Below are 915,878 nucleotides of genomic sequence, written 5' to 3'. Positions count from 1 at the left end.
TCGACGGCGTCCCGGAGTTCCTGCTCCGGCCCCCGCTGAACACGATGCGGCTCACGCTGCACCCGCAGGGCCTCGCCCCGCGCATCCGCAATCTGCGGGAGTGGCGCGGGCATTTGCTGGACCAGATGCGCCGCCAGATCGCTCTGAGCCGCTCCGGGTCGCTGCGCGAGCTGTACGAGGAGGTGGCGGCGTACCCGATGCCGGAACCCGAGGGCGACGGCCCGGAGAGCAGCGAGCCCGTCCCGTACTTCGCGCTGCCGATGCGCATCGAGCACGAGGGCCGGACGCTGTCGTTCATCTCGTCCACGTCCACCTTCAACACGCCGATGGACGTGACCGTCGCCGAGCTGGCCATCGAGACGTTCCTGCCGGCCGACCCGGCGACGGTCAAGTACCTTCACACGCTGCTGCCCTGACGTGCCATCAGGATGGTGTGCCGGAACAGGGGGTCCCGGACCGGAGTGCGCCGGCCCGGGACCCGTGCTCTCACTCTCCCGCCCGCCCGTTCCCCCGTCGATTACGCGAAAGGTAATGAAGGAAGCGTCCGTGACCGGTGAGACCGACACGGGAACATGACACACTGCACGCGAACTTCGACGCGTAGGGGAGGCGTGGCGTGAGTGAGCGGCGGCCTGCGCCGACCGTGGGTCAGGTGGTCCTCGGCAGACGGCTTCAGGAACTGCGGGAAGCTGCGGGCCTCAAACGCGAGGAGGCCGCGCAGGTACTGCGGGTGGCTCCCGCGACCGTGCGGCGGATGGAGATGGCCGAGGTCGCCCTGAAGATCCCGTACGTCCAGGTGCTCCTGGAGACGTACGGCGTCCCCACGGACCAGACCTCGGCCTTCGTGCAGCTCGCCGAGGAGGCGAACAAGCCGGGCTGGTGGCAGCGTTTCCACGACGTGCTGCCCGAGTGGTTCAGCCTGTACGTGAGCCTGGAGGGCGCGGCCCGGATCATCCGCTCCTACGAGCCGCACTTCGTGCCCGGTCTGCTCCAGACCGAGAGCTACGCGCGGGCCGTCATGGAGGCCGGGACGATCGGGCAGACGGGTCCGGACGCGGTGGAGCGGCATGTGTCGCTGCGCATCGAGCGGCAGCGGCTACTGGAGCGCCCGAACCCGCCCCACCTGTGGGCGATCATGGACGAGACGGTGCTGCGCCGCCCGGTGAGCATCCGCGGCGAGGTGATGCGCGAACAGCTGGACAAGCTCCTGGAGTTCGCCGAGCGCGACCGGGTCACGCTCCAGATCTGCGAGTTCGAGGACGGCCCGCACCCGGGCACGTACGCGCCCTTCTCGCTGTTCCGCTTCGCCGAGCCGGAGCTGCCCGACATGGTCTTCACCGAGTACCTGACCGGTGCGCTGTATCTGGACTCCCGCCAGGAGGTCGCCACGCACCTGGAGGTCCTGGACCACATGTCGGCGCGTGCCGCGTCGGCCGAGCGTACGAAGAAGCTGCTGCGGGAGCGCCGCGAGGACTTCTGAGCAGGCAACACGACAGCACCACGACCTCACAGGGGAGCAGACAGCGCATGACCGGATCCGACGTGCCCAGAATCGACACGAGCCGCCCGCATCCGGCGCGGGTCTACGACTGGTGGCTGGGCGGCAAGGACAACTACCCGGTGGACGAGGCACTGGCCCGCAAGATCCTCGAAGTGGACGGCACCGTGCTGCGCGGGGCGCGCGCCAACCGCCGTTTCATGACGAGGGCCGTGCGCACCGCGGCCGAGGCCGGGATACGCCAGTTCCTGGACATCGGCACGGGCATCCCCACCGAACCCAACCTGCACCAGGTCGCCCAGGGCGTCGCCCCCGACGCGCACGTGGTGTACGCGGACAACGACCCGATCGTGCTCCGGCACGCGGAGGCGCTGCTGGGCGGCACCCCCGAGGGCAGCACCGCCTACGTCCACTGCGACATCCGCGACGTCGACACCCTGCTGGCCCGGGCGGCCGAGTCACTGGATTTCGCCGAGCCGCTCGCGCTGTCGCTGGTGGCGCTGACGCACTACCTCGACGACGATCCCGCCGGGGACGACGTGCACGGTCTGGTGGCGAAGTACGTCGACGCGCTCGCCCCGGGGAGCTACCTGATCCTGTCGCAGGTGACCGCCGACCTCAGCCCGGCGGACGTCGAGAAGGCGGCCGCCCACTTCCACCGCAGCGGCCTGGCCTTCCACCCCCGTCCGCTGGAGGGGTTCCGGCGCTTCTTCGACGGCCTTGAGCTGCTGGGCCCCGGTGTGATCCCGGCCTCCGGGTGGCGGCCCGAACCGGAGGACGTGGCGGTCCAGGCGGAGGGCATCGTGCCGGTGTACGCGGGGGTCGCCCGCAAGGCCTGACCCGTACGGGTGCCGTGAACGGGTGCGCTCCCCCGCCCCGCCCTAGGTTCGGAGGAACCGCGGGCCGGCAAAGAGGGAGCGCACGCCGGGGCGGTTCCTCCGGCCCCCGGCGAGACGGCCCCCGACGCGCCGCGCACACGGCGGACCACCGACGACTGTGGAGGCCGAGATGCCCTCGGATGCGGTGCTGTACCAGGCGGCGGCGCTCTGTCTGACGTACCCCGACGACGACTTCCGCGCCCGGCTGCCGCTGCTGCGCGAAGCGGCCCCGCAGCTGCGGGAGTTCGCCGACCACGCGGCGGTGACGCCCGCGCCGGACCTGGCGGCGCACTACGTGCGGGTCTTCGACGTCGAGAACCGGCACAGCCTGTATCTGAGCCGATGGCAGGACGGGATGTCACCGGCCCGGTTCAAGGGGGTCTACCGGGCCGCCGGGCTGGAGTTCGCCGGTGAGGAGCTGCCGGACTTTCTGCCCTCGGTACTGGAGCTCACGGCCCGCACCGGGGACACGGGTCTGCTCACCGAACACCGTGACGGTCTGCGGCGGCTGGGATCCCGGCTCGGCGACCTGGGCACACCGTACGCGTCCGTCCTGGACGCGGTGTGCGCCACGCTGCCGGCCGGGGTGCGCCCCTGACGGCGAAGGCCCGGCGTGCTCTCAGGCCGCCCCGCCCTTGTGGTCCCGCTCGTCGTCCACGATCTCCGCGTCGACCACGCCCTCCTCCTCCTGCTGGGGTGAGGCCTGTTCGCTCTCCGGCGGCGACTGCTGGGCCTGGGCGTACATCGCCTGGCCCATCTTCTGGCTGACGGAGGCGAGCTTCTCGACGCCGTCGCGCAGGGTGCTCGTCTCGGCGTTCTCCGCCAGGAGCCGCTTGAGGTCCGTCACCGCCGACTCGACCTCCGCGGTCGTGTCGGCCGGGACCTTGTCGCTGTTCTCGCGGACGAAATTCTCGGTCTGGTAGACGAGTTGCTCGGCCTGGTTGCGGGTCTCGGCGGCCTCGCGGCGGCCCCGGTCCTCCTCGGCGTACTGCTCGGCCTCGCGCATCATGCGGTCGATGTCGTCCTTCGGGAGCGCCGAGCCGCCCGTCACCGTCATCTTCTGCTCGCGCCCGGTCGCGAGGTCCTTCGCCGAGACGTGCATGATCCCGTTCGCGTCGATGTCGAAGGCGACCTCGATCTGCGGCACGCCCCGGGGCGCGGGCGGCAGGCCCGTGAGGTCGAAGACGCCGAGCTTCTTGTTGTACGCGGCGATCTCCCGTTCGCCCTGGTAGACCTGGATGCCGACGGAGGGCTGGTTGTCGGTGGCGGTCGTGAAGATCTCCGAACGGCGCGTGGGAATCGTGGTGTTGCGCTCGATGAGCTTCGTCATGATGCCGCCCTTGGTCTCGATGCCCAGGGACAGCGGGGTGACGTCGAGGAGCAGCACGTCCTTCACGTCGCCGCGGATGACGCCGGCCTGGAGCGCCGCGCCGACCGCCACGACCTCGTCCGGGTTGACCCCCTTGTGCGGGTCCTTGCCGGTGAGGTCCTTGACGAGATCGGTGACCGCGGGCATCCGCGTCGAGCCGCCGACGAGGATGACGTGGTCGATCGCGGCGAGCTTGATGCCGGCGTCCTTGACCGCCTGGTGGAAGGGGGTCTTGCAGCGGTCGAGCAGGTCGGCGGTGAGTTCCTGGAACTGCGCACGGGTCAGCTTCTCGTCGAGATGCAGGGGCCCCTCGGCGGAGGCGGTGATGTAGGGCAGGTTGATCGTGGTCTCCGAGGACGACGACAGCTCGATCTTCGCCTTCTCGGCTCCCTCGCGCAGCCGCTGCAGCGCCATCTTGTCCTTGCCGAGGTCGATGCCGTACTGCCCCTGGAACGTCTTCACGAGGTGCTCGACGACCCGCTGGTCCCAGTCGTCGCCGCCCAGACGCGTGTCGCCGTTGGTCGCCTTGACCTCGATGACCCCGTCGCCGATCTCCAGCAGGGACACGTCGAAGGTGCCGCCGCCGAGGTCGAAGACCAGGACGGTCTGCTCCTCGCCCCGGTCCAGGCCGTACGCCAGCGCCGCCGCCGTGGGTTCGTTGATGATCCTCAGGACGTTCAGCCCCGCGATCTCGCCGGCCTCCTTGGTGGCCTGCCGCTGGGAGTCGTCGAAGTAGGCGGGGACGGTGATCACCGCGTCGGTGACGTCCTCGCCGAGGTAGGACTCGGCGTCCCGCTTCAGTTTCTGCAGGACCCGCGCGGACAGTTCCTGCGCCCGGTAGCGGGTGCCGTCGATGGCGCCCTGGTCCGGGAAGCGCCAGCTCCCGTCGCCCATGTACCGCTTCACGGAGCGCGCGGTGCGCTCGACGTTCGTCACGGCCTGCCGCTTGGCGACCTCGCCCACCAGCACCTCGCCGTTCTTGGCGAAGGCCACGACCGACGGTGTGGTCCTGGCCCCCTCCGCGTTGGCGACGACGGTGGCCTCGCCGCCCTCCAGCACAGCCACCACCGAGTTCGTGGTCCCCAGATCTATCCCGACCGCACGTCCCATCACTGTCCCCTTCCGCAAGGTGGTTCCGCCAGGGAGCCTTCCCGCACTCCAGCACAAAACTTGAGTGCGTTCTTGTCAATCGTGCGAGTGGCCCCGCTCAGGAGGACGAGTACCCCAGCGGGCGCTCCTCGTGTGGTTTGCCCCGCAGCGCTACGGCTCGCCGCGGCCGGTCGGTGATCAGGACGTCGACGCGCGGGTCGTCGAGGAAAGCCCGCATCCGGGTGTCGTCGTTGACCGTCCACACCATGGTGAACAGATCATGCCGGGCCGCCTCGCGCAGCACGGTGGCCCGGGCCAGCAACTGGTGCACGGCTACTCCGCTCGCGCCGCAGGCGCGCACCCGGCGCATCGGCAGGAGCTCGCTGAGCCGGACACCGGCCAGCCGGGCCCGGGTGATCTCCTTGCGGTCGCGCCCCAGGGACAGCGCCGTGCGCACCCGGGGGAAGGCCCGGGCGACGGCCGCGACGGAGCGGTCCTCCAAGGTGGTGGCGACGAAGCCGTCCGTCCCGAGCAGGGCGACGGCCCGGTCGATCAGCTCCCGCTCGTAACCGGTCTCCTTCAGGTCCAGATGGCCGATCAGCCGCCCCGAGATCAGCGACATGACCTCGTCGACGACCGGCACGGGATATCCGGCCCGGTCACTGAGCTCGGCGTGGGTGATCTCCGCCAGGGGCGGGCCGGTGTGGCCCACCCGGGCGTCGTGGTAGACGACGAGGACGCCGTCCGCCGTACGCCGGATGTCGAACTCGGCGTACTCCGCCCCGGACCGGATCGCGTCCTCGTACGCCGCGAGGGTCGCGGCACCGGCACGCTCGGATCCGCCTCGGTGGGCGGAGACGGCGGGGCGTCGGTCCATACGGGGGTCAGCTTCCGGTCGGTGGGCGCTGGGCGGGGATCGGGGCGGGCGGGGTCAGCAGGGGGCCGGAGCGTCTGCCGGTCCGGATGATCCGGACGTATCCGATCACGGCGAGCACGAGGAAGGGAACCCAGGCCAGGAGGTAGGCCGGGAGGTATCGCGGGTCGAAGATGGAGCGGTGGTCGTTCACGGTCGTGGCGTTGACGCCGAAGAACGCCAGCAGCAATGTCGGCGGCAGGGCGATCAGGGTGGCGATCGCGACCAGCACGGACACCGTGCGGTCCCTGCGGTCGTCGCGCTCGGAGAGTTCGGCGTCCAGGGCCGCCGAGCGGGCGCTGATCACCGAGGTCAGCCGCTCCACCATGCGGGCCGAGTTGTCCAGGCTGTCCCGGATGCCGAGCGCGTCGCGCAGGGAGGACTGGAAGGCCTCCATGACCGTCTCCGGGATGAGCAGGCTGTCGACGTACGCCTCCACTCCGAAGGCCAGGTCTAGCTGGAGTTCGTTGACCCCGGTGGACAACTGCGAGATCAGCGACCGGATCTCGTACGGCGAGCTCGCGGACGCCTGTTCGTTCGCCCGCATCGTCTCGAAGGCGGCCAGCCGGGTGCGCTGCAGGACGGCCAGCGCGGAGATCATGCCGACGGCCACCAGGATCAGGCCGTTCTCCACGTGCTCGGCCCACCCGGCGTGCACGGAGACCCCGCGGCCGTGCGCCGAGAGTGTGCTGCCGTGGTTGCGCAGATTGGGCGGTTCCGTCGTCGCCATCCGGCCGCGGTAGAGGATCTCGTTCAGCATGAGGGAGCGCTGCGCGGCCTCGGAGTTCAGCAGGTCGTCGCGCAACTCGCCGCCGGGAAAGACGAGTTGGTGCACGTTCTGGCCGAAGGCGAGGGGGTCCGACGGGACGGGCCGCAGTCCGAGCGCGGTGAGCAGCGGACGGTCCCCGAGCATGATCTGGTCCCGGTCGAAGCAGGTGGCCGCGAGCCACTCGGCCAGGGCGGCGGCCGGGGTCGGTCCGGCGAACCCGCAGTCCATGGCCAGGGTGATGTCGCCGCGCGGGGTGGCGAGGACGGCGATCTCGACCGACGCCGGTTCCAGACCGTGGAAGCCGTGCGAGAACCGCAGCTCCCCGGGCTCCACCGTGGCGACCGGCAACGGCACCGGCAGCACCGCCTCACTGGATCTGAGGTGCAGGGCGAAGCGGCCGAAGTCGAACCGGTCTACGAGGCTGCCCGGCGAGGGGCGGTCCTCCTCCAGGCTGCCGGTGAGGCTGAACAGCATGAGGACACGGGTGAGTTCACGGGTGCCGGAGTCGAGTGCCGCCGCGCTGCTGGATGTTCCCGCAATCATCGTGTTGCCTCCCACACCGACGACTTCATACCCCGGACCGACGTTGCGCAGCCCCCTTCACAAGGGCTGCGCAACGTGCAGGACAGGTCGCCTCAGGCGAGCTTCGCGTCCAGGGTGATCGGTACGGACTTCAGGGCCTGGCTGACCGGGCAGTTGGCCTTGGCGTCGTCCGCGGCGGCGGCGAAGCCCTCCTCGTCCAGGCCCGGCACGGTGCCCTCGACGGTGAGGTGGATGCCGGTGATGCCCTCGCCCGGCTGGAAGGTGACGTCGGCCGAGGTGAGGAGCTTGGTGGGCGGGGTGCCGGCGCCGTTCAGGGCGTGCGAGAGCGCCATGGAGAAGCAGCTGGAGTGCGCGGCGGCGATCAGCTCCTCGGGGCTGGTCTTGCCGTTGGCGTCCTGGGAACGCGAGGCCCAGGTGACCGGCTGTGCCTCGATGGCACCGGAGGAGTCGAAGTTGACGACACCGCTCCCCTCGAGGAGGTTGCCTTCCCAGACGGTGTGTGCGGAGCGCGTGGTGGCCACGATCAGTCCTTTCCTGTGGTCCCGCTGACAGGGGGTACGGGAACCATCCGATCACACTACGCTCAGCTCACCCGGAAGACCGGCCCACGTGCGGTGAACGGCAGCCTGGCCCCCTGCGGGATCAGATAGGCGTGCTCGCGCCGGACCCGCAGCACGTCGCACCAGCCGTCCGTGATCACCAGTACGGGCGCGCTCGCGGGGAAGTCGTCGGCGCGGTGCAGCAGGTCGATGCCGGGCTGCAGGACGGTGCCGCCGCGGCCGTGCACCCGGACCCGCTCGGCGATCTCGGTGACGGGCAGATAGCCGGCGTCGTGCGGGGCCGCGTCGCAGAACACGACCCGGGCGGCCGGTACGTCCCGTGCCTCGGCGTACGAGGCGATCGCGCCCAGTGCCTTGCCGAGCAGGGTGCGGTTCATCGAGCCGGAGGTGTCCAGGACCACGCCGAAGGTGCAGCGGGCGATCTCCTCGGGCGGGAAGTACCGGCCTGCGCGGGGGATGCCGGGGGTGGCGGCCTGACGGCGCGAGGGACGGGCGTAGGTCCTGACGGGCTGTGGGCTGGGCACGAACTCGTCGAACCAGCGGGCGAGCCGGGCGTCCCAGGGCAGCGGCGGATGGCTGAGCGCGCGGATCTCCTCGACCAGGCCGCCGGGCAGGAACCCGCGCTCCTGCTGCCCGTGCAGGTCGAGGCCCTGGGCGAGGCCCCTGCGGTAGAACTCGTCGAGGTCGACGTAGTCGCGGGGCGAGCCGAGCGGGCCGCCGAGGATGTCGCCGACGCCCTTGCCCCGCAGGGTGGCCAGCCGGCGCTTGCGGCGCAGGTCGCCGGCGATGCGGTCGTAGACCTCCTCGGAGGACAGGCCGGCGAGCTCGGGGTCGTACAGCAGGCCCTCGGGCATGAGGCCGATCTGCATCTCGTTCAGCCAGCCGTTGATGACGTAGTCGCAGGCGACGTTGAAGAGGTAGGGGTCACGGGTGCCGCAGCGGTCGCCGTGGCGCAGGGCGGCGTGCAGCATCTCGTGGGCGAGGACGAACCGCCATTCCTCGTCGTCGAAGCGGCGCAGCGGGTTGATGTAGATCTCGGCGGCCTCGGCGTCGACGGCGGCGATGGCGATGCCGTGGGCGCGGGCGAGTTCGGCGTCGGCGACCACCTTGATGCCGGCCGCGATGCCCCCGAGCAGCGGATAGGAGGAGACGAACCAGCTCAGGGCCTGCTGCCAGGGACGCCGCTGCGGCGCCTCGCCGTCGAGGGAGTCCCGGCGGCCGCCCGCCATGTCCATCGCCGCGGACACCGTCCGGGTCAGTGCGGTGGCGAACGCCAGCTGCCAGTCCGGCGGTTGGGACCAGCCCGTCCATCCCAGCAGCAGCTGGTCGGGCCCGGCGCCGGCGGTACCGCAGTGTTCGTAGACGGCCGGGACGCCGTCGCGCCGCCACCGCGCGGCGAGTTGCTCCTCGTCACCGTCGGGGTAGGAGGCGGGCAGGTGCTCGGGGGTCCTGCCGACGGGGAAGCCGAGCAGGAAGCGGTTGACGACGAGACAGCGGGCGGCGAGGTCGAAGCGGTCGGGCTGGGTGCGTTCGCCCTTCACCGCCGGGACGTGTCCGAAGCCGAGGTGGAGGACGGCGTGGGCGAGCGCCCAGGCCCAGGCGGTGGGCTCGGCCAGCCGGTCGGGGTGGACGTGCAGATCGCCGTCGGAATCGACGACCACGAGCCCGTCCCGGGGCGCGAAGCGGCACTCCTCCTGACGGCAGACGTCGAACTCGACGGCCGCGAGCGCCGGGTTGGCCCGCAGCAGTTTCATCCCCTCGGCGAACGCCTCACCCGCGAGGTCCCGCTTCTTCTTTTCGGGGCTTCGGCTCACCGCCGCGCCTCCACCAGCCGGGGCATGTCGCGGGCCGCCTCGACGAGGAACCACGAGGGCAGGACGGGATTGCCGTCGTCACCCGCGGCGATGACGGTCTGGGCCACCTCCACGGAGATCTCCGCGAGTTGGACGAGCAGCGACTTGGCGCGGTACGCGGTCTGCCGGCCGTTCGCCGACATGTGCTCCTTGCTGACCGGGAGTTCCTTGATCAGACGGCCGCGGAAGGACTCGGCGAGGTAGTAGAGCAGGTCGCGGTCCTCCAGCCGTCCCGGCCAGCGGGTGTCGCCCTTGATGATCGCCTCGATGCCGAACTGCCCCCGCACGATCTTGACGTATCCGCAGAAGGCGGTCGCGTGCGCCGGCGTCAGCGTGCCGTGCGCGAGGACCTTCAGGGTGTCCTCGTCGAGGTCCTGGCCGAAGGAGTGCAGCGCGTCGGAGAGCATGTGCCAGGAGCGGGGCGTGGAGAACGGCTCCTCGGTCTTCGGCGGCTTGGACCACAGGTGGTCGGGCCGGTCGGTGAGGTGGTCGAGGATCCACGGGTGGATGCCGTTCTCACCGGCCCAGATCAGCCAGTCCTTGGCGGACGCCTCCAGGTGGACGTGGGTGAGGCGGTTGACGAGGGCGGAGGCGATGGGCCGGGCCAGCGCGTTGTCGGTGGACCGGTTGCCGGCGCCGATGACGATGGAACCCTTGGGGAGTTCGTAGGCCCCGATACGGCCGTCCAGGATGAGCGAGTAGAACGCCTTCTGCACATCCGGCGTGGCCGCGTTCAGCTCGTCCAGGAACAGGCAGTACGGCTCGTCACGGGCGATCGACTCCGGCGGGCAGAACACGGACCGTCCGTCCCGGATCTGCGGCACCCCGATGAGGTCCTCGGGGGCCAGCTGGGTACCGATCAGGCTCACGCACTCCAGCCCCAACGAGGCGGCGAACTCCCTGACCAGGGACGACTTCCCGATACCCGGCGCACCCCAGACGAAGACGGGCCGCACGGTCGCGAGGCCGAGGAGGAGGTCGGGGATCCGGGAGGGCGTGACGGTGACGGCGGCCTGCAAAGCGGTGGCTCCAGGGAGGGTTCGAGAAGGGGTGACTCGAACAGTGTGGGCGGCGGGCCGAGGAGCCGCAGCTGGTTTTCCGAGCCGCCAGGGCCGCGCAGGACCGCTCAGGGTCGCGGCGCGGTACCGACAAGCGGCTCCGCCACGTCGGCGCAGCCGAACCCCTACGCGGCCTTCTTCTCCCGTGCGGTCAGCGGTACTTGAGGGCCGCCCGCCTCGTCGAGCCATCGCCGGAGCATCTGATGGACCCCCTCCGCCCCGACCAACCCGTCGGGTGGCGCGGACAGGGCGAGCGGCGACAACAGGAACGGCTTCCCCTGGGCCCCGCCGAGCCCGCCGTGCGAGCCGATCTGCTCCTCGAAGGCGAGCACTTCCCCCTCGGCGGGGTCGTACCACGAGTTGACCATGATGTCGGCGGTGTGCGGGAAGGAGTGCGTGCGGCGCACGGCCTCGGCCGCGCCGGGCCCGAAGTCTGCCAACGGCCCTGGATCGTCGTCGAGTCGGTCGAGGGGAATCTCCGTACCGAAAGGCCCCAGCACCACCCCGCCGTGCTTCTCGCTGCGCACAAGAAGGAACCCGATGCCGGGATGGTTGGCGAGGGTGGTCAGCAGGGCCGGGTGCCGTGCGTCGATCTCCTCCTTGCTCATCCGGTGATGCACATCGGGGAAGGAGACCAGCCCGAGGTTGCCCGAGGCCAGCACGATCGGCTCGGAGCCGCGGGCGGGACGGAACTCCTCCCTGCCCTCCTTGTGCGGCCGGCGCAGCGCGGCACGCACGGCGGCGCGGGCCTCGGCCCCGCTGTGGGTGCGCTCGGCCCTGCGCGACACGGGCAGCCCGCAGCCGGCCCGCACCAGGTCACCGAGAGTGAGTCCGTAGCGGGTGCGGAAGGTCTCGCCGGGGCTCTGGCCGTGGTCGGAGAGGACGACGATCCGGTACGGGCGCGGGGCGTGCTCGGCGACGTTCTCGATCAGTGCGAGGGAACGGTCCAGGCTCTCCAGTACCTTCGCGGCGTCACGGCCGGTCGGCCCGGAGTGGTGGGCGACCTCGTCGTAGGCCACCAGGTCGGCGTAGACGGCCGTACGGCCCGCGAGCATGTCGCCCATCACGGCGGTGACCACGACGTCCCGCTCGACGATGGTCGCGAAGGCGCGGACGAGCGGGTACAGGCCCCCGCGGCCCACCCGCGGGCGCTCCTTGCGGGCCCGGGCGCGGGTCGACTGGCCGATCTCCCGGCCGACCTCGGCGAAGAAGGACAGGGCGGTGCGGACGGCGTTGGCGGGGTCGGAGAAGTAGGCGAAGTAGCCCGCCCGGGAGCGGGTCTCACGGCTACGGCGGCGGGCGGCGATGGACAGGACGAGTGCCTGTTCCTCGGCGCCGCCGGAGAAGAGGTTGCCGCGGCTGGCGCCGTCGACGGTGAGCAGTCCGCCGTGTCCCGCCCACTCGACGGCCCGGCGCTGGAGCTCGGCGGCGCTGGTGGGGCGGTTGCAGACCATCACCTCGCCGCGGTCCTTCTCGTACCAGCGGAACGCGGGGACGTCGTGGTTGCTGCCGTGCAGGATGCCGAGCTGGCTGGCGCCGGTCTGGCTGGACCAGTCGGTGCGCCAGGAGGTGAGCCGGTGGGTGGGGCGCGCACGCCGGCCGGGGGCGTCGGCGCGGCCCGTCCAGCGGGCGACGGTGGGCATCAGTCCGCCGGCGACGGCGGCCAGCAGGACGTCGTGGCCGACGCCGTCGAGCTGGATGAAGACGGTGCCCGGGGTGGCCGGGCCCGCGGGGCGGCGTCTGCGGCGGCGGTCGGCGAGGCGGTAGAGGCGGCGCCGGTAGGCGTCGTCGTCGCGCACCGCGAGGGCACCGCCGGTCGCGGATGCGACGGCGGACATCACCGCGGCGACCACGACCGCGGTCTCGGGGGCGGCGTCGCCGCGCTCGGCGGGGTTCAGCCGCAGGGCGAGCAGCAGCAGCGCCCCGTTGAGGAAGAAGACGAGGAGGCCGAGCACCAGGGTCGGCACCAGCAGGAACAGCCGCACGAGCAGCGGCCAGACCACGGCCGACAGCACTCCGAAGGCACCGGCGCCGAAGGCGGCGGTCACGGCGATCCGGGTCGCGCTGTCACCGGTCGGCGACTGGAGCCGGAAGTCCGGCAGGATCCCGGCCAGGACGAGCATCGTGAGCGTCGACACGGCCCACACCGTGACGCTGCGCCCGACCTGACTGGCCACCCGCCGCCAATGCCCTGCAAGCACGCGCCGCACACCTCACGTCCCGGCCCGTCGTCGGTGCGGGCGCTGGGGTCAGCGTGTCACACGGGTCGGACAGCCGGATCCTGGTGCGGGGCCGCGGCGGCGTCCCACGCGTCGGCCGCCGTGCCGATGCCCCTGTGGCGGAGCGGCTCAACGCCCGTCGTATCCCGCCGTCGGCATCGACAGCCTGCGGTGCACCCGGGCCTTCATCTGGGCGTCGTACAGGGGCTCCGCGACGCCGACCGTCTCCACCCGCACCCCTCGCCGGGCACACTCCGCGGCGAACTCCTCGACCGAGGACAGGGCACTCTCCAGGACCCGGCGGCTCGGTGCCACGAAGAGGTCGGTGCCCGCCCGCACCCCGTCCCACAGCACACCGTGGTCGGCCCGCAGCCCCCGCACCAGCAGTTCCCGCTGCACGGTGTACCCCCGCTCGGCGGCCCAGCGCGCGCACATCGCGTGCTGGCTGCGCGAGTCCACCAGGAAGGGGTCGGCGTCCAGTTCCTCCAGCGGCGTCAGACTCGCGATCGCCGTGACACGGACCGGTCCCATGGTGTCCCCCTCACCTCCGGGTTTCGCCGCCGACCCTACTCCAGCCCGTAGGCTTCGGGGAGTCGCGCGAAGGAGGCAAAGAGGTGCCGGTGGAGATCACCTGGTGGGGTCACGCGACCTGCACGGTCGCGGATTCGGATATACGTGTGCTCACCGACCCCCTGTTCGCCCGCCGGCTCGCGCATCTGCGTCGACGCCGCGGGGCGGTGCCACCGCCCGGAGCCTGGCGTGCGGATGTCGCGCTCGTCTCCCATCTGCACGCCGACCATCTGCACGTTCCCTCGCTGGCCCGGCTCGATCCGGGCACGCGCCTGCTCGTGCCCCGGGGCGCACCACGTCAGGTGCCGGGGCTGCGCCGGCTCACTCACCTCCGGCTGGAGGAGGTGGCGCCCGGCGACGAGCGGCGCGTCGGCGACCTGCTGATCCGCGCGGTGGCCGCACGGCACGACGGACGGCGGCTGCCGGTCGGACCGCACCGCTCCCCCGCGCTCGGTTTCGTCGTCGAGGGCTCGGCGCGCACCTACTTCGCCGGGGACACCGGGCTGTTCGACGACATGGCCAAGGAGGTCGGGCCGGTCGACGTGGCACTGCTGCCGGTCGGCGGCTGGGGGCCGCATCTCGGCGAGGGGCATCTCGACGCGGGGCGCGCGGCCCAGGCGCTGGCGCAGCTCGCGCCGCGCAGTGCGGTGCCGGTGCACTACGGGACGTACTGGCCGATCGGGCTGGACGCGGTGCGGCCGCACGAGTTCCACGCGCCGGGTTCGGAGTTCGTGCGGCTGGCGGCCCAGGTCGCGCCCGGGGTGGACGTGCACCGGCTGGAGCACGGGGAGAGCATGCGGCTGGAGGTCGCTCCGTGACCTGGCTGGCAGCCGCGACCACGGGGGCGACACCGGGCGCCGCCGGGCAGGCGATCGGGTATCCGACGTTGTTCCTGCTGGTGTTCCTGGGTGCGTTGGTGCCGGTGATCCCCACGGGGGCGCTGGTGAGTTCGGCCGCCGTCGTGGCCTTCCATCAGACCGCGCCCCTTGCTCTGCTGTTCGTCTTCGTCACGGCGTCGCTCGCCGCGTTCCTCGGGGACATCGCCCTGTACTGGCTGGGGCGGCGCGGAATGAAGTCGAAGAACGGATCGCGGTGGCTGGAGGCGATCCGGTCCCGGGCTCCGGAGGAGCGGCTCTCACAGGCGCAGGGGAAGCTGGCCGACCACGGGGTGGCCGTTCTCGTGCTGTCCCGGCTGGTGCCTGCGGGGCGCATTCCGGTGATGCTGGCCTGCCTCATGGCCGAGTGGCCGTTGCGACGGTTCGTCCGGGGGAACCTGCCGGCCTGTCTGGCCTGGGCCGTGACGTACCAGCTGATCGGGATTCTGGGCGGGTCGTTGTTCCAGGAGCCCTGGGAGGGTGTGGTGGCGGCGGTCGCGCTGACCGTCACGATCAGCGCGGCGCCGACGGTGTGGAAGCGGGTGCGCTCCTGAGGCCGCTCCCGGGGACCTGAGGGCGCTCCAGCAGCCGTGAGCCTCCGATGGGCAGGTCCCACAGGTCCTCGCGCGCCAGACCCGCCTTGTCCCAGGCGTCCCGCACCCTGGTCAGCGGTTCCAGGACCGGTTCCGCGGACAGCACGAACGTCGCCCAGTGCATGGGGGCCATCCTGCGGGCGCCCAGGTCCTGGGCCGCTCGCACCGCCTCCTCCGGGTCGCAGTGGACGTCGCTGAGCCACCAGCGGGGGTCGTAGGCGCCGATGGGGAGCAGGGCCAGGTCGATGCCGGGGTAGCGGTCGCCGATGCGGGAGAACCAGTGGCCGTAGCCGGTGTCGCCCGCGAAGTAGACGCGTTGGCCGTCCCGCGCTGTCAGGACCCAGCCGCCCCACAGGGTGCGACAGGTGTCCGTGAGGGAGCGCTTGGACCAGTGGTGGGCGGGGACGAAGTCGAAGCGGACTCCGCCCAGTTCGGCGGCCTCCCACCAGTCCAGTTCGGTGACCGCGGTGAAGCGGCGGCGATGGAACCAGCGGGCCAGGCCTGCCGGGACGAACACCGGGGTGTCGCGCGGGAGCCGGCGCAGGGTCGGAGCGTCCAGGTGGTCGTAGTGGTTGTGGCTGATGACCACCGCGTCGATGCGCGGCAGGGTGTTCCAGTCGATGCCCACCGGGGTGATCCGGGCCGGGGTGCCGAGGATGCGGCGGGACCAGACCGGGTCGGTGAGGACGGTCAGGCCACCGATCCGCACCACCCAACTGGCGTGTCCCGCCCAGGAGACGGCGACCGTGCGGCTGTCGACGGCGGGGAGCGGGGCGGGTTCGTAGGGCAGCTTCGGGATGTCGGCAAGGCCCTCGGGGCCGGGGCGTACCGCGCCCTCACGGGCGAAGCGGGCCATGGACTTCAGGCCGGGCAGGGGGGCGGTCAGACGGTCGTGGAAGGACCTCGGCCACACTCTGCGCTCCCCCAGCGGGCGGGGTTCGGCGAGGGGAGGGTGCGGCGGCGCGAAGGAGGACCGGGCCGCCGGCCCGCCGGCCACCCTGGTGGTGGTCGACTCGGACTGCTGCGTCATCGAGGAGGCTCCCATCGCTGAGCGTCGTCGCAAAGGTCGTCGAAGACCGACTTCAAGGTGATCAACGCGCGTTGCACGTGTGGCAGTTCCAACGGCGCGGGTGACGTGAGGCATTCCGCGCGTTCCGTGTCCGAGGTCCCGAGCAGCGGGCCGGTGGACAGCCGTACGCGCAGCGCGCCGAGGTCGTCGCCGAAGCGGTGGCCGCCGGGCGCGGGCACACCGAGCCGGGCGGCGAGGAAGTCCTCCAGGTCCTGGGCGTCGCCGATGCCCCGCGCGGTGAGCGCCGGCCGCAGGGGGCCGAGGTCGACGTAGAGGTGACGGCCGGCCTGTGGGGGCCGGCACAGGGCGCCCGCGCCGACGACGACGGCGTGCGCGGCGGCGGCCACGCGTGCGTGGAGGTCCACCACAGCGGCACGGTGGGCGGCGACCGGTTCGGGCTCGGTGAGCGCGTGGGCGGCGGCCGCGGCGACCGGGGCGGCGACGCGGGCGCCCAGGGCGGTCAGTACGTCCAGCACACGCGCGCGTAGGCCGTCGCCGCTGCCGTTCGCCGGGAAGCGGGCGATGGCGGCGGGCCAGCCGGCCGGCAGCAGTCCGCCGGCCAGGTCGGTGACCACGGTGACCCGGTCGGGCGCCATCTCCGCGGGGCTGACCAGAACCGTCTCGTGCGGGGTGTGCACGGTGTCGCGCCAGGTCTCGTCGCTGACCAGGTGCAGGCCCTCACCCGCGGCGGCCTCGACGGCCTCGTGCAGCGCCTCGGGCGGGGCGACGGTGGCGGTGGGGTCGTCGGCGACGGACAACACCAGCAGCCGTGGGTCACCGCCCTCGGCACGCACCCGGCGCACGGTCTCCAGCAGGGCGTAGGGATCGGGGACACCGCCGCACTCGGCGGGTGTCGCCACGTGGAAGACGGGCCTTCCCAGCAGGCGTGCGTACGGCGCCCACCAGGCGGCGCAGGGGCGGGGCACCAGGACGTCACCGCCGAGGGCGGCGGTCAGGGCGACCAGCAGGGCTGGGGCCCCGGGGGCGGCGACCACGTGGTCCGGCCGGGCGGGCAGGCCGCGCCGGGCTCCGTAACCGCAGGCGGCCTCCAGGAGCGGGGTGCCGCCGCCGACCGGTTCGGCACGGGGGCGGGTGGCAGCGTCGGACAGCACCGCGGCGAGGTCCGGCAGTACCGGCAGCGCGTCGTCGGGCGGCGGGGGGCCGTAGCGGACGGGGCCGTGATCCTCCGGGTCGGTCCGCATGGTCACCTCCGTCAGCCGCTCTCAGGTGGCCCGCCGCCCGGTCCGCCGTCTCGTCCTCTCACCCTCGGTGAGGCGACGCCTGGTGAGGCGCTTCGTGCACTCCTCGCGCTCTGAGTACCCACGGTGCCTCCGGCCCATGGGCGCCCGTGCGGGTTGCACCCGTCACACGGTCCCCGGGTTTCGCCTCAGGCGTTGGCCGCGGGGTTCTTGCGGCGCAGCCGGTACACGGCCCCTGCCGCGGCGCCGGCGATGAGCAGACCGCCGGTGACCAGGGCCGGGACGCTGTCGCGGAAGGTGCCGCCCTGGCCGGCCCGGACGGGGCGCTGGATGACCGCGGCACCACAGGTGTCGGTGCTCGGTTCGGCGCGCGGCTCGGTGCACGGGCGGCGTTCGCCGCCGGCGGTGGCCGTGGCGGTGTCGCGGGTGACGGTGAAGGTGGCGCTCCACGCCTTGCCCGGCGCGCGGTCCGCGGTGGGGCAGGTGCCGTCGACGGTCCACGCGGAGTCCGGGCCGACACCGCCGGCACCGTCCTGGAGCGCCTGGTCGGCGGCGACGCGCGCGTTGCCGCTGTAGGCGGGGCCGGAGACGGCGTCGTCGTTGCCGGGCACCAGTCGGAGCCGGACAGTTGCCGTCTCGAAGGCCTGCGAGGTGGCGTCGAGGGTGGCGGGTGGCGTACCGCCGCCGGGGTCGCAGGAGACGGACACGGTGACGCTCGCGCCCGGCGTGACACTGCTCGGGCTGACTTCGGCGGCCGGGTCGGCGAAGGCGCTCGGCGCGGCGAGACCCAGGGTGATTCCGAGGGCGAAGAGGACGACGGTCAGGGCCCGGAGACGGGCGGTGCGGCGCATGAGGTGGACTCCTTCGGCCGACGGCTGAGGGGCCCGTCGTCGGGCGTCGGGGATACGACGACTGGACCGGGGGCGCGACGGTCGCACCCACCGTCATCTCAGCCCCCGGGGCCCCGGTCCGCGCGCGGCCGAAGGCCATTGGCGGGACGGTGAGGGCCGAGTGGGTGACCCCGGGCCGCGAACGGAGACGTGCGGGCACGCATCCCCGGACCGTGAGAGCCGCCCTGTCGGAACCTGACCGTCAGAACCGTCCCGTCACGCGGCGGCGTCGCGCATGATCTGTTCGCGCAGTCGTCCGCAGCAGCGGTTGATCAGCCGGGACACGTGCATCTGCGAGATGCCCAGCTGCTCGGCGATACGGCTCTGGGTCATGTCGCCGAAGAACCGCATGTAGAGGATGGCCCGCTCGCGTTCGGGCAGCGCGGCCAGCCGGGGCTTGACGGACTCGCGGTCGACGACCGTGGCCAGTGCGGGGTCGAGCGAGCCGAGGCAGTCGGCGAGGGAGTAGCCGTTTGGGCTGCCGGGAAGTTCGGCGTCGAGGGACAGGGCGGTGAAACTCTCCAGTGCCTCCAGACCGACCCGGGCGTCCTCGTCGCTCATGTTGGCCTGCGCGGCGATCTCGGCGACGGTGGGCCTGCGGCCCGGGATGGTCTGGGCGAGGTCCCGGGAGGCGAAGCGGACGCGGTTGCGCAGCTCCTGGACCCGGCGCGGTACATGCAGGGTCCACATGTGGTCGCGGAAGTGCCGCTTGATCTCGCCGGTGATGGTGGGCACGGCGTAGCTCTCGAAGGCGCTGCCGAGTGCGGGGTCGTAGCGGTCCACGGCCTTGACCAGGCCGAGGGCGGCGACCTGGCGCAGGTCGTCGAAGCTCTCGCCCCGGTTGCGGAAACGGCCGGCGAGCCGGTCGGCCATGGGCAGCCACGCCTCGACGATCCGTCCGCGCAGGGTGTCGCGCTCGGGTCCCGGAGGGAGCGCGGCGAGTCTGCGGAAGTCCTCGGCGGTGTCGGGGGCGTCGTCGTGCGGGTGGTGCTTCGCGCTCACTGGAGTGGGCATGTGCGTCGCAACTCCCTAGATCGTGCTCTGGGTTGGACGATCGGGGTGGGAGCGCGTCTGCGAGGGGGGGCCGGGCAGGCGCGACCGTTGCGGCTCGGGGCCGCTCCCACGGACGTGCCTCCGGTCCGAAGCACTGGGACTGCGCCTGCCCCGGGCCTTCGGGGGCAAACACCGGTGAAGGTTTCCGGGCGCGCGCAGGGTGCCTCGTAAGGCCGCTGTCTGTGCCGCCCACGTCCGGGAGGCCAGCCCATGAGCACCAAGGTGTCCGATCACATTCTCGAACGGTTGCGGGCCATGGAGGGCGCCCCGTCGTTCCTGCCCTCGCAAGCGCTCCCGGACGTGCAGTACGCGGCGTTCGCCCGCTCCCTCGGTCTGACCGGGATCCGGGTGGAGAAGCCGCCAGGACGTGGAGGCGGCCTGGCGGGCCGGGCCGGCCGCGGACCGGCCCGCGGTCCTGGAGTTCCTCACCGACCCCGCCGTACCGCCGGTCGCGCCGCACGCGACCTGGGAACAGCTGGAGGCCACGTTCTCCTCGATCCTCAAGGGCGACGCGGTCGCGGCGGCCATGGTCGGGCAGGGCTTCACGGCGAAGGTGCAGGAGTTCCTGCCGGGGCGGGAGAAGAAGTAGCCGCTGCCGCCGACGGGAGGACGGCCGGCTGGGGCCGGTCCTCCGCCCGTCGCGGAAGCATCAGCTCCTCGTACCGGCCCAGCGCGAGGACCACGCCGAGCATGAGCAGGGGCATGAGCGCGGCGAGGAGCACCATCGCCAGTCCTTCCCGGAGGAGGTGCGCGGGGGGTCCGGGCCGGGTCTCCCGGCTTCGGTGACACAAACCCCGTGTCGGCCCGCAGTGCACGGGTACGCGGTGCGGACCCCGAAGATCTGGAGGGAGAACATGCAGCGAGGCAGCGACCGGCTGAGCCGCCACCGCGACGACGAGATGAAGCACGAACTCCAGGGTCTGCTCCGTTCCGGGCATCCCACCCGCAGCGAGGAGTGGAACGACCCGGAGCCGACCGCCGACGACGATCCGCAGGTCTGGGGCGGGCCCGTGACACCCGGCCGGCCCGGGGCGTCGCTGGAGGGCGTCCGACTGGAGCTGGCCCGGATCCTGGGCCGCAGCTCCTTCCCCGCCACCCCCGTGGAGCTGGGGCGGGCACTGCGCCGCAAACACGCCCCCGACCCCCTCGTCGAGGCGGTGGAGGCGTTGCCGCGCAATGAGAACTACGCCACCGTCCAGGAACTCGCGCGGGCGCTGACCCATGCGGAGGGCGCGCCGTGACGGCCCAGCTCGTACGGGAGGTGATGACACCCGGTGTGGTGGCCGTCCGGCCGGACGCCTCGCTGGTCGAGGCGGCGCGGCTGATGCGCGCGCAGGACATCGGCGACGTGGTGGTCGCCGACGGTCAGCGGGTGGTGGGGCTGCTCACCGACCGGGACATCACGGTGCGGGCCGTGGCCGACGGCGTCGACCCGTTGACGGTGAGCGCCGAGTCGGTGTGCACGCCGGATCCGGTGACGGTGGCTCCCGGCGACCCGGTGACACAGGCCGCGGCGCTGATGCGCGCGCATGCCGTACGGCGGCTGCCGGTCATCGAGGACGGTCTGCCGGTCGGCATGGTGAGCCTCGGGGACCTCGCACAGGCGCGGGACCCGGGGTCGGCACTGGCCGACATCAACCGCGCCGGTCCGCAGGGCGAGGCCGCCGTATGAGCCCGGCCGGTGGGACGTGCGCACAGCCCGTTCAGCAAGCCGTGACCGGACGTATCTCTTGACGTGTTCGCCCAGGAGGCGGCCGCCTGACGGGACCGGACCTCGCGCGCACGTCCCGGTGACCTGCTGATCACGTGATCAGCAGGTCACCGTTCGCCTTCGTGGGGATCCGAGGCCCGTCACGACGTCGGCGTGGCCGACTCCCCCGGCCTCCGCTCCCGCGCGCCTTCCCGGGTGCGGCCCGCGGCCACCGTACGGCGCGGGTTGCGGCGCAAGTACTCGCCCTCCAGCCGTGCCATGCGCTCGTTGTGGGCGCTGAGCGCGTCGTTCGAGCCATGGAGCAGCGTCTCGTGCCGGGTGCGGTGGATCGTCTCCAGCTCTTTCATGAGCTGCTGGTCGTCCAGCCGGCCGGGGTCGACTCCGGTCGCCCTGGTGTCCCGCTCGTCGTGTTCGTTCATGCGCTTCGGGTACCCGCCCGGGACGCATTACCGCACTGCCCCCGAGCGGTATCCGGGAGGGACATCATGAATCTCGCTTTTCTGCAGCCACTCCACGAACATCCGGGCCCCTGGGCCTCCGTGTACGCCGACGCCCCACGCCCCACCGAGGACTCGTCCCACGAAGGCCGTCTCGCGGCGGTCGCGGTCGCTCGCGAACTGTCCGCGCAAGGGGCCGACGAGGACACCTGTGTGGCCGTGCGGGAGGCGCTGGAGGAGTTGCGGCAGTCGTCCGAACCGCATGGCCGGGCCGTATTCGCGCGGGCGGGTGAGGTCGTTCTGGACCCGCCGCTGACCCGGTCCCCCGACGGCAGCCTGGTCCGCTGGGCCCCGCTGCCGCACACCGCGCCGCTGCTCGAACTGGCCGGTGAGGACCCCGTGTGCGTGGTGGCGTACATCGACCGCAAGGGCGCGGACTTCGAGCTGCGCGGAGCACTGGGCCGCAAGGACGCCGGTACGGTCACCGGCGAGCAGTGGCCCGTCCACCGGACCGGTTCGGCCGACTGGTCGGAGCGGCACGTCCAGCTGCGGGTGGAGAACACTTGGGAGCGCAACGCGGCCGAGATCGCGGACGCGCTCGCGGTCTGCCAGGAGGAAATGGGCGCCGACCTGCTGATCCTCGTCGGCGACGAACGCGAGAAGCGGTCCGTGCGTGAACGGCTGCCGAAGCGGCTGCACGACATGGTCGTCGAGGCCGCGCACGGCGCCGGGAGCCGGCTGCTCGACGAGGACGTGGAACACACCCGCGCCGCGTACGTGCGGACGCGGACGGAGCGGGAGCTGGAACGGTTCCTCGCGGCCCGGACGCCGGGGGACGACGGGCGTCCCGGTGCCGCCGAGGGCGTGCCCGCGCTGGTCGAGGCGGCGCGTGAGCACCGTATCGGCGAGCTCCTGATCCGCCCGGACGGTCCCGACGCGCACCGTGAGGTGTGGGTCGGCGAGGATCCCGACCAGCTGGCGGTGCGCCGTACGGATCTGAAGATCCTCGGCGAGCAGAACTCCTGGTCGGCCCGCGCGGACGACGCGCTGATCAGGTCGGCGGCTGCCACGGGCGCCCCGGCGCTCTCGGTGACGCCGGCGCTCGGGGACGGGGCGCCGGTGGGGGGTCTGGGCGCACTGCTGCGGTGGACGTGACCGCCCGGGGGCGGGCCCGGTGACCTACCGGGCCCGTTCCACGCGCCGCTCGTCCCACACCGGCTCCGTCGTCTCCCGCACCCGCCCGTCGGAGCCGAAGACCAGGTAGCGGTCGAAGGAACGCGCGAACCACCGGTCGTGCGTGACCGAGAGGACTGTGCCATCGAAGGCTTCCAGGCCCTCCTGGAGGGCCTCCGCGGACTCCAGGTCGAGGTTGTCCGTGGGCTCGTCCAGAAGCAGCGCGGTGACGCCCTGCAGCTCCAGCAGGAGGATCTGGAAGCGGGCCTGCTGGCCGCCGGAGAGACGGTCGAAGCTCTGCTCGGCCTGGCCGGTCAGTTCGTAGCGGCGCAGCCGGGACATCGCGGCGCCCCGGTCCTGGGCGTGCTCCTTCCAGAGGATGTCCAGGAGAGTGCGCCCCTCCAGCTCGGGGTGGGCGTGGGTCTGGGCGAAGTGCCCGGGCACCACGCGCGCACCGAGCTTCCACTCCCCGGTGTGCGCCACGTCGCCGCCGGCCAGCAGCCGCAGGAAGTGCGACTTGCCGGAGCCGTTGGAGCCGAGGACGGCGACGCGTTCGCCGTAGAAGACCTCCAGGTCGAAGGGTTTCATCAGGCCGGTCAGCTCAAGTCCCTTGCAGGTGACGGCCCTTACACCGGTGCGGCCGCCCTTGATCCGCATCTTGATGTCCTGATCGCGCGGCGGCTCGGGCGGCGGTCCGGCCTCCTCGAACTTGCGCAGACGGGTCTGCGCGGCCTGGTAGCGGGAGGACAACTCGTGGCTGATGCTGGCCGCCTGACGGAGGTTCAGCACCAGCTTCTTCAGCTGGGCGTGCTTCTCGTCCCAGCGTCGGCGCAACTCCTCGAAACGGGCGAAGCGTTCACGGCGGGCGTCGTGATAGGTCGCGAAGCCGCCGCCGTGCACCCACGCGTCCGCCCCGGCCGGGGAAGGCTCCACCGAGACGATCTTCTCGGCGGAGCGGGACAGCAGTTCCCGGTCGTGGGAGACGAACAGGACCGTCTTGCGGGTCTCCTTGAGCCGCTCCTCCAGCCAGCGCTTACCGGGTACGTCGAGGTAGTTGTCCGGTTCGTCCAGCAGCAGCACCTCGTCCGTGCCGCGCAGCAGCGCCTCCAGCACGAGCCTCTTCTGCTCGCCGCCGGACAGCGTCCGCACCTGCCGGAACTGCGCCTTCTCGTACGACACCCCGAGCGCGGCCGTGGTGCACATGTCCCACAGCGTCTCGGACTCGTATCCGCGCACCTCGGCCCAGTCGGAGAGTGCCTGCGCGTACGTCAGCTGGGCGGCCTCGTCGTCGACGGTCATGATCAGGTGCTCGGCCCGGTCCACGGCGCGCGCGGCGTCCTGGATCCGGGACGGCGCGACCGACACGAGCAGATCCCGTACGGTCGTCTCGTCCCGTACGGACCCCACGAACTGGCGCATCACGCCCAGGCCGCCGCTCACCGTGACCGTTCCGCCGTGCGGTTTCAGCTCTCCGGAGATCAGCCGCAGCAGGGTCGTCTTGCCCGCACCGTTGGGTCCGACGAGGGCCATGACGGCCCCTTCGCCCACCCGGAAGGACACATCACCGAGCAGCGCCCTGCCGTCGGGGAGGTAGTACTCGAGGTGCGCGGCTTCCAGATGTCCCATGAGGCCGCATTGTGCGGGTCACCTGTGGCGATGGGCAAACCCTTATCAGGGACAGGAAGCCGGCCCGTGCGGGTACCCGGTACCTCATGAGCCCAGACGTCGACCGCATCGTCCTGAAACCCGGCCCCCGTTTTCTGCGCGACCGCCTGCCGGCGCTGGACCACCGTCTGTTCGCGTTCGCGGCACGCAGCGACTGGCCGGCCGCCGAACGCGTCCTGCCCCGCCTGAGCCGCAGTGCGAACCACGGTGTCCTGTGGTTCGCCACCGCCGCCGCGCTGGCCGCGAGCCGTACCCCGCGGGCCCGCCGGGCCGCCGCCCGGGGCCTCGCCTCGCTGACCCTGGCCTCCGCGACCATCAACACCCTCGGCAAGCGCTCGGTACGCCGCACACGTCCCGTCCTGGACCCGGTCCCCCGCGTCCGGCAGCTGAAGCGGCAGCCGATCACGACCTCGTTCCCCTCCGGCCACGCCGCGTCGGCGGCGGCCTTCGCGACCGGCGTGGCGCTGGAGTCCCCGGCGTGGGGCGCCGTCGTGGCCCCGGTCGCCTGGTCGGTGGCGCTGTCCCGGGTCTACACGGGCGTGCACTTCCCGAGCGACGTCCTGGCGGGCGCCGCCCTCGGTGCGGGTGCCGCGTTCGCGGTACGGGGCCTGGTGCCGACGCGCGCCCAGGTCGTGCCGCAGGCCCGGCCGTATGCGGAGGTGCCGGCACTGCCGGACGGCGAGGGCCTGATCATGGTGGCGAACACCGCCTCGGGCACCGCGGACCGGGTGCGTGCCCTGCACGACGGGCTGCCGCTGGCCGAGATCGTCGAGTGCGAACCGGCTCTTGTCCGGGCCGAGCTGGAGAAGGCGGCGGCCCGGGCCACGGTGCTCGGGGTGTGCGGCGGCGACGGCACGGTCAACGCGGCGGCCGAGATCGCCCTGCGTCACGACGTGCCGCTGGCCGTGCTGCCCGGCGGCACCCTGAACCACTTCGCCCACGACCTCGGTGTGGAGGGGTCGCGGGATCTGACCCGGGCCGTCCGGCGGGGCGAGGCCGTGCGCGTGGACGCGGGCCGGTTCAGCTGCGGGGACCGTGAGGGCGTCTTCGTCAACGCGTGCAGTCTGGGCGTGTACCCGGAGCTGGTGCGTGAGCGTGAGCGCTGGTCGGGCCGGATCGGCGGCTGGCCGGCCGGGGTCCTCGGGGCGCTGCGCGTCCTGCGGGCCGACCGGCATCCGCTGGAGGCCGGGTTCGGCGGCCGGAGCAGGCCGCTGTGGCTGCTGTTCGTCGGCAACGGCACCTACCACCGGCTGGGCCTCACCCCCGGCCGCCGCACCGATCTCGCGGACGGCCGGCTCGACGTGCGGGTCGTGCACGGCGGCCGCCGGCCCGCCCTGCGCCTGCTCGCCGCCGCACTCGCGGGCCCGCTGACCCGGTCCCCCGTCCACGCCGCGGTCCAGGTGGGACGCCTCCACCTGACGGGGGTCGCGCCGGGCACGCTCCTCGCCTACGACGGTGAGGTGACCGACGTGGAGGGCGAGGTGACGCTGGAGAAGCTGCCCGAGGCGCTCACGGTGTACCGCCCACTGCCCGGGAGCTGATCACCCGTCAGTCCACATCGCAATACGGGGGTCTCACCATCCGACATGCGCGCGTACGGTTCTGCGTACCGACGGACATGTCGAGAAGGGGAGGCCGGCCATGCCGACATCGCAGGGGAAGCCGCAGGAGACCGCCGTCTACACACACGGGCACCACGAGTCCGTGCTCCGTTCGCACACCTGGCGCACCGCCGCCAACTCGGCGGCCTACCTGCTCGGTTCGCTGAAGCCCCACATGAAGATCCTGGACATCGGCTGCGGACCGGGCACCATCACCGCCGACCTCGCCGCGCTGGTCCCGGACGGACACGTCACGGCGGTCGACCGGGCGCCGGGCATCCTGGAGCAGGCGCGGGCCACGGCCGCCGAGCGCGGTCTGACGAACGTCGACTTCGCGGTCGCGGACGTGCACGCCCTGGACTTCCCCGACGACACCTTCTGCGTGGTCCACGCCCATCAGGTCCTCCAGCACGTCGGGGACCCGGTGCAGGCGCTGCGCGAGATGAAGAGGGTCACCAAAAGGGGCGGGTACATCGCCGTACGCGAGTCGGACTACGCGGCCATGACCTGGTATCCGGCGTCCGAGGGGCTGGACGACTGGCTGGATCTGTACCAGCGGGTGGCGCGGGCCAACGGGGGCGAGCCCGACGCCGGGCGCCGGCTGAAGTCCTGGGCGCTGCGGGCGGGCCTCACCGACATCACGGCGAGTTCCGGCACCTGGACCTACTCCACCGCCGCGGAACGTGAGTGGTGGAGCGGGCTGTGGGCGGACCGCACCCTGGAGTCGGCGTACGCCGGGCGGGCCACCGAGGGCGGCCACGCCACCGCGGCGCAGCTGGCGGCCGTGTCGGACGCCTGGCGGGAATGGGGAAAGCGGGAGGACGGCTGGTTCTGTGTGCTGCACGGGGAGATTCTGTGCCGAAAGGACGGCTGATTCTCCCTTTTCGGGATACCCGACCAGCAGGAGGTTCACATTATGGTTGCCATTCTGCTGGTACTGCTTCTGGCACTGGTTCTTTTCGGTGCCGGATTCGCAGTGAAGATTCTCTGGTGGATCGCACTGGCCGTGCTGGTGCTATGGCTCTTGGGGTTCCTGATGCGCGGCACGACAGCGGGCGGAGGCAGGGGCCGCTGGTACAGGTGGTGAGGACTCCCGGGAATCGGTCCTGACACCGTCGACGCCGTCGACACCGTTCCGGCTCATTCCCGGGGAAGCAGCGGTCCCAGCGGCCCGAGGTCCAGATTGAGGTCCTCGGGCCGCAGTCCGTAGCGATCGCGCAGCTCGGCCATGCGGTCGTCGAGCAGCATCAGAGTGAGCCCGATGCGCTCCTCCTGCTCCTCGCTCAGGTCGCCCGAGTCGAAGCGCCGCAGCGCCTGGCGTTCCATGAGCTGGCGCAGCAGCTCCACGACGGTCAGGACGAGCTTGACCAGGTCGCGCTCGACCGTGTCGGGTTCGAGGTCCAGTCGGTTGCGTCGGGCAGTCACAGCAACTCCTCCCACGGCGAGGGCACTTGAGCGTTGACCGAGCTGATCAGCGCGTTCAGGTCGATGCGCACGAGGTCGACGTCCGCGATACGCAGGGTGATGTCCCCCGTGATGACGACCCCGCCGGCCAGCAGCCGGTCGAGCAGGTCGACCAGGGCCACCTCACGGCGTTCTATGACGGTCACGCCTGTTCCTCCCCCGCGAAGGAATACGCCGCCCAGGGACCGGTGAGTTCCACCCGCATTCCCGGGACCTCGTCCTTCGTCCGGTCCACCATTTCCACGAATTCCTCGGAATCACCGCGCGGCACGAGATAGGCGGCGTTCAGTACGTTCCGCCCGGACGCCCCGGAAAGCGTGGGGTTCTGCGGACCGTGCAGTCGTGTGTCCTCGGCGTACGCGGACAGCGTTTCGTGCAGCCCGGTCGCGAATGCCTCCGCCTGCTGCCACAGATCCTCGTGCGAGCGCACCTGCGAGCGCCGACGGCGCAGATAGTCCCGGCCCGATGCCGCCTTGGCCGGTTTCTCCTCGGGCTCCTCAGCTGCCGGAGCCGGCGTCTCGGCGTACACCTTGACGCCCCACTCCACCCGGTCCTGGAGCCGGTCGAGGGTGCGCAGGAACCCGTCCTCGCGTTCTTCGAGCATCACGCGGACCCCGCTGTCGTCGCGGAAGACGGTGCCGAGGCGCAACGGCAGCGGGGTGGTGACGACGGTGAGCGCGTCGATCACGCTCTGGTGCGCGCGTACCGTCGTGGTCAGCCAGTCCAGGTCCTCCAGATGGCTGCGGAGCGGCTCCTCGGCGAAGTCCTGCTCCGGCACATGGCTGACCACGGCGACCAGACCGCGGTGGTGCAGCAGCCGGGGCGGGTCCCCGGCCAGCTGGGCCTGCAGCGGGGTGCCGAAGGGACGGCAGACGGCGTAGACGTACCGCAGTCCGGTCATGACGCCTCCTCCTCGCCCCGGGCAGGCTCCAGCTGTTCGAGACGCGCCAGCCGCTCGCGCAACTCGGTGTTCTCCCGGGTGAGTTCGTCACGGCGGGCCCGGGTGGACAACGCCGGGTCGTCCTCCCACCAGTCGATCCCCATCTCCTTGGCCTTGTCGACCGAGGCGACGATCAGCCGCAGTTTGATGGTGAGCAGCTCGATGTCGAGCAGGTTGATGCGGATGTCACCCGCGATCACGATGCCCTTGTCCAGCACGCGCTCCAGGATGTCGGCCAGGTTGGCGCCGCTTCCCTGACCGTAGGGATCCGGGAGCCGGCTGGGCATGCTCATCGTCGGCTCCCGCCCTCGGCGTACTCGTAGTCCTCTTCTTCCTCGGGCACCTCTTCGTCGGCCGCCTCTTCGTCCTCGGCGACCGCCTCGGGCTCCTCCTCGCCCTCGGGCTCCTCCTCGTCGTACTCCTCGTACTCGTCCTCGGGCTCGCCCTCTTCCTCCGGCTCGTCCTCGGTCTCGTCCTCGGCGTACGGGCCTTCCTGTTCCTCTTCTTCCTCTGTCTCCTCGGCGCCCTCTGCGTTCTCTTCCTCTTCCTCCGCCACCGCGTCCTCGTGGCTCTTGACGACCTCGCCGTCGCGGATCTCGCCGCGCCAGCCGTCCTCCGCCTCGCCCTTGAGTGTGATGAAGCGGGCGAAGTGCTTGAGGTCGAGGCGGGCCCGGCGGCCCTGGGCGCGCCAGATGTTGCCGGTCTTCTCGAACAGGCCCTTGGGGTAGTACTCGATCACCAGCAGGACCCGGGTGAGGTTGTCGGCGAGGCGGTGGAAGGAGACGACACCCTTGGTGGTGCCCTTGGCGCCCTCCGACGTCCAGTGGATCCGGTCGTCGGGGATCTGGTCGGTGGTGGTGGCCTTCCAGCTGCGGTTGGACCAGAAGATCTTCATCTGCCAGTCGGTGTGGGTGTCGTCGGCGCGGTTCGCGCTCTTGACGCCCTTCGCGAAGGTGGAGAAGTCCTGGTACTGCGTCCACTGGTTGTAGGCCGTGCGCAGATCCACGCCGACATCGATGAACTCGATGATCACCGTGGGCTTCTGGCCCGCGCCGCCCTTGCGCTTGCCCTTGCCGCCGCCGAGGTTCTTGAAGGCGCCGACCACCTTGTCCTTGGCGTGCGAGACGCCGAGTTCGACCGCGCTGCGCACGGGACCCTTGCCCTCGGCGAGCTTGCGGCCGCCGTCCAGGGCGAGTTTGCCGAAGCCGGGGCTGTTGCCCTCGGCGATGTCGTTCAGCTTGCCGGTGGTCTCGCCCAGCTTGTGGCCGACACCCACCAGCATCCGCTGGACCTGCGCGGAGAGGTAGTCCTGCACCTCGCCCTTGAGCCGGTCGGCGGCCTCGCTGTGGACCACGTCCGTGACCGGGTTCTTCTTCGCCTTGTCGGTGACGTTCTTCGCTGCTCCGAGGGTCTCGGTCATCACTCACCGCCTCCCTTCGGCAGTCGGGTCCGGGCACCGCGGGCGCCGCCCCCGGCCGCGGTCGACTTCCTGGCGGCCGACTTCTTGGCCGCGGTCTTCGCCGCCGTCTTCTTGGCCGGGGCCCGCTTGGCGGGGGGCTTGTTCTCGGCCGTCTTCTTCGCCGGCGCCTTCTTGGCGGCCTTCTTCACCCCGCCCGCGGCCCTGTCCTCGGGCCTGCGGCGGCGCGGCTGGGGTTCCTCGTCGTCCTCGTCGTCAACTTCGCCTTCGTCGGCCTCGGCGGCCTCGTCCCTCTCGTCGGCCTCCGCCTCCGAGTCGTCGTACGCCCGGCTCTCCTCGTCCTCGGTCTCCTCGTCCTCGTCCTCGAAGCCGAGGTCCGGCGTCACACCGGACAGCTGGTCGCGGACCTGGGCGGTACGGCCGTGCAGACGGTCGGCTACGGCGTTGATCTGCCGCTCCACCATCGCACCGGAGGCCGCCTTGCCCACACCGCGCAAGTCCTGGCGCAGCGTGTCCCCGATCTCCTTGAACTGCGGGTTCTTCAGCAGTTGCTGGGTCACCAGGTCCGCGAGCGCCCGAGGGGTCAGGTTCATCTTCTTGCCGGCGACCACGGTGCCGACGGCGAATGCCAGTTTCAGTTTCTTCGTACGTCCGAGGACGTACCCGGCCCCTATCGCGAGGCCCAATCCCACTCGGTTCATCGTGTCGTCCCGTCGCCAGTCCCCGCGCCACCGCGCAGGCCGATCTCCAACCGGTCGAGCAGTTCGTCCTCCTGTCGGTCGAACTCCTCCTCGTCGATCTCGCCCGCCTCCAACCTCTCCTCCAATTGCGCAAGTTCGGCCCGGACGGCCGCCGGGTCGTAGTAGAGGCGCTCCGCCTCACTCAGTACCTGTCGGATCACCCAGGCGCTGCCGCGTACCGGTGCGAACGGCAGCAGCAGCACCTCTCCTATGAGTCCCACCGCGTCCTCACTCCTCGGCCCCCATGTCGGAGCGGATCCCGGCACCCGCCGGCTCCGGGCCCGGCTCCACGAAGCTGTACGGCGGCAGCGGGCCGTTGATCCGCAGTTCGAGGTGCGCGTGGCTCTTACGGAGCTGCTCCGCGGTGGCCAGGAAGTCCTCCGCCGAGTCGCGGGGCACCAGGAAGGACACGTTGGCGAGCCAGCCGCTGGACTCGGGGCCCACGCTCACGGCGTCGGCGCCGGGTTCCAGGGTGTTGCGCACATCGGTGGCGTCCTCGGCCTCGCGGGCCTTGACCGCGGCCACGACCATCTCGCCGAGCCTGAGCCGCTGCTCGTACGTGCCGCCGCCGCCCTGCCGGTTGGCCTCGGTGACGGACCGGATCTCCGGGTTGTCGGACATCACCCGGTGCAGCACGGCCTCTTCGTCGTGTGTGGCCTTGATGTTGTACTCGACCCTGCCGTCCAGGGCCCGGAGCCGCTCCTTGTAGTGCTCGGCGCGTTCCTCCAGGACCCCGGTGACGGCACTGTCGTCCGTGGCGACGCTGCCGAAGCGCATGGGCAGCACCACACCGCCGGCGCCCGTCTCGGCCAGGACGTTCTGGTGGGCGAGCAGGTCCCGCCGCTTGGGCCGCAGCCCCTCGGGGGCGTCACTGACGACGGCCGCCAGATCGTCCGCCCTGAGCACGCGCACCGGGAGCGACGGCTCGCCGACACCCGCCATGCCGTCCGGCAGCGAGGGGTGGGAGGCGGCGGTGATGCCGTAGACGTAGGTGCTCACTCCTGCTCCTCCTTCCTGCGCGTGGCCGTGGCCTTGCGGGCCCGCGGCCTGGACTGCCGCTCGGAGCTCTCGGACTCCTCACGCGACTGCTTGAAGGCGTCGGAGATCGTCTCCGCGGCGCCCGACAGCGCTCCCTTGGACTTGCCGCGCGCGCCGGACTCGGTCATCTCGCCGACGAGGTCGGGCAGACCGGGGTCACGGTGCGGGCCGGCCTCCAGGTCGAGCCGGTTGCAGGCCTCGGCGAAGCGCAGATAGGTGTCGACGCTCGCGACGACGACACGGATGTCAATCTTCAGGATCTCGATGCCGACCAGGGAGACCCGTACGAACGCGTCGATCACGAGACCCCGGTCGAGGACTAGCTCCAGAACGTCGTAGAGGCCACTGCTGCCGCCTCCGCCACCGCTCTGCTGGGCCGGGACAACGGTCATGTCGACCGCACCTCCTTGTCTGTGCGCTGATGACTTGTCTGTGATGGACCGGTGGGCGGGCGTGAACGGCACAGCCGGTCAGCGACGGTGTGCGTCGGCCCGCCCGCGTTCGTAGCGACGGACGCGCCGATAGCCGGTGAGCTGACCCTCGTGGTCGAGTTCGACCTGGTAGCTGGCCATCAGGCTCATCGTGTCGGGCACCCGCGAGAGTTCGAGGACCTCCACCTCCAACGACCAGCCCTCTTCGGTCTGTTCGAAGGAGGAGACGTTCTCGGCGGTCATGCCGGTGAGCTCCGTGAGCTGGGCGCGCGCTTCGCGCAGCACCTCCATCGGCTTGGGCCGCCGCTCGTCCGCCACGTTCTCTTCCGTGTCCTTTTCTTTCCCTCTGGGGGAATCCTGTGAAGTCTGTGGTTCAGGTGAGTTCTTTGTGTTCGACATGGCACCTCCCCCTGCGGGTGGCCGCTCGTCCGTCGGCCAAACCTTCAGTAGGACATCAACGCGTTCAGCCTGCGCCGGGCCGGGCCCAGCGCCCGGCCCTTGGACAGCACTCCGGCCCAGGGACGGGTACGGGCCTGTTCGACGGCGTCGACCACGGTCCAGCGGCGGGCGTCCAGGTCCGGATCGTCCAGCTGGGACCAGGCCACCGGGGTGGCCACCGGGGCGCCGGGTTTCGCACGCACGGCGAACGGGGCGACGGCGGTCTGCGCATAGCCGTTGCGCTGCACGTCGAGGTAGAGACGGTCGCCGCGGTCCTTCTTGCGGGCGGCGGTGGTGAGCAGGTCGGGGTGGCCTGCGACCAGGGTGTCGGCGGCGTCCTTGGCGAACGCGCGGACCTCGTCGAAGTCGTGCCGGCCGTCGAGGGGCACGATCACATGCAACCCGCGGGAGCCGGTGGTCATCAGCGCCGAGGGCAGCTTCAGCTCGTCGAGCAGTTCCCCGAGCAGCCGCGCCGCCTCCCGGACCGCCTCGAAGTCGTCGTCCCCCGCCGGGTCCAGGTCGAAGACCATCCGGTCCGGGTGGTTCTCGCTCCCCGCCCGGGACAGCCAGCGGTGCAGGGTGAGGGTGGCCTTGTCGTCACAGACGGTGTGGCGGACCGTGCCGCCCTCCTTCGGCACCTCGACCCTGCTGATCCACTCCGGGTAGCCCTCCGGGGTGTTCTTCTGCATGAACCGGGGGCCGGCGAGGCCGTCCGGATGCCGCTCCAGCATCAGCGGACGGCCCCGCAACTGCGGCACCATGAACGGCGCGACGGACCGGTAGTAGTCGACGAGATCGCCCTTGGTGTACTCCTTCGCGCCGTCGGCGCCGGGGAAGAGCACCTTGTCCGGCCGGTGCACCTCCACGGTGCGCCGCCCCGCCCGTACGGTGCGCACGTCCCCGTTGCTCACGGGGTGACCGACTGTTCCACCAGAAGCCGGCCGGCGGTGGCGATCGACTCGGCGTCGATGCCCGCGGCGTGCAGCTGCTCGTCGGGCGAGGCCGAGCCCGGCATCGTACGGACGGCCAGGCGCACCAGCCGGGGTACGGGCCGGCCATCGCAGAACGCGTCGAGGACGGCGTCGCCGAGGCCGCCCTCCTCGTGGTGGTCCTCCACGGTCATGAGGCAGCCGGTGTCCTCGGCGGCCTGCCGGAGGGTGTCGCGGTCCACGGGCTTGACCGAGTACAGGTCGATGACCCGCACCTGGATGCCCTCACGGTCGAGGGCGTCGGCGGCCTTCAGGGCCTCGTGCACGGTGACGCCCGCCGCGACGACGGTCATCCGGTCGCGTGCGGAGGATCGCAGCACCTTGCTGCCGCCGATCGGGAACTCCTCCTCGGGCCCGTAGATCACCGGGCTCTCGCCTCGGTTGGTGCGCAGATAGCGGACGCCGTCCAGGTCCGCCATGGCGGCGACCAGGTGGGCGGTCTGGTTGGCGTCGCACGGGTACAGCACGGTCGAGCCGTACACCGCCCGCATCATCGCCAGGTCCTCCAGACCCATCTGGCTGGGCCCGTCCTGCCCGATGGCGACGCCCGCGTGCGAGCCGACCAGGTTGATGCCGGCCCCGCTGATGGAGGCCATGCGCACGAAGTCGTGGGCGCGGGTGAGGAAGGCCGCGAAGGTGGTGGCGTACGGCACCCAGCCGCGCGCGGCGAGTCCGACGGCGGCCGCGACCATCTGCTGCTCGGCGATGTAGCACTCGAAGTAGCGGTCGGGGTGCTCCTTGGCGAAGAACTCGGTGCGCGTGGAGTCGCCGACCTCGCCGTCGAGGGCGACGACGTCACCGCGTCCGGTGCCGAGGGCGGCGAGCGCCTGACCGTACGCGTCGCGGGTGGCGACGCCCTCCTCCTCGGATCCCTTGTCCCACCTGGGCAGTTCGAGGTGCCCGGTGCGTACGGCGTGCAGCATGCGGGCCGCCTGCGGCTCGTGCACCTGGACGCGGAGGTCCCGGACGCCGCCGAGCTCCTCGATCGCGTCGTCGGCGTTCTTCAGCGGCTTGCCGTGCAGTCCCTCGCGGTCCTCGATGTCGGCGACGCCCTTGCCCTTGAGGGTGCGGGCGATGATCACGGTGGGCTGGCCCTTGGTGGACTCCGCCTCCCCGTACGCGCGCTCGATCGCGTCCACGTCGTGTCCGTCGACCTCGACGGTGTGCCAGCCGAAGGCCTGGAAACGGCGGGCGTAGGCGTCGAGGTCATGGCCGTGCCGGGTGGCGCCGCGCTGGCCGAGCCGGTTCACGTCGACGATCGCGGTGAGGTTGTCCAGGTGCTCGTGGCCGGCGTGTTCGGCGGCCTCCCAGACGGAGCCCTCGGCCAGCTCGCTGTCACCGGTGAGGACCCACACCCGGTAGCCGGTACGGTCCAGCCGCTTCCCGGACAGCGCGATCCCGACGCCGACCGGCAGTCCCTGGCCGAGCGATCCGGTCGCCGTCTCGACCCACGGCAGCCTCCGCGGGGTCGGGTGCCCTTCGAGACGGCTGCCGATCTTGCGGAACGTCAACAGTTCCTCGTCGTCGATGGCACCGGCCGCCTTGTAGGCGGCGTACAGCAGCGGCGAGGCATGGCCCTTGGACAGCACGAAGCGGTCGTTGCCGGGGTGTTCGGGGCGGTCGAAGTCGTAACGGAAGTGGTTCGCGAGCAGTACGGCCATCAGGTCCGCCGCGGACATCGAGGAGGTCGGGTGCCCGGACCCGGCAGCTGCGGAGGCGCGCACGCTGTCCACGCGCAACTGCTGGGCCAGTTCGACGAGTTCACCGGTGTTCATGAGTCTCCTTCCGCGGAATCCGCGTCAGTGTGCTTGGCGGCGCCGAGGGATTTCCGCGGCTCACCGCCGGGGTGGTTCTTGGCGGGGCGGGGGCTGGGCCGGTTCCGGACGGGTTCGGGGGCGGGTCGGCTTTCCCCGGACTCGGGGGCGGGTCGGCTTTTCGCCGGTTCACCACCGCGCTGACTCTTCGCCGGCTCACCACCAGGCCCGCTTTTCGCGGGCTGCTTCCCCTGGGCCGCCTCGCGCGCCTTGGCTTCCGCGATCACGGCCTCGCCGGCACTCGCCCCGGCGACCGTCAGCTCCGGCGGATCGGCCTGCTCGGCTGTGGGGTTCTCCGCCTCGGACCGCCCGTCCGCAGACTTCCCACCTTCAGGCCGCCGACCCGCAGGGTTCCCCGCCTCAGGCCGCTCACGGGACAGTTCCTTGGCCGTCCGGTACCCGGCGAAGCCGGAACCGACGATCACGATGCGGGGTCGACTCACGGTTCGCCTCCGGGGCTGTTGCGTACCTCGGGAGCCTTCCGCGTCCCCCTGGCCAGGGCGCCCAAACGCCGGTTTCCGCACGGGTCGTCGGGTACCCGGACCTGGCCCACTGCCCAGCAAGCCGCCGGAGGTGCCCCCCATGCCCGAATACGGCTATTTCCTGTCGTGCGAGGAGTTCGGTCCCGCGGAGCTGGTCGAACAGGCCCGGATGGCCGAACAGGCCGGCTTCCGCTCGCTGTGGATCTCCGACCACTACCACCCGTGGAACGACGCGCAGGGCCAGAGCCCCTTCGTGTGGTCGGTGATCGGCGCGCTGTCGGAGGCGGTCTCCCTGCCCATCGAGACGGCCGTGACCTGCCCGACCGTACGGATGCACCCGGCGGTGGTGGCGCAGGCCGCGGCCACCTCGGCCGTGATGACGAACGGCCGCTTCCGGCTGGGCGTCGGCTCCGGCGAGGCCCTCAACGAGCATGTCCTCGGCCATGTCTGGCCGCCCGCGCACATCCGGCTGGAGATGCTGGAGGAGTCGATCCAGGTGATGCGCCGCCTCTTCACGGGTGAGGAGGTCAACCATCACGGCACGCACTACACGGTGGAGAACGCCCGCCTCTACACGGTTCCCGACGAGCCCGTCCCCATCGACATATCCGGCTTCGGGCCGGCGGCGACGGCACTGGCGTCCCGGGTCGGCGACGGCTACATCACGATGATGCCGGAGGAGTCGATGGTCGAGCAGTTCCGCAAGGGCGGCGGGGCCGGGAAGCCGGTGAGCGGCGGGACGAAGGTCTGCTACGGCACGGACCGCGAGGAATGCGTCCGTACGGTCCGCAAGCTGTGGTTCAACCAGTTCCTGCCCGGTGAGATGGCTCAGATCCTGCCCTCGCCCCGTCACTTCGAGCAGTTGGAGCCGCTGGTCACCGAGGAGATGGTGACCGAGAAGTCGGTGTGCGGGGACGACGTCGACGAGCACGTCCGCGCGCTGAGCGCCTTCGCCGACGCGGGCTTCGACCGTGTCTACGTCAACCAGATCGGCCCGGACCAGCGCGGGTTCTTCGACTTCTACCGGACGAAGGTGCTGCCCCAGCTCCAGCAGGGGTGAACGGTGAGACTCGGGGGGAGCACCGGGTGGCTCGACCACCGGTGCTCCCCCCGTCATGAGGTGGGCTGTTTCAGCCCCGTCGGCGCAGCCGGGCGGTCACCGCGGCGCCGAGCCCACCGGCTGCGGCCGCCGCGAGCACGCGATTGCGGTTCCGGGACATCCAGTCCTGCGGGCTGGACGACACGGCTTCCCCGTCGAACCGTCCGTGCGCCCCGAAGTCCCGCCCGTGCGGTCCGTCCACGGGAGCCCACAGGTTCCCGGGGCCGACGAGGGCCTCGCCGCCGGCCTGCCGGACATCGCCGGCGGCTGCCGCGAGACCTTCGCGTCCCCGGGCCGGCAGGGCGACGCGGGCACCCTTCTCGGCGAAGGCCCGGGCCGTGGCCCGCCCCACGCCGCCGGTGGCTCCGGTCACCACCACGACCTTGCCGTCCCTCACCTCTGGTTCCTTCCCTGCGTCGGGCACCTCGTCTCACGCCCGGTGGTGCGGCTGCTCGGGGTCGTTCCCGGCCTGCGTGGGTGCCGTGCCGGGGACCGGTGGGGCGACCGGCGGCATGGGCGGGTACGGCGCGTTCTCCGGTGCCGTGCCGTCAGCGCCGCGGCCTGCCGCGGCGTCGGCCTCCCGGCCGGCCGTCGGCCGATGCGCGGAGGGCCTGGCCGCGCCGCGCAGCACATAGGCCACGACGCCCAGGATCGCGCCGGTGATCAGCGCGGCGGCCCAGTCGGGCAGCCCGAGGGCGAGTGCGAGGCCCACGGCGAGTGCCAGGGCCGCGCCCGCGTACAGGGCGACGGCGCCGGACGCGGCGTACAGCACGGCCTTACGGCGCTGCTTGCGCGTCTGCTCGCGCAGCTCCTCCCGCACGGTCTCTCGCGCCACCTGCGCCAGCTCGTCGACCAGATGCTTGTCCAGATGCTCCAGGTGATCCAAGCGCTCCATGCCCGCCGGGTACCCGCGCGCCTGTGCGCATAACGCCGTCCGGAACCGCTCGTGCCGTGCGCCCGCGCGCACCCGTGGCCGGGTCGGGAGGATCGCGTGAAACGATCTGCCCGGCCCGGCCGCCCGAACTAGGCTCGTCGGCATGGAGATTCTGGGAACCACGCTGCGCGTCTGCGTCGACGACCTGGAGAGCGCGGTCGTCTTCTACGAACGACTGACGGGCACGAAAGCCCTCCGTTTCGAGCGGGCCGGCGTCCAGGTGGCCGCGGTGGGCTGCTTCCTGCTGATGAGCGGGCCCGAGTCGGAGCTTGAGGTGCTGCGCAAGGTCGCGGCGACCATCGCCGTGAAGGACGTCGACGAGGCCCGTCAGGTGCTCGACGAGCTGGGCGCCCGCATCATCGTGGGCCCGGTCCCCACGCCGGCGGGCCGCAATCTGCTCGTGATGCATCCGGACGGGGTGGTGTACGAGTACGTCGACCGCAACGTCGCATAGCGAGGTCGGAGGGGCCGTTCAGCACGCCGATATTCCGCGTGCGGGGCATCCTCCCCGACGTACAGTCGGCCGTCCATGGAGACCGGCGAGGGAGCGACAGTGAGTGAGCAGCACACCTACCGGGTGATCGTCCGCGGTACCTGGGACGGGCTCACCGAGGAGGCCCGGGTCCGGCTGCTCGCCGAGGCGCCGGAGCACGGCATGACGAGCATGCGGTTCGCCGAGGAGGGCTCGCTGTCGTACGAACCGGCGCCGCTGAAGCACTTCTCCATGCGCTACGTGGTGGTCTCGGACGCGGCGGACGGCGAGGAGATGGCGGGCGTGATCGCGGAGGACCGCGCCGAGAGCGCGCTGCGGGACCGCGGGTACGGTTTCCGCGATCTGAGGTCGACGGTCACCGACCTCGACACCATGAAGATCAACCGGAAGTCCGCATCTCGGCGGTGATCGCCCACCGCTCGTGATCCCGCCACTCCCCGTCGACGTAGATCATCTTCGGGGAGAACCCCTCCAGCCGGAAGCCGCAGCTGCGGGCCAGGGCGATGGAGGCGGTGTTCCGGGGCTGGGCGTTGATCTCCAGGCGGTGCAGCCGCATCGGGCCGAAGGCGTGGCCGACCACGAGGTCCAGTCCCTCACGCATCAGCCCGCGACCGGCGGCGTGCGCGAAGGCGCCGTAGCCGAGGGCCCCGCACTGGAAGCCGCCCTCGACGATGTTGTTGATGTTGATGAACCCGGCGATGGCCCCGTCGCCCCGCTCGCCGTCCTTCTCGCAGACCAGGAACCCGGCCTTGGTCCGGTCCTCGATCAGCCGGCCCGCGTAGGCGCTGTAGGCGAGGGCGCTGTCCGGCGGGAACAGCCAGGGCCGGTGCAGGTCCTTGCTCTCACGGGCCAGTGCGGCGAACTCGGCGCCGTCCTCGTAGGTGAAGTGGCGTATGCCCACGCGGGGGCCTTCGGCGAGCAGGCGGGAAGCGGTGTGCGACATCCCGCCACCCTACGGTCGGCTAACCGCGCCGTTTCATGAAATACGCCCCGCACAGGGCGCCGATCAGGCCGGTGGCGAGCAGCGCCGTCCACAGGGGCATGGTCACGTCGGGGATCAGCAGCTTGATCTTCGTCTCCCGGGTGTTCTCGAAGATGAAGATCAGGGCGAGGACGGCGAGCAGCAGGACGATCACCCTGGCCGGTGTCACCGCCCCGCCCCTGTCCTTGCCGGTACCGCTCTCGGAGGTCTTCGGGCTCATGCGACCAGGGTGAGCCCGAAGACCCGGTCACGCACGGTGAGGGCTGCCCTCCGGGTGACTCACCGTGCCGCCACGGGCAGCTCCAGCACGCCGGTCCGCCCGGGCGCGCTCACCACGGTCACCGGCTTGATCCCCCGGTTCCCGAAGTACGCGTCGTCGCTCGCCGCGATCACGAACTGGAGCCGGTGTCCCTTCTCGTACCGGTGGACGACCCCCGGGAGGGTCACCGTGAACGGCTTCGTCACGTCGGGCACCCGGACCGGGGCCACGAGCCGGTGGGCGAGCGTCCTGGTGCCGTCGGGCGCGAGGTCGTAGATCTTGGCGAACAGGACCAGCTTGTCGGCCGCGTCGCCGGAGTCCTGGGTGCGCTCGGCCTCGGGGGAGCTGACCTTGAGGGTGACCTTGGGGGCACCGACGACGTCGAGGGTCCGGGTCAGCGGCGCGCTGGTCCAGTCGGCGTAGGTGCCGTCGGTGTCGTACGGCGCCGGGTCCGGGAGTCCGATCATGCCGTACAGCGAACTCTCCGAATGGCTCGTGGAGACAAGGCGGTTGCTGTAGGACCGGCTCCCGAGCGTGACCTTCTTGCTGTTGTCGACGAGCTTGCCGTCGCCGGAGAGATAGAGCCGCCGACTGAGGGAGGGCAGGCGGTCGGCGGTGGCGTAGGTGTTGTTCGGGTCGGTGATCCAGTCGCGGTAGTAGGCGAAGGCCGGCCCGGTGTCGGCCTTCTTCTGCCGGTGCAGATAGCGGTCGAACCAGGCGAGGATCCGCCGGCCGACATAGCTGGTCTCCAAGTTGCCCTGTGCGAAGTTGAGTTCACCGGCCGCCGGATCGGTGACACCGCCGCTGTGGCCCCAGGACTGCCAGATCATCTTGGCGGTCGTGCCCTGCGCCCTGAGCGTCCTGTACGTCGCCGTCGCCTCGTTGAGGTTGAAGAGGCTGTCGGCCTGCCCCTGGACCAGCAGGGTGGGTGCCTTGACGTGGCTCAGGTACGACACCGGCGAGACGCTGTGGGAGTAGTCGAGGAGCTCGGCCGTTCGGTCGGCCGGGTAGGTCCCGGAGTTGAGGGTGTGGATGGTGTCGCAGGCTCTGGTGACGAAGTGCGGACAGCCGAGGGAGTTGATCCGGGACGGGTCGAGGTTCGCCGGGGTCAGCGGCAGTCTCTCGCCGATGAGGTAGAAGCCGTTGGTCCACTGCCACTTGAAGGCGCCGGGGACGCTTGCGCGGCGCGTGGTGTTGTTCGGGTCCAGGGAGTACGCGAGGTCGTTCCAGGTGATCATCGGCACCAGCGCGTCCACCCGGTGGTCCACGGCGGCGGTCGCCAGCTGGACGGCGCCGCCGTAGGAGCCGCCGATCATGCCGACGCGCGGGTCTCCGGGGCCGTCGAGGGTGACGAAGTCGGCCCTGGTCCCGTCGTCGGCGGCGCGCTTGCCGGCCAGGAAGTCGATGAGCGCCGAGGCGGCCGTGCCGTCGATGCGGGGGTCGTCGAGGGAGATCAGACAGCCCGACCCGCCGAAGCCGAGCCCGGAGTAGGCGAGCGAGACATAGCCGCGCTGGGCGAAGGCCCTGGCGGTGGCGGCGGTGGAACCGTCGGACTTGCTGCCGCCGAAGCCGTTGGTGGTGAGCACGGCGGGCGCCCGGCCCACGCCGGAGGGGCGGTACAGGTCGGCGTCGACCGTGCAGGAGCGGCCGTCGGCCTGGACGGTGAACTTCAGTGCGGTGACGGTGTATTGGTCGGCCGCGGAGGCGGGAGCGGTGAGTGTGGCGCCGAGCAGAAGGGCGAGCGGGACACAGGATCCGAGCACACGACGGAACACGAGACCTCCACGCTGAGGACAACCCGGCCTACCGACCGGTAAGTAAGTTCCGGTCGGTAGTCATGGTGTGACACGTGTCAGACAGGGTCAATCGCCGTGACGGGTGTTTTCGGCGGAAGTTCAGCGTGCCGTGCTCACCGCAGGGCCGGTTCGTCGAGTGTCAACGTGCCCGCGTCGGCGTCGAGTTCGGCCGCCACCCCGAAGGGCACGGTCAACGCCCCCTCGCAGTGCCCGAACCCGAACTCCTCGACGACGGGCACGCCGAGACCACCGAGTCGGTCGAGCAGCAGCGCACGCACCCGCTCGTACGGTCCGCACCTCTCCCACGATCCCAGGAGCACCCCGCGCACCCCGTCGAGCCAGCCGGCGCGCAGCAGTTGGGTCAGACAGCGGTCGAGGCGGTACGTCTCCTCGCCGACGTCCTCCAGGCAGAGCAGCCCGCCGCGCGCACCGGCCCTGGCGTGCGCGGAGCCCAGTTCGCAGGCGAGCAGGCTCAGACAGCCGCCGAGGGTGACACCGCGCGCCCGGCCGGGGACCAGGGCGGTGCCGCCGGAGGCGATCGTGCGGACCGTCTCCGGTGCGAACAGCGTGGCTTTCAGGTGCTCCTGGGCCCGTGCGTTCTTGATGAAGTCGATGCCCGCGGCCATCGGCCCGTACAGCGTGACCAGGCCCAGCCTGGCGGCGAACGCCTCGTGCAGCGCGGTGACGTCGCTGAACCCGACGAGCACCTTCGGCCCGGCCGCGCGCATCGCCTCCCAGTCCAGCAGTTCGACCATGCGTGCCGCGCCGTAGCCGCCGCGGGCGCACAGCACCGCGTCCACGGACGGGTCGCACCAGGCGTTCTGGAAATCGGCGGCCCGGTCGGCGTCTGTGCCCGCGAGATAGGCGAACTCGCTGTGCCGGTCCAGGACATGGGGTCCCGCGACAGGGTGCAGGTCCCAGCCGCTGAGCACGTCGAGTCCGGCCTGGAGGCGCTCCTCGGGCACCGGCCCGCTGGTCGCGACCACGGCCACGCGGGCGCCGGGTGCGAGTCTGGACGGCCGTACGAGTTCTGTCACCTGGTGAGCTCCAAGGTCGGGACGCCGGGCGGGTTCAGGCCGAACACCTGGGCGTACAGGGAGAGTTCGGACTCCAGTGCCCGGATCATGGTCTCGGACCGCCGGAACCCGTGCCCCTCCCCCTCGAACGCGAGGTACGCGTGCGGCACGCGCCGCCCGGAGATCCGGGAGAGGAACCGCTCGCACTGGGCGGGCGGGCAGATCACGTCGTCGAGGCCCTGGAGCAGCAGGAAGGGCACGGTGACCCGGTCGGCGTGCTCGACGGGTGAGCGTTCGGCGTATCGTCCGGGGACCTCGGCGAGCGGTCCGACCAGGCTCTCCAGGTACTGCGACTCGAAGTCGTGGGTCTCTCCGGTGCCCCAGCCCGCCAGGTCGAGGATCGGGTAGAGGATCGTGCCGCAGGCGTAGACGTCGGTCACGGTGAGCGAGGCGGCCGCGGTCCAGCCGCCGGCGCTGCCGCCGCGCACGGCGAGCCGGTCGAGGTCGGCGGTGCCCTCGTCGGCGAGGGCGAGCGCGACGGCCGCGCAGTCCTCGACGTCGACCACGCCCCACTGCTCGCGCAGCCGGTTGCGGTACTCCCTGCCGTAGCCGGTCGAGCCGCCGTAGTTGACCTCGGCGACGCCGATGCCGCGCGAGGTGAAGTAGGCGATCGAGAGGTCGAGCACGAGGGGGGCGTGTCCGGTGGGACCGCCGTGCGCCCAGACGACGTAGGGCGGCAGCTCGCCGCCGGGCGCCACGTATCCGGGGTGGTGCGGCGGGTAGACGTGGGCGTGGATGTCCCGGCCGTCCGGTCCGGTGAAGGTGCGGATCAGCGGCTCAGGGTAGTGGATGGGATCGACCGGGTCGTCGTGCTCGGCACCGATGACCCGGGCCCGGCCGGTGCGGGTGTCCAGCTCCACCACCTCGTAGGCGGTGCGCGGGCTGGCGCCGACGCCGACGACCCGCTCGCCGTGCACCGTGAGGGTGGGCGCGAACTCGGTCCAGGGGCCCGCCGCGTCGACGAGTTCGCCGGTCTCGGGGTCGAGTATGCCGAGCGTGGTCGAGCCGCTGCCGTGCACGACGGCGATCAGGCCGCTGTCCAGCGGGGCGAACCAGCGGTGGCCGAGCTTCCAGAGGGCGCCGCCGAACTCCTCATCGCGCGGGCAGAGTTGCTCGCCGTCGCGGTAGAGGTTCCACCAGCCGGTGCGGTCGCTGGCGTACAGGAGACGGCCGTCGGGCGACCAGTCGGCCTGGGCGATGGACTCCTCGGGTCCGCCGGCCACCGTGCGGAGATCGTGGAACGTGCCGTGCGGAGTGATGTCCGCGACGACCAGTTCGGTGCCGTCCCACGGCATGCGCGGGTGGTCCCAGGCGAGCCAGGCGGCGTGTGAGCCGTCGGGGGAGAGCCGGGGTCCGGTGACGAACCGGTGCCGGTCGGCGGTGAGTTCGCGCACCGCGTCCGAGTCCTGCGCGGCCGAGCCGTCCAAGGGCACGGCGGCGTGCACCCGGCGCACGTCAGTGGGTCCGTCGCCGGTGAACTCCTCCAGGACGCACCACACTTCTCCGAGGTCGAGCATCAACTGCGGTTCCGCCCAGCGCAGTCCGCCACCCACCGAGGACACGGGGGTGAGGGGACGCGGCTCGGTGCCGGGCTCGTACCGGTACAGCCGCTGGTCGGCGAAGTGCACGAACACGACCAGGGGTTCACCGGCCACCACCGCACCGGCCCAGGGGTGACCGCCGTACTCGATGACCCGGCTGCGTACGTTCCACGGCGCGGGCAGCACGGGCTCCTCCCGGCCGTCGGCGCGTCTGCGCACCAGGGTGCGGCGGCCGCCCTCGGCGGGCCGGGGTTCTGTCCACCACACCTCGTCCCCGACGAAGCCCACCCATTCGGGGCGGCCGTCGTGCGCTGCCGCCAGCGCCGCGTCGACGGGCGAGGGCCAGGAACCGTATGGCGACGTCTGCACGTTGTCCCCCTTCGTGTTCAGGCTGTCCGCAGGAACCGGTCGAGCACCCGGACGCCGAAGTGCAGCGCCTCCACCGGGGCACGCTCGTCGACCCCGTGGAACAGGGCCTGGTAGTCGAAGCCCACGGGGAGCTTCAGGGGCGAGAACCCGTACCCGGTGATGCCGAGACGGGAGAACTGCTTGGCGTCCGTGCCACCGGACATGCAGTACGGCACGACGTGCCCCTCGGGCGCGAACTCCTCAACGGCGGCACGCATGGTGGCGTACGTCGGTGAGTCGACCGGCGCCTGGAGGGCGACCTCGCGATGGCTGAACTCCCAGTCCACGTCAGGCCCGGTGAGCTTGTCGAGGGTCGCGCGGAACTCGTCCTCGCAGCCGGGCAGACAGCGGCCGTCCACGTACGCCACCGCCTCCCCCGGGATGACGTTGACCTTGTAACCGGCTTCCAGCATGGTCGGGTTGGTGCTGTTGCGCACGGTCGCCTCGACCAGCTTCGCCGCCGGGCCCAGCTTGTCCAGCAGACCGTCCACGTCGTGCAGGTCGGCCTCGATGCCGTAGAGGGCGGCGAGTTCGGTGAGAGCCGCGCGGACGGTCGGGGTGAGCCGCAGCGGCCATTGGTGCTCGCCGATGCGGGTCACGGCGGCGGCGAGCCGCGTGACGGCGTTCTCCTTGTTGACCTTGGAGCCGTGTCCGGCGCGGCCGCGTGCGGTGAGCCTCAGCCAGGCCGTGCCCCGCTCCCCCGCTGCGATGGGGTAGATCTGCCGGCCCGTGCCGTCGTGGAAAGTGAACGCCCCCGACTCGCTGATCCCCTCCGTGCAGCCCTCGAAGAGCTCGGGATGCCGGTCGGCGAGGAACCCCGAGCCGTCCACGGCGCTGGCCTCCTCGTCGGCGGTGAACGCGACGACGAGGTCCCGCCGGGGCCGTACCCCCTGCCGGGCCCAGCCGCGCACGACGGCCAGGATCATCGCGTCCATGTTCTTCATGTCGACCGCGCCGCGCCCCCAGACGACCCCGTCGCGGATCTCCCCGGAGAAGGGGTGCACGTTCCAGTCGGCGGCCTCGGCGGGCACGACGTCCAGGTGACCGTGGACGAGCAGCGCGTCCGCCGACGGGTCGGTGCCCTCGATCCGGGCGACGACGTTCGTACGGCCCTTGGTGCGCTCCAGCATCAGGGGTTCCAGGCCCGCTCCGGCCAGCTGCTCGGCCGCGTACTCGGCGGCGGGGCGTTCCTGGCAGTCGCCGCTGCCCCGGTTGGTGGTGTCGAAGCGGATGAGGTCGGAGGTGAACCGGACGGCCTCGTCCAGTGCCTGCGGGTCAGCCATACTGCTCCTCCACGGCGGCCGAGACGATCGTGGTGACCGCCTTGAAGGTACGGATTGCCTCGTACATGGTCTCGTTGGTGTAGGCCACCCGGCGTGTCCCGATCCGCTCCACGCCCGGCACGACGGTCGCCGCCATGGCGAGGTGCTCGGCGTCGAACTCGACGGCGATCGTGAACGGCCCTGTCTGCACCGGCTCCTGACGGACCGCCAGCTGTGCCGCTTCCTTGGCGGCCGCCCGGATGTCGGCGGCCGTGCGGGCCGGCGTACGACACACGGCGGCGTAGCGCGAGACGTGGTCCTTGACGGCGACCTTCAGCGCCTCGGGGGCGTATCCGAGGGCGTCCTCGCAGGCGATGTCGTCTCCGGTGACGAGGACGACGGGGACGCCGTACTCGGCCACCACCTGCGCGTTGAGGTGTCCCTCGCTCGCGGGTACGTCGTTCAGCCACACCCCGGTGATGGAGTTGGCGAGGTAGGTGTGGGCCAGGACGCCCTCCATGCCTGCGCCCGCGTGGTAGCCGAGGAACGCGATGCCGTCGACGTCGCCGTGCTGGACGCCCTCGACCATGGACAGCGGCTTGTGCCGCCCGGTGAGCATCTGCGCGCGCTCGTCGAGCCGCTCCAGGAGCAGGTTGCGCATGGTCCAGTGGGCCTCGTTGACGAGGACCTCGTCGGCCCCGCCGTCGAAGAAGCCCAGCACGGCGGCGTTCACGTCCGAGGTGAACATCGACCGGCACCGCTCCCACTGCGGTGTCCCCGGCAGCACGTCGGCCGGCCAGGTCACGCCGGTGGCGCCCTCCATGTCGGCGCTGATGAGGATCTTCATGGTCGGTCACGTTACGCGTCACAGAGGTTTACGTCGCCCGCGCCTGGTGAGGCGAGCCGCATGCCGCTCACCCCCGCCGCACAGCCCACTCCCAGAAGACGCGTATCCTCCCTCGCGGGTTCCACAGGAGACGGACAGGGAGAAGCGTGAGCGACACCGCACCGCCCGTAGAGTCGGCGCGACGGACGACGGCGATTGCCGTACCGGTGCCCCCGCACGGGCGCCCGAAGCAACGCGACGCGTTCTTCGACAACGCCAAGTACCTGGCGATCGTGCTGGTCGCGATGGGCCACGCCTGGGAACCCCTGCGCTCCGACAGCCGTGCCGTCACCGCGCTGTACACGGTCGTCTACGCCTTCCACATGCCGGCGTTCATCATCGTCTCGGGCTACTTCTCACGCTCGTTCGACGCGAGCCCGGCGAAGATCAAGCGCCTGATCACCGGTGTCGTCGTCCCTTACGTCGTCTTCGAGACGGCGTACACCTTCTTCACCCGGTGGTCCGACGGTGTCCCGGACCGCGCGATCAGCCTGCTGGACCCGCTGTATCTGACGTGGTTCCTGGCCGCGCTGTTCATCTGGCGGCTGACCACGCCGATCTGGCGGAGCGTGCGGTGGCCGCTGCCGATCGCCCTCACGATCGCCGCACTCACCACCCTCAGCCCGTCCATCGGCAACGACCTCGACCTCCAGCGCACCCTGCAGTTCCTGCCGTACTTCGTGCTCGGCCTGTGCCTGCGCCCCGAGCACTTCTCGCTGGTTCGGCAGTGGCGGGTGCGGCTGGCGGCGGTGCCGGTGTTCGCGGCCTCCGTGGTGTTCTCGTACTGGGCGGTGCCGCGCATGGACTACGCGTGGTTCTTCCACCGCAGCGCCGCCGAGGACTTCGGTGTGCCCTCCTGGTACGGGCCGCTCATGACACTGGCCCTGTTCGGCTGCTCGCTGGTGCTGGTCGTCTGCTTCCTCTCCTGGGTGCCGGGACGCCGGATGTGGTTCACGACGCTGGGTGCGGGCACGCTCTACGGCTATCTGCTGCACGGTTTCGTCGTCCAGGCCGGCAACCACTGGGACTGGGCCGGGCATGCGTGGGCGCGCACCCCGTTCGGTGCGATCACCGTCACTCTCGTCGCCGGTGTCGTCGTGACCGCACTGTGCACCGCGCCCGTCCGGCGCATCTTCCGGTGTGTGATGGAGCCGAGGATGGAGTGGGCGTTCCGCAGGACGTCGCCCGCCACCGGCGGGGTGCCCGCACAGGTGCGCCGATAGGGCCTGCCTCCGGGTGAGGGGGCCCGACCGGCGGGGCACACGGGCCGGAGCCGACCGGCACCCTGCGGCCACCTGACCCGGTGGGCCAGGTGGCCGCGACGGACGAGGGGGGCCTGCTCCGTACCGGCACCGGCCGTCGCAGGCCCCCCGGCCCTACCCGGCGGTCAGGCGGAGCGGCCCACCACCCACCACTTCGACGGCAGTTCGATCCGGGTGCCGTCGGCCCGGTACTCGGTGGTCACGAGCGGCAGTTCACCGCTCGCCACGATCGTCAGCCCGGCCGCTCCGAGGTAGACGGGCACCGCGTCGTCGGCCACCTCGCCGGGGGCGATGCCGTGCCGGAAGATGGGTGCCAGCTTTTCGGGCGGCCCGTCCGGGCTCTGCGCGAGGCCCATCAGGATCGGCTTGGCCGCCTCGGAGAGCTCGACGAGGAAGGCCCGGCCGCGCTCTCCGACGAGGGCGGCGACCCCGTCGACCAGCTGCTGCCGGTCCTCGGGCGCGACCTGGTGCAGTACGCCCCGCATATAGACGTTGGTGTCGCCGAGTTCGGCGTGCAGGTTCTCCGGCTCACCCTTGTCGGAGGCGTCCAGCAGGCGGTACGTCACCTCCTCGTCGGGGTCGGCGTCACGCGCGTGGTCGAGGGCCGCGGCGGACAGGTCGACGCCGATCACCTGGGTGAAGTGGGCGGCGAGGAACCGGGCCTGGGTGCCGTTCCCACAGCCCAGGTCCACCAGTGGCAGCCCGGGATCGACCAGGAGCGGCTCGAAGTGGGCGAGGTGGACCCCAGAGGTCAACACGGGCTCCGCATCCCAGAACACGGCCCCCTGCCGCCCCGGAGCCTCCCGCCAGAACCCCTCCCAGGACTCCCGGTAACGACTCGTCACGCTCATGCCCAACTCCCCAGGATACGAACACAACCCGCCAAAGTTGGCAGGCCAGTACGGTGTATCGCGCCGGGGTCACGCGGACAAGCGCATGGCGCATTCCTTCACGCCCAGTTCGAGAATCACCCGCCCCGGCGTGGGCCCCGATCAGCGGCGGGGCAGGGTCAGTTCGAACCAGACGGTCTTCCCTGCCTTCGTGCGGCTCGCACCCCACTCACGTGCCAGGGTGCTCACCACACGCAGTCCCCGCCCCTGCTCGTCGCCGGGTCCCGCGCTGAGCAGGTTGGGCAGGTCGTGGTCGTCGTCATCCACCTCGCACAGCAGGGTGTCGCCCCGCACCAGCCGCAGCTCCACGGGCCGACTGTGCGAGTGCCGCACCGCGTTGGTCACCAGCTCGCTCACCAGGAGTTCCGCGGTCTCGGCCGGTTTCGTCAGCCCCCAGTCGTGCAGTTGCTCCCGCACCACCGCGCGGGCCCGTCCCACCTCGGCCGGATCGAGCGAAATCCGCCACTCGGCCACGTCGTCCGGCTCGACGCCGTTGAGCCGCGCCATCAGAAGGGCCACGTCGTCCTTGCGGCCGCCCCGGGGGTTGAGCGCCCGGATGATCGCGTCGCAGGCGTCGTCCATCGACGCGGCAGGGTGCGCGGCGGACTCGGTGAGGGTCGCGAGCCCCACCCCGATGTCCTCGCCCCGCACCTCCACCAGCCCGTCGGTGCACATCAACAGCCGGTCACCGGGCTCCACACGCACGCGTACCGCCTCGAAGGGCACTCCTCCGACGCCGATCGGCGCACCGGTGGGCAGCTCGAGCAGCTCGCTGCGCCCGTCCCCGGCCCGCACGATCACCGGCGGGATGTGGCCCGCGTTGGCCAGGTGGAGTTCGCTCGCGATCGGGTCGTAGACGGCATAGAGACAGGTCGCGAGGTAGGTGTCGCCGAGCCGCTGGGCGAGGTCGTCGAGGTTGCGCAGCAGCTGCGCCGGCGGCAGGTCGAGCGCGGCCATGGTCTGCACGGCCGTACGCAACTGCCCCATCATGGCGGCCGAGTTGAGCCCGTGCCCCATGACGTCGCCGACCACCAGGGCGGTACGCGCACCGGGCAGCTTGACCGCGTCGAACCAGTCGCCGCCGACGCGCCCCAGGAGCGTGCCCGGCAGATAGCGGGTGGCGATGTCGCAGCCCGCCACGCGCGGCGGGATCTGCGGCAGCATGCTGTCCTGGAGGGTCTCGGCGACGGACTCCTGGAAGGTGTACATGCGCGCGTTGTCGAGCACGAGGCCCGCGCGGGCGGCGAGTTCGGCGCCGGTGACCCGGTCCATGTCGTTGAACTCGACGCGCTCGGGGTGGCGCAGCAGGATCATGAAGCCGAGGACCACGTTGCGGGCCTTGAGCGGTACGACCAGCATGGAGCGGCCGGTGATCAGCGGCCGGATGTCCCGCTTCTCGAACTGCGAGGCGATCGCGTGCCCCATCTGCTCGCTGATACGCGGCACGAGGACGGGGTCGCCGGTGGTCATGCACTGGAAGAACGGCGTGTGCGCGGGGAACGGCATGGCCTCGCCGACCGGCACGACGTCGTCCCAGCGCCCGGGTTCGTCGGTGTGCTCGAGGGCGACCCGGTGCCACATGGTGGTGGTGTCCGGCACACCGTCGGGGAACCCCTCGCCCGCGACGACCTGTTCGCGCAGATAGGTGCCGGCGACGTCGGTGAAGCGGGGCACGACGGCCCTGCTGACCTCGACAATGGTCCGGGACAGGTCGAGGGAGGTGCCGATCTTTCCGCTGACCTCGTTGAGGAACTCCAGCCGCTCGCGTACGGCGACGTACTCGAGGTCCTCGCCCTCGTCCAGGTCGTCCTTGGGTACGGGCACTCCCTCGGCGACCGCCATGGCCGCCCGCTCGCGACGGGCCTTGCGCTCGGCACGCCGGGGCACGCCCCAGTCGGGGGTGACGGGCACCCGGTCGTTCTGGCTGAACTCCAGGACGGGATAGCCCAGTTCGAGGACCTGCGCGACAATGCGGGCGCTTTCGCCGACGCTCATGCTGGGCAGGATCTCGGGGAGCCGGCGGGCGAGCTCGTCGGCTCCGGGGAAGTCGGTGTGCAGGGCGAAGGCGGGCCCGATGCGCTCGACGCCCGCGGCGCCCTCGTCCAGGTCGAGGTCGAGGTCCTGGTGGAGCCCGTCCGCGTCGGCGGCGAGGACCAGCAGGCGTTCGGGGCCGGGGCCCACCAGCGGGTAGGCCCACCACAGGACGTCGACGCGGTTGTCCCCGGGGACGGTGAGGCGGGCGCGGCCCGCGGCCGGGTAGGAGAGTCCGCCGTCCAGGGACGACTCCAGGTCGGGTCCGAGGCCGTCGTAGGACGCGTAGCCGCCGTAGGACGCGGTGTCCTCGACGTCGGGCAGTGCTCCGGAGACGGGCAGCAGGTCGACGGCCGTGTGGCCGATGGCCTCGTCCCTGTCGACGCCGAACAGCCGGCGCGCGCCCCGGCTCCAGTGGGACACCAGGCCGTCGCGGTCCACCACGACCACCGCCAGCGGGACGCGGCCGGTCGCGGCGGGTCCGTCCGCTGCGCCGTTCCCAGCTGTGCGGCTGGGAGGTGTGCCCCTCTCGGTGCCATGGTCCATGGCCCAGGCCCTCTCTCCGCAAGATCTGTGCCGCCTGTTCCACCGTACGGCGCCGGTCGGTCACGGTGTGCCGCAATGGGGGAATTGGCCCGGACCGGCTCGCCCCGGCGCGCGCCCCGTCCCACCCCGACGTGCGGATGCGCCGGTCAGGGGCGCGAACCGGGGCCTGACGGGCTTTCAGTCCTCGTGCCCGAGCTGCAGATCCCGCTCGCTGCGGGCGCCCGCGGCCAGCTGGAGCACGGTGGCGACGGGCGGGTAGCCGGCGGCGATGACGGTGTACTCGCCCGAGGACAGGTCGACGAAGCGGAAGGTGCCGTCGAGGCCGGTGGTGAGGGTGTCCACGACGTTGCCGGCCGTGTCCAGGAGCGTCACGCGCGCGTCCTCGACGGGACGGTCCCCGCCGGCCCGCACGGTGCCGCGCAGCACCGCGCCGCCCGCGAGTTCGACGTCCTGGCGGGTCTCCCGGGAGGCCTGGACGGTCACGGGGAGCGCGACGGGGCGGAAGCCGGACGCGCTCGCGGCGAGGGTGTACTCCCCGGCGACCAGCTCGGTGACGGCGAAGGCGCCCTCGGCTGCGCTGCGGGTGGTGGCCACGACGTCGCCGTGCGCATCCGTGAGGGTGACGGTGGCTCCCGGCACGGGCGTGTCGTCGGCGGTCCGCACCCTGCCCGCGAGCCGTCCGGCGCCGCCGAGGACGACGTCCAGCTCGACGGGGTGCTCGCCGATCGTCACGGAGACGGCCTGCGGTTGGTGTCCGCCGGCGGCCGCGATCAGCACGTACGACCCGGAGCCGGGCGTCGACAGCGCGTACCGCCCGTCCTGGCCGCTGGCGCTGCGGCCGACCTGCGCTCCGGCCACGTCGATGAGGGTGAGCGCGGCCCGGGGCACGGCGGTTCCGTCGAAGTGCCGCACTGTGCCGCGGACGGGCGTCGTGGCCGCGTACGACGACCGGGACTGCGGGATCGGGGTGTTCACCGGCGCGGTCTCCGTCTCGGGCGCGTTGTGGGACACCAGCGGTTTCTCCTTGAGGAAGAAGGCGACGAGCAGGCCGAGGACGAGTACCGGGACGAGGTAGAGGAAGATCCTCGGCATGGCGTCGGCATAGGCCCGGATGTAGCCGTCGCGCAGCGCCGGGGGCAGGCCGTGGACGAGCTGCGGGGTGATGGCCTCGGGGTCGGGCAGTCCGGCGCCGGCGGGCAGTCGGTCGGTGAGCGCATGGGCGAGCCGGTCGGCGAACAGGGTGCCGAAGATCGCCGCCCCCACGCTGCCGCCGATCTGCCGGAAGTAGTTGTTGGCGCTGGTGGCGGTGCCGAGGTCGGCGGGTTGCACGGAGTTCTGCACGGCGAGGATCAGGACCGGCATCACCATGCCGATCCCGGCGCCGAGGACGGCCATCCAGATGCTGTAGTGCAGCCGGGGCGTGTCGGCCTCCAGGTGGGACAGCAGCCACATGCCGACGACGGCGAGGGCGCTGCCGAGGACCGGCCAGATCTTGTAGCGGCCGGTGTGGCTGATGAGCTGCCCTGCGATGACGGAGGCGCCGACGATCCCGGCCATCATGGGCAGCATCAGCAGCCCGGACTGAGTGGCGCTCGCGCCGTCGACCATCTGGAGGAAGGTCGGCAGATAGCTGGCCGCCCCGAAGAGGGCGACGCCGATCACCAGGCCCACCAGGGCGGTGACGTCGAAGACGGAGTCCCTGAACAGCCGGAGCGGGATGAGGGGTTCGGCGGCGAAGTGCTCGGCGACCAGGAAGAACCCTGCGGATACGGCCGCCCCGGCGCCCAGGCCGAGGACGACCGTTGAGTCCCAGGCGTACTCGGTGCCGCCCCAACTGGTCAGCAGGACCAGGCAGGTGGAGGCCGCGGCGAGCAGCAGCGCGCCGAGGACGTCGAACCGGGGCTTCGCCGTGGGCCTGGGGAGTTTCAGTACGGCGGTGACGACCGCGAGGGTCAGCAGACCGAAGGGCACGTTGACGTAGAAGCACCAGCGCCAGGAGAGGTGGTCGGTGAAGTAGCCGCCGAGCAGCGGGCCGGCGACGGAGGCGAGCCCGAAGGCGGCGCCGATCAGGCCCATGTAGCGACCGCGCTGCCGGGGCGGCACGATGTCGGCGATGATCGCCTGCACGCCGATCATGAGGCCGCCCGCGCCGACGCCCTGGACCGCGCGGAAGGCGATCAGCTGGTCCATGGTCCGGGCCCGTCCGGCCAGCGCGGAGCCGATGACGAAGACGACGATCGCGAACTGGAAGACGCCCTTGCGGCCGAGCAGGTCGCCGAGTTTGCCGTAGACCGGCAGGCCGATCGTGGCGGTGAGGAGGTAGGCGGTGATCGCCCAGGACATCCTGTCCAGGCCGTGGAGTTCACCGACGATCCTGGGGAGCGCGGTGGCGACGATCATCTGCTCCAGCGCGGCGAGAAGCAGCGCGAGCATGAGCCCGAGGAAGATCAACCGCACCCGGCGTGGGCCGAGTTCGACGGCGGGTGCGGGGGCCTGTGGGGGCGCTTCGACCCGTTCCTCGTGTACCGGAGTCGTCACGCCCACATCCCGCTCCCCTCGTCGCACTTGCCACGCATTTCCCGCATAAGGCGACAACTACGAGCAAGCGCGACGAGTTACGGCACACCGGCGGGTCGTACGGAGATCCACTCGATCCGGTGATCTGGATCAACATCCGCCGGGCGGCGGGGACTTACTTCTCGACCTCGGTGGCGAGCCGGTCGAGAAGGGTGTCGTAGATCCGGCCGAGGCCCTTGGGTGCGAAGGTCCGCTCGAAGAAGCCGCCGACACCTCCGGCGCCGTCCCAGGTGGTGGTCACGACGACCCGGGCCTTGCCCTCGCCTGCCGGGGTGACCCGCCAGGTGGTGACCATGGTCGAGTTGCGGTCCTTCTCGACGAGTTCGCCGTCGGTGGGCTCGGTGACCTCCAGCAGGCAGTCGCGCACACGCTTGCTGGTGGCCTGGAGCTTCCAGTGGACGAGGGTGCCCTCGCCGTCGCCGCCCTCGCGCACCTCGTACTCGCTGAACTGCTCGGGCATCACCTTCGAGCGCGTGCCGCTGTAGTCGGCGACGGCGTCGAACACCTTCTCCGCGTCCGCCTCGACGATCCGCTCCGTAGTGGCCTCGACCTGCGCCATCGACTTCCTCCAGGACTTCGGGTTCTCGGGGTCGGGGCAAGCCAACCACCCCCGCCCACGGGCTCCCAAATCGGGGTTGCACAAGAATTCGAACAAGTGTTTCACTCGGAGGGCAGTGCTACCGAGGAGGCCTCATGCGCTGGGAGAACCTCACCGGCTCCGCCGAACACGGACGGGCCGACGCCGCCCTGTTCGGCGCCGACGCGGTGGTCAGCCGTACCTTCGACACACCCGAGTTCGCCGGGATCACGTTCCACGAGATCCGGGCCCGTTCGATCATCAACCGGGTGCCGGGCGCCTCCCGCATGCCCTTCGAGTGGACGGTCAACCCCTACCGGGGCTGCACGCACGCGTGCGTGTACTGCTTCGCCCGCAAGACCCACAGCTATCTCGACCTGGACACGGGGCTCGGTTTCGACTCGCAGATCGTGGTCAAGGTGAACGCGCCCGAGCTGCTGCGCCGCCAGTTGGGCTCGCGCCGCTGGACCGGTGAGCACATAGCGATGGGCACCAACGTCGACTGCTACCAGCGCGCGGAGGGCCGCTACCGGCTGATGCCGGGCATCCTCGCCGCCCTGCGCGACCACGCCAACCCCTTCTCGATCCTGACGAAGGGCACGCTGATCCTGCGCGACCTGGACCTGCTGAAGCAGGCGGCCGAGGTGACCGACGTCGGCATCTCCGTGTCGGTCGGCTTCACCGACCCCGAGCTGTGGCGCACCGTCGAGCCGGGCACACCCGCTCCGGAGCGACGCCTGGAAGCGGTCAGGACACTGGCCGAGCACGGCATCGGGTGCGGGGTCCTGATGGCGCCGGTGATCCCGTTCCTGAGCGACAACCCGGCACAGCTGCGGGCCACCGTGCGCTCGATCGCCGCCGCGGGGGCCACCTCCGTCACCCCGCTGGTGCTGCATCTGCGGCCGGGAGCCCGGGAGTGGTTCATGGCCTGGCTGAACCGGGAACACCCGCACCTGGTGCGCCGCTACGAGCGGCTCTACGCGGACGGCTCCTACGCCCCGAAGTGGTACCAGCGCCGGATCACCCGTCAGGTCCACGAGCTGGCCCAGGAGTACGGCATCGGCCCCGCGGGCGCGGGGATGCCGCGGCGGATCCGGGAGCCGGAGCCCGAGGCCGAGCCGATGTCCGAACCGACCCAACTCACGTTGATCTGAGAGCGTTCGAGCGCATCGGACGGCCCAATCGGGTCAAGTATTGTCAGAACAGGTTCTTCCGGACGTGCTTCCCGGGACGATGCGGCGTGGACCGTGACCCTCGCGGCCCGAATCCCTCCGTCCTGGGAGGACTTCATGAGAAAACGCGCAGCCGTCCTGTGCGGTGCCGCGGTCGTCATGGCCGGGGGCTTCACCGCCGTCCCCGCCGGCGCCGGCACCGCACAGGCCACCCACTCCGCCCCGACCGCGCGGCTCGCCTGGAAGAAGTGCGGCACCGCCGACTACCCGACCCTTCAGTGCGCGTCCCTCAAAGTGCCGCTCGACCACGCGGACCCGCGCGGGAAACAGATCACCCTCGCGCTGTCCCGCGTCCCGCACACCGCGAAGAAGTACCAGGGCCCGCTGCTGGTCAACCCCGGCGGCCCCGGCGGCAGCGGTCTGACCTTCGCCGGGTTCATCGCCTCCGGCCTGCCCAAGGCGGTCGCGGCCCGGTACGACGTCATCGGCTTCGACCCGCGCGGTGTGGGCAGGAGCAAGCCCGCCCTCGACTGCAAGCCGGGCCACTTCAACCCGGTGCGCCCCGACTCCGTACCGAGCACCCCCGCCATCGAGAAGGCCAACCTGGAGCGCGCCAAGTCCTTCGCCGCCGCCTGCGGCCGCAAGTACGCGAGCGTGCTCCCGTACATCGACACCATCAGCGCCGTGCGGGACATGGACTCGATCCGCCGGGCACTCGGCGCCGAGCAGATCAACTACTTCGGCTACTCGTACGGCACCTATCTGGGCGCCGTCTACGCCAAGCTCTTCCCCCACCAGGTGCGCCGCCTGGTCCTGGACTCGATCGTCGACCCGACCGGGGTCTGGTACGACGACAACCTCGCCCAGGACTACGCCTTCAACGACCGGCACCGCGCGCTCATGGCATGGATCGCCAAGTACAACGCGACGTACAAGCTCGGCACCGATCCGGAGAAGATCGAGGCCAAGTGGTACGCGATGCGGGCAGCCCTCGCCAAGAAGCCCGCGGGCGGCAAGGTCGGCGCCTCGGAACTGGAGGACACCTTCATCCCCGGCGGCTACTACAACGGCTACTGGCCCTATCTCGCCGAGGCGTTCGCGGCGTACGTGAACGGCAAGGACGCCGACCCGCTCGTCGAGGCCTACGAGAACTTCGGCGCCGTCGACGCGTCCGGGGACAACGGCTACAGCGTCTACACGTCCGTGCAGTGCCGTGACGCCTCCTGGCCACGTGACTGGAAGCAATGGCAGCGGGACAACTGGGCGGTGTACGAGAAGGCCCCGCTCATGGCCTGGAGCAACGCCTGGTACAACGCGCCGTGCGCGTTCTGGCCCACGGAAACGCTCGACCCGGTGAACATCGCCAACGGCAAGCTGCCGCCGACGCTGCTCTTCCAGGCGACGAACGACGCGGCCACCCCGTACGAGGGCGGCGTCACCGTGCACCGCCTGCTGGCCGGCTCCAGTCTGGTCGTCGAGCAGGGCGGCGGGAACCACGGCATCACGCTGAGCGGGAACACGTGTCTGGACAAGTACCTGGCCGGGTATCTGACCGACGGCACCGTCCCGCGCGGCCACGGTGAGGCCGACGCGGTGTGCAGGGCGATGCCCGATCCCAAGCCGCTGAGTTCCAAGGCCGCGTCCACGTCCTCGCGCGGCTCGGCTCTGCACGGGCTGCTCGGCTTCCGCAGCTGAGTGCCTGAGGCTCCGTCGGGGACGGGCGTTGTCAGTGCCGTGGTCCACCATGGACGCATGACCGAGCTGACCAGGATTCCCACCCCCGCCGGGGTCGCCCCCGCGGCCCAGTACTCCCACGTGGTGCTGGGCCGCGGCCGTTTCGTCGCGGTCTCGGGCCAGGTTGCCCTCGACGAGGGCGGCGGGCTCGTCGGCGAGGGCGACGCCGCCGCCCAGGCCCGCCAGGTCTTCGAGAACCTCCGCCGCTGCCTGGCCGCCGCCGGGGCGGACTTCGACGACGTCGTCAAGCTCACCTTCTTCGTCACGGACATGGCCCACATGCCGGCGATCCGGGCGGCCCGCGCCGAGCACATACCCGACGACCGGTTGCCCGCGGCCTCCGCCGTCCAGGTCGCCGGGCTGGTGCGGCCGGAGTTCCTGATGGAGATCGAGGCGTTCGCGGTGGTCGGCGGGTAATTCGGAGGCCGGTGAGGGCGGACGCCGCCTAGGGTGCCGTCATGGACGCCCCTCTCCTCATCCGCGAGATGGCCCTCGCCGACTGCGACCGGGTCTCGGAGATCCGGATCCGGGGCTGGCAGAGCGCATACCGCGGCCTCATGCCGCAGCCGTTCCTCGACGGGCTCAGCGTGCCGGCGGACGCCGAGCGGCGCCGCGCCCGCTTCGGACAGGGCGGCGGACGCATCATGGATCTGGTCGCCGAACGGCACGGCGAGATCCTCGGCTGGGCCTGCCACGGCCCCTACCGCGACGGTGAACTGCGCACCGAAGAAGCCGAGTTGTACGCGATCTACGTAGCCCCGCAGCGGATCGGGAGCGGCATCGGACACGCCCTGCTCCAGGAGTCCGTGCGCCGCACCTCGGCCGCCGGTCACCCCCGCATGCTCCTGTGGGTCCTCAAGGACAACACACACGCCCGGCGCTTCTACGAACGTCAGGGCTTCGCGGCCGACGGCGCGGAGGAGCCCTTCGAGGTGGACGGCGTTCCGGTGCCGGAGGTGCGGTACACGAAGGCGCTGACTCCCTGACCCCTCACGTCCCCGGCCTGTTACCGCTGCCGTGGGATCCGCGCCAGCGCCCGCACCGCCTCCTCCGCGAGCGAGGGATGGGCGAGGGCCTCGTTCAGCACGGGCCGGGCCCGGTCGTCCGCCAGGGCGCCGAGTCCCTCCACACAGGCGAGTGCCACGCGGCGGTACGGATCGTGCGGGCTGAGCCGGCGCTCCAGCGTGGTGATCAGGGCGGGCACCGACTCGGGGGCGTGCAGTTCGGCCAGCAGCCGGACCGGGTGCAGGGCGTAGGCGACACGGAGTTCGTTGGTGGCCAGGGTGGCCGCCGCGCGGGCCGTGCGCGGGTCTCCCAGACGGGCGAGGGCGTAGGCGGCGGTGGCACAGCGCGGCGGCTCGCGGTGGTTGAGCAGCAGGACGAGTGACTCGAAGGCCCGGCGGTCCCCCGCGAGCCCGAGCCGGAACGCGGCCAACTCCCTGGCCCACAGCGGCTGTCCGGGCTCGGTGAGCACTTGGGCCAGCTCATCGGGGTCCTCGGTCGCCTCAAGACGCTCGTAGGCGGCCGATGCTCCCGACTCCTGCCGTAAGCGCTCCGTGAGCGATCGCAACTCTTCGTCCATGAACCCGAGGTTAGGCGGCTCGTCGGGGGCGCGGGACGTACATCACAAATCCGGGGGCTGGCGCGCTCGTTACTCACCGGTTAAGCTCAGACGAGCGAGTTACCCACTCGTGGAACTCCTTGCGGTGGCCTGGTGACGCAGCCACCGCGAGAGCAGTCGGTTCGGTGCCTCAGGTACCGCAGTTCTCAGTGCGACCCGGCTTGGGACAGGGCCGGTCGGCTTCCACCGTTCTCCGGGCGTGTGCACGCCCGCGACGACGGCCCGGGCGTGTGCGCCAGCAGCCCGGCACCACCCGCATTCCGCAGTTCCTCACGCACCCGGTGCGCCTGTCGGCGTACCGGGTCGCGCTCCCAGTCGTCACCCTCATTCCTGGAGTTCCGCGATGGCCACTCCCCTGTCCGACCCCTCTTCGTCCCCGCTCCAGACGATCGCCGTCGTCGGCCTCGGCACCATGGGCACCGGCATCGCCGAGGTCCTCGCCAAGGCCGGCCGCCAGGTCGTCGGCATCGACGTCGGCGAGGCGCAGACCGCCAAGGCCGTCGAGGCCCTGGAGACCGCGACCGCCCGTGCCGTGGAGCGCGGCCGGCTCACCGAGCAGGAGCGCGCGGACGTCGTGGCCCGCTTCCGCACCTCCACCGACCTGCGGGCCGCGGCCGACGCCGACCTCGTCATCGAGGTGGTTCCGGAGTCGTACGAGATAAAGCACCGGATCTTCCGTGAGCTCGACGGGATCGTGCGCCCGGAGACGATCCTCGCGACCGGCACCAACGCCCTGTCCGTGACCCGGCTGGCCGCCGACTCGGCCCGCCCGGAGCGCGTGCTCGGTCTGCACTTCTTCAACCCGGCGCCCGCGATGAAGCTGGTCGAGGTGGTCTCCTCGGTGCTCACCGCGCCGACGGCCGTCACCGCGGTCACCAACCTCGCCCTCGACCTCGGCAAGGAGCCCGTCGCGGTCGGCGACCGGCCCGGTTTCGTCGCCGACGGGCTGCTGTTCGGCTACCTCAACCAGGCGGCCGCGATGTACGAGGCGAAGTACGCCTCCCGCGAGGACATCGACGCTGCGATGCGGCTCGGCTGCGGCCTGCCCATGGGCCCCCTCGCCCTGCTCGACCTGATCGGCGTCGACACCGCCCGCACCGTCCTCGAAGCCATGTACTCCGAGTCCCACGACCGGTTGCACGCCCCCGCCCCGATCCTCAAGCAGCTCAGCGAGGCGGGCCTGACCGGCCGTAAGTCGGGACGCGGCTTCTACACCTACGACGCCCCGGGCAGCGCGACGGCGGTGCGGGACGCGCTGACGCCCCTGGAGAGCTCAGCGCAGACCCCGGGCCGCGAGGTCCGCTCCGTCGGGGTCGCGGGGTCCGGGACCATGGCGTCCGGCATCGCCGAGGTCTTCGCGAAGGCCGGGTACGAGGTCGTCCTCGCCGCCCGCAGCGAGGAGAAGGCGCAGACGGCGAAGGCCCGTATCGGCAAGTCCCTTTCGCGCTCTGTCGACAAGGGCCGGATGACCGCCGAGGCGGCCGCGCAGACCCTGGACCGCATCACCGCGGCGGGCTCGTACGAGTCCTTCGCGGACGTCGACCTTGCGGTGGAGGCCGTCGCCGAGGACCTGGAGATCAAGCAGCAGCTCTTCCAGGCGCTGGACAAGGTCTGCAAGCCGGGCGCGGTCCTGGCGACCACGACCTCCTCGCTGCCCGTCGTCGCCTGCGCCCGCGCCACCTCGCGCCCGCAGGACGTGATCGGCATGCACTTCTTCAACCCGGCGCCGGCGATGAAGCTGGTCGAGGTCGTCCGTACGGTCCTGACGGCCGACGACGTCCACTCGACGGTCCGTGAGGTCTGTGTCCGGATCAGGAAGCACGCGGTCGACTGCGGGGACCGGGCGGGCTTCATCGTGAACGCCCTGCTGTTCCCGTACCTCAACAACGCGATCAAGATGGTCCAGGAGCACTACGCGACCCTCGACGACATCGACGCGGCGATGAAGCTGGGCGGCGGCTATCCGATGGGCCCCTTCGAGCTCCTGGACGTCGTCGGCCTCGACGTCTCGCTCGCGATCGAGAAGGTCCTGCACCGCGAGTTCCGCGACCCGGGCCTCGCACCGGCGCCGCTCCTGGAGCACCTGGTGGCCGCGGGCTGCCTCGGCCGCAAGACCGGCCGTGGCTTCCGCGAATATGCCCGGCGCTGAGCGTCCCGGCGACCGGTTCACGGACGGTGAGGACTGGGGCGGACTGCTCGACCCGGGCAGTCCGCCCCCGCTCACAGGAGCCGGCATATGCCCGCCGGTCCCGGGCGGGGGAACCCCCGGACACGCGCACCAGCCTGCGCACATGCAGTACGTTCGGGTCATGCCCCAGCCCGCCAGGTCCTCCCGTACACCAGCCACGCCCGACGCGCCGGAAAACGCGGCAGGCACTCGCGCGGCCGCGCAGCGGCTCAAGATGCGCCGAGAACTGGCGGCCGCCGCGATGGAGCTGTTCTCCACCAAGGGGTACGAGGCGACCACCGTCGACGAGATCGCGGCCGCGGCCGGGGTCGCCCGTCGCACCTTCTTCCGCCACTTCCGCTCCAAGGAAGAGGCGATCTTCCCCGATCACGACGACACCCTGATCCGGGCCGAGGCAGTGCTCAACGCGGCCCCCGCGCACGAGCATCCGCTCGACACGGTGTGCCGCGGCATCAAGGAAGTCATGAAGATGTACGCGGGCCGGCCGGAGATCTCCGTCGCCCGCTACAAGCTGACGCGCGAGGTGCCGACGCTGCGGGAGGCCGAGATCGCGTCGGTGGCCCGCTACGAGCGGCTCTTCACGCGGTATCTGCTGGGGCACTTCGACGAGCACGCGCACGACGACGACGCGAACGACGACCCCCTGCTGGCGGAGGTCGCCGCATCGGCCGTGGTCACCGCCCACAACCATGTGCTGCGGCGGTGGCTCCGGGCCGGGGGGCAGGGCGACGTGGAGACGCAGTTGGACCACGCCTTCGCGATCGTGCGCAAGACCTTCGGGACGGGGATCGGGGCGGGCCGGGACGCCTCGCCGCGTCCGGCGCCGGCCTCGGTGGCCTCTCAGGGGGAGGTCCTGGTGACCGTCGCCCGGACGGACGCGCCGCTCGACGAAGTGATGCGGGCCATCGAGCAGGCACTCAAGGAGCGGTGACGGTTCTCAGCGTCCTGCAGGGGCAACCTGACTGCCTGCTCCGGGTCCGCCTCCCCCGGTCACCCACCCCCTGATCAGCCGCCCCGGCTCCTGGGGCGGTTCGGCAACCCCGGCCGTACGGCAGGAGCGGGTCCGGTATGCGACCGCGCTGCTCGCCGGCCCGCGGGAGACGCTGATCGCGTGGGCGGAGTGCGGGTTCCAGCCGGTGAGGACGGCGGAACCCACTGCTTGCTGTGCCGGCTGACGAACATCGAGGAACTGAGCGGGCGCGGGAGCGCGGGAGCCGCGGACCGGGATGGCCCTGCACCAGGCATGCCCGGCCGATGTCCTCCAGGCGGAACAGGCGATGGATCAGGCGATGGATCAGGCAACCGATAGCGCCCGATTGATGCCTACTCGCCGGTAGCTTTGATCGATCATCGCTCATTTGTTACGTAAAGATTTCATCTGAGAGCAATCTCTGGCACTCAGTGCCTTGCATGGTGGCACGCGGTGTCTTACGTTGAAGGAGTCCGGGCGGCCGGCGTGCAGAGACCTTTCGCACGCCGGCTGTCCCAGCAACTCATCGAGCTGCTCGCCCGGACGCCTGCGTCACAGGCAACCTTCCGCGCCACAAAGCGCTGCCGAGCAAGAACACCGCCGAACCGACGGCACCGACGTGACCCTCAGCGTCCCTCCCTCAGGACGCTTCCCCAGTTCTCGACTTCGCTCGAACCGGGGAGACCCCAACCGCCGGAGGCAACACCGTGACCGTGAAGGACATCCTGGACGCGATCCAGTCGCCGGACTCGACTCCGGCCGACTTCGCCGCGCTGCCGCTCCCCGAGTCGTACCGCGCGATCACCGTGCACAAGGACGAGACGGAGATGTTCGAGGGCCTGGAGACCCGCGACAAGGACCCGCGCAAGTCGATCCACCTCGACGAGGTCGCCCTGCCCGAGCTGGGCCCGGGCGAGGCCCTGGTCGCCGTCATGGCGTCGAGCGTCAACTACAACTCCGTGTGGACCTCGATCTTCGAACCCATGTCGACCTTCGGGTTCCTGGAGCGCTACGGCAAGCTCTCCGAGCTGACCAAGCGCCACGACCTGCCGTACCACATCATCGGCTCCGACCTCGCGGGCGTCGTGCTGCGCACCGGCCCGGGCGTCAACGCCTGGAGGCCCGGTGACGAGGTCGTCGCGCACTGTCTGAGCGTGGAGCTGGAGTCCTCGGACGGCCACAACGACACGATGCTCGACCCCGAGCAGCGGATCTGGGGCTTCGAGACCAACTTCGGCGGCCTCGCCGAGGTCGCGCTCGTCAAGTCCAACCAGCTGATGCCGAAGCCGGATCACCTGAGCTGGGAGGAGGCCGCCGCCCCGGGCCTCGTGAACTCCACCGCGTACCGGCAGCTGGTCTCCCGCAACGGTGCCGGTATGAAGCAGGGCGACAACGTCCTGATCTGGGGCGCGAGCGGCGGGCTGGGCTCGTACGCCACCCAGTTCGCGCTGGCCGGCGGCGCCAACCCGATCTGCGTCGTGTCCTCGCCCCAGAAGGCGGACATCTGCCGCACGATGGGCGCCGACGCGATCATCGACCGCAACGCCGAGGGCTACCAGTTCTGGAAGAACGAGCACGAGCAGGACCCGCGGGAGTGGAAGCGCTTCGGCAAGCGCATCCGCGAGCTCACCGGCGGCGAGGACGTGGACATCGTCTTCGAGCACCCCGGCCGCGAGACCTTCGGCGCCTCGGTCTACGTCACGCGCAAGGGCGGCACGATCGTCACCTGCGCCTCCACCTCGGGCTTCAACCACGAGTACGACAACCGCTACCTGTGGATGTCCCTGAAGCGGATCATCGGCTCGCACTTCGCCAACTACCGCGAGGCCTGGGAGGCCAACCGGCTGGTCGCGAAGGGCAAGATCCACCCGACTCTGTCCAAGGTGTACTCCCTGGAGGAGACCGGACAGGCCGCCTACGACGTGCACCGCAACCTCCACCAGGGCAAGGTCGGCGTGCTGTGCCTGGCCCCCGAGGAGGGCCTGGGTGTGCGCGACGAGGAGATGCGCGCCAAGCACATCGACGGCATCAACCGCTTCCGCAACATCTGAGACACCCGGGGTCATAGATGACTGAGCGTCAGCCCGCCGAAGGCAAGCGGGAGAAGGACCGGCCGTGGCTCATGCGCACGTATGCCGGCCACTCCACGGCCGAGGCGTCCAACGAGTTGTACCGGCGTAACCTCGCCAAGGGCCAGACCGGTCTGTCGGTGGCGTTCGACCTGCCGACGCAGACCGGCTACGACTCCGACCACATCCTCGCCCGCGGCGAGGTGGGCCGGGTCGGCGTACCGATCGCGCACCTCGGTGACATGCGCCGGCTGTTCCAGGACATCCCCCTGGACCAGATGAACACCTCGATGACGATCAACGCCACCGCCATGTGGCTGCTGGCGCTCTACCAGGTCGTCGCCGAGGAGCAGGGCGTCGACATCACCCGGCTCCAGGGCACGACCCAGAACGACATCGTCAAGGAGTACCTGTCGCGGGGCACGCATGTGTTCCCGCCGGTGCCCTCCCTCCGGCTGACGACCGACATGATCGCGTACACGGTCTCCCACATCCCGAAGTGGAACCCGATCAACATCTGCAGCTACCACCTGCAGGAGGCGGGTGCCACGCCGGTCCAGGAGATCGCGTACGCGATGTCGACGGCGATCGCGGTCCTGGACGCCGTCCGGGACTCCGGGCAGGTGCCGGCCGAGAAGTTCGGGGACGTCGTCGCCCGCATCTCCTTCTTCGTGAACGCGGGCGTCCGCTTCGTCGAGGAGATGTGCAAGATGCGCGCGTTCGGGCGGATCTGGGACCGGATCACGCGCGAGCGCTACGGCATCGAGAACCCCAAGCAGCGCCGCTTCCGGTACGGCGTCCAGGTCAACTCCCTCGGACTGACCGAGGCGCAGCCGGAGAACAACGTCCAGCGGATCGTGCTGGAGATGCTGGCGGTGACGCTCTCGAAGGACGCACGCGCGCGTGCCGTGCAGCTGCCGGCCTGGAACGAGGCCCTCGGTCTCCCCCGGCCCTGGGACCAGCAGTGGTCGCTGCGCATCCAGCAGGTCCTCGCCCATGAGAGCGACCTGCTGGAGTACGAGGACATCTTCGAGGGCTCGCACGTCATCGAGGCGAAGGTGGGCAAACTCGTCGAGGAGTCCTTCGCGGAGATCGAGCGGATCCAGGAGATGGGCGGCGCGATGGCCGCTGTCGAGTCGGGCTACCTCAAGTCGCAGCTCGTCTCCTCGCACGCCGAGCGCCGGGCCCGGATCGAGTCCGGGCAGGAGAAGATCATCGGCGTCAACATCTTCGAGACGACCGAGCCGAACCCGCTGACGGCCGACCTGGACACCGCGATCCAGACGGTCGACCCGGCCGTCGAGGCCCAGGTGATCGCGGGACTCCAGCACTGGCGGGACACGCGGTACCAGCCGCCCTTCAACCACCCGCGCCCCTGCAAGGCGCTGGAGAAGCTGAAGGAGGCCGCCAAGGGCACCGGCAACCTCATGGAGGCCACCCTGGAGTGCGCCCGCGCGGGAGTCACGACCGGTGAGTGGTCCGGGGCGCTGCGGGAGGTGTTCGGCGAGTTCCGGGCGCCCACAGGTGTCTCCTCCGCGCCGGTCGCGGTCCGCGCCGAAGCGGGCTCGGCCATGGCCGACGTACGCCGAAAGGTCGAGGTGACCGCCAGGGACCTGGGCGTCGGAAAGCTGCGCTTCCTGGTCGGCAAGCCCGGCCTGGACGGGCACTCCAACGGGGCCGAGCAGATCGCCGTCCGCGCACGGGACGCCGGCTTCGAGGTGGTCTACCAGGGCATCCGGCTCACCCCTGAGCAGATCGTGGACGCGGCCCTCGCCGAGGACGTGCACGCGGTCGGTCTGTCCATCCTGTCCGGCTCGCACGCGCAGCTGGTGCCGGACGTCCTGGAGAGGCTGCATGTGGCAGGCGCCACAGATGTACCTGTCATCGCCGGTGGGATCATCCCCAGTGGAGACGCCGAGCAATTGCGGGCAGCCGGAGTGGCCGCTGTCTTCACCCCGAAGGACTTCGACATCACCGGCATCATCGGCCGCATCGTCGACGAGATCCGGAAAGCGAACAAGCTCGACCCCCTGGAGGTCCCCGCATGACCGTCAACCGTCTGCGTCCCCGCCGCTCGTGTCTCGCGGTCCCGGGAAGCAACCCCCGCTTCCTTGAGAAGGCGCAGGGCCTCCCGGCGGACCAGGTCTTCCTCGACCTGGAGGACGCGTGCGCCCCGCTCGCCAAGCCCGAGGCGAGGCACACCATCGTCAAGTTCCTCAACGAGGGTGACTGGACGGGCAAGACGAGGGTCGTGCGCGTCAACGACTGGACGACCGAGTGGACGTACCGCGACGTCGTCACGGTCGTCGAGGGCGCGGGCCAGAACCTCGACTGCATCATGCTGCCGAAGGTGCAGACGGCCCAGCAGGTCGTCGCCCTGGACCTGCTGCTGACGCAGATCGAGAAGACGATGGGCTTCGAGGTCGGCAAGATCGGCATCGAGGCGCAGATCGAGAACGCCCAGGGCCTCAACAACGTCAACGAGATCGCGACGGCCTCCCAGCGCGTCGAGACGATCATCTTCGGCCCGGCCGACTTCATGGCGTCGATCAACATGAAGTCGCTGGTCGTGGGCGAGCAGCCGCCCGGCTACCCGGCGGACGCCTACCACTACATCCTGATGAAGATCCTTATGGCCGCCCGCGCCAACAACCTCCAGGCGATCGACGGCCCCTACCTGCAGATCCGCAACGTGGACGGCTACCGCGAGGTCGCCCAGCGCGCCGCGGCCCTCGGCTTCGACGGCAAGTGGGTGCTGCACCCGGGCCAGGTCGAGGCGTCCAACGAGATCTTCTCGCCCTCGCAGGAGGACTACGACCACGCCGAGCTGATCCTCGACGCGTACGAGTACTTCACGTCCGAGGCGGGCGGCAAGAAGGGCTCCGCGATGATCGGCGACGAGATGATCGACGAGGCCAGCCGCAAGATGGCGCTGGTCATCTCCGGCAAGGGACGGGCGGCCGGCATGCAGCGCACGTCGAAGTTCGAGATTCCGGAGGCCTGAGGCCATGCAGTTCGGACGCACCTACGAGGAGTTCGAGGTCGGGGCTGTCTACAAGCACTGGCCCGGGAAGACAGTCACGGAGTACGACGACCACCTCTTCTGTCTCCTCACCATGAACCACCACCCGCTCCACATGGACGTCAACTACGCCGAGAAGACGACGGACTTCGGCAAGAACGTCGTGGTCGGGAACTACATCTACTCCCTGCTGCTCGGCATGTCCGTGCCGGACGTCTCCGGCAAGGCGATCGCCAACCTGGAGATCGAGTCGCTCAAGCACGTGGCGCCGACCTTCCACGGCGACACGCTCTACGGCGAGACGACCGTGCTCGACAAGTGGCCGTCCAAGTCGAAGAACGACCGCGGGATCGTGTACGTGGAGACCAAGGGCTACAAGCAGGACGGCACGCTGGTCTGCGTGTTCCGCCGCAAGGTGCTGGTGCCGACCGAGACGTACATCAAGGAGCGCGGCGGCGAGCAGCCCGGCCGGCCCCAGCTCAAGGAGCAGGAGAAGTAGCCATGGCGCGACTCGCCCAGACCGCCGGTCTGACCGACATCCAGCAGGAAATCCTCTCCACGGTCCGCGACTTCGTGGACAAGGAGATCATCCCGGTCGCCACCGAGCTGGAGCACCGCGACGAGTACCCGCAGCAGATCGTCGACGGTCTCAGGGAGTTGGGCCTTTTCGGGCTGATGATCCCCGAGGAGTACGGCGGCCTGGGCGAGTCGCTCCTGACGTACGCGCTGTGCGTCGAGGAGATCGCCCGCGGCTGGATGTCCGTCTCCGGCATCATCAACACCCACTTCATCGTGGCGTACATGCTCAAGCAGCACGGCACGCAGGAGCAGAAGGACCACTTCCTGCCGCGCATGGCGGCCGGCGACATCCGGGGCGCGTTCTCGATGTCGGAGCCGGCGCTCGGATCAGACGTGTCCGCCATCGCCTCCAAGGCGGTCAGGGACGGCGAGGAATACGTCCTCAACGGCCAGAAGATGTGGCTGACGAACGGCGGAACGTCAAGTCTGGTGGCCGTTCTCGTCCGAAGTGATGAAGGACACCCTGAAGGCACCGCGCCCCACAAGTCGATGACGACCTTCCTGATCGAGAAGGAACCCGGTTTCGGAGAGGTCCGCCCCGGCCTCACCATCCCCGGGAAGATCGACAAGATGGGCTACAAGGGCGTCGACACAACCGAGATGATCATGGATGGCCTGCGACTTCCGGCCGATCGCGTGCTGGGCGGGGCCACCGGCCGAGGTTTTTACCAAATGATGGACGGGGTCGAGGTGGGCCGCGTCAATGTGGCGGCACGCGGTTGCGGCGTCGCTCAGCGTGCCTTCGAACTGGGCGTCTCGTACGCCCAGCAGCGCCACACCTTCGGCAAGCCGATCGCCCAGCACCAGGCGATTCAGTTCAAGCTGGCCGAGATGGCTACCAAGGTCGAGGCCGCGCATGCGATGATGGTCAATGCGGCACGCAAAAAGGACTCCGGGGAGCGAAACGACCTTGAGGCAGGGATGGCGAAGTACCTCGCCTCCGAGTACTGCAAAGAGGTCGTGGAGGACGCCTTCCGGATCCACGGCGGCTACGGCTTCTCCAAGGAGTACGAGATCGAGCGCCTCTACCGTGAGGCCCCGATGCTGCTGATCGGTGAAGGTACCGCCGAGATCCAGAAAATGATCATCGGTCGCAGGCTTCTCGAAGAGTATCGGTTCCAGGGCTAGATGTCCGAATACGGGGTGTTTTCTTGGAGAAGAAGATCACACCCCGTCAACGCGCTTCGAACCCCGACTCGGCTTCCTGGCTTGCCCAGTTGTGGCCCTCGCCCGGTACGATTCCGGAAAGCCGCCGTCCCCCGTCTAGTGCGCGGCATCATCCGCTACGAAGGTCATCCATGCCCCACAGCCAAACCTCTGCACCTCGCGACAGCCTGGCAGGCGTACGCCTCGCGCGCGGAGCATCGCCGTGGCTCCTTCCGACCGTCGCCACCGCAGCCGTCAGCCTGCTGCGCGCACGCCGCTCCGGCGTCGCGAAGGCCGTCGCCGTGCCCACCACCGCACTGGCGGCGGGCATGCTGTGGTTCTTCCGTGACCCCGAGCGCGAGATCGCCCCGGGCCGGGTCATCTCGCCCGCCGACGGCGTGGTGCAGAGCATCATGCCGTGGAAGGACGGTCGCACCCGCGTCGCGATCTTCATGAGCCCGCTCAACGTCCACGTCAACCGCGCGCCTCTCTCCGGCACGGTGACATCGGTCGAGCACATCCCCGGCGGGTTCGTTCCGGCGTTCAACAAGGAGAGCGAGAACAACGAGCGCGTCGTCTGGCACTTCGACACCGAACTCGGTGACATCGAGATGATCCAGATCGCCGGCGCGGTGGCCCGCCGAATCGTCCCCTACATCCCGCAGGGCACGAAGGTCGAGCAGGGCGACCGCATCGGTCTGATCCGCTTCGGCTCGCGCGTCGACATCTACCTGCCGGAAGGCGTGGAGGTCGCGGTCGAGGTCGGCGAGAAGACGATGGCTGGGGTGACTCGCATTGACCGTGACTGATCCTGAGACCCAGGCGGGCTGGGTGCCCGAGGCCGACGAGGTGGACGACGAGGAGGAGATGCCTCTTTCTCTCCGCCTCTCAATAGCGGACACCCTCACCCTCGGCAACGCCACGTGCGGCTTCATGGCGGTGTACTTCACCACCACCGGCATCCTGATCCCGCACCTCACCGACAGCCAGGAATCCGGCATGGCCCGCAACAGCGCGGCCACGGCGGTCATCCTGATGCTGTGCGCGGCGGTCTTCGACCTCTTCGACGGCCTGGTGGCGCGCAAGCTGCGCTCCTCGCCGATGGGCGCGGAGCTGGACAACCTCTCCGACCTGATCAGCTTCGGCCTCGCGCCGGCGTACTTCGTGCTCGTCTACGGCATGGTCGCGGACGACGCGTCGCAGAAGGTCGCCGCTGTCGGGGCGGTGGTGGTGCTTCTCGCGGTGGTGCTGAGACTCGCGCGGTTCTCCTGCGTGACGGTGAAGGACGGCACCTTCCAGGGCATGCCCTCACCGTTCGGCGCACTGACGGTGGTCTCGATCGTGCTCCTGGAGCTCCCCTTCGTGGCGACGCTCCTGGCGATCGTGGGTACGGCCTGGCTGATGGTGAGCCGGGTCGAGTACCCGAAGCCGCGGGGCCGCCTCGCGGTCGCGATGCTCTCCTGGATCGTCCTGGGGATGGGCCTCCTCGCAGCCTGGGCGTTCGGCGCCCCGGGCGGGCAGCTCCTCCTCCAGACGGGTTGCGCCCTCCAGCTGGTGATGGGCGCGGTCATCCCCCTGTTCGCCACGGCCCGCCGAGTGAACAACTTCCGCGGCAACAGGCGTGAGGCCCGCGCGGCCCAGCTCCCGTAAGGCTCCGCCGTATCGCCCGAGAAGGGCCCGAACCGTCATCGGTTCGGGCCCTTCTGGGTGTCTTCCGGAGTCCGCGCCTTGTCAGGCCGTCCCCGAGACCCCCTCAGACCAGGAAGTCCCGGCCGATCTGCTCCGCCACGTCCTCCAGGATCGGCCCGGCCTCGGCGATGCACCGCTGGATGTCCGGCTCCGCGTCGGTGAGCGGGTACACGCGGCGGATGCCCGCCCGGCCGAGGGCCTCCGGGGGCAGCGCTAGGCGACCGCACACCGCGATGACCTCCTTGCCCTTCGCACGGGCGGCCGCGGCGACGCCCGCCGGGGCCTTGCCGTGCAGGGTCTGCTCGTCCAGCGAGCCCTCGCCGGTGATCACCAGTTCCGCCCGCTCCAGCGCGGGCGCGAACCCGAGGACGTCGAGCATGACCTCGATACCGGGCCGGAACCGGGCGCCGACGAGGAGAGCGCCGTAGCCGATGCCGCCGGCCGCGCCCGCACCCGGCGAGGCCGCGTACGCGGCGGCCTTCGCGCCGACGGACTTCTCCAGCACCTTCGCGTAGTGGGCCAGCGCCGAGTCGAGGGCCTCCACGTCGTCCGGGGCGGCGCCCTTCTGCGGGCCGTACACCGCCGGAGCACCCTTGGGCCCGGTCAGCGGGTTGTCGACATCGCTGGCCAGGACGAAGTCGATGTCGGCAAGCCGCGGGTCAAGGCCCGACAGGTCGGCCGAGGCGATGTCGGCGAGGCCTCCGCCTCCGGGTGCCACGGGCTCGCCGTCGGCGTCCAGGAAGCGGGCGCCGAGCGCGGAGAGCATTCCGGCGCCGCCGTCGGTGGTGGCGCTGCCGCCGACCCCGAACACGATCGTGCGGGCGCTGGCGTCCAGCGCGGCGCGCAGGAGCTCTCCGGAGCCGTACGTGGACGCCGTGAGCGGGGCGAAGACACCCGCGGGGAGCCGCTGGAGGCCGCTGGCCTCGGCCATCTCCACGACGGCCGTGTCCCCGCGCACCGCGAACGCGGCGGTGATCTCCTGCCCGAGGGGACCGGCGACCGGCACCTCCCGGCGCTCGAATCCGGCCGCGACCGCCGCGGCGACGGTGCCGTCACCGCCGTCGGCCACGGGCAGCGACTCGACCTCCACGCCCGGCACGACCCTGCGCAGCCCGGCCGTCACCCGCTCCGCGACCTGCACGGCCGTGAGCGAGCCCTTGAACTTGTCCGCGGCGATGAGCACGCGCTGTGTCACGTTTTCCCCTTGCTCTCGGGCCTCGCGCACGTCAAGGCCAGGTCGCGCCGCTGCGACCCTAACCGCAGACGCCCCCCGGCGTCATGCCCCGCCCGGACCCTGAGAAGGCCCTGCGAACCCGCTGTGCGGACTCCCGGAATGGGACAGACCGGAGCTGTGCCCCCTGTGGGCACCGAGCCAGAGCTCGCAGACCGCATCCTCGGGGGCCGGCTGGGCCGGATCGCGTGCTCGGCAAGCGGAGCGACCCGTGGACGCGGGACCGGATCGACCGTCATCTGCGGCAGGCCGCCGCCCTGCCCCTGACCGACTGCCTGCGCCCGCCGGGACCTGGGTGAGCGGGGCGTCCGTGCCGGCTGGTTACCCTTCGGAGGTGACCACCTCCCAGGACTTCGCCACGTACGTCGCCGGACTCCCCCGTATCCTCGCCGGTGCCGCCGCTCTCTTCCGTGACGCCGCCGGCCGGGTGCTGCTCGTCGAGCCCAACTACCGTGAGGGCTGGGCACTTCCGGGCGGCACGATCGAGTCCGACCAGGGCGAGACCCCGCGCCAGGGAGCGCGCCGCGAGACCGTCGAGGAGATCGGCCTGGACCGTGAACTCGGACGGCTCCTTTCGGTGGACTGGGTGCCCGGGACGGCGGCCCGCCCCCCGCTGGTCGCCTACCTGTACGACGGCGGTGTGCTCGCCGAGGACGACTTCAAGTCGATCCGCCTCCAGGAGGAGGAGCTGCTGTCGTGGCGGCTGGTGCCGCGCGAGGAGCTCACGGACCGTATGCCGGGCGCGCTCGGCCGCCGGGTGCTGGCCGCCCTGGACGTCCTCGCGGACGACACGGGCACGGTGGAGCTGGAGGACGGGCACCGGGTGGGCTGACGCGAGGCGTCCTGTGAGGGACGTGGCGTGGAGGCGTGTTCAAGCCTCCTGATCGGCTGGGCTCGCGTCCACCTCGAACTCGAACGGGCTGCGTCGCGCGACGAGTTCAGCGTCGAGCACCACACCGATCTCGGCTCCGACACGTGCCCTCCGGACCCGGCGTCATCGTTTGGGCCCCGCATCGCCCCTTGTATGGCGAATTGGCGGTGCATGCCCTCCACCGCGGCGGTGGAGGGCACAGCCCAATCCGTTGTCCGGCCCGCAGGCCGGACAGCACTTCGACAGCGCGTCCCTCGATGACCGACCGCTCTCCCGACCGCCCCTCGGCCGTACCTGCCCTCAGGGCCACTCGGCGGGCCGCGTTCACATCCAGCCCATTTCGCCGTACCCAAGTACGTCACGCCCCACGCCGGTTGCTCACCGCGTCCCTGGATGTGCCGACGTCATGGAGCAGCACGTCCCCGCAGTGGCCCGGCTTCACATCCTCACCGGTCGCGCGTCGATCACGCCGGGCAGGACCGCGCGCTGGTCTCCTTGCCCGGCGCAACCACCCGCCGCCGTCACTCCCTGAACTCGAGCCCGGACGCTGTGTATTTCAAAAAAGGTCCGGCCACCACTGCACGTTCAGAGTGCCCCATGCCACTCACGTGTGGAGGCAACAGGCGGACGGCCTGATCCGGGAGCGGCCGACGGTGGTTCACGCGGTCAGCGTCGCCTGACAGCCGACTGAAGCCGAGCGCGAAGCCCGCAGGCACTCCGCCGGAACTCACGTGCCCGCGAGTCGGGTGAGGAGGCTGGGAGCCCGATTTTCCGTTGGCTCCCGGCGGACGGCCGCCCTACCCTCGGCACCATGACCAAGCCCCTCGTCGCACTCCTCAGCGGCGCCGGTGTCTCCACCGATTCCGGAATCCGCGACTATCGCGGCCCCAACGGGCTGTGGCGGCAGGACCCAGAAGCCCAGAAGCTCGTGACGTACGAGTACTACATGGGCGATCCGGAGATCCGTCGTCGCTCGTGGCAGATGCGGCGGGCGAACCGGACCCTGTCGGCCGAGCCCAACGCCGCCCACGTGGCGGTGGCCGAACTGGAGAAGTCCGGTGTGCCGGTGCGGGTGATCACACAGAACGTGGACGGGCTGCATCAGCTCGCCGGGATGCCCGCCCGCAAGGTCCTCGAACTGCACGGCACCGCACGGCAGGTGGTGTGCACCAAGTGCCATGCACGTGGCCCCATGGAGGACGCGCTCGCCCGGGTCGAGGCCGGCGAGGTGGATCCGCCGTGCCTGGAGTGCGGCGGCATCCTGAAGTCGGCGACCGTCATGTTCGGCGAGCGTCTCGACCCCGTGGTGCTCGGTGAGGCCGTCGCCATCACCAAGGCCTGCCAGGTCTTCATCGCCGTCGGCAGCAGTCTTCAGGTGCAGCCCGCGGCCGGGCTCGCCGGGGTCGCCGCCGACCACGGCGCCCGGCTCGTCATCGTCAACGCCGAGCCGACACCGTACGACGACCGGGCCGAGGAGGTCATCCGGGAGCCGATCGGCACGGCGCTGCCCGAACTGTTGCGCAGGGTGAGCGCCGGGAGCGGCTGCTAGAACAGCGCCGCTCCCCGCTCGAAGTCCAGCAACCGCTGCTTGCGTTCCAGCCCGCCGCCGTATCCCGTGAGGCTGCCGTTCGCGCCGACCACGCGGTGGCAGGGGACGATGATGCCGATCGGGTTCCTGCCGTTGGCGAGGCCGACCGCGCGGGAGGCCTTGGGGTTGCCGAGGGCGTCGGCGAGTTCGCCGTAGGTGCGGGTCTCGCCGTGCGGGATCCCGCGGAGCTGTTCCCAGACCTCGCGCTGGAACGGCGTCCCGTGCAGGCGCAGTTCCAGGGTGAACTCCCTCAACTCCCCCTGGAAGTACGCCTTGAGTTGGTCCTCGGTCTCCTTGGACCATCCGTCGTCCAACGTGCCGAAGGTCTCCTCAAGTGGACGGTGGCGTTGGTCGGTCATGTAGAGGCCGCACAGGACGCCGTCGTCGGCGACGAGGGTCAGGGGGCCGTAGGGGCTGTCGATCACGGTGTGCTGCCTGGTCATGGCGTGTCCTCAACGTGCTTATGCGGGAATGAAGTTGATCGGGTGGCTGTCGGTGGCCCACAGGTACTGGACCGCGTACGCCCGCCAGGGCCGCCAGGCCGCTGCCCGGGCCGTCAGTGCGGCAGGGGTCGAGGGCAGGCCCAACTCCTGGGCGGCACGGCGGATTCCGAGGTCTGTCGGGAGGAAGGCGTCCGGGTCGCCGAGGGAGCGCATGGCGATGACGTCGACCGTCCACGGGCCGAAGCCGGGGAGGCCGAGGAGGCGGGCACGGGTTTGCGACCAGTCGCTTTCCACGCCCAACTGGAGTGAGCCGTCGGCCAGTTGGCTCACCAGGGTGGTGAACGTGGCGCGACGGGTGCGGGGCATCGCGAGCGAGTCGGGGTCGACCGCGGCCAGTGCCTCGGAGGTCGGGAAGAGGTGGGTGAGGCCGCCCTCGGGGTCGTCCACCGGTTCGCCGTGAGCGGTGACCAGACGGCCCGCGTGGGTGCGGGCCGCCGCCGTGGAGACCTGCTGGCCCAGAACGGCACGTACCGCGAACTCCGCCTCGTCGACCGTGCGCGGGACGCGTCGGCCGGGCGCCTTGTCCACCAGGGGTGCCAGGAGCGGGTCCGTGCGCAGCTGGTCGTCGATCGCGACCGGGTCGGCGTCCAGGTCGAGCATGCGGCGGCAGCGGCTGATGGCGACGGTCAGGTCGCGCAGGTCACTGAGTGTCAGTCGGCAGGCGATGTGGTCCGGTCGGGGCGTGAGGGCGACGATGCCGTGTCCGTACGGCAGTCGCAGCGTGCGCCGGTACGCCCCGTCCCGCCATTCCTCCACGCCCGGGACGGCGGTCGCCGCGAGGTGGCCGAAGAGGTTGTCGGGATTGAGGGGCGCGCGGAACGGCAGGCGCAGACTCAGCACACCCCGCGTGTCTCCCGGCGCGCTCCTCGGCGCCCGGGCGCGCAGGTCGCTCGGCGCGAGCGCGAAGACCTCGCGCACGGTGTCGTTGAAGGTGCGGATCGCCGAGAACCCGGACGCGAAGGCGATGTCCGCCATCGGCAGCGCGGTCGTCTCGATGAGGATCCTCGCCGTCTGGGCGCGCTGGGCCCGGGCGAGGGCGAGCGGGCCCGCGCCGAGCTCGGCGAGCAGCTGGCGCTCGATCTGCCGGGTGCTGTAGCCGAGCCGCGCGGCGAGGCCGGGCACGCCCTCGCGGTCGACCACGCCGTCGGCGATCAGGCGCATCGCGCGGGCCACGAGGTCGGCGCGCTGGTTCCACTCCGGCGAGCCGGGGCTGGTGTCGGGCCGACACCGCTTGCAGGCCCGGAATCCCGCCTGCTGGCAGGCCGCCGCGCTCGGGTGGAAGGTCATGTTCTCGGGCTTGGGCGGTACGACCGGGCAGCTGGGCCGGCAGTAGATGCGGGTCGTCAGAACGGCGGTGAAGAACCATCCGTCGAACCGCGCGTCCTTCGATCGCACCGCGCGCACGCAGCGTTCGGTTTCGGTGTACATCCCCGTCTGCATACGTCCAGCATCGGCCACCGGCCGGGGCCGGGCTGGCGGGAATCCGACATCAGCCTCGCGTGTGCCGGACCCAGGCGGACTGCTTCAGCAGCGCGGACTCCTTCAGCAGCCGCGGCCCGTTCAGGCCGACGAGGACGGTCGAGCCCTCGTGTCCCGCGACACCGAGCGGCAGCGGGAGGTGGCCGAGGAGGTCCCACAGGACGAGTCCGGTGAGCTCGTCCCGTACGACAACCGCGTCGGCCGTCTCCAGCGCCAGGTCGGGGCCAGCGGGCTCCATCGCCATGCCGGAGTGGGCAGCGGCGAGGGCGGGCGCAGTGGCCGGTCGGTGGTCTACGCGCTGCACTGCCGGCTCAGCGACGCGGCGGAGTGGAGCGCCCGGAGCGAACCTCCTCCGAGCGCCCCTGCGCCTACTCCCCCGCCGTCGGCCGCCGCGAGGCGGCAGTCGCCCGGCTCACGTCCGTCAGCGGGCGCAGCCGGTAGGTGTACGAGTAGTCCCTGTCGGCGAGCAGCTTGTACTCGTCGTGGGTGTGCGCGCCCCAGCTGTTGTCGCCGCCGACGCCCATCTGCCGGTGGTTCACCCGCAGCACGACCGCGTCGCGCGGGGTGAGCTGGTAGTCGTGACGCACCCCGTTGGACAGGTCCTCCGGGGTGAAGTGCGAGGCGTTGACCTCCAGGAGGGGCTCACCCGAGACAAGCAGTCCGACTCCGTGACGGTCGGTCAGGGCGGCCCAGCGGACGTCCGTCTTGTTGCCGTTCTCCTGTGGGCGGATGTAGGAGGTCCACTGCTCGGCGACGGTCCCGGACCAGAGCCCCACGTCCGTACCGTCGTTGCGGTCCCAGTGGTTCTCCTCGGGCCCGCGGCCGTAGTAGTGCAGCCGGTCCAGGCGACGCGGCAGGAAGAGCATCGTGCCGACCTCCGGGATGTACGGCAGTGAACTCGCCCCGGGGTGAAGGGTGTTGTCGACCCTGACCTCTGCGTTGCCGAAGACCGTATAGGTGGTCGTGTACGTCGACACGGTCGTCGTGGGCAGGGTGCCGGCGACCTTGATCTCGACGGCCCTGTCCCCCAGTGCCCGCACGCTCACTCCGGTGACCTCGCGGTTCGCGCCGGCGTCGCGCCAGGTCTGGTTGCGCGTGTGCTGCCCGTTTCCGTGGTCGTTGTCGGTGGGCGCCCGCCAGAAGTTCGGCACGGGCCCGCCGCTGATCAGCCGGGTGCCACGGGCCACGTACGACGTGATGGTCCCGCTGCCCTTGTCGACGGTGACGGAGAATCCCTTGCCGGTGACCAGGACGTGGTCCGGGGTGTCCTCGTACGTCAGCTCCGGGACGTTCTTCAACGGCACCGGTGTCACGGCCGGGCTGCCCGCGTCGAGGGTGAGTTGCTGTGCTGCCACCTCGAAGCCGGCCTTCGCCCAGGGCGTGGACTCCTTGGTGGTGAAGGAGAGCCGCAGGAAGTACTCCGTGCCCGGCGCGGGGGTGCTCGGCAGTTTGTACGGGACGGTGATGTCCTTGCTGGACAGCGGCGCCAGATTCAGCTGGTCCCGCGTCAGCTTTCCGCGCTGCACCACCCTGCCATCGGCGACTAGTGTCCAACTCCCTTCGAATTCGCGGAGGTTGGTGAACAGGTACTCGTTGGTCAGGGTCACCGCCCCGCTCTGTCCCCGGGCCGCGTTGACCGCCTGGTAGATCCGTTTGACCTCCGCGGCCTTGCCGGTGTGCCCGCGGTCGGCGGTGACGATGCCGTCCGCGACGAAGGCGCCGTCGTTGGGGTTGTCGCCCCAGTCGCCGCCGAACGCGAAGAAGGTCTTCTCGGCGGATCGCTTCTCGGCGAGGCCCACGGTCGCCGCGTCGAACCAGAACCGCACTCCCGGGTCACCGGGTTGCCTGCCGTCCGAGGCGAGTTCGGCGGCGCTCAGGGCACGGCCGTACACCCGCGCCTTCCTGATCGTGCCGCTGAACTCCCTTGTGGGGTTGTCGACATCGGTGGCCAGGGCGAGCGGAGCCGTGTTGCTGCTGGGCTTCTGGGTGGTGGTCCGAGTGGCCCTGACCTGGCCGTCCACGTGAAGGGTGAGCGTGCCCGCGTCCGCGTCGAAGACACCGGCGACGTGGTGTTCCCGGCCCGTCCAGTCGTCCGGCAGCGTCCAGGTGGCGGTGACCCACTGACCGCCGCCGTAGATGAAGAACTCCAGTGTCCTACCGGACTGTTTGAGGGCGTACTGGGTGTCGCCCTTGGCGATGAGGGGCTGGTGACCACCCGTCACCTTCGGGGTGACCCAGGCCTCCAGCGTCAGCGAGCCGTGGAGGTCGAGGCCGGGGTCGCGGGCGAAGACCGTACCGCCGTCGACCCCCTTGTCATGGTCGAACCTGGCGCTCGCCGGGAGGACTTCGCCGGTCAGCGCGCCGGGACCGGTCTCGGTCAGCAACTGGCGCAGCGGGACCCGCTCGGTGAGGGACTGGTCCACGAAGTCCCAGATCCAGCCGCCCTGGAGGACGGGATGGCGACGGACAATGTCCCAGTACTTCTTGAAGTTGCCGTTGGAGTTCCCCATCGCGTGGCAGTACTCGATCATCACGTACGGCCGGGTGTCCGCGGTGTCCTTGGCTCGCTGCTCGACGCGTGCGGGGCTCTCGTACATCTCGGAGCGGATGTCGCTGATGGCTGGCCGGTCGTCGCCCTCGTACTGGACGACGCGGGTGGTGTCGTACGACTTGATCCAGTCGCGCATGTTCACGAAGGTGCTGCCGCCGCCCGCCTCGTTGCCCAGCGACCAGATGACCACCGAGGCGTGGTTCTTGTCGCGGTGGACCATGTTCTGGGCGCGGGCCACGCAGGCCGCGCTCCAGTCGGGGTGATTGCCGGGGTACTCGTCGCGGATGCCGTGGGTCTCCAGGTTGGTCTCGTCGACCAGGTAGAGGCCGTACTCGTCGGCGAGTTCGTACCACAGCGGGTTGTTCGGGTAGTGCGAGGTGCGGACGGAGTTGATGTTCAGCCGCTTGATGATCGTGATGTCCTTCACGAGGTCCGCGCGGGTGAGTGCGGTGCCGCGGTCCGGGTGCATCTCGTGGCGGTTGGTGCCGCGGAAGGAGACGGGCTTGCCGTTGATGCGCATCAGCCCGTCCGTCAGGGCGAACTCGCGCAGGCCGACGCGGTGCGAGAGCGTCTCGATCACCTTGCCCGCCGGGTCACGCAGCCGCAGGACGGCGGTGTACAGGTTCGGGTGCTCGGCCGACCACAGCTTGGGCGCGGGTACGGTCTTCGCGGCCTGTACGGTCGTCTCGGCTCCGGCGTCGAGGGCCACGGCCTGCTGGAGCGGGCGCGACCAGACCGCGTGGCCGCCGACGTCGTACAGCTGGGTCTCGACCGTGTAGCGGCCCTGGTTGCCGCCGCCGTAGTCGCGCACGCTCGCGGTGACCGAGAGTTCGGCGGTCGTGTGGTTGTCGCCGAGCGGGGTGTCCAGCTTGAAGTCGCGCAGGTGGACGGCCGGGGTGGAGTAGAGGTAGACCGAGCGGAAAATGCCGCTCAGCCGGATCATGTCCTGGTCCTCCAGCCAGTCGCCGTCGGAATAGCGGTAGACCTCCACGGCTATCTGGTTGGTGCCCGCCCTGAGGTGCGGGGTGATGTCGTACTCGGCGGGGGTGTAGGAGTCCTCGTGGTAGCCGACGAGTTCGCCGTTGATCCACACGTAGTGGGCGGACTTCACTCCCTCGAAGTGCAGGAAGGTCCGCCGTCCCGACCAGTCCTTCGGGACGGTGAAGGTGCGTCTGTACTGGCCGACGGGGTTGTAGCGGGTCGGGGCGGTGGGCGGCTGAGCCTCCTCGCCGAGGCCGTTGGGGCCCCACCACGGGTAGGTGATGTTGAGGTAGATCGGCATGTCATAGCCATGCACCTGCCAAACCGAGGGAACGGGAACGGTGTCCCAGTCCCTGTCGTCCACGTCGGTGCCGTGGAAGTCGGCGTTCCGGTCGTCGGGACGGTCGGCGTAGGCGAACTTCCATGTGCCGTCGAGGCTGAGGCGGTACGGCGAACGGGTGCGGTCGGCGGTGAGCGCCTGGCCGGTGTTCGCGTACGGCATGAGGGTGGTGTGCGCGGGCTCGGTGCCCACCCGGAAGAGGCCGATGGAGCCGTTCCACTCCGGGGAGCCGTCCGCCGCATGGCCACGGCCGGCCAGCGGACCGGAGGAGAGGGCGAGCGCGCCGAGGACGGCCGCGCCTCCCTCCAGCAGACGCCGGCGGCTGAGGGGAGCGGACGGATACGGATGGGACATGAGCGAAACCTTCCTCGGGACGACAGTGCGGTGTACGTACTGAGGGAGCGTCAACTCCTGTGCACTATTGGTGACTTTGAGGCACAGGATGCAACTCAACCTAGGTCCCGAAGACTCCCCAGGCAATGACCCTGTCGGACTTTGAGTGGTCCTGGGGACATGGCGACACCACGGCACCCCCGCGTGCGATCACGCGGGGGTGCCGTGGTGTCGTGCTGCTGTGATGCGGTGCTGCAGTGCTGTCTCGGTGGCGTCGTGTCAGCCGGTGGCCGGCAGGGACGGCAGCGACGGCAGGGTGGGCAGCGAGGGAAGGCCGCCGCCGAGAAGGCCGGTGACGGCGCCGAGCACGGAGCCCAGGAGGCCGGTGACCGCGCTCAGCACCCCGCCCAGGTCCAGCGAGGTCAGCGACTTGACGAGGTTGTCGATCGTCGACTGGAGCGAGGCCACGAGGTCGGAGACCGGGTCGGCCGCCGCCGCGGACCGGTTCGTGCCGCTCAGCTGCCGCAGCTGTTCCTGGACCTGGGCGTTCGCCGCCTCCACGGCCTTCGCGTGGGCGGCCGCCTCGCTCGCGTCGAGGTGGGTGCCGTCCAGGGCGGTGATGCCGGCCACGGCGTCCAGGAGGGGCTGGAGGACACTGCCGCGCCCGGCCCGGTCCAGTGCGTCGAGGCGGTCCACGGCGGTGTCCGTGCCGTCGGTGCCGTACCAGGTGGCGAGCTGCGCCACTCCGTGGTCGGACGCGCCGCGGCCCGCGTCGGCGACGGCGGCCGCGGTGCCGACCGGGCCGAGGATCAGCGCGGCACAGACCAGGGGCGGCAGGAGCAGGCCGCGGGAGACGAGGGGGCGCATGAACGTTCCTTTCGGAGGACTACCTTGGTCCCACCGTGGGAAGCGGCCCGGCCTCCCGCAACCGGTCACGGGACGCCGGGCCGCCCCGGCACGCCGCCCGCACCACCGCGACCAGGCTCTTTGCCACAGACACCTGTGTCTCAAGGTGCTGGGAGCACATTCGTCCGTAAGGGTGGGCCGCCTGTGACGGCGGGTCAGCGAAGATGCTGTGCGAACGCCCGGTACGTCCTGTCGTCGAAGAGCACGAACCGGACCTCCTCGACGACGGTCCGTGTCTCCTGCACGGTCGCCACCGCGATCCGGGCGGCGTCGTCGATCGGCCAGCCGTAGATACCGGCGGAGACGGCGGGGAAGGCGACGGTCCGGGCGCCGAGTTCGTCGGCCACGCGCAGGGACTCGCGGTAGCAGGAGGCCAGCAGGGCCGAGCGGTCCTCCTCGCCGCTGTGGCGGGGGCCGACGGTGTGGATCACCCACCGGGCGTCCAACTCGCCCGCGGTGGTGGCGACCGCTCTGCCCGTGGCCAGGCCCTTGCCGATGGGGGTCCCCCCGCTCGAGCGAAGCCGAGAGTGGGGGAGGGAGGCGCGCAGCTTGCGGCAGTCCGCCAGGATCGCCGGGCCGCCGCGGCGGTGGATGGCGCCGTCGACTCCTCCCCCGCCGAGGAGGGAGGAGTTCGCGGCGTTGACGATCGCGTCGGCACTCTCCTGAGTGATGTCGCCCTGGACGAGACGGATGGTGGTCATGCCCGCCACTCTCCCAGCCCGCCCCGCCGGGAGCAGCCCGATTACCGGTCCGCGGACAGCGTCCGCGCCCTGTGGCCCGGGCCGTCCGGCACCGGAGACGCGTCGGGCGGCGGCGGCGGAGTTCCTCTCAGCCCTCTCGCAGCTTTCGCCACACCGCTCGCGCCGCGTTGTGTCCCGACATGCCGTGCACACCCGGTCCCGGCGGGGTCGCCGAGGAGCAGATGAAGACGGCCGGGTGGGGGGTGCCGTACGGGAACAGGGACAGCTTGGGGCGCAGCATTGTCTGGAGTCCGCTGACCGCGCCGGAGGCGATGTCGCCGCCGATGTAGTTGGCGTTGCGGGCGGCCAGTTCGGGCGGGCCGGCGGTGGCGCGGGCCAGGACGCGGTCACGGAATCCCGGGGCGAAGCGCTCCAGTTGGCGTTCGAGGGCGTCGGTGAGGTCGCCGGTCCAGCCGCTGGGGACATGGCCGTAGGCCCAGAACACGTGCTTTCCGGCGGGGGCCCGGCCGGGGTCGGCGACACTGGGCTGCACGGTGATCATGAACGGCCGGTCGGGAGCGCGGCCCTCCCGGGACGCGGCACGCAGGGCGGCGGAGATCTCCGCGGTGTCGGCGCCGATCTGCACGGTGCCCGCGCTGCGCGCCTCCTTCGCGGTCCACGGCACGGGGCCGTCGAGGGCGTAGTCGACCTTGAAGACGCCCGGGCCGTAACGGTAGCCGTCGTAGTAGCTGCCGAAGCCGGCGATACGGGCGAGGGCGGTGGGCGAGGTGTCGAAGACGTAGGCGCGGGCGGGCGGCAGGTCGTCCAGGCGCTTGACCTCGTAGTCGGTGTGGACGGTGCCGCCGAGGTCCTTGAGGTACGCGGTGAGCGCGTCGGAGATGGACTGGGAACCGCCGCGGGCCACCGGCCAGCCGCGGGCGTGCGCCGCGAGGGCGAAGACCAGGCCGATGGCACCGGTGGCGAGGCCGTTGAGCGGGGCCATGACATGCGCGACGAGACCGGCGAACAGGGTCTTCGCGCGCTCGTCATGGAAGCGGCGCGTCAGCCAGGTCGACGGGGGCAGCCCGACGAGACCGAAACGGGCGAGGGTGACCGGGTCGCGGGGCAGCGCGGTCAGGGGCAGCGACATGAAGTCGCGGGCCAGGGTGTCCCACTTGGGCAGGAACGGCTCGACGAGCCTGCGGTACGTGCCCGCGTCGCGCGGTCCGAACGAGGCTGCCGTCTCGGCGACCGACCTCGACAGGACGGCGGCGGTGCCGTCGGTGAAGGGGTGCGCCATGGGCAGCTCGGCGTGCAGCCACTCCAGGCCGTAGCGCTCCAGGGGCAGGGCGCGGAACGCCGGGGAGTTGATGCCTAGGGGGTGGGCCGCGGAACACGGGTCGTGCAGGAAACCGGGGAGGGTCAGCTCCTCGGTACGGGCTCCTCCGCCCACGGTGTCACGCGCTTCGAAGACCGCCACGGAGAAGCCCCGGCGGGCCAGCTCCACGGCAGCCGTCAGGCCGTTCGGCCCCGCACCCACTACGACCACATCGAGCATCGACGGCACCTTCGGACCCCTTCGTCAGCCGATGGCCAGAGGATCAGGATATGCCGGGGCACCGACAGTCCCGGGGTTCGGGGGTAAGTCGGGACAGACGGGCACCGAGGTCCGGGACCGGAGGGCGTCGGAGCCCGGGGGCAGGCGGCGGATGCCGGGAGGTCGGACGGCCGGGCTCCGGAGGCACGGGCGGCCTTCCCTCCGCCGGGTCCCCATCGCTCCGGCTCCGTCAGGCCTCGCCCGCCAGCAGGCCCCGTATCCTGCGGGCCGTCGCCGCGTCCCGGGCGGCCGTGAACGGCAGGGTGTTGCCTCCCGTGATGCGGAACGGCTCACCGGCGCGGGTCAGATGTGCGCCGCCCGCCTCCTCGACCAGCAGCAGGCCCGCCGCGTGGTCCCAGGCCGCCTCCCAGGAGAACGCGACCGCGTCCAACTCGCCGCGGGCGACGGCGAGATACTCCAGGCCGGCCGAGCCGCACGGACGCGGCGCGACACCGTCCGTCCACAGGCTGAGCAGGTCTCGCTTCTCGTCGTCCGTGGTGTAGTCCGGGTGGGAGGTGGCCACCTGGAGGTCCCGCTCCGGGTCGGGGGCGCCCGCGTGCAGCCGCTCGCCGTCGAGGAACGCGCCCCGGCCCCGCACCGCCGTGGCCAGCTGGTCACGGGCGGGCGCGTAGGTCCAGGAGGCGAGCAGAACGCCCTTCGCCGCGAGCGCGACCAGTGTGCAGAAGCCGGGGTCGCCGTGGACGAACTGCCGGGTGCCGTCGACGGGGTCGACGATCCAGACCGGGGTGTCGCCCTGTATCGCCTCGTACGACGCCGGGTCGGCGTGGACGGCCTCCTCGCCGACCACCACGGAGCCGGGAAGGAGGGCGCCGAGCGCCTCGGTGAGATACCGCTCGGCCAGCCGGTCGGCGTCCGTGACCAGGTCGTGGGGTCCGCTCTTCTGATCCACCTCGTGGGCGGCGAGCCGGCGGAAGCGCGGCATGATCTCGGCCGCGGCGGCCTTGCGCACCGCCTCTTCCACGTCGTCCGTGTGCCGGTCGAGAAACTCGTCGATGGTTTCCATATGTCCGATCATGACTCCATGAGAGCACGCGGGACTGACAATCCCTCCCGGCCCGGTGGACAGCGGGTGGAACCGGCGTGAACACCGGGGTCGGCCCTGGCTGAATGCTCGGGCTGAAGGCTCGGGCCGCGAGGAAGCGGACCCGTCCGGCCGCCGTCGGGGCTCACCGTCCCACCGCGTACCCCTGCATTCCCCGGGGATTCGCCGCCGCCGACACCACTCCCGTCTCCGCGTCCCGTGCCACGGCGCACAGCCGTCCCTCCGACCAGGGCTCGCCCACCGTCACGTCGTGCCCCCGCCGCCGTAGCTCAGCCACCACCTCCGGGTCCGTCCGCGCCTCCACCGTGACGCTTCCGGGCCGCATGCCGCGCGGGTAGAAGGAGCCGGGGAAGCTGTCGTTGTGCCAGTTCGGGGCGTCGATCGCGCCCTGGAGGTCGAGGCCGCCGCGGACCGGGGGGCGCAGGGCGAGGGCGAGGAAGAAGTGGAGCTGCCACTGGTCCTGCTGATCCCCGCCGGGGGTGCCGAAGGCCAGGACCGGGACCCCGGCGCGCAGGGCGATCGAAGGGGTGAGGGTGGTGCGGGGACGGCGGCCGGGGGTGAGGGAGTTCGGCAGGCCGTCCTCCAGCCAGGCCATCTGGAGCCGGGTGCCGAGCGGAAAGCCCAGTTCGGGAACGACGGGGTTGGACTGCAGCCAGCCTCCGCTGGGCGTGGCGGCGACCATGTTGCCCCAGCGGTCGACGACATCCAGGTGGCAGGTGTCGCCCCGGGTGGTGCCGTCGGGGCCGATCTCGGGCTCACCCGGCACGGGGGACGTGGGGTTCTTGGCGACCGTCGGCTCGCCGACGCCCATCGGGCTGAACCCCGGCTCGTCGGTGACCACCACGCGCGCGTGCGCGCTCAGCCGTGGGACACGCCCGCCGGGGCTGCCCGGCCGCAGCTCGTGGGAAGCCCTGTCGCCGACGAGTTCACGCCGTCCCGCGTTGTACTCCTTCGACAACAGCTCACCGAGCGGCACGTCGGCCGCGTCCCCGTACCAGGCCTCCCGGTCGGCCATGGCCAGCTTGCAGTTCTCGACCAGCAGATGGACGTAGTCGGCGGACCCGTACCGCGGCAGCTCGGGCGGCAGCAGCGCGAGCTGCTGGAGGAGCACCGGACCCTGGCTCCAGGGCCCGGCCTTGCACAGGGTCCAGCCGTTCCAGTCGTACGTCGCCGGAGCCTCGTAGGTCGCGGACCACCCGGCGAGGTCGGCGGCCGTCAGTGTGCCGGTGTGCCGCGAACCGCTGGTGTCCATGGTGGGCCGCCGGGCCTGCCGTACTAGCGCCTCGGCGATGAATCCGCTGCGCCACACCTCGCGCGCCGCCTCGATCTGCGCGACCCGGTCGCCCGCTGCGGCCACCTCGTCGATCAGCCGCTTCCAGGTGGCGGCGAGCGCGGGGTTACGGAACAGCGAACCGGGCCGGGGCGCCTGTCCGTGGGGCAGATAGACCTCCGACGACGAGGTCCACTCGGTCTCGAACAGCTCCCGCACGCTCTCGACGGTCGCGCCGACGTTCTCCACGGGCGCGTGCCCGTCCTCGGCGTAACCGATGGCATACCCGAGGACGTCGGCGAGGGGCTTGGTGCCGTGGTCGCGCAGGAGCAGCATCCAGGCGTCGAAGGCGCCCGGGACGGCGGCGGCGAGGGGGCCGGTGCCCGGCACGAGATCCAGGCCGAGCCCCCGGTAGTGCGCGACGGTGGCCCCGGCGGGCGCGACACCCTGACCGCACAGCACCCGCACCTCCCCGCCGGCCGGCGCGAGCAGGATCGGCACCTCACCGGCGGGGCCGTTGAGGTGCGGCTCGACGACGTGCAGGACGAAGGCACCGGCCACCGCGGCGTCGTAGGCGTTGCCGCCGTCCTCCAGCACCGCCATCGCCGACTGCGAGGCCAGCCAGTGGGTGGAGGACACCATGCCGAAGGTGCCCTGGAGGGTGGGGCGGGTGGTGAACGGCATCTCTCACCTCGCTGCTCGCGCGCCTCGGCCGGTCCGAAGCGGGTCGCGTGCACGGATCCTTTCATTGCCCACCAGGTGGGCCAACGAAGATTTTGCGATCACACGAGAACTCCATGAATCGCCTCCCACCTGCACGAAGTCCCTTTTGCCCGACCATGCGGACCATCGGTAACCCCGAGTTCACCGGCCTCCTCTTCCCGTCCGTTCTACGCGCGTGGTGCCATGCGGATGCCCGCCCTCCCCTGCGGGCACCAACTCGACCAGGAGTCACGCATGTTGTGGAAGGTCCTCACCCGTACCGGGGTCGCTCTCGCCGCCGGTGCCGCCGTACTCGCCGCCTCCGTCCCCGCCAGCGCCGCGAGTTACACCGCCTTCGCCTTCTCGCAGAGCGCCGGCCAGCCCACGATCTACGACTTCATCAACTCGGCCACCACGTCGCTCGACATGACCATGTACGAACTCGAGGACACGACGGCCGTCAACGACCTCATAGCCCTGAAGAACAAGGGCGTCACCGTCCGGGTCGTGCTGGACCGTGCGCACCAGAGCGCCAACGGCTCGGCGTACACGGCGTTGACGAACGCGGGCGTGGGCGTGGTGTGGTCGCCGTCGAGCTTCGTCTACACGCACCAGAAGACGATCACCGTGGACGCCACCAAGTCGCTTGTCCTCACCGGCAATCTCACCTCCCAGTACTACGCGACCGGCCGTGACTACGGGGTGTTCACCGACGACACCCGCGATGTCGCCGCGATCGAGAAGGTGTTCAACGCGGACTACGCCGGCACCGCGATCACGCCGGGCGACGGCGACCACCTGCTCTGGTCCCCCACGGACTCCCGCAGCCGTCTGCTGTCCGTGATCAACGCCGCCACCAAGACGCTCGACGTCGAGGAACTCGAGTTCAGCGACAGCACGGTGGTGGACGCCATCGCGGCACGCGCGCAAGCGGGCGTCAAGGTACGGGTGGTCCTGGAGACCCCGGGCGACTACGCCACCGAGGTCTCCGAGATCAAGTCAGCCGGCGGCACGGTCGTCGGGTACTCCGACCCCAACGGCTTCTACATCCACGGCAAGGCCATGGTCGCCGACTACGGCCTCGCCACCCAGGAGGTGGAGGCGGGCTCCATGAACATCAGCAGCAACTCGCTCTCCAACAACCGGGAGTTGGGCATCATCCTGACCGGCACCGGGGTCGCGCAGTCGGTGGCCACCACCGTCGAGACCACGTTCAACAGCGACTACGCGGGCGGCACTGCCGCATAGTCCCCGCCGGGCGGACGGCCGGCTTCAGCGCTTCGGCCGTCCGCCCACCGTGAGCAGATGTCCGCTCGCCCCCAGCAGCGTCGGCTCCGACTCGATGTGCCGACATGCCGCCAGGACTGACTCCCGGCGCTCCGGGTCGTCCAGCCAGTCCTCGACTCCACCCATGAGCCAGGCGACGCCCTCGACGCCGTACTGGCCGTCGACGGTAAGCCGTGCGTCGGTGAACTCCGCTGTCACCTGGTTCGGTCGGGCGAAATGGGCGAGGGTGAAGAAGCCCTCCTCGTGGTGCGGGTGCCGGCCGTCCGCGAGAACCTCGTCGGTGCGTTCGCGGTGCTCCTCGGTGAAGTAGAGCTCCTTGCACAGCAGGTCGTGCAGTTCCGCGTACCGGTTGATGGTGGCCGCGACGACCAGTCCACCCGGCCGCACCACCCGGCGAGCCTCGGCCAACGCCCGCACGCGGTCGTCCCGTTCGAGCAGGTGGTACAGGGGCCCCAGCATCAGCACCACGTCGTACGCGGAGTCGTCGGCGGGCAGCGAGCGGGCGTCCCCGGACCGTGCGCGCACACCCGGCAGCCGGGCCGCCTGGTGCACGTGGAGCGGTACGGGATCGACGAGTTCGACGTCGTACCCGTCCTGCGCGAGCCACTCCGCGTGCACTCCGCTGCCGCCACCGACGTCCAGCACTCGCGCGGGCGCGGCGGGCAGCAACCGCCGCAGCACGTCCTGGGTGCGCCAGTACTCCAGCCGTCCGGCGGATGCGCCGCCCGGTCTGAGGCGGGCGTCCTCCTCGCCCCGGGCGTAGTAGGCGAGGATCTCTTCGTGGACCTGCGGCGTCGTCTCGGTCATCACCCCAGAGTGCTGATCCCCGACGGCTGCGGGCAACGGGATTTCAGCCGCCGCGTGCCGTCACCAGCCCCGACTCGTAGGCGAACACGACCAGTTGGGCGCGGTCCCGGGCGCCCAGCTTGGTCATCGCCCGGCTGATGTGGGTCTTGGCCGTGAGGGGGCTGATCACCATGTGCCGGGCGATCTCCTCGTTGCTCAGACCTCGGGCGGCCAGCCCCGTCACCTCGCGTTCGCGGCGGGTGAGGCATTCCAGGCCGGGAGCGGTGGAGCGGTCCGGTGGGCGGGAGACGAACTCGCCGATCAGGGTGCGGGTGATCGCCGGTGACAGCAGCGCCTCGCCCCGGGCCACCACCTCGATGGCCTGGAGGAGATCGGCCGGTTCGGTGTCCTTCAGCAGGAAGCCGCTCGCGCCCGCCCGCAGTGCCTCGAAGACGTACTCGTCCAGGCCGTAGTTGGTGAGGATCACCACTCGGACCGCCGCCAGGTCCGGATCGGCGGCGATCCGCCGGGTCGCCTCGATGCCCGTCATCACCGGCATCTGTACGTCGATCAGGGTGATGTCGGGCATCTGCGCGCGCACCAGTTCCACGCCCTGCTCGCCGTCCGCCGCCTCCCCGACCACCTCGATGCCGTCCTCGGCTTCGAGCAGGGCCCGGAACCCGGCCCGCATCAACGCCTGGTCGTCCACGAGGGCCACCCTGATCACGTCGGCACCGCCACGCGCACGGAGGAGCAGTTCTCCACCTCGCTCACCCCGACGTCCACGCACACCCGGAACCCACCCTCCGTCGCGTTCATCCCGTCGCCCCCTCGCTCACACCGAGTCCCCCGCCCGCAACGGCAGTTCCGCCCGCACCGAGAACCCGCCCTCCGCGCGCGGCCCGGCCGCCAGCGTCCCGCCCAGCGCCGTGACGCGTTCGCGCATGCCGGTCAGGCCGTGGCCGGGTTCGGGCGGGCGGTCCGGGTCGGCGGTCCCGTCGTCCTCGACGTGGATCGTCAAGTCGTCGTCGCTGTAGGCGAGTTCGACCCGCACCTTCGCCGGACCCGCGTGCCGGGCCGCGTTGGTCAGGGACTCCTGGACGATCCGGTACGTGGCCCGGTCGAGGGTGGCGGGCAGGGGCCGCTCCTCGCCGGCCACGGTCAGGTCGACGGCGAGCCCCGCCGCCCGCGCCCGCTCCACGAGCAGCGCGGGAGTGCCGGTCGGCTCGTCGGTGCGCAGGATCTCCAGCGTGGAACGGAGTTCACGCATCGCCTCGCCGCTCGCCTCCTGGATGGCGAGCAGGGCGGGCGGCACCTCCTCGCCCCGCTTGCGGGCCAGATGGACGGCCACGCCTGCCTGGAGCTTGACGATGGAGATGCTGTGGGTGAGGGAGTCGTGCAACTCCCGCGCTATGCGCAGGCGTTCCTCCCCCGCGCGGCGCAGGGCCGCCTCCTCCCGGGTCCGCTCGGCCTCCAGGGCACGCTGTTCGGTCTGGCGGAGATACGCCTGCCAGTTGCGGTCGGCGAGGCCTCCCACCACCATGCAGAGGAACCAGCCCGCGAGCAACCCGGCCTTTCCGAGGGCCTCCTGGGTCGTGGACCCGGTGGCGATGCAGGCCGTCAGGTACACCCCGCTCGCCACGGCCGCCCAGCCCCGGCGCCCCAGTTGCGCCGCGGTGAGCACGGCGGCCAGGACGGGCAGGGCAGCGAGCGCCCCGGGATGGGCATGCAACAAATACGCCGTGCCACTCGCCGTGGCCGCTGCCAGCACCACCCGCGGGGCGGCACGGCAGAACGCGAGAACGGCCGAACTCACCGCCACCAGCGCGTAGTCGACGGTGGCGGTGTCCGCGTCGAAGGCCGCCGCGGTCAGGGCGAGGGCGCCGACCACGACCGCGAGGGCCGTGTCGGCGAGCCGCCTGCGTATGGCCGGGTCGGCCGGGTACCCGCTCATGCCCACACGCTAGACCGCCGCACCGACACCCGCGTCAGCCCTGTGGACAACTCCCGCGCTACTCCCGACGCAGTAGTGCCCGTCCCGCACCGCCCTCACCGACGCAGCGCAGACTCCCTTCGGCCGTACGACGACCCGGGGCACCCTCGCGGCGCACGCTGCTGTCCATGCCCACATCCTTCCGCTACACCCGGCCCCTGCCGCCCAAGGCGGCCACCGGCCGTGCCGCAGAGGTCTACGAGCAGATGTCCCGCGACTTCGGCATCGACGGACCCGTCACCTTCGTGGTCCTCTCCTCCGCACCCGAACTCCTCGCCCCCGCCTGGGCGTTGTTGCGCGAGTCGTTGATCGCGGGGCCCGGCAGCCGCACCGGCAAGGAGCTCGCGGCACTCGGCGTCTCGCTCGCCAACCGGTGCCCGTTCTGTGTGGACGCGCACACCATGCTGCTGCACGCCACCGGCGACCACGCCCTCGCCGAACGCGTCGCCCGGGGCGAGCGGCCCGAGAACGAGGAACACGCGCGTGTACTGGACTGGGGCAGGCACACACGCGTGCCGGGTGGCCTGGGCGCCGGGCCCTACCCGTTCCCGCGTGAGCACGCCCCCGGCTACCTGGGCACGGCGTTCACCTTCCACTTCATCAACCGGATCGCGTCCGCCCTGCTCACCGAGAACCTGCTGCCCGGCAACGCCCAGCGGTTCCGGGCGGTCCGCAGTCTCGCGGGCCGCACACTCTCCCGGACCGTGCGCCGGCCCGCCCTGCCCGGTGCGGCCCTGTCCCTGCTCGACCTGCCCGACGCCGGCGAGGCTCCCGCGTGGGCGGACGGCACACCCGTCGGACTCGCGTACGCGGCACTCCTGCGGGCGGCCATGGCGGGCGCGGGCCTGCTGGACACCGAGGACCAGGATCTCGTGGAGGAGACACTGCTGGACTGGGACGGATCGCATCCGCCGCTGGATCCGAGCGGGTTCCCGGACCGGGAGGAGCGCCCCGGAGCCCGTCTGGCGCTGCTGGCGGCCCTCGCGCCGTACCGGATCACGGACGCCGACGTGGCGGCGTGGCGACGGCCGGAGCACACCGACGACCGTCTGGTTCAGCTCGTGGCCTATGGGGCGTTCCTCGCCGTGGACCGGATCGAATCGGCCCTGTACCGCCCCATCGCCCGGACATAAGTGGACACATGACGCATCGACGGCAATCGATGGCAGAGGACAGTGACGGCGCGGATACGGAGCGAGTTCACGCTTTCGCCCCACAGGGAGTCGTGTGAAACTGGCGTCTCGTCCGCGGTGCGGACCTGTCCGCACCGACCGTCCCCACGAAAAGTGCGCCGTGCGAACTCTTTCCCTGCCGCTCGCCCTCACCGCACGCATCTCGCCCGTCCTCGTGCTCGCCGGAGCGGGCTGGGCGCTCACGTCGGGCCCGGCCGCGACACCCGCCGTCCAGAAGGACCCGACGCCGCAGTCCGCCGCCGAGTCCCCCTCGGGCACGTCCACGGCGGCCGCCGTCAAGCAGTACGCCGCCGCCCCCGCGCCCTGCGCCAGCATGAGCGCGGCCACCATCAAGTCGCTCGTGCCCGGCGCCAAGACGGCCGGCAAGGAGATCCCCTCGACGGACACGGCGCTGCGCAGGACCTGCTCCTGGAACGCGCTCAAGGGATACGACTACCGCTGGCTCGACGTCTCCTTCGAGATCACGGAGTCCGCCGAGGCGGCCGCCAAGTCGTACAAGGAGAACATCTCCGAGAAGAGCGGCGGCGGGAGCGTGCCCGGGGTCGGTGACGCCGGGTACTCGGTGGTGAACCTGGCCACCGAGGACAAGCAGCAGACCCGTGAGGGCGTGGTCATGATCCAGGCGTCCAACGCCCTGGTGACGGTGACGTACAACGGCAGTGACTTCGAGTCGAAGAAGGCGCCCAGCACCGACGAGATCAACAAGGGCGCCATCAAGGCCGCCAAGGAGGCGGTCGCGGCACTGGAGGGCGGCCAGAAGGCCTGAGCCGACAGGCCCGAGCCGATCCCGACCGCCCTCCACACACGCGTGACCTCAACGATCAGGCCTTGATGCCCTCCTGCTCCCTGCCCTTGGGCAGCATCAGCGCGACGTACAGCAGCAGCGACGTGCCCAGGCCCACCGCCCAGCCGTAGTCGGCCAGCGGCTTGAGGAAGGGGATGAGACCGTCGGTCGGGAACGGGCCCGTCTTCTTGCCGTCGGCCCCCACGCCCGAGTACGAACCGCCGACCGCGAGCAGACCGCCGACCACGAACGCGGCGATCGCCCGCCAGTTCCAGCCGTTGGTGTACCAGTAGCGGCCACCGGGTGTGTAGAGGTCCACGAGGTGCAGGACCGTACGCCGGATGATCCAGTAGTCGGCGATGAGGATGCCCGCGACCGTGCCGAGCAGACCGCCGACCACGCCGAGCCAGGTGAAGATGTAGAACTCCGGCGTGGAGATCAGCTTCCACGGGAAGATCAGGACGCCGAGGACACCCGTGATCAGCGCGCCGGTACGGAAGTTGATGAACTTCGGGGCCAGGTTGGACAGGTCGTAGGCCGGTGAGACCACGTTCGCCGCGATGTTCACGGAGATGGTGGCGACCAGCACGATGACCAGGGCGAACAGCAGACCGAAGGCGTTGTCCGCCTTGGCGGCCAGCGCGACCGGGTCCCAGATGGCCTCGCCGTAGATGGCCTCGGAGCCGGAGGTGACCAGCACGGCGAGGACCGCGAACAGCGTCATCGTCGTGGGGAGCCCGAGGGCCTGCCCCCAGGTCTGCGCCTTCTGACTGGCGCCGAAGCGGGTGAAGTCGGGGATGTTCAGCGACAGGGTCGCCCAGAAGCCGATCATGCCCATCAAGGACGGGAAGAAGACCGGCCAGAAGTCGGGGCCCCAGCCGAGCTTCGAGGGCTGGTCGAGCAGCGCGCCGAAGCCGTCCGCCTTGACGGCGATCCAGATCAGCAGGACGAGAGCGCCGGCGATCACGAAGGGCGCGGCCCAGTTCTCGAAGTGCCGCAGGAAGTCCATGCCGCGGTAGATGATCGCGATCTGCAGCGCCCAGAACAGCACGAAGCAGAGCCACAGGGGCCACGGGTTGCCCGCGATCCGGCTCGCGTTCTCCCAGTGACCGCCGGTGAGCTTGGAGCCCAGCGCGAAGATGCCGCTGCCGCCGATCCAGGTCTGGATGCCGAACCAGCCGCAGGCCACGGCCGCCCGGATCAGCGCCGGGATGTTGGCGCCGCGCAGCCCGAAGGAGGCGCGGGCGAGCACCGGGAAGGGGATGCCGTACTTGGGTCCTGCGTGCCCGGTGGCCAGCATCGGCAGCAGCACGATGATGTTGGCCAGGGCGATGGTGAACACGGCCTGCTTCCAGTCCATGCCGAGAGCGACCAGGCCGGAGGCCAGGGTCCAGCTGGGGATGCAGTGCGCCATGGAGATCCACAGGGCCGCGAAGTTGTACGTCGTCCACTTGCGCTCGGAGACGGGTACGGGACGCAGGTCCTCGTTGGCGAAGGGGCTGTCGACGGGGAATGCCTCGGGGGCGAGCTCGACGCGACCGCCGTTGCCGGCGGGCTGTTGTATCGGCGACCCCGTGGGGACTGTTTCGGTCATGGGCAGGCCAATCGATCAGAACGGGACGGGATAGGCCGTGCGGGGGCCTCGGGCGGGGCCGGGACGGGCGGGGAGGCCCTGCCCGGCCCCGCCACCCCTCCCCAGGACGGCGGGAAGGGGTGGACAAGGAGTGGGGGGTCGGTCGAGCGGTTCCGCGAGGGGGGTCAGGCGTTGACGGCGGGAATGACCTTGGAGCCGTACGCGTCGATGGTCGCTTCCTGGGCGTCGTGCATGTCGTAGACGGCGAACTGGTCGACGCCCAGCTCGCGCAGCGCGTTCAGCTTCTCGATGTGCTTCTCGACCGGGCCGATCAGGCAAAACCGGTCGACGATCTCGTCAGGCACGAAGGCGGTGTCCGGGTTGTCGGCGCGCCCGTGGTGCGAGTAGTCGTACCCCTCGCGCGCCTTGATGTAGTCCGTGAGCTCGTCGGGTACGGCGGCGGAGTGCGCGCCGTACTTCGACACCAGGTCGGCCACGTGGTTGCCGACCATCCCGCCGAACCAGCGGCACTGCTCGCGCGCGTGGGCGAGCGCCTCGGGCGAGTCGTCCTCGGTGACGTAGGCGGGGGCGGCCACGCAGATGGTGACCTCCGAGGGATCACGGCCCGCGGCGACGGCCGCGTCCTTGACTGCCTTCACCATGTACTCGGTGAGGTAGAGGTCGGCCAGCTGGAGGATGAACCCGTCGGCCTCCTCACCGGTCATCTTCAGCGCCTTCGGACCGTACGCCGCCATCCACACGGGGAGTTCGGCGTCCTCCTTGATCCACGGGAACCTGATCACCGTGCCGCCGAGGTCGGCCTCCTGGCCCGAGCCGAGCGCCTTGATGACCTTCATGGCCTCGCTGATGCGCGCCAGGGTGTTGGGCGTACGGCCCGCGACCCGCATCGCGGAGTCACCGCGGCCGATGCCGCAGACCGTGCGGTTGCCGAACATGTCGTTGAGGGTGGCGAAGGTGGACGCGGTCACCTCCCAGGTGCGGGTGCCCGGGTTGGTGACCATCGGGCCGACCTTCAGCTTCGAGGTGTTGGACAGGATCTGGCTGTAGATCACGAACGGTTCCTGCCACAGCACGGCGGAGTCGAACGTCCATCCGTAGGTGAAGCCGTTGCGTTCGGCCCGCTTCATCAGGCTGATGACCTTCGAGGCGGGCGGGTCCGTCTGCAGGACGAGTCCGAAGTCCATGAGCGCCGCTCCTAGTTGAGGTACTGACAGGTGGAGCGGGGGGTGTACGTGCCGTGCCCGGCGCGTCCGGTGTACTCCCGCTCGGTGATGACGAGTTCGCCGCGCGAGAGGACCGTCTCGACCCGGCCGGTGAGGCGCCTGCCCTCGTAGGCCGAGTAGTCGACGTTCATGTGGTGGGTCTCGGCGGAGATGATCTGTTCGGCGTGCGGGTCGTAGATCACGACGTCCGCGTCGGCGCCCGGGGCGATCGTCCCCTTCTTCGGGTACATGCCGAACATCCGGGCCGGGGTGGCGCAGGCGATCTCGATCCAGCGCCGGCGCGAGATGTGTCCGTCGACGACGCCCTGGTGGAGCAGGTCCATGCGGTTCTCGACGCCGGGGAGGCCGTTGGGGATCTTCGAGAAGTCGCCGCGGCCGAGTTCCTTCTGGCCCACGAAGCAGAAGGGGCAGTGGTCGGTGGAGACGACCTGGAGGTCGTTGGTCCGCAGGCCCTGCCACAGCTTGGCCTGGTGTTCCCTCGGGCGCAGGGGCGTGCTGCACACGTACTTCGAGCCCTCGAAGTCCGGCTCCGCAAGGTTGTCCGTGGAGAGGAACAGATACTGCGGACAGGTCTCGCCGAAGACGTTGAGCCCCTCGTCGCGCGCCCGCGCCAGCTCGGCCACCGCCTCCATGGCCGAGACGTGCACGACGTACAGCGGGGCGCCCGCGACCTGCGCGAGCTTGATGGCGCGGTGGGTGGCCTCGGCTTCGAGCAGCGCCTTGCGCACCTCGCCGTGGTAGCGGGGATCGGTCTCACCGCGCGCCAGGGCCTGCTCCACCAGCACGTCGATCGCGATGCCGTTCTCGGCGTGCATCATGATCAGGCCGCCGTTCTCGGCGGAGCGCTGCATGGCGCGCAGGATCTGGCCGTCGTCGGAGTAGAAGACCCCGGGGTAGGCCATGAACTGCTTGAAGGAGGTGACTCCTTCCTCGACCAGCAGGTCCATCTCCTTGAGCGTCTCCTGGTTCACATCGGAGACGATCATGTGGAAGCCGTAGTCGATGGCACAGTTGCCCTCGGCCTTGGCGTGCCAGGCGTCCAGGCCCTCGCGCAGGGTGTGGCCGACGCTCTGTACGGCGAAGTCGATGATGGTCGTCGTACCGCCCCAGGCGGCGGCCCTGGTGCCGGTCTCGAAGGTGTCGGAGGCGAAGGTGCCGCCGAACGGCAGCTCCATGTGGGTGTGGGCGTCGACGCCACCGGGGACGACGTACTTCCCGGTGGCGTCGATCGTGCGGTCCGCGGTCCAGTTCTGTGTGCCGGGCACGGCGAGGGCGGCGATGCGGCCGTCCTCGATCAGCACGTCGGCGTACAGCTCGTCGGACGCGGTGATGACGAGGCCACCGCTGATGACGGTACGGCTGCTCATGTTCCCTCTCCTGCCAAGGTGGTTGGTTCGGTCAGGGTGCGGTCAGCGGGGGGTACGCGTCCGGACGGCGGTCGCGGTAGAACTGCCAACGGTCGCGGACTTCCCGCAGCTTGGCCAAGTCCAGGTCGCGGACGACGAGTTCGGTCTCCTTGTCGCTCGCCACCTCGCCGACGAACTGCGCCTCCGGGTCGACGAAGTACGTCGTGCCGTAGAAGTCGTTGTCGCCCAGCTCCTCGACACCGACCCGGTTGATCGCGCCGACGAAGTACTCGTTGGCGACGGCCGCGGCGGGCTGCTCCAGCTGCCACAGGTAGGCGGACAGACCACGCGAGGTGGCCGACGGGTTGAAGACGATCTCGGCGCCCGCGAGGCCCAATGCCCGCCAGCCTTCCGGGAAGTGGCGGTCGTAGCAGATGTACACGCCGATCTTCCCCACCTTGGTGTCGAAGATCGGCCAGCCGAGGTTGCCGGGACGGAAGTAGAACTTCTCCCAGAATCCCGGTACTTGGGGGATGTGGTGCTTGCGGTACTTGCCGAGGTACGAGCCGTCCGCGTCGATCACGGCGGCGGTGTTGTAGAGGACGCCGGGCTGCTCCTCCTCGTACATCGGCAGGATCAGGACGATGCCCAGCTCCTTGGCCAGCGCCTGGAATCGCTTGACGATCGGGCCGTCCGGGATCTGTTCGGCGTACTCGTAGAACGCCTTGTCCTGGACCTGGCAGAAGTACGGCCCGTAGAACAGCTCCTGGAAGCACAGCACCTGAGCACCCTGCGCGGCCGCGTCGCGGGCCGCCTGCTCGTGTACCTGGATCATCGACTCCTTGTCGCCCGTCCACGCGGTCTGGAAGAGGGCGGCACGAATCACTCTGCTCATCGGGACCTCCGGTCACTCGGTGTGCTGGGGCGGGCGCCGGAAGTCGCGCCGTCCGCCCGAAGGGCAGATGCAACGTCCGGCGCCCGCCCCAGAAGACTAGGAAGTCCGAAAACAGGCTTTGAGTTGCAGCGTGTCACGTCTGCGGGCCTTCGGCGTGCCACGGTGTCACCCTGTCGTGAGCCCATGTTTCACCGCCGTTTTCCCAGGTCGTGGCATGTTTCAGCTCTGTTGCGCGTCGTGTGCGAGGAGCGCGATGTGCACCGAGGCGGCCTGTTCGAAGTCGTCGAGGTCGACCCCGAGCCGGCCCTGTATCGCTTCCAGCCGCCGGTACAGCGCGGGGCGGGAGACGTGATGGAGCTGGGCGGTGCGGGACTTGTTCCGACCGGTGGCGAGATAGGTGCGCAGCACCGCCAGCAGATCCTCTCCCGCCCCGCACAGCAGCCCGTCCAGCTCGCGCTCGGCGAAGGACTGCACATGCGGGTCCTCGCGCAGCAGCCGCACCAGGCCACGCAGATGAACGTCCTTGAGGCGTACGACGGGCGGGAGATCGAGTACTCCCGAGGCGACGGCGTCGGCGACGTGCCGGGCCTCGCGCATTCCGGCGGGAACGTCCTCCCACGCCGTACGAGGGTCGGCCGCCGCCACGACCGTCCCCGTCAGCCGGGCCGCGAAGTTCGCCACGAGCACCGCGGCATCCTGGTCCCGGGCCAGGCTCAGCAGCACGGCGGTGGCACCGTCCGCGAGTTCGGCGACGATCCCGGGCAGCCCCAACAGCCGTAGCACCCGGTCGAGTTCGGCGGGATCGGCGTCCCGCACGACGAGCGGCACAAAGGTGCGCCGGTTGACGGGCAGCCCGGCCGCCCGAGCGCGGGGCAGCAGCTGCCTCGCCGGTACGACCCCGCTGACCAGGTCGGTGAGCAGGCTCTGCGCGGACTGCTCCTCCCAGGTGTGGGCGGAGGTGCCGCCGAGCATGCGGTGCAGGACGAGGGCCTCGGCGGCGCGGTCGGCGAGGAGGCGTCCGGTGGCGGTGTCGCCGCGGTAGCCGCACAGCATGATCTGGCCCCAGCGCTCCCCGCGCCCGCCCAGCTCGGCGCGGATCCAGCCGTCGCCCTCGTTGCCGCCGGCCTGGCGGGCGATGCGTTCCCAGTCGCGCAGCACGTCGTCCACCGCGGACCGCTCCCCCGCCGTGGCGAGGACGCGGTGGGCGAGGTTGGTGACGACGACGGGACAGCCGCTGTGATGGGCGATCTGGTCCAGCAACCGCTGCAGCGGGGCGCCCGCGGTGATGAGTCCGGTGAGGGCGGTGCGGACGGCCTCGGACATGCTGACGGCGGCGAACTTCCGCTGCACCAGCCGCGCCTGGACCTCCTCGGTCAGCTCGGCGAAGGGGAAGGGCCGGTGCAGGACGACCATGGGCAGCCCGCACCGCTCGGCGGCCCTGCGCATCACGTCCGGCGGTGCCGGGAAGGCGCGGCCGAGTCCGAGGACCACGGCCGCGGCCTCCGCGCGGTGCAGGGACTGGATGTACTCGGCCTGTTTGCTCTCGTCCCCGGCGAGCAGCACCCCGGTGGTGAGGACCATCTCGCCGCCGCTGAGCATCACACCGACGTCGGCGGCCTCGGCCACGTGCACCCACCGCACAGCCCGGTCGAGCTGGCTCGCACCGGCCACCACCTCGGGCTCCCCGGCGAGGACCCGTTCCAGCATGAGGACCTGGCGGACCGACAGGGTCGGTTCCAGGGGCTCCAGTGGCTCCAAGGTGGTGCTCATGACGGTGTTCCCTTGCTGTGGACCTACTGGATGGTGCTCCTCAGAGCGCGTTCGAGGATCGCGGCGCCCTCTTCGGCCTCCGCGACGGTGAGGGACAGGGGCGGGGCGATCCTGAGGGCGCTGGTGTTGTGTCCGCCGCCCTTGCCGAGCAGCAGGCCCTCGGCGCGGGCCGCCTCCAGTACGGCGGACGCGGCCTGCGGGTCGGCCTCGTCGGTGCCGGGCCTGACCAGCTCGACGCCGATCATGAGCCCACGTCCACGTACCTCCCGTACGCCCGGAAGCTGTGCCGCGACGGCCCGCAGCCGCTCGATGAGGAGTCCGCCGACGCGCCGGGCGTTGCCCTGCAGGTCGTGTTCCAGGAGGTAGGCCAGGTTCGCGAGGCCGGCGGCCATGGTGATCTGGGTGCCGCCGAACGTCGAGATGCTGTTGGCGTCCAGGCAGTTCATGATCTCGGCGCGGGCGACGACCCCGCCGATGGACATGCCGTTGCCGATGCCCTTGGCGAAGGTGAGGATGTCCGGCGGGCCGTTTTGGTCGTGTGCCTGCCAGCCCCAGAAGTGGTCGCCGCTCCGGCCCCAGCCGGTCTGCACCTCGTCGGCGATCCACAGGATGCCGCGCTCTTGCAGCACCTCGCGGAAGGCCGCGTACAGGCCGTCGGGCGGGGAGGTGAAGCCGCCGACGCCCTGGATCGGCTCGGCGATCAGGGCCGCGGGCGGGCGGGTGTGGCCGAGGAGGTCCTTGAGATCGTCGACGCAGGCGGCGATGAAGTCGTCGTCGCTCAGGGACGCGTAGGGGCCGCGGGTCCGCACGCCGCCGTGGACGTACAGCGTCTGGAGCGGGGACAGCGAGGTGGGCGACCAGCCGCGGTTGCCGGTGATGCCGACGGCGCTGAAGGAGCGGCCGTGGTAGCTGTTGCGCATCGCCAGGATCGTGTTGCTGCGGCGGTAGGTCGTGGCCAGCATCAGGGCGGTGTCGTTGGCCTCGGTGCCGGAGGTGGTGAAGAAGACGCGGGCGTCCGGGATGCCGGACAACTGGCTGATTCTCTCGGCCAGTTCGACCATCGGCCGGTTGAGATAGAGCGTGGACGAGTGGACGATCCTCCCGGCCTGTTCGCTCACCGCCTTGGTGACCTCGGGGAGCGCGTGCGCGGTCATCGTCGTGAGGATGCCGCCGAAGAAGTCGAGGTACTTGTTGCCCTCCGCATCCCAGACGTGCCGGCCCTCGCCGTGCGTGATCTCCAGCGGGTTCTCGTAGTAGAGGGCGAGCCAGTCCGGCAGCACGGCCCGGTGGCGGCCCAGCAGGTCCTCGGTCACGGCTGCACCAGCCCTTCGTAGGCGTCGGGGCGACGGTCGCGGTAGAACGCCCACTGCTGTCGCACTTCGTCGACGAGGTCGAAGTCCAGGTCGCGGACGACCAGCTCCTCCTCCTTGTCGCTCGCCGTGTCCCCCACGAACTGGCCGCGCGGGTCCACGAAGTACGACGTCCCGTAGAAGTCGTTGTCGCCGTACTCCTCGACGCCGACCCGGTTGATCGCGGCGACGAAGTACTCGTTGGCGACGGCGGCCGCGGGCTGCTCCAGGCGCCACAGGTGGGAGGAGAGCCCCCGATGCGTGGCGGACGGGTTGTAGACGAGCTGGGCGCCGTTGAGGCCGAGCTGCCGCCAGCCCTCCGGGAAGTGGCGGTCGTAGCAGATGTAGACGCCGATCTTGCCGACTGCCGTGTCGAAGACCGGCCAGCCGAGGTTGCCCGGCTTGAAGTAGTACTTCTCCCAGAAGCCCTTGACCTGCGGAATGTGATGCTTGCGGTACTTGCCGAGGACGCTGCCGTCGGCGTCGATCACGACCGCGGTGTTGTAGTAGAAGCCGGACTGCTCGACCTCGAACACCGGCACGACGATCACCATGCCGGTCTCACGGGCGAGGTCCTGCATACGAAGCGTGGTGGGCCCGTCGGGCACCGGCTCGGCCCAGCGGTAGTGCTCGGGTTCCTGGACCTGACAGAAGTAGGGGGCGTTGAACACTTCCTGGAACCCGATGATCTTCGCGCCCCGGCGGGCCGCCTCGCGGGCGTGTTCCTCGTGTTTCGCCACCATGGACTCGGTGTCGCCGGTCCAGGTGGCCTGGACCAGAGCGGCACGTACGACGTTGGCCATGAGCTGCTCCTTCGGCGGGACGCCAGTGCCTCTACGCCCGTAGACACGGCCGTAGAGGCACGAACGTAAGCCTCCGGGGGAGGCTTGCCAAGACCATCGTCGTTAACCCGCGAAGTCGATCACGTTTCACACTCCACTGGGCGAGGGACGCGGCAGGCCCGCCGGGTTGTGGCGGACCTGTCAGATGGAGAACCCGGCGACGCGCAGGGCGTGGACCAGGTCCCAGTACCGCTCGTCCGAGACGCCCTTGGCGGCCTTGAGGAGCAACGGCACCAAGGTCCCCGGGCTCGGCTCGGCACTGCGGGCGGCCTCCTCGGGGGTGCGGACACGGACGTACGCGTCGAGGAGCGCGAAGGCCTCACGTCGGCGCCCCTCGGAGACCAGCCCGAGCACGGCCGCCCCGATCTCGGCGGCGGGCCGCGCGACGCCCTGCCGGAGCATCTGCTCACCGTCCGCGCTCCGCCCGGCCGCGACCAGCGCGTCCGCGGCGGCCACCAGGCGCTCGGCGGGCAGCGAGGCGGCCTCCCACAGCAGGGTCGCCCAGTCGGCGCCGAGCCCGGCGTGCTGGAGCTCCGCGGCGAGCAGCGGGAAGCGTTCGGCGGGCCAGTGGGCGACCTCGACGAGCAGGGCGTGCGCCTCGCCGGTACGGCCGCCGGAGCGCAGCCGCACCAGCGTCGCGACGATCTCGGCGGTCTCCCGCCGCTCCACCACGTCCAAGGGTTCGGCCCGCTGCTCCGACCGCGCCGCGGGCACGCGGGTGGCCCCGGCGAACCGGGCACCCCGCGGGCTCCGCCCCTTCGCCACGGGCGCGGCGGGCAGCTCGGGCTCCGCATCCGGGGGTACGGCGACGAAAGCCGAGTCCTCCTCCGCCATACCGGCGAAACGGGCACTGCCTCGGCGGCGCTTGCGCTTCTTGAGCGCGAGGGCGGGGACCTCGGTGGGCTGGTCGGCGGCGACCGACGGGGTCTCGCGCTGCTGGGGCATGTCCGGGAACCCGACGCCTCGACTGTCGGCGCCCCCTACGCTTCCGTCGCCGAAGCCGCCGGCACCGCCGCGCCCGTCATCCCAGGAGCCATCACTCTGTGCCGCGTCTCCCTGCGTCCCCCGGAACATCCCGCCGTCCGCGGCCTGTCCACGGGTGACGGCTCCGCCCCGGCCGACCGTCGAGCGGTCCGAATCGGCCATCCGGGACTGGAGTTCGGCGCAGCGGCGGGTCGCGCGCTCGTGGTCGTCGCGGGCCCAGGCGAGGTCGAGGCGGATCGCGTCGGCCTCGTCCCGGGTGGTGGCGGCGGCGAGCAACCGGCCCAGTTCCGCCTGGCGTTCGGCCGCATAGCGCTGTTCGCGGAGCATGACGTCGAAGCGGTCGCCGAGGGCGTCCCGACCGCCGGGCCGGGCGTCGTGGGCGGCCTGGGCGGCGGCATGCAGGGGCCGGGCGCGCTCGGCCTCGACGCGGGCCACGTCGGAGCCGTATCCGGCCGCCAGGTCCTGGAGGAGCGCCTCCACCACGTCCCAGGGCGGGACTTCGCGGCCGACGAGGCAGGCTTGCATACCGTCCGGGTCGCGCTGCCAGAACACCGCACACCAGCCGGCGCCCTGATCCAGACGCGCCAGCACACCCTCCAGGTATGCCACGAACTCCCGCACCTGACCCGGGAGTTGATCCACTGCCATCGCTCAACTCCCGTTAGGCCGGAGCACTCCGGTCCGTAACGAAACACCAGCAGTGTTACGAATGGGCTACAGACAGTTTGCAATGGGGCAGCAGGACCCTCCTGCCACCATGCCGGCCACTGAGCGAACTTCCGTCACACTCCGGCCATCGCACACAGTCCGGCCAGTTCGTCCATGGAGAGCCCGAGGGCCCGGGCGAGTGCGGCCACCGTGAAGAACGCCGGGGTGGGAGCCCGCCCGGTCTCGATCTTCCGGAGGGTCTCCGCGGAGATGCCGGCGCTCGCCGCGACATCGGCCATGCTGCGGCCGCCGCGGGCTTCGCGCAGCAGACGGCCGAGCCGCTCGCCGCGTTGACGCTCTTCGGGGGTGAGAGGAGTGCGTACCATGAGACCATTCTAATACCGGTATAGTAATTGGCATGGTGGAACTGAAGACGGACACATCGATCGACGCCATGTACGAGGCCGGACAGGTCGTCGGGCGCGCCCTGACAGCCGCAAGAAAAGTCGCTGACGTGGGCGTTTCCCTGCTGGAACTGGATGAGGTGGCGCGCGGGGTGCTGCGGGAGGCCGGGGCGACGTCCCCCTTCCTCGGATACCGGCCGTCCTTCGCCCTGACTCCCTTTCCCGCCGTCATCTGCGCCTCGGTCAACGACGCGATCGTGCACGGCATCCCGACCCACTACCGGCTGCGCGACGGCGACCTGGTCTCGATCGACTGCGGGGCCGAACTCGGCGGCTGGGCGGGCGACTCGGCGATCAGCTTCACCGTGGGCACGCCGCGCGCCGCCGACGTACGGCTGATCGAGACCGCCGAGCGGGCGCTGGACGCCGGGATCGCGGCCGCCGTCGTGGGCAACCGCATCGGGGACATCGCACACGCGATCGGCACGGTGTGCCGGGACGCCGGGTACGGCGTCCCGGAGGGCTTCGGCGGACACGGCATCGGCCGCCGCATGCACGAGGACCCGCCGGTGCCGAACGAAGGGCGCCCGGGGCGTGGGCTCCGGCTGCGACACGGCATGGCGCTCGCGATCGAACCGATGCTCATCGGCGGCGGCACCGACGGGTACCACGAGGCGCCGGACGGCTGGACGCTGAAGACGAACGACGGCTCACGGGCGGCACACGCCGAGCACAGCGTGGCGATCACGGATGCCGGACCGCGCATCCTGACGGCACGCTGAGCCGCCCTCGCAGCTGATCGTCGTGGGCGCGGGGCTGTATCGCCCGCGCGCCCCCGGACAACTACGGTGCGGGGTACACCACTTGCGCGGACCCGCCACCCCGGCGCACGGTCTCGGCAGCCGCCAGCCACTTCCCGCCGGGCAACCGCTGCACCCCTGTCGCCGCCCCGATCTCCGGATTCAGCTTGAACGAGTGCCCGATGGCCTCCAACTGGGACCGCACCCCGCTGCTGTACAACGCCGGCTCCAACTCGGTCTGCGCGGCGTTGCGCTGACTCGCCCGGGGCGCGGCGATTGCGTCCACGAGTGGCAGCCCCCGGTCCACGAACTCGGTCAGCACCTGGAGCACGGTGGTGATGATGGTCGCGCCACCGGGCGAACCCAGCGCCACCACCGGCTTGTTGTTCCGGTCCAGCACGATGGTCGGCGAGATCGAGGACCGCGGCCGCTTGCCGGGCCCCGGCAGGTTCGGGTCATGGGCAGCCGGGCTCGCCGGGGCGAAGGAGAAGTCCGTCAGCTCGTTGTTGAGGATGAACCCGCGCCCGGGGACGGTGATCGCGCTGCCCCCGGTCTGCTCGATGGTGAGCGTGTAGGCGACGACGTTCCCCCACTTGTCGGCCACCGTCAGATGCGTGGTGTTCTCGCCCTCGTACGTCGTCGGAGCCGCCGTGCCCCGGTCCGAACAGGCCTTGGGGTCACGTGGATCGCCCGGCGCCACCGGACTGGTGAGCACCGCGTCGTCCTTGATCAGGCACGCGCGCGAGTCGGCGAACTTCTGCGACAGCAGCCCCTTGGTGGGTACGTCCTCGAAGGCCGGGTCGCCGACCCAGCGCCCGCGGTCCGCGAAGGCGATCCGGCTGGCCTCGATGTAGTGGTGCAGGTACTGGACCTCACTGGCCTTCGAAAGGTCGGTGTGCTCAAGGATGTTGAGAGCTTCACCGACGGTGGTGCCACCGGAGGAGGAGGGCGCGATGGAGTAGACGCCGAGTCCTCGGTAGGAGGTCTTGGTGGGCTTCTGGAGCTTGGCCCGGTAGGCGGCGAGGTCCTTCTCGGACAGCTCCCCGGGTCGCGCGTTCCATCCCGAACCCGGGTCCACGGGCGGGTGGTTCACGGTGTCGACGATGTCGTCGCCGAGCTCGCCGTGGTAGATCGTGCCGACGCCCTTACGGCCCAACTCCGCGTAGGTGCGGGCGAGATCGGGGTTCTTGAAGGTGGATCCGACGACCGGCAGCTGCCCGCCGGGAAGGAACAGCTTCGCGGTGTCCGGGAAGTACCGGAACCGTGTCTCGTTGGACGCGGTCTGCGAGCGGAAGGTGTCGTCGACCGTGAAGCCGTTCCGGGCGATGCGCTCGGCGGGCTTCAGGACACTGCCGAGCGATCTGCTGCCCCACTCACCCAGCGCCGTGGCCCAGGTGGCCGGCGTGCCCGGGGTGCCGACGCTCAGACCGCTGCTGACGGCGTCGGCGAAGGCAAGCGGCTTACCGTTCTCGATGAACAGGTTCGAGTCCGCGGTCAGCGGTGCCGTTTCCCGGCCGTCGATCGTGTGGACCGTACGGGACTTGGCGTCGTAGTAGACGAAGTAGCCGCCCCCGCCGACGCCGGAGGAGTACGGCTCGGTGACACCGAGCGCCGCGGCGGTGGCCACGGCCGCGTCGACGGCGTTGCCGCCCTTCTTCAGGACTTCGATGCCGGCGGCGGAGGCGTCCGCGTCGACGCTGGAGACGGCGCCGCCGTAGCCGACGGCGACGGGCACTTTCTCGGGTGCCGAGGTGGTGGCGTGCGGCGGCGCTGCCGCCCCCACCGAGACCACGGCGGCCGACACCGCAAGGACCGACAGTTTCCGCGCGACAGGGCGACGCATCCTTACCTCCAGTCCAAGAACATCCGCGCAGCGTAACCACATCGCCGGGGACACGACAGTGCTCTTCGGGTCAGGTGTCATGCGAATGCCACACATCGAACACCGGTACGTACCAGCGCCGTCGGCCCGCTACCATGCGCGCACATGAATGACGACGTGCGCAACATCGTCCTGGGCATGGTCGCCGCCGGCATCAGTGCCACGCTCGGCTGGCTCGCCCGGACGTATCTGTGGAAGCGCAAGCTCCGCCGCAAGCAGGCCTTCTTCGGACTGCCGGACAACTCCGAGTCGCTGCTGGTCGTGAACCGCGGCGCGAGCGGCCCGGACCTGGCGGTGATGCGCTACGACGTGTTCGCCCTCCTCGAACTCGCCGCCCTCATCAAGGACTGCAACGCGCACGCCCAGGTCCTCCCGCACGACGCGGCACGGCAGGGCTTCGGTGAGCGCACCGAGTTCTGCGTCGGCGGACCGGCCTCCAACCGCCGTATGGCAGCGCACCTTTCCTCCCTGCTGCCCGGTGTCCGGGTGAACGTCGACGCCGAGCCGAGCCCGGACCGCGGGGCCTTCCAGATCGGTACCGAGCGCTATCGCGTGGAGGTCGGCACGTCCGAGTACGCGCTCCTCGCCCGGCTCACCGTCGACCAGAGCAACGGCGCCCGGCCGGTGTTCCTCTTCTGCGGCCAGACCGCGATCACCAACCAGGCCGGGACCCGCTATCTGGCCCGCAACCAGGAGCGGTTGACCCGCAAGTACGGCGACAGCACCTTCGTGCTGCTGCTGCGGGTGGTCAACTCCGGTGCATACGGGCCGGACGTCGTGGAGCTGGTGGCGGATGTGACGCGGGAGGCCAAGACGCCTCTTCCCGCGTCCGCGGCTGCACGGAACTCCCACCGCGCCTCCTGAATTGATTCACACCACAACAATCGTTACTCCCACGTAACTTACCGACGGGTTACCTCCGGTAAAGCGTCGAGGTTACCGTCTGGTCACTTTGCATTGACACGAGTAGGGAGTGACCCGTGGGACACCCTCGCAAGGCCCTGCGTACGACCACCGTGGGAGCCGTCTCCGCGACCTTGATCGCCGGTAGCGCCCTCGGACTCGCCCCCACCGCCCAGGCGGCGGACGCCGTCCGCTTCGTCGACATCGCCGGCGACGGCGGCACAGTGCTCAAGGCGAACGTCGTCACGCCCTCCGGTTCCGACGGCACACAGCGCTACCCGCTGCTGGTCCTGCCGACGAGCTGGGGCCTGCCTCAGGTCCAGTACCTCGCGCAGGCCCAGAAGCTCGCGAACTCCGGTTACATCGTGGTCAGTTACAACGTCCGCGGCTTCTGGCAGTCGGGCGGGGAGATCGACGTGGCGGGACCCGCCGACACCGCCGACGCGTCCAAGGTGATCGACTGGGCACTCGCCAACACCCCGGCGGACGACCGGCACATCGGCATGGCGGGGGTCTCGTACGGCGCCGGCATCAGCCTCCTCGCCGCCGCGCACGACAAGCGCGTCAAAGCCGTCGCCGCCCTCAGCGGCTGGGCCGACCTGATCGCCTCGATCTACTCCGGCCGCACCCAGCACGTCCAGGCCAACGCCCTCCTCGACGGCGCGAGCCTGGTCACAGGCCGCCAGAGCGCCGAACTCCGGCAGATCTTCGACAACTTCTACGCGTCGAACCTGTCGAAGGAACAGGACATGATCAATTGGGGCAAGAAACGTTCGGCCATCACATATGTGGACCAGCTGAACAAGAACGGCGCGGCGGTCATGATGGCCAACGCGTGGGGGGACACGATCTTCGCGCCCAACCAGTACGCGGACTTCTACGAGAAGCTGACCGGCCCGAAGAGACTGGAGCTGCGCCCCGGCGACCACGCCACGGCCGAACTGACCGGACTGTTCGGCCTGCCCAACGACGTGTGGACCGACACCGGGCGCTGGTTCGACCACTACCTCAAGGGCGAGGACAACGGGATCGACCGCGAGGAGCCCGTCCAGCTCAAGTCCCGTTCCACCGGCGGCTATGAGGGCTATCCCGACTGGAAGTCCGTCGGCGCCACCCAGAAGAAGATCGCGCTCCCGGGCACGACCACGATCCACACCAACGTCGACTCGGGCGCGGACGGCGGGATCATCTTCCTGTCCAGCATCCTCGACCAGATCGCCCAGGCTCCCCCGGTCGCCTCGATCCCCCTGCTGCCCCGCCGCTGGGCCGCCGTATGGCAGTCGGAGAAGTACGCGAGCGTGCAACAGGTGCGCGGGACAGCGAAGTTGCACACGACGGTGACTCCCACCAAGGAGAGCGGCACCCTCGTCGCCTATCTGTACGACGTGGGGCCGCTCGGCCTCGGCAAGCTGGTCTCCAACGCGCCGTACACCTTCCACGGGCAGACACCCGGGAAGCCGATCGACGTCGGCCTGGAGCTGTTCTCCACGGCCTACGACGTCCCGGCAGGGCACCGGCTGGCCCTGGTGGTGGACACGGTCGACCCGCTCTACATCGAGCACAACCCGTCCGGCGCCCAGCTGACCTTCTCCTCGCCGGCGGACGACCCGTCGTACGTGTCGATTCCGCTGCGCGAGCAGTGATCTCCGGCCGGCGCCGGGCGGGTATGGCTCTGTGACTGCTGCCCCTACGGTTCAAGGGCCGTGTGGGGACCCCCACCCGGCAGCAGCGTCCCTGGGGGCTCGGTCGCTGTCACCCTGGGGGTGAGCGGACCATCGTAGTCGAGACAGAAAGGCATGGCCGTCGCTCCTCTCAGTGCTTGAGGATCTTGGAGAGGAAGTCCCTGGCGCGTTCGCTGTCCGGGCTGGTGAAGAAGTCGTCGGGGGCGCGGTCCTCGACGATACGTCCGTCGGCCATGAACACCACGCGATGGGCGGCCGAGCGGGCGAAGCCCATCTCGTGGGTGACGACGACCATGGTCATGCCCTCACGGGCCAGTTGGCGCATGACCTCCAGCACCTCGTTGATCATCTCCGGGTCGAGGGCCGAGGTCGGCTCGTCGAACAGCAGGGCCTTGGGCTCCATGGCGAGGGCGCGGGCGATGGCCACGCGCTGCTGCTGACCACCGGACAGCTGGGCGGGGTACTTGTCGGCCTGGTCGGTGAGGCCCACCCGGTCGAGGAGTTCACGCGAACGCCGGTCGGCCTCGTCCTTCCCGCGCCGTCGGACCTTGACCTGCGCCAGTGAGATGTTCTGGAGAACGGTCTTGTGGGCGAACAGGTTGAAGGACTGAAAGACCATGCCGACCTCGGCACGGAGCTTCGCGAGGGCCTTGCCCTCCTCGGGGAGCGGCCGTCCGTCGAGCGTGATGGAACCGGACTTGATGGTCTCCAGGCGGTTGATCGTCCTGCAGAGCGTGGACTTGCCCGACCCCGAGGGGCCGATGACCACGACCACCTCCCCCTTGCCGACAGTGAGGTCGATGTCCTGCAGGACATGCAGCTCCCCGTAGTACTTGTTGACGTCACGCAGTTCGATCAACGGATCGACGACGGCCATGCCCAGCCCTACTCACTCTCAGCTGTGTCGTGGTCGCCGCAACCTATCGAGGCAAGATCGCAGTTGAAGAACGACACGCACTTTTCGGGCATTAGCCGTATTTAAGCCGAAGTGGCGGCCAGGGATTCACTCCTCGGCGACCTCCGCGTACAGCTGGGACAGCTCGGGCACCCCGCTCGCGGCCCACTCGTGGCCGGAGGCCACGACGTCGAACTCACGGCCGGACTCCAGCCGGATCACCGGCTGGCCGTCCGAACGCAGATCCCAGGACGCACCGGGAACGGTCCGCACGATGACCGTGCCGAGATAGAGTCCGGCGTCGTTGCCGAGCCAGAGCAGGATCTCCTCGTCGTCCCGCCAGCCCGGCACCAGCTGGTCGAGCGCCTCCAACGAGGTCGCCGTGTCGTCGAGTCGGACGCCCGAACGGGCCGCGTGGGAACGCAAGAGCTCACACTCGGCGAGGAGTTCGGCGATGCCTTCGGGGTCGCGGGTCCCGGGCTGCTCACTCCAGCCGCCCAGAAAAGGGATCTTCATACGCCCAGCGTGTCACTCACCCGGCCGCATGCACCACAGGCGCGCGGGCCCTCGTTCCCGGGCGACTTCGCGCCGAACTTCACGCAGGGCCGCGTCGCCTGCCATCGATGCCGCCTTGGCTTCAGGATGCGTTTTTCGTCGCTCATGAGCAGGTGGATCCGCTTGTGCACCGATGGGTCCGGGTTGGCGCGGTGGTTTTCGCCCTGCTTGCGGACCTGCGCCGGGACGTGTGGCCGCGGCCGTCCGGGAGTGGCTGGAACTCCTCCCGCCGGAGGGGCTGTTCGGCAAAACGGCGGTCGGCGACGACGCCCGGCCAGGCGTGGCGGACCTCGACGGCTGGGCCGCCCCGCTCTCGGCCGAGGGCCTCGCCACGTCTGCCGGCGCCCTCACCGTGCAAGGTGCGGTGCCGACTTGGCCGGGCCGGCGGACAGGACGTGCGCGTGAGCGGACACCGTCCAGGCCGGTCCCTGTTTCCAGATCTTCGGGGCGCTCCTAGACGTCCAGGTCGACCACGACCGGCGCATGGTCGGACGCGCCCTTGCCCTTGCGCTCCTCCCGGTCGACGTACGCGTCGGAGACGGCCTTCGCGAACGGCTCGTTGCCGTACACCAGGTCGATGCGCATGCCGCGGTTCTTGGGGAAGCAGAGCTGGCGGTAGTCCCAGTACGTGAACGGGTGGTCGTACTTGAGGGGCCGCGGGACCACGTCCGACAGGCCCGCCTCGCGCAGGGCGGTCAGGGCGGCGCGCTCGGCCGGGGTGACGTGGGTGAGGCCCTCGAAGGCGGCCACGTCGTAGACGTCGTCGTCGGTCGGCGCCACGTTGTAGTCGCCCAGGATCGCGAAGGGGCGGCTGCCCGCCGCATCGCCCGCGACAGCGGCCCTGAGCGCCTCGAACCACTGGAGCTTGTACGCGTAGTGCGGGTGGTCGACCTCGCGGCCGTTGGGCACGTACACCGACCAGACGCGGACCGGGCCGCAGGTCGCGGAGATCGCGCGGGGTTCCGGGGCGCCCTCGTAACCGGGGTCGCCGGGCAGGCCCTTGACTACGTCCTCCAGGCCCACCCGGGAGATCACCGCCACGCCGTTCCACCGGCCGGTCGCGTTCACCGCTGCCTCGTAGCCCGCGTCGCGCAGCTGGTCGAACGGGAACTGCTCCTCGGCGAGCTTGGCCTCCTGGACGCACAGCACATCGGTGCCGGTGCTCTCCAGCCAGGCCAGCAGCCTCGGGAGACGAGCGGTGATCGAATTGACGTTCCAGGTCGCGATGCGCATGCCTGACAACCTACCCGGCGGCACTGACACTCACAGTGCCGTGCTCTCCCCCGGCGCGAGACGCAGGTGCTCGGCGCCGCCGAGGGCGCCGATCTGGTTGTCGTAGATCGGGCGGGCGAGGTCGGTGAGGAGGGCGTCGTGGATGTCGTAGGCGCGCTGGGGCTTGACCTCGCGGACGTAGTCGATGACCTCGGAGATCTTGCTCCAGGGGGCCATGACGGGGAGCATCAGCGTCTCGACGGCGTGGTCGGGAACGGTGAGGGCGTCGCCGGGGTGGAAGACCCTGCCGCCGTCGACGAGGAAGCCGACGTTGGTGATGCGCGGGAGATCCGGGTGGATCACCGCGTGCAGTTCGCCGTGGACCTGGATGTCGAAGCCGGCAGCGGTGAAGGTGTCGCCGTGGCCGACGGTGTGCACGCGGCCCGGGAAGGCGGCCGAGATCTTCTCGGCCACCGACTTCAGCGTCCAGATCCCGGCAGCGGGGTTGGCGTCCAGGGCGGCGCGCAGCCGGTCCTCGCTGAAGTGGTCGAGGTGCTCGTGCGTGACGAGGATCGCGTCGGCACCGAGGGCGGCGTCCTCCTCGCTGAAGGCCCCGGGATCGAGGACGAGCGTCTGTCCGTCCTTCTCCAGGCGGACGCAGGCATGCGACTTCTTCGTGAGCTTCATGACACCATCCTGCCTCTGCACCGGGGCGGGCTCAGTCGGTGGGGGTGGTCTCCTCGCGGATGACCTCCTGGGCCACCTTGAACGCGCTGTTGGCCGCCGGGACACCGCAGTACACGGCCGTCTGGAGGAGCACTTCCTTGATCTCGGAGGGAGTGAGCCCGTTGCGCAGGGCGGCCCGGGTGTGGAAGGCGAGCTCGTCCAGGTGTCCGCCCGCGACCAGGGCGGTGAGGGTGACACAGCTGCGCGAGCGGCGGTCGAGACCGGGCCGGTCCCAGACCTCGCCCCAGGCGTAGCGGGTGAGGAGCTCCTGGAAGTCGCCGGAGAAATCGTCGGCCTGTGCCAGCGCGCGGTCGACGTGTGCGTCGCCGAGCACCTCGCGGCGGACCTTGATACCGGCGTCGTACGGGTCGGGCCGCCCGAACCCCTGCGGCGGTTCCACGACGGCCGGGGCGATCTCGGCGATCGCCACCGGCTGCGGCGGCGCGGCCGTCAGGGCGGGCTTGAGCGGGACCGTCGGGATCGCGGTCTGGCCGGTGGCCGAGTCGAAGGCGGGCTGCCAGGCGGTGGAGAAGTGTCTGACCAGGAGGTCGGTGACGGCGGCGGGCTGTTCGACCGGCACCAGATGGGAGGCGCCGGGTACGACCGCGAGCCGGGCGTCCGGGATGCCCGCGACCAGGGTTCGGGCCTCGGCGGGTCCCGTGACCTGGTCGTCCGAGCCGGCGAGGACCAGGGTCGGCACGCCGACGCTCGCGAGGTCGGCCCGTACGTCGAACGCGGCGAGCGCTTCGCAGGCCGCGATGTAGCAGCCGGGGTCGGTGGTGCGCACCATCTGCACGGCCCATTCGGTGATCGCGGGCTGGGCGGCGGCGAACCCCGAGGTGAACCAACGGTCCGGTGACGTACGGGCGATGGGATCGAGCCCGTTCGTCCGTACGATCACCCCGCGCTGCCGGAATTCGTCCGCCGTGCCGAAGCGGGGCGAGGCGGCGATCAGCGCCAGGGAGGCCAGCCGCTCCGGGTGGCGCAGCGCCAGCTCCATGCCGACGGCGCCGCCCAGGGCGCAGCCCGCGTATCCGAAGCGCTGCACGCCGAACTGGTCCAGCGTGGCGAGCAGCCGGTCGGTGAGGTCGCCGACGGAGCCCACCGGGTAGGCGTGCGCGCCGCCGTGCCCCGGCAGATCGAACCGGAAGACCCGCCACTGCCTGACCAGGTCGGGGACCTGGCGATCCCACATGTGCCATGTTGTACCCAGGGAGGGACCCAAGATCAGGACTGGAGCCTCTTCTGGCCCGTCAAAGCGGTATTGCAGGGTGTTCGTCGCACTCTCACTCACGTCCTGCACGCTCTCACATCTCACAGACGCCCCTATAACCCGGGGGTGCGGGAAACCGGTCTGACCAGGTTGAAGACCTCGCGGGCGGCATATCGCTTGAGGCATCGGATGATCTCACGGCGGGTCTTGCCCTCCTGGGTTCGGCGTTCGTAGTACGCCTGGGTGCGCGGGTCGTGTCGCAGCCGGGTGAACACGATGCGGTGCAGGGCGGCGTTCGCCTGGCGGTCGCCGCCGTGGTTGAGCCGGCGCGTGCTCCGCCGGCCCGAGGAGTACTCGACGGGGCTGACTCCGCAAAGGGCGGCAAAGGATGCCTCGGTGTTCAGCCGCTCGGGGTTGTCTCCCATGGTGATCAGGAGCGTGACGGCACTGTCCGGGCCGATGCCCACCGGTACGAGCAGCTGCGGGGCGTGGCGCTCGACGAGCCGCGTCAAGCGCCGGTTCAGCTCATCGATCTGCCCGGTGAGCTGCTCGATGCGCTCGGCGAGCATACTCAGGGTCATATGGGTGGCCTGGGCCACCGCGTCCTCGTCGCCCCCGCCGTCGCACAGGCCAAGGCGCGCGCACGTGCGGAACAACTCGGCATTGCCCAGGCTCGACAACCGCTCCCGCAAGGCGGGGTCAGCTATGACCAGGACGGCCTTGAGCTGGTTGATCGCCTGGGTGCGGGCCTTGACCGCGGAGTCCTTGGCGAGTTTGAACATCCGAGCGCTGTGCACCGGACCGTCGCCGGTTTTGGCCCGGGCCCGGGCGCGACCGCTGAGCACAGCCCGCGCAGCAGCCTGCGCATCGAGCGGGTCCGACTTCCCGAGCAGACGGCGGGCCGAGCGGTCGGGCCGGTTCACTTCGAACACCTCGACGCGCTGAGCCAGCAGGTAGCGGGACAGGCCCGCGCCGAAGGTACCGGTGCCCTCCACACCAGCCCGGCGCACCACCCCCAGCCTGCGGGCCCAGACGAGCAGCCGACGGTAGCCGGTCGCCGTGGCCGGAAAGGACTCAGTGCCCAGGACCTCCCCCAGAGGGGAGACCACCGCGGCAACATGAATCTCGCCGTGCGTGTCCACGCCCAGGACGACCTCGCCCGGAACGGGAGGATCCGTGCTGGAGGAGGTGCTGCTCTGTCGGGTCGTCATGATTGGTTCGCCTCCCGCGTGGTGACGTACTGGGTGGCTGGCACCGGCCTGCTCGGGCGGTCTGAACCGTGATGGCGCCTGAACTTCGGCAAGGCCCCTATTGGGACACGCCCTGTGGCTCGGTGACAGCAGACACCATCCCGCAACGACAGTCGACAAGCCTGTGACTGGACACTTCGGTCATAGATCTCATGAGTCAGACCCCGCCCGGGATAGCACCACGCAACAGTCCCACCAGGACCGGCACAACGACATGATCCGATCACTGCCGGATAGGTTCGTCCGAACCGGTGCTCAACCTGGCCTGGACGGGCTGACAGTGAGTTGACTTCTCGTCCGCCCATGACCGGCATTGACGGCCAGCCGTGTGGCCCGCCTTACCGGGAGTCCGTCGTCGGCCATGGCACGAACGGGCTGGACGAAGCCAACTTCGGGGGCGACGGCGGCGGCACCCTCACCGGCCCGGCCAACGAGTGCAACATCGCTCAGGATTACGTCTACCTCTCCATCCAGGTGACCCAGAACTGCGCTGTCAACGACGGCAGTTGGATCGACGACGCCTCCAAGGTCACGTCCTACGACGTCGCCCCGGCCGACAACGCCACCGGCGAGACCCGCTTCATCGCCCCGCTCGCGGCCGACGCGGAGAGCCCCTCGACGTGGATCGCGGGCGGCCGTCACGTGTGGGTGCAGACTCACGGGTACGCCATCCGCAGCGGCGACGAGTGGGCCAGCGTGACGACCTCGGAGCCGACCACACCGCGACGGCCGTCGCGGCCTCCGGCGGCAAGGTCTACGCGGCCTGGTGCGGCCCCTGCAACAACCAGGGCTCCGCCCGCGGCATCTCCGTCGGCAACGCTGGGGGCACCTCCCGGACGGAGTCTGGGGGAGGCACCGGCTGGCACGACATCACGCTCCCGGTCGACGGGACCGTACCCAACCGCTACCTCTGCGGCTTCGCCGTCGACCCGAAGAACGCCGGCCACGTGGTCATCACGGTCAACGGCTTCCCCGGGCAGTGGACCGAGGGCCCGGGCCCGGGTGCGCGTGTCGGCCATGTCTTCGAGTCCAAGGACGGCGGCACCACCTGGAAGGACATCTCCAGGAACTTCCCTGACGTGCCGGCCGACTCCGCCATCGTCACACCGTAGGGCGGCCTCGCCGTCGGCACCGACCTCGGTGTCGTCTACCGCGCCCGGGCCGAAGCACCTGGCAGCGCGTCGGCGACCTCCCGGCCGTCGCCGTGCTCCAACTGAAGCTGGGCCTTGACGGCCGCACCCTGTACGCGGCCACGCACGGCCGCGGCATCTACTCGATCAAGGTGCGCGACTTCGGCTGACGGTGACGACGAGGAGGGGTGGCCGGGCCGATCGCCGGGTCATCCCTCCTTCGCATACGGCACCACACTCACGTACAGCGTGAACGCAACGCGCGACGCGCCCCCCTCACATCCGGAGGGCGCCACCGGCCCGACCGTCGCGGTCGACCAGCGGGCCAGGACGAACGGCGCGGGGCGGCAGCGGCTTGAGGGCCGCGTGATCGCGGGCGGCCCGAGTCCGATGACCTCGTGGTGCGTTGCGTGGGTGCGGGCGCGTCGCTGCGGCACCCAGGCCATGAAGGCGGCGTCCATCTCCTCGGTGGAGGAGAAGGCCCGTCCGGCGAGCACGTGGTCGCGGACGATCAGGACTTGGCGCTCGACCCGGTCCTTGCCGGTGGGCCGGTAGGCGGCCAAGACGTCGATGTCGATGTCGTAGTGGCCGGCGAAGCCAACTGCCTCCGGATGCAGCGGGACCGCTTCACCTGGCGCGGCGTGCCAGCGGACGACGGTTTTGGTCCGGTCGCAGACACGAAGGCCCAGATCCGGTGCCGTGTGCTGGTGTGCCGGTTGATCCACTGCCACAGGAAGCCGTAGTCGATCTGGGCCTCCTCGCCCGGCTCGATGTCCTCGGGCAGGACGGTGACCTGCGACCTCTTCACTTTGTCGGGCAGCGTGGCGTGCGCCCAGCGGCGGAACGCGGAGATCGGCACCTGAAGCTTGTGCTCGTCGCGCAGCCGCTGGTGGATCGTGGTGGCCGTCACCGTTCCCAGCAGGCTCTCGATGTAGTCACGGTGCTGGTCGATGTCCGTCCAAGTGATCTGCCTCAGTCGGAAGTTGGCCAGTTCCAGGAACCAGCTCTTGAACAGTCCGGCCCAGTCGGCCTCGCTCATCGGCGGGCCGCCCGTGACATCGACCACGACGAACGTTCTCCTCGCCATCCGGGCTGCCCATCGGCCTTCCCACCCACAGGCCGAAGACCGCTCACGCGAACTCCGCGATGACCAGGTCCCTCGATCCCGAACTCCGCCGCGCCCATTGCCAATCAGGAGAATTCAGGATGAAGAATAACGAAGTAACTAAAACACCCTAGATGGGGAAAATCGCGATCGCCGACAATCGTCGGACTGTAGGGCGGTGCCGCTCGACGCGTGACCGGTCGGGGCTTGTGACGTCACAGCACTGCGGGCCCGCACCGACCGCCACCCCGGACGCTAACGGCCGCGAACCGTGCGCCCGGGCTCGATTGAGCACGTCAGGCCCGCTGGATGTTTGGTGCGAGCCCGCGCAGGAGTCCGGTGAGGGAGCCGCCCGAGTGACCGCACGCCGCGTCGCCTTGAGCACGCCGATCAGCTTCTCCCACCCCCGGGCGCCAGGGCCCACATCACGCCACGGGCAATCGGATCACCCTATCCAGTTCCGTGGTACCGTGGCGACAACGAACCGGAAAGAGCTATCCGGATCATGAATCGGATAAACCTATCCAGATCTCTGCCTTCCGGTGCCATGTCTTCCTGAAAGGGACTTTGCCGTGACCAGCATCGCCATCATCGGAGCCGGCCCCCAGCTGGGTCTGGCCATTGCCCGCACCTTCGGCTCCCAGGGCTTCAATGTCGCTCTGATCTCGCGCAACCGCGAGAAGCTCGACGGGCTCGTCGCCACCCTGTCCGGCGAGGAGATCACCGCCGCCGCGTTTCCCGCAGACGTGCTCGACCGTGACGCGCTCACCCAGGCACTCAAGGACGCCGCCGCGAAGTTCGGCAGCATCGACGTCCTGGAGTACTCCCCGGTGGGGACCTTCGGCTCCACGGCTATGACCACCCCGGCCGACACCGATCCGTCCCACGTGCAGCACGAGATCGAGTTCCAGCTGTACGGGGCGATCGCCGCCACCAAGGCGGTGCTGCCCGCGATGCGCGAGGCCGGTGCGGGCACCCTGCTCTACACGACCGGCGCCGGCTCCATCGACCCCGTGCCGCAGGTCGGCAACGTCAACGCCGCCGCCGCGGCCCTGCGTAACTGGGCGGTCAACCTGCACAAGGAACTGGACGGCACCGGCATCCAGGCCGCCCACGTCGGCATCGACGTGTCGATCGGCACGCCGGCCGTCCCCGGTTTCCCGACGGCCCAGCCCGAGGAGATCTCCCCCGTCTACTGGGAGCTGCACACCACCAAGCGCGACCAGGCCGAGCTCGTCTTCAGCCTCTGACACCGGACCGGCTTGCGTCATCCGTCCTTCGTCCAACCTTGATCGCGCCGCGGCGTTCCGGGCCGCGGCGCGGTCAAGGAGAAGAGCTCGGCTGCGACGGATACTGCCGACCGCGCCGTTCGCGGCCTCGGGCGTGATGGGGACCACCGAGTCCAGCGAGCAGTTAATCCCTCACACCCGCGGCCTGCTGATGCCTGCCATCAGCCAATCCCCCCACCGCATTTAGAGGAGTAGACCGGCATGACCACGACCACCGATCCGTCCTACGTCGACCCGGCACTGATCAACCCCCGCGCAGTCCGTCTCGTCAAGGCGTTCAAGGACGCTCTGGCCCGCATGCGGGACGAGGAGGGACTGACCTTCGACGACCTCAATGCGGTCACCGGCCTGCTGCAGAAGGCCCAGGCGGCCACGGGCGCCCCGCTGGCACTGGTCGCCATGCCGCTGTTCAGCGAAGTCTTCCAGGGCGGCCGGGACGGCTACACCCCCTCCGAAGAGGTCAACAGCCCCACGTACATCGCAGGCTCCCCACGCATCGACAATCCCGGCGTCCTGCCGATGCGACCGGACGAACCCGGCACTCCCCTGGTCGTGTCCGGCCGCGTTCTGGACGGCAACCGTCGGCCGGTCGAGGGCGCCAAAGTGGACATCTACCATGCGGCCAACAACGGCGACTACTCCGGGCTGTACGACGACGGAGTGCCCACGTACAACCTGCGCGGCCACCTGTTCACGGACGCCGACGGCCGCTACACCTTCACCACCGTCACCCCGGTCGCCTACGCCGACTCCCACATCAGGAAGGTCGACGGGGTCGTCCAAGCCGTCGCAGCCCTCGGGCGCAGCCTCTACCGTCCGGCCCACATCCACTACGAGGTCCACCACTCCGACCTGATCACTCCCTGGCGGGGTGAGGTCTATTTCAAGGGAGACCCGGTCATCCCCGTCGACTTCGTCGGCGGAACCCTGGCCCCTCCCGCGCTGCAGGCCGACACCGTCCTGCACGAGGACCCCAAGGACACAGCAGCCGCAGGCTTCCAGGGCCCCTACCGTTCGATGGAGTTCGACTTCGTCCTCAAGACCCGCACCAGCCCGGACAGCATCACCCCAAACGGAACGACGGCATGACCGACGAGGACGCGACCGCCTGGGCGCTGGCCCGGCTCAGCACTGCTTTTTACCACCACTACGACCGCCGCGAGTACGACGCGGTGCTTGAATTCTTCGCCCCCGACGCCCTCTACGAGCGGCTCGGACAGAAGATACGTGGCCATGGCGAGATCCTGGACCTGCTCAACGCCCGTCCAGGGCCCGAGGAGCTGACCGCCCGCCACATAATGGGGGCCACGCACTTCCACACCATCGGCGACACCACCGCTCAGGGAACCGTCACCCTGCTCGGGTACGGCGGCCGCCCACCCACCGAATCCGGACCCGCCCCCTACACTGTGGCCACCGGCGGACACATCTTCGAACAGGCCGACCACTACCGCCTCGACGACGGGCGCTGGAAGATCACCCACCGCACACTCCACCAGATCCTCACCCCGATCCCCGACTGACGATCCCCACAGGGGAGCGCCGGGGTTCGGGTGTGATCCGCCGGTTCACCGACCGGAGCAGTCTTCTCCTGGCTCTCTTCGCCGAGGCCGAGTTTCAGGACGCGTGCAGGTCGGGTCCGCCTCCCCTCGGCATAGGGGCACCGGCGAGAGAACGACTCACGGCGTTCGCATGTGCATTCATCGAGTGCGTCGCGACCGTCACCGACCTGGGTGTCGCGTCGCTACGCCAACTGCCTCGCGAGCGCGGGTACATCTCCACAACTGCGAGTGCCCGCCACCGCCATGTGCCAGCGCTCTTGCCCGACATGCCGCACCCGTGCCGCGCCCCGGCACGGGTGCTCCGGTCCTGAAGTCAGCCGCCCTTGCCCGGCACCGGTCTGGTGGTGCCCTGGCCGACGCGGAGCATGGCCCTGTAGAGCGCGTCGTGCCCGGGCGAGCCGGGCAGCGGGCCGCGGGCCGGGGCCTCAAGAGACTGGATGAACAGGGCGACGACGCGCCGCCAGGCGTCCGGGGCGGCGTCGCCGGTGGCGTTGACGACGCCGGCGTTGGCCATGTGGATCAGTACCAGGTCCGAGGGGTCGAAGTCCTCGCGCAGGCGGCCGGTGGCCTTGGCGCGGTCGATGAGCCGCAGCATGGCTTCGTACGCCCCGTTACGGCGTTCCTCCAACACCTTGGCGGTAGGGAAGGTCATGGTCAGGACATCGGCGAAGCCGTTGTCGGCGGCCTGCATCGCGCAGGCGGATTCGATGTAGCCGACGAAACCGTTCCACGGGTCGGGGTCCTCCAGGGCACCGGTGACCACGTCGGCGTAGGCACCCATGCGGTCGGAGAAGACGGCGTCGACCAGTTCCTCCTTCGTGGGGAAGCGGCGGAACATGGTGGCGATCCCCACGCCCGCCTCGCGGGCCACGGAAGCCATGGAGGCGCTCAGGCCGTCCCGCGCGAACACCGTGCGCGCTGCGGCGATGATCCGCTCCCGGTTTCGCTCGGCGTCACTGCGCAGAGGCTGAACGGCGGGACCGTCGGGGTGCTGAGCGCCAGGGGTCATACCAGCCAGTCTAGCAATCGGATTGACCTATCCATTTTTCGTGCTGCGCTTGCCACAGCGAACCGGAGGGCGCTATCCCAATTCAGGAACATACAGGTGACTCCGTGACCAGTATTTCCATCGTCGGTGTCGGCCCCTGGTGGGCCTGGTCATCGCCCGCACCTTCGGCTCGAACGACTTCGGTGTCGCCCTGATACTCGCGAAAGCGCCAGAAGCTCGAAGGTCCTGCCGTCCTCTCGTTGCGCCACGGCGCGACGAGAGGACGGAATCGGTGTTCACGCGAGTGGACCACCGGTGACCGATCGGCGTGATCGACGCCGCCGAGGACCGGCCCACGGCCCGCGCTTCGGCCGGGAGGCGGCGTGAGCTGGTGTGTCAGAGGGTGAGCAGGACCTTGGTGGCGCGCCGCTCGTCCATGGCCTTGTAGCCCTCCGGGGCCTGGTCGAGGGGCAGGGTGAGGTCGAAGACCTTGCCGGGGTCGATCTTGCGGTCCCAGATGAGCTGGATCAGGTCGGGCAGGAACCGGCGCACCGGGGCCGGGCCGCCGAGGGTGTGGATCCCGGCGAAGAACAGCTCGATCCCGGGGATGGACACGTCGTAGTTCACGCCCACGTACCCCAGGTGTCCGCCGCCGCGGGTGGCGCCGACGGCCTGCATGAACGACTCCTGGGTTCCGACGGCCTCGATGACCGAGTGCGCGCCGAGCCCGCCGGTGAGTTCCTTGATCTTCGCTATGCCCTCGTCGCCGCGTTCTTCGACGATGTCGGTGGCCCCGTAGTAGCGGGCCAGCTTCTGCCGCTCGGGGTGCCGGGACATGGCGATGATGCGTTCCGCGCCCAGTTGTTTGGCGGCGAGGACAGCCATGAGGCCGACCGCGCCGTCGCCGACGACCGCGACGGTCTTGCCGGGTCCGGCCTCGGCGGCGACGGCGGCGTACCAGCCGGTGCCGAGCACGTCGGAGGCGGCCAGCAGTGCGGGGATCAACTCGGGATCGGGCTGTCCCGGGGTGGCGACCAGCGTGCCGTCGGCGTGCGGGATGCGCGCCTTCTCGGCCTGGGTGCCGATCCCCCCGTGGACGAACTCGGCGTGCACACACTTGGACTGGAACCCGGCCCGGCAGATCTCGCAGGTGTTGTCCGAGATGACGAACGATCCGACCACGAAGTCCCCGGGGTGGACGGTCGTCACATCCGAGCCGACTTCCTCCACCACTCCCACGTACTCATGGCCCATGAGCGTGTGGTCGGCGGGCTCGATGCCGCGATACGGCCACAGGTCGGAGCCGCAGATACAGGTCGCGGTCAGCTTCACGATCGCGTCAGTGGGTTCGACGATCTTCGGATCCTCGCGCTCCTCGACCCGGACGTCACCGGCTGTGTGCATGACTACTCCACGCATGGGTGAGTCTCCTTTTTCTGTGCGTCGGCGCCTGTGGCGCCGGTGGATTTCAGGGAGGTACGGGATCTCCGCACTCTCTTCGGTATGCGCATTTCGCGCCTGCCCCTGCTGAAAGGGCGTAACCGGCCCCGGGCGGGCGTCACGCCGTAGCGGCCTGGATGCGCGCCATAGGACGGCGACGCTGGATGAGGGCGATGGTGATCGCGGGGATCAGGGTCAGCGCGGCGATGCCGGTGCCGACAGCCGCCGGGCCCGTGGCCCTCAAAGGGGACTCGGTCAGCGCGGACCTCAGAGGGAGCGCCTGACCCGCGAAACTCACCCCCAGGAAGATGAGCACCGGGTTCGCGCCCAGCCCGAACAGCCCCAGCAGGGCGATGAGCGCAACCGTGGGCGCGGCGTGGCCGGACAGCAGGCAGAGCGCCAGCAGCAGGACCGTGGTCACCGCGGGGGCCACGGTCCTCGTCATGTGCGGACGCCTGCCGCCGTCAGCGGCGCGCCGACGATCATCCCGACCGCGAAGACAGTGATCAGCAGCCCGGCCACCACGAACTCGGTCGTGCCCATCAAAAAAGTGCCGAGAGTCAGCACGTAGACGACGAGCGGAAGCCGGGTGGGTGGACGCTCGCCGTCGTCGACGCGTACACCGGCAGGGGCGTGGAGGGTACCTCCTCGCGTGGTCATACATCATCTCCGCAGGGATCGAGAACGTGGTTCGCATCCCACGAAACAGCCTCCACCGCGAGCGCGGGAGGCTGCGTTTGTCGGGGGTACAAGCTCGACCCCCCTCCCCACGGTTGTGGACCGTAGCGTTGAGAGCATGGAACGCCGCCTGGACAACCGCGCCGACATCCGTGACTTTCTCGCCCGCCGCCGCGCCCAGCTCACCCCCGAGCAGGTCGGCCTGCCCACCAGCGGCCGGCGCCGGGTACCCGGGCTGCGCCGCGAGGAGGTCGCCGTCCTCGCCGGGGTGAGCACCGAGTGGTACACGCGGCTGGAGAAAGGCCATATCAGCGGCGTGTCCGACGATGTCCTCGAAGCGGTGGCCCGCACCCTGCAACTCGACGAGGACGAACGCACCTACCTCTTCGACCTGGCCAAAGCCGCCCAGCCCAGCCCCGCCACCCGGCGCCGCCGCAAGCCCGTCGACGTCCCGCCCCGCGTCCAGTGGCTTCTGGACTCAATGACCCTGTCCGCGGCGTTCGTCACCAACGGCCGCCTGGACATCGTGGCCACCAACGCACTCGCCCGCGCCCTGTTCGCGCCGATGTTCGACAGCAGCACCACCGACGAACGCAGTCGCCCCAACTTCGCCCGGTACTACTTCCTCGACGACGCCTCCCACGACTTCGTCCACGACTGGGACGGCGCCGCCAACATCACCGTCGCGCTGCTGCGCGCGGAAGCCGGCCGCTACCCAGGCGACAAGTCCCTGCGCGCGCTCGTCGGTGAACTGTCCACGGTCAGCACCGAATTCCGCGCCCAATGGGCCGCTCACAACGTGCGCATCCACCACGGCGGCGTCAAACGCTTCCACCACCCCGACGCCGGCCTCCTCGAACTCACCTACCAGCCGCTGGACCTGCCCGTGTCCGCCCGCGAAGCGCACTCCCTGACCATCTACACCGCCGAGCCGGGCACCCCCCACGAAGACCGGCTCAAGCTCCTCGCCAGCTGGGCGGCCACCCCTGCTCTGCACCAGGGTGCACCCGCCACCCACGCCGGCCGCCAGGAGAAGGGCGCCGACACCCACGGCCGAGCTGACTGATGAGCAGGCCGAGGCATACGGGACGTTCACCGAGGTGCCCGCGCGCCCTGAGCCGGAGCGAGCGTGCGCCCGAGGCGAGGCGGTCGGTGAGGGTTCGAGGGTCTGGAGACCGTGCGGGTTGCTGAGCGGTACGTCGATCCCCGCCTTGACGGCCATGCGTGCACCGCGACGCCGACGATGCCGAACCTGCCGTTCGTTGCTTTACCGCGTGGTGCTGGGTCTGCGTCTTCGGGTGTACCCGCGCCCGAAGACCGTGGGGAGTTGCGGTCTTCGGGCGCGGACGTCTCCGGTGTGGGTTGCGCGGGTGGTCAGTGTCCGGAAAGGAGTCGTTCTTTCAGGGCCCTGCCGTACCTCGCGTAGCTCTCTTCCATCTGGGACCGGGCGGGCTCCACGGTTTCCACGGCGGCCGTGCCCGTGAACTCCTCGGATTCCGTGAAGCGTGTTCCGCCGTCACGGGGCTTGAGATCGAAGGAGTGCCGCCCCATGAGGACGTCGGGTATGCCGCCCTCCCAGACGAGCCGCCGAGGTGCCTCGTAGTGGGCGACCGTGAATCTGTACTCCCCGTCGCTCTCGGTCCCCAGCGTCACCTGGGCCCGTAGCTGGGTTCCGGGGAGTATTTCGGTGGGAGCATCGATGAAACGCAGCGCGGGGTGCCACTTGGCGTATCCGGCGAAGTCGGTCAGCACCTTCCACACCTCCGCCGGGGGAGAGGCGATGTCGGTGACCGCGGTGATGACGGGACTGTCCTGCATGGTCCTCATGCCTCCCTGCGGTTTTCCAGGACGATCTTGCCTCGGACGTGGCCGCCGGCCAGCAACTGCTGGGCCTGCGCCGCTTCTTCGAGCGGGAATGCCCGCTCGACGTGCACCGTGAGCTTGCCCTCCTCGGCGAGCTCCACCAGCCGGGTCAGGTCGTCGCCGTCGAGGTGGAGGTAGACGTCGATGGCCCCCGCGTACTCGGCGGCGGACCGCGTGATGGAGGCGACCCGCGCACCGAGGGCGGCGATCTCCTGGGTCGTGGACAGGGAGCCACGCCCGGCGGTGTCGAGGATGGCGTCGATCCCGTCCGGGGCGATCTTGCGTACCTGCTCGACGAGTTCGTCGCCGTAGCGCACGGGCGTCGCTCCCAGTGACTCGATGAACGCCTGGCTGGCCTCGGAGCCGGTCCCGAGCACCCGTGCGCCCCGTGCCACGGCGATCTGGACGGCGAGGTGTCCGACGCCTCCCGCCGCCCCGTGGACCAGGACGGCGTCTCCGGCGGTCACCTCAAGGCTGTGCACGATCGCCTGGTAGGCGGTCAGCCCGGCGACCGGCAGTCCGGCGGCCTGGGCCCAGCTCAGGTTCCTCGGCTTGCGCACCAGTTGGCGCGGTTCGGCCGAGATCTTCTCCGCGTAGGTGCCGTAGTGCATGGCCTTGTCACGGACGAAGCCGATCACCTCGTCGCCCGGCCTGAATCCCGTCGTCGCGGGTCCGGCCTGCTCGATGACCCCGGCCAGGTCCCATCCGGGTGTCACCGGGAAGAGGGAGTCCACGAGAGGATCCGCGTATCCGGCCTGGAAGGCCAGGTCCGCCGGATTGAGCGCGGCTGCCTCGATTCTCACCACCACGAGATCGGCGAACATCTTCGGATCCGGAACGTCGACGACTTCAAGGACCTCGGGACCGCCGAAGCTCTGGTACTGAACGGATTTCACAGCTCTGCCTCTCGTGATGTGTGATGCGTGCGGGGTCGGCACGGCACGAGCACCTCGACCGGCCGGGGGCCTGGGAGGCGCACGACCAAGCTGACCAGGGCGTCAGCGGCGGAGCAATGACTGTCTGGGCAACAGGTAATACCTTGGAAGCATGAATCAGTTGGAGACCCGGGAACTCGCCTACTTCGTGACCGTGGCCGAGACCCTGCACTTCGGCCAGGCCGCGGAACGCCTCGGCATCACCCAGCCGCCCCTGTCCCGCGCCATCGCCCAACTGGAGCGCCGCGTGGGAGTCCCCCTGCTGAAACGCACCACACGGCAGGTGACGCTGACAGCCGCGGGCGAGGTCTTCCTGGCCGAGTGCCGCACGATCCTCGCGGCGCTGGACACCGCCGTACGCAAGGCGCGCAAGGCCGCCGTACCGCAACGGGTCACCGTCGCGGTACGCCCCGCCGCGGGCCCGGGTATTCTGCCCGATCTCCTCGCCGTCGGCGCACGGGGCCCGGACGGCGTGCTCACCGAGGTGGTTTTCACCTACGACGAGATCGGCGCTCTTCGGGACGGCACCGCGGACGTCGCCCTGATGTGCCAGTCGGTCGCCACCCCCGGCTCTGGTCTCGAGGTGATGGAGCTCGGCCTTGAGGAGCCGGTCGTCCTGCTCCCGGCGGGCCACCCTCTGGCCGACCGCCCGTTTTTGACCCTCGCAGAGGTGGAAGCACTGCCGGGCTACGAAGCGGAACTGCCCCACGAGGCGCTGGACACCATGGTCGACCGCGTCGCACTCGGCCGGCTCGTGGTCGTCGTCGGCGACAGCGTCCGGGACCGCCTCGGCGGATCCGTACGAGCAGTGCCCGTCTACGGATACCCGCCCACCCAGCTGGTGCTGGCCTGGCTCCCCGACGCGCGCCCGGCCGCGTCCCGTCTCACCGCGACCGCCCACGCCGTGCTGGACCGGCGCACGCGGCTACCGCAGGTCCTGGAAGGCACCGATCTCAGCGGAACCGGAACCCGGCCGTTCGCGGACGGCAGTCAGCAGGATGCACAGCGGGCGGCAGCTGCCCGAGCTCTGGGGGCCCAGGTCATGGCGGCAGAGCGGAGCACCGAGATTCAGCGCGTCGATCCGGCGGCACTCGTCGACTCCGACCGAACCGCCACCTGATCCCCTCGTACATGGTCTGTGCCATGACCCATGAGTCGCCGCCAGCAGCTCGCCGGCGAGCCACGACGCCTCCTCGCGGAGCTCCCACCCTGAAAGGACTTGCACCTGACGTTAGCGAGAGGTTTTAGCGTAGCTGGTGTCGACCCCGCCCACGGTGCGTCCGACGCCGCACTCCTACGTGAAGGACCTCTCCCATGGACATCGCCAACTCTGTCGCCCTCGTCACCGGTGCGGGCCGCGGCCTCGGCCGACACTTCGCCACCCAACTGCTGGAGCGGGGAGCGTCCAAGGTGTACGCCACCGCGCGCAACCCCGAGAGCGTCGATCTGCCCGGAGCGGAGGTGCTCCGGCTCGACATCACCGACCCGGCCTCCGTCGCCGCCGTGGCGGAAGTCGCCTCGGACGTGACGCTGCTGGTCAACAACGCCGGCATCAACACCGTCAACGGCCTGGTCAACGGCGACCTGGAGCAGATCGAACTGGAGATGGACACCGCCTACTACGGCCCGTTGCGCATGATCCGGGCTTTCGCCCCGATCCTGAAGGCGGGTGGCGGCGGGGCCATCGTCAACGTCCTGTCGGTCGCCTCCTGGGTCCCGTCAGAGCACTGGGGCGCCTACCACGCGGCCAAGGCCGCCGCGTGGAGCCTGACCAACAGCGTCCGCCTCGAACTCTCCGCACAGAACACCCTGGTCACCGGCCTGTATCTGGGACCCACCGACACCGACCTGGCCAAGGGACTGCCGTTCGAGAAGAACGATCCGGCCGACGTCGTCAGGGCCGCGCTCGACGGGGTCGAGGCGAAGCAGGCCGAGGTCATCGCCGACCCGATGTCCGCGCAGGCCAAGGCGAACCTGGCCCTCGACCCAGCCACGGTCTACGCACCGGCCGCAGCCACCGCCTGACCACCACCATCACGCGCCACGGGGCGCGACACGTCGTAACCGGGAAGCGCCCCGTCCGTTTCTTCCTTGCTCGTACACCGAAAGAAGGCATGCCATGGACACCCCCGCCCCCACCCACTCGTCCAAGCCCAAGGCGCTGATCGTCGTCCCGTCGGCCGCTGTCCTGCCGCTCACCGAACCGGCGGACCACCCCGGTGTCTCGACCGGGTTCTACCTGGTCGAGCTGGCGCAGATCCTCAAGGAGTTCGGCAACGAGTACGAGTTCACCTTCGCCACCCCCGGCGGGCTCGTCCCGCAGCTGGAGATCAACGGCCTGGCCCTGTCGATGCACGCCGCGGACAAGTTCAGCTCCGCAACGGTCTCGGCCACCGCGGCGCAGGCGTTCCGCTTCGATGTCGACACCTTCCGTGCCAAACGGCCAGGACTCGTCGCCCGCCGGGACAGCGAACTCGCCCTCGCCCGCCGCTACCTGGGCCGCCTGCCGGTCTCCGAGTCGCTGCCGGGCAGTGACAAGGAGGTCGTGGTGCTGCGTGACGACCTGGTCAAGTCGATGCAGGACCTTCCGGAGCACACCTACCAGTCCATCGAGCAGCTCGTGCTCAGACACCGCGACCCCGAGGACGCCTTCGACCTGGGCGCGTTCGACTTCGTGCACATGCCCGGCGGCCACGCCCCCATGGTCGACTTCGTCGACAACCCCTGGCTCGGCGAACTCCTGCACACCGCGCGGGAGAACCAGGTGCTGATCTCGCTGATCTGCCACGCCCCCGTCGCCATGGCCTCGGCCAAGTACCGGGTGAGCCCCGACGGCACCGTCGTCACCGACACCCAGCACGCCTTCAACGGCGTCAGCGTGACCACGGTCGCCAAATCCGCCGAACTCTTCGTCCTCAGCAACGGCTACCTCAAGATCCCCGGCAAGAAGGTACGCATGGGCTACTTCATCGACGAAGCCCTCAGGAACGCCGGCTACGAGGTACGGACGACCACCAACCCGACCGCCATCAAGGTCATCTGGGAGGAAGGCGTCCGCCTGCTCACCAGCAACGGCCCCCAGGCCATCGACGAGCACACCGCCCGCCTGCGCACCCTCCTGCCCCGCCACTGACCCCTCGCCTCCCGGCACCGCCAGGTCGCCATGTGTGCACCTGGTTCACCGTGATCCGGCACGTTGTGGCCGGCCGGGGCCAGACGAAAGGCCCGTGATGACGACATCGGCTACGCTGAAACCTCCCACTGACGTCAGAGGCACCTCTGACATGACATTGGACCGGCAAGGAGGAGCGATGCGGATCGGAGAGGTCGCCGAACAGGCGGGGGTCAGCGTCCGGGCACTGCGGTACTACGAGGAGCAGGGGCTGCTCGGCGCCACCCGTACCGGCGGCGGGCAGCGGCAGTACCCGGAGGGCGCGGTCGCCCGGGTCAGGATGATCCAGCAGCTGTACGCCGCCGGCCTGGCGAGCAGGCTCGTCCGCGAGGTCCTGCCGCGGTGCATGAACGAGGGCCCCTCGCCCATCGGTTTCACCGACAGCCTCATCACCGAACGGGCCCGCATCGACCGCCAGATCGGCGACCTGACGGCAGTGCGCGCCCGCCTCGACGAGATCATCGCGGTGGCGACGGACCCGAGCCACCCGCACCACAGCCACCCCGTACGCGGCGCCGCCGCCAGTACCGCCTGAACCGGCCTGCCCACCCACAAGGTGGTGTGCGGCAGGCCGGTTCAGCGACGGACCTCACCGTGACCTCAGGCCGCTCTGGGCATCATCGAGCGGCGGCTCGGCGTTCGCATGGACAAGAACGAGGCACTGCCCCTTGCTCTGCACTTCGTCAATGCCCAGATCGGATCCGGTTCCGCGGCACCGGTGACATCGCGGCGACCATGCAGATGACACAGTCACCGCAGGTCGCACAGGGTCAGCGCATCGCCGCTACCGCCACCGAGACGACCGGGTGGCCGCTGGTTTCCCGCTTTCAGCGCACCGCGGTGATCGTGATCCCGGCCACCACGCCGTCGCCCCGTAGCGTCAGCGCCGCCGGGCCTTCGTGGCGCACGCAGTCGAGACGGCCGAGCGTGATCTCTTGGCCGTCAGGTCCGTCGATGGTGATCCCCTCGGTGACGGCCATGACGAGCAGGGTCTCGCCCGCGGCGCAGGCCAACTCCGTCACCCGTGCGGCGGCGACGGTGATGATCCGCACCTGTGCCGTCGCACGGCTCCTGCGGGTCATCACATTCAGGTTGCGGACCGCGCCCGCCTCCAGCCGACAGTCCGTCGCCGCGTCGCCGGAGAAGGCGAAGGGGCTCAGCGGCCAGACCGGATGCGCTGTCCCGTCCACCGTCAGCACCATGCCCTCGCCCTCGACGGGGGTGATCACACGGTCGATCCCGGGAAAGGCGGAGAAGGAGCCTCCCGCGTCCACGTCCGCGACACTCACCCGCCAGTCGAAGCCGTCCGTGCTCTCCACCGAGGCCAGGGGCGCCTGCACGGCGCCCGACGCGACCTCCCGGGTCACACCGCCGCCGTTCTTCCACGGCATGCCGCGGTACCGGCTCCAGCGCAGAGCATCTTCGCCCATCCGACACCGCTTCCTTCCCCTGCCATCCGGTCGGCTGCCCACACCGGTGAACCCGGGCCACCGGCCACTCGGTTGTCGGACGGCGGGAGCGCCCAGGCCATGATCATCGACCGAGCGGCCAGCGTACGCGCCGACCACGCGCGCACGGTGGGGCGCTTGACCGGGCAGGCCGAGCCCCGAGACTCGTGAGCCGGAGGATCACCTCATGTTCTGGCGTGCTGTGTGTCGGCGGGGTAGTGGGCGACAAGAAGTGGCCAGGTCAGTTCGGCCATCTCGGTCGGTGTGCGGGGGCTGTCGCGTTGGAGCCAGTCGGTGGCCACGCCGAGGAGTGCGCCGGCGATGAACGCGGCGGGTACGTCGTGAGGGATGTCGGCCGACGAGGCACTGTCCGGCGCGGCGCCGGCGTTCAGGCGCACGGTGACATGGACGCTGGCGGTCATGCGGCTGCGGATGTGGTCGATGACGCGGGCGCTGCCCTGCGGCCCCAGGAGGCTGCGGTAGAGGCCGGCATGCTCGGCGAGGTTCTCGAAGAACGCGACGAGTGACCGGGCGGGTTCCGCGTCCGGGTCCGCCGGTGAGGGGTCGAGGACGGGGAGTGACTCGATCAGGGTGTCGATCGTCGAGGTACAGGCGGCCTCGGCCAGTTCGTGCACGTCCCGGTAGTGGTCGTAAAAGGTCGTGCGGTTCACACCGGCCTGTTCGGCCACGTCCGCGACGCTGATCTGCCCCAGCTCCTGCTCCTCGACGAGCTTGATCAGCGCGCCCTGCAGGGCCGCGTGAGTGCGACGTACGCGCCGGTCGGCTACCGGCGGGTTCTGTCGGGTCGTGGTCATGGCTGACACGATACCTAACCGACGTCTGTTGGTTTTCCTACGACTGTCGGTTAACGTGCTTCATGGAGGTGGTGGCGCTGTCCGGCCGACGTGAACCGTGCAAGGAGCCGCCGGTCGTGCGTGCCAGCACGCCACCCCACCCAAGAACCCGGTCACTCCGCATCAGTCAGGAACAGGAGCCATGCCATGAGGGGACTCACCGGACAGCGCATCGTCATCGCCGGAGGCGGTAACGGGATAGGCGCGGGCACCGCCGAGCGCCTCGCCGCCGAGGGCGCCACGGTCGTGATCGGCGACATCGACGTGGACGCGGCGCAGGCCACCGCCAAGCGCATCAGCGACGTCGGCGGAGCCGCCCTCGCCGTCGAGTTCGACCTCGCCGACGAGCGGTCGGTACGCGCCCTGTTCGACACCACCGTCGACCAGCTCGGCGGAGTCGACGGGCTCTACAACGTCGCCGCCGACGCCTCGGCGGACGTGCTGGGCCGGGACGGCGACCTGCTGGACATGGACCCGGCCGTATGGCGGCGCACCCTCGAGGTGAACCTGATCGGCTTCGCGCTCACCTGCCGCGCGGCCCTTCCCCTGCTGCTGGCAAAGGGCGGTGGAGCGATCGTCAACACCTCCTCGGCGTCCGCGCACGTGGGCGACCACCAACGCGCGGCGTACCAGACCAGCAAGGCCGGGATCAACGCGCTCACCCGCCATGTCGCCTCCCGCTGGGGCAAGGAGGGCATCCGCTGCAACTGCGTGTCGCCCGGGGTGGTGATGACCGAGTCCGCGGAGAAGATGGCCCTGACCCCTCAGGCGCTGGAATTCGCGCGAATGACCATCCCCAGCCCCCGGTTCGGCCGGCCCGGCGACCTGGCCGGAGTGGTGGCGTTCCTGCTCTCCGACGACGCGGAGTGGATCAACGGCCAGGTCTGGTCGATCAACGGCGGCGCACTTCTGCGCGAATGACGATCGTCCCCGACCTGCTGCCCGAGCGCATGGCACGACCAGCTGTCGGCGCGGGGCACGACGCGGACCGGACGCTGGTGGTGGCGGACGGCCTCGCCGCTGCTGCCGAAGCAGCTGCGGCAGGGGGCGTCGATGTGCCGCGGTTACTGCAAGGTGCCTGCCGGGCTGCCGGGCTGCCGCAGCCCGTGGCCACCGGCCGGCTCCTGGTCCTGCCGACAGCGGGCGTCCTCCTCCACCAGGTCCAGAGAATCGGCCACCAGCCCGTGGCAACGACTCCGCGTGACCTTCCCGATCATCTCCACCGTGGGAGCCACGGCGCACCACCCGGCGCGGGCCGAAGAGTCGGCGTCCTTGCGCCGGCTTCGGAACCCTGGCCCGGCGACGCAACCCCGGCTCCGCCCCACACCGCCAACATCACCAACCAACGAGTCAACGCCACCAACTCGAGTCGCAATTTCGGCTCGCGGCGCTCCGTTCCTTCCGGCCGTCCGCACAACTCCACTGACCGGTCCGTCAGTTGCAGACCGTCACAGATCGGCGGTTCTGACGGACCTTCTCACCTCAGTGGCGGGCGATCCTTTGCCGAGCCGACCGCCGTCCCTGTCCATCGCCTCGCGGGGGTCTCACCCGAAAGACTTGCACCTGACACTAGCGTCAGGTTCTAGCGTTGCGGCTGAAGTTACAGAACAGCGCCGGTAGTTGGCCGTCGACGGGTCTGGGTCACTGCCACCTGGCCAATGTGCCCGCGGCTACCCCTCCCTCACCCCACAGAGGAGAATCGTGCCCTTCCATCACATCTGCATGGTGAGCGACCTGGAGCGATCGCTGCCCTTCTACCAGGACCTCCTGGGATTCAAGAACACGCTGTACGACGTCACACAGCCGGGCGAGTGGTTCGACACCTCGACGCTCGACGACATCCTCGGCGTGAAGAGCGCGGCGACCCGGATCGTGCTCGTCTCCGACGACTCCGGCGCGACGCTGGAACTGCAACAGGCGGCCAACCCGTTCACCACCAAGGCTCCGGACGAGTACCTGCGCTACGGCGCGACCGGCATCACGGAGCTGGGGCTCAAAGTGTCCGACATCGATGACCTTTTTAAGCGCGTCGAGGCCGCTGGTATCGAGGTTCAGACCGACTACGTCCGGTCCCCCTTGCCCGGAATCCGATCCTTCCTGTTCTACGACCCCGACGGCGCGCTCATCCAGGCCGTTGAGGACCACACCACATAGGTGAAGCGCTGCCCGACGCTCTCGCCCGTTGAACCGCTCCGGGGCTGGCGAAGGCTGTGATGTGCTCTGGCTCTGACGGAGTCAGCTTGCTGGTTGCAGGCACTCGATGAGCTTCTTCGGCGTCAAGGCTTTGGCGTTGTCGCGTTACGCCCCCAGTTCGTGGCGATCTGTCAGTTCAGCGGGGCCGGAGTGTGACAGTGACCGTGCCTGCCGATGCGTCATCGCTGATCCCGATTGCCCTTGGCCAACTCCGTGAGTGTTCCGACGTCGTTTCCGAGGAGATCCCGGGCCTGCCGGCGCGGCTGACCGAGGTGTTGGACCCGCGGGATCCACGCAAGGGTGCGCCACCGCCCGGCCGGGGAGACCTCGCAGTACATGCTCTGGAGCCGGAATCTCGGCCAGGGCGAACCCGACACCCCCACCACTGTCACCCCGGCGGTGGCCGCGGGCGAGGGCTCTGACTCAAAGTGATCTGGCCTGCTTTCCAGGCCACGCGGTACCTCTGCCTCGTCGAACACGGCGACGGTTCGAGCCCCCTCGGGCGCACGGTTTCGACAGTCCCACCGTAGCCCCCGCACACCCCCACAGCCGCAGAGGCGGATGGCGCCCGGACACCTGGCGCCCGGCTCTTCCGCGGCACCCGATCGATATGGATCACAAGTGACACGCACACCCATACGCCCGAGAGCGGCCATCACCACTCTCGCGCCCCTCCTCGCCGGAGCCCTGACCCTCATGGCGGTCATCGCTCCCACCTCCACCGCTTCCGACACCAACTCCACTGGCGGCAAAGGCAGTTACGGCGACGACACCTACATCGTCAAGCTCGCCGACCCACCCGTCGCCGCGTACGAGGGCGGGCTGCCCCGACTGCAGCGGACTGCGCCCACGGCGGGGAAGCGGCTCGACGCCGACTCCGCCACGGTCGAGAAGTACGTGGCGCACCTGGACGACCGTCGGGAGCGGGTCCTCGACGCCGTGCCCGGTGTCGAGACGCTCTACGACTACTCCTACACGTTCAGCGGATTCGCCGCCGAACTGACCGGCCGGCAGGCCGCGAAGCTGGCCTCGACGCCTGGTGTCGTCTCGGTGACCCGGAACACGGTCGCTCAGCTGACGTCGACGGGGCCCGACGATGGGCAGAGGGCGGACGGCCGGGCGGAAACCTACATCCGGACCGTGGCCGATGGCCAGGACGGGACCGAGGGCAAGGTCACGGCTTTTGCGGCCCAGCAGCCGACCCCTTCCGGCGGGGTGAGCGGCCCCCAGGGCCAAGGTCTTTCAGGGGCGCGGGGCACCGCGCGATCAGCACTCACCGGACCCGCAGAAGTCCGAACACCGCACACCCCGGGCTCCCAGGCGCCCCGGACGGCCCGCCACGCCCAGTTCCCCGACACCCCCCGACTTCTCGGCCTCTCCGGCGCCAAGGGCCTGTGGGCGAAGGCGGGCGGCCCCGAGCACGCCGGAGAAGGCGTGATCGTCGGGATCGTGGACACCGGGTTCGACCCCTCGAACCCGATGTTCGCCGCACTGCCGAATCCGCGCCCCGACGCCGGGGCCATCGCCAGGAAGTGGCACGGCGACTGTGACCCGGGCGACGACCCCACGCACAAGGTGACCTGCAACAACAAGGTGATCGGCGCACAGTGGTTCGGTGCGGGCGTCCCCGCGGACCGCGAAGACGCCCCCTCGCCGTTGGACACCAGCAGCCACGGCACCCACACCGGCAGCACGGCCGCCGGGAACCACGGCGTCGCCGCGTCGGTACCCGGCAGCAACGCCGAGGGCAGGCTCAGTGGTGTCGCCCCGGCTGCCCGCCTCGCCTTCTACAAGGCGTGCTGGCCGGGCTTCGGCTGCCCGACCGTGGACCTCACGGCCGCGATCGACAGGGCCGTGGCGGACGGCGTCGACGTCATCAACTTCTCCATCACCGGCACACTCACCGAGCAGCCCGACATGGAGGCCATGTTCAACGCGGCCAAGGCGGGCGTGTTCGTCGCCGCGGCCGCCAACAACGGCGGCCCGGACTCGGTGCACCACACCGGCCCGTGGGTCACGACGGTCGCCGCGTCGTCGCACGACACCCAGTACACCACCTCCCTGGTCCTCGGCGACGGCCGCCGCTACACCCGCGTCGGCCTGAACCCGGGTGCCGGCTCTGCCCCGCTGGTCGAGGCAGCCGCCGTACGCAAGGACGGCTCGGACGCCGGCCGGGCTGCGCTGTGCGCGCCGGGCACGCTCGATCCGGCCCAGGCGAAGGGCAAGATCATCGTCTGCGACCGAGGCGGCGCCGGCATCTGGGAGGACGACAAGTCGGACGAGGTCCTGGCGGTCGGCGGCAAGGGTCTCGTACTCACCGACACCCCGGCCTACGACGAGTTCCTGCCCCCGTACGTCTTCTCGGTGCCCCTGATCCAACTCGACCTCGACGACGCGAAGGCAGTCCACGCATACGCCTCCCAAGCCGGCGCGACCGCCCGGTTCACGCCCACCCAGAGCAGCCACCGGGCCACCCGGGAGATCGCCTCCTTCTCCTCCAGCGGCCCGGACCACTTCAGCGACGGCGACCTGCTCAAGCCGGACATCGCCTCCTTCGGTCAGACCATCCCGGCGGGCGTGGTGCCCGGCAGCACCAGCTATTACCCCGGCCGGTTCAGCTTCTCCGACGGCACCTCGATGGCGTCCCCGCACATCGCCGGCCTCGCCGCCCTGCTGCGGCAACTGCACTCCGACTGGTCACCGATGGAGATCAAGTCGGCGCTGATGACGACGGCCACGCCCACCGACGAGAACGGCGACCCCATCGGCCGCGAACTGGCCGACTCCGCCTCGCCCCTCGACTACGGCGCGGGCCTGCCCCGAGTCACCCGGGCCACCGACCCCGGCCTGGTCTACGACTCCACCTCCGCCGACTGGACCGCCTACCTCTGCGCGATCGGCCAGAAGCCGACCACCGAGGACGGCACCGATGCCTGCGCCACGGCCACGAAGACCGACCCCAGCGACCTCAACTATCCGTCGATCGCAGTCGGTGACCTGCTGGCCGGTCAGACGGTGACGCGCACGGTCACCAACGTCTCGGCGCGCACCGCCACGTACAGGGCGAATCTCCAGACCCCGCCGGGCTTCCGCGCCGAGGTCACCCCGAAGCGGCTGACGGTCACGCCGGGCGCGTCGGCGTCGTACAAGGTGACCTTCGAGCGTACGAGTGCGGCCCACAACGCCTGGTCCTTCGGCTCCCTGACGTGGAGCGACGCGCACAGCCACCACGAGGTCACCAGCCCGGTCGCCCTGCGCTCCGTAGCGTTGTCCGCCCCGAAAGAGGCCGTGGTCACCGGTGGTGACTCCGCGACGCTGAGGCCCGCAGTCGACTGGAACGGCGAGCTGACCGCGAAGGCGTCCCTCTACACCGGCGAGAAGACCACCGGCACCCTCACCGGCACCGACCAGGCCGACTTCACCATGAGTCAGGGCACCAACGACGCCGTCGTCAAACACCACGTCCACGTCCCCGCAGGCACCCCCTTCACCCGGTTCGCCATCACCTCCGCGGACCACGTCCCCGGCAGCAACCTCGACCTCTACGCCTTCGACACCAACGGCAACCACATCGGCGACTGGGCCGGCCCCGGCTCCGACGAACACGTCGATCTGCCGCCCGTCGACTACGACGTCTACGTCCGCCAGTCAGAACTGCCGACAGGCACCACCAGCCAGCAGTACACCGTGCGGAGCTGGAAGGTCGGCCAGGGCACCCCGGCCGTGACACCCACGGTCACCCCGAGCGAGCAGAATGCCTCGGCGGGCGACCGTCCGGACGTCACGGTGTCGTGGCCGGACGCGAAACGCGGCCAACAGTACGTCGGCGCCGTCGAGTACGGCGACGGGTCGACCACCCTCGGACACACGGCGTTGACAGCCACGCCGTAGCCGCGCCTCGGTAGCCGTTGGTGTGAACCATCGGTGAGCGATCCGCCCGCGCACTCCCCGAGTGCGCGGGCGGATCGCGTCGGCCCGAACCCTGACCCGCTCCGGTGCCCCCGATGGCCCGGCAGGTGCCCCTCGTTCCCGGCTGGCCTCCGCTCTGCCCTACAAGTGGCAGCTCTGGTAAGGAAGTTGCAGCAGGAGAAGGCATGATTGGTGCGACGGAACAGGGCGCGGACGATGGCCGCGGTGACCGCGGATGCAGCGTTGTGCTCCACATAGCCGAACTCGTCACTCCAGAGACGGTCGACGCGGCCGTAGTGCGCGATGGTTTTGGCCAGCACCTTCTCGTCGGCGCGGCCTGAAGCACCTTCCGGGCCGGAGGCTGTTGCTGGACACTCATGAGTTCCGTTGGGGATCCAGCGCGGCGGCTCAGGCGTTGCTGAGATGAGGCAACGACGTATGCGTGCACACCGTCTTCCACGACTGGCTGCCGATACAGGGGTGGTCGCGCGGAGCACCCGGTTCACGATTCTGCTGCATCCTGCCCATGCCCGGATACGGCGGGCCCCCGTATCCCCCGGCACTGGCCGGGCAAGTAGTCGAGGCCGTGCGTAACGCCGTGAGCATGAGGAGCAGCGCCTGCTCGGCCCCACGCGTACCGGCGGCGGGCAGCGAGAGTACCAGGACGGCTCGGTCCAGCGGGTCAGGATGATCCAGTAACTGTACGCCGCCGGCCCGTCGAGCAGGCTCGTCCGGGAGGTCCTGCCGCGATGCATGAACGAGGGCGACGCGCCCTCCGGTTCACCGAGAACCTCATCACCGAACGGGCCCGCCCCGGCCGGCCATGTCCCAGCCGTACGAAAGGGCCTCGCGCTCACTCCATGGTGAGGACCACACGCCCCTGGAACCCACCCCTGATCATGTGCGCGTAAGCCTTCGCGACCTCGTCCAGCGGGTACGTCTCCGCCACGCGCAACGCCAGGTCTCCCGCCGCGGCCAGGTCGGACAGTGTCGAAAGCATCGCTCCGTCCGGGCCGACCTGCGTCAGCAGCACCCGGATGCCCCGCTCGGCCTGGGGCAGGGCGTCGAGCCGTGTGGTCACGAACCTGCCGCCGTCCGCCACCGCCCCGATGACTGCCTGCCCCAGCCTGGCCGTGTCCAGAACGGCATCGACTCCCTCGGGACGAACCGTGCGGACGGCCTCGACGAGAGGCTGCGACGCCGACACGTACACGTCGGCACCCGCCACCTTGCTCGCGAACTCGCCGTCGGGCGAGAGGTCGGTCGCGATGACCACCGCTCCCCGTCGCTTCGCGAGTTGCACCGCGTAACCGCCGACCGCCCCCTCCGCGCCGGTGATGAGCACGCTCTGGCCGGCCTGGATACCGAGCAGTTCGACGGACTGGGCAGCGGTCAGCCCGTTGAGGGGGATGGTGGAGGCGTGGACGGGGTCGACACCCCCCGGCGCCGCCGCGATCGCATGGGCAGGAACCACGATGTACTCGGCCTGCCCCCGGTTCAGCCCCAGGGGCAAGCCGTAACTGAACGCGATGGCAGGCTGCCCGGGCGTCCAGGGGGTACCCGGGCCGACGGCGTCGACAACGCCGGCTACATCCCAGCCGAGGCCATAGGCGACCCCCTCCGGCGGAGCCGGGTAATAGCCCCCGACCCAGGCCGCCGCATCGGCCGGGTTGAGCGCGGCCGCCTGAACCTTGATACGAACCTCACTCAAGCCGGGAACAGGCTTGGCGACCTCGGCGACCTCGACCACGTCCGGGCCGCCGAGCGAACGGTAAACGGCTGCGCGCATGAGTACTCCTGCTGTCGGTCGCACCCGCTCACAGCAGGCACGGAAGATCTTTGATGGCAAGGGGGATGTCCGCAGGGAGCTGCGGAACGCCAACAGCAGCCACGCTAAAACCTGACGCCAACGTCAGATGCAAGTCGGGGTGGGGGTACCGGTCCGAAGCCCAGACGCAGCCGGTCGCCGCGAACCGTGCCCCTCTTGCCTTCGCGTCTCACGAATCTGTCACGGACTGGATCGACGCCATCGATCCTCTACGCTCTGACCTGGCCTTTCGTGGACCCGCATGCTCTCACTGGACCGGTATGGACGGCATTTCCAACCTGTGCCAGGTCGTTCCGAGCGAGGGACCGAGGATGAGGACCGGGGCGTCGTCCGGGCCGTCGAAGCGGTACTGGAGGGCGGGGGTCTGCATCTCAGTCACGTCAAGCACGCTCTCACATCTCACCCAATCCCATGCCCTTGGGTCGCAGCCCCACGCAAGCCGTCCCACACTGTGGCGACTTCGCGAAGATCCTCCACAGCGTGCTTCACATGCCGTCTGTCGCGGGGGCTGAGGCATCGGCGGGCCCGGACGGTGTCAGAGGTCGTTCGGTGTGCCCAGGCCCGTGAGGGCGCCCACGGGGTCCAGGTCCGGGGTGCCTCGGGGCCACCAGTCGTCGTGGCCCGGTTCGGACTCGTAGGCGTACCACAAGCCGTCGCGGCCCAGGCGGAGCTGGACATGGCCGCGGGGGTGGGTGAGGTGGTTGTGCCAGGGGCGGAAGGCGGGGAGGTCGGCGGCGAGCAGGAGGGGCCGGGCACGGTCGAAGCGGCCGGCCGGCGGGTCCCAGGGTTCCTCGAGGACGGCGAGGCCTTCGAGGCCGCCCTGGCGCCAGGCGGCGACCGCGCGGGCCAGGTCGGCCGGGGTGTGGTCGGTGGCGGTGGCGAGGGAGGCGTACAGGGCTCGGGTGCCCGCGGTGAGTCCGGAACCGGGGCGGGCGGCGGCGAGCCGTACCGCGTCCTGCCACAGGGTCAGTTCGCCGACGGGGTCACGGCCGGTGCCGAGCAGGGTGTGGGCGCGGGCGGCGGCGTCGGTGGCCAGCTGGTCCAGGGCGAAGGGGTCGGGGCCGCCCGGGGACGCGGGGTACGCCGGTGGCTGCTCCGGGTGCGGAGGAACCGGCAGGGGCGCCGGGAGCGGTGGGAGCACACGGGACGCGAGGACTTCGGCGGCCCGTACGCCCGGCAGCGGCGCCGGTTCCTTTTCCTGCGCCGCACGTGCCGCGCGGGCGGCGCTGAGACGGGACAGGGCGTCGAGCAGTTCGCGTTCGCCCCGGCCGCGCAGCAGGAGCAGGACGAAGGGGTCGGCGTCGAGCAGCCGCGCGGTCTGGTAGCAGAGGGCGGCGGCGTGCTTGCAGGGGTGGCCGCGGTCGGGGCAACTGCACTGCGGTTCGAGGTCACCCGGACCGGGGAGCAACGGCACTCCGCACTCCGCCAGCGACTGGGGCATCTCCTTGTCGAGCAGTGCGGCGATGTGTCCGGTCCGGTCGGCGGCGAGGTCCAGGAAGCGGTCCCAGTCGGCGTCGCCGAGCGTCCGCAACCGCACCTGTACGCGGTACGGCCGCGGGCGGCTGCCCTGCACATAGGCGAGCACGAGGCCCGGCGTCACGGTGATCGCGTCCACATTTCCCCGCTCGGCATAGCCCCGGCCCCGCGCCAGCCGCTTGGCGTCCAGCGCGCCCTCCTCCAACGCGGTGACCCAGGCGTTGCCCCACCAGGTCGCGGCGAAGCGGGCGTCCTCCGGCGAGTCCGGGGAGTGAGGGGTAAAGGCGGGGAAGGTGCGGCGCAGTTCGTTGTCCCGGTTGGGGGCTGCCATGGAGTGGGGGTGGCGGGAAGGCGGCGGGGCGGGTGAGGTGGGCGGGGCGGACGCGAATGCCGGGGAGAGCCAGTCCTGGTCGACGTCCGCATCGGCGTCTGCGTCTGCGTCTGCGGGCGTCTCCTCGGGCGAGGGCGGGGTGCCGAGGCGGTGGCCTGTATCGGTTCGGCCGGTGGGGCCGGTGTCCAGTGGGTCATCGTCGGGAGCGGGTGTCCTCGAGGTGGAACTCCCTTGGCACGCAACGCCGTTGCCCTCTGAGTCCTCCCCCGGCAGGGCGGTGTCGTCAGGCATCCGGAAGGCGTCGGCCAACAGCGCCCGCACGTCACGCGCCCGGCCGCCGATGGCTGGACGCGTGCTGCGGCTTCGGTCCCCGGACCCGGTCGGGACCGCGGTCGGGGTGGTACGACGCGACCGGCGCGCGAGTTCGGCCTCGGCCTCGGCGGCAGCCTCGTCGGCCCGCCTCCTGCGTGCCGCGCGCAGCGCTTCACGGGCGGCATCCCCAGGGCGCGCGTCGGAGCGCACGGGCTCGTCGTCGTGGGGAGCCGCAGCGGGCGCCACTGCCTCGGCGACCTGATCCGGGTCCTCGCTCGTCGAGCCGACGGAGGCGGCGAATTCGGTGCCGCCTGCGGTCCCGGCCGCCCGATCTGTGGCCCCACCCCCCTCTGCGACGGAGCCGCTCCGGGCGGCGGCAGCTCCCCGCAGGGCCGCGCGGGCCGCGTCACCGGGTCGCGGCCCGGTGAGGGCGGGGGCCGTTGCCGTCACGGCGTGCTCGGGGGCCGCCACGTGCTCCATGTCCTGCCCGTCAGGCGCCCCGGGGCGCTCGGGCGCATCCGCCTGCCCGCCGGCCACATCCGGCGCAGCAGCGTCTTCGCTCGCGCTGTGAGCCGCCTCCTCAGATGCTGAGCCGTCTGCTCCCTCAGCGACGGTGCCTCCCGTCTCCTCGCCCGCCGCGAGGCTCCCGGGCTCCTCCTCCGTAACAGGGCTGCCGGTCCCCTCGGTCGCGAGGCTTCCGGGTTCCTCCGCCACAAGGCGGTCCCCCGCACCCCGCACCCCGGATGTGCCCGCCTCGGGTGCGAGCCCGATCTCCGCCTCACGCTCCGCCTCGGTGGCTGTCGCCCCCTGCCCGGCCCGTTCCCGGGCCGCCCGCAGGGCCCGGCGGGCCTCGTCGGCGGGGCCCGGGCTCATGACGGCCTCCTGAGGGAGACCAGGTCGGACAGGTCGCGGTCGGTGAGTTCCGTGAGGGCGGCCTCGCCGGAGCCGAGGATCGCGTCGGCGAGGGCGCGCTTGGCTTCGAGCATCTCGGCGATGCGGTCCTCCACGGTGCCCTCGGTGATGAGGCGGTGGACCTGGACCGGCTGGGTCTGTCCGATGCGGTAGGCCCGGTCGGTGGCCTGTTCCTCGACGGCCGGGTTCCACCAGCGGTCGAAGTGGACGACATGGCCCGCGCGGGTGAGGTTGAGACCGGTGCCCGCGGCCTTGAGCGACAGCACCAGGACCGGGATCGCGCCGCTCTGGAAGCGGTCCACCATGCGTTCCCGCTCCGGGACCGGCGTCCCGCCGTGCAACAGATCCACCGGCACCGCGCGGGCGGCGAGATGGGCGGTGATCAGGCGGGCCATTCCCACGTACTGCGTGAAGACGATGGCCGATCCGTCCTCCGCGAGGAGGGTGTCCAACAGCTCGTCCAGCAGGGCCATTTTGCCGGAACGGGCGGCCAGTCGATCACCGGCCGCCGAGGGGACGTCCTCCTTCAGATACAGGGCGGGGTGGTCGCAGATCTGCTTCAGCGCGCCCAGCAGCTTCAGCACCAGGCCCCTGCGGGCGATGCCCTGTGCCGTCTCGATCGCCAGCAGCGACTCGCGCACCACCGCCTCGTACAACGAGGCCTGTTCGCGTGTGAGCGGGACCGGATGGTCCGTCTCCGTCTTGGGCGGCAGCTCGGGGACGATGCCGGGGTCGGACTTCTTTCGGCGCAGGAGGAAGGGGCGGACGAGCCTCGCCAGCCTGGTCACCGCCTCCTCGTCCTCGCCGTTCTCCACCGCGCGCGCGTGCCGGGCGCGGAAGGACTTCAGGGGGCCCAGGAGACCGGGGGTCGTCCAGTCGAGCAGCGCCCACAGCTCCGAGAGGTTGTTCTCGACCGGGGTGCCGGTGAGGGCGACGCGGGCGGACGTCGGGATCGTGCGCAGGGCCTTGGCGGTCGCCGAGTACGGGTTCTTGACGTGCTGCGCCTCGTCCGCGACCACCATGCCCCAGGGCTGTTCGGCGAGCCGCGCGGCCGCCGCCCGCATGGTGCCGTACGTGGTGAGGACGAAGCCGCCGTCGAGGTCTTCCAGGCTGCGCTCCGCGCCGTGGAAGCGGCGGACGGGGACGCCCGGTGCGAACCGGTTGATCTCCCGCTGCCAGTTGCCCAGCAGGGAGGCGGGGCAGACCACGAGGGTCGGTTCGGGGCGCTCGCGGTGCAGGTGCAGGGCGATGACGGTGATCGTCTTGCCGAGCCCCATGTCGTCGGCGAGGCAGCCGCCGAGGCCGAGGGAGGTCATGAGGTCCAGCCAGGCCAGGCCGCGGAGTTGGTAGTCGCGGAGGGTGGCCTGCAGGCCCGGGGGCGGTTCGGCGGGGCGCACGCCGGCCGTCAGTCGGTCGCGCAGGGCGGCGAGCGCACCGACGGGCACCGCCTCCACCGTCTCTCCGTCGACCTCCGCACTGCCGGTGAGGGCGACGGAGAGGGCGTCGACCGGGTCGAGCAGGCCCAGTTCACGCTTGCGGGCCTTGCGGACGAGGGCGGGGTCGACCAGCACCCACTGGTCCTTGAGGCGCACGACGGGCCGGTGGGCCTCGGCCAGCGCGTCCATCTCGGCCTCGCTGAGCGGGTCGCCGCCGAGCGCCAACTGCCAACGGAACTGGAGCAGTTCCTCGCTCTCGAAGAAGCCGGTGCCGTCGGTCGCCGAACCCGGGGCCGACCGGACCACCGCCGCCGCCGTCAGGTCCTGCGCGAGGTCCCGCGGCCAGTGCACCGCCACTCCGGCCGCCGCGAGCCGGGGTGCCGCGACGCCGAGCAGGTCGCCCAACTCCTCGTCGGACAGGGCCAGTACGTCGGGCACGTCCTGTTCGGAGAGCCGGTCCAGCGGCGGCCAGACCCGGGCGGCGCGCCGCACCGCGAGAGCCGCGTCCACGCGTGCGCGTGGTCCGAAGACGGCGTCGGCGTCCCCCGCCCACAGGGCCGCCGCGTCGGTCACCAGGGTCGGGTCGGCGAGGCTGTGCACCTGGACGATCGCGGCGCCCGCACTGCGCACGCCGTCGGCTTCGGCGTCGAACAGGTTGTACGCCGACAGATCCAGCCGCAGCGAGATCCGCACGCCCGCGTCCATGCCGGCGGCGACCTCCGCGGCCCAGTCCTGGGCGTGCGGCAGGCGCTGTGGGGCGCGCGCCGCGAAGGGCTTGCCGGACGCGAACGGGGCGGCCGGAGTGCGGGGCAGGGTGTCCGCGACCGCGTCCAGGAAGGAACGCATCAGTGCTTCCGGTTCGGGCAGCCGAAGCGGGCCAGGGCCGGGCAGCGGGACCGCATGGCCCTCGTGGGGCAGGGCGGCGGCGATCGCGCGCAGGTGGGCGATGTCCTGCGGGTCCAGCGGCCCGGCCCGCCAGGCGTCGTGGCCGGTGGCGGTCAGCCCGGGCAGCAGCCGGCCGCGGGCGGTGAGCCGCAGTGCGTGCAGGGCGGCCGCGCCCCAGCAGGCGGTGGCGGGGTGGGCGGTGGGGTCGCGCCGGGCCCGGACCAGGAGCGGCAGGGCCTCAGCGAGCGGGAGCGAGAACGCCGGAGTGGTCCGCCGCCGGATTCCGGCGCCGTGCGGTCGTACGACGGTGAGTTCGGTGTGTTCAGCGCCGTCGGCGGGCAGGGGCGCGCCGTCGGGGTCCCAGAACGCGATCCGGCCCTCACGCGGAAGGGGTGCGGGCAGGTAGACCGCGGCGAGCCGGACGGAGACGCTCTCCCCGTGCCGCTCGCCCCTGTGCTCGGCCACCATGGCCCCGGCGTTCATACGTCCTGTCACCTCCCGCCCGCGTGTCGGATCACTCGTCCTCGACTCTACGGGCGGGCTCTGACAATCGGCTCCGGCGACGGGCGGGGCCCACTCACCGGAGTGCCCGGTCACGGGACGGTGCGCGAGACGAGGTAGACCTTCGGGGCGTTCGGCACGGTCAGGTTGACCATGATGTCCTGGGTGGGGGCCGGGTCCTTCTGCGCGTGGGTCAGTCCCCACCAGGAACGGGGGCCGTCGAACTTCCAGCCGCTGATCTTCTGGTCGCGCTCACTGATGGAGACGTCGTTCTTCTTCAGCTGGGCGCGGCTGACGCCCATGGCAGTGAGGAAGGCGGCCAGGCCGGCGTCGGTCGTCCGGAACTGGACGTAGAGGCGGCTGGTCTTCCAGTTGTTGGTCTCGTAGGAGGCGACCAGGTCCGCGGGGTGCGGGACGGGCACCTGGTAGAGGCGGCGCTGGACCTTGGACGGCCAGTCGGGGGTGAGGCCCGTCGCCGAGTACTTCGCCTCCTTGTCCTTGCCGCTGTTGCGGCTCTGGTTGGCGGAGATCACCAGATAGCCGGCCGGGACGCCGATGAGGAGACCGATGATGAGCAGCGTGATCGCCCTGCGGCGGATCATGTGCCGGCGGTCCTCGGTGGGCCGCTCCGGCTCGTTCGGGGACCGCGTGGCCTGGCGGGGCAGGGATGCGGTCATGCGGTGTCCCGGGACGTTCGGCGGGCCTCCACGTACCGCTCGTAGCGCTCGTGGCGCTCCACCCGGCGCCGGTTGGCGCGCCGGAAGCGGCGGGCGACCAGTCGGGCGAGGTCGGCGGCCCCGACCATGCCGGCCTCGGGGCCCAGCTGAGCGCGGGCGATGCGGGCCTCGGGGCGGTAGCCGCGGCCGGTGAGCTGGCGCTTGAACGCGTCCCGCGCGGGGCCGATCAGCAGGTCGTCGGCCGCGCTGACGCCACCGCCGATGACGAAGCAGGACGGGTCGAGGGCGGCGGCAAGGTTGGCGATGCCGACGCCGAGCCACTGGCCGATGTCCTGGAGCAGCTCGATGCACATCGCGTCGCCCTCGCGGGCCAGCTCGGTGATCATCGGTCCGGTGATCTCGTCGATGTTGCCCTTGACGTGCTCGATGATCCCGTACGCCACCGGGGAGTCGGCGGCGGCCAGCTCCCTGGCCTCCCTGACCAGCGCGTTGCCGGAGCTGTACTGCTCCCAGCAGCCGCGGTTGCCGCACGGGCAGCGGTGGCCGCCGGGGACGACCTGCATGTGGCCGAACTCGCCAGCGACGCCGTACTTGCCTCGCTTGACCTGGCCGTCCTCCAGGATCGCGCCGCCGATGCCGGTGCCGAGCGTGATCATGACGAGGTGGTCCTCGCCGCGGCCCGCGCCGAAGCGCCACTCGGCCCAGGCGGCGGTGTTGGCGTCGTTGTCGACCAGGACCGGCACGGCGAGGCGGTCTGCGATGCGGTCCCGCAGCGGCTCGTTGCGCCAGGACAGGTGCGGGGCGAACAGGATCCTGTTGCGGTCGGCGTCGACCCAGCCGGCCGCGCCGATGCCCACGGCGTGCACGTCGTGGCGGTCGGACAGGTCCAGGACCAGTTCGACGATGGTGTCCTCGACGACCTTGGGGCTCTTGGACTTGTCCGGGGTCTCCGTGCGGACCTTCTCCAGGATGTTTCCGTCGGCGTCGACGACACCCGCCATGACCTTGGTGCCGCCGATGTCGATGCCCACCGTCGGCACGCGGGGTGCGGTCAGGTGTGAGCGGCGTTCCCTCGTGCCGACGGTGCGGAGCGCAGGCGCGCGGCGGGAGCCTATGGGGGCGCTGAAGTTGCCGTAGGTGCTCATCGGCGACGATTCTGCCTCACCCCGTGCGGGGGTGCTGTGCGGGGGATCGAAGGGGAGTGCGCGATTCCTGCCGGGCGCGGGTGCCGGGCGGCTGGTCGCGCCCAGGTGGCGAGGCCGCGGACCGGTACGGCCCCGGATCCCTCAGGGGCGCACCAGGAGCTGGAATTCGAACGAGTAGCGAGTGGGGCGGTAGGTGTGCGTGCCGAACTCCACCGCTCGCCCCGTGTCGTCGAAGGTCACGCGTTGCATGGTGAGCAGGGGGGCACCCGCCTCCTCGGTGAGGCGTTCGGCCTCGGTCTGCGTGGCCGCGCGGGCGCCGATGGACTGGCGGGCGCTGTGGAGCGTGATGCCCGCCGTACGCATCATGCGGTACAGGCCCGTCGCCTCCAGCTGGGCGGTGTCCAGGTCGAGGAGGGCCGGGGGCAGGTAGTTGCACAGGTACGCCATCGGCTCGCCGTGCGACAGTCGCAGCCGCTCCACCCGGTGTACGTCGCTGCCCTCGGCGACACCGAGCGCCGCGGCGATCTCGGCGGTGGCCGTGACGACGGTGTTGACGAGGACCTTGGTCGCGGGGCGCTGGCCGGCCGCCTCCAGGTCGTCGTAGAGGCTGCTGAGTTCCAGCGGGCGCTTGACCTGGCTGTGCACGACCTGGGTGCCGACCCCGCGACGGCGCACGAGCAGGCCCTTGTCGACGAGCGACTGGATGGCCTGGCGGACGGTGGGCCGGGACAGGCCGAGCCGGCCGGCGAGCTCGATCTCGTTGCCCAGCAGACTGCCGGGAGTGAGCGTTCCGTGCTCGATCGCGGCCTCCAGTTGCTGGGACAACTGGAAGTACAACGGCACCGGACTGCTCCGGTCGACACTGAGCTCGAGTGTCACAGTCGGGTCTACTTCTGGTTTCGGCACGGGAGCGAGCGTAGCTCCGTGCGTTGTTGACGGGAAGTCGTGTAGTTCGGTTGTCCGGACATACTGATTGACAGCGCGGGGGCTGCGACCACATTTTGTTCACATGCGCATCGGGGTCATAGGGACGGGCCGCATCGGCACCATTCATGCGAACACGCTCAGCCGCCATCGGGAGGTCGGTTCCTTAATAGTCACGGACGCGAACAGTTCGCGGGCCCAGGAGCTCGCACACCGCCTCGGGGAGACCGCGGCCCCGGGCGTCGACGAGATCTTCAAGTGGGGCGTCGACGCCGTGGTGATCACTACGGCGACCTCGGCCCACGCCGAGCTCATCGGCCGGGCGGCACGCTCGGGACTGCCGGTGTTCTGCGAGAAGCCCATCGCGCTCGACCTGCCCGGCACACTGCAGGCCATCGCCGAGGTGGAGGCCGCGGGGACGGTTCTCCAGATGGGCTTCCAGCGCCGCTTCGACGCCGGCTACAAGGGTGCCCGCAAGGCGGTGCGCTCGGGGCGGCTCGGACGGCTGCACACGGTGCGCGCGCTGACCTCCGACCAGGCGCCGCCGCCGGTCGAGTGGCTGCCGCTGTCCGGCGGGCTGTACCGGGACACCCTGATCCACGACTTCGACATCCTGCGCTGGGTGACCGGGCACGAGATCGTCGACGTGTACGCCGCCGGGTCCGACGCCGGTCCGCCGATGTTCCGCGCGGCCGGCGACGTCGACACCGCGGCGGCCCTGCTCACGCTCGACGACGGGACCCTCGCGACGGCCACGGCGACCCGGCTGAACGGCGCCGGGTACGACGTGCGCATGGAGCTCGCCGGTGAGCTGGACCAGGTCGTGGTGGGGCTGGACGACCGGACGCCCATCGCGTCGACCGAGCCCACCGGGCCGCCCGCGGCGGACAAGCCCTGGACGGGGTTCCTGGAGCGCTTCGGACCGGCGTACGAGGCCGAGCTGGCCGCGTTCATCGAGGTGGTCCGGGGCGAGAGAGCGAACCCCTGCGACGGGCGTGAAGCGTTGCAGGCACTACGGATCGCCGAGGCCTGCGAGGTGTCCCGGCGGGAGCACCGGGCCGTGCGGCTCGCGGAGATCCCGGGCGGTGCGAGCGCGTCCGCGTTCTGAACGCGCCGAGCCGTGACACAGGGTTCGCCGGGCCCTACCACCGCACCGGCAGACTCCGCACCCCCCTGATCAGCATCCCCGGCAGCCACTCCCCCGGCGGTCCGTCGAGTGCGAGACCGGGGGTGCGGTCCAGGAGGGTCCGGACCGCCGTACGGGCCTCCAGGCGGGCCAGGGGGGCGCCCAGGCAGTAGTGGATGCCGTGGCCGAAGGCGAGGTGGCCGCGGGGATCGCGGCGGATGTCGAAGCGGTCCGGGGCGGGGTAGCGGGAGCCGTCACGGTCGGCCGCGCTCAGGCAGATCATCACCGGGTCGCCCCTGTCCACGGCCCGTCCCGCGATCTCCAGGGGCTCGACGGCGTACCGGAACGTCGCGTTCTCCACCGGGCCCTCGTAGCGCAGCGCTTCCTCGACCGCGCCGTCGATCAGGGTCATGTCGGCGCGCAGGGCGGCGAGCTGTTCGGGGTGGGTGAGCAGGGCGTGCACGCCGTTGGTGATGAGGTTGACCGTGGTCTCATGGCCGGCGATCAGCAGGAGGAAGGCCATGCCGCGCAGCTCCGTCGACGAGAGCCGGTCGCCGTCCTCGGCGGTCGTGCGGATGAGGTCGCCGAGCAGGTCGTCGCTCGGTCCCGCGCACCGCTTGTCCTCGATGAGCTCGGTGAGGTACTCGCCGAGGCGCAGGACGGCGTCGTAGGAGCTCTCGGGGCCGGTGGGTGCCACGACCTCCGTGGACAGCTTGCGGAACTCCGTGCGGTCCATCTCGGGCACGCCGAGGAGTTCGCAGATCACGGTGATCGGCAGCGGGTAGGCGAGGGAGTGCACCAGGTCGGCGCGGCCGTGCGACAGCATCGTGTCGAGGAGGTCGTCGGTGATCTCCTGGATCCTGGGCCGCAGCTGTTCCACCCGGCGCATGGTGAAGGCGCGGGTGACGAGGCCGCGCAGCCGGGTGTGCTCCGGCGGGTCGCTGCCGAGCAGATGGCGGCCGATCAGCGCTTCGTCGTCGAACACCATGCCGATCCTGCGGCCGTCCTTGGACAGCCTCGGGTCGGCGAGCGCGGCCCGTGCCTCCTCGTGGCCCACGACGAGCCAGGTCGAGTAGTCGGCGCGGGAGCCGGGCGGTCGCACCCGGTGGACGGGGCCGAGCGCACGCAGCTCGGCGTACACGGGATGCGGGTCGGCGCGGAACGCCTCGCCGTAGCCCCCGAGATCGATCACTTCTTCGGCCATGAAAGCTTCCCCCTTCACACCGTCAACGTGCGCAGGCGTCGGCTAGTGCCCGGGCCTGCCGGAATCCTGGTCGTCCTCCAGGAGTCCCGCGTCGTACGCCAACAGGGCGATCTGCACCCGGTTGTTGAGGTCCAGCTTGGCCAGGACGCGGGAGACGTGGGTCTTGACCGTGGCGACGCTCATGTAGAGGGCGGCGGCGATCTCGGCGTTCGACAGGCCCTGCCCGACCGCGATCGCGACCTCGCGTTCACGGTCGTTGAGAACGGCGACGCGCTCACGCGCGCGTGAGCGCCGGGTGTCGGCGGCGGAGCCGGCCGCGTGTTCCATCAACTGGCGGGTGACGGCCGGCGACAGGACGGGGTCGCCGGCGGCGACGCGGCGGACGGCGGCCAGGATGTCCGCTGGCGGGGTGTCCTTGAGGACGAATCCCGCGGCACCCGCGCGCAGGGCGCGCAGGACCTGTTCGTCCGCGTGGAACGTGGTCAGGACGACGACCTGCGGGGCGTCGGGCCGGCTGCGCAGCCGCTCGGTGGCCGCGAGACCGTCCACCGACGGCATCCGGATGTCCATGAGGACGACGTCGGGACGGCTCCGGTCGACGGCAGCCTCCACCTCGGCACCGTCCGCCGCCTCACCGACGATCTCGATGTCGTCGGCTCCGCCCATCATCAGGGACAGGCCGGCCCGCACGAGGGGGTCGTCGTCGACGAGGAGCAGTCTGATCACAGTCATGGGCCTTACGTAATCACGGCCGGGCAGGGCGCAATCACCCTTGCGGGCCGACGAGTTGCGCCTCGGGCGCCCCGCTGGCGGAAGGCCCGACACATCCACGGCAACCGCATCCCGCTCCCCGACCATGGATCCGACGGCAGTCGCACCCCAGGCCTCAGCCACACGGCAGCCACGCCCGAACCCGGAACGCCCCGTCCGCGTCCACCCCGTGCTCCAGCCGGCCCCCGGCCAGCGTCGCGCGCTCGGTGAGGCCGATCAGGCCCTGCCCCGAGCCGGGGACGTGCGGCACCTCGCCGTCGGGTGCGGGGTTGCGCACGGTCATGACGAGGCCCTCACCCGGGCCGCCGGTGACGGTGACCGTGACCTCCGTGCCAGGAGCGTGCTTGCGGGCGTTGGTGAGGCCCTCCTGGGCGATGCGGTAGGCGGTGCGGCCGACGGAGGCGGGCACGGCTGCGGGGTCGGTGACGCGGGTGTCGAGGGTGACCTTCATGCCGGCCTCGCGGGACTCGGCGACCAGGGTGTCCAGCGCGGCGAGGGTCGGCTGGGGGCGGCCCGTGTCGTCGTGGTCCCCCGCCCGCAGTACGCCGATGATCTCCCGCAGGTCCTGGAGCGCCTCGTGCGCGCTCTCCCGGATGACGCCGGCCGCCCGCGCGACCTCCGCCTGGGGCGCGTCCGGCCGGAACTCCAGGGCGCCCGCGTGCACGCTGAGCAGCGTCAGACGGTGCGCGAGCACGTCGTGCATCTCCCGCGCGATGGCCTCGCGGGCCAGGCGCTGTGCCTGCTCGGCCCGCAGCGCCGCCTCCGTCTCGGCACGCCGTGCGCGGTCGCGCAGACTGAACATGAGCTGCCGTTTGGCCCGCACCAGCAGGCCCCAGCCGATGGTCGCGGTCATCAGCACCACGGCGAGGACGACCGTGACGACATAGGGCAGATCGGCGTCGGGCCGCAGCCGCAGGGAGAGCGGTACCAGGGCGATGTTGACGCCGCCGAGCCAGGCCACGTGGCGGAAGGGGCGGTGCACGGCGAGCGTGAACAGGGCGATCATGCAGGCGCCGCCCGCGGTGTCCGAGAGCAGTCCGAGCGGCACCGTGGCCACGGCGAGGCCCAGCGGCCAGCGGCGGCGCAGCCATACGGCGGCACAGGCGGCCGCGCCCAGCAGCTGGTCGAGGGTGGCGGCGGAGTGCGTCACATGCGGGTTGTCGCCCACCGAGTCCGCGCCGATCAGGCCGATGAGGACGGCCAGCAGGAAGCAGGAGAAGTCGACGATCCAGTCGCGCGCGGTACGCCGGGGCCGCCCTCCGGGCCGGGCGGCCGCGGGGTCGAACTCGTGGATCACGGCGGACGGCAGCAGCCAGCGTCGGCCGGGCAGGGCCGGGGGGTCGGGAACCGCTTCGTCACCGCTCACGGTCGACAAATCTACGCAGTGCGGGCCCGCCGCACCCGTCCACGAGCGGCATCCGCGACCAAAGTCGCGGCACCGCAGACTTTCGGCGTGGGCGACGCCGTGGGTCCGATGCTTTCGCGGAACGGGGCTCGCCCCGCGGCCGATGTCTGTGGGGGGGTCCGCGGGGCGAGGGTCTCGCTATGAAGCAACTGCTGGAACTGTTCGGTTTTCTCGCCCTGGTGCAGGGCGGGGCGGGGCTGCTGCACGAGTTCACCGACTGGCACATCGGTCTCGTCCAGCGGATCGGCTTCCTCGACGGCTACGAGGTCTACGCGAGCGTCGCTCTGATCGTGCTGGCGTTCGCCCTGTTCGCCGCCGCGGAGAGCCGGAGGTCCGGCTGAGAGCGCGGACCGGGCCTCCGGCCGGTTGCACGGTTCCTCCGGTCGCTGCGGACGGGCTCAGCAGCTGTAGTTGACCAGGTTGAACGTGACGTAGTGGTCGGCGGTGTAGTAGTCCTCCTGGCTCTGCTGACCGGTGACGATCCGGCGCGCTCCACGCGTCGATGAACCAGGGGTGATGACCGTGTACTCGTGGTAGTAACTGCTCGACCGGCTCGGCAGGACGCCTTCCCGGTTCTGGAAGACGACGCCGTCCTGTGAGTAGGGGTAGGGGCCGCCCTCCTCGATCAGGTCCAGGGTGTCGTGGGCCTGGGAGGGCAGCTTGGTGTAGCAGACGCTGCCGACCGCGGCGGCCGCCGGGGTGGCGGTGACGGTGCCGCCGACGAGGAGAGCGGACAGAACGGCAGCCGCGGCGACGGTACGAGTGATCCGTGGGGGGAATCTCATGCCTTCATGATGACGCGCGTAGACAGTGGCATGTCAATGACAACTCCGGAGAATTTCCCGTCAAGTCCGATGAGTTTTCAGGAAGTTAACCTGCCGCCCGGAGCCTTCACGCATACCCGGTGTGCCGCCGTCCCGCTCGGGAGAGCGGGGCCATGGCACGGATCAGGACTGGCTGCGGAGGAGTTCGATCCGTTGGGCGAAGCTGTGGAACGAGCTCTGGACGTCCATGACTTCGACGAGGCTGGTTGCCGGCTTGCCGGCCTTGACGTTGCGCAGGCATTGCGAAGCGGCCTTCCCGACCCCGTCGAGCGACTCCTTCCAACTGTCCTGAGCGATCTTGTCCGGCAGTTCGCCGTAGTCCCTCGCCGCCTTCACGTCGTCGAGCACCTGACTGCATTGCGAGGCGGCGGTGGGGTCCGAACCGATCGGATCGCTCACCTGAATCAGGGTTTTCACGTCCTTGGCGATGGCGGTCATGTGTTTCTGGCCGCCCTTGTCGGACCAGCTCGCCAGGGTCTCCTTGTCGTCGGAGCAGCCGGACAGGGTGGTGAGCAGCAGGACCGTCCCGGCCGAGACGAGAACGCCTCGTACGGCGGGACGCGCGCGGATCGACAGGTTCATGGGATGCACCCTTTTCTTCACGTGAGAATGCTCGGACCGCTCGCTGGAGGGGTCGCGATGCTGGAGCAGGCGAAGGGGCCGCGGCCGGTGCGGAGGGCTGCACTCCCGGGTGCCGATCGCCGCCCGCCCTGCGAAACGGCATGCCGCTGCCGCGACCCCCTCATATGCGCTCCCCCTCCGCACCGGCCACCCCCGGCCCCCCGGGCCCCGGTTCGCCATGCTCTCAATGCCACGGCGCTGGACGCATCGGGGAAATCACTGACCCTTCTACGTAGTTGCGGTGGCCCCGACGTCCCGGTCGGGCGCCTTGCGTGCGGGAGCGTGAGGGCCGGGACGTCGGCATGGCCGAGGTCGATGTCCGAGCGCCGCCAGCGATCCCGGGCTCGGGCCGGTGGGATGGACGTCATGACAACGACTTACGGAACTCTGCACGGCAAGGTCGCACTCGTCACGGGCGGCAGCCGGGGTATCGGCGCGGCCACGGCACTGCAACTGGCGCGGGAGGGGGCGGATGTGGCCGTGACGTATGTGAGCGGCAAGGAGGGGGCCGCGGACGTCGTACGGCGCGTCGAGGCCCTGGGACGCCGGGCCGTGGCTCTGCGGGCCGACTCCGCGGACGCCGAGGAGGCGGCGGGGTCGGTGCGGCGCACGACGGAGGCGCTCGGCGGGCTGGACGTGCTGGTGAACAACGCGGGTGTGGGTGTGCTCGGCCCGTTGGACGGCCTGTCCCTCGTGGACATCGACCGGGTGCTGTCCGTCAACGTGCGCGGGGTGTTCCTGACCTCGCAGGCCGCGGCCGCGCACATGGGTCCGGGTGGCCGGATCATCATGATCGGCACCTGTATGACCCAGCGTGTGCCGGGCCCGGGCGGAACCCTGTACGCGACGAGCAAGTCCGCTCTGACCGGGCTGACGAAGGCACTCGCGCGCGAGCTGGGCCCGCGGGGGATCACGGCGAACATCGTCCACCCGGGCCCCACCGACACCGACATGAACCCGGCGGCCGGGCCGTTCGCGGCGGGACAGGCCGCGATGACCGCGCTGGGGCGGTTCGGTACGGCGGAGGAAGTGGCGTCGATGGTGACGTATCTGGCCGGGGCGGACTATGTCACCGGCGCGGAGTTCGCCGTGGACGGCGGACACGCGGCATGAGACGGCGGCTGCCTCCCGCGACAGTCCCACGGCGCGAGTAAGGCACCCCGCACACGGTGGGCCAGCGGCACGAACGTGCAGCAGACACTGCCGCCCGCGGCCGCAACTCGGCGTGAGTGACGCACCCCCGTACCCGGCGGACTCGCAGCGTCAACGTGCAGCAGACGCTGTCACCAGCGGCCGCAACCCGGCGTGAGTGGGTCACCCCCACTCACGCCGGGCTCGCGGCGTCAACGTGCAGCAGACGCTGCCGTCCGCGGCCGTAACTCGGCGGCGGGGCAGGGGTTTTCCCGCCCCGGCGCGAAGGTCCCTGTCTCAGCCGCCCAGTTCCTGGTGCCTCGCCGACAGGGCCGCCGTACCCGCCTCCGTCAGCGACCCGAACAGTCGCAGCCGTGAGATCCCGCCGTCCGGGAAGATGTCCACGCGTGCATGCGTCCCCACCGCCGGCTCGGGCAGGACGAAGCGGTGGTTGGTGTCGGGCTGGAGGCGGGTGCGCGGCAGGATCTCGAGCCAGTCGGCCTCGTCTCCGTCGCGGACCGAGACCGATGCCCAGCCCGCGCTGTTCCCCTTCAGATACGCCGTGTCGATCTCGATCGCCCGGATCCGGGACTGGGCGGCGAGGCGGTAGCGGATCCAGTCGTTGCCACGGTCACGGCGTCGCCGCGTCTCCCAGCCGTCGTCCATCTTGCGGGAGCGCCCGGGCTGGATGGTGTTGGACGCCGGCGAGTAGAACAGGTTCGACGCGTCCTCGGCCTGGCCGCCGTTCTCCAGGGCGACCACGTCGAAGGTGCCGAGGACCGCCAGCCACGCGGGGTCCGGCACGACCTCGCCGTACACGCGCAGGCGGGCGATGCCGCCGTCGGGATGCTGGTTGACCCGCAGGTGCGTGAAACGCTGTTCGAGCGATACGGCGAAGCCGTTCGCCGCGTGACCGCCGACCGGCGTGCGCGGGACGAGCGTCGTCCACTTTACGTCGTCGCCCAGCAGTTCCTCCGGGGACGGTGCGCCGGGGACGGACGTGCCCTCCACCGACACCGCCTGCGGATAGTTGCCGCGGAAGTGCGCCGTGTCGACCACGATGCCCCGGATCACGCCGGGCGCGCCGAGGCGCACCAGCGCCCAGTCGTGGTCCTCGGTCGTCGGCCAGGGGTGCCCGGCCGAGGCCCCACGGCGGCGCCGCGTCTCCCAGCCGTCCATGATCTTGCCTTTGTGCCCGAAGTGCTCGGGATCGAACTCGGCCGGCTCCGGCATCAGCAGGTTCTCGCGCTCGGCGAAGAACTCGTCGTTGGCGGCGATGACGCCGGCGCCGAGCTGCCGGGCGGCGAGGTCGGCGTACTGGGTGAAGGGGAAGTCCGCGGTGCGGTAGTCCGCGTACGGGTCACCGCCGCCGTACGGGTTCGCGTCGCCGGTGAAGCTCACAATCGCCGTCACGTACTTGTACCTTTCAGAGGTGGTCCGGTGCGGGTGAATCAGGGCGTGCGGCTGAGCAGTTGGCCCTGTGGGGGCGTGAACTCGCCGTTCACCACGATGGGTCGGCCCCGCAGCCAGGTCGACTTCACGACGCCGTACAGGGTCTTGCCCGCGTATGCGGTGACCCGGTTGCGGTGCTGGAGGGCCGCGGGGTCCACGGTGAACGTCTCGTCGGGCGCGAGGACGGCGAAGTCGGCGTCGCGGCCGGCCTCGATGGCGCCCTTGCGTGCGTCGAGGCCCACCAGTTCGGCCGTGCGCGCCGACATCCAGCGGACCACGTCCTCCAGCGAGTGACCGCGCTTGCGGGCCTCCGTCCAGACTGCCGCCAGGCTCAGCTGCAGGCCCGAGATGCCGCCCCACGCCGTCGCGAAGTCGTCCGTCTTGAGGTCGGCGGTGGACGGCGAGTGGTCGGTGACCACGCAGTCGATGGTGCCGTCGGCGAGCGCCTGCCACAGCAGGTCCTGGTTGGCGGACTCGCGGATGGGCGGGCAGCACTTGAACTCGCTGGCGCCGTCCGGGACTTCCTCGGCGGTGAGGGTGAGGTAGTGCGGGCAGGTCTCGACGGTGATGCGGACGCCCTCCGCCCTGGCCCGGGCGATCAGCGGGAGCGCGTCGCTCGACGAGAGATGCAGGACGTGCACGCGGGCGTCCAACCGCTTCGCCTGGGCGATGAGTTGGGCGATCGCGGTGTCCTCGGCGTCCCGGGGGCGGGAGGCCAGGAAGTCGGCGTACTTGGGGCCGCCCTGCTGCGGGGCGGCCTCAAGGTGGTGCGGGTCCTCCGCGTGCACGATCAGCAGGCCGTCGAAGGAGGCGATCTCGGCCAGGGACCGGGCGAGCCCGTCCTTGTCGAGATGCGGGAACTCGTCGACCCCGGACGGCGACAGGAACGCCTTGAAGCCGAACACGCCCGACTCGTGCAGCGGGCGCAGGTCCTTGACGTTGTCGGGCAGGGCGCCGCCCCAGAAGCCGACGTCGATGTGGGCCTTGTCGGCGGCGACTTCCTGCTTCGTACGGAGGTTGTCGACCGTCGTCGTGGGCGGGAGGGAGTTGAGCGGCATGTCGACCAGGGTGGTGATGCCGCCGGCCGCCGCCGCGCGCGTGGCGGTCCAGAAGCCCTCCCACTCGGTGCGGCCGGGGTCGTTGACGTGCACGTGGGTGTCGACCAGGCCGGGCAGCAGGACGTCGTCGCCGAGGTCCTCCAGACGGGCCCCTTCGGGTACGGGGGCGTCGTACGGCAGCACCGCCGTGATCCTGCCGCCCGCGACCGCTACCGACGCGGCCCGCGTCCCCTCGGGCGTGACGACGCGCGTCGAGCGCAGCACCAGTTCTGTGCCGGACACCCGGACCCCTCTCTGCCGCCGTTAACTTCCGCGTAACGGAATTCAACTTTCTGTTGAAGGAGTCTTCACTCCCGTTCGAGTGCCGTCAAGGGCACACTTCCCCACAGTGCACCCGACGTCGACTCTCTAGACGTTTCCACAAAGCGGAATTAGAATTCCAGCAAGCAGAACGTAGCTACGCACCAGCGGGGAGTCAACCGACTGCCGGGTAGGCTTCTGCCCTTCCGCCAGCCCCGAAAGGAACGCGCCGTGCCGACGTCCAGCGCCAGCACCACCGACTCCGCCAAGTCCTCCGGTGGCGGGGTCCAGTCCCTCGAGCGCGCCTTCGACCTGCTGGAGCGGATGGCGGACGCGGGCGGAGAGGTCGGACTGAGCGAACTGTCCGCGAGCAGCGGACTGCCGCTGCCCACCATCCACCGCCTGATGCGGACCCTCGTGACCTGCGGATACGTCCGCCAGCAGCCCAACCGTCGCTACGCCCTGGGCCCGCGCCTGATCCGCCTCGGCGAGTCGTCCGCCCGGCTGCTCGGCACCTGGGCCCGCCCCTACCTCGCCCGTCTGGTCGAGGAGACCGGCGAGACGGCCAACATGGCGCTGCTCGACGGCGACGAGATCGTCTACGTCGCCCAGGTGCCGTCGAAGCACTCGATGCGGATGTTCACCGAGGTCGGCCGGCGCGTCCTGCCGCACTCCACGGGCGTCGGCAAGGCCCTGCTCGCCCACACCCCCGACAACGAGGTGCGCGCGCTCCTCGCCCGCACCGGCATGCCGGCCGCGACGGAGAAGACGATCACCACGCCGGACGGCTTCCTCGCGGCCCTGGAGGCGGTGCGCAGCCAGGGGTACGCCGTCGACGACAACGAGCAGGAGATCGGCGTCCGCTGCCTCGCGGTCTCGGTGCCCAACTCCCCCACCCCGGCCGCTATTTCGATCTCCGGCCCGGCGGGACGGGTCACCGAGGCGGCCACCGAGAAGATCGTGCCGGTGCTGCAGCAGGTGGCCGGCGAACTCTCCGAAGCACTGGCCAGCCAGAACCCGGCATGACGGCCCTTCAGCGCTGGCCGGGGCGGTACACCGACCGGCACGGCACGGAGGAGATCGTCTTCGAGTCGGACGGCCGGGAGCTGATCCGTACGACGATCAGGGGTGTCGTCTTCGAGAGCGAGTCCATGGACGATCTCGGTGCCCTGAACGGTGAGCCACCCGAGCAGGCGTTCGCGTTCTTCGACGGCGGGCTGTGCTCCTGCCTCCTGGAATGGCAGGTGCCGATGCCGGTCGAGGTCCAAGGGTCCGGCGTACGGCCGGGCGTGCTGCACTGCGCGCTGCGGCTCGGAGGGCCGGCGGGCCCGGGCCGCGGCCTGGATGCGGAGACTCTGGCCGTCACCCTGCGTCTCGACGGGCGTGAGTACCGCAACGCGGACGGCCAGGGCTGGTTCGAGGAGGCGCTGGTCGACATTCAGCGCAAGCTGCCGCCTGGAGACCGCTTGCGGGCCTGCATCTCGTGCGCGTGGTCCGACTACAACCCGGTTGGCAGCGGTTTCATGGCCGGGCTGGCCTGCTTCCGCGACACCAAGGACCGCTACCGGCAGGTGTCCGGCAAGCACGGCCCGACCGGCATCTTCGCCCTCTGGCAGGACCTCACCGAGTTCGTCCAGGAGACCTGGCTCTGCCCGGAGTTCGAGCACCGGGGCTCGCACAAGGGTTACCGGGGCTCGTTCCCCTAGCGGCGCGGTTCCCCGAACAGCTCCACCGCGTCGCGTACCGCCGTCAGCCCCCGTGACAGCGCGCTGACCGAGCCGATCGCTCCGGCGATCAGCAGCAACGACCGGCGTAGCCGCGGGACTTCGGGTTGCCCGTACACCGTCATGGCGGCGAGCGCGGCGAGTTCGTCCTCGGCGATGCCCCGGTCGGGGAACTCGGCCGGGTGCGCGGCGAGTTCGCGGCGCAGCCGGGACACCGCGGTCCGCAGTTCCGCCACTCTCGGATCGTTGTCACTGCCGGTCACTGGCCTCTGCCCCAAGCTCCGCAACACAGCTCTCCCCCTCGCACGCCGTCGTGCGCTCCAGCGTCGTGAAGCCCCTTCGGTGTTGGTCGGACGCCGAGGGACGCGGGTCAGTAAACGCCACGGAGTGCGCCCGGCGCCACCGTGCGGACCGAATTCCGGCCCGCTGAAACCGGGCGCACTCCGGCGCGTCAGGTATGCAGGACGCATGACGGAGAACGAACAGCAGGTCGCCGGGCTGCTTCTCGCGGCGGGCGGGGGGCGGCGGCTCGGCGGGCGGCCCAAGGCGTTGCTCGAACACCGGGGCCGGCCGCTCGTCGAACACGCGGTCGGTGTCCTGCGTGCGGCCGGCTGTGCCCGCGTGCACGTGGTCCTGGGGGCCGCCGCAGCGGTCGTACGGGAGCGGGCGGAACTCGGCGGTTGCGTGCTCGTGGAGAACCCGGCGTGGGCCGACGGCATGGGGTCGTCCCTGCGGGCCGGGCTCGACTCGCTGGCCGGTACGGGGGCGCGGGCGGCGCTCGTGTCGCTCGTCGACCAGCCCGGGATCGGGGCGGCGGCGGTGCGCCGGGTGCTCGCCGCCCACGAGGACGACTTCTCGCTCGTGTCGGCCGCCTACGACGGCGTACGCGGTCATCCCGTCCTCTTCGGCGCCGCGCACTGGGCCCCGATCGCCGCGAGTGCGACCGGGGACCGGGGGGCACGCGCCTACCTGAGGGATCACCAGGACGCCATCACGCTCGTCGAGTGCGCGGACGTGGCCGAGCCCTACGACATCGACACACCGGCCGATCTGGCGCACCTTGAGTGAGCATCCTGGCACTGAGCGCCACGTTGGCTCGACTCGGAGAATCTCGATATCAACAAACGATTGAACTTCCACGATGAGGAAACTAGTATCCACTGTTCAGAAGCGTCCCGCCCCTGGTGAAGGGCGCCGATCGCGTACCCGGTTCGACTGGCACCCGGTGCCACCGCTGAAGGAAGTGACAGCTCATGTCCGCACCAGCGCCGTCCCCGCTGGCCATCGTCGACGCCGAGCCCCTGCCGCGGCAGGAGGAGGTCCTCACCGAGGCGGCCCTCGCCTTCGTGGCCGAGCTGCACCTCCGGTTCACGCCCCGGCGCGACGAGCTCCTCGCCCGCCGCGGTGAGCGCCGCGCCGAGATCGCCCGCACCTCCACGCTCGACTTCCTCCCGGAGACCGCCGCGATCCGTGCGGACGACTCCTGGAAGGTGGCCCCCTCCCCCGCGGCCCTCGACGACCGCCGGGTCGAGATCACCGGCCCCACCGACCGCAAGATGACCGTCAACGCCCTCAACTCCGGTGCCAAGGTGTGGCTCGCGGACTTCGAGGACGCGTCGGCACCGACGTGGGAGAACGTCGTCCTCGGCCAGGTCAACCTCGCGGACGCCTACACCCGCACCATCGACTTCACCGACGAGAGGTCCGGCAAGTCGTACGCCCTGCGCCCCGACGAAGAGCTCGCCACCGTCGTCATGCGACCGCGCGGCTGGCACCTGAACGAGCGGCACCTCGTCGATGCCGACGGCGCCCAGGTACCGGGCTCCCTCGTCGACTTCGGGCTCTACTTCTTCCACAACGCCCAGCGCCTGATCGACCTCGGCAAGGGCCCGTACTTCTACCTCCCGAAGACCGAGTCGCACCTCGAAGCGCGCCTGTGGAACGACGTGTTCGTCTTCGCGCAGGAGTACAACGGCATCCCGCAGGGCACCGTCCGCGCGACCGTCCTCATCGAGACGATCACGGCCGCGTACGAGATGGAGGAGATCCTCTACGAACTCCGCGACCACGCCTCGGGGTTGAACGCGGGCCGCTGGGACTACCTGTTCTCCATCGTGAAGAACTTCCGTGACGGCGGCGCCAGGTTCGTCCTGCCCGACCGCAACCTGGTCACGATGACGGCCCCGTTCATGCGGGCGTACACCGAACTCCTGGTGCGCACCTGCCACAAGCGCGGCGCGCACGCGATCGGCGGCATGGCGGCCTTCATCCCCTCGCGCCGGGACGCCGAGGTCAACAAGGTGGCCTTCGAGAAGGTGCGCGCCGACAAGGACCGCGAGGCCGGCGACGGTTTCGACGGCTCCTGGGTCGCCCACCCCGACCTGGTCCCGATCGCCATGGAGTCCTTCGACAAGGTCCTCGGCGACAGGCCGAACCAGAAGGACCGGCTGCGCGAGGACGTCCACGTCGAGGCGGCCGACCTGATCGCCGTCGACTCCCTGGAGGCCAGGCCGACGTACAACGGCCTGGTCAACGCCGTTCAGGTGGGCATCCGTTACATCGAGGCGTGGCTGCGCGGGCTCGGCGCGGTCGCCATCTTCAACCTCATGGAGGACGCGGCCACCGCCGAGATCTCCCGCTCGCAGATCTGGCAGTGGATCAACGCGGGCGTCGAGTTCGAGAACGGCGAGCGCGCGACCCCCGAGCTGGCCCGCAAGGTGGCCGCCGAGGAGCTCTCGGACATCCGCCGGGAGATCGGCGAGGAGGCCTTCACGGCCGGCCACTGGCAGCAGGCCCACGACCTGCTGCTCCAGGTCTCCCTCGACGCCGACTATGCGGACTTCCTGACGCTGCCCGCGTACGAGCAGCTCAAGGGCTGACGTCCTCCTGAGAGACCCTGTCCGAGTGGCCCAGGGACCTTCCCGGGGCCACTCGGTCGCGTACGGCCTGCTTGACCGCCGTCGGCTCCGGGAAGCCCTGCTCACGCCGGTCCCAGACGACCTCGTCGTCGACGCGGACGACGAAGACACCGCCCGTGCCCGGCTTCAGGGCCAGTTCCGTCAGTTCGGTCTCGAACGTGGTGAGCAGTTCCTGTGCCAGCCACGCCGCGCGGGGCAGCCAGCGGCACTGGGTGCAGTACTCGATCTCGACACGGCCACTCATCCGAGGTGCACCGACCAATCCTGTTCCGCGGCCGGTTTGCCGTGCAGGTCGGGGACCCGCTTCAGCCACGTGGGCCGGTCCTTCTCCGTCCTCGCCGCGCGGAGGGCTTCCTCGGCGGCGATTTCCTCCCGGGTCGGGAAGTCTGTGGGGAGCCAGGCCTCGGAGGCCCGCACGCGCGCGTGGAGGTACGTCACGTAGGCCTCGCGCGCCTCGTCCGGGGTCGCGAAGTCGGTGAGCCAGGCATCGGGGACGGCGGCCGTGACAGCGCGCAGGACGTCGAGGGTGACCCTGGGCGCGAGGTCGGCGTCGGCGGCGCGCACGTCCGGGCCGTAGTGGCCGAGGGCGTGATGGCGGAAGTCGTAGGACTTCGCCGGGTCCGTGCCCTCCCAGCGGTGGTGGAAGACAAGGGCGGCGCCGTGGTCGATCAGCCACAGGCGCGGGGGCGCGATGCCGAGCGTCGGCCAGATCATCAGGTTCGAGCTGTGGACCGTACGGTCGACGTTGACGGTGAGGGCGTCGAGCCAGACGATCCGGCCGGCCTCCAGGGCGTCGACCGGGAACGTCCTGGCGATCTCCGGGGTGAAGTCACGCGCGCCCGGCAGGTAGTCCATGCCGAGGTTCACCCCCGCGCTCGCCGCGTGCAGCTCACGCACCTCCTGGTGCGGCTCGCTGTCGGCGATCGCCGGGTCGAAGTGCACCAGGACCAGCTCGGGGAAACGCAGCCCCAGCACCCGCGCCAGCTCACCGACGATCACCTCGGCGACCAGCGCCTTGCGGCCCTGGGCGGAGCCGGTGAACTTCACGACGTAGGTGCCCAGGTCGTCGGCCTCGACGACGCCGGGGACGGAACCACCGGAGCGCAGGGGTTCGACGTAGCGGCCGGCAGTGACCTCTCTCAACATCTTCCAGGGCCCCACGGGTCGTTCAGCTTGTGTTCCATGGCCATCTCCAAGGCGGTGCAGCCGGGGAAACCTATCCGATCATCCTGCCTTCATGACGCCTCATCCTCGCATCCGGGCGTCCCTCGTCAGGCGGGGTGTGGAAATCCATCGAGCGGCAGCCGGTCACCCGGATATCGGGATCCGGGTGACCGGCTGCCTCAGGTGAGGGCGGCGACGAGGAGGGCGAAAGCGGCGATGAGGCCGGCGACGCGGACGTAGTGGTAGCGGTTCCAGCGGCTCATCTGCTCCTTCCAGTCGGCGGGCCGGTTCTCAGGGGTCCACGTCTTGTTCCGGTTGTTGATCGGGACGAGCAGCAGGAGCGACATGATCACGTTGAGGATCAGCAGCACCCCCGCGGTGACCACGAGGCCGGTGCCGTGGTGGTGCCATCCGGCTATGGCCCAGACCGCGACGAGAGCCAGCGAAGTGAGGTACCAGACCGGCATCACGGCGCCGAGCATCCGGCCCCCGTGGGCGTGGCCGAGCTGGCCGCTGTCCTCCGGGAGAGCGTTGAGGATCGGGTTCATGACGAAGGCGACGGAGAACTCCACACCCACCATCACGCCGAAGACCACGGTGGTGACGACCTCAAGTGCGTCGAGCATGATGACCCTCTTCATTTCTAGTGTTGCTAGCAGATGAAGCAACGCTAGACCTAATACCGCTTGATTGTCTAGCGGTGCTAGGATCGAATCATGTCGGTACAGGAACGCAAGCAGCGCGAACGGGCGGAGCGCGAGCGCCTCATCGTGGCCACAGCCCGCGAACTCGCCGAGCAGCAGGGCTGGGACGCGGTCACCACCCGCCGACTCGCCGAGCGCATCGAGTACAGCCAGCCCGTCCTCTACAGCCACTTCCGCGGCAAGCGGGAGATCATCGGCGCCGTCGCCCTGGAGGGCGCCGCCGAGCTGGCCGCGGCGGTACGGGCCGCGGCCTCCGCCGCGGACGGCCCACGCGAGCGGGTCGCCGCGCTCGCCCGCGCCTACCTCGACTTCGCCGCGGACAACCCGGCGGTCTACGACGCCTTGTTCCAGCTCGACGGCGGCCTGGCCTTCGCGGACGAGGACACCCCGGCACCCCTCAAGGACGCCTTCGCCGCGCTGTTGGAGAGCCTGGGCGAGGTTGCCGGGGAGGGCGTCCACCCGGGGCTGTTCACCGAGGTGTTCTGGGCGTCCCTGCACGGCCTTACGACCCTGACCCGGGCGAGACGGCTGCTGCCGGAGGACGCCGCCCAGCGGGTGGAGCTGCTGGTGGACCGGCTCGCCGTGCTCTGACACACCGTCCCGGCGACCACCCGGCCGGGTCCCTCGGGCCCCCGCCGCTGCCTGCCCGCAACGCTTACGGTCACTCGCGCCCACACGGCGCAGCCGCGGATCGCCGGACCGTCGAGCGCCGAGCGCCGAGGCCGGGGACGATCACCGACGCGGAGTGCCGACGGCAACGGCGGCCGGGACACGTCAGGATCCGCCTCCCCGCGGGCTACCGCACCCCCGAGCAGACCATGGGTCTCACCACGGGAGCGGGTCGGCGACCCCACCGAGGTGACGCCGCCCGGCACAGCGGTGGTGCTCGCTCACCTCATGCGCCGGCGAGCGGGTTCGGCAGCGGCAGATAGCGGGCGTCCGCCCCGTCCGCGCCGGTCCACCGCAGCAGCAGGTTGGTCTTGCCGGGGAGGGTGGGCGAGGCGAGCAGGGCGGCCGCTTCGGGGAGGTCGTGGCGGGCGAGTTCGCGGCGGGCGGCGGGCCAGGGGTCGAAGCCTGGGTGCCGTTCGGCGAGAGCGGCGGCGATCTCGCACAGGTGGTTCACGACGAGGCAGTACGCCAGCCGCTCCCACCCGGCCGCGCGCGGGACGTCCGCGAGCAGCTTCACGCCCTCGGCGTCCCGGAACAGCGCCTGCACGGGCATCCCGTCGGCATTCACGGCGATCAGCGTGTTCTGCAGGTGTGCTTCGAGTACGACGCCGTGGTCGCCGAAGGCCGCGAGGGCGGGCGGGACCACCGCACGCAGGTATGCCTCCCACCAGCCCGCCGGATCGGCGGTGCCGTCGAGGGGGTTGCCCTCGAATCCCTCCACGAGGGCCGCGGCGAGCAGCGGGGTGGTCCCGGGGCGCACACGGTCGTGCAGGCCGTCGCGGACGAGGACGGCGAGTTCCTCGAAGGCGAAGTCCGCGGTGCGGTAACCGCGGTCGCTCAGCCAGGCGGCGGGGCCGTTGCTCGCGGCGAAGGCATTCACGGCGGCTGCATCCGTACGGCGGAGTTCGAGCAGGTCGTGCCGCCAGAGCCGGCGGATGTCGTTCGTGATGCGGACATCCAGGCTGAACTTCAGGAAGAGGTCGCGTCCGGGGGCGTACACCGTGCGGATCGCCGCCGTCGGCCAGGTCTCGAAGCCGGTCGTGCCGAGCCGGATCAGGCGGCCGTCCGCGAAGGCCTCCGCACAGGCATCGGCGCGGCCCACCAGGTCGAGCTGCCAGGGATGCGCGGGCAGCAGCCGATAGCCGGGCGGGGCCTCTCCGAGCGCGTCGAGGGCGGCGGTGTCACCCTCCTCGACGACGGCGTCCTCGCGCACGCCGAGCAGGACCAGCGGGAAGCGGGCATGGGCCTCGGGGGCGTACGGCAGCCAGGCGGCGACGGGGCCACCGCCGCGGGCCTTGGGAGCCGGGTGGTAGGGATGGCCGGTGACGAGGCACTGTTCGGAGCGCAGATACGGATCCTCGGGCGCCGCGACCTGGTCCCGGACCGTGAGCAGGGCGGCCACCGCGTCCCGGCTGTCGATCATCTCGGCGGGCAGTTCGTGGTGGGACACGCCGGTGTGCCGGGTCAGTTCCTCGGCGACGAGCTTCACGAGTTCGGTGTGGCCGATGCGCCGCCAGCCGCCCGCCGTGTACACCTCGGGCTCGGCGGGCCGGCGTTCACCCAGCACCCGCAGCAGCCTCCCGCCGGGAAGCCGGTACACAGGGCGTTCACCGGGTTCCGGGAGCCGCTCGGCCACCTCGCGCAGCAGGCAGTTGAGCAGGGGGGCTGCCGCGTAGACGTCGGCGCGGTGCACGACGTCTACGTCTACGTCTACGTCGACGTAGGCCGACGGGGGCGGGGGCGGGAGATCCACGCGATCCACTCGTTCTCTACGGTTCATCTGGGGCGATGACGATCAGTATGTCTGCCGTCACCGCCCCACCGTGACACCACTCGTCCCCGAGGAGTCCGACCGTGCACCGTCCCTCAGCCGCCGAGGCCCAGTTCGCCGCAGAGCTGGCCGTCGTGCGCCCCGGCCTCGCTGCGCGGTACGCGGCAGAACTGCCCGGCGCGCGGGCGGCCGTGCTGACCCGGCTGTGGCGTGGGCTCACGCATGAACCGCTGCCCTGGATCGCGGCGCGGCAGACGGGCCGGGACGGGCTGACGCTGCGCCTTTCGGACGGCCGCCGACTGCACGGCCCGCACCCGGACCCGTACGCCACGGCCGCCTACGTCACCGTCGTACGGCTCGACCAGGCCGCGTACGACGATCCGGCGCGGCTGATGACCGGCCTCGGCGTACCGCACGGCGCGGGCCTCGCGGCCGAACTCACGGACAGTGTCCTGTCGTTGGCGCTGTCGAGGGCCGGGCAGGCATCCCGCACGGAGAAGTGGCCGGTGTCCGACTGGGAGTGGGAACAGCGGATCGTCGACGGGCACCCCTACCACCCCAACTGCCGTTCCAGGCCCGGTTTCTCGGTGGCGGAGCAGCTGGCCTACGGGCCCGAGCACCGGCCGCTGGTGCGGCTGGGGTTGGTGCCGGTCCGGGTGGACGAGTGCCTGATGACGGGTGCGTGGCCGTCCGAACTGCGGGACGGGGACCGATTGTTGCTGCCCGCGCATCCGTGGCAGGCGGAGCATGTGCTGAAGCGGGCCGTGACCGAGGGCCTCGACGCGCACCCGCTGATGTCCCTGCGCACCCTCGCCCTCACGGACGGACCACAGCACGTCAAGACAGCGCTGAGCGCCCGACTGACGTCCTCGGTGCGGGACATCTCGGGCTACTCGATCACCATGTCCGCGACCCTCTCCGAGTTCGCGGAGGCACTGTCGGAACACACGGACGGCCTGCTGCACTTCACCCGGACCCTGGGCGCCGCGACCGCCGACTCCCCCGATCTCGCCGCCGTGTTGCGTGAATCCCCGCAGGTGTACGGCGACCGGGTCCTCCCGGTGGCGGCCCTCGCCACCACCCATCTGCCGAACTCCCCAGCCTGGCTCGCCGAGTTCACCCGGCTGGCCCTCACCGCCGGACTGCGTCTGCTGGAGCTCGGGGTCGCCCTGGAAGCACACGGTCAGAATCTCCTCGTCGTCCTGTCCGGGTCGGACGCGCCGGTGCGCCTGGTGTACCGGGACCTCGCCGACATCCGGGTCAGCCCCGCACGGCTGGCCCGGCACGGCGTTCCTGTCCCGGCCCTGTCCGGACGGATCGTCACGGACGACGAAACCACCCTGCGGCGCAAGCTGTTCGGCTCCCTGGTGGCGGGAGCCCTTGCGGCCACGGCGGGTTCGGCGACGGCACTGCGCGGGGCGCTGGAGATCGCCGTACGGGATCTGCCGCGCACCCCTGATCTGGCCGCGCTGCTCGAACAGCCGCTGCCCGCGAAGGCGTTGACGTCGATGCGGCTGTCGCCGGGGACGCCGGGCGACCAGTGGACCGAGCTGCCCAACCCCCTGTTCTGAGCGGCCGTTTTGGAGCCCGGCGCACCTGATCAATAGGATCCGGCGATGATCACAAGTAAACGGCTGGCGGCAGGAGTGTGCGCCCTGCTCACCGCCCTGACGGCCGGAGTCGCCTTCCCGGTCGCGGCGGTCGCCGGTGAACCCACGGGCCAGGCCGCGCCGCAGGTCGATCTCGTCCTCGACGTGAGCGGCTCGATGCGGACGACGGACATCGACGGCGGCACCCGGATGGCGGCGGCGAAGCAGGCCTTCAACGAGGTGCTGGACGCGACGCCCGAGGAGGTCCAGCTCGGCATCCGGACCCTCGGCGCCAACTACCCGGGCGACGACCAGAAGACGGGCTGCAAGGACACCGCCCAGCTCTACCCGGTCAGCACACTGAACCGCACCGAGGCCAAGTCGGCGGTGGCCACCCTCTCCCCCACCGGCTGGACCCCGATCGGACCCGCGCTGCTGAAGGCGGCCGGTGACTTCACGAAGGGCGACGGCTCCAAGCGGATCGTGCTGATCACGGACGGCGAGGACACCTGCGCTCCGCTCGATCCGTGCGAGGTGGCCCGCGAGATCGCCGCGAAGGGCGTCGACATGACCATCGACACCCTCGGCCTGGTCCCCAACACCAAGATGAGCCGGCAGCTCAGCTGCATCGCCGAGGCGACCGGCGGCACCTACACCTCGGTCGAGCACGCCGACGAACTCACCGACAAGGTCAACCAGTTGGTGGACCGGGCGGCCGATCCGGTGGTGACGCCGGTGGCCACCGAGGGCACCGACGCCTGCACCGACGCGCCCGCGCTGAAGTCAGGGCTGTACACCGACCGCGAGGAGTTCGGCCGGCAGCGCTGGTACCGGGTCGACGTGAACCCCGGCCAGGAGCTGCGGGCTTCGGTGAGCGTGGCGGCCGACCGGACGGTGAACCCCTCGTACGGGGTGCTGCTGCGGGCGGTGACCGTGCACGGCCGGGAGATCGTGCGCGGTGAGGCGGCGGGCAACGGCCGCGCCGACATGATCTCCACGGGGCTCAGGTATCCGAAGGCGGAGAGCGACGAGGACGACACGGCGGCCGAGACGGTGTGTCTCCAGGTCACCAACTCCTATTCGGCGGGCGCCGGGGTGAAGACCGCTCCGGGGCTGCCGCTGGAACTGACCGTCGATGTCGTGGACGGGCCGTCGACGGCGAGCGACGTGGCCTCCTTCGGCCTCGGGCGCGGCTGGTGGCTGCTCGGCGCGCTGATTCTCGCCGGGTTCGTCGCCGGTCTGCTGTGGGGCTGGCTGTCGCGCTGGCGGCTCGCGGTCTGGAGGACCAACTGATGCGGATCACACGTATGGTGGGCGCCGCGGCGCTGCTGCTCGGGCTCGCGGTCTCTCCCGCGGTGGCCGACTCGACGCCGACGCCCACGGATTCGGCCTCGACGGACAGTGCCGCGCCCACCCTCGCGGGCACGTCCTTCCGTGATGCGACGGAGATCGAGCAGGGGCAGACGGCCACCGCGAACGGCTCGGCGGGCGACTACCTGTACTGGTCGTTCCCCGCGGACTCGGGCCAGCGTCCCACCGTCAAGGCGACGGTGAAGCTGCCCGAGACCCACGCCACCGAGACCTGGCAGGTCGACGTGTACGACGGACTGCGGCGCCGCCAGTCCTGCCAGTACGGCGCCCAGACCCGGACCGCCACGCCGGACGCGTCCTCGGTGGAGCTGGCCTGCACGCTGCGCACGGTCCGCGCCTGGTCACAGGCCTGGGCCAACGACCCGCTGCCGGGCACGTACTACGTCCGGCTGACGGTCGTCGGCCTCACGACGGCCGACCTCGGTCTTCCGGTCAGCACCGAAGTGCGGGTCGATTCCAAGGACATCGGCGGTTCGGCCGCGGTGGACGGTTCGCTGGCCGAGCCGCTGGTGCCGGGCATCGCCGTGAAGTCCGAGGCGGAGGACGACGGTTCGACGGACTCGAAGTCCGCCGTGCTGTCCGCCATCGAGCCCGAGGACGGGTGGTCCTCCGGCTGGTGGTCCGACCGTTGGGTGTGGACCGCGGTGGGCGGCGCGCTGGCCGCGCTGGCGGGCGTCGGCGGGTACGCGCTGACGCGCGGGTCCGGTCGGCCGACCCGGGTACCGCCGGGGGCCTGAGCTCTCCTGACTCCCTCCCTCGCCCCTCCTGATCTGCAGCAGCACCGAGAAGGCCCGCTCCGGCGGGTCTTCTTCGCGTTCACACCTCGCGCAGTGCCTTGGCGATCGTGCCCTGGCCGCTCACCTCGACCCGCCCGTCCCGCACCGCGTCCGACAGGCTCAACTCCCCCCGGGCGACGGCCCCGCAGGTCCCGGCGTCCAGGACCAGCCGGGCGTCGGGCTCCCCGGGGGCGGGCCCGTCGCCGTACGCGGGACCGTCCTGCGCGCCGACGTGCAGATGGAAGTCCCCCTCCTCCAGGCGGACTTCGACGAGGCCCTCGCCCTCCAGCGAGCGCAGCAGGGGCAACGCGAACCAGTGCGCGCGTACCGCGTCGGTGGGCCGTCGTTCGCCGAGTTCGGGACCGCCCCAGGTACCGAGAGCCTGGAGCACCGGCAGCAACTCGCGTCCGCGCGCGGTGAGTTCGTACACATAGGCCGCGCCGGGCGGGGGCAGCCTGCGCCGCGTGGTGAGGCCGTCGCGCTCCATGTCCTTCAGCCGTGAGGCGAGGACGTCCGTGCTCACGCCGGGCAGGTCGGCGTGCAGGTCCGTGTATCGGCGCGGGCCGGACAGCAGTTCCCGGACGATCAGCAGGGTCCAGCGGTCGCCCACGACGTCGAGAGCACGGGCCGCGGAACAGTACTGGTCGTAGCTTCGGCGAGGTGACATGCGACGCAGTCTAGACAAGTGGTTGGACTTTCCAAGCCGCTACTTGGTAAAACCAAGCAACACAGGAAACCGGAGAGGCGGCAGCGCATGGAGTTCCGGCAGTCGAGCAAGCTCAGCGAGGTCTGTTACGAGATCCGCGGCCCGGTGATCGAGCACGCCGACGCACTGGAGGAGGCGGGCCACAGCGTGCTGCGCCTCAACACCGGCAACCCCGCGCTGTTCGGCTTCGAGGCACCGGAGGAGATCCTCCAGGACATGATCCGGATGCTCCCCCAGGCGCACGGCTACACGGACTCCCGGGGCATCCTCTCCGCCCGCCGGGCGGTCGCCCAGCGCTACCAGAACCTGGGCCTGGAGATCGACGTCGACGACGTCTTCCTCGGCAACGGCATCTCCGAACTGATCTCGATGGCCGTACAGGCGCTGGTCGAGGACGGCGACGAAATCCTCATCCCCGCCCCGGACTTCCCGCTGTGGACGGCGGTGACCACCCTCGCCGGGGGCAAGGCCGTTCACTACCTCTGCGACGAACAGGCCGACTGGTACCCGGACCTGGACGACATGGCGGCGAAGATCACGGACCGCACCAAGGCCGTGGTCATCATCAACCCCAACAATCCCACCGGCGCGGTCTACCCGAAGGAGATCATCGAGGGCATCCTCGACCTGGCCCGCCGGCACGGCCTGATGGTCTTCGCCGACGAGATCTACGACCAGATCCTGTACGACGACGCCGTGCACCACTCGGTCGCGGCGCTCGCCCCCGACCTGGTCGTCCTGACCTTCTGCGGCCTGTCGAAGACGTACCGGGTGGCCGGCTTCCGCTCCGGCTGGCTGGTCGTCACCGGCCCGAAGCAGCACGCGAAGAACTACCTGGAGGGCCTGACCATGCTGGCCTCCATGCGGCTGTGCGCCAACGCGCCCGCGCAGTACGCCATCCAGGCCGCGCTCGGCGGCCGGCAGTCCATCAACGACCTGACCGCCCCGGGCGGCCGGCTGTACGAACAGCGCACCGTGGCCTGGGAGAAGCTCAACGAGATCCCCGGCGTCTCGTGCGTGAAGCCCAAGGGCTCGCTGTATGCGTTCCCGCGTCTCGACCCCAAGGTCCACAAGATCCACGACGACGAGAAGTTCGTCCTGGACCTGCTGCTCCGCGAGAAGATCCAGGTCGTCCAGGGCACCGGCTTCAACTGGCCGGCGCCGGACCACTTCCGCATCCTCACCCTGCCCCACGCGGAGGATCTGGAGGCGGCGATCGGACGGATCGGGCGGTTCCTCAGCGGGTACCGGCAGTAGCCGGTGGGGTTGCCGGGGTTCACGGTCACGGAGAGCGGGGATGCCCTGGGGTACGGCCCCTGATCCCAGGGGTCGGGGGGATCAGGGGATGGGGGAACCCCAGATGTTCTTGCCCAGTCGGCGTGCGCCGCGCACGCCCTCGGCGTTACGCGGCCGTCTCACCCTGCTGATCCCGCTCGTGGTCCTCGCGGGCAGTCCCTGGGTGCAGCGACCTGTGCGGAATCTCTACGAGGAGGAGTTCTACCGGCAGCTGCGGACCGACGAGGAGCCCCTGCGCTGGCTCCTGGAAGCGGCGGCCCTGCCGAGCTGGGCGTTGTCCTCCGAGCGGTACGGCAGCACCTCCGCGCTGGTCGTGAACGACCTTTCCGTCCTGGTACTGCTCGTGGCGCTCGTCCTCCTCGCGCGGCGACTGTCGGCGCGCGGGGCGTCGGGCCTCCTTCGCTGTCTCGTCGCGGGGGTGCTCGCGTCGGCACTGGCCAACCTGTCCTGGTGGGGCATGCACGAGGCCTTCGTCGACGACGTACTGCTGGCACCGGCCGACACCCTGGTGAAGGACCTGCTGCGCAGCGCTCTCCTCTTCGGCCTCGCGGTCGGCGCGCTGCTCGCGCTCCTGACCGCCGGTCTGCCACGAGGAGTCACCCCGGGCTCCGCCGGCGCCGGGGCGGCGCCGCTTCGCCGCTGGAAAGAGGGAGGGCCCGGCATGACAACCGCACCGGTCCACATGCCGGTCGGGAGCGCGCCGGGTGACGTCACCCGGTATCTGTGCGCCGCGGCCTACCTCGACGAGGACTTCGCCGACCGGGTGGTGGAGGACCTCCTCGCCGACGAGGCGGGCGCGGTCGCCGTCTCGCCCGGCGTCGACCTGGTGACGGTGGCGCGCCACTGTCTGACGGCCCAGGAGATGCGGCACCGCCGCGATCTGCGACTGACCGCGGCCGTCGGTCTCGTGGCAGTGTTCGCGCCCCTGTGGCTGGTGTTCGTCACGATGCTCCTGTCGGTCACCCGGCAGTCGGGCGGCCGGCCGAGCCTGGCCACCCGCGGCCGCCACCAACCCGGGGACAGGGCACTGATCGGCACCGGGATCACGGCCGGCGTCGCGGTGCTCCTCGCCTTCGCCTTCGGCGTCGTCGTCTCGTCCCTGCCCACCCCCGGCTTCGTGAGCTGGCTGCTGGGCGCCTACCTGGCCGGGGTGCCGGCCGCGCTCGTGTACATCGGAGCGGTGGCGTTCGCGTACGTCACGGTCGTACGCCACGAACTCGAGGTCGACCGGCTGCTGCGCACCACCATGACCCGCGAGGCGTTCGCCCGGCAGCCCCGCCCGACCGTCCCGCGGCGCAAGTGGATGGCCGGGCGGCTCGCGGCCATCAGGGAGGCGCAGGACGGCAACGTCACGGTGTACAGCGGGTACGCGCCCTTCATCGGCTACTCCGGTGCCGCCTCGCAGTGGCCGCTCGCCGTGCCGATGCTGCCCGCCGACACCCCCGTCGGCGGTAACTCCCGGCCGGCCGTGCCGGAGCCGTTCACCGTCACCGAACTCGTCGACCACGTACGCGCGCGCCTCCGGGCGACCTCGGCGCGCGGTACGGCCGACGGGACGGCGGCGGCCGGAGAGGAGTCGCTGGGGGCCCTCGTCATCGAGGACCGGATCTTCGCGAGCGGCACGAGCATCGGTGACGACGAGCGGTTCATCCGGACCACGAGCCTCGCCCCGGCCGGCCGGGTGTCGGCCGACGAGGTCGAGCGGATCGTGGAGCGACCCACCGGCGCGGTCCGCCACTGTCTGGCGGTGCATGTGCCGCTGTGGGGCGGGGACGTGGTGCCCAGTGTGTTCCTGCACTTCTCGACCACGGGCAGAACACTCCACCTGTACTGCAGCAACCACGTGCTCGGCCCGGTGCGTGCCGACTACCACGTCGTGGACCGGCTGCGCGGCCCGCTGACCGCCGACGCGCGACGCGGGTTGCTGCTGGACGCCGTCTCCCGTACCGGCGGGGCCTTCTTCGCCGCCCCGTTCCGGGCACTGCACCAGGCCCGCTTCGAGACCCGGCACAACAGACGTATGACAGACGAACTGAAGGCCCTGGAGCAGGACCCCGTCTACGACTTCGGCGCCCGGCTGAGCGTCCGGGAGCTGGCGCTGAGCCCGAACTACCACAACTACTTCCAGGTCGTGGACGCCACGCGGATCACGTCCCTGGTGGAGCGCCACACCCTCGCCGCGATCCGCGAGTTCCTCGACACCCGCGGCTACGACACCACCGACTTCCGCGCCCAGCAGCAGACCATCCTCAACCAGGGCCTCATTCAGCAGGGCGGAATGAGCATCATCGGCAACCAGGCGATCGGCGCGGGCGCGACCGCCACGCAGAACGTCCCCCAGCAGTCCGGTACGGCCGCCCTGGGCGGCGTCGGCGGTTCCGGCAAGTAGGAGGTCCGCATCATGGACAGCGACGACAGGCGCCAGGACCCTCCGGTCAACAACGGCCTCATGATCAGCGGCGGTACCCACTACGTGGGCAACCAGGCCGTGGGACACGGCGCCCAGGCGTTCTCCGGCTCGGTCTCCTTCCAGCCGCAGGACGTCGAGCGTACGGCCGAACTCATCGCGCACGTCGAGCAGTTGCTGGAAGAGCACCGCGCGGCGCTCGCCGACCCCGACGCCACTACCAGGGAGCTGCGCCGGCTGCGCGAGGAACTCGACGAGTCGGACCCGCAGCCCACGGTCCTGAGGCGGGCCCTGACCCGCCTCAACGAGTTCGTCCAGCCCGTGACCCCGCTCGTCGTCGCGGTCGGCCAGCTCGCACAGTCGGTGCAGGGGCTGCCGGGGATCTAGGGGCCGGGTCCCGGCAGGCGGCGATCCGGCACGGTGCAGGGGAGGCGGGCGGCCCGATCGACGACGGGCGGGCCGTTTCCTACGGATTCTCACCGCTCGTCGTCTCGGTCCACTGCCGTACGCCAGGGCGTTGGGCACGCCGGGTCGACCGGGGACGGGACACGGGCGGCCGGTGAGCGCGGGTGGGATGTCAGACCCGGGTCGTAGTCTTCGAGTGGGCTGGTCGCAAGCGGGTGGCAGCCCTTCGACCAGGCCGTTCACCGGGGAGGTGCCCTTCGTGACCCGATCGCCCACCGCCGCGCAGCGGCGTGTCATCGACGCCGCCGATCCCGTCACGGGGCGGCTGAGGGGCACCGCGACCCAGCTCGACGCGCTCGTCAGGCGAGGGTTGGCCTTCCGGCATCCGCGGCCGCCGCACGACCACTTCCTCACGCCGGCCGGGCACCGCGTACGGGAGACGGTCGTGGAGCCGCCCGAACCGTCCGAGCCGCCGGCCGCCCCGGCCGCCGGCGTGTTCGCCGCACATGTCGGCGGCACGGAGGAGCCCGTGGTCGCCGGTCCGGCCCGGCTGCGGGAGGTGCACAGCGCCTGGCAGGGGCTGCTGGAGCTGCGCCGGATGACCCACACGGACGGCGCCACCGACCGGCCGTGCGCCTGGGAGCGCGCGCATCTGGTGCAGGCGGCCGCACTCGCGCTGGAGGCGGCCGGGCACCCGCCGGAAGCGGGGGGCTCGCCCGGGTACCGGGTCCGCGCGACCCCGCAGCCGGAGGCCGTCGCCGTGCACGGCCCGGACGCCGAGACGCTCCGGGCCTGCGCGATCACGTTGCAGGGCGCCGGCTGGCAGGTCGGCGAGTACACCCAGCCACGGACCGGAGCCCGGTACCTGCTGGCCTCCCCGCGCCGGGTGTAGCGGACACGTGTCAGGATCGCTCCCACAACTGCCGTGGTACGAGAGGGGATTGACGTGAGCGAGACGTATTCCGTGCCGGTGACCGTCCGCGGGTACGAGACGGACGTGCAGGGCCACCTCAACCAGAGTGTGTACCTCAACTACGCGGAACACGCCCGCTGGTCGCTGCTCGACGCCGCCGGAATCACGCAGGCCCGCCTCATCGCGGGCAGGGTGGGCCCGGTGGCGCTGGAGACCACCATCCGCTACCGGCGGGAGCTGCTCGCCGGCGACGAGGTCGACGTGACCTGCGGCTTCGAGTGGGGCGAGGGCAAGACGTTCCGAATACAGCAGACGATCCGCAGGAAGGACGGCACCGTGGCCGCCGAGATCACCGCGGTCGGCGGCCTGCTGGACCTCGAGAAGCGGCGACTGGTCGCGCACCCGGCCGAGGTCTTCAAGGAACTGGCCGCCGAACCGGCCCTGTTCGGGCTGTAGGCCGGGCGGCCCCGGGCCCACCCCACACGGAGGAGCTTCCGCGGGGGTGGGGTTGCCGGCGGGCGCTCCGGGTGGGGGACAGTATCGCTGGGGGCTCGGTCTCCAGCGAGGATGCGAGCGGCCTCCCGGCTGCGCCTCGCCCCGCGTCTCACGAGTGCGCGAACCGCCCCCACCCGGGGGACCCGGACCCGTCCGGTCAGCTCCCCCCGGCCCGCCGCCGGGGGTCCTCGCCGAACGCCTCCCTGTGGTCCTCGGCCCACGCGCGATACGTCCGCGCCGGACGCCCGAGCACCTCCTCCACGTCCCCCGTGACCACCTCGTTCCCGCCCTCGCCGACGAAACGGATGCTCCGCAGCATGCCCTCCGCGGACTCCTCGCTCCAGCCCGAGGCGACCAGCAGTTCGCGGGTCTGCGGCGGGGTCAGGTCGCGCAGCTCCACACGGCCGCCGAGCACCTCGCCCAGGGTGGCCGCCTGGTCCTGGGGGCTGACGGTGTCCGGACCGGTCAGGGTGTACGTCCGCCCCACGTGCTCCGGGCCCAGCAGCGCGGCCACGGCGATCTCGGCGACGTCCCGCGGGTCGACGACACCTTGCCGGCCCTCCCCCAGCATGTTCGGGACGGGTTCCCCCGCCCGGACCGCCTCCGCCCACCGCAGCGTGTTGGACGCGAAGGCGGACGGGCGCAGGATCACCCACTCCAGGCCGCTTTCCCGGACCGCCTCCTCGCCGTGGCCGTGCGCGATACCGCCAAGGCCCGTCCTGGGGTCCCCCGCCCTGACAGCGGAGAGCTTCACCACGCGCCGTACCCCCGCCGCCCGCGCCGCCTCCACCATCCCCCGGTCGCTGTCGGCGTCGTCCGGTCCGAAGACGCCGACGAGGAAAGCGGCGTCGGCGCCCGCCATGGCCGACGCCACGGAGTCCGGATCGCGATGGTGCCCCCGGACCGCCTCCACGCCGGGCGGCAGGTGGGCCGTCCCCGGGTCCCGCGTGAGCGCGCGCACCTTCTCACCGCGGGCCACGAGCTGTCGTACGACGTCACGTCCGATGGTGCCCGTGGCACCCGTCACCAGAATCATGGCCACCACGGTGGACGCCGCACCCCTGCGGCCGATAGGAAATTCCGGCACGTTTCACGCGCCCGAACCCCCGGCCCCGCGCTTACGGTGGACGCGTGACCAACTCCGTTTACGAGCGGGCCCTGCGCACCCCCGACGAGCTGCGTCCATGGATCGCCGGGATCGGGACCCTGACCGTCGAGACCGATCCGCGGGAGCCGTTCGTGCACCTGCCGGACCCCACGACCAAGGTGATCATCCGCAGCGAGGCGGCCGGCCGGCCCACCCTGCTGGTCTCCGGACCCCGCGTCCGGGCCACCTACCACACGGGCAAGGGCCAGGCGTCCTGCACGGAGGTACGGCTGGTGCCGGGGATCATCCGGCCGCTGCTCGGTGTCCCGGCCGTCGACCTCGTCGGACGGGTGGTGCCGCTGGACGCGCTGCCGGGCCGGACCGCGCGGCAACTGGCCCGCGAGCTGCGGTGGCTGGAGTCCGAAGAGGCGGTGGCCCGGCTCGCGGACGTCCTCCCGGAGCGGCTGCCCACCGCGGCCGACGGGGCACGGGCCGACCTGCTGCGGGCCGCGGTCGCCGCGCTGTCCGTCCGTTCGGGCCGCGTACCCGGTCAGGTCAAGGACGTGGCTCGCGAACTCGCCGTCAGTGAGCGCCAGTTGCGCAACCTGTTCAGCGAGGGTGTCGGTCTCTCACCGAAGCACTACGCCCGCGTCGACCGCGTCCGCGCCGTACTCGCCCATGCCACCGAACTGGCCTCGGCCGAACTGGCGGCCGTCACCGGCTACTACGACCAGTCCCACATGACGTCCGACTTCCGCACCCTGATGGGCGTCCCACCGCGCTCCTACTTCACCGGACGGCTTCCCTCTCCCCGGTCCTGCCAGCCGATCGACAGCCTGTGACGCGCATGCACAGCGATCCGCCAACGGCACCCCACGGCATTCCCAGGTCGGCGCGCGACTCTCGACTCTCCTTCACAGCGACGTACTCGGTGCCGGCGTGCTGAGCCGGTTGCCGGCCGCCGAGGCCGCAAACTCGGCCGGGCTCGCCGCCCCGGCCAAGAAGGACATCGCGATGCGGCTGGTGTCCAGCGCGGAGAACTCCTCCCTGGACTGGGAGGCGCAGTACGCGTACATCGAGGACATCGGGGACGGCCGTGGCTACACGGCGGGCGTCATCGGATTCTGCTCCGGTACGAGCGACATGCTGGCGCTGGTCGAGCTCTGCACGGAACGGGACCCCGACAACCCCCTCGCCCCCTATCGCCTCGCCCTGCGCGCGGTGGACGGCACCGACTCGCACGAGGGACTAGACCCGGGCTTCCCGGCGGCCTGGCGGCAGGCGGCCGGCACCTCCGTGTTCCGCGAGGCGCAGCGGGACGAGCGGGACCGGGTCTACTTCGACCCGGCGGTGGCGCGCGCCAGGAAGGACGGGCTCGGCACGCTCGGCCAGTTCGTCTACTTCGACGCGATGGTCATGCACGGCCCCGGCACCGACGCCCTGAGCTTCGGCGGCATCCGCGGCCGGGCCCGCGAGGACGCGGCTCGCCCCGCGGACGGCGGCGACGAGACCGGGTATCTGCACGCCTTCCTGGACGCGCGGGTGCGGGCGATGCGGCTGGAGGCGGCGCACAGCGAGGTGAGCCGGGTGGAGACGGCCCAGCGGGTGTTCCTGGAGGCGGGCAACCTCGACCTGGATCCGCCCCTCAAGTGGCGGGTGTACGGGGACAGTTACGAGATCGACTGAGCGGGGGCGGTCGCGTCCTTGTCGGGGCCCGCGTCGACCAGGGATCGGATGCGTCCGGCCGCCGGTCACCGTGCCGGACAGGACCGTTCCGGGGCGCGTGCGTCCAACACGCGCCCCGGGCACGGCCGCCGTGGAACCCGCAAACCGGGGTCCATGGCCGCCGACCGGGAGCCGTCCCTCCCGGCCGGAGTTCTGGGGGCGTCAGCCCTGCGCGGCGATCCGGGCCAAGCGCTGGGCCTGTTCCCGTGTGGAGCGGGCGATGGCGTCCTCGTCGACGTGCAGCAGGCGGCCGTTCTCGACGATCTGGCGGCCGTTCACGAACGAGGCCGTGACCGGTGCCGCCGCGCCGAAGACCAGCGCGGTCACCGGGTCGGCGATCGAGGCGTGCGCGAGGGTGTCGAGCTTCCACAGCACCAGGTCGGCGAGCTTGCCGGCCTCCAGTGAGCCGGTCTCGGCGGCCCGCCCCAGCACCTGGGCGCCGCCGTACGTCCCGAGGCGCAGGGCCTGACGGGCGTTGAGGGCCGCCTCGCGGTGCGCTCCCAGACGGTTGATGAGGAGCGCGTTGCGCAGTTCGGTGTGGAGTTCGCCGGACTCGTTGGACGCCGTGCCGTCGACGCCGAGGCCGACCGGGACGCCGGCCGCGAGCATGTCCGGGACCCGGGCGATGCCGGCGGCGAGGCGGGCGTTGGACGAGGGACAGTGGGCGACACCCGTCTTCGTACGGGCGAAGGCCGCGATGTCGGAGTCGTTCATGTGGACGCAGTGCGCCATCCACACGTCCTCGCCGAGCCAGCCGGTGGACTCGAAGTAGTCGGTGGGGCCCATGCCGAACAGTTCCTTGCAGAACTGCTCCTCCTCGACGGTCTCCGAGCCGTGGGTGTGCAGGCGCACCCCGAGACGGCGGGCCAACTCGGCGCCCTCGCGCAGGAGTTCGGTGGAGACGGAGAACGGCGAGCAGGGCGCGACGGCGATCTGGGTCATGGCGTCGAAGGACGGGTCGTGGTGCTCCCTGACGGTGGCCTCGGTGGCGGCGAGGGCGCCTTCGAGGGTCTCGACGGCGAAGTCCGGAGGCAGGCCGCCGTCCTTCTGGCTGCGGTCCATGGAGCCGCGGGCGAGGGTGAAGCGGACACCCGTCTCGCGGGCGGCGCGGATGATCGCGCCGGACAGGTCCCCGGAACCGGCGGGGAAGACGTAGTGGTGGTCCATCGCGGTGGTGACGCCGCCGCGGGCCATCATCGCGAGGGAGCCCTGGGCGGCCGAGTACACCATCTGCTCGTCGATGCGCGCCCAGGTCGGGTACAGCGCGACGAGCCAGTCGAAGAGGTTGTGATCGGTGGCGAGGCCCCTGGTGATCCACTGGTAGTAGTGGTGGTGGGTGTTGACCAGGCCGGGCGTGACGAGGTGGCCGGTGGCGTCGATACGGCGGACGACGTTCTCCAGGCCCTCGGGGGCCCTGCCCGCGCCGAGCGACTCGATGCGGTTGCCGGCGATGACGACGTGCCCGTCCGCGTACTCGGTGTCGTTCGCGTCGACCGTGGCGAGTGAACAGTTCTCGATGACAATGCGCTGGGCGGCTGCCATGGTTCTTCCTTCTTGGTTCCGGGCTTGGTTCCGGGGAGAGGACACAGCAGGGCTCACAGGTTGGTCAGGTCCACCGGGATCCGCGGCTCGACGCCGTCCCGCAGGACGGTCCCCTCGATCAGGCCGTAGGGCCGGTCGGCCGCGAAGTAGACAGCCCCGTCCTCGGTGGCGTTCTTGACGCCGAACGGCTCCAGGTCCACCAGGAAGTGGTGCTTGTTCGGCAGCGAGAAGCGGACCTCGTCGATCTCGGCACGGTTGTCGATGATCCGCGAACCCATTTGGTAGAGGGTCTGCTGGAGCGAGAGCGAGTACGTCTCGGCGAAGGCCTGGAGCAGGTGCGTCTTCACCTGCTCGTAGGACTCCTCCCAGGGGGGCATCGGCTGCTCGTCGTCGGACCAGTTGAAGCGCCAGCGGGCGGAGACGGCGGTGGCCAGGATGCGGTCGTACGCCTCGGGCAGGGTCGTGTACTTGTCCTTGACGTAACCCCAGAACTCGGAGTCGGTCGAGTTCATGACGGTCAGGTCTTTCAGCCCGGAGACGACCTCCCAGGCGGAGCCGTCGTACGTGATCTGGGTCAGGCGGGTCTCCTGGCCCTGGCGGACGAAGGAGTGCTTCTCCTGGCCGGCCGTCCCGATCCGCTCCCAGGCGTACTCCTCGATGCGGATCCGGGCGGTCCTGATCGGCTCCTGGCTCGTCACGAAGTGCCGGGCGAGGTGGATGCCGAACTGCTCGGCGGACTCGATGCCGTGCTCCTTGGCGAACGCGTACACCGTGTTCTTGGTGGTATCGGTCGGCAGGACGTTGGCGTTGGAGCCGGAGTAGTGGACCTCCTCCATGTCGCCGCTCAGCGACACCGAGACGTTGAGGTCCTTGATGTGGTGGGTGGCGCCGTCCCGCGTGATCTTGACGACCCGGTTCTCGGCCTTGCCGTACTGGTTCTGCCCCAGGACCACGGGGCGGGCAGGGCGGGGGTTGACGGTCATTTAGCTAGCTCCCTCGGTAAACGGAGTAGCCGAACGGGTTGAGCAGCAGCGGTACGTGGTAGTGCTCGCCGGGCGTGACGGCGAAGGTGATCGCCACCTCCGGGAAAAACGCACCGCTGTCCCGGTTCGCGGGGGCGTCCTGCTGCGCATCGGCTTGCTTCTTCGCGAAGTACGGTTCGACCTCGAAGTCGAGCCGTACGTGGGTGGTCCCCTCCGGCAGCGCCGGCAGGTCCTTGCACCGCCCGTCCGCGTCGGTCGCGGAGCCGCCGAGGGTCCGCCAGTCCGCGTCGCGCCCGGGGCGGGCGGACAGCTGGACGGCGACTGCCCCGGCGGGGCGGCCGATGCTGGTGTCGAGGATGTGTGTCGACACCGAGGCGGTGGTGCTCGTACTCATGGTCAGGCGTCCTCTTCGACGATGCGGGCGAGCCGGATGCGGTTGATCTTGCCCAGCTCGGTGCGGACGATCTCGCGTTCCCGCTCCGGCGGGTTGCCGATCCGTTCCCTGACCGCGTCGCGCATCTGCTCGCCGGTGCGGCCGGTTGCGCAGATCAGGAAGACATGACCGAAGCGCTCCTGATACGCCAGGTTCAGTTCGAGCATCTGTGCCTTGAGCCCTTCGGAGGCGCCGGCCATGCCGCGCTGCTCGCGGGCCGAGGTCGGGTCGCCCGGCTCGGGGCGGCCGATCGGCGGGTGGCCGGCCATCGCCTCGGCGAGGTCGGCGGCGGTCAGCTCCGCCATGGCGTCGTCACTGGCGGCGTAGAGGTCCTCCGCGGTCACGCAGGGCCGGGCGGCGAGCAGACGCCGAGCCCACGCCGTGGAGGCGCACACCTCCAGGAGGGCCGCATGGGCCGCGTGCTCCTCCAGGACGTTGAACCGGGCCAGGCCGGGGGGCGTGGAAGTCGAAGTCACGGGAGTCAGCTAACGCCTCGACGCGACATCACGTCAACACTTTGTTGAAAATTCTGGGTAACGGAGCCCGTCCCGGATCCCCGCCCGCGATCCCCCGCGATCCCCCGTAACCCCCTGGGACTCCCTACGATTTCTCGCGGTTCAGGTAGTTGTAGACCGTGAAGCGGCTCACCCCGAGCGCGCTCGCCACGGTCTCCACGCCATGTCGTACCGAGAAGGCGCCGCGCGCCTCCAGTATCCGTACGACCTCCTGCTTGGCCTTGCGGTCCAGGTCCGCGAGGGGCCTGCCCTGCTTGCGCTCCATGGCGGCCAGGATGTGATCGAGGGAGTCCGCGAGCTGGGGCAGCCGTACGGCGACGACATCGGCGCCCTCCCAGGCGAGCACGACGTCGTCGGGACCGGCCTCGTCCGGCGGAAGCAGTTCGCCGCCCATGGCGTCCACCAGCGGCTTGACCGCCGTGATGAAAGGCTCGTCGCCGGTCACTCGCCACCTTCCCCGAGCACGTTGAGCTGGAGCGAGATCCGGGTGGCGCCGGACTCCAGCGCCTTGCGCAGGAGGGCGTCCACGGCACCCAGAACCTCGTCGGCGCCGCCTTCCGCGGTGTTGCCGAACGGGCCGACGTCCACCGCGTCCAGTTCGGCCGCCTCGATGACCTCGCGGGCCACGAGCGCGTGCGCCGGGGCCTCGTCGAGGTCGAACGGCTCGGTCGTGAACTCCACTCTCAATCGCACGCGCACAACCTAACGCGCGGTGTCGTTTTCCGCCGAGCCCTCTTGACAACCTGTTCGACCCGACGACAATCTTCCAATAAGCAGAAAACAACTTCCGCATCACGGAATACTCGACACGGAAGGGAGGCGCCGAGACCCCATGCCGACTTTTGGACCGGGCACCGCCACAGAGCAGCGCTTCAACGTCAACCTGTCGATCCTCTTCACGGAACTCCCGCTCCTGGAGCGCCCGGCGGCAGCCGCCGCGGCCGGCTTCACCGCGGTCGAGCTGTGGTGGCCCTGGATCGACACCCCCACCCCCGAGCAGTCGGAGCTCGACGCCCTCAGGAAGGCGATCGAGGACGCGGGCGTCCGGCTCACGGGCCTGAACTTCTACGCCGGCCGGCTGCCGGGGCCGGACCGCGGCGCCCTGTCCGTCCCGGGCGCGGAGTCGGAGAGGTTCCGCGCCAACATCGACGTGGCCGCAGGCTTCGCCCACTCCGTCGGCGCCACGGCGCTCAACGCCCTCTACGGCAACCGCGTCGAGGGGGTGGACCCGGCCGAGCAGGACGCCCTCGCGCTGCAGAACCTGGTCCTCGCGGCCCGCGCGGCCGACCGGATCGGCGCGATCCTCCTGATCGAGGCCCTCAACAGGCCGGAGTCACCGCGGTACCCGCTGGTGTCGGCCCCGGCGGCGGTCGGCATCGTCGACAAGGTGAACCGGGCGACGGGCCTGGACAACGCGCGCTTCCTCATGGACCTCTACCACCTGTCCATGAACGGCGAGGACCTGCCGGCGGTGATCGAGGAGTTCACGCCGAAAACCGGCCACGTCCAGATCGCCGACAACCCCGGCCGCGGAGCCCCCGGCACCGGCTCGCTCCCGTTGGCGGACCTCCTCGGCCAACTGCGCAAGGCGGGCTACGACGGCTGGGTCGGCCTCGAGTACAAGCCGGGCGACCGCCCGAGCGCCGAGGCCTTCGACTGGCTCCCCCGCTGACCCTCCCTTCCGGAAAGGCACCCCCTCATGAGCAGTCTCCCCAAGATCGCCTGGATAGGCCTCGGCATCATGGGCTCACCCATGTCCGAGAATCTGGTCAAGGCGGGCTACGACGTCACCGGCTTCACTCTCGAACAGGACAAGCTGGACCGCCTGGCCGCCGCCGGTGGCCGTACCGCCGGTTCGATCGCCGAGGCGGTGCGCGACGCCGACGTGGTGATCACGATGGTGCCCGCCTCACCGCAGGTCGAGGCCATCGCCTACGGCCCCGGCGGCATCCTGGAGAACGTCCGGTCCGGGGCCCTGGTGATCGACATGTCCTCGATCACCCCGCAGACCTCGGTCGACCTGGCGAAGGCGGCCGCCGCGAAGGGCGTCCGTGTCCTGGACGCGCCCGTGTCGGGCGGTGAGGCGGGTGCCGTCGAGGCCGTGCTGTCCATCATGGTGGGCGGCGAGCAGGCCGACTTCGACGAGGCCGGGCCGCTCTTCGAGGCGCTCGGAAAGACCGTCGTGCTGTGCGGTCCGCACGGCTCGGGCCAGACCGTGAAGGCGGCCAACCAGCTGATCGTCGCCGTGAACATCCAGGCGTGCGCCGAGGCCGTGGTGTTCCTGGAGAAGTCGGGCGTGGACCTCAAGGCCGCCCTCGACGTCCTGGGCGGCGGCCTCGCCGGCTCGACCGTGCTGACGCGCAAGAAGGACAACTTCCTGCGGCGCGACTTCAAGCCGGGCTTCCGTATCGACCTGCACCACAAGGACATGGGCATCGTCACCGACGCCGCCCGCACCGTCGGCGCGGCCCTGCCGGTCGGCGCCGTGGTCGCCCAACTGGTCGCCAGTCTGCGCGCCCAGGGCGACGGGGGCCTGGACCACTCGGCCCTGCTGCGGGCGGTGGAGCGCCTGTCCGGCGCCCAGATCTGATCCCGACTTCCGGTCCTACCCGGGCCTGATCCCGACTTCCGGTCCGCGGCGGTGCTGACATCTGTCCTGTCGCGCCCAGGTGCCGCCGCGGACCGGAACCCCATGGCCGCCGGTCCGGCCGGCTGCTCGCGCCCTGCGCGAGGACCGAGACTCCCTGCCCGCGCCCGACGCGCCCGGCGACCCGGATGAGGGGTGGTCGCCCGGTACCGGGCGCGGGCAGGGGAAACGACCGCGGCGGCGTGCGAGCCAGTGCGGTGGTGAAGGTCCCGGGCCCTCCTTCTTCGACCTGAGGGAAGGAGTGCGCCCCGGTTCCGTCGCAGCCGCCGCGGTCCCTGCCACACCCTTCACACACCGGCGAGCGCCGGATGCGGACACCACCGCATCCGGCGCTTTCCGGTGCCGGGAGGGCGCTTCGCGAGGGGCCACGGGTACGGGCGAGGCACGGCGGCCGGGGCTCTGCGACTGTCACGAGCGGCGAGCCGCCGTACCGAACGAGTCGTAGGCCGTCTACGGAATCCTCAAATCAAGCTCTGAACCTGATTCAGGGGCTTCTGCCGGACCGTTCCCGGGCGCATTCTCATCACACGAGGTTCGCCGGCACGGGGGCGGCGGACATCGCGACGGGGGACGGCTTCGGGGGAGCCGGGCACGGGAAAGGGCGGTCCGACCTTCACGGTGGGACCGCCCTTCAGCTGTGCGCGGGGTCAGACCTTCAGCGGCCTGATCGACGTCGGCGCGTGACCCGGTTCCGTCGCGATCTCCTCGAACTCCACGACGTTTCCTATGTCGTTGGTCGTCGACATGGAGATGTTGGTGACCCGCTCCAGGATGGCCTCGACGACGACCGGGACCCGGAACTCGGCGGCGAGCTTCTTGGCCTGCTCGAAGGCGGTGCCGAGTTCGGCCGGGTCGGTCACCCGGATCGCCTTGCAGCCGAGGCCCTCGACGACCTTGACGTGGTCGACGCCGTAGACGCCCAGTTCCGGGGAGTTGATGTTCTCGAACTCCAGGTTGACCTGGAAGTCGATGTCGAAGGCACGCTGGGCCTGGCGGATCAGGCCCAGGTAGGCGTTGTTCACGAGGACGTGGATGTACGGGATGCGGTGCTGGGCCCCGACGGCCAGCTCCTCGATCATGAACTGGAAGTCGTAGTCGCCGGAGAGGGCCACGACCTGCGCCTCGGGGTCGGCCTTGGCGACGCCCAGCGCGGCCGGGATCGTCCAGCCCAGCGGGCCCGCCTGACCGCAGTTGATCCAGTGGCGGGGCCTGAAGACGTGCAGCATCTGGGCGCCGGCGATCTGGGAGAGGCCGATCGTGGAGACGTACCGGGTCTCCGGGCCGAAGGCCCTGTTCATCTCCTCGTAGACGCGCTGCGGCTTGATCGGGATGTCGTCGAAGTGCGTACGGCGCTGGAGGGTCGCCTTCCTCTCCTGCGCCGAGGCCGCCCACGCCGAGCGGTCGGGGAGCCGGCCCGCCTCCTTCAACTCACCTGCCACCTCGACGAAGAGGGCCAGGGCGGCCTTCGCGTCCGACGCGATGCCGTAGTCCGGTGCGAAGATCCTGCCGATCTGGGTGGGCTCGACGTCGACGTGGACGAACGTCCGGCCCGCCGTGTAGACGTCCAGCTTGCCGGTGTGCCGGTTGGCCCAGCGGTTGCCGATGCCGAGGACGAAGTCGGACTCCAGGAAGGTCGCGTTGCCGTAGCGGTGCGAGGTCTGCAGGCCGACCATGCCGGCGTTCAGCTCGTGGTCGTCGGGCAGGACGCCCCAGCCCATGAGGGTCGGGACGACCGGGATGCCGGTCAACTCGGCGAACTCGACGAGGAGTTCGGCGGCGTCCGCGTTGATGACACCGCCGCCGGCGACGATCAGCGGACGCGCGGAGTCGTTGAGGAGACGGAGCGCCTTCTCGATCTGCGCGCGGGTCGCGGCCGGCTTGTAGACCGGGAGGGGTGCGTACGTCTCCGGGTCGAACTCGATCTCCGTCAGCTGGACGTCGATCGGCAGGTCGATCAGCACCGGGCCCGGGCGGCCCGAGCGCATGAGGTGGAAGGCCTGCTGGAAGACGCCGGGGACCTGGGCCGCCTCCAGGACGGTGACGGCCATCTTGGTCACCGGGCCCGCGATGGAGGCGATGTCGACGGCCTGGAAGTCCTCCTTGTGGATCACGGCGGTCGGGGCCTGGCCCGTGATGCACAGAATCGGGACGGAGTCGCCCGTCGCGGAGTAGAGACCGGTGATCATGTCGGTGCCGGCGGGTCCCGACGTGCCGATGCAGACGCCGATGTTGCCCGGATGGGTGCGGGTGTAACCCTCGGCCATGTGCGAGGCGCCCTCGACATGGCGGGCGAGGGTGTGGTGGACGCCCCCGGAGGCCTTCAGTGCCGCGTAGAAGGGGTTGATCGCCGCGCCGGGGACGCCGAACGCGTCGGTGACACCTTCGCGCTTGAGGATCTCAACTGCCGCGCGGGCAGCGGTCATTCGAGCCATCGAGTACTCCTGGTTCGACTGTCGGATGCGTACTCCCGTCGCGCCCCGCGGCAGATGCTTCCGTAATGCGGAATATGTTTTCTGCTATCTGGAAGTAATGTAGGTGGGTGGGTGAAGACCGTCAAGAGGCGGACAACCGGGCACGCCCTGGAGGACGATGAGGCCATGTCCGAGAGCGTGTCGGTGCGCTGTCCGGTCTGCCGGTGCGAGCACCTCTACGCGGCGCCGTCGTACCCGTGCGAGTGCGGCGCCCCGGTCCATCCGCCGCTGGACCGGGGCGGCACGCCCACGGCCGTCGCCCACCAGGTGTGGGACGAGGCGTGGGTGACGGTGGCGTGCGCGGTCTGCGGCCGCAGGGCGCAGTGGCCGCAGCCGGAGCTGGGCTGTGCCTGCGGGACGGTCCTGCGGATCCCCTTGACCGACGGCACGGCTCCGGACCCGGCGGCGGAACCGGCCGCGTCCGCCGCCGCTCCCCCGCGCCGCGCCTTCCAGCCGATCACGATCCGCACCGCGCGCGACGCGGTCACCGTCGCCGCGCTGTATCTGCGCTGGCTCGGCTACCAGGACATCCGGCGCGCGGACCAACGGCCCCCGTCCGGCATCGGCCTCGCCGCGCGCGGCCTGCTCGCCCAGGTGGACCCGACCGTACGGCCGGCCTCACCGCGGGACGTGGAGTGCCTGTGGCTGACGGCCATGACGGAGTCCGCGCACTGCGTGTACTTCTCCCTGGCCGGCTACACCAGCGAGGCCCGCACCCGCGCCGACTCCCTCGGCGTCCCCCTGTTCGTCCTGGACCTGACGGGCACCCCACAACCGGTGAACGGCCTGGCGGACGACCTGGGCGGGTAGGGCCTCCGGCGGAGTGCGGTCCCTCGCCTCGCCGGGCGGCACCGCCCCTCCTATCCCTCCGCGTACGTCTCCCGCAGCTCGATCTTGCGGACCTTGCCGGAGACCGTCATCGGGAACGCGTCCAGGATGCGCAGGCGGCTCGGGATCTTGTAGTGGGCCAACCTTCCGTCACAGTAGGCGCGCAGTTCCTCCAGGGTCGGCGGGGCGGCCGGGTCCCGCGGGATGACGCAGGCCAGCACCTCCTCGCCGTAGCGCTCATGGGGCACCCCGACGACCTGGACGTCCGCGATCTTCGGGTGGCCGTAGAGGAACTCCTCGATCTCGCGCGGGTAGATGTTCTCGCCGCCCCGGATGATCATGTCCTTGATGCGGCCCACGATCTCGACGTACCCGTCCTCGCGCATCGTCGCCAGGTCGCCGGTGTGCATCCAGCGCCCGGCGTCGACGGCCTCCGCGGTCTTCTCGGGCTCGTTCCAGTAGCCGAGCATCACGCTGTAGCCACGGGTGCACAACTCCCCCGCACTGCCCCGGGGTTGGGTGACCCCGGTCGCCGGGTCGACGACCTTGACCTCGATGTGCGGCAGGACGCGGCCGACCGTGCCGGTGCGGTGTTCCAGGTCGTCGTCCCTGCGGGTCTGGAGGGACACCGGGGACGTCTCGGTCATGCCGTAGCAGATGGAGACCTCCGCCATGTGCATCTCGGCGACCACCCGCTTCATCACCTCCACCGGGCACGGCGAGCCCGCCATGATGCCGGTGCGCAGGGAGGAGAGGTCGTAGGCCGCGAAGTCGGGGAGGTTCAGCTCCGCGATGAACATGGTCGGAACGCCGTAGAGCGAGGTGCAGCGCTCCTGCTGGACCGCGCGCAGGGTGGCGGCGGGGTCGAAGGACGGGGCGGGGATGACCATGCAGGCGCCGTGCGAGGTGGCGGCGAGGTTGCCCATCACCATGCCGAAGCAGTGGTAGAAGGGCACCGGGATGCAGACCCGGTCCTGCTCGGTGTAGGCGATCAACTCACCCACGAAGTAACCGTTGTTGAGGATGTTGTGGTGGGAGAGGGTGGCCCCCTTGGGGAAGCCGGTCGTGCCCGAGGTGTACTGGATGTTGATCGGGTCGTCGCAGGACAGCTCCGGGTACGCCGCGGCACCGCCCCCGCGCTCCAGCAGCGCTTCCCAGCTCGGGTCGCCGAAGTGGACGACCTGCCGCAACTCGTGGCACCTGCCCCGCACTTCGTCGACCATCGCCCGGTAGTCGCTGGTCTTGTGACGCAACGACGAGAAGAGCAGCGTGATCCCGGCCTGCTTGAGGACGTACTCCACCTCGTGCGTGCGGTACGCCGGGTTGATGTTCACCATGATCGCGCCGATACGGGCGGTGGCGTACTGGACCAGCACCCACTCGGGGCAGTTCACCGCCCAGATCCCCACCCGGTCGCCCTTGGCGATCCCGGCGGCCAGCAGGGCCTGCGCCAACTCGTCGACGTCGGCGCCGAACTGGGCGTACGTCCAACGCCGCCCCGAAGGCACGTCGACGAGCGCCTCGCGGTCGGGCCAACTGGCCACCGCCCGGTCCAGATTGGCCCCGATCGTGTCGCCGAGGAGTGCGGTCCCGCCCGTCCCGTGCGTGTACGAGGTCACCGGAAGTCCTCCTCGCGGTACTCGGAGGCCGACCCGGCCGCCGTCGCCTCACGCAGCTCGATCCGCCGGATCTTGCCGGAGACGGTCTTGGGCAGGTCCGCGAACTCCAGCCGCCGGATCCGCTTGTACGGCGCCAGCACCTCACGTGAGTGTTCGAACAGCACCTTGGCCGTGTCGGGGCCCGGCTCCCAGCCCTCCGCCAGGACGACGTACGCCTTGGGCACCGCGAGCCGCAGTTCGTCCGGCGCGGGCACGACGGCCGCCTCGACCACCGCCTCGTGCTCCAGCAGGGCGCTCTCCAGCTCGAACGGGGAGATCTTGTAGTCGGAGGCCTTGAAGACGTCGTCGCTGCGCCCGATGTACGTCAGGTATCCGTCCTCGTCCCGCGCCGCGACGTCCCCGGTGCGGTAGTACCCGCCGGCCATCGCCTCCGTCGTACGGTCCGGGTCGCCGTGGTAGCCGGTCATCAGGCCGACGGGACGGGCGGTCAGGTCGAGCGCGATCTCGCCCTCCCGCGCGCCGGGGGCTCCCGACACCGGGTCCAGCAGTTCGACCCGGTAGCCGGGGCTCGGCCGGCCCATCGAGCCGGTCTTCAGGACCTGCCCCGGGCTGTTGGAGACCTGGACGGCCGTCTCCGTCTGTCCGAAACCGTCCCGGATGGTCACGCCCCAGGCGCGCCGGACCTGTTCGATCACCTCGGGGTTCAGGGGCTCCCCGGCCGCGACCACCTCGCGCGGCGGTGTGCGCAGCTGGGTCAGATCGGCCTGGATGAGCATGCGCCACACGGTCGGCGGGGCGCAGAACGTCGTCACACCCGCGCGGTCCATCTCCGCGGTGAGCCGGGCCGCGTCGAAGCGCGTGTAGTTGTGGATGAAGACGGTCGCCTCCGCGTTCCACGGCGCGAACAGATTCGACCAGGCGTGCTTGGCCCAGCCGGGCGAGGAGATGTTCAGGTGCACGTCGCCGGGCCTGAGGCCGATCCAGTACATGGTGGCGAGGTGCCCGATCGGATACGACGTGTGCGTGTGCTCGACGAGTTTGGGGCGGGCCGTCGTACCGGAGGTGAAGTACAGCATCAGCGGGTCGTCGGCGAGGGTGGGGCCGTCGGGGAGGAACTCCTCGGAGGCGGCGTACGCGTCCTCGTAGGGCTGCCAGCCCTCCGGTACGCCGCCGACCGCGGTGCGTGTGTAGTCGCCGGGCACCTCGTCGAACTTGCCGGCGTCCTCGGCCCGCGTCAGGACGTGCCGCACCCGCCCGCGCTCGACCCGGTCGCGCAGGTCGGCGGGGCCGAGCAGCGGGGTCGCGGGGATGACGACGGCGCGCAGCTTCATGGCGGCGAGCGCCGTCTCCCACAGCTCGGTCTGGTTGCCGAGCATGACGAGGATCCGGTCCTCGGCCTCCACCCCGCGCTCGCGCAGCAGGTTGGCGACCCGGTTGGACCGTTCGGCCATCTGGGCGAAGGATAGCCGGACCTCGCTGCCGTCCTCCTCGACGATGTGCAGGGCGGTGCGGTCGTTGCCCTCGGCGATGGCGTCGAACCAGTCGAGCGCCCAGTTGAAGTGACTCGGACGGGGCCAGGCGAACCCCTCGTACGCCGTGGCGTAGTCCTCGCGGTGCTCCAGCAGAAAGTCCCGTGCCCTGCGGAAGTCCTCCGTGGCCGTCATCTGTCGTCCTCCTTGGTGCCGGACCATTGCCGGGCGGCTCTCTTCCATCGTGTAATCCGTGATGCAGGTCTCACTACCCCCGAACGGGGGTGTGTGCCGCAGCGAAGGGACGAACAGGTGTCAGTGAACGCGGCCGGTGCGGGGGAGATCCGGCGTGCACTGGTGCGGCTGCGGCGCACGACGGGCCTTCCGGTCGCCTTCGGCGGTCTGGTCGAGCCGGGCCGCCCGCGGATACGGATCAGCGAACTGAGCGGCACGGCCACCGCCTCGCTCCTCTCGCTCGCGGTGACCTCGGGCAACGGCCTCGGCGGCAAGGCGGTCGCGCTGGCCCGCCCGTGCGCCGTGGCGGACTACTCCCTGTCCCGGCAGATCAGCCACGAGTACGACGCCCCGGTCGCCGCCGAGGGCCTGCGGTCGGTGCTGGCCGTACCGGTGGTCGTTCGACGGCGGGTACGCGGCGTGCTGTACGGCGCCCTGCGCGACGCCCGGCCGCTGGGCGACCGCATGCTGACGGCGGCGGTGGACGCGGCACGGGACGTGGAGCAGGCGCTGGCCGTCGGCGACGCGGCGCGGGAGGTGCTGGTGGCGGTGCGGGCCGAGCCGCAGCCGGGTGACATCGCCGCCTGGGAGCAGGTCCGGGAGGCGCACACGGCGCTGCGGGCACTGGCCACCCGGATCACCGACCCCGCGCTCAGGACCGAGCTGCTGGACGCGTGCGCGCTGCTGTCCCCCGCGCCGGTGACCTCGAAGGGCGTCGCTCTGACACCGCGTGAGCTGGATGTGCTGGCCTGGGTGGCGGCGGGGGCGACGAACGCGGTGGCCGCGGGCAGGCTGGGTGTGAGTGCCGAGACCGTCAAGGCGTACCTGCGGTCGGCCATGCGGAAACTGGGCGCCGGGACACGGGGTGAGGCGGTGGCCGCCGCGCGTCGGGAGGGACTGCTCCCGTAACATTTGCAGTCATTCCATTCATTCATGAGCGCTTTGAATTTCCCCATGCGGAACCGGTTGTTATCTCACTCACCAACACTTCCCGCCGAATTTCGGAGCACCTTGCCTAATATTGGCCCGGACACGACACAGGGAGGGGAGCGGTGACGGTGCCACGCGACTTCCAGGAGCCCGCGAATTGCCGCCCCGACCTGCTCATCGGCCGGGACGAACTCTTCAACCAGGCGAGCGAGCAGCTGGCCCGGGGCGGCAGCGTGCTGCTGCACGGCCCCGCCGGAATAGGAAAATCGACCGTCCTTCGGGCCCTGGCCACGGAATCCGGCGCCACGGCGCGGACGGTGTTGCGCTGCTCGGCCACCGAGTCGGAATCCCATCTCCCCTTCCTGGCCCTGGCCGACCTCTTCGGCCTGGTCCTGGACGACGTCTCCGACAAGCTGCCCGCCGCCCAGCGCACCGCGCTCGAGTCGGCGCTGACCGGGCGCGGCGAGTCCACCCTCCTGCGCGACGGCCTCGCCCTGCGGCTCGCCGTGCTGTCCGCCCTGCGCGCCCTGGCCGCCGAGGGGCCGGTCCTGATCGTCGCCGACGACATGCAGTGGCTGGACCCCGCGAGTCTGGAGCTGCTCGGTTTCGCCGCCCGGCGACTCGGTGACATCCCCGTGCGGATGCTGTGCGCGGTCCGGACCGACGGCGCCGAGCACGACCGTCATCTACGCGCGTTGCCCCCGAACAGCCTGGCCATCCGCTGCAACCCGCTGACCCGAGACCAGGTCGCCTCGCTGCTCGACCACCGCGGCTACACCGGCCTCCAGCGCTCCACCGTGCGGGACATCCACCGCACCAGCGGCGGCAACCCGTTCTTCGCCCTGGAACTCGGCCGGGCGCTCAGCGAGAACCCGACTCCGCACCGCCCCGGCGAGCCGCTGCCGGTGCCCACCTCGCTGCGGGACCTGGTGCTGAGCCGTCTGGAGATGCTGTCCGCGGACGCCCGGCGCACCCTCCTGGTGGCGAGCGCCGGCGCCCGCCCCACCCCGGCGCTGCTGCACGCGGCCGGCCGCAGGGACGCCGAGGCCGAGATGGCCCAGGCGGCCGCGCTGGGCCTGCTCGCGACGGAGGCCGAGGGTCCCGCCGTACGCTTCTCGCATCCGCTGATCTCGGCCGCGCTGTACGCGGAGGCGCCCGCGCAGGAACGGCGGGACGCGCACCGTGCGCTGTCCACGGCCGCCTCCGACCCGATCGAGCGGGCCCGCCATCTGGCCCTGGCGACCACGGGCACCGACCCGGGGGTGGCCGCACGGCTCGCCGAGGCCGCGGCTCAGGCCCGGGACCGGGGCGCACCCTCGATGGCCGCCTCGCTCGGGCTGCTGTCCGCCCGGCACACCCCGGCCGACAGCGTGCCCGCTCCCGACGAACGCCGGCTGACGGCCGCCGAGGACGCGATCACCGCCGGCGAGCTGGACCTCGCCCGGGACATCGCCCGGGACGTGCTCACCCGGGCGACCGTGCCCGCGGACCGGGTGCGGGCCTGGATCACCGTGATCGACACGGCGGGCCACGCGATGACGGAGGTCGACGCGGTCTTCCCGCAGGCCCTGGCCGACGCCGGCGACGACCCCGGACTGCTCGCCCTGATCCGCTACCAGCTGGCCTGGCGGGCCCTGCTCGTCGAGGGCGACTTCGACGAGGCCCGCGAGGAGGCCGCCCGCTCGGCGGCCCTGGCCGAGCAGGGCGGCGACCGGTACAACGAGCTGATGGCGCTGGCCTTCCAGGCCCAGATCGAGACCCTGATGGGCCACCCGGACGCCCCCGCGACCATCAAGCGCGCCCTGAAGGAGCCCCAGGACCCGCGGGTGGCCTGCCATCACAACGGCGCCGGCTACTCCCGCTTCCGCTGGCTGATCATGAGCGACCAGCTGTCCGAGGCCCGCGCGACGGTCACCGCGCTGCTGCGCGAGGTGCGGCGGCGCGGGTCGGTCGAGAGCGAGGTGCACTTCCTGCGCGGGGTTGCCGAGACCGAGCTGCGTTCCGGGCACTGCGGGCGGGCCCTCGACCTGGCCCGGGAGAGCCTGATGATGGCCCGGGACACCGGGATCGGCGAGGTCGCCTCGGCTGTGCTCGCCTCCATCGCGGAGGCCTCGGGCGGCAGTGTCGAGCGGGCCCTCGAACTGGCCCGGGAGGCGGTCGACCACGCCGAGGGGAACGGCGACCAGATGTACGAGTCCCGGGGCCTGGCCGTCCTCGGGTACGCGCAGCTCGTCGCAGGGGACGCACCGGGCGCGGTCCGTTCGCTGCGCCGGGTGCGCGAGCTGGAACACGGGCTCGGCATCACCGACCCGGCGCGCGGACGCTGGCAGGGCGACCTCGCCGAGGCCCTCGTACGGATCGGGGAGATCGGGGAGGCGCAGGACGTCATCGACGTGACGCGGGTGAACGCGCTCAGGCTCGGCCGGGAGAGCGTGCTCGCCGTACTGGACCGGGCCGAGGCGCTGGTGCGGGCGGCGCGCGGTGAACACGAGGCTGCGCTGGTCCAGTTGACGTCCGTGCAGGATCGTCTCGCCAAGCTGGGTTACGGCCTGGAGGAGGCGCGCGCCGCCTTCGTCCTGGCCCAGTTGCGCACCCGACGGCCCGGTCCGACGTCGTACGACGAGTCGGCCCGCCTGTTCAGGCGCTGCCGGGCACTGCCCTGGCTGCGGCAGGTGGAGGCGGCCGCGCTGGCCCGTCCGGAGGAACAGGTGACCGTCACGGCCGCCGCGTCCGACGGTCTGGACAGTCTCGAAGGGCTCGCCTCGATGGAGCGTCAGGTGGCCGCGCTCGTCATGGAGGGCGCCACCAACCGGGAGATCGCCGCACGGCTGTTCATCAGTGTGAAGACGGTCGAGGCGACCCTCACGAGGGTGTACCGGAAGCTGGGGATCCGATCCCGGGTCGACATCGTCAGACTGGCGGCAGGGCGCCGATCGCCGTGAGAGCCGCCCCGGTCTGCCGCCCCTGGGGGATTCCGAGGGCCGACCGAGGGTTTTCCCTGCCCAACTCCCTTAGGGGCTTCCCTCATTGGGAAGGGGAACTTCCGCGTTCTAGCTTATGAACGTGCCGCTCGCTCGGGCATACGGGGGTCGGTCCCGCGACCCCCGTGTACCACCCCCACACCCGCGCGACCCCCACCGGCAACCCTGAGGAGACTCAACCGATGTTCGGTCTCACCCGTGCGAAGAAGGCGGCCGCCGTCACTGTGGCGACCGCCGCTGCCGCCGCCACCGCGTTGCTCAGCGCCCCCACCGCTGTCGCCGCCCCTCAGCCCATCGTCGGCGGTTCGACGACGACCACGACCTCCTACCCGTTCGTCATGCAGATCACGGACGCCTCGCAGAACCAGTTCTGCGGCGGCACCCTGGTCTCCGCGACCAAGGTCGTCACCGCGGCCCACTGCATGGTCGGCGAGACCACCAGCAGCGTGAGAGTCGTCGGCGGCCGCACCTACCTCAACGGTACGAACGGCACCGTCAGCAAGGTCAGCAAGATCTGGATCAACCCGAGCTACGCGGACGCCACCAACGGCGACGACGTGGCCGTCCTGACCCTGTCGACGTCGATGTCCTACACCCCGGCGTCGTACGTCTCCTCGTCCCAGACCAGCGTGTACGCGGCCGGCACCACCGCCCGCATCCTCGGCTGGGGCACCACCTCGGAGAGCGGCAGCTCCTCCAACCAGCTGCGGACCGCGACCGTCCCGATCGTGTCCAACTCCAGCTGTGCCAGTTCCTACGGTTCCGACTTCGTCGCGACCGACATGGTTTGCGCCGGATACACATCCGGCGGCGTAGACACCTGCCAGGGCGACAGCGGCGGTCCCCTGCTCATCGGGGGCGTCCTGGCAGGGATCACTTCATGGGGAGAGGGTTGCGCGGAGGCGGGTTACCCGGGTGTCTACACCCGGCTGACCACCTTCTCCAGCCTCGTGACCGCACAGGTCAACTCATAGGTCCCCAGTAGGTCTCCTGAGCATTCCTCAGGTGAGAAGCAAGGGGGCGTTGCGGGCCTCCACGAGCGGCCCGCAGCGCCCCCTGTCCATGTCCGCGATCCGTGTTTGAATGACCGCCATGGTGTCCACGGACCGTGTTGTCGCCTTCGCGGCGATGTCGTTGCTGGTGATCGTGATCCCGGGGCCGAGCGTGCTGTTCGTGATCGGACGGGCCCTCGCGCACGGCCGCCGTACCGCGGTGGCGACCGCACTCGGCAATGTCTTCGGCTCGTACCTGCTGGTCGTGGCCGTCGCGGTCGGGATCGGTTCGCTCGTGGAGCGGTCGGAGGCTCTCTACCTGGCGGTGAAGCTGGCGGGCGCCGCCTATCTGGTCGTCCTCGGGGTGCAGGCGTTCCGGCACCGCAAGGAGCTGACGGCGTCCGCGCTCACCGCGCGGCCCGCGGCACCGGCACGCGGTGACCTGCGGACCGTCCTCGACGGCGCCCTGGTCGGCGTCACCAACCCGAAGGGCGTCGTCTTCTTCGCGGCCGTACTCCCCCAGTTCGTGGACCATTCGGCGGGCCACGTACCGGCGCAGATGCTGCTGCTCGGCCTGGTCCCCATCACCATCGGCCTGGTCACGGACACCCTGTGGGGCCTGACCGCCTCGGCCGCCCGCACCTGGTTCGCCCGGTCCGACCGCCGCCTGTCGACCATCGGCGGCGTGGGCGGGTTCACGATGATCGGCCTGGGGCTGACGGTGGCGGTGACGGGCCGCGCGGACTGACGTCCCGTCTCCCTCGGGCGGTCATGTCTCCGCGACGGCCCCGGTTTCCTTCAGGCGGTCATGTCGCTACGACGGTCCCGAACCGGATGTCGTACGGCGTCCCCGGGTGCAGCGTGCCCAGCATCCGCTCCCCCTCCTTCTCGACGTCCGCCCGCTGGGCCCTGGTGAGCCGGCCGAAGGGCTCGACGACCAGCGCGTCCGGCCGCAGCCGCCACACGCCGGCGAGGAAGCCGTCGACGAGGAGCGTGCAGTGGGCCTGGTTGCCCTGCCAGCTGCGGCCCCAGTACTCCGGGGGCACCACGCGGGTGCGGTCGGCGTGGGAGAGCAGCAGGTTGTCGAACTCCGGCAGGAAGCGCGGCGGGGCCGGGGTGTCCTCGGCGGGGCGGGGTGCGTCGGGGAGGTCGAAGAGCTCGACGCCGTTCTCGTCGCGGAAGGTCAGCAGCCGCGGCCGTAGCCGCTCGAAGGCCTCGCGGAGCCTGGTCAGACCGGCCCAGGTCTGCATGTCCTTGACGGAGGCGGGGCCGAAGGCCGCGAGGTAGCGCAGGACCACGGCGTCGGGAGTCGGGGGCTCCTGCGCGGGACGGCCCAGCCAGTGCTCGGCCGTGGTGAGCGCCACCTGGCCGCTCCTGCCCCACAGTCCGCGCGGGGTGACCTGGACGAGCGGCAGCCTGCAGCGGGCGGCGATGGCGAGGGCCTGCGGGTCCGCGTCCGGCCACTCGGCGAGGAGGGCCTCGCGCAGCTGCTTCATGGTGCGCGGCTCGGTCTCGACGAGCGCCTGGGCCAGGGCGGCGAGACGGTCGAGGTCGACGCCCTGAAGTCCCGTGCGAAAATTGCCGAGTTCGCGGTCGCGGGCGGGCTGCACGAACGGCCGCAGGGTGAGGCAGTCGTCGGCGGTGTGGGTGTGGATGGTCGACCGCATGGTGACGATCCGGACGACCTCACGGTCGGCCATCAGCGTCGACAGCTCCTCGGGGGCGAAGGCGTCGAGGCGGGCGGCGAGCGCGTGATACGGCGGCTTGACGTTCTGGGCCTGGAGTCCCAGCAGATGCCCGACGGCGGCCTTCGCGGACAGTTCTGACCGGTTCAGAAGCAGCTGCCGTTCGAGGGTGGCGCGGTTCAGGGCGCGGGTGCCGAGTACGGGGGCCGACACGGTCGTCTTCGTCATGAGGAACACGCTAGGGGTCCTTGCGGACGAGTTCTGTCCGCAACTCCCGGCGGAGCCCGGCCCGGTTCCCCACCACGATGTCATTTGCCCCGTATACCCTGCTCCGTGATCACGCCGACCTCGGCTCGACCCGAGAGCGAGAGGCCTCCACGATGTCCCAGCGACCCGCCCGCCCCGCCAAGGGTTCCAGGAAGTCCGCCTGGCGCCGTGCCCTGACCCCGCCCACGGCGCCCCCGGTGACCGAGGCACCCGCAGCCGACCAGCCCTCCCCCCAGACGCCCGAACCGGCGAGCATCGTCCAGGCGGCTCTCTACCGTGACGGCGTGCGCGTCTCCTCCCCCGCCACGCTCGCGGACACCTTCCGCGAACTGCGCGAACAGCCGGCCGGTATGGCGTGGATCGGCCTGGCCCGTCCCACCGAGAGCGAACTCCTCTCCCTGGCAGCGGAGTTCGACCTGCACCCGCTGTCCGTCGAGGACGCGATGGAGGCCCACCAGCGCCCCAAACTGGAGCGCTACGGCGACACGCTCTTCGTGGTTCTGCGGGCGGCCCGCTACCTGGACGCCCCGGAGGAAGTCGACTTCGGTGAGCTGCACGTGTTCATCGGCCCGGACTTCCTCATCACGGTCCGGCACGGGGCGGCACCGGACCTCTCGGCGGTCCGGCACCGCATGGAGGAGACACCGGAACTGCTCAAGCTGGGCCCCGAGGCCGTCCTCTACGCCATCCTCGACGCGGTGGTCGACGGCTACGTGCCGGTCGTCGAGGGCGTTCAGAACGACATCGACGAGATCGAGACGGAGGTCTTCCGCGGCGACCCGGAGGTCTCGCGCCGCATCTACGAACTCTCCCGCGAAATGGTCGAGTTCCAGCGCGCCACCCGCCCGCTGGTCGGCATGCTGCACGCCCTGATGGCCGGCTTCGCCAAGTACGGCACGGACGAGGAGCTGCAACGCTATCTGCGGGACGTCGCCGACCACGTCACCCACACCAGCGAACGAGTGGACGGCTTCCGCCAGGCCCTCACCGACATCCTCACGGTCAACGCGACCCTGGTGACCCAGCAACAGAACGCGGAAATGCGGGCGTTGGCGGAAGCGGGGTTCGAGCAGAACGAGGAGATCAAGAAGATCTCGTCGTGGGCGGCGATCCTGTTCGCGCCGACGCTGGTGGGGACCATCTACGGCATGAACTTCGACGACATGCCGGAGTTGGGGTGGCGGTTCGGATACCCCTTCGCTATCGGCTTGATGGGAGTCGTTTGCGTCAGTCTGTACCTTATTTTCAAGCGGAAGGACTGGCTCTGAGCAACCAACCTGGGAGGCGCTCTCGCGAGTGGACGCGGGCCGAATCGCAGGCTCCGACGCCGCTTTCCAGGCCGCCGGGGAGAATGAGCCGCGCTCCGATGCAGGCGATCTCCTGCGATCGCGGGCGTTGCCCTGCGGAAGCCTCACCGCTGAGGCGCAGGCCGGGAGCACTGACCAGCACGGAGAGTAGCGAACTTCCCTTGTGGAACGCCGAATCGGGTGGGCACAGCAGATCGCTGTGCCCACCCGTTTCGTGGGTCGTGTGGAGCCTACGACTACGCGGCTAGTGCAGGCCGGCCGGGCAGGGCGTCGATGGCGCCTCGCCCCTTGCCGCCGGCCTCCGGCATGAAGTGGGCGTAGTAGTCCAGGGTGATCGTCGGGCTCGAATGGCCAAGCCAGCGGGCCAGGGTGACGACGGACTCGCCCACTTCGAGGATGACCGAGGCGTATGTGTGCCGGAGCACGTGGAAGCAGTCCTTTCGCGACGCCTTCCACCGCTCGTCCTTCTTGCGCAGGGGGATGACGCCGGCGGCTGCCAAGGCCGGCTTCCACACCTCTACGTTGAAGATGTTCGCGCGAAGGGCGTTGCCGTACGTCGTGGTGACGATGAGCGGGAACTTCTTCGTCTCCCGATCGGGCTCCGGACCGTCCCACGACAGCCCCACCTCGACCGCCGGGTACTCCATGAGGTATCGGGCCAGGGCCGCCGCGACCGACGGAGGCATGTCGGCGACGCGGGTCTTACCGCCCTTCGGCAGGGTGAAGTACAGGCACCCGCCGAGGAGTTGGACCTGTCGGCGGATGCGCAGCACTCCACGGGCGAAGTCGACGTCTTCCGGCGACAACCCGAAGACCTCACCCTGGCGCAGTCCACAGCCCAGCGCGAGCACGACGGCAATACGGTAGCGCGCGTCCCGTACGCGCTGCGCGGTCTCCAGGGGCCAGGCGTCCCTCTGGTCCTCCCGCGCCTTGGGCCACCGCACGGACTTGGCCCGCATCGGGTTGCGTGCCAGGCGCTTGTCGTCGATTGCGGTCTCGAAGATGTTCGAGAGCGAGCCGACGATCTGCCGGGCGTATCGCGGTGACAGTTCACTCTCCAGCGTGGCGATGTAGCCACGCAGCACCGCTGGGCTGATGTCCCGCAGGGCGACGGTGCCCAGTTGAGGCTGAATATGGAGGCGCACGCGCTCGTCGATGGCCGCGAGGGCACATTCAGGTCACATGACCGTCATTCACTTCGTCGTATGCCCGGGGCCCGACCGGACGGGGGCGCCTCCCGGCCCCCTTGCTCGTACGCCGAGCGCAGACGGTTCTTCGCGGGAGGCACCGCGTCGGCGGCGGGTAACACCGGGCGCAGGGCCGGAGCCACGGCACCGATCTCGTTCGCCTGGTCACCCGTGCAGGACCGGCGAGAACCTCCGCCCGTAATCCCGGGTTCACCTCGCCAGTGGCAACGATCATGGATACGGTTAACGTCCTACGATCAGTTCCTCGGGTGCCGATTCCTGTGGGGGGATGTTATGGGGAAGCGTCGCGGCTTTTTTGCGGAGCTGAACTACCAGGCACAGCAAGCGGAGAAGCGTCGGCGCCAACAAGAGGCCGCTGGCCATCGTGCTCATCTTGCGGCGCAGCGCCAAGCAGAGCGAGCCACGAAGGCGTACGAGCGCGCGCAATTGGCGGCGGCGCGATCCTCTGCCGCGGAGAGGAAAGCCGCGGAGCGTGAGACCGCGCGGCTCCACGTGGAGTCCAGGCTCGCTGAGGTCGAGTCGATGAACGCCAGCCTGGCCGGCGATCTCGCCGACATCGACGGTCTGCTCACGTGGACCCTGGACATGGACGACTACGTCGATCTCGAATCCCTGAAGATCTCGGCGGTCGAGCATCCTCCGTTCACGCCCGGTCGCATGGCCGTCCCGACGCCCAGTGTTCCGGAGCCGACCTACGAGCCCGAGCCCGTGTACGAGGAGCCGGTCGCACCCGGCGGCCTTTCCGCCATGCTCGGCGGCAAGAAGCGGCACCAACAGGCTATCGAGGGGGCTCGGACCGCCTTTGCGGACGCGCATCGCCACTGGGAGCGCGCCAAGGACGCCGCTCACAGCAGCTACGTCAAGAAGGCAGCCCAGCGCGAAAAGTCGGAAGCCAAGCGCGTGGCGGAACTGTCGGCCGCTGAGGAGAAGTACAAGCAGGAATGTGAGAAGCGCGAGGCTGACGCGTCAGCTCACAATGCGGAGGTCGCCAAGCTCATCAACGACCTTGCCTTCGATGTCGAGTCCGCCATCCAGGAGTACGTCGGCATCGTCCTGTCCAATTCGGTCTACCCCGAGGTCTTCCCGGTCGAGCACGACCATGTATTCAATCTCGCGTCCCGCGAACTCTCGCTCAAGGTCAGCGTTCCGGAGCCTTCATCCATACCCGCGGTGAGGGCGTACCGGTACGTGAAGGCGAAGGATGAGATCGCTTCGACAAACCTGCCCGTTCGCGAAAAGAAGGAGCGGTACGCGAACGCGGTCTGGCAGGTCGCGGTTCGCAGTCTGCACGAAGTCTTCGAGGCCGACCGCGCCGGGAAAGTGCACTCGATCGCGCTGGCGGTCGGCGTCGACACGATCGACCCCGCCACCGGCCGCCCGGCCACGGTTCCTCTGGTCGTCGTGGCGGCGGACCGCGCGACCTTCAACAGCTTCGATCTGGCCAGAGTGGTCCCCCAGGCCACCTTGCAGCACCTCGGTGCCGCGATGTCGAAGTCGCCATTCGACTTGGTCCCGGCGGACACAAGTCGCGGCGTCCGCGTTCGGGGAGAGTGATCATGCGGTTCAACCCACCCCCAGGGTGGCCCACACCGCCCGAGGGCTGGACGCCCCCGCCAGGATGGAACCCTGACCCGGCCTGGCCGGCCCCACCACCTGGCTGGCAACTCTTCGTGCCCGACGACGGGTCCGAACCGGACGTCGACGCCGACAAGTCCGTGACCGGGCAGACCACCGGGGCCCCTCCCACGGACCCGGCGCAGGGGTCACCGGGAACGCGGCAGAACCCCGCATTAGCCGTCCCACCGACTCCGCCACCGCTCCGAGGAGTCGACCCCGCGCCGCTGCTGGCCCGTATCGCGGACCTCGAAGCGGCGCTCGCCGCCGCACAAGGTGGCGCCGACCTGATCGATCTCAGCGATCAGCGTGCCCTGCAGGATGTCGGCATCTATCGCTACCACCATCCCTTGGAAAACGCGGCGGCCTACAAGGACCGATTGCGCAGTCTCGAAGACAAGATCGGCGAAACCGTCAAGAGCAGTCGCGCGATCCTCGCAGCCGACATGTTCACCTTCGACGGTTCTCTGGCCCGGGGCCGGAAGCTGGTCGGCGATCTATCCAAACTAATGCTGCGGGCTTACAACGCCGAGGCCGACAACTGCGTTCGCTCGCTGCGGTCGGGGAACGTGCGCACTGCGCTGAAGCGGCTGGAGTCGGCGGTCACCGCGATCGAGAGGCTCGGGGCGATCATGGAGATGCGGATCAACCCCGAATATCACGCGCTGCGTGTCACCGAGCTCGAGCTGACCGCGGACTTCCAGATAAAAATGCAGGAAGAGCGCGAACACGCCCGCCAAGAGCGCCAGCTTCTCCGCGAACAGCGCCAGGCTGAGAAGGAGTTGGCAGCCGAGAAGGAACGGCTTGAGAAGGAACGAGCGCACTACGTCAGCGTCCTGGCATCACTCCGCGCCAAGGGCGACGACGCCGCCGTCACGGAACTTTCCAGCCGCCTCGCTGACATCGAGAAGGCCATCGCAGCCAACGACTACCGCATCGCGAACATCCGTGCCGGTTACGTGTACGTCATCTCCAACATCGGTGCGTTCGGTCCGAACATCGTCAAGATCGGCATGACCCGCCGCCTCGATCCGATGGACCGTGTCCGGGAACTCGGCGACGCTTCCGTGCCGTTCCGGTACGACGTCCACGCCCTGTTCTTCTCCGAGGACGCCGTGACTCTGGAGTCGCAACTCCACAAGGCGTTCGCCAGCCGGCGCGTCAACTTCGTCAATCAGCGGCGCGAGTTCTTCTTCGCCACACCGTCCGAAGTCCGGGCACTCCTGGCGGACAAAGTGGGCGGCCTACTCGAGTTCACGGAGGAACCCACGGCCCTTGAGTATTTCCAGAGTCGCAACCGCTGGCCTCAGCAAAGCTGAACGCGGGTCCCGCAGAGCAATCTCCGTCCGCGTGGTTCGTCAACCTCTTGGAAGGGCTCCGCGCGATGTCGTCGAGGAGTTTGCCGACCCGGCCGCAGAGGTCCAGCGCCTTGTCGAGACTCGCACCACCGAGCGCAACGCCGGGGCGCACGCCGGCAGTACCGGGAGGCCACGGTCCCAGCTCAGCCGTCGGCCGCTGTTGGTTACTGGAGAGACCGGCCGCGCTCGCCCGTATGCGCTGTCGGTGTCAGTGCTTCGTGCGACGCTCACGGCATGGACGAGTGGGACCTGGAGAACGCTGATCCGAACCAGCAAGTATGGGCAACGGCACCACACGGTGCCCGCGTTCTATCTCCGCAGGTTCGCCAACTCCCAGAATCAACTGTGGGTCCGCGACCGCAGGTCCCCCATGCCCGGGCTGCGCAAGGAGAGCGACCTTGCGATCCGTGACTTCTACACCTTCCAGAACATCCACGGTGAGCCGGACGGACGCATGGAACAGGTGCTGCAGAAAATCGAGGGCAACGCGGCAAGCGCGCTGCGTCGCGTGACCTCGTCCGTGACCTGGGGACGGCCGATCACTCCCGAGGACAAGACTGACCTCTGTGTCTTCACGGCCTTCCAATACGTCCGCGGGCTCCGCAAGCGCCGCGAGATCGATCCGGCGTATCAAGCCGCGCGGTCCTAGCTCGCGTACGTTGAGCACGAGATAGCCGATCAGCTGCCCTGGCCCGTGATAGGTGGCGTGACCTCCCCGGTCGGCTTCAACCAGGCTGATCGGTGAAGCCGGCTCTGGCAGTTGGTCGGCCGGCGTCCGCGCCGTGTGAGTGATCACGGGCGGGTGGGTGAGCAGAAACAGCCGATCCCCAGTACGCCCCTGCTTCCGCTCGGCCACCCAACCGGCCATGTCGTCCTGCGCCACCTCATACGGCACCTCACCCAGATCGACCCGCTCCATCTACCCTGGCTCCATTGCCTCTCCCGTGTCTTCGAGGCGACGTCACCCCGAGCCGTACCTGCGAACTCCTGGTCTGGTGTCACCGATGAGCAAAATGTGCATCGTTGGAACTCGGCGGGCAGTCAGGTCAGGCGTCGTCACCCATGACCGCGACCAACCACAGCCGCCTGGTGCCGGCTTCAGCGTGGCGTTCCGTACCCGTGGATCCCCGGGATGGCGAGTTTTCCGCCTGTCTGTCCGGCCTGGTCGATGTCGGCGTCGTCCAGGCCGAGTTGGAGCTTGAGGTCAAGCTTCCCGACCGTGTCGTAGAGCCACTCGGGCACCGTGTCGGGGGTGAGGCGCAGGCGGAGGACGGGCGGTACGGGAACGCCTTCGACTCCGGAGAGGGTGCCCGTCAGGCTTTCGACGTACATGGTGATGCCGTCGCCTCGCAGCGTGGACGTCGAGCCGGGCGCCCCGTCGATGTGCTGGATCTGCGGGCCGACGGGCACCGCCATCTTCAGGTCACGGATCGTGACGCTCCCCGCGGAGAACTTGAGCACCCGCTTGGGCCCGGCGGCCGTGTCCACGGTCACCACGCCGCCGAAGACGAGGTCGTGCAGTTCGAGGCGGCTCCCCTTCATGTTCCATGCCTCGGCGGCGAATCGGCCGGCCTCATGTTCCTCGGGGGCCTTGAGATCGCTGATGTCGCAGGTTCGGGAGGTTCCCCCGGTGGCCTCCGGTCGGGGCGACGGCTCGACGGCCCGATGGCTGGGAGCAGGTGACACAGGCGTGGTGGACAGCCGGGGCTCGGGCAGTCCTCCGGACTCTGGCCTCGAAGTTGCCGAGCTTGGTGAAGGGCTCGCGTGGAGTGAGGGGCTCGCGTCGGGTGAGGGGCTTTGCTGCTCGGCGTCGTCGCGGAAGAGAGGGTCGAGGATGTCCGCGAGGCTCGTTGCGGCGGAGGTCGCGCTGGGCGAGGGGGTGGGAGTGGCGGTCGGTACTGGGGCCGAGCCCGCTCCCTTGTCGTCCGCGTGCGACGGCGGCTCAGCAGGCTCCCCGCTCGGGTGGGCGCCGACCGTGCGGGGATCAGCGGACGGGGTGGGGTGTGCGGGAGCGTTCGTCGCAGAGGGTGAGGTGGCGTCGGGACGGGCGCAGTCGACACCGCTGGTTCCAGGCGCGCCTGACCCCTCTTCAGAAACGGAGAGTGCCGCGGTGGCGCTCGTGTCCGCTGACTCGGGCAGGCGTTGACTCCCCAGGATGAGGGCGGTCGGCAGCGCGGTGAGCGCGAGAGCCCTCCCGACCGGCAGACGCAGGCGTGTCAGCGCGGACGTACGCGGGATGGCGTGCCGGCCTCTCGGCGGCCGGGCGAAGCGGGGTTCTGCGGTCTCGCCCTGATTGTCGGGCGACTGGTCACTCACTCCCCTGTCCTCCCGCCCGGACGACTGCGGCTGACGGCTCTTCAGCGCCGTCGGGTATGTCCTCCGGATGCCCGTCCTCGTCCACCGGGCCCCATGCCAGAGCCAGGAGTCCGCCCGCCGCCGCGAGCAGCGTGCCGACGAAGAAGCCGCCGAAGTTGGAGATGGGAAGCGACAGCACGCCGAGGAACACCGCGACGCAGCCCGCGAAGAACCTGATGATCGGCTGGAACCAGAGGAGTCCGCCAAGGACGATCAGAGTCAGGCCGATGACCAGGGATCCGGCCCCCGCGGTGGTGGACATCGCCACGGACAGGGCGCCCAGGGAAAGGTTGAAATACGGGAAGTAGATGATGGGCGCAGCGGCAAGGAGCACCAGCAGACCCGCCCAGAAGGGGCGGGTGCGCCGCCAGGCCCGGAAGTCCCGGCGAGCGCGGGTGAAGCCGCTGTCACTGTGGGGGTGCGCGGGTGCACCGGCACTCGTCATGTGGCAGCTCCCAAGTCGTGAGTGGGTGAGGGTGTCCGCGAGGACGGTGGAACGCTGCCGCCCCCTGGACAGTCGCCGGTCGCTTTCGCGCGCGGGAGGCGAGGGGGCGGGAGCGAGGTCAGAAGCAGTCGTGGCGGCCGGCCGCGATGTTCATGTGCAGGCCCGCCAGTTCGAACGTTCCCGCGGTCGTGGCCCAGACCGTCTGGTGGGCATCGATGATCTCGACCGCGTCCGCCTCCTGGGCGTAGCCGTCGGGATCGACGTGGTCCTTCGGGTTGACCTGACCCTTGGTCATGGACCCGGTGGCGACGCCGATGTCGACGTTGGTGAAGGTGCCCTTCTTGGCCTGGAGGTCGGTCATGTCGATGTACAGGTTCTTGGCCTTGACCGGCGTACCCGACCCGCCGGCCTTGAGCGACATCGTGTAGGTCCCGAGGACGGGGATGTCCACCGGGACGGACTGGCACATGTCGGTGACCGTCGCGTTCTTGATGGACGAGACGGAGACGGGCACGTGCTTGCCGTTCTTGGCGACGTCCACCGTGGCGTAGTTGGCGAATCCGGTGCCGCTCAACTTGCCGGCCGAGACCTGGAAGGCGGAACCGGAGATGCTGAACGAAGCGGCCAGGGCGCCCTGGGCCATGGAAATGGCGACAGCAGCCGTGGCGGCCACGGTCGGCACCGCACCGATGGCGAAACGCTTCCAGTGGGTCTTGCCGATTCGCTGGGACATGGTGTTGGTCTCCGTTGTCGATGCGTACGAGACGCCCGGACCCAGAACTGGCTGGCCCGGGCCCGGGGTGGGGAGAGAACTGCGGCTGGGTGTGGCCGTGGCGGTGCAGGCGGCTTCCGCGGGCGCATGTCGTCCACGCGCACGGAGAAGTGGGCACACCGGAGAAGCGCTCGATAGTGCTACTACCGAGTACCCGATAGTGGCACTATCGATCCCATCGGGGCAACCCCCGGTAACGCGATACTGGTGGGACAGTTGAGCGTGAGGGAGCGCATGAGGATTTCAGAGCTCAGCCGACGGTCCGGGGTGCCGATGGCGACCATCAAGTACTACCGACGGGAAGGGCTGCTTCCCGAGGGACGCGCGCTGAACGCGACGGCGGTCGAGTACGGCGAGGAGCACATCCAGCGGCTCCGTCTGATCCGTTCGCTCATCCAGCTCGGCGGGCTGTCCGTCGCCCGTACCCGTGAGGTGCTCGATGCGGTGGACCGTCCACTGGACGGGTTCGAGACCCTGGGCGTCGTCCACCACGCACTGCCCGTGCCCTCTGCAGAGACGAACGGGAAAAGCGGCGCGGACAACGAGGACAGCCCCGGAGCGGAGAGCACCGCCGACGGGGCTGTACCGGGCGGAGCCGCCATGAGGGTCGAGGCTCTCATCGAGAACATGGGCTGGCGGATCTCCGACGCGTCACCGCACCGCCCCGCACTCGCCGAAAGTCTCGCCGCGCTGAGCCGCCTCGGCACCGACTACACGGTCGACGACCTCGTCCCCTACGCACAACTCGCCACCTCCACCGCCGATTTGGACTTCGCGCAGTTCGAGGGGATCGAGGACCGCATCGCCCTCGCCGAGCGGGCGGTGGTCCTCACCGTGCTGTTCGAGCCGGTCGTCCGGCTGCTACGGCGCCTGGCCCAGGAGGACGCGAACCACCGGCGCCATGACCGCCGTGCATGCGAGCGGGGCGAGCAGCCGGAGGAGTGAGTCCCCAGCAGTGCACCGCCGGCACCCCCGTTCACGGCGGCAGCGAGGGCCGAAGTGCACCGGTGAAGACGCTTCGGCCTCTCGGGAGGGTTCAGCCCGTGGGGACGGGGACCCGCTCGTCGGTGTCCTCCGGCACGTCGGTCTCCTTGATGCCGAACCGGTCGTAGAAGCGGGCGAGCGGGCCCGGAGCCCACCAGGCCGCCCTGCCCAGCAGTCTCATGACGGCCGTTCCCAGCAGGATGCGCACCACCAGCACGTCCACCAGGACCGCGAACACCATGCCGACGCCGAACAGCTTGATGGTCAGCACATCGCTCATCCCGATCGCCGCGAGCGGCACACACATCAGCACCGCCGCGCTCACGACCAGGCGGCCGATGGACCTCAGCCCCATCGCCACGGCTTCCGTGCTGTCGCCCTGCTTGTCGTACTGCTCCCGCATCCGGGACACCAGGAACACCTCGTAGTCCATGGAGAGCCCGAAGATCAGCGCGAACAGCATGATCGGCATGTTGGGCTCGATGTTCCCCGTCGGATCGAAGCCGAGCAGGTTGTGCAGATGGCCGTCCTGGAAGATCCAGACCAGGACACCGAAGGTCGCGGACAGCGACAGCATGTTCATCGCGATCGCCTTCAACGGCAGCAGCACCGAGCCGAACGCGAGGAACAGCAGGATGTACGTCATCACGGCGATGTAGAGCAGCATCCACGGCAGGGTCTCGCCGAGCGCGTCCAGAGTGTCGTCGTAGATCGCCGACTCGCCGCCGATGTAGGCCCGGGCGCCGGGCGGTGCCGGTACCTCCTTGATCCGGTTCACCAGGTCGCGCGCGTGGGTCGAGATGGGGTTGCCGTCATAGGTGACCGACACCCGGGCCGTGGTGCCCTCCACGCCGCTGATCCGGGCGCTCGTGGCGCCCTCCGTTGCGCCGAGCCGCTCGGCGTACGCCTTCAGCGCCGCGCCCTGCCCCTTCGAGGTCCCGTCGGACTTCAGCACGAGCAGCGAGTCGATGGACTTGACCGCGTCGCCGTCGAAGTCGTGCTCCATGGCGTTGAAGACCTGGCGGCCCTCGGAGCTGCTCGGCAGCTGCTGCGCGTTGATGGAACCGAACTCGATCTTGGAGAACGGCAGGGCGAGTGTCAGCAGCAGGCCCACCGCGCCCACCACCACGACCCACCGCCGCCGCATCAGGCCGTGCCCGAACCGGTACCAGGCACCCTCGCCCGCCGCCGTCGGCCGCCCTGCCTTCTTGCGGCGCAGCGGGAAGGCATTGACCTTCGGTCCCATCACGGCGAGCAGCGCCGGCAGCGCGACCAGTGAGAAGAGCACCGCGAGCAGGACCGCTGCCACCCCGCCGTACGACATCGACTTCAGGAACGTCGACGGGAAGAGGGTCAGGCCGGCCAGCGCCGCCGCGACCGTGGTGCCGGAGACCATCACGGTGCGCCCGGCCGTGGCGAGGGTGCGCCCGATCGCCGCTTCGCCGGTGTAGCCGGCCGCCAGTTCCTCGCGGTAGCGGCTCACGATCAGCAGGCCGTAGTCGATGGCGACCGCGAGACCCAGGATCGTGACCAGGCTCATGGAGAACACGGACACGTCGGTGATGTTCGCGATGGTCCGCAGGACGGCCATCGAACCGAGGATGGAGAGCACGCCGACGAGCAGCGGGAGGAAGGCCGCGGTCAGACCGCCGAACACGACCAGCAGGAGCAGGAAGAGCACGGGGGCCGAGATGATTTCCGCGGTTCTCAGGTCTTGTTCGATCTTCTCGCTCGCCTGGTGGCCGGTGGGCACCGTGCCGCCCTGCAGCGTCTGAAGGCCGGGGGCCGGGATCTTGTCCTTGACCGCCTTGTACGCGTCCTCCTTGGCCTTCTCGCTGCTGCCGTGCAGGTTCAGGGCGACGTAGGTGGCGTGCCGGTCGTGGCTGACCTGCGCCGGCATCCTGGTCGTCCAGAAGTCCAGGTAGCCGGTCACCTCCGACTTCGGCAGGGACTTCAGTTGCTTGACGACCGCCTGCTGGAAGGACGGATCGTCGACGGTGCGGTCCTTGTCGCGGTAGACGATCACCGCGTCGGGTGTCCGCTGCGGGAACGCCTTCTCGGCGATGTGGGCCGCGCGCACGCTGTCCGAGCCGGGGTCCTGGAAGCCGAGCGGTGTCAGGGAGCCGAAGACTCCGGCGCCGTAGGCCCCGGACAGGACGGCGAACAGCAGGGTCAGTATCAGCACCGGCTTTCGCCTGCGGTACAGCAGCCGCCCGAACCCCTCAAACATGACTTCTCCTAGATCGTTGGCCGGCGCCGGACAGGACCGTCCCAAGGTCGGCGCCGAACGAACCGTAACAGTGTTTTTATTGCTCGATGCAACCCTGTTGCGTAGCTCTCATTCACAGAGTGGGCGCGTTCCTCTGCTCTGACCTGCTGATATGCGAGAGGAGCTCGTTCGGAGGCGGCGGGTCCTGGCGCGGGGCCGGGCGGACGACAACAAGTCAAAACGGTGCCGATAGGCATTCGTAACGGTGTTGCAATACGATGGCGCCATGGCCAGGCTCAAGACACACGACGAAGCACTCCGGCTCCGGCTCCTGCACCGCGCGGCCGCCACGGTCTTCGACCGCGGCACCGCCGCGCTGAGCCTGCGACAGCTCGCCGCGGACGTGAAGACCTCGACCACGGCGGTCTACTCGCTGTTCGGCAACAAGGCGGGTCTGCTCAGGAGCCTGTACGAGGAGGCCGCGCGGCTCTTCGTCGCACGCCTGGCAGCCATCCGTCCGACGGACGACCCGGCCGGCGACGTGATCCGACTTGGGCTCGTCTATCGCGAATACGCCATCGCCAACCCGCATCTCTACGCGATCCTCTTCGCCGACCGCAGCGTCCAGTGCCCGTCCGAGTCGGAGTCGGAGAGGCCACGTGAGGCCATCGAGACCTACCGGCCCCTCGTCGACGCCGTGCGGCGCGGACAGCAGGCAGGGCAGTTCAGTCCGGAGTCCGACCCGGAGGTCATCGCGCTGTCGGTCTGGGGAACGGCCCATGGCCTGGTGTCCCTGGTGCTGTCGGGAAACGAGCCGCCCGGGCTCGCGGTCGCCGACTGCTACGAGCGGGCCTTGGGGGTATTGGTAGCGGGCTGGCGAGTGAGCGAGGGGAAGGTTCAGGCGTTCGCGGACGTGCCGTGAGCCCGGAGCCGGTACGGCTCCGGGCCTGAACGTACGGATCAGCGCCTTGAGGGCGTGGAGTTGTACGGAGACTGTCGAGTTGTACGGAGACCATGGCCTGCCCGAAATCGACCGCAGCGCCGCGCACTGCACCGGCAAGCCCTGCCCCGCCCGGGTCCGCGCCCGGGTCGAGGCCGCCCGCTGTACGGCCGGGGTGCACACTGCTCCCCCGCCCAGGCGGCCGCCCGACGCGGGCCGGCGAGGTCACACGAGCTTGACCGGCCCGGCGTCGATCGGCAGACGGACCAGGAGGTAGGGCTTGCGGCGCAGGTCCTGGCCCTCGTGGAAGGGCGACAGCCGGTTGAGCTGGTTGGCGATGGCGTACAGGTGCCGGTCCGCGGCGACGGACAGGGTGTCGACCCAGATCAGATCGTGACCCTGGGCGAGGGTCCGGTAGGTGCCGTTCGGGCTCCTGCGCCAGATCGCGTTGTGTTCCAGGTCGCCGCCGTAGAGCCGTCCCTTGTCGTCGCTCTCCAGACCGTCGGCCATCGGTTTGAACCCGAGGTCCTCGACCGTCGCCGCCACCTCGGCGTCCGTGGCGTCCGGATCGGCGAGGGCGTCGATGGACACGCTGTGCAGCCGGCGGCTGGAGAGCGGGCAGTAGTAGAGGCGCGTGCCGTCGGCGCTGAGAGCGATGCCGTCGGAGCCGGTCTCGTAGTACGTGGGTTCGCCGCCCGCGGGGCGGACCATGAAGGGCTCGCCCTCGATGACCGGAAGGAACTGCGTGTCCGGGAGTGCCGAGGGGTGCCCGGTCAGTCGCCGCCGGGAGCGGCCGGTGGCGAGGTCGACCACGATGATGCCGTTGGAGCCGCCCGAGTCGGTGATGAAGGCCGTGCCCTGGGCGCCGCGTCGCAGGTCGAAGCGCACGTCGTTGGGGTAGCTGTTCGCCGGCACCACCTCGGGCGGGAAGAGGATCGTCCGTACGATCCGGTCGGTGTGCAGGTCGACCGCCACGAGCTTGGGACCGCCGTAGGACGACCCGGCGAACCCCGGGCTTCCGGTGTCGAGGATCCACAGCCGGTCGGCCGGGTCGACGACGACGCTCTGCACCGACTGGAAGTGCCCGGCCAGGTCTGAGGGGTCCTGACGGTTCACCTCGGCGTCGGGATAGGCCACCGGCTTCCCGCCGCGCAGTTCGGCGACGGTGAACGGGACGTCGTCGCCCCAGCGGGGAAAGTTGACGAAGATGCGGCCTCGGCGCGAGACGGTGACACCCGTCGGCATAGCGCCCCAGAAGCGGGCAACGACCTCGTAGTGACCGGCTGTTGACCCGGAAGCGGAGGCGTAGGCGTAGGCGGGTCCGGCGAGTTGGGTGGCGGCCAGCGACGCGGTGGTCGCCGTAAGGAACGTACGTCGTTTCATGGCAGCGTCTCCTGTTGGGTCAAGTTCCTGGAAGGCGCGGCGAGTTGCCGCATCACCTCGGCGCGTGGGGGGGGGGATTGGCCGGACGTTGCCGTGGCCGGTGAGGGACGGTGCCTCCAGCAGCCGCTCTCGGGAGTCGGCTTCGCCCGTGGGGTCAGGGCGCGCTGGAGCCCACCTGGACGGCAGATACCTCGTGCGTTCCTGCGACCTGAAGCTGTCTGCCGGGGACATCGCCTGCGGCTGCCGCCAACTCCTGGAAGGGGAACGGGGCCAAACGGCCGGTGGACCTGGTGCTCTCAGGTCTACCGGGCTGTCGGCCGGGTCTTCGCGACCATGCTGCTGTCCCCCGAGGAGACCATCGCGTGAATGGGTACAGTGCTGACGCTCATGAGCGCCGCAAGGCCCCGGCGGCCCTGCTGGCGGGCGAGCGCCGGACCCATGAGGTGCATCAGGGCGGTGAGGGCCGGCATCGGACGCCCGAAGAGCGTGATCTCCGTGATGCGTGCTTGGTCGTCGAGCCGCAGCATCTGCACCTCCTCGAACTGCTGGGACCCCACCCGCGCCCGGTAGACCAGGGCGTATACGTCGCCCTCGCCGGTCTGGGTGTGGTAGCGGACGTCCTTGACCGCCGCGAACGCCACGGTCAGGAAGTCACGCAGCTGGTCAGCTCCCTCGAAGCGGAACTGGTCGGTGAGCGGCGAGCTGAGCACGACGTCCCGGCTCAGACACGCGACCGCGGCGTCGACGTCACCGCGTTCCTCGGCGGAGCGCCAGCGCGCCACGGTGGTGGCGGCGGCGGAGTGCAGCGTCTCGGACATGGGTCTCTCCCGGTATCAACGGCGCGAACGAGTTTGTGGGTGGACGGGGTTTGCGGGTGGTGGGTGTCAGCCGGCGAGCTTGTTCATGCTGCGGATCTGCTTGTCCAGGACCCAGGCGGGAACGAAGCGGAGCATGCGCGCGCGTCCGGCCATGGGACCGGCGGCGTAGCGCAGTTTCGGCTTGGTGTCGGTGGCGGCTGTGACGATCGCCTTGGCGACCACGGCGGGGTCGTCACCGCTCTGGATCGCCTCCGCCATCAGGCGGTCGAAGACGTTCCGCTGGTCGGCGTAGGTCTGCAGGGGGGTGTCGGGCTTGGCGCTGTTGGCCTCGAACCCGGTGTTGGTGTAGGCGGGTTCGACCAGGAGTGAGCGGACGCCGTACTGCCGGACCTCGTGGTCCAGGGACTGGGAGTAGCCCTCGATCGCGTGCTTGGACGCGCCGTAGACGGCCATGTAGGGAGCGGGGATGAAGCCCTGCACGGACGAGAGGTTGATGATGCGGCCGCGTCCCCGGGCACGCATGTGCGGCAGGACCTCCCTCACCATGCGCATGACCCCGAAGACGTTGATGTCGAAGACGCCCTGGGCCTGCGCGAGGGAGGTCTCCTCGGCCGCGCCGATCGAGCCGATGCCCGCGTTGTTGACCAGGACGTCGATCCGCCCGAACCGGTCGATCACCTGCTGGACCACCGCGGTGACCGACTTGTCGCTCACCACGTCGAGGTCGAAGAACGTCACACCCCGGAGAGGGGCGACCCGTGAGGTGTCACGGCCCGTACCGGCCACCTCGAAACCCGCCGCGACCAGCGCGAGCGCGGTCTGCTTGCCGATGCCGGAGGAGGCGCCCGTCACGAGGGCCACCGGTCGATTTGTCGTCATCATGCACTCCCGAACCCTTGAAGGAAACCGATCGGTTTCGCCTTGCCTCACTGTAAACCGTTCGGTTTCCAGTGCGCAAGCTCTCAAGCAGGGAACTGATCCCGGGGCACGTCACAGGCCGGCTTCAGGCCGAGCCGACCGGCGCCCGCCGGCATGGCGGCACGCACCGGATGAGCAGGCAGGAGAGATGTGGGAGCGCCATCCCCGCGCTGCGATGGCGAGTTCGCGCTCAAGGGCCGCTACGGCACCTCTGCCGAGGCGATTGCCAAGCGTGTCTCGGCCCATCCCGAAACGCCTCGGATGTAGATGCAGGGATACGCCGTCACGGCAGCCGCCGACGCACGGGCAATGACCAGATCGGCGAGCGTCCGGGCCGGCAGGACGAGGCTCCGGGAAACGGTGATCGTGCCCTGCCGCTGGGCGCCGATGCCGACAAGACCACAGCCTCCCCCGCGCCCGGCTGCTCATCAATTCCCTTACGATCACCGGGCTTTGCCCCGAATGCCGGGGAGCAAGGGCGTCAAGTCACGCGGGCCGTGGGCGCCATGAGCCCGGCCCCGGCGGGAAAAATGCCGTCAGCCCTCCCCTGATCCGGTGTGCCACCTGGCTCGCAGGGCAGGGCACTCAGCGGGCCTGGGCATGTGCAGGCATCCAGCGACAACGGCAGGGTCGGGTCCGTCGCGGGCCAGGACCCGGGGCGCGCGCCAGCAGGCGCAGGCGGCAGGTGATCCGCGATCGTTCAGCAGCTCCCGCGCCGCGACGCCCGCCATGGTTCGCGGCCGCTCAGCCCGATCGCGCTGCGGCGCTTCCGGATGGATGACGGGTATGAGACCCGCCCGACAGTCGAAAACCAGCAGGTGCCCCGCACCTGCGTTCATCGCGCGCCTGAAGGAATCCGGGCCTGCGCGGTCAGGGCTGATCGCTGATGGCTCGGTAGGCCGCGATGTACAGGGTGTGGCACAGGTCGACCAGTTCATCGACGGTGGCGTTCTGGTGGCCGAGTGTCCAGTCCACGAGGAGTTCGTTGACTCCGCCGACCAGGCTCATCGCGGTCATGGTGAGCCGGCTGGAGGGGGCTTCCGGGGCGGGGAGCGGTCCGACGACCGCGGCAACCATTGCGGCGAATTCGTGCAGGACCTCACGGCGACGCACTTCGAGGCGAGGGCTGGCGCCCACGACCTCGATGAGCACCAGGCGGGCCATGCGGGCGTCGCCGGCCAGTGTGCGGATGAACACCTCAAGGCCGGCGCGCAGTTGGGCGTCGATATCGGGTGCGGCAGCGGCTGCGGCCTGCGCGGTTTCGGCGCTGATCGTAGCGATCAGGTCGTTGTAGACCCCGGCGAGAAGGTCTTCGCGGTCGCGGAACGACTCGTAGAAGTAGCGCTGGGTCAGTCCGGCATGCGAGCACACCTGCTTGACGGAGACCGAGGCGTATCCGGACGTGCCGAACAGGTCGAGGCCCGCCTGGATGAGGCGGATGCGGCGCTCCTGCTGTCGTTGCGCCGCTTCACGTCCGCCGTAGCGCCGCCCGGCGGTCTGTGTGCCGGTCATTTCTCCCCTTCGCAGAGGTGTTGACACCGGTGTGCTCCGAACTGACACTCTAGCTTGTCAGTTCATCTGACACGCCAACGTGTCAGAAGCGTGTGGGGCCGCTTGCCGCTCAGCGGTCCACTCGCGCTCAGGGCAAGGAAGGGGCTCGACCGTGGCAGCACCGCCCAAATACCCGCACACGTCCAGCCGGAGAGACCGCGACAGGCTCCCCCGCACACAACCGCTGACCGGCCGAGTGATCGCGGTCACCGGGGCGGGCCGCGGGATCGGGCGTGCCGTGGCAGCCCGGCTCGCCGCGGCCGGAGCCGCCGTGGCGATCGGCGATCTCGACGCGGGGCTTGCCACGGAGACGGCCGGCGCCATCGGCGCGCGTCCCGGTGGCCGACTGCTCGGGCTGTCTCTCGACGTCACCGACACACCTTCCTTCGATGACTTCCTGCGCACGGTCGAGACCGAGCTGGGGCCGATCGACGTACTGATCAACAACGCCGGGATCATGTGGGTGGGCCCCTTCGAGGAGGAACATGAGGAAGCCGCCCTGCGCCAGTTCGACGTCAACGTCCACGGCGTACTGCGTGGGATGAAACTCGTGATCCCGAGGATGCGGAAACGCGGGCGCGGCCACGTGGTGAACATCGCCTCCGCCGCCAGCAAGGTCGCTCCGGCAGGCGAGGCGACCTACGCGGCGACGAAGCACGCCCTGCACGGGTACAGCACAGCCGTCCGCGCCGAACTGCGCGGCACCGGCGTGCACGTGTCCCTGGTGATGCCCGGCGTCGTGGACACCGAGCTGGCCGTGGGTACCGCGACCGGTCCCACTCGGCGCCTGACGGCGGATCAGGTGGCCGACGCGGTGCTCGACGTCGTGCTGCGCCCGCGGTTCGAGGTCTTCGTTCCACGCCAGATAGCCGCCCTGACCCGGCTGGCCGCGGTGCTGCCGGGCCGTGCCCGCGACGCCCTGCATCACCTCCTTGTCCCCGACCAGCTCGCCGCCCTGTCCGACCGGTCGGTCCGCGCGGCCTACGAGCAGCGCACCCGGACCGCCCGCCTGCCCGAAGGATGAGCCCGTGACCACCACGCCCAAGTCGGCGCCCAGCGCGAAGAAGGCCCAGGCCATGGCTCAGGACGAGGCCCAGGACGCCGCCGCTCCGCGTCCGATCCCCGAATTCGAGGGTGTCCACGACATATGGCCCCGCGGTGACCGGCTGCGCGCCGTGCGCAGTGCGGCGGCCTCCTACCGTGAGCGGTTCATCCAGCAGGGCCGCATCCACGCCGTCCGCAGTTTCGACATCGCCGCCGCCCCGTACCCGACCCGGTTCGGCTTCCACGGCGCCGCACTCGCCGTCAACCCGTTCGTGAGCATCGTCAACCGGATGCTCGTCGTGCAGTTCGACGGCTTCGACGGTGAGCCGAAAACACTGGTGTGGGAGCCGACCGTCGCCGCCGGAACGGCTCAAGCGCCGTTCTACGCCCAGCTCAAGCGGCTGGCGGGGGACTTTCTCACCGAGCACGTCTTCGCCCGCTTCTACCAGGACCCGAACACCGTCCTGCCCTCCTGCGGTCTGCGACCCGAGGACGTGGACTTCGTCAGCTTCGACCACCTGCACGTCCAGGACGTGCGCATGATCATGGGAAGTACCAGCACGATTCCGGGCGAACGGGCGCCCCGCGAAGCCCTGTTCCCGCGCGCCCGGCTGCTGGTGCACCGCAGGGAGCTGGGCACCTTCGAATCGGTGCATCCGATGCAGTGGGCCTGGTACGTCGACGGAGGCATGGACGGGGTACCGGACGAGCGCGTCACCGCATTCGACGGCGATGTCGAACTCGGTGTCGGCGTCAGCCTGTTGTGGACCCCGGGCCATACGGACGGCAACCACTCCCTGGTGCTGAACACTCCCGACGGGGTGTGGGTCTCCTCCGAGAACGGCATCTCGGCCGACAACTGGCAGCCCGAGCTCTCCCGCATCCCCGGGGTGCGCCGTCACGCCGCGTTCTACGGCCATGAGGTGGTCCCCAACGCCAACACTCTGGAGGACTCTCTCGACCAGTACGACTCCATGGTCAAGGAGAAGACCCTCGCCGACCCCAGCCGGCGCGATCCGCGCTGGCTGCAGATCCTGCCCTCCTCGGAGCTGGCCCCCTTCAAGCGGCACTGGCCGGTGCTGCCCAGCTTCTTCCACGGCGGCCTGAACTACGGCGAGTTGACCCCTGCCAGCGGTGGCCGATGACCGGCCCGGCCGCCCGCCGGATCGCCGTGGACGGCGCGGACGGCGTGGAGTTGGCCGCCTATCAATGGGGAGCGTCCACGGCTCCTCCGGTGGTGCTGGTCCACGGCTATCCGGACACCAGCGCCGTGTGGCACCCCGTCGCCGAGCGCCTGGCCGACCGCTTCCACGTCACCGCCTTCGACGTGCGGGGAGCCGGAGCCTCCCACCGGCCCAGGGGTCTGCGCGCCTACCGGATGTCCCGTCTGGAAGCCGACCTGGAGGCGGTCCTCGACGCCGTGAGCCCCGATCGTCCGGTGCACCTGGTCGGACACGACTGGGGATCGATCCATTCCTGGGAGTCGGTCACCGGCACCCGCCTGGCCGGACGGATCGCCTCGTTCACCTCCATCTCCGGACCCTGCCTGGACCACGTCGGCCACCTGATCCGGGCCCGCCTCCGGCCGCGGCATCCGGATCTGCCGAAGATGCTGCGGCAGGCCGCACGGTCCTGGTACATCGCCTACTTCCATTTCCCGCTCCTGCCCGCCCTGACCTGGCGAGCACTGGGACACCGCTGGCGCACCTTCCTCACCGGCTCCCAAGGCGTGCCCAGGGACACCCCCTACCCCGCGCAGACGCTGGCCCGCGACGCCGTATCCGGCACCGCGCTGTACCGCGCCAACATGCTGCCCCGCCTGCTGCGTCCCCGGGACCGGCGAACCACCGTCCCGGTTCAACTCATCATCCCCACCCGCGACTTCTGCGTCACCCCGGTGCTGTCGTACGGAGTGGAGCACTGGACGGGCCGGATACAGCGGCGCCCCATCGACGCCGGGCACTGGGTACAGCTCAGCCACCCCGAGGAGATCGCGTCCCGGATCGCGGAATTCGCCCACCGCATCGAAGACGGCTCCCGCTGCACTCACACTCCGGACCGCACCGCGCACCCGATCTGACAGCCCAACAGACCGGCAGTACTGGACGACTGCCCGACCGCCCCTTCGCACACACCGACCGCTGACGGAGGAACCTGCCATGTTCCGAGCCGCACATGCCCACCCGGAGCGTCCGTCCGAGCCCATCGACCACCACGACCTGGTGCTGCAACCCCGGGACGTCACCTTCGACTGGGGCGCCACCCCGCTGCACTGGCTGCCGGGTGAGCCCTTCGCGACCCACACCTTCGATGTGCTCCACCTCATGCTCCCCGAACTCGAACGCTGGTTCGTGCGCACCTTCGAGCAGGCACTGCCACTGATCACCGATGACCGGCTGCGCGAGGACGTACGCGGTTTCATCGGCCAGGAAGCGATGCACGCCGAGGCGCACCAGGAGGTCCTGGAGCACCTTCTCGCCAAGGGGCTGGACCCGGCTCCGTACACCCTGCAGTCCGAATGGATCTTCCGCAGGGTGCTCGGAGACCGGCCGGAGCTGACACCGGCCGCCACCCACGCGCACCTCCTCCAACGACTCGCCCTCATAGCGGCCTTCGAGCACTTCACCGCGTACATGGGTCACTGGATTCTCAGCAACAGGCGCCTGGACCAGGCCGGCGCGGACCCCGCGATGCTCGATCTGTTCCGCTGGCACGGCGCGGAAGAGGTCGAACACCGCTCGGTCGCGTTCGACCTGCTGGTGCACCTCGATCCCCGCTACCGGCGCCGAATGGTCGGCATGCTCGTCACCGCTCCGGTGCTGACCCGGCTGTGGATCCGCGGAGTCCGCTTCCTGATGAGCACCGACCCCGAACTCGACGACCGGGTCAAGGTCCGCTTCCGCGACTACCTGACCGCGGCCCACAAGGACCTGTTGCCCCCGCCGGGCTCGTTCGCCCGCTCGGTGCTGCGCTACTTCCGCCCCGGCTACCACCCGACGCAAGAGGGCTCGACCCAGCTGGCGGTCGCCTACCTGGCGGCGTCCCCCGCTGCCCGAGCGGCTGCCCAGTGACCCGGCGACCAGCGAGGAATGCCATGGACGTCAGCACACCCCTCACCCGGCCGCCGGACCTGTACGGCAGACCGCGCAGCGACGCCTTCATGCGGAAGCTGGCGGCGTTCAGCGACAACGCGGTCACGCGCCTCGCGCGGCGCAGCAAGCCCCCTAGGCGCCCGCCGGCCACCGAGATGCCCGTGATCCGGGAACTGGTGGTCGCCGCCAAACACCAAGAGGCCGAGGACGTCGTCTCCCTGCGGCTGGCAGCACCCGACGGGGCAATGCTCCCGCCCTGGCAGCCCGGCGCCCACATCGAACTGCACCTGCCCTCCAGCCGCAGGCGGCAGTACTCCCTGTGCGGCGACCCCGCCGACCGGTACCGGTACCGCATCGCGGTGCGCCGCATCGCCAACGGGGCAGGCGGTTCGGCCGAGGTACACGACACTCTCGGGGAGGGTATGAGGGTCGCCATCACCGGGCCCCGGAACGCCTTCCCCTTCGCCGCCGAGGCATCCATCCTGCTCATCGCGGGCGGCATCGGCATCACCCCCATCCTGCCGATGGCCCGAGAAGCCGCCCGCCGCGGGCTGGACTGGCGGCTCGTGCACACCGGCCGCAGCCGCGGCTCGATGCCCTTCGCGGCAGAACTGGCCGAACTCGCGGCCACAGCCCCTGACCGGGTCTCCATCCGTCCTGACGACGAGTCCGGCGCGCCCGAAACAGCCGATCTGTTGAACTTGAGCCCGGCGGCGGGTGCGGTGTACTGCTGCGGGCCCGCGCCCATGATCGACGGCGTTCGGCGCGCGTTCGGTGACAGCCGCGCGTCCGCCCTGCACTTCGAGCGTTTCGCCCCGGCCCCGATCAAGGACGGCCGTCCCTTCGAACTCCAACTGGGCGACACCGGACGGGTTCTGCCAGTGCCGTACGACCGCTCCGCCCTGGATGTTCTCCAGGAGGCCCTGCCGGACCTGCCCTTCTCCTGCCGCCAGGGGTTCTGCGGAACCTGCCGGGTACGGGTGGCCCAGGGCCACGTCGATCACCGTGACCGCCGGCTCACCGCCACCGAACGAGCGGCCGGCGCCATGCTGCCCTGCGTCTCGCGTGCACCGGAAGGAGAGCGGTTGGTGCTGGAGGTGTGAGCGACGACCGAGCGCCCGTCGAGGAAGTCTTGCGTGACGCCCCCGGCCCTCTTGCCAACGCCGCAAGGTCGTGTCCGCAAGGTCGTCGATCACGTTGGGAGACTGCCCGGATCGCACCGCGGCCAGTTCTGGTATCGACTCCTTGGAGGGGCGGTCCGCCAAGACCGCCCCTGACACGCCATCAGCCAACTACACTCCGGGCGATGCCTCTCGGCCAGGCCAGGAAGCGAAACGCTCTCCGTAGCAATGCGGGTTTTAAGGCTTGAGCACCGCCAGTACATCGTCGAGCGAAACGTTGGCGGGGTCACTCATATCGAGACCATCGAACGTCTGCCAGACATAGGACGTCGTCCCGTTCTCCCGCAGCGAATGGAAGTCGGCCAAGTCCGGAGCGTCCCGGAACCTGTTGAACGCCTCTTCGGACTCCCATTCGACGGCAAACAGAACCTGCCGTGGCGCGAGGTCACCGGCCACGTTGTCCCGGAAACGACCAAACGCCACCATTCGGCCACCATATTGCGGAGCCACTTCAGGCAAACGGCGGAAGTACGCGAGGTACTTCTCCAAGTCGGACACGTCAAACATGTTCAGGGCGTAGAACTTCTTCTGCGAATTCGCAGTCATTACAAATACCCTCTCCGGTATCAGGAAACTGGCGTTCGCTGCTCTAGGCGGGCGCGGGGCACCGACAGCAGGCCGCATGCATTGTTGATGATGATGATGACGTCGGTCGCGACTTGCGCCATCTCGGAGACCGACTTTGAAGAACGCGCTTCCAGCGCTCAGGTGAAGAATGAGGTTGCGGGAATCTGAGTACGCCTCCGGCGCCGTTGGGTACACCTTTTTGGCCCCGCGCGGCGCCCAGCCTCGTCGACCAACGCCACACCGAGGCCAGAGTTGCACTGGTCAAACTGGCGCAGACACCACCAGGCAACAGCCCGCCCCAGCCACTATCGAGGACGATCCGCCGACAGACCTGTCGAATAGATCACGAAACCGCACTGGAGTACTGGGCGGTTGCCCTTCGGCGTCGCAACGGCGCAGCCATCCGCACTCCTGGGTAATGGGGTTCGAGACTCACCCGCCTCCGCGACGAGAAGCCGATCGGTCTCCCTCATCGTAAACCGATCGGTTTTCGCGCGCAAGTCCGAGCGAAGGAGAGCCGTTCGGTGCGCCCCGATGTCCGCGCGGCCTGGCTGTTCGTGGTTGGTTTGCGGTTGGACAGTCCGGCGACGCCCGGCCGTGCTGCCGCCTCCCCGCCCTGGCCACCTGTCGCAGGGCGCGCCGAGTCTGAACGACCCCAAGGCCGCACCCGCACCTCAGAACGCGGCCGGTGACGACGATTCCCCCGGAGTCTTGGCCTATCTGATCGCCGCGGGCCTCAGCGTGGCGGTGGGATTCGTAGGTTCCGCCGCCATCACGGCCTACGTTGACGAGGCGATGACACCGTGGCCGGCCTTCATCGTGGGTGGCGCCGTGCCGTTCATGCTGGAGAGGATCACGCTGTCCGTGCCGTTCCTCGTCGGTGTGACGCGGGAAGGCTTCAGGCAATGCAGGCGCAGGCAGCGGCTCAGGGCCAAGAGCAGTCGGCCTCCGACCCCAGCGGCCAGGCGGGCAGGTGAGCGCGTTGCCGACGGCCTCGCTCTTCCGACGAGTCCTTGCCGTGTACACCCGCCAGGGTCAACCGACGAACCGCACCCGCGGTGCCTCCGGCACGTCCACCTCGTACGGGACCGTCCACAGCTCGAAACCTTCTCGACGGCAGGTGAGGACCAGGCGCATCGGCAGGTTGAGCCACTTGTCCCGCCACCGTTCCTCCCGGTCGTTGCCGTCCCACCAGAGGGGTGAGCGCGTGCGCTCCAGCGCGAACGGCCGTCCCCTGCCCACGGCGAGAGCGAACGGGACGACCGTATGCCCGTTCCGGTCCGCGCCGTCGGAGCCGGGCACGAACCGCAGCGGTCCCCACACCTGGGCAGCCACCTGCTCCTCGGTCGGTCCCCCAGCGAGCCGGGGCGTGTAGTCCATGTCGTCGCTCTGCGCGACCTCGACTCGGATCTCGTCGAGATGGCACAGCGGAAGCGGGCCAACGAGCCGGACGCTGAGCGTCGCCCGGTCGCCCTCACCCATCTCGATCCTCACGCTGAACTGCGGCAGCAGGTCGGCGTGCCAACGGTCCCGTTCGATGCGCGCAACCGTGTCCGCGGTGGCGTTCGCACGGCGCGCCGCCAGCCACGCGCCCCCGGTGGCGACCGCGCTGAAGACGGCCGTCGACCCGGCGACAATGGAGGCTCAGGGTGTTCCCATGAGGCGGGAGCGTAGCGGGAGTTGGAGGAACTGTTTGCCGTGACTCCCCATCAGCCTGGCAGAACCACCGTTCAGCCTCCCACCCCGCACGCCACGCGGACTCCGTCAGCGAACTCGGCGAGCTGACCGAGCTGCGTCGTCCCACGGAGGCGGGCAACTCCGACGCCGCCGATGAGCTCGTCCGACTCGCCTCGGAACAGGGCGACTTCGACGAACTCCGACTCCTGGTGGGACGCGTCTCGGCCACCGTCCGGGGTGGGTCAGGTCGGCTGCGCGACGGAGTGCGGCACCGGGGCGGGGACCGGGGTCTCGGGAGCGTGGGGGTAGGCCGCTGTCCGGTGCTGGAAGGAGAGGATCTTCGGGTTCTGGACTACGCCGTCGCGGATCTCGATGGCCTTTCTGACCGTGGTGTCGGCATCCCATGCCGCGGGCCCGCTCATGACCTTGCGCAGATACGGCAGGAGCGCCTCGCTGATTTCCCAGGTGGCCGAGTTCCACAGGTGGGACGGGCTGTGGTCCACCGCGTAGTAGTGGCAGTCCGGTCCGACCGTGGGCATCGGGTCACCGAAGGTGGTCGGACGTGCCCACGCGAAGCCCATGCCCTCGTCGCAGGCGACGTCGATGAAGAACGAGCCCGGCCGGAACAGGGCGAGTTCCTCGTCGGTGACGAACATCAGCGGCGCGTCGGTGTCCTGCAGGACACAGTTGACGATGATGTCGAATCCGGCCAGGTACTCCCCCATCGGTACGGAACCCGCCGGTGTGACGGCCTGCAGGCGCGACGCATCGTCCTCCCTCTCCTCGAAATGCCCCATCACGACCGACGGCATCGGCGAGGCCACAGCCGCCGCGGCGCGTTGGGTGAGCACCGTGACGTCGGAGACGCCCATGGCTCCGAGGCCCGTGACCGCTCCACGCGCCGTGGCGCCGAAGCTGATGACCACAGCGCGCAGACGCCGGCCGTAGCTGCCGGTCAGCCCGCCGAGCTGCAGTGCGTGCAACACCGAGCAGTAGCCCGCGAGCTCATTGTTCTTGTGGAACACATGGACGCTGAAGACGCCCGCGGCCGTCCAGTGGTTCATGGCCTCCCAGGCGATGAGGGTCAGCCGTCGGTCGATGGCGAGCTGGGTCAGCTTCTCGTCCTGCACGCAGTGCGGCCATCCCCACAGCACCTGGCCCTCACGCAGTGCGGCGACGTCCGCGTACATGGGTTTGGGCAGCAGCAGTACGTCACACTCGGCGACGAGCTGCTCACGGGAGCGCAAGCCCGCCACGAGCGGTGCGAGCGTGTCGTCAGCGACGCCGAACCGTTGGCCGTAGCCGTGTTCGAGGAAGATTCTCTCGCGTATGTCCGGGGCGATCCGGTCGAGGTGGGCGGGGTGCAACGGCAGGCGGAACTCGTTCTCCTTGCGGGAGGAGGCGAAGACTCCGAGACTCATCAGGCTCATGCGCTTCATCATCATTTCGTTGGCTTCGTGCTCGACGTGCTCGACGTACTTGCTGTGACTGCCCGATGTCCGGGTCAGGAGCCGCCGGCCCCGTGCCTGCGAACGCGTTCGGCCAGCGGGAGGGGTGTTTCGTCCAGGCCGTCGACCGACCCGCTCGCCATGCGTGCGCACGTCCCGTGGCAGGCGAGGAGTTGCTTGCCGTCACGGTGGGAGACCACCACCGCCTCCGGCACGGGTGCGTTGCCGCGTGCGTCGCGGTAGTCGGTGCCGCAGATGAGGCAGGCCAGTCCGGAGAGCGTCTCCGCGGTCGGTTCGGGACGGCCACGGCGGTGGCCGGAGATCGAGTCCTGTGAATACATGCGTCCCGCATCCTCTTGATCGGTTCGGAGCCGTGCTGAACGGTCCGGCCGTGGGGAACGGTCCGGACGTGCCGAGCGGTCGAGCCGTGCTGGGCGGTCGAGGTCCGTGCGTGTGATGTCCTGACGCATCGGGGCGACCCGGAAGCCGGGAAATCCGCTACCGCGCTGCGCGGGACCGGACAGGGAAGACAGCGTGACGGTGCGGGCCTGGAGGCATGGTGCGCTCATTTCCGGCCGGATCCGAGGTACGTCGGCCTGTGCCCTGCCCGAGGGCGACGCCGAAACGCGAGGTGCGCCCGGTGCCGCAACCGTACTCCCCCTCCGGACCCGTCCACCTGCCGGGAACCTTCCCGGCACCGCGCACGTTGGGCTCAGTGGTTGTAGTTGACGTGTGCGAACGTGAAAGCGCCCGCGGAATCGTGACAGCGGGCGTTTCGTCGTACAGGGGTGTTCTTCGACGGCCGGCGACGAACAGCCCGGAGTGGCGTGATCACCGTCGGCCAGAGCCCCGAGGGCATGCAGGCCGACCCGGTCCGCCCGTTCTGAAAAGGCACCTCCCGAGGCAGACCCGCACCGCGGACCCTGGCCCGGGCTGCTCCCACAGGATTCCCGACGCGTGCGGCATCCTGCGCACCTCCCCTTCCCTCGCGCCGTGGGCGGGTCCCGTACGTCCCGAAGGGAACACTGTGACCACTGACGTCAGCAACCGGAGCCCCGATCCGGCGCACCACGCCGAGACGACCAAGCCCCCGCCCGGCAGCCGGGGCAGCGACTACGCCGCGCTGTGCCGTGAGGTGAGGCAGAGCGGGCTGCTGAGGCGACGACCGGTCTACTACTGCGTCAAGGTCGGCGCGAACCTGCTGCTGCTGGCCGCCGGCTGGACCGCGTTCATGCTGATCGGGCAGTCGTGGTGGCAGCTGCTCACCGCCGCCTTCCTCGCAGCGATGTTCACGCAGACCGGATTCATCGGTCACGACGCCGGACACCACCAGATCGCCGCCTCCAAACGCGTCAACAACGTGCTCGGCCGCGTGCACACCAACCTGCTGATCGGCCTCAGCTACGGCTGGTGGATCGCCAAGCACAACCGGCACCACTCCCACCCCAACCACGTCGGACGGGACCCCGACATCGCCGACGGCGCGATCGCCTTCACCCAGGAACACGCCCGCATCCGCAGCGGGGCGTACGCCTGGCTGGCGCGTCACCAGGCCTGGTTGTTCTTCCCGATGCTGCTCCTGGAAGGGCTCGCCCTGCACGTCGCCGGCGTACGAGCGCTGTTCGACCGCAACGGCGCCGCGACCTCGCGGAAGACCAAGCTGGCCGACGCAGGACTGCTGACGGCGCATCTCGGCGGCTACCTCGCCGCTCTTTTCCTGGTCCTGTCCCCCGTCCAGGCCGTGTGCTTCCTGCTCGTGCACCAGGGGCTGTTCGGGCTCTACATGGGGTGCTCGTTCGCCCCGAACCACAAGGGCATGCCGATGTTCGCCAAGGACGACAAGATCGATTTTCTGCGTCGGCAGGTACTGACCTCACGGAACATCCGCGGCCACCGGTTCGTCGACTTCGCACTCGGTGGGCTCAACTACCAGATCGAACACCACCTGTTCCCCTCCATGCCGCGCCCCAGCCTGCGCCATGCCCAGGAACTCGTGCGCACGTACTGCACCCGGCACGACATCGCCTACCACGAGACCGGGCTCTTCCACTCCTACGCCCAGGTAGTGCGGCACCTCCACATGGTCGGCGGCCCGCTGCGCCCCGAGCTGGAGTACTGATCGCTTCACCGTCCGTGCCGTTCACCGCCTTCACCGGATGCCGCGCGGCACGACCTCGCTCGTACGATCCGCACGCACGAGGTCGCCCCTCTCCGATCCGCCCTGCATCCGCCCTGGGGTCAACGGGTGGATTGGCGGCGGCTCCAGGGCGCGTTCGACATCACGCTCCGCTTCGGAAGCAGCGGCCGGGCCCGCCATCCGGCCACGGCACGCGCGTTCCCGGACGTCTTCGGGTCATGACGGCCGTCCGCCGAACTGCCAGTCGTGCACCTCGATGTCGGCGTACCGGGCCGGGGTGAGGAGGGCGCGTGCCGTGTCCGGGTCCGGTGCCCGGAGCAACGCCGCCGTGCCCAGCCAGATGGCTCCGCTGTCGGACAACAGCGGCCCATAGGCGATCAGTTCGTCCTGGTCGGGCGGCACCGCCAGGTCGGCGGCCGGTCCCGTGCCGAGGCCGAGCACCAGGTACCGGTTGCCGCCGGTCCGGCCGCCGGGAAAGTCCCACATGGTGCGCCCCAGCAGGTTGCGCCACCGTCGCACCAGCACGTCCCGGTACGCGCCGGCCTGGTAGTTGGGCTCGTCGAAGGCGAACGCGCGGACCGCCGCGGGATCGGGCAGGTCGACGATGTGCACGCTTCCGGTGGGTGTCACGCCGTCGTCGGCGAAGGTCGGGCCCCGGGCGATCATCTCCTTCGCGTACTGGTCCATATAGGCCCAGTGTTCTTCCGTCAGTTCATCGCGCAGTGCCGCGGAGCCGGGCCGATCTCGGTGGTAGCAGAGGAACTCCATGCCCGAATGGTCTCTTCGAGGAGGAGTCGCTGTCGAGGTTCGAGGTCGCCGACCGCTACGGCACATCGCGGTCGGCGGTGCCGGTACCCGGGATGTCCGTCAGGGTGATCCGGGCGGTGATGCGTTTGCCGCCCGGCTCCCGTCGGATGTCGAGGTGCTGGGCGACGGCCCTGACGATCTCCAGGCCGTGCCGGCCGACGCGGTCGGGGTCGGGGTCGGTGGCCTGCAGGCTCGGCAGGCCGGGACTGCTGTCCCGGACGGTGATCTCCACCTGGGCGCCGGCGATGCGCAGTTCCATGAGGACTGGTCCGGGGGCGTACTTGAGAGCGTTGGTGACCAACTCGCTGACGACGAGCTGGGTCATGCCCACGGTGTGCTCGGAGACGTCCAGGCCGTGCTTGTCCTGGAGCCGGGTGAGGAAGTCGGCGGCGTGGCGCCGGGCCTGGGCGATGCATCCGTCGCCTCCGGTCAGGACGATGCAGGCACGCGTCGGGTCGGCATCACGCTCGGTACAGTCCCCGTCCTCGGCCTGCGACCCCACCAGCACCACCCGTCTGCTTCCCTTCTTCGCCCGCGAGTGCCCGCCGCAGCGTGCCCCCATGCATGCCGCGCACGATGTTCGGGCGCGGTCGACGTAGGTGCCCAGCCCGGGATGGTGCGGCGAGGGGCGGCGAACCGCCGGTGCGCTGCCGTGTCCGGCTGCCGGCGCCCGGCCCCGCGGGTTCGGCTTCGGCCTGCCTCATGCCGTAGCCCCCTGGGGCGTGGTCAGTGCTGCGGGTCCCGTCCGGTTTCGTCCGGTCGTCGGTGATCGCCGTGCCAGTCCAGCATCAGGACGGTGGCGTCGTCCTTGAGGCTGCCGTGGCAGGCGTCGAGGACCGCGGCGGTCAGGGCCCTGACAGCGTCTCGCGGGTGCAGCGCGCGGGTGTCGTGGATGACTCCTGCCAGGTCGGCGGCCGCGGCACCGCGTTCCTGCATGCCGTCGGTGAGCAGGATCAGCCGGTCTCCGGGGCGCAGTTGCAGCTGCTGCAGCTGGTAGGAGGAGGGTGCTGCCACACCGAAGGGCAGGTTGACCGCGAGCTTGACCTCCTCGACGGTGTCCTCGCGGAGCAGGAGCGGCCAGGGATGGCCGGCGTTGACCAGTTCGCACAGGCCCGTTGCCAGGTCGACGCAGAGCAGCTGACCGGTGGCCAGCCCGCGGCTGTGACCGAGCAGGGCCTGGTGGGCGTCGCGGGCCTGTCTGAGGGCGTCGCAGCCGCTGCGGCGGGACTGGCGCAGCGCGCCGACCAGCAGGGTGGCCAGCAGCGCGGAGTTGGTGTCGTGGCCCATCGCGTCGGTGATGGACAGGTGCAGGGTGTCGCGGTCCACGGTGTAGTCGTAGGTGTCGCCGCCGATGTCGTCGGCCGGGACCAGTCCGGCGGCCAGCGTGAACTGGGATGCCTCGCAGCATGGCGAGGAAGGCAGCAGCTGGTGCTGGATCTCCGCGGCCAGACTGGTCTTGGTGGTGCGCCGGCCCAGGTGGTACAGGTCGGTGAACCGCCCGTCCGTGACGATGATGTAGGCAAGCGCGTGGGCCGCGTCACGTACCTGACGCAGCACGGTGTCGTCGGCGCACTGCAGGGTCACTTCCAGGACACCCAGGCAGTCGCCGCGGTTGGTGACCGGCGTGATGACCCTCCGGCCGCCCTGGCCGTCCGGTTCCACATGCTGGCGCTGGCTGCGCAGGACCTGTTCGTGGACGCTGCCCTGCAGGTCGATCGGCCCGCCGTCGTCAGGGTCGTCGGGGTCAGCGCCGATCGCGGTCAGCCGTACCAGCCGCCGGCCGATGAGGTCGACGAACAGGAAGGACACCCGCTCCGCGCCGAAGCGCTTTTGCAGGTCGCGTGCCACCACGTCCACGGACTCACCGGGCGGGGCCGCTTCCGCAGCGGCCAGCAGCTCGCCCAGTTCCAGATCTCCACCCTCCACGGCAACCTCCTGTCGGCTGCCGCATCTTCTTCCCCGGATCTGCCCGCCCTCACCTGATACAGCCGTCCTCCCTGGTCAGAGGCGGGAGTCCGCGCCCGACACACCTCGTCGGCGCAGGGAATGCGCAGGGAATCGGCATCCTGTGCGGTGCCGTTGGCCCGGGAGACCAGCGGGCTCACCTTGTCCGGATGAAGCACGATTGCTCCGGCCTCGGCGGACGAGTCGTCATGGCTCAGGGGTCGGTGGCCGTGGCGGTGTCAGGGTGGAGGGGGAAGACCTGGTCGAGGCCGACCATGCCCAGGACGCGCACGGTGTCGGCGGGGACGGCGGCGAGGGCGATGTCCGCCCGGGCGGCGAGGGCGTGGTTGCGGGCGGCGAGCAGGGCGGTGATGCCGCTGGAGTCGCAGTACGTCATGCCGGCGAGGTCCAGGACGAGCCGCAGGCCCGGTCGGACCGTGACGGTGGCGAGCGCTGTCCGCAGTTCGCCGGCGCTCGTGTAGTCGAGTTCGCCGGTGATCTCCAGAACAGGACCGCTCGCAGCCTCCCGGACGGCGATCTCCAGCGGACTCATCGCGTGCTCTCCGCTGTCACCAGGTTCATCACGTGCTCTTCCGTATCAGGGGGTTCACCGTGTGCTCTCCGCTGTCAGCGCGCTCACCGCGTGCACTCCCGTTTCAGCGGGCTCATCATGCGTTCATCGGTGTCGGCGCGCGGATCGCGTGCTCTCCGTCGCGGGTCTGCGGGTCGGGACGCCGAGGGCCAGGAGTGCGGTGTCGTCATCGAGGCCGTCGCCGAAGCCGTCCAGCAGGGCGGTCAGGGCGTCGATGACGACCTGCGGGGGTGTACCCGCCTGAGTGGTGGCGAAGGCCAGCAGGGCCTCGTCCCCGTAGCGGCTCCCGCGGGCCTCGCCGGTACGGGCTTCGGTGAGACCGTCCGTGTAGAGCAGAAGCGTGTCGCCGGGGGCCAGGACCGTCGTGGCGGTGACGAAGGTCGCGTCGGGCAGGGCACCGACGAGGAAGCCGCCGGGGGTGGGCAGGTAGCCGGCGGTGCCGTCGGCACGCAGGACGAGGGCGGGCGGGTGGCCGCCCGCGGCGAGGCGGACGGTGATCTGCCCGGTACCGGGGCCCGGTTCGAGGGTGCCGAAGACGGTCGTGCAGTAGCGGGGGTCACCGCTGCCGGTGTACCGCTCGTGAAGCACCGTGTTGAGGGTCGACAGGGCGGCGACGGGGTCGGGGTCGTGCAGAGCTGCGGCGCGCAGGGTGTAGCGGGTCAGGGAGGTGACCGCGGCGGCCTGGGGGCCCTTGCCGCACACGTCTCCGAGGAAGAAGGCGAAGCGGGTGCCGTCGATGGGGAAGACGTCGTAGAAGTCGCCGCCGAGCCGGTCGGGAGAGGCGGTGTGGTAGTGAGCGGCCGCTTCCATCCCGGGTACCGCCGGCAGGGTGGCGGGCAGCAGTGACTGCTGGAGCACGGCGAGGGCTTCCTGGAGCCGGGCCCGGTCCGCCTCGGAACGTCTGCGTGCTTCTTCGGCCGTTTTCCGGCCGCGCAGGAGTTCCTCCTCGTAGGCCCGGCGGTCCCGGGCGTCGAAGACGGTGGTGCGGATCAGCTGGGGTTCGCCGGTGCTGCCGTGCTTGACCACGGAGGAGACGAGGACCGGGATACGGCCGCCGTCGGCCCGTCTGGTCTCCAGGGCGATGCCGCTGATACTGCCCTGCATCCGCAGCAGTGGCGCGAAGTGGGTCTCGTGGTAGAGCCTGCCGCCCACGGTGAGCAGGTCGGTGAACCGCATCCGGCCCACCACCGCCTCGCGCCGCAGGCCGAGCCAGCCCAGCAGCGTCGAGTTGATCCTGGCGATGGTGCCGTCCATCAGCGTGGACAGGTATCCGCACGGTGCGTTGTCGTACAGCTCTTCCGCACTGTCCTCCAGCAGCGCGGCGAATGCCGCATCCGACGATCTGGCGCCCTCAGAGTCCTGGGGGTCGGGTTGCTGTCCGATGCGGCACATCACCTCAGTCGGGCCAGGAAGGCGGTGATCGCCTCGTTGGTGGCTTCGGGCGCCGACAGGTGCGGGCAGTGCCCGGTCGCGTCGAGCGTGACCAGGGCCGAACCGGGGATCGCCTGGTGGACGTAGGCGCCGACCTCTCGGGGGGCGACGGCGTCCTGGGTGCATTCCAGTACCAGCGTCGGCACCTTCACGGTCTTCAGGTCGTCCCTCGAATCCGACAGGAACGTGGTGTGAGCGAAGACGCGCGCCATGTCGGGATCGGTGGCGCAGAAGCTGTTCGTCAGCTCCTCCCCCAGTTCCGGCCGCTCGGCGTTGCCCATGATCACCGGCGCCATCACGGCCGACCAGCCGAGATAGTTGGACTCCAGGGAGGTGAGGAGCTCGTCGATGTCCTGTTCACTGAACCCGCCCCGATAGCCGTCGTCGTCGATGTAGCGCGGCGACGGGGCGATCATGACCAGCGCTCCGATGCGCTCGGGCGCCCGGTCGGCGGCCAGCACCCCGACCATCGCGCTGACCGAGTGCCCGACGAAGACCGCGTCACACAGGTCGAGTTCCTCACAGATGTCCACCACGTCCTGGGAGTACCCGTCGAGGGACGAGTAACGCTTCTCCGAGAACGCGGACAGGTCCGAGCGGCCCGCACCCACGTAGTCGAACAGCACCACCCGGTAGTGGTCGACGAGGGCGGGCAACGTCAGCCGCCACATGTTCTGGTCACATCCGAAGCCGTGGGCCAGTACGACCGTCCGGCCCCCGGGGTTGCCGGTGACCGTGACGTTGTTCCTGCGAGCGACATCCATGGCCCCAGTCTCTCGTGCCGCCGGACCGCTCCGTCACGACCCCGTCCACGCCCCGTGTTCCTCCGCATCCCGCCGACCGCCCGGACACACCACCTCACCTGTCCTCGACCAGGTGATGACCGTTCCTTTCCACGGCTTTGTGCCCGTGCGTGGGTATCCCGGGAAGGCGAACGAACATGACAGTGAACGAATCCCCCCGTGACCCCCGTGGCACGGCACTGCTCGCGGACCCCCTGCGCAACAAGGGCACCGCCTTCACCCCCGAGGAGCGGGCCGCGTACCGCCTCGACGGGCTGCTTCCGCCCGCCGTGGAGACCCTGGACGAACAGGCCGAGCGCGCCTACGAGGCGTTCCTCGGCTACGACAAGCCGTTGAACCGGCACATCTATCTGCGCCAGCTGCAGGACACCAACGAGATCCTCTTCCACCGCCTGGTCACCGGCCATCTGGAGGAGATGCTGCCCGTCGTCTACACGCCGACCGTGGGCGAGGCCTGCCGGCGCTTCAGCGAGATCTACCGCCGCCCGCGCGGGCTGTTCCTGTCGTACGAGGACCGGCACCGCTTCCGGGAGATCCTGCGCAACCGCCCGCATCCGGACGTGGACGTCATCGTCGTCACCGACGGTCAGCGCATCCTGGGACTGGGTGACCAGGGCGTCGGCGGCATGGGCATCCCGATCGGCAAGCTCAGTCTCTACACCGCCATCGGCGGGATCCACCCGGCCCGCACCCTGCCGATCCTGCTGGACGCCGGAACGGACAACGAGGAGTTGCTGGCCGACCCGCACTACCTGGGCCGCCGGGAGCGCCGCGTCACGGGCGCCGCCTACGACGAACTGGTGGAGTCGCTGGTGTCGGCGGTGGAGGCCGAACTGCCCGGCACGCTGCTCCAGTGGGAGGACTTCGCGACCGCGCACGCCCGCCCGATCCTCACCCGCTACCAGGACCGGCTGCTGACCTTCAACGACGACATCCAGGGCACGGCCGCGGTCGCGCTCGGGGCCTTGACCACGGCCACGACGCTCGCGGGCACCCGGCCGGCCGACCACCGGATCGTGGTCCTCGGTGCGGGCTCCGCGGCGGTCGGGGTGGCCGACATGATCCGTACGGCGATGACGGACGAGGGTCTGTCGCAGGACGAGGCACGCTCACGCTTCTGGTTCGTGGACGTCGACGGGCTGCTGGTGTCCTCGCGCGAGGGGCTCAGCGAGGAGCAGCGCGTCTACGCCCGCGACGACGAGCGGGAGTCGTACGGTCTGGCCGAGGTGGTCCGCCGGGTGGAGCCGACCGTGCTGATCGGACTGTCCACCGCGAAGGGCGCCTTCACCGAGGAGATCGTCCGGCAGATGGCGTCCACGTGCGAGCGGCCGGTGATCTTCCCGCTCTCCAATCCGACCTCGCACGCCGAGGCCGACCCCGCCGACCTGGCTCGCTGGACGGACGGCCGGGCGCTGGTCGCCACCGGTTCGCCGTTCCCGCCCCTGAAGATCGACGGCCGTGAGGTGCCGGTGGCCCAGGCGAACAACGTGTACGTCTTCCCGGCCGTCGGCCTCGCGGTGACGGCCTCCCGGGCGAGCCGGGTCACCGACCGGATGATGGTCGCCGCCGCCCGCGCGGTGGGCCGGTGTGCCGTACGGTCCGCGCCGGACGACGGTGTGCCCGCGCCGCTGCTGCCGCCGCTGCGGGACATGCGGGAGGCCGCCCGGGAGATCGCCGTGGCCGCGGCGGTGGCGGCCGTGGAGGACGGTGTCGCGCCGGAGGCGACCGAGGAGGAACTGCGGGCGGCGGTCGCCCGCACCCAGTGGACTCCGCGGTACGAAGACTGACCCGGCCGCCTGACAGCAGTTCGGCCCGCCGAGTGGACTCGGCGGGCCGAACTGCTGTCGATCAGGGGTCAGTTCACCATCGGTACCAGCGGCCTCGGCCGCCACCCGCCGAGGTGGACCGCATGACGAAGCCGAGCAGCCACAGCACCAGGACGGCTATGGCGACCCACCACAGGATCTTGACGGCGAAGCCGGCTCCGAAGAGGAGCAGTGCGAGAAGCAGAACTATCAGCAGGGGAACCATTTCTATCAACCTCCTGCACGCCGAATGCCCTGCGATTCTTCCGTCATTCACCCACAACGCTTTGTTTATGAAGGTAACTTTGGGGAATCGGTGTCAGCGCTGAAAAGCCGGGGATCCTGTGGGCACCCTGCGGGTGGCACTGCGGTAGGTGGCGATGCCCAGGGCGAGCATCCAGTAGCTGAAGACGGCGCCCATCAGGGCGGTCGTGCCCCATCCGTTGGCCGCGTAGAAGTGCTCGGGGGTGTTGCCGAAGAACAGGGACGGCACGAAGAGCAGGTTGGCTCCCGCGAGGACGTAGGCGGAGCGGCCGGTCCAGCGCGGCAGGAGTTTCGTACGGGAGACCGCGTAGCCCACGGCGGTCAGGAAGAACGCGAGGACGAGGCGGCCGATCGTCCCGTAGAGGATGTAGGTGCCGCTGACGGTGATGGTCGGGTCGATCGGGTGGTCGGCGGCGATGACCGCGCCGGCTTCCAGTCCGCTGGAGACCAGGGTGATCGTGACGTAGACCAGACCGGTGGCGAAGGCCGTGGTGCCGACCCACTCGTAGGCGGGGTCGGTGCCTTTGACCAGTTCCCGGAAGACGGTCACGAACACGAGCAGGAACGTCAGGGCGATGATCCCGATCAGCAGCCTGGCCAGGACGTTCGAGTCCGGTGGCGGGCCGGAGTAGACGAAGTACAGGGGTACTTCGACGATGAAGGCGATCGCGGTGGCGATGCCGGCGAGGCCCGTCAGGCGCCTGGCCGTGGTTTCGTTCATGGTTGTCCCCCTGAGGTCGTTGTGGTGGCGTGTCAGTGGTCGGCTCGGGTCACCCGAGGGCGTTCCAGAACGCGCAGTGGTGGCGCGCCGACGTCGTGACGGTCGGGACGACGTGGTCCGGCGCCAGGGACAGCACCGTGCGCCGGGACCAGTGCGGCGACGACGGACCGTTCGGGTCGGCGGTGCGGGCGAAGCGGGTCCAGTAGCCGATCATGGTGGCGGCGAGCCGGTGCTGCGCCGCGGTCAGGACGCGGGGGCGGCCGCCCAGGTCGAACAGGTAGGGCAGTTCGCTCGCGTGCGGTGCGCCGAGCGGGAACGGCGGCGTGCCGGAGGTGAGCGGCGGGGCGTGTTCGTCGGCGAACTCGTAGCGCCAGACGGGTACTTGGGCGGCGATCAGGCCACCGCTCTCCGCTGTCGGGCAGGCGAAGTCCGCGTCGCCGATGACTGCGCCGAACACCGGGCCCCCGTCGGTGCGGTGCACCGGGTACTCGTGGACGATCGCCTTCGCCTGTCCCGGCGCGGGGAAGAAGGCGGCGACGACGTCGGGCCAGGTGCCGGGGGTGACGGGGTTGCCCGCCTGGACGATCCCGGCGGCCCAGCCGTTACCCTCGTCGTGGTTGGCGCCGATGAGCACGGGGACGTGGTGGAAGCGGCCGCCGGTGATCGCCGCGGCGGGGTCGACGGGCAGCAACGGCGTTGCGTACGCCGGTTGTTGGTCGCCTTCCTGGGCCGCGAGCAGCCGGGACACGGGCACGCGCCGCAGACAGGCGAGGGCGTCGCGGGCAGAGCCGCAGCCGACCTTCGCCGCCAGGTCCGCGCCCGCCGTACGCGCCGTGGACAGCGGAACGGAGGACGGGGCGAACGGCCGGTCGGAGCGGCCTGTGCACGGGCCGCTCTCGATGATCGCCCGGTCGAAGAGCCCCGCGGCGGCGGGTGAGGCGAGCTGGGCGCAGACGCTGTAGCCGCCCGCGGACTCACCGGCCAGCGTCACCCTGCGCGCGTCGCCGCCAAAGGCACCGATCTCGGAGCGGACCCAGCGCAGCGCGGCCTGCTGGTCGGCCAGACCGAAGGTGCCGGAGCCGGGCAGTCCGCTGTGCGCGAGGTAACCGAGGGCGCCGAGACGGTAGTTGACGGTGACCACCACGACGTCACCACGGATGGCCATGCGGTGTGCGTCGTACGAGCTGCCCGCTCCGCTGGTGAAGCCGCCGCCGTGCAGCCATACGATCACCGGCCGGGGGTTTCCCGGTCCCGCGCTGTCGGGCGTCGTGACGTTCAGGTGGAGACAGTCCTCGTCGGTGCTGCCGCCGGGTACCTCACCGGCCGGCTGGGGGCAGGCGCTCGCGGGCCGGGTCGCGTCCCGCACCGCGGACCAGGGGGCCGCACGGTGGGGCGGCGCCCAGCGCAGATCGCCGGTCGGGGGCGCCGCGTAGGGGATGCCCTCGAAGGTGCGGTAGCCGTCGTGGGCGGCGCCGCGCACCGGGCCGTCGTGGGTGCGTACCGTCGTGGCGGCGGGCCGGGCGGGCTGGGTCGGTGGTGCCGCGGACCAGGCCGTCGCGAGCATTGCGGTCAGGGCGCAGCCCAGTGTGGTCATGACGCGGTGCATGCTCATCATCTCCCCCTCGGATCAACTGTGTTCAGCTGCCGCCCATACCGCCCTGCGCGGCGATCATGGTCGTCGGCAGGGCGCGTACGGCTTTCTCCAGACCGGGCGCGAGCGTGGCGAGGACCGCCGTGCAGGCGTCGATACGGGTCCGGAACGTCTTGCGGTCCTGCCGTGAGACGACCGAGCGGATACCGCCCGCCGCGGCCAGGGCCAGCAGTGCGGCGTCGGTGGCCGGGATCTCCCGCACCGGGGCGTCGCCGTGCAGCGCCGCCGACACCCGGGCGTGCAGGGCCGCGGGCACGGCGGGGTCCGTCACGGTCAGCCGCCGGGTGCCGAAGCGGGTGCGGGGCTCCTTCACGGCCAGGAGACCCGCGGCGGCGAGCCGGTCCTCCACCTCCGTCAGGGTCCGCTCGCGGTGGCGGCGCACGAGGTGCTTCCAGCTGTGCCCGCCGGCGGCGTCCCGCAGAACGCCGTCCAGGACGGGATCGCCGGTCGGTTCCGTGCCGGACACGGTGACCGTTCCGTCCGCCTCCCCCAGCCGGCCGCGCAACGCGAGGTCGACGAGGGCGGCGGCACGCACCAGCAGCTCGGTGCGGGGACGGTCGTAGGGGCCCGCGGCTGTGTCGTCGTGGGCCAGCAGATACATGAGGCAGGGCAGGTCGTCGGTCACATACCGACGTTATGGCCGCTCACCTCGGCCGCGGATCGGCCGCACGAACGGACCGGCACTGGGAACACAGGAGGACCGCGGCCCGGTCTCCTCCCTGAGGAGGAGACGGTGCCGTCAGGGCTCGCGGGGCTGCACGAGTCCGTGGTCGTAGGCGACGACGACGGCCTGGACGCGGTCGCGCAGACCGAGTTTGCGCAGCACCGCGGTGACGTGGTTCTTGACGGTGGCCTCCGACAGGCGCAGCCGTCCGGCGATCTCCGCGTTCGACAGCGCCTGCCCGATCAGGGTGAGCACCTCCCGCTCACGGGGGGAGAGGTCCCGCAGGGAGGGTGGCGGCGCCGGGTCGGGGGTGGTGCGCAGGAACCGGTCGAGGACGCGGCCGAGCACGGTCGGCGCCAGCAGCGCGTCGCCGCGCGCGGTGAGACGGATCGCGTCGACGAGTTCGCCGGGGCGGATGTCCTTGAGCAGGAAGCCACTGGCCCCGGCCCGCAGGGCGGCGACCACGTGCGCGTCCACGTCCCAGGTGGTCAGCACGAGCACCCGGGCCCGGCTGCCGCACTCCGCGATCTGCCGGGTCGCCTCGATGCCGTCCAGGACGGGCATGCGTACGTCCATCAGCACCACGTCGGGCGCAAGGTCCCGTGTCAGCCGCACCGCCTCCCGGCCATCGGACGCCTCACCGACCACCTCCAGGTCGTCCCGGGCGTCGATGATCATGCGGAATCCGGTGCGGACCAGGACCTGGTCGTCGGCCACCACCACGCGCAGCGTCATGACGCGCGCTCCACCGGCAGCCGGGCCGCCACCTCGAAGCCGCCGCCGGGCAGCGGAGCGGCGCGCAGCGTCCCGCCGACGAGCCGGGCGCGCTCGTTCATCCCCACCAGACCGCGTCCCGCGCCCGCCGCGGCCGAACCGCCTTGTGCCGTACGCCCGTTGTCGGTGACCGTGACCTGCACGCACTCCTCCGCGGCGCTCACCCGCACGCGCACCTCGTCGGCGCCCGTCGCGTGGCGCAGCGTGTTGGTGAGGGCCTCCTGGATGATCCGGTACGCGGCCAGGTCCACCGCGGCCGGCAGCCCGTCGCAGCGGCCCTCGCGGTGCACGTGCACGGTCATCCCGCTCGTGCGCACGGTGTCGGTCAGCTCGTCCAGGCGCGCGAGCGAGGGCCCCGGCTCCCGACGCACACCCGGCTCGACGGACCCGTACTCCTCCGCGTCGGGGCCGAACGCCCGTAGCAGCAGGCGCAGTTCGCCCAGCGCCGAGCGGGCGCCCGTCTCGATGGCCCGCAGTGCCTCACGTGCCTGTTCGGGCCGGTCGGTGAACACGTCCTCGGCGGCGCCCGCCTGAATGACCATCACCGACAGGGTGTGCGCCACGACGTCGTGCACCTCGCGCGAGATCCGCGCGCGTTCCTCCACCACGGCCCGGCTCATCTCCGCCCTGGTCCGTTCCCGATGCGCCCTGCGCCACTGCCCGGCGGTCCACGCGAGGACCACGGCCAGCAGATAGACGGTCATCCCGGCGGGGCCGCCGCCCGCCGCGAAGGCCAGCGGCGCGGGCAGGCACATCGCCGCGAGGGCGCCCGCCGACCACCGGCGCGGCCCGGTCGCCGACAGCACGCACAGGGTGACCTGGGCCGCGAGCAGCGCCCCCGTCAGGGTCACCTCGGGCAGCAGTGCCCACACCCCGAGGCCGGCCGCCGCGTTCGCGGCCAGTACGGCGACCGGGGCGCGTGTCTGCCATCTCAGGGCGCCGGCCTGCCCGAGGACCAGGACCACGGCCACGGGCAGCCGCCGGACGTCCTCGGCACCGGCGACGAGCACCGAGGTGCCGAGGACGCCGAGGACCATGGCGGCGGACCCCCACCACAGCGTCCGGGCCGCCCGGGGCGACAGCTCACCGTGCCCGTCCGCGCCGACCGTCCCGCCCGGCTGTCTGCTGCTGCGCTCCACGCCCCGACCCTATCGGCGCGCGGCGGTGCGCATCGAGGTCAGTCCAGCGCGTCGAGGTACGTCAGCACGGACGCGTCCTCCTCGATGAGCGGGGCGAGAGCCGTGTTGAACGGGGGGCCGTACGGGGCGTTCAGATGGGCCTTGAAGGCGTTCTCGTCCCGGTACACCTCGAAGATCCAGAAGGCGTGCGGGTCGGCCTCCTTGGTGTAGACGTCGAAGGCGAGGTTTCCCTCCTCCGCGCGGACCTCGCGGGCGTAGTCGCGCAGCAGCCGGGCGACTTCGCCGACCGCTCCCTCGCGGGCGGTGAACTCGGCGAACAGGGTCTTCTTCACGGGGTCGTGCCCACTTCCGGGGTCATCTTCCTGGCGCCCGTCATGATGGCCACCGCGTCCTCCATCGAGTGTGTCCCGGGGGTGATGACACCCGCGCAGGCGCCGAGCCGCTGGATGTGGATACGGTCGGCGACCTCGAAGACGTTCGGCATGTTGTGGCTGATGAGGATGATGCCGAGGCCCTGGTCGCGCAGGTCGCGGACGAGCTTGAGGACCTGGCCGGTCTCGCGGACGCCGAGGGCGGCGGTGGGTTCGTCGAGGATGACCACCCGGCCGCCGAAGACCGCGGTGCGGGCGACGGCCACGGACTGGCGCTGGCCTCCGGAGAGCGTCTCCACCGCCTGGTTGATGTTCTGGAGCGTGCCGATGCCGAGCCGCTTGATGTGGTCGGCCGCCTGCCTCTTCATCTCGCCGGTGTCGAGCATGCGCAGCACCGAGCCGAGGATGCCCTTGCGGCGGATCTCGCGGCCGAGGAAGAGGTTGCTGGCGATGTCCAGGGCGGGGGCCACGGCGAGGGTCTGGTAGACGGTCTCGATGCCGGCGTCGCGGGCGTCCTGCGGCCGCTTGAAGTTGACCTCCTTGCCTTCGACGCGGAGGCTGCCCTGGTCCGGCACGAGGGCCCCGGACAGGCACTTGATCAGGGTGGACTTGCCGGCGCCGTTGTCGCCGATGACGGCGAGGACCTCGCCGGGGTGGAGGGTGAGGTCGACGTCGTTCAGGCCGACGACCCGGCCGAAGACCTTGACCAGGCCCTTGGCCTCGAGAACGGGGGCGGTGTCGGTCGTCACGACTTCACACTCCGGATCCACTGGTCGACGGAGACAGCCGCGATCACGAGGACACCGACTGCGAGGACTTGGTAGTTCGGGTCGATGCCGGCCAGCGCGAGGCCGTTCACGAACACCTGGACGATGAGGGCGCCGATCAGCGAGCCGAAGACCACGCCGCGTCCGCCGAACAGGCTGGTGCCGCCGATGACCACGGCGGTGATGGACTGCAGGTTGGCGTTGAGACCGCTGTTGGGGTCGCCGCCGCCGACCCGGCCGACCAGGACCCAGGCGGCCACGGCGATGGTGAACCCGGCCAGCATGTAGGCGCTGAGCAGGACCCGGTTGACGGAGATGCCGGCGAGGCGGGCGGCCTCGATGTCGTCGCCCACGGCGTACAGGTGGCGCCCCCAGGCGGTGTAGCGCAGGGCGTAACCGACCACCGCGTACAGGGCGATCATGAGGAGGACGCCGTACGTCAGGTTCAGCTGGCCGAGGGAGACGGTCTGGCCGCTCCACACCAGGATGTTGCCCGGCTGCAGGGCGATGGTCTGGCCCTTGGCGTAGATGAGGGTGATCGCCGTGAACACGCTGAGGGTGCCGAGGGTGACGATGAAGGGCGGCAGCCTGACCTTGGTCACCAGGAAGCCGTTGACGGCCTGGGCGGCGATCGCGACGACCGTGCCGGCCAGCAGGGCGAGGACGCCGGGCCAGCCGTTGTCGGCGACGAGCTTCGACATCAGCAGGGAGGCGAGCACCATGACGGCGCCGATGGACAGGTCGATGCCGGCGGTGAGGATGATCACCGTCTGGCCGACGGCGAGCGTCCCGATGACGGCCACCTGCTGGGCCACCAGCGAGAGGTTCTGCAAAGCGTAGAAACGGTCGTTCACCAGGGAGAACACGATCGCTGCGAGCACCAGGACGATGGCCGGGCTGAGTGCCGGCTGACGGTGCAGCACCGCGTGGATGCGCTGGCTGAAAGTGGCGGGCCGGTTGAGGAACTCCTCCGCCGGTGCCGGTGTGGCTTGACTGTCCACGTGAGTGGTCACAGGGGGTCCTTCCGCTGTCTTCCCCGGTACGGCTCATGAACTCGTGTGCGAGGGTGCGACGCCGGTGCCCTGACGGCTACCGGCGTCGCACCGGCTCGTGGGCGTCAGCTGCCCCAGCAGGCGGACGCGGCCTGCGAGGGGGACTGCACGCTCAGGCCACCCACGGACTTGTCGGCCACCAGCGCGGTTCCGGTGTCGTAGAACGACTTGCCGTTGGTCACGCTGGGCTTGCTGCCGCCCCGGGCCAGCTTCGCGATCGAGCTGACACCGAGGGCCGCCATCTTGCCCGGGTACTGCACCGCGTCGGTGGCGAACTTGCCGCTGGTGACGTTCTTCAGGCCGGAGCAGCTGCCGTCGATGGCGTAGATCGCGGCGCTCTTCTCCTTGCCGGCCGCCTTCAGCGCGTTGTAGGCGCCCTCACCGGCGGGCTCGTTGATGGCGTACACGACGTTGATGTCCGGGTTGGCCGACAGGCAGGTCTCCATCGCGGTGCGTCCGCCGTCGATGGCGCCCTGGGTGGGCTGGTGACAGGCGACGGTGTACGTGCCGCCCTTGCCGCCGGTGTACTTGCCGCTCTTGGCCTCCTTGCCGTTCTCGGTCTTGCTGCCCGGGTCGATGCCCATGCCCTCGAGGAAGCCGTGGTCGCGGTCGATGTCGACGGAGACGACCTGGTTGTTGAACAGGTCGAGCATGGCGATGACGGCGGGCTTGCCGTTCAGGGCGGCCGCGGCGTACTGGCCGTTCAGCTTGCCCGCCTGCTCGTTGTCGGTGGCGTAGGTGATGTCGGCGGTGCTCGCCGGGTTGAGCGCGGTGTCGAGGGCGATCACGAACAGGCCGGCCTGCTTGGCGCGGGTCAGCGCGGCGTTCACGGCGTCGCCGTTGGTGGTGATCAGGATGCCCTTGTCGCCCCGTGAGATGGCGTTGTCGATGGCGGTGATCTGGGTCTGGGTGTCGCCGTCGGACTGGCCGGCCGCCACCGTCAGGCTCACGTTGTCCTTGGCGGCCTGGGTCTTGGCGTCCTTCTGCATGCTCACGAAGTACGGGTTGGTGAGCGTCTTCAGGATCAGCGAGACACCCACCTTGTCTCCGCTCGAGGAGGAGCCCCCGTCGGAGGAGCCGCAGGCCGCCAGCGTGGCGCCGAGGCACACGGTGACGCCGATCGCTGCCGCACGCGTACGCAGACTGCGGCGGCCCGACGCCTGGCTGCTGGAGAAGTTCATCACTTGATCCCTTTCGGAGCCGTCCCTTGGCCGACGCTGAGACAACGTTGACTGACGGGGATGCTGGACCCATATGGACGGGGACGTCAAGGGGCTGGTAGACATGCGTCGGCAACGAGTGAGTAACGCACAATCGGCTGGAGACAACGATGACTCAAGGCGTGCCTCCGCCACGGTCCCCCCGCAGTCGCCCCACGATGCGCGAGGTCGCGGCGCTGGCCGGCGTGGCGATCAAGACGGTGTCGCGTGTGGTCAACGGCGTCCCCACCGTCGATCCGGCGATCGTCGCCCGGGTGCGTGAGGCCGCCGACCAGCTGGGTTACCGGCCCAACCTGACCGCCAGCAGCCTGCGGCGCGGAGACGGCCGTACCGCCACCATCGGCATGCTCGTCGAGGACGCGGCGAACCCGTTCTCCGCCGCGCTGACCCGCACCGTCGAGAACGTGGCGCGGGAGCGCGGTGTGCTCGTCCTGGTCGGCAGTCTCGACGAGGACCCGGCCCGTGAACGGGAGCTGGCCCGGGCGCTCATCGACCGGAGGGTCGACGGGCTGGTGATCGTCCCGGCGGGGCGCGACCAGAGCTATCTGATCAGCGAGCAGGGTTCGGGTACCTGCATGGTCTTCATCGACCGTGAGGCCGGTCTGCTCGACGCGGACGCCGTGGTCTCCGACAACCGCCAGGGGGCCGTCACCGCCGTCAACCACCTGTTGAAGGCCGGCCACCGTCGTATCGCCTATCTCGGCGACCGGGCGTCCATCTCCACCGCTGCCCTGCGCTTCGACGGTTACCGGCACGCCCTGGAGGTCGCGCAGCTCAAGTGCGACGAGGAGATCGTCCTGCACGCGGCGGCCAGCGAAGCGGCCGCCATGGCCGCGACCGAACGGTTCCTGTCCCTGCCGGATCCGCCGACGGCGCTCTTCACCAGCCAGAACCTGGTGACCATCGGAGCCGTTCGCGCGCTGCGCGCCCTCGGCCTGCAGGACTCCGTCGCCCATGTCGGCTTCGATGACTTCCCGCTGGCCGACCTCCTCAGTCCGGGCGTCTCCGTCATCGCCCAGGACGTCGAGCAACTGGGCAAGCAGGCCGCCGAGATGCTCTTCCACCGGCTGGACGGCGACCAGTCCCCCACCCGGACCGTCACCGTGCCGACCCGGCTGGTCGAGCGCGGCTCCGGCGAGATCCCGGCCGGAGCCCTTCGCGACTGAACCGGCCCGGCGGCGGTGGTCCGTGCGCAGGGGCGGGAGCACGGGGTCGGGCATGTGACACCGCGTCAGTATGTACAAGGGAAAATCCGGTTCATCAGTGCGCAAATGGATCACTGGATCGGTGTAATCGGCACAGATGCCGGTCCGCGCGGGGACCTAGCGTCGGAGGGCACGGGGCCGTACGAGCCAGAAAGGCATCGAGTCACTCATGCCCATTCCGCACACCGACGTCATGCCCGCCCTCGAGTTCGACACCCTGACCGCCGCACCCGGCCCCGGCCACCCGGCCGCCGACCCCCTGCTGCTCCCGGTCGACGAGTTGCCCGCAGCCATGTCACCGCCCGAGGAGGTCTGCCGGCGGGTGCGTGACGAGCTGATGCTCGACGGCAACGCCCGGCTCAACCTCGCCACCTTCGTGACCACGTGGATGGAGCCGCAGGCACGGGAGTTGATGGCGGAGACGGCGGAGAAGAACCTCGCGGACCGCGCGGAGTACCCGCAGATCACGGCGATGGAGGAACGCTGTGTGCGGATGCTCGCCCGGCTCTGGCACGCGCCGCGTCCGGAGCAGGTCCGCGGCTGTTCCACCACCGGTTCCAGCGAGGCCGCGATGCTCGGCGGGCTCGCGCTCAAGCGCCGCTGGCAGGCCCGCCGTCGCGCCCAGGGCAAGGACACCGCGCGCCCGAACCTCGTGATGGGCTCGAACGTCCAGGTGTGCTGGAAGAAGTTCGCCAACTACTTCGAGGTGGAACCGCGTTACGTCCCGATGGAGCCGGGCCGCTACCACCTGACGCCCGACACGCTCACCGCCTACTGCGACGACAACACCATCGGCGTGGTGACCGTCCTCGGCTCGACGTACGACGGCTCCTACGAACCCGTCGCGGACATCTGCCTGGCCCTGGACGGATACCAGGCCGCCACCGGCACCGACATCCCCGTGCACGTCGACGGAGCGTCCGGTGCGATGGTGGCCCCGTTCCTCGACCCGGGTCTGATGTGGGACTTCCAGCTCGAACGCGTCGCCTCCATCAACACCTCGGGACACAAGTACGGGCACGTCTTCCCCGGTCTCGGCTGGGCCCTGTGGCGGGACGCCGGCGCCCTGCCCGACGACCTGGTCTTCGAGGTCGACTACCTGGGCGGCAGCTCGCCCAGTTTCACCCTCAACTTCTCCCGCCCGGGCGCGCACGTCGTAGCGCAGTACTACAGCTTCCTCCGGTACGGCTTCGAAGGGCTGCGCAACCTCGCCGCCCAGAGCCGTACGACGGCGCGTGCGCTGGCCGCCCGGATCCGCTCCATCGCCCCCTACGAGCTGGTCACGGACGGCTCCGAACTCCCCGCCTTCACCTTCCGCGTGGCACCCGGCACCCAGGGCCTCACGGTGTTCGACGTCTCCCAGTCCATGCGTGCCCGCGGCTGGCACCTGCCCGCGTACACCTTCCCGGCGCCCTGCCAGGACGTCTCCGTCCTGCGTGTGGTCGTACGCACCGGGTTCACCGCCGAACTCGCCGGCATGTTCGTCGCCGACCTGACCGAGGTCACCAGGCGGCTGCACACCGACCGGCCGGCGTCCCCGGTCGGCTAGGGCTTGTCATCGCATGCGCGTCGGCCGCCCGGAAGGCAGGCGGGACTGCGACGACAGGCCGGCCCTAAGCGCCCCCGGGTCCCAGCGAGGCACGCACGAGAGCACTCAGCTCCTCGTCGGTGACGTCGTGCGCGTCCTGGGACCACAGCCGCAGGGTTCCCTTTCCGCTGAGGAGCTGCGGGTGCCGGGCGAGGAGGCCCGCGCCCGCCTCCTGGTCCCAGCCGTAGACCGACACGCCGTGGCGCCACACCCCCACGTGCAGCCTGCGGTCACCGGCCCGGTAGGTCGGCATCCCGTAGGACAGCACGACGTCGGCCTCGGGATACGTCTGAAGGATCAGCCGGTGCATCCGGTCGAAGAGCGGGCGGTGCTCGGCGGCGATCGCATCGATGTAGGTCTGCGCTGCGGCGTCCATACGCCTCATTGTGGTGGTCAGCGGCTCATTTTCCCCGCGGAGCCGTCGGTCCCGAAGGGAGCCCACGGACGCGTGGAGTGCACGGGAGACCGGGGTCACAGTCTTGTTGCGGGCAAGGTCACAGCCGTGCCCTCTGCTTCTCCTTCGCGGGTCTGGCCTAGCATCCCAGCATGACGGTCCTGCCTGACGACGGGCTCTCGCTGGCCGCCGAGTTCCCTGACGCGAACCTTGAACAGTGGCACGGCCTGGTGGCCGGTGTCCTGCGCAAGTCGGGTAAGGAAGTCTCCGGCGCGGCAGCGGAGGACGCCCTGTCCACCGCGCTCGAGGACGGGTTGCGTACCCGGCCCCTGTACACCGCGCACGACGCCGCACCCGACCCCGGCTTCCCCGGCTTCGCCCCCTTCGTGCGCGGCGCCCGCGCCGAGGGGAACACCGGCGGCGGCTGGAACGTACGGCAGCGGCACGCGGTCGCCGACAACGCCGCGGTGCTCGCGGACCTGGAGAACGGCGTCTCCTCGCTGTGGCTGGTCGCGGGCGAGAACGGCGTTCCGGTCACGTCGCTCGGCACGGTCCTCGACGGCGTCTACCTCGACCTCGCACCCGTCGTCCTCGACGCGGGCAGCCAGTTCGAGCCCGCCGCACGGGAGTTGCTGCGGCTGTACGCCGAGCGTGGCATCGACAACAAGGCCGCGCGCGGCAACCTCGGCGCGGACCCGCTCGGCCATCAGGCGCGTACGGGCGAGGAGTTGGACTTCGCTCCGGTCGTCCCGCTCGCGCGGCGGTGCACCGAGGATCACCCGGGGCTGCGGGCGCTGACCGTGGACGCGCTGCCGTACCACGAGGCAGGCGGTTCGGCCGCGCAGGAGCTGGGCTCCTCGATCGCCACCGGTGTCGCCTATCTGCGGGGGCTGACCGAGGCCGGGCTGAGCGTCGAACAGGCCTGCGGGCAGCTGGAGTTCCGGTACGCGGCGACGGCCGACCAGTTCCTGACCATCGCCAAGCTGCGGGCGGCGCGACGGTTGTGGGCGCGGGTCGCCGAGGTGTGCGGGGCGCCCGGTGCCGGCGCTCAGGCGCAGCACGCCGTGGTGTCGCCGGTGATGATGACCCGACGCGACCCGTGGGTGAACATGCTGCGCGCGACGATCGCCACCCTGGCCGCCGGGGTCGGCGGCGCCGACGCCGTCACCGTGCTGCCCTTCGACCACGCGCTCGGCCTGCCGGACGCGTTCGCGCGCCGTATCGCCCGCAACACCTCGACGATCCTGGTCGAGGAGTCGCATCTGTCCCGGGTGATCGACCCGGCGGGCGGTTCCTGGTACGTGGAGCGGCTCACCGACGAACTCGCCGAGGCCGCCTGGCGGTTCTTCCGGACGATCGAGCGCGACGGCGGCCAGGCGGCCGTCCTGCGCTCCGGCCGGCTCCGCACCGACCTGGCGACGACGTGGGCCCAGCGCTCCAAGAAGCTCGCCACCCGGCGCGAACCCGTCACCGGCGTCAGCGAGTTCCCGCACCTCGGCGAGAAGCCCGTGGAGCGCGCCCCCGCACCCGAGCCCCGGACCGGCGGTCTGCCCCGCGTCCGGCGCGACGAGGCGTACGAGTCGCTGCGTGCCCGCTCCGACGCCCATCTCGCGGCGACCGGGTCCCGGCCGCGGGTCTTCCTGGCCGCGATCGGCCCCGCCGCCGCACACACCGCGCGCACGATGTTCGCCGCCAACCTCTTCCAGGCGGGCGGTGTCGAGCCGGTCACCGAGGGCACGTTCGAGGAGAGCGGCGCCACCGAGGTCTGCCTGTGCTCCAGTGACGCGGTGTACGAGGAGCAGGCCGAGGACGTCGCGGGGACCCTCAGGTCGGCGGGCGCGCGGCACGTGTTCCTCGCCGGGCGGCCCGGGCAGTACACCGGTGTGGACTCCTATGTCTTCGCGGGCTGCGACGCCGTCGCCGTGCTCACCGCCACCCTCGACCGCATGGGAGTGTCCTGATGACCGCCCCCTATGGCCCTGCCGTCCCCGACTTCGCCGGGATCGAGCTGGGGACCCCGGCCACCGAGGGCAGTGCCGACGACTGGCGTACGGCCGTGAAGACCGCCACCGGCGGGGCCGGGGCCGTCTGGGAGACACCCGAGGGCATCGCCGTCAAGCCGCTCTACACCGGCCGTGACCTGGAGGGCCTGGACTTCCTGGAGACGTACCCGGGTGTGGCGCCGTATCTGCGCGGCCCGTACCCGACGATGTACGTCAACCAGCCCTGGACGATCCGCCAGTACGCGGGCTTCTCCACCGCCGAGGAGTCCAACGCCTTCTACCGGCGCAACCTCGCGGCCGGCCAGAAGGGCCTGTCGGTCGCCTTCGACCTGCCCACGCACCGCGGTTACGACAGCGATCACCCGCGCGTGACCGGTGACGTCGGCATGGCGGGCGTGGCCATCGACTCGATCCTCGACATGCGGCAGCTCTTCGACGGCATCCCCCTGGACAGGATGTCCGTGTCGATGACGATGAACGGCGCCGTGCTGCCGGTGCTGGCGCTGTACATCGTGGCGGCGGAGGAACAGGGCGTGCCGCCCGAGAAGTTGGCCGGGACCATCCAGAACGACATCCTCAAGGAGTTCATGGTCCGCAACACCTACATCTATCCGCCGAAGCCGTCGATGCGGATCATCTCCGACATCTTCGCCTTCACCTCGCAGCGGATGCCCCGCTACAACTCCATCTCCATCTCCGGCTACCACATCCAGGAGGCGGGTGCGACGGCCGACCTGGAGCTGGCGTACACCCTCGCGGACGGTGTGGAGTACATCCGCGCGGGCCGTGAAGTCGGCCTGGATGTCGACGCGTTCGCGCCCCGGCTGTCCTTCTTCTGGGCGATCGGCATGAACTTCTTCATGGAGATCGCCAAGCTGCGCGCGGCCCGTCTGCTGTGGGCCAAGCTGGTCAGGCAGTTCGACCCGCAGAACGCCAAGTCCCTTTCCCTGCGCACCCATTCGCAGACCTCGGGCTGGTCGCTGACCGCGCAGGACGTCTTCAACAACGTCACGCGCACCTGCGTCGAGGCCATGGCGGCGACCCAGGGCCACACCCAGTCGCTGCACACCAACGCCCTCGACGAGGCACTGGCGTTGCCCACCGACTTCTCCGCGCGCATCGCCCGCAACACCCAGCTGCTGATCCAGCAGGAGTCGGGCACCACCCGGGTCATCGACCCGTGGGGCGGCAGCGCCTACGTGGAGAAGCTGACGTACGACCTCGCGCGCAAGGCCTGGCAGCACATCCAGGAGGTGGAGGCGGCGGGCGGCATGGCCAAGGCCATCGACGCCGGCATCCCCAAGCTGCGCATCGAGGAGGCCGCGGCCCGCACCCAGGCCCGCATCGACTCCGGCCGCCAGCCCGTCATCGGCGTCAACAAGTACCGCGTCGAGACCGACCAGGCCATCGACGTCCTCAAGGTCGACAACTCCTCCGTACGCACCCAGCAGATCGAGAAGCTGCGGCGGCTGCGCGCGGAGCGGGACGAGACCGCCTGCCGGGACGCCCTCGACGCGCTGACCCGGGCCGCCGACGGCGAGGGCAACCTGCTGGAACTGGCCGTGCACGCGGCCCGCGCGAAGGCCACGGTCGGCGAGATCTCCGATGCCCTGGAGAAGGTGTACGGCCGGCACGCGAGCCAGATCCGTACGATCTCCGGCGTGTACCGCAACGAAGCAGGGGAGTCGGAGAACGTGGACCGCACCCGCGCGCTGGTGGACGGCTTCGAGGAGGCCGAGGGCCGCCGGCCGCGGATCCTGGTCGCCAAGATGGGCCAGGACGGCCACGACCGAGGCCAGAAGGTGATCGCCACCGCCTTCGCCGACCTCGGCTTCGACGTCGACGTCGGCCCGCTGTTCCAGACCCCGGGCGAGGTGGCCCGGCAGGCCGTCGAGGCGGACGTGCACATCGTGGGCGTCTCGTCCCTGGCCGCGGGGCACCTCACCCTCGTACCGGCGCTGCGTGAGGCGCTCGCCGAGGAGGGCCGCGAGGACATCATGATCGTGGTGGGCGGGGTGATCCCGCCGCAGGACGTGCCGACCCTCCTGGAGATGGGCGCGGCGGCCGTGTTCCCGCCCGGGACGGTGATCCCGGACGCGGCGTACGACCTGGTGGAACGCCTGTCCGCCGACCTCGGGCACGGGCAGTGATCGAACTCGACACCTATGTGAAGGGTGTACTCGACGGCAGGCGGGCGATCGTCGCCCGTGCCATCACGCTCGTCGAGTCCACCCATCCCCGGCACCGGCCGCTCGCACAGGAGTTGCTCACCGAACTGCTCCCGCACAGCGGCCGGGCGCGGCGGATCGGCGTCAGTGGGGTACCGGGCGTGGGCAAGTCGACGTTCATCGACGCGTTCGGCACGATGCTGACCTCGCTCGGGCACCGGGTGGCCGTGCTCGCGGTGGACCCGTCCTCCAGCCGTACCGGCGGCTCGATCCTCGGCGACAAGACCCGCATGGAGCGCCTGGCCGTCGACCCGGCGGCCTTCGTCCGGCCCTCCCCCACGGCGGGCACGCTCGGCGGGGTGGCCAAGGCGACCCGGGAGTCGATCGTGGTGATGGAGGCCGCGGGCTACGACGTCGTGCTCGTCGAGACCGTCGGTGTCGGCCAGTCGGAGACCGCCGTCGCCAACATGGTCGACTCCTTCCTGCTGTTGACCCTGGCCCGTACCGGCGACCAGCTCCAGGGCATCAAGAAGGGCGTCCTGGAGCTGGCCGACGTGATCGCCGTGAACAAGGCGGACGGGCCGCATCAGCGCGACGCGCAGGCCGCCGCACGGGAGTTGGCGGGCGCTCTGCGTCTGATGCACGGCAGGGACGCGGCCTGGACTCCGCCCGTGCTGAGCTGCAGCGCCCGCGAGTCGGCGGGCCTGGACACCGTGTGGGAGCGCCTCGAACAGCACCGCACGCTGCTCGAATCCACGGGCCGTCTCGCCGCCAAACGACGTGACCAGCAGGTGGACTGGACCTGGACGATGGTCCGCGACGACCTGCTCGGCCGCCTCCGCTCCGACCCGGCCGTCCGCGCCCTCGCCCCGGACCTCGAACAGCAGGTCAGGGATGGGGAGTTGACGGCCACGCTGGCCGCCGAGCGAATCCTGAGGGCCTTCGGTCAGGACACCGACCGCGGGTAGCCGCCCCCAGGCCGGACCTTGTCGTGACCGCCGGTTCAACCGATCGGTTGAACGCGGGTTCCACCGTCGGACGGCTCCTCGAACCGTACGGACGACGCGGTGCCGCGCGCACCCGCTGCAGACTGACAGTCGCCCCAGGCGCCGGGCCCTGAACGTCACCCCCCATCAGAGAGGTCCCCGCAGCGTGTCCAGCTTCCCCAGCAGACGACGTGTCCTCACCACCGGTGCCGGCGCGGCGCTCGGTCTCGGTGCGATCGGCGCCACCGCGACCTCCGCCTCGGCCGCCCCCTCCTCCCCCGCCGTACAGCACTCCACCGCACGCGAGGAGACCCGTACCCTCGACGAGCTCTACCGGGCCGCCCTCAAGGAGGGCGGGAAGCTCGTCATCTACGCCGGCGGCGACACCCCGACCCAGCAGGACGGCACGAAGGCGGCCTTCAAGGCCCGCTTCCCGGACATCGACCTGACGCTGATCGTGGACTACAGCAAGTACCACGACGTCCGCGTCGACAACCAGTTCGCGACGGACACCCTCGTCCCGGACGTCGTACAGATGCAGACCCTGCAGGACTTCGTGCGCTGGAACCGGCAGGGCCGGCTGCTGCGCTACAAGCCCGCCGGGTTCTCGAAGCTGCACCCGTCGTTCAGGGACCCGCAGGGCGGCTGGGTCGCGGTCTCCGCGATCGCGTTCAGCTTCCTGTACGGCACGGCCGCCGTGGGCTCGGACGCCCCGCGCAGCCCGCGCGACCTGATCGACCCGAAGTGGAAGGGCCAGATCGCCTCGTCGTACCCGCACGACGACGACGCCGTCCTCTACCTCTACTCGCTGTACGTCCAGAAGTACGGCTGGGAGTGGGTGGCCGCACTCGCCGCGCAGGACGTGCGGTTCGCGCGGGGCAGCAACTCGCCGGGCGAAGCGGTCTTCGGCGGGACGAAGGCGATCGGCATCGGCACCGCGGGCTCGGCGATCCCCTCCTCCACGTCCCCCGCGAAGTTCGTCATCGCCGACGGGCACCCCTTCATGGGCTGGGGCCAGCGCGCGGCCGTCCTCAAGCAGGCGAAGAACCCGACGGCCGCCAAGCTGTACCTCAACTGGCAGTTGTCCGCCGAGGTGCAGAGGAACTCCTTCAACGGCTGGTCGGTGCGCACCGACATCACACCCCCGGCCGGCCTGAAGCCACTGTGGGAGTACCCGAACGCCCACGTGGACGGCTTCCCCGCGTTCATGGAGGACCGCGCCCAGGTGGAGCGTCTGAAGCAGACCTTCGCCCTGTACTTCGGCGAGGTGAAGGGCGACCCCACGCCCGGCGTGCTGGGACTGCACCCCGGCGCCTGACCGCCCGCTCTTCACACCGCTCATACAGGCGGTGGCTAGACTCGGACCCCCTGTCCCGATGGATCTTTCGTTCAGGGGGTCCGGCGTGTACGACCACCACGCCCTGCGGCACGTCCCGCATCTCGTGTTCTTCGTCGTCGTCGCCTCCGCGGTGGTGCGGCTCGTCGAGCTGAACACCCCGCTGTGCTGGGACATCGTGACCGTCAACGCACTGCTGGCCACGACGTACGCGACCGGGCTGGCCCTGGCCGACAGGCTGGGGCCGCTCGTCCGGCACCTCTGGGTGGCGGCCCTGGTCGCGCTGTGGGCGGTGCTCCTCGCGCTCACCCCGCCCCTTCTGACCACCGCCTACGTCTGGTGTGCCGTACCCCTGTCCTGCGTGGCCCTGCGGACGCTCGGCCCCCGGGCGTCCACGGTCACGACGGGCGCCCTCACGCTCGTGCTGGTCGGTCAGCTGACCCGGAGCGCGGGCGGGTTCGACGCGGAGATGGTGCTCATCCCGGCGGCCGCCGTGTGGGGCACGGTCGCGCTGTACCGGGCCCTGCAGCGGGACGCCGTCGAGCGCCAGCGCCTGGTGGACGAGTTGCGCGGCACCCGTGACGTCCTGGCGCGGGAGCAGCGGCGGGCCGGTGTCCTCGGGGAACGCGAGCGCATCGCCCGGGACCTGCACGACACGCTCGCCCAGGAACTGTCCGGCAGCCTGATGCTGCTGCAGGCCGCCGAGCGCGACTGGGAACGACGTCCGGACACGGCCCGCACCCGGGTTCGCGCGGTCGCCGACGGCCTGGACGTGAGCCTCGCCGAGACCCGGCGGATGATCCGGGACCTCACCCCCTCCGTGGTCGCCGAGGAAGGCCTCGAAGGCTCCCTGCGGCTGTTGTGCCTGCGCGCCCAGCAGGACGGCACGGCGGCGCGCGTACGGTTCCGTTCGACGGGAGGGCACCGCCCCGAACTCGACGAACAGGCCGCCACCACGCTCTTCCGGGTCGCGCAGGGCATGCTGGCCAACGTGCGGGAGCACGCGCACGCGACCAGCCTGCTCGTGACGCTCCACCAGGGCACGGACCGCGTCGCCCTCGACCTGTGCGACGACGGCGTCGGCTTCGACCTCGCCCGCGTCGACGGCACGTCCGCCTCGGGCCGCGGCTTCGGGCTGCCGGCCACCCGGGCACGGCTGAGGGAGTACGGCGGTGATCTCGCCGTCGAGCCCGTACCGGGCCGGGGCACCCGGATCCGGGCCACCGTCCCCGCCCGCGCGCGCTCCGGCGCACCGCTGTCGCTGAGCCCGACGGCGGCGCTGCGGTGACGGCGGCCCCGCTGCGCCTGCTCGTCGCCGACGACCACACCGTCGTACGGGCCGGGCTGCGCGCCCTGCTGGAGGGCGAGCCGGACCTCGACGTGATCGCGGAGGCGTCCGATCCCGGCGAGGCCGTGAGCCTCGCGGTGGATCTCGCGCCCGACGTCGTCCTGATGGATCTGCGGTTCGAGGGTACGCGCCGGGGCAGCGAGGTGGCCGACGGCGTCGAGGCGGTCCGCGTGCTGGCCGCCCGGGCTCCGGGGCTGCCCGTGGTGATGCTGACCAGCTATTCAGGGCGCGCCGAGGTGGTGCGGGCGCTGGAGGCCGGGGCGCGCGGTTACGTGCTCAAGGCCGGACCGCCCGAGGACCTCTTCCGGGCCGTGCGCAGCGCAGCGGTGGGCGGGATGGGGCTCGCGCCCGAGGTCGTCGGGGACCTGGTCGGCCAAGTGGTCAGTCCTGCACCGGAGTTGACCCGCAGGGAACGGGAGGTCATCCAGCTGATGGCCGACGGCCACAGCAACCGCGCCATCGCCGATTCCCTGTACCTCAGCGAGGCGACGATCAAGACCCACCTGGTCCGCGTCTACCGCAAGCTCGGCGTCGAGAACAGGGCGGCGGCGGTCTCCGAGGCGGTACGGCGGGGACTGCTGGAACTCACCTAGGCGGTCAGGGCGAGGCGTCCTGGACCTCGGTTCCGGGCTCCCCCACCGCGATGGCCTCGGACGGGGCCGGGGTCTGACGCACCTTGGCGACAGCCACCGCCATCTGCTGCCGTACCTCCTCCGGAACCGCGGCTCCGTGGACGGCACCCACCAGGCCCCGGGCGAGCTGGTGCACCTTGGTGTTGGTGTTCTGGGAGGCGGTGACGAGCACCGTCCAGGCGTCCTCGGCGCTCAGTCCGAAGGAGGCCATCACGATGCCGCGGGCCACGTCGATGGCCGGCCGGGTCCGCATCGCCCGACGCAGCTGGGCCACCTCCAGGCGGAGCTCGTCGTCGACGTCCACGAGCCGGCTCGCGTCGTGGAGGGCGCGTACGGCCTCGGTGTCCGGGGGCGCCGGGTCGTCCGCGTACTCCGGTTCCTCCGCGTTCCGCGTTTCCTCCGCCACGAACAGCTCCCGGGCGCCGGTCAGGTCGAGCAGCCGTCCGACGGCAGGGCTGCACACCCGGACGGCGACGGTCTTGCCCTGGTCGAGGGCCGCCCGGCGCAGACCCAGCAGGACGTTGAGGCCCCCGCAGTCGCAGAATCCGACCTCGCTCAGGTCCAGGTCGACGCCGGTGGCCGAGCGGTCGAGGGCGGCGTGGAGCTCGGGCTGAAGCCACTCGGCGCCCACGTCGAACTCACCACGGCATGTGACGCCCATCCGGTCACCGGCCACCGCGGACTCGACCGTGGCCAGACATGGCGGACGCACGTCCCGCGCGATGAGGGGCTGCGCCGAGTGCGCAGGTTCCGGCATGGCCCTTCTCCCTAGTGTGCTCGGCTGCCTCTGCCACCCAGGCTCCCTTCCCGGCCCACATACGTCAACCAATACACGAAACTATGTTCAGGTTTTTTGATGCGCGAATCTATGGTCGGTAGAGTAGGGGACATGGATGGAGTTCCCGAGGCACACACCGGATGGACGTTCGTCACCAACCACGCACGCGTGCTGGCCGTGATCGCCGACGATCACACCGCCCGGATCCGCGACATCGCCGCACACTGCCGGCTCACCGAACGCGCCGTCCAGAAAATCATTTCCGATCTGGAGCAGGACGGGTATCTCTCGCACATCAAGGAGGGGCGCACCAACACCTACCGGATCGCCCCGGGCAAGATCCTGCGTCATCCGGCCGAGGCGGGTCTGACGGTGGCGTCCCTGCTGTCCCTGCTCGTCCGGGACGAGGCGGACCGTACGGTCTCCTCCGACGACAGGCCAAGCACCCGGGCCTGACCGGACCGCAGCGACCACCCGGCGCCTCGGGCGGCACTGCATACCGGATGTCCCGGGCGAGGCGCGTCGCCTCCAGTGCCCGCCGGACCAAGGTGATCACCGGCCGCCCCCTCACGCCCGCCCGCCCCACCCGCATGCCGGGTGAGCTTTCGGAAACGCCGCGTTCATGACAGCCCGGCCGCTCGGTAACAACCGCTTCCTAGGGTGACCCGCCGTGGGATCCACGTCGTATACAGGCCGCCGGGCAGCTGACGACGGCCCGGCGACCGCCCCCTCCTGCCGACGACGTCACGCGGGGTCCCCGCACGTGCCCCACCACCCGCTCCGAGCCCCACCGGGAGGCGTGACATGAGCACAACCGAGTCACGGTCGGCAACGGCAGACCCGACGACGTCCGCCGACCAGGCGGCCAACGAGACCCTGGAGGACTACACCCTCCGCTTCGCGCCCCGCAGTTACCGCCGCTGGACCCCGATGGTCGTGGCCACCACGGCACTCGGCGGCATCGCCTACATGGCCGACTTCTCCATCGGTGCCGGCATCGGCCTGGCCCACGGCACCGGCAACGCGCTCGTGGCGATCGCCGTCGCCGCCGTCGTCATCTTCGTCACCGGGTTCCCCCTCGCCTACTACGGCGCCCGCTACAACATCGACCTCGACCTGATCACCCGCGGCTCCGGCTTCGGCTACTACGGCTCGGTCCTCACCAGCGTCATCTTCGCCAGCTTCACCTTCATCTTCTTCGCCCTCGAAGGCTCGATCATGGCCCAGGGCCTCAAGCTCGGCCTCGGACTCCCGCTGTGGCTGGGCTACCTGGTCTCCACGCTGATGGTGATCCCGCTGGTCATCTACGGCATGAAGGCGCTGAGCAAGCTCCAGGTGTGGACGACCCCGTTCTGGCTGCTGCTGATGGGTGGCCCGCTGGTCTACCTGGTCTCCACCGACCCGGGCACCGTCGACCGTTTCCTCGCCTACGCGGGCACCGACGGCGACGGCGGCGTCAACACGGCCTCCGTGCTGCTCGGCGCGGGCGTGTGTCTCTCGCTCATCGCGCAGATCGGTGAGCAGATCGACTACCTGCGCTTCATGCCGCCCAAGACCGAGGCGAACAAGCGCAGTTGGTGGACCGCGGTCATCATGGCCGGACCCGGCTGGGTGGTGCTCGGCGCGCTGAAGCAGGTCATCGGCGTCTTCCTCGCCGTGTACATCCTCGCGAAGGTCGGCGCGGACGTCGCCCCCGAACCCATCCAGCAGTTCAAGGGCGCCTTCGACGCGATGATGCCGTCCTGGCTGGTGCTCCCGCTGGCCGTGGCTCTCGTCGTGATCAGCCAGATCAAGATCAACGTGACGAACGCCTACTCCGGCTCGCTCGCCTGGACCAACTCCTTCACCCGCCTCACCAAGCACTACCCCGGCCGCATGGTCTTCGTCCTGGTCAACCTGGGCTTCGCGCTCGCCCTGATGGAAGCCGACATGTTCAGCTTCCTCAACGACATCCTCGGGTTCTACTCGAACTGCGCGATCGCCTGGGTGGTCACCGTCGCCACCGACATCGGCATCAACAAGTACCTGCTCAAACTCTCCCCGCACGCCCCCGAGTTCCGCCGCGGCATGCTCTACGCCGTGAACCCGGTCGGTGTGGTCGCCTTCGTCGCCGCCTCCGGCCTGTCCATCGCCATGTACTTCCACGCCCTCGGCGACACCCTCCAGCCGTACTCCCCCGTCGCCGCCGCCCTGATCGCCTTCGTCCTCACCCCGCTGATGGCCGTCGTCACCAAGGGCAAGTACTACCTGCGCCGCACCGACGACGGCATCGACGAGCCGATGCTGGACGCCGACGGCAACCCGAGCGCGGTCACCTACGACTGCCACGTCTGCCGGCAGCCGTACGAGCGCCCCGACCTGGCCGCCTGCGCCACCCACGACGCGGTGGTCTGCTCGCTGTGCCTGAGCACGGACAAGGCGGGCGATCACGTGCTGCCCGCCACCGTCTGACACCACCCGGTACACGTCGGACCGCACCCGCGAGCGCCCGGGCAACCGGGCCTCGCGGGTCTGCGTTTCGTCGCGCTCAGGCGGCGGCGCCGAACCACCTGGGCAGCCGGGCGAGCAGTTCCGCCTGGTCCTCGCCCACCCAGGCGACATGGCCGTCCGGCCGCAGCAGTACCGCGGGCACGTCCAGTTCCTCGCTGCCGTCGACGACGTGGTCGACCCGGTCCGACCAGCCCGACACCGAGAGCCGCCCGGTCCGGTCGAGGAGCAGTCCGCGGCCGCCGTGCATCAGCTCGTAGAGGCGGCCGCGCTTCAGCGGAAGGTCCCGCAGGCGCCGGCCGAGCAGTTCATGGCCCTCGCCGAAGTCGTAGCGCACGCCGATCGCGGTGATCTTCTCGATCAGGTACCGGTTCACCTCGTCGAAGTCCATCAGCTGCGACAGCAGTCGACGCACCGCCCGTGGCCCCGGCTCGGTGGACAGCAGCTCCATCTGCGCGCGGGTGTTGCTCAGCACGTCGGCGGCCACCGGGTGCCGTTCGGCGTGGTAGCTGTCCAGCAGTCCTGCGGGCGCCCAGCCGGCCACCTCGGCGGCCAGTTTCCAGCCCAGGTTGAACGCGTCCTGGACACCGAGGTTGAGGCCCTGCCCGCCCACCGGCGGGTGGACGTGTGCCGCGTCGCCGGCCAGCAGCACCCGGCCGACCCGGTAGCGCTCCGCCTGCCGGGTGGCGTCGCCGAAGCGGGACAGCCAGCGCGGTGAATGGACCCCGAAGTCGGTGCCGGCGACCGCCCGCAGCTGTCGCTTGAACTCGTCGAGGGTCGGCGCGACCGAGCGGTCCTGCGCCACCCCCTCTGCGGGCACGACGACGCGGTACAGCCCGTCCCCGACGGGCCCGAGGCCGAACCGCTTCTGGGTGCGGCGGATCTCGGTCACCACCTTGCTCACCGTCTCCGGCGGCACACCGACCTCCATGGCGCCGAGCAGTGTCTCGGCCCGGGCGGGTTCGCCGGGGAAGCCGACACCGAGCAGCCTGCGCACCGTGCTGCGGCCGCCGTCGCAGCCGACGAGGTAGCGCGAACGGAGCCGGGTGCCGTCGGCGAGTTCGGCGTTCACCCCGGCTCCGGCCCCGTCGCCGTACTGGCTCAGCGCGACCAGTTCGCTGCCGCGCCGGATCTCGGCGCCGAGCTCGACGGCACGCTCGGCCAGCAGCCGGTCGGTGGTCGTCTGAGGGAGGGCGAGGACATAGGCGTGCGCGCTGTCCAGCTGTCCCGGCCAGGGCTTGTCGATGGCGGCGAAGTAACCGCCGGCGGTGAACTGCCTTCCGTGGGCGAGGAACCGCTCCAGCAGCCCGCGCTGGTCCATCACCTCGATGCTGCGCACGTGCAGACCGAGCGAGCGGACGACCTCGGTCGGCTCGGCCGCCTTCTCCAGGACGACCACCCGCACCCCGTGCAGCCGCAGCTCGGCTGCCAGCATCAGTCCGGTCGGTCCGCCGCCGACGACGGTCACGTCGATCATCGAATCCCCCTCTGTGGACACGAGCCGCCCCACCGCGCTCATCGTCTGTTTCCGCAGGTTGCGGCCTCGGACGAGGATTGTGCGGCACCACCGGGGCCTTGCCGCAAGGCCCCCCGTCAGCTATACGTTGAGGAGGGCAAGGAGGTCGCGACCTCCCTGCCCTCAGTCATGTGCCGGTGAGTCGCCGTCGTCGTCCCGGCTGGGCGAGATCCAGATGGCTGCCCGCGCAAGCGCCGTCGAACAAGAGGCAAACAGGCTCACGTGAGCCGTTGCCGCTGCGATGCCCGATGAGTAATGCCGCCATGCCGGGTCTACAGCACGGTTGAACCAGGCCGGATCGAACCCACAGGAGGTCGAAGTGTCCGCATCAGTGCTCGACATGTCGATGTCACTCGACGGATATATCGCCGATCCAAACGATTTTCTGGGCGGCGACGACGGCGAACGACTGCACAAGTGGGCCGGCCCTGAGGACGAGTCCGGCCCGCCGTCCGGGCCGGTCTCGCAATTCCAGGACGAATGGAACACAGCCGGTGCGGTGCTCGTGGGACGACGCACTGCCGAGCTCATGGATCACTGGGGCGGTGATCACGGTGGTCTCCCGATCTTCGTGCCCAGTCACCGCCCGCCCGGCCCCGCCGCCCGTTGGGGCTATCCGTTGGTGACCTACGTGACCGACGGGATCGAAAGCGCGATGGCACAGGCCAAGGCCGCCGCCGGGGACAAGGACGTGCAGGTGCGTGGCGCGTACACGGCGCAACGGGCGCTTGAGGCCGGGGTGCTGGATGAGGTGCAGATCCATCAGATCCCGGTGCTGCTCGGTGATGGCCGTCGCCTGTTCGACGTCCTGCCGTCGCAGATCGAGTTGGAGATCATCCGGGTGATCGACACGCCGGAGGCCACTCACATCCGCTACCGCGTCCGTCGCTGAGCCGGTCGACCAGCACCTTCTTGGTTGTGGGGTGGGTCGAGGTTGCGTCCAACCGTGATGCGCACTCCGTCGGTTGGCCGTGTCCGCGCGGAATCCGGATCAGGCCGACTGCGGCTGCAGATAGCGCGCCAGCAGGTCGTCCAGGGTCACCATGCCCGTGAGCGTGCCCGCCTCGTCGCGTACTACCGCCAGCGAGGCGCGGTTGCGGCGGAGCAGGTCGATCGCGTCGGCGACCTTGGTGTCCTGCGTCAGTTCCGGGACCGGGCGGGCCAGGGTGCGGGCGGTCCCGGTGCGGCCCCGGGCGCGGGCCACCAGGGCGTCACGGGCGTGCAGGGAGCCGAGAACAAGGTCGCCCTCGCGGACCAGCATGCGGGTGCGGTCGTGGTCGGCGGCCGTGCGCAGGATGGTGTCGAGGTCGGCGGTGCCGGCCACCGACGTGATCTCCGCGGTCGGGATCCGGAGCTCGCCGACCGGGGTCTCGGGCTCGGTGAGCGAGCGGGTGAGCAGGTCGGAGTCGGCCTCGCTGATCAGGCCGAGGCGCTCCGACTCCTCGACCAGGTGGGTCAGTTGCTCCCTGTTGTGCACCGCGGCCAGCTCGTCGCGCGGGGTGACCCGGCACAGCCGTACCAGTGCGTTGCTCATGGTGTTGAGCACCGAGATCAGCGGCCGGACGACCTTGACGACAGCTCGGAAGGGCGGTGCGAGCAGCATCGCGGAACGCTCGGGGTGGGCGATCGCCCAGGACTTGGGGGCCATCTCACCGAGCACCATGTGCAGGAACACCACGACGAACATGGCGAACACGAAGGCCACGCCGTAGCTGAGTCCGCTGGGCAGGCCCAACTCGTGGAGCAGTGGTTCGAGTTCGTGGGAGATCGCGGGCTTGGAGACCGAGCCGAGGCCCAGGGTGCAGACGGTGATGCCGAGTTGGGCGCCTGCCAGCATCAGGGACAGCTCGCGCATCCCGGCCAGGGCCGCCTTCGCGCCGCGTCGGCCCTGTGCCGCGGCCTTCTCCATGCGGTGCCGCTTGGCGGCGACCAGCGCGAACTCGGCGGCGACGAAGAACCCGCTGCCGATCAGCAGCAGGACGGTGACGAAGAGCGCCATGGGGAAACTCATGCCTGCTCCTCCGCGGGCTCGGACGCGGACCCGGACCCGCGTTCAGGCAGCCTCTCGATGCGGACCCGGTCCGGCACATGCCGGTCCAGGGTCCGTACGTCGATCACCGCGCGGCCGCCGAGGGGCAGGTCGACGGTGATCCGGTCCCCGATGGCGGGGAAACGGCCGAGTCGGTCCACGACCAGGCCCGCGACGGTGTCGTAGTCCTCCTCCTCGGGCAGGTGGACGCCGGTGGCGTCGGCGATCTCGTCGAGGCGGCGGCCCGCGTCGACCAGCCAGCCCGCCCCGTCGGGTACGGCGAGTTCGGTGACGGTGTCGGTCTCGTCGGCGATGTCGCCGACCAGTTCCTCGGCGATGTCCTCGTAGGTGACGATGCCGGCGATGCCGCCGTGTTCGTCGAGGACGACGGCGAACTCGTCGTCCCGCTCCCGCATCCGCTCGACGGCATCCGGCAGCGGAAGCGTGTCGGGGAGCAGCAGCGGGGTGCGGGCGAGGGTGCCCGCGGTGGCCCGGGCGAGCTCACGGGCGGGCAGGCGCATCAACTCCCGTACGCCCAGGACGCCGGGCACGTCGTCGGGGTGGTCGCCGAGGACGGGGTAGGTGGAGTGGCCGTGCTCGGCGATCAGGTCGATCGCCTCGGCAGCGGTGGCGTCCCTGCGGACGAAGACGGCGTCGACGCGCGGCACCATCACCTCGTCGAGGGTGCGCTCGGAGAACTCCAGGGCGTGGTCGAGGAGTTCGGCGGTGTCCTTGGGCAGCTCGCCCTGTTCGTGGGACTCGCCGATGAGGTGGCCGAGCTCCTCCAGGGTGGCGCCGTGGTGGAGTTCCTCGACGGGTTCGATGCCGGCCCTGCGGAGCAGTCGGTTGGCCGCGCCGTCGAAGACGTGCACGAGCGGGCCGACGACCTTGAGGTATCCGAGCGTGGAGGGTGCCAGGGCCTTCGCGAGCCGTTCGGGGACGGCGATCGCGAGGTTCTTCGGAGCGAGTTCGCCGAGGACCATCTGGACGACGGTGGCAAGGACGAAGGCCAGCACGACGGAGATGCCGCCGACGGCCCCCTCGGGGATGCCCGTCCCGGTCAGGGCGGGCTTCAGCAGCGCGGAGACCGACGGTTCGGCGATGAAGCCGACGATCAGGCCCGTGACGGTGATGCCCAGCTGGGCGCCGGAGAGCATGAAGGACAGCCGGCCCAGGACCTTGAGGGCGCGGGCGGCCTTCCTGTCACCGGCCTCGGCCTCGCGGGAGAGGGCGAGCCGGTCCGCGGAGACGTAGGCGAACTCCTGGGCGACGAAGTATCCGGTCCCCGCGGTCAGCAGGAACACGGCGAGCAGACCGAGGACGGCGCTGGTGGTACTCAACGCAGGGTCGATCGCGTCGGGCGGGAGTCCGTCGGTGGGGCGGACACGGGCTTGCTCCTTCGGTAGTGACGTGCAGTGTGTGAACGGCCGGGACGGGAACGGCGTTCCCAGATCTACCAGGCGCAGGGCGGGACCGCCCGCCGGTCACGCGGTCGCGGGGGCCGGTCCCACCAGCTCGGTCAGGACGTCCTCCATGGTCACGAACCCGAGGACGGCGCCCGCCTCCCCCGTCACCGCCGCCAGATGGCTCCCGCCGGCGCGCAGCGCGGTGAGGGTGTCGTCCAGCGGGGTGTCGATGCGGACCCGGGTGACCGGGTGCAGGGCGGCGCGCGGGAAGGGCTGGTCGCGGTCGGTGACGCCGAGGGTGTCCTTGATGTGCAGATAGCCCAGCAGGGTGCCGTCCGGGCCGGTGACGGGGAAGCGGGAGTAGCCCGCGTCCGCGGCCACCCGCTCCAGGCGGGCCGGGGTGACCGAGGCGTCCACGGTCACCATCTTCTGAGCGGGGACGAGGATCTCGCCCACGGGACGTGTGCCCAGCTCCAGGGCGTCCCGCAGTCGTTCGCCGTCGGCCGGTGAGAGGAGTCCGGCCTCGCTGGCGTCCACGACCATGCGGGCGAGCTGGTCGTCGGTGAAGACCGACTCGACCTCGTCCCTCGGTTCGACGCGCAGCAGCTTCAGCAGGGCGTTGGCGAAGGCGTTGACGCCGAACACGAACGGCCTGAGCGCGCGCGTCAGAGCGACCAGGGGCGGGCCGAGGAGCAGCGCGGTCGGCACGGGGGCCGCGAGGGCGATGTTCTTCGGGATCATCTCGCCGATCAGCATGTGCAGATAGGTGGCCAGGGACAGGGCGATCACGAACGCGATCGGGTGCACCAGGCCGTCCGGGACGCGGGCCGCCCCGAACCCCGGCTCCAGCAGGTGCGCGATGGCGGGTTCGGCGACCGCGCCCAGCACCAGCGAGGAGACGGTGATGCCGAGCTGGGCGGTGGCCATCATCGCGGAGAGGTGTTCCAGGCCCCACAGGGTCATCCGGGCCCGCTTGTGGCCGTCCCGCGCGTGGGGCTCGATCTGGCTGCGGCGCACGGCGATCAGGGCGAACTCGCCGCCCACGAAGAACGCGTTGGTCAGCAGGGTCAGGGCGCCGACGAGCAGTTGCACGGTGGTCATCGGGTGTCCTCCCCGGCCTGGGCCGGAGCCCGGGCGGGCTCCGGCGCGGTGATGCGGACGCGGTCGGCGCGGTGGTGGTCCACGTCCAGGACCTCCAGGCGCCAGCCGTCCAGGTCGAGGCCGTCGCCCCGGGCGGGGATCCGCGCGAGGCGGGTGGCGATCAGTCCGGCCACGGTTTCGTACGGCCCCTCGGGCGCCGTGAGGCCTATCCCGCCCAGCCGGTCGACGCGGACGGATCCCTCCGCCTCCCAGGCTCCGTCGCCGGCGGGCCGCAGGTCGGGGATCTCGACGGGGTCGTGCTCGTCGCGGACCTCGCCCACGACCTCCTCGACGATGTCCTCGACGGTCGCCACGCCCGCCGTGCCGCCGTACTCGTCGATGACGACGGCCATGGTGCGGTTGGCCCGCAGCCGCTGCAGGAGCAGGTCGGCGGTCAGGCTGTCCGGCACCAGCAGGGGTGCGGTGGCCAGTTCGGTGACCGGGGTGACGGCCCGCTTCCCGGGTTCCAGGGCGAGCACGTCACGGATGTGCACGGTGCCGATGACCTCGTCCAGGCTGTCGCGGTAGACCGGGAAGCGGGACAGGCCGGTGGCGTGGGTGAGGTTCGCGGCGTCGGCGGCGGTCGCGTGGGCTTCGAGGGCCTTGACGTCGACGCGCGGTGTCATGACGTTCTCGGCGGTCAGCTCGCCCAGGTGCAGGGTGCGCACGAACAGCTCGGCGGAGTCGGCCTCCAGGGCGCCCTCGGCGGCGGAACGCTCGGCCAGCGCCACCAGTTCCGCGGGGCTGCGGGCGGAGGCCAGCTCCTCGGCGGGCTCCAGGCCGAGGCGGCGTACGACACGGTTCGCGGTGTTGTTGAGGTGCCGGATGAACGGGCCGAAGACGGCGGTGAAGGCGCTCTGCGGTCCGGCCACCACCTTGGCGACGGCCAGCGGGCGGGAGATCGCCCAGTTCTTCGGCACGAGTTCGCCGACCACCATCAGCACGACGGTCGACAGGGCCACGCCCAGTGCGGTCGCCACCGGTGCGGCGGCGCCGCCCAGGCCGACGGCCCGCAGCGGGCCCTTGAGGAGCGCCGCGAGGGAGGGCTCGGCGAGCATGCCGATCAGCAGCGAGGTGACGGTGATGCCGAGCTGGGCGCCGGAGAGCTGGAAGGTCAGCCGGCGTACGGCCTGCAGGGCGCCCTCGGCGCCGCGCTCTCCGGCCTCGGCGGCCCGCTCCAGGTCACCGCGCTCGACGGTGGTCAGCGAGAACTCGGCGGCGACGAACACGGCGCAGGCCAGGGTGAGGAGGAGGGCCGCCAGGAGCAGCAGGATCTCGGTCACCGGGCCACCCCCGCTCCCCTGGTCGGGCGGCGGACGGCACGGTCGGTACTGGGAGGCTCACCCATTGCGGAACTGTGGCTCCTTCTCGTCGGTCGGGGACGTTCCACACAAGAGTAAAGGACAAGCAAAGTGACCTGGCGGGGAGGGACCGGATACGCTGCCGGTCCGGCGGGCGTCGCGTCCGACTCCGGGCGTCAACGTCTGACGGAGGCCTTCACATGTTCGGACTGAGCGAACTCGCGATCATCCTGATCGTCGTCATAGCCGTCCTCGCCATCAAGAAGGGTCCCGAGCTGACCCGTTCCGCGGGAAAGTCGGCGCGCATCCTCAAGGCGGAGGCACGGGCGGCGAAGGAGGGCCGGCCGACCCCCCAGGTGATCAAGGGGGAGGTCGTCGAGCCCGGCGGCAACGGCACGGCGTCCGGCTGACCGTTCCAGGACGCTCGCGCGCCCACGCGACCTACCGCCGGCTCGGGTCGTACGGAGCGGCAGCGCGGTCTTTTCCGGACCCCCCTGCCGAGCGGGGCCGGGATGGCCCATGATGAGCAGGCCATGCACCGTTCCGTCACGACGACTCGCGCGCCTCTGCCCGTTCTGCGGGCCGCGGTGTTCGCCGTCGTCGGCACGGTGCTCGGGGTCAGCGCCCATCACCTGCTCTCCGAGGGTCCCGTGCCCTGGACGCGGGGCGCCGCCGCGGCGGCCGTGCTCTTCGCGGTGGGCCTTGTCGGTGTGCAGCGGCCCCGCAGCCTGGCGACGGTCGTCGCCTGCAGTGTCGCGGGCCAGTCCGGACTGCATCTGTGGCTGACGGTCACCGCGCACGCGTCGGCCTCCCGGCACCCGGGAGGCCATCTGCACGGCACCCGGCCGGCGTGGCACGAGAGCCCGCACGGATCCCTCGCCATGACGGTCGCCCACGCGCTGGTCGCCGCCCTGGTCGCGGTCCTGCTGCACCGCGCGGACGCGGCCTGCTGGACGGTGGCCCGCGGTGTGACGGCGGCACTGGACGCGGTACGGCCCCGACTGGCCGCCGCCCTGGTGCTGTTCGCCCGGCCCGCGTCACCCGCGCCGACGGCCGCGGTCGCCGTCGTGCCGATCCGCGACGAACGACCGCTCACCGGGCGGCTGTTGCTGGCGCACGCGGTGGTACGGCGGGGTCCTCCAGCGGCGAGCGCAGCTCCCGCCCACTGACCTCACCGGGACGCCGGTCCGGCCCACGCCGGACGGCCCGCCCGCCGTACCACCCTGCCTGGAGACATCCATGTCCCGTATCACCCTGCCCCGTCTGTCCGTCGCCGTCGCCACGGCGGCAACCGCCGTGCTGTTCACCGCCGTTCCGGCCGCCGCACACACGGAGGTCGAGGCCGACAAGGCGCAGGCCCTCGCCGAGAACGTCACCGTCTCCTTCCACGCCGAGGCCGAGTCCGACTCCTCCGGGATCAAGGAGGTGCGGGTGGTCCTGCCCAAGGGCATCGCCCCTGCCGACGTGGTCTACGACAAGGGCCCCAAGGGCTGGAAGTTCAGCGCGACCGACGACGGCTACACCGTCAGGGGCACGGAGCTGAAGACCGGTGCGAGCGCCGTGTACTCCGTGGTCGTACGGCAGTTGCCGGACGCGAAGGAGGTGCCCTTCAAGACCCTCCAGACCTACGGCGACGGACACGTCGACCGCTGGATCGAACTGGACGAGAACGGCGAGAACCCGGCACCCGTACTGAAGCTCGAGGCCGCGGCGCCGGGCGCGAAGCCGGTCAGCGCCTCGCCCAGTCCCTCGCCCAGCCTCTCCGAGAGCCCCACTCCGACGGCCGCGCAGACGAGCCCGGCGGCCTCCCCGCAAGCCGCCGACACCGCGAAGGGTGACGACGGCGGGCTGTCCGCGAGCGCCTGGACCGGTATCGGTGCGGGGATCCTCGTGGTGGCGGCGGCCGTGGTCTTCGCGGTCCGGCGCCGGGGCGGCACCGTGGAGTAGGCGCCGCCCCGCGTGGGGAACGCGCGGGGAAAACACACCCGCCCCGGATGATTCCCCCGCCTCCGGGTAGGCCAGCCACACGGCGAACCCGGAGTTGGAGTGCCATGACCTGTGCGAACTCCCCTGCACGGCAAGGGGCCTGGGCGGTGACGCTCGCCGTCGCCGCCCTCGTCCTGACCGGAGCCTGCGACGCCGGTGGAGGCGGTGGTGACGACACCGCCTCCCGGACGGCCCGGCCCTCCGCCACCGGATCCCCTGGCCCGGCCACGCCCGGGGTCTCCCCGTCGCTCTCCGTCTCCCCGACACCGACCGTCACCGCGCCCCCGGATCCGGCCCAGGCCGAACAGGACATCCGGAAGGCGTGGACGGTCCTCTTCGCCCCCGGGTCCTCCCTGGACGAACGCACCGACGTCGTCGAGGACGGCGACGAGAACGCCCTGATGGTCGACAACCTCTTCCGCGACCCGATCGGCAGCAAGCTGCGCGCCGAGGTGACCTCCGTGTCGTACACCTCGGACCTGCACGCCGACGTGGCCTACGGCCTCACGCGCGACGGGCACCGGCTGAGGACCGGCGGCCCGGGGGCGGCCGTACTCCAGGACGGCGGGTGGAAGGTCGCCCTGCGGACGGTCTGCGCGCTGACCCGGCACGCCGAGGACGCCCCCGAGGCGCCGAGCTGTCTGGCGCCGCCCTCTAGCCCTGCCGGAACAGGTCGTTGAGCTCGGTCTGGGAGAGCTGGCCGGCGGCGTAGGAGAACGTGCCGCGGTCGGCCAGCTCCCGTGCCGCGTCGAGCAGATGGCGGTACATCGCGCGGGCGATGCTGCCGCCGACCGTGACCCGTCGTACGCCGAGTCCGCGCAGGTCGTCGAGGGAGAGCGCGTTGCCGGTGAGGCCCATCACCACGTTGAGCGGGCCGTCGATCTCGCGGACCAGCGTGCCGATGGTCGCGGCATCGGCGGCGCCGGGGACGAACGCGCAGTCGGCGCCGGCGTCCAGGTAGGCGTTGGCCCGCCGTACGGCCTCGTCGAGCGCGCCACCGACCAGGAGCACGTCGGTGCGGCCCACGAGGACGAAGGGCTCGCCGTCGGCCGCCAGGGTCTCGCGGGCGGCGCGGATGCGGTCGACGGAGAGTTTCTCGTCGTACAGCGGCCGGGCGCGGTCACCGGTGAAGTCCTCGATGTTGCCGCCCGCGGCTCCGGCGGCGAGCGTCATCGCGATGGTGGCGGCCACCGTCTCGGGCGACTCGCCGTATCCGTCCTCCAGGTCCGCGCTCAGCGGTACGGCGATCCCGCCCGCGATCTCACGGACCCGGCCCAGCATGGTCGCCCGGTCGACGCGGTCCTCGGGCGGCTGTTCGGCGAAGAAGTCGTGGTCGGGCCGCCCGAGGGAGAAGGCGACACCCGCGCTGGTCGTCGCCACGGCCGGGAATCCGGCCGCCTCGAGGATCCGGGCGCTGCCCACGTCCCATGCGTTGGGGAGCAGGAAGCAGCCCTCCCGGTGCAGGTCGGCGAAACGCTGCGCCCTGACTCGGCGGTCGGTGTCCACACGGTCCTTCCCGGCCCGTCGCCCCTCGACGGGCTCCCGGAGAACGTACGCCGACGACGGCGCGAGGTGCACCGTTTTCGACGCCGGCGGCGACGGAGCCGTCAGGGCTCCCCGTGCAGCCAGGTGGTGAGGGCCCACCAATACGTCAGGGTGTGCAGCGGTCCCGGACTCCCCTCCCCCAGCTGGTCGCCGGTGATCTGCTGGAGTCGGCCGAGGCGGTAGCGGACGGTGTTCGGGTGGGTGAACAGGGCCGCCGCCGTCTGATCGAGTCGGCGTCCGTGGTCCAGGAACGTCCTTGCGGTGAGCGCGAGTTGGCGGTGGAAGTCGTCGGCCGGGTCCAGGGCGCCCAGCAGGTGTCGGCTCAAGTGCGCGCCCAGGAGGGGTTGTTCGGCGAGGGCGAGTTCGGCGGCGAGTTCGGTGAGGTCGTACAGTCCGGTCCGCCCCTGGGCGCGGCCCAGGTCGACGGCCCGGGCGCACAGCCGGTACAGGGCCCGAAGTTCCGCCGCCGGAGCGGCCGGGGCCACCACGACCAGGGCGCCGGGCGAGAGTTCTCCGGGGTCCGGCGGGCTCGGGGCGACTCCGGCCACATGACCGCCGAGGAGGGCGGAGACGGGCAGGGCGTGCGGGTGGGCCGCGGTGGCGGCGAAGCAGTGGTGCAGTCCGTCCGGGTTCGACCGGATCCCCGCCCGCCCCAACTCCTCTGTGGGCGGGGCGACCCCGTCGACCAGGAGAAGCCGCAGCAGTCGCCCACGGACCGCGCCCGCCTCCCGGGGTGCCTCCTGTTCGGCAGCCCGGTAGCCGTTGACGACATGCCGTCCGACTGCGTCGCCGTACTCCTTCATCCGCAGCACGACCGAGAGCAGTACGGCGTCGGGCACCCCGGCGACGCGGCAGCGGTCCAGGGCGATCTCGACCGCGCGGGTGAGCGCCGCCTGCACTCCCCGCAGCACGTCGGTCACGGCGACACCCTGGACGGCACGGTCGGCGCCCAGCAACAGGGCGGCGCCGAAGTCCTGTTCGTCGACGGCGTCGGCGCGGCCGAGGGCGGTGAGCCATGGTCCGGCCGCCCGGATCAGCGCGGTGACGTGCGAGCGGGTCTCGGCCTCGCCGATCCGGGCCAGTTCGGGGGAACGGGTGCGGGCGGCGCGCACGAGTTCGCCGCAGACGTCGGTGTCGGAGGCCATGTCCAGCAGGACGCCGACGACCGGCTCGGGGCCGTGGACCACGGTCATGGACTCCCCTCCCGGGACTGTCGGCGGGCCACAACGCGAGGGGCTCCGCTTTGACTCCCGGCCACTACCGCTCCGGTGTGACGTGCTGATTTCCTTCTGGATACCGACGGTAACAGCGCAGTTGGCGCGACAACAGTCTTTACCCCCTCTTGAACTTTCCCGTGTCACCTGCCCCGGAGGTGCTCCATGACCACTCCTGTGTCCCCCGTCGGCGTCACCCGCCGCCAGACCCTGACCGTGGCCGGCGGGGTGCTGGCCGGCGCCGCCCTCGTGCAGAGCGCCTTCCCTGCCTTCGGCGCCGAGTCCCAGGACGCGGACGCCATCGTCGTGGGCCACGGGCTCGCCGGACTGGTGGCGACCGCCGAACTCGCCGCCGCGGGGCGCAAGGTGCTGCTCCTGGACCAGGAGCCGGAGGCGAGCCTCGGCGGCCAGGCCTTCTGGTCCTTCGGCGGCCTGTTCTTCGTCAACTCCGACGAACAGCGCCTGATGGGCGTCAAGGACACCTACGACCTGGCCTGGCAGGACTGGCAGGGCACGGCCGGCTTCGACCGGGGCGTCGACGACCCCGCCGGACAGGACTACTGGGCCGCCAAGTGGGCCCAGGCCTATGTGGAGTTCGCCTCCGGCGAGAAGCGGTCCTGGCTCGCCGGGCTCGGTGTGCAGTGGTTCCCGATCGTCGGCTGGGCCGAGCGCGGTGGCGGCCTCGCGACCGGCCACGGCAACTCGGTGCCCCGCTTCCACGTCACCTGGGGCACCGGCCCGGCCGTGGTCGAACCGTTCGAGAAGAAGGTGCGGGCCGCCGTCGCCGACAAGAAGGTGACCTTCAGGTTCCGGCACCGCGTGGACGAGATCGTCACCACCGGAGGCGTCGTCACCGGCGTGCGCGGGGCGGTCCTGGAGCCGAGCGACGCCGCCCGCGGCAAGCCCAGCTCCCGGACGGTCGTCGGCGACTTCGAGCTGCGTGCCCCGGTCGTCGTGGTCACCTCCGGCGGCATCGGCGCCAACCACGACCTCGTCCGCCGGAACTGGCCCGCCCGGATGGGCACCCCGCCGAAGTTCATGGTCACCGGCGTCCCCGCGCACGTCGACGGCCGGATGCTCGCCATCACCGAGGACGCGGGCGGCCGGATCGTCAACCCGGACCGCATGTGGCACTACACCGAGGGCCTCAGGAACTACGACCCGATCTGGCCGAACCACGGCATCCGCATCCTGCCCGGCCCGTCCTCGATGTGGTTCGACGCGGAGGGCAAGCGGTTCAACGCCCCCGACATCCCCGGGTACGACACCCTGCACACCCTGAAGACGATCACCGAATCCGGGCACGACTACTCCTGGTTCGTCACCACCCAGAAGATCATCGCCAAGGAGTTCGCGCTCTCCGGCTCCGAGCAGAACCCGGACCTCACCGACAAGAACGTCTGGCAGCTGCTCACCCGTATCTGGCAGACGCCGGAGCCGATCGAGAAGTTCAAGAACAAGGGTGCGGACTTCGTCGTCGCCACCACCCTCACCGAGCTCGTCGCCGGCATGAACAAGCTCACCGGCGACAACCTGATCGTCCTCGACGAGCTCAAGCGCCAGATCGAGGCCCGCGACCGGGAGATCGCGAACTCGTACACCAAGGACGCCCAGGTCATGGGCATCCGCAACGCCCTCAACTACACCGGCGACTCCCTCAGCCGTACGGCGCCCATCCACCGGATCCTCGACTCCTCCGCCGGTCCGCTGATCGCCGTACGTCTCAACGTCCTCACCCGCAAGACGCTCGGCGGCCTCCAGACCGACCTCTCCGGCCGGGTGCTGGGGCCCGACGGGTCCCCCGTGCCCGGGCTCTACGCCGCCGGGGAGGTCGCCGGGTTCGGAGGCGGCGGGATGCACGGGTACCGGTCGCTGGAGGGGACGTTCCTGGGCGGATGCCTGTTCTCCGGGCGCCAGGCGGGGAAGGCGGCGGCTGAGGCGACGGCGACCTGAGCCGACGGGGCCTCTGAACAGGGGGAGCCCCACAGCCGTACGTAACGGCTGTGGGGCTCCCCCTAGGATGAGTTCGATGACCGGCCTGAAGCAGCTTCGCGCACGCCCGCCCATCCGGCGGGCGCTGCTCGTGCTCGGGCTGCTCGTCGGGCTGCTGGCCATGCACGGGCTGGCGCCCGGGGGCGGGCTGCAGGGCCACGAGAGCGGCGGCCCCGCGCACATGGCGACCGTCGCCGTCGGTATCGACGAGCCCTGCCATGACGGTTGCGGGTCCGGACACCTCCACCACGCCGATCAGACCTGTACGTCGGGCGCGGTGAGCGGTGGGCCCGAACTGCCCGCGCTGGTTCCCGACCCCACCGCCACGGCCGTACGGGACGACGCCCTGTGCCCGGAGGCCGTCATGTCCCAGGACGGTGCCCGGGCGCCGCCCTCCCTCGCGGAACTCCAGCTCCTGCGGATCTAGACACGGCGTGCTTCGCCACGTCCGGATCCGTTTCGCACCACAGGAGTTCCCGTATGCGCACCACCCGATTCGCCGCCCTTTCCGTGACCGCCGTGTTCGCACTCGCCGCCTGCGGGGGCGGCAGCAGCGACAGCAGCACCGACGCCGGCGGCAGTGCCGAGTCCCACAACGCCCAGGACGTCTCCTTCGCGCAGGGCATGATCCCGCACCACCAGCAGGCCGTGGAGATGGCCGAACTCGCCGACGGCCGGGCCTCGTCCGGCAAGGTCAAGGACCTCGCGGCGCGCGTCGAGAAGGCCCAGGGGCCGGAGATCAGGACCATGACCGGCTGGCTGAAGACCTGGGGCGAGGACGTCCCCTCGGCGATGCCCGGGATGGATCACTCCTCGCACTCCGGGATGGCCGGGATGATGGACGGCGCCGACATGGACAAGCTGGGGAAGGCCTCCGGTGCCGACTTCGACTCCATGTTCCTGACCATGATGGTCGAGCACCACGAGGGTGCCGTGAAGATGGCCACGGCCGAGCAGGACAAGGGCGCCTACAAGCCCGCCACCGGCATGGCCGGTTCCATCGTCACCTCGCAGAACGCCGAGATCACCGAGATGAAGAAGCTCCTCGGCGAGAACTGACCGGCCCGCGTGTCACCGCGGTGCCCGTGCCGTCAGGGACGGGCACCGCAACCACCCGCCGTACGCGTGGACTTCGGGCACAGGACCGGACAAGGAGGGCGTGATCGTCCACGCGCAGTGATCCGCGGTGACGCACCGCACGCTTGACGCTCTCCTCCGCGGGCACCCGGAGAAGGACTCTCCGGATCCGCGAGGAGCGACAGTGGCCACAGGGCGACTCCCCGATCACGAGCAGCGCATTCTCGACGAGGTGGAGCGCGCCCTGCGCCGCGACCGCCGGCTGGACCGCCGGCTGCGGACACTGCGGTTGCGCCGACGGCCCGACCTGTCCCGGGTCACGCACTACCGGCCGCACATCCTGACCGTGGGCTTCCTGCTCACGGTGTCGATCACCTTGCTGGTGACCGGGATCGTCACTTCGCGGCCGCCGGTGATCTGGGCCTTCTCGGCGGTCTGGCCGCTGACCCTGTTCGCGTCGTTCCGGCTGGTGTGCCGGTGGACGGAAGGCTGAACCACCGGCCGGCCCATGCGGCGGGAACGCGTCCTACCAGGTCAGGTCGAGGCGGTAGGGCGAGCGGTGGATCATCGTCGGCCGCATGGCGGCGGGCGGTCCGTCGGCGAGCCGGAGCCCCGGCAGCCGGCCGGTCAGCTCCTGGAGGGTGATCCTGAGTTGTTCGCGGGCCAGTTGCGAGCCGGGGCAGCTGTGCGCGCCGACACCGAAGGCGAGGTGGCGGCCGGGTGGGCGGGTGATGTCGAACGCGTCGGGGCGCGGATGGCGGGCCCCGTCCCGGTTGGCGCTCCCGAAGGCCACGAACACCGCCTGCCCGGCGGGCAGTTCGGTGCCGGCCAGGGTGACAGGACGAGTGGTGACCCGGCGGAAGCCCTGCAGTGCGCTGTCGTAGCGGGCGGCCTCCTCGACGGCGGCGGGGATCCGCTCGGGCTCGGCGCACAGCAACTGCCACTGGTCCGGGTGCCGCAGCAGGTGCAGGACGGTCGTGCCGATGAGCGCGGTGGTGGTCAGGTGCCCGGCGATCAGCAGGTTCTGGAGGTGGGCGACGAGTTCGTGCCGGTGATCGAGGGTGAGTTCGCCCGGTGTCGTGAGGGAGGCGACGAGTTCCGTGCACAGGTCCTCGCGCGGCTCGGCGTGCCGCTCGCGCGCGTACCGGTCGAGGATGTGCTGCATCGCCACCACGTCCTCGGCGGCGGCGATCTGCTCGTCCTCCTCCAGCGGGCGGAACAGCAGTTCCTCGGCGCGGTGCCCGCCGTGCACGACGGCCGGGACGTCGGCGGGGTCGAGGCCGACGATCCGCCCGATGACGTCACCGGGCAGTTTCCGGGCGTACGCCGACATCAGCTCGACCCGGCCGTCCTTCACGAACCCGTCGACGAGGGCGGCGGCACGCTCGGCGGCGTGCGGCAGGACGGCGGTGACCCTCGACGGCGAGAGTCCGCGCACGATCGGCGCGCGCAGCCGCTGGTGCAGGTCCCCGTCGGAGGTGACGACGACCGGACGTCCGCCGAACCCGCCGCCGAGGACGGCCAGTGCGGCCGGTGACGGCAGCACGTCGGGCACGAGGGCGTTCGCCGACGAGAAGTCCTCGGGGCGACGCAGCACTTCGCGTACGTCGGCGTCCCGGGCGACCAGCCAGGCGTCGAGTTCGGCGATGTGTGCCAGGCCTTCGGTGTCCCGGGCCCGCGCGTAGTGCGGGTACGGGTCGCTCTGCAACGCGTCGAGTCTGCCGTGCGGTTCGCTGTCCACGAGACGTCCCCCTGCAGCCGGCGATGCGGTGGCGCTCATCGTGCCGTACCGGTGAGCGGGTTCGGAAGACGTCGCGAGGGCAGAGCCGCCGGTCCCGTCGCGGAGAGCGCGGTCGATCGGGGTACGTCGCCACGCCCATGCCCCGCTGCGCCATGTATGTGAGGCACCTATGAAATCCCCGCTGAACAGGCCGGATTCCCTAAGATCGGCCCGTGGTCACCTTCCTCCTCGAACGCACGGCCCCGCTCTCCCAGGACGAGGCCTGGCGCCGCCTCACCGAGTGGCCCCGCCACGGCGAGGTCGTTCCCCTGACGCGCGTCACCGTCGTGCCGCCCGGTCCGACGGCCGAGGGCACGCTCGTCGTCGCCCGTTCCGGGGTGGGCCCGCTCACCTTCGACGACCCCATGGAGGTCACCGTGTGGCGTCCTCCGGCGGAGGGCGTCTCCGGTCTGTGCCGGCTGGAGAAGCGGGGCCGGGTGGTGCGGGGTTGGGCCGAACTGGAGGTGCACCCGGGTCCCGGTGGCCGGGCCCGCGTGGTCTGGCGCGAGCAACTCCGGATCCGTTTCCTCCCGGGCCTGTTCAATCCCGTCCTGCGGGCGACGGCCCGCTCCGTGTTCGGCCGGGCGCTGAACCGACTGCTGCGAGGGGCGTGAGCGCCCGGAACGGCATGCAACAGTAGGCGTCATGACGGCAGTTGACAGTACGAAGGTACAGGTGGACGAGGTCGAGGAGCTCGCGGTGGACGGGCTGCGGTGGCTGTCGGGCGCCGCGCGGGAGACAGCGGGCGAAGGACTCGCCTGGCCGACCGTCCGCTCGGACAGCGCACTCGACCCGACCCTCTACAGCGGCACGGCGGGGATCATTCCCGTTTTCCTGGAGGCATGGCGGCACTTCGACGACGACGCATACGCCGACACGGCGCTCCGGGCGGGCCGCAGCGTGGCAGCCGCGGTCGACGACTGCGAGGACGACTCCCTGTACTTCGGCCGCACCGGTCTGGCTTTCACCCTGCGGGCGCTCGACGACGAACTCGGCGACCCCGCCCCCCGTACGGCGGCCGACCGTGCGCTGGCGCTCGTCCGTGCGCGCTTCGACGGGGAGCGCTGGGGCGAGCTGTTCGAGCTGATGGGCGGCAACGGCGGGATCGGGCTGGCCGCCCTGGCCGCCGGCGACACCGAGTTCGCCGTCCTCGCGGTGGAGCCCTATCTGCGCACGGCGGAGAAGACTGCGACGGGCGTCACCTGGCCGCACCGCCCGGGCGTCGAGGCCCGCTTCCACCACATGTCCCACGGCGTGCTCGGTATCGCGTACGCGCTGGCCCGGATCGGCCACGCCACCGGCCGTGCCGACCTGGTCGAGCTCGCACTGGCCGGCGTCGCGGACGTGGTGGCCCGGGACGAGGGCGGACCGGACGGGTTCCTGGTCCCGCACTCGACCCCGCAGTTCCGTCCGGACCTGATCGAGCCGATCAGCTACGGCTGGTGCCACGGCCCGGCCGGCGACGCCCAGCTCTTCCGACTGCTGCGCGACACCCACGGCGACCCCGCCTGGGCCGCCCTCGGCGACCGCTGCTGGCACACGCTCCTGCACTCCGGGATCCCGCAGCGCCTGCGCCCCGGGTTCTGGGACAACAACGGCCGCTGCTGCGGCACGGCGAGTGTGCTGGCCCTGGCCTGCGACCGGATCGCCGAAGGGCAGGAGGCGTACGACTTCGCACGGGTCCTCGTCGCCGACCTCGCCGCCCGCGCGGTCCGGGACAGCGGCGGCGCCCGCTGGTCCAACGTCGAGCACCGGGCCACCCCCAGCGACCTGGAACCGAACACCGGCTGGGCGCAGGGCAACGCGGGCATCGTGCGCGAACTGCTCCGCTTCGTCCGGCTGAGCCGGGGCGGTGACCCGGGCTACGCGTTCACGTGGCCGGACCAGCCCCCGGTGACCGCTCAGGCCACCGAGCCGATCCGCCGGGGCGGTACCGACGTCGCATCGTGATGGATCGGGGTGTGCGCCCCGGTCAGCGGGACGCCGCTGCCGCCGCGCCGGGCGGCGACGATCTCCGCGGCGATGGACAGGGCCGTCTCCTCGGGCGTACGGGCCCCGAGGTCAAGGCCGATGGGTGACCGCAGCCGGGCCAACTCCAGCTCCGTCACGCCGACTTCGCGCAGGCGCTCGTTGCGGTCGAGGTGGGTGCGGCGGGAGCCCATGGCGCCGACGTAGGCGACGGGGAGTCGGAGAGCCAGCCGCAGCAGGGGTACGTCGAACTTGGCGTCGTGGGTGAGGACGCACAGGACGGTCCGGGCGTCGGTCTGCGTGCGTTCCAGGTAGGTGTGCGGCCACTCGACGACGATCTCGTCGGCCTCGGGAAAGCGTGCCGTCGTCGCGAAGACGGGGCGGGCGTCACACAGGGTCACCCGGTAGCCGAGGAACTTCCCGATCCGTACCAGTGCCGAGGCGAAGTCGATCGCGCCGAAGACGATCATGCGGGGCGGGGGGACGGAGGACTCGACGAGCACGGTGAGCGGGGCTCCGCAGCGTGAGCCCTGTTCGCCGATCTCCAGGGTGCCGGTGCGGCCCGCGTCAAGGAAGGCGCCGGCCTCCGCGGCGACCGTGCGGTCCAGTTCGGGATGCGCGCCGAAGCCGCCGTCGTAGGAACCGTCGGGCCGTACGACGAGGGCGCGGCCGACGATGCCCCGCGGGCCGGAGACGATCCGTGCCAGGGCCGCCGCCTGCCCGCGTGCGGCGGCTTCAAGCGCTGCCGTGACCACCGTGCGGACGGGGTCGCCCACCCGGACCGGGGTGACGAGGATGTCGATGACACCGCCGCAGGTCAGGCCGACGGCGAAGGCGTCCTCGTCGCTGTAGCCGAAGCGTTCGAGGACCGGCTCACCGTCCTGCAGTGCCTGCAGGCACAGTTCGTACACCGCGCCCTCGACGCAACCGCCGGAGACCGAGCCGATCGCCGTGCCGTCGGCGTCCACCGCGAGGGCGGCGCCCGGCCGGCGGGGCGCGCTGCCGCCGACGGCCACCACGGTGGCCACGGCGAAGTCACGTCCCTGCTCGACCCACCGGTGCAGTTCTTCGGCGATGTCCAGCATCTCTCGGTCTCCTTGACAGCGGTTGCGTACGGGGCGGTCGGGTCGGCTAGTGGACGCCCAGCCAGCTCTCGACGGGGTTGAGGGCGTAGTAGAGGAGGAAGATCACCGTCAGGCCCCACATGAACGCCCCGATCTCCCGCGCCTTGCCCTGGGCGACCTTGACGGCGACGTACGAGATCACCCCGGCGGCGACGCCCGCGGTGATCGAGTAGGTGAACGGCATGATCACGACGGTGAGGAAGACCGGGACCGCGGTGGCGCGGTCGGCCCAGTCGACGTGGCGGGCGTTCGTCATCATCATGGCGCCGATCACCACCAGGGCGGCGGCCGCGACCTCGCCCGGCACGATCGCCGTGAGCGGGGTGAAGAAGAGACAGGCCGCGAAGAACAGGCCGGTGACGACGGAGGACAGGCCCGTACGGGCTCCCTCGCCCACGCCCGTGGCCGACTCGACGAACACGGTCTGGCCGGAGGCACCGGCCACGCCGCCGATGGCACCGCCGGCGCCGTCGATGAACAGCGCCTTGGACAGGCCCGGCATCCGGCCCTGCTCGTCGGCGAGCTTCGCCTCGGTGCCGACGCCGATGATGGTGGCCATGGCGTCGAAGAACCCGGCGAGGACCAGCGTGAACACGATCATGCCGACCGTCATCGCGCCGACCTCGCCCCAGCCGCCGAACTCGACATGCCCGAGGATCGAGAAGTCCGGCATGGAGACCGCGCTGCCGTGCAGTGCGGGGGCACCGCTCGCCCACTGCCCCGGAGCGACGGCCCCGACCGCGTTGAGCAGCACGGCGAGTACGGTCCCGCCGAGGATGCCGATCAGGATGGCGCCGGGGACTCCGCGCGCCTGGAGCATGAAGATCGCGAGGAGGGTGACGGCGAACAACAGGACGGGCCAGCCCGCGAGTTCACCCGTCGGACCGAGGGTCACCGGGGTGGCCTTGCCCTGGTGGACGAAGCCGGCCTTGTAGAAGCCGATCAGGGCGACGAACAGGCCGATGCCCATGGTGATCGCGTGTTTGAGGGCCAGCGGGATCGCGTTCATGATCATCTCGCGCAGGCCGGTGACGACCAGCAGCATGATGACCACGCCGTACATCACGCACATGCCCATGGCCTGCGGCCATGTCATCACGGGTACGACCTGCGAGGACAGGACTCCGGAGACGGAGAGGCCGGCGGCGAGCGCCAGCGGCACCTTGCCGAAGAAGCCCATCAACAGCGTGGTGAGGGCCGCCGCGAACGCGGTCGCGGTGATGAGGGCCTGCTGTCCGAGCGTGTCCCCCGCCACGTCCTTGCCGGACAGGATCAGGGGGTTGAGCAGGAGGATGTACGCCATCGCCATGAAAGTGGTGACGCCGCCGCGCACTTCACGGGCGACGGTGGAGCCTCGCCGGGATATGTGAAAGTAGCGGTCGAGCCAGGACCTGCCGGCCGGGACACGGGTTCCTTCACCCGCGTCGACGGCGGCCGCCGTCGGCTCCAGTTGCTGCTGGGTCATGTGGGCCTACTCCCAAGGTTCACAGGGACTCCCGTACCGGCCGACTCGGCGGCCACGGGATTTGGGAAGGTGCTTCGGCCGCACGACCCGGGGGACGGCCCGAGACGAACGAACTGGGTACTCCGGGCGGCGCGGCGAGGTGTGACGTTCCCGGTGCCGCCCGGAGAGCGGTGCTACGCCGTGCCGGTGAGGTGTTCCGGGCGTACCGGCGTCCTGTTGAGCTCCAGCCCCGTCGCGTTGCGGATCGCCGCGAGTACGGCCGGGGTCGAGGACAGGGTGGGTGCCTCGCCGATGCCACGCAGGCCGTACGGCGCGTGGTCGTCCGCGAGTTCGAGCACGTCGACGGGGATGGTCGGCGTGTCGAGGATGGTGGGGATCAGGTAGTCCGTGAAGGACGGGTTCCTGACCTTGGCCGTCACGGGGTCGACGATGATCTCCTCCATCACCGCCACCCCCAACCCCTGGACAGTGCCGCCCTGGATCTGGCCCACGACGGACAGCGGGTTGAGCGCCTTGCCGACGTCCTGCGCACAGGCCAGCTCGATGACCTTGACCAGGCCGAGCTCGGTGTCGACCTCGACAACGGCGCGGTGGGCTGCGAAGGAGTACTGGACGTGTCCGAAGCCCTGCCCGGTGCGCAGGTCGAAGGCCTCGGTCGGCCGGTGCCGCCACTCGGCCTCGACCTCCACGGACTCCTCCTCCAGCACGTCGACCAGGTCCGCGAGGACCTCACCGCCGTCGGTGACGACCTTGCCGCCCTCCAGGAGCAGTTCGGCGGTGGCCCAGGCGGGGTGGTAGGAGCCGAACTTGCGGCGCCCGAGCTCCAGCACCTTCTCCCGGACGAGCTCGCAGGAGTTCTTGACGGCGCCGCCGGTGACGTACGTCTGACGTGAGGCCGAGGTCGAACCCGCCGAGCCGACCCGGGTGTCGGCCGGTTGGATGGTCACCTGGGTGACGCCGAGTTCGGTGCGGGCGATCTGCGCGTGGACGGTGACCCCGCCCTGTCCGACCTCCGCCATGGCCGTGTGCACGGTCGCCACGGGCTCGCCCGCGATGACCTCCATACGGACGCGCGCGGTGGAGTAGTCGTCGAACCCCTCGGAGAAGCCGACGTTCTTGATGCCGACCGCGTAGCCGACACCGCGTACGACGCCTTCGCCGTGGGTGGTGTTGGACAGACCGCCCGGCAGCTGCCGTACGTCGGCCGCCTCGCCGGCCGCGAGCCACTGCTGCTCCGGAGGAAGCGGCATCGCCTTGACGCGGCGCAGGAGTTCGGCGACCGGGGCCGGGGAGTCGACGGGCTGGCCGGTCGGCATGATCGTGCCCTGTTCCATGGCGTTCAGCTGCCGGAACTCGACCCGGTCCAGGCCCACCGCGTCGGCCAGCTTGTCCATCTGCGCCTCGTAGGCGAAGCACGCCTGGACCGCGCCGAAGCCGCGCATCGCGCCGCAGGGCGGGTTGTTGGTGTAGAGGGCGATGGCCTCGATGTCGACGTCGTCGACCACGTAGGGGCCGATCGCCAGCGAGGCGGCGTTGCCGACCACGGCCGGGGAGGCCGAGGCGTAGGCGCCGCCGTCGAGGACGATCCGGCACTTGACGTGGGTCAGCTTCCCCTCACGCGTGGCGCCGTGCTCGTAGGTGAGCTTGGCCGGGTGCCGGTGGACGTGCCCGAAGAACGACTCGAACCGGTTGTAGACGATCTTGACGGGCTTGCCGGTGCGCAGCGCGAGCAGACAGGCGTGGATCTGCATCGACAGGTCCTCGCGGCCGCCGAAGGCCCCGCCGACGCCGGACAGCGTCATGCGCACCTTGCGTTCGGGCAGGCCGAGGACGGGCGCGATCTGGCGGAGGTCGCTGTGCAGCCACTGGGTGGCGATGTAGAGGTGGACGCCGCCGTCCTCGTCCGGTACGGCGAGACCCGACTCGGGGCCGAGGAAGGCCTGGTCCTGCATGCCGAAGGTGTACTCGCCCCTGACGACGAAGTCGGCGCGTTCGGCGGCTCCTTCGGCGTCACCGCGGACGATCGGCTGGCGGTGCACGATGTTCGGGTGCGCGACGTGGCCGACGTGGTGGTCGTCGCGGCCCTCGTGGATCAGGATGGCGTCCGGCGCGGTCGCGGAGGCCTCGTCGGTGACGACGGGCAGCTCGCGGTACTCGACCCTGATCTTGGCGGCCGCGCGGCGGGCGGTCTCCGGGTGGTCGGCGGCGACGATGGCGACCGGCTCACCGTGGTGGCGGACCCTGCCGTGGGCGAGGACCGGGGTGTCCTGGATCTCCAGGCCGTAGTTCTTCACCTCGGTGGGCAGGTCGTCGTAGGTCATGACGGCGTACACGCCCGGCAGGGCGAGGGCCTCACTCGTGTCGATCGACACGATCTCGGCGTGCGCGACGGTCGAGCGGAGGATCTGCCCCCACAGCATGTCCTCGTGCCACATGTCGGACGAGTACGCGAACTCGCCGGTGACCTTGAGGGTGCCGTCCGGGCGGAGCGTGGACTCGCCGATGCCGCCCTTGGTCGTCGAACTCTGGGTGATCTTGGTGGGAGCGCCGTTGGCAGCCATGGTCAGACCCCCTGCGCTTGCCGGGCGGCCGCCAGGCGGACCGCGTCCATGATCTTCTCGTAGCCCGTGCAGCGGCACAGGTTGCCCGACAGCGCCTCGCGGATGTCCGCGTCGCTCGGGTTCGGGGTGCGCTCCAGCATCTCGTCGGCGGCGACCAGCAGCCCCGGTGTGCAGAAGCCGCACTGGATCGCGCCGGCGTCGATGAACGCCTGCTGGATCGGAGCGAGCTCGGTGCCCTCGCCGGTCTGCGAGTCCTGCCCCTCGGGCGCCTCGTGCCCGCACGCACGCTGCTTGGCGTGGTCCGCGAGCCCCTCGACGGTGACCACCTCGCGCCCCTCGACCTGGCCGGCGGCGACGAGGCACGAACACACCGGGACCCCGTCGAGCCGTACGGTGCACGAGCCGCACTCGCCCTGCTCGCAGGCGTTCTTCGAGCCCGGCAGCCCGAGCCGCTCCCGCAGCACGTACAGCAGGGACTCGCCCTCCCACACGTCGTCCGCTTCCTGCGGACGTCCGTTGACCGTGAAATTGACGCGCATCAGGCGACTCCCTCCGAGCGGGCGGCGGTGCCGCGGTACGACTCCCAGGTCCAGGTCAGCGTGCGGCGGGCCATGATGCCGACCGCGTGGCGGCGGTAGCTCGCCGTGCCCCGGACGTCGTCGATCGGGTTGCAGGAGGCGGCGCACAGGTCCGCGAACTGCTTGGCGACCGACGGGGTGATGATCCTTCCGTTGTCCCAGAACCCGCCCTCTTCCAGAGCGGCGTTCAGGAACTCCTCGGCGGCCTTGGCCCGGACGGGGGTGGGAGCGGCGGAACCGATCCCGGTCCGTACGGTCCGCGTCCTGGGGTGCAGCGCGAGCCCGAAGGCGCACACGGCGATCACCATCGCGTTGCGGGTGCCTACCTTGGAGTACTGCTGGGGCCCGTCGGCCTTCTTCACGTGAACGGCCCGGATGAGCTCGTCGGCGGCCAGCGCGTTGCGCTTCACGCCGGTGTAGAACGCGTCGATCGGGATGAGACGTGACCCCCGAACCGACTCCACCTCGACCTCGGCGCCCGCCGCGAGCAGGGCGGGGTGGGCGTCACCGGCCGGGGAGGCGGTGCCGAGGTTGCCGCCGACGCCGCCACGGTTGCGGATCTGCGGGGAGGCCACGGTGTGCGAGGCGAGGGCCAGGCCCGGCAGCTCACCGCGCAGGTTCTCCATGATGTGGGTGTACGGCACGGAGGCGCCGAGCCGCACGGAGTCCTCGCCGACCTCCCACTCGGTGAGGTCGGTGACGCGGTTCAGGTCGAGCAGGTACTCGGGCCGCCGGTGGTCGAAGTTGATCTCGACCATCACGTCGGTGCCGCCCGCGATGGGCACAGCGGTGGGGTGCTCGGCCTTTGCGGCGAGCGCCTCCTCCCAGCTGGCGGGGCGAAGGAAGTCCATGACCGGCTCTCTTCTACGTCTCGTGGTCGTACGGATCGAGCCAGATCGTGTGCGGCGCCCCCGGCTCGTTCATGTGCTGTTTACGTGGAGTGAAGCCAGTACACAGCGCCGTACTCCGACCGGGTCAGTCACGGAAACCATGAAGGAGTTGGCTGGTCGCGGCCCTCATCTTGTAGATTCGTATGAACAGAGGTCCTCAGTAACCTCCACGTCTTCCTGAGGAAACGTGCGACACGGCCCACGTGACCTGGGACACAGCCGGAAGGCGGCAGAAGCCGCTCCCCAGCCCACCGGTCCCCCTCCCCATCGTAGATTTCGAGACAGAGAACGGCGGCGACGAGAATGCGGCTGCGCGCACTGCTGGACACCGACGCGCTGGGCCTGCGGCTGCTCGGCGGCGAGGACGAGCTGGACCGCACCGTGCGCGGTGTGATGACCACGGACCTGCGCGACCCGAGCCGCTACCTCGCGGGCGGGGAGCTGGTCCTGACGGGCCTCGCCTGGCGCCGCGACGCCGCCGACTCGGAGCCTTTCGTACGACTGCTCGTACAGGCCGGGGTGGTCGCGCTGGCGGCCGGCGAGGCGGAACTGGGCAACGTCCCGGACGACCTGGTCGCCGCCTGCGAACGCCACCACCTCCCGCTCTTCGCGGTGCACGAGTCGGTGGCGTTCGCGACGATCACCGAGCATGTCGTACGGCAGGTCTCGGGCGAGCGCGCGGGCGACCTCGCGGCGGTGGTGGACCGGCATCGCCGCATGATGACGTCGGGTCCGGCGGGCGGCGGCCCCGACGTGGTCCTTGACCTCCTGGGCTCGGACCTGGACCTGCGCGCCTGGGTCCTGTCCCCCGTCGGGCGCCTGATCGCGGGTCCGAAGGTGGCGGGTCCGGGCCTGCCGGCCGACATCTGCGGGAAGCTCGCGGCGGAACACCTGGCAGCCGCCCGCACCGGCCGGCGCGGCCCCCACCGGGTCACGCTGGGCCCGTCGACGTACTCCCTCTTCCCGGTCCGCCCTCCCGGCCGCTCCACGGGGGCCGCGCGGGACGTGCGCGAAACCGTGCTCTCGGACTGGCTGCTGGCGGTCGAGGCGGACGCCGGTGACTGGCCGGAGGGCCGTCTGGACCTCCTCCAGGGCGTCACCCAGCTGATCGCGGTGGAGCGCGACCGCAGGGACGCGGCCCGCACGGTCCGGCGCAGGCTGGCCCAGGAGGTCCTGGAGCTGGTCCAGAGCGGAGCCGCCCCCGCCGAGATCGCCGCCCGCCTCCGGGTGGCGGCCCCGGTGCTCCTGCCCGGCCTCGGGGCGGCCCCGCACTGGCAGGTGGTCGTGGCGAAGGTCGAATGGCAGGACGGCGGCCTGGAGTGCGGTCCGGTGGCCCAGTCGCTCCTGGAGGAGATCCTGGTGGACCCCCTCGCGGCCGGCCCCGAACCCTCCGACCGCATCGCCGTGGCCCACACCGGGGACGAGGCGATCGCCCTGGTGCCCCTCCCTGCGGTCTCGGCCGAGCACGACGGCTCGGAGGCGGGCATCCTGGCCGAGGCCCTCCTGGAGTCGGTCCGGGACCCGCTCTCCGCGGGCCTGGACGGCGACGGCAGGGTCACCCTCGGAGTCAGCGCGACGGTGCACTCCGCGGAGGGCCTCAGAGGCGCCCTGGAGGAGGCCCGCCACGCCCGCAGGGTGGCGGCGGCCCGCCCGGGCGGTGTCTGCGCGGCAGGCCACCAGGAACTGGCGTCGCACGTCCTGCTGCTGCCGTTCGTGCCCGACGACGTCCGCCGGGCCTTCACGGCCCGTCTCCTTGACCCCCTGCGCGACTACGACCGCCGTCACCGGGCCGAGCTGATCCCCACCCTGGAGGCCTTCCTCGACTGCGACGGCTCCTGGACGCGCTGCGCCACCCGTCTCCACCTGCACGTCAACACGCTGCGCTACCGGGTCGGCCGCATCGAGCAGTTGACGAGCCGTGATCTCTCACGCCTTGAGGACAAGCTGGATTTCTTCCTGGCACTGAGGATGAGCTGACCACCGCGGGGCCCCCGATCCCCGCGACTTTGTGAATTCCTTCACCCACCCCCTTGGCCGGGCCCCGCGTTTCGTGCTGAGATGCCGCCACCACTCAAAGCTCGATGGCGCGCTCGGGGAGGGCAATGTGGCGGATTCCGCCATGTCTGGTAACGGAACGACCGCCGGCGACGATCCACTCCAGACCGCGGTATGGCGGCTGCGGTCCCGGGCCTGCTGGGCCGACGCGGCAGCCCTGCTCCAGCCGGTCACCGCGGCGGCGGCCCTGCAGCGCACCGCGCTGCTGGTGGAGCGCTGTCTGTACACCGAGCAGGGCTGGCCGGAGGCGGAGGACGCGCTGCGCACCGCCGAGGCCCTCGCCCACAGCGACGAGGAGCGGGGGGCCGCCGCTTGTGAACGGGGGCACCTTGCGTACACGGCGACACTTCACGGCGTCCGTGACCGCGCCGACGAGGCGAGAGCCGCGCTGGGCCGCGCGGCGGCGCTGATCCCCCCGGGGGCCGAGGACAGGGCGCTGCTGGACTTCCGCCGGGGTCTGCTGGCCGAGAACCTGGCCCACTCGCCCCAGTCGGCCCGCGCGGCCTACCGCCGCGCACACGCCGGCGCCACCGCCAACTCCGACCCCCTGCTCCTCTCCTGCACCTGGCGCCATCTCGCCGGACTGGCCCTGCGGGACGGGGAGTTGGCCGAGGCGCGACACGGATTCGCCGAATCGCTCAGGATCCGGGAGGAGTTGGGATACCTGGTGGGAACGGCACCGGCGCTCGCCTCCCTGGCGGACGCCGAGGTGGAGCCGGAGGCGTCCCGGCTGCGCGAGGAGGCGAGGCGGCTGCACCGGCTGCTCGGGGGTGTACCCACCTGGCTGGCACGCCAGTTGGCCCCGCCGGCGGCCAGCGCGTGAGCCGACGGCGCTCTGTGGGCCGGCCCCGAAAGTAGCGCCGTCCGCCTTCGAGGTGGGGCCGGCGGTGTCCGGCGCGGGCGGCGGTGAGCGGGGCGGCGGGTCAACCCGCTACGAGGTCCCGCCCGGTCGGCGACATCAGACCGGCACGCTCGCCGCACCGGCGCCGGCCGTCGGGAACGGCACGCGATCACCCGTCCGGCAGTCCCGCACCGGGTCTGCCGGGCGTCGTGGGGCCGCTGAGATCCCTCAGCAGGGCCCGATCACGCGGTGCGCCGCCCCGGCCGAACCCGAACCCGGACCGACTCGCCGGCCCGCCGCAGGCATCACGCGCTGGTGAAGTGCCCGCCCACCAGACCCCGCACCGCATCCAGGTCCCGCGCGATCAACGCGTCCAGCAGCGCCGCGTGTTGCGCCGCGTCCGCGACAAGGTCCGCCCGGCCCCGCGACGCGGGGCTGCCGACCAACGGCCACTGCGAGCGTCGGTGCAGGTCCGCCGTGATCCGGACCAGCTGCTCGTTCCCCGACGGCAGCAGCAGCGCCCGGTGGAACGCCCGATCGGACTCGGCGTACGTCGCCGGGCATCCGGACGACGCCGCCCGCACCGTGGCGTCCGCCAACGGCCGCAGTTCCGCCCAGCGTTCGACGGCCACGCTCCGCGCCAGCCGCAGCATCACCGGCACTTCGATCAGTGCCCGAATCTCCGCCAGCTCGGCCAGTTCACGAGCTCCCCGCTCGACCACCCGGAAGCCGCGGTTGGGGACGACCTCCACGGCCCCCTCCAACGCGAGCTGCTGCATGGCCTCCCGCACCGGAGTGGCCGAGACCCCGAAGCGCTCACCCAGCGCGGGCGCCGAGTACACCTCGCCGGGCCGCAGCTCCCCCGCCACCAGGGCCGTACGCAGAGCGTCGACGATCTGCCCCCGCACGGAGGCACGCTGCACGACGGGCCGCGGAATCGGGACCTCGCTGTGCGTGTGCTCGCCCCGGACACCGGATCCCGCCTCGGGCCGGGCCCGGGCCACGTCGGAGGCCCGCAGCTGCGGCGGCACCCGAGCCGCTCCCACAGCCTGATCCATGGGTCCTCCTCCGGACGTGTCGGTACTTGGGGTCATTACTGCGGGTTGTTACTCACCCGTCAAGCACCTTAGGCGCAGAAGGCCTCAGTTCAAATCCCCACGAGGTCGGGTAAGGTAAGCCTTACCTCTGAAGGGCGCCCCTGCGCGCTCGCGACGACGACTGCGAAACGGTGGCCCCGCATGCCCGTACCGCTGCTCGCCCCCCGTTCGGCCGTCACGGACGCGTACGCGCGCGTGACCGCGGCCCTGCCGGAACTGACGGTCACGGAGGTGCCGGCGGACACTCCCCTGCCGAGCACCGACGGCTGGGTCACCGCCGCGGCTCTCGCCGAGGGCGGCGAGGCCCTGGACGCCTTCCTCGCCTGGGACGACGAGCAGATAATCCGGGACAACGGCAAGAAGGCCCGCCCGGACGTGACCGCCGGCTTCGGGCTGCACCGCTACGCCTGGCCGGCCTGCCTCCTCTTCACGGCACCCTGGTTCCTGCACCGCAGGGTCCCCCGCTATCCCGTGACACACGTCTCGTACGACCGCACCCAAGGCCGGATGGCCCTCGCGGTCCACCCGGGCCCGTTCGCCTGCCTCCCGGACGACCCGGCGGCGGCCCTTCCCGGCGCTTGCACGGTCCGGGACGAGGAGGCCCTGCGCGCCGAACTGAGGGAGGCGGCAGCCGCACACATGGAGCCGCTCCTCGCCGCGTTCGGCCCGCGCATGCGCCGCCGCGGCAGGGCACTGTGGGGCATGGTGACCGACGAGATGGTCGAGGGCGTCTGGTACGTCGCCGGACTTCTCGGCGAGCACGAGAAGCGCCGGGCCGAGCACGCCCTGGAGCTCCTCCTGCCCGGGACGCCCGGGACGACCAAGCCGTACGTCGGCTCACCCGGCTTCCGCGCACTGAGCGGCCCGGACGGCGCACCCCTGTCCACCCGGGACCGGGTGAGCTGTTGCATGTACTACACGCTGGACCCGGACGACGCCTGCACCACCTGCCCGCGCACCTGCGACACGGCCCGGATCGCCAAGCTCACGGCGGCCGCTGCGAGTTGAGGCCCCCTCAGAGGGACCCCCGCGCGGGTACAGGTTCCCCGTCCCGTAAGATCAACGCCGAGTGGGACGCCCGTTCGGTTACAGGCAATTCACAACTTCCTCACTTCTCGCAGGAACTTTCCGTTGAACCACCCGTACGGGTAGTCTTATTCGAACTCAACTCCCGCCCCTCAAGCGGCAGTTCGAGCAATACGCTGCCCTGGGCAACTCCCTTGCACTTCCTTGGCGGCCTCTTGCCCCGAAACCCCCTGAGGGCCGGTGGGAGTGGGCCACTATGGCGGGCGTTACGCCCTATCCCAATGCAAGGGACCCCAGATGAGACTGACCGACATATCGCTTAACTGGTTGCTTCCGGGCGCCGTACTGCTCCTGGGCATGCTGGCGGCGGTGGCGGTGCTCGCGCGGAGCAAGCGGTCCGGCGGGGAGCACGCGAAAGACGACTCGTGGGAGCGGACCGAGGAGCGCCGCAGGCGCAAGGAAGCCATATACGGCACCGCCTCCTATGTCCTCCTCTTCTGCTGTGCGGCGGTGGCTGCCGCGCTCTCCTTCCACGGACTGGTCGGCTTCGGCCAGCAGAACCTCGGCCTGACCAACGGCTGGGAATACCTGGTGCCGTTCGGCCTGGACGGAGCGGCGATGTTCTGCTCCGTGCTCGCGGTGCGCGAGGCCAGCCACGGTGACGCGGCGCTCGGCTCCCGGATACTGGTGTGGACGTTCGCGGGTGCGGCGGCCTGGTTCAACTGGGTGCACGCGCCCAGGGGTTTCGGCCACGACGGCGCGCCGCAGTTCTTCTCCGGCATGTCCATGTCCGCGGCCGTCCTGTTCGACCGCGCGCTGAAGCAGACCCGCCGCGCCGCGCTGCGCGAGCAGGGTCTGGTACCGCGGCCGCTGCCGCAGATCCGCGTGGTGCGTTGGCTGAGGGCGCCGCGTGAGACGTACAAGGCCTGGTCGCTGATGCTTCTGGAGAACGTCCGCAGCCTCGACGAGGCGGTCGACGAGGTCCGCGAGGACCAGCGCCAGAAGGAGACGACGCGCCTGCGGCGTCGCGAGCAGCAGCGGGTGGAGCGGGCGCAGCTCAAGGCCATCAGCCGCGGTCACCGCGGTTTCGTCGGCCGGGGCGGGCGCCAGTTGGAGCAGCCGCAGGCGGCGCTGGAGCGGGCCTCGACGGAGCCTTCCATACCCGCCCCGGACCCGCTGCCGGTACGTCAGCGGCCCTCTCTGCAGCCCGTGCGACACGGGGCCGATTCGCACTCGGTCGACCTCACTTCGGAGGACGACACAATGGCGCTGCCGCGTCTCGACTCCCTTGAGCGCAAGCTGAAGGACCTTGAGCAGCAGTTCGGCTGAGGCCGAAAGGCCGGAGCACCACGGGAAGGGGGCGTGACCGACGCGGTCACGCCCCCTTCCCGTGGTTCACGCCGCTCCGGCGTCGAGTTCGAACCAGACGGCCTTGCCCACGCCGTGCGCCTGGACACCCCAGGCGTCCGCGAGGGACTGCACCAGGACCAGGCCCCGGCCGTGTCCGTCGTCGGCGCTGGGCCCGCGCATCCGGGGCAGGCGGGCGACGAAGTCACGTACCTCCACCCGCAGCGCCCGGGGCCCAACTGTGGCAGTGACGACCGCCTCGTGATCGGTGTGCACGAGCGCGTTGGTGACGAGTTCGCTGGTGAGCAGTTCCGCTATCTCCGATCGCCCCGGCCTTCCCCACTGCCGTAGCAACTCGCGCAGAGCCCTGCGTGTCTCCGGTACGGCCCCCAGGTCCGCCCGCTCCAGTGTGCGCCGGAGCTGAGGCGACCTCGCCTGCTCCGAGGCGCTGTCGGCCCTCACTTCCACTGTCTCCGCCGAGAAGGCCCCTCCTGCTGTGGGACCGCCTCCTCGTGCCTGCCTCTTCATGACCCCCGCCCGCGTGCCGATGTGGGTTCCCCTCCTGCTCGAACACGTTCACGGGGATCCATGCCCCGTAGTTCATGCGGCAGTCATGTCGAGTCGTCGACGACCAGGTGTTCGGCCATGCCTGCGGCCGTGGTTCGGGGTCCGTACCGCGCCCTGCGAACCGCCGTTCCCCCCACGCCGGTTCCGGCGGAACGGCACCCCGTGGCAGGTCCTGCGGGCCGCCCGGTACGCGCTGCTCGCGCCGCGGGTCCCGTCCGTGGGGCATGCGCCCGGCGGGCCGGTGCCGGTGACCCGCCCGCCGCCCACCGCACGCGAGCCCGTCACCGGCCGGGGCGGTACGGGAGAACCCCTGGTCGACGGGGTGGTCCCGAGAGGGGGGCCAGTTGGCGGGACCGGGGCGCCCATGCGGTGGTCAGCCCCGCTCCAGGGGCGCCGGGTCCCCGGGGCCGGGGTGCGGGGTCTGCCGTACGACGTCTCGGGTGACCCTGCAACGGCCGACACCCCCGCCACGGCCGGGCGGGGGTGAGCCGGTTCATCGGTGCCCGGAGGCGGCGGGCGGCCCCGCGCTGCCGCGGAGCTCGGCACCCGCGCGGGTCCGGGACACCCTGACCGGCGGGCATGGGCCGTACTGCCGACTCCACCCTGCTGATCCGGCCGTACGGGGCGAAGAGGTGCGGCAGTTGGTACGGCGCCGCGGGACACCCTCGGATCCGGTGTCCCGCGGCTCGGCAAACTGGCCGGAATCCGCCGTCACTTACCCGCGACGGCCTTGGTGTTGATGCCCTTGGTGCCGATGTGGACGATCTTGTGGGTGCTACGGGTCATGTCGACGACCACGGTGCTGGTCTGTCCGGCGCTCCAGGTGAGGGTGACGACCGCCTCGGTGTACTTGGCGGTGCCGTTGTCGGTGACCTTCCAGGCGAGGGGGACGTTCTGGGCACGCAGGACGCCGTCGGCGTGCTCCTTGGCCTCCCAGGCGTCGAGTTCCTTCTGGAAGCCGGGCGTGAGGTACTGCGCGCGGAGCGCGTCCTGGAGTCCGCCGCTGCCCTCGTCGGTCACCGCGTCGATGTAGGTGCCGTAGAAGTCGGCGATGCGGGTGATGTTGTCGGACGGCTTTCCGCTGACGCTGCGCGGTGCGCCGGCGGAGGCCTGGGCGGTGACGCCGAGTCCGAGGGCCAGAGCGAGGCCGGCGGCAAGGGCGGTGCGGCGGATCGCCTTGGTGGTGTTCATCAGTGTTCCCCGTTTTCTTTCCGGTCTTCCCGGACGCAGGTACTTCTTGAGTGGTGCGGATGGTCCTGGTGCTTGGGCCGGTGAGCCGGTCCGTGTGGGGCCGCCCGCCCGACCCCCGTGCGGGAGGGCGGCCCCGGTCCTCAGTGGAGCTTGTTCACCGCGGTGACGGTCGTGTGCTTGAAGGCCTTCACCGGGACGCCGGTGAAGTCGCCCAGCTGCGACCAGTCCACGACGGTGACGGTCCGGTCGTCCCGGCCGACGGAGAGGAGGCTGACATCGGTGGCGCCGTACGAGGTCTCCGTGTGCAGACCGTGTACATGGGCGCCCTCCTCGACCGCGACCTTGCCGTAGTCCTTGTACGTGGCCTCGACCTCCGGGTCGGACTGTTCGAGGCGGTCCGCGCAGCTGCGGATCTCCCTGTTCATCCGGGCGGCGAGGGCCGCGGCCTTGGCCTTGGTGCCGACCTCGATCGTCAGCTGCCGGGCGCTGGTGTCCAGGTCGGTACGGAAGTCGCGGTACCGGGAGTCGTATCCCGGCAGGGCGTCCCGCAGGCAGAGCTGCAGTTCCTCCGGGACCCCGTCGGTCACCTTGCCCGCAGTCCAGGTGGACGAGGGGTGCGGGGGGAGTTCCTTGGCGGCGAGAAAACGGGGGGCGGCCGGGGCGGCACCCGCCTGTACGGCCAGGGTGACACCGAGCACGGCGCTGGTGAGAGAGAGTACGGTGAGCGTGCCTGCTCGGATGTGCTTGGGCATGGGTGTCCCCCGTGAGATGTGTGCATGAGTGTGGGATGCCGCGACGGCGCCGGATGGTCGGTCCGGGCCGGTCGGTGTGACACCAAGAGCATCAGCCGTCACGCCGGGCGGACGCAACATGGGACACGGGATCCAGCGGCATGGAACCATCCCAGGCCGTCTGACGTGCAGGTATAGGGAGTGCCTGGGATGCGGGATCAAGGGGGAAATCGTTGTCGGCACCGGAATCACAGGACGAGGTCCAGGAGTTCGCGGCCCTGCTGCGGCGGCTGAAGGAGCGCACGGACCGCAGTTACGGTTCGCTGGCGCGGCGGCTGAACATGAACACCTCGACCCTGCACCGGTACTGCGCGGGCGACGCGGTGCCGCTGGACTTCGCGCCGGTGGAGCGGTTCGCCGCGCTGTGCGGGGGGTCGGCCGAGGAACGGATGGAGCTGCACCGGCTGTGGCTCGCGGCGGTGGCGGCGAGACAGCGGCCACGGACGGCGGAGCCGACGGGGCCGTCGGAGGCAACGGAGTCGTCGGAGGCTCTCGTCGTGCCGGCCGAGGCAGAGGGAGAGCCGCGCGCGGAGGCAGCCGGTGGGCCGGGCTCGGAGAACAAGGACGAGGACGAGCAGAAGGGTGAGAGTGAGGGTGGGCAGGACACCGTGCGCGTGACGGCGTCCGCTCCCCCGCCCCGCCCCTGGTTCCGCCGCCGGCGTTTCCTCGTCACCGCGGCCGTCGTGGTGGTCGCCCTCGCCACCCTGGGCAGTCTGTCGGCGCTGCCGTCCGGCCGTCCCGCCTCGGACCATGTGGCCCAGGCTCCTGACCCGACGTCCCGGACGACCGTGGCGGGCCTGCCCGGCCGTTCCGGGTCGCCGTCACCGAGCCCCTCCGCCACATCCGCCTCCCCTTCGGCCAAGGCCACCGGAACAGGACCCTCCGCTTCGGCGTCCCACGGTCGCGGCAGCTCGAAGGAGAGCCCGGGGGCCGCAGGGCGGGGAAATTCCGTCGGCACTCCGCTGGCCTGGAGCGCGAACTCCCAGATCTGGGAAGGCGGTTGCGGCCACGACTACGTCATCGACAAGCCGCCCTCCCAGGTTCCCCCGCCCCCGCTCGTGCAGGACGCCGGGACCTGGGCGGCGACGCAGGGCGCGGTGCACGGGCGGGAGACGAAGGTGCAGATCTCCGTACAGGGGCGGTCGTCCACGGCCGTCGTCCTGGAGGCACTCCGCGTCCGGATCACCGGCCGCAGTTCCCCGGCACCCGGTACCGCGTACGCCATGGACCAGGGCTGCGGCGGCGGGCTCACCCCCCGCGGCTTCGACGTGAACCTGGACATCGACCGCCCCATCGCTCACGCGGTCGCGGGCAACGACACCGGACAGACCATCCCCGCGGTGGAGTTCCCCTACCGGGTCTCCGCCACGGACCCGGAGGTGCTGCTGGTCTCCGCGACGACGCAGACCTACGACTGCAGCTGGTACCTCGAACTCGACTGGTCCTCCCAGGGCCGCACCGGCACGGTCCGCATCGACGACCACGGCCGCCCGTTCCGCACGACCAGCATCAAGGGCCTGACCCGTCTCTGGTACGGCACGAACAGCGCCGGTGAGCGGGCGTGGGTGCCGTCGGGCACGTAGGGCGCTTGTGACGGCTGCTTCAAGCGTCGTCACAAACGCCCCGCGAACAGCGCTTCGGATCGGGTCGGCTCAGGGCCGGGGCATGTTGCGCAGGTTGGAGCGGGCCATCTGGAGCATGCGGCCCACTCCGCCGTCGAGGACGATCTTGGAGGCGGACAGGGCGAAGCCGGTGACCATCTCCTTGCTGATCTTCGGCGGGATGGAGAGGGCGTTGGGGTCGGTGACGACGTCGACGAGGGCCGGGCCCTTGTGCCTGAGCGCCGACTTCAGGGCCCCGGCGAGGTCCTTGGGCTTCTCTACGCGCACGCCGTGCGCACCGCAGGCGCGGGCCACTGCCGCGAAGTCGGGGTTCTTGTTCGTGGTGCCGTAGGAGGGGAGTCCGGCGACCAGCATCTCCAACTCGACCATCCCGAGCGAGGAGTTGTTGAAGAGGACGACCTTGACCGGCAGGTCGTACTGCACGAGGGTCAGGAAGTCGCCCATCAGCATGGAGAATCCGCCGTCGCCGGACATCGACACGACCTGCCGGTTCCGGTCGGTGAACTGCGCTCCGATCGCCATCGGCAGCGCGTTCGCCATCGACCCGTGGGAGAAGGAACCGATCACCCGGCGGCGGCCGTTGGGGGTGATGTACCGGGCGGCCCAGACGTTGCACATGCCGGTGTCGACGGTGAACACCGCGTCGTCGTCGGCGAGTTCGTCGAGTACGGAGGCCACGTACTCGGGGTGGATCGGGACGTGCTTCTCGACCTTGCGGGTGTACGCCGTGACGACCCCTTCGAGCGCGTCGGCGTGCTTCTTGAGCATCTTGTCGAGGAAGCGCCTGTTCGTCTTCTCCCGCACCCGGGGCGTCAGACAGCGCAGGGTCTCCTTCACATCGCCCCAGACGGCGAGGTCGAGCTTGGAGCGGCGGCCCAAGTGCTCCGGGCGCACGTCGACTTGGGCGATCTTGACGTCGTCGGGGAGGAAGGCGTTGTAGGGGAAGTCGGTGCCCAGCAGGATCAGCAGGTCGCACTCGTGGGTGGCTTCGTAGGCGGCGCCGTAGCCGAGCAGTCCGCTCATGCCGACGTCGTACGGGTTGTCGTACTGGATCCACTCCTTGCCCCTGAGGGCGTGCCCCACCGGTGACTTGATCTTCTCCGCGAACTCCATGACCTCGGCGTGCGCGCCCGCCGTGCCGCTGCCGCAGAAGAGGGTGATCTTCTCGGCCTCGTCGATCATCGCGACCAGCTTGTCGATCTCCGCGTCACCGGGGCGGACGCTGGGCCGGGACGTGACCAGCGCGGTCTCGGCGGCCTTGTCTGGGGCGGGCTGGTCGGCGATGTCTCCGGGGAGGGAGACGACGCTGACGCCGGAACGGCCGACGGCGTTCTGGATGGCGGTCTGCAGCAGCCTCGGCATCTGCTGGGGACTGGAGATCAGCTCGCTGTAGTGGCTGCACTCCTGGAACAGGCGGTCGGGGTGGGTCTCCTGGAAGTAGCCGAGACCGATCTCGCTGGAGGGGATGTGCGAGGCGAGGGCGAGGACGGGGGCCATGGAGCGGTGGGCGTCGTAGAGGCCGTTGATGAGGTGCAGGTTGCCGGGCCCGCAGGAGCCGGCGCAGGCCGCCAGCTTGCCGGTGATCTGCGCCTCGGCGCCCGCGGCGAAGGCGGCGGTCTCCTCGTGCCGGACGTGCACCCAGTCGATGGCGGAGTTGCGGCGGACGGCGTCCACGACGGGGTTGAGGCTGTCGCCGACGACGCCGTAGAGGCGTTCGACTCCGGCTTTGACGAGGATGTCCACGAACTGCTCGGCGACGTTCTGTTTGGCCATGAATCCATGCACCCCTTCGGTCTCCTTGGGTCCATCAATCCACAATGACCGCGATCACGCCTCCCAAACCGCCGCGGCCGTACGGTCGTCCGCGTACCCCTTGGCCCGGACCTGGCTGTCGGCGAGGAACGCGGCGAGGCCGGGCGCGGTGGGTCCCGACCATCGCCCCGTGAGGTATTCGCACAGTTCGGGCTCGCCGCGCAGGGGTTCGGCGAGGCCACCGGTGCACATCAGGAGGGTGTCCCCCGGGCGGGCGACGGAGGCACGGAAGCGGAAGGGTTCGCGGTGCGGCTCCGGGGCGGGTTCGTAGGGGCTCGGGGGTGTGGGGATGCCCAGGTCCATGGTGAGCCGGTCGCCCTCGGGGGTCTCCGGGGGCAGCGAGCCGAAGCCGACGACCGGTTCACCGGTGATGTCGGTGATCCGGGGTTCGATGTCGTGCCATTCGCCGTCGCGGAGCCGGAACAGGCCGCCGGCGCCGACGCCGAAGAAGACCCGGACACGGCACTCGGGGTCGGCGGGCAGCAGCAGACAGCGCAGGGTGGCCGCGTACTCCTCCGGGTCGATGCCCTGCTCGGTGGCGCTGGCACGGAGTTTGCCGAGACTGCGGTCCGTGAGCCGGTGCAGGCCGGACTTGAGATCACCGCGGCGGGCATCGGTGATGTCCTGGGCGAGCCGTGCGTGACTGCGGCCGACGGCCCGCCCGATCCAGTGGCAGGCCTCGGCGGCGGCACGGTGGGCGCCCGGGGTGGCGCGGGCACCGGTCGCCATGGCGACGAGGATCAGCGCCTGCTCTCCGGTGCCGAACCGGGCCGTGAGCAGGGAGTCCCGGCGCGGCTCGCCCCGGAACCGGGCGGAGTCGCCCCGCACGGAGACGGCGCGGAGTGTGCAGGCTCCGTACGAGGCCCCGTCCAGCACGGTGTCGGGGACCAGATCGTCCAGCTCGTCGGGGTCGGCGGGCGGGAGGGCGGTGGGTTCGGCGTCGTAGGTGGGAGGGCCGGAGCCGACGAACCCGACGGGGACCGGCGGGAGGGTGGGGAGGTCCACCCGGGTTGCGGTGCGCAGGCTCTGGGGGGCGGGGTCCGAGGCCGGGCGGGGTGCTTCGGCCTCGGCTTCGACGCCTTCGCCGCGCTGCGGGGAGGCCGTGGGGGCGGGCCCCGCGTCCTGGCCGGGTGCGGGGGGCTCGGGCATCGGGTTGGGCTGGGTGGAGCCGGGGCCGGTACGGGCCGCCGCATCGGCGGGTTTCCGGGCGGGGACGGGGGGAGCGGCGGCCCACCAGTCGTCCCCGCTGCGGGGCGCGTCCGCTGTGCTTCGGGGGCCGGGAGGGGGCTGGGGGCTCGGGGAATTCTGGGGGGTCTGCGGGGTCTGGGGGGTCTGCAGGGTCTGCGGGTTCTGGGATCCGGGGAGGTCCTGGGGGCCTGCATCGGCGGCCGTGCCTTCGGAGCCGCGGCCCGTCGGGATGGTCCGGCCGGTGTCCTGTGCCGAATGGGGCGGGGTGGCAGGGCGGAGGGGTGGATCGGTCCGGCCGGTGTCCTGTGCCGAATGGGGCAGGGGTGTCGGGGTCGGCGCGTCGGAGGGCGTCCGGGAGGCCGGAATGTTGGTGACGGGGGACGTCTCCGTGGACGTACGGCTGCCGGGCGGTGGAACCGGGCGGTCCTCGGGACGGCGCTCGACGAAGCCGGGCGGCTTGGGGCCGGGCGGGAACGCCGCGGGATCCTCGGGCACGTCGGGCGCGTCGGACGGCGGTTCCCAGGGGACGCGGTGCCGGCCCGAGCTCGCCCGGGGCGGGGCCTCAGGTGCCTCGGGGAAACCGGATCGCGGCGCGGGAACACCGGTGCCGGGCCGACGGCCCGCCTCGTCCGCGGCACCCCGTCCGGGGCCGGGGCCGGGCCGCCCGTCGTCGAACCCTGTCCCGGCGCCCTCACCCGGGACGCTCGTCGCGGCCACGGATCCGGACCCGTCTCTCACGGCTCCCGCCGCCGAGGCGTAACGGTCGTCCAGTGAGTCCGGGGCCGGTGTGGGACCCGTGTCGTCCGTGGAGTCGTACAGCTGCCCCCACCAGTCGTCCTCGTGACCCGTGGGCTTTCCCCCCTGCTGGCTCATGCCCCCAATTGTCCACCGCGCGGGCCGGATGGAAACGGGGCATCCCTAAAATCGCGCTACGACCCCGCCCGTCGAACGGCGTGTCGAGTGAACGGTCGAACAGGTGTGGCGCAAGAGGTCGCCGGGTGGTTCCACCCCCCACGGGAGAACCACCCGGCGACGCCGGTGCGACCCGGAGCCCGGCCCAGGTCCGGTCCAGGTCGGTCCTGAGTGTGACCTTCTTCCCTGTCGTCGAGCTGTGATGCCCGGCGGTTCACCGGGTGCCACGACGGCCTCGTGGCAGGCGTCGCGTGCCCGGGCCGTAGAGCGCCGAGCGGAACGGCTGAGGAGCCGGCGTACCGGGAGTGGCCCGTACGGGCATCGCTGACCTGCGCTTCCTCCCGTTCTCCTGCACCCTGGACGCATGGGAGTGTGGGACCTCCTGCTCGTCGGCCTGGTCATGCTGTTCGGTCTGGTCGGCGTGCTGGTGCCCGGCGTGCCGGGGTCGTGGTTCGTGTGGGCCGCGGTCCTGTGGTGGGCGCTGAAGGATCCGCAGCCGGTCGCCTGGGGCGTGCTGGTGGGGGCGACCGCCGCCCTGTTCCTGTCCCAGGTGGTGCGCTGGGCGTTGCCGCCGCGCCGGCTGCGGGCGAGCGGGGCCACTGCGCGCATGGGGGTGTACGCGGGAGCCGGGGCCTTCCTCGGTTTCGTCCTGATTCCCGTGCTGGGCGCGATCCCGGGGTTCATGGCGGGCATCTACGTCTCGGAACGCCTCCGCTTCGGCCGGCACGGAGAGGCGAAGGCCGCCCTGCGTACGGCGATGCGCTCGGGCGGCTCCAGCGTGCTGACGGAACTGTTCACCTGTCTGCTGATCATGGGCGCGTGGCTGGGCACGGTGTTCTGGGGCTGATGTAGGACCGCAGACCGGGTGAGTCTGGGCCGACAGCCCGATGTGCGGACGGCGCGAGCGTGTTTGGGTGGCGGGCATGACCGCATTCAGCGAGACCGAGCGCGCGTATCTGACGTCGCAGCGGCTGGGGCGCCTGGCCACCGTGGACGAGCACGGGCAGCCGCAGGCGAACCCGGTCGGCTTCTTCCCGCAGGACGACGGCACCATCCTCATCGGCGGTTACGCGATGGGCCGGACCAAGAAGTGGCGCAACCTCCAGAAGAACCCGAAGGTCGCACTGGTCGTCGACGACATCGCGAGCCTGAATCCGTGGACGGTGCGCGGCATCGACATCCGCGGGGAGGCGGAACTCCTCACGGGCCCGCACGAGTTGGGGCCGCATTTCAGTGAGGAGCTGATCCGCATCCATCCGCGGCGGATCCACAGCTGGGGGCTGGAGGAGAGCTAGTCCGCCCCACCCGGTGGATCATGCCGGTGTCACGGGTGTCCCGAGGGCCGCTTCCAGCGTGAGCAGGGTCGTCTTGCGCTCCAGGCCGCCCGCGTATCCGGTGAGGGAGCCGTTCGCGCCGATCACTCGGTGGCAAGGGCGCAGGATCAGCAGCGGGTTGGCGCCGATCGCGCCGCCGACGGCCCGGACGGCGACGCGGGTGGCACCGATGCGGGCGGCGATCTCGCCGTACGTCGTGGTCGCGCCGTACGGCACGTCGTCGAGGGCGTCCCAGACACGGGTGCGGAACTCGGTGCCCTCGGGGCGCAACTCCAGCTGGAACTCCTTGAGTTCACCGGCGAAGTAGGCGGCGAGCTGCTCCTGGGCCGCCCGGAAGGGGGCGGGGTCGCGGAGCCAACTCTCCTGGACGGTACGGCCGTTCTTCTGCCCGGGCACGGAGAGCGAGGTCAGCGCGCCGGTCTCGTCGGCGGTGAGCAGGAGCTCGCCGACGGGGCTGTCGAAGTGGGTCCAACGGGTGGTCATGAGTACTCCAACTCCCCTGCTGCAAGCAGGTGTTGCCAGGCGTAGGAGCGCCAGGGGCGCCAGGTGTCCGGGATGTCGTGGCCGGGTGGGGCGACGTCGGGGTCGCCGAGGGCTCGGGCGCGGATGACAGCGACGGTACGGGCGTCCAGGCCCGGCAGGGCGTGCAGCGCGTGCTGGGCGGCGTCGCGGTCGGCGCCGGGGTCGAGTCGTACGGTGCCGTCGGCGAGGGCGGTGGCGAGCGTGCCCACGGGGCCTGCGATGTCGGTGAGGGCGGCGGCCTCGGGGAACAGGTGCGTGAGGCTGCCGCAGGGGGCGTCCAGGGTCTTGCCGTAGTGCTGGACGAGCCGTTCGGATTCCGCAGGGCCCACCAGTGCCCGTACGGCGAACTCCTCGGGGTCGGCGGCGCCGGGCGAGCGGAGTCCGGGGCGGGTGGCGACCCGGGGAGCGAGCCGCGGGTCCGCGCCGAGTCGCTCGTCGACGGCGTAGGGATCGGCGTCGAGGTCGAACAGGCGTCGCAGCCGTCCGACGGCGGTGGTCAGGTCGCGGGGGTCGGTGAGGTGCACATGGGCGTCGAGCCAGCCGCCGGGGTGGGCACCGGAGACGGTCCTGGCGGTGCCGGGCCGTTCCTGGACGGCGGCGATCCCGGTGCCGTGCGGAAGGCGCAGCGCCCGGCGGTAGGTGCGCCGCCCGGGTGTCCCGCTCACCTCCTCGACGCCGGGTACGGCCTCGCTCGCGAGCAGGTCGAAGACGGCGCCGGACCGGTAGGGGCCGCGGTGGGCCAGTCGTAGCGGAACGCCTGCTGTGGGGGTGGCCGCGCGCCGGGTGGTGCGGGCTGCGGCGCGCAGGTCGCTCGGCGTCGAGGCGTAGATCTCCCGGACCGTGTCGTTGAACTGCCGCACGCTGGCGAAGCCCGACGCGAACGCGATCTCCGTGACGGCCAGGCCGGTGGTCTGGAGCAGGACTCGCGCGGTGTGGGCTCGCTGGGCGCGGGCCAGGGCGACCGGCCCGGCGCCCAGTTCGGCGGTGAGCTGGCGCTGGACCTGGCGTGCGCTGTAGCCGAGCCGGCCCGCGAGCCCGGCGACGCCCTCACGGTCGACGACACCGTCACCGATCATGCGCATCGCCCGGCCCACGACGTCCGCACGCACGTTCCAGTCCGCGGAACCGGGCACCGCGTCCGGACGGCACCGCCGGCAGGCCCGGAAACCGGAGCCCTGCGCGGCGGCGGCCGTCGCGTAGAAGCGGACGTTGCGGCGCTTCGGGGTCACCGCGGGGCAGCTGGGCCGGCAGTAGATCCCGGTCGTCTCGACGGCGAAGAAGAACTCCCCGTCGAACCGGGCGTCCCGGCTGCGTACGGCTTCGTACCTGGTGTCCTCGTACGTGGTGTCCTCGTACCTGGTGTCCTCGTCCATCACGCCATCCAGTGTCCGCCGCCCCGAGCGCCACGGCTGGCGGAAATCGGACATGGCGTCGTGGAGGGCGGGGAGCCGTGAGGGGCCGGCCCCCGCCCGGCTGCCCGTTACGCCCAGCGCCCCCGCTTCGCCTCCATCGCCGCCTTGCCCTCCGCACCCTTCTTCTTCCAGTCCTTCCGGATCTCGGCACGCAGCCGGGCGTCGGTCTTCGCCACGATCCGCTGGTTCTCCCGGATCAGTTTCCGATAGCTCTCCAGCCGTCGCTCGGGCAGCTCACCGGAGTCGATCGCCACCAGCACCGCGCATCCCGGCTCGCTCTCGTGCGCGCAGTCGTGGAACCGGCACCGCCCGGCCAGCGCCTCGATCTCCGAGAACACCTGCCCGACGCCGGTCCCGGCGTCCCACAGGCCCACGCCTCGCAGGCCGGGTGTGTCGATCAGCACGCCCCCGCCCGGCAGGGCGAGGAGGTTGCGGGTGGTCGTCGTATGGCGCCCCTTGCCGTCCACGTCGCGGGTGGTGTGCACCGTCATCACGTCCTGGCCGACGAGCGCGTTGGCGAGCGTCGACTTTCCCGCACCGGACTGCCCGAGCAGTACAGACGTACCGCCGCAGACGACGGCGACGAGGACGTCGAGTCCGTCACCGCCCAGTGCGCTGACGGTCAGCACCGGCACGCCCGGCGCCGCGGTCTCCACGTCCTGCACGAGATACGTGAGCGTCGCCGTGTCCGGCACGAGGTCGGCCTTGGTGAGCACGACCACCGGCTGTGCGCCGCTCTCCCAGGCGAGCGCGAGGAACCGCTCGATGCGGCCGAGGTCGAGTTCGACGGCCAGCGATACGGCGATGATCGCGTAATCGACGTTGGCGGCGAGGATCTGGCCCTCGGACCGCTTGGAGGAGGTGGAGCGCACGAAGGCGGTACGGCGAGGCAGCAGCGTCCGCACGTACAACGGGTCGGTGCCTTCAGGATCGACGGCGACCCAGTCCCCCGTGCACACCACCTTCATCGGGTCACGGGGAACGACGAACTCGGTGTCGGCACGGACATTGCCAGCCGGTGTGGCGACATCGCAGAGGCCGCGGTCGACCCGCACGACGCGGCCGGGCAGGAGGCCCTGCCCGACGTAGGGAGCAAACTCCGCTTCCCAACCCTCGTCCCAGCCGTACAGGGCGAGAGGGTGCGAGGAAGTCGAAGAAGCAGAAAGAGAAGAGAGATTCAAGGGAAACCCTTCACAGGGCGGCCCCGGCACCAGAAGTGGATGTCAGCCGGCGGCCACGGAGGTGGACTGGATGGATTCCTGCATGCGGGCAGCGCGCGTCGCAAAGACAGCCATCGGTCGACACCTCCCTTGTTCCTCGCTCGTAGGACACGACAGCCGTGAGCCGTCGTGCGAAGTGGTCCTCACCTTAGGGGCGCCCGCACGGGGGTGCCACAGGTTTTCCGGGCTCTCACCGCTCGAGGTCGGGCACGCAGATGTTCCCCGAAAGAGAGGCATGTGACATAGTACTGGCGTGAGTAAGCGACTGACCTGCGATGTCGTGGTCGTCGGGGCCGGGATGGTGGGCGCGGCGTGTGCCCTCTACGCGGCCCGGGCGGGCCTCGACGTGATCGTCGTCGATCGCGGCCCGGTGGCCGGCGGTACGACCGGAGCCGGTGAGGGCAATCTCCTGGTCTCCGACAAGGAGCCGGGGCCCGAACTCGAACTCGCCCTGCTGTCCGGCCGGTTGTGGACCGAACTGGCGGAAGAACTCGGCGCGGCGATCGAGTACGAACCCAAGGGCGGTGTGGTCGTCGCCTCCTCCCCCGCCGGTCTCGAAGCCCTGGAGAGGTTGGCGACCGACCAACGGGCCGCCGGGGTCGAGGCAGTGCGGGTGGATGCTGGTCAACTGCACGATCTGGAGCCCCACTTGGCGCCCGGGCTCGCGGGCGGCGTGCACTACCCCGAGGACGCCCAGGTGATGCCCACGCTGGCCGCGGCCCATCTCGTACGGGCCTCGGGTGCCCGGCTGCGCACCGGGGTCACCGTGACCGAGGTGCTGCGCGGCGCCGACGGCGGCGTACGCGGTGTGCGGACCGACCGCGGCGAGATCCACGCCCCGCACGTCGTCAACGCCGCCGGGACCTGGGGCGGAGAGCTGGCCGCGCTGGCGGGGGTGAGCCTGCCCGTGCTCCCCCGGCGCGGTTTCGTCCTCGTCACGGAGCCGCTGCCGCGCCTGGTCCGCCACAAGGTGTACGCCGCCGACTATGTGGCCGACGTCGCCAGCGACTCGGCGGCCCTTCAGACCTCGCCGGTCGTCGAGGGGACGGCCGCCGGTCCGGTCCTGATCGGTGCGACACGCGAACGGGTGGGATTCGACCGGTCGTTGTCGCTGCCGGCCCTGCGGGCGCTGGCCGCGGGCGCGACCCGGCTGTTCCCGTTCCTGGAGCGGGTGCGCGCGATGCGGACGTACCTGGGTTTCCGGCCGTACATGCCGGACCACCTGCCCGCGATCGGGCCGGACCCGCGGGTGCCCGGGCTGTTCCACGCGTGCGGCCACGAGGGCGCGGGCATCGGACTGTCCACCGGGACGGGGCAGTTGATCGCCCAGCTCATCACCGGCCGGGCTCCGGGCCTCGACCTCACGCCGTTCCGTCCGGACCGCTTCCCCTCGGAGGTCTCGTGAACCCGCTGGAGTTGGTGCGCGCCGAGCCCGGTCCCGCCTTCATCGTCACTCTCGACGGGCGGGAGATCGAGGCGCTGCCCGGGCAGACCGTCGCCGCCGCGCTATGGACGGCCGGCGTCACCTCCTGGCGCACCACCCGGGACACCGGCCGCCCGCGTGGGATCTTCTGCGGCATCGGCGTCTGCTTCGACTGCCTGGTGACCGTCAACGACCGCCCGAACCAACGGGCTTGCCTGATGCCCCTGCGACCGGGCGACGCGATCCGCACCCAGGAGGGAACGGGGCACGATGACTGAACCTAGCCGTGAACGACCCCACCTCGCGGTGATCGGCGCGGGCCCGGCCGGGCTGGCGGCCACCCTCGCGGCAGCCGCCCGCGGGGTCCACGTCACCCTGATCGACTCGGCGTCGGAGCCGGGCGGGCAGTTCTACCGACAGCCCGCGCCGGAGTTCGGTGCCCGCCGCCCGCAGGCACTGCATCACCAGTGGCGGACCTGGGAGAGGCTACGGGACGGTCTGGACATCCACGTACGGGCAGGCACGGTACGACATCTGACGGACCATCACGTCTGGTTCGTCGAGCGCCGGGACAGCGCCGACTTCACCGTGCACGCCCTGCTCGGCCCCGAGCAGGAGGAGCCGGCCGAGGTGCGCGCCGACGCCGTTCTCCTCGCCACCGGCGGCTACGAGAAGGTGCTGCCCTTCCCCGGCTGGACCCTGCCCGGTGTCGTCACGGCCGGCGGGGCGCAGGCCATGCTCAAGGGCGGCCTCGTCCTGCCCGGCCGTACCGCCGTCGTCGCCGGGACCGGACCGCTGCTGCTGCCCGTCGCCACCGGCCTCACCGCGGCGGGCGCCACCGTCGCCGCACTGGTGGACTCGGCCGACCCCAGGGCGTTCCTACGACGGTCCCGGGCGCTGTCGTCCCGACCCGACAAGGTCGCCGAAGCGGCCCGGTACGCGGGGCAGTTGCTCCGGCACAGGGTCCGCACTCTCCTCCACCACACCGTCGTGGAGGCGCACGGCACCGGGCGGGTGGAGGCCGTCACGATCGCGGCGCTCGACCGGGACGGGCGGGTGCGCCCGGCCACCCTGCGGCGTCTGACCTGCGACACCCTTGCCGTGGGGCACGGCATGCTGCCCCACACCGATCTCGCCGACGCGCTGGGCTGCCGTGTCGACGGGACGGACGTGTACGTCGACGACGAGCAGCGCACCGACGTGCCGGGTGTGTGGGCGGCTGGAGAGACCACCGGCATCGGGGGCTCCGCGCTCTCCCTCGCCGAGGGGCACATCGCCGGGCGGTCGATCGCGGCACGGTCGGCGGGACGCCGGCCGGACCCGGACGGGTGGGCGGCCGCCGTACGTGCCCGGGACGGGCTGCGCGCCTTCTTCGCCACCGTCGACTCCGTGTACGCGCCGCCCGCGCACTGGGCCGAGCAGGTCACCGACGACACGGTGGTGTGCCGCTGCGAGGAAGTGCCGGCCGGTGCGGTACGGCAGGCGGTGCGCGAGCTCGGCGCCGGTGATCTGCGGACCGTGAAGCTGCTGACGCGGGCCGGGATGGGCTGGTGCCAGGGCCGGATGTGCGGGCCCGGCGTCGCGGGGGTCGCCGGGTGCCCTGAGACAGCGGGACGCCGACCGTTCGCGCGGCCGGTCCCCCTGGGCGTACTGGCCCGGGCCGGAGAGATCGAGCCTCAGTGAAATGTCACACCCTATGGAGAGGGCATCACAGATGACAGCCACCGACCTTCGCCCCTGGCGCGGAGTCCTCGTCGCCACCGCACTTCCGTTGAACGACGACCTCTCCGTGAACCACGACAAGTACGCCGAGCACTGCGCCTGGCTGGTCGAGAACGGCTGCGACGGCGTCGTACCGAACGGCTCGCTCGGCGAGTACCAGGTGCTCACGCCCGAGGAGCGCACCAAGGTCGTCGAGACGGCCGTGGCCGCGATCGGCGGGGAGCGCGTCATGCCGGGTGTCGCCGCCTACGGGTCGGCGGAGTCCCGCCGCTGGGCCGAGCAGGCGCGTGACGCGGGCTGCGCGTCCGTGATGCTGCTGCCGCCCAACGCGTACCGCGCCGACGAGCGTTCGGTCCTCGCGCACTACGCCGAGGTCGCGAAGGCGGGCCTGCCGGTCGTGGCGTACAACAACCCGATCGACACCAAGGTCGACCTCGTCCCGGAGCTGCTGGCCAAGCTGCACGGCGAGGGCTTCATCCGCGCGGTCAAGGAGTTCTCCGGTGATGTCCGGCGCGCCTACCAGCTGGCCGAACTCGCTCCCGAACTGGACCTGTTGATCGGCGCCGACGACGTCCTGCTGGAGCTCGCGCTCGCCGGGGCCAAGGGCTGGGTGGCCGGTTACCCGAACGCGCTGCCCAGGTCCTGCGTCGAGCTGTACCGGGCGGCCGTGGAGGGCGACCTCGCCACCGCGAAGAAGCTGTACGAGCAGTTGCATCCGTTGCTGCGCTGGGACTCCAAGGTCGAGTTCGTGCAGGCGATCAAGTCGTCGATGGACATCGTGGGTCGCCACGGCGGGAGTTGCCGGGCGCCGCGTGTCCCGTTGCTGCCCGAGCAGGAGGCCGCCGTACGGGCCGCCACCGAGCGGGCGGTCGCGGCCGGACTCGGGTAGCCGACCGCCCTCTCCCGCCCCCTCGATCATCAGGAGCGTCATGCGCAGCAAACTCGTCCTGCACGCCGTCGACTCGCACACCGAGGGCATGCCCACCCGTGTGATCACCGGCGGCATCGGCACGATCCCCGGCGCGACCATGAACGAGCGGCGCCTGTACTTCCGTGAGCACCGCGACGACGTCAAGCAGCTCCTGATGAACGAGCCGCGCGGGCACGCGGCGATGAGCGGAGCGATCCTCCAGCCGCCGACCCGCCCGGACTGCGACTGGGGTGTCGTCTACATCGAGGTCTCCGGCTATCTCCCGATGTGCGGGCACGGCACGATCGGGGTGGCGACCGTGCTGGTGGAGACCGGCATGGTCGAGGTCGTCGAGCCGGTCACCACGATCCGGCTCGACACCCCGGCGGGCCTGGTCGTCGCGGAGGTCGCGGTCGAGGACGGCAGGGCGAAGAACGTCACGCTGCAGAACGTGCCGTCCTTCGCCGTCGCCCTCGACCGCAAGATCGCACTCTCCGACGGGCGCACGGTGACGTACGACCTGGCGTACGGCGGCAACTTCTACGCCATCCTGCCGCTGGAGCAGTTCGGGCTGCCCTTCGACCGGGCCCGGGGGGACGACATCCTCAAGGCGGGACTGTCCCTCATGGAGGCGATCAACTCCGAGGAGGAGCCGGTCCACCCGGAGGATCCGTCCATCCGTGGCTGTCACCACGTCCATCTGATCGCGCCCGGCTCCGACGCCCGGCACTCCCGGCACGCGATGGCCATCCACCCAGGCTGGTTCGACCGCTCCCCCTGCGGCACCGGCACCAGTGCGCGCATGGCGCAGTTGCACGCACGCGGTGAACTCCCGCTGCACACCGAGTTCGTGAACGAGTCCTTCATCGGGACGCAGTTCACCGGTCGGCTCCTCGGCACGACCGAGGTCGCGGGCCGCCCCGCCGTCCTGCCCAGTTTCACCGGGCGGGCCTGGATCACCGGCACGGCCCAGTACCTGCTCGACCCGACCGACCCGTTCCCTGCCGGATTCGTGCTCTGAACCTCGTAGGGGACGAGGACAATGCGACGAGGACAACGCCCGGTGTCACGTGACATTGCACGCGGCACTGCACCACAAGGAGATCCCCTCATGGCCGCCGCCCAGCGATCCAGCGCCCCCGCCGGCGCCGCCCCAGCCTGCGCTCCCGTCCTGCCCGTCCTGGGCGGCAAGAAGAGCAGCTACCGGGAGCGGGTCGCCGACGCCCTGCGGGCCGCGCTGATCGCGGGCGAACTGCTGCCGGGGCAGGTGCACTCGGCGCCCGCGCTGGCCGCCCGCTTCGGCGTCTCGGCGACGCCCGTCCGCGAGGCCATGCTCGACCTCGCGAAGGAGGGCCTGGTCGACACCGTGCCCAACAAGGGGTTCCGGGTCACCGCGGTCTCCGAGAAGCAGCTCGACGAGTACACCCACATCCGCTCGCTCATCGAGATCCCCACCGTGGTGGAGTTGGCCGCGACCGCCGACCCGATCTCCCTGGAGGCGTTGCGGCCGGCCGCCCGGGAGATCGTCCAGGCTGCGGTGTCCGGCGACCTGATCGCGTACGTCGAGGCCGACACCCGCTTCCACCTCGGCCTGCTCGCCCTCGCGGGCAACGCCCACCTGGTCGAGGTGGTCGGCGACCTCCGCAAACGCTCCCGCCTGTACGGCCTCACCCCCCTGGTGAAGTCCGGCCGCCTCCTGGCCTCCGCCGAGGAACACCTCGAACTCCTCGACGCGTTGGTCGCCCGCGACGAGGAGGCGGTGCGGGAGGTGATGACCCGGCACATCGGTCATGTGCGGGGGCTGTGGGCGGCGCAGTAGGGGCGGGGCGGTTCGGCGGGTGCGGGCCCGGTCGCGCCCCGCGGCGGAGCCCCGCGCCCCTGAGCGGGTGCAGCCGAAGCAGGCCCGGCCGCACCCGGCGGTGCGCGTCAGGACTTGGCGCACTCGTGGCCGTTGAGGGAGAAGTCGTAGGCCGGTGTGTTCTTGCTCTGCCAGGAGGCGAGGAAACCGAGGGAGAGTGAACCGTTCGCGGGAACCGACTGGTTGTAGTCGGCGGCCGTCGCCGTGACCTTCGTGCCGCTCTGGGTGAAGCTCGCGTCCCACATCTGCGTCACCTTCTGGCCGTCCTTGAAGGACCAGACGACCTGCCAGTCGTCGAGGGCCTGAGCGGTGGTGACGGTGACGGCGCCCTGGAAGCCGTCGGGCCACTGCTTGACGAGGGTGTACTCGACCGTGCAGGACGGTGCGGCGCTCTCGCCGGGCTCCGGTTCCCCGACGCCGGCGGAGGTGGTGCCCTGGGGTTCGGGGTCGGGGTTCTTCGCCTCCGTGGACTCGGAAGGGTTCGCCGCGGTGGCCTGCGAGGACTTCGCCGAACTCGGCGCCCGCGAGGTGGCGGCGGGGACGCCCGCGCCGGGGTTGGACACCGGAAGGCCCTCGGCGGTGGTCGCGACGCCAGGCTTGGCCACGTGGCCGTCCATGTCGTCGCCCGGCATCATCGAGACGGCGAGGGCGAGCGCGGAGACGAGGACGGCCGCGACGAGCAGCCCGTTGCGTACGACCTTCGCCTTGTGCGCGTCGGGGTCCGTGGGCCCGCCCTCCAGGGCCGCCGGACGGCCGGCACCCAGGCGTACCTCGGCGGCCCGGCGGCGACGCTCCAGATAGGCGAGACCGCCCCAGCCGATCACCCCGCCGGAGAGGGCCGCGGGCAGTCCGCCGCCGTGCAGCCGGAGGCAGGCGGCGGCCTCCGCGCACTCCACGCAGCGCGCGAGGTGACGGGAGAGGTCGTTCGGCGTCTCTCCGGAGGTGGACCGGGTGACCGCGTCCAGCAGCCGGGCATAGCTGCGGCACTGCGCGTCCATCGGCGTGTCGAGATGGTTGCGGTGGCTGCGGTCCCGGAACAGGCCGCGTACCTCTGCGAGTTCGTCACCGACGGTGGCCGGGTCGAGGCCGAGCCGGCGGGCCACCACGCCCGGGGGCAGCGCCTCCACCTCGGCCATCCACAGCAGTTCGGCGTCCGCCGCCTGCAGGTCACGCAGTCCGCGCAGCGCGATCGGCCGCTGGAGCGGCGGGCCGGTGTACCGGGCGGCCTTGTCGGAGTTGAGCCAGAGCCGCAGGTCGGGGTCGAGCCGGTGGCCCAGACCATCTACCTCCCACTCCGACGCCATGGCGCGAACGGCGGTCAGCAGCAGGGGTATCCGAGGCAGCCGGACCGGACGGCGGCCGGCACCGCGGACGGTGGCCTCCGCGTCCCGGACCTCGTGCATCCCTCGGGAGAACGCCTCCGTGGCCAGTTCCGTGGCGGCGGTGGAGCCGGCCGTGCACAGATCGGCGTACGACAGCACGGCATCCCAGCACTCGGAGAACAGCGCGGCCTCGGCGGCGTCCTGGGGGGTCGGCAGGTCGGGCATGGGTCTCCTGCATCGAAAGCGACGTCAACTCGCCATACTGGCTAAGGAGTTGGGGGGGAACCTCGCGGCAGGACAGGACCCTTTCACGTCTCCCACACAACTGACAAGCAGGCCATTCAAATCGGTTACCGTGGGTTCGGTCCACTGCCCACGGCACAATGCTGCGCGGAGTTACGCCCTTCAGTACGGACCGGAAGCCGGAACGTATCAATTCAGCCCCACAGGAACCAGCCGTCACACGAGACGGGGTTCGGGCCGCAGTGTCGTACGACCGGCCGTGAGGTGTTCCGGCAGTCGACCCCCGGCCGAGGCCGACGCGGTCGGCACAGGCCAAATCCACGCGGCTTCGGGTGACTTCAAGTGACTTCGCGCGGGTTCGAGTGGCGTCGCGCGGGTTCGAGTGACCTCGGCGGCCGTCCGGAGCCGGCCGCCGAGCGGGTCAGATCTCGACCGGCTCCTGCGCCGGAAGGCTGTCCATGAAGGAGCTCACGGAGAAGACGGCACGGCCCGGTCCGGGCGGGCCGTATCCGGGCGGGAAGGCCAGCCCGAAGTCGTCCATGGTCTGGCGATACGCCTGGAGGAGCCGGATGTGGTACTCCAGCGGCGCGCCCTGCGGGTTGGCCTTGCCGAGCGGGGTCGTCGGCTCGGGGCACCAGGTGGTGAAGCGGGGCGTGATGCCCTGGGACATGAAGAAGCGCAGGCCCTCGGTGGTGGAGGCGATGGCCTCGTCGACCGTCTTGAAGCCGAAGGGCTCCGCCATCTCCACGCCCGCCACGAAGTTGGGGATGACGTTGCGCGCGCCGAACACCTCGGCCGAGTCCAGGATGCGCTTGTGCCACTCGTCCCGGCCGACGTACCGCTCCTTGCCCGGGCAGAACATCTTGAAGAGGTACTCGTCCCACACCTCGTAGTTGGGGTGGTAGATCTGCACGCCGTAGTCCTTGAACCGCTGCACGTCGTCGCGCGGCAGCGCCTGCGCCACGACCTTGCCGATCCACCGGCCCGGGAAGTGCTCCTCGATGGCCTTGGCGTAGAGACCGTAGAAGTCGGCCTCGTCGCGGCCCTGGAGCTTCGAGGTGATCGCGCCGCCGGTGAGGGTGTAGGCGGTGGACGTCTTGGCGGTGTCGTACCGGTCGATGATCTCCAGGGCTTCGAGGACCTCGTCGACGTCCTTGACGCCGGTGTACGGCCGCCCGGCCGCCTTCTGCTGGCGCCAGTTGTGGTTGATGTCGCAGTACTGGCACTCCTCCTTGGCGCCGAAGTACTGGCAGACCCGGAAGACGGTCAGGTAGACGAGGTAGCCCCACTGGATGGTCGGGGCGACCTCCATGACGGACTTCCCGTTGGAGAGCTTGTGCCGGTAGTACTCCGGCATCGGCGGCACACCCACGTCGGCGATCCGCTTGCCGTCGAGGTAGAGACCGAGCAGCCCCTCCTCGTCGGCGGCGACGCGGTACGGCGAGGACGGGTTGACCCGCACCGACACCACGGTCCGCCGCAGGTCGTACGGCCCGCCCGTGAGGATGATCTCCTCCGGCGGGCGCCGCAGCGCGGCCTCTCCCAGCTCCGGCAGGGTGCCGTGGTCGAAGGAGAAGATGAAGTAGGACTTCGGCTTCACCTCACCCGACTCGTTGTCGCTGAGGGCAGAGGGGTCGAAGGCCAGACCACCCCGCAGCAGGTCCTCTTTGAAGACGGCTTCCCGCGGTACCTGCGGGAACCGCTCCATCAGATCCTCGACCAGCGCGGTACGGCTGCCCATCCCGTGTTCTCCTCCCGGCTCAGACGTACGACCGACTCCTCACGGTATGCCCTCGCACCGACATCACCCGTGCCGGGTCCCCTCACGGCGCCCGATATGAGGCGGCACGGGCGTTTTCGGAGGCAGCAGGGGGTCCGGAACGGGCGCGCCCCACACGGACGTGAGCGGAAGCACACCGGCCCACAGCCCCAGCTCAGCGTCGGGTCCGTCGCCGTCGTCGGGCGCACCGGTGCGGATCTTGACGGAGGCCTCGTCGAGGGGCAGGGCGAGCAGAGTGGTGGCGGCCAGTTCCTTACGGCTCGGCTCGCGCGCGTACGACCACTGCCCGGGTGCCGCGTGGTCGGTCAGCAGGCGCAGGCCCGTCAGTTTCTCCTCGGGGTCGGTCACTTTGCGGGCCTCGCCGTGGATCACGGCGCTGCGGTAGTTGACGCCGTGCTCGAAGACGGACCGCGCGAGCACCAGCCCGTCGACATGGGTGACCGTGACACAGACCGGCGTACCGCCCGCGAGACTGCGGCTGGCCACCGAGCCGTGCAGATAGAGCTGCCGCTCGTCCCGCCCGTACACCGTGGGCACGACCAGCGGCCGCCCTTCGACCACGATCCCCAGATGGCAGACGAAACCGGCGTCGAGGATCGCCTCCAGGTCCGCCCGGTGCAGGCTGCCCTGGTCGCGCAGGCGGCGATGCCGGGTCAGCTCGGTCTGCGGGAGCGCGGCGGGAAGCGGTTCGGGGCTCATGACCGGGCAGGCTACCGAGGTGCCCGTGACGACATGTCCGAGGGCCTGCGCACCACGGCGGTCAGGCCTCCCGCGCCAGCGCCCCGAAGTCCACCGGGTACGCCGGCCCCGCCCCCGACACCACCCGTTCCGTCTCCGCCACGACCGCCAGACCCAGCCGGGCCAGTTCGTTGCCCTGCGATCCCGCGAGGTGCGGGGTGACGAAGGCGTTCGGCAGGTCGTGGAGGGGTGAGTCGGCGGGCAGGGGCTCGGGGTCGGTCACGTCGAGGATCGCGCTGAGCCGCCCGGTGCGCAGTTCGCCGACGAGGGCGTCCGTGTCGACCAGGCTCCCGCGCGCGGTGTTGACCAGCACCGCGCGGTCCGGCATCAGGGCCAGTTCACGGCGGCCGATCAGGTGCCGGGTCTCGGGGGTCTCGGGCGCGTGCACGGTCACGATCTGCGAGGTGCGCAGCAGGTCGTCGAGGCCCTGCAGGCGGACGCCCAGCTTCAGGGCCGCGCTCTCGTCGACGTACGGGTCGGTCAGGCTCACCTCCAGGTCGAACGGCCGCAGCAGCTCGATCACCTTCCGCCCGATCCGCGACGCCCCGATCACCCCGACCCGGCGCCCGTGGTTGCCGATCTCCGGCACGATGCCCCAGCCGGGGGACGCCCGCTCCGCGCGCAGCCGCTCGCGGCGCACGAGGACGTCCTTGCCGGCGAGCAGGATCATGGCGAGCGTGTACTCGGCGACGGGCAGCGCGTTGGCCTCGGCGGCCGAGGAGACGGCGATGCCGCGCCGCCAGATCTCCGGTGTGGCGAAGCCCTTGACGGAGCCGGCCGAGTGCAGGACCGCACGGAGTTCCGGGGCGGCGTCGAGGACGGCCGCGTCCAGGCGGGGGCAGCCCCAGCCGGTCACGAGGATCTCGGTGCGGGCGAGGACGCCGGCGACGCGCGGGTCGGTGAGGTCCTCGGCCACGATCGCGGGGTCGATGTCCACCAGTGCGCGCAGCCGCGCCAGCACCTCGGGGGGGAAGACGAGCGGCACGTTCTCGGCGGTCATGGCGAACAGCGCCTGGGGTCGCTCGGGCAAGGTGATGATCCTCCGGCCTTCCGGAAAGGTTGCAGAAAACGCTCTCTACGGTAGGTGTCGGGAAATGAGAGGGTCAATGCATACGCACTTGCCGAGAGGGACGCCAGCCATGACCGAGACCATCACCAACTGGGCGGGGAACATCACCTACGCCGCGAAGGAACTGCACCGCCCGTACTCGCTCGACCGGATCGGCGCCCTGGTCAGGGACAGCGCCAGGGTGCGGGTACTGGGCAGCGGGCACTCCTTCAACGAGATCGCCGAGCCGGGCCCCGAGGGCGTCCTGCTCTCGATCGCGGACCTGCCGCCGGTGATCGACGTGGACACCGCGGCCGGTACGGTACGCGTCTCGGGCGGCGTCCGCTACGCCGAACTCGCCCGCACGGTGTACGCCCACGGCCTCGCGCTGCCCAACATGGCTTCGCTGCCGCACATTTCGGTGGCCGGCTCGGTGGCGACCGGCACCCACGGTTCGGGCGTCGGCAACGGCCCGCTCGCGTCGGCCGTGCGCGAGGTGGAACTGGTCACCGCGGACGGGTCCGCGCTGACGATCGGCCGGGACGACGAGCGGTTCGGCGGTGCGGTCACCTCGCTCGGCGCCCTGGGTGTCGTCACCGCGCTCACCCTGGACCTCGTGCCGTCCTTCGACGTGGAGCAGTACGTCTTCACCGAACTCCCCCTCGCCGGACTGGACTCGGCGGCCTTCGGGACGGTCATGTCCTCGGCGTACAGCGTCAGCCTGTTCACCGACTGGCGTGCGCCGGGCTTCCGGCAGGTGTGGGTCAAGCGGCGGGTGGACCAGCCGCTCGCCGACTTCCCCTGGGCCACGCCCGCCACCGAGAAGCTGCACCCGGTGCCGGGAATGCCCGCGCTCAACTGCACCGAACAGTTCGGGGTGCCGGGACCCTGGCTCGACCGACTGCCTCATTTCCGGGCGGAGTTCACACCGAGCAGCGGGGCGGAGCTCCAGTCGGAGTACCTGCTGCCGCGCGAGCGTGCCGTCGAGGCGCTGCATGCGGTGGACGCCATCCGGGAGACCGTCGCCGGGGTGCTGCAGATCTGCGAGGTGCGGACCATGGCCGCCGACGAGCAGTGGCTGAGCCCCGCCCACGGCCGGGACACGGTGGCCCTGCACTTCACCTGGATCGAGGACACGGCGGCCGTCACGCCGGTGGTGCGCCGGCTGGAGGAGGCGCTGGACGCCTTCGACGCGCGGCCGCACTGGGGGAAGGTGTTCACCACGCCCGCGGAGGTGCTGCGCGGGCGCTACCCGCGGCTCGGCGACTTCCGGAGGCTGGCGCGTGAGCTGGACCCCGAGGGAAAATTCGCCAACGCCTTCGTGCGGAACGTACTCGCCGACTGACTGTCGACCGACTTTATAAAGCCCCTTTCCTAACCCCTTGTCGAAAGTCCCTCGCAGCCCATAGCCTTGCGCCGCGCCGGTGCCACTGTCGTCCCGGCATGAGCTGAAGGGATGGGGGTCGGCACCGATGAAGCGCACTTCACGCGACATCCGCACCGCGAACCGCTACGAGGTGCTGCGCCAGATCATCGCCGAGTCGCCCACCTCCCGGCAGGAGCTGGCGGCGGCCACCGGGCTGAGCCTGGCCACCGTCGCCACGCTGGTGGGCGAGCTGCTCGACCTCCGCATGATCACGGAGGTCGGGTTCGAGGAGTCGGCCGGCGGGCGCCCCCGGGGGCTTGTGGCCGTCAACGCGTCGGGGGGCGCGCTGATCGGCGTCGACATCGCGGAGACCTACGTCCATGTCGAGCTGTTCGACCTCGGGCTGAACGTCCTGGCCCGCGCCGAGGAGGACGTCCGCCCCGGTGAGAGCCTGCCCGAGCAGGTGGTCGGCCATGTCGCCGCCGCCGTCGGTTCGGTGGTCACCCAGGCCGGCATCGAGGGCGCCCGGGTGCTCGGCGTCGGGGTGAGCGTGCCGGGGCAGGTGGACCGGGCCACCGGCATCTCGGAGTACGCCCCCAACTGGGACTGGCACGACGTGCCACTGCTCGACCTGCTCTCCGAGTACATCGCCTACCCCCTCTACCTGGACAACCCGCTGCGCGCGGTCGCCGTGGCCGAGCTCTGGTTCGGGGCCGCGCGCGGACGCGGGAACGCCGTGGTGGTCACCCTCGGGACCGGCGTGGGCGCCGGGCTGATCCTGGGCGGCGGACTGCACCGCGGTGTCTCCAACAGCGCCGGCGAGTGGGGCCACAACACGATCGTGCTGGACGGACGCCTGTGCCGCTGCGGCAACCACGGCTGTGTGGAGACGTACGTGGGCGCGCCCGGGATCATGCTGAACCTGCGGGAACTGAACCCCGACAGCGAGCTGCTGCACCCGGGTGACCAGACGGCGACGATCGCCGCGCTGGCCCGGGGGATGCTCACGCAGGATCCGGTGGCGCTGGAGGTCGTGCGGCACACCGCCCGCTATCTGGGCGCCTCCATCGCGCACCTGGTCAACCTGTTGAACCCCGAGGTGGTCGTGCTCAGCAGCTGGGTCGCGTCCGCCCTGGGCGAGCCCCTGGTCGCGGAGGTGCGCGAGGCCGTCGCCCGGCACGCGCTGCCCCGGCCGATGGCGGCCACCGAGATCGTCCTCTCCCCGATCCCCACGGACCCGGCGTGTCTGGGTGCGGCGACGTTCGCGCTCGAAGGGGCGCTCCAGTCGGTCGGGCAGAGGTCCGCGAAACGCACCACCCCGGCGAGGGTGAAGACCCACAACCCACGCTAGGAGCCGTACCGCACCGCACCACCTTCATGACGACGGAAGGGATGCACGTGTCTCACCCCCACCGCAGGAGATCGGCCCTGCTGACAGCCGCAGCCGCGTTCGCTGTCGCCGGGCCCCTGATATCCGCTCCACCCGCCTCGGCCGCCACCGCCACGGCTGCCGAAGTGTCCCCGCACGCCGCCCAGACCATCGACAACATCGGTGCGTCGGGCGCCTGGTGGGTCAACGACCTGAAGAACTTCGACCCGAAGGTCCAGGCCCGGGTCGCCAAGCTGCTGTTCTCCAAGGACGGCCTGGCGCTGAGCAGTTACCGCTACAACATCGGCGGTGGCGGCACCGGCGTCACCTACGCGCCGCGCGCCCCCGAGGACTTCCTGCGCGCGGACGGGTCGTACGACTGGAGCAAGGACAAGACGGGCCGCGCCTACCTCTACGCCGCCGCCAAGTACGGTGTGAAGGACCTCATCGCCTTCGTCAACAGCGCGCCCGCGCAGTGGAAGACCAACGGCCTGAGCTGCGGCGGTTATCTGAAGGCGGAGAACACCCAGGACTTCGCGAAGTACGTCGCCGACGTCACGGCCCACTTCGCCAAGCAGGGCGTGAAGATCGACTACATCAGCCCCTTCAACGAGCCGACGAACAGCTTCGCCGACTGCGGCCAGGAGGGCATGCTGGTCCCGGTCGACCAACGCGACGACATCGTGCGGGCGTTGGGCGCCGAGCAGCAGGCACGGCACCAGCGGACGGGCATCATCGCGGACGAGTCCAGCAGCACGGTGGGCTTCAACACCGAGCTCCCGCAGTGGATCTCGCAGCCGGACACCGCGCAGTACGTCGACAAGCTCGCCCACCACACGTACAACAACCCGGGTGACGACCAGCGGGCGAAGGTCTACGAGACCTCGAAGTCGGTCGGCAAGCAGTCCTGGTCCACGGAGATCTGCTGCTTCGGCAACGGCGGCACGGGCTGGGCGCAGGAGTACGACCCCACCATCGACGGTGGTCTGAACCTGTCCCGGATCATCTACAAGGACTTCGCGACCGCGCACGACTCGGCGTTCCAGTGGTGGGTCGCCCTGTCGGAGCAGATCGGCTCCGACCCCCTCGCGAAGAACAGCGAGGGCTGGAACGACGGCCTGATCTACTACGACCCGAACTACGCGACCAACGGCAACCAGACCCTGTACTACACCAAGCGCTACTACGCGCTCGGCCAGTACAGCAAGTTCGTCCGGCCGGGCTCGGTCGCCCACAACGTGACGGGCGTCCCGGCCGGCGTCGAGGTGTCGACGTACGACGACCACGGCAAGTGGGTGGTTGTGGCCAACAACCACAACACCACCGACACCGCCCTGCAGTTGCACTTCAACAGCAGTTCGCCGGTGCGCGCGAGCAAGGCCGTGCGGACCTCGGCGACCGAGAGCTGGGCAAACGTGGCGAAGCCCGCGGTGAAAGGCGGCACGGCGTCGGCGACCCTGCCGGCCCGGTCCATCACGACGTACGTCCTCGACCAGAAGGGCCACGGCACTTCGGCGGTCACGGGTGCGCTCCAGGGCAAGCAGTCCGGCAAGTGCCTGACCGCGAACGCCTCGGGTGCGGCGATCAGCAGCTGCACGGGCGGGTCCGAGCAGGTGTGGTCGTACGACGCCAAGGGGCGCCTGAAGGGCGTGAACGGCTATCTGACTGCGGGAGGTTCGGGACTCACCACGAGTCCGGAAGCCGCCCGTGACGGCAGCCAGCGATGGCTGCTGAACTCCAACGGCCAGGTCGTCAGCGAGGCGTCCGGCCAATGCCTGGACGTCGGCGGACAAGCGACCGCCGACGGCAGCAAGGTCGGCCTGTGGTCCTGCAACGGCGGGACCAACCAGGCCTGGTCCAGGCAGTAACACGGCACACCCGTAGGGGGTTGCGGGCCGCTGGTGCGGCGGCCCGCAACCCCGGGACGTCCGGTATCCCGAACGCCGCACAACGCTTCGAGCAGACTTCGTCCAACCCCTTGCCGAAGCCTTAGTCGAAGGTTACCGTCCCCGCACCGCAACAGCATTTGAGCCACCTGGCACTGAGCCGCAGAGCCAAGGCACAGAGCCGCAAGCCGTATTCGAGACAAGGACGTCAGCATGTCGGCAATGAGCACCCCCAACTGGAACCGTCGAAACGTTCTGCAGGCCGCGATGGGTCTGGCCGCCGCCGGCGGACTGGCCGCGTGCGGCGGGAACACCGGCCGCAGCAGCGGCGGCGGTTCGGGCACGGCCCTGACCCAGTACTTCCACGCCTATGGCGAGGCGGGCACCGAGCAGGCCATCAAGAAGTACGCGGCCGCGTACAAGAAGGCCGACGTCAGCACCAACTGGATCACGGGCGACAACTTCGAGTCCGCGCTCTTCGCCGCCCTGCTCACCAAGAAGGCGCCCGACGTCTTCGAGTTCCACCCGCAGCTGCAGCTCGTCAAGAGCGGCCAGGTGGCCGACCTCACCGACCTGATCGACCCGGTCAAGGACGACTTCAACCCGAACGACATCAAGTCCCACACGGTCGACGGGAAGATCTACGGGATACGGATGATCGACGACCCGCAGTTCTTCTACTACCGCAAGTCGATGTTCGAGGCGGCCAAGGTCGAGGTCCCCACCACCCTGGAAGAGCTGAGCGAGGCCGCCGCCAAGCTCACCACCAGCAAGGTCAAGGGCGTCTTCCTCGGCAACGACTTCACCGCGATCCAGAACGTCATCATCTGGTCGGCCGGCGCCGACACGATCAACGAGAAGAACGAGATCGCCTACCACACGGACGGCGTCGTCGAGGGTCTCAAGGAGCTTCGCAAGCTGTTCACCAGCGGCAACGTGCTCCTGGACGCCCCCACCGACTTCTGGGACCCCTCCTCGCTCAACCAGGGCCTGTGTGCCATGCAGTGGGGCGGCATGTGGTCCATGCCGGCCATGCAGAAGGCGCTCGGCGACGACCTCGGCATCTTCCCGTTCCCGAAGATCGGGTCCGCGGGCAAGCAGTCCGTCTACAACGGCGGCTGGTCGATCTTCGTCAACGCCAAGGGCAAGAACGTCGAGGCGGCCAAGGAATACGTCAAGTGGCTGTGGATCGACCAGAAGAAGTACCAGGAGGACTGGGCCACGTCGTACGGCTTCCACATCCCGCCGCGTACCTCGATCGCCAGCTCGGCGACCAAGCTCAAGTCCGGCCTGCCCGCCGAGGGCGTGAAGCTCTTCACCGACTACGGCCACTTCGACAACATCGCCTACGACCAGACGATGCAGACCGCGTTCGCCGAGGTGATCGCCTCCTCCATCCGTAAGAACGGCAACCCGGAGTCGGCGCTCGACACCTGCGACAAGAAGGTCAACGTCGAACTCAAGAAGCTCTTCGGATAGGCCGCAGGGAACCCCACGACATGTCGACCACCACCACGCGCGGGGTCGCCCAGCCCGCCCCGGCCAAGGCCTCCAAGGCCCGGCCGCGGCGGGGCCTGCGGGGCAACCCCACCTTCAACTTCTGGCTTTTCACCGGGCCCTTCCTCATAGGCCTGGTGATCTTCGTCTTCGTGCCGATCTTCTGGAGCGTCTGGCTCAGCTTCTTCGACGCGCGGTACACCGTCACACCGAGCCACTTCATCGGCTTCGACAACTACAAGCAGATCCTGACCAACAGCGGTTTCCCCGACTCACTGCTGACGTTCAGCGTGTTCGCCGCGTTCATCGTGCCGACCACCTGGGCGCTGTCGCTGGGTCTGGCGCTGCTGGTGCACCGGCTGCGGTTCATGCGGGCGTTCTTCCGCTCGGTGTTCTTCCTGCCGACCGCCGTCTCCTACGTGGCCGCCTCGCTGATCTGGAAGATGTCCATCTTCAGCGGTGTCCGCTTCGGCCTGATGAACACCTTCCTCGGCTGGTTCGGCGTCGAGAACATCGCCTACCTGGCCAACCCCAGTCCGCCCTGGTATTGGGTGGTCATCGTGAGCCTGCGGCTGTGGATCCAGTCCGGCTTCTACATGATCCTGTTCCTGGCGGCCCTGCAGAACATCCCGGGCGAGCTGTACGAGGCCGCGGCCATCGACGGCGCCAAGCCGGGCTGGCAGACCTTCCGGTACATCACGCTGCCGCAGCTGCGCGCCACCTCGACCGCCGTGATCCTGCTGCTGCTCATCGCCGCCTACCAGGCGTTCGACGAGTTCTTCAACATCATCACCCTCAAGGCGACCTGGGCCCAGACACCGCTCATGGAGCTCTACAAGACGGCCCTCGGCACAAACCAGGACTACGGCGCCGGCAGCGCGGGCGCCGTCATCCTGTCGCTCCTCATCTGTCTCGTCACCCTGATCCAGGGCAAGTTCATGGGCTTCGGAAGGGGGGAGGAGGGCAAGTGACCACCACCACTCCTCAGGTCGGCAAGCGGCGCAAGAAGGGCCGGGGCGTTCTCGGCAACTCGGGACTGTACGTAGCAGTCGGCATCGCCGCCCTACTCTTCCTGATCCCCTTCTACCTGATCGTCCGCAACGCCCTGTCCACGGATCTCGAGATCACGGGCGAGAACTGGAAGGTGCTGCCTTCCTTCCAGTGGGGCAACATCTCCGAACTGTTCGACGACCCCACGGTCGAGTTCGGCCGCTCCATGGTGAACTCGCTGATCGTCGCCGTCTCGGCCACGCTTGGCACCCTCCTGGTGTGCTCCCTGGCCGGCTACGGCCTGGCCCGCATCCCGTACAAGCATGCCGACAAGGTCTTCTACGCCGTCCTGGCGACCCTGATGGTCCCGACGGCCGTGACCTTCGTGCCCAGCTTCGTGCTGGTCTCGTCCCTCGGCTGGGTGGACACGTATCGTGGTCTGATCATCCCGGGCCTGTTCAGCGGCTTCACCTGCTTCCTGTTCCGGCAGTACTTCCTGGGATTCCCCAAGGAGCTGGAGGAGGCGGCACGCGTGGACGGGCTCGGCTACTGGGGCGCGTACTGGCGGATCGTCGTACCCAACTCGCTGAACTTCTTCGCGGCCATCGCCACGATCACGTTCATCAGCGCCTGGAACTCCTTCCTGTGGCCCCTGGTCCTGGCTCAGGACCCGAGCTCCTGGACCGTCCAGGTCGCGCTCTCCTCCTTCATCACCAACCAGACCGTGAACTTCCACCTGATCTTCATGGCCGCCGCCATTTCCATCCTGCCCCTGGTGTTCGTGTTCCTCTTCCTCCAGCGCTGGCTGGTCCAGGGGATCGCGCAGACCGGCATCAAGGGCTGACACCTCTCTCGCGAGACCTGGAGACCGATGTCTTTCCGCACCACCCCGGCCGTCGAGTACGTCGAGGACGTCTCACCCGGCAGCGGGGCGCTCCCGCCCCGCGCCTGGTACGCGTCCTCGGACGCGAAGGCCCTGTCCCTCGACGGTGACTGGCGCTTCCGGCTGTCGGCGACCGCCGACGCCGAGGACGACTCCTTCGCCGAGGAGGGATACGACGCCGAGGGCTGGGCGGAGGTCTCGGTCCCCGGCCACTGGGTCCTCCAGGGCGACGGGGCCTTCGGGCTGCCGATCTACACCAACCACCTGTACCCGTTCCCGGTGGACCCGCCGCACGTCCCGACGGAGAACCCGACCGGCGACCACCTCAGGGTCTTCGACCTCCCCGAGGACTGGCCCTCGGACGGTGGCGCCGTCATCCGCTTCGACGGCGTCGAGTCCTGTGCCCGGGTCTGGCTGAACGGCACGGACATCGGCGAGTTCAAGGGCTCCCGTCTGGCGCACGAGTTCGCCGTCGGGCATCTTCTGAAGCCGAAGGACAACGTCCTGGCGGTGCGCGTGCACCAGTGGTCGGCGGGCTCCTATCTGGAGGACCAGGACCAGTGGTGGCTGCCGGGCATCTTCCGTGAGGTGACCCTGCTGCACCGCCCGGCGGGCGCTGCCCTGGACTTCTTCGTGCACGCCTCCTACGACCACGTCACGGGCGAGGGCACCCTGCGCGTCGACTCCGACGTGGACGGGCGGGTGCTCGTGCTCGCTCTGGACATCGATGTCGCGACCGGGGAGCCGGTGACCGCACCGGTGGTGCCGTGGAGCGCCGAGAGCCCCCGGCTGTACGACGGCGAGCTGGTCACGGAGGGCGAGCGGGTCCCGCTGCGCATCGGCTTCCGTACCGTCGTCCTGGAAGACGGCCTGATCAAGGTCAACGGCCAGGCGATCCTGTTCAAGGGCGTCAACCGGCACGAGTGGCACCCCACGAAGGGCCGCACCCTCGACGTGGAGACCATGCGCGAGGACGTGCTGCTGATGAAGCGGCACAACCTCAACGCGGTGCGCACCTCGCACTACCCACCGCACCCGGCCTTCCTGGACCTGTGCGACGAGTACGGCCTGTGGGTCATCGACGAGTGCGACCTGGAGACCCACGGATTCGTCGAGCAGGGCTGGCGGGACAACCCCGTCGACGACGACCGCTGGACCCCGGCCCTGCTGGACCGCGCGGCCCGCATGGTCGAGCGCGACAAGAACCACCCCTCGATCGTCTTCTGGTCGCTGGGCAACGAGGCGGGTACCGGCCGCGGTCTGACCGCGATGGCCGAGTGGATCCACGGCCGCGACTCCTCCCGCCTGGTGCACTACGAGGGCGACTGGAACTGCCGGGACACCGACGTGTACTCGCGGATGTACGCCGACCACGCCGAGGTCGAGCAGATCGGCAAGCGCCTCGACGGCGGCCCGCTGGTCCGCCGCGAGCTGCCGTTCATCCAGTGCGAGTACGGCCACGCCATGGGCAACGGCCCCGGCGGCATCGGCGACTACCAGGACATCTTCGAGAAGTACGACCGTCTCCAGGGCGGCTTCATCTGGGAGTGGATCGACCACGGCGTCACCCACCCCGAGCTGGGCTACGCCTACGGCGGCGACTTCGGCGAGGAGCTGCACGACGGCAACTTCGTCTGCGACGGCCTGATCTTCCCGGACCGCACGCCCTCCCCCGGGCTCGTCGAGTACAAGAAGGTCATCGAGCCGGTCCGCATCGAGGGCGCCGACGGCTCCGTGCGGATCACCAACAAGTACGACTTCGCGGACCTGTCCGCGCTCGCCTTCGAGTGGTCGTACCAGGTGGACGGCGAGACCGTCGAGGCCGGCACGCTGTCGGTGCCCTCGCTGGCGCCCGGTGAGTCGGCGGACCTGAAGCTGCCGGAGCCGCCCGCGCACGAGGGCGCGGAGGCGCAGTGGACGGTGCGGGCGCTGCTCGCCGCCGACACCGTGTGGGCCCCGAAGGACCACCTCGTCGCGTGGGGCCAGTTCCCGGCTTCCTCCGGGGTACGGCCTTCCGTCGCGCCCACCGGCCGGCCTGTGCGCGGCGAGCAGCTGATCACCCTCGGCCCGGCGTCGTTCGACGCCCGTACTGGCGCGCTGCGGACGATCGGCGGGGTGGCCGTCGAGAGCCCGCGACTGGACGTGTGGCGGGCGACGACCGACAACGACGAGGGTGAGTGGAACGGCGGCATCTGCTACAGCAAGCTGTGGCGGAACCTCGGCCTGCACCGGATGCAGCACCGGCTGGACTCGGTGGAGCTCGGCGAGGACGCCCTGACCGTCCGGACCCGGGTGGCGCCCGCCGCCCGCGAGGTGGGTCTCGCCACCGTCTACCGCTGGACCTCGGACGGCACGAAGCTGCGCATGACGGTGTCGGTGAGCCCCGAGGGCGAGTGGACGCAGCCCCTGCCCCGGCTGGGCGTCCGCCTCGGACTGTCCGAGGCCGACCAGGTGAGGTGGTTCGGCGGCGGTCCCGGCGAGGCCTACCCGGACACCCGGCGGGCCTCCATGGTGGGGCGCTGGGACTCGACCGTGGACGGGCTGCAGACGCCGTATCTGCGCCCGCAGGAGAACGGCGCCCGCGCCGACGTCCGCTGGGTGGAGCTCGGTGGCCTGCGGATCGAGGGCGACCCGGAGTTCTCCTTCAGTGCCCGGCGCTGGACGACCGAGCAGCTGGACGTGGCGGCGCATCTGACGGATCTCCGAGCCGGTGACACGGTGTGGGTCAACCTCGACCACGGCCACCACGGAGTCGGCTCGCAGTCCTGCGGTCCCGGCCCGCTGCCGCAGTACCAGCTGCGCGCCGAGCCGGCGGAGTTCTCCTTCGTGTTCTCGGTGATCGATTAGTCCAATTCACAGGTGGATTAATCCATTGCCAGTGTGATCGGAATTCTGCAACGGTCATGGTGTGCCCGCGGCCGGTCGGCTTCTCAGCCGACCGGCCGCAACTTGTGTTCAGAGCAAGGGAGTTCACACCGTGAGGGGAAGTATCGAGGTGCGCGGTCTCTCGCGTACCTTCCACACCACCGTCCGTCGTCCCGGCCTCGCCGGCACCCTGCGCTCCCTGGTCAACCCGGAGCGGGTCGCCAAGCACGCCGTATCCGACATCACCTTCGACGTGGCGCCCGGCGAACTCCTCGCCCTGCTCGGCCCGAACGGCGCCGGCAAGTCCACCACCATCAAGATGCTCACCGGCATCCTCACGCCCACCTCAGGCGAGGCCCGGGTGGCGGGTGTGGTGCCGTACGAGGAACGCGAACGCAACGCCCGTAACATCGGCGCGGTGTTCGGACAGCGCACCCAGCTGTGGTGGGACCTGCCGGTGCGCGAGTCGTTCTCGATCCTCAGAGACATCTACGAGGTACCGAAGGCCGAACACGCCAGGCGGCTGCAGGAGTTCGACGACATCCTGGAACTCTCCACGTTCTGGGACACCCGGGTCCGCCATCTCTCCCTGGGCCAGCGCGTGCGCTGCGACCTGGCCGCCGCGCTGCTGCACGACCCGCCGGTCGTCTTCCTCGACGAGCCCACCATCGGCATGGACGTCGTGGTCAAGGAGCAGGTCCGGGAGTTCCTGCGCCACCAGGTCGAGGAGCGCGGCCGGACCGTACTGCTGACCACCCACGACATGACGGAGGTCGAGCGGCTCGCCGAGCGGCTCGTGCTCATCAACCACGGCAGGCTCGTCCTCGACGGCAGCCTGGACGAGATCCGCCGCAGGTTCGGCTCCACCTGGCAGGTCCGCGCGACCCTGGCCGACGCACACGCCGAGGTCGTCCCGCTGCCGGGGATCGCGGTGCTGAGCAAGGAGGGCCCGCAGGTCGTGTTCGGCCCCGAGAGCCCCGACGGGCCGGGCTCCCCCACCGTGCACCAGGCTCTGAAGGCGGTCATCGAGCGGTACGAGGTGACGGGCGTCGCCATCGACGAGGCCGACCTGGAAGACGTCATGCGGGCGGCCTACGTCCACGCCGAGACGGTCTGAGATGGCCGTCCTGCACGCCTGGCGCGCCGCGCGCGTCACGCCGCTCGGCGAACTGCACGCACCGCCCCGGATGACGGCCGTCCTGATCCGGCTCATCGTCCAGGTGATCCTGGTGGCGTCCCTGTGGCACGGCCTGTACGCGCACACCGGCACCACCGCGGGCCTCGCCGAGGGCCAGGCCGTCACCTATGCGGTGCTCGCCGTACTCGCCTCCCGCCTACGGGAGTTGGACCAGTACGCGGGCCGGGACACCGTGCTGCAGCACATGCACTTCGGCACGATCGTCTACTGGTACCTGCGCCCGCTGCCGCCCCAGCGCTACCACGCCCTGCGCGCGCTGGGCGAGCAGCTGTACGGATTCGCCTGGGCGCTCGGCGGATACCTGGTGTGCCTCGCGGCCGGAGTGGTGGACGCGCCCAGGTCCCCTGCCGTGGCGGGGGTGTTCGCACTGAGTCTGCTGCTGGGCCAGTGGGTCCTGTACCACGTGATGCTGACGCTGGACCAGTTGTGCTTCTGGACGGTCCGCAACAACGCGGCGATGCTCATCCTGATCTTCGCGCAGAACCTGCTGTCCGGTGTGTACGCGCCGCTGTGGTTCTTCCCCGACTGGTTCATCACGCTGAGCGGATTCCTGCCGTTCCAGGCGACGTTGAGCGTGCCGCTGTCGATCTACATCGGGCGCATCCCGCTCTCCGACGCCGGTGGGCAGCTGGCGATCCAGGCGTTCTGGGGCGTGGCGCTCACCCTGTTCACCCGTTTCCTGTGGCGGCGGGCCGCCCGCCGCGTCATCTCCCAAGGAGGCTGAGGCCTTGAACGGCATGCGGATCGCGTGGCGCATCACGCGGCTCAACTTCCGTGCCCAGCTGGAGTACCGCACCGAGTTCCTGCTGATGATCGCGATCGGTGCGATCTGGCAGGTGTCGGTGATCGTGTTCGCCACGGTGCTGCTGACCCGGTTCACCGGGATGGGCGGCTGGGACAGCTCGGAGGTGCTGCTGATCCCGGCGACGCGGATGCTCGCGCACGGGCTGTTCGTGCTCGTGCTCGGCCGGGTGCACGGCGCGGGCCGGCAGATCCAGGAGGGCAGGATCGACATCTACCTGACCCGCCCGATGCCGGTGCACCGCCAACTCCAGCTGGCCTTCTTCCCCACCAACGCGATCGGCGACCTCACGGTCGCGGTGGGCCTGATGGTGGGCGCCCTGAGCCGAAGCCGGCTGGACTGGACGCCGGGCCGGATCTCCTACCTGATCGCAGCCCTGATCGGCGGCATGCTCCTGGAGGCGGCCCTGTTCACCGCGGTCGCCTGCGCGGCGCTGCGCTTCCCGGCCGCCGACTACTGGGGCCGCTGGCTGGAGGAACTCCTCGGCACCTTCGGCAGCTACCCCCTGAACGTCCTCCCGAGGGCGGTCGGCGGCCTCCTCACCTACGGCCTCCCCCTCGCGTTCGTCGCGTACTTCCCGGCGGCCGTCCTGACGGGCCACGGCCATGACACCGGCGTCCCGTACTGGCTGGCGGCGGCCTCACCGCTGCTGGGCGTGGTGGCGTACCTGGGCTCACGGCTGCTGTGGCGCTGGAGCCTGCGGCACTACGCGGGCGTCAACGGGTGAGCCCGGTGTCCGCAGCGTCGATCGATTAATCCCCCGAGTACGGCACCCGTCAAAGCTAAGGTCGGCGAATGACCTTGGAATGGGAACAGGTAATCGTCCACTCGGAGGATCCGGCGGCGCTGGGGCAGTGGTGGGCCGACGCTCTCGGGTGGGTCGTCGTCCACACCTCCGACGACGAGTTCGAGATCCGCCCGGAGGCCGACCGCATGCCGGGCCTTGACTTCGTCCGGATCGAGGAGACCAAGAAGGCCAAGAGCCGCCTGCACCTCGACTTCCGGCCCGACGACCAGGACGCCGAGGTGGCCCGCCTGGTCGCCCATGGCGCACAGCGTGTCGACATCGGCCAGGGCGACCAGTCATGGGTGGTTTTGGCGGACCCCGAGGGCAACGAGTTCTGCATCCTGCGCCGCCGGAGTCAGTGAGGCGCGCGGGGGCGCGGTCACTCCCGGCCTGACCGCCATAGGGGCGTGAACAGCGCGGCCGTCGCGATCAGCACGCAGCACGCACCCGCTGCCAGAGCGACGGGGGCCGTGCCCTGCCGCTCCGCCGCCCAGGTCAGGACGGCCGCGCCGATCGGGGCCGCTGCGTAGTGCAGGGTCCAGAACGCCGAGGTGACCCGGCCCAGGAGCGGTTCGGGGGTGACCTCCTGGCGCAGGGACATCGAGCAGGTGCCCGCCATGGCGCCGCCGGCGAGGAAGAGCGCGCACAGCACCGCGACGGCCGGGACACCCCGGGCCCAGCCGATCCCGGCGAAGGCCAGCCCGCACATCGCGACCGAGCCGGTCCAGACCGCGCCGAACCCGAGCCGTCGGCGTACCCGGGCCACCAGGAGTGCGCCGCCTACGGTGCCGAGCGCGCCGACGGCCATGACGGTGCCGACCGTGCCGTCGGCGTGGCCGAGGTCGTGCTTGAGGTGGTAGATCACCAGGTCGTTCAGGCCGAGGGTGAGAAAGCTGAACCCGAACAGGAGCACGGTGAGCGAGCGCAGCACGGGGTGTCCGCGCAGGAAAGCGACTCCGGTGCGCAAGTCCCGCCACAGGGCGGTGCGTCCGGCCGCCTCGACGGGGCGGGACCGGAACCGCACGAACCAGGTGCACAGCGCCGACACCCCGAAGCTGGCCGCGTCGACACCGACTGCGGCGGCGGGCCCGGTCCAGGCGGCCACGACTCCCGCGCACACCGGTCCCAGCACCCCGGCCGCGGCCGCGGTGGCGTTCAACCGCCCGTTCGCCTCGGTGAGTTGAGCAGTGCCGACGAGACTCCGTACGACGGTGACGTACCCGACGGCGAACAGCATGCCGACGGCCTCGCACAGCGGCAGGACGGCGTACAGCAGCCAGACCTGCGGCCCCGCCAGCCACACCAGCGGAATCACGCCGTACAGCACCATCCGTACGAGATCACAGCCGATGAGCAGCCGCCGCCGGTCGACCCGGTCCACCACCACCCCGGCGAACACGGCCGCGACGACCGCGGCTGCCCCGCCCACCCCCGTCAACAGACCCATCCGCGCGACGGATCCGGTCGTCTCCAGGACCAGCAGGGGCAGGGCGATCAGGGCGAAGGAGTCACCGAGGACGGAGAGGGTCTGGGCGGCCCAGAACACGGCGAAGTCGCGTTGCCGCCACAGCGGTCCCGAACGGACGTCTCCTGAAGGGGACTTGACTGCCTCCCCGTCCCGCTGAGCCTCGAACGCCATGCCCCTCCCCTGGTGCCCCGGCAACCTTAGAACCACGGGTGGGACCCCTCAAGCCGATATCCGTGTTCGCGCAGCTCCCAGGAGCGGAGTCCGCCTACACGGGGTTGTCGAAGGTGCTCAACTGGGCACTCCGAGGCTGGGGTTCGGCGGGCATGTCGGAGTCGTCCAGCGAGCGGATGCCCGGTATCGGCGAAGGCAGCAGCCACAGCAGCGACAGCACCCCACCTACGGCGACCGTCACGAAGGTCGCCCTGAGCCCGACCGTCGTGGCGAGCACACCTCCGGCGAGTGCGCCGAGGGGCCGTATCCCGTAGTTGACGGTACTGAAGGCGCCCGTGACGCGGCTGCGCAGGGCGTCCGGAGTGACCGCGGTCTGCAGGGAGTTGAGGGGCACGTCGAACCACATCACCCCGAGGCCCACCAGGAAGTAGGCCGCACCCAGGAGCGCGGCACCGGCCCATACCGGCCCACCGGCGACCGCGGCCAGCGCGAAGGGCGCCGGGAACAGCACGGCTCCGACGGCCACGCACCGTCCCAACCCGATGCGTCGGGACAGCCACGGTGCCGTGAGCGCCCCGACGAGGGAGCCGATCGCTCCGACTCCGAGCGTCAACCCAATGACACCCGGGGAGAGTTGGAGGTCACGGTCGGCGAAGAGCACGACCATGCCGGTGCCCGCCAGGAAGGTGAAGAAGTTGATGGTGGTGCAGCAGCCCAGGCTTGCCCGCAACACGGGGTGCCGCAGGACGAAGAACAGTCCGTCCCGGGCATCCCGCAACAATGCGGGCACGGCGGCGCCGGACCGGGCTGCGGGAGCAGGCTCGTCGACCGGCGCCCTGCCGAGCAGCAGAGCGGACACCAGAAAGGACAGCGCGTCCGCCACGACGGCGACGGGCGCACCCAGAACCTGAACCAGCCCGCCGCCGGCCGCGGGTCCGGCCACGAAAGACGCCGAACGGGCCGTGCTGAACTTGCTGTTGGCGTCGACGTACGACGAACGCGGCACGATCCGAGCGAACAGCGGCTGCCAGGCACAGCCGGCCGTCACTCCCGCGAGTCCGCCGACGAGCACCACCGCATACAACTGCCGGAGCGTGACGGTCCCCCACAGATGGGCGGCGGGCAGGGACAGCAGCACACCCGCCCGCACGAGATCCATGACGACCAGCAACCGCCGCTTCCGGGCCCGCCCGTCCACCCAGGCCCCCAGCACCAGCGCGAGCAGGTTCGGCGCCCAGGCGAGCGCGGTCAGCACGGCCACCTGACCGGCGGAGGCGTCCAGGACGGTGACCGCAATAAGGGGTACGGCGACCTCGGAGACCCGGTCCCCGAACTGCGAGACGGCGCTGCTGGCCCAGTACCGGACGAAGCGCCGGTCGCGCCACAGGGAGGTCATGCGTCGGCGCCGTCCGACGTCTCCGGCAGCATGTACCGCAGCAGCCGTACACCCCGGCCGGCCGGTGGCCGCTGCTCCCGCGTGACGTAGGGCGCGATGGCGGCTTCGATCGCGTCCTCGATCGCGGCGAGTTCCTCGGCGGTGACCACGACCCGGGTGTTGGCGAGGCCGGAGAGGCGCCGCCAGGCCGGTTCGAGGACGGGTTCGGTCTCGGTCGCCCAACGCTCGGGAAGCTCCGCGGCCCGGGCGAACATCTCCCAGGACAGCGCCCGCGCGGCCGAGGTGCCGTCCTCGTCCTCCGGCACGGCGATCCGGAATCCCCGCGCCACCGCCTCCCACCGCCGCTCACGCCGGTCCGTGCCGCCCTCCACGGCGTCCCGTACCAGCCCGAACCCCGCCAGGTGCCGCAGATGCCAGCTGGCCACGGAGGGAGTCGCACCGACATGCGGCGACAACTGCGAAGCGGTGGCGGGCCCATGGCGTTGGAGCCGCTCCAGGATCGCGAGCCGTACGGGATGCGCGAGCGCCCGCATGGCCCTGGGGTCGGTGATCTCCACATCGCCGAAGCGGTTACCGGAATCCATGATGTGAGAGTGTCCTCTCATGAAACGTGAGAGTCAACTCTCAGACTGGGAGCACCTGTTGACGTCCCCCTTCTCAGTCTCCGAAAACCGGTGGCCGACAACCTAGGATCCCTAGGTAAGCTGCTCTCATGAGCCCCCGCGCAGGTCTGACTCCCGACCATCTCACCGGGGCCGCAGCCGACCTCGCCGACGAGATCGGCTTCGAGAACGTCACGCTGGCCGCGCTCGCCAAGCGCTTCGGTGTGAAGGACGCGAGCCTCTACTCGCACGTCAGGAACCTTCAGGACCTGCGCACCCGGGTGGCCCTGCTCGCCGCCGGCGAGATGATCGACCGGATCGCCGCCGCGGTGGCGGGGCGGGCCGGGAAGGACGCGCTGGCCGCGTTCGCCGGCGCCTACCGTGTGTACGCGCTGGAGCGGCCGGGGCGGTACGCGGCGACCCAGATGCGTATCGACCAGTCACTGATCGCGGACACGCCCGCCTTCCACCGCACCGCCGAGATCACGTACGGCATGCTCCGCGCCTACGGTCTCACCGAACCCGATCTCACCGACGCCGTACGCCTGTTGCGCGCCACCTTCCACGGCTTCTGCGCCCTGGAGTCGGCGGGCGGCTTCGGCGCGCCCCGCGACGTACACAAGTCGTGGGACCGGGCCGTCGACGCCCTGCACATCGCCCTTGAGAACTGGCCCCATGAGGCCCCACGAGGAGAGAGACCATGACTGAGCCGTATCTGCACTACGACGTCACCGGCACCGGCCCCCTCCTGCTGCTGATCCCCGGCGGCGCCGGTCACCCCATGGGTCTCGGCCCGGTGACGGAGGCACTCGCCGGGCGCTTCACCGTCGTCACCTACGACCCCCTGGGCCTCGCCCACGGCCGGCTCGGTCTGCCCGTCGAGGACCAGCGGCCCGAGGACTGGAGCGACGGCGCGCGACGCGTGCTCGACGCGACGCTCCCGGACGGCGGGTCGGCGTACGTCCATGGCATCAGCGCGGGCGGTGTCGCCGCTCTCGACCTGCTCGCCCGGCACCCGGCGCGGCTGCTGCACGTCGTCGCGCACGAACCGCCGTGTGTGAGCGTGCTACCGGACGGGGCACGACAGCGGGCCGGGTTCGTGGAGGTCTGCGACGTCTACCGCGACCGGGGTCTCGCGGCGGCGGGTGCGCGGATGACCGCCCTGCTGGAGGAGCGGGCGGCCGGGGAGCTTCCGGAAGGCCAACCCCTCTCCAGGGAGGAGGAGTTGGCCAGTCCCATGGCGGTCTCCCTGGCCCACGTTCTGCGCACGTTCACCGCGTACGTCCCCGAGCCGACACCATCGGGACCCCGGCTCACCCTCACCGCCGGCACCGACTCACGCGGCCAACTTCTGTACCGCACAGCCGAATTGCTCGCCAAGGACCTGCACGGCGACTTCGTCGAGTTCCCCGGCGGCCACCTCGGCGCCGCCCAGCACCCGGTGGCCTACGCCGAACAGCTCACGCGGACGCTGCGCGGGGCGGACGTGCCCGGCTGATCTCAGCGCTCCCGTTCCGCCGAACTCCGCTCCACGCAGAACTCGTTGCCCTCCGGGTCGGCAAGCACCACCCAGCCCATGCCGTCACCCGTGCGCTGGTCGTCGAGGACCGTGGCGCCCAGGGCGAGCAGGCGGGCGACCTCCTCGTCGCGGGTGCGGTCCTGCGGCTGGAGGTCGAAGTGGAGGCGGTTCTTGACGGTCTTGGTCTCCGGGACGGTGACGAAGAGCAGGCCCGCGGCCTCGATCAGTGCCTCCTCGTCGCCCGGCCGGTCCTCCTCGTGAAGTGGTTGGCCGAGGACCTTGGACCAGAAGTCGGCGAGCGCATAGGCGTCGGCGCAGTCGATGGTCACGTGGCGGATGGTGGAGGTCATGCGGGGATTCTCGGGGGCGTGGTCGATCATGGCAAGGTCGGCGGCAACCTTCGCGCATCCCGCGGCGACCTGGAGGCATGACTTCCGCAAGACGCACGCCGCGCGACGGCGACGCCCGCCTCGACGCCCCCCGTGACACCCCTCGCGCCGGTCACCGCCGGGTCCGCGCGGCCCGTAAGCCCGTCATCGCCGGGCTCGCCGCAGCCGCCGCGCTGGCCGGCGCCTGGTACGCGACGGCCGGTGCGGCCACCGCACCCGCACCCGCGCTCGCACCCACGACCACGGCCGTGACGCTGGCCGCCAAGTTCCCTTATCTGTCCGCCGGTTACAACAACACCCGTGAGTGGACCCGGACGGCGACCGCGGTGGCTCCGAACGGCACCCTGCGCGTGGCCTGGCCCGCCTCGGACGGCGTCCATGTCACCCCGCTGACGTCCGCCGGGAAGCGCTCCGGCGCGGACACGGTCGTCAAGGGCGCGAAGGAGGTCGGCGGCCTCGTCGCGCACAACGACGGTTTCGCGCTGCTCACCCGGGTCGCCGACACCAACAAGTGGAAGGAGACGGCGGCCGCGATCGTCCGGTACACCGGCGCCGGGAAGACCTGGACCACCAAGCTCACCGGCACCGCCTCGCACGACACCTCCCCCACCCTCGACGGCCAACTCACCTGGAACGGCTCGAAGTACGGCGCCTACTTCGTCGTGCACGGCGCGGGCGGCTTCGCCGACGGCCACTTCGGCGACAAGCTGTCGTACGTCAGCGCCAAGGGGGCGAAGCCCGGCGGCGGTTGGGGCTGGGGCTGCAGTCACAACGAGGGCATCGCCCTGCACGCCGAGAGCACCGGCAACTTCACCTCCCTCTGCTTCGACGACTGGCGTTCGGGGCTGTTCGTGTCGACGGGCATCGGCGCCCCGGACGTGGCCCCGGTCGTGCAGCGCGAGCAGTGCTGGGCGGGGTACTGCGGCGGCACGTTCCCGAGCCGCACCGGCGACCTGGTGAAGTCCTCCACCGGCCGCTACGTAACCGCCTTCGCCTCCCGGGGTGCCGCGTCCGCGAAGAAGAATCCGGACGACTCCAGCGGCCGCGGCTGGACGGTCAAGCCGAAGACCGGCACGCACCAGGTGGCCGTCGCCTTCCTCAAGAACCGCAACTCCGGTCCCGGCAAGGCGGTTTACCTCACCAACGCGCCCGGCACCGAACACGTCAACGTGCACGTGGCGCCGTACGGAAAGGACCGTCTCCTCGTGTCCTGGGAGTCCCTGAAGAACCCCAAGTGCGCGAGCGGCACCTGCACCGGCACCTTCACGGGCACGCACCTGCGTCTCATCGACTGGAACGGAAAGCTCCAGAGCGCGGACAAGGTGGTGTCGGCGCGGATCAGCGGTGACATCGCGGTCCAGAAGGACGGGACACTGAACTGGGCGTACGCCCCGGTCACGCCGACGTACGCGAGCCCGCTGAACAGCACCTCCCCGACCTCGACGAGTCTGCGGATCGCCAGCCTCAAGCCCTGAGGCGCAAATACCGAGAGCTGCCGTACAACCGTCCTCCCCCGTCCAGGTGTCTCCGTAGACGCGAAGCACGCCGACGGGGGAGAGCACATGGGCGACGGTGTACGAAGTGTCCGACGGTTCTTTCGGCGGCATCCGACGGAGCCGCCCGAGCCCTCCGAGCTCCTGCCCAACCTGCGCGTGTGGTTGTTCCTGCTGGCCGTGGGGGCGTGTGCGACCGCGTTCGGCTGGAAGACGGTGTCGCTCACGCTCCCCATGGGGACGGTGTGGGCCATGTTCGACGAAATGACCCTGGGCGTACGGCACCGTTGGCCCGCCGGCGTGGCGGCGCTGGCGGTCGGCTGGGGCGGGAAGCATCTCGCGCGGGCCGCGGTGCCCGGGTCCGGGTCACTGTGGGACGAGTTCTGCGTGAACGCCCTGTGGACCGTGGCGGCTCTGGTGACGTTCGTCGGGGTCAGTCGGCTGCGGTGGCGGAGGAGCTGAGCAACTCGACCATCTGCCGCATGACCTCGACGGGCAGCGCCGGGTTCCGGGCGGCGGTCTCCGCGGAGCCGCCACCCTGCATCAGCAGTCGGACCAGGATCCCGGCCGGCATGCGGGAGTGCCGGGCGGCCGCACTGCGGATGTACTCGTGCGGATCCTCCAGCAGCCAGGCCACGGCGGCCGGAGACAGTCGCGGGTCGCAGGCGGCCCGGTAGCGCACCTCTTCGTTCCTGTCCCGGCTGAGCCGTTCGACCAGCTCGGGTGTGGACTGCGGGTCGTCGAGGGCCAGTCGGCGCATCCGTGGATTCGGGTCGTCGGCGTAGCGCAGGAGGTCGTGGCGGGGGAAGTTGGGGTGCCCGTGCGGGCGGTCGGGGGCGGTGAGGCTGCCGTCCCACCACTGCCACACCCGCATGAGCATGTCGGCGGGCGCGTCGTCGCAGGACTCGGCGAGGAAGAGCTGGACGACCCGGTCCTCGTCGTTCGCGAGAAGCGAGGCGACGTCCGGCGGGAGGTGCCGGGCGCGGGCGACGTTTCTGCGGACGAGGGGGTGGGAGGAGGCGGCCAGGCGGCGCATGGCCGCCTGGTCGTCGTGGAGTGCGACGACCCAGTCGAGCGGGAAATAGTGGATGTCCGGGTCGAAGTCGTAGCGGACGGCGGCCCGTTGTTCCTCGGTGAGGTCGGCCCGCTTCGAGACCGTGAATCGCACGTGGTCGTCCGGATCCTCGGCCAGGAGTGCGATCAGGTCCGGGGCGAGGCGCGGATTGCCGGCCAGGGAAAGGCGTTCGGCCGATTCCCCGTGCCGTGCCACCTGTTCGGCGAGGTCGTGCTCCAGGAGGCAGGTTTCCAGGGCTTCGCGCTTGGCGTCCAGGGTTTCGAACACCGACAGGGGCATCGGGTGCTCCCGGTGGTGCAGCAGCAGTGCCCGGGTCCGCGCGATGCCGTGGGAGTCGGTCAGGAGCGCCTGCCGGGCCGGTTGGTCGAGGTACGGCCAGGACTCCGTGCAGGCCGCGTACCGCACGCCGCCGTCAGGGTCGGCGGCCAGCGCGACCGACAGGTCGGCGGGAAGGCACGTGAGCCGGGCGATCTCGGATCGGACGCGCGCGGACGGGTCGGCGGCGAGCGCCCGGCAGGTGTCCTCGGGGAGTTCGGCCCGGCGGTCGGCGGCCACCATGGCGAGGATCCACCGCTGCCGTTCGTCCTGTTCGCCGAGTATCACGCGTGACCACTGCTCGGGCGTGATGTTCGGCTGTTGCTCGACCGCCCTCATCCGCAGGTTCCAGTCCGGGTGGGCCAGGAGGGCGTCCACGGTCTCCGTCGGCAGTGCGCCGTAGATCGCGTAGGACGACAGCCCCACGAGCCCCGGCCGCAGTTCCCTCGGGGTGGCGGGGTTGAGCGAGAGTCCGTTCGCCCACGATTCGAGCAGTTCCACCGGGGGCTGCGGCCCTTCGAACAGCGACGCCCAGGCGGCCGCCCGCTCCTGCGGTGTCTCCGCACCGGCGGCGCGCGCGGCCTCCTCCTGTCGGGCCTTGATCCGGTCGAGGGCGACGAGCCGGACCGCGTACTCCTCGGTCGTGGCGCCCACCATGGCGTCCCCGTCCAGGGACAGCGTGACGAACTCCGGCTGCCCGGACCGCGCTCCCAGCACTCCGGCGAGATCCCAGCCGTCGGTGAGGCGGACCCGGGCCCACCCCGGACTCCTGCTGTCGGGAAAGTCGATGAGGAAGACACCGTCGCCATCGAGGATCCCCGCGTCGGATGCCAACCGGTGCCACTCGGCGTTCAGTTCGGCGATCAGGTCCGGCCGGTCCCCGGCGACCGTGACGGTCGGCGCTGTATCCCGCGCGATGACATGACGCCACGCGATCGGAGGCGGCAGCACCTCCTCGGTCCGCCAGTCCCCCACGACCTCAAGGCCTGCCCGGCCCAGCAGTTCGACGAGTTCTTCTCTCCCACCCATGATCCCCATACTGCCCGAGGCGGGTCAGTCCTCCCCAGCGATGTCGACTCCGGAGCCGTCCAGCCGCACCCGAGTCTTGGTCCCGTCGCCCCAACTGACCGTCAGCTCACCTGTGTTGGCGGCCCGAACACTCACGGCGTCCGCCAGCGGAACCGGTTCCGGCTCCCCGGTCAGCCGCCCCAGCGCCACGAAGAGCGTCGGCTCCACGCCGGTGACGCCGGTCAGCGTCTCGTCCAGGCCCACGGCGGGCAGCAGTTCGGCCCGGACGCCGTCCCGCGCCGCCCAGCCGGTCACCCGCACCTGCGTGCCGGGTTCGGCCCCGGACACGAGGAACACGCGCACCTCCACGGCCCCCCGCGCGAGCACGACACTGCAGACCCGCGCGCCCCCGGCCGCCGTGTGCCGCGAGGCGGCCCACCCGTCGCCGACCCCCAACGGCTCGATGTCCGTACGGCTCGGATCGGCGCCCACGATCACGCTGTTGTCGTACGACGTCGAGGGCTCGGTCACCGTCGAGTACGCGAGGCGGGTGTAGTACGGGTCGTAACGGACGTCCTCGCTGCCGTGGTTGTGGAGGCGGACCAGGCCGTCGGAACTGGTCGACTGCAGCAGCCAGTTGGGGGCGGCGATCGGGGTGAGCGCGTCGGAGCGCTCCGACGGGCCCGGCTCCTCCACTGCCGTCCACACCTCGTGGTCGGCCGGGAGGAGCAGGGCGAGGAAGGCCTTGCTCGCCCAGTACGGGGAGGCCGGTCCCGAATAGGCCTGCAGAAGCGCCGGGTCGGGGCCGTGCCAGCCGAGGGTGAGCAGGCCGCGGGAGTCCACCGCGCCCCGGTCCAGGAAGTACTTCAGCGCTCCCGAGGCCAGCCGGCGCGTCTCGCCCGGAGGCAGCGGGGTGTGTCCGGTCAGCGCGCCCAGCCACAGCGGGACGGTCGTCGCGAAGCGGTACGTCAGTGAGCGGCCCTGGTGCATGGGAGCGCCGTCGGCGCCGAACAGGCGGGCGTAGTCGTCGAGATGACGGGAGAGGCGGCCACCGTAGAGGTCCAGGAGCCGTGAGTCCTCCGCCAGCCAGGCGTGCAGCACCGGGTAGAGGTGCATGGCCCAGCCGTTGTAGTAGTCGAACTTGCGGCCGTCGCCGTCGGTGTACCAGCCGTCGCCGACGTACCACTGCTCGATCCGCTCCAGGCCGCGGTCGATCGCCTTGCCGGACGCCTCAGGTTCGTAGCCGATCTCCTGGAGGAAGCCGCCGACCGTGACGGGGAACAGCTCCCAGTTGCAGGGCCAGGCCTCGGCGGTCAGGGCGTCGCCGAGCCAGGCCGCGGCGCGTTGGCGGACGCCGTCGTCCAGGCGGTCCCAGAGCAACTCCCGGGTCAGGCGCAGTGCAAGGGCGATCGACGCGGCCTCGACCAGCGGCTGGCTGCGGTCCTCGATGCGGGGCCAGGCGCCCGAGACCCCGGCGGCGAGTCCGTCGGCGTAGCGCTGGAGCGCGGTCTCGTCCCGGCGGAAGGCCGCCAGCAGGAGCGTACGGGCGTAGCCCTCCAGGCCGTCGGAGAGGCGGCCTGCCCAGCTCTGGCGGTCGCCGGGGAAGTGGTAGAGGGCCCGGTCCTCGGTGGCGTAGGGCTCCACCGCGGCCAGCAGGGCGTCGGCCGCGGCCTCCCAGTGGGCGCGCGTGAATCCGGTGCGCGGGCTGAGGACGCGATCGTCCGCGGGCAGGTCCATGGGCTCTCTTTCCGGGTCGTGCCGTACACATACAAAGCCTGGGGCGCCCCGGTTCCGGTCGGGACGCCCCAGACATCTATCCCACCCTCGCAACGCCCTTCGGCACCAGATGCTGTGCGACGAGAGCGTCGCGCACCAGGCCCGCGTACACGGTGGCGCCGTGCACGGACGTGTGGGTGTTGTCCTTTTTCTCGTTGTACAGGTAGATCGCCTTCGAGCCCTCCACTCCCAGCGACTCCACCAGTGCCTTCGTCTTCGCCGTCAGGTCGATCAGCGGGACGCCCTCCGTGGCGGCGACCGAGCGGATCACCGCGGGGTGGTCCACCCCGAGGCCGTTGACCAGCAACGCGGTGTTGTTGTTCAGCGTGCCGTCGGAGTTGAACCAGCGTCGCACGATGGGCGTCACGAGGACAGGGTTCCCACCTTTCTCCCTCACACCCGCGACCAGTGTCTCCAGATTCGCCCGGTACGTCGCCTCGTCCGTGGTCTTGTCGTTGTGGGCGAGCTGGACCAGGACGAGGTCGCCGGGCCGGATCAGCGGCTGGACGGTGCCCCACAGCCGGGTGTCCGACAGATACGTCACCGTGCTCTCGCCGGAGTCGGCGTAGTTGGCGACGGACACGCCCTTGCGCAGGTACTGGGGCAGTTGTTGGCCCCAGCCGGAGTAGGGGTCGCCGGGCTGGTCGCAGACCGTGGAGTCGCCGACCAGGAAGATCCGGCGGGTGTGCCGGGCCGGGGTGACCTCGATGCGGGCGAGCGCGGGGGCCGTGCCACCGAGCACCAGGTCCAGGCCCGGTGTGCCGTCGGGGCCGGTCGGTTCGCCCTCCGGGGTCCGGACGTTCACGGTGAAGCTGCGGGCGGTCCGTTCGCCGGCGGCGACAGCGGTCTCGGGCAGCAGTGAGCGCCGGGTCTCACCGCTGACGCTCGTGCTCGACGCGGCGTCGCCGCCGAGGAGGAGCTTCACGTCGTACGTCCCGGGCGGCACGTCGAAGTGACAGCCGGCGGCGGTGCAGTTCTCAAGGCCCGGCGGACGTCCGGTGTGCGCCTGGGCCGGGACGGCCGTCAGGCCCGAGGCCAGTGCCACCGCCGCCAGTACGGCGAGGTTGAAACGTCTCATTCGCGGTTCCTCCGTCAGGGGGACAACACCTGGCGCCGGACCGTACCGCCTCCGGCAAGCGCTTTCTAGACCTTGGACCGATTTCACAAGATTGCCAACCTCCAGCAAGCGAAAGCCCTTTCGCGAAATCGATTCAACTGTCACTCTCCAAAGCACCCGCACCACCCCCACACCTCTCCGGAGGAGGCACCCCCATGTCCGAATCAGCCGTGCACAGAGCGGTCGGACGCCGCACCTTCGTCCTCGGCACCGCGGCCGCCGCCGGCACCGCCGCCCTCGCCGGGCCGCTCGCCGAGAGCGCGTCCGCCGCGACCTTCGGCTGGTCCGACGACGGCTCGAACTACGTCGTCGACACCGGCGCAAGCCTCGTCTTCAAGGTCAGCAAGACCAACGGCGACCTGACCTCGTTGGTCTACAAGGGCACGCAGTACCAGGGCTACGGCGGCAAGAACTCTCACATCGAGTCCGGCCTCGGCACGTCCACGGTGAGCATCAAGCAGTCCGGTACGACGATCCTGATCTCGGTCGCGTACGGCACGCTGAAGCACTACTACGCGGCCCGCAGCGGCGAGAACAACGTCTACCTGTGGACCAACAAGGCCGACGACTCGGTCTCGGCGACCCGCTACATCCTGCGCGTCAACGCGGGCAAGTTCCTCAACGACGAGCCCGACTCGTACACTTACGCACCCACCACCATCGAAGCCGCCGACGTCTTCGCGAAGTCCGACGGCCAGACCCGCTCCAAGCACTACGCGAAGGCCCGGGTCATCGACTACGACCACGTCGGCTGGACCACCGGCAGCGTCGGCCTGTACATCGTGCGCTCCAACCACGAGAAGGCCTCCGGCGGCCCGTTCTACCGCTCCCTGCTGCGCCACCAGAGCGCTGACGGCGGCGGCCTGTACGAGATCCTGTACTACGGCGAGAACCAGACGGAGGCCCAGCGCTTCGGCCTCCAGGGCCCCTACGTCATCGCCTTCACCGACGGCGGCGCCCCCTCCTCCGCGCTGTCCCCCGGGAACCTCACCACCGCGTGGGCGGACTCGCTCGGCATCTCGGGCTACGTCCCCGCGAGCGGCCGGGGCAAGGTCGCCGGCGTCGGCATCACCGGGCGGAACACGTCGTACGCCTACACGGTCGGGCTCGCCAACTCCGCCGCCCAGTACTGGGGTTCGGCGCGGTCCTCGGACGGCTACTTCTCCATCGGGGGTGTGCTGCCGGGGACGTACACGCTGACCGTCTTCAAGGGTGAACTCGCCGTCTACACCAGCTCGGTGAGCGTCAGCGCGGGCGGCACGACCACCCTCAACTCCATCGCGATCCCGTCCTCGAACGATCCGAGCAACGCGGGCGCGATCTGGCGCATCAACGACTGGAACGGCTCGCCCAGCGGCTTCAAGAACGCCGACCTGATGACGTACGCCCATCCCTCCGACGTCCGAGCCGCCTCCTGGACCGGCAACGTCGTCATCGGCAGCGGCACCGAGACCTCGGGCTTCCCCTGCTACCTGTGGAAGGACGTCAACAGCGGGATCATCGTCTACTTCAAGCTGACGGCCGCCCAGGCCGCCGCCGCGCACACTCTGCGCATCGGCGTGACGACGGCCTACGCCAACGGCCGCCCGCAGGTCGTCGTCAACGACACCTGGAGCTCCGCCGTCCCCTCCCCGCCCACCCAGCCGAGCACCCGGTCGCTGACCGTGGGCTCGTACCGGGGCAACAACAACACGTTCACCTACAGCGTGCCGGCGTCCGCCTGGCTGACGGACACCAGCGCCTACAACACGCTGAAGATCTACGTGGCGAGCGGTTCGGGGTCGACGTCCTTCCTCAGCGCCGGTACGTCGATCGACGCGATCGACCTGCTGGCCTGACCTGACGTCAGGTTCCGCGCGTCCACTGCTGGTTGGTCGCCCCGCTGCACGTGTACGTGATGATCGCGGCGGAGTTGGCGGTGGACGCGCCGTTCACGTCGAGGCACTCACCGCTGGCGCGGGCCTTGACCAGCCAGTAGCTGCCGGAGGCGGTCAGGCTCCACTGCTGGCTGGTCGCGCTGCCGCAGTTCTCCTGGGTGACGTTGGTCGAGTTCTCCTGGAGGCACAGGGAGCTGCCGCGGCCGACGAGCTGGTAGTAGCCGGTGCCGAGGTCCTTGAACCACCACTTCTGGTTGCCGCCGCTGTTGCAGGTGTACTGGCTGATCGCGATCCCCTGCCACAGCGACTGGCTGGCCACGTCCGCGCACTTGCCGCTGTTGCGGGAGACCAGCGTGTTGTACGTGGCGCTCGTGCCGCCGATCGTGCCGGCGGCCGCGTCGATCGTGATCTGGGGGTACCAGGACATGGACATCGTGGTGGAGGTCGGGAAGGTCAGCGGCAGCCACACGTAACGGGAGTCGTTGACGGTCCCGCCGAAGGAGTTGCCCCAGCGATCACCCATGTACAGGTACGAGGTGCCCGAAGTCCCCTGCACGGGAAGGACGTACGCGGTCTGCGAGTTGTAGGTCGTGGAGTCGCCGACGTTCGCCATCGACGTCCACGGGCCGGCCAGGGAGGTGGCGGTGGCGTACTGCTGCTGGTTGGCGCTCCAGCCGGTGGCGCCCGACGTCAGCATGAAGTAGACGCCGCCCCGCTTGAACAGGGCCGGGGCCTCGCGGTGTCCGCCGACCCACGGGTTGGCGACCAGACTGGCGATGCCCGTGTAGTCCGCGGTGAGCTTGTAGATGTGCAGGTCGTAGTTCTCGTTGGCGGCCGAGACCATGTAGCCGGTGCCGTCGGTGTCGACGAACGTCGTGATGTCGCGGGACATGTTGTCGCCCAGCGGGCGGAAGCTGCCCTGGTAGGTGTAGCTCCCGTCGACCGTGGACGACACGGCGACGGCCGCGCGGGCCTCGCTGTAGTCGGTGCCGTTCTCCTTGTGCATCCACATCACGAACTTGCCGGTGGAGGCGTTGTAGACGACCTTGGGCCGCTCGATGTAGGCGGTGCCCAGCTCGGCGGCGGACGACTGGGTCAGGACGTGGTTCCTGAACTCCCAGTTCTTCAGGTCGGTGGAGCGGTAGGCGTCCACGTACTTGAAGGTGTTGTCGGCGTTGCGGTCCTCGCCGAACCAGTAGTAGTACGACCCGACCTTGATGACCCCGCCACCGTGGGCGTGCAGGGCGTTGCCCGAGGTGTCCGTGAACTGGACGCCGTTGGGGACGGTCAGCGGCGCGGCCTGGGCCGGTCCCGCGGTCACCAGGGCGCCGGCCAGGGCCAGGCAGAGGGCAAGCAGTACCGCGTAAGCACGTCTCATGACGCAACCTCCGTGTCCGTGGCGGTGTCCGCCACCGGTATGCCGAAGTCCGGGGTGCCGTCCGCGTGCCAGCCGAGCTTCTGGACGCGGGTGTGGCGGTTGGGGTCGTTCAGCGGGTCGCCGACGATGTCCTTGTACGGGCGGGCGTGGTAGACGAGGACGTCACTGCGGCCGTCCTCGGCGACGGTGAAGCAGTTGTGGCCGGGGCCGTACTGCTTGGTGGTGTCGTTGCTGGTGAAGACCGGGACCGGGGACTTGGACCAGCTCGCCGGGTTCATCAGGTCGGCGTTCGCGTCGGCCGTGAGCAGGCCCATGCAGTAGTGCCAGTCGGTGGCGCTGGCCGAGTAGGACAGGAACAGGCGGCCGTTGCGGGCGATGACCGAGGGGCCCTCGTTGACCTTGTAGCCGATGCACTCCCAGTCGAACTCCGGGGTGGAGAGCCTGATCTGAGGACCCGCCAGGGTCCACGGGTTCGCCATCCTCGACAGGAAGATGCCGGTGTTGTTGTCCAGGCCGGGCTCGTGCTGGGCCCAGGCGAGGTAGCGGCTGCCCCGGTGGGTGAAGGTGGTGGCGTCCAGGGAGAAGGTCTCCCAGGCGGTTTTGACCTGGCCCTTCTCCACCCAGGTTCCCTTGAAGGGGTTGGGGTTGGCGTTCTCCAGGACCCAGATGCGGATGTCCCACACGCTCTCGGCGGGCGCGGAGGCGAAGTAGACGTACCACTTGCCGCCGATGCGGTGGATCTCCGGCGCCCAGATGTGGGCGCCCATGGCACCGGTCGGGTGCTTGGTCCAGATGACGGACTCGTCGGCGCTCGCGAGGCCGTTCAGGGTGCGGGAGCGGCGCAGGACGATGCGGTCGTACTCGGGGGCGGTGGCCGTGAAGTAGTAGAAGCCGTCGGAGTGACGGTGGATGTACGGGTCGGCCCGGTTGCGGACCAGCGGATTCACGAAGGGCGCGGCCTTCTTCGGGCAGGGGGCGGCTTCGGCGGCCGTGGGGGTCGCCGCCTCGGCGGTCGAGGGGGTGGCGGCCAGGGCGCCCGCGGCCAGGGCGCCCTTCAGCAGCAGTCTTCGGTTGGGGACTTCGGTGGCGCGGCTCATGCGGACTGCCTCTCGGGTGGGGGTGTCCTGAGAGTGATGTTCGGTATTGAGAACATCTGTTGTTAATGCGAACAGCCGAAAGGTAAGGCTGGGGAACCAGGAGGTCAACGGGTCGGACGCGATCGGAAGAAGGCGCTTTCTATTTGGGTGCCCGTCGCCGGATTTCTGTTATCGCCTCCGCTCCCGCCCGTCTCCGATCCTGTGCACACCCATTTCCACAGAACAGCAGCGGCCGCCGGCGCCCTGGCGGCAGCCGCCCTCATGGTCTCCGCTCCCCCGGCCGCGGCCGCCGGATCCCGGGACGCCACCGCCGACGTGCTCGCCGACCGGGACGTGACGCTGACCGGCGACACGGTCGTCACGGTGCCTGCGGGGACCACCACCTACGACGGGGTGTTCCGCGGAGAAGGCACGCTCACCGTGCGCGGCAGCGGGACGCTGGTCCTCACCAGGAACAGCGACTTCAGCCTCCCGAAGGCACGGCAGCGGCAGTCCGTACGGATCCTGGGCGGCAACCATCCCTACGTCACCACGACCGCCGCCGACCCGCCCGCGGTCACCGTCGAGCGCGGGGCGACCCTCCAGTACGGCGACGGCGGGACGTCCGGGCTGATCGGCCACTTCCCCTACGCCACCCCGGCGTTCGGCCTGAACCAGGACAACATCCGGGTCGACGGCACCCTGCGGCTCTCCCTGAAAAGCGCATACAACCTGGGCACGGTCAGCGGCTCCGGCCTGATCACCCAGCCGCGCTTCCTGTGGGGCACCTGGGACCTGACCTCCGGCCCGTTCTCCGGCGTCATCGACAACGGCACCCAGGCCAACGCCGGACGCCCCGAGTTCGCGACCTCGCTGCCGGGCGTCCGCAAGGTGCTCAACCAGGGCACCTGGACCGTGGACACCCCGCTGGGCAGGACCGTCACCATGCGGATGGACTTCTACCAGCGCGAGTACGGCAGTGACATCAACGTCCAGTCCCGGCCGGGCGGCAAGGTGATCCTCACGGGCCAGTACAGCTGGTCGAACCAGGGCGGTGACACCGACCCCTCGCTCAGCGACCCCGCCCTGAACTGGACGCCGGCCGCCAAGAACATCAACAAGCGCGGCACCAACATCAAGGGCGCCGACGTCCAGTGGGGCGACGGGACGACCGCCAGGATCTTCATGCCGGGCACCGCGAAGACGGTCTACATCAACCTGCTGGCGGCCCGCGAGCGCTCGAAGCTCACCTTCGACTACGACGGTCCCGTGACCCTGGGCGCCCCGATCGGAGGCGGCCGCTTCCACGACACCCTGTCCGCGCCCGGCGCGGGTGACATCGTCGTCAAGGGCACGAAGGGCAACGACGTCACGTTCGCGGCCGTCCAGTACTACGACGGCTCCACGACCGTCGAGAAGGGTGCCGTGCTCCGGCTCGGCAGCGGCAGGCCCGGCGGCGACGGCGGGCTCTACACCGGGGGCGGCCGCTACCAGGTCGTGAACGACGGCTCCCTCGTGCTCGCCAACACGGCCAAGGCCCTGACCCTGCCCCGGATCAGCGGCAGCGGCTCCCTCACCCAGGCGGGCAGGGCCACGACGACACTGACCGGAAACGCGATCACCTACACGGGGACGACCACCGTCAAGAAGGGCACACTCGCCCTGCGCGCAGGAGCAACTCTCGCCCACAGCAAGGGAATCCGGCTCACCTCGACGACCTCACGGCTGGACGCGGGCACGACCGGCCTGCGGGTGCGGTCCGCGCTGTCCGGCAGGGGCACCGTGAAGGGCGCGGTCACCAACGACGGCCTGGTCGTGGGCGGACTCACCGTCTCCGGTGGCTACACACAGCACGCGAAGGGCGAACTGGTTCTGGCGGACGGCCCGTTGAAGGTGACGGGCCCGGTCACGCTGGCCGGTGACCTCGACCTCGCGGCAGCCGGCACCGACCCCGCCCGCAGCATCACCGTCCTGGACAACAAGGGCACCGCGAAGACCACTGGGGCCTTCAAGGGCCTGGCGGAGGGCACACGGCTCAGGCTTTCGGACACGAACTACCGGATCACCTACCGGGGAGGCGACGGCAACGACGTCGTGCTGACCGCAGTCACCGCGAGCGACTCGGCCCCCGCAGGCGCCGACACGTCGCCGCGGACGGCGGCGGCAGCGCCCGGCACGACGGCCGCGGCGACCGAGGGGCTGGGCTGGTGGCCGTATGTGCTGGCCCTCGGGCTGCTGGGCGGCCTGGTGTTCCCGCCGACGGCCAGAATGCTCGGCAAGCGGCGCGGGGGCGGCCGGCACGCCGCGCACCGCTGACCGGGCGGTCCCGCATGCTGGACAGGATGTTCACACACCGGACGGACCGGGACGGCTCCGGGTCCGTCGACTAGCGTCGAGGCATGACCAGCGACATCCCGGAAACCCCCGCCACCCGTTCCGTCCCCTTCGCCGACGCCCTCGCGGCCGGCCCGGTCGTCCTCGACGGCGGCATGTCCAACCAGCTGGAGTCCGCCGGGCACGACCTGAGCGACGAGCTGTGGTCGGCGCGGCTGCTCGCGGAACGGCCCGAGGCGATCGCCGAGGCCCATCTCGCGTACTACGAGGCGGGCGCGGACGTGGCGATCACGTCCAGCTACCAGGCCACCTTCGAGGGGTTCGCCAAGCGCGGGATCGGACGGGAGAGGGCGGCCGAACTGCTCGCCCTCAGCGTCGAGTCGGCGCGGGACGCCACGCGGCAGGCGGCGGCGAAGGGGGTTCGGCGGCCGCTGTACGTGGCGGCCTCGGTGGGGCCGTACGGCGCGATGCTCGCGGACGGCTCGGAGTACCGGGGCCGGTACGGGCTGAGCGTGGCCGAACTGGAGGCCTTCCACCGGCCGCGCCTGGAGGTGCTGGCCGCCGCCGGGCCCGACGTCCTGGCACTGGAGACGATCCCGGACAGCGACGAGGCCGAGGCGCTCCTGCGGGCGATCCGCGGCCTCGGCGTTCCCGCCTGGCTCTCCTACTCCGTCGCCGGCGACCGCACCCGGGCCGGCCAGCCGCTGGAGGAGGCCTTCGCCCTGGCCGCCGACGTGGACGAGGTCGTCGCGGTCGGCGTCAACTGCTGCGTCCCCGAGGACGTGACCCCCGCGATCGGGACCGCCGCCCGGGTGACCGGCAAGCCGGTCGTCGTGTACCCCAACAGCGGCGAGTCGTGGAACGCGCAGGCACGCGCGTGGGAGGGCAGCTCGTCCTTCGCTCCGGAGCAGGTACGCGGCTGGCAGCAGGCCGGGGCGCGGCTGATCGGGGGGTGCTGCCGGGTGGGGCCGGGGGCGATCTCGGGGATCTCGCGGACGTTGGCCGCCGCATAGCCCTACCGGTTCCGCGCCCCCACTGCCGGCCTCCGCTCCGGAAACCGGTTTCCACGCGTGTTGCCCGCCCTGACCGCCCTTCACGAGGCCGGTCTCGACGTGCCGGGGGACGTCTCCCTGGCCGGCTACGACGACATCCCCTTCGCCCGCGACCTCCACCCTGCGCTCACGACGGTCCACGTCCCCTACGAGGAACTGGGCCGCCTCGCCGTACGCACCGCGCTCGGCCGTAGGGCGGAGGATCCCGCCGAGCACCTGCTGCTGGGCACCCATGTGGTGGTCCGGGACTCGGTCGCGGCGACCGGCACCTGAGACGGAAGGGCCCGGCGTCCTCCCTCAGTGCCGTCGGGCCAGCCCCGAGCGCCGCAGCCGCCGTACCACCGACCGCAGTTCCGCGGTCCGGGCGGGCCAGCCCTCCGCCGGTTCCGACACGGGGGCCGTCTCCGGTGTCGTCGTATCGGCCGTCCACACCGCGAAATCGCCGTCCCGAGGGCCGGACGCGAGGTAGGGGTCGCCCTTGCCGAAGACCTGGACCGGGTGGGTGGCGTCCCAGGGCTGCCAGCCCGGGTCGCCGTCGGTCGCGAAGCGCACCCACGCGCCGTGCATGGCCTCGCCGAGTTCGGTGGGGGCGCCCTCGCCCGCGAGCTTGGCCGACTCCGGGGTGGCGCCGGTGTCGAAGACGAAACCCAGTTCGAGGGCGTGGCAGGCGCCGAGGTCCGGGAGGTTGGAGGGCCAGGCGAACTCGTAGACGTACGACGTGCCCGGGCGGGCCTCGGCCAGGCGGTGCAGGGGGATGCGCAGCAGGTGGTCGGTGACCATCTGGCCGACCAGATCGGCGGTGCCGGCCTCGGGGTGCAGGACGCGGTAGCCGCGCACCACCTCCACGCCGCAGTGGCAGCGGGCCATGGCGCCGGCCAGGGCGACCGGTCCGAGCCGGTCGACGCGCTCCAGGAGCCCGCCGGGGACGAGCCAGAGGCGGTACTCGTCGCTGGTCCAGCCCAGCATGAGGTCGACGTCCCTGCCCGCCTCCCCCGAGACCAGCGCCTCCAGGGGGTCGCGGGGTACGAGGTCGCCGTCGACCACGATCCCGAAGGCGGGGCCTCCGAGGACCGGGCTGCTCAGCCTGCCCACCTCGGCCTGGGTGCGCAGCAGCAGCTCGCGGTCGACGTCGGCGAAGGCCGCGGCGGTGGCGGGGACCTTCAGCCGGGTGGCCATACGGCGCACCATCCGCCGTACCTTGTCGCGGTCGCTCGCCTCGGGCGGACCGCTCTGCAGGACCGCGCGCCTGAACAGGCCGCGGGTCTGTGGGGCGGCGAGCAGGGCGCCGATGCTGATCGCGCCGGCCGACTGTCCCGCCACGGTGACGCGGCCGGGGTCGCCGCCGAAGGCCTCGATCGACTCGTGGACCCAGCGCAGGGCGGCGAGCTGGTCGCGCAGGCCGGGGTTGGCGGGGGTGTCCGGGAAGAGGCCGAAGCCCTCGACGCCGAGGCGGTAGTTGACCGAGACGAAGACGACGCCGTCGCGGGCGAAGGCATGCCCGTCGTACACGGGTACCGCGGACGATCCCCGGGTCAGGGCGCCGCCGTGGACCCACACCAGGACCGGGAGGCGGGCGCCGGGCCCGGGTTCCGGTGTCCACACGTTGAGGTTGAGGCAGTCGTCGCCCGGGACGACCGGGTCGGACAGGTATTGCGCGAAGGCGTCGGAGTACGGCGGTTTCGGCGCCGTGGGCCCGAAGGCGGCCGCGTCGCGCACACCGTCCCAGGGCTCGGGGGGCTCCGGTGGCCGAAAGCGGCGGGGACCGAAGGGGGGTGCCGCGTACGGGATGCCGCGGAACACGGCCACGCCCCGTTCGTACCGGCCGCGCACCGCCCCGTGGGGAGTCCGCGTCACGGGATCCCCGTCCCACGTCCTGGCCACGGGGTTCGCCTGGTCTGCCGTCATCCGCCCACCAGCCCTTCGCCGTGCTCGTGCACCGGTATGACCAGAGCACCACAGTCGCCGCCGGTATTCCGGTGCACGAGCACGGTTGAGGGCTATTTGGCGTACATCAGGGTGCCGAAGCCCAGCTGGTCGAAGCCGCCGCTGGTGGTGCCGTAGTCACCGCCGCCGCCCTCGGGGGCGACCAGGTCGTAGTACATCTGCGAGATGTACTTGTCGTCGAGGCCCAGGCGCCGGTTGTAGTGGAAGTGGAGCATCGCCCAGACGGGGCGGACCTGGCCGCGGGAGTCGGCGGAGACCACGGGGTGGTGAAAGGGACGTCCTGGCCGAGGTTGTACTTCGCGACGTACTGGGCGGCCTTCATGAAGCGGCGGCTGTCCGACGACCACGGCTCGAAGTTGAGGTTCACGGGTGCGATGGCCGGAATCCATACGGTGGATCTGGTCGACGCGGCCTTCACCGCCGACTTCGGGGGGTTCCGGCTCACCTGCGGATGACGTTCGGGGTTTCGAGAACCGTGCCATCGCGAAGACCTGCGAAGCCCGACCTCTTCCCGACTTTCCCGGGCGAACCTAGGGTAGGAAGCGCTTACTGTTTCCGCGCTGGTCGAAACTTTCATGGCCCACGGGCGGGCCGGAGAGGTGGTTCCCGATGGTCCGCACGGGGAGTGCGAGCGTGGCGTCCGGTCCCACGCTGGCGGTCGTCGCCCGGGAGGCAGGCGTGTCGGTGCCGACCGCCTCCAAGGTGGTCAACGGGCGGGAGGACGTGGCCCCCGAGACCCGCCGCCGGGTCACCGAGGCACTGGACCGGCTCGGTTACGTCCGCAGACCGAGGTTCGACGCGGTGAAGGCGTCGGGGCTGGTCGACCTGGTCGTGCACTCGCTGGAGACCTCCTGGTCGGGCGCGGTGCTGCACGGGGTCGAGGCGGCCGCCCACGACGCGGGTCTCGAGGTGGTGGTCTCGGCCGGGCTGAACCGCACCCGGACGGGCCGGCCCGACCGCGGCTGGATGGACAAACTCACCGCGCGCGGCTCCGCCGGGGTGCTGTTCAACCTGGCCGAGCTGACGTCGTCGCAGTACAGCTGGCTGAACCAGCACCGCATCCCGTACGTCCTGATCGACCCGGTCCTGGAGCCACCGCCGGGCGTGGTCTCGGTGGGCGCGGCGAACTGGCAGGGCGGGGTGACGGCGACCGAGCACCTGCTTGCGCTGGGCCATGAGCGCATCGCGGTCGTCGCCGGTCACCAGCGCAGGATGTGCAGCGGGGCGCGGGTGGCGGGCTACCGTTCCGCGCTCGCGGCGGCGGGGATACGGCAACGCCCCGAGTACGTCCGGCACGCCGGCTTCGACGAGAGCGCCGCCCACCGCCGCACCCTGGAACTCCTCGACCTGCCCGAACCGCCCACCGCGGTCTTCGTCTGCTCGGACCACATGGCCCTGGGGGTGTACGAGGCACTGGCCGAACGGGGGCTGCGCGTCCCGGACGACATGAGTGTCGTGGGCTTCGACGACCTCCCCGAGGCCCGCTGGACGACCCCGGCCCTCACCACAGTCCGCCAGCCGTTGTCGGAGATGGCGGCCATGGCCCTGCGTCTTCTGGTCCGCATGATGGAGGGCGATCGCCCGGAGAGCACCCGGACGGAACTGTCGACGCGTTTGGTGGAACGCGCGAGCACGGCCGTGCCCCGCGGCTGACCCACGGCCACGCGGACGTCGTCGACGGGGGCGGCGGGGGCGGCGGCCGACCGGAGCACCTTGGTGGGCGTGAGCCCGGGGCGAACGGATTCGCGGCCGTCTGCCGCGCCGTGACGCTTATGACGCCGCGTCGCCGTACGGGTGTTCCTTCGGGCGGTCCGATGTGCGTAGCCTCGGCGCGGTGAACGCGATTCCCGCACGCCTCGACCATCTCGTCCTGGCGACTCCCCTCCTGGCGGAGACGGTCGCCGACTTCACCCGGCGCACCGGTGTGCCACCCGCCCCCGGCGGTGTGCACGTCGGTCTCGGTACCCGCAACCACCTGGTCTCGCTGGGTGGCGGCGCCTATCTGGAGATCATCGGCCCGGACCCGGAGCAGCCGGAGCCGACGGGCCCGCGCCCCTTCGACGTCGACACGCTGACCACCGCCCGCACGGTGACCTGGGCGATCAGCCCGCCCGACCTGGACGCGGCGGTCGCCACCGCCCGCACCCGCGGCTACGACCCGGGCGCCCCGCGTCCGATGAGCCGCCGCAGACCCGACGGCACCCTGCTCAAGTGGCGCCTGACGGACGGCGACAACCAGCACCCGTCCGGTCTGGTGCCCTTCCTCATCGACTGGGGCGCCTCTCCCCACCCGACGGCCTCGGACCTGCCGACGACTCCTCTCCTCTCGTTGAGAGCGACCGCCCCTTTCCCTGCCGAGATCCGCCCGCTGCTGGCCGCCCTCGACACCGGGCTCCTCCTCACCGACGGCCCGGTGGGTCTCTCGTTCACGGTGGACACGCCCCGGGGACCGGTGACCTTCGGCTGACGTGTCCGATTCCTTCAAGACCGGACGTGGCGCCCCTGCGTACGGTGACGTCATGACTCCACGATTCGATGCCATCGGCCTCATCGCCTCCGACATGGCCGCCTCCGTCGCCTTCTACCGGCGGCTCGGGTTCCCCTTCGCCGAGGGGGCCGAGACGCAGCCGCACGCGGAGGCCGAACTCGCGGGCGGTGTGCGGTTGATGCTCGACACCGAGGAGACCGTGCGCTCCTTCCACCCGGGCTGGCGGGCCCCGACCGGCGGCAGCCGCACCGGACTCGCGCTGCGCTGCGCCGACCCCGCCGAGGTCGACGCCGTGTACGAGGAGCTGGTGGCCGAGGGGTTCCACGGTGAACTCAAGCCGTGGAACGCCGACTGGGGCCAGCGGTACGCCTCGCTGCACGACCCCGACGGCAACGGCGTCGACCTCTACGCCCCGCTACCGGGCGGCGAGTAGTCGCCCGAGCGGCAGACCGGCCAACTCCCTTACGTCCCGCGCGAGATGGGCCTGGTCCGCGTACCCGCTCCGCGCGGCCGTCGCCGCGAACGGCACACCGGTCCGAGCCAGCGCCAGAGCCCGCTGCAACCGCAGGATCCGGGCCAGCGTCTTCGGCCCGTACCCGAAGGCCACGAGTGAACGGCGGTGCAACCGGCGTGCGCCGAGCCCGAGTTCGTCGGCGGTCACGGCGACGGGGCGCCCCGCGTCGAGGGAAGCGACGAGGGCACGCAGAAGGGGGTCGGGCGGGGCGGCGCGCTCCAGTGCGATCTCTTCGAGGGCCGTACCCGGGTCCGGGGAGCCGGCGATACGGCCCCGCAGCCGCCGTACCTCACAAGACGGCCAGAGATCGGCCAACTCCACCCGGAGATCGCGCAGTTCGTGTGCGGGCACCCCGAGGAAGGCGGGCGCGGAACCGGGAGGAAAGCGCAGGCCCGTCCAGGTGTCCGAGGCGCCCCCGGCGACGTAGGCGCGGGTGTCGGGCCCGGCGACGAGGAGGCGTCCTTCGTTCCAGAGCAGGTCCATGCACCCGTCGGGCAGCACCCGTCCGGCGCCGTCACCGGTCCAGACGGCGGCACCCGTGAGCCGAGACGCCCGCTCTGTGTACACAGGCCCAGGCTACGGCGCGCTCAGCTCCCGCTCACCCCGCAGTCGATGCTCCTGCGGACTGACCCCGTAGACCCGCTTGAACGCGCTGGACAGGGCGAACGCGCTGCCGTAACCCACCTGCCGGGCGATCGCGTCGAGTGTCGCGGAGCCCTCCCGCAGCCGGTCCGCCGCCAACGCCAGCCGCCACCCGGTCAGATACGTCATCACGGGCTCCCCCACCAGCTCGCTGAACCGCCGGGCCAGCGCCGCGCGTGACACTCCCGCCTTGGCGGCGAGGGAGGCCACCGTCCAGGGGTGGGCGGGATCGTCCTGCACCAGCCGCAGCACCCGACCCACGACGGGATCCGCCAGCGCCGCGTACCACGCGGGCGGCTCCGCCTCGGGCCGTGAGAACCAGGCCCTGAGCGCGGCGATCACGAGCAGGTCGAGCAGCCGGTCCAGGACGACCTCCTGTCCCGGCTCGTCGCGCACGATCTCCTCCATGAGGAGCGGGGTGAGCGGGCACTCCCACACGTCGGTGGTCAGCGACAGCAGCGGCGGCAGGGCGTCCAGCAGCCGGTTGCTGATCTCGCCCTCCATCAGGTACGTCCCGATGAGGACGACCGTCTCGCCGTCGAGGCGGTCGCCCCAGGTGCGCACGCCGAGGTCCATCGAGCCGTTCAGGACCCGGCCGTCGGGGTAGCGGCACTGAGCGCCGGGCAGGATCAGCGCCTGCGGGGCGGTACCGGGGGCGTCGGCGCAGGTGTAGGGGGCGGGGCCGCGGGCGATGGCGAGGTCGCCGGGGCGCAGCCGGATCCGCTCGCCGGTGTCGGACAGGATCCAGGCGCCGCCGCGGACCAGCAGCATCACGGTCAACGGCGCCCGGTCCTCCACCCGCACCGCCCACGGCGGGTCGAAACACGCACGGATCATGAAGGCGCCACGCGCCCGGGGCCCTTCCAGCAGACCTGCCAGAGCGTCCATGCGGCCAGCGTAGACGCGCGCGCATGGGAATGAGCCGTTCAGCGATGGCCCCTTGCCCGGAACGGCAGTTGACTCGACGGCATGACACAGGACACGGCGAACATGACGGTGGTGGTGACCGGCGCCTCGGGTCGTACGGGGAGCCGGGTGGCGCAGTCCGCGACGGCGGCGGGGCTGACGGTTCGGGCGGCTTCGCGGGCGCAGGGGTTCGACTGGCAGGACCGGTCGACGTGGGCGCGGGTGCTGCGGGGCGCGGACGCGGCCTATCTGGTGTACCCCTCGGACATCGGTGCCCCCGGCGTCGCCGAGGCGGTCGGGGCGGTCGCGCGGGAGGCGGTGGGGGCCGGCGTACGGCGGCTGGTGCTGCTGTCGTCGCGGGGGCAGGACCGGGCGCGGGACGCGGAGGAGGCGCTGCACGCGTCGGGGGCGGACTGGACGGTCGTACGGGCCGCCTGGTTCGCGCAGAACTTCAGCGAGGGGCCGCTGGTGGAGGAGTTGCGGCTGAGCGGGGAGCTGGTGTTCCCGGCGGGTGAGGTGCGGGAGCCGTTCGTGGATGTGCGGGACATCGGGGACGTGGTGGTGGCCGCGCTGACATCGGGCGACCGGTATGCCGGACAGACGCTCGCCGTCTCGGGGCCGCGGCTGCTGACGTTCGGCGAGGCGGTCGCGGAGATCGCGGAGGCGACGGGGCGTGAGCTGACGTACCGGTCGGTGTCGGCGCGGGCGTACGGGGAGCGCCTTGCGGGGTTCGGGGTGCCGGAGGCGGCGGCCGGCGCGCTGGTCGAGGCGTTCGAGCAGTTGCTGGACGGCCGTAACGCGTATCTGTCGGACGGCGTACGGGAGGTGCTGGGCCGGGAGCCGCGGGACTTCGGCGACTTCGCGAGGGATGCGGCGGCCGCGGGGACCTGGAAGGGCTGACCCCGGGGCTGTGGCCGGCCCCGTCGGCGCGCGGCCGACGACCTGCCCCTCAGGAGCCCTCCGGCTTCCGCGGGGGGTGGGTCGTCCTCGCGTGGGTCCGGAAGCGGGAGGTCACGTCCTCCGGAGGAAGGAAGCGGGACCAGCGTTCCGGGAACTCCGAGGGCATGTCCGGGTCGTCGGGATCGGGGTCCGTGTCGTGGACGGTGGCCGCCCGGGCCACGTACTCCGCGACCTGCGCCTCCCGCAACCGCTCGTTGGCCGCACGTGCCGCCGCCGTGGACGCCGCCGGCCACACGCGGTCGATCGCGGCGTTCATCGCGGCGCCCACCAGCACCGCGAAGGCCGAGACCCCGATCCACAGCAGCACCGCCACCGCCGCGGCCAGCGAGCCGTAGATCGTCGCGCCCTCGATGGTGCTCTGGAGGTAGATGCGCAGCAGAAAGCTTCCCAGCACCCACATGGCCAACGCCACCAGGGCGCCGGGGACGTCCTCGATCCACGGTGAGCGCACCGGCACCGACACGTGGTACAGCGTCGTCAGGAAGGCGACGGACAGGATGATCACCACGGGCCAGTACAGGACCTGCACGACCGTCGCCGACCACGGCACGATCCGCACCACCGCGTCCGGCCCCGCCACCATCAACGGCAGCGCGATCGAGCCGATCAGCAGCGCCGCGACGAACAGCGCGAACGCGACGAGCCGGGTCTTGACGATGCCGCGGACCCCGTCGAGGCCGTACATGACGGTGATGGTGTCGATGAAGACGTTGACCGCGCGCGAACCGGACCACAGGGCGAACAGGAAGCCGACGGAGATGACGTCGGGACGGCCGCCCTTCATCACGTCGGTGAGGATCGGCTGCGCGATCTCCCGTACACCCTTGTCGGAGAGGACCGTGCGCGCGGCGTCCAGGAGGTTGGCCTCCAGGCTGCTGATGCTGTCGGTGCCGGTCCAGTCGTCGACGTAGCCGAGCAGTCCGATGAGGCTGAGCAGCAGCGGCGGCACGGACAGCAGCGAGAAGAACGCGGCCTCCGCGGCGAGACCCAGGATGCGGTACTCGATGCACGAGTTGACGGTGTCCTTGACGAGCAGCCAGGCGGTCCTGCGCTTCGAGACGTTCCGGTAGAGGGCACGCGCCCGGTGGAGCCGCCCGGAGGTCTGCTGAGTGGATTCGCTTGCTGACTGCACGACCTAAAGGTATCCGCCGTGGGAGCGTGCACTCATCCCCCGGTCCCGGTCCGGGCACACCCGTGCGGAGAACGCTCCCTCGCGTTCGGTTCCGTCATACCGCGGAAAACGCCGGGCAACTCCGCGGAAATCCTCAAGGAAATCGAACCCCTTTTCTGTCATGAACCCGATGGCTGAAATTCGAGTCCCCGAAAAACGGAACGCCCGACGACATATGCACCACCGTCCGGGCGATTTCCCCGGTGACACCGCCGAACGGACCGGACGGGCCATAACGGCAACGCGCGGCCGACGAGCGAGAAAGCGCCATTGATCGAAACGTGCTTGACCCGTTCATGAGCGCCTCGAAACAATTCGGATTGCATACTCAGGGCCCTGACCAAGGCCCCTAACGGCCACCTCGCCCCCGCCACGTGGTCACTCCAGGCACATCACGAACCGCTTCTCCTCTTATTTCATTCAGTGTCTCACGGCACTTCTCTTTCTTCCGGCACACCGGAAGCACGGGGGTTCTGCATCATGATTCTCCGCTGCGCGGTGAACAACGCGCGGTATTCCTTCGTACACCTCTCTGGAGAATTCTCATGCCTGTTCCGTATGCACCGAAGCATGCCGTGCCGCGAATCGTGGGGGTCGATGTGGCGCGGGGCCTCGCCCTGCTCGGCATGTTCTCCGTTCATGTGTTCGGCGCATTCGACGCGACGGGATCGCCCACGTACGCCTGGATGTTCGCGGGCGGCCGTTCCTCGGCGACGTTCGCCGTGACGGCCGGGATCGGGCTGGCCTTCACGACGGGCGGCCGGTGGCCGGCGACCGGACGGCCCGCGACCGTCGCGGTGGCGGTGCGGGCCGGCGTCATCGCACTGATCGGGCTGCTGCTCGGCTACGCCTCGCGCGCCGCGGACCTGGACGTCGACGTGATCCTGGTGTTCTACGCCCTCTTGTTCCTCATCGCGATCCCGCTGCTGGGCCTCGGCCCCCGGTTCCTGGCCTGTCTCTCGCTGTTCCTGGCCGTGGGGGCGCCGTTCGCCGTCCACGCGCTGCGGGGTGTGCTGCCGGAGCCCGCCTTCGACGGCGATCCGACCCTCCAGGACGTGGTCACCGATCCGCTCGGACTGGTGTCCGACCTGCTCGTGCACGGCGCCTACCCGGTGCTCGCCTGGACCGCCTATCTGTGCGCCGGACTCGCCCTCGGCCGACTGGACCTGACGTCACGAAGGGTCGCGCCCCGACTGCTCGGGGGCGGCCTCGCCCTGTTTGCCGGTGTCTGGCTGGTGTCCTCCCTGGTCCTGTTCCGGTTCGACGGGCTACGACACCTGTGGAGCGCGGAGTTCCCGGGCGCCTCCCGCGCCGAGGCGCTGTGGGACAGCCCCGACGGCGCGACCTGGTGGGCGCTGCTCTCCCGCGCGCCGCACACCACCACGCCGTTCGACATGCTCCTCACCCTGGGCTCGGCTGCGGCGATCCTCGGCGGCGCCCTGCTGCTGACCAGGAGCGCCCCTCTCACGCGGGTGCTCACACCGCTCGCGGCGGCGGGCAGCATGCCGCTGACCCTCTACACCGCCCACGTGCTCCTTCTCGCCACCGGCGCGCTTTCCGGCTCCCCCGAGCTCCTCTACGCCGTCATGAGCACCGGAGCGCTCCTATTCGCCCTCTCGTGGCGGCACGTCGGACGTGGCCCGCTGGAAACGGTCGTCGCAGGCGCGGCCCGACGGTGTCGCGAGGCCGTAACACCACCCCGGTCCCCGGAACCGGTGGAGAGCCCGGCCCGACTTACCAAGTACATCGAATAGCCCAATAAGACAAAAAGTAATGATCTAGGAGCTCAAGTGGTGGTAAATCCCGGCGAGATCACGACAGTCGCCCCGGTGGACAGGACCGCACAGGTCTTCGCCGAGGTGCTGGCCGGGGTCGTGAAGAGCGAGCATGTCCCCCTCGACAGCCACTTCTTCGACGACCTGGGCGCCAACTCCCTGGTCATGGCGCAGTTCTGCGCCCGGGTCAGGAAGCGGGACGACCTGCCGTCGGTGTCGATGAGGGACGTCTACGGCCACCCGACGATCCGCGCTCTGGCGGCGGCGCTCACCGAGGCCCCGGCCGTCGCACCGGCTCCCGCGCGACCCGCCGAGCCGCCTCCGCCGCCGGGCAGCACCGCGCGCTATGTTCTGTGCGGCGTACTGCAGTTCCTGGTCTTCGCCGTGTACTGCCTCGGTGCCGGGACCGCCATGGCCGAGGGGTACTCCTGGATATCCGGCGGCGACGGCGTCCTCTCCGTCTATCTGCGCTCGCTGGTCTTCGGCGGTGCTCTTTTCCTTGCGGTGTGCACGCTGCCCGTGGTGGCGAAGTGGGTGCTCGTCGGCCGGTGGAAGGAGACGGAGTTCCCGGTGTGGGGCCTCGCCTACGTCCGCTTCTGGACCGTCAAGGTGCTGCTGCACGCCAACCCGATGATCCTGTTCACCGGCAACCCGCTGTACGTCCTCTACCTGCGGGCCCTCGGTGCCCGTATCGGTCCGGGCGTCACGATCCTGTCCCACTCGGTGCCGGTCTGCACCGACCTGCTGACCGTCGGCGCCGGCACGGTGATCCGCAAGGACGCCCTGTTCCTCGGCTACCGGGCGCACGCGGGCCGGATCCGCACCGGCCCTGTCACCCTCGGCCGGGACGTCTTCGTGGGCGAGAAGACCGTCCTCGACATCGGCACCTCGATCGGCAACGGAGGACAGCTGGGCCACTCCTCGGCGCTGTACGACGGCGCCGCGATCCCCGCCGGCCAGCGTTGGCACGGCTCCCCGGCCCGCCGCACCGACGTGGACCACATCCGCGTCCCCGCGGCCCGCTGCACCACTCCGCGCCGGGCCGGCTACGCGCTGGTGGCCCTGCTGCAGACACTGCTGGTGTACGTCCCGCTCGGCCTCGGCGGCACCTTCCTGGTGCTGGACCTGGTACCGGCGCTGGACCCGCTCCTGGAACCGAACGCCAAGGAACTGCAGTCGACGGCCTTCTACGGCGAGGCGCTGGCCCTGTCCGTCGCCTTCTTCGTCGGGGCGATCCTCGTGGGCCTCGTCACCGTGACCGTGCTGCCGCGGCTGCTGAACCTGACGCTGCGAGCGGACCGCGTCTATCCGCTGTACGGCTTCCACTACTCGGTGCAGCGCGCGATCGCCCGCCTGACCAACATCAGGTTCTTCAAGTGGCTGTGCGGCGACAGCTCGTACATCGTCCCCTACCTGCGGTCCATCGGCTACAACCTGTCGACCGTCGAGCAGACCGGCTCCAACTTCGGCACCGAGGTCTCGCACGAGACGCCGTACCTGGCCACCGTCGGCAGCGGCACGATGGTCGCCGACGGGCTCTCGGTCCTCAACGCCGAGTACTCCAGCACCTCGTTCCGCATCTCGCGGGTCGCAATCGGGGCGCACAACTTCCTCGGCAACCACATCGCCTACCCGGTCGGCGGCCGTACCGGCGACAACTGCCTGCTCGCCACCAAGGTGTTGGTACCCCTCGACGGTGAACTCCGCGAAGGCGTGGGCCTCCTGGGCTCGCCCCCCTTCGAGATCCCGCGCACTGTGGAACGCGACACCCGCTTCGACCACCTCCGCGAGGGCGACGAGCTGGGCCGCCGCCTCTCGGCCAAGAACGGCTCCAACGCCCGCACGATGGCCCTGTTCCTGTTCCTGCGGTGGCTGCACTGGTTCCTGCTGACGGTGCTGGGCTTCGCGGCCGTCGACCTCTACGGCGGCCAGGGCGCCCGCGGTGGCCTGCTCATCGGCGGCTACCTGATCGCCGGCCTGTTGCTGACCACCTCCTACTGGGCGCTGGTGGAGCGCGTGATCACCCGGTTCCGGCCGCTCCAGCCACGGCTGTGCTCCATCTACGACCCGTACTTCTGGTGGCACGAGCGGCTGTGGAAGGTGCCCGACCACCACCTCGCCGTGTTCAACGGCACCCCGTTCAAGAACCTCGTCTGGCGGGCGCTCGGGATGCGCCTGGGCCACCGGGTCTTCGACGACGGCGCTTACGTCACCGAGCGGACGCTGGTCTCGATCGGCAGCGACACCACGCTCGGCGCCCACTCCAAGGTGCAGGCCCACTCACAGGAGGACGGCACCTTCAAGTCCGACCACATCGTCATCGGCGACGGCTGCACCCTCGGGGCGGGCGCGCTGGTCCACTACGGCGTCTCGATGGGCGACGGCGCCGTACTCGCCGCCGACTCCTTCCTGATGAAGGGCGAGGAGATGCCGCCGGGGGCGCACTGGGGCGGCAACCCGGCGGTGGCACCGCGCCGCGCCTGAACCGCCGCACCGCCCGCACGACCCGCACCACCTGCACGACCTGCACGGAGAAGACACAGGGGGAAGAAAGTCATGGAACCAGTTCCGCACCCGGCATCCGGTCCGACACCGGACGTCACGGAGTACGCGGTCCCACTGCCCGACGGCACACCGACCGACCCGACCTCGCTGCTGACGGCCCACGCCAGGGTCCTCGCCGCCCTCTCGGGCGAGGCCGAGGGCACGCCCGGCGACGACCTGCGGGTCAGCGTCACCGACGGCACCCTGCGGCTGCGTCACCGCACCGGCGTCCTCGACGCCGCTGCCGCCGCCCGCATCGCCGGCTACCACCTCACCGCGCTCGCCCACCCGGACCGCACGAGCCTGCTGTCCGAGGAGGAACTCCGCTTCCAGCTGGAGGAGTTGGCGGGCCCGGTCCGTGAACTCCCGGACCGGCGGGTGCACGAGCTCTTCGAGGAGCGGGTCGAGAAGCACCCGGACGCCGTGGCGGCCGTGGAGGGCGAACGGCAGTGGTCGTACGCGGAGCTCAACTCCCGCGCGAACCAGGTCGGTCGGGCGCTGCTGGCCCGCGGACTTGAGGCCGAGGGTGTCGTCGCCGTCGTCATGGAGCGCACCCTGGACTGGATGGCGGCGGTGCTCGGCGTGCTCAAGGCGGGCGGGGTGTACCTGCCGGTCGAGCCGCACTTCCCGGCCGAGCGGGTCGCGAGGACGCTGTCCCGGGCGGGCTGCGAACTCGTCGTCACCGAGCACGGCAGCACCGGCTCGCTCTCCGGTACGCCGGCCCGGACCCTGTTCGTGGCCGACGCGTACGCCGAGGGCCACCCGGACGGCGATCTCGCCATCCCGGTCTCGGCGGACCAACTGGCCTACATCTACTTCACGTCGGGCTCCACCGGCGAGCCCAAGGGCGCGATGTGCGAGCACGCCGGCTTCGTCAACCACGTCCTCGCCAAGGTCGAGGACCTGGGGATCGGCGAGCGGGACGTGGTCGCGCAGACCGCGCCGCAGTGCTTCGACATCTCCCTGTGGCAGCTGCTGGCCGCCACCCTCGTGGGCGGGCGGACCCTGCTGATCGGGCAGGACACGATCCTCGACGTCCCGCGGTTCGTGGACACGGTGGTCCGGGGACGGGTCAACGTGCTCCAGGTCGTGCCGTCGTATCTGGAGGCCGTGCTCGCGGAGTTGGGGCAGCGGCCGCGTGAACTGGCCGACCTGCGCTGTGTGTCGGTGACCGGCGAGGCGGTGAAGCGGGAGCTGGTGCAGCGATGGTTCGCCACCGCGCCCGGGATCCGCCTCGCCAACGCCTACGGGCTCACCGAGACCTCCGACGACACCAACCACGAGGTCATGGACCGGGTGCCGGACGGCGACCGGGTCCCGCTCGGCCGGCCGGTGCGCAATGTGCGTGTGTACGTCGTCGACGAGAACCTGGTCCCCGTGCCGCTGGGCGCGCCGGGCGAGATCGTCTTCTCCGGGGTGTGCGTGGGGCGCGGGTATGTCAACGACCCCGAACGCACCGCGGCCGCGTTCATGGCGGACCCCCACCGGCCCGGGGAGCGGCTGTACCGCAGCGGCGACGTGGGGCGCTGGCGGCCCGACGGCAGGCTGGAGTTCCTCGGCCGCAGGGACACCCAGGTCAAGATCCGCGGGTTCCGCGTGGAGATCGGCGAGATCGAGAACGCGCTGCTGCGGGTGGACGGGGTGCGCGACGGGGCCGTCGTGGTGGTGCGGGGCACTCAGCTCGCCGCGTTCTGTGCCGGGACCGAGCCGGTGGGCGCGGACGCGGTGCGCGAACGGCTGGCCGTGTCGCTGCCGTCGTACATGGTGCCGGCCGTCGTGCACTGGCGGGAGCACCTGCCGCTGACCGCCAACGGCAAGACCGACCGCCGCACGCTCACCGCGCTCGCCGAGGGCCTCGACGCCGGCGCGGCGGACGAGCCCGTGACGGCGGGCGAGCGACGGCTGGCGGACGCCTGGGCCGAGGTGCTCGGTGTCCCGGTGGACCGCGTCGGCCGCCTCGACCACTTCTTCGACCGCGGCGGCAGCTCGCTGTCCGCCGTGCGTCTCGCGATCGCCCTGGACCGGGCGATCACCCTCAAGGACGTCGTCCGCCACCCGGTCCTCGCGGACCTGGCGGGCCTGCTCGACCGGAACAGCTGAAAGGAACACCGAGATGTCATCCACGAGTCTCCTTCCGCACCTCGACCTCGCTCCGGGCAGCCCGCCGCTCCTGAACGCCAAGTACGGCGACGACCCGGCGAGTTGGGTCGCCGCGCACCGCGACCCGCTGCGGGCCCTGGTCCTCGAACACGGCTGTGTCCTGGTGCGCGGGCTCGGTCTCGCCGACCCCACGACGGCCGAGGGCGTCTTCCGGCTGCTGACGGAGAGCCTGATGGCTGACCGTGAGCCCTTCGCACCCCGGCGCCGCTACGCGGACGGCGTGTACTCGTCGACCAAGTGGCCGCCGACCCAGCAGATGTGCATGCACCACGAGATCAGCTACGGCCTGGAGTTCCCGGGTCTGCTGCTGTTCGCCTGTCTGGAGGCGCCCGCATCGGGGGGCGCGACCGCGCTCGCCGACGCGTCGGCGGTGCTGCGGGACCTGCCCCGCGACCTGGTCTCCCGCTTCGAGCGGGAGGGCTGGCTGCTGACCCGGTCGTACCACGAGGACATCGGCGCGTCGGTCGAGGAGGCCTTCGGCACGGACGACCGCGCGGCCGTCGAGCGCTACTGCCGCCGGCACGCCATCGAGTGCGCCTGGCAGAGCGACGGCTCGCTGCACACCCGGCAGCGGCGCGGCGCGGTGCTGAGGCATCCGTCCGGCGACCTGCCTTGCTGGTTCAACCAGATCGCGTTCCTCAACGAGTGGACCATGGAGCCGGAAGTGCGTGAGTACCTGCTGGACGTGTACGGACCTGACGGACTGCCCTTCAACACCCGCTTCGGGGACGGCGATCCGATCGACGCGGACGTCGTACGGATCATCAACGAGGTGTACGACGCCCACACCGTGCGCGAGCCGTGGCAGGACGGTGACCTGCTGCTCGTCGACAACATCCGTACGGCGCACAGCCGCGAGCCCTTCGAGGGGCCGCGCGAGGTGCTGGCCGCGCTCGGCGACCCGGTACTGCGGACCGACGGCGAGGTGAGCGGCGTATGAGCACCGTCGGCGCTCCCTCCTTCGCGCTCGTCACCGGCAAGCAGGTCCAACAGGCCCTGTACGGACGGGAACCGGAGATCGCGGACCTCGTCGAGGCCGTGTACCGGCTGCACGGCGCGGGCGACTCGGTGAACCCCCCGTCGTACTTCCTGAAGTTCCCGGACCGCCCGTCGTCCCGGATCATCGCGCTGCCCGCCTCGCTGGGCGGACCGCTGCGGGTGGACGGTCTGAAGTGGGTCTCCAGTTTCCCGGGGAACATCGAGTCCGGGCTGCCGCGGGCATCCGCGGTGCTGATCCTCAACGACCCGGACACCGGTTATCCGTTCGCCTGTCTGGAGAGTTCGGTCATCAGCGCCACGCGCACGGCGTCGTCCGCGGCTCTGGCCGCCGACAGGCTCAGTGCGGGCCGGGTCCGCCCCGCCCGCGTCGGGTTCATCGGCACCGGCCTCATCGCCCGCTACATCCACACCCATCTCACCGCCACCGGCTGGGAGTTCGAGGAGACCGGCGTGCACGACCTGTCCGCCGGGAGCGCCGCCGGGTTCCGCGGCTATCTGGAGCGGTCCGGCGCCCCGGGCAAGGTCACCGTGCACGACACGGCCGAGTCCCTCATCCGCTCCAGTGACCTGGTGGTCTTCGCCACGGTCGCCGGCGCACCGCACGTCCACGATCCGTCGTGGTTCGGCCATCACCCCCTGGTCCTGCATGTCTCCCTGCGTGATCTCGACCCGGAGATCCTGCTCGCGTCCGCCAACTTCGTCGACGACGTCGAGCACTGCCTCAAGGCCGAGACCTCCCCGCATCTGGCCGAACAGCTCACGGGGAGCAGGGACTTCATCGACGGCACGCTCGACGACGTGCTGACCGGACGGGTGACCGTCCCGACGGACCGGACGGTGGTGTTCTCGCCCTTCGGACTGGGGGTCCTGGACCTCGCCGTCGGCAGGTTCGTCCACGACGAACTGGCCCGGAGCGGCGAACTGCACGTCGTCGACGGGTTCTTCAACGAGCTGCGCCGGTACGGCTGAACGATCAGTGGCGCATGAGGAGGGGGGCGTCATGCCCGTCATATCCGATCCTTCGGAGTTCAACGAGTCCGACCTCTACGTCGACCTGCGGGCGGCGCTGGAGCTACCGCTGTTCCTGAAGTGCGAGGGCTTCAACTTCGCCGGGTCCATCAAACTGAAGGCGGCCCGCGAGATGGTGAACGCCGCCGAGCGCGACGGGACCCTGCGGCCCGGGTCGATCCTGGTCGAGTCGTCGTCGGGGAACCTGGGAGTGGCCCTGAGCATGATCGCGGCGAGCCGGGGCTACCGGTTCCTGTGCGTGACCGACACCCGGTGCAACCTGGTGACGATCCGGCTGATGGAGGCACTCGGCACCCGGGTGCACGTCGTCAGGAAGCCGAACCTGCACGATGGTTACCTGGGCGCCCGGCTCGCGTACGTGCGCGCGCTGTGCGCCTCGGACGAGCGGTACGTGTGGCTCAACCAGTACAGCAACCAGGGGAACTGGCGGGCGCACTACCGCACCACCGCGCCGGACATCGCGCGCCGCTTCCCCGACCTGGACGTCCTGTTCGTCGGGGCCGGCACCACCGGGACCCTGATGGGCTGCGCCCGCTGGTTCTGGCAGTGGCGGCGCCCGGTGCGGATCGTGGCCGTCGACAGCGTCGGCTCGGTCACCTTCGGCGGGCCGCCCGGCGTCCGGATGATCCCGGGGCTCGGCACCAGCGTGCGACCGCAGTTGCTCGACAGGTCGTACATCGACGACGTGGTGCTCGTCGAGGAACCGGACACCCTGCAGGCGTGCCGCCGGATGGCCGCCCGGGGTTTCCTGTTCGGCGGCTCCACCGGCACGGTCGTCAGCGGCGCCCAGCAGTGGCTGTCCGCCCACGGCCGGCGCGGCATCACCGCGGTCGGGATCGCCCCGGACCTCGGCGAGCGCTACCTCGACACCGTGTACCAGGCGGGCTGGCCGCACGGCGTCCCCGAGGTGGACCCGGTGCACGAGCCGGCGGAGGTGATGGCCCACCTCGCCTGAGAGCCCCTCCCCCACAGCGCCCGGCACGCCCCCACACGGCGACCGGGCGCCGTGCCGTGCCGCAAGGCATGACGCGCCCACACCGGGCCCCGCGAGCCGTCACCGCCACACCACACCCACCGGCCGGTCGGGCGCCGTGTCCGTGAGGGGAGCGGCAGGGGGCCCCAGGGTACGTTCGCAGGCATGGCAGGCACCACGCACACCGTGACCAACCAGCCCCCGCCCCTGACGGGCTACGACGTCTACAGCGCCGACCGCGCCCTGACGGCGGCCGTCGAACGGCACCTCGACCCGGACCTGCTCGACGAGGTCGACGGCGAGCTGTCGGCGCTCGGCCGGGCCTGCGGCTCCGCACAGGTGCAGGAGTGGGGCGCCCAGGCCAACGACAACCCGCCCCGGCTGCGGACCCACGACCGCCACGGCCACCGGATCGACGAGGTCGAGTTCCATCCGGCCTGGCACCGGGTGCTCGGCAAGGGCGTCTCCGCGGGCCTGACCGCCGCCTGGACCCGCCCCGGCGGGCATGTGCGAAGGGCGGCCGCGTTCCTGCTGTGGACGCAGGTCGACGCCGGCAACTGCTGCCCGCTGTCGATGACCCACGCGGCGGTACCCGCCCTGCGCACCGACCCGGACCTCGCCGCCGAGTGGGAACCCCGCCTCACCTCCACGGTCTACGACCGCGGACTGCGGCCCGCCCATCTCAAGGCGGGGGCCCTGTTCGGGATGGGCATGACGGAGAAGCAGGGCGGCAGCGACGTCCGGGCGAACACGACGTCCGCGCGGCCGCTGCCCGACGGCGAGACCTACGAGCTGACCGGCCACAAGTGGTTCTGCTCGGCCCCCATGTCGGACGGCTTCCTGGTCCTCGCCCAGGCCCCGGGCGGACTCACCTGCTTCCTCGTCCCCCGCGTCCTGGCGGACGGCACCCGCAACACGTTTCTCCTCCAGCGCCTCAAGGACAAACTCGGCAACCGCTCCAACGCCTCCGCAGAGGTCGAGTTCGACGGGACCTGGGCCCGCCGGGTGGGCGACGAGGGGGACGGGGTCCGCACCATCATCGAGATGGTCGCCGCGACCCGCCTCGACTGCGCCGTGGGCTCGGCAGGACTGATGCGCCAGGCCGTGGCCCAGGCGATCCACCACTGCACCCACCGCGAGGCCTTCGGCGGCAAACTCGTCGACAAGCCGCTGATGCGCAACGTCCTGGCCGACCTGGCCCTGGAGTCCGAAGCCGCGACCACCCTCGCCCTGCGTCTGGCAGCCGCCTACGACACGGGCGGCGAACAGGAGCACGCGTTCCTGAGGATCGCGGTCCCGGCGGCGAAGTACTGGATCACCAAACGCTGTACGCCCCTCACCACGGAAGCCGCCGAATGCCTGGGCGGCAACGGCTACGTGGAGGAGTCGGGCCTGCCCCGCCTGGTCCGCGAATCACCTCTGAACTCGGTCTGGGAGGGCGCGGGAAACGTCCAGGCACTGGACGTCGTACGGGCCCTGCGACGAGAACCCCAGGCCCTGAACGCCTACCTTCTGGAAATCGGCGAGTCCCGGGGCGCCGACCACCGCCTGGACGCGGCGACCAAGGACCTCTTCACCGAACTGGCCGATCTGGACGGCATCGAGGGCCGTGCCCGCCGTGTGACGGAACGCCTCGCGCTGGTCCTGCAGGGTTCCCTGCTCGTCCGCCACGCGCCCCCGGAGGTGGCCGACGCGTTCTGCGCGTCCCGCCTGGGCGGCGACGCGGGAGCGGCCTTCGGCACACTGCCGACGAGCCTGGATCTGACGAGCGTGGTGGACCGGGCCGATCCGGGGGCCTGAGCCGTGCGGCGCCACGAGACAGAACGGGGGTGGTGCTGCGCCGACACGGCACCACCCCCGTTGCGGCCCTCAGAGGCCGAAACACGCCGCTGCGAGACGGCGTCGGCCCAAGTTTCAACCAGACCGGAGCGCACCAACAGGGTTGCAGGGGGTTGCAACTTCCTGGCGTCTGTGGTCGGACCGTACTCCTTTCCGGTACACGACCTGCACTATGAGACGAACAGTCAACGGACCGGAGACCGGGAGGATCTGTGCCGCTCTCGCCGACACACGTGACCCAGCTTGCCGCCATGGACTCGGCACGCGCGGCCCGGGTACTGAGCGAGGTCCGCTCCGCCACGCTGTCAGGCCGACGCGCGCCGTTGGCCCCGCGCCCCGTGATCGAGGAGTCCTGGAGCCGCATGCTGCGCGGCGGCGTCGACCCCGACCACGATTTCCGGTCAGGGCTGCTGCCTCCCGAGGAGGTGCAGCGGCGCCGGGAGGGCACCCAGCTCCGGCACATCCTGCCGGTGCTGCGCCAGGGGCTGCTGTCGGTCGCGGACGTCGCCCACCACATCATGGTGGTCGCCGACGAGGACAGCCGGGTGCTGTGGCGGGACGGCAGCTCCCCCGTGCTGCGCAAGGCCGACGGCACCGGATTCGAACTCGGCGCCGACTGGCGGGAGGACGTCGTGGGCACGAACGGCATAGGCACCCCGGCCGTGGTGCGCCGACCCGTCCAGGTGTTCGCCTCCGAGCACTTCGTGCGCTCGCAGACCTCCTGGACCTGTACCGGCGCCCCCATCAAGGATCCCCGGGACGGCCGGCTGATCGGCGTGGTCGACGTGAGCGGGCCGCTGGACACGATGCACCCGGCGACGCTCGCCTGGGTGGACTCGGTCGCCAAGCTCGCCGAGTCACGGCTGCGCGAACTGCATCTGACCTCGCTGGAGCAACTGCGCGCCGTGGCGGCGCCGGTGCTCGCGCGGCTCGTCGGCCGGGCCTTGGTGGTGGACCGGGACGGCTGGACGGCCGCGGTGACCGGAATGCCGTATGCGCCCCGGATCGCGCTGCCCAAGTCGCCGTCGCCCGGCCGCCGGTGGCTGCCGGCGCTCGGTCTGTGCACGCTGGAGCCGCTGGGAGGCGGCTGGTTGCTGCGTGCCGCCGACCAGCCGGAGCCGCCCGGCGCCACCCGGATCGTCCTGGACCTCGCCCAGCCGCGCCGCTGGACGATGACGGTCTCGGGCGGTGCGGGCACCTGGAGTCACGAACTGAGCCCTCGGCACGCCGAGTTGCTCTACCTGCTGGCTCTGCACCGTTCGGGCCGCAGTGCGGCGGGCCTGGCCGAGGACATGTTCGGCGACCCGGCCCGGACGGTGACCGTCCGCGCGGAGATGTCCCGAGTGCGGCGATATCTCGGGGCGTTCCTGGAACACCGGCCGTATCGTTTCTGCGAGGACGCCGAGGTCGAGGTGCTGCTGCCGGGCCGCCCGGGCGATCTCCTGCCGCACTCCACGGCCCCCGCCGTGCTCGGCGCCCGTGCCTCCGAAGAGGCGAACTGAGCATCCCGAGTGTGCGACTTCCGCATAATTGCAGGGTCTTCGTCCCCATCGGCGCTCCACTGCCGTAGCATCCCCTACGGGTCACCCCACCTGCTCCTCGGTCAACGTACAGATCATCAGGCGCAGTTGGCCCGCCTCGGGAGGACGTTATGAAGCATCGTGGCAGACACCGCAGGCGCAGGCGGGGCCAGGCGCTGAGAGCCTTCCTGGCCGGGACCGCCCTCGCGCTGACCGGCGCCGCCACCATGATCAGCGCCTCGCAGGCCACGGTGGCCGCCAACCCCGGGACCCTGAAGCCGCTCACCTCGGCCGCCGAGACCGCCCCGCTGCGACTGAAGGAGACCCAGGTCCCGCAGCGCTCCCTGGATCGGCTCTCCTCCTCGATGGGCCGTCCCGTCGGAGTCTCCGCCGTCCTCGACTCCGCCGACCGGAGCCTGCAGGACGCGATCGGCTGCACGGCCGACGAGCGCCGGGCACTGCCCGTGGCACCCTCGGCCACCGCCGCGTACTGCTGGGACGCCGCCGACACCCGGTCCTGGCGGGCAGGCGCGGTCACCACCTCCGGGGACGCCGACGACGACGGCCTGTGGGGCGCCAACCGCGTGATCCTCTCCGCGTGGAGCCGCACCGGCACCGCGGAACGCGGCGGGGGCCTGGCCCGGGTCGCGTTCGTCGACGCCAACGATCTGAACCGGCTCACCTACTCCTGGGTCCTCCTCGCCGTCCCGGTCGACGGCGGTCGCGACTACCGCGGCCTCGTCTCCCAGGTCTCCGGCATGGTCTGGTACGAGAACAAGCTGCTGGTGACCGCGAGCGGCGACGGCGGCGACGCGCTGTACGTCTACGACATGAACCGCGTCCAGCGCGCCACCGTCGACAGCAGCGCGGTCGGCAGGGTGCGCGGTGGCTGGTCGGCGCACGGCGAGCAGTGGGTGCTTCCCGCCGTCGGCTCCTACCGCCTGGCCGGCGGGGCGGGCGCGGCCCGCCCCGACTATCTCTCCCTGGACCGCAGCACCGTCCCGGACAGTCTGGTCGCGAGCGAGTGGACCTCCGGGGACGGCGACGCGGCCGCCCGGCTGTGGCGCTACGACTACAGCAGCAACCCCGGCCGCTCCGGACTGCTGGCCACCGACGCCGGCGGGTACGCGCACGTGGCCGAGGCCTACGCCTCCAAGGCGTCCGGCTCCGGCCCCGTCCTGTCGTACGACTCGCAGTGGTACCTGAGCCGCCCCGCGGAGACCGAGGGCGACCACGGGACCCTGTGGCGCCAGAACACCTCGAACCCCGCGAAGGCCACCCGCTGCGGCGCGGACGAGACACGGAACTGCTGGAGCGGGGAGTCGGAGTCCCTGTCGTACTGGGAACAGACGGGCGACGTGTGGTCCCAGTCGGGCCGGGCCCTGTTCGCACTGCCCCTGGGTTCGGTCGAGAAGTCACTCAGCTGAGGAACGGCCGCGGGCCGTGTCGACCTGCGGCCCCGCCCCGTGAGCGGCTGGTCGCGGGGGCAGCCGCGCGATCGACAGACCGGCCGCGCGGATGATTCCCTGACCGGCATGCCGAACATCGCCGTGACCACCTGGTCCCTGGAACAGACCGCCCCCACCGATCTCCTGCCCGCCGAAGTCCCGCCGGGCGACATCCGGATCGTCCGTTCCGAGGTGCCCTCCCCCGAGTTCAGCCGGTACCTCTACGCGTCCGTCGGCGGTGACATCCTCTGGACCGACCGGCTCTCCTGGACGTACGCGCAGTGGCAGCACCATCTGGAGCGTCCCGGCGTGGAGACCTGGGTGGCGTACGACCACGGCACCCCCGCCGGTTACGCCGAACTCGGCCCGCAGGACGACGGTGTCGTGGAGATCGAGTACTTCGGCCTGATCCCGGCGTTCCGCGGCAGGCGGATCGGCGGCCACCTCCTCTCGTACGGCACCGCCCGTGCCTGGGACCTCGCGGACCGATGGCCCGGTATGCCGGACACCAAGCGGGTCTGGCTGCACACGTGCAGCAAGGACGGCGAGCACGCCATGGGCAACTACCTGCGCCGTGGCTTCCAGCTGTTCGACACCAAGGTCGAGGAGGAGGCCGAGGCGCCCCCGCCGGGCCCCTGGCCCGGGGCCTACCCAGCCTGACCTGCGAGAACAAGAGGGCTCGCGATCTTTGTGACCAACGACACCATCGTCTCGCCTGACGAGACAAGGGTGTCCACATGGTGGATAAAGCTGGACTGTGTCCAGAACGCCGTGACACGCTTCCGTCATGTCTGGAACTGGAATTGCCTTGGTGAGTCGGCGGCACGTCGATCTCGGCCGCATGTCCAGCGCCATCTGTCCGGTGCGCTGACGAGCCGCAGCGTCACCCGGCACATTCTCCCGTTCTCCGTCGTGCGCAAGGACGCGCACGTACACCCATGCGCCCGTACCCGCAGGTAAGAGCCGCTTCCCGCCTGTCCCGAAGGACGTACAACGATGGCCGCCACCCCGCAGAACCCTGCCGCCGCAGCGCCCCGCCGCAAGGTGAGCCGTCACCGCGGTGAGGGTCAGTGGGCCGCGGGGCACCACACCCCGCTGAACGGCAACGAGCAGTTCAAGAAGGACGACGACGGTCTCAACGTGCGGACACGCATTGAGACGATCTACTCCAAGCGGGGCTTCGACTCGATCGACCCCAACGACCTGCGCGGCCGGATGCGCTGGTGGGGGCTGTACACCCAGCGCAAGCCCGGGATCGACGGCGGCAAGACCGCGATCCTGGAGCCGGAGGAGCTGGACGACAAGTACTTCATGCTGCGGGTGCGGATCGACGGCGGACGCCTCACCACCCAGCAGCTGCGTGTGATCGGCGGGATCTCCGAGGAGTTCGCGCGCGGCAGCGCGGACATCACCGACCGGCAGAACATCCAGCTGCACTGGATCCGCATCGAGGACGTCCCGGAGATCTGGAACCGCCTGGAGGCGGTCGGTCTCTCCACCACCGAGGCCTGCGGCGACTGCCCGCGTGTCGTCATCGGGTCGCCGGTCGCCGGGATCGCCGAGGACGAGATCATCGATGGCACCTGGGCGATCGACGAGATCCACGAGCGGTACATCGGCAGCAAGGAGTTCTCCAACCTGCCCCGCAAGTTCAAGACGGCGATCTCAGGTTCGCCGCTGCTCGACGTGGTCCACGAGATCAACGACATCGCCTTCGTCGGCGTCGAGCACCCCGAGCACGGCCCCGGCTTCGACCTGTGGGTCGGCGGCGGCCTGTCCACCAACCCCAAGCTCGGCGTCCGGCTCGGCGCCTGGGTGCCGCTGGACGAGGTGCCCGACGTGTGGGCCGGCGTGGTCGGCATCTTCCGGGACTGGGGCTACCGGCGGCTGCGGACGCGTGCCCGTCTGAAGTTCCTCGTCGCCGACTGGGGCCCGGAGAAGTTCCGCCAGGTCCTGGAGGACGACTACCTCGAGCGCAAGCTGGTCGACGGTCCCGCGCCCGCCGAGCCCGCGGGCCAGTGGCGCGACCACGTCGGCGTGCACCGCCAGAACGACGGTCTGTTCTACGTCGGTTTCGCCCCGCGTGTCGGCCGTGTCGACGGCGCCACCCTGACGAAGATCGCCGAGGTCGCGGAGACGCACGGCTCGGGCCGGGTCCGGACCACCGTCGAGCAGAAGATGATCATCCTCGATGTCGAGGAGTCGCAGGTCCAGCCGCTCGTCGAGGCCCTGCAGGCGCTCGACCTCACCGCCAAGCCGTCCCCGTTCCGGCGCGGCACCATGGCCTGCACCGGCATCGAGTACTGCAAGCTCGCCATCGTCGAGACCAAGGCGCGCGGCTCCCAGCTGATCGACGAACTGGAGCGCCGCGTCCCGGACTTCGACGAGCCGCTGACCATCAACCTCAACGGCTGCCCGAACGCCTGCGCCCGTATCCAGGTGGCGGACATCGGTCTCAAGGGCCAGCTGATGCTCAACGACCGGGGCGAGCAGGTCGAGGGCTACCAGGTGCACCTGGGCGGCGCGCTCGGCCTGGAGGCCGGGTTCGGCCGCAAGGTGCGCGGCCTGAAGGTCACCTCCGAGGAACTGCCCGACTACGTCGAGCGGGTCCTGAAGCGGTTCCAGGCCGAGCGCGAGGACGGCGAGCGGTTCGCCGCCTGGGCCTCCCGCGCGTCCGAGGAGGCACTGTCGTGAGCGTCAGCGAACGACAGCGAAAGGAGGGGTCATGAGTGAGCGGGCCGCCCCCTTCTACTGCCCCTACTGCGGCGACGAGGACCTGCGTCCGAGCGAAGCCCTGGAAGGCGCCCACGGCGCGTGGGAATGCGCGGCATGCAATCGCGCATTCCAGTTGAAGTTCCTCGGGCTGCTCGCCCGGGGTCTTCGGCACGGCGAAGCAGGGGGAGATCAGATATGACCGCGGTTCAGGAAGAGCGCACGACCGAGGATCTAAAGGCCCTCGCCGAGCAGGCGGGCCGCGACCTGGAGGACGCCTCCGCACTGGAGATCCTCCAGTGGGCGGTCGACACCTTCGGCAAGCGTTTCTGCGTGACCTCCTCCATGGAGGACGCGGTCGTCGCCCACCTGGCGTCCCGGGCCAGGCCCGGCGTGGACGTGGTCTTCCTCGACACCGGCTACCACTTCGAGGAGACCATCGGCACCCGCGACGCGGTCGAGGCCGTGATGGACGTCAACGTCATCACGCTGTCGCCGACGCGGACCGTCGCCGAGCAGGACGCCGAGTTCGGCCCCAAGCTGCACGACCGCGACCCGGACCTCTGCTGCAGGATGCGCAAGGTCGAGCCGCTGGAGCGGGGCCTGAAGAACTACCTGGCCTGGGCGACCGGCCTGCGCCGCGACGAGTCCCCGACCCGGGCGAACACCCCGGTCGTCGGCTGGGACGAGAAGCGCCGGAAGGTCAAGATCTCCCCGATCGCCCGCTGGACCCAGGACGACGTGGACGCGTACGTCACCGAACACGGCGTTCTCACCAACCCGCTCCTGATGGACGGCTACGCCTCCGTCGGCTGCGCCCCCTGCACCCGTCGGGTCCTCGAGGGCGAGGACGCGCGCGCCGGCCGCTGGGCCGGAAGCGCCAAGACCGAGTGCGGGCTGCACTGATGACCACCACTGACAAGGAGTCGCACGTGACGACCGGAGCCACCGTCTGGCTCACGGGTCTGCCGAGTGCCGGCAAGACCACCATCGCGTACGAGCTGGCAGGCCGGCTGCGCGAGGAGGGCCACCTCGTCGAGGTGCTCGACGGCGACGAGATCCGCGAGTTCATCTCGGCGGGCCTCGGCTTCAGCCGCGAGGACCGGCACACCAACGTGCAGCGCATCGGCTTCCTCGCCGAACTGCTCTCCCGCAACGGCGTCAAGACGCTCGTCCCGGTCATCGCGCCCTACGCCGACAGCCGTGAAGCCGTCCGCAAGCGCCACCAGGAGAGCGGCGCCGGATATCTGGAGATCCATGTGGCGACCCCGGTCGAGGTGTGCTCCGTACGCGATGTGAAGGGCCTGTACGCCAAGCAGGCGGCGGGCGAGCTGTCCGGGCTGACCGGCGTCGACGACCCGTACGAGGAGCCCGAGTCACCCGATCTGCGGATCGAGTCGCAGAACCAGACCGTCCAGGAGTCCGCAGCGGCGGTCCACGCGCTGCTCACCGAGAGGGGACTGGCATGACGACGACCGTTGCCACGGTGGACGAGGGCACGGACGCCCCGTACGCCCTGTCCCACCTGGACGCCCTCGAGTCGGAAGCGGTGCACATCTTCCGTGAGGTGGCGGGTGAGTTCGAGCGGCCGGTGATCCTGTTCTCCGGCGGCAAGGACTCCATCGTCATGCTGCACCTCGCCCTGAAGGCGTTCGCCCCCGCCCCGGTGCCCTTCACGCTGCTGCACGTGGACACCGGACACAACTTCCCCGAGGTCCTGGAGTACCGCGACCGCGCGGTCGCGCAGCACGGTCTGCGCCTTCATGTGGCCTCCGTCCAGGACTACATCGACAGCGGTGTGCTCAAGGAACGCCCCGACGGGACCCGCAACCCGCTGCAGACCCTCCCGCTGACCGAGAAGATCCAGGCGGAGAAGTTCGACGCCGTCTTCGGCGGCGGCCGCCGCGACGAGGAGAAGGCCCGCGCCAAGGAACGCGTCTTCTCCCTGCGCGACGAGTTCTCCCAGTGGGACCCCCGCCGCCAGCGCCCCGAACTGTGGAACCTGTACAACGGCCGCCACGCACCCGGCGAACACGTCCGCGTCTTCCCCCTGTCCAACTGGACCGAGCTGGACGTGTGGCAGTACATCGCCCGCGAGAACATCGAACTCCCGGAGATCTACTTCGCGCACGAGCGTGAGGTGTTCGCCCGCGCCGGCATGTGGCTGACCGCCGGTGAGTGGGGCGGCCCCAAGGACGGCGAGACCGTCGAGAAGCGCCAGGTCCGGTACCGGACCGTCGGTGACATGTCCTGCACGGGCGCCGTCGACTCCGACGCCGTGACCCTGGAGCAGGTCATCACGGAGATCGCCGCATCCCGGCTCACCGAGCGCGGCGCCACTCGCGCCGACGACAAGATGTCCGAGGCCGCGATGGAAGACCGCAAGCGCGAGGGGTACTTCTAGCCATGAGCACCACCACCACGGAACTCGGCCTCACGGAGACCACCCTCCTGCGGTTCGCCACCGCCGGCTCCGTCGACGACGGCAAGTCGACCCTCGTGGGCCGCCTGCTGCACGACTCCAAGTCGATCCTCACCGACCAGTTGGAAGCGGTCGAGCGGGCGTCGGCGTCGCGGGGCCAGGAGACCCCCGACCTGGCCCTTCTCACCGACGGGCTGCGCGCCGAGCGCGAGCAGGGCATCACCATCGACGTCGCCTACCGCTACTTCGCCACGCCCCGGCGCCGGTTCATCCTCGCCGACACCCCCGGCCATGTGCAGTACACCCGCAACATGGTGACGGGTGCCTCGACGGCCGAGCTGACGGTGATCCTGATCGACGCCCGCAACGGGGTCGTGGAGCAGACCCGCCGGCACGCGGCTCTCGCTGCGCTGCTGCGGGTGCCGCATGTGGTCCTCGCCGTCAACAAGATGGACCTGGTCGACTACCAGGAGCCCGTCTTCGCGGCGATCGCCGAGGAGTTCACGGCGTACGCCCTCGAACTGGGCGTCCCGGAGGTCACCGCGATCCCGATCTCCGCGCTCGCCGGTGACAACGTGGTGGAGCCCTCCGCCAACATGGACTGGTACGGCGGCCCGACCGTGCTGGAGCACCTGGAGACGGTCCCGGTCACCCATGACCTGAGCCACTGCCACGCGCGCCTTCCCGTGCAGTACGTGATCCGCCCGCAGTCCGCCGAGCACCCCGACTACCGGGGTTACGCGGGCCAGATCGCCGCCGGTTCCTTCCACGTCGGCGAGCAGATCACCGTGCTGCCCTCGGGCCGTTCCACGAAGATCGCCGGCATCGACCTGCTCGGCAAGCCGGTCGACGTCGCCTGGACCACGCAGTCGGTGACGATCCTCCTGGAGGACGACATCGACATCTCGCGCGGCGACCTGCTCGTGCCCAGCAAGGACGCGCCGCCGACCACCCAGGACATCGAGGCCACGGTGTGCCACGTCGCGGACGCCCCGCTGACCGTCGGCCACCGGGTGCTGCTCAAGCACGGCACCCGCACGGTCAAGGCGATCGTCAAGGACATCCCGTCCCGTCTCACGCTCGACGACCTGTCCCTGCACCCGCACCCGGGACAGCTCGTCGCCAACGACATCGGCCGCGTGAAGATCCGTGCCGCGGAGCCGCTGCCCGTCGACTCCTACTCCGACTCGCGCCGCACCGGCTCGTTCATCCTGATCGACCCGAACGACGGCACCACGCTCACCGCGGGCATGGTCGGCGAGTCGTTCGCGTCCCCGGAGCCCGTCAAGGACGAGTCCGAGGACGACGGGTGGGACTTCTGACATGAACTCCACCGACTACTACTCCACGTTCGCGAAGGAGGGCGGCCGCGTAGGCAGCGGCGCGCTCGGCAGCGGGCAGGGCGGGGTGGCGCGATGTGTGCGCTGACGTACGCGCACCGCTTGCGCGCCCTGTCCCCCCACAGCCGTAGACGCAGACCTGCCGACCTCCCGGCCACGACCTGAGAGACCGTGACCGCCGGGCCTCCGAGAGGAACACCTCCCGTGCCTGCTTCATCCGCTCTTCGCCGCGCCCTCGCGGTCATCGCCGCGCTCCCTCTGCTGACCCTCGCCGCGTGCGGTTACGGCTCCGACGCCAAGGACGACAGCTCCGCCAAGGTCGCCGCCGGGGCCAAGAAGATCGACGGTCTCGACTCCGTCAAGATCGGCTACTTCGGCAACCTGACCCACGGCACCGCGCTCGTGGGCGTCAACAAGGGCTTCTTCCAGAAGGAGCTGGGCGCCACCAAGGCGTCGTACGCGACCTTCAACGCGGGACCGTCCGAGATCGAGGCGCTCAACTCCAAGTCGATCGACATCGGCTGGATCGGCCCCTCTCCGTCGATCAACGGTTACGTCAAGTCCGGCGGCAAGAGCCTGAAGATCATCGGCGGTTCGGCGTCCGGCGGTGTGAAGCTGGTCGTCAACCCGGACAAGATCAAGTCCCTCAAGGACATCAAGGGCAAGAAGATCGCGACGCCGCAGCTGGGCAACACTCAGGACGTGGCGTTCCTCAACTGGATCGCCGACCAGGGCTGGAAGGTCGACGCGCAGAGCGGCAAGGGTGACGTCACCGTCGTCCGCACCGACAACAAGATCACGCCGGACGCCTACAAGGCCGGCTCCATCGACGGCGCCTGGGTGCCGGAGCCGACCGCGTCCAAGCTGGTCGCGGAGGGCGGCAAGGTGCTGCTCGACGAGGCGTCGCTGTGGCCCGACAAGAAGTTCGTGATCACGAACATCATCGTGCGGCAGGACTTCCTCAAGGAGCACCCGAAGGCGGTCGAGGCCGTCCTGAAGGCGTCGGTGGAGGCCAACAAGTGGATCAACGCCAACCCGGACGCGGCGAAGGCGGCGGCGAACAAGCAGCTTGAGGCGGACTCCGGCAAGGCGCTCAAGCCCGCGGTCCTGGACCCGGCGTGGAAGTCGATCCAGTTCACCAACGACCCGCTGGCCGCCACGCTCAACACCGAGGCGGAGCACGCGGTCAAGGCCGGTCTGCTGAAGAAGCCGGACCTGAGCGGAATCTACGACCTCACGATCCTCAACAAGGTCCTCAAGGCCGACGGTGAGTCCACGGTCGACGCCGCCGGTCTCGGCACCAGCTGACCCCGGTCCCCGATGAGTTCCCAGGAGGTGACGACCATGGCTACGACCACAACGCTCGCCAAGGCCGACGAGTCCGTCGAGTACGCCGCCCGCATCGAGCACGTCTCCAAGTCCTTCGCGGGACCGGGTGGGCAGCAGCTCGTCCTGGACGACATCAGCATCGATGTCGCGCCGGGCGAGTTCGTCACCCTCCTGGGAGCTTCGGGCTGCGGCAAGTCCACGCTGCTGAACCTGGTGGCGGGGCTCGACGGACCGACCGCCGGCTCCATCACGACCGAGGGCCGCCCCGCCCTGATGTTCCAGGAGCACGCCCTCTTCCCGTGGCTGACCGCCGGCAAGAACATCGAACTCGCCCTGAAACTCAGGGGAGTTCTCAAGCCCGATCGGCGCGCGAAGGCCGAGGAACTGCTCGAACTGGTGAGGCTGAAGGGCGCGTACGGCAAGCGCGTCCACGAGCTGTCGGGCGGTATGCGGCAGCGGGTGGCACTGGCCCGCGCGCTGGCCCAGGAGAGCAACCTGCTGCTGATGGACGAGCCGTTCGCGGCGCTCGACGCCATCACGCGGGACGTGCTGCACGACGAGATCACCCGGATCTGGGAGGAGACCGGGCTCTCCGTCCTGTTCGTCACCCACAATGTGCGCGAGGCGGTCCGGCTCGCGCAGCGCGTGATCCTGCTGTCCTCCCGCCCCGGTCGGATCGCGCGCGAGTGGACGGTCGACATCCCGCAGCCGCGCCGCATCGAGGACGCACCCGTGGCCGAACTGGCCCGTGAGATCACCGAAGAACTGCGTGGGGAGATCCGCCGTCATGGCCAGCACTGACACGACACCGGTCCAGGACGCCGGGAGCGTGGAGGCAGGCCTCGACGCACTGGAGACCCACGCCACCGGTCGCCCCACCCTCCGCCAGACCCTCGTCAACAAGGTTCTGCCCCCGGTCATCGCGCTCGCGGTGGTCCTCGTGGTCTGGGCGCTGCTGTACCCGGTCGTCGACGACCCGTCCAAGCTGCCTTCGCCGGCCGCCGTGGGCGCGACGTTCAAGGACGCCTGGCTCCAGGGCGACCTGCTCGGCTACATCTGGACGAGCGTCTCGCGCGGCCTGCTCGGCTTCTTCTTCGCGCTGCTCATCGGCACTCCCCTGGGTCTGATCGTGGCCCGGGTGAAGTTCATCCGGGCAGCCATCGGACCGATCCTGTCCGGCCTGCAGTCTCTGCCGTCGGTGGCGTGGGTGCCGCCGGCCGTGATCTGGCTGGGTCTGAACAACTCCATGATGTACGCGGTGATCCTGCTCGGCGCGGTTCCGTCCATCGCCAACGGCCTGGTGTCCGGTGTCGACCAGATCCCCCCGTTGTTCCTGCGGGCCGGCCGCACGATGGGGGCTACGGGCATCCAGGGCATCTGGCACGTCACCCTGCCCGCCTCGTTGCCCGGTTATGTCGCGGGTCTCAAGCAGGGTTGGGCGTTCTCCTGGCGCTCGCTGATGGCCGCGGAGATCATCGCCCAGTTCCCCGACCTGGGCGTGGGTCTCGGTCAACTGCTGGAGAACGGCCGCACCAACAGCGACATGGCCATGGTCTTCGAGGCCATCCTTCTCATCCTGTTCGTCGGTATCGCGATCGACCTGCTGATCTTCAGCCCGCTGGAGCGGTGGGTGCTGCGCAGCCGCGGGCTGCTGGTGAAGAGCTGAGTCCCATGAAGCCCGTTCTCCTGGTCATCGCCCACGGCAGCCGCGACCCGCGGCATGCCGCGACGGTGCAGGCCCTCGTACGCCGGGTGCGCTCGCTGCGCCCCGGTGTGCGGGTGGAGACGGGCTTCCTGGACTTCAACATCCCTTCGGTTCAGGGCGTGTTGGAGTCGCTGGCGGCGGAGGGCGTGCGTGATGTCGTCGCGCTTCCGCTGCTGTTGACGCGTGCGTTCCACGCCAAGGCCGACATCCCCGCGGTGCTGCGGGACGCGCCGCCACAGCTGCGGATCCGGCAGGCGGAGGTGCTCGGCCCGTCCCCGCTGCTGCTCTCCGCGCTCGAACGGCGTTTGTACGAGGCGGGGTTGACGCCCGCCGACAAGGCCTCGACCGGGGTCGTGCTGGCCTCGGCGGGGTCCACCGACCCGGAGGCGATCGCAGTGATCGCTGACATCGCGCGGGAGTGGCGGCACACCGGTTGGTGCGCCGTGCGGCCTGCGTTCGCCTCCGCGGCTCTGCCCCGCACCGAGGACGCGGTGCGGGAACTGCGGGACCTGGGCTGTGCGAGGGTCGCGGTCGCGCCGTACGTCCTGGCGCCCGGCTTCCTGCCCGACCGCATCGCACGGGGCGCGGCCGAGGCGGATGTCCTGGCCGAGGTGCTGGGGGCGGCTCCTGAGGTGGCGCGTGTGGTGCTGCGCCGGTACGACTCCGCGTCGGCGCGGGTGCTGTTGTCGGTGAGCGCGTAGGGCCCTGAGGCCTCAGCCCGCGCCGCAGGCCACGTCGGCCAGCCGTGCGAGTTCCGCCCAGGGCATCGACCCGGCCGCCCTGCGCTCTCGGGCGAAGGTGTTGGCCAGGTGCTGGAGCAGTTCGTTCAGGGGCGTCGGGACACCGTGCAGGCGGCCCAGCAGCACGATCTCGCCGTTGAGGTAGTCGGCCTCGATGGTGCCAGTGTTGCGGGTGAGGGACTGCCAGGAGGAGCCGCCACCGCGCGGGGTGCCGTCCAGCGGCACGAGGTCGACCTTGTGGCCGCGTACGGCCCGCTGTTCGTCGGCGCTCGCGTAGGCGATCCCGGCGGCGTCGAGGACGGCCGCGCCCTCGGCCCGTACCCGGTCGACGAACGTCAGCGCCTCCTCGCCCTCGACCGGGCCGGTGACAGCTTCGACGGCGTTGGCGAGGTTGGACAGCAGCTTGGCGTACTGCCAGCGCGAGAGGTCCGGCACGACCGGCGCCTCGAACGGCGCCTTCTCCAGGTCGGCGGCGATCCGCCGGGCGGTCTCGTCCGTGCCGTGCGGGTGGACGCCCAGGTGGAGGATGCCGGTGAGCGGACTGCCCGCGGCGGATACGGCCCCGGGTTCCACGAAGGTCGCCGGCAGCCAGACGCAGACGCCGTACACGTGCCGGAAGCGGCGCAGGGCGATCCGCTGTCCCTCCACGCCGTTCTGCGCGCACAGCAGCGGCAGTCGCCCGGCCGCCGTGCCGCCGCCCTCGACCGGTGCCGGTCCCCAGGTGTCCAGGGCGCTCTCCGTGTCCTGGGTCTTCACGGCGAGGACGAGCACGTCGTCGGCGCGCAGTACGCCGAGCCCGGCCGGTCCGTCCACGACCGGCAGCCGGTACGTGAACGCGCCGTCCGGCACCCGCAGTCGCAGTCCGCCGTCCCGCAGCGCCGCGTGGTGAGCGCCGCGCGCGACCAGCACGACCTCGTGTCCGGCCCCCGCGAGCCGCCCGCCGACGGCCCCGCCGACCGCTCCTGCCCCGATGATGACGTAGCGCATGGGACGAGCTTCGCACAGCGGTGTTGACCTTGTCCCTGGGGCAGGGTCGAGGGTCCTCGGCATGGACAGCCACCTGAAGCACACTCCGTACAGCGACCCTGGGGACCCGGACATCAGCGGGTTGCCGCGTGATCCCGGTGAACTCGCCCGTCTCGTACGGGGGTTGATCATCCACCGCGGGGAGGGCGAGCGTCTGCGGCACGAGATCCCGCGGCAACGGCTGCACCACGACGCCGAGTCGCGGTACGTCAGCGAACTCCTGCGGATCCTGCGCGAGCGCTCGGACCGGCCGCTCACCGAACCCCGGGCGTACGGCGAGCGGTTCGTCGGGACGTGCCGGGATTTCGCCCTGCTGCATGTCTCGCTGCTGCGGGCGACGGGCACCCCGGCACGGGTGCGCGGAGGCTTCGCCACATACTTCCTCGACGGCTTCCACGAGGATCACTGGGTCACCGAGTACCGGCTGCCGGACGGGAGTTGGCGGCTGGCCGACCCGCAGGTGCTGCACCCGGGGTACGACCTGGACTTCGATCCGCTGGATGTGCCGCGTAACCGGTTCCTGGTGGCGGGGGACGCCTGGCGGGCCTGCCGCGAGGGACGTGCCGATCCTGCGACGTTCGGCGTCAGTTGGCTCGACCGGATCAGGGGCCTTTGGTACGTCCGGTTCGCCGTCCTGCACGACCTGGCCGCCCTGAACGGCGTCGAGGTCCTGCCGTGGGACGGCTGGGGTCCCGAGATCCTCGACGACGCCTCCCTCACCGGGGAGGATCTGGCGCTGGCCGACGCCGTCGCCCGGGCGGACGACGAGGCGGACCTGCGGCGGCTGTACGCGCACCCTCGCCTGACCGTGCCGGACGCGGTGACCTCGTACACCACCTATGGCGGCGTACGGCAGGTCATTCTGCGAAGGGCGTCGCCTGGTGGAAGTAGAGCAGCCACCCGGTCCGCGTGAGCCGCCACAGCGAACTGCGGTGTGCGCGGCTGCCGTTGTGCTCGGTGTCGAAGGTGAGATGGACCAGACCGGGAGCGAGCTCGACCCCCCTCATGCCGGACGCCCGGATCGGTGCGGCTCCCGCCTCCGCGGCCTCCGCGAGGGCGACGATGACCGACGACCGGTCCCAGCGCCTGCCCGACGCACCGAACTCATGGAACTCCGGGTGCAGCAGCGCGCCCACCAGCTCGGGCGAGGCCCGCACTTCAGGGTCGAGCAGCCTCAACTCCCCTTCCACGGCGGCCGCGACGGACTCGACGGCCGAGCCATGGTCAGCCACCGGTCATCTCCACCAGCTTGACGACGGTGTTCCAGTTGCGGCTCGTGGCGATCAGGCCCTTGGTCAGCCGCGGCTTGGCCAGGTGTTCGGCGAGCTTGGAGCGGCCGAGGCCGTTCGGGGCGTACAGGTACAGGGCGCGGTCGCCGAGGCTGAACTCCTCGGGCAGATAGGCGGCTTGGTCGATCTCCGCGAAGCGGTCCGCGTCGACGGGTGCCGAGAAGTAGGTGACGTGGAGCTGTTTGCCCTCCAGCTCGGCGGCCGGAAACGGGCAGTCCTCGGCGATCGCCTTCAGATAGGCGTGGTCGCGGACGATCACGTCGACCGCGAAGCCGAACCGCTCCTCGATCGCCTCCGCGAGCTCGGCGGTCAGAGACTCCTCGTCGCCGTGGTCGCTGGTGAACACCGCCTGGCCGCTCTGGAGGTAGCTGCGTACACCGCCGTGTCCGAGGCCTTCCATCAGCGCCCGCAGGTCGGCCATGGGGACCTTCCTGTTGCCACCGACGTTGATTCCGCGCAGCAGCGCCGCATAGGTCGTCGTCATCCGCACACCCTAGGTCGGCTCCGGCGCGGACCCCGACCGCCTCCCCGCAGAAGGTCCGTTAGATGTAAGGGTCATGGTCCTCCCCAGTGTGGAGGGCACGCGGTCCCTTGGGAGTAGCCCGCGGCCCCCACACCTCACCGGACAGCACGACGAGACGCGTTTATCCGCGCCATACCTTCGTAACGAAAGGTGACGGCAGGGGGCTGTCACCGCTCACGAGGGGGCAAGCCCATCATGGCGAACGGAGATACACGGGTGCGGGGCCTGGCCGCCCGGGCCGGCGGCTGGAGCGCGCGGCACCGATGGGCTGCCGTCGGCATCTGGGTGCTGTTCGTCGTCCTGGCGATGGGAATCGGCTCGGCGGCGGGCCGGGTCGACGTCAAGGACAGCGACCAGCTGAAGGGGGAGACCCACACCGCCGCGAAGATCATCGAGGACGCCGGGATCGACGAGCCCGCCAGTGAGACGGTGCTGATCCAGTCCAAGGACGCGGGCGGCAAGGCGACCGACGCCGACTTCAGGGCCGCCGTCACCGCGGTCGTGAAGGCGGTCGAGGGCACCGGAAAGGTCACCGACGTGACCTCGCCGTACGACACGGGCACGATCTCCAAGGACGGCCGCAGCGCGCTCGTGCAGTTCGACATGCGCGGCGAGGCGGACACCGCGGGCGACCGGGTGGATCCGGTACTGAAGGCCGTCGAAGGGGTGCAGAAGGAGCACGAGTCGCTGCGGATCGAGGAGATCGGCGGCGCCAGCATGATGAAGACGTTCGCCGACGCGTTCGGGGACGACTTCGAGAAGGCCGAGCTCTCCGCGGTGCCGGTGGCCCTCGGCATCCTGCTCATCGCCTTCGGTGCCGCGGTCGCGGCCCTGCTGCCGGTGCTGCTCGCCGTCACCGCGATCATGGCGACGATGGGTCTGATGGGCATCGTCAGCCATGTCATGCCGATGAGCGACACCGCCAACTCCGTGATGCTGCTGGTCGGTCTGGCCGTCGGGGTCGACTACTGCTTGTTCTATCTGCGCCGCGAGCGTGAGGAGCGGCAGGCCGGGCGGGATCCGCAGACCGCTCTGCGGATCGCCGCCGCCACCAGTGGCCGCGCGATCATCGTCTCGGGTGTCACGGTGTGCGTGGCGATGGCGGGCATGCTGTTCACCGGGCTCGCCGAGTTCGAGGCGATGGGCCTGGCCTCGCTGATGGTCGTGGCGGTCGCGATGATCGGCTCCATCACCGTGCTGCCCGCGCTGCTCTCGCTGCTGGGCGAGCGGGTCGAGAAGGGCAAGATCCCCTATCTGCACCCCGAGAGCCGGCTGCGCCGCAAGCGGCGTGGCAACCAGGAGAGCCGGTTCTGGACCGCCGTGCTCAAGGGCGTCCTCGCGAAGCCCGTGCTCTCGGTCGTGGTCGCGGCCGGTGCGCTGCTCGCCATCGCGGCGCCCGCCCTCGGCATGAAGACCCAGAACCTCACCCTGGACCAGCAGTTCGGCGACTCGCTGCCCATCGTGGGGACCTACAACCGGGTCAACGACGCCTTCCCCGGCGGCTCCGCGCCGGCCGAGGTGGTCGTGAAGGCCGCCGACATCAACTCCCCCGAAGTCACCGGCGCGCTGGCCGACTTCAAGGCGAAGGCGATCTCCTCGGGCGCCTCGCGCGGCCCGGTCGAGATCAAGCTGCACGACGCGCAGAACCTCGCGTTCGTGTACGTCCCGCTGGTGGGCGGCTCCGACCTCGACAAGGCGGGCGCGAGCCTGGACAAGCTGCGCGACGAGGTGCGGCCGGCCACGCTCGGCAAGGTCGACGGCGTCGAGGCGCCGATCACCGGAGAGGTGGCCGGTTCCAAGGACTTCAACGACCAGTTGGCCGGAGCGGTCGTGCCGGTCTTCGCGTTCGTCGTGGTCTTCGCGTTCGGGCTGATGCTGCTGTCGTTCCGCTCGCTGACGATCGCGATCACCTCGATCGTGCTCAACCTGCTGTCGGTGGGCGCCGCTTACGGCATCCTCGTCGCCGTCTTCCAGCACGGCTGGGGCGCGTCCCTGGTGGGCGCGGAGGGCGTCGGCGCCATCATCACCTGGCTGCCGCTGTTCCTCTTCGTGATCCTGTTCGGCCTGTCGATGGACTACCACGTGTTCGTCGTCTCGCGGATCCGTGAGGCACATCTGCGGGGCCGCAGCACGAAGGACGCGATCCAGCACGGCGTGGTCACCACGGCCGGTGTCGTCACCAGCGCCGCCGTCATCATGGTCGCCGTGTTCGCGATCTTCGGGACGCTGTCCATGCAGTCCATGAAGCAGATGGGCGTGGGTCTCGCGGCCGCGGTGCTCATCGACGCGACGATCATCCGGGGTGTACTGCTCCCGGCGGTGATGGCACTGCTCGGCGAGCGCAACTGGTACCTGCCCAAGTGGCTGAACCGGCTGCCGGACCTCACCCACGACGAGGCCGCGGACGCCGTGGCGTTGCCCGTGGCGCGGGACGACGAGGGTGAGCGCGTGAAGGTCTGAACCCCCTTGTACTGAGGGCCCGTTGGCCACCGGGGAGCCAACGGGCCCTCACTCATGCGGGCAGCGCCGCCTCGATGAGGTCGGCCGCCCTGCGGGTGCCGCCCTCCTGGGCCATCACCGCCTGGACCTCCTTGAGTTTCCGGGCGACGTCGGGGTCGTCGACGAGTTCGAGGGCGGCTGCCCTCAGTGCTTCGGCGGTCGCCTCCTCGGTGTCGATCCGGCGGGCCACTCCGAGGGACCGGAGCATGTCCGCGTTCCCGAACTGGTCCACGGCCTGCGGTACGGCGATCATCGGTGTGGCGGTCGCCAGTCCCTCCTGGCTGCCGCCCGCGCCGGCGTGCGTGACGAACAGGTCGGCCTGCCTGAGGATGGCCAACTGCGGTACCCAGGACCGCACTTCGACGTTGTCCGGTACGGCACCCAGTTCGGCAGGGTCGATGTGCTTGCCGATCTGGAGCACGAGATGCCAGCCCGGCAGGTCACCGAACGCCTTGACGCACTCCCGGTAGAAACCCGGCTGCCTGGTGAAGGAGGAGCCGAGGGAGACGAGGGCCACCTTCTCCGCGGTGACCGGCCGCTGCCAGTCCCCCTGCGCACCACGGTCGCCCTGGCAGGCGCCGACGAAGGTGTACACGCTCTCGTCGACCCGGTCGGCGTTCGGCTGGAGCACCTTCGGGATCAGGACGAGGGAGCGGTCGGGGCGGCCGGCGAAGGGATCCGGGTGCAGGGCGACGCCGTTCTCCGCCAGCCAGCCCTGGAAGCGCGCGTAGTAGGCCTGTCCCCGTTCGGTCCGCTTCGGCTCGGCCCACATCGGTTCGGCGACCTCCTCCTCGTAACCCTCCCAGGCGACGAGGTTCGGCGAGAGGGAGATCGCCGGTACGCCCCAGCGGTGGGCAAGGACGCGGGCGGGGTAGGCGGTGATGTCGTGCAGGACGAGATCCGGCTCGTCACCGTCGTACGCCTCGGCCAATTGCGGGAGCGCCTGGATCGCGTCGGCGAGGAAGAGCTCGACGTGGTCGAGCAGTTCGGTGCCCCAGGCCGCCGGGTCGTCGTCGGGCCCGGGAAGCGTCGAGTTCCAGAGCTTCACCTCGGCCCCGGTCCCGGCGACCGTCCCGGCGAACAGCGGCGGGATGGCGTACGTGACCCGGTGCCCCCGCGCCACGAGCTCGCGGATCACTTCCAGGCTGGGGTTCACATGGCCGTGGGCGGCGACGGAGAACATGGCGATGTGCGAGCGAGTGGTCATGGCGAGGAGGCTATGCGAGACGAGACGTCTCGTACAACCTGAATGCGTCGGAGGCACTCCGGGGCGCGGGGAACGGGCGGGACCTTGCGACAGGGGTGGGTCCCGCCCGGGCGACGGGTTCTCAGCGCTGATAGCGGGCGAGCACCAGGTTCCCGTCCTCTTCAAGTCGTTTGCGCAGGTCGGCGAGACCGATGGCGCCGCTGTAGTACTCCTGGAAGGCGGGAGTGGCGACCTTGTCCTTCCACTCGGGGTAACCGCGCACGGACTGCGCCGGCGCCGACCGGAGGTGGGAGGCGAGGGCGGTGCCGGTCGCCCAGCCGTCCTTCGCGGTGTGCAGGGCGGGATCGCCGAGCGCCTTCGTGCCGGTGGGCAGCATCCAGTCCCCGAGGGCCAGCTGGACCATGTTCTTCGGCTGGAGCAGGAAGTCGACGAACGCGGCGGCCTCCTTCTTGTGCGGGCTGTCCTCGGCGACGGACAGGGTCTGCGGGCTGACGCCCTGAGTGAGTCCGTCGGCACCCGCCGGGGCGGGCAGCACCTGCCACCTGAAGCCTTTGGGGGCCTGCTGCGCGATCTGCTGGCGGTAGGAGAAGCCCAGCGGGACCATCGCGTACCTGCCGCCGAAGAAACCGGGCAGGGTGTCGGAACCGCCGCTGCCGAGCGTGGTGGGTGAGGCGCTGTGGTCGGTGTTCGCCTGATCGTGGATCGTGCGCGGCACGGTCTCGTCGGCCTTCCCGAACCGGATGGCGACCTTGCCGTCGGCGCCCCGGTGGAAGAGCTGTCCCCCCGCCGACAGGGACAGGTTGAGGGTCGCGGAGACGGGTTCCTTCAGCGGCCAGGCCACGCCGTACTTGCCGCCGCCGCTGAGCCGGTCGGTGATCCGCTGGAACTCGGCCCAGCTCCAGGGGTGTTCGGGGGTGGGAATCCGTACGCGGGACTTCTTCAGCCAGTCGGCGTTGGCGATCAGGACGCGGGGCTCCTGGAGGAAGGGCACACCGTAGACGCCGCCGTCGAAGGTGGTCGTGTCCCAACTCCGCTGCGGGATGTCCGACATGAGCCGCTCGGGCAGCAGGTCCCTGAGATCCGCGAGGTAGCCACCGTAGGCGAAGTCCGCGAGGTCGTCGGAGGCGTCGTGGATGATGTCCGGCGCCTCGCCGCCCTCGAAGGAGGTGAGCAGCTGGTCGTGGACACTGTCCCAACTCCCCTGGACGTACTCGACCTTGATGTCGGGGTGGTCGGCGTTCCACTCCTTCACCAGTTCCCTGTTGGCCGCGACGGACTCCTCCTGCCAGGCCAGGGACTGGAAGCGGAGGGTGACGGGGCCGTCCCCGGACGTCGTGCCGCTGGTGCAGCCCGCGAGGAGCAGCATCAGGACGACGATCCACCGTGCACGCATCAGCTCTTCACCGCCCCGGTCAACATGCCGCCCGTGATACGTCGTTGGATGATCGCGAAGATGATCAGTGAGGGCAGGGTGGCGAGGAACGCGGCCGCCGCGAGCGGGCCGAGGTCGGCGACACCCTCCGCACCGATGAAGTGGGTGAGGACGACCGGCAGGGTCTGTTTCTCCGGCGTCTTCAGCAGGACCAGCGCGAAGAAGAACTCGTTCCACGCGGTGATGAACGCGAACAGTCCCGTCGCCACGAGCCCCGGCGCGAGCAGCGGTGCCGTCACCGACACCAGGGTCCGCAGACGCCCGGCCCCGTCGACGGCCGCCGCCTCCTCCAGCTCCGTCGGCACGGCACGCACGTATCCGACGAGCATCCACAGCGCGAACGGCAGCGCCCACACGACGTACACCATCACCAGGCCCGTCAGGGAGTTGATCAGCCGCAGGTTCTTCAGCACCAGGAACAGCGGGATGATCACCAGGACGATCGGGAAGGCCTGGCTGACCACCACCCAGCCGGTGGCGGCCTTCGCGAGCCGGGTGCGGTGGCGGGCCATGACGTAGGCGAGGGGGGTGGCGATCAGTACGGCGATCACGGCGGCGGCGAGCGCGGCGAGCAGGGAGTTGCCTGCGGCGCGCAGCAGGGGCTGCTCGTCGAAGGCCTGGCGGAAGTTGTCGAGGGTGGGGTCCCGGGGGATCCAGGTGGGGTGCAGACTGCCCAGCTCGCGCGGGGACTTGAAGGCGGTGGAGAGCAGCCAGAGGAAGGGGAAGGCAAGGAAGACGAGGTACGCGAGCAGCGCGGCGTACTGGCCGACGCGACCGGTGGTGCTGGTCCTCATGCGTCGTCACCTCCCTTGAGGCGGCCGACGAGGAAGAGGGCGAGGAGGACGGAGACGACGGCGACCATCACACAGCCCATCGCGGCCGCATAGCCGAACTGGCCGTAGCGGAAGGCCTCTTCGTAGGCGAAGAGCATGGGCAGACGGGTGCGGCCTCCCGGTCCGCCGCTGGTCAGCACGTAGACCAGGGCGAACGAGTTGAAGTTCCAGATGAAGTTGAGCGCGGTGATCGTGAGGGCCACCGGTCTGAGCGCGGGCCAGGTGACCGTGCGGAAGCGGCGCCAGGCGCCCGCACCGTCCATCGCGGCCGCCTCGTGGAGTTCACGCGGGGTGTTCTGGAGACCGGCGAGCAGGGTGACCGTGGTCTGGGGCATCCCCGCCCAGACGCCGACGACGATCACGGCGGGCAGGGCGGTGGACAGGCCGCTGAGCCAGTCGCGGCCGTCACCGAGGCCGAGGCCGCGGAGGGTCTCGTTGAGGACACCGGCATCCGGGTTGTAGACGAGCCGCCACATCACACCGACGACGACCTCGGGCATGGCCCACGGGATGATCGCGAGGGCACGGGCGAGCCAGCGCAGCTTGAGGTCCTGGTCCAGGAGCAGTGCGAGGCCGAGCGCCAGCAGGAACTGCGGGACGGTCACACCGACCGCCCACACCAGGCCGATCCGGAACGACTCCCAGAACAGCGTGTCGTGCAGCAGGTCCTGGAAGTTCAGTCCCCCGATCCACCGCGTGGCCTGCGTGCGGCCCGACTGGGCGTCGGTGAAGGACAGCAGGATCCCGTACAGCAGGGGCCCCACGCTCAGCACCAGGATCGGGATCAGCGCGGGCAGCACCAGGAACCAGGCCCCGCGCTCGGAGGGCCGCTTCCCCTCTGCGCGCGGTGGGCCCTGCGCCGGCCGCTTCGTCGCGGTCACCAAGGTCAAGTAACGGGCTCCTTCGCACGGCTCGTGACGGTCCGGCCCCGGCCTGGGCCCCCGTCATGGTCGTGAAGGGCGTATGCACCGTCAAGGCAGCGCGCACACCGGTCCACCTGTGGAAATGCGAGACTGGCCGGGAGGATGGCGCGAACTCGACGCCGTTTCGCGGTGGCGATGCACAGGCATGCGCGGCATGTCGGGACCGGGAGGCCGGACGATGGACGAGGCACGGGCACGGGACGTACTGGCCGCGGCCGAGGTGCTGCCGGGGTCGGCGCGGCTGCTCGCCCTGGGAGAGAACGCCGTGTTCGCCGCCGGTGACCTGGTCGTCAAGGTGGGGCGCGACGCCGAACTCCTCGACCGAGCCCGTCGCGAACTCGACATCGCGGGGTGGCTGGCCGAGGCGGGGGTGCCGGCGGTCCGGGCGGCCGAACCGAAGGCCCGGCTGGTCGAGGGGCATCCGGTGACGGTGTGGCACCGGCTCCCCGATCAGGTACGGCCCGCCGGTCCGGCGGATTTGGCCGAACTGCTGCGGGTGGTGCACGCGCTGCCGTCCCCCTCCTTCGACCTGCCTCCCCGTGAGCTGCTGGGCGGGGTCGAACGGTGGCTGCGGCTCGCGGGCGAGGCGATCGACTCCGCTGACGCGGCGTACCTCCGCGAGCGTCGGGACGGGTTCGCGGCGGCCGCGGCCGCGGTTTCACCTCGTCTGGTGCCGGGGCCGATTCACGGTGACGCCCTTCCCCGCAATGTCCACGTGGGACCGGACGGGCCTGTCCTTGTCGACCTGGAGACCTTCTCCGCCGACCTGCGTGAGCACGATCTGGTGGTGATGGCCCTGTCCCGTGACCGTTACGGTCTGCCGCCCGAGGCCTATGACTCGTTCACCGCCGCTTACGGGTGGGATGTACGGGAGTGGGAGGGCTGCTCGGTGCTTCGGGGGGCTCGGGAGACGGCGAGCTGTGCGTGGGTCGCTCAGCATGCGCCGTCGAATCCCGAGGCGCTGGCCGAGTTCGAGCGGCGGGTGGCGTCTTTGCGGGACGGCGACGAGATGGTGCGGTGGTATCCGTTCTGACCGGCGCTCCCCGTGCCCCTGGCGGGTCCTGTCACCCCTGGACCTTTCGTGCTGCCCTCCTCAGTTCTGTCAGAACCGTGCGGACCGCCCTTCTCGCCGTCCTCTCCGGGCGGTACAGGGCGTCGATGTGCCGTCTCGCCTGAACGCCGCTCAGGGGTCTCAGTGCCAGGGCCGGATGCCGCCGCGTCGTCCAGCGGGGCATCAGTGCCAGGCCTCCCCCCGCTGCCACCGCCTCCGCCGCCACCGCGAACTCGTTGATGCGGTGGGCCAGATGGAGGCGGTGACCCGATGCGGCGGCGATCGCCTCGATGGTGGCCATGACCGGGAAGCCGTCGTGGACGGTGATCCATGGCTCGCCGGCCACGTCATGCGGGGTCACCCGGCGTTTGGCGGCCAGGGGGTGGTCGGCGGGCATCGCCACGTCCAGGGGTTCGTGCAGCAGCGTGGTCACCGTGACCGTGCGCGGCCAGGGCGGGGCGTGGTCGAGGCGGTGGGCCAGGACGAGGTCGTACTCGCGGGTGAGGCGGGGGAAGTCCTCCTGGGGGACGTCCTCGTCGGCGAGTCTCGGAACCGGGGTGCCGGGTCCGGCGAGGGCGCGCAGCAGAAGCGGGAAGAAGGCCGCGCCGGCGCTGTGGAAGGCCGCCACCGAGACCTCGGCGTCGGGCCGGTCCACGAACTCCTCGACCGTGTGTCGGGCGCGCGCCAGCGCCGTCTCCACCTCGATGGCCGCGTCCGCGAGGGCCTGCCCGGCGTCCGTGAGCACCAGCCGGCGACCGTCGCGCTCGGTCAGCGGCACCTCGGCCGAACGCTGGAGCAGCCGCAACTGCTGTGAGATCGCCGACGGAGTCACCAACAGTGCCTCGGCGACCGCGGTGACGCTGCCCAGTTCGCCCAGCTCCCGCAGGATCCGCAGCTGTCTCTCGTCCATCACAACAGTGTAGGAGTACTGAAAGATCGCTTAAGAAACTCGCTCTGGGCTTCAGAGACGGAGGGGTGCAGGGTGGGCGGGTGTCCGACGCCCGCCGTACCGACTCGGTACTCCTGCTGGTCGCGATCGTCTGGGGATCGAGTTATCTCTCCGCCCAGACGGCGACGTCCGCCCTCCCCGTCCTGCTGGTTCTCTTCGCCCGCTACGCCCTGTCCGCGGTCGCCTGTCTGGGTGTCGTCGCCTCCCGCGGGCGAAGCCCGCGCCGGTGGACGCGGGCCGAAGTGCGCGCCGGCATCCCCCTGGGCCTCACCCAGGCCGCCGTCCTGCTCGTGGAGACCTACGGCGTCGCCCACACCAGCGCCGCCAACGCGGGGCTCATCATCAGCCTGACCATCGTCCTCACCCCCCTTCTCGACCGCACCGGTCACGCGGGCGGTCTGCCGGCCGTCTTCTACGCCGCCGCCGGGCTGTGCGTCCTGGCCGTCGGGGTCCTGATGGCGGGCAGCGGCTTTCACGCGCCCCGGCTCGGAGATCTGCTCATGCTCGGCGCGGCGGTCGTGCGGGCGGGCCATGTGGCCCTGGTCGGCCGGCTCACCTCGGGCCGGGCGGTACGGCCACTGCACCTCACGACCCTGCAGACCCTCGTCGGCACGGCACTGTTCCTCGTCCCGGCCGGGCGTGATCTGCCGACCCTGGCCCGCGCGGACGCCGCCACCTGGACGCAGCTGCTGTATCTCGCCCTGTTCTGCAGCGTGTTCGCCTTCCTCGCCCAGACCTGGGCGGTGCAGCGCACCTCGGCCAGCCGGGCCAGCCTGCTGCTGGGCACCGAGCCGATCTGGGCCGCCGCGGTGGGAGTCGTGCTGGGCGGCGAGCACTTCACCGCGCTGACCGGACTCGGCGCGGTCATGATGGTCACCGGCACCTACTGGGGGCAGTCAGTGGAGCGAGCCCACCGCACAACCACCCTGCGCCGCCACGAGGTTCACTCCACCGAAGAGGACCCCAGATCCCCGGCCACGACACCTACGGCCGTCTGATCTCCCCGCTCGTCGCCGATCCGGGCGTGCTGGCACAGCCCCGGCAGCACTTCACCGCAGCCCGCCCCGGCCGGTCGCCGCGCGCCTCGGGCGCCCACCACGAGCGGCTCACCGAGGCGCGGGTGGCGCCGCCCCCGCTCACACCGTGTGGTCGGCCGGCTCGCGCAGCGGCCAGGTGCCGTCGACCACCGCCGTCGCGTCGCCCTTGCGGCGCAGGAAGCTCTGGAAGTCCGCCGCCCACTGCGCGTACCACTCGATCTGGCGGCGGTGCAGGTCCGCCGGGCCGAGGGCGGCGACCTTGGGGTGGCGGTCGGCTATCGCGCAGGCCAGCCGCGCCGCGGCGAGGGCGTCGGCCGACGCGTCGTGGGCGGCGTCGAGCGGGACGCCGTACTCCGTGCAGACCGCTTCGAGGTTGCGCTTGCCGCGGCGGTAGCGGTCCACCGAGCGGTCGATGGTGTACGGGTCGATGACCGGGGCGGGGTCGAGGCCGCCCAGGCGCTCGCGCAGGGACGGCAGGCCGTAGCGGCGCAGCTCGGCGGAGAGCAGGCTCAGGTCGAACGCGGCGTTGTACGCGACGACGGGGACGCCCGTCTTCCAGTAGTCGGCGAGGACGTCCGCGATGGATTCGGCGACCTGGTCGGCGGGGCGGCCCTCGGCGGTCACCCGCTCGTTGCTGATGCCGTGCACCGCGACCGCGTCCGCCGGGATCTCCACGCCCGGGTCGGCCAGCCACTCCCGGCGCCCGGCGGGCTGCCCGTCCCTGACCTCGATCACGGCTCCCGTGACGATGCGCGCCTCGAGCGGATCGGTGCCGGTGGTCTCCAGGTCGAAGCCGATCAGCAGCTCTCGGTGCCAGCCCATGGGCGGTCCCCCTTCTTGGTGGTGCTTTCCCCCAGTGGTCTCCACCTTCCCATGGGCCACTGACAATCAGAGGACCGCGTTCCGCTTACCGCTCCCGGCACTTCGGGAGACAGACACACCGGAACACTTCAGGACACCGGACGCGAATCCACCCAGTTCGTCTCGAACTCCTCGCGGTAGGTCGGGAAGAGGCCGCTGTCGTCCACGTCGCCGGGCTTGACCACCCGGTGTCCGTTGCGCAGGACCAGGACCGGCGCCTCCATGCCCCGGGACCTGCGCAGGTAGGACTGCACGACCGCGATGCCGTCCGATCCGTCGCCGTCCACGAGGTAGGCCGTGAAGCGCGGGGTGTCGTCGTAGACCTGGATCTCGAAGGCGCCGGGGTCGCGCAGCCTCGACCGCACCCGGCGCATGTGCAGGATGTTCATCTCCACGGCACGACTCAACTCGCCGCGCTTCATACCCAGTTCACGCTCGCGCCGCTTGACCGCGCTGGACGCCGGGTTCAGGAACAGCAGCCGCACCCGGCAGCCGGTCTCGGCCAGCCGGACCAGACGCCGGCCGGAGAAGTTCTGCACCAGGAGGTTGAGGCCGATGCCGACGGCGTCGAGGCGGCGGGCGTCGCGGAAGATGTCCTCGGCGGGGAACTGCCGCAGCAGCCGCACCCGGTCGGGGTGGACGGCGACCACGTCGGCGTACCGGTCGCCGACCAGGTCCTCGACCGCGTCGACGGGCAGCCTGCGGGCGGACGGCACGTCGCCGCCGGCGCCGAGTATCTCCAGGAGCTTGGCCGAGGCGCGCTCGGCCTGGCCGAGGACCGCCTCCGACAGGGCCCGGTTGCGGGAGACGACGTTGCGGGTGACTTCCAGCTCGTCCAGGGCCAGTTCGACGTCCCGGCGCTCGTCGAAGTAGGGCTCGAAGCACGGCCAGTGCTGCACCATCAGCTCGCGCAGCTGCGGCAGGGTGAGGAAGCTGAGGACGTTGTCGTCGGCGGGGTCGAGCAAGTAGCCCTTGCGACGGCTGACTTCGCGTACGGCGACCGCGCGCTGGACCCACTCCTGTCCGGCGGGTCCGGCGGCGGCGACCACCCAGTCGTCGTGGCCGTGGACGGGTTGGTAGATGGGCCGCAGAACAGCGGCCACGACGGCCCGCAGCCGCTGTTCGACGAGGTTCAGCCAGATGTAGGCCCGGCCTGCCCGCTGTGCGCGTGTACGCACCTCGCGCCAGGCGTCGGCGTCCCAGTCCAGCTCCGGCCCGATGGTCGCTCCCGCGTCCATCGGCCGTGCCAGGGACACCGTGCCGGGCGGGACGTCTGCGGAGTTCCCCTCGTGACCCTCGTCACCAGGGGGCAACTCCAGCCCTCCGGAGCCCACCCGTGCACCGCCTTCCGCTCCCCCGAGCACTCCCGGGGGTTCGCCCCCACCCAACGATCAAGGAAGGGTACTCCGGGAGCGGTCGGCGGTGCAGCCGGATGGACAGGGTCAATCTCAACTACCGGGCTCCCAGTGTCCGTTCTGCCCGGCGAGCTCGGCGGGAGTGAGCGGATTCATAGCTGTGACGTCCCGGGGGGCGATGGAGAATCCCTGCCAGTGGACCGGCATGGGCTGCTGGTCCTCGTCGCGGGCGATGTGGTGGAATCCCACATTCATCCAGACCACCGGGTGCGTGAGGGTCTGGCCGTTGACCCACTTGTCGACGGACTTGCCCGCCGCGGTACCGCAGTTGCCGGTGTTGTTGCTGGCGAACTGCTCGCACGGGTTGTACTCGGTGAAGTACACGTCGTGCTTGGTGAAGCTGCGGCCCGGGTACTTGGTGCTCGGACCGGGGACGATCTCGTACGACCGCGGGTGCCAGTCCTTGTTCTTGCCGACCGCGCTGACCATGCGCCACCAGCGGTAGCTCTTGGCGTCGCCCGCGAGTTCCTTGGTGACCGGGGTGCGGGTCGTCTTGACGGTCGCGGTCTGCTGGCCCTGCGCGGCCGCGGTGACCGTCGAGTCGTACTGCTCGACCCGGTTCTTGGAGGAACCGTCCAGGGCGAAGTCCAGGCGCCAGAAGGCGTTGTGGCTGTGGCTGGTGGCCTGGGCGCGGGAGCCCTTGCCGATGGGCCAGCCGCGGCCGTCCCCGGCGTCGTAGTCCTCGTAGGACAGGCTCCCGGTCGCGCCGAGGTTCATGGTGATGGTGCCGTCGTCCTGGAAGCGCCACTCGGTCATGTACTCGTACCAGCCGACCTGGTTGACCGAGTAGACGAGGAGGTCCTTGCCCTGGGCCTGGAAGACCTTGTTCGCGCTGTCGCCCTGCATGCGGTAGGCGTGGCCGCGCGAACGCGTGGTGGTGCACAGGCCGTTGACGTTCGGGTGGTCCGGGTCCCAGGAGTCCGGGACCTTGACGCTCTTGATGGTGCCGCCGGGACACTCGCCCGGGTCCAGGTTCATCAGGCCCTGTGCGAAGCCGAAGCCCGTCAGGTCGTCGTACTCGACGCTGCCGTCGTCGTAGGGGACGTGGATCTGGCCGAGCCTGGCGCTGTTGAGGACCTTGATCGGCGAGGCCTCGCCCTTGGGCTGGTAGGAGATGTTCTCCAGGACGAGCCCGGCCTTGCTGTCGTAGCGCCAGCACATCCGCCAGGTCGTGCCGCTGGCGAGCTTCTTCTCGATCTTGTAGGCGGTGCTGCACTCCGCGGCCGCCGCCGCGGCGGCGGCCTTCGGCTGGGCGGCGGCCGGTCCCGCACCCGTCGTGACGCCGGCGGCCAGCGCGGCCACCGACAGGCCCAGCGCCGCGTGCCTGCGGGCACGACTGATTCTTTTGACGCGCATGAAGAAATGACTCCCTTGCACAAGGGGCGAGTTGGAAAAGTGAACCAACGGACGGTGGCTCAGCTGCCGAGCTTGGCGACCTTGCGGGCGCTCAGGTCGATCACGAAGGCCCTGGCGTCGATCCAGGGGCCGTTCTTCACCTTCGGGAACAGCCGCACGCAGCGGTGCTCGCCGCACTTGTCGAGGACGGCCGGCTGGCCGCCCGGGACCGCCCGGTACACCGCGCCGGTGAGCAACAGCTGGTCGGGGGAGGCGAGTTCCTTGCTGGTGGCGTCCTTGTAGTCGGACTTCAGGTCCGCGCCCAGCGGGTCGGCGATCAGAAGGCTCGCCGCCTCCGCGTACTCGGCGCCGCTCAGCGGCGGCTGAACGCCGTGCTGGGTGCCGGTCGCGACGACCTTTCCGCTGTCGAGGTCGACGGTCCGGGTGACGAGGGTGTCGTCCCGGTAGTCGTAGAACGTCACGTCCGCGCGCCGGGGCGCGTTCGGGTCGTCCAGTTCGTCGACCTTGGGGTCGGCGAGGTCGACGGTGAGCCGCTCGGGGCCGCGCTCGCCCTCGACGTCCTCACTGGCGTTGAACATCTGCCGGTTCACGGCGATCTGCTCGACCCGCTGGATCTCGTCGTCCGTGAGCGGGTCGCGGCCCTTGCCCTTCTCGCCCTCGGCGGCCGGCGCCGATTCGACGACCCCCGGCGCGACGGCCCCGTCCGCGCCCTGTCCCCCCTGCGCCGCGGACTGTCCCGCCGCCGCAGCCTTGCCGCCGCCGGTGTCGTCGGCCCCCGCCGTGCCCGGCAGGGTGATCCCGATCATCACGGCGGTCCCGGTGACCGCGATCGCCGCACCCGCCACCACCTTCCCGAGGTGGCGGTGCACTATCTTGCGCACATCTTCCCCCACTCCCCGGCCTGTCCCGGGAGTACGTGTCTGCCCCGATGTTTCGGCACAGAGCGATCCTGTGATCGTCCTGTGCTCTGGTCAATGGGTAAGAGGGACGTAAGTCATAGGTGGTTCCCTCACTTTCGTGGACACTCGGAGCCAAGGCGCCCCACGCGGCGCGGGACACCTGAAAGAGTCGGTTCATGCAGGTCTGGCCTGGAGAGGCATATCCACTCGGTGCCACGTACGACGGCGCCGGCACCAACTTCGCGGTCTTCTCGGAGACCGCGGACCGAGTAGAGCTGTGTCTGCTGCACGACGACGGCTCGGAAACGGCGGTGGAACTGCGCGAGAGCGACGCGTTCGTCCGGCACGCGTACCTGCCCGGCGTGATGCCCGGACAGCGCTACGGCTTCCGCGTGCACGGCCCGTACGCACCCGAGCGGGGTCAGCGCTGCAACTCCGCGAAGCTGCTGCTCGACCCGTACGCGCGCGCGATCAGCGGTTCCATCCGCTGGGGCGAGGAGGTGTACGGCTACCACTTCGACGAGCCCGACAAGCGCAACGACCTGGACTCGGCGCCGCACATGATGACGTCGGTCGTGGTCAACCCGTACTTCGACTGGGGCGACGACCGGCGGCCCCGGATCGGCTACCACGAGACGGTGATCTACGAGGCCCACGTCAAGGGCCTCACCATGCAGCACCCGGAGCTGCCGGAGGAGCTGCGCGGTACCTACGCCGCCCTCGCGCATCCGGCGATCATCGACCACCTGGTGGAGCTCGGCGTCACCACGCTGGAGCTGATGCCCGTCCACCAGTTCGTGAACGACCACCGCCTGGTCGACATGGGCCTGAACAACTACTGGGGCTACAACACCATCGGCTTCTTCGCCCCGCACAACGCGTACGCCTCCTGGGGCGACCGCGGCCAGCAGGTCCTGGAGTTCAAGTCGGCGGTCAGGGCGCTGCACGAGGCCGGTATCGAGGTCATCCTGGACGTCGTCTACAACCACACCGCCGAGGGCAACCACCTGGGGCCCACGCTGTCCTTCAAGGGCCTCGACAACCCGCAGTACTACCGCCTGACCGACGACCAGCAGTACTACATGGACACCACGGGCACCGGGAACTCCCTGCTCATGCGGTCCCCGCACGTCCTGCAGCTGATCATGGACTCGCTGCGGTACTGGGTCACCGAGATGCACGTCGACGGCTTCCGCTTCGACCTGGCGGCCACGCTGGCCCGGCAGTTCCACGAGGTGGACCGGCTGTCGTCGTTCTTCGACCTGGTGCAGCAGGACCCGGTGGTCTCCCAGGTGAAACTGATCGCCGAGCCGTGGGACGTGGGCGAGGGCGGCTACCAGGTGGGCAACTTCCCGCCGCTGTGGACCGAGTGGAACGGCATGTACCGCGACACCGTGCGGGACCTGTGGCGGGGCGAGCCCCGGGCGCTCGCCGAGTTCGCGTCCCGGCTGACCGGTTCGTCCGATCTGTACCAGGACGACGGGCGGCGCCCGCTCGCCTCGATCAACTTCGTGACCTGCCACGACGGTTTCACCCTGCACGACCTGGTCTCCTACAACGACAAGCGCAACCAGGACAACGGTGAGGACAACCGCGACGGGGAGAGCCACAACAGGTCCTGGAACTGCGGGGTCGAGGGCGACACCGACGACCCCGCCGTGCTGGAGCTGCGCGCCCGCCAGATGCGCAACTTCGTGGCCACGCTGATGCTGTCCCAGGGCGTGCCGATGATCAGCCACGGCGACGAGGTCGCGCGCACGCAGCACGGCAACAACAACGCCTACTGCCAGGACAGCGAGCTGGCCTGGGTGCACTGGCCCGAGGGCGCCGAGGAGGGGGCCGGGCTCGGAGCGGAGCTGCTGGACTTCACGCGAGCGATGGTGTGGCTGCGCAAGGACCACCCGGTCTTCCGGCGCCGGCGGTTCTTCCACGGGCGGCCCGTGGAGGGCACCCACGACGATCTGTCGGACATCGCCTGGTTCACCCCCGAGGGCGAGGAGATGACACAGCGGGACTGGGACCGGGCCCAGGCCTCGGCGCTGACGGCCTTCCTCAACGGCAACGCGATCTCCGAGCCCGGCCCCCGCGGGGAGCGGATCACCGACGACTCGTTCCTGCTGATGTTCAACGCATCGCCGAAGACGCTGGACTTCGTCGTGCCGGTCGACCACGGCCGGCAGTGGCAGGTCGTGGTCGACACGGCCCGCCCGGACGGGGTACCGCCGGGCACCGGGGCGAAGGTGGACGCCGGGGACCGGCTGACCCTGGTGGACCGCAGCCTGACCGTGCTGCAACGGCCTGTCTAGGAGGGCACACATGGAACACGCGATGACACGAAAGGCGGCAGGGCGGGTACGGAGAACTCCATGACACCTGAGCGATCCGACCCGGCGGTGCCGACGGCCACGTACCGGCTCCAGCTGCAGCCCGAGTTTCCTTTCGCGGCCGCGGCGGCGACCGTGCCGTACCTGGCCTCGCTCGGCGTCTCGCACCTGCACCTGTCCCCCGTCCTTGAGTCCGTGCCCGGTTCGACGCACGGCTACGACGTGGTGGACCACGCGCGCGTGCGTGACGAACTGGGCGGCGAGGAGGGCCTGCGGGCCCTGTCGCGCACCGCGCGGGAGCACGGGCTCGGCCTGGTGGTGGACATCGTGCCGAACCACATGGCGATGTCCCCGCGCCACAACCGTGCCCTGTGGGAAGTGCTGCGGGAGGGCCCGAAGTCGCCGTACGCGCGCTGGTTCGACATCGACTGGGAGACGCAGGACGGGCAGGTGCTGCTGCCCGTCCTGGGCAACCCGGTCGGCGCTGAGCTCGGCAACCTCACGGTGGACGGCGAGGTGCTGCGCTACTACGACCATGCGTTCCCGCTCCGCGAGGGCACCGAGGAGCTGCCGCTGCCGCAGCTCCTGGACGCCCAGTGGTACCGCCCCGTGTGGTGGCGGCTGGCCCGTACGGAACTCAACTACCGGCGTTTCTTCAGCATCTCGGAGCTGATCGGGGTGCGGGTCGAGGACCCGGAGGTGTTCGAGGCCACCCACGCCAAGATCCTCCAGCTGCTGCACGAGGGCGTGGTCGACGGGCTACGGATCGACCACCCCGACGGTCTCGCCGACCCCGACACCTACCTCAGGCGGCTGCACGAGGCGACCGGCGGACGCTGGACCGTCGTGGAGAAGATCCTGGCGGACGGGGAACAACTGCCCGCCTCCTGGCCGGTGGCGGGCACAACCGGCTACGACGCCCTGAGGCACGTCGACGGCCTCTTCACAGACCCTGCGGGGGCCGGGGAACTCCTCGGCCAGTACCGGCGGTTCGCGGCCCCGCAGACGGACCGCGGCGGCGACTGGGCCGCCACGGTACGGCGGGCGGCGTACAAGGTGATCACGCACGAACTGGCCGCCGAGACCGACCGGCTGACCCGGGTGGCGGCACGCGTGTGTGCCACGTCCCCGGAGCCCGCGCTGCGCGACCGCGCACCCTGGGCGCTGCGCACCGCGCTCCAGGAACTCCTGGTGCGGATGGAGGTCTACCGTCCCTACGGCTCCTCGGACGCCGCCGCCGTCGTCACCGAGGAGGCCGCGGCCGAGGCCCGGCAGGCGTTCGCGGTGCCCGAGGAGGCGGGTGCCGTCGACGTCGTACGGGACCTGGTGCTGGGGCGGGCCGGTGACGGGCCGGACCATGTGGAGTTCCGGACACGGTTCGCGCAGACGTCGTCGGCGCTGCGGGCCAAGTCCGTGGAGGACACGGCGTTCTACCGGTATGTGCCGCTGCTGTCGGCGACCGAGGTGGGCGGGAACCCCGGGCGTCCGGCCGTCCCGCCCGAGGAGTTCCACGCCTACTGCGCGCGCGTGCAGCGCGACTGGCCGCTCACGGGAACCGCGGTGTCGACGCACGACACCAAGCGCAGTGCCGACGTACGAGCGGCCCTGGCCGTGCTCACCGAATGTCCGCAGTGGTGGGCGGACACGCTGGCCGAGGTGACCCGCACCGGTGCGGGGGTGCCGGACCCGCAGCTGGCGTGGGCGGCCTGGCAGACGGTGTTCGGGCTCGGACCGGCGGCTCCTGAGCGGGTGTGGGAGGCGCTGCTGAAGCATGTGCGCGAGGCGGGTCTGTACACGAGCTGGACGGAGCAGGAGCCCGCCTACGAGGAGACGGTGAAGGCCTTCGTCGCGGCCGGGCCGTGCGGGCCGCAGGGCGAGCTGGTGACCGGTCTGCGGAGCCGGCTGGAGCCGCACATCCGGGCGAACGTGCTGGGCGCGGCCCTGGTGCAGCTGACGATGCCGGGGGTGCCGGACGTGTACCAGGGCACGGAGGCCGAGTACCTGGCGCTGGTGGACCCGGACAACCGGCGGCCCGTTCGGTTCCCGCCGCGGGACCCGGGCGACAAGGGCGCGCTGACGGCCGCCGCGCTCCGGCTGCGCCGGCGTCGGCCGGAGGTGTTCGGGGACGGGGCGGCATACGCTCCGCTGGCCGCGGAGGGCTCCGCCGCGGCGCACTGCGCGGCGTTCACCCGCTCCGGGGAGGTGGTCACCGCGGTGACCAGGCTGTCGCTGCGGCTGACGCAGGCGGGCGGCTGGCGGGACACGGTGCTGCCGCTGCCGCCCGGTGTGTGGGCCGATGTGCTGACCCCGGGGCGGGAGTTCTCCGGGCACGCGCGCGTGGAGGAGCTTTTCGGGGAGCTGCCGGTGGCGCTGCTGGAGCGGGCCGGCGACACCGCGGACTGAACGGTCCGCGGCGTCGTCCTCACGACCGGCTCACGCCCGCACACGCTCCCGGGGCCCGTGCCGGACGGCCGGCGTGCGGTGACGCGCGACGACGCGTTGCCCGCGCCGGGGCCCGCGGGGTCGGTACAGGTATCCGGCGGACGGTGCGCGAGGTGTTCGTGACACCGGAAGGGCCTGCGGCGACGGTCCGCGGCGGTCCGCTGTCGCGGGCGCGCCGGCACGGACCACCCTGCTGGCACCTACCGTCCTACCGGCTGACGGTAAATGCCCCTGGGCGCCCCCTGGAGCCTCCCCCACAGCGTCCTTGACACGTCCACCGGACCGTGGCGTACTGCGGAATGCGAAGCCGGGCGGACGTGTCGGGGGTGAGTCTCCTGCCGGAGCTGCGCTACCCCACGGTGTCCCAACTTGTCGCGTCCGCGAGGGCTCTGGCCGCACTGCGGCCAGGCGTCTGCCGCCTGAGGCAGGTCGGCGTCTCGCGCGCCGGCAGGCCGCTCCATCTGCTGTCGGTCGGCGATGCGCGCCGGGCCGTCCTGGTGGTCGCGGGCGCCCACTCCAACGAACCGGCCGGCGGCCCCGCGGCGCTGGCGGTGGCCGAACGGGTGCTGGCCGAGCGGGCGTTGAGGTCGGACACGTCCTGGCACTTCCTGCTGTGCGCGGATCCCGACGGCGCGAGTCTCCATGTCACCCCGGCGCCGCGCAGTCTGTTCGACTACCACCTGGGTTTCTTCCGGCCGGCCGGCGAGGAGCAGCCGGAGTGGGCGCCGTCGATGCTGCCGCCCGACCGGCTGCCGCCCGAGACCCGCACCCTGACCGGGGTGATCGACGCACTGCGGCCCTACCTCCAGGTGACCCTGCACGGCACCGATCTGGGCGGCAGTTGGGTACAGCTGACGAAGGACGTCCCCGGGCTCGCCGAGCCGTTCGCCAAGTCCGCGGCGGAGCTGCACATTCCGGTGGAGACCGGCGCCTCGGACGCGGCGGGCTGGCCCGCGTCCGGGCCCGGGGTGCATGTGATGCCGGCGCCGGGCGCGGGGGCGGCGTACCCGAGCATGCCGGACGACGCACGCCTCAGCACCTGGTACCACGCGCATCGCTACGGCGGTCTCACCGCGGTCGTCGAGGTGCCGATGTGGGCGAGCGACCTGGTGGACGACCCGGCGCCGCATCCGGCGCCGGCGGCGGCGATGCGGCGGCTGGCCGGCCGCCTGCTGCAGGACTCACGGGCGGTGGACCGGGTGCTGGCGGACGCGCTGCCCCGCCTGGAGGGTGTCGAGGGGCCGCTTCTGCGGGCCGCCACATGGAGCCTGGAGCTGGTGCCGGGGCTGGCCGCGGACTGGATCCGCACGCGCCCTGCCGACGACACGAAGGCGTACATCGGCAGCGTGGACGCGTTCGCCCGCCGGCTGCCGCTGCGGGCGGCGGCCATGCTGCTGCGGGTCCTGCGGGAGACCGACGACCGTGCCGCGCCGCGTCTGGAAGGGCTTGTCCGGGTGTGGAGCGACGCCTTCGCGGAACGCTTCCAGGCCCGCTGGGTGCCGTTGGAGCACCAGATCGAGCACCAGGCCCGCACGGTCGTGGCGGTGGCGCTGCACGCGCGCGATCGGGCCGGCTGAGCCGACGCCGCTCCACTCGCGCGGGCGTCAGCCGTCCAGCGCGAAGACCGCCCCGGTCCGGGCCCCCATCACGCATCCGTTGGAGAAGGTCTGCCGGTACTCGACCGGCCGGCCGTTCCACTGCCCGCGCGCCTGGGCGGTCACGGGCGCGTAGAGCATGGGGCAGAGGACGTCGGCGGGCGCAAGGGCGTCGACGGAGCCGCCGACGGCGTCGAGCTGGGCGCAGGCCTCGGCGGCGCGGCCGTGTCCCTGGGGCGGGTCGCACAGCAGGAGGGTGCCGCGGGTGTCGCTGGAGCGGCCGTCACCCTTGGTGACCATGAGGTAGAGGTAGTCGCCCCCGGCGGCCGCGGCTCCGGCCGACGCGGGGGCCGCCGCGGTGAGCAGCAGGGCGGCCGCCGCCGTGAGACCCGCGCGGGCGGCTCGTCGTACTGCTGTGGCTGTGATCGTGTACGTCATTCCTGATGCATCGGCACGGCGGCCTCGGAACCCCACCCGGACTCACCCGAACGGGAGCGGGCGGGCGCGTGCAGCGCGGCGAGTTCGAACGCGGCGAGCACGACCCGCGACTGGTACTCGATCTGGCGCGGGACCGGGATCCACTGCGCCCCGCACCCGTCGCGGTAGTCGTCGCACCAGGCGTCGATGAGCCGGTCCAGTTCCGGCAGCGCGCCCGCCGGGCCGGCGCCCGCGCGGGTCACGAGCTGGTGCAGCAGCCCGGCCGTGCGCAGGGCGAGGCGGCGCCCCGCGATGCGCAGGGCGGACAGGTGGCCGGTGCTGAGCGGCGGCAGCGGACGGACGCCGTCGGCGACGTCGGGGTCCCACGCGTCGGCGAGTCCGGGGCCGACCAGTAAATAGTCCTCGACCGGGGCGAGCAGCCGCGCCGCGTCCGGGGCACCCGAGACGTACGGGCGGATCCGCGCCAGGACGTCCTCCAGGATCCGCGCGTCCCGGCGCAGCGTGTGGCTGACGGTGCGCAGCACGGCGGCCGCGTCGGCGGGCGTACTGCTGTCCTCGACGGCGGCCACGCCCCACATGGGCGCCTCGACGACGGCGGTCACGGTGCCGTACCGGTGCGGGTGGTACCAGGTCGACTCGACGGCGGCCTCGGTGATGGCGGCGGCCAGGTCGCCGCGGCGGGGCGGCGGGATCCGGTAGACGGCGGGACCGAGGCACGGCCAGTACAGGGTGTCGTACGGGCCGAGCTCGCGCGGGATGCGCAGCAGGGCCGCGGTGTGGGCGACGCGGCGGGCGATGCCGGGCAGGTCGTGGGTGAGCTCGACGAAACCGCCGCCGACGTCGACGCCGTGCAGGGAGCACTGGAGGAAGGGCCGCAGCTCGTCCTGGAGGGCGAGGAGGGTGCGGGTCTCCGGGAGGGCGGCGGCCTCCGCGCCGTCGGGCAGCCATTCCGGCTGTTCACCGAAGCCCGGCCGGAAGAAGTTCCGGAAGTAACGGTCCAGGGAGTAAGGGCCGCGCAGCCAGCCTTCGTTGCGGCGCAGGCCGTCGGGGTCGAGGCAGAGCAGGAGGTTCCAGGTGGCGTCCGCGCCGACGGTGAGCCGGGGGTCGGCCAGGGCCCGCTCGGCCAGTCTGAGGACGGTGCCGCCGCCCACGGGCTCGTTGGCGTGCGGTCCGGCGACGACGAGTGCCTGGCGGCTGCCGTGGCCGACGGAGAGCAGCCACAGGGGGTTGCCCGCGCGGGAGGTGCCTGCCCGGCGCAGTCGGGCGTCCGCGGGATGGCGGGCCACGAGGGCTGCGGCCCGTGCGCCCAGCTCGTCGACGGTCGGGTAGCGGAGGAGGGGCGGCAGGGCACACCTCCACAATATGGTGCCGTCGATTCACCTGGTGTGCATGGTGTACGCACAGTCAGTCACGACTTGGGGGGTACGTCAACACCGCGCGAGGGAAAGGGTTTTGAACCGCGACGGCACGTAAAGCCCAGGCCAGAGGTGAGGTTGGGCTCAGTTGACGGCGAGCCGGAAGGCCATCCGGCCGAACCCGACCTGATCGCCCTCGCGGACGACGGCGGAACCGGTGACCCGCCGTCCGTTGACCGTGGTGCCGTTGGTCGAACCGAGATCCCGCAGGACCCACATGCCGCCCTGCCGGCTGAGTTCGGCGTGGACACGGGAGACCGTCTCGTGGGTCAGCCGCAGGCCGTTCGCCGGATCGCGGCCGATGCGCAGCGCGTGGCCGCTGCCGGGGTGCGGCAGCAGCAGCTTGGGCAGGCGCTCGGCCTGCCACGCCCTGCGCAGCCGTACGGTGAAGCCGGAGACGGCCTCGACGGTGCCGAACACCAGGCGGGAGACCCGGCTCTCCTGGGGCAGGTCGGCGGTGAGCGCGACGAGTTCGTCGGACCGGCGCGCGATGAGGGCCAGTTCCATACGCCGCACGAACGTGTCGTGCGAGAGGCGGCCCAGGGCGGCGCCGTCACGGAGCACCTTCAGCGCCTTGTCGCGCTCCGCGTCGGACAACCGCGCGGGGTACGTGTTGAACTCGAAGGACGACGTCACGTTGGTGATTGTCGGGCAGTGAACCCCGGGTGTCCAGAAAACGAGACTACGGCCGCCACACGCGCGTACCTGGCGACACCTGTCACAAACGGGGAAGATTCAAAGGCGCACCGATCTCGTTTGAAGCACCATGGACGGGCTACATCACGGTGAGCAGACGAAGGGGACCGTCCGTGCAGTTCGAGGTGTGGGCACCGCAGGCCGGCCGAGTGACGCTCCATTGCGAGGGCGCCGCACGCGCGTTGGAGCGCGATCCGGAGCGCGCGGGATGGTGGTGGACGGAGGCGGCGGCCGGGGACGGCACGCGCTACGGCTTCGCGCTGGACGACGGCCCCGTGCTGCCCGACCCGCGCTCGCGCCGTCAGCCGGACGGCCCGGACGGCCTCAGCGCGGTCGTCGACCACGAACGGTACGCATGGCGTACGCGTTGGGCGGGCCGCCCGCTGCCGGGCGCGGCCCTGTACGAGCTGCACGTCGGCACGTACACGCCCGAGGGCACCCTGGACGCGGCCGCCGCCCGCCTCGACCACCTCGTCGAACTCGGCGTCACGCACGTCGAGTTGATGCCGCTGTGTCCCTTCCCCGGGCGACACGGCTGGGGTTACGAGGGCGTTTCCCTGTGGGCCGTCCACGAGCCCTACGGCGGTCCCGAGGCCCTCAAGCGTTTCGTCGACCGTGCCCACGAGCTGGGTCTCGGGGTGGTCCTGGATGTGGTGCACAACCATCTGGGGCCGTCCGGCAACTACCTGCCCGCGTTCGGTCCGTACTTCACGGACACGCACCACACGCCCTGGGGTTCCGCGGTCAACCTGGACGCGCCCGGCTCGGACGAGGTGCGCACCTATCTGCTGGGCAGCGCCCTTTCCTGGCTGCGGGACTACCGGATCGACGGGCTGCGTCTGGACGCCGTGCACGCGCTGGCCGACACGCGCGCGTGCCACTTCCTGGAGGAGCTGTCGACCGCCGTCGACGCCCTCGCGACCGATCTGGGGCGGCCACTGTTCCTGGTCGCCGAGTCGGACCTGAACGACCCGCGGCTGATCACGCCCCGCGCGCAGGGCGGGCTCGGGCTGCACGCGCAGTGGAACGACGACTTCCATCACTCCCTGCACACCGCGCTCACCGGCGAGGACCAGGGCTACTACGCCGACTTCGGCCGCGCACCCCTCACCGCCCTCGCCAAGACGCTCACCGGCGGCTACTTCCACGACGGCACGTACTCCAGCTTCCGCGGCCGGGGCCACGGGCGCCCGCTGGACCGGACGCGGGTGGCGGCGCACCGGCTGCTCGGCTACTCCCAGACCCACGACCAGGTCGGCAACCGCGCCCAGGGCGACCGGCTGGCGGCGTCCCTCTCCCCCGGCCTGGTGGCCTGTGCGGCGGCGCTCACGCTGACCGCACCCTTCACGCCGATGCTGTTCATGGGCGAGGAGTGGGCGGCCGGCACCCCCTGGCAGTTCTTCACCGACCACACCGATCCCGAGCTCGCGGAGGCCGTACGCAGGGGCAGACGACGGGAGTTCGCGGAGCACGGCTGGGCCGAGGAGGATGTGCCCGACCCACAGGACCCGGCGACCCGTGACCGGTCCTGTCTCGACTGGTCCGAGCTCGAACGCGAGCCGCACGCGCGCGTCCTGGCCTGGTACCGCCGGCTTCTGGCACTGCGGCACGAACAGCCGGACCTGACCGATCCCGACCTCGCCGACACCAAGGTCGCCCACGACGAGGCCCAGCGCTGGCTCGCCTTCCGCCGCGGGGACGTCCGGGTCGCCGTGAACCTCGCGAAGTCGACGGCGGCCATCCCCCTGGGCCCCCGCGAGGCGCGCGTCCTGGCGGCCTGGGAGCCCGTGGAGGCACCGGGCGCGGACGGGGTGCTGCAGATGCCCGGGGAGTCGTGCGTGGTGCTGCTGCAGTCGTGACCCGACGGGCCGGCTCACGCGAGGGCGGACAGGGCGGCCGGTGCCTGGTGACGGGCAGGTATGCGCAGACCGCGGACGACGACCTCGCCGAAGGCCGTGTGCCATGTGGAGCCGCCTACGCCTCCGTGTCGTGCGGCTCGTCCCGCAGCTCCGTGACCCGTTCCAGCAGGATCGCCTCCCAGGCGCGGCCGAGGCGGGTCCTGAGCAGGCCCGGCGAAGCGTCCCCGCGGCCCTTCAGGCCCGCGGCGAGGTGGATCACGGTGTCGCAGCGGGCCAGCCAGAGGCCGCGCAGACAGGGGCGGGCACCGTAACCGGCGAGGGTGGCGGCGCGGACGGCGGCGGGTGAGCCGACGGCGAGGGCGAGGCCCGCGATGTCCTCGGCGGGATCGCCGACGACCGCGGCCGTCCAGTCCAGGACGCCCCGCACCCGGCCGTCGGCGCCGACCACGAGGTGTTCCCCGGTCAGGGCGTGGTGCACGAGGACCGCGCCGCCCGGTTGCGCGGCGAGCTGGACGGCGGCCGCGGAGGTGAGCTGCTGGAGGCGGGCCGGGTCGAACTCGTCGGCCGCGCGGAGGCGCTCGACGGCCCGTCCGGCCTCACGGCGCAGCGCCTCCAGTGAGCGCGGGGCGACGCGCGGGACGCCGAGCGCCTCTGCCTGCCGTACCGGCACCTCGCGCAGTCCCGTGAGCAGTCCGGCCAGGTCGGCCTCGCCGACTGCGGACACGTCGTGCTCCTCCGCCGAACCGCCGGGCAGCCTGGTGTCCAGGGTGTAGGCCAGCCCCGGCTCCCACTCGCCGTGCGCGACGCCTGCGGGCACGGCGACCGGCAGATGCGCGCGCACCAGGTCACGCAGGCGCAGCTCGCGGCGCCGGCGGACGGAGGCCGCCCGGTCGGGGGCAAGACGCAGCACATGGCGGGTACCGACCCACCACGTGGAGTGCTGTCCGCCCGCGACGACAGGCCGGATCTCGGGTCCGCCCGCGCCGGGCGTGCCGTCCTTGAGCAGGGAACGGACCAGTCGGCGGACCGTGTCCGCGGTGGGTGTCGGTGCCTGGGTCATGGTCGCGCCGTAGTCGCTCGAGGGGTGGAGGGCTCCTGGGCTCGGTCAGTCCACTATGACCATCTCGCGGGTCGTGTCGTTGAGCCTGCGGCCGCCGTCCTCGGTGACCGTGACGATGTCCTCGATGCGTACCCCGAAACGGCCCGGCAGATAAACACCGGGCTCCACGGAGAAGCACATGCCCGGGACCAGGGGCTGCTCCTCGCCCTCGATCATGTACGGCGGTTCGTGCGTGGTGACGCCGATGCCGTGCCCGGTGCGGTGGATGAAGTACTCGCCGTACCCGGCGTCGGCGATGACCGCGCGGGCGGCCCGGTCGACCTCCTGGCACGGCACTCCTGGCCGTACCGAGCGGAAACCCGCCTCCTGGGCCGCGCGCACGAGGTCGTGCACCCGGCGCTCCTCGTCGGTGGGCTCGCCGACGTGGACCGTGCGGGAGGTGTCGGAGCCGTAGCCGTCCTTGAGGCCGCCGAAGTCGAGGACGACCATGTCGCCGCGTTCGATGATCCGGTCGCCCACCTCGTGGTGCGGGTCGGCGCCGTTGGGCCCCGAGGCGACGATGGTGAAGTCGACCTGGGAGTGGCCGAAGCGGCGGAGCAGTTCCGCCAGGTCGGCGGCCACCTCGGACTCCCGGCGGCCGCCGAAGGGAACCTTCCGGATCTCCTCGAACGTCGCGTCCGCGGCAGCGCCGGCGGCGGTCAGCAGTTCCAGCTCGGCCGCGTCCTTGACGGCCCGGAGCATCGGCAGGGCGTCGGTGAGAGAGGCGTACGAGGTGCCGGGCAGGGCCTTCTGCAGGGCCAGCAGGTGCATGGCCCAGGCGTTGTCGCTGATGCCGAACCGGCCGTCGGCGTCCAGGAGGGCGGCGGTGGCGGCGTAGGGGTCCTTGCCGTCGGTCCAGTCCCGCATGGTCAGGGCGCTCGCGCCGGCGGCCTTGGCGGCGTCCGGGGCCTCCAGGGTGGGGACGACGAGGACGGGGTCCTGTCCGGGGGCGAGGACCAGCAGGGTGAGCCGTTCGGTGACCGCGGGGGGCGCGTAGCCGGTGAGCCACACCAGGTCGGGCCCCGGGGCCACCAGGAGACCTGCCAGCCCGGCCTCGTGCGCCGACCGGACCGCGCGCTCCATGCGGGCCCTGTAGTCGTCGGCGGCGAAGGGTGCTGCGGTGCCGGTCATGCGGTCCTCCTGGGGCGGACGAAGGTCTGTGGGCAGCATCCTGCCCGGACGGCGTGGGGCGCGCGAGCCGGTCGACACGACTTTCGGACGGTCCGGACGCGGCGCAGGCCGTACGCGGGTGTCCTGTGCCGGAGGTTCGTCGGAGGAGGCGGCGCGGGAGTCGAGGACCTGTTCGGCGGTCCTGATCCGGAGGGACGGCTCGGGGCAGTCGTTCCCGTCCCTGGCCCGGGCGCGGTTGCCGGCGTCGAGGGCCTGGCGGTCGCTCTCCGGGTGCTCACGGCGGAGCCCTCACCGCTGGACTGGTGAACCGTGTCCTCGGCGCTGCGGAAAAGGACTCCATGTACTTGGCCGTCGTACGCCGTTGGTACTGGTGGCAGTGGCTCTCCTGGGCGTCGGCCCTGAAGTGGGTGCGTTCACGTGACGACGCCCGGTACCGCCGTCAGTTGCTGGTACCCGCCGCTGCGGTGCCGGACCGTCAGGACGAGCTCGCGTCCGGGGCGGGCAGCGGCGACGGCTCGCGCGAGGTCGTCGGCCGTGTCGATCCGGGTCCGGCCGAGGGCGAGGAGTACGTCGCCCCGGACCAGGCCCGCCGTGTAGCCCGGGCCCGGGATGTGGACGCCGACCACCAGGGCCCCGGCCTTCTCGGCGTCGACGGCCTCAAGCCCCAGGGTCGCGGCGGCGTGCGTGGGGCGGGGTGTCTGCTTCGCGGAGGACGGAGCGGGGACCGGGTGTGCGGACGTGGCCGGGCCGCCGGGGTGCACTCCCGCCCGCTGCCGGAATTCGGCCAGTCTGCTCATGCCGATCACCGTGGCACCCACCGTCCCGAGACCCACCCCCGACAACAGCAGGACGGTTGCGGCGAACAGGCCGAGCAGCAGGGTCGTGAGCCGACGCCCACGCCGGCGCGTGGCATGCGGACGCCGGGCGGGCCCGGACTTCCGGGCGCCGTCGGACTCCTGACCGGGCATGGGCTTGGGGCGCAACGCAGTCTGTTCCATGGATCGCCTCCGGCTGGATCACCACCGGCTGGTGCCTACCCGGCGCACCGGCGCCCGACGAGCCACGAACGAGTGAGACTGCCGGCAGATCAGGAGCGGAAGCGCCGGGAACCGGCAGGTCGACGACGTCCGCCGCCACTCCGTCAGGTGAACCCGCGTACACCAGTTCGAGACCGCCGGGTCCGGACCGGTGCGCCGTACGACGTCGACTCGCGCTGCGGGATGCGCCGTACAAGACGGAGTCGTCGCCGGCGGACGAACCGCGGCCGGGCGCCGACGCGGTGCTGCCGGCTCGCGGGGCGGGCTCCGGCCGACCGCGCATGTGCACGCGGACGGCCGGAGAGGCAGGGCAGCCCCGCGGGAGGAACCGCCTCAGCCCGCCACGGGGAGTGCCGGCGGGCGGTCCGGGAGGAAGCCGTGGGTCCGGCCGGCCAGGTGTTCCGCCTTGTAGCGGTCGACCGTGCGGTGCCAGTGCAGGATGCCCGCCATCCAGTGCTGAAGGTCCTGGACGTAGCCGCGCATCACCTCGCGCGCCTCCTCCGAGAGGGCGAAGTCGTCGTACACGACGGGCAGTTCGTGGGCGGCGACGTGCTCGAACTGCTGCATGCGCTGGGTCATCAGGTCGTGGACGACACGGAGCCCGGTCGGGTAGTCGATGCCGAAGAAGTTCTGCACGACGAGGATGGCGTTGTGGATCTCGCCCTCGTACTCGATCTCCTTCTGGTACGAGAAGACGTCGTTGAGCAGGCACGCGTAGTCGACAGCGGCGTTCTCCAGGGAACGCACCGGACCGCTGCGGTAGACCTCCGGGGGGACGGAGGGGCCGTGGCCCATCCGGCACATGCTCATGGTGAGGTCGGAGCCGAAGGTGGCGCGGCGCATCTCCAGGTAGTCGACGGGGTCCGGGATCCGGTGCTGGATCTGGTTGACCAGCTCCCACACCCAGCTCTCGGTCATCATGTTCACGGAGTCCTTGAGGGTGCGCCGGTCGTCGAGGGGCATCTGCGCCGTGGTGCGTTCCCACAGGTCGATCAGGCCGCGCTCCATGGCGTTCGCAGGGACGATGACCTGTCCGCCTTCGAGGGGCATGCAGTCCGACAGGCGATGTGTGGTCAGACGGGCGGCTGCGAGGTCGCGGCGGCCGCCGTAGACGAGGGGGTAGTAGTCGTCGCCGTAGGTCCCCCAGGCGAGCCAGTCCGAGCTGAGGTCGAGGGCCTCGGCGCTCGCGTCCGGGTCGATGCCGGCGGCGCACAGCGGGAGGTCGGCTGCGGCGAGCCGGTCCTCGTCCCAGACTCCCTCCTGGAGCATGCCCATGCGGTGCGTCCACTCGATGAGGCGGGGCCGTGCGCCGGGCAGGTGCGGGCTGTGCTCCACCGCGAACGGCATGTAGAAGTCCGGCAACAGGGACGGGCCGACCTTCTGGAAGGGCACGTGCGTGTAGGCGCGCAGCCGCTCGGCTCCGGCAGCGGCGAGCAGGGCGCCGACGTCGACGGCGGAGGTGCCCGCGCCGGTCGGACCGTGCCACGGCTTGGCCGTCTGCGCGCGGGCGTTCATGTAGCGGCTGGACCGCATGTGCCACTCGTGGCCGCCGGACTGCCAGTCCTGGAGTCCTTGCGTGTACCGGGCGACGGCGGCCCCCTCGCCCGGAGACAGACCTGCTTCCAGGGCGACCGCGGGGACCTCGGTGAGGGCGGTGTGCTCGAACTGGTGGAGACGGGAGGTGAGGACGTTGTTGACGGTGTCGGCGGCCTCCTGGGTGGTGCAGCCGAAGAAGGTCTCCAGGACGAGTACGCCGTTGCTGAGCTCGCCCTCGTCCTCGACCTCGCGCTGGTAGGAGAACAGGTCGTTGCGCAGGTGCACGGCGTCGGAGAACGTCTCCATCAGGACCCGCAGCGGCCGCGATCGGGCGACGGAGGCGGGGACCTCGGCGGTCGCGTACTCCACGAGACCGGCGGACCAGGGAGCGCCACCGACCTTGCGGCGCATCTCGATGTACTCGACGGGGTTGGCGATCCGGCCCTCGTTGATGTTGGAGAGTTCCCACAGGGACTCGTTGAGCAGATGCTCGGTGGCGACGGCGAAGCGGCGGCGCCAGTCCGCGGACATCGACGGCACGGTGCGCGTCCACAGGTCGGCGAGGCCGGCCTCGACCGGGTTCTCCGGTTCGGGCATCGGCGTCGACAGGTCCATCGGCATGAAGAGGGGCAGACGGTCCAGGTAGGCCTTGCCGCCGGGGCGGTCCTGGGTGCGCTTGAAGATCTCCAGGAAGTGGTCGTCGAAGAAGAACACCCACACGTACCAGTCCGTGATGAGCGAGAGGGCGGGGCCGTCGCAGTCGGGGTGTGTGTAGGCGCAGAGCAGGCCGTAGTCGTGCGCGTCGAGGTCGGACTGCTCCCAGATCCCGGACCCCTCCAGCATGCCCATCTCGCGCGCCCACACGGTCGAGTGGGCGCGTGCCTCGTCGACGTGCGGGTTCAGCCGCGCGGGGTACGGCATGTAGAAGTGCGGGAGTTCGAAGGGCTGCTGCGTCATGAGCCGGGCCCTACCCAGGCCCCCCGAGGGGCATCCGCAGACCGGGACATGATCACACCATCGCGTGAATCAGGGGTGAATCCGGGCACGGCGAGGGGGACTTGTGACGTGGCCGGCGGCGCGGCTCCCGGCAGGACGGTTCGGCGGGTCGGCGGGTCGGCGGGTCGGCGGGACGGCGGGACGGCGGGACGGCGGGACGGCGGGACGAACTCCCCGCCCGCGTCCCGGGGCTGCACCGCGTCCATGGGCGCACCCCCTTCCCGGACCGCCGCGCACCTTCGCGCCGGCGCGCCCCCCGCTCCCGGCTTCGCTCCGGCGCGCGCCGGGACGTCTCGTGTCGGACCTCATCAACGGGATCAAGTCCCCTTCTGTCCGCGTGACATGAGAACCTGGGAACGGGAGAGGGGTTCGGACGTAACCGTCGAGGTGTGTGCCGACAGGGGGGTCCTCGATGTTCGGGGCAGAGTTGTTCACCCAGACCGCTGCCGCCGCCGCGGGCACGATGGTCGGGCTGATGACCACGGATGCCTGGCAGGTGGCCCGGCACAGGATCTCGCGGATCCTGCGGCGGGAGGACGTGGCACGGCTCGACCAGGCGCGGGCGGCGCTGGACGCGGCTCCGCCGGGCCGGCAGGAGATCATCCTGCGGGAGCAGCGGGACGAGTGGGACGCGACGCTGCGCGGTCTGCTGGCCCGTGACCCCGCGCTGTCCGGTCTGCTGACCGAGTTCGTGCAGGAGTTCTCAGGCGTGGTGGCCCGCCCCCCGGTCTTCATCCAGATCCAGCAGCAACCGGTCGCCCTGGAGGCCCGCGCCCCCGGCGCGCTGACCGTGGCTCCTCCGCTGGGGCGCCTGGACCGGCGGGTCCGGGGCCGTGGGCCACTGCTGGACACGCTCAAACAGCTGGTGGGCAAGCCGACTTCGGGTGTGCGGGTGCTGCACGGCATGGGCGGTGGCGGCAAGACGACGGTCGCCCTGGAGATCGCCGCGTACGCCGCCGCGCTGAACGTCGACGTGTGGTGGGTGACCGCGAAGAACCCGGCCGCGCTGAGCGCCGGGATGCGTGAGGTGGTGGCCGCGCTGGGCACGCCCGCGGATCTCATCGACCGTGCCTGGTCCGGGCGTTCGAGTGCGACGGATCTGCTGTGGCGGCGGCTGTGCGACACCGCGAGCCCGTGGCTGCTGGTGGTGGACAACGCCGACGAACCCGAACACCTGGCCCCGTACGGCCGGTTGTCGGAGGGAACCGGCTGGATCAGGCCGGCCGCGGAGCTGCCCGGTCTGGTGCTGATCACCAGCAGGGACAGCAGCCCGACGACGTGGGGTCCATGGGCCACCCTGCATCCCGTGGACGCGCTGGAGGAGGCCGACGCGGCCGAGGTGCTGTGGGATCTCGCCGGGGAGCGGGCCGGTTCGCGTGAGGACGCGCAGAGCCTGGCCCGGCGGCTCGGCGGACTGCCGCTGGCCCTGCGGATCGCGGGCTCGCATCTCGCGGCGGCCTCGGCCTTCCCCGCCTGGCCGGGCACGACGACCGTGCGGACGTACGCCGACTACCGCGCGGCCCTCGACGTGCGCTTCACCGAACTCCTCGACGAGCACCCGCCCGGACGGCCGGGCAGCGACTACTCGGTCCCGGTGACCGGCACGTGGGAGCTGTCGCTGGACCTCCTGGAGCGGCGGGGCATCACCCAGGCCCGGCCGCTGATGCGGTTGCTGTGCTGTCTGGGCGAGGCGCCCGTCCCGCTGGTCGGTCTGATGCGCCCCGACCGGCTGGCGGACTCGTCGCTGCTGCCCGGCGTCACGCCCCAGGAGCTGTTCACGGCGCTCACCTCGCTCGCCGACTTCGGGTTGATCGAGCTGCACACCCCGCGCGGCGGCGACGACCACACGCGCACCCTGCTGATGCACCCGCTCGTCCGGGACGCCGGCAGGCTCCAGCGGGACCTCGCCGAGCACATGCGGGAGTATGCGGCCGTCGTCGCCGACCTGGTCGTCTGCGCCACCGCCGAACTGAGCGAGGACGACCCGCGCGACTGGCCCCGCTGGCGGCTGCTGCTGCCGCACTGCGACGCCCCGCTGGCGCTGATCGGCGACCCGTACGAGGCGGACGACGCGCTTGTCTCGAAGGCGCTCAGGGCAGCGGCCGCCGGGGCCCGGCACCTGTTCCGGCGGGGCTGGCTGGACCGGGCGGAGGAGGTGCTGGAGGCGTGCGAGCCGGTCGTGCTGGCCTGCGGGCCGCGCGATCCGGACGCGCTCGAAGTACGGTCCGCCGCCGCTCATCTGCTCCAGCAGCGCGGGCGGCTGCCGGCGGCCGAGTCGCTCCTTCGTACCGTCCTCGAGGACACCCGGGCGCTGTTCGGCGACGAGGCCGGCGAGACCGCCGACGCCCGGTACGCGCTCGCGAACCTGCTCTGCGACCGGGGTCGCCCGGTCGAGGCGGAGACCGAGTACCGCGCGGTCCACGCCACACGCCGCGTGCTGCTGGGCGAGCGCGACCCCCAGACCCTCGCGGCCCGTAAGGGCGTGGCCTGGATGGCCCGTTACCGAGGGCTGCTCGCGGAGGCCGAGGAGGACTACCGTCTGGTCCTGGACGCCTACCGCGAGACTCTCGGCGCGAGCCACCCCGACACCCTGGTCACCCGCCACGAGATGGCCCAGGTGCTGCACGAGCGCGGCATGTTCCGGCAGGCGGAACAGGAACTGCGGGAAACCCACCGGGAGTGCGCCGACGTGCTGGGCGAGCGCCACCCGAACACGCTCGCCGTGCGCCATGACCTCGCGGACGTCCTGCGCGACCGCGGCCTCCTGGTCGAGGCCGAGCACGAGTTCCGTACGGTGCTCGGGCTGCGCGCCGACGCCTACGGTGAGGACCATCCGGAGACCGTGGCCGCCCGGCACGGTCTGGCCACGGTGCTGCGCGACCGGGGCTGGCCCGGCGACGCGGAGACCGAGTTCCGGGAGGTCTTCGAGGTCCGCCGCAGGCTGCTCGGCGACATGCACCCGCACACCCTGGCGGTCCGGCACAACCTGGCCGACCTGCTGATGGAGCGGGGTCAACTGGAGGCCGCCGAGGCGGAGTTCAGGGAGGTGTACGCGGCTCGCCGTGAAGTGCTGGGCGAACAGCACCTGCTCACGCTGTCCGTACGGCACGGCGCCGCCCATGTCCTGCATCTGCGGGGCCGCACCGACCGGGCCGAGACCGAGTACCGCACGGTCCTGGCGGACTGTGTCGACACCCTCGGTCCCCGCCACCCCGGCACCCTCGCGGTCCGCCACAACATCGCCGACCTGCTCAAGGACCAGGGCCGGCTGGCCGCGGCGGAACAGGAGTTCAGGGAGGTGTACGAGGCCCGCCGCACCGTGCTGGGCGAGCAGCACCTGCTCACCTTGTCCGTACGGCACGGCGCAGCCCACGTCCTTCATCTGCGCGGGCACGTCGAGCAGGCGGAGGCGGAGTACCGCACGGTGCTCGCGGACTGCGTGGAGACGCTGGGGCCACGGCACCCGGGAACCCTCGCGGTCCGGCACAACCTGGCCGATCTGCTGTGCCTGAAGGGTGAACTCGCTGCGGCCGAGGCGGAGTTCGTGGAGGTGCGGGAGGCCTGCGAGGAGGTTCTCGGGCTACGCCATCCAAGGACACTGGCCGCTCAGCGGGCCCTGGCCCATCTGCGGTCCGACGATCAGGTGCCCGGCGATCCCGACTCGGCGGCGGCCGGATCGTAGCCCGGGAAGCGGGCCGGGATCTGCCCGAGGTCCCACAGTGCGAGCGCCTTGTCGTCGTAGAAGTCGTCGGACTCGTCGTCGCCGATGACCTGGAGCGGTGCGGGCAGACCGAAGGGAGCGAGCCGGAGGTTGATCGGCCGCCACCAGCCGGTGACGATGTCCGTGTTGGCGGAGGTCCGGGAGAAGCTGGTGGTGAGCAGATAGCGCGAGCCGCTCTCCCGGAAGCGGGTCAGCGCCTCCACCACATGCTGGTAGGAGAAGTGCACGAGGGCGTCCCGGCACACGATGAGGTCGACGCGCGGCACGGGCTGGGCGGTGAAGTCGAGCAGCTGGAACTCCCGTCCCGGGCCGGGGTGGTGGGCGCGGTTGGCCTCGACGAGTTCCGCGACGACGTCGCCGCCGAGGTAGGAGGCGCCGTGCAGTTCGACGTACCGCATCCAGTTGAAGTCGCCGCAGGGCGCGTCCAGTACCGACCGGATTCCCAAGTCCTCGATGAGGGCACCGAGTTGGGCGATGACGCGCTTCATGCGCTGAAGCTCGGAGCCCGGTCCTGAGCGGGTCTCGTCGGAGCCCCAGCGGTTGGTGCGGTAGATGTCCGTGAACACGTCGTGCAGGTCGGTCTCGTCACGGGCGTCCGTGACGTCGACATAGCTCCGAGCGTCGACGTCGTAGACGGGCTCCCCAGGATTCCTCAGGTATCGCGGGGTCAATGACGTCCTCTTTCGCTGCCCGTCGGCGGGACGTATGGCAGCCCACCGGTACAAGTCGGCAGCATAACCCTCCTCAGGGCCGGACCTGGATGAGCGCATGGGTCCCGCTCGTCCGCCAGCGCTGCTCCTCCGCGGCGACGAGAGCCGCCTCCGTACGGCTGTCGAGCCCGGTGATCACATCGGACTTCAGCGTGCGCAGGGCGGCGACCGGTCCCGGGAAGTACGCGGTCACCTCGGCGAAGGACGTGGTCGGCGCCCAGCGCCGGTCCCCCACCAGACGGCGGTAGTTGAGGTCCCCCTTCAGTACGGTCAGTGCGGCCCCGCCGATCTCCGTACGAAGGTCGCCGGGCATGTCCGCGTACGGCAGCGGAGCGCAGGAGAAGTCGTGCGCACGGACGGCGAGCCGCCCGTCGGCCATGGCCTCCCACAGCAGGCGCCCGTACGCCGAGGCCTGCCCCGGTGCCCGCACGAGCCGGCGCACGGCGTCGACCACGTCGGCGGTGGTCGCGTCGGAGACGTAGTAGGGGTGGGGCTTCACGTGCAGAACGGCCCGCTCGACGCGGCCGTCTCGAAGGAGGTGGGCAAGGAGCAGCAGGTCGGGGATCAGCTCCCGGCCGGCGTTGTCGGCGATCAGGCAGAGCGTGCCGGCGCCGTCGAGCAGTGACCGCAGCCGGTCGCTGTCGTCGGCGACCAGGTCCGGTACGGCGGCCCGTTCCTCGGCCTGCCCGTCGGAGAGCCGGAACCCGAGGTCGGCCCGGTTTCCCCACAACGACCCGTGCAGCAGGGCCGCTTCCCGCTCCTCGGCCGGCCGGGAGGCAAGCGTGTCCAGCGCCTCCAGCTCCCGGTCCGTCTCCGGGGATTCGAGCTCGGCGAGCTTGGAAGGCCTGAACGGGTCGATCCCGCGCCAGGGGCCGTCCCCGAAGTACCCGACGGCGTCGAGGAGACGCCGGTAGAAGTAGCTCTCGGACCACAGCCACGGCACGTCGAACCAGGACCGGCCGACGTAGGCGTCGATGCCCCACTCGCCCCACGCCCCGCCCGGAAGCGGTTCGATGACACCCTTGGTGCAGTTGTCGAGCAGTGCGTCGAGGCCGCGGTGCTGCTCGGGCCCGTAGGGGAACGCCGCCCTGACCTGACCGATGATCGCGGGATGCCGCTCGGCAAGCACGCTGTACGGAAAGGCCCCGGGTTCGTTGCCGAGGATGACGTCCGCGCTGAAAGACATGCGGCGACTGTAGTCACCCGGGGGTGCGGGGAACCGCGCGACCAGGCACCGACGGCCCGGGGTCACCCGCCGACCCGCACAGGAACGGCGCTCAGCCGCCCCGGGACTCCTGCTCCAGCTGACTCACCAGAGCCAGATAGCGCGCCCTGCGGTGCACGGGCACCAGCCCCCGGATCATCACGTGCCACATCTCCGCGAGCCGCCGCGGCTGCCGTCCCACCGGCTCCACATGACGGCCCACGACCCGGGTGCCGACGAAGAAGCACACCAGCGAGTGGGCCACCGCGTCCACGTCGGTGTCGTGATGGAGGTCGGACTCCTTGACCGCCCCGAGGAGCTTCCCGGTGGCCAGTTCCATCCACTCCGTGAACGGATGGCGAAGCGGCGGCCGCACCGCGACTCCCCCGGTGGCGAGTCGTAGGCCGGCCCGGAGGACGGGGCCCTCGACCGACAGTCGCGCTATCCCGAAGGTGATCCGGACCAGGGCCTCCAGCGAGGTGTACCCCCTGGCGTCGACGTCCCCTGTCACCTGCTGGGACGTCCGCGACTGGATCTCCATGATGGCGTGGGCCAGATCGTCCTTGGCCGCGAAGTGGAAGTACAGCGCGCCCTTGGTGACCTGGGCGTGCTCGACGATGTCACTGAGACTGGTCGACTCGTAGCCGCGACGGTCGAACAGATCGGCGGCGGCGGTGATGATCGTCGCTCGGGTCTGTTCAGCGCGTAACTGCCTCGGCATGGACTGCACACTCCTGTGACGGAAAAGAACGGGTCATGCCGTTTGTTTCTTACTCCCCGTACACGATATCTCACCCTTCGGCGGCGCCGACTCGGCACTCGAAGGCCGCCGATTCGCCTTGCAGCGCGACGACTTGTACGTCCCCGCCGGCCCCTGTGCTCACTTCCATCCACACCGGTTTGTCGAGCTCGGCGTACTGGTGAAAGGCGGCATGGAAGGACGTCGGCACCCACCGGTCCCCGCCGCCGTGTGCCCGTGCCGCCTGGCGAGCGGCCTCCAGGAGGAGCATGCCGGGAATGTGGTCCAGCGGGTGGTCGAAGAAAACAGGGTGTGCGGTATCGACTCTCAGTCGCCAGCGGTCGGAGCGAGCGGTGGGAGACAGGAGCACGTCGGCGCGCAGGGCCCGTCCCACCGTGCCTGCCGGCAGCGGCGGGGGCGGCGGCTGAGGCAGCCGAAGGACACCGATGTCGGCGGTGCGGCCACGGCGCAGCCGACGGTAGACGGACTGGTTGGTCCAGCTCACGGCGACACGGCCGGTCGCTACGCGCTCGCCGCCCAGGCGCAGGACGGCGTCGTAGCGCAGGGCGGTCGGACGGCCGCCGCGGCGGCGGATCTCGTCGACGGTGATGTCGATGACGGGTTCGGCCGGGGCGGCGCCTACGGCCAGATGCTCGGGGTGGGTGTCGACACGCAGTTCCTGCAGGACGAACTGATGACCGATCGGGACCTCGTAGGCGGAGTGGGCGAGAAGCGCTCCGCACTGGCGGACCGTTTCCGCGATGAGGAGCGGCTCATAGGCCGAGCGGTCCGGGGACACGTGTAACTGATGGGCGCGCGGCCACTGGGCGGTCAGCGTGAACCGGTCGGTGCCCGTTCTGTTCCAGCCGGTGAGGAGGGTCTCCGCGACGGCCACGCGGTGCACGAGTTCACGAGGGACGGTCGCCGTCAGGGCTCCGGGCCGGGACTCCGTGAACTGCCGCGACTCTGGCATGCTTCCCCCTCGTTCCTCCGAAGCGGTGACGGATGGCGAGGCGCCCGTTCCGGTGAGCGATAGAGTACGAGGCATTCCGGTCTGTTTTCAATGTGATCTGATCGAGACCGGAAGAGACCCGACTCGGCGTATGGGAGGGGTTCTTATGGCGAGACAGGAGCGCGCCATCAGGACACGCAGGACGATCGTGGAGGCAGCGGGGGCCGTCTTCGACGAACACGGGTACGCCGCCAGCACGATCGCGATGGTGCTGGCGCGGGCCGACGTCACCAAAGGCGCCCTGTACTTTCACTTCTCCTCCAAGGAGTCCCTGGCGCAGGCCGTGCTCGACGAGCAGTTGTCGCTGGGTGCCGTGCCACCGCATCCCTGCAAGCTCCAGGAGATCGTCGACATGACGTTCGTCTTCGGGCACCGGCTGCGGACCAACTCGCTGCTGAAGGGAAGCGTGCGGCTGACCGTGGACCAGTGCGCGCCGCCCGGCGTCGACCACACGGGGCCGTTCCGGCAGTGGAGCGAGCGTCTGTCGGCGATGCTGCAAGCTGCCGCGGAACAGGGCGAGTTGCTGCCGCTGGTGAAGCCCAGGGACACGGCGGATCTGCTGGTCGGGGCGTTCGCCGGGGTGCAGTTGATGTCACGGGCGCTCAACGGGCGGGAGGATCTCGGGCACCGGATCTCCGTCATGTGGGCCCATGTGCTGCCGAGCATCGCGGTGCCGGGACTGCTGATCGCCCTCGACAGCCGGCCCGACCGCGGGGCCCGGGTGCTGGCGTCCGCGGAGAGCGGTGAACTGGTGGGCGCCTGAGCGTGGTTCGGACCGGCCGAGCCCGCGCCCCCACGCACGACGGGCCGGCCGGTGCACCATCCGCACCGGCCGGCCCGTTCGTTCGGGAGGGTTCGCTCAGAAGGTCAGCTTCCAGCTGTTGAGGGTGCCCGTGTCCTGCGCGGCCGTGTCCTGGACGCGGAGCTTCCAGGTGCCGTTCGCCGTCTCCGAGGACGCGTCCACGGTGTAGGTGGTGTTGACGTTGTCCGCCGAGTCGGAGGAGCTGGCCGCCTTGAGGCTGTACACCGTGCCGCCCGGGGCGACGAGGCCGATCACCAGGTCACCGCGGTAGGTGTGGGTGATGTCGACGCCGACCTGGAGGGTCGCGGGGGCGTTGCCGCTGCGGCCGGTGACGGCGATGGAGGACTCGATCGCCGAGCCGTTGTCCGGGACGGCGACCGCGGTGGTGCTGGAGAAGGTCGTCCCCGTCGTCGTACCGCCGCCGCTCACGGCGGCCACCGTCTTCGCCGCGTCGGCCAGGCCCGCGCCGCAGCCGCCGGAGCAGGCGCCGGGCAGCGGCCGGGCGTTGTTCTTGATGGCGGTCTCGATCTGCGCCGGGGTCAGCGAGGGGGCCGCCGACTTCACCAGCGCGACCAGGCCCGCGATGTGCGGGGTGGCCATGCTGGTGCCCTGGTAGTAGGCGTACGACTCCGAAGAGGCCGTCGAGGCACCGGAGTTGAGCGTGGACAGGATGCCGTTGGCGGTGCCGGTGCTGGTCTGGCCGCCGGGCGCCGAGATGTCCACGAGGGTGCCGTAGTTGGAGTACGAGGCCTTGGCGCCGGCACGGTTGGTGGCGGCGACCGAGATGATGTTGTTGCAGTTGCCCGGCGAGTGGCCGGAGACGTTCTCGTTGTCGTTTCCGGCGGCCACGGCGATGGTCGTGCCGCGGCTGACGGCGTTGTTGATGGCGGTCTGGGTCGCCGAGGTGCAGGCGCCGTCGCCGCCGAGGCTCATGTTGATGACCTTGGCGACGTTGGTGTTGGCGGGCACGCCGGAGACGGTGCCGCCGGACGCCCAGGTGATGGCGTCGATGATGTCGGAGTCGTAGCCGCCGCACTTGCCGAGCACGCGCACCGGGGAGATCTTCGCGCCGTACGCGATGCCCGCGACGCCCTTGCTGTTGTTCGTGACCGCGGCGATGGTGCCGGCGACGTGCGTGCCGTGCCAGGAGGAGCTGGAGGCCGGGATGCCGGAGCCGCACTCGTTGGCCGCGTAGTAGTCGCCCGGGTCGGCGGGGTTGCTGTCGCGGCCGTCGCCGTCGACGGAGACCGCGGTGTCGGAGATGAAGTCGTAGCCGCCGACGATGTTCGCGGCGAGGTCGGAGTGGGCGACGTAGCCGGTGTCGATGACGGCGACGGTCACGCCGGTGCCGGTGGACGTGGTCCAGGCACCCGGCACGTTCATGCCCGCGGTGGACTCGAACAGGTCCCACTGCTTGGCGTACTCGGTGTCGTTGGGGTCGGCCTGCGGCTTGTTCAGACGGTCCGGCACGACGTAGGCGACCTGCGGGTCCGACTTGAACTCGGTGACCACGTCGGCGACTTCGGCCTTGCTGGGGTTCGCGCCCAGGTTCACGAGGGCGGCACCGGTACCGAGGCGGCGCTGGAAGTCGGCGTCCTTGGCGGCGGCGTCGGCCTCGGCGGCCTTGTTCGACGTGGCCTCGGCTGCACCGGACTTGTAGCCGACGATGAGGCGCTCGGCCGGGGTGCCTGGGGCGGCCTCGGTCGACGCGGCCGGAACGGCGGTTTCCTGAACGGGGGCGTCCTGGGCGACGGCGACGGAGGCCGTGCCGACGGAGAGCAGGGCCGCTGAGACGGCGGCGGCGGATATCAGCTTCCGCCTCAGGGAGGGCGAGGTGCGCAAGGGCTTGCCTTTCGTGGCCGCGCTCCGGGCAGCTCGGAGCGGCAGTCGAATCGCTTCGGCGATGAAGCGGCGAGGGGGGGTGAAGCCAGCGGGCACGACGGGCGGCCAGACGTGGGGTGCGTGACCCGTTCGGGGTTACCTGTGGGTCAGCTGAGATCGAACGATAGGCAAAGGGATGGTCATGCGGATACAGGGGAAACCCTTGAGCCGACCGGGAACCCACCCCCTGTCGGCGGCCGGTTGACCGGGGATGGCCGCTTTGCCCGCGTCTGCGCGGAGGCGAACACGCTGCCGTGCCGGTGAACGCGCGGGGCCCGCGTCCCGTACTGCACGGAAGCCCGTCTTTTCCGCGCCGCCCGAGGAGGGGTTCCGGATGGCCCGGACGCCCAGGACAACCGCCCGCCTTACGACCGCGTCGGTCGCCGTCGCGACGCCGCTCCTGCTGACCCTGTTCGCCGCTGCGCCCGCGCAGGCGCACGGCGCTCCCACGGATCCGGTCAGCCGGGTCTTCGCCTGCTCCCCCGACGGCGCCTCCACGGGCACCGCCGCATGCCGGGCGGCCGTCGCGGCCAATGGCTCGCCCTTCACGGCGTGGGACAACCTGCGCGTCGCGAACGTGAACGGGCGGGACCGGCAGACGATCCCCGACGGGAAGCTGTGCAGCGGTGGCCTGCCCGCCTACCGGGGCCTGGACCTGGCGCGCTCGGACTGGCCGACGACCCGTCTGTCCCCCGGCGCGTCGCTGACCATGAAGTACGCCTCGACGATCCCGCACACCGGCACGTTCCGGATGTACCTCACCGAGCCCGGCTACGACCCGTCGAAGCCGCTGAAGTGGTCGGATCTGCCGGAGCAGCCGTTCGCACAGGTGAAGGACCCGGCGCTGACGAACGGCGCGTACCGGATCCGGATGACGCTGCCGAAGGACCGGACCGGACCGCAGGTGCTGTACACGATCTGGCAGAACACCAGTACCGCGGACACGTACTACTCGTGCTCGGACGTCGTGTTCCCGGCGGCGGCCGGCAAGGGCGGTACGGATGCGGGCAGCGCCACGTCACCGACCCCGTCCAAGGCCGCGAAGAAGGATGCCGGGAAAAAGGAGTCCGGGAAGAGCGCGACGCCGTCCGCTCCCGCCGCCACTCCCACGCCAGCTTCTTCCGTGGCCCGTTCGGCGGACGCCGCCGACCCGGACTCCACTCCGGTGGCCGCCGACGCCGAGCCCGGCTCCGGACCGTCCGCGCCCATGATGGCGGGCGGCGCCGCCGCGGTGCTGGTGCTCACCGGGGGCGCCGCCCTGGCGCTTCGTCTGCGCCGACGCTGAACTACCTCTTCAGGTAGGTCAGTTGACGTAGACCGCTTCGCCGCCGGCGGTCACCGGGCTGTACTTCGCGGTCCAGAAGCCGCTCGCCGGGCACAGCGAGGAGCCGGACGTCCGGGTGAACTGCTGGTTGCTGAAGGCGATGCTGTTGTCGGCGTTGGAGGCCGTGCCGGCGAGGCCGCCCGCAGCCTGGTAGACACAGCTGACGCTGCCCAGCAGGGTGCGCAGCACAACGGTCGTCTGGATGGCGGAACCGCTCGCCGGGGTCACGGCGACGGCACCGTCGGAGCCGACGGTGGTGGTGTACGGCAGGTTGTTGACCGTGATGCTGGTGACGCCGAGGACGCCGAGGACGTTCGAGGTGCAGCTGCCGAAGGTCTGCGTGTCGAGCGACTCGGTCGCGGTGCCCGGCGCGGTCGGGTTGCCGCCGGTGCCGACCGTGGCGCCGAACGTCGAGACCGCACAGGTGATCCCGCTGGTGCCGGTCGCGGTGGAGTAGAGGGTCGCGGTGGTGCCGCTGGCCAGGGAGGCGTTGATGGCCGCGCCGTCGGCGACGTTGGTGCCGCCGAGTCCGCCGGTGGTCAGGACCGCGACGTCGGCCGCCGCGGCAGGGGCGGCCGCGGCCACGGGCAGAGCGAAGGCGGCAGCAGCGGCGGTGAGGGTGAGCAGAGTACGAATACGCATGCGGGATTGCCTCTTCCATGAGGTGAGCGTGGGTGTGGGGGAGCACGGACGCGGGTCGGCGTCCGCCGTTGCCGGTCCGTCACGCCTTCTCCGTACGTGACGGACCGGCAACAGCAGCCGGCCGGTGACCGGCCGGAGGCCCACTGGGGGAGGGCTCCGGCAGGGCCGGGCGGGAGAGGGCGAACCCGGTACGGCCAAGGGGGGAAGCGGCCGTATCGGGAGCCGTGGAGGATCGGGCTCGGGCGGTGAAGAGCCCGTGATGGACGAACGGTCCGGGAAAACAGAAGGTGCCGCCCGACGACTGGATCCGGCGCCACGGATCCGGGGGAAGCCACGAGAGTTGTAGACCTGATCATCCGTCAACGTCAAGATGCAGTACGGCAGTTGATCTTCAAATGATGGCTTTTACCAGCCGATGGAACGTTGTTGATCACGGGCGGCACATAATCGACACCCTTTACTCACAAGTCGCTTGACCCATGGTCGTAACCGCCGGTAACTTCCTCGGCGTTACTGCGGAGTACCAGAAAGGCCTTGCAGCCACCGGGAGTTTGCGAGGAGGCGTGCGCCGCAGCCGCTGTCCGCGCCAGGACAGACCAGCCACCGAAGCCGCAAACAAGCGCACGTGAACCCCACTTGCGTTGACTATGCCCCTGGGAGCAGCACATGGCCTCGCCCGTCGGTAACACCTCTGAGACCCCCGAAAGCGGTTCCACCCCCGAATCCTCCGACGGCCCCGCAAGACGCGGACGGCTGTCGGGTCGCCGGGCCGCGATCATGGCCGTGCCGGCCGTCGCGATCACCGCCGGCCTCGCGATCATGACCGCGCAGGGTGCGCTGGGGGTCCAGTTCGCCATCTCCGGCATGCCGTTCACGGTCACCGCGACGCAGATGGACGGCACCGGGTTCGAGCAGTTCGGCGGGCTCGACAACATGGCGGACAACAGCCCGAACGCCGGCGACACCGGCGGCCAGGTCCTGATCGTGACCTCCGCCATCAAGAACGCGACGATCACCAAGCTGTGCCAGAGCGTCGACCTGGGCGGCACCAACCTGCTCATCAAGGCGGGCGCCGGTGACAAGAAGGTCGAGGCGACGGACCTGACCTTGGACTCGACCGATCTGACCGGTGACGCGTCCTTCACCAACATCGAGATCGGCAACGACGCCAGCACCCTCACCAAGGCGGGTGTGAAGGGCCCCCTCGGCGTCTTCAGCCAGCAGGCCGACACCGTGCACATTGCCAACCTGCGCCAGACCAACTACGCCACCACGGCGGCTGTGTTCAAGCTGCCCGGCCTCAAGCTCAGCTTCAGCGGCACGGGCTGCTGATGGAGACCCAGGAGCCCGAGGGCAGCGAGGACAGGTTCACCCGCTGGGTGTACGGACGTCCCTTCTTCGGCGGGCTGTGGCTGACCCTCGGCGGGGCATTGATCCTGCTCACCATGAAGGTCTCGCTGAAGGTGGTCATGCACGTCGGGATGCAGGGGCTGGCGGGTTACCTCCTGCCGATCCTGATGGTGCTGTTGGGACTGCTGATCCTCTTCAGCCCCGAGCAGCGCCTGTTCTACTCGATCACCGGCGTGCTGGTCTCCCTGGGCACCTGGGTCACCTCGAACATGGGCGGCTTCATGGTCGGCCTCCTCCTGGGGGTCACGGGAAGCGTCCTGACCTTCGCCTGGCTGCCCGACCAGGAACCGCGGGTGAGCCGCAAGGACCGGCGCGGACTCGCGCAGGAGGCACCACAGGACGGCTCGGCGACCGGGACGGACCGGCCCCCGGCCGGGACCGACACGGCACAGGCCGGAATGTCCGCCGGCACACCGCAGGCCGCGCAGTAGTGGGGGTGCGCGCGCCGCTGCCGCACCCGCACCCCTTGCGCCCGGACCGCGCAGGCACCGCCCGTCACACGCCGGGCAGCCTGCGCGGTTCGACGCGTTCCTCGACCGCCGTGTCGCCGTCGCGGGTGACCACGTAGGCACCCTTTCCGGGGACCTCGGTGACCGCCTCGACGAGTTCGGTGCCGCGGTAGACCAGCCCCACGCCGTCGTCCGTGCAGTGGGTGGCCGGCAGGGTGCCGTCCGCGACGAGCCGGTGGACCAGCGGGCGGCGCCCCGGGTCGCTGTCGTAGTGCACCCCGTTGCCGTATGGCAGGAAGCCCAACGCACCGGTGAGCGGCCGCAGTTCGGGGCCGTACGAATCGGTGGTGCCGCCCTCGAACCAGCACAGGGAGCCCGCGCTGACCCCGCTCATCACCACGCCGGACTCCCAGGCCCCGCGCATGATCCGGTCGAGGCCGTGGACCCGCCACACGGCGAGCAGGTTCGCCACCGAGCCGCCCATGACCCACACCACGTCCTGCTCCAGGACGGCGCCCTCGACGTCGTCCAGGTTCGGCATGGGGAAGAGCTGGAGCGGCGTGAGGTCGAAGCCGGCCACCCGGGCCGCCTCGTGCATCCGGGCCGTGAAGTGCTCTGCGTCCCCGATGGCCGTGCCGACGTACATCACGCGCGGCCTGCGGCCGTGGGCGCCCGACAGGTCGACGGCGTGGTGCACCAGGGCGTGGAACGACACCATGGTGCGCCCGCCCGCGCGGTGCCCTCCGGAGGTCGCGACGATCGTCGGTTCTGAGGCCATTCACGTGATCCTAGCCAGCGGGTGCGCGAGAAGGGCCCGCCTGCCCGACGACGTCGGCCCCGGTCCGCGGCCGGCAACTCCCCGCCGCCGTAGGGCCATGAACGCAACCCCGCTACCGGCCCCTCCCGCTGCCCGCTGTCATGAAGATCATTACGATGCGGAACCGAGAAGTCATTACAAGGGGCTGATCACTTGACTACCGGCGGTCACACGCGGTTGGCTCCTGGCCAGTGATAGTTCAACCGGTCGACGCACCCGCGATCCGGCCGGGTTTTCGTGTTCCGCCTGCTCGGCCGCACAGCGAGGTGCCGCACCCATGAACACTCCTCCCCCACCTCGGACCTCCTCAAGATCCGTGCGCGTGGCCGCCGTTGCCTCCGTCGCCCTCCTTCTGCTCGCCGGCTGCTCCGGTGCCGGCGGTGACTCCCGGCTCGACTCGGGCACGGGCGCGGCACAGGGGGCGGACACCGCCCGGCTGAAGATCGCCCTCATCACCCATGGCGGCGAGGGCGACGCCTTCTGGGAGCGCGTGCGCAAGGGCGCCGAGGCCGCCGCCGCCAAGGACGGTGCCGATCTGACGTACGCCAACGACTCCGACCCCGCGGGCCAGGCACAGTTGGTGCGCGATGCGATCGGCGACCGGGTCGACGGCATCGCGCTCACCCTGGCCAAGCCCGCCGCGATGAGGGCGCCGGTCGCCGCGGCCCGCGCGGCCGGCATTCCCGTGGTGGGCCTCAACTCCGGTATCGACGCCTGGAAGTCGCAGGGGCTTCTGGAGTACTTCGGCCAGGACGAGAGTGTCACCGGCGCGGCCGTCGGGAACAAACTGAACGAACTGAAGGCCAAGCACGCGCTGTGCGTCATCCACGAACGGGGCAACGTCGCCCTGGAGGCGCGCTGCGCCGGTGTGAAGAAGACGTTCGGCGGCCGGACCGAGAACCTGTACGTGGAGGGCACCGACCCCGAGGCCGTGGACACCGTGCTCACCGCCAGGCTGCGCCAGGACCCCGGCATCGACGAAGTCGTCACCCTCGGCGCGCAGTTCGCGCTGGACGCCGTGGGGTCGGTGAAGTCGGCGGGCAGCAGGGCCCACGTCGCCACCTTCGACCTCAACGCCGACCTCGCCAAGGCGATCCACGCCGGGACCGTACAGTTCGCGGTGGACCAGCAGCCGTATCTCCAGGGCTACCTCGCCGTGGACTCACTGTGGCTGTACGAGACCAACGGCAACATCAGCGGGGGCGGTGTGGCCCCCGTGCTCACCGGGCCCGCGTTCGTCACCCGGACGAACGTCACCGCGGTCTCGAAGTTCGCCGCCGCCGGGACCCGCTGACCTCCCTCAGAAGACCCCCGCCCCCTGACCGCCCAAGGACGACAATGCCCGACCGGAAAGGTGCCCGGCGCCGCCTCGGCTCCATACGTCTCTCGCTCATCCTGCTGGCGCTGGTGCCCAGCGTCACCCTCACCGCCATGTGGGGTGTGACGACCACGCAGTTGTTCTCGGAGGGCCTGCGGCTGCGCTCACAGACGGAGCTGAGCAAGTCGACCGGCGCGATGGGCACCGAGGCCACGCTCGCGCTGCAGGGCGAACGCGCGGTGTCCGCCGCCTGGTTGGCCAAGGTGCCGGGATCCCTGGCCGCCCTGGAGGTCAAGCGCGCGGAGACGGACACCGCCGTGGGCCAGCTCCTCGGGCAGTCCGACGAGATCCAGCAGGCACCGGGACGCGTCTCCGACAAGCTGTACTCGGTCCTCGGTTCGGTGGGCAGCCTGGAGTACTACCGCGGCCAGGTCGACCACCCCACCGACATCACCGCCGAGCAGGCGCTGGACCAGTACACGTCGATCATCGACGACCAGATCCACGCCTTCCAGCAGCTCTCGCAGGTCGACGACGGCGACCTCACCTCGCAGGCCGGGCCCCTCGTCGCCCTCGAACACGCGGCGGAGCTGACCTCCCAGGAGGACGTGAAGCTCACCCTGGCCTGGCCGTCCGGCCATCTCGACGAGAAGGCATGGACCGAGTTCGTGCAGCTGGTGAACACGCGCCGGTGGCTCGTCGAGGACCAGATCGTGCCCGCGCTCAGCGGCAGTGCGAAGAAGCAGACCGAGCGGATCCTGGCGAGCGCGGACTGGCAGACCCTGACGAACGTCGAGGACCAGGTGCTCGCCGCCCGGCCGGCCGGCGGCACAGGCCGGGTGGTCCTGCCGGACGCGCAGAAACGGTGGTCGGCCGCGATGGCGCGGGTCTCCGTCCGCTACAGCGCCCTGATCCGGCAGCAGACCTCGGGACTGCTGACCCGCAGCGCGGACAAGGCGCGCGAGCAGCTGCTGACGGCCGCGTCCCTCAGCGCCGGCGGACTGATCGCGCTGCTGATCTGCCTCGTCATGTCCTGGCGCATCACCCGCTCCCTGTCCCTGCGGCTGCGCGGCCTCAGGGAGGCCACGCTGAGTCTGGCCCAGGAACGGCTGCCCGACGTGGTCGCCCGGCTGGAGCGGGGAGACACGGTCGACGTGGACCTGGCCGCGCCCGAGCTGGACTACGGCTCGGACGAACTCGGCCAGGTGGCCAAGGCGTTCAACGCCGCGCAGCGCACTGCCGTGGAGACGGCGGTGGAACTCGCCGACACCCGGCGCGGTTTCCAGAAGGTGATCCTCGGCATCGCCCGCGAGAGCCAGAACCTCGTCAACCTCCAGCTGAGCCGGCTGGACACCCTGGAGCGTCGTCACCAGGACCCCGACGTCCTGGAGGGACTGTACGAACTGGACTCCACGGCAAGCCAGTTGCGGCGGTACGAGGAGAACCTGGTCATCATCAGCGGCGGGCAGCCGCGGCGCAGCTGGACCGAGCCGGTCGCACTGATCGACATCCTGCGCAGTGCGGTGGGCGAGGTCGCGGAGTACCAGCGGGTGGAGGTGCACACCGACGAGGAAGTGTGCCTGGCGCCGCCCGCGGTGGCCGACGTGATCCATCTGCTGGCCGAACTGATCGAGAACGCCACGCTGTACTCCCCCGCGCCGAGCCCCGTGGGCGTACGGGCCGCGCTGGTCGCCAAGGGCCTGGCCGTCGAGGTCGAGGACCGGGGTCTCGGCATGTCCGAGGACGAGTACGACTCCTTCAACGCCCACCTGGCCGAGGCCCCCAAGTTCGACGTCGTCGCCCTCGCCGACGACCTCCGCCTCGGCATGTTCGTCATCGCCCGCCTCGCCAACCGCCACGGCATCCAGGTGACCCTGCGATCCTCGCCGTACGGGGGGACCACGGCGATCGTGCTGATCCCGCACGAGGTCGTCGTACGAGAGGACGCCATGGTGCCGGACCGGGCCGACGCCGGTGACCTGGTGGCCGCCGGGCTCGGGACCGGCGCGAGGGTTCTGGCGGGGTTGACGCGCACGACGGGCGCCGGGGATGCGGACGTCTCCGCGGAGGTGCCGGGCTCCGGCGGCCCCGACTTGCCCGCCGACGCGGCGGACGCGGACGGCGGCGTGGAGCCCGCCGCCGGACGGGCAGGGGCCACAACGCCCGCCCCCGCACGCGTCACCGCTGCCGCCCCGGCTGCCGACAGCCGCCCCGGCACTCTCGTCCCCCTTCCCCGGCGAGTGCCCCAGACCAGCCTCGCCGTCGAACTGCGCGACGAAGCTCCGGCCGACTGCGAGGAAGCGGACGCCGAGGACTTCACCGCCGACCACGCGGCCTCCTCACTCGCCGGCTTCCAACGCGGCACGCTCCGCGCCCGGGACGAGGACGACCCCCTCGACGGCTCGCTCAACGGGTCGCTCGACGGCCCGGCAGACCCGACCGCCCGGACTGAGCCCCACGACGCCCCGAAGGCCGCACCCGTCCAGGCCGACCCGTTCGACGTGGCGGAGGACGTGGCGGAGGACGCAGCGACCGGCCGTGGGACCGGCCCGTTCGGCGTTCCCGAGGAAGTGACTCCCGCCGACGACGACCCCCTCGACGCCCTCAAGGAAGCGGCCGCCGCCGAGCCCGATCCGCTCGGTGTTCCGCACGACCCGGCCGTCGCCGCCCACGCTCCCCGCTCCGATCGCTCATGAAGGACACGCCATGACACGCCCCACCCCCGCCACGCACACCCAGCTGGACCAGCTGCTCACCGGACTCGTGGAGCGGGTCGCCGACGTGACGCAGGCTGTCGTGCTCTCCGAGGACGGGCTGGTCGTCAGCAAGTCCACCGGGTTCCTGCGCGACGACGCCGAACGGCTGGCGGCGACCGCGTCCGGGCTGATGAGCCTGAGCAAGGGCGTCAGCATGGACTTCCGGGGCGGCCCGGTGCGCCAGGCGCTCATCGAGATGGCCAACAGTTTCCTGATCCTCACCTCGGCGGGACCCGGCGCCCACCTGGTCGTCCTGACGGGGCCGAACGCCGACGTCGGCGTGGTGGCGTACCAGATGAACATGCTGGTGAAGAAGATCGGCGAGCACCTCAGTGCGGCGCCACGGGCCGGCATCGGCCCCACCGGCGGATGAGGTGACCGACAGCGACGCGGCGGGCCGGCTGGTACGGCCGTTCGCCCTGACCGGCGGGCGGACCCGGCCCAGCCGCGCCGACTTCACCCTCATCACCACGGTGACCGCGGTGGACCCGCGCCCGGAGCGGGCCCCCCGGCCGCAGCCGGAGCAGGCCCGCATCCTGCGCCGGTGCGCCCGCCCGCTCGCCGTCGCGGAGCTGGCGGCGCTGCTCGACCTCCCGGTCAGTGTGGTCGTGATCATGCTGTGCGACCTGCTGGAGGCGGGTCTGATCACCGCGCGCCCGCCGCGCCCCGTCTCGCCCCGCACGACGGACCTGGACCTGTTGCAGAAAGTGAGGGATGGCCTTGGCCGGCTCTGAGACGCTCGCCGTCGAGACTGCTGGGACTCCCGCCGCGCCCGACACCGTCAAGATCCTGATCGCGGGGGGTTTCGGCGTCGGCAAGACCACCATGGTCGGGTCGGTCAGCGAGATCGCCCCGCTGCGCACGGAGGAACCCCTCACCGTCGCGGGCCTGGGGGTCGACGACCTCGCCGGGATCGAGCAGAAGCGGGCCACCACGGTGGCCATGGACTTCGGCCGGATCACCATCAGCGACGAACTCGTGCTCTACCTCTTCGGCACCCCGGGCCAGCAGCGGTTCTGGTTCATGTGGAACGACCTCGCCGTCGGCGCCCTGGGCGCGGTCGTCCTCATCGACGTACGCCGCCCGGAGTCCAGCTTCGCCGCCGTGGACTTCTTCGAACGCCGCCGCATCCCCTTCGTCGTCGCCGTCAACGGCTTCGAGGGACGGCATCCGTACCCGGCCGAGGACATCAGGGAGTCCCTCGCGCTGCCGGCGGGTGTCCCGGTGGTGCTGTGCGACGCCCGCCGGCGCGAGTCGTCCCGGGACGTACTGATCACCCTGCTTGACCTGCTGATCGCCGAAGCGGTCGAGGAGTAGGGCAAGAAGGGTCCTGGGTACGGACGTTCACTCGTCGGGCCCGGTCAACTCCTCGTCCGAGGACGGGATCACGCGGGCCCCGAGGTCCGGATCGGACATCTCCCGGTCGAAGGGGAACATGGGCCGGCGGATGCGCCGGTGACCGAGGCGTGGCAGGTCCTGGTCGACGCCGCCCGGAGTGAGGGCCATCTTCCAGTCGGCGGCCATCGCGAACAGCTCGGGCTCCAGGTAGCCGATCTTGACGAGGACGACGTCCGCGTCCCGCGGCTGCAACTCCAGGTCGGTGAAGTCGTGTTCATGGTGGTACGGCTTCCTCAGCCGCGTCAGGATCACGTACACGCTCCCCACCCGCAGCACCGCCTCGGTCTGCGCGTGCAGGTCGCCGTGCCGGACGGCGTGGACCACGCCGGTCAGAGTGAGCGGGCCGGCGTGCCGGTCGTCGACCTCGGCGCCCGCGGTGACGGTCACCGTGGCCCCGACGCCGGCGTGTACGGTCGCGTCGACGGCGGCCGGGCCCGGCACGGAGGCGTAGATGACCGTCGGGCCGGAGGGGTCAGCGAACTCAGGCCGGGCCAGCACCTGTTGGAGCCCCCAGGTGACGTCACCCGCGCCGCCGGCGGTCGGGTTGTCGCCGGTGTCGCTGACGAAGTACGGGCGGCGCCCGGAGGCCAGGGCCGCGTCCAGGCACTCCTCCAGGGTGCCGGTGGGGGCGACGAACCCGAAGTCGTGGCGGGCCTTCCAGAAGCCGCGGGCGAGCCGTTCGGCACCGGTCGTCACGGCGTCCGCGGAAAGGCCCGTGACGACGACGGCGGCCCGGTTGCGGGGTTCGTCGGCCCAGGCGTAGCCGACCCAGATCGCCGCGTCCGTCACACCCGCCTCCGCCTCCACCTCGGCCACGGCGGCGTAGACGCTCCTCGCCGGTTCGATCCGGGTGGAGGTCTGCTCGCCGGCCAGGAGCACGGGCACCGGGATCCAGGCCTTGACGGGGCGCGGGGCTCCGCCGGCGAGGTGGTCCACGAGGTTCCGGGCGGCCCGCTCCTTCGTCTCCATGGCGTCCTCGTGCGGGGCCATGCGGTAGCAGGTGATCAGGTCGGTGCGGTGGACGAGGTCACGGGAGACGTTGCCGTGCAGGTCCATCGAGGTGGACACGACGGTCCCGGCACCGATGACGTCCCTGATCCGGTTCAGGAGTTCGGCCTCGGCGTCGTCCAGGCCCTCCACGGTCATCGCGCCGTGGATGTCGTACCAGAGGCCGTCGATCGGGCCCATCTGCGCGAGCCGGGTGAGGAGTTCACCGGTCAGCTCGGCGTAGGCGGCGGCCGTGACCGTGCCTCCCGGCAGCGCCTTGCCCACGAGGGCGCCCCGCCAGTCGGCGGCCTCGCGCAACGGCCGGCCCGGGGCGAGGAAGGGGTAGCGGGTGAGGACATCCGCACCCCGCTGGGCGTGGAAGGCGGGCGCCTGGGTGCGGGCCGGGGAGAAGGTCGAGGACTCGATGCCGAGGCCTGCGACGGCGATTACGGGTCGGGATGTCGGCATGGTTGTTCCCCTGAGTCGTCTGCGGTGCCGTCGAGGCTGTTCGCGCGGTTCCCCGCGTCCCTGATGGGGCGCTCTCGTCATCCCCGGACGCCCGTGACCGATTGCATCGCCTGCGCCAGCGCCCGCTGCAACGCGAACTGGCCGGCTCCCGCCAGCCCCGCGTCCGCGCCCAGTGACGTGCGCTCGATCACCAGACGCTGGGTCACCAACGGATGGCAGCCCTCGTACAGCTGGCTGCGAACGGCCGCGACGAACGGCTCCAGCGTGGACAGGATGCCGCCGAGGTACACCGCGTCGGGGTTGAAGAAGTTGACGTTGGCCGCGAGGACCTGGCCGAGGTAGCGGCCGGCCTGACGGACCGCGCGGGTGGCCTCGGGGTCGGCGTCGACGGCGCGCCGTACGACGTCCTCGGTGCTCGCCACCTCAAGGCCCCGCTCCCGCAGGATCCGGACCAGTGCCGCGCCCGAGGCGACCGTCTCCAGACAGCCCGTGTTGCCGCACGAGCACGGAGTGTCCTGGGCGGCCTCGACGCGGACGTGGGTGATCTCCCCCGCTCCGCCGGTCGCGCCCCGGTACAGCCGGCCGTCCACGATCACGCCCGCGCCGATCCCGGAGCCCACCTTCACCATGATCGACTGCCGGTGCTCGACGGGCCGGACGCTGTGCTCGCCGACGGCCATGCAGTTGGCGTCGTTCTCGACGGCCACCGGGACGCCGAAGCGCTCCTCGAACCAGTCCCGGACGGGGAACCGGTTCCAGCCGGGCATGCGCGCGGGCAGTGTCACCAGGCCCGGCTCGACGTCGACCGGGCCGGGCAGGCACAGGCCCACGCCCCGCAGCCGCTCCCGTCCGTGCCGGCCGATCAGTGCCTGGAGGGTCTCCGCGAGACCGGGCAGCGCGGCCTCGGGGCCGTCCGCCGTGGCGAACGGCACGGTCGACACGTCGGTGAGGCCGCCGCCGGGGTGCACGACCCCGACATGCGCGTGCTTTCCGCCGAGGTCGGCCGCGACCGCGTATCCGTCGCTGCCGCCGAGCCGCAGCACCTTGCGGGGCCGTCCGCCGGCGGAGGACCGGGTGCCCTCCTCGGCCACCAGCCCGCGGTCCAGGAGCTGTCCGACCGCGAAGGACACCGTCGAGGGCGCGGCGCCGAGGAGCGCGGAGAGTTCCGTGCGGGTCGTCGCCTGGCCGGAGGCGAGGAGTTCGAGGACGCCTTCGGCGAGCGAGGAGAAACCGGTGCCGTGCCGTCGGGGCGGAGGGGGGTGCGCTGGCGGACTTTTTTCAATCATGGACGAAGTTACTTCCGAATTCGGCGGCCGGGGTGTCGAGCGTAAGCCCGGAAGGCCTCTTTGCACTTTTTTCAGAACAGCAGAAACAGGCTTTTTACAGCGGCACGCCTATTTCTTCCAACAGAGGGGGCGTTCACTGGCCCCACCCCCGCTTCCACCTCCCTGGTCCCAGGAGCACGCCATGTCCCCTGCCCGCCAAAGACTCCTCGCCGGTGCCGCCGCCCTCAGCGCGGGCACCCTGCTGCTGACCGCCTGTTCCGGGTCGAGCGGCACGGCGTCGTCCTCGCACGGCGCCGTCAACTACGCGCTGCCCGCGAACTTCACGCCGAACTGGATCCTGCCGATCGGCACCGCGGCCCACCTCAACACCAACAACATCTCCATCGCGAACACGCTGTGGGAGCCGCTCATCGCCTACGACGGCTCGACCGGCAAGATCGGCTGGAACAAGGCCGGTTCGGTCGCCACCGACGCCACCTTCGCCGCCGACGACAAGAGCGTGACGATCACCCTGGGCGACCGGCACTGGAGCGACGGGAAGCCGATCACCTCCGCGGACGTGAAGTTCTGGTTCGACCTCATCAAGGCGAACAAGGCCGCGTGGGCGGGCTACAACCCGGGCAAGGCGCCCGACAACTGGACGTCCTTCAAGACGGTCGACGACACCCACTTCACGATCACCTTCGACAAGGCCTACAACCCGCAGTGGATGCTCGCCAACGAGCTGAACTCCATCACCCCGCTGCCCCAGCACGCCTGGGCCGGGAGCCGGGACGCCAAGCAGGCATGGACGTATCTCAACAATGCGGCGAAGAACATCTCCGGCTACGCCTCGAACCCGCTGTGGAAGACCATCAGCGGCCCCTACGCCGTCAAGTCCTTCTCCACCGCCGGCAAGGTCGTCCTGACCGCCAACAAGAAGTACGACGGCGGCGAGAAGGCGAACATCCCCACGGTGAACCTGCTCCCGTTCACCACCACCGACGCCGAGAAGAACGCCCTGCGGTCCGGCAGCGTCGACTACGGCTACATCGAGGCGACCGACCTCGACCAGAAGGACAGCTTCACCGCGCAGGGCTACAAGGTGGAGCCGTGGTCGGGCTGGGCCATCACCTACATGCCGTACAACTTCAACAACCCTTCCATGGGCGCGGTGTTCAAGCAGCTCTACGCCCGTCAGGCCATCCAGCACTCGATCGACCAGGCGAGCCTCGCGAAGGTCGTTCTGGCCGGCACGGCGGTACCCGGCTACGGGCCGATCCCGCAGGGACAGACCTCGGACTTCCTATCGCCGGTGCAGAAGGACAACCCGTACCCGTTCTCGAACGACACCGCCAAGTCGCTGCTGACGAGCCATGGCTGGACCGAGCAGGGCGGGGTCATGACCTGCTCCGAGCCGGCGAAGTGCGGTGCGGGCGTCGCCAAGGGCACGAAGTTCCGGATGCAGGTGCTCTCGCAGTCCGGCTCCACGGTCACCGACAACATGATGAGCGCGATCCAGTCCTCGCTCGCGAAGACCGGCATCGCGTTCTCCATCAAGACGGCGCCGGTCAACTCGGTGCTCTCCCAGACCCCGCAGTGCACGTCGGGGCAGTCGATCTGCAAGTGGCAGCTGAGTTTCTTCGGCACCGCCGGCAGTTGGTACTTCAACGCCTTCCCGACCGGTGACTCGCTGTTCCAGACCGGCGGCGGCTCCAACTTCGGCAACTACTCCGACCCGGACGTCGACAAGCTCATCTCGGCGACCACCACGTCGAGTTCGAACCAGGCCGTCCAGGACTACAGCGCGGCCCTCGCCAAGGAACTGCCGGTCATCTGGCTGCCCGAGCCGGACTACCAGATCTCCGTCGTCAGGAACGGCCTCGGCGGCTTCTCCCAGGACTCGCTGGCCAACTTCCACCCGGCGCAGTGGAAGTGGACCAAGTAGTGGAGACGGTCCGCTACCTCGCACGGAGGCTGTCGCAGGCCCTCGCCGTGATCCTGATCGTGACGATCGTGGTCTTCTGCCTGCTGCACGCGCTTCCCGGGGGTCCCGCGCGCGGAATCCTCGGGCCGCAGGCGACGGCCGGGCAGATCGCCGCGTTCAACCACGAGCAGGGGCTCGACCGGTCCCTGCCCGTGCAGTACGCCTACTATCTGCGCGAGTTGGCGCAAGGCGATCTCGGGACGTCGTACACGCTGAACGAGGCGGTGTCCCGGCTGATCGGGCAACGACTGCCGAAAACGCTGGTGCTGACCGTGCTGTCCGCCATCGTCGGACTGCTGCTGGCGGTGCCGCTGGGGATGTGGCAGGCGGTGCGGAGGAACAAGCCGGCCGACTACGTCATCACCACGCTGAGCTTCGTGGCGTACTCGACGCCGGTGTACTTTCTCGGGCTGCTGCTGATCCTGCTGTTCACGCAGACCCTGCGGTGGTTCCCCTCACAGGCACCCCAAGGGGACACGCTGGCGCAGGTGTTGGCGGACCCGGCGGCACTGGTGCTGCCCGTGGTGACCGGGGCCGCGTCGATGGTGGCCGTGTTCAGCCGGTACATGCGGGGCGCGACACTGGAGAACCTGTCCGAGGACTACGTGCGGACCGCTCGCGCGGGCGGTGCGGGGCAGTACGCGGTGCTCTTCCGGCATGTGCTGCGCAACTCGCTCACCCCGGTGATCGCGATGCTCGGGTACTACGTGCCGGTGCTGTTCGGGGGCGCGCTGGTGGTGGAGCAGCTCTTCAACTACCCGGGGATGGGGCTGTTGTTCTGGTCCGCCGCGCAGTCGTCCGACTATCCGGTGCTGCTCGGGTGTGTGCTGGTCATTTCTGTCGCGACGGTCGTCGGGACGTTGCTTGCGGATGTGGTGCAGCGGGTTGTGGATCCTCGGGTGAAGGAAGGGCGGGTATGAGTGTTCAGAGTGCGGGCCGGTGGGGGCTGGTCGCGCCGTTCCCCGCGCCCCTGAAGGCGCGCTTCGCGCGCAACAAGCTGGCCGTGGCCGGGCTCATCGTCGTCATCCTGTTCCTGGGCTTCTGCTTCGTCGGGCCGCTCCTCTACTCCACCGATCAGACCCACACCGATCTCACCCAGGTCAACCTCGGGCCCAGCGGCTCCCATTGGCTCGGAACCGATGCCGTCGGGCACGACCAGCTCGGGCGGCTCATGTACGGCGGGCAGGTGTCCCTGTCGGTCGGGCTGGCGGCCGGGGTGCTCGCCACCGTCATCGGCACGCTGTGGGGGGCCGTGGCGGGGTATGCGGGCGGGTGGGTCGACGCCGTGATGATGCGGGTCGTCGACGCGGGCATCGCCATCCCGGCGCTGTTCATCCTGCTCGTCGTGTCCGCCATCACCAGTCCCGGCACGTCCGGGCTGATTCTCGTCCTCGGGCTGGTGTCCTGGCTGGTGCCGTCCCGGCTGGTGCGGGCCGAGACGCTCACGCTCAAGAACCGGGACTATGTGCTGACCCTGCGGGCGACCGGAGGGACGCACGGGCGGGCGATCCGCCGGCACATCCTGCCGAACTCGGTGTCCACGATCGTCGTCGCGGGCACCTTCCAGGTCGCCGACGCGATCCTGCTCATCGCCTATGTGTCGTATCTGGGCCTCGGTGTCCAGCCGCCGAAGACCGACTGGGGCGGCATGCTGTCGGCCGGGCTGACGGCCGCGTACTCGGGACGCTGGTGGCTGATCGTGCCGCCGGGCCTGGCGATCATCCTCGTCGTGTGCGCGTTCAACGCGATCGGCGACGGCCTGCGGGACGCCTTCGACGTGAGGGGACGCGCGTGAACATCCTGACCATCGAGGACCTCGGAGTGACGTTCTCCACGGAGACGGGTGACGTGCCCGCCGTGCGCGGGGTGTCCCTGGAGGTCCGCCCCGGCGAAACGCTCGCGCTCGTCGGCGAGTCGGGGTCCGGCAAGTCGACGGTGGCACTGGCCTCGATGGGCCTGCTGCCGGACAGTGCACGGGTCTCGGGGCGGGTGAGCGTCGACGGTACGGAAGTCGTCGGGGCACCGGAGGCCTCGCTCGCCGGGCTGCGGGGACGTACGGCCTCCATGGTCTTCCAGGAACCTGCCACCGCCCTCGACCCGCTGACCCGGGTCGGCGCCCAGATAGCGGAAGTCGTACGCAATCACCAGGACGTCTCCCGGTCACAGGCCGCGCGTGAGGCGGTCGACCTGCTGCGCCGCGTCGGGATTCCCGAGCCGGAGCGGCGGGCCTCGGCCTTCCCCTTCCAGCTGTCGGGCGGGCAGCGGCAGCGGGTCGTCATCGCCATGGCGATCGCCAACTCGCCTGCTCTGCTGATCGCGGACGAGCCGACCACCGCGCTCGATGTCACCGTGCAGGCCGAGATCCTGGACCTGCTGCGGCGGCTCGCGGCCGACTCGGGCACGGGTGTCCTCCTCGTCACGCACAACATGGGCGTGGTCGCCGACTTCGCGGACCGGGTCGCCGTGATGCTGCGGGGCGAGGTCGTGGAGACCGGGCCGGTGGAGGACGTGCTGCTGCGGCCGGAGCACGCGTACACGCGGGCGTTGCTGGCGGCGGTGCCACGCCTGAGGATCAGCGGTGCGGACACGCCTTCGGCCCCTCAGAAGGACACTCCCCCGGCCTCCGGGACGGATGCTCCCGTGGTGCGACTGCGGGACGTGTCCGTGCGGTTCGGGCGGGTCCGGGCACTCGACGGGGTCTCCCTCGACGTCCGTCCCGGTGACACCGTCGGGCTCGTGGGCGAGTCCGGGTCGGGCAAGTCGACGGCGGCCAGGGTCGCGCTCGGGCTCATCGCACCCGCCTCCGGTTCGGTGTCGCTGTTCGGCACCGACCTGGCCCGGGTCCGGGGCCGGAAGCGGCGGGCGCTGCTCGCCGGGGTGGGCGTGGTGCTCCAGGACCCGGTGGCCTCGCTGGACGCGCGGATGAGTGTGGCGGAGTGCGTGGCCGAGCCGCTCAGGGTGCACCGCCGGGGCATGACGGGCGCCGAGCGACGGGAACGGGTCGCGGAGGTGCTCGAACTGGTGCGGCTGCCGCGGGAGTTGGCGGTGCGGGGCCCGCGTGAACTGTCCGGTGGCCAGCGCCAGCGGGTGAGTCTCGCCCGGGCGCTGGTGCTCGAACCCCGGCTGCTGGTCGCGGACGAGCCCACCAGTGCGCTGGACGTGAGCGTGCAGCGGACCGTGCTGGAGGTGATCGCCGAGTTGCAGCGGGAGCTGGGGTTCGCCTGTCTCTTCGTCTCCCACGACCTGGCCGTCGTGCAGGAGTTCGCCCAGCAGGTCGTCGTCATGCGGGACGGGCGGGTCCAGGAACAGGGGCCGACCATGTCCACGCTGCTGCACCCGGAGACCGAGTACACGCGACGGCTCATCGCGGCCGTACCGGTGCCGGATCCGGTGCTGCAGCGGCAGCGCCGTGCACAGCGGCAGGCGGAGGTCACCGCGTGAAGGCGGTCGCCGGCGTCGACATCGGCGGTACGACCACTCAAGTGGCCCTGTGCACCGACGACTTGACTGTCGTGGACCGGCTGGAGGTGCCCACTCCCGCGGCGGCCGGCGGGGCCGCGATGGTGGGCGCCGCGCTGGACGCCGTACGCCTGCTGCTGGACCGTATGGACGCGCGGCTGCTCGGGGTCGGGATCGGGGCGGCAGGCGTGGTGGACGCGCGGGCCGGGCGGGTCCTGGTCGCCAGCGACTCCTTCCGGGACTGGGCCGGGTTCGCGGTGACAGCGGCCTTCGAGGAGGCGCTGGGGGTTCCGGCGTTCCTGGACAACGACGTCAACGCGTTCCTGCGCGGCGAGGCCACGGCCGGTGCCGTCGCGGGCGAACCGTATGTGCTCGGGATGACCCTCGGCACCGGCGTCGGCGGGGCGCTGTGGCTGGACGGCGCACTGTACGACGGACCGCACGGCGCGGCGGGCGAGATCGGGCACGTCCCGGGCTTCGGCGATCTGCCCTGCACGTGCGGGGGCCGCGGGCACCTGGAGACGCTGGCGTCGGGACGGGCGATCGCGGCCCGGTACGGGGCCCGGACCGGGCGGGAGCTGAGCGCGCGGGAGGTGGCGGAGGTCTCCGACCCGGTCGCGCTCGGCGTGTACGAGGACGCGGGTGCCGCCGTCGCCCGCGCGCTCCTCGTCACGGCAGGCCTGCTGGACGTCACCACGGTCGTGATCGGCGGCGGCGTCAGCCGGTCCTGGCACCTGCTGGCACCGGCGGTCCAGCGCGCCCTGAGCGCCGAACCGCCGGTCAGCGGGCACCCGGTACGGGTGGTGCCCGCCCTGCTCGGCGGGGACGCGGTGACGGTGGGTGCGGCGGCCCGGGTGCGGGCGGAACTCGGTGCGTGAGCGCGAGCCCGCCGTCAGCGGCCGACGTGACCCCATGAGAACGGCGCGGGCCTCCCCCGTGAAGGCGGGTGCCCGCGCCGGTTCCTCAGTCGGTGCGTGTGGCGCGCGTGGGTCAGCCGAGACCGTTCGTCTTCAGCCAGGCCTTCGCCACGTCCAGCGGGTCCTTGTTGTCCAGCTGCACCTGGGTGTCCATCTCGAGGAGCGCCTTGGTGTCCAGCTTGGCGGAGACCGCGTTGAGGGCGGCCACGCCCTCCGCGGAGAGACCCGACTTGTAGACCAGGGGGGTCACGTTCGCGAAGCCGAAGAGGTTCTTCGAGTCCTGGAGGACGACGAACTTCTCCTTGATGATGGTCGGGTCGGTCGTGAAGATGTCCGCGGCCTGCACGGTGTTCTTCTTCAGTGCCGCCTGCGTCAGCGGACCGCCCGCGTCGAGCGCCTTGAAGGACTTGAACTTCAGGCCGTACGTGGACTCCAGGCCCAGCAGGCCCTGCTGCCTGGTCTGGAACTCCGGCGAGCCGCCGATGACCAGGTCGCCGGCGACGGACTTGAGGTCGGCGAGGGTGGATTCGGCGGTCAGGCTGTACTTCTTCGCGGTCTCCGCGTTGACCGTGACCGAGTCCTTGTCCTCCGCCGGCGCCGAGTCGAGCAGCGTCAGCTTGGTGTCGAGCTTCGCCTTGGCCGCGGCGTTCACGCCCTCGGCCGACTCCTGCTTGGCGTCCTTGTCCAGGTAGGCCAGCAGCGAGCCGTTGTACTCGGGCAGAACGGTGATCGAGCCGTTCTTCAGCAGACCGTAGGTGGTCTCGCGGCTGCCGATGTTGGGCTTGTAGGTGACCTTGACGCCCTTGGCCTTCAGGGCCTCACCGTAGATGTCGGCGAGCAGGATGCTCTCGGCGAAGTTGTTGGAGCCGACGACCACGGTGTCGCCGCTGCCCGCGCCTGCGGTGTCCTCGGAGAGCGGGTCGGAGGCCTTGTCGGAGGACCCGCATCCCGCCAGCAGGACCGTGGCGGCGGCGAGCGCGAGAGCGCCCACGCCGGGGTTCTTCCTGAGGGACCTGCGGTGTGCGGCGGTAGAAGTCACGATTCCCGTTCCGGAACTCTGGGGATGCAAGGTGGTTCAAGGGCGTTCTAGGGGGAAGCCCTTGCACTGATCCAATCCAGCCGGTTCTCGGTCAGTCAAGACCGGCCTGGTCACAATTGACGCCTATCCGTAGTCCGTTGTGAAGGAAGCGCGAAACCGGCGCGCCGGGTGACACTCGGGTTGTAACGGATTCTTGACTCGGGGTGGCAGGAAGCGCTGTCCGAAGAGGCTGTAGTCTCGCCGAGGTTGGCGCCGGTCACACAGGCGTGCAGGAGCCATTCAGGTGTCTTGATGCACCGTCGTCCTGCAGCTATCGGAATCGGTCATGCGCGATCCTGTGCGCCGGCCGAGACACCCACGAAGGAGGGCTGGTGTCCACGAACGAGGTGGGCGCGTCCACCCGGTCGGCACCGTCGCCGGCCCGGGGCGGCACCCGTGGCAGTCGAATACGGGGGATCCGGGACTTCGCCGAGCGCTGGCCCTTCCGGCGCAAGCTGAACATCCTGGTGGGTGTGCCGCTCGCGGTGGTCGCCGCGCTGCTGGCGTATCTCTTCGCCGACCAGGTCGGCCAGTCCACCGACGCGTCCGACGCGGCCCAGCTGGTGCGGGACAGCGCCCAGGTCGCCAAGCTCGTGGGGCAGTTGGAGGCCGAGCACCAGCAGGCCGTCCTGCTCTCCGTGCGCCACCAGTCCACCTGGAACGGCCGCACCCCCTCGCAGACCGCCTACCGCGCGGCCCAGACCGCCGTCGACGACCAGGTCGAGAAGGTCCGCGTGACCTTCGGCGACCGGCTCCCGTACGAAGAGGCCCAGGCCCTGCGCGAGGTCAACGGCCTGCAGGACCTGCGCAGCACCATCGAGAAGGCCTACCTCCCCGCCGACAACATCGACCCGGCCTACAGCGACGCGTCCCAGGGCCTCATCGACGGCCTCGGACTCGACCGCAACCCCTCTCTCGCGGCCACCTTCACCGGCAACCTGCTCGACTCGCTGCTGCGTGCCGACGCCGCGCACGGCTCCTTCGAGACCGGTGTCTTCTCCGCGACGACCGGCGACTCCAACGCCCTCATCGAGCTGATCGGCGCGATCGGCTCCTACGACGAGTACACCCACCAGGTCGACCGCTTCAGCCGGTTCGCCACCGAGGGACAGGCCCAGGAACTCGGCGACATCGAGCACAACAGCGCCCAGGCGGCGATCTCCCGGCAGTACGCCGAGCTGCAGATCGACCCCAGCGCGCTCCAGGCGGGCTCGAACGCCGAGATCAAGCAGGCGTTCCAGACGGCGCTCGACTCCTACCCCGACTACCGCGCGCAGGCCCGGACCCGGCTGAAGACCACCACCTCGCTCATCGACCAGATCGCCGACCGCGCCGACGCCGCCTCCCGCAGCGCCCGTTCGAACGCCGCCTGGCTGCTCGGGGCCGCCCTGCTGGGCTTCGTGCTCTGGCTCGCCTTCTCGGTCGCCGTACGACGCTCCGTGGTGCGCCCGGTGCAGGCCCTGACCGTCGCGGCCAAGCAGGTCGCCGACGTGGCCGGCCGTGAGCTGGCGCGCGTCGCCGACGACGACACCGAGGACACCGGGACGCCGCGGCTCCAGGAGATGCCGGTCACCGCGAAGGACGAGATCGGCGACCTCGCCGACGTGTTCAACCAGGTGCAGACCACCGCGGTCGCCCTCCTCGAACGACAGGTCCTCAGCCGCCGCAACGTCGCCGAGATGTTCGGCAACGTGGGCCGCCGGGTGAGCAACCTGACGACGAGGCAGCTGGCGCTGATCGACGCGGTGGAGCGCGGCGAGACGGACCCCGCACTCCTGGAACGCCTCTACAGCATCGACCACATCGCCGTACGTCTGCGCCGCAACGCCGACAGTCTGATGCTGCTCGCCGGCATCCGCGAGACGGTCCTGGACTCCGGGCCACTCGCGCTCACCAACGTCGTGCGGGCCGCACTCGGGCAGATCGAGGGCTTCCGGCGGGTCTCCCTGCAGGCCGGCACGGAGGCCATGGTCGAGCCCGACATCATCGGCGACCTGACCCTGATGGTGGCCGAACTCGTCGAGAACGCCGTGTCCTTCTCGCCCGCGGGCAGCCCCGTCGAGGTGATCGTCAAGAACAGCCACGAGGGTGCTCTGGTCGTGATCTCCGACCACGGTCTCGGCATGAGCGCCGAGCGCCTGGAGGAGGAGAACGCCCGCCTGATCCGCCGCGAGCGCCTCGACCTCGTACCGACGAAGGTCCTCGGCCTGTTCGTCGTCGGCACACTGGCGCGCCGCTGGGAGGTGAGCGTGGCCCTGTCCCGCACCCCCGGCGGTGGCGTGACGGCCGAGGTGACGATCCCCTCGTCACTGCTGCTGACGATGAGCCCGGTGGCGATGGCCACGGCTCCGGCGGCCGACTCCGCGGACACCGCCCGCGCGCGGACGGGTTCCGGACCGTCATGGGCCGTCGACGCGGACGCGGCACCTGCCGCCGGTCAGGCCGAGTCCGGCCGGGCCGCCGTGCTCTCCCACAGCGCCGGGACCGGCCCTGTGGCATCCACCACCGACGACTCCGCACCGCTCCCGCGCCGCGTTCCGCAGCGCGACCAGGCGGCCACGGCCGCCGCGGGTGGTGACGGCTCAGGGGGCGAACCCGGCCCCGCCGACGCCCCGTTCATCCCGAAGGCCCGCACCGGCGAGGCGGCGGGGTCGCCGTCGGCACCCGTCGCCGAGGCTCCCGGCGCCGACGGCGACCCCGCCGACGCCCGTCCGCTGCGACGCCGGGTCCGGGGTGCCACGCTGCGCACCACCCTCGGTGCGGACGTCGTGCAGAAGACGGCCCCGTCCCGGCCCGCCGACGCGGACGCCGTACGCGACGCTCTCGACGAGTTCGAGGCGGCCGTGGAGCGCGCGCACCGGGACACCGAGACCGGCAGCCACACACGACCGGTGTTCGAGGCCGAAAAGGCCGACGTGGAAACCCACCGGACCGCATCCGACCCCCCGCACGACCAGAACCACTCCCCGGAAGGAGCGGAGCAGTGAGCACGTCCACAGGTGACACGCCTACGGAAGGCACCACGCCCGCCGACCTGCAGGCCGCCGCAGCCGACTTCACATGGCTGTTGAATCGTTTCGCTACGGAGACCGCGGGCGTCGTCGACGCCATCGCCGTGTCCTCGGACGGGCTGCTCATCGCGGTGTCGGAGCTGCGTGAACACGCGGACTCCGAGCGCCTCGCCGCAATCGTCTCCGGCATCACCAGCCTGGCCGCCGGCGCCTCCGGCAACTACGGTCTCGGCGGTCTCAACAAGGTCATCATCGATCTGGAGGGCGGCCATGTCCTGGTCTCCGCGATCGGCAGCGGCGCCGTGCTCGGCGTGGTGACCGACAAGGAGGCCAAGCTGGGCAACATCGCGTACGAGATGACGCTGTTCGCCAACCGGGCCGGCAGCGCGCTCAACCCCCAGCTCGTGCTCGAACTGAAGAACAGCGTCGGCGCCGCGTCGAAGCGCTGACCGGGCACCGCCCGGCCGGAGAGGAAGACACACAGCCATGGCGGACGGCCGCACTGAGAGCGGTGCAGGCGAGGCCGGCGGCATGCCACCGGGCGCGGACCCGGTGGTCGGCCCCGTCGCCGCCGTACGGCCGTTCCTGGTGACCGCCGGCCGGGTGGCACCCGGTCCGTCCGGCCGGACGATGCCCGTGGAGACCCAGGTGGTGGCCACCGCCGAGGGGCTCGCCATGCTCGACCGGCTCTCCTTCGAACAGCACGACATCGTCGCCGCGTGCCGGATCCCGCAGTCCATCGCGGAGATCGCGGCCCGGCTGCGGCTGCACCTGAACGTGGTCCGGATCCTCGCCGAGGACCTGCGCACGGCGGGGCAGCTGACGGTGCACGTGCCCGACACCGGCGTCACCCACGACGCCTCCGTCCTGCGCAGGCTCATCGACGGCCTGCGTGCCATCCCCGATTCACAAGGGGTACTCCGTGAGACCGACTGATCCGGCCGCCCGGCCCTCGGCCGCGCAGACCGCCGCCGTACGACCGCCGCTGCCGGTCAAGATGGTGATCGCGGGCGGCTTCGGTGTGGGCAAGACCACCGCCGTGGGCTCGATCTCCGAGATCGAGCCGCTGACCACCGAGGCCGCCATCACCGAGGTCGCCGCCGGCGTGGACGACCTCAGCCACACGCCGCGCAAGACCACCACCACGGTCGCGATGGACTTCGGCTGCATCACCGTCGACCCGACCCTGAAGCTGTACCTGTTCGGCACGCCGGGCCAGGAGCGCTTCGGGTTCATGTGGGACGACATCGTCGAGGGCGCCCTCGGTGGTCTCGTCATCGTCGACACCCGCCGCCTGGACGACTGTTACGCCGCGGTCGACTACTTCGAGCACAAGCAGATCCCGTTCGCGGTCGCCGTCAACGCCTTCGACGGCCGCGTCGAGCACACCCTGGACGAGGTCCGCTGGGCCCTCGACGTCAACGACCGGATCCCGGTGATCGTCTTCGACGCGAGGGAGCGCGGCTCGGTGCGCGACGCCCTGCTGGTCGTGCTGGAGCAGGCACTGGCACGCACCCGGGCGTGAGGAGGGCCGGGGGAACTCCCCCGGCCCGTCGCTCAGTTGACCCTGAGTACTCCGCGCGACACCGTGAGCCTGGTGATCAGCCCGAACACCGCCAGCGTCACCAGTGCCATCAGCGCGACCAGCGCCGCACCGCCGACGACCTTCTCGTAGTTGCGCTGGTACAGCCCGTCCACGATGTACCGGCCGAGCCCGCCGAGCGAGACGTACGCCGCGATGGTCGCCGTGGAGACGATCTGGATGGCCGCCGAGCGCAGCCCGCCGAGGATCAGCGGGAGGGCGACGGGCAGTTCGACCCGCAGCAGGATCTCCGCCTCGTGCATCCCCATGCCCCGCGCGGCGTCCACCGGGGACGGGTCGACGGACCGCATCGCCTCGTAGGTGGTGACGAGGATCGGCGGTACGGCGAGGACGACCAGCGGGATCATCACGTTGATCAGCCCGAATCCCAGCGACAGGGTCATCAGCACCAGCAGACCGAACGTCGGCAGTGCCCGGCCCGCGGTCGCGAGGAGGGAGAGCGCGTTGCCGCCCCGCCCGTAGTGCCCGGTGACCAGGCCGACGGGCAGCCCGATCGCGGCGGCGAGGGCGAGTGCCTCCAGGGTGTACTGGACGTGCTCGCCCACGCGCGTGGGGATGCCGTCGTAACCGTGCCAGTGGGCGCTGTCGCTGAAGAAGTTGCTGATGAAGTTGAGGATGTTCACCGGGCCGTGTCCTCCAGGGCGAGGGCGGCCGGGTCGGGTCGGCCGGCCTTCGGTGTCGAATGCGCCCGTCGGGGCATCCACGGCGTCAGCAGCAGCCGTAGGACGACCAGCAGGCCGTCGACGAGGAGCGCCAGGACGGCCATCGTGATCACGGCGTTCCAGGCGAGTTCGGGCCGGTTGTAGATGGTGGCGTCATTGAGCAGGTTGCCGAGCGCGCCCTGGTTGCCGATGAGGGCACCGACGCTGACCAGGCTGATGCTCGACACGGTGGCCACCCTGAGCCCGGCGATGATGGCGGGCACGGCGATCGGCAACTGGACCTGCACGTAACGGCGTACGGGCCCGAAGCCCATCGCCGTCGATGCGGCCAGGGTCTCCTGCGGCACCGAGCGGACGCCGTCGACGATCGCCGGGACCAGGATGACGAGGGTGTAGACGGTGAGCGGGATCATCACCGTGAGTTCGGTCTGGCCGGTGTAGTCGATGAGGACCACGAAGAAGGCCAGCGACGGGATGGCGTACAGCACGGTCGTCACCCACAGCACGGGCGGGTACAGCCACCGGAAGCGCACGCACAGCTGGGACAGCGGCAGCGCGATCACCAGCCCGGCGAGGACCGGCAGCAGGGCCTCCCTGAGATGCAGACCGATCAGACCGAGCCAGGTGTGCTGGAGGTCGCTGGGGATGTCGAAGAAGCCGTTCATCCGACGGCCTCGGCGGCCGTGTCGTTGTCGCGGCCCTCCTCGTGATGCGCGCCTCGGATGGCCTCGCCGATGGCCTGCTGGGAGACCACCCCGGCGACCCGCCCCTCGGCGTCGACGCCTACGGCCCACCCGGTGGGCGAGAGCACCGCGCAGTCCAGCGCGGCCCGCAGCGAGTCCGTACCGGCGACGAAGGGCCTTCCGTGCGACAGCAGGCGCCCGGCGTCGATGCTCCCGGCGGTCAGGTCCCGCGGCTCACTCCATCCGAGGGGCCTGCCGTCCACGTCGGTGACGAGGAGGTAGGGGACCTCGGATGTGCCGCGCGCGGCGATCTGCTCGGCAGTGGCGTCGACCGCGACGACCGGTCCGGTGAGCAGCCCGAGGCCCGCGGAGGAGAAGAAGGAGAGCCGCCGGACGCCCCGGTCGGTGCCGAGGAAGTCCTCGACGAACGCGTCGGCGGGACTGGAGAGCAGTTCGGCGGGCGGCGCGTACTGGGCGAGCTTGCCGCCGGTGCGCAGTACGGCGACCATCGTGCCGAGCTTGACGGCCTCGTCGATGTCATGGGTGACGAAGACGATGGTCTTGCCCAACTCGCCCTGGATGCGCAGGAGTTCGTCCTGCAGCCCCTTGCGCACGATGGGGTCGACCGCCGAGAACGGCTCGTCCATCAGCAGGACCGGCGGATCGGCGGCGAGCGCCCGCGCCACACCGACGCGCTGCTGCTGTCCGCCGGAGAGCTGGTAGGGGTACCGCTTGGCGAGCGAGCCGTCGAGCCCGACCCGCTCCATCAGCTCCCGGGCCCGCGCCCGCGCCTTGTCCTTGCCCCAGCCCAGCATCCGGGGCACGGTGGCGATGTTGTCGACGATCGTGCGGTGCTGGAAGAGGCCGGCGTTCTGGATGACGTAGCCCATGGACCGGCGCAGCGTGTTGACCGACTGCTGCCGGCTGTCCTTGCCGTCGATCAGGATGGTTCCCTCGCTGGGTTCGACCATCCGGTTGATCATGCGCAGGGTCGTCGTCTTGCCGCAACCCGAGGGACCGACGAGGACGGTGATCGAGCGGTCGGGAATCTCCAACGAGAGGCGGTCGACCGCCACCGTTCCGTCCGGGTACCGCTTGGTGACTGAATCTATCCGTATCAAAGCGCCGAATACCCTTCGGGTCTGGCAGAGGTTGTCCGCATTCGGCCTGTCCAGCAGGCCGTCCGGCAGAGTCTAGACCGCTTGTGTTACGTCACCGCGGGTGAGGTCTTCCACCCTTTCGGAGCCCTTGACCAGCCGCAGGGTGCCGTCGCTGTCGACGTCCTCCGGTTCCAGGCACTGGGCGGCGTCGACAAAAAGAGCGTAATTGACGCCGCCGTTGTGTGCCGAGCGGAAGCGGATGCCCACGACATCCAGCTCGGTGGATTCACGGAGGTAGTCGGTCACGTACTGCGTGGGCCGGTAGTCGCGGTGCTTGCGGCCGTCGTAGAAGACCGGCCGGCTGAGGTCCCGGGCGAAGTCCGCGAGGAAGACCAGCGAGTCGCGGCGCGCCGCCTGCTCCCGGTCGAACAGGCTCGGGGGTTCGGGGATGTCCACGAGGTCGATCAACCGGATCTCCCGGGTCACCGCGAAGGCCGCCACGGCGGCGAAGTGTCGGCGCTCGTCCCGCGCCGAGATCTCGGCCACGGCCGTGTCGACGTCGGCCGATCCTTGAAGTGCTCTCCCGGCTGAAGCCGGGAGATTCCCGCTTACCTTGCGGCAGCGGACTTGACGCGCTTCGCGCACCTGACGACTGCCCTCCCGGCAGCCGGGATGAGCGCGTGGCCCATCCGGTACAGGTGCAAGACGTTCCGGGCTGCGTTGTGGTCGGCGTTGCCCGACCAGCCGCAGTCCGGGTTCTTGCACACGAACACCGCCTGGGACTCCCGGCTGCCGGGCGTGGTGAAGCCGCACGCGGAGCAGCGCCGGGAAGTGCCAGGAGCAGGAACTTTGACCAGGGTGCCGCCGTGCTGGGCGGTCTTGTACGCCAGCATGGTGACGGTGCGGCCCCAGGCCTCCTGGCTGATGGAGTGGTTCAGCCCGGATTTCTGGGCAACGTTCTTCCCCGGCTCTTCAACCGTTCCCCTGGCGGACTTGACCATGTTCGTGATGGTGAGTGCTTCGACCACGACGGTGCCGTAGGTGCGGGCGATGGCGGTGGTCGTCTGATGCTGCCAGTCCAGGGCCCGGCGCTTGGCTTTCGCGCGCAGTCCTGCGATCTGGTCGTAGGTACGGTGCAGCCGGCGGCTGGTGCGCTCGCCGGGCCTGCGGTGCCGCTTACGCTGCGCGGCACGCTGTTCCAGGTGCAGGAGCCTGTCCTTCTCCTTGGCGGTCAGCCATGCGCTGTGCTCGTACGTTTCGCCGTCCGAGAGGGCGATGGGCACGGTGACGCCCACGTCGATGCCGATATCCGGCCCCTGGTGGGGCTCGGGCTTGCCCTGAAGGGTCTGGACACGGAAGGCGATGTGCCAGCCGAGCGCGTCCTTGATCAGCCGGGCCCCGGTGATCCGGTTCTCCGTGTTGGCGTGTTTGCCCACGGGCAGGTTTTTGGTCCACCGGAACCGGACCCGGCCCACCTTGGGAATGTTGACCGTGCCCCACCGGCGGTGCACGCGGATGATGTTCAGGTCCCGACCCTGAGGAATGTCCACGGACATCACCGTGCGGAGGCGGCCCTTGAAGTTCGGGGCGTCGGTGCGGCCCTCCCAGCAGTTCTTCCACGCCTGGAAGTACGTCTTGAGCACTGCTTGCGCGGCCTGCGCGGGCAGGACGGCGAGGAAGCCGATGTCCTCGCGGGCCTGGCGAATCGCGGCGTCGGCGTGTCCGAGAGTCCGCCTTTCCTTCGGCATCATCTGCCACCACGCGTGCAGCAGGTTCCACATGGTGCGGGCCGCGTGGGCCTGATCATCCGCTGCGCGGACCCCGGCAGGCGACAGCGCAAGCCGGGCACGGTGCCCGAACTGTCGCTTGACCAGGGTGCCTTGACTCACAATCGAGAACCTAGCATTGGTTTATGTCACCGCGCTGGAACCCTAATCCCGATGTCAGAACCGGTCGCCATGTTGTTTGCAACCTGCACGTTCACTTGGTTTTCGTCACTAAATACAGGCGGAAGGCGTTCACCGACGCCATGCTGACCCGTGCCGAAGAGATCATGCGGGAGGTCTGCGCCGACTTCGAGGCCGAGCTGAAACAGTTCAACGGCGAACAGGACCACGTCCACCTGCTCGTGCACTACCCACCCAAAGTCCAGCTCTCCAAACTGGTCAACTCCCTCAAGGGCGTCAGCTCTCGCAGGCTCCGCCAGGAGTACGACAGCCACGTCCGCCGGTACCTGTGGGGCGGCCACTTCTGGTCCGGTTCCTACTTCGCCGGATCCTGCGGCGGGGCACCCCTGACCGTTGTCAAGCAGTACATCGAGAACCAGCAGCGCCCCGCCTGACCGGCACCCCGGAAGCGCAGAGCCCTCCGGCGCTTCGCGCCTCCGACCCAAGGACGGCCTTCACCCCCGCCCCGAAGGGCGGAGCACTGGCCAAGATCAGAGGTAGAACTTGGCGTCGAGGTCGGCACGGCTCAAGCGGTTCTCCGCCGCACGATGGCGGGGCGCGGAGCCGATGTCGCAGGCCCGGCATTCGGGTGACGCGCGGTCCGGGCGCACCGGACCGCGCCAGTTCTTCTCCCCGGGCCCGACGGCACGGATCAGGCCGGCCTCCCTGATCGTCCCGGCGATCCGGCCCATGAGGGCCACCAGCTTCTCCCGGTCTGACCCGGGGGTCCCGCCACCGACGGGCAAGTCCAGTTCGCGCTCCACCACGGTGCGGCAGAAGCTCTCCCAGCTGTACCGCAGCAGGCTCACCCGCGGCACGGACGGCACACGGTACTGTCCCCGGTACTGCTGGTCGAGGTGGTCCCAGACCAACTTCAGCGCCTGCGGGTCGAGCACCGCATAGCAGGCCTCGCCCACCACCTCGGCGGGGTTGGAGGGCGCCTTGGGCGCGTCGTCGTGGTCCCACTCCCCGACGGCGTCGCGACGGTCGTCGGACAGCGCGGGCAGAACGGTTCGGCCGAGCAGACTCACCGGGACTACGAGTTGGTCGCCCTCGCCCTCGTGGCCGAAGTCGCCCCCCGGGGTGCGCTACGGCGCATAGCTGCCAGGCGAGAAAGGGGGGCATGGACGTGTGCAAGGCACAGCGCCGTAGTGCCTACGGCTGGTTCCGGGGATATATCGTCGCCGTCGGCGCTCTCCATGCATTAACAGTACAGCCGGCGAATCGGCGCAGCATTGTGAACCAGCGGTCGGTCTACTCGGCCCCGTCGTCCTCCTTCTTGGTCAGTAGTCGTTGCTTGATCAGGTCGAAGTTGTGTCGCTTCCGGACGGCGAAGTGGATGCTCCACGAACTGTCGTCGCATAGTTCGGTCATCAGGGCACCCCAGATGAGATCGAAGCTTCTAGCCACCGCGCTGCCGCCACGCCCGGAGCCGAACAGCGGGAAGCACATGGACCCGAGGGGCAGATCGTGTTCGCGGCGTTCCCTGCGGGCCACCTCGAAGACACTGTGCGTGGCCCGGGTGATGGCATATGGGTTGACGATGTATTCGCTGGTGCCGTCCACAGGGGTGACGACGGCCGCGTGATAGATACGTCGGACGCCGCGAAGCGCGAGCGCTCCAGAGGGAGTCGGCGCAACCGTGCCCTCCCGGACCGGGAGGCCGTAGCGGGCGTGAGCCCGCAACCAGGCGATGAGGCTGTCACCGACCACGTCCTCCAGGATCTCGCCGCCGGCCCCTTTGATGGCAGCAGCTCGGCGTAGAGAGGCCGAGACCGTGGGTTTGAAGAACTGGGACATCTGCAAGTAGGTGTTCTCCGACGACACCACGATGTCGATACCGGACAGCTGTTCCAACGGGCCGCCGTGAAGGAAGAACTGGGTAGTGGAAGAACCAGTCACCACGTCCACCGGACCGAACCTTAGGTGTTCCATCAAGAAATCCTTGCCCTGCGCTTCCCATTGCGCGAAGGCAGGCGCACTCAAAACGAGCTCCTTAGGAACGGGCTCCCGCAACGCCTTGTCAAGGTTGCCCAGCAAAGCGCGCACGAGCCGCCCGTCCGGGCCGGGCTTGATCACGGAGAAATGGTCACCGGGCAACACGGTGGCCTCGGGGAAGACACTCACTGCAGAGGTGGGCGAGACCACGTTGTCACTCTCCCCGGCGTAGAGCATGAAGGGGATCGGACAACGGTCGCTCGACATGTACCCGGCGTTGACGATGCCCGTCATCACCCTGCGCTGGGCATCCTGCACCGAGGCCTGGAGAGGCCTCAACTCGCGCTCCTGCTTGTTTCGTAAGACAGCCATGAGGCTGCGGCGCAGCAACAGGAAGAGCTCTGAACCATTGTTGGGGCAGGCGAACATGACAATGCGCCGGATGCGGGCGAGATCCCTGCCCCGCCCCTCGATGAGCATCCTCCACAGGAACCGCTGGACCACCAGTCCGCCCTGACTGTGCGTGACGAATACCAGGCGCTCGTAAGAGGGGGGCAAGTCATCGAGATATCCCCTGAGGCTCTCGGCGATGGTGTCGAGGTTCGGCATTTTGCGCAGCGGGTTCATCGATGTTCGACGGGTCGCGTAGCCGAAGAACAGCAGGTCGAATTCCTGCACGGCACCAGGACACCCGGACAACTGCTCCTGAAGGTCGTGCCAGGTGGCGGACGACGAAAACAAGCCATGTACGAAGACAATCGCGGCCCTACGCATGCTTCCCCCCGGCTATGCGTCGCTCCCCCGGGCGCCGACACCAACCCCCAGGCATACAACAATACCGACGAGACCTCAATCGTTGCCGAGCCTGGGCACCGCGCGCGACGCGACTGTGGATTTCCCATGGCCCGCCTGATTCCACCGCTCAAAGCCCTGGCGTACGTGCCATGTCGACCCGCTTCCCACCCCTCACCGTCCACGGAGCACCGCGCACCGCGCGCATCCATCCGCGAAGGTTCGTCACCGAGGAGCAGCAAGCAAGCGTCCACTCCATGGCGGCCCAACCTGGGTGCGGCCCTCAGGCAGCACCCTCACGCCTTCGGTCGGCTCCCAGAACAAGCCGGATTTCATGCCGAGTCCTGCGTCACCTCCCCCGCGTCAGCGGCCTTCTTTTTTTGCCAGCAGCAGTTCCTTGAGCTGCTCGAAGCTGCGTCTCCTGCGGGCCGCGAAGTGGACGCTCCACGAGCTGTCGTCGGACAGCTCGGTCATCAGTGCGTCCCAGACCAGGTCGAAGCTCTTGGTGAGCGTGATGTCGCCGCGGCCGGACCCGAACAGGGGCAGACAGACCGAGCTGAGGGACAGGCCCAGTTCGCGGCGCTCACGGCGGGCCACCTCGAAGATGTTGTGCGTGGCCCGGCTGATGGCGTGCGGGTTGACGACGTACTCGCCGGTGCCGTCCACGGGCGTGACGACGGCCGCGTGGTAGATGCGCTGGACGTTGCGCTCGGCCAGCGCTCCGGAGGGGGTCGGTGCGACGGTGCCCTCCCGGACCGGGAGGCCGTAGCGGGCGTGGTCGCGCAACCAGGCGATGAGGCTGTCGCCGGCGACGTCCTTGAGGATCTCGCCGCCGTCGCCCTTGATGGCGGCGGCCCGGCGCAGACTGCCCGAGGTCGACGACTTGAAGAACTGCGACATCTGCAGATAGATGTTCTCCGACGACGCGATGATGTCGATACCGGACAGTTGTTCCAGCAGGCCGCCGTGAATGAAGAACGGAGTGACGGAGGAACCCGTCCGCACGACCACCGGCCCGAACAGTTTGTGCTCTGCCAGAAACTCCTCGCCCCGCGCCCCCGATTGCGCATGGGTGGGCGCGCCCGAAACGGACTCCTCGGGAAAGGGCTCCCCCAGGGCCTTGTCCAGATTGGTCCGCAGCGCCCGTACGAGCCGCCCGTCCGGGCGGGGTTTGATGATGGAGGAATGGTCACCGGGCAGCACGGCGGCCTCGGGAAAGACCCCCACGGCGGAGGCGGGCGAGACCACGTTGTCGCTCTCGCCCGCGTAGGACATGAAGGGGATCGGGCAGCGGTCGCTCGACACGTGCCGGGCGTGCACGATGCCTGTCAGCACCCGGCGTTGGGCCTCCTGCACCGATGCCTGCAACGGCCTCAACTCGCGTTCCTGATTGCTGCCGATGGCGCCCAGGAGGCTGCGGCGCAGCAACAGGAAGAGTTCCGAACCGTTGTTGGGACAGGCGAACATCACCACCCGCCGGATGCGGGCGAGTTCCCACCCGCGGCCCTCGGCGAGCATCCTCGACAGATAGCGCTGGACCACGAGTCCGCCCTGGCTGTGGGTGACGAACACCAGACGCTGATGCGGGTCCGGCTGACCGTCGAGATAGCTTTTGAGGCTGTCGGCGACGGTGTCGAGGTTCGGTATTTTGCGCAGTGGGTTGATCGATGTGCGGGGCGTCGCGTAGTCGAAGAAAAGTAATTCGAAATCCTGTGCAAGGCCGGGCGCCGCCGATAACTCCGCACTGAGGTCACGCCAGGTCTCGGACGAGGAGAACAGCCCGTGGACGAAGACGATCGCGGCCGTGCCCTCCATGCTTCCCCCCGTCCCGGTTCCCAGGAATATAACCGTCCCGGTGCCGCGCCAACCGTCCTTTCCGGGTGCCGCACAGGTGCTTGCTGTCCCCTTCCTGTGAGTCCGCTGATTCTCATCCTTCGTTCAGCGAAGCCACAGGGATCACCCAGAACCCGGCCCGATGGTCGTCACAACCACCGCTCGGAGACCTGGAGTACGTGCCATGACGACCCTCGCCCCACCGCCCGCGCCGACCGCCCAGGACGGCAGGCACCGGGCCGCGCCGCCCGCCCCGAGCAACCGGCTGCGCAGGCTGTTCACCGGTGCCCCGGAGGACCCCCGCTGGGCCCGCCCCGCCCTCTGGGCGATCCTGGTGCTGGCCACGGCGCTGTACGCCTGGAACCTGTCGTCCATCACCGGCAACACCTTCTACGACGCGGCCGTCTGGTCCGGCACCAAGAGCTGGAAGGCGTTCTTCTTCGGCGCCCTGGACTCGGGCAGCTTCATCACGGTCGACAAACCGCCGTTCGCCCTGTGGGTGATGGGGCTCTCCGCCCGCGTATTCGGTTACGGCACCTGGCAGTTGATGCTGCCGATGGTCGCGGTCGGCACCGGTTCGGTGGCCCTGCTGTACCGCATGGTCAAGCGGGACTTCGGAGCCGTCGCGGGCACGATCGCCGCACTGGCGCTGACCCTCACGCCGATCACCGTCGCCATCACCCGGGACACCAACCCCGACCCGATCCTGGTCTTCCTGATGCTGCTCGGCGCGGCCGCGCTGATGAAGGCCGTGCGCACCGGCCGGCTGATGCCGCTGGTGTGGTCGGGCGTCGCCATCGGCTTCGCGTTCAACACGAAGATGATGCAGGCGTACGTGGTCCTGCCGGTCTTCTTCCTCGTCTACCTGTGGGCGGCCCGGGGCAGCCTGGGCAGGCGCATCCGCAATCTCGCCGTCGGCACCGTCGCCCTGGTCGTCTCCAGCGCCTGGTGGATGGTGGTCGTCGACCTCATCCCCGCCTCCTCCCGGCCGTACATCGGCGGCTCCACCGACAACACCGTGTGGGACCTGGTCATCGGCTACAACGGCTTCGGCCGGATCTTCGGGGCGAGTTCCTCGGTGGGCTCGCAGGGCAACGGCGCCAGCTTCGGCGGTGAGGCGGGCCTGTACCGGCTGTTCAACAGCATCATGGGCGGGCAGATCTCCTGGCTGATCCCCTTCGCCCTGATCGCCCTGGTCGGCGGTCTGGTGCTGCGCGGCCGGGCTCCCCGCACGGACGCCAAGCGGGCGGCGCTGCTGCTGTGGGGCGGCTGGTTCGTCCTGCACTACCTGACCTTCGCGCTCGCCGAGGGCACCTTCCACCCGTACTACGTCACCGCCATGGCTCCCGGCATCGCGGCTCTGGCCGGTATCGGCGGCGTGATGCTGTACAGGGCCTTCCGTGAGGGTGCGGCGGCGAAGTGGGGCTGGGTACTGCCCGCGGCGATCGCGGCGAGCGCGGTGTGGGCGGTCGTCCTGCTCCAGCGGGTCTCCGGCTCCGGGACGCTGTACACGGTCGCCGAGGTCGTGGCCGGGGTCGCGGGTGCGGTCGCCGTGATCGGGCTGCTGCTCGGCCGGTTCACCGGGCGGCAGCGGCTGACGGGCATCGCGGCCCTCGCCGCGGTCGTCGCCCTGCTCGCCGGTCCCGCCGCGTACTCGGTGTCCGCTGCCACCTCCGGCACCAACGGCACCAACCCGACGGCCGGTCCGAGCACCGGCGGCATGGGCGGGGGCATGGGCGGCGGGGGCCGGCGCCCGAGCGGCTCCACGAACTCCGGCAGCCAGTCCATGGGGCAGCCCCCGTCCGGAACCGGCTCCACCACGAGCGGGTCCAGGACGGCCGCCGGTGGCGGCATGGGCGGCGACACCCAGGTCTCCTCCGCGATGATCACGTACCTGAAGAAGAACCAGGACGGCGCCACCTGGCTCGTCGCGGTCGCCACCGACCAGACCGCCTCCTCGATCATCCTGGAGTCCGGCCAGCCGGTGATCTCCATGGGCGGCTGGTCCGGCTCCGACAACGCCATGACCCTCGCCAAGCTCAAGAGCCTCGTCAAGTCCGGCACGCTGCACTACATCGTGATCAGCAGCAGTGGCCAGGGCTCCTCGAACTCCGAGATCTCCACCTGGGTCAAGAAGAACGGCACGGCGGTGAGCGCCTACAGCGGTCTGTACCGCCTGGACGCCTCCGACGTCGGCTGACCGCCCACGCGGGTGCACAGAGGGCGGGCCGCCGGTGAACACACCGGCGGCCCGCCCTCGTCGTCGTCCGTTCAGGCGGCCGCGGGAGCCGCGGGAAAGCCCGGTGTACGCAGCACCCCGCGCCCGGCGTCCACCGCGAAGACCTCGCAGCCGGGCAGGGAGGCGGCCCAGTCGACGCCCTCGGGGCCCATGGCGAAGGCCGCCGTGGCGACCGAGTCGGCCTCGGTGAGGGTCGGGGCGACGACGGTGAGGCTGAGCAGACCCGTCGCCGGGCGGCCGGTGCGGCCGTCGAGGATGTGGTCGCCGCGCTCGTAGCGGGCGGAGGTCGCGACCGCCCCGTCGGTCAGCGACAGCACCGTGCACAGCTTGTCGGCGTGTTCGGGGTGCCGTACGCCGACGCGCCAGGGGCCGCCGGCGGCGACCACGTCACCGCCGGCGTTGAGGACGAACCGCGTCGCGCCGGCCGAGGCCAACAGATCCGCCGCCCGCTGCACCGACCAGCCCTTGACGACCGCGCAGGGGTCGAGACGGCGACCGGGCAGCCGTACGTCGAAGGCTCCTCCGGTGGCCTGCCGGTAGTGCTCGCACAGGGCCAGGATCTCGTGCAGGTCCGCGCTCAGTTCGGCCGTGGACAGCTCGCCGCGGTCGTACCGCGACACCTCGCTGTCCTCCTTGAAAGGGCTGAACCGGGCGTCGACCTCACGCAGCCATGCGAAGACCGCGTCCGCCACGGACTCGGGCACGCCGTCGTCGTCGACCCGCAGCGAGACCGGGAAGCCCATGACGTGTTCGACACGGTGCAGCATGCTCGGTTCCTCAGCCCTTCGCGTCGATCGCGGCCTGGAGGGACTCCTTGTAGCCGTCACTGGTGATGGTCGCACCGGACACCGTGTCGATGTCCGCGCTCTGTGCCTGCAGCGTCTCCGCGACCAGCTGCGGCACGGCCGCGGTGGTCTGCGGATGGTTCGGCTGCTGGAGCATCTGGACGGCGCTGATCTTGTCGCCCGCGAAGGTCACCTGGACCTGCACGGTGCCCTTCTCCGTGTCGACCGCGGTGCCGTCGACGGTCTTGGACGACTGCTCTGTGGCGGAGACGGACGGGGAGGACGAGGCCGCGGACGCCGTCTTCGCGTTGTCGTCGATCGCGGCCTGGAGGGACTTCTTGTACGCCTCGCTGGTGATCGTGGCACCGGAGACGGTGTCGATGTCCGCGCTCTGCGCCTGCAGCGTCTCCGCGACCAGCTTCGGCACGGCGGCCGTCGTCTGGGGGTGGTCCGGCTGCTGGAGCATCTTCACGGCGCTGATCTTCGTGCCCGCGAAGGTCACCTGGAGCTGTACCGGGCCCTTCTCGGTGTCGATCGTCGTGGTCGTCACCACGTTGGTGCCGGACGTGCCGGAGGAGGAGGTCGACGTCGGTGCCGGCGTGGTGCTCTGGACGGTGGAGGTGGCGGCCGACGGCTGGTAGAGCCACACGGGGACCAGGCCCGCGATGCTCAGGACGACGACAGGTATGGCTCGTTTCACGGTGTCTTCCTCATCCCGCCAGGCTGAAGCGCTCGAAATGGGTCTGCGCCTTGGGCACGTTCAGCTCCCGCAGGCTGCCCAGCACGGCGTTCATCATCGGGGGCGGTCCGCACAGGAAGACGTCCCGGTCGGCGATGTCGGGCACGAGGCGGGCCAGCTCGCCCGCCGCCAGCTTGTCGGGCACCGGCGGACCGGTGACCAGGTGGAGTTCGGCGCCCTTGGCGATCGCCAGGTCGCGCAGCTCGTCGTAGAGGACGGCGTCCCGGTCGGAGCCGACGCGGTAGATGACCACGGCGTGGCCGTGCAGCTCCTCCAGGAGCGCCCGGATGGGGGTGACGCCGACGCCGCCGGCGATCAAAACGGACTCGGAGCGGGTGCGGTGCAGGGCGGTGAAGGCGCCGTAGGGGCCCTCGGCGAAGACGCGGGTGCCGACCTTGAGGTGCCTCAGGGCGGCACTGCCCTCGCCTGCGGCCTTGGCGGTCAGGCGCAGGGTCCTGCCGTCGGGGGCGGCGGACAGGGAGAAGGGGTTGGCCTGCCACCAGCGGTCGGCGGTCAGGAAGCGCCACAGGAAGAACTGACCTGCGCGGGCGGGCAGTTGGTCGAGGTCCTTGCCGCTGATGTAGACGGAGACGACGTTGTCGCTCTCGGGGACGACGGCGGTGACCCGGAACTGGTGGCGCCAGTTCCGCCACAGCGGGAGCACCGCGCGGCCCAGGGCGACCGAGCCGAGGGCGACGCCCCAGACGCCGTACCAGTAGGCCGTGGCGAGGGACGAGGACGTGAAGGTCGTACCGACGGAGACCTGGTGGGTGAAGGCCAGGACCACGGCGACGTAGGTGTACAGGTGGATGAAGTGCCAGGTCTCGTAGGCGAGGCGGCGCCGGGCGTAGCGGGCGGAGACCGCGCCGATCACGAGGATCAGGAAGAACGCGACGACCGCGCGGAACACGCCCTCGGTCGTTTCCGCCAGGTCGACGATCTCGCCGATGGGGCCCACGTCGGTGCCCTCGGCGTAGCCGAAGCTGATGAAGACGACGTGCCCGAGGAGCGTCCACAGGAGGGCGAAGCCGGTCCAGCGGTGCCAGGAGGTGAGCCGGTCCATGCCGATGCGGTGGTCGAGCCAGGGCAGGCGGGCCACGAGGACCAGCTGGAAGGCCATCACGAGGGCGGCGTACAGGCCGGTGAGGCGGCCCAGCACGATGAGCGCGTTGGAGGCGAAGCCCGCCTGGGTGAAGAACCAGGCGACCACCGCCGCGTTGGCGGCCAGCACGGCGTAGAGCCCGGTGCGGGCCACCACCCTGGGGCGTTTTATCGCCGTGGGGGGCGAGGGGGGTGATTGGACGGTCGTCACGGACTAGCTCCTTGATGGGGGCCTGGGTAACCGAGCTTCTCCGGCGGGAGCTGTCGATTCACTGTCGTACAACTTTCAAGAGCCTATCGATATGCTCTCGCGGGCCACCCCGGGCTTGGTTTCCGGCCGCGGTGAAGCACTATGAGCAGGTGGAAAAAGTACGACTCCTCGTCGTGGACGACGACCCGCCGATCGCCGATCTCGTGGCGACGGTCGCCCGCTACGAGGGCTGGGAGGCGGTCACCGCGAACTCCGGCGAGGAGGCGCTGAGCCGCGCCGCGGAATTCCGCCCCGACATCGTGGTGCTCGACCTGATGCTGCCCGACATCGACGGCTTCGGCGTCCTGGACCGGCTGCGGCGCTCGGGGACGATGGTGCCCGTCGTGTTCCTCACCGCGCGGGACGCGGTCGCCGACCGGGTGGCAGGGCTGACCCGGGGCGGGGACGACTACCTGGTCAAGCCGTTCGCGGTGGAGGAGCTCATGGCCAGGCTGCGGACGGTGCTGCGGCGCAGCGCCGGGCCCGGCTTCCAGCGCTCGGTGCTCCAGGTCGCCGACCTCACGATGGACGAGGACACCCGCGAGGTGCGCCGCGGCGACAAGCTGCTCACGCTCACCCCCACCGAGTACGAGGTGCTCCGGTACCTGATGCGCAAGTCACCGACCGTGCTGACCAAGGCGCAGATCCTCGACCATGTGTGGGAGTACGGCTTCGGCGGGCGCTCCAACGTCGTCGAACTCGTCGTCAGCCGGTTGCGCCGCAAGCTCGACGACACGGGCGAGCCGCTGATCCAGACCGTGCGGGGCTTCGGGTACGTGATCCGGCAGGCGGCCGAGTGAGATCCCTGCTGATCCGGCTGCGCTCCGCGTACCGGCGGATGCGGCTGGGCACCCGCCTCGCGCTGGGGCTCGGGGTGCTGGCCCTGGCGGTGTTCGGCGTCGTCGGCACGGCCCTGACGACCTACATGCGGGACTATCTGTCGGCCCAGCTCAACGAGCAGCTGTCGCTCGCCCAGGTCGCCCAGTCGAAGAGCATCGCGGAGTCCGGCACGCTGGCGGGCAAGAAGTACTGGAACTGGTACTACGCGGTGTACGACATCAAGGACGGCGTCCCCGAGCTGCGCAAGCCCGAGGATCCCACCGATCTACCGAAGGACGTCGCCGAGTTCACCACCGTCGCGAAGGCGCAGACCACCGCGCACACCGAGGTGGTGGCCACCGAGCATCTGCAGGGCGAGGGCGACTACCGGCTGCGGGCCTGCGAGGTCGAGCCCGGGGTGGTCCTGGTGAGCGCGGCTCCCATGGACGACATCGACGCGACGGTACGGCGGCTGATCACGGTCCAGGTCGTGGCCTTCGGGCTGGCCCTGCTGGTGCTGGTGGTGATCGGCCGCAAGTTGCTGCGGCGCGGTCTGAAGCCGCTGAGCGACATGGCGTACACCGCGCACGGCATCGCCTCGCACGACCTCACCGAGACGGCCGCCCGGCTGCCGTTGCGTGCCGACAAGCGGGGCGGCGGTCCGGAGGTCGAGGAGCTGCGGACCGCGTTCAACACCATGCTGGAGCACATCGACGACTCCCTCGCGGTCCGCGCGGAGGCCGAGCAGCGGCTGCGCCGGTTCGTCGCGGACGCCTCGCACGAGCTGCGCACGCCTTTGATGTCCGTACGGGGCTATGCGGACCTCTTCCAGTACGCCGCCGCGAACGCTCCCGAGGAGCGCGACAAGCACCTGGCCCGGCTGCGCGCCGAGGCCGCCCGCATGGGGTTCCTCCTGGACGACCTGCTGCTGCTCGCCCGCCTGGACGCGGCGGAGGTCGAGACGCCGCTGCGGCCCGTCGAGGTGGACCTGGTGGAGCTGGTGGAGCACACGGCCGACGCGTTCCGCGCGAGCCACCCGGACCATCCGCTGACGGTGGCGGCGGGCCCCCTGGCCCTGAAGCTGCGGCTCGACCCGCAGCGCGTCCGCCAGGTCCTGGACAACCTCCTCACCAACGCGGCCATGCACACCCCGCCGGGCACCGAGGTGTCGGTCGGGGTGCGGGTACGGGACGGGAGCGCGCGGGTACGGATCGCCGACGCGGGTCCCGGCATCCCGGCCGCCGACCAGGAGCGGGTCTTCGACCGCTTCTACCGCGTCGACAAGGCCCGCAGCCGGGACCGGGGCGGCAGCGGACTCGGCCTCGCGGTGGCCGTCTCGCTGGTCCGGGCCCACGGCGGCTCGATCGAGCTGACCAGCGAGCCCGGCGCGACGGTGTTCACGGTGTCGTTCCCGCTGAGTCTTACGAAGCCGTGACGTGACGGCGCGGACCGGCCCCCCTGGCCGGTCCCGGCCCTAGCGTGGCCGCATGCGTGTACTGGTCACCGGCAGCGCCGGCTTCATCGGGTCCCGGATCGTCGAGGCGCTCACGGCGCACGGCCACGAGATCGTCGGGTACGACGTCCGGACCGACCCGGCGTGCGACGTGCGGGACCCCGACGCCGTCCGGCGCGCCCTGGCGGGCGTGGACGCGGTGTGCCACCAGGCGGCGATGGTCGGCCTGGGCGTGGACTTCGCCGACGCCCCGCTCTACGTCTCCCACAACGACGTCGGCACGGCGGTCCTGCTCGCGGCGATGGCGCAGGCGGGGGTACGGCGGCTCGTGCTCGCCGGGTCGATGGTGGTGTACGGCGAGGGCCGCTACACCTGCGCCCGGCACGGGACCGTACGGCCGGGTCCGCGAGCCGTCGCCGACCTGGACGCGGGGCGCTTCGAGCCGCGGTGCCCGCAGTGCGGCGCGGACCTCTCGCCCGGTCTGGTCGGCGAGGACGCCCCGGTCGATCCGCGGAACGTGTACGCCACGACCAAGCTCGCCCAGGAGCACCTGGCGGCGGCCTGGGCGCGGGCCACGGGCGGTGCGGCGGTGGCGCTGCGCTACCACAACGTGTACGGCCCCGGCATGCCCCGCGACACCCCGTACGCCGGTGTCGCCTCCTTCTTCCGCTCGGCGCTCGCCCGCGGCGAGGCACCCCGTGTCTTCGAGGACGGCGGTCAGCGCCGGGACTTCGTGCACGTACGGGACGTGGCCGCGGCCAACGTGGCGGCGCTGGAGGCGAGTTCACCCGCCGGCGCGCTCACCTCGTACAACACCGGCAGCGGCGAGCCGCACACGGTCGGCGAGATGGCACGGGCGCTGGCGGACGCGTACGGCGGCCCCGCCCCGGTGGTGACCGGGGAGTACCGGCTCGGGGACGTACGGCACATCACGGCGGACTCGGCGCGGCTGCGGGCGGAGCTGGGGTGGAAGGCGGAGGTCGGATTCGCCGAGGGAATGCGGGAGTTCGCGGGCGCGGGGATGAGGGGCGCGTAGTCCGCGGTGGGACCGGTGGTGCTGCCCGCGTAAGAAAGCGGCCGTGGGCAGCACCACCTTTGGCTCCGGGGCCCGGCCGTCGGACAACCCGGACCGGCTCGGCCGACGGCCACCGCCGCGCCTGAACGCGGCCCGGCTCAGGCGGCCGTCGCGGGGAGCAGCACCTCGAAGCGGCAGCCGCCCGGCACGTTGCGTACGGTGGCCCGGCCCTCGTGCGCCTCGACGATGCCCCGGACGATGGCGAGCCCGAGTCCCGCTCCGGCGGGCGGTGTCCGGGCGTGCGTGCCGCGCCAGCCGGTGTCGAAGACGCGGGGCAGGTCCTCCTCGGGGATGCCTCCGCAGCCGTCCGTGACGGACAGGAGGACCCCCTCGGGGCGGTGCTCGGCGGCGATCGCGACGGTGCCGTCGGCCGGTGTGCGGCGGATCGCATTGACGAGCAGATTGCCCAGCACCCGGCTCATCTCCTTGCCGTCCACCTCGACCGGCACGGCCGCCACCCGGTCGCCGACCAGCCGTACGCCGTGCTCGCGCGCCAGCGGGTCGACGCCGGCGAGGGCGTCCGAGACGAGGTCGTACAGGGAGATCCGGCTCGGGCTGAGCGCGAGTGCCCCCGCGTGGATGCGGGAGAGCTCGAAGAGGTCGCCGACCATGTCGTTGAGCCGCTCGACCTCGGTACGGATCTGCCGCAGATAGCGGGCGGGGTCGGCGGCGACGCCGTCCTCCAGGGCCTCGGACATCGCGCGCAGACCGGCGAGGGGGGTGCGCAGGTCGTGGGAGATCCAGGCGACGAGTTCGCGCCGGGAGGACTCCAGGGCACGCTCCCGCTCCCGGGACTCGGCGAGCTTGGCGCTGGTTGCCTCCAACTCGCGGCTCAGATATGTGAGTTCGGCGGTGGTGGCGCCGCCGGGCGAGGTGAAGTCGCCGCCGTCACCGAAGGAGCGGGCGGCGAGCGCGAGGGCCCGGCTGCGGGCGGCGACCCAGCGGCCCAGCAGCAGGGCGGTGACGAGGGAGACGACGGCGGCCATCAGGGCGACCGTCCAGACGACGCTCAGGTCGTGCCCCGACAGGAACATGGCCTGGGCGACCGCGAGGGTGCCCGCGAGCATCGCGGTGACGGCGACAGCGGCGACCACCGTGAGGTGCAGGGCGAGCGAACGGCGCCGGATCAGCAGCAGCACGAAGGCGCCGAGGAGGCCGGCCGCGACGGCACCGAGGAAGGAGTAGAGGGCGATGAGGAGGGTGTCGCGCATGATCAGGCCTCCGTTTGTGGGCCGTCGAAGCGGTAGCCGACGCCCCACACGGTCTGGATCAGCCGGGGCCTGGCCGGATCGTCCTCGACCTTTCCCCTGAGCCGGCGCACATGGACGGTGACGGTCGACAGGTCGCCGAAGTCCCAGCCCCACACCTCGCGCATCAGGTCCTCCCGGCCGAACACCCTGCCGGGATGCCGCAGGAAGAAGGCGAGGAGGTCGAACTCACGGATGGTCAGGGCGAGTTCGATACCGCCCTTGAGGGCGCGGCGGCCGACCGGGTCCACCGAGAGGCCGGCGGCGGTCAGGAGGCCGGACGGCTGGGAGGGGCGGGTGCGGCGCAGCACGGACTCCACGCGCAGGACCAGCTCGCGCGGGCTGAAGGGCTTGGTGACGTAGTCGTCGGCGCCGACCTCCAGGCCCAGGATCCGGTCGTCCTCGTCGCCGCGGGCGGTGAGCATGATGACCGGGACGGGACCGCGGCCCCGCATCCGGCGGCACACCTCCAGGCCGTCCATGCCGGGCAGCATCAGGTCGAGGACCACGAGGTCCGGCCGGTGCGCGGCGGCCCGGGCCAGCGCGTCGGGGCCGTCGGCGGCCCGGTCCACGAGGTACCCGGCCCGGTCGAGATACCCGGAGACCACTTCGGCGACGGTGGGGTCGTCGTCGACGACGAGGACCCTGGGCCGGGTCTGTGCGTACTGCTGCCTGTCCATGCCGCCAGCCTCGCACCGCGCGCGCGATTGTGCCGCCGACGGCCGCTGACGTCCTTGTTTCGTAAGGAGCCGAAGTCCTTTTTGCCGGTTTTGCGCTCGTAGGGTGAATGTCGTGACGACCCCTTCCGTAAACCGACCGACGGCGTCCGTGGACGTCGTGCTGCCCTGCCTCGACGAGGCCGAGGCACTGCCGTGGGTGCTGGAACGCATCCCGCCCGGCTGGCGCGCGCTCGTCGTGGACAACGGCTCCACGGACGGCTCGGCCCGTATCGCCCACGCCCTGGGCGCGACCGTCGTCCGCGAGGAGCGGCGCGGTTTCGGCGCCGCCTGCCACGCCGGACTGACCGCGGCCACGGCCGACATCGTGTGCTTCTGCGACTGCGACGCCTCGCTGGACCCGGCGGACCTGGTGCCCTTCGTGCACGAGGTGCTGGCCCAGGAGGCGGACCTGGTGCTCGGCCGGCGCCGCCCGCAGGCCCGCGGCGCCTGGCCGCCGCACGCCCGGGCGGGCAACCTCGCGCTCGCCCGGCTGCTGCGCCGCCGTACCGGGCTGCGGCTGCACGACCTGGGCCCGCTGCGGGCCGCCCGCCGGGAGCCGCTGCTCGCCCTCGGCCTGACGGACCGGCGCAGCGGCTACCCCCTCCAGATGGTGGTGCGGGCGGCCGACGAGGGCTGGCGGATCGCCGAGCACGACGTCCCGTACCACCCGCGCACCGGCGCCTCCAAGGTGACGGGCACCTGGCGCGGCACCTGGCAGGCGGTGCGGGACATGAGCCGCGTCCTGAACGAAGAAGGGGTCCACGCGTGACCACACTGCTCGTCATCGCCAAGGAGCCGAGGCCGGGCCGGGTCAAGACCCGGCTGACACCGCCCTTCACCCCGAAGGAGGCGGCGGCGCTGGCCGAGGCGTCCCTCGCGGACACCCTCGACGTGGTGGCCCGCACTCCCGCCCGCCGCCGGGTGCTGGTCCTGGAGGGCGCGCCCGGCCCCTGGCTGCCGCCCGGTTTCGAGGTGGTACGGCAGTGCCGGGGCGGTCTCGACGAACGACTGGCCGCGGCCTTCGCGGGCTGCGACGGCCCGGCCCTGCTGATCGGCATGGACACCCCCCAGGTCACCGAGGCACTGCTCACGGTGGACTTCGCCGACTGCGACGCGTACTTCGGCCCTGCCGAGGACGGCGGCTTCTGGGCGCTGGGTCTTGCGGCACCGGATCCGAGCCTGCTGCGCGGGGTGCCGATGTCGGTACCCCACACCGGCGCGGCCCAGCGGGCCCGGCTGACCGGGCTGCGGGTGCGGGAGCTGCCGCTCCTGCGGGACGTGGACACGGCCTACGACGCGGAGCTGGTCGCGAAGGAGGCCCCGGACGGGCGGTTCGCGGCGGAGCTGGCGCGGATGGCCGGGGCGAGCCGGTGAGCGGGGTTCGGGAGACGGCTGTCCGGGTCGGCCGGCAGAGCGGTGCGGCCACGCCGGACGGACTGTCCGGCTCCGGAACCGACACGGCACACCGGCAGCCGGCCGGCAGGGCCGACGAGCGGCGACGGGATGCCCGGCCCACGGGCACGGACGCAACGGACGCGGATGACCCGTGGGCCCGGCTCCTCGATCCCGCTCCCCCCGCCGATCCCCACACCCCGTACGACGACGGCACCTGGTCCTCCGACCCCTACGCCCACGCCCTGCGCACCGGCCGGGGCCCGCTGTTCCTGCGCCGCTCCGACGGCCGGCTGCTCCTGCTCGAACTGGAACGCTGGTGCGCGGAGGCGGACGCGGCGGATCTGGAGGTGCTGCGGCGCTGTGAGGGTGCCGTGCTGGACGTGGGCTGCGGGCCTGGCCGGCTGGTCGCGGCGCTCGGCGCACGGGGCCGGACGGTGCTGGGCATCGACGTGAGCGAAGCGGCTGTCTCCCGTACCGTCGCGCTCGGCGGGCAGGCCCTGAGGCGGTCCGTCTTCGAGCCGCTGCCCGGCGAGGGCCGCTGGAGCACCGCGCTCCTCATCGACGGCAACGTCGGCATCGGCGGCGACCCACGAGCCCTGCTCGACCGGACGGCCGAACTCCTCGCCCCGGGCGGCCTGTTGATCGCCGAGACGGTCACAGGACCGGATCTCGACGAGCGGGTCCAGGTGCATGTCACCGACGCCCGGGGAGCCGCCGGCAGCCCGTTCCCGTGGGCCCGGCTGGGCACCGCGGCACTGCTGCGGCACGCGGCCCGCGCCCACTGGGCGCCCGTGGATCAGTGGACGGCGGGCGGCCGTTCCTTCGTCTCCCTGCGCCGCCGCGGGACCCTCGCCCCTCCCCGCCGTACGACGAACACGAGCGCCGAACCGCCGAACAGCACGGCCGTCACCAGTAGCCAGCGGGCCAGGAAGCCGTCCGGGGACAGACCGGTCGCCGAGGCGTAGCGGTCGGCGACCTGCCCGCCGATCATCGGGAACCACACGAGCAGGAGCAGCAGGGAAAAGGCGGCGGGGACCCGGACGTACAGGACGTGCCGGCCCGCCGTCCTGACGAGGACCCGGTCCGCCGCCGCGTACAGCGGCAGCAGCACCAGGTCGTGCAGGACGGCCGCCCCCGCGAACCACAGGCCGACCCCGAACCAGTCGTCCCCCAGCAGCCGCACCCCGGCGTACCCGGCCAGCGCGAACGAGCAGACGAGCAGCAGGAGTTGAAGGGGGCGGCCGAGGGGGATCCGCATCACAGGTCTCCGAACGTCAGCCGGGCCACCCACTTGGTGTTCAGCACACCGGGCGCCGCGGGCACGATGATCCGGGCCGGGTGGCCGTGATCGGGGGTCAGGTCCTCGCCGTTGACGGACAGGGCGAGCAGGGAGCGCGGGTCGGCGACCTGGTTGGCACGCAGGGCGGCCCGCCGGAAGGAGCCGTGCCGTTGCAGCGACTCCACGAAGACGTCCGGCGGATCGTCCTCGTAGCCGACGAGCGCCGCGAGGTCCCGCAGCCGCACTCCGCGCCACCACTGGTCGGAGGTGGACCAGCCCTCCACGCAGGCGATGGGCAACGCCGAGCTGTGCAAAGGGAGTTGGAGGAGGTCGGCGCGACTCAGCCGGACGGTGCGGCCCGCGCGCCCCACGACGACCAGCCGCCAGGCCTCCGCGCTCGCCTCCACCGGGTCGATCCCGGCGTACGCGGCGGTCTTGTTGATCTGGAAGCCACCGGGTCCGGAGGCCGGTTCGCCGCCTCCGTGCGGGGCGAGGAGGGCGGTTCGGCGGAGCACGCCGTCGAAGCTCCGCCCGGCCGTGGTGAGGAACAGCAGCAGTGAGCCGCCCCCGACGAGCCAGAGGGCACCGCGCCGGGACACGGTCGGCTCGGCGGGGTCCGGCGACACCAACTCGGTTTCCTCTTCCCGGAGTCGGCGCAGGTTCCGCAGGGCGAGCGGCAGCTTCAGCACGGCGTGGGCGAGGAACGCGGCGAAGAACACCCACGCCCCGTAGAAGTGCAGCGGGTAGAAGGAGCCCGGGAAGACGTAGTCCAGCTGGACGTTGAGGACTCCGGTGACGAACTCGAAGAGCGCGCCGCCCACCAGCAGCAGGAGGGAGATCCGTTCCAGGGCGTGCGTGAGGGAGCGTGCGGGCGGCAGCGTGAACAGCTTGGGCACCACCGACCACAGCTTGGCCAGCAGGACCGGGATCAGCGTGATGCCGAGGGTGACGTGGACGCCCTGGTTCAGCCGGTACAGCCAGTGCGGGTCGGTCGGCCAGGAGAAGAGGTAGAACCCGAGGAGCCCCTTGTCCGGGGTCTTGTCGTTCACCGGCGACAGGTCCGGGTTGTAGGCGGCGTACGACAGCAGCCCCGTCACGAACAGCAGCGTGATCCCGCCGAGGAGCACGATGCCGAGGACGGAGGTGAGCCAGGGGCCGCGCAGCGGGCTGCGCCAGAAGGACGGGGAGAAGGGAGACCGTGCCATGCCCCGACCGTAGGCCCGGCCCGGCCCGGAAACGGGTCCGCGAACCATGACGAAAGTCTGACGTCCGTGCACGTCAGCCGCCCGGAGGCGGCCACGCGGCCTAGCGTGCCCCCGTGAACAGGAATCTCCTTCGTGACCTGTACGCGGCCGGGTGCGCCGCGGTCCTGGTGGTGGCCGCCGTGCTCGTCGGCCGGGTGCTCCAGCACCGGGACGGCTCGCTGCACGTCGACTGGCCGCCCCTGCTGGCGAGTTGGGATCCGCATGTGGGCCCCGGCACCCCGGCGGCGATCGTCGTCGCGGTCGCGGTGGTGGCCTACGGCCCCGCGCTCGCCGCCCGGCTGCCCTGGCGCCCCCTGCTGCTCACCGTCTGGGGCGCGGGCATGGCGTGGACCTGGTCGCTGGCCCTGGTGGACGGCTGGCAGCGGGGCGTCGCCGGGCAGCTGACGAGCAGGAACGAGTACGTCCCGGCCGTCGACCGCTTCCACGACATCCCGGCGGCCCTGCGGGACTTCGACCGGCACATCCTGATCGGCTCCCCGGACAACTGGGGCGCCCATGTCGCCGGGCACCCGCCGGGCGCGACCCTCACCTTCGTCCTGCTGGACCGGATCGGGCTGGGCGGCGGGGGCTGGGCGGGAACCTGGTGCATCACCGTGGGCACGACGGCGGCGGTCGCGGTCCTGATCGCCGTACGAACCCTCACCGACGAGTCGCTCGCCCGCCGGGCCGCGCCCTTCCTGGTCCTGGCCCCGGCCGCGGTCTGGGTGGGGACCTCCGCGGACGGGTACTTCGCGGCGGTGGCCGCGTGGGCCGTCGCCCTGCTCGCCCTCGCGGTCCGGGGGCACCGGCCGGGACCGGCCGGCTTCGCCTCGGGGCTGCTGTTCGGGCTGACGGTGTATCTGTCGTACGGCCTCACGCTGATGGCCGTCGTCGCGGGGGCCGTGCTGCTGCTGGGGTCCCGGCGGCCTCTCGGGTTCGTCCTGGCCGGGTTCGTGGTGGTGCCCCTCCTGTTCACCGTGCTGGGGTTCGACTGGTGGGAGGCGTACCGGCTGCTCGTCACCCGGTACCACCAGGGGGCGGGCGGGGTGCGGCCGTACGGGTACTGGGTGTGGGCGAACCTGGCCGGGACGGTGTTCATCGTGGGGCCGGCGACGGTGGCGGGGGTGCGGCGGGCCGTCGTGCGTCTGTGGAGGCGTCGCGGCTCGCCGCGCCCCGTGTCCGCGCCGCCGGACCGTGGTGAGCTGCGGCTCGGGCTGCTGGTGTGCGCCGCGCTCCTGGCCCTGCTCGTCGCCGATCTGTCCGGGATGAGCAAGGCGGAGACCGAGCGGATCTGGCTGCCGTTCGCGGTGTGGCTGCTGCCGGCGTGCGCGTTGGTGACGGGGGCGCGGGGGTGGCTGGCCGGACAGGCGGTGCTGGCGCTGCTCGTCAACCACCTGTTGCTCACCGGGTGGTGAGGCTCGGCGACGAACGGCCGGGCACCCCCGCGCGAGAAGTCGGTCAGCAGGTGGCCACGCCGGGCAGCCAGTCCGGGCCCTTGATGTAGATGACGGTCATCCACGAGCCGTCGGTCAGCTTCGCCCAGGCGTCGTTGGTGTACCCCTCGGCCGTGACCTGCTGGGCGTGGGCCTGGCAGACCACGTTGACCGTGGTCGGCTGCGCGAAGTAGTCGACCACGCCCGCGTTGACGTTCGGCTCGCTGTGGGTGCGCACGCCGGTGCCCCAGGTCTGGAACGCCTTGCTGCCACCGGACGGCGGCGGGGTGCTGCTGCCGCCGCAGTCGGGGATGCCGGGCAGCCAGGCCGGGCCCTTGATGTAGATGTTGGTCACCCACGAGCCGTTGGCGAGCTTGGACCAGGCGTCGTTGGTGTAGCCCTCCGCGGTCACGGTCTCCGCGTGCTCCTGGCACTGGACGGACACCTGGGTCGGTCCGGCGAAGGTGTCGACGGTGGTGGAGCCCACGCTCGGCGACCTGTGGGTGCGCACACCGGTGCCCCAGGTCTCGAAGACCGTGCCGCCGTTCGCGGGCGGCGGGACGGGGGTGCCGGAACCGTTGATGCGGACCGCGCCCGCGTAGTCGCCGCCGGTGCGCACGGACGTGACCCTGATGTGGGTGCCCGACTCGTACGCCTCGACCATCTGGCCGCCGCCCAGGTACATGGCGACGTGGTGGATGTGCCCGCTGCCCCAGAACATCAGGTCGCCCGGCAGCAGCGGGGCGGTGCCCTGCCCGGCGGAGAACCGGGCGGCGGCCTGCGAGGTGTTGAACTGGTCGTTGGCCGTGCCGTTGAGGAGGTCCTGGCCGGTCGCCCGGTAGTAGGCGTACCGCATCAGGCCCGAGCAGTCGAAGCCCTTGCGCTCACCGTCGTGGAGGCTGTCCGGGTCGGAGCCGTCGTAGTAGCCGTAGCTGGCCCCGGGCGTCGCGGCGTGGCCGCCGCCCCAGCTGTACCAGACGCCGACCTGCGAACAGGCCGCGTCGACGGCGGCCTGTGCGGTGGCCGAGGCGCCGGACGCGAGGACACCGCAGGTGGCGTCCTGGGCGGCGTGCGCCGGGGCGGAGAAGAACGCGGTGAGGGCGAGGGCCGAGGCGCCCAGGATCGCGCCGCTGGTCCGACGGCGGGTGCTGATGGTCTTCAAGGGACTCTTCCTTCGTGGACGTTTCACGGACGTGCGGTCACCGGATGCCGGTGGCCCCGGTGGGAGACGGACGGGTGACGCAGGTGCAGAACCCGGGTGGCTCACCCCACCCCCGTGGGGGTGTGCCACCCGGGTCAGTTGTGCAGCGCGGCGCGCATCTTGGCGAGGCCGCGCAGGCGGTTGCGCTGGACCGTGCCGCGGTGGGCGCCGAGGCGCTCCCCGGCCGTGTCGTGGGTGAGCCCCTCCAGGTCCACGAGGATCACCGCGGCGGCCTCCTTCTCGGAGAGCGTGCTCAGCAGTGCGAGGGCCGTGGCGGAGGCCTCGTAGGAGGCGAGCCCGCCGTCCCAGCCGGCTTCCGGCAGTTCGTCCGTGGTGCGTTCGCGGCGGGAGGGGTGCTGCCAGGAGTCGCGCAGCAGGTTGAGGGCGACGGCGCAGGTGTAGGCGTACGGATGCTGCTGCCGCGTCAGGTTCTGGGTGCGGGCCCGCCGGGAGAGCCTCAGGTAGGTCTCCTGGAGCAGGTCGTCGGCGTCGTGCGGATTGCCCGTCAGGGCGAGCAGCCGCCTCCGCAGCCGCGGCATGTCGGCCGTGAAGGACGCGTCGAAGTCCCCCGGGCTCATCCCGTGGTCGGCCTCGCGCGGCGGTGGCGGACAGGTGGCGTGACTGTGGCTCATGTCTTTCCCCCTTGTGGTGATCCCGTGCGGTGCTCTTGGTGCGGTGCTCGTCGTGCGGTGTCGGTCGTGCGGTGCTCGTCGTGCTGTGTCCGCTCTGCGGTGGTCAGGCCGCAGGGCGGGGCGGGTCGGCGGGGCCGTAGCGGGCGGCCGGTACGCGGCGCAGCAGGGCCCAGTACCGGTCGCCGTACGACCAGTGCCACCACTCGGTCGGGTAGTTGACGAACCCGGTCGCGTGCAGCGCCCGGCCCAGCAGGGCCCGGTTCGCGCGTGCCTCGGCGCTGACGCCGGGTCCGTCGGTGCGGCAGGCACCCTCGCTCTCCTCCGGGGTGGCGTTGACCTCGGTGCCGAGCGGCAGTTCCCGGCCCGCGCGGTCGCACAGGGTCAGGTCGACCGCGCCGCCGCTGACATGCGGGGCGACCTCGGGCGGCGAGATGTACGCGCTGGCCAGTTCGCGGATCCGCTCGGGAGGCGCGTCCGGGTGGGCCCGGCGCAGGGTCGCCGCGTACTGCTCGAAGTAACGGCGCTGAAGGTCCGGCGGCCGGTACCCCTCGATCACCAGCAACCCGATCCCCGCGGGCAGCAGCCGCTGCGCCCGCACCAGCCGCTCCAGCGCGCCGGACCTCAAGTGGGCGTAACTGCCCTCGTCGTCGGCCTGCCGGGGATCGAGCCGTACCCGTCCCTCGGTACGCAGATCGACGAGCGGCTCCCCGCATTCGTCCGGTACGACCGCGGCGACCCGAGGATCGGCGAGCGTGATGATGTCTGTCACGAGAAGAGAGTCGCGGACGTCCCTGCAATTGCTCTGCAGATCGCCTGCAAGCACCTGACCAGCGGTTCTACAGGGTCATGCAGGATCGCGGGGCGGTATCGGCAGGCGGGAGGGTGACGGAAGGTCCTGGGCCCGCTCCCGTGCCTCCCGAGCGTCCAGTTCTCTGAAGACCCCCATGGCCTCGGCTCGGGCGTCCGTCGCCGCCCGTTCGTCCCCCTCGGCCTCGCGTACCTCCGCCAGGTCCCACAGCGTGCGGGCCCGCCACAACGGCAGCCGCAACGCCTCCCACGCCGACAGCGCCCGCTCCAGCGGCTCCCGCGCGCCACCCGCGTCACCGGCCGCCAGATGCCACTCGCCCAGCGTCCGCAGCACCAGCGCCACACCGAACCGGTCCTGCCGCTCCCGGGCCAACTCCAGGCAGCGCCCGAGCCGTTCGCGTGACTCGTCCAGGCGGCCGAGCCGCAGCTCCACCTTGGCCAGCGACTGCTCCGTGTACATCACACCGAGCGTGTCATGGAGCTCGGTGAAGACCCGCAGCGCGTCCCGCAGCAGCCGCTCGGCGTCCGCCCGCGCGTCCTCCGCCCGGTGACAGAGAGCCAGCGAGCGCACGGTCAGCGCCTCCCCGTGCCGGTCCCCCTCCGCGCGGTACAGCTCCACGGCCTGCGCGAGGGCCTCGCGGGACTCGGGGCCGCGGCCCTGTTCCCGGTGCACGCAGCCGATGCCGTACAGCACCCGGGCTCGGGCGGCACGGTCGTCGTGCGGCACGTACCGCTCCAGTGCCGCGTCGAGGAGTTCCAACGCCTCCGCGTAGCAGGCCTGTTCACGCCGGGCGGTGGCCATGCCGACGAGGGCCTGGGCCATTCCCTGCGGCACGTCGTCGAGCGCCTCGAACAGCCGCAGGGCGTCCCTGAAGTAGGCGTAGGACTCCTCGAACTCGTCCTGTTCGTAGCGCAGTTGGCCCAGTCCGGCGAGCAGCCACGCCTCGCCCTCGCGGTCCCCGCTGCGCCGCACCGCCGCCATCGCCGCGGTGTGCGAGCGGGACCAGGCGTCGAACTGGTTGTACAGCGCGACCGAGCTCGCGATCAGCGCCCCGGCGAGGTCCCGGGCGGCGCGGTCCAGCCGGTGGTCGGCGCAGTACTGCACCGCCGCCAGCAGACCGGTCTGTTCGGCGGCGAACCAGGCCGCGGGCCGTGCGAGCAGGTCTTCCTCGGCCTGCGGGTCGAGGGGATCGAGGGGCCGTACGGCCTCCGGTTCGGGGAAGTAGCGCGCCGCGCCGCCGGGGCCCCTCGCCGCGGCCTTCTCGGCCAGTCCCAGCCAGCACGCCACGAGGCGCAGCACGGCCGCCGACCGTTCCTCGGCGCTCTCCTCCGACAGACAGCGTTCGCGGGCGTGTTCGCGGGCCAGGTCGTGGATGCGGTAGCGGCTGCGGCCCGTGCCGTCGACGCCGATCACGTCGATGAAGTGGCAGTCCACCAGGCGTTCGACGGCCTCCTCGGCCTCCTCCGTGCCGATGTCCAGCAGGGGCCCGGCGATCCAGGCCGCGAAGTCGGGCAGGTCGAGCAGGGCCAGCCGGCGCAGGGCGCGCCGCTCCTGCGGGTCGAGGTCGGCGTAGCCCAGTTCGAGACTGGTGCGCAACTCCAGGTCCCCGGCGCGCAGTTCGTTGAGCCGGAGCCGCTCGTCCCGCAGCCGGGCGGCGAGCCGGCCGGGCACCCAGTGCGGCCGGGCCGCGAGCCGCGCTCCGGCGATGCGTACGGCGAGCGGCAGCCGTCCGCACAGGGCGACGATCTCGGCGGTCTGTTCCGGTTCGGCGCGGACGCGGTCCGCCCCGGCGACACGGCGCAGGAGTTCGAGCGCCTCCTCCTGGTCCGGAACGGTCAGTTCGAGGTGGGCGGCGCCCTCCAGCGCCACCAGCCGGCGCCGGCTGGTGACGAGCACCGCGGAGCCGGGTCCGGGCGGCAGCAGCGGTCGTACGTGTGCCTCACCGGCGGCGTTGTCGAGGATCAGCAGGATGCGGCGGTGCCCGGTGTACGTGCGGTACAGGCCCGTCAGTTCCTCGACCGAGCTCGGCAGCGTCTCCGGTCCGGCGCCCATGGCGCGCAGCAGCCGGGCGAGGGCGTCGGCGGGTTGCAGGGGGGCGGTGTCGGCGGCCCGCAGGTCCACGAACAGGCGGCCGTCGGGGAAGAGTTCGGCGGTGCGGTGGCCGACATGGACGGCGAGCGCGGTCTTGCCCGTCCCGGAGCGTCCGGAGATCACCCCGATCGGCGGGGCGGTACGGCCCGCGTCGTCGACGGAGCCCAGCAGCGAGACGGACCACGCCACTTGGTCCGACCGGCCGACGAAGTCGGCTATGTCAGGGGGGAGATGGGAGGGGGCGGGTCGCACGGGTGCGTCCGGCCCGGTGCCGTCGGCCGCCGTACGGCTCGGGGCGTGCTGTCGGGCCTTGGGGGCACCGGCCGCTTCCTGGGCCCGTGGCCGGGGGACGGTGCCGAGCGGTGCGGCATGGCGGGCCGGCCGGTCCGGGCCGGACGGGGAGGGGGCGTGCGGGGAGGGGGTGTGCGGGGAGATGGCGTGCGGCGACGAGTCCTGGGTCCTGGGGCCGGTTCCGTGGAGTCCGGGGTCGTCGGTCAGTACCGCCTTGTGCAGTGCCCGCAGTTCCGGCCCGGCGTCGATGCCCAGTTCCTCCCGCAGGACCTCGCGGCCCTCCTGGTAGGTGCGCAGGGCGTCGGAGACACGTCCGGTGCGGAACAGTGCGGTCATCAGCTGGCCGCGCGGCCGTTCCCGGAGGGGGTGGGCGGCGACGTGCGCGAGCAGGGGCGCGATGGTGCGGTCCGCGCGGCCGAGGTCCAGGTGCAGGCCGAAGGACTCCTCCTGGGCGACCAGCCGCAGTTCCGCCAGCCGGGCCGCCTCGATCCGGGCGAAGGTCTGCCCCAGCCCTTCCAGTGCCTCCTGGCCGCGCCACAGCCCGAGCGCCTCGGAGAGCAGGTCGGCGGCCTCGCCCGTGTGGCCCCGGGCGGCCGCGGCCCGGCCGGACGCGAGCAGTTCCTCGAAGCGGCGGGCGTCGACCTGGGAGGGGTCGAGACCGGCGACGTATCCCGGCGGCCGGGTCCGGATCACCTCGGCCGCGTCGACCCGGGCCAGTGCGCGGCGTACCGCGGAGACGTGCGTGGCGACGAGGGCGTTGGCGGTCGCGGGGGCCTGTTCGTCCCACACGCAGTCCACGAGCCGTTCCGTGGAGAGGACCTCACCCAGGTGGACGACGAGTGCAGACAGGACCGCCAGGGGTCTGACCCCGCCGAGCGGGGCCCGTCGGTCGCCCTGCCACACCTCGACAGGGCCGAGCAGACGTACCTGGAGCATCGTTCCCCGATCGCCGTACCGCCCGCCCCACGGATGCGTGTTCGACGATATCGACGGACGGTGTCCGCAGACGACCGGAATGGGGCAGCCCTGGCTGGATCCAGACAGTCGGCAGCCGTGCGCGGACCCCCGAGAAGGCCCTGACATCCGGCGTGGCGGAGCCTTCCGCCCGGCTTCCCCCGGACGATGGTTGGCTGGATTTCGACAGCACGCAGAGATACCCCTCGCCTGAGGGACGGCTGGGCCCGGCCGTTCGTATGAGGGCCCGCCGATATTTCCCGCGTCGAAGATTCCTGTGCGTCCCGTGTCACACGCGGTTCCGGCCGTCGCCCGGTCGGCGTCGGACGCGGCTGCCTGCCCCGCAGCCGGTACGTCGCCGGCCCTCCGCTCCGTCGCGACTCGGCGTGGTCCGCCGTCCGAAGAGGTCGGCAGGCGAAGAAGCAGGCAGAGCAGACGGATCGCGAGCCGTCCTCGTATGACCGCCGGCGCAGGAAAAGAATTCGGCGGTCCAGGGGCATACGGACGCGGCTTCCGAGGCGTCAACGGATCGTGAGAGCAACCCAGTTCGACTTCGCCCCGGGAGCATGCCGATGAAGCGCGCCGACGCCCCACGCCGGACGGTGGTACCGAGTGGACGCAGCACGCGACGCGTACCCACCGCCGTGGGCGTGATCGCCGCGCTGGCCTCGCTCGTGCTGACCGGTTGCGCGGCGGACACCGACGCGGCCCACCGTGCCTCGCCGTCCGCGAGGGCCGACGCCACCGGGACGGGCGACAAGCTCACCTACTCGCAGGACCTGCGGATCTCCGACGCCGAGCAGCACCTCATCGCGGCCTGCATGAGGAAGCAGGGTTTCCGCTTCCAGCAGGAAAAGCCGCTGAGCCTCGACGAGAGCCGGCCGGTCGGCTACGTCCAGGACGACATCGACTGGGCGCGCAGGCACGGCTACGGCAGCCGGATCACGGCGAAGGAGGACCGTACCCGACTGCGCAACCCCAACATCGCCTACCGCAAGTCCCTTTCCCGCTCACGCCAGAAGGCCTTCGACATCGCGATGGACGGCGGCCAGGACGCCGTGGTGCTGAAGTCGCCGACGCCGTCCGGCGGCACGATCAGCAAGCAGTCCGGCGGCTGCGCCGCCCAGGCCGAGGAGCTGCTGTACGGCGATCCGGCGGCATGGTTCCGCTCCGACGTGACGGTCAGGAACCTGCGCCCCCTGTACGTGGACAAGCTGCTGCACGACAAGGAGTTCACCAGCGCGGTGAGCGCCTGGTCGCAGTGCATGAACAAGGCGGGCCACCCCTTCCCCGACCCCGGCGCGGCACGCGATTCCACCCGCGACCACAGCGCGGAGCAGACCCGGGCCGCGGAGGCCAGGACCTTCGCGAACGAGACCCGGATCGCGGTCGCCGACGCCACCTGCGCCCGCTCCGTCTCCCTGCGTGCGATCGGCGAGCGGCGCGAGGCCCGCTATGTCGGCGAGCTGGCCGGAAAGTACGGCCACGCCCTCGACGCCCACCTTCGAATGGAGCGGCACGCCCTGACCTTCGCCGAGCGCACCGTCCCGGCCCGCACCTGATCCAGGACGCGCCGGCCCCTGACACCCGTGACCCCGTGTCACGGACGGACCCCGCGACGACGCTCGCGGACTCTCACCCCACCGATCCCACCCACGCCTCCCACGAGGCGCAAGCAGAACAGGAATCCGTCATGCGCAAGCTGACCGTCTCCCTCGCCACCCTGGGCCTCGCGGTCCTCGGCATCGCCATCCCGGCCGCCGCCCACGCGGGTCCCGGCTGCAACGCCAACTGGAACGCGCACGGCCGCGACGGCGACGTCCGGGCCTGGGACGGCACCGACTGCGGCGGCGCACTCCTCGGCGTCACCGCGGGCAGCGACCCCTCGTGGGGCGACAACCTCGGCCCCTTCCAGGGCAGCGACGCGAACAGCGCCTCGTCCGTGATGAACAGCGGCTTCGTCGGCGGCAAGGACGTCGTGGCCTTCTACTGGCTCGACAACTACAAGGACACCTCGTACGGCTGCCTCCTGCCGGGCGAGAAGTACGTGGACGACCTCAGCCGGGACCACTTCACCAACAACCAGAACATGAACAACAACATCCAGTCGCACACCTGGGTGGCCTCGACCGCCTGCGCCCCGGGCTCCTTCATCAGCTGAATCCCCCTGTCGCGACCCTGGTTCGCTCGGCCGCCCCGGCATCCCGAAAGGGTGCCGGGGCGACCCGTTTCCGGCACCGGCGCCCCACGCCGTGTCGCCCACCCGCCCGCACTCCTTCGACTGCCGGACATTTGAACGTCACACCGAGCGGGCACGTTTCCCTCGTCCCCTCTGCATCGCCTTGCCTCCGTCACGCCCCTTGTCCCGCACGGGACGTGACGCGAAAGGACGACGTGCGCCGTGTCCCTGCTTCCGCTCGAAGGTCCCCCGGGTCCGCTCCCCGCCCCGGCCACCGCCGCCGCTCCGGCCCCGCTCACGATCTGCGCCCCGGCACCCGTCGCCGCCGGTTCCCGGCGCTCCCTGACCCGTCTCACCCGCCGTCTGCTCACCCTGCTCCCCCTCCTCCTCATCGGCGTATGGGCGGTGCTGGACTGGCGTGCCCTGTACGACGGCACCGCGCGGCTGGCCACCGCCGATCCCTGGTGGCTGCTCGTCGGGCTCTTCTACACCTGCCTGGGCTGGATCTCCGCGTCCGTCGTCCGGCAGGGCGCCCTGCCCGAACGCCTGCCGCCAGGGCTCCTGGGCGCCTCGCAGTTCGCCGCGGGCGCCGCCAACCACGTACTGCCGGCGAGTCTCGGCGCCCACGCCGTCACCCTGCGCTTCCTCCAGGGGCAGGGCATCCCGCTGGCCCGGGCCACCGCCTCGCTCGCCCTGTACGCGTTGGTCAGGCCGATCGCCAAGACGCTGGTGCTGCTGGGCTTCCTGGTGGCCCTGCCCGGTCTGCTGCGCCTCGGTGACCTCGTCCCGGACCGGCGCTTGCTGTTCCTGCCCGCGGTGGCCGCGGGTCTCGGACTCGGCGCCACACTCCTGCTGTTGACCCTGGTCCGCCCGCTGCGCCGCCCCGCGGCCACCTTCGTGCGCACCGCCCTGACCGACGCCCGCCGGCTGCACACCATGCCGAGCCGCGTCCTCGCCCTCTGGGGCGGCGCCGCCGCCGCGCCGCTGCTCCAGGCGAGCGTGATCCACGCGGTCGGTACCTCGCTCGGCATGACGCTGTCCTGGGCGCAGGTCGCGTTCGCCTATCTCGCCGCGAGCACCGCGGTCGGATCGGTACCCGCGCCCGGCGGCATCGGCCCGGTCGACGCGGCGATGGTCTTCACCCTCGCCGTCTACGGCGTTCCGGTGAGTCTCGGCACGGCCGTGCTCATCGGCTACCGCGTCCTGACGGTGTGGCTTCCCCTGTTGCCGGGCGTGCTCTGCATGTCCGCCCTCGTCCACCGGAAGGTTTTGTGAACTTCCGGAAACACCCGCACCATTGAATGATGCATTCAACACTCCTAGCATCCTCAGGTGGATTCATTCATCAATCTCAGATGTCTGGCCGCCGCCCTGCTGCTGGCCCTCGGCCTCGCCGCCCCTGCGGTCCCCGCCTCGGCCGAACCCCGGCCGTCCGTGCCCGAGGTATGGCCCACCCCCCAGAAAATCACCGCCGGACACGGCCGGCTCCCCGTCCCCGACCGGGTCGTCGAGGTAGTCGGCCCCGGCACCGACCCCTCGGCCCGAAAGGTCGTCGAGACGGCCCTCAAGGCCGCCGGAGCCGGCCGCGTCACCGCTGTCCACTCCGACGAGAGAACACCCGCGGCCGCTTTGACCGTGTACCTCGGCGGCCCCGGCGAGAACACCGCCACCGCGAAGGCCCTCGAACGCCTCGGCGCAGCCTCCCCGTCCGGCCTCGCCTCCGGCGGTTACGTCCTCGCCTCCGGCCGCAGCCACGGCCGGGCCCTCCTTGCCCTCTCCGGCGTCGACACCACCGGCACCTTCTACGCGGCCCAGACCCTGCGCCAACTCCTCGACGGCAAGCACGAGTTGCCCGTGGTCACCGTGCGGGACTGGCCCACCGCGGCCCTCCGCGGAGTCATCGAGGGCTTCTACGGCACCCCCTGGACGCACGCCGAGCGCCTCGCCCAACTCGACTTCTACGGCCGTACGAAACAGAACGTGTACGTCTACTCCCCCAAGGACGACGACTACCTGCGCGCCCGCTGGCGGGACGAGTATCCGGCCGCCGAACTCGGCCGCTTGAAGGAGCTCGTCGACCGGGCCGACACCGACCACGTCCGCTTCACCTACGCCCTCTCCCCCGGCCTCTCGGTCTGCTACTCCTCCGACGCCGACGTCAAGGCGCTCACCGCGAAGTTCGACTCGCTGTACGCCATCGGTGTCCGTTCCTTCGCGATCCCCCTGGACGACATCAGCTACACGAAGTGGAACTGCCCCGAGGACGAGCGGGAGTTCGGCACCGGCGGGGGTGCGGCGGGCGCCGCCCAGGCCCGTCTGCTGAACACCGCGTGGCAGCGGTTCTCCGACGGCCACACCGGACTCCAGCCGCTGGAGATGGTCCCCACCGAGTACTCCGACCTCGCCGACTCCCCGTACAAGAAGGCCCTGCGGGAGCAACTCGACCCGTCGGTCGTCGTCGAGTGGACCGGCGTCGGCGTCATCGCGCCCACCGTCACCACCGAGCAGCTGAGGCAGGCCCGCGAGGTCTACGGCCACCCGGTCCTGGTCTGGGACAACTACCCGGTCAACGACTACGTCACCAGCCGTCTCCTGCTCGGCCCCTACACGGGCCGGGAACCCGGCGTGGCTGCGGCGGCGACGGGGGTGACCGCGAACCCGATGGTCCAGGGCGAGGCGAGCCGGCTCGCCCTGTTCACCTCGGCCGCCTACCTGTGGAACCCGCACGCCTACGACCCGCGCCGGGCGTTCCTCGCGTCGGTCCGGGACCTGGCGGGACCCGAGGCGGCCAAGTGGCTGCGGATCTTCGCCGAGAACAACTACTCCTCCCAGCTCGACTCCACCGAGTCGCCGACCCTCACCCGACTGATCGCCGCCTTCCGTGAGGCGTACGACCGGGGCAGCGGCCTCGGCCGGGCGGCAGCCGCGTTGAGGTCCTACTTCACCGACATGGCCGCCACACCCGCCCGGTTGCGCGCCCACCTCGACAACCCGGGGTTCCTCGACGAGACCTCCGCCTGGCTCGACAAACTCGGCAGCTACGGGACCGCGGGCGCAACGGCCGTGGACCTGCTGCTGGCGAACAAGCGCGGTGACACGACCGCGGTGTCGACGTACTGGAAGCAACTCCAGCAGGAGCGGAAGGAGTTGGACGCGATCCCGCAGCAGGTCTCGCCGGGCGTGATGGACCAGTTCCTCTACACGACGATGCTGGAGAACGCCCCCGACCCGGGCGTGGACGCCTCCTTCTCCCCCGCCTCGCTGTCCCTGAAGCCCGGCGCCTCGACGACGGTCACCCTGAACCTGTCCGACGCCCAGGCCAGAACGGTCAGTTGGAGGCTCGACGTACCCGAGGGTGTCACCGCCACGCCCTCCGAGGGCACGGCGACCACCCCGGCCTCCGTCACCGTCACCCTCACGGGCAAGACGGAGGGGGTGCACCCGGTCGTCGCCGAAGGCACCGGCATCCTCGACCGCGCACTGCCCGTCCAGGTCACCGACGGCACCGGCACACCACGCGCACTGACGGCCGACTTCAGTGGCGCGTCGGTGAGTTCCATCGACCTCTCCTCGGGCACGACGACGAACATCGCCGTCGGCAACAACCCCGGCGAGGTCGTGGTGAGCGCGGACGGCGGTACCGCGTACGCGGCCAACCAGGGCTCGAACACGGTCAGCGTGATCGACGTGGCGAGCGGCGAGGTCACCGCCACCGTCGCTGTGGGCAAGGTCCCCGCGGGCCTGGCCCTCACCCCGGACGGCGGCACGCTCTGGGTCGCCAACTACACCGACGGCACAGTGCAGTCGATCGACACGGGCACGCTGAGGACCGGCACGCCGATCCCGGTGGGTGACGGTCCCGAGAACATGGCGATCACGCCTGACGGCAGGACGCTGTACGTGGCGAACATCCACGACAACACGGTCAGCCCTGTCGACCTCACCACCGGCGAGGCGGGCACCGCGATCCCGGTGGGCCCGAGCCCCTTCGACGTCGTCGCCGCGCCCGACGGCAGGACGGTGTACGTCTCCAACTCCGGCGGCTCGACGGTGACCCCGATCGACACGTCGAGCAACGAGACCGAGCCGACCCTCCTGGTCACCGGCCAGGCGTACGGCCTCGGTCTGTCACCGGACGGCCGCACCCTGTGGGTCAGCCCGAGCAACGGCGACACGATCACACCGGTCGACACGGTCACCGGAGCCCCGGGCAGCACGGTGAAGGTGGGCAGGTCGGCCTTCGACGTGGCCCTGAACTGGAACGGCACCACGGCGTATGTGACGACAGCCGATACAAACGCCCTGGTACCGATCGACGTCGCCTCGGGGACGGCAGGGCCGTCCTTCAGCACCGGTGCCTATCCGCTGGCGGTGGCGCTGACTCCCTGAAGGGGCGCGGGGCCGCATTGATGTGCGGCTCCGCCGCGCGGGCGCGACCGGCCTCAACCGGCCCGCAGCTCCCCGCGCCACCCCGGACACCCCAAAAAACGCCTACGTCGCCGTACGCCGAACCCGTCCCGCATACCGCTTCTCCAACTCCAGGTTCCCCTCGAACCCACCGGGCACGTTGGCCGACACATACACCGGCGGCCGCTCCCCCGAGGCGAGCAGCAACCCCGACGCCTCCGCCACCGCCATCTGCACCAGCAGCACGCCGGTCAGGGTGGACAGCGCACCCACCGCCCCGCCCCCCGGCAACGACAGCAGCGCGTCACCGACGGGCGCCGCGTTGTCCAGCACCACGTCCGCCAGGTCCACGAGCTTCTTGCCGCTCGGGTGTCCCGCGGGCACCGCCCCCGTATGGGTGAGGGAGGTGATGGCGAGGATCTTGTGGCCCTGCGCCTTGGCGTGCAGGGCCATCTCCACGATGACGCTGTTGACGCCGGAGTTGGAGATGATGACGAAGAGGTCCTGGGCGCGCGGGGCGGCCATGTCGTAGAGACGGACCGCCACTCCCGGCTCGCGTTCGAGGAGCGGGTCGTCGAGGACGCTCGGGGAGTCACCGCCGTAGAGGACGAGGTCGGACATCTGGAGCCGGTTCGTGGGCACCAGGCCGCCCGCCCGGCCGGCGACCTCCAGCACCATCGCCTGGGAGTGGCCGGTGCCGAAGGCATGGATCACGCCGTCGGCGCGGATGCAGTCGGCGATCAGCCCGGCGGCGCGGCGTACGTCCTCGCGGGCGGATTCGGTGACGTGGCGGAGGACGTCCAGGCTCTGTTCGGCGAAGCCCTGGGCACTGACTGACTCGACGGACACACGCACTCCCCACTGATGGATTGAACCACCATACAACCACCCAACGGTGAATCAATAAATCATTCGGCGGTCCTGGTATCCAATCTGCGACCGAAAGGGTGGCTGATACCTTCCCTGCATGCCTCCGACCGACGTCACGACCCTGATCCGCACCGAACTGCCCCGGCTGGCCGGTTCACTGCGGAAGGTCGGCGAGCTGATCCTGGAGGATCCGGCCGCCGTCACCCACTGCTCGGCCGCCGAACTGGGCCGCCGCACCGGCACCTCGCAGGCCACGGTGACCCGCTTCTGCCGGGCCATCGGCCTCGACTCCTACCAGCATCTGCTGATCGAGCTGGCCCAGGAGCGCGGCCGCGGCGAGGTCTCCGACTGGGGCTCGGCCGAGATCGGCCCCGACATCTCGCCGGACGACAGCCTCGAGCGGGTCGTCCAGGTGGTCGGCAGCGCGGACCTGCGGGCGATCCAGCAGACGATCGAGCGCATCGACCTCGACGCCCTGGAACGCGCGGCCCAGGCTCTGGCCAAGGCCCGGCGGATCGACGTGTACGGCGTCGGCGGCAGCGGTGCGGTGGCGCAGGAGACGGAGACGCGGCTGTTCCGTATCGGCTGCCAGGCGCGCGGCTGGACGGAGGTGCACGGCGCGGCCACCTCCGCGGCCCTGCTCACCCCGGCCGACGTGGCGATCGCCATCTCCCACTCCGGTGCGACCCGGGAGACCCTCGAACCCTTCGAGATGGCCAAGGAGCGGGGCGCGACCACGGTCGCCATCACCACCGACCCGCGCTCCCCGCTGGCCAGGGCCGCGGACATCCGGCTGATCTCCTCCGCCTCGGAGACGAGCTTCCGCACCGGCAGCATCGGCGGTCGACACTCCGTCCTGATGATCGTGGACTGCCTCTACGTCCGGGTCGGCCAGCTCGCCTACCAGCGCGCCAGCTCCTCCCTCGCGCTCACCGACCACATCACCCCGCAGCACGCGGTGAAGGCCCGCCGCTCGCGTTGACCGTGTCCGATCATGCATGGATGAACCACCGAGATAACGCAAGGATGGTTGTTTGAATCATCCCTTCGGTGCCAGGATGGGGCTCCCCCGAGCCATCTCGTAGGAGCCCCATGCGCGTCATCTCCGTTGAGTCGACCGAGTTGTTCGTCGGCACCCCCGAGCAGCCGCTCCAGGTGGTGGCGGCCGGCATCGAGCACCTGGCGGGACGCTCCGTCCGCGTCACCGTCGAGGGCCACGGCGTCGGGGAGACGGTGGTCACCGTCGGCGAGGACGGCACCGTACGCGCCGAGATACCCGTGACCGGGACCGGCGGACCGATCACGGTCACCGCGTCCGACGGGGACGAAACCGCCGCCGGCACCGGCGAGTTCACGGTCGCCGAGCCCGGCTGGACCATGTTCATGGTCAGCCACTTCCACTACGACCCCGTCTGGTGGAACACCCAGGGCGCCTACACCGAGACCTGGGACGTCGCCGACGACCCGGCCGGCACCGGCCTGCCCGCCCGCACCTTCGACTCGCGCGGCCAGTCGGGCATGAGCCTGGTCCGGGCCCACTCCGACCTGGCCCGGCGCGACCCGGCGTACACCTTCGTGCTCGCGGAGATCGACTACCTCAAGCCGTACTGGAACGCCTTCCCGGAGGAACGCGGCTTCCTGCGCGAGCTGATCCGCACCGGCCGCGTCGAGATCATGGGCGGCACCTACAACGAGCCGAACACCAACCTCACCGGCGCCGAGGCGACCGTACGCAACGCCCTGTACGGCGACGGATACCAGCGCGCGATCCTCGGGGCGTCCCCGGAGACCGCCTGGCAGCTGGACGCGTTCGGGCACGACCCTCAGTTCCCCGGGCTGATGGCCGATGCCGGGGTGACCTCCAGCTCCTGGGCGCGGGGACCCTTCCACCAGTGGGGCCCCACGCTCTCCGTGTTCGGCGAGGAGCCGCGGGATCCGCAGCGGATGCAGTTCCCGGCCGAGTTCGACTGGATCGCCCCCTCGGGGCGCGGGATCCTCACCGCGTACATGGTCAACCACTACGGCGCCGGCTGGCGGATCGACAACGCGCCGACGCTGCCGGAGGCCGAGGCGGAGGCCCTCAAGCTGTTCCAGGGGCTCAAGAAGGTCGCGCTCACGCGCAACGTGCTGCTCCCGGTCGGCGGGGACTACGCGCCACCGTGCCGCTGGGTGATGGACATCCACCGGGACTGGAACTCCCGTTACGTCTGGCCGCGGTTCGTCTCCGGCATCCCGCGCGACTTCTTCGCCGCCGTACGGGCGGAGCTGGACGCCGAGGGCCGCAGGGCCTCGCCGCAGACCCGGGACATGAACCCGGTCTACACCGGCAAGGACGTCTCCTACATCGACACCAAGCAGGCCCAGCGGTACGGCGAGACCCTGCTCGCCGACGCGGAGGCCTGGGCGACGCTCGCCTCGCTCGTCACCGGGCACGCCTATCCGGACGCGGCCCTCGACAAGGCCTGGCGGCAGCTCGTCTACGGCGCCCACCACGACGCCATCACCGGCTCCGAGTCGGACCAGGTGTACATCGACCTGCTCACCGGCTGGCGGGAACTCGTCGACCTGGCCGAGACCGTGCACGCCGACGCGACGAAGGCCCTGGCCGACCGGGTCGAGCCGGGCACCGGACCCGACCTGGTGGTCTTCAACCCCGCGACCTGGCAACGGCGGGACGTGCTCACCGTCGACGACCCGGGCCTGGTGCCCGTCGGCGACGACTTCCAGCCGCTGCCCGCCGTCCGCGAGCAGGACGGCCGGCTCCACGTCGTCGTGCCGGAGGTGCCGGGGCTCGGGCTGAAGGCCCTGCCCCTCGCGGCCGGTTCCGTCCCCCGGTGGACGCCCGGCGAGGGCGCGACCATCCGCAACGAGTTCTACGAGCTGACGGTCGACCCCGCTCGCGGCGGCGCCGTGAGCGGCCTGCGCGCGCTCACGGAGGGCGGCCGGGACCTCCTGCCCGCCGGTGACATCGGCAACGAACTCGTCGTCCAGGAGGAGTTCGCGAGGCACCCGCGCTTCGGCGAGGGCCCCTGGCACCTCACCCCGACCGGAACGACCGCCGCCCGCAGCGGCGACGTACCGGCCGAGATCGAGGTCGAGCACTCCCCGGCGGGTTCGCGCATCACCGTCCGCGCCGACCTCGGCCTGTTCACCTACACCCAGCGTCTGACCCTGTGGCGGGGCGTCGACCGCCTCGACCTCACCACCACCGTCGACGGCTACGACGGCGCCGACCGTCTCATCCGGGTCCGCTGGCCCTGCGACGTACGGGGCGGGCTGCCCGTGCACGAGGTCGCGGACGCGGTGATCGGGCGGGGGTTCGGGTTCGTCGAGGTGGACAGCGAGCAGTTCCCGTGGACGCTGGACAACCCGGCCCACACCTGGTTCGGGCTCGGGTCCACGGCACGGGTGGCGCTGAAGGACGACTCCGGCGCACTGCTCGGCCAACGGGCCTTCGGAGTCGCCGAGTTGGTGTACGCCGACTGGCACGAGGCCGGTGAGCTGGGCGCCCCGCTCGCGGCGGCCCTCGTCCGCTCGGGCGTCACCGCGACCTCCACCATCGCGGGCGGTCCCCGCTACGGCGACCTCGAGTTCGACTCCAACCTCCCCGACATCCGGATCGCCGTGGGCGGTCCCGGGCGCAACGCCCTGGTCGCCGAGGCGCTCGCCATGGACCCGGCCGCCGACCGCGAGGTGCGCCGGCAGGTCGCCGAACAGGGCGTGGCGGCCGTCTGGGTCGCACCGCGCGCCTCCCTGCGCGAGGAGTGGGTGCCCGGCGCCGACCTTCGTGACCTGGAGCGGCTGCCGCTGCTGGTGATCGCGGGCGCCGACCCCGCGGGGGACGCGAAGGCGGTCGACGCACTGATCGCAGATCTGGACGACTTCACCGTCACGGCCACCGCGGCCGGCGGCGGCGAGGCGCTGCCGCCGGGCGACGCCTGGGACGGGCGCGGCTTCGCCGTCCTGAACCGCGGCACGCCCGGCTGCGTGGTCACGACCTCCGGCGACCTCTACATGTCCCTGATGCGCTCCTGCACCGGCTGGCCGTCCGGCATCTGGGTCGACCCGCCCCGCCGTACCACCCCCGACGGGGCGGGCTTCCAGCTCCAGCACTGGTCGCACACCTTCGAGTACGCCGTCGTCGCGGGCTCGGGCGACTGGCGGGACCTGCGACTCCCGTCCCGGGGACATGAGTTCAACCACCCGCTCACCGCCCGGGTGCGCGGCGACGGGTCCCCGCTGCTCCCCAGGAAGACCTCCCTGCTGGAGGTGGAACCGGCCCGCGAGGTGATCCTCGACGCCCTCAAGCCGCTGGGCTCCCCGCTGGCCCGGGGCAGCGCGGCGCCGGTGGATCCGGGGCGCGGGGTCGTGGTCCGGGTGCACGAGGTGAACGGACGCCCGGTACGGGCCCGGGTGCGCGGACCGGTCGCGTGGACGGAGGGCGCCCGCGCGGACGTACTGGAACGGCCCGGGGAGTCGCTGGCACCGGACAGCGAGGGGACCCTGGAGACGGCGCTGACCGGCTTCGAGGTGGCCACCCTCCTGGCCACGCCCCCGCAGGCACCCGAGCCGTCGACCGACCCCGGCGTCGCCGCCCAGGAGCCCGCGCAGCCCGTCCACACCCGGTACTGGCTGCACAACTCCGGCCCGGCCCCGCGCGGCAACATGCCGGTGTCCGTCTACGTCTCCCCCACCGCCCTCACCGCCACCGGCCCGGTCACCGCGACCGTCCGGGTCGGCTCGGAACTCACCGACACGTCGACGCGCGGCACGGTGGTCTTCGAGGTACCGCCCGGCTGGTCCGCCGAGCCCGCCGAACTGCCGTACGCGCTGGGCCCCGGCGGGTTCTCGCTGGCCGAGGTGACGGTGACACCGCCGCCGGACGCCGGGCCGGGACGGTACTGGCTCACGGCAAGGCTGTCGTACGGCGGACAGACCTACGAGGACGTCGTCGGCCTCGACGTGCCGGGCGGTCCGCCCGCCGGGCAGGGGCTGACGTGCGAGCTGGACGCCGACCGGGTCACCGTGCGCAGGGGTGAGCGGGCTCAGGTTCCGGTGAGCCTGCGGAACACCACGCGGGGCCCGGTCGGCGGACAGCTGTGGGCCGTGTCGTCGTGGGGCACATGGCCGGGCGTCGGCCCGGGGCTCCAGGGCTTCACGGTGCCCGGCGGCGAGCTGCGGCAGTCGGTGATCGAGGTGGACGGCTCGGCGATCCCACCGGGCGCGTACTGGCTGATGGCGAAGGTGGCGTGGAACGGCCACGTGGCGTACACGAGGGCCGTGCCGCTGGAGGTGACGGAGTGACGGAACACGCGGCGGTGGTGGACGGCGACCCGATCCCGGCAGAACGGGTGAACTCCTTCCTGGGCCCGCCCCGTTGGGGCGCGGGGAACGGCGCGACCAGCCACAACGAACCCGCAGTCGCCGGACGACAAACAGAGGCACCCTCTGTCGCGAGACAACGCCGCCGCTGGGCCACGCAAGTGATCGTCACCGACGAACTCGCCCGAAGGGCCTGCGCCGACCGGGGCCTGAAAGTGCCGGAAGGGGTGTCACCCGCCTCCGTCCTGGCCGTCGCCGAGACAGACGTGGCGGACCTCGGCAGCATCGTCGCCGCGGCACTGGCCCACTCCCCCGCCGCCCGCGCCTTCCTCGCCGCCCTGGAAGCCGAACAGAGGGTCCCGGAGGCCGCCGTACGGGACTACTACGACCGCAACCAGGACCGCTTCCTCACCCCGGCGGCGTTGAGGCGAGGCGTCACCCCCTTCGACGGGGCGGCCCCGGAGGACGTGCTGCCGTACGACGAGGTCCGTGAGGGCATCTCACGCGAGCTCCGCAGGGCGGCCGGCCGCCAGGCGTTCTTCGGTTGGCTGGACCAGGCACGCAGCACAGTCGTGTACGCCCACGGCTACGAACATCCCGGAGATCCCTCGCACCCGGACCACGAACACCGGCACTGATCTCGTACGGAACATAAACGCAACACGGGAAACCATTGACCTCCGATGAATTCTGGTCCACCTTTTCATCAATCGGAGTCGGAGTTGGTTCATTGAACCAGCCGTGGAGGGCATCACATGCGCGCAAAGAGACTGACCCGCACCCTGACCTGTATCGCCGCTCTGTCACTGACGGCCGCCGGCTGCGGCCTGTCCGGCGGCGGATCCGGCAGCGGTGACGCCACCGCCGGCGCCTGCAAGGTCGACAAGGGGAACGTCGGGTCGGGGAAGCTCACCGGCGAGGTCAAGGGCGACATCACTTTCCAGACGACCAACCTGAAGAAGGACTTCGGGGCCTTCTTCAACGGGGTGATCAAGGACTTCGAGACGGCCCACCCCGGCACCAAGGTCAAGTGGATCGACGACCCGGGCGACAACACCTTCACCAGCCGGACCGTCGCCGACGCCCAGGCCTGCACGATGGCCGACGTCATCAACGTCAACGCGCCGACGGCGACCGCCCTCACCAAGGCCGGCTACCTGCTCGACCTCGACACCAAGGACCCGGACGCCTCCAAGCCCTTCGTCCCGTCGTTCTGGAAGACCGCCACCTTCCCGGACGCCTCGGGCAAGTCGATCCACACCACGCTGCCCTGGTACACCGGCGGCGTCCTCCTGACGTACAACAAGGACCTGCTGGACAAGGCCGGTGTCGACCCGGCGAAGCCGCCGACGACGCTCTTCGGGCTGTTCGCCGACTACGAGAAGGTCGCCAAGGCCGCCGACGGCAAGTACTTCGCGACGATGGCCAACCCGATCTGGCGCGTCCCCGCCGACTTCGACCAGATGGGCATCAAGGTCCTCTCCACCGACGCCAAGTCAGCCGTCTTCGGCGACGACCCGCGCACCACCCAGTGGGTCGCGTGGATGGCGAAGCTGTACAAGGAGGGCGCCATGCCGAAGGACTCGCTGTCCTCCAGCAACGACCCGTCCACGCTCTACAGCCAGGGCAAGGTGGCCTACGGTTCGACGAACCCGAGCTTCGTGCGGTTCGTGAAGCAGAACAGCCCCTCGGTGTACGCCAAGACGGCCGTCGGCCAGCAGCCCTACGACGCGCTGGGCCGCGCCTCCGCCGGTGCCCCGCAGTACATCTCGGTCGCCGCGACCAGCAAGCACGCCCCGGTGGCGCTCTCGTTCGCGGAGTTCCTCACCAACGCCGAGAACCAGACGGCCTGGTGCAAGGACCCGGACGTGGTGATCTTCCCGACCACCACCGAGTCGCTGAACGACCCGTTCTTCCAGGACGTCACCGGCACCGACCCCTTCTCCCAGGCCCGCAAGCTCGTCGCCGACCAGCTCAAGACGGCCTCCACCAACCAGACGAACCTCTCCCCGGCCGTGCAGAACGCCATCGTGTCCCAGGTGCAGCTGGCCATGCAGGGCAAGAAGAGCGCCGCGGACGCCGTCAAGGACGCCCAGGAGAAGGCGAACGAGCTGCTGAAGCAGGGCAGCTGACAGTGACGGCACAGATCACGAACCCGGTGTCCGGCGTGGAGGCGCAGACCTCCGCGCCGGCCCCGGCCCCGGCCCCGTCCCGCCTCCGCCGACTCGCCAAGGCCGCGCTGCCGGGTCCCGCTCCCGGGGCCAACGGAGCGGCCATGTACCGCCGTTGGTGGCTGCCGTGGCTGTGGACCGCCCCCGCGATCGTGTGCGCGGTGGTCTTCGGGGTGTTCCCGTTCCTCAACACGGTCGTGCTGTCGTTCACCAACGCCAAGCCGCTGGGCGGCACCGCTGGTTTCGTCGGACTCGACAACTACACGCGGATGCTCCAGGACGACGACTTCTGGCTCGCCACCCGCAACAGCATCCTGTACGCGGTGATCGTCGTGCCGCTGATGGTGCTGCTGCCGCTGGTGCTGGCAGTGCTGGTGGAGAAGAACCTCCCCGGCATCGGCTTCTTCCGGTCCGCCTTCTACACACCGGTGCTGGCCTCCAGCGTGGTCGTCGGTCTGAGCTGGCAGTGGCTCCTCGCCGACGACGGCCTGGTCAACACCTGGCTGGAGAAGGCCCACTTGATCAAGTCGGCCATCCCCTTCCTGTCCGACTCCTGGCTGATCCTGCTCTCGGCGATGGGCCTGACCCTGTGGAAGGGCCTCGGCTGGTACATGGTGTTCTACCTCGCCGCCCTCGGGAACGTGCCCAAGGAACTGCACGAGGCCGCGCAGATGGACGGCGCCGGCGCGGTCCGCCGCTTCTGGCACATCACGGTCCCCGGCGTACGGACGGCCATGATGCTCGTCGGCACCCTCACCGGCATCGGCTCACTCAGGGTCTTCACCGAGATCTACATGCTCGGCAGCTCCACCGGCGGCCCCGGCGGCGCCGACCGCACCCTGCCGTTCTACATCCGGGACGTCGGCCTGGACCCGATCACCGGCAACGCGGGATACGGCTCGGCCGTCAGCGTCGCCCTGTTCGCGCTGACGCTGGGGCTGACCCTGCTGGCGCAGCGTCTGACCAAGGAGGACGAGTCATGACGACGAGCGTCGTCGAGACCAAGCGCCGTCGCCTGATGCCGCGTTGGCGTGACTACGGCCGCCCGCGCGAGCTCGTCGTCCGCTATCTGCTCCTCTTCCTGGTGCTCGGCCTCACCGTGGGCCCGCTGCTGTGGCAGCTGCTGGCCTCCCTGAAGGGCACGAGCGAGGATGTCTTCGGCGCCGACGCCACCCTGCTGCCGCACCACCCGTCGCTGCGCGCCTACCGGACGGTCTTCGACCAGGTGCCGGTGTGGTCGTACATCAAGAACAGCCTGATCGTGGTCGCCCTGTCGATCACCAGCCAGCTGGTCTTCTCCACGACGGCCGGCTACATGCTCTCCAAGCCCGCCTGGAAGGGCCGCAAGGCGGTCTGGGTGGTGCTGATCGCCTCGATGATGTTCCCCTTCGAGTCGATCATGGTCTCGCTGTTCATCAGCATCCGCGACCTGGGCCTGGTCGACCACCTGGCCGGCGTGTGGCTGCCCGGCTTCGTCGGCGCCATCAACGTCCTCCTCATGCGCGGCGCGTTCCTCGCGGTCCCGCGCGAGATCGAGGACTCGGCCATGCTCGACGGCGCCAACGAGTGGCAGCGCTTCCGGTACCTGTTCCTGCCGTCGGCGTGGGGCGCCATCCTCGTGGTCGTCATCAACACCTTCATCAGTGCCTGGGACGACTTCCTGTGGCCGCTGATCGTGCTGCGCTCCGAGAGCAACATGACGCTGACGCTGGGGCTTTCGCGGCTGCAGAGTTCGTCGTTCGGCTACGACCAGCGGATGGTCATGGCCGGTTCGGTGATCTCGGTGGTGCCGGTGCTGCTGCTGTTCGTGATCACGCAGCGGTGGTTCTACAAGGGCGTGTCGTCGGGGGCCGTCAAGCTCTGACCCCGTACGCCGAGCGCCTCCCGGGCCGACGCGGCGACCCTGATCTCGACGGTGTCGCCGATGCCCTCCAGCGCCAGCGTCAGCGTACGGCGCTCGCCAGGCGCCAGGCCGACACCCTCGAACGCACACAGTTCGAGGGTGCGCGGCCAGGTGGCGGCGACCAGCCGCCGCAGATACACCTGGACGACCGAACGCCCGTACCGCCGGCCGGTGTTGGTGACGTCGACGGTGACCGTCGCGCCGTCGGTCCTGGGCTCGCCGTACGCGAAACTCGTGTACGACAGACCGTGCCCGAAGGAGTACTGCGGTTCGGCGCCCTCGTCGGCGTATCCGCCGTACTCGGTGTCCTTGTGGTTGTAGTAGACGGGGAGCTGGGCCGCCGAGCGGGGGACGGACACGGGCAGCCGGCCGGCCGGTTCCGCGAGTCCGAGCAGCACCTCGGCGATCGCCTCGCCGCCCCACGGGCCCGGGTACCAGGCGGTGAGCAGCGCGCCGCCGGTGTCCGGCACGACGTGCGGGCGCCCCTGGACGAGGACGACGGCCGTCGGCGTGCCCGTCGCGACGACGGCGTCCAGGAGCGCGTACTGGGCCCCGCCGAGCCGCAGTCCCGCCAGGTCGACGCCCTCGCCGCAGGTCATCTCGGAGACGGCCGGCAGCGCGGCCCCGTTGGCGTCGAACTCGGTCCCGGAGGTACGGGCACTGCTGCCGCCCAGCACCAGCACGGCCAGGTCGCTGGCGGCGGCCGCGGCGACCGCCGCGGGGATCCCGGAGAGGTCGTCGCCGGTCAGGGCGCAGCCGCGGGCGTGGCGGATGTCGGTGCCGGGCGGGGCGAGCCGCCGCAGGGCGTCGAGGACGCTGCTTCCGGTGCCGGGGCTCTGGGGAGCCGTGTAGTCGCCCGACTGGTGGGCGGTGGTGGCGGACTGGGGGCCGATGACGGCGATGCGGGCCACGTGCTCGCCGACGGGCAGGGTGCCGTCGTTGCGCAGGAGTGTCACGGCGGCCCGGGCGAGTGCCCTGCTGAGGTCCTCACCGCCGGTCGGCGCGGACCTGGTCGGCTGCCGCCCGTCGAACAGCCCCAGGCGGAACTTGAGCCGCAGGACACGGGCGACGGCGGCATCGAGGGTCTCCTCGCTCACCAGAGCGCGCTCCACCGCCTCCTCCAGATGTGTGAAGCCCTCGTCCCAAAGACTCAGGTCCACACCGGAGTTGAGGGCGAGGGCGCCCGCGGAGACCTTGTCGCCGGTGATGCGGGCCAGCCGGTCGACGGCGAGGCCGTCCGCCATGACGAGCCCGTCGAAGCCCCAGTCCTCGCGCAACAGCCCGGTGAGCAGGGCGCGGTTGCCGGAGCAGGGCATCCCGTCGACCTCGTTGTACGCGGCCATGACGGCGGCGGCACCGGCGCGGACCCCGGCCCGGGCGGCGGGCAGGTGGATTTCGCTCAGCTCCCGCCACCCCAGCTCGGACTCGGCGGAGTTGCGGCCGCCGACGGTGGCGCCCTGTCCGGCGAAGTGCTTGAGGACGACGGGGGCCTTGTCGGGGGCGAAGTCGGCGTCCGGGCCCTGCATGCCCCGCACCAGCGCCTGCGTCAGCCGGGCGGCCAGGTGGGGGTCCTCGCCGAAGCACTCCTCGGTGCGGCCCCAGCGCGGGTCGCGGGCGATGTCGAGGGCGGAGACGAGAGCCACGTGGCCGCCGCGGGCGCGCAGTTCGGCGGCGGCGTGGGCGGCGGCGCGTTCGTACAGGCCGGGGTCCCAGGTGGCGCCGATCGCCAGGTTGACGGGGAGGACCGTGCCGTCGAGGGCCATGAGGCCGTGCGGGACCTCCTCGACGAACAGTGCGGGGATGCCGAGCCTGCTCCGCTCCACGACATGCCGCTGCACCAGCTCCGCGAGTGCGGCTCCGTCCTCGGCGCCGGGCCCGCTCCCGTGCTCCACGCCGGACCAGGCGTCGGCGCGCTGGAGGCCGTACAGGGCGCCGAGCCCCTCGAAACGGTCGGTCTCGGCGCGCAGGGCGTCGGTGAGTTCGAAGCCGCCGTCGGGGGTGCGGCGGTAGGCGTCCCAGCCGTACATCCGCTGGTTGAGCTGCCCGACCTTCTCCCGCAGGGTCATCCGGGCGAGGAGGTCGCTCACCCGGGCGTCGACGGGGGCGGTGGGGTCGCGGTACACGGCCTCGCTCATGACCGGCGCGCCAGGCGGGCGAGGGCGACCGCGCCGGGGCACCCGTCGGCCACCCAGTCGAGGCTCAGACCGTGTGCGTGGAGCCCTTCGATCAGCGGGGCCGTGAGCGGGCCCTCGGGGCCCAGGAGCCCTCCCGTGGCGACGATCCGCTCACCGGGGCTCGGGTCCAGCGCCCGCACGGTGTCCAGCAGGTGGCCGGCCGCCTCGCCGAGGATCTCCCGGGCCACGACGTCCTTCTCGGCGGCCGCCTCGGCGACCAGCGGGGCGAAGCGGGCCAGCCGGATCGGCGGATCCGCCATCACGGCGGGCAGCAGATGGCGGCGGAAGTCCTCACGCCGGGCGCGTGACCAGCCCGGGACCCCGGTGAGGTGGGGGGCGGTGCCGGTCGGTGTCGCGGTGCCGCCGTGGTCGTACGACGGGATTCCGCACGTCGGGAGGACGTCGACCGGGAGGCCGAGGGTGCGGCCGACCCAGCCGGCGAGGACCGTCGCCCGGCCGCGGCCGTCGGCCATGCGCAGGGCGGCCCGGACCGCGCTGCGGCCGATCCAGAAGCCGCTGCCCTCGTCGCCGAGGAGCCAGCCGTCGCCGTCCACGGTGGTCGTGGCGTGCCGACCGATGATGCGCATGGCGACCGCGCCCGTGCCCGCGACCAGGGCGAGGCCGTCGGCCGGGGTGCCGGGGCCCGCGGCGAAGGCGGCCTCGATGTCGCTGCTGACGCCGACCGGGACGGACGGGATGCCGAGGCGGCGCAGGGCCTCGGTGAGGGCGGTGCGGGCCCGGACGGTGCCGGGGTCCTCCTCGGAGGCGGCCGTGGCGCCCGCGAAACCGCCGGTCACGGCCACGACCCGGGCGCGGGCCCTTTCGGGGACCACCTGGGCGAGCACTTCGGTGAGGTGGTCGGTGAGCTGCGGGACCGGCACGGTCATGGCGTTGCCGGGGCCACCGCTGCTCTCGCCCAGCACCCGGCCGTCGTCGGCGGCGGCGAGGACCGCGCGGGTGCGGGTGCCGCCGGCGTCGAGGCCGATGACCAGGTCGCGCCCGTCATCCGATTCGTGGTTCAAATAATTACCCATCGATGACTATGGTGATTGATACATTCGCGCAGGACAAGAGCGGACCACGAGCCGGACCGAGGTCGGACCGGGCCGAACCCGAGGAGGATCCCATTCCCACGCTCCGCTTCGGCGTCAACTACACGCCCCGCCACGGCTGGTTCCACGCCTGGCACGACTTCGATCCGGCCCGCACCCGCGAGGATCTCGCCCAGATCGCCGGGCTGGGCCTCGACCACGTCCGGGTCTTCCACCTCTGGCCGCTCCTGCAGCCCAACCGCACCCTGATCCGCGGCGCCGCCGTGGACCAGCTGGTGCAGCTGGTCGACCTGGCGGCCGAGGCGGGGCTCGACGTCATGGTGGACGGCGTCCAGGGCCACCTGTCGAGCTTCGACTTCTACCCGGAGTGGACCCGCAGCTGGCACCACCGCAACGTCTTCACCGACCCGGAGGCCGTCGCCGCCCAGGCGGACCTGCTCCGCACCCTCGGCCGTGCCCTCGCCGGCCGCCCGAACCTCATCGGCCTCCAGCTGGGCAACGAGCTCAACAACCTCGTCGAACACAACCCGGCGACGGCCGACGAGGTCGACCACTACCTGGACTCGCTGCTGGCCGCCGCCCGCGCCGGCCTGGGCCCGTCCGGCCTGGTCACGCACTCCGCGTACGACGCGGCCTGGTACGGCGACGACCACCCCTTCACCCCGCAGGCCTCGGCCCGCAAGGGCGACCTCACCACCGTCCATCCGTGGGTCTTCTCCGGCGGCTGCGCCCAGCTCTACGGCCCCCGCTCCCCCCAGGTCCTGCACCTCGCCGAGTACGGCACGGAACTGGCCAAGGCCTACGCCGAGGACCCGTCCCGCCCGGTCTGGATCCAGGAGACGGGCGCCCCCGAACCCCATGTCCCGGCCGCCGACGCCCCGCACTTCGCCCGCGAGACGATCCTCAACGCGTCGGGGTGCCAGGGCCTGTGGGGCGTGACGTGGTGGTGCTCCCACGACGTGGACCGGTCCCTGTCCGACTTCCCGGAACTGGAGTACACGCTGGGCCTGTTCGACGCGCAGGGCAGGCCGAAGCCGATCGCGGAGGCCGTGGCGGCGACGGTGGCGGAGCTGCGGGCGGGCCCCCCGCTGCCCGAGCCCCGCGAGACGGCCCTGGTCCTGGACTGCACACCGTCCACCCGGTCGGTGTCGGGCCCGGGCGGAGCGTATTTCGAGGAGTGGATGCGCCTGCGACAGCAGGGGACCCGCCCGGCGGTCGTCCTGGCGGAACGGGCACAGGACGCCGGGTATCTCGCCGCCCGCGGGATCGAGAAGGTCGTGTGAGAGCGACTGGGCGTCGGCGCCAGAAGGCTCGGCGCGTCGCCGGATCGCGGGTCCGCCGGCCGCACCCGGCCGTGCCCGCACCCGGCCGTGCGGACCGTCAGCGCTCAGCACCGCGCCAGGAGGCTCGGCGCGGTGTCGACTCGCGGGTCCGCCGGCCACGGGGGCGCGACCAGCCCCCGGCGGCCGCACCCGGCCATGCCCGCACCTAGCTGTGCGGACCCGCGGCGCTCAACGCCTCTGCCACCGCCCGCAGGTTGGCCTTCCCCCGCCCGTAGGAACACATCGCGGTCCCCTCCGGCAGCCCGGTGGCAACCCGTACCGCGCCCGGCCGCCGGGCCACGAGCGCATCCCGTACGCGGGCCTGCCAGGGATACAGGCCGGCATCGCACGTGGCCACGACCAGCGGCGCACCCCCTGCCCTGGTCAGGATCTCCTCGACCACGCCGTCCGGATCGTCCGGCTCCCCGGCGACCGCCGTCCCCGTGGCCGTCGGGTCGACGGCGAGCATCTCGGTCAGCAGATCCTCCCCGCCCCAGTTGAGCGCGGGGTGCGGTGCCGGAAACAGGTCCACGACATGCGCGCCCGGCACGGCGTGCGGCACCGCATGCCCGCGCACGGCACGCCGGGCCGCCTCCAGCCCGGCCTCCGCGTCCCACGCCGTGACCATGACGGCCGGGGTCGCATACCGCTCGACCAGCCGCTGCACCCGCCGGGCGGCCTCCCGCACCCGCTCCTCCCCCAGCACCCCGTCCCGCAACGCCTCCAGCACGGCGTCCCGGCACTCGAGGCTGACCCCGAGATCCGGTACGGCGACGATGACCTGGTCCGCCCCGGCGGCGAGGGCGATGCGCGCGCCCGCGGCCTCCCCGTACAGGTCGGCGATCGCCTTCATCTCCAGCGCGTCGCTGACCAGCACCCCGTCGAATCCGAGCTCGTGCCGCAGCAGGTCCCCGAGGATGCGCCGGCTGAGCGTCGCGGGACGGTTCGGGTCGAGCGCCGGGAAGACGACGTGCGCGCTCATCAGCATCGGCACACCGGCGGCGATCGCCGCCCGGAAGGGCCCGAGGTCGAGTTCGTCGTACGGCCGCGGGTCGACGGCGAGTTCGTGGTGGCTGTCGGTGACGGTGCCGCCGTGCCCGGGGAAGTGCTTGGCGCAGGAGGCGACGCCCCGTGCCTCGGTGGCCGCGATCCAGGCGCCCAGATGCCGGGAGACCAGGTCGGGGTCGGTGCCGAAGGCGCGGGTGCGCACGATCGGGTTGCCGGCCTGCCGCTGGATGTCGGCGACGGGGGCGTAGGAGGCGGTGATGCCCAGCGCGGCCAGGTGCCCGGCGAGCGCGTCGGCGCAGCGGGCGGTGAGGCCGAGGTCGTCGACGACACCGAGGGCGTAGGAGCCGGGGACCTCCGGGGCACCCGCTGCCACCAGGTGCCCGATGCCGCCGCCCTCGTTGTCGATGCCCACCAACAGGTCCGGCCGCAGTGCCCGCAGAGTGTCGGTGAGCCGGCGCACCTGTTCGGCGTCGCGCACGTTGCGCGTGAACAGGATGACCCCGCCGAGTCCGCGGTCGATGAGCCGCTTCAGGGTGTCGGGGACGGCCGTGGTGCCTTCGAACCCGGCGACGAGACAGCGGTGTGCGGCCTCGTCGAGGTCGACGGGGAGTGCGGTGCGGGCAAGCGGACGTTCGGTGTGGGTCACTCCTGGAATCCTCTGGCTCACCAAGCCGAAAGTCAACATTCCCATGGCTGGACCATTCACATCAGGGTGTGTGCCACCGCACGGCCCAGTCCGCGCCGGTGGCTCCCGCGGTCCGGTCTACTGGGCCGGGACCCAGCCCAACCCGTCGTCGGAGGGCACGAGTTGACCGGACTCGGCCGTGCCGGAGGCGTCCAGCGGGCCGCCGTACAGGGCCTGCTCCTGGAGGTCTCTGCCGGTGCGGAAGGTCTCACCGACCACCCTGGTGGTCAGCAGCGGGTTCACCCGGTCGTCGGTGGTGGCCAGCTGCCCGACCGCGCCGTCCAGCTCGGCGGCCGCGGCGCTCCACTGTTCACCGAGCCCCCCGGGCCCCCCGAGCCCGTGGGCACGCAGTACCGCGCTGTCGCCGGAGACCAGCCCGCCGGCCAGCTCGGCGAACGCGGCCACCTCGGTGCTGTCGACCTTCGTGACCTTCTTCGCCGACCAGAAGTAGGACTCCTCGTTGCGCTCCATGTCGTAGAAGGCGATGAGGAACTCGTAGAACACCCCGTACTCGCGCCGGTAGCGCGCCTCGAACTCCGCGAAGCCGCGCTCCTCGGAGACACTGCCGTCGAGCGCGGAGTTCACCGCCCGGGCGGCCAACAGGGCTCCGTAGGTGGCCAGATGGACGCCGGACGACAGCACCGGATCGACGAAGCAGGCGGCGTCGCCGACGAGGGCCATGCCGGGGGTCCAGAAGTCCGTCTTCCAGTACGACCAGTCCTTGCGCACCCGGACCTGGTCGTACGGCGCCTCGGTCGCGGTCGGCACTCCGTCGAGCAGTTCGGCGACCTCGGGGCAGGCCCGGATCATGTCCTGCCAGGCGGCTCGCGGGTCCCGCTGGACGTCCGGGTTGTGCTCGGGTGAGATCACCGCGCCGACGCTGGTCAGGTCGTCGCGCAGCGGGATGTACCAGAGCCAGCCGGCATCGAACGCGGCACAGAAGATGTTGCCCCTGTTCGGCTCGGGAAACCTGCGTCCGCCCGCGAAGTAGCCGAAGACGGCGAGGTTGCGGAAGAAGTCGGAGTAGACGCGCGTCCCGCCCACCCCGGAGTGGATCCGGCTGGTGTTGCCGGACGCGTCGATGACGTAACGGCCGTACGCGGTACGCGCGTTGCCGTCCGGGTCGGTGTACTCGACCCCGCGCACCCGCTCGTCGTCGGCGACGATCCGGCGTACCGGGGTGCCCTCGCGGACCTCGGCGCCGACGCGGGCGGCGTTGCGCAGCAGGATCTCGTCGAACCGGGACCGCTCGACCTGGAAGGCGGTCGCCGTGGGTTCGGGCAGCCGGGGTGTCATGGAGAAGGAGAACTGCCACGGTTTCGGGTCGCGGCCCCAGCGCAGTGTGCCGCCGCGCTTGAGGGTGAACCCGGCCTCGGCCACCTCGTCGGCGACCCCGAGGATGCCGCACAGACCGTGCACGGTGGCGGGCAGCAGCGACTCGCCGATCTGGTACCTCGGGAAGGTCTCCCGTTCCAGCAGCAGCACCCGGTGCCCCCGCATCGCGACAACGGCCGCGGCGGTCGAGCCGGCCGGCCCGCCGCCGACGACGATCAGGTCGTACTCGGGATCCATGGGAGCTCCGGTTCTCGCGGGTCGTGGGGTCACACGGTCAGCCAGGCGCGGATCGCCGCGGCGGTGGAGCCCGCGTCCTGGTGGACGACGGTGTAGTGATCGCCGGGTACGTCGGCGCTGTCGTGGGGCAGCGGCCAGTGCGGCAGCCAGTCCCCGTCGGCGTCGATGCGCCGCATCTCGGGGGTAGGGCGGCCTCGCAGCAGCAGCGTGGGCACGGGGGCCGGGGTGGACGACCGGGTGGGTGAGGGCTTCGCCGAGGGCACGGGAGGCGGCTCGGAGGCCGACGCGGGCGGCGCCTCGGGTGACGGTCCCGAGGGCGCCGCGGGGTCCCATCCCTCCAGCACGCGCGCATAGCCGCCGCCCGCGATCAGCAGCGAGTCGTCGAACTCCTCGACTACGTCGTCCGGAAGGGCGGCGCCGGCGGCCATCAGGGCGAGTGCGCGCGCGTCGCCGCGCTGCAGCAGGCCCGCGTGGGAGTCGATCAGGACGACACCGGCCGTGGGCTCGCCGGTACCGGCCAGATGGCGGGCGACCTCGTAGGCGATCACCCCGCCCGCGCAGTAGCCGACCAGCACCACGGGGCCGCCCCGGGCGATCTCGCGCACCGCGTCGGCATGCGCCCGCACCAGCGTGTCCATCGAGTCCGGGACCGCCCTGCGCGCCCCGAACCCGGGATGCTCCAGAAAGAACAAGTCCCGTTCGCCGTCGAACCGTTCGGCCAGCGCGGTGGGCACGCGATGGAAGGGGGCGAGGTAGTCGGGGACGTACACCAGAGCCGCGGCGGTACGCCCGCCGGCCGCGTCCGCGTCGCCGCCGCGGGTGAGCAGGACCGGCTCGACGGTGTGGTGGGCGCGGTCGGCTGCGGTGAAGGGAGGCAGGGCGTACGAGGCCACGTACCGCAGGGTCATCGCTTCCAACGGGCCTTGTTCGCGCAGGACACGGTGATAGACGGTGCTGAACCGGTAGGAGGGCGACGGGAGTTGGCCCGCTGCCTCGGGGGTCGCGCTGTCCGGTCCGGTCGGCGCCGCGGGTCCGTCCGAGGCTCCGGCGGCGGCGTGCGACAACGCGCCCGCCTCCCGCAGCGCGGCAAGGACGTGCACCGCCAGCCCCTTGAGCGTGGGGTGTTCGAGGACGACCGACGGCGCCAGCCGCACCCGCGTGAACGCGCTGAGCCGGTTGCGGAACTGAAGGGCGGTCAGCGAGTCGAAGCCGAGCTGTCCGAACTCCCGGTCGGCGGGAAATGCGTCCGCGTCCGGGAAGCCGAGCACCGCGGCCAGTTCGGCCCGCAGCAGACCGGCCAGCACCGTCTCACGGTCGGCGTCGGCAGTGGCCAGGAGCGTCTTGCGCCAGGCACCGGGGGCCTGAGGGGAGGCGGACGCGGCGGGCGCCGGGGCCGGGCGCGCCGGGAACAGGTCCCCGAGCACCGACGGCACGCCCGGACCGGCCGCCGTGACACGGCCGAACGGAACGGTGACCAGCACCGGTTCCGCCGTGCGCAGCGCGGCGTCCAGCAGTTCGACACCCTCCTGCTCGGTGACCGCGGGCACCCCGTCCCCGGCGAGCAGGCTGGGCGCGACCCGGCCCGCCATGCCCTCGTCGTGCGCGGTGGTCCATGGACCCCACGCCAGGGACTGCGCGGGCAGGCCCCGGGCGACCCGGTGTGCGGCCAGCGCGTCGAGGAAGCCGTTGGCGGCCGCATAGTTGGACTGCCCGGGCCGGCCCAGCACACCGGCGGCCGAGGAGTACAGGACGAACGCGGCCAGCTCCAGGCCCTCGGTCGCCTCGTGCAGATGCCAGGCGGCGTCGGCCTTGGGTGCCAGCACCCCGGCGACCCGTCCGGGCGTCATGCCGTCCACCACGGCGTCGTCCACCACGCCGGCGAGATGGAACACGGCGGTCAGGGGCGGCTCGCAGGACGCGACCAGCGCGTCGACGGCGGCCCGGTCACTCACATCACAGGCCACCACCCTTACCTGCGCGGCCAGTTCGGCCGCCCAGTCGGGCGTACGGCCCCGGCGGCTCGCCAACAGCAGTTGCCCTGCGCCGTGTTCGGACACGAGGTATCGGGCGAGACTGGCTCCGAGCGCGCCGGTGCCGCCGGTGATCAGCACCGTGCCGTCGGGGTCGAGGGCGGGTGGCCCTACGGGCGCCGAGGCTGTTGTGGCCAGCCTGGGCACCATGACCGTGCCTTCGTGCAGGGCGAGTTCGGGTTCTCCGGTGCGCAGGGCCGCTTCCAGTGCCGCGGGTGTGGCGGTAGCGCCGCGGAGGTCCACCTGCACGATCCGGCCGGGGTGCTCGGACTGGGCGCTGCGCACGAGTCCGGCCACCGCTGCCTCGGCCGGGTCCGGGTCGTCGCCGGTGGCGTGGTGGGTGAGCACCAGCAGACGGCCCGGGCGGGCGTCGGCGACCCAGTCGCGTACGCGGGCGAGCACGGCCGTGACGAGGTCCCGGACACGGTCCGTCATGTCCGGGGGCGGGTCGGCCGACAGGTCCCCCACGTCGAGCAGTTCGTGCGCGGTGTCGGCGTGTCCGGCTTCCGGCGCCGGCCGCCAGGTCACCTTGTACAGCTCCGGGGGCCGGACCCTGGTCACCCGGGTGACGAGGGACTCGACGGTGGCCAGCGGCCGCCCGTCCACTCCGGTCAGCGTCACCCGGACCTCGTCGGGCCCGAGCCGTTCCAGACGCGCCCTCGCCGCGGTGGCTCCGGTCGCGTGCACGGTCAGGTCGGTGCAGGCGAGCGGGACCCGCACCTCGCCCGCTCCCGTGCCGGGCCCCTCGCCCGCCCGTTCGGCGAGCAGCGCGGCGTGCAGTGCCGCGTCGAGGAGCGCGGGATGCAGGGCGTACGCGCCGGCGTCGGACGCCTCCGTCGGCTGGAGCGCCAACTCGGCGTAGATCTCGGTGCCTTGCCGCCACAGCGCGGTGACCGCGCGGAAGGCCCTGCCGTAGTGGTGTCCGTGGGCGGCGAGCCGCGGATAGTCGACCGTGATCTCTTCGGCGCCGGCAGGAGGCCACGGCACGGGCGAACCCGCTCCGGTCACGCCCGCGGAGTCGTCCGGGCCGTCCGGCCCGTCCGGCCCGTCCGGTCGGGCGACCGTCGCCGTGGCGTGCCGGGTCCATGGCCCTGACGTGCCGGCCGTCCGGGCCCACACCGTGACCCGCCGTTCCCCCTCCTGTCCCGGGGCGTCGGCGACCACCTGGATCGGCACCTCGTCGGACGCGGGCAGTACCAGCGGTTCGTGGAAGGCCAGTTCGGACAGCCGTGCGGAACCCGCTGCCGCCCGCAGGGCCAGCTCGGCGAAGACCGTCGCGGGCACCAGCACCCGGTCGCCGATCACATGGTCCGCGAGCCAGGGCTGACGCGCGGTGGACAGCACACCGCTGTACCGCGTGCCGGGCCCGTCCGCGTCCGGCTGCGCCTCGCCGACCAGTACCTGGCCGTCGCCGTCATGCCCCTGAGGGATGTCGAGCCAGTAGCGCTGCCGCTGGAAGGGGTAGGTCGGCAGGGCACGCCGTCGGGCGCCGGTGCCGGCGTACACGGAGGGCCAGTCCACCGGCACGCCGTGCACATGCAGCTCCGCCAGGGCCGCGGCCGTATCGGCACCGCAGGTGAACAGCGTCCCGGAGTCCGGTTCGACGCACTCCTCGGCGGCCGTGCTCAGCGCCGCCGACGGTCCGGCCTCCACGTACGCGGTCGCTCCCGCCCGTGCCGACCACTCCATCGCGTCGGCGAAGCGCACGGTCTCGCGCGCCTGCCGTACCCAGTACGCGGCGGTCCGGACGGCGTCCGGTTCCGGGCGGCCGGTCAGCGTCGACACCACAGGCAGGGACGGCCGGTGGTAGGTCACCGACTCGGCGACCTCCCGGAACCGGTCCAGCATCGGGTCGAGCAGCGGCGAGTGGAACGCGTGACTGACCCGCAACCGGGTCGCCCCGCGCCCGAGCCGGTCGGCCAGGGCGGTGACCGCCGCCTCGTCGCCGGACAGCACCACGGACTCGGGTCCGTTGACCGCCGCGACGGCGACCTGGGCGCCGGGCATCTCGTCGAGGCACTTCACCACGTCGGCCAGGGGCGCCCGAACGGCGATCATCGCGCCGCCCGGGGGCAGTTCGGCCATCAGGCGGCCACGCGCGGCCACCAGCCGCACCGCGTCGCTTCGCGAGAACACCCCGGCGATGTGCGCGGCGGCCACCTCGCCGATCGAGTGGCCGATCAGGAAGTCCGGTCGGACACCGCAGTCGGCGAGCAGGGCGTGCAGCGCGACCTCGTAGGCGAACAGGGCGGGTTGGGCGTAGTCCGTGCGGTGCAGGAGGTCGCTGTCGGGGTCGTCGATCACCTCGCGCAGGGGGCGATCGAGCAACGGGGTGAACGCGTCGCACAGTTCGGCGAAGACGGCGTCGAACACGGGGTGGGCCGCGGCCAGTTCACGTCCCATTCCGGTCCGCTGCGCACCCTGGCCCGTACAGAGCAGTGCCACCTTGGGGTTGCCTCGCGCGATCCCCTTGCGCAGCGCGGGACCTTCGCCGCCGTCCGCCAACTCCCGTAGCCCTGCGAGGAGTCCACCGGCGTCGGCGGCCAGTACGGCGGCGCGGCGGGGCAGGGCCGTCCTCGTGGTCGCGAGCGAGTACGCGACGTCCAGGACAGCCGCGTCCCCGTCCACGTCGGTCAGTGCGGCCGCCAACTCGCGGCCGTGAGCGCGCAGTCCGGCCTCGTCGCTGCCGCTGACCAGCCAGGGGAAGGTGCCGGGCAGTCCGGAGCGGACGTCCCCTGAGCTCCCCGCCGCGCCCTGCGGCTGCTGGGGTTCCTCGATGATGACGTGCGCGTTGGTCCCGCCGATCCCGAACGACGAGACCGCCGCCCGGCGCGGCCGGTCACGCCCGGGCCAGGGCCGGGCCCGGTCCAGCAGCCGTACCGCCCCCTCGGACCAGTCGACGTGCGGTGACGGCTTGTCGGCGTAGAGGGATCTGGGCAGGGCGCCGTGGCGCATCGCCTCGATCATCTTGATGACGCCGGCGACTCCGGCCGCGGCCTGGGTGTGCCCGAAGTTCGACTTGACCGATCCCAGCCACAGCGGGTCGTCCGGGTCGCGGTCCTGGCCGTAGGTGGCGAGCAGGGCGCCCGCCTCGACGGGGTCGCCGAGCGCGGTCCCGGTGCCGTGGCCCTCGACGATGTCGACGTCGGCGGTGTCCAGTCCGGCGTCGGCCAACGCCAGCCGGATCAGCTCCCGTTGGGCCTCGCCGTTGGGTGCGGTGAGGCCGTTGGACGCGCCGTCCTGGTTGACGGCGGAGCCGCGCAGCACGGCCAGTACGGGATGGCCGTTGCGGCGGGCGTCGGACAGCTTCTCCAGCAGTACCAGGCCGACGCCCTCGGCCCAGGCGGTGCCCTCCGCGCCGTCCGCGAAGGACCGGCAGCGGCCGTCCGCGGCCAGCCCGCGCTGCCGGCTGAACGCGACGAACGGCTTCGGACTGGTGAGCACGGTCACCCCGCCGGCCAGCGCGAGCGTGCACTCACCGGCCCGTAGCGCGGTGGCGGCCAGGTCCATGGCGACGAGGGACGACGAGCAGGCCGTGTCGACGGTCAGGGCCGGTCCGCGCAGGCCGAGGACGTAGGAGATCCGCCCGGAGGCCACACTGCCGGACGACCCGACGGCGAGGTGCGACTCCAGCGGGTGCGCGGAGCTGCCGGCGCCGTATCCGCCGTGCATGAGGCCGACGTACACGCCGGTGGCGCTGCCGCGCAGCGCGTGTGCGGGGATGCCGGCACGCTCCAGCGTCTCCCAGGCGACCTCAAGGAGCAGCCGGTGCTGCGGGTCCGTGGCCGTGGCCTCGCGCGGCGAGATGCCGAAGAACAACGGGTCGAAGTCGGCCGCGTCGGTGAGGAATCCGCCGCGTCGGGTGTACGTCGTGCCGAGCCGGTCGGGGTCGGGGTGGTAGAGGGCGTCGACGTCCCAGCCTCGGTCGGTCGGGAACTCGCCGGTGGCGTCCACCCCGTCGGACACCAGTCGCCAGAGGTCCTCGGGCGAACGCACCCCGCCCGGGTAGCGGCAGCCGACGGCCACGATCGCGATCGGTTCGGCGGCGGGGCCGCGGCGCGGGAGTGCCGTCGCGCGGGTGCCGTCGCCGTGCAGCGTCGCGTCCAGGTGCGCGGCGACCGCGGCGGGGGTGGGGTGGTCCCAGACCAGGGTGGCGGGCAGCCGCAGCCCGGTGCGGAGACCGAGCCGTTGCCAGAGGGTCATCGCGCCCATGGAGGTGAGCCCGAGGTCGGCGAAGGCGGTGTGGGGGTCGATCGCCGCCGCGTCGGTCACGGGCGCCTCACCACCGGCCGCCGCGCTCGCCCCGCCGATCGCGGCGGTCTCCGCGCACACGAATTCGGTCAGCGCCGCCCGTCGTTCCCCGGGTGTCCGTTCGGCGAGGCCCGCGAGTGCCTCCTCGGCCGGGCGGGCGGCGAGGCCCTCCCGCAGGACGGCCCGCCGTGGCTTGCCGGCCGCGGTGCGGGGGATGGCCGGGGTGAACAGGATGTCGTCGGGCACCTTGTGCGCGGAGAGCACCTCGGCGCAGGCCCGCAGCAGACCGCCCGGATCCAGGGCCCGCTCCCCCGGTACGACGAACGCGACGGGGACCTCGCCGAGCAGTGGATGCGGCCGCGCCACCACGGCCGCGTCCAGCACGCCGGGCAGCCCGCACAGCACCTGCTCGACCTCCAGGGGGTCGACGTTCTCGCCCCCGCGGACGATACGGTCGTTCGCGCGCCCGGTGACGGTGAGGCACCCGTGCTCACCGAAACGCCCCAGGTCACCGGTGCGGTACCAGCCGTCGCGGGCCGCTTCGCCCCCGCCGTGGACACCGGCCCCGTCGTGATAGCCGAGCATGACGCCCGGCCCGCGCACCCAGATCTCCCCTTCGGTGCCGTCGGCCTCCGTCCCGTCACCGGGGTCGACGAGCCGCACCTCCATGCCGGGCAGCACGGTGCCGCTGCTCCCCCGCACCCGCGGTCCCGTCAGTGACTCCATCGCGATCTTGCCGCAGGTCTCGGTACTGCCGTACCCGTCGAGCAGCGGTGCCCCGAGCCGTCGCTCGACCCGCTCCCGCAGCTCCGGTTCGCTCGGTGCCCCGGCGGTCACGCACACCCGCAGCGAGGGCACCTCACCCAGTCCGGCGTCGAGCAACTGCTGGTAGGTGAGCGGCACTCCGCCCAGGACGGTCGGCTCGTACTCCTCGATCAGCCGCATCAGAGCCGCCGGTTCACGGGAGGCGGTGATCCGTGCGCTCGCCCCGGTCACGGTCGTGCCGAGCACGCAGAGCGAGTGGGCGTAGGTGTGCGAGAGCGGCAGCGGCCACAGCAGTCGGTCGTCCGCCGAGAGCCCCAGCCGGGGCACATAGCAGGCGACCGGCGACCAGAGCGCGGACCGCTGACTGGCGGCGGCTGCCCTGGGCGTGCCGGACGTGCCGGAGGTGTAGAGCAGCCAGGCGGGCTCGTCCAGACCGAGGTCGTCACGGGGGGCGGGTGAACGGCCGTCCGCCACAAGGTCGTCGAAGCGCTCGACGCCCTCCGGCGTGGGCCCCTGCCCGGTCACCACCAGGCGCGGTGACCGCTCCCCGACCACACTGGCGATCCGCGCCAACTGCCGCCGGTCGACGACCAGTACGTCGGGATCGCAGTCGGCGAGGAGCGCCGCGAGTTCGGCGTGGGTGCCGCGCGGGCTCAACGGCACACCCACGGCGGCGGCCCGGACCGTGGCGAGCAGCCCCTCGACCAGCTCCACGCTGTTGTCGAGACAGAACGCCACCCTGGCCCCGCGTCCGACTCCGAGCGCGCCCGCCAACCGCCTTGTCCGGAGCTCCAGTTCGGCCCAGCTCACCTGCCGCCGGTCGTCGACGAACGCAAGCTTGCCGCCGTGGCGAGAGGAGTTCTCGACCAGCGACTCCACCACCGGCCGGACGTCGACCACTCCCCCGACGCGCATCGGGCCTCCTTCTGGATCACCGAGTCCGCACCGTATCCCGCCCGCGCGGCCGATCCGCATCTCAAGTGCGGTTCGGGCAACAGGAGTCGACCGAATCGAGCCATCAAGGCGGGCCCGGCCGGGGGGAGTCGGCCGAGCCGGCGTCATCGGCCTCGCGCGCGGGCGCTCAGCGCCGGGCGGCACCCTTTCGAGGGGCGCGGGGAACTGCGCGACCGGCCACGGCGGCGCCGCACGCGCTCATCGACCTCGCGCGGCACATCGAGGCGCTCAGTGCCGGGCGGTGTCAGCCCTCGTCCGCAGCCAGCCGCAACGAGATGCTGTTGATGCAGTACCGCTGGTCCGTGGGCGTCGCATACCCCTCGCCCGCGAACACGTGCCCGAGGTGGGAGCCACAGCGCGCGCAGCGCACCTCGGTCCGCACCATCCCGTGGGCCCGGTCCTCGATCAGCTCGACCGCGTCGGTGTCCTTCGGGTCGTAGAAGGAGGGCCAGCCGCAGTGGGACTCGAACTTCGTGGTGGAGGTGAACAGTTCGGCACCGCAGGCGCGACAGGAGTAGACGCCCTCGGTCTTGGTGTCGGTGTACTCACCGGTGAAGGCCGGCTCCGTCGCGGCCTGCCGCAGGACGGAGTACTCGGCCGGGTTCAGCTCGGCCCGCCACTGCTCGTCCGGCTTTTCGACGTCGTACGACATGAAGTTCAGCCCCTTACTTCGCGAGACGGTCCAGGATCAGCGGGCCGAGGTCGGTGACGTCGCCCGCGCCCATGGTGAGAACGAGATCACCTGCCTTCGCCATTCCCGCGACCGCCGACGGCACCTCCGCCCCGTCGTGGACCGCTGTCACGTCCGCGCCGGCGGCCCGTGCCGCGTCGATGATCAGCGCGCTCGTCACCCCGGGGACCGGGTCCTCGCGGGCCGGGTAGATGTCCAGGACGAGCGAGCCGTCGGCCAGCGCGAGCGCCTCGCCCATCTCCTTGCCGAGTTCCTGTGTCCGCGAGAACAGGTGGGGCTGGAAGACGACCAGGATGCGGGCGTCACCGGCCGCCGCGCGCATGGCCTCCAGGTCGGCCGTCATCTCGGTGGGGTGGTGGGCGTAGGAGTCGATGACCTGCACCCCTGCCGCCTCGCCCTTCAGCTGGAGCCGGCGCTTGACGCCGGTGTACGCGGCCAGGGCGGGCGCCAGCTCGGCGGCGGGGACCCCGAGCGCGACTCCCGCGGCCAGCGCGGCCACCGCGTTGTGCGCGTAGTGACGGCCGGGCACGGAGACCGCGAAGGTGAGCTCCGCACCGTCGAGCAGGACGGTGACCTCGCTCTTCAGTCCCTGCGGGACGACCGACAGCACGCGTACGTCGGCGTCCTTCGAGTCGCCGTACGTCACCACGCGCACGCCGCCGGCCGTGACCCGCCGGGTCAGCTCCCGCGCCCCTTCGTGGTCCGCGTTGATCACCAGGGTGCCGCCCTCGGTGATGCGCTCCACGAACGTCTCGAAGGACTCGTAGATCTCTTCCATCGACGCGTAGTTGGCGTGGTGGTCGAGTTCGACGTTGAGGACGATCGCGACCTCGGGGGCGTACTTGTGGAAGCTGCGGTCCGACTCGTCGGCCTCGGCGACGAAGATCTCGCCGTCGCCGTGCAGGGCGTTGGAGCCGGGGGCGTCCAGGTCGCCGCCGATCGCGTACGACGGTCGCAGCCCCAGCGTGGACAGGGAGACCGCCAGCATCGAGGTCGTGGTCGTCTTGCCGTGGGTGCCCGCGACGGCGATCGGCCGCAGTCCGTACATCAGCGAGGCGAGGGCGTCGGACCGGTGCACCACGGGGATGCCGAGCTCGGCCGCCCGGGCGAGCTCCGGGTTGTCGGCCCGGATCGCCGACGACACGACCACACAGGTGGCGTCGGACGCCAGGTGCTGCGCCGCGTGCCCGATGTGCACGGTCGCCCCCAGCGCGCGCAGCGCCTCGGCGGTCGCGGACTCCCTGGCGTCGCTGCCGGCCACCTTCGCCCCGCGCTGCGCGAGGATCTTCGCGATCCCCGACATCCCGGCCCCACCGATACCGATGAAGTGCGGTCGGTCCATGGCGGTAGGAAGGCCGGGTGCCATGCGTGTGTCTCCCCAAGTGGTGCGGTACGGATGCGGGGCCAGCCTATGCCTTGCTGTGCGAGAACAGCTTCAGCACCGGGACGCCCACCTTGTGACGTGCGCGGGACGCCCAGTCCCGGTGGAAGAACTCCTCCACGTAGTGGGGGTCGGTCAGGACGATCACCTCGTCGGCGCCGATCTCCTCGACCAGCCGCTTCAGCGCGTCCAGCGGGTGGTCCTCGATGAGCCGCCCCTCCGCCGCGCTCCCGGAGACTCTGAGTGCCTGGAGGGACACCTCCAGTGCCTGCTGCCCGACGTCCTTCGCGGCCTCGCCCTCGGGTGTCTCGCGCTCCCGGACCGCTTCGTCCAGCTCGCCCAGCGCCACGTCGTCGATGGCCCGCAGCAACCGGTCGGCCTGGTCGCCGCGCGGCTGGAGCAGCACATGGAACGCGACGGACTCGTCACCGTGCAAGGTGGTGACGAACTCCACGTCGGCGGACGTCAGGGCCTTCTCGATCATCAAAACGCTTGTGAACACCGGGCGTCCCCTTCTCTGCGCGCTGTGGTCTGCGGAAACCATCCTGCCCCGTGATCGCACGGGTACTGCCGGAATCAGTGTGCCCGCCGGAAGCCAACCGGAACGACAGATTCCGTCGATGTCGGCACCAGCGGTACTGATCGAACTCGCGTCCGAACAGTCACGCCCTGCGGTACCTGCTGAAGAGGAACCCGTCCTCCTCCAGCAGGGAGTCCAGTACGAACCGGGCCGGGACCGCGACCGACGGCCCCCCGGCGATGCGCTGCGCGCCCCCCGCCGTGAGCATCGGGGACAGGGTCAGACACAGCTCGTCGAGCACCCCGGCGGCCACCAGCTGGCCCAGCAGCCGGGGGCCGCCCTCGGTCAGCAGCCGGGTGTGCCCGAGTTCGGCCAGCGCCCGTACGGCCCGGGCGGGGTCCACGCCGACACCGTCCCCGGCGATCACCACCCGCGCGCCCGCCTTCTCGGCCGCGGCGATCCGGTCCGGGGCCGCCGCGGCGCCCGTGAGGATCAGCGTGGGCACCAGGGGCGAGGTGTACAGCGGGAGCGAGAAGTCCAGGTCCAGACTCGCGGTGATCACCGCGACCGCCGGAACCGGGCCCTGTCCGGCCGCCTCCCGCATCCCCGCGAACTCGTCACGCACGCGTGCGGGCCGGTACCCCTCCTGGCGTACCGTTTCCGCACCGGCGATCACCACGTCCGCCAGCGCCCGCAGCGTCCCGAAGATCCGCATGTCGGTCGCGGTGGAGATGGGCTGCGAACGGCCGTCGTGCTGGGCGGCGCCGTCGATCGTGGAGACCATGTTGGCGCGCAGCCAGACCTCGGGGGTGCCGGGGCCGGGGCCGAGCTCGGGGTACGCGTAGGCGGTGGCCAGCTCGGCGAGACTCCAGTCATGACCGGACCCCGGCTCCGGGCTCCGGATCGCTGTCTCGTCGGTCACAGGGAACAGGCGTCGCATGTCGTGCAGTGTGGCACGGCCCTTAGCATGGTGAACCGTGTCTACTTCCCCCGCCGCGTCCGGGTTCGGCCCGATAGCCGAGACCGCCCCGCCGTCCCTGTGCGACCGTGAGCCGCACGTCCCCGCGGACCGGCTGGTCGCCGAGATGGTGCCGCCGCCGCGGTTCGACTCGGTGCGGTTCGACACCTACCTCCCGGACCCGAACCAGCCCAGCCAGACCGAGGCCGTCCAGGTCCTCGCGGGCTTTGCGGCGGGACTCGGCGGCGCGCACGCGCTGGGCGGCGGCAAGCGCGGTTTCCTCGGCTTCGGCAGGCCCCGCGAGCGGGCCAAGGCCCCCGCCGGCCCCCGGGGCGTCTACCTGGACGGCGGCTACGGCGTCGGCAAGACCCACCTGCTGGCCTCCCTCTGGCACGCCACCCCCGCCGAACCGTCCCTCAAGGCCTTCGGCACCTTCGTGGAGATGACCAACCTGGTCGGCGCCCTCGGCTTCCAGAAGACGGTCCAGACGCTCTCCGGCCACCGCCTGGTCTGCATCGACGAGTTCGAGCTGGACGACCCCGGAGACACCGTCCTCGTCTCCAGCCTGCTCGGCAAGCTGGTCGACGCGGGCGTGGCGCTCGCCGCCACCTCCAACACCCTGCCGGGCAAGCTCGGCGAGGGCCGGTTCGCCGCCGTCGACTTCCTGCGCGAGATCCAGGGCCTCTCGGCGCACTTCCGGCCCCTGCGCATCGACGGCGAGGACTACCGCCACCGCGGTCTGCCCGAGGCGCCGGCGCCGTTCGCCGACGAGGAGGTCACGAAGGTGGCGTACGCCACCGAGGGCGCCTCGCTCGACGACTTCCCGGGCCTGCTGGCGCACCTCGCCAGGGTCCACCCGAGCCGGTACGGCGCCCTGACCGACGGGCTGAGGGCGGTGTGCCTCACCGATGTCCAGCCGGTGCCGGACCAGTCGACGGCACTGCGGCTGGTGGTGCTCGCGGACCGCCTCTACGACCGCGAGGTGCCGGTGCTGGCCTCCGGCATGCCCTTCGACCGGCTGTTCAGCGAGGAGATGCTGAACGGCGGTTACCGCAAGAAGTACTTCCGTGCGATATCCCGGCTCACCGCGCTGGCCCGCGACGCGAAGGGCCTGGTCGAGGGCGCCTGAGGCCCTTCTAGCGCGCCAACTCCACAAGATCAAGAGTCGGTTCGCGCCAGACACCCGCCGCGCTTCAGCCTCTCTTCAGCTCGAAACGTTAAGTTAACCCTGCAAACAACTTTGCCGAGCTAAGGTGTTTCTTGACCAGTCATTGACCAGTGGTTGGTCAGACCTAGAAGTGAGAACTGCAGGGAGGGGGACGTATGTTCCGAGGTGCGACGGCACGGACCGTGCTGACCATCCTCGCCACCGTCCTGCTCGCCCTCCCGTTCTTCGCACCGACCGAGTCCTTCGCATCCGCGCACACAGGCCGTCAAGCTGAGGCCAAAGCTCAGACCGGAACCAAGCTGTCCGGCAAGGCACTGCGCGCCGAAGCCGCCTCGAAGCGCCACTGCAACCCCGCGGGGGATCCGACCGGTCCCCTGCGCACCCGCGACCGGCACCGCGCCATCGGTTTCGCCCCTGAGGGGCCCGAGCGCCCGCTGTCGGTCCAGGAACCGGCGGCCACCGGCACGAACCAGGTCACGTCCGGCGGGTTCACGCTGTCCAGACCCTCGACAGCCCATACCCCGGCGGCACTTCAGGTCTTCCGCTGCTGACAGCAGAGCAGTCCCCCACCTCTGTTCCCCCACCTGTCATGTAAGCCCGACGCGCATGTGGCGCGCCGGGCACGTCCGACGCGCCGCTCGGCGCGCCAGGAGGAGTCCCCCCATGCAGCCCCTCATCGACAACGCCCGTACGTTCGGACAGCGCCCTGAGGAGTTCGCCAAGCTGGCCGAAGGCCAGTCCCCCCAGGTTCTGTTCATCACCTGCTCGGATTCCAGGGTCGTCCCGGCCCTGATCACGGGCGCCCGCCCGGGCGAGCTCTTCGAGCTGCGCACCGCGGGCAGCATCGTCCCCCCGTACGCCTCCGTGCACCCCACCAGCGAGGCCGCCACCATCGAGTACGCCGTGGAGGTACTGGGCATCCGCGACATCGTGGTCTGCGGGCACTCCCACTGCGGCGCCGTCGGCGCCCTGGTCCGCGGCGACGACCTGGATGCCGTACCGGCTGTGCGCGACTGGCTCACCAACGCCACCCCGCGTCCCGCGGGCGCGCCGGAGGACCCGTGCGTCACCGAGGGCGTGCAGAGCCACGTCCTGGCCCAGGTGCTCCGTCTGCGGTCGTACCCCTTCATCGACAAGAAGCTGGCCGAGGACCAACTGACCCTGCACGCCTGGTACTACGAGGTGCACACGGGCGCGGTGCGCGTCCACCGCGCCGAGACCGACGCGTTCGAGGGTCTGTGATCGCCATGATGACCAAATACCCTCACCTGCGGCAGGACTTCGCCGCGTCCCTGGTCGTCTTCCTGGTCGCGCTCCCGCTCTGCGTGGGCGTGGCCGTCGCCTCCGGCGTCCCCGCGGAACTCGGGCTCGTCACCGGCATCGTCGGCGGTCTGGTCACCGGTTTCCTGCGGGGCAGCAGCCTCCAGGTCTCCGGCCCTGCCGCCGGTCTGACAGTCCTCGTCTTCGAGGCGGTCGACGAGTTCGGGCTGCCCGCGCTCGGTGTCATCGTGCTGAGCGCCGGTCTGATCCAGCTCGCCATGGGCGCCCTGAAGCTGGGGCGCTGGTTCCGGGCGATATCCGTCTCCGTCGTCGAGGGCATGCTGGCCGGTATCGGCCTCGTGCTCATAGCCGGACAGCTGTACTCCGCGGCCGGACTGAAGGCGCCCACCACCGGCATCGACAAGGTGCTGGGGCTGCCCGGTGCCGCCATCGACGCGCTCGGCAGCACCACCGCGCTCGCCTCGCTGGCCGTCGGCGCGGGCACCGTCGCGGTGCTGGTGCTGTGGAAGAAGCTGCCCAAGAAGGTGCAGACCGTGCCGGGCGCGCTCGCCGCGGTCCTCCTGGCCACCGCCATCACCCAGGTCTTCGGACTGTCGATCGCCACCGTCGAGGTGAACGGCCTGCTGGACTCCGTCCAGCCGCCCGGCACCGAGGCGTTCGGCGAGCTGGCCAACCCGGCGATCTTCGGCACCATCCTCGCGTTCACCCTGATCGCGTCCGCCGAGAGCCTGTTCAGCGCCGCCGCCGTGGACCGGCTGCACGACGGTCCGCGCACCGAGTACGACAAGGAGCTCATGGCCCAGGGCGCGGGCAACGCGGTCTGCGGCGCGCTCGGCGCCCTGCCCATGACCGCGGTCATCGTGCGCAGCTCCGCCAACGTCCAGGCAGGCGCGCGGACCAAGGCGTCCCGGGTCCTGCACGGCGTATGGCTGCTGCTGTTCGCGGCCCTGCTGCCGTCGACCCTCGCCCTGATCCCGCTGCCCGCGCTCGCCGGCATCCTGGTCCACGCGGGCTTCAAGCTGATCCCGTTCCGGGAGATCGTGTCGCTGTGGCGCGGTCACCGCGGTGAGGCACTGATCCTGGTGGTCACGGCCGTCTCGATCGTCGCGGTGAACATGTTCGAGGGCGTGCTGATCGGTCTGGCGCTGTCCGTCGCCAAGACCGCCTGGGAGGCCTCGCACCTCAAGCTGGAGATCGTCGACAAGGGCGCCGGCCCCATCCAGGCCCACCTGTCGGGCAACGCGACCTTCCTCAGGCTGCCGAAGATCCTCGACAGCCTGGAGTCGCTGCCCCAGGACCGGCCCGTGGAGCTGGACCTGTCCGGCCTGCACCACCTGGACCACGCCTGCCGTACGGCGCTCGAGAACTGGGCCGAGCGACACAGCTCGGTCGGCACGGAACCGGTCCGGGTCACCGAGCCGGAGCCAGCGCGGGCTACCGCCCCGTAGCCCGCGCCCGTCTGGTCCGGAGCCGATCGTGGCCCCGGACCAGGCACCGGGCATATCGTTGCAGGAGCAGACATAGGCACCTCTCGACGAGGAGGTCGCGATGCTCCCAGAACTGTTGGCGGCGGCCGCGGCGACCGGTTCCGCGGGGATCGTCTACCTCGCGGCGGCGGCCCGGGTCGTCAAGCAGTACGAGCACGGGGTGGTCTTCCGCCTCGGACGCCTCGCGGGTGAGGTGCGCGAGCCCGGATTCACGCTGGTCGTGCCGTTCGTCGACCGGCTGTACAAGGTGAACCTGCAGATCGTCACGATGCCGGTGCCGGCCCAGGAGGGCATCACCCGGGACAACGTGACGGTGCGCGTGGACGCGGTCGTCTACTTCCGGGTCATCGACGCGGCGAGCGCCCTCGTCAAGGTCGAGGACTACAAGTTCGCCGTCTCCCAGATGGCCCAGACCTCGCTGCGCTCCATCATCGGCAAGAGCGAGCTGGACGACCTGCTGTCCAACCGGGAGAAGCTCAACGAGGGCCTGGAGCTGATGATCGACAGCCCGGCCGTCGGCTGGGGTGTCCAGGTGGACCGTGTGGAGATCAAGGACGTGTCCCTGCCCGACACGATGAAACGCTCCATGGCCCGCCAGGCCGAGGCCGACCGCGAGCGGCGCGCCCGGATCATCAACGCGGACGCCGAACTCCAGGCCTCGAAGAAACTCGCCGCGGCCGCCGCGGAGATGTCCGAGCAACCCGCCGCACTCCAACTCAGGCTGCTCCAGACGATCGTGGCGGTGGCCGCCGAGAAGAACTCGACACTCGTCCTGCCCTTCCCGGTGGAGCTCCTGCGGTTCCTGGAGCGGGCGCAGGAGCATCCGGCCGAAAAGTGACACGAGGAGACGGAGCGGTGACAGGGGAGACGGGAGGGGACACGCTACGCGCGTGGTTCACGGAGTCCGACCCAGGTGATAGACACAGCGGGGTCACAGTCCTGTCCGCCAGCAGGAAGGTTGCTTCGCAATGTCCGCGACACGACGTCAGGTCCTCTCCCGCTCGGCCGCCGTAGGCGCCGGCATCGCCTTCACCGGCGCCCTCTCCGAACTCTTCGCCGGCACCGCCGCCGCCCAGTCCGTCGGCCACACCGGCTACGGCCCCCTCGTCCCCGACCCGAAGGGCCTGCTGGACCTGCCGAAGGGCTTCCGCTACAAGGTCCTCTCCCGCGAGGGCGACCAGCTCCGCTCCGGCGAGGGCAAGGTCCCCTCCAACCACGACGGCATGACCGCTCTGCCCGGCAGACACGGCCGGGTCCACCTGGTCCGCAACCACGAGAACCGTGTCACCGCGGCCATCCAGGTGCCGACGGTCAAGGGCCTCACCTACGACCCGGCGGGCAAGGGCGGCTGTACGGCTCTCACGCTGGACAGCCACAACAACGTGCTGTCGGAGCGCGTCGCCATCGCCGGTACGGCAGTCAACTGCGCGGGTGGGCCCACCCCTTGGGGCACCTGGCTGACCTGCGAGGAGACCGAGGACAGGGCCGGCACCAACGGCTACACCAAGGACCACGGCTTCATCTTCGAGGTCGACCCGGTCGACCCGCACCGCTCGGGGGCCGTACCGCTGACCGCGATGGGCCGCTTCCAGCACGAGGCGATCGCGATCGACCCGAAGCGCGGCATCGTCTACGAGACCGAGGACGCCTTCCTCAAGCCCTTCGGCCTCTTCTACCGCTTCCTGCCCAACAGGCCCGAGGGCGGCCTCGGTTCACTGCGCGCGGGCGGCCGGCTCCAGGCGATGCGGGTGCCCGGCGTGCCGGACCTGTCCGCGATCCAGGAGACCGGTGCCTGCTTCGAGGGCATCGAGTGGGTCGACGTACCGGACCCGCTGGCCACCGAAACCCCCGTCCGGCTCCAGGACTTCGGCCCGAAGGGCATCACGCACGCCCAGAAGCTGGAGGGCTGCTACTGGGGCGGGAAGAGCGTCTACTTCGTCTCCTCGTTCGCGCACAGCGCCGAGGGTTCGGCCGCCGACCACTTCGGGCAGATCTGGCGCTACGACCCGTCGGCGCGCCGGCTGACCCTGGTGATCGTCTTCGGCCCGGACACCGACATCCAGCTGCCCGGCGAGTCCCCCGACAACATCTGCCTCGCCCCCAGCGGCGGCCTGATGGTGTGCGAGGACGGCAGCGGCGCCCAGCACGTCTACGGCGTGACGAGGCACGGCGAGGTCTACGCGATGGCCCGCGGCAGGCAGAACATCGGGACGCCGGACGCCCCGGAGTGGGGCGAGTTCGCGGGCGTCACCTTCTCCCCGGACGGGCAGACGATGTACGTCAACTGCTACACGCCCGGGACGACCTTCGCAGTGACGGGGCCCTGGCGCAGGTAGCCGCCCTCCGCGACGGCTGGCGCGCCCCGGTCCCCCGGCGCAGGATCGAGGGACCGGACCCGGCCCTGAAGGGGTGCCCCATGGCGAAGAAGGGCTCGAAGGCCCGCGAGGAGACCGCTCTGCGCGAGGTGTTGCGCGTGCCGGGCGGCAAGCCGGTGGACCTGTCCGCGTACGACGCCCGGGACACCCCGGCCGGTCCCCGTGACAAGCAGGCGGGCCGGGCCGCGATGTCCACCCTGGCCTCCCCGCTGGCCGACCTCCAGGAACGCCTGTGGGCGGCGAGCACGGCGGGCGACCGGCGCCGGATCCTGCTGGTGCTGCAGGGCATGGACACCAGCGGCAAGGGCGGCACGGTCAAGCACGTCATCGGCCTGTTCAACCCGTCCGGCTGCCGCATCCACGCCTTCAAGGCACCCACGCCCAAGGAACTCGAACACCCCTTCCTGTGGCGCATCAAGAGGGTCCTGCCGCAAGCCGGCGAGCTGGGCATCTTCGACCGCTCGCACTACGAGGACGTCCTCATCGCCCGGGTCCGCGCACTCGCCCCGCCCGCCGAGATCGAGCGCCGCTACGACGAGATCAACCGGTTCGAGAAGTCCCTCACCGACGACGGCGTCACCGTCATCAAGTGCTTCCTGCACATCTCGTACGACGAACAGCGCGAGCGTCTCCTCAAGCGCCTGGACCGCCCGGACAAGCACTGGAAGTTCCACGTCTCGGACATCGACGAGCGCGCCCTGTGGCCCGCCTACCAGCAGGCCTACGAGACCGCCCTGGAGCGCTGCTCGACACCGCACGCCCCCTGGCACCTGGTTCCCGCCGACCGCAAGTGGTACCGCGACTGGGCGGTCAGCCGTCTTCTGCTGGAACACCTGTCGGAGCTGGACCCGCGCTACCCGGAGGCGGACTTCGACGTGGAGGAGGCCCGCAGGCGGCTGCTCGAACGGTGAATCCCGGGGTACTCGGGGCGCATGACCGAGAACCGGCACGTCAAGGGCTCGTACTGGCTGGAGACCGCGCCCGGCGGGTCCCGGCCGCCGCTGACCGAGGATCTCGACGTCGACGTCGCCGTGATCGGCGCCGGGATCGCCGGGCTCAGCACCGCGTGGGAGCTGGTGCGGGCCGGGAGGCGGGTCGCGGTCCTGGAGGCCGGCCAGGTGGCGGCCGGGGTCACCGGGCACACCACCGCCAAGCTGACCGCCCTGCACACGCTGATCTACGACGGGCTGCGCCGTACCCGCGGTCCCGAGGGCGCCCGGCTGTACGCGCGCTCGCAGAGCGAGGCGATCGAGCGGGCCGCCGAGGTCGCGGACGAGCTGGGCGTCGACTGCGACTGGGAGCAGCGCAGCGCCTACACCTACGTCTGTGACGCGGACCGGGCCGACGAGCTGCGGGCCGAGGCGGCGGCCGCCCGGGAGGCGGGGCTGCCGGCGTCGTTCGTGACGGAGACCGGGCTGCCGTTCCCGGTGGCGGGCGCGGTGCGGGTCACCGGTCAGGCGCAGTTCCATCCGCGCAAGTACCTGCTGGCGCTGGTCGAGGATCTGGTCAGCTCCGGGGCGGCCGTGCACGAGCACACCGCCGTTCTCGGACTCGACGAGGGCGAGCCGTGCCGGCTGTCGACCGACACCCGGGCCACGGTGACGGCCCGGGACGTCGTGGTCGCCACCCACTACCCGATCTTCGACCGGTCCCTCCTGTTCACCCGGCTCTCCCCGCGCCGTGAGCTGGTCGTCGCCGGGACGATCGACCGGGAGCAGGATCCGGACGGCATGTACATCACACCGGAGGAGGGCACCCGCTCGGTCCGTACGGCTCCCTGGAACGCCGACCGGCGCCTCCTCATCGTCACCGGCGAGCACTTCACACCCGGCACGGGCGACACAAGGACCCGCTTCGACACCCTCTCCGCCTGGGCCCGGCGGCGCTTCCCCGACGTGGACCTCACCCACGCCTGGGCCACCCAGGACAACGACCCCACCGACACCGTGCCGCTCGTCGGCCCCCTGCACCCGGGCGCCCGGCACGCCTACGTCGCCACCGGTTTCGGCGGCTGGGGCATGAGCGGCGGGATCATGGCGGGCCGGCTCCTCACGGCGCTGATCACCGGCGAGGAGTGCGCGTGGAGCGAGCTCTACGACCCGCGCCGTCTGCTCCCGACGGTCCGCGAGGCCCCGTCCTTCCTCAAGGCCCAGGCACAGGTGGCCGGCCACTTCGTCGGCGACCGTCTGCGCCCCGCGCCCCCGCTGGAGTCCCTCCCGCCCGGGGAGGGCGCGGTGGTCCGCGTGGACGGCGACCGTCTCGCGGTCTACCGCGACGACGCCGGTGCCCTGCACGCCGTGTCCCCGCGCTGCACGCACCTCGGCTGTCTGGTCGCCTTCAACGGCGCCGAGGACGCCTGGGAGTGCCCGTGCCACGGCTCCCGCTTCGACACGGACGGCAAGGTGATCCAGGGCCCGGCGACCCGGCCGCTGGAGCAACGGGACATCTGAGCGGGTGACGTCACGGCCGGGCCGGCCATGCAGATAAGGCATATCGCCATACGTTCATACGGTGATCACTCCCGTACGCCGTGCCCTCGCCGTCTGCGCCCTGGGCGCCGCCCTCACCGCCTGCGCCACCCAGGCGCCACAGGCCCCCCGAGCCGTCCGCCCCGCCCCCACCACGACCGCCCCGTCCGCGTCCGCGCCCGCCACCCTCGCTCCCGGCCCCGGCGGTCTGACCCCCGTCTTCACCCACGGGTCCCGTACCCACGGCAGGACCGTCGCGCTGACCTTCGACGCCGACATGACGGCAGGTCAGGGGGCACGGGCCGCGGCAGGCGAACACTTCGACAACCCGGGGCTGATCGCGGCGCTGCGGGCGCTGAAGGTGCCGGCCACCGTGTTCATGACCGGCAGATGGGCCGAGGAGTACCCCGACCAGGCCCGTTCCCTCGGGCGGGATCCGCTCTTCGAGGTCGCCAACCACTCGTACAGCCACTACGCCTTCACCGACGACTGCTACGGGCTGCCGACGGTGTCCGGTGACCGGATGCGGGCGGACGTGGAGCGGGCGTACACGGCGTTCCGGGCTGCGGGGGTGCCGAATGCGATGCCGTACTTCCGCTTTCCCGGCGGCTGCTACGACCGGCGGGCGCTGCGGGCGCTGACCCCGGTGGGCGTGACCGCCGTCCAGTGGGACGTGGTGAGCGGGGACGCGTTCGCGACGGACGCGGAGGCGGTGACCCGGCAGGTGCTGGAAGGGGTGCGGCCGGGGTCGGTGGTGGTCATGCACTGCACGCGCAGCGCCGCACCGACGACGGAGCGGGTGGTGCGGGCGGTGGTCCCGGAGCTGCGTGAGCGGGGCTTCCGGTTCGTGAAGGTGTCCGAGCTGATCGGGTCCTAGGCTGGACGTATGAGCGAGGAGTACTGCACGACCGGCGACGTGCCGAAGCCGCCGGTCGCAGAAGGGCCGCCGTACGCGGAGTGCGTGCTGTGCCAGAAGCCGACGGAGTATCCGGAGTCCCACAAGGGGATCACCCTGTGCCCGGTGTGCGAGTGGCAGGAGGCTCAGCGGGCGGCGTGTTCGGGGTGATCGGCCTTGACGCGGTCCGCGGGCCCTCCGGGGCCGGTCCCGCGGCTCTCCGCGCCCCTTAGAGTTGGTCGGCGTGAGCCCTGATTCGATACCTCCTGGTGACAGCCCCTTTCGTGCCGAGCGCACCGTCCGCGACGAGGCACCGCAGTTCGTGCTGCCGCTGGTCGTGCGGATCGAGCGGGACGCACCGCCCGCTCGCACCGACGCCCTGGAGACCGCCGCCCGCGCAGTGCTCGTCATGCTCGGCGACGAGCGTTCCGTCGGCGACGGCGAGTGGGCCGAGGTCATGCGGGACTGGCAGGACGCCCGGATCCGCAAGGTGGTGCGGCGGGCCCGGGGTGCCGAGTGGCGGCGGGCCGAGTCGCTGCCCGGGATCACCGTGACGGGGAAGTCCGCGGAGGTGCGGGTGTTCCCGCCCGTGCCGCTCGACGGCTGGCCCAAGGAGCTGGCGAAGCTGCAGGTCTCCGGCACCGACCTCGACGATCCCGAGCCGCCCGTGGCGGCGGACCCGACGGCACCCGTGCTGTGGCTCAGCCCGGACCTCGACATGTCGGCCGGCAAGGCGATGGCCCAGGCCGGTCACGGCGCCCAGCTCGCCTGGTGGGAGCTGTCGGACGAGGAGCGGGCCGCCTGGCGCGACGCCGGGTTCCCGCTCGCCGTACGGACCGCCGATGCCGGTCGGTGGGGTGAACTCACCACGAGCGGGCTGCCGTTGGTCCGTGACGCCGGTTTCACCGAGATCGCGCCCAACTCCTCCACGGTCGTGGCGGACCATCCGGCGCTGCGGTGAACCCTCCGGCGTGTGAGGTCACCGGCCACCCCCTGCCCGAACCTCAAATGTTGCTCTGAACGTCCCCCGGGCACGGTTCGCACCCGGGGCCCGGGGCCATACCTCCGTCACACCGGGCCGGCGGCGACCGGAGCGGATGCGGGAGTGCACGGGGAGGGGACGGACATGGAGCGACTGGGAACGGGCATCGGATGGCGGCCGGAGATCGCGGACGCCGTGGAGGGCATGCCGGGCATCGACTGGGTCGAGGCCGTGGCCGAGAACGTCTGCCCCGGGCATCTCCCCGAGTCGCTGCGGCGGCTGCGCGAGCGCGGGGTGACCGTGGTCCCGCACGGCGTCTCACTCGGGCTCGGCGGCGCCGAACGGCCCGACGCCGGACGGCTGACCGCGCTGGCCGAGCGTGCCGAGGCGCTGGGCTCGCCGCTGGTCACCGAGCACATCGCGTTCGTCAGGGCGGGCGGCCCGCTCACCGCCTCCCCACGTCTTGAGGCCGGACACCTGCTGCCCGTCCCCCGCACCCGGGACGCCCTCGACGTCCTCTGCGAGAACATCCGCATCGCGCAGGACGCGCTGCCGGTACCGCTCGCCGTCGAGAACATCGCCGCGCTCATCGCATGGCCCGGCGAGGAGATGACCGAGGGACAGTTCCTGTACGACCTCGCGGACCGGACGGGGGTACGGCTGCTGATCGACGTGGCCAATCTGCACACCAACCACGTCAACCGCGGCGAGGACCCGGCCCTGGCGCTCGCCGAACTCCCGCTGGAGGCCATCGCCTACGTCCATGTCGCGGGCGGCTTCGAGCGGGACGGGGTGTGGCACGACAGCCACGCCCACCCGGTCCCGCGCCCGGTCCTCGACATCCTCACCGACCTCTCCTCCAAGGTCTCGCCGCCGGGGGTACTGCTGGAGCGCGACGAGAACTTTCCCGAACCGGGTGAACTGGAGCGGGAGTTGGGAGCGATCAGGGAGGCGGTGGAGAAAGGGGGCGGCACAGCGGCCGGCGGTGCGTGGCGCCCCGCCGTCACCGAGGGACCGTCGGGCGTGCCGACGGAACCCGCCCGTGAGCGGCTCGCCCTCGCCCAGACCGCGTTGCTGTCCGCGCTCGTCGCCGGGACGCCCGGGCCTGAGGGCTTCGACCGGGTGCGGCTGGGGGTGCAGGCGCGGGCGCTCGCGGGGAAGCGGGCGGATGTGGTGGCGAAGGTCGCGCCCGAGCTGCCGGTGATCCTCGGGGCGGGGTATCGGCCGGCGTTTCTGGCGTATGCGCAGGGCCGCCCGATGGCGGACGGGTACCGGCGGGACGCGTTGGAGTTCGCCGAACACCTGATGCTGGGCGGCGGGTCGGGGGATGCGGGGGTGCGGCGGGAGCTGCGGGAGTGGTGGCTGGAGCGTTCGGGGCCGGTCCCGAGGTCACGGCCGGGTGCGCGGTTGACCCGGGCCACGCGGAGGGTGCTGCTGCGGCGGTGACGGTGTGCCGCCCACCGCAGTGTGCCGGGAATAACACCACAACCGCTCCGCCCACCCCGCCTCCACGTTTCACCCCCATTCCTCCATGAATGCCACCCCTTTTCCCGTACCCATTCGCCCCATCTCATCCTTGATGCAACCATTCGCTCCCGTACGGCAGTTGACATAGACCCGGCAGTAATATGTCAATCCCGCACCTGAGACTTCCTGGCGTGCGGTGCCGTAACAGGAGGCACCATGCGATCGCGACCGCCCGTCAAGGGGCGAGGCATCTTCACCGGCACCGGGATCATCATCACCGGCCTGATGGCGACCGTCGTGGCGTTGCTCATCCCGATGTGGTCGTACGCCGACCGCTCGGACACGGGCCTGAGCGTGCTCAGCGCCGGGACCGTGACGACGCCGTACGGCCCGCTCTCCGCGCTGGACCGGGAGTTCGTCACGAAGGTGCGGCTGGCGGGGCTGTGGGAGGCGCCCGCGGGTCAGCAGGCGGAACAGAAGGGGACGACCCAGGCCGTACGGACGGCCGGCGCGCATCTCGTCGAGGGACACACCTTCCTGGACGCGCGCGTGCGTGACGTGGCGTCGAAGCTCGGGCTCGCCCTGCCCAACGAGCCCAACGACCAGCAGAAGCAGTGGCTGGCCACCCTGAACCAGGCGCAGGGCGTCGACTACGACCGCCAGTTCGCCAACATCCTGCGCCTCGCGCACGGCAGGGTGTTCTCGGTCGTCGCCCAGGTCCGCGCGAGCACCCAGAACTCCCTGGTCCGCGCCCTCGCCGACGACGCCAACACCACGGTGCTGGACCACATCAAGGTCCTGGAGGCGACCGGATACGTCGACTTCGCCGCCCTGGCCCAGGAGTTGGCCGGTGACAGCGCCCCGCCTCTCTTCAACTCCCCGGCCCCGGCAGGCCCGACGGCCGACCCCGGCGCCGTCGTGCCAGTCACCCCGTCGCCGTACGCGACGCCCTTCTCCCTACCCCCGGCCGCCTCCAGCCCGGCGCCGCTTCCCTCGTAGGCGACTCGCTTCCGGACAAGCGGAACGTCACACACCGACAACACTCCGTCCGGATTGTGAACAGGCCATGGCGCCTCCGGGAGCCTTTGGCATAGAAACGCGGCATGTTCTGGGTTCTTCTTCTGCTGCTGGCCTGGGCCGCCACCGGCACCGCGTGTACACGGCTGTGCCTGGCCGCCGTACACGCGGCGGACGCGGACGCGCATGCCCGGGCACACGATCTGACGCTGTACGAGGCCGCGTTCCTGTCCGGCGGCCCCCGGCGGGTCGCGGACCTGACGCTCGTCTCCATGGCCCGTCAGCACCGGCTGCTGCTCGCCCACACGGGCTGGGCGACCGTCGTCGATCCGCGCGGGCGGGACGAGATGGAGCGGACCGTCATCGGTGCCATCGGGCCCGAGGGACAGTCCCGGATCGCGCCGGTGCGCGCCGACGCGGCCTGCGCGGACGCGGTGCGCAGCCTCGCCGACCGGCTCGTGGACGCGGGTCTCGCCATGCCCGACAACGCCCGGTCCGGCATCGCGGCGGCGGTCCGCCAGGTCCGGCTGGCCGTCGCGGCCGTCGTCGCGCTGGGCGCCGTCGCGCTGCTGACGCCGGCCCCGTCGGAGATGCCACGGCACCTGGTCGCCCTGTGGTTCGCACTGCCTCTCACGCTGAGCCTGAGCTGCCTGGCCATCGCCCGGGTGGAGGTCCACCCGTACTCCCGCTGGGCCTCGCCGGCCGGTCAGCGGCTGCTCGGCGCCCTGACCCGGCGATCCGGCGGCACGGACGAGCGGACGTATCTCACTTCCGTCGCCGTACGCGGCATCAGCGCCGTCGGCGAACCGGACCTGCGCGCGGCCTTCGGGCACCGTGGACACCCTCGCGAGGACCACCTCGGGCACCACCGCGAGCAGCGGCGCGACTGAGCGCACCCGGGGGCGCACGGAGGCATTGGGACCGACACCGGCGGGGCGGTGCTTGCCTTGGCCCGCACCCGAACGAAACTTCCCTTTTGTCGCTGCCGCGCCCCGAAGGGATACCGATGAGAGCTCCCGCCCTCTACACGGCCGCCGGTTCCTTGCTCCTGACCACGCTCGCCGCAGGCCCGGCCGGAGGCGCTCCCGCCGCCCCGGGCGCGGCGGAACTGCACGGCACCGCGATCGCCGCCGCGCGCGCCGGGACGGCCGGTGTCCGCTTCGGCGCCTGCCCCGAGGCGGAGGACCTGCCCGGCACCGTGCGGTGCGGCACGGTGTCCGTCCCGCTCGACTACGCGCACCCCGACGGCAAGCAGATCAAACTGACCGTCAGCCGGGTCCCGGCCACGCAGAAGGACCCGCACAACAGCAAGCGCCGGGTGCCCCGGCAGGGCGCCCTGGTCTACAACCCCGGCGGCCCCGGAGCCTCCGGCATGTACTTCCCGCTGATCGGCGCCCTTCCCGAGTGGAAGGGGCTCGCGGCGGCCTACGACCTCGTCGGTTACGCCCCGCGCGGAGTGGGCCGCTCGGCACCGCTGTCCTGCAAGGACCCGAAGCAGTTCTTCACGGCGCCCACGCAGGCCCCGGCCCACCCCTCGGAGTCGTACAAGAAGGAACGCATCGCCCAGGCGAAGGCCTACGCGCGCGGCTGCGCGACGCGGGCGGGCGCGGCCCTGCGGCACTACACCTCCCTGAACAACGCCCGCGACCTGGACGTCCTGCGGGCCGCGCTGGGCGAGCAGCGGCTGACGTTCATGGGGGCGTCGTACGGCACCTACTTCGGCGCGCTGTACGCGACGCTCTTCCCCTCTCATGTGCGGCGGATGGTGTTCGACGCGGCGGTGAACCCGGACCCGGAGCAGGTCTGGTACCGCAACAACCTCGACCAGTCGGCGGCGTTCGAGGAGCGCTGGGCGGACTTCCGGGAGTGGGTCGCCCGGCACGACGACGTGTACGGGCTCGGGGACACGGCCGAGAAGGTGCTGCGCAGCTACGAGAAGGCGGCGGCGCAGCTGGCCGCCGAGCCGGCCGGCGGGAAGGTCGGACCCGGGCAGCTGCAGGGGGCGTTTCTGTCGGCCGGGTACTACGACGACTTCTGGCCGCATCGAGCGCAGGCCCTGTCGGCCTATCTCAAGGGCGATCCGAAGCCGTTGATCCAGCAGGCCGGGCCGCATCAGGAGGCGGCGAAGGAGGCGGAGAACTCCACCGCGGTCTACACGGCCGTCGAGTGCAATGACGCGCCCTGGCCGACGGAGTGGGCCGTGTGGGACCGGGACAACACGCGGCTGGCACGGGTGGCGCCGTTCGAGACGTGGGACAACGTGTGGATGAATCTGCCCTGTGCGTACTGGAGCGCCCCGCGTCAGCAGGTGCTCGACGTGCGGACGGGGACCGGTGAGTTGCCGGCGACGTTGATCCTCGCCGCCGAACGGGATGCCGCCGCGCCCTACGACGGGGCGCTGCAGTTGCACCGGCGGCTGTCGGGCTCGGTGCTGGTGACCGAGCGGGACGCGGGCACGCACGGCATCGCGGGCGGCCCCAACCCCTGCGTCAACGGATACCTGGACGCCTATCTGCTGGAGGGCCGCCTCCCGGTGCGGCGCGCCGCATGCGCCCCGCACCCCGAGCCGAAGCCGAGCTCCCGGAAGGCGACCGTCGAACCCGCTCGCTGATCAGGCGAGGCCCGCCACGAGGTCGCCGATGTCCTTGCGGCGGCCCGTGTAGAACGGGACCTCCTCGCGGACGTGCATCCTTGCCTCCGACGCGCGCAAGAGGCGCATGAGGTCGACGATCCGGTGGAGTTCGTCGGCCTCGAAGGCGAGGATCCACTCGTAGTCGCCGAGCGAGAAGGAGGCGACGGTGTTGGCGCGGACGTCCGGGTAGCCGCGGGCCATCTTGCCGTGGTCGGCGAGCATGCGGCGCCGGTCCTCGTCGGGCAGGAGGTACCAGTCGTAGGAGCGGACGAAGGGGTAGACGCTCACGTAGTCGCGCGCGTGCTCGTCCGCCAGGAACGCCGGGATGTGCGAGCGGTTGAACTCCGCCGGGCGGTGCAGCGCCATGTTGGACCACACGGGCTCCAGGGCGCGCCCGAGCTTCGTGCGGCGGAAGAGGTTGTACGCCTCCTGGAGCTGGTCGCTGGTCTCCGCGTGCCACCAGATCATGAGGTCGGCGTCGGCACGCAGGCCGGACACGTCGTAGGTGCCGCGGATCGTGACGTCCTTGGCGGCGAGCTGGTCGAACAGCTCCTGGACCTCGTCGGCGTAGCCCGTGCGGTCCTCGGGGAGCACGTCCTTCAGCTTGAAGACGGACCAGAGCGTGTAGCGGATGACCTCGTTGAGGTCCTTGGCCAGCTTGCCCTTGTTCGGGACCCTGCCGGACTCGGGGGTGGTGGGGGCGTCGTTGCTCATGGCCTCATTCTCCCGCTCCGCCGTGCAGGCTCTGCACCGGGTTGGCCGTGAGCTCCCGTACGGCGGTCAGGTCGCCCTCGATCCGGTCCACGGCGGCGTCGGCGCTCGCGATGCAGGCCGGGATGCCCACGCCGTCGTACTGCGCGCCGCACAGCGCGAGGCCGGGGACCTTGGCGACGTGCTCGCGGATACGGGCCACGCGCGCGTGGTGGCCGACGGGGTACTGGGGCAGGCCGTCGGTCCAGCGGGTGACGCGGGTGTCGAGCGGGGTGGCGTCCAGTCCGGTGGCCGCCCTCAGATCGGTGCGGGAGACGTCCACCAGGCCGGCGTCGTCGCGCTCAAGGATCTTCGTCTCGCCGTGGCGGCCCACGGAGGTGCGCAGGACGACGACGTCCGGGTTCTCGTCAGCGATCCAGCCCCACTTCTGGGAGGCGAAGGTGGACGCCTTGATGGTGCGGCCGTCGACCGGCGGGACGAGGAAGCCGCTGCCGGCGGGCAGGGTGGTGTCGGCGCGGCGGTAGGCGAGGGTCACCAGGGCCATCGAGGCGTACTCGACGGTGTCGAGCTCGGTGGCGGCCTCGGGTGCCTCGGCGCGCAGGAGTCCGGCGGCGGCCGGGGCGGGGACGGCGACGATCACGGCGTCGGCGTGCAGGACACGGTCCCCGGCCACGACCGTCCAGCCGCCGGAGGCCTCACGGCGCAGCTCGCTCACCGGGGCGCGGGTGACGATCTCGCCGCCGCGCGCGCGGACCGAGTCGGCGACGGCGAGCGGGAGGGTGCCCACCCCGCCCTCGATGCCCATGAAGACCGGGCCGGTCTGCTGGTTGGCGGCCATCTTGGCCTGGATCTCGCGGACGCCCTCGGTGAGCGAGGTGTGGGACCTGGCGACCTGGAACAGCTGCGGGACCGCCGAGCGCATCGAGATGCGGTACGCGTCGCCCGCGTACACCCCGCCGAGGAGGGGTTCGACGAGGCGGTCGACGACCTCTCGGCCCAGGCGTGCCGCCACGAACTCGCCGACGGCCACGTCGTCGCCGACCTCGGTGCGGGGCAGCCCGGCGTCCTGCCCGATGCGCGCGAGGCCCTCGTCGGACAGCACTCCGGCCAGCGCGTCGGCGGTGCCGGGGACGCCCATGACGTGGCCCTTGGGCATGGGGCGCAGGGCACCGCGGGTCCAGATCGAGGCCGTCGCCGTGGCGGGCGGCTGGAGGCGCTCACCGAGGCCCACCGCGCGTGCCAGGGCCACCGCCTCCGGCCTGCGGGCCAGCATCGACTCGGCGCCGAAGTCCACGCGCGCGCCCGCGATCTCGCCGGGCAGCAGCTTGCCGCCGACGCGGTCGGACGCCTCAAGCACGGTGACGCGCGCGCCGCGCTCCAGCAGCCGGTGGGCCGCGGCCAGTCCCGCGATGCCGGCTCCGACGACGACCACCTGTGATCCGCTCATGGCCCCAGCCTCTCAGACCCCACTGACAGGCCACCGGCGGCCCGGTGTCCTTCACGAGTCCCGACCGTGACCGCATCGGAACCGCCGGAGTCCAACGTTCGCACCCCCTTCGGCGTCGAAGGAGCGTCAGTTGTTCACGACCCTCGGGGGGACGCCCATGCGCGCACCACGTTCACACCGTTCACGAAGCTCCGTCGGTCCCGTCCACGCACTGACCGGGCTCCTGCTGGCCGCGGCTCTCGCGCTGACCGGGTGCAGCGGGGGCGCGGACTCCACCAGCGACAGTGGCAGTGCCCTGTCCGACGACAAGGGCGCGCAGAGCCAGGCGAAAGGCGCGGCCGGCGCCGAGGCCGACGCGGGCGGCAAACAGGCCACCTCCGCACCGCAGGTCACCGCGAACCACATCATCCGCACCGCGACGCTGACCGTTGAGGTGAAGGACGTACCGAAGGCGCTCGCCGCGGCGCGCACCACCACCGAGAACGCGGGCGGATTCGTCGGCAAGGAGTCCACCTCCCGCGACGAGGGGGGCGCGGAGCGGACGCAGGTGGTGCTGCGAGTGCCCGTCGAGAAGTACGACGAGGTCCTCGCCGACCTCCAGGGCGCGGGCAAGCTCCTGGAGCGCACCGCGAACGCGCAGGACGTCACCGACCAGGTCGTCGACGTGCAGAGCCGGATCACGACGCAGCGCGCGAGCGTGGCGCGGATCCGGGAGCTGATGGACAAGGCGACGAAACTGAGCGACGTGGTCACCCTGGAAGGCGAACTGAGCACCCGCCAGGCCGACTTGGAGTCGCTGCTCGCCCGCCAGGCGTCCCTGAAGGACCGCACGACGCTGGCCACCATCACGGTGTCCCTGTCCGAGTCGCCCGTCGTCAAGGCCGAGAAGGACGACGACCCCGGTGTCGTCGACGCGCTCGCGGGCGGCTGGGACGCCTTCGTGAGCATGCTGCGCTGGATCGTGGTGGCGGTGGCCGCGGTGCTGCCGTTCCTCGCGGGGATCGCGCTGCTCGTGCTGGTGTGGCTGCGGCTGATCCGGCCCCGGCTGCCGCGCCGGCCCGCTCCCGTGGCCGCCTCGACCGCGCTGGGCCCGCTGCCCATGGCACGTCCCGTCCCGGGACCGGAATCGGAGCCCGCCCGGGAGCGGGGCGAGCAGGACTGAAATGCCGCGCCCTCGTAGCGTGTTCGCATGAACATGAGCCGTACGCGGGACACGAGGGAACGTCTGGTAGTGATCGGCGCCGACGCCGCGGGCATGTCCGCGGCGTCACAGGCCCGCCGGATGAAGGGGCCCGACGAGCTGGAGATCGTGGCGTTCGAGCGGGGCCACTTCAGCTCCTACTCGGCGTGCGGCATCCCGTACTGGGTGGGCGGCGACGTCACCGAGCGGGACCGGCTGATCGCCCGCACGCCCGAGGAGCACCGGGCCCGCGACATCGATCTGCGCATGCGCACCGAGGTCGTGGAGATCGACGTCGACCGGCGGCGGGTACGCGCGCGTGACCTCGAATCCGGGACCGAGTCCTGGACGTCGTACGACAAGCTCGTGATCGCCACCGGCGCCTGCCCGATCCGCCCGGACATGCCGGGCGCCGACGCCGCCGGTGTGCACGGGGTGCAGACCCTCGACGACGGCCAGGCGCTCATCGACACGCTGGCACACACGCGTGGCCGCAGAGCGGTGGTCGTCGGGGCCGGTTACATCGGTGTGGAGATGGCCGAGGCCCTCATCAACCGCGACTACGAGGTGACGGTCCTCAACCGGGGCGGCGAGCCCATGTCCACGCTCGACCCGGACATGGGCCGCCTGGTGCACGAGGCCATGGAGGGCCTGGGCATCACCATGGTGAACGACACCGAGGCGACCAAGGTCCTCACGGGCGAGGACGGCAGGGTCCGCGCGGTGGCCACGCAGGACGGCGAGTACCCGGCGGACGTGGTGGTGCTCGGTATCGGCGTCCGCCCGGAGACGACGCTCGCGAAGGCGGCCGGCCTGCCGCTGGGCAGCCACGGCGGCCTCCTGACCGACCTGGCGATGCGGGTGCGCGGCCACGAGGACATCTGGGCGGGCGGCGACTGCGTGGAGGTCCTCGACCTGGTCTCCGGTCGGGAGCGGCACATCGCCCTGGGCACCCACGCCAACAAGCACGGCCAGATCATCGGCACGAACGTGGGCGGCGGATACGCCACGTTCCCCGGCGTCGTCGGTACGGCGGTCAGCAAGGTCTGCGACCTGGAGATCGCCCGCACCGGGCTGCGCGAGAAGGACGCCCGACGGGCGGGCCTCCAGTTCGTCTCGGTCACGATCGAGTCGACCAGCCGCGCCGGCTACTACCCGGGCGCCTCCTCCATGACGGTGAAGATGCTCGCCGAGCGCCGCACGGGGCGGCTGCTCGGCGTGCAGATCGTCGGGAGGGAGGGCGCGGGCAAGAGGGTCGACATCGCCGCGGTGGCCCTGACCGCGGGGATGACGGTGGAGCGGATGACGGCCCTGGACCTGGGGTACGCACCACCGTTCAGCCCGGTGTGGGACCCGGTGCTGGTGGCTGCCCGAAAGGCCGCCGCGAAGGTGCAGGCCTCCTGAGGGCTACGCCGTCCCGTTGATCCGCTCGATGGCCTGGCGGGCCTGGTCGGCCGGTGGGCGGGGCGGCAACGCCGACACGGAGGCGCTGGTGGGCATCGCGGCCGGCTGCTCACTCCCGGGCTTGGCGTGGGCGGCGGACCGGGCGGACCTGAGCCGGTTGCTCACCGCCTCGTCGAGTGTCACCGGTCGCTGCATCTGGGATGCCAGCCGCCCTGCCTCCTGACCGAGCCTGGCCACGTCCTCCCACGGCAGTCGCACCACCAGGGAGAGCTCGGCTTCACCATCGGGGAGAGCGTGCATCGGAGGAGTAATACGGTCGTTCATCGTTGTTCCTCACGTAGTCCCCACGGCCCGCCTTCCCCGTGCCGCGGGCGGTTGAGGAGTCATACGCACGCATGCGTGCGGGTGTTCACCGGTACGGCACCGATTCGCCGGGCCCATCGCGGGCACTACTTCCTTGTGGTCATCCCGGTCCATGACATCAACCCTGTGCGCCGCACCCCCTGGGTGACGTACGCGCTCATCGCCGCGAACGTGCTGGTCTTCCTGTACACGCCCGGCCTGGCCGGCTCCGTGGCGGGCGACAGCAGCGTGTCGCAGCTCTGCCACCTCCAGGCGTTCCTGGACCAGTACGCGGCGGTCCCGCAGGAGTTGATCCACCACCAGATGCCGCACCTCGTCCCCACGGGCGACGTCGGTACGAGCGCACAGGGCGCCGCGGGCTGTGTGGTGGCCCCGCCGGACTACCACAAGTCCCCGGCGCTGTCGGTACTGACGGCGATGTTCCTGCACGGCGGCTGGCTGCACCTGCTGGGCAACATGCTGTTCCTGCTGATCTTCGGCAACAACGTCGAGGACCGCATGGGCCATGTGCGCTTCGTGCTGTTCTACGTCGTCTGCGGCTACGCGGCGTCGTACGGCTTCGCGCTGCTCAACGACGACTCGGGCGACCCGCTGATCGGCGCGTCCGGGGCCATCGCCGGTGTCCTGGGCGCCTATCTGGTGCTGTACCCGAAGGCCAGGGTGTGGGTCCTGGTGCCGTTCCTGGTGTTCCTGCCGCTGCGGCTGCCCGCCTGGCTGGTGCTGGGCTTCTGGTTCGTGCTCCAGGCGGTGTACTCGTCCGGCGAGGGCGTCTCCGAGGCGGGCACGGTGGCGTACGCGGCGCACGTGGTGGGCTTCCTCGTCGGCATGCTGCTCGCCTGGCCGCTCAAGGCGGGCACTCCCCCGCCGCCGGAACCGCGCGGCCTGCTGTTCGGCAGGAGGGCGCGGCCCCGGCACACGTGGTGACTCAGCGCGTGGTGCGGGTGTGGACGTACTCCACGAGCCGGGTCAGCGCGTCCGGGTCGGTGGCCGGCATGACGCCGTGGCCGAGGTTGAAGATGTGGCCCTCCAGGCCCTCGGCCGACTCCAGAACCTCGCGGGCCTTGGCCTCGACCGCCGCCGTGGAGGCGAACAGGACCGTCGGGTCGATGTTGCCCTGGAGCGCCTTGCCGGGGCCGACGCGGCGGGCGGCCTCGTCGAGCGGGACCCGCCAGTCGACGCCGACGACATCCGCGCCGGCCTCACCCATCAGGCGGAGCAGTTCGCCGGTGCCGACGCCGAAGTGGATGCGCGGGACGCCGTATCCGGCGACCGCGTCGAACACCTTGGCGGAGGCGGGCAGCACCGAGCGCCGGTAGTCGACGGGGGCGAGGGCGCCGGCCCACGAGTCGAAGAGCTGGACCGCGGAGGCGCCGGCCTCGATCTGGACCTTCAGGAAGGCGGCCGTGATGTCGGCGAGACGGTCGAGCAGGTCGGCCCACAGCTCGGGGTCGCCGTACATCATCGCCTTGGCGTTCTCGTACGTGCGGGACGGACCGCCCTCCACGAGGTAACTCGCGAGGGTGAAAGGTGCGCCGGCGAATCCGATGAGCGGGGTGGGACCGAGCTCACGGGTCAGCAGGCCGATGGCCTCGGTGACGTAGGAGACGTCCTCGGGGGTGAGGTCGCGCAGTTGGGCCAGGTCGGCGCGGGTGCGGATCGGCTTCTCGACGACCGGGCCGATGCCGGGCTTGATGTCGAGATCGATGCCGATGGCCTTGAGCGGGACGACGATGTCGCTGAAGTAGATCGCCGCGTCCACGTTGTGGCGGCGGACCGGCTGGAGGGTGATCTCGGTGACCAGCTCGGGCCGCGTGCACGACTCGAGCATCGGGATGCCCTCGCGGACCTTGCGGTACTCCGGAAGTGAGCGCCCTGCCTGCCGCATGAACCAGACGGGGGTGTGCGGCACGGGTTCGCGCCGGCATGCCTTGAGGAAGGCGGATTCGTACGTGGCTGTCGGCGGCTTGCCCGTGGGGGTCTCGTTGGCGCTCACGGGGCAAGTCTTGCATGGCTCCGGTGCGGCTCCGACGGGGCGTGGGCTCTGCCACGTACGCCTAAGTGCGGGTGTCTAGGAGCGCACCGGGCCCCGGTTCCCTTTAACCTTCCCGCATGGCTGCGGCTCAGGAACGACTGTCGGACGGCACGGGTGGTATGGACGACGCGAAAGCAGGGGACCGGGAGGGGAGCGGTGCGGCTCCGCCGGCCTTCCAGGCCGCGGTTCAGGCACTGCGCACCAGTCGGCTGCGGCCGCAGATCGAGATCGAGTCGACGCGGGCACCGCAGCGGCTCGCCCCGCACGCGTACGCGCTGGAGGCCACCGTCGTCGACGGCGACCAGGACCTCGCCGACGGCCGGCTGGTGCTGCTGCACGACCCGGACGGGCACGACGCCTGGCGGGGCACGTTCCGGCTGGTGACGCTGGTGCGCGCGGAGCTGGAGCCGGAGATGGCCGCCGATCCGCTGCTGCCCGAGGTGTGCTGGTCCTGGCTGACCGGCGCCCTGGCGGGGCGCGGGCTGTCGTACGGCGAACCGAGCGGCACCGTCACGCGGGCGAGCTCGCACTACTTCGGCGGCCTGTCCGAGCGCTCCCCGACCTCGCAGATCGAGATCCGTGCCTCCTGGACGCCCCGTGAGGGCCTGGGCGGGGTGCCGGACGTGGGGGCGCATCTGGTGTCCTGGTGCGATCTGCTGGCCCAGGTCGCGGGTCTGCCGCCGGCCGGGCCGGGCGACGCGTCGGTGGTGACGCTGCCGCAGCGCAGGGATCCCCAGGCGCGCTGACCGACCTCGACCTGTGCACAACGGGGACCCGTCCACCCGTCCGGCGCATCAATTTGTCGATACGGCCACTTTCAGTCAGGAGTGAACCGTCGAACGAACCGATGTGTTCACCGAACGATCGACCGTACGTCCGAATTGCACTAATTGTTACTCACTAGATCGTGATCATTCTCTAAAGGACCCCGGGTCCGGTGCCGAAGACGTCTGTGACCTTCCAAGCCGTCCCGCACCCCAGGAGGCCCGGTGTCCGTTCTTCTTGAGCAGCCCGCAAGCCTGGTCGCCTACCGTCCCAACAAGCCCACCGCCATGGTGGTCGTAGCCGACCCGCGTGTCCGCTCCACCGTCACCCGTCATCTCTGGGCGCTCGGTGTGCGCGATGTCATCGAGGCCTCGTCCGTGGCAGAGGCCCGCCCCCGCATCGCCAACCCCCGTGACATCTGCATCGCCGATGTCCATCTCCCCGACGGCTCCGGCCTGACGCTGCTGTCCGAGACCCGCGCGGCGGGCTGGCCCAACGGCCTCGCCCTCTCCGCGGCCGACGACATCGGCGCCGTACGCAACGCCCTCGCGGGTGGCGTCAAGGGCTACGTCGTCACCGGCACCCGGACCAACCTCGGGCTCCCCACCCGACCGGGCGCCGCACCCATCGGCGCCGCCGCCGCCCGTATGCACCGCCGCCCCCCGGGTTCCCCGAGCCACCCGGGCGGCTACCGCGAGCTCTCCGGCCGTGAGGTCGAAGTGCTGCGGCTGGTGGCCGAAGGGCAGTCCAACAAGGCGATCGGTGTCTCGATGGGGCTCTCCGCCCTGACCGTCAAGAGCCACCTCGCCCGGATCGCCCGCAAGCTCGGCACGGGAGACCGCGCCGGCATGGTGGCGGTGGCTCTCCGTACCGGCATCATCCACTGAGGCTCTCGCGAGCCTCGCAGTTCACGGACGTGAACCAGAGCTTTCACCGGGCTGACTGGTTTACGACCCTCAGGCGCCTGCCGACGGAACGTTCCGTCGGCAGGCGCTGTCCATACACAGATACCCTTGACATGTGACCGACGCCCAAGAGACCGCAGCAGACATTTCACTGCGAACCACCGGAGGCGGCCCTCCGGACGATGGCGGATCTTCTGCAGCGGAGGCGCCGATCCCTCTGCTGGAGCCGCGCGAGGGCATTCCGCCCGTGATCGCCGACGCTGACGCATTGGCCGAGGCCGTCGCCGCGTTCGCCGCAGGTTCCGGACCCGTCGCCGTCGACGCCGAGCGGGCGTCCGGCTACCGCTACGGACAGCGCGCCTATCTCGTGCAGCTGCGCCGCGCGGGCGCGGGCACCGCACTGATCGACCCCGTGGCCTGTCCCGACCTGTCGGGGCTCGGCGAGGCACTCTCCGGTGTGGAGTGGGTGCTGCACGCCGCCACCCAGGATCTGCCCTGTCTGCGCGAGATAGGCATGGTGCCCTCACGCATCTTCGACACCGAGCTGGCCGGCCGGATCGCCGGGTTCCCCCGGGTGGGGCTCGGCGCGATGGTCGAGGGTGTGCTGGGCTTCGTACTGGAGAAGGGGCACTCGGCCGTCGACTGGTCGACCCGTCCCCTGCCCGAGCCGTGGCTGCGGTACGCCGCCCTCGACGTGGAGCTGCTCGTCGATCTGCGGGACGCGCTGGAGAAAGAGCTCGACCGGCAGGGCAAGCTGGAGTGGGCGCTTCAGGAGTTCGCAGCGATCGCGGCCGCGCCGCCCGCCGAGCCCCGCAAGGACCCCTGGCGCCGTACGTCCGGGATGCACAAGGTGCGCCGGCGTCGGCAGCTGGGTGTCGTGCGGGAACTGTGGGAGGCGCGGGACCGGATCGCCCAGCGGCGGGACGTGTCGCCGGGGAAGGTGCTGTCCGACACGGCGATCGTCGAGGCGGCGCTCGCGCTTCCGCTGAACGTGCACGCGCTCGCCGCGTTGAACGGGTTCGGCCATCGGATGGGCCGACGGCAGCTGGACCAGTGGCAGGCGGCCGTCGACCGGGCCAAGGCGCTCGCCGAGGCGCAGTTGCCGCAGCCCGGACAGCCGGTGACGGGGCCTCCGCCACCGCGCGCCTGGGCCGACAAGGACCCCGCGGCCGCCGCGAGGCTGTCGGCCGCGAGGGCGGCGGTGTCCGCGCTGGCGGAGCAGCTGAGCATGCCGCAGGAGAACCTGATCACGCCGGACACCGTGCGGCGGGTCTGCTGGGAGCCGCCGACGGTGGTGACCGCCGAGTCGATCAGTGAGGCGTTGGCGGGATTCGGCGCTCGGGCCTGGCAGGTCGAGCAGGTGACTCCTGTACTGGTGGCCGCGCTGTCCGCCTAGCCGCCGTGGGGACTTCTCCGGCCACGGCGGCTGCGGCCGGTGGCGCCCGACACCTGGGGAGTCACCTGGTCGCGCCTCGCATGAAGCCGTTGTAGATGAACCTCTGCAGGCTCAGGAAGACGATCAGCGTCGGCAGGATCACCAGGACCGCTCCTGCCGAAATGACCTCCCAGTGGGCCGCGTAGGGACCTCTGAAGCGGAAAAGCGACGTCGAGATCACGCCAAGATCTTCCGAGGGCATGTAGAGGAAGGGGATGTAGAAGTCGTTGTATACGGTGATCCCCTTCACTATGACCACGGTTGCTATGGCCGGCTTCAGCAGCGGGAAGATGATCTTTCGGTAGATCGTGAAGGCGTTCGCGCCGTCCAGACGGGCCGATTCGTCCAGCGAGATCGGGATCGAGCGGACGAACTGCAGGAAGATGTAGATCGAGACGATGTCCGTGCCCATGTAGAGGGCGATCGGCGCCCAGAGACTGTCGAACATGCCGAAGCTGTTGACGATCTGGAACGTCGCCACCTGGGTCGTGACGCCGGGCACCAGGGCCGCGGTCAGGAAGAGCACCACCACCAGCTTCTTGAAGCGGAAGGTGAAGCGGTCGATGGCGTAGGCCGTCATCGAGCCGATGAGGACGGTGCCGCCGACGGAGACCACCAGGATGATCGCCGTGTTGGTGAAGGCGGTCAGCATCTCGCCGTCCTGGAACGCCGTCACGTAGTTGTGGAAGTTCAGCAGGTCGTGGGGCAGTTCGAGGGCACCGCTCGTGTTCGCCATCTCCTTGTCCGTCTTGAGGGAGGTGAGCAGGACGACCACGAGCGGAAGCAGGACGATCACGGTCGCGGCGATCAGCGACACATGGACGAGGGTGCGGACGACCGTACGGCGTGTCATACGAGGTCCACCTTGTCGTCGGGGACCAGGCGCCGCTGCACCCATGTCACCAGCAGGATGATCAGCAGGAGGACGATGGCTGCCGCCGAGGCCAGGCCCGTCTTGTTGAAGCGGAACGCCAGGTTGACCGTCTGGATCACGAAGGTCTCGGTACCGGTTGCGCCGCCGGTCATGATGTACGGGATCTCGAAGACCGAGAGCGAGCCGGAGATCGAGAGGATCACCGTCAGCGTCAGGACCGGCTTGATGCCCGGCGCGATGATGTGGCGGAACTGGTGCCAGCGGTTCGCGCCGTCCAGCTCGGCCGCCTCGTACAGCTCCCCCGGGACGGACTGGATCGCGCCCAGGAACAGGACGAAGTTCAGGCCGAGGTAGCGCCAGACGGAGACGGCGGCCAGCGAGGTGTTCGCGGAGCCCGGGGTGCCCAGCCAGGCGTGGTCGGTCTTCACTCCGATCAGGCTCAGCACCGAGTCGAGGGTGCCGCCGTCCTGGAAGAAGTAGAGGAACACGAAGCCGATCGCGACCCCGTTGATCAGGTACGGGAAGAAGAGCACGCCCTTGAAGAAGTTCCGGAAGCGGACGTTGAAGCTCAGGACCGTCGCGAAGTAGAGCGCGAGGACGATCTGGACCACGGAGGCGGCGAGGTAGTAGCCGCTGACCCAGAACACCTCGAAGAGGTCGGGGCGGGTGAAGACCTCCTGGTAGTTCTCGGCGCCCGTGTAGTGCAGGACGGGGCTCACACCGTCCCAGTCGGTGAAGCTGTACGCGACCATGTTGAGGAGCGGCGCGTAGGTGAAGGTGACCAGCAGGGCGAGCGGGGCGATCAGGAACAGCCAGGGCGTGACGCCCCGCCAGACGCGGGTGCGGCGCGAGGGCGGTGCCGGGACGGGGGCGGCCGGGATCACCTCCACGGCCGCCTTCTGTGTGGTGTCCGTCATCAGGAACCCAGGTTCTTCCGGGAGTCCGTCCAGCGCCGGCTGAGGTCGGCGAGGAAGTCGTCGAGGCTGCCCTTGCGGGCGCCGCGGGCGAGGTCGACGAGTTTCTGGCGGTACTCGGGGGCGAAGATGCCGACCTCGGACTCGTTGTCGATCTGCTTCACCTTCGCGCCCTGGGTGTCGTCCAGCTCGATGAACTTCACGCCCTGGTCCTCGTAGGGCTTCAGGACCGACGGCAGCGGGGCGTCCTTGAGCGGGGGCAGGGCGAGGTTGTCCTCGACGTAGGTGGACTTGTCGGTGAACCAGTCGATCCAGGCGCGGGCCGCCTCCTTGTACTTGGAGTGGACGTTGACCGCCTGGTTGTAGTCGGGGCCTATGGTCGCGCAGAACTTTCCGCCCGTCTGGGCCGGGAAGGGCATGAAGCCGATGTCGTCCGGGTTCACGCCGGCCTTCTTCGCGGCGTCCTGGAACTGCACGATCGCCCAGGTGCCGAGCCACTGCGTGGCGATCTCGCCCTTGGCGGTGCGGGGCTTGGACTCCTCCCAGTTGCTGGTGGTCGGGTCCTTCTCGATCAGCCCCTCGTGGACGATGTCGTACAGGAGCTGGTCGCCCACGCGCAGGTCCGCGCCCTTCGCCCAGGGGTCGCCCTCGGCGAGCTTGTCGGTCGCCTTCGAGTCACAGGTCACCGCGCCGTCGACGGACGTCCACGAGGACAGCGTCCAGCCGGCCGAGAAGTTGGTGTAGTACGGGATCGCGTCGGTCTTCGCCTTGATGGCCTTCAGGTCGGCGACGAACTCGGCCGGGGTGGTGGGCCATTGGGTGACCCCGGCCTCCTTCCAGATCCGCTTGTTGTAGACGAATCCCGGGCTCACGGCGACCGGGCTCTGCCCGTACACCTTGCCGCCGACGGCTGTGAAGTCGGTGAAGCGGTACTTCTTCTCGCGCTCCTGCTGGGTGCCGAGGGAGGCGAAGAACCTCGGGTAGTCGCTCTTCTTGATGACGGCCGGGATGAGCAGCACATCACCGTAGTTCTCGGTGTTCATCCGGATCTTGACCTCGGACTCGTAGTCCGTGATGCCCTCGAACTCGACCTTGACCTTCGGATAGGTCTTGTTGAACTCGGCGGCGTACTTCTTCAGCGTGCCGTCCTGCACGAGGTCGGTGCGGACGGTGAGAACTTTGATGGTTCCGGAGACCTTTGACGGGTCGCCGGCGGCCTTGGCGTCGGCTCCCTGCGAGGAACCTCCGGTGCCGGTGCACCCGGGAATCAGCAGGGCGGCACCCACGGCCATGGCCAGGACTGTACGGCGGTTCATGTGCATCAGCTCCGTTCACGGGGCGGACGAGCACGAGCGGGTTGGCTGGTTCGGTACTCTGACAACGTTTTCTTAACCGGTAAAGTCCCTATCTCGCCAACGATGCCAACGACGTCAAAAAGTTTCCGCAGCACGGGACTTGATCGGTTTAGGGAGTGTGTACATGCTTCAGGCCACACCGCTCACCGAGGGATGGATCCTGCGCCACTCCGACGGCACCGTGGACGAACTCCCGGCCGTCGTACCGGGCTGCGTGCACACCGATCTGCTGGCGGCCGGAGTGATCCCGGATCCCTTTCTCGGCCGCAACGAGACCGAGGTCGCGTGGGTGGGACGGCGGGAGTGGACCTACGAGACCGACCTGGCCCCCGCGAACGGGCACGAGCAGACCGACCTCGTCTTCGACGGACTGGACACCGCGGCCGAAATCCATCTGGACGGTCAACTGCTGGGCCGGACAAGGAACATGCACCGCTCGTACCGCTTCGACGTGACCGGCATGGCAGGGCGGCTGAGCGTGCGGTTCGTCTCCGCCTACGCGGAGGCCGAGGCGATGCGCGGGAAGCTGGGCGAACGGCCCGCCGCGTACGCCGAGCCGTACCAGTACATCCGCAAGATGGCCTGCTCGTTCGGCTGGGACTGGGGGCCCACGCTGGTGACCGCCGGGATCTGGCGGCCGGTGCGCCTGGAGCGGTGGTCGACGGCCCGCATCGCCCGGGTGCGGCCCCTGGTGACCGTCCAGGAGGGCGCGGGCATCGCGGAGTTGGCCGTGGACGTCGAGCGAGCCCGGGTCGATGCGCCCCTGACGGTCGAGGCCTCGGTGGGCGGGGTGCGGGTGCGCGCCGCGATCGACGGGACCTCGGGGACCGTACGGCTTCAGGTGCCGGACGTGCGGCTGTGGTGGCCCCGCGGATACGGTGAACAGCCTCTGTACGACGTCGAGTTGACCTTGCTCGACGCGGACCGCCCGCTGGACGTGTGGCGGCGCCGGGTCGGCTTCCGGACCGTCGGGCTGGACCGCTCGGCCGACGAGCGCGGCAGCGGCTTCACCCTGGTCGTCAACGGCGAGCGGATCTTCGCGCGCGGCGTGAACTGGATCCCGGACGACGTGTTCCCCTCCCGGATCACCCGCGAGCGGTACCGGGAGCGGCTGCGGCAGGCGGTCGGCGCCGGAGTGGACCTGGTGCGGGTCTGGGGCGGCGGGATCTACGAGAGTGAGGACTTCTACGACGCCTGCGACGAACTGGGGCTACTGGTCTGGCAGGACTTCCCGTTCGCCTGCGCGGCCTATCCCGAGGAGCAGCCGCTGCGCGGCGAGGTGGAGGCGGAGGCCCGGGAGAACGTCGTACGGCTGATGCCGCATCCCTCGCTCGTGCTGTGGAACGGCAACAACGAGAACCTGTGGGGGTTCCGGGACTGGGGCTGGGAGGCGCGGCTCGCCGGGGATTCCTGGGGCGAGGGGTACTACCTGGGCGTACTGCCGCGGCTGGTGGCCGAGTTGGACCCGACGCGGCCCTACTCGGCGGGCAGCCCCTGGTCCGGGTCGTGGGAGCACCACCCGAACGACCCCGCGCACGGGACACACCACTCGTGGGAGGTGTGGAACCGGACGGACTACGCCGAGTACCGCAGTGAAGTGCCCCGGTTCGTGGCCGAGTTCGGATGGCAGGCACCGCCCGCGTACGCCACGCTGGCGCGTGCGACGGCCGGGGAGGAGTTGGCTCCGGACTCCCCCGGTGTGCTGCACCACCAGAAGGCGGACGACGGGAACGGCAAGCTTCGGCGTGGGCTGGAGCGGCATTTTGCCTTTCCCGAGGGGGACTTCGACCGCTGGCACTACCTCATGCAGGTCAACCAGGCGCGGGCCGTGGCCACCGGGATCGAGCACTGGCGGTCCCACTGGCCGGTGTGCGCGGGGACGGTGGTGTGGCAGCTCAACGACTGCTGGCCGGTGACCAGTTGGGCGGCGATCGACGGGGACGGGCGGGAGAAGCCGCTCTATCACGAGCTGCGGCGACTGTACGCGGATCGACTGCTGACGGTCCAAGTGCGGGGACAGCGAACGGTGTTGGCGGTGGTGAACCAGGCGGCCGAGCCGTGGGCGGGTGTGCTGCGGCTACGACGCATGTCGGTCGAGGGCGAGGCGATCGACGAGACCGAGGTGCCCTTCCGGGCGGACCGACGGACCGTGGCCGAGGTGGCGGTGCCGCCCGAGCTGGTGCCGGTGGGCCCCAAGGAGTTCCTGGTGGCGGACGCTGGTGGGAGGGGCGGTGGCGGTGTGGGTCGGGTGCCGGGCGGGCCCCGGGCTCTGTACTTTCCGTCGGCGGACCGGGACATCCCTTACCCCCGGCCCGAGTTCGACGTGTCGGTCGTGCCGGGGGCCGTGACGGTGACGGCCCGCACCCTCGTACGGGATCTGCTGCTCCAGGCCGACCGGCTGGATCCGGCGGCGCGTGCCGACCGGGGGCTGGTGACGCTGTTGCCCGGGGAGCGGGTGACCATCCATGTCAGTGGCTGGAAGACTCCTGATCCGCACGTCGCCCGATCCGCCCTGTACTGCCTGGAGCCCAGCCGATGACAGCCCAGCCGGCCCCCCGCGTCACCATCAAGGACGTCGCCGCGCGCGCCGGTGTGTCCAAGGGGGCCGTATCGCTGGCCTTCAACCACAAGCCGGGGCTGTCGGAGCCGACCCGGGACCGGATCTTCCGGGCCGCGCAGGAGCTGGGCTGGGCGCCGAACCTCACGGCACGGACGCTGGCCGGCTCACGGGTGGACGTGGTGGGGCTCGCGATCTGCCGGCCGGCGCGGCTGCTGGGGCTCGAACCCTTCTACATGGAGTTCGTGTCGGGCGTGGAGAGCGTGCTGATCGAGCGGAACTGCTCGCTGCTGCTGCGGCTCGTGCGGAACGTGGAGGAGGAGGTCGGCCTCCAGGAGTCATGGTGGCGGGGGCGCCAGATCGGCGGGTCGATCCTGGTCGACTTCCGGGCGGACGACCCGCGCGTCGCGGCGGCCGAGCGGCTGGGGATGCCGGTGGTGGCCGTGGGGCACCCCTCGTTCACCGGGAACCTGACCTCGGTGTGGACCGACGACGCCACCGCCGTGACGGAGGCCGTGCGGTATCTCGCGGCGCTGGGGCACCGGCGGATCGCCCGGGTCGGCGGCGCGGCGGCCCTGGGACACACCGCGACACGCACGGCGGCGTTCGACGAGGCCGCGAGAACGCTGGAGCTGGCGGGGGCCTGGCAGGTCACCACCGACTACTCGGGAGAGGCCGGCGCGCGGGCCACCCGGTCCCTGCTGACCGCGGCACCGCAGGACCGGCCCACGGCGATCGTCTACGACAACGACATCATGGCGGTCGCCGGGCTGTCGGTCGCCGCGGAGATGGGCCTGAACGTGCCACGCGACGTCTCCCTGCTCGCCTGGGACGACTCGCAGCTCTGCCGGCTCACCCATCCCACGCTCTCCGCGATGAGCCATGACGTGCACGGATTCGGTGCGGAAGCGGCCCGTACGCTCTTCGGTGTGATCACCGGCGAGGGGCCGGGATCACATCCTGTACCTACTCCCGTACTGACGCCACGGGGTTCCACGGCACCTCCCGCGGTGTGACCTTCGCCGCTCCGTGCTCCAGGGGTGTGCAGGTACATTACCCGCAAGTAGCATGTACCTGAGCGCGCGCTCAGCGCGGTCGCAGCAGTGCAGATCCCGCATCTGGAGGAGAGCCATCGTGCCTCGTACCGTCAAGGATGTCGTCTTCGTCGACGGCGTCCGCACCCCGTTCGGCAAGGCGGGCCCGAAGGGCATCTACCACGAGACCCGCGCCGACGACCTCGTCGTGAAGGCGATCCGGGAGCTGCTGCGCCGCAACCCGGGTCTCGACCCGAAGAAGATCGACGAGGTCGCCATCGCCGCGACCACGCAGATCGGTGACCAGGGGCTCACCATCGGCCGTACCGCCGGGATCCTCGCCGGTCTGCCGCAGTCGGTGCCCGGCTACTCCATCGACCGCATGTGTGCCGGCGCCCTGACCGCCGTCACCTCGGTCGCCGGCTCCGTGGCCTTCGGCGCCTACGACATCGCCATCGCCGGTGGTGTCGAGCACATGGGCCGCCACCCCATGGGTGAGGGCGTGGACCCGAACCCCCGGTTCGTCAGCGAGAAGCTGGTCGACGAGTCCGCCCTGTTCATGGGCATGACCGCCGAGAACCTGCACGACCGGTACCCGACGATCACCAAGCAGCGCGCCGACGAGTACGCCGTGCGCTCCCAGGAGAAGGCCGCCAAGGCGTACGCCAACGGCAAGATCCAGGCCGACCTGGTGCCGATCTCGGTACGCCGCACCAACCCGGAGGCCGGTGAGACCGGCTGGGGTCTGGTCACCGCCGACGAGCCGATGCGCCCGGGGACCACGCTGGAGAACCTCTCCGGTCTCAAGACGCCGTTCCGTGTCCACGGCCGGGTCACCGCCGGTAACGCGGCCGGTCTGAACGACGGCGCCACCGCCTCCCTCATCGCGTCCGAGGACTTCGCCCGCGAGCACGACCTGCCGGTAAAGATGCGCCTCGTCTCGTACTCCTTCGTGGGTGTCGAGCCGGAGGTCATGGGCTACGGCCCGATCCCGGCCACGGAGAAGGCGCTCGCCCAGGCGGGCCTGTCCATCTCCGACATCGGTCTGTTCGAGATCAACGAGGCCTTCGCGGTCCAGGTCCTCGCCTTCCTGGAGCACTACGGCATCGCGGACGACGACGCCCGCGTCAACCAGTACGGCGGCGCCATCGCGTACGGCCACCCGCTGGCCTCCTCCGGTGTCCGGCTGATGACGCAGCTGGCCCGTCAGTTCGAGGAGCAGCCCGAGGTCCGCTACGGCCTCACCACCATGTGCGTCGGCTTCGGCATGGGCGCGACGGTCATCTGGGAGAACCCGAACCACAAGGACGCCGGAGGCAGCAAGTGAGCACCACCGATCTCTTGAAGGGTGCGGCCGAGCTGTTCCCGGACGAGGTAGTCACCCAGGCGCACGTACGTCACCTGGACCTGCCGTTCAACGCCGGGCGCTTCGCGCTCATCACGCTGGACAACGGCTTCGACCACACCAAGCCGACCACCTTCGGCCCGGCCTCGCTGGCGAACCTGAACACCGCCATCGACCAGGTCGAGAAGGAGGCGTCGGCCGGCGAGATCGTCGGTGTCGGCATCACCGGCAAGCCGTTCATCTTCGCCGTCGGCGCCGACCTGAAGGGCGTCGAGCTCCTCAAGGAGCACAAGGACGCGCTCGCCATCGGCAAGGGCGGTCACGAGGTCTTCAAGCGCCTCGCCGACATCGCCGCGCCGACCTTCGCGTACTACAACGGCGCCGCGATGGGCGGTGGCGTCGAGGTCGGTCTGCACTGCACCTACCGCACGGTCTCCGCGGCCCTGCCCGCCTTCTCGCTCCCCGAGGTCTTCCTCGGGCTGGTCCCCGGCTGGGGCGGCTGCACGCTGCTGCCGAACCTGATCGGCGCCGAGAAGGCCGTCTCGGTGATCATCGAGAACTCCCTCAACCAGAACAAGCAGCTGAAGGGCGCGCAGGTCTACGAACTGGGCATCGCCGACGCGCTGTTCGAGGGCGCGGACTTCCTGGAGCAGTCCCTGCTGTGGACGGCGTCCGTCCTCAAGGGCGAGATCGTCATCGACCGCCCGGTGATCGACCGCGGTGAGGCCTGGGACCAGGCCGTCGCCAAGGGCCGTTTCGTCGCCGACTCCAAGGTGCACGGGGCCGCTCCGGCCGCCTACCGCGCCCTGGACATCATCGAGGCCGCCAAGAACGGCGACCTCCAGCAGGGCTACGACGCCGAGGACCAGGCCCTCGCCGACCTGATCATGGGCGGCGAACTGCGCTCCGGCATCTACGCGTTCAACCTGGTGCAGAAGCGCGGCAAGCGTCCCGCGGGCGCCCCGGACAAGAACCTGGCCCGCCCGGTCACCAAGGTGGGCGTCGTGGGCGCGGGCCTCATGGCCTCCCAGCTCGCGCTGCTCTTCCTGCGCCGCCTGGAGGTGCCGGTCGTGCTGACCGACATCGACCAGGAGCGCGTCGACAAGGGTGTGGGCTACGTCCACGCCGAGATCGAGAAGCTGCTCGGCAAGGGCCGTGTCAACCAGGACAAGGCGAACCGTCTCAAGGCCCTGGTCACCGGTGTGCTGGACAAGGCGGAGGGCTTCTCCGACGCGGACTTCATCATCGAGGCCGTGTTCGAGGAGATCGGCGTCAAGCAGCAGGTGTTCGCGGAGGTCGAGGCGGTCGCCCCGGCGCACGCGGTCCTCGCCACCAACACCTCCTCGCTGTCCGTCTCCGAGATGGCGTCGAAGCTGAAGAACCCCGAGCGGGTCGTCGGGTTCCACTTCTTCAACCCGGTCGCGATCCTGCCCCTGCTGGAGATCGTCCGCGGCGAGCAGACCGACGACGCCTCGCTGGCCACGGCGTTCTCCGTCGCCAAGAAGCTGAAGAAGACCGCGGTACTGGTCAAGGACGCCCCGGCGTTCGTCGTGAACCGCATCCTCACCCGCTTCATGGGCGAGATCCAGAACGTCATCGACGAGGGCACCCCGGTCGCGGTCGCGGAGAAGGCGGTGGAGCCCCTGGGCCTGCCGATGTCGCCTCTCGTCCTCCTGGAGCTGGTCGGTCCCGCGATCGGCCTGCACGTCTCCGAGACCCTCAACAGGGCCTTCCCGGAGCGCTTCACCGTCTCCCCGAACCTCGCGGCCGTCGTCAAGGCGGGCAAGCGCGGCTTCTACGTCTACTCCGCGGAGAACGGCTTCAAGCCGGAGCTGGACCCGGAGGTCGCCGCGCTCCTCAAGCAGGGCGACACCGTCCTGTCCGAGGAGCAGGTCCGTGAGCGCGTCCTCGACGCCGTCGCCCAGGAGATCGGGCTCATGCTCGACGAGGGTGTCGTCGCCGAGGCCCAGGACATCGACCTGTGCCTGATCACGGGCGCCGGCTGGCCCTTCCACCTGGGCGGCATCACGCCGTACCTGGACCGCGAGGGTGTCTCCGAGCGCGTGAACGGCAAGAAGTTCCTGGCTCCGGGCCTGGCCTCGGTTCCGGCGTAACACCCGGGCAGTCCAGAAGGGCCTCCGCTTCGGCGGGGGCCCTTTGCCGTTCACCGCGGACCGGACGGGGACGGGTGGGCGCTCAGACCTCCTGCCAGGCCGCCAGCGCCAGGCCCGGCTCGTCCTTCTGCCGGGCGACCCGCAGTTCGCCGTCGGGGGTCACCGTCGCGGCGACGATACGGCCGTCCGCGTCCTCGGCGAGGGCCACGGCCGTGTCCACGGGGAGCTGCGGTCCGGACTCCGTCCACCACAGGCCCGCCGACTCCTGCTCGGTGGGGTAGGCGGCGAAGGCGACCCGGCCGGAGGCCGAACGCTGGGCGAGCAGCGTGCAGTCGTGGCCCTCCAGGGTGCAGCGCAGCAGGGCCGCCGGGCCGGGGCCCGCCGCGGCGAGCAGGGGCGTGGGTCCGTTGCCCGGACGCACGGCGTAGAGCATGCCCTCGGGGTCCGCGAAGAACAGCGTGGTGTGGTCCTTGGAGGTGGGCAGCGCGCTCAGGGTGCCGGGTTCGACACGGACCGGCAGCGGGTCGGCCGGTACGGGAGGCGCACCGGGCTCCTCCTGGAGCCAGCGCAGGATGCCGGCGGCGTCGGTGCCGTACACCTCGACGCGGCCCGACTCCCCCGTCACCGCGGTCAGTTCGCCGTGCACCTCGGAGCCCTTGAGGTCGGACCAGGCGGTCCAGCCGCCGCGCTCCTTCTGTACGAGGGCGTGCACGCCGTTGCCGCGGTTGCCGACGAAGACATGGGCCCGGCCCTCCGCGTCGACGGCCACGGCGGGCACGCCGGTGCGCGCACCCGCCTTGTCGGGGTGACCGGCCGGCGTCCAGTCGAGGGCTGCGAGGTGGACGCGGAAGTGGGTGGAGTGCACGAGGCCCGACTCCTTGGCCTTGGTGGGACGCCAGGAGACGAGGTGTGCGTAGCCGTTGACGCCCTGACCCACGGCGAGTGCGGGGTGCAGGCGTTGCTCGCCGCCGACCTTGCGCCAGGGCGACCAGATGCCGCCGGGTCGTTGCTCGGCCCGGCACCACACGGCCTCGTCACGGGTGGTGTAGGCGCCGAGCCGGCCGTCCCGGGCGCGGATGAGCCAGTTGCCGTTCACTGTACGGACCATGGACACGCGTCCACTGTAATCGGGCAGCCGCTGCCGTCTCCGGGCGGGCCGGTCGTGGGACGCTGGGGCCATGAGTGACGTGCTGCTGGTCGTCGTGGACGCCGCGAATGTCGTCGGGTCGGTGCCGGACGGGTGGTGGCGGGACCGGCGGGGAGCGGCGGAGCGGCTGCGGGACCGGCTCGCGGTGGACGGGGTGCCGGGGCGGGAGGGCGCCGTGGAGATCGTGCTGGTGGTGGAGGGGGCGGCCCGGGGCGTGGAGTCGGTGCCGGGGGTCCGCGTGGAGAGCGCGCCCGCCAGCGGGGACGATCACATGGTGGCGCTGGTGGCCGAAGCCGGTGAGCGGCGGGTGCTGGTCGTGACTGCGGACCGGGAACTACGGCGGCGGGTGGGCGAGTTGGGGGCGGATGTGGCGGGGCCGCGGACAGTTCGTCCCTGAGCGTCGTCGTCCGGCTGCGGGCCGCTGGGCGCTGGTCGCGCAGTTCCCCGCGCCCCTGGGCGGGTGCAGTGAGGACCTGCCTGACCGTACCCGCCGACCCGCAGAAGGCAACGGACCCCAGGGAAGTTACTCCGTCTCGCTCTGCCGGCCGAGCCGGCTGTGCGACCGCCCGTAGAGGAAGTACACGACGAAGCCGATCACCATCCAGATCCCGAAGCGGAGCCAGGTCTCGGCCGGCAGGTTGAGCATCAGCCACAGGGAGGCCAGCACCGAGACGATCGGGACGACCGGGACCCAGGGGGTGCGGAAGGCGCGGGGCAGGTCGGGGCGGGTGCGGCGCAGGATGGCGACGCCGATCGCCACGACCACGAACGCGAACAGCGTGCCGATGTTGACCAGTTCGGCGAGCTCGCTCAGGGGCGTGAAGCCGGCGACGATCGCGATGATCACGCCGAGCAGGATCGTCGGGCGGTGCGGGGTCCGGAACCTCGGGTGGACGTGGGAGAAGAACGTGGGCAGCAGTCCGTCGCGGCTCATCGCGAAGAAGACTCGGGTCTGGCCGAGGAGCAGGATCATGCAGACCGTCGTCAGGCCCACCGCCGCGCCGAAGCTGATGAAGCCCGCGAACCAGGGGTGTCCGGTGGCCTTGAAGGCGTCGGCGAGCGGGGCCGTGATGGACAGGTCGGTGTACTTCTGCATGCCGGTCACGACGATCGACACGGCCACGTAGAGGGTCGTGCAGATGACGAGGGAGCCGAGGATGCCGCGCGGCATGTCGCGCTGCGGGTTCCTGGTCTCCTCGGCGGCCGTGGCGACGACGTCGAAGCCGATGAAGGCGAAGAAGACGACCGAGGCGGCCGTGAAGATGCCCATCACGCCGAAGTTGGCGGGCGCCCAGCCGAACATCAGCTGGATGAGCGGGGACTGGAGGCCGCTGCCCGCTTCCACGGGCTTGGCCTTGGGGATGAACGGGTGGTAGTTGCCGCTCTTGACGAAGAAGGCGCCCGCGATGATCACGACGAGCACGACCGTCACCTTGACGGCGACAACGATCGAGGTGACCCGCGCGGACAGCTTCGTGCCGAGCACGAGGATGCCGGTGAGCGCCAGGACGAGCGCGGCGGCGAGGATGTCGAAGCCGAAGCCGTCGGCCCCGTCCCGGCCGCTGAGCACCTCCGGCAGGTGCCAGCCGGCGTTGTCGAGCAGCGAGGCGATGTAGCCGGACCAGCCGACGGCGACCACCGCGGTGCCGAGCGCGAACTCCAGGACCAGGTCCCAGCCGATGATCCAGGCGGGCAGTTCACCGAGGGAGGCGTACGCGAAGGTGTACGCCGATCCCGCCACCGGGACGGTGGAGGCGAACTCGGCGTAGCAGAGCGCGGCGAGCGCGCAGACGACGCCGGCGACGACGAAGGCCAGGGCGACCGCCGGGCCGGCGTTGTTCTTGGCGACGGTGCCGGTCAGGACGAAGATGCCGGTGCCGATGATGACGCCGACGCCGAAGACGGTCAGATCGAGCGCGGACAAGGATTTCTTGAGCGCGTGCTCCGGTTCCTCGGTGTCGCGGATGGACTGTTCGACCTTCTTCGTCCGGAAGATGGTGCTGCTCACGGGTACCTCCCACGCTGTGTCGTCCTCGACATGATCGAGAGGGGGCGTAGGTCGTATGCCCCGGCGCGGGCCGATTCACGCGAACGGGCCGGCAGCACCACTGTCAGGAGTGGCGTGACCGGCCCGTTCGGGCGAGCGGCGAGGGTGTCAGTCGCGGGCCGGTTCGGCCTCGGCCGGTGCCGTGTCGTAGCGGCCGTCCAGCTTGGAGACCAGGCCGGTGACCTGGCGGGCGATGTCGGGCGCGGTGAGCCCGATCTCCGCCATGATCTCGGCGCGGGAGGCGTGGTCGAGGAAACGCGGCGGGATGCCGAAGTCGCGCAGCGGAATGTCGACGCCCGCGTCGCGCAGAGCCTGCGCGATCGCCGAGCCGACACCGCCGACGCGGGAGTTGTCCTCGACGGTGACGACCACGCGGTGCCGCTCGGCGAGCGGGGCCATGGCCTCGTCCACCGGCTTGACCCAGCGCGGGTCGACGACGGTGGTGGAGATGCCCTGCTTGTCGAGGAGCGAGGCGATCTCCAGGCACATGGGGGCGAGGGCGCCCACGGAGACCAGGAGCACGTCCGGGGTGTCGGTGCCGGGCTCGCGCAGGACGTCCATGGAGCCGACGGTGCCCACGGCGGGTACGGCGGGGCCGACGACGCCCTTGGAGTAGCGCAGCACGGTCGGCGCGTCGTCGACCTGTACGGCCTCGCGCAGCTGGGCGCGCAGCTGTTCGGCGTCGCGCGGGGCGGCGAGCCGGAGCGTCGGGACGACCTGGAGCATCGACATGTCCCACATGCCGTTGTGCGAGGCGCCGTCGTCGCCGGTGACGCCGGCCCGGTCCAGCACGAAGGTGACCCCGCACTTGTGCAGGGCGACGTCCATGAGGACCTGGTCGAAGGCGCGGTTGAGGAAGGTGGCGTAGACGGCGAAGACGGGGTGCAGTCCCCCGGTCGCGAGGCCCGCCGCGGAGACGGCGGCGTGCTGTTCGGCGATGCCGACGTCGTAGATCCGGTCCGGGAAGGTGTCCGCGAACTTCTTCAGGCCGACCGGCTGGAGCATGGCGGCGGTGATGGCGACGATGTCCTCGCGCTCCCGGCCCAGCTCGACCATCTCGTCGCCGAAGACGGAGGTCCAGCTGGCGGCGGACGCCTTGACGGGCAGCCCGGTGTCGGGGTGGATGGGGCCGATGCCGTGGAAGCGGTCGGCCTCGTCCTGCTCGGCGGGCTTGTAGCCGCGGCCCTTCTCGGTGAGGCAGTGCACGATGACCGGGCCGCCGAAGCGCTTCGCCCGGGCCAGCGCCGACTCGAGCGCTTCGAGGTCGTGGCCGTCGATGGGGCCGACGTACTTGAGGCCGAGGTCCTCGAACATGCCCTGGGGCGCGATGAAGTCCTTGAGGCCCTTCTTGGCCCCGTGCAGGGTCTCGTAGAGGGGCCGCCCGACGACGGGGGTGCGCTCCAGGAGGTCCTTGCCGCGGGCCAGGAAGCGCTCGTAGCCGTCGGTGGTGCGCAGGGTGGCGAGGTGGTTGGCGAGGCCGCCGATGGTCGGCGCGTACGAGCGCTCGTTGTCGTTGACGACGATGACCAGCGGCCGGTCCTTGGCGTCGGCGATGTTGTTCAGCGCCTCCCAGGCCATACCGCCGGTGAGAGCGCCGTCACCGATCACGGCGACGACGTGGTCGTCCCGTTTGAGCACCTGGTTGGCCTTCGCGAGGCCGTCGGCCCAGCCGAGGACGGTCGAGGCGTGGCTGTTCTCGATGACGTCGTGCTCGGACTCGGCGCGTGAGGGGTAGCCGGAGAGGCCGCCCTTGGAGCGCAGCTTCGAGAAGTCGTGGCGCCCGGTGAGCAGCTTGTGCACATAGGACTGGTGCCCGGTGTCGAAGAGCACCCGGTCCTTGGGCGAGTCGAAGACCCGGTGCAGCGCGATGGTCAGCTCGACCACACCGAGGTTGGGGCCGAGGTGGCCGCCGGTCTTGGAGACCGCGCCGACGAGGAAGCTCCTGATCTCCTCCGCCAGCTGGTCCAGCTCCTCAAGGCTGAGCCGGTCCAGATCACGCGGTCCCCTGATACGGGTCAGCAGCGCCACCCGTGCCTCCTTGCATTAGAGCTGATCGAGCTTGCCGGGCGGGTCCGAGTCTAATGTTCTCCGACATGCCGGTCGCCCGGCACCTTGTGGGGTACCGGGCGACCGGGCGGGGCCGAGCTGCGGTTATCCGCGGCCTGCGGCCTTCTGAGACCTTCGCGACACGGAGTCGATGACGACCGCGCCCAGCAGAACACCACCGGTGATCATGTACTGGATCGACTGGTTCATGTTCAGCAGGTCCAGGCCCGTCTGGATCGACTGGATGACCAGCATGCCGAGGAGCGCCGACCACACCGAGCCGCGTCCGCCGAACAGCGACGTACCGCCGATGACGGCCGCCGCGATGGCGAGCATGAGGACGTTGCCGGTACCGGCGCTGAGCGTCGCGCTCGCCGTCTGACCGGCGAAGAACATGCCGCCGATCGCCGCGAAGCCGCCGGAGATGGCGAACACGGTGATGCGGACGATCGGCACGTTGATACCGGCACGACGGGCGGCTTCGACGTTTCCACCGAGGGCGAAGACCTTGCGGCCGAAGGTTGTACGGCGCAGCACGAAGTCCACGACGACCAGGGCGGCGAGGAAGATCACCAGGGAGTTTGAGACGCCGGACGCGTTGTTGAGGACGGCCGCGGCGACGAAGGAGGCGATGGCCAGGGCGCCGACGCGCACGAGGATCTCGCTGGTGGGACGGAAGGGAACGCCCGCGGCCTTGCGACGGCGCTGCTCGTTGAAGTTGCCGACGAGGCTGAGCACCACACCGAGGCCGGCCAGCAGGTAGGCGCCGATGATGGCCTGGTCCATGAAGAACGAGCTCTGGCTGAGCAGGTGGATCGGACCCGAGTCGGACGGGATGTTGATGGTGCCGCTGGAGCCCAGCATCCACAGCATCAGGCCGTTCCAGCCGAGGAGACCCGCGAGGGTGACGACGAAGGCGGGCACCCCGATCTTCGCGAAGAACCAGCCGTGCAGGGCGCCGGCGGCGACGCCGGTGAGGATGCCGAGGATCAGCGCGAGCCAGGTGTTCATGCCGTGGTTGACCACGAACACGGCGAAGACGGTGGAGGCCAGGCCGCTGAGGGAACCGACCGACAGATCGATCTCGCCGAGCAGCAGGACGAACACCAGGCCGATGGCGATCATGCCGGTGGCCGAGAGGTAGTAGCTGACGTTCGAGAGGTTGTCGGCGCTCAGGAAGCGGTCGTTCTGGAACTGGAAGATCGTCCAGATGATGATCAGACCGATCACCACCGGCAGGGAGCCCAGCTCACCGCCCTTGACCTTGCGCGTGAACTCGGTCCAGTAGCCCTTGAAGCCCTCTTCGCGGACCAGCAGCCGGGGGTCGACGACTGCGACCGGCGCGGCGGTGGGGTCGTCGGCGGGCGCGACCGTGGTCGGCGTCTCCGTCTTGGAAACCTTGGATGTGTCGCTCACTTCGCGGCCTCCGTGCTGCGACGCCCCGCACGACGGGTCACGGCGTTCTCCGTGGCTCCCGTGATCGCGGAGATGATCTCTTCCTGACTGGTGTCCTTCACCGGGAAGGACCCGTTGTTCTTGCCCAGACGCAGCACGGCGACGGTGTCGGCCACTGCCTTCACGTCGGCCATGTTGTGGCTGATGAGGATGACGGCGAGGTTGCGCTCGCGCAGCCGCTCGACCAGGTCGAGGACCTGTGCGGTCTGCTCGACGCCGAGAGCGGCGGTGGGCTCGTCGAGGATGACGAGCTTGGGGTCGCCGACCAGGGCACGCGCGATGGCGACGACCTGGCGCTGGCCACCGGAGAGGCTGGCGATCGGGATGCGCACGCTCGGGATCCGGATGGAGAGCGTGCTCAGCAGCTCACGCGCCTTCTGCTCCATCGTGACCTCGTCGATGGCGCCTCGGTGCAGCAGCTCGCGCCCGAGGAAGAGATTGCCGACCACATCGAGGTTGTCGCACAGGGCGAGGTCCTGGTAGACCGTCGCGACGCCGAGTCCCTGGGCGTCGTGCGGCTTGTCGATGCTGACCGGGTTGCCGTCCCACTCGATGACTCCCTCATCGATGGGATGCACACCGGCGATCGTCTTGACCAGCGTGGACTTTCCGGCGCCGTTGTCGCCGACCAGGGCGACCACTTCTCCGGCGTGGACCTCAAGCTCTACATCGGTGAGGGCCTGGACCGCACCGAATCGCTTGGAAACTCCGCGCAACGCCAGCACGGGCGTAGCGGACACGTGAACCATCTCCTTCGCCGCCTGACCGGCGGGGATGCCGCGCTTGGGGTAAAGGCGCGGAGGGTTGTGCTGTGCGGCGCTCGTCGGACGAGTTGCGCCGTAAGCACCGATTTACAAGTCGAACATGCGCGTGGCCGATGCCTCCTGGCAACGGCTGCGTCCGCCATGTTTCCGTCCGGTGCCCGCCCCGCAGCGGGGTATGAAGGCGGTGCGGGCACCGGACAGGCTCTGTGTCCTCAGGGCGTGTCCGCGAGGAGCACGCCCTGAGGGCGGCTTCTTACTGGAGACCGGCCTTCTTGCACGCGGCGGCGTAGTCCGCGGTGCAGATGTCGGCGACGGTGTAGAGACCGTCCTTGACGACCGTGTCCTTGATGTTCTTCACGGTCACCGAGACCGGGGTGAGCAGCTTCGCCTGGACCTTGTCGCCGGAGCCGCTGGTCACCTGGGTGTCGGCCAGGGACTTGATGTCCTTGCCCTGGAGCAGGTTGACCGCGAGCTCGGCGGCGGTGTCGGCCTCCGGCTTGTAGGCCTTGTAGACCGTGGAGGACTGGGTGCCGGCGACGATCCGCTGGATGGCCGCGAGCTCGGCGTCCTGACCGGTCAGCGGGATGGTGCCGATGCCCGCACCCTTGAGGGTGTTGGCGATGCCACCGGCCATGCCGTCGTTGGCGGCGTAGACGCCCACGATGTTCTTGGCGCCCAGCTGGGTGATGGCCGCGGACATCTTCTGCGCGGCGACGGTGTCCTTCCACAGGCCGGACTGCTCGTAGGCGATCTTGACCTTGCCGTCGAGGACCTGGTGCGCGCCCTGCTTGAACTGACCGGCGTTCGGGTCGGCGTCGTCACCGTTGATCATGACGACGTTCGCCTTGGGGGTCGCCTTGGAGCCGAGGGCGTCGAGCAGGGCCTGACCCTGGAGCTCGCCGACCTTGACGTTGTCGAAGGAGACGTACGCGGAGACCGGGCCCTGGGCCAGACGGTCGTACGCGACGACCTTGACGCCCTTGCTCACCGCGGAGGCGATGGAGGACTTGATGGCGGCGGAGTCCTGCGCCGAGACCACGATCACCTTGACGCCCTTGGTGACCATGCTGCTCATCTGCTGGGCCTGCTTGGCCGGGTCGGCCGCGGCGTTGGCGTAGGAGACGGTGCAGTCGCTGCACAGCTCCTTGACCTTGGCCTCGAAGTACGGCTTGTCGAACTTCTCGTACCGCGCGGTGACGTTGTCGGGCAGGAGCAGGCCGATCGACTTGCCACCGGAGCCCGAGCCGGAGCTGCTGCTGTCGCTGGCCTTGTCGTCACCGGCCTTGCCACAGGCGGCGACCGAGACGGCGAGTGCCGAGATCGCGACGGACACAGCTGCACGACGCATGAGCGTGTTCACTTTTGAAACCTCCCTGACGAGGCCGCGTCGTTGCGGCCGAGGTGGCTGGAAGTCAACTCGGCCACACGTGCGACGTCAAGAAGTAAATACTTAACGAGATGGCAACGGCGTCCTGCGTTCTCTAAGTGAAGGCAGGTGTCGCTGCATGCAACGTGCTGTCCAAAAGGGTCGAATCACCCATCTCGCTGAGTGCGAGGGCGAGTGCTCCGAGCACCTCCGCGCGGCCTCCAAGTGCCCCGGGAAGCACGCTCAGTTGGCGTGCCGCACTGGGGATCGCATAGCGGCCGACCGACTCCCTGATCGGCCCGAGCACCAGTTCACCGGCCTCGGCGAGATCACCGCCCAGGACGACTCGGCTCGGGTTCAGCAAGTTGCAGAGATTGGCGACTCCACTGCCGATGTGTCGGCCGACGTCGGCGATCACCCGACGGCAACCAGGGTCTCCGTCCCGCGCGAGTCGTACTACGCCTTCCATGGTCAGGTCGGTGCCGTGGCTGGACTGGAGCAGCGGGAGCACATAGCGCGCAGCCGCGAAGGTCTCCAGGCAGCCGCGGTTGCCGCAACGGCAGACGGGGCCGGACTCATCAAGAGTAATATGCCCGATTTCTCCCGCAGTGCCACCTGGACCGCGGTAGATCTGGCCGCTGATCACCAGTCCGGCGCCCACACCGCTCGCGACCTTGATGTACGCCAGGTCCCGGACCCCCCGGCCGCTGCCCCAGACCAGCTCACCGAGGGCGCCGAGGTTGGCGTCGTTGTCCACGTGCACGGGCACGCCGAGGCGCCCCCCGAGCTCCTCCGCGGGCTTGGTGCCGATCCAGCCCGGCAGGATCGCCGAGGAGCCCAGGGAGCCGGACTCCAGGTCGATCGGGCCGGGGACGCCGAGGCCCACCCCGGCGATCTTCGAGCGGTCCACGCCGGTCGCCTCGATCAGCCGGTTGACCAGCTGTTCCGCCCGGTCGAAGCCCTGCGCGGAGGAGGCGTCCACGTCCAGCGGTTCGGACTCCTCGGCCAGCACCTGATGGGCGAGGTTCCCGATCGCGACGCGCAGATGGGTGTGCCCGAAATCCACCCCTATGACGATGCCGGCGTCACCGCTCAGGGACACCGCTCGGGCCCGCCGGCCGCCCGCGGACGTGGGCGTGACCTCGACGGTTCCGCCGTCCTTGAGCTCGCGGACGATGTTGGAGACGGTCGCGGCGGACAGTCCCGTGCTCCGAGCGATCTCCGCCTGCGTGAGCGACCCGGCCAGCCGGACGGCCCGTACGACCCGCTCCAGGTTGGCTCGGTGCAGCGACGACTGCGACCCCGGAGTCTCCACGACGACCTCCTGCGCGCGGGGCCGCATCGATGAGACCCCGTCTATGTCCAACTAGTGAACTCTAAGCTGAGCCGTTAGGGTCGCCTCCCGTCAAGAGGTTGAACAGTATCTGCGGTCTTGCCCATGCCGAGGGGGCGCTGTCTCCTCAAGGTCTGGATCTTGAAGAGACAGCGCCCGCGCGGGCGGCCGGGTCTACTTCAGGGCGCCCGCCGTGAGCCCGGCCACCACCTGTCGCTGGAAGACGATGTACGCGGCGAGGACCGGGATCATCGCCATCACGAGGCCGGCGAACAGACCCGACCAGTCGCCCTTGTAGCCCTGGCTGGCAGCGAGTTGCACCAGCCCCTGGGTCAGCACCCGCTTGTCCGGGTCGGTGTTGAGCACCGTGGGCAGCATGTACTGGTTCCACTGGCCCAGGAAGTTGAAGATCCCCACGCTGATCAGGCCCGGCTTGGCCATGGGCAGCATGATCTGGAAGAACGTCCTGGAGTGCGACGCCCCGTCCACGAAGGCCGCCTCCGCCACCGAGCTCGGCAGGGTGCGGAAGAACGCGGTCAGGAAGAAGACCGTGAACGGCAACGAGTAGGCGATGTAGACCAGGATCAGTCCGTGGATCGTGTTCAGCAGGCCCATGTTGTTGACGACGTAGAACAGCGGGACCAGCGCCAGCATGATCGGGAAGCTCATGCCGCCGATGAACAAGTAGTAGATGAAACGGTTGCCCGGGAAGTCGAACCGGGCGAGCACGTACGCCGCCATGGAACCGAGCACGAGGGTGCCGATGAGCGAACCCGCCACCACCAGAATGGTGTTCAGGAAGTAGTCGCTCATGTTGGCGTCGGTCCAGGCCCGTGCCCAGTTGTCGAAGTGAAGCTTGTCCGGCAGCGCCCAGGGCGAGTTGAAGATGGCGCTGTCGTCCTTGAAGGACGTCATCACCGCCCACAGCAACGGCATCACGACCATGATCGCCCAGAGGATCAGGACGCCGTGCGAGAAGACGTTGAGGACGTTGCCGTCCTTCTTCGCCCTGCGGGGCGGGTCGGCCGGGCCGTCGGCCTTGGACACGGGAACACCGGGCTCGGCCGGTACGGGGGCGGGGGTCTCGGTCGTCTTCATCGGATCAGAACTCCAGCCGCTCGCGCCGGCCCAGCCGCATCACCAGGGCGGCGAACGCCAGCGTGACGACGAGCAGGGCGACGCCGATGGTGGTGGCGTAGGCGGCCTGTCCGTCACGGAACGCCTTCTGGTACACGTACAGGACCATGACGGTGGTCGAGTAGTCGGGACCGCCGGGCCCGGTCGTCATGATCTGTACGACCGCGAACGACTCGGCACCCAGCGCGAGGATGCCCATGTAGACCCAGCCGGACTGCACGGTGTCCCACAGCAGCGGCAGGGTGATGCGGAAGAACGTGGCCGCCCGGCCCGCCCCGTCGAGCAGCGCGGCCTCGTACAGGTCCGCCGGAATGGAGGCCATACCGGCGGAGAACAGGACCACGAAGAAGCCCACCGTGGACCACACCAGCACCGCCATGACGGCCCACAGGGCGAGGCTCGGGTCGCCCAGCCACAGTGGCTGGACGCTGTCGAGCCCGATCCCCCGCAGGACCGAGTTGATCGACCCGCTGTCCGGGTTGTACGCGAAGGCGAACAACAGGGCGACGATCGCGATCGAAAGGACCTGGGGGAAGAAATAGACGATCTTGTAGAAGGAGGAGCCCCGGACGCCGGTGACGACCGGGCCTCCCCTCCTTTTCCGTCCGCCGACATTGATCATGAAGGAGAAGAACAGCGCCAGACTGATCGTCACCAGCGGCAGCACGAGCGCAAAGATCAAGCTGTGCTGCAAGGACTTCCAGAAGATCTCGTCGTCCAGCATCCTCCGGTAGTTGTCCAGGCCGACCATCTTGAATTCGGGGCTCAGGCCGGTCCAGTCCGTGAACGAGTAGTAGATGGACTGGATGAACGGCCAGACCACGAATAGCGCGTACAGTCCCAGGGGCAGCGCCAAAAACCCCACGATGAACCGGTACTTGCCGTGCTGCATCGCTGCTCCGTCGCCGTTACTGGTGCTTGTAGTGCTTGATCGACGAGTCCTTCGCGGCCGCGTCGGCGTAGCCCTGGATCTTCTTGATGGCCTCCGCCGGAGTGAGCCGTCCGGCCATCATCTCGCCGAGACCCGCCACCCCGATCTGCTCCTTCTGGAGCTGGACGTACCAGTCCTGCAGCCGCGGGTTCACCACGTTGTCGCCGGCCTTCTTCAGCGCGGCCACACCGGACTTGAGGCCCGGGGTGAGGGTGATCCCGTCGGTGCCGCCGTTGTAGGCGGTGAGCGACTTGACCTTGGAGGTGAAGTTCTTCGAGGACGCCTCGCTGAGCATGATGCGCAGCTGCTCCATGCCGCCCGCGGTGTTCTTCGCCTTGGCCGGGACGATGAAGGGCTCACCGCCGGAGGCCCAGATGGTGCCGAAGGGCATCTTGTCGGAGGAGTCGATACCGGTGGGCGCGGAGACGGCGAGGTCGAAGTCCTTGGGGATGACGTTCGCCGACTCGTTCTCCACCCAGGAGCCGTTCGGGATGAACAGCGCCTTGCCCTGGGCCCAGGCGGTCTGCGACTGGATGTGGTCGAGGCCCGGGGTGCCCTTGAGGACGTAGCCCTTCTTGTAGAGCTCGTAGTAGGCGTCGAAACACGCCTTGACCGCCGGGTTCTTCCAGGCGTTCGGCTCCAGGTTGTCGATGGCGTCGAGGACCTCGACACCGCCGACCTTGGCGATCATCGGGTACAGCGAGAAGGGGATGTAGTACGGGTACTTGCCCGCGTACGTCCAGCCCGCCATGCCCTTCTTCTTGGCCTTCGCGCACACGGCGAGCATCTGGTCCCAGGTCTCGGGGTACTCCGCGTCGAGCGAGTCGAGGGCCTTCTGGGAGTACCAGACGCCGTAGACCGTGTACGCGTAGTACATGATCCACACCGGGTCGCCGTCGAACTGGCCCATCTCGACGATCCCGGGCCGCAGGGTGTCGCGGACCTTCTTGCCGGGGTCGTCGTAGGACGGGGCGTCCAGGAGCGGGGTGAGGTCGGCGAGCTGGCTCTTGCCGACCAGGACGCCCATGTCCATCTGCTCGGCGCCGGAGTTGTCGATCAGGTCCGGCGGGGTGCCCTGGTTGAAGCGGGGCTGGAGGGTGGACTGGATCTTCTGGGTGGCGGAGAACTTCACCTTGGCCTTGGGGAAGTTCGTCTCGTAGATCTTCACGGCGTCCTCGGCGTACTCCTTGCCGAAACCACCGTCGAACAGGACGAACTCCATCTGCGCGGTCTCGTTGACGGCCAGGGGGTTCTTGGCGGTCTTCTTGCCCGCCTTGGCCTTGTCGCCGCTGTCGTCGCCGCCACTGCTGGCGCAGGCGGACAGGAAGCTCATCGTCGGAACAGAGATCAGTCCGAGCGCGGCCGACCGTTTGATCAGATCTCGGCGGCCTACACCTGCGGAGCCGTTCGTGTTGTTCTCGGCGGAAGTGGATCCCATGCTCAAGTCCTCGCCTTCTCCAGGACTCAGGCGGTGAACCGGATCCTCCCGGCACCGCGGTCAGGTCAAGCAGGTTCGTGCAAGAGGTTCGTGCGGAGGTTCGTGCCGGAGGGGTGAATTGCCGACAGGTATAGTCCACTTCCGGTCGGCGGAGCAAGATCGAATGCAAGGTTGGCCATGGGTCTTTTCCGAGTTGAGACCTCACGGAAATATGAGCGCCCTGTGCGAAGCTTGCCGGAAAAATCCGCGACATAGCCCCCGAATGCCGCAGTCAACCCCCTTGACATCACTGTTCACTTGGGCCACTACTGATCCTTGCACGACATTGCTGACAACGTTGTCCGTCCTCGTGCAGGGAGGGTACTCGCCGATGGATCGGTACAGAAATCGACTCGGACGGAGTACGGCGGTCGTGATCACGGCCGCCTTTTGCGTGACGGTGGCCTCGCAGGGCGCGGCGGTCGCCCTGCCTGAGGCCGCCCCTCGGGACGACGGGGGGTTCGCCTCCTCCTTCGAGGCGGGCGACCCGGCCCCCGACTGGATCAACAGCGTCGACGACGGCAGGGCCTCGGGCGTCGACGGCGGCTACAGCACCGGCATCCCGGGCAACGTCACCGACCACGTCACGGACGTCCGGGCGAGCGCCGAGAACACCGGCGGCGGCGAGGTGAAGGAGAACCTCGTCGATGGTGAGCCCGGCACCAAGTGGCTGGTCTTCGAGTCCACCGGCTGGGCCGAGTTCGACCTGGACAAACCGGTCAAGGCGGTCACCTACGCGCTGACCTCGGCCAACGACTTCGCCGAGCGCGACCCCCGGGACTGGACACTTCAGGGCTCGACGGACGGCAAGGACTGGAAGACCCTCGACACCCGTTCGGGAGAGACCTTCACCGAGCGGTTCCGCACACAGTCGTACGACATCCCCCAGGACGCCGTCGCCGAGTACCGGCACTTCCGGCTGGACATCACCCGGAACAACGGCGCCTCCGGGCTCCTCCAGCTCGCCGACGTGCAGTTCTCCACGGGCGGTGGCGGCGGGCCGGTGCCGCAGGACATGCTCTCGCTGGTCGACCGGGGGCCGAGCGGGTCGCCCACCGCGAAGGCGGGCGCCGGATTCACCGGAACGAGAGCGCTGCGTTACGCCGGTCGGCACACGGCGGACGGCCGGGCGTACTCGTACAACAAGGTCTTCGACGTGGACCTCGCGGTGGACTCGCGGACCCGGCTGTCGTACCGCATCTTCCCCTCCATGGCCGACGGCGACCGGGACTACGACGCGACGAACGTGTCGGTGGACCTCGCCTTCACCGACGGGACCTTCCTGAGCGGCCTCGGGGCACTCGACAGCCACGGATTCCCGCTCTCGCCTCAGGGGCAGGGCGCCGCGAAGGTGCTCTACGCCAACCAGTGGAACAACGTGGTCTCGCGGATCGGGTCGGTCGCGGCCGGGAAGACCGTCGACCGGATCCTTCTCGCGTACGACTCCCCGGGCGGGCCGGCGAAGTTCCGGGGCTGGCTGGACGACGTGACGATCGAGCGGGCCGCGCCGGAGAAGCCGAAGGCGCATCTGTCCGACTACGCGCTCACCACCCGGGGCACCCACTCCAGCGGCGGCTTCTCACGCGGCAACGACTTCCCGGCGACCGCCGTCCCGCACGGATTCAACTTCTGGACTCCGGTGACCAACGCGTCCTCGCTGAGCTGGCTCTACGACTACGCCCGGGCCAACAACGCCGACAACCTGCCGACGATCCAGGCGTTCAGCGCGAGCCATGAGCCGAGTCCGTGGATGGGCGACCGGCAGACCTTCCAGGTGATGCCGTCGGCGGCCTCCGGAACCCCGGACACCGGCCGTGAGGCGCGGGAGCTGGCCTTCCGGCACGAGAACGAGACCGCGCGGCCGTACTACTACGGGGTGCGGTTCGAGAACGGGCTGAAGGCGGAGATGGCGCCGACCGACCACGCGGCGGCCCTGCGCTTCACCTACCCGGGCGACGACGCGAGCGTGCTCTTCGACAACGTGACGGACCAGGCGGGGCTGACGCTCGACACCTCCGCGGGTGTCGTCACCGGGTACTCCGACGTCAAGTCCGGGCTGTCCACGGGGGCCACGCGGCTCTTCGTGTACGGGGTCTTCGACCAGCCCGTGACGGCCGGCGCGTCGAGCGGGGTCAAGGGGTACATGCGGTTCAAGGGCGGGGCGGTCACCCTGCGTCTGGCGACCTCCCTCATCAGCCTCGACCAGGCCAAGGACAACCTGCGCCAGGAGATCCCGGACGGCACGTCCTTCGAGACGGTGCGCGACCGGGCGCAGCAGCAGTGGGACCGGCTGCTCGGCAAGGTCGAGGTCGAGGGCGCGACCGAGGACCAGCTGACCACCCTGTACTCCAGCATGTACCGGCTGTACCTGTACCCCAACTCGGGCTTCGAGAAGGTGGGTTCGACGTACCGGTACGCCTCGCCCTTCTCGCCGATGCCGGGTCCGGACACCCCGACGCACACCGGGGCGAAGATCGTGGACGGCAAGGTGTACGTCAACAACGGTTTCTGGGACACGTATCGGACGACCTGGCCGGCGTACTCCTTGCTGACGCCCACTCAGGCGGGCGAGATGGTCGACGGGTTCGTCCAGCAGTACAAGGACGGCGGCTGGACCTCACGCTGGTCCTCCCCCGGGTACGCGGACCTGATGACCGGCACCTCCTCGGACGTCGCCTTCGCGGACGCGTACGTCAAGGGCGTCGACTTCGACGCGAAATCGGCGTATGACGCGGCCCTGAAGAACGCGACCGTCATGCCCCCGTCCTCCGGCGTGGGCCGCAAGGGCATGGCGACCTCGCCCTTCCTCGGCTACACCAGCACCGACACCCACGAGGGACTGTCCTGGGCGCTGGAGGGCTACCTCAACGACTACGGCATCGCACGGATGGGACAGGCGCTGTACGCGAAGACCGGCGAGAAGCGGTACAAGGAGGAGTCGGAGTACTTCCTCAACCGGGCCCGGGACTACGTGAACCTCTTCGACTCGAAGGCGGGGTTCTTCCAGGGCAGGAACGCGGCGGGTGAGTGGCGGGTCAAGTCGTCGGGTTACGACCCCCGTGTGTGGGGCTACGACTACACCGAGACCAACGGCTGGGGTTACGCCTTCACCGCCCCGCAGGACAGCCGGGGTCTCGCCAACCTCTACGGCGGCCGCAGCGGGCTGGCGGAGAAACTGGACGAGTACTTCGCGACACCCGAGACCGCCTCGCCCGACCTCGTCGGCTCCTACGGCGGTGTCATCCACGAGATGACGGAGGCGCGGGACGTCCGGATGGGCATGTACGGACACTCCAACCAGGTCGCCCACCACGTCACCTACATGTACGACGCGGCCGGTCAGCCCTGGAAGACGCAGAAGAACGTCCGTGAGGTGCTGTCGCGGCTGTACGTCGGCAGCGAGATCGGGCAGGGCTACCACGGTGACGAGGACAACGGCGAGCAGTCGGCCTGGTATCTGTTCTCGGCACTGGGCTTCTACCCGTTGGTGATGGGCAGCGGCGAATACGCCGTCGGCTCCCCGCTGTTCACCAAGGCGACGGTCCATCTGGAGAACGGGCGCGATCTGGTGGTCCGGGCGCCGAAGAACAGCGCGCGGAACCTGTACGTGCAGGGACTTGAGGTCAACGGCCGTACCTGGACGTCGACTTCACTGCCCCACTCGGTGCTGGCCAAGGGTGCCGTACTGGACTTCGACATGGGTCCGCGGCCGTCGAAGTGGGGCACGGGCAAGCAGGCCGCGCCGGTGTCGATCACCCAGGACGACGAGGTGCCGACGCCGCGTGCGGACGTACTCACCGGCGGCGGGGCCCTGTTCGACAACACCTCGGCGACGGACGCGGCCGTGACCACGGTGGACCTGCCGGTGTCCCGGCGGGCCAAGGGCGTCCAGTACACGGTCACTTCGTCCTCGGACCGCACGAAGGCGCCGACCGGCTGGGCCCTCCAGGGCTCGGACGACGGGACCAAGTGGAAGACCCTGGACCGACGGTCCGGGCAGTCCTTCGCGTGGGACCGGCAGACACGGGCGTTCACCGTGAGGTCCCCGGGTACGTACGGGAGGTACCGCCTGGTGCTCGACGGCGAGGCGGTCGTGTCGGAGGTCGAACTGCTCGCCTGAGCAGACGCGTTGGGGGTCTCATGCAGGGTGTCGATCCGGCCTGGCTGCCGGACGGTGTGTTCCGGCCGATCGGCACCCGGCGGACGCTGATCCGCGGCTCGGGTCCGCTGGTGGACACGGTCCGCGCAGAAGTGGCCCAAGCCTGTGCGCGGTTCGGGGGCGCGGTCGTGCGGGCCGACCCCGACCTCGTGCTGGAACTGACCGGCGACGACGGGAGCGAGGCGTTCACGTACGACCGCCGTGGCGGCTGTACGACCGTCACGGCGTCCGGCGGGGCCGGGCTGCTGTACGGCTTCTTCCATGTCGTACGGCTCGCAGAGGCCGCGTTCCTCGGTGAGGCCCGGCGGGAGCGGCACCGGCCCGGGTTGGCGCTGCGGATGCTCGACCACTGGGACAACGTGTCCGTGCACCCGGTCATGGGCCAGGTGGAGCGCGGGTACGCGGGCGGATCGCTGTTCTGGCAGGACGGCCGGGCGCGCGGCGACCTGGACCGGGTGCGTGCGTACGGCAGGCTGCTGGCGGCCTGCGGGATCAACGCCGTGGCCGTGAACAACGTCAACGTGCATGCGGCCGAGGCGCGGCTGCTGACCGACCGTCTTCCCGAAGTGGCCGACATCGCAGGCGCGTTGAGGCTGTACGGGATTCGCACCCATCTGTCGGTGACCTTCGCCGCGCCGGTCGTACTGGGTGGGCTGGAGACGGCCGATCCGCTCGACGCGGAGGTGCGGGAGTGGTGGGGCGGGGCGACCGCTCGGGTCTACTCGGAGATCCCCGACTTCGGCGGGTTCGTGGTGAAGGCCGACTCGGAGGGGCAGCCCGGTCCGTTCGCCTACGGCCGCACGCATGCCGACGGCGCGAACATGCTGGCCGCCGCACTGGAGCCGCACGGCGGTACGGTCCACTGGCGGGCCTTCGTCTACGACCACCGTCAGGACTGGCGGGACCGCTCGACGGACCGGGCACGGGCCGCGTACGACCATTTCGTGCCGCTGGACGGGGAGTTCGCCGACAACGCCGTCCTGCAGGTCAAGCACGGGCCGATGGACTTCCAGGTGCGGGAGCCGGTCTCACCGCTGATCGGGGCGATGCCGGGCACGCGGCTGGCGGTGGAGCTTCAGGCCACGCAGGAGTACACCGGGCAGCAGCGGCACGTGTGCTGGCTGGGGCCCATGTGGAGCGAGGTGCTGCGGTTCGGGATCGACGGGGAGTCCTCGGTGGGTTCGAGGGCGCACGGTGGGCTGGTCGCCGTGTCCGACGTCGGGGACGACCCGTTCTGGACCGGGCATCCGCTGGCCCAGGCGAACCTGTACACCTTCGGCCGGCTGGCCTGGGAACCGGCCGCGGACCCTGACGGCATCCTCGACGAGTGGATCGGACTCACCTTCGGCGACGGTCCGGCAGCGGGGGTGCGCGCCGTGCTGGCCGGTTCGTGGCGGACGTACGAGAAGTACACCGCTCCGCTCGGTGTGGGCTTCATGGTCCAGCCGGGGCACCACTACGGGCCGAGCGTCGACGGCTACGAGTACAGCCCGTGGGGCACCTACCACTTCGCCGACCGTGACGGCATCGGCGTGGACCGGAGCGTGCGGAGCGGGACCGGGTACGCGGGGCAGTACGCGAAGCCCTGGGCCGAGGTGTACGAGTCTTTGGAAACCTGTCCGGACGAGCTGCTGCTGTTCTTCCACCACGTGTCGTACGGGCACATGCTGAAGAGCGGCAAGACGGTGATCCAGCACATCTACGACACGCATTTCGAGGGTGTCGAGGAGGTCGAGGCGGGCCGGGAGGTGTGGGCCTCGCTGGCGGAGCTCGTGGATCCGGCCCGGCACGCGCGGGTGGCGGAGCGGTTCGAGGAGCAGCTCCGCAGTGCCCGCGAGTGGCGCGATCAGGTCAACAGCTACTTCTTCCGGAAGTCGGGGGTGCCGGACGCCCGGCGGCGGCGCATCTACTGAAGGCGCAGGACGGCGACGCCCCGCGGGTCGAGAGTGAGCGGGGCGCCCGCCTCCGTCTGCTTCCCCGTGAGCAGATCGGTCGCGGTGGCGTGAGCCGTCAACCGGGCCGGTTCCGCTGTGTGGTTGAGAAGGAACAGCAGCCTGCTTCCGTCGGGGGCGGTCCTGGCCGCCGTCTCCAGTCCCTCCTGGTCGGCGTACGGGCCGATCAGGTCGTGGCGGGCCAGGACGCGGCGGAGCACCTGGTTCACGCCGGGCTGGTCGAGGGCGGTGGCGATGTACCAGCCCTCGCCCTGCCCGTACCGGTTGCGAGTGACGGCGGGAGTCCCCGCGTAGAAGTCGGATCCGTACGTGGCGACCGTCTCGGCCCCCCGCAGCCGCACGATCTCGAAGACGAGCCGCCCCTGCGAGGCGAGTTCCGCAACGGGCTGGGTGAACTCCGGCGGGCGGGCGTCCCATTCGTCGATCCGGATGCCCATGAGGGGTGCGAGCGGGCCGGGGACGTCGGCGAGGAAGGCACGGTCGTGTTCGTCGACGCGGCCGGAGAGGAAGGTGGTGAGGACGGTTCCGCCGCGTGCCGCCACCGCTTCGAGGCGGGCGGCGAGGTCGCCCTTGACCATGTGCAGGGCGGGGGCGAGGACCACGTCGTACGGGGTGAGGTCGGCGGTGTGCGGGACGACGTCCACGTCGGCGCCGGCCTCTCGGGCGGCGCGGTAGTAGGCGTGCACCACCTCCTGGTACTTGACCGGTCGCGAGGGGCCGTCGGAGATCTCCAGGGCCCACCAGCTGTCCCAGTCGAAGAGCAGCGCGGTGCGGGCGGGCGTGCGGGCCCCGAGGGACGCGTCGGCCAGCACCTCCAACTCCCGTCCGATCTCGGCGACTTCACGGAACACGCGGGTGTCGTCGCGGCCGGCATGGCCGATCACCGCCCCGTGGTACTTCTCGCAGGCACCGCGGGAGGCGCGCATCTGGAAGTACAGGGCCGCGTCGGCACCGTGGGCGATCGCCTGGAAGGTGGCGAGGCGCAACTCCCCCGGTCTGCGCAGGGGGTTGACGTCACGGCAGGCCGTCGTGGACGGGGTCTGCTCCATCAGCCAGAACGGGGCGCCGTCCTTGAGGCCCCGCATCAGGTCATGGGCCAGGGCGGGCCAGGTGGGCGGGGCGTCCAGGGGCGGGTAGCTGTCCCAGGACGCGAAGTCGAGGTGGGGTGCCCAGCGGTGGTAGTCGAGGGGGCGAAACATGCCCATGAAGTTGGTCGTCACGGGGGTGACCGGGTCATGGGCGCGGATCACCTCCTTCTCGGCGAGGAAACACCCGAGCAGCGCGTCGGTGGTGAAGCGGAAGTAGTCGAGCGTGATGCCCTGGAAGGCGGTGTGATCGGGACCCCGCCAGTGCTCGGTCAGGGCGTTCGGGGGCTCGATCTCGGCCCAGTCGGTGAAGCGGTGCGACCAGAAGGTGGCCCACCAGGCGTCGTTGAGGGCGGCGAGGCTGTCGTACTTGTCGCGCAGCCACTCCCGGAAGGCCTCCGCGCACAACGCGCAGTAACAGACGCCGCCGTACTCGTTGTTGATGTGCCAGGCGAGCAACGCCGGGTGGTCCGCGTACCGTTCGGCGAGCCGGGCCGCGATGCCGGTGGCGAGTCCCCGGTACGCCGGTGAGCTGGGGCAGAAGTTGTGGCGCTGGCCGTAGCGGTGCCGACGGCCCTCGAAGTCGGTGCGGTTGACCTCGGGGTACTTGCGCGCGATCCAGGGCGGCATGGCGGCCGTACCGGTGGCAAGGCAGACCTGTCGGCCCTCTGCAGCCGCCTGGTCGAGGATGCGGTCGAGGTCCGTGAAGTCGTAGGTGTCCTCGGCGGGTTGGGTGAGGGACCAGGTGAAGACGCCGACGGTGAGGGTGTCGATGCCGGCCTTGGTGAACAGGCGGTGGTCCGCGTCCCGGACCTCCTGCGGCCACTGCTCGGGGTTGTAGTCGCCGCCGTACGGGATCTTGGAGCTCGACGGGCTCATTCGGTGAAGTCCTTCTGGGTGTCGGCGATCACCGGACGGCTGCTGTGCAGCAGTGACAGCAGGAACGGGGCGGCCAGCAGGGCAGGGAGGGCCTCGGTCAGTACGGCGGTTCCGGCGGCGGCCAGGACGAGCAGCGAGGCCGCTCCGAGGGTGGCGCGGGCGTGCCGGAACAGGAAGTAGCCGGCGAGGCGGGCGGTGTCCCTTGCCCGGAAGGCGAACAGGGCGGTCAGAACGAGCGCGTGCGCGCCCCAGAGGAGGGAACCCCCACCGATCGCCGCGAGCAGGACCGCCCACCAGCCGGGCAGGCCGGTGGCGGAGAAGTGGGTGAGCGTGAAGGCGATCACGGTGAGCCAGGCCAACAGCGGGGCCCACAACCTCAGCGACGGCAGCGCGTTGAGGCGCCAGCCGCGCCAGTAGGCCCTGGCCGGGCGGAGGTCCACGAGGTCGCGGTCGCGGTGGTGGAGGGCGTACACGGCGGCGGCCGTCGCCGGGCCGAGGGGCAGCAGGCATACGGCGGCGAGGGGGAGGTTGGCCGGGTCGGCACCCAGCAGGAACAGCCCCGCCAGGCCCGGCGAGGCCGCGACGAGCAGCAGGGCCTCGACAGTGACGAGGGTGTGGATGAGGGCGGCGGCACGGGAGAGAGGGCCGGTGCCGAAGGAAACGGCGTTGCCGGCGGCTGTGACCGTTGCCGGGGTCGCGGCTGGGGCCGTTGCGGTGGTGTCACGGACCGGTGCCGCTCGCCGACCGGTCTGGCGGGAGCCGGTGCTCGGGCGGCCGTCGGCCGCTGGGACTGCGGCGGCCCCACGGGCCCCGGCCCGACCGCGGCCCGCCGCCGGGAGGACCCCGCTCACCGCGGCCCCCTCCCCCGTGGTCGGGGTTCGTGCCGCCACCGGGGTGTCTGCTTCTCGGGCGGGTTCGGAGGGGAGGTGGAGGATCACCCGTTCTCCTTCTTGAACCGTTCGTACGCCTTGTTGTGCAGGTCGAGAAGTTGCTGCATGTTCTTCGACTTCAACTCGGCGACGTGCGCGCCCCATTCGGACATCGGCCGCTTGCCGAGGACGAACTTGAGGGTGTTCTGGATCGCGGTGTCCTTGAGCGGGGTGTCCCAGAGGGTCGCCTGCTCCTGCTCGAAGGACTGGAGCGGGTGCGCCGGATCGACGGGGAGTTGCTTGCGCTGGGACATGACGTCCTGGAACTTCTTCTCGTCCGGGCTGAAGTTGGAGGAGACGAGTTCCCAGCTGCCGCCGTAGGTGAAGACACCGTTGAAGAACCCGTAGTCCTTCTGGAGATCCTTCGGGGCGTCCGGGTCGGAACCCATCAGCGAGATCCCGGGCTCCAGCGTGTACTTCCCGCCCGACTCGGTGTAAGTGACGCCTTCCACACCCCACTTGCAGAACTTCTGGCCTTCGTCGGAGTACCAGAGCCAGTCCACGAACTGCATCATCGCGACGAAGGTGTCGCTCTTGAGGGCCTTGCTGGAGATCATGACGCCGTTCTCCAGCCGGATGCCGCTCAGCAGGATCGGGCCCGCCGGGCCGAGCGGCACCGGAACCATCTCGATCTTCGAGCCCTTGACCTGCTTGCCCAGGTTGTAGCGGTAGTTCTGCACCAGCTCCTGCGGGTTGGCACTGATCACATAGGACTTCTCGGCCAGCAGCTTCTGGACGGCCTGGTCGTCCTGCTGGGTGAAGCTCTCGGGGTCCAGCAGCTTCTCGGCGACGATCTTTCTCAGGTACTCGACCATCTGCCGGTAGGCGTCCTGGGTGGCGGTGAAGACGAACTTCTGCGCCTTGGTGTCGAAGCTGATGTTGTCGTAGTTCCAGCCGGCCTTCACGCCATAGGCCTGGCCGAGATAGCCGAACAACGCCCCGCACGGGAAAGGGGTGTTGGTGCTCCAGCGGTCCGTCCACGGGTACTTGTCCGGGTACTCCGCCTTGAGTGCCTTGAGGACGTCGTACACCTCGTCCCATGTCGTGGGCAGGGCCAGGCCGTGCTTGTCGAGGATGTCCGTGCGGAAGGACAGCGAGTAGCCGGACTTGGGCCGCTCGTGCAGACCGGGCAGCAGGTAGTACTTGCCGTCGGACTGGCGGATGGAGTCGAGTTCGGGCTCCAGCCGCCACTTCTTCACCTTGTCCCGGAAGTTCGGCATCAGGTCGACGTACTCGCTGACCGCGAGGATCGCGCCCGACGACACGAAGGCGACCTCGCCGGGGTGGTACGTCTTCGGGATGATGGAGGGGGCGTCGCCCGCGCCGATGAGGACGCTGCGCTTCTTCTCGTAGTCGGCCAGCGGGACGTCGAGGGGTTTGACGGTGATCCCGGTGCGCTTGGTGACCTCCTTCCAGAACAGCCAGCTGTTCTTGAGGGGGTAGACCGGGTTGTCGTTGTGGAGCATCGAGAAGGACAGCGCCTTGGCGGCCTTGAACTGCTGGCCGGCCCGGTAGTCCTTCATGGCGCCGTTCTGCTTCTTGGAGAGGTCCTTGGAGTCGTCTCCGTCGTCGCCGCTGCCGCAGCCGGTGAGGGTGGCGAGGCCGATGAAGCCCGCGGCGGCCAGGATCTGACGCCGCGACAGCTCTCCTGCGTTCTTCACGGGGACTCCCTTGGTGCGTAGGTGAGTTGGGGGTGTCAGCCCTTGACCGCGCCGAGCATCACGCCCGAGACGAAGAAGCGCTGGACGAACGGGTACACGCAGATGATCGGCAGCGCGGTGAGCACGATCGTGACCGCCTGGATACTCGCGCCGACCTGGCTGAGCTCCGCCGTGCCGGCACCGGCGTTGCCGCCACCGGTGGCGCCCGCGATGAGGTTGCGCAGATAGACGGTGACCGGCATCAGGTCGGAGTGGTCCATGTAGAGGAACGCGCTGAACCAGGAGTTCCAGAAGGACACCGTGTAAAAGAGCACCATGGTCGCGACGACCGCCTTGGACAGCGGCAGCACGACCCTGAGCAGGATGCCGTAGGTGCTCAGACCGTCGATCTGCGCGGCCTCCTCCAGCTCGGTCGGCAGACTCTCGAAGAAGGCCTTCATCACCAGGAGGTTGAAGACGCTGATCGCGTTGGGCAGGGCGATCGCCCAGACACTGTTCTTCAGTCCGAGGCTGGTGATCAGGACATAGTTGGGGATCAGGCCGCCGGTGAAGAACATCGTGAACACGGCGATGCCGACGAGCACCCCGCGCCCCTTGAGGTGCTTCTTCGACAGGACGTAGGCGTAACAGGTCGTCAGGACCATGGCGATGGCGGTGCCCACGACGGTGTAGAACACCGTGTTGCCGTAGTTCCGCCAGAACATCGAGTCCTGGAACACGATCTTGTACGTGGTGAGGTTGAACCCCTTGGGCCACAGGGTGACTTCACCGGCCCTGATCTGGCGCTCCCCGCTGAAGGACCTCGCCACGATGTTCACGAAGGGATACAGGGTCACGACCACGACGAGGGTGAGGACGACCCCGTTGACACCCTGGAAGACGCGGTAGGAACGGCTTGTCCTCACCACAGGCTGGTCCCCACTGTGCGGCGCGACAGAGTGTTGGCGGTCGTGATCAGGAAGAGGCCGATGACCGCCTCGAACAGTCCGATGGCGGCGGCGTAACTGAAGCTGTTGGACTCGACACCCGCCCGGTACACATATGTCGAGATCACGTCGGCGGTCGGGTAGGTCAGGGGGTTGTACAGCAGCAGGACCTTCTCGAAGCCGACGGCCATGAAGGTCCCGACGTTGAGGACCAGCAGCGTGATCATGGTGGGGCGGATGCCGGGCAGGGTGACGTGCCAGATCTGCCGCAGTCGGCCCGCGCCGTCGATGCGCGCGGCCTCGTACAGGTCCTCGTCGATGGTGGTGAGCGCGGCAAGGTAGAGGATCGTGCCCCAGCCCGCGGTCTGCCAGATCTCCGAGCCGACGTAGATCGTGCGGAACCAGTCGGGTTCCTGGATGAAGCGGATCTGGTCGTGGCCGAGCAGGCCGAGGGCGTGGTTGACCGGGCCGTCGGTGGCGAGTATCTGCAGGGTGAGGCCCGCGACGATGACGATCGACAGGAAGTGCGGGAGGTACGACACCGACTGCACGAACCGCTTGAGGGAGCGCCGGCGCACCTCGTTGAGCAGGAGCGCGAGGACGATCGGGATCGGGAAGCAGAACACGAGTGTGAGCCCGCCGAGCCACAGGGTGTTGCGGAACACCTGCCAGAACGTCGGGTCGCTCAGGAACATGCGCACATAGCGCAGGCCCACCCAGTCCTCGCCGAACATCGAACCGCCGGGCTGGAAGCGCCGGAAGGCGATCACGTTGCCGATCATCGGCAGATAGCGGAAGACCAGGAAGAACAGCAGCGGCAGGACGGCGAGGGAGTACAGCTGCCAGTCGCGGCGCAGGGCTCGCCGCAGGCCGCCGCGCTGCACGGGGCGACGGCCGGCCGCTCTCGGTGGGTCCTCGATGCCGGGTGGTGGAGAGGCCGACTTGACGGACGTGCTCATGCTCGGTCCTCTCAGACGGAGGCACGGAACCGAAACTTTCGAGCTCTTACCGGTAACTTCGCGGCAACTTAGGGGCATCCAGAAAGCGCTGTCAATGGGTCACGCGTGAGATCTCTGGGGCGAGGGCGAGGTATGGGAGCCTGCACGAGCGGGGTAGAACAGGGAGACCGACCCCCGGCTCCTCCGCAAGTTTCATTACTTGGACCGACTCATGCGAGGTGTCCTGTGCCTGCGTTCGATCTGCCGCCGAGGGAGCTGGAGCGGTACCGCCCCGATGTCCAAGAACCCCCGGATTTCGACGAGTTCTGGCGTGACACCCTGAAAGAGGCGGCGCAGGGCGACCCGTTGGCGTCGGTGCGCCCGGTGGAGAGCGGCCTACGGCTGACACAGACCTGGGATGTCACCTTCCGGGGCTTCGCCGCCGATTCGGTGCGCGCCTGGTACAGCAGACCCGCCGGGGTGCGCGAGCCACTGCCCGCGGTCGTCGAGTACGCGGGGTACGGTCGCGGCCGCGGCCTGCCGCACGAGCGGCTGACCTGGGTGAACGCCGGTTACGCGCATCTGCTGATGGACAACCGCGGCCAGGGCGACCAGTACGGCAACGGCGGCGCGACCCCCGACCCCCACGCCTCGGCACCCGGCGGACCGGGCCCCGCGGCACGCGGACTGCTCGACCGGCGCGACTACCACTACCGCCGCCTGATCACGGACGCGGTACGCGCGGTGGCCGCCGTGCGGGCCCTGCCCGGTGTGGACGGGGAACGCGTCGCGGCAGTCGGCAACAGTCAGGGCGGCGGGCTCGCGCTGGCCGTCGCGGGACTGGTGCCCGACCTGGCGGCGGTCCTGGTCACCGCACCCTTCCTGTGCGGCATCCGGCGCGCCCTGGACCTCACCGACGCGAGCCCCTACGGCGAGATCACCGCATACCTCACCGTGCACCGGGGCGCGGAGGAGGCCGCGTACCGCACGCTCTCCTACGTGGAGGGCGTCTCCTTCGCCCGGCGCGCTGTCGCTCCCGCCCACTTCGGGGTGGGCCTGCGCGACACGGTGTGCCCGCCGAGCGGGGCGTACGCGGCCTTCAACCGCTACGGGGAACTGGCCGGCGTGGACCCCCGCAAGGAGATCCACGCCTATCCGTACAACGGCCACGAGGGCGGCGACGCGGTGCAGGTCCGCCGTCAACTCGACTGGCTGGCAGGGGTGTTGGAGGTCACCCGGTCGCCAGGGTGAACACGTGCAGGTCCGTGTTCCGCGGCAGTCCCACACTCGCGATGCTCTTGCCCTCCGGCGCGGTGAACGGCTTCGTGGCGAAGACGTACGTCGCCACCGGGTCCCGGCCCGCGCCCGCCACGTTTCGGTACGCGGCGCGGGCCACGGTCTCGTTGCCGTACTGGACGGTGCCGCCACCGCCGCCGACGGTCCAGTCGGTGAAGGCCAGTTGGACCGTTCCCGTACTGCCGTCCGTGTAGGTGACGGTGGCCTCTGCCTGCTGGTTGCCGTTGACAGCGCTGCCGATGAAGGACAACCGTCCCACCGGGGAGTCCAGTTGGATGGTCCGGCCGGTCGCCGTGGCGTTGTCGGGCCGCCCGCTCGGCGAGTCCGGCCAGGTGAAGGCCAGGCCGTTCACCGTGCTCTGCGCGCCCGGCGTGAGGCCCGCGGCCCTCAGCGCCTGCCGGGAGTAACTCCAGCCACCGCCGTCGTAGTCGGCCTCGGCATGGTCGCCGGAGTCGTCCGAGATCCCGGTGTTGTCGTAGGCGGCGAGGAGGCTGCCGGGTGCGGCGACCGTGAGGGACACGGGCTGCTCGTACATGGTGCCCTCCGAGGTGACGGCGACCGTGACGTCGTAGAAGCCCTGTTGCGTTCCCTCGGCGGCCTTGAGGGTGATCTCCTGCGACCCGTCGACCACGGTGCCCTCGGCCGGGGTCGCCGTGATGCCGTCGGGTGTGCCGACGCGGAAGCGGACCTCGGGGCTCGTGTCGTCGCCGTGCAGCCGGAGGGCACGGACGCCGACCTTCGTGCTGCCTCCCGGTGCGATCGTCGCCGTGGCCGGACCGACGCCGACCAGGTACGACTGCTCGCCCTCGCGGAAGGACGGCGGGGCCGACTCCGCTCCCCAGGCCGGGGCGGGCGCGGCGGACAGGGCGTAGTCCAGTCGGCCGCCGTCCCGGACGAAGGACGCCGGGAGCCAAGGGCGGTGGTTCGTGCGGCCGTTGACCTGCATCGCGTGGATGTACGGCGAGTCGGCGGCCGCGCCCTCCGCACGGACGGAGATGTCGTTGCCGCCGGGCCGGTCGATCTCGATGCGCGGGAACAGCGGTGAGGCGAGGACCAGTTCGGAGCGGGACGGCACCTGGGGGTACATCCCGAGCGCCGAGAAGACGTACCAGGCGGACATCGCACCGAGGTCGTCGTTGCCGGGGATTCCCTCCGGCCGGGTCGACCAGAGCTGTCGCATGGCGGCACGCACGGTCCCCTGCGTTCTGTAGGGGGCGCCCGCATAGGCGTACAGGTAGGGCACGTTGATGGACGGCTCGTTGTCCAGCTCGGACTTCTCACCGCCGCCGCCGGTGAAGGACCAGTCGCCGTTCTCGTCGTGGAAGAACGCGTCGAGGCGCTCAAGGGCCTTGCCGCGGCCGCCCATCGCGGCGAACAGGCCGGCCGGATCGTGCTGGACCATCCAGGTGTACTGGGCCGCCGTACCCTCGACGAATCCGCTGCCGGTGGCCGGGGTGAAGCCGGTGACCCAACTGCCGTCCACCTTGCGGTCGGCGATGTAGCCGCCGCCCGGGTCGGCGGCGATGTCGAAGCTGTTCTGCCACCACTGGGACCTCGTGGCGAAGGCGGCCGCCGTGTCCTTCTCCCCGGCCGCGCGGGCCAGTCGGGACAGTGCGAAGTCGGCGCCGGACATCTCCAGGGTCTCGGCTGCGCCGCCCCAGGCATGGGAGACGGAGGGCATGTAGTGCAGCTTCAGGTACTTGTCGAGGGAGGGGCGTTGGCCGGCGGAGAGCACCGGCTTTCCGGCGGGCGACAGGTCCTGTGGCGTCGGGACGGTGGCGGCCCGGACGAGCGAGTCCAGTGCACCGTGCAGGTCGAAGTCCGTGCCGCCGAAGGCGTGGATGCCGGCCAGGGCGATGGGTGAGGGATCGCCGTTCATGACGTGGGTGCCACTCGCGCCGTGCAGCCAGCGGTCCCAGACGCCGCCGTTCTGCCGGGCCAGTTCGTACAGGGACTGGGCGACGTCCGAGCCGGTGCGCGGGTCGAGCAGAGTGAGCAGCTGCACCTGTCCGCGGTAGACGTCCCAGCCGGAGAAGGTGCCGTACTGGGCGCGGTGGCCGGGGGCGACGCGGTGCACCTGGTCGTCGGCGCCCCGGTATCCGCCGTCGGTGTCGCTGATGACGTTGGGGTGGAGGAGGGCGTGGTAGAGCGCGGTGTAGAAGGTGGTGCGCTCGTCGTCGGTGCCGCCGCCGACCCGGATCCCGCGCAGCCGGTCACGCCAGGCACCCAGGGCCGCGTCGCGCACGGAGTCGAAGGAGCGCAGGGGCGGGTTCTCCGCGGCCAGGTTGGCCTCGGCGCCCGCTCGACCGACGTACGAGATCCCGATCTTCACGCCGACCTGTTCGGTGCCGGGGGCGAACCGGACGTATCCGCCCGCTCCCTTGCCCGCGACGGGCCGCCCGCCCTGCGTGAACCCGCCCGTGCCGCCGGACGCCTCCAGCGAGCCGGGGGTGAGCCTGTCGTCCTGCCAGGTGCCGGTAGCCGCGAAGGGGCGGTCGAAGTGGGCGGTGAAGTGGAGGGTGTAGTAGGCGCGTTGACCCTCGGGGTCGAGATATCCGCAGAAGTTTCCGGAGGTGACGGAACCGGAGACCGTGCGGGTCGCCGGGTCGATCTCGACCGTCGAACCGGTCGATCCCACCTCGGAGTTGGCGGTGCGGAACAGCAGTGAGGCGGGCTTGTCGGCCGGGTAGGTGAAGCGGGCCGAGCCGGTACGGGCGGTGGCGGTGAGGTCGGCGGTGACGCCGGAGGCGAGGCCCACCCTGTAGTGGCCGGGTTCCGCCGTCTCGTCGGTGTGGCTGAAGTCGGCCGCGTACACCGCGTCCTTGGTGTCGCTCGCCGGGGACGAGGTGACCTCTCCGGCGAACGGGAGGAGCGGGATGTCACCGCTGCCGCCCGCGCAGCCCGTGCCGGACATGTGTGTGAGGCTGAAGCCGCGGATGCGTGTGGCGTCGTACAGGTAGCCGCCGGGAGCCGCCGTGCGGGTGGCGTCGCCACGGGTGTTCTCGGGGCTGAAGGAGAACATGCCGAAGGGTGCGACGGCACCCGGGAAGACGTTTCCGCCGTTCTTCGTGCCGATGAGCGGGTCGACGTAGGCGGTCGGATCACGGACGAGGCCGGGCGGCTCCGGGGTGGCCGCGAGCGCAGGGGTGGCGCCGGTGAGCGCCAGAACGGCGGCCAGCAGCAGGGACGTAGGACGGAAACGCATGATGCGGCCCCTCCTCCTTCGGACGGGTCGCGCACCACAGGTCGCACAAGCCGCGGGGACAGTAACGTGCGCCACGCGTATCACGGAAGGGGGCGGGCGGCCGGAGGGCGCGCAAGCCGGTCACCCGACCGGTCCCGGCGGTTCCTCCAACGGGATTGACCTCGTTGTCCGTTGGAGCGGTAGAGTCAGGCACAGACCACTCGACAACGTTGTCGCGCGTATCGGGTCGTCACAAGCCATGCACCATCCGCGTCGGCCATCCCCCCCTGTGCCGACGCGGCTCGCGGACCCGGTGGCACACAGCCCCACCGGGTCCGCCCTGAGCTAAGGGTTCCTGCAGGTGCTGACGGTGGCTCAGCCGACCCGACAGGGAAGGGTCGTTGCCGTGTCCCCGCCGGAGCCGGTGACGACGTAGCCGAACGTCGAGCTCTGTCCCGGACTGAGCGAGCCGTTCCAGTCGGCGTTGTGGACCATCACGTCCTGGCCCGTATAGGTGGCGTTGCCGTTCCAGAGACTGTCGACCTTCTGTCCGGTCGGCAGGGTCCAGTTGACCATCCAGCCCAGCATCGGGACGTTGCCGGAGTTGGTGACGGTGACCTCGGACTGGTAGCCGCCGCTCCAACTGCCCGTGGTCTTACGGGTGGCGGTGCAGGTGCCGGGGACCGGGTCGGTGGGGTTGCCCGGATCATGGATGCCGGTGACCTCGCCGTTGCCGCCGTCGAAGACGACGTCGGAGCAGGAGTAGAACGTCTCCGCGCTGTCCGAGCGCTGCCAGACCATGTAGATGATGTGGCGGCCGGACTTGTTGGCCGGAAGCTGCCCGGTCCAGGAGTAGTTGGCCTCGACCGTGCCCGGACTGCCGTTGAGCGGCGGGTGGTCGGCGCTCAGGAAGGGCTGGGCCTCCATGTCGTCCCAGGTGAGGGTCTTGGTCGGGTCGAAGCCGTCCTTGGTGACGTAGACGTAGAACCAACCCGGGTGCGCGGCCCAGGCGTTGTAGGAGAAGTCGACGGTCTTGCCCGAGGTGAGGTGCGTGAGCGGCCAGTCGTTGCGGGCCGCGTTGAAGCCGGTGAAGTTGGTGTTGCCGCCGCTGCACAGCTGGCCGTCCGGCACGAAGCCGCGGGTACGTCCGGCGCCGTCCGAGCGGAGCACGGAGAACCAGTTGTAGAAGGGCGTGGTGCCGCTGACCGCCTGCGCGTTCTTGCAGGCGGGGTTGACCGGCTTGATCTCACCGGTGCTGGTCAGCCCGTCCTGCCAGCACAGGAAGGTGCGGCTCGCGGGCTTCATGGGGGTGCCGTGCGCCTCGGCCTTGCCGCCCGCCGTGACGACCAGGCCGAGGGCGGGGATGGTGGCGAGCAGGGAGACGAGGACCAGGAGGAGGGCTCTGGTGCGTGACACCCTCGGTAACTTTGTCAGGATCATGACAGTCCAGTCCGTTCCTTGAGGTACGGGCCGTGCGGGTGTGGGGTTCAGGGTGTGGGGGTGCGGATGCGGGGTTCGAGGTGCGGGGTTCGCGGTGTGGGGTTGCGGTGGAGTGGGAGCTGCATGCGGGCGGGTTCCGGTCCGTCCGAATGGGAGCGCTCCCACTCCACCTTCTGCGGAAGGTAGCGGCATGCGGCCCACTTGTAAACGCCTGCCGCCTCCGCCCGGGCCGTCACACCACCGCCAGGGCCGTCACACCACCGCCGCCGGCTTCCCGGAAGCCGCTCGTTCCTCCGCCCCGGAATCCGTGACCGCCGGAAGTTCGATCGTGAACTCCGTGCGGCCGGGGACGCTCTCCACCCGGATGCGGCCCCCGTGTGCCCCCGTGATCGCCGCCGCGATGGCCAACCCCAGCCCGGATCCCCCGGACTTGGCGTCGGCACGGGAGCGGGAGGTGTCCGCTCGCGTGAAGCGTTCGAAGACGGTCGGCAGGAGGCTCGGCGGGATGCCCGGGCCGTCGTCGCGGACGCGGATCACGCAGTGTGCGTCCGTGGACTCCACCGACGCCACCACCCTCGTACCGGCCGGTGTGTGCATCCGCGCGTTGGCCAGCAGGTTGGCCACCACCTGGTGCAGCCGGGTCTCGTCGCCGTTCACCAACGCCGGTGATTCCAGACTCAGTTCGAGCTGCCAGTCGTGGCCGCCGCCTGACGCCCGCGCGTCCCACACCGCTTCCGCGACCAGTCCCGCCAGGTCCACCTCGCCGGAGTGCAGGGGGCGGCCCTCGTCGAGGCGGGCGAGCAGCAGCAGGTCCTCCACCAGGCCCGTCATACGTGCCGACTCCGCCGAGACCCGCCGCCAGGCCAGCACCGGCTCGATGCGGTCGGTCCCGCGGTTCATCAGCTCGGCGTATCCGGCGATCGAGGCGAGCGGCGTACGGAGTTCATGGCTGGCGTCGGCCAGGAACCGCCGCATGCGTTCCTCGCTGCGCCTCATCTGCTCCTCGCTGCGCTGCCGTTCGGTGAGGGAGGACTCCACGTGGTCGAGCAGGTGGTTGAGCGCGGCGCCGACCTGGCCGGCCTCGCTGTCCGGGTCGGTGTCCCGTGCGGGCACCCGGGTCAGACCGGTGATCTCGCCGTGGCCGAGCGGGGCCCGGGAGACCTCGGCGGCGGTGGCGGCGACCCGGCCGAGGGGGCGCAGTTGCCGTCGTATGACCACGGCACAGACGCAGCCGGCGACGGCGACACCTATGCCGGCGACGGCCGCCTCGACCACGACCAGCCGGCTGATCATGTTCTGTACGTCGCCCATGGGCAGCCCGGTCAGGACCCGGACTCCGTCGCTCTCCAGGACGGTGACCCGGTAGGTGCCGAGTCCGGGGACGCTCCGGGTGTGCTGCGAGCCGTCGGCGCGAAGGCCGGTCAGTGCGGTGCGCTGGGCCGCACTGAGATCCCGCGTCGTCGCGTCCTGGTTCACGACGGCCGCGGAGAGAATGTTCCCGTCGCCGTCGAGCCGGGCGGCGACCATGCCGGCCGGGTGTCCTCTCTCGTGGAGGAAGGCCAGGTCCCCGGCCGGCTCCGGGTGGACCGAGGCACCGCCCAGGCTGCGCTCGGCGGCGTTGGTGACCCGGTCGTCCAGGTCGCCCATCAGATAGGCGCGCTGGAAGAGCGCCGTGGTCAGGGCCATCGCCGCGCACACGACGACGAGCGTGACGCTGACGAAGAGCAGCAGCCGGGTGCGCATCGCGCGCGTGGGCAGCCGCAGGCCACGGAGGTGGCGCAGACGCGCTCGCCCGGTCATCTCCCGTCCTCCGCGGCCCTGACGGCGTACCCGAGGCCGCGCACGGTGTGGATCACGGGCGCCCGTCCTTTGTCGATCTTCCGGCGCAGGCTGGAGATGTAGACCTCGACGAGGTTGCCGCTCCCGTCGAAGGAGGCGCTCCAGACGTGGCCGAGGATCTGCGCCTTGCTCAGCACCTGCCGTGGGTGGCCGAGCAGCAGTCCGAGCAGGTCGAACTCCTTCGCGGTGAGGTGGACCGGTGTGCCCGCCCGCCACACCTCGCGGGTGTCCTCGCTCATGACCAGGTCGCCGAGGACATGTACGGAGTCGCCGGTGCGGCCCTGCCTCGACCCGGCCCGGCGCAGCAGCCCGCGCAGTCTCAGCACGACCTCCTCCAGGGAGAACGGCTTGGTGACGTAGTCGTCGGCGCCTGCCTCCAGGCCGTCGAGGCGGTGTTCCAGGGCGTCGCGGGCGGTGAGCATGAGGACGGGCAGCCCCGGGTTCTCGTGGCGCAGCCGGCGCAGCACCTGGAGGCCGTCCAGGTCGGGCAGCATCCCGTCGAGCACGACGGCGTGCGGTGCGCAGGCGCGTGCGGTCCGCAGCGCGCTGTGGCCGTCCAGCGCCGGGTAGGGTCGCCAGCCTGCCTCGGCGACGGCGACGGACAGCACTTCGTTGAGTGCCGGCTCGTCGTCGACGATGAGCACCCGTACGTGGCCGGTTCGGGACCCGGAGGTTCCAGTCATGTCCCGATCGTGTCCCCGCCCGCTGAGGGAACCCTGTGTTCCACCTGAGGGTGGGTGATGACCTGGGCTTTCCGAGCCCGGCACACGGCGAAGGGCCGCACCCCCGTCGCCGGGGATGCGGCCCTCAACTGCCTTGCCGTGCCGCTTACTTGCGGATCAGGCTGCGCAGTACGTACTGCATGATGCCGCCGTTGCGGTAGTAGTCGGCCTCACCGGGGGTGTCGATGCGGACGACCGCGTCGAACTCCACGCCCGTGTCGGTGGAGACCTTGACCGTGCGCGGCGTGGTGCCGTTGTTGAGCTCCTCGACACCGGTGAAGGAGAAGGTCTCCTCGCCGGTCAGGCCGAGGGACTCGGCGGTGGCGCCCTCCGGGTACTGGAGCGGGAGCACGCCCATGCCGATGAGGTTCGAGCGGTGGATGCGCTCGTAGGACTCGGCGATGACGGCCTTGACGCCGAGGAGCGCGGTGCCCTTGGCGGCCCAGTCGCGGGACGAGCCGGAGCCGTACTCCTTGCCGGCCAGGATGGCCAGCGGGGTGCCCTGCTCGATGTAGTTGCGGGAGGCGTCGTAGATGAACGCCACCGGCGCACCCTCGACGGTGAAGTCGCGGGTGTAGCCGCCCTCGGTGCCCGGCGCGATCTGGTTGCGCAGGCGGATGTTGGCGAACGTGCCGCGGATCATGACCTCGTGGTTGCCTCGGCGGGAGCCGTAGGAGTTGAAGTCACGACGCTCCACACCGTGCTCGGTGAGGTACTTGCCGGCCGGGGTGTCGGCCTTGATGGCACCGGCGGGCGAGATGTGGTCCGTCGTCACCGAGTCGCCCAGCTTGGCGAGGACCCGGGCGCCCGTGATGTCGGAGACCGGGGTGGTCTCCATCGTCATGCCCTCGAAGTACGGGGGCTTGCGGACGTAGGTGGACTGCGGGTCCCACTCGAAGGTGTTGCCGGTCGGGATCGACAGCGCCTGCCACTGGGCGTCGCCCGCGAAGACGTCGGCGTAGGACTTGTTGAACATGTCCTCGCCGATGGAGTTCGCCACGACGTCGTTGACCTCGGCCTCGGAGGGCCAGATGTCCTTGAGGAAGACCGGGTTGCCGTCCTGGTCGGTGCCCAGGGCGTCCTTGGTGATGTCCACCTTCATCGAGCCGGCGAGGGCGTACGCGACGACCAGCGGCGGGGACGCCAGGTAGTTCATCTTGACGTCGGGGTTGATACGGCCCTCGAAGTTCCGGTTGCCGGAGAGGACCGAGGTGACCGCGAGGTCGTGGTCGTTGACGGCCTTGGAGACCTCCTCCGGCAGCGGGCCGGAGTTGCCGATGCAGGTGGTGCAGCCGTAGCCGACGAGGTTGAAGCCGACCTTGTCGAGGTAGGGGGTGAGCCCCGCCTTGTCGAAGTAGTCGGTGACGACCTTGGAACCCGGGGCGAGGGTGGTCTTGACCCAGGGCTTGCGGGTCAGGCCCTTCTCCACGGCCTTCTTCGCGACGAGCGCGGCGGCGACCATGACGTACGGGTTGGAGGTGTTGGTGCAGGAGGTGATGGCCGCGACCGTCACCGCGCCGTGGTCGATCTCGTACGTCGAACCGTCGGCGGCGGTCACGGTGACCGGGTTGGACGGAGCACCGTTGGGGTGGATGGCCGGGGAGTCGGAGGCCGGGAAGGACTCCTTGCCCGCCTCGTCGACCTCGTCGACGTAGTTGCGGACGTCCGTCTTGAACTGCTCGGCGGCGTTCGCGAGGACGATGCGGTCCTGCGGGCGCTTCGGGCCGGCGATGGAGGGGACGACCGTGGAGAGGTCGAGCTCCAGCTTCTCGGAGAAGTCCGGCTCGGCCTTCGGGTCCAGCCAGAGGCCCTGCTCCTTGGCGTACGCCTCGACGAGCGCGACCTGCTGCGCGTCACGGCCGGTCAGCCGCAGGTACTTCAGGGTCTCGTCGTCGATCGGGAAGATCGCGGCGGTGGAGCCGAACTCCGGCGACATGTTGCCGATGGTGGCGCGGTTCGCGAGGGAGGTGGCGGCGACGCCCTCACCGTAGAACTCGACGAACTTGCCGACCACGCCGTGCTTGCGGAGCATCTCGGTGATCGTGAGCACGAGGTCCGTGGCGGTGGTGCCTGCGGGCAGCTCGCCGGTGAGCTTGAAGCCGACGACGCGCGGGATGAGCATCGAGACCGGCTGACCGAGCATCGCGGCCTCGGCCTCGATGCCGCCGACGCCCCAGCCCAGCACACCGAGACCGTTGACCATGGTGGTGTGCGAGTCGGTGCCGACGAGGGTGTCGGGGTAGGCCTGGCCACCCCGGACCATGACCGTGCGCGCCAGGTGCTCGATGTTCACCTGGTGGACGATGCCGGTGCCCGGCGGGACGACCTTGAAGTCGTCGAACGCGGTCTGGCCCCAGCGCAGGAACTGGTAGCGCTCGCGGTTGCGGCCGTACTCCAGCTCGACGTTCTGCGCGAACGCCTCGTGGGTGCCGAACTTGTCGGCGATGACGGAGTGGTCGATGACCAGCTCGGCCGGGGAGAGCGGGTTGACCTTCGCCGGGTCGCCGCCGAGCTCCTTGACGGCCTCACGCATGGTGGCGAGGTCCACGACACAGGGCACACCGGTGAAGTCCTGCATGATCACGCGGGCCGGCGTGAACTGGATCTCCTGCGACGGCTGCGCCTGGGAGTCCCAGCCGCCGAGGGCGCGGATGTGGTCGGCGGTGATGTTCGCGCCGTCCTCGGTGCGGAGCAGGTTCTCCAGCAGGACCTTGAGGCTGTAGGGCAGACGAGCCGAGCCCTCCACCTTGTCCAGCCGGAAGATCTCGTACGACTCGTCGCCCACGCTCAGCGTGCTACGGGCGTCGAAGCTGTTCGCCGACACGACAGTCTCCTTCATTTTGGTGCGCTTACCACCGCATCCTGCCGCCACGCCGCTTGGCCGATCCGCTAAGGTAAGGCTAAGTTAGGCATGCCTTACTGCCAGGATCGGCGGAAGCGTGCGACTGCGGTACGCCTCGGCAGATATCTCGATGTCGAGATAACTCTAGTACATGAGGCCGGGATGGTCATGCCCGGTCTCGTCGTCCCTTGGCATCCCATCGAGTCGTTCGACCGCGAACCCGGTCCTTTCGGCTTCTTTGGCAGTGAACTCGGTCGTGTGAGGTGAGCGATCCGGTAGCCGTCGATGAGACGGGGGTTGCTGGTGACGGGCCGGTGTTCCGAGTCTGCGCTATTGGGGGATGGTGAGCAGGATGCGGCCGTGACCACCGCCGGTGTCGACGTGGTCGTGGGCCTTGGCGATGTCCTCCAGCGGGTAGCGGTCGCGGACGTCGACCGTGAGGGCGCCGACGGCGGCGGCGGAGGTGAGGTCGCGGGCGGCCTGGCGCTTGGCCTCGGCGGGGAAGTCGTCGCTGCCGAGCAGTCGCAGGGTGACGTTGTTGAACAGCAGCGGCCAGAAGGGGATTTCGGTGCGGTCCGTGCGGGTGGCATAGGCGGCGATGACGGCGTTGTTGGCGGCGACGGCGTTGTCGAGGTCGGCGTTGTCGGACAGTGCGACCTCGATGATCCGGTCGACGCCCCGCGGCGCGTACGAGCGGATGGCAGCGGCGGGGTCGCCGGTGTCCAGGGCGACGGCGTGGGCGACGGCCGGGTCGACGTGGTCGAGGTCCGCGGTGCGGCGGACGGTGGCGATCACGGTGGCGCCGGCCCAGTGGGCGAGCTGGGCGGCCAGGGAGCCGACGCCGCCAAGGACTCCGTGGACCAGGACCACCCGGCCGTCGACCGGGCCGTCGGCGAAGACGGTGCGGTGGGCGGTGATGCCGGGGATGCCGAGGCTCGCCCCCAGCTCGTCACTGAGGTGGTCGGGCAGGGGTGGGGCCTGGTCGTCGGGTACGACGGTGTACTGGGCGGCGGTGCCGAAGGGGCGGTAGGACTGGGCGCCGTACACCCAGACCCGTTGTCCGACGCGGTGGGCGTCGACCCCGTCGCCCACGGCGTCGATGACTCCGGCGGCGTCGCTGTGCGGGATCACCCGCGGGTGGGGCATGGACGAGCCGAGCCAGCCGCGCCGTTTCTTGGTGTCGCCGGGGTTGACGCCCGAGACGGTGACGCGGACGCGGACCTCGCCGGGGCCGGGGACGGGATCAGGGAGTTCGCCGACGTGCAGGACATCGGCGGCGGGGCCCTGGGCGTCGTACCAGGAAGCAAGCATGGGGGTACCTCCGGGGGCGGTCAGTTCGTGGGAGCGGCGGGCGCATGCGGATCACTGTCGGTGCGTGCGGTGTCGAATGCGGGCGGCTTCTCGCCGAGGGTCTCGCGCAGCCAGGTCCGTTCGGCGCGGCTGGTGGCGCGGGCGGTGAGCAGCATGCCGCGTCGGTAGGGGTCGGCGATCTCCTCGGCACGCAGGGGCCGCTCGTTGGCGTAGAAGAAGCTCGCCGGTTCTTCCAGGAAGTCCAGCCGTCTGCGCAGCACCGCGTGCTGTTCGGTCACGTCGGGCAGGTGGGAGAGGAATACCAGGACGACGTAGAACCGGGTGAAGTCGGTGATCTCGTGGTCGGCGGGCTTGCGCAGGCGCTGAAGCATGTCGGCCCGTCCGGCCGTGGTCAGGCTGAGCACGTATCGGGCCGCTCCTGCGGCCAGGTCGGCGCGCCGCTCGATCAAGCCCGCCTTGGTCAGACGGTTGATCGCCGGATACAGGCTGCCGTCACTGACCGGCCGCGTGTAACCGGTCAGCTGTGCGACGCGGCGACGCAGCTCGTGTCCGGGCAGGGGTCCCTCGGCGAGGAAGCCGAGTATCGCGAGTTCCAGCATGAGTCCATGTTCGCACGTAAACATCGAATCGATGTGAACATCGATTCGATGTTACGCTCGCGGGTGCCCGCCCAAACGTCTCCGGAGAGGCACAGCAAGATGCCATCGCAGTCCACCGAGTCAGTGATGAACCGTTTCGTCGAGTTCATCAACACGGGCAACGAGGATCTCGCCCGCGAGGTCATTTCTCCGGACGCGGTGTTCCACGCGCCAAGCCACCCGGAACCACTGCGGGGGCCCGATGGGTACATGGAAGTCATCGGGATGATGCGCAGCGCCTTCCCCGACGTCCAGTGGACGCTGGAGGAGACGGTCGCCGAAGGCGACACCGTGGCCGCGCGGTTCACCATGCGGGGAACCCACGACGGTGAATTCTTCGGGGTCCCGGCGAGCGGCAACAAGATCTCGGTGCAGGCCATGAACTTCTACTACCTGGCCGACGGCCGGATCGTCGGCGAACGCGGCCAGCCCGACCTCCTCGGGGTGATGCAGCAGATCGGTGCCCTACCGGCGCCGTGAACCTCGTGGCGCCACGTGAGCCCCGCAAGCCCGTGCATCAACGGCCCGTCGATTGAGACGACACCGGGCCCGACGGCGACGCAGGGCGCCTTGCGGTCGCCACCCGGCACCCCGCATCGGGACGCCCTCACCGCCTCGGGAGCCTCCCCCAACTCCCGTACGGCAGAACGGCCGAACCGGCACCCATCAGTTCGCCGTGCCGGGGTATTCGAACGAGGCCGAAAGCATCCGTACGACCTCGACCGGAGGCCACCATGCCGCTCACGTTCCGCAAGAGTTTCCGGATCCTTCCCGGAGTGCGCCTGAACATCAACCGGCGTTCCTGGTCCATCACGACCGGTGGCGGCAGCCACGGGCCGAAGCACACCAGCAGCAGCTCGGGGCGTCGTACGACATCGGTTGATCTGCCCGGACCTTTCGGGTGGCGTCGTACCCGTACCGCCAAGCGTCGCTGACGTTCCCACAGGTCCACCCGGGTCCTTCACTCGAATGGATCCCCCGGAATGCACCATCTCATATTTGAGATAGCCTCAACCCATGGCAGACGACTACCTCGTACGCATCGGCAAGCTCATCCGTGACGCCCGGCAGCACCGGGGCTGGACACAGTCGCAGCTCGCCGAGGCGCTCAGCACCAGTCAGAGCGCCGTCAATCGCATCGAGCGCGGCAACCAGAACATCAGCCTTGAGATGATCGCGCGTATCGGTGAAGCACTGGACAGCGAGATCGTCTCCCTTGGCTACGCGGGCCCGATGCATCTGCGTGTGGTCGGCGGTCGTCGGCTGTCCGGCGCGATCGACGTCAAGACGAGCAAGAACGCGTGCGTGGCCCTGCTCTGCGCCTCGCTCCTCAACAAGGGGCGCACGGTGCTGCGCAGGGTCGCCCGCATCGAGGAGGTCTACCGCCTGCTGGAGGTGCTGAGTTCCATCGGTGTCCGCACCCGGTGGATCAACGGCGGCGTCGACCTCGAACTCGTCCCGCCGGCCGCGCTGGACATGGACGCGATCGACGCCGAGGCCGCCGTCCGCACGCGCTCGATCATCATGTTCCTCGGCCCGCTGCTGCACCGCATGGACCACTTCAAGCTGCCCTACGCCGGCGGCTGCGACCTCGGCACCCGGACCATCGAGCCGCACATGATCGCGCTGCGCCGGTTCGGTCTGGAGGTCGCGGCGACCGAGGGCCAGTACCACGCGCAGGTCGACCGGGAGGTCCACCCCGACCGGCCCATCGTGCTGACCGAGCGCGGCGACACGGTCACCGAGAACGCACTGCTGGCCGCCGCGCGGCACGACGGCGTCACCGTCATCCGCAACGCCTCCTCCAACTACATGGTCCAGGACCTGTGTTTCTTCCTGGAGGCGCTGGGTGTGCGGGTCGAGGGCATCGGCACCACGACCCTGACGGTGCACGGTGTGCCGGTCATCGACGTGGACGTCGACTACTTCCCCTCCGAGGACCCGGTCGAGGCGATGAGCCTGCTCGCCGCGGCCGTGGTGACGGAGTCGGAACTGACCGTGCGCCGGGTGCCGATCGAGTTCCTGGAGATCGAACTCGCGGTCCTGGAGGAGATGGGGCTCGACCACGACCGTACGCCGGAGTACTTCGCCGACAACGGCCGTACCCGGCTGGTCGACCTGACCGTGCGCCCCTCCAAGCTGGAGGCGCCGATCGACAAGATCCACCCGATGCCGTTCCCCGGCCTGAACATCGACAACGTCCCGTTCTTCGCGGCCATCGCGGCGGTCGCGCAGGGCCAGACCCTCATCCACGACTGGGTCTACGACAACCGCGCGATCTACCTGACGGACCTGAACCGGCTGGGCGGGCGTCTCCAACTCCTCGACCCTCACCGGGTGTTGGTCGAGGGCCCGACCCGCTGGCGGGCCGCCGAGATGATGTGCCCGCCGGCCCTGCGCCCCGCCGTGGTCGTCCTGCTGGCGATGATGGCGGCGGACGGCACGTCCGTACTGCGCAACGTCTATGTCATCAACCGGGGTTACGAGGATCTCGCCGAGCGGCTGAACTCGGTGGGGGCGCAGATCGAGATCTTCCGGGACATCTGACACCTCGTCAGCAGGGCGCTGTCGCACGGGTCATGAGCCGGAGACCCGGCGGCATACCTGTTCAGGGGCCCGGTCCGCTTGGTGGATCGGGCCCCTGAACCGTTGCCGGGGTTCGTTCACGGAGTGCTCAGCCGCACAGGCTCGCCACCACGAGGCTGTCGAAGGCCAGGCGGTCGGACTGCCAGGCGGTGACCCGGAGTGCGGCATCCTCGCTCGCGTCCTGTGCGGGGAGTCTGGTCGCGGAGATGTGGCAGGGGGTGGCCAGGGCCACGGGGTGGTGGAAGGCGCTGCGCAGTTCGACGGGGAGGACGCGGTAGGGGGCGCAGGCCGCCTGGACGGCCTGGCGGGCGGCCTCCAGGAGAACCATGCCGGGGACGTCGGTCGTGGGGTGGTCGAAGAGCACCGGGTGGCCGGGGTCGATCCGCAGGTCCCAGGCCAGGCCCGGGCCCCGACGGCCGGAACCGGAGCCGGCACTCGAACCGGGAACGCCGAGGACTACGTCATGTTCGTCCAGGCGGCCCACGATCGCGGGCGGGACGGGGTCGGGCAGAGGCGGGTACCCGCCGCCCTCCCCTGCGGCGGGGTCGCGAAGGTCCGACACCTGCAGGGTCAGACGCCCGGCGCCGGCGAAGTCGCCGCCGCGCAGCAGGTCAGCCTCCAGGGTGAGCGCGGTGAGGGCGCCCCGCCGACGCCGTACGTCCGTGGCCGCGAACTCCAGGCGCATCTCGGCGGGCCGGGCCCCCAGGAGCAGGGCTCCCGGGATCACCTCGAACTCCAGTTCGGTAATGGTGACGTGCTGATCGGCCGGAACTCCGTAGTACGTCTGCCCGATCAGGACGGACGCCTGGCGCAACGACTCCGCGGCGAGCAGCGGGTCGTACCAGGTGCCGGCGATCGGTGCGTAGAAGTGGTGCCCGCGCGGCCACTGAGCGCCCAGCCGGAACGTGTCGGGGCCCAACTGCCGCCAGTCCGTGATCAGTACCTCGGCCACCGCGCTGCGGGCGACGAGATGACGCGGGGCGGTCCGGACGAAGGCGAGATCGGCCTCGCCCCTGGCATCCGGCGGAAGGGAAAGGGTGGTGATGGGGTCGGTCGGGGACACGCGGGTTGCCTTTCTCATGGGCGTCGACGCGGAGGCGCGCGTACCGGCGCGGGTGCCGGGCGGGCCGGGCCCGGCCGGGCCGAGGGCGGCGGTGGCTTCGGTCCGGTGGACGGGCGGGCCGCGTCGGGCGGCTACGAGCAGCGACGGGCTGTGTGAGGTGCGGCGGGCCGTGTGCCCGGAACCGGGTGCCGGGCCGCGCCCGGCCCGGCCGGACTCCGCCGGGCCGCGCCGGGCGAGGACATGGCGGCCGTGCGTCAGGCGGCCGCCAGTGCCGTGAAGCGGCCGGCGTGGAACACCAGCGGCCCCGCCTGGTCCGTCAGGTCGCCCTCCAGGGCCTCGGCGATGACCAGTTCGTGGTCGCCCGCCCGGTGGACCGTGCTGATACGGCAGTCCAGCCAGCCCAGTCCGTCGGTGGGGATGGGGTGCCCGGCCCGGGTCGTCGACCAGCCGCCGCCGGCGAACCGGTCCGCGCCCTTGGTGCTGAACAGCCGGCACAGCTCCGCGTGCCGGTCTCCGAGGATCGTCACGGCGAAGTTTCCGGCGTCACGGATGGCCGGCCAGGTGGAGGAGGAGTCCGCGGCACACAGGGCGACCAGCGGCGGGGTCAGGGAGACGGAGGTGAAGGAGTTGACCGCCATGCCCTTGGGACCGTCGGCGGTGTCGGCGGTGATCAGCACCACTCCGGTGGTGAACCGGCCGAGTATGTCGCGGAACGAGCGTTGCTCCAGCATGAGTTCTTTCCGATCGGACGGGACGCCCGGCCGGGCCGGCGAACCGGCCCGGCGTGGCGCGGCGTGAGGGGCGTCGGGCTTCCGGGAGCGCTTGCGCGAGCCGTGGGTGCCCGCGGGCCGAGGCGTGTTGCGAAAGTCGCGTCGTCCGCCCGTGGGGCGGGCCCGACAATGCGGCGGGGGGGTCCCCTTCTGGGGAAGTGCGCGCACGGCGTCGCCGGGCGGGCGGGACTTTCGCGGCATGCCCTAGCTGTTGCGGGCGGCGATCGCGAAGTCCACGGCCTCCTGCGGCCGGGCGGCGGAGCCGGTGAAGCGCGGCGCGACGTAGCGGGCCAGCAGTTCCATGCTGCGGTTGGTCTTCTCCCACGACGTCCAGTCGGCGACGTAGACGAGCAGGGTGCCGAAGCCGCCGGTGATCTCGTGCAGCCGCTCGATGCCGGCGACCACGTCGTCCACGGAGCCGACGAGTGCGCCGCCCGCCTCGACCCGGGCCTCCAGTGCCCGCTCCCGGGGTACGTCCGGGCTGAGCACCTCGCGGCCGGCCGCCTTGCCGAAGTACTCGAACAGCCAGCGGTCGTAGCCCTCGCGGACGTCCGCGTACGCCTCCTCGCGGGTCTCGGCCACGTGCACCGGCAGGGCGATGCGCCACTTGTCGCGGTCCAGGGTCTGCCCGTGCTCGGCGGCGGACTCCTGCGCGTACTTCCACTGGTGGGCGAGGTTGATGTGCGCGGGCGCACCCGGCGTCAGCAGGGCGAAGGGCAGCGCGAACGAGGTCATGCTCAGCCCGTACTGACCGATCAGGCGCGGGCTGGACTGCGAGGTGCCGGAGGTGGCGACGGCGACCTCGATGCCCTGCGGGCTGAAGCGCGGCAGCTGGATCTTGGCGTCGCGCAGGTCGTACCAGTCGGTCTGCTGGGTGATCCGCTCATCGCCGTTGACGAGCTCCAGGACCGTCGGCAGCGCCTCCTCCAGGCGGCGCCGCTGCACCGGCTGCTCCAGGCCGAACATCTTCGCGTCGAAGGGCACGCCGGGGCCGACGCCCAGGATGTACCGACCGCGGGTGAGGTGGTCGAGGTGGACGGCCCGGCTCGCCACGTGGAAGGGGTGGTGGCCGGAGAGCGGTACGACACCGTGGGCCAGCTTGATCTGGCGGGTGCGCTGCGAGGCGGCGGCGATCATCGTCTCGGGCGCCCCGACGAGGCCCCAGCCCAGCGTGTGGTGCTCGCCGAACCACGCCTCGTCGAAGTTGAGGTCGTCGACGTACTCGACGAGGTCCAGGTTCCGGCGTATCGCCAGGTTCGGGTCCTGGCCGGTCTCGTGGACGGGGGACAGGAACAGACCGATACGGCTGTGCACGATGAGCCTCCTGAGAGAAACGAAACGAGAGGAAAGAAAAGGAAGTTGACGGTGTGTCAGGCGACGCGGTAGACGGCGTCCTTCAGCGAGCGGACCTTCTCGTAGCCGGCCGTGAGCGTCGTCTCGTCGGCGGCCGTCAGGTACACCCGCAGGGGCGTGGTCAGCAGGTCGACGGTGGGCGTGATCCGGGAGCCGGGACCGAGCTTGACCGTCGCGGAGAAGACGCTCTCCAGGGAGCGGATCTCCGCCACGGCCGTCTCGTCGACGGACTCCACGACACCGTCGAGCCCGGTCGGGGTGTTGTAGACGAAGGCCGGCTGCAGCCTGGCGTACGTCCGGCCGCCGTACTCGGCGCGGAACTCCTCGGGCCGGGTGTACGCCTGTGCGGTGAGCGCCGCCTGGTTGTGGCCCAGGCACACGTCGTGGAAGGGGGCGCTGATGTTGCCGTTGAGGCGGGTGCCGATCTCGACCAGGACCGGGCCCTCGTCGGTGACGATGACCTCGGCGTGGGCCGGTCCCCAGGCGACGCCGAGAGCGGCGAGGACCTCGTCGACGTACGCGGTGAGCGCGGCGACGACCGGGTTGCCTTCCGGGTCGGCGAGCAGGTCGCGGTTGTAGATGTTCTTGCCGGACGGCAGCAGCGTCTTCTCGTACTCCCAGACCCCGCACACATAGCGCTCGCCGCCACTGCTGACGGTGTCGACGATGTACTCGGTGCCCTTGAGATAGGACTGCACGAGGATCTCGGTGTTGGCGATGCCGAACATGTTCGGGGCGTCGAGGACGTTGCGGGCGGCGGCGCGGACCGCGTCGGGGCCGGCACAGACGACGACGCCGTCGGAGGCGGCCGAGCTGAGCGGCTTGACGACGACGGGGTAGCTGCCGTGGTCCTCGGCCCAGGCCACCGCCGCGTCCGGGTCGTCGGTCTTGAACTGCCGCACGCAGGGCACGCCGGCCCGCCGCAGTGTCTCGGTCATCTCGTACTTGTCCCGGCGGGCCGGTGACAGTGCCGAGCCGTTGGACGGGACGCCGACCGCCTCGCTCAGCCGGTCGGCGAGCGGTACGGAGGACTCCTGGCCGGCGATCACGCACACCGGGTCGAGGCCGCGCAGCACCTCGACGAGTGCGGCCTCGTCGGTGGCGACGACGGTCTGCTCGTACGCGGTGAGATCCGGCGGCGCCATGGCCGGGATCAGCTCCGGGGTGCTCTGGACGTGGACGACGGCCGTGTCGCACGCGGCGAAGGCGGCGGGGTAGAAGTTGCCGGCGGAGTAGCCGTCGACGACGACGGCGACACGGCGCGGGCCGCCCGCGGTGGACGTGGGGAACGCGGTGCTCATGCGTGAGCCTCCGATGCGGACACGAACTCGGGCAGGGACGTGGATCCGAACGCGGCCTCGGATTCGTATTCGGCCTCGGACTCGGACTCGGACTCGGCCTCGACGAAGCGGGCGAGGCGGGCGATGCCCTCGCGGATCGCGGCGGGGGTGAGGTTGCTGAAACCGAGGCGCAGGGCGCGTTCGCCGCCGCCGTCGAGGTGGAACATGCTCATCGGGGCCCAGCTGACCGCGTAGTCGCGCGCCGACCGTTCCATGGCGGCCAGGTCGGCCTCGAAGGGCACCTCGACGACCAGGAAGAACCCGCCGCGCGGGCGGTTCCAGCGCACCCCGTGCTCGGCGTAGCGCTCCGGCGGGAAGTGCTCGGCGAGGGCGGCGAGGGTGGCGGCGAGCCGTTCCTGGTAGACGGCGGCCAGATCCCGGGTGGCGGAGCGCAGGTCGTGGTCGGCGTCGACGAGGATGCCGCCGATCGCCGCCTGGGAGAGCGAGGACGAGCCGACCGTGAACATCGCCTTGGCCTTGGAGAGCTCCTGGGCGAGGGTGCGCCGCACACCGTCCTCGCCGACGACCTCGCGATCGCCCACCAGGTAGCCCAGGCGGGCGCCGGGGAACGCGGCCTTCGCGAAGGAGCCCAGGTAGACGACATCGCCGCGGGTGTCCAGCGACTTCAGGGTCGGCAGCCGCTCCTCGTCGCTCGCGAACAGCCCGTACGGGTTGTCCTCCAGGATGGTGAACCCCTCTTCGGCGGCCAGCTCGAGCAGTCGCCTGCGTGCCTCAAGCGGGACGACGGTGCCCGAGGGGTTGGAGAAGTCGGGGACCAGGTAGAGCGCGGTAGGACGCCTGCCCTCGGCGCGCACGGCACGCACGGCGGCGGCCACGGCCTCGGGTTCGAGGCCGTCGGGTCCCTCGGTGATGCCTCGCACCGGAATGTCCAGCATGCGGGCGGCGCCCCGGATGCCGACGTACGCGGGGGACACGGACAGCAGCACGTCGTCCGGTGACCGGAACAGTCCGCGCAGGGCGACGAGCGCCGCCTCCTGGAAACCGTGCGTGATCATGATCGCGTCGGCGTCGACATCGATGTCCTCGTCCCGGGCGAGCATCCGGGCGACCTCTTCCTGGATGAACCCGTTGACGGGTCCGTACTGGAAGTGCAGGCGGGTGATGCGCTGTTCGGGCACTCCCTGCCGGCGCATGTGCGTGATGTACCGGTCGACGTAGTACGAGAGCTTCGCGAGGTCGTGGGTGCCGTCGTGCGGCGCTCCCGACGAGAACGACAGGGCTTCGGGGAACCTCATCGCCGTCTCGCTGAGCAGGCGCATCGAGTCCATGGCCGGGTCGACGATGGCGGCGTGCAGCGCTTCACGGGGCAGGGCGGTGTCCTGCGGAACTGGCGTTGTGGACACGTCAGTCGGATCCTTCCGGGTGACAGGCGTGGGAGCGGGACGGGTGGGTGCGGGGCGTCAGGCGGCCGAGGGCGCGGGCAAGGGCGCGGTGATCCACGCGCCCTTGCCGGGGGCCCACTGGCGGACACGGACCCGGCAGACGATGCCGCCCTGGACGTAGGGCTCCGCGGCCAGGATCTCCTCGAGCCGGTCGCGGTCCTCGGCCTCGTAGACCAGCAGGCCGGCGTTGGTGTCCTGGAGCGGACCGGCGAGCAGGAGCACGCCGCTGTCGGTGAGGGTGCGCAGGTAGTCGGTATGGGCACGGTGCAGGGGCTCGCGGCCCGCGCGGTCGACGTTGTACTCGAGTTCGACGACGAACTTCGCCATGGGTGCCTCCTGGGGCGGGGGGTGTCGGCCGGACTCACATGGAGAGCCGGACTCACATGTAGAGGCCGCCGTTGATGTCGATGACGGAACCGGTCGAGTAGCCGGCGCTCTCGGAGCAGAGGTGGAGCACGCTGCCGACGGCCTCGGCGACCGTGCCGTACCGCCCCATGGGCAGCCGGGACATGACGTCCTTCTTGGACTCCTCGGTGCGCCGCTCGAAGGCGCCGGCCACCCGGTCGGTCCCGATCGGTCCGTGCGCCACGACGTTGGCCACCACGCCGGTGCCGGCCAGCTCGTAGCCCAGCTGCTTGGTCATGCCGATCACGGCGGCCTTGGCGCCGACGTACGCCGCGTTGTTGAAGTGGCTGTACGTACGGCCGCCTGCCGAGGCGAAGTTGACGATGCGGCCGTAGCCGTCGGCGGCCATCCGCGGGGCGCACACCTTGACCGCGATCCAGCTGCTGACCACGTTCTCCAGGTACGTCTGGTCGAAGTGGTCCCGGGTCAGGTCGGCGTAGCCGATGACGCGGGTGTCGCCGCCGACGCCGTTGACCAGGATCGACGGGGCGAACCGGTCGACGATGTCGGTCAACTGGCCTTCCGCGGCGGGGATGTCGGTGATGTCGCCGACGACGGCCTCGACCTTGGTGAGCCGGCCCAGTTCGTCGGCGAGCCGGTTCACGGCCTCCGCGTCGCGGTCGAACAGGACGAGGGTGTGGCCCTGTTCGGCGAGCTCGCGCGAGACCTCCTTGAGGATGCCTCCGGCAGCCCCGATCAGCAGGGCGGTGCGGGTGGTCGGTGCGGACATGCTGGGTCACCTTGTCTCTCGGGTCAGCTGTTCTGCGGTGTCGCGGTGGTCACTTGGTTGACGCGGTGGTCACCTGGTTGACGCGGCGTCGCGGTGGTCACGTGGTTGTCGCGGTGGTCACCTGGGTCGTCGCGATGGTCACTTGGTCGTCACGGTGGTCACCTGGTCGTCCCTGTGGTCACTTGAGGGAGCCGGCCTGGTCACGAAGCCCGTCAGCCGCGGCAGCAGTGCAAAGCCGAGCGTCACCACGCACCCGAGGCCGAGGACGGACATCCACAGCGCCCCGTAGCCGTGAGTGTGGGCGAGGGCGAGGCCGGCGGGGCCGCCGACCACGAACGCCGCGTTCCAGGCGAAGAAGTAGGAGCCCTGGTAGGCGCCGCTGCGTCCGGCGGGCGCCCGGTCGGCGATGAAGGTCGCGGACATCGGGGCCCACAGCACCTCTCCGAGCGTCCACACGACGGTGGCGAGCGTGAAGGAGACCATGCTGTCGGCCAGGACGTTGGCGCCGAAGCCGACGGCCATGAAGGCGGCGGCCAGGATCAGCGGGACGTGTGCGCGCATCCCGCCGACGAGCCGGGGCACCAGCGGCAGCAGCAGGACGGACAGCACCGCGTTGGCCGCGAGGACGAATCCGATGCCCCCGGCGGTCAGTCCGCTGTCCCGCATGTCGAGCGGCAGCGCGGAGTTGACCTGGAGGTAGATGCAGGCCAGCAGGAACGTCAGCAGCAGGAAGGCGACGAGGACGGGAGTGCGGAAGGGTTCGGCGATGCCGCGCGCGGCCGATTTCAGGGCGGCCGCGGCACCGGCGGGCCGGTCGGCTGCCCGGGACGGTGGGTCGGCGGGCACCGCGAACACCAGGGCGGCGTAGATCAGGCTGGAGGCCGCCCAGACGACGAAGAGGGCTGCGGGGCTGACTTCGAGCAGGAACCCGGAGAGTACGGGGCTGAGCGACATGCCGATGTTGAAGCCCACCAGGAAGAGGCTGTACGCCTTCGAGAACTGCTCCTGTGGCACGATCGCCGAGATCAGTCCGGCGCCGGCCGGCCGGTCGACGGCGGACAGGAACCCGGTGATCAACGACAGCGCGCACAGTGCGGCCACATGGTCGGCGACGGCGAACAGCAGCGCCATCCCCGCGGTGAACGGCTGCGCCGCGACGATGGTCCGGCGCGGCCCGATCAGATCGGCGACCGCCCCTCCCACCAGCCCGGACAGCACCACACCGGCCCCGAAGAGTCCGACGACGAGCGGTGTCGTGCCGGGTGCGACGAGGTGGTTCTGCTCCAGGTAGAGGACGAGGAAGGCGGGGGCGAGCGTGCCGAGCCGGCTGACGGTCTGCCCGCACCACAGCAGCCAGAACGCCTTGGGGAGGGCCATCAGGAGCATCCCGTTCGTGTCGGTGTCGTCAGGGTCCGTGCGCGGCGTGGGGGCCGGCCGGCCTGTGGTCCGCGTGAGGCCCGGGCGGGGTGGGAGGGGGGCGCTCCGGCGCGGCCGAGGGTGCCGTAGGCGAAGGCGGCGGAGACCAGCGTCATGTGGTGGTGCCAGCCGGGGTACGAGCGCCCTTCGAAGGCGCGCAGTCCGAAGTCGTCGGCCAGCCGGTCCATGGTGTCGGCGGCGCCCGTGTGCAGCCGGGCCAGTGTCAGAGCCTCGTGGGCCGGCCGGTCCACGAGGTCGGTGAGCCAGAACCGGTCGCCGCCGGACCCGTCCGGCCTGCGCTCCCCCAGCAGCCTGAGCGGTACGGGGATGCCGGGGAGGCGGACCTGCACCACGGACGCCGCCGCGGGGGGCTGGTGCGGCGACCGGACGTCATGCGCGGTGAGCAGGTCACGGGCGGGCAGCGGACCGCCGGCGGTCCGCTGTCGCGGCTGGAGAGCGGGCGCGGAGCCGGTACCGGCCCATCCGCCGGACGCCCCGGACGCGGCCCGGTCCGGGAGGACGACGAGGTCGCCGGGTGCGGCCACGACGAAGTGCCGGCCTCGGGCCACGAGCCCGCCGACGAGCATCGCGGTGTCCGCGAATCCGACCAGGTCGGCTACGACCGGCACCCCGTCCGCGTCCGGTCCCGCGCCGGGCAGGCTCAGGCCGGCCCCGTCGAGCAGGTCCAGCGCCTGGGAGCCGGCCGAGTCCTGGACACCGGCGGCGCCTTCGGGGATGCGGGCACGGCTGCGTACTTGCGAGTCCCCGGACCACGCTCCGGGCAGCAGCAGCCGCCAGTCGACGGGGACCGTCGCGCGGTCCGCGGCGAGGAACGCGCCGATGCCGACCTGGCAGTTGACGGTACGTCCCTCCTGCGGGACGAAGCGGCGGTGCACTCCGCAGGAGCGGTCACCGCGCTTGGGCAGCACCACCGTGCCGATGAGCAGGGCGCGGGGGTCGGACCTGCGGAGCACCCAGTCGGCCAGCCGGGCGCGGATCGGTTCCCAGTCCCACGGGCTGGCGTTGACGAACTGGTGCAGCGCCTGGGCCGCCGTGGCCGAGTCGGACCCGGCGGCCGCGAGCCGCCGTACCGTCTTGCGTCCCGGCGTCATGAGCAGGCCTCGTGTGTAGACATGGGCCCATCTGCGCTGGTCGGCGCGTGGCAGCCGCCCGAAGATCTCCGCGACGAAGGCGTCGAAGGCGGGGTGGTCCGAGGATCCGATCCGGGGACTCTGCGCGCGTACGGCCGGGATCGTGACCGTCGCCGCGGCGGGCCCGGGAGGAGCCACCGTGGAAAACGCCCTCACCATGTCGCGTTCCCCTTTCTCTGGACTGGGCGGGTCCCACCGGTTCGAGGCCCGCTCTAAAAAAATAGAGAACGAACTCTTTGTTTTCAAGGTGGAGGTCGCCACCGAGTGCGACTTTGCCGAGTCCGCGCCGCCGCACCGCTGTCACCTGCGGTTTCACAAAGACACAGAAGCGGTGCGCAGCAGCGCGGCCTCGCTCAGCTCCCGCTCCGCCCGCGCCACCCACCGCTCACCGAGCCCCTGCGAGGTGAGGGACGCGGTCAACGCGCCCTTGAACGAGGACAGATACAGGGAACTCCCGGGACGGCCGGCACCGCGGGCCGCGACGGTACGGAACCCCGTGACGCGTGCGGCATGCGGGCCGAGCACGGTGTCCACCGAGCCCGCGTCTACGACGCGCAACTCCGGGCCCAGGGCCCTCGCCTCCCGCTCGACGGCACGGCGGATCCCGGTGTGCGCGCGCCGCTCCGGCCGCCAGGCCCGCCCGGCCAGGCACAGCTCCGCCGCGTTCGCCCGCGCCCGGCTCAGCGGATCACCGGCCTCCCCGGCACCCAGCCGGGCCCGCACCGTCCCCAGCACACATCCCGGCTCGGAGATCAGCGTCCGCTCGGTGTACCGCCGGCGAAGGGACATCGCCGTGGTCACGGTGACCTCCGTCCGACCGGTCTCCCGGGCGAGTGCGTCCGCCAGGACGGTCGTGAGGAAACCGCTCACGGTCAGCTGTCCCGCCCCGCACCAGTCGCGCAGCCGACGGCTCTCGTACGGGGTCAGCGCGAGCGTCACGGCACCCGCCGTACGGCCGTCACCGAGCCCGCGCTCCCCGCCTCCCCCGGCCCGCGGGTGTCGGTCGTCCTGGAACGGCGCCACCGCCCGGGCCCGTCGCGGTGCCCCCGGCACGCACACTCCGCACACACACCCGCCGCCGCCCTCGTAGGTGAGTTCGTCGGTGTCGGGCGGCAAGGCCTCCGGCGCGCGATCGGCGGCGTCGAGGCCCGGGGTGTCGAACAGGGCGTCCAGCAGGGGCCGTACGAGCCGGCCGACGGAGTATCCGTCACAGATCGCGGGGTGGAGGGTGAGACGAAAGCGCGTCGCCCCCGCAGGACCGGGCTCGGCCCGCAGCCGCCACAGCCGCTCCCCCGTCGGCCCGTCGTCCGCCCCGGCCGCCTCAGCCGCGAGGACGGAGTGCGCGCCGCTCGGCGCACCCTGCCGGAACCACAACCTGCCGTCGCTGCCGTCGCTGCCGGCGATCCGCAGCGACAGCACCGGCAGCCGTCCGAGCCACCGCTCCACGGCCCGCTCCACCCGCTCGGGCGAGAACACGCCGTGCACCGTGAAGGTGGTGGTGAGCCGGCCGCTGCCGCGCAGGAGGACATGGGTGTACGCGAACGTGGCCTCCGTGTCGCTGAGTCCGCGCACCTCCTCGCCCCGGCTCACGATCCCTCGCGCGCGGCGGCCGCGAGCATCGGCGACGCACAGCTCACGGTGTTGGACAGGGTGACTCCGTGGCTCGCGAAGTCCAGGGTGACGCGGTCCCGGTCGGCCATGCGGAAGCCGTCGTGGAAGCTGCTGCGGTCGGCGCCGAGGTAGACGTAGTGCACGCGCCCCGGGGTGAGCAGGGCGTCGTGGGAGAACAGCTCGGACATGATGGCGTCGAGCCCGTAGTGCAGGGCCTTGGTGCCGGTGGTGAACTCGCCCCGCCAGCACGGCTCGCCGTCCCGCTCGATCGTCACGTGCCCGGTGACATGGCTCGGAGGGTCGCCGAGGAACAGCCAGGGCGCGACGGCCGCGTCGCACAGTTTGGCGTAGGACAGGTGGCCCCGGTTGCGCCGGAAGCGGCCGATGTCGGTGAGGTCGTTGCCGAAGGTGTAGCCGGCGTACCGGGGTTCGCCGGCCGCGTCGGTGACGTAGACGAGGACGACCTCCGCCTCCTCGGTGAGCGCGACGGACCCGGCGGGGGCGCGCAGTTCCTCCCCGGAGATCCTCAGCACGTCGCCGAGACCCTTGAGGAACCAGTTCGGCTGGGCCGGGGTGTCCGCGTCCACCTTGACGTTGTGGGTCTGCATGAAGCCGCCGACCATGGCGCCGCCGGGGTGGTCGGGCAGCAGCGGCGGCCGGAAGGACACCGCGTCGAGTTCACCGGCGGGAACGGTCGTCGCCGGCTCGTCGGCGAGGTCGGCGAGGTCGGCGAGGTCGGCGCCGACGAGCAGCAGGTCCTTCAGGTCCCGGTCGCCGAGCGGTACCAGGCGCAGCGGCTCGCCCTCCGCGGGCAGGCCGAGACCGATGTGGCGGCGGCCCTGATAGGTGCATTCGAACAGTACGTTCATGGGAGTTCCTGTCTTTCCGGCACGGGTGGGGGTGGTCACAGGTCTCGCACGGCCCAGCGCTCGGCGCGTCCGGTGAGGTCCATGCCCCAGCCGGTGCCGCCCGCGGGCCGAAGGGTGTTGGTGTTCCGGTCGACGGCCGGGGGCGGCGCGACGATCATCTCCGGGAAGAACCGGTCGGACTGCCCGGCCTCGACGGTGAGGGCGTCCGGATGGCCGAAGGCCAGGGCACGGCCCGCGTTGATGAGCGGGCCCACCTCGGCCACCTGGACACCGAACTGGAAGCGGATCCCGTTCTCCCGGGCATACGCGACGATCCCGGCGGCCGGCAGCGGCCCCCCGTTCTTCGAGACCCGGATGTTGAACGCGTCGCAGGCCCCGGACTCGACCGCCGTACGGGCGTCCCGGGCCGTGCACACCGACTCGTCGAGCATCACGCGCACCCCGCCGTCCCGGCGCAGCACGCGCAGCGCCTCCCAGGAGCCCTTGGGCAGCGGCTCCTCCACGTAGTCGACACCTGCCTCGCGCAGCCGCCGGGCGTGGCCGACCGCGTTCGCAGGGGTCCAGCTCATGTTGGCGTCGACCATGATCGGCACCTCGTCGCCGAGCTTGTCGCGCAGGACGCGGACCGTACGGGCGTCGTGCTCGATGTCGTACGAGGCCTTGATCTTCACGAAGTGGAAGGGGCCGCGGGTGGCGAGGAACTCCTCGGTGTCCAGGCTGAGATCAAGCACCTGCGAGACGGGCAGGCTCGAAGCTTCCTGGAGCGGGCCGGGCGGCAGCAGGTTCCGCGCACCCGTTCCCAGCCGGCGGCCCAGCCAGTCGAGGACCGCGGTCTCCAGCAGGCAGAGCAGGTTGTTCGCGCCGTCGATGCCGAAGGTGCGGGCGAAGCCGTCCCTGTGCAGCAGACCCAGCGACTCCCCCGGTTCACGGCCGGTCAGCCGGGCGAGCAGGGCGTCGAGGTCGACCTGTTCCAGCGCGGTGCGCACACTCGCGCTGGTCTCGCCGGTGACGTACGGCCGCGGCGCGCACTCGCCGAGGCCCGTCACGCCCTCGGCCGACAGTGCGAGGACCAGGCTGTCGGAGGTGCGGCGGCGGGCGGCGGGGTGGTCGAACGGCGTCCGCATCGGCAACTCCACGTGGTACAGCCGGGCCCGCCCGGCCTCAGGCGCCACGGTTCACCCCTTGGAGCAGCGTGTACGTCGACGTCCAGTCGACCAGGTCGCCGCTGACTCCCGTGTAGAAGAGGTAGTGCTTGTCGGTGGGGAACCGCATGAGCGCGCCGCGCCCGGACACCAGGTCCTGGAAGACGGACTGGGCGGCGTCGAGGTCCACGATCGGGTCGGTGATCCCGGAAACGAAGGTGGCCGCGGGCACCGGCGAGGTCACCGGCCGGCCCGTCAGATAGCGCCGCTCCAGATCGAGCAGCACCGCCCGCGAGCGACGCGTCAACCGCCGTACGGCCAGGTCGTCGTGGTCGATGAAGTGCTGGTACTTGGCCTCGTCGGTGAAGTCGGCGGCCTGCAGACCCGCCTCCCACAGCTCGCCGCTGCGGTCCGCCGCGACGGCCGCTCGGGTGGCCGGGTCGAGGGTGGCGTGCATCCGGCCGAGCCAGGAGGAGCAGAACACGGCGGCGTCGTAGGAGGTGGTGAATCCCTCGTGGCACATGAGGGCCGCCATGAGGGAGCCGCCGAGGCAGTGCCCGAAGAGGGACAGGGGCACGGTGTCGCCGATCATCTCCCGGACGAACGCGGCGGCCCCTGCGTAGTCGCCGAGGACGGTGTCGGCGTCCGGTATCTCACCGCGCAGGCCGGGGCTGATGCCGCTGCCGCGGCGGTCGAGGACGAAGAACGCGATGTCGTTGTCGGCGAAACGCGGGCCCACTTCCCACAGCCACCCGGCGTGGCTCTGCAGTCCGTGGAAGTAGAAGACGGCTCCCTTGATCCGTTCCGGCCTCCAGACGTGCAGGGCGAGCCGTTCGTCGCCGCACGGCAGGTCGATGATCTCGCGGCGGATGTTCTGCGGGGGCCTGATGGTCTCGATCACGGTCGAACTCTCCTTGCTGGAAGGGTGGTTGGCGGATCAGCCGGTGACGAGGGCGTCGACGAAGTCGACGTCCTTCTGGAACGGCTTGTACTTGTACTGGGTGGCGTTGCCCTGCTGTCGCCGGGACTCGACGTACGCGGCGATCGCGCCCTGCGCCACGGTGCGCACCCGCAGTCCGGCGAGGCGGCCGCTGTCCCGCTTCGAGGCGTACTCGATGTTGATGACGGACAGCTCGCGGTCGATCGCGTCGGACAGTTCCCGGTCCAACTCCGGTGCGGGTTGCGGTACTTCGACGACGACGGTGTAGGACGGCAGCTCGTCCCAGCGCGGGCCGCACATGTACAGGCCGGTCTCAAGGCCGCCTGCCGCGAGGCCCTGGCGGATGGCCTGGGTGACCTGGCCCTCGGTGATCTTCTCGCCGGTGAAGGAGTGGAAGACGCCGTCGCGGTGGGTGAAGTGGACCCAGGGCGTGCCGTCCACGATCCGGTCGACGCGGTAGATGTCGCCGGTCCACAGCCGGTACAGGCCGTTGCCCTGCGACATGATCAGGTGGTAGTCGCGGCCCGCCTCCACCTCGTCGTACAGCAGCGTGTCGACCTTCTCGCCGGCGTCCAGGAGCGCGTCCAGCGGTACCTCGGCGGGGACGAACTCGAAGTACGCCTGGCTGACGGCGAGCGGCTGGCTCTCCAGCGTGTCGTCCACCGGAATGGTGGTGACGCCCTCGGTCCCGCAGCTCATGAACGGCAGCTTGGCGACACCGGGCAGTACGGCGTCCAGACGCGGCCGGTACAGCTCGGCGGAGGCCGACAGCCAGCAGCTGTACAGGGTCAGCGAGGGCCAGACGTCCACGAGGCTGAAGTCGTCCTCGGCCAGCACGCGTTCGAGATGTACGGCGGCCTTCTCGTCGGGGTCGGTCCAGGGTTTGCCGCGCAGGGTGCCCTCGCGCAGGTCGCGCACCAGCTCGGCGCCGTGCTCCGCGATCAGGTCGCGCAGCGAGACCAGGGTGCTGGGGTTGATCGCCGAGATGTAGTGCAGGTCCTTGCCGACGAGGTTCCGCACCCGGTGGTACATCCGCCCGGCGTGACTGGTGGGCGCGTCGGGGCCGAACCAGGGGGACTCGTACCACGGCGGGTTCCAGTCCCGGCTGTTGAGCTGCGGATGCCGGTTGCTGATCGCCTGGTGCTCCACACCGTGCACGAAGTCGTACACGTCCTCGCGGACGGTCTGGGTGTCGAGGGTGGCCCAGGGGTGCGCGAGGATCTCGGGGTGGTGCTCCAGGCAGGTGCCCCACATGGCCTTCATCGCGGGGATCCGGTACGTCAGCAGCCAGTGCAGTGTGTACGGGACCCGCTTGGGGGTGCCGGTCGTCCCGCTGGTCTTCAGCCAGCGCAGTACGGGGCTGCACGACAGGACACCGCCCTTGGTGCGGGTCTCCCGGTCGATCTCCTCGGCGAAGTCGTTGTAGCGCATGACCGGCAGGACCGACCGGAAGGTGCCCGGGTCGGCGGCGATCACGTCGTACCCCTTCTCCTTCCAGTGCAGCGAGGCGGCGCCGATGTCGATGAGGTCGTCGAGGACGCGGTCCTGCGCGGTCGCCGGGTCCTTCAGGTCTGCGAGCAGGCTCTCCCGTGCCTGGAAGCACTCCTCGACGAAGGGGTCACGCCGTGCCTGCCAGTGCTGCTGCCACTGGGACGTCTGCGGGAGCTGGAGTGTCTGGGGTGTCTGCGGTGTGTCCACTGTCGTGTCTCCTCGGGAACCGTGCCGATGACCCGTTTTCGGGCATGCCTCAGCACCGTGCGGCGGATTGGCCGGACGGTTGGGTGAACGGGGGGTGTGGGGTGGGCTGGTGCGGGGGTGGTGCTGGTGCGGGGGTGCTGTCGGTCAGTCGCCGTGTGCCGCGGCGGTCTCGCGCACCGTGGCGGTCTCGTCGGCCACGAGCGCGGCCAGTTCGTTCAGGTCGTACAGGGCCTGGCGTCGCGTCCCGTACCGGGTGATCTTGCCGCGGCGGGCCCACTGGCGGATCGTGCCCTCGCGGACGTCGAGGGCGAGCGCCGCGAGGGAGGTGGGCACGCGTTTGCCGCGGGCGGAGTGTGTGCTGTTCATGCGGTCTCCCTGGCTTCGGACATCGACTGACGTCGGTTGAGAAGGAGCCACTGGCGTGGCGTCAGAACGTGCCCGGCGCCGCACATCGGCCCGCGCAGCACCAGGTCGTCGCCGCCCCGCTCGGGCAGCGTCACCTCGGCCTCGCAGCCCGGCTCGACGCACCGGCCGAGCGGCACGAGTTCGGGCCTGGGCGGGGCGACGACGAGCCGCAGGGCGGTGGCCACGCGGGCGATCTCGTCGGCCGCCGAACCCGCGGCGGGGTGGGCGGCCAGGAGGCCGATGTGCCGGCCGAGGAAAGCAGCCAGTTCGGGAACGGTCCGCTCCGGCGGCGCTTGCCCGGGCCCTGTCCCGTCCAGCACGAGCCCGGCCCAGCAGGCCAGCCGTACGACGGCGTCGTGCCGGGCCTCCAACGCCGCGTCGCTCACGGGCGGGGGGTCCGGACGGTGGCCCGTGACCCGGGCCAGGCTCCCCTGCCGGGCGGGCAGCACCAGGTGCTGCTCGCTCTCGTCGTGGAGTGCCGGCAGCGCGGCCAGGTCGGCGGCCAGGGTACGTGTGCAGGGCCCGCAGAGCCGGGCGCCCTGTTCGGCGGGCCTGCGCCGCAGCGCACCGGAGCGTGCCGCCCTGCGGCAGCGGTTGGACGCGCACTGCGCCGGAAGGGATCGTCGGGACGTCGGGGCGGCCATGGTCTGATGCCTCACTTTCGTGGCGAACTCCCCGTATCGGGGCAACAAAAAAGCGCCGCTCGATGGCGGCGCTACGGTGATGCGAAGGCTCCTGGATGAGGACAGAGTGCCTCGCGAAAGAGTGTTACACGCCGACTGCGCCAGGCGCAAGGGGTTGCCGTAGAAGAAGCAACTCCCCAGCGCGAAGACGGCGGTTGCCGTCCGCCCGGCACACGCGGGGCGGACGGCAACCGCCGTCGGGAGGCACATCTCAGCGAGGCGCCGGCACACCGAGCACCCGGTCGCGCAGGGCGGGGAACTCGGCACGTGTCTTCGTGACGAGCGCCGGATCGAGATCGACGACGAGAGTCTCCTCCCCCGCCCCGGCCTCGGCCATGACCTCGCCCCACGGATCGACCACCATGCTGTGGCCGGCCTGCTCCACACCGGCGTGCGTGCCTGCCGTACCGCAGGCGACCACGTACGCCTGCGACTCCACCGCTCGGGCGCGGGCCAGCAGTTGCCAGTGGGTGCGGCGGGCGGCGGGCCATCCGGCCGGGACGAGGAACAGTTCGGCACCGGCGTCCACCAACAACCGGAACTGCTCGGGGAAGCGCAGGTCGTAGCAGGTGGCGAGCCCCGCGGTCAGAGCCGTGCCCGCGCCCTCGTCGAGCACGGCCGTGACGGTTTCGGTGCCCCGGGCCAGCAGGGCCGCCTCGCCCCGGTCGAAGCCGAAGCGGTGGATCTTCCGGTACGTCCGGTGCAGCCGGCCGTCGGGGCGGAACAGCAGGGAGGTGTTGTACAGGTCACCCGCCGCACCACGCTCGATGAGGGAACCGGCGTGCAGCCACACTCGCGCCTCGGCCGCTGCGGCACTCATCGCCCGGGCGGTGGGCCCGTCCAGTGGCTCGGCGTGTGCGGGGAACGCGTCGAAGGCGAACGCCCCGACCGTCCAGAGTTCCGGCAGCACCACCAGGTCGGAGGTGTGCTGCCGTCGGACGAGGTCGGACACGCGGGCCCGCCGTTCGTCGGCCGGCTCGTCGGGTCGTACGGCGATCTGAAGGACTGAGGCGCGCACGGGGTCTCCGTTTCGTGGTCGGTGGCAGTGGCGGCGCCGATCGGAACTGCCCGTCGTGCGAGCCCCGTCGGTGCGTACGTCAGCGCAGGTGGGAAGCTCCGTTGACGTCGAGCACAGCGCCGCTGCACCACTCGGCGCGGGCGCTGCTCAGCCAGGCCACCGCGGCCGCGACGTCCGAGGGCACGGCGATCCTGCCGAGCGGACTCTGGCTGCGCACCTCCGCCTCGAAGGCTCCGACGAGCATGGGTTCCGTGAGGTCGGTGCGGACGAATCCCGGCGCCACAGCGGTCACCGCGATGCCGAGCGGTCCAAGGGACTGGGCGAGCGACTGGGTCAGCGCGTGCAGGGCGGCCTTGGTCGCCCCGTAGGCGGGGGCGTCCGGTTCGCCTCGGTAGGCGCCGCGCGAGCCGACGTTGACGACGCAGGCGCCCTGCGGTCCCTGCAGCCGGTGCCGCAGATGGTCGACGAGGTACCAGATCAGATCGGCCGGGCCGAGCAGATTGACGTCGACCAGTCGCCGCCAGTCGGCCTGCCAGTCCTCGTGGGAGGTGGTGGCGACGGGCTGCTCGGCGTACACACCCGCGTTGTTGACGAGCACGTCGACGGTGCCGAGGCCTGCGACCGCGGAGTCGATGATGTCCCGGGCCGCGCCGGGTGTGCCGAGATCGCCGGTGACCAGGATGTGTCCGGTGCCGGGCAGGGCGTCGAGCACGGCCTTCGCGGCCGCGGAGTCGGCACGGCAGTGCACGGCCACGCGGTGCCCGCTTGCGGCGAGTTCGGTCGCGATGGCGGCCCCGATGCCCCGGGAACCGCCGGTGACGAGCGCGCAGCGTCGAGTCATGGATCGAGCCTTTTCGTGGAGGGGTTCGGGGTCAGGGGGATCGGTGGGGGGTCAGGACGGTTCACAGAGGGCCGAGGCGTCGGCCGGACACTCGTCGGCGTCGGGCGACGGGCCGGGGACGAGCACCAGGGCCCACAGACACTCCAGTTGGGTGAGCACCTCCTTGCCGGTACGTCCCTCCCGCAGGGCCGCCTCGGCGCCGGTCGTCAGGTAGACGGCCAGCAGTTCCAGTTCCTCGGGCCGGGGTCCGAGGCCGGGTCCTGGGGGTTCGGGGGCGGCGGCCACCAGGTCACGCAGGACGGCCCTCCAGACGGTGTGCCACTGGGACGGCACGGCCCGTTCCTGGGTGAGCCGGGCCGCCGCACGGACGGCGACCTCCTCCTCCAGCAGCCGGGCCACGACGAGGGTGAACTCGACGACCGGCACGAGCGCGCCCATCGGTGCGAGCCGGGACAGGGTTCCCCGGGTGATGGCCTCGGCCTCCTGGCAGACCGCGATCGCCAGGTCCGCCTTGGCGCGGAAGTGGAAGGTGAGCGCGCCCATCGTCATGCCGCAGGCCCGGTGGACGGCGGACAGGGATGTGCCGGCGTATCCGTGCCGGTCGAACTCGATGGCCGCCGCCTCGATCAGCGCCTGGCGGGTGCGCTCCGCTCTCAGCTGCTTCACCATGGGCCTGACCTCGGTATTCATCACGGGAACTGACTCTCACGGGCCGCCCGGACAACAGTGTGTGCCAGGTGCCCGGGAAAGGGCCCGTCGTCGGTCTCCCGCCCGTTCGCGGCGCTGTGGATGACGGGAGGCAAAGGGCCCGGTCCTGCGAACGTACCGCCGGTCGGCTCCGCGGACGCCTTCCGTGCCCGGCTCCGCGACGACTTGGCCAAGTTGGACGCGACTTACCCGACTTCCACCCGGCTTCCTCACAACTGCCGTGTTCCGCAGGCGACTTCGGTGGGGAGATGCGGTGCGCGCGCCGGTGCGGGGCGGCGCACCGGCCCGCTCATCCCGCCGCGAGGTGTGCCCGGTACCAGGGCGCCGCTCCGGCCAGGCGGTCCAGTGGACCGGGACCCGGTGCGCATCCCGCGAGCCGCCAGATCTCCTCGCTCTCGTACCAGTGGTCGCGCGCCAGCAGGGCGAACTGTCTCTCACTGATACGTCCGGGCGCCTCGCGGAGCCGCGCCAGACACTGCTCCCAGGACCAGTCGTCGCAGACCGGCGGCAGCACGTCCAGCTCGGCGAGCCTCGTCATGAGGTCGCCGCCCCGCACCGGCACCGGGTGGCAGGCGTGGAAGACCCCGCAGGGCACGGTGTCCGGTGCCGTGGCCAGGGCCGTGATCAGCCGTGCCAGGTCCTCGACGGCCACGACGGAGATCTGCCCGCGTCCGCCGTCCCAGCGGGCCGGGACCCGCCGGAGCAGTTCGCCGAGTCCGGGCACGACCCAGCGGTCCCCGGCGCCGAGGACGAGACCGGGCCGCAGTACGACGGCACCCGCGTCGAGCGCGATCCGCTCGGCGGCGAGCCGGGTACGGCTGGCCGCCGACACGGGCGCGGGCGTGACCCCGTCGACGGGGATGCCGCGGTGCGGCCCAGGCCCGTACACCGCCGCCGTGGACAGGTGCACGATGCGCGCCACCCCGGCGCGCCGGGCCTCGGCGACGACGGCCCGGGTCCCGTCGATGTTGGTCCGCTCGCAGTCCCGCTCCGAGCCGTCGACACGGGCGGCGAGGTGAACGAGGACGTCCGTGTCGCTCGCCGCCCCGGCCAGTGACGCGGGGTCGGACAGGTCAGCGTGCCTCCACCGCACGCCTGCCTGCTCCGGCCGGTCGGCCGGAACGGCGCGGGCGAGGGCGCGCACCTCCACGTCGCGGCCGTCCGCCCGCTCGCGCAGCAGCCGGCTGAGTACCGCCCCGCCGACGAACCCCGTCGCGCCCGTCAGCAGCACCCGCACAGGTCTCATGAAGCGGCCCTCTCCGCGTCGCCGCCCGGCGCCGTGCGCTCGCGGCCGTTGTCCGGGAAGTCCAGCGTGGCGACGACCTCCGCCGGCGCGAGGGCCGGCAGCAGACATCGCAGCATGCTCTCTATGCGTTCGGGCAGGTCACCGCGGGCGCTGGAGAGCCGCGACATGATCTGCGTACCGGTGTACGCGGCGACGATCACCTGGGCGAACGCGGCCTCGTCGACCTCCGGATGCAGCTGGCCGAGTTCGCGCGCCTCGGCCAGGTGGGTGCCGAACTGCTCGGCCCACCAGTCGTAGATCGAGTAGTTGAGCAGGTTCACCTCGCTCTGCTCGACGGCGAGCCGGACGCCGGCGCGGAACAGGACGTTGGAACGCATCTCCACGGCCAGGTACTGACACACGTCGATCAGCTGCTGCAGTCCCTCCTTCCCGCTGGGCCACTTCAGCTCGGCCGCCTGCTCGACGATGACCGCCCGGGCCAGTTCCTCCTTCGACTTGAAGTGGAAGTACATGGCTCCGGTAGTGGTCTCGGCCTTCTTGAGGATCGCGTTCAGACCCGCGCCGTGGTACCCGACCTGGTCAAACATCTCCGCGGCCGCCGAGATGAGTGCCGCCCGGGTCCGCTCCGCGCGTTCCTGTCGTTGTCGTGCCATCGGCGGACTCCTTCGAACCTGTAGACAAACAAAAAGAACGACCTCTATTTTATTCACGTCGGCGCCGTCTTGTCACCGCGTGCGTCAACGCTTCATCTGCGCGTGCCCAGTTCGGAAGTCACCGCACCAGGGGGGAACACCATGTCCATCGACCTTGCCCAGCACAGCCTCGAAAGTCGTTTTGAGATGGTTTCGGCCGATCACACGCACAAGACGAACCAGGACGAGATGCTGCTGCGCCAATGGCGACGGACCGGCACCGACACCTTCACGGTGACGGCCGCCTGGCCCGCCGCGCACCGGTTCTACGTCAGTCGTCTGGGCCTGCACGACCCGCTTCTGCTCACCGAGACCGTGCGCCAGACACTGCCACTGCTGTCCCACGGCGCCTACCAGGTGCCGTTCGGCCATCAGCTGCTGTGGAAGGACTTCAGCTGGACGCTCGACCCCGCGGCCGCCCGGGCCGACGGTGGCCCGGCCGAACTGACGCTGCACATCGACTGCCACGATGTCGCGTACCGGCGCGACCGCGCCTCCGCGATATCCCTGACCGTCGAGGTCGAACGGGACGGCCGCCCCATGGCCACCGCCCACTCGCGCTTCACCATCCAGGACCGCACGGTCTACAACCGGCTGCGCGGGGAGTACGCCGACGCCACCGCGGCCACCGCGCGCGCCGTGCCGCTGCCGCCGCCCGCCGGTCTGTCGCCCTTCGGCCGCGACCGTTTCGAGGACGTGGTCCTCGCCGCGACCGACCGGCCCGATCACTGGCAGCTGCGGGTCGACACCACCCACCCCGTCCTCTTCGACCACCTCGTGGACCACGCGCCCGGCATGCTGCTCCTCGAAGCGGCCCGCCAGGCGGCCCTGGCCACGGCGCACCCGCGGCCGATGGTCGTCACGGGCATGGACTCGGACTTCGCCAGATACGCCGAGATGGATGCCCCCTGCCTGCTGAAGGCCGAGCGGCTCACGGAGCCCGACCGGGTCCGGGTCGGTGCCCGGCAGCACGACCGGGAGATCTTCTCCAGTGTCGTGACCCTGACCGACGCACCCGCCGTGACCGCCGTCTGACAGGCGCGGCCGCCGACCCGCCCGATGGACCGAGCCGGACGGACCGCGGTCAGTGCGCCGCGGGTCCATCGGGCGGGTCGGCGGCCGCCGCGTCCCGCAGCGCTGCCAGCAGGCCGCGCAGGGCGGGCTGGTCGAGGGCGGTCTCGCGGGCGACCGCCGAGATCACCCGGACCGGTTCGGGGTTGCGGACCGGCCGTACGACGACGCCGGGGTGCCGGCCGCGCAGCCCCAGCCTCGGCATCAGCCCGACGCCGAGGCCAGCCGCGACGAAGCCCTGCGCGGTGGCGTAGTCCTCGCTGCGGATGACGAAGTCGGGGCTGAAACCGGCCGCCGCACAGGAGTCGATCACCGGTTCCAGGCAGGGCCCGGGCGGCTCGCTGCCGACCCACTGCTCCCCGGACAGCTCGTTCAGATCGATGACCTCCTTGCCCGCGAGGGGGTGACCGAGAGGCAGTACGGCGGCGTACGGGTCGTCGAGCAGGTGGACCAGCCGGAAGCCGTCGACGACACGGTCGCGTGCCTGGACGACCACGGCCAGGTCGGCCCGGCCTCGCACCATTTCCTGCAACGGGTCCTCGGGGTCGGCGAGTTCGAGGTCGACCCGGACACCGGGGTGTTCCGCGCGGAGCCTTGCCAGGGCGGGGGCCACCAGCGTGGAGCCCGCCGTGGCGAAGTAACGGACCGACAGACTGCCGATGCGTCCGGCACGGAGATCCGCGAGGGCGGTCTCCGCCTGGGCGACCGCCGAGCTGATCAGGGCCGCGTGCTCGGTGAGCAGCAGACCGGCGGGGGTGGGCCGTACGCCGCGCCCGACCCGTTCGAGCAGCGCGGTACCGGCCTGTTTCTCCAGTGCCGCCACCTGCTGGCTGACGGCGGACGGTGTGTAGCCGAGGTGGGCCGCGGCCGCGGTGACTGTGCCACTGGTGACCACCGCGCGCAGGACCTGCAGTCGCCTCACATCAAGCATGTAGCACAGCTTAACAGACTAGGTAGAACCATTTGCTTGTCCTCAAAGATTGTCTGGGGCATCTTCGAAGAGGCGGGACAGAACGGGCCACGTACCGAGCCGCAGGCCGACCGGACGGAGGAAGCATCGTGAACAGCAGCAGTACACGGAGTCTGCGGGGTGGAGTGCGGGTGGCCGTTCTCGCCCTGCTGTGGGGCTCGACCTTCCTCTGGACCGATCTGGCGCTGCGCGGGCTCTCACCGCTCCAGGTCACGTTCGTCCGCTGCGTCATCGGCGCGCTCGTCCTCACCGTCGCCTGCTACGCGACGGGCCGCCGCCTGCCTCGTGGAGTCGCCGTCTGGCGTCACATCGTCGTCGCGGCCCTCTTCTGCAACGCGCTGCCCTTCGCGCTGTTCAGTGTGGGCCAGCAGACCGTCGACTCCGGCCTCGCGGGGGTCCTGAACGCCACGACCCCGCTGTGGTCGATCATGCTCGGGCTCGCCCTCGGCTCGGAACGCGGACTGCGTCCCACCCGTCTGGCGGGTCTCCTGCTCGGCTTCACCGGGACGATCGTCATCCTCGCCCCCTGGCAGTCGGCCGGGGCCACCGGATGGGGAGCGCTGGCCATCCTCGGCGCGGCCGCCAGTTACGCCGTCGCGTTCACCTACATGGGCCGCACCCTGGTGCGCAGGGGCACCCCCACCATCTCGCTCTCCGCCGCCCAGCTCGTCGCCGCGAGCGGGCTGACCGCCGTCGCGATGCCGATCGGCGGCCTCGAGTCGATCGATCCCGGCCCGGCGGTCGTGATCACCGCCCTCGTCCTCAGCGTCTTCTGCACCGCGATCACCTTCCACCTCACCTACCGGATCATCAACGACGAGGGCGCCACCAACGCCGCGGTGGTCGGCTATCTGCTGCCCGTGGTCTCCGTTCTCCTCGGCGCGGTCGTCCTGGGGGAGAACCTGAGCGTCCGGGTCGTGCTGGGCATGGCCGTGGTCCTCGTGGCCGTCGGCATGACACGGCGCAACGAGGCGACCGTCAGTCCCGCCGAACAGACCGTCGCCCCGGCCGCCGACGGCCCGGCCGCTGCGGGCGCCGCGACAGCCGAACTCGCCGTGCCCCTCACGGAGATCGACCGCAGGGTCCCGTCCGGTGCCTGCTCGTCGCCGGCTGAGTGAGGGCCCATGCCGGCGAGTTGTGCGGCTGGGCCGGGCGGGCGGCGACTCAGGTGGTCGCGAGCAGTTCTCGGCCCAGCCAGTCGGCGGAGTCGCGGGCGCCGGGCAGGGCGAAGAAGTAGCCGCCGCCGGTCGGGGAGATGTAGTCGACGAGGGGTTCGTCGATCAGGCGGGTCTGGGTGGCCTCGAACTGGCGCCGTACGTCCTGCTGGTAGCAGCAGAAGGCAAGCCCCATGTCGAGGTTGCCGACGTCGTCGATGCCCCGGTCGTAGTTGTAACCCCGGCGCAGGATACGGGAGTTGTCGGTCGTGGTGGTGCGCGGGTTGGCGAGGCGGATGTGGGCGTCGAGGGGGATCGCGGTGCCGTGCGGGTCCTTGGCGTACTGCGGGATGTCGGTCTCCCTGGCACCGTCGAGCGGGGCGCCGGTGTCCTTGCGGCGGCCGAACATCAGCTCCTGCTCGCTCAGGGAGACCCGGTCCCAGAACTCGACGAGCATGCGGATGACACGGATGACCTGGTAGCTGCCGCCGTGCGCCCAGTCCGGCTCGCCCTGTCCGTCGCCCACCCACACGAGCCGGTTCATCGCGCGGGCCGACGCCACGTCCGGGTTGGCGATGCCGTCCTTGAAGCCGAGGAGGTTGCGCTGGGCGCCGCTCGGGCGCGGGCCGTTCTGGAAGCCGTCGATGCGCCACTTGATCTGCATCGCGCCCCGGGTGTGCTTGGCGATGTCGCGCAGCGCGTGCAGCACCACGTCCTGCCGGGCGGCGCAGATCTGCAGGGACAGGTCGCCGTGGCATTCGGCCGGGTTCAGGTTGTCGTTGGGGAAGGTGCGCATGGGGGTGAGCTGTCGCGGTTTCGCCTTCGCGAGTCCGTAGCGGTCGTCGAACAGTGAGGCTCCGACGCCCACGGTGACGGTGAGCGCGTCGGCGGGGACGTCCGGGCCGAGGATGCCGTTGTCGGAGGGCGGGGCGCCGACGCCGAGGTCGTCGGGGGTGCCGCCGGTGGTGAGGAAGCGGGCCCGGGCGGTGATGGTGCGCAGCAGTTCGGTCAGTCTGGCGCGGTCCTCGGCGATGACGTCGAAGGAGGCGAAGGTGGCCGCGGCCGGTGCCGGGGTGAGGATGCCTGCCTGGTGGGCGCCGTGGAAGGGGACCTTCGCCGGGTCGGTGGCGTCCGCTGCCCGCGCCTGGGCCGTGCCGCCGCTCTCGGCGAGTGCGAAGGCGCCGCCTGCCAGGGCCGCTCCGGCGGCACCGGCACCCAGCGCCCGCTTCACGAAGGAACGGCGGCCGGCGCCCGCGGGGCAGCCTGATGCTTCGGTGGACGGCATGGGGTGGTTCCCTTCCAGGTGCTCGTGGTGTTCGTTCGTCACGCCGACTTCCTGATCTCGAGCAGGTCCGGCACCGGCGCGAGGTCCTCCAGGAGCTGCCCGGTGGCGCCGTTCAGCCGGGCCCGGGTGCTCGCGTCCAGACCGTCGACCGGGGTCCACCGCCCGCCGTGGTGCGCGGAGTCGAGCAGCTTCTGCAGCCGGGCGATGTCGGCGTCGACGGTGGGCAGCAGACGCGGGGCCCGGCTGGTCAGCAACGGCCGCAGTACGGTGAGGAGTTCGCGGGTGCCGGTGAGGTTGGCGTCGGCGGTGGCGAGTTCGGTGCCGCTGCCCTGGCCGGCGTCGCCGGTCAGTTGGAACTGGAGCGTGTTCTCCAGGATCTCGTGGGCGCGCAGCGGCAGGTCGCCGGGGTCGAAGTCCTGGGTGGGGAACGCCTTGCGCAGTCCGGCGGCGTCGGCTGTGAGCTGTCGGGCGGGCGCGGTCAGTTCCGTCGCGGACTGCCCGTGCCACAGCCCGTACTCGATCCGGTGGAAGCCGGTGAAGTCCTTGTCGTGGACGCCGTCCGGGAGGCCGTCGGGCCTGCCGTCGATCTTCTGGTCGTAGTCCTGGAAGGTGCCGTAGGCGGCGCCGAGCGAAGCGTAGGTGCGGTGTGCGGTCAGCCAGTCCGTGCGGGCCGCGTCCAGGTGGCCGCCGGCGATGTCGTCACTGAGCCGCCGGGTCCGGGTGACGAGGGTGGCCAGACCCCGCTCGACGTATGCCTTGTACGACGTGAGCGGCGCGGCGAGATCAGCGGCGGAGACCGGCACGACCGCCGTGCTCCCGCCGCCGGTGCCGGCGACCCGGACCGCGCGGGAGGTGACCGCCTTGCCGCTGCTGGGCACGCAGCGCCACGCGTACGTCCCGCCGGTGACGGTCGCCACCAGGGCTCGGGTGGTGCCGGGGGCGAGGCCCTCGACCTCGCCGTAGACCGCGTCGGTGGCCGGGTCTACCAGGTACACCTCGGAGGTCTTGTCGCCGGTGTTGTGCATCTGGAAGGTCTGCCGCCCGGGCTTGGGCGCGCTGAAGCCCTTGCCGCAGTCCGTCTCCGACACGGCCACGGTCTGTGCGCCTGCGGGCGGGGAATCACCGAGGGCGACGGCGAGTCCAGCCAGGACCGCGGGCCCGGCGACCAGCGCGACGGGCACCACCCAGGGCGGCCGGCGGCGGCCGGGAGCAAGGGGCCTCGTCCGCTGTGCCTTCGCGGCGGGCTCGGCTGTCCGGGGCGTGGCGCCGCGCAGGAAGAGGGTCATCACCACGGCGAGATAGCCGACGTATCCGAGGACCTGCAGCCAGGTCATCGTCGGCGTCAGGTTGAACACGCCCTGCACGAGGGTGCTGTACCAGGAGCCCGCGTCGATGCTGCCGCCGAGATCGACGGCGTACGACGCCTTGCCGGGCAGCACTCCGCCCTCCTGCAGATCGCGCAGGCCGTAGCCGAGCACGCCGGCCGCGATCACGATGAGGACGGCGCCGGTGGCGGTGAAGAACCTCGTCAGGTTGATGTGCAGAACGCGGCGGTACAGGCCCCAGCACAGGCCGGCCGCGAGGACCAGGCCGATGCCGGCGCCGGTCAGCGGTCCGGCGGACTCGCCGGCCGCGCGGGCCGTCGTCCACAGGAACAGCGCGGTCTCCAGGCCCTCGCGGCCCACCGCCAGGAACGACGTGCCGATCAGCATGCCCGCGCCCATGCCCAGCGCCCCGGTGACCTTGTCCCGGATCTCACCGGAGAAGGTGCGTGCCGAACGGCGCATCCAGAACACCATCGCGGTGACGAACCCGACCGCCACCACACTCAGCGCACCGCCGAACGCCTCCTGAGCGGTGGCGGACAGGGACGCGGCGGTGAAGGTCAGCACCGCGCCGAAGCTCAGGGCGAGCGATATGGCGGCCAGGACACCCGTCCACACCTGCGGCAGCCGGGACCGGGCCCCGGCCCGCACCAGCGTGGCGACGAGGACGGAGACGATGAGCCCGGCCTCCAGGCCCTCCCGCAACCCGATCAGGAAGCTCGGAAACACGTCGTCCCACATGTGCTGCGGCCTCCCAGCCTGCTGCTGAACGCCGGCCGCCGTCGTCATTGGTTAGCGAAGGCACGCCTTACTTACGCCGACCATCATGAGTGCATGTGTGCAGCCATCCGGTCATGCATCGGCAGTTATCCGGTCATGACCGTGCCAGGGAGTGGCAAAGATCGCTGCGGCGGGAGTTCGGCTCGGCGTCCGGTCATTCAGTGTTCCGGCATTCGCCGCTCAGGCCTTCAGTGCTCCGGGGCCTCGGCCAGGCTCCGCGCCAGTTGTTCCGCCAGTGCCTGGAGGCCGGGGAGCAGGTGGGCGTCGTACGGAACGGAAAGGCGTCTGCCGTGCCTGGTGACGATCGCGAGCCTGCGGCGCCGGCCGGGGTCGAACTCCAGTCGAGGCCGTTCCCACAGGTGGTACCGGGCGTCGTCGATGTAACCGAAGACCTCCAGCACCCGGCCGTCGAAGGAGAACAGGGCGTTGTCGTTCGCCGGTGCCTCGCAGGGTGCTGCGGTCGTCACGGGGTCACGCCGTCCCCGGCGTACAGGTAGCCGCCCGGGCGGGCGGGGTCGGCGATCAGCAGGACCTGGTCGCCGGTGCGGGGGATGCGCAGTTTGGAGACGAGGGTCTGCAGGGTGATCCGGTCGGTGGTCCCGGCCGGCTGGAGGACCAGGTCGACGACCGGGTCGAAGTTGACGAGCCGGCCGGTGTCGCTGATCGACACGACGACGGCGGGAGTGGTCGCCGCGCCCGCGGCGAGCAACTGCTGGACGTCGTGGCCCGACTGGTAGGCGCCCAACGTCTGCTGGACCTTGGCGAAGTCGTCCGCGCCGAGGAACGCGCGTGTGGCCCGGCCGTAGAAGCCCTTGCCGCTCGCCACCTGGCCGGCGATCTCGGCGGCCCGCTCCTCGCGGTTCCCGCCACGCTTTCCGAAGATTCCCATGACCGCTTCTCCTTGTGGTGATCACCGGTGTCCGGTGCGGTGCATGAACGGGACGCTAGGCGGCCCCGGTCACCTACCGATCCCAGGTTCGACCGCCTGTTCGTGGACGACGTACGCTCCCCCCATGCCGCCGACGAGCCGGCCGACCGACGAGCGGCGGCCGCGTGCCCAGGTCATCGACCTGGCCTGGCGTGGTCTCGGGCCGGGTCGGGAGTCGCTGAGCGGGCCCGGCGGAGCACCGCTGACGCGCACGGTCAAACTGATCGTGCTGCCGCTGATCGTCCGGCCCGCGCTGCGTCCCGAACTCGCGGCGGACTTCCTCGGCCCGGACGAGGCGGGCCAACTGGACTCACTGGTCCGGGAGTCTGGTACGCGACTCGTGGCCACGGCACAGTGGTTCACGCTCCTGAAGAAGACCCGCCGGGCGCTGGGCGTCGTGGCCGGCAACCCCCAGGATCTGTACTTCCAGCGCTGTTTCGAGCTGGCCACCGAGCACGGGGCACCCGCGGCCGGCGCGGACGCGCTGGCCAGGGCCGTGGTCGAGGATGTGGCGGACGCGGGCGGCGGACGCACGGTGGAGGCGCTGAAGGACTGCCTCGCGGACGCCGCTCTGCGGGCCCGGCTCGACGCGAAGTTGGCCGTCGGATGGGAAGGCCACCGACCGGCCACGGACGCGGTCGAGGCCGAGACCGGAGCTGTGACTCTGGCTCTGGCTCTGGCGGCCGACGCCCTCGAAGCCTGCGGCGGGCCGGGGCCGGCGGAGCACTCGCCGACCTACGCGTCGATGGTCGAGGCCGAGCACGGCGCGCTGTTCGGCCGGACCCTGTGGACGCACACGAGCGGGATCTGGGGCGGCGCGGACCCGCCCGCACATCTGGGGCTGACGGCGCGGCCGGTGCCGGCGCGGCCCGAGGTCGGCCGCGGTGCCTCGACGGCCACGCTTCCCGCGCCGCTGGACCGCACGCTCTTCGAGCGGCTCTTCGTCGTGCTCCAGTCGTCGGCCCGACGCGAGGAGCTGCCGACTGTGCCGGAGCTCGTCGACCGGGAGACCGGCCGCAGTTGCGCCCCGCTCGGCCTGTACGACGAGAGCCTGCGCGTCACCGTCGTCCTCGGCGGGCGGCTCGCGGTCGGCCTCGACCCGCTGGGCACCGGGGAACCCGCCGCGGGGCGGACCGCGGCGCACCGGGCCGTCAACAGCCGCTGGCGACGCGAGGCCTCGGTCCTGCGCGCCCGCAGGATGACCGTTTCTCCCCGGCCCGACCCGGACGGCGGCGCCCTGGACGCCCTCGCCCAGGACCTCCGTACCCCCTGGGCCGCCTACATGCGGCGGCTGTGGGTGCGGCTGCACGGACGGGACGTCCGCGACGCACCGCTGGACGACCTCGCGTCGGCCTGGACGGTGCTCGACGGAGTCGCCCGCTCGGTGATGATGGACCACCGCGCCAAGGTCCGGGCGGCGCTGCGCGCGCTGCCCACGACCGCCGTGGAAGCGGCCGAGCCGAGGAGCGCGTGATGCCGGGGCCGGGCACGGAGATCCATGTCACGCCGGGCGGCGACGGCACGGTCCGGGTGGCCCCCGCGGCTCTTCTCACCTACGACGGCACGGTCGCCGCCGGCCCGGACTTCACCCGGTCCGTGCTCGACGTCACGGGAGCAGTGCTGATCCGGCCCGTTCTCGGGGGGCCGGGGCTGCCCGTGGCGGAAATCCATGACGCGGGGCGGGCGCAGCAGTGGCTGTGGGCGGTCTACGGTCCACGCGTCGCCGCCGCTGTGCACGCGTGCGCGGCGGGAGCCCAGGAGCCCCTGGTCGTGAGCGGGTCGGGAGGCCGGCCGACCGCTCTCGCGAACGCCGCCGCCCGGCTCGCTTTCGGGCACTGGGCCTCCCGCTGGTGGCCGGCGTCGTACACGGACGGCATCGCGGCACTCGAACCAGGCGTACTGGGGCTGGAGTTGGCGGCGCTCACCCACCAATGCCAGCAGCTCTTCGACGACTTGGACGAGAGAAGCGAGGTGAGCGGCGCCGACTTCGACGCCCGTCTCGACGGCACCGGAACCGAACTGGACGACTGCGCGGCCGAACTGATCGAGGATCACCTTGCCGCCCTCGACCCGCTGCTCCAGTGGTGGCACGCCGGACCACAACCAGCCTCGACAGCACGCCACTTGGAAAGCGTCCTGCGGCTGGTCGACGACGCGGCGGACTGCGCCGGGCTGGACGGACCGGACCTGCGCCGCCTCCGCGCGTCCCTCGACGGGGAGCGGGAGAACGGCAGTACCGTCCCCGCAGGCGCACCGATCGATCCCGGCACGCTGTTCGCCCGGCGGGCCGGCTACGCCCTCGCGGCGGGCGAACCGCTCCTCGCGGGCGGCCGGGTGATCGCCCGGGGCTCCGGGACCAACGACTGGCGCCGCTGTCCGCCGGGCTTCGTCGACGCTGCCGAGGACTCGGTGTCCTGGACCGCCCGTGCGCTCGGCGCCCGCCGACGGATCGAGGTAGAGGTGGTCGCGCACGTCACGGCACCCGTCGACGGTGTGCCGCTCGTCGCGGAGGTCCGGGTGAACGGCGGCCGTCCGAACCGGGTGCCCCTCGCCCGGCGGGACGACGTGTGGACCGGCCGCGCGGATCTGGATCAGCCCCGGGGCCAGGACCTGCCGTCCGCGACGGCACCGCCACGCATCGAGGTCGGCGTCCTGCTGCCCGGCTTCGACCCCGGCCCCGGGCCCGACGGCCGCGCCGACCGGGACGCGGTCCGTGCCCTCGCCCGGCGTCGGCTGACCGACGCGGCACGGTCCCGCCCATACGACGCGGACGGCACGGAGCCGTTTCTCGCCGAGACCCTCGCCGCCGCTGCCACCAGTGAGGACTACTGACGGATGCCGGACGAGAACACCAGCGGGCCCGTCGACCCGGAGACCTGCGAGCCCGCCGCCTCCCGCGCCGCCGCGGACGACGCACCGGTCCCGCTGTACGGAGACCCCTTCGACAGCGGTCTCGCCCTGGCCCACGAACACCACATGGCCGCCGACTTCGAGGCCGCGTGCGCCGTCCTCGGCGAGTTGCTCGGCGTGGCCGAGTCCCTCGACGACTCCCCCGACGTGCGGTTCCTGCGCGCGCACCTGTCGGCCGACCTCGGGAGTGTTCTCCTGAGCGTTTCGGACCTGCCCGGCGCCGAGGACGCCGTGGACAGGTCCCGTGCTCTCCTCGACGGCATCGCGTCGGCGCCGATGGGGCCACGAGGCCGTCAACTGTGGCTGGAAACCGTGCTGAAGACGCTGATCGCCAGGTCCGACCTGCTGCGCAGAACGGGGCGTCCGGACCAGGCGCTGGCCTGTCTCGACGAGGCCGCGGCCCTGCTGTCCGGGTTCGACGATCCCGACGGGCTGCGGGGCGCCGAAGTCGGTCTGAACCGGGTGCTCCTGCTGATGGACCGGGGCGAGTGGGGAACGGCCGAGGAACTGGCGACGCTCCAGCTGGCCGGCGCTCCGGCGGGCGCGGCGGAGGTGGTGCCGCGTCTGCTGGCCGCGCTCGGTGTGATCTGTTCCTCGACGGGGCGGTTCGACGCGGCCGAGGACCACTTCGCCCGCGCCGAGGACGCCTTCCGGGCGTTGGGGGACACCGGCGAGCAGCAGACGATGCTCGCGCACCGGGCGTCCCTCGCGATGCAACGCGGTGAACTCGACCTGGCGGAGAGGCTGTTCACCGAGGCGTCCGCCTTCTTCGAGCAGCAGCGGCGGTTCGGTGAACTCGCCGTCTGCGAGCAGGCCCGGAGCTTTCTCGCCGACCGGCGCGGCGACGCCCCGGGTGCGCACGATCTCCTGGCGGCGAGCCTGGAACGGTTCGCACAGCTCGGCGCCACGGTCGCCGCCGCCGACACCATGCTGCTGGGTGCCCAACAGGCGTACGAACGGGGCGACATCGAGGAGATGAAACGGCTGGCGCAGGGGGCCCGCGACGTCTACCAGGAACGGGGAATCCTGGAGCGGTGCGCGCAGGTCGACCTCATGCTCGCGCGCGCCCTTGAGGACAACCTGAACCGGACGGACCACGGCGACCACGAGACGCGGTCCGTCGACACCGCGCTCTCCCTCGCCGTTCCGGCCGCCCTGGCACTGGCCGCCGGGCGCCACGACTTCGTCACCGCCCAGGCCCGCAGCCAGTGGCTGCAACTCGCGGACGACGCCATGCGGTTGGCGTTCCGGCTCGCCGTGCGCCGCCAGGACCAGGGGCTCCTGTTCGAGCTGGTGGAGCACCGCTGCGCGGGCGCGGCGGTGCTCCTGGGCGGTCCGCCGGGGGCCGTGACGCCGCCCGGGGACACCCCACCGGTCTTCCCGGACGCGGGCATGAAGACGTACGGCGACGCCGACGACGGGACGATGACGCTCGGGGGCGTGGCGACGGAGGCCGCCGCCTCTGCCGGGCTGCGTGTCGCGCCGCCACCGAAGGTGCGGATGTCGGCGGAGTCCGGCCGGGTGGCGCTCCAGGAGTTCATCGCGGGGGCCGAGTTCCGCTACGGGCGGCGGATCGTGGACGAGGAGGAGGTCCCGTTCTGGTTCACCGACGACCTGACGAACCGCCCGGTGGTCCAGGTCCGGCTGGCCGACGCGGGCGATCTGTTCATGACCTGGACGTGGGCCGGCGGCGCCCGGGGGTTCGGCACCGGCCACGGCCCCGCCGCCGAAGTCGACCGGGCGGTGGGCGAGTTGGCCGCCGCGCTGCCCGGGGCGGGTGAGGGAGCGGCGGGGATGCGGCGGGCGTTCGAGTCGGGCGCGCTGACAGATCCCCGTGCCGAGCGCCGACTCGCCCGGACGCTCGCGGAAGCCCTCTGGCCACAGGGGCTGACGGCGCAGATACGCCAGGTGTCGGAGCACGCGGGCCGCCCGCTGGTACGGATCCAGCCGTCGCCCCGGGTGGCCCAGGTGCCCTGGGAGCTGCTGGCCGTCGACGACGACGATGTCCGGCTCCTCGATCTCGCGGACGTGGTGACCACCACGCCGACGTCGTTGCGACGGCACAACGCCCCTGAGCGTGCGGTGCGGGACACCGACCCGGTGGTCCTCGTCCTCGACCCCCGGGTGCCGGGGTTCCGGGCCGACTCCCCGCTCGGCTCGGTCCTGGGGCCTCCAGGCTCGGACCCGCAGCTGCTGGAACTGGTCCGGGCCCGTCTCGACGCGGGCGCCGTCGAGCCGGCGCCGGACACCCCGGCCGACGCGTTCCGCCGTACCGATCTGGACCGGGACTGGCTGAGCGGCGTACTCCGCAAGGGGGCACGCAGGCTGCTGTACGTCGGTCACGTCAGCGGGGCACCGGTCGAGGGCGGTCAGAGCGAGAACGGCGCCCTCCACCTGTGCTGCGGTCCGCAGAGCACCGGCCTGGCCGAGGCGGTCCGTACCCATCGGCCGCTGTCGGCCAAGGACCTGCTGCTGGGCACGCTTCCCCTGCGGGCCGACGGGGAGCCGGGCGCGCGGATCTGGCCGGCGCCGCCGCGGGTCGCGCTGATCGGCTGCGAGAGCGGTGGCGATCTACGGTTCGCCGAGTCGTTCGGCCTGGCCACGGCGATGATCCACAACGGTGCCGAGCTGGTCACCGCCACCCGCTGGGTCCTGCCGACCAGCTTCGCGTTCCACCGGCTGGCAGGTCTGCCGGAGTCCGTGAGCCCGCTGTCGGAGGCGGTCGTCGCCGTCGACACCGCCCACGAGCACCCCGACCCGGTGCACCGGCTGGGCCGCTGGCAGCGCGAGCAACTGGACCGCTGGCGCGAGGGCGGGCGGATCGAGCACTCACCGCTGCTCTGGGCGGCCATGACCTGCATCGTGGTGTGACCGCGGCCGACGGTCCGTACGACCGTGGCCCGGAGGGAACGCGGCGGCACTCCGCGCGCGTTGATCGCCTATCTTGGCGCGTATGCAGTCCTACACGATCGGCCAGGCCGCCCGGCTGCTCGGCGTGAGCCCCGACACCGCGCGGCGGTGGGCGGACGCCGGGCGGATGCCCACCCACCGGGACGAGGGCGGCCGACGTCTCATCGACGGCAAGGACCTGGCCGCGTTCTCGGTGGAGCTGGCCAAGGGCGACGGCGGCGAGGAGGAGATCTCCCACACGTCCGTCCGCAACGCCTTCCCCGGCATCGTCACCGCCGTGAAGCTGGGCGATGTCGCCGCCCAGGTGGAGATCCAGGCGGGCCCGCACCGGCTGGTGTCACTGCTGACACGGGAGGCCGTGGAGGAACTCGGCCTGGAGGTCGGGGTTGAGGCCATCGCCCGCGTGAAGTCGACGAACGTCCACATCGACAGGGCCTGACCAGGGCTTCCTCGTGTGATTCGGTCGCACTCGTCCGGCATCGGCCGCCGAGTCCTGCCTTCCGCACGGCCGCACGGCCGTATCTGGACGCACCTCCCGTACAAACGCACATACCAACCTGGTGGATCATGATTCTGGCTCATGCAAAGGCACAGGAGACTTTTGCCTGGCATCTGCGCCAGTATCATCCAGGACCGTAAGTGATCGTGCGTGAGGACCAGAGGAAGTGGACTCGTGATGACCCGTACCGTGCGCCGGAACCGCCGGAGTCTGTCGGCAGCCGGGGCAGGCGTCGCCGCGCTGCTGGCCCTGAGCGCCTGTTCGTCGTCCGACTCGGACTCCTCGTCGACGAAGGCGGACTCCTCCGCGTCGGACAAGCTCTCCGGCACGGTGACCGTGTTCGCCGCCGCCTCGCTCAAGGAGAGCTTCACGACGCTGGGCAAGGCGTTCGAGAAGGCCCACCCGGGCACGAAGGTGACCTTCAGCTTCGGCGGCAGCGACTCACTGGCCGCGAGCATCACCGGCGGCGCCCCCGCGGACGTGTTCGCCTCGGCCAGCCCCAAGACGATGAAGATCGTCACGGACGCGGGGGACGCCACCGGCACACCCGTCACCTTCGTGCGCAACCAGCTGGAGATCGCCACCCTGCCCGGAAACCCGGGCAAGGTCGCGTCGCTGAAGGACCTCACGAACCCGGACCTGAAGGTCGTGCTGTGCGACAAGGAGGTGCCCTGCGGTGCCGCCGCCCAGAAGGCCCTGGACGCGAGCAGCCTGAAGCTCACACCGGTCTCCTACGAGCAGGACGTCAAGGCCGCGCTGACGAAGGTCGAGCTGAAGGAGGCCGACGCGGCCGTCGTCTACAAGACCGATGTGCACGCGGCGGGTGACAAAGTGGAGGGCGTGGAGTTCCCCGAGTCCGCCGGCGCCATCAACGACTACCCGATCACCCTCCTCAAGGGCACACGGAACACGGACGCCGCGAAGGCGTTCGTCGCACTCGTGCGGTCCGCCGACGGCCAGAAGGTCCTGACCGGGGCCGGGTTCCTCAAGCCGTGACCCCGACCGACAGGGCCGACGGCAGCCGTGGCGTACCGCTGCCGCTGCTCGTGCCCGCGTTGATCGGCCTGGCGTTCCTGATCGTGCCGCTGGTCGCGTTGCTCGTACGGGCGCCCTGGCGCAGCATGCCCGGTCAGCTGACCAGCGCCGACGTGTGGCAGGCGCTTCAGCTGTCCCTGCTCTGCGCCACGGCCGCGACCGCGGTGAGCCTGGTGCTGGGGGTACCGCTGGCCTGGCTGCTGGCCCGTGTCGAGTTCCCCGGGCGCGGTCTGGTCCGCGCCCTGGTGACGCTGCCGCTCGTGCTGCCGCCGGTCGTCGGCGGTGTCGCGCTGCTCATGGCGCTGGGCCGCAACGGTGTCGTGGGCAAGTGGCTGGACACCTGGTTCGGGATCACGCTCCCCTTCACCACCACCGGCGTCGTGATCGCGGAAGCCTTCGTGGCGATGCCGTTCCTCGTCATCAGCGTGGAGGGCACCCTGCGGGCCGCCGACCCGCGCTACGAGGAAGCGGCGGCGACCCTGGGCGCCTCCCGCTTCACCGCGTTCCGCCGGGTCACGCTGCCGCTGATCGCGCCGGGTATCGCAGCGGGCGCGGTACTGGCCTGGGCGCGGGCGCTCGGCGAGTTCGGCGCGACGATCACCTTCGCCGGCAACTTCCCCGGCCGCACCCAGACCATGCCGCTCGCCGTCTACCTCGCCCTCCAGAGCGACCCGGAAGCGGCCATCGCCCTCAGCCTGGTCCTGCTGGCCGTGTCCGTGGCGGTGCTGGCGGGGCTGCGCGACCGCTGGATGACAGCGCGATGACCGGGACCGATGCGGACGGGGACGAGGGCGAGGACGGGATGTCCGGCACCGACGAGAGCGGGACGACCGGGACGGGCACGAGCCGGACGACAGGGCCCGGATCGAGGAGCACGACCGAAACCCCCGACATCCGCTCCGCCGCCGAGCACGACCGGCACCCCGCCGACCGCCCCGACAGCACGCCCGACCTCGGCAAGCGCTCCGACGCCCCGCACGACCTGCACCCCGGCAACCGCCCCACCACCGCCCCCGCCGGCCTCGACGCACGTCTCGTCGTGGACCGCGGGTCCTTCCGCCTCGACGTGTCACTGTCCGTCGCGCCCGGCGAGGTCGTCGCCCTGCTGGGTCCCAACGGTGCCGGAAAGACCACCGCCCTGCGCGCCCTCGCCGGTCTGACCCCGCTCACCGACGGTCATCTACGGCTGGACGGCGCCGCGTTGGAGCGTACGCCGCCGGAGTCCCGTCCGGTCGGCGTGGTCTTCCAGGACTACCTGCTCTTCCCGCATCTCTCCGCCCTGGACAACGTCGCCTTCGGCCCGCGCTGCCAGGGTGCGACCAAGTCGGAGGCCAGGGCGCAGGCCACCGGATGGCTGGACCGCATGGGCCTCGCCGCCCACGCGGGCGCCAAGCCCCGCAGGTTGTCCGGCGGTCAGGCCCAACGTGTCGCCCTGGCACGGGCGTTGGCCACCCGCCCCCGACTGTTGCTCCTCGACGAGCCCCTGGCGGCCCTGGACGCCCGCACCCGCCTGGAGGTCCGCGCCCAACTCCGGCGCCATCTGGCCGAGTTCGAGGCCGTGGCCGTACTCGTCACGCACGATCCGCTGGACGCCATGGTCCTCGCCGACCGTCTCGTGGTCGTCGAACACGGTGAGGTCGTCCAGGAAGGCGTTCCTTCCCACATCGCCCGTCACCCCCGTACGGACTACATCGCCCAACTGGTGGGCCTGAATCTCTACCGGGGCGAGGCCGAAGGCCACAGGGTCCGTCTCGAAGCGGGGTCCACCCTCACCACCACGGAGGACCTCTCCGGTCCGGTCTTCGTGGCGTTTCCGCCAAGCGCCGTGACCCTCCACCGCGAGCCACCCGCGGGGTCCAGCGCCCGGAACCACTGGCGCTGCGAGGTGGTCGGTCTGGAGACCCACGGCGACCAGATCCGCGCCGACCTCACGGGCGAACTCCCCCTGGCGGCGGACCTCACGACGGTGGCCGCGGCCGAACTGGACCTGCACCCGGGGGCAGTGGTCTGGGCAGCGGTGAAGGCGACGCAGACACACGCGTACCCCGTCTGACCCACCCCACCGGCCGGCCGCCCCCCTCCTTCACACCGCACCGCTGCACGGCTGCACCGCACCCGGCCGCACAGTCGTGACCGGGCGCAGCGCGTTCACCCGAACGGCCTCCCGGACAAGCCTCCCGGCCCGCCCGTTCCTAGCGTGAAGGCACGCGTGGCGCGCCGACCCCGCCCACGCCGGACCACGGGACCACCGGACCGAAGGACCACCGGACCGAAGGAGGAGACCATGCCCCTGGGCAACCTCGAACAGACCTCCGACTCGATGGCAGGCATCCGGTGACGGCCGCGGACACCACGCCCGCCCTGCGGTGCGCGAGCCACCAGTCCGGACCGCGGGACGGGGAGGAGTGCGGTGCCCGCGCCCGCTTCGAGATCTCCTGCCATGCCCGGCCGCCGCTGATCGTGTGCCCTCAACACCTGGGCCCCGCCCTGCTGTTGGCGAACGGGGTGCGATGGCCCCCGGAGATCAGACTGGTGCGGTGAGAGCGCGGCGTCTGCTCCGCCGGGCTCAGCCCGCCGTCAGCGTGATGTCCTGCTGCTCGACCGCGTGAAAGCGGGGCAACGGCAGGCCGCCCTGGGGGCTGAGTTCCATGAGGGTGGCCTCGACACGGGCCTGCCCCGGCTCCAGGGCACCCGGGGCGGGCTTGCCGGCGTTCTCCCAGACGCGCTCGACGCCGTCGCACACCGCGCGGGTGCCGCCGATGCCCTGCCGGACCGACGGGGAGCGCTGGCCCACGGACGAGCTCACGAACACGGGCCCTGTGCCGCCGGTGCAGCGGTAGGTGCCGGAGAGCGTGACCGTGCCGTCCCCGGCGATACGGCCGACGGGGTCGACGGTGACCGTCTCGTCGGCGTCGGCGTCGGCGCTCGCGGGCAACGCGGGGGCGGCGAGCAGGAAGAGCACTGCACCGGCGGCAGCAGCGGCGATGAAAGCGGGGCGCACGGACATGGGGGTACCTCCCGGATCAGTGGAGTGAGCGCATCCACTGCTACCGGGAACGCGCGCCGACAGTCGTGATCGTCACTCCTTCGGTGGCGAGTCCGCACCGAGCGTCGTGGAACCGTCCGAGAGTTGTCCGCGTGTTGTCACGCTTCATGTCGGGCCGTTCCGATGAGTTCGCGACGGGGGCATGGTCTACACATACGGATACGGACCCCATAGGGCCGATCCTACGAATGTGGAGGTGCGCCATGTGTTCTTACCAGTCTTCGTGCGCTTCGTCCGACCGCAGCACCCCGCACGTCGTCGCCGCCCACCCCGAGCAGGGCTGGAACCTGCTGTGCACCGGCGCGATCGTCTTCGACGACACCGGCGAGCTGCTGCCCGACGGCCGGATCGTCGCACCGCACCGGGAGCCGGTCGGCCGGCTGGCCGTCGCCGCCTGACCGCTCCCAGGCCGGCCGCGTAAGGTCCGGCGCGCGGCGGCGACTTTGGCCGGCGCCCGGCTAGGGCAGCACGGCGATGCCGTCGAGCTCCACCACAGCCTGGTCGTCCCACAGCCGTACGACCTCCACGACCGCCATGGCCGGGTAGTCACGGCCCGCCAACTCCCGCCAGATACGGCCGAGTTCCCGGGCCTGCGCGCGGTACGCGGCGATGTCGGTGGCGTAGACGGTGACGCGGGCGAGGTCGGACGGGGTACCGCCGGCGGCCGCGAGCGCGGCGAGCAGGTTGCTGAGGGCCCTCTCGAACTGCTCCGGCAGGGAACCGTCGACCACCTTCCCGTCGGCGTCCAGGGCCGTCTGCCCGGCCAGGAAGACCACTCGGGACCCGCCGGCGACGACGGCGTGCGAGAAGCCGGTGGGCGGGGACAGCCCGGGCGGATTGACACGCTCGACGCTCATGAAGCCTCCCTCGTCGCCGTGACGTGCCCGGCACTCACGACGTCTCCCCCGCCGCCGCACCCGCCGTGGCGTCCACGGCCGGCACTCTCGCGTACAACTCCTTTGCGATGATGCTCCGTTGGACCTCGCTGGCCCCTTCGTAGATGCGTGGGGCGCGCACCTCCCGGTACAGGTGCTCCAGCAGATGGCCCCGCTGCAGGGCGCGTGCGCCGTGCAGTTGGACCGCGGCGTCGACGACGTACTGCGCGGTCTCGGTCGCGAGCAGCTTCGCCATCGCCGCCCGCTTGGGCACGCCCGGGTCGCCCTCGTCGTACGCCGTCGCCGCCGCGTACACCATGAGACGGGCCGCGTCCGTGCGCAGGGCCATCTCGGCGACCGTGTGGGCGACGCTCTGAAGATCCCTCAACTTGCCGCCGAAGGCGTCCCGTCGGGAGGTGTGCGTGAGAGTCGCGTCCAGCGCCGCCTGCGCCATGCCGACCGCGAAGGCGCCGACGCTGGGCCGGAACAGGTTGAGGGTGCCCATGGCGACCCGGAAGCCGCGGTCGACGTCGCCGAGGACGTCGTCGGCGCTCACCGGCACGGCGTCGAAGGCGAGGGCGCCGATGGGGTGCGGGGAGAGCATGTCGAGCGCGGTGCCGGTGAGCCCGGGACGGTCGGCGGGCACGAGGAAGGCGGTCACCCCACGGGCTCCGGCGCCGGGGGTGGTCCGGGCGAAGACGGTGCAGAAGTCGGCCTCGGGGGCGTTGGAGATCCAGCACTTCTCCCCCGTGAGTCGCCAGCGGGAGGGGCCGTCGGGGACCGCGGACAGCGCCAGCGCCGCCGCGTCCGACCCCGCCCCGGGCTCGCTCAGCGCGAACGCGGCCACCGCGCTGCCCTCGCTCACCGCGGGCAGCCAGCGCTCTCGCTGGGCGGGGGCACCGTAGGCGTGGACGGGATGGGCGCCCAGGCCCTGGAGGGCGAGGGCGGTCTCCGCCTCCGTGCAGGCGTACGCGAGGGACTCGCGCATCAGGCAGAGATCGAGCGCGGTGGAGGTGAACAGCCTTTCCAGCAGGCCCAGTTCGCCGAGTTCGGCGACCAGCGGGCGGTTCACGCGGCCCGGCTCGCCCTTGTCCGCGAGCGGTCGCAGCCGTTCGGCGGCGAGGGTGCGCAGCTCCGCACACCAGGCGGTCTGTGATGGTTCGAGCGAGAATGCGGGCATTGCCGGTCCCCTCTCGACAGGGCCCTACGGCGGGGCCCTCAGACAGTATCGCGTGCCGTTGACTGTCGTCACCAACACGATACGCTCCTTGTGCGAGCCCACCATCGACGCCCACAAAGCGGCCCACACGGCAGGGGGCGACCCGCCATGTACGTCTCGGCCCACGTCGACACCTTCGCGCGCGACCACCTCCCACCCCCCGACCAGTGGCCGGAGCTCCTCTTCGACCTGCCGGAGCTCCGTTACCCCGATCGGCTGAACTGTGCCGCCGAGCTGCTGACGGGCCCGCCCGACGACCGCCCGGTGTTCCACACCCCCGCCGGGGACACATGGACGTACGGCACACTGCGCGCCCGAGTCGACAGGCTCGCGCACCTCCTCACCTCCGACCTCGGGGTCGTCCCCGGCAACCGCGTCCTGCTGCGCGGCCCGACCACGGCCTGGCTCGCGGCCTGCTGGCTGGCCGTGCTGAAGGCGGGTGCCGTCGCCGTGACCGTGCTGGCCCAGCAGCGGCCGCACGAACTGGCCACCATGTGCGAGATCGCACGCATAGAGCACGCCCTGTGCGACATACGCGCCGTCGACGACCTCGCCAAGGCCGAGATACCGGGCCTCAGGATCACCACGTACGGCGGCGACGGCCCCGACGACCTCCTGAACCGCGAGGCGCCCGGGACGCCGTACACCGCCGTGCAGACCGCGGCCGACGACGTGGCGCTGATCGCCTTCACATCGGGCACCACCGGACGCCCCAAGGGCTGTATGCACTTCCACCGGGATGTGCTCTCCATAGCGGACACCTTCTCGAAGCATGTGCTCCAACCACATGTGGACGATGTGTTCGCCGGCAGTCCCCCGCTCGGTTTCACCTTCGGGCTCGGCGGTCTGGTGATCTTCCCGATGCGCGCGGGCGCCAGTTCCCTCCTCCTCGAACAGGCCCACCCCAAGCAGCTCCTGCCGGCCATCGCCGAGCACCGGGTCTCGGTGTTGTTCACCGCCCCCACCGCCTACCGCGCGATGCTCGACGAACTCGACGCGTACGACGTCTCGTCCCTGCGCCGCTGTGTCTCCGCCGGCGAGAACCTGCCCGCGGCCACCTGGCGTGCCTGGCAGGAGCGGACCGGGCTGCGGATCGTCAACGGCATCGGCGCCACCGAGCTGCTGCACATCTTCATCTCCGCGGCCGACGAGCACATCCGGCCCGGGACGACCGGGGTGGCCGTACCCGGATGGCACGCGCGCGTGCAGGACACCGACGGCGAGCCCGTGCCCGACGGCGAGCCCGGCCTGCTCGCCGTGCGCGGCCCCGTCGGCTGCCGCTACCTCGCCGACCCCCGCCAGCACGAGTACGTGCGCCACGGCTGGAACATCACCGGCGACACATACATCCGTGAGAACGATGGGTACTTCCGCTATGTGGCCCGCGCGGACGACATGATCATCTCCGCCGGGTACAACATCGCCGGACCGGAGGTCGAGGACGCGCTTCTGCGCCACCCCGACGTGGTCGAGGCGGCCGTGGTGGGCCGGGCCGACGAGGTACGCGGTCAGGTGGTCGTGGCCTACGCCGTCCTCAAGGAGGGCGCCGAACGGGACACGGAGGCCCTGCGCGCCTTCGTCAGGACCGAACTGGCGCCCTACAAATGCCCGCGCGAGATCGTCTTCCTCGACGCGCTGCCGCGAACACCGACCGGCAAACTCCAGCGGTTCAGGCTGCGCACCGATGGTGACCAGCAGTGATCCACACGACCTAAGATGATCAACGTGTCCGACCAGCATGCACCACGGTCTCTCATCGTCACGTTCTACGGCGCCTACGGCCGCTTCGTACCCGGCGCCGTGCCCGTCGCCGAGCTGATCCGGCTGCTGGCCGCGGTCGGCGTGGACGCCCCCTCCGTACGCTCGTCGGTGTCCCGCCTCAAACGGCGCGGGCTGCTGCTGCCGGCCCGTACGGCAAAGGGCTCGGCCGGCTACGAGCTGTCGCCCGACGCCCGCCAGCTGCTCGACGACGGCGACCGGCGCATCTACGCCGCAACTCCGCCCGAGGACGAGGGCTGGGTGCTCGCCGTGTTCTCGGTGCCGGAGTCGGAGCGGCAGAAACGCCATGTGCTGCGCTCACGGCTGGCCGGGCTCGGCTTCGGCGCGGCGGCCCCCGGCGTGTGGATCGCCCCGGCGCGGCTGTACGAGGAGGCCCGGCACACGCTCCAGCGGCTGCGGCTGGAACCGTACGTCGACTTCTTCCGCGGCGAGCACCTCGGCTTCGCGGCGACCGTCGAGGCGGTGGCCCGCTGGTGGGACCTGGCCGCGATCGCCAAGGAGCACGAGGCGTTTCTCGACCGCCACGCGCGCGTGCTGCGCGACTGGGAGGCCCGGGCCGACACCCCGCCGGAGGAGGCCTACCGCGACTACCTCCTCGCCCTCGACTCCTGGCGCCATCTGCCCTACGCCGACCCCGGCCTGCCCGCCCCCCTGCTCCCGGAGGACTGGCCGGGCGAGCGGGCGGCCGCGGTGTTCCGGGGACTGCACGAACGGCTGCGGGACGCGGGTGCCGCCTTCGCCGGGTTGTGATCCCCGACGCATCATGTGCGCCTCCGCCGGTCCCACCGGCGCGTTCATCCTGATCGACCCGGCGGACGGCGCCACGCTGACCGCGGGAATGGCCGAACTCGGCTGACCGGGATGCCGTCAAGTCCCCAGCGTGAGCCGGGGTTTGGGGGCGTCCGTGCGTCCGGTCTGCGGGCGGCGGCTGCCCGCGCGGTACGGGTCGGGCCAGACGGCGCCGGGGCCGTCGTAGCCCTGCTCGGCGGCCGCGTGCAGGGTCCAGTTCGGGTCGTGGAGGTGCGGGCGGGCCAGTGCGCACAGGTCCGTACGCCCGGCCAGGATCAGCGAGTTGACGTCGTCCCAGGAGGAGATCGCACCGACCGCGATCACCGGGATGCCGGTCTCGTGACGGATCCGGTCGGCGTACGGCGTCTGGTACGACCGCCCGTACTGCGGGTGTTCCTCGGCCACGACCTGCCCGGTCGACACGTCGATCGCGTCGGCGCCGTGCCCGGCGAAGGCGCGGGCGATCTCCACCGCGTCCCCGGCCGTGTTGCCGCCCTCGGCCCAGTCGGTGGCGGAGATACGCACGGTCATGGGCCGCTCCCGGGGCCACACCGCCCTGACGGCGTCGAAGACTTCGAGGGGGAAGCGGAGCCGGCCGGTGAGCGAGCCGCCGTAGGAGTCCGTGCGCCGGTTGGTCAGCGGGGAGAGGAAGCCGGAGAGCAGATAGCCGTGCGCGCAGTGCAGTTCGAGGAGGTCGAATCCTGCACGGTCGGCACACCGGGCGGCCGCCGTGAACTGCTCGCGGATATCGGCGAGTTGGTCGTGGTCGAGCTCGCGAGGGATCTGGCTGTCGGGCCGGTACGGAATCGGGGACGGCGCCACGACGGGCCAGTTGCCGTCCGGCAGCGGTTCGTCGATGCCCTCCCACATCAGCTTGGTCGAGCCCTTGCGGCCGCTGTGGCCGAGTTGCACGCCGATCGCGGTGCCCGGTGACCGCGCGTGCACGAAGTCGGTGATCCGTTTCCAGGCCCCGGTCTGCTCCCCGTCGTAGAGGCCGGTGCAGCCGGGTGTGATCCGGCCCTCGGGAGAGACGCACACCATCTCGGTCATCACCAGGCCCGCACCGCCGAGCGCCCGGGCGCCCAGGTGAACCAGGTGGAAGTCGCCGGGGAGGCCGTCGGTGGCGGAGTACATGTCCATCGGTGACACGACGACCCGGTTGCGCAGGGTCAGGCCGCGCAGCCGGAACGGGGTGAACATCGGGGGCGTACCGGGCTCGCAGCCGAACTCGCGTTCCACGGCGCCGGTGAAGTGGGCGTCGCGCAGGCGCAGGTTGTCGTGGGTGACGCGGCGGCTGCGGGTGAGCAGGTTGAAGGCGAACTGCCGGGGCGGCTGGTCGAGGTACAGGCCGAGGTTCTCGAACCACTCCAGGCTGGCGCGGGCGGCGCGTTGCGTGGAGGCGACGACGGGTTTGCGCTCCGCCTCGTAGGCCGCCAACGCCCTTTCCAGTGAAGGCTGTTCGTCCAGGCAGGCAGCCAGGGCGAGGGCGTCCTCGACGGCGAGCTTGGTGCCGGAGCCGATGGAGAAGTGGGCGGTGTGGGCGGCGTCGCCGAGCAGCACGACGTTGCCGTGCGACCAGTGCGCGTTGGACACGGTGCGAAAGGTCGTCCATGCCGAGTGGTTCGACCTCAGCGGGCGGCCGCCCAGCGCTTCGGCGAAGATCTTGGCGCAGCGCTCGGTCGACTCGTTCTCGTCGAGGTCGGAGAATCCGGCCGCCTGCCAGACCTCCGTACGCATCTCGACGATCACGGTGGACGCGCCGGGGGCGTAGGGGTAGCCGTGGAGCTGCATCACGCCGTGTTCGGTCTCGGCGATCTCAAAGCGGAAGGCTTCGAGGGCGAAGTCCGCGGCGAGCCAGATATAGCGGCAGTGGTGCGGGGTCACATGGGGGCGGAACACATGGCTGTGGGCCTCGCGTGTGGTGCTGTTGACTCCGTCGGCCGCGATGACGAGATCGTGGGTCTGTGCCAGGTCGGGCGGGGCCTCGGTGCGGAAGCGCAGGTGGATGCCGAGGGCACGGCAGCGGTTGTGCAGGATTTCCAGGAGCCGCTTGCGGCCGAGGGCGGCGAAACCGTGGCCTGAGGAGGTGTGGCGTGTGCCCCGGTGCACGATGTCGATGTCGTCCCAGCGGACGAATTCGCTCTGCAGTGTCTCGTGGACCACCGGGTCGGCGTGCTCGATGCCTCCCAGGGTTTCGTCGGAGAGGACCACTCCGAAGCCGAAGGTGTCGTCGGGGGCGTTGCGTTCCCAGACGGTGATCTCTCTGCGCGGGTCCAGGCGCTTGAGCAGGGCGGCCGCGTAGAGTCCGCCCGGGCCGCCGCCGACGACCGCCACGCGCAGTGGGCGGCCGGACGGGTGGGGAGTCGGCATCCTCAACGCCCCTGCCACTTCGGCGGCCGCTTCTCCGTGAACGCCCTGTGGAACTCCGCGTAGTCCTCGCCGTTCATCAACAGGGCCTGGGTTGCCGCATCCAGCTCCACGGCCGCCGCCAACGGCATGTCCAGCTCCGCCGTCAGCAGGGCCTTGGTCTGGGCGTAGGCCAGTGCCGGGCCCTCGGCCAGGCGGCGGGCCAGGGCGGAGGCGGCCTCGCCCGCGTTGCCTTCCTCGGTCAGTTGACTGATCAGGCCGATGCGCTCGGCCTCGGGGGCGCGGACCGGTTCGCCGAGCATGAGGAGACGTGTGGCATGGCCGAGGCCGACCACGCGAGGCAGCAGATAGGCCGCCCCCATGTCGCCGCCGGACAGGCCGACCCTGGTGAACAGGAACGCGAACCGGGCCGACGGGTCCGCCACCCGGAAGTCGGCGGCCAGGGCCAGCACCGCCCCCGCACCCGCCGCCACGCCGTGCACGGCCGCGATCACAGGGAACGGACATTCCCGCACCGCCCGCACCACCTGGCCGGTCATCCGGTTGAAGTCCAGAAGCTGGGCGGTGTCCATGGCGAGTGTCGCGCCGATGATCTCGTCGACGTCGCCGCCGGAGCAGAAGCCGCGGCCCTCGCCGGCCAGGACCAGGGCCCGGACGGAACGCTCACGGGACAGCTCGGCGAGCAGATCGCGCAGGTCGGCGTAGGCGCCGAAGGTGAGCGCGTTGAGTTTCTCGGGGCGGGCGAGGGTGACCGTGGCGACGCCGTCGGTGAGGTCGACACGCAGGTGCTGCCAGTCGGGGGTGCGGGCGGCGGAGCCGGTGAAGGGGCTCATGATCGTGCGGCCTCCTCGTGCTCGAGCGGTGCGAGTGGCGAGGCTCGGAGATGGGCTCTCCCTCTCGAAGTTATCACCCATCTTTGACTGTCGTCATGACTGCGCGATAGAGGGATGCAGAGGTGACCTGGACCCGTCACAGCCGTCACGGCTCGTCGACAGACAGGCAACGGTGGGATCAGCGGCGGGAGGCAAGCCGTTGCTACGGGTATGCCGCCTGCCAACGGGGCCGAAGGTCCCGTACGGCGCCCGCCGGACGCCCCTGCCGACGGCGCCGTACCATTCATACGGTTGAAAGCAGGACAGCCTGCTCATGAACGGAACCGCCTTGCAAGATCGCCCGCCAGCCTCCGCCTCCTGGCGCATCGCGCTGCCGCACTCCGCCGCGGCCGTGCCCGTGGCACGCGCTCTGGTCCGCACCGCGCTGGCCGAGCTGGAGCACGGGGCGGACAGCGACACCGCGGAGCTGCTGACGGCCGAGCTGGTGGCGAACGCCGTGGAGCACACGGCCGGCGACACCCCCATAGAGCTCGTGGTCGAGCTGCTCCCCAGCGGCTGTCAGGTCGAGGTCCACGACCCGGACCCGGCGCCGCCGGGTCACCTCACCCAGCCGGACACCCAGGACCCGGACCCCTGGCAGGAACACGGCCGCGGCCTTCTGCTGATCCGCGCCCTCAGTTCGTCCTGCGGCCACCGCCCCACGGAGTCGGGCAAGGCGGTGTGGTTCCGTCTGTCGGCGGTCCCGCCGCAGTGGCGCCCGGCGTGAGGCCGTTCAGGCCAGTGTCGCGACCAGTACGGCCTTGATCGTGTGCAACCGGTTCTCCGCCTCGTCGAACACGACCGAGTGCGCCGACTCGAACACCTCGTCCGTGACCTCCAGGGACTCAAGGCCGTGGGTCTCGAAGATCTCCTGCCCCACCTTGGTACCGAGGTCATGGAAGGCCGGGAGACAGTGCAGGAACCGGACGTCCGCGTTCCCGGTGGCCCGCAGCACGTCCATGGTCACGGCGTACGGCGACAGGGCCGCGATCCGTTCGTCCCAGACCGTCTTCGGCTCGCCCATGGACACCCAGACATCCGTGGCGACGAAGTCGGCCCCCCGCACCCCCTCCTCCAGCGACTCGGTGAGAGTGACGCGAGCCCCGCTCTCCGCGGCGAGCGCGCGGGCCCGCTCCACGACGTCCTGCGCGGGCCAGTAGGACTTCGGGGCGACGATCCGCACATCCATGCCGAGCAGCGCACCGGTGATCAGGTAGGAGTTGCCCATGTTGAACCGGGCGTCACCGAGGTAGGCGAACGCGATCTCCCGGACCGGCTTCGCGGTGTGCTCGGTCATGGTCAGCACGTCGGCCAGCATCTGCGTGGGGTGCCAGTCGTCGGTGAGCCCGTTGTACACCGGCACCCCGGCATACGCGGCGAGCTCCTCCACCTTGCGCTGGCTGTCCCCGCGGTACTCGATCCCGTCGTACATACGACCGAGCACGCGCGCGGTGTCCCGTACGGACTCCTTGTGCCCCATCTGCGAGCCGGACGGGTCCAGGTACGTCGTCGAGGCCCCCTGGTCCGCCGCCGCGACCTCGAACGCGCAGCGTGTGCGCGTCGAGGTCTTCTCGAAGATCAGCGCGATGTTCTTCCCGCTCAGGTACCGCGTCTCGACCCCCGCCTTCTTGGCGGCCTTCAGCTCGGCCGCCAACTCGATCAGGCCCAGGAACTCCTGCTCGGTGAAGTCGAGCTCCTTGAGGAAGTGGCGCCCGGCGAGGGCGGTGGGGACGGTCGCCATGGGGGCGCTCCAGGGGTACGTGAACAGACGGACCCTTGGAAGTCTATACGAGGCTCGGCATTTATATGCGGTCGACTGTGCGACTGTAGGGTCACACGTTCCCCCGCCACCCCCTCGCCGCCCCCGCCCCCGCCCCCGCCCCCGCCCCCGCCCCCTATACGGCCTCCCGCTCCACCGGACAGCTCATGCAGCGCGGCCCACCCCTCCCTCGCCCCAGTTCGCTGCCCGGGATCTCGATCACCTCGATGCCCTGCTTGCGCAGATGGGTGTTGGTGGTGGCGTTGCGTTCGTAGGCGACGACGACACCCGGCTCCACGGCGAGGACGTTGCAGCCGTCGTCCCACTGCTCGCGCTCGGCCGCGTGCACATCCTGGGTGGCGGTCAGGACACGGATCGCGTCGAGGCCGAGCGCGGCGGCGATCGCGCGGTGCATGTGCTCCGGCGGATGGTCGGTGACCTTGAGCTCCTTGTCGCCGACGCCCGGCTCGATGGTGTAGGAGCGGAGCATGCCGAGTCCGGCGTACTGCGTGAAGGTGTCGCCGTCGACCATCGTCATCACGGTGTCGAGGTGCATGAAGGCCCGCCGCTTCGGCATGTCGAGGGCCACGATCGACTGCGCGGAACCCTCGGCGAACAGCTTGTGCGCGAGCATCTCGACGGCCTGGGGCGTGGTCCGCTCGCTCATGCCGATGAGGACGGCGCCGTTGCCGATGACGAGGACGTCCCCGCCCTCGATGGTGGAGGGGTAGTCGGCCTGCCCCTCCGACCAGATGTGGAACGTCTCGTCACGGAAGAGCGGATGGTGCCGGTAGATCGCCTCGAAGTGGACCGTCTCGCGCTGCCGGGCCGGCCAGCGCATGGCGTTGACCGAGACGCCGTCATAGATCCAGGCCGAGGTGTCGCGGGTGAAGAGGTGGTTGGGCAGGGGGGCGAGGAGGAAGTCGTCGAGGTCCATGACGTGGAAGCGCACGGAGGTCGGTTCCGGGTGCGCTTCCAGGAACTCCCGCTTGGTCATGCCGCCGACGAGGGCCTCCGCGAGCTCCCCGGCGGGCAGCGCCTCGAAGGAGGCCCGGAGATGGTCGGTGGCCAGCGGGCCGTACTCCTTCTCGTCGAAGACGCGGTCCAGGACGAGGGACCGGGCCGCCGGAACCTCCAGCGCCTCGGTGAGCAGGTCGCCGAAGAGATGGACGGCCACGCCCCGGTCGCGCAGCACGTCGGCGAACCCGTCGTGCTCGACGCGCGCCCGGCGCACCCACAGCACGTCGTCGAAGAGCAGTGCGTCCTTGTTGCTCGGGGTGAGCCTCTTGAGCTCGAGATCCGGCCGGTGAAGGATGACGCGGCGCAGCCGCCCGGTCTCGGAGTCGACATGGAATCCCATGTCCCCATCCTGACCAACGGAAGGCGTGTTGACCCCTCGATCCGACCGGATTCCCCTTTGTCGTCCTCTTGACGATAAACGGGACGGCCGGTTATCGTCTTCTAGACGAAAAGAGGGAGTTCGATGGCCGACATCACCCGGCGCCTCGGCTGGCGCCACCTGCGCGGCGCACCCACGGCGCACATCCGGCACCACCGCGGCGGCACACTGCTGCACGACGGCCCCGGACTCAGCTTCTGGTTCCGCGCACTGACCGCCGCACTCTCCGAAGTGCCGGTCGACGACCGCGAGTTGGCCATGACGTTCCATGCCCGTACATCCGACTTCCAGGACGTGGCGGTGCAGGCGACGGTGACCTACCGGATCGGCGACCCGGCGCTGGCCGCCGCCCGGCTGGACTTCTCGATCGACCCCGACACCGGGGTGTGGCGGGGCGCCCCGCTGGAGCAGCTCGGCTCGCTCCTGACGGAGACGGCCCAGCAGCACGCGCTGGACGTCCTGGCCCGTACGCCCCTGTCGTCGGCGCTGGTCGACGGTGTGGCCGCGGTGCGCGAACGGATCACGGCGGGGCTCGATGCCGAGCCGCGACTGCCGGCCACCGGCATCGAGGTGGTCGCCGTACGCGTGATGGCGGTGCGCCCCGAACCGGAGGTCGAGCGGGCGCTGCGCACCCCGGCCCGCGAACAGATCCAGCAGGAGGCGGACCGGGCGACCTACGAGCGGCGCGCCGTGGCTGTCGAGCGGGAACGGGCCATCGCCGAGAACGAACTGGACAGCCAGATCGAACTCGCCCGCCGGGAGGAGCAGTTGGTGGAGCAGCGCGGCACCAACACCCGCCGGGAGGCCGAGGAGCACGCGGCCGCGGACGCGGTACGGGCGGAGGCGGAGGCGAAGCGTTCGGTACGGCTGGCGCGGGCCGAGGCCGAGGGGGCACGCGAGGTGGGTGACGCGAAGGCGCAGGCACAGGCCGCCTGGCTGCGGGTGCACGCCGACGTCGACGTCGCCACGCTGCACGCCCTCACCGGGACCCGGTTCGCGGAGAACCTGCCGCACATCGACAGCCTGACGATCTCGCCGGATGTGCTGACGGGGCTGCTGGCCAAGCTGGGCGCGCGGGAGCCGGAGTGAGCCTCGCACCGCGAGCCGTTCTGGTCCACCGCACCACGGAGTACGAGGAGTTGGTGTCCCACCACGGCACCCACGGGCAGGCCGCCTTCTTCCTCTCCTCCCGGGGCCGGGACATCGAGGAGGTCGCCGAACGCCACCACCGCGCCCGTCGGGCCATCGCCGAAGTGACCGCGGCGATTCCGCTGACCTGGCGTCAGGCGCGGGTGGAGCGGGCGGATCTGGACCGTTTCCTGTTCGCGCCGGAGGACGTCGTCGTGGTGGTCGGACAGGACGGTCTGGTCGCGAACGTGGCCAAGTACCTGTCCGGGCAACCGGTGTTGGGCATCGACACGGAACCCGGCCGGAACCCCGGCATCCTGGTGCGCCACCGCCCCGCGCAGGCCGCCGCGCTGCTCCGGGCGGCGGCCCTCGGCACCGCGGCGGACGAACTCACCATGGTCGAAGCCGTCGCCGACGACACCCAGCGACTCGTCGCACTGAACGAGATCTACCTGGGTGCCGCCGGACACCAGACGGCCAGATACCGCCTGGGCCTGGAGGGCGACGGGGGTGTCGTCGAGGCCCAGGCTTCCTCCGGGGTGCTGGTGGGGACGGGCACCGGAGCCACGGGCTGGGTCCGGTCGGTGTGGCAGGAACGGGGCGGCGGCCTGCGGCTGCCGGGTCCGACGGAGGACCGCCTGCTGTGGTTCGTCCGCGAGGCCTGGCCGTCCCCGGTCACCGGGACCTCCCTGACCGCGGGCGAACTCCCCGCCCCCAGCCGCCTCCGCCTCACCGTCGAGTCCGAACGGCTCATCGCCTTCGGCGACGGGATGGAGACGGACGCGGTGGAACTGACCTGGGGACAGACGGTGGACGTGGGGATCTGCCGGGAGCGGTTGCGGTTGGTGGGGTGAGAGCGGCGGAGGCCGCGGCCCGGGGGACGCCGATGGAGCGCCACCCCGGACCGTGGCCTCACAACCACCGATCCACTGGCTCACAACCGCGGGTCCACCGGCTCCGATTCCAGTGCCAGCACCCCGAACACCGCCTCGTGCACCCGCCACAGCGGCTCGCCCTCGGCGAGGCGGTCCAGGGCCTCCAGGCCGAGCGCGTACTCGCGGATCGCGAGGGAGCGCTTGTGGTTGAGGAACCTCTTGCGCAGCCGGTCGAGGTTCTCCGGCCGGGTGTACTCGGGGCCGTAGATGATCCTCAGGTACTCCCGGCCCCGGCACTTGATGCCGGGCTGCACCAGACGTCCCTCCGTGCTGCGGACCACCGCGCCGAGCGGCTTGACGACCATGCCCTCACCACCGCGGCCGGTCATCTCCAGCCACCAGTCGACACCCGCCCGCACCGACTCCGGGTCACCGGTGTCGACGTAGAGGCGTCGGGTGGTCTGGAGCAGGCCGGTGCCGTCGTGCTCCACCAGGCGGTCCAGCAGGGCCAGTTGCTCGTCGTGCGGGAGCGCGGCGAGGCTGCGGCCCTGGACCGCGAGGATCTGGAACGGTGCCAGGCGGACGCCGTCGAGGCCGTCGGTGATCCAGCAGTAGCGGCGGTACGCGTCGGTGAACGCGCCTGCCGCATCGGCCCGTTCACGCTGGCGGGCCAGCAGATCACTCACGTCGACGCCCCGGTCCGCCGCACCCCGCAGCGCGGCCAGCGCGCCCGGGAACACCGCGCCGGACGCGGCACCGACGGCGGCGTACTGCGACCGCAGCAGGCCGGAGGCCTTCAGCGACCACGGCATCAGCTCGGCGTCCAACAGCAACCAGTCCGTGTCGAGTTCGGCCCACAGACCGGCCTCACCGATCGCCGTCCGCAGCCGGTCGAGGATCGTCTCCGTCACCGACTCGTCGTCGAAGAACGGACGGCCGGTGCGCGTGTACAGCGAGCCGGTCGGGCCGTCCACCCCGAAGCGCCTGCGGGCCGCCTCCGCGTCCCTGCACACCAGGGCCACCGCCCGCGAGCCCATGTGCTTCTCCTCGCACACGACCCGCACGACACCGTCCTCGGCGTACTGCGCGAACGCCTGAGCCGGGTGCTCCAGAAAGCCCTCGACATGACTGGTCGCGGTGGGCGCCATCGTCGGCGGAAGGTACGGCAGCAGCCGCGGGTCCACCGCGAAGCGGCTCATGACCTCCAGGGCCGCCGCCGCGTTCTCCTCGCGGACCGCGACCCGGCCCGCGAGCCGGGTCTCCACGGCCCTGCGGCCGTGCACGTCGGCCAGGTCGAGCGGCCGGCCGTCGTGCCCGCCGGGCGCCTCCGACTTCAGCGGCTTGACCGGCTCGTACCAGACCCGTTCAGCCGGTACGTCGACCAGTTCCCGCTCCGGCCAGCGCAGCGCCGTGAGCTTGCCGCCGAAGACGGCACCGGTGTCGAGGCAGATGGTGTTGTTGAGCCAGGTCGCCTCCGGGACCGGGGTGTGGCCGTAGACGACCGCGGCCCGCCCCCGGTAGTCCTCCGCCCACGGGTAGCGCACCGGCAGCCCGAACTCGTCGGTCTCACCTGTGGTGTCGCCGTACAGCGCGTGCGAGCGGACCCGGCCGGAGGTACGGCCGTGGTACTTCTCCGGCAGACCGGCGTGGCACACGACCAGGCGGCCGCCGTCGAGGACGTAGTGGCTGACGAGGCCGTCGATGAACTCCCGCACCTCGGCCCGGAACTCGTCCGACACCGACTCCATCTGCTCGATGGTCTCGGCCAGGCCGTGGGTGTGCTGGACCTTGCGGCCCTTCAGGTGACGGCCGTACTTGTTCTCGTGGTTGCCCGGCACGCACAGCGCGTTGCCCGACTTGACCATCGACATCACGCGGCGCAGCACACCGGGGCTGTCCGGGCCGCGGTCGACGAGGTCGCCGACGAAGACCGCGGTACGGCCCTCGGGGTGGACGCCGTCGGCGTAGCCCAACTTGCCCAGCAGAACCTCCAGTTCGGCGGCACAGCCGTGGATGTCGCCGACGATGTCGAAGGGGCCGGTGAGATGGGTCAGGTCGTTGAAGCGCTTCTCGGTGACGACGGTGGCGTTCTCCACGTCCGCCACCCCGCGCAGGACGTGCACCTTGCGGAAGCCCTCGCGCTCCAAGTGCCGCACGGAGCGCCTCAGTTCGCGGATGTGGCGCTTGATGACCCGGATCGGCATGTCGGCCCGGTCGGTACGGTCCGCGTTGCGCGCGGCGCACACCTCCTCGGGCACGTCGAGCACGATGGCGATCGGCAGGACGTCGTACTGCTTCGCCAGCTCGATCAGCTGGCGTCGGCTGTCCTGCTGCACGCTGGTCGCGTCGACGACCGTGCGGCGGCCGGCGGCCAGGCGCTTGCCCGCGATGTAGTGCAGGACGTCGAAGGCGTCCCTGGTCGCGCCCTGGTCGTTCTCGTCGTCGGAGACCAGACCCCTGCAGAAGTCCGAGGAGATGACCTCGGTCGGCTTGAAGTGCCGTCGGGCGAACGTGGACTTGCCCGAGCCGGAGGCGCCCACGAGGACGACGAGGGAGAGGTCGGTGACGGGGAGCACCCGTCCCTTGGTCGGTGTCTCACTCATGCGGCCTTCGCCTCCCTCTCGGTCTTCTGCGACTTCTCGGTCTTCATGGCGAACGTGGCCATCTGTGTGGGCGGTCCCACCTCGGGGTCGTCAGGCCCCACCGGTGTGAACTCCACGTCGTACCCGTGCCGTTCGGCCACCGCCGACGCCCACGCCCGGAACTCCGCGCGCGTCCACTCGAAGCGGTGGTCACCGTGCCGGACATGCCCGGCCGGGAGGCTCTCCCAGCGGACGTTGTACTCGACGTTCGGGGTGGTCACCAGGACCGTCCGGGGGCGGGCCGCGCCGAACACCGCGTACTCCAGGGCGGGCAGCCGGGGCAGGTCCAGGTGCTCGATGACCTCGCTGAGCACGGCGGCGTCGTACCCCTTGAGCCGCTTGTCGGTGTAGGCCAGCGAGCCCTGGAAGAGCTGGACGCGGGAGGCCATCCGCTCCCCCATGCGGTCCAGCTTCAGCCGACGGGAGGCGATGGTGAGCGCCCGCACCGACACGTCGACGCCGACGATCTCGGTGAACTTCGGGTCCCTGAGCAATGCCTGCACCAACTGGCCCTGTCCGCAGCCGAGATCGAGGACACGGGCGGCACCGGAGGCACGCAGGGCCTCGATGATCGCGTCACGTCGCTGCACGGCGAGCGGGGTGGGCCTCTCCTCTGTCTCGGTCTCCGCCTCGACGGCGTTGTCGATGTCCTCGACCTCGCTGTCGTCGGTCTCGGCGAGCCGCACCAGTTCGAGGCGTTCCATCGCCTCGCGCGTCAGCGACCAGCGTCGGGACAGGTAACGGCTGGTGATCAGCTTCTGCTCCGGGTGCTCGGGCAGCCAGCCCTCACCGGCCCTGAGCAGCTTGTCGACCTCGTCGGGGGACACCCAGTAGTGCTTGGCGTCGTCGAGGACCGGCAGGAGGACGTACAGATGACGCAGCGCCTCGGCGACGGTGAGCTGCGTGGACTCCAGTTCAAGGCGGACGTAGCGCGAGTCGCCCCACTGCGGGAACTCGGTGTCCAGCGCGACCGGTTCGGCGCTCACCGTCCAGCCGAGCGGCTCGAAGAGCCGTCGTACGAGTTCCGGACCACCGCGGGCCGGGAGCGCCGGCACCTCGATACGCAACGGCCTCGCCTGCCCCGGGAGTTCGGGTCGGGCGCTGCACACCCCGCGCATCGCACTGGAGAACACCGCGCTCAGCGCCACCGCGAGCAGCGAAGAGGCCGCGTACGGGCGGTCATTGACGTACTGCGCGAGTGCCGCGTCGGGGGCGCCACCGCGGCCCTTGCCCTTGCCGCGCCTGACCAGCGCCACCGCATCGACCTCCAGCAACAGCGCGGCCGTGCAGCGCTGTTCGTCCGCATCGGGATACAGGACGTGCGCTGTGCCGTAGGACGTGGAGAACGCCTGCGCCTTCCCGGGGTGCTTGTGCAGCAGGAAGCCGAGATCGGTGGCTGGGCGCTCGGGGGTGCCGGTGGTGGTGAGGGTCAGGAACACGGTGACTGGCCTCAGAACGGTGGGAGTACGGGTCTGAACTGCGAATACGCACACCGTACCGACCGGGCATCGCCGGCACCCGGGGTTTTTCATCAGGGCTGACCCCCGTCGTACCGCAGTACGTGGCGGTGGGCCACGAGCCGTGACGGCACCTCCGGCGGATCGGAGCACACACACGGCTCGACCCGCCGGACGGTGAACCGGTCACCGTCACCGTCGCGGTAGGTGCGTTACGACAGCTGCGACTGGACCTGGGCGGAGATCAGCTCCAGGTGGTCCAGGTCGTCGAGGTCGAGAACCTGGAGGTAGACGCGGCGCGAGCCCACGGCGGCGTAGCGGCCGATCTTGTCGACGACTTCGGCGGGGGTGCCGGCCAGGCCGTTGGTCTTGAGATCGTCGACCTCGCGGCCGATCGCCGCGGCGCGGCGGGCGACCTCCTGGTCGTCCTTGCCGACGCAGACGACGAGGACGTTGGAGAAGGTGATCGCGTCGGCCGCGCGGCCCGCCTCCTGAGCGGCGGCCCGGACCCGGCCGAACTGCGTCTCGCTGTCCTCGGGCGTGCCGAACGGCATATTGAACTCATCGGCGTAGCGGGCTGCCAGCCGCGGGGTGCGGGTCGCGCCCTGGCCGCCGATCAGCACGGGGATCCTGCTCTGCGCGGGCTTGGGCAGTGCGGGTGACTTCGTGAGGTCGTAGTGCTTGCCGTGGAAGTCGAAGGTCTCCCCGGGCTCGGTGGCCCACAGACCGGTGACGATCTCCAGTTGCTCCTCCAGGCGGGGGAACTTCTCCTTCGGGAACGGGATGCCGTACGCCGCGTGCTCCTCCTCGAACCAGCCTGCGCCCAGGCCCAGTTCGACGCGGCCGCCGGACATCTGGTCGACCTGGGCGACCTGGATGGCGAGGACGCCGGGCAGCCGGAAGGTGGCGGCGGTCATCAGGGTGCCGAGGCGTATGCGCTTGGTCTCGCGGGCCAGGCCGGCGAGGGTGATCCAGGCGTCGGTGGGGCCGGGGAGGCCGTCGGCGTCGCCCATCCTGAGGTAGTGGTCGGAGCGGAAGAAGGCGTCGAAACCGAGATCCTCGGTGGCCTTGGCGACGGTGAGGAGGGTGTCGTAGCTCGCGCCCTGCTGGGGCTCGGTGAAGATGCGGAGATCCATGTCTCCATCCTGCACGCAGGAGTGCGCCGTGGCCTCAGCAGCCCCTGTGACCTCAGTGGTCCCCGGGCGGGTGAAAATGCGTCAACGGCGTGCGGGAGGGGTGACCATGCCAGTGACCGGGCCCTTTGGTGATCGTTGGCTCGGGCGGAGCCGGCTTGTCGTCGCCGGTGCGTCATCCGTTACCCGCGTCGGCCCCGCCGTCCGGGTACTTGGGCCGAGGAGGCCGTCATGTCCGAGGAAACCGTGTCGCTGGCTGGGCAGCCGAAGGGGTTGCTGCAGCAGATGGAGGAGTTGATGGCGTCGCTGAACGCGGATCTTTCGGCACTGGACGCGGATCTTCAGTCGGCCGGAGGTTCGGCGGGCCGGGGCGTCGGCGAGGAAGAGGCCGTCTGAGGGTTCGGTCACCCCGGGGAGGCCGGGACGCGGGCGAGGTCCGCTCACCGGCGCCGGCGGGTGCGGGCCTATGAAGGTCCGCCGGGTGCGGGCCCGTGAGGGTCAGCCAGGTGCGGCCCGGTGGGGGCCGCCGGGTGCAGGCCGATGAGGAGCCGCCGGGTGCGGGCCTATGAAGGCCCGCCGGGTACAGCCCCGTGAAGGTCAGCCAGGTGCGGCCCGATGGGGGCCGCCGGGTGCAGGCCGATGAGGAGCCCCCAGGCGCGGGCCGGTGAAGGTCCGCCGGGTGCGGGCCGGTGGGGGCTGGTCGCGCAGTTCCCCGCGCCCCTGAGTGGGTGCAGTCGGAGCGTGCCCAGCTGTGCCCAGTCAGGGGCGCGGGGCTGTGGCATGAGTGGCTCCGCCGCGGGGCTCGGCCGGCATCCACCGAACCCGCGACTGAGAGCTCACCCTCCCTCCCGCCAGGCCCAGGCCCTCCGGCCAGGCCCGCGGCCGAACACTCACCCCACCCCCCGCCAAGCCCGTAGCCGACAACTCACCCCACCCCCCGCCAGGCCCGTGGCCGACAACTCACCCCGCCTCCCGCTCCACCGCCACCTCCCCCCGGTCCGCAAGTCTTCGCAGCATCTCCAGCACCCGGTCCCGAGACTCGTCCGCCGCGTCGATCGCCTCCATGCACTGCCAGTACGTCGTCTCGTCGTCCGCGGCGCAGGCGAGAGAGACCAGGGCGATGCCCACCTCGCCGAGGAGGCCGCCGAGGCAGAGCAGTGCCTGGCGGGCGTCGCCCAGGTCGGTGAGCTGCGCGGCCCGCAACTCCGCCAAGGCGATGTCGGGGCGGTCCAGGACACCGCAGCCGCGGCCCGCGAGTTCGGTCAACCCGAGGGCCTCGCCGCGGAGTTCCGGTGGTCCGGCGACCGCGAGGCGACTCCCTATCGCCTGGGCCAGAGCCTGCGCCTGCCACACCTCGGCCATGACCTGAGGCGCCTCGCCGCCCCCGGCCAGGGCACGCCTGCTCGTCACGATGAGCCGCACCGCGTCCATCGGCTGCCCCCGTCTGTCGCGACGCGCCCCCGGCACGTCCGCCCGAACTCCCTTGTCCACTACCCAGAGTGAGGTCGCTCGGAACGAAAAGCCAGAGGTAGACGGAAATTTGTGGACACCAAATCGATTTCGGACCACCGTCTCATCACGGAGAGTGAAAGAGGACTGGACCACTCCTCACGGAGCCGGAAACCTCCGCTCGTTCCGGTCGATCTTCGCGTCCAGCGCCGCCAACGGATCGACGCCGAGCGCCCCGCACAGCTGGAGCAGATACGCGAGCACGTCGGCGACCTCGTCCTTGACGCGGTGCGCGGTGTCGGGGTCGTCCATGACCCGCGCCGACTCCTCGGGCGTCAACCATTGGAAGATCTCGACCAGTTCGGAGGCCTCCACGCTGAGCGCGGCGACGAGGTTCTTGGGGGTGTGGTAGGGCTGCCAGTTGCGGGCCGCCGCGAACTCGGCCAGCCTGCGCTGCAGTTTCGCCACGTCAAGAGGTTCTGTCACGGCACCAGGTGTACCACCGTGACGCCCTCCGTCCCGGCCGCCCAGGAGGCGTCGCTCACCGCGCCGACGAGCCGGATGTGCCCGCGCTCGCACATCCGCACTGCCAGCCGCAGCAGTTCGGCCCGCTGCCGTACGTCCAGTCCGCGGTCGAGGTTGTCGGCGAGCACGGTGAGCGTCTGCATCGCCGCGGGCACTTCGCCGGCCGGGTCGACCTCCAGCACGCCGGGTCCGGTGAGCAGCACCAGCGCGAGGGCGAGGTACCTCAACTCGCCGTCGCCGAGCCGCTTCAGCTCCGTACGGCTGCCGTCGCCGCGGTCGAGCAGCGCCCGGACCGTGCCGGTGAGCAGCGGTTCGGCGAGGACGTCGGTGACGGACCCCGCGCACCCGGCGCGCACCGCGGCGACGAGCTGCGCGTGCCGTCGGCCGCACTCCGCGCGGGTGCGCCACAGGACGTCGGCGAGGTTGTCGCAGCCGCCGAGCAGTCGTCCGGAGCCGGCCGGGACGGGCAGGCGCATGCGTCCGGGCCGTGGGTCGCAGCCGAAGACGGAGCGCAGGGCGACGACCATCTGTTCGGCGGCGGCGAGGACGCTCCGCTGCCCGTCCGTCTTGCCGGCCACGCGCAGTGGGAGGAGTGCGGTGCCGAGTCGGTCGTCCGGGAGCGGGGCCCGGGTGACCGGGGCGGCCCCCGCGGTGTGCCAGGCGGCCTGCACGGTCCGGCGGGAGGGGTCGCGCAGGGCGGTCTCCAGGAGGACGACCCCGCCGGAGGTCAACCGCTCGCCCACGATGCGCAGTTCGGGCTCGGCCTGGACGGCGACGTCGAGGCGGACCGGCCCCTCGGGTCCGTCGGCCGTGCAGCCGATCCGGAAGCCGCGGCGGCGTTGCGCGTCGGGGCGGGCCCGGTCCGGGACGCAGGCGACGGGGTCGGGGAACACCTCGGCGAGGCTCGCGCCGCCGCCGAGTCGCGCGAGGGCCTCGTACGCCCTGAGCGCGCTCGTCTTGCCGCCGCCGCTCGGTCCGGCGAACAGCGTCAGCGGCCCGAGCGGTAACCCGGCCTGCCGGTGCGCGGCGTACGCGGACAGCCGGAGTTCGGTGAGACAGGGCCGGCCGGGACGGCGTTCACCGCCCGGTGACTGCTCCGTGAGCGGAGGAGCCGACTGGGCCGGGACGACGGGAGACGTGGCGGACGCCGGGGGCGTGGCGGATGTGGGGGGTACACGCATATCCGGACCGTAGGACTCCGCCGGCGGGCGAACCGTTCCTGCCTCGCGGCCTTCCTACGATCGAGCGAACCGCCGGGGCTCAGGACCCCGGCATCCCCGCGCCTTCCATCAGCCCCGTCACCTCGGTTCCGGCCGGTGTCAGCAGGAACACGTTGCGGTCCACCCGGTGCATCCCGCTCGCCAGTCCGAACACGACGCCCGTACTGAAGTCGAGAACCCGCTTGGCGACGTCCGTCTCGGCGGCGGTGAGGTCGAGCAGGACGGGGATGCCCGCCATGAGTGTCTCGGCGACCTCGCGGGCGTCCGCGAAGACGCTGATCCGCAGGACGACGAAACGGCGCCGGGCCTCGGTCTCCGCCTCCGGTACGGACCGGTGGTCGACCGCTGACGGCCACGCGTCCCGCCCGCGCAGCGGAACGACCTGGGCGAGCCCTTCCCACTGTTCATCGGTGACGTCGTACCTGTTCACCGGTCCCCCGCTCCGACTCGCATTTTTTCCATGCCTGCACCAGCCATTCTTACGCCAAGTCACCCGTTCGGCCCAACAGCGACACGGTGGGCGACGCATCGGCGGACAGATCCGATCCCGCCCACCGTGACGAAAGGGTCTTACCGGGCTCACACCGGACTCTAGGCCTCCGACGGCATGCCCCTCACCGCGTCCGGTTAGCGTCCGATGCCGTGCTCCTGACAGATACCCAGCTGCCGGCACCCGGCCGGCGGACCCAGCCGGCGGTGACCGCAGCCCCGGAACCCCCCACGCAGTGGCATCGCGTCCTGACGCTGCTCGCGGACGTCAGTCTGTTCATCGGCACCCGCGAGGTGTGGACGCAGGCCGCCACCCACCGTCCTGCGGTGGCCATGGTGATCTCCGTCTGCTACGCCTCGATCCTCGTCTGCGGCGTCCTGGCCCTGGTGGTGCGCGGCCGGCGGTCCCTGGCACGCGTGGACCTGTGCGTGCTGGTGACCGGGCTGACGCTCGCCCTGTGCACGTTCGTCCTGTTCCACCGCGGCTCCGACGAGTCCGTCCTCACCGCCCAGGCAGCCCGCGACCTGGTCGCCGGACACGGCGTCTACGGCCACCCCTGGCCCTGGTTGTTCGGCGGCAACGGCATCGCGCTGACCCCGACCGTCACGGGCGGCTACGACTACACGTACGGCTATCCCCCGCTCGCCCCGCTGTTGACCGCGACCCTGCTCCCGCTCGGGCACGGCGGCCTGCCCGCCATAGCGATGAGCACCGGCGCGCTGCTCGTCGGCACGGTCGTGCTGTGGCGGCTGCTGCCCGTGCCGTGGCGTTCGGCGGCGACCATGGCGTGCCTGGGATTCTCGATGATTTCCATGTACGGCAGGCTCGGCTACCCGGCGATCCTGGCGCTGGCCCTGCTGGTGCCGGTGGTGGTGCGCTGGCCCCGGATCGGGCGGGGCGGGCGGCTGGGGGCGGCCGGGGTGGCGCAGGCCGCCTGTCTGGGCGCTGCGTGCGCGGCGCAGCAACTGCCGTGGTTCCTGACGCCGTTCCTCATCGCCGGGATCTACGCCGTGCGGCGCGGGGAGCTCGGCGCGCGGGCGGCGAGCCTGGTGGTACTGCGACTCGCCGGGGTCGCCACCACCGTATGGCTGCTGATCAACACGTATTTCATCGTGAGCCAGCCGGTCGCGTGGTTCAAGGGGATCGCGCTGCCGTTGGTCCAGGGTGCGGTGCTGCACGGCCAGGGCCTGGTGGGTGTGTCGCTGTATCTCACGGACGGCAGCGACCGGCTCGACTGGTACGGGTACGCGAGCCTGCTGCTGCTCGCCGGTCTGCTGGCGCTGTCCGTGCTGTTCGTGCGCCGACTGGGCCCGGCGGTGACCGTGCTGCCGTGGCTGGCCTTCTATCTGGCGACCCGTTCACAGGACGGTTACTACCTGATGATGACGCCGCTGTGGCTCGCGGCGGCCGTCACCGCTCCCGCGTCGGAGTTCGCCGGGGCCTGGCAGCCGTTCACGGCACGGCTCGGTGGCCCGCAGCGGCGCCCCGCTCGGATCGCCGCGGCCGTACTGCTGCTGAGCCCGGCCCTGGCGAGCGCGGCGCTGGCGGCCACCGGCTCACCGCCCCTGCGCATGGAGGTCACCGCGCTGCACCATGACACCCGCACGCTCTCCCGGCTGACCCTCCGCGTCACCAACACCGACGACGACGCCCTCGCCCCGCACTTCACGCTGACGCGGGGCCAGGGCATGTACCCGTATTTCTCGGTCCTGCGGGGGCCGGCCACGCTGGCCGCCCATGCGACGGCGACCTATGAACTGCGGCCGCCCGATGGGGCGTACGCCCTGCCGAAGCCGGGTCAGCGGATCCGGCTCCGGGTGTTCACGTCCTCACCGCAGACGCTGTCGAGCGCCTGGGTCACCTTGCCGACGACCTGACGGGTCAGGCCGCCGACCGCTTGAAGCGGAGCGCGGCGGTGACCGTGGTCAGGCCGCGGATCATGCCCAGCTGGTTCCAGCCGAGGCCGAAGTGGTCGCGGTCCACCGAGAACTCGGCGTTCACCGTGACCGCGTCCGCGCTCGCCTCGCCGAGCCGCCCGGTGAAGGACTGGGGGCGACTGATGCCGCGCACGGTGAGCTGGCCGATCACATGCACCTGGTCGCCGTCCCGGAGCTCGGCGCTGCGCACCGCGAAGGTGATCTCGGGGTGGTTCGCGACGTCGAAGAAGTCGGCCCCGCGCAGGTGCTCGTCGCGCTTGGCGTTCTTGGTGTCGAGGGAGGCGGCGTCGAGGGTCAGGGTGCCGACGGCGGATCCGTCGGCCCGCACCTCGCCCTGACCGTCCACGGTGGTGAAGGCGCCCTTCACCGTGACCAGGCCCCACATCGTCTTGTGCTTCAGGGCGACGGTGGTGGCGGTCCGGTCGAGCTGCCAGGTTCCGGTTTCGACGGCGACGGTCATGGTCTCTCACTCCTGGGGACGTGCATGGGGACGCGGGACGCGCTCATGGACTGCTGTATCTCTGTAGTCCAAATTTGGATGACATCACGCTAGCCCATACTCCAAATTTGAACAACAGCTACACTTGAATTCATGTCCGACCAGTCCGAATGTCCCTCCCTGTCCGACGGGATCCTGCCGCCCGAGCTGCACGCCTGGATGCTGCTGCTGGCCGCGACGGGCGCCGTGGAACAGGAGCTGCGCTCCGTCGTCAAGGAAGGGCTGGACGTCTCGCACGACGAGTTCCTGGTGCTGTGCCTGCTGGGCGCGCGGCCCGCGGCCGGTGTGCGCATGACGAAGATCGCGGAACTCCTCGGCCGCCCCAAGACCCGGCTCACCTACCAGATCGCCTGCCTCCAGCACGCCGGCCTCGTCACCCGCAAGTCGGTGTGCGGCGACAAGCGGGGCGTCGAGGTGACCCTCACCGAGAAGGGCCGACTCCTGCTGGAGGAGTCCTCCAGCACCCTCGCCGCGACGGTCAAGGAGGCGCTGGCCCGCTTCATGGGGCCCGACCAGCGCATGGCGCTGTGCGCGCTGATGCCGGACCTCGCCGTGGAGGCGAAGCCGGAGTAGTCACCGGGGCGGTTGCGGGCAGATCTACGGCTACAGCTACGGCCGTAACGAACCCGGTGACCGCGCCGGCTCCGAAGGAGTGGGTTCACGGGGATCCGGCCTGCCCGTTCGTGTCGTACGACGGCCTGGCGCACCCCCCGTCGGACACGGCGGCCCCGGTACGCGCGCTGCGCGGGCGGGTCGACGCCGGTCACCGTGTTGCACGCCGAGCGGCACCCTGCCCAGGCGCGCTCAGACCACCAGCTCCATGAGCACCGCCCTGGCCCGCGCCACCCGAGACCGAACCGTCCCCACAGGACAACCGCTCACCGCAGCCGCCTCCTCGTACGACAACCCCAGCATCTGCGTCAGCTCGAACGCCTCACGCCGCTCGTCGGACAACGCGCCGAGCAGATCGAGCAGCGCTATCCCGTCGTCGAAGCCGGGCACACCCCGCGGCTGGGCCCGCTCGGCGGCGGTCTGCCAGTCCGAACCGTCGTACCGGCGGGGCCGTGCGGCCGCGTGCCGGAAGCCGTCGATCACCGCCCGGCGGGCGATGGACAGCAGCCAGGACCGCGCCGAGCAACGCCCCTCGAACCGGTGCAGGCTGCCGAGCGCCCGCAGGAACGTCTCCTGGGCCAGATCGTCCACCGCCTGGGGGTCGGCACTCAGGTAGGAGACATAGCGCAGGACGTCACGGTGCAGGGCGCGCACGAAGTGGTCGACGGCGACGGCGTCACCGGCGCGGGCGGCGAGCGCCCAGGCGGTCGCGGAGGCGTCGGCGGACTCCCGTTTGCTGCGGGGGTCGGCCGGTGCGGGCGGGGCGGAAGTGATCACCAGGTGTCCTCGGGTGAGCCGTGATCCGGGCCACTCCGGCGCACAGGGGTGCGCGGCGGCCCGGTGAGGGGAGACGGCCGTACGGCGACCACATGTGCGGTGAGCACGTGTGCAGTACGCACGTGTGCAGTGAGCACAGGTGCGGTGGGCACAGGTGGGTGTACGACCGGGCCCGAGGCGCGCAGGGGCTGCCTCGGGGTGCCGTCTGTCGTCAGGCGACAGCGGTCCCCGGGGGCGGTCCCCGATGGGTGATCGCGTGGGGGAGAAGGAGAAGCCGCGGCCCCCGCGTCGAACGGGCGCGGCGCACCCGCAGACGCGGGCGGTGCGGGGTGGCGGGCAGGGCGAACAACAGCCTCAGCGGGGCGACCAGCCACCCGGCCACGGCCCGCAGGATGCGGAACGCGGCCCGCTCGCCGTACGCCAGCCAGAGGCCGGTGAGGAGCGCGGCGAGCAGGTGGGCGGCGTACATGCCGAAGGGCAGCCAGTACGAGAGCGCGCCGACACCCGACGAGGTCCCCAACTGAGCCGCGTCCATGGAGTCCACGCCGCTCGTGTGCATGGACTCCATGTGCATCGCGCCCATGTCCTGCCCCGCCGATGTGGGCTGGGCGAGGGAGAACGCCGAGTGGAGGGCCGTCTGGGCGGCGACGACGACGGCCACGATCAGCGGCAGCCCGCGTTCACGGCCGGCCAGACACCAGCCGGCGCACCCGGTCACGACCAGGGCGGCGGCCAGTGTCCAGCCCGGCACATGGGTGCCGGACATGAGGACGTGGCCCAGGGCGGCGAGCAGCACACAGACGGCCGCGAACACCGCGGCCCGTACCGTGCGCGAACCCCACCCTGCTGTCATGGCGCCTCATCCTTCCATCCGGGCACCGGAAGTCACCTGTGGGTACGTAAATCCACAGGTACTTCCTCACTGCGTACGGCGGTTCCGTACGACGGCGAAGGCCCCGGCCGCGAGGCCGAGCACGCCGACGACCAGCCCGGCGACGCCGAGGCCGCGCGCGGTGGAGTCGCTCGCCGACGCCTTGGTGGTGGCGGCCGGGGTCTTCGACGCCTCCTTGGAGGTGGTGACGGACGTGGTGTCGGCCGCCGTGAGTTTGAGGACCGGCGCCGGGTTCTCCGGCTCGTCGTCGCCGGACGCGGCCTCCTCGATCCAGCGGACGATCTTGCCGTCGGAGTAGGTCTGGAGCGTCTTGAAGGACAACTGGGCCGTGTCGTCGGGCAGTTGACCGAAGGCGACGTCGAAGTCCTCGTACTGGCCGGGGCCGATCTTCCCGCCGGTCCAGGTGATCTCGGAGACCGCGTCGGTGATCGTGCCGTCGTCCGTCTTGACCGGCGTCTTGAGTTTGGTGTCGGTGACCTTGGCGGTCCAGCCGTCGTGCGGGGAGACGAGCACGCCCAGCAGGGGGTGGTCGGTCGGCAGGAACAGCTGGACCTTCGTGGTGCTCGCGGTGTCGCTCTCGTCGGGCACGCGGAAAGTCAGCGCGCCGTCGGTGGCGCCCTTGGCGTAGCTGTCCGGGTGGACGGTGACGTGTGCGGAGGCGACGCCCGCTGCGGTGAGGACGGTGGCGGCGGCGAGCGCGCTGCCGAGGCCGGCGCGGCGCAGGAGGGTGTGTGCTGAGGACATGGGTGAGGGATCTCCGTACCGAAGAAAAGGGGTGAGGGGGTCAGAGCGCGTACGGGATCCGGGTGGGTGGTCCGCGTCGGTGGACCGAGTGCCGCAGCAGGAGGCGGCGGAGTGCGTGGGGGTTCTTCTCGGTGACCGGCCGCACGGAGCCCGGCGCGAGGGGCTCGCCATACCCGCGCCACCAGGCCACGAGCCCGGGGACCAGGGCGACGGCCCGGCGCAGGAGCGACCACAGGGCGGCCTCGCCGCGCCGCAGCCACCAGGTCAGCAGGACGGCGGCCGAGACGTGGGCTGCGGTGGCGTGCGGGGTCAGGGCGTGCACATGGGAGTGGGACATGCGCATGCCGTGCATGACCATCACCGTGTGCGGTCGTGCCGCGCCGAAGGCCAGGTGCAGTCCGCCCTGGGAGACGAGGGTCGCCCCGCCGATGGCTCCGAGCGACCGTTCCCGGCCGCCGAGCAGCCAGCCGGCCGCGAACACCGGCACGAATCCGGCGCCCTGGGCCCACACCGGCGGCGCCATCCCGGTAGCCAGCGCGTGTCCTCCGGAAGCCAGCAGCACACAGAGCGCGGCGAACACCGCCGCGCGCAGGCTCCGGACCACAGGGGACGCCCTCATGGCGACAGATACTTGCACGTGTGGGTGGCGCCCCGCCCACTGGTTCGGTCAGTAGATGTCACGCACATAGCGCTTCTCGGCGGCGAGTTGCTTCACGTACGCCGCCGCGCCCGCCCGGTCCAGGCCGCCGTGCAGGACCGCGATGTCCCTGAGTGCCTGGTCGACGTCCTTCGCCATCCGTGAGGCGTCACCGCACACGTAGAAGTGGGCGCCGTCCTGGAGCCACGACCACACCAGCGGCCCGTGTTCCCGTATGCGGTCCTGGACGTAGACCTTGGCGCGCTGGTCGCGGGAGAAGGCGGTGTCCAGGCGGGAGAGTGTGCCGTCGGCGAGGAAGCCGTTCAGCTCGTCCTCGTAGTAGAAGTCGGTCGCCTTGTGCTGTTCGCCGAAGAACAGCCAGTTCGGGCCGCGGTGACCGAGAGCGCGGCGCTGTTCCAGGAAACCGACGAAGGGGGCGACGCCGGTACCGGGGCCGACCATGACCATGGGTGTGCCGGAGTCGGCGGGCGGCCGGAAGTGCGGGGAGCGCTGGACATGGACCGGCACCGGGGTGTCCGCGGCGGCGTCGGCGAGGAAGGGGGAGCAGACTCCTTGCCTGGGCCTGCCGTGCAGGTTCTCGTAGCGCACGACGGAGACGGTCAGGGAGACGAGGTGGGGGTCGGTCAGCGGACTGGACGATATGGAGTACAGCCGCGGCTGGAGGCGTCCGAGCGTCTTCGCCCAGTCCTGCGGGCCGGCTGTCACGCCGTACTCCGTGATGACGTCCACGGCTTGACGGCCCCAGCCCCACTTGGCCAGTTCGTCTTTGTTGTCCGGGCGCAGGAGCTTCTTCAACTCCCGTGGGTCACGGGTGCGTTCGGCGACGAACCGGAGCAGGCCGGGGGTGATCCTGGTGAGGTCGAGGTGGCGCAGGAACGCCTCGGCGACGGGGATCTCGCCGACGCCGTTCACGTCCACCACGGCCCCGGCGTCAAGCCCGGTGACTGCCAGCCACTCCCCCACCAGCTCCGCGGAGTTGAGCGGCAGGATGCCGAGGGCGTCGCCCGCCTCGTACAGGAGCGGGGTCCGGCTGTCCCGGGTGTCGAAGGTGAACCTGCGGACCTCCTTGCCGGCGCCGGGCAGGCTCAGCAGGCGGTTGCCGGTGAGGCGGGCAAGGACGGTGGCGGGCTTCTTCGCACGGGGCGGCGCCGCGGCGGGGGCCGTCCGGATCACGGTGGGGGCCGGGGCCGCCTGGAGCGGTGCCGGGGTCACGGCGTCGGCGGCCGGGGTGCCGGACAGCGCCGTCAGGACCTCGTCGAGCCATCCGTGCGCCGCGTCCTCGAAGTCCGGCTCGCAGTCCGTGCGCGGGGCCAGCCGCAGCGCGCCCAGCTCGTCGAGACGCTGGTCGAGACGGCGGCCGTGCCCGCAGAAGTCGCCGTACGACGAGTCGCCGAAGGCCAGCACCGCGTACCGCCGTCCCTCCAGGCGGGGTGTGCCGGGGGCAGCCAGGGTGTCCCAGAAGCCGCTGCCGTTGTCGGGGGCGTCGCCGTCGCCGAAGGTGCTGGTGATCAGCAGCAGATCGGCACCGGGCGGCAGCGCGCCGAGGTCGGCCTGGTCCATGCCGACCAGGGACGTGCTGTGACCGACGGTGGTGAGCCGATCCGCGGTGGCGGCGGCGAACTCCTCGGCGTTGCCGGTCTGCGAGGCCCACAGGATGACGACCTCACGGTGCAGCACACCGACCGGGGACTGTGTGACCGGGGGGTGCGCGGCCGGAAGTTGTGTGGCCGGGGCCTGTATGGGCGCCGCCCGTGAGTACATCCCGGCGAGTGTGCCGTTCACCCACAGGGCGTGCTCGGGGCTGAAGGGCGCGTCGGGGGGCAGCACCGGCACGCCCGGGGCGCCCGCGGGTATGCCCGCGAGGAAGCCGACCAGGTACTGGCGCTCCTGCGCAGTGAGGACGGGCGGCGCCGCGGGAGCGAGGCCGAAGACACTCGCGACGCCCGCGACGTCGGGGGCGGCGGCTGCCAGGTCCGCCCCAGCGGCGGGCACGGCCACGGCATCCGCGCCCGCACCGGCCACCGCGCTCCCCGAGACACCGGAACCGGCACCGTCCATCCCGCTCCCCGAGGCCCCAGGCACCGCGCCCGCCGCCCCCACCGCAGGTGTCCGGACCGTCACCGGCGTCGGCACCTTCGTCAGCGACACCGCGCACACCTTGAACTCCGGCTGGAACGACAGCGGATCCACCGCGTCGCTCGTCACCGCGTTGACGCTCAGGTACTCCCCGAAGAGGTCGTTCCAGTGAAAGGGCGCGAAGCAGCACCCGGGCCGTACCCGGTCCGTCACGACCGCGGGCAGCACGGCCCGACCGCGCCGGGACGCCACCTCCACGGAGTCCCCCTCCGCGATCCCCAACAGGTCGGCGTCCCGCGGATGCAGTTCCACGAAGGGCCCCGGGTTCAGCCTGTTGAGCTTCGCCACCTTCGCCGTCTTCGTCAGCGTGTGCCACTGGTGCTGAAGCCGCCCGGTGTTCAGGACGAACGGATAGTCGTCGTCCGGCATCTCCGCCGCCGGTATGTGCGGCCGGGCGTAGAAGACGCCCCGCCCGCTCGCGGTGGGGAACCTCAGCGAACCGTCCTCCCCCACGTACCGGATCGGGTTCCGGTCGGGCCCGTCCTCGCTCGCGGCCGGCCACTGCACCGGCGTCGCACGGAGCCGCTCGTAGGAGACTCCGCGCAGGTCCCAGCCCGTCTTCGGGTTCCAGGCCTGCTTGATCTCCTCGAAGACGTCCTCGGCGCTGTCGTAGGAGAACCCCTTCTCGTACCCCATCTCGCGGGCGACGGCCGCGATGATCCGCCAGTCCGCCATCGCCTCTCCGGGCGGGTCGGTCACCGCCGGGGTCAGCGTGAGGTTGCGCTCGCTGTTGACGAAGACGCCCTCACCCTCCGTCCACAGCGCGCCCGGCAGCACGACGTCGGCGTAGGCGTTGGTCTCGGTGTCGGCGAAGACGTCCTGGGTGATGACGAACTCGGCGGCCTCCAGGCCCTCGATGACGGTGCGGCGGTTGGCGACGGAGGCGACCGGGTTGGTGCAGACGATCCAGCAGGCCTTGATCTCGCCGTCGGCCATCTTCTGGAACATCTCGACGGTGCCCTTGCCGACGCCGTCGGCGCGCAGGGTGTCCGGCGGCAGCTCCCACAGTTCCTCCACGAAGGCCCGCTCGTCGTCGACGAGGACGGACCGCTGGCCGGGCAGGCCCGGGCCCATGTAGCCCATCTCGCGGCCGCCCATGGCGTTGGGCTGGCCGGTGAGGGAGAAGGGGCCGCTGCCGGGGCGGCAGATGGTGCCGGTGGCGAGGTGCAGGTTGACCAGGGCGTTGGTGTTCCAGGTGCCGTGCGTGGACTGGTTGAGCCCCATGGTCCACAGGCTCATCCACTCACCGGCTGCTCCGATGAGCCGCGCCGCCTCCCGGATGTCGTCCTCGGCGAGGCCCGTCATCTCGGCCACGGCTGCGGGCGTGTAGTCGGCGAGGAACTCGGGCATCGCCTCCCAGCCCTCGGTGTGGGCGGCGATGAACTCGGGATCGGTGCGGCCGTCGGTGTGCAGCAGGTGCAGCAGACCGTTCAGCAGCGCGAGGTCGGCGCCCGGCTTGATCTGCAGGAACAGGTCGGCCTTGGCCGCGGTGGCGGTGCGCCGCGGGTCGACGACGATCACCTTGGCGCCCGCCGACTTCACCCGTTCCATCATCCGCAGGAAGAGGATGGGGTGGCAGTCGGCCATGTTGGAGCCGATGACGAAGAAGAGGTCGGCCCGGTCGAAGTCCTGGTAGGAGCCGGGCGGACCGTCCGCGCCGAGCGACAGTTTGTAACCGGTGCCGGCGCTCGCCATGCACAACCGTGAGTTCGACTCGATCTGGTTGGTGCGCACGAACCCCTTGGCAAGCTTGTTCGCCAGGTACTGGGCTTCGAGGCTCATCTGCCCGGAGACGTAGAAGGCGACCGCGTCCGGCCCGTGCTCGTCGATGATGGCGCGCAGCCGCCGGGCGGTGCCGGTGATCGCCGCGGCGACCGGCTCCGGCACCGGTTCCGCGCCGCGTTCGGGCCGCACCAGGGCCGTGGCGAGGCGTCCGGGCGCGGAGAGCATGTCGGCGGTGGTCGCGCCCTTGGTGCACAGCTTGCCGAAGTTGGCGGGGTGCTGCTTGTCGCCGGACGCCTTGAGGACCGTACGACGTCCGTCCGGGCCGATGCCGATGTCGAGGACCATGCCGCAGCCCACACCGCAGTACGAGCACACCGTTCGCACCACGGGCACGCCTCCTGAGCTCAACCGGTTCGATCTCCGTCGACCGTACGAAACACCCATTACGCAGATGTCTCCCGAGCCGTTCATCAGGAGTTACACCGCCCGCACACCTGACAAGGAACGCTTGTGAGCGCCTGCGGGGCCGCGATCCGACCCGACACAAATTTGGAACGGTTCCATTTCTTGAACCATTCGTGTTTATGGGGGTAGGTTGGGCGCATGACCGCCCCCCAGCCTCCGAACACCGCGGACGAGCTGCGCGGTGCCGGCCTGCGGGTGACGGCCGCGCGCGTCGCGCTGCTCGAGACCGTCCGGGCCGGTGACCACCTCCCGGCCGACGCGATCGCCACGGGAGTGCGCGACCGTCTCGGCCACATATCCCTCCAGGCCGTGTACGAGGCCCTGCACTCGCTCACCGCGGCGCGTCTCGTGCGCCGCATCGAGCCGCCGGGCAGCCCGGCCCGGTTCGAGGGGCGGGTCGGTGACAACCACCATCACCTGGTCTGCCGCACGTGCGGGGCCGTCGTCGACGTCGACTGTGCCGTCGGGCACGCGCCCTGTCTCACAGCTTCGGACGACCGCGGCTTCTCGATCGACGAGGCCGAGGTCATCTACTGGGGCCTGTGCCCCGCCTGCACCCCTCACGCCCTTACGTCAGCACCCTGATCCACCCCGTTCGGAAGGACCCCCATGTCTGAGAACCCCGACGCAATCGTCACCGACGCCAAGACCGACGGCACCGGTGGCTGCCCGGTCGCGCACACGCGCGCCGCGCACCCCACCCAGGGCGGGGGCAACCGCCAGTGGTGGCCCGAGCGCCTGAACCTGAAGATCCTCGCCAAGGACCCGGTGGTCGCCAACCCGCTCGGTGAGTCCTTCGACTACGCCCAGGCGTTCCAGAACCTCGACCTGGCGGCCGTGAAGCAGGACATCGCCGAGGTGCTGACCACCTCGCAGGACTGGTGGCCCGCGGACTTCGGCAACTACGGCCCGCTGATGATCCGGATGGCCTGGCACAGCGCCGGCACCTACCGCATCAGCGACGGCCGCGGCGGTGGCGGCCGCGGCCAGCAGCGCTTCGCGCCGCTGAACAGCTGGCCGGACAACGGCAACCTGGACAAGGCCCGCCGTCTGCTGTGGCCGGTCAAGAAGAAGTACGGCCAGTCCATCTCCTGGGCCGACCTCATGATCCTCACGGGCAACGTGGCCCTGGAGACGATGGGCTTCGAGACCTTCGGCTTCGCCGGCGGCCGTGCCGACGTGTGGGAGGCCGACGAGGACGTGTACTGGGGTCCCGAGACCACCTGGCTCGACGACCAGCGCTACACCGGCGACCGTGAGCTGGAGAACCCGCTCGGCGCCGTGCAGATGGGCCTCATCTACGTCAACCCCGAGGGCCCCAACGGCAACCCTGACCCGCTGGCCGCGGCCCGCGACATCCGTGAGACGTTCCGCCGCATGGCGATGAACGACGAGGAGACCGTCGCCCTCATCGCCGGTGGTCACACCTTCGGCAAGACCCACGGCGCCGGCCCGGCCGACGCGGTCGGCAACGACCCCGAGGCCGCCTCGATCGAGGACCAGGGCCTGGGCTGGAAGTCCACCTACGGCACCGGCAAGGGCGGCGACGCCATCACCTCCGGTCTCGAGGTCACCTGGACCACCAAGCCCACCCAGTGGAGCAACGACTTCTTCGACATCCTCTTCGGCTACGAGTGGGAGCTCACCCAGAGCCCCGCCGGCGCCAACCAGTGGGTGGCCAAGGACGCGCAGGCGATCATCCCCGACGCCCACAGCGACTCCAAGAAGCTGCCCACGATGCTCACCACCGACCTCTCGCTGCGTTTCGACCCGATCTACGGCGAGATCTCGAAGCGCTTCCACGAGAACCCGGCCGAGTTCGCGGACGCATTCGCCCGCGCCTGGTACAAGCTGACCCACCGTGACCTGGGCCCGAAGTCCCTGTACCTCGGCCCGGAGGTCCCGGCGGAGACCCTGCTGTGGCAGGACCCGCTGCCGCAGGCCGAGGGCGAGACCATCGACGCCGCCGACGTCACGGCCCTGAAGGCCAAGCTTCTCGCGTCCGGCCTGACCGTCTCGCAGCTGGTGTCCACCGCGTGGGCCTCGGCGTCCACCTTCCGTGGCAGCGACAAGCGCGGCGGCGCCAACGGCGCCCGTATCCGCCTGGAGCCGCAGCGCGGCTGGGAGGCCAACGACCCCGAGCAGCTCGCGCAGGTCCTGCGTGTCCTGGAGGGCGTCCAGTCGGAGTTCAACTCCGGCGCCAAGAAGGTCTCCCTGGCCGACCTGATCGTCCTCGGCGGCGCCGCCGCGGTCGAGAAGGCCGCCAAGGACGCGGGCCACGACGTGGAGGTCCCCTTCACGCCGGGCCGTGTGGACGCGACCGAGGAGCACACCGACCCGGAGTCCTTCGCCGCACTGGAGCCGGTGGCGGACGGCTTCCGCAACTACCTCGGCAAGGGCAACCGGCTGCCGGCCGAGTACCTGCTGCTCGACCGCGCCAACCTGCTCACCCTGAGCGCCCCCGAGCTGACCGTCCTCGTCGGCGGTCTGCGCGTCCTCGGCGCCAACCAGGGCGGCTCGGCACACGGCGTCCTCACCACCACCCCGGGCACGCTGACGAACGACTTCTTCGTCAACCTGCTCGACCTGGGCACGGAGTGGAAGTCGACCTCCGAGGACCAGACCACCTTCGAGGGCCGCGACGCCGACACGGGCAAGCTCAAGTGGACCGGCACCCGTGCCGACCTGGTCTTCGGCTCGAACTCCGAGCTGCGCGCCCTCGCGGAGGTCTACGCGAGCGACGACGCGAAGGAGAAGTTCGTGAAGGACTTCGTCGACGCCTGGGTCAAGGTCTCGAACCTGGACCGCTTCGACCTGGTCTGATCACCTGAACCACGCGGGGGCCGGTCCACACGGACCGGCCCCCGCGCCATGTCTAGACGAGCGTGGTGACGAACTTCCCGAGCCGGGCGATCCCCTCGCGCAGTTCGGCGGCCGAGGCGGCGTAGGACAGCCGTACATGCGTCTCGGCGGTGCCCGTCCCGAAGTCCCGCCCCGGGGTGAGGGCGACATGCGCCTCCTGCAGCGCCCGCTCGCAGAACTCCCACGAGGTGAGCCCGGTGCCGCTGACGTCGAAGTAGACGTAGAACGCCCCGTCCGGCGGCACCGGCACCGGCAGCCCGATCTGCGCGAGCCCGTCGAGGACCAGCGCCCGCCGCCGCCCGAACTCGGCCCGCCGCTCCTCGCACACGGCGAGCGACTCGGGCGTGAAGCACGCGAGTGCCGCGTACTGGGCGGGAGTGGAGGCGCAGATCATGTAGTTCTGGGCCAGCCGCTCCAGCGCGGGCACCAGCGCCTCGGGCACCACGCACCAGCCCAGCCGCCAGCCGGTCATCCCGAAGTACTTGGAGAAGCTGTTGATGACGACGGCTTCCTCGTCGTACGACAGCACACTGCGCGGCGGCCGCCCGTGCTCGTCGTGGTCGCCGAGGTCGAGGTAGATCTCGTCGACGATCCGCCACGCGTCCCGCTCCCGGGCGAGGCCGCAGATCGCCGCCAGCTCGTCGGCCGGTACCGAGGTGCCGGTCGGGTTGGAGGGACTGGCGACCATGATCCCGCGGGTGCGGTCCGTCCAGTAGGACCGCACGGAGCCGGTGTCCAACTGGTACCGGGACTCGGCGCTCGTGGGTACGAGCGTGACCCGCGCGCCGAAGCTCTCGGCGATCTGCCGGTTGCAGGGGTAGGAGGGGTCGGCGATGAGCACCTCGTCGCCCGGGTCCACGAGGGCGGCGGCGCCCAGCACCAGCGCGGCCGAGGCCCCGGCGGTCACGACAACCCGGCCGGGGTCGACGTCGACGTGGTGCTGCTCGCCGTAGAAGCGCGCGATCGCCTGCCGCAGCTCCGGCAGCCCGAGCGCCCCCGTGTAACTCATCGGCCTGCTGCCCACGACGTCCCGCATCGCGTCCAGCACCGCCGGCGGCGCCCCGAAGTCCGGTTCCCCGAGACTGAGTTTGACGACGTGCCGCCCCTCGGCCTCCAGCGCGGCGGCGTGCTTGCCGAACTCCATGGCGTAGAAGGGTGCGACGGACTCGGCTCGCCGCGAGATCCTCATGCTGCCGACCTCCCGGGGTCAGTTGGCTCCGTACAGTGCTGCATCGGAATCATGCCACCCCGCACAGTCGACGGAAATCGGCAGGTCAGAGCCGTTTCCTGCGGAAGTCGCCGGGTTCTTGGGGGCCACGGCCGCCGACTGCGGGAGGTGCCTCCGTGCGGCCGGGCACCGGTGACGTCGTCGGCGCCCTGGGCATGGAACGAGCGTCACGGCACTCGGGACGGGACGGCATCCCGGACTCCCTCGTCAACTGCCCTCGCTCCAGCTGTGATCCGTACGGTCGAGCGGTTGGATCACTCGATCGTGAGTTCTTCCGCTGCCGCACCCGGCAGGACGCCATGCTCGGAACGACGGTGTGCGCCCGGGGCTGCCCGGACGCACGACGGATGAGGGGGATGGCGTGACGCAGGAAGCGGGACGGCGCGGCGGCCCGGAGGGTCAGGCGCTGCTGCTGGCCGCCGGGCTGGCCGACCTTGCGGTGAGCACGGTGGGTTCGGCCCTGGGGACCGTGCGGGGACTGCTGCGCCGGTCGGACGCCGAGGAGCTTGCGGCGGAGGCCGAGCACGAGCTCGTGGCACGCGGGCGTCTGGTGCTGGACCGGTACGCGGCCGTGCCCCCGGCCCACCTGGAGATCCTCGCCCGGCGCGCCCTGGCCCGGAAGGCCGCCGGCGGTGGCTGACCGGTGGGAGCCGGACGCCTTCAAGGCCCGCGTGGACGAGGTGCTGCGGGAATTCGTCACCCGGGAGGCCGACGAGTTCGCCGCGGTCGATCCCACGCTCGGCGCGGTCGCCGAGAGGTTGGAGGCGGCGGTCGTGGACGGCAAGCGGCTGCGGGCGGCGTTCTGTTACTGGGGATGGCGTGCGGTGGGGCAGCCGGACAGCGACACGCTGGTGCGGGCGGCGGCCTCGATGGAGCTGGTGCACGCCGCCGCGATCGTGCACGACGACCTCATCGACGACAGCGCGCTGCGGCACGGGCGGCCCACCGCCCACGTCGCCCTGCGTGCGGCCGTAGGAGTTCGTCCGGACGCCGATGCCGCCGCGCGGTCGCTGGCGATGCTGGTGGGGGACCTGTTGATGGCGCTCGCCGGGCAGTTGTTCGCCACCAGCGGTCTGCCCGCCGCGTATCTCGTCCGCGCCCGCCCGTTGTGGGCGGTGATGGCGCGTGAGCTGATCGCCGGCGAATGCCTGGAGATCCTGCGTACCGGGGCCGAGCCGGACACGGAGACGTCACTGAAGGTGATCCGGTACAAGACCGCCAAGTACACCGTGGAACAGCCCCTGTTGATCGGTGGGGCGCTGGCCGGTGCGGGCGCGCGGCTCCGCGAGGGCTACTCCGCGTACGGGTTGCCCCTGGGCGAGGCGTTCCAGCTCCGCGACGACCTGCTCGGGCTTTTCGGAGACCCCGGGCACACCGGCAAGGCCAATGCCGACGATGTGCGCGGGCGCCGGCCCACCGCGCTCCTGGCGGAGACATGGCGTCTCGCCGACGACGGAGAGCGGGAGTCGCTGCACACGCTGCTCGGCCGGGACGATCCGGACGGGAAGGGGCTGGACGCGGTGCGCGAGGTGATGCGCCGGCTCGGGGCACCCGACCGCGTCGAGGGCATGATCCGGGCACGGGTCGAGGAAGCCCTCGGCGCCCTCCACGAACTGGATCTGCCGACGCACGCCGCCAACGGACTGACCGCGCTGGCACATTCCGCGGCCGTACGCCTGTCCTGACCCTCGCATCGGGGCGGCGCGAGCCCACGCCGTCCCGGGCGACCGCCCCTTCCGTCCGCCGTGGACGCTCCCGAGGAAGTTGAGAGACCCTGCCATGACCTACACCGACGCATCGCTGGACGCCCTGCGACAGGCCGGGGACGAGCTCGCCGACGCGACCGTCGCCGAGCTCTTCGCACGCGGGGAGGTGGGCAGGTTCAACACCCTGATGCGTTACGTCTCCACCTCCGTCGCACCCCTCCCGGACGGACTGCCCGACGTCGCCCGCGAGTACCTCGAAGTCACCGCCACCCCACCCGCCTGGGTGGACTGGGCGGAGATGGAGAAGGCCCGGTTGTTCTTCATCGACAACAACGTGCACATCTCCACCGCGCTGTCCTTCGCCGCCATGCCCGCCTGCTACCTCGTCCCGCGCGTGGCGAAGCTGCTGTCGGCCACCCACGGGCTGGAGTACCCCTCCAAGCGGATGGCGGAGACCGGCCAGTTCACCGTCCACCTGATGCGGCCCGACGCCTTCGAGGCCGGCAGCCGTTTCATCCCGGCCGCCCAGAAGGTCCGTCTCCTGCACGCCTCCATCCGCCACCACCTCACCCGCGAGAACCGCTGGGACACCGCCGACCACGGGACGCCGATCTGCCAGGAGGACATGATCGGCGGGCAGATGTTCTTCTCCCTGCTCGTCCTGGACAGCCTGCACCGCCTGGGCATCCACATGTCGACCGAGGGAGCGGAGTCCTACTTCTACGCGTGGCGCGTCGTGGGCGCCATGCTCGGCGTCGACCAGGAGGCCGTCCCCCGAACCCTCGACGAAGCCCGCCAGTTCCTCGACCTGTACATGGTCCGCCACATGGGCCCCTCCGACGAGGGCACCCATCTGACCCGGCAGCTGATCGACCTCTACGAGGACGTGGTGCCCGGCACCTTCTTCGACCCGATCGTCTCCGCCCTCATCCGCCACCTCATCGGCGACACCTGCGCCGACTGGCTCGACGTACCGCGCACGTCCTGGGACACCGTCGTCAAGGCCGTGCCCCATCTGCTCGGCGTCCTGGAGACCATCGAGGACCGCTCCCCGCTCGGCGCCTGGGCCCTGGACCGCCTCGGCCACCTCACCACGGTCCTCGAACTCTCCTCCCTCACCCGAGGACGCGTCATGCACTACGCCATCCCCGAAAGCCTCAAGAAGGACTACGGCCTCTCCGGCACGGTGCCTCGCAGCCACCGATGGACCCCGCCGACCGCCACCGTCTGACAACCCGCGCGTCGGGAGACGGCTTCCGGAGTCCAACGCCCGAAGTGCCGCGTCAACCCCTGTTCCGCGAGGCCGTCGAGCGGTGCGGTGAATGTGCGGGGCGAACGGCGGGTTCGCCGGTGCGGACTTCGCTGCACCGGCTCTCAGCGGGCCGCACCGGGCCTGTCGGCGTAACGAACCCGCTTCATCTCGCGCACCGCACCCAGCGTGGCCCACTCGTCCCTACCGAGCCGCGCCGACGGCCGCGGCAGGCCGATGTCCGCAGCTCAAACACCTGAGACAAGCAGCCGACCCACTCCACCTGATGGCTGACGGGAAACAGGTCGAACTGCCCGGCCATCGACGGAACCACAGATCAGGAGCCCTTCGCCACCGGCTCCAGAATCGCCACACACTCCATGTGATGCGTCATCGGGAACAGGTCGAACACCCTGAGCGTCCGCACCCGGTACCCGCCCTCCTTGAAGTACCCGAGGTCCCGCGCCAGGGCGGCCGGATCGCAGGCGACGTACGCGATCTTGCGCGCGCCCAGCGACGCCATGTGCTCGACCGTCTTGCGGCCGGCGCCCGCCCGGGGCGGGTCCAGGACGATGAGGTCGACCTCGGTGATGCCCGTGCGCGGCAGGGCGGACTCCACCTTGCCCTGCTCGATGCGGACGCGGTCGAAGCCGGCGAGGTTGTGCCGGGCGTCCTCGACCGCGCGCTTGCCGGACTCGATGCCGAGCACCGCGCCCTGGTCGCCGAGGCGGTCGGCGAGGGCGCCCGCGAAGAGGCCGACGCCGCAGTACAGGTCGAGGGCCATGTCGCCCTTGCGGGGCAGCAGGCCCTGCATGACCGCCTTCACCAGGGTGTCGGCCGCCTGCGGGTGGACCTGCCAGAAGCCGCCGCTGCCCACCCGGTGGGTGCGGCCGTCGGCCCGCTCGCGCACGAAGGCGCGGCCGTGGACGCGGTGGATGCCGCCGTCGTGCTCCTCGACGCGCATGACGGAGACGGGCTTGTCGAGTTCGACGAGGGGAAGGCGGGCGCCGGGGCGGGGCTCCAGGATGACCATGCGGTCCTGCGAGCCCGTGGCGGCGATCGCCTCCACCGAGGTCATTCCGGACCAGTCGCGCTCCTCGATGCCGAGCTCGCTCACGCCCTGCGCGGCGATCATGCAGCGCTCGATCGGCTCGACGTCGTGCGAGCGGTGGCGGCGCAGACCGGCGTTGCCGTCGGCGTCCACCGCGTACTGCACGCGCGTGCGCCACTGCGGCACCTCGCCCGCGGGCAGCTTGTCGCCCTCGGCCGGCATCACGGTGCCGTCCCAGCCGGCCTCCTCGGGGGTGAGGCCCGCGAGCCGCTGCAACTGCTCGGCGACGACCTCGCCCTTCAGACGCCGCTGCGCGCCCGGCTTGGCGTGCTGCCAGTCGCAGCCGCCGCAGCGGCCGGGACCGGCGTAGGGGCAGGGCGCCTCGATCCGGTCCTTGGAGGGCTCAAGGATCTCCACAGCGTCCGCACGCAGGAAGCGCGCGCCTTCCTCGCCCTCGGTGACGCGGGCCACGATCCGCTCGCCGGGCAGCGTGTGCCGGACGAACAGCACCTGACCGTCGACCGTACGGGCGATGCAGTGCCCGCCGTGGGCGACCGGCCCCACCTCGACCTCGTAGTCGACCCCCACCAGTGATTTCTTCGGTTCTGCCTGCATGGCGGGGTGACTCCACAACGTCAAGGGGGAAAACGGCCGGGCTCGAAAGGAGACCGGCCGGGACGACAGCCATCCAGTCTACTTCGGCGCCGACTGCTCCTTCGCCCTGTCCACAGCCGGACCGCGCCGCACCGCACCCGGCGCGTTCCACTCCTGCCGCTTGCGGGCCCGGTTCCGCGCCGCCTCGGAGGACTGCAGCTGGTAGGGCACCGAGGTCACCATGACCCCCGGTGTGAACAGCAGTCGGCCCTTGAGCCTGAGAGCGCTCTGGTTGTGCAGCAGGGCCTCGTACCAGTGGCCGACCACGTACTCGGGGATGATCACGGACACCACGTCGCGCGGCGACTCCTTCCGGAGCCCCTTCACGTAGTCGATGATCGGCCGCGTGATCTCGCGGTACGGCGAGTCGAGCACCTTCAGCGGCACGGTGATCCCGCGCGCTTCCCACTCCTCGCGCAGCGCCTTGGTCTCGGCCGGGTCCACGTTGACGCTGAGCGCCTCCAGGCTGTCGGAGCGCATCAGCTTGGCGTAGGCGAGGGCCCGCAGAGCCGGGCGGTGGATCTTGGAGATCAGCACGACGGAGTGGACCCGGGACGGCCGCAGGCTGTCGTCGCTCGGGCCCTCCGGGGCGGCGATCTCCTCGGCGACCCGGTCGTAGTGCTTACGGATCGCCGTCATCGTCGCGTAGAAGATGCACATGCCGAGCAGGGCCACCCAGGCGCCGTGCGTGAACTTGGTGACGAGGACGACCACCAGGACGAGCCCGGTGAAGAAGGCGCCGAAGGCGTTGATCGCGCGGGAGCGGATCATGCGGCTGCGCTTCGCGGCGTCCTTCTCGGTGGCCAGGTGACGGTTCCAGTGCCGGACCATGCCGGTCTGGCTCAGCGTGAAGGACACGAACACGCCGACGATGTAGAGCTGGATCAGCCGGGTCGAGTCGGCGCCGTAGATCCACACCAGGAGTCCGGCCGCGCCGGCCAGCAGCACGATGCCGTTGGAGAAGGCGAGGCGGTCGCCGCGGGTGTGCAGCTGGCGTGGCAGGTAGCGGTCCTGGGCGAGGATCGAGCCGAGCAGCGGGAAGCCGTTGTAGGCGGTGTTCGCGGCGAGGAACAGCACCAGCGCGGTGGCCGCGGCCAGCACGATGAACAGGAAGCTGCCCTTGCCGAAGACGGCCTCGGCGACCTGGGAGATCACCGGGTTCTGCACATAGCCGGAGCCGATGGCGACGCCGTTGTGGATCAGGTCGGCGGCCGGGTTCTCCGCCATGCGGACCTTGGTCACCATGGCCAGCGCGATGATCCCGCAGAACATGGTGACGGCCAGCAGACCCATCATCGCGAGCGTGGTCGCCGCGTTCTTCGACTTGGGCTTTCGGAAGGCCGGTACGCCGTTGGAGATGGCCTCGACGCCGGTGAGCGCCGCGCAGCCGGAGGAGAAGGCGCGCAGCAGCAGGAAGACAAGGGCGAATCCGGCCAGGCCCTGGTGCTCGGCCCTGATGTGGTAGTCCGCCGTCGGTGCCCGCATGGTGTCGCCGAGCACCATGCCGCGGAACGCACCCCACGCGATCATGATGAAGACGCCCGTGACGAAGACGTACGTCGGGATCGCGAACAGCGAGCCGGACTCCTTCATGCCGCGCAGGTTCATCAGCGTGAGCAGGATGATCACGGCGATCGCGCACAGCACCTTGTGCTGGACGACGAAGGGCACCGCCGAGCCGAGGTTCTCGATGCCGGAGGCGATGGACACGGCCACCGTGAGGACGTAGTCGACGAGCAGGGCGCTGGCGACCGTGAGGCCCGCCTTGGGACCGAGGTTGGTATTGGCCACCTCGTAGTCGCCGCCGCCGCTCGGGTACGCGTGCACGTTCTGCCGGTAGGAGGCGACCACCGTGAACATCAGCACGACGACCGCCACGGCGATCCAGGGGCTGAAGTGGTACGCCGACACACCCGCGATGGACAGGACCAACAGCACCTCGCCGGGCGCGTACGCCACGGAGGACAGCGGGTCGGAGGCGAACACGGGTAGGGCGATGCGCTTCGGCAGGAGCGTTTCCCCGAGCCGGTCACTGCGCAGTGCGCGCCCGATCAGGATGCGTTTGGGCACGTCGGTCAGTTTGGACACAACAGTGAAGCGTAAGCGTTCGAACGGGCGCCCAACCACCCGGCACCCCGCATCTGCTCTCCGGGTGAAATCGGCGGCCGTCCCGGCTACGGATTCCGCAGGTGGGCGGGTCCGCATGTCTATATGACAAGACTCCACCCCCGAAGGCCCCCCAGCCCCTCGAAGCCCCCGCCCCGGAGGACCCATGCACACGTCCGCAGAGCTGATCGGCGCCGCGGCAACCCTCGTCGGCCTCGGAATCCTGACCCTCGCGAGCGCCCGCAGCATCAGCCGACGCTGAACGGGGCCGGGACACGGCAACCGTGCACAGGGGTGCCGTCGTCCTACGCCCGTGTGTAGCTTGGGCCTCTGTCTGAGACCCTGATGTGGCTGAGCAGTAACTATTGACACCGGAAGGACGGTCGTGCACATCGTCATCATGGGCTGCGGGAGAGTGGGTTCCGCTCTCGCCCAGACCCTGGAGCAACAGGGGCACACGGTCGCCGTGATCGACCAGGACCCCACCGCCTTCCGACGACTGGGCTCCGGTTTCGGTGGTCGTCGTGTCAACGGAGTCGGCTTCGACCAGGACACCCTGCGCGAGGCGGGCATCGAGGAGGCCGGCGCCTTCGCGGCGGTCTCCAGCGGCGACAACTCCAACATCATCGCCGCGCGCGTGGCTCGCGAGATGTTCGGCATCGAGAACGTCGCGGCCCGTATCTACGACCCCCGGCGCGCCGAGGTCTACCAACGCCTGGGCATCCCCACGGTGGCCACGGTCCGCTGGACGGCGGACCAGATGCTGCGCCGTCTGCTGCCGTCCGGCGCGGAGCCGCTGTGGCGCGATCCCACCGGTGGTGTCCAGCTGGCCGAGGTGCACGCCTCGACCGCCTGGGTCGGCCACAAGATCAGCAGGATGCAGGAGGAGACGGGCGTCCGCGTGGCGTTCCTGACCCGCCTCGGCGAGGCGATCCTGCCCACCTCGCAGACGGTGCTCCAAGAGGGCGACCTGGTCCACGTGATGATGCGTACGGACGACATCGAGAAGGTCGAGGCGTCCTTCGCCGAGGGCCCCGAAGAGGAGGGCGGTCACTGATGAGGGTCGCCATTGCCGGTGCCGGCGCGGTCGGCCGCTCGATCGCGGGCGAACTGCTGGAGAACGGCCACGAGGTTCTCCTGATCGACAAGGCGCCGACCGCCATCTCGGTCGAGCGCGTCCCCCAGGCGGAGTGGCTGCTCGCCGACGCCTGCGAGATCACCTCCCTGGACGAGGCCGCGCTCCAGCGCTGCAACGTGGCGATCGCCGCGACGGGCGACGACAAGGTCAACCTGGTCGTCTCCCTGCTGGCGAAGACGGAGTACGGCGTCCCACGCGTCGTCGCACGCGTGAACAACCCGAAGAACGAGTGGCTGTTCAACGAGTCCTGGGGCGTGGACGTCGCCGTGTCGACGCCACGCCTGATGTCGGCCCTGGTCGAGGAGGCGGTGAGCGTCGGCGACCTGGTCCGCCTGCTCCGCTTCAGCCACGGCGACGCGAACCTCGTCGAACTGACCCTCCCGGAGGAGTCGGCCCTGGCCGGCACGCAGGTCGGCGACGTCGAGTGGCCGGAGGACACCTCCCTGGTCACCATCATCCGCGGCACCCGCGTCCTCACCCCGACCCGGGAGGACTCCCTGGAGGCCGGCGACGAACTGCTGTTCGTGGCGGCCCAGGCCCGCGAGGAACAACTGGAGGACCTGCTGTCGGTGCGCCGGGAGGACACGGCGAGCTGAGGCCTTCGAGGATTACGACGGCGAAGGGCGCCCCGCGTGTGCGGGGCGCCCTTCGCCGTCGTAACGGAAGTAACTACGCCTCGCGCCGGTGCCGCCCGCCCGCGGCCTCGGTGTCCTCACGCTCCGCGGACTGCGCGGCCTTGAGCTCCTCCTCCGCCTTCTCGGCGGCTTCCATCTCCGCGAACACGTCGATCGGAGCCGGCGCCTTCGCGAGGAAGACCCAGGTCAGCCATACGGCCAGCAGGAACGGCGGGATCTTCAGGGCGATCAGGACCCAGCCGAGCTGCGCGGTGTCGGCCCACCAGTACAGCGGGAAGAGGATCGCGCACTTGGCGAGCAGGATCCCGCCCCAGGCGTAACTGGCCTTGGCATAGGCCTTCTTGCGGCCCGGGTTGCGCGTGCGCCAGGAGAGGTTCTCCTTGAAGACCGGGCCGAGGATGAGCCCCATCAGCGGCATGCCCGCGAGGGTCGTGATGACGTAGGCCAGGCCCAGGCCCAGCGTGTACAGCATGCCCGGCAGATAAAAGTTTTTGGCATTGCCCGTCATCATCGCGAAGACGACACCGAAGGCGACGCCGAAGACACCGCTGAACGCGTGCTTGACGGTGTCCCGCATCACCAGGCGGACCACGACGAGCAGCAGGGACACCGCGAGCGCGGCGATCGCCGACAGGTGCAGGTCCTTGTTGATCGTGAAGATCGTGACGAAGAGGAGGCCTGGCAGAACCGTCTCGACCATGCCCCGGACGCCGCCGAACGCCTCGAACAGGGCGGCCTCGGTCACCGCCCGTGCGTCGTCGGCCTGCGTGTCTTCGGTCGGCTTGTCGAGAGACGTCACCGGCTACTCCCGTCCGAGGGGTCTGAGTTCGTATTTCGGATTGAACAGCACCCGGCGGCCCCGGCTCATCGAGACCCGCCCCGATGCGATCAGCTTGCGCCCCGGTTCTATGCCCACGATGGAGCGTCTGCCGAGCCACACCACGTCCAGGGCGGCGGAGCCGTCGAACAGCTCGGCCTCCAGGGCCGGGACGCCCGCACGCGGCCGCAAAGTGACCGTGCGCAAGGTACCAGTAACGGTCACGATCTGACGGTCGTGGCAGTCACCGATCCGGGTACACCCGGTGGTGTCGGTGTCCTCGCGCAGCTCCTCGGACTCCAGGTCCTCCTGCGACGAGGAGAGCCGGTCGAGCATGCGCCGGAACCGGCCCACCGGCTTCTCGGAACGAGGGACAGCACTCATATCCGAAAGCGTACCGGGGTGCGCCGACAGCGTTGTACCCGCAGCACTGGCGTTCGAACCGATATCCCGCCCCCGGCTCCGTGATGCTGCACCCTCCGGGGGACGACCCCCGGACCCCCAGCCGACCCCACAGCTCACCTCTCGAACCGATACCCCATCCCCGGCTCCGTGATGAAGTGCTTCGGATGGGACGGGTCCGCCTCCAGCTTCCTCCTCAGCTGGGCCATGTAGACCCGCAGGTAGTTGGTCTCCGTCCCGTACGACGGCCCCCACACCTCCTGGAGGAGCTGTTTCTGGCCGACGAGCCGGCCGGTGTTGCGGACCAGCACCTCCAGCAGATGCCACTCGGTGGGCGTGAGCCGTACGTCCCTGCCGTGCCGCTGGACCTTCTTCGCGGCCAGGTCGACGGTGAACTCGTCGGTCTCCACCAGGACGTCGTCCTCCTCGCCCCCGGTGGGCTCGGCGCGGCGCACGGCGGCCCGGAGCCGGGCCAGCAGCTCGTCCATGCCGAAGGGCTTGGTGACGTAGTCGTCGGCGCCCGCGTCCAGCGCCTCGACCTTCTCGTCGGAGGAATGCCGGGCGGACAGCACGAGAATCGGCACCCGGGTCCAGCCGCGCAGTCCCCTGATCACCTCGACGCCGTCCATGTCGGGCAGGCCCAGGTCGAGGACGACCACGTCGGGGTGGCGGGCGGCGGCCAGCCGGAGCGCGGTGGCGCCGTCGTGCGCCGCGTCGACCTCGTACTTGCGGGCCTTGAGGTTGATCACGAGGGCGCGCACGATCTGCGGCTCGTCGTCGATGACCAACACCCTGGTCATGTGGCCTGCCTTTCGGGTTCTGCGTAGCGTTCCGCGGACGGTTCGGAATGCGCCGCCCGGAGTGTAAGCACCATGGTGAGGCCACCGCCGGGCGTGTCCTCGGCATTGAGGGTGCCGTTCATGGCCTCCGCGAAACCCCGGGCCACCGCGAGCCCGAGCCCCACCCCGGCACCGCGCGGGGCGTCGCCGTAGCGCTGGAAGGGCTCGAAGATGCGCTCCTTGGCCTCGTCGGGGACGCCGGGGCCACGGTCGACGACCCGTACCTCGACCCGGTCGGCGATGGCGCTGGCGGAGACCCAGACGGGGGTGTCGGACGGGCTGTACTTGACGGCGTTCTCGACCAGGTTGGCCACGGACCGCTCCAGGAGCCCCGGATCGACGGCGACCATCGGCAGGGTCTCGGGGACGTCCAGTTCCACGCTCTGGTCGGGCACCCCGCCGAGCGCCATCGGCACCACCTCGTCGAGGTCGATCTCCCGGATGAGCGCGGTGACCGTGCCGGTCTGGAGGCGGGACATGTCGAGCAGGTTGCCCACCAGGTGGTCGAGCCGGTCCGCGCCCTCCTCGATGCCCTCCAGGAGCTCCGCCTGGTCCTCCTCGGACCATGCCACGTCGTCGGACCTCAGGGACGAGACGGCCGCCTTGATCCCGGCCAGGGGTGTGCGCAGGTCATGGCTCACGGCGGCCAGGAGCGCCGTACGGATCCGGTTGCCCTCGGCCAGCGTGCGGGCCTGGTCGGCCTCCTCCTGGAGCCGGTGCCGGTCCAGGACGACGGCGGCCTGGGCGGCGAACGCGGCCAGCACCCGGCGGTCCTCCGCGGGCAGCACCCGGCCGGTGAGCGCGAGCGCCATGTGGTCCCCCACCGGCATGTCGACGTCGGCGTCCTCCGGCCGCTCCACGGGCCGCCCGAGACCGACACGGCCGGCGCACGTCCAGGGCTCGACGTCGCCCGCCCGCTCCAGCAGGGCCGCCGACTCCATGCCGAAGGTCTCCCGGACACGTTCCAGGAGCTCCTCCAGACCGGTCTCGCCGCGCAGCACGTTCCCGGCGAGGAAGGACAGGATCTCCGACTCGGCGCGCAGCCTGGCGGCCTGGTGGGTGCGGCGGGCGGCGAGGTCGACCACGGAGGCCACCGAGATGCCGACGCCCACGAAGATCACGATGGCCACGATGTTCTTCGGGTCGGCGATGGTCCAGCGGTGCAGGGGCGGTGTGTAGAAGTAGTTCAGCAGCAGCGAGCCGGCCGCGGCCGAGGCCAGCGCCGGGAACAGTCCGCCGAGCAGGGCCGCGGCCACCACGACCGCCAGGAACAGCAGCATGTCGTTGGCGAGACCGAGGTCGACGGTGTTGAGGAGGATCGCCAGCAGCGCCGGGCCGGCCAGGCCGACCAGCCAGCCCCACAGGATCCTCGCTCGCCCGAGCCGTGCGCTCCGGGCGACGGGCAGGCCACGTCCCTTGGCGACCTCGTCGTGGGTGACGATGTGCACGTCCAGGTCGGGCCCCGACTCCCGGGCCACGGTCGCGCCGACGCCGGGTCCGAAGACGTACTGCCAGGTCTTGCGACGGGAGGAGCCGAGGACGATCTGGGTGGCGTTGACCCCGCGCGCGAAGTCGAGCAACGCAGCCGGTATGTCGTCGCCGACCACGTGGTGGAAGGTGCCGCCGAGGCCCTCGACCAGGGCGCGCTGGACGGCGAGTTCTTTGGGCGAGGCGGAGGTCAGCCCGTCGCTGCGGGCTATGTAGACGGCGAGCACCTCACCGCCGGCGCCCTTCTCGGCGAGCCGCGCGGCCCGCCGGATCAGCGTCCCGCCCTCCGGTCCGCCGGTCAGCCCGACCACGATCCGTTCCCGCGAACCCCAGATCTTCGAGACCCGGTGGTCGCTGCGGTACTGCTTGAGGTACTCGTCGACCCGGTCGGCCACCCAGAGCAGCGCCAGCTCGCGCAGGGCGGTGAGGTTGCCGGGCCGGAAGTAGTTGGAGAGGGCCGCGTCGACCTTGTCCGGCTGGTAGATGTTGCCGTGGGCCATGCGGCGCCTGAGCGCCTGCGGCGACATGTCGACAAGCTCGATCTGATCGGCCCGCCGCACGAACTCGTCGGGCACGGTTTCCTGCTGCCGTACTCCGGTGATCGACTCGACGACGTCGCCGAGCGACTCCAGATGCTGGATGTTGACGGTCGAAACCACGTCGATCCCCGCCGCGAGCAGTTCCTCCACGTCCTGCCACCGCTTGGCGTTGCGGGAGCCCGGAACATTGGTGTGGGCGAGTTCGTCCACCAGGGCGACGGCGGGGGCGCGGCGCAGGACGGCGTCGACGTCCATCTCGGTGAAGACGGAGCCGCGGTACTCCAGCTCCTTGCGCGGGATCACTTCCAGACCGTGCAGCATCACCTCGGTGCGCGGCCGCCCGTGGTGCTCGACGAAGCCCACGGCACAGTCGGTACCCCGCTCGGTCCTGCGATGCGCCTCGGACAGCATCGCGTACGTCTTGCCGACGCCCGGTGCCGCACCGAGGTGGATCCATAGCCTGCCGCGTCCCATGGGCTCATTGTCTTCCGGTCACTACGCCTACGCAGCGTCGACCCTACGGCCAACAATCCCGGCAAACGGCCCCAGGCGCGGCCCGGGGTCCGTCTTTGACGCAACCCTGACGCGCGTGCGAGGCCGCCTGCGGCCCTTCGGTGTCGTAAGTCGGTGCACGCCGGACAGCGACCGCCGACCCACCTTGCCGCACCCCGTATCCCGCACCCCACAGCCGCGTGACGCCCTCCGCCCACGGCGGGCGCAGGAACCCGAACGCGCTCAGGCCCCCACGATCTCCCCGTCCCCCAGCTCCAGCACCCGGTCGGCGAGGTCCAGCAGGGTCGCGTCGTGGGTGGCGACCAGTGCGGTGACGTTCTCGCTGCGTACGACGGCTCGCAGGAGCTCCATGACGGCGTGGCCGGTCTCCGCGTCCAGCTGTCCGGTCGGCTCGTCGGCGACGAGGAGGGCGGGGTTGTTGGCGAGCGCGCGGGCGATGGCGACGCGCTGCTGCTGGCCGCCGGAGAGTTCCCCCGGGCGCTGCTTGGCGTGGTCGGAGAGGCCCACCAGGGCCAGCAGCAGCTCGACGCGCTCCTCACGCGCGCGTGCGTCCACCCGGCGCAGCCGCATCGGGACGCCGACGTTCTCGGCGGCGGTGAGGATCGGAATGAGCCCGAAGGACTGGAAGACGAAGCCGATACGGTCCCGGCGCAGGGCCAGCAGCCCGTCCTCGTCCAGCCCGGCGACCTCGACCCCGTCGAGTACGACCCGTCCCCGGTCGGGCCGGTCGAGCCCGCCGACGATGTTGAGGAGCGTGGTCTTCCCGGAGCCCGAGCGCCCCTTGAGGGCGACGAGCTCGCCGCGCGGCACCTCGAAGGAGACCCCGCGCAGCGCGTGCACCGCGGCGGCCCCCTCGCCGAAGGACCTGTGGATGTCCTCGACCCGCACCATGGTGTCCGTGACCACCTGAGTCATGCGTCCTCCCCCGTGAACCGTGAGCCCGTGGAACCGGGCGCCAGTATCACCGTACGGCGCCCGGCCTTCAACGGTTTCAGCTCGGGTCGTCCCCGTGAATGAGGGTCTCCCAGGCCACGAAGAGGTTGTCGCTGCCGGCCGGACGGTTCCGCGCGGCCAGTGTCTGCCTGTCAGCCATGCCCATGCCCAGCCTGTTGTGCAGCGCGTTGTACCCGACCTCGGTGACGGGTCCGAGCCCGAGCTTGAGCGACCCGCCGCACAGCCAACTCGGCACGGCCGCCCCCAGTTCGTACTTCGCCTGGAACCCGAGCGCCTGCCGCAGCCGCTCGCCCACGTCGGTGCCGTAGAGGTCCTGTCCCTGGATCCGGCCGGTCTCGGCGACGTGCGAGATCGCGGAAATGCCGTATCCGGTGTACTTGAGGTCCCGGCAGGTCTCCTGGGTGAGCCCGGTGACGAAGGTGGACCGCCCCTGCCAGTAACCGACGATCTTGTCGCGGGTGTTGAGGTTCTGGCTCGGCACGGTCTTCGGCAGACCACCGTCGGAGTCGAGGTACACATAGGCCGCGGCACGGGTGCGAAACCTCGCCATGGCCTGGTCGTACGACACCTTGTCCTCCAGGAAGACGGAGATGCCGACGGCCGCTTCCGTCATCGACAGCTCCCAGCTCGTAGTCGGCGCTACGGTCTTGGCGTACGAGGTTCTCTTGCCGGGGCGTCGAGCGTCACCGCCCCTGTACCACCGGAGTGATGGTGCGGGGCATCGGAGCGTTCTGGCCCGGGCGAAGGCCTCGTGCATCAGGAACTCCGCCCGCCGCGGGCCGGACCACGTGCAGGACGCGTGTCGCCTCCGGGGTGCGAAAGCGGAGAACCAGGTCACCCAAGACCATTCGGGGTGAACCCGCCGACCCAGGCGCCGTCTGGTAAGGCGTCCAGGAACAGTTCGAGTACGAGCCGCGCAGCGACGCCCAGCAGCTCACGGTCGGGGACGTCCGAGCCGGACGATAGTCGACGCGCCCGTCCTCGACCGCGAGCCGTACTCATCGCCTGTCCTGCGCTGCGGGTCGCCCACCTGAACGCACCAGGGCCGCACCCCCTGACGGGGTGCGGCCCTCGACGTCGTACGGCTATCGGACCTCGGTGATCTCCGGTCCGCGCTGGAGCTGGCCCATGCCGCCGGAGAAGCGCGAGCCCTCGTCCTGCTGCTGGACACCCTCGGGAACCATCTGCGCGTCGTTCGGCAGCTTGAGGACGATCGGGTCGCGGGGCGCCATCGGGCCCTCACCGCGGACCACGACCGTGTCCCGGAAGATCTGCTCCAGAAGCCCGGCCGCCTGCGGCTGCACCGCGCCCTGACCCGAGATCACACCGCGCAGGAACCAGCGCGGCCCGTCCACACCCACGAACCGCACGACCTGGAAACCGCCCGTGCCGTCCGGCAGCTGCACCGGCACCTGGGCGCGCAACTCCCAGCCCAGCGGCCCCTCGACCTCGTCGATGATGCCGCCCTGCTGGGTGATCCCGGAGCCGATCTCCTCGCGCACCTCGCCCCAGATGCCCTCGCGCTTGGGAGCGGCGAAGGCCTGGAGCTGGATGGCGCTGTCGCGCAGTACGACGGTGGCCGCGACGATCGCGTCGCCCGCAACCTCCACCCGCAGCTCCATGCCCTCGACACCCGGCACGAACAGACCGCCCAGGTCCACCCGCCCCTCGGCGGGGTCACGGACCTCGGTGTCGTCCCAGGGTCCGTCGGGGCGCGGCTCCGGCTCCAGCCGTACGCGCTCGCGCTCGCCCGCTACGTCGTCCGCCTCAGTGCCGAAACTGTCGACGACCTGCTCGGCCTCGCCGGCCGCGTCCTCGGCGGCACCCTTCTTATTGCGACGTCCGAACACGTCACTGTCCTTCCCGGTCGGATACGACCGATGCGTATCGATTCCCACCCGTTGTGCCGCCCACGGCGGCCTCAGCGCTTGTATCGCCCCCGTCGCCCACGGCGGCGTGACCGCCGGTGGACCCGAAGCCCCCCTCGGCTCGCGCCGAGTCGGGAAGCTCCGCGACCTCCTGGAAGCGGACCCGCTCGACCTGCTGGACGACGAGTTGGGCAATCCGGTCGAAGCGCTCGAACCGCACCGACTCGCGCGGGTCGAGATTCACCACGATCACCTTGATCTCCCCACGGTACCCGGCATCAACCGTCCCCGGGGCATTCACGAGAGCGACACCGCAGCGGGCGGCGAGGCCGGATCGGGGGTGCACGAAGGCCGCGTACCCCTCCGGCAGCGCCACAGACACCCCCGTGGGCAGCACGGCCCGCTCGCCCGGCTTCAGTTCACGGCCCTCGGTGGTCCGCAGATCGGCCCCCGCGTCACCGGGGTGCGCGTACGTCGGAAGCGGTACGTCGGGGTCGACGCGCCGGATCAGCACGTCGAGCTCTTGACGGGGTCCACGGCTCACGGGTTCACCTCGAAGGCACGGGCACGCCGGACCTGGTCCGGGTCGTCCATGGCGGCCCGGATCTCCTCCGGGCGGCCGTTGTCGATGAAGTGGTCGACCTTGACCTCGACGAACAGGGCGTCGGCCCGGACCGCGACGGGCCCCTCGGGGCCACCGATCCGGCCGGTCGCGGTCGAGTAGATCTTCCGCCCGGCCACCGCCGTCACCTCGGCCTCCAGGTACAGCACCGTGCCGACCTGCACCGGTCGGACGAAGTCGGTCTCCAGGCGGCCGGTCACGGCGATGGTGCGCAGCAGCCAGTTGAGCGAGCCCAGGGTCTCGTCGAGGGCGGTCGCGAGCACCCCGCCGTGGGCGAGCCCGGGAGCACCCTGATGGGCGGGGCGCACGGTGAACTCGGCGGTGACCGAGACCCCCTCGCCGGCCCGCGCCTCCAGGTGCAGCCCGTGGGGCTGGTCGCCGCCACAGCCGAAACACTGGCTGTAGTGCGCACCGAGCGGCTCACCGGGCGCGGGAGCGTCCGGGTGTCGCACGGGTTGCGCCGCGTCGGCGGGAGGCTGGAGAGCCGGGGAAGTACCACTCACAGGCGCAGACCTTACCCGCCCGCCCGTCACCCACCGCCACCCTGCCTGCCAGCACTTCGTGCCGACTCCCCCTGACAGCGGCCCCGTCCGGGCACCGTGCCAAGCTTGGCTTCATGCAGCCCTCCGCCGCCCCGTACGACGAACGCCTCACCGCCCCCCGCTCCTGGTGGCTGATCTCCTTCATGGTCGGGGTCGCCTTCGCGCTGATCCTGCTCCCGTTCGGGCCGCTTCCGCTGCTCGGCGGCCTGGTCGGCGGCACCGCCGTGGCGGCGATCCTCGCGAGTTCCTACGGCTCGCTGCGCATCCGTGTCGTGGGCGACTCCCTGATCGCGGGCGAGGCGAAGATCCCGGTGTCGGCGCTGGGCGAGGCGGAGGTCCTGGACCCGGAGGAGACCCGGGCCTGGCGGACCTACAAGGCCGACACCCGTGCCTTCCTGCTGCTGCGCGCCTACATCCCCACCGCGCTGAAGGTGGAGGTCACCGATCCTGACGACCCGACGCCGTACCTGTATCTGTCGACCCGGGAGCCGGAACGGCTGGCCGAGGCGCTGAAGGCAGCCCGGACGGCCGCCACCTAGAACGTTCGTACAGGGCTTCACCCGACCGTGGGGCCCTCGGCGAGGCCGCAAGTCTCACGGAAGTCTTACCGGCGGTAGCCCCGCCGGGTCCCCGAGTCAGCGTTCGAGCTCCTTGGCGATACCGCCGATCTCCAGCGGGTTCGCCGGAGCCTCCAGGGCAGGCAGGCCGGGCAGCTCGTCCCAGGGCACCTGGGCCTTGCGCAGATCCTTGCGGATCCGCTCGGCGAGCTTTCTGGTGTCCCGGCGGTTCATGACAGCCCCGACGGCCGCGCCGACCAGGAACGGCATCAGGTTCGGCAGGTCGCGGATCATCCGCTTCATGATCTGCTGCCGCAGCTGCTGCTTCATCTGGCTGTTGAGCGCGCCGCTCACGGTCGACGGCTTCTTCACGTCGATCCCGCGCTCTCCGGACCAGGAGTTCAGATACGCGGTGCTGCGTTCCTTGAGGTTGCCGGGCGGCCGGACGCCGTACACCTCGTGGAGTTCGGCGATCAGCTTGAGCTCGATCGCGGCCACGCCGGTGATCTCGGCGGCCAGTTCGGCCGGCATCGCCGGCGGCACGGGAAGCATCGCCGCCGCACCGACCCCCGCACCGACCGTCGCGGTGGCGCTCGCGGCGCCCGTGACGAGCTTGTCCGCGAGCTCCTCCGGTCCGAGACCGGGGAACTGGCGGCGGAGGGTCGCGAGGTCCCGTACGGGGACACGCGGGGCGTTCTCGATGATCCGGTCGGCGATGTACGCCAGGCCCGCCCTGGCCCGGCTGCCGCCCTTGCGGACCCCTTCCCGGGCCCTGTCCCGGATCGCCGCCACCCGTCGTCGCGCGACGGGCGCGGGCGTCCCGGTCTGCCCGGTCGGCACCGGGACGTCCGCCCGGTCGACCGCCGGTTCGAGCGAGGCTCCCGGACCGGAAGAGCCCCGCTCGTCGTCACGCGCGCCATCAGGGCCGTGGGACGGCCCCTGGTCCGCTCCCGGCAGGGGAGAGCGGCGCTTCCAAGGTGGGGTCGAGCCAGTCATGCCCGACCCTCCCTCAGTCGCAGTCGCGGCAGATCGGCTGGCCGTTCTTCTCGCGGGCCAGCTGGCTGCGGTGGTGCACCAGGAAGCAGGTCATGCAGGTGAACTCGTCCTGCTGCTTGGGCAGTACCCGGACGGCCAATTCTTCGTTCGAAAGGTCCGCTCCGGGCAGTTCAAGGCCTTCTGCGGCCTCGAACTCGTCGACGTCCACGGCGGACGTCGACTTGTCGTTCCGACGGGCCTTGAGCTCTTCAAGGCTGTCCGAGTCAACGTCGTCGTCGGTCTTGCGTGGGGTGTCGTAATCCGTTGCCATGTCGCTCTCCCCCTCTGGGTGTCTTCGGTGTCTCCAGCGCACGTAACGCGTGAGAGGCCGGACTTGTGCCCGACCCGAGGCGGAGATTTTGCCTCACATCAAGGTCTGTTACTCAATCGACACCCAACCGGACCCCTGTTGAGTGATCGGGTTGGATGGCGATCGGGACCGTACACGGTCCGAATCCCGCACTTCAAAGGCGTCTCACCGTGTACTTCCCGTGAACAATGCCCTTGAAAACCCGGATTATCCCGGCTTTCCGACAGGGTGCATGATCACGGAGAGTTCATGGTGGGAAAATCCCCCTTGTGATCGATCACACACGGAAGGGTTCACTCCGTGCCCAGAAAATTCCGCGCAAAGCGAACATCTTTATGTGTCGATCTTCGTGCGGGGGCCATGATCTCAGACCGGTAGGGCGACTCGCATCACGAGCCCACCCCCTTCACGCGGCTGAGCCGTGATGTGCCCGCCGTGCGCCCGCGCCACGGACCGCACGATGGACAGACCGAGTCCGACGCCCTTGTCGCTGCCGGTGCGGTCGGCACCGCGCAGCCTCTTGAAGGGCTCGAAGAGATTGTCGACCTCGTACGCCGGCACGACCGGGCCCGTGTTGGACACGATGAGCACCGCGTGGCCGTGCTGGACCTCCGTGGTCACCTCGACCCAGCCGTCCTCGGACACGTTGTAGCGCACGGCGTTCTGCACCAGGTTGAGGGCGATCCGCTCCAGCAGGACGCCGTTGCCCTGGACGACCGCCGGCTTCTGCTCGCCGCGGATCGCCACGCCCTTGGCCTCCGCCTCGCCGTACACCTGGTCGACCGCCTGCTCGGCCACCTCGGCGAGGTCCACCGGCTTGCGCTCGACGATCTGGTTGTCGCTGCGGGCGAGCAGCAACAGCCCCTCCACGAGCTGTTCACTGCGTTCGTTGGTCGCCAGCAGTGTCTTGCCGAGCTGCTGGAGCTCCGTCGGCGCACCGGGATCGGACAGGTGCACCTCCAGGAGCGTGCGGTTGATCGCCAGCGGGGTCCGCAGCTCGTGCGAAGCGTTGCCGACGAAACGCTGCTGGGCCGTGAAGGCCCGCTCCAGGCGCTCCAGCATGTCGTCGAAGGTGTCGGCCAGTTCCTTGATCTCGTCGTCCGGGCCGTCCAGCTCGATACGGCGGGAGAGGTCCGAGCCCGCCACCGACCGCGCGGTGCGCAGGATCCGGCCGAGCGGCGACAGGACGCGTCCCGCCATCGCGTAGCCGAAGGCGAAGGCGATGATCGCGAGACCGAGCAGGGCCAGCAGGGAGCGGCTGAGCAGGTTGTCCAGCGCGTGCTGGCGCTGCACGTTGACGCACTCGGCCATCGCCTTGTTCATGACGTCGGCGCGGGCGTTCGAGGGCAGGTTGCTGCAGATGTCGCTGGTGACATTGCCCGAGGTGATCGTGAAGGGCAGCTCACTGCCGACGTTCAGAGCCTGGGCGGCGATCAGGTAGATGATCGACAGCAGCAGGATGCCCGCGATCAGGAACATGCCGCCGTACAGCAGTGTGAGCCTTATGCGGATCGTCGGGCGCAGCCAGGGCAGCTGCGGCGCCGGCCTCCTGGGGTCCCAGGTGGGCTTCGGGGGCGCCTGGGGCGGTGCGGGAGTCGATGCCACGGCTGATCAGATCCGGTAGCCCGAGCCGGGGACAGTGACGATCACCGGGGGTTCACCCAGCTTGCGGCGCAGGGTCATGACGGTCACCCGCACGACGTTGGTGAACGGGTCGGTGTTCTCGTCCCAGGCCTTCTCCAGGAGCTGCTCCGCGGAGACGACGGCGCCCTCGGAGCGCATCAGCACCTCAAGGACGGCGAACTCCTTGGGAGCGAGCTGGACCTCCTTGCCGTCGCGGAAGACCTCGCGGCGGTTGGGGTCGAGCTTGATCCCGGCGCGCTCCAGGACCGGTGGCAGCGGCACGCTGGTGCGACGGCCGAGGGCACGCACGCGTGCCGTCAGCTCACTGAACGCGAACGGCTTGGGCAGGTAGTCGTCGGCTCCGATCTCCAGGCCCTCCACGCGGTCACTGACATCGCCGGAGGCCGTGAGCATCAGCACGCGCGTGGGCATGCCGAGTTCGACGATCCTGCGGCAGACGTCGTCTCCGTGGACGAGGGGGAGGTCACGGTCGAGGACGACCACGTCGTAGTCGTTGACGCCGATGCGCTCGAGGGCGGCCGCACCGTCGTACACGACGTCGACGGCCATGGCCTCCCGGCGCAGTCCGGTGGCCACCGCATCGGCGAGCAGCTGCTCGTCCTCGACGACGAGTACGCGCACGTCGCTTGTCCTTCCTGTGTCCACCCGCGTAGCGCGCTGTGAGCACATGCGGGCAGGGGGTCGGGTGAGTGTCGGCCTCCATCCTGCCCTTTTCGGCCATAAGTCGGCTGTAAGGCGGGTGAGGGGCGACTGAAAGACGGGTGTGAGACCGGGAATGCGGGATTTTCTCGCGGGGTTGAGGTTTCCGTCGGAAGGAGCGGGGGGAGGACGGCTTTACACCCCGCGATCACACTCTGCATGTGCCGTACCACCATGCGGCACGACGCGATCCGCTTTTGCCGAGTGGGCGTGGGTGTCCGGCACCGTCGCCGCCCGGCAGGGCAGCGCTGGGCACCTACAGGAGACGTGATCGCCCCTTTCGAACGGCACACCCCCGTGCCACCGATCCACGACCCAGGACGAGGGGGCGCACCATGGACGCATTCACCGCAGGACTTCTGCAGCGCATAAGGGCGACCGAGACCGACCTGACGCGGGCTCGCAACGACGGCGACGACTTCCTCGTCGAGGTGGAGCAGGGCGAGCTCGACGACCTGCGTCGCCTCGCCGCCGAACACGGTGTGGAGGTCAGCGCCTAGCGTCTGATCGGCTTCGCGGCACGACAGCGGACCCCCGGCGAATCCAGCGCCGGGGGTCCGCTGCGTCGCCGTACGGACGTGTTCACCTCGTGTTCGTACGGCGTCGGCCTGTCAGTCGTGCCAGGCCCCGAAGTCCTCCAGGAGCCGCTGGAGGGGCTCGAAGACGCCCGGGGTGCCGGCCACGGTGAGGGCGGGGTTCGGTCGCTCTCCTGGACGCCCACCGGTCAGGGCGCCCGCTTCCCGGGCGATGAGGTCACCCGCTCCGTAGTCCCAGGCGTTCAAGCCGCGCTCGTAGTAGCCGTCGAGGCGGCCGGCGGCCAGGTCGCACAGGTCGACCGCCGCCGAGCCCGCGCGCCGGATGTCACGGACGAGCGGGATCAGCCTCCGGGCCACCTCGGCCTGGTGGACGCGGACCTCGGTCACGTAGTTGAAGCCCGTCGAGACCAGGGCCTGCTCCAGGGGCGGCGCCGGGCGGCAGGTCAGCCTGCGCTCGCCCGCCCAGGCACCCGTGGCCCAGGCACCCTCGCCGCGGACCGCGTAGTACGTCTCGCCGCGCATCGGTGCCGCGACGACCCCGACGACGGTCTCGCCGTCCTGCTCGGCCGCGATGGAGACGGCCCAAGTCGGCAGTCCGTAGAGGTAGTTGACTGTGCCGTCGAGGGGGTCGATCACCCAGCGGATGCCGCTCGTGCCCTCGGTGGCGGCACCCTCCTCGCCGAGGAGGCCGTCGTCAGGGCGGTGCTCCGAGAGCAGGTCCGTGATCAGCTTCTCGGCCGCGATGTCCATCTCGGTCACCACGTCGATGGGGCTGGACTTGGTCCTGGCCACCTCGAGGTCGGCCGGGCGGCCGTCCCGCAGCAGGGTGCCGGCCCGGCGGGCCGCCTCCTGGGCCAGCTCCAGCAGTTCGGCGTGCAGGGGGTCGGTCACGGCGCTCCTCACGCGTACGGGCTGTCGGCACCCGCGGCGGCGGGCTTGGCGGCGCGTGCCGGGCAGCAGCCGACCGGGCACAGGTTGTGGTCGGCGCCGAGCGCGCCCAGGGCACAGGGCGTGACCTCCTGGCCGCGCTCGATCGCGGCACGCTCCAGGACCAGGTCGCGGATCGCCGCCGCGAACCGGGGGTCCGCGCCGACAGTCGCGGAGCGCCGCATGGGCAGGCTCAGTTCCTGCGCCTTGTCCTTGGCCTCGGTGTCGAGGTCGTAGAGGACCTCCATGTGGTCGGAGACGAAGCCGATGGGTGCGATCACCACGGCCGGGGCGCCGGACGCGTGGCGCTCCTGGAGGTGGTCGCAGATGTCGGGCTCCAGCCACGGGATGTGCGGGGCCCCGGAACGCGACTGGTAGACGAGCTGCCAGGGGTGGTCGACGCCGGTGCGCTCGCGGACGGCGTCGGCGACCAGCCGGGAGACCTCCAGGTGCTGCGCGACATACGCACCGCCCTCGCCGTGGCCTTCGGCCGGTCCCGAGGTGTCCGCGGACGCGTTCGGGATCGAGTGCGTCGAGAAGGCGAGGTGGGCACCGTCGCGGACGTCCTGCGGGAGCTCCGCGAGGGACTCCAGCACACCGTCGATCATCGGCTCCAGGAAGCCGGGGTGGTTGAAGTAGTGCCGCAGCTTGTCGATCCTCGGCAGCTCCAGGCCCTCGGCCTCCAGGGCGGCCAGCGACTCGGCGAGGTTCTCGCGGTACTGGCGGCAGCCCGAGTAGGAGGCGTAGGCGCTGGTGGCGAGGACCAGGACGCGGCGGTGGCCGTCGGCGACGATCTCGCGCAGGGTGTCCGTGAGGTAGGGCGCCCAGTTGCGGTTGCCCCAGTAGATCGGCAGGTCCAGGCCGTGGTCCGCGAAGTCCTTGCGCAGGGCGTCCAGCAGGGCGCGGTTCTGGTCGTTGATGGGGCTGACCCCGCCGAACAGGAAGTAGTGCTGCCCGACTTCCTTCAGGCGTTCCTTGGGGATACCTCGCCCGCGCGTCACGTTCTCCAGGAACGGGACCACGTCGTCGGGACCCTCGGGGCCTCCGAACGAGAGCAGGAGCAGGGCGTCGTAGGGGGTTGCGTCGAGCACGTCTCGCATGGATCGATCCTGTCATCCGGTACTGACAGCCGGGAAACGGCGGGGTGACCACCCGGGTTCCCGGACCGTCCGGCCGGGTGCGCCGGGGTCACCTCCCTCGTAAGCTGTATGGGCCGCGTTGACGCCTTACCTCACCGCCGGTCCGCTCACCTGTCCCTGCCCGACCGGAGTCCCCCGTGCCCAGCCCGTACAGCGCCCTGTTCGCCGCCCCCGGTTCCAAGAGCTTCTCCGCCGCGGGGTTCCTCGGCCGGATGCCGCTGTCGATGATGGGCATCGGCGTGGTGACGATGGTCTCCCAGCTGACCGGGCGCTACGGCCTGGCCGGCGCCCTCTCCGCGACCATCGCGCTGGCCGCCGCGGTGGCGGGCCCGCAGGTGTCCCGGCTGGTGGACAGGCACGGGCAGCGGCGGGTGCTGCGCCCCGCGACGCTGATCTCGCTCGCCGCGGCGGCCGGGCTGCTGTTCGCCGCGCACTACGGCTGGGCGGACTGGACGCTGTTCGTCTTCAGCGCGGGCATCGGGTGCGTGCCCAGCGTCGGCGCGATGATCCGCGCGCGGTGGGCGGCCCTCTACCGGGACACCCCGCAGCTGCACACCGCGTACTCCTTCGAGTCCGTCATCGACGAGGTGTGCTTCATCTTCGGGCCGATCATCTCCATCGGCCTGTCCACGGCCTGGTTCCCTGAGGCGGGTCCGCTGCTCGCCGCCTGCTTCCTCGCGGCCGGCGTCTTCTGGCTGACCGCGCAGCGGGCCACCGAGCCGGCCCCGCATCCGCGCGAGGACCACCACAGCCGTACCGCGCTGCGCGCGCCGGGTCTCCAGGTACTGGTGGCCACCTTCGTGGCGACCGGGGCGATCTTCGGGGCGGTGGACGTGGTCACCGTGGCCTTCGCCGACGAACAGGGTCACAAGGGCGCCGCGAGCCTCGTACTGGCGCTCTACGCTGCGGGCTCCTGCCTCGCGGGCCTGGTGTTCGGGCTGCTGCGCTTCAAAGGAGCGCCCGAACGTCGCTGGCTGCTGGGCATATGCACGATGGCCGTGAGTATGATCCCCCTCCTACTGGTCGGAAACTTGCCGTTTCTGGCCGTGGCGCTGTTCGTTGCGGGTCTGTCCATCGCTCCGACGATGATCACGACGATGTCCCTCATCGAACAGCACGTACCACGCGCGCAACTGACCGAGGGCATGACCTGGATCAGCACCGGGCTGGCGGTCGGCGTCGCGTTCGGCTCCTCCATCGCCGGCTGGGTCATCGACGCGGCCGGTGCGAGGGCCGGGTACGGGGTCCCGGCGGTGTCCGGGGCCGTCGCGGTCGCGGTCGGTTTTCTGGGGTATCGCCGGCTCAGCAGACCGGCACCGGGTCGGGGAGGGACCGTTGAGCAGCACAGCGAGCGGGAAGAACGGAACGTGGCGTAACTGGGGAGGCAATGTCGCCGCCCGGCCCACACGGGAGGTCACGCCTGCCTCGGTGGAGGAGCTGGCGGCTGCCGTGTGTAAGGCCGCCGAGGACGGTCTGAAGGTGAAGGCCGTCGGCACCGGGCACTCCTTCACGTCGATCGCCGCGACCGACGGTGTGTTGATCCGCCCTCAACTGTTGACCGGCATCCGCAACATTGACCGGGATGCCATGACCGTCACGGTGGAGGCGGGCACCCCGCTCAAGAGGCTCAACATGGCGCTCGCGCGTGAGGGTCTGTCGCTCACGAACATGGGCGACATCATGGAGCAGACGGTCTCCGGGGCCACCAGCACCGGCACGCACGGCACGGGCCGCGAGTCGGGCTCGATCGCCGCCCAGATCAAGGGCCTCGAGCTGGTCACCGCCGACGGCTCGGTCCTCAAGTGCTCCGAGAAGGAGAACCCCGAGGTCTTCGCGGCCGCCCGGATCGGTCTGGGCGCGCTCGGCATCGTCACGGCGATCACGTTCGCCGTCGAGCCGATCTTCCTGCTCACGGCCCGCGAGGAGCCGATGAGTTTCGACCAGGTCACCAGCACGTTCGACGAACTGTGGGCCGAGAACGAACACTTCGAGTTCTACTGGTTCCCGCACACCGGCAGCACCAACACCAAGCGCAACAACCGCAGCGCGGGCCCCGAGAAGCCGGTGCCGCAGCTCCAGGGCTGGTTCGAGGACGAGTTCCTGTCCAACGGCGTCTTCCAGGTGGCCCAGTGGGTCGGGCGCGCGGCGCCGGGCACGATCCCCTCGATCGCCCGGATCTCCAGCAAGGCACTGTCCGCGCGGAGCTACACCGACATCCCGTACAAGGTCTTCACATCGCCCCGCCGGGTGCGGTTCGTGGAGATGGAGTACGCCGTCCCGCGCGAGGCCGTCGTCGAGACCCTGCGTGAACTCAGGACGATGATGGACCGCTCCGCCCTCCGGGTCAGCTTCCCCGTCGAGGTGCGTACCGCGCCCGCCGACGACATCGCCCTGTCCACCGCGTCCGGCCGCGACAGCGCGTACATCGCCGTCCACATGGTCAAGGGGACGCCGTACCAGGCGTACTTCACGGCCGCGGAGCGGATCTTCACGGCGCACGAGGGGCGCCCGCACTGGGGCAAGGTGCACACGCGCGACGCCGATTACTTCGACAAGGTCTACCCGCGCTTCGGAGAGTTCACCGCGCTCCGGGACCGTCTCGACCCCGACCGCCGGTTCCAGAACGACTACCTGCGAAGGGTGTTGGGGGCGTAGCAAACGCGTTCGCCGCCCAGGAGTTCCGTTTTTGTTGATTCCGTTTCTGTTGATTCCGTGAACCGCGCCACGTCCAAGATCCCCAAAACCGCTCAACGGACGGCTGGGCACCGTTTTTTGGAAGAAGTCGAGTGGCGCGCCAATCCACGCACGTGGCCCAAATGGAGTACTGTTGCGAGCCCTGGGTTCGGTCTCCCGCCAGGGCGTCCGCAGCCTTCAAGGGGCGCCGGGAGGGGGGCAGTTGCACAGGGTTACGGAGTTGGTCACTTAGCGTTGCGGATAGATAACCGTGCCATAACGGCGATCCCGGGCCCGTGCCCGACACGCCGGGCAACTCGGCAAGGTTGTGGCAGGCTGCACCCGGGCAGGCCACACTCGACTAGCGGAAGCAGCGACGCACGTGACGTCGGCAGGCACCACCCGGGAGGTCCCCATGCCCGAACTGCGTGTCGTGGCCGTCTCGAATGACGGCACACGGCTGGTGCTGAAGGCTGCCGACTCAACGGAGTACACGCTTCCGATCGACGAGCGACTGCGCGCAGCGGTGCGCGGCGACCGTCCCCGCCTCGGTCAGATCGAGATCGAGGTCGAAAGCCATCTCCGTCCCCGCGACATCCAGGCGCGTATACGTGCCGGAGCCACCGCGGAAGAGGTAGCCCAGCTCGCAGGTATCCCCGTAGACCGTGTACGGCGCTTCGAGGGCCCTGTGCTCGCCGAGCGCGCCTTCATGGCCGAACGAGCCCGTAAGACCCCGGTCCGTCGGCCCGGTGAGAACGTCGGTCCGCAGCTCGGCGAGGCCGTGCAGGAGCGGCTGTTGCTGCGCGGCGCCGAGAAGGACACCGTCCAGTGGGACTCGTGGCGCCGTGACGACGGCACCTGGGAGGTCCTGCTGGTCTACTGCGTCGCCGGTGAACCGCACTCGGCGAGCTGGACGTACGACCCGCCCCGGCGGCTCGTCCAGGCCGTCGACGAGGAAGCTCGCTCGCTGATCGGTGAGTCCGAGGACCTCGGCACGCCCGAGCCCAGCTTTCCGTTCGTGCCGCGTATCGCACGGCTGCCGCGCGACCGTCCGCTGGACCGTGCCCTCGACCGGCCGAGCCCGCCCGCGCCCGATCCGATCGAGGAGGGCGCAGCCGAACGGGACTCGCTGACCAGCCTGTTGGAGGCGGTGCCGAGCTTCCGGGGCGACATGGTCGTACCGGAGCGGCCGTCCGAGACGGCGACCATCGAGGAGCCCGACCCGGAGGAGCCCGAGGCGGAGGAGCCGCCCGCTCCCGCGGCCTCGGCCGGTTCCGCCTACGCGGACGTCCTCATGCCGCGCTCGGTGGCCAGCCACCGCGACCGTCTCATCGGCGCGACCGACCGTCAGGCCGAGGCCGACGGTGTCCGCCCGGGACGCAGAGCGGCGGTTCCGAGCTGGGACGAGATCGTGTTCGGGACGCGCAGGAAGAAGCAGGAGTAGTCAGTCGTACGACGGGAAGGGGCCGCACTCGGCGAGTGCGGCCCCTTCCCGTCGTGGGACGCGGGGGTCACTGGGGGTCGGGGCCCACGGCGACCGGTCGCTCCGGGTCCGAGGACCACTCCGACCAGGAACCGACGTACAGGGCCGCCGGGATGCCCGCCACTGCCAGGGCCAGCACCTCGTGAGCGCCGGAGACGCCTGACCCGCAGTAGACGCCGACCTCGGTGCCGTCGCCGGCGCCGAGAGCCTTGAAGCGGGCGGTCAGCTCCTCCGCGGGCAGGAAGCGGCCGTCCGGGTCGACGTTGTCCGTGGTGGGCGCGGACCGGGCGCCCGGGATGTGGCCGCCGACCCGGTCGATCGGCTCCACGTCACCGCGGTACCGCTCCCCCGCGCGCGCGTCCAGCAGTACCCCCGCGCGGGCCAGCGCCGCGGCCCCGTCGGCGTCGAGGAGACCTGTCGCGCCGGGCATCGGCTCGAAGTCGCCCTCGGACAGGGCCGTGCCCGGCACGGCGGACCGGAGCGTTCCCTTCCAGGACGGCAACCCGCCGTCGAGGACTCGCACGTCCGGGTGACCCGTCCAGCGCAGCAGCCACCACGCGCGGGCCGCCGCCCAGCCCTGTCCGCCGTCGTACACGACCACCGGTGTCCGCGAGGAGACGCCCGCCCGGCGCATTGCCGCACCGAACTCCTCGAGGTCGGGCAGCGGGTGCCGGCCGCCGGTGCCGGCCCGGCCGGCCAGCTCCCGGTCCAGGTCGACGTAGACCGCGCCCGGGATGTGGCCGGCCGCGTACTCGGCCCGGCCGTCGAAGGGCGGCACGCCGGTGGCCTTGGCCATGCTCAGCTGCCAGCGGACGTCGAGCAGGACGGGCGGGTTCGAGCCCGCAAGGTCGCTCGCCAGTTCGGATGCGGAGATGATGGCGTTCATGGCCACCATCCTTGCGCACGAGGTGGCCGCATCGTCCATGTCCGGCTACTCTGCTCGACCGGACGAACCCGATCACGAGGCGTACGGGAACGGGCACATGCTGTACAGCCGATCGGCATCCGTCGGCGGCGCGCGGTCACGGAGAGCCGAACGTACGGTTCGGCCCACGGTGTACCGGCCCCGGCTGGTCCGGGCGTCGGCGCCTGACGCCGACCGCGCGGGAGAACCGTGCGGCGGCGTGCCCGGAGCGCGCGGCACCGCCGGTGGTGCGAGCATCGGCACGGAGGTCCGGACAGCGGACGCGACACGGCCACCGCGAGGGGCCGAGGAGAGAGAGACGATGACCGAGGCAAGGGGATCGGCCGCCCCGCCCGCTCGGCACACGCCCGGCACACCCTGCTGGGTGAGTCTGATGGTGCACGGCATGGCCGCGACCCAGGAGTTCTACGGGTCGCTGTTCGGCTGGGAGTTCGTACCGGGGCCGCAGCAGCTGGGGCCCTACGTCCGGGCCCTGCTCGATGGCCAGGAGGTCGCAGGCATCGGCCAGTTGCCACCCGACCGTCATCTTCCGGTCGCCTGGACGCCCTACCTCGCCTCGGACGACATCGATCTGACGGCCGAGACGGTCAGGCTGTGCGGCGGCACGGTGGGAGTGGGCCCCCTGGACGCGGGAGAGGCGGGCCGGCTGGTGATCGGCTCCGACCCGTCAGGCGCCGTCTTCGGCGTGTGGCAGACGGCGGCACATTTCGGCATCTCCGTCGCGGGCGTACCGGGCACCCCCGCCTGGCACGAACTGCTCACCGTCGAGACGGCGAGCGTCGCCAAGTTCTACGAGACGGTGTTCGGCTACGAGGAGGAGCCGGTGGTGTCCGCCGACTTCGACTACGTCACGCTGCACGTCGACGGCCGCCCGGTGGCCGGCCTCCACGGTGTCGGTAACGACCTGCCCCGCGACCGGGGTCCGCACTGGATGACGTACTTCGAGGTGGCCGACGCGGCCGCGGCGGCCCACCTTCTCGTGGATCTCGGCGGTCATGTCCTGCGCCCGCCGCACGACAGCCCGCACGGCCTCGTGGCCACGGTGGCGGATCCGGAGGGGGCGCGGTTCTCGTTGATCGAGAACCCGCACTGAGGCTCCTCGGAACGAGGACGGGACCGTACCGGCTGCCGTTCCCTCATCGAGCGGTAGGACCAACCGAGGAAACGCCTGGTCCGGGCCGGGGAGACGCAGCCCTGGAGCGGGCGGTCCGACGGCTGGTACGGCCGGCCGTACCCGACGGAACCCGGCGCGGCGAGCTCAGTCGGAGGCCATCGGGAGTACGTCGGGCGAGAGCACGCCGGCATGGGCGGAAGCGCTCGTCATACGGCGACGATGATGCCGTCGACACAGCACCTCATAGCCGACCTCCTCACGGAAGCCGCTCACATCACCGACGACGACCTGCTCGCCCTCCACCACCATCTCGCCGCCCAGGGTACGGGCGTTGTGCGTGGCCCGCGCCCCGCACCAGCACATCGCCTCCACCTGAAGCGTCTCGAGGCGGTCCGCCAGCTCGATCAGCCGCCGCGAGCCCGGAAAGAGCTTCGTACGGAAGTCCGTGGTGATGCCGAAGGCGAAGACATCCAGGCCCAGGTCGTCGACGACCCGCGCCAGTTGGTCGATCTGCGCCGGCTCCAGGAACTGCGCCTCGTCCACGACCAGGTAGTCGACCCTGCCGCCCTGCGACACCCGGTCCACGACATGGGCGTAGAGATCCATGCCCGGCACCGCCTCGACGGCGTCCGTCACCAGACCGAGCCGCGAGGAGAGCTTTCCCTCCCCCGCACGGTCGTCACGGGTGAAGATCAGACCCTGCAGACCCCTCGCCGACCGGTTGTGCGCAATCTGCAACGCCAGAGTGGACTTCCCGCAGTCCATCGTTCCGGAGAAGAACACCAGCTCGGGCATGGCGAGTCGAGCACCTTTCGGCGAAGGGGACACAGAGCTTCAGGAGCGTACTTCGAGCAGCGGCACCAGCTGCTCGGCAGGGGTCATCGAACCGTGGTTGCCGACCATCGCCGACTCCTTCGGCTCCCGCTCGGAGGCGACGATGAGGACGTCGTCGCGGGCGGCGGCGACCACGTCGCCGATCCGGTCGTACACCCGCTCGTCGAAGCCGTCGGGCGGTCCGAACCAGCCCGCCGCGATCGCCTCGTCCCGCGAAGCGATCCAGAACTGCTCCCCGAGGACCTCGCGCCAGCAGGTCAGGACGTCACCCGAGGCACCCGGCACGGCGTAGACATGGCGGGCCCGGCCCTCGCCGCCCAACAGGGCGACCCCTGCGCGCAGTTCCCAGTCCTCGTCGAAATCGATGCGGTGCTGCTCGTCGAAGGGGATGTCGACCATGCCGTGATCGGCGGTGACGTAGAGCGCGCTGTTCGGCGGCAGTTGCTCGGCGAGGCGCTGGACCAGCCGGTCGACGTACATCAGCTGGCCGCGCCAGGTGTCGGAGTCGACGCCGAAACGGTGGCCCGCGCCGTCGACCTCGGCGTAGTAGGTGTAGACGAGCGAGCGGTCGCCCACGGCCAGTTGCTCGGCCGCGAGGTCCATGCGGTCCTCGCCGGACAGCCTTCCGTGGAACGTTCCACCGCTGAGCGCGACCTTGGTCAGCGGGGTGTTCTGGAAGGTGGGCGAGGAGACCTGGGCCGCGTGCACACCCGCCTGGTCGGCGAGTTGGAAGACGGTGGGGTACGGCTGCCAGACCTGCGGCTTGGTCCACGGCTGCCAGCGCAGCTGGTTCATCAGCTCGCCGGTGGCGGGGTTGCGCACGGTGTAACCGGGCAGACCGTGGGCGCCGGGCGGCCGGCCGGTGCCGACGGAGGCGAGGGAGGTCGCGGTGGTCGCCGGGTAGCCGGTGGTCAGGGGGCGGCCGGTGCCGCCACGCGAGCTGCCCAGCAGGGAGGCCATGAAGGGCGCCTCGTCCGGGTGCGCCTTCAGCTGCTCCCAGCCGAGACCGTCGATCAGGAACACGCAGTTGCGGTCGGCGGGCGTGAGCTCCGGGATCGCGGCGGTCATGCCCGGTACGGCCATGCCGGCGGCCAGGGTCGGCAGAAGGTCGGCGAGGGAGCCGGTGCCGTACTCGGGGACGGGCGCGGTGTCGAGGGCGAGGGGTTCCGGGTGGTCCCAGGCGGAGGCCGGCTGCGCCATCAGCGGGTGACGTCCGCGGTCGCCTCGGAGAGGGCCTGCGCAAAGGCGAGCGCCTGACTCACGGTGTCCGGGCCGTCCCCGGCCTCGCTGACGCGCAGGCTGAGGTCGTCCGCCGTGGAACTGCCGGTGTAGCCGTGGTCCGCCTCGCAGTTGGGGTCACCGCAGGCCGCGGGCTCCAGGTCGATGCGGGAGACGGCACCCCAGCCGATCGTCAGCACGACCTCGCGAGGCACGGTGCCCGGCTGGTACGACTCGGGGTTGGCGACCACACGGCTGACCACGACCGACGAGATCCGGCCGATCTTCACCGACTCCGTGGACGTCGTGGCGTACGGCGTCGGGGAGGTCGTGTCCGCGTTCTGCTCGTCGGTGTGGCTGACGATGAAGCGGTTGCCGGTGAGGACGAGCACGGTCACGTGCCGCCGCACCTCGTTCTGGTCGAACGTCGTCTCCTGGTGGACCAGGTACGACCGGATGGGCTCGCCACCCAGGGCGGCCTCCACCGCCTCGGCCACGAGGGCCGGGTAGTAGCCGCTGCGCTCGATCGCCGCACGCAGCCCCTGGGTCGTCGTACTGGTCTTGGCCATGACGTCCATCCTACGGTGGCGCACCGGCTGCGAGGCACCGCTCGCCGCAGCTCAGTACGCGGGGAGCGTCCGCGGGCCGAGGTCGTCGCGGGCGGGCGGCGGCGCGAGCCGTACGGAGGCGCCGAGGACGCTCAGACCGCGCTGGGCGACGACGACCGGCTCCAGGGTGACCGCGACGACCTCGGGATGGTCGTCGACCAGCCGGGACACCCGCAGCAGGAGCTCCTCCAGGGCGGGTGTGTCGACCGGCGTGGACCCGCGCCAGCCGAAGAGGAGCGGTGCGGTCCGGATCGATCGGACGAGGGTCGACGCCTCCCGGTCGGTGACCGGAATCAGCCGGTGCGCGGTGTCCCCGAGCAGCTGCGAGGCCGCCCCGGCGAGCCCGAAGGAGAGCACGGCGCCGGCGGCGGGGTCGATGACGGCCCGGATCACTGTGTCCACCCCGCGCGGCGCCATGCCCTGGACGACCGGTCGCAGTTCGTCGGGAGTCCCGAACAGCTCTCTCAGCTCGGCGTACGCCCGCCGCAGCTGCTCCTCGTCCGCGAGGTCGAGGCGTACGCCGCCGAGGTCGGCGCGGTGGCGCAGGTGCGGGGCGGTGGCCTTGAGGGCGACCGGGTAGCCGAGGGTGCGGGCGGCCTCGGCGGCGGCGTCGGGGGTGGGGGCGGGCAGGGCGCGGTGGACCTGGACGCCGTACCTGCCGAGCAGCTCGCAGGTCTCCTCTGTACCGAGGGTGAGGCCCTGCCCGCGCGTGAGCAGGCCGTCGATGAGGGTGGCCGCGCCCTTCTCGTCGATGTCCTCGTAGTCGGGCACCTTGCCGGGCTCAGTGGCCTCCCGGCGCCACTGGGCGTACTGCACGGCGTCGGCGAGGGCCCGCACTGCGCGTTCGGCGGCGGGATAGGCGGGGATGAGGCGGGGCGCGGTGGCGGACTGGAGGCCGGGGAGGTGAGCTCCGGAGGTGGCCGGGGCCCGCAGACGGTCCAGGGCGCGGAAGGGATGGTCGGCGCGGATCGCTCCGGGCGCCGGGGCGGGAGAAGGTGTCGCCTCCCCGCCGGTGTTCCTCGGCACGGCGCCGGGCATCGTCGACGGCGCTGTGCTCGCCGCGGCCGACAGGGCCTCCGCGAGCCCGCCCAGTTCGACGTGGACCACCAGCACCGGCTTGCCCGGCACCCGCTCGGCGGCCGAACGCAGTGCCTCCGCCAGCGCCGCGTCCCCGGTGGGTCCCGCGGTGCCGGAGACTCCGGCGACGCTCTCACCCACGGCCGGAATCGCCGTCACGATCACCGCGTCGCAGTCGTCGTCCGCCAACGCGCGCGCGAGTGCCGCGTGGAAGTCGTCCGGCGAGGCGGCCGTGGTCAGGTCCAGAGGATGGGCCGGCCTGAGGCCCTCCGACACGCACGCGTCGTACGTCAGCAGCCCCAGCGACTCGGAGTTGCCCAGGATCGCCACCCTGGGTCCGGTGGGCAACGGCTGGCGGGCGAGCAGCAGGCCGGTGTCCACCAGTTCGGTGATGGTGTCGACCCGGATCACTCCGGCCTGCCTGAGCAGCGCGGACACCGTGGCGTGCGGCAGCCGCGTCGCGCGGACGGCGTGGCCCTGCGGGGCGGTGCCCGAGCCCTGCACGACGACCAGGGGCTTCGCCGCCGCCGTACGCCGGGCGAGGCGGGTGAACTTACGGGGGTTGCCGATGGACTCCAGGTACATGAGGGCGACGTCGGTGTCCGGGTCGTCGTACCAGTACTGAAGGACGTCGTTGCCGGACACGTCCGCGCGGTTGCCGGAGGAGACGAAGGTGGAGACGCCGGTCACGCCGGTGACGCCGCCACCGCGCCGGTGCAGGCGGGAGAGCAGGGCGATGCCGATGGCGCCGGACTGGGCGAACAGGCCGATCCGTCCGGGGCGGGGGGTCTCGGGGGCCAGCGAGGCGTTCAGCCGGACGGCCGGGGAGGTGTTGATGATCCCGAAGGCGTTGGGACCGACGATGCGCATGCCGTACGCGCGTGCGTGCCGAACGAGTTCACGCTGGCGCTCGCGCCCCTCGGGGCCGCTCTCGGCGTACCCGGCGGAGAGCACGACGAGTCCCTGGACGCCGTGTGCCCCGCACTCGGCGACGACTTCGGGGACGTGCTCGGCGGGAACGGCGACGACCGCGAGGTCGACGGGGCCGTCGATGTCGCGCACCGAGCGGTGCGCGGGGACCCCGTCGAGGTCCTTCCAGTCCTCGGTGAACGCCTTGTTCACGGCGTACAGGCGGCCGGTGAATCCGGCCTCCCTGATGTTGCCGAGCACGCTGCGGCCCACGCCGCCGGGGGTGCGGCCGACGCCGACGACGGCGACCGACCCGGGGGTGAGCAGCCGCTGCACGGACCGCGCCTCGGCACGCTGTTCGCGCGCGTACTGCACGGCGAGCGAGCGGTCGGTGGGTTCCAGGTCGAACTCCAGGCGTACGACGCCGTCCTCGAAGCTGCGCTTCTGGGTGTACCCGGCGTCCGTGAACACCTTGATCATCTTGACGTTGGCGGGCAGCACCTCGGCGGCGAAGCGCCTGATGTCGCGCTCGCGGGCGACGGCACCGATGTGTTCGAGGAGGGCGGAGGCCACACCGCGCCCCTGGTGGGCATCCTGGACGAGGAAGGCGACCTCGGCCTCGTCGGCTGGGGCGGAGGCGGGCATGCCGCCGTCCCCGATGCGGTCGTAGCGTACGGTGGCGATGAACTCGCCGCCGACCGTGGCGGCGAGACCCACCCGGTCCACAAAGTCGTGGTGCGTGAAGCGGTGGACGTCCTTGGCGGACAGGCGAGGGTAGGGCGCGAAGAAGCGGTAGTACTTCGACTCGTCCGAGACCTGCTCGTAGAAGCTGACCAGGCGATCGGCGTCGTCGACGGTGATGGGCCTGATGCGCGCGGTGCCGCCGTCGCGCAGCACCACGTCGGCCTCCCAGTGGGCGGGGTACTCGTGCCGGTCCGACGCGCTCTGCATGGGCCCCAGAGTACGGCTCGCGTATGACAACAGCGCGAGGCAGTCTGTGGAGAACGAAGCGAGAACGTGCGAGGACCCGCGAGGACTCGCCTGTCCCCGCCAGGACGGAAGTCGGGCCGAGGCCGCGGTCCGACCGCTCACCCCGCAGGGGACGAACGAGCCCCCTCCGGAGACACTTCACGTGTGGGAAACTGGTCTAGACAACCCTGAACACCGAAGGGCAGCATCACATGGCTGAGCGCCGCGTCAACGTCGGCTGGGCCGAGGGTCTCCACGCCCGCCCCGCTTCCATCTTCGTCCGGGCCACCACGGCCGCAGGTATCCCGGTGACGATCTCCAAGGCCGACGGCAACCCTGTCAACGCGGCGTCCATGCTGGCCGTGCTCGGGCTGGGCGCCCAGGGCGGCGAGGAGATCGTCCTCGCCTCCGACGCCGAGGGCGCGGACGCGGCCCTCGACCGGCTCGCGAAACTGGTCGCCGAAGGACTCGAGGAACTTCCCGAGACCGTCTGAGTTCTTTCGGGGCACAGTGCGGTAAAACATCGCCGAAGGGCTCGTCCGAATTATCGGGCGGGCCCTTCGCATTTCCCATTTACAGGCAGCATAAATAGTCCCCCGCGAATTACCCACTCTTTGTATACGGCGCCCGTGTTAATGCCGCAGCCCCGTCACGTTTACAGGATGTTGCGAGGTCCTCACACGGTCCGGGCGATCGGCACCCGAGGCGAACCGCAGACGGTGCACCGCACCCGAGCGCTCGGCGTGCAGGGCGGTGATCGCCCGCGCCCGCTCACCGTCCCCGCGCGCCACCGCGTCCACGATCGCGCCGTGCTCCGCCCAGGACTCCACCGGGTTGGCGGGCGCTTCCACCACGTACATCCAGGCGATCTTGTGCCGCAGCTGGGTCAGCATCGAGGTCATGGCGGGGCTTCCGGAGGCCTGGGCGAGCGTCTCGTGGAACCAGCCCCCCAGGGAGCGCAGATCCTCACTGTTTCCCCGTCTGGCCCGCTCCTGGCCCAGCCGGACCAGGCCGCGCAGCACCTTCAGATGGGCCTCGGTGCGCCGCTGGGCGGCCCGGGAGGCGCTGAGCGGCTCCAGCAGCATGCGCATCTCCAGGAGGTCGGCGCCCTCCTGGTCGGTCGGTTCTGCCACGCACGCCCCCGCGTGGCGTCGCGTCACCACGAAGCCCTCGGCCTCCAGGGTGCGCAGGGCCTCCCGGACGGGGACGCGGGAGACGCCGTAGCGGCGGGCGAGCAGTTCCTCGGTGAGCCGGCTGCCGCGCTCGTAGACACCGGCGACGATGTCGTCCCGGATAGCCGTGCATACCGAGTGCGCCGGAATACGCATGTCCGACCTCCGTCTTAATCCCCGTGAAACGTCGCCGATTGACGTGTGTTCAGTGACTCTATTGCAAAGAGTGGGAATTTCCGACGGCGGACCGGAATCCATGGATATTTTTTGGACAGCGGGGCACTCTAAACGCGGAAACCCCGGCTCGAAGGAGCCGGGGCCGAAGAAGATCTCGCGGAACGTCGTCAGACACTCACGCCGTGCGAGCGCAGATAGGCGACGGGGTCGATGTCCGAGCCGTACTCGGCGGTGGTGCGGGCCTCGAAGTGCAGGTGCGGCCCGGTGACGTTGCCGGTCGCGCCGGACAGGCCGATCTGCTGGCCGGGGGTGACCGACTGACCGACCGAGACGCCGATGGACGACAGGTGGCCGTACTGGGTGTACGTGCCGTCGGCCATCCTGATCACGATCTCGTTGCCGTACGACCCGCCCCAACCGGCCTCCACGACAGTGCCGCGGCCGACCGTGTGGACGGAGGTGCCGCTCGCGGCGTGGAAGTCGACCCCGGTGTGGCTGCCGGAGGACCACAGGGAGCCGCCGGTCTTGTAGCCGGTGGAGATGTAGGAGCCGGAGATCGGGGAGACGAACCTGTTGAGGCGCTTGCGCTCGGCCTCGCGGGCGGCGCGCTCCTTGGCCTCGCGCTCCTCCTTGGCCCGAGCCTCGGCCTTCCTCTTGGCCTCGGCCGCCGCCTTCTTCTGCTCGGCGGCCTGCTGCTGGGCGGCGGCCTGGGCGTCGAGCTGCTCGGCGAGGGAGTCGCCGACGCTGACGACGGGCATGAGCCCGGTCTGCTCGACGGAGTTCTCGGCGGCGAGCGCCGGAGCGGCGATGGTGCCGATGACGCCGGTGGTGGCGAGGGCCGCGACGCCCGCCGCCCGGGCGGTGGTGCGCTTCATCCGGCTGGGACGACGGTGCTTCCCGGCGGCGCAGGTGAACGCCATGTGGTGGCTGATCCTTTCCTTCCTTCTCGCCTACCGGGTTAGCTGACGGGTTCGGAGCAGGAAGGTCTCCTACGGACCCCCTCGCAGCTTGCGAGGGCGTCCGATTCACCCCAGGGACAACGCGTGTGGGTCCCCGGCTCCCCTGGCTCGCGCCATGCGGGGACTCGGCGATGGCTGTCCGGTGCCACGGACGCGGCGCACTGCCTGACGAACAGCCGGGATGACGCTAAGCGGGCCGACTTTCAATCCCCAAACCGATCACGGTTTTTGTAGCGCATCCCACAGGCCAGACAGGCAACCTCCTGCCCAATTCGGACATCTAAGGGCCCTGGTGACGCTTCCGTCACCAGGGCCCCTGTGCGGCGGCTGCTCCGCCGGCCTCTCTGCCGTTCCTTCTACTCGGCTGACACGACCTTGACCTCGCCGATGCCGAGGGCCGCTACGGGCTCCTTGATCGCGGCCGCGTCGCCGACCAGGATCGTCACCAGCCGGTCCACGGGGAACGCGCTCACGACGGCCGCGGTGGCCTCGACGGTGCCCGTCGCGGCGAGGTGCTGGTACAGGGTCGCCTGGTAGTCGTCCGGCAGGTGCTGCTCGACCTGGTCGGCCAGGGTGCCCGCCACGGCCGCCGCCGTCTCGAACTTGAGCGGCGCCACGCCGACGAGGTTCTGTACGGCGACGTCCCGTTCGGCGTCGGTGAGGCCGCCCTCCGCGAGCGTGCGCAGCACGGTCCACAGGTCCTCGAGGGCGGGACCGGTGTTCGGGGTGTCGACCGAGCCGCTGATGGCGAGCATCGCGGCACCCGAGCCGTCCGGGGCGGACCTGAGGACCTGTCCGAACGACCGCACGCCGTAGGTGTAGCCCTTCTCCTCGCGCAGGACACGGTCCAGACGGGAGGTGAGGGTGCCACCGAGGCAGTACGTGCCGAGCACCTGGGCGGGCCACACGCGTGCGTGCCGGTCGGCGCCGATACGGCCGATCAGCAGCTGCGTCTGGACGGCGCCGGGGCGGTCCACGATGACGACGCGGCCGGTGTCGTCGGCGGTCACCGGCGGCACGGGGCGCGACTGGGCCGTGGAGCCGGTCCAGGAGCCGAGGGTGTCGCCGAGCAGTTCGTCCAGGTCGATGCCGGTGAGGTCGCCGACGACCACGGCGGTCGCGGTGGCGGGCCGCACGTGCTTCTCGTAGAACCCGCGCACCGCCGCGGAGTCGATGTTCTCGACCGTCTCCTCGGTGCCCTGGCGCGGGCGGGACATGCGCGAGTCCGCCGGGAACAGCTCCCGCGAGAGCTCCTTGGCTGCGCGGCGGGACGGGTTGGCGAGCTCGTGCGGGATCTCGTCCAGGCGGTTGTTGACGAGCCGTTCGATCTCGCTGTCCGCGAAGGCGGGCGCCCTGAGGGCGTCTGCCAGCAGACCGAGTGCCTTGGCGAGGCGGGAGACCGGCACTTCGAGGCTCAGCCGGACGCCCGGGTGGTCGGCGTGCGCGTCGAGGGTGGCGCCGCAGCGCTCCAGCTCGGCGGCGAACTCCTCGGCGGAGTGCTTGTCGGTGCCCTCCGAGAAGGCGCGCGCCATGATCGTGCCGACACCGTCGAGGCCGGCCGGTTCGGCCTCCAGAGGAGCGTCCAGGAGCACCTCGACGGCGACGACCTGCTGGCCGGGGCGGTGGCAGCGCAGAACCGTCAGGCCGTTGCCGAGCGCCCCGCGCGTGGGGGCGGGAAAGGCCCATGGCCTGGCGTCGCCCGCCTGAGGCTGGGGGTGGAACTCCATCGCGGCGAGCTCGCTCACTGGGCCGCCTCCTCGTTCTCGTCCTGGTCGGCGGGGGCTTCGGCGGTGGTGGGTTCGTACACGAGCACCGCCCGGTTGTCGGGGCGCAACTTCGCCTTGGCGACCTTCTGGACGTCCTCGGCACTCACCTCCAGGACGCGCTCCACAGCGGTGAGGGCGAGCTGCGGGTCCCCGAACAGGACGGCGTAGCGGCACAGTTCGTCGGCGCGGCCGGCGACGGTGCCGAGCCGGTCCAGCCACTCGCGCTCCAACTGGGCCTGGGCGCGCTCCATCTCCTCGGCGGTCGGGCCCTCCTCGGCGAACCGGGCGAGCTCCTCGTCGATGGCGGCCTCGATGACCGGCACCTCGACGTCACCGGAGGTCTTCACGTCGAGCCAGCCCAGGGAGGGCGCGCCCGCCAGGCGCAGCAGTCCGAAGCCGGCCGCGACGGCCGTACGGTCGCGTCGTACGAGACGGTTGTAGAGGCGGGAGGACTCGCCGCCGCCGAGGACGGTGAGCGCCAGGTCGGCCGCGTCGGCCTCGCGGGTGCCGTCGTGCGGCAGCCGGTAGGCGGCCATCAACGCGCGCGCGGGGACCTCCTCCTCGACCACCTCGCGCAGCTGCTCGCCGATGATCTCGGGGAGCGAGCCGTCACGCGGGGCGGACTTGCCGTCGTGCGAGGGGATGGAGCCGAAGTACTTCTCGACCCAGGCGAGCGTCTCCTGCGGGTCGATGTCGCCGACGACCGACAGGACGGCGTTGTTGGGGGCGTAGTACGTCCGGAAGAACGCGCGCGCGTCCTCCAGGGTGGCCGCGTCCAGGTCGGCCATCGAGCCGATCGGCGTGTGGTGGTACGGGTGGCCCTCCGGGTAGGCGAGCGCGGTCAGCTTCTCGAACGCGGTGCCGTAGGGGACGTTGTCGTAGCGCTGGCGGCGCTCGTTCTTGACGACGTCGCGCTGGTTCTCCATCGACTCGTCGTCGAGGGCGGCCAGCAGCGAGCCCATGCGGTCGGCCTCCAGCCAGAGGGCGAGCTCCAGCTGGTGGGTCGGCATGGTCTCGAAGTAGTTGGTGCGCTCGAAGCTGGTGGTGCCGTTGAGCGAGCCGCCCGCGCCCTGGACGAGCTCGAAGTGCCCGTTGCCGTGGACCTGCTTGGAGCCCTGGAACATCAGGTGCTCGAAGAGGTGAGCCAGGCCGGTACGCCCCTTGACCTCGTGGCGTGAACCGACGTCGTACCAGAGGCACACCGCCGCGACCGGGGTCAGGTGGTCCTCGGAGAGCACCACGCGCAGCCCGTTGGCCAGGCGGTGCTCGGTCGCTGTCAGGCCCCCGGTGCCTGCCTGGTCTGTGGCCGTGTGACCCATGGGCATGTACGTCCCTTCGATCGCGGTCGCGGTCCTTGAAACCGCGGTTCTGCTGCCGGTCCTGCCACTGTATGCAAGCGTGCGGACCCTCGGTGAAGTTCCCGCAGCGCGTACGCCCACAGCGGATCGCGTAGCCTGCGGGCAACCGTGAGCAGGAAGCTGTGCGGTCGCCGGACCGTGCGGCTCAGCCGGGTCCTGGCCCGGACTGTCAGTGCCGCGGTCCACAATGGTCCGCGTCAGATCCCGTTCACGTTTCAGCAAGAGTGAGCCAAAGGGCCGATGTGAGCGACCCGTAGGCGAGCGACCAGAAAAGAGGAGCCGGCAGCGATGGCCCGCCGCAGCACGAAGACCCCGCCGCCCGACGACTCGTACGAGGAGCGGATCCTCGACATCGACGTCGTGGACGAGATGAAGGGCTCGTACCTCGAGTACGCGTACTCGGTCATCTACTCCCGCGCGCTCCCCGACGCCCGTGACGGGCTCAAGCCGGTGCACCGCCGCATCGTCTACCAGATGAACGAGATGGGCCTGCGCCCCGACCGCGGCTATGTGAAGTGCGCCCGCGTGATCGGCGAGGTCATGGGCAAGCTGCACCCGCACGGCGACGCGTCGATCTACGACGCCCTGGTGCGCATGGCCCAGCCCTTCTCGATGAGCGTCCCGCTCGTCGACGGCCACGGCAACTTCGGTTCGCTGGGCAACGACGACCCGCCCGCCGCGATGCGGTACACCGAGTGCCGCGCCGCCGAGGCCGCGAGCCTGATGACGGAGTCGATCGACGAGGACACCGTCGACTTCGCGCCCAACTACGACGGCCAGGAACAGGAGCCGGGCGCGCTGCCCGCGGCCTTCCCGAACCTCCTGGTGAACGGCTCCTCGGGCATCGCGGTCGGCATGGCCACCAACATGGCGCCGCACAACCTCGCCGAGGTCATCTCGGCCGCCCGTCACCTGATCCGCTTCCCGAACGCGGATCTGGACGCCCTGATGCGGCACATCCCGGGCCCCGACCTGCCCACCGGCGGCCGGATCGTCGGCCTCTCCGGCATCCGGGACGCCTACGAGACGGGGCGCGGCACCTTCAAGATCCGCGCGACGGTCTCGGTGGACACGGTGACCGCGCGCCGCAAGGGCCTCGTCGTCACCGAACTGCCCTTCACGGTCGGTCCCGAGAAGGTGATCGCCAAGATCAAGGACCTGGTCGGCTCGAAGAAGCTCCAGGGCATCGCCGACGTCAAGGACCTGACCGACCGCGCGCACGGCCTGCGCCTGGTCATCGAGATCAAGAACGGCTTCGTGCCGGAGGCGGTCCTGGAGCAGCTTTACAAGCTGACGCCGATGGAGGAATCCTTCGGCGTCAACAACGTGGCGCTGGTCGACGGACAGCCCCTCACCCTCGGCCTCAAGGAACTCCTGGAGGTCTACCTCGACCACCGCTTCGAAGTGGTGCGCCGCCGCAGCGAGTTCCGGCGCACCAAGCGGCGCGACCGGCTGCACCTGGTCGAGGGCCTGCTCACCGCCCTGGTCGACATCGACGAGGTCATCCGCATCATCCGCTCCAGCGACAACTCCGCACAGGCCAAGGAGCGCCTGATCGAGCGGTTCTCGCTGAGCGAGATCCAGACGCAGTACATCCTGGACACGCCCTTGCGGCGGCTCACCCGGTTCGACCGCATCGAGCTGGAGTCGGAGCAGGACCGGCTCAACCTGGAGATCGCCGAGCTGACCCGGATCCTGGAGTCGGACGCCGAGCTGCGCAAGCTGGTCTCCACCGAACTGGCCGCGGTGGCCAAGAAGTTCGGCGCCGAGCGGCGTACGGTCCTGCTGGAGTCGGGGGCGAACGCTCCCGTGGCCGCGGTTCCCCTCCAGGTCGCGGACGACCCGTGCCGGGTGCTGCTGTCCTCGACGGGCCTGCTGGCCCGCACGTCGAACGGCGAGCCGTTCCCGGAGGACGCCGACGGCAGGCGTACCAAGCACGACGTGATCGTCTCGGCGGTGCAGGCCACCGCGCGGGGCGAGATCGGCGCGGTCACCTCGTCCGGCCGCCTGCTGCGGCTGAACGTGATCGACCTGCCGCAGCTCCCGGACACCGCGTCGGCCCCCAACCTCGCGGGCGGTGCCCCGCTGTCGGAGTTCCTCTCCCTGGAGGACGGCGAGACGCTGGTCTGTCTGATGACGCTGGACGAGTCCTCTCCGGGTCTGGCGCTCGGCACCGAACAGGGTGTCGTCAAGCGCGTGGTCCCCGACTATCCGTCCAACAAGGACGAGTTGGAGGTCATCACGCTCAAGGACGGTGACCGGATCGTCGGCGCGATCGAACTGCGTACCGGCGAGGAGGACCTCGTCTTCATCACGGACGACGCGCAATTGCTGCGTTATCAGGCCTCGCAGGTCCGTCCGCAGGGCCGTCCGGCGGGCGGCATGGCGGGCATCAAGCTCGTCGAGGGCGCGAAGGTCATCTCCTTCACCGCGGTGGATCCGGCGGTCGACGCCGTCGTCTTCACGGTCGCGGGCTCACGCGGCACGCTCGACGACTCCGTCCAGACGACGGCCAAGCTGACCCCGTTCGACCAGTATCCGCGCAAGGGCCGCGCGACGGGCGGCGTCCGCTGCCAGCGTTTCCTCAAGGGCGAGGACTGCCTGTCCCTGGCCTGGGCCGGCGCCGTTCCCGCGCACGCGGCACAGAAGAACGGCACCCCTGCCGAGCTTCCCGAGATGGACCCGCGCCGCGACGGCTCGGGCGTGTCGCTGGCGAAGACGGTGTCGGTGGTGGCGGGACCGGTATAGGGACGGTCCGGGCCGGTCCTGGTACGGGCCCGGTCCAGGCCGGTGGCCGGGTCTAGGCCGGTTCCTCCGGGTCCCCTTCGGTGCCCGGTACATAGCGCAGGACGCCCCACATACCGGCCTCGTCGGTGTGTGGGGCGTTCTCGTCCGCCCTGCACGCCTCCAGTTCCACGCCGAGTGCGGGGACGTCGATGCCGGAGCCGATGAGGACGAGCTGGGTGAGGCGGGCTTCACCGGGCGCCCAGGCCTCCGGGTGGAAGCGCAGAAACCGCCCGACGGCATGTACGGCGTACCGGTTGCGGACGTCGTACGGCCCGAAGTCGACGTACCCCTTGATCCGGTAGAGCCCCTCTGGCCTGCTGTCGAGGAACCGCATCAACCGGCGGGGGTCGAGGGGGACATCGGAGGTGAAGGAGAGGGTGTCGTAGCCGGAGTGCAGATGCCCGGCGTGATCGTCGCCGTGGGCGTGATCGTGCAGGTCGTCGAAGGAGAGCTGTCCGATCCGCTCCTCGCCGGGACGGCAGTCGAAGAGGAACTCGGGGTCGATGCGGCCGTAGGTGGCCGGGACGACGGCAGCGTGGTCGACAAGTCGATGAACCAGACCGAGGATGTGCTCGGCCTCGGGCGCCCGGTCGAGTTTGTTGACCACTACGAGGTCGGCGAGGGCGAGATGTCGGTCGAGTTCGGGGTGCCGGGTGCGGGTGTCGTCGAACTCGGCGGCGTCGACGACCTCGACGAGGCCGCCGTAGACGATGCCGGGCAGCTCGCTGGCGAGCACCATGCGCACGAGTTCCTGCGGCTCGGCGAGTCCGCTGGCCTCGATGACGATGACGTCGATGCCGGCGCCGGGATGGGCGAGCTTGTCGAGGTAGCCGTCGAGTTCGCTGACGTCGACGGCACAGCACAGGCAGCCGTTCCCGAGCGAGACGGTGGAGTCACCGAGCGCTCCGGCGACGGCCATGGCGTCGATCTCGATGGCACCGAAGTCGTTGACGACGGCTCCGATACGGCTGCCGCCGCTGTGGTGGAGCAGATGATTGAGGAGGGTCGTCTTGCCGGAACCCAGGAATCCGGCAAGGACGACGACCGGGATCTGCCGGGGGCTCCCGCTCGGCTGACTCAACGTGCGACCTCTTTCACGCTGCTGCGTGCACCGGATCGCGATCCCGGCGCACATACGCGGTTTGAATGCCGGACCAGGATACGAGCCGGAACAATCGCTACGAAGTGAACGATTGTTAGCAGCACTTGCGGGGCAGACGTTGGGGAAGGCGCCGGTTCGTGCGACCCTCACTTCCCTCCGTGCGCCTCCTCTCCGCCTCCCCCGCCGATCAGAGCCGCTCGGCACCCTGGGAGAGGGCAAGCGCCGCCCACCGCTCGCCGGTCCCCATCAGTCGACCCGCACCCCGACGACCGGCGGAACGGCGGCCTGAACCGGGGGTTGACATGGCCACACGGAGTTCTTGGACACGAGTGCTGAGCACGGCAGTCGCAGTCGGCGTCGGCGCGTTGGCAGGCGCAGTCGCCTCCGTCACCGTGCAGCACCGCACGATGCAGACCCTCCACGCACGCCTGGACCAGCTGGAACTGGCCTCCCGTTCCCACCAGCACTCCGACCTGGCCAGTCAGCAACGCCAGCACTGGGAACTGCTCAGCAAGGCCATAGACGATCCCGAGCTCGCCGAGGTCCTGGATCTCTACGAGACGCCGGTTTCCCCCAAACAGCGCCGCCAGTACCTGTTCGCCAACGCGTTGTACACGAACCTGCTCTTCTACTACCGCATCGGCAACCTGTCCAAGGAGGAGTTCTTCAAGCACGTCCGCGGTATCTTCCAGAACCCGATCGTCAGGGAGTACTGGTACGCCACCCAGCAGCAGCGCGCGAGCCTTGCGGACACCGACGAGGCGGGACTGGGAAAGCTGGTCGACGATCTGCTCCGGCAGTTGGAGGACGCGGACACCGAGGAGTGGTGGGTGGTCGGCGAGCCGCCCGGCGCGTAGCAGAACGCTCGAGCCGCCGCCTGTGGAAATCACACCCCCGGCCCATAACGAACAGGTCAAGTATCCCGTTGTCCCAGGCGCCGCTGAGGTTGACTCAGCCGCCGGGGTTGACTCACACGTGATCGCGTACGGCAGCCCCGCACCACCGTCGCCCACGTCGCCAGATGACGCGTGCACCCCACAGGGCCGCCTCGCCTCGCAGCCGTCGTGCGCTTGCTCATCACTCGTGAGATCAAAGGGAAACCAACAGTGAGTCAGATCATTCGCCGCCTCGGCGCATCGCCACGCGAACGAGGCAGCACGTCCGGCGCGACGTGTCCGGACATCTTCGAGTTGGCCGACGGGAACTTCGCAGTCATCGGCACGGACGTCACTGACTCTCTGGACTCCCACTTGCCCGCGGACGCCGGTAGGGCCGACTACGAGCGCATCGTCGTCATCACACGCGAGACGCTGGTACGCGCCAAAGCCGACATTCCCGATGCTTGAAACAACCGCACTCGCCGCAGCCGTCGGTGGCGTTCTGAGCGGCATCGCAGCGGTCGCCATGGCAGTGCTGGTGTTCCGCGCGCAATCGCACACCCCCTGGGACCCGGCCGAGTGAGGCCTTGAGCGGAGCCCGGCCCGGCATGGATGCCGGGCTCCGCCGATCAGGCCGGCACCGCCACCGGCGCCCCCGGCCCCACATACCGCGCCACCGGCCGGATGATCTTCGAGTCCGCCGCCTGTTCCAGGATGTTGGCGCTCCATCCCACCGCCCGGGCCGCCGCGAACGTAGGGGTGAACATCTCCCGCGGCAATCCGCACAGTTCCATGACCACGCCCGCGTAGAACTCGACGTTGGTGTGGAGTTCGCGCCCCGGCTTCAGATCGGCCAGGATCGCCTCGACATGGCGTTCGACCTCGACGGCGAAGTCCACGCGGGGGCCGCCGAATCGCTGGGCGACTTCTCGGAGCATCCGGGAACGCGGGTCCTCCGTGCGGTAGATCGCGTGACCGAAGCCCATGATCCGCTCGCCGGCGAGCACACGCTCACGGATCCAGGGGTCGATACGGTCGGGCGTGCCGATCGCGTCAAGGGTGTCCAGCGCCCGACTGGGCGCCCCGCCGTGCAACGGCCCGGACAGCGCACCCACGGCTCCCACGAGGCACGCCGCCACATCAGCCCCCGTCGACGCAATGACCCTCGCCGTGAAGGTTGATGCATTGAAGCCATGATCAATGGTTGAGATCAAGTATTGCTCGACCGCCCGGGCCCGCTGCGGCTCCGGCTCCGAACCCGTCACCATGTACAGGTAGTTCGCCGCGTACGAAAGGTCCTCGCGCGGCTCCACCGGGTCAAGCCCCTTGCCCAGCCGGTGCAACGCGGTGAGCAGCGTCGGCACGGCCGCAGCCGCCACGAGCGTGTCCCGCAGTCGCTGGTCCGGGTCGATGTCGTACACCGGCCGGAACCCCTTGGCGGCACCCAGCAGCGACAACGCGGTGCGCATGCCTGCCAGCGGGCCCGACCGCCCGCTCGCCGCAGCGATCGCGGGCAGCGCCGCCCGCACCTCGTCCGGCAACCTCCGCAGCGCCACGGTCTCGGCACGGAAAGCGACAGCCTGGTCGGCGTCCGGCAACTCACCGTGGACCAGGAGATGCCAGACGTCCTCGAAGCCGCGAATCTGCGCGAGCTCGACGGCCGAGTACTGACGGTAGTGATAGAACCCCTCCCGCCCCCGGACGTCCCCGACTTCGGTGTCGGTGACGACGACTCCGGCGAGCCCCCGCGGTACGTCGACGAGCGTGGTTGCGGACCTGTTGACCGACATGATTCCTCCCTGGACTTGATTTGACTGTCCATGGTTGACTCTTTTTCTGTCAATATTGATTGAATCAACATACGCCGATCAACCCACCCGGCTGCGGATACGGTGACCTCTTATGCGCGATCAAGACCCCCTACCCGGTTCCTCCGAACGCCGGCTCAGCACCAGGCAAGCCGCCGAACTGCTGGGCGTGAAGGCCGAGACCGTCTACGCCTACGTGAGCCGCGGCCAGCTCAGCAGCCGACGCGTCCCCGGCGGGCGGGGCAGCACTTTCAACGCCAAGGAGGTGGAGGCCCTCTCCCGGCGCAACCGCAGGGAGAGCGGCGGGAGTCCGAGTTCCGGCGGCGAACTGTCCGTACGGACCCGCATCACGTTGATCGACCAGGACCGGTACTACTTCCGGGGCGTCGACGCGACGGAACTCGCCGCTCGCCACTCCTACGAAGAGATCGCGGAGTGGCTCTGGACCGGACAACTGCGCCCCGGCGTCACCTTCACCGCACCGGACGCCGCCGTCGACGTGGCCCGCCGTACGGTGGACTCGCTGCCCGAACACACCGGCCCCACCGACCGGTTGCGGGTCGCGGCGATCGCCGCAGCAGCAGCCGACCCACTGCGTTTCGACCTGTCCGAGGAGGCAGTGCTCGGCACCGCGCGAACCCTCATCCCCACCCTCGTCGCCGCGCTGCCACCCGTACTCCACGACCGCCGCCGCGACGACGGCCCCCTCGCCCACCGGCTGTGGACCCGTCTCAGCGGACGCAAGCCCGACGAGGCGTCCCTTCGCGTCCTGGACACCGCGCTCGGCCTCCTCGTCGACCACGACCTCGCCGCCTCGACTCTCGCCGTACGCGTCGCCGCGTCGGCCCACGCGCACGCGTACGCGGCCGTCTCCGCCGGACTGGGCGTCCTGGAAGGCCCCTTGCACGGCGCGGCCAGCGGGCTCGCCCACAAGCTGCTGCTCGACGTGCTCGACCGGGGCGACGCGGCCCCGGTGATCGCCGAGGAGCTGCGGGCCGGTCGCCGCATCCCCGGCCTCGGCCATCGCCTCTACCCGGGCGAAGACCCACGCGCGCGGGCCCTGTTCGCCCTCCTGGAGGCGATCCCGCGCGCCGAGCCCGCCCTCCTCGCGGCCCGCGACATCGTGGCCACCGCCGCCCGCCACACTCCCCTGCATGCCAACGTGGACCTGGCCCTCGCCGTGCTCACCGCCTCCGCCGGCATGCCCTCCACGGCGGGCGAGACGGTCTTCGCCGTCGCCCGGACGGCGGGCTGGATCGCCCACGCGCTGGAGGAGTACGGGGAGCGTCCCCTGCGCATGCGCCCGAGCGGGATCTACGTGGGCCCGAAACCGCCACAGCCACTGCCGGAACCCTGACACGACCGTGCCGGAGAATCGGCACCACGCTCACGGAGCACTGACAGGTCACGGCCGGAAGTCGCCGCGCCGCGAGTCAGGTTAGGCTCACCTCTGTGAGTACCTGCTCAACGGTCTCGCACGACCTCGACGAGCCCGTTTCCGGAACCGCGGCCACCGCGCGGACCTGGCTGCTGCTCGAACAGCCCGGTCCCTGGGGCGCCAAGGCGCTCACTTCGAGCCACCTGGACCCCGCACTGGGCCGGGCGCTGGAGGCCGCCGCGCAGGACACGGGCGTGCGTGTCGCACTCATCCGCCGACCCGGACGTCACGCCGACAGCGGCACACGCACCACCCGGCAGGTGTACGCGGCCCACACCCGGCCCGGCAACGTGTGGCTGCACAGTGCGACGACCCGCGAACCGCAGGACCTGCTGGGCCTGGACTTCGCCGCCCTCGGCAAGGGCGACCACACCGGATTCGACGCGGCGCTCGGTGGACGCCCCCACGTCGGCGATCCGCTCGCGCTCGTCTGCACCAACGGCAAGCGGGACCGCTGCTGCGCGCTCCTGGGCCGCCCACTGGCCGCCGAGCTGGCCGCCTCGGGTGTCGAGGGCGCCTGGGAGGTCACTCATCTGGGTGGTCACCGTTTCTCCCCGACGCTGCTCGTCCTGCCGTACGGCTACGCCTATGGCCGCGCCGAGGCGCATGCCGTCAAGCAGGTGCTCCACAGCGTCCAGGAGGGCCGGGTCGTGGTCGAGGGATGCCGCGGCAACTCCGCCTGGGAGCGGCCCGGCCAGGCGGCCGAGCTGGCCGTGCGCACAAGGGCGGGCGAATACGCGGCGGAGGCGCTGACGGTGGTCCGCACGGACGGCATGGCCCCGCACTGGGAAGTGACTGTCGCGCACACCGACGGCCGTCGCTGGCGGGTGCTGGTCACGCAGACCGCGTCGCTGCCGCCCCGTCCGGAGAGCTGCGGGGCCTCGGTGCTCGGCTCGCCCGCGCGGCTGGACGTCATGTCCGTGTGTGAGCTGAGCGCGTCAACGGCGCCGGCGAGCTGACCGTACAGACAGCCTCATCAATGCGTTGATCAAGAGATCCATGCCACACCCCCGGCGGCGGATCCGGCATGTCCACGTACCGTCATGGTTATGAGCCGCACTCCCCCCGCCCGTCGTCTGCGTCTCGGACTGCCCCGCCGGGCGTTCTCCCAGGTGCTTCTGATGCAGCTGGCGATCGCCGCGGGGGTCGCGGTGCTCGCGACCGGCCTGTTCCTCGCGCCCCTGAGCAACCAGCTGGACGACCAGGCGATGCGCCGGGCTCTCGCCATCGCCCAGACCGTCGCCGCCCGGCCGCAGATCGCCGAGCAGGTGAAGGACACGCCCCCGCTGCCCGGCGGTCCCGTGCAGGAGGAGGCCGAGCGGATCCGCAGGGCGACCGGGGCGCAGTACGTCGTGGTGATGGACTGGCGGGGCGTGCGCTGGTCGCACCCCACCCGCAGTGAGGTCGGCAGGACCGTCTCGACCGACCCGGGCCAGGCCCTGGCCGGCAGGGAGGTCATGCAGATCGACAGCGGCACCCTGGGCCGCACGGCCCGCGGCAAGGTGCCGCTGTACGACAGCGAACACAAGATCGTCGGGGCGGTTTCCGTCGGCATCGGCTACGACAGTGTGCGGGCCCGGCTGATCCATGCGATCCCAGGGCTTTTGGCCTACGCGGGCGGGGCTCTCGCCGTCGGCGCGCTGGCCGCCTGGCTGATCTCCCGCCGGGTGCAGAGACAGACCCGGGACCTGGCCTTCTCCGACATCTCCGCGCTGCTCGCGGAGCGTGAGGCCATGCTGCACGGCATCCGGGAAGGTGTCGTCGCCCTGGACCGCGACGGACGCATCCGCCTGCTCAACGACGAGGCACGACGTCTGCTCGGCATCGGCGACGAGGCCGTCGGCCGCTCCCCCGACGAGGCGCTCGGGGACGGACGTACGGCCGATGTCCTGGCCGGCCGGGTCACGGGCACCGACCTGGTCACCGTGCGCGGCCAGCGGGTGCTGGTCGCCAACCGGATGCCCACCGACGACGGCGGTGCCGTAGCCACCCTGCGCGACCGCACCGAGCTGGAGCAGCTCGGCCGGGAGCTGGACTCGACCCACGGTCTGATCGACGCGCTGAGGGCGCAGGACCACGAGCACGCCAACCGTATGCACACGCTTCTGGGGCTGCTGGAACTGGACATGTTCGAGGACGCCGTGGAGTTCGTCGGCGAGGTCGTCGGCGATCACCGGGCCACCGCGGAGCAGGTCACCGAGAAGATCGAGGACCCGCTGCTCGCCGCGTTGCTGGTGGGAAAGGCGACCGTCGCCGCCGAGCGCGGGGTCGCCCTGTGGGTCTCGGACCGGACCCGGCTGCCGGACCGGCTGGTCGATCCGAGCGGGCTGGTCACGATCGTCGGCAACCTCGTGGACAACGCCCTGGACGCCGTCGCCGGCGCACCGCACGCGCGCGTGGAGGTCGAGGTGCGCACAGAAGGCCGTACAGCCGTCCTCAGTGTGCGGGACACCGGACCCGGAATCCCGGTGGAGCAACGGGAACTGGTCTTCACCGACGGCTGGTCGACCAAGGAGCCACCGGCGCACCGGGGGCGGGGCATCGGGCTCTCGCTGGTGCGTAAGCTCGCCGAGCGGCAGGGCGGCAGCGCGACCGTCGGGGAGGCGGGCGGCGGCGGGGCGGAGTTCACCGTCGTACTGCCGGACGCCCTGGCCGAGACGCAACCCGCTCTCACCGCGCCGGCCGCCCAGCAGACCGCCACCGAAGAGGAGTCGTGATGATCGAGGTCCTGGTCGTGGACGACGACACACGCGTGGCGCGCGTCAACGCGGCCTACGTCGAGAAGGTGCCCGGTTTCCGCGTGGCGGGCGAGGCACACAACGCTGCGGACGCCCTGCGTCAGCTGGAGGCTCTGCCCCACGTCGACCTGGTCCTCATGGACCACTATCTGCCCGACGAGACGGGGCTGGCGGTCGTCCAGGAGATGCGCAGGCGTGGCCACCAGACCGACGTGATCATGGTGACGGCGGCGCGGGACGTGACGACCGTCCAGGCCGCGATGCGGCAGGGCGCGCTCCAGTACCTGGTCAAGCCGTTCGCCTTCGCGGGGCTGCGCGCCAGGCTGGAGGCGTACGCCGAGCTGCGCCGGGCCCTGGACGGGGGCGGCGAGGCCGAACAGGCAGAGGTCGACCGCATCTTCGGCGCCCTGTCCTCGCCGGCCGAGCCCGACCTGCCCAAAGGGCACTCCCCCACCACGGCGGAGCTCGTACGCAAGTCCCTGATGGAGGCCCAAGGACCCCTGTCGGCCCAGGAGATCGCCGACCGGACAGGGGTGAGCCGACAGACCGCCCAGCGCTACCTGAAGCTCCTGGAACGCACGGGACGGGCCAGGCTCACTCTGAAGTACGGCGACGCGGGCCGCCCGGAACACCGTTACGTGTGGGCGACCCGCGCGTGAGGTGAGTCAGCCGGCGTTCTGCGCGGCCTTGTCGACGAACTCCGTCGTGTACGTCCTGTCGAGGTCGACGTCGGCGTTCTGGATGTTGGGGTTGAACGCCTTGAGGACCTTCTCGACGGTCTCAGGGCCGTTCTTGGGCATCACTCCGTCCTTGGTGAACATGGGCAACGTGTTCTTGATGGCCACCGCATACAGCAGTCCGTTGCCCTGTGAATAGTCGGCCGGCATCTTGTCGGCGATCTGGGTCGCACTGTGGGTGGACATCCACTTGAGCGTCTTGACGAATGCATTGGCCAACTTCTGGACGGTGTCCTTGTGACCGTTGACCCAGTCCGTCTGCATGTACAGGCTTGACGAGGGATACGGTCCGCCGAGCGCGTCGTCCGATCCCTGGGGCGTGCGCATGTCCAGAAGGATCTTGCCGGCCTTCTTGTCCATGATCGTCGCGACGGTCGGGTCGGTCGTCATGCCACCGTCGATCGAGCCCTGCTGCAGCGCCGAGATGAAGGTCGGTCCCGCGCCGACGGCGACCGGCGTGAACTCGCTGACCTTCACTCCGTTCTTGACGGCGAGGTACTTGGTGAGGAAGTCGGTCGAGGAGCCGAGGCCCGTGACGCCGAGCTTCCTGCCCTTGAAGTCCTTCGGCGAAGTGATGTCGCCCGCCGCCTTGCTGGAGACGATCTCCACCTCCCCGGGCGCATGCGAGAACTGCACGACCGACTCCACGTCCTTGCCCTTCACCTGAAGGTCGAGTGTGTGGTCGTAGAATCCGACGGCCCCCTGGACCTGACCGGAGACGAGCGCGGTCTCGGCCTGGACGCCCGCGGGCTCGCTCAGCAGCTCCACGTCGAGCCCCTCGGAGTCGAAGTAGCCGAGCCGCTGGGTCAGCATCGCGGGCAGATAGATGACCTTGTCGAGCCCACCGACCATGATCTTGACTTTGGTTCCCTTGCCGTCGCCCTTACTGCCGGAGCCAGCCGACTCGGTGCTGGCGGCGTCGTTGGCACAGGCGGTGAGCGAGGAGAGGGCCAGCAGGCCTGCGGCGGCCAGGGAGGCGTATCTGGCGGTCTTGCGCATGGGGTTCACGTCCTTGTGAGGGGCGGTGCGGGGAGAGGCTGAGTGGGGCTGGGGTCAGCCAGGGCGGAAGGCTTCAGCTGTCGGAACCCGTCGGCTTCCAGCGGAAGATGCGGCGCTCGGCGAAGGTGAGCAGCCCTTCGGCGAGAAGCGCGACGACGGCGAGGATGACCATCGCGGCATACACACCGGCCGCGTTGAAGGTGCCCTGTGACTGCGCGACGAGCAGGCCGATGCCCTTGGTCGCGCCGATGTACTCGCCGACGATCGCGCCGATGAGGGCGAACCCGAAGCTGACGTGCAGGCTGGTGAAGATCCATGAGGTCGCGGACGGGATCACGACCTGCAGCGTCACCCTGCGGTCGCTCGCGCCGAGGATGCGGGCGTTGGCGACCAGATTGCGATCGACTTCGCGGGCCCCCTGGAAGGCGTTGAAGAACACCGGGAAGAAGACGAGGACGACGGCCGAGGCGACCTTGGAGGCCGGTCCGAGGCCGAACCAGATCACGAAGATCGGGGCAAGGACGATCCTGGGTATCGAGTTGAGCACCTTGATGTATGGACCAAGTACGTCGGCGAGCAAGGTGATCCGCCCCAGCGCAATACCGCAGACCACACCTGCGACCACGCCCACGACCCAGCCCAACAGCGCCTCGTAGAGCGTGTACCAGATCTGTTCGCCCAGCGAGCCGAGCGCCGTCCCGTGCGTCACCCATGTCCAGATCTGGTCCCAGATCTTCGAGGGCATCGAGAAGTTGAAGGGATCGATCACCTCGGCCCGCGCGAACACCTCCCACAGGCCGAGAACGGCCACCAGGAGCAGCACACGGGACACCGCGACGACGATCTTGCGTCTGCGGGCGGCACGCGCGCGCGAGTGTGCGCGGTCCGTCTTGTTGCCGGGCTCGGTCACGGTCGGTGCGACCTGGGCCTCGGGCATGACGTCAGGCGACATGAGCGGCACCCCGCTCCCGGGTGATGCGGACCTCTTCGCCGAGGGACTCCCAGATCTCGCGGTAGATCTCGATGAACCGCGGCTCCAGGCGCACCGACTCGACCTTGCGGGGCCGGGGCAGGTCGATGTCGAAGATGTGCTTGACGGTGGCGGGCCCGGCCGTCATCACGACGACCCGGTCGGCCAGCGCGATGGACTCCTCCAGATCGTGGGTGACGAAGACGACGGACGCGCTCGTCCCCTCCCACAGTTCGAGGAGCTCGTCGGACATCAGTGCCCGGGTCTGCACGTCGAGCGCGGAGAACGGCTCGTCCATGAGAAGGATCTCCGGGTCGTTGACGAAGGTCGCGGCGAGCGCCACGCGCTTGCGCTGGCCTCCGGAGAGCTGATGGGGGTAACGGTCCTCGAAGGCGGTGAGCCCGACGCGGGCCAGCCACTCCCGCGCCTTCTGCCTCGCCTCCGCCTTGGGCACACCCCGGAAGCGGGGCCCGGCCATGACGTTGGACAGGACCGTGCGCCAGGGGAAGGTGGCGTCCTGCTGGAAGACGAAACCGACCTTGTTCCCGACCCCGCGAACCGGCTCCCCGACGACCAGAACCTCGCCCTCGGAGGGCTCCTCCAACCCGCTGACCAGGGTCAGCGTGGTCGACTTGCCGCAGCCCGTGGGCCCGACGACCGCCACGAACTCCCCACGACCCACCGTGAGGTCGAGTCCCCTGACAGCCGTGTGCAGACCCCCCGACGGGGTCCGGAATGCCTTGCTCGCGCCCCGCAGCTCGATGGCGGGGCTACTGTCTGCGCTCATGGCCGGGGACGGTAGATGTGGCCCGCGCCACAGCATCAGTCTTCTGAGCGCATGCCGTTCTTTTGCTTGCAACGGCCTGTTGTGCCTGTTTTGCTCGCGCTACAACAGCGGAGCCGAACATGGGCTTGCCGCCCGTCAGGCCTTGAGGGGAAGAGGCCCCATGATTGACGTCCTGGTTGTGGACGACGACTTCCGTGTCGCCGAGATCAACGCCAAGTACGTGGGCAAGGTTCCCGGATTCCGGGTGGCCTCCCGCGCGCACAGCGCCGCCCAGGCGCTGGCCATTGTGCAGTGCGGGACCATCGACCTGGTCCTGCTCGACCACTACCTGCCCGACCAGACCGGCCTCGAACTCATCCACCGCATGCGCGAACAGGGCCACGGCACCGACGTCATCATGATCACGGCGGCGGGGGACGTGGCGACCATCCAGGCCGCGATGCGCCTCGGCGCCCTCCACTACCTGGTCAAGCCCTTCACCTTCGCGGCCCTGCGCACCCGCCTGGATTCCTACGCCGCCCTGCGCCGCACCGTCGACCGGGTCGGCGGCCGCGGCATCGCCGGCCAGGAGCAGGTCGACCGGATCTTCAGCGCCCTGCGCACCACACCGGTCCCGGCCTCCCCCGGCCTGCCGAGCGGCCACTCAGAACCGACGACGGACCTCATCTGCCACGTCCTGCACCACGCCGACCACCCGCTCTCCGCCCACGAGGTCGCCGCCGAGACCGGCCTGAGCCGCTCCACCGCCCAGCGCTACCTCCGCCATCTCGAACAGGCCGGCCGCCTCCGCCTCTCCCTCAGATACGGCGACACCGGGCGACCAGAGCACCGGTACGCATGGGTGACCCCCTAGGCCGTACGCCGACACCTGGACCACGGACGCCGTACGACGACGAACGCCCCGCTCCTCGACCAACACGCCCTCGTTGACGAACGCGCCGCTCGATGGCCGGTACCGCCCTCACACCGCCCCGGCCCCCGTCAGCGACCGCACCTCGGTCTCCGCGTGTTTGGCCTCGTCTGCGACCTCTGACGAGGTGACTGTGCCCAGCCAACCCGCGACGAAGCCCAGCGGGATGGAGACCAGCCCGGGGTTCTGCAGCGGGAAGTACTGGAAGTCGACACCGGGGAAAAGCGACTCGGGACTGCCGGACACCACCGGCGACAACAGCACCAGGGTCATGGCCGGGATCAGGCCGCCGTACACGGACCAGACGGCGCCCCGGGTGGTGAATCCGCGCCAGAACAGCGAGTAGAGCAGCACGGGCAGATTCGCGGACGCGGCGACGGCGAAGGCGAGGCCCACCAGGAAGGCGACGTTGAGGTCCCGGGCCAGCAGGCCGAGGGCGATCGCGATCACGCCGATCCCCACGGCGGCGGTCCTCGCCACGGCCACCTCGCTGTGCGGCTTGGCCCGCCGACGCCGCAGTGAGGCATACAGGTCATGGGCGACGGAGGCCGAGGAAGCGAGCGTGATGCCCGCGACCACGGCGAGGATCGTAGCGAAGGCGATGGCTGCGACGATCGCGAACAGAACCGTTCCTCCCGTGGAGTCGGCACCGCCGCCCAGGTCGAGGGCCAGAAGGGGGACCGCGGTGTTTCCCGCGGCGTTCGATCCTCGTACGGCCTCCGGCCCCACGATCGCGGCGGCACCGAACCCGAGGACGATCGTCATCAGATAGAAGCCGCCGATGAGCCCGATCGACCACACCACCGAGCGCCGTGCGGCGCGTGCCGTGGGCACGGTGTAGAAGCGGGACAGGATGTGCGGCAGCCCCGCCGTACCGAGTACAAGGGCGAGTCCCAGGCTGATGAAGTCCAGGCGTGCGGTCAGGTCACCGCCGTACTTCAGACCCGGCGCCAGGAACGATTCGCCGTGACCGCTGCGCTTCGCAGCCGTGAACAGCAACTGGTTGAAGTCTCCGTGGAACCGCACCAGCACGAGCACGGTCAGCACGACGGTCCCGCCGAGCAGCAGGACCGCTTTGACGATCTGGATCCATGTGGTCGCCCGCATCCCTCCCAGGGACACATAGATCACCATGAGCGCCCCGACGGCGATGACGGTCCAGGCCTGCGCCGCCTGGCTGGTGCCGCCCAGGAGCAGCGCGACCAGGCTGCCCGCACCCACCATCTGCGCCACCAGATACAGAACGGACACGGTGACCGAGGAAGTTCCCGCCGCGATCCGCACCGGCCGCTCACTCATCCGCGCGGCGACCACGTCGGCGAGCGTGAACCTCCCGCAGTTGCGCACCAGTTCGGCGACCAGGAACAGCACCACGAGCCAGGCCACGAGAAACCCAACCGAGTAGAGCAGTCCGTCGTAGCCGAAGAGGGCGATGAGCCCGGAGATACCGAGGAAGGACGCGGCCGACATGTAGTCGCCCGCGATGGCAAAACCATTCTCCATCGGAGAGAACAGCCGGCCTCCCGCGTAGAACTCCTCCGCCGAACCGTGTCGGTTTCGGCTCACCCACGTCGTGATCCCCAACGTGACCGCGACGAAGACGCTGAACAGCAGCAACGCCAGTGTCTGGTGGTCTCCCGTCACGACGACACACCGCCCCGGGCCGTACGCGTCAGTTCCTGGGTGTCCCACCGCAGTTCGAGCGCTGCCCGGTCCCGGCGCAGCCTCGCGTGCCGGGCGTAGGCCCAGGTGAGCAGGAAAGTGGTCAGGAACTGCCCGAGTCCCGCGAGCATCGCCACGTTCACCGCGCCCGCCACGGGCCGCGCCATCAGTCCGGGCGCGCTCGTCGCCGTCACGACGTAGGCCAGATACCAGACGAAGAACCCGATGCCCGCCGGCACCACGAACCTCCGGTACCGGCTGCGCACCTCCTGGAAGGCCGCGCTGCGCTGCACTTCGAGATACACGTCGGCCGCGGCGGCCGCCCTGTTCTCGCGCTCCGCCTGCTCGGTCGCGACCGGGGTCATGGGTGTGCCGCCACCGCCCGTCTCTCCCCAACCGGAGGCAAGCGCGTCATACCAGGGGTCGTCGTACCGCACCCCGGTGGACACCTCGGGGCGAGCCGAATCGTGCCCGTCGTGGTTCTCGGCCGAACTCTCGGCATCACCCCCGCTTCCGCGGGGACGAGCGTTGCTTGACTGCATGCCCAAGGATGGACAGAACGGGAAGATCCCCGACTCTTCTTCCCCCCGCTCTTCACCCCATCAGGTGATTCCTCAGGTCGGTGGCCGCACAAGTCCCTTCGCATAGGCGTAACGCACCGCCTGTGCGCGGTCCTTGAGTCCGGTCTTGGCGAAGAGGTTGTTGATGTGGGTCTTCACCGTGGCGGGGGAGACATGAAGTCGGCGGGCGATCTCCTGGTTGCTGAGTCCCTCGGCGATCTGCTCCAGCACCTCGACCTCCCGGGTGGTGAGCCCGTCGGGCGCCTCCGCGGACACCGCCGGCTGCGGCGGCTCGGGGTCCGACAGCCGCTCCAGAAGCCGCCGTTGGATGCTCGGCGACAGTCCCGCGTCCCCGGAGAGCACGTTGTGCACGGCCCGCACGATCTCGTCGCCTCCCGCGTCCTTGGTGAGGTAGCCACGCGCACCCGCCTTGAGCGCGGGGAACAGCGAATCGTCGTCGGCGTACGTCGTCAGCACGACGACCTGGGTCCCGGGGTGCTCGGTCCGGATCCGCCGGGTCGCCTCCACTCCGTCGCAGCGAGGCATGCGCAGGTCCATCAGTACGACGTCTGGAGCGAGTTCCGCGACGAGCTTCACCGCCTCCTCCCCGTCCCCCGCGGCACCGACGACCTCGATGCCGGGCAGAAGGCCGAGCAGCATCACGATGCCTTCGCGAACCACGGTCTGGTCGTCCGCGACCACCACCCGCGCGGGCTTCGTCTCCGCCGCCTCCGTCATACCGGCACCTTCAACGTCACCACGAACCCCTCGTCGTCCGGCCCCACGTCCAGCGAACCGCCCAGCAGTTCGGCCCGCTCCCGCATCCCCAGGAGACCGTACCCGCCTCCGGTAGTGGTGAGTTCACCCGGCGAACCGCCCGAGTCCCGCACGACCAGGGTCACCTGGTCCTTGCCGTACTCGAGCCGCATTCGGACCCGGGCCCCAGGCGCATGCTTTCGGACGTTCGTCAGAGCCTCCTGGGCAACCCTGCGAACGGCTTGCGACGCCTCGGCCGGCAGCGGTCTGCGCTCACCCGAAATGGTGGCCTCAGCTCCGTCGGCCGTGTCCACGAGCTGACTCAGGAAGTCCTCCAGCGGAGTCATGTCTCCCCGCAGGGCCGACAGCGCCTGCCGGGTCTCGGCGAGTCCGTCACGTGCCATCCCCCGTGCTGCCACCACCCTTTCGAGGATCTGGTCCCGGTCCGCGCCCCTCTCGATCAGCAGCCGGGCCGCCTCCAGGTGCACGAGCTGCGCCGAGAGGCTGTGCGCCAGCACGTCGTGGATCTCGCGCGCGATACGGGCACGCTCCGCGAGCGCCGCCGACTCCGCCTCGGCCGCCCGTGCCGCCCGCTCCTGGGTGAGCAGCCGCTGAGCGGTGCCCCGGGCCTCTGCATCCAGCCGCAGGACATAACCGGCCAGCGCGAGGCCTGCCGTCGTGGCCAGGGTGGTCAGCCATACGTCGTCGTTGACCACTGCGTACAGGGCGAGTGCGACCACCGTCACTGGCAGCGCGGCGGCGATGGGCAGCCGTTCCAGGGCCGTGATGGCACAACCGCACCACAGGACGAGGGCGACGACCCTGAAGTCGGCGGCCTGGGCGGCGACCGCGATCGCCAGGAGGACACCGTAGAGCGCCAGGGAGGGCCACAGACGGTGCGCCAGAGTGGTGCGGAAGAGTGCCCAGGCGACGACCGCGGTCAGGAGAATTCCGGCTGCTGCCCCGAGCACGCCCCATCCGCGGACGTGTTTGTCGCTGAGCACGCCCCAGAGGAGCATGGCCAGCACCAGCGAACGCACCGCCCAGCTGAGCAGGCGGCGGGGACGCGTGGCGGCCTCACGCCCTAGCGCCTCCCTGGAAGGCCAGCGGGTCCAGGCGTTCGCCGTCACACACGTTCCTTCCCCGTGGACCGGAAGATGGGCTCACCGTACGCCGGGGCAGGTGCGGAGGCAGGCCGCAGGGAATGCGCCCGCCAGGCCAGAGTCCCGGAGCGCACCAGCAGGGTGGCTGCCAGTGCCAACAGCAGTGCGGAGGAGGCCTGGCGGACACCGAGCGCCGCGCCGAGGGCGAAGAGGCCGACGCGCAGTGCGATCCCGACGCCCCAGACGGCCCCGCTCGCCTTGGTGCTCCTGCTCCACAGCGTGCCGTCCTGCTCTGTCCATATTCGGCTCGTCCAAGCCCAGCCGGCTCCGATCGCCAAGCCGGTGATCAGCTCGGTGGTGAGCAGGACGACCGATGCCGTGCGGTGATGGGCGTCCACGAGTCCCGGCTCACGGAGCGCCACAACAGCGAGAACGACGGGCAGCAGCCACCAGCGACGCCCGGTGTCGATCCGGCTTGCCCGGAACTGCCGGGCGATCACCACGATCACCGCGACCACGATCAGCAACGCGTCGACAAGCCCGGACATCACAGCCTCCGTGAGCGAAGAAGGATCTGCCGGATGCGGATGCCGCCGACACCTTCGAAGCTACGGAAATCCGCAGGTCGGGAGATCGGAGCCAGGGTGGATCACGGGTGGATTCCCAAGCACTGGGTCTCTCCACCCGTGGGTGGAGAGACCCAGTCCGGCGACCACCGGACCCACCGCTGCCCCGGCCCGAGGTCGCCAGGGCTCACAACGGCCGACTGCCGCCAAGGGCGAGACAGCCACGCGAAGGCGGTTCAGACCCGCCCACCAGAGCCGCGGCACCACGCCGCACAGGCGGCCCGCACGCCAGGAACAACCCGCGCCGGGGGAAAGCCGAGGCCGGTCGGAAGACCAGCCCCAGCGCTACGCATCGATGCGCGACCGATCCAGCGTCGCGGCGGACCCCGAGATGAACTCCTTCCGCGGCGCCACGTCATTGCCCATCAGCAGATCGAAGACCTGCTCGGCAGCCTCGAGATCGGCGAGGTTGATCCGTCGCAGCGTCCGGTGCCGCGGATCCATGGTCGTCTCCGCCAGCTGGTCGGCGTCCATCTCGCCCAGCCCCTTGTACCGCTGGATGGAGTCCTTGTAGCGGACCCCCTTGCTCTGGAACTCCAGCAGCTTCTCGCGCAGTTCACGGTCCGAGTACGTGTAGACGTACTTGTCCTGCCCCTTCTTCGGCTGGACGAGCTCGATCCGGTGCAAGGGTGGCACCGCGGCGAACACCCGCCCCGCCTCGACCATGGGCCGCATGTAGCGCTGGAACAGCGTCAACAGCAGGCACCGGATGTGCGAGCCGTCGACATCTGCGTCGGTCATCATGATGATCTTGCCGTAGCGGGCCGCGTCGATGTCGAAGGTCCGGCCCGACCCCGCTCCTATGACCTGGATGATCGCGCCGCACTCGACATTCTTGAGCATGTCCGTGACGGACGACTTCTGAACGTTGAGGATCTTGCCCCGAATGGGCAGCAGCGCCTGGAACTCGGAGTTCCGGGCGAGTTTCGCGGTTCCCAGCGCGGAGTCGCCCTCGACGATGAACAGCTCGCTGCGGTCGACGTCGTCGCTACGGCAGTCGGCGAGCTTGGCGGGCAGCGAGGAGGACTCCAGGGCCGTCTTCCGGCGCTGTGCGTCCTTGTGCTGGCGGGCCGCGATACGCGTGCGCGCGGCGGCGACCGCCTTCTCCATGACGACCCGGGCCTGGGCCGCGGCGTCCCGCCTCGTGGATGTCAGGAACTCCTTGAGCTCCTTGGCGATCACGGTGCTCACGATGCGGCGGGCCGCCGAGGTGCCCAGGACCTCCTTGGTCTGGCCCTCGAACTGCGGTTCGGCCAGACGGACGGTGACGACCGCGGTGAGGCCTTCCAGGGCGTCGTCCTTGACGATGTCGTCCTCGGCCACCCGCAGCATCTTCTTGGTGCGCAGCACCTCGTTCATCGTCTTGACGACGGCCTGCTCGAAACCGGCGACATGGGTGCCGCCCTTGGGGGTGGCGATGATGTTCACGAACGACTTCAGGATCGTGTCGTAGCCGGTGCCCCAGCGCATCGCGACGTCCACACCGAGCTCACGGGTGACCTCTGTGGGCGTCATCTGGCCGTGGTCGTCGAGGACCGGGACGGTCTCCTTGAAGATGCCCTGGCCGGAGAATCGCAGGACGTCGTTGACGGGTTTGTCGGTGGCCAGGTACTCGCAGAACTCACTGATGCCGCCGTCGAAGCGGAAGGACTCCTCGCCCTTGCTGCCGCCCTCACCGAGACCGAACTCGTCGCGCACGACGATGGTCAGGCCAGGCACCAAAAACGCGGTCTGACGGGCGCGCTGGTGGAGATGCTCCAGGGAGAGTTTGGCGTCCTTGAGGAAGATCTGGCGGTCTGCCCAGTACCGCACGCGTGTGCCGGTCCGGGTCCTGGGGATCTTCTTGGCCTTGCGCAGGCCGCTCGTGGCATCGAACTCGGCCTCGGGACCGTTCGCCGCGAAGGCACCCGGCACACCGCGCCGGAAGCTGATCGCGTGCGTGTGGCCGCTCCGGTCCACCTCGACGTCCAGCCGAGCAGAGAGGGCGTTCACCACGGAGGCGCCCACGCCGTGCAGACCGCCGGAGGCGGCATACGAGCCACCGCCGAACTTGCCGCCGGCGTGCAGCTTTGTCATGACGACCTCGACACCGGACAGGCCGGTCTTGGGCTCGACGTCGACCGGGATGCCCCGGCCGTTGTCCCGGACCTCCACGGAGGCGTCGTCATGGAGGATCACTTCGATGCGGTCGCCGTATCCGCCCAGGGCCTCGTCGACGGAGTTGTCGATGATCTCCCACAGGCAGTGCATCAGGCCACGGCTGTCGGTCGAGCCGATATACATACCTGGGCGCTTGCGTACGGCCTCGAGCCCTTCGAGGACGAGCAGGTGCCGCGCGGTGTAGTTGGACCCGTCCCGGTCTGCTCCTGGCAGCAGAGCTGTGGACGGCACGGACGTCTCGGCGGTCACGCGGTTCGCTCCTCGCTGAATTTCAGGTGGGGCCCTTCTGGGTAAGGGCGCGGCATCGGTCGCCGCCAAGAGGGTACCGAGGCCTGGTAGAGCCGTTGTAACGCCACCCTCGTGCAAAACACACAGTAATCCACAGTCGTATGCCTGTTCGATCCCTCGATGGGGTGAAGTACATATCACGTTCCCTTCGGGGCATGAACCATTTAGGCTCCGGGCACGTCCTCATCAACAACCGGCAACCCAGCCGGGAGGACCGACCTTGACCGACACAGTGCGAAACCGTAAGACACACAGACACGCAATACGGCACATTCGCCGCCAAACCGGCAGCAGGCAGCCGCCCCGGAAAATTTCTCTCTCGGTGAAGCCCCGAGCGGGAACGTTTTGAGGCTGGTTGGATGTTGACCCTGGTACGACAGCTCGTCGAGCTAGAGAAGAGGCGACGTGACTACTGTTCTGACCCCCGCGAGCCCGATGACGGCCGCCGACCGCTGCGACCGCTGTGGCGCCCAGGCGTACGTACGCGTCGTCCTGCTCAGCGGCGGAGAACTGCTCTTCTGCGCCCACCACGGTCGCAAGTTCGAGCCGGAACTCAAGAAGATCGCCGCTGAGATACAGGACGAGACGGAGCGGCTCACAACCGTTCCGGTATCCGCCTCAGAAGAAGAGCGCTGACACCTCGCGTCCACGACGAGCCGGCGCCGATTCAGGTCGGCATGAGGGCGGCTGCCCCTGTTCCCAGGGGCAGCCGCCCTTGCTCATGGCTCTGCGTGAACTCGTTCAGCGCCGTTGAGGCGAGCCCACGTGCCCCTGTGGCACCGGGTCGGTCGTCTTTCGGCTGTCCCAGGCCAGCGTCCGGATGACGTCGGCCACACGGGCGTAGACGCCGGGCCAGCCCGCTCGTCCACAGCCGCTCCCCCAGGACACGAGCCCGATCAGTTTCCCCTGGGCGACCAGGGGTCCACCGCTGTCCCCCTGACAGGAGTCACGGCCACCACGCTCCTCCCCTGCGCACAGCATGCTGTCGGCGAGGTAGGTGCCGTCGGCATTGCCCGGGTAGGCCTCCTGGCAACGTGTGTCAGACATCACATGCACATGTGCCGCCCGCAGACTCCGGGCGTAGTCGCCGCCGCCCGTGACGTCACCCCACCCGTAGACGGTCGCAGGGGTTCCCGACCTGTATGCGGGATCACCAGCGGCCGCCATGACGACGACGGCGCTCTGCGGCAGCGGCTCCGCGAGCGTGAGGACTGCGAAGTCTCCCGCGTTGCTCTGAGGGTCGTATCCCGGATTCACCCAGACGTCTCGTACGGCGATCTCCGCTCCCTGCGCCGAGAGCAGGTCCGTGCGGCCCTCGATGACCCGGAAGTCACGCACCTGCTCAGGTGGCGCCCCCAGGACGTCCTCGCCCATGCAGTGGGCCGCGGTGAGCACCGTGGTCCGGCCGACGGCGACACCGCCGCAGAACTGCCCGGCGCGCGTACCTCCGAACCGGTCACGGCTGGACAGGGCCACCGTCCAGGGCGCCTGGGACACATCGACCGGGAAACCCCCGACGACGATGCTGTCGGCAGCAACAGGGGCGGCCGACACCAGCGGTATGGCCGCTGCCATGGCCGCCAGAACCAGCGGCCGGGCCAGCGCCCGGGCAATGGGACGACGCATACGTACTCCTCACTCCAGGATGGTGATCGGAAACCCAGAGTCACGCAGGGTGCCCGTGCGCGCAGCACGAAGGCCCGGTTCCCCTGCAGAGGAACCGGGCCTTCTGCGTCGTACGACTACGCCCTAGTCGAGGTAGTCGCGCAGAACCTGCGAGCGCGACGGGTGACGCAGCTTCGACATGGTCTTCGACTCGATCTGGCGGATGCGCTCACGCGTGACGCCGTACACCTTGCCGATCTCGTCGAGAGTCTTCGGCTGACCGTCGGTGAGACCGAAGCGCATCGAGACCACGCCCGCCTCACGCTCGGACAGCGTGTCCAGGACGGAGTGCAGCTGCTCCTGGAGGAGCGTGAAGCTGACGGCGTCGGCCGGCACCACGGCCTCGGAGTCCTCGATGAGGTCGCCGAACTCGCTGTCACCGTCCTCGCCCAGCGGCGTGTGCAGCGAGATGGGCTCGCGGCCGTACTTCTGGACCTCGATGACCTTCTCGGGGGTCATGTCGAGTTCCTTGGCCAGCTCCTCCGGGGTGGGCTCGCGGCCCAGGTCCTGGAGCATCTGGCGCTGCACGCGCGCGAGCTTGTTGATGACCTCGACCATGTGCACCGGGATACGGATGGTGCGGGCCTGGTCGGCCATCGCGCGGGTGATCGCCTGACGGATCCACCAGGTGGCGTACGTGGAGAACTTGTAGCCCTTGGTGTAGTCGAACTTCTCGACCGCGCGGATCAGACCGAGGTTGCCCTCCTGGATGAGGTCCAGGAAGAGCATGCCGCGGCCGGTGTAGCGCTTGGCCAGGGAGACGACCAGACGGAGGTTGGCCTCCAGCAGGTGGTTCTTGGCGCGGCGGCCGTCCTCGGCGATGATCTCCAGCTCACGCTTGAGCTTCGGCGCGAGCTTGTCGGCGTTGGCCAGCTTGTCCTCGGCGAACAGACCGGCCTCGATGCGCTTGGCGAGCTCGACCTCCTGCTCGGCGTTGAGCAGCGGGACCTTGCCGATCTGCTTGAGGTAGTCCTTGACCGGGTCGGCGGTGGCACCCGCCACGGCGACCTGCTGGGCCGGCGCGTCGTCCTCGTCGTCGTCGGAGAGGACGAAGCCCTTGTTCTCGGCCCCCTCCTCTTCCTCTTCGCCGGGCTTGCCGTCCTCGACGACCTCGTCCTCGGAGGCCTCGGCGTCGTCCTTGCCCGCGGTCGTCTTCTTCGCCGCCGTCTTCTTGGTGGCGACGGTCTTCTTCGCGGCCGCCTTCTTGGCGGTCGTCGTCTTCTTTGCTGCTGCCTTCTTGGCAGGCGTCTCGTCCTCGACGGCGGGTTCGGCGACAGGAGCCGCCGGGGTGGCGGTGGCGGTGGCCCTCTTCGTGGTCACCGTCTTCGCCGCGACCGTCTTGGTGGCGGTGCGCTTGGCCGGACTCTTCGCTGCGACGCTCTTTCGGGTGCGCTTGGGCTCCGCGGCACTGACCATCAGCGTCACACCCTCTTCCTCGAGGATCTGGTTGAGGCTGCGCAGTACGTTCTTCCACTGAGTGGCCGGAATCTGGTCAGCTTCGAAGGCCCGACGCACGTCATCGCCGGCGATCTGCCCATCGGCCTTTCCCCGCTCAATGAGAGCCATGACAGAGACGGACTCGGCGATCTCCGGCGGGAGCGTACGGGATGTGCTGGCCGACACGAACAACCTCTCGGAACGTTGGAAAACGGCTTTCGGCCCCGTCCACGGCGGACAGGAGCCGACCATCGGCCTGTGAAGGGCCGACGGCGCGGGCGGGGGCCGGGAAGATGCACAGCGCCTGAAACGGCGTCCGTATTCCTTCCGCGGCTATCACCTCTTAGGTCATCGCGCTGCTCCCACGAGCGTTACGCCCAATCTGCGTGGCCCGAGTCACACCCCGTAAGCAATCAAAAACGGTCAGACATGCCCATACGAGGTCAGTCAGCCATTCCGGCCGCCCTCGCCGAGAGGGATGCCGCCGTTGGGAGGTTGTCGCCATTGCGCCGCGCCGTCGGACCCCGCAGGATCGCCAGCGATCCTGCGGGGTCCGACGGCGCCGATTCGACGACCGCGCGATGCCGCAGAAGAAGGACACCCCCGGCCGCGCCGCCCGCGGTGCGCGGTCAGTGCTCGCGCGGCGCGGGCACCACGCGCTCCACCTCGGGGTGGACGGTGAGCAGCTGGCGCATGGCGGTCTCGGCCGCCGTGCTGTCACCGGCGACAATGGCGTCGACGATCCGGCCGTGGTGTGCCAGCGACGACTCGTTCGGGCGGTCACAGCCGGTGACCGGACTCCCGGAGACCTGAAGCGCGGACGAGACGATCCCGGAAAGGTGCTCCAGCATGCGGTTGCCCGCCAGCTGGATGAGCAGGGAGTGGAATTCCGCGTCGGCGCGGGAGAAGGTGAGCGCGTCGCCCTGGTTCATGGCGTGGCCCATGATCTCGACCATGTCCCCGAGGCGCTGCTGGACGTCCTCACGGCCGTGCCCCGCGGCCAGGCGCGCGGCGAGCGGTTCGATCGTCCAGCGCAGCTCGGCCAGCTCACGGCGCTGGTCGTCTCGCTGCGGCCCGAAAGCCCGCCATTCGATGATGTCCGGGTCCAGGAGGTTCCAGTCGCTGACGGGACGCACGCGCGTGCCGACGTTCGGGCGAGCGCTGACCAGGCCCTTGGCCTCCAGAACACGGAGCGACTCGCGGACGACGGTACGGGACACCTCGAAACGCTGGCCGATCTCCTCGGGGACCAGCGGCCGGTCGGCTCCCAGGTCGCCGGAGACGATCATCTGGCCGAGCTGCTGGACGAGTTGGCCGTGCAGCCCGCGCCCGCGGCTGCCGGCGGCACGTCGGCCCACGCGGCCCAGCTCCTGGTCCGAGTTGTCCCAGACGGAGGATCCGATCCGGCCTGTGGCCGGGGCCTCGGCAAAGGGGTAGCGGTCGAGTTCGCCCGGGCCGGCCAGACCGGAGTCGGCGGAGCGGGCGGCGGTCATCATGGTGTGCGCAAGGGTACTCACGGATCCTTTGTCGGCGTCGCCTCCAACTCCCTTGAGGTCTTTGGTGAAAAGCACACGAAAGGGTGATCGCTCACCCCGTCGCAATTGACGCCTTATCGGAAAGAAATGCGCTTTCGTCAGGAAGTTGTGCGCAAGTCGAGACCGGAAGGGTCCGGACAGTCGTCATCGGACCCTGCTGCGCAGGCTGGTGAGCAGATATGCACACAGCAGGGCGGTCAGCGACAACGTCAGTGCGCCGCCCACAGGTTGGGCGATCACCCGTACCGCTCCGGCGAGATAGCGCTCCCCTCCGAACGGCCATTGCAGCAGCAGGACCTCGCGCAGCCGCGCGGGAAGTCCGGTCGCCGCTCGCACGGACGCCCCCTCCAAGGCTTTCTGTACGAGGGGTACGACGGCGACTGGGACAGCGACCACCGCAGCGAGCCCGGCCGTGGTGGACCGGAAGATGCCCGCTGCCAGGACACCGGCCCAGGCGCACCCGACCACTAGCCCGAACCAACTCGCGCTCAGCGAAAACCAGTCGGTGGGAACTTCCGCGAGTTCCCGCCCGTAGACGAGGTAGAGCACCTCGGCGTTACAGCCCACCGTGAGAAATGCCAGCGTGAGGGCGGTGACCGCGGCGACGAGGAGTTTCGCGGTGAGCAGCCCCAACCTGCGGGGGACGCTGCCGCGGTCCACCGCCAGGGCAGGGTGACGGAACTCGTCGCCGAACGCGAGCGCGCCCAGCAGCCCTGCGCCGAGCGCCGCCGGTGGCAGCGGCAGCTCCCTGGGCCATGCGGCCAGCAGACGCGCCTGCGGAGTGTGACCGATTCGCGCCAGGAGTACGGCGGTGAAGGCGGAGGCGACGAGGACTGCGGCGCCGGTGATGAACCCGGTACCGATCCCTGCCGCGCGGCGCAGTTCGTAACGCAAGGGACGCAAAGGACTGGGGGCGGACCTGACGGAGATGGGGGGCGGGAGGGGGGACCGGGGAACTGAGGCTGTGGAGTCCGTGACCGAGGGGGAAGCAGTCCGGCCTCTTTCGGCCGCAGGGCCGCTGTGTGTTTCCTGATGCCTGAACGATGCCGGGTCGCCGTGTGCTTTCCGGGCGGCATGCACCGCCTGGTCGCCACGTGTCCCCGAGCCACTCTGCGATTCGATGTCGTGGCGTACGACTTGGTCGGGCCGCGTCTTTGTCTCGGCGGCCGCCATTCCCCCGCTTTCCGCGATTTTCGCGCTTTCCGCGGTTGCGAGGAGTTCACCGGACTCCGACCCTGTGGCGTCCGTCTGCTTGTCCTCAACTGCTTGCGCGGCCTCGCCGGGAAACAATCCCGCTCCCGGACCCATGTCCCCGGTCTCGTCGGCGAGTTGGTGCACCAGGACGCCGTGCCGAAAGGCGGTCTCACCGATGTCGGCGCACGTACTGCCGTACACGGACAGACGGTTGCCGCCTTCCTGGACGACTTCGACGGAGCGATGTGCCGTGCGGGCCTCTTGGGCAAGCAGGGCTGCGAGGCGGGCGGCATGAGGGGTGCGGACGGCGACACGGGAGCGCAGCCTGGTACGGGCGAACTCCCTGGCTTCCTGGTCGGCGACGAGTCTGCCCTGTTCGAGGGTGATGACGTGATCTGCGGCGCGCGCGGCTTCCTTGGGCTCGGGTGTGGTGAACAGGACCGTGCCCCCCTGGGCGGCGTGTGCTCGCAGCATGCCGTGCAGCCAGTGGCTCTCGCGGGTGGAGAGCCCATCGGCGGGATCGTCCAACACGAGGGTGTGCGGGTCCGCCAAGAGAGCGCAGGCCAGGCCCAGGCGACGGTCCATGCCGCGTGACAGGGTGCCGAGCCGCTCGTCGCGCAGACTGACGAGGCCCACCACTTCGAGCACCTCGTCGGATCGCCGGACCGGCACGCCGGCCGCGGCGCTCAGCATCCGCAGATGGCCGCGGACCGTGCGCGCGGGGTGGCCCGGCACATCGCCCATGAGGACGCCGACCTCGCGCGAGGGGTGCGCGATGCGGTGCAGCGGGCGCCCTCTGAAGTAGGTGAGGCCACGGCCGTGTTGGAGTTCGAGCATCAGTCTGAGCACCGTGGTCTTGCCGGCACCCGGCGCTCCGAGAAGCGCGTTGACACGGCCCGCGCGCGCTTCGAAGGACACGTCGTCGACTGTGGGCGGGAGGTCCTTGCGGGAGTTGCTGGTCAGTCCGAAGGCCTGGATCACCCGCAGCAAGATAGCGCGTTATATCCGGCTTTCTATGGCGTCACACTTCGGGGCGCAGCATCGGCGGGTTGAGCAGAGTGGCGCCGCCGGCCCGGAAGAGCTGGGCTGGGCGGCCGCCCTGCCGCGTTGTCGTGCCGCCGGTGGGGACCAGGAAGCCTGGTGTCCCCGTCACCTTGCGATGGAAGTTGCGCGGGTCGAGTGCCACGCCCCATACCGCCTCGTAGACGCGGCGCAGCTCGCCCACGGTGAATTCGGGCGGGCAGAACGCGGTGGCCAGCGAGGAGTACTCGATCTTCGAGCGGGCGCGCTCCACGCCGTCCGACAGGATCTGCGCGTGGTCGAAGGCGAGGGGTGCGACCGCTTCCCCGTCCCGGCCGTACCCAGCCTGCTGCAGCAGCTCGTCGACGGGCGCCCAGCGCGCGTTGCTGGCGTCGCCGCCCGCCCGGGGGGCCGGCAGGTCGGGGGCGAGAGCGAGGTGAGCGACGCTCACCACGCGCATCCTGGGATCACGCTTGGGGTCACCGTAGGTCGCCAGCTGTTCCAGGTGTGCTCCGTTGTCATGGACAGGGACAGCGGGGTCGTGGGCGCGCAGGCCGGTCTCTTCGGCCAGCTCACGCGCTGCTGCCTGCGCCAGGTCCTCGTCGTCCCGTACGAAGCCACCCGGGAGTGCCCAGCGCCCCTGGAACGGCGCCTCGCCCCTGCGCACCGCGAGCGCGCACAGGGCGTGGCGGCGCACGGTCAGTACGACCAGGTCCACGGTGACGGCGAAGGGCGGGAAGGCTGACGGGTCGTAGGGCATGCGGTGATCATAGTCGTCTGCCTGACGATAAACACTCCCTTCGTCGGCCGCACCCATGGCTGACCCACTGCGGTCCGCAGCACGACGCACCGTCGCTCCCGGCACTGCCGAATGCTGTGTCATGCGAGGTCACGAACCCAGTTGCAGCCCTTCGGCGGCCTCCTCGACCATGGCGAGGCCCAGCCGGCTGACACGTACCGAGAACGGCTCACCCGCGATCCTCAGTCCGGTCAGACCGATCTCGCCGAGGGGCGCACTGCGCACGGGACGCAGTGCGACCGTCCCTGCCGGAGCGTCGGGCCGGATACCCGCCAGGGTGGTCAGCAGCAGGACTCCCGCGGCCGCTGCCGTGGCCGCGGGACGGCACGCCGCCGGATGGGGAAGGGGAGGGCTTCCTTCAGTGCGCTGCTGTCCGGCGAACATCTCGGGGAGTCGGTAGCCGAAAGCCTCGGCCGCCGCGAGCTGACCCCGCAGGAGCGAGCCTGCCTCCTTCTCGTACCCGGCGGCGGCCAGCCCCGCAACGGCTACCGCTGTCTCGTGGACCCGTACCGCCCCCGTGCGGTGCCCGAACGGGTTGTAACCCGCCTCCTTCGCGCCCAGCCCGCGCAACCCCCAGCCCGAGTCCATGGCCGGGCCTCCGAGCAGCCGGGCGAGCTGCTCGGTCTGCACCCTGTCGAGCAGCCCGGGTGCTTGCTCGCCCCCGCTGAGCAGGCCGGTGTCCAGGAGATGGGCGGCCGTGGCCCCGAGGTGTGACACGAGGCGTCCGTCCGAAGCACGCCCTGCCGCTGGGCGACCGCCGCTGCGGTCCTCGACCCAGAAGTCCTCACGGAAGGCAGTCCGCAGTTCGCGGGCCCAGTGCCGCAGTACCGCGCCGCCCGGCCGGTCGAACGCGTCAAGCAGGTCGGCGCCGAGGACGGCCGCGCGGTGAGCATGGGCCTGTGTCTCGCAGCGGACCGGGCCACCGGGCTGTGGGTCGCACAGATACGTCCCCTCCCCCACGGCCGCCCTCAGCCATCCCAGACAACGCTCGGCCGTCGGGAGCAGCCCTTCCGTCTCCTGCCGCGAGAGCCCCCACCGATAGGCCTCCGCGAGGAGTACGGGGAAGAGCAGGGTGGCCTCGGTACCCGTGCACCCGGCCGGCAGGTGTGCCCCCGCATCGCGGCGTGGGCCAGGGATCATCCCGGACTGTGCTGTCGGCCCCCGGAGTTGGGTGCGCGCGAGGGTGCGGAGTGTCCCGGCGGCGAGCCGGGTTCCGAGCGCCAGTGCCATCCGGGCTGCGACGAGGGCGTCGGCCGGGGCCAGGCCGCAGCGCCAGGGGACTCCTGCCGCGATGTGAGTGTCGGTGGGGTGTGCCGGGTCGCGCAGCAGTAAGGACTGGAGGTCGTCGATGCTTGTGCGCAGGAGAAGCTCGACCCCGGGATGGTCTCCTGTCGCGCGCGCGGGAGCCAGGGGGCTGGTCGCCGCGCGCCCCGCTGCCCGGCCGGAGCCCGACCAGTCCATGCGGACGCGCAGCTCCAAGCCGGCCGTGCCACCGGGGGGCAGGTCGAACTCCCAGCGCAGGAGGCCCGCCGACGCCAGCGCGTCGGCCGGTGGTGGATCGGCCGTGACCGACGCCCCGCCGGCGGCACAGGACCAGCGAAGGCCGGAGTCGTAGACGCTCGCCGGCAGGTCGGGTCCCGCTCGGCCCGAGGCGATGGCGCCCAGGTCCGCAAGGTCCGTGCCGAGCGTCACCTCCACCGGCAGCCGGAGTGGCCGGGAGACCGCGCTGTGCAGTGTGATGCATTCCGTCCCGTCGGCGTGGCGTGTGCGTTCGACGACGACATCGGGATCCGGGCCTCCACCCGGCGAGACGCGCAGGGTGGCCACGAAACGTGCGCGATCCGCCGCCGTCGCCCACGCCTGGACGGCGAGCGGCTCGCGGCCGGCTACACGAACCTGACACCGGGAAAGCACACGTCGGCCAGTGCGGTAGAAGCCTTCCAGCCCCTGACCGGTCAACTGCCCTTGATCCGTGGAGATGGCGAGGCCGGGAAGGGCCACGCAGATGATGGCCGAGTGCACCGGAGGCAGGTCGGCTGGGTTGCGGGCTGCTGGAGGACCTGAGTGTCCTGGGGGACTTGCGGAGCCGTTCTGCAACGGCGGGCCGGGCCTGCCGGCCGAAGGCGGGCGAGCGGGACGGCGCATGGGCGAAGGCTGCGTCCGGCTCTGCCCCGTCGGTGTCTGCGAGAGCGGTACGCGGTCCGCCGAGGGAGACGGCCCGTGGTGCCACGACGCCGACGGTGACGACTCTCCGTCCCACGACGCCGCCGCTGACGGTGACGGCTCACGCTCCCACGGCGCCGAGGCAACGGGGGCCCTGCCACCCGTTCCCTGAGCCGTGCCCCGGCTGCGCTCCGGTGTCACCGAGGTGCGCTGGGTTCCGGTCGGGAAATCTGGCTCGGGCATACCGAGGTCCGCGGCCCACGACGGCGGACCCGCACTTCCGCTCCGAGCCGTCGTCGGGGCGCCGAGGGCGGGGCGACCGTTGTCTGCGGAGGGCGGAGTCGGCTGATGCAAGGGACGCTTCCTCTGCGCTCTGCGCGGCTCGGGCGTGTTCGGCACCCGATGCCGGGCTCCTGAAGGAGAAGGGCAGGACGACGGCACGGCCCAGTCGGGTGTTCCGCCACTCAGGTGAACGGGACGGGCCTGTTCAGGGTCACGCCCGCCGGCATGGAAGCCGACCGAATGGCGGCGGGTCGGAGTCGCCGCCCGACTGCGCAGGTGGGACCACGCTCGTGCGACACGTTTCCAGCGGTCGTTCATCCCTCCTCCTCTGCGGCGCTACCCCCGGGCCGTGCACCCTCGGGGCGGTGCGCGTCGTCCTGGCCCATGGCGCGTCGACGGACGGCGCCGGGGCGCGCGCTGCCGACCGGCCGCGAGCGCGGGTGGGCTTCCTCCATGCTGGACGCTCGCTTTTCCCGTTCCGCCGGGTTCGGACGGGCGTCAGCGCGAGCGCCGGGACGTACCCGCTTGCGGCGGCGGGAAGTTGTGGCGGACGGGGATGCCGGAAGGGGCTTGTCGGCATCGGGTGCGGGCGCCGGAATTGCCCCAACGATTTCAGCCGGGCATGGCGACAGCGCCCCGTCGGCAAGGGACGGCAACGCCGGTAGCGCCCCCGCGGTACCGAGCGAGGATGCCGCCTGGTCCCCGTCGCAGCTCGCATTGGGCGGCAGGGCCAGGCCGTCGGCCCTCTCCGCGTCGGAAGATTGCGCGGACGCCGAGCACGCGTGTTCTTCGCGATGGCGCCCCTCTCGTTCCGCACGCAGGCAGCTGCGGATCGACTCCGGGTCCAGCCCTTCGTTGCAGGCCTGGTGCAGGAGCCTGGCGAAGAGATAGCTGGGATCCGCGCCCAGGGCCATGGCCAGCGCTTCCCTGGCCTCGATCTCGTCGCCCATGGACCACGCGACCCATCCGGCGAGAGTGAGCGGGGCCGCCGCATGTTCGCCGTAGGGCCCGACGCACCGACGGGCCAGCGCGCGCCACAACCGCAGGGCCGGTCCGGCTTCCTCGGCTTCCATCCACTCGGCGGCGCGGTCCCGGGTCGTACGGTCCTGGAGGCCGAGGATGAGTTTCGCCGCTTCGTCGTGCCCCAGCAGTTCGTCGTCCCGCAGGTCCGCCCGAAGGTTGCCCGGCATGAGGGGCGCTTCGGCGAAACGTGTCATGGTGCGCCGGGCCGACCGCAGTGTCTCCTCAGCCACCTCGACCCGGCTAGTCAAGTCGAGCATCCTGGGGACCAGCGCCATGCCGGCGGTGTCCAGGGCGACTTCCTGTTCCAGTGCGGCAGCGGTCTCCCAGGGTTGCAGCCTGGCCCGCAACTCCCGCAGCGTGCCACGTACCTGTAGCCCGGCGTAGGTGGCCGCGGCGGCGAGTACCGAGGTACCGGGCAGACCCATCGGGAGTCCCTCCGCAGGGCAGCACGCCTCACTCGGACAGCAGTACGACCAATAGCGGCCGTCGGAGATGCACAACGCCTCGATCACAGGAACGTCGAGTCGACCGCACTCGGTACGCAGCAGCGCGGCGAGCGGGGCAAGCCTGTCCGTGATCTGCCGTCCGGTCTCACCGGCAGCCGGTTCCTGACAGAGGTAGGCGACCATCTGCTCGGGGTGGGCGCCCCTGCGCTCGCTGCCGGTGATCAGTCCGTGGGCCAACTGCCGGGCCACGGCCGCCCAGTCGTCCTCGTTGGCGGGAATGCCGAGCCGGGCCCGCCCGCCGAACCGCCCGCGACCGCCCCGGTCGTGCAGGGCGACAAGGACGATGCTGTCTTCGGGGCGGTATCCCAGCAAGTAGGGCAAGGCGTCGGCCAGCTCACCCGGGGTCCGCAGGGTGACCTGATGTTCGGCGCCGTGTGCGTCGATTCCGATGCGGTCGCCGATCCCCGAGCCTTCACCGTCCCGTCCGTCGCTGCGCTTCCCACCACTGCCCCGTCCGCCGTCGTTGCCGTTTGCTGCGGATCCGGTCGTTTCGCTGTGATTCGTCATGCGCAGACGATCTCGCGGATCGCGATGTTCCGGTTGGCCCTGTGGATAAGTCCGATCAGGGCCACGACAACGGGCATTCCTTCGTCCACAGGTCGGCCGCCGGAGCACCCCGATGTCGATGGCGTCCGCTTGTCTGTAGGCATGACGCACACGAACAGGGCGGAGTTGGGCGAAGGCGCCGACGGGACGACCCGTGGCCATGGAGGGGGCCAGGTGTGCGGGATGCTTGATGAGCAGATGGGCGAACTCGACAGCCGCCACCTGAGCCCCCAGGATGCCCAGGACCGGAGGCCCGTGAACGTCTATCCGGCCAGGGCAAGGACCAGAGGGAGCACCCGGTCCGCACCGGCCTGACTCAGAAGGCGTGCGCCAACAGCCAGGGTCCAGCCGGAGTCGGTGTAGTCGTCGATCAACAGCACCGGGCCGGAGGCGCCGGCCAGGGCAGCGGCGAGTTCGTCGGGCACAGTGAAGGAGGCGGCCAGGGCACGCAGCCGCTGGGCCGAATTGCTGCGGTGCGCCGCATACTCCTCAGCCTGCGGGGTGTAGACCAGGCTGCCCAGCAGCGGAAGCCTGCCGACCCGGGCCACTCCCTCGGCCAGGGAGGCGACCAGTTGCGGCCGGGTGCGGGACGGCATGGCGACGATCCCCACCGGCCGCGCCACCGCGTCGGGGGCACCGCTGGCCCAGCCGCCCGGCGAACGCGCCCAGTCGGCCACCACCGTCACCACGGCTGCCAGCACCTCGTCCGGGACCGGCCCGTCCGGCGCCTGCGCCGACAGCAGCGGACGCAGACGGTTGCCCCAGCCGATGTCCGACAACCTGCCCAGCGCCCGTCCCACGGCCGCCTGCTGGCCCGCGGGGATACGGCCCTTGAGGTCGACGCCGACCGCCGCCATGCCCGTGGGCCACATGCGACGAGGGTCGACCTCGACCCCCGGCCGGTCCAGCTCACCGGCCGCGCCCGCGAGGGCACCGGAGGAGACGGCAAGATCGAGCCAGGGTCCGGCGCAGTTGTCGCAGCGCCCACAGGGGGCCGCCTTCTCGTCGTCGAGCTGCCGCTGCAGGAACTCCATGCGGCACCCCGTGGTCGCCACGTAGTCCCGCATGGCCTGCTGCTCCGCCTCCCGTTGCTTCGCGACCCAGGCGTACCGCTCCGCGTCGTACGCCCACGGCTGCCCGGTGGCGGTCCAGCCACCCTTCACCCTCTTGACCGCCCCGTCCACGTCCAGGACCTTCAACATCGACTCCAGGCGCGAGCGCCGAAGATCCACCAGCGGCTCCAGCGCCGGCAGCGACAACGGACGACCCGCCTCCTCCAGGACCGCCAGCGTGCGCCGCACCTGCTCCTCGGGAGGGAAGCCCACCGAGGCGAAGTACGCCCAGATCGCCTCGTCCTCCCGACCGGGCAGCAGCAGCACATCCGCGTTGTCCACACCACGCCCCGCGCGCCCCACCTGCTGGTAATAGGCGATCGGAGACGAGGGTGACCCCAGATGCACGACGAATCCCAGATCCGGCTTGTCGAAGCCCATCCCCAGGGCCGAGGTCGCCACGAGCGCCTTCACCCGGTTCGCCAGCAGGTCCTCCTCCGCCTGCAACCGGTCGGCGTTCTCCGTCTTTCCCGTGTAGGAAGCCACCGGGTACCCGCGCTGCCGCAGGAACGCCGCGACCTCCTCAGCCGCCGCCACCGTCAACGTGTAGATGATCCCTGAACCCGGCAGATCCCCCAGCCGCTCCCCCAGCCACGCCAGCCGGTGCGCCGCGTCCGGCAGTTGCAGCGTTCCCAGGCGCAGGCTCTCCCGGTCCAGCGGACCTCGCAGAACCAGGGCCTCACCGCCCCCGGTACCCAACTGCTCGGCCACATCCGCAGTCACTCGCGCGTTCGCGGTCGCCGTCGTGGCCAGCACCGGCACACCCGCAGGCAACTCCACCAGCATTGTGCGCAACCGCCGGTAGTCGGGCCGGAAGTCATGCCCCCAGTCCGAGATGCAGTGCGCCTCGTCGACCACCAGCAGGCCGGTCGTCGCCGCCAGCCGCGGCAGCACCGCCTCACGGAAATCAGGCGAGTTCAAGCGCTCCGGACTGACCAGCAAGACGTCCACGGTCCCCGCCGCGACCTCGGTCTGGATCGCGTCCCACTCCTCGGGATTGGCCGAGTTGATCGTCCGCGCGGCAATACCGGCCCGTGCCGCCGACTCCACCTGGTTCCGCATCAACGCCAGCAACGGCGAAATGATCACCGTCGGGCCCGCGCCCCGCCGCCGCAGCAGCGACGTGGCGACGAAGTACACGGCAGACTTCCCCCACCCTGTCCGCTGCACCACCAACGCACGCCGATGCCCCACCACCAGTGCCTCGATCGCCTGCCACTGATCCTCACGCAGACGGGCCCCGCCACCCCCGTCCACCAGACGGGCCAGCACAGCATCAGCCTCGGCACGCAAATCCAAGTCGCTCATGCCTCCATGCAACCCCACAGCACTGACACCGCGCGAACCCGCAGACTTGGTGTCGGCTCCCCGGCCTCCATGTCCATGCCCAACGCTCCACAACAGCGAGATCGCCGTACCCCGCTCCTCGGGTCCTCACCTGCACACGGACAGCTCCGTAGGCCCCTCCGTGTCCCCCTCGATGCACGCCGGTCGCCGCCCGGCGGGTGTTGCGGTCAGGCGCCGGGCGGGTGCGCGGTCAGGCATCCCGCCGCTGTGCCTTCTGGCACGGGCGGTACGGGACGGAGAAGCACCAGAGGCGATATCGCTCCACACGCGTGTGCCGGTTCGGGCCGCGAAGGGCCGGGCTCGGAAGCCTCAGGCATCGTCCGGCAAAACACTGGGTAGGGATATAAGCCACTAACCATCTGATTCGGGTCGGCAGGCCCAATTGCTCGTTGCCGCAACCAAGTTCGACAGGAAGAATTGAGGTCCGCTCCCCGCACGGCTCGTCCGTGGACCGGTAGGGCTCTGCTGCGGTGCGCGCTCCCCCGAATCCGACCCCGCCCGCAGTATGGGCGCGTAGCCGAAGGGAGGACCGTGACCTTCGGATTCGCTCCGTCCTCTGCGGCGTCCATGTCGTCAGCCGACCTGTCCGCCGCATCCGTCAACCCTCTGGCCCGTCTGCTCGAACCCTCGGAGTGGGCCGAGGCCGGCATCCCACTGCTGCGCAATCCGCGCGAGGTCGTCAGCGGGCTGCACTCACGGCACCGCCCCAAGCCGGCGACCGCGATCGTGGCGGTCCTCGACCCGGACGAACGATTGCGGGCGAGCGCCTCGTTCACGCGCCGCCCGGCACCGGCCGACGGCTGGATGTTCCGGAACACCCTGCTCGCCCAGCTGCGCCGGGTGATCCCGCACGATCTGCGGCGCCGCACCCCTGTGCGCACCGCCGTGCTTCTCTACTGCCGTGAGGGCGACGCGCGTTGGACGGAAGAGGACGGCGCGTGGATGTGGGGCCTGCGTGATGCCTGCACCCTGCATGGGCTGCGCTGCGGGGCGTACATCACGTTGACGCGCGACGGCTGGCAGGTCCTCGGCGAAGGACGCGGCGGTCGTCGGCCGAACGCCGACTCCGCGCCGGAGCCCTTCGCGACGTCCGAGTCACCGCCCCTGCTACCGCGTACCGGTGGCGTCGCCTCGGAGGTCCTGCGCCGCGCGGCGGCCCGCTGAAGACCCCAGAGGCGTCCCAGGTCGCCGTTCCGCGGCCGTACGTCCCCGACGTACGGCCCACGACTTCATGGCGCACCGGGCGTGCGTCCTGGAAGGGGCAGGGCGTGAATCGCGAGGCATGCACCGGCCCGTGGGCGCGGGCATGCCGGAAGTCTCGCCGAGCAGGTGCCGCGCATGCGGCACCTTTCCTCACCCCCCGGCGTCCCCCAGTCGTACCGGAACCGGCTCAGACCCCGGCGCCCAGCGCCGAGTTGATCTTCTGCGGTTCGCCACAGACGATCAACAGGGCGCCGGCTCGCGCGCGGGCCAGAGGCAGCGCATCGGCGAGAGCGACGGAATCGCCGTTCACGGCGACCACTACCACGGGCCGCGACGCGGCACGCGAGGCCGTGGTGGCGTCCGCGTAGAACACGTCGTCACCGGCGTCGTGCTGCGCCCAGTAGGCGGCTTCACCGAAGGACAGTTCGTGTGCGGCCCACGGATGGCGTTCGCCGGTGGTGATCACCAGCACGTCACCGGGGGCACGGCCCGACTCCAGCAGCAGGTCGACGGCTTCCTCGGCAGCATCGAGCGCACCAGCGGCCGAGGCCGGGATGAGCTGGATCTGCGGAGTCACCGAAACCGGAGCCGGAACGGAGGTGGCGGGGGCAGTGGTGGCTGCGGAGGCAGCGGGGCCCGGCAGTCCGGGCTTGGCCACGGCCACGTCGTGCGGCGTCCGTTGCACCGGCGGCGTGGGCCGCAGGGGGCCGGGACGACCGGGGCGCGGCGGAGCCACGGGGCGGGGACCGGGTACGGGACGGGGGGTCGGCGCGGTGCGGGGACCCTGGGCACTCTCGTGAATCTGAGACTCCTCGGGAATGAGAGGCATGGGCTGATGTCTATCAAACGTTCGTGCGGCTCGCGTCAGCGGGTGGCACATCAGTGCGAACGGAATCGTCAGAAGTCGAAGCCGAGCTGACCCTCGATCTTCGGAGCGCTTCCGTTCGCCCAACTGCGGGCCTTCTTGAGGTGCTGCCACTGGGGCAGCGCATCAAGATACGCCCACGACAACCGGTGGTACGGGGTGGGGCCCCGAACCTCCAAGGCGGCCTTGTGCACGGGTGACGGATACCCGGCGTTGGCCGCAAAAGCGAAGTCTGCATGGTCGACACCCAGTTCGGCCATCATTTTGTCGCGCTGAACCTTGGCGATCACCGAGGCCGCCGCGACCGACACACAGGACTGGTCGCCCTTGATGACGGTCCTGACCTTCCACGGCGACCCGAGGTAGTCGTGCTTCCCGTCGAGGATCACCGCGTCGGGGCGGACCGGAAGAGTCTCCAGGGCGCGCACGGCGGCGATCCGCAGAGCGGCCGTCATCCCCAGGTCGTCGATCTCCTCCGGAGTCGCGTGCCCCAGGGCATACGACGTCACCCATGTCCGCAGTTCCGCGGCAAGTTCCGTGCGGCGCTTGACTCTGAGCAGCTTGGAGTCGGTGAGACCTTGGGGCGGTCGGCGCAGTCCGGTGACCGCCGCACAGACGGTGACAGGGCCGGCCCAGGCACCTCGCCCCACCTCGTCGACACCGGCAATGATCTTTGCTCCGGTGGTGGCGCGCAGGGAGCGCTCGACGGCGTGAGTAGGCGGTTCGTACGGCATGGCGCCCATAGCTTACGCCGCCCGGATCACCCGGCGGCACCATGACCTCCCAGGGCGGTACCGAAACCCGGACGATCAGCGATCACGGACCGGTGGACCGCAGCAGCGGCAGGACGAACTGGTCGATCATTTCCTCGACATCCCCGTCACCCCATTCGCTGCCGCGCATCTTGGAGCGATACATCATCATGGCGGGAATGGCATCGAACACATAGTCGTTGGCCGCATCCGGCCGCACCTCACCCCGCTCAATACCTCGGGTGACGATCTCACGCAGCAGTTTGACACTTGGCTCCACGACCCCGTTGAAGATCACCGCATGGAAGCGCTCCGCCTGGACTTGATCGCATTCGTGAATGACGGAGCGCAGTGCGAAGCCGGGGCGCGAGAACATCGCTTCGCGGGCCAGTCGGCACAGTTCGAGCAGATCCTCGCGCACGCCGCCGAGGTCGGGAATCTCCTCGAAACGCGGCAGTCCGGCCCGAAGGGCATCCGCGACGAGGTCCTCCTTGGACGGCCAGCGGCGATAGACCGCGGCCTTGCCCGTCTGGGCTCCGGCTGCCACACCTTCCATCGTGAGGCCGTTCCAGCCGACCGTGCTGAGCTGCTCCAGCGCGGCATCGAGGATCGCGCTCTCCAGCACGGCGCCGCGCCGACGGAGGGATGCCGTCCGGGCAGGGGCGGCCGACCACCGCGAGGTAACCATCTGAGTGTCTCCAGCGAACAGGGAAGCGGGAATTCCGGGGACGGAAGGGACATCGCACGGCGCCATAGGGGGATACGCCACGCGCCATCAAACTTAAGTGAACGCTTGCGTTCACTACTGGGGACTCACTACCGTGGCCGTAACAGTGAACGCCAGCGTTCACTAACGCGCTTGTGGGGGACCCATAGTGACTACCTCTCAGTTGATCAAAAATCAGAAACCAGGTGCGGCCCGCCGGGAAGGACATCCCGGCATCGCGCTCGCTGTCATCGCGGCCTGCCAACTCATGGTGGTCCTCGACGCAACGATTGTGAACATCGCTCTGCCGCACATTCAAGACGCGCTCAAGTTCAGCACCACCGACCTCACTTGGGTCGTCAGCGCCTACACGCTCACGTTCGGCGGCCTGCTCCTCCTGGGCGGCCGGGCAGGTGACATCCTCGGGCGCCGCCGGGTCTTCATGACCGGCATCCTGCTGTTCACCTTCGCCTCGCTGCTCGGCGGACTCGCCCAGGAGCCCTGGCAGCTCTTGGCCGCACGTGTCCTCCAGGGCATGGGAGGCGCGATCGCATCGCCCACCTCGCTGGCCCTGATCACCACCACGTTCCCCGAAGGGCCCGAGCGGAACCGGGCCTTCGGCGTCTTCGCCGCCGTCTCCGCGGGCGGTGGCGCCATCGGCCTGCTGGCGGGAGGCATGCTCACTGAATGGCTCGACTGGCGGTGGGTGCTCTTCGTCAACGTCCCGATCGGTGTACTGATCGCGGTACTGGCCCCGCTGTACATCAACGAGTCCGAGCGACACACCGGCCGCTTCGACATCGCAGGTGCCCTCACCTCCACCGGAGGCATGGCCCTGCTCGTCTACGGCTTCATCCGGGCCGCCGACGAGGGCTGGCAGGACAGCCTGACGATCGGGTCCTTCGGTATCGCCGTGGTACTCCTGCTCGCCTTCGCATTCATCGAGTCGCGCGCCAAGGAGCCGATCACTCCCCTGCGGATGTTCGCCGACCGTAACCGCTCGGGCACGTACGTGATCATGCTGAGCCTGGCTGCCGCGATGTTCGGCATGTTCTTCTACATCGTGCTCTTCGTGCAGAACGTGCTGGACTACAGCCCGATCCAGGCCGGCCTCGCCTTCCTGCCCGTGACCGTTGTGATCGCGCTGGGTGCGGGCCTGTCGCAGCGGTTCCTGCCGGTGCTCGGCCCCAAGCCGTTCATGCTCACGGGCTCTGCGCTCGCGATGACCGGGCTCGCCTGGCAGGCGCTCATCAGCTCCGACAGTTCCTACGCGGGCGGGGTACTGGGCCCCATGCTGATCTTCGGTTTCGGCATGGGCCTGAACTTCGTGACACTGACGATCACGGCGGTCTCCGGCGTCGCCCCGCACGAGGCGGGTGCCGCCTCCGGCCTGCTCAACGCAACGCAGCAGGTGGGCGGTTCCCTTGGCCTGTCCATTCTGACGACGGTGTTCGGATCGGCCAGCAGGGACGAGGCGGAGAAGCAACTGCCGCACTTCATGGCCGACGGTTCGGCGGAGCAGAAGGCGGAGTTCGCCAAGACGCACCAGCTCCCCGCTCCGTGGGGGCATGAAGTGCTCGCTCAGGGCATCTCGACGGGTTTCATCGCGGCTGCCGCGATGGCCGTACTCGCCCTGGTCAGCGCCGGGTTGGTGATCAAGGTCCGCAAGAGCGACCTCGATGCGCTCGCCGGCACGGCCGGTCCGGGTCTCGGCTGATCCGGCCGAGCTCACGACGAGCCGCGGATGGCCGGGCCGGGCCTGGGGGACCGGCCACGAGGACGACGGCCCGGCCATCCACACGGACAACAGCGACAGCGAGCAGACGAACACGACCACCCACGACAACCCCATGACCACACCTCCCGCCTCCCGCGTGACTTCTGCGCGCACCAGCTCATGCGTCGCACGGCAACTGCCACGACAACGATCAGGCGGTCACGCAGAGTTCCCGACATGCACGGAGAGTTCCGACGATGCGGTCGTGGGGTCCTTACACCCGCAATCGCAGCCATTCGGGAAAGACCTCGGTCCGCTCCATCCACTCGGCGGGCGGCGTCCCGGCCTTCCCCGCGGCGACCACACCGCCCACGATGGCGCAGGTCGTGTCCACGTCCCCACCGACCTGGGCGGTCGTCCAGAACGCCGCTTCGTAGTCGCCGAGGGACCTTGCGGCCGACCAGAGGGCGAAAGGCACAGTGTCGTGGGCTGTCGTCCGGCGCCCGCAGCCCAGCACGGCCGCGACGGTGGAGGCGTCTCCGTAGTCCAGCATGTCCCGGGCCCGCCGCAGGCCCGCCCCGACGGCACTCTTCGGGACGAGCGCGATGACGCCGTCGAGAAGCGCTCCGGGGCTTGGCGGACCATCGGGACCGGCCGCCAGCGCGGCGGCCGCGGCGACGGCCATGGCACCGACGACGGCCTCACGGTGCTGGTGCGTGGGGTACGCCGAGATCTCCGCCTGGTGGGTCGCCTGCTCCGGGTCGTCGGCGTAGTAGGCCCCAAGGGGCGGGATACGCATCGCGGCACCGTTGCCCCAGGATCCCTGCCCGTTGAAGAGGGCCGCGGCGAGCTCGCGCCAGTCGCCGCCCTCCCGGACCAGTCGCAGCAAACGGTTCACGGCGGGGCCGTAACCCCGGTCGAAGTCGTGGTGATCGGCGAACGAGTGGGCCAGTGCGTCCTGGTCGATGCGGTGGTGGGTGGCCAGGACGGCCACCACGGAGCAGGCCATCTCGGTGTCGTCCGTCCACTGCCAGCGGCCGGGCGGCACCTCGCGGTCCTTCAGCAGGGGATAGTTCACCGGCACGAAGAACTGCGAGCCCAGCGCGTCCCCCACGGCCAGACCGCGCAGGCTGGCCAGGGCGCGCTCCAGCCGCCCGTCGGGAGTGGAGTCAGCGGTCATCGGTCTGCCACTCTAGTCGGTGATCCCGTACGGTTCCGGATCTCGCCAGCGTTCGAATGGCCGGTCCAGTGCGTACTTGCCGTCGTCCCCGAGAACGAGCATCCGCATCTCCGCGTTCCCCGGGTTCGCCAGGGACTCGGATTCCGCGACCGTCCAGTGGAACCAGCGCATGCAGAACAGCCGCATGGCCAGGCCGTGCGTCACGATCAGAACGTTCGGCGGATGGTCGGGGGCCTCGAAGCTGCGGAACAGGCTCTCCAGGAAGCCGCCGACCCGGTCGTACACGTCGGCCCCGGACTCGCCCTGGGCGAACCGGTAGAAGAAATGCCCGTAGGCGTCCCGGTAGGTCTTCTGGAGGCGTACGTCGTCGCGGTCCTGCCAGTTTCCCCAGTCCTGCTCCCGCAGGCGAGGTTCCTCGCGGACCCGTATGAGATCGGGGTCCAGATGGAAGGCCCGAAGTGTCTCGTGTGTACGGCGGTACGGGGAGACGTACACGCTGACACGTTCACTGCCGAAGACCTCGCGGAGCCGTTTACCGGCCTCCTCGGCCTGCCTCCAGCCCTGCTCAGTCAGGGCCAGGGCGTGGTCGGGTTCGCGTTCATACACAGTGTCATCAACATTGCCCGTTGACTCCCCGTGCCGGACAAGGACGATGCGCCGTGGTCGTGCCATGCCAAAACCCTAGATCGAGTGAGCCCGGATCGAGCACTCGTAGGGGCTCCATACGGCGTAGGTCACACAGTTTCTGTACCACGAGCCACATATGGGAGCACTCGTGTCGAGGTCGTAGCGAGTCCGGATCTCAAACTGTCCAGGCCGGTTCGAGATCCACGATGTCGCCTGTGAGGGCGGCGACGTCGGCCTCCGTCTGGGCGCGCAGAGTGAGCCGTTCCACCCGTTCGGTGCGGTACTTGCCATGCTCTGCGGCCGACCTCCACATGGAGAGCACCAGGAACTCGTGCCCCGGGGCCTCGCCGAACAGTCCGCGGATCATGCCGGGCGAACCGGCCATCGCAGGGTTCCAGACCTTCTCCTGCATCAGCGCGAAGTGCTCCGCACGCTCCTCGTGGACACGACAGTGGGCGAACCGCACCAGGTCGGTGTCGGTGAAGCGCGGCTCGAAGCCTGTCTTCACATCGAAGCGATGGTCGAACAACTTGACCTGGATGTCCTTGAACGTTCCCGACTGAGTCGCCGCGAGCCGGTCATGGGAACGCGCCATGAAGGAGTCGTAGAAGGAACGGCTCTCCCAGAAGGAGAAGACGTGCGCCACACCCTGTCGCCCCCGGCTCCAGCCTCCGCCCTGTCCCCGAAACCCCGGCTCTCCCAGAAGCCCCGCCCACTTTCGCTGCCCCCGCTCGAAGCCGCGGCGGTCCACCACGGTGCAGCGAATCCACTTGACCAGCACCGCGCCATCGTAAGGCCACGGAGCGTGGCGGCGGTCACGCTCGGCGGCAGCGGTGACCCGCATGTGACAGACACGCATGGCAGGATGGACAACCGGTCTTGCCTGACCGGCAGTTCGGGCCGTGGACACAGGGGGAAGGGGACATCTGGTGAGCGCGATCAACAAGGGGATCCGCAAGGTCGAAGTCGCACTCAAGTGGGATCCGAGTCCGACGGGGCAGCCGGACACCGACCTGGACATCGTCGCCGCGACCTACGTGGCGGGCGATCCGTACGGCGATCCCGCCTATGTGGTGCACTTCGACAGCCGATCCCCCGACGGCACCATCTATCTCAACCGGGACAGCAAGGACGGCAAGGGCTTCGGGTGGGACGAGGTGATGACCCTCGAACTCGAGCGGCTGGACGCCCGGTACACGCGTGTGGTGGTCGGCGCGGTCATCCAGCAGCGCTCCGCGCACCGCACCTTCGTCGGCGTGGCCAACCCGGCTCTGCGCATCCGTGAGGGCTACACGGTCCTGGCCGAGGACGACTTCGGCAGCGTTCTCGGCGCGACGGCCGCGACGATCGGGGAGTTCCTACGCCAGGAATCCGGCAGTTGGGACTTCCACCCCGGGATCAACGGCTTCGACGACGACCCGGCGACCTTCACCAGGGAAATGGGCCGGGCGTGACCCGTCAGCCGACGGTCCATCCGGGGACCGTCGGCAGCACCGTCTCGGCGACACGGAGCAACGCGACGTCATCGGGCACGACATCGTCCTGGCGCCATATGGCGACTTCGTAGAAGCCGCCGCCGTCCTTGATGTCCTTGGCGACCAGCAGGCTGCGGGCGATGCCGCCGGGACCGGTGTCGACCTTGCCGCTACCACCGAAGGTGAATTTCAAGGCGATGGTCCGGTCCGAGTAGAGGACCGCCGGGTGCCCGCCTATGGTCCTGGCCTGCGCGGTACTCCCCAGGAAGGCGGCCATGTCGGCCACCGCAATGTCGTCGTCCGACGTCGAGAGTTTCACGGAGTAGGTGGCCAGTTGGACCTCCGCCTCGGGTGTGACGGACTTGGTCCCGTCGGCCCAGGTACTCGCGCTCTCGTTGCCGCTGGCGTTCATCGCGGACTCGGTCGGTGTGCCGAGCAGCGTGGGGAGGTCCGTCCGGTTCAGCGCCGTGCACAACTGCGCTCCGGATACGGGCTTCGAGGGCCTCGCGTCATCCGTGGCGTCACACATGGCCGGCTCGGGGTCGCTGGACTTTTGCTGAAAGGTCCCTGACAACAGAAGAGCTGCGAGCCCCCCGACCACCACCAGTGCGGCGAGGGCCTGACCCCACTCGCTGGGGCCCTTGTCGGACTGTCCCCCACCCGTTACGGCATCGGCGATCTGCTGCTCGGCCATGTTCCCCGTGTCCCCCACCCTGCTCTACGCGCCGGTCGTGCGCTGGGGGAGCCTAACCCGTGATCGCCTTGTGGAGAATCGGAAAAGCCGAGGGCGGCACAGTCGTGTTCCGACTGCACCGCCCTGGACCGCTAGCTCATGTCAGCTGCAACCACTGGTCGAGCCGCAGCCCTCGCAGATGTAGCAGGAACCGGCCCGCTGCATCTTCGTACCGCACGAGAAGCACAGCGGGGCGTCGGCCTGGATGCCCAACTGCATCTCCACCAGCTCAGCGCTGGTGTGGACCTGCTTCGGAGCCGGTTCGGCCGCCACGACCTCAACCTTCGGGGTGACGACGGCCTTCAGCTCCTGGGTGCGCGGCGCCGACTGGGCCAGCCCCTCGACGTCGACCTCCTCCTCGGTCGGCTCGTAGGAGCCGGTCTCAAGGTGGCGCTGACGCTCTTCGGCGGAGTGGATGCCGAGCGCGGAGCGCGTCTCGAAGGGAAGGAAGTCCAGCGCCAGGCGGCGGAAGATGTAGTCGACGATCGACTGCGCCATCCGCACGTCCGGGTCATCCGTCATACCGGCCGGCTCGAAGCGCATGTTGGTGAACTTCGAGACGTACGTCTCCAGCGGCACGCCGTACTGCAGGCCCACCGAGACGGCGATGGAGAAAGCGTCCATCATGCCCGCGAGGGTGGAGCCCTGCTTGGACATCTTCAGGAAGACCTCGCCGAGACCGTCGTCCGGGTAGGAGTTGGCCGTCATGTAGCCCTCGGCGCCGCCGACCGTGAAGGACGTCGTGATGCCGGGACGGCCCTTGGGGAGGCGCTTGCGGACCGGACGGTACTCGACGACCTTCTCGACCGCGCTACGGATCGTCTCCTCGGCCTTCGCCGTGACCGCGGTCTTCTCCTTCTCCTTGGTCTTGGCGGAGAGAGGCTGGCCGACCTTGCAGTTGTCACGGTAGATGGCGAGCGCCTTGACGCCCATCTTCCATGCCTCGAAGTAGACCTCTTCGACGTCCTCGACCGTCGCCGTCTCCGGCAGGTTGACCGTCTTGGACAGGGCTCCGGAGATCCACGGCTGGATGGCGGCCATCATGCGGACGTGGCCCATCGCGGAGATGGAGCGCTCGCCCATGGCGCAGTCGAACACCTCGTAGTGCTCGTGCTTGAGGCCGGGGGCGTCGATCACGTTGCCGTTCTCGGCGATGTGGGCGACGACCGCCTCGATCTGCTCCTCCTGGTAGCCCAGGCGGCGCAGGGCCTGCGGAACCGTGCCGTTGACGATCTGCATCGAGCCGCCGCCGACCAGCTTCTTGAACTTGACCAGTGCCAGGTCGGGCTCAAGACCGGTGGTGTCGCAGGACATCGCGAGACCGATGGTGCCGGTCGGGGCGATGACCGACGCCTGCGCGTTGCGGAAGCCGTTCTTCTCACCGAGGCGGACCACGTCCTGCCAGGCCTCCGTGGCGGCGGCCCAGATCGGCGAGTCCAGGTCGTCGATGCGGACGGCCTTGGTGTTCTCGTCAGCGTGCTGCTTCATGACGCGCAGGTGCGGCTGCGCGTTGCGCGCGTAGCCGTCGTACGCGCCGACGACAGCGGCGAGTTCGGCGGAACGCTTGTACGACGTGCCGGTCATCAGGGAGGTGATGGAGCCGGCCAGGGCGCGGCCGCCGTCCGAGTCGTACGCGTGGCCGGTCGCCATCAGCAGGGCGCCGAGGTTGGCGTAGCCGATGCCGAGCTGGCGGAACGCGCGCGTGTTCTCGCCGATCTTCTGGGTCGGGAAGTCCGCGAAGCAGATGGAGATGTCCATCGCGGTGATGACGAGTTCGACGACCTTCGCGAAGCGCTCGACCTCGAAGGACTGGTGGCCCTTGCTGTCGTCCTTGAGGAACTTCATCAGGTTCAGCGAGGCGAGGTTGCAGGACGTGTTGTCCAGGTGCATGTACTCGCTGCACGGGTTCGAGCCGTTGATGCGGCCGGACTCCGGGCAGGTGTGCCAGTGGTTGATGGTGTCGTCGTACTGAATGCCCGGGTCGGCGCAGGCCCAGGCGGCCTCGGCCATCTTGCGGAACAGGGTCTTGGCCTCGACCTCCTCGATGACCTCGCCGGTCATGCGGGACGTCAGGCCGAACTTGGCGCCCGTCTCCACGGCCTTCATGAACGTGTCGTTCACGCGGACCGAGTTGTTGGCGTTCTGGTACTGGACGGACGTGATGTCGTCGCCGCCCAGGTCCATGTCGAAGCCCGCGTCACGCAGGGCGCGGATCTTCTCCTCCTCCTTCACCTTGGTCTCGATGAAGTCCTCGATGTCGGGGTGGTCGACGTCGAGGATGACCATCTTGGCGGCGCGACGCGTGGCGCCACCCGACTTGATCGTTCCTGCGGAGGCGTCGGCACCACGCATGAAGGAGACCGGACCGGAGGCGTTACCGCCCGAGGACAGCAGCTCCTTGGAGGAGCGGATGCGGGAGAGGTTCAGGCCGGCGCCGGAGCCGCCCTTGAAGATCATGCCCTCTTCCTTGTACCAGTCGAGGATCGACTCCATGGAGTCGTCGACGGCCAGGATGAAGCAGGCCGAGACCTGCTGCGGCTGGGGCGTACCCACGTTGAACCACACGGGGCTGTTGAAGCTGAAGATCTGGTGCAGGAGGGCGTACGCCAGTTCGTGCTCGAAGATCTCCGCGTCGGCGGGCGAGGCGAAGTACTTGTAGTCCTCGCCGGCCTTCCGGTACGTCTTCACGATGCGGTCGATGAGCTGCTTGAGGCTCACCTCGCGCTGGGGGGTGCCGACGGCACCGCGGAAGTACTTGCTGGTGACGATGTTGACCGCGTTCACCGACCAGAAGCCGGGGAACTCGACGCCGCGCTGCTCGAAGTTGACCGAGCCGTCGCGCCAGTTGGTCATGACGACGTCACGGCGCTCCCAGACCACCTCGTCGTACGGATGCACGCCGGGGGTGGTGTGGATGCGCTCGATACGCAGGCCCTTGGTCGCCTTCGTGGTCTTGGCGCGGGAACTCCGTGCCGGACCGCTCGCCGTCTCTGTCATGCCGCCTCCCTGTACGGGCTAAAACGCCCTGAAGTGCCCGGATGTTCCCGTGGGCACGGTGTTCTGTCTGGTGTCGCGGGCACCCACTCGCTACCGCCCGCAACAGGTCTTGGTTCGCCGCCGTCCGGCCGCTCCGGGGGCTTGGCCCGGTCCGGCCCGCCGATCAGTCGGCGGCGCGGGCGGGCACGGGGACCTGAACAGTCCCTCCGGGCCCGCGATCGTCTTCTTGGCTCCCCCCGACGGCCTCTTCGCCGTCCACAGCCTCTCCGCGGTCCTCGTCGTCCGCGGTGGGGGGTCCCGTCTCGTCCCTCAGTTCCGTGATCGCGGCCTCGAAGTCCTCGAGCGAGTCGAACGCCCGGTAGACGGAGGCGAATCGCAGATACGCGACGAGATCGAGCTCTTGCAGCGGGCCGAGTATGGCCAGCCCCACGTCATGGGTGGTCAACTCGGCGCTCCCGGTGGCCCGCACCGCCTCCTCGACCCGCTGGCCGAGCTGCGCGAGCGCGTCCTCGGTGACAGGTCGCCCCTGGCATGCCTTGCGCACACCGTTGATGACCTTGGTACGGCTGAACGGCTCGGTGACTCCGGACCGCTTGACCACCATCAGCGAGCACGTCTCCACGGTCGTGAAACGACGGGAGCAGTCCGGGCACTGGCGGCGCCTGCGAATCGACGTGCCGTCGTCGGTCGTACGACTGTCGACGACACGGCTGTCGGGGTGCCTGCAGAAGGGGCAGTGCATGAACTCCCAACCCTCCTCACAGCAGACTCAATAGCCTCGCTGAGCCCCATGGGCCCCTCGAAGCAGCCCCCAGCATAGGCGATCGCAGCGGGCGTGGAGACCCGGGGGACCACAACTTCTGGGCTGCTGTAGCAATCCAAGCACTACATGTAGGGATTGGCACGGCATACACGCCGTACACGCGTGTCGCGCATGTATGACCCTGTGCCGTACGACCGCTCCGACCCCCGGCGAACACGACGCGCAGCCGTATCGCTGCCCCGCATGCGGAGATACCGTGGGCGCCACAAGGAGGGGACGTGGGATTCCCGCAGAGATGGGAGCCGGTACCCGGTTGGCTGGTCACCGGGTGGCAGACTGGGGCGACACCCCGCGAGGGCGCCATCCGGCGGTGAAGAGTACAGCAATAGGCCCTTTTCTTCGGTAGGCGGCGCGTCAGCCATACACCCAGACATGTGATCGCGTAAGACGCTTCGCGATTTTTCACTCGAACGTGTGTTTGGCGCAACCTTTCGAAAGCAACTACCGTTGTCCAGCAGGGAGACCATCGAGAGGGGCCGACGTGACCACGACCGCAGACAGTGCCACCATCACTGCCCAGGACCGTTCCCAGGGCCGACTCGAGCCGGTGCATGCGATGAATGAAGCCGCGAATCCCGAGGGACAAAAGCGCTCCCTGCCGGGGCGGCCTCCAGGCATCCGTGCAGACAGCTCGGGACTCACCGACCGGCAGCGACGGGTGATCGAGGTCATCAGGGACTCCGTGCAGCGGCGCGGCTACCCGCCGTCCATGCGGGAGATCGGCCAGGCAGTGGGCCTGTCCAGCACCTCCTCGGTCGCACACCAGCTGATGGCACTGGAACGCAAGGGCTTCCTGCGCCGCGACCCGCATCGCCCACGCGCGTACGAGGTGCGCGGCTCCGACCAGGGCACGTCGGCGCAGCCCACGGACACCGCGGGCAAGCCCGCCGCGTCGTACGTCCCGCTGGTCGGCCGGATCGCCGCCGGTGGACCGATCCTCGCCGAGGAATCCGTCGAGGACGTGTTCCCCCTTCCCCGTCAGCTCGTCGGCGATGGTGAGCTGTTCGTCCTCAAGGTGGTCGGTGACTCGATGATCGAGGCCGCGATCTGCGACGGCGACTGGGTCACCGTCCGCCGCCAGCCCGTCGCCGAGAACGGCGACATCGTGGCCGCGATGCTCGACGGCGAGGCCACCGTCAAGCGCTTCAAGCGCGAGGACGGCCACGTCTGGCTCCTCCCCCACAACTCCGCGTACGAGCCCATCCCCGGCGACGACGCGACCATCCTCGGCAAGGTAGTGGCAGTACTGCGGCGCATCTGAGCACCGCAACAGGCCTCGCCGATTCGACCGGGCCCCGGAACCCCTGCGCCGGTTCCGGGGCCCTGCGCTGTCCGGCCCCGGTGACGGATGGCTCTGTCACCGGGCAGGCGCTCATCGCGGTTGGTCTGTCGCCGGTAAGGGACAGACCAACCGCGATCATTCTGTTTCCGCCTGCGCCTTCTCGGCTTCGGCCACAAGGTCCGCCGCCTCGATCGACTTCGCCGCGGCATCGATCGCCGTGAGCGACCTGCGGACCTGGTTACGGTCCGTGGTGTACCAGAAGTCCGGCAGGGACGCCTTCAGATAGCTGCCGTATCGCGCGGTGGCCAGCCGCTGGTCCAGTACGGCGACGACGCCACGGTCTCCCGTGGCGCGGACCAGGCGGCCTGCGCCCTGGGCCATCAGCAGGGCGGCGTGGGTGGCCGCGACCGCCATGAAGCCGTTGCCGCCCGCCTCTTCCACCGCCTTCTGACGAGCGCTCATCAGAGGGTCGTCGGGGCGCGGGAACGGGATCTTGTCCATGACGACCAGCTGACAGCTGGGGCCGGGGACGTCGACGCCCTGCCAGAGCGACAGCGTGCCGAAGAGACAGGTCTTAGGGTCGGCCGCGAAGTTCTTGATCAGCTCACCGAGGGTCTCCTCGCCCTGGAGGAGGATCGGGAACTCCGGAATGCGGGACCGCAGTTCCTCCGCGGCCAACTGGGCGGCCTTCATGGACGAGAACAAGCCCAGGGTTCGACCGCCGGCCGCCTGGATGAGCTCGGTCAGTTCGTCGAGCATGTCCACGCGGTCGCCGTCGCGCGCAGGGCGCGACAGATGCTTGGCGACGTAGAGGATGCCCTGCCTGGGGTAGTCGAAGGGCGAACCCACGTCGAGCCCCTTCCACTTCGGCAGGTCCTCGCCCTCGGTCCCCTCCGGGGCGAGACCCAGGGACGCGCCCACGCCGTTGAAGTCGCCGCCCAGCTTCAACGTCGCCGAGGTGAGGACCACTGAGCGGTCCGCGAACAACTTCTCCCGCAGCAGACCTGAGACCGACATGGGAGCCACCCGCAAGGAGGCTCCGAAACGGTCATGCCGTTCGTACCAGACGACGTCCCACTCCGAGCCGTTCGTGATCCGCTCCGCCACGTCGTGCACCGACTCCACGGAGGCCAGGGCCTGTTTGCGGACCGCGTCCTCGTCCTGGACCGACTTGTCGCGGGTCGCGCCGATCGCGGAGATGACCGTGCGGGCGGCATCGCGCAGCGCCATGAGCGCATACCCGAGGTCCTCCGGGATCTCCTCGAGTCGACCGGGCAGGGCGAGTTCCATCAGCCGTTCGAAGCCCTCGGCGGCTGTCTGGAGCTGGTCGGCGGCCTTCTCGTTGACAAGTTTCGCGGCGCGGCGGACCGCCCGGTTGACCTGGCCGGGAGTGAGTTCACCGGTGGCGACGCCGGTGACCCGGGAGACCAGCTCGTGCGCCTCGTCGACGATCAATACCTCGTGCTGCGGCAGGACCGGCGCACCTTCGATGGCGTCGATCGCAAGCAGCGCGTGATTGGTGACGACGACCTCGGCGAGCTTGGCGCGCTCGCGGGCCATCTCGGCGAAGCACTCGGCGCCGTAGGCGCACTTCGTGGCGCCCAGACACTCGCGGGAGGACACGGAGATCTGCGCCCAGGCTCGGTCGGACACGCCCGGCGTGAGGTCGTCACGGTCACCGGTCTCGGTGTCCTGCGACCAGTCCCGCAGCCGGAGCAGATCCTGGCCCAACTTGCTGGTGGGGGCAGCCGCCTCGAACTGGTCGAAGAGTCCCTCCTCCTCGTCCTGCGGCACACCCTCGTGAAGCCGGTGCAGACACAGGTAGTTCGACCGGCCCTTGAGCATCGCGAACTCCGGGCGGCGGCGCAGCAGCGGGTGCAGCGCCTCGACCGTGCGCGGCAGGTCGCGCTCTACCAGCTGTCTCTGGAGGGCCAGGGTCGCCGTCGCGACGACGACCCGCTCCCCGTGTGCAAGCGCGGGCACGAGATAGCCCAGCGACTTTCCGGTACCGGTGCCGGCCTGCACGAGCAGGTGGGAACTGTCGTCGATCGCGTCCGCAACGGATTCGGCCATGGTCACCTGGCCGGGGCGCTCCGCACCGCCGACGGCAGTGACGGCAGCATGCAGGAGTTCGGGGAGTGAGGGCTTCGTCATAGCGCGACCACCCTACGGCCCGGCACTGACATCAGGGTGATCAAGGCGGTGACGACGAGCGGGATCAAGACCGGGAGCTCCGTGGTGGGGTAGCGGATGGGGGTGCCGGTCCGGGGCGACTTGGCTCGCTTTGGACCGGGCCCGATCCGGCCGGTACCGAGACCAGTCCCTTGTTGGCCGTAAATGACCGATATCTCACCAGAGGGCAGTGAGAGTCAGGGACTCCGATGGCGTCGCAAAAAAAACTTCTTCCGAGACCGGAACCAATTCGACGCGAGCGGTGTACCAAAAGTGATTGCACGATGACGCACGGCTATATCAGATCGCGCAGAGACCGGTCTCGGACCAAGAGGGCCGCCCGCTTGTCGGGCAGGTCCACCTCGGCGGAGAGACGGAAACCTGCGCTCAGAAAGGCGGCGATGGACAGGATGTTGCGAAGGTCGGGCTCCGCGACGACGCGGGCACAGGCCGGTCGCTTGTCGAGGACGAGATCGGCGACAGCTTTCACAAGGGTGCTGCCGAGACCGCGCCCGCGATCGGTGCCGGTACCGATGAGGAGGTGGATACCGGTGTCGTGCGGTCTGGCCGGATAGTGGCGGGCCAACGGATCGAGGTCTGCCCGGTAGATCTCCCAGTAGCTCATCGGGTTGCCCTCCAGCACTCCGAGGCAGGGCATGCTGCGGCCGTCCCCGGCGAGCTGGGGTCGCAGATGGTTCTCCGTCACGTGCTGGGGCCCGGCCAGCTCCCAGAACCTGGTGACGACAGGGTCGTTCATCCAACGGCAGACGAGTGGCACATCCCGCTCGACGGTTACGGGCACGAGTTGGAACGCGCCTGCCGGGGTGGTGATCGGTCCCCAGTCGACGATGCCGTCGAGGAGGTCACCGTCGGTCGGGTCGAGCGAGCCGGGCGGGGCGGTGCCGACGCCCCAGCTCTGGAACCCGCTTCCTCCTGAACCTGGACCTGGGCCTGGGCCGTCGGTCTTGACGAGTGCGAGGAGATCCTCGGGCAGACGCAGGTCCAGGGTGTCCTCGTTGTAGGAGCCGCGACCGGTACCCCGGGCCTGGCTGTCCGCTGTGCGGTCCGGAGAGGTACCGGTTCGGATGCCGACGTCGGCGAAGGGGGTGGAATGGGCGTCTGCACGCGCGTCGGTGGGAGACACGGGGGCGCTCCTCTCAAGAGGCGGGGTGGGTCATGTTCCTCAGATGTGAAGGGGGTTGGCGATGGTGACGTAGACGGACTGGGTGTCGACCGGGCCGACGAGTTCGTCCAGGCCGTGGACGCGGGTCAGCAGATTGGCCTTGCAGCGCAGGACGGGCGAGTCGAGCAGACGGCCGGGGAGGGTGGTGCGCAGTCGGGTGGGCCCGGAGGCCGCATCGCCGAGAAAGCGACGGAAGGCTGCGAGCAGCAGCCGTTCGTCGGCCAGACGCTGGGAGCCGAAGGCTCCGATGAGGCCGAGGACGTTGTTGATCGCCAGGTAGTAGGCGAAGCGCTCGTCAGAGACCTCGTCGGAGACGAAGGTGTCGCTGTGCTCGCCGATACCGGGCAGCCGGGCCTCCAGCTCCGCGCGTCGGGACTCGCGGAAGTAGTAGCCCTGGTTGTCGCGATAGCGACCGCCTACGGGCCAGCCGTCGGCGTCCAGCAGGACCAAGGTGTTCTGCTGGTGCGCTTCCAGCGCGATCCCGGCCTCCCCGTCGAGCCACAGCACCGGGCGGACGACCTGTTCGAGATAGCGCAGGAACCACTCGGCGGCGACGGCTCCCCGCGGGCGGCCAGTCCGGGCGGTGAGACGCCCGACGACCTCGGAGAGCCGGGACCGCCAGACCAGGGGATTCGAGTTCGCCCGGTCCGTGGCCTGACGGTCCGCGTCCACACGGTTTGTTTCTGGGCGGTCCGTTTCCGGGCGACCAGCAGTGGCACCAAGGCGGGCTTGGGGACGGGGAGACACCAGACCGGCGATGCAGGAGGCGTCGCTCGACAGGAGGAACGGGTTGTGCCGGATCATCACGTCGAGACCCGGTGCGGGGTTGCCGTCCGGCACGTCGACGGCAAGCCAAGCAGGGTCGCGGACGATGTCGAATGCGGGGTGGACCGCCTGCCACTCCGTGGACAGACCCGCCCGCAGGAGCCGGTGCACCTCGACACCACGGTGTAGCTCTTTGCGGAGGTTCTCACGGCGGGAATTGGTGATGCGCAGGCCCAGCGAGAGTTTGAGCATGGCAGGGGCACCGGAGCGATGGACCGTGCGGACGGAGGAGGTCGGATGCCACGAGGAGCCATGGGCACCGAGGTCCCGGAGCAGCCCGGCATCGAACAGCGGGGCGGTTTCGGGGCGGTGCCGGACCTCCCGGAGCTGCCAGGGATGCAGCGGCAGAGCGGTGTGGCCGTCGGGCAATTGCAGGTCGGGTCCGGCCAGGCGCCGGGTGAGCTGAGCGGCGGTGACGGGTCGACCACGTTCGGTCCAGGCCGAGTCCGCGGCGAGGAGGGAGGGATCGACTGCGAGCCAGTGCAGAGGAAAGGAGCCTCGCAACTCGGGTGAGTAGGAAGCACCTTCGGCTTCGGAGAGGCCTTCGCGGCTCTTCGGGGCCGGGTGCAGCGGGTGGCCGAGGACGAGTGCCTGCTCGGCGGTCAGGAAGAGATCCGGGCCGTCGTCGGGGTACTTGCGGCGTTCGCGGACGAAGGTGGCAGTGCGGCGGACGGAGTCGGCGACGCGGGCAGTGAGTTCGGTGCCCGAGGTGGCAGTGGACGCCACCGCTGACTCACGGGTCAGCAGCGCTGCGACGGTGACCGCGTCGGCCGACGGGGCCTGCTCCGGGGCACCGGCGAGACGAGGGAGGCCGAAGCGGTGCCACCCCGTCGGGGACCAGTAGCGGACGGGGACGAGAAGGGTGATGCCGCTCGCGGGGAGGGGGATGCGGAGGGTGCCGTTGTCGGGCGCAGGGAAGCCGGCTTCGCGGACCCAGCAGCGCAGCAGGTTCTCCACGGTCGCAGCTTCGGCCACGGTGTGCGGATCGGGGTGATCCAGGAGGTCGGCGGTGACGCTACTCAAGCGCTCCTGTTCAGGCGGGCCACCCTGGGACGGGGTGTGGTGGGGTCGAGGGAGTCGCTGCGAAGAGGGGACGGTGCCGGAGAAGTTGCTCGGGTGTGTGGAGGCGCGGCCCTCGGCGGCGGGGGTGGTGTTCAAGTTCGGAGTTCCTCGGGGTGGTTCAGCTTCGGGGTGGTTCCGCCTCGGAGGGGCCGACGGCGGATGAGCAGGTGAGTGGAGGTGAGTGGTGGTCGGGATGGGCTCGTTGGACAACCAGCGTGAAGACAGCGCATGTTCAGAGGCACCGGTACGCGGCATGCGCAGCCGCATGCGGCTGACCAATCGGTTTCGAGAGGAACCGCCACTCCGGCTGAAGGTGTGGCTACGGCCCTGGTTTCCCACGCCGATGCCGCCAACGCACCGGCCGCTGCTGCCTCTTCATCCCCTAACACCCCGACTCCAGGAAACGTCAGCGCCTTGGCCCTCAGCCCTGGGAGACCAACAAACACCGGCTCCGGCTCCGGCACCGGCACCGGCACCGGCACCGGCAGCAAGCACCATCCGTCGGCTACTGCGCCCGCTCGTCCCCGTCACGCAGGTTCCGGCCTCGACGCTGCTATCACCTCCCGCCACAGGAACCACCGCCAGAAGCACCACCCGAACCACCACCAGGACCACCACCAGGACCACCGCCACGGGCCACCGCTGCCACGGCGTCGGCGAGCCGGTCGAGGACAGCGGTCGCCTGTTCGTCGGTGATGGTCAAGGGCGGGAGGAGGCGCACAACGCTCGCGTGACGGCCACCGAGTTCGACGATCAGTCCCCGCCGCAGGCACTCCCGCTGGACGGCGGCGGCAAGCTCCGGAGAAGCAGGGCGAGGCGAGGGGGCAGTGCCCCTCATCACCGCGGCCTCCACAACACCAGCACCCCCCAGCCCCACCGGGCTTCCCAACTCACCAGAGCCGTCACTCCCACCAGCCCCACCGGACTCACCGGACTCACCGGTCCTGGCGGGGCCCCGCCCCTCCGGCTCCACCATCTCCACGCCGATCATCAAGCCCCGCCCTCGCACATCACCGATCACAGTGAAGTCCCGGCCCAGCCCGCGCAGTTGGTCCAGCATGCGTGCGCCGAGTGTGGCCGCACGTTCGGTGAGGGCGTTCTCGCGGACGTAGGCCATGGTGGCCGTACCCGCGGCCATGGCGAGTTGGTTGCCGCGGAAGGTACCGGCGTGGGCGCCGGGCTCCCAGACGTCGAGATCGTCGCGGTAGACCACGACGGCGAGGGGCAGGCTGCCGCCGATGGCCTTGGAGAGGACCATCACGTCGGGGGTGATGCCGCTGTGGTCCACGGCCCAGAAGGCGCCGGTGCGGCCGACTCCCGTCTGGACCTCGTCGACGATCAGCGGGATCGAGCGGTCCGCCGTGATCTGCCGGATGCGCCGCATCCATTCGTCCGGGGCCGGCAGGACCCCGCCCTCGCCCTGCACGGGTTCGAGGATCATCCCGGCGGGCAGCGGTACGCCGGACTTGGGATCGTCGAGGACGGATTCGGTCCAGCGAGCGGAGAGTTCGGCGCCGAGCCGGCCGCCGATGCGGAAGGGGCAGCGGTACTCCTGTGGATAGGGCAGCCGGGCAACCCGTACGTCAAGGGCGTCGCCGGATGCTTCAAGTGCTCCGGAGGTCATCCCGTGGTAGGCGCCGGCGAAGGCAAGCAGTCCGTTGCGGCCGGTCGCGGCCCGTACCAGTGTGAAGGCGGCCTCCACCGCGTCCGTGCCGGCCGGCCCGCAGAACTGCACGCGTGCGTGGTCGGCGAGACCGGGTGGCAGGGTGCGGAACAGTTCGGTGGTGAAGGCGTCCTTGACCGGGGTGGCGAGGTCGAGGACGTGCAGAGGCGCGCCCGAGTCGAGGACCTTGCGGATCGCTTCGAGGACGACGGGGTGGTTGTGTCCCAGGGCCAGGGTGCCCGCACCCGAGAGGCAGTCCAGGTAGCGGCGTCCGTCGGCGCCCTCGATGGTCAGCCCGCGTGCGCGGACGGGGACGATCGGGAGGGCTCGGGCGTAAGTGCGGGCCGCCGACTCACGGGCCGACTGGCGCCGCAGGATCCCCTCGTGGGCGGCGCGGGTGGCCGATGGATGCTCGACGGATGTGTGTCCCGTCATGGCCTCCCCGGGCGCGGTCTCGGTCACGGCCATGGTTCTCCCGTCGTCGCGCTGTGCAGGGTCAAGCGGTTCCTTCGCGGACTCACCCGCCCCGGCATACGGAACCCCGCGAGGCTTTGCTCGACATCTCGGCGCTCCGATGCCCTGATGTCTGGAAATCTCCGGGGATTGGGGCGCGGAGGATCGACCCGTCTGCTCGGCAGCAGGCCCCCACCGCTACCAACCCCGGACCGCTCACCGGGTTACGGGTTGTCCGGAGATCTTTGGCGTGACGAAACTGTTGCGATTCCGTCGGAAGTCACCCACAGCGGGCGCATAGTGTGTGATGCCGTTCCAAGGCGCGGTGCCGCAAGGCGAACTCGCGGGAGGTCTGCGGTAAGTCGCAGGCCCTGGCGCCCTGTTCGCCCACACCAGGGGGAGGCAGAGCATGCGATCCGAACCGCTGTCGTTGACCGCTCGCGGCGAGAGCCAAAGGGGCGCGCGCCGCAGAATCTCCCCCGTGCTGGCCGCCTTGGCCTTCACCTCGCTGCTGACCCTGACCGCCACCGCCTGCGGCTCGGACGCCACGGACCCGAAAGTGCAGGCCTCCCCCTCCGCCCCCGCCGCGTCCGGGGGCGACGGCAAGATCACGATTCCCGACGACATCAGGGACCGGCTCAAAGAGCACGGGATCGACGTCGACGAGTGGAAGGACGGCGCCTGGAAGAACTGGGACAGGGACGACTGGCTGCGGGAGGCCCAGGACTACATCAACCCGATCATCGAGGGGCTGTGGGACCCAGACCGAATGCGCGGGGCGGAGGATCCCGACCGGGGTGTCCGGGAGAGCGACCTCTCCGGCGACCAGGGTGTCACCGACCCGGAGCCGGCACCGGTGGACGCGAAGGCCGCGTCGCCCGCCTACCACGACAGCGTCCCCGAAGCGGGCAAGGTGTTCTTCGACTCCCCGGAGGGCACGATGGTCTGCTCGGCGACTGTCGTGCAGGACCCGGCCCACCCGGGGAAGTCCAACCTGGCGTGGACGGCGGGGCATTGTGTGCACGCGGGCCGCAGCGGGGGCTGGTACCGCAACATCGCCTTCGTCCCGTCGTACAACGACCAGGCCCTGTCTGCCGGGCAGTTGGCGGGAGCGACCGCGAAAGAGCTGGCTCCTTACGGCGTCTGGTGGGCCGACTGGGCCCAGACCTCGGATCAGTGGATCGGGCAGGGGGGTCCGACCGGTGGGGACGGCGCCCCGTACGACTTCGCCGTCATTCATGTGACACCGGAGGAAGGCGGCACCGGCAAGTCGCTGGAGGAGACGGTCGGTTCGGCCCTGCCGGTGAACTTCAGCGCTCCGGCGGTGCCGCGGGTCGAGCGCATCACGGCATCCGGGTATCCGGCGGCGGCGCCGTTCGACGGGGAGACGCTCTACCAGTGCCAGGACAGGCCGGGACGGCTGTCGATCAACGCCTCGGAACCGACGATGTACCGCATCGGCTGCACGATGACCGGTGGTTCCTCGGGTGGAGGCTGGGTCGCGGCGGGTGCGGACGGTAAGCCGGCGCTGGTGTCCAACACCTCGATCGGCCCGGTGAGCGCGGGCTGGCTGGCGGGACCACGGCTGGGTGAGGTGGCCGAGGGCGTGTACGACTCGGTCAGCGGGAAGTTCGCGGGTCGCTGACCGTTCCCGGCCCGTTCTCTGACCTCGCCCGCCCCCGAAATCCGCCTCCGACCGCAGCGCCAGGTGACGATGGCGGTGACCTGCGGCCGGTCACCAGTGGCCGGCGGCCCGGGACATGCCGGAGGCCCGCCCCCGTCAAAAGGGGGCGGGCCTCTCAGGAGTGCTACGGCGCTCAGGCCACCGGTGCCGGCACGTACGGGGAAAGGTCCGCGGCCAGTTCCTCGTGCACCCGCGCCTTGAGCAGGGTGCCCTCCGCCGTGTGCTCCTCGGAGATCACCTCGCCCTCGTCGTGGGCGCGGGCGACCAGCTTGCCGTGGGTGTACGGCACAAGCGCCTCGATCTCGACGGACGGCCTGGGCAGTTCGTTGTCGATCAGGGCGAGCAGCTCGGTGATGCCCTGCCCCGTACGGGCCGAGATCGCGATGGAGCGGGTCTCGATCCGCATCAGCCGCTGGAGCGTCAACGGGTCAGCCGCGTCGGCCTTGTTGATCACGACGATCTCGGGCACGCCGGTGGCACCGACGTCCCTGATCACCTCGCGGACAGCGGCCAGCTGCTCCTCAGGGGTCGGGTGCGAGCCGTCCACCACGTGCAGGATCAGGTCGGACTCGCCGACCTCCTCCATGGTGGAGCGGAACGCCTCGACCAGGTGGTGCGGCAGGTGCCGTACAAAACCGACGGTGTCGGCCAGCGTGTACAGGCGGCCGCTCGGGGTCTCCGCCCTGCGGACGGTCGGGTCCAGGGTCGCGAACAGGGCGTTCTCGACCAGGACTCCCGCGCCCGTGAGGCGGTTGAGCAGGGAGGACTTACCGGCGTTGGTGTAGCCCGCGATGGCGACGGACGGCACCTTGTGGCGCTTGCGTTCCTGGCGCTTGATCTCGCGGCCGGTCTTCATGTCCGCGATCTCCCGGCGCATCTTCGCCATCTTCTCGCGGATCCGACGCCGGTCAGTCTCGATCTTGGTCTCACCGGGACCACGGGTGGCGAGGCCGCCGCCCTTGCCGCCGCCCATCTGACGGGACAGCGACTGGCCCCAGCCGCGCAGCCTCGGCAGCATGTACTGCATCTGCGCGAGCGCGACCTGCGCCTTGCCCTCACGGGACTTGGCGTGCTGGGCGAAGATGTCGAGGATCAGGGCCGTACGGTCGATGACCTTGACCTTGACGACGTCTTCGAGGTGGATGAGCTGGCCCGGGCTGAGCTCTCCGTCGCAGATGACGGTGTCCGCGCCGGTCTCCAGGACGATGTCCCGCAGCTCGTTTGCCTTGCCGGAACCGATGTAGGTGGCCGCGTCGGGCTTGTCGCGACGCTGGGTCACGCCGTCCAGGACGACCGCGCCCGCGGTCTCGGCGAGGGCGGCGAGCTCCGCGAGGGAGTTGTCCGCGTCCTGCACGGTCCCGGTGGTCCAGACGCCGACGAGCACGACCTGCTCCAGACGGAGCTGGCGGTACTCGACCTCGGTGACGTCCTCGAGTTCGGTGGAGAGGCCGGCTACGCGGCGCAGTGCCGCGCGGTCGGAGCGGTCGAACTGGTCGCCGTCCCGCTCTCCGTCGATCTCGTGGCTCCAGGCGACGTCCTCTTCCATCAGGGCATCGGCCCGAAGACCTTCGGCGTAGGTGTGCGCGAGTCGCTGCGTGTCCTGGGAAGGGGATGAAGAGGAGGTCATTGGGTCCTTACGTCGTCGATACGTCGTCGGTGATTCCGATTCGGCGGTCATGTCTTCCAACGCACGAGTACCCCGTGAGATTCCCGCGCCCCGTGCCGCTCCGACCCGATGATGGTCGCACGGTACGGGGCGTCTCGTCACGGCCTTATTTCACCGGTGCGGCGGGCCCCACGGCCTTCCAGTCCGGGTGGCCGGGCATCGGCGGGGTCTGCTCGCCGTAGAGCCAGTCCTGGAGGAAGCCGCCGAGGTCGCGCCCGGAGATCTCGGAGGCGAGCCGCACGAAGTCGGCGGTCGACGCCGTGCCGTCCCGGTGCTGCTGCACCCAGGCCCGCTCCAGGTTCTCGAAGGACCTGCGGCCGATCTCCTGGCGCAGGGCGTACAGGACGAGTGCGGCGCCGTCGTAGACGTTCGGGCGGAAGATGCCGATCTTCTGGCCGGGCTTGGGCGGGTTGGGGGCGGCGGGCGGTCCGCCCGCGGCACGCCAGCGGTCGGAGACGCCGTACGCGGCCTTCATGCGGGCCTCCAGGGTGCGGCCGGACTTCTCCTCCGCGTACAGGGCCTCGTACCAGGTGGCGTGGCCTTCGTTGAGCCACAGGTCGGACCAGGTGCGGGGACTGACGCTGTCGCCGAACCACTGGTGGGCGAGCTCATGGACCATGATCGACTCGACGTACCACTTGGGGTAGGCGGGCTCGGTGAAGAGGTCCTTCTCGAAGAGGGAGAGGGTTTGGGTCTCCAGCTCGAAGCCGGTGTCGGCGGCCGCCATGAGGATGCCGTACGTCTCGAACGGGTACGGGCCGACCTTGCCCTCCATCCAGGCGATCTGCTCCGGAGTCTTCTTCAGCCAGGGCTCCAGCTCGGCACGGTCCTTGGTGGGCACGACGTCCCGGACGGGCAGTCCGTGCGGGCCGCCGCGCCGCAGCACGGTGGAGCGGCCGATGGAGACCTGCGCGAGCTCGGTGGCCATGGGGTGCTGGGTGCGGTATGTCCACGTGGTCGCCCGGCCGGCCCGGTCCACGTCGGTGGGCAGACCGTTGGCCACGGCTGTGTAGCCGTCGGGCGCGGTGACCCGGATGGTGAACATCGCCTTGTCGGAGGGGTGGTCGTTGCAGGGGAAGACCAGGTGAGCGACGTCCGCCTGGTTGGCCATGGCGAGCCCGTCAGTGGTGCGCACCCAGCCGCCGTCGCGGTCGTCGGCGGAGACGGGGTCACTGGTGTGCCGGACGGTGATCCGCATCCAACTGCCGCCGGGCAGCGGTTCGTCGGGGGTGATCACGAGGTCCTCGTCGGCGCCGGCGAACGCCGCGGGCCGGCCGTCGACCTCGACCGACTGGACGTCGCCGTGGGCGAAGTCGAGGTTGATGCGGTCGAGTTCGGTGGTCGTCCAGGCGTCGATGGTGGTGACGGCCGTGAGCGGCTTGCTGTTGCTGCCGGAATAGGTGAAGGAGAGGTCGTACGACGCCACGTCGTAGCCCGGGTTGCCCAGGTGCGGGAAGAGCCGGTCCCCGATGCCGAGCGGCGCGGCCGGGGCGCTCGCGGCGAGCAGGCAGACGGAGACGGCCGAGGCGAGCAGCGCGGCCGCCTTGCGCCGCCGGACGGTTCCGGTACGGCGGCGGGCGGCGTCGGGGCCTGGCAGGCCGGAGGGGGTGGGATGGACGTGGGCGGGGCCGGCGTGGGTGCGGGCGGTGAGCGGCATGCACCACCGTTAGCAGCGTGCGCGGGTGCCGCGGCGGCGACGCGCGATCAGCCCACTCGAACGGGGTCCTCCGGCCCTGTCGCGGCGACGCGACAAGGTCCTGCGGGTCGCCACACGCGCGTGGCGCGGTCCGCGGGCGCCGCCGGCAGAGGCGGAGCGGAGATCGACGGGCACCCGCGTCCGCCGCCTGCGTCAGGCCCCGGGCGTCTGGGCCCTGCTCACGTCGTACACCCCGGCCACGTTCCGCATCGCCCGCATCAGGGACGGCAGCAGGGCCGCGTCCGGCAGTTGGACGGTGTACGTGTGACGCACCCGCTGCTGGCTGGGGGGTTCGACGGTCGCCGAGACGATCTCGGCGCCCTCGCCCGCCATGGCCTCGGTGAGGTCGGCGAGGAGATGCGGGCGGCCGAACGATTCCGCGAACAGCGTGACCCGGCACTCGGCGGCGTCACCCCAGCGCACGTCGACCTCCTTGCGCCCCACGTCTTTCATACGCGCCACCGCGGCGCACTCCACGCGGTGCACGGTGACCACTCCCCCGCGCACGGCGAAGCCGGTGATCTCGTCGGGCGGTACGGGCGTGCAGCAGCCGGCCAGGCGTACGGTCGCTCCGGGCTGGTCGACGAGGGCGTTGGCGGTGCCGGGGCGGGCGGACGGGTCGTCGAGGACCGGTGATTCCGCGGTGCTCCGGCCCGCGCGGTCGGGCGTGTCGCCCGCGGGTGCCTCGGCGGCGGCCGGCCGGGAGAGCTTCGCGCGCTCCGCCTCCCCTCGCGCGGCCTGCACCTCCTCGACGGTCAGCGCTTCCGCCCCGTTCCGCTCCTCGGGGTCGTGCGGGGCCCGGGGCGTGGGATGCGTCGCGATCCACCGCTGGATCGCGATCCGGGCCGCAGCCGTGTGCGCGTGCTCCAGCCACTCCTTGGAGGGCTCGGCGGCCGGGTCCTGTCCCATGAGGAGCTGAACGGTGTCGCCGTCCTTCAGAACGGTGCTCAGGGTCGCCAGACGGCCGTTGACGCGGGCGCCGAGGCACGCATGCGCGTCCTCGCCGTACTGCTCGTACGCGGCGTCCACACAGGTCGCGCCCTCGGGCAGACCCAGGGTGCCGCCGTCGGGCCGGAACACGGTGATTTCACGGTCCTGGGCGAGGTCCTCGCGGAGGGTGGACCAGAAGGTGTCGGCGTCGGGGGCGGCCGCCTGCCAGTCGAGGAGACGCGAGAGCCAGCCGGGCCGGGTGGGGTCCACCCGCTCCTCGTCGGGGCTCGCGCCCTGCTCCTCCGAGGGGTCCGAGGGGGAAGCGTACGGATTGCCGAGAGCGACCACTCCCGCCTCGGCGACCTTGTGCATCTGGTGGGTGCGGATGAGGACTTCGACGACCTGGCCGTCGCCACGGGCCACAGCGGTGTGCAGTGACTGGTACAGGTTGAACTTCGGTACGGCGATGAAGTCCTTGAACTCCGAGACGACGGGCGTCAGACAGGTGTGAAGTTCGCCCAGGACGCCGTAACAGTCCGCGTCCTCGCCGACCAGGACCAGCAGGCGGCCGAAGTCCGCGCCGCGCAGCCGGCCGCGCTTGCGGCCCGTCCGGTGCACGGAGACGAAGTGGCGTGGCCGGATGACGACCTCGGCCTGGATACCGGCCTCGCGCAGCACCCCCCGTACCTCGTCGGCGACCTCGGCGAGCGGGTCGTCCGCGCGGGAGGCGTTGTCGACGATCAACTCCCGCGTGTGCTCGTATTCCTCCGGGTGGAGGATCGCGAAGACCATGTCCTCCAGTTCGGTCTTGAGCGCCTGGACGCCGAGCCGCTCGGCGAGCGGGATGAGGACATCGCGGGTGACCTTGGCGATGCGGGCCTGTTTCTCGGGGCGCATCACACCGAGGGTGCGCATGTTGTGCAGCCGGTCGGCGAGTTTGATCGACATCACGCGGACGTCGTTGCCGGTGGCGACGAGCATCTTGCGGAAGGTCTCGGGCTCGGCGGCGGCGCCGTAGTCGACCTTCTCCAGCTTCGTGACGCCGTCGACGAGGAAGCGGACCTCCGCGCCGAACTCCTCGCCGACCTGGTCGAGTGTCACCTCGGTGTCCTCGACGGTGTCGTGCAGCAGGGAGGCCGTCAACGTGGTGGTCTCGGCGCCGAGTTCGGCCAGGATCAACGTCACGGCGAGCGGGTGTGTGATGTACGGCTCACCGCTCTTGCGCATCTGGCCGCGGTGCGAGGACTCGGCCAGGACGTAGGCGCGGCGCAGGGGCTCTAGATCGGCGTCAGGGTGGTGAGCGCGGTGGGCCTCGGCGACATGGCCGATGGCGTCGGGCATCCGGTCGCGGGCGGCGGGGCCGAGCAGCGCGGCGCGGCCCAGGCGGCGCAGGTCGATCCGCGCCCGCCAGCGAGCGGCCGCACCGGTCACCGGACCTGGGGTCGCGGGGTTCGTGGCCTCCGCACTCATGGGCACCTCCGGCTGTGGACCGGCGGACGGGGTGCCCCATGGCGGACACGGCTCAGGGGATGGCATCTGTCCCCCGTCCGGGCCGGTGCTTGATGCTACCGAGCCCATCACGCCCGGCTGACCGCCTCTCGGCGAGCGTGAAACGGATCACCCATTCGAGCGAAGGTTTACAGGTTTACGATTTCGCGCCGTCTTAACCGCGGACGACCATGTTTTCGCACCACACAGGACGACGGAGGCTGCGCTTCCACGCCTCCGATGCTCCCAGTGCCGTGATTCATATGGTCAACGAACCGCGTTTTCGAGCCAGTCGGCGTCGATCTCGCCCTCGGCGAGGATCACCGCGGGGCCGGTCATCTCGATCTCGCCGTCCGACCGCTCGGTGATCACCAGTGTGCCGCCGGGCACATCCACGGTGTACGTCGCCGGCGTGCCGGTGGCCGTGGGGTCGGCGCCGTCCCTGCGGGCCGTGGCGACGGCGACGGCGCACGCGCCCGTGCCGCACGAACGGGTCTCGCCGGAGCCGCGCTCGTGCACGCGCATGGCGACGTGGCCGGGGCCGCGGTCGACCACGAACTCCACGTTCACCCCGTCCGGGTAGGCGGCGGCCGGGCTGAAGGGCGGCGGGGAGTACAGGTCACCGGCGTGCGCGAGGTCGTCCACGAAGGCGACGGCGTGCGGGTTGCCCATGTTCACGTTCCGTGCGGGCCAGTCACGGTCGCCGACGCTCACCGTGACGTCCCCTTCGAGGAGCAGGGCCTTGCCCATGCCGACGGTGACATCGCCGGCCTTGTCGATGTGCACGGCCTTCACGCCCCCGCGCGTGGCCACCGCGAGGTCGCCCTCCGTGACGTGTCCGGCGTGCTGGAGGTAGCGGGCGAAGACGCGTACGCCGTTGCCGCACATCTCGGCGATGGAGCCGTCTCCGTTGCGGTAGTCCATGAACCACTCGGCCTTGGACGCCATGTGGGCGGCCTCGGGGTGTGACACGGATCGCACGACGTGGAGCAGACCGTCACCGCCGATGCCGGCGCGGCGGTCGCAGATCGCGGCGACGGCGGCCGGTGAGAGGTCGAGGGTGTTCTCGGGGTCGGGGACGATCACGAAGTCGTTCTCGGTGCCATGACCCTTGAGGAAGGCGATCCGGGTGCTCATGTGTCGATCGTACGGCGCGGGCCGGTGGGGCCCGGTCGAGCTGGGACGGCGGAGCCGCACCTCGACATGGTCGGGCGGCCTCTGAAGGCCCCCAGGATGCATTTCGGCAGGGGCGTCGTCCGCCGCAGGACGGGCCGGAGGCGGCCGGCGAGGTGAAGGGCTCCAGTACAGGGCGAGGCCGCCGGCGGGGGCGGGAATCCCCCTCTGGCGGAGTGCGCGCCGGGCGGGCGGGAGTGTCGAAACCCGCCCTAGCGCAACCTCGCCACCCGCCAGACCGCGAGCACGACCACCACGGCCACCAGAAGCACGTATGCGAGGACGACCCGCCAGTCGGAGCGCCTTCCCGAGCCCCGCGAGGGCAGCCCGGGCCACGTGTAACCAACGCGGCGTGCGGCCGTCGTTCCCCAGCCCGCCGCACAGGAGCAGATCAGCAGGCCCAGCATCGCGATGACCGCTCCGCTGTCGCCGAAGTCGAAGGCCAGCGGGAAGGCGAACATCAGGGAGCCGAGGGCCGCCAGCGACACGATGGGGGCGAGCTGCCAGATCCGCAGGCGGCGCTGCGGGCGCAGTTCGACCTCGACCTCTTCCCCGGCCGCGAACATCTCCTCGGGTGTGGGACCGTCGTCGGTCACACCGCCCTGCACCTCGTCGGGTCCGTCGGGGCTCAGACGGTCGCCGTCCTGCTCCGTTTCACCGCTCTCGACGGTGCGGGGCTCGGTGCCTTGTGCGGTGTCGCGAGGGCCGGCCTCCATCGCCACGCGCCCTCCCAACTCGGACTCCACTTGGTCGATCGAAGCTCGATGATGGCACGGCGCCGGAGGCCGGGATGACGGCCGGAGCGTCCCGATGCCATGACGTGATCAGGCTGTGACCGGTCGTTCGACCAACGCCAGTGCGAGCTGCGGAAGTTCTGTGAGATGTGCCGCAGCCCCACTCAACCAATGCACCCGCGGATCGCGCCTGAACCATGAATCCTGACGGCGCGCGAAGCGTTTGGTGGCCCGGACGGTCTCGGCCCGCGCCGCTTCCATCGTGCACTCCCCCGCGAGCGCCGCGAGCACCTGTTGGTACCCGAGCGCGCGCGAGGCCGTGCGCCCCTCGCTGAGCCCTCGCGCCTCCAGCTCCCGCACCTCGTCCACGAGACCCGCCTCCCACATCCGGTCGACTCTGCGGGCGATGCGCTCGTCGAGCTCGGGCCGGGCGACGTCGACGCCGATCTGGAGGGTGTCGTAAACGGAGTCATGGCCCGGGAGGTTGGCGGTGAAGGGCTTGCCGGTGATCTCGATCACTTCGAGGGCCCGGACGATCCGGCGGCCGTTGCTGGGCAGGATCGCCTGCGCGGCCCCGGGGTCGGCGGCGGCGAGGCGGGCGTGCAGGGCGCCGGAGCCGCGCAGCACGAGTTCCTCCTCCAGACGGGCCCTGACCTCGGGGTCGGTGCCCGGGAACTCCAGGTTGTCGACGGCCCCGCGGACGTACAGCCCGGAGCCGCCGACGAGGATCGGCCAGCGGCCCTCGGCGAGCAGTGCGTCGATCCTGGCGCGGGCGAGCCGCTGGTACTCGGCGACGGACGCCGCGACCGTCACGTCCCAGATGTCCAGGAGGTGGTGTGGGACGCCGTCGCGTTCCTCGGGCGTCAGCTTGGCGGTGCCGATGTCCATCCCTCGGTAGAGCTGCATGGAGTCGGCGTTGACGACCTCGCCGCCCAGCCGCTGGGCGAGGAAAACGCCCAGATCGGACTTTCCGGCCGCAGTGGGTCCGACGACGGCGATGACGCGGGGGGCGGGGGGTGCGCTGCTCACTGCCACAGTCTCGCAAACCTCCGGGCACCACCTCGAACGAGTTACGTGACGGCACGGGCCGGGGGTCGTTGCCAGTTGCGTGGTTTCCGCCGCCCTGCCCAAGGGGGCGGCGATCCGGGTGGCGCACACGGGCGCACCGGATGACGCGGGATTTCCCCCGCACGAGTAACATATAGAGTGAATATGGGCGTTTTCGCACGACTTCTCCGGAGGTCGAAGGCTACGGAGGAGGCGTCAACCGCCGAGGCTCAGGCCGACACCCAGACGGCGGAGCCCACGGCGGACGAGGCGGCGGAGGCGAAGGAGCCGACCGAGGCCGAGGCCGGGTCCGACAGCGAGGCCGAGGGAGCTGAGGCGGCCGGAGCCAAGGACGCGGACGGCTCGACGGCGACGGAGGCCGTCGGGGACACCGCCGAGGGCGTCGAGATCCCCAAGCAGCAGTCCGCCGAGGAAGCGGCCGACCGTGAGGTCGGCGAGGGCGCCCGCACATAACCGCCCCGCTCGGAAAGGTGCACGATGGGTCTCCTGGACAGTTTCAAGGCCAAGCTCCACCCGGCGAAGGACAAGGTCTCCGGCCTCGCGCAGCAGCACGGGGACAAGATCCAGCACGGTCTCGACAGGGCCGCGAAGGTCGTGGACGAGAAAACCAAGGGCAAGTACAGCGACCGGATCCAGACAGGAACGGGCAAGGCCAAGGACGCCATGGACCGACTCGCGCACCAGGACGGCACGGAGGGGCCGGGTGGCGGCACGCCGCCGGCCTCACCCCCGCCGGCTTCCTGACCGACGACCCGGCACACCGGCGGACGGCCGCGGGGCACACGCTCCCGGCCGTCCGCCGTTTCCGGAACGCTCCCGGGGCGGGACTCCTACAGCCCTCAGGACCAGGTCGCGACTATGTACCCCACGCCGTACGGGGCGTCCGCGTACAGCAGCGAGCCGCCCAGGCCCGCGCCTTCTGCCGCGCCGGCGAGGACCTGCCAGGGCGCCCGGCCGGAGGCCTTCAGTTCGTACGCCAGCTCGGCGTCCAGCGCACGCAGGGCCGCCACGTCGGCCGCGCCCAGCGCACGCGCGACCTCCGCATCGAAGGGGGCCGCACGCTCGTCGAGATAGCCGGGTGCCTTGAGCGTGCGGCAGGCGCTGGCGTCGCCCATCACCAGCAGCGCCACCCGCTCGGCCCGGGCGGCGATTCCTCTCCCGGTCTCAATACACCGCTCGGCCTCCAGCGGTTCCCCCACGCCCAGTCCCTCGATAGGGGCATCCGACCAGCCGGTGCGCTCCAGCAGCCAGGCGGCAACGGCGAGAGAGGTCGGCAGCGGGCGCTGCGGGGCCGGCCCCCGCTCCGGTCCGAGCCGTACGTCCACGTCCACGCCGAAGCCGCTGAACGAGCCCCTGGCGCCCTGGGGGTGCGGGCCGCGCCCGCTCTGTTCGGCGGGCCCCACGACGACGAGGCGGTCGGGCCGGGCCGCGGCGAGGACGCCCAGTGCGTCGGCGCAGGCAGCCCTGGCCCCGGCGAGCTCGGCCGCGGCCCCGGCGGCGACCTGCGGCACGAGAAGGGGCGGACAGGGGCAGACAGCGGCTGCTACAAGCATGATCGGCAGCCTACTTCCAGGCCCAGGGCCACGACTCGGGATGAGTGCTCCACGCCAGTTCACCCAGCCGGTATTCCACGCGAATCGTGGCCATCAGAGCCTCGATGCTCACGTAGTAGGCGTCCCCGTCCCCGATCCGGTAGACCTGCCGGCGCTTCTGGCGCCGGCCGCCGCCCGGACGGTGGGTGCAGGCGAGCTCGTACAGGCGGGCCCTGGCCTCGTCCCTGGTGCCCTCGAAGTGCGCCACCTCATCGACGTCGCGGTGGTTCCCCATACTGCGGTCGACCAGAATCACCCAGCGCCCCATGCCCCGCCCCTCCTGCATGACCGACGGCGAGCGCTCAGTGCGCCGCGCAGCCGCCCGTGGCCGCAGGCAGCGGCTCGGGAATCCCGATCTTCGGGAGGCCCAGCATGACACCCGAGGGCTTGGCGGCCTCGGCCGCGTTCCGCTTGTCCCAGGCGTCACCCGCGCGCGTGCGGCGCACGTCCAGGACGGCCCCTTCGGCGAGGAGGTGGTGGGGAGCGGCGTAGGTGATCTCGACCGTGACCACGTCGCCCGGGCGGACCTCTTCGTCGGGCTTCGTGAAGTGGACCAGGCGGTTGTCGGGGGCGCGGCCGGAGAGGCGGTGGGTGGCGCCGTCCTTGCGGCCCTCGCCCTCGGCGACCATCAGCTCCAGGGTGCGGCCGACCTGCTTCTTGTTCTCGTCCCAGGAGATCTCCTCCTGGAGGGCGACGAGGCGCTCGTAGCGCGCCTGGACGACCTCCTTGGGGATCTGGTTCTCCATGGTCGCGGCCGGGGTGCCGGGGCGCTTGGAGTACTGGAAGGTGAACGCCTGGGTGAAGCGGGCCTCGCGGACCGCGTGCATGGTCTGCTCGAAGTCCTCCTCGGTCTCGCCCGGGAAGCCCACGATGATGTCGGTGGTGATCGCCGCGTGCGGGATGGCGGCACGGACCTTCTCGATGATCCCGAGGTAGCGCTCCTGCCGGTAGGAGCGGCGCATCGCCTTGAGGACCGTGTCCGAGCCGGACTGCATCGGCATGTGCAGCTGCGGCATCACGTTCGGTGTCTCGGCCATCGCGGCGATGACGTCGTCGGTGAAGTCACGGGGGTGCGGGGAGGTGAAGCGGACCCGCTCCAGGCCGTCGATGGTCCCGCAGGCCCGCAGGAGCTTGCTGAAGGCCTCGCGGTCGCCGATGTCGGAGCCGTACGCGTTGACGTTCTGCCCGAGCAGCGTGATCTCGGAGACGCCCTCATCCACCAGGGCCTCGATCTCCGCGAGGATGTCGCCGGTACGACGGTCCTTCTCCTTGCCACGCAGGGCCGGGACGATGCAGAAGGTGCAGGTGTTGTTGCAGCCGACGGAGACCGACACCCAGGCCGCGTAGGCGCTCTCGCGCCGGGTCGGCAGGGTGGAGGGGAACGCCTCCAGCGACTCGGCGATCTCGACCTGCGCCTCTTCCTGCACGCGCGCGCGTTCCAGCAGGACCGGCAGCTTGCCGATGTTGTGCGTACCGAAGACGACGTCCACCCAGGGCGCCCTCTTCACGATGGTGTCCCGGTCCTTCTGGGCGAGACAGCCGCCGACCGCGATCTGCATACCGGGCCGGGAGGTCTTTCGCGGCGCGAGCCGGCCGAGGTTGCCGTACAGCCGGTTGTCGGCGTTCTCCCGGACCGCGCAGGTGTTGAAGACGACGACGTCCGCGTCCCCGTCGGAACCCTCGGGCGCGGCTACGTACCCCGCCTCCTCCAGCAGTCCGGACAATCGCTCGGAGTCATGGACGTTCATCTGGCACCCATAAGTGCGCACTTCGTACGTTTTCGGAGATGAAACGTCCACTGCCGTGCTCCGGTCGCTGCTGCTGGTCATGGCTCAAGGGTAGGCGTTGCGCGAAGACCCCTCCCCCAGCACCCGGCGGGGACCCTACTCACCGGGGCGCTACCCCATCGGCCACGCGGCCGGCCTGTCCCACCGCGCACGCCCGGTCGGCCGGAGGGGATGACCTGAATCACGCCAGGGACGACGATCAGGGACTTTGCATGACCATGCGTTCTGATGCATAATCTTCCTATGTCCAAGGTCCTCACGTCCCTCCCCGCCGGCGAGCGCGTCGGCATCGCCTTCTCCGGCGGTCTCGACACCTCCGTCGCCGTCGCGTGGATGCGCGACAAGGGCGCCATCCCCTGCACCTACACCGCCAACATCGGCCAGTACGACGAGCCCGACATCGACTCGGTGCCCGGTCGCGCGCAGGCCTACGGTGCCGAGATCGCGCGCCTGGTCGACTGCCGTGCCGCACTCGTCGAGGAGGGGCTGGCCGCGCTCACCTGCGGGGCGTTCCACATCCGCTCGGGCGGACGGGCGTACTTCAACACCACGCCGCTGGGCCGCGCGGTCACCGGCACGCTCCTGGTGCGGGCGATGATGGAGGACAACGTCCAGATCTGGGGCGACGGTTCGACCTTCAAGGGCAACGACATCGAGCGGTTCTACCGCTACGGCCTGCTCGCCAACCCGAACCTGCGGATCTACAAGCCCTGGCTGGACGCGGACTTCGTGACCGAGCTCGGCGGCCGCAAGGAGATGTCGGAGTGGCTGGTCGCCCACCAGCTGCCGTACCGGGACAGCACGGAGAAGGCGTACTCCACCGACGCCAACATCTGGGGCGCCACCCACGAGGCCAAGACCCTCGAACACCTCAACACCGGCATCGAGACCGTCGAGCCCATCATGGGCGTGCGGTTCTGGGACCCGTCGGTCGAGATCGCGCCCGAGGACGTGACGATCGGCTTCGACCAGGGCCGCCCGGTGACCATCAACGGCAAGGAGTTCGGCTCCGCCGTCGACCTGGTCATGGAGGCCAACGCGATCGGCGGCCGGCACGGCCTCGGCATGTCCGACCAGATCGAGAACCGGATCATCGAGGCGAAGAGCCGCGGCATCTACGAGGCGCCCGGCATGGCCCTGCTCCACGCCGCCTACGAGCGTCTCGTCAACGCGATCCACAACGAGGACACCGTCGCCCAGTACCACAACGAGGGCCGGCGCCTGGGCCGTCTCATGTACGAGGGCCGCTGGCTGGACCCGCAGGCCCTGATGATCCGCGAGTCGCTGCAGCGCTGGGTCGGCGCGGCCGTCACCGGCGAGGTGACCCTGCGCCTGCGGCGCGGCGAGGACTACTCGCTCCTCGACACCACGGGCCCGGCGTTCTCGTACCACCCGGACAAGCTGTCGATGGAGCGCACCGAGGACTCGGCCTTCGGTCCCGTGGACCGGATCGGCCAGCTCACCATGCGCAACCTCGACATCGCCGACTCCCGCGCCAAGCTGGAGCAGTACGCCGGCCTCGGCCTGATCGGCACCGGCAGCCCGACCATCGGCGCCTCCCAGGCGGCCGCGACCGGCCTGATCGGCACCATGCCGGAGCTCCCCGAGGGCGGCGCCGAGGCGATCGCGTCCCGCGGCGAGGTCTCGGAGGACGAGGCCCTGCTGGACCGGGCCGCCATGGAGTTCGGCACGGACTGATCCACCTGGTGAGGTTCGCGGGAAGAGGCCGGTGCGGGACAGCACCGGCCTCTCCTCACGCCCGCCCCTCCCGCGATGTCATCAACGGCTGGATCCGCGTCCCGAACTGCTCGATGCCGTCGAGGAAGTCGTCGAACACCAGCATGATCCCCTTGGTCCCCTCGACCCCGGCGATCTCGTCGAGCATCCCCGCGACACTCTCGTACGACCCGACGAGCGTGCCCATGTTGAAGTTCACGGCGCCTTCCGGCAGCACGATGGTGCGGGCCGTGGAGGAGTCGTCGGCGGTGGTGTCCGTGGCCGACTCCCCCGCCATGTAGGCCAGCGCCGCGCGGTCGGCGTTGTCGTGGTAGTCCTGCCACTTCGCGCGGGCGGCCTCGTCGGTCTCGTCGGCGATGACCATGAAGAGCGACAGCGCCCCGACGTCACGGCCGCTCTCCCGCGCGGCGTCCACCAGCGTGGCCGCGCTGTCCGCGAAGGCGAGCGGGGTGTTGACGCCGCTGCCCAGGATGAAGTTGTAGTCCGCGTGCCCTGCGGCGAACCGCATGCCGGTGCCGCTCTGCCCGGCGGCGACGATGTCGATGTGCCCGCCCGCCGGGCGCGGTGAGAGCACGCAGTCGTCCATCTCGTAGAACTCGCCCTTGAAGTTGCTGACGCCCTCGCTCCACAGCTCCTTCATCACCGTCACGTACTCGACGGCCCGCGCGTAGCGGTTGCCGAAGTGCTCGTCGCCGGGCCAGACGCCCATCTGCGTGTACTCGCCGGGCGCCCAGCCGGTGACGATGTTGACGCCGAAGCGGCCGGGAGCGATGGAGTCGACGGTGACCGCCATGCGGGCGACGATCGCCGGCGGCAGGGCGAGGATCGGCGTGGACGCGTACAGCCTGATCCGCTCGGTCACCGCGGCCAGACCGGCCATCAGCGTGAACGACTCCAGACAGTGGTCCCAGAACTCCGTCTCGCCGCCGAAACCCTTGAGTTTGATCATGGACAGGGCGAAGTCGAAACCGTGCTCCTCGGCCTTCTGCACGACGGCCTTGTTCAGTTCGAAGGTCGGCAGGTACTGCGGTGAACTCTTCGAGATGAGCCAGCCGTTGTTGCCGATGGGGATGAAGACACCGATGTCCACGCCGCTCCTCATAATCGGAACCTGCCCGTCCGATGCGCACGGTACACGGTCGAGATTTCAACAACTTGCGTCACATCAACGGCAGTTGAGGCACCGCAGCGGAAGAGCTCCGCCGGTCGGAAACGGTGAAGGAGGTTTCGAACGGAAACGGGAACGATAGGTTCCCACCATGAACGCGCGGCTCGCTCTTCTCGGCACGGTGGCCCCTGGCGCGACGGAGAGCGAGGTCTTCCGGCTCGCGCTCGGGCACGTGGTCGGCGAACTAGGCGCGCTCGGCGGGACCATGCACCTGCGCGGCCCGATGTCCGCCCTGCGTCTGGTGTCGTCCGTCGGTCTGCCGCCCGCCCTCACCCGGTCCTGGGAGATCGTCGATCAGGAGGGCCCGTTGGCCCCGGCCCGCGCGCTCCAGCAGGGCAAGGGCGTGTGGGTTGCGGCCGGCCCGGACCAGGCGGAGCGGGACGTTCATTGGCCCGGCACCGGCCTGGCCGCCCTCCCGGTGTTCAGCGGCCGGCGCAGCATCGGCGCGCTGACCGTCCTGGCCGGTGAGCGGGGCGAACCCACCCCGGAGCACTGGGACTTCCTGCGGGACGTCGTCTCCTGGACCGAGGACCGCATGACGCAGGCACCGCCGCCGTCCGGTCCCACCCAGGCGGAGCTGAGCGGTGAGCGGCTGCGGCAGGCCCTGAAGGAGGTCCAGGTCGGTTCATGGGACTGGGACATCCGCAACGGCGACCTGATCTGGGACGAGGCGGCACTGGAGCTGTACGGCACCCCGCAGGCCGACTTCACCGGCAGGATCGACAACTGGATGCGGATCGTCCACCCCGACGACCTGGCGCCCACCCTCGCGGCGGCGCAGCAGGCGATCCTCGACCACTCCGTCTACGAGGCCGAGTACCGCGTACGGCGCCTGGACGGCACCTGGGGCTGGACGCAGGCCCGCGGCCGGGCGACCTACGACGAGCAGGGCGAGCCGCTCCGGATGATCGGCGTCGGCTGGGAGAGTGACGAGTCGCGCAGCGCCCTGGACGCGCTCAGCCGGGCCCTCAGACATATGAGCGACGGTTTCCTCGCAGTGGACGACGAGTGGCGGATCACCTTCGCCAACCTGGAGGCGGAACGCTTCCTCGGCTTCTCCGAGGAGGAACTGTTCGGACGGCTGCTGTGGGACCTGCCGGCCATGCGCGAGGTCCCCGGTGTGCGGGACAACTGTCTGGAGGCCGCGGCCGAGGACCGGCCCGCCGGCTTCGACGTGCCCCTCGCGGCGTGCGAACGGCGGCTGCACGTCCGTCTCGTGCCGGGGCCCGATGGGCACACCCTCTACTTCCAGGACGTCACCGAGAAGCGCCGGCTGGCGGAGGAACGGCAGGCGGCCGAACGCGCCGCGGCCGAGCGGATGGTCCGGATCGCCGAGCTGACCACGGATCTCGCGAAGGCGACGACCTCGCGGGACGTGGTCGAGGCCGTCGCCCGGCGGGTGCTGCCCCCGTTCGCGGCGGCGGGGCTCATGGTCCAGGCCATCGAGGGCAACCGGCTCCTCCATGTCGGCGCGGTCGGTTACCCCGAGGAATTCGTCGCCCTCCTCGACAGCCGCCCCCGGTCGTCAGCCGGGGACCCCGCCTGGGACACGATCGCGTCCGGCGTCCCCCTGTTCATGTCCTCGGCGCACGAGTACGCCGCCCGCTATCCCGCACTGGCCGGCTTCCCCGCGCGCGGCAACAAGAACTCCTGGGCGTTCCTGCCGATGACGGCGTCCGGGCACACCTTCGGCGTGTGCGTCGTCGCCTTCGACCGGCCGCGGCTGCTCAACGACGAGGAACGCGCCCTGCTGACCACGATCAGCGCGCTCGTCGCCCAGTCCCTGGAGCGGGCCCGGCTCTACGACGCCGAGCACACCCGGTCCCGGGAACTCCAGCGCAGCCTGCTCCCCCAGGCGCTGCCCGACCTTCCCGCGTGCACGGCGGCCGCACGCTATCTGCCGGCCGGGCCGGGTGCGGACGTGGGCGGCGACTGGTACGACATCATCCCGCTGTCCGGCGGACAGGTCGCCCTCGTCGTCGGCGACGTGATGGGCCACGGTCTGCCGGAGGCGGCCACCATGGGCCGGCTGCGCACCGCGGTGCACACCCTGGCCGACCTGGAACTGCCGCCCGACGAGATCCTGGGCCACCTCAACGACATCGTCGGCGGCATGGGCGAGGCGTCGTACGCCACCTGCCTGTACGCGCTGTACGACCCCACGACCCAGGTCTGTTCCATCGCCCGGGCCGGCCATCCGCCGCCCGCGCTCGTCCGGCCCGACGGCACCGTGTACTTCCCGGAGCCGGACGCCGACCCGCCACTGGGCGCGGCGAAGCCGCCCTTCGAGACGGTCGAGCTGGAGGTGCCCGAGGGCAGCCTGCTCGTGCTGTACACCGACGGGCTGGTGGAATCGGCGAAGCGGGAGATCGACGAGGGCATGGCGGACCTGGCCCGCCTGCTCAGCGCGGCACACGCCGACGGGACGACCGTAGACCTTGAACGCCTGTGCGACACGCTGACGGCCGGTCTGCTGCCGACGGACCAGCAGGCGGCCGACGACGCGGCGTTCCTGGTGGCCCGGCTGCACGCGCTGCCCGCCGAGCGGATGGCGTCCTGGCCGCTGCCGGACGACCCGAGGGCGGCGGGTCAGGCCCGCCGCCACGTCCGGGAACAGCTGGCGGTCTGGGACCTGGACGACCTGGCCCACACCTCGGAGCTGCTGGTCAGCGAGCTGGTCGGCAACGTGGTCCGGCACGCCCGCGGCCCGATACGCCTGCGTCTCCTCCACAGCGCCGAGCTGATCTGCGAGGTCTACGACGGCAGCCAGACCATGCCCCGCATCCGCCGCGCAACGGAGACCGACGAGGGCGGCCGGGGCCTGCAGCTCATCTCGGCCCTCACCACCCGCTGGGGCGCCCGCTACACCCGCACGGGCAAGTGCATCTGGACGGAACAACCGCTCCGGCCCCTGGAGCATCAGCCGGATCCCGTGGAGGCCCTGTTCCTGAACACCGCGGGCCTCGAAGGCGACTGGGAGGCGCTGCTCTGATCCCACGCCCGTTCGGCCCAGCAGCACGGGCCGGGCGCCGGGCGCGTACCTAGGGTCGCGGTGACGGCTGTTCAGGCCCCGCCCGAAAGGCACACCCCATGCGGATACGCGCCACCCTGACCGGGACGGCAGTGGTCGTCCTGGCCACCGCCGGCCCCCTCACCGGCATCGCACACGCCCGAGCAGACCTGGACTGCGTGGACTTCGTCTACCAGGAGGACGCGCAGGCGGTGTTCGACCTCGACACCACCGACCCCAACCGGCTCGACGAGGACCAGGGCCCCGACGACGGCATCGCCTGCGAGGTCCTGCCCCACAGGAGCAGCACCGTCGTGAGCGTGGCGACGGCCGTCCCGACGCTCGGGGTCCAGGGCGGCACCGGAGGCAGCGTGGGCCCCGCCGGTTTCGAGCGCGCGGTGGGGGTGGCGCTGACGCTCGCCGGAGCCGGGATCGCGGGGGCATACGTCGTACGGCGAAGGCGCAGCACCGACAGACGCCGCCCGTGACCCCACGTCACCGCACCGCTCAGGATCGATGAGCCCGGCCCCTGTCGAACGCGACAGCGACACCCGCCGCAGCCGGACTCGAATGCCGCCCGTGACCACACGTCACCACCCTGACGAGGCCCGCCGGGCGATCGATGGGTCCAGCACCCGTCGAGCGCGCGACGAACGCGACAGCGACACCCGCCACAGCCGGACTCGCAGGAGCCATGCAGAGCGGCGACGAACACCCCCCTGACCACACATCACCACCCCGACGAGGCCCCGCTCAGGGGTCGATGAGTCCGGCCCGTATCGCGTAACGGGTCAGTTCCAGTCGGTCCCGCATGCCCAGCTTCTGCAGCAGGTTCGCCCGATGCCGCTCGACCGTCTTCGCGCTGATGAACAGCAACTCGCCGATCTCCTTGGTGGTATGCCCCTCCGCGACGAGCTTGAGGATCTCCTCCTCGCGCTCGGTGACGGCCCGCGCGGGCAGGTCCTCGCCGCGGTGCAGCCGGTCGAGGTAGGAGCGGACCAGGGCCCGCTCGGCGCCGGGATAGACGAACGGCTCGTCGCGCACGGCTGCCCGGCAGGCCTCGACGAGATCGCGGTCGGCGACGGACTTGAGGACGTATCCGCTGGCCCCGGCCTTGAGGGCCTCGAAGAAGTACTGCTCGTTGTCGTACATCGTCAGGATCAGGATCCGCAGGTCGGGCAGCCGCCGGGACAGTTCACGGGCCGCCTGGAGTCCCGTCATCCGGGGCATCGCGATGTCCAGCACGGCCAGATCGACCTCACGCGCGCGCGCCAGCTCGACCGCCTCGGCGCCGTCCCCGGCCTCGGCCACGACCGTGAGATCCGGCTCCCCCTCCAGGATCAGCCGGACTCCCCGCCGTACGAGCGTGTGGTCGTCGGCGAGCAGTACGCGCGTCGGCCCGGACATCAGCGCACCCCTTCGGCGACCGGTATCCGCAACCGGATGTCCGTGCCCCGCCCTGGCCCGGGCTCCACCGAGAACACGGCCCCGACCAGCAACGCCCGCTCCCGCATGCCCTGCATCCCGGCCCCCTCGGGCGCCCCGCCCAGCCCGGTGCCGTTGTCCCGCACAAGGAGTTCGACTCCCCCCGCGACCGGCTGGAGCCGGACTTCGGCGCGCTCGGCGCCAGAGTGCCGCGCGGTGTTCGTGAGCCCCTCCTGGGCCACCCGGTAGACGACCAGTTCCGACTCCTCGGTCAGCCGGGGCAGATCGCCGCCGACGTGATGGCGCACGGTCAGTCCGTGCGTGGTGAACTCGCCCGCCAGAGACCGCAGGGCGCTCGGCAGCCCGAGCTCCTCCAGCACACCGGGCCGCAGCCGGCGCGCGATCCGGCGGATCTCGTCGAGCCCCGCCCGGGTGGCCTCCTGCGCCTGCCCCACCTCCTCGCGCAGCACCGCCGGCGCCCGGTCGGCGACCCGCTTCAGCTGGAGCAGCACGGCGGTCAGGGTCTGCCCGACCTCGTCGTGCAGCTCGCGCGCGATGCGGTGCCGCTCCCGCTCCTGCGCGGACAGCGCGTGGGCCGCGCCGGTCGCCCGCTCGGCCTCCAACCGGTCGAGCATCGTGTTGTACGTGGTGATCAGCTCGGCCGTCTCGGCGGGACCGGAAACGGGCGCGCGCACCCCGGGGCGCAGCAGGTCGGCGGCGGCCATGGCCCGCCCCAGCCGCTGGAGCGGGACGAGCCCCACGCGCAGTACGGCGGCGTTGGCGGCCAGCAGCAGCGCCAGCCCCCCGAGGACGACCACGGCCTCCCCCTGCCGGACCGGCGTCGACACGGTGATCGGGCCCAGCAGCAGCGCAGCGGCGACGACGAGGCCCACGGCGTTGAGAAGGAAGATCCGCCAGAACAGCGACACGGCCCTGCCCTCGCTCCTCTCGTACGGCGTCCGGGACACCACAGTCGCCGGGCCCCGCCGCTCGCGTATATCCGTCACGTCACCCATATCGCCACCGTACGGGGAGCTGACAGCATCAGAACCCGGCCCCCATGACCACACGGAACACAGAGGGAGAAACGTGTCTGCTCCACGCCTGAGGGCGACGCCGCTGCCGGGAATCGGGGTCCAGTACGACCTCATGACCCGGGAGGACCGCCATCTGTCCGTGGTCGCGCACCGCGACGGTGCCCGCACGGTGAGCGTGTACCGGGCCGACGACCCCGACTCCTGCGCCCAGTCCCTGCGCCTGACCGGCTCCGAGGCGGGCGCCCTGATCGACGCGCTGAAGCCCTCCCACCACAGCCCGAGCCTCCTGTACACCTCCGACCTGGGCCTGGTGGCCGAGCGCATCGAGGTGGCGGCCGGCTCCCGCTGGAACGGCCGGGTCCTGGGCGACACGAAGATGCGCACGGACACCGGCGCATCCGTCGTGGCGGCGCTGCGCCGGGCCGAGGCGATCCCGTCCCCCGCGCCCGACTTCCGGCTGGCGGGCGGTGACATCCTCATCGTCGTGGGCACCCGCGAGGGCGTGGACGCAGCAGCGGCGATCCTCGGTCGGGAGTAGGAACCATGCACTCCGCAGTCCTCCTGATCGAGTTCGGCTCGATCATCCTCGGCCTTGGCCTTCTGGGCCGTTTCGCCGCCCGCTTCCGTCTCTCCCCCATCCCTCTCTACCTCCTGGCCGGCCTGGCCTTCGGCGAGGGCGGGCTGCTACCGCTGGGCGCGAGTGAGGAGTTCGTCTCGATAGGCGCCGAAATAGGCGTCATTCTCCTCCTGTTGATGCTCGGTCTGGAGTACACGGCCGGCGACCTGGTCACCAACCTCAAGGCCCACTACCCCTCCGGCCTGGTCGACGGCGCCCTCAACGCCCTCCCCGGCGCAGCGGCCGCCCTCCTCCTCGGCTGGGGCCCGGTGGCGGCCGTGGTCCTGGCGGGCGTCACCTGGATCTCCTCCTCGGGCGTCATCGCGAAGGTCCTGGGCGACCTGGGCCGGGTCGGCAACCGGGAGACCCCGGTCATCCTGAGCGTCCTGGTCCTGGAGGACCTGGCGATGGCGGTGTACCTGCCCATCGTCACGGCGCTCGTCGCCGGCGCGGGCCTCCTGGCCGGAAGCCTGACCCTGGCGATCGCGCTCGGAGCGGCGGGCCTGGTCCTCTTCGTCGCGGTCCGCTACGGCCGCCTGATCTCCCGCTTCGTCTCCAGCGACGACCCGGAGAAGCTCCTCCTGGTGGTCCTGGGCCTGACGATCCTGGTGGCAGGCGTGGCCCAACAGCTCCAGGTATCGGCGGCGGTGGGCGCGTTCCTCGTCGGCATAGCCCTCTCGGGCGAGGTGGCGGAGGGCGCCCACACCCTCCTGAGCCCTCTGAGGGACCTCTTCGCGGCGGTCTTCTTCGTCTTCTTCGGCCTGCACACGGACCCGGCGAGCATCCCCCCGGTCCTGGTCCCCGCCCTCGCCCTCGCCGTGATCACGGCGGCCACAAAGATCGCCACCGGCTACTGGGCGGCCCGACGAGCCGGAATCTCCCCCAAGGGCCGCTGGCGCACGGGCGGCGCCCTGGTGGCCCGCGGCGAGTTCTCCATCGTCATTGCGGGCCTGGCCGTCTCGGCCGGCATAGAACCCTCCCTGGGCCCCCTGGCCACGGCCTACGTCCTCATCCTGGTCATCATCGGCCCCCTGACGGCCCGCTACACAGAACCCCTGGCCACAAGACTGACCGCCCGCCGCAACGCCGCGAAGTCACCGGAGACCCCCTCACCCTTGACGGAGGCGTCGATCAGCCGCGACGGCGCCTGAAAAGACACGGCGCCGGCCCGCAGTTCCCCAAACCGCCGGGTGGGCCAAGGCGACACACACCCCCACGGACCGTCAGTCGCCGACGGCCCCGACCCACCCACCGAACCGAAACAGGCCGCCGCAGGCATATAAGGGGCGCGGGGAACTGCGCAAAAAACGCCCGCCCCCACCAACCCGCACGCGCCCTGCCGGCCCCACCGCCACCCACCGAACCCCCACACCCGCCCCGCCGCAGGCACCCGCGCGCCCTGGCCAGCTCCCCACACCCCCTGGCAGGATCACCGGCATGTCCAAGCCGTTCCCCCGCCTCAGCCGCCGCCAGGCGCTCCAGACCGCGGCCGCCACCCTCGTGGCCCTCGGCCTGCTCCTGTGGTGGCTGCTCCCTCTCGGCGAGGACCCCCCGAGCGGAACCATCACCTTCAGCACCGGCACCCGCGCAGGCGTCTACCAGAAGTACGGCGTGCTCCTGCGCGACGAGCTCCACAGGGACATGCCCGACCTGAAGGTGAAGCTGGAGACCACCGCCGGCTCCCAGGAGAACGTCAGGCTGGTGGCGACCGGCAAGTCCGACTTCGCGATCGCCGCGGCCGACGCCGTCGAGACCTACCAACAGAACGGCGACCCCGGCGCCGACCGGCTCCGCGGAGTCGCCCGCCTCTACGACGACTACGTCCAGCTGGTCGTCCCGTCCGACTCGGACATCCACACGCTGGCCGACCTCAGGGGCAAGCGGGTCTCCATCGGCGTCCCCAACTCCGGTGTCCGGCTGATCGCGGACCGCGTGCTCACCGCCGCAGGCATCGACCCGGACAAGGACATCCAGCCGAGGGCGGAGGGCATCGACACCGGCCCCAATCTCCTGGGTCACGGCCTGGACGCGTTCTTCTGGTCCGGCGGTCTGCCCACCGACGGTCTGAAGCAGTTGGCCGAACGTTCCGCCTTCCGTTTCGTCCCGATCGAGCCCTCTCTCGTGGCGAAGCTGCACGCCGAGGGCGAGCCCACCCGCTACTACCGCGCCACCAACATGCCGGCGTCGGCGTACCCGTCCGTCCAGAACAACAGAACCGTCCCGACGATGGCCGTCTCCAACCTGCTGATCACCCGCAAGGACATGGACCCCGAGCTCACCGAGTGGCTCACCAGGACCGTCATCAAGAGCAGGGACGGCATCGGCCGCGACGTCCACTCCGCCCAACTGGTCGACGTACGCACCGCGATCTACACCGACCCGGTACCCCTCCAGGAGGGCGCCCGCCGCTACTACCGATCGGTCAAGCCGTAGGCCGTGGAGAGCCTCAAGCCGTAGGCCGACTACGCGGCACGGACACCGTCACCACCAGGCCGTGCGGTTCATGACGCCCGTACGAGATCGTCCCGCCGCCGGCCGCCAGCAGTGTCCGCGAGATGGACAGCCCCAGACCGGACCCCTTGACGTTCTGGTGCCGCCCGCTGCGCCAGAACCGGTCGCCGACCCGGGCGAGTTCCTCGTCGGTGAGCCCGGGTCCGAGGTCGGTGACCACGATGGTCGAGGTGTCCCCGTCCGCGGCGACCGTGACCTGGACGGTCTCGTCCTTCGGCGTGAACTTGACCGCGTTGTCGATGACCGCGTCGAGCGCGCTGGAGAGGGTGACGGGGTCGGCCCAGGCGGTGGTGGGCGGGCAACTCCCCATCAGCCGCACACCCTTGGCCTCGGCGGTGGGAGCCCAGGCGGCGACGCGCTCGGCGGTGAGCTCCCCGATGTCGGTGATCCTCAGGTCCGCCTCGGCGTGCTCGGCGAGCGCAAGGTCGAGAAGGTCGTCGAGGACCTGCGCGAGGCGCTTTCCCTCGGCCTGGACGGAGGCGATCTCCGCGTTGCCCGGGGGGAGTTCGAAGGCGAGCAGTTCGATGCGCAGCATCAGGGCGGCGAGCGGGTTCCGCAACTGGTGCGACGCGTCGGCGACGAAGGCCCGCTGCTGTTCCAGCACGTCCTCGACGTTGTCCGCCATCTCGTTGAACGACCGTGCCAGGCGCCGGAGTTCGGGTGGTCCGCCGGCGACCGCGACGCGGGACTTCAGGGCCCCGCTCGCGATGGAGTGGGTGGTGGCGTCGAGCACCCGTACGGGCCTGAGCACCCAGCCGGTGAGCCGCAGCGCTGCGCCGACGGCCAGCAGCATGGCGGCGAGTTCACCGGCGAAGATGACAAGCCAGTCGCGCAGGATCCGCGAACGCATCGACCCGGTGGGCGAGTCGGTGACGACGACCGCGACGACGTCACCGTCCCGGATCACCGGCGAGGCGACGACCAGCCGGCCCCGCTGCCAGGGCCACACCTGCTTCGGGTCCTGGCTGCGGCGGCTGAGCAGCGCCTCGCCGAACGCGTCGCGCACCTCGCCCTCCCGGGGGAGGAACCACCCGCGCGGCGCGGTGGCCATGGGCACATCACCGTCGTAGAAGACGCCGACGCGAATGCCGTAGACCTTGTAGTAGCTGGCGAGTTCGCTCTCCAGGGTCTCCAGGCGCTCGTCCGAGGCGTCGGTGACGAACTGTGCGAGCGCGGCGAAGTGCGCGGTGTCGTCGATGCGGTCGACGACGACCTTCTGCTGCTGCGCGGAGGCCACGCCGACGGCGAGCGGCACCCCGAGAGCCATCAGGACGGCCGCCATGAGGACGATGAGCAGCGGAAGAAGACGTGTGCGCACAGAGTCCCCTACGCCCCGCCCGGCAGACCGTGCCGCGACCGGCTGCCGACACACGCGCACGCGCCTGCGCGCACGCGGGCAGCGCCGGTCCGGCCCTCACCCGCCTTCACAGCCACCGTCCGTCTCCTCGCTCCGCAGCCCGCCCCGGCGGCAGGGCCGCCTGTTCCGTCGCCGCTCTCACACCGCAGGGGCGACAAGTCGGTACCCCACTCCCCGCACCGTCTCGATCAGCGCCGGCATCCGCAGTTTCGCGCGCAGGGACGCCACGTGCACCTCCAGGGTGCGTCCGGTCCCCTCCCAGCTGGTGCGCCAGACCTCGCTGATGATCTGCTCACGGCGGAAGACCACTCCGGGCCGCTGGGCGAGCAGGGCGAGGAGGTCGAACTCCTTGCGGGTGAGCTGGACGACCGTGCCGTCCACGGTGACCTGACGGGTCGGCAGTTCGATGCGTACGGCGCCGAGGAGCAGCGCGGCGTCCCCGCCGTCCTGGACGTCCTCGTGGACGGTGCGCCGGCTGACGGCGTGGATACGGGCGAGCAGTTCCCCGGTGTCGTACGGCTTGACCACGTAGTCGTCGGCACCGAGGTTGAGCCCGTGGATGCGGGAGCGCACGTCGGCCCGCGCGGTGACCATGATCACCGGGGTGCTGGTGCGCTTGCGGATCTTGCCGCACACCTCGTAGCCGTCCTGGTCGGGCAGCCCGAGGTCGAGGAGCACGACCCCGAAGCCGTCACTCTCCGGGATGAGCGCCCTGAGCGCTTCCTCGCCGCTGCGGGCGTGCGTGACGTCGAAACCGTGCCGGGCGAGAACCGCGGACAGCGCGGCGGCCACATGGTTGTCGTCCTCGACGAGGAGAAGTCTCACCCCGGCCCCCTTGACCCATCGGACGTACTATCTGAATATGCGGTGAACAGGTACGAATACGTGTGCGCCCAAGCGCATGCGCACCGTGCAGTCATGCTGATGGACGAGGACGGCGTCAAGAGGGTTCCGGTTGCGCCGCGGTTCCGTTATCCGGCCGATATGCGCACTGGTGACAAGTGCTACGACACGTGTCCGATTGCTATCGGATCGTGATGCTCAGATTCCCCTCAAGAGTGATGACGCTGGTCGCGTGAGGTTACTACTGTCCTCCGAAACCGAGGAGGACGGAGCCAGAGAGCGATGACCGAAGTATCGGTGGCCAAGGAAGATGCGATCCCCGCCGGCGAGCTGGTCGTCCTGAAGAGCGTCAACAAGCACTTCGGCGCGTTGCACGTACTCCAGGACATCGACCTGACGATCGCCCGCGGCGAGGTCGTCGTGGTCATCGGACCCTCCGGGTCCGGGAAGTCCACCCTGTGCCGCACCATCAACCGTCTGGAGACGATCGACGCCGGTTCGATCACCATCGACGGCAAGCCACTGCCCCAGGAAGGCAAGGAACTGGCCCGGCTGCGCGCCGACGTCGGAATGGTCTTCCAGTCCTTCAACCTGTTCGCGCACAAGACCGTGCTCGAGAACGTGATGCTGGGCCAGATCAAGGTCCGCAAGGCCGACAAGAAGGACGCCGAGGACAAGGCGCGCGCCCTGCTCGACCGGGTCGGCGTCGCCACCCAGGCGGACAAGTACCCCGCTCAGCTGTCCGGCGGTCAGCAGCAACGAGTCGCCATCGCGCGGGCGTTGGCGATGGACCCCAAGGTCATGCTCTTCGACGAGCCCACGTCGGCGCTCGACCCTGAGATGATCAACGAGGTGCTGGAGGTCATGCAGCAGCTCGCCCGCGACGGGATGACCATGATCGTCGTGACGCACGAGATGGGTTTCGCACGATCGGCCGCAAACCGCGTGGTGTTCATGGCGGACGGCCGGATCGTCGAGGAGGCTGCGCCCGACCAGTTCTTCAGCAACCCGCGCAGCGACCGTGCCAAGGACTTCCTGTCGAAGATCCTGCACCACTGACGTGCCACCCGGATCGACCACCGACGGCTCTCATCTCCTCACCACCCAAAGGATGTTCATCATGAAGCTCCGCAAGGTCACCGCCGCCTCGGCAGCCGTCCTCGCCCTCGCCCTGTCCGCGACCGCCTGCGGTGGCGACAGCAAGGACGACTCGGGCTCGAGCTCCAGCGGCGGCGGTGGCGGCAAGATCAAGATCGGCATCAAGTTCGACCAGCCGGGCCTCGGCCTGAAGGAGCCCGACGGTTCCTACGCCGGTTTCGACGTGGACGTGGCGACGTACGTGGCCAAGCAGCTCGGTTACTCGGCCGACAAGATCGAGTGGGTCGAGACCAAGAGCGCCGACCGTGAGAACGCGCTCTCCCGTGGCGACGTGAAGCTCATCGCGGCCACCTACTCGATCAACGACGAGCGCAAGAAGAAGGTCGACTTCGCCGGCCCGTACCTGCTGGCCCACCAGGACCTGCTGATCAAGAAGGACTCCAAGATCAGCGAGGCCACGGACCTCAACGGCGAGAAGCTGTGTTCCGTGACCGGTTCCACCTCGGCTCAGAACGTCAAGGACGACTTCGCCCCGAAGGCCCAGCTGAAGCAGTACGGCGGCTACTCGGAGTGCATCGCCGGCCTGCAGAGCGGCGCCGTCGACGCGGTGACCACGGACGACTCGATCCTCGCGGGCTTCGCGTCGCAGGACAAGTACAAGGGCCAGTTCAAGCTCGCCGGCCTCAAGCTCAGCAACGAGAACTACGGCATCGGTGTGAAGAAGGACGACACGGCGACCCTGAACAAGGTCAACGCGGCCCTGACGAAGATGGTCAGCGACGGCTCCTGGCAGAAGGCCGTCGACAAGAACTTCGGCCCGGCCGGCTACAAGAACGAGCCCGCCCCGAAGGTCGGCGTCATCGTCAAGTAACGCAAGGGAACCCCCGGCGCGCCGCCGCCCGCCACGATCAGGGCGGCGGCGCGCCGCGCCCATTCATACGCCACATGCCACACACCCGGAAGCGCGGGAGATCGTGTTCGACTTTCTAGAAGGTTACGACGTCCTCGGGGCGTTCTGGATGACGGTGAAACTCACCGTCCTGTCCGCCGTCGGCTCCCTGATCTGGGGCACCCTGCTCGCCGGGATGCGGGTCAGCCCGGTTCCGCTGATGCGCGGGTTCGGCACCGCGTACGTCAACATCGTCCGGAACATCCCCCTGACCGTCATCATCGTCTTCACCTCGCTCGGCCTCGCCGACATCTTCGGTGTGACGATGGGCGCGGCGGACAACTTCGACGTCCAGGGCTTCCGGCTGGCGGTGCTCGGTTTCACCGCCTACACCGCGGCCTTCGTCTGCGAGGCGATCCGGTCCGGCATCAACACGGTGCCGCTCGGCCAGGCCGAGGCTGCCCGCGCGATCGGGCTCAACTTCAGCCAGACCCTGCGCCTCATCGTGCTGCCACAGGCCTTCCGCGCGGTCATCAACCCGCTGGCCAACGTGCTGATCGCGCTGACCAAGAACACCACCGTGGCCGCCGCGATCGGCGTGGCCGAGGCGGCCGCGCTGATGAAGACGATGATCGAGAACGAGGCCCAGACACTCGCCATCGGCGCGGTCTTCGCGTTCGGCTTCGTGGTACTGACCCTGCCGACCGGCCTCTTCCTCGGCTGGCTCGCGAAGCGACTGGCGGTGAAGCGATGAGCTCGGTCCTCTACGACACTCCGGGACCCCGCGCCAAACGGCGCAACGTCCTCCTGTCGGTCGTCTTCACCCTCCTGCTCCTCCTCACCCTGTGGTGGGTGTGGCAGAAGATGGACGACAAGAACCAGCTGGAGTGGAACCTCTGGGAGCCCTTCACCACCGGCGAGGCCTGGACGACCTACCTCCTGCCCGGCCTCGGCAACACCCTCAAGGCCGCGGCGATCTCCATGGTGATCGCCCTCCCGCTGGGCGCCGTCTTCGGCATCGCCCGTATGTCCGACCACGCCTGGGTGCGGGGCGTGGCCGGCACGGTGGTCGAGTTCTTCCGGTCCATCCCGGTGCTGCTGCTGATGCTGTTCGCCAACGAGTTCTACGTCCGCTCCTCCATGGGGATCAGCAGCGAGGAACGGCCCCTCTACGCCGTGGTCACCGGCCTGGTGCTGTACAACGCGTCGGTGCTCGCCGAGGTCGTCCGGGCCGGCATCCTCTCCCTGCCCAAGGGACAGACGGAAGCGGCCTACGCGGTCGGTCTGCGCAAGGGCCAGACGATGACCAGCATCCTGCTCCCGCAGGCGGTCACCGTGATGCTGCCGGCGATCGTCAGCCAGCTGGTCGTCATCGTGAAGGACACCGCGCTGGGCGGCGTGATGCTGGGCTTCACCGAGCTGCTCAACTCGCGCAGCACGCTGGCGGCGAACTACGCCAACGTCATCCCCAGCTTCATCGTGGTGGGGATCGTCTTCATCGTGGTCAACTTCCTCCTCACCAGCTTCGCGAGCTGGCTGGAGCAGAGGCTGCGGCGCAGCAAGAAGAGCACGGGCGCCGTCATCGGCGATGACCCGGCGGAGATCAACCCCGCGGCGGTGCGCGGCACCTACGGGACCGGCGAGAACGCCGGCGGCGGATTCTGATGATCAGTCAAGTAGCCTGAACCACAAGCGTGAACGACACGGAGGCAGTGGCATGATCGCCACTGCCTCCGTCACTTGACGCAAGCACCGGCAATGGGTTGCATACGTTCTGTGATCGTGCACCCTGCCCCAATCTCCTGTTCACATACGTCTCTCGGGTCTTCGCTGCGGGCAGGGGGCGCCGCGCCGTGGACCCGGTGATCATCGTCGGAGCGGGGCCCGTCGGGCTCACGCTCGCCTTGGCGCTGGCGCGCCAGGAGGTCCCCTCCGTGGTCCTCGACGAGGGTCCGGGCAAGGACGAACCCCGCCTGGCCCGTACGGCCGTACTGCATGAGGACACCGCCGCCCTCATGGCCCGGCTGACCGGAGTGCCGGTCGCCGAGCTGGGCGTGCACTGGGCCGGATGGCGGTCGATGCGCCGCAAGCAGGTGATGCGCGAGGTCGACTTCGAGGAGGCCGGGGACGCCCCCCTGCACCTCGTCCAGCACGTCCTGACCGGCGCCCTGCGCACCGCGCTCGCCGAGGAGCGGCTGACCAGGCTTGTCACGGACAGCCGTCTCGACACGATCGAGCAGGAGCCCGCGGGCGTCACCGCCCACACCCGCGGCGCCAAGGGCACATGGTGGCGCGGCAGTTACCTGATCGGCTGCGACGGCCCGCGGTCCACCGTGCGCAAGCTCCAGGACATCCGCTTTCCGGGCCGTACGGCGGTCGAGCGCCACGCGGTCGCCGCCCTGCGCACCGAACTCCCCTGGGAAGACCGGGCGTTGCTGCACCGGATGCCCCCCTGGCGAACGTCCGGCCCGTCTTCCGGCGAGATCACCGCCCGCCCGCTCCCCGACGGCGTGTGGCGACTGGACTGGCTGCTGCCGCCCGGCAAGGACCTGGTCACGCCCGAGCTCCTGGTGGCCCGCGTCCGGGAGACCCTCGCGGGCTGGACGGGCGGCTCGACGCCGCCGTACGAACTCCTCGACACCGGAGTCCACACCGTGCACCACCGGCTGGCCCGCCGCTGGCGCGCCGGACGGGTCTTCCTCGCGGGGGACTCGGCGCACTGTCTCGGGGCGCTCGGCACACAGGGCCTCGACGAGAGCCTCAGGGACGCCGACAACCTCGCCTGGAAACTGGCCCTGGCCTGGCACCACGGGCCGCACGAGGCGCTTCTCGACAGCTATCAGGCCGAGCGGCGCGCGGTCGTCGCCGGGCGGCTGCGCGCCGCGGACCAGGCGCTGCCGTTGCTGCGCGGCGGCGGGGGCCTGCGCTCGGTCGTCCCCGGTTCGGCCCGCGGCCACGACGCGTTGCTCACGGACGGTCACTTGGGGCGCGGCCCGCTGGGCGCGCCGGGGGCGTACGCCGACTCGCCCCTCGCACCCCGGCACCTCGAAGGGGAGGTGCCCGTCGACACCGAGGCGGGGGCCCCGGTCGCGGACGTGCGGGTGACCGCCGAGGACGGCTCGTTCGTACGGCTGCGCGACCGTCTGGGCCGGGGCGCGCTGCTCGTCGTCCTGATCGCGCCGGGCACCGGAGTGTGGGAGCGCAAGCACTGGGTGACCGCCGGAATCATGCCCCGGCTGGCCGCGGCGGTGACCGCGCTGCCGCACTCCGCCGAGCTGCTGGTCGCCGAGGAGTACCCGGGCGCGGCCCCGCACACGGTCCTTCTCGTACGGCCCGACGGCCACCTCGTCACGGCGCTGAGCGGAGTCCGCCCGGCGGACCTGTACTCGGCGGCCGAGACGGCGCTCGGCGGTCCTCCGGCGAAGACCGAGGCGAACGCGGGAGCCGGCTCACATTGACGTGCTCACCGTCACCGTGTGTCCACATAGTGACGGTGAGTTGAAACGCCCCGGACCCTCATGGTCTACTCCGGATCGTGACCGACACCTGTGTGCGCCTGTGGCGGAGGGTCCATATGGACCTCGTCCGCTATGCGGGCTGCGTGTGTCGCCCGTCCTGCTGAATTCGCCTCTTCCCTTCCTCGCGTGCCGCGCCTGTGCGGCGGCACGCCGTCGCGAACTCTCCTCAGGACGGTGCCCGTGTCCACCTCACCCGTTGTCCCCTCCGCTCCCTCCGTCGCGCCGCCGGCGCAGGCCGAACTCCTCGACTTCGTACGGCGTACGGCTGCCGACGCCGAGCTGATCGACTCCCTTCCGCTCGACCCGGAGGGCCGCACTTGGGTGCGCCTCGAAGGGCCCGGGGGCAGCGAGGCCTGGCTGATCGGCTGGCCGCCCGGCACCGGCACCGGCTGGCACGACCACGCCGAGTCGGTCGGCGCCTTCATCACCGCCGCAGGGGAGCTGAAGGAGAACTCCCTCGCCGCCCGGCTGCCCGCCGACGGCTGGAAGACGCTCGAACTCTCCGACGACGTGGACCGCGAGCGGCGGCTGCCGGCAGGCAAGGGCCGTTCCTTCGGGCAGCACCACGTCCACGAGGTGCTCAACCGGTCCACCGACCGCCACGCGATCTCCGTGCACGCCTACTACCCGCCCCTCCCTCAGATCCGCCGCTACAGCCGCACGGGCCAGGTCCTGCGTCTGGAGCACGTGGAACGTCCGGAGGACTGGCAGTGAGCGACAACCGTACGGCCCAACAGCCGCCCGCCTTCGGCGAGTTGCCGTAGCCGATGCGCGCGAATCGTCAGCGGGTCGGACCGCGGGAGTCGTACGGCGTCGCCCCGGCAGGTGACGTACTGCGGGTGGACATCCGGTAGCGGTCCTGCATTGAGCAGCCATGTATGAGCAGCGGCCTTGTATGAGCGGGCCGGGCTGGTCCCGGCCCCCTCCCCAGGTCCCGGCTCCTCGCCTGGCAGCTCCCCGGTGCCGCCCCAGGCTCAGAACCCCTCGTCGCCGAGGAACTCCGTCTCCTCGCCCTCCTCCTCCAGAGCCTGGCGGACCACCCGCAGGGCCATGCCCTCGGAGTAGCCCTTGCGGGCGAGCATGCCGGCGAGGCGGCGCAGTCGTTTGTCGCGGTCGAGGCCACGCGTGGCACGCAGCTTGCGGTCGACCAGCTCGCGCGCCGTCACCTCCTCCTGTTCGGAGTCGAGCTGCGAGACGGCCTCCTCGATCAGCATGGAGTCGACCCCCTTGGTCCGCAGCTCCTGGGCGAGCGCCCGCCGGGCGAGCCCCCGGCCATGGTGCCGGGACTCCACCCAGGCATCCGCGAACGCGCCGTCGTTGATCAGTCCGACCTCCTCGAACCGCGACAGCACCTCCTCGGCGGCGTCGTCCGGGATCTCCCGCTTGCGCAGGGCATCGGCGAGCTGCTTCCGCGTGCGCGGGGTCCCGGTGAGCAGGCGCAGGCAGATAGCCCGCGCCCGCTCCACCGGGTCCGCCGGAGGCTCCCCCTTCCCGGCCCTCGACGAGGAGGGGCCGCCTCCGTCCTCACCGGGCGGCGGCTCCCCGAAGCCGCGCCTGCGGTGTCCACGTCCCCCTGGTGGTGAGCCACCCTCACCACGTGCCCTGCGGCCGCCCCGGCGCCGGTCTCCACCGGGTGAGCCCGAGCCGTCCTCCGGCCACTCGCCGCCGTCCGGCACGCCCTCTCCCGGCCGGTCACCCTGGCTGGTGGCCTCGCCCGGCCAGTCGTCGAAGGGCCCACCGGTGCCGTACGACGACGTACTGCCGTATCCCTCGTCACCGCGCCGTGCGGCCTCTCCTCGATGGCTGCGCGGGCCCGTGTCCTCTCCATGGCCGGCGCCGCCCCTTCCCCGCTCACGCGGGGGGTCAGGGGAGGCGTGCTCGGTCCAGTCGGTTCGCCGTGTCACGGTCTCAGCTCTTGGCAGCCACGGCCTTGGTCTTGGCGGCCTTCGCCGCCGCAGGCGTGGACGCCGTCTTCGCGGCGTCGTCCGCCGGCGCGGTGGCCGCCGCGTCCGCACTCGGTTCGGCGGCCGGCTCCTCGGGCCGCACGCCGACGCCCAGCTTCTCCAGGATCTTCTTCTCGATCTCGTTGGCGAGGTCGGGGTTGTCCTTCAGGAAGTTGCGGGCATTCTCCTTGCCCTGTCCCAGCTGGTCGCCCTCGTACGTGTACCAGGCGCCGGCCTTACGGACGAAGCCGTTCTCCACGCCCATGTCGATCAGACCGCCCTCGCGGCTGATGCCGTGCCCGTAGAGGATGTCGAACTCGGCCTGCTTGAACGGCGGCGCGACCTTGTTCTTGACGACCTTGACGCGGGTGCGGTTGCCGACCGCGTCGGTGCCGTCCTTCAGCGTCTCGATGCGCCGGATGTCGAGCCGCACCGAGGCGTAGAACTTGAGCGCCCGGCCACCGGTCGTGGTCTCCGGCGAGCCGAACATCACGCCGATCTTCTCGCGGAGCTGGTTGATGAAGATCGCGGTGGTCCCGGACTGGCTCAGCGCACCGGTGATCTTACGGAGCGCCTGGCTCATCAGACGCGCCTGCAGACCCACGTGCGAGTCACCCATCTCGCCCTCGATCTCCGCGCGCGGCACGAGCGCAGCGACGGAGTCGATGACGATGAGATCGAGGGCACCGGAGCGGACCAGCATGTCCACGATCTCCAGGGCCTGCTCGCCGTTGTCCGGCTGGGACAGGATCAGGTTGTCGATGTCGACGCCGAGCTTCTTCGCGTACTCGGGGTCGAGGGCGTGCTCCGCGTCGATGAACGCCACCTGGCCGCCGGCCCTCTGGGCGTTCGCCACCGCGTGCAGGGTCAGGGTCGTCTTGCCGGAGGACTCCGGGCCGTACACCTCCACCACTCGGCCGCGCGGCAGGCCGCCGACACCGAGGGCGACATCGAGCGCGGTCGACCCGGTGGGGATGACTTCGATGGGCTCATTCGGCCGCTCGCCCAGGCGCATCACCGCGCCCTTGCCGAACTGCCGTTCAATCTGCGCGAGCGCGGCGTCCAACGCCTTGTCGCGGTCGGTTCCTGCCATGGGTTCCACCCGATTTGCTTGAGTCGATCGCTTCACGTCAAAGACGCTAACGCCTGCCACTGACAATGCGTCCCGACGCCCGTCCGGCCTGTGGATAACTCGGGTATCTCTCCATGCAAACCATGCTGAAACGCCCACCGCTGGCCTCGCCGGAGCTTCCATATGAATGGATGTTCGATTTTCGTGTCAAGCGCACCACGCGGCACCGGAGCTACTTCCTCCGCCGGGCTCCGGCAACCTCCTACGGGGCGCTCCGGCTACTCCCCCCGGCGTACTTCAGGTGCCTTCGACGGTACGACGACCGGGCGTACCGTCGTCGCGAGTCTTGTGCCATGGAAACCAGGACGAGCACCCGGGACACGAGCTGGAACACCCCGACCGTGGGCGGGCCGGCACGTCCCCCTGCCGTGATCGCGACCCGGTCCGTACCGCTCCTGCTGGCCGCGTCCGCCGCCGGGCGGACCGAGGTCCGGGCGGACCGTCCCGCGGCCCCGTCCGACCTGGTCGTTCCCCTCGTGACGTCGGGCCTGCTGATCCGGCGCGCGAACCTTCGGACGGCCGGCCCCGCCCTCGCGCCGGCTCTGTTCGTCGGCGCGGTCCTCGTCCCGAACACCGGTGAGCGGGTCCCCTTGGGGAACACAGCGCTCATCGCCTCGCCGCTCGCCGAGCGTGGCGCACTCGCCGCCCTGGCGCTCGCCGGGGCCGCGGCCACCCCGGCCCGGAAGGATGCGGCGGCCTGATGGATTCGGTTCCGGCAAAAGCGCCCGCGATGCCGGCACGGTCGTCGGTGCCGTCGCCGCTGACTTCCGGTGCACGCCGCGTGGAGCTTCTCTGCCACGTCACCGGGCTCGTCCTGGTCCTCTCCGGGCTCGCGCATCTGATCGTGTTCGCCGTGGACGGCGGCCCCTGGGACGGGCCGGTCTCCTGGCGCAAGCCGGTGACGTTCGGAGTGTCGTTCGGAGTGACGCTGATCGCGGTCACCTGGGTCACGTCGTATCTGCGCGTCGGCCCGCGGCTGCGCGCCCTGCTGCTCACGGTGTTCGCGGCCGACTGTGTGGTGGAGGTCGGCGGCATCACCCTCCAGGCGTGGCGCGGAGTGCCCTCGCACCTCGACATGGAGACCCCCTTCGACACGGCGGTGTCCATGACGCTCGCGGTGGGCGGCGGCATCCTCATGGTGTTGCTGACCGTGTTCGCCCTCGCGTCGTTCCGGCACCGGCCGTCGGGTCCCGCGGGGATGGACCTTGCGGTGCGGTCGGGGTTCGCGATCCTCCTCGTCGCACTCGCCTCGGGTGCCGCGATGATCGCGCGCGGTGTCGTCCTCACCCGTACCGGCCACCAGGAGGCGGCCTACCGCTCGACCGCCCCGCTCAAGCCGCTGCACGGCGTGAGCCTGCACGCGGTCCTGGTCCTGCCCGCACTGGCGTGGCTGCTGTCCCACGCGCCCTGGAGCGAGACAGCGCGGCGGCGGACCCTGTACGCGGCGATCGGCTGCTACGTGGCGGCCGTCATCGGCGCCGGGGTACGGGCCGCTCTCACCCACTGACCCGGCACCCTCAGGACGAGGGCGAGTCGTCGGCGGAGTCCTGCGGCCCCTGCCGCCGGTGCTCCCACAGCGCACGCGCGCGTGTGACCGGCGAGGGCCCGTCGCCCCCCTTCCGGTGCCCGTGGACCCGGGGATCGTCCGTGACGTCGTACCGCTTCACGTACGCCCCCAGGAACGCCTGAAGCGTGGCGACCGCAGGGATGGCGATCAGGGCGCCGACGGCACCGAGGAGAGCGGTACCCGCGATGACCGAGCCGAAGGCGACCGCGGGGTGGATGTCGACGGTCTTCGAGGTCAGCTTGGGCTGGAGCACATAGTTCTCGAACTGCTGGTAGATCACCACGAAGACGAGCACCCACAGCGCGTACCAGGGATCGACCGTGAAGGCGATCAGCATCGGCAGGGCGCCCGCGAGATAGGTGCCGATGGTCGGGATGAACTGCGAGACCAGGCCCACCCACACGGCGAGCACGGGCGCGTACGGCACGTCGAGGGCCTGGAGCAGTACGTAGTGCGCGACTCCTGAGACGAGCGCCATCAGACCGCGCGAGTAGATGTAGCCGCCCGTCTTGTCCACGGCGATCTCCCACGCGCGCAGCACCTCGGCCTGCCGGGCGGGCGGCAGGACGGAACAGATCGTGCGGCGCAGCCGCGGGCCGTCCGCGGCGAAGTAGAACGAGAACAGAGCGATCGTCAGCAGCTGGAAGAGGCCGCCGAGGACCTGGGCGGACACGTCCAGGACACCGGTGGCGCTGTTCTGCACGTAGTTGCGCAACCAGTCGGAGCGGAGCAGGCCCTCCTGGACGTCCACCCGCTTGAGGTCGGTGTGGAAGTGCCCGTTGATCCAGGCGATGACGGAGTCGAGGTAGTTCGGGAAGTCCTCGACGATCTTGATGATCTGGCCCGCGAGCATCGAGCCGAGCAGTGTGACGAAGCCCGCGACCGCGATCAGTACCGCGAAGAAGACGAGAAAGGTGGCGAGCCCCCTGCGCATGCCGCGCGCGGCCATCTTGCTCACCGCGGGTTCGATGGCAAGGGCCAGGAAGAACGCGATGAGGATGTTGATCAGCAGCCCGATGAGCTGATGGAAGGCCCAACTGCCCAGCTGGAACACGGCGATGAGGGCGAGCGCGAGCACCATGGCGCGCGGCAGCCAGCGTGGCATGCGGGCGTTCGGCCCGGTGCCGGCCGGGGGCCGGGAGGGCGGTGTCGTGCCGAACGGAGATGCCTGTGGGGCTGTCTGCCCGGTCTCGTCAGTGGGTGCCACGGACCAAGTCTCGCCCACGGGACTGACAATCGGCCGCCGTCCGGCGATCTTCGTGACCGGTCGGTGCCTCTTTCGTGAGATGTTCACGACCAGCGGGCACTTCTCCCCCGGATGTCCACGACCGCTCAGTGCCTTTCCCCCGGCACGTTCATGACGGTGCAGACCACGCGCCACACCTCCTTGGCGGCCCAGCCGGCGTCCAGCGCCTCGTGCACCGTGCGGCCACCGAGCTCCGTCATCACGTGATCGCGCGCGAAGGTGTCGGCGTACCCCGGACCGAAGTGTTCCGCCATCCGCTGCCAGAAGACCGTCAACCGCATGACTCCAGTATCCCGCCCTGAGGGTGGGCCTCGGCCGGGACCGCTTGCCGAGACCGCTTTCCGTCCTACGGTCTGACGCATGCCCGAAACAGGAGCTTCCCCACTCCCCCAGACGCCACCGGCGCACTCCCCGCTCTTCCGCGCCGAGCACTTCGTCTGGCTCACCGCGCGTGTGCTGGAACAGCGTCTGTTCGCGTACCACTTCCTCAACGGCGGCCCCGAGCCGGTGGAGACGGCCCTGGACGCCTACCGCAACGCGGACGGCGGGTACGGCCACGCGTTGGAACCCGATCTGCGCGGCCCGGTCAGCCAGCCCCTGCACACCGCTCACGCCCTGCGGGTCCTGGACGCCGTCGGACGCTGCGGCGGACAGCGCGTGGAGCGTGTGTGCCGCTACCTGACCTCCGTGTCCACCGCGGACGGCGCCCTGCCCGCGGTCACTCCCGCGCAGCGCGGCTATCCGACGGCCCCCTTCATGCCGGTCGTGGACGCCCCGCCGAGCGAGCTGCTCACCACCGGCCCCGTGGTCGGTCTGCTGCACCGCAACGAGGTGTGGCACGCCTGGCTGTTCCGGGCCACGGACTTCTGCTGGCAGGCGGTGGACTCCCTCCGGGTGTCCCACCCGTACGAGATCCAGGCCGCCCTGACCTTCCTGGACTCCGCCACGGACCGCTCGCGCGCGCAGGCGACCGCCGACCGCCTGGGCCGTCTGGTGCGCGAGCAGCGGCTGGCCGCGCTGGACCCCGGGAGCCTCGGCGCGTTCCCCGTATCCCCCGGCTACGCCCCGGGCGAGCACCACTTCCCGCACGACTACGCGAAGACACCGGACTCCCTGGCGCGCGCGTGGTTCACGGACGTCGAGATGGCCCGTTCACTGGACTTCCTCGCGGCCGACCAGCGGGAGGACGGCGGCTGGCCCATCCGCTGGCGCCAGTGGGCACCGGCCACCGCTCTCGAAGCCCGCCCCGTCGTGACGATCGAGGCCCTGCAGACTCTGCGCGCCTACGGCCGCGACGTGGGCTGAGCCGGCACAACGCGCGTGGGCCGGCGGTGCGTCACGCTCCTACGGCCCGCACGCCCGCCGTCACGACCACCGCGGCCGCGACCACGAGCAGGAACGGGGCCCGCAGAAACAGCGCCACGGCGGCCGCGGCCAGCCCGGCGGCCCGTGCGTCGAGCACCGGCACCCGTCCGTCGGCGAAGGTCTGCTGGGCGGTGAGCGCGGCCAGCAGAGCCACGGGCAGCAGTGCGGCGAGCCGCCTCACCGAGGGCCGGTCGACAACGCCCGCCGGTACGAGCAGCCCGACGAGCTTGACGGCGTAACACCCAAGGGCGGTGGCTCCGATGGCGATCCAGGTGTTCACCGCCCCTCCCCCCGCGCCCGCTCACGACGCCCGCGCACCCACAGGACGAGAGGCGCCGCGAGAGCGGCCGCCAGCACCGGCACACCGGCCGGCAGCACAGGAAGCAGACCGAGCCCGAGCAGCACGGCCAGCCCGGCCACGACCCGCTCGGTGCCGCTCTTCACCATGGGCGCCAGCAGCGCCAGGAAGACAGCGGGCCCGGCCGCGTCCAGCCCCCACGCACGCGTGTCACCGATCGCGTCGGCGCCCAGGGCACCCAGCAGGGTGGTCAGATTCCACAGCACATAAAGGCTCAGTCCTACCTTTCAAGGCGTGGGTCTGATCTGATCGTTCGTAGGATCAGAGGGGCCCGGGGGCTCCGGGTATGGCTGTAAAGGCTGAGCCGACAGATGGCTTACGGGACTTGGCCGCCCAGAGCCCCGCGACGACTCGACCGCTGATTGGGAGACGCGACTCGATCGCTGCTGTAGGACAACGTCGGCGAGGTCGTCTGCGGGATCAATGTCAGACGAACTGGCGGAGGGGCATATGTCCGAGATCTGGGCCGGGGTGGACATCGGCAAGACGCATCATCACACCGTGGTGATCAATGCAGAGGGCGAGCGGTTGCTGTCCCGCCGGACCCTGAACGACGAGAGTGAGCTGCTGGCGCTGATCGGCGAAGTGCTGGCGATATCCGACGATGCGCTTTGGGCCGTCGATCTCAACCACGGGGGCGCCGCCCTGCTGATCGGCCTGCTCATCGCCCACGACCAGCCAGTCGCCTACCTCACCGGCCTGGCGGTTCACCGAGCCTCGGCCACCTATCGGGGCGAGGGGAAGACCGACGCGAAAGACGCCTTCGTCATCGCCGACCAGGCCCGCGTCCGCCGGGACCTGGGACTGCTCAGGCCCGGGGAAGAGATCGCTGTCGACCTGCGCACCCTGACCACCCGGCGCCTTGACGTGGTCTTCGACCGCACCCGGCAGATCAACCGCCTCCGGGCCCAACTGCTGGAGATATTCCCTGCGTTGGAACGGGCGCTGGACTTGACCAACAAGGGTCCTGCGATCCTTCTGACCGGCTACCAGACGCCGTCAGCGATCCGCCGCGCAGGCGCGAAGCGGATCGAGACCTGGCTGAAGAACCGCAAGGTCAAAGGTGCCGCCGCACTCGCTCACATCGCCGTGGAAGCCGCCCGGGCCCAGCACACCACGCTGCCCGGCGAGAAACTGGCCGCCGCGATGGTGGCCCGCCTCGCGAAGGCGGTGCTGGCCCTCGACGAGGAGGTCGCGGAACTCGACGCCCTGGTCGAGGCCCGGTTTTGCGAACATCCCCACGCCGAGGTGATCCGCAGCCTGCCCGGTATGGGGCCCAGGCTCGGCGCCGAGTTCATCGCCGCGACGGGTGGCGACATGGATGCCTTCGGCAGTGCCGACCGCCTGGCCGGCTTCGCCGGCCTGGCCCCGCAGCCCCGCGACTCCGGCCGCGTAAGCGGCAACCTGCGCAGACCCCGCCGCTACCACCGCGGCCTGCTGCGGGCCATGTACTTGTCGGCGATGGCCAGCCTCAAGTCCTGCCCCGCCTCCAAGACGTACTACCAGCGAAAGCGGAGCGAAGGAAAGGGGCACAAGCAGGCTCTCCTCGCCCTCGCACGTCGACGCATCAACGTTCTGTGGGCGATGATCCGCGACAGCGAGTGCTATCACTCCTCACTTCCCACCACAGAAGCGGCTTGACATAAGCATTGGGAAGTCCCGTGACGGCGAACCCGATGCGGGCACCACGCCGCGTGGGCTGCGCCAGCGTGACCGCCGTCGTCTCGTCGATCACCCACTGGGCGGCGAAGGGCCGCACCGCGCGCGGAAGTGCGAGCAACTGCGACAGCCGCAGTCCGTAGAACGTGTTGCGCACCCCCAGGAAGAAGGCCCCGGCGGCCGCCGTAAGAGGACTGCCTCCGGCCGCGAGCGCTCCCACGAGGGCGAACTGGGACGCGCCCGTGAACACCAGGAGACTGAGCGCACAGGTCTGCGGCAGCGTGAGTCCGCTGCCGGCCGAGGTCACCCCGAAGGCGAAACCGGACAGTCCGACGGCCACCCCGACTCCGAGGGCGTCTCGTACGACGGCGGCGTCCGGCTTTCCTCCGCCATCGGCGTGCGTATCTGCGATTGCTGGTTGTTCTGCCACGCCTCGGACGTTAGAAGAGGCTGCTCGGAAGGGTCTTGTACGTTCTTGCGCTCCCGTTGGTAGGCCCCCGGGGGCACCCCGACGATCCGCGTGAAATGCCGGTTCAGATGAGGCTGGTCCGTGAACCCCACCTCGACGGCGGCGGACGCCGGACCGACCCCCGCGTCCAGCAGCCGCCGGGCCCGTCGCACCCGAGCGTCCGTCAGCCACGTGTGGGGCGGCATCCCGTAGACCCTTCGAAAGGCCCGCAACAGCGCGAACGGACTGGTCCCGAGATCCGCGGCCAGCCCCTCCAAGGTCGGCGGCTCGGCCATCCGCTCCTCCAGCACGGCACGCGCGCGCACGGCGGTCCGGGCCCCCGCAGACCGCACGTCCCGCTCCGGCAGCACCCCACCGTTCGAGCGCAGCAACCGCGTCACGGCAACCCGCAGCAAGGTGTCGGCGGCCAACGCGTTCCCCTCGTCCGCAGCCCGCAGGACCTGATGCACCAGACCGACCGCGTACGGATCATCGAGCACGGGCCGCACAAAGCCGGGTGCACCGCGCAGAGAGGTGGTCTCGGCGGCGATCGCGGCGACCACGTCGGGTGCCGGGTACACGGCCCCGTACCGCCAGCCCTCGGGCACCCCGGCCCGCCCCGTATGAGGCGTGTCGGGATTGACCAGCGCCAGCGTGCCGGTTCCCGCGTACTGATCGGCCCCCCGATGGTGAAAGACCTCCGCCCCCTCGGCGATGGCTGCGATCACGAAGTTCTCATGCGTATGCCGCACGAACGTCTTCCGCACATACCGGGCCCGCAGCAGATCGACCCCGGGCAGCCCGGCATAGCGCCAGTGCCGCGCCCGCTCGTCGAAACCCGCCATACTCCATTGTCACGCCGACGGCATCGGATGCGCTGGGCGGGTCGTCGGGCGGTCTCGGCAACCCCGCCACCCCGTACCGGTCGAGGGACAGCGGCCGCCGGACCGGGAAGTGGCGCCCCCACCCCGACCCACTCGCCGGAGGCAACCCGCAGGTCAGGGCCATTGTCAGTGGCCGGGTGCAGGATGGACGCATGGTCAGCCCCGCTCACCGAGCCCTGAACGGCTTCTCCCCCGCGACCCGTGACTGGTTCACGGGGGCGTTCGACGCGCCCACCACAGCCCAGGCAGGCGCGTGGCAGGCCATCGCAGCGGGCTCGGACGTGCTGGTGGTGGCCCCCACCGGCTCCGGCAAGACCCTGGCCGCGTTCCTGGCCGCCCTGGACCAGCTCGCCTCCACACCCCCGCCCGCGGACCCCAAGAAGCGCTGCCGAGTCCTGTACGTCTCCCCCCTCAAGGCCCTCGCCGTGGACGTGGAGCGAAACCTGCGCAGTCCCCTCACCGGCATCCGCCAGGAATCCGTCCGCCTCGGCCTGCCCGAACCCGAGATCAAGGTGGGCATCCGTTCCGGCGACACCCCCGCCGCCGAGCGCCGAGCCCTCGCCACCCGCCCCCCGGACATCCTGATCACCACTCCGGAATCCCTGTTCCTGATGCTGACGTCCGCGGCCCGCGACGCCCTCACCGGCATCGAGACAGTGATCCTCGACGAAGTGCATGCCGTGGCCGGCACCAAGCGCGGCGCCCACCTGGCCCTCTCCCTGGAGCGCCTGGACGAAATCCTGCCGAGGCCCGCCCGCCGCATCGGCCTCTCCGCCACGGTCCGCCCGGTCGACGAGATCGCCCGCTATCTCTCCCCCCAGCGCAAGGCGGAGATCGTCCAGCCGAAGTCCGGCAAAGAATTCGACCTCTCGGTGGTCGTCCCGGTGGAGGACCTCGGCGAGCTGGGCGGCTCCCCGGTGGCCGACGGCTCCGAGAGCGCCGAGCGCCCCTCGATCTGGCCCCACGTCGAGGAGCGCATCGCCGACCTGGTCCAGTCCCACCGCTCCACGATCGTCTTCGCGAACTCCCGCCGCCTCGCGGAACGCCTCTGCAACCGCCTCAACGAGATCGCCTACGAACGTGCCACAGGCGTGCCCCTGGACGAACACCACGCCCCGGCCGAACTCATGGGCGGCTCCGGCGCGGCCCAGGGCGCTCCCCCGGTCATCGCCCGGGCCCACCACGGCTCGGTCTCCAAGGAACAGCGCGCCCTGGTCGAGGAGGACCTCAAAGCCGGCCGCCTCCCCGCCGTGGTCGCCACCTCCAGTCTCGAACTCGGTATCGACATGGGCGCGGTAGACCTCGTGATCCAGGTCGAGTCACCCCCTTCCGTGGCCTCCGGCCTGCAGCGAGTGGGCCGCGCGGGTCACCAGGTGGGCGCGGTCTCCACCGGCGTGGTCTTCCCCAAGTACCGAGGCGACCTGGTCCAGGCTGCGGTCGTCACGGAACGCATGCGCACCGGCTCCATCGAGTCCCTCAAGGTCCCCGCGAACCCCCTGGACGTCCTCGCCCAACAGCTCGTCGCGATGACGGCCATGGACACCTGGCAACTGGACGACCTCCTCGCCACGGTCCGGAGAGCGGCCCCCTTCGCCTCCCTTCCCGAGTCGGCGTTCACCGCGGTCCTCGACATGCTCGCCGGCCGCTACCCCTCCGACGCCTTCGCCGAACTGCGCCCCCGCGTGGTCTGGGACCGCATCGCCGGCACCATCACGGGCCGGCCCGGCGCCCAGCGCCTCGCCGTCACCTCCGGCGGCACCATTCCCGACCGCGGCCTCTTCGGCGTCTTCCTCGCCGGTTCCGACCCGAAGAAGGGCGGCGGAAGGGTCGGTGAGCTGGACGAGGAGATGGTCTACGAGTCACGCGTGGGGGACGTCTTCACGCTCGGCACCAGCTCCTGGCGCATCGAGGACATCACCCGCGACCGCGTCCTGGTCTCCCCCGCCCCCGGCGTCCCCGGCCGGCTCCCCTTCTGGAAGGGCGACCAGCTGGGCCGCCCCCTTGAACTGGGCCGCGCGGTGGGCGCGTTCCTCCGCGAGGTCGGCTCGCTCTCCAAGGAGGACGCCCGCCTGCGCCTCCTCGCCGCGGGCCTGGACGCATGGGCGTCGGACAACGTCCTGTCCTACCTCGACGAGCAGCGCGAGGCCTGCGGCCACATCCCGGACGACCGCACGATCGTCGTGGAGCGCTTCCGTGACGAACTCGGCGACTGGCGAGTCGTCGTCCACTCCCCTTTCGGCGCCCAGGTCCACGCCCCGTGGGCCCTCGCCCTCGGCGCCAAACTCTCCGAGCGCTACGGCATGGACGCCCAGGTCATGCACGCCGACGACGGCATCGTCCTACGGCTGCCCGACGCCGACCTGATGAGCCTGGACCTGCTCGACCGGGAACCCACCCGGACCGGCACGGAGTACGACACCGACCAGGCCCCCGTAGGCGCCGCGGACGTCGTCTTCGACAAGGGCGAGGTCGCCCAGCTGGTCACCGACCAGGTCGGCGGCTCGGCCCTGTTCGCCTCCCGCTTCCGCGAATGCGCCGCCCGCGCGCTCCTGCTCCCCCGTCGCAACCCGGGCAAGCGCGCCCCCCTGTGGCAGCAGCGCCAGCGGGCATCCCAACTGCTCCAGGTGGCGAGCGAGTTCGGCTCGTTCCCGATCGTCCTGGAGGCGGTCCGCGAATGCCTCCAGGACGTCTTCGACGTCCCCGGGCTCGTCGAGCTGATGGGCGACCTGGAGGCCCGCAAGGTCCGCCTCGTCGAGGTCACCACCCCCGAGCCCTCCCCCTTCGCCCGTTCCCTCCTTTTCGGCTACGTCGCCCAGTTCCTCTACGAGGGCGACTCACCCCTCGCCGAGCGCCGCGCGGCGGCCCTCTCGCTGGACTCGCGCCTGCTGGCCGAGCTGCTCGGCCAGGCGGAGCTCCGAGAGCTGCTCGACGCCGAGGTGCTGACCGAGCTGGAACGAGAGCTCCAGTGGCTCACCGAGGACCGCCGCGTCAAGGACGCCGAAGGCGTCGCGGACATCCTCCGCGTCCTCGGCCCGGTCACGGACGCCGAGCTGGCCGAGCGCGGCGCCGACCCGCAGTGGGCGCAGGACCTCGCCCGAGCCCGTCGTGCGATCAAGGTCCGTGTCGCCGGCGCCGACCACTGGGCGGCGATCGAGGACGCGGGCCGCCTGCGCGACGCACTCGGCACGGCACTGCCGGTCGGTGTCCCGGAGGCCTTCACCGAGCCGGTCAAGGATCCTCTCGGCGATCTGCTCGCCCGCCACGCCCGTACCCACGGCCCGTTCACCTCCGCGTCGGCCGCGACTCGCTTCGGTCTGGGCCCGGCGGTCACCGAGGGCGCGTTGCAGCGCCTCGCCGCGAGCGGGCGGGTCGTACAGGGTGAGTTCCACCCGGCGGGGATCGGCCAGGAGTGGTGCGACGCGACAGTGCTCCGTCGCCTGCGTCGCCGCTCCCTGGCCGCCCTGCGGCACGAACTCGAACCGGTGCCGCCACCAGCGCTGGCCCAGTTCCTCCCGCAGTGGCAGCACATCGGCAAGGGCCACTCCCTGCGCGGCATCGACGGACTGGTGCGCGCCGTCGAGCAGTTGCAGAGCGCATCCGTGCCCGCCTCCGCTCTGGAGAAGCTCGTCCTGCCGTCGCGCGTCGCGAACTACACCCCGGCCATGCTCGATGAACTCACCACCACCGGAGAGCTCGTGTGGGCCGGAGCGGGCGCACTCCCCGGCAAGGACGGCTGGGTCTCCCTGTACCTGGCGGACGCGGCCCCTCTTCTGCTGCCTCCGCCTCACCTCCTGGAGCTGACGGCACTGCACCAGTCCGTCCTGGACACCCTCTCCGGCGGCTACGGCCTGTTCTTCCGTCAGATCGCCGACCAGGTCCGTGCGACCACCCACCCCGACGCCACGGACCCCCAACTGGCCGACGCGGTATGGGACCTGGCCTGGTCCGGTCGGCTCACCAACGACACCCTCAGCCCCATGCGCTCCCTGCTGGGCTCCGGCCGCACCGCCGGTTCCACCGCCCATCGCGCCAAACGCACCATCCCGCGCGGCCGCTACGGCTCCCTCACCGCCGCGGCCCGCACCACCTCGCGCACCGGTCCCCCGACTGTCGCCGGCCGCTGGTCCCTGCTCCCCCAACGCGAACCCGACCCGACCGTGCGCGCCCACGCCTTGGCCCGCACACTCCTCGACCGACATGGAGTGGTCACCCGGGGAGCGGTCGCGGCGGAGGGCGTCGAGGGCGGCTTCTCGGCGACGTACCGCATCCTCTCCGCCTTCGAGGACAACGGCCAGGCCCGCCGCGGCTATGTGGTGGAAGGCCTCGGCGCCGCCCAGTTCGCGATGGACGGAGCAGTCGACCGCCTGCGGGCGGTGTCCACCGCCCGCGACAGGGGCGAGCCGGTGCCGGGCAGTGCCCCGGATGCCGCGGCCTGGAGCCCGGACAACCAAGCGGGCGCCAACGGCACTTTGGCCGAGGACTTCGACTGGACGGACGCCTTCGGCCCCTTCGACCCTTCCACCGAACAGAACACCCGCGAGACCGGCCAAAGCGCGGCCTCCGGAAACAACGGCTTCAGCAGCCCGGCCTCCCGGGACGAGTACATCTCGCCGCGCGACTACCCCAGGCCCGACGTCCAGAGCCCGTACGCCCACCCCACGCCCGGCTCTGGCCCTGGCTTCGGCAGCCGCAGGCACAACGCCTCGGACGCCTCCCGAGCCGTCGTCCTCGCCGCCGCCGACCCCGCCAACGCCTACGGTGCCGCGCTTCCCTGGCCCGACCCCCCGACCGAGGCCGGGCACAAGCCGGGCCGTAAGGCAGGCTCCCTGGTGGTCCTCGTCGACGGCGAGCTCACGCTCTACATGGAGCGAGGCGGCAAAACCCTCCTGGCCTGGCCCTCAACCCCCGACACCACCCCCACCGACGACCCCCGCCTGCACACGGCGGCCGAAGCCCTCGCGAAAGCCGCGAAGGCCGGCTCCCTCGGCACCGTCACGGTGGAACGCGTCAACGGCACCTCGGCCCTGACCTCCCCCATCGGCACCCTCCTGGAGACAGCAGGCTTCATCGCCACCCCCCGCGGCCTTCGACTACGCGCATGACGCGACACCAGATCCCCCCACCATGGCGAGGCCGAGACCGAACACACCGCACGCCCCCGCCCGCACCCCCATGCCACCCTTGACCCATGCCCGAAGGAGACACGGTCTGGCAGTCCGCGAGACGCCTGCACGACGCCCTCGCCGGCAAGGTGCTGACCCGTAGCGACCTCAGGGTGCCGAAATACGCCACAACCGACCTCACGGGCCGCAGAGTCCTCGATGTCACACCACGCGGCAAACACTTCCTCGCCCGTATCGAAGGCGGCCTCACTCTCCACTCCCACCTGCGCATGGACGGCTCCTGGAGGGTGTACGCCGACAGCCGGCGCTGGACCGGCGGCCCCACTCACCAGATCCGCGCGATCCTCGGCACCACCGACCGCACGGCCGTCGGCTACCGCCTCCCTGTCCTCGAACTCCTCCGCACCACCGACGAGGACAAGGCGGTCGGCCACCTGGGCCCCGACCTCCTGGGCCCGGACTGGGACCCCGAGCGCGCCCTCGTGAACCTCCTCCAGGACCCCACCCGCCCCCTCGGCGAGGCCCTCCTCGACCAGCGCAACCTCGCCGGCATCGGCAACATCTACAAGAGCGAGCTCTGCTTCCTGCTCGGCGCCACCCCCTGGCTCCCCATCGGCGCCCTCCCCGCGGACCGCGCCGCCCAGCTGCCCGCCATCGCCAAGAAGCTCCTGGAGGCCAACCGCGACCGCCCGGTACGCAACACGACGGGGCGTCGCGGCCAGGACCTGTTCGTGTACGGCCGCGCACCCCGCCCCTGCCTCCGCTGCCACACCTCGATCCGCTCCGCCGACCAGGGCGACGGCTCCCGCGAACGCCCCACGTACTGGTGCCCCCACTGCCAGACCGGCCCCGCCCCGAACCCACACCGCGGGGCACCCGGCGGAACACGCTCCAGAACCTCACGCCGTACGACTAATTGACGACCCGTCAGAAACGCTCGTACCGTCGCTCCATGGCCGTCAGCGCGTACGACCTCATCGGACGCACCGCGTTCGTCACCGGCGCAGCGAGCGGCATCGGCCGCGCGTCCGCCGTACTGCTCGCCGAGGCGGGCGCCACCGTGCACTGCGCGGACCGCGACGAACAGGGCCTGCACGAGACGGCGACCCTGATCAAGGGCGCAGGCGGCACGGCACAGACCCACCCCCTCGACGTCACCGACCGCGAGCAGCTGCGCCGGGCCGTCGCCTCCTGCGAGCGCCTGGACGTCCTGGCCGCGGTCGCCGGGATCATGCACAGCAGCCCGGTCCTGGAGACGAGGGACGAAGACCTGGACCGCGTCCTGAACGTCAACTTCAAAGGGGTGCTGTACGCCTGCCAGGAGGCGGCGCACCTGATGCTCGACCGCGGGACGAGGGGCAGCATCGTCACGATGGCCTCCGGCGCCGTGGACACCGGCGGCCCCGGGCTGCTCTGTTACGGCGCGGCCAAGGCAGCGGTGGTCCAGTTGACGAAGACCCTGGCCACCGAAGTGGGCCGCTACGGCATCCGGGTCAACGCTGTCGCCCCGGGCTGGATCCGCACCCCCATGACCGACCGCCATGACGAGCGGACGCAGGCCCACACCGAAGCGCTCATGTCCCGCCTGTCCCCCCTGAACCGGGTCGGCGAACCGGAGGACATCGCCCACGCCGTCCTCTACCTGGCCTCGGACGCCTCATCCTTCACAACCGGCCAGATCCTCCGCCCGAACGGCGGGGTGGCGATGCCCTGGTAGCCGATCCCCCTCCACCAATCACCCCACCGGCCGTCCCACCTCACCAGACCGACCCGCCCCTCCGGACCGCCCCCCTCCACCTGACCGGTTCAAATCCCCGTGTCCGACGGACGGACCCACTCGCCTAAATCACCCCGCCGACCGACCCGCGCCACCGGACAGGCCCCCTTCCGACCGACCCGCCCCACCAAGCCGGCCGACCCTCCCACCAGACCGGCCCACCCCACCAAACCGACCCTCCTCAGGGAACCGGCCCAGCGCACCGGACCGACCCCCTCCAGCCGACCGGTTCAAACCCCTCCGTCCGACCGACCCCACCGGATTCACCCCACCCCACCCGACCGACCCGCCCCACCAGACAGGCCGGCCCCCGCACTCCTCCCCCCGCTCCTCCCCACCCACCACGCCTGACGCCACCGCCCCGTGGCAACGGCTCCCGCGGCCCGCGCCTTCGGCACGCAGTGCACCGGCAGCAGGCTCAGCCCCCACCCGCCGGCCGCGACAGCCCCCTCGAGCACCCCGGCGTCCGGCGCCAGAAGCAGCCGCGCCATGGCCCACCACCAAAACACCCCGAGCCCCAGAGCCACCCCCCGGCGCACTGTCGGCCCCGCCATGCAGCCACCTCCAGCCCGGACGCTAGACCGCCGTCTCACTTGTCGGCAGGGCGCACCGAGGGCACACACGCACGCGGCACGATCACTGCTCCAAAATGCACGAAAACCCCGATCGGCGCCTCTCCAGATCACTCGGAGAAGCCCGTCCGGGGCCCCGCACACTTCTTTCAGCGCGCCGTCACCACATGGCGGCGCACACTCGGCATCACGCCGCTACGACATCCACCGCTTCGCTGGGCGCCTTGATGGTCACCCGTTCCGGTGGCACACCCTTCACGGAAACGGCACCCAGCATCGGGCGCACCGGAGCCGACACCGGCGCGCTCGGAGTGGCCGCAGCGGACTGGGCCAGCTCAGCGAGGGCGAGCTCGTCGCTCACTTCCCGCATGAGCTCGGACATCCGTACGTCCAGCGCGTCGCAGATCGCGGACAGGAGCTCGGAGGAAGCCTCCTTCTGCCCCCGCTCCACCTCGGAGAGATAGCCGAGTGAGACTCGGGCGGAGGAGGAGACTTCGCGCAGAGTACGGCCCTGGCGTTGGCGCTGCCGACGCAGCACGTCACCCAGCAGGCGACGGAGCAGAATCATCGGTGGCTCCCTCCTCGGACCGCGTAGCCGCATCCTTCACGCCCCACCGTACCGCCTTGCGCCGCGGCCGTGCGGGGAGCGATGTCGTGTTCACTCAGGGCTGCAAACATCAAAACCCCCCGTTCCGTTCCGTATCCTGTGCCCGCTCATTACCGGACTGTTCGCCCGCAAGCTCTTCCAGAAGCAGTGCAAGTACGCTCCGCACACTCTCCATACGAATTTCCGCGCGGTCGCCGTTCAACCGCAACGCGGTCACTTTCCCGCGACCGGTTCCCGCGGAAGCGCTCTCGGAGGGCCCGTCCACGGCCACGAAAACCGTTCCGACGGGTTTGCCGTCCTGCGGTTCCGGACCCGCGACCCCGGTGGTCGCGATGCCCCAGTCGGCACCGAGCGCCTTGCGTACGCCGGCCGCCATCTGGGCCGCGACCTGCGGATCCACCGCGCCTCGCTCGTGCAGCAGGGTGGCGTCGACACCCAGGACCTCGTGCTTCAGTTCGGTGGCGTAGGCGGTCACCGAACCCCTGAACGCCTGGGACGCCCCGGGAGCCGCTGTGATTTCCGCCGCAACCAGTCCGCCCGTGAGCGACTCGGCGACCGCGAGGGTCTGGCCCTTCACCGCGAGTAGTTGCACCACTCGAGCAGCCGGAGAATTCACGCTTCCGCCTCCTCCAACGCTGCTTTGCGCTCGGCGATTCCCTGCCTGCGCAGCACAATGGCCTGTCTCACATAGTCGAGTCCGGTCACGACGGTCAGGACGACCGCCACCACCATCACCCAGAACCTCGCCGTGGCCAGCCAGCCGGTCAGGGCCAGGATGTACATCCCTACGGCGATGCCCTGGCTGAGGGTCTTGAGCTTGCCGCCACGGCTCGCCGGGATCACGCCGTACCGGATGACGAGGAAACGCAGCAGGGTGATCCCCAGCTCCCTGCCGAGGACGACGATCGTCACCCACCACGGCAGGTCGCCGAGACCGGAGAGACAGATCAGCGCGGCCCCCATGATCGCCTTGTCGGCGATGGGGTCGGCGATCTTCCCGAAGTCGGTGACGAGGTCGTAGGCGCGAGCCAGGTGTCCGTCGAACAGGTCGGTGATCATGGCGACGGCGAAGGCCGCCCAGGCGAACGAGCGCCACGCCGGGTCGTACCCGCCGGCGGCCAGCATCAGGGCGACGAAGCCGGGCACGAGAAGCAGCCGGAGCATGGTCAGCAGGTTGGCGATGTTCCAGACACTGGCCTGGTTGACGGCAGCGGCCGCGATCTTCTTCCCACGCGCGGGCTTCGCTCCGGATTCGACCTCGGCGTCCGAAGCGACTCCGGTAACACCACTCACCACGGGGACGACGCTCGTCAGTGCCTCGGCAGCCGTACCGGAGACCAGGTTCGAAGGAGCGCTCGGCGCCGCGCCGGACGCGGTACCCGGGACCCCGCTCGCCGGTCCGCCCTTCGCGGCGGAGGGGCCACCCGCAGCGGACGCCGGAAGTCCGGTCATCTGCCCGCCTCCTCACTCCACGCGAGCGAGCCCTGGAGCGGCTCGGCCACCAGGTCGACACCTTCCGTACCGACCACCTTTGCCTCGACGATACGGCCGACGCTCAGACCTTCGCCGCTCGTGAGCAGCACCTGGCCGTCGGTCTCCGGCGCCTGGTGCGCTCCGCGGCCGTACACACCCTCGTCGTCCACCGACTCGACCAGCACGTGCACGGTCTCACCGACGCGCTCCTCGGCGCGCTGCGAGACGAGCTCCTCGGCGAGCCGGGAGATGTGCGCCAGCCGCTCGGCGACGACGTCCTCGTCCAGCTTGTTCTCGTACGTCGCGGCCTCGGTGCCCTCCTCGTCGGAGTACCCGAAGACGCCGATCGCGTCCAGGCGCGCGCCGTTCAGGAACCGCTCCAGCTCCGCGAGGTCGGCCTCGGTCTCGCCGGGGAAGCCCACGATGAAGTTGGAGCGCACGCCGGCCCCGGGAGCCTTGCCTCGGACGGTGTCGAGAAGCTCCAGGAAGCGGTCGGTGTCGCCGAAGCGGCGCATCGCGCGCAGCACGCCGGGGGCGGAGTGCTGGAAGGACAGGTCGAAGTACGGCATCACCTTAGGCGTGGACGTCAGCACGTCGATCAGGCCGGGCCGCATCTCGGCGGGCTGGAGGTAGCTGACGCGCACCCGTTCGAGACCGTCGATCGCGGCGAGCTCGGGCAGCAGGGATTCCAGCAGGCGGATGTCACCGAGGTCCTTGCCGTACGACGTGTTGTTCTCGGAGACCAGCATGACCTCCTTGACTCCCTGCTCGGCCAGCCAGCGCGTCTCGTTCAGGACGTCCGACGGCCGGCGCGAGATGAAGGAACCGCGGAAAGACGGGATGGCGCAGAAGGAGCAGCGCCGGTCGCAGCCGGAGGCGAGCTTCACCGAGGCGACCGGTGCACCGTCCAGGCGGCGGCGCAGGGGCGCACGGGGGCCGGAGGCCGGAGCGAGCCCTTCCGGGAGATCGGCGGGAGGCTGTGCCTCCTGCGCGGCCGGTCCGTGTCCGGGCAGGGCGACTGTCGCGGCCGACTCCTGACGCTGGGCCGGGCTGATCGGCAGCAGCTTGCGGCGGTCACGTGGGGTGTGCGAGGCGTGGACGCCGCCGCTGAGGATCGTCTGGAGCCGGTCGGAGATGTCCGCGTAGTCGTCGAAGCCGAGCACTCCGTCGGCCTCGGGGAGGGCCTCGGCGAGGTTCTTGCCGTACCGCTCGGCCATGCAGCCCACCGCCACGACGGCCTGGGTTCTGCCGTGCCCCTTGAGGTCGTTCGCCTCCAGGAGGGCGTCGACGGAGTCCTTCTTGGCGGCCTCGACGAAGCCACAGGTGTTGACGACGGCGACGTCCGCGTCCGCGGCGTCCTCCACGAGATCCCAGCCGTCCGCCTCCAAACGGCCTGCGAGCTCCTCCGAGTCCACCTCGTTACGGGCGCAGCCAAGGGTGACGAGTGCGACGGTACGGCGTTCAGGCATGGGCTCAAGACTACTTCGTCCCACTGACACCCCACGTCGACGGGGTTGACCGACCGTGGCCAACCCCGCGGGAACGAAAACCGAACAGGTCGCTAGCCGACCTGCGGGTCACCCTTCGTGTACGTCAGGCGCTCCACGGCGCCCGGCTGCCAGTCGTCGTCGATCTTCTTGCCGTTCACATAGAGCTGGATCGCCCCGGCGTCGCCGAGGACGAGATTGACCTTCTCACTGTCCTGGAAGGTCTTGGTGTCGCCCTGCTGGAGCAGCCCGTCGAAGAGGGTCCGGCCGTTGTGGTCCTTGGCGAGGATCCAGCTCTTTCCGTCGGCGGCGCTGATCTGCACGGTGACCTTGTCCTGGGGTGCCGCCGCGATGGCACTGTCGGACGGCGTCGGCTTCGGGTCCTTGGTGGTCTTGTCGGACTTGGGCGTGGGCGACTTGGTCACGGCGGGCGTGGTGCCGTCGGCGACCTGCGTCGTCCCGCCGTCGTCCCCGCCCTTGAAGGCGGTGAACCCGACGAAGCCGACCACGGCGACGATGGCGGCGACCATGGCCGCGGTCCAGTTGGGTCCGCGCCGCTCGGGACGGATGCGTTCCGCCTCGAACAGCGGAGCGGCCGGGGTCGGGGCGGGACGGCCTCCGCCGTGGTCGGCGGAGAACTGCTCCATGAGGGGGGCCGAATCCAGGCGGACGGCCTTGGCCAGGGTCCTGATGTGACCCCGGGCGTACACATCGCCGCCACAGGCGGCGAAGTCGTCCGCCTCGATGGCATGCACGATGGCGATACGGACCCTGGTGGCGTTGCTGACGTCGTCAACGGTCAGCCCTGCCGTGATCCGCGCCTGTTTGAGGGCCTGACCGACGGAGAGGCGGGCTTCCTGTCGGTCGTCTTCGAACGGACGCTCGTCTTCAGGGGAGTTGCCGATGGACACGGGGGCGCCTTTCGAGCGTTTAAGCCACCTGTGCTGGAGGTTCAGTCTAGGGGGGGTGCGAAAGGGTGGGGCAAGCGGGCGGTAGGACTTTGTACGCCATCGGAATGGCCGGACAGGCCGATGACGGGGCAGCGGCTTTCCGCTTCCCTCAACTTGACGTACGCCGAAGGGAAACGGTTGCTCAATGATCCCTTACGGGTGAGTCACAATCGAACATCGGTGGCCGCACCCGCTCCGGGCTCCCCTCAAGCCTCCCCGCGGATCACCGCGAGCACTCCGTCCAGCTCGTCAGCCTTCACAAGAACATCACGAGCCTTGGACCCCTCGCTCGGTCCGACGATCCCGCGGGACTCCATCAGGTCCATCAGCCGCCCCGCCTTCGCGAAGCCGACCCGGAGCTTGCGCTGGAGCATGGAGGTCGACCCGAACTGCGTGGAGACGACCAGTTCGGCCGCCTGGCACAGCAGGTCGAGGTCGTCGCCGATCTCCTCGTCGATCTCCTTCTTCTGCTTGGTGCCCACGACCACGTCGTCCCGGAAGACCGGCGCCATCTGGTCCTTGCAGTGCTGGACGACCGCCGCGACCTCGTCCTCGGTCACGAAGGCGCCCTGCATACGGGTGGGCTTGTTGGCCCCCATCGGCAGGAAGAGCCCGTCGCCCTTGCCGATCAGCTTCTCGGCGCCGGGCTGATCGAGGATGACGCGCGAGTCGGCGAGCGAGGAGGTGGCGAAGGCGAGCCGCGAGGGCACGTTCGCCTTGATCAGCCCGGTGACGACGTCCACCGAGGGACGCTGCGTCGCGAGCACCAGGTGGATGCCGGCCGCTCGCGCGAGCTGCGTGATGCGCACGATCGAGTCCTCGACGTCCCGTGGCGCGACCATCATCAGGTCGGCGAGCTCATCGACGATCACCAGCAGATACGGATAGGTCTTGAGCTCCCGCTCGCTGCCCTCCGGCGTCTTGAGCTTGCCGTCGCGGATGGCCTGGTTGAAGTCGTCGATGTGCCGGTACCCGAACGCCGCCAGGTCGTCGTAGCGCAGATCCATCTCCCGTACGACCCACTGGAGCGACTCCGCGGCCCGCTTCGGGTTGGTGATGATCGGCGTGATCAGGTGCGGGATGCCCTCGTAGGCGGTCAGCTCCACGCGCTTGGGGTCGACGAGCACCATGCGCACGTCCTCAGGGGTCGCGCGCACCATGACGGAAGTGATCAAGCAGTTAATGCACGACGACTTACCGGAACCGGTGGCTCCGGCGACGAGCACGTGGGGCATCTTCGCCAGGTTGGCCATCACATAGCCGCCCTCGACGTCCTTGCCGAGCGCGACCAGCATGGGGTGGTCGTCCTCGGCGGCCGCCGCGAGCCGAAGCACGTCACCCAGGTTGACCATCTCGCGGTCGGTGTTCGGGATCTCGATGCCGACCGCGGACTTGCCGGGGATCGGGCTGATGATCCGTACATCCGGGCTGGCGACGGCGTAGGCGATGTTCTTGGCCAGCGCGGTGATCCGCTCGACCTTCACGGCGGGGCCGAGCTCGACCTCGTAGCGCGTGACGGTCGGCCCGCGTGTGAAGCCGGTGACCGCGGCGTCGACCTTGAACTCCGTGAAGACGTTCGTCAGTGAGGCGACGACGGCGTCGTTGGCCGCGCTGCGCGCCTTGCCGGGGCCGCCGCGTTCGAGGAGGTCGAGCGAGGGCAGCGAGTAGGTGATGTCGCCGGACAGCTGGAGCTGCTCGGCGCGCGGAGGCAGTTCACTGGGCGCCTCGGGAGCGGGCTTGGTGAGATCGGCGACCTCGACCTTGAGCTTCTCCTGCTTGGGCCGCGCGGCCGGGACCGGCGAGGGTACCGGGGTCGTCTCCACCCGGTCCCCCACCCTGACGCCCTGGGTGAGGTCGGCGACTAGCGGAGAGGGCGGCAGACCGTGCATGACGACGCCGTCCAGGTCCGCCGCGGCGGCCGCAGCGATGTCCACGGCGTCCATCTGCCGGTCCATCGCGGGCTGCGGCACAGCGGAGCGCCTGGGGCGGCCACGACGCCGGGAGAGCGCGTCCTGCTCCGCGCCGTCGGGGTCGTACGACTCGGGGGCGGTGCCGCGCCTGGCGCCGCGCGGGGGCAGTGCCTCACGCCACTGGTCGTCGTAGCGCTCGTCGTCCCCGGTGAACTCGTCCTCGGCCGGGTCGTGGACGATCCCGAGCCGCACGCCGAGCTCCCGCAGCCGCCGCGGGATGGCGTTGACCGGGGTGGCCGTGACGACGAGCAGCCCGAAGACCGTCAGCAGGACGAGAAGCGGTACGGCGAGGACCTCGCCCATGGTGTACGTCAGCGGGGTCGCCGCTCCCCAGCCGATGAGGCCGCCGGCATCCCTTATCGCCTGCATGCCGTCGCTACGGGCGGGCGAGCCGCAGGCGATGTGGACCTGGCCGAGCACGCCGATGACGAGGGCCGACAGACCGATCACGATCCGGCCGTTGGCCTCGGGCTTCTCGGGGTGCCGGATGAACCGGACGGCGATGACCGCGAGCAGTATCGGTACGAGCAGGTCGAGCCGCCCGAAGGCGCCGGTCACGATGATCTCGACGAGGTCGCCGACCGGGCCCCGGAGGTTCGACCAGGTTCCGGCGGCGACGATCAGGCCGAGGCCGAGCAGCAGAAGTGCCACGCCGTCCTTCCGGTGCGCGGGATCGAGGTTCTTCGCACCCTGCCCTATCCCGCGGAACACCGCGCCCACGGCATGGGCGAGGCCGAGCCAGAGGGCCCGGATGAGGCGGAGGATGCCACCGGTCGGGCTGGGCGCCGGCTTCGGCGGTACCGCCTTCTTCGCCGCGGCCTTCCGGGCGGGCGCCTTCTTGGCTGGTGCTTTCCTCGCGACGGCCTTCTTCGCCGGACCCTTCGCGAGGGCGGCAGCCTTCTTCGCGGGCTGCTTCTTGGCTGCGGAGGGACGTGAGGCCATGGGTGTGAGATTACCGGTGGAGACGACCGGGGACACGTGTGCCCACTGCTTCACCCGTTCGTGTCGCTCCTGGGGAGGTGCCGAGCTGACGCAGGCTCACCCGCGAGGACGCCTACGCCACACGTCAGTTCTGCGAGGGCATCGCGGGAGAATTTCCGGTTCCGGGCTCCAGCGCGTCCAGCGCCCGCCGCAGTCCCGTGAGTTTGCGTTCGAGATGGGCCGCGGTGGCCACCGCGGCCGCGTCCGCGGAGTCGTCATCCAGTTGTTTGGACAGTGCCTCCGCCTGTTCCTCGACAGCGGCCAGCCGCGCGGACAACTCGGCGAGCAGCCCTGCCGGTTCCTTCGTGTCCCCGATCGCCGCCTTGCCGCCGCCCTCCAACTGGAGCCGCAGCAGCGCCGCCTGCTCCCGAAGCTGGCAGTTCTTCATGTAGAGCTCGACGAAGACCGAGACCTTCGCGCGCAGCACCCACGGGTCGAACGGCTTGGAGATGTAGTCCACCGCGCCCGCCGCGTACCCGCGGAAGGTGTGATGCGGACCGTGGTTGATCGCAGTGAGGAAGATGATCGGGATGTCCCGGGTCCGCTCCCGCCGTTTGATGTGTGCCGCGGTCTCGAAACCGTCCATGCCGGGCATCTGGACGTCCAGCAGAATGACCGCGAAGTCGTCCGTGAGCAGCGCCTTGAGCGCTTCCTCCCCGGACGATGCCCGCACCAGTGTCTGATCGAGCGCGGAGAGGATGGCCTCCAGCGCCAGCAGATTCTCCGGCCGGTCATCGACCAGGAGGATCTTGGCCTTCTGCACCATGGCCCGCCCTCCTCGCCCCGGATGTGCACCGGGTGCCGCCCCTGGGGACGACTGCCTCTCGCCGCCCGTCCTTGTGCCGGTCATCGTAGCCGCACCCTGTCTGTCGCCACACCCTGTCACCGTGATGTCACTGTGCACGTAGCAGAAACGCAGCGGGAGACCAGAAGGTTCCCCGAATCCCGTACTTCTACACGGCGTCGGGCACCCTGAGTCAACAACTCCGCGTGATCTTCGCTGAATCCCGTCACTCCGCCCGCATCCACTGTGCCATCACCGACAAAAGGTGGTCGGGATCGACCGGCTTGGTCACGTAGTCGGAGGCGCCCGACTCGATGGCCTTCTCCCGGTCGCCCTTCATGGCCTTGGCGGTCAGGGCGATGATCGGAAGCCCGGCGAACTGCGGCATCCTGCGGATCGCCGTGGTCGTCGCGTACCCGTCCATCTCCGGCATCATGATGTCCATCAGGACGACCGCCACGTCCTCGTGCTGTTCCAGCACCTCGATGCCCTCACGGCCGTTCTCCGCGTAGAGCACGGACAGTCCGTGCTGTTCGAGGACGCTGGTGAGCGCGAAGACGTTGCGGATGTCGTCGTCGACGATCAGCACCTTCTCCCCGCCGAACCGGATGCCCCGGCGTGGCTGCGGCGCGCTCTGATGCTCCACCGCCGACCACTGGTCAGGCCGCCCGATCTGCTGCTCGAGTGCCGGCGCGGTCCTGCGCCGGCGCCGGAAGAGCGCGGCGGGACCGTTCTGTGTCTCCTGGTACGACCTCACCTCCGCCGGGGTCTCGATGTGCACCTCGGACCGCCCGTTCTCCGAGGTGGACGCCACCAGGTCACCGGCCTCCAGGGCGGGCATGGCCTGCTGGTAGCCCTGCGGCGGCAGTTCGCTGGGGTGCAGGGGCAAATACAGCGTGAACGTCGACCCTCGTCCCGGCTCGCTCTGCGCGTAAATCTCACCGCCGAGCAACTGCGCGATCTCCCGGGAGATCGACAGCCCGAGGCCGGTACCGCCGTACTTGCGACTGGTGGTGCCGTCGGCCTGCTTGAAGGCCTCGAAGATCACCCGCATCTTGCTGCCCGCGATCCCGATGCCCGTGTCGGTCACGGAGAACGCGATCAGATCGGCGTCCGCGTCACGCAGCGAGCCGGCCTCGAGCAGCTGCTCCCTGATGGCCACCGGCACATCCCTCGCGGCGGGCCGGATGACCAGCTCGACGGCCCCGGAGTCGGTGAACTTCACCGCGTTGGACAGTAGGTTGCGCAGCACCTGAAGCAGCCGCTGTTCGTCGGTGTGCAGCGTGGCGGGTAGCTCCGGCGAGACCCGTACGGACAGGTCGAGCCCCTTCTCCGCGGTCAGCGGCCGGAAGGTGGCCTCCACGTAGTCCACGAGCTGTACGAGCGCGATGCGCGTCGGAGAGACGTCCATCTTGCCCGCCTCGACCTTCGACAGGTCGAGGATGTCGTTGATCAGCTGAAGCAGGTCGGAGCCGGCCCCGTGGATGGTCTCGGCGAACTCGACCTGCTTCGGGGTGAGGTTGGAGTCCGCGTTGTCGGCGAGCAGCTTGGCGAGGATCAGCAGCGAGTTGAGCGGCGTACGCAGTTCGTGCGACATGTTGGCGAGGAACTCGCTCTTGTAGCGCATCGATACGGCGAGTTGCTCGGCGCGCTCCTCCAGGACCTGCCGGGCCTCCTCGATCTCGGTGTTCTTCACCTCGATGTCCCGGTTCTGCTGGGCCAGCAGCTCGGCCTTCTCCTCCAGCTCGGCGTTGGACGCCTGGAGGGCCTTCTGCCGGTTCTCCAACTCGGCGGACCGCTCCCGCAGCTGTTCGGTCAGCTCCTGCGACTGCTTCAGCAGCACCTCCGTCTTGGTGTTGACGGAGATGGTGTTGACACTGGTCGCGATCATCTCGGCGATCTGGTTGAGGAAGTCCTTCTGGATGTGCGTGAAGGGTGTGAAGGAAGCGAGCTCGATGACACCGAGCACCTTGCCCTCGAACAGCACCGGAAGGACGATCACCTGCGCGGGCGGCGCCTCTCCGAGACCGGAGGAGATCTTCAGGTAGCCGCTGGGCGCGTTCTCCACCAGGATCGTGCGCTTCTCCTCGGCGGCCGTCCCGATAAGCGCCTCACCCGGCCGGAACGACGTCGGCATGGAGCCCATGGAGTAGCCGTACGACCCGAGCATGCGCAGCTCGTACTGGTCCTCGGCCTCGGCGCCCATGTCCTTGCCGTCGAGGAGCGGCATCGCCACGAAGAACGCGCCGTGCTGCGCGGTCACCACCGGCGTCAGCTCGCTCATGATCAGTGAGGCCACGTCCTCGAGGTCCCGGCGACCCTGCATGAGGGCCGAGATGCGAGCCAGGTTGCCCTTGAGCCAGTCCTGCTCCTTGTTGGCGATCGTGGTGTCACGCAGGTTGGCGATCATCTTGTTGATGTAGTCCTGGAGCTCCTGGATCTCACCGGACGCGTCCACGTCGATCTTCAGGTTCAGGTCGCCCCGGGTCACCGCGGTCGCCACGCGGGCGATGGCACGCACCTGCCGGGTGAGGTTTCCCGCCATCTCGTTCACGGACTCGGTGAGGTCGCGCCAGGTGCCGTCGACATCACGCACGCGTGCCTGGCCGCCGAGCTGCCCCTCGGTGCCCACCTCGCGGGCGACCCGGGTGACCTCCTCGGCGAACGAGGACAGCTGGTCGACCATCGTGTTGATGGTGGTCTTGAGTTCGAGGATCTCACCGCGGGCGTCGATGTCGATCTTCTTCGTCAGGTCACCCTTGGCGATGGCCGTGGTCACCATGGCGATGTTCCGCACCTGACCGGTCAGGTTGGACGCCATCTGGTTCACCGACTCGGTGAGGTCCTTCCAGGTGCCGGCCACACCGGGCACCCGCGCCTGGCCGCCCAGGATGCCGTCCGTGCCCACCTCACGGGCCACCTTGGTGACCTGGTCGGCGAACGAACTCAGCGTCTTCACCATGGTGTTGAAGGTGTCCGCGAGCTGCGCCACCTCCCCGCGGGCCTCGATCGTCACCGTCCGCGTCAGGTCACCGTTGGCGACCGCCGACGCGACCTGGGAGATGTTGCGCACCTGCACGGTCAGGTTGTTGGCCATCAGGTTGACGTTGTCGGTGAGGTCCTTCCAAATGCCCGTGACGCCCGACGCGTGGGCCTGACCGCCGAGGATGCCCTCCGTTCCCACCTCGCGCGCCACCCGCGTCACCTGCTCCGCGAAGGAGGACAGCTGGTCCACCATCGTGTTGACGGTGCTGACGAGTTCGAGGATCTCGCCCTTCGCGTCGACGGTGATCTTCTTGGACAGGTCCCCCTTGGCGACCGCGGTCGTGACCTCGGCGATGTTGCGCACCTGGATGGTCAGGTTGTTCGCCATGAAGTTCACGGACTGCGTGAGGTCCTTCCAGGTGCCGGAGACACCCTGCACCTCGGCCTGACCGCCGAGGATGCCCTCCGTTCCCACCTCGCGCGCCACCCGCGTCACCTGGTCGGCGAAGCTCGACAGCTGGTCCACCATCGTGTTGAGGGTGTTCTTCAGCTCCAGGATCTCCCCGCGCGCGTCCACGTCGATCTTCTGCGACAGGTCACCCCGCGCCACCGCCGTCGCGACCTGGGCGATGTTGCGGACCTGGGCAGTAAGGTTTCCTGCCATTCCGTTCACGGAGTCGGTCAGGTCGCGCCACACACCGGCGACCCCGGGCACCTGGGCCTGGCCGCCCAGCCTGCCCTCCGTACCCACCTCGCGGGCCACCCGCGTCACCTGGTCGGCGAACGCGGAGAGCTGGTCCACCATCGTGTTGAGGGTGTTCTTCAGCTCCAGGATCTCCCCGCGCGCGTCCACGTCGATCTTCTGCGACAGGTCACCCCGCGCCACCGCCGTCGTTACCTGGGCGATCTGCCGCACCTGCGAGGTGAGGTTGCCCGCCATGAAGTTGACGGAGTCGGTGAGCTCCTTCCACGTGCCGGAGACGCCGTCCACACGGGCCTGACCGCCCAGTCGGCCCTCTGTGCCCACGTCCCGGGCCACCCGCGTGACCTCGGCGCCGAACGCGGACAGCTGGTCCACCATCGTGTTCACGGTGTTCTTCAGCTGGAGCATCTCGCCCGAGACATCCACGGTGACCTTCTGGGACAGGTCACCGTTGGCCACCGCCGTCGTCACCTGGGCGATGTTCCTCACCTGTCCGGTGAGGTTGCGGAACGCCGTGTTGACGGAGTCGGTGAGGTCCTTCCAGGTACCGGCGGCACCAGGCACCTGCGCCTGACCGCCCAGCTCACCCTCGACACCGACCTCACGCGCCACCCGCGTGACCTCGGCACCAAAGGCCGACAGCTGGTCCACCATCCCGTTGACGGTGTTCTTCAGCTCCAGCATCTCGCCGGCCACGTCGACGGTGACCTTCTGCGACAGGTCACCGTTGGCCACGGCCGTCGTCACCGCGGCGATGTCCCGCACCTGTGTGGTGAGGTTCCGGAAGACCGTGTTCACCGAATCGGTGAGGTCCTTCCACGTCCCCGCCGCACCCGGCACGTTCGCCTGCCCGCCGAGCTGTCCCTCGGCGCCGACCTCGTTGGCCACGCGTGTGACCTCGTCCGCGAAGATCCGCAGCGTCTCGGTCATCTGGTTGATCGTGTCGGCGAGCTGCGCGACCTCACCGCGCGCCGAGACCGTCACCTTCTGCGACAGGTCACCATTGGCGACCGCAGTCGTCACCTGTGCGATCCCGCGCACCTGAGCCGTCAGATTGCCGGCCATGAGGTTCACCGAATCGGTGAGGTCCTTCCACACTCCGGCCACGCCGGGCACCTGCGCCTGGCCGCCGAGCTCACCCTCGACGCCCACCTCGCGCGCGACCCGGGTCACCTCGGAGGAGAAGGACGACAACTGGTCCACCATCGTGTTGACGGTGTTCTTCAGCTCCAGCATCTCGCCGGCCACGTGAACCGTGACCTTCCGCGACAGGTCCCCCTTGGCGACCGCCGTGGTCACCAGCGCGATGTCCCGCACCTGGGCCGTCAGCCGGTACGCCATCGTGTTGACGGACTCCGTCAGGTCCTTCCAGGAACCCGACATGCCACGCACGCGTGCCTGTCCGCCCAGCTTGCCCTCGGTACCGACCTCGCTGGCCACACGCGTGACCTCGTCGGTGAACGTGGACAGCTGATCGACAAGGTTGTTGACGGTCCGCCCGACCTTCAGGAACTCCCCGCGCAGCGGGTGCCCCGTCCCGTCCGGCGCCTGAGTCCTGAGCTCCATACGGGGCGACAGATCACCCTCCGCCACCGCGGAGAGCACCCGGCCGACCTCGGAGACAGGCCGTACGAGATCGTCCACGAGCGCGTTGGAGGCGTCGATGGCGGAAGCCCAGGAGCCCTCACAGGCGCCTGTTTCCAGCCTTTCCGTGAGCTTGCCCTCACGTCCCACCATGCGCCGCACCCGCGACAGCTCACCCGTCAGATGCAGGTTGCGGTCGGCCACCTCGTTGAAGACCGCCGCGATCTCCGACATCACGCCGTCGCCGGACACCGTGAGCCGCTTGCGGAAGTTCCCGTCACGCATGGACGCCAGCGCCGACAGCAGTCTGTCCAGGGCGGCCGCGTCCACCGCGGTGGTCCCGCCCCGTGGTTTGCGTTGGCCGCTCGGGGACTGTCCGCCCTTCGCGCGCGTCTTTGTGCCCCGCGTCGCTGCGCCAGACTCCACTGTGTCCCTCCCGCAGGGATCGACCGTTACTGCTGTGCTCGGGTGGTACTGGGCGGCATACCGTTTACTGCCGCGTGCTCTGCTTACTACAGCGTCATGTCAACCGGACACACAAAGCCGCACCACGGGCTGCTGCCCGCCGTACGTGTAAGCCACTCGGCCTGCCCGAACCTTCTTCAGGAGCTTGCCCAGTGTTTCACCCTGGTTGAACCAGGCCATAACAGTTCGGCAGCTTCGCACATCGTCCGCACACCCTCCGGACGGAAACACTGCAGACCGGCATCCGCACGGACGGCGAAGGTAAGTAACCTTGCATGCGGCTGTCCAGCCGAGCCGGTCCGTCCGGCCTGGGCGGTGGCACGAGCACGAGCGGGCATCGGAGGGCGGCCGCACACATGACCACCGGACTGATCCCCGGGGGACAGAACCCGGAACCCCGGCCGACGGGCATTCTGCCGCAACAGCGGCACGAGCCGGTCGGCCAGGCAGCCCTGCACGTCGACAACCGGTCAAGGAGTTCTGTGATCACCGCGCGCGCGGCAGCCAGCTTCGAGCCCGTCGGACGATCGGTGGCGACTGCCCGCTCCTTCGTCCGCGACACCCTCCAGGGCTGGGGCTTCGCCGACATCGTCGACGACGCGGTGGTCCTCACCAGCGAACTGGTCACCAACGCCGTGGTCCACGCGGGCACCTCCGCGGATGTTCTGTGTCTGCGAAGTGACGACGGTGTGCGGATCGAGGTGGGCGACCGCTACCCCGAGCGCGAGATCCCCCTCCAGGGCCAGGCCGTCAACATGGGCAACCTGGACCGCGAGGGCGGCCGTGGCCTCCAGCTGTGTGCCGCGCTGGCCAGCCGCTGGGGCGTCGAGTACACCCCCGCCAACAAGCGGGTCTGGTTCCAACTCGACCTCCCCGAACGCACGGTGGGCACCCGTACGGCGGGCCCGTCCCTGCCCGCGGACCTCCTTCCGCTGGCCGACGGCCGCGTCCGCGTCGCCGTCATCCAGATCGACCGTACGTGCGCCATCATTTCGTGGAACGAGGACGCCGAGGAACTCTTCGGCTACTCCGCCGAACAGGTGATCGGAAAGCCCCTGACCGACCTCGCGGCCTGGCCGCACACCCCCGGTACCAGCACCGGCATCGCCGAGGCACTTCAGCTCTCCCGCTGGGAGGGCAGCTACGGCATAAGGGCCGCCAACGGCCGCGTCACCTCCGTGTACGCCTCCCACCTGCGCGTCCGCGACACCGGCGGCGAGCCCTCCACGGTCTGCCTCCTGGTCCGCGAGCACGAACGCGCCGTACTCCAGACCCCGTTGCGAGGCCCCGCCTCCGACACGAACACCTCCTCCGACGGCCAGAGCGCCGACCCGTTCGAGGTGTTCATCGGCTCCCCGGCCCCGGACGACCTCGACGGTCTCCTCCAGCGCACGGTCGAACGTGCCCGCGACATGCTCGACGGCGACTCCGCCTTCCTGCTCCTCGCGACCGACGACGAGACCGAGTTGGAGGTCCGCGCCTCCACCGGCCTGCCGTCTGCCCGCCAGCGCTTCGCGCGCGTACCCGTCGAAGCGGGCCCCGGCCGCTACGGTTCCGCCCGCATGCCCGCGGTCCACGACGACCTTTCGGCGGTCCCGGGCGCCGTTCCCCTGCTGAGGGGCACGGGAATGCGTTCGGTCGTGACGGTCCCCCTCAAGGTGGAGGGCCGTCTCACCGGGTCCCTCGGCGTGGCCGCGGAGGGACCCGGCAGATACTCGAACGAAGAGGCTCTCCGTCTCCAATTCGCCGCCGATCGCATCGCGTTGGCGGTCGAGTCGGCCCGTCTCGGCGAGCTGGAGCGTCTGCGCCGCGGTTCCCTGAGCTTCCTCGTCGAGGCCTCCGACCTCCTCGCCGGCACCCTGGACCGCGACCAGACTCTGGCCCTGATGGCCCAGATGACCGTCCCGACCCTGGCCACCTGGTGTGCCGTCTACACGATCGCCGACCAGGCCTCGGATCCCTATCTGTCGTACGTCCTGCACGAGGACGAGGAACTCATCGACGGCATCAAGTCGTTGCTCTCGAAGGTCCAGCCCCCGGACCCGGTCCCCACCCCCGGCGCCCGCGTCTGGTCGGCCCCCGGCGAAGCGGCCCACCAGGCGGCCCTGCGCAGCTCCATGCGCAGCCTCGGCCTCACCGGCGGCCCCACCTACCAGCTGGCCTCCGGGATCGGCCCCACGCTCGCCACGGCCTCCGCTGTGGGCGGTGAGACCGTCGTCCTCCCCCTGGTCGCCCGCAACCGCGTCATCGGCATGCTGACCCTCGGCAAGCCCACGGACGAGCACTTCCGCCAGGAGATCCTCGAACTGGCCGAGGACCTGAGCCGCAGGGCCGCCCTCGCCCTCGACAACGCCCGCCTTTACTCCGAGCGCACAGCGATCAGCCAGGCTCTCCAGCGCAGCCTCCTGCCGCCCGAACTCCCCGAGATCGACGGCGTCGAGGTCGAGGTCATCTACCGTGCGGCCGGCGAGGGCAACGAGGTCGGGGGCGACTTCTACGACGTCTTCCCCATCAGCGACGGCGCCTACGGCTTCGCCATCGGTGACGTCTGCGGCACAGGTCCGAACGCGGCGGCTGTCACAGGTCTGGCCCGGCACGCCCTGCGGCTGCTGGCTCGCGAGGGCCTGAGCGGCCCGGCGGTCCTGGAGCGCCTGAACTCCGCGATCCTCGACGAGGGCGCCCGCAGCCGCTTCCTGACCCTCCTCTACGGCGAGATGTGGCCTCAGGAGGACGGCAGCGCCCGCCTGAAGGTCGTCTGCGCCGGCCACCCGCTCCCGCTCCGCCTGCGCCAGGACGGCACCGTCGAACCGGCTGCCGAACCCCAGCCGCTCCTCGGTGTCATGGAGGACCTGGAGCTCTACGAGCAGACGGTCACCCTCGACCCGGGCGACGTCCTCCTCTGCGTCACGGACGGCGTCACGGAACGCCGCGAGGGCACCCGCATGCTGGGCGACGACGGCCTCGCCGACGTCCTGACCACCTGCACGGGCCTGACGGCCGGCGCGGTCGCGGCGCGCGTCATGCGCGCGGTCGAGCGCTTCGCCTCGGACGCCCCCTCCGACGACATGGCGATCCTGGCGATGCGCGTTCTGGCCCCGCACAACGACTGACGGAGGACACGAAAAAGGCCCCGCCCAAATGGGCGGGGCCTTTTCAATGGAGCCCCCAAACGGAATCGAACCGTTGACCTTCTCCTTACCATGGAGACGCTCTACCGACTGAGCTATGGGGGCCTGTTGCTTTCGAGGTCTCCCTCGCGGCAACGGAATAGATCATACCCCGGGGAGACCCGTGCTCCCAACTCCCTCAGAGGGCAGGCTGAAGCAGTCCCCCGAGGGCATTGCACGCGGCCACGACTCGCTGCATGTCCCGCTTGGTCAGCGACGCGTCGACCGGCAGGGCGAGTGTCTCGTCGGCAGCGCGTTCGGTCTCGGGCAGCGCCGCACAGCGCCGGAACTCGGGCAGCCGGTGCACGGGCGTCTTCACCGGCACCCGACAGTCGACCCCCTTGCTCCGCAGGGCTCGGGCGAACGCGTCCCGGTCCGGACGGCCGTTGCCCGGAACCCGCACGACGTACTGCTGGTAGGTGTGCCCGTCCCCGCCATCGGGCGTGCGGACTCCGCGCAGCTTCCCGTCGAGATAGCAGGCCCGCTCACGACGTTGAGCGATCTCGTCGTACGGCGCCTCGGACTCACCTTCCTGCAGCACCAACAGCCCGTGCCGTTGCCCGACGTCGAGGAGCCGAGCCATGTCGGCCGGCCGCCCGAAGCGGTGTACGACGACAACGGCCGAGGTCCGGGGAGTTATGGCGGCTTCGACAGCGGACGCATCGAGGCAGTAGGTCACCGGATGTATGTCCGCGAAGACCGGAAGCGCACCAGCGAGTGTCACCGCCTCGGCGACCTCGACGTTCCCGAAGGCCGGTACGACGACCTCGTCACCGACTCCGACGCCGGCGGCCCTGAGCATTGCAGCAGTACCCATGCATCGGATGGTGGTTGCGCGACGTGAACATCAAGTGACGCACAAAGAAAAAGGGTTGGACCCCGAACCGAAGTTCAGGATCCAACCCTTTGAATAATTGTTCGGCGGTGTCCTACTCTCCCACAGGGTCCCCCCTGCAGTACCATCGGCGCTGTAAGGCTTAGCTTCCGGGTTCGGAATGTAACCGGGCGTTTCCCTCACGCTATGACCACCGAAACACTATGAAACTGTCGAACCATGCCACACCACACCCCCTCGTAAACCACAGGGATGTGGGGCTGTTCGTGGTTTCAGAACCAACACAGTGGACGCGAGCAACTGAGGACAAGCCCTCGGCCTATTAGTACCGGTCACCTCCAGCGGTTACCCGCCTTCCAGATCCGGCCTATCAACCCAGTCGTCTACTGGGAGCCTTAACCCCTCAAAGGGGGTGGGAATACTCATCTCGAAGCAGGCTTCCCGCTTAGATGCTTTCAGCGGTTATCCCTCCCGAACGTAGCCAACCAGCCATGCCCTTGGCAGGACAACTGGCACACCAGAGGTTCGTCCGTCCCGGTCCTCTCGTACTAGGGACAGCCCTTCTCAATATTCCTGCGCGCGCAGCGGATAGGGACCGAACTGTCTCACGACGTTCTAAACCCAGCTCGCGTACCGCTTTAATGGGCGAACAGCCCAACCCTTGGGACCGACTCCAGCCCCAGGATGCGACGAGCCGACATCGAGGTGCCAAACCATCCCGTCGATATGGACTCTTGGGGAAGATCAGCCTGTTATCCCCGGGGTACCTTTTATCCGTTGAGCGACGGCGCTTCCACAAGCCACCGCCGGATCACTAGTCCCGACTTTCGTCCCTGCTCGACCCGTCGGTCTCACAGTCAAGCTCCCTTGTGCACTTACACTCAACACCTGATTGCCAACCAGGCTGAGGGAACCTTTGGGCGCCTCCGTTACTCTTTAGGAGGCAACCGCCCCAGTTAAACTACCCATCAGACACTGTCCCTGATCCGGATCACGGACCCAGGTTAGACATCCAGCACGACCAGACTGGTATTTCAACGACGACTCCACAGACACTGGCGTGCCCGCTTCACAGTCTCCCAGCTATCCTACACAAGCCGAACCGAACACCAATATCAAACTGTAGTAAAGGTCCCGGGGTCTTTCCGTCCTGCTGCGCGAAACGAGCATCTTTACTCGTAGTGCAATTTCACCGGGCCTATGGTTGAGACAGTCGAGAAGTCGTTACGCCATTCGTGCAGGTCGGAACTTACCCGACAAGGAATTTCGCTACCTTAGGATGGTTATAGTTACCACCGCCGTTTACTGGCGCTTAAGTTCTCAGCTTCGCCACACCGAAATGTGACTAACCGGTCCCCTTAACGTTCCAGCACCGGGCAGGCGTCAGTCCGTATACATCGCCTTACGGCTTCGCACGGACCTGTGTTTTTAGTAAACAGTCGCTTCTCGCTGGTCTCTGCGGCCACCCCCAGCTCACCGAGTAAATCGGATCACCAGTGATGGCCCCCCTTCTCCCGAAGTTACGGGGGCATTTTGCCGAGTTCCTTAACCATAGTTCACCCGAACGCCTCGGTATTCTCTACCTGACCACCTGAGTCGGTTTAGGGTACGGGCCGCCATGAAACTCGCTAGAGGCTTTTCTCGACAGCATAGGATCATCCACTTCACCACAATCGGCTCGGCATCAGGTCTCAGACTTAATGAACGGCGGATTTGCCTACCATTCGTCCTACACCCTTACCCCGGGACAACCACCGCCCGGGATGGACTACCTTCCTGCGTCACCCCATCACTCACCTACTACAAGTCTGGTTCGCCGGCTCCACCACTTTCCATTCCCCGAAGGGTCCGGAACGGCTTCACGGACTTAGCATCGCCTGATTCAATGTTTGACGCTTCACAGCGGGTACCGGAATATCAACCGGTTATCCATCGACTACGCCTGTCGGCCTCGCCTTAGGTCCCGACTTACCCTGGGCAGATCAGCTTGACCCAGGAACCCTTAGTCAATCGGCGCACACGTTTCCCACGTGTGTATCGCTACTCATGCCTGCATTCTCACTCGTGAACCGTCCACCACTAGCTTCCGCTGCAGCTTCACCCGGCACACGACGCTCCCCTACCCATCCATACAGGCGTTGGCCCTATTGTATGAATGACACGACTTCGGCGGTACGCTTGAGCCCCGCTACATTGTCGGCGCGGAATCACTAGACCAGTGAGCTATTACGCACTCTTTCAAGGGTGGCTGCTTCTAAGCCAACCTCCTGGTTGTCTGTGCGACTCCACATCCTTTCCCACTTAGCGTACGCTTAGGGGCCTTAGTCGATGCTCTGGGCTGTTTCCCTCTCGACCATGGAGCTTATCCCCCACAGTCTCACTGCCGCGCTCTCACTTACCGGCATTCGGAGTTTGGCTAAGGTCAGTAACCCGGTAGGGCCCATCGCCTATCCAGTGCTCTACCTCCGGCAAGAAACACACGACGCTGCACCTAAATGCATTTCGGGGAGAACCAGCTATCACGGAGTTTGATTGGCCTTTCACCCCTAACCACAGGTCATCCCCCAGGTTTTCAACCCTGGTGGGTTCGGTCCTCCACGAAGTCTTACCTCCGCTTCAACCTGCCCATGGCTAGATCACTCCGCTTCGGGTCTTGAGCGTGCTACTGAAACGCCCTATTCGGACTCGCTTTCGCTACGGCTTCCCCACACGGGTTAACCTCGCAACACACCGCAAACTCGCAGGCTCATTCTTCAAAAGGCACGCAGTCACGACCCACAGAGTAAACTCTGTGAGCGACGCTCCCACGGCTTGTAGGCACACGGTTTCAGGTACTATTTCACTCCGCTCCCGCGGTACTTTTCACCATTCCCTCACGGTACTATCCGCTATCGGTCACCAGGGAATATTTAGGCTTAGCGGGTGGTCCCGCCAGATTCACACGGGATTTCTCGGGCCCCGTGCTACTTGGGTGTCTCTCAAACGAGCCGTTGACGTTTCGACTACGGGGGTCTTACCCTCTACGCCGGACCTTTCGCATGTCCTTCGTCTACATCAACGGTTTCTGACTCGCCTCACAGCCGGCAGACTGTAAAAGAGAGATCCCACAACCCCGCACACGCAACCCCTGCCGGGTCTCACACGTATACGGTTTGGCCTCATCCGGTTTCGCTCGCCACTACTCCCGGAATCACGGTTGTTTTCTCTTCCTGCGGGTACTGAGATGTTTCACTTCCCCGCGTTCCCTCCACATACCCTATGTGTTCAGGTATGGGTGACAGCCCATGACGACTGCCGGGTTTCCCCATTCGGAAACCCCCGGATCAAAGCCTGGTTGACGGCTCCCCGGGGACTATCGTGGCCTCCCACGTCCTTCATCGGTTCCTGGTGCCAAGGCATCCACCGTGCGCCCTTAAAAACTTGGCCACAGATGCTCGCGTCCACTGTGCAGTTCTCAAACAACGACCAGCCACCCATCACCCCGGAGCTACACTCCGAGTTCACTGGGGCCGGCACCCGAAGACAGACCTTACGGCCGTGCCCTCAGACACCCAACAGCGTGCCCGGCATCCCCGCCACTCATGATCAGCTTTCCACGCTCCGAAGAGCAGTACTTGCAGCCCGAGATGACTGACGATGCCGAATAATCAACGTTCCACCCGTGAGCAACCACCGTCGAACGTGTGCCGACGTAATGGCCCTGGACCACCGGGCAAGCCCGGCAGCCTAGATGCTCCTTAGAAAGGAGGTGATCCAGCCGCACCTTCCGGTACGGCTACCTTGTTACGACTTCGTCCCAATCGCCAGTCCCACCTTCGACAGCTCCCTCCCCACAAGGGGGTTGGGCCACCGGCTTCGGGTGTTACCGACTTTCGTGACGTGACGGGCGGTGTGTACAAGGCCCGGGAACGTATTCACCGCAGCAATGCTGATCTGCGATTACTAGCAACTCCGACTTCATGGGGTCGAGTTGCAGACCCCAATCCGAACTGAGACAGGCTTTTTGAGATTCGCTCCACCTCACGGTATCGCAGCTCATTGTACCTGCCATTGTAGCACGTGTGCAGCCCAAGACATAAGGGGCATGATGACTTGACGTCGTCCCCACCTTCCTCCGAGTTGACCCCGGCGGTCTCCTGTGAGTCCCCGTCACCCCGAAGGGCACGCTGGCAACACAGGACAAGGGTTGCGCTCGTTGCGGGACTTAACCCAACATCTCACGACACGAGCTGACGACAGCCATGCACCACCTGTACACCGACCACAAGGGGGGCACCATCTCTGATGCTTTCCGGCGTATGTCAAGCCTTGGTAAGGTTCTTCGCGTTGCGTCGAATTAAGCCACATGCTCCGCTGCTTGTGCGGGCCCCCGTCAATTCCTTTGAGTTTTAGCCTTGCGGCCGTACTCCCCAGGCGGGGAACTTAATGCGTTAGCTGCGGCACCGACGACGTGGAATGTCGCCAACACCTAGTTCCCACCGTTTACGGCGTGGACTACCAGGGTATCTAATCCTGTTCGCTCCCCACGCTTTCGCTCCTCAGCGTCAGTAATGGCCCAGAGATCCGCCTTCGCCACCGGTGTTCCTCCTGATATCTGCGCATTTCACCGCTACACCAGGAATTCCGATCTCCCCTACCACACTCTAGCCTGCCCGTATCGAATGCAGACCCGGGGTTAAGCCCCGGGCTTTCACACCCGACGTGACAAGCCGCCTACGAGCTCTTTACGCCCAATAATTCCGGACAACGCTTGCGCCCTACGTATTACCGCGGCTGCTGGCACGTAGTTAGCCGGCGCTTCTTCTGCAGGTACCGTCACTTTCGCTTCTTCCCTGCTGAAAGAGGTTTACAACCCGAAGGCCGTCATCCCTCACGCGGCGTCGCTGCATCAGGCTTTCGCCCATTGTGCAATATTCCCCACTGCTGCCTCCCGTAGGAGTCTGGGCCGTGTCTCAGTCCCAGTGTGGCCGGTCGCCCTCTCAGGCCGGCTACCCGTCGTCGCCTTGGTGAGCCATTACCTCACCAACAAGCTGATAGGCCGCGGGCTCATCCTTCACCGCCGGAGCTTTCAACCACCACAGATGCCCGTAGCAGTGATATCCGGTATTAGACCCCGTTTCCAGGGCTTGTCCCAGAGTGAAGGGCAGATTGCCCACGTGTTACTCACCCGTTCGCCACTAATCCCCACCGAAGTGGTTCATCGTTCGACTTGCATGTGTTAAGCACGCCGCCAGCGTTCGTCCTGAGCCAGGATCAAACTCTCCGTGAATGTTTACCCGTAATCGGGTGCACACATCACGAGAGCGGAGCAACCACCGGAATAAGGCAGTCACTCACAGCGTCCTCGCTGTGTATTCTTCAAAGGAACCTCATCTACGACCATGAAGGCCGGAGACGGGGTATCAACATATCTGGCGTTGATTTTTGGCACGCTGTTGAGTTCTCAAGGAACGGACGCTTCCTTTGTACTCACCCTCTCGGGCTTTCCTCCGGGCTTTTCCCTTCGGTCTTGCGTTTCCGACTCTACCAGACCGTTTCCCGATCCGATTTCCTCGGCGCTTTCCAGGTTCCCGCTTCCGCGTTTCCCTTTCCGGCGGTTCCGACTTTATCAGAAGTTCTGAGTCGGATTTCCCGCCCCGATCGGGATTGGTCCTGACGCACGAGGCGGCCGGGTTCCCGTTCTGGCGGAGCCGTAAACCTACTGGAGCGGGGCGCCTCGATGCAAATCGAGGCGCCCCGCTCCTGGTTCACTCGGACAGGTGTCCGACGGTCCGTCAGACCTCCACCACCACCGGGAGGATCATCGGCCTGCGGCGATACGTGTCGGAGACCCACTTGCCCAGGGTCCGTCGCACCAGCTGCTGGAGCTGGTGCGGTTCGACCACGCCGTCCTGCGCCGAGCGTTCCAGGACCTCGGTGATCCTCGGGAGCACGTCGCCGAACGCCGAGTCCTCGATGCCCGAGCCGCGCGCCTGGATGTGCGGGCCGCCCGTGATCTTCCCGGTGGACGAGTCGACGACCAGGAAGACCGAGATGATGCCCTCGTCGCCGAGGATCTTGCGGTCCTTGAGCGCCGGCTCACCGACATCGCCGACCGAGAGGCCGTCGACGTAGACGTAACCCGCCTGGACCTTGCCCGCGATCTTCGCCTTGCCTTCGACGAGGTCGACCACCACGCCGTCCTCTGCGATGACGATCCGGTCGTGCGGGACGCCGGTGAGGGCGCCCAGCTCCGCGTTGGCGCGCAGGTGCCGCCATTCGCCGTGCACCGGCATCAGGTTTTTCGGCCGGCAGATGTTGTAGAAGTACAGGAGCTCGCCGGCGGACGCATGGCCCGAGACGTGGACCTTGGCGTTGCCCTTGTGGACGACGTTGGCGCCCCAGCGGGTCAGGCCGTTGATCACGCGGTAGACCGCGTTCTCGTTCCCCGGGATCAGTGAGGAGGCGAGGATCACCGTGTCGCCCTGGACGATTCGGATCTGGTGGTCGCGGTTGGCCATGCGGGACAGGGCCGCCATGGGTTCGCCCTGGGAGCCCGTGCAGACCAGGACCACCTCGTGGTCCGGGAGGTCGTCGAGCGTCTTGACGTCGACCACCAGGCCCGGGGGGACCTTCAGGTAGCCGAGGTCCCGTGCGATGCCCATGTTGCGGACCATCGAGCGGCCGACGAAGGCGACCCGGCGGCCGTGCTCGTGGGCCGCATCCAGGATCTGCTGGATGCGGTGGACGTGGCTGGCGAAGCTCGCCACGATGATCCGCTTGCGGGCGCTGCCGAAGACCTGCCGCAGGACGTTCGAGATCTCCTTCTCGGGTGGAACGAACCCGGGAACCTCGGCGTTCGTCGAGTCCGCGAGGAGGAGGTCGATGCCCTCCTCGCTCAGACGCGCGAAGGCGTGCAGGTCGGTGAGCCTGCCGTCCAGCGGGAGCTGGTCCATCTTGAAGTCGCCCGTGTGCACCACCATGCCCGCAGGGGTGCGGATGGCGACGGCCAGGGCGTCGGGGATGGAGTGGTTGACCGCGACGAACTCGCAGTCGAAGGGGCCGATGCGCTCGCGTTGGCCCTCGACCACTTCGAGGGTGTACGGGCGGATGCGGTGCTCTTGAAGCTTGGCCTCGATGAGCGCGAGGGTCAGCTTGGAGCCGATCAGCGGGATGTCCGGCTTCTCTCGGAGGAGATAGGGGACGCCGCCGATGTGGTCCTCGTGGCCGTGCGTGAGGACGATGCCCTCGATGTCGTCGAGGCGGTCCCGGATGGACGAGAAATCCGGCAGGATCAGGTCGATTCCGGGTTGCTCCTCCTCCGGGAAGAGCACGCCGCAGTCGACGATGAGCAGGCGGCCGCCGTACTCGAAGACCGTCATGTTTCGGCCGATCTCGCCGAGACCGCCGAGTGGGGTGACCCGCAGGCCGCCTTCGGGAAGCGGCGGGGGCGAGGCCAGTTCGGGATGCGGATGACTCAAAAGACTCTCCTCACCACGCACGCCACGTACCGGTGGGGCACGTGGCGCGCGTGACGTTCGTGCGTGTGGCACTTGTCGTTGTGGTGTGCGGGCACCGGTGGCCCGCGTATTCAGTTGTTGAGTCCTGTTGCGCGCCGGGCGCGCGAAGTCTGGTGTTAGAGCTGTACCCCGCCGGCAGCAAGATCGATCTTGAGCTGCTCGACCTCCTCGGCAGAGAGCTCGACCATCGGAGCGCGCAGCGGTCCTGAGGGCAGGCCCTGCAGGGCGAGCGCCGCCTTGGTCGTCATCACGCCCTGGGTGCGGAACATGCCGGTGTAGACCGGGAGCAGCTTCTGGTGGATCTCGGTGGCCTTCTGGACGTCGCCGGAGGTGAACGCCTCGACCAGGGCGCGCAGGTCCGGGGTGACCACGTGGCCGACGACCGAGACGAAGCCGACCGCGCCCACGGAGAGCAGCGGGAGGTTCAGCATGTCGTCGCCGGAGTACCAGGCGAGGCCGGAGCGGGCGATGGCCCAGCTGGCGCGGCCGAGGTCACCCTTGGCATCCTTGTTGGCGACGATCCGCGGGTGCGCGGCGAGGCGGACCAGCGTCTCGGAGTTGATCGGGACGCCGCTGCGGCCGGGGATGTCGTAGAGCATGACGGGCAGCTCGGCGGCGTCGGCGACGGCCTTGAAGTGCCGGTACAGGCCCTCCTGCGGGGGCTTGTTGTAGTACGGCGTCACGATCAGCAGGCCGTGCGCGCCGGTCTTCTCGGCGGCGCGGGCGAGTTCGATGCTGTGATGGGTGTCGTTGGTGCCGACGCCGGCGACAACGTGGGCGCGGTCGCCGACCGCCTCCAGTACGGCTCGTACGAGGTCCGATTTCTCCGCGTCGCTGGTGGTGGGGGACTCACCGGTGGTGCCGTTGATGATCAGGCCGTCGTTGCCTGCGTCCACCAGGTGGGTGGCGAGCCGCTGAGCGCCGTCGAGGTCGAGTGCGCCGTCCGCCGTGAACGGCGTGACCATGGCGGTGAGGACCCGCCCGAAGGGGGTCTGCGGAGTGGAGGTCGGAGCCATGGGTGACACGCTACTCGTTGCTCAAGGCGGGGTCTGCCCTAGGGGGGCGCGAAAAGTCAGGACAAAAGAGGAGCCCGGCACTGCCTGCTCGGGGGTTCAAGCAGTGCCGGGTCCGTTTGATCAGGCTAGATGAACTTCTCCAAATGCCGCAATACGGACACTTCGCGAGGTGGACCCGCACATCTGTGCCCCACGGGGAAACAGGCGTCCGTTACGGCGCGACCCGGCCGTTCGCGTTGAAGGCGGCGTGCGTGAGCGGCATGAGCCCTGCCCACTCCGCTTCCATCTTCTCGCCCACCATCTCGATCTCCCGCTGCGGGAAGGACGGCACCTTCGCCTGCTCGTGCTGGGTGCGCAGGCCCAGGAAGTGCATGAGCGAGCGGGCATTGCAGGTGGCGTACATCGAGGAGAACAGGCCGACGGGCAGGACCGAACGGGCGACTTCGCGGGCCACGCCCTGCGCGAGCATCTCCTGGTAGGCGCGGTACGCCTGGCGGTACGACTCCTCCATGGCGCTTCCGACGGACGCGTGCTGCTCCGGGGTGCCCTCGACGAAGACGTACTTGCCGGGGCGGCCCTGCTGAACGAGCTTGCGGTCGGGGCCGGGGACGTAGAAGACCGGCTGGAGCTCCCGGTAGCGGCCGGACTCCTCGTTGTACGACCAGCCCACGCGGTGCCGCATGAACTCGCGGAACACGAGGATCGGGGCGCTGATGAAGAAAGTCATGGAGTTGTGCTCGAACGGGCTGCCGTGCCGGTCCCGCATGAGGTAGTTGATCAGGCCCTTGGAGCGCTCCGGGTCCTTGCCCAGCTCTTCCAGGGACTGTTCTCCGACGGTCGACACCCTGGCGGCGAACAGCACGTCGGAGTCGGCCGCGCTGTGCTTGACCAGTTCGACGGTGACGTCGTCGCGCAGCTCGATCTTGAAATCGTCGTCGGGGGTGGGGGTCACGGTTCGGGGGGTCCTTCCCAGCTCGTTCGGTGGCGACGACACTCTACGGCCCGCCAAACGGGACTTTCACTGCCGTGACCGAATCAAGTCGGCGAAAACGGGCACCTTTTGCGGCAGTCGCTCGTCTGTACAGACAGCAGCGATTCGTTCGATCCCCGAAGGGAGAAGTACCTCCATGCTGTTGCGTCGGCGCGAGCCCGTACCGTTCGCCTTTGTCGCCGAAGCCGACAGGTTCCGCAGCAATGTCACTCCGCCGCCCCGTCAGCGGGCGGCCGTAGGAGAGATAGCCGGGCGCTGGCTGCTGGGACTCACCATCGTCGCCGGGCTCGTGGGCTCGGTGGTTCTCGGGACGCCGGCGCTGTCACAGGATCAGGCGCCCTCTCCGACACAGCAGTCGCAGGCCTCGCAAGGGCACTGACGCTCCCCCACACCCGAATGGCGCGGGACATACCCCTCCGGGCCCCCGAAGGTGGCTCGCGGGGACACCGGCGGATAGCCTCACCGGGCACAGCCCACCGTATGGACCGAGTGAGGACCCGCCGTGCCCCTGCCCTTCCTGACGGCCGACCGCGCATTCGAGACGACGGACGACGTCGCGTTGCCGTTCGACGACCGTGACCGCTGGCGGCGCCCCTACCGGCCCGGTCCTTGGCGGGTGGGCGCGGCCGCGATCCTTCTGCTGCTCGCCTCGTACGTGCTGTTCGCTGCGGTGATCATCGCGCTCACCGACTCTCCGTCCGGGGCCGGTGTGGTGCTCGGCATCGCGGCCCTCGTCATCGCCGGCGCGTTGCGGCTGCTGCGTATGGGGGTGTGGGTGAGCGCCCGCGGAGTGCGTCGGGTGAGCTTCCTCTTCACCCGGACGGTGTCCTGGGAGCAGGTCGTCACCGTGCGGACGGCACAGCAGCCGGTGCGCTGGCTCGGACTGCCGCGCACCGTTCAGGGGCAGGCCCTCACCGTCGTACGGCAGGGCCGGTCGCCGGAGGCCGAGGGGCCGCTGCTGACCTCGCACAACGCGGACTTCCTGGCGCGTGGCCAGGCGTTCGACCGGGCCGCGGACGCGGTGGAGGCCTGGGCGGCGGAGTACCGGCGGGCCTGACACGTCACCTGTGCCGAAGGGGCCGGTCCGCTGCAGATGCGGGCCGGCCCCTTCGGCACAGGTGCGGCTAGACCTCGATCGTCCTGCCGTCGTGCAGGGCTATGGCGCGCTGCATCGCCTTGCGGGCGCGCGGAGTGTCGCGGGCGTCGTGGTAGGCGATCGCCAGGCGGAACCAGCTGCGCCAGTCGTCGGGGGCCGCCTCGGTCTCGGACTTGCGCTTGGCGAAGACCTCGTCGGCCGAGTCCCGGTCGATCCGGCCGCCGGGCGTGCGCTTCAGCTCGTCGACGGGCAGGCCGCCCTCGGCGTCGAGCTCGGCGGACAGGGCGTTGGCCCTGCGGACGAACTGGGTGTTCTTCCACAGGAACCACAGTCCGATCACCGGCAGGATCAGCACCGCGACGCCGAAGGTGACCGTCAGCAGGGTGCCGGACTGGATGAGCATGACGCCACGGCTGCCGACCAGCACGAAGTAGACGAGCAGGACGGCGGCCGTGACGGCGTAGGACAGCTTGGCTCGCATGACGGTGTCAGCCCAGGTCCAGGAAGTTTTCCAGACCGAAGGTCAGGCCCGGGGTGGTCACCACTCGGCGCGCGCCGAGCAGGATGCCCGGCATGAAGCTGCTGTGGTGGAGGGAGTCGTGGCGGATGGTGAGCGTCTCGCCCTCGCCGCCCAGCAGGACCTCTTGGTGGGCCAGCAGACCGCGCAGGCGGACGGAGTGGACGGGGATCCCGTCGACGTCCGCGCCCCGCGCGCCGTCCAGGGCCGTCTCCGTCGCGTCCGGTGCCTGAGCCGTGCCTGCCTCGGCACGCGCCGAGGCGATGAGCTGGGCCGTGCGTGTGGCCGTACCGCTGGGAGCGTCGACCTTCTTCGGGTGGTGCAGCTCGATGACCTCCACCGACTCGAAGTACGGGGCGGCGAGCTGCGCGAACTTCATGTTCAGCACGGCTCCAACGGAGAAGTTGGGCGCGATGAGGACGCCCGTCTCCGGGGAGGCGTACAGCCAGCCCTTCAGCTTCGTGAGGCGATCGCCGGTCCAGCCTGTGGTGCCGACGACCGCGTGGATGCCGTGACCCACGCAGTACTCGAGGTTGTCCATCACCGAGGCGGGGGTGGTCAGTTCGACCACGACCTGGGCGCCGGCCCCGGCGAGGGTCTCCAGCTTGTCGCCCCGGCCGAGGGCGGCCACCAGCTCCATGTCCTCGGCCGCCTCGACGGCCCGCACCGCCTCGGAACCGATGCGGCCCTTCGCACCGAGGACGGCCACGCGCAGCTTGCTCATCTCTTGATTCCTAACCGGGGTTTCCGAGTGGATCAGGCAACGGCCTCGTGCAGTCGGGCCGCCTGCTTGTCCTTCAGCGGGCCGATGACCGAAAGCGACGGGCGCCGCCCCAGGATCTCGCGGGCGACCGCGCGGACGTCGTCCGGGGTGACCGACGCTATCCGGGTCAGCATGTCGTCGACGGACATCTGCTCGCCCCAGCACAGCTCGCTCTTGCCGATGCGGTTCATCAGGGCGCCCGTGTCCTCCAGACCCAGGACCGTGGAGCCCCGGAGCTGGCCGATGGCGCGGCCGATCTCGTCGTCCGAGAGACCGTTCGCGGCGACCTGGTCGAGTTCGTCGCGGCAGATCTTCAGCACGTCGTGGACCTGCGAGGGCCGGCAGCCGGCGTAGACGCCGAACAGGCCGCAGTCGGCGAAGCCGGAGGTGTACGAGTAGACGCTGTACGCCAGCCCGCGCTTCTCCCTGACCTCCTGGAAGAGGCGGGACGACATGCCACCGCCGAGCGCGGTGTTCAGCACACCGAGCGCCCAGCGGCGGTCGTCGGTGCGGGCGAGGCCGGGCATGCCGAGCACGACGTGGGCCTGCTCGGTCTTGCGGCCGATCAGCTCGACGCGGCCCGCGGTGCGCAGGGAGCGCATGCCGTCGCGCGGGGCGATGGGCGTGGCCTCGAGGTTCTTGAAGGCACCGGCCTTCTCGAAGGCGGCCCGGACCTGTCGTACGACCTTGTCGTGGTCGACGTTGCCGGCGGCCGCGACCACGAGGTGGGTGGGGTCGTAGTGCTTCTTGTAGAAGCGGCGGATGCGGTCGGCGGTGAGGGCGTTGACGGTGTCGACCGTGCCGAGGACGGGGCGGCCGAGGGGGTTGTCGCCGAACATGGTGCGCGCGAACAGGTCGTGCACACCGTCGCCCGGGTCGTCCTCGGTCATGGCGATCTCTTCGAGGATCGCGCCGCGCTCGACGTTGACGTCGTCTTCGCGGATCAGCGAGCCGGTCAGCATGTCGCAGACGACGTCGATGGCGAGGGGCAGGTCGGTGTCGAGTACGCGTGCGTAGTAGCACGTGTACTCCTTCGCCGTGAACGCGTTCATCTCGCCGCCGACCGCGTCGACGGCCGAGGAGATGTCGAGTGCGCTGCGCTTCGACGTGCCCTTGAAGAGGAGGTGCTCCAGATAGTGCGTGGCGCCGTTCAGGGACGGCGTCTCGTCACGGGAGCCCACATGCGCCCAGATGCCGAAGGTCGCGGAGCGGACCGAGGGCAGCGTCTCGGTGACGATGCGCAGGCCACCCGGGAGGGTGGTCTTGCGGACCGTGCCGATGCCGTTGGTGCCCTGGATGAGGGTTTGGGTACGGGCGACGGCCCGCGCCTCCGAGGAGGTGCGGGCCGTCGCCGTCGAGCTGGTCGACGTCACTGGTCGGTGTCGTCCTTCTTCTCTTCGTCGCCCTCGCCCTCGATCACGGGGATGAGGGAGAGCTTGCCCCGGGAGTCGATCTCGGCGATCTCGACCTGGACCTTGGAGCCCACGCCGAGGACGTCCTCGACGTTCTCCACGCGCTTGCCGCCGGCGAGCTTGCGGATCTGCGAGATGTGCAGCAGACCGTCCTTGCCCGGGAGCAGCGACACGAACGCACCGAAGGTGGTCGTCTTCACGACCGTGCCCAGGTAGCGCTCGCCGACCTCCGGCATGGTCGGGTTGGCGATCGAGTTGATCGTCGCGCGGGCCGCCTCGGCCTGCGAGCCGACCTGGGCACCGATGTAGATGGTGCCGTCGTCCTCGATCGTGATCTCGGCGCCGGTGTCCTCCTGGATCTGGTTGATCATCTTGCCCTTGGGGCCGATGACCTCACCGATCTTGTCCACGGGGATCTTGACGGTGATGATCCGCGGGGCGTTCGGGGACATCTCGTCCGGCGTGTCGATCGCTTCCATCATCACGTCGAGGATGTGGAGGCGGGCGTCACGGGCCTGCTTGAGAGCGGCGGCCAGGACGGAGGCGGGGATGCCGTCCAGCTTGGTGTCGAGCTGGAGGGCGGTCACGAACTCCTTGGTGCCGGCGACCTTGAAGTCCATGTCACCGAAGGCGTCCTCCGCACCGAGGATGTCGGTGAGGGCGACGTAGTGCGTCTCGCCGTTGATCTCCTGGGAGATCAGACCCATGGCGATACCGGCGACGGGGGCCTTGAGGGGCACACCGGCGTTCAGCAGCGACATGGTGGAGGCGCAGACCGAGCCCATGGACGTCGAGCCGTTGGAGCCGAGAGCCTCGGACACCTGACGGATCGCGTACGGGAAGTCCTCGCGCGACGGCAGGACCGGCACGATCGCGCGCTCGGCGAGCGCTCCGTGGCCGATCTCGCGGCGCTTCGGGGAGCCGACGCGGCCGGTCTCGCCGACGGAGTACGGCGGGAAGTTGTAGTTGTGCATGTAGCGCTTGCGGGTCACCGGGGAAAGGGTGTCCAGCTGCTGCTCCATACGGAGCATGTTGAGGGTGGTGACGCCCAGGATCTGGGTCTCGCCACGCTCGAACAGCGCCGAGCCGTGCACGCGCGGGATGGCCTCGACCTCGGCGGCGAGCGTACGGATGTCCGTGACGCCGCGGCCGTCGATGCGGACCTTGTCCTTGATGACGCGCTCACGGACCAGGGACTTGGTCAGCGAGCGGTAGGCCGCGCTGATCTCCTTCTCGCGGCCCTCGAACTGCGGGAGCAGCTTCTCGGCGGCGATCTCCTTGACGCGGTCCAGCTCGGCCTCGCGGTCCTGCTTGCCGGCGATGGTGAGCGCCTGGGAGAGCTCGCTCTTGACCGCGGCCGTCAGGGCCTCCAGGACGTCGTCCTGGTAGTCGAGGAAGACCGGGAACTCACCGGTCGGCTTGGCGGCCTTGGCGGCGAGGTCGGCCTGGGCCTTGCAGAGCACCTTGATGAAGGGCTTCGCGGCGTCCAGACCGGCGGCGACGACCTCCTCGGTCGGCGCCTCGGCGCCGCCCTGGACCAGCTGAATGGTCTTCTCGGTGGCCTCGGCCTCGACCATCATGATCGCGACGTCGCCGTCCTCCAGGGCGCGGCCCGCGACGACCATGTCGAAGACGGCGTCCTCGAGCTCGGTGTGCGTCGGGAACGCGACCCACTGGCCGTTGATCAGCGCGACGCGGACGCCGCCGATCGGGCCGGAGAAGGGCAGGCCGGCCAGCTGGGTGGACGCGGAGGCGGCGTTGATCGCCACGACGTCGTACAGGTGGTCGGGGTTGAGGGCCATGATCGTCGCGACGACCTGGATCTCGTTGCGCAGGCCCTTCTTGAAGGACGGGCGCAGCGGGCGGTCGATCAGGCGACAGGTGAGGATGGCGTCCTCGGAGGGACGGCCCTCGCGGCGGAAGAAGCTGCCGGGGATCTTGCCTGCGGCGTACATCCGCTCCTCGACGTCCACCGTGAGGGGGAAGAAGTCGAGGTTTTCCTTGGGCTTCTTGGAGGCGGTGGTGGCCGACAGCACCATGGTGTCGTCGTCCAGGTACGCCACGGCGGAGCCGGCGGCCTGCTTGGCCAGGCGGCCCGTCTCGAAGCGGATGGTGCGGGTGCCGAAGGAGCCGTTGTCGATGACGGCCTCGGCGTAGTGGGTCTCGTTCTCCACTAGTGTTTTCTCCGTTACTTTTCGTCTTTTGTCCCGATCCGCCCGTGTGGCGGGGGGACCTGCGCGGAGAAGCGCGCCGTCTGGTGCGGGCCGGTCTTCGATCGAAGCACCCGGGGTTCCTAGCCCGGGGGCCACTACCGAGGACCGGCGGCGGCGAGGTGCACTTCTCCTCGTGATACTGCCGTGCGCTACCACACTACAAAGCGGGTGTGACACTGCGCACGTTTCCAGGCGTACGGCAAAGGGAGCGGTCCCCGATCGCTTCGGGAACCGCTCCCTTCACGGCGTCCTACTTGGCGCCCGCCGCACCGCGGCGGATGCCGAGGCGGTCGACCAGCGCACGGAAGCGCTGGATGTCCTTCTTCGCCAGGTACTGGAGAAGGCGACGGCGCTGACCGACCAGGATCAGCAGACCACGACGGGAGTGGTGGTCGTGCTTGTGGGTCTTGAGGTGCTCGGTCAGGTCCGAGATACGGCGCGAGAGCATCGCGACCTGGACCTCGGGGGAGCCGGTGTCGCCCTCCTTCTGGCCGAACTCGGTCATGATCTGCTTCTTCGTAGCGGCGTCGAGCGACACGCGTACTCCTCGTAGTCTGTTGGGTGGCCACCGAGTGCCCCTGGTCCACTTCTCAGGGGAGCTTCCGTAACTCGGGAGGCGGGGATCCGTCGGGCGCGGCCTCCGGGGCCGACAGCTCCGGGGGTGCGTACACAAACGGCCGTCAGCCAGGGTATCAGCCCGACGGCAGTGCCCCGGTCCACGCCGAATACGTACACATGACGCAGCGGCTGCCACCCATGTGGGTGACAGCCGCTGTCGTCTGCTCGGGCCGGCCGTCAGCTGGTCATGCCGCGGGCCGCCGCGTAGAGGTCGAGGACCGCCAGGCAGAGCGGGACGAGGGAGAGCAGCACCGCGCCCTCGCTCAGGTCGAGCATCCGGCCCCAGAACGGGGTCACGCCCTTGCGCGGCACGATCAGGGCGACGGCCACGAGGAGCGTGGCGCCCAGGGCCACCGCGGCGGAGAGCCAGACGGTGCGGATGTCCAGCGGGGCGCTGTTGTGGTCGTAGACGAGGTCCTTGATGATGTCGGCCGGCGGGTTCAGGGCCAGGCCGAGGACCAGCAGGCTGACGGTGATGATGCCCGAGATCATCAGGGTCACGACCTGGGACGTGTACAGGAAGAGCCGGGCCCGCATCAGCATGGCGAGGCCGGCCGCCAGGGACAGCAGCTGGGCCCAGCCGCTGCTGGAGAAGCCGAGCACCACACCGGCGGAGGCGACGCCGGTGACCGCGCAGCCGCCGACGAGGCCGAGCAGCAGTTCGTGGCCGCGGCGGGCCTGGTCGGTGATGAGCTGGTAGTCGACCGGCTCCTGCTCGTGCTGGTCCTCGGCGCGACCGCGCTTGGCGATCTGGTCGGGCGAGCGGAAGCCGATGGGAAGCCGGGAGAAGCGGGCGGACCAGCCGGGCAGGAAGCCGATGACGGCGACCATGACCACGGCGGTGACGGCGGCGCTCTCACGCGGCTCGGCCTCGGAGACGATCGCGGCGAAGGTGGCCATTACGCCGACGCCGGCGCCGAACGCGGCAGCGATGAACGGCGCGTCCTTCTGGGGCAGCATCAGGACGAGCAGCACCGCGGCGACCAGGACGACGGCGAAGCCGACGAGGAGGTTCAGCCGTCCGGGCCCCTCCCCCGCGTCGAGGCCCATGACGCCGGAGCCGCCGACCATCAGGTGCGGCAACGAGGCGAGACCGAGGGCCACGGCCGCGTGGTGGTCGTCGTAGACCCGGGCCCGTACGGACGCGAGTGCCACGAGGACGACTCCGGTGACACCTGCGATGACGCCCGGCAGGCCGTGCATGTCGTGGCGGAGCGGCTCCGAGAACCACAGCGCCAGCGCCAGCATCGTCAGCAGGAGCGCGCCGGCGGTCAGGCCGACGACCCGCATCATGCTGTCGTTCCAACTGCGCCGGTCGGCCTCGACGACGGCGGCCACGGCGTCCACGACATCGTCGAAGACGGCGGGTGGCAGCGAGTCCGCGAACGGCCGCAGGAGCAGCAATTCGCCATCGCGTATCTGCTGTTCGGAGAGCGAACGGCCGTCGTCGAGGACAGAACCGTCCCTGCGTACGAGGTTGTACCCGGTGGGTGCGGCCTCCTCGGGCGTCTGCCCCGACAGCCGCAGAATCTCCGGGTATACGTCAGAGAGCGGCACATCCTCGGGAAGTGCCACATCGATCCGGCTGTTCGGTGCCGCCACCGTGACCCGGCAGAATCCGGTTGCTGAAACCGTACTCACCTGACGGTTCCCCCTAGTCCAGTACTCGGTGATTCGTCGCGGTTTGCCAGGGCGATTCCCGCTCCGCGCTTCTTTTGGAGCGTCACCCTACCGTCCTCTTGCGGCATCTCCCCATCCCCTATCGGCTCAAGGGCCCCGCAGAACAGTAGGATCAACGCCCGGCTCATGAGTTGGCAAAGCCCCATGAGTTGACGAACATACGGGGGCCGTCACGACGGGGGCGGTTCGACATTGCGATTGCGTGAAGGACTGGTGGATCGGTGAGCGTCGTCATCGTCAAGCGCCCGCCGCGGGTATACCCGCCGGAGGTGCCGAGTGAGGAGGTCAAGCTCGAGTCGCCTCCCGAACTCCCTCGTACCGAGGACGACAGTCTGCTGATGAACCTGCTGCCCATGCTGGGCATGGGCTCGTCGGCGGCGTTCTTCTTCATGCCCGGGGCCCAGGGCTTCATGAAGATCATGGGCGGGCTCATGATGGTCTCCACGGTCGCCATGCTGGTCGCCCAGATCGTGCGGGCCCGGAAGGGGCCGTCCGGTCAGATGGCCGAGGCCCGTCGCGACTACCTCAAGTACCTGGCGCAGAAGCGGCGTGAGGTGCGGCGCACCGTGCACAAGCAGCGCGACGCCCAGTACTACCTGCACCCGGCGCCGGAGCAACTGTGGGCGCTGGTCGCCGAGGGGTCGCGGCTGTGGGAACGGCGTTCCACGGACCCGGACTTCGCCCAGGTGCGCATCGGCCTCGGCCCGCAGCAGCTGGCGACTCCCCTGGTCGCTCCCGACACCGCGCCGGTGGACGAGCTGGAGCCGCTGACCGCCCACGCCATGCAGCAGTTCATCGCGAGCTACGGCACGCTCGGTGAACTCCCGCTTGCCATCGGGCTGCGCTCCTTCTACCACGTGACGATCTCCGGTGACGCCGAGACGGTCTACGGCCAGACCCGTTCCGTGGTCGGCCAGTTGGCCTCGCTGCACTCGCCCGACGACGTGCTGGTAGCGGTCGTGGCCTCGCCGGGCGCGGCGGTGGACTGGGAGTGGACCAAGTGGCTGCCGCACATGCAGCACAAGGACTCCGACGGCGCCGGCACCCGGCGTCTGCTCTGCTTCGACCTCGGTGAGCTCGAGGAGATGATCGCCCACCAGCTGGAGGGTCGCGCCCGCTGGAGCCGGGACGGCTCGCCGGTCCTGGACCAGCCGCACGTGGTCGTCGTCCTGGACGGCGGCGGTGTGCCCGCGGACTCGGTTCTCGCCTCGGCGGAGGGCCTGCAGGGCGTGACCATCGTCGAGGTGGTGCCCGGTGACCTCGACGAGGCGCGTGGCTCCCTGTCGGTGCGGGTGTGGCCCGAGGGCATGGAACTGGAGGCGGGCACGGGTGTCTTCACCGGCACGCCCGATGTCCTGTCGCAGGCGCAGGCGGAGTCGCTGGCCCGCCAGTTGGCGCCGCTGCGGCTGGGTGCCGCCGACGCCGACGAACCGCTGCTCGCGAACCTGGACTTCACCGACCTCATGCAGATCGGTGACGCGGCGGGCGTGGACGTCTCGCGCACCTGGCGGCCGCGCACGCTGCACGAGCGGCTGCGGGTCCCGATCGGTCTCGGCTCGAGTGGCGAGCCGGTCATGCTGGACCTCAAGGAGGCCTCGCAGGAGGGCATGGGCCCGCACGGCCTGTGCGTCGGCGCCACCGGTTCCGGAAAGTCGGAGCTGCTGCGCACCCTGGTGCTGGGCCTCGCGGTCACCCACTCGTCCGAGACGCTCAACTTCGTCCTCGCGGACTTCAAGGGTGGTGCCACCTTCACCGGCATGGGCAACATGCCGCACGTGTCCGCGGTGATCACCAACCTGGCCGACGAGCTGACGCTCGTGGACCGGATGCGCGACTCCATCACCGGTGAGCTGACCCGCCGCCAGGAACTCCTGCGGCAGTCCGGCAACTACGCCAACATCACCGACTACGAGAAGGCCCGCGCCGCGGGCGCCGCGCTCGACCCGCTGCCCTCGCTCGTCCTGATCATCGACGAGTTCAGCGAACTGCTCGCCGCCAAGCCGGACTTCATCGAGATGTTCATCCAGATCGGCCGTATCGGCCGTTCGCTGGGTGTGCACATGCTGCTCGCCTCGCAGCGCCTTGAGGAGGGCAAGCTGCGCGGCCTCGACACCTTCCTGTCGTACCGCATCGGTCTGCGTACCTTCTCGGCCGCCGAGTCCCGTACGGCGATCGGTGTGCCCGACGCCTACCACCTGCCGAACGTCCCCGGCGCGGGCATCCTCAAGTACGACACCGAGACGATGGTGCAGTTCAAGGCCGCGTACGTGTCCGGCACCTACCGGTCGAACGGGCCGACGGTGCAGGGCGGCGGCCGGATCGACCGCTCGCCGGTGCTGTTCACCGCCGCGCCGGTGCCGGTGCGGATCCTCGCCGACCCGGAGCCGGAGACCCGCACCAACCAGGTCGACGACGCGCTCGCCGACACCGTTCTCGACGTCATCGTCAGCCGTCTGGACGGGCAGGGTCCGCCCGCCCACCAGGTGTGGCTGCCGCCGCTGGACGAGCCGTTCAGCCTCGACCAGGTGCTGCCCGTCCTGGGCGTCAGCCCGGAGCGCGGTCTGCACGCCGAGGGCTACCACCTGCAGAGCAAGCTGACCGTGCCGGTCGGCCTGGTCGACAAGCCCTTCGAGCAGCGCCGTGACGTGATGTACGCGGACCTGTCGGGTGCCGCCGGTCACGCGCTGATCGTGGGCGGCCCGCAGTCCGGCAAGTCGACGCTCGTGCGCACGATGATCACGTCGTTCGCGCTCACCCACACCCCGGCCGAAGTGCAGTTCTACGCCCTCGACTTCGGCGGCGGCGGCATGCTCGCGCTGGAGAACCTGGCCCACATGGGCGGCGCGGCCTCCCGGCTGGACCAGGAGAAGGTCCGCCGTACGGTCGCGGAGGTGCACGGCATCCTCAATGCCCGTGAGGAGTTCTTCCGCTCCAAGAGCATCGACTCCATGAACACCTTCCGGTCCCGCCGGGCGCAGGGGCACTACCCCGACCAGCAGTGGGGCGACGTCTTCCTCATCATCGACGGCTGGGCGACGTTCAAGAACGACTACGAGATGCTCGACCCGGTCATCGCGGACATCGCGACCCGCGGTCTCGGTTTCGGCGTCCACCTGATCATCACCGCGACCCGGTACACCGAGATGCGGCCCGCGCTACGCGACCAGATCCTGAGCCGGCTCGAACTGCGGCTCGGGGACGCGATGGAGTCGGAGTTCGACCGCAAGCGGGCCGAGAACGTACCGATGGGCAAGCCCGGGCGCGGTCTGTCCCCGGACAAGCTCGACTACCTCGCCGCCACGCCCCGTATCGACGGGTCGACCGCGGTGGAGGACCTCGCCGACGGCATGGCGAACCTCGTGCAGAGCGTCAACAACGCCTGGCAGGGCCCGCAGGCGCCGAAGGTGCGGATGCTGCCGACGATGCTGCACGCGTCCGAGCTGCCCGGCGGCGGCGACTTCGGCAACCGTGGCATCGCGGTCGGCGTCGACGAGCTCACCCTCTCGCCGGTCTTCGTGGACTTCGAGACCGACCCGCTGTTCGTCATCTACGGCGAGAGCGAGTCCGGCAAGTCCTCGCTGCTGCGGTTCATGGCCAAGCAGATCGCGGAGCGGTACGCGACCGACAAGGCGCTGTTCGTGGTCTCGGACTTCCGGCGCGCGCTGCTGGGCCAGGTGCCCGAGAGCCACATGTACAAGTACTGCGCCTCGGGGCCGCAGCTCCAGGAGGTCATGGAGTCGCTGGCCGGTTCCATGAGTCGCCGTATGCCGGGGCCCGACGTGACGCCGGACCAGCTGCGCAACCGCAGTTGGTACAACGAGCCCGACGCGTTCATCTTCGTCGACGACTACGACCTCGTCGCCTCGTCGATGGGCAACCCGATGTCGGTGCTCATGGAGTACCTGCCGTTCGCGCGTGACCTGGGCCTGCGCATCATCCTGGCCCGCAGCACCTCCGGTGCCTCGCGCTCCTCCTTCGAACCGGTCCTCACCCGGATCAAGGAACTCGGCGCGCAGGGCATCGTGCTGTCCGGCGACCCGTCGGAGGGCCCGGTGTTCAACAACATCAAGGCGACCCAGCAGCCGCCGGGCCGTGGCCAGTTCATCTCGCGCCGGTCGAGCGGCCAGCTCGTCCAGACGGGATATCTGCCGGAGAGCTGAGATCCGGCTCGGGTGAGAGGGGCGGGCCGTGTCTGCGGCCCGCCCCTCTTTGTCGTTGTGAAGAAACATGTCGAACGGGGAGAGAGATCGTGACGGACTATTTCAAGACCGACACCGCCGAACTGGGGCGCTTCAGAAAGACGTTGGAGGACGCGAAGGCCGAGCTGGACAACGTCCGCAAGTGGATGCAGGACGTGTCCGCGGAGGGCATCGGCACCAAGGACCTGGACGCCGCCTGCGCGGAGTTCCACGAGCACTGGAAGTACGGCTCCGAGCAGATCGCCGAGCTCACCGGGAAGTTCGCGGACAGCGTGGGCCAGAGCCAGGCCAACTACGACGAGGTCGACCACGCCCTCGAAGAGGGCTTCCGCAAGGCCGCGGCGCAGGGAGGCGGCAAGTGAACTCCTATCCCTCCCTGGGCTTCGACCCGGCACCGGGCAGCGTCTCCGTCGTCTCGGAGCTCACGACGCGGCTCCAGAAGTCGGCGCAGACCATCTCCGACGCCCACAAGATGATCGAGAACCTGCGGTCGGGCGGCGACTGGGAGGGCGACGCGGCGGTCGCCTTCCGCGAGCAGCTCGACGGGGCGCTGCCGACGAACCTGAAGAACGCCCACTCCTCCATCACCAGGGCGGCCACCGCACTGGCCGACTGGCACAAGGCGCTGGACGGCTACCAGCAGCGCGCCAGGGCTCTCGACGGCGACGCGAAGGACGCGAAGGGGAAGATCGACACGGCGCAGGGCCAGGAGCAGACGGCCTCCGCGAACCCCGATCTCAAGCTCGCGGGCCAGACGTTCACCGACGACGCGGCGCTGAAGAACGCGCAGGCGCGGCTGGACCGGGCGACCGAGGAACTCACCAGGGCACGCGAGGCGGTGACCAACGCCAAGACCGCGTACAACGACGTCGTCAAAAGGGCGCAGGAGCTCCAGGAGGAGCACGGCACCGACGCCCGCGGCAAGGCACGCGTGCTGCGGGACTCCACGGACAAACTCGCGCCCGAGGAGCCGAACTGGTTCGAGCAGGCCATGGACTGGGTCGGCGACAACCTCACCGACATCCTCGGCACGATCGCGGCCATCGCGGGCCTCGCGGCGCTCCTCTTCGCCGTACCGGTCGGCCCCATCCTCCTGCTGGTGGCGGCGGCGGCGAGTGCGGCGACGCTGATCAGCCGGTTGTCGAACCCGGTGGTACGGGCGTCGCTCAAGGACGGTTTCACCAAGGGGGAGTTCGACGCCGACTTCTGGAGCAACGCGGTGGGCGTGGTCGGCGACACCCTCGGCATGGTGCCGGGCGTCGGTGCCGTCGCACGCGGGGTCAACGGTGCCGCGCGGTCGGCGAGTGCCGGTGCGGAGGTCCTCACCCTGGGCGAGAGGCTGAGCAGCGCGGGCGGCAAGACCTGGCTGGCCGCGCAGCGCATCCACGCCGCCGAGAACCCGCTCACCACCTGGCTGGTGAAGGGCGCAGCCGACCCGTCCTCGGCGGCGAGGATCGTCGACGTCTCGGTCTCCGGCGCGGGAGCGCTCACCGGGACGTACGGCGTGGCCAAGAACCTGTGGGACGAGATCAAGAACCCCGCCGCGGAGAACGCCGCGACCGGCGCGGACGGTGTCCGGGCCGGCAGTTTCGACGGGGCCGGCCATGGTGCCACCGCCCTGAAGACGCTGAAGATCCTGTTCGGCGCGACGCACTGAAGGAGTGGAACTCATGACCGACGACGCGGACGAGTTCGAGTTCGAGTACGCCATCGACGAGTCGGCGATGGAGCGTGGCTGCGACCTGTGGTTCGCTCTCGCGCCCGGCTATGTGGAGGTCCCCTTCCGTGACCTCTTCGCCGATCCGGAGTCTCCCGAGGGCGCGAGGGTGGTCGAGGCCGTCCAGTCGCTCCTCGAACTGGTCCCTCAGGAGCAGCAGGCCGGCTTCCTGGAGCAGCTCTCCGAGGCCAGGGCCCTGACCTCGCAGATGCTGCGGGAAGGTGTGGTGAGCTTCGCCATCGGCGCGCACGAGGGGGACGACGGCACCATGCTGGAGTCGGTCGTCATGCTCGCCAGGCGGGAGATCCCGTGGACTCCGCCGAAGCTGGCGGCGGCTCAGGCGGCGACGGCGCGCACGAACGCCCTGCCGGTCGCCGTGGTGGACCTGCCCTGCGGGCCGGGCGCGTTCACCGAGTCCCTGGTGGAGCTGCCGCCGGAGGCCGACTCCCGGCAGCGTTCCCTTTACGAGGCGACCGCGTACCTGCCCTTCCCGGACGGGCGGAACCTCGCGGTCCTCACGCTGACGTCGACGGCCGTCGACGCGCGCGAGAACTACCGTGACATCCACCGGGGCATGGCGGAGATGGTGAGTTTCGACAATCCGCTCCCCGAGGAGTTCAAGGCCCAGATCCCCGAGTCCGAGGTCGAGGCGTCCGTGCGCGCGGTCTTCGGCTGACCCCGATGGAGTGAGACAACGCAGTGGACGTTCCCCTGACGAAGACGGCCTACGAGGACCCGGCCACCCGGCGGGCCTGGCGCCGCACGGCCGCGTTCCGGCTCTGTGCCTTCGTGCTCTGCCTCGGGTCCTTCGTGGCCTGGCTGTACGCGGTGCTCCTGACACCGGTGTGGACGCTCTGGGCGCTCTTCCCCGCCCTGTTCGTGCTGATCTACCTGGCCATGCTCGGCACGGCGAGGGTGCTGGGCATCCTGTCCCTGCGCCGGATCTTGCGGGTCTATCCGTGGCAGTCGGTCCCCGGGGCCGCCTCGATCGCGAAGAACGGCACCACCCGGTTCTCCTTCGCCGATCCCGAGCGCCCGGACAAGACGGTCTCCCTCGGCTACGGCAGCTTCCTGGGCAGCGGTTACACCTTCTGGGTCCGCAAGGTCAGGTCCGGCGAGGTGGGTGAGGTCTGGTTCGCGGGCGATCCGCGTTTCCTCGGCGTCGTCGCCGTACCGGGACCGCGGCGGCTGTTCGGGGTCGCTCAGCGCACCGCGGTGGACGAGCGCATGTCGGCCCGCAGACGCGGTGTCGGCGACGAGGCGCGGGAGCGTGCGAAGGCGGCGGGGGCGCGGGTCGGCCGAGGGTCCGAGCAGGCGTGAATACGGCGGTGGCGGCGCCCGGAGAGGGTGCCGCCACCGCCGTACGGGTGGCGCCGTGGTGTGTTCGGTCAGGCGGACCAGAAGTGCAGGACGGCCTGGGCGTATGCCACTCGGGGGTCCAGCTGGGAGGGGCGGAGCTTGTACTTGTCGGTGATTCCGTAGAACTTCAGGGGCGCGGGGCCGAAGCCGCCGCTCGTCCGCCAGGCCGTGCGCGACGGGAGGTGCCAGTCGACGCCGTATCCGCCGATGAGGCTCGCCGCGTTGTAGAGCAGCGTCAGGGGGGAGAGGACGACGTACACGGCCCACGCTCCCACGGTGCCGGCGCGCCCGACCAGGCGTGTGCCGTCCGGGAGTTCCAGCTCGTACCGGCGGCCGCCGGCCGGCGGTCGGAGCAGGGCGAGTACGGAACCGTCGGGCGCCGTCACGGTCAACGCGTCGTCCGCGCCCCGTCGGGCCACGGCGCACAGCGGCTTCTGGCCCGCCTGGTCCTCGTGGAGGGTGAAGTCGGTGGCGAGGCCGTCCGGCCCGCCGTCGGTCGACGACCCTCGTGCCACGTAGACGGGGTTTCCGCCTCGCACCTTGATGACACTCTGGAGGTTGAGGGCCGTGTTTTCCTGGGGGGCCTGCGCGTGCACGCCAAATACAGTCGTCATCGCCATCTCTTTCCGGTGACCGGCTTCAGCCATGCAGGCAGTCCGTGCTGCGGGAGCCCTGCCGCCGACAGGACCTGAAGGTACCCGTTGACCTGGTCGCGGGTCCCGCTGCGCAGCCAGACATGGCGGAGCCGGAACGCCCGGGCCAGCAGGTACACGCTGAGCGAGAGCAGGAGCGTCACCGGGGTGAGCAGGACCACGTCGACCGTCGTGTCGGAGGTGGACCAGTCGGTGGTGTCGAGCAGGAACCAGGCCCCCACCGCCCCGGGTGCGAGCAGCAGGCCGCCCCATGCGCCGCGTGCGTTCATCCCGTCCAGCAACCGACGGTGACGATGGAGCATCGCCGCGACCTGCTGGTCGGCGAGATAGTCGATGCCCCTGTCGGCACCGATCGTCCGCGCGACCTCGGTCACGCCCGGCACCGTCGCCAACTGCGCGGCCCTCACCTGAACCAGGTCGAGGGCCCCTGCGGGGACGGTGCCGTCAGCGTGACTCATCCGAACACGTCTCGCACGGACTTCGCCTGCAGGGGCACCGCGACGCCGCTCGCCACGTCGGTGGGGCCCGCTGCGGGCAGGTGCTCCGGCTGCTGCGGCAGCGGTGCCTCGGCCGGGGTCTCCGTCGGGCTCACCTCAAGGGTGTTCACGATGTTGAAGAAGAGATCGGAGTACAGGTCCCAGTCCTGCATGCACGGCGTGCTCAGTTCGAACAGCGCCATCTCGGCGTCCTTGCGCAGCGGCAGGAAGACGGCGATCTTCCCCACCTCCACGTCCTCGGGGCGGCCGGAATCGGTGACCTCCGCCGGGAGGGTCGTGACGTCCGCGGTGAACCGGGCCACCGCCTCGCCCGCCGTGAGCCAGACCGTCTCGACCTGACCCTGGTCCCCGAGGCCCGCGAGTTCCGCGGCGACGCTCGCGGCGGTCATCTTCTGGCCGTCCGGCACGGACTCCAGCAGAGCGGCCGTCACCGTCGCCGTACTGCGCCGACCGTCGAGGTCGAGCAGACAGAACCCGGCGTAGCTGACTCCGGCCTCCATCATCTCGGCGATCACCGGCAGTTGCATCGCCGCGTACTGGAACCACAGCTCGGCGTTGCCCTCCGGATAGATGTCCTGGGCGAGCTCGATCAGTGCCTCGCCGACCTGTTCCGGAGGCTCGTGGACAGGGAGTTCGAAGAAGGCGGGCGGCACGCGGAAGGTCAGACGGGGGGTGACGACGGCCATGGGATCGGCCGAACTGTCGCCGGGAAGCATGGTGTTCATCGGTTACGCCGCTCCCGCTGCCGACATGAACGCGTTGCTGGGCGGCGCGGCCGCCGCCTTGGTGTCGGAGCCACCGCCCGAGATCAGGCCGAACGCCAGGCCCACGCCCTTGATGCCGCCCATCGTGCCGCGCATCAGCCCGCTTCCGACGTCCACGGCCTCGTCGGCCAGGCCCATCGCCTTGCCGGCGCGTGCCAGGCCCTTGTACATGAGGCCGTCGGCCATGCCCCTCGCCATGTTGACCGAGGTCGCCATCTCGTCGGCGTGGGAGAAGACACCGGCGAGCCGTTCGCCCGTCGCCGCGGCCCTGGCCGCCTTCGCTCCCGCGGTGATTCCCTTGACCGCGCCGATGCCCGGCAGCACACCGAGTCCGGCACCGACCCAGTCCATCACCCCGACCTTCTCGCCACGGGCCGTCCTGGCTCCGTAACCGGCCAGGGCGAGGGCGCTGGCGCCGATCGCCAGGCCTCCGAGGATCGCTCCCACGGGCGGGATGGCCATGGTCGCCAGGGACAGGATGGACAGGACGGATCCGATCTTGGAGAACAGGTCCGCGTTGTCGGCGAGGAAGTCCGTGAAGCCGTCCCAGGCCGCCTTCAGGCCGCCCGTGATCTTGTCCCAGACGCTGATGTCCGGCGGCCGGTTCTGCGCGGCGTCGCGGATCGCCTTCTCCGCCTTGTCGGCCTGTTCCTGCCAGTACTTGCGCAGGGCCTCACCGTTCTGGATGAGGAGCTTGAGGTCGGTCGCGGCGTCCTGGGCCGCCCGCGAGGCGGAGTCGGCCTCCTCCGAGAGCTGCTTGGCCTGCTGCTCGGTGAGCTGCTGGAACTGCGCGCCCTCGATCTTGACGTTGACCCGGTCGACATCGGAGTTCTTCTGGTCGAGCCGCTTACGGGCCTCGACCGCGCGGTCCTCCAGGTTCTTGGCCTGCCGCTGCATCGTCTCGAGTTCGTCGTGCCAGCCGCGCAGCGCCCGGGAGCAGGCGTTCATCGAGTCGTGGCCCTGCTGAAGGTACTTGGGCAGTTCGCCGACCTTCTCCTGGAACTTCTTGGCGGCCTCGCCGTCCCACACACCGTCGGTCTGCCCGATGCTCACGAGCATCTCGCGCATCTCGTCGAGTTCGTCGCCGACCGTCTTGACGTCGTACGCCAGTGACTCGATCGTGTGCAGGTCGCCCCTGGCCGGATTGAACGTCAGTCCGGGCCAGCTGGGATCGTCCAACATCCCCATCTTCTTCTCCCCGTTGCGTGCGTGTGCGAGTGGTCTCAGCGGTGGTGCGGGCTACTTCTGGCTGAAGCCCTTCTGCAAATCCTGATCGGTCGTCTGGTACATCTCGACCGTCTTCTGCAGACCCTCGTGCAGCGTCTTGGAGGCGTCCGCGATCCGCTTGATGCCGTCGCCCCAGTCGTCCTGGAAGTCGTCACAGGCGCTGTCGAGTCCGTCCGTGCCCAGACCCTTCGGGCCCACCTTGTTCAGCCGCTGTTGGGCGCCGCGCATGCGGTCGTCCACCTGGTCCAGCCGGTTGATCAGGGTCTTCATTCGATCGACGTCGATCTGGAAGTCCGCCATCGCCGTGTGCCTCCCCGTAGCGTGATCGGTGATCGCGGTCAGACTATCGGAGCAGTAACTTCCGGCCTACCTGGCTGTGTTCGCTGTCGCCAATTCATGTCATGGGCATACTGACCGCGATCCTGTGCCTGCAGCATCGCCTGCGTGGGGGCCGACAGGGGTGCGGCCGGGACGCGGCGAGAGGGCGTCTGTGGCCGGTTCTGTACGCGCCGACAACGCCCGGGCCCGCCGGTCACCGGTTCGTCCCCCTGAGAGGACCTCGCACTCCGGCTCATGCGGCACGGCCACAGCAGGAGCCGCCCAGCACGCCGGGCGGCCCGGCCGATGAGGGCCCACCAGTACCCGGCTGCTGCGCTTCATGATCGCCCCATGTCGACGCGGTTGACGATGACGATCGACAGACTCTCAAAGGTCACCCGGCCCTGTCCCGGCGCGGTCGACGCCAACCGAATCCACGACGAATCATCCACACGACGTCCACGGAATGCCCCCGAGGGGGGCGCGGGTCGGCAGGAGAGGGGGCGGTGGGCGGGCCGGGTGGGTGGACGGACGGGCCGTGGTGGTCGGCCCCGGCGGGCTGGCGGACGGTCTGTCCGGGAGCGCGGACGGTCCGGACGGATGCTCAGCCGCGCCCTCGGCCCCGCACCCGACCGGAGTCGCCCGGCGCACCCGACCCGGTTCGCCCGGCCCTACGCGGATGCGACCCCGCGGGCCTGCCACAAGTCACGGAGCAGGGCGATCTCGGCCATGTGGTGGATGAGTTCCAGGTTGGAGCCCCACAGCACGGAGATGTACGGATCGTCAGGGGCGGAGCCGTAGGGGTACTGCGAGAAACCGACCGTGTCGAGTTGCTTCTCGGTCACCCGGCCGACGGCGTCGCGCCAGCGGTCGATCAGGGACCAGAACCGCTCCTGGGCCAGCGCGGCGGAGGGGGTGAAGTCGACCAACTGATAGGGATCCTGCCGGCGTTCACCGAAGGTCCACTCCCATTCGCCCGCGAAGCAGGAGTGCAGGTGCCCGAGCCGCCACGCGATGGTCGTGACCGGTGCGATGTCGGGTTCCACCGGGCCGGTGTGGGCGAGGACCTCCTCGACCCGCTCGACGCTCACGCTCCAGTCCTCGGCGATCTTCGCGACGGTCATTCCGTCGGCGGCCTGCCGGGCGACCTCGGCGTACTCCCCCGCCGGGATGTCCGCGGCGCCCAGGTCGAGCACCCACTCGCCCGGCCCGTACGCCCGGGGTGTCACCGCTTCCGCACGGCGCCGGATCGACCAGCAGTCCGGCACCGGCTCCCACAGGTACTCCTCGTCCCCGAGCCCTTCCAGCCGTACCTGCGCCCGCTCCCTGACGCAGTCGAACTGGTCCAGCAGCACGCCCAGACGGTCGGTCCGTACGCGATCGGTCTCCATGCCGGCTCCCCTCGTGGTCACACGTACGCGGAGGCTAACGGCCGACCGTCACGGGGCGCGACGGATTTCCGGGTCCGGCGGCCACCGTGCGTAAGGTCTGCGCCAACTGGGCCACAGATCAGGTCAAGTGACCTCTGGTCAACTTGTTGCATTGAACCGTTCAAAGTTACGTTTTCCCCACTGACTTTCGAACTGGGGGCCCTGTGGGTGTAGTTCTGCCGAGCGAGCTTGATGCGGCCCTGGATCTGATAGGCATCAGCTGGCCCAACGTCGACGAGGACGACTACCGCGACATGGCCCAGGCCATGCGGGAGTTCGCGGACGACGTCGACGACGGAGCCGCCGACGCCCATGCGGCGATCTCCGATCTGCTCGGAACCAACGAGGGCCTGGCGGTCCAGGCGCTCGAGAAGCACTGGAGCATGGTCAAGGGCACCCATCTGACCAACCTCGCCGAAGCGGGAAGGATGGCGGCCACCGCGCTGGACGGCGTGGCCGTACTGATCGAGGGCGCCAAGCTGGCCGCCATCGTGCAACTGGGCATCCTGGCGGCCGAGATCGTGGCGGCGATCGCCGCGGCCCCCCTCACCCTTGGCCTGTCGACCCTGGGCGGCGTGGCGGGCACACAGGTCACCCGGATCGCGGTGAAGCGCATCTTCGAGGAGGTGTGCGAAGAGGTCGTCTCGCGGGTGATGGACATCGCGATGGGCCCGGTCTACCAGGCGCTCGGCAACATGGCCGGCGACCTCGTGGTCCAGATCGGCGGCAATGCCCTGGGCACCCAGCACGGTGTCGACCTGGGCCAGACCGCGAAGGCGGGCCAGGACGGCCTCGGCGACGGCGTCGACGCCGTCAAGTCGGGCGGGATGCAGCTGGCCAGCGCGGGCGGAAGCTCGGGCGGAAGCTCGGGCGGGTCGATGCAACTGGCCGGCGCGGACGGCGGCGGGTCCAGCAGTTCGGGCGGCGGTGGCGGCAGCCAGTTCAGCATGGACCTGGAGTCCTACGACCGGGCCGGCACCCAGCTCAAGGGCGCGGGCGGCAAGATCCGCGACGGGGCGGGCGGCAAGCTCTCGCGCGCCAAGTCCACGCACGGCCGCACCAAGGGCAAGGACGCGATCGCCGACGCAGCCAACGCCATGCTGGACCAGGTCATGGACGGCATCGAGAAGGGCGTCAAGCGCTCCGCCGCGCACCTCGACGAGAACATGACCGGCGGCCTGAACAAGATGGCCAAGCGTCACAAGGACAACGACGACGAGACCGCCCTGTCTCTGCGGCAGCTCGAGAAGGGTTCCGACGGCAAGACGCCCATGTATCTCATGGGCGACGACGGAACGCTCAAGCGGCTCAAGCCGGACGGCGGGACCGACAAGCTGACCCAGGAGGACCGGGACCGCATCGGTCTCCGGCTCGACGGCGACAACGCCGGACGACCGCTGCCGGGCGAAGCGAACCTCAAGCTCCAGGGCAAGGAGAGGCCGCGCCCGCTCAGCAATTCGGACCGCGTGGAACTCGGGAGCACGCCCCTGTCCCAGGCTGTTCAGCTGGCTCGCCACTCGGACAAGAGCTACGGCAATCACAAGCAGGTGAACGGGCAGGACAAGTTCGAGAGCAACAACTACGCCGCCGCCCGCTTCAACAGCAACAAGCAGGACGACGGCAACTTCGTCATGGTCGCCCGGAGTTCGGGATTCCGTCACTCCGAGCGCATGATCGGATTCCCGGTCCTGCGGGACGGTGCCGGCGGCCGTATGACCGAGCTGTACACGGAAAGAGCTCCCTGTTCGTCCGCGCCGAACTGCAGCGCGTGGATGAAGGAAAGACTCTCGCATGTCGATGTCACGCACAGCATCGACTACGGAAACACAAAGGAGTCCAGGGCCGACGGAAATGCAGAAATGATGAATTACCTGGACCGCCTCAAGGGGAACCGTCACAAATAACGCACGTGCTAGCATCGTGCGTTCCGATCATTCGCAAGGCAGGCAGGTCACGAGATGACACCCCCCATCGACCGGGAAACCCTGGAGTCCGAGTTCGGCCCGGAAGAGCTCATCACGTTTTCCCCGGCGGTGGTGGCGAACATCAGGCATGAGCCGAGTGCGCGCTTTCTGCGCGATGTCGGAATTCCGGCCCGGCCGAATCCCTGGTTCGACCTCGTGGACGGATCCGAGGAACAGACGAGGACGCTCGGCGACAGCTACGACGACCTCCGCGAGCGCTGGACGAACCTGCCCGAGGGCGCCGAGAGCTGGCTGCTCCTCGGCATGGTCCCCTACGACGACATCGTCCTGGACGGGATCACCGGGATCGTCCACTGCCTTCCCGGTGACGAGCCGGACGGCTATCCGCTGAACAAGGACCTCAACGCATTCGCCCACTTTCTCTATCTGCTGGAGAAGGAGCGCCCGAACTACGACTTCGAGTCGGAACTGGAAACGCTTGATCCGGAGGCGGCGGCGGGCCGCCTGACGGAACAGATGCGGGAAATCGATCCGGCCGCCCTGGCAGTGCCCCATTCGCGCTGGCACGATATTTTGGAGTATGTCGCCGATCCAGCGGCGAGGTAGTCCACCCGCCGACGTTATTGGCGGCGTGTGATATTTTTCCGACACGGCAAGGGTTCTTCTCAGGGGGTCTGGCAGCGATGAACGACAGTGGTGTTCGGCGTTTCGGAGAGATCGCCGTCCCCCTGACGGCCGGGCCGTACTTCGCTACGGCCGAGTCCGACCCCGTACCACTGCGGGAGTTCGCGGAGTCCGTCGGCCGCACGGTCGTGCGGGACGAGTGCGGGCAGTGGACACGGTTCGGTTCGGACCGGGGTTTCGAGCTCTGCGCCGACACCGAGGGCGTCGTACGCGCCGTACTCCTGGACTGGGCCGAGGAGTCGAGGTTCGTGAACTCGACGCAGGAGCGGTTCGCCCAGTCGCTCGCCCTGCTCGACCAAGCCCTCACCGCGATCCTCGGCACCGACGTGCCGCAGGAGGCCGCCGCGGCGTACGCGGAACTGGAGCAGCGGCTGCGGACCCTCGACCCACAGGCGTTCGAGGGGCGCGAGCACTGGTGGCCCCTCGTTCTCGACGACCTCCGGGACACCGCGAGCGCGGAGTGGTTCACCGCCTTCGAGATCGTGAACGACCGGGGCGAGAAGCAGATCATCACGCAGGCCGGCGACATCGGTGTCCACCCGGAGGAACGACTGTGGGCCCGGCTGCGGGCCGCGGGCGTCGAGCCGGAGCAAGTACTGGGGATCCACACCGAGTTGGAAGCCTGTTTCATGCCGGGGCACTACTGCTCGTTGTGGCTCGGGCAGGTCTTCCCCCAGGTGCGGTTGACCCACAACTTCCCGTACGGCGAGACGGCGGCGTCCCGCGCCGAGGGCATCCGGCAACTGCGCGAGGCAGCCGCCCAGCAGCCGCAGTAGGGCGATGAGGGGATTCAGCACACCATGACCGTCGGTACCGTCACACCGGACATCGCCTCCTGGCCACCGCTGGACGACGACAAGCAGGCTCTGGGGCGGCAGTTGCTCGACTGGGCGGCCGACGGCAGCGGGGCCGCGCCTCGACTGTGTCTGGTACGAGGCGCCGAAGGCAGCGGCAAGAGCCGTCTGCTCGCGTGGTTGCTGGCCGGAACCGTCGGCCGGCCGGGGATCACCGTCCACGCCACCGTCCCGTCCGAGGGGCTGACAAGCGAGAGCTTCGCCTGGGAGTTGGGGCGCCAGCTCGGTTACGGCCCCCTCTCCCCGGCCCGTCTTCTCGACCAAGTGGCCCTGGACGAACGTCCGTTGCTGCTCCTCGTGCCCGATCTGCACCGGGCCGGAGCTGGCCCCGTGGACCTGCCGGCGGCGGCACCGCAGACCCTGGTCGCCGACCTGCTGGAACCGCTGCTGTCAATGCCCCATCTGCGCGCGGCTGTTGAGGTCGGGACGTCGCAGCTGCTGGGTGCCGGCGACGTCGACGGCGGGGCGCCAGCACTGTCGAACGCGGGCGCCTTCGAAGTCGTCGACCTGGGTGACGGCGACGGCACCGCGGTGTCGCGTGAGGGCGAGGTCTCGTACCCGGACCTTCTCTCCGCGGTCCCGCGCACCGCCGACGGCCGCCCGGACTGGTCACAGGCTCCCGACCAGGTGCGCCGCCACATCCTCGACGCTGCGTTGCGTGCCGACGACGAAGGAGCCGCCGTACGAGGCCTGTTGGCCGACCCCGGTTTCCTGGTGCACGGCTCGGCCGCCGCGCTCACCGCCACCCTTGCCGACGAACGCATCCCCCTGCCCGGGCGGCTCCGCGAGGTGTGGAGGCGGGCCGCGCCCGAACTGACGGCGTATCACACCGACAGCGCGGAGCGGGCCGCCCTGCTGCACGCCGCCGCCGTGGGCACGGACCCGCTCTTGACCGAGTTCCTTCAGCCGCTCGCCGAACGTCACTGGTGGACCGCGGTGTGGGCCCGGCCTGACCTCCCGGCCGCCGCGCTGGCCCTGGTACCGGGCGAGGAGCGGCGGTTGCTGGTGGCCGACCCGACGGGACGGCTGCGGACGTACGACGTGGACAGCGGTGCGCCGTCCGGCTCGACCGGTACCGCGCCGACGGCGGGGCCCGGTTCTCCGACGTCCTTCGTGCGACCGGCCTCCGTACGACCGCGTTCCGTCGCCCCTCGCGACGCGGGTGCGATGCTGCTGCTCGACCGGTCCGACGCGCTGCTGCCCCTGGTCCCGGAGGACGACCTGACCTCCGCGATCGTGCTCGGGCACATCGCCGAGCACCACGGATCGGCCGCCCTCACCAGGGAGGACTCCCAGGTCACCGCACTCGGCGGCGGCACCTCGCGAAGGCCGTACGCTGTCGTCGGCGACCGGGGCGGCACAGTTCACGTGTGGTCGTCGAGCGAGTACCAGGACACCCCGCGCTCCTGGCGTGTGCACGAGCAGCCGGTCACGGCCGTCGCCTGCGTGGACGCCGACGGGCTGACCCTCACCTTCAGTGCGGGAGCGGACGGCTCGGTGCGGCTGTGGGAGGTCTCGGCCGAACCGATGGCCGAGCCGATGCAGCAGCGCGCCTGCCGGACCACCGCGCTGGCCGCGGCGGACACCTCCGTCGGCCCGGTGCTCGCCGTGGCGTGGAGCGACGGCGAACTGCATCTGTGGCACGTGTTCTCGGGCAGGGTGCGCGTGCTGCCGTGGCTGCACGGCTGCGCCGCCCTCGCGGTGACCCCCGAGGGTCTGCTGGTCGCCGGGAACGCCGAGGGGCTGTACGCCGTACGGCTGCGGCTGGACGTGCTCTGGGAGCAGTGAGGCGGCTGCCGGCCGGCCGAAGGGGTTGCCCGTCCCGGTGACGACCCCCGTCGGTTCCCGGCCGGGCCCCCCGTACTTCGGTCCGAACCCGTGCCGGGCTCAGCCGCCCGAAGCGCTCGGGGAGGACGAACCGGAAGCCGCCGAGGCCGTACGGCTGCTCGATGGGGTTGGCGAAAGGCTCGGGAGGCTCGACCCGGAGCTGTCCGTGGAGTGAATCGCGGCGCACTTGAACACGTCGCCGCCGACATAGCGCGCGGCGATGGTAGCGGCGGAGGCGAACGTATCCCGCTGCCCGCTGTCGAGGGTCCGGCTCGGCGGCATGTTCGCCACCTCGACTTCGAGCAGTTCGTGCTTGCTCACGGTCCGGCCCTCCCAGGCGCAGGGGATGGCGACGAAGGCACGGTTCTTCTCCACATACCCGACAGCCGAGTCGACCTTGAACGACTTGACGGTGGAGGCGTTGGGCGACCGGTACCTGTCGAGGTCGTCGAGGTCGTCCGAATGCCAGAGATAGTCGATCCGGACGGAGTCCTCTTTCCCGTAGAGCTCGCACCTCCCGGCAGCCGTCCACTTCGTGGGAGAGAACTTGCTGGTCTTCTCCGAGACGACGCCGCTGTCACCGACCAGCGTTGCGAAGGCCTGCCCCTTGAGGTGGCCGTCGCACACCGAGGTGCTGCGGGCGTCCACGCTGTCACCCTCCTTGCCGCTGCACCCGGCTGAGATCAGCACCACCAGGGTGACAGCGGCCAACGCCCTCAGACTCTGCCGAGGTCCGCGGGCAGCGCCCGGTTCACGAGGATTCTGCACTGTCGAAATCACCGCCCGCGTCCAGAAGAGTTGCGCCGCCGCCAAGGCCCTTGCGGCATCAATGTCCCCAACACCGGTGTTCAGGAGCCAAGAGCCGCCGGTGCACCACACCCGTGGCGAACCGCCGACCGCTGCGCGAAGTGCACCAGATCCGCTCGCTCCTTTTCGGTGAGCGGGTCCGAGGTGAACTTCCGGTCGCTGCCCTCGACCGGCGAAGCATGGTAATACCCGATGCCCAGGGCGCCCTGGCACGTAACCGACGTCCAGGCCGCGGAGCTGTCGACTCCGGAAGGCGTTTCGTGGCCGCCGTACCTACCGTTGACGACCGCTTCGGACGCGTCGCTGAAGGGGCCGTACGCGGCGACGAGGCGCAGGCTCCCGACGAGGACACACTCTTCTACCGGCGACTTCGCGGCGGCCGTCTCTCGCACCGTCGGCGCGGAGGCCATCCCCTCGCACGTCCCCGTGGCGGCATCGGCCGACACTGTCCGGGCGGTGGTGGCGGGAGCGGTCAGCTTGCCCGGGTCTCCTGGCTCCGTCTCGCAACCGGTCTTGTCCGCCGCTCGCTGTGCCGTCCCCGTGGCGGCCCGGGCCAGCTTGAGGCGCACGGACTCGGTTGCCTCGACGTCGTACGGCGAATCCGCCGTCACGAGGATGCCGCTGCCCTCCTTCGACGACCAGTTCTTGCAGTTGAGGAGCACCGATGCGGTCGCCTCCTCGTTCTTGGTGACCATGAGCCCCTGCCACCCTCCGTCCAGAGGTACGGGGGAGGTCTTCTCGTCGTCCTGATAGGCGCCGTACGCGTTCTGGGCGCCGGCCGTGGTTTCGATGGCGATCTCGATGCCGTCAACCTTGCATCTCGTCGCCAGACCGGCCGGTTCGCTCACGTCACCCGACACGTCGAACTGCCAACTGGAGACGTCGAAGCCCAGGCCGAGCAGGGAGAGCTTCGACTTCCCCGCAAGGTCGAGCACCGAGTCGACCGGGAGCATCCCGCCGCACGCCCGTGCCGTCTTGGCTGCCGGGTACTGGAGCTGGAATCCGTAGTATCCGGCCCCCAGGACGGCCAGCGTCAGCGCGGAACCGATCAGCCGACGTCTTCCGTCCCTTCTGAGCTCCGCACGGGGATACCACTTCACGGGGCACTCAGCTCAGATCCGTCTCGGTCCACGGTCACGAGTCGAAGGAGGGTGACTGATCGACCGCGGTGAGAGGCTTCAGGCACCCCGCATCGAGGCCAGAGTGATTGGCCAGGCGAGAAGCGATGGCCGCGACGGTGAGGCGCTGGCTGTCCGTGTTGCCGTCGGAAGCACCAGGAGACTCAACGGAGACGCTGAGGTGCGCAGTCACACCGCCGTCCAGCTTGCAGGGGATGTAGAGAGCCGCGCTCGAGTCACCGGACAGAGCCGCGGCCTTTTGTCCACTGGGGGCCGTCACGCTCAGTGGCTTCGTCTCGCCGGGCAGACGGTCCCGTTCCTTGAGGTCGGCCTCCCAGGCCTCGGCGTCGGCGGTGGTGAGGCGGACCCGCGCGTCGAGCTGTGTCGTGCCGTCGCCGTCGATCGTGCAGTCCAACCGGTACGCCTCGCCCACCCCGGACTCGGTGAACTCCGTGGAGTTGACCCGACGGCCGGTGAACGTGCTCTGTTCGATGAAGCCCATGTCGACGGCGGAGAGAATGCCACCGCAGTCAGCCGAGACTCCCGTACCTCGGAACGGGATGAAACGGTCACCGATGACTGTTCCCGCGGCCAGGCAGAGCACCGCCAGCAAGCCGACGGCCAAGCGTTTACGAAGGGCAGAACTCGTGCTCACGTGGACCTCGGGTGTGGGGTGAGTAGGGTCGGTCACGGGCTGGCCTCTCAACTTCCCAGGCCGGAAGTATCGGCATCCAGATCACTGGCGAAGTCGTCCAGGTTGTCCTTGGCGTTTCCGTGGCCGCTGTTGAGTCCCTTGCTCACCGCGGTGTCCACCTGTTCCTGGCTCAGCCCGGTCTCGGCCCGCTCGTTCGCGAGCATCGCGGCATCGCTGGTGACCGCCATGAAGGACCTCTTGCGATCCTCGACCTCTCCACCCGTGCTGTAGACGACCTCGCCCAGCGAATCCCTGGAGGCACCGGAAACCATCGAGTCGATCACCTGACCACTGACCCACTCGGCTGCGGCACCGGCCACGGCCCCGCCTGCCGGAGAAGCAATGGTGGCCGTCCCTGCACCGATACCGATACCGACACCGGTCTTCGCCCAGTCCCCCGCCGCCTCGATGCGACTGTTGAACACCGCGTCGTCCGCGACCTTTTCGTGGATGACCGCATCCTTGCGGGCGGTGCCGATGATGCCCTCGACCTCCGCCGAGTTCGTGCTGATCTTCTCGATCTTCTCGGTCGCCGAGATGTCGTAGGCCCCCGGATGCTCAAGGTGATACTGCATCAGCGAGCTGGTGTACTGCGTCTGACCGTAGTTGATCGCCGCGTATCCGTCCGGATCCTGGCCGACCGTGTACAGGAATCGCGTGACGTCACGTTCACTCTTGTCGCTGATGGTCGCCGGTGCGCTGTCGCCTTCGGGGTAGAGCTTGTCCAAGCCCTTCTCATCGTTGGCCAGGGCGCGATTGATGTCGGGCATGTACTCGGCGGACATGCGGCCCAGGCTGTCGTTCATGCCCTTGTGGGCGAGATCGGGATGCTGGGACACATCCGAGATGATCCTTGAGGTGAGTTCTGCCTGATCGGTGGTGTGCTTGGGAAGCGGGTTGGGGATCGAGGTGTCGTACGCGTGCCCGGTCGTAGCGGATTCCAGGGCGTGACCGAGGTTGTTGTAGCCGTTCGGGTTCTTGTCGTCGCCCGTGTAGCCGGCGCCCTCGGGCCAGTGCCGGTCCTTCATCATGTAGTCGTAGTGATCGACCTTCTCGCCATCGACCGTGGTGTCCGAGCCGAAGAATTCGGTGGATGCCTCCGGGTTGTGCCCCAGCGCGTCCATGTACCCCGTCATCGGGTCGAGCGCCCCGATGTTGGTCGTGCCCAGCGTCCGCGGATACCCCCAGTAGGCGTCCGGGTTCTGCCCGGCGTTGGCGCCGTTCTTCTCCGCGGTGATCAGCGCGTCGCCGTAGTCCTGGAGGAAGTCCTTGTCCCACTTGCCCTCGCTCATCAGGCTGCTGGTGAGCTGGTAGCCGCTGAGGCCGTACGGCGACTCGGTGGGGTTGGCGTTGAAGTCCCGCTGGCCCGCCTTGAGGAGGTCGTTCTGGAACTTGGTGATGTCCGGGTCGGGACCGCCCTTGCGCTGGTCGTCCGACGTCGTCGCCGTACCGATGGTGGTGCCCAAGTTCGCCTTGAGCTGCTTGAGTTGGGCCAGCTGCTCCTTGGAGAGGGTGGTGCCGGCCGGCGGACTCATGAGCTCGTTGTACTTGCTCAGCATGTTCTCGCCGCCGGTCTTGACCGCGAACTCCCGTGAGAACTCGGGGTCGTTCTTGTTGGCGGAGAGCAGCAGGTTGAGCTTGGTGATCTCGGCGTCGCTGAGACGGCCCTTCTTGTTCATCAGCGCGGACGCCTGGTCGGCCTCGACGGAGTCGAGGGTGGTGTAGACGCTGGTGTTGAAGGACTGACTGTCGCCGTTGGCGTCACGCTCAAGAGCCGAACTGGCGGCCTCATCTGCGGCGGTGGCCAGTTCGAGGACCCGCGTGAGCCGGGAGACGAGCGAGTCCAGCTTCTTCTTGCGTTCCTCGGCGAGGCCGGGCGACGCGGACGCGGTCGGGCTGTCCTGCCGCGGGTCGACGTCCTCGATGCGCCCGTCGTCGTAGACCTTGTAGTGGTCGGTGCGGGCCTCGTCGAGCAGGGCGTGCAACTGCTTCTGGGAGGCGGTGAACTCGCCGTGCGCGTCCAGCAGCAGCTTGGCGATGCGCTCCGCCTCGGTCGCGGCGTTCTCGTACTCCGTGCGGGCCTTGCCCATGGTCACGAAGGCGGCTTGGGCCGCGTCGCCGTCCCAGTGGCCCTTGAGGTGGTTGACGACCCGCTGCTCGAACTCCCTTTGCAGCGCGTCGTACTTGGCCGGCAGCGCCTTCCAGGACGCGGCGGCGTCGGCCAGCGGGGCGAGGTCGGCCTTGTCGAGGTAGGGGATGGACACCATGTGCGACAGCTCCTAGTGAGGGGGTTCCGGTCCGGCTCGATGGGCTGACCGGACAGCGCGAAGGCCGCCCGGACGGCCACGGTCACCCGAAGGGCGTGCTGATCGAGTGCTGCCGGGCCTGCTCCTCCTGTTCGGTACTGGTGTAGTGACCGGAGGTGGTGTGGAGCTTGTCGCTGATGTCCTGGAGCAGACGCTTGAGATTGATGACCTGGGAGCCCCAACGGACGTCCATGGTCACCAGGGAGCCGGCCGTGGCCCATGACCCGCCCTCCGCCATGCCACCGGCGGTGTGCTTGTTCAGGCCGCGTGAGGCGCTCAGGCAGTCGTCGTCGGCACCGTTGTCGGCGTTCTCGGTGTCACCGCGCAGCTCGACGAGGGCGTTGGCGGCCTCGTCGAGGCGCTGGGTGTCGACGTTGGTCCCGCCGCCACCGCCCCCTCCGCCGCCGTCCGCGGGCACGGAGTTCAGCCGCGTCTGAGGTGTTCCACCGTGCTTTGGTGCATCAAAGGGAGTACTCATCCCTTGTCCCATCCCCGTTGTGAAAAGTGGTGGGCATGCCGCTCGCTCCCCGGCCCACGGTTCCCGTCTCATCCGTACGGCGTGGGGTGCCCAGTTCGGCCGAGCCGCGCGCTGGGCGCCGCGGGCGAGGACATGCCAATCCAGTAGGCCGAAGATACCGGATCTTCCTTTGCGTGGACCACCGTTCACCGTAGCGTCAGACACGAACACGATCGGCTCGACGTGCACCTGCCCGCCGAGCCGTCTCACTCACCGCAGATCAGACTTTGGGTGCCGCCACGACAGCCCCGGTCGGCGCCTTCGCGCCCACCGATGTGCCGAAGCCGGAGTCCGTGAGGTCCTGCATGTCGTCACGGGTGCTGTCCTGCTTGATGAAGTACGGCTTGCCCGTGGTCGCCACGTACCACGTGACGGAATCCCCCTTGCCCGCCAGGACGAGCGGGACCACCTGCTGGCCGCCCACCGTGGTGGCCTTGCCCTTGGTCGCCTTGGAGTCGGCGCCGAGCGTGTCGGGAGCGGTGAACTGCTCCTGGTGGCACCAGCTGGCAAGCTTCGCCATCAGCGCGTTGGCCGGGGTCCCGTGGGCCCACTTCTTGTCGGAGAGCGCGTTCTTGCCGAGCGCCGAGTTCATTCCCTTGGCGAACGCCGCGTCAGGCTTGGCCCAGATGTCGTTGCCCTTGCGGACGATCTCGAAGGACCCCTTCTCCGAGAGGTCGACGGTGCCGACACATTCCGTCGCGGAGAGCCGCAGATCGCTCTTGGTGCCCTCGCGCTCCATTTTCTCGTGGAAGGATCCCGCCTCGGCATTGGTCTTCATCGCCGTGTTGTAGATCTCCTTCACGGAGAGCTTTTCGATTCCGTTCGCCTTGGCGGCGGGACTGGCATTCGCGGCCTTGGAGGGCGTTGAGCCGGCTGCGGAGTCTGCGGAGTCTGCGGAGCCACTGTCACTGTTGCAGGCCGTGAGTGACACGAGCGCAGCGGCACAAGCGAGCACGGTGACGGCATGCCGGGTGGACAGAGCTGACGTCTTCATAAGTAACCCCGTGAGTATGTGATTTCGGGCGGGCTTGCACGATCATTTAAACAACGATCGCCCAGCACTCCAACTTGGGTCCATATCGGCGAAGTTATCGCCTGAAAACCTCCGGGGCACCACGACACCACTTCTCAACGCCGTTACGGCCGTCGCAGCTTAGCGGAACTCGCGAGGGACCCACGTTGGCACATCACGTGCCCGTCGACCACGCTCGTGTATTCACGAACAGCGGCCGATTCTACTCGCCAGAATCAGCCTGCTCGACACAAGAATCAGCGAAAGGCAGACGCAAGTTCGAAACAGGCAACGAATCGCAGCGACATCCCCACTCGCCGACCATCAATGCTTCACACCACCCGCACTCGAATCCTCGTAGGTTGCTTGCGTGGGAATCTTCGACAAGTTGACCGGTACCCAGCGCCCCTCCGACGGTTCAGTACCGGCCTCGGCCAAGGACGTCCGGACGACCCTCCTCGGCCTCAACCGACCCGACCTCCCCTACTTCATCCGCGACGGCGCCCCCGAAGACGCCGACCTCGTCGCGGAATGGCGACTGGCGGAACCGACCTGGCAGGCCTTCTTTCTCCAGTCCCAACTGTCTCGGGCCGTACGCATCCGTATGCGCCTGGACCACGAGGAGTACGAGGTACGCACCTTGCAGGAAGGGTGGGAGGTCGACCGCATCGGCAATCCTCCGACGCTCAAGGTCTCGTCGCGGTACACGCGCGGACCAAGCAGGACCATCTCCACCCGCCGACGGGCTCGATTAGGAGACGGTGACGGCCTCGAAGCAACGGAGACCTTCCGCTTCGACAGCGCAGAATTGGTCAACCCCCTGCGGGACACCGTCCTCAAGTCCGGCTGGACCTGGCGCGGAGTGGTCTTCGGCGGGTTGTGAGGACGAGCCGTCCCACTCCTCACGCTGACGAGGACAGTTCACCCCTCCCCCAGACGGCCTGTCTCCACGGTCGGGAAAAACCACCCCGTCCGGTGACGCGTCGACCGATGGGACGGCACATGCCGTCCACACCAGGAACACTCAGCGTGGATGCCGAAGAACCGATCGGGCCGGCGACAAAGCTGGACGACTGCACTTCCGGCGTCATGTCGGGTGCTGTGTCCGGCGGTCTCGTAACCGGCGCTCACTCAACTGTGACTACGTCGAACCCCTGCCGCGGTGATGACTGAGCTCGACACACCGCATGCCTATGTTCCAAAGACGCGGAGACGGAAGGTGACACGCCATGAAATCCAGGCTCGCCGTGCCTGCCTTTTCCGTTCGGTCCCCGCATCATTCCGCTTATCCGCGAACAGCTTCCACGCGTTCGGCTGCATGAACAGCAGCTCACCGGATCCCGGCACTATGGCCGCACCGCCGAACGGGTCGTCACCAGCGAACCACACGCCGCCCGAAATCCCTTCAGGCCATTCTGGACGCCTCAGAGGATTTTTCGCACGCATCGTGGCTTCATTGCCCTGATCCGCAAATCGGAGGAACAGCAACTCGCCGTCCCGGTTCACCTTGGTGACCGGCCCTCTAAATTCGAGGGGGTAGGTGCGGAAAACTCGGGAGCACTTCAGGATCCAGAGCACACGGCTCCACAGGGAGATCACCGTGAAAGCGAATCCGAAGCACCCTACGATTCCCAGCAAGAAAAGGGAACCGATCTTCGAGAAAAACACGAAGAGCCAAACGGCCAGGAAGATGGGTCCTAGCCGGGCAAAGCGCTTCAGGGCGAAAACGTAGTGATGTCTCAATGCCCCCCGGAAGTCAGTTCCATCGGTTGGGTAAGGAGGCTGCGCCGACTGCGGCTCAACCCCACCATCGCCTTTTCTCATCTTCATCCGAAGGGACTTCCTTCTTCCATGCCAGAGCTACGATTCGCCTCGGCCGGTACGGCGGGATCAGTGAACGTCACTGTGCGGGCGACACCCAGCAACACTCCGCGGTAGTCGTCAGCGAGCTCCACCGCCGAGGTCACCAACTGCACAGTGATCACCGATGACGAACGCACGTCGGGGATAGCCACGGTCCCTTGCCAGACAGTTCCCTCCTGAGGCTCCTCCTGCCCCACGGGCGGAGCGACTGGCGCCACAGTGCGCCGCTCCGTCTCGATCAGGAACCCCGAACCGATCGGAAGCCTCACTGGCACGACGCCGTCGCCAGGTACCGTTCCGGCGTTTGCCAGCATCCGCGTCAGCGCGGCTTTGGGATTCGCTTCCGGGGTCGAGAGCGTGGAGACCGTGAGGACGGACAGCGAGGGATTTCCGTTGCCATCGGGGTGCATTCCGATGGCACATCCCTGGACCTGATGCTTCTGAAGCATCGCCACGACGACCGTGTACAGGCGGAACACCTGCGCGGCGCGGTCACGGGCTTCACCGGGAAGCTCATTCACCTGGCGCGACACCTGCTGAAGCCCTTCGGCCGTCGGCTGGAGATCCAACCTGACGTAACCGTGCGGGAGGACGTACCAGAAGTCCGGCTTCGGCTCAGGTGGCGCGATGTCCAGAAAGCCGTTCACAGCCGAACCCCTGTCACCAAGTCACCCAGGTCACGCACAATGTCCGTAACCCCACCCTTGAGACCGGTCGATGCGGCCCCCATCTTCGTCACCTCAGCGGCGTCGTGTCCCGGTCCGCCCTTCGGAAGCACTCCGGCCGACTCCAACGACGATGCTAGGTTTCCCGCGACGTTGACGCCCTGGATCGAGTAGGCGAGCTTTCCAACGTTGGGATCGGTCGCCGCCTCAAGAGCCTTGAAATTGAAGGCGGGCACGATTTCACTCCCGAACTTGCTGAACTTCGCTCCCAGTGACACGGCCTCACCGCCTTCCCGGGCTGCCGCCGCAACGAGTCCTACTTCGCCTCCAGCCTTGGCGAGAGCCCCGACTCCGGGCACCATTCCAAGGGCATCACCGGCGAGGGAGGCGCCCGCGAACAAGCCTTCCTTCCACCCGTACTGGCCGGTCAACGCATCCCTGAAATCTTCACTCGCGAGGTTCTTGGTCATGGACAAGGCACTCGCCCCTACGGCGATCGCCAGAAAGATCGGAGCGGCAGGCGTCGGCAGGAGCGCCAGGAGACCAGCGATCGCCCCGATGGTTCCGGCGTGCTCCAGGATCTGCTCCCCGACCCACGCGAGGGCATCGCCGATCGCTTGCACCGTCTTGCTGAGCCAACCGGGCTCCTTCGGCGCCAACTTGTCGTCGGCCTCGTCCAGCTTGCCCGCGATGAAATCCGCCCGCTGGGTGTGCTCGTCCTCCAGCGTGCGCGCCTTCTTGATGACGTCGTCGTACGCGGTGGTGGTGTTGTTGAGCTGGGTGGTTGCCTCGTTCAGCGCGCCCTCGGCGGCACGCAGGCGCGCCGTCGCGGCATCGGCCTCCGCCTGGCTGGGGTACTCCTTCCCTGCCAGTTTGAGGTCGGGGGCCCGACCTGCCTCGTCATGATGCTGTTGAGCCTTGACGACCTCGGACTTCTTCTCCCGGGCCGCGTCGTCGTACTTCTTCGCCAGATCGCGGTGCGATGCCAGGTCGCCGTCCCAGGTGCCCAACCAGCCGGCGGCCTTCCCGAGGGACCGCCCTGCGTTCCCCATGTACTCCTTGAGATCACCGTCGAGGGAGTCCCGGAAGGCACTCGCCGCATCGCCCTGCCAGGTGGAGCTGGCCGCGAGCAGCCGCTCGATCTGGCGATGGCAGTTGTCCAGGGTCTCCGCCGCTGACTTCACCTTCTGGTGCAGCGCCGAAACCTCGTCCGGCACACCAGGAACCGGATTCCAACCGAGGTTCGGATAAGGGTTGGCGGCCATCAGCGTGTTCCCCCAGCGTTCGCAGCCGCCGTATCACCCATCTGCTGGAGGGCCTTCGACAGCTCCTCCTCGAACTTCTTGTAACTCAGCATGGTTGTCTCCACGCCTTCGCCAACCGTCTTGATCAGTTCCTTCAACTGCTCAGTCCCGTGCTCCCACTTGCCTTGGAAGGTGTCGCAGGCCTCGTCCAGCCTCGCTGTCCCGATCTGATCGGCGCGGACATGAGCAAGCGCCTTACGCGCTCCTTCCAATTCCTCGACGGATCGCTTCAATGTGTCACCGAACGACTTCAGATGGTCGAGGTCGACCTTGAATTCCCCGCTCAACTAGAACCCCTTCTTCGCCGCAACAAAGCGGTGCGCGCCAAATGGAAGCAAGGGGCAGGACGGCCACCCCCGCGACGCCGACGAAGGGCAGCCTATCCTTGAGTTTTGGAGATTTCGTGATGCCCGAATCGCCGCATGCGGCATACCAACCGGGCGAAGGCAGCTGAGAGCGTGTGCTCATCTCCGCTCCCTCATCGCCGTACGCCTGTTCGGCGGGTGATTCCCTCAGTTGGGGCCGCAGTCGCCGCGGGCGGATCTGTCAGAGAGGGCTCGGCGCCCCCTCACGAGACCAGGCAGAGCAGGCCACTGGGCTTGTCGACCGCCCGGCCTGGAGAGGAGAAGGTGCATGCCACCACAAAGGCTGTCCCTCGGACAACTGCCGCCAGGAGGGGCGAAGATAACCTCCTGCCCGGCAATGGCACGCGATCGCAAGCGGTTGGTATTCCCTGCACCAGCGAACGCGTGCCTTCGAGCCTCAGGGACCTGACCCAAGACAGCAACGTGGGTACATGGACGACTGCTCGTCCCTGCACCCACGCAACCTGCATAGAGAGATCCGCCCCGAACCAAACCTGCAGTTACTGCTGCGGCGGCCACTGGCCGTGAGGCGGAGTGGACTGCTGCTGATACGGGTTTTGCTGCGGCGCCACTTGCTGCTGATACGGGTTCTGGTGTGGCGGAGCGGACTGCTGGCCGTACTGCGGGTAGCCTGCTGGGCCTCCGGAGCCACCGCTGTTGTTCTTGTTGCGCCGGGACTTCTTAACGATCAGAAGAACGATGAGTCCGACCACCACCAGGGCGACAACACCGAGAACGACGAAGAAGAGCATTTGCTTCTGGTCGGCCTTTTTCTGCGCGGCAGTGTCGTCGGCGCCGGGTGAGCCGGCGGTTGCGGCAGTGGACGGGCTCTCAGACCCTGCCTCTGGAGCCTTGAGCGGTCCGTACTTCGAGCCTGCAGGGATATCCTCTGTCAGCGCTGCAAGCGGACGGATACTTCCGTAACCGTACTTCTCATCAGGAAGGGAGAGTCCCTTCGCAGACGAGGGGAGGGTTGCCGTCTTGACGAGGCGATTGGCGATCTGCCCAGCTGTAAGATCAGGAAATTTCGACCGTAGCAAAGCTGCGGCAGCCGACACGAAAGCAGCAGCGTCTGAGGTTCCGTCTCCAATACTGAGCTTATTTCCAGGCCAACCTGCATGCACAATGCGAGTAGCCGGCGCAGTCAAGAGAACTTCGGGTCCGTAATCGGAACCCGTCCAGATTTCCCCATCTCGATCCACCCCGCCAACCGTCAGAACACCAGGGTACTTCTTCGGGTAATCAACGACATCGCCTCTTCCCGAGTTTCCCGACGCAGTAACGACAAGAACATCTTTCTTGAGAGCATAGGCAACGGCGTCGCGATCTTCAGACGATTCCCGAGTGGTGGAAACTGACATATTGATGACCGAAGCTCCGTGATCAACGGCATAGCGGATCTCATCCGCGTACCCGACGCCACCGTCCCGAATGGGAAGAATCTTGGCTTCAGGAGCAAGCCCCATCACGCCGTCCTCAGCTCCCGCACCATGCCCATGAGCAGCGATTACGGAAGCCATGGCCGTACCATGTTCAGGGCTACTGTCAGTGGCCTCAGGGCTGGAATCGTCGTCACCGTCTTGAAAATCGTGCCCCTTGAGGACATTGCCTTTCAGATCCACATGCGTGGCATTGACGCCGCTATCAATTACGGCAACCGTGACGCCCTTCCCCTTGGAGATTTTCCAGACGGCCTGGGCCTGCAGAGTGTCCAGCGCCCACTGGTCGCGTCTGGTCTGGTCGGCAGAAGCAGCAGGAGCCACTACCAGAATCAGCCCGCCAGTAAGTGCCGCAGCGCTCAGTGCACGCACTGTTCGCGTGAAGGCCATGCCGTCATCCCTCTCCCAGTACCGAACGTGGGCGTGGCTTGGAAGCCACGCCCACGCATCCTGTCATGTGCCGCTGAGGTCTGAGCGCTGACGACTACTCGATGACCTTGGGCGCCGCATTCGTCTGCGGGGTCCAGGTCTCTTCGTCCTCGACCAGGTAGTCGGGACGCTCGCCCTCATGCTGCTCGTCTTCCTTGCGACGGCCGGTTCGCGAACCTGGGGCGCCTGCAATGCCGCCCTTACGGACAGCGCTGGCTCCCTTTCCTGCGGCACCGCGGCTGCTGTGCAGGCCCGAGCCACCGGAGGTGCCCCTGCCCGCGCCCGCACCGGACTTGGACGTCCCACCGACTACACCACCACGAGCCGTGCCTCCGACGCGTCCGGCTGCGCCCTTGGCGGCACCCGCGCCACCTACGCCGCCAGCACCCGCGCGGCCTGCCATACCGCCGGCACCGGCACCGGCACCGGCACCGGCACGACCGATCATGCCGCCACGAGCGGCCCCAGCTCCAGCTGCTGCGCCGCCAGCCGCACTGCCGATGAAGCCTCCTCCGGCACCGACTGAACCGCCGCCGGCAGAACCACCACTGACTGTGCCTCCACCACCGACTACCGGCGCCCCTGTGCGACCACCTGAGACGCCGTCAATCGCCGTGCCAACCTGCGGCTGCGAGACAGTCGGCTGGTGTGCCCCGCCTGTGATGCCTGATGGAGGCGTTACGGCCTTGGAGGAGCTGATCGTATTGACCTGGCCACTGCGTGCAGTGGCCGACGTAACGCGCTGCGGGCTTCGCGTCGCGCTCTCCGCGGGCACAATCACCGGAGCCGGAGCAACGCCACCGGGGTCGCCGGGGTAGTCGTCAGTGTTCTCCTTGCTGGTCTTCCACGACCCCATCTCCGCAGCCCGGCTGTTATAAGCCGCCCCCAACGCCTCCATCTTCACAGCCATCCGCAGCTGCGCCTCGCGCCCCTCGGACAGGCTGCCCGAGTTGCCGTCGAGGGCCGACTGGGAGCTGGCGCCGCTTTTGAGGGCGTTGTTCGCGCCCGTGTCGTCGCGGTCGCCCATGTTGCCGATGTAGTCGAGGGCGCTGGAGACCTTGCCCGGCTTCTCCATCGCCATGACCTGCGGCTTGATGTCTTCGAGGACCACGGCGGCGCCCTTGAGGGCCTGCGAGGTGTGGGTCGCGTACTTGGAGCTGTCGGTGAGCTTCTTGCTGATCACCTGTGCCCGCGCCCGGAACAGGTCGGCGCTCTGTCCTTCCCAGTGGGCGAGGACGTGCTCGACGGCGGCGTCGAGGCTCTCCTTGATCCCACCGCTTCCGACGAGGCTCTTGCTGAGGCCATCCCAGGCCCCCGCGACCCTGTGCACGGTGGCCGGGTCGGCGTCTCGGACCATGTCCTTCATCTGGTCCATGTCGAAACCGAGCCCGAACTGCGTGGTGTGCTTCTCAGACACGCACTGATTGACTTCGACATAATCGAAGTCGTCGATGTCCTTGCCGCCCATGTCTACAGCCCCCTCATATCCACGTAGCCGGACATCCCGTTACTTCCTGTTGAACGCCGCATAATTCTCCGCCTCAGCGTCGCTGAACGCGTCATGCGTCCTCTTCGTCTTCTTGCCGAAGTCGTCCAGCACGTCTTCCAGGTGCGCGACGATCTCGTAGAGACGTTCCTTCATCGATTCGTGTGCGTCGTACAGTGCTTTGGCCTCGCCGAAGCCCGTCCCCAACGCGCCCTGCGGCAGGTACGTGTTGCCCATGCAGCTCGACTTGGACGTCGTCATGTCCTTGATGACGCCGTTGAGCTTGGTGATCGTGCCTTCGATCTCGCTCAGATCGACCTTGTACTGCTCAGCCATGATGCTCAGCTCCCCGTTGACTCCACGTTGTTACCCACACCCTGCTTGCGTCGCCAGTCACTCAGAACCCGTCCGCCTCCGAACAACAGAAGCACGAGGGCGAATCCGGCCGCCAGTACGTACAGCGCGTACCGTTCCGTGCGTTGTTGCTCTGACTCGCCCAGGACCAGCGTCGCTGCCTGGACGTCTGCGGAGTGGCCCGCGGGGCCGGCGCTGTTGACGGTCGGGCCGCCGGCGGAGGGTTCGGTCGTGTCGTCGTTGACCGCGGACGCCGGGTCGATGACGCCCCAGCCCACGAAGTCGTCGCGGCCCGACGTCGTCCGGTCCGCCGTCTGCTCGATCTGGGTGGTGACCTGCTTGTAGTTCCACTCCGGGTGCTTGGCGCGGATCAGGGCCGCTACACCCGAGACGTACGGGGCCGCGAAACTCGTGCCCTGGTCGACGCAGTTGCCGCCCACCGGGACCGTCGAGACCATGTCGATGCCCGGTGCCGCGACGCCCACGAACGGGCCCGACTGGGAAAAGGGGGCACGGGCGTTGTTGCGGTCGGAAGCCGCGACCGCCAGCACGCCCGGGTACGCCGCCGGGTACGTCTTTTTGATCTTGCCGTCCGCACCGTCGTTGCCGGCCGCCGCGACGATCAGGGCGTCCTTCTGTTCCTGGGCGTACTTGATGACCGCCCGGAACGCCGCGTCCACCGCCGGGTCCATCTTCGAAGCGGTGTCCTGCGAGATGTTGATGACCTTGGCTCCGGCGTCGGCCGCGTACTTGATGGCCTGAATCATCGTGCCGACATTGCCGCTGCCCTGGTCGTCGTTCTGCCGGATCGGGATGATCGTCGCTTCCGGAGCGAGGCCGATGAAGCCGGTGCCGTCGAGCTTCCGGGCCGCGATGATGCCCGCCACCTTGGTGCCGTGGCCCACCTTGTCGATCTTGCCGTTGCCGCCGGAGTGCAGGAAGTCCTTGCCGTTGGCTACGGCGCCGCCCTTGAGCTGCGCGTTGACGGTGTCGACACCGGTGTCGATGACGGCGACCTTGACGCCCTTGCCCTTGGTGCTCTGCCACAGCTGGTCGAGGACGATGCGCTGCAGCGACCAGGGTGTTCCCTTGATGATGTCGGACGGGAACGAGCAGCTGGTGTCGTCGACCTGGAAGCGCACGTCGTCGTCGGCCAGGACGGTCCGTACCCGGTCCCCGGCGGCTGCCGGTGCGGCGCCCGCGAAAGGCAGCCCACAGGTAAGTACCGCCAGGACGGCGGTGCCTGCGGCGCTCCGCCGTGCGGCGCGCGATGCCCCGGATCCCACTTGTTACGTCCTCCCGTTTTGTTTCTGTACGGGGCGCGTGGACCAGCTGTGAGCCGGTGACCGGTTATGGGCCGATCACCGTCTACGAGCGGGAAGTTCCGCAAAAGTCCACACGCCCCGTGAACCGCCGATGGGGGCGAGCGCGCTGTCGCGCACCCGCCCCCATCAAGCGATCACGTCAGCCGCCCCAGATCTGGGCGTTCTTCGACTCGGTCGCCTGGTAGTTCTGGGCGGCGCTGTCGAGGGCCTTGGCGATGGCTTCCAGCGTCTGCTGCATGGAGGCGGCGCGCTGGTCCCACTCGGCCTGCTTGGCGCGGTAGGACTCCTGCGCCGTGCCTTCCCAGCTGGCGGAGATGCGCTTGACGCCGCTCTCCAGCTCGTCCAGCTGCGTACGGACCTTGCCCGCGGTGCTGCGGACGTCCTGCGCGGCCTGGGAGATCGTGGCGAAATTTACAAGAATCTGCCCGGACATCTCTTCTGTGTCTCCTCAGATGTGTGGATGGTCGGTCACGGACGTGCGCCGCGGCGCACAGGTCCGATCATCCGAAGGGGGACGAGGCCGCGATGTTCTGGATGGACGCACGCTGCTCCTCTTCCGAAGCGGCGTAGGACTTGGTGCTCTGGTCGATCGCTTCCTTGATGTCGTTCAAGATCTGGTTGATCTTGTTCGCATCCTGGTTCACCTGCGACTGCAGGTTGTTGTATGCGGTGGCCGCCGAGCCCTTCCAGCCGCCCGTGATCGTGTCGATCACGGTCTGCAGGCGGGAGATTTCGCCCTGGATCGAGGAGTTGACCGAGGAGATCTTGCCGCTGAACGCGACCATCTCCTCCTCGGTCATGGTGAACTGCTGTCCAGCCATGTTGTGTCCCCCATGAGACGTAGGAGTTCTGAGTAGACCCTCACTCGGAACGCCGACACCGAATGGTGGCAGACGTATCCAGTCCGGTCTGCTTCCACTCTAGTCGCATCGACTGACAGAGCGAACATCTGTTGGGGCATGTAGCAGGATCGCGATCAACTCAACTCACCTTTTTCACAAGTGTGTTGATTGAGTGCGAGTTGGTTGAGTGCGAAAGGATTGGGTGCGGCTGCCCGCCCGGACCGTGCAAGAAGAACGGTCCGGGATTCGGTGTGCCTACGGCCCGCGGGATCCAGCGGGCCTACGACCCCTGCGCCTGCTCGGCGTTGCCGCTGCTCAGTTCCGGCCCCGCGGCCAGCAGATCAGCCCACGCCGCCGGCACCGCGACCGGCTTGATCTTGCCGTAACCGAGCCTGACCTGAGCGGTGTTGGTCTGCTGCTGGGTGTTGTTGTCGACCTTCTCGCCGCCGGTGACCTGACTGTCGTTCGTCGCGGGGACCGAGTAGCGCAGCCCTGTGTCGGTCACCAGGAAGGTGCTGCCGCCACCGGCGTCGGCCCCGGTGAGACGCTTGAACAGCAGGCCGCTGCCGGGTGAGACGTAGGTGCTCGAACCGCTCTGGGAGACGTCCTTCGGATAGTCCTGGCCGGTCCAGACGGTCATCTGGTCCTTACCGGTGCGCAGGTCGTCCTTGCCGCCGTGCCAGATGCTGCACGAGACGTTGTCCCCGCCCTTCTCCTGCGTGTTGGCCACGGTCACCGGCTCCTCGGGCCAGTTCTTCGACGACATCCACTGGCCGGGCGACGGCCGGACGTCGTTGAACCTGACCTGGATCGCTTTCGGCTTCTGGGAGCCGTACGCGCCGTCCACCCAGGTGCTGCGCAGCCACATCTGCGCCGTGAAGTCCGACACGGCCTGGACCTTGTCCTTCAGCACGATGTACTGCTGCTTCTTGCCGCCGATGGAACCATCGGCCTCGAGGATCAGGCCCACCCTGGAGTAGTTGGGATCCAGGCCCTCGACCTGGGCTTCCGATCCCACGTCCCCACCCAGGTCGGGGAAGTCGAGGTCACCCGCGACCTGCAGCGTCTTGATGAAGTCCGCGCTGACCTTCTGCGGCGTCGCGGCACCGAACACCGCGCGTTCCAGCGTCTGCATCGACTCCTCCCCCTGGAGCCTCCAGGCCACACCGCCCAGCAGGTAGGCCTGCCCGTCCCCGGTGACCATGTACCGCGGACCGTTGGTGTCGCCGGACGCGGCGGGGCCCTCGACGTACAGGGCCTCCCGCTGGTTCAGCTCCTTCTTCCCCTTGTGCATCAGGTCGTTGTAGTCGCCCTGGTCCAGCACGTAGGTGGCCCGCACCGGCTGCCCGTCCGAGCCCGGCGCCTCGCACAGCGCCCACACCTTGGCCTTCTCGGCGTCCGAGGCCGACGGCAGCCGATCCGGCGCGAACGGAATGCCCACGGTCGCGCCCATCGGGTACTTGCTGTTGTCGAGCACAGATTCCTTGATCTTCAGGACCTGCGGGCTCTCGCCGTTCAGCAGCAGCTTGGCGGAGGCCAGGTTGAGGACCGGGTGCAGGCTGAGCTTGTCCTCGCCCTTGGTCTTCACCAGCACATAGCGCGTCGTCGACTCGCTGCCGACCAGAATGTTCTTGCCCTGGTTGTCCCAGCCTTTCGGCGCGGTCGGACTGAGCATTCCCCATGCCCCGAATCCGATGAGTACCAGCGCCGCCACACCGAGACTCGGCAGGACTGTCTTCAGGGGGCGCGGAGCGGCCTCTTCCGAACCGTGCGGAGACGGCTGAAGAAAGGCCGCCACCGTGCGCCTGCGCGCGAAGGAGTAAGCGTTCAGCTCATCCCTACGTGTCGCCATCGATGGGTCAACTCCCCGTTTTTTCGCTTTGCTGCCGAATGCGGAACTCCCCAGGGCCGCCCGGTACTCCGTGGCGTTTGCTCCTGCAGGGGCCTCTACTATGCCGTGTGACGATCGCACCGTACGGTACGGGGTACGGTGATCCGCCGCCAGCTCAAGTCGCGGCCAGACAATGCAAAGGGGTTGTACCGGGGGATGAGCACTGCGACCAGGTCCCGGCGCCGAAATGGCGGCCGTCGTACCCAGGAGAACGAGGGGACGGGGCCGGAACCGGCACAGCCGTCCACGCCCCCGAGTCCGGCCTCGCCGTCGCTCGCCCGGCGCCCCGGCAGCATCGGGCCCATCCGGGTCCAGCAGCTGGTCGGCTTCGAACTGGCCGCCGCGGTCCTGCTGATCGGCTGGCTGCTGCGCCCCATCGGTCTCACCGTCGGCATCGTGCTGGCCGTACCGCTGGTCCTGGCCGGGCTGCTGCGCCGGCGCGGCCGTCCGCTGCCCGACTGGTTCAGCACCGCCCGTGCCCTGAGGGACCGCCGCAAGCGCAACGCCGAACCGGTGCCCCCCGGCACCGACCCCGGCTTCGCCCCCGCCGTCGAGTGCGACCCGGCGCTGCGCACCTACAGCTTCCAGGACCGTGAGCAGCGCGAGGTCGGCATGCTCGGCGACGGAACCTTCCTCACCGCGCTGGTGCAGGTGCAGGCCGCCGACACTCCCCTGCGTCCGACCCACGGCCACGGCGACATCCCCCTCGACCTGCTCCAGGGTCTGCTCGAGGTGGACGACATCCGGCTCGCCTCCGTCCAGGTCGTCCAGCACACCCAGCCCGCCCCCGCCCCGCATCTGCCTCCGCAGGCCATGGCGGTCCGCTCCTACGGGCCGCTCCAGGCGCAGAGCATGACGCCCGGGCTGCGCATCACCTGGGTCGCGCTCAAGTTCGACCCGGAGCTGTGTCCCGAGGCCGTGGAAGCCCGCGGCGGAGGTATGCAGGGGGCCCGGCGGGCACTGCTGCGCGTCGCCGACCAGCTGGCCAGCCGTCTCATGGGCGCCGGCCTGCAGGCCAAGGTGCTGAGCGAGTCGGACATCTGCGGCGCCATCGCCACCTCCAGCTGTGTCAACCCGATGGCCACCACCGGCGGTGCCGCCCTCGACGGCAGCCGCTCGGGTCGTCGTACGGCCGAGAGCACCCGCACCTGGCGCTGCGACGACCGGCTGCACACCACGTACTGGATCTCCCGTTGGCCGCAGTTCGGCGGCGCCGGTCCGGCCTTCCCTCGGCTGGTCGGGGCGCTGACCTCCGCGCCCACGCTCGCCAGCACCTTCTCGCTCACCATCAGCAGGCAGCGGGGCAAGGTCCTGGCGCTGTCCGGACACGTACGTCTGACCGGCCGCGGTGAGAACGAACTGGGCGAGGCGGCCGAGCACTTGGAGCGGGCGGCGGCCGCGTTCAAGGTGGGTCTCCTACGGCTCGACCGTGAGCAGCTGCCCGGAGTCATGGCCACCCTGCCGCTGGGAGGTACCCGCTGATGTCCGCTCCCACCGTTCGTCCCTCCGGCCGTTCCGGCTTCGGATCCGCCACACCGGGCTTCCCCGGACAGCGTCCCGGGCATCTGCCCCGTTCGCCGGAGCCCGGCCGGATCGGTCCCGAGCGGCGCCTGCGGGAGGCCTTCGGTCTGCTCGGCCCCCGGCGGGACCGCCACCTCGTCGACGCCGACGTACTGGCGCAGCTGACCCTGCCCGTCGGCGACGACGGACTGATCCTCGGCATAGACCCCGACAACCAGCCCGCGGTGCTGGGCCTGTGCCGCCCCACCAGGCTGGACATGGTGCTGGTCGGCGGCACCTGGCTGGCCCAGGTGATCGCCCTGCGGGCGGCGGCAATCGGCGCGCGCGTGGCCGTGGAGACGGCCCGTCCGCAGCTGTGGGCGCCGATGGCGCAGGCGGCCGGCGGTGGCCAGCAGTGCGTGACGGTCCACCATGTGGGGCGGATCGCGCCGCAGGGCCCGTCCCCGGCCAGCCCGGTGCTCATCATCCGCGACCTCGGCATCCGTCCGCCGCGCAGCCGTCTCACCACGGCGCCCTGGCAGTCGGTGCTGACCCTGCTCCCCTACCTCGGCCCCACCGCGCCCCGCCTGTTGGCCAACGCGGACGTCGTCGGAATCCAGCGGATCTCCCCGCAGGAGTCCGAAGTGGTCGGCAAGTCCATGCGGTTGCCCCACGGCGACGCCGCGTCCCTGTCGTCCCTCTCCGACAACGTCGCCCTGTGGTGCACGCAGAAGAGCCGGCAGTACGTGATGACCCAGCCGACCGACGCGGAGACCGGTCTCCTCGGGGCGCCTCGCCGGATGGACTGATCCGGCGGCGGGTGACGCCGTCATGGTCAAGGTGCCGATCCCTCACGCGAGTTCGTAACCGAACCGTTGCGCCGTGTGAGGGTGCCGAGGCCAAGTAGGGTTCTCCTGCACGAGGTTCGCTCATGAGAAAGGGCCCGCTGACCATGGCTGACGCGGACGACATCGCCGCAAAGACACCGGACGAGGACGTCAGGGCGCGAAAGGCGAGGGAACGGGACGAGCTGTACGGCCTGGATATCTCGGATGTCGAGTGGCAAAGCGCCCCCGGCACCGAGGAGCACGAGGAGCGCGTCGAGATCGCCTATCTCCCGGAGGGGGCGGTGGCCATGCGGTCCTCCCTGGACCCGGACACCGTGCTGCGGTACACGGAGGCGGAGTGGCGGGCCTTCGTACTCGGCGCCCGTGACGGCGAGTTCGACCTGGAGCCCGCACCGCACAACGGCGGGCTCACCGCGGAGTAGGCGCGGCGAGCACGGCGGCCCGGCCCCGGCCGGGCCGTAGCCAACCGCACCGGGCTGCAGAAGAAAGACCAACCACCACAAGGGCGACATCGAGGCGGGCGACGGTCCTGTGCGTGCGAGCGCACAGTGGACGGGCCTGCCCCGCCGGGCCCTGTGGCGTTTACGCTTGATGCGGGTGCGACGTAAGAACCCACGGGTGGGTTGTTCGCGTCCAGGGGACTCAGACGGATCGGACAACAGGACGGTCGCCCCCGGCCCGGCACATGAGTGCCCACACGGCATGAGGGTGCTCGACCACCACACCAGGAGGAATTGTGCAGAGCGATCGGGACGGGCTGCGCGCGGGCTGGACCACGCCCAGCGACGACCAGTCCGACGCGGAGTCCGCCGTCGAGATCACGGGCGAGTTCACCATCGATTACGCCGCACCTGCCTGGTACACGCAGAGCGCGGCACCCGAGGCCGAGCCTGAGCCTCCCGCCCCTGCCCCCACCGCGCCTGCACCTCACCCCGGTTACCCCGATACGTCCGGTTCCGCACCGTCGCCGGTCGGTGTACCGACCCCTGGCCCGGCCCCCGTTCCCGGTCCGCAGTTCGACCCGTCCGCGGGTGCGCCCGGCATGACGCCGCCGCCTCCGCCGCCGCCGTGGACGGGCAACCCCGGCACGGTCCCGCAGCCCCCCGCGCCCCCGAACCCCCAGAGCGGCTACGGCTACCCGCAACCCCCAGCTCCCCCGAACCCCCAGAGCGGCTACGGCTACCCGCAACCGCCCACCCCTCCGGCGACCCCGGTGGCGCCGGTGGCTCCCACGGTCCCGGTGGCACCCGCGCCCCCCGTGGCCCCGGCAGCTCCGGCACCGCCTGTGGCGCCCGCACCACCCGTGGCTCCGGCGCCTCCGGTGCAGCCCGCGCCCCCCGCAGCCCCCGCCCCGTCCGCCTCGGACGTCGGCGCGGCTTCCGCAGGCGGCGACGCGGACGGCCGTATCAACGCCCTGTCCGCCCCCGCTACGCCGCCGAGCGCTCCCCAGCCCCCCGCCGCCCCGTCGGCGGAGGCACCCCTCGCACCCACCGCACCCACCGCCCCCGAGCCGGCGCCCCCCGCCGAAGCCCCGCAGGCGTCCCCTGAGCCGGAGGCAGCCTCAGTAGCACCGGCCGCCCAGGCCCAGGCCCCGGGCGAGACAGCACCGGCAACCGGCTCCGACGACGAGACCGGAGCCGCCGACCCGAGCGCGGACGCCCCCCAGGCCCCGGCCCCCGAGGCCGCGGCACCGGAAGTCCAGGTACCCCCCGCTCCCGAGGCCCCCGCTCCGGTAGGCGAGACAGCTACCGAGCCGCAGGCCGCCGCCCCGGCCGCGCAGACCGCCGTACCGGAGCAGCCCCCGGCCCCCCAGAGCCCCGTACCGGAGCAGCCCGACGCGCAGCAGGACGGCTGGCGGCCGCCGCCGGCTCCTCAGGGTGCCGTCCCGCCGTTGCCGCCCCAGTTCGCGTCGGCGGCGTCCGGCGGGGTGCCGCCGTCGGCCCCGGAGTGGACGACCGGTGGGCAGCCGCAGCCGCCCGCCGCGCAGCCCGGCGCCCCGCTGCCGCCCGCCCAGCCCCAGGCACCGCAGCCCGCGCCCGGAGGATGGCCGGCCACCCCGCCGCAGCCCGGGGACCCGGCGGCACAGGACGGTTACGGCTACCCCCAGCCGCCTGCACCCCCGAACCCCCAGGGCGGTTACGGCTTCCCGCAGCCCCCCGCGCCTCATCAGCCCGGCCAGGGCGGCTACGGCTACCCCCAGCCGCCCGCTCCCCCGAACCCGCAGAGCGGTTACGGCTTCCCGCAGCCGCCGGTGCCGCCGAACCCGCAGAGCGGCTACGGGTTCCCGCAGCCGCCCGCCCCCCAGCCCGACCAGAGCGGCTACGGCTACCCCCAGCAGCAGGCCCCCGCGCAGCCCGGCCACCCCGGTCAGCCCGTGCCGCCGCCCCCGGCCCAGCCGGGACAGCAGCAGTTCCCGGGGCAGCCGCCGCAGGCAGCCCACCCCAATCCCAGCCCCTACGCGGGTGCTCCCGGCCAGCCCGGCGTGGATCCCCGCACCGGGGCCGCGTGGCCGGCGGCCGTTCAGCACGACCAGCGGCAGCAGGTCGCCGGCGCGGGTGCGCCGCTCGGCTACAACGCCGCCGTCGAGCTGACGTCGGACCGGCTGGTCAACAGCAAGAAGCTGAAGGCCAAGAGCAGCCGTCCCGTTCCGGGCGGCTCGAAGTTCAAGATCGGCGGCAAGAAGGAGGAGCAGGAGAGGCAGCGCAAGCTCGACCTCATCCGCACTCCGGTGCTGTCCTGCTACCGGATCGCGGTGATCAGCCTCAAGGGCGGCGTGGGCAAGACGACCACGACCACCGCCCTCGGCTCGACCCTCGCCACCGAGCGGCAGGACAAGATCCTCGCCATCGACGCCAACCCGGACGCCGGCACGCTCGGCCGCCGGGTGCGGCGCGAGACCGGTGCCACCATCCGTGACCTGGTCCAGGCGATCCCGTATCTCAACTCGTACATGGACATCCGGCGGTTCACCTCGCAGGCGCCCTCCGGCCTGGAGATCATCGCCAACGACGTCGACCCGGCCGTGTCCACGACGTTCAACGACGAGGACTACCGGCGCGCGATCGACGTGCTGGGCCGTCAGTACCCGATCATCCTCACCGACTCGGGCACGGGTCTGCTCTACAGCGCCATGCGCGGGGTGCTCGACCTCGCCGACCAGCTGATCATCATCTCGACGCCGTCGGTGGACGGGGCGAGCAGCGCCAGCACGACGCTCGACTGGCTGTCGGCGCACGGCTACGCGTCGCTGGTCTCCCGGTCCATCACCGTGATCTCGGGTGTGCGCGAGACCGGCAAGACGATCAAGGTCGAGGACATCGTCACGCACTTCGAGCAGCGCTGCCGCGGCGTGATCGTCGTACCGTTCGACGAGCACCTGGCGGCCGGTGCCGAGGTCGACCTGGACATGATGCGGCCGAAGGTCCGGGAGGCGTACTTCGAGCTGGCCACCATGGTGGCCGAGGACTTCGTGCGCGCCCAGCAGGAACAGGGGCTGTGGACGGGCAACGCCGGCGTCCAGCCGCCGACCATGGCGCCCCCGATGCCGGGTCAGCAGGCTCCGGCCGGACAGCCGCCGCAGCAGCAGCCCCAGCCGCCGTTCCAGGGCTACCCGGGTGCCCAGCCCGGCCAGCCCTGGCAGACCCCTCAGCCCGGGCAGCCCGGGCAGCCGCATCCCGGGTACCCCCAGCCGCCGTACGACCCGAACGCCCAGCAGCCGCCGCAGCAGTAGGCGGAATCGGCAGCGGACACGAAAGGGGGCCGGCACCTTCACGGTGCCGGCCCCCTTTCGTGTCCGCGCGCCTCAGGCCCGGGCGGCGTTCCCGATCAGCTCACGGCAGCGCTGCACGTCGACGGCCATCGCCTTCAGCAGGGCGTCCAGCGACTCGAACTTCTGCTGTCCGCGCACGTAGGCGAGGAAGTCCACCGCCACGTGCAGCCCGTACAGATCGAGCCCGATCCGGTCGATCGCGTACGCCTCCACGGTGCGCTCGGTGCCGTCGAACTGCGGGTTGGTGCCGACGGAGATCGCGGCCGGCATCGCCTCGCCCTGCGTGTGCAGCCAGCCGGCGTAGACACCGTCGGCCGGGATGGCGGTGTGAGGCAGGGTCTCGACATTGGCCGTGGGGAAGCCCAACTCCCGCCCCCGCTGGGCACCGCGGACGACCACGCCCTCCACCCGGTGCGGGCGGCCCAGGATCTCCCCGGCGCCCTCCACGTCGCCCTCGGCGACCAGGCGCCGGGTCAGCGTGGAGGAGAAGGGCTCGCCGCCGCCCGCCGTGCCGGACACGTACAGGTCGACGATCTCGACCTCGAAGTCGTACGTCTTGCCCTGCTCGACGAGGACGTCGACATTGCCCGCGGCCTTGTGGCCGAAGCGGAAGTTGGGACCCTCGACGACCGCCTTGGCGTGCAGCTTGTCGACCAGGACCTTGGCGACGAAGTCGGCCGGCGAGAGCTTCGAGAACTCCTTGGTGAAGGGGACGATCAGGACCGCGTCCACGCCCAGACCGGACATCAGCTCGGCACGGCGGTGGTGCGGGGCCAGCAGCGGGGGATGGCTGCCGGGACGGACGACCTCGCTGGGGTGCGGGTCGAAGGTGACGACGACGGAGGGGACGCCCAGCTCGCGGGCGCGGTCCACGGCATGCCGGATGATCAGCTGGTGCCCGCGGTGGACCCCGTCATAGGAACCGATGGTGACGACGCTGCGCCCCCAGTCCTCGGGGATGTCCTCCAAGCCACGCCAGCGCTGCACTGTGACCGCTCCTCGTCGAACCCGTGTCCGGTATTGACCCTCACGACTTATGGCAGGTCTAAGGGTGCCATGCCGTGTGCCCGTGGCTCGCATCGGCATGGGGGCTGTGACCCGACGCACGCAATCTCAGGCGGGTACCCGGACGCCCGCCAGGTTCTCGATCATCCGCCGGGTGCTGGGCCCGACCACCGCCGCCCACTCCTCGGGGCTCTCGGTGAGCCAGCCGGCGACCAGCGCGGCGAACCCGGGGACATGCCGGCCGAGGTCGACGAGACCGCGGTCGAAGCGGTTCGCACCGTCCGGGGTGCGGACGAGCAGAAGGCCGATGCGGTGCACGAGATCGCGGATGCCTGCGTCCACGCGGGCGGCGGCCGCGGGCAGCAGGGCCACCAGGACCGCGGGCTCCTGTTCGTGGTCGAGGAGGGATTCGAGGAGTTCCTGGCGCAGCGGCAGGGAGACGGGGGCGCCGGGCCCCGCGAGCACGGCCGCCAGCGCGGCCCGCACCCCTTCCGGGCCGCCGTCGAGGAGGCCGGTCACCAGAGGCAGCAGGACGGCCCGGGCGGCGGGGCCCTGGTCGAGGCGCCGGTCGACGTACGCAGCCACGTCTCCGGCCGTCTCGGGGCGCTGCTGGACAGCCTCCCGCACCAGCGCGGCCACCCGGCGTGCCAGTGCGGGCGTGGTGACGTCGGCGAGGGTGCGCAGCGCCTCTCCGGCGCCCGGTCGGCGCAGCCGCTCCCGGAACGCGTCCAGGACCGGGTCGGGGTCGGTGGCGAGCGCGGGGACCAGCGCGCTCGGCGGGAACTGCGGGTCACCGGCCGCGAAGTGCCCGAGCGCCTGCGGGAGATGACGGGCACGCGTGCGTGGGTCGCGGACGAGCAGGGCGAGCGCGCCGCCGTGCAGGGTGCAGTCGTCGGGGCGGGCGAGCAGGGTGAGGGCTGCGTAGCGCAGGAGTTCGCGGTCGGCCTCGGTGCGTACGTGCGGGGCGGCGCGCAGTCCGTACGCCAGCGCCGCCACCCTTCGCGCCGGCCGCTCGTCGTGCGCCCACCGGTCCACGGCCCGGCACACCGCCGACGGTTCGTCCTCGGCCAGCACGGCGAGCAGTTCGTCGGCCCGCCGGTGCGCGCGGCCGACGAGCACCTCGGTGAGGTCGTCCAGGGCCCGGGTCCGATGCGTGTGCAGCAGCGCCTGCGCGGCCTTGGCAACGGTCGCGTGCGGGGTCGCGGGCAGCGGCCGCTCGTCGTCGAACCAGCCGGTGAGATGCGGCTGTACGGCGGCGGGGTCGGCGGCGAGCAGCTCCGCCACGGCGTCCAGGAACCGGGGGCCGGGCCGGTGCGGGGGCCCGTCGGCGAGGACGAGACGGCGGAGCAGGTCGAAGCGGGCGCCCGGCGGGAGCGCAAGGGCGGTCCAGAAGGCGGGGCCGAACGCGGGCGGTACCGGTTCCTCCTGACGGCGCCGGGCCACGAGACGGTCGGTGAGCTGCCGCAGGACATCGGCGTACGGCGTCGCGTCGGGCACGCGCAGCAGGGTCTCGGTGAGGAGGCGGGCCGCCCACCAGGAGTCCGGGTCGGCGTCGAGGGCGTGGACCAACTCCTGCAGTCGGCACGCCAGTCGGGGTGCGCCCTGCTGGCGGGCGACGAGGAGCAGGGCCTGGACGACGGGGCCGATGCGGTGGTGCGGGACGGGGAGGGGGTGTTCCCGGCCGGTGCGGCGGCGGTGGACCAGGGCGCGCAGGGCCTCGTCCAGGTCCAGGTGTGTGCCCTGGATCCAGTCGGCGAGTTCCTCGTGGGCGAAGCGGTAGCCGGTGCCGGCGGGGACGAGGAGGCCCTCGGTGAGGACGGCGGTGGCCCAGCCGGAGCCGCCGGGGCGTGCGGGGGCCGGGCCCCAGGGGAACACGGCCTCGAAGGACTCGCGGTCCAGTTCGCCCTGGCCGGGGCCGAGGCTGCGGCGGGCGGCCTCGTGGACCTGTCCGCAGACCTTCGCGGCGAGGCGGCGGACGGCGGTGCCGCGCAGACCGCCCGGTGTGGCCAGCCGTACCGCGATGCGCAGGCACATCAGGTCGAGGTACGCCGAGAAGACCTCGTCGCGGTCCACGGGGGCGTGCGGGACGTGCGGGAGGGCCGCACGGACCTCGGAGAGGAGGCGGAGGGCGAGGGGGTGCCTGGCGTCGGGGCCGCTCAGGGCGCCGTCGGAGAGGGCGTAGCGGGCCCTGGCCCGGCGGGCCTCGTCGTCGGTGAGGTCGCCGAGGCGGACGCAGGGCGGAAAGCACCGGTCCGGGCTGCCGTGCAGCAGGTCCTCCGGGAAGGCCGTCCCCGCCCCCTCCCAGTACTCCTCCCGGCACCCCACCACCAGGCGCGCTCCCGTGTCCCGCAGCCACTTCACCGTGCCCTCGGTCCACTCGGCCAGGCGGTGGGCCAGGACCGGGGGCATCTCCTCGGGGCCGTCGAGCAGGAGGATCAGGGGTCGGCCGGCGGCCCGTGACAGGCGGGCCAGGCGCTCGGGGGTGATGTCGCCGAGGTCGGCGGGGACGGTGTCCGAGGAGCTCGCCACGATGCGGGCGGCCCTGGTGAGCGCGCGGCCGGCCGCGTCGGCGACCGAGGTGTCGGTGTCCGCCAGGTCGGCGCCGCGCAGCCAGAGGGTGGGGGCCGGGGCGGGGCCCCGGTGGCGGCGGGCGGCGAGGGCCGCGAGTTCCGTCGTACGGCCGCTGCCGGGCGGGCCGACCAGCCCGAGGACGGTGGCCCGGCCCTCGGTGAAGGCGGTGAACTCCCGTGCTGTCGCGGCCCTTTCGACCGGTTCCGTGGTGCCTCCGCGCCCCACGTATCCCGCCAGCGTGCCCGGCGGGCCGTCCTGGCCCACCGAGGTGGCCGTCAGTTCCAGCACGCCGGCCAGGTTGAGGTCGGCGCCGTACGCCGGGACCGTCGCCGCGTTCTCGGCGAGCAGGTCGGCGAGGGGGCCGGACCGGGCGGAGCGGAGCGGGACCGCGTAGCCGCTGTCGCGATGGCCGCTCTGCAGCGCGGTGCCGAGGACGGCGACGACCGCGCCGGTCCCGGCGTCGAGCACCGGTCCCCCGGCGGCCCCGCCGCCCAGCCGCAGGGCGTCCCGTCCCGCGGTGCCGATCGCCAGCTCCAGGACGTCGTCGAGGAGGTGGAAACGGTCGGTGGCCGTGTAGGTCACGGGGGTCGCGCCGAGAACCCGTGCCTCGCGCCAGCAGCCTGCGGGGAGGCGGACGTAGGCGCCGGTCTCGGCGGAGTCGTGCGCGGCGACCGGGAGCGGGTCGACACCGAGCCCCTCGGTCCGCACGAGCGCCAGGTCCAGCTCGGGCAGCGGGGTCACCGCGTCGGCGGTCACCACACAGGTGCGGTCACCGGAGGCGCGCAGCACCAGTCGGGGCAGCCCGTCGACGGCCTCGTGACTGGTGACGACGGTGCCGTGGTGATCGGCCACGAATCCGGTGCCCCGGACCCGCCCGGCCAGATCGTGGATGCGTACGAGGTCTTCGTCCCGGCCGGGCCCGGAGACCTGTTCCTGAAGTCCGCTGCTGCGGCCGCGCGCGTGCCGGGGAGGGGCGCCGTGCCGCGCCGACCGGGATCTCTCGCACCCGCTCCGACCGGTGTCGTCGGCCTCCGGGGCCCCCCAGCGGACCCGCCGTCCCTCCTGTGCCGCCTCGCGGTCGGCGCGCCCTGCGGAGCCTGTCTCCGGGTCGCCCGGCAGACTGGTCTTCCGGCCCCGCTGCTCCATGGTCGGGGCCGTCTCCCGTGCGGCCCCGTCCCGCTGCGCCGGGCTCCCCGCGCCGACATCGGAGGGGAGAGGCACCGCTGCGCCGACGGAGTCACCCCGCGGGCCCCGAGCCGCCATGGTCGAACCTCCCCGCCGTACGCACGTTCCTGCTTTCGACGGTAGGCGCGTGGTGATCAGCGGGACAGATCGCGTGGTGAACGCGCCCCCTTCCGCTCCCCCGGTTCACTCCGAGCGCCCGTCCGCGCGGGTGAATGGAAGGGGACGGGCGGATACACCCTAGGGGTGGGGGAACCGAGGGGGACCGTGGAGCGGCGACGCAACCCCGTGATCGCCGCTCCACGGGCAGCCGACTCCGACGCCCCGGCCGCGCCTGCCCGCCGTGACGGACCCGACATCGCGAAGCTTGGCCTCAAGGCCGGCCCCGCCCGGGTCGGCAACAACGCGCGGGGCCTGTCGGCCGACCCGACCCGCCGGACCGCCTCTACCCGAAGACGGCCAGGCTCTTCGCCTTGCCCTTGTGTTCCTCGACCAGCGCGAGGAAGCGGCCCTCGGAGTCGAACACGGCCACCGTGCCGGCGCCCGCGTAGGCGTCGGGCATGTCGAGCCGTACGCCGTTGCCGAGCAGCTTGGCCCGCCGGGCGTCGACGTCCCAGCGCGGGAACGCGGCCATGGCGGCGTCGGCGATCGGCATCACCGTCAGCTCCTGCTGGAGCTGGTCGAGGGTCTTCGCCGAGTCCAGCTTGTACGGGCCCACGCGGGTGCGACGCAGGGCGGTGAGGTGGCCGCCCACGCCCAGGTCGGCGCCCAGGTCGCGGGCGAGCGCCCGGATGTAGGTGCCGGAGGAGCAGACCACGGAGACCACCAGGTCCAGGACCGCGGTGCCGTCCTCGGCGACCGCGTCCCGGATGTCGTGGACCGCGAAGGACGAGACGGTGACGGGACGGGCGGGGATCTCGAACTCCTCGCCGTCGCGGGCCCGCTTGTAGGAGCGCACCCCGTCGATCTTGATGGCGCTCACCTTGGACGGCACCTGCATGATGGCGCCGCTCAGCTTGGCGATCCCGGCGTCGACGGCGTCCCGGGTGACCTTCGAGGCGTCTGCCGACCCCGTGATCTCGCCCTCCGCGTCGTCGGTCAGGGTGGTCTGGCCGAGCCGAATCGTGCCCACGTACTCCTTCTCGGTCAGCGCGAGGTGCCCGAGGAGCTTGGTCGCCTTCTCGACGCCGAGGACGAGGACGCCCGTCGCCATGGGGTCGAGGGTGCCTGCGTGTCCGACGCGGCGGGTCCTGGCGATCCCGCGCATCTTGGCGACCACGTCGTGCGAAGTGAAGCCCGACGGCTTGTCGACGATGACAAGGCCGTCGGGCGGCGGAGTCTTCCCGTTCATTCGGCGGCGTCGTCCGTCTCGTCCTCGTCGCCCGGCTTCCGGTACGGGTCGGCCTCACCGGCGTAGGCGGCACCCGCCGAGACCTCGCGGACCTTCTCGTCGGACTGGCGTGCCTTGTCGAGGAGGTCCGCGATGGTCTTGGCGGTGTCGGGCAGCGCGTCGGCCATGAACGTCAGCGTCGGCGTGAACTTCACGCCCGCCGCCGCACCGACCGCGCTGCGGAGCACGCCCTTGGCGCTCTCCAGACCGGCGGCCGCGGCGGCCCGCTCCTCGTCGTCCCCGTACACGGTGTAGAAGACGGTCGCCTCCCGCAGGTCACCCGTGACCCGGGTGTCCGTGATGGTGACGTGGGTGCCGAGTCGCGGGTCCTTGATCCCACGCTGCAGCTTCTGGGCCACCACCTCTCGGATGAGGTCCGCCAGCCTCTTGGCGCGCGCGTTGTCGGCCACTGGTCCGTCTCCTTAGTAACTGTCTTGCTGCTTGCTTCAGTCTTCGTCGCTGTGGAGCCTGCGTCGAACCGAGAGCAGTTCCACCTCGGGCCGCGCGGCGACCAGCCGCTCGCAGCGGTCCAGTACGTCGGTGAGGTGTTCCGTGTCCCCGGAGACCACCGCGACCCCGATCTCGGCTCTGCGATGGAGGTTCTGGTTGCCCGTCTCCGCCACGCTCACCGCGTACTTGCGGTGGAGCTCGGCCACGATCGGACGGACGAGTGAGCGTTTCTCCTTCAGTGAGTGAACGTCACCGAGGAGCAGGTCGAAGGACAGAGTCCCCACATACATGTGTGTCCGGATGTCCCGCCGGTTCGGGGTACGGGCGCCACGCTTCGACGCCGATACGGGAACCGTACACGCAACGGCCGGGGCCGATCGACGGAATAACTCCCGCCGACCGGCCCCGATCGCGTGCTACGACGATCAGCCGCGCGGCTTCTCGCGCATCTCGTACGTCGCGATGACGTCGTCGACCTTGATGTCGTTGAAGTTGCCGAGGTTGATACCGCCCTCGAACCCTTCGCGGATCTCGGTGACGTCGTCCTTGAAGCGACGCAGACCGGAGATGTTGAGGCTCTCCGCGATGACCTTGCCGTCTCGGATGAGGCGCGCCTTGGTGTTGCGCTTGACCTCGCCCGAGCGGACCAGGACACCGGCGATGTTGCCCAGCTTGGACGACTTGAAGACCTCGCGGATCTCCGCCGTGCCGAGCTCGACCTCCTCGTACTCCGGCTTGAGCATGCCCTTGAGGGCCGCCTCGATCTCCTCGATGGCCTGGTAGATCACCGAGTAGTACCGGACGTCGACACCTTCGCGCTCCGCCATCTGCGCCGCGCGGCCCGCAGCGCGGACGTTGAAGCCGATGACGATGGCGTCGGAGCCGGTCGCCAGGTTGATGTCGGACTCGGTGACCGCACCCACACCGCGGTGCAGGATGCGGATGTCGACCTCTTCGCCGACGTCGAGCTGGAGCAGCGAGGACTCGAGAGCCTCCACCGAACCGGACGCGTCGCCCTTGATGATGAGGTTGAGTTCCTGCACCAGACCGGCCTTGAGGGCCTCGTCCAGGTTCTCCAGGGAGAACCGGACACCCCTGCGGGCGAAGTTGGCGTTGCGCTCGCGCGCCGCCCGCTTCTCGGCGATCTGACGTGCCGTGCGGTCCTCGTCGACGACCAGGAAGTTGTCGCCGGCGCCCGGGACGTTGGTGAGACCCAGGACCAGGACGGGGGTCGACGGACCCGCTTCCTCGACGTTGTTGCCGTTGTCGTCGAGCATCGCCCGGACACGGCCGTACGCGTCGCCGACCACCATGGTGTCGCCGATGCGCAGCGTGCCGCGCTGGACCAGGACCGTCGAGACGGCACCACGGCCACGGTCGAGGTGGGACTCGATCGCGATGCCCTGCGCGTCCTGCTCCGGGTTGGCCCGCAGGTCGAGCGAGGCGTCCGCGGTGAGGACCACGGCCTCCAGCAGGCTCTCGATGTTGAGGCCCTGCTTGGCGGAGATGTCGACGAACATCGTGTCGCCGCCGTACTCCTCGGCCACCAGACCGAACTCGGTGAGCTGACCGCGCACCTTGGTCGGGTCCGCGCCCTCGACGTCGATCTTGTTGACCGCGACCACGATCGGCACGTCGGCCGCCTTGGCGTGGTTCAACGCCTCGATCGTCTGGGGCATCACACCGTCGTTGGCCGCCACCACGAGGATCGCGATGTCGGTCGACTTGGCACCACGGGCACGCATGGCGGTGAACGCCTCGTGACCGGGGGTGTCGATGAAGGTGATCCTGCGCTCTTCACCGTTGACCTCGGTGGCGACCTGGTACGCACCGATGTGCTGCGTGATACCGCCGGCCTCACCCGCGACGACGTTCGTCTTGCGGATGGTGTCGAGGAGGCGGGTCTTACCGTGGTCGACGTGACCCATGACGGTCACGACCGGCGGACGGACCACGAGGTCTTCCTCGTCGCCCTCGTCCTCGCCGAACTCGATGTCGAAGGACTCGAGCAGCTCGCGGTCCTCCTCCTCGGGGCTGACGATCTCGAGGACGAAGTTCATCTCGTCCGCGAGGAGCTTCAGCGTCTCGTCGGAGACGGACTGCGTGGCAGTGACCATCTCGCCGAGGTTCATCATCACGCCGACGAGCGACGCCGGGTTCGCGTTGATCTTCTCCGCGAAGTCGGTGAGAGACGCACCGCGCGACAGACGGACGGCCTGTCCGTTGCCGCGAGGCAGCATCACGCCGCCGACCGACGGGGCCTGCATGGCCTCGTACTCCTGGCGCCTCTGCCGCTTCGACTTGCGACCGCGACGCGCGGGACCGCCGGGACGACCGAAGGCGCCCTGCGTGCCACCACGGCCACCGGGACCACCGGGACGACCACCGAAGCCGGGACGACCGCCACCGCCACCGCCCGGACCACCCGGACGGCCGGCGAAGCCACCGCCACCGCCACCGGGACCACCGGGACGACCGGCGAAGCCGCCACCGCCACCACCGGGACCCGCGGGACGACCGGCGAAGCCGCCACCACCGGGACGACCGCCACCGGCACCGCCGGGACGACCGGCACCTGCACCGCCGGGACCGCGGCCGCCGGGGCCACCGCCACCGGGACGCGGACCGGCAGCCGGACGCTGCGGCATCATGCCGGGGTTGGGACGGTTGCCGCCGGGGCCACCGCCGGGACGGGGACCGCCCTGCGGACGGGGCATGCCACCGGGGCTCGGACGAGCGCCGCCCGGAGCCTGCGGACGGGCACCGCCCGCCGCGCCCTGGGGACGGGGACCGCCCTGGCTCTGACCCTGCGGACGCGGGGCGCCGCCGGGACGCTCACCGGGACCGCCGGCACCGCCGGGCCGCGGAGCGCCGCCCGGACGGGGCGACTGCGGACGGGCCATGCCGGTGGAGCCACCGGAGGTGAAGGGATTGTTGCCCGGACGGGGTCCGGCAGGACGGGCACCGGGACGCGGCGCCTGGCCACCCTGACGGGGGCTGCCGGGACGCTCGCCACGCTCGGGGCGCTCGCTGCGGCCCTGACCACCCTGAGCGGGGCCGGCCGGACGCGGGGCGCCCGGACGCGGGGCGGCCTGACCAGCCGGACGCTGAGCGCCGGAAGCCGGACGCGGGCCGGAGCCCTGGTCCGGAGCCGGGGCGGCGGCGGGAGCCGACGGCGGTGCCGTGAACTCGGGCGTGGTCGGAGCCGGGGACGCCGGAGCGGGCCTCGGCGCGGGCCGCGGGCCCGGCGTGGGACGGGAGCCGGCGGGAGCGGCCGGCGCGGCGGGAGCCGCGGGCGTCTCGACGGCGGCCGGCTTGGGGGCCGGCGGGCGCGGGGCTGCCGGACGGGCGGCCTGCGCGGGAGAGGGGGCTGCCGGACGTGCCGGCGAAGCCTTGCGTGCGGAAGCGGGCTTGCCGCCTCCGTTGCCCTGCTGGAGGGCGTCCGTCAACTTACGGACTACGGGCGCTTCGATGGTCGAAGACGCCGAACGGACGAATTCACCGAGTTCTTGGAGCTTGGCCATGACGACCTTGCTCTCCACCCCGAACTCCTTGGCGAGTTCGTATACCCGGACCTTAGCCACTTCGCTCCTTTTAGGTCCGGGTGTGTCCGGACCGTCGCTACTTCATGGGCGTACTCATCGCGTGCTCATCGAGTGCTCATCGCAATCTCGACCTACTTCCAACTCGCGGGGTACCAGGGCCGCACGGGGGTTCCGCGCGACGCTTCTCACTGTGTTGCCTGCTCAGCAACTGTCTGTCTGCTCGACGTACTGGCGCAACGCCTTTATGTCGAGCGCTCCCGGGGCGCGCAGCGCCCTCATGAACACCCGGCGGCGTACCGCCTGGTCGAGACAGACCAGCGCGGGATGCACATACGCACCCCGGCCGGGCAGCGTACCGCGAGGATCGGGGACGCATGCGTCCTTGATCGCCACGATGCGCAGCAGCTCCGTCTTGGCCGCTCGCCGCCTGCACCCCACACAGGTGCGTTCAGGGCATGCGCGGGCGGGCGTCCGGCCAGACACTCTTAAGTCTACCTCTCCGTACCGACCTCACCCCTCCGGGGCAAAGATCGAACAGTTGCCGCCCCGATAACTGTCGTGATCTCGGCGGCCTGCGGCTTGGAACTAGTCCCCGACCTGCTCGGTGTCCGGCCGGATGTCGATCCGCCAGCCGGTGAGCCGGGCCGCGAGACGGGCGTTCTGCCCCTCCTTGCCGATGGCGAGGGAGAGCTGGTAGTCGGGGACCGTCACGCGCGCGGAGCGGGCGGCCATGTCCACGACGTCGACCTTGGAGACCCGGGCCGGCGACAGCGCGTTGGCGACCATCTCGGCGGGGTCGTCCGACCAGTCGACGATGTCGATCTTCTCGCCGTTCAGCTCACCCATCACGTTGCGCACCCGGCCGCCCATGGGCCCGATGCAGGCACCCTTGGCGTTCAGGCCCGAACGGGTGGACCGTACGGCGATCTTGGTGCGGTGACCGGCCTCGCGGGCGATCGCGGCGATCTCGACGGACCCGTCGGCAATCTCCGGCACCTCCAGGGCGAAAAGCTTCTTCACCAGGTTGGGGTGCGTGCGCGACAGGGTCACGGAGGGACCGCGGACGCCCCTCGCCACGCGCACGACGTACGACCGCAGCCGCATGCCATGCGGGTACGTCTCGCCCGGCACCTGCTCCTGCACGGGCAGGATGGCCTCCAGCTTGCCGATGTCGACGAGCACGTTCTTCGGGTCGCGGCCCTGCTGGACCACGCCCATCACGATGTCGCCCTCACGCCCCGCGTACTCGCCGAGCGTCGCGTCGTCCTCGGCGTCGCGCAGCCGCTGGAGGATGACCTGCTTGGCGGTGGTGGCGGCGATACGGCCGAAGTCCGACGGGGTGTCGTCGAACTCCCGGGCCTCCTGGCCCTCCTCGAGGTCGTCGGGGTCCTCCTTCGCCCACACGGTCACATGGCCGGTCTCCCGGTTGAGCTCCACGCGCGCGTGACGGCGGCTTCCCTCGGTGCGGTGGTAGGCGATGAGGAGGGCCGACTCGATCGCCTCGACCAACAGCGGGAAGGAAATCTCCTTCTCCCGTACCAAGCCCCGCAGGGCGCTCATGTCGATGTCCACGGCTACGCCTCCTCTTCCTTCTTGTCGTTCTTCTCGTCGTCCTTGCGGTTGAACTCGACCTGCACGCGCGCCTTGTCGATGTCGGAGAAGGCGAGGCCGCGGGCGGTGGCCTTGCGGCCCTTCACGCCCGGCACTTCGAGTTCGAGACCTTCGTCGCCGACTTTCAGGATCCGGGCGACCAGTTCGCCGCCGCCCTCGGTCAGCTGGAACTTCACCAGTCGATTCACGGCGCGCTCGTAGTGGAGGCGCTCCTTGAGGAGGCGCTCGGCGCCCGGGGTGCCGACCTCGAGGGTGTACTCCCCCGCGCCCATCGCGTCGCTCTCGTCGAGCTTCGCCGAGAGCGCGCGGCTCACATCGGCGATCTGGTCCAGGTCGGCACCGGTGTCCGAGTCGACGACGACACGCAGCACTCGCTTTCGCCCCACGGAGTCAATGGCGATCTCTTCGAGATCCAGGCCCTCGGAGGTGACGAGCGGTTCCAGGAGCTCTCGCAGCCTCTCGCTCTGGGTGGTGCTCATCCGGGTGACTCCTCGGCCGCGTGTGCTGTTGTGGGTAGGTCGCGTGTCTGGTCAAAGGGTATCCGGTCGGCGGGGGTGTTGCGCGCGCCCCTCAGGTGGGTTGCCGCGAGGGCGGCCCGGTGCGCGGGTACGGTGATCGCGAGCGGGCCGACCTTCCCGCCAGTGTGTTCGTACGAGCCTCCCTAGGACGTCAGCCGTGCCGTTCCCCCCACTCCCGCGCACCCCCACGGGGCCGCGCAGAAGATCCCTGCTCGCCTCGGTCGCCGGGGGCGCCCTGCTGGTGGGCTGCTCCGACGGGGCGGCGAGCACCGAGGAGGGCACCGCCGGGAGTCCGTCCGTCGTCGAGCGGGCACGCGTGCGTGCGGCCCGGGACAGCCGGGGCATGGTCGAGCGCTACGACGCCGTCCTCGCCGCGTACCCGACGCTCGCGGTGCGGCTGGGGCCGTTGCGGGCGGAAGCCGTGCGGCACACGGAGGCGTTCGGGGCGACGGTCACGAAGGCCTCTGCCACCGCGTCGGATGCCTCGCCGTCGGCGCCCGCGCCGACCCCCGTGCCCGCGACCGAGAAGGACGCCCTCTCCGGGCTCGCCGTCGCCGAACGGGCGCTCGCAGACCGGCGGGCCACGGCGCTGCTCGACGTGCCGGGCGAGCTGGCCCGGCTGCTGGCCTCGGTGGCGGCGGCCGGTGCGGCACACGCCTATCTGCTGACGGAGGGGGCCCGATGAGTGAGAAGCAGGTACTGCAGGCCCTCCAGAAGGCGCTGGCCGCGGAGCACGCGGCCGTCTACGGCTACGGCGTCGTCGGCGGCCGGATCGCCGCGGGCCGGCGTACGGAGGCCAAGGCCGCCTATGACGCGCACCGGGCCCGCCGGGACACCCTGGTGCGTGACGTACGGGGCCTGGGCGGGACGCCGGTGGCCGCGGCGCCGGCGTACGCGCTGCCCTTCCCGGTGCCGGACTCGGCCGCGGCGGTGCGGCTGGCCGCCGAGCTGGAGGACCGGGTGGCCGGGGTGTACTCCGACCTGGTGCGGGCAGCAGAGGGCGGGCGGCGGGGCACGGCCGCGGAGGCGCTGCGGGAGGCCGCGGTGCGGGCGGTGCGCTGGCGGGGCGAGAGCGTAGCCTTCCCTGGACTCGCCGAGCGGGCGATCACGGCGTCACCCTCGGCCGCCCCCACCGCGTAACGCAGTACGGAAGGGAACGACTCGCGCATGGCTTTCGAACCACCGCAGCGGCTGGTGCGGGCGCTCGGTGAGAGCGCTCCGGACGGTGACGGCTGGGTGGAGAAGCTGCCCGAGAACGCCGTACAGGCCGTCGCGCTGCGGGAGTTGACCGTGGAGCGGGTGCAGGTGCCCGGGGGGCGCAGCAGCCTCGTCGTGCTCGTGCGGCGGGCGGACGGGACACCGGCCGTGCTCAAGCTGGCGCCGCCCCGGGCCCGGCCGGAGAGCGAGCGGGCGGCTCTCGCGCACTGGGGCGGCCGGGGGACCGTACAGCTCGTCGACGAGCCCGCGGGTGAGGGTGTGCTCCTTCTGGAGCGGCTGCATCCCGATGTCTCCGTGCGGTCGCTGCCTGAGGCCAAGGCGCTGCTGGAGGCGGCGGGGGCCCTGCGGCGGCTGTGGGTGGAGCCGCCCGGTGGCCATGCGTTCGAGACGGTGGCGGAGCGGACCGGACGGCAGGCGTCGGTCATGCGGGGCGCCTCCGCGGAGGCGGCGGAGCTGGTGAGCGCGGCTCTCGACGCGCGGGAGTCGCTGCTGGCCGCGCCGCCTGAGGAGCGGTTGCTGCACGGGACGTTCCGGCAGAGCAAGGTGCTGGCGGGTGTTCGGTCGCCCTGGCTGGCCGTGGGGCCCGATCCCGTGGTCGGTGAGTGCGCGTTCGATCTGGCCCGGCTGGTGCGGGACCGCGTCGAGGACCTGATCGCCTCGCCGTCCGGGGCGGCGACCACGCGGCGGCGGATCAAACGGCTCGCGGAGTCGCTGGAGGTGGATCAGGAACGGCTGCGGGGGTGGACGTTGTTCCGGGCCGTGGAGTCCGGGGTCCGGGCGCTCCGGGTGGGGCGGCCCAAGGATGCCGAGCTGCTGCTGGAGTTCGCCGGGTGGCTCTGAGGACGTGCCGTTGAATCGGCCATTCTCCACCCGGTATCGGCCACTCGTGCAACCCCCGTCCCGGCACGGTGCTCTTATCCCCTGCGGGACCACGTCCGGCTGTTGACCGCAGCCTGCCGCGCATCGGGGGAACCATGCTGACGTTCCATTTCACGGACACGGACATCGCCCGGGTACGGGTGGCGCGCAGGCCCGATCCGCTGTGGGAACTGCTCCTCAGCCTGCATCTGGTCGGGGGCCAGGACGGCTCGGTCGTCTTCGGCCCCTGGAAGAGGCAGGTCCGGTCACGGCTCTCCGCTCCGGTCCGTATGCTCTTCGACCTCGCCCCGCCCCGCGGCTACTCGGCCGACTTCCTCACCCCCGCCCTCGACGAGGACGGGCTGGACGCGGCGATCGACACCGTCCTGTCCACCCCGCGCCGACGGCTGCGCCGCGATGTCGGCAGGCTCGCCGCCGCCCGCTGTCCCGGGACCTGGACCCGGTCGCTGGCCGAGGGCGACTCCGGCACGCTGCGGCGCCTCGGCGGGGCCCTGCGCGGCTACTTCGCCGTCGCCCTGCGGCCGCACTGGGCCCGGATCCGCACGGCGTTCGACACGGACCGCGCGCTGCGGACGCGGGCCGTGGCGGACGGCGGCGTCGAGGGCATGCTGGCCACCCTGCACCCGGATCTGCGCTGGCGGTCCGGCCTGCTCACCATGGCCAGCTCCTACGACCGGGACATCCACCTCGACGGGCGGGGGGTGCTCCTGCTGCCGTCGTTCTTCTGCTGGCAGGCCCCGATCACCCTGCGCGATCCCGGGCTGCCTCCGGTGATCGTCCATCCGATCGCGCACGACCTGGGCTGGTCGCGGACGGACGCCGAGTCCGTGCACGGGCAGCGGGAGTCGCTGCGCACCCTGCTGGGCCGGACCCGGGCCGACCTGCTCACCGTCCTCGCCTCCGGCGGCGGATCGACCGGGCAGCTCGCGGAGCGGCTGGTCGTCTCCCCCGCGACGGTGTCGCATCACACCGCCGCCCTGCGGGACTCCGGCCTGATCGTCACCCGGCGCCGCGGACCGGCCGTCCACCACAGCGCGACCCCCTTGGGGGAGGCGCTGGTGGACGGCCGCCGCAGCCTTCCGCCGTCCTGACCCGGTGACGCGGGCCGCGGCGACCAGGCCGCACGCGCTGCTTCGAGCGACGTCACCGCATCGCTCTGCGGGCCCGCTTCGTTCCTGAGGAGTTCCTTTACGGGATCAGGCGGTGAGGCGGGCGATCGCCTCGTCCACCGTCAGCTCCTCGCGCTCACCGGTGCGGCGGTCCTTGAGCTCCAGGACACCCTCGGCGGAGCGCCGCCCGGCGACCAGGATCTTCGGTACGCCCATGAGCTCCGAGTCGGTGAACTTCACGCCCGGGGAGACCCCGGCGCGGTCGTCGACGAGGACCCTCAGTCCCGCCTCGCGCAGCTTCTCGGAGACGTCGAGGGCCAGCTCGATCTGGAGGGCCTTGCCGGCGGCGACCACGTGCACGTCGGCCGGGGCCACCTCGGCGGGCCAGCACAGTCCCTTGTCGTCGGCGGTCTGCTCGGCGAGGGCGGCGACCGCGCGGGAGACGCCGATGCCGTAGGAGCCCATGGTCACGCGGACCGGCTTGCCGTGCTGGCCGAGGACGTCGAGCTTGAGGGCGTCGGCGTACTTGCGGCCCAGCTGGAAGATGTGACCGATCTCGATGGCACGGTCCAGCTTCAGACCGGTGCCGCACTTCGGGCAGGGGTCGCCCTCCTGGACGACCACGGCGTCGACGTACTCGTCGACCTCGAAGTCACGGCCCGCGACGACGTTCTTCGCGTGCGTGTGCTCC

At 70.6% G+C, this 915,878-nt stretch carries 775 protein-coding genes, 1 tRNA gene, 3 rRNA genes, 12 pseudogenes and 1 riboswitch (2 of these 792 only partly in view); of the genes and pseudogenes, 340 read left to right on the top strand and 451 right to left on the bottom strand.

The features are described 5' to 3' along the window. From OHT57_RS39750 to OHT57_RS39735, 4 genes are all read left to right on the top strand, one after another. Positions 1–416, top strand: the end of a protein-coding gene (locus tag OHT57_RS39750; protein WP_328751668.1) for a helix-turn-helix domain-containing protein. 430 nt of this gene lie to the left of the window's left edge; the window shows 416 of its 846 coding nt (coding positions 431–846); its start codon lies off the left edge, out of view; its stop codon occupies positions 414–416. A 200-nt stretch (positions 417–616) separates the two neighbouring features. Beyond that, positions 617–1,480 carry a helix-turn-helix domain-containing protein gene (locus OHT57_RS39745; RefSeq protein ID WP_328751667.1) on the top strand — a complete coding sequence of 288 codons (864 nt, stop codon included), beginning with the start codon at positions 617–619 and terminating at the stop codon, positions 1,478–1,480. A gap of 47 nt (positions 1,481–1,527) precedes the next feature. Then, positions 1,528–2,337 (top strand): SAM-dependent methyltransferase, encoded by an 810-nt coding sequence (locus tag OHT57_RS39740; protein WP_328751666.1) that lies wholly within the window; start codon positions 1,528–1,530, stop codon positions 2,335–2,337. A gap of 169 nt (positions 2,338–2,506) precedes the next feature. After that, complete coding sequence (locus tag OHT57_RS39735) at positions 2,507–2,974, top strand: nitrate reductase molybdenum cofactor assembly chaperone (protein ID WP_328751665.1); 468 nt, start codon at positions 2,507–2,509, stop codon at positions 2,972–2,974. Positions 2,975–2,995: 21 nt separating this feature from the next. On the opposite strand, the gene dnaK is transcribed toward OHT57_RS39735, so the two are convergent. From dnaK to OHT57_RS39695, 8 genes are all read right to left on the bottom strand, one after another. After that, positions 2,996–4,855 carry a molecular chaperone DnaK gene (dnaK, locus tag OHT57_RS39730; protein WP_328751664.1) on the bottom strand — a complete coding sequence of 620 codons (1,860 nt, stop codon included), beginning with the start codon at positions 4,853–4,855 and terminating at the stop codon, positions 2,996–2,998. Positions 4,856–4,952: 97 nt separating this feature from the next. Continuing rightward, entirely contained in the window at positions 4,953–5,711 is a 759-nt protein-coding gene (locus OHT57_RS39725) for a glycerophosphodiester phosphodiesterase family protein (protein WP_328751663.1), read from the bottom strand. 7 nt (positions 5,712–5,718) lie between these two features. Continuing rightward, entirely contained in the window at positions 5,719–7,059 is a 1,341-nt protein-coding gene (locus OHT57_RS39720; protein WP_328751662.1) for a hypothetical protein, read from the bottom strand. Between the two features lie 92 nt (positions 7,060–7,151). Further along, positions 7,152–7,580, bottom strand: a complete 429-nt coding sequence (locus OHT57_RS39715) for an OsmC family peroxiredoxin (protein ID WP_328751661.1) — start codon at positions 7,578–7,580, stop codon at positions 7,152–7,154. A gap of 62 nt (positions 7,581–7,642) precedes the next feature. Continuing rightward, the gene (locus OHT57_RS39710; RefSeq protein ID WP_328753450.1) at positions 7,643–9,373 is read right to left on the bottom strand and encodes a vWA domain-containing protein; all 1,731 of its coding nucleotides are present in this window, start codon (positions 9,371–9,373) and stop codon (positions 7,643–7,645) included. 56 nt (positions 9,374–9,429) lie between these two features. Further along, on the bottom strand, positions 9,430–10,491 hold the full coding sequence (locus OHT57_RS39705; protein WP_328751660.1) for an ATP-binding protein: 1,062 nt from the start codon (positions 10,489–10,491) through the stop codon (positions 9,430–9,432). A 164-nt stretch (positions 10,492–10,655) separates the two neighbouring features. Continuing rightward, the gene (locus OHT57_RS39700; protein ID WP_328751659.1) at positions 10,656–12,740 is read right to left on the bottom strand and encodes a phage holin family protein; all 2,085 of its coding nucleotides are present in this window, start codon (positions 12,738–12,740) and stop codon (positions 10,656–10,658) included. Positions 12,741–12,878: 138 nt separating this feature from the next. Further along, on the bottom strand, positions 12,879–13,280 hold the full coding sequence (locus OHT57_RS39695) for a hypothetical protein (RefSeq protein ID WP_328751657.1): 402 nt from the start codon (positions 13,278–13,280) through the stop codon (positions 12,879–12,881). An 83-nt stretch (positions 13,281–13,363) separates the two neighbouring features. Between OHT57_RS39695 and OHT57_RS39690 the strand changes: the two genes are divergently transcribed. Further along, positions 13,364–14,137: an MBL fold metallo-hydrolase gene (locus OHT57_RS39690; RefSeq protein ID WP_328751656.1), complete on the top strand. Its 774-nt coding sequence runs from the start codon at positions 13,364–13,366 to the stop codon at positions 14,135–14,137. After that, entirely contained in the window at positions 14,134–14,748 is a 615-nt protein-coding gene (locus OHT57_RS39685; RefSeq protein ID WP_328751655.1) for a DedA family protein, read from the top strand. Before OHT57_RS39690 ends, OHT57_RS39685 begins: the two co-directional genes overlap by 4 nt. Here OHT57_RS39685 and OHT57_RS39680 read toward each other — a convergent pair. The 4 genes from OHT57_RS39680 to OHT57_RS39665 all read right to left on the bottom strand — a co-directional run bounded on the left by OHT57_RS39680 (position 14,708) and on the right by OHT57_RS39665 (position 18,959). Beyond that, the gene (locus tag OHT57_RS39680; protein WP_328751654.1) at positions 14,708–15,817 is read right to left on the bottom strand and encodes an MBL fold metallo-hydrolase; all 1,110 of its coding nucleotides are present in this window, start codon (positions 15,815–15,817) and stop codon (positions 14,708–14,710) included. The two genes, OHT57_RS39685 and OHT57_RS39680, sit on opposite strands and share 41 nt — an antisense overlap. Beyond that, the gene (locus OHT57_RS39675; protein ID WP_328751653.1) at positions 15,814–17,058 is read right to left on the bottom strand and encodes an aminotransferase class I/II-fold pyridoxal phosphate-dependent enzyme; all 1,245 of its coding nucleotides are present in this window, start codon (positions 17,056–17,058) and stop codon (positions 15,814–15,816) included. Before OHT57_RS39675 ends, OHT57_RS39680 begins: the two co-directional genes overlap by 4 nt. A 185-nt stretch (positions 17,059–17,243) precedes the next feature. Further along, positions 17,244–17,906 (bottom strand): hypothetical protein, encoded by a 663-nt coding sequence (locus OHT57_RS39670; protein ID WP_328751651.1) that lies wholly within the window; start codon positions 17,904–17,906, stop codon positions 17,244–17,246. Between the two features lie 255 nt (positions 17,907–18,161). Beyond that, on the bottom strand, positions 18,162–18,959 hold the full coding sequence (locus OHT57_RS39665; protein ID WP_328751650.1) for an RNA polymerase sigma factor SigF: 798 nt from the start codon (positions 18,957–18,959) through the stop codon (positions 18,162–18,164). Positions 18,960–19,244: 285 nt separating this feature from the next. Here OHT57_RS39665 and OHT57_RS39660 point away from each other — a divergent pair. From OHT57_RS39660 to OHT57_RS39650, 3 genes and pseudogenes are all read left to right on the top strand, one after another. After that, positions 19,245–19,587: pseudogene (locus OHT57_RS39660) on the top strand (thiamine pyrophosphate-dependent enzyme); the annotation flags it as partial. Positions 19,588–19,852: 265 nt separating this feature from the next. After that, positions 19,853–20,239 (top strand): DUF2795 domain-containing protein, encoded by a 387-nt coding sequence (locus OHT57_RS39655; protein WP_328751649.1) that lies wholly within the window; start codon positions 19,853–19,855, stop codon positions 20,237–20,239. Beyond that, on the top strand, positions 20,236–20,670 hold the full coding sequence (locus tag OHT57_RS39650; RefSeq protein WP_328751647.1) for a CBS domain-containing protein: 435 nt from the start codon (positions 20,236–20,238) through the stop codon (positions 20,668–20,670). Before OHT57_RS39655 ends, OHT57_RS39650 begins: the two co-directional genes overlap by 4 nt. A 179-nt stretch (positions 20,671–20,849) precedes the next feature. On the opposite strand, the gene OHT57_RS39645 is transcribed toward OHT57_RS39650, so the two are convergent. Beyond that, positions 20,850–21,128: a DUF6158 family protein gene (locus tag OHT57_RS39645; protein WP_328751646.1), complete on the bottom strand. Its 279-nt coding sequence runs from the start codon at positions 21,126–21,128 to the stop codon at positions 20,850–20,852. Between the two features lie 66 nt (positions 21,129–21,194). Between OHT57_RS39645 and OHT57_RS39640 the strand changes: the two genes are divergently transcribed. After that, the gene (locus OHT57_RS39640; protein WP_328751645.1) at positions 21,195–22,301 is read left to right on the top strand and encodes a baeRF2 domain-containing protein; all 1,107 of its coding nucleotides are present in this window, start codon (positions 21,195–21,197) and stop codon (positions 22,299–22,301) included. Positions 22,302–22,325: 24 nt separating this feature from the next. On the opposite strand, the gene OHT57_RS39635 is transcribed toward OHT57_RS39640, so the two are convergent. After that, positions 22,326–23,945 carry an ABC-F family ATP-binding cassette domain-containing protein gene (locus tag OHT57_RS39635; protein WP_328751644.1) on the bottom strand — a complete coding sequence of 540 codons (1,620 nt, stop codon included), beginning with the start codon at positions 23,943–23,945 and terminating at the stop codon, positions 22,326–22,328. An 86-nt stretch (positions 23,946–24,031) separates the two neighbouring features. On the opposite strand from OHT57_RS39635, the gene OHT57_RS39630 reads away from it, so the two are divergent. From OHT57_RS39630 to OHT57_RS39620, 3 genes are all read left to right on the top strand, one after another. Continuing rightward, positions 24,032–25,525 carry a bifunctional phosphatase PAP2/diacylglycerol kinase family protein gene (locus tag OHT57_RS39630; RefSeq protein WP_328751643.1) on the top strand — a complete coding sequence of 498 codons (1,494 nt, stop codon included), beginning with the start codon at positions 24,032–24,034 and terminating at the stop codon, positions 25,523–25,525. 100 nt (positions 25,526–25,625) lie between these two features. Further along, positions 25,626–26,459 carry a class I SAM-dependent methyltransferase gene (locus tag OHT57_RS39625; protein WP_328751642.1) on the top strand — a complete coding sequence of 278 codons (834 nt, stop codon included), beginning with the start codon at positions 25,626–25,628 and terminating at the stop codon, positions 26,457–26,459. Between the two features lie 42 nt (positions 26,460–26,501). Beyond that, a complete protein-coding gene (locus tag OHT57_RS39620) occupies positions 26,502–26,672 on the top strand; it encodes a hydrophobic protein (RefSeq protein WP_328751641.1) in 171 nt (56 codons plus the stop codon). A gap of 53 nt (positions 26,673–26,725) precedes the next feature. Here the strand turns inward: OHT57_RS39620 and OHT57_RS39615 are convergent, their stop codons facing one another. The 12 genes from OHT57_RS39615 to OHT57_RS39560 all read right to left on the bottom strand — a co-directional run bounded on the left by OHT57_RS39615 (position 26,726) and on the right by OHT57_RS39560 (position 34,817). Beyond that, entirely contained in the window at positions 26,726–27,010 is a 285-nt protein-coding gene (locus tag OHT57_RS39615) for a gas vesicle protein K (RefSeq protein ID WP_328751640.1), read from the bottom strand. After that, positions 27,007–27,195: a gas vesicle protein gene (locus tag OHT57_RS39610; protein WP_007385868.1), complete on the bottom strand. Its 189-nt coding sequence runs from the start codon at positions 27,193–27,195 to the stop codon at positions 27,007–27,009. Before OHT57_RS39610 ends, OHT57_RS39615 begins: the two co-directional genes overlap by 4 nt. Next, positions 27,192–27,950, bottom strand: a complete 759-nt coding sequence (locus OHT57_RS39605; RefSeq protein ID WP_328751639.1) for a GvpL/GvpF family gas vesicle protein — start codon at positions 27,948–27,950, stop codon at positions 27,192–27,194. Before OHT57_RS39605 ends, OHT57_RS39610 begins: the two co-directional genes overlap by 4 nt. After that, a complete protein-coding gene (locus tag OHT57_RS39600; RefSeq protein ID WP_328751638.1) occupies positions 27,947–28,282 on the bottom strand; it encodes a gas vesicle protein in 336 nt (111 codons plus the stop codon). Before OHT57_RS39600 ends, OHT57_RS39605 begins: the two co-directional genes overlap by 4 nt. Beyond that, positions 28,279–29,409, bottom strand: coding sequence for an SRPBCC family protein (locus OHT57_RS39595; RefSeq protein ID WP_328751637.1), 1,131 nt, complete (start codon positions 29,407–29,409; stop codon positions 28,279–28,281). Before OHT57_RS39595 ends, OHT57_RS39600 begins: the two co-directional genes overlap by 4 nt. Then, the gene (locus OHT57_RS39590) at positions 29,409–30,107 is read right to left on the bottom strand and encodes a DNA primase (RefSeq protein WP_328751635.1); all 699 of its coding nucleotides are present in this window, start codon (positions 30,105–30,107) and stop codon (positions 29,409–29,411) included. The genes OHT57_RS39595 and OHT57_RS39590 overlap by 1 nt, the downstream gene beginning before the upstream one ends. After that, positions 30,104–30,367 carry a gas vesicle protein GvpG gene (locus OHT57_RS39585; RefSeq protein ID WP_328751634.1) on the bottom strand — a complete coding sequence of 88 codons (264 nt, stop codon included), beginning with the start codon at positions 30,365–30,367 and terminating at the stop codon, positions 30,104–30,106. Before OHT57_RS39585 ends, OHT57_RS39590 begins: the two co-directional genes overlap by 4 nt. A gap of 7 nt (positions 30,368–30,374) precedes the next feature. Next, a complete protein-coding gene (locus OHT57_RS39580; RefSeq protein WP_328751632.1) occupies positions 30,375–31,145 on the bottom strand; it encodes a GvpL/GvpF family gas vesicle protein in 771 nt (256 codons plus the stop codon). Beyond that, a complete protein-coding gene (locus tag OHT57_RS39575; protein WP_328751631.1) occupies positions 31,142–31,576 on the bottom strand; it encodes a gas vesicle structural protein GvpA in 435 nt (144 codons plus the stop codon). The genes OHT57_RS39580 and OHT57_RS39575 overlap by 4 nt, the downstream gene beginning before the upstream one ends. Positions 31,577–31,654: 78 nt before the next feature. Continuing rightward, positions 31,655–32,014 carry a gas vesicle protein GvpO gene (locus tag OHT57_RS39570; RefSeq protein WP_328751630.1) on the bottom strand — a complete coding sequence of 120 codons (360 nt, stop codon included), beginning with the start codon at positions 32,012–32,014 and terminating at the stop codon, positions 31,655–31,657. A 44-nt stretch (positions 32,015–32,058) separates the two neighbouring features. Beyond that, the gene (ligD, locus tag OHT57_RS39565) at positions 32,059–32,964 is read right to left on the bottom strand and encodes a non-homologous end-joining DNA ligase (protein WP_328751629.1); all 906 of its coding nucleotides are present in this window, start codon (positions 32,962–32,964) and stop codon (positions 32,059–32,061) included. Further along, entirely contained in the window at positions 32,961–34,817 is a 1,857-nt protein-coding gene (locus OHT57_RS39560) for a transketolase (RefSeq protein WP_328751627.1), read from the bottom strand. The genes ligD and OHT57_RS39560 overlap by 4 nt, the downstream gene beginning before the upstream one ends. 621 nt (positions 34,818–35,438) lie before the next feature. Here OHT57_RS39560 and OHT57_RS39555 point away from each other — a divergent pair. After that, positions 35,439–36,398 (top strand): LLM class F420-dependent oxidoreductase, encoded by a 960-nt coding sequence (locus OHT57_RS39555; protein WP_328751626.1) that lies wholly within the window; start codon positions 35,439–35,441, stop codon positions 36,396–36,398. 70 nt (positions 36,399–36,468) lie between these two features. On the opposite strand, the gene OHT57_RS39550 is transcribed toward OHT57_RS39555, so the two are convergent. Together OHT57_RS39550 and OHT57_RS39545 are read right to left on the bottom strand one after the other, a co-directional pair. Beyond that, entirely contained in the window at positions 36,469–36,834 is a 366-nt protein-coding gene (locus OHT57_RS39550) for an SDR family NAD(P)-dependent oxidoreductase (protein WP_328751625.1), read from the bottom strand. Between the two features lie 33 nt (positions 36,835–36,867). After that, entirely contained in the window at positions 36,868–37,332 is a 465-nt protein-coding gene (locus OHT57_RS39545; protein ID WP_328751624.1) for a phage holin family protein, read from the bottom strand. 142 nt (positions 37,333–37,474) lie between these two features. Between OHT57_RS39545 and OHT57_RS39540 the strand changes: the two genes are divergently transcribed. Both OHT57_RS39540 and OHT57_RS39535 read left to right on the top strand, forming a co-directional pair. After that, a complete protein-coding gene (locus OHT57_RS39540; protein WP_328751623.1) occupies positions 37,475–37,825 on the top strand; it encodes a VOC family protein in 351 nt (116 codons plus the stop codon). 99 nt (positions 37,826–37,924) lie between these two features. Beyond that, on the top strand, positions 37,925–38,272 hold the full coding sequence (locus OHT57_RS39535; protein ID WP_328751622.1) for a DUF6204 family protein: 348 nt from the start codon (positions 37,925–37,927) through the stop codon (positions 38,270–38,272). Here the strand turns inward: OHT57_RS39535 and OHT57_RS39530 are convergent. From OHT57_RS39530 to OHT57_RS39500, 7 genes are all read right to left on the bottom strand, one after another. Further along, positions 38,244–38,807 (bottom strand): GNAT family N-acetyltransferase, encoded by a 564-nt coding sequence (locus OHT57_RS39530; RefSeq protein ID WP_328751621.1) that lies wholly within the window; start codon positions 38,805–38,807, stop codon positions 38,244–38,246. The two genes, OHT57_RS39535 and OHT57_RS39530, sit on opposite strands and share 29 nt — an antisense overlap. A gap of 19 nt (positions 38,808–38,826) precedes the next feature. Next, a complete protein-coding gene (locus OHT57_RS39525; protein ID WP_328751620.1) occupies positions 38,827–39,066 on the bottom strand; it encodes a DUF1049 domain-containing protein in 240 nt (79 codons plus the stop codon). Positions 39,067–39,125: 59 nt separating this feature from the next. Next, positions 39,126–40,880 (bottom strand): CocE/NonD family hydrolase, encoded by a 1,755-nt coding sequence (locus OHT57_RS39520; RefSeq protein ID WP_328751619.1) that lies wholly within the window; start codon positions 40,878–40,880, stop codon positions 39,126–39,128. 134 nt (positions 40,881–41,014) lie between these two features. After that, the gene (locus OHT57_RS39515; RefSeq protein ID WP_328751618.1) at positions 41,015–41,938 is read right to left on the bottom strand and encodes a S66 peptidase family protein; all 924 of its coding nucleotides are present in this window, start codon (positions 41,936–41,938) and stop codon (positions 41,015–41,017) included. Further along, positions 41,935–43,887, bottom strand: coding sequence for a dipeptidyl-peptidase 5 (locus tag OHT57_RS39510; RefSeq protein WP_328751617.1), 1,953 nt, complete (start codon positions 43,885–43,887; stop codon positions 41,935–41,937). Before OHT57_RS39510 ends, OHT57_RS39515 begins: the two co-directional genes overlap by 4 nt. A 17-nt stretch (positions 43,888–43,904) precedes the next feature. Further along, positions 43,905–45,209 carry a M20/M25/M40 family metallo-hydrolase gene (locus OHT57_RS39505; protein WP_328751616.1) on the bottom strand — a complete coding sequence of 435 codons (1,305 nt, stop codon included), beginning with the start codon at positions 45,207–45,209 and terminating at the stop codon, positions 43,905–43,907. After that, the gene (locus OHT57_RS39500; RefSeq protein ID WP_328751615.1) at positions 45,202–46,035 is read right to left on the bottom strand and encodes a M55 family metallopeptidase; all 834 of its coding nucleotides are present in this window, start codon (positions 46,033–46,035) and stop codon (positions 45,202–45,204) included. The genes OHT57_RS39505 and OHT57_RS39500 overlap by 8 nt, the downstream gene beginning before the upstream one ends. 146 nt (positions 46,036–46,181) lie before the next feature. On the opposite strand from OHT57_RS39500, the gene OHT57_RS39495 reads away from it, so the two are divergent. After that, positions 46,182–47,297, top strand: coding sequence for an acyltransferase family protein (locus OHT57_RS39495; RefSeq protein ID WP_443053536.1), 1,116 nt, complete (start codon positions 46,182–46,184; stop codon positions 47,295–47,297). 164 nt (positions 47,298–47,461) lie between these two features. Here the strand turns inward: OHT57_RS39495 and OHT57_RS39490 are convergent, their stop codons facing one another. From OHT57_RS39490 to OHT57_RS39475, 4 genes are all read right to left on the bottom strand, one after another. Next, entirely contained in the window at positions 47,462–48,187 is a 726-nt protein-coding gene (locus OHT57_RS39490) for a class I SAM-dependent methyltransferase (protein WP_328751614.1), read from the bottom strand. A 141-nt stretch (positions 48,188–48,328) separates the two neighbouring features. After that, positions 48,329–50,803 carry an ATP-binding SpoIIE family protein phosphatase gene (locus OHT57_RS39485; RefSeq protein WP_328751613.1) on the bottom strand — a complete coding sequence of 825 codons (2,475 nt, stop codon included), beginning with the start codon at positions 50,801–50,803 and terminating at the stop codon, positions 48,329–48,331. Positions 50,804–50,980: 177 nt separating this feature from the next. Next, the gene (locus OHT57_RS39480; protein ID WP_328751612.1) at positions 50,981–53,347 is read right to left on the bottom strand and encodes an MFS transporter; all 2,367 of its coding nucleotides are present in this window, start codon (positions 53,345–53,347) and stop codon (positions 50,981–50,983) included. Between the two features lie 148 nt (positions 53,348–53,495). Beyond that, a complete protein-coding gene (locus OHT57_RS39475) occupies positions 53,496–53,939 on the bottom strand; it encodes an SRPBCC family protein (protein ID WP_328751611.1) in 444 nt (147 codons plus the stop codon). Positions 53,940–54,073: 134 nt separating this feature from the next. Between OHT57_RS39475 and OHT57_RS39470 the strand changes: the two genes are divergently transcribed. From OHT57_RS39470 to OHT57_RS39455, 4 genes are all read left to right on the top strand, one after another. Next, on the top strand, positions 54,074–55,111 hold the full coding sequence (locus tag OHT57_RS39470) for an Rv2578c family radical SAM protein (protein WP_328751610.1): 1,038 nt from the start codon (positions 54,074–54,076) through the stop codon (positions 55,109–55,111). Positions 55,112–55,246: 135 nt separating this feature from the next. Beyond that, a complete protein-coding gene (locus OHT57_RS39465) occupies positions 55,247–56,824 on the top strand; it encodes an alpha/beta hydrolase (RefSeq protein ID WP_328751609.1) in 1,578 nt (525 codons plus the stop codon). Between the two features lie 57 nt (positions 56,825–56,881). Next, positions 56,882–57,280 (top strand): RidA family protein, encoded by a 399-nt coding sequence (locus OHT57_RS39460; RefSeq protein ID WP_328751608.1) that lies wholly within the window; start codon positions 56,882–56,884, stop codon positions 57,278–57,280. A gap of 41 nt (positions 57,281–57,321) precedes the next feature. After that, positions 57,322–57,849: a GNAT family N-acetyltransferase gene (locus OHT57_RS39455; RefSeq protein ID WP_328751607.1), complete on the top strand. Its 528-nt coding sequence runs from the start codon at positions 57,322–57,324 to the stop codon at positions 57,847–57,849. A gap of 20 nt (positions 57,850–57,869) precedes the next feature. Here OHT57_RS39455 and OHT57_RS39450 read toward each other — a convergent pair whose 3' ends face one another. After that, on the bottom strand, positions 57,870–58,445 hold the full coding sequence (locus OHT57_RS39450) for an adenylosuccinate lyase (protein WP_328751606.1): 576 nt from the start codon (positions 58,443–58,445) through the stop codon (positions 57,870–57,872). 382 nt (positions 58,446–58,827) lie between these two features. Between OHT57_RS39450 and OHT57_RS39445 the strand changes: the two genes are divergently transcribed. The 9 genes from OHT57_RS39445 to pssA all read left to right on the top strand — a co-directional run bounded on the left by OHT57_RS39445 (position 58,828) and on the right by pssA (position 70,108). After that, positions 58,828–60,633 (top strand): 3-hydroxyacyl-CoA dehydrogenase family protein, encoded by a 1,806-nt coding sequence (locus OHT57_RS39445; RefSeq protein WP_328751605.1) that lies wholly within the window; start codon positions 58,828–58,830, stop codon positions 60,631–60,633. A 142-nt stretch (positions 60,634–60,775) separates the two neighbouring features. Next, positions 60,776–61,603 carry a TetR family transcriptional regulator gene (locus tag OHT57_RS39440; protein ID WP_328751604.1) on the top strand — a complete coding sequence of 276 codons (828 nt, stop codon included), beginning with the start codon at positions 60,776–60,778 and terminating at the stop codon, positions 61,601–61,603. Between the two features lie 752 nt (positions 61,604–62,355). Next, positions 62,356–63,693 carry a crotonyl-CoA carboxylase/reductase gene (ccrA, locus tag OHT57_RS39435; protein WP_328753448.1) on the top strand — a complete coding sequence of 446 codons (1,338 nt, stop codon included), beginning with the start codon at positions 62,356–62,358 and terminating at the stop codon, positions 63,691–63,693. 17 nt (positions 63,694–63,710) lie between these two features. Continuing rightward, the gene (locus OHT57_RS39430; protein WP_328751603.1) at positions 63,711–65,759 is read left to right on the top strand and encodes a protein meaA; all 2,049 of its coding nucleotides are present in this window, start codon (positions 63,711–63,713) and stop codon (positions 65,757–65,759) included. Beyond that, a complete protein-coding gene (locus tag OHT57_RS39425) occupies positions 65,756–66,715 on the top strand; it encodes an HpcH/HpaI aldolase/citrate lyase family protein (RefSeq protein WP_328751602.1) in 960 nt (319 codons plus the stop codon). The genes OHT57_RS39430 and OHT57_RS39425 overlap by 4 nt, the downstream gene beginning before the upstream one ends. Positions 66,716–66,719: 4 nt before the next feature. Beyond that, positions 66,720–67,232, top strand: a complete 513-nt coding sequence (locus OHT57_RS39420; protein WP_328751601.1) for a MaoC family dehydratase — start codon at positions 66,720–66,722, stop codon at positions 67,230–67,232. Between the two features lie 2 nt (positions 67,233–67,234). Further along, positions 67,235–68,440, top strand: coding sequence for an acyl-CoA dehydrogenase family protein (locus tag OHT57_RS39415; protein WP_328751600.1), 1,206 nt, complete (start codon positions 67,235–67,237; stop codon positions 68,438–68,440). A 170-nt stretch (positions 68,441–68,610) separates the two neighbouring features. After that, the gene (locus OHT57_RS39410) at positions 68,611–69,267 is read left to right on the top strand and encodes a phosphatidylserine decarboxylase (RefSeq protein ID WP_328751599.1); all 657 of its coding nucleotides are present in this window, start codon (positions 68,611–68,613) and stop codon (positions 69,265–69,267) included. A gap of 22 nt (positions 69,268–69,289) precedes the next feature. Continuing rightward, on the top strand, positions 69,290–70,108 hold the full coding sequence (gene pssA, locus OHT57_RS39405) for a CDP-diacylglycerol--serine O-phosphatidyltransferase (protein WP_328753447.1): 819 nt from the start codon (positions 69,290–69,292) through the stop codon (positions 70,106–70,108). 103 nt (positions 70,109–70,211) lie between these two features. Here pssA and OHT57_RS39400 read toward each other — a convergent pair whose 3' ends face one another. Continuing rightward, positions 70,212–71,330, bottom strand: coding sequence for a glycerate kinase (locus OHT57_RS39400; RefSeq protein ID WP_328753446.1), 1,119 nt, complete (start codon positions 71,328–71,330; stop codon positions 70,212–70,214). A gap of 150 nt (positions 71,331–71,480) precedes the next feature. On the opposite strand from OHT57_RS39400, the pseudogene OHT57_RS39395 reads away from it, so the two are divergent. The 3 genes and pseudogenes from OHT57_RS39395 to OHT57_RS39385 all read left to right on the top strand — a co-directional run. Next, positions 71,481–71,665 (top strand): annotated as a pseudogene (locus OHT57_RS39395) (hypothetical protein); the annotation flags it as partial. 47 nt (positions 71,666–71,712) lie between these two features. Next, the gene (locus tag OHT57_RS39390) at positions 71,713–72,210 is read left to right on the top strand and encodes an NUDIX hydrolase (protein ID WP_328751598.1); all 498 of its coding nucleotides are present in this window, start codon (positions 71,713–71,715) and stop codon (positions 72,208–72,210) included. An 850-nt stretch (positions 72,211–73,060) separates the two neighbouring features. Next, entirely contained in the window at positions 73,061–73,798 is a 738-nt protein-coding gene (locus OHT57_RS39385; protein WP_328751597.1) for an SIR2 family NAD-dependent protein deacylase, read from the top strand. On the opposite strand, the gene OHT57_RS39380 is transcribed toward OHT57_RS39385, so the two are convergent. The 9 genes and pseudogenes from OHT57_RS39380 to OHT57_RS39340 all read right to left on the bottom strand — a co-directional run bounded on the left by OHT57_RS39380 (position 73,795) and on the right by OHT57_RS39340 (position 86,224). Beyond that, entirely contained in the window at positions 73,795–74,280 is a 486-nt protein-coding gene (locus OHT57_RS39380) for a methylated-DNA--[protein]-cysteine S-methyltransferase (RefSeq protein ID WP_328751596.1), read from the bottom strand. The genes OHT57_RS39385 and OHT57_RS39380 overlap by 4 nt on opposite strands. An 18-nt stretch (positions 74,281–74,298) precedes the next feature. Next, positions 74,299–75,768, bottom strand: a complete 1,470-nt coding sequence (locus tag OHT57_RS39375; protein WP_328751594.1) for an AlkA N-terminal domain-containing protein — start codon at positions 75,766–75,768, stop codon at positions 74,299–74,301. Positions 75,769–75,829: 61 nt separating this feature from the next. Beyond that, a pseudogene (locus OHT57_RS39370) lies at positions 75,830–76,093 on the bottom strand (heavy metal translocating P-type ATPase); the annotation flags it as partial. A gap of 94 nt (positions 76,094–76,187) precedes the next feature. Continuing rightward, positions 76,188–80,045: a glycoside hydrolase family 2 TIM barrel-domain containing protein gene (locus OHT57_RS39365; protein ID WP_328751592.1), complete on the bottom strand. Its 3,858-nt coding sequence runs from the start codon at positions 80,043–80,045 to the stop codon at positions 76,188–76,190. A 258-nt stretch (positions 80,046–80,303) separates the two neighbouring features. Then, positions 80,304–80,891, bottom strand: coding sequence for a hypothetical protein (locus OHT57_RS39360; RefSeq protein ID WP_328751591.1), 588 nt, complete (start codon positions 80,889–80,891; stop codon positions 80,304–80,306). Between the two features lie 194 nt (positions 80,892–81,085). Continuing rightward, on the bottom strand, positions 81,086–81,631 hold the full coding sequence (locus tag OHT57_RS39355; RefSeq protein ID WP_328751589.1) for an O-acetyl-ADP-ribose deacetylase: 546 nt from the start codon (positions 81,629–81,631) through the stop codon (positions 81,086–81,088). 127 nt (positions 81,632–81,758) lie between these two features. Beyond that, complete coding sequence (locus tag OHT57_RS39350) at positions 81,759–83,168, bottom strand: phytoene desaturase family protein (protein WP_328751588.1); 1,410 nt, start codon at positions 83,166–83,168, stop codon at positions 81,759–81,761. A gap of 229 nt (positions 83,169–83,397) precedes the next feature. Then, the gene (locus OHT57_RS39345; protein WP_328751587.1) at positions 83,398–84,243 is read right to left on the bottom strand and encodes an inositol monophosphatase family protein; all 846 of its coding nucleotides are present in this window, start codon (positions 84,241–84,243) and stop codon (positions 83,398–83,400) included. 151 nt (positions 84,244–84,394) lie between these two features. Continuing rightward, positions 84,395–86,224 (bottom strand): gamma-glutamyltransferase family protein, encoded by a 1,830-nt coding sequence (locus OHT57_RS39340; protein WP_328751586.1) that lies wholly within the window; start codon positions 86,222–86,224, stop codon positions 84,395–84,397. Between the two features lie 273 nt (positions 86,225–86,497). Here OHT57_RS39340 and OHT57_RS39335 point away from each other — a divergent pair, with 273 nt between their 5' ends. Beyond that, positions 86,498–87,490, top strand: coding sequence for a phospholipase D-like domain-containing protein (locus tag OHT57_RS39335; protein WP_328751585.1), 993 nt, complete (start codon positions 86,498–86,500; stop codon positions 87,488–87,490). A gap of 24 nt (positions 87,491–87,514) precedes the next feature. Here OHT57_RS39335 and OHT57_RS39330 read toward each other — a convergent pair whose 3' ends face one another. The 3 genes from OHT57_RS39330 to OHT57_RS39320 all read right to left on the bottom strand — a co-directional run bounded on the left by OHT57_RS39330 (position 87,515) and on the right by OHT57_RS39320 (position 90,269). After that, positions 87,515–88,336 carry a class I SAM-dependent methyltransferase gene (locus OHT57_RS39330; RefSeq protein ID WP_328751584.1) on the bottom strand — a complete coding sequence of 274 codons (822 nt, stop codon included), beginning with the start codon at positions 88,334–88,336 and terminating at the stop codon, positions 87,515–87,517. A 43-nt stretch (positions 88,337–88,379) separates the two neighbouring features. After that, positions 88,380–89,042, bottom strand: a complete 663-nt coding sequence (locus OHT57_RS39325; RefSeq protein WP_328751582.1) for a response regulator transcription factor — start codon at positions 89,040–89,042, stop codon at positions 88,380–88,382. Between the two features lie 108 nt (positions 89,043–89,150). Continuing rightward, complete coding sequence (locus tag OHT57_RS39320; RefSeq protein ID WP_328751581.1) at positions 89,151–90,269, bottom strand: sensor histidine kinase; 1,119 nt, start codon at positions 90,267–90,269, stop codon at positions 89,151–89,153. 167 nt (positions 90,270–90,436) lie between these two features. Between OHT57_RS39320 and OHT57_RS39315 the strand changes: the two genes are divergently transcribed. Next, entirely contained in the window at positions 90,437–91,441 is a 1,005-nt protein-coding gene (locus tag OHT57_RS39315) for a carboxymuconolactone decarboxylase family protein (protein ID WP_328751579.1), read from the top strand. Positions 91,442–91,601: 160 nt separating this feature from the next. Further along, a complete protein-coding gene (locus tag OHT57_RS39310) occupies positions 91,602–92,267 on the top strand; it encodes a hypothetical protein (RefSeq protein ID WP_328751577.1) in 666 nt (221 codons plus the stop codon). 55 nt (positions 92,268–92,322) lie between these two features. On the opposite strand, the gene OHT57_RS39305 is transcribed toward OHT57_RS39310, so the two are convergent. The 9 genes from OHT57_RS39305 to OHT57_RS39265 form a co-directional block, all read right to left on the bottom strand. Then, positions 92,323–93,879, bottom strand: coding sequence for an NCS1 family nucleobase:cation symporter-1 (locus OHT57_RS39305; protein WP_328751576.1), 1,557 nt, complete (start codon positions 93,877–93,879; stop codon positions 92,323–92,325). Between the two features lie 164 nt (positions 93,880–94,043). Beyond that, the gene (locus OHT57_RS39300; protein WP_328751575.1) at positions 94,044–95,063 is read right to left on the bottom strand and encodes a TIGR03842 family LLM class F420-dependent oxidoreductase; all 1,020 of its coding nucleotides are present in this window, start codon (positions 95,061–95,063) and stop codon (positions 94,044–94,046) included. An 11-nt stretch (positions 95,064–95,074) separates the two neighbouring features. Further along, on the bottom strand, positions 95,075–96,469 hold the full coding sequence (hydA, locus tag OHT57_RS39295; RefSeq protein WP_328751574.1) for a dihydropyrimidinase: 1,395 nt from the start codon (positions 96,467–96,469) through the stop codon (positions 95,075–95,077). A gap of 31 nt (positions 96,470–96,500) precedes the next feature. Beyond that, complete coding sequence (locus OHT57_RS39290) at positions 96,501–97,343, bottom strand: nitrilase-related carbon-nitrogen hydrolase (protein ID WP_059195362.1); 843 nt, start codon at positions 97,341–97,343, stop codon at positions 96,501–96,503. 219 nt (positions 97,344–97,562) lie between these two features. Then, positions 97,563–99,113, bottom strand: coding sequence for a PucR family transcriptional regulator (locus tag OHT57_RS39285; RefSeq protein WP_328751571.1), 1,551 nt, complete (start codon positions 99,111–99,113; stop codon positions 97,563–97,565). A 23-nt stretch (positions 99,114–99,136) separates the two neighbouring features. Further along, entirely contained in the window at positions 99,137–100,426 is a 1,290-nt protein-coding gene (locus OHT57_RS39280) for an aspartate aminotransferase family protein (protein WP_328751569.1), read from the bottom strand. Beyond that, the gene (locus tag OHT57_RS39275) at positions 100,423–101,265 is read right to left on the bottom strand and encodes a nitrilase-related carbon-nitrogen hydrolase (protein ID WP_328751567.1); all 843 of its coding nucleotides are present in this window, start codon (positions 101,263–101,265) and stop codon (positions 100,423–100,425) included. Before OHT57_RS39275 ends, OHT57_RS39280 begins: the two co-directional genes overlap by 4 nt. A gap of 180 nt (positions 101,266–101,445) precedes the next feature. Continuing rightward, on the bottom strand, positions 101,446–102,936 hold the full coding sequence (locus tag OHT57_RS39270) for a hypothetical protein (protein WP_328751565.1): 1,491 nt from the start codon (positions 102,934–102,936) through the stop codon (positions 101,446–101,448). 134 nt (positions 102,937–103,070) lie between these two features. After that, positions 103,071–103,322, bottom strand: coding sequence for a helix-turn-helix domain-containing protein (locus tag OHT57_RS39265; RefSeq protein WP_328751563.1), 252 nt, complete (start codon positions 103,320–103,322; stop codon positions 103,071–103,073). A gap of 32 nt (positions 103,323–103,354) precedes the next feature. On the opposite strand from OHT57_RS39265, the gene map reads away from it, so the two are divergent. Beyond that, positions 103,355–104,122: a type I methionyl aminopeptidase gene (gene map / locus OHT57_RS39260; RefSeq protein ID WP_328751561.1), complete on the top strand. Its 768-nt coding sequence runs from the start codon at positions 103,355–103,357 to the stop codon at positions 104,120–104,122. Between the two features lie 61 nt (positions 104,123–104,183). Here the strand turns inward: map and ggt are convergent, their stop codons facing one another. Continuing rightward, positions 104,184–105,983 carry a gamma-glutamyltransferase gene (gene ggt / locus OHT57_RS39255; protein ID WP_328751559.1) on the bottom strand — a complete coding sequence of 600 codons (1,800 nt, stop codon included), beginning with the start codon at positions 105,981–105,983 and terminating at the stop codon, positions 104,184–104,186. A 144-nt stretch (positions 105,984–106,127) separates the two neighbouring features. Between ggt and OHT57_RS39250 the strand changes: the two genes are divergently transcribed. Beyond that, the gene (locus OHT57_RS39250) at positions 106,128–106,886 is read left to right on the top strand and encodes a hypothetical protein (protein WP_328751557.1); all 759 of its coding nucleotides are present in this window, start codon (positions 106,128–106,130) and stop codon (positions 106,884–106,886) included. A gap of 116 nt (positions 106,887–107,002) precedes the next feature. After that, entirely contained in the window at positions 107,003–108,568 is a 1,566-nt protein-coding gene (locus OHT57_RS39245; protein ID WP_328751555.1) for a CocE/NonD family hydrolase, read from the top strand. Positions 108,569–108,737: 169 nt separating this feature from the next. Here OHT57_RS39245 and OHT57_RS39240 read toward each other — a convergent pair whose 3' ends face one another. The 6 genes from OHT57_RS39240 to OHT57_RS39215 all read right to left on the bottom strand — a co-directional run bounded on the left by OHT57_RS39240 (position 108,738) and on the right by OHT57_RS39215 (position 114,419). Continuing rightward, positions 108,738–109,484, bottom strand: coding sequence for an amino acid ABC transporter ATP-binding protein (locus OHT57_RS39240; protein ID WP_328751553.1), 747 nt, complete (start codon positions 109,482–109,484; stop codon positions 108,738–108,740). Positions 109,485–109,610: 126 nt separating this feature from the next. Then, entirely contained in the window at positions 109,611–110,018 is a 408-nt protein-coding gene (locus tag OHT57_RS39235) for a DUF6278 family protein (RefSeq protein ID WP_328751552.1), read from the bottom strand. A gap of 492 nt (positions 110,019–110,510) precedes the next feature. Beyond that, complete coding sequence (locus OHT57_RS39230) at positions 110,511–111,290, bottom strand: exodeoxyribonuclease III (protein ID WP_328751551.1); 780 nt, start codon at positions 111,288–111,290, stop codon at positions 110,511–110,513. A gap of 30 nt (positions 111,291–111,320) precedes the next feature. Further along, a complete protein-coding gene (locus OHT57_RS39225; RefSeq protein ID WP_328751550.1) occupies positions 111,321–111,956 on the bottom strand; it encodes an MBL fold metallo-hydrolase in 636 nt (211 codons plus the stop codon). Positions 111,957–111,987: 31 nt separating this feature from the next. Continuing rightward, the gene (pcaDC, locus tag OHT57_RS39220) at positions 111,988–113,289 is read right to left on the bottom strand and encodes a bifunctional 3-oxoadipate enol-lactonase/4-carboxymuconolactone decarboxylase PcaDC (protein ID WP_328751549.1); all 1,302 of its coding nucleotides are present in this window, start codon (positions 113,287–113,289) and stop codon (positions 111,988–111,990) included. 32 nt (positions 113,290–113,321) lie between these two features. Continuing rightward, entirely contained in the window at positions 113,322–114,419 is a 1,098-nt protein-coding gene (locus OHT57_RS39215; RefSeq protein ID WP_328751548.1) for an IS110 family transposase, read from the bottom strand. A gap of 423 nt (positions 114,420–114,842) precedes the next feature. On the opposite strand from OHT57_RS39215, the pseudogene OHT57_RS39210 reads away from it, so the two are divergent. Next, a pseudogene (locus OHT57_RS39210) lies at positions 114,843–115,758 on the top strand (glycosyl hydrolase); the annotation flags it as partial. Positions 115,759–115,797: 39 nt separating this feature from the next. Here OHT57_RS39210 and OHT57_RS47540 read toward each other — a convergent pair. Further along, positions 115,798–116,151 carry a hypothetical protein gene (locus tag OHT57_RS47540; RefSeq protein ID WP_443053535.1) on the bottom strand — a complete coding sequence of 118 codons (354 nt, stop codon included), beginning with the start codon at positions 116,149–116,151 and terminating at the stop codon, positions 115,798–115,800. Continuing rightward, on the bottom strand, positions 116,100–116,654 hold the full coding sequence (locus OHT57_RS47535) for a hypothetical protein (RefSeq protein WP_443053534.1): 555 nt from the start codon (positions 116,652–116,654) through the stop codon (positions 116,100–116,102). The genes OHT57_RS47540 and OHT57_RS47535 overlap by 52 nt, the downstream gene beginning before the upstream one ends. A gap of 611 nt (positions 116,655–117,265) precedes the next feature. Here OHT57_RS47535 and OHT57_RS39200 point away from each other — a divergent pair. The 3 genes from OHT57_RS39200 (at position 117,266) to OHT57_RS39190 (ending at position 119,505) form a co-directional block, all read left to right on the top strand. Then, positions 117,266–117,943 carry an SDR family NAD(P)-dependent oxidoreductase gene (locus tag OHT57_RS39200; RefSeq protein ID WP_319289091.1) on the top strand — a complete coding sequence of 226 codons (678 nt, stop codon included), beginning with the start codon at positions 117,266–117,268 and terminating at the stop codon, positions 117,941–117,943. A 240-nt stretch (positions 117,944–118,183) separates the two neighbouring features. Continuing rightward, the gene (locus OHT57_RS39195; protein WP_319097254.1) at positions 118,184–119,071 is read left to right on the top strand and encodes a dioxygenase family protein; all 888 of its coding nucleotides are present in this window, start codon (positions 118,184–118,186) and stop codon (positions 119,069–119,071) included. Next, positions 119,068–119,505, top strand: a complete 438-nt coding sequence (locus OHT57_RS39190) for a nuclear transport factor 2 family protein (RefSeq protein WP_319097255.1) — start codon at positions 119,068–119,070, stop codon at positions 119,503–119,505. The genes OHT57_RS39195 and OHT57_RS39190 overlap by 4 nt, the downstream gene beginning before the upstream one ends. Positions 119,506–119,857: 352 nt before the next feature. On the opposite strand, the gene OHT57_RS39185 is transcribed toward OHT57_RS39190, so the two are convergent. The 4 genes from OHT57_RS39185 to OHT57_RS39170 all read right to left on the bottom strand — a co-directional run bounded on the left by OHT57_RS39185 (position 119,858) and on the right by OHT57_RS39170 (position 122,632). Then, on the bottom strand, positions 119,858–120,553 hold the full coding sequence (locus OHT57_RS39185; RefSeq protein ID WP_319097256.1) for a TetR/AcrR family transcriptional regulator: 696 nt from the start codon (positions 120,551–120,553) through the stop codon (positions 119,858–119,860). Positions 120,554–120,928: 375 nt separating this feature from the next. Continuing rightward, positions 120,929–121,951, bottom strand: a complete 1,023-nt coding sequence (locus OHT57_RS39180) for a zinc-dependent alcohol dehydrogenase family protein (RefSeq protein WP_319097257.1) — start codon at positions 121,949–121,951, stop codon at positions 120,929–120,931. A 139-nt stretch (positions 121,952–122,090) separates the two neighbouring features. Continuing rightward, positions 122,091–122,417, bottom strand: coding sequence for a hypothetical protein (locus OHT57_RS39175; RefSeq protein ID WP_319097258.1), 327 nt, complete (start codon positions 122,415–122,417; stop codon positions 122,091–122,093). Further along, complete coding sequence (locus tag OHT57_RS39170) at positions 122,414–122,632, bottom strand: hypothetical protein (RefSeq protein WP_086746780.1); 219 nt, start codon at positions 122,630–122,632, stop codon at positions 122,414–122,416. The genes OHT57_RS39175 and OHT57_RS39170 overlap by 4 nt, the downstream gene beginning before the upstream one ends. Before the next feature lie 136 nt (positions 122,633–122,768). Here OHT57_RS39170 and OHT57_RS39165 point away from each other — a divergent pair, with 136 nt between their 5' ends. After that, a complete protein-coding gene (locus tag OHT57_RS39165; RefSeq protein WP_319097260.1) occupies positions 122,769–123,716 on the top strand; it encodes a helix-turn-helix domain-containing protein in 948 nt (315 codons plus the stop codon). A 308-nt stretch (positions 123,717–124,024) separates the two neighbouring features. On the opposite strand, the gene OHT57_RS39160 is transcribed toward OHT57_RS39165, so the two are convergent. Both OHT57_RS39160 and OHT57_RS39155 read right to left on the bottom strand, forming a co-directional pair. Next, the gene (locus OHT57_RS39160; protein WP_319097261.1) at positions 124,025–124,468 is read right to left on the bottom strand and encodes an SRPBCC domain-containing protein; all 444 of its coding nucleotides are present in this window, start codon (positions 124,466–124,468) and stop codon (positions 124,025–124,027) included. Positions 124,469–124,473: 5 nt separating this feature from the next. Next, complete coding sequence (locus OHT57_RS39155) at positions 124,474–125,409, bottom strand: NADP-dependent oxidoreductase (protein WP_319097262.1); 936 nt, start codon at positions 125,407–125,409, stop codon at positions 124,474–124,476. 151 nt (positions 125,410–125,560) lie between these two features. Between OHT57_RS39155 and OHT57_RS39150 the strand changes: the two genes are divergently transcribed. From OHT57_RS39150 to OHT57_RS39135, 4 genes are all read left to right on the top strand, one after another. Beyond that, complete coding sequence (locus tag OHT57_RS39150) at positions 125,561–126,568, top strand: LysR family transcriptional regulator (protein ID WP_319097263.1); 1,008 nt, start codon at positions 125,561–125,563, stop codon at positions 126,566–126,568. Between the two features lie 194 nt (positions 126,569–126,762). Continuing rightward, positions 126,763–127,473, top strand: a complete 711-nt coding sequence (locus OHT57_RS39145) for an SDR family oxidoreductase (protein WP_086746775.1) — start codon at positions 126,763–126,765, stop codon at positions 127,471–127,473. 94 nt (positions 127,474–127,567) lie between these two features. Further along, positions 127,568–128,581, top strand: coding sequence for a DJ-1/PfpI family protein (locus tag OHT57_RS39140; protein ID WP_319097264.1), 1,014 nt, complete (start codon positions 127,568–127,570; stop codon positions 128,579–128,581). A gap of 178 nt (positions 128,582–128,759) precedes the next feature. Continuing rightward, positions 128,760–129,155: a MerR family transcriptional regulator gene (locus OHT57_RS39135; RefSeq protein WP_086746773.1), complete on the top strand. Its 396-nt coding sequence runs from the start codon at positions 128,760–128,762 to the stop codon at positions 129,153–129,155. 292 nt (positions 129,156–129,447) lie between these two features. Here OHT57_RS39135 and OHT57_RS39130 read toward each other — a convergent pair whose 3' ends face one another. Next, positions 129,448–130,050, bottom strand: a complete 603-nt coding sequence (locus OHT57_RS39130) for a HutD family protein (protein WP_319097265.1) — start codon at positions 130,048–130,050, stop codon at positions 129,448–129,450. A 203-nt stretch (positions 130,051–130,253) separates the two neighbouring features. Beyond that, complete coding sequence (locus tag OHT57_RS39125; protein ID WP_086746771.1) at positions 130,254–130,883, bottom strand: TetR/AcrR family transcriptional regulator; 630 nt, start codon at positions 130,881–130,883, stop codon at positions 130,254–130,256. A 186-nt stretch (positions 130,884–131,069) separates the two neighbouring features. Between OHT57_RS39125 and OHT57_RS39120 the strand changes: the two genes are divergently transcribed. The 4 genes and pseudogenes from OHT57_RS39120 to OHT57_RS39105 all read left to right on the top strand — a co-directional run. Beyond that, entirely contained in the window at positions 131,070–131,843 is a 774-nt protein-coding gene (locus OHT57_RS39120) for an SDR family NAD(P)-dependent oxidoreductase (protein ID WP_319097266.1), read from the top strand. Positions 131,844–132,623: 780 nt separating this feature from the next. Further along, entirely contained in the window at positions 132,624–133,076 is a 453-nt protein-coding gene (locus OHT57_RS39115) for a VOC family protein (RefSeq protein ID WP_086746768.1), read from the top strand. 660 nt (positions 133,077–133,736) lie between these two features. Further along, positions 133,737–137,006, top strand: a complete 3,270-nt coding sequence (locus OHT57_RS39110) for a S8 family serine peptidase (protein WP_319097267.1) — start codon at positions 133,737–133,739, stop codon at positions 137,004–137,006. Positions 137,007–137,633: 627 nt separating this feature from the next. Then, positions 137,634–137,723 (top strand): annotated as a pseudogene (locus tag OHT57_RS39105) (MerR family transcriptional regulator); the annotation flags it as partial. A gap of 154 nt (positions 137,724–137,877) precedes the next feature. Here the strand turns inward: OHT57_RS39105 and OHT57_RS39100 are convergent. The 7 genes from OHT57_RS39100 to OHT57_RS39070 form a co-directional block, all read right to left on the bottom strand. Next, the gene (locus OHT57_RS39100; protein ID WP_086746766.1) at positions 137,878–138,813 is read right to left on the bottom strand and encodes an NADP-dependent oxidoreductase; all 936 of its coding nucleotides are present in this window, start codon (positions 138,811–138,813) and stop codon (positions 137,878–137,880) included. A gap of 286 nt (positions 138,814–139,099) precedes the next feature. Continuing rightward, positions 139,100–139,231 carry a hypothetical protein gene (locus OHT57_RS39095; RefSeq protein ID WP_328751544.1) on the bottom strand — a complete coding sequence of 44 codons (132 nt, stop codon included), beginning with the start codon at positions 139,229–139,231 and terminating at the stop codon, positions 139,100–139,102. A 156-nt stretch (positions 139,232–139,387) separates the two neighbouring features. Beyond that, positions 139,388–141,844, bottom strand: coding sequence for an SWIM zinc finger family protein (locus OHT57_RS39090; protein WP_328751543.1), 2,457 nt, complete (start codon positions 141,842–141,844; stop codon positions 139,388–139,390). After that, the gene (locus tag OHT57_RS39085) at positions 141,841–144,687 is read right to left on the bottom strand and encodes a DEAD/DEAH box helicase (RefSeq protein WP_328751542.1); all 2,847 of its coding nucleotides are present in this window, start codon (positions 144,685–144,687) and stop codon (positions 141,841–141,843) included. The genes OHT57_RS39090 and OHT57_RS39085 overlap by 4 nt, the downstream gene beginning before the upstream one ends. A gap of 110 nt (positions 144,688–144,797) precedes the next feature. Next, positions 144,798–145,382, bottom strand: coding sequence for a sugar kinase (locus OHT57_RS39080; protein ID WP_328751541.1), 585 nt, complete (start codon positions 145,380–145,382; stop codon positions 144,798–144,800). Beyond that, the gene (locus OHT57_RS39075; RefSeq protein WP_328751540.1) at positions 145,379–146,527 is read right to left on the bottom strand and encodes an ROK family glucokinase; all 1,149 of its coding nucleotides are present in this window, start codon (positions 146,525–146,527) and stop codon (positions 145,379–145,381) included. The genes OHT57_RS39080 and OHT57_RS39075 overlap by 4 nt, the downstream gene beginning before the upstream one ends. Positions 146,528–146,668: 141 nt before the next feature. After that, complete coding sequence (locus tag OHT57_RS39070; RefSeq protein ID WP_328751539.1) at positions 146,669–147,406, bottom strand: GntR family transcriptional regulator; 738 nt, start codon at positions 147,404–147,406, stop codon at positions 146,669–146,671. Between the two features lie 130 nt (positions 147,407–147,536). Between OHT57_RS39070 and OHT57_RS39065 the strand changes: the two genes are divergently transcribed. Further along, positions 147,537–148,559 carry a Gfo/Idh/MocA family protein gene (locus OHT57_RS39065; RefSeq protein ID WP_328751538.1) on the top strand — a complete coding sequence of 341 codons (1,023 nt, stop codon included), beginning with the start codon at positions 147,537–147,539 and terminating at the stop codon, positions 148,557–148,559. 34 nt (positions 148,560–148,593) lie between these two features. Here the strand turns inward: OHT57_RS39065 and OHT57_RS39060 are convergent, their stop codons facing one another. From OHT57_RS39060 to OHT57_RS39050, 3 genes are all read right to left on the bottom strand, one after another. Beyond that, complete coding sequence (locus OHT57_RS39060; protein WP_328751537.1) at positions 148,594–149,781, bottom strand: cytochrome P450 family protein; 1,188 nt, start codon at positions 149,779–149,781, stop codon at positions 148,594–148,596. Positions 149,782–149,823: 42 nt separating this feature from the next. Next, positions 149,824–150,513 carry a response regulator transcription factor gene (locus OHT57_RS39055; protein WP_328751536.1) on the bottom strand — a complete coding sequence of 230 codons (690 nt, stop codon included), beginning with the start codon at positions 150,511–150,513 and terminating at the stop codon, positions 149,824–149,826. Positions 150,514–150,667: 154 nt separating this feature from the next. Beyond that, entirely contained in the window at positions 150,668–151,927 is a 1,260-nt protein-coding gene (locus OHT57_RS39050; RefSeq protein WP_328751535.1) for a sensor histidine kinase, read from the bottom strand. Between the two features lie 170 nt (positions 151,928–152,097). Here OHT57_RS39050 and OHT57_RS39045 point away from each other — a divergent pair, with 170 nt between their 5' ends. After that, positions 152,098–152,298 carry a hypothetical protein gene (locus tag OHT57_RS39045; RefSeq protein ID WP_328751534.1) on the top strand — a complete coding sequence of 67 codons (201 nt, stop codon included), beginning with the start codon at positions 152,098–152,100 and terminating at the stop codon, positions 152,296–152,298. Positions 152,299–152,355: 57 nt separating this feature from the next. Here the strand turns inward: OHT57_RS39045 and OHT57_RS39040 are convergent, their stop codons facing one another. Together OHT57_RS39040 and OHT57_RS39035 are read right to left on the bottom strand one after the other, a co-directional pair. Further along, entirely contained in the window at positions 152,356–152,742 is a 387-nt protein-coding gene (locus OHT57_RS39040) for a ribonuclease domain-containing protein (RefSeq protein ID WP_328751533.1), read from the bottom strand. A gap of 162 nt (positions 152,743–152,904) precedes the next feature. Further along, positions 152,905–153,363, bottom strand: a complete 459-nt coding sequence (locus OHT57_RS39035; protein WP_328751532.1) for a hypothetical protein — start codon at positions 153,361–153,363, stop codon at positions 152,905–152,907. Positions 153,364–153,759: 396 nt separating this feature from the next. Here OHT57_RS39035 and OHT57_RS39030 point away from each other — a divergent pair, with 396 nt between their 5' ends. Continuing rightward, positions 153,760–154,515, top strand: coding sequence for an SDR family oxidoreductase (locus tag OHT57_RS39030; protein WP_328751530.1), 756 nt, complete (start codon positions 153,760–153,762; stop codon positions 154,513–154,515). A 315-nt stretch (positions 154,516–154,830) separates the two neighbouring features. Here the strand turns inward: OHT57_RS39030 and alc are convergent, their stop codons facing one another. Continuing rightward, complete coding sequence (gene alc / locus OHT57_RS39025) at positions 154,831–155,946, bottom strand: allantoicase (RefSeq protein WP_328751529.1); 1,116 nt, start codon at positions 155,944–155,946, stop codon at positions 154,831–154,833. 38 nt (positions 155,947–155,984) lie between these two features. Next, positions 155,985–157,325 carry an allantoinase AllB gene (gene allB / locus OHT57_RS39020; protein WP_328751527.1) on the bottom strand — a complete coding sequence of 447 codons (1,341 nt, stop codon included), beginning with the start codon at positions 157,323–157,325 and terminating at the stop codon, positions 155,985–155,987. A 249-nt stretch (positions 157,326–157,574) separates the two neighbouring features. Between allB and OHT57_RS39015 the strand changes: the two genes are divergently transcribed. Both OHT57_RS39015 and OHT57_RS39010 read left to right on the top strand, forming a co-directional pair. Further along, entirely contained in the window at positions 157,575–158,369 is a 795-nt protein-coding gene (locus OHT57_RS39015) for an IclR family transcriptional regulator (RefSeq protein ID WP_328751526.1), read from the top strand. Further along, on the top strand, positions 158,366–159,049 hold the full coding sequence (locus OHT57_RS39010; protein ID WP_328751524.1) for a DUF6304 family protein: 684 nt from the start codon (positions 158,366–158,368) through the stop codon (positions 159,047–159,049). Before OHT57_RS39015 ends, OHT57_RS39010 begins: the two co-directional genes overlap by 4 nt. Here the strand turns inward: OHT57_RS39010 and OHT57_RS39005 are convergent. Further along, positions 159,046–159,330, bottom strand: a complete 285-nt coding sequence (locus tag OHT57_RS39005) for a DUF5955 family protein (RefSeq protein WP_328751522.1) — start codon at positions 159,328–159,330, stop codon at positions 159,046–159,048. The genes OHT57_RS39010 and OHT57_RS39005 overlap by 4 nt on opposite strands. Positions 159,331–159,535: 205 nt before the next feature. On the opposite strand from OHT57_RS39005, the gene OHT57_RS39000 reads away from it, so the two are divergent. Together OHT57_RS39000 and aceB are read left to right on the top strand one after the other, a co-directional pair. Beyond that, positions 159,536–160,135: a nucleotidyltransferase family protein gene (locus tag OHT57_RS39000; RefSeq protein ID WP_328751521.1), complete on the top strand. Its 600-nt coding sequence runs from the start codon at positions 159,536–159,538 to the stop codon at positions 160,133–160,135. A gap of 185 nt (positions 160,136–160,320) precedes the next feature. Further along, entirely contained in the window at positions 160,321–161,946 is a 1,626-nt protein-coding gene (gene aceB, locus OHT57_RS38995) for a malate synthase A (protein WP_328751520.1), read from the top strand. Here the strand turns inward: aceB and OHT57_RS38990 are convergent. From OHT57_RS38990 to OHT57_RS38980, 3 genes are all read right to left on the bottom strand, one after another. Continuing rightward, a complete protein-coding gene (locus tag OHT57_RS38990; protein ID WP_328751519.1) occupies positions 161,936–162,229 on the bottom strand; it encodes a SelT/SelW/SelH family protein in 294 nt (97 codons plus the stop codon). The two genes, aceB and OHT57_RS38990, sit on opposite strands and share 11 nt — an antisense overlap. After that, positions 162,226–163,131: a HipA family kinase gene (locus tag OHT57_RS38985; protein WP_328751518.1), complete on the bottom strand. Its 906-nt coding sequence runs from the start codon at positions 163,129–163,131 to the stop codon at positions 162,226–162,228. The genes OHT57_RS38990 and OHT57_RS38985 overlap by 4 nt, the downstream gene beginning before the upstream one ends. A 197-nt stretch (positions 163,132–163,328) precedes the next feature. Next, the gene (locus OHT57_RS38980) at positions 163,329–163,775 is read right to left on the bottom strand and encodes a DUF1772 domain-containing protein (RefSeq protein WP_328751517.1); all 447 of its coding nucleotides are present in this window, start codon (positions 163,773–163,775) and stop codon (positions 163,329–163,331) included. Between the two features lie 90 nt (positions 163,776–163,865). On the opposite strand from OHT57_RS38980, the gene OHT57_RS38975 reads away from it, so the two are divergent. After that, positions 163,866–164,444 carry a TetR/AcrR family transcriptional regulator gene (locus OHT57_RS38975; protein ID WP_328751516.1) on the top strand — a complete coding sequence of 193 codons (579 nt, stop codon included), beginning with the start codon at positions 163,866–163,868 and terminating at the stop codon, positions 164,442–164,444. A 304-nt stretch (positions 164,445–164,748) separates the two neighbouring features. Here OHT57_RS38975 and OHT57_RS38970 read toward each other — a convergent pair whose 3' ends face one another. Then, the gene (locus OHT57_RS38970) at positions 164,749–166,302 is read right to left on the bottom strand and encodes an IucA/IucC family protein (protein ID WP_328751515.1); all 1,554 of its coding nucleotides are present in this window, start codon (positions 166,300–166,302) and stop codon (positions 164,749–164,751) included. Between the two features lie 74 nt (positions 166,303–166,376). Between OHT57_RS38970 and OHT57_RS38965 the strand changes: the two genes are divergently transcribed. From OHT57_RS38965 to OHT57_RS38955, 3 genes are read left to right on the top strand one after another with little or no spacing between them, the layout of a single operon-like run. Next, a complete protein-coding gene (locus OHT57_RS38965) occupies positions 166,377–167,864 on the top strand; it encodes an IucA/IucC family protein (RefSeq protein ID WP_328751514.1) in 1,488 nt (495 codons plus the stop codon). A gap of 45 nt (positions 167,865–167,909) precedes the next feature. Beyond that, the gene (locus tag OHT57_RS38960; protein ID WP_328751513.1) at positions 167,910–169,175 is read left to right on the top strand and encodes a VWA domain-containing protein; all 1,266 of its coding nucleotides are present in this window, start codon (positions 167,910–167,912) and stop codon (positions 169,173–169,175) included. Next, a complete protein-coding gene (locus tag OHT57_RS38955; RefSeq protein WP_328751512.1) occupies positions 169,175–169,990 on the top strand; it encodes a hypothetical protein in 816 nt (271 codons plus the stop codon). The genes OHT57_RS38960 and OHT57_RS38955 overlap by 1 nt, the downstream gene beginning before the upstream one ends. Before the next feature lie 79 nt (positions 169,991–170,069). Here the strand turns inward: OHT57_RS38955 and OHT57_RS38950 are convergent, their stop codons facing one another. Next, entirely contained in the window at positions 170,070–170,696 is a 627-nt protein-coding gene (locus OHT57_RS38950) for a winged helix-turn-helix transcriptional regulator (protein WP_328751511.1), read from the bottom strand. Between the two features lie 87 nt (positions 170,697–170,783). Between OHT57_RS38950 and OHT57_RS38945 the strand changes: the two genes are divergently transcribed. The 5 genes from OHT57_RS38945 to OHT57_RS38925 all read left to right on the top strand — a co-directional run bounded on the left by OHT57_RS38945 (position 170,784) and on the right by OHT57_RS38925 (position 176,212). Further along, positions 170,784–171,992, top strand: a complete 1,209-nt coding sequence (locus OHT57_RS38945; protein WP_328751510.1) for a pyridoxal phosphate-dependent aminotransferase — start codon at positions 170,784–170,786, stop codon at positions 171,990–171,992. A gap of 103 nt (positions 171,993–172,095) precedes the next feature. Continuing rightward, a complete protein-coding gene (locus OHT57_RS38940) occupies positions 172,096–174,420 on the top strand; it encodes a hypothetical protein (RefSeq protein WP_328751509.1) in 2,325 nt (774 codons plus the stop codon). Positions 174,421–174,432: 12 nt separating this feature from the next. Beyond that, a complete protein-coding gene (locus OHT57_RS38935) occupies positions 174,433–174,825 on the top strand; it encodes a DUF5955 family protein (RefSeq protein ID WP_328751508.1) in 393 nt (130 codons plus the stop codon). A gap of 277 nt (positions 174,826–175,102) precedes the next feature. Then, a complete protein-coding gene (locus OHT57_RS38930; protein WP_328751507.1) occupies positions 175,103–175,735 on the top strand; it encodes a hypothetical protein in 633 nt (210 codons plus the stop codon). A gap of 54 nt (positions 175,736–175,789) precedes the next feature. Further along, positions 175,790–176,212, top strand: coding sequence for an acyl-CoA thioesterase (locus OHT57_RS38925; protein ID WP_328751505.1), 423 nt, complete (start codon positions 175,790–175,792; stop codon positions 176,210–176,212). Positions 176,213–176,408: 196 nt separating this feature from the next. Here OHT57_RS38925 and OHT57_RS38920 read toward each other — a convergent pair whose 3' ends face one another. Beyond that, positions 176,409–177,296, bottom strand: coding sequence for an NAD(P)H-binding protein (locus tag OHT57_RS38920; RefSeq protein ID WP_328751504.1), 888 nt, complete (start codon positions 177,294–177,296; stop codon positions 176,409–176,411). An 86-nt stretch (positions 177,297–177,382) separates the two neighbouring features. On the opposite strand from OHT57_RS38920, the gene OHT57_RS38915 reads away from it, so the two are divergent. Both OHT57_RS38915 and OHT57_RS38910 read left to right on the top strand, forming a co-directional pair. Continuing rightward, positions 177,383–178,180 (top strand): AraC family transcriptional regulator, encoded by a 798-nt coding sequence (locus OHT57_RS38915; RefSeq protein ID WP_328751503.1) that lies wholly within the window; start codon positions 177,383–177,385, stop codon positions 178,178–178,180. Between the two features lie 97 nt (positions 178,181–178,277). After that, positions 178,278–179,024: a chitosanase gene (locus tag OHT57_RS38910; protein ID WP_328751502.1), complete on the top strand. Its 747-nt coding sequence runs from the start codon at positions 178,278–178,280 to the stop codon at positions 179,022–179,024. 201 nt (positions 179,025–179,225) lie between these two features. Here the strand turns inward: OHT57_RS38910 and OHT57_RS38905 are convergent, their stop codons facing one another. From OHT57_RS38905 to OHT57_RS38880, 6 genes are all read right to left on the bottom strand, one after another. Then, positions 179,226–180,605 carry an 8-oxoguanine deaminase gene (locus OHT57_RS38905; protein WP_328751501.1) on the bottom strand — a complete coding sequence of 460 codons (1,380 nt, stop codon included), beginning with the start codon at positions 180,603–180,605 and terminating at the stop codon, positions 179,226–179,228. A gap of 53 nt (positions 180,606–180,658) precedes the next feature. Further along, complete coding sequence (gene pucL / locus OHT57_RS38900; RefSeq protein WP_328751500.1) at positions 180,659–181,588, bottom strand: factor-independent urate hydroxylase; 930 nt, start codon at positions 181,586–181,588, stop codon at positions 180,659–180,661. A 4-nt stretch (positions 181,589–181,592) separates the two neighbouring features. Next, positions 181,593–181,982, bottom strand: a complete 390-nt coding sequence (gene uraH, locus OHT57_RS38895; RefSeq protein ID WP_328751499.1) for a hydroxyisourate hydrolase — start codon at positions 181,980–181,982, stop codon at positions 181,593–181,595. Positions 181,983–181,984: 2 nt separating this feature from the next. Further along, complete coding sequence (gene uraD / locus OHT57_RS38890) at positions 181,985–182,497, bottom strand: 2-oxo-4-hydroxy-4-carboxy-5-ureidoimidazoline decarboxylase (protein WP_328751498.1); 513 nt, start codon at positions 182,495–182,497, stop codon at positions 181,985–181,987. Between the two features lie 124 nt (positions 182,498–182,621). Continuing rightward, a complete protein-coding gene (locus tag OHT57_RS38885) occupies positions 182,622–182,930 on the bottom strand; it encodes a helix-turn-helix domain-containing protein (protein WP_328753445.1) in 309 nt (102 codons plus the stop codon). 47 nt (positions 182,931–182,977) lie between these two features. Continuing rightward, a complete protein-coding gene (locus OHT57_RS38880; protein ID WP_328751497.1) occupies positions 182,978–183,229 on the bottom strand; it encodes a hypothetical protein in 252 nt (83 codons plus the stop codon). A 139-nt stretch (positions 183,230–183,368) separates the two neighbouring features. Here OHT57_RS38880 and OHT57_RS38875 point away from each other — a divergent pair, with 139 nt between their 5' ends. Beyond that, positions 183,369–184,208: a TIM barrel protein gene (locus OHT57_RS38875; RefSeq protein WP_328751496.1), complete on the top strand. Its 840-nt coding sequence runs from the start codon at positions 183,369–183,371 to the stop codon at positions 184,206–184,208. Positions 184,209–184,235: 27 nt separating this feature from the next. Then, entirely contained in the window at positions 184,236–185,126 is an 891-nt protein-coding gene (locus tag OHT57_RS38870; RefSeq protein WP_328751495.1) for a 2-hydroxy-3-oxopropionate reductase, read from the top strand. 704 nt (positions 185,127–185,830) lie between these two features. Here the strand turns inward: OHT57_RS38870 and gcl are convergent. Next, positions 185,831–187,615: a glyoxylate carboligase gene (gene gcl / locus OHT57_RS38865; protein WP_328751494.1), complete on the bottom strand. Its 1,785-nt coding sequence runs from the start codon at positions 187,613–187,615 to the stop codon at positions 185,831–185,833. Between the two features lie 165 nt (positions 187,616–187,780). On the opposite strand from gcl, the gene OHT57_RS38860 reads away from it, so the two are divergent. Beyond that, positions 187,781–188,464 carry a hypothetical protein gene (locus tag OHT57_RS38860; RefSeq protein WP_328751492.1) on the top strand — a complete coding sequence of 228 codons (684 nt, stop codon included), beginning with the start codon at positions 187,781–187,783 and terminating at the stop codon, positions 188,462–188,464. 50 nt (positions 188,465–188,514) lie between these two features. Here the strand turns inward: OHT57_RS38860 and OHT57_RS38855 are convergent, their stop codons facing one another. Together OHT57_RS38855 and OHT57_RS38850 are read right to left on the bottom strand one after the other, a co-directional pair. After that, positions 188,515–190,101, bottom strand: a complete 1,587-nt coding sequence (locus tag OHT57_RS38855; protein ID WP_328751490.1) for an AMP-binding protein — start codon at positions 190,099–190,101, stop codon at positions 188,515–188,517. Continuing rightward, positions 190,098–191,765 (bottom strand): AMP-binding protein, encoded by a 1,668-nt coding sequence (locus OHT57_RS38850; protein ID WP_328751488.1) that lies wholly within the window; start codon positions 191,763–191,765, stop codon positions 190,098–190,100. Before OHT57_RS38850 ends, OHT57_RS38855 begins: the two co-directional genes overlap by 4 nt. 123 nt (positions 191,766–191,888) lie before the next feature. Between OHT57_RS38850 and OHT57_RS38845 the strand changes: the two genes are divergently transcribed. The 4 genes from OHT57_RS38845 to OHT57_RS38830 all read left to right on the top strand — a co-directional run bounded on the left by OHT57_RS38845 (position 191,889) and on the right by OHT57_RS38830 (position 197,455). After that, entirely contained in the window at positions 191,889–192,713 is an 825-nt protein-coding gene (locus OHT57_RS38845) for a LuxR C-terminal-related transcriptional regulator (RefSeq protein WP_443053643.1), read from the top strand. A 143-nt stretch (positions 192,714–192,856) separates the two neighbouring features. After that, positions 192,857–195,676: an ATP-binding protein gene (locus OHT57_RS38840; RefSeq protein ID WP_328751485.1), complete on the top strand. Its 2,820-nt coding sequence runs from the start codon at positions 192,857–192,859 to the stop codon at positions 195,674–195,676. Between the two features lie 221 nt (positions 195,677–195,897). Then, positions 195,898–196,689 carry a S1 family peptidase gene (locus OHT57_RS38835; protein WP_328751483.1) on the top strand — a complete coding sequence of 264 codons (792 nt, stop codon included), beginning with the start codon at positions 195,898–195,900 and terminating at the stop codon, positions 196,687–196,689. A 118-nt stretch (positions 196,690–196,807) separates the two neighbouring features. Next, positions 196,808–197,455 carry a LysE family translocator gene (locus tag OHT57_RS38830; protein WP_328751482.1) on the top strand — a complete coding sequence of 216 codons (648 nt, stop codon included), beginning with the start codon at positions 196,808–196,810 and terminating at the stop codon, positions 197,453–197,455. Between the two features lie 58 nt (positions 197,456–197,513). Here the strand turns inward: OHT57_RS38830 and OHT57_RS38825 are convergent, their stop codons facing one another. Next, positions 197,514–198,620 (bottom strand): winged helix DNA-binding domain-containing protein, encoded by a 1,107-nt coding sequence (locus tag OHT57_RS38825; RefSeq protein WP_328751481.1) that lies wholly within the window; start codon positions 198,618–198,620, stop codon positions 197,514–197,516. Positions 198,621–198,772: 152 nt separating this feature from the next. Between OHT57_RS38825 and OHT57_RS38820 the strand changes: the two genes are divergently transcribed. Continuing rightward, positions 198,773–199,927: a CorA family divalent cation transporter gene (locus OHT57_RS38820; protein ID WP_328751480.1), complete on the top strand. Its 1,155-nt coding sequence runs from the start codon at positions 198,773–198,775 to the stop codon at positions 199,925–199,927. Positions 199,928–200,202: 275 nt separating this feature from the next. On the opposite strand, the gene OHT57_RS38815 is transcribed toward OHT57_RS38820, so the two are convergent. Then, the gene (locus tag OHT57_RS38815; RefSeq protein WP_328751479.1) at positions 200,203–201,111 is read right to left on the bottom strand and encodes a tyrosine-type recombinase/integrase; all 909 of its coding nucleotides are present in this window, start codon (positions 201,109–201,111) and stop codon (positions 200,203–200,205) included. A 336-nt stretch (positions 201,112–201,447) separates the two neighbouring features. Between OHT57_RS38815 and OHT57_RS38810 the strand changes: the two genes are divergently transcribed. The 3 genes from OHT57_RS38810 (at position 201,448) to OHT57_RS38800 (ending at position 204,795) form a co-directional block, all read left to right on the top strand. Next, positions 201,448–202,728 (top strand): hypothetical protein, encoded by a 1,281-nt coding sequence (locus tag OHT57_RS38810; protein WP_328751478.1) that lies wholly within the window; start codon positions 201,448–201,450, stop codon positions 202,726–202,728. A gap of 116 nt (positions 202,729–202,844) precedes the next feature. Next, on the top strand, positions 202,845–204,107 hold the full coding sequence (locus OHT57_RS38805; protein ID WP_328751477.1) for a DUF4041 domain-containing protein: 1,263 nt from the start codon (positions 202,845–202,847) through the stop codon (positions 204,105–204,107). Between the two features lie 337 nt (positions 204,108–204,444). After that, entirely contained in the window at positions 204,445–204,795 is a 351-nt protein-coding gene (locus OHT57_RS38800) for a DUF4238 domain-containing protein (protein WP_328751476.1), read from the top strand. Positions 204,796–204,807: 12 nt separating this feature from the next. Here OHT57_RS38800 and OHT57_RS47530 read toward each other — a convergent pair. From OHT57_RS47530 to OHT57_RS38785, 4 genes and pseudogenes are all read right to left on the bottom strand, one after another. Continuing rightward, positions 204,808–205,014, bottom strand: a pseudogene (locus OHT57_RS47530) (lipoyl protein ligase domain-containing protein); the annotation flags it as partial. Between the two features lie 230 nt (positions 205,015–205,244). Continuing rightward, positions 205,245–205,688, bottom strand: a complete 444-nt coding sequence (locus tag OHT57_RS38795) for a hypothetical protein (protein WP_328751475.1) — start codon at positions 205,686–205,688, stop codon at positions 205,245–205,247. Between the two features lie 766 nt (positions 205,689–206,454). Next, complete coding sequence (locus tag OHT57_RS38790; RefSeq protein WP_328751474.1) at positions 206,455–206,946, bottom strand: DUF6114 domain-containing protein; 492 nt, start codon at positions 206,944–206,946, stop codon at positions 206,455–206,457. A gap of 118 nt (positions 206,947–207,064) precedes the next feature. Next, a complete protein-coding gene (locus OHT57_RS38785) occupies positions 207,065–207,679 on the bottom strand; it encodes a DUF6230 family protein (protein WP_328751473.1) in 615 nt (204 codons plus the stop codon). A gap of 273 nt (positions 207,680–207,952) precedes the next feature. Here OHT57_RS38785 and OHT57_RS38780 point away from each other — a divergent pair, with 273 nt between their 5' ends. Further along, complete coding sequence (locus OHT57_RS38780; protein ID WP_328751472.1) at positions 207,953–208,663, top strand: MerR family transcriptional regulator; 711 nt, start codon at positions 207,953–207,955, stop codon at positions 208,661–208,663. A 91-nt stretch (positions 208,664–208,754) separates the two neighbouring features. Here OHT57_RS38780 and OHT57_RS38775 read toward each other — a convergent pair whose 3' ends face one another. Beyond that, positions 208,755–210,932 carry an MMPL family transporter gene (locus tag OHT57_RS38775; protein ID WP_328751471.1) on the bottom strand — a complete coding sequence of 726 codons (2,178 nt, stop codon included), beginning with the start codon at positions 210,930–210,932 and terminating at the stop codon, positions 208,755–208,757. 265 nt (positions 210,933–211,197) lie between these two features. On the opposite strand from OHT57_RS38775, the gene OHT57_RS38770 reads away from it, so the two are divergent. Further along, a complete protein-coding gene (locus OHT57_RS38770) occupies positions 211,198–211,833 on the top strand; it encodes a TetR/AcrR family transcriptional regulator (protein WP_328751470.1) in 636 nt (211 codons plus the stop codon). 243 nt (positions 211,834–212,076) lie between these two features. Here OHT57_RS38770 and OHT57_RS38765 read toward each other — a convergent pair whose 3' ends face one another. The 4 genes from OHT57_RS38765 to OHT57_RS38750 all read right to left on the bottom strand — a co-directional run bounded on the left by OHT57_RS38765 (position 212,077) and on the right by OHT57_RS38750 (position 216,482). Next, a complete protein-coding gene (locus OHT57_RS38765; RefSeq protein WP_328751468.1) occupies positions 212,077–213,234 on the bottom strand; it encodes an L-dopachrome tautomerase-related protein in 1,158 nt (385 codons plus the stop codon). Positions 213,235–213,536: 302 nt separating this feature from the next. Further along, a complete protein-coding gene (locus OHT57_RS38760) occupies positions 213,537–214,052 on the bottom strand; it encodes a nuclear transport factor 2 family protein (protein ID WP_328751467.1) in 516 nt (171 codons plus the stop codon). Positions 214,053–214,118: 66 nt separating this feature from the next. After that, entirely contained in the window at positions 214,119–214,931 is an 813-nt protein-coding gene (locus tag OHT57_RS38755; protein ID WP_328751466.1) for an oxidoreductase, read from the bottom strand. Positions 214,932–215,840: 909 nt separating this feature from the next. Continuing rightward, complete coding sequence (locus tag OHT57_RS38750; protein WP_328751465.1) at positions 215,841–216,482, bottom strand: TetR/AcrR family transcriptional regulator; 642 nt, start codon at positions 216,480–216,482, stop codon at positions 215,841–215,843. Between the two features lie 151 nt (positions 216,483–216,633). Here OHT57_RS38750 and OHT57_RS38745 point away from each other — a divergent pair, with 151 nt between their 5' ends. The 5 genes from OHT57_RS38745 (at position 216,634) to OHT57_RS38725 (ending at position 221,760) form a co-directional block, all read left to right on the top strand. Beyond that, positions 216,634–217,545 (top strand): SDR family oxidoreductase, encoded by a 912-nt coding sequence (locus OHT57_RS38745; RefSeq protein ID WP_328751464.1) that lies wholly within the window; start codon positions 216,634–216,636, stop codon positions 217,543–217,545. A 4-nt stretch (positions 217,546–217,549) separates the two neighbouring features. Continuing rightward, positions 217,550–218,710, top strand: a complete 1,161-nt coding sequence (locus OHT57_RS38740; RefSeq protein ID WP_328751463.1) for a hypothetical protein — start codon at positions 217,550–217,552, stop codon at positions 218,708–218,710. Next, entirely contained in the window at positions 218,707–219,645 is a 939-nt protein-coding gene (locus tag OHT57_RS38735; RefSeq protein WP_328751462.1) for an alpha/beta fold hydrolase, read from the top strand. Before OHT57_RS38740 ends, OHT57_RS38735 begins: the two co-directional genes overlap by 4 nt. Before the next feature lie 79 nt (positions 219,646–219,724). Next, on the top strand, positions 219,725–220,636 hold the full coding sequence (locus tag OHT57_RS38730) for a metal-dependent hydrolase (protein ID WP_328751461.1): 912 nt from the start codon (positions 219,725–219,727) through the stop codon (positions 220,634–220,636). A gap of 23 nt (positions 220,637–220,659) precedes the next feature. Then, positions 220,660–221,760, top strand: a complete 1,101-nt coding sequence (locus OHT57_RS38725) for a PDR/VanB family oxidoreductase (protein ID WP_328751460.1) — start codon at positions 220,660–220,662, stop codon at positions 221,758–221,760. Between the two features lie 255 nt (positions 221,761–222,015). Here the strand turns inward: OHT57_RS38725 and OHT57_RS38720 are convergent, their stop codons facing one another. From OHT57_RS38720 to OHT57_RS38705, 4 genes are all read right to left on the bottom strand, one after another. After that, positions 222,016–222,384, bottom strand: coding sequence for a DUF1330 domain-containing protein (locus tag OHT57_RS38720; protein ID WP_328751459.1), 369 nt, complete (start codon positions 222,382–222,384; stop codon positions 222,016–222,018). Between the two features lie 1,056 nt (positions 222,385–223,440). Further along, positions 223,441–223,887 (bottom strand): hypothetical protein, encoded by a 447-nt coding sequence (locus OHT57_RS38715; RefSeq protein WP_328751458.1) that lies wholly within the window; start codon positions 223,885–223,887, stop codon positions 223,441–223,443. A gap of 437 nt (positions 223,888–224,324) precedes the next feature. Next, on the bottom strand, positions 224,325–225,512 hold the full coding sequence (locus tag OHT57_RS38710; protein WP_328751457.1) for a N(5)-(carboxyethyl)ornithine synthase: 1,188 nt from the start codon (positions 225,510–225,512) through the stop codon (positions 224,325–224,327). A 74-nt stretch (positions 225,513–225,586) separates the two neighbouring features. Beyond that, positions 225,587–225,871: a hypothetical protein gene (locus tag OHT57_RS38705; RefSeq protein WP_328751456.1), complete on the bottom strand. Its 285-nt coding sequence runs from the start codon at positions 225,869–225,871 to the stop codon at positions 225,587–225,589. A gap of 686 nt (positions 225,872–226,557) precedes the next feature. Here OHT57_RS38705 and OHT57_RS38700 point away from each other — a divergent pair. Further along, entirely contained in the window at positions 226,558–227,649 is a 1,092-nt protein-coding gene (locus OHT57_RS38700; RefSeq protein ID WP_328751455.1) for a fatty acid desaturase family protein, read from the top strand. Between the two features lie 234 nt (positions 227,650–227,883). Here OHT57_RS38700 and OHT57_RS38695 read toward each other — a convergent pair whose 3' ends face one another. The 6 genes from OHT57_RS38695 to OHT57_RS38670 all read right to left on the bottom strand — a co-directional run bounded on the left by OHT57_RS38695 (position 227,884) and on the right by OHT57_RS38670 (position 233,205). Beyond that, positions 227,884–228,435: a YciI family protein gene (locus tag OHT57_RS38695; RefSeq protein ID WP_328751454.1), complete on the bottom strand. Its 552-nt coding sequence runs from the start codon at positions 228,433–228,435 to the stop codon at positions 227,884–227,886. 55 nt (positions 228,436–228,490) lie between these two features. Continuing rightward, positions 228,491–229,036, bottom strand: a complete 546-nt coding sequence (locus OHT57_RS38690; RefSeq protein ID WP_328751453.1) for an ATP-binding protein — start codon at positions 229,034–229,036, stop codon at positions 228,491–228,493. Between the two features lie 164 nt (positions 229,037–229,200). Further along, positions 229,201–230,400 carry a PP2C family protein-serine/threonine phosphatase gene (locus tag OHT57_RS38685; RefSeq protein ID WP_328751452.1) on the bottom strand — a complete coding sequence of 400 codons (1,200 nt, stop codon included), beginning with the start codon at positions 230,398–230,400 and terminating at the stop codon, positions 229,201–229,203. A gap of 232 nt (positions 230,401–230,632) precedes the next feature. Further along, complete coding sequence (locus OHT57_RS38680; protein WP_328751451.1) at positions 230,633–230,971, bottom strand: STAS domain-containing protein; 339 nt, start codon at positions 230,969–230,971, stop codon at positions 230,633–230,635. Between the two features lie 123 nt (positions 230,972–231,094). Continuing rightward, a complete protein-coding gene (locus OHT57_RS38675) occupies positions 231,095–232,402 on the bottom strand; it encodes a PP2C family protein-serine/threonine phosphatase (RefSeq protein WP_328751450.1) in 1,308 nt (435 codons plus the stop codon). Then, the gene (locus OHT57_RS38670; RefSeq protein WP_328751449.1) at positions 232,402–233,205 is read right to left on the bottom strand and encodes an alpha/beta fold hydrolase; all 804 of its coding nucleotides are present in this window, start codon (positions 233,203–233,205) and stop codon (positions 232,402–232,404) included. The genes OHT57_RS38675 and OHT57_RS38670 overlap by 1 nt, the downstream gene beginning before the upstream one ends. A 176-nt stretch (positions 233,206–233,381) precedes the next feature. Here OHT57_RS38670 and OHT57_RS38665 point away from each other — a divergent pair, with 176 nt between their 5' ends. Beyond that, positions 233,382–235,031 (top strand): NAD-dependent malic enzyme, encoded by a 1,650-nt coding sequence (locus tag OHT57_RS38665; protein ID WP_328751448.1) that lies wholly within the window; start codon positions 233,382–233,384, stop codon positions 235,029–235,031. A gap of 73 nt (positions 235,032–235,104) precedes the next feature. Here OHT57_RS38665 and OHT57_RS38660 read toward each other — a convergent pair whose 3' ends face one another. The 10 genes from OHT57_RS38660 to OHT57_RS38615 all read right to left on the bottom strand — a co-directional run bounded on the left by OHT57_RS38660 (position 235,105) and on the right by OHT57_RS38615 (position 243,633). Continuing rightward, on the bottom strand, positions 235,105–235,275 hold the full coding sequence (locus OHT57_RS38660; protein ID WP_328751447.1) for a hydrophobic protein: 171 nt from the start codon (positions 235,273–235,275) through the stop codon (positions 235,105–235,107). A gap of 93 nt (positions 235,276–235,368) precedes the next feature. Continuing rightward, positions 235,369–236,034: a hypothetical protein gene (locus OHT57_RS38655; RefSeq protein ID WP_328751446.1), complete on the bottom strand. Its 666-nt coding sequence runs from the start codon at positions 236,032–236,034 to the stop codon at positions 235,369–235,371. A gap of 49 nt (positions 236,035–236,083) precedes the next feature. Continuing rightward, entirely contained in the window at positions 236,084–237,646 is a 1,563-nt protein-coding gene (locus OHT57_RS38650; RefSeq protein ID WP_328751445.1) for a carboxylesterase/lipase family protein, read from the bottom strand. Between the two features lie 25 nt (positions 237,647–237,671). Then, a complete protein-coding gene (locus tag OHT57_RS38645) occupies positions 237,672–238,310 on the bottom strand; it encodes a GOLPH3/VPS74 family protein (RefSeq protein WP_328751444.1) in 639 nt (212 codons plus the stop codon). Between the two features lie 114 nt (positions 238,311–238,424). After that, positions 238,425–239,084: a response regulator transcription factor gene (locus OHT57_RS38640; protein ID WP_328751442.1), complete on the bottom strand. Its 660-nt coding sequence runs from the start codon at positions 239,082–239,084 to the stop codon at positions 238,425–238,427. Next, positions 239,081–240,262 carry a sensor histidine kinase gene (locus OHT57_RS38635; RefSeq protein ID WP_328751441.1) on the bottom strand — a complete coding sequence of 394 codons (1,182 nt, stop codon included), beginning with the start codon at positions 240,260–240,262 and terminating at the stop codon, positions 239,081–239,083. The genes OHT57_RS38640 and OHT57_RS38635 overlap by 4 nt, the downstream gene beginning before the upstream one ends. Positions 240,263–240,300: 38 nt before the next feature. Beyond that, on the bottom strand, positions 240,301–240,594 hold the full coding sequence (locus OHT57_RS38630) for a putative quinol monooxygenase (RefSeq protein ID WP_328751440.1): 294 nt from the start codon (positions 240,592–240,594) through the stop codon (positions 240,301–240,303). Next, a complete protein-coding gene (locus OHT57_RS38625) occupies positions 240,591–241,382 on the bottom strand; it encodes an ATP-binding cassette domain-containing protein (protein ID WP_328751439.1) in 792 nt (263 codons plus the stop codon). Before OHT57_RS38625 ends, OHT57_RS38630 begins: the two co-directional genes overlap by 4 nt. After that, a complete protein-coding gene (locus OHT57_RS38620; RefSeq protein WP_328751438.1) occupies positions 241,379–242,413 on the bottom strand; it encodes an ABC transporter permease in 1,035 nt (344 codons plus the stop codon). The genes OHT57_RS38625 and OHT57_RS38620 overlap by 4 nt, the downstream gene beginning before the upstream one ends. A gap of 104 nt (positions 242,414–242,517) precedes the next feature. Continuing rightward, positions 242,518–243,633 carry a substrate-binding domain-containing protein gene (locus tag OHT57_RS38615; RefSeq protein WP_328751437.1) on the bottom strand — a complete coding sequence of 372 codons (1,116 nt, stop codon included), beginning with the start codon at positions 243,631–243,633 and terminating at the stop codon, positions 242,518–242,520. Positions 243,634–243,782: 149 nt separating this feature from the next. Between OHT57_RS38615 and OHT57_RS38610 the strand changes: the two genes are divergently transcribed. Further along, the gene (locus OHT57_RS38610; RefSeq protein ID WP_328751436.1) at positions 243,783–244,838 is read left to right on the top strand and encodes a LacI family DNA-binding transcriptional regulator; all 1,056 of its coding nucleotides are present in this window, start codon (positions 243,783–243,785) and stop codon (positions 244,836–244,838) included. 208 nt (positions 244,839–245,046) lie between these two features. Then, positions 245,047–246,426 carry a glutamate decarboxylase gene (locus OHT57_RS38605; protein ID WP_328751435.1) on the top strand — a complete coding sequence of 460 codons (1,380 nt, stop codon included), beginning with the start codon at positions 245,047–245,049 and terminating at the stop codon, positions 246,424–246,426. A 64-nt stretch (positions 246,427–246,490) separates the two neighbouring features. On the opposite strand, the gene OHT57_RS38600 is transcribed toward OHT57_RS38605, so the two are convergent. Continuing rightward, the gene (locus OHT57_RS38600) at positions 246,491–246,841 is read right to left on the bottom strand and encodes a DUF1801 domain-containing protein (RefSeq protein WP_328751434.1); all 351 of its coding nucleotides are present in this window, start codon (positions 246,839–246,841) and stop codon (positions 246,491–246,493) included. A 170-nt stretch (positions 246,842–247,011) separates the two neighbouring features. On the opposite strand from OHT57_RS38600, the gene OHT57_RS38595 reads away from it, so the two are divergent. From OHT57_RS38595 to OHT57_RS38570, 6 genes are all read left to right on the top strand, one after another. Beyond that, a complete protein-coding gene (locus OHT57_RS38595; RefSeq protein ID WP_328751433.1) occupies positions 247,012–248,820 on the top strand; it encodes a methylmalonyl-CoA mutase subunit beta in 1,809 nt (602 codons plus the stop codon). After that, a complete protein-coding gene (gene scpA, locus OHT57_RS38590) occupies positions 248,820–251,012 on the top strand; it encodes a methylmalonyl-CoA mutase (RefSeq protein WP_328751432.1) in 2,193 nt (730 codons plus the stop codon). Before OHT57_RS38595 ends, scpA begins: the two co-directional genes overlap by 1 nt. After that, on the top strand, positions 251,009–251,998 hold the full coding sequence (gene meaB / locus OHT57_RS38585) for a methylmalonyl Co-A mutase-associated GTPase MeaB (protein ID WP_328751431.1): 990 nt from the start codon (positions 251,009–251,011) through the stop codon (positions 251,996–251,998). Before scpA ends, meaB begins: the two co-directional genes overlap by 4 nt. Positions 251,999–252,182: 184 nt before the next feature. After that, complete coding sequence (locus tag OHT57_RS38580; protein ID WP_328751430.1) at positions 252,183–253,334, top strand: ABC transporter substrate-binding protein; 1,152 nt, start codon at positions 252,183–252,185, stop codon at positions 253,332–253,334. 58 nt (positions 253,335–253,392) lie between these two features. Next, entirely contained in the window at positions 253,393–254,640 is a 1,248-nt protein-coding gene (locus OHT57_RS38575; protein ID WP_328751429.1) for a sensor histidine kinase, read from the top strand. Further along, on the top strand, positions 254,637–255,293 hold the full coding sequence (locus tag OHT57_RS38570; protein WP_328751428.1) for a response regulator transcription factor: 657 nt from the start codon (positions 254,637–254,639) through the stop codon (positions 255,291–255,293). Before OHT57_RS38575 ends, OHT57_RS38570 begins: the two co-directional genes overlap by 4 nt. Before the next feature lie 4 nt (positions 255,294–255,297). Here OHT57_RS38570 and OHT57_RS38565 read toward each other — a convergent pair whose 3' ends face one another. Then, a complete protein-coding gene (locus OHT57_RS38565) occupies positions 255,298–256,089 on the bottom strand; it encodes an ANTAR domain-containing protein (RefSeq protein WP_328751427.1) in 792 nt (263 codons plus the stop codon). 132 nt (positions 256,090–256,221) lie between these two features. Here OHT57_RS38565 and OHT57_RS38560 point away from each other — a divergent pair, with 132 nt between their 5' ends. Together OHT57_RS38560 and OHT57_RS38555 are read left to right on the top strand one after the other, a co-directional pair. After that, entirely contained in the window at positions 256,222–256,566 is a 345-nt protein-coding gene (locus OHT57_RS38560) for a helix-turn-helix transcriptional regulator (protein ID WP_328751426.1), read from the top strand. 348 nt (positions 256,567–256,914) lie between these two features. After that, the gene (locus OHT57_RS38555) at positions 256,915–258,561 is read left to right on the top strand and encodes a purine-cytosine permease family protein (RefSeq protein ID WP_328751425.1); all 1,647 of its coding nucleotides are present in this window, start codon (positions 256,915–256,917) and stop codon (positions 258,559–258,561) included. A gap of 76 nt (positions 258,562–258,637) precedes the next feature. On the opposite strand, the gene rox is transcribed toward OHT57_RS38555, so the two are convergent. Further along, the gene (gene rox / locus OHT57_RS38550; RefSeq protein ID WP_328751424.1) at positions 258,638–260,074 is read right to left on the bottom strand and encodes a rifampin monooxygenase; all 1,437 of its coding nucleotides are present in this window, start codon (positions 260,072–260,074) and stop codon (positions 258,638–258,640) included. A gap of 358 nt (positions 260,075–260,432) precedes the next feature. Here rox and OHT57_RS38545 point away from each other — a divergent pair, with 358 nt between their 5' ends. Continuing rightward, complete coding sequence (locus OHT57_RS38545) at positions 260,433–261,005, top strand: dihydrofolate reductase family protein (RefSeq protein ID WP_328751423.1); 573 nt, start codon at positions 260,433–260,435, stop codon at positions 261,003–261,005. A gap of 99 nt (positions 261,006–261,104) precedes the next feature. On the opposite strand, the gene OHT57_RS38540 is transcribed toward OHT57_RS38545, so the two are convergent. The 4 genes from OHT57_RS38540 to OHT57_RS38525 form a co-directional block, all read right to left on the bottom strand. Continuing rightward, a complete protein-coding gene (locus OHT57_RS38540) occupies positions 261,105–262,124 on the bottom strand; it encodes a hemolysin family protein (RefSeq protein ID WP_328751422.1) in 1,020 nt (339 codons plus the stop codon). Then, entirely contained in the window at positions 262,121–263,482 is a 1,362-nt protein-coding gene (locus OHT57_RS38535; RefSeq protein ID WP_328751421.1) for a hemolysin family protein, read from the bottom strand. The genes OHT57_RS38540 and OHT57_RS38535 overlap by 4 nt, the downstream gene beginning before the upstream one ends. 144 nt (positions 263,483–263,626) lie before the next feature. After that, positions 263,627–264,649 (bottom strand): hemolysin family protein, encoded by a 1,023-nt coding sequence (locus tag OHT57_RS38530; protein ID WP_328751419.1) that lies wholly within the window; start codon positions 264,647–264,649, stop codon positions 263,627–263,629. Further along, entirely contained in the window at positions 264,646–265,971 is a 1,326-nt protein-coding gene (locus OHT57_RS38525) for a hemolysin family protein (RefSeq protein ID WP_328751418.1), read from the bottom strand. Before OHT57_RS38525 ends, OHT57_RS38530 begins: the two co-directional genes overlap by 4 nt. A 218-nt stretch (positions 265,972–266,189) precedes the next feature. On the opposite strand from OHT57_RS38525, the gene OHT57_RS38520 reads away from it, so the two are divergent. The 4 genes from OHT57_RS38520 to OHT57_RS38505 all read left to right on the top strand — a co-directional run bounded on the left by OHT57_RS38520 (position 266,190) and on the right by OHT57_RS38505 (position 268,655). Continuing rightward, positions 266,190–266,399, top strand: coding sequence for a twin-arginine translocase TatA/TatE family subunit (locus OHT57_RS38520; protein WP_328751417.1), 210 nt, complete (start codon positions 266,190–266,192; stop codon positions 266,397–266,399). A 123-nt stretch (positions 266,400–266,522) separates the two neighbouring features. After that, positions 266,523–267,158 carry a hypothetical protein gene (locus OHT57_RS38515; protein ID WP_328751416.1) on the top strand — a complete coding sequence of 212 codons (636 nt, stop codon included), beginning with the start codon at positions 266,523–266,525 and terminating at the stop codon, positions 267,156–267,158. A 70-nt stretch (positions 267,159–267,228) separates the two neighbouring features. Further along, the gene (locus OHT57_RS38510) at positions 267,229–267,936 is read left to right on the top strand and encodes a DUF1775 domain-containing protein (RefSeq protein WP_328751415.1); all 708 of its coding nucleotides are present in this window, start codon (positions 267,229–267,231) and stop codon (positions 267,934–267,936) included. 146 nt (positions 267,937–268,082) lie between these two features. Then, positions 268,083–268,655 carry a hypothetical protein gene (locus OHT57_RS38505; protein WP_328751414.1) on the top strand — a complete coding sequence of 191 codons (573 nt, stop codon included), beginning with the start codon at positions 268,083–268,085 and terminating at the stop codon, positions 268,653–268,655. Here OHT57_RS38505 and OHT57_RS38500 read toward each other — a convergent pair. Both OHT57_RS38500 and OHT57_RS38495 read right to left on the bottom strand, forming a co-directional pair. Further along, complete coding sequence (locus tag OHT57_RS38500; protein ID WP_328751413.1) at positions 268,630–269,481, bottom strand: isocitrate lyase/PEP mutase family protein; 852 nt, start codon at positions 269,479–269,481, stop codon at positions 268,630–268,632. The genes OHT57_RS38505 and OHT57_RS38500 overlap by 26 nt on opposite strands. Before the next feature lie 101 nt (positions 269,482–269,582). Then, on the bottom strand, positions 269,583–270,713 hold the full coding sequence (locus tag OHT57_RS38495) for a helix-turn-helix domain-containing protein (RefSeq protein ID WP_328751412.1): 1,131 nt from the start codon (positions 270,711–270,713) through the stop codon (positions 269,583–269,585). Between the two features lie 186 nt (positions 270,714–270,899). Between OHT57_RS38495 and OHT57_RS38490 the strand changes: the two genes are divergently transcribed. The 4 genes from OHT57_RS38490 to OHT57_RS38475 all read left to right on the top strand — a co-directional run bounded on the left by OHT57_RS38490 (position 270,900) and on the right by OHT57_RS38475 (position 274,296). Continuing rightward, on the top strand, positions 270,900–272,687 hold the full coding sequence (locus tag OHT57_RS38490) for an FAD-binding dehydrogenase (protein WP_328751411.1): 1,788 nt from the start codon (positions 270,900–270,902) through the stop codon (positions 272,685–272,687). A gap of 76 nt (positions 272,688–272,763) precedes the next feature. Then, positions 272,764–273,153: a DUF6153 family protein gene (locus OHT57_RS38485; RefSeq protein ID WP_328751410.1), complete on the top strand. Its 390-nt coding sequence runs from the start codon at positions 272,764–272,766 to the stop codon at positions 273,151–273,153. 53 nt (positions 273,154–273,206) lie between these two features. After that, complete coding sequence (locus OHT57_RS38480) at positions 273,207–273,785, top strand: DUF305 domain-containing protein (protein WP_328751409.1); 579 nt, start codon at positions 273,207–273,209, stop codon at positions 273,783–273,785. Between the two features lie 202 nt (positions 273,786–273,987). After that, positions 273,988–274,296, top strand: a complete 309-nt coding sequence (locus OHT57_RS38475) for a DUF3040 domain-containing protein (protein ID WP_328751408.1) — start codon at positions 273,988–273,990, stop codon at positions 274,294–274,296. A gap of 33 nt (positions 274,297–274,329) precedes the next feature. Here OHT57_RS38475 and OHT57_RS38470 read toward each other — a convergent pair whose 3' ends face one another. Then, positions 274,330–275,544: a cytochrome P450 gene (locus tag OHT57_RS38470; RefSeq protein WP_328751407.1), complete on the bottom strand. Its 1,215-nt coding sequence runs from the start codon at positions 275,542–275,544 to the stop codon at positions 274,330–274,332. 212 nt (positions 275,545–275,756) lie between these two features. Here OHT57_RS38470 and OHT57_RS38465 point away from each other — a divergent pair, with 212 nt between their 5' ends. Both OHT57_RS38465 and OHT57_RS38460 read left to right on the top strand, forming a co-directional pair. Further along, positions 275,757–276,197 carry an SRPBCC family protein gene (locus OHT57_RS38465; RefSeq protein ID WP_328751406.1) on the top strand — a complete coding sequence of 147 codons (441 nt, stop codon included), beginning with the start codon at positions 275,757–275,759 and terminating at the stop codon, positions 276,195–276,197. A gap of 31 nt (positions 276,198–276,228) precedes the next feature. After that, positions 276,229–277,533 (top strand): lanthionine synthetase LanC family protein, encoded by a 1,305-nt coding sequence (locus OHT57_RS38460; RefSeq protein WP_328751405.1) that lies wholly within the window; start codon positions 276,229–276,231, stop codon positions 277,531–277,533. Here OHT57_RS38460 and OHT57_RS38455 read toward each other — a convergent pair. The 5 genes from OHT57_RS38455 to OHT57_RS38435 form a co-directional block, all read right to left on the bottom strand. After that, complete coding sequence (locus OHT57_RS38455) at positions 277,485–278,636, bottom strand: XdhC/CoxI family protein (protein WP_328751404.1); 1,152 nt, start codon at positions 278,634–278,636, stop codon at positions 277,485–277,487. The two genes, OHT57_RS38460 and OHT57_RS38455, sit on opposite strands and share 49 nt — an antisense overlap. Before the next feature lie 46 nt (positions 278,637–278,682). Next, the gene (locus OHT57_RS38450; RefSeq protein ID WP_328751403.1) at positions 278,683–280,140 is read right to left on the bottom strand and encodes an NCS2 family permease; all 1,458 of its coding nucleotides are present in this window, start codon (positions 280,138–280,140) and stop codon (positions 278,683–278,685) included. Between the two features lie 173 nt (positions 280,141–280,313). Continuing rightward, positions 280,314–282,701 (bottom strand): xanthine dehydrogenase family protein molybdopterin-binding subunit, encoded by a 2,388-nt coding sequence (locus tag OHT57_RS38445; RefSeq protein WP_328751402.1) that lies wholly within the window; start codon positions 282,699–282,701, stop codon positions 280,314–280,316. A 2-nt stretch (positions 282,702–282,703) separates the two neighbouring features. Next, entirely contained in the window at positions 282,704–283,240 is a 537-nt protein-coding gene (locus OHT57_RS38440) for a (2Fe-2S)-binding protein (protein WP_328751401.1), read from the bottom strand. Continuing rightward, positions 283,240–284,130 carry an FAD binding domain-containing protein gene (locus tag OHT57_RS38435; RefSeq protein ID WP_328751400.1) on the bottom strand — a complete coding sequence of 297 codons (891 nt, stop codon included), beginning with the start codon at positions 284,128–284,130 and terminating at the stop codon, positions 283,240–283,242. The genes OHT57_RS38440 and OHT57_RS38435 overlap by 1 nt, the downstream gene beginning before the upstream one ends. 342 nt (positions 284,131–284,472) lie before the next feature. Between OHT57_RS38435 and OHT57_RS38430 the strand changes: the two genes are divergently transcribed. After that, the gene (locus OHT57_RS38430) at positions 284,473–286,146 is read left to right on the top strand and encodes a PucR family transcriptional regulator (protein WP_328751399.1); all 1,674 of its coding nucleotides are present in this window, start codon (positions 284,473–284,475) and stop codon (positions 286,144–286,146) included. A gap of 127 nt (positions 286,147–286,273) precedes the next feature. Continuing rightward, positions 286,274–287,047 (top strand): hypothetical protein, encoded by a 774-nt coding sequence (locus OHT57_RS38425; protein WP_328751398.1) that lies wholly within the window; start codon positions 286,274–286,276, stop codon positions 287,045–287,047. A gap of 323 nt (positions 287,048–287,370) precedes the next feature. Here OHT57_RS38425 and OHT57_RS38420 read toward each other — a convergent pair whose 3' ends face one another. After that, entirely contained in the window at positions 287,371–288,159 is a 789-nt protein-coding gene (locus OHT57_RS38420) for a GntR family transcriptional regulator (protein ID WP_443053533.1), read from the bottom strand. 144 nt (positions 288,160–288,303) lie between these two features. Between OHT57_RS38420 and OHT57_RS38415 the strand changes: the two genes are divergently transcribed. Both OHT57_RS38415 and OHT57_RS38410 read left to right on the top strand, forming a co-directional pair. Next, positions 288,304–289,170: a (2Fe-2S)-binding protein gene (locus tag OHT57_RS38415; protein ID WP_328751396.1), complete on the top strand. Its 867-nt coding sequence runs from the start codon at positions 288,304–288,306 to the stop codon at positions 289,168–289,170. Positions 289,171–289,485: 315 nt separating this feature from the next. Continuing rightward, positions 289,486–290,517 carry a DUF2637 domain-containing protein gene (locus OHT57_RS38410; protein WP_328751395.1) on the top strand — a complete coding sequence of 344 codons (1,032 nt, stop codon included), beginning with the start codon at positions 289,486–289,488 and terminating at the stop codon, positions 290,515–290,517. A gap of 66 nt (positions 290,518–290,583) precedes the next feature. Here OHT57_RS38410 and OHT57_RS38405 read toward each other — a convergent pair whose 3' ends face one another. From OHT57_RS38405 to OHT57_RS38395, 3 genes are all read right to left on the bottom strand, one after another. Next, entirely contained in the window at positions 290,584–291,003 is a 420-nt protein-coding gene (locus OHT57_RS38405) for an ATP-binding protein (protein WP_328751394.1), read from the bottom strand. Between the two features lie 810 nt (positions 291,004–291,813). Beyond that, on the bottom strand, positions 291,814–292,293 hold the full coding sequence (locus tag OHT57_RS38400) for a hypothetical protein (RefSeq protein ID WP_328751393.1): 480 nt from the start codon (positions 292,291–292,293) through the stop codon (positions 291,814–291,816). A 140-nt stretch (positions 292,294–292,433) separates the two neighbouring features. Continuing rightward, a complete protein-coding gene (locus OHT57_RS38395; protein WP_328751392.1) occupies positions 292,434–293,045 on the bottom strand; it encodes a hypothetical protein in 612 nt (203 codons plus the stop codon). A 212-nt stretch (positions 293,046–293,257) separates the two neighbouring features. On the opposite strand from OHT57_RS38395, the gene OHT57_RS38390 reads away from it, so the two are divergent. Further along, positions 293,258–294,667, top strand: coding sequence for a helix-turn-helix domain-containing protein (locus tag OHT57_RS38390; RefSeq protein ID WP_328751390.1), 1,410 nt, complete (start codon positions 293,258–293,260; stop codon positions 294,665–294,667). Between the two features lie 69 nt (positions 294,668–294,736). On the opposite strand, the gene OHT57_RS38385 is transcribed toward OHT57_RS38390, so the two are convergent. Beyond that, complete coding sequence (locus OHT57_RS38385) at positions 294,737–296,479, bottom strand: pyruvate dehydrogenase (protein ID WP_328751389.1); 1,743 nt, start codon at positions 296,477–296,479, stop codon at positions 294,737–294,739. Positions 296,480–296,533: 54 nt separating this feature from the next. After that, entirely contained in the window at positions 296,534–298,579 is a 2,046-nt protein-coding gene (locus tag OHT57_RS38380) for a protein phosphatase 2C domain-containing protein (RefSeq protein WP_328751388.1), read from the bottom strand. Between the two features lie 403 nt (positions 298,580–298,982). Between OHT57_RS38380 and OHT57_RS38375 the strand changes: the two genes are divergently transcribed. Then, positions 298,983–299,465: a DUF456 domain-containing protein gene (locus OHT57_RS38375; protein ID WP_328751386.1), complete on the top strand. Its 483-nt coding sequence runs from the start codon at positions 298,983–298,985 to the stop codon at positions 299,463–299,465. A gap of 76 nt (positions 299,466–299,541) precedes the next feature. Beyond that, positions 299,542–299,913 carry a PPOX class F420-dependent oxidoreductase gene (locus OHT57_RS38370; RefSeq protein ID WP_328751385.1) on the top strand — a complete coding sequence of 124 codons (372 nt, stop codon included), beginning with the start codon at positions 299,542–299,544 and terminating at the stop codon, positions 299,911–299,913. An 18-nt stretch (positions 299,914–299,931) separates the two neighbouring features. Here the strand turns inward: OHT57_RS38370 and OHT57_RS38365 are convergent, their stop codons facing one another. From OHT57_RS38365 to rsgA, 3 genes are all read right to left on the bottom strand, one after another. Next, entirely contained in the window at positions 299,932–300,435 is a 504-nt protein-coding gene (locus tag OHT57_RS38365; RefSeq protein WP_328751384.1) for a methylated-DNA--[protein]-cysteine S-methyltransferase, read from the bottom strand. Continuing rightward, the gene (locus OHT57_RS38360) at positions 300,432–301,847 is read right to left on the bottom strand and encodes a DNA-3-methyladenine glycosylase 2 family protein (protein WP_328753444.1); all 1,416 of its coding nucleotides are present in this window, start codon (positions 301,845–301,847) and stop codon (positions 300,432–300,434) included. The genes OHT57_RS38365 and OHT57_RS38360 overlap by 4 nt, the downstream gene beginning before the upstream one ends. A gap of 107 nt (positions 301,848–301,954) precedes the next feature. Then, positions 301,955–303,067 (bottom strand): ribosome small subunit-dependent GTPase A, encoded by a 1,113-nt coding sequence (rsgA, locus tag OHT57_RS38355; RefSeq protein WP_328751383.1) that lies wholly within the window; start codon positions 303,065–303,067, stop codon positions 301,955–301,957. Positions 303,068–303,359: 292 nt separating this feature from the next. Between rsgA and OHT57_RS38350 the strand changes: the two genes are divergently transcribed. The 6 genes from OHT57_RS38350 (at position 303,360) to OHT57_RS38325 (ending at position 308,980) form a co-directional block, all read left to right on the top strand. Beyond that, complete coding sequence (locus OHT57_RS38350; RefSeq protein ID WP_328751382.1) at positions 303,360–304,511, top strand: NAD(P)/FAD-dependent oxidoreductase; 1,152 nt, start codon at positions 303,360–303,362, stop codon at positions 304,509–304,511. Further along, the gene (locus OHT57_RS38345; protein ID WP_328751381.1) at positions 304,508–304,807 is read left to right on the top strand and encodes a (2Fe-2S)-binding protein; all 300 of its coding nucleotides are present in this window, start codon (positions 304,508–304,510) and stop codon (positions 304,805–304,807) included. Before OHT57_RS38350 ends, OHT57_RS38345 begins: the two co-directional genes overlap by 4 nt. Beyond that, positions 304,800–306,212 carry an FAD/NAD(P)-dependent oxidoreductase gene (locus OHT57_RS38340; RefSeq protein WP_328751380.1) on the top strand — a complete coding sequence of 471 codons (1,413 nt, stop codon included), beginning with the start codon at positions 304,800–304,802 and terminating at the stop codon, positions 306,210–306,212. Before OHT57_RS38345 ends, OHT57_RS38340 begins: the two co-directional genes overlap by 8 nt. A 31-nt stretch (positions 306,213–306,243) precedes the next feature. Continuing rightward, positions 306,244–307,140, top strand: coding sequence for a dihydrodipicolinate synthase family protein (locus OHT57_RS38335; RefSeq protein WP_328751379.1), 897 nt, complete (start codon positions 306,244–306,246; stop codon positions 307,138–307,140). A gap of 40 nt (positions 307,141–307,180) precedes the next feature. After that, positions 307,181–308,182 carry a proline racemase family protein gene (locus OHT57_RS38330; protein WP_328751378.1) on the top strand — a complete coding sequence of 334 codons (1,002 nt, stop codon included), beginning with the start codon at positions 307,181–307,183 and terminating at the stop codon, positions 308,180–308,182. A gap of 90 nt (positions 308,183–308,272) precedes the next feature. Beyond that, the gene (locus OHT57_RS38325) at positions 308,273–308,980 is read left to right on the top strand and encodes a GntR family transcriptional regulator (RefSeq protein ID WP_328751377.1); all 708 of its coding nucleotides are present in this window, start codon (positions 308,273–308,275) and stop codon (positions 308,978–308,980) included. Positions 308,981–309,087: 107 nt separating this feature from the next. Here OHT57_RS38325 and OHT57_RS38320 read toward each other — a convergent pair whose 3' ends face one another. The 4 genes from OHT57_RS38320 to OHT57_RS38305 all read right to left on the bottom strand — a co-directional run bounded on the left by OHT57_RS38320 (position 309,088) and on the right by OHT57_RS38305 (position 314,132). Then, the gene (locus OHT57_RS38320) at positions 309,088–310,566 is read right to left on the bottom strand and encodes a cellulose-binding domain-containing protein (protein WP_328751376.1); all 1,479 of its coding nucleotides are present in this window, start codon (positions 310,564–310,566) and stop codon (positions 309,088–309,090) included. A gap of 439 nt (positions 310,567–311,005) precedes the next feature. Next, the gene (locus tag OHT57_RS38315; protein WP_328751375.1) at positions 311,006–312,325 is read right to left on the bottom strand and encodes a radical SAM protein; all 1,320 of its coding nucleotides are present in this window, start codon (positions 312,323–312,325) and stop codon (positions 311,006–311,008) included. Between the two features lie 63 nt (positions 312,326–312,388). Further along, positions 312,389–313,063, bottom strand: coding sequence for a pyridoxamine 5'-phosphate oxidase family protein (locus OHT57_RS38310; RefSeq protein ID WP_328751374.1), 675 nt, complete (start codon positions 313,061–313,063; stop codon positions 312,389–312,391). Between the two features lie 61 nt (positions 313,064–313,124). Next, the gene (locus OHT57_RS38305) at positions 313,125–314,132 is read right to left on the bottom strand and encodes a hydroxyacid dehydrogenase (protein WP_328751373.1); all 1,008 of its coding nucleotides are present in this window, start codon (positions 314,130–314,132) and stop codon (positions 313,125–313,127) included. A 109-nt stretch (positions 314,133–314,241) separates the two neighbouring features. Between OHT57_RS38305 and OHT57_RS38300 the strand changes: the two genes are divergently transcribed. The 11 genes from OHT57_RS38300 to OHT57_RS38250 all read left to right on the top strand — a co-directional run bounded on the left by OHT57_RS38300 (position 314,242) and on the right by OHT57_RS38250 (position 328,155). Then, a complete protein-coding gene (locus OHT57_RS38300; protein ID WP_328751372.1) occupies positions 314,242–315,495 on the top strand; it encodes a D-arabinono-1,4-lactone oxidase in 1,254 nt (417 codons plus the stop codon). 127 nt (positions 315,496–315,622) lie between these two features. Further along, entirely contained in the window at positions 315,623–316,867 is a 1,245-nt protein-coding gene (locus tag OHT57_RS38295; protein WP_328751371.1) for an ROK family transcriptional regulator, read from the top strand. Positions 316,868–316,908: 41 nt separating this feature from the next. Further along, positions 316,909–318,753, top strand: coding sequence for a glycoside hydrolase (locus OHT57_RS38290; RefSeq protein WP_328751370.1), 1,845 nt, complete (start codon positions 316,909–316,911; stop codon positions 318,751–318,753). Positions 318,754–318,984: 231 nt separating this feature from the next. Then, the gene (locus OHT57_RS38285; RefSeq protein ID WP_328751369.1) at positions 318,985–320,250 is read left to right on the top strand and encodes an ABC transporter substrate-binding protein; all 1,266 of its coding nucleotides are present in this window, start codon (positions 318,985–318,987) and stop codon (positions 320,248–320,250) included. 20 nt (positions 320,251–320,270) lie between these two features. Further along, entirely contained in the window at positions 320,271–321,239 is a 969-nt protein-coding gene (locus OHT57_RS38280; protein WP_328751368.1) for a carbohydrate ABC transporter permease, read from the top strand. After that, positions 321,236–322,102 carry a carbohydrate ABC transporter permease gene (locus tag OHT57_RS38275; protein WP_328751367.1) on the top strand — a complete coding sequence of 289 codons (867 nt, stop codon included), beginning with the start codon at positions 321,236–321,238 and terminating at the stop codon, positions 322,100–322,102. The genes OHT57_RS38280 and OHT57_RS38275 overlap by 4 nt, the downstream gene beginning before the upstream one ends. Positions 322,103–322,129: 27 nt before the next feature. Beyond that, positions 322,130–324,988 carry a glycoside hydrolase family 2 TIM barrel-domain containing protein gene (locus OHT57_RS38270; protein ID WP_328751366.1) on the top strand — a complete coding sequence of 953 codons (2,859 nt, stop codon included), beginning with the start codon at positions 322,130–322,132 and terminating at the stop codon, positions 324,986–324,988. A 130-nt stretch (positions 324,989–325,118) separates the two neighbouring features. Then, the gene (locus tag OHT57_RS38265; RefSeq protein ID WP_328751365.1) at positions 325,119–326,123 is read left to right on the top strand and encodes an ABC transporter ATP-binding protein; all 1,005 of its coding nucleotides are present in this window, start codon (positions 325,119–325,121) and stop codon (positions 326,121–326,123) included. Position 326,124: 1 nt separating this feature from the next. Further along, positions 326,125–326,928: an ABC transporter permease gene (locus OHT57_RS38260; RefSeq protein ID WP_328751364.1), complete on the top strand. Its 804-nt coding sequence runs from the start codon at positions 326,125–326,127 to the stop codon at positions 326,926–326,928. A 4-nt stretch (positions 326,929–326,932) separates the two neighbouring features. Further along, positions 326,933–327,733, top strand: a complete 801-nt coding sequence (locus OHT57_RS38255) for an ABC transporter permease (protein WP_328751363.1) — start codon at positions 326,933–326,935, stop codon at positions 327,731–327,733. A gap of 68 nt (positions 327,734–327,801) precedes the next feature. Continuing rightward, positions 327,802–328,155, top strand: a complete 354-nt coding sequence (locus OHT57_RS38250; protein ID WP_328751362.1) for a VOC family protein — start codon at positions 327,802–327,804, stop codon at positions 328,153–328,155. A 17-nt stretch (positions 328,156–328,172) separates the two neighbouring features. Here the strand turns inward: OHT57_RS38250 and OHT57_RS38245 are convergent, their stop codons facing one another. The 3 genes from OHT57_RS38245 to OHT57_RS38235 all read right to left on the bottom strand — a co-directional run bounded on the left by OHT57_RS38245 (position 328,173) and on the right by OHT57_RS38235 (position 331,412). After that, a complete protein-coding gene (locus tag OHT57_RS38245) occupies positions 328,173–329,432 on the bottom strand; it encodes an MFS transporter (RefSeq protein WP_328751361.1) in 1,260 nt (419 codons plus the stop codon). 94 nt (positions 329,433–329,526) lie between these two features. Further along, a complete protein-coding gene (locus tag OHT57_RS38240) occupies positions 329,527–330,828 on the bottom strand; it encodes an MFS transporter (RefSeq protein WP_328751360.1) in 1,302 nt (433 codons plus the stop codon). Continuing rightward, positions 330,825–331,412 (bottom strand): ArsR/SmtB family transcription factor, encoded by a 588-nt coding sequence (locus tag OHT57_RS38235; protein ID WP_328751359.1) that lies wholly within the window; start codon positions 331,410–331,412, stop codon positions 330,825–330,827. Before OHT57_RS38235 ends, OHT57_RS38240 begins: the two co-directional genes overlap by 4 nt. Positions 331,413–331,540: 128 nt before the next feature. Here OHT57_RS38235 and OHT57_RS38230 point away from each other — a divergent pair, with 128 nt between their 5' ends. Together OHT57_RS38230 and OHT57_RS38225 are read left to right on the top strand one after the other, a co-directional pair. Further along, positions 331,541–332,134, top strand: a complete 594-nt coding sequence (locus OHT57_RS38230; RefSeq protein WP_328751358.1) for a TetR/AcrR family transcriptional regulator — start codon at positions 331,541–331,543, stop codon at positions 332,132–332,134. After that, the gene (locus tag OHT57_RS38225; protein ID WP_328751357.1) at positions 332,131–332,928 is read left to right on the top strand and encodes an alpha/beta fold hydrolase; all 798 of its coding nucleotides are present in this window, start codon (positions 332,131–332,133) and stop codon (positions 332,926–332,928) included. Before OHT57_RS38230 ends, OHT57_RS38225 begins: the two co-directional genes overlap by 4 nt. A gap of 2 nt (positions 332,929–332,930) precedes the next feature. On the opposite strand, the gene OHT57_RS38220 is transcribed toward OHT57_RS38225, so the two are convergent. Continuing rightward, the gene (locus OHT57_RS38220) at positions 332,931–333,299 is read right to left on the bottom strand and encodes a VOC family protein (protein ID WP_328751356.1); all 369 of its coding nucleotides are present in this window, start codon (positions 333,297–333,299) and stop codon (positions 332,931–332,933) included. A 77-nt stretch (positions 333,300–333,376) separates the two neighbouring features. Here OHT57_RS38220 and OHT57_RS38215 point away from each other — a divergent pair, with 77 nt between their 5' ends. Next, entirely contained in the window at positions 333,377–334,813 is a 1,437-nt protein-coding gene (locus OHT57_RS38215; RefSeq protein ID WP_328751355.1) for a hypothetical protein, read from the top strand. Positions 334,814–334,900: 87 nt separating this feature from the next. Next, on the top strand, positions 334,901–335,293 hold the full coding sequence (locus tag OHT57_RS38210) for a hypothetical protein (protein ID WP_328751354.1): 393 nt from the start codon (positions 334,901–334,903) through the stop codon (positions 335,291–335,293). Here the strand turns inward: OHT57_RS38210 and OHT57_RS38205 are convergent. The 3 genes from OHT57_RS38205 to OHT57_RS38195 all read right to left on the bottom strand — a co-directional run bounded on the left by OHT57_RS38205 (position 335,265) and on the right by OHT57_RS38195 (position 340,083). Then, complete coding sequence (locus OHT57_RS38205; RefSeq protein WP_328751353.1) at positions 335,265–337,250, bottom strand: HEAT repeat domain-containing protein; 1,986 nt, start codon at positions 337,248–337,250, stop codon at positions 335,265–335,267. The two genes, OHT57_RS38210 and OHT57_RS38205, sit on opposite strands and share 29 nt — an antisense overlap. 24 nt (positions 337,251–337,274) lie before the next feature. Then, positions 337,275–338,966, bottom strand: a complete 1,692-nt coding sequence (locus tag OHT57_RS38200; RefSeq protein WP_328751352.1) for a DUF2264 domain-containing protein — start codon at positions 338,964–338,966, stop codon at positions 337,275–337,277. Between the two features lie 76 nt (positions 338,967–339,042). Beyond that, on the bottom strand, positions 339,043–340,083 hold the full coding sequence (locus OHT57_RS38195) for a rhamnogalacturonan acetylesterase (RefSeq protein ID WP_328751351.1): 1,041 nt from the start codon (positions 340,081–340,083) through the stop codon (positions 339,043–339,045). Between the two features lie 194 nt (positions 340,084–340,277). On the opposite strand from OHT57_RS38195, the gene OHT57_RS38190 reads away from it, so the two are divergent. Beyond that, positions 340,278–341,960: a rhamnogalacturonan lyase B N-terminal domain-containing protein gene (locus OHT57_RS38190; protein ID WP_328751350.1), complete on the top strand. Its 1,683-nt coding sequence runs from the start codon at positions 340,278–340,280 to the stop codon at positions 341,958–341,960. A 7-nt stretch (positions 341,961–341,967) separates the two neighbouring features. Here the strand turns inward: OHT57_RS38190 and OHT57_RS38185 are convergent, their stop codons facing one another. Further along, positions 341,968–343,377, bottom strand: coding sequence for an RICIN domain-containing protein (locus OHT57_RS38185; protein WP_328751349.1), 1,410 nt, complete (start codon positions 343,375–343,377; stop codon positions 341,968–341,970). Then, positions 343,374–344,474 (bottom strand): glycoside hydrolase family 43 protein, encoded by a 1,101-nt coding sequence (locus OHT57_RS38180; RefSeq protein ID WP_328751348.1) that lies wholly within the window; start codon positions 344,472–344,474, stop codon positions 343,374–343,376. The genes OHT57_RS38185 and OHT57_RS38180 overlap by 4 nt, the downstream gene beginning before the upstream one ends. A 261-nt stretch (positions 344,475–344,735) precedes the next feature. Here OHT57_RS38180 and OHT57_RS38175 point away from each other — a divergent pair, with 261 nt between their 5' ends. From OHT57_RS38175 to OHT57_RS38165, 3 genes and pseudogenes are all read left to right on the top strand, one after another. Continuing rightward, on the top strand, positions 344,736–346,769 hold the full coding sequence (locus tag OHT57_RS38175; protein WP_443053642.1) for an autotransporter: 2,034 nt from the start codon (positions 344,736–344,738) through the stop codon (positions 346,767–346,769). An 83-nt stretch (positions 346,770–346,852) separates the two neighbouring features. Next, positions 346,853–347,800 carry a homocysteine S-methyltransferase gene (mmuM, locus tag OHT57_RS38170; protein WP_328751345.1) on the top strand — a complete coding sequence of 316 codons (948 nt, stop codon included), beginning with the start codon at positions 346,853–346,855 and terminating at the stop codon, positions 347,798–347,800. Between the two features lie 66 nt (positions 347,801–347,866). Next, positions 347,867–348,112, top strand: a pseudogene (locus OHT57_RS38165) (substrate-binding domain-containing protein); the annotation flags it as partial. 24 nt (positions 348,113–348,136) lie between these two features. Here the strand turns inward: OHT57_RS38165 and OHT57_RS38160 are convergent. Continuing rightward, positions 348,137–349,744 carry a carboxylesterase/lipase family protein gene (locus OHT57_RS38160; RefSeq protein WP_328751344.1) on the bottom strand — a complete coding sequence of 536 codons (1,608 nt, stop codon included), beginning with the start codon at positions 349,742–349,744 and terminating at the stop codon, positions 348,137–348,139. A gap of 92 nt (positions 349,745–349,836) precedes the next feature. Then, positions 349,837–350,129 (bottom strand): annotated as a pseudogene (locus OHT57_RS38155) (alginate lyase family protein); the annotation flags it as partial. On the opposite strand from OHT57_RS38155, the gene OHT57_RS38150 reads away from it, so the two are divergent. The 4 genes from OHT57_RS38150 (at position 350,047) to OHT57_RS38135 (ending at position 352,704) form a co-directional block, all read left to right on the top strand. Further along, positions 350,047–350,238 carry a hypothetical protein gene (locus OHT57_RS38150; protein WP_328753546.1) on the top strand — a complete coding sequence of 64 codons (192 nt, stop codon included), beginning with the start codon at positions 350,047–350,049 and terminating at the stop codon, positions 350,236–350,238. The pseudogene OHT57_RS38155 and the gene OHT57_RS38150 sit on opposite strands and share 83 nt — an antisense overlap. A gap of 154 nt (positions 350,239–350,392) precedes the next feature. After that, on the top strand, positions 350,393–351,436 hold the full coding sequence (locus OHT57_RS38145; RefSeq protein ID WP_328751343.1) for a LacI family DNA-binding transcriptional regulator: 1,044 nt from the start codon (positions 350,393–350,395) through the stop codon (positions 351,434–351,436). Between the two features lie 181 nt (positions 351,437–351,617). Continuing rightward, complete coding sequence (locus OHT57_RS38140) at positions 351,618–352,250, top strand: VOC family protein (protein ID WP_328751341.1); 633 nt, start codon at positions 351,618–351,620, stop codon at positions 352,248–352,250. A gap of 52 nt (positions 352,251–352,302) precedes the next feature. After that, positions 352,303–352,704, top strand: a complete 402-nt coding sequence (locus OHT57_RS38135; RefSeq protein ID WP_328751340.1) for a VOC family protein — start codon at positions 352,303–352,305, stop codon at positions 352,702–352,704. On the opposite strand, the gene OHT57_RS38130 is transcribed toward OHT57_RS38135, so the two are convergent. Next, complete coding sequence (locus OHT57_RS38130; protein ID WP_328751339.1) at positions 352,687–353,352, bottom strand: helix-turn-helix domain-containing protein; 666 nt, start codon at positions 353,350–353,352, stop codon at positions 352,687–352,689. The two genes, OHT57_RS38135 and OHT57_RS38130, sit on opposite strands and share 18 nt — an antisense overlap. 9 nt (positions 353,353–353,361) lie before the next feature. Then, the gene (locus OHT57_RS38125; RefSeq protein ID WP_328751338.1) at positions 353,362–354,315 is read right to left on the bottom strand and encodes an AraC family transcriptional regulator; all 954 of its coding nucleotides are present in this window, start codon (positions 354,313–354,315) and stop codon (positions 353,362–353,364) included. A gap of 81 nt (positions 354,316–354,396) precedes the next feature. Here OHT57_RS38125 and OHT57_RS38120 point away from each other — a divergent pair, with 81 nt between their 5' ends. Then, positions 354,397–355,233 (top strand): NmrA family NAD(P)-binding protein, encoded by an 837-nt coding sequence (locus OHT57_RS38120; protein WP_328751337.1) that lies wholly within the window; start codon positions 354,397–354,399, stop codon positions 355,231–355,233. Positions 355,234–355,282: 49 nt separating this feature from the next. Here OHT57_RS38120 and OHT57_RS38115 read toward each other — a convergent pair whose 3' ends face one another. Further along, positions 355,283–356,425 carry a YihY/virulence factor BrkB family protein gene (locus tag OHT57_RS38115; RefSeq protein WP_328751336.1) on the bottom strand — a complete coding sequence of 381 codons (1,143 nt, stop codon included), beginning with the start codon at positions 356,423–356,425 and terminating at the stop codon, positions 355,283–355,285. Between the two features lie 584 nt (positions 356,426–357,009). Here OHT57_RS38115 and OHT57_RS38110 point away from each other — a divergent pair. From OHT57_RS38110 to OHT57_RS38015, 21 genes are all read left to right on the top strand, one after another. After that, positions 357,010–358,218, top strand: coding sequence for a heparan-alpha-glucosaminide N-acetyltransferase domain-containing protein (locus OHT57_RS38110; protein WP_328751335.1), 1,209 nt, complete (start codon positions 357,010–357,012; stop codon positions 358,216–358,218). 36 nt (positions 358,219–358,254) lie between these two features. After that, complete coding sequence (locus OHT57_RS38105; protein WP_443053531.1) at positions 358,255–360,723, top strand: Pls/PosA family non-ribosomal peptide synthetase; 2,469 nt, start codon at positions 358,255–358,257, stop codon at positions 360,721–360,723. Positions 360,724–360,795: 72 nt separating this feature from the next. Continuing rightward, positions 360,796–362,883, top strand: a complete 2,088-nt coding sequence (locus OHT57_RS38100) for a non-ribosomal peptide synthetase (RefSeq protein WP_328751334.1) — start codon at positions 360,796–360,798, stop codon at positions 362,881–362,883. A 13-nt stretch (positions 362,884–362,896) separates the two neighbouring features. After that, entirely contained in the window at positions 362,897–363,883 is a 987-nt protein-coding gene (locus tag OHT57_RS38095) for a TauD/TfdA family dioxygenase (protein ID WP_328751333.1), read from the top strand. Next, a complete protein-coding gene (gene sbnB, locus OHT57_RS38090; RefSeq protein ID WP_328751332.1) occupies positions 363,880–364,911 on the top strand; it encodes a 2,3-diaminopropionate biosynthesis protein SbnB in 1,032 nt (343 codons plus the stop codon). Before OHT57_RS38095 ends, sbnB begins: the two co-directional genes overlap by 4 nt. Positions 364,912–364,942: 31 nt before the next feature. Continuing rightward, a complete protein-coding gene (gene sbnA / locus OHT57_RS38085) occupies positions 364,943–365,926 on the top strand; it encodes a 2,3-diaminopropionate biosynthesis protein SbnA (protein ID WP_328751331.1) in 984 nt (327 codons plus the stop codon). A gap of 183 nt (positions 365,927–366,109) precedes the next feature. Then, complete coding sequence (locus OHT57_RS38080; RefSeq protein ID WP_328751330.1) at positions 366,110–367,744, top strand: acyl-CoA dehydrogenase family protein; 1,635 nt, start codon at positions 366,110–366,112, stop codon at positions 367,742–367,744. Positions 367,745–367,995: 251 nt separating this feature from the next. Next, on the top strand, positions 367,996–369,285 hold the full coding sequence (locus tag OHT57_RS38075) for a GAF domain-containing protein (protein ID WP_328751329.1): 1,290 nt from the start codon (positions 367,996–367,998) through the stop codon (positions 369,283–369,285). Positions 369,286–369,434: 149 nt separating this feature from the next. Further along, positions 369,435–370,730, top strand: coding sequence for a hypothetical protein (locus tag OHT57_RS38070; RefSeq protein ID WP_328751328.1), 1,296 nt, complete (start codon positions 369,435–369,437; stop codon positions 370,728–370,730). Positions 370,731–370,838: 108 nt separating this feature from the next. Next, positions 370,839–371,411 (top strand): GNAT family N-acetyltransferase, encoded by a 573-nt coding sequence (locus tag OHT57_RS38065; protein WP_328751327.1) that lies wholly within the window; start codon positions 370,839–370,841, stop codon positions 371,409–371,411. Positions 371,412–371,538: 127 nt separating this feature from the next. Beyond that, positions 371,539–371,622 carry a putative leader peptide gene (locus OHT57_RS47525; protein WP_349817346.1) on the top strand — a complete coding sequence of 28 codons (84 nt, stop codon included), beginning with the start codon at positions 371,539–371,541 and terminating at the stop codon, positions 371,620–371,622. 125 nt (positions 371,623–371,747) lie between these two features. After that, positions 371,748–373,445 carry a nitrite/sulfite reductase gene (locus tag OHT57_RS38060; protein WP_328751326.1) on the top strand — a complete coding sequence of 566 codons (1,698 nt, stop codon included), beginning with the start codon at positions 371,748–371,750 and terminating at the stop codon, positions 373,443–373,445. A gap of 31 nt (positions 373,446–373,476) precedes the next feature. After that, positions 373,477–373,665, top strand: coding sequence for a hypothetical protein (locus tag OHT57_RS38055; protein WP_328751325.1), 189 nt, complete (start codon positions 373,477–373,479; stop codon positions 373,663–373,665). Then, positions 373,662–374,369: a phosphoadenylyl-sulfate reductase gene (locus tag OHT57_RS38050; RefSeq protein WP_328751324.1), complete on the top strand. Its 708-nt coding sequence runs from the start codon at positions 373,662–373,664 to the stop codon at positions 374,367–374,369. Before OHT57_RS38055 ends, OHT57_RS38050 begins: the two co-directional genes overlap by 4 nt. Further along, complete coding sequence (cysC, locus tag OHT57_RS38045) at positions 374,369–374,932, top strand: adenylyl-sulfate kinase (protein WP_328751323.1); 564 nt, start codon at positions 374,369–374,371, stop codon at positions 374,930–374,932. Before OHT57_RS38050 ends, cysC begins: the two co-directional genes overlap by 1 nt. Beyond that, the gene (cysD, locus tag OHT57_RS38040) at positions 374,929–375,867 is read left to right on the top strand and encodes a sulfate adenylyltransferase subunit CysD (protein ID WP_328751322.1); all 939 of its coding nucleotides are present in this window, start codon (positions 374,929–374,931) and stop codon (positions 375,865–375,867) included. Before cysC ends, cysD begins: the two co-directional genes overlap by 4 nt. Positions 375,868–375,869: 2 nt before the next feature. Next, complete coding sequence (locus tag OHT57_RS38035) at positions 375,870–377,207, top strand: sulfate adenylyltransferase subunit 1 (RefSeq protein WP_328751321.1); 1,338 nt, start codon at positions 375,870–375,872, stop codon at positions 377,205–377,207. 222 nt (positions 377,208–377,429) lie between these two features. Beyond that, positions 377,430–378,533 carry an ABC transporter substrate-binding protein gene (locus tag OHT57_RS38030; RefSeq protein WP_328751320.1) on the top strand — a complete coding sequence of 368 codons (1,104 nt, stop codon included), beginning with the start codon at positions 377,430–377,432 and terminating at the stop codon, positions 378,531–378,533. Positions 378,534–378,545: 12 nt separating this feature from the next. Beyond that, a complete protein-coding gene (locus OHT57_RS38025) occupies positions 378,546–379,355 on the top strand; it encodes an ABC transporter ATP-binding protein (protein WP_328751319.1) in 810 nt (269 codons plus the stop codon). Beyond that, entirely contained in the window at positions 379,342–380,220 is an 879-nt protein-coding gene (locus OHT57_RS38020; RefSeq protein ID WP_328751318.1) for an ABC transporter permease, read from the top strand. Before OHT57_RS38025 ends, OHT57_RS38020 begins: the two co-directional genes overlap by 14 nt. Before the next feature lie 5 nt (positions 380,221–380,225). Continuing rightward, a complete protein-coding gene (locus OHT57_RS38015) occupies positions 380,226–380,960 on the top strand; it encodes a sirohydrochlorin chelatase (protein WP_328751316.1) in 735 nt (244 codons plus the stop codon). A gap of 12 nt (positions 380,961–380,972) precedes the next feature. Here OHT57_RS38015 and OHT57_RS38010 read toward each other — a convergent pair whose 3' ends face one another. Then, positions 380,973–381,986 carry a ketopantoate reductase family protein gene (locus OHT57_RS38010; RefSeq protein WP_328751315.1) on the bottom strand — a complete coding sequence of 338 codons (1,014 nt, stop codon included), beginning with the start codon at positions 381,984–381,986 and terminating at the stop codon, positions 380,973–380,975. A gap of 61 nt (positions 381,987–382,047) precedes the next feature. Here OHT57_RS38010 and OHT57_RS38005 point away from each other — a divergent pair, with 61 nt between their 5' ends. Beyond that, on the top strand, positions 382,048–382,938 hold the full coding sequence (locus OHT57_RS38005) for a transglutaminase-like domain-containing protein (RefSeq protein WP_328751314.1): 891 nt from the start codon (positions 382,048–382,050) through the stop codon (positions 382,936–382,938). Here OHT57_RS38005 and OHT57_RS38000 read toward each other — a convergent pair. Both OHT57_RS38000 and OHT57_RS37995 read right to left on the bottom strand, forming a co-directional pair. Beyond that, positions 382,883–383,257, bottom strand: coding sequence for a nuclear transport factor 2 family protein (locus OHT57_RS38000; RefSeq protein WP_328751313.1), 375 nt, complete (start codon positions 383,255–383,257; stop codon positions 382,883–382,885). The genes OHT57_RS38005 and OHT57_RS38000 overlap by 56 nt on opposite strands. Further along, complete coding sequence (locus OHT57_RS37995) at positions 383,250–383,798, bottom strand: DUF1697 domain-containing protein (RefSeq protein WP_328751312.1); 549 nt, start codon at positions 383,796–383,798, stop codon at positions 383,250–383,252. The genes OHT57_RS38000 and OHT57_RS37995 overlap by 8 nt, the downstream gene beginning before the upstream one ends. Before the next feature lie 234 nt (positions 383,799–384,032). On the opposite strand from OHT57_RS37995, the gene OHT57_RS37990 reads away from it, so the two are divergent. Beyond that, positions 384,033–386,297, top strand: coding sequence for an MMPL family transporter (locus tag OHT57_RS37990; protein WP_328751311.1), 2,265 nt, complete (start codon positions 384,033–384,035; stop codon positions 386,295–386,297). A 52-nt stretch (positions 386,298–386,349) separates the two neighbouring features. Here the strand turns inward: OHT57_RS37990 and mgt are convergent. The 4 genes and pseudogenes from mgt to OHT57_RS37970 all read right to left on the bottom strand — a co-directional run bounded on the left by mgt (position 386,350) and on the right by OHT57_RS37970 (position 390,698). Then, a pseudogene (mgt, locus tag OHT57_RS37985) lies at positions 386,350–387,580 on the bottom strand (macrolide-inactivating glycosyltransferase). A gap of 84 nt (positions 387,581–387,664) precedes the next feature. Then, positions 387,665–388,936 (bottom strand): ABC transporter substrate-binding protein, encoded by a 1,272-nt coding sequence (locus tag OHT57_RS37980; RefSeq protein ID WP_328751310.1) that lies wholly within the window; start codon positions 388,934–388,936, stop codon positions 387,665–387,667. Then, positions 388,936–389,769, bottom strand: coding sequence for a carbohydrate ABC transporter permease (locus OHT57_RS37975; protein WP_328751309.1), 834 nt, complete (start codon positions 389,767–389,769; stop codon positions 388,936–388,938). Before OHT57_RS37975 ends, OHT57_RS37980 begins: the two co-directional genes overlap by 1 nt. Then, positions 389,766–390,698, bottom strand: a complete 933-nt coding sequence (locus OHT57_RS37970) for a carbohydrate ABC transporter permease (RefSeq protein WP_328751308.1) — start codon at positions 390,696–390,698, stop codon at positions 389,766–389,768. Before OHT57_RS37970 ends, OHT57_RS37975 begins: the two co-directional genes overlap by 4 nt. Positions 390,699–390,909: 211 nt before the next feature. Here OHT57_RS37970 and OHT57_RS37965 point away from each other — a divergent pair, with 211 nt between their 5' ends. Continuing rightward, positions 390,910–391,764, top strand: coding sequence for a phosphotransferase enzyme family protein (locus OHT57_RS37965; protein WP_328751307.1), 855 nt, complete (start codon positions 390,910–390,912; stop codon positions 391,762–391,764). 31 nt (positions 391,765–391,795) lie between these two features. On the opposite strand, the gene OHT57_RS37960 is transcribed toward OHT57_RS37965, so the two are convergent. Then, positions 391,796–392,692 carry a LysR family transcriptional regulator gene (locus OHT57_RS37960; RefSeq protein ID WP_328751306.1) on the bottom strand — a complete coding sequence of 299 codons (897 nt, stop codon included), beginning with the start codon at positions 392,690–392,692 and terminating at the stop codon, positions 391,796–391,798. An 80-nt stretch (positions 392,693–392,772) separates the two neighbouring features. On the opposite strand from OHT57_RS37960, the gene OHT57_RS37955 reads away from it, so the two are divergent. After that, on the top strand, positions 392,773–393,729 hold the full coding sequence (locus OHT57_RS37955; RefSeq protein ID WP_328751305.1) for a DMT family transporter: 957 nt from the start codon (positions 392,773–392,775) through the stop codon (positions 393,727–393,729). 138 nt (positions 393,730–393,867) lie between these two features. Here OHT57_RS37955 and OHT57_RS37950 read toward each other — a convergent pair whose 3' ends face one another. From OHT57_RS37950 to OHT57_RS37935, 4 genes are all read right to left on the bottom strand, one after another. Continuing rightward, positions 393,868–394,590: a 3'-5' exonuclease gene (locus OHT57_RS37950; protein ID WP_328751304.1), complete on the bottom strand. Its 723-nt coding sequence runs from the start codon at positions 394,588–394,590 to the stop codon at positions 393,868–393,870. A 128-nt stretch (positions 394,591–394,718) separates the two neighbouring features. After that, a complete protein-coding gene (locus tag OHT57_RS37945) occupies positions 394,719–395,963 on the bottom strand; it encodes an SAV2148 family HEPN domain-containing protein (RefSeq protein ID WP_328751303.1) in 1,245 nt (414 codons plus the stop codon). 114 nt (positions 395,964–396,077) lie between these two features. Then, positions 396,078–397,400, bottom strand: coding sequence for a copper amine oxidase (locus OHT57_RS37940; protein ID WP_328751302.1), 1,323 nt, complete (start codon positions 397,398–397,400; stop codon positions 396,078–396,080). A gap of 59 nt (positions 397,401–397,459) precedes the next feature. Continuing rightward, a complete protein-coding gene (locus OHT57_RS37935) occupies positions 397,460–398,281 on the bottom strand; it encodes a Tat pathway signal sequence domain protein (protein WP_328751301.1) in 822 nt (273 codons plus the stop codon). A 194-nt stretch (positions 398,282–398,475) separates the two neighbouring features. On the opposite strand from OHT57_RS37935, the gene glgX reads away from it, so the two are divergent. From glgX to OHT57_RS37920, 3 genes are all read left to right on the top strand, one after another. After that, positions 398,476–400,605, top strand: a complete 2,130-nt coding sequence (gene glgX / locus OHT57_RS37930; protein WP_328751300.1) for a glycogen debranching protein GlgX — start codon at positions 398,476–398,478, stop codon at positions 400,603–400,605. Between the two features lie 60 nt (positions 400,606–400,665). Then, positions 400,666–403,026, top strand: a complete 2,361-nt coding sequence (treY, locus tag OHT57_RS37925; protein WP_328751299.1) for a malto-oligosyltrehalose synthase — start codon at positions 400,666–400,668, stop codon at positions 403,024–403,026. A 365-nt stretch (positions 403,027–403,391) separates the two neighbouring features. Continuing rightward, positions 403,392–404,642, top strand: coding sequence for a M14 family zinc carboxypeptidase (locus OHT57_RS37920; protein ID WP_328751298.1), 1,251 nt, complete (start codon positions 403,392–403,394; stop codon positions 404,640–404,642). Between the two features lie 27 nt (positions 404,643–404,669). Here the strand turns inward: OHT57_RS37920 and OHT57_RS37915 are convergent, their stop codons facing one another. From OHT57_RS37915 to OHT57_RS37905, 3 genes are all read right to left on the bottom strand, one after another. Further along, positions 404,670–405,098 (bottom strand): SSI family serine proteinase inhibitor, encoded by a 429-nt coding sequence (locus OHT57_RS37915; RefSeq protein ID WP_328751297.1) that lies wholly within the window; start codon positions 405,096–405,098, stop codon positions 404,670–404,672. Next, entirely contained in the window at positions 405,095–406,459 is a 1,365-nt protein-coding gene (locus tag OHT57_RS37910) for a M14 family zinc carboxypeptidase (protein ID WP_328751296.1), read from the bottom strand. The genes OHT57_RS37915 and OHT57_RS37910 overlap by 4 nt, the downstream gene beginning before the upstream one ends. 138 nt (positions 406,460–406,597) lie before the next feature. Then, complete coding sequence (locus OHT57_RS37905) at positions 406,598–407,149, bottom strand: DUF1707 and FHA domain-containing protein (RefSeq protein ID WP_328751295.1); 552 nt, start codon at positions 407,147–407,149, stop codon at positions 406,598–406,600. Positions 407,150–407,322: 173 nt separating this feature from the next. On the opposite strand from OHT57_RS37905, the gene treZ reads away from it, so the two are divergent. Then, complete coding sequence (treZ, locus tag OHT57_RS37900) at positions 407,323–409,068, top strand: malto-oligosyltrehalose trehalohydrolase (protein WP_328751294.1); 1,746 nt, start codon at positions 407,323–407,325, stop codon at positions 409,066–409,068. Between the two features lie 115 nt (positions 409,069–409,183). On the opposite strand, the gene OHT57_RS37895 is transcribed toward treZ, so the two are convergent. From OHT57_RS37895 to cyc2, 4 genes are all read right to left on the bottom strand, one after another. Next, a complete protein-coding gene (locus tag OHT57_RS37895) occupies positions 409,184–410,128 on the bottom strand; it encodes an aminoglycoside phosphotransferase family protein (protein WP_328751292.1) in 945 nt (314 codons plus the stop codon). Positions 410,129–410,173: 45 nt separating this feature from the next. Further along, positions 410,174–411,298, bottom strand: a complete 1,125-nt coding sequence (locus OHT57_RS37890) for an aminopeptidase P family protein (RefSeq protein WP_328751291.1) — start codon at positions 411,296–411,298, stop codon at positions 410,174–410,176. A gap of 413 nt (positions 411,299–411,711) precedes the next feature. Beyond that, positions 411,712–412,296, bottom strand: coding sequence for a PDZ domain-containing protein (locus OHT57_RS37885; protein WP_328751290.1), 585 nt, complete (start codon positions 412,294–412,296; stop codon positions 411,712–411,714). 372 nt (positions 412,297–412,668) lie between these two features. Beyond that, positions 412,669–414,828: a germacradienol/geosmin synthase Cyc2 gene (cyc2, locus tag OHT57_RS37880; protein WP_328751289.1), complete on the bottom strand. Its 2,160-nt coding sequence runs from the start codon at positions 414,826–414,828 to the stop codon at positions 412,669–412,671. A 451-nt stretch (positions 414,829–415,279) separates the two neighbouring features. Between cyc2 and fxsT the strand changes: the two genes are divergently transcribed. Next, the gene (fxsT, locus tag OHT57_RS37875) at positions 415,280–418,549 is read left to right on the top strand and encodes an FxSxx-COOH system tetratricopeptide repeat protein (RefSeq protein ID WP_328751288.1); all 3,270 of its coding nucleotides are present in this window, start codon (positions 415,280–415,282) and stop codon (positions 418,547–418,549) included. Here the strand turns inward: fxsT and OHT57_RS37870 are convergent. The 4 genes from OHT57_RS37870 to OHT57_RS37855 all read right to left on the bottom strand — a co-directional run bounded on the left by OHT57_RS37870 (position 418,507) and on the right by OHT57_RS37855 (position 422,214). After that, complete coding sequence (locus OHT57_RS37870; RefSeq protein ID WP_328751287.1) at positions 418,507–419,259, bottom strand: class I SAM-dependent methyltransferase; 753 nt, start codon at positions 419,257–419,259, stop codon at positions 418,507–418,509. The two genes, fxsT and OHT57_RS37870, sit on opposite strands and share 43 nt — an antisense overlap. Before the next feature lie 73 nt (positions 419,260–419,332). Beyond that, a complete protein-coding gene (locus tag OHT57_RS37865; RefSeq protein WP_328751286.1) occupies positions 419,333–420,484 on the bottom strand; it encodes a damage-control phosphatase ARMT1 family protein in 1,152 nt (383 codons plus the stop codon). Between the two features lie 91 nt (positions 420,485–420,575). Beyond that, positions 420,576–421,223, bottom strand: a complete 648-nt coding sequence (locus OHT57_RS37860) for a ScbR family autoregulator-binding transcription factor (protein WP_328751285.1) — start codon at positions 421,221–421,223, stop codon at positions 420,576–420,578. Positions 421,224–421,293: 70 nt separating this feature from the next. Further along, positions 421,294–422,214 carry a ScbA/BarX family gamma-butyrolactone biosynthesis protein gene (locus tag OHT57_RS37855; protein WP_328751284.1) on the bottom strand — a complete coding sequence of 307 codons (921 nt, stop codon included), beginning with the start codon at positions 422,212–422,214 and terminating at the stop codon, positions 421,294–421,296. 145 nt (positions 422,215–422,359) lie between these two features. Here OHT57_RS37855 and OHT57_RS37850 point away from each other — a divergent pair, with 145 nt between their 5' ends. Continuing rightward, positions 422,360–423,016: a ScbR family autoregulator-binding transcription factor gene (locus OHT57_RS37850; RefSeq protein ID WP_328751283.1), complete on the top strand. Its 657-nt coding sequence runs from the start codon at positions 422,360–422,362 to the stop codon at positions 423,014–423,016. A 96-nt stretch (positions 423,017–423,112) separates the two neighbouring features. Here the strand turns inward: OHT57_RS37850 and OHT57_RS37845 are convergent, their stop codons facing one another. Beyond that, positions 423,113–424,897, bottom strand: coding sequence for a S8 family peptidase (locus tag OHT57_RS37845; protein WP_328751282.1), 1,785 nt, complete (start codon positions 424,895–424,897; stop codon positions 423,113–423,115). 373 nt (positions 424,898–425,270) lie between these two features. Between OHT57_RS37845 and OHT57_RS37840 the strand changes: the two genes are divergently transcribed. Continuing rightward, a complete protein-coding gene (locus tag OHT57_RS37840) occupies positions 425,271–426,221 on the top strand; it encodes a lytic polysaccharide monooxygenase (RefSeq protein WP_328751281.1) in 951 nt (316 codons plus the stop codon). Between the two features lie 18 nt (positions 426,222–426,239). On the opposite strand, the gene OHT57_RS37835 is transcribed toward OHT57_RS37840, so the two are convergent. Beyond that, complete coding sequence (locus OHT57_RS37835) at positions 426,240–426,902, bottom strand: Tat pathway signal sequence domain protein (RefSeq protein WP_328751280.1); 663 nt, start codon at positions 426,900–426,902, stop codon at positions 426,240–426,242. A gap of 666 nt (positions 426,903–427,568) precedes the next feature. On the opposite strand from OHT57_RS37835, the gene OHT57_RS37830 reads away from it, so the two are divergent. Next, positions 427,569–428,234 (top strand): DUF6230 family protein, encoded by a 666-nt coding sequence (locus tag OHT57_RS37830; RefSeq protein ID WP_328751279.1) that lies wholly within the window; start codon positions 427,569–427,571, stop codon positions 428,232–428,234. Further along, on the top strand, positions 428,234–428,743 hold the full coding sequence (locus OHT57_RS37825; protein WP_328751277.1) for a DUF6114 domain-containing protein: 510 nt from the start codon (positions 428,234–428,236) through the stop codon (positions 428,741–428,743). The genes OHT57_RS37830 and OHT57_RS37825 overlap by 1 nt, the downstream gene beginning before the upstream one ends. Positions 428,744–428,807: 64 nt before the next feature. Here OHT57_RS37825 and OHT57_RS37820 read toward each other — a convergent pair whose 3' ends face one another. Next, the gene (locus OHT57_RS37820; protein ID WP_328751276.1) at positions 428,808–429,539 is read right to left on the bottom strand and encodes a peptidase E; all 732 of its coding nucleotides are present in this window, start codon (positions 429,537–429,539) and stop codon (positions 428,808–428,810) included. A 316-nt stretch (positions 429,540–429,855) separates the two neighbouring features. Here OHT57_RS37820 and OHT57_RS37815 point away from each other — a divergent pair, with 316 nt between their 5' ends. Genes OHT57_RS37815 through OHT57_RS37795 form a run of 5 tightly spaced genes read left to right on the top strand, consistent with a single transcriptional unit; the run spans position 429,856 to position 434,969 of the window. Then, positions 429,856–430,872: a substrate-binding domain-containing protein gene (locus tag OHT57_RS37815; RefSeq protein WP_328751274.1), complete on the top strand. Its 1,017-nt coding sequence runs from the start codon at positions 429,856–429,858 to the stop codon at positions 430,870–430,872. Between the two features lie 44 nt (positions 430,873–430,916). Then, positions 430,917–433,592 (top strand): sensor histidine kinase, encoded by a 2,676-nt coding sequence (locus tag OHT57_RS37810; RefSeq protein ID WP_328751273.1) that lies wholly within the window; start codon positions 430,917–430,919, stop codon positions 433,590–433,592. Between the two features lie 10 nt (positions 433,593–433,602). Next, positions 433,603–434,025 (top strand): roadblock/LC7 domain-containing protein, encoded by a 423-nt coding sequence (locus OHT57_RS37805; RefSeq protein WP_030313681.1) that lies wholly within the window; start codon positions 433,603–433,605, stop codon positions 434,023–434,025. Position 434,026: 1 nt separating this feature from the next. Further along, complete coding sequence (locus tag OHT57_RS37800; RefSeq protein WP_328751272.1) at positions 434,027–434,386, top strand: DUF742 domain-containing protein; 360 nt, start codon at positions 434,027–434,029, stop codon at positions 434,384–434,386. Next, a complete protein-coding gene (locus OHT57_RS37795) occupies positions 434,373–434,969 on the top strand; it encodes a GTP-binding protein (protein ID WP_328751271.1) in 597 nt (198 codons plus the stop codon). Before OHT57_RS37800 ends, OHT57_RS37795 begins: the two co-directional genes overlap by 14 nt. A 27-nt stretch (positions 434,970–434,996) precedes the next feature. On the opposite strand, the gene OHT57_RS37790 is transcribed toward OHT57_RS37795, so the two are convergent. Together OHT57_RS37790 and OHT57_RS37785 are read right to left on the bottom strand one after the other, a co-directional pair. Beyond that, complete coding sequence (locus OHT57_RS37790) at positions 434,997–436,505, bottom strand: M81 family metallopeptidase (RefSeq protein ID WP_328751270.1); 1,509 nt, start codon at positions 436,503–436,505, stop codon at positions 434,997–434,999. Positions 436,506–436,582: 77 nt separating this feature from the next. After that, positions 436,583–437,791, bottom strand: coding sequence for an ROK family transcriptional regulator (locus tag OHT57_RS37785; RefSeq protein WP_328751269.1), 1,209 nt, complete (start codon positions 437,789–437,791; stop codon positions 436,583–436,585). Between the two features lie 181 nt (positions 437,792–437,972). On the opposite strand from OHT57_RS37785, the gene OHT57_RS37780 reads away from it, so the two are divergent. From OHT57_RS37780 to OHT57_RS37760, 5 genes are read left to right on the top strand one after another with little or no spacing between them, the layout of a single operon-like run. Further along, positions 437,973–439,718, top strand: a complete 1,746-nt coding sequence (locus tag OHT57_RS37780) for a peptide ABC transporter substrate-binding protein (RefSeq protein WP_328751268.1) — start codon at positions 437,973–437,975, stop codon at positions 439,716–439,718. Then, positions 439,718–440,677: an ABC transporter permease gene (locus OHT57_RS37775; protein WP_328753442.1), complete on the top strand. Its 960-nt coding sequence runs from the start codon at positions 439,718–439,720 to the stop codon at positions 440,675–440,677. The genes OHT57_RS37780 and OHT57_RS37775 overlap by 1 nt, the downstream gene beginning before the upstream one ends. Beyond that, complete coding sequence (locus OHT57_RS37770) at positions 440,674–441,552, top strand: ABC transporter permease (protein ID WP_328751267.1); 879 nt, start codon at positions 440,674–440,676, stop codon at positions 441,550–441,552. Before OHT57_RS37775 ends, OHT57_RS37770 begins: the two co-directional genes overlap by 4 nt. Beyond that, positions 441,549–443,198, top strand: coding sequence for an ABC transporter ATP-binding protein (locus tag OHT57_RS37765; protein WP_328751266.1), 1,650 nt, complete (start codon positions 441,549–441,551; stop codon positions 443,196–443,198). Before OHT57_RS37770 ends, OHT57_RS37765 begins: the two co-directional genes overlap by 4 nt. Continuing rightward, on the top strand, positions 443,195–444,094 hold the full coding sequence (locus tag OHT57_RS37760) for an ROK family protein (protein WP_328751265.1): 900 nt from the start codon (positions 443,195–443,197) through the stop codon (positions 444,092–444,094). The genes OHT57_RS37765 and OHT57_RS37760 overlap by 4 nt, the downstream gene beginning before the upstream one ends. Positions 444,095–444,206: 112 nt before the next feature. Here the strand turns inward: OHT57_RS37760 and OHT57_RS37755 are convergent, their stop codons facing one another. Next, positions 444,207–445,172: an ABC transporter substrate-binding protein gene (locus OHT57_RS37755; RefSeq protein ID WP_328751264.1), complete on the bottom strand. Its 966-nt coding sequence runs from the start codon at positions 445,170–445,172 to the stop codon at positions 444,207–444,209. A 371-nt stretch (positions 445,173–445,543) separates the two neighbouring features. On the opposite strand from OHT57_RS37755, the gene OHT57_RS37750 reads away from it, so the two are divergent. The 4 genes from OHT57_RS37750 to OHT57_RS37735 are packed head-to-tail and all read left to right on the top strand — an operon-like array spanning position 445,544 to position 449,747. Beyond that, entirely contained in the window at positions 445,544–448,198 is a 2,655-nt protein-coding gene (locus tag OHT57_RS37750; protein WP_328751263.1) for an ATP-binding protein, read from the top strand. Continuing rightward, positions 448,195–448,671 carry a roadblock/LC7 domain-containing protein gene (locus OHT57_RS37745; protein ID WP_328751262.1) on the top strand — a complete coding sequence of 159 codons (477 nt, stop codon included), beginning with the start codon at positions 448,195–448,197 and terminating at the stop codon, positions 448,669–448,671. Before OHT57_RS37750 ends, OHT57_RS37745 begins: the two co-directional genes overlap by 4 nt. Before the next feature lie 37 nt (positions 448,672–448,708). After that, positions 448,709–449,158 carry a DUF742 domain-containing protein gene (locus OHT57_RS37740; RefSeq protein WP_328751261.1) on the top strand — a complete coding sequence of 150 codons (450 nt, stop codon included), beginning with the start codon at positions 448,709–448,711 and terminating at the stop codon, positions 449,156–449,158. Then, positions 449,145–449,747 (top strand): GTP-binding protein, encoded by a 603-nt coding sequence (locus OHT57_RS37735; protein WP_328751260.1) that lies wholly within the window; start codon positions 449,145–449,147, stop codon positions 449,745–449,747. The genes OHT57_RS37740 and OHT57_RS37735 overlap by 14 nt, the downstream gene beginning before the upstream one ends. A gap of 32 nt (positions 449,748–449,779) precedes the next feature. Here OHT57_RS37735 and OHT57_RS37730 read toward each other — a convergent pair whose 3' ends face one another. From OHT57_RS37730 to OHT57_RS37710, 5 genes are all read right to left on the bottom strand, one after another. After that, complete coding sequence (locus OHT57_RS37730; protein WP_328751259.1) at positions 449,780–450,448, bottom strand: ABC transporter permease; 669 nt, start codon at positions 450,446–450,448, stop codon at positions 449,780–449,782. After that, complete coding sequence (locus tag OHT57_RS37725) at positions 450,445–451,152, bottom strand: ABC transporter permease (RefSeq protein WP_328751258.1); 708 nt, start codon at positions 451,150–451,152, stop codon at positions 450,445–450,447. The genes OHT57_RS37730 and OHT57_RS37725 overlap by 4 nt, the downstream gene beginning before the upstream one ends. Further along, entirely contained in the window at positions 451,149–452,291 is a 1,143-nt protein-coding gene (locus OHT57_RS37720) for an ABC transporter ATP-binding protein (RefSeq protein ID WP_328751257.1), read from the bottom strand. Before OHT57_RS37720 ends, OHT57_RS37725 begins: the two co-directional genes overlap by 4 nt. A gap of 72 nt (positions 452,292–452,363) precedes the next feature. After that, a complete protein-coding gene (locus OHT57_RS37715; RefSeq protein ID WP_328751256.1) occupies positions 452,364–452,915 on the bottom strand; it encodes an RES family NAD+ phosphorylase in 552 nt (183 codons plus the stop codon). After that, entirely contained in the window at positions 452,879–454,159 is a 1,281-nt protein-coding gene (locus OHT57_RS37710) for an RNA-guided endonuclease InsQ/TnpB family protein (RefSeq protein ID WP_328751255.1), read from the bottom strand. Before OHT57_RS37710 ends, OHT57_RS37715 begins: the two co-directional genes overlap by 37 nt. Before the next feature lie 23 nt (positions 454,160–454,182). Between OHT57_RS37710 and tnpA the strand changes: the two genes are divergently transcribed. Continuing rightward, on the top strand, positions 454,183–454,611 hold the full coding sequence (gene tnpA, locus OHT57_RS37705; protein WP_328751254.1) for an IS200/IS605 family transposase: 429 nt from the start codon (positions 454,183–454,185) through the stop codon (positions 454,609–454,611). 96 nt (positions 454,612–454,707) lie between these two features. On the opposite strand, the gene OHT57_RS37700 is transcribed toward tnpA, so the two are convergent. The 3 genes from OHT57_RS37700 to OHT57_RS37690 form a co-directional block, all read right to left on the bottom strand. Next, positions 454,708–455,247, bottom strand: a complete 540-nt coding sequence (locus OHT57_RS37700; protein ID WP_328751253.1) for a hypothetical protein — start codon at positions 455,245–455,247, stop codon at positions 454,708–454,710. A gap of 223 nt (positions 455,248–455,470) precedes the next feature. Next, on the bottom strand, positions 455,471–456,928 hold the full coding sequence (locus OHT57_RS37695; protein ID WP_328751252.1) for an alpha/beta fold hydrolase: 1,458 nt from the start codon (positions 456,926–456,928) through the stop codon (positions 455,471–455,473). Between the two features lie 381 nt (positions 456,929–457,309). Next, complete coding sequence (locus OHT57_RS37690; RefSeq protein ID WP_328751251.1) at positions 457,310–458,761, bottom strand: alpha/beta fold hydrolase; 1,452 nt, start codon at positions 458,759–458,761, stop codon at positions 457,310–457,312. A gap of 202 nt (positions 458,762–458,963) precedes the next feature. Between OHT57_RS37690 and OHT57_RS37685 the strand changes: the two genes are divergently transcribed. Then, a complete protein-coding gene (locus OHT57_RS37685; RefSeq protein ID WP_328751250.1) occupies positions 458,964–460,979 on the top strand; it encodes an ArnT family glycosyltransferase in 2,016 nt (671 codons plus the stop codon). Between the two features lie 71 nt (positions 460,980–461,050). On the opposite strand, the gene OHT57_RS37680 is transcribed toward OHT57_RS37685, so the two are convergent. The 3 genes from OHT57_RS37680 to OHT57_RS37670 are packed head-to-tail and all read right to left on the bottom strand — an operon-like array spanning position 461,051 to position 463,854. Continuing rightward, positions 461,051–461,785, bottom strand: coding sequence for an FAD:protein FMN transferase (locus tag OHT57_RS37680; protein WP_328751249.1), 735 nt, complete (start codon positions 461,783–461,785; stop codon positions 461,051–461,053). A 10-nt stretch (positions 461,786–461,795) separates the two neighbouring features. Beyond that, positions 461,796–462,503 (bottom strand): FMN-binding protein, encoded by a 708-nt coding sequence (locus tag OHT57_RS37675; RefSeq protein ID WP_328751248.1) that lies wholly within the window; start codon positions 462,501–462,503, stop codon positions 461,796–461,798. Positions 462,504–462,513: 10 nt separating this feature from the next. Beyond that, positions 462,514–463,854: a ferredoxin reductase family protein gene (locus OHT57_RS37670; RefSeq protein ID WP_328751247.1), complete on the bottom strand. Its 1,341-nt coding sequence runs from the start codon at positions 463,852–463,854 to the stop codon at positions 462,514–462,516. Positions 463,855–464,003: 149 nt separating this feature from the next. Between OHT57_RS37670 and OHT57_RS37665 the strand changes: the two genes are divergently transcribed. Genes OHT57_RS37665 through OHT57_RS37655 form a run of 3 tightly spaced genes read left to right on the top strand, consistent with a single transcriptional unit; the run spans position 464,004 to position 467,201 of the window. Continuing rightward, the gene (locus OHT57_RS37665) at positions 464,004–464,693 is read left to right on the top strand and encodes a response regulator transcription factor (protein WP_328751246.1); all 690 of its coding nucleotides are present in this window, start codon (positions 464,004–464,006) and stop codon (positions 464,691–464,693) included. A gap of 5 nt (positions 464,694–464,698) precedes the next feature. Next, on the top strand, positions 464,699–466,147 hold the full coding sequence (locus OHT57_RS37660; RefSeq protein ID WP_328753441.1) for a sensor histidine kinase: 1,449 nt from the start codon (positions 464,699–464,701) through the stop codon (positions 466,145–466,147). Between the two features lie 52 nt (positions 466,148–466,199). After that, positions 466,200–467,201 carry an NAD-dependent epimerase/dehydratase family protein gene (locus OHT57_RS37655; protein WP_328751245.1) on the top strand — a complete coding sequence of 334 codons (1,002 nt, stop codon included), beginning with the start codon at positions 466,200–466,202 and terminating at the stop codon, positions 467,199–467,201. A 137-nt stretch (positions 467,202–467,338) separates the two neighbouring features. Here the strand turns inward: OHT57_RS37655 and OHT57_RS37650 are convergent, their stop codons facing one another. Both OHT57_RS37650 and OHT57_RS37645 read right to left on the bottom strand, forming a co-directional pair. Continuing rightward, on the bottom strand, positions 467,339–468,451 hold the full coding sequence (locus tag OHT57_RS37650) for a sensor histidine kinase (RefSeq protein WP_328751244.1): 1,113 nt from the start codon (positions 468,449–468,451) through the stop codon (positions 467,339–467,341). 2 nt (positions 468,452–468,453) lie between these two features. After that, positions 468,454–469,167 carry a response regulator transcription factor gene (locus OHT57_RS37645; protein WP_328751243.1) on the bottom strand — a complete coding sequence of 238 codons (714 nt, stop codon included), beginning with the start codon at positions 469,165–469,167 and terminating at the stop codon, positions 468,454–468,456. A 103-nt stretch (positions 469,168–469,270) separates the two neighbouring features. On the opposite strand from OHT57_RS37645, the gene OHT57_RS37640 reads away from it, so the two are divergent. From OHT57_RS37640 to OHT57_RS37630, 3 genes are read left to right on the top strand one after another with little or no spacing between them, the layout of a single operon-like run. Next, positions 469,271–469,975, top strand: a complete 705-nt coding sequence (locus tag OHT57_RS37640; protein WP_328751242.1) for a glycosyltransferase family 2 protein — start codon at positions 469,271–469,273, stop codon at positions 469,973–469,975. Then, complete coding sequence (locus OHT57_RS37635; protein ID WP_328751241.1) at positions 469,972–470,580, top strand: TIGR04282 family arsenosugar biosynthesis glycosyltransferase; 609 nt, start codon at positions 469,972–469,974, stop codon at positions 470,578–470,580. The genes OHT57_RS37640 and OHT57_RS37635 overlap by 4 nt, the downstream gene beginning before the upstream one ends. After that, positions 470,577–471,566 (top strand): class I SAM-dependent methyltransferase, encoded by a 990-nt coding sequence (locus OHT57_RS37630; RefSeq protein ID WP_328751240.1) that lies wholly within the window; start codon positions 470,577–470,579, stop codon positions 471,564–471,566. Before OHT57_RS37635 ends, OHT57_RS37630 begins: the two co-directional genes overlap by 4 nt. A gap of 292 nt (positions 471,567–471,858) precedes the next feature. Here the strand turns inward: OHT57_RS37630 and OHT57_RS37625 are convergent, their stop codons facing one another. Next, the gene (locus tag OHT57_RS37625; RefSeq protein WP_328751239.1) at positions 471,859–473,085 is read right to left on the bottom strand and encodes a molybdopterin-dependent oxidoreductase; all 1,227 of its coding nucleotides are present in this window, start codon (positions 473,083–473,085) and stop codon (positions 471,859–471,861) included. A 113-nt stretch (positions 473,086–473,198) separates the two neighbouring features. Here OHT57_RS37625 and OHT57_RS37620 point away from each other — a divergent pair, with 113 nt between their 5' ends. After that, complete coding sequence (locus OHT57_RS37620) at positions 473,199–474,539, top strand: hypothetical protein (RefSeq protein WP_328751238.1); 1,341 nt, start codon at positions 473,199–473,201, stop codon at positions 474,537–474,539. A gap of 43 nt (positions 474,540–474,582) precedes the next feature. Here OHT57_RS37620 and OHT57_RS37615 read toward each other — a convergent pair whose 3' ends face one another. The 4 genes from OHT57_RS37615 to OHT57_RS37600 all read right to left on the bottom strand — a co-directional run bounded on the left by OHT57_RS37615 (position 474,583) and on the right by OHT57_RS37600 (position 480,516). Beyond that, positions 474,583–475,719 (bottom strand): C40 family peptidase, encoded by a 1,137-nt coding sequence (locus tag OHT57_RS37615; RefSeq protein ID WP_328751237.1) that lies wholly within the window; start codon positions 475,717–475,719, stop codon positions 474,583–474,585. 134 nt (positions 475,720–475,853) lie between these two features. Then, positions 475,854–476,390, bottom strand: coding sequence for an RNA polymerase sigma factor (locus OHT57_RS37610; RefSeq protein WP_328751236.1), 537 nt, complete (start codon positions 476,388–476,390; stop codon positions 475,854–475,856). A 103-nt stretch (positions 476,391–476,493) separates the two neighbouring features. Next, positions 476,494–477,159 carry a M15 family metallopeptidase gene (locus OHT57_RS37605; protein WP_328751235.1) on the bottom strand — a complete coding sequence of 222 codons (666 nt, stop codon included), beginning with the start codon at positions 477,157–477,159 and terminating at the stop codon, positions 476,494–476,496. Positions 477,160–477,234: 75 nt separating this feature from the next. Further along, positions 477,235–480,516 carry an AfsR/SARP family transcriptional regulator gene (locus OHT57_RS37600; protein WP_328751234.1) on the bottom strand — a complete coding sequence of 1,094 codons (3,282 nt, stop codon included), beginning with the start codon at positions 480,514–480,516 and terminating at the stop codon, positions 477,235–477,237. A 590-nt stretch (positions 480,517–481,106) separates the two neighbouring features. Here OHT57_RS37600 and OHT57_RS37595 point away from each other — a divergent pair. The 4 genes from OHT57_RS37595 to OHT57_RS37580 all read left to right on the top strand — a co-directional run bounded on the left by OHT57_RS37595 (position 481,107) and on the right by OHT57_RS37580 (position 487,102). Continuing rightward, complete coding sequence (locus OHT57_RS37595; RefSeq protein WP_328751233.1) at positions 481,107–482,096, top strand: hypothetical protein; 990 nt, start codon at positions 481,107–481,109, stop codon at positions 482,094–482,096. Positions 482,097–482,227: 131 nt separating this feature from the next. Further along, the gene (locus tag OHT57_RS37590) at positions 482,228–482,695 is read left to right on the top strand and encodes a hypothetical protein (RefSeq protein WP_328751232.1); all 468 of its coding nucleotides are present in this window, start codon (positions 482,228–482,230) and stop codon (positions 482,693–482,695) included. Positions 482,696–482,935: 240 nt separating this feature from the next. Beyond that, positions 482,936–483,988 carry a lysylphosphatidylglycerol synthase transmembrane domain-containing protein gene (locus tag OHT57_RS37585; protein WP_328751231.1) on the top strand — a complete coding sequence of 351 codons (1,053 nt, stop codon included), beginning with the start codon at positions 482,936–482,938 and terminating at the stop codon, positions 483,986–483,988. Between the two features lie 57 nt (positions 483,989–484,045). Next, positions 484,046–487,102 carry a beta-N-acetylglucosaminidase domain-containing protein gene (locus OHT57_RS37580; protein WP_328751230.1) on the top strand — a complete coding sequence of 1,019 codons (3,057 nt, stop codon included), beginning with the start codon at positions 484,046–484,048 and terminating at the stop codon, positions 487,100–487,102. Positions 487,103–487,204: 102 nt separating this feature from the next. On the opposite strand, the gene OHT57_RS37575 is transcribed toward OHT57_RS37580, so the two are convergent. Further along, entirely contained in the window at positions 487,205–487,969 is a 765-nt protein-coding gene (locus OHT57_RS37575; protein WP_328751229.1) for an SIS domain-containing protein, read from the bottom strand. Between the two features lie 118 nt (positions 487,970–488,087). Between OHT57_RS37575 and OHT57_RS37570 the strand changes: the two genes are divergently transcribed. From OHT57_RS37570 to OHT57_RS37545, 6 genes are all read left to right on the top strand, one after another. Continuing rightward, complete coding sequence (locus tag OHT57_RS37570; RefSeq protein ID WP_328751228.1) at positions 488,088–488,972, top strand: MurR/RpiR family transcriptional regulator; 885 nt, start codon at positions 488,088–488,090, stop codon at positions 488,970–488,972. Between the two features lie 110 nt (positions 488,973–489,082). Then, a complete protein-coding gene (locus OHT57_RS37565) occupies positions 489,083–493,294 on the top strand; it encodes an NEW3 domain-containing protein (RefSeq protein WP_328751227.1) in 4,212 nt (1,403 codons plus the stop codon). Further along, on the top strand, positions 493,291–493,950 hold the full coding sequence (locus OHT57_RS37560; protein WP_328751226.1) for a peptidyl-prolyl cis-trans isomerase: 660 nt from the start codon (positions 493,291–493,293) through the stop codon (positions 493,948–493,950). The genes OHT57_RS37565 and OHT57_RS37560 overlap by 4 nt, the downstream gene beginning before the upstream one ends. A gap of 117 nt (positions 493,951–494,067) precedes the next feature. Beyond that, the gene (locus tag OHT57_RS37555) at positions 494,068–495,444 is read left to right on the top strand and encodes an extracellular solute-binding protein (protein ID WP_328751225.1); all 1,377 of its coding nucleotides are present in this window, start codon (positions 494,068–494,070) and stop codon (positions 495,442–495,444) included. 2 nt (positions 495,445–495,446) lie between these two features. After that, positions 495,447–496,466, top strand: a complete 1,020-nt coding sequence (locus OHT57_RS37550; RefSeq protein ID WP_328751224.1) for a carbohydrate ABC transporter permease — start codon at positions 495,447–495,449, stop codon at positions 496,464–496,466. After that, positions 496,463–497,347 carry a carbohydrate ABC transporter permease gene (locus OHT57_RS37545; RefSeq protein ID WP_328751223.1) on the top strand — a complete coding sequence of 295 codons (885 nt, stop codon included), beginning with the start codon at positions 496,463–496,465 and terminating at the stop codon, positions 497,345–497,347. The genes OHT57_RS37550 and OHT57_RS37545 overlap by 4 nt, the downstream gene beginning before the upstream one ends. Here the strand turns inward: OHT57_RS37545 and OHT57_RS37540 are convergent. Together OHT57_RS37540 and OHT57_RS37535 are read right to left on the bottom strand one after the other, a co-directional pair. Next, entirely contained in the window at positions 497,311–499,521 is a 2,211-nt protein-coding gene (locus tag OHT57_RS37540) for a glycoside hydrolase family 3 N-terminal domain-containing protein (protein ID WP_328751222.1), read from the bottom strand. The two genes, OHT57_RS37545 and OHT57_RS37540, sit on opposite strands and share 37 nt — an antisense overlap. Beyond that, complete coding sequence (locus OHT57_RS37535; RefSeq protein WP_328751221.1) at positions 499,518–500,594, bottom strand: N-acetylglucosamine kinase; 1,077 nt, start codon at positions 500,592–500,594, stop codon at positions 499,518–499,520. Before OHT57_RS37535 ends, OHT57_RS37540 begins: the two co-directional genes overlap by 4 nt. A gap of 8 nt (positions 500,595–500,602) precedes the next feature. Between OHT57_RS37535 and OHT57_RS37530 the strand changes: the two genes are divergently transcribed. Then, complete coding sequence (locus OHT57_RS37530; RefSeq protein WP_328753440.1) at positions 500,603–501,895, top strand: glycoside hydrolase 5 family protein; 1,293 nt, start codon at positions 500,603–500,605, stop codon at positions 501,893–501,895. Between the two features lie 205 nt (positions 501,896–502,100). Here OHT57_RS37530 and OHT57_RS37525 read toward each other — a convergent pair whose 3' ends face one another. From OHT57_RS37525 to OHT57_RS37495, 7 genes are all read right to left on the bottom strand, one after another. Beyond that, the gene (locus OHT57_RS37525) at positions 502,101–503,588 is read right to left on the bottom strand and encodes a glycoside hydrolase family 3 N-terminal domain-containing protein (protein WP_328751220.1); all 1,488 of its coding nucleotides are present in this window, start codon (positions 503,586–503,588) and stop codon (positions 502,101–502,103) included. Positions 503,589–503,705: 117 nt separating this feature from the next. Further along, positions 503,706–505,199 (bottom strand): tryptophan 7-halogenase, encoded by a 1,494-nt coding sequence (locus OHT57_RS37520; RefSeq protein WP_328751219.1) that lies wholly within the window; start codon positions 505,197–505,199, stop codon positions 503,706–503,708. Between the two features lie 29 nt (positions 505,200–505,228). Continuing rightward, the gene (locus OHT57_RS37515; protein ID WP_328751218.1) at positions 505,229–513,160 is read right to left on the bottom strand and encodes a type I polyketide synthase; all 7,932 of its coding nucleotides are present in this window, start codon (positions 513,158–513,160) and stop codon (positions 505,229–505,231) included. Positions 513,161–513,443: 283 nt separating this feature from the next. Then, positions 513,444–513,851, bottom strand: a complete 408-nt coding sequence (gene msrB, locus OHT57_RS37510; protein ID WP_328751217.1) for a peptide-methionine (R)-S-oxide reductase MsrB — start codon at positions 513,849–513,851, stop codon at positions 513,444–513,446. Between the two features lie 13 nt (positions 513,852–513,864). After that, positions 513,865–515,256 carry a UDP-N-acetylmuramate--L-alanine ligase gene (gene murC / locus OHT57_RS37505; RefSeq protein WP_328751216.1) on the bottom strand — a complete coding sequence of 464 codons (1,392 nt, stop codon included), beginning with the start codon at positions 515,254–515,256 and terminating at the stop codon, positions 513,865–513,867. A gap of 43 nt (positions 515,257–515,299) precedes the next feature. Beyond that, positions 515,300–515,773 (bottom strand): indole-3-glycerol phosphate synthase, encoded by a 474-nt coding sequence (locus OHT57_RS37500; protein ID WP_328751215.1) that lies wholly within the window; start codon positions 515,771–515,773, stop codon positions 515,300–515,302. Positions 515,774–515,933: 160 nt separating this feature from the next. Continuing rightward, positions 515,934–516,731, bottom strand: coding sequence for a pyrimidine reductase family protein (locus OHT57_RS37495; protein WP_328751214.1), 798 nt, complete (start codon positions 516,729–516,731; stop codon positions 515,934–515,936). A gap of 37 nt (positions 516,732–516,768) precedes the next feature. Between OHT57_RS37495 and zapE the strand changes: the two genes are divergently transcribed. The 15 genes from zapE (at position 516,769) to OHT57_RS37420 (ending at position 532,500) form a co-directional block, all read left to right on the top strand. Beyond that, positions 516,769–517,878 carry a cell division protein ZapE gene (gene zapE / locus OHT57_RS37490; RefSeq protein ID WP_328751213.1) on the top strand — a complete coding sequence of 370 codons (1,110 nt, stop codon included), beginning with the start codon at positions 516,769–516,771 and terminating at the stop codon, positions 517,876–517,878. 194 nt (positions 517,879–518,072) lie between these two features. Continuing rightward, positions 518,073–518,468, top strand: a complete 396-nt coding sequence (locus OHT57_RS37485; protein ID WP_328751212.1) for a hypothetical protein — start codon at positions 518,073–518,075, stop codon at positions 518,466–518,468. A 112-nt stretch (positions 518,469–518,580) separates the two neighbouring features. Beyond that, a complete protein-coding gene (locus tag OHT57_RS37480; protein WP_328751211.1) occupies positions 518,581–519,159 on the top strand; it encodes a carbonic anhydrase in 579 nt (192 codons plus the stop codon). A gap of 5 nt (positions 519,160–519,164) precedes the next feature. Beyond that, positions 519,165–520,646: a SulP family inorganic anion transporter gene (locus tag OHT57_RS37475; protein ID WP_328751210.1), complete on the top strand. Its 1,482-nt coding sequence runs from the start codon at positions 519,165–519,167 to the stop codon at positions 520,644–520,646. Between the two features lie 100 nt (positions 520,647–520,746). Then, the gene (locus OHT57_RS37470; RefSeq protein WP_328751209.1) at positions 520,747–521,523 is read left to right on the top strand and encodes a slipin family protein; all 777 of its coding nucleotides are present in this window, start codon (positions 520,747–520,749) and stop codon (positions 521,521–521,523) included. Positions 521,524–521,653: 130 nt separating this feature from the next. Beyond that, a complete protein-coding gene (locus OHT57_RS37465; protein WP_328751208.1) occupies positions 521,654–523,021 on the top strand; it encodes a PhoX family protein in 1,368 nt (455 codons plus the stop codon). A gap of 80 nt (positions 523,022–523,101) precedes the next feature. Then, complete coding sequence (locus tag OHT57_RS37460) at positions 523,102–523,971, top strand: polyphosphate kinase 2 family protein (protein WP_328751207.1); 870 nt, start codon at positions 523,102–523,104, stop codon at positions 523,969–523,971. Between the two features lie 21 nt (positions 523,972–523,992). Then, entirely contained in the window at positions 523,993–525,510 is a 1,518-nt protein-coding gene (locus OHT57_RS37455) for an FAD-dependent oxidoreductase (protein ID WP_328751206.1), read from the top strand. Positions 525,511–525,571: 61 nt separating this feature from the next. After that, the gene (locus OHT57_RS37450) at positions 525,572–526,405 is read left to right on the top strand and encodes a polysaccharide deacetylase family protein (RefSeq protein WP_328751205.1); all 834 of its coding nucleotides are present in this window, start codon (positions 525,572–525,574) and stop codon (positions 526,403–526,405) included. Between the two features lie 9 nt (positions 526,406–526,414). Next, positions 526,415–526,594, top strand: coding sequence for a hypothetical protein (locus tag OHT57_RS37445; RefSeq protein ID WP_328751204.1), 180 nt, complete (start codon positions 526,415–526,417; stop codon positions 526,592–526,594). 73 nt (positions 526,595–526,667) lie between these two features. Further along, positions 526,668–527,384 carry an aminoacyl-tRNA hydrolase gene (locus OHT57_RS37440; RefSeq protein WP_328751203.1) on the top strand — a complete coding sequence of 239 codons (717 nt, stop codon included), beginning with the start codon at positions 526,668–526,670 and terminating at the stop codon, positions 527,382–527,384. Positions 527,385–527,549: 165 nt separating this feature from the next. After that, a complete protein-coding gene (locus OHT57_RS37435) occupies positions 527,550–528,851 on the top strand; it encodes a DUF692 domain-containing protein (RefSeq protein WP_328751202.1) in 1,302 nt (433 codons plus the stop codon). A 237-nt stretch (positions 528,852–529,088) separates the two neighbouring features. Beyond that, entirely contained in the window at positions 529,089–529,871 is a 783-nt protein-coding gene (locus OHT57_RS37430) for a DUF4142 domain-containing protein (RefSeq protein ID WP_328751201.1), read from the top strand. A 104-nt stretch (positions 529,872–529,975) separates the two neighbouring features. Then, positions 529,976–530,779, top strand: coding sequence for a TIGR04222 domain-containing membrane protein (locus OHT57_RS37425; protein WP_328751200.1), 804 nt, complete (start codon positions 529,976–529,978; stop codon positions 530,777–530,779). A gap of 116 nt (positions 530,780–530,895) precedes the next feature. Continuing rightward, positions 530,896–532,500, top strand: a complete 1,605-nt coding sequence (locus tag OHT57_RS37420; protein ID WP_328751199.1) for an alpha/beta hydrolase — start codon at positions 530,896–530,898, stop codon at positions 532,498–532,500. Here the strand turns inward: OHT57_RS37420 and hemQ are convergent, their stop codons facing one another. Further along, positions 532,501–533,235 carry a hydrogen peroxide-dependent heme synthase gene (gene hemQ, locus OHT57_RS37415; protein ID WP_328751198.1) on the bottom strand — a complete coding sequence of 245 codons (735 nt, stop codon included), beginning with the start codon at positions 533,233–533,235 and terminating at the stop codon, positions 532,501–532,503. It lies immediately after the preceding gene. A gap of 4 nt (positions 533,236–533,239) precedes the next feature. Beyond that, positions 533,240–534,679, bottom strand: a complete 1,440-nt coding sequence (gene hemG / locus OHT57_RS37410) for a protoporphyrinogen oxidase (RefSeq protein ID WP_328751197.1) — start codon at positions 534,677–534,679, stop codon at positions 533,240–533,242. Between the two features lie 157 nt (positions 534,680–534,836). Here hemG and OHT57_RS37405 point away from each other — a divergent pair, with 157 nt between their 5' ends. Both OHT57_RS37405 and OHT57_RS37400 read left to right on the top strand, forming a co-directional pair. Continuing rightward, positions 534,837–535,841 (top strand): DUF4349 domain-containing protein, encoded by a 1,005-nt coding sequence (locus OHT57_RS37405; protein ID WP_328751196.1) that lies wholly within the window; start codon positions 534,837–534,839, stop codon positions 535,839–535,841. 27 nt (positions 535,842–535,868) lie between these two features. Then, a complete protein-coding gene (locus OHT57_RS37400) occupies positions 535,869–537,263 on the top strand; it encodes an FAD-dependent oxidoreductase (RefSeq protein WP_328751195.1) in 1,395 nt (464 codons plus the stop codon). A gap of 3 nt (positions 537,264–537,266) precedes the next feature. Here OHT57_RS37400 and OHT57_RS37395 read toward each other — a convergent pair whose 3' ends face one another. After that, complete coding sequence (locus OHT57_RS37395; protein ID WP_328751194.1) at positions 537,267–537,587, bottom strand: hypothetical protein; 321 nt, start codon at positions 537,585–537,587, stop codon at positions 537,267–537,269. A 135-nt stretch (positions 537,588–537,722) separates the two neighbouring features. Between OHT57_RS37395 and OHT57_RS37390 the strand changes: the two genes are divergently transcribed. Then, positions 537,723–538,550 (top strand): rhomboid family intramembrane serine protease, encoded by an 828-nt coding sequence (locus OHT57_RS37390; protein ID WP_328753439.1) that lies wholly within the window; start codon positions 537,723–537,725, stop codon positions 538,548–538,550. Position 538,551: 1 nt separating this feature from the next. Here the strand turns inward: OHT57_RS37390 and hemE are convergent, their stop codons facing one another. Further along, positions 538,552–539,619, bottom strand: a complete 1,068-nt coding sequence (gene hemE / locus OHT57_RS37385) for a uroporphyrinogen decarboxylase (RefSeq protein WP_328751193.1) — start codon at positions 539,617–539,619, stop codon at positions 538,552–538,554. 116 nt (positions 539,620–539,735) lie between these two features. Between hemE and OHT57_RS37380 the strand changes: the two genes are divergently transcribed. The 3 genes from OHT57_RS37380 to OHT57_RS37370 all read left to right on the top strand — a co-directional run bounded on the left by OHT57_RS37380 (position 539,736) and on the right by OHT57_RS37370 (position 542,724). After that, positions 539,736–540,404 (top strand): DUF3000 domain-containing protein, encoded by a 669-nt coding sequence (locus OHT57_RS37380; protein WP_328751192.1) that lies wholly within the window; start codon positions 539,736–539,738, stop codon positions 540,402–540,404. 243 nt (positions 540,405–540,647) lie between these two features. Further along, positions 540,648–541,310, top strand: coding sequence for a response regulator transcription factor (locus OHT57_RS37375; RefSeq protein WP_328751191.1), 663 nt, complete (start codon positions 540,648–540,650; stop codon positions 541,308–541,310). Between the two features lie 133 nt (positions 541,311–541,443). After that, positions 541,444–542,724, top strand: a complete 1,281-nt coding sequence (locus OHT57_RS37370) for a ribonuclease D (protein ID WP_328751190.1) — start codon at positions 541,444–541,446, stop codon at positions 542,722–542,724. A gap of 61 nt (positions 542,725–542,785) precedes the next feature. Here OHT57_RS37370 and OHT57_RS37365 read toward each other — a convergent pair whose 3' ends face one another. Genes OHT57_RS37365 through OHT57_RS37355 form a run of 3 tightly spaced genes read right to left on the bottom strand, consistent with a single transcriptional unit; the run spans position 542,786 to position 545,867 of the window. Beyond that, positions 542,786–543,616 (bottom strand): carbohydrate ABC transporter permease, encoded by an 831-nt coding sequence (locus OHT57_RS37365; RefSeq protein ID WP_328751189.1) that lies wholly within the window; start codon positions 543,614–543,616, stop codon positions 542,786–542,788. After that, positions 543,613–544,554, bottom strand: coding sequence for a carbohydrate ABC transporter permease (locus OHT57_RS37360; RefSeq protein ID WP_328751188.1), 942 nt, complete (start codon positions 544,552–544,554; stop codon positions 543,613–543,615). The genes OHT57_RS37365 and OHT57_RS37360 overlap by 4 nt, the downstream gene beginning before the upstream one ends. Beyond that, the gene (locus tag OHT57_RS37355; protein ID WP_328751187.1) at positions 544,554–545,867 is read right to left on the bottom strand and encodes an ABC transporter substrate-binding protein; all 1,314 of its coding nucleotides are present in this window, start codon (positions 545,865–545,867) and stop codon (positions 544,554–544,556) included. Before OHT57_RS37355 ends, OHT57_RS37360 begins: the two co-directional genes overlap by 1 nt. Positions 545,868–546,030: 163 nt before the next feature. Here OHT57_RS37355 and OHT57_RS37350 point away from each other — a divergent pair, with 163 nt between their 5' ends. The 4 genes from OHT57_RS37350 to OHT57_RS37335 all read left to right on the top strand — a co-directional run bounded on the left by OHT57_RS37350 (position 546,031) and on the right by OHT57_RS37335 (position 552,956). Beyond that, the gene (locus OHT57_RS37350; protein WP_328751186.1) at positions 546,031–548,445 is read left to right on the top strand and encodes a glycoside hydrolase family 2 protein; all 2,415 of its coding nucleotides are present in this window, start codon (positions 546,031–546,033) and stop codon (positions 548,443–548,445) included. Continuing rightward, positions 548,442–549,479: a LacI family DNA-binding transcriptional regulator gene (locus tag OHT57_RS37345; RefSeq protein ID WP_328751185.1), complete on the top strand. Its 1,038-nt coding sequence runs from the start codon at positions 548,442–548,444 to the stop codon at positions 549,477–549,479. The genes OHT57_RS37350 and OHT57_RS37345 overlap by 4 nt, the downstream gene beginning before the upstream one ends. Positions 549,480–549,597: 118 nt before the next feature. After that, entirely contained in the window at positions 549,598–550,824 is a 1,227-nt protein-coding gene (locus tag OHT57_RS37340) for a thiolase family protein (protein ID WP_328751184.1), read from the top strand. After that, positions 550,821–552,956, top strand: coding sequence for a 3-hydroxyacyl-CoA dehydrogenase NAD-binding domain-containing protein (locus OHT57_RS37335; RefSeq protein ID WP_328751183.1), 2,136 nt, complete (start codon positions 550,821–550,823; stop codon positions 552,954–552,956). The genes OHT57_RS37340 and OHT57_RS37335 overlap by 4 nt, the downstream gene beginning before the upstream one ends. An 82-nt stretch (positions 552,957–553,038) precedes the next feature. On the opposite strand, the gene OHT57_RS37330 is transcribed toward OHT57_RS37335, so the two are convergent. Then, positions 553,039–554,064 carry a hypothetical protein gene (locus tag OHT57_RS37330; RefSeq protein WP_328753438.1) on the bottom strand — a complete coding sequence of 342 codons (1,026 nt, stop codon included), beginning with the start codon at positions 554,062–554,064 and terminating at the stop codon, positions 553,039–553,041. 70 nt (positions 554,065–554,134) lie between these two features. On the opposite strand from OHT57_RS37330, the gene OHT57_RS37325 reads away from it, so the two are divergent. Continuing rightward, entirely contained in the window at positions 554,135–554,500 is a 366-nt protein-coding gene (locus OHT57_RS37325) for an NTP pyrophosphohydrolase (protein WP_328751182.1), read from the top strand. 126 nt (positions 554,501–554,626) lie between these two features. Here OHT57_RS37325 and OHT57_RS37320 read toward each other — a convergent pair whose 3' ends face one another. From OHT57_RS37320 to ngcE, 9 genes are all read right to left on the bottom strand, one after another. Next, the gene (locus OHT57_RS37320; RefSeq protein WP_328751181.1) at positions 554,627–556,111 is read right to left on the bottom strand and encodes an amino acid permease; all 1,485 of its coding nucleotides are present in this window, start codon (positions 556,109–556,111) and stop codon (positions 554,627–554,629) included. A 147-nt stretch (positions 556,112–556,258) separates the two neighbouring features. Beyond that, the gene (dxs, locus tag OHT57_RS37315) at positions 556,259–558,178 is read right to left on the bottom strand and encodes a 1-deoxy-D-xylulose-5-phosphate synthase (protein WP_328751180.1); all 1,920 of its coding nucleotides are present in this window, start codon (positions 558,176–558,178) and stop codon (positions 556,259–556,261) included. Between the two features lie 123 nt (positions 558,179–558,301). Beyond that, entirely contained in the window at positions 558,302–559,612 is a 1,311-nt protein-coding gene (locus OHT57_RS37310) for a sugar ABC transporter permease (RefSeq protein ID WP_328751179.1), read from the bottom strand. After that, complete coding sequence (locus OHT57_RS37305) at positions 559,609–560,400, bottom strand: ATP-binding cassette domain-containing protein (protein WP_328751178.1); 792 nt, start codon at positions 560,398–560,400, stop codon at positions 559,609–559,611. The genes OHT57_RS37310 and OHT57_RS37305 overlap by 4 nt, the downstream gene beginning before the upstream one ends. Before the next feature lie 268 nt (positions 560,401–560,668). Beyond that, the gene (locus tag OHT57_RS37300; RefSeq protein ID WP_328751177.1) at positions 560,669–561,763 is read right to left on the bottom strand and encodes a sugar ABC transporter substrate-binding protein; all 1,095 of its coding nucleotides are present in this window, start codon (positions 561,761–561,763) and stop codon (positions 560,669–560,671) included. A 133-nt stretch (positions 561,764–561,896) separates the two neighbouring features. Further along, complete coding sequence (locus tag OHT57_RS37295) at positions 561,897–563,096, bottom strand: ROK family transcriptional regulator (RefSeq protein ID WP_328751176.1); 1,200 nt, start codon at positions 563,094–563,096, stop codon at positions 561,897–561,899. 192 nt (positions 563,097–563,288) lie between these two features. After that, positions 563,289–564,212, bottom strand: a complete 924-nt coding sequence (locus OHT57_RS37290) for a carbohydrate ABC transporter permease (RefSeq protein WP_328751175.1) — start codon at positions 564,210–564,212, stop codon at positions 563,289–563,291. 4 nt (positions 564,213–564,216) lie between these two features. After that, positions 564,217–565,143: a carbohydrate ABC transporter permease gene (locus tag OHT57_RS37285; protein ID WP_328751174.1), complete on the bottom strand. Its 927-nt coding sequence runs from the start codon at positions 565,141–565,143 to the stop codon at positions 564,217–564,219. 16 nt (positions 565,144–565,159) lie between these two features. Then, the gene (gene ngcE / locus OHT57_RS37280) at positions 565,160–566,620 is read right to left on the bottom strand and encodes an N-acetylglucosamine/diacetylchitobiose ABC transporter substrate-binding protein (RefSeq protein ID WP_328751173.1); all 1,461 of its coding nucleotides are present in this window, start codon (positions 566,618–566,620) and stop codon (positions 565,160–565,162) included. Positions 566,621–566,990: 370 nt separating this feature from the next. Between ngcE and OHT57_RS37275 the strand changes: the two genes are divergently transcribed. Then, positions 566,991–570,779: a GH92 family glycosyl hydrolase gene (locus tag OHT57_RS37275; RefSeq protein WP_328751172.1), complete on the top strand. Its 3,789-nt coding sequence runs from the start codon at positions 566,991–566,993 to the stop codon at positions 570,777–570,779. A gap of 20 nt (positions 570,780–570,799) precedes the next feature. Continuing rightward, on the top strand, positions 570,800–572,731 hold the full coding sequence (locus tag OHT57_RS37270) for an alpha-glucuronidase (protein WP_328751171.1): 1,932 nt from the start codon (positions 570,800–570,802) through the stop codon (positions 572,729–572,731). Here OHT57_RS37270 and OHT57_RS37265 read toward each other — a convergent pair. From OHT57_RS37265 to OHT57_RS37245, 5 genes are all read right to left on the bottom strand, one after another. Next, positions 572,725–574,734 carry a beta-galactosidase gene (locus tag OHT57_RS37265; RefSeq protein WP_328751170.1) on the bottom strand — a complete coding sequence of 670 codons (2,010 nt, stop codon included), beginning with the start codon at positions 574,732–574,734 and terminating at the stop codon, positions 572,725–572,727. The genes OHT57_RS37270 and OHT57_RS37265 overlap by 7 nt on opposite strands. Continuing rightward, complete coding sequence (locus tag OHT57_RS37260; protein WP_328753437.1) at positions 574,731–575,354, bottom strand: hypothetical protein; 624 nt, start codon at positions 575,352–575,354, stop codon at positions 574,731–574,733. The genes OHT57_RS37265 and OHT57_RS37260 overlap by 4 nt, the downstream gene beginning before the upstream one ends. A 314-nt stretch (positions 575,355–575,668) precedes the next feature. Beyond that, positions 575,669–577,324 carry an ABC transporter substrate-binding protein gene (locus OHT57_RS37255; RefSeq protein ID WP_328751169.1) on the bottom strand — a complete coding sequence of 552 codons (1,656 nt, stop codon included), beginning with the start codon at positions 577,322–577,324 and terminating at the stop codon, positions 575,669–575,671. 35 nt (positions 577,325–577,359) lie between these two features. Next, positions 577,360–578,232 (bottom strand): carbohydrate ABC transporter permease, encoded by an 873-nt coding sequence (locus tag OHT57_RS37250; protein WP_328751168.1) that lies wholly within the window; start codon positions 578,230–578,232, stop codon positions 577,360–577,362. Then, complete coding sequence (locus OHT57_RS37245; RefSeq protein ID WP_328751167.1) at positions 578,226–579,209, bottom strand: ABC transporter permease; 984 nt, start codon at positions 579,207–579,209, stop codon at positions 578,226–578,228. The genes OHT57_RS37250 and OHT57_RS37245 overlap by 7 nt, the downstream gene beginning before the upstream one ends. 225 nt (positions 579,210–579,434) lie before the next feature. On the opposite strand from OHT57_RS37245, the gene OHT57_RS37240 reads away from it, so the two are divergent. Further along, the gene (locus OHT57_RS37240) at positions 579,435–580,439 is read left to right on the top strand and encodes an acetylxylan esterase (RefSeq protein WP_328751166.1); all 1,005 of its coding nucleotides are present in this window, start codon (positions 579,435–579,437) and stop codon (positions 580,437–580,439) included. On the opposite strand, the gene OHT57_RS37235 is transcribed toward OHT57_RS37240, so the two are convergent. The 7 genes from OHT57_RS37235 to OHT57_RS37205 all read right to left on the bottom strand — a co-directional run bounded on the left by OHT57_RS37235 (position 580,420) and on the right by OHT57_RS37205 (position 592,421). Continuing rightward, positions 580,420–583,689: a GH92 family glycosyl hydrolase gene (locus OHT57_RS37235; protein ID WP_328751165.1), complete on the bottom strand. Its 3,270-nt coding sequence runs from the start codon at positions 583,687–583,689 to the stop codon at positions 580,420–580,422. The genes OHT57_RS37240 and OHT57_RS37235 overlap by 20 nt on opposite strands. Before the next feature lie 354 nt (positions 583,690–584,043). Beyond that, a complete protein-coding gene (locus tag OHT57_RS37230; RefSeq protein ID WP_328751164.1) occupies positions 584,044–585,108 on the bottom strand; it encodes a lytic polysaccharide monooxygenase auxiliary activity family 9 protein in 1,065 nt (354 codons plus the stop codon). A gap of 252 nt (positions 585,109–585,360) precedes the next feature. Then, positions 585,361–586,908, bottom strand: coding sequence for a sensor histidine kinase (locus OHT57_RS37225; RefSeq protein ID WP_328751163.1), 1,548 nt, complete (start codon positions 586,906–586,908; stop codon positions 585,361–585,363). Continuing rightward, the gene (locus tag OHT57_RS37220; RefSeq protein ID WP_328751162.1) at positions 586,905–587,630 is read right to left on the bottom strand and encodes a response regulator transcription factor; all 726 of its coding nucleotides are present in this window, start codon (positions 587,628–587,630) and stop codon (positions 586,905–586,907) included. Before OHT57_RS37220 ends, OHT57_RS37225 begins: the two co-directional genes overlap by 4 nt. Before the next feature lie 145 nt (positions 587,631–587,775). Continuing rightward, a complete protein-coding gene (gene acnA / locus OHT57_RS37215) occupies positions 587,776–590,493 on the bottom strand; it encodes an aconitate hydratase AcnA (protein ID WP_328751161.1) in 2,718 nt (905 codons plus the stop codon). A 348-nt stretch (positions 590,494–590,841) separates the two neighbouring features. Further along, positions 590,842–591,822: an NADPH:quinone reductase gene (locus OHT57_RS37210; RefSeq protein ID WP_328751160.1), complete on the bottom strand. Its 981-nt coding sequence runs from the start codon at positions 591,820–591,822 to the stop codon at positions 590,842–590,844. A gap of 20 nt (positions 591,823–591,842) precedes the next feature. Continuing rightward, the gene (locus OHT57_RS37205; protein ID WP_328751159.1) at positions 591,843–592,421 is read right to left on the bottom strand and encodes a PadR family transcriptional regulator; all 579 of its coding nucleotides are present in this window, start codon (positions 592,419–592,421) and stop codon (positions 591,843–591,845) included. A 6-nt stretch (positions 592,422–592,427) separates the two neighbouring features. Here OHT57_RS37205 and OHT57_RS37200 point away from each other — a divergent pair, with 6 nt between their 5' ends. The 3 genes from OHT57_RS37200 to OHT57_RS37190 all read left to right on the top strand — a co-directional run bounded on the left by OHT57_RS37200 (position 592,428) and on the right by OHT57_RS37190 (position 595,007). Then, positions 592,428–592,940: an ester cyclase gene (locus OHT57_RS37200; RefSeq protein ID WP_328751158.1), complete on the top strand. Its 513-nt coding sequence runs from the start codon at positions 592,428–592,430 to the stop codon at positions 592,938–592,940. Between the two features lie 254 nt (positions 592,941–593,194). Beyond that, on the top strand, positions 593,195–593,395 hold the full coding sequence (locus OHT57_RS37195) for a DUF4236 domain-containing protein (RefSeq protein WP_328751157.1): 201 nt from the start codon (positions 593,195–593,197) through the stop codon (positions 593,393–593,395). Between the two features lie 82 nt (positions 593,396–593,477). Further along, entirely contained in the window at positions 593,478–595,007 is a 1,530-nt protein-coding gene (locus tag OHT57_RS37190) for a helix-turn-helix domain-containing protein (RefSeq protein ID WP_328751156.1), read from the top strand. A gap of 127 nt (positions 595,008–595,134) precedes the next feature. Here OHT57_RS37190 and OHT57_RS37185 read toward each other — a convergent pair whose 3' ends face one another. From OHT57_RS37185 to OHT57_RS37085, 21 genes are all read right to left on the bottom strand, one after another. Next, positions 595,135–596,109, bottom strand: a complete 975-nt coding sequence (locus OHT57_RS37185; protein WP_328751155.1) for a ScbA/BarX family gamma-butyrolactone biosynthesis protein — start codon at positions 596,107–596,109, stop codon at positions 595,135–595,137. 254 nt (positions 596,110–596,363) lie between these two features. Further along, the gene (locus tag OHT57_RS37180) at positions 596,364–596,840 is read right to left on the bottom strand and encodes a flavin reductase family protein (protein WP_328751154.1); all 477 of its coding nucleotides are present in this window, start codon (positions 596,838–596,840) and stop codon (positions 596,364–596,366) included. Between the two features lie 243 nt (positions 596,841–597,083). After that, entirely contained in the window at positions 597,084–598,193 is a 1,110-nt protein-coding gene (locus OHT57_RS37175; protein ID WP_328751153.1) for an LLM class flavin-dependent oxidoreductase, read from the bottom strand. 56 nt (positions 598,194–598,249) lie between these two features. Then, positions 598,250–599,533 carry an ATP-grasp domain-containing protein gene (locus OHT57_RS37170; RefSeq protein ID WP_328751152.1) on the bottom strand — a complete coding sequence of 428 codons (1,284 nt, stop codon included), beginning with the start codon at positions 599,531–599,533 and terminating at the stop codon, positions 598,250–598,252. Then, a complete protein-coding gene (locus OHT57_RS37165; protein WP_328751151.1) occupies positions 599,530–600,936 on the bottom strand; it encodes an aminotransferase-like domain-containing protein in 1,407 nt (468 codons plus the stop codon). Before OHT57_RS37165 ends, OHT57_RS37170 begins: the two co-directional genes overlap by 4 nt. A 57-nt stretch (positions 600,937–600,993) precedes the next feature. Then, positions 600,994–601,302: a YciI family protein gene (locus OHT57_RS37160; protein ID WP_328751150.1), complete on the bottom strand. Its 309-nt coding sequence runs from the start codon at positions 601,300–601,302 to the stop codon at positions 600,994–600,996. 52 nt (positions 601,303–601,354) lie between these two features. Then, positions 601,355–602,110 carry an SDR family NAD(P)-dependent oxidoreductase gene (locus OHT57_RS37155; RefSeq protein WP_328751149.1) on the bottom strand — a complete coding sequence of 252 codons (756 nt, stop codon included), beginning with the start codon at positions 602,108–602,110 and terminating at the stop codon, positions 601,355–601,357. 138 nt (positions 602,111–602,248) lie between these two features. Continuing rightward, a complete protein-coding gene (locus OHT57_RS37150) occupies positions 602,249–603,487 on the bottom strand; it encodes an MFS transporter (RefSeq protein WP_328751148.1) in 1,239 nt (412 codons plus the stop codon). Next, entirely contained in the window at positions 603,487–604,836 is a 1,350-nt protein-coding gene (locus OHT57_RS37145) for an IS701 family transposase (RefSeq protein ID WP_328751147.1), read from the bottom strand. The genes OHT57_RS37150 and OHT57_RS37145 overlap by 1 nt, the downstream gene beginning before the upstream one ends. A 153-nt stretch (positions 604,837–604,989) precedes the next feature. Beyond that, the gene (locus tag OHT57_RS37140; RefSeq protein WP_328751146.1) at positions 604,990–606,267 is read right to left on the bottom strand and encodes a hypothetical protein; all 1,278 of its coding nucleotides are present in this window, start codon (positions 606,265–606,267) and stop codon (positions 604,990–604,992) included. Further along, positions 606,264–607,157: an FAH family protein gene (locus OHT57_RS37135; RefSeq protein WP_328751145.1), complete on the bottom strand. Its 894-nt coding sequence runs from the start codon at positions 607,155–607,157 to the stop codon at positions 606,264–606,266. Before OHT57_RS37135 ends, OHT57_RS37140 begins: the two co-directional genes overlap by 4 nt. Before the next feature lie 35 nt (positions 607,158–607,192). Further along, positions 607,193–608,329: an enolase C-terminal domain-like protein gene (locus tag OHT57_RS37130; RefSeq protein ID WP_328751144.1), complete on the bottom strand. Its 1,137-nt coding sequence runs from the start codon at positions 608,327–608,329 to the stop codon at positions 607,193–607,195. Further along, on the bottom strand, positions 608,319–609,200 hold the full coding sequence (locus OHT57_RS37125) for an alpha/beta hydrolase (RefSeq protein WP_328751143.1): 882 nt from the start codon (positions 609,198–609,200) through the stop codon (positions 608,319–608,321). The genes OHT57_RS37130 and OHT57_RS37125 overlap by 11 nt, the downstream gene beginning before the upstream one ends. 36 nt (positions 609,201–609,236) lie before the next feature. After that, positions 609,237–610,937: a GH3 family domain-containing protein gene (locus OHT57_RS37120; RefSeq protein WP_328751142.1), complete on the bottom strand. Its 1,701-nt coding sequence runs from the start codon at positions 610,935–610,937 to the stop codon at positions 609,237–609,239. A 144-nt stretch (positions 610,938–611,081) separates the two neighbouring features. Next, on the bottom strand, positions 611,082–611,303 hold the full coding sequence (locus tag OHT57_RS37115) for a hypothetical protein (RefSeq protein WP_328751141.1): 222 nt from the start codon (positions 611,301–611,303) through the stop codon (positions 611,082–611,084). Then, entirely contained in the window at positions 611,300–611,986 is a 687-nt protein-coding gene (locus OHT57_RS37110; protein ID WP_328751140.1) for a hypothetical protein, read from the bottom strand. Before OHT57_RS37110 ends, OHT57_RS37115 begins: the two co-directional genes overlap by 4 nt. 250 nt (positions 611,987–612,236) lie before the next feature. Then, positions 612,237–613,043 (bottom strand): carbon-nitrogen family hydrolase, encoded by an 807-nt coding sequence (locus OHT57_RS37105; RefSeq protein WP_328751139.1) that lies wholly within the window; start codon positions 613,041–613,043, stop codon positions 612,237–612,239. A 79-nt stretch (positions 613,044–613,122) separates the two neighbouring features. Continuing rightward, positions 613,123–613,884 carry an SDR family NAD(P)-dependent oxidoreductase gene (locus OHT57_RS37100; RefSeq protein ID WP_328751138.1) on the bottom strand — a complete coding sequence of 254 codons (762 nt, stop codon included), beginning with the start codon at positions 613,882–613,884 and terminating at the stop codon, positions 613,123–613,125. Between the two features lie 51 nt (positions 613,885–613,935). Further along, positions 613,936–614,553 carry a TetR family transcriptional regulator gene (locus OHT57_RS37095; RefSeq protein WP_328751137.1) on the bottom strand — a complete coding sequence of 206 codons (618 nt, stop codon included), beginning with the start codon at positions 614,551–614,553 and terminating at the stop codon, positions 613,936–613,938. Between the two features lie 328 nt (positions 614,554–614,881). Further along, a complete protein-coding gene (locus OHT57_RS37090; RefSeq protein ID WP_328751136.1) occupies positions 614,882–615,838 on the bottom strand; it encodes an NAD-dependent epimerase/dehydratase family protein in 957 nt (318 codons plus the stop codon). Further along, positions 615,835–616,491, bottom strand: coding sequence for a ScbR family autoregulator-binding transcription factor (locus OHT57_RS37085; protein WP_328751135.1), 657 nt, complete (start codon positions 616,489–616,491; stop codon positions 615,835–615,837). The genes OHT57_RS37090 and OHT57_RS37085 overlap by 4 nt, the downstream gene beginning before the upstream one ends. Positions 616,492–616,632: 141 nt before the next feature. Here OHT57_RS37085 and OHT57_RS37080 point away from each other — a divergent pair, with 141 nt between their 5' ends. Further along, positions 616,633–617,565, top strand: coding sequence for a ScbA/BarX family gamma-butyrolactone biosynthesis protein (locus OHT57_RS37080; protein ID WP_328751134.1), 933 nt, complete (start codon positions 616,633–616,635; stop codon positions 617,563–617,565). Between the two features lie 49 nt (positions 617,566–617,614). On the opposite strand, the gene OHT57_RS37075 is transcribed toward OHT57_RS37080, so the two are convergent. Continuing rightward, positions 617,615–618,532 (bottom strand): LysR family transcriptional regulator, encoded by a 918-nt coding sequence (locus OHT57_RS37075; RefSeq protein ID WP_328751133.1) that lies wholly within the window; start codon positions 618,530–618,532, stop codon positions 617,615–617,617. Between the two features lie 128 nt (positions 618,533–618,660). Here OHT57_RS37075 and OHT57_RS37070 point away from each other — a divergent pair, with 128 nt between their 5' ends. Then, positions 618,661–619,689: a DMT family transporter gene (locus OHT57_RS37070; protein ID WP_328751132.1), complete on the top strand. Its 1,029-nt coding sequence runs from the start codon at positions 618,661–618,663 to the stop codon at positions 619,687–619,689. A gap of 46 nt (positions 619,690–619,735) precedes the next feature. Here the strand turns inward: OHT57_RS37070 and efeB are convergent, their stop codons facing one another. From efeB to OHT57_RS37050, 4 genes are all read right to left on the bottom strand, one after another. Continuing rightward, positions 619,736–621,010, bottom strand: a complete 1,275-nt coding sequence (gene efeB / locus OHT57_RS37065; protein ID WP_328753436.1) for an iron uptake transporter deferrochelatase/peroxidase subunit — start codon at positions 621,008–621,010, stop codon at positions 619,736–619,738. 38 nt (positions 621,011–621,048) lie between these two features. Further along, positions 621,049–623,076, bottom strand: coding sequence for an iron uptake transporter permease EfeU (efeU, locus tag OHT57_RS37060; protein ID WP_328751131.1), 2,028 nt, complete (start codon positions 623,074–623,076; stop codon positions 621,049–621,051). A gap of 227 nt (positions 623,077–623,303) precedes the next feature. Next, complete coding sequence (locus OHT57_RS37055; protein WP_328751130.1) at positions 623,304–623,582, bottom strand: hypothetical protein; 279 nt, start codon at positions 623,580–623,582, stop codon at positions 623,304–623,306. Next, entirely contained in the window at positions 623,579–624,004 is a 426-nt protein-coding gene (locus OHT57_RS37050; protein WP_328751129.1) for a hypothetical protein, read from the bottom strand. Before OHT57_RS37050 ends, OHT57_RS37055 begins: the two co-directional genes overlap by 4 nt. Before the next feature lie 124 nt (positions 624,005–624,128). Between OHT57_RS37050 and OHT57_RS37045 the strand changes: the two genes are divergently transcribed. The 8 genes from OHT57_RS37045 (at position 624,129) to OHT57_RS37010 (ending at position 633,938) form a co-directional block, all read left to right on the top strand. Beyond that, positions 624,129–625,517: a hypothetical protein gene (locus OHT57_RS37045; RefSeq protein ID WP_328751128.1), complete on the top strand. Its 1,389-nt coding sequence runs from the start codon at positions 624,129–624,131 to the stop codon at positions 625,515–625,517. Continuing rightward, positions 625,517–626,875, top strand: a complete 1,359-nt coding sequence (locus OHT57_RS37040) for a hypothetical protein (RefSeq protein ID WP_328751127.1) — start codon at positions 625,517–625,519, stop codon at positions 626,873–626,875. The genes OHT57_RS37045 and OHT57_RS37040 overlap by 1 nt, the downstream gene beginning before the upstream one ends. Before the next feature lie 3 nt (positions 626,876–626,878). Continuing rightward, entirely contained in the window at positions 626,879–629,824 is a 2,946-nt protein-coding gene (locus OHT57_RS37035) for a hypothetical protein (protein ID WP_328751126.1), read from the top strand. An 82-nt stretch (positions 629,825–629,906) separates the two neighbouring features. Beyond that, positions 629,907–630,302: a TOBE domain-containing protein gene (locus OHT57_RS37030; protein WP_328751125.1), complete on the top strand. Its 396-nt coding sequence runs from the start codon at positions 629,907–629,909 to the stop codon at positions 630,300–630,302. Positions 630,303–630,539: 237 nt separating this feature from the next. Continuing rightward, complete coding sequence (gene modA / locus OHT57_RS37025) at positions 630,540–631,358, top strand: molybdate ABC transporter substrate-binding protein (protein ID WP_328751124.1); 819 nt, start codon at positions 630,540–630,542, stop codon at positions 631,356–631,358. Beyond that, positions 631,355–632,161, top strand: coding sequence for a molybdate ABC transporter permease subunit (gene modB, locus OHT57_RS37020; protein WP_328751123.1), 807 nt, complete (start codon positions 631,355–631,357; stop codon positions 632,159–632,161). Before modA ends, modB begins: the two co-directional genes overlap by 4 nt. Continuing rightward, the gene (locus tag OHT57_RS37015; RefSeq protein ID WP_328751122.1) at positions 632,158–633,450 is read left to right on the top strand and encodes an ABC transporter ATP-binding protein; all 1,293 of its coding nucleotides are present in this window, start codon (positions 632,158–632,160) and stop codon (positions 633,448–633,450) included. Before modB ends, OHT57_RS37015 begins: the two co-directional genes overlap by 4 nt. A 281-nt stretch (positions 633,451–633,731) precedes the next feature. Further along, positions 633,732–633,938 (top strand): hypothetical protein, encoded by a 207-nt coding sequence (locus OHT57_RS37010; RefSeq protein ID WP_328751121.1) that lies wholly within the window; start codon positions 633,732–633,734, stop codon positions 633,936–633,938. Between the two features lie 25 nt (positions 633,939–633,963). Here the strand turns inward: OHT57_RS37010 and OHT57_RS37005 are convergent, their stop codons facing one another. Next, positions 633,964–634,404, bottom strand: coding sequence for a DUF6299 family protein (locus tag OHT57_RS37005; protein WP_328751120.1), 441 nt, complete (start codon positions 634,402–634,404; stop codon positions 633,964–633,966). Positions 634,405–634,646: 242 nt separating this feature from the next. On the opposite strand from OHT57_RS37005, the gene OHT57_RS37000 reads away from it, so the two are divergent. Next, positions 634,647–634,841, top strand: a complete 195-nt coding sequence (locus OHT57_RS37000) for a DUF5999 family protein (protein ID WP_328751119.1) — start codon at positions 634,647–634,649, stop codon at positions 634,839–634,841. A gap of 60 nt (positions 634,842–634,901) precedes the next feature. Here the strand turns inward: OHT57_RS37000 and OHT57_RS36995 are convergent, their stop codons facing one another. Next, positions 634,902–635,300 carry a RidA family protein gene (locus OHT57_RS36995; RefSeq protein WP_328751118.1) on the bottom strand — a complete coding sequence of 133 codons (399 nt, stop codon included), beginning with the start codon at positions 635,298–635,300 and terminating at the stop codon, positions 634,902–634,904. A gap of 34 nt (positions 635,301–635,334) precedes the next feature. Beyond that, entirely contained in the window at positions 635,335–636,498 is a 1,164-nt protein-coding gene (locus OHT57_RS36990) for an acyl-CoA dehydrogenase family protein (RefSeq protein WP_328751117.1), read from the bottom strand. Between the two features lie 147 nt (positions 636,499–636,645). Here OHT57_RS36990 and OHT57_RS36985 point away from each other — a divergent pair, with 147 nt between their 5' ends. Continuing rightward, positions 636,646–638,238 carry an AMP-binding protein gene (locus OHT57_RS36985; RefSeq protein ID WP_328751116.1) on the top strand — a complete coding sequence of 531 codons (1,593 nt, stop codon included), beginning with the start codon at positions 636,646–636,648 and terminating at the stop codon, positions 638,236–638,238. Positions 638,239–638,253: 15 nt separating this feature from the next. Further along, positions 638,254–639,066: a PaaX family transcriptional regulator gene (locus tag OHT57_RS36980; RefSeq protein WP_328751115.1), complete on the top strand. Its 813-nt coding sequence runs from the start codon at positions 638,254–638,256 to the stop codon at positions 639,064–639,066. Positions 639,067–639,183: 117 nt separating this feature from the next. On the opposite strand, the gene OHT57_RS36975 is transcribed toward OHT57_RS36980, so the two are convergent. Then, positions 639,184–641,475, bottom strand: a complete 2,292-nt coding sequence (locus OHT57_RS36975) for a bifunctional salicylyl-CoA 5-hydroxylase/oxidoreductase (RefSeq protein WP_328751114.1) — start codon at positions 641,473–641,475, stop codon at positions 639,184–639,186. Between the two features lie 2 nt (positions 641,476–641,477). Further along, entirely contained in the window at positions 641,478–642,305 is an 828-nt protein-coding gene (locus tag OHT57_RS36970; protein WP_328751113.1) for an enoyl-CoA hydratase family protein, read from the bottom strand. A gap of 313 nt (positions 642,306–642,618) precedes the next feature. Between OHT57_RS36970 and OHT57_RS36965 the strand changes: the two genes are divergently transcribed. Then, positions 642,619–643,071: an ATP-binding protein gene (locus tag OHT57_RS36965; protein ID WP_328751112.1), complete on the top strand. Its 453-nt coding sequence runs from the start codon at positions 642,619–642,621 to the stop codon at positions 643,069–643,071. A 6-nt stretch (positions 643,072–643,077) separates the two neighbouring features. Here the strand turns inward: OHT57_RS36965 and argF are convergent, their stop codons facing one another. Together argF and OHT57_RS36955 are read right to left on the bottom strand one after the other, a co-directional pair. Continuing rightward, positions 643,078–644,085 carry an ornithine carbamoyltransferase gene (argF, locus tag OHT57_RS36960; protein WP_328751111.1) on the bottom strand — a complete coding sequence of 336 codons (1,008 nt, stop codon included), beginning with the start codon at positions 644,083–644,085 and terminating at the stop codon, positions 643,078–643,080. 154 nt (positions 644,086–644,239) lie between these two features. Then, complete coding sequence (locus OHT57_RS36955) at positions 644,240–645,463, bottom strand: arginine deiminase (protein WP_328751110.1); 1,224 nt, start codon at positions 645,461–645,463, stop codon at positions 644,240–644,242. A 123-nt stretch (positions 645,464–645,586) separates the two neighbouring features. On the opposite strand from OHT57_RS36955, the gene OHT57_RS36950 reads away from it, so the two are divergent. Both OHT57_RS36950 and OHT57_RS36945 read left to right on the top strand, forming a co-directional pair. Beyond that, positions 645,587–646,591: an SPFH domain-containing protein gene (locus OHT57_RS36950; RefSeq protein WP_328751109.1), complete on the top strand. Its 1,005-nt coding sequence runs from the start codon at positions 645,587–645,589 to the stop codon at positions 646,589–646,591. Beyond that, positions 646,588–647,484 carry a hypothetical protein gene (locus OHT57_RS36945; RefSeq protein ID WP_328751108.1) on the top strand — a complete coding sequence of 299 codons (897 nt, stop codon included), beginning with the start codon at positions 646,588–646,590 and terminating at the stop codon, positions 647,482–647,484. Before OHT57_RS36950 ends, OHT57_RS36945 begins: the two co-directional genes overlap by 4 nt. 80 nt (positions 647,485–647,564) lie before the next feature. Here OHT57_RS36945 and OHT57_RS36940 read toward each other — a convergent pair whose 3' ends face one another. The 3 genes from OHT57_RS36940 to OHT57_RS36930 all read right to left on the bottom strand — a co-directional run bounded on the left by OHT57_RS36940 (position 647,565) and on the right by OHT57_RS36930 (position 652,740). Beyond that, entirely contained in the window at positions 647,565–650,108 is a 2,544-nt protein-coding gene (locus OHT57_RS36940) for a polynucleotide kinase-phosphatase (RefSeq protein WP_328751107.1), read from the bottom strand. After that, positions 650,105–651,586, bottom strand: coding sequence for a 3' terminal RNA ribose 2'-O-methyltransferase Hen1 (locus OHT57_RS36935; RefSeq protein ID WP_328751106.1), 1,482 nt, complete (start codon positions 651,584–651,586; stop codon positions 650,105–650,107). The genes OHT57_RS36940 and OHT57_RS36935 overlap by 4 nt, the downstream gene beginning before the upstream one ends. 230 nt (positions 651,587–651,816) lie before the next feature. Then, the gene (locus OHT57_RS36930; protein ID WP_328751105.1) at positions 651,817–652,740 is read right to left on the bottom strand and encodes an LLM class F420-dependent oxidoreductase; all 924 of its coding nucleotides are present in this window, start codon (positions 652,738–652,740) and stop codon (positions 651,817–651,819) included. A gap of 228 nt (positions 652,741–652,968) precedes the next feature. On the opposite strand from OHT57_RS36930, the gene OHT57_RS36925 reads away from it, so the two are divergent. Beyond that, a complete protein-coding gene (locus OHT57_RS36925) occupies positions 652,969–653,133 on the top strand; it encodes a hypothetical protein (protein ID WP_328751104.1) in 165 nt (54 codons plus the stop codon). Between the two features lie 564 nt (positions 653,134–653,697). On the opposite strand, the gene OHT57_RS36920 is transcribed toward OHT57_RS36925, so the two are convergent. The 4 genes from OHT57_RS36920 to OHT57_RS36905 form a co-directional block, all read right to left on the bottom strand. Next, positions 653,698–654,168, bottom strand: a complete 471-nt coding sequence (locus tag OHT57_RS36920; RefSeq protein ID WP_328751103.1) for a DUF6099 family protein — start codon at positions 654,166–654,168, stop codon at positions 653,698–653,700. 177 nt (positions 654,169–654,345) lie between these two features. Beyond that, positions 654,346–654,672, bottom strand: a complete 327-nt coding sequence (locus tag OHT57_RS36915) for a nucleotide pyrophosphohydrolase (protein WP_328751102.1) — start codon at positions 654,670–654,672, stop codon at positions 654,346–654,348. Continuing rightward, the gene (locus OHT57_RS36910) at positions 654,669–655,892 is read right to left on the bottom strand and encodes an AAA family ATPase (protein ID WP_328751101.1); all 1,224 of its coding nucleotides are present in this window, start codon (positions 655,890–655,892) and stop codon (positions 654,669–654,671) included. The genes OHT57_RS36915 and OHT57_RS36910 overlap by 4 nt, the downstream gene beginning before the upstream one ends. Positions 655,893–655,971: 79 nt before the next feature. Further along, entirely contained in the window at positions 655,972–656,361 is a 390-nt protein-coding gene (locus OHT57_RS36905; protein ID WP_328751100.1) for a cell division protein SepF, read from the bottom strand. A gap of 212 nt (positions 656,362–656,573) precedes the next feature. Here OHT57_RS36905 and OHT57_RS36900 point away from each other — a divergent pair, with 212 nt between their 5' ends. Then, a complete protein-coding gene (locus OHT57_RS36900) occupies positions 656,574–658,298 on the top strand; it encodes a hypothetical protein (RefSeq protein WP_328751099.1) in 1,725 nt (574 codons plus the stop codon). A gap of 4 nt (positions 658,299–658,302) precedes the next feature. Here OHT57_RS36900 and OHT57_RS36895 read toward each other — a convergent pair whose 3' ends face one another. Beyond that, entirely contained in the window at positions 658,303–658,818 is a 516-nt protein-coding gene (locus tag OHT57_RS36895) for a YceI family protein (protein ID WP_328751098.1), read from the bottom strand. A gap of 132 nt (positions 658,819–658,950) precedes the next feature. Here OHT57_RS36895 and OHT57_RS36890 point away from each other — a divergent pair, with 132 nt between their 5' ends. Continuing rightward, complete coding sequence (locus OHT57_RS36890) at positions 658,951–659,430, top strand: MarR family winged helix-turn-helix transcriptional regulator (protein WP_328751097.1); 480 nt, start codon at positions 658,951–658,953, stop codon at positions 659,428–659,430. A 231-nt stretch (positions 659,431–659,661) separates the two neighbouring features. Here OHT57_RS36890 and OHT57_RS36885 read toward each other — a convergent pair whose 3' ends face one another. The 5 genes from OHT57_RS36885 to OHT57_RS36865 all read right to left on the bottom strand — a co-directional run bounded on the left by OHT57_RS36885 (position 659,662) and on the right by OHT57_RS36865 (position 666,845). Further along, positions 659,662–660,246 carry a sigma-70 family RNA polymerase sigma factor gene (locus tag OHT57_RS36885; protein WP_328751096.1) on the bottom strand — a complete coding sequence of 195 codons (585 nt, stop codon included), beginning with the start codon at positions 660,244–660,246 and terminating at the stop codon, positions 659,662–659,664. A gap of 211 nt (positions 660,247–660,457) precedes the next feature. Next, complete coding sequence (locus tag OHT57_RS36880; RefSeq protein WP_328751095.1) at positions 660,458–661,099, bottom strand: hypothetical protein; 642 nt, start codon at positions 661,097–661,099, stop codon at positions 660,458–660,460. Positions 661,100–661,165: 66 nt separating this feature from the next. Next, positions 661,166–661,882, bottom strand: a complete 717-nt coding sequence (locus OHT57_RS36875) for a YcnI family copper-binding membrane protein (protein ID WP_328751094.1) — start codon at positions 661,880–661,882, stop codon at positions 661,166–661,168. 40 nt (positions 661,883–661,922) lie between these two features. Continuing rightward, positions 661,923–662,501, bottom strand: coding sequence for a hypothetical protein (locus OHT57_RS36870; protein WP_328751093.1), 579 nt, complete (start codon positions 662,499–662,501; stop codon positions 661,923–661,925). 48 nt (positions 662,502–662,549) lie between these two features. Next, positions 662,550–666,845: a bifunctional nitrate reductase/sulfite reductase flavoprotein subunit alpha gene (locus OHT57_RS36865; RefSeq protein WP_328751092.1), complete on the bottom strand. Its 4,296-nt coding sequence runs from the start codon at positions 666,843–666,845 to the stop codon at positions 662,550–662,552. 159 nt (positions 666,846–667,004) lie between these two features. Between OHT57_RS36865 and OHT57_RS36860 the strand changes: the two genes are divergently transcribed. Both OHT57_RS36860 and katG read left to right on the top strand, forming a co-directional pair. Then, the gene (locus OHT57_RS36860) at positions 667,005–667,451 is read left to right on the top strand and encodes a Fur family transcriptional regulator (protein WP_328751091.1); all 447 of its coding nucleotides are present in this window, start codon (positions 667,005–667,007) and stop codon (positions 667,449–667,451) included. Between the two features lie 24 nt (positions 667,452–667,475). Further along, complete coding sequence (gene katG, locus OHT57_RS36855; RefSeq protein WP_328751090.1) at positions 667,476–669,689, top strand: catalase/peroxidase HPI; 2,214 nt, start codon at positions 667,476–667,478, stop codon at positions 669,687–669,689. 52 nt (positions 669,690–669,741) lie between these two features. On the opposite strand, the gene OHT57_RS36850 is transcribed toward katG, so the two are convergent. Then, positions 669,742–670,917 (bottom strand): pyridoxal phosphate-dependent aminotransferase, encoded by a 1,176-nt coding sequence (locus tag OHT57_RS36850; RefSeq protein WP_328751089.1) that lies wholly within the window; start codon positions 670,915–670,917, stop codon positions 669,742–669,744. Positions 670,918–671,317: 400 nt separating this feature from the next. Here OHT57_RS36850 and OHT57_RS36845 point away from each other — a divergent pair, with 400 nt between their 5' ends. The 3 genes from OHT57_RS36845 (at position 671,318) to OHT57_RS36835 (ending at position 673,893) form a co-directional block, all read left to right on the top strand. Further along, positions 671,318–671,596: a polyprenyl synthetase gene (locus OHT57_RS36845; protein WP_328751088.1), complete on the top strand. Its 279-nt coding sequence runs from the start codon at positions 671,318–671,320 to the stop codon at positions 671,594–671,596. Then, the gene (locus OHT57_RS36840) at positions 671,589–672,641 is read left to right on the top strand and encodes a polyprenyl synthetase family protein (RefSeq protein WP_328751087.1); all 1,053 of its coding nucleotides are present in this window, start codon (positions 671,589–671,591) and stop codon (positions 672,639–672,641) included. The genes OHT57_RS36845 and OHT57_RS36840 overlap by 8 nt, the downstream gene beginning before the upstream one ends. Positions 672,642–672,735: 94 nt before the next feature. After that, positions 672,736–673,893: an oxygenase MpaB family protein gene (locus tag OHT57_RS36835; RefSeq protein ID WP_328751086.1), complete on the top strand. Its 1,158-nt coding sequence runs from the start codon at positions 672,736–672,738 to the stop codon at positions 673,891–673,893. A 355-nt stretch (positions 673,894–674,248) separates the two neighbouring features. On the opposite strand, the gene OHT57_RS36830 is transcribed toward OHT57_RS36835, so the two are convergent. Together OHT57_RS36830 and OHT57_RS36825 are read right to left on the bottom strand one after the other, a co-directional pair. After that, positions 674,249–675,577, bottom strand: coding sequence for a class I SAM-dependent RNA methyltransferase (locus OHT57_RS36830; protein WP_328751085.1), 1,329 nt, complete (start codon positions 675,575–675,577; stop codon positions 674,249–674,251). A 78-nt stretch (positions 675,578–675,655) separates the two neighbouring features. Next, positions 675,656–677,704 (bottom strand): APC family permease, encoded by a 2,049-nt coding sequence (locus tag OHT57_RS36825; protein ID WP_328751084.1) that lies wholly within the window; start codon positions 677,702–677,704, stop codon positions 675,656–675,658. Between the two features lie 403 nt (positions 677,705–678,107). On the opposite strand from OHT57_RS36825, the gene OHT57_RS36820 reads away from it, so the two are divergent. Both OHT57_RS36820 and OHT57_RS36815 read left to right on the top strand, forming a co-directional pair. Then, positions 678,108–678,779, top strand: coding sequence for a potassium channel family protein (locus OHT57_RS36820; protein ID WP_328751083.1), 672 nt, complete (start codon positions 678,108–678,110; stop codon positions 678,777–678,779). Further along, positions 678,779–679,456, top strand: a complete 678-nt coding sequence (locus OHT57_RS36815) for a potassium channel family protein (protein WP_328751082.1) — start codon at positions 678,779–678,781, stop codon at positions 679,454–679,456. The genes OHT57_RS36820 and OHT57_RS36815 overlap by 1 nt, the downstream gene beginning before the upstream one ends. Before the next feature lie 73 nt (positions 679,457–679,529). Here the strand turns inward: OHT57_RS36815 and OHT57_RS36810 are convergent, their stop codons facing one another. From OHT57_RS36810 to OHT57_RS36770, 9 genes and pseudogenes are all read right to left on the bottom strand, one after another. Beyond that, positions 679,530–680,294 carry a DUF3159 domain-containing protein gene (locus OHT57_RS36810; protein ID WP_328751081.1) on the bottom strand — a complete coding sequence of 255 codons (765 nt, stop codon included), beginning with the start codon at positions 680,292–680,294 and terminating at the stop codon, positions 679,530–679,532. Positions 680,295–680,297: 3 nt separating this feature from the next. Next, positions 680,298–680,696 carry an OB-fold nucleic acid binding domain-containing protein gene (locus tag OHT57_RS36805; protein WP_328751080.1) on the bottom strand — a complete coding sequence of 133 codons (399 nt, stop codon included), beginning with the start codon at positions 680,694–680,696 and terminating at the stop codon, positions 680,298–680,300. 134 nt (positions 680,697–680,830) lie between these two features. Continuing rightward, on the bottom strand, positions 680,831–681,514 hold the full coding sequence (locus OHT57_RS36800) for a response regulator (RefSeq protein WP_328751079.1): 684 nt from the start codon (positions 681,512–681,514) through the stop codon (positions 680,831–680,833). Continuing rightward, the gene (locus OHT57_RS36795) at positions 681,511–684,054 is read right to left on the bottom strand and encodes a sensor histidine kinase KdpD (RefSeq protein WP_328751078.1); all 2,544 of its coding nucleotides are present in this window, start codon (positions 684,052–684,054) and stop codon (positions 681,511–681,513) included. The genes OHT57_RS36800 and OHT57_RS36795 overlap by 4 nt, the downstream gene beginning before the upstream one ends. A 261-nt stretch (positions 684,055–684,315) precedes the next feature. Further along, a complete protein-coding gene (locus OHT57_RS36790; RefSeq protein WP_328751077.1) occupies positions 684,316–685,008 on the bottom strand; it encodes an ABC transporter ATP-binding protein in 693 nt (230 codons plus the stop codon). Between the two features lie 76 nt (positions 685,009–685,084). Continuing rightward, a pseudogene (locus tag OHT57_RS36785) lies at positions 685,085–685,675 on the bottom strand (alginate lyase family protein); the annotation flags it as partial. A gap of 457 nt (positions 685,676–686,132) precedes the next feature. Further along, entirely contained in the window at positions 686,133–686,897 is a 765-nt protein-coding gene (locus OHT57_RS36780; RefSeq protein ID WP_328751076.1) for a DUF3710 domain-containing protein, read from the bottom strand. Position 686,898: 1 nt separating this feature from the next. After that, a complete protein-coding gene (gene dut / locus OHT57_RS36775; RefSeq protein ID WP_328751075.1) occupies positions 686,899–687,459 on the bottom strand; it encodes a dUTP diphosphatase in 561 nt (186 codons plus the stop codon). Further along, the gene (locus OHT57_RS36770; RefSeq protein WP_328751074.1) at positions 687,456–688,040 is read right to left on the bottom strand and encodes a PaaI family thioesterase; all 585 of its coding nucleotides are present in this window, start codon (positions 688,038–688,040) and stop codon (positions 687,456–687,458) included. Before OHT57_RS36770 ends, dut begins: the two co-directional genes overlap by 4 nt. A gap of 113 nt (positions 688,041–688,153) precedes the next feature. Between OHT57_RS36770 and OHT57_RS36765 the strand changes: the two genes are divergently transcribed. Further along, the gene (locus OHT57_RS36765; RefSeq protein WP_328751073.1) at positions 688,154–688,618 is read left to right on the top strand and encodes a DUF3093 domain-containing protein; all 465 of its coding nucleotides are present in this window, start codon (positions 688,154–688,156) and stop codon (positions 688,616–688,618) included. 96 nt (positions 688,619–688,714) lie between these two features. Here OHT57_RS36765 and OHT57_RS36760 read toward each other — a convergent pair whose 3' ends face one another. The 4 genes from OHT57_RS36760 to OHT57_RS36745 all read right to left on the bottom strand — a co-directional run bounded on the left by OHT57_RS36760 (position 688,715) and on the right by OHT57_RS36745 (position 692,246). After that, positions 688,715–689,632, bottom strand: coding sequence for a hypothetical protein (locus tag OHT57_RS36760; RefSeq protein WP_328751072.1), 918 nt, complete (start codon positions 689,630–689,632; stop codon positions 688,715–688,717). A gap of 13 nt (positions 689,633–689,645) precedes the next feature. Further along, positions 689,646–689,942 (bottom strand): DUF4193 domain-containing protein, encoded by a 297-nt coding sequence (locus OHT57_RS36755; RefSeq protein WP_235474357.1) that lies wholly within the window; start codon positions 689,940–689,942, stop codon positions 689,646–689,648. A gap of 405 nt (positions 689,943–690,347) precedes the next feature. Continuing rightward, positions 690,348–691,586, bottom strand: a complete 1,239-nt coding sequence (locus tag OHT57_RS36750) for a sensor histidine kinase (protein WP_328751071.1) — start codon at positions 691,584–691,586, stop codon at positions 690,348–690,350. A gap of 6 nt (positions 691,587–691,592) precedes the next feature. Then, positions 691,593–692,246: a response regulator transcription factor gene (locus tag OHT57_RS36745; protein WP_009191109.1), complete on the bottom strand. Its 654-nt coding sequence runs from the start codon at positions 692,244–692,246 to the stop codon at positions 691,593–691,595. A gap of 413 nt (positions 692,247–692,659) precedes the next feature. Between OHT57_RS36745 and OHT57_RS36740 the strand changes: the two genes are divergently transcribed. Continuing rightward, positions 692,660–692,824 carry a hypothetical protein gene (locus tag OHT57_RS36740; protein WP_328751070.1) on the top strand — a complete coding sequence of 55 codons (165 nt, stop codon included), beginning with the start codon at positions 692,660–692,662 and terminating at the stop codon, positions 692,822–692,824. A gap of 111 nt (positions 692,825–692,935) precedes the next feature. Here OHT57_RS36740 and OHT57_RS36735 read toward each other — a convergent pair whose 3' ends face one another. Together OHT57_RS36735 and OHT57_RS36730 are read right to left on the bottom strand one after the other, a co-directional pair. After that, positions 692,936–693,751: an inositol monophosphatase family protein gene (locus OHT57_RS36735; RefSeq protein ID WP_328751069.1), complete on the bottom strand. Its 816-nt coding sequence runs from the start codon at positions 693,749–693,751 to the stop codon at positions 692,936–692,938. An 8-nt stretch (positions 693,752–693,759) separates the two neighbouring features. After that, a complete protein-coding gene (locus tag OHT57_RS36730) occupies positions 693,760–694,887 on the bottom strand; it encodes a ferrochelatase (RefSeq protein WP_328751068.1) in 1,128 nt (375 codons plus the stop codon). A 176-nt stretch (positions 694,888–695,063) separates the two neighbouring features. Here OHT57_RS36730 and OHT57_RS36725 point away from each other — a divergent pair, with 176 nt between their 5' ends. The 3 genes from OHT57_RS36725 (at position 695,064) to sepH (ending at position 699,043) form a co-directional block, all read left to right on the top strand. Beyond that, positions 695,064–696,302 (top strand): MFS transporter, encoded by a 1,239-nt coding sequence (locus OHT57_RS36725; protein WP_328751067.1) that lies wholly within the window; start codon positions 695,064–695,066, stop codon positions 696,300–696,302. Further along, the gene (locus OHT57_RS36720) at positions 696,262–697,581 is read left to right on the top strand and encodes a D-arabinono-1,4-lactone oxidase (RefSeq protein ID WP_328751066.1); all 1,320 of its coding nucleotides are present in this window, start codon (positions 696,262–696,264) and stop codon (positions 697,579–697,581) included. Before OHT57_RS36725 ends, OHT57_RS36720 begins: the two co-directional genes overlap by 41 nt. Positions 697,582–698,014: 433 nt before the next feature. After that, a complete protein-coding gene (gene sepH / locus OHT57_RS36715; protein WP_328751065.1) occupies positions 698,015–699,043 on the top strand; it encodes a septation protein SepH in 1,029 nt (342 codons plus the stop codon). A gap of 67 nt (positions 699,044–699,110) precedes the next feature. Here sepH and OHT57_RS36710 read toward each other — a convergent pair whose 3' ends face one another. Further along, positions 699,111–699,977 (bottom strand): sulfurtransferase, encoded by an 867-nt coding sequence (locus OHT57_RS36710; RefSeq protein ID WP_328753435.1) that lies wholly within the window; start codon positions 699,975–699,977, stop codon positions 699,111–699,113. Between the two features lie 331 nt (positions 699,978–700,308). On the opposite strand from OHT57_RS36710, the gene OHT57_RS36705 reads away from it, so the two are divergent. Further along, on the top strand, positions 700,309–701,100 hold the full coding sequence (locus OHT57_RS36705) for a VOC family protein (RefSeq protein ID WP_328751064.1): 792 nt from the start codon (positions 700,309–700,311) through the stop codon (positions 701,098–701,100). Positions 701,101–701,265: 165 nt separating this feature from the next. Here OHT57_RS36705 and OHT57_RS36700 read toward each other — a convergent pair whose 3' ends face one another. From OHT57_RS36700 to OHT57_RS36685, 4 genes are read right to left on the bottom strand one after another with little or no spacing between them, the layout of a single operon-like run. Beyond that, positions 701,266–701,916, bottom strand: a complete 651-nt coding sequence (locus OHT57_RS36700; protein WP_328751063.1) for a thymidine kinase — start codon at positions 701,914–701,916, stop codon at positions 701,266–701,268. Between the two features lie 39 nt (positions 701,917–701,955). Next, entirely contained in the window at positions 701,956–703,155 is a 1,200-nt protein-coding gene (locus OHT57_RS36695; protein ID WP_328751062.1) for an alkaline phosphatase family protein, read from the bottom strand. Continuing rightward, positions 703,155–703,751 (bottom strand): DUF5998 family protein, encoded by a 597-nt coding sequence (locus OHT57_RS36690; protein ID WP_328753434.1) that lies wholly within the window; start codon positions 703,749–703,751, stop codon positions 703,155–703,157. Before OHT57_RS36690 ends, OHT57_RS36695 begins: the two co-directional genes overlap by 1 nt. Positions 703,752–703,793: 42 nt before the next feature. Further along, on the bottom strand, positions 703,794–706,718 hold the full coding sequence (locus OHT57_RS36685; protein ID WP_328751061.1) for a bifunctional acetate--CoA ligase family protein/GNAT family N-acetyltransferase: 2,925 nt from the start codon (positions 706,716–706,718) through the stop codon (positions 703,794–703,796). A 230-nt stretch (positions 706,719–706,948) separates the two neighbouring features. Between OHT57_RS36685 and OHT57_RS36680 the strand changes: the two genes are divergently transcribed. Then, positions 706,949–707,230, top strand: a complete 282-nt coding sequence (locus OHT57_RS36680; RefSeq protein ID WP_328751060.1) for an HPr family phosphocarrier protein — start codon at positions 706,949–706,951, stop codon at positions 707,228–707,230. Between the two features lie 138 nt (positions 707,231–707,368). Here OHT57_RS36680 and OHT57_RS36675 read toward each other — a convergent pair whose 3' ends face one another. From OHT57_RS36675 to OHT57_RS36660, 4 genes are all read right to left on the bottom strand, one after another. After that, complete coding sequence (locus tag OHT57_RS36675) at positions 707,369–708,064, bottom strand: GntR family transcriptional regulator (RefSeq protein WP_328751059.1); 696 nt, start codon at positions 708,062–708,064, stop codon at positions 707,369–707,371. 188 nt (positions 708,065–708,252) lie between these two features. Then, positions 708,253–709,005, bottom strand: a complete 753-nt coding sequence (locus OHT57_RS36670) for a M23 family metallopeptidase (RefSeq protein ID WP_328751058.1) — start codon at positions 709,003–709,005, stop codon at positions 708,253–708,255. Between the two features lie 13 nt (positions 709,006–709,018). Further along, positions 709,019–709,185, bottom strand: a riboswitch (cyclic di-AMP (ydaO/yuaA leader). Positions 709,186–709,400: 215 nt separating this feature from the next. After that, entirely contained in the window at positions 709,401–710,789 is a 1,389-nt protein-coding gene (locus OHT57_RS36665; protein ID WP_328751057.1) for a M16 family metallopeptidase, read from the bottom strand. Next, complete coding sequence (locus tag OHT57_RS36660; protein WP_328753433.1) at positions 710,786–712,129, bottom strand: M16 family metallopeptidase; 1,344 nt, start codon at positions 712,127–712,129, stop codon at positions 710,786–710,788. The genes OHT57_RS36665 and OHT57_RS36660 overlap by 4 nt, the downstream gene beginning before the upstream one ends. Before the next feature lie 327 nt (positions 712,130–712,456). Here OHT57_RS36660 and OHT57_RS36655 point away from each other — a divergent pair, with 327 nt between their 5' ends. Beyond that, positions 712,457–714,916, top strand: a complete 2,460-nt coding sequence (locus OHT57_RS36655) for a DNA gyrase/topoisomerase IV subunit A (RefSeq protein ID WP_328751056.1) — start codon at positions 712,457–712,459, stop codon at positions 714,914–714,916. A 52-nt stretch (positions 714,917–714,968) separates the two neighbouring features. On the opposite strand, the gene OHT57_RS36650 is transcribed toward OHT57_RS36655, so the two are convergent. Beyond that, on the bottom strand, positions 714,969–716,036 hold the full coding sequence (locus OHT57_RS36650; RefSeq protein WP_328751055.1) for a CobW family GTP-binding protein: 1,068 nt from the start codon (positions 716,034–716,036) through the stop codon (positions 714,969–714,971). Positions 716,037–716,386: 350 nt separating this feature from the next. Between OHT57_RS36650 and OHT57_RS36645 the strand changes: the two genes are divergently transcribed. From OHT57_RS36645 to OHT57_RS36635, 3 genes are all read left to right on the top strand, one after another. Continuing rightward, positions 716,387–716,914, top strand: a complete 528-nt coding sequence (locus OHT57_RS36645; protein WP_328751054.1) for a DUF6082 family protein — start codon at positions 716,387–716,389, stop codon at positions 716,912–716,914. 249 nt (positions 716,915–717,163) lie between these two features. Next, positions 717,164–717,403, top strand: a complete 240-nt coding sequence (locus tag OHT57_RS36640) for a hypothetical protein (protein ID WP_328753431.1) — start codon at positions 717,164–717,166, stop codon at positions 717,401–717,403. Continuing rightward, positions 717,396–717,518 carry a hypothetical protein gene (locus OHT57_RS36635; RefSeq protein ID WP_328751053.1) on the top strand — a complete coding sequence of 41 codons (123 nt, stop codon included), beginning with the start codon at positions 717,396–717,398 and terminating at the stop codon, positions 717,516–717,518. Before OHT57_RS36640 ends, OHT57_RS36635 begins: the two co-directional genes overlap by 8 nt. 46 nt (positions 717,519–717,564) lie before the next feature. Here OHT57_RS36635 and OHT57_RS36630 read toward each other — a convergent pair whose 3' ends face one another. Continuing rightward, entirely contained in the window at positions 717,565–718,725 is a 1,161-nt protein-coding gene (locus OHT57_RS36630; protein ID WP_328751052.1) for a citrate synthase/methylcitrate synthase, read from the bottom strand. Between the two features lie 112 nt (positions 718,726–718,837). Here OHT57_RS36630 and OHT57_RS36625 point away from each other — a divergent pair, with 112 nt between their 5' ends. The 4 genes from OHT57_RS36625 (at position 718,838) to OHT57_RS36610 (ending at position 723,578) form a co-directional block, all read left to right on the top strand. Further along, positions 718,838–720,100 (top strand): citrate synthase, encoded by a 1,263-nt coding sequence (locus OHT57_RS36625; RefSeq protein ID WP_328751051.1) that lies wholly within the window; start codon positions 718,838–718,840, stop codon positions 720,098–720,100. Between the two features lie 95 nt (positions 720,101–720,195). After that, positions 720,196–721,140 carry a sucrase ferredoxin gene (locus tag OHT57_RS36620; protein WP_328751050.1) on the top strand — a complete coding sequence of 315 codons (945 nt, stop codon included), beginning with the start codon at positions 720,196–720,198 and terminating at the stop codon, positions 721,138–721,140. A 90-nt stretch (positions 721,141–721,230) separates the two neighbouring features. Continuing rightward, a complete protein-coding gene (locus tag OHT57_RS36615) occupies positions 721,231–722,898 on the top strand; it encodes a sensor histidine kinase (protein WP_328751049.1) in 1,668 nt (555 codons plus the stop codon). Then, positions 722,898–723,578, top strand: coding sequence for a response regulator (locus tag OHT57_RS36610; RefSeq protein ID WP_328751048.1), 681 nt, complete (start codon positions 722,898–722,900; stop codon positions 723,576–723,578). Before OHT57_RS36615 ends, OHT57_RS36610 begins: the two co-directional genes overlap by 1 nt. A 6-nt stretch (positions 723,579–723,584) precedes the next feature. Here the strand turns inward: OHT57_RS36610 and OHT57_RS36605 are convergent, their stop codons facing one another. From OHT57_RS36605 to OHT57_RS36595, 3 genes are all read right to left on the bottom strand, one after another. Then, positions 723,585–724,655, bottom strand: a complete 1,071-nt coding sequence (locus OHT57_RS36605; RefSeq protein WP_328751047.1) for an ABC transporter substrate-binding protein — start codon at positions 724,653–724,655, stop codon at positions 723,585–723,587. 73 nt (positions 724,656–724,728) lie between these two features. Then, the gene (locus tag OHT57_RS36600; RefSeq protein ID WP_328751046.1) at positions 724,729–725,607 is read right to left on the bottom strand and encodes an ABC transporter permease; all 879 of its coding nucleotides are present in this window, start codon (positions 725,605–725,607) and stop codon (positions 724,729–724,731) included. Then, positions 725,597–726,412 (bottom strand): ABC transporter ATP-binding protein, encoded by an 816-nt coding sequence (locus tag OHT57_RS36595; protein ID WP_328751045.1) that lies wholly within the window; start codon positions 726,410–726,412, stop codon positions 725,597–725,599. Before OHT57_RS36595 ends, OHT57_RS36600 begins: the two co-directional genes overlap by 11 nt. A gap of 160 nt (positions 726,413–726,572) precedes the next feature. Between OHT57_RS36595 and OHT57_RS36590 the strand changes: the two genes are divergently transcribed. After that, complete coding sequence (locus OHT57_RS36590; protein ID WP_328751044.1) at positions 726,573–727,265, top strand: response regulator; 693 nt, start codon at positions 726,573–726,575, stop codon at positions 727,263–727,265. Positions 727,266–727,373: 108 nt separating this feature from the next. Here the strand turns inward: OHT57_RS36590 and OHT57_RS36585 are convergent, their stop codons facing one another. From OHT57_RS36585 to OHT57_RS36560, 6 genes are all read right to left on the bottom strand, one after another. Next, on the bottom strand, positions 727,374–728,966 hold the full coding sequence (locus OHT57_RS36585) for a solute symporter family protein (protein ID WP_328751043.1): 1,593 nt from the start codon (positions 728,964–728,966) through the stop codon (positions 727,374–727,376). After that, entirely contained in the window at positions 728,963–729,526 is a 564-nt protein-coding gene (locus OHT57_RS36580) for a DUF485 domain-containing protein (protein WP_328751042.1), read from the bottom strand. Before OHT57_RS36580 ends, OHT57_RS36585 begins: the two co-directional genes overlap by 4 nt. Before the next feature lie 72 nt (positions 729,527–729,598). After that, positions 729,599–730,282: a response regulator transcription factor gene (locus OHT57_RS36575; RefSeq protein ID WP_328751041.1), complete on the bottom strand. Its 684-nt coding sequence runs from the start codon at positions 730,280–730,282 to the stop codon at positions 729,599–729,601. Then, positions 730,279–731,430, bottom strand: a complete 1,152-nt coding sequence (locus OHT57_RS36570) for a sensor histidine kinase (protein ID WP_328751040.1) — start codon at positions 731,428–731,430, stop codon at positions 730,279–730,281. The genes OHT57_RS36575 and OHT57_RS36570 overlap by 4 nt, the downstream gene beginning before the upstream one ends. Then, positions 731,427–731,951: a DUF1453 domain-containing protein gene (locus OHT57_RS36565; RefSeq protein ID WP_328751039.1), complete on the bottom strand. Its 525-nt coding sequence runs from the start codon at positions 731,949–731,951 to the stop codon at positions 731,427–731,429. Before OHT57_RS36565 ends, OHT57_RS36570 begins: the two co-directional genes overlap by 4 nt. 363 nt (positions 731,952–732,314) lie before the next feature. Next, positions 732,315–734,438, bottom strand: a complete 2,124-nt coding sequence (locus OHT57_RS36560) for a DNA gyrase/topoisomerase IV subunit B (protein WP_328751038.1) — start codon at positions 734,436–734,438, stop codon at positions 732,315–732,317. 444 nt (positions 734,439–734,882) lie between these two features. Here OHT57_RS36560 and OHT57_RS36555 point away from each other — a divergent pair, with 444 nt between their 5' ends. Then, complete coding sequence (locus OHT57_RS36555) at positions 734,883–735,113, top strand: DUF7455 domain-containing protein (protein WP_328751037.1); 231 nt, start codon at positions 734,883–734,885, stop codon at positions 735,111–735,113. Positions 735,114–735,218: 105 nt separating this feature from the next. Here OHT57_RS36555 and OHT57_RS36550 read toward each other — a convergent pair whose 3' ends face one another. Continuing rightward, a complete protein-coding gene (locus tag OHT57_RS36550) occupies positions 735,219–736,103 on the bottom strand; it encodes a S1 family peptidase (protein ID WP_328751036.1) in 885 nt (294 codons plus the stop codon). A gap of 123 nt (positions 736,104–736,226) precedes the next feature. After that, the gene (locus tag OHT57_RS36545; RefSeq protein WP_328751035.1) at positions 736,227–737,765 is read right to left on the bottom strand and encodes an RNA polymerase sigma factor; all 1,539 of its coding nucleotides are present in this window, start codon (positions 737,763–737,765) and stop codon (positions 736,227–736,229) included. Here OHT57_RS36545 and OHT57_RS36540 point away from each other — a divergent pair. Further along, positions 737,707–737,841, top strand: coding sequence for a hypothetical protein (locus tag OHT57_RS36540; RefSeq protein ID WP_328753545.1), 135 nt, complete (start codon positions 737,707–737,709; stop codon positions 737,839–737,841). The two genes, OHT57_RS36545 and OHT57_RS36540, sit on opposite strands and share 59 nt — an antisense overlap. 367 nt (positions 737,842–738,208) lie before the next feature. Here OHT57_RS36540 and OHT57_RS36535 read toward each other — a convergent pair whose 3' ends face one another. The 6 genes from OHT57_RS36535 to OHT57_RS36510 all read right to left on the bottom strand — a co-directional run bounded on the left by OHT57_RS36535 (position 738,209) and on the right by OHT57_RS36510 (position 749,067). Beyond that, complete coding sequence (locus OHT57_RS36535) at positions 738,209–739,096, bottom strand: FadR/GntR family transcriptional regulator (protein WP_328751034.1); 888 nt, start codon at positions 739,094–739,096, stop codon at positions 738,209–738,211. 162 nt (positions 739,097–739,258) lie between these two features. After that, entirely contained in the window at positions 739,259–741,289 is a 2,031-nt protein-coding gene (locus OHT57_RS36530; RefSeq protein WP_328751033.1) for an ABC transporter ATP-binding protein, read from the bottom strand. Between the two features lie 40 nt (positions 741,290–741,329). Continuing rightward, positions 741,330–742,088, bottom strand: coding sequence for an NUDIX hydrolase (locus tag OHT57_RS36525; RefSeq protein WP_328751032.1), 759 nt, complete (start codon positions 742,086–742,088; stop codon positions 741,330–741,332). A gap of 129 nt (positions 742,089–742,217) precedes the next feature. Continuing rightward, complete coding sequence (locus OHT57_RS36520) at positions 742,218–744,149, bottom strand: glycogen debranching N-terminal domain-containing protein (RefSeq protein WP_443053526.1); 1,932 nt, start codon at positions 744,147–744,149, stop codon at positions 742,218–742,220. A gap of 737 nt (positions 744,150–744,886) precedes the next feature. Beyond that, entirely contained in the window at positions 744,887–746,608 is a 1,722-nt protein-coding gene (locus OHT57_RS36515; RefSeq protein ID WP_328751030.1) for a DUF4192 domain-containing protein, read from the bottom strand. A 302-nt stretch (positions 746,609–746,910) separates the two neighbouring features. Then, the gene (locus tag OHT57_RS36510; protein WP_328751029.1) at positions 746,911–749,067 is read right to left on the bottom strand and encodes a RecQ family ATP-dependent DNA helicase; all 2,157 of its coding nucleotides are present in this window, start codon (positions 749,065–749,067) and stop codon (positions 746,911–746,913) included. Between the two features lie 570 nt (positions 749,068–749,637). On the opposite strand from OHT57_RS36510, the gene OHT57_RS36505 reads away from it, so the two are divergent. Continuing rightward, positions 749,638–750,270 (top strand): hypothetical protein, encoded by a 633-nt coding sequence (locus tag OHT57_RS36505; RefSeq protein WP_328751028.1) that lies wholly within the window; start codon positions 749,638–749,640, stop codon positions 750,268–750,270. 226 nt (positions 750,271–750,496) lie between these two features. Here the strand turns inward: OHT57_RS36505 and OHT57_RS36500 are convergent, their stop codons facing one another. From OHT57_RS36500 to OHT57_RS36490, 3 genes are all read right to left on the bottom strand, one after another. Beyond that, positions 750,497–751,138, bottom strand: a complete 642-nt coding sequence (locus OHT57_RS36500) for a hypothetical protein (RefSeq protein WP_328751027.1) — start codon at positions 751,136–751,138, stop codon at positions 750,497–750,499. A gap of 68 nt (positions 751,139–751,206) precedes the next feature. Further along, a complete protein-coding gene (locus OHT57_RS36495) occupies positions 751,207–751,908 on the bottom strand; it encodes a ribonuclease HII (RefSeq protein WP_328751026.1) in 702 nt (233 codons plus the stop codon). An 82-nt stretch (positions 751,909–751,990) separates the two neighbouring features. Further along, positions 751,991–752,614 carry a TetR/AcrR family transcriptional regulator gene (locus OHT57_RS36490; protein WP_328751025.1) on the bottom strand — a complete coding sequence of 208 codons (624 nt, stop codon included), beginning with the start codon at positions 752,612–752,614 and terminating at the stop codon, positions 751,991–751,993. A gap of 187 nt (positions 752,615–752,801) precedes the next feature. Here OHT57_RS36490 and OHT57_RS36485 point away from each other — a divergent pair, with 187 nt between their 5' ends. Continuing rightward, the gene (locus tag OHT57_RS36485; RefSeq protein ID WP_328751024.1) at positions 752,802–754,349 is read left to right on the top strand and encodes an MFS transporter; all 1,548 of its coding nucleotides are present in this window, start codon (positions 752,802–752,804) and stop codon (positions 754,347–754,349) included. Between the two features lie 274 nt (positions 754,350–754,623). On the opposite strand, the gene OHT57_RS36480 is transcribed toward OHT57_RS36485, so the two are convergent. The 3 genes from OHT57_RS36480 to OHT57_RS36470 all read right to left on the bottom strand — a co-directional run bounded on the left by OHT57_RS36480 (position 754,624) and on the right by OHT57_RS36470 (position 756,937). Continuing rightward, a complete protein-coding gene (locus OHT57_RS36480; protein ID WP_328751023.1) occupies positions 754,624–755,529 on the bottom strand; it encodes an ADP-ribosylglycohydrolase family protein in 906 nt (301 codons plus the stop codon). A gap of 12 nt (positions 755,530–755,541) precedes the next feature. Beyond that, positions 755,542–756,201 (bottom strand): histidine phosphatase family protein, encoded by a 660-nt coding sequence (locus OHT57_RS36475; protein WP_328751022.1) that lies wholly within the window; start codon positions 756,199–756,201, stop codon positions 755,542–755,544. A 130-nt stretch (positions 756,202–756,331) separates the two neighbouring features. Then, complete coding sequence (locus OHT57_RS36470; protein ID WP_328751021.1) at positions 756,332–756,937, bottom strand: YdbC family protein; 606 nt, start codon at positions 756,935–756,937, stop codon at positions 756,332–756,334. A gap of 148 nt (positions 756,938–757,085) precedes the next feature. Here OHT57_RS36470 and OHT57_RS36465 point away from each other — a divergent pair, with 148 nt between their 5' ends. Continuing rightward, positions 757,086–757,610, top strand: coding sequence for a TerD family protein (locus tag OHT57_RS36465; RefSeq protein WP_328751020.1), 525 nt, complete (start codon positions 757,086–757,088; stop codon positions 757,608–757,610). 4 nt (positions 757,611–757,614) lie between these two features. On the opposite strand, the gene OHT57_RS36460 is transcribed toward OHT57_RS36465, so the two are convergent. The 3 genes from OHT57_RS36460 to nrdR form a co-directional block, all read right to left on the bottom strand. After that, positions 757,615–758,325 carry a DUF6215 domain-containing protein gene (locus OHT57_RS36460; protein WP_328751019.1) on the bottom strand — a complete coding sequence of 237 codons (711 nt, stop codon included), beginning with the start codon at positions 758,323–758,325 and terminating at the stop codon, positions 757,615–757,617. Between the two features lie 141 nt (positions 758,326–758,466). Then, a complete protein-coding gene (locus OHT57_RS36455) occupies positions 758,467–761,361 on the bottom strand; it encodes a vitamin B12-dependent ribonucleotide reductase (RefSeq protein WP_328751018.1) in 2,895 nt (964 codons plus the stop codon). 163 nt (positions 761,362–761,524) lie between these two features. Continuing rightward, entirely contained in the window at positions 761,525–762,103 is a 579-nt protein-coding gene (gene nrdR, locus OHT57_RS36450; RefSeq protein ID WP_328751017.1) for a transcriptional regulator NrdR, read from the bottom strand. Positions 762,104–762,665: 562 nt separating this feature from the next. Here nrdR and lexA point away from each other — a divergent pair. Further along, the gene (gene lexA, locus OHT57_RS36445) at positions 762,666–763,445 is read left to right on the top strand and encodes a transcriptional repressor LexA (protein ID WP_328751016.1); all 780 of its coding nucleotides are present in this window, start codon (positions 762,666–762,668) and stop codon (positions 763,443–763,445) included. A 156-nt stretch (positions 763,446–763,601) separates the two neighbouring features. On the opposite strand, the gene OHT57_RS36440 is transcribed toward lexA, so the two are convergent. From OHT57_RS36440 to OHT57_RS36425, 4 genes are all read right to left on the bottom strand, one after another. Next, the gene (locus OHT57_RS36440) at positions 763,602–765,620 is read right to left on the bottom strand and encodes an ATP-dependent DNA helicase (RefSeq protein ID WP_328751015.1); all 2,019 of its coding nucleotides are present in this window, start codon (positions 765,618–765,620) and stop codon (positions 763,602–763,604) included. A 313-nt stretch (positions 765,621–765,933) separates the two neighbouring features. After that, positions 765,934–766,782, bottom strand: a complete 849-nt coding sequence (locus OHT57_RS36435; RefSeq protein WP_328751014.1) for a GNAT family N-acetyltransferase — start codon at positions 766,780–766,782, stop codon at positions 765,934–765,936. Positions 766,783–766,821: 39 nt separating this feature from the next. Further along, a complete protein-coding gene (locus OHT57_RS36430) occupies positions 766,822–768,804 on the bottom strand; it encodes an IucA/IucC family protein (RefSeq protein WP_443053524.1) in 1,983 nt (660 codons plus the stop codon). Between the two features lie 460 nt (positions 768,805–769,264). After that, positions 769,265–770,839: a diaminobutyrate--2-oxoglutarate transaminase family protein gene (locus OHT57_RS36425; protein WP_443053523.1), complete on the bottom strand. Its 1,575-nt coding sequence runs from the start codon at positions 770,837–770,839 to the stop codon at positions 769,265–769,267. Positions 770,840–771,233: 394 nt separating this feature from the next. Between OHT57_RS36425 and OHT57_RS36420 the strand changes: the two genes are divergently transcribed. Further along, on the top strand, positions 771,234–772,469 hold the full coding sequence (locus OHT57_RS36420; protein WP_328751012.1) for a trypsin-like serine peptidase: 1,236 nt from the start codon (positions 771,234–771,236) through the stop codon (positions 772,467–772,469). A 172-nt stretch (positions 772,470–772,641) separates the two neighbouring features. On the opposite strand, the gene hflX is transcribed toward OHT57_RS36420, so the two are convergent. From hflX to miaA, 6 genes are all read right to left on the bottom strand, one after another. Next, positions 772,642–774,135, bottom strand: a complete 1,494-nt coding sequence (hflX, locus tag OHT57_RS36415; protein ID WP_328751011.1) for a GTPase HflX — start codon at positions 774,133–774,135, stop codon at positions 772,642–772,644. Between the two features lie 145 nt (positions 774,136–774,280). Then, positions 774,281–775,831 (bottom strand): M1 family metallopeptidase, encoded by a 1,551-nt coding sequence (locus OHT57_RS36410; protein ID WP_328751010.1) that lies wholly within the window; start codon positions 775,829–775,831, stop codon positions 774,281–774,283. A gap of 192 nt (positions 775,832–776,023) precedes the next feature. Next, positions 776,024–778,270: a RelA/SpoT family protein gene (locus tag OHT57_RS36405; RefSeq protein ID WP_328751009.1), complete on the bottom strand. Its 2,247-nt coding sequence runs from the start codon at positions 778,268–778,270 to the stop codon at positions 776,024–776,026. Positions 778,271–778,555: 285 nt separating this feature from the next. Then, on the bottom strand, positions 778,556–779,425 hold the full coding sequence (gene dapF, locus OHT57_RS36400; protein WP_328751008.1) for a diaminopimelate epimerase: 870 nt from the start codon (positions 779,423–779,425) through the stop codon (positions 778,556–778,558). Positions 779,426–779,673: 248 nt separating this feature from the next. Next, positions 779,674–780,177 carry a hypothetical protein gene (locus tag OHT57_RS36395; protein ID WP_328753427.1) on the bottom strand — a complete coding sequence of 168 codons (504 nt, stop codon included), beginning with the start codon at positions 780,175–780,177 and terminating at the stop codon, positions 779,674–779,676. A 108-nt stretch (positions 780,178–780,285) separates the two neighbouring features. Then, complete coding sequence (miaA, locus tag OHT57_RS36390) at positions 780,286–781,224, bottom strand: tRNA (adenosine(37)-N6)-dimethylallyltransferase MiaA (protein WP_328751007.1); 939 nt, start codon at positions 781,222–781,224, stop codon at positions 780,286–780,288. 183 nt (positions 781,225–781,407) lie between these two features. On the opposite strand from miaA, the gene OHT57_RS36385 reads away from it, so the two are divergent. Beyond that, positions 781,408–781,716, top strand: a complete 309-nt coding sequence (locus tag OHT57_RS36385) for a hypothetical protein (protein WP_328751006.1) — start codon at positions 781,408–781,410, stop codon at positions 781,714–781,716. Positions 781,717–781,740: 24 nt separating this feature from the next. Next, positions 781,741–782,007 (top strand): antitoxin, encoded by a 267-nt coding sequence (locus OHT57_RS36380; RefSeq protein WP_328751005.1) that lies wholly within the window; start codon positions 781,741–781,743, stop codon positions 782,005–782,007. Positions 782,008–782,102: 95 nt separating this feature from the next. On the opposite strand, the gene OHT57_RS36375 is transcribed toward OHT57_RS36380, so the two are convergent. Genes OHT57_RS36375 through miaB form a run of 3 tightly spaced genes read right to left on the bottom strand, consistent with a single transcriptional unit; the run spans position 782,103 to position 784,684 of the window. Further along, positions 782,103–782,816 carry a class III extradiol dioxygenase subunit B-like domain-containing protein gene (locus OHT57_RS36375; protein WP_328751004.1) on the bottom strand — a complete coding sequence of 238 codons (714 nt, stop codon included), beginning with the start codon at positions 782,814–782,816 and terminating at the stop codon, positions 782,103–782,105. Between the two features lie 10 nt (positions 782,817–782,826). Further along, positions 782,827–783,123, bottom strand: a complete 297-nt coding sequence (locus tag OHT57_RS36370) for a hypothetical protein (protein ID WP_328751003.1) — start codon at positions 783,121–783,123, stop codon at positions 782,827–782,829. A 34-nt stretch (positions 783,124–783,157) separates the two neighbouring features. Next, the gene (gene miaB, locus OHT57_RS36365) at positions 783,158–784,684 is read right to left on the bottom strand and encodes a tRNA (N6-isopentenyl adenosine(37)-C2)-methylthiotransferase MiaB (RefSeq protein WP_328751002.1); all 1,527 of its coding nucleotides are present in this window, start codon (positions 784,682–784,684) and stop codon (positions 783,158–783,160) included. A gap of 201 nt (positions 784,685–784,885) precedes the next feature. Here miaB and argG point away from each other — a divergent pair, with 201 nt between their 5' ends. Continuing rightward, positions 784,886–786,340, top strand: a complete 1,455-nt coding sequence (gene argG / locus OHT57_RS36360; RefSeq protein ID WP_328751001.1) for an argininosuccinate synthase — start codon at positions 784,886–784,888, stop codon at positions 786,338–786,340. 55 nt (positions 786,341–786,395) lie between these two features. On the opposite strand, the gene rutA is transcribed toward argG, so the two are convergent. Beyond that, the gene (gene rutA / locus OHT57_RS36355) at positions 786,396–787,469 is read right to left on the bottom strand and encodes a pyrimidine utilization protein A (protein WP_328751000.1); all 1,074 of its coding nucleotides are present in this window, start codon (positions 787,467–787,469) and stop codon (positions 786,396–786,398) included. Between the two features lie 169 nt (positions 787,470–787,638). Between rutA and OHT57_RS36350 the strand changes: the two genes are divergently transcribed. Continuing rightward, on the top strand, positions 787,639–790,539 hold the full coding sequence (locus tag OHT57_RS36350; RefSeq protein WP_328750999.1) for a SpoIIE family protein phosphatase: 2,901 nt from the start codon (positions 787,639–787,641) through the stop codon (positions 790,537–790,539). Positions 790,540–790,637: 98 nt separating this feature from the next. Continuing rightward, entirely contained in the window at positions 790,638–791,045 is a 408-nt protein-coding gene (locus OHT57_RS36345; protein WP_328750998.1) for a hypothetical protein, read from the top strand. Between the two features lie 265 nt (positions 791,046–791,310). On the opposite strand, the gene OHT57_RS36340 is transcribed toward OHT57_RS36345, so the two are convergent. Together OHT57_RS36340 and OHT57_RS36335 are read right to left on the bottom strand one after the other, a co-directional pair. Continuing rightward, positions 791,311–791,964, bottom strand: a complete 654-nt coding sequence (locus OHT57_RS36340) for a response regulator transcription factor (protein ID WP_328750997.1) — start codon at positions 791,962–791,964, stop codon at positions 791,311–791,313. Next, a complete protein-coding gene (locus OHT57_RS36335) occupies positions 791,964–792,998 on the bottom strand; it encodes a HAMP domain-containing sensor histidine kinase (protein ID WP_443053522.1) in 1,035 nt (344 codons plus the stop codon). Before OHT57_RS36335 ends, OHT57_RS36340 begins: the two co-directional genes overlap by 1 nt. A gap of 73 nt (positions 792,999–793,071) precedes the next feature. Between OHT57_RS36335 and OHT57_RS36330 the strand changes: the two genes are divergently transcribed. From OHT57_RS36330 to OHT57_RS36320, 3 genes are all read left to right on the top strand, one after another. Continuing rightward, complete coding sequence (locus tag OHT57_RS36330; RefSeq protein ID WP_328750996.1) at positions 793,072–793,557, top strand: cation:proton antiporter regulatory subunit; 486 nt, start codon at positions 793,072–793,074, stop codon at positions 793,555–793,557. A gap of 5 nt (positions 793,558–793,562) precedes the next feature. Continuing rightward, positions 793,563–794,786, top strand: a complete 1,224-nt coding sequence (locus OHT57_RS36325) for a cation:proton antiporter (protein ID WP_328750995.1) — start codon at positions 793,563–793,565, stop codon at positions 794,784–794,786. Positions 794,787–795,072: 286 nt separating this feature from the next. Continuing rightward, positions 795,073–796,068, top strand: a complete 996-nt coding sequence (locus tag OHT57_RS36320; protein ID WP_328750994.1) for a TAXI family TRAP transporter solute-binding subunit — start codon at positions 795,073–795,075, stop codon at positions 796,066–796,068. A 13-nt stretch (positions 796,069–796,081) separates the two neighbouring features. Here OHT57_RS36320 and OHT57_RS36315 read toward each other — a convergent pair whose 3' ends face one another. Together OHT57_RS36315 and OHT57_RS36310 are read right to left on the bottom strand one after the other, a co-directional pair. Further along, entirely contained in the window at positions 796,082–797,464 is a 1,383-nt protein-coding gene (locus OHT57_RS36315) for a sensor histidine kinase (RefSeq protein ID WP_328750993.1), read from the bottom strand. A gap of 177 nt (positions 797,465–797,641) precedes the next feature. After that, positions 797,642–798,328: a response regulator transcription factor gene (locus OHT57_RS36310; protein ID WP_328750992.1), complete on the bottom strand. Its 687-nt coding sequence runs from the start codon at positions 798,326–798,328 to the stop codon at positions 797,642–797,644. Between the two features lie 300 nt (positions 798,329–798,628). Between OHT57_RS36310 and OHT57_RS36305 the strand changes: the two genes are divergently transcribed. From OHT57_RS36305 to OHT57_RS36280, 7 genes are all read left to right on the top strand, one after another. Beyond that, positions 798,629–799,405: an amino acid ABC transporter ATP-binding protein gene (locus OHT57_RS36305; protein WP_328750991.1), complete on the top strand. Its 777-nt coding sequence runs from the start codon at positions 798,629–798,631 to the stop codon at positions 799,403–799,405. 61 nt (positions 799,406–799,466) lie between these two features. After that, positions 799,467–800,315, top strand: coding sequence for a glutamate ABC transporter substrate-binding protein (locus tag OHT57_RS36300; protein WP_328750990.1), 849 nt, complete (start codon positions 799,467–799,469; stop codon positions 800,313–800,315). 103 nt (positions 800,316–800,418) lie between these two features. Further along, entirely contained in the window at positions 800,419–801,087 is a 669-nt protein-coding gene (locus OHT57_RS36295) for an amino acid ABC transporter permease (RefSeq protein WP_328750989.1), read from the top strand. Continuing rightward, positions 801,084–801,998: an amino acid ABC transporter permease gene (locus tag OHT57_RS36290; RefSeq protein WP_328750988.1), complete on the top strand. Its 915-nt coding sequence runs from the start codon at positions 801,084–801,086 to the stop codon at positions 801,996–801,998. The genes OHT57_RS36295 and OHT57_RS36290 overlap by 4 nt, the downstream gene beginning before the upstream one ends. A gap of 188 nt (positions 801,999–802,186) precedes the next feature. Beyond that, positions 802,187–803,791, top strand: coding sequence for an FAD-dependent monooxygenase (locus tag OHT57_RS36285; RefSeq protein WP_328750987.1), 1,605 nt, complete (start codon positions 802,187–802,189; stop codon positions 803,789–803,791). Positions 803,792–803,907: 116 nt separating this feature from the next. Continuing rightward, positions 803,908–803,955, top strand: coding sequence for a hypothetical protein (locus OHT57_RS47520; RefSeq protein WP_309506048.1), 48 nt, complete (start codon positions 803,908–803,910; stop codon positions 803,953–803,955). Between the two features lie 76 nt (positions 803,956–804,031). Beyond that, on the top strand, positions 804,032–804,565 hold the full coding sequence (locus tag OHT57_RS36280) for a cysteine dioxygenase (protein ID WP_328750986.1): 534 nt from the start codon (positions 804,032–804,034) through the stop codon (positions 804,563–804,565). Between the two features lie 260 nt (positions 804,566–804,825). On the opposite strand, the gene recX is transcribed toward OHT57_RS36280, so the two are convergent. After that, positions 804,826–805,755, bottom strand: coding sequence for a recombination regulator RecX (gene recX, locus OHT57_RS36275; protein ID WP_328750985.1), 930 nt, complete (start codon positions 805,753–805,755; stop codon positions 804,826–804,828). A gap of 4 nt (positions 805,756–805,759) precedes the next feature. Further along, complete coding sequence (gene recA / locus OHT57_RS36270) at positions 805,760–806,887, bottom strand: recombinase RecA (protein WP_328750984.1); 1,128 nt, start codon at positions 806,885–806,887, stop codon at positions 805,760–805,762. A 332-nt stretch (positions 806,888–807,219) separates the two neighbouring features. Here recA and OHT57_RS36265 point away from each other — a divergent pair, with 332 nt between their 5' ends. Continuing rightward, on the top strand, positions 807,220–807,627 hold the full coding sequence (locus OHT57_RS36265; protein WP_328750983.1) for a hypothetical protein: 408 nt from the start codon (positions 807,220–807,222) through the stop codon (positions 807,625–807,627). A gap of 29 nt (positions 807,628–807,656) precedes the next feature. Next, the gene (locus OHT57_RS36260; protein ID WP_328753424.1) at positions 807,657–808,433 is read left to right on the top strand and encodes a hypothetical protein; all 777 of its coding nucleotides are present in this window, start codon (positions 807,657–807,659) and stop codon (positions 808,431–808,433) included. 10 nt (positions 808,434–808,443) lie between these two features. Here the strand turns inward: OHT57_RS36260 and OHT57_RS36255 are convergent, their stop codons facing one another. Next, the gene (locus OHT57_RS36255) at positions 808,444–809,700 is read right to left on the bottom strand and encodes an AI-2E family transporter (RefSeq protein ID WP_328750982.1); all 1,257 of its coding nucleotides are present in this window, start codon (positions 809,698–809,700) and stop codon (positions 808,444–808,446) included. Positions 809,701–809,825: 125 nt separating this feature from the next. After that, on the bottom strand, positions 809,826–810,020 hold the full coding sequence (locus tag OHT57_RS36250; protein WP_328750981.1) for a DUF3046 domain-containing protein: 195 nt from the start codon (positions 810,018–810,020) through the stop codon (positions 809,826–809,828). Between the two features lie 79 nt (positions 810,021–810,099). Here OHT57_RS36250 and OHT57_RS36245 point away from each other — a divergent pair, with 79 nt between their 5' ends. Further along, positions 810,100–811,044, top strand: coding sequence for a hypothetical protein (locus OHT57_RS36245; RefSeq protein ID WP_328750980.1), 945 nt, complete (start codon positions 810,100–810,102; stop codon positions 811,042–811,044). A 31-nt stretch (positions 811,045–811,075) separates the two neighbouring features. On the opposite strand, the gene OHT57_RS36240 is transcribed toward OHT57_RS36245, so the two are convergent. Beyond that, positions 811,076–811,384 carry an AzlD domain-containing protein gene (locus OHT57_RS36240; protein WP_328750979.1) on the bottom strand — a complete coding sequence of 103 codons (309 nt, stop codon included), beginning with the start codon at positions 811,382–811,384 and terminating at the stop codon, positions 811,076–811,078. Beyond that, positions 811,381–811,683, bottom strand: a pseudogene (locus OHT57_RS36235) (AzlC family ABC transporter permease); the annotation flags it as partial. The pseudogene OHT57_RS36235 and the gene OHT57_RS36240, both read right to left, overlap by 4 nt. A gap of 229 nt (positions 811,684–811,912) precedes the next feature. Between OHT57_RS36235 and OHT57_RS36230 the strand changes: the two are divergent. Beyond that, positions 811,913–813,103 carry an IS110 family transposase gene (locus OHT57_RS36230; RefSeq protein WP_328743927.1) on the top strand — a complete coding sequence of 397 codons (1,191 nt, stop codon included), beginning with the start codon at positions 811,913–811,915 and terminating at the stop codon, positions 813,101–813,103. Positions 813,104–813,116: 13 nt separating this feature from the next. Here OHT57_RS36230 and OHT57_RS36225 read toward each other — a convergent pair. Continuing rightward, positions 813,117–813,533: pseudogene (locus tag OHT57_RS36225) on the bottom strand (AzlC family ABC transporter permease); the annotation flags it as partial. Continuing rightward, complete coding sequence (locus OHT57_RS36220) at positions 813,425–814,414, bottom strand: AraC family transcriptional regulator (protein WP_328750978.1); 990 nt, start codon at positions 814,412–814,414, stop codon at positions 813,425–813,427. The gene OHT57_RS36220 and the pseudogene OHT57_RS36225, both read right to left, overlap by 109 nt. Before the next feature lie 191 nt (positions 814,415–814,605). Here OHT57_RS36220 and OHT57_RS36215 point away from each other — a divergent pair, with 191 nt between their 5' ends. The 3 genes from OHT57_RS36215 to OHT57_RS36205 all read left to right on the top strand — a co-directional run bounded on the left by OHT57_RS36215 (position 814,606) and on the right by OHT57_RS36205 (position 821,293). Beyond that, on the top strand, positions 814,606–819,555 hold the full coding sequence (locus tag OHT57_RS36215; RefSeq protein ID WP_328750977.1) for an ATP-dependent helicase: 4,950 nt from the start codon (positions 814,606–814,608) through the stop codon (positions 819,553–819,555). Between the two features lie 86 nt (positions 819,556–819,641). Then, positions 819,642–820,496 carry an Fpg/Nei family DNA glycosylase gene (locus OHT57_RS36210; RefSeq protein WP_328750976.1) on the top strand — a complete coding sequence of 285 codons (855 nt, stop codon included), beginning with the start codon at positions 819,642–819,644 and terminating at the stop codon, positions 820,494–820,496. Between the two features lie 32 nt (positions 820,497–820,528). Further along, the gene (locus OHT57_RS36205) at positions 820,529–821,293 is read left to right on the top strand and encodes an SDR family NAD(P)-dependent oxidoreductase (RefSeq protein WP_328750975.1); all 765 of its coding nucleotides are present in this window, start codon (positions 820,529–820,531) and stop codon (positions 821,291–821,293) included. 323 nt (positions 821,294–821,616) lie between these two features. Here OHT57_RS36205 and OHT57_RS36200 read toward each other — a convergent pair whose 3' ends face one another. The 9 genes from OHT57_RS36200 to OHT57_RS36160 all read right to left on the bottom strand — a co-directional run bounded on the left by OHT57_RS36200 (position 821,617) and on the right by OHT57_RS36160 (position 835,875). Further along, positions 821,617–821,907 (bottom strand): hypothetical protein, encoded by a 291-nt coding sequence (locus OHT57_RS36200; RefSeq protein WP_328750974.1) that lies wholly within the window; start codon positions 821,905–821,907, stop codon positions 821,617–821,619. A gap of 205 nt (positions 821,908–822,112) precedes the next feature. Continuing rightward, positions 822,113–822,493, bottom strand: coding sequence for a helix-turn-helix domain-containing protein (locus OHT57_RS36195; RefSeq protein WP_328750973.1), 381 nt, complete (start codon positions 822,491–822,493; stop codon positions 822,113–822,115). 109 nt (positions 822,494–822,602) lie between these two features. After that, entirely contained in the window at positions 822,603–823,148 is a 546-nt protein-coding gene (locus tag OHT57_RS36190) for a CinA family protein (RefSeq protein WP_328750972.1), read from the bottom strand. Continuing rightward, positions 823,145–823,984 (bottom strand): CDP-diacylglycerol--glycerol-3-phosphate 3-phosphatidyltransferase, encoded by an 840-nt coding sequence (gene pgsA / locus OHT57_RS36185; protein ID WP_328750971.1) that lies wholly within the window; start codon positions 823,982–823,984, stop codon positions 823,145–823,147. Before pgsA ends, OHT57_RS36190 begins: the two co-directional genes overlap by 4 nt. Then, positions 823,981–825,474: a 30S ribosomal protein S12 methylthiotransferase RimO gene (rimO, locus tag OHT57_RS36180; protein ID WP_328750970.1), complete on the bottom strand. Its 1,494-nt coding sequence runs from the start codon at positions 825,472–825,474 to the stop codon at positions 823,981–823,983. Before rimO ends, pgsA begins: the two co-directional genes overlap by 4 nt. A 92-nt stretch (positions 825,475–825,566) precedes the next feature. Further along, the gene (locus tag OHT57_RS36175; RefSeq protein WP_328750969.1) at positions 825,567–826,403 is read right to left on the bottom strand and encodes a helix-turn-helix domain-containing protein; all 837 of its coding nucleotides are present in this window, start codon (positions 826,401–826,403) and stop codon (positions 825,567–825,569) included. A gap of 245 nt (positions 826,404–826,648) precedes the next feature. Beyond that, a complete protein-coding gene (locus OHT57_RS36170; RefSeq protein ID WP_328750968.1) occupies positions 826,649–829,354 on the bottom strand; it encodes a DNA translocase FtsK in 2,706 nt (901 codons plus the stop codon). Positions 829,355–829,478: 124 nt separating this feature from the next. Beyond that, positions 829,479–830,159, bottom strand: coding sequence for a response regulator (locus OHT57_RS36165; RefSeq protein WP_328750967.1), 681 nt, complete (start codon positions 830,157–830,159; stop codon positions 829,479–829,481). 244 nt (positions 830,160–830,403) lie between these two features. After that, positions 830,404–835,875: a HAMP domain-containing protein gene (locus OHT57_RS36160; protein WP_328750966.1), complete on the bottom strand. Its 5,472-nt coding sequence runs from the start codon at positions 835,873–835,875 to the stop codon at positions 830,404–830,406. A 395-nt stretch (positions 835,876–836,270) separates the two neighbouring features. Between OHT57_RS36160 and OHT57_RS36155 the strand changes: the two genes are divergently transcribed. Then, positions 836,271–839,024, top strand: a complete 2,754-nt coding sequence (locus OHT57_RS36155) for a SpoIIE family protein phosphatase (protein WP_328750965.1) — start codon at positions 836,271–836,273, stop codon at positions 839,022–839,024. Positions 839,025–839,071: 47 nt separating this feature from the next. On the opposite strand, the gene OHT57_RS36150 is transcribed toward OHT57_RS36155, so the two are convergent. The 8 genes from OHT57_RS36150 to thyX form a co-directional block, all read right to left on the bottom strand. After that, positions 839,072–839,147 (bottom strand) — tRNA-Thr (locus tag OHT57_RS36150). Positions 839,148–839,220: 73 nt separating this feature from the next. After that, entirely contained in the window at positions 839,221–839,883 is a 663-nt protein-coding gene (locus OHT57_RS36145) for a DegT/DnrJ/EryC1/StrS family aminotransferase (protein WP_328753423.1), read from the bottom strand. 114 nt (positions 839,884–839,997) lie between these two features. Continuing rightward, a 5S ribosomal RNA gene (gene rrf, locus OHT57_RS36140) occupies positions 839,998–840,114 on the bottom strand. Positions 840,115–840,218: 104 nt separating this feature from the next. After that, positions 840,219–843,342: ribosomal RNA gene (locus OHT57_RS36135) — 23S ribosomal RNA — on the bottom strand. A gap of 315 nt (positions 843,343–843,657) precedes the next feature. Next, positions 843,658–845,185: ribosomal RNA gene (locus OHT57_RS36130) — 16S ribosomal RNA — on the bottom strand. The 16S, 23S and 5S rRNA genes sit together here, the layout of an rRNA operon. Positions 845,186–845,690: 505 nt before the next feature. Beyond that, positions 845,691–847,376, bottom strand: a complete 1,686-nt coding sequence (locus tag OHT57_RS36125) for a ribonuclease J (RefSeq protein ID WP_328750964.1) — start codon at positions 847,374–847,376, stop codon at positions 845,691–845,693. Positions 847,377–847,531: 155 nt separating this feature from the next. Beyond that, positions 847,532–848,431, bottom strand: a complete 900-nt coding sequence (gene dapA, locus OHT57_RS36120) for a 4-hydroxy-tetrahydrodipicolinate synthase (RefSeq protein WP_328750963.1) — start codon at positions 848,429–848,431, stop codon at positions 847,532–847,534. A gap of 211 nt (positions 848,432–848,642) precedes the next feature. Continuing rightward, the gene (thyX, locus tag OHT57_RS36115) at positions 848,643–849,383 is read right to left on the bottom strand and encodes an FAD-dependent thymidylate synthase (RefSeq protein WP_328750962.1); all 741 of its coding nucleotides are present in this window, start codon (positions 849,381–849,383) and stop codon (positions 848,643–848,645) included. A 178-nt stretch (positions 849,384–849,561) separates the two neighbouring features. Between thyX and OHT57_RS36110 the strand changes: the two genes are divergently transcribed. Both OHT57_RS36110 and OHT57_RS36105 read left to right on the top strand, forming a co-directional pair. After that, a complete protein-coding gene (locus OHT57_RS36110; protein WP_328753422.1) occupies positions 849,562–849,801 on the top strand; it encodes a hypothetical protein in 240 nt (79 codons plus the stop codon). Between the two features lie 123 nt (positions 849,802–849,924). Further along, the gene (locus OHT57_RS36105; RefSeq protein ID WP_328750961.1) at positions 849,925–850,479 is read left to right on the top strand and encodes a hypothetical protein; all 555 of its coding nucleotides are present in this window, start codon (positions 849,925–849,927) and stop codon (positions 850,477–850,479) included. A 67-nt stretch (positions 850,480–850,546) separates the two neighbouring features. On the opposite strand, the gene OHT57_RS36100 is transcribed toward OHT57_RS36105, so the two are convergent. The 6 genes from OHT57_RS36100 to eccD form a co-directional block, all read right to left on the bottom strand. After that, positions 850,547–850,999 carry a hypothetical protein gene (locus OHT57_RS36100; protein WP_328750960.1) on the bottom strand — a complete coding sequence of 151 codons (453 nt, stop codon included), beginning with the start codon at positions 850,997–850,999 and terminating at the stop codon, positions 850,547–850,549. Positions 851,000–851,006: 7 nt separating this feature from the next. Then, positions 851,007–851,759 (bottom strand): 4-hydroxy-tetrahydrodipicolinate reductase, encoded by a 753-nt coding sequence (dapB, locus tag OHT57_RS36095; protein WP_328750959.1) that lies wholly within the window; start codon positions 851,757–851,759, stop codon positions 851,007–851,009. Positions 851,760–851,791: 32 nt separating this feature from the next. Next, positions 851,792–853,171, bottom strand: a complete 1,380-nt coding sequence (locus OHT57_RS36090) for a M16 family metallopeptidase (RefSeq protein WP_328750958.1) — start codon at positions 853,169–853,171, stop codon at positions 851,792–851,794. Next, positions 853,168–855,384: a polyribonucleotide nucleotidyltransferase gene (locus tag OHT57_RS36085; RefSeq protein ID WP_328750957.1), complete on the bottom strand. Its 2,217-nt coding sequence runs from the start codon at positions 855,382–855,384 to the stop codon at positions 853,168–853,170. Before OHT57_RS36085 ends, OHT57_RS36090 begins: the two co-directional genes overlap by 4 nt. 289 nt (positions 855,385–855,673) lie before the next feature. Beyond that, positions 855,674–855,961, bottom strand: a complete 288-nt coding sequence (rpsO, locus tag OHT57_RS36080; RefSeq protein WP_007385095.1) for a 30S ribosomal protein S15 — start codon at positions 855,959–855,961, stop codon at positions 855,674–855,676. 257 nt (positions 855,962–856,218) lie between these two features. Then, positions 856,219–857,682, bottom strand: coding sequence for a type VII secretion integral membrane protein EccD (eccD, locus tag OHT57_RS36075; protein WP_328750956.1), 1,464 nt, complete (start codon positions 857,680–857,682; stop codon positions 856,219–856,221). A gap of 260 nt (positions 857,683–857,942) precedes the next feature. Between eccD and eccCa the strand changes: the two genes are divergently transcribed. The 5 genes from eccCa to OHT57_RS36050 all read left to right on the top strand — a co-directional run bounded on the left by eccCa (position 857,943) and on the right by OHT57_RS36050 (position 864,957). Next, positions 857,943–861,881 (top strand): type VII secretion protein EccCa, encoded by a 3,939-nt coding sequence (gene eccCa, locus OHT57_RS36070; RefSeq protein ID WP_328750955.1) that lies wholly within the window; start codon positions 857,943–857,945, stop codon positions 861,879–861,881. 89 nt (positions 861,882–861,970) lie between these two features. Then, positions 861,971–862,282 carry a hypothetical protein gene (locus OHT57_RS36065; protein ID WP_328750954.1) on the top strand — a complete coding sequence of 104 codons (312 nt, stop codon included), beginning with the start codon at positions 861,971–861,973 and terminating at the stop codon, positions 862,280–862,282. Beyond that, entirely contained in the window at positions 862,279–863,577 is a 1,299-nt protein-coding gene (locus OHT57_RS36060) for a hypothetical protein (RefSeq protein WP_328750953.1), read from the top strand. Before OHT57_RS36065 ends, OHT57_RS36060 begins: the two co-directional genes overlap by 4 nt. Before the next feature lie 13 nt (positions 863,578–863,590). Continuing rightward, positions 863,591–864,313 (top strand): hypothetical protein, encoded by a 723-nt coding sequence (locus OHT57_RS36055; protein WP_328750952.1) that lies wholly within the window; start codon positions 863,591–863,593, stop codon positions 864,311–864,313. A 23-nt stretch (positions 864,314–864,336) separates the two neighbouring features. Then, complete coding sequence (locus OHT57_RS36050) at positions 864,337–864,957, top strand: hypothetical protein (protein WP_328750951.1); 621 nt, start codon at positions 864,337–864,339, stop codon at positions 864,955–864,957. A gap of 68 nt (positions 864,958–865,025) precedes the next feature. On the opposite strand, the gene OHT57_RS36045 is transcribed toward OHT57_RS36050, so the two are convergent. The 6 genes from OHT57_RS36045 to OHT57_RS36020 form a co-directional block, all read right to left on the bottom strand. Further along, complete coding sequence (locus OHT57_RS36045) at positions 865,026–865,610, bottom strand: hypothetical protein (RefSeq protein WP_328750950.1); 585 nt, start codon at positions 865,608–865,610, stop codon at positions 865,026–865,028. Continuing rightward, on the bottom strand, positions 865,607–866,107 hold the full coding sequence (locus OHT57_RS36040) for a hypothetical protein (protein ID WP_328750949.1): 501 nt from the start codon (positions 866,105–866,107) through the stop codon (positions 865,607–865,609). The genes OHT57_RS36045 and OHT57_RS36040 overlap by 4 nt, the downstream gene beginning before the upstream one ends. Beyond that, positions 866,104–866,871, bottom strand: a complete 768-nt coding sequence (locus OHT57_RS36035; protein WP_328750948.1) for a hypothetical protein — start codon at positions 866,869–866,871, stop codon at positions 866,104–866,106. Before OHT57_RS36035 ends, OHT57_RS36040 begins: the two co-directional genes overlap by 4 nt. A gap of 3 nt (positions 866,872–866,874) precedes the next feature. Continuing rightward, a complete protein-coding gene (locus tag OHT57_RS36030; protein ID WP_328750947.1) occupies positions 866,875–868,092 on the bottom strand; it encodes a putative T7SS-secreted protein in 1,218 nt (405 codons plus the stop codon). Positions 868,093–868,149: 57 nt separating this feature from the next. Next, on the bottom strand, positions 868,150–868,437 hold the full coding sequence (locus tag OHT57_RS36025; protein WP_328750946.1) for a WXG100 family type VII secretion target: 288 nt from the start codon (positions 868,435–868,437) through the stop codon (positions 868,150–868,152). A 689-nt stretch (positions 868,438–869,126) separates the two neighbouring features. Further along, positions 869,127–869,846 carry a DinB family protein gene (locus OHT57_RS36020; RefSeq protein ID WP_328750945.1) on the bottom strand — a complete coding sequence of 240 codons (720 nt, stop codon included), beginning with the start codon at positions 869,844–869,846 and terminating at the stop codon, positions 869,127–869,129. A 203-nt stretch (positions 869,847–870,049) separates the two neighbouring features. Between OHT57_RS36020 and OHT57_RS36015 the strand changes: the two genes are divergently transcribed. The 4 genes from OHT57_RS36015 (at position 870,050) to OHT57_RS36000 (ending at position 875,136) form a co-directional block, all read left to right on the top strand. Beyond that, complete coding sequence (locus tag OHT57_RS36015) at positions 870,050–871,789, top strand: nucleic acid/nucleotide deaminase domain-containing protein (RefSeq protein WP_328750944.1); 1,740 nt, start codon at positions 870,050–870,052, stop codon at positions 871,787–871,789. 54 nt (positions 871,790–871,843) lie between these two features. Next, complete coding sequence (locus OHT57_RS36010; RefSeq protein ID WP_328750943.1) at positions 871,844–872,416, top strand: SUKH-4 family immunity protein; 573 nt, start codon at positions 871,844–871,846, stop codon at positions 872,414–872,416. A 77-nt stretch (positions 872,417–872,493) separates the two neighbouring features. Further along, positions 872,494–873,270 carry a nucleic acid/nucleotide deaminase domain-containing protein gene (locus tag OHT57_RS36005; RefSeq protein WP_328750942.1) on the top strand — a complete coding sequence of 259 codons (777 nt, stop codon included), beginning with the start codon at positions 872,494–872,496 and terminating at the stop codon, positions 873,268–873,270. Between the two features lie 24 nt (positions 873,271–873,294). Further along, positions 873,295–875,136 carry a hypothetical protein gene (locus OHT57_RS36000; RefSeq protein ID WP_328750941.1) on the top strand — a complete coding sequence of 614 codons (1,842 nt, stop codon included), beginning with the start codon at positions 873,295–873,297 and terminating at the stop codon, positions 875,134–875,136. Between the two features lie 99 nt (positions 875,137–875,235). On the opposite strand, the gene OHT57_RS35995 is transcribed toward OHT57_RS36000, so the two are convergent. From OHT57_RS35995 to OHT57_RS35970, 6 genes are all read right to left on the bottom strand, one after another. Continuing rightward, positions 875,236–875,886: a hypothetical protein gene (locus OHT57_RS35995; RefSeq protein WP_328750940.1), complete on the bottom strand. Its 651-nt coding sequence runs from the start codon at positions 875,884–875,886 to the stop codon at positions 875,236–875,238. A 137-nt stretch (positions 875,887–876,023) separates the two neighbouring features. Then, entirely contained in the window at positions 876,024–877,082 is a 1,059-nt protein-coding gene (locus OHT57_RS35990; protein ID WP_328750939.1) for a hypothetical protein, read from the bottom strand. 34 nt (positions 877,083–877,116) lie between these two features. After that, entirely contained in the window at positions 877,117–877,725 is a 609-nt protein-coding gene (locus tag OHT57_RS35985) for a hypothetical protein (protein WP_328750938.1), read from the bottom strand. A gap of 77 nt (positions 877,726–877,802) precedes the next feature. After that, positions 877,803–880,061 carry a hypothetical protein gene (locus OHT57_RS35980; protein ID WP_328750937.1) on the bottom strand — a complete coding sequence of 753 codons (2,259 nt, stop codon included), beginning with the start codon at positions 880,059–880,061 and terminating at the stop codon, positions 877,803–877,805. Positions 880,062–880,143: 82 nt separating this feature from the next. After that, a complete protein-coding gene (locus OHT57_RS35975; RefSeq protein ID WP_328750936.1) occupies positions 880,144–880,518 on the bottom strand; it encodes a hypothetical protein in 375 nt (124 codons plus the stop codon). A gap of 319 nt (positions 880,519–880,837) precedes the next feature. Continuing rightward, positions 880,838–881,611: a hypothetical protein gene (locus OHT57_RS35970; protein WP_328750935.1), complete on the bottom strand. Its 774-nt coding sequence runs from the start codon at positions 881,609–881,611 to the stop codon at positions 880,838–880,840. A gap of 388 nt (positions 881,612–881,999) precedes the next feature. Here OHT57_RS35970 and OHT57_RS35965 point away from each other — a divergent pair, with 388 nt between their 5' ends. Further along, entirely contained in the window at positions 882,000–882,512 is a 513-nt protein-coding gene (locus OHT57_RS35965; RefSeq protein ID WP_328750934.1) for a hypothetical protein, read from the top strand. A 308-nt stretch (positions 882,513–882,820) separates the two neighbouring features. On the opposite strand, the gene OHT57_RS35960 is transcribed toward OHT57_RS35965, so the two are convergent. The 11 genes from OHT57_RS35960 to eccB all read right to left on the bottom strand — a co-directional run bounded on the left by OHT57_RS35960 (position 882,821) and on the right by eccB (position 893,553). Next, positions 882,821–883,459, bottom strand: coding sequence for a hypothetical protein (locus OHT57_RS35960; protein ID WP_328750933.1), 639 nt, complete (start codon positions 883,457–883,459; stop codon positions 882,821–882,823). Further along, positions 883,456–884,139 (bottom strand): hypothetical protein, encoded by a 684-nt coding sequence (locus tag OHT57_RS35955; protein WP_328750932.1) that lies wholly within the window; start codon positions 884,137–884,139, stop codon positions 883,456–883,458. Before OHT57_RS35955 ends, OHT57_RS35960 begins: the two co-directional genes overlap by 4 nt. Continuing rightward, a complete protein-coding gene (locus OHT57_RS35950) occupies positions 884,136–885,422 on the bottom strand; it encodes a WXG100 family type VII secretion target (RefSeq protein ID WP_328750931.1) in 1,287 nt (428 codons plus the stop codon). The genes OHT57_RS35955 and OHT57_RS35950 overlap by 4 nt, the downstream gene beginning before the upstream one ends. Beyond that, positions 885,422–885,748, bottom strand: a complete 327-nt coding sequence (locus OHT57_RS35945; protein WP_328750930.1) for a DUF6317 family protein — start codon at positions 885,746–885,748, stop codon at positions 885,422–885,424. Before OHT57_RS35945 ends, OHT57_RS35950 begins: the two co-directional genes overlap by 1 nt. Before the next feature lie 578 nt (positions 885,749–886,326). After that, positions 886,327–887,655, bottom strand: coding sequence for a S8 family serine peptidase (locus OHT57_RS35940; protein ID WP_328750929.1), 1,329 nt, complete (start codon positions 887,653–887,655; stop codon positions 886,327–886,329). 94 nt (positions 887,656–887,749) lie between these two features. Then, positions 887,750–889,162, bottom strand: coding sequence for a WXG100 family type VII secretion target (locus OHT57_RS35935; protein ID WP_328750928.1), 1,413 nt, complete (start codon positions 889,160–889,162; stop codon positions 887,750–887,752). Between the two features lie 39 nt (positions 889,163–889,201). After that, a complete protein-coding gene (locus tag OHT57_RS35930; protein WP_328750927.1) occupies positions 889,202–889,516 on the bottom strand; it encodes a WXG100 family type VII secretion target in 315 nt (104 codons plus the stop codon). A 5-nt stretch (positions 889,517–889,521) separates the two neighbouring features. Beyond that, positions 889,522–890,820 carry a type VII secretion-associated serine protease mycosin gene (gene mycP / locus OHT57_RS35925; protein WP_328750926.1) on the bottom strand — a complete coding sequence of 433 codons (1,299 nt, stop codon included), beginning with the start codon at positions 890,818–890,820 and terminating at the stop codon, positions 889,522–889,524. A 178-nt stretch (positions 890,821–890,998) separates the two neighbouring features. Next, on the bottom strand, positions 890,999–891,292 hold the full coding sequence (locus tag OHT57_RS35920; RefSeq protein ID WP_328750925.1) for a WXG100 family type VII secretion target: 294 nt from the start codon (positions 891,290–891,292) through the stop codon (positions 890,999–891,001). 67 nt (positions 891,293–891,359) lie between these two features. Beyond that, on the bottom strand, positions 891,360–891,680 hold the full coding sequence (locus OHT57_RS35915) for a WXG100 family type VII secretion target (protein ID WP_031049986.1): 321 nt from the start codon (positions 891,678–891,680) through the stop codon (positions 891,360–891,362). A 301-nt stretch (positions 891,681–891,981) separates the two neighbouring features. Continuing rightward, positions 891,982–893,553, bottom strand: a complete 1,572-nt coding sequence (gene eccB, locus OHT57_RS35910; RefSeq protein WP_328750924.1) for a type VII secretion protein EccB — start codon at positions 893,551–893,553, stop codon at positions 891,982–891,984. A gap of 195 nt (positions 893,554–893,748) precedes the next feature. Here eccB and eccE point away from each other — a divergent pair, with 195 nt between their 5' ends. The 4 genes from eccE (at position 893,749) to OHT57_RS35890 (ending at position 899,670) form a co-directional block, all read left to right on the top strand. Beyond that, positions 893,749–895,074, top strand: coding sequence for a type VII secretion protein EccE (eccE, locus tag OHT57_RS35905; RefSeq protein WP_328750923.1), 1,326 nt, complete (start codon positions 893,749–893,751; stop codon positions 895,072–895,074). Beyond that, positions 895,074–895,901, top strand: a complete 828-nt coding sequence (locus tag OHT57_RS35900; RefSeq protein WP_328750922.1) for a hypothetical protein — start codon at positions 895,074–895,076, stop codon at positions 895,899–895,901. The genes eccE and OHT57_RS35900 overlap by 1 nt, the downstream gene beginning before the upstream one ends. 143 nt (positions 895,902–896,044) lie before the next feature. Further along, positions 896,045–896,362 (top strand): DUF397 domain-containing protein, encoded by a 318-nt coding sequence (locus OHT57_RS35895; RefSeq protein WP_328753421.1) that lies wholly within the window; start codon positions 896,045–896,047, stop codon positions 896,360–896,362. Between the two features lie 314 nt (positions 896,363–896,676). Next, entirely contained in the window at positions 896,677–899,670 is a 2,994-nt protein-coding gene (locus tag OHT57_RS35890; protein ID WP_328750921.1) for an SCO5717 family growth-regulating ATPase, read from the top strand. A gap of 72 nt (positions 899,671–899,742) precedes the next feature. Here OHT57_RS35890 and OHT57_RS35885 read toward each other — a convergent pair whose 3' ends face one another. The 9 genes from OHT57_RS35885 to rimP form a co-directional block, all read right to left on the bottom strand. After that, entirely contained in the window at positions 899,743–900,696 is a 954-nt protein-coding gene (locus OHT57_RS35885; protein WP_328750920.1) for a bifunctional riboflavin kinase/FAD synthetase, read from the bottom strand. 126 nt (positions 900,697–900,822) lie between these two features. Then, a complete protein-coding gene (locus OHT57_RS35880; RefSeq protein WP_443053641.1) occupies positions 900,823–904,431 on the bottom strand; it encodes a trypsin-like peptidase domain-containing protein in 3,609 nt (1,202 codons plus the stop codon). Between the two features lie 481 nt (positions 904,432–904,912). Continuing rightward, the gene (truB, locus tag OHT57_RS35875; RefSeq protein ID WP_328750918.1) at positions 904,913–905,818 is read right to left on the bottom strand and encodes a tRNA pseudouridine(55) synthase TruB; all 906 of its coding nucleotides are present in this window, start codon (positions 905,816–905,818) and stop codon (positions 904,913–904,915) included. After that, on the bottom strand, positions 905,815–906,267 hold the full coding sequence (rbfA, locus tag OHT57_RS35870) for a 30S ribosome-binding factor RbfA (protein WP_328750917.1): 453 nt from the start codon (positions 906,265–906,267) through the stop codon (positions 905,815–905,817). The genes truB and rbfA overlap by 4 nt, the downstream gene beginning before the upstream one ends. 36 nt (positions 906,268–906,303) lie before the next feature. After that, complete coding sequence (locus OHT57_RS35865) at positions 906,304–906,597, bottom strand: DUF503 domain-containing protein (protein WP_328750916.1); 294 nt, start codon at positions 906,595–906,597, stop codon at positions 906,304–906,306. 135 nt (positions 906,598–906,732) lie between these two features. Continuing rightward, a complete protein-coding gene (gene infB / locus OHT57_RS35860) occupies positions 906,733–909,891 on the bottom strand; it encodes a translation initiation factor IF-2 (protein ID WP_328750915.1) in 3,159 nt (1,052 codons plus the stop codon). Between the two features lie 162 nt (positions 909,892–910,053). Further along, positions 910,054–910,335, bottom strand: a complete 282-nt coding sequence (locus OHT57_RS35855) for a YlxR family protein (protein WP_328750914.1) — start codon at positions 910,333–910,335, stop codon at positions 910,054–910,056. Positions 910,336–910,437: 102 nt separating this feature from the next. After that, positions 910,438–911,424 carry a transcription termination factor NusA gene (gene nusA, locus OHT57_RS35850; protein ID WP_328750913.1) on the bottom strand — a complete coding sequence of 329 codons (987 nt, stop codon included), beginning with the start codon at positions 911,422–911,424 and terminating at the stop codon, positions 910,438–910,440. A gap of 2 nt (positions 911,425–911,426) precedes the next feature. Beyond that, a complete protein-coding gene (gene rimP, locus OHT57_RS35845) occupies positions 911,427–911,942 on the bottom strand; it encodes a ribosome maturation factor RimP (RefSeq protein WP_328750912.1) in 516 nt (171 codons plus the stop codon). A gap of 196 nt (positions 911,943–912,138) precedes the next feature. On the opposite strand from rimP, the gene OHT57_RS35840 reads away from it, so the two are divergent. The 4 genes from OHT57_RS35840 (at position 912,139) to OHT57_RS35825 (ending at position 915,169) form a co-directional block, all read left to right on the top strand. Further along, positions 912,139–912,666 (top strand): hypothetical protein, encoded by a 528-nt coding sequence (locus tag OHT57_RS35840; RefSeq protein WP_328750911.1) that lies wholly within the window; start codon positions 912,139–912,141, stop codon positions 912,664–912,666. Beyond that, positions 912,663–913,121 carry a ferritin-like domain-containing protein gene (locus tag OHT57_RS35835; protein ID WP_328750910.1) on the top strand — a complete coding sequence of 153 codons (459 nt, stop codon included), beginning with the start codon at positions 912,663–912,665 and terminating at the stop codon, positions 913,119–913,121. Before OHT57_RS35840 ends, OHT57_RS35835 begins: the two co-directional genes overlap by 4 nt. A 27-nt stretch (positions 913,122–913,148) precedes the next feature. After that, positions 913,149–914,039, top strand: a complete 891-nt coding sequence (locus tag OHT57_RS35830) for an aminoglycoside phosphotransferase family protein (protein WP_328750909.1) — start codon at positions 913,149–913,151, stop codon at positions 914,037–914,039. 134 nt (positions 914,040–914,173) lie between these two features. Next, the gene (locus OHT57_RS35825; RefSeq protein ID WP_328750908.1) at positions 914,174–915,169 is read left to right on the top strand and encodes an ArsR/SmtB family transcription factor; all 996 of its coding nucleotides are present in this window, start codon (positions 914,174–914,176) and stop codon (positions 915,167–915,169) included. A 105-nt stretch (positions 915,170–915,274) separates the two neighbouring features. Here the strand turns inward: OHT57_RS35825 and OHT57_RS35820 are convergent, their stop codons facing one another. Continuing rightward, positions 915,275–915,878, bottom strand: partial view of a proline--tRNA ligase gene (locus OHT57_RS35820; RefSeq protein ID WP_328750907.1) — the final stretch only. It continues 1,100 nt past the right edge of the window; 604 of the gene's 1,704 nt are visible here — the last part of the coding sequence; its start codon lies off the right edge, out of view; it ends in the stop codon at positions 915,275–915,277.

It is taken from the genome of Streptomyces sp. NBC_00285, from assembly GCF_036174265.1.
Classification (GTDB): Bacteria; Actinomycetota; Actinomycetes; order Streptomycetales; family Streptomycetaceae; genus Streptomyces.
Note: the sequence above shows the minus strand (reverse complement) of the source record. Positions and strands in the feature narration are given on the sequence as shown.

What these genes read in the sequence shown, in the direction of transcription:
- OHT57_RS39740 (WP_328751666.1), top strand. Translation starts at nt 1,528, where the DNA reads ATGACCGGATCCGACGTGCCCAGAATCGACACGAGCCGCCCGCATCCG.
- OHT57_RS39735 (WP_328751665.1), top strand. Translation starts at nt 2,507, where the DNA reads ATGCCCTCGGATGCGGTGCTGTACCAGGCGGCGGCGCTCTGTCTGACG.
- dnaK (WP_328751664.1), bottom strand. Translation starts at nt 4,855, where the DNA reads ATGGGACGTGCGGTCGGGATAGATCTGGGGACCACGAACTCGGTGGTG.
- OHT57_RS39725 (WP_328751663.1), bottom strand. Translation starts at nt 5,711, where the DNA reads ATGGACCGACGCCCCGCCGTCTCCGCCCACCGAGGCGGATCCGAGCGT.
- OHT57_RS39720 (WP_328751662.1), bottom strand. Translation starts at nt 7,059, where the DNA reads ATGATTGCGGGAACATCCAGCAGCGCGGCGGCACTCGACTCCGGCACC.
- OHT57_RS39710 (WP_328753450.1), bottom strand. Translation starts at nt 9,373, where the DNA reads ATGAAACTGCTGCGGGCCAACCCGGCGCTCGCGGCCGTCGAGTTCGAC.
- OHT57_RS39695 (WP_328751657.1), bottom strand. Translation starts at nt 13,280, where the DNA reads ATGGGACCGGTCCGTGTCACGGCGATCGCGAGTCTGACGCCGCTGGAG.
- OHT57_RS39680 (WP_328751654.1), bottom strand. Translation starts at nt 15,817, where the DNA reads ATGACGCAGCAGTCCGAGTCGACCACCACCAGGGTGGCCGGCGGGCCG.
- OHT57_RS39675 (WP_328751653.1), bottom strand. Translation starts at nt 17,058, where the DNA reads ATGCGGACCGACCCGGAGGATCACGGCCCCGTCCGCTACGGCCCCCCG.
- OHT57_RS39670 (WP_328751651.1), bottom strand. Translation starts at nt 17,906, where the DNA reads ATGCGCCGCACCGCCCGTCTCCGGGCCCTGACCGTCGTCCTCTTCGCC.
- OHT57_RS39665 (WP_328751650.1), bottom strand. Translation starts at nt 18,959, where the DNA reads ATGCCCACTCCAGTGAGCGCGAAGCACCACCCGCACGACGACGCCCCC.
- OHT57_RS39655 (WP_328751649.1), top strand. Translation starts at nt 19,853, where the DNA reads ATGCAGCGAGGCAGCGACCGGCTGAGCCGCCACCGCGACGACGAGATG.
- OHT57_RS39645 (WP_328751646.1), bottom strand. Translation starts at nt 21,128, where the DNA reads ATGAACGAACACGACGAGCGGGACACCAGGGCGACCGGAGTCGACCCC.
- OHT57_RS39640 (WP_328751645.1), top strand. Translation starts at nt 21,195, where the DNA reads ATGAATCTCGCTTTTCTGCAGCCACTCCACGAACATCCGGGCCCCTGG.
- OHT57_RS39635 (WP_328751644.1), bottom strand. Translation starts at nt 23,945, where the DNA reads ATGGGACATCTGGAAGCCGCGCACCTCGAGTACTACCTCCCCGACGGC.
- OHT57_RS39630 (WP_328751643.1), top strand. Translation starts at nt 24,032, where the DNA reads ATGAGCCCAGACGTCGACCGCATCGTCCTGAAACCCGGCCCCCGTTTT.
- OHT57_RS39625 (WP_328751642.1), top strand. Translation starts at nt 25,626, where the DNA reads ATGCCGACATCGCAGGGGAAGCCGCAGGAGACCGCCGTCTACACACAC.
- OHT57_RS39620 (WP_328751641.1), top strand. Translation starts at nt 26,502, where the DNA reads ATGGTTGCCATTCTGCTGGTACTGCTTCTGGCACTGGTTCTTTTCGGT.
- OHT57_RS39605 (WP_328751639.1), bottom strand. Translation starts at nt 27,950, where the DNA reads ATGACCGGACTGCGGTACGTCTACGCCGTCTGCCGTCCCTTCGGCACC.
- OHT57_RS39600 (WP_328751638.1), bottom strand. Translation starts at nt 28,282, where the DNA reads ATGAGCATGCCCAGCCGGCTCCCGGATCCCTACGGTCAGGGAAGCGGC.
- OHT57_RS39595 (WP_328751637.1), bottom strand. Translation starts at nt 29,409, where the DNA reads ATGACCGAGACCCTCGGAGCAGCGAAGAACGTCACCGACAAGGCGAAG.
- OHT57_RS39590 (WP_328751635.1), bottom strand. Translation starts at nt 30,107, where the DNA reads ATGAACCGAGTGGGATTGGGCCTCGCGATAGGGGCCGGGTACGTCCTC.
- OHT57_RS39575 (WP_328751631.1), bottom strand. Translation starts at nt 31,576, where the DNA reads ATGACCGTTGTCCCGGCCCAGCAGAGCGGTGGCGGAGGCGGCAGCAGT.
- OHT57_RS39570 (WP_328751630.1), bottom strand. Translation starts at nt 32,014, where the DNA reads ATGTCGAACACAAAGAACTCACCTGAACCACAGACTTCACAGGATTCC.
- OHT57_RS39560 (WP_328751627.1), bottom strand. Translation starts at nt 34,817, where the DNA reads ATGAACACCGGTGAACTCGTCGAACTGGCCCAGCAGTTGCGCGTGGAC.
- OHT57_RS39555 (WP_328751626.1), top strand. Translation starts at nt 35,439, where the DNA reads ATGCCCGAATACGGCTATTTCCTGTCGTGCGAGGAGTTCGGTCCCGCG.
- OHT57_RS39545 (WP_328751624.1), bottom strand. Translation starts at nt 37,332, where the DNA reads ATGGAGCGCTTGGATCACCTGGAGCATCTGGACAAGCATCTGGTCGAC.
- OHT57_RS39540 (WP_328751623.1), top strand. Translation starts at nt 37,475, where the DNA reads ATGGAGATTCTGGGAACCACGCTGCGCGTCTGCGTCGACGACCTGGAG.
- OHT57_RS39530 (WP_328751621.1), bottom strand. Translation starts at nt 38,807, where the DNA reads ATGTCGCACACCGCTTCCCGCCTGCTCGCCGAAGGCCCCCGCGTGGGC.
- OHT57_RS39525 (WP_328751620.1), bottom strand. Translation starts at nt 39,066, where the DNA reads ATGAGCCCGAAGACCTCCGAGAGCGGTACCGGCAAGGACAGGGGCGGG.
- OHT57_RS39505 (WP_328751616.1), bottom strand. Translation starts at nt 45,209, where the DNA reads ATGGCTGACCCGCAGGCACTGGACGAGGCCGTCCGGTTCACCTCCGAC.
- OHT57_RS39500 (WP_328751615.1), bottom strand. Translation starts at nt 46,035, where the DNA reads ATGAAGATCCTCATCAGCGCCGACATGGAGGGCGCCACCGGCGTGACC.
- OHT57_RS39490 (WP_328751614.1), bottom strand. Translation starts at nt 48,187, where the DNA reads ATGAGCGTGACGAGTCGTTACCGGGAGTCCTGGGAGGGGTTCTGGCGG.
- OHT57_RS39485 (WP_328751613.1), bottom strand. Translation starts at nt 50,803, where the DNA reads ATGGACCATGGCACCGAGAGGGGCACACCTCCCAGCCGCACAGCTGGG.
- OHT57_RS39475 (WP_328751611.1), bottom strand. Translation starts at nt 53,939, where the DNA reads ATGGCGCAGGTCGAGGCCACTACGGAGCGGATCGTCGAGGCGGACGCG.
- OHT57_RS39470 (WP_328751610.1), top strand. Translation starts at nt 54,074, where the DNA reads ATGCGCTGGGAGAACCTCACCGGCTCCGCCGAACACGGACGGGCCGAC.
- OHT57_RS39465 (WP_328751609.1), top strand. Translation starts at nt 55,247, where the DNA reads ATGAGAAAACGCGCAGCCGTCCTGTGCGGTGCCGCGGTCGTCATGGCC.
- OHT57_RS39460 (WP_328751608.1), top strand. Translation starts at nt 56,882, where the DNA reads ATGACCGAGCTGACCAGGATTCCCACCCCCGCCGGGGTCGCCCCCGCG.
- OHT57_RS39455 (WP_328751607.1), top strand. Translation starts at nt 57,322, where the DNA reads ATGGACGCCCCTCTCCTCATCCGCGAGATGGCCCTCGCCGACTGCGAC.
- OHT57_RS39450 (WP_328751606.1), bottom strand. Translation starts at nt 58,445, where the DNA reads ATGGACGAAGAGTTGCGATCGCTCACGGAGCGCTTACGGCAGGAGTCG.
- OHT57_RS39445 (WP_328751605.1), top strand. Translation starts at nt 58,828, where the DNA reads ATGGCCACTCCCCTGTCCGACCCCTCTTCGTCCCCGCTCCAGACGATC.
- OHT57_RS39440 (WP_328751604.1), top strand. Translation starts at nt 60,776, where the DNA reads ATGCAGTACGTTCGGGTCATGCCCCAGCCCGCCAGGTCCTCCCGTACA.
- OHT57_RS39430 (WP_328751603.1), top strand. Translation starts at nt 63,711, where the DNA reads ATGACTGAGCGTCAGCCCGCCGAAGGCAAGCGGGAGAAGGACCGGCCG.
- OHT57_RS39425 (WP_328751602.1), top strand. Translation starts at nt 65,756, where the DNA reads ATGACCGTCAACCGTCTGCGTCCCCGCCGCTCGTGTCTCGCGGTCCCG.
- OHT57_RS39420 (WP_328751601.1), top strand. Translation starts at nt 66,720, where the DNA reads ATGCAGTTCGGACGCACCTACGAGGAGTTCGAGGTCGGGGCTGTCTAC.
- OHT57_RS39415 (WP_328751600.1), top strand. Translation starts at nt 67,235, where the DNA reads ATGGCGCGACTCGCCCAGACCGCCGGTCTGACCGACATCCAGCAGGAA.
- OHT57_RS39410 (WP_328751599.1), top strand. Translation starts at nt 68,611, where the DNA reads ATGCCCCACAGCCAAACCTCTGCACCTCGCGACAGCCTGGCAGGCGTA.
- OHT57_RS39385 (WP_328751597.1), top strand. Translation starts at nt 73,061, where the DNA reads ATGACCAAGCCCCTCGTCGCACTCCTCAGCGGCGCCGGTGTCTCCACC.
- OHT57_RS39380 (WP_328751596.1), bottom strand. Translation starts at nt 74,280, where the DNA reads ATGACCAGGCAGCACACCGTGATCGACAGCCCCTACGGCCCCCTGACC.
- OHT57_RS39375 (WP_328751594.1), bottom strand. Translation starts at nt 75,768, where the DNA reads ATGTACACCGAAACCGAACGCTGCGTGCGCGCGGTGCGATCGAAGGAC.
- OHT57_RS39365 (WP_328751592.1), bottom strand. Translation starts at nt 80,045, where the DNA reads ATGTCCCATCCGTATCCGTCCGCTCCCCTCAGCCGCCGGCGTCTGCTG.
- OHT57_RS39360 (WP_328751591.1), bottom strand. Translation starts at nt 80,891, where the DNA reads ATGCGCCCCCTCGTCTCCCGCGGCCTGCTCCTGCCGCCCCTGGTCTGT.
- OHT57_RS39355 (WP_328751589.1), bottom strand. Translation starts at nt 81,631, where the DNA reads ATGACCACCATCCGTCTCGTCCAGGGCGACATCACTCAGGAGAGTGCC.
- OHT57_RS39350 (WP_328751588.1), bottom strand. Translation starts at nt 83,168, where the DNA reads ATGCTCGATGTGGTCGTAGTGGGTGCGGGGCCGAACGGCCTGACGGCT.
- OHT57_RS39345 (WP_328751587.1), bottom strand. Translation starts at nt 84,243, where the DNA reads ATGATCGGACATATGGAAACCATCGACGAGTTTCTCGACCGGCACACG.
- OHT57_RS39340 (WP_328751586.1), bottom strand. Translation starts at nt 86,224, where the DNA reads ATGCCGTTCACCACCCGCCCCACCCTCCAGGGCACCTTCGGCATGGTG.
- OHT57_RS39335 (WP_328751585.1), top strand. Translation starts at nt 86,498, where the DNA reads ATGTTGTGGAAGGTCCTCACCCGTACCGGGGTCGCTCTCGCCGCCGGT.
- OHT57_RS39330 (WP_328751584.1), bottom strand. Translation starts at nt 88,336, where the DNA reads ATGACCGAGACGACGCCGCAGGTCCACGAAGAGATCCTCGCCTACTAC.
- OHT57_RS39320 (WP_328751581.1), bottom strand. Translation starts at nt 90,269, where the DNA reads ATGAGCGGGTACCCGGCCGACCCGGCCATACGCAGGCGGCTCGCCGAC.
- OHT57_RS39315 (WP_328751579.1), top strand. Translation starts at nt 90,437, where the DNA reads ATGCCCACATCCTTCCGCTACACCCGGCCCCTGCCGCCCAAGGCGGCC.
- OHT57_RS39305 (WP_328751576.1), bottom strand. Translation starts at nt 93,879, where the DNA reads ATGACCGAAACAGTCCCCACGGGGTCGCCGATACAACAGCCCGCCGGC.
- OHT57_RS39300 (WP_328751575.1), bottom strand. Translation starts at nt 95,063, where the DNA reads ATGGACTTCGGACTCGTCCTGCAGACGGACCCGCCCGCCTCGAAGGTC.
- hydA (WP_328751574.1), bottom strand. Translation starts at nt 96,469, where the DNA reads ATGAGCAGCCGTACCGTCATCAGCGGTGGCCTCGTCATCACCGCGTCC.
- OHT57_RS39290 (WP_059195362.1), bottom strand. Translation starts at nt 97,343, where the DNA reads ATGAGCAGAGTGATTCGTGCCGCCCTCTTCCAGACCGCGTGGACGGGC.
- OHT57_RS39285 (WP_328751571.1), bottom strand. Translation starts at nt 99,113, where the DNA reads ATGAGCACCACCTTGGAGCCACTGGAGCCCCTGGAACCGACCCTGTCG.
- OHT57_RS39275 (WP_328751567.1), bottom strand. Translation starts at nt 101,265, where the DNA reads ATGGCCAACGTCGTACGTGCCGCTCTGGTCCAGGCCACCTGGACCGGC.
- OHT57_RS39270 (WP_328751565.1), bottom strand. Translation starts at nt 102,936, where the DNA reads ATGGCAGTGGATCAACTCCCGGGTCAGGTGCGGGAGTTCGTGGCATAC.
- OHT57_RS39265 (WP_328751563.1), bottom strand. Translation starts at nt 103,322, where the DNA reads ATGGTACGCACTCCTCTCACCCCCGAAGAGCGTCAACGCGGCGAGCGG.
- map (WP_328751561.1), top strand. Translation starts at nt 103,355, where the DNA reads ATGGTGGAACTGAAGACGGACACATCGATCGACGCCATGTACGAGGCC.
- ggt (WP_328751559.1), bottom strand. Translation starts at nt 105,983, where the DNA reads ATGCGTCGCCCTGTCGCGCGGAAACTGTCGGTCCTTGCGGTGTCGGCC.
- OHT57_RS39250 (WP_328751557.1), top strand. Translation starts at nt 106,128, where the DNA reads ATGAATGACGACGTGCGCAACATCGTCCTGGGCATGGTCGCCGCCGGC.
- OHT57_RS39240 (WP_328751553.1), bottom strand. Translation starts at nt 109,484, where the DNA reads ATGGCCGTCGTCGATCCGTTGATCGAACTGCGTGACGTCAACAAGTAC.
- OHT57_RS39235 (WP_328751552.1), bottom strand. Translation starts at nt 110,018, where the DNA reads ATGAAGATCCCTTTTCTGGGCGGCTGGAGTGAGCAGCCCGGGACCCGC.
- OHT57_RS39230 (WP_328751551.1), bottom strand. Translation starts at nt 111,290, where the DNA reads ATGCGCATCGCGACCTGGAACGTCAATTCGATCACCGCTCGTCTCCCG.
- OHT57_RS39225 (WP_328751550.1), bottom strand. Translation starts at nt 111,956, where the DNA reads ATGAAGCTCACGAAGAAGTCGCATGCCTGCGTCCGCCTGGAGAAGGAC.
- OHT57_RS39215 (WP_328751548.1), bottom strand. Translation starts at nt 114,419, where the DNA reads ATGACGACCCGACAGAGCAGCACCTCCTCCAGCACGGATCCTCCCGTT.
- OHT57_RS39195 (WP_319097254.1), top strand. Translation starts at nt 118,184, where the DNA reads ATGACCACGACCACCGATCCGTCCTACGTCGACCCGGCACTGATCAAC.
- OHT57_RS39190 (WP_319097255.1), top strand. Translation starts at nt 119,068, where the DNA reads ATGACCGACGAGGACGCGACCGCCTGGGCGCTGGCCCGGCTCAGCACT.
- OHT57_RS39185 (WP_319097256.1), bottom strand. Translation starts at nt 120,553, where the DNA reads ATGACCCCTGGCGCTCAGCACCCCGACGGTCCCGCCGTTCAGCCTCTG.
- OHT57_RS39180 (WP_319097257.1), bottom strand. Translation starts at nt 121,951, where the DNA reads ATGCGTGGAGTAGTCATGCACACAGCCGGTGACGTCCGGGTCGAGGAG.
- OHT57_RS39175 (WP_319097258.1), bottom strand. Translation starts at nt 122,417, where the DNA reads ATGACGAGGACCGTGGCCCCCGCGGTGACCACGGTCCTGCTGCTGGCG.
- OHT57_RS39170 (WP_086746780.1), bottom strand. Translation starts at nt 122,632, where the DNA reads ATGACCACGCGAGGAGGTACCCTCCACGCCCCTGCCGGTGTACGCGTC.
- OHT57_RS39165 (WP_319097260.1), top strand. Translation starts at nt 122,769, where the DNA reads ATGGAACGCCGCCTGGACAACCGCGCCGACATCCGTGACTTTCTCGCC.
- OHT57_RS39160 (WP_319097261.1), bottom strand. Translation starts at nt 124,468, where the DNA reads ATGCAGGACAGTCCCGTCATCACCGCGGTCACCGACATCGCCTCTCCC.
- OHT57_RS39150 (WP_319097263.1), top strand. Translation starts at nt 125,561, where the DNA reads ATGAATCAGTTGGAGACCCGGGAACTCGCCTACTTCGTGACCGTGGCC.
- OHT57_RS39145 (WP_086746775.1), top strand. Translation starts at nt 126,763, where the DNA reads ATGGACATCGCCAACTCTGTCGCCCTCGTCACCGGTGCGGGCCGCGGC.
- OHT57_RS39140 (WP_319097264.1), top strand. Translation starts at nt 127,568, where the DNA reads ATGGACACCCCCGCCCCCACCCACTCGTCCAAGCCCAAGGCGCTGATC.
- OHT57_RS39135 (WP_086746773.1), top strand. Translation starts at nt 128,760, where the DNA reads ATGCGGATCGGAGAGGTCGCCGAACAGGCGGGGGTCAGCGTCCGGGCA.
- OHT57_RS39130 (WP_319097265.1), bottom strand. Translation starts at nt 130,050, where the DNA reads ATGGGCGAAGATGCTCTGCGCTGGAGCCGGTACCGCGGCATGCCGTGG.
- OHT57_RS39125 (WP_086746771.1), bottom strand. Translation starts at nt 130,883, where the DNA reads ATGACCACGACCCGACAGAACCCGCCGGTAGCCGACCGGCGCGTACGT.
- OHT57_RS39120 (WP_319097266.1), top strand. Translation starts at nt 131,070, where the DNA reads ATGAGGGGACTCACCGGACAGCGCATCGTCATCGCCGGAGGCGGTAAC.
- OHT57_RS39100 (WP_086746766.1), bottom strand. Translation starts at nt 138,813, where the DNA reads ATGCGCGCAGCCGTTTACCGTTCGCTCGGCGGCCCGGACGTGGTCGAG.
- OHT57_RS39090 (WP_328751543.1), bottom strand. Translation starts at nt 141,844, where the DNA reads ATGAGCCCGGGCCCCGCCGACGAGGCCCGCCGGGCCCTGCGGGCGGCC.
- OHT57_RS39085 (WP_328751542.1), bottom strand. Translation starts at nt 144,687, where the DNA reads ATGAACGCCGGGGCCATGGTGGCCGAGCACAGGGGCGAGCGGCACGGG.
- OHT57_RS39080 (WP_328751541.1), bottom strand. Translation starts at nt 145,382, where the DNA reads ATGACCGCATCCCTGCCCCGCCAGGCCACGCGGTCCCCGAACGAGCCG.
- OHT57_RS39075 (WP_328751540.1), bottom strand. Translation starts at nt 146,527, where the DNA reads ATGAGCACCTACGGCAACTTCAGCGCCCCCATAGGCTCCCGCCGCGCG.
- OHT57_RS39065 (WP_328751538.1), top strand. Translation starts at nt 147,537, where the DNA reads ATGCGCATCGGGGTCATAGGGACGGGCCGCATCGGCACCATTCATGCG.
- OHT57_RS39060 (WP_328751537.1), bottom strand. Translation starts at nt 149,781, where the DNA reads ATGGCCGAAGAAGTGATCGATCTCGGGGGCTACGGCGAGGCGTTCCGC.
- OHT57_RS39055 (WP_328751536.1), bottom strand. Translation starts at nt 150,513, where the DNA reads ATGACTGTGATCAGACTGCTCCTCGTCGACGACGACCCCCTCGTGCGG.
- OHT57_RS39045 (WP_328751534.1), top strand. Translation starts at nt 152,098, where the DNA reads ATGAAGCAACTGCTGGAACTGTTCGGTTTTCTCGCCCTGGTGCAGGGC.
- OHT57_RS39040 (WP_328751533.1), bottom strand. Translation starts at nt 152,742, where the DNA reads ATGAGATTCCCCCCACGGATCACTCGTACCGTCGCCGCGGCTGCCGTT.
- OHT57_RS39035 (WP_328751532.1), bottom strand. Translation starts at nt 153,363, where the DNA reads ATGAACCTGTCGATCCGCGCGCGTCCCGCCGTACGAGGCGTTCTCGTC.
- OHT57_RS39030 (WP_328751530.1), top strand. Translation starts at nt 153,760, where the DNA reads ATGGACGTCATGACAACGACTTACGGAACTCTGCACGGCAAGGTCGCA.
- OHT57_RS39010 (WP_328751524.1), top strand. Translation starts at nt 158,366, where the DNA reads ATGACGGCCCTTCAGCGCTGGCCGGGGCGGTACACCGACCGGCACGGC.
- OHT57_RS39000 (WP_328751521.1), top strand. Translation starts at nt 159,536, where the DNA reads ATGACGGAGAACGAACAGCAGGTCGCCGGGCTGCTTCTCGCGGCGGGC.
- aceB (WP_328751520.1), top strand. Translation starts at nt 160,321, where the DNA reads ATGTCCGCACCAGCGCCGTCCCCGCTGGCCATCGTCGACGCCGAGCCC.
- OHT57_RS38990 (WP_328751519.1), bottom strand. Translation starts at nt 162,229, where the DNA reads ATGAGTGGCCGTGTCGAGATCGAGTACTGCACCCAGTGCCGCTGGCTG.
- OHT57_RS38985 (WP_328751518.1), bottom strand. Translation starts at nt 163,131, where the DNA reads ATGTTGAGAGAGGTCACTGCCGGCCGCTACGTCGAACCCCTGCGCTCC.
- OHT57_RS38980 (WP_328751517.1), bottom strand. Translation starts at nt 163,775, where the DNA reads ATGCTCGACGCACTTGAGGTCGTCACCACCGTGGTCTTCGGCGTGATG.
- OHT57_RS38975 (WP_328751516.1), top strand. Translation starts at nt 163,866, where the DNA reads ATGTCGGTACAGGAACGCAAGCAGCGCGAACGGGCGGAGCGCGAGCGC.
- OHT57_RS38970 (WP_328751515.1), bottom strand. Translation starts at nt 166,302, where the DNA reads ATGAACCGTAGAGAACGAGTGGATCGCGTGGATCTCCCGCCCCCGCCC.
- OHT57_RS38960 (WP_328751513.1), top strand. Translation starts at nt 167,910, where the DNA reads ATGATCACAAGTAAACGGCTGGCGGCAGGAGTGTGCGCCCTGCTCACC.
- OHT57_RS38955 (WP_328751512.1), top strand. Translation starts at nt 169,175, where the DNA reads ATGCGGATCACACGTATGGTGGGCGCCGCGGCGCTGCTGCTCGGGCTC.
- OHT57_RS38950 (WP_328751511.1), bottom strand. Translation starts at nt 170,696, where the DNA reads ATGTCACCTCGCCGAAGCTACGACCAGTACTGTTCCGCGGCCCGTGCT.
- OHT57_RS38945 (WP_328751510.1), top strand. Translation starts at nt 170,784, where the DNA reads ATGGAGTTCCGGCAGTCGAGCAAGCTCAGCGAGGTCTGTTACGAGATC.
- OHT57_RS38940 (WP_328751509.1), top strand. Translation starts at nt 172,096, where the DNA reads ATGTTCTTGCCCAGTCGGCGTGCGCCGCGCACGCCCTCGGCGTTACGC.
- OHT57_RS38935 (WP_328751508.1), top strand. Translation starts at nt 174,433, where the DNA reads ATGGACAGCGACGACAGGCGCCAGGACCCTCCGGTCAACAACGGCCTC.
- OHT57_RS38905 (WP_328751501.1), bottom strand. Translation starts at nt 180,605, where the DNA reads ATGGCAGCCGCCCAGCGCATTGTCATCGAGAACTGTTCACTCGCCACG.
- pucL (WP_328751500.1), bottom strand. Translation starts at nt 181,588, where the DNA reads ATGACCGTCAACCCCCGCCCTGCCCGCCCCGTGGTCCTGGGGCAGAAC.
- uraH (WP_328751499.1), bottom strand. Translation starts at nt 181,982, where the DNA reads ATGAGTACGAGCACCACCGCCTCGGTGTCGACACACATCCTCGACACC.
- OHT57_RS38885 (WP_328753445.1), bottom strand. Translation starts at nt 182,930, where the DNA reads ATGGGCGGCGAACTGCTTCCGCCGGACGAGGCCGGTCCCGACGACGTC.
- OHT57_RS38875 (WP_328751496.1), top strand. Translation starts at nt 183,369, where the DNA reads ATGCCGACTTTTGGACCGGGCACCGCCACAGAGCAGCGCTTCAACGTC.
- OHT57_RS38870 (WP_328751495.1), top strand. Translation starts at nt 184,236, where the DNA reads ATGAGCAGTCTCCCCAAGATCGCCTGGATAGGCCTCGGCATCATGGGC.
- gcl (WP_328751494.1), bottom strand. Translation starts at nt 187,615, where the DNA reads ATGGCTCGAATGACCGCTGCCCGCGCGGCAGTTGAGATCCTCAAGCGC.
- OHT57_RS38860 (WP_328751492.1), top strand. Translation starts at nt 187,781, where the DNA reads ATGTCCGAGAGCGTGTCGGTGCGCTGTCCGGTCTGCCGGTGCGAGCAC.
- OHT57_RS38850 (WP_328751488.1), bottom strand. Translation starts at nt 191,765, where the DNA reads ATGACGGCCACGGAGGACTTCCGCAGGGCACGGGACTTTCTGCTGGAG.
- OHT57_RS38835 (WP_328751483.1), top strand. Translation starts at nt 195,898, where the DNA reads ATGTTCGGTCTCACCCGTGCGAAGAAGGCGGCCGCCGTCACTGTGGCG.
- OHT57_RS38830 (WP_328751482.1), top strand. Translation starts at nt 196,808, where the DNA reads ATGGTGTCCACGGACCGTGTTGTCGCCTTCGCGGCGATGTCGTTGCTG.
- OHT57_RS38825 (WP_328751481.1), bottom strand. Translation starts at nt 198,620, where the DNA reads ATGACGAAGACGACCGTGTCGGCCCCCGTACTCGGCACCCGCGCCCTG.
- OHT57_RS38820 (WP_328751480.1), top strand. Translation starts at nt 198,773, where the DNA reads ATGTCCCAGCGACCCGCCCGCCCCGCCAAGGGTTCCAGGAAGTCCGCC.
- OHT57_RS38810 (WP_328751478.1), top strand. Translation starts at nt 201,448, where the DNA reads ATGGGGAAGCGTCGCGGCTTTTTTGCGGAGCTGAACTACCAGGCACAG.
- OHT57_RS38795 (WP_328751475.1), bottom strand. Translation starts at nt 205,688, where the DNA reads ATGAAGGGGAGCCGCCTCGAACTGCACGACCTCGTCTTCGGCGGCGTG.
- OHT57_RS38790 (WP_328751474.1), bottom strand. Translation starts at nt 206,946, where the DNA reads ATGACGAGTGCCGGTGCACCCGCGCACCCCCACAGTGACAGCGGCTTC.
- OHT57_RS38785 (WP_328751473.1), bottom strand. Translation starts at nt 207,679, where the DNA reads ATGTCCCAGCGAATCGGCAAGACCCACTGGAAGCGTTTCGCCATCGGT.
- OHT57_RS38780 (WP_328751472.1), top strand. Translation starts at nt 207,953, where the DNA reads ATGAGGATTTCAGAGCTCAGCCGACGGTCCGGGGTGCCGATGGCGACC.
- OHT57_RS38775 (WP_328751471.1), bottom strand. Translation starts at nt 210,932, where the DNA reads ATGTTTGAGGGGTTCGGGCGGCTGCTGTACCGCAGGCGAAAGCCGGTG.
- OHT57_RS38770 (WP_328751470.1), top strand. Translation starts at nt 211,198, where the DNA reads ATGGCCAGGCTCAAGACACACGACGAAGCACTCCGGCTCCGGCTCCTG.
- OHT57_RS38765 (WP_328751468.1), bottom strand. Translation starts at nt 213,234, where the DNA reads ATGAAACGACGTACGTTCCTTACGGCGACCACCGCGTCGCTGGCCGCC.
- OHT57_RS38760 (WP_328751467.1), bottom strand. Translation starts at nt 214,052, where the DNA reads ATGTCCGAGACGCTGCACTCCGCCGCCGCCACCACCGTGGCGCGCTGG.
- OHT57_RS38755 (WP_328751466.1), bottom strand. Translation starts at nt 214,931, where the DNA reads ATGACGACAAATCGACCGGTGGCCCTCGTGACGGGCGCCTCCTCCGGC.
- OHT57_RS38750 (WP_328751465.1), bottom strand. Translation starts at nt 216,482, where the DNA reads ATGACCGGCACACAGACCGCCGGGCGGCGCTACGGCGGACGTGAAGCG.
- OHT57_RS38735 (WP_328751462.1), top strand. Translation starts at nt 218,707, where the DNA reads ATGACCGGCCCGGCCGCCCGCCGGATCGCCGTGGACGGCGCGGACGGC.
- OHT57_RS38730 (WP_328751461.1), top strand. Translation starts at nt 219,725, where the DNA reads ATGTTCCGAGCCGCACATGCCCACCCGGAGCGTCCGTCCGAGCCCATC.
- OHT57_RS38725 (WP_328751460.1), top strand. Translation starts at nt 220,660, where the DNA reads ATGGACGTCAGCACACCCCTCACCCGGCCGCCGGACCTGTACGGCAGA.
- OHT57_RS38720 (WP_328751459.1), bottom strand. Translation starts at nt 222,384, where the DNA reads ATGACTGCGAATTCGCAGAAGAAGTTCTACGCCCTGAACATGTTTGAC.
- OHT57_RS38715 (WP_328751458.1), bottom strand. Translation starts at nt 223,887, where the DNA reads ATGGGTGAGGGCGACCGGGCGACGCTCAGCGTCCGGCTCGTTGGCCCG.
- OHT57_RS38710 (WP_328751457.1), bottom strand. Translation starts at nt 225,512, where the DNA reads ATGAGCCTGATGAGTCTCGGAGTCTTCGCCTCCTCCCGCAAGGAGAAC.
- OHT57_RS38705 (WP_328751456.1), bottom strand. Translation starts at nt 225,871, where the DNA reads ATGTATTCACAGGACTCGATCTCCGGCCACCGCCGTGGCCGTCCCGAA.
- OHT57_RS38695 (WP_328751454.1), bottom strand. Translation starts at nt 228,435, where the DNA reads ATGGAGTTCCTCTGCTACCACCGAGATCGGCCCGGCTCCGCGGCACTG.
- OHT57_RS38690 (WP_328751453.1), bottom strand. Translation starts at nt 229,036, where the DNA reads ATGGGGGCACGCTGCGGCGGGCACTCGCGGGCGAAGAAGGGAAGCAGA.
- OHT57_RS38680 (WP_328751451.1), bottom strand. Translation starts at nt 230,971, where the DNA reads ATGAGTCCGCTGGAGATCGCCGTCCGGGAGGCTGCGAGCGGTCCTGTT.
- OHT57_RS38675 (WP_328751450.1), bottom strand. Translation starts at nt 232,402, where the DNA reads ATGTGCCGCATCGGACAGCAACCCGACCCCCAGGACTCTGAGGGCGCC.
- OHT57_RS38670 (WP_328751449.1), bottom strand. Translation starts at nt 233,205, where the DNA reads ATGGATGTCGCTCGCAGGAACAACGTCACGGTCACCGGCAACCCCGGG.
- OHT57_RS38665 (WP_328751448.1), top strand. Translation starts at nt 233,382, where the DNA reads ATGACAGTGAACGAATCCCCCCGTGACCCCCGTGGCACGGCACTGCTC.
- OHT57_RS38660 (WP_328751447.1), bottom strand. Translation starts at nt 235,275, where the DNA reads ATGGTTCCCCTGCTGATAGTTCTGCTTCTCGCACTGCTCCTCTTCGGA.
- OHT57_RS38655 (WP_328751446.1), bottom strand. Translation starts at nt 236,034, where the DNA reads ATGAACGAAACCACGGCCAGGCGCCTGACGGGCCTCGCCGGCATCGCC.
- OHT57_RS38650 (WP_328751445.1), bottom strand. Translation starts at nt 237,646, where the DNA reads ATGAGCATGCACCGCGTCATGACCACACTGGGCTGCGCCCTGACCGCA.
- OHT57_RS38640 (WP_328751442.1), bottom strand. Translation starts at nt 239,084, where the DNA reads ATGACGCTGCGCGTGGTGGTGGCCGACGACCAGGTCCTGGTCCGCACC.
- OHT57_RS38615 (WP_328751437.1), bottom strand. Translation starts at nt 243,633, where the DNA reads ATGAACTTCTCCAGCAGCCAGGCGTCGGGCCGCCGCAGTCTGCGTACG.
- OHT57_RS38610 (WP_328751436.1), top strand. Translation starts at nt 243,783, where the DNA reads ATGACTCAAGGCGTGCCTCCGCCACGGTCCCCCCGCAGTCGCCCCACG.
- OHT57_RS38605 (WP_328751435.1), top strand. Translation starts at nt 245,047, where the DNA reads ATGCCCATTCCGCACACCGACGTCATGCCCGCCCTCGAGTTCGACACC.
- OHT57_RS38600 (WP_328751434.1), bottom strand. Translation starts at nt 246,841, where the DNA reads ATGGACGCCGCAGCGCAGACCTACATCGATGCGATCGCCGCCGAGCAC.
- OHT57_RS38595 (WP_328751433.1), top strand. Translation starts at nt 247,012, where the DNA reads ATGACGGTCCTGCCTGACGACGGGCTCTCGCTGGCCGCCGAGTTCCCT.
- scpA (WP_328751432.1), top strand. Translation starts at nt 248,820, where the DNA reads ATGACCGCCCCCTATGGCCCTGCCGTCCCCGACTTCGCCGGGATCGAG.
- OHT57_RS38575 (WP_328751429.1), top strand. Translation starts at nt 253,393, where the DNA reads ATGGATCTTTCGTTCAGGGGGTCCGGCGTGTACGACCACCACGCCCTG.
- OHT57_RS38565 (WP_328751427.1), bottom strand. Translation starts at nt 256,089, where the DNA reads ATGCCGGAACCTGCGCACTCGGCGCAGCCCCTCATCGCGCGGGACGTG.
- OHT57_RS38560 (WP_328751426.1), top strand. Translation starts at nt 256,222, where the DNA reads ATGGATGGAGTTCCCGAGGCACACACCGGATGGACGTTCGTCACCAAC.
- OHT57_RS38555 (WP_328751425.1), top strand. Translation starts at nt 256,915, where the DNA reads ATGAGCACAACCGAGTCACGGTCGGCAACGGCAGACCCGACGACGTCC.
- rox (WP_328751424.1), bottom strand. Translation starts at nt 260,074, where the DNA reads ATGATCGACGTGACCGTCGTCGGCGGCGGACCGACCGGACTGATGCTG.
- OHT57_RS38540 (WP_328751422.1), bottom strand. Translation starts at nt 262,124, where the DNA reads ATGAGTTTCCCCATGGCGCTCTTCGTCACCGTCCTGCTGCTGATCGGC.
- OHT57_RS38530 (WP_328751419.1), bottom strand. Translation starts at nt 264,649, where the DNA reads ATGACCACCGTGCAACTGCTCGTCGGCGCCCTGACCCTGCTGACCAAC.
- OHT57_RS38520 (WP_328751417.1), top strand. Translation starts at nt 266,190, where the DNA reads ATGTTCGGACTGAGCGAACTCGCGATCATCCTGATCGTCGTCATAGCC.
- OHT57_RS38515 (WP_328751416.1), top strand. Translation starts at nt 266,523, where the DNA reads ATGCACCGTTCCGTCACGACGACTCGCGCGCCTCTGCCCGTTCTGCGG.
- OHT57_RS38510 (WP_328751415.1), top strand. Translation starts at nt 267,229, where the DNA reads ATGTCCCGTATCACCCTGCCCCGTCTGTCCGTCGCCGTCGCCACGGCG.
- OHT57_RS38495 (WP_328751412.1), bottom strand. Translation starts at nt 270,713, where the DNA reads ATGACCGTGGTCCACGGCCCCGAGCCGGTCGTCGGCGTCCTGCTGGAC.
- OHT57_RS38490 (WP_328751411.1), top strand. Translation starts at nt 270,900, where the DNA reads ATGACCACTCCTGTGTCCCCCGTCGGCGTCACCCGCCGCCAGACCCTG.
- OHT57_RS38485 (WP_328751410.1), top strand. Translation starts at nt 272,764, where the DNA reads ATGACCGGCCTGAAGCAGCTTCGCGCACGCCCGCCCATCCGGCGGGCG.
- OHT57_RS38480 (WP_328751409.1), top strand. Translation starts at nt 273,207, where the DNA reads ATGCGCACCACCCGATTCGCCGCCCTTTCCGTGACCGCCGTGTTCGCA.
- OHT57_RS38460 (WP_328751405.1), top strand. Translation starts at nt 276,229, where the DNA reads ATGACGGCAGTTGACAGTACGAAGGTACAGGTGGACGAGGTCGAGGAG.
- OHT57_RS38455 (WP_328751404.1), bottom strand. Translation starts at nt 278,636, where the DNA reads ATGCTGGACATCGCCGAAGAACTGCACCGGTGGGTCGAGCAGGGACGT.
- OHT57_RS38450 (WP_328751403.1), bottom strand. Translation starts at nt 280,140, where the DNA reads ATGACCCAGCAGCAACTGGAGCCGACGGCGGCCGCCGTCGACGCGGGT.
- OHT57_RS38445 (WP_328751402.1), bottom strand. Translation starts at nt 282,701, where the DNA reads ATGGCTGCCAACGGCGCTCCCACCAAGATCACCCAGAGTTCGACGACC.
- OHT57_RS38440 (WP_328751401.1), bottom strand. Translation starts at nt 283,240, where the DNA reads ATGCGCGTCAATTTCACGGTCAACGGACGTCCGCAGGAAGCGGACGAC.
- OHT57_RS38435 (WP_328751400.1), bottom strand. Translation starts at nt 284,130, where the DNA reads ATGGACTTCCTTCGCCCCGCCAGCTGGGAGGAGGCGCTCGCCGCAAAG.
- OHT57_RS38430 (WP_328751399.1), top strand. Translation starts at nt 284,473, where the DNA reads ATGCGGCTGCGCGCACTGCTGGACACCGACGCGCTGGGCCTGCGGCTG.
- OHT57_RS38420 (WP_443053533.1), bottom strand. Translation starts at nt 288,159, where the DNA reads ATGACCCCAAGTACCGACACGTCCGGAGGAGGACCCATGGATCAGGCT.
- OHT57_RS38415 (WP_328751396.1), top strand. Translation starts at nt 288,304, where the DNA reads ATGCCCGTACCGCTGCTCGCCCCCCGTTCGGCCGTCACGGACGCGTAC.
- OHT57_RS38410 (WP_328751395.1), top strand. Translation starts at nt 289,486, where the DNA reads ATGAGACTGACCGACATATCGCTTAACTGGTTGCTTCCGGGCGCCGTA.
- OHT57_RS38400 (WP_328751393.1), bottom strand. Translation starts at nt 292,293, where the DNA reads ATGAACACCACCAAGGCGATCCGCCGCACCGCCCTTGCCGCCGGCCTC.
- OHT57_RS38395 (WP_328751392.1), bottom strand. Translation starts at nt 293,045, where the DNA reads ATGCCCAAGCACATCCGAGCAGGCACGCTCACCGTACTCTCTCTCACC.
- OHT57_RS38385 (WP_328751389.1), bottom strand. Translation starts at nt 296,479, where the DNA reads ATGGCCAAACAGAACGTCGCCGAGCAGTTCGTGGACATCCTCGTCAAA.
- OHT57_RS38380 (WP_328751388.1), bottom strand. Translation starts at nt 298,579, where the DNA reads ATGAGCCAGCAGGGGGGAAAGCCCACGGGTCACGAGGACGACTGGTGG.
- OHT57_RS38375 (WP_328751386.1), top strand. Translation starts at nt 298,983, where the DNA reads ATGGGAGTGTGGGACCTCCTGCTCGTCGGCCTGGTCATGCTGTTCGGT.
- OHT57_RS38370 (WP_328751385.1), top strand. Translation starts at nt 299,542, where the DNA reads ATGACCGCATTCAGCGAGACCGAGCGCGCGTATCTGACGTCGCAGCGG.
- OHT57_RS38365 (WP_328751384.1), bottom strand. Translation starts at nt 300,435, where the DNA reads ATGACCACCCGTTGGACCCACTTCGACAGCCCCGTCGGCGAGCTCCTG.
- OHT57_RS38360 (WP_328753444.1), bottom strand. Translation starts at nt 301,847, where the DNA reads ATGGACGAGGACACCAGGTACGAGGACACCACGTACGAGGACACCAGG.
- OHT57_RS38340 (WP_328751380.1), top strand. Translation starts at nt 304,800, where the DNA reads ATGACTGAACCTAGCCGTGAACGACCCCACCTCGCGGTGATCGGCGCG.
- OHT57_RS38335 (WP_328751379.1), top strand. Translation starts at nt 306,244, where the DNA reads ATGACAGCCACCGACCTTCGCCCCTGGCGCGGAGTCCTCGTCGCCACC.
- OHT57_RS38330 (WP_328751378.1), top strand. Translation starts at nt 307,181, where the DNA reads ATGCGCAGCAAACTCGTCCTGCACGCCGTCGACTCGCACACCGAGGGC.
- OHT57_RS38325 (WP_328751377.1), top strand. Translation starts at nt 308,273, where the DNA reads ATGGCCGCCGCCCAGCGATCCAGCGCCCCCGCCGGCGCCGCCCCAGCC.
- OHT57_RS38320 (WP_328751376.1), bottom strand. Translation starts at nt 310,566, where the DNA reads ATGCCCGACCTGCCGACCCCCCAGGACGCCGCCGAGGCCGCGCTGTTC.
- OHT57_RS38315 (WP_328751375.1), bottom strand. Translation starts at nt 312,325, where the DNA reads ATGGGCAGCCGTACCGCGCTGGTCGAGGATCTGATGGAGCGGTTCCCG.
- OHT57_RS38310 (WP_328751374.1), bottom strand. Translation starts at nt 313,063, where the DNA reads ATGAGCCCCGAACCGCTTCCCGCCGCGCTCCCGCAGACCGAGCTGACC.
- OHT57_RS38300 (WP_328751372.1), top strand. Translation starts at nt 314,242, where the DNA reads ATGACCGAGACCATCACCAACTGGGCGGGGAACATCACCTACGCCGCG.
- OHT57_RS38295 (WP_328751371.1), top strand. Translation starts at nt 315,623, where the DNA reads ATGAAGCGCACTTCACGCGACATCCGCACCGCGAACCGCTACGAGGTG.
- OHT57_RS38290 (WP_328751370.1), top strand. Translation starts at nt 316,909, where the DNA reads ATGCACGTGTCTCACCCCCACCGCAGGAGATCGGCCCTGCTGACAGCC.
- OHT57_RS38285 (WP_328751369.1), top strand. Translation starts at nt 318,985, where the DNA reads ATGTCGGCAATGAGCACCCCCAACTGGAACCGTCGAAACGTTCTGCAG.
- OHT57_RS38280 (WP_328751368.1), top strand. Translation starts at nt 320,271, where the DNA reads ATGTCGACCACCACCACGCGCGGGGTCGCCCAGCCCGCCCCGGCCAAG.
- OHT57_RS38270 (WP_328751366.1), top strand. Translation starts at nt 322,130, where the DNA reads ATGTCTTTCCGCACCACCCCGGCCGTCGAGTACGTCGAGGACGTCTCA.
- OHT57_RS38260 (WP_328751364.1), top strand. Translation starts at nt 326,125, where the DNA reads ATGGCCGTCCTGCACGCCTGGCGCGCCGCGCGCGTCACGCCGCTCGGC.
- OHT57_RS38250 (WP_328751362.1), top strand. Translation starts at nt 327,802, where the DNA reads ATGACCTTGGAATGGGAACAGGTAATCGTCCACTCGGAGGATCCGGCG.
- OHT57_RS38245 (WP_328751361.1), bottom strand. Translation starts at nt 329,432, where the DNA reads ATGGCGTTCGAGGCTCAGCGGGACGGGGAGGCAGTCAAGTCCCCTTCA.
- OHT57_RS38240 (WP_328751360.1), bottom strand. Translation starts at nt 330,828, where the DNA reads ATGACCTCCCTGTGGCGCGACCGGCGCTTCGTCCGGTACTGGGCCAGC.
- OHT57_RS38235 (WP_328751359.1), bottom strand. Translation starts at nt 331,412, where the DNA reads ATGGATTCCGGTAACCGCTTCGGCGATGTGGAGATCACCGACCCCAGG.
- OHT57_RS38230 (WP_328751358.1), top strand. Translation starts at nt 331,541, where the DNA reads ATGAGCCCCCGCGCAGGTCTGACTCCCGACCATCTCACCGGGGCCGCA.
- OHT57_RS38225 (WP_328751357.1), top strand. Translation starts at nt 332,131, where the DNA reads ATGACTGAGCCGTATCTGCACTACGACGTCACCGGCACCGGCCCCCTC.
- OHT57_RS38220 (WP_328751356.1), bottom strand. Translation starts at nt 333,299, where the DNA reads ATGACCTCCACCATCCGCCACGTGACCATCGACTGCGCCGACGCCTAT.
- OHT57_RS38215 (WP_328751355.1), top strand. Translation starts at nt 333,377, where the DNA reads ATGACTTCCGCAAGACGCACGCCGCGCGACGGCGACGCCCGCCTCGAC.
- OHT57_RS38210 (WP_328751354.1), top strand. Translation starts at nt 334,901, where the DNA reads ATGGGCGACGGTGTACGAAGTGTCCGACGGTTCTTTCGGCGGCATCCG.
- OHT57_RS38205 (WP_328751353.1), bottom strand. Translation starts at nt 337,250, where the DNA reads ATGGGTGGGAGAGAAGAACTCGTCGAACTGCTGGGCCGGGCAGGCCTT.
- OHT57_RS38200 (WP_328751352.1), bottom strand. Translation starts at nt 338,966, where the DNA reads ATGGACCTGCCCGCGGACGATCGCGTCCTCAGCCCGCGCACCGGATTC.
- OHT57_RS38195 (WP_328751351.1), bottom strand. Translation starts at nt 340,083, where the DNA reads ATGAGACGTTTCAACCTCGCCGTACTGGCGGCGGTGGCACTGGCCTCG.
- OHT57_RS38190 (WP_328751350.1), top strand. Translation starts at nt 340,278, where the DNA reads ATGTCCGAATCAGCCGTGCACAGAGCGGTCGGACGCCGCACCTTCGTC.
- OHT57_RS38185 (WP_328751349.1), bottom strand. Translation starts at nt 343,377, where the DNA reads ATGAGACGTGCTTACGCGGTACTGCTTGCCCTCTGCCTGGCCCTGGCC.
- OHT57_RS38180 (WP_328751348.1), bottom strand. Translation starts at nt 344,474, where the DNA reads ATGAGCCGCGCCACCGAAGTCCCCAACCGAAGACTGCTGCTGAAGGGC.
- OHT57_RS38175 (WP_443053642.1), top strand. Translation starts at nt 344,736, where the DNA reads ATGGTCTCCGCTCCCCCGGCCGCGGCCGCCGGATCCCGGGACGCCACC.
- mmuM (WP_328751345.1), top strand. Translation starts at nt 346,853, where the DNA reads ATGACCAGCGACATCCCGGAAACCCCCGCCACCCGTTCCGTCCCCTTC.
- OHT57_RS38160 (WP_328751344.1), bottom strand. Translation starts at nt 349,744, where the DNA reads ATGACGGCAGACCAGGCGAACCCCGTGGCCAGGACGTGGGACGGGGAT.
- OHT57_RS38145 (WP_328751343.1), top strand. Translation starts at nt 350,393, where the DNA reads ATGGTCCGCACGGGGAGTGCGAGCGTGGCGTCCGGTCCCACGCTGGCG.
- OHT57_RS38135 (WP_328751340.1), top strand. Translation starts at nt 352,303, where the DNA reads ATGACTCCACGATTCGATGCCATCGGCCTCATCGCCTCCGACATGGCC.
- OHT57_RS38125 (WP_328751338.1), bottom strand. Translation starts at nt 354,315, where the DNA reads ATGGACGCTCTGGCAGGTCTGCTGGAAGGGCCCCGGGCGCGTGGCGCC.
- OHT57_RS38120 (WP_328751337.1), top strand. Translation starts at nt 354,397, where the DNA reads ATGACACAGGACACGGCGAACATGACGGTGGTGGTGACCGGCGCCTCG.
- OHT57_RS38110 (WP_328751335.1), top strand. Translation starts at nt 357,010, where the DNA reads ATGCCTGTTCCGTATGCACCGAAGCATGCCGTGCCGCGAATCGTGGGG.
- OHT57_RS38100 (WP_328751334.1), top strand. Translation starts at nt 360,796, where the DNA reads ATGGAACCAGTTCCGCACCCGGCATCCGGTCCGACACCGGACGTCACG.
- OHT57_RS38095 (WP_328751333.1), top strand. Translation starts at nt 362,897, where the DNA reads ATGTCATCCACGAGTCTCCTTCCGCACCTCGACCTCGCTCCGGGCAGC.
- sbnB (WP_328751332.1), top strand. Translation starts at nt 363,880, where the DNA reads ATGAGCACCGTCGGCGCTCCCTCCTTCGCGCTCGTCACCGGCAAGCAG.
- sbnA (WP_328751331.1), top strand. Translation starts at nt 364,943, where the DNA reads ATGCCCGTCATATCCGATCCTTCGGAGTTCAACGAGTCCGACCTCTAC.
- OHT57_RS38080 (WP_328751330.1), top strand. Translation starts at nt 366,110, where the DNA reads ATGGCAGGCACCACGCACACCGTGACCAACCAGCCCCCGCCCCTGACG.
- OHT57_RS38070 (WP_328751328.1), top strand. Translation starts at nt 369,435, where the DNA reads ATGAAGCATCGTGGCAGACACCGCAGGCGCAGGCGGGGCCAGGCGCTG.
- OHT57_RS38065 (WP_328751327.1), top strand. Translation starts at nt 370,839, where the DNA reads ATGCCGAACATCGCCGTGACCACCTGGTCCCTGGAACAGACCGCCCCC.
- OHT57_RS47525 (WP_349817346.1), top strand. Translation starts at nt 371,539, where the DNA reads ATGTCTGGAACTGGAATTGCCTTGGTGAGTCGGCGGCACGTCGATCTC.
- OHT57_RS38060 (WP_328751326.1), top strand. Translation starts at nt 371,748, where the DNA reads ATGGCCGCCACCCCGCAGAACCCTGCCGCCGCAGCGCCCCGCCGCAAG.
- OHT57_RS38055 (WP_328751325.1), top strand. Translation starts at nt 373,477, where the DNA reads ATGAGTGAGCGGGCCGCCCCCTTCTACTGCCCCTACTGCGGCGACGAG.
- OHT57_RS38050 (WP_328751324.1), top strand. Translation starts at nt 373,662, where the DNA reads ATGACCGCGGTTCAGGAAGAGCGCACGACCGAGGATCTAAAGGCCCTC.
- cysC (WP_328751323.1), top strand. Translation starts at nt 374,369, where the DNA reads ATGACCACCACTGACAAGGAGTCGCACGTGACGACCGGAGCCACCGTC.
- cysD (WP_328751322.1), top strand. Translation starts at nt 374,929, where the DNA reads ATGACGACGACCGTTGCCACGGTGGACGAGGGCACGGACGCCCCGTAC.
- OHT57_RS38035 (WP_328751321.1), top strand. Translation starts at nt 375,870, where the DNA reads ATGAGCACCACCACCACGGAACTCGGCCTCACGGAGACCACCCTCCTG.
- OHT57_RS38025 (WP_328751319.1), top strand. Translation starts at nt 378,546, where the DNA reads ATGAGTTCCCAGGAGGTGACGACCATGGCTACGACCACAACGCTCGCC.
- OHT57_RS38020 (WP_328751318.1), top strand. Translation starts at nt 379,342, where the DNA reads ATGGCCAGCACTGACACGACACCGGTCCAGGACGCCGGGAGCGTGGAG.
- OHT57_RS38015 (WP_328751316.1), top strand. Translation starts at nt 380,226, where the DNA reads ATGAAGCCCGTTCTCCTGGTCATCGCCCACGGCAGCCGCGACCCGCGG.
- OHT57_RS38010 (WP_328751315.1), bottom strand. Translation starts at nt 381,986, where the DNA reads ATGCGCTACGTCATCATCGGGGCAGGAGCGGTCGGCGGGGCCGTCGGC.
- OHT57_RS38005 (WP_328751314.1), top strand. Translation starts at nt 382,048, where the DNA reads ATGGACAGCCACCTGAAGCACACTCCGTACAGCGACCCTGGGGACCCG.
- OHT57_RS37995 (WP_328751312.1), bottom strand. Translation starts at nt 383,798, where the DNA reads ATGACGACGACCTATGCGGCGCTGCTGCGCGGAATCAACGTCGGTGGC.
- OHT57_RS37990 (WP_328751311.1), top strand. Translation starts at nt 384,033, where the DNA reads ATGGCGAACGGAGATACACGGGTGCGGGGCCTGGCCGCCCGGGCCGGC.
- OHT57_RS37980 (WP_328751310.1), bottom strand. Translation starts at nt 388,936, where the DNA reads ATGCGTGCACGGTGGATCGTCGTCCTGATGCTGCTCCTCGCGGGCTGC.
- OHT57_RS37975 (WP_328751309.1), bottom strand. Translation starts at nt 389,769, where the DNA reads ATGAGGACCAGCACCACCGGTCGCGTCGGCCAGTACGCCGCGCTGCTC.
- OHT57_RS37965 (WP_328751307.1), top strand. Translation starts at nt 390,910, where the DNA reads ATGGACGAGGCACGGGCACGGGACGTACTGGCCGCGGCCGAGGTGCTG.
- OHT57_RS37960 (WP_328751306.1), bottom strand. Translation starts at nt 392,692, where the DNA reads ATGGACGAGAGACAGCTGCGGATCCTGCGGGAGCTGGGCGAACTGGGC.
- OHT57_RS37950 (WP_328751304.1), bottom strand. Translation starts at nt 394,590, where the DNA reads ATGGGCTGGCACCGAGAGCTGCTGATCGGCTTCGACCTGGAGACCACC.
- OHT57_RS37940 (WP_328751302.1), bottom strand. Translation starts at nt 397,400, where the DNA reads ATGCGCGTCAAAAGAATCAGTCGTGCCCGCAGGCACGCGGCGCTGGGC.
- glgX (WP_328751300.1), top strand. Translation starts at nt 398,476, where the DNA reads ATGCAGGTCTGGCCTGGAGAGGCATATCCACTCGGTGCCACGTACGAC.
- treY (WP_328751299.1), top strand. Translation starts at nt 400,666, where the DNA reads ATGACACCTGAGCGATCCGACCCGGCGGTGCCGACGGCCACGTACCGG.
- OHT57_RS37915 (WP_328751297.1), bottom strand. Translation starts at nt 405,098, where the DNA reads ATGACGTACACGATCACAGCCACAGCAGTACGACGAGCCGCCCGCGCG.
- OHT57_RS37895 (WP_328751292.1), bottom strand. Translation starts at nt 410,128, where the DNA reads ATGACCCAGGCACCGACACCCACCGCGGACACGGTCCGCCGACTGGTC.
- OHT57_RS37890 (WP_328751291.1), bottom strand. Translation starts at nt 411,298, where the DNA reads ATGACCGGCACCGCAGCACCCTTCGCCGCCGACGACTACAGGGCCCGC.
- OHT57_RS37885 (WP_328751290.1), bottom strand. Translation starts at nt 412,296, where the DNA reads ATGGAACAGACTGCGTTGCGCCCCAAGCCCATGCCCGGTCAGGAGTCC.
- cyc2 (WP_328751289.1), bottom strand. Translation starts at nt 414,828, where the DNA reads ATGACGCAGCAGCCCTTCGAACTCCCGCACTTCTACATGCCGTACCCC.
- fxsT (WP_328751288.1), top strand. Translation starts at nt 415,280, where the DNA reads ATGTTCGGGGCAGAGTTGTTCACCCAGACCGCTGCCGCCGCCGCGGGC.
- OHT57_RS37865 (WP_328751286.1), bottom strand. Translation starts at nt 420,484, where the DNA reads ATGTCTTTCAGCGCGGACGTCATCCTCGGCAACGAACCCGGGGCCTTT.
- OHT57_RS37860 (WP_328751285.1), bottom strand. Translation starts at nt 421,223, where the DNA reads ATGCCGAGGCAGTTACGCGCTGAACAGACCCGAGCGACGATCATCACC.
- OHT57_RS37855 (WP_328751284.1), bottom strand. Translation starts at nt 422,214, where the DNA reads ATGCCAGAGTCGCGGCAGTTCACGGAGTCCCGGCCCGGAGCCCTGACG.
- OHT57_RS37850 (WP_328751283.1), top strand. Translation starts at nt 422,360, where the DNA reads ATGGCGAGACAGGAGCGCGCCATCAGGACACGCAGGACGATCGTGGAG.
- OHT57_RS37840 (WP_328751281.1), top strand. Translation starts at nt 425,271, where the DNA reads ATGGCCCGGACGCCCAGGACAACCGCCCGCCTTACGACCGCGTCGGTC.
- OHT57_RS37835 (WP_328751280.1), bottom strand. Translation starts at nt 426,902, where the DNA reads ATGCGTATTCGTACTCTGCTCACCCTCACCGCCGCTGCTGCCGCCTTC.
- OHT57_RS37830 (WP_328751279.1), top strand. Translation starts at nt 427,569, where the DNA reads ATGGCCTCGCCCGTCGGTAACACCTCTGAGACCCCCGAAAGCGGTTCC.
- OHT57_RS37825 (WP_328751277.1), top strand. Translation starts at nt 428,234, where the DNA reads ATGGAGACCCAGGAGCCCGAGGGCAGCGAGGACAGGTTCACCCGCTGG.
- OHT57_RS37820 (WP_328751276.1), bottom strand. Translation starts at nt 429,539, where the DNA reads ATGGCCTCAGAACCGACGATCGTCGCGACCTCCGGAGGGCACCGCGCG.
- OHT57_RS37815 (WP_328751274.1), top strand. Translation starts at nt 429,856, where the DNA reads ATGAACACTCCTCCCCCACCTCGGACCTCCTCAAGATCCGTGCGCGTG.
- OHT57_RS37810 (WP_328751273.1), top strand. Translation starts at nt 430,917, where the DNA reads ATGCCCGACCGGAAAGGTGCCCGGCGCCGCCTCGGCTCCATACGTCTC.
- OHT57_RS37805 (WP_030313681.1), top strand. Translation starts at nt 433,603, where the DNA reads ATGACACGCCCCACCCCCGCCACGCACACCCAGCTGGACCAGCTGCTC.
- OHT57_RS37790 (WP_328751270.1), bottom strand. Translation starts at nt 436,505, where the DNA reads ATGCCGACATCCCGACCCGTAATCGCCGTCGCAGGCCTCGGCATCGAG.
- OHT57_RS37785 (WP_328751269.1), bottom strand. Translation starts at nt 437,791, where the DNA reads ATGATTGAAAAAAGTCCGCCAGCGCACCCCCCTCCGCCCCGACGGCAC.
- OHT57_RS37780 (WP_328751268.1), top strand. Translation starts at nt 437,973, where the DNA reads ATGTCCCCTGCCCGCCAAAGACTCCTCGCCGGTGCCGCCGCCCTCAGC.
- OHT57_RS37770 (WP_328751267.1), top strand. Translation starts at nt 440,674, where the DNA reads ATGAGTGTTCAGAGTGCGGGCCGGTGGGGGCTGGTCGCGCCGTTCCCC.
- OHT57_RS37740 (WP_328751261.1), top strand. Translation starts at nt 448,709, where the DNA reads ATGGCGGACGGCCGCACTGAGAGCGGTGCAGGCGAGGCCGGCGGCATG.
- OHT57_RS37725 (WP_328751258.1), bottom strand. Translation starts at nt 451,152, where the DNA reads ATGAACGGCTTCTTCGACATCCCCAGCGACCTCCAGCACACCTGGCTC.
- tnpA (WP_328751254.1), top strand. Translation starts at nt 454,183, where the DNA reads ATGTCACCGCGCTGGAACCCTAATCCCGATGTCAGAACCGGTCGCCAT.
- OHT57_RS37695 (WP_328751252.1), bottom strand. Translation starts at nt 456,928, where the DNA reads ATGCGTAGGGCCGCGATTGTCTTCGTACATGGCTTGTTTTCGTCGTCC.
- OHT57_RS37690 (WP_328751251.1), bottom strand. Translation starts at nt 458,761, where the DNA reads ATGGAGGGCACGGCCGCGATCGTCTTCGTCCACGGGCTGTTCTCCTCG.
- OHT57_RS37685 (WP_328751250.1), top strand. Translation starts at nt 458,964, where the DNA reads ATGACGACCCTCGCCCCACCGCCCGCGCCGACCGCCCAGGACGGCAGG.
- OHT57_RS37680 (WP_328751249.1), bottom strand. Translation starts at nt 461,785, where the DNA reads ATGCTGCACCGTGTCGAACACGTCATGGGCTTCCCGGTCTCGCTGCGG.
- OHT57_RS37655 (WP_328751245.1), top strand. Translation starts at nt 466,200, where the DNA reads ATGCGTGTACTGGTCACCGGCAGCGCCGGCTTCATCGGGTCCCGGATC.
- OHT57_RS37650 (WP_328751244.1), bottom strand. Translation starts at nt 468,451, where the DNA reads ATGCGCGACACCCTCCTCATCGCCCTCTACTCCTTCCTCGGTGCCGTC.
- OHT57_RS37645 (WP_328751243.1), bottom strand. Translation starts at nt 469,167, where the DNA reads ATGGACAGGCAGCAGTACGCACAGACCCGGCCCAGGGTCCTCGTCGTC.
- OHT57_RS37625 (WP_328751239.1), bottom strand. Translation starts at nt 473,085, where the DNA reads ATGGCACGGTCTCCCTTCTCCCCGTCCTTCTGGCGCAGCCCGCTGCGC.
- OHT57_RS37610 (WP_328751236.1), bottom strand. Translation starts at nt 476,390, where the DNA reads ATGAGCCACAGTCACGCCACCTGTCCGCCACCGCCGCGCGAGGCCGAC.
- OHT57_RS37600 (WP_328751234.1), bottom strand. Translation starts at nt 480,516, where the DNA reads ATGCTCCAGGTACGTCTGCTCGGCCCTGTCGAGGTGTGGCAGGGCGAC.
- OHT57_RS37595 (WP_328751233.1), top strand. Translation starts at nt 481,107, where the DNA reads ATGAAGCGCGCCGACGCCCCACGCCGGACGGTGGTACCGAGTGGACGC.
- OHT57_RS37590 (WP_328751232.1), top strand. Translation starts at nt 482,228, where the DNA reads ATGCGCAAGCTGACCGTCTCCCTCGCCACCCTGGGCCTCGCGGTCCTC.
- OHT57_RS37570 (WP_328751228.1), top strand. Translation starts at nt 488,088, where the DNA reads ATGCCTCCGACCGACGTCACGACCCTGATCCGCACCGAACTGCCCCGG.
- OHT57_RS37565 (WP_328751227.1), top strand. Translation starts at nt 489,083, where the DNA reads ATGCGCGTCATCTCCGTTGAGTCGACCGAGTTGTTCGTCGGCACCCCC.
- OHT57_RS37555 (WP_328751225.1), top strand. Translation starts at nt 494,068, where the DNA reads ATGCGCGCAAAGAGACTGACCCGCACCCTGACCTGTATCGCCGCTCTG.
- OHT57_RS37545 (WP_328751223.1), top strand. Translation starts at nt 496,463, where the DNA reads ATGACGACGAGCGTCGTCGAGACCAAGCGCCGTCGCCTGATGCCGCGT.
- OHT57_RS37540 (WP_328751222.1), bottom strand. Translation starts at nt 499,521, where the DNA reads ATGAGCGAGGCCGTGTACCGCGACCCCACCGCCCCCGTCGACGCCCGG.
- OHT57_RS37535 (WP_328751221.1), bottom strand. Translation starts at nt 500,594, where the DNA reads ATGGGTAATTATTTGAACCACGAATCGGATGACGGGCGCGACCTGGTC.
- OHT57_RS37530 (WP_328753440.1), top strand. Translation starts at nt 500,603, where the DNA reads ATGGTGATTGATACATTCGCGCAGGACAAGAGCGGACCACGAGCCGGA.
- OHT57_RS37520 (WP_328751219.1), bottom strand. Translation starts at nt 505,199, where the DNA reads ATGGATCCCGAGTACGACCTGATCGTCGTCGGCGGCGGGCCGGCCGGC.
- OHT57_RS37515 (WP_328751218.1), bottom strand. Translation starts at nt 513,160, where the DNA reads ATGCGCGTCGGGGGAGTGGTCGACGTCCGGCCGGTGGTGGAGTCGCTG.
- msrB (WP_328751217.1), bottom strand. Translation starts at nt 513,851, where the DNA reads ATGTCGTACGACGTCGAAAAGCCGGACGAGCAGTGGCGGGCCGAGCTG.
- murC (WP_328751216.1), bottom strand. Translation starts at nt 515,256, where the DNA reads ATGGCACCCGGCCTTCCTACCGCCATGGACCGACCGCACTTCATCGGT.
- OHT57_RS37495 (WP_328751214.1), bottom strand. Translation starts at nt 516,731, where the DNA reads ATGCGACGCCTGTTCCCTGTGACCGACGAGACAGCGATCCGGAGCCCG.
- OHT57_RS37485 (WP_328751212.1), top strand. Translation starts at nt 518,073, where the DNA reads ATGTTCCGAGGTGCGACGGCACGGACCGTGCTGACCATCCTCGCCACC.
- OHT57_RS37480 (WP_328751211.1), top strand. Translation starts at nt 518,581, where the DNA reads ATGCAGCCCCTCATCGACAACGCCCGTACGTTCGGACAGCGCCCTGAG.
- OHT57_RS37475 (WP_328751210.1), top strand. Translation starts at nt 519,165, where the DNA reads ATGATGACCAAATACCCTCACCTGCGGCAGGACTTCGCCGCGTCCCTG.
- OHT57_RS37470 (WP_328751209.1), top strand. Translation starts at nt 520,747, where the DNA reads ATGCTCCCAGAACTGTTGGCGGCGGCCGCGGCGACCGGTTCCGCGGGG.
- OHT57_RS37465 (WP_328751208.1), top strand. Translation starts at nt 521,654, where the DNA reads ATGTCCGCGACACGACGTCAGGTCCTCTCCCGCTCGGCCGCCGTAGGC.
- OHT57_RS37460 (WP_328751207.1), top strand. Translation starts at nt 523,102, where the DNA reads ATGGCGAAGAAGGGCTCGAAGGCCCGCGAGGAGACCGCTCTGCGCGAG.
- OHT57_RS37455 (WP_328751206.1), top strand. Translation starts at nt 523,993, where the DNA reads ATGACCGAGAACCGGCACGTCAAGGGCTCGTACTGGCTGGAGACCGCG.
- OHT57_RS37445 (WP_328751204.1), top strand. Translation starts at nt 526,415, where the DNA reads ATGAGCGAGGAGTACTGCACGACCGGCGACGTGCCGAAGCCGCCGGTC.
- OHT57_RS37435 (WP_328751202.1), top strand. Translation starts at nt 527,550, where the DNA reads ATGGAGCGACTGGGAACGGGCATCGGATGGCGGCCGGAGATCGCGGAC.
- OHT57_RS37430 (WP_328751201.1), top strand. Translation starts at nt 529,089, where the DNA reads ATGCGATCGCGACCGCCCGTCAAGGGGCGAGGCATCTTCACCGGCACC.
- OHT57_RS37425 (WP_328751200.1), top strand. Translation starts at nt 529,976, where the DNA reads ATGTTCTGGGTTCTTCTTCTGCTGCTGGCCTGGGCCGCCACCGGCACC.
- OHT57_RS37420 (WP_328751199.1), top strand. Translation starts at nt 530,896, where the DNA reads ATGAGAGCTCCCGCCCTCTACACGGCCGCCGGTTCCTTGCTCCTGACC.
- hemQ (WP_328751198.1), bottom strand. Translation starts at nt 533,235, where the DNA reads ATGAGCAACGACGCCCCCACCACCCCCGAGTCCGGCAGGGTCCCGAAC.
- hemG (WP_328751197.1), bottom strand. Translation starts at nt 534,679, where the DNA reads ATGAGCGGATCACAGGTGGTCGTCGTCGGAGCCGGCATCGCGGGACTG.
- OHT57_RS37405 (WP_328751196.1), top strand. Translation starts at nt 534,837, where the DNA reads ATGCGCGCACCACGTTCACACCGTTCACGAAGCTCCGTCGGTCCCGTC.
- OHT57_RS37400 (WP_328751195.1), top strand. Translation starts at nt 535,869, where the DNA reads ATGAACATGAGCCGTACGCGGGACACGAGGGAACGTCTGGTAGTGATC.
- OHT57_RS37395 (WP_328751194.1), bottom strand. Translation starts at nt 537,587, where the DNA reads ATGAACGACCGTATTACTCCTCCGATGCACGCTCTCCCCGATGGTGAA.
- OHT57_RS37380 (WP_328751192.1), top strand. Translation starts at nt 539,736, where the DNA reads ATGGCTGCGGCTCAGGAACGACTGTCGGACGGCACGGGTGGTATGGAC.
- OHT57_RS37365 (WP_328751189.1), bottom strand. Translation starts at nt 543,616, where the DNA reads ATGACACGCCGTACGGTCGTCCGCACCCTCGTCCATGTGTCGCTGATC.
- OHT57_RS37360 (WP_328751188.1), bottom strand. Translation starts at nt 544,554, where the DNA reads ATGACGGACACCACACAGAAGGCGGCCGTGGAGGTGATCCCGGCCGCC.
- OHT57_RS37355 (WP_328751187.1), bottom strand. Translation starts at nt 545,867, where the DNA reads ATGAACCGCCGTACAGTCCTGGCCATGGCCGTGGGTGCCGCCCTGCTG.
- OHT57_RS37350 (WP_328751186.1), top strand. Translation starts at nt 546,031, where the DNA reads ATGCTTCAGGCCACACCGCTCACCGAGGGATGGATCCTGCGCCACTCC.
- OHT57_RS37345 (WP_328751185.1), top strand. Translation starts at nt 548,442, where the DNA reads ATGACAGCCCAGCCGGCCCCCCGCGTCACCATCAAGGACGTCGCCGCG.
- OHT57_RS37330 (WP_328753438.1), bottom strand. Translation starts at nt 554,064, where the DNA reads ATGGTCCGTACAGTGAACGGCAACTGGCTCATCCGCGCCCGGGACGGC.
- OHT57_RS37325 (WP_328751182.1), top strand. Translation starts at nt 554,135, where the DNA reads ATGAGTGACGTGCTGCTGGTCGTCGTGGACGCCGCGAATGTCGTCGGG.
- OHT57_RS37305 (WP_328751178.1), bottom strand. Translation starts at nt 560,400, where the DNA reads ATGGTTCACGTGTCCGCTACGCCCGTGCTGGCGTTGCGCGGAGTTTCC.
- OHT57_RS37300 (WP_328751177.1), bottom strand. Translation starts at nt 561,763, where the DNA reads ATGCGTCGTGCAGCTGTGTCCGTCGCGATCTCGGCACTCGCCGTCTCG.
- OHT57_RS37290 (WP_328751175.1), bottom strand. Translation starts at nt 564,212, where the DNA reads ATGAAGACGACCGAGACCCCCGCCCCCGTACCGGCCGAGCCCGGTGTT.
- OHT57_RS37285 (WP_328751174.1), bottom strand. Translation starts at nt 565,143, where the DNA reads ATGCAGCACGGCAAGTACCGGTTCATCGTGGGGTTTTTGGCGCTGCCC.
- ngcE (WP_328751173.1), bottom strand. Translation starts at nt 566,620, where the DNA reads ATGGGATCCACTTCCGCCGAGAACAACACGAACGGCTCCGCAGGTGTA.
- OHT57_RS37275 (WP_328751172.1), top strand. Translation starts at nt 566,991, where the DNA reads ATGGATCGGTACAGAAATCGACTCGGACGGAGTACGGCGGTCGTGATC.
- OHT57_RS37270 (WP_328751171.1), top strand. Translation starts at nt 570,800, where the DNA reads ATGCAGGGTGTCGATCCGGCCTGGCTGCCGGACGGTGTGTTCCGGCCG.
- OHT57_RS37265 (WP_328751170.1), bottom strand. Translation starts at nt 574,734, where the DNA reads ATGAGCCCGTCGAGCTCCAAGATCCCGTACGGCGGCGACTACAACCCC.
- OHT57_RS37245 (WP_328751167.1), bottom strand. Translation starts at nt 579,209, where the DNA reads ATGAGCACGTCCGTCAAGTCGGCCTCTCCACCACCCGGCATCGAGGAC.
- OHT57_RS37235 (WP_328751165.1), bottom strand. Translation starts at nt 583,689, where the DNA reads ATGCGTTTCCGTCCTACGTCCCTGCTGCTGGCCGCCGTTCTGGCGCTC.
- OHT57_RS37230 (WP_328751164.1), bottom strand. Translation starts at nt 585,108, where the DNA reads ATGATCCTGACAAAGTTACCGAGGGTGTCACGCACCAGAGCCCTCCTC.
- OHT57_RS37225 (WP_328751163.1), bottom strand. Translation starts at nt 586,908, where the DNA reads ATGACCGGGCGAGCGCGTCTGCGCCACCTCCGTGGCCTGCGGCTGCCC.
- OHT57_RS37220 (WP_328751162.1), bottom strand. Translation starts at nt 587,630, where the DNA reads ATGACTGGAACCTCCGGGTCCCGAACCGGCCACGTACGGGTGCTCATC.
- OHT57_RS37210 (WP_328751160.1), bottom strand. Translation starts at nt 591,822, where the DNA reads ATGCTTGCTTCCTGGTACGACGCCCAGGGCCCCGCCGCCGATGTCCTG.
- OHT57_RS37205 (WP_328751159.1), bottom strand. Translation starts at nt 592,421, where the DNA reads ATGCTGGAACTCGCGATACTCGGCTTCCTCGCCGAGGGACCCCTGCCC.
- OHT57_RS37200 (WP_328751158.1), top strand. Translation starts at nt 592,428, where the DNA reads ATGTTCGCACGTAAACATCGAATCGATGTGAACATCGATTCGATGTTA.
- OHT57_RS37195 (WP_328751157.1), top strand. Translation starts at nt 593,195, where the DNA reads ATGCCGCTCACGTTCCGCAAGAGTTTCCGGATCCTTCCCGGAGTGCGC.
- OHT57_RS37190 (WP_328751156.1), top strand. Translation starts at nt 593,478, where the DNA reads ATGGCAGACGACTACCTCGTACGCATCGGCAAGCTCATCCGTGACGCC.
- OHT57_RS37180 (WP_328751154.1), bottom strand. Translation starts at nt 596,840, where the DNA reads ATGCTGGAGCAACGCTCGTTCCGCGACATACTCGGCCGGTTCACCACC.
- OHT57_RS37170 (WP_328751152.1), bottom strand. Translation starts at nt 599,533, where the DNA reads ATGAGCACCGCGTTCCCCACGTCCACCGCGGGCGGCCCGCGCCGTGTC.
- OHT57_RS37160 (WP_328751150.1), bottom strand. Translation starts at nt 601,302, where the DNA reads ATGGCGAAGTTCGTCGTCGAACTCGAGTACAACGTCGACCGCGCGGGC.
- OHT57_RS37155 (WP_328751149.1), bottom strand. Translation starts at nt 602,110, where the DNA reads ATGTCCGCACCGACCACCCGCACCGCCCTGCTGATCGGGGCTGCCGGA.
- OHT57_RS37150 (WP_328751148.1), bottom strand. Translation starts at nt 603,487, where the DNA reads ATGGCCCTCCCCAAGGCGTTCTGGCTGCTGTGGTGCGGGCAGACCGTC.
- OHT57_RS37145 (WP_328751147.1), bottom strand. Translation starts at nt 604,836, where the DNA reads ATGGTGAGGGCGTTTTCCACGGTGGCTCCTCCCGGGCCCGCCGCGGCG.
- OHT57_RS37135 (WP_328751145.1), bottom strand. Translation starts at nt 607,157, where the DNA reads ATGAACGTACTGTTCGAATGCACCTATCAGGGCCGCCGCCACATCGGT.
- OHT57_RS37115 (WP_328751141.1), bottom strand. Translation starts at nt 611,303, where the DNA reads ATGAACAGCACACACTCCGCCCGCGGCAAACGCGTGCCCACCTCCCTC.
- OHT57_RS37110 (WP_328751140.1), bottom strand. Translation starts at nt 611,986, where the DNA reads ATGGCCGCCCCGACGTCCCGACGATCCCTTCCGGCGCAGTGCGCGTCC.
- OHT57_RS37100 (WP_328751138.1), bottom strand. Translation starts at nt 613,884, where the DNA reads ATGACTCGACGCTGCGCGCTCGTCACCGGCGGTTCCCGGGGCATCGGG.
- OHT57_RS37095 (WP_328751137.1), bottom strand. Translation starts at nt 614,553, where the DNA reads ATGGTGAAGCAGCTGAGAGCGGAGCGCACCCGCCAGGCGCTGATCGAG.
- OHT57_RS37090 (WP_328751136.1), bottom strand. Translation starts at nt 615,838, where the DNA reads ATGAGACCTGTGCGGGTGCTGCTGACGGGCGCGACGGGGTTCGTCGGC.
- OHT57_RS37085 (WP_328751135.1), bottom strand. Translation starts at nt 616,491, where the DNA reads ATGGCACGACAACGACAGGAACGCGCGGAGCGGACCCGGGCGGCACTC.
- OHT57_RS37080 (WP_328751134.1), top strand. Translation starts at nt 616,633, where the DNA reads ATGTCCATCGACCTTGCCCAGCACAGCCTCGAAAGTCGTTTTGAGATG.
- OHT57_RS37075 (WP_328751133.1), bottom strand. Translation starts at nt 618,532, where the DNA reads ATGCTTGATGTGAGGCGACTGCAGGTCCTGCGCGCGGTGGTCACCAGT.
- efeB (WP_328753436.1), bottom strand. Translation starts at nt 621,010, where the DNA reads ATGCCGTCCACCGAAGCATCAGGCTGCCCCGCGGGCGCCGGCCGCCGT.
- efeU (WP_328751131.1), bottom strand. Translation starts at nt 623,076, where the DNA reads ATGTGGGACGACGTGTTTCCGAGCTTCCTGATCGGGTTGCGGGAGGGC.
- OHT57_RS37050 (WP_328751129.1), bottom strand. Translation starts at nt 624,004, where the DNA reads ATGGGAATCTTCGGAAAGCGTGGCGGGAACCGCGAGGAGCGGGCCGCC.
- OHT57_RS37045 (WP_328751128.1), top strand. Translation starts at nt 624,129, where the DNA reads ATGCCGCCGACGAGCCGGCCGACCGACGAGCGGCGGCCGCGTGCCCAG.
- OHT57_RS37040 (WP_328751127.1), top strand. Translation starts at nt 625,517, where the DNA reads ATGCCGGGGCCGGGCACGGAGATCCATGTCACGCCGGGCGGCGACGGC.
- OHT57_RS37035 (WP_328751126.1), top strand. Translation starts at nt 626,879, where the DNA reads ATGCCGGACGAGAACACCAGCGGGCCCGTCGACCCGGAGACCTGCGAG.
- OHT57_RS37030 (WP_328751125.1), top strand. Translation starts at nt 629,907, where the DNA reads ATGCAGTCCTACACGATCGGCCAGGCCGCCCGGCTGCTCGGCGTGAGC.
- modA (WP_328751124.1), top strand. Translation starts at nt 630,540, where the DNA reads ATGACCCGTACCGTGCGCCGGAACCGCCGGAGTCTGTCGGCAGCCGGG.
- OHT57_RS37015 (WP_328751122.1), top strand. Translation starts at nt 632,158, where the DNA reads ATGACCGGGACCGATGCGGACGGGGACGAGGGCGAGGACGGGATGTCC.
- OHT57_RS37005 (WP_328751120.1), bottom strand. Translation starts at nt 634,404, where the DNA reads ATGTCCGTGCGCCCCGCTTTCATCGCCGCTGCTGCCGCCGGTGCAGTG.
- OHT57_RS37000 (WP_328751119.1), top strand. Translation starts at nt 634,647, where the DNA reads ATGTGTTCTTACCAGTCTTCGTGCGCTTCGTCCGACCGCAGCACCCCG.
- OHT57_RS36995 (WP_328751118.1), bottom strand. Translation starts at nt 635,300, where the DNA reads ATGAGCGTCGAGCGTGTCAATCCGCCCGGGCTGTCCCCGCCCACCGGC.
- OHT57_RS36990 (WP_328751117.1), bottom strand. Translation starts at nt 636,498, where the DNA reads ATGCCCGCATTCTCGCTCGAACCATCACAGACCGCCTGGTGTGCGGAG.
- OHT57_RS36985 (WP_328751116.1), top strand. Translation starts at nt 636,646, where the DNA reads ATGTACGTCTCGGCCCACGTCGACACCTTCGCGCGCGACCACCTCCCA.
- OHT57_RS36980 (WP_328751115.1), top strand. Translation starts at nt 638,254, where the DNA reads ATGATCAACGTGTCCGACCAGCATGCACCACGGTCTCTCATCGTCACG.
- OHT57_RS36975 (WP_328751114.1), bottom strand. Translation starts at nt 641,475, where the DNA reads ATGCCGACTCCCCACCCGTCCGGCCGCCCACTGCGCGTGGCGGTCGTC.
- OHT57_RS36970 (WP_328751113.1), bottom strand. Translation starts at nt 642,305, where the DNA reads ATGAGCCCCTTCACCGGCTCCGCCGCCCGCACCCCCGACTGGCAGCAC.
- OHT57_RS36965 (WP_328751112.1), top strand. Translation starts at nt 642,619, where the DNA reads ATGAACGGAACCGCCTTGCAAGATCGCCCGCCAGCCTCCGCCTCCTGG.
- argF (WP_328751111.1), bottom strand. Translation starts at nt 644,085, where the DNA reads ATGGCGACCGTCCCCACCGCCCTCGCCGGGCGCCACTTCCTCAAGGAG.
- OHT57_RS36955 (WP_328751110.1), bottom strand. Translation starts at nt 645,463, where the DNA reads ATGGGATTCCATGTCGACTCCGAGACCGGGCGGCTGCGCCGCGTCATC.
- OHT57_RS36950 (WP_328751109.1), top strand. Translation starts at nt 645,587, where the DNA reads ATGGCCGACATCACCCGGCGCCTCGGCTGGCGCCACCTGCGCGGCGCA.
- OHT57_RS36940 (WP_328751107.1), bottom strand. Translation starts at nt 650,108, where the DNA reads ATGAGTGAGACACCGACCAAGGGACGGGTGCTCCCCGTCACCGACCTC.
- OHT57_RS36930 (WP_328751105.1), bottom strand. Translation starts at nt 652,740, where the DNA reads ATGGATCTCCGCATCTTCACCGAGCCCCAGCAGGGCGCGAGCTACGAC.
- OHT57_RS36925 (WP_328751104.1), top strand. Translation starts at nt 652,969, where the DNA reads ATGTCCGAGGAAACCGTGTCGCTGGCTGGGCAGCCGAAGGGGTTGCTG.
- OHT57_RS36920 (WP_328751103.1), bottom strand. Translation starts at nt 654,168, where the DNA reads ATGGACGCGGTGCGGCTCATCGTGACGAGCAGGCGTGCCCTGGCCGGG.
- OHT57_RS36910 (WP_328751101.1), bottom strand. Translation starts at nt 655,892, where the DNA reads ATGCGTGTACCCCCCACATCCGCCACGCCCCCGGCGTCCGCCACGTCT.
- OHT57_RS36895 (WP_328751098.1), bottom strand. Translation starts at nt 658,818, where the DNA reads ATGACCGTCGCCGTCGAAACCGGAACCTGGCAGCTCGACCGGACCGCC.
- OHT57_RS36890 (WP_328751097.1), top strand. Translation starts at nt 658,951, where the DNA reads ATGTCCGACCAGTCCGAATGTCCCTCCCTGTCCGACGGGATCCTGCCG.
- OHT57_RS36880 (WP_328751095.1), bottom strand. Translation starts at nt 661,099, where the DNA reads ATGACAGCAGGGTGGGGTTCGCGCACGGTACGGGCCGCGGTGTTCGCG.
- OHT57_RS36875 (WP_328751094.1), bottom strand. Translation starts at nt 661,882, where the DNA reads ATGTCCTCAGCACACACCCTCCTGCGCCGCGCCGGCCTCGGCAGCGCG.
- OHT57_RS36870 (WP_328751093.1), bottom strand. Translation starts at nt 662,501, where the DNA reads ATGAGGGCGTCCCCTGTGGTCCGGAGCCTGCGCGCGGCGGTGTTCGCC.
- OHT57_RS36865 (WP_328751092.1), bottom strand. Translation starts at nt 666,845, where the DNA reads ATGGGTGTTTCGTACGGTCGACGGAGATCGAACCGGTTGAGCTCAGGA.
- OHT57_RS36860 (WP_328751091.1), top strand. Translation starts at nt 667,005, where the DNA reads ATGACCGCCCCCCAGCCTCCGAACACCGCGGACGAGCTGCGCGGTGCC.
- katG (WP_328751090.1), top strand. Translation starts at nt 667,476, where the DNA reads ATGTCTGAGAACCCCGACGCAATCGTCACCGACGCCAAGACCGACGGC.
- OHT57_RS36850 (WP_328751089.1), bottom strand. Translation starts at nt 670,917, where the DNA reads ATGAGGATCTCGCGGCGAGCCGAGTCCGTCGCACCCTTCTACGCCATG.
- OHT57_RS36835 (WP_328751086.1), top strand. Translation starts at nt 672,736, where the DNA reads ATGACCTACACCGACGCATCGCTGGACGCCCTGCGACAGGCCGGGGAC.
- OHT57_RS36830 (WP_328751085.1), bottom strand. Translation starts at nt 675,577, where the DNA reads ATGCAGGCAGAACCGAAGAAATCACTGGTGGGGGTCGACTACGAGGTC.
- OHT57_RS36815 (WP_328751082.1), top strand. Translation starts at nt 678,779, where the DNA reads ATGAGGGTCGCCATTGCCGGTGCCGGCGCGGTCGGCCGCTCGATCGCG.
- OHT57_RS36805 (WP_328751080.1), bottom strand. Translation starts at nt 680,696, where the DNA reads ATGAGTGCTGTCCCTCGTTCCGAGAAGCCGGTGGGCCGGTTCCGGCGC.
- OHT57_RS36800 (WP_328751079.1), bottom strand. Translation starts at nt 681,514, where the DNA reads ATGACCAGGGTGTTGGTCATCGACGACGAGCCGCAGATCGTGCGCGCC.
- OHT57_RS36795 (WP_328751078.1), bottom strand. Translation starts at nt 684,054, where the DNA reads ATGGGACGCGGCAGGCTATGGATCCACCTCGGTGCGGCACCGGGCGTC.
- OHT57_RS36790 (WP_328751077.1), bottom strand. Translation starts at nt 685,008, where the DNA reads ATGACTCAGGTGGTCACGGACACCATGGTGCGGGTCGAGGACATCCAC.
- OHT57_RS36765 (WP_328751073.1), top strand. Translation starts at nt 688,154, where the DNA reads ATGCAGCCCTCCGCCGCCCCGTACGACGAACGCCTCACCGCCCCCCGC.
- OHT57_RS36760 (WP_328751072.1), bottom strand. Translation starts at nt 689,632, where the DNA reads ATGACTGGCTCGACCCCACCTTGGAAGCGCCGCTCTCCCCTGCCGGGA.
- OHT57_RS36755 (WP_235474357.1), bottom strand. Translation starts at nt 689,942, where the DNA reads ATGGCAACGGATTACGACACCCCACGCAAGACCGACGACGACGTTGAC.
- OHT57_RS36740 (WP_328751070.1), top strand. Translation starts at nt 692,660, where the DNA reads ATGGACGCATTCACCGCAGGACTTCTGCAGCGCATAAGGGCGACCGAG.
- OHT57_RS36730 (WP_328751068.1), bottom strand. Translation starts at nt 694,887, where the DNA reads ATGCGAGACGTGCTCGACGCAACCCCCTACGACGCCCTGCTCCTGCTC.
- sepH (WP_328751065.1), top strand. Translation starts at nt 698,015, where the DNA reads ATGCCCGAACTGCGTGTCGTGGCCGTCTCGAATGACGGCACACGGCTG.
- OHT57_RS36710 (WP_328753435.1), bottom strand. Translation starts at nt 699,977, where the DNA reads ATGGTGGCCATGAACGCCATCATCTCCGCATCCGAACTGGCGAGCGAC.
- OHT57_RS36705 (WP_328751064.1), top strand. Translation starts at nt 700,309, where the DNA reads ATGACCGAGGCAAGGGGATCGGCCGCCCCGCCCGCTCGGCACACGCCC.
- OHT57_RS36700 (WP_328751063.1), bottom strand. Translation starts at nt 701,916, where the DNA reads ATGCCCGAGCTGGTGTTCTTCTCCGGAACGATGGACTGCGGGAAGTCC.
- OHT57_RS36695 (WP_328751062.1), bottom strand. Translation starts at nt 703,155, where the DNA reads ATGGCGCAGCCGGCCTCCGCCTGGGACCACCCGGAACCCCTCGCCCTC.
- OHT57_RS36690 (WP_328753434.1), bottom strand. Translation starts at nt 703,751, where the DNA reads ATGGACGTCATGGCCAAGACCAGTACGACGACCCAGGGGCTGCGTGCG.
- OHT57_RS36685 (WP_328751061.1), bottom strand. Translation starts at nt 706,718, where the DNA reads ATGCAGAGCGCGTCGGACCGGCACGAGTACCCCGCCCACTGGGAGGCC.
- OHT57_RS36680 (WP_328751060.1), top strand. Translation starts at nt 706,949, where the DNA reads ATGGCTGAGCGCCGCGTCAACGTCGGCTGGGCCGAGGGTCTCCACGCC.
- OHT57_RS36675 (WP_328751059.1), bottom strand. Translation starts at nt 708,064, where the DNA reads ATGCGTATTCCGGCGCACTCGGTATGCACGGCTATCCGGGACGACATC.
- OHT57_RS36670 (WP_328751058.1), bottom strand. Translation starts at nt 709,005, where the DNA reads ATGGCGTTCACCTGCGCCGCCGGGAAGCACCGTCGTCCCAGCCGGATG.
- OHT57_RS36660 (WP_328753433.1), bottom strand. Translation starts at nt 712,129, where the DNA reads ATGGGTCACACGGCCACAGACCAGGCAGGCACCGGGGGCCTGACAGCG.
- OHT57_RS36655 (WP_328751056.1), top strand. Translation starts at nt 712,457, where the DNA reads ATGGCCCGCCGCAGCACGAAGACCCCGCCGCCCGACGACTCGTACGAG.
- OHT57_RS36635 (WP_328751053.1), top strand. Translation starts at nt 717,396, where the DNA reads ATGCTTGAAACAACCGCACTCGCCGCAGCCGTCGGTGGCGTTCTGAGC.
- OHT57_RS36630 (WP_328751052.1), bottom strand. Translation starts at nt 718,725, where the DNA reads ATGTCGGTCAACAGGTCCGCAACCACGCTCGTCGACGTACCGCGGGGG.
- OHT57_RS36625 (WP_328751051.1), top strand. Translation starts at nt 718,838, where the DNA reads ATGCGCGATCAAGACCCCCTACCCGGTTCCTCCGAACGCCGGCTCAGC.
- OHT57_RS36615 (WP_328751049.1), top strand. Translation starts at nt 721,231, where the DNA reads ATGAGCCGCACTCCCCCCGCCCGTCGTCTGCGTCTCGGACTGCCCCGC.
- OHT57_RS36610 (WP_328751048.1), top strand. Translation starts at nt 722,898, where the DNA reads ATGATCGAGGTCCTGGTCGTGGACGACGACACACGCGTGGCGCGCGTC.
- OHT57_RS36605 (WP_328751047.1), bottom strand. Translation starts at nt 724,655, where the DNA reads ATGCGCAAGACCGCCAGATACGCCTCCCTGGCCGCCGCAGGCCTGCTG.
- OHT57_RS36600 (WP_328751046.1), bottom strand. Translation starts at nt 725,607, where the DNA reads ATGTCGCCTGACGTCATGCCCGAGGCCCAGGTCGCACCGACCGTGACC.
- OHT57_RS36595 (WP_328751045.1), bottom strand. Translation starts at nt 726,412, where the DNA reads ATGAGCGCAGACAGTAGCCCCGCCATCGAGCTGCGGGGCGCGAGCAAG.
- OHT57_RS36590 (WP_328751044.1), top strand. Translation starts at nt 726,573, where the DNA reads ATGATTGACGTCCTGGTTGTGGACGACGACTTCCGTGTCGCCGAGATC.
- OHT57_RS36580 (WP_328751042.1), bottom strand. Translation starts at nt 729,526, where the DNA reads ATGCAGTCAAGCAACGCTCGTCCCCGCGGAAGCGGGGGTGATGCCGAG.
- OHT57_RS36575 (WP_328751041.1), bottom strand. Translation starts at nt 730,282, where the DNA reads ATGACGGAGGCGGCGGAGACGAAGCCCGCGCGGGTGGTGGTCGCGGAC.
- OHT57_RS36565 (WP_328751039.1), bottom strand. Translation starts at nt 731,951, where the DNA reads ATGTCCGGGCTTGTCGACGCGTTGCTGATCGTGGTCGCGGTGATCGTG.
- OHT57_RS36550 (WP_328751036.1), bottom strand. Translation starts at nt 736,103, where the DNA reads ATGCGTCGTCCCATTGCCCGGGCGCTGGCCCGGCCGCTGGTTCTGGCG.
- OHT57_RS36540 (WP_328753545.1), top strand. Translation starts at nt 737,707, where the DNA reads ATGACAGAGACGGACTCGGCGATCTCCGGCGGGAGCGTACGGGATGTG.
- OHT57_RS36525 (WP_328751032.1), bottom strand. Translation starts at nt 742,088, where the DNA reads ATGCCCTACGACCCGTCAGCCTTCCCGCCCTTCGCCGTCACCGTGGAC.
- OHT57_RS36515 (WP_328751030.1), bottom strand. Translation starts at nt 746,608, where the DNA reads ATGACGAATCACAGCGAAACGACCGGATCCGCAGCAAACGGCAACGAC.
- OHT57_RS36510 (WP_328751029.1), bottom strand. Translation starts at nt 749,067, where the DNA reads ATGAGCGACTTGGATTTGCGTGCCGAGGCTGATGCTGTGCTGGCCCGT.
- OHT57_RS36500 (WP_328751027.1), bottom strand. Translation starts at nt 751,138, where the DNA reads ATGCCTCTCATTCCCGAGGAGTCTCAGATTCACGAGAGTGCCCAGGGT.
- OHT57_RS36495 (WP_328751026.1), bottom strand. Translation starts at nt 751,908, where the DNA reads ATGCCGTACGAACCGCCTACTCACGCCGTCGAGCGCTCCCTGCGCGCC.
- OHT57_RS36490 (WP_328751025.1), bottom strand. Translation starts at nt 752,614, where the DNA reads ATGGTTACCTCGCGGTGGTCGGCCGCCCCTGCCCGGACGGCATCCCTC.
- OHT57_RS36480 (WP_328751023.1), bottom strand. Translation starts at nt 755,529, where the DNA reads ATGACCGCTGACTCCACTCCCGACGGGCGGCTGGAGCGCGCCCTGGCC.
- OHT57_RS36475 (WP_328751022.1), bottom strand. Translation starts at nt 756,201, where the DNA reads ATGGCACGACCACGGCGCATCGTCCTTGTCCGGCACGGGGAGTCAACG.
- OHT57_RS36460 (WP_328751019.1), bottom strand. Translation starts at nt 758,325, where the DNA reads ATGGCCGAGCAGCAGATCGCCGATGCCGTAACGGGTGGGGGACAGTCC.
- OHT57_RS36455 (WP_328751018.1), bottom strand. Translation starts at nt 761,361, where the DNA reads ATGACAGAGACGGCGAGCGGTCCGGCACGGAGTTCCCGCGCCAAGACC.
- nrdR (WP_328751017.1), bottom strand. Translation starts at nt 762,103, where the DNA reads ATGCACTGCCCCTTCTGCAGGCACCCCGACAGCCGTGTCGTCGACAGT.
- OHT57_RS36440 (WP_328751015.1), bottom strand. Translation starts at nt 765,620, where the DNA reads ATGACGAAGCCCTCACTCCCCGAACTCCTGCATGCTGCCGTCACTGCC.
- OHT57_RS36425 (WP_443053523.1), bottom strand. Translation starts at nt 770,839, where the DNA reads ATGGCCGTGACCGAGACCGCGCCCGGGGAGGCCATGACGGGACACACA.
- OHT57_RS36420 (WP_328751012.1), top strand. Translation starts at nt 771,234, where the DNA reads ATGCGATCCGAACCGCTGTCGTTGACCGCTCGCGGCGAGAGCCAAAGG.
- hflX (WP_328751011.1), bottom strand. Translation starts at nt 774,135, where the DNA reads ATGACCTCCTCTTCATCCCCTTCCCAGGACACGCAGCGACTCGCGCAC.
- OHT57_RS36410 (WP_328751010.1), bottom strand. Translation starts at nt 775,831, where the DNA reads ATGCCGCTCACCGCCCGCACCCACGCCGGCCCCGCCCACGTCCATCCC.
- OHT57_RS36405 (WP_328751009.1), bottom strand. Translation starts at nt 778,270, where the DNA reads ATGAGTGCGGAGGCCACGAACCCCGCGACCCCAGGTCCGGTGACCGGT.
- dapF (WP_328751008.1), bottom strand. Translation starts at nt 779,425, where the DNA reads ATGAGCACCCGGATCGCCTTCCTCAAGGGTCATGGCACCGAGAACGAC.
- OHT57_RS36395 (WP_328753427.1), bottom strand. Translation starts at nt 780,177, where the DNA reads ATGGAGGCCGGCCCTCGCGACACCGCACAAGGCACCGAGCCCCGCACC.
- OHT57_RS36385 (WP_328751006.1), top strand. Translation starts at nt 781,408, where the DNA reads ATGGGCGTTTTCGCACGACTTCTCCGGAGGTCGAAGGCTACGGAGGAG.
- OHT57_RS36380 (WP_328751005.1), top strand. Translation starts at nt 781,741, where the DNA reads ATGGGTCTCCTGGACAGTTTCAAGGCCAAGCTCCACCCGGCGAAGGAC.
- OHT57_RS36375 (WP_328751004.1), bottom strand. Translation starts at nt 782,816, where the DNA reads ATGCTTGTAGCAGCCGCTGTCTGCCCCTGTCCGCCCCTTCTCGTGCCG.
- OHT57_RS36370 (WP_328751003.1), bottom strand. Translation starts at nt 783,123, where the DNA reads ATGGGGCGCTGGGTGATTCTGGTCGACCGCAGTATGGGGAACCACCGC.
- miaB (WP_328751002.1), bottom strand. Translation starts at nt 784,684, where the DNA reads ATGACCAGCAGCAGCGACCGGAGCACGGCAGTGGACGTTTCATCTCCG.
- argG (WP_328751001.1), top strand. Translation starts at nt 784,886, where the DNA reads ATGTCCAAGGTCCTCACGTCCCTCCCCGCCGGCGAGCGCGTCGGCATC.
- OHT57_RS36350 (WP_328750999.1), top strand. Translation starts at nt 787,639, where the DNA reads ATGAACGCGCGGCTCGCTCTTCTCGGCACGGTGGCCCCTGGCGCGACG.
- OHT57_RS36345 (WP_328750998.1), top strand. Translation starts at nt 790,638, where the DNA reads ATGCGGATACGCGCCACCCTGACCGGGACGGCAGTGGTCGTCCTGGCC.
- OHT57_RS36340 (WP_328750997.1), bottom strand. Translation starts at nt 791,964, where the DNA reads ATGTCCGGGCCGACGCGCGTACTGCTCGCCGACGACCACACGCTCGTA.
- OHT57_RS36335 (WP_443053522.1), bottom strand. Translation starts at nt 792,998, where the DNA reads ATGGGTGACGTGACGGATATACGCGAGCGGCGGGGCCCGGCGACTGTG.
- OHT57_RS36325 (WP_328750995.1), top strand. Translation starts at nt 793,563, where the DNA reads ATGCACTCCGCAGTCCTCCTGATCGAGTTCGGCTCGATCATCCTCGGC.
- OHT57_RS36320 (WP_328750994.1), top strand. Translation starts at nt 795,073, where the DNA reads ATGTCCAAGCCGTTCCCCCGCCTCAGCCGCCGCCAGGCGCTCCAGACC.
- OHT57_RS36305 (WP_328750991.1), top strand. Translation starts at nt 798,629, where the DNA reads ATGACCGAAGTATCGGTGGCCAAGGAAGATGCGATCCCCGCCGGCGAG.
- OHT57_RS36300 (WP_328750990.1), top strand. Translation starts at nt 799,467, where the DNA reads ATGAAGCTCCGCAAGGTCACCGCCGCCTCGGCAGCCGTCCTCGCCCTC.
- OHT57_RS36290 (WP_328750988.1), top strand. Translation starts at nt 801,084, where the DNA reads ATGAGCTCGGTCCTCTACGACACTCCGGGACCCCGCGCCAAACGGCGC.
- recA (WP_328750984.1), bottom strand. Translation starts at nt 806,887, where the DNA reads ATGGCAGGAACCGACCGCGACAAGGCGTTGGACGCCGCGCTCGCGCAG.
- OHT57_RS36265 (WP_328750983.1), top strand. Translation starts at nt 807,220, where the DNA reads ATGGAAACCAGGACGAGCACCCGGGACACGAGCTGGAACACCCCGACC.
- OHT57_RS36260 (WP_328753424.1), top strand. Translation starts at nt 807,657, where the DNA reads ATGCCGGCACGGTCGTCGGTGCCGTCGCCGCTGACTTCCGGTGCACGC.
- OHT57_RS36250 (WP_328750981.1), bottom strand. Translation starts at nt 810,020, where the DNA reads ATGCGGTTGACGGTCTTCTGGCAGCGGATGGCGGAACACTTCGGTCCG.
- OHT57_RS36245 (WP_328750980.1), top strand. Translation starts at nt 810,100, where the DNA reads ATGCCCGAAACAGGAGCTTCCCCACTCCCCCAGACGCCACCGGCGCAC.
- OHT57_RS36230 (WP_328743927.1), top strand. Translation starts at nt 811,913, where the DNA reads ATGTCCGAGATCTGGGCCGGGGTGGACATCGGCAAGACGCATCATCAC.
- OHT57_RS36220 (WP_328750978.1), bottom strand. Translation starts at nt 814,414, where the DNA reads ATGGCGGGTTTCGACGAGCGGGCGCGGCACTGGCGCTATGCCGGGCTG.
- OHT57_RS36215 (WP_328750977.1), top strand. Translation starts at nt 814,606, where the DNA reads ATGGTCAGCCCCGCTCACCGAGCCCTGAACGGCTTCTCCCCCGCGACC.
- OHT57_RS36210 (WP_328750976.1), top strand. Translation starts at nt 819,642, where the DNA reads ATGCCCGAAGGAGACACGGTCTGGCAGTCCGCGAGACGCCTGCACGAC.
- OHT57_RS36205 (WP_328750975.1), top strand. Translation starts at nt 820,529, where the DNA reads ATGGCCGTCAGCGCGTACGACCTCATCGGACGCACCGCGTTCGTCACC.
- OHT57_RS36200 (WP_328750974.1), bottom strand. Translation starts at nt 821,907, where the DNA reads ATGGCGGGGCCGACAGTGCGCCGGGGGGTGGCTCTGGGGCTCGGGGTG.
- OHT57_RS36195 (WP_328750973.1), bottom strand. Translation starts at nt 822,493, where the DNA reads ATGATTCTGCTCCGTCGCCTGCTGGGTGACGTGCTGCGTCGGCAGCGC.
- pgsA (WP_328750971.1), bottom strand. Translation starts at nt 823,984, where the DNA reads ATGACCGGACTTCCGGCGTCCGCTGCGGGTGGCCCCTCCGCCGCGAAG.
- rimO (WP_328750970.1), bottom strand. Translation starts at nt 825,474, where the DNA reads ATGCCTGAACGCCGTACCGTCGCACTCGTCACCCTTGGCTGCGCCCGT.
- OHT57_RS36170 (WP_328750968.1), bottom strand. Translation starts at nt 829,354, where the DNA reads ATGGCCTCACGTCCCTCCGCAGCCAAGAAGCAGCCCGCGAAGAAGGCT.
- OHT57_RS36165 (WP_328750967.1), bottom strand. Translation starts at nt 830,159, where the DNA reads ATGGTGCAGAAGGCCAAGATCCTCCTGGTCGATGACCGGCCGGAGAAT.
- OHT57_RS36155 (WP_328750965.1), top strand. Translation starts at nt 836,271, where the DNA reads ATGACCACCGGACTGATCCCCGGGGGACAGAACCCGGAACCCCGGCCG.
- OHT57_RS36145 (WP_328753423.1), bottom strand. Translation starts at nt 839,883, where the DNA reads ATGCTCAGGGCCGCCGGCGTCGGAGTCGGTGACGAGGTCGTCGTACCG.
- dapA (WP_328750963.1), bottom strand. Translation starts at nt 848,431, where the DNA reads ATGGCTCCGACCTCCACTCCGCAGACCCCCTTCGGGCGGGTCCTCACC.
- OHT57_RS36100 (WP_328750960.1), bottom strand. Translation starts at nt 850,999, where the DNA reads ATGCGAGCCAAGCTGTCCTACGCCGTCACGGCCGCCGTCCTGCTCGTC.
- dapB (WP_328750959.1), bottom strand. Translation starts at nt 851,759, where the DNA reads ATGAGCAAGCTGCGCGTGGCCGTCCTCGGTGCGAAGGGCCGCATCGGT.
- OHT57_RS36055 (WP_328750952.1), top strand. Translation starts at nt 863,591, where the DNA reads ATGACCGACGACGCGGACGAGTTCGAGTTCGAGTACGCCATCGACGAG.
- OHT57_RS36045 (WP_328750950.1), bottom strand. Translation starts at nt 865,610, where the DNA reads ATGACGACTGTATTTGGCGTGCACGCGCAGGCCCCCCAGGAAAACACG.
- OHT57_RS36040 (WP_328750949.1), bottom strand. Translation starts at nt 866,107, where the DNA reads ATGAGTCACGCTGACGGCACCGTCCCCGCAGGGGCCCTCGACCTGGTT.
- OHT57_RS36035 (WP_328750948.1), bottom strand. Translation starts at nt 866,871, where the DNA reads ATGAACACCATGCTTCCCGGCGACAGTTCGGCCGATCCCATGGCCGTC.
- OHT57_RS36030 (WP_328750947.1), bottom strand. Translation starts at nt 868,092, where the DNA reads ATGTTGGACGATCCCAGCTGGCCCGGACTGACGTTCAATCCGGCCAGG.
- OHT57_RS36025 (WP_328750946.1), bottom strand. Translation starts at nt 868,437, where the DNA reads ATGGCGGACTTCCAGATCGACGTCGATCGAATGAAGACCCTGATCAAC.
- OHT57_RS36020 (WP_328750945.1), bottom strand. Translation starts at nt 869,846, where the DNA reads ATGGAGACCGATCGCGTACGGACCGACCGTCTGGGCGTGCTGCTGGAC.
- OHT57_RS36010 (WP_328750943.1), top strand. Translation starts at nt 871,844, where the DNA reads ATGACACCCCCCATCGACCGGGAAACCCTGGAGTCCGAGTTCGGCCCG.
- OHT57_RS36005 (WP_328750942.1), top strand. Translation starts at nt 872,494, where the DNA reads ATGAACGACAGTGGTGTTCGGCGTTTCGGAGAGATCGCCGTCCCCCTG.
- OHT57_RS36000 (WP_328750941.1), top strand. Translation starts at nt 873,295, where the DNA reads ATGACCGTCGGTACCGTCACACCGGACATCGCCTCCTGGCCACCGCTG.
- OHT57_RS35980 (WP_328750937.1), bottom strand. Translation starts at nt 880,061, where the DNA reads ATGGTGTCCATCCCCTACCTCGACAAGGCCGACCTCGCCCCGCTGGCC.
- OHT57_RS35970 (WP_328750935.1), bottom strand. Translation starts at nt 881,611, where the DNA reads ATGAAGACGTCAGCTCTGTCCACCCGGCATGCCGTCACCGTGCTCGCT.
- OHT57_RS35960 (WP_328750933.1), bottom strand. Translation starts at nt 883,459, where the DNA reads ATGAAGATGAGAAAAGGCGATGGTGGGGTTGAGCCGCAGTCGGCGCAG.
- OHT57_RS35950 (WP_328750931.1), bottom strand. Translation starts at nt 885,422, where the DNA reads ATGGCCGCCAACCCTTATCCGAACCTCGGTTGGAATCCGGTTCCTGGT.
- OHT57_RS35940 (WP_328750929.1), bottom strand. Translation starts at nt 887,655, where the DNA reads ATGGCCTTCACGCGAACAGTGCGTGCACTGAGCGCTGCGGCACTTACT.
- OHT57_RS35935 (WP_328750928.1), bottom strand. Translation starts at nt 889,162, where the DNA reads ATGGGCGGCAAGGACATCGACGACTTCGATTATGTCGAAGTCAATCAG.
- OHT57_RS35930 (WP_328750927.1), bottom strand. Translation starts at nt 889,516, where the DNA reads ATGGCTGAGCAGTACAAGGTCGATCTGAGCGAGATCGAAGGCACGATC.
- OHT57_RS35920 (WP_328750925.1), bottom strand. Translation starts at nt 891,292, where the DNA reads ATGTCCGGGCAGATTCTTGTAAATTTCGCCACGATCTCCCAGGCCGCG.
- OHT57_RS35915 (WP_031049986.1), bottom strand. Translation starts at nt 891,680, where the DNA reads ATGGCTGGACAGCAGTTCACCATGACCGAGGAGGAGATGGTCGCGTTC.
- eccB (WP_328750924.1), bottom strand. Translation starts at nt 893,553, where the DNA reads ATGGCGACACGTAGGGATGAGCTGAACGCTTACTCCTTCGCGCGCAGG.
- eccE (WP_328750923.1), top strand. Translation starts at nt 893,749, where the DNA reads ATGAGCACTGCGACCAGGTCCCGGCGCCGAAATGGCGGCCGTCGTACC.
- OHT57_RS35900 (WP_328750922.1), top strand. Translation starts at nt 895,074, where the DNA reads ATGTCCGCTCCCACCGTTCGTCCCTCCGGCCGTTCCGGCTTCGGATCC.
- OHT57_RS35895 (WP_328753421.1), top strand. Translation starts at nt 896,045, where the DNA reads ATGGCTGACGCGGACGACATCGCCGCAAAGACACCGGACGAGGACGTC.
- OHT57_RS35880 (WP_443053641.1), bottom strand. Translation starts at nt 904,431, where the DNA reads ATGGAGCAGCGGGGCCGGAAGACCAGTCTGCCGGGCGACCCGGAGACA.
- truB (WP_328750918.1), bottom strand. Translation starts at nt 905,818, where the DNA reads ATGAACGGGAAGACTCCGCCGCCCGACGGCCTTGTCATCGTCGACAAG.
- OHT57_RS35865 (WP_328750916.1), bottom strand. Translation starts at nt 906,597, where the DNA reads ATGTATGTGGGGACTCTGTCCTTCGACCTGCTCCTCGGTGACGTTCAC.
- rimP (WP_328750912.1), bottom strand. Translation starts at nt 911,942, where the DNA reads ATGAGCACCACCCAGAGCGAGAGGCTGCGAGAGCTCCTGGAACCGCTC.
- OHT57_RS35835 (WP_328750910.1), top strand. Translation starts at nt 912,663, where the DNA reads ATGAGTGAGAAGCAGGTACTGCAGGCCCTCCAGAAGGCGCTGGCCGCG.
- OHT57_RS35830 (WP_328750909.1), top strand. Translation starts at nt 913,149, where the DNA reads ATGGCTTTCGAACCACCGCAGCGGCTGGTGCGGGCGCTCGGTGAGAGC.
- OHT57_RS35825 (WP_328750908.1), top strand. Translation starts at nt 914,174, where the DNA reads ATGCTGACGTTCCATTTCACGGACACGGACATCGCCCGGGTACGGGTG.